Annotated in this window: 812 protein-coding genes, 18 pseudogenes and 3 riboswitches (1 of these 833 running past the window's edge); of the genes and pseudogenes, 419 read left to right on the forward strand and 411 right to left on the reverse strand. The window is 60.9% G+C overall.

Annotation, left to right across the window (positions count from 1 at the left end; all coding sequences use genetic code 11):
- The 5 genes from IWW33_RS21295 to IWW33_RS21315 all read left to right on the forward strand — a co-directional run.
- On the forward strand, window positions 1–555 hold the final stretch of the coding sequence (locus tag IWW33_RS21295; protein ID WP_012315007.1) for a citrate:proton symporter. 750 nt of this gene lie to the left of the window's left edge; 555 of the gene's 1,305 nt are visible here — the last part of the coding sequence; its start codon lies off the left edge, out of view; it ends in the stop codon at window positions 553–555.
- A gap of 65 nt (window positions 556–620) precedes the next feature.
- Complete coding sequence (locus tag IWW33_RS21300) at window positions 621–1,877, forward strand: OprD family porin (protein ID WP_115274417.1); 1,257 nt, start codon at window positions 621–623, stop codon at window positions 1,875–1,877.
- Window positions 1,878–2,041: 164 nt separating this feature from the next.
- Window positions 2,042–3,589: an AMP-binding protein gene (locus IWW33_RS21305; protein ID WP_119687331.1), complete on the forward strand. Its 1,548-nt coding sequence runs from the start codon at window positions 2,042–2,044 to the stop codon at window positions 3,587–3,589.
- A 15-nt stretch (window positions 3,590–3,604) separates the two neighbouring features.
- Window positions 3,605–4,768, forward strand: coding sequence for an acyl-CoA dehydrogenase family protein (locus IWW33_RS21310; protein WP_046785762.1), 1,164 nt, complete (start codon window positions 3,605–3,607; stop codon window positions 4,766–4,768).
- 105 nt (window positions 4,769–4,873) lie between these two features.
- Entirely contained in the window at window positions 4,874–6,148 is a 1,275-nt protein-coding gene (locus tag IWW33_RS21315; RefSeq protein ID WP_174142512.1) for an MFS transporter, read from the forward strand.
- Here IWW33_RS21315 and IWW33_RS21320 read toward each other — a convergent pair.
- Entirely contained in the window at window positions 6,133–7,095 is a 963-nt protein-coding gene (locus IWW33_RS21320; RefSeq protein WP_196914398.1) for a LysR family transcriptional regulator, read from the reverse strand. The genes IWW33_RS21315 and IWW33_RS21320 overlap by 16 nt on opposite strands.
- A gap of 155 nt (window positions 7,096–7,250) precedes the next feature.
- On the opposite strand from IWW33_RS21320, the gene IWW33_RS21325 reads away from it, so the two are divergent.
- Genes IWW33_RS21325 through IWW33_RS21335 form a run of 3 tightly spaced genes read left to right on the forward strand, consistent with a single transcriptional unit; the run spans window position 7,251 to window position 9,304 of the window.
- Entirely contained in the window at window positions 7,251–8,597 is a 1,347-nt protein-coding gene (locus IWW33_RS21325; RefSeq protein ID WP_161871521.1) for a DUF1329 domain-containing protein, read from the forward strand.
- A 28-nt stretch (window positions 8,598–8,625) separates the two neighbouring features.
- Window positions 8,626–9,012: a DUF202 domain-containing protein gene (locus IWW33_RS21330; protein WP_012314999.1), complete on the forward strand. Its 387-nt coding sequence runs from the start codon at window positions 8,626–8,628 to the stop codon at window positions 9,010–9,012.
- Window positions 9,005–9,304 carry a DUF202 domain-containing protein gene (locus IWW33_RS21335; RefSeq protein ID WP_174142486.1) on the forward strand — a complete coding sequence of 100 codons (300 nt, stop codon included), beginning with the start codon at window positions 9,005–9,007 and terminating at the stop codon, window positions 9,302–9,304. Before IWW33_RS21330 ends, IWW33_RS21335 begins: the two co-directional genes overlap by 8 nt.
- A gap of 18 nt (window positions 9,305–9,322) precedes the next feature.
- On the opposite strand, the gene IWW33_RS21340 is transcribed toward IWW33_RS21335, so the two are convergent.
- Window positions 9,323–11,281: an alkyl sulfatase dimerization domain-containing protein gene (locus IWW33_RS21340; protein WP_174142485.1), complete on the reverse strand. Its 1,959-nt coding sequence runs from the start codon at window positions 11,279–11,281 to the stop codon at window positions 9,323–9,325.
- A 101-nt stretch (window positions 11,282–11,382) separates the two neighbouring features.
- Window positions 11,383–12,282, reverse strand: coding sequence for a LysR family transcriptional regulator (locus tag IWW33_RS21345; protein ID WP_174142484.1), 900 nt, complete (start codon window positions 12,280–12,282; stop codon window positions 11,383–11,385).
- A 100-nt stretch (window positions 12,283–12,382) separates the two neighbouring features.
- Between IWW33_RS21345 and IWW33_RS21350 the strand changes: the two genes are divergently transcribed.
- The 8 genes from IWW33_RS21350 (at window position 12,383) to IWW33_RS21385 (ending at window position 21,423) form a co-directional block, all read left to right on the forward strand.
- Window positions 12,383–13,621 (forward strand): 3-hydroxyacyl-CoA dehydrogenase, encoded by a 1,239-nt coding sequence (locus IWW33_RS21350; RefSeq protein WP_174142483.1) that lies wholly within the window; start codon window positions 12,383–12,385, stop codon window positions 13,619–13,621.
- Entirely contained in the window at window positions 13,618–15,405 is a 1,788-nt protein-coding gene (locus IWW33_RS21355; RefSeq protein ID WP_174142482.1) for an acyl-CoA dehydrogenase C-terminal domain-containing protein, read from the forward strand. The genes IWW33_RS21350 and IWW33_RS21355 overlap by 4 nt, the downstream gene beginning before the upstream one ends.
- 41 nt (window positions 15,406–15,446) lie before the next feature.
- Window positions 15,447–16,610, forward strand: a complete 1,164-nt coding sequence (locus IWW33_RS21360; RefSeq protein WP_174142481.1) for an iron-containing alcohol dehydrogenase — start codon at window positions 15,447–15,449, stop codon at window positions 16,608–16,610.
- 2 nt (window positions 16,611–16,612) lie between these two features.
- Window positions 16,613–17,044 (forward strand): thioesterase family protein, encoded by a 432-nt coding sequence (locus tag IWW33_RS21365; RefSeq protein ID WP_046785771.1) that lies wholly within the window; start codon window positions 16,613–16,615, stop codon window positions 17,042–17,044.
- Window positions 17,045–17,293: 249 nt separating this feature from the next.
- Window positions 17,294–19,135 carry a DUF1302 domain-containing protein gene (locus IWW33_RS21370; protein WP_348635201.1) on the forward strand — a complete coding sequence of 614 codons (1,842 nt, stop codon included), beginning with the start codon at window positions 17,294–17,296 and terminating at the stop codon, window positions 19,133–19,135.
- 20 nt (window positions 19,136–19,155) lie between these two features.
- Entirely contained in the window at window positions 19,156–20,475 is a 1,320-nt protein-coding gene (locus IWW33_RS21375) for a serine hydrolase (RefSeq protein ID WP_046785773.1), read from the forward strand.
- 94 nt (window positions 20,476–20,569) lie between these two features.
- Window positions 20,570–21,004 (forward strand): YeeE/YedE family protein, encoded by a 435-nt coding sequence (locus tag IWW33_RS21380; protein ID WP_046785774.1) that lies wholly within the window; start codon window positions 20,570–20,572, stop codon window positions 21,002–21,004.
- A 2-nt stretch (window positions 21,005–21,006) separates the two neighbouring features.
- Window positions 21,007–21,423 carry a DUF6691 family protein gene (locus IWW33_RS21385; protein WP_174142637.1) on the forward strand — a complete coding sequence of 139 codons (417 nt, stop codon included), beginning with the start codon at window positions 21,007–21,009 and terminating at the stop codon, window positions 21,421–21,423.
- Window positions 21,424–21,443: 20 nt separating this feature from the next.
- Here the strand turns inward: IWW33_RS21385 and IWW33_RS21390 are convergent, their stop codons facing one another.
- Window positions 21,444–22,334 carry a LysR family transcriptional regulator gene (locus IWW33_RS21390; RefSeq protein ID WP_115274431.1) on the reverse strand — a complete coding sequence of 297 codons (891 nt, stop codon included), beginning with the start codon at window positions 22,332–22,334 and terminating at the stop codon, window positions 21,444–21,446.
- 138 nt (window positions 22,335–22,472) lie between these two features.
- On the opposite strand from IWW33_RS21390, the gene IWW33_RS21395 reads away from it, so the two are divergent.
- Both IWW33_RS21395 and IWW33_RS21400 read left to right on the forward strand, forming a co-directional pair.
- Window positions 22,473–23,846 (forward strand): nucleobase:cation symporter-2 family protein, encoded by a 1,374-nt coding sequence (locus IWW33_RS21395; RefSeq protein ID WP_012314986.1) that lies wholly within the window; start codon window positions 22,473–22,475, stop codon window positions 23,844–23,846.
- Window positions 23,847–23,886: 40 nt separating this feature from the next.
- Complete coding sequence (locus tag IWW33_RS21400; RefSeq protein WP_174142639.1) at window positions 23,887–25,269, forward strand: amidohydrolase; 1,383 nt, start codon at window positions 23,887–23,889, stop codon at window positions 25,267–25,269.
- 148 nt (window positions 25,270–25,417) lie between these two features.
- Here IWW33_RS21400 and IWW33_RS21405 read toward each other — a convergent pair whose 3' ends face one another.
- Complete coding sequence (locus tag IWW33_RS21405) at window positions 25,418–26,455, reverse strand: sensor domain-containing diguanylate cyclase (protein WP_196914399.1); 1,038 nt, start codon at window positions 26,453–26,455, stop codon at window positions 25,418–25,420.
- A gap of 286 nt (window positions 26,456–26,741) precedes the next feature.
- On the opposite strand from IWW33_RS21405, the gene IWW33_RS21410 reads away from it, so the two are divergent.
- Window positions 26,742–27,602 (forward strand): CAP domain-containing protein, encoded by an 861-nt coding sequence (locus IWW33_RS21410; protein ID WP_196914453.1) that lies wholly within the window; start codon window positions 26,742–26,744, stop codon window positions 27,600–27,602.
- A 61-nt stretch (window positions 27,603–27,663) separates the two neighbouring features.
- On the opposite strand, the gene IWW33_RS21415 is transcribed toward IWW33_RS21410, so the two are convergent.
- Window positions 27,664–28,797, reverse strand: coding sequence for an aminotransferase class V-fold PLP-dependent enzyme (locus IWW33_RS21415; RefSeq protein ID WP_196914400.1), 1,134 nt, complete (start codon window positions 28,795–28,797; stop codon window positions 27,664–27,666).
- 178 nt (window positions 28,798–28,975) lie between these two features.
- On the opposite strand from IWW33_RS21415, the pseudogene IWW33_RS26740 reads away from it, so the two are divergent.
- Window positions 28,976–29,086: pseudogene (locus IWW33_RS26740) on the forward strand (GNAT family N-acetyltransferase); the annotation flags it as partial.
- 523 nt (window positions 29,087–29,609) lie between these two features.
- A pseudogene (locus tag IWW33_RS21420) lies at window positions 29,610–30,857 on the forward strand (IS110 family transposase).
- Window positions 30,858–30,979: 122 nt separating this feature from the next.
- Here the strand turns inward: IWW33_RS21420 and IWW33_RS21425 are convergent.
- Window positions 30,980–32,176: an MFS transporter gene (locus IWW33_RS21425; protein ID WP_174142652.1), complete on the reverse strand. Its 1,197-nt coding sequence runs from the start codon at window positions 32,174–32,176 to the stop codon at window positions 30,980–30,982.
- Between the two features lie 152 nt (window positions 32,177–32,328).
- Here IWW33_RS21425 and IWW33_RS21430 point away from each other — a divergent pair, with 152 nt between their 5' ends.
- Window positions 32,329–33,228 carry a LysR family transcriptional regulator gene (locus tag IWW33_RS21430; protein ID WP_174142651.1) on the forward strand — a complete coding sequence of 300 codons (900 nt, stop codon included), beginning with the start codon at window positions 32,329–32,331 and terminating at the stop codon, window positions 33,226–33,228.
- 435 nt (window positions 33,229–33,663) lie between these two features.
- On the opposite strand, the gene IWW33_RS21435 is transcribed toward IWW33_RS21430, so the two are convergent.
- Entirely contained in the window at window positions 33,664–34,137 is a 474-nt protein-coding gene (locus tag IWW33_RS21435) for an OsmC family protein (RefSeq protein ID WP_174142647.1), read from the reverse strand.
- A 216-nt stretch (window positions 34,138–34,353) separates the two neighbouring features.
- On the opposite strand from IWW33_RS21435, the gene IWW33_RS21440 reads away from it, so the two are divergent.
- Window positions 34,354–34,689: a hypothetical protein gene (locus IWW33_RS21440; RefSeq protein WP_039601381.1), complete on the forward strand. Its 336-nt coding sequence runs from the start codon at window positions 34,354–34,356 to the stop codon at window positions 34,687–34,689.
- Window positions 34,690–34,741: 52 nt separating this feature from the next.
- Here the strand turns inward: IWW33_RS21440 and IWW33_RS21445 are convergent, their stop codons facing one another.
- On the reverse strand, window positions 34,742–36,703 hold the full coding sequence (locus tag IWW33_RS21445) for a WD40 repeat domain-containing protein (protein WP_174142646.1): 1,962 nt from the start codon (window positions 36,701–36,703) through the stop codon (window positions 34,742–34,744).
- 76 nt (window positions 36,704–36,779) lie between these two features.
- Window positions 36,780–37,064, reverse strand: coding sequence for a hypothetical protein (locus IWW33_RS21450; RefSeq protein ID WP_115274461.1), 285 nt, complete (start codon window positions 37,062–37,064; stop codon window positions 36,780–36,782).
- Window positions 37,065–37,155: 91 nt separating this feature from the next.
- Between IWW33_RS21450 and IWW33_RS21455 the strand changes: the two genes are divergently transcribed.
- Entirely contained in the window at window positions 37,156–38,148 is a 993-nt protein-coding gene (locus tag IWW33_RS21455; RefSeq protein ID WP_174142645.1) for a hypothetical protein, read from the forward strand.
- A gap of 119 nt (window positions 38,149–38,267) precedes the next feature.
- Here the strand turns inward: IWW33_RS21455 and IWW33_RS21460 are convergent, their stop codons facing one another.
- The 7 genes from IWW33_RS21460 to IWW33_RS21495 all read right to left on the reverse strand — a co-directional run bounded on the left by IWW33_RS21460 (window position 38,268) and on the right by IWW33_RS21495 (window position 45,535).
- Window positions 38,268–38,783, reverse strand: a complete 516-nt coding sequence (locus IWW33_RS21460; protein WP_115274463.1) for a GrpB family protein — start codon at window positions 38,781–38,783, stop codon at window positions 38,268–38,270.
- 391 nt (window positions 38,784–39,174) lie between these two features.
- Window positions 39,175–39,438: a DUF3077 domain-containing protein gene (locus tag IWW33_RS21465; protein ID WP_012314949.1), complete on the reverse strand. Its 264-nt coding sequence runs from the start codon at window positions 39,436–39,438 to the stop codon at window positions 39,175–39,177.
- Between the two features lie 144 nt (window positions 39,439–39,582).
- Entirely contained in the window at window positions 39,583–39,825 is a 243-nt protein-coding gene (locus IWW33_RS21470; protein WP_012314969.1) for a hypothetical protein, read from the reverse strand.
- Between the two features lie 692 nt (window positions 39,826–40,517).
- Window positions 40,518–41,792 carry an OprD family porin gene (locus IWW33_RS21480; RefSeq protein ID WP_174142618.1) on the reverse strand — a complete coding sequence of 425 codons (1,275 nt, stop codon included), beginning with the start codon at window positions 41,790–41,792 and terminating at the stop codon, window positions 40,518–40,520.
- A gap of 34 nt (window positions 41,793–41,826) precedes the next feature.
- Window positions 41,827–43,161: an MFS transporter gene (locus IWW33_RS21485; protein WP_174142619.1), complete on the reverse strand. Its 1,335-nt coding sequence runs from the start codon at window positions 43,159–43,161 to the stop codon at window positions 41,827–41,829.
- 307 nt (window positions 43,162–43,468) lie between these two features.
- On the reverse strand, window positions 43,469–44,545 hold the full coding sequence (locus IWW33_RS21490; protein WP_174142620.1) for an aromatic ring-hydroxylating dioxygenase subunit alpha: 1,077 nt from the start codon (window positions 44,543–44,545) through the stop codon (window positions 43,469–43,471).
- A 36-nt stretch (window positions 44,546–44,581) separates the two neighbouring features.
- On the reverse strand, window positions 44,582–45,535 hold the full coding sequence (locus tag IWW33_RS21495) for a PDR/VanB family oxidoreductase (protein WP_174142621.1): 954 nt from the start codon (window positions 45,533–45,535) through the stop codon (window positions 44,582–44,584).
- A 286-nt stretch (window positions 45,536–45,821) separates the two neighbouring features.
- On the opposite strand from IWW33_RS21495, the gene IWW33_RS21500 reads away from it, so the two are divergent.
- On the forward strand, window positions 45,822–46,292 hold the full coding sequence (locus IWW33_RS21500) for a MarR family winged helix-turn-helix transcriptional regulator (RefSeq protein WP_161872815.1): 471 nt from the start codon (window positions 45,822–45,824) through the stop codon (window positions 46,290–46,292).
- 193 nt (window positions 46,293–46,485) lie between these two features.
- Here the strand turns inward: IWW33_RS21500 and IWW33_RS21505 are convergent, their stop codons facing one another.
- Genes IWW33_RS21505 through IWW33_RS21515 form a run of 3 tightly spaced genes read right to left on the reverse strand, consistent with a single transcriptional unit; the run spans window position 46,486 to window position 50,924 of the window.
- A complete protein-coding gene (locus IWW33_RS21505; RefSeq protein WP_115274452.1) occupies window positions 46,486–48,273 on the reverse strand; it encodes an IlvD/Edd family dehydratase in 1,788 nt (595 codons plus the stop codon).
- 31 nt (window positions 48,274–48,304) lie between these two features.
- Window positions 48,305–49,693: an MFS transporter gene (locus IWW33_RS21510; RefSeq protein ID WP_012314962.1), complete on the reverse strand. Its 1,389-nt coding sequence runs from the start codon at window positions 49,691–49,693 to the stop codon at window positions 48,305–48,307.
- Between the two features lie 49 nt (window positions 49,694–49,742).
- A complete protein-coding gene (locus tag IWW33_RS21515; protein WP_115274453.1) occupies window positions 49,743–50,924 on the reverse strand; it encodes a fumarylacetoacetate hydrolase family protein in 1,182 nt (393 codons plus the stop codon).
- 115 nt (window positions 50,925–51,039) lie between these two features.
- Between IWW33_RS21515 and IWW33_RS21520 the strand changes: the two genes are divergently transcribed.
- The 6 genes from IWW33_RS21520 to IWW33_RS21545 all read left to right on the forward strand — a co-directional run bounded on the left by IWW33_RS21520 (window position 51,040) and on the right by IWW33_RS21545 (window position 57,465).
- Window positions 51,040–51,984 carry a LysR family transcriptional regulator gene (locus IWW33_RS21520; RefSeq protein ID WP_115274454.1) on the forward strand — a complete coding sequence of 315 codons (945 nt, stop codon included), beginning with the start codon at window positions 51,040–51,042 and terminating at the stop codon, window positions 51,982–51,984.
- Window positions 51,985–52,085: 101 nt separating this feature from the next.
- On the forward strand, window positions 52,086–53,669 hold the full coding sequence (locus IWW33_RS21525) for an aldehyde dehydrogenase (NADP(+)) (RefSeq protein WP_174142622.1): 1,584 nt from the start codon (window positions 52,086–52,088) through the stop codon (window positions 53,667–53,669).
- An 84-nt stretch (window positions 53,670–53,753) separates the two neighbouring features.
- A complete protein-coding gene (locus tag IWW33_RS21530) occupies window positions 53,754–55,127 on the forward strand; it encodes an MFS transporter (protein WP_174142623.1) in 1,374 nt (457 codons plus the stop codon).
- A complete protein-coding gene (locus IWW33_RS21535; protein ID WP_174142624.1) occupies window positions 55,124–56,062 on the forward strand; it encodes a 2-hydroxyacid dehydrogenase in 939 nt (312 codons plus the stop codon). The genes IWW33_RS21530 and IWW33_RS21535 overlap by 4 nt, the downstream gene beginning before the upstream one ends.
- A gap of 80 nt (window positions 56,063–56,142) precedes the next feature.
- Window positions 56,143–56,592: a GNAT family N-acetyltransferase gene (locus IWW33_RS21540; RefSeq protein ID WP_174142625.1), complete on the forward strand. Its 450-nt coding sequence runs from the start codon at window positions 56,143–56,145 to the stop codon at window positions 56,590–56,592.
- A 393-nt stretch (window positions 56,593–56,985) separates the two neighbouring features.
- Window positions 56,986–57,465, forward strand: a complete 480-nt coding sequence (locus IWW33_RS21545; protein WP_012314955.1) for a carboxymuconolactone decarboxylase family protein — start codon at window positions 56,986–56,988, stop codon at window positions 57,463–57,465.
- Here the strand turns inward: IWW33_RS21545 and IWW33_RS21550 are convergent.
- On the reverse strand, window positions 57,458–58,894 hold the full coding sequence (locus IWW33_RS21550) for a PLP-dependent aminotransferase family protein (RefSeq protein ID WP_174142648.1): 1,437 nt from the start codon (window positions 58,892–58,894) through the stop codon (window positions 57,458–57,460). The genes IWW33_RS21545 and IWW33_RS21550 overlap by 8 nt on opposite strands.
- Before the next feature lie 90 nt (window positions 58,895–58,984).
- Here IWW33_RS21550 and IWW33_RS21555 point away from each other — a divergent pair, with 90 nt between their 5' ends.
- The 3 genes from IWW33_RS21555 to IWW33_RS21565 all read left to right on the forward strand — a co-directional run bounded on the left by IWW33_RS21555 (window position 58,985) and on the right by IWW33_RS21565 (window position 60,725).
- The gene (locus IWW33_RS21555; RefSeq protein WP_012314953.1) at window positions 58,985–59,467 is read left to right on the forward strand and encodes a GNAT family N-acetyltransferase; all 483 of its coding nucleotides are present in this window, start codon (window positions 58,985–58,987) and stop codon (window positions 59,465–59,467) included.
- Window positions 59,468–59,497: 30 nt separating this feature from the next.
- A complete protein-coding gene (locus IWW33_RS21560) occupies window positions 59,498–60,115 on the forward strand; it encodes an NAD(P)H-dependent oxidoreductase (RefSeq protein WP_231386179.1) in 618 nt (205 codons plus the stop codon).
- A 160-nt stretch (window positions 60,116–60,275) separates the two neighbouring features.
- Window positions 60,276–60,725: a carboxymuconolactone decarboxylase family protein gene (locus IWW33_RS21565; protein ID WP_012314951.1), complete on the forward strand. Its 450-nt coding sequence runs from the start codon at window positions 60,276–60,278 to the stop codon at window positions 60,723–60,725.
- 126 nt (window positions 60,726–60,851) lie between these two features.
- Here the strand turns inward: IWW33_RS21565 and IWW33_RS21570 are convergent, their stop codons facing one another.
- From IWW33_RS21570 to IWW33_RS21585, 4 genes are all read right to left on the reverse strand, one after another.
- Window positions 60,852–62,099: an IS110 family transposase gene (locus IWW33_RS21570; RefSeq protein WP_196914454.1), complete on the reverse strand. Its 1,248-nt coding sequence runs from the start codon at window positions 62,097–62,099 to the stop codon at window positions 60,852–60,854.
- 357 nt (window positions 62,100–62,456) lie between these two features.
- On the reverse strand, window positions 62,457–62,972 hold the full coding sequence (locus IWW33_RS21575; RefSeq protein ID WP_012314950.1) for a GrpB family protein: 516 nt from the start codon (window positions 62,970–62,972) through the stop codon (window positions 62,457–62,459).
- A 394-nt stretch (window positions 62,973–63,366) separates the two neighbouring features.
- Window positions 63,367–63,630, reverse strand: coding sequence for a DUF3077 domain-containing protein (locus IWW33_RS21580; protein ID WP_012314949.1), 264 nt, complete (start codon window positions 63,628–63,630; stop codon window positions 63,367–63,369).
- A gap of 144 nt (window positions 63,631–63,774) precedes the next feature.
- Window positions 63,775–64,017, reverse strand: a complete 243-nt coding sequence (locus tag IWW33_RS21585; protein ID WP_012314948.1) for a hypothetical protein — start codon at window positions 64,015–64,017, stop codon at window positions 63,775–63,777.
- Window positions 64,018–64,925: 908 nt separating this feature from the next.
- Between IWW33_RS21585 and IWW33_RS21590 the strand changes: the two genes are divergently transcribed.
- From IWW33_RS21590 to IWW33_RS21610, 5 genes are all read left to right on the forward strand, one after another.
- A complete protein-coding gene (locus tag IWW33_RS21590; protein WP_174141846.1) occupies window positions 64,926–65,435 on the forward strand; it encodes an RNA polymerase sigma factor in 510 nt (169 codons plus the stop codon).
- A gap of 3 nt (window positions 65,436–65,438) precedes the next feature.
- Window positions 65,439–66,281 carry a FecR domain-containing protein gene (locus tag IWW33_RS21595; protein WP_174141847.1) on the forward strand — a complete coding sequence of 281 codons (843 nt, stop codon included), beginning with the start codon at window positions 65,439–65,441 and terminating at the stop codon, window positions 66,279–66,281.
- A 90-nt stretch (window positions 66,282–66,371) separates the two neighbouring features.
- The gene (locus IWW33_RS21600; RefSeq protein ID WP_174141848.1) at window positions 66,372–68,795 is read left to right on the forward strand and encodes a TonB-dependent receptor; all 2,424 of its coding nucleotides are present in this window, start codon (window positions 66,372–66,374) and stop codon (window positions 68,793–68,795) included.
- Window positions 68,796–70,565: 1,770 nt separating this feature from the next.
- Window positions 70,566–71,009 carry an NUDIX domain-containing protein gene (locus tag IWW33_RS21605; RefSeq protein WP_174141849.1) on the forward strand — a complete coding sequence of 148 codons (444 nt, stop codon included), beginning with the start codon at window positions 70,566–70,568 and terminating at the stop codon, window positions 71,007–71,009.
- A gap of 108 nt (window positions 71,010–71,117) precedes the next feature.
- Window positions 71,118–72,035, forward strand: coding sequence for a LysR family transcriptional regulator (locus IWW33_RS21610; protein WP_115274466.1), 918 nt, complete (start codon window positions 71,118–71,120; stop codon window positions 72,033–72,035).
- A gap of 144 nt (window positions 72,036–72,179) precedes the next feature.
- On the opposite strand, the gene IWW33_RS21615 is transcribed toward IWW33_RS21610, so the two are convergent.
- Both IWW33_RS21615 and IWW33_RS21620 read right to left on the reverse strand, forming a co-directional pair.
- The gene (locus IWW33_RS21615; RefSeq protein ID WP_174141850.1) at window positions 72,180–72,977 is read right to left on the reverse strand and encodes a carboxymuconolactone decarboxylase family protein; all 798 of its coding nucleotides are present in this window, start codon (window positions 72,975–72,977) and stop codon (window positions 72,180–72,182) included.
- Window positions 72,974–73,375: a cupin domain-containing protein gene (locus tag IWW33_RS21620; RefSeq protein WP_085984893.1), complete on the reverse strand. Its 402-nt coding sequence runs from the start codon at window positions 73,373–73,375 to the stop codon at window positions 72,974–72,976. Before IWW33_RS21620 ends, IWW33_RS21615 begins: the two co-directional genes overlap by 4 nt.
- Window positions 73,376–73,814: 439 nt before the next feature.
- Between IWW33_RS21620 and IWW33_RS21625 the strand changes: the two genes are divergently transcribed.
- The 7 genes from IWW33_RS21625 (at window position 73,815) to IWW33_RS21655 (ending at window position 81,290) form a co-directional block, all read left to right on the forward strand.
- Window positions 73,815–74,201: a putative quinol monooxygenase gene (locus tag IWW33_RS21625; protein WP_174141852.1), complete on the forward strand. Its 387-nt coding sequence runs from the start codon at window positions 73,815–73,817 to the stop codon at window positions 74,199–74,201.
- 499 nt (window positions 74,202–74,700) lie between these two features.
- On the forward strand, window positions 74,701–76,623 hold the full coding sequence (locus IWW33_RS21630; RefSeq protein ID WP_115275519.1) for an alkyl sulfatase dimerization domain-containing protein: 1,923 nt from the start codon (window positions 74,701–74,703) through the stop codon (window positions 76,621–76,623).
- A 121-nt stretch (window positions 76,624–76,744) separates the two neighbouring features.
- Window positions 76,745–78,007 carry an OmpP1/FadL family transporter gene (locus IWW33_RS21635; RefSeq protein ID WP_231386497.1) on the forward strand — a complete coding sequence of 421 codons (1,263 nt, stop codon included), beginning with the start codon at window positions 76,745–76,747 and terminating at the stop codon, window positions 78,005–78,007.
- A gap of 46 nt (window positions 78,008–78,053) precedes the next feature.
- Window positions 78,054–78,722: a DUF3313 domain-containing protein gene (locus IWW33_RS21640; RefSeq protein ID WP_115274476.1), complete on the forward strand. Its 669-nt coding sequence runs from the start codon at window positions 78,054–78,056 to the stop codon at window positions 78,720–78,722.
- 82 nt (window positions 78,723–78,804) lie between these two features.
- Window positions 78,805–79,335: a hypothetical protein gene (locus IWW33_RS21645; RefSeq protein WP_115274477.1), complete on the forward strand. Its 531-nt coding sequence runs from the start codon at window positions 78,805–78,807 to the stop codon at window positions 79,333–79,335.
- 56 nt (window positions 79,336–79,391) lie between these two features.
- Complete coding sequence (locus IWW33_RS21650) at window positions 79,392–80,198, forward strand: transporter (RefSeq protein ID WP_115274478.1); 807 nt, start codon at window positions 79,392–79,394, stop codon at window positions 80,196–80,198.
- Between the two features lie 636 nt (window positions 80,199–80,834).
- Window positions 80,835–81,290 (forward strand): hypothetical protein, encoded by a 456-nt coding sequence (locus IWW33_RS21655; protein WP_174141854.1) that lies wholly within the window; start codon window positions 80,835–80,837, stop codon window positions 81,288–81,290.
- Between the two features lie 21 nt (window positions 81,291–81,311).
- Here the strand turns inward: IWW33_RS21655 and IWW33_RS21660 are convergent, their stop codons facing one another.
- A complete protein-coding gene (locus IWW33_RS21660) occupies window positions 81,312–82,181 on the reverse strand; it encodes a DMT family transporter (RefSeq protein WP_119687282.1) in 870 nt (289 codons plus the stop codon).
- A 121-nt stretch (window positions 82,182–82,302) separates the two neighbouring features.
- On the opposite strand from IWW33_RS21660, the gene IWW33_RS21665 reads away from it, so the two are divergent.
- Together IWW33_RS21665 and IWW33_RS21670 are read left to right on the forward strand one after the other, a co-directional pair.
- Complete coding sequence (locus tag IWW33_RS21665) at window positions 82,303–83,685, forward strand: PLP-dependent aminotransferase family protein (protein ID WP_174141855.1); 1,383 nt, start codon at window positions 82,303–82,305, stop codon at window positions 83,683–83,685.
- A 105-nt stretch (window positions 83,686–83,790) separates the two neighbouring features.
- Window positions 83,791–84,300: a ProQ/FinO family protein gene (locus IWW33_RS21670; RefSeq protein ID WP_174141856.1), complete on the forward strand. Its 510-nt coding sequence runs from the start codon at window positions 83,791–83,793 to the stop codon at window positions 84,298–84,300.
- 162 nt (window positions 84,301–84,462) lie between these two features.
- Here the strand turns inward: IWW33_RS21670 and IWW33_RS21675 are convergent, their stop codons facing one another.
- The 3 genes from IWW33_RS21675 to putA form a co-directional block, all read right to left on the reverse strand.
- Window positions 84,463–85,383 carry a LysR family transcriptional regulator gene (locus IWW33_RS21675; protein ID WP_119687279.1) on the reverse strand — a complete coding sequence of 307 codons (921 nt, stop codon included), beginning with the start codon at window positions 85,381–85,383 and terminating at the stop codon, window positions 84,463–84,465.
- Between the two features lie 66 nt (window positions 85,384–85,449).
- Complete coding sequence (proC, locus tag IWW33_RS21680; RefSeq protein ID WP_115274484.1) at window positions 85,450–86,241, reverse strand: pyrroline-5-carboxylate reductase; 792 nt, start codon at window positions 86,239–86,241, stop codon at window positions 85,450–85,452.
- A 68-nt stretch (window positions 86,242–86,309) separates the two neighbouring features.
- Window positions 86,310–90,245, reverse strand: a complete 3,936-nt coding sequence (gene putA / locus IWW33_RS21685; RefSeq protein WP_174141857.1) for a trifunctional transcriptional regulator/proline dehydrogenase/L-glutamate gamma-semialdehyde dehydrogenase — start codon at window positions 90,243–90,245, stop codon at window positions 86,310–86,312.
- A gap of 333 nt (window positions 90,246–90,578) precedes the next feature.
- Here putA and IWW33_RS21690 point away from each other — a divergent pair, with 333 nt between their 5' ends.
- The 8 genes from IWW33_RS21690 (at window position 90,579) to IWW33_RS21725 (ending at window position 99,953) form a co-directional block, all read left to right on the forward strand.
- Window positions 90,579–91,898: an MFS transporter gene (locus tag IWW33_RS21690; RefSeq protein WP_119687276.1), complete on the forward strand. Its 1,320-nt coding sequence runs from the start codon at window positions 90,579–90,581 to the stop codon at window positions 91,896–91,898.
- Window positions 91,899–92,036: 138 nt separating this feature from the next.
- On the forward strand, window positions 92,037–93,326 hold the full coding sequence (locus IWW33_RS21695; RefSeq protein ID WP_115274487.1) for an OprD family porin: 1,290 nt from the start codon (window positions 92,037–92,039) through the stop codon (window positions 93,324–93,326).
- Between the two features lie 192 nt (window positions 93,327–93,518).
- On the forward strand, window positions 93,519–94,637 hold the full coding sequence (locus tag IWW33_RS21700; protein ID WP_119687274.1) for an ABC transporter substrate-binding protein: 1,119 nt from the start codon (window positions 93,519–93,521) through the stop codon (window positions 94,635–94,637).
- Window positions 94,638–94,700: 63 nt separating this feature from the next.
- Window positions 94,701–95,594: a branched-chain amino acid ABC transporter permease gene (locus IWW33_RS21705; RefSeq protein WP_115274489.1), complete on the forward strand. Its 894-nt coding sequence runs from the start codon at window positions 94,701–94,703 to the stop codon at window positions 95,592–95,594.
- Window positions 95,587–96,453 carry a branched-chain amino acid ABC transporter permease gene (locus tag IWW33_RS21710; protein ID WP_039601573.1) on the forward strand — a complete coding sequence of 289 codons (867 nt, stop codon included), beginning with the start codon at window positions 95,587–95,589 and terminating at the stop codon, window positions 96,451–96,453. Before IWW33_RS21705 ends, IWW33_RS21710 begins: the two co-directional genes overlap by 8 nt.
- Complete coding sequence (locus IWW33_RS21715) at window positions 96,450–97,250, forward strand: ABC transporter ATP-binding protein (RefSeq protein WP_174141858.1); 801 nt, start codon at window positions 96,450–96,452, stop codon at window positions 97,248–97,250. The genes IWW33_RS21710 and IWW33_RS21715 overlap by 4 nt, the downstream gene beginning before the upstream one ends.
- Window positions 97,247–97,966 carry an ABC transporter ATP-binding protein gene (locus IWW33_RS21720; protein ID WP_174141859.1) on the forward strand — a complete coding sequence of 240 codons (720 nt, stop codon included), beginning with the start codon at window positions 97,247–97,249 and terminating at the stop codon, window positions 97,964–97,966. The genes IWW33_RS21715 and IWW33_RS21720 overlap by 4 nt, the downstream gene beginning before the upstream one ends.
- A gap of 100 nt (window positions 97,967–98,066) precedes the next feature.
- Window positions 98,067–99,953 (forward strand): methyl-accepting chemotaxis protein, encoded by a 1,887-nt coding sequence (locus tag IWW33_RS21725; RefSeq protein WP_174141860.1) that lies wholly within the window; start codon window positions 98,067–98,069, stop codon window positions 99,951–99,953.
- Between the two features lie 119 nt (window positions 99,954–100,072).
- On the opposite strand, the gene IWW33_RS21730 is transcribed toward IWW33_RS21725, so the two are convergent.
- The 4 genes from IWW33_RS21730 to lpxO form a co-directional block, all read right to left on the reverse strand.
- On the reverse strand, window positions 100,073–101,776 hold the full coding sequence (locus IWW33_RS21730; protein WP_119687270.1) for an amidase: 1,704 nt from the start codon (window positions 101,774–101,776) through the stop codon (window positions 100,073–100,075).
- 167 nt (window positions 101,777–101,943) lie between these two features.
- Window positions 101,944–102,783, reverse strand: coding sequence for a glutathione-dependent disulfide-bond oxidoreductase (gene yghU / locus IWW33_RS21735; RefSeq protein ID WP_046785783.1), 840 nt, complete (start codon window positions 102,781–102,783; stop codon window positions 101,944–101,946).
- Between the two features lie 113 nt (window positions 102,784–102,896).
- The gene (locus tag IWW33_RS21740) at window positions 102,897–103,466 is read right to left on the reverse strand and encodes an N-acetyltransferase (protein ID WP_115274496.1); all 570 of its coding nucleotides are present in this window, start codon (window positions 103,464–103,466) and stop codon (window positions 102,897–102,899) included.
- A 24-nt stretch (window positions 103,467–103,490) separates the two neighbouring features.
- Window positions 103,491–104,390 carry a lipid A hydroxylase LpxO gene (gene lpxO / locus IWW33_RS21745; protein ID WP_046785785.1) on the reverse strand — a complete coding sequence of 300 codons (900 nt, stop codon included), beginning with the start codon at window positions 104,388–104,390 and terminating at the stop codon, window positions 103,491–103,493.
- Window positions 104,391–104,559: 169 nt separating this feature from the next.
- Between lpxO and thpR the strand changes: the two genes are divergently transcribed.
- Window positions 104,560–105,105 (forward strand): RNA 2',3'-cyclic phosphodiesterase, encoded by a 546-nt coding sequence (thpR, locus tag IWW33_RS21750; RefSeq protein ID WP_119687268.1) that lies wholly within the window; start codon window positions 104,560–104,562, stop codon window positions 105,103–105,105.
- A 67-nt stretch (window positions 105,106–105,172) separates the two neighbouring features.
- On the opposite strand, the gene IWW33_RS21755 is transcribed toward thpR, so the two are convergent.
- Complete coding sequence (locus IWW33_RS21755; protein WP_119687267.1) at window positions 105,173–106,078, reverse strand: AraC family transcriptional regulator; 906 nt, start codon at window positions 106,076–106,078, stop codon at window positions 105,173–105,175.
- A gap of 181 nt (window positions 106,079–106,259) precedes the next feature.
- Between IWW33_RS21755 and calA the strand changes: the two genes are divergently transcribed.
- Both calA and IWW33_RS21765 read left to right on the forward strand, forming a co-directional pair.
- Entirely contained in the window at window positions 106,260–107,312 is a 1,053-nt protein-coding gene (gene calA, locus IWW33_RS21760; protein WP_125923797.1) for a vanillin reductase, read from the forward strand.
- Window positions 107,313–107,533: 221 nt separating this feature from the next.
- Entirely contained in the window at window positions 107,534–108,733 is a 1,200-nt protein-coding gene (locus IWW33_RS21765; RefSeq protein WP_046785789.1) for a sugar transporter, read from the forward strand.
- 61 nt (window positions 108,734–108,794) lie between these two features.
- On the opposite strand, the gene IWW33_RS21770 is transcribed toward IWW33_RS21765, so the two are convergent.
- From IWW33_RS21770 to IWW33_RS21780, 3 genes are all read right to left on the reverse strand, one after another.
- Entirely contained in the window at window positions 108,795–109,379 is a 585-nt protein-coding gene (locus IWW33_RS21770; RefSeq protein WP_115274500.1) for a LysE family translocator, read from the reverse strand.
- Between the two features lie 50 nt (window positions 109,380–109,429).
- Entirely contained in the window at window positions 109,430–110,260 is an 831-nt protein-coding gene (locus IWW33_RS21775) for an AraC family transcriptional regulator (protein WP_174141861.1), read from the reverse strand.
- Between the two features lie 82 nt (window positions 110,261–110,342).
- On the reverse strand, window positions 110,343–111,233 hold the full coding sequence (locus IWW33_RS21780; RefSeq protein WP_119687264.1) for a LysR family transcriptional regulator: 891 nt from the start codon (window positions 111,231–111,233) through the stop codon (window positions 110,343–110,345).
- Between the two features lie 103 nt (window positions 111,234–111,336).
- Here IWW33_RS21780 and nfsB point away from each other — a divergent pair, with 103 nt between their 5' ends.
- Entirely contained in the window at window positions 111,337–111,990 is a 654-nt protein-coding gene (gene nfsB, locus IWW33_RS21785) for an oxygen-insensitive NAD(P)H nitroreductase (protein ID WP_174141862.1), read from the forward strand.
- A 77-nt stretch (window positions 111,991–112,067) separates the two neighbouring features.
- On the opposite strand, the gene IWW33_RS21790 is transcribed toward nfsB, so the two are convergent.
- Together IWW33_RS21790 and IWW33_RS21795 are read right to left on the reverse strand one after the other, a co-directional pair.
- The gene (locus tag IWW33_RS21790) at window positions 112,068–113,222 is read right to left on the reverse strand and encodes an aminotransferase class V-fold PLP-dependent enzyme (RefSeq protein ID WP_174141863.1); all 1,155 of its coding nucleotides are present in this window, start codon (window positions 113,220–113,222) and stop codon (window positions 112,068–112,070) included.
- Window positions 113,223–113,387: 165 nt separating this feature from the next.
- Entirely contained in the window at window positions 113,388–114,314 is a 927-nt protein-coding gene (locus tag IWW33_RS21795; RefSeq protein ID WP_174141864.1) for a LysR family transcriptional regulator, read from the reverse strand.
- A gap of 139 nt (window positions 114,315–114,453) precedes the next feature.
- Between IWW33_RS21795 and IWW33_RS21800 the strand changes: the two genes are divergently transcribed.
- From IWW33_RS21800 to IWW33_RS21810, 3 genes are all read left to right on the forward strand, one after another.
- The gene (locus tag IWW33_RS21800; RefSeq protein ID WP_174141865.1) at window positions 114,454–115,683 is read left to right on the forward strand and encodes an acyl-CoA dehydrogenase; all 1,230 of its coding nucleotides are present in this window, start codon (window positions 114,454–114,456) and stop codon (window positions 115,681–115,683) included.
- A gap of 148 nt (window positions 115,684–115,831) precedes the next feature.
- Entirely contained in the window at window positions 115,832–117,235 is a 1,404-nt protein-coding gene (locus IWW33_RS21805; protein WP_115274506.1) for a PAAR domain-containing protein, read from the forward strand.
- On the forward strand, window positions 117,222–117,623 hold the full coding sequence (locus IWW33_RS21810; protein ID WP_115274507.1) for a hypothetical protein: 402 nt from the start codon (window positions 117,222–117,224) through the stop codon (window positions 117,621–117,623). Before IWW33_RS21805 ends, IWW33_RS21810 begins: the two co-directional genes overlap by 14 nt.
- A gap of 47 nt (window positions 117,624–117,670) precedes the next feature.
- Here IWW33_RS21810 and IWW33_RS21815 read toward each other — a convergent pair whose 3' ends face one another.
- The 8 genes from IWW33_RS21815 to IWW33_RS21850 form a co-directional block, all read right to left on the reverse strand.
- The gene (locus IWW33_RS21815) at window positions 117,671–118,735 is read right to left on the reverse strand and encodes a TerC family protein (protein ID WP_119687262.1); all 1,065 of its coding nucleotides are present in this window, start codon (window positions 118,733–118,735) and stop codon (window positions 117,671–117,673) included.
- Between the two features lie 172 nt (window positions 118,736–118,907).
- Window positions 118,908–120,215: a phosphate ABC transporter substrate-binding/OmpA family protein gene (locus tag IWW33_RS21820; protein ID WP_174141866.1), complete on the reverse strand. Its 1,308-nt coding sequence runs from the start codon at window positions 120,213–120,215 to the stop codon at window positions 118,908–118,910.
- 98 nt (window positions 120,216–120,313) lie between these two features.
- Entirely contained in the window at window positions 120,314–122,206 is a 1,893-nt protein-coding gene (gene mrdA / locus IWW33_RS21825) for a penicillin-binding protein 2 (RefSeq protein WP_115274510.1), read from the reverse strand.
- Between the two features lie 271 nt (window positions 122,207–122,477).
- Window positions 122,478–123,986, reverse strand: a complete 1,509-nt coding sequence (locus IWW33_RS21830; RefSeq protein WP_115274511.1) for a TolC family protein — start codon at window positions 123,984–123,986, stop codon at window positions 122,478–122,480.
- 35 nt (window positions 123,987–124,021) lie between these two features.
- Window positions 124,022–134,557: a VCBS domain-containing protein gene (locus IWW33_RS21835; protein ID WP_174141867.1), complete on the reverse strand. Its 10,536-nt coding sequence runs from the start codon at window positions 134,555–134,557 to the stop codon at window positions 124,022–124,024.
- A 97-nt stretch (window positions 134,558–134,654) separates the two neighbouring features.
- The gene (locus IWW33_RS21840) at window positions 134,655–136,745 is read right to left on the reverse strand and encodes an HlyD family efflux transporter periplasmic adaptor subunit (RefSeq protein ID WP_174141868.1); all 2,091 of its coding nucleotides are present in this window, start codon (window positions 136,743–136,745) and stop codon (window positions 134,655–134,657) included.
- Window positions 136,745–138,091, reverse strand: coding sequence for an HlyD family efflux transporter periplasmic adaptor subunit (locus IWW33_RS21845; protein ID WP_174141869.1), 1,347 nt, complete (start codon window positions 138,089–138,091; stop codon window positions 136,745–136,747). The genes IWW33_RS21840 and IWW33_RS21845 overlap by 1 nt, the downstream gene beginning before the upstream one ends.
- Complete coding sequence (locus IWW33_RS21850) at window positions 138,078–138,839, reverse strand: efflux RND transporter periplasmic adaptor subunit (RefSeq protein WP_119687257.1); 762 nt, start codon at window positions 138,837–138,839, stop codon at window positions 138,078–138,080. The genes IWW33_RS21845 and IWW33_RS21850 overlap by 14 nt, the downstream gene beginning before the upstream one ends.
- 288 nt (window positions 138,840–139,127) lie before the next feature.
- Between IWW33_RS21850 and nhaA the strand changes: the two genes are divergently transcribed.
- From nhaA to IWW33_RS21870, 4 genes are all read left to right on the forward strand, one after another.
- Window positions 139,128–140,486: a Na+/H+ antiporter NhaA gene (gene nhaA, locus IWW33_RS21855; RefSeq protein WP_046785800.1), complete on the forward strand. Its 1,359-nt coding sequence runs from the start codon at window positions 139,128–139,130 to the stop codon at window positions 140,484–140,486.
- Between the two features lie 128 nt (window positions 140,487–140,614).
- Window positions 140,615–141,148, forward strand: coding sequence for a DUF3455 domain-containing protein (locus tag IWW33_RS21860; protein WP_046785801.1), 534 nt, complete (start codon window positions 140,615–140,617; stop codon window positions 141,146–141,148).
- Window positions 141,149–141,253: 105 nt separating this feature from the next.
- Entirely contained in the window at window positions 141,254–141,802 is a 549-nt protein-coding gene (locus tag IWW33_RS21865) for a sigma-70 family RNA polymerase sigma factor (protein ID WP_115274517.1), read from the forward strand.
- Complete coding sequence (locus tag IWW33_RS21870; protein ID WP_174141870.1) at window positions 141,799–142,524, forward strand: anti-sigma factor; 726 nt, start codon at window positions 141,799–141,801, stop codon at window positions 142,522–142,524. The genes IWW33_RS21865 and IWW33_RS21870 overlap by 4 nt, the downstream gene beginning before the upstream one ends.
- A gap of 66 nt (window positions 142,525–142,590) precedes the next feature.
- On the opposite strand, the gene IWW33_RS21875 is transcribed toward IWW33_RS21870, so the two are convergent.
- Window positions 142,591–143,949 carry an 8-oxoguanine deaminase gene (locus IWW33_RS21875; protein WP_012314902.1) on the reverse strand — a complete coding sequence of 453 codons (1,359 nt, stop codon included), beginning with the start codon at window positions 143,947–143,949 and terminating at the stop codon, window positions 142,591–142,593.
- 451 nt (window positions 143,950–144,400) lie between these two features.
- On the opposite strand from IWW33_RS21875, the gene ggt reads away from it, so the two are divergent.
- Window positions 144,401–146,191: a gamma-glutamyltransferase gene (ggt, locus tag IWW33_RS21880; protein ID WP_174141871.1), complete on the forward strand. Its 1,791-nt coding sequence runs from the start codon at window positions 144,401–144,403 to the stop codon at window positions 146,189–146,191.
- A gap of 44 nt (window positions 146,192–146,235) precedes the next feature.
- On the forward strand, window positions 146,236–147,117 hold the full coding sequence (locus IWW33_RS21885; RefSeq protein WP_042112037.1) for a LysR substrate-binding domain-containing protein: 882 nt from the start codon (window positions 146,236–146,238) through the stop codon (window positions 147,115–147,117).
- Between the two features lie 49 nt (window positions 147,118–147,166).
- Here the strand turns inward: IWW33_RS21885 and dctM are convergent, their stop codons facing one another.
- The 8 genes from dctM to IWW33_RS21925 all read right to left on the reverse strand — a co-directional run bounded on the left by dctM (window position 147,167) and on the right by IWW33_RS21925 (window position 155,687).
- A complete protein-coding gene (gene dctM / locus IWW33_RS21890) occupies window positions 147,167–148,450 on the reverse strand; it encodes a C4-dicarboxylate TRAP transporter large permease protein DctM (RefSeq protein WP_115274520.1) in 1,284 nt (427 codons plus the stop codon).
- Window positions 148,450–149,082, reverse strand: coding sequence for a TRAP transporter small permease (locus tag IWW33_RS21895; protein WP_115274521.1), 633 nt, complete (start codon window positions 149,080–149,082; stop codon window positions 148,450–148,452). The genes dctM and IWW33_RS21895 overlap by 1 nt, the downstream gene beginning before the upstream one ends.
- A 68-nt stretch (window positions 149,083–149,150) precedes the next feature.
- Window positions 149,151–150,149: a TRAP transporter substrate-binding protein gene (locus IWW33_RS21900; RefSeq protein WP_046785808.1), complete on the reverse strand. Its 999-nt coding sequence runs from the start codon at window positions 150,147–150,149 to the stop codon at window positions 149,151–149,153.
- A 120-nt stretch (window positions 150,150–150,269) separates the two neighbouring features.
- A complete protein-coding gene (locus tag IWW33_RS21905; RefSeq protein WP_174141872.1) occupies window positions 150,270–151,088 on the reverse strand; it encodes a CoA ester lyase in 819 nt (272 codons plus the stop codon).
- Window positions 151,085–152,284 carry a CaiB/BaiF CoA-transferase family protein gene (locus IWW33_RS21910; protein WP_115274523.1) on the reverse strand — a complete coding sequence of 400 codons (1,200 nt, stop codon included), beginning with the start codon at window positions 152,282–152,284 and terminating at the stop codon, window positions 151,085–151,087. The genes IWW33_RS21905 and IWW33_RS21910 overlap by 4 nt, the downstream gene beginning before the upstream one ends.
- 18 nt (window positions 152,285–152,302) lie before the next feature.
- The gene (locus tag IWW33_RS21915; RefSeq protein ID WP_174141873.1) at window positions 152,303–153,652 is read right to left on the reverse strand and encodes an MmgE/PrpD family protein; all 1,350 of its coding nucleotides are present in this window, start codon (window positions 153,650–153,652) and stop codon (window positions 152,303–152,305) included.
- 10 nt (window positions 153,653–153,662) lie between these two features.
- Complete coding sequence (locus IWW33_RS21920; RefSeq protein WP_046785812.1) at window positions 153,663–154,826, reverse strand: acyl-CoA dehydrogenase family protein; 1,164 nt, start codon at window positions 154,824–154,826, stop codon at window positions 153,663–153,665.
- A gap of 21 nt (window positions 154,827–154,847) precedes the next feature.
- Window positions 154,848–155,687, reverse strand: a complete 840-nt coding sequence (locus tag IWW33_RS21925) for a MaoC family dehydratase N-terminal domain-containing protein (RefSeq protein WP_174141874.1) — start codon at window positions 155,685–155,687, stop codon at window positions 154,848–154,850.
- A gap of 126 nt (window positions 155,688–155,813) precedes the next feature.
- Between IWW33_RS21925 and IWW33_RS21930 the strand changes: the two genes are divergently transcribed.
- Entirely contained in the window at window positions 155,814–156,734 is a 921-nt protein-coding gene (locus IWW33_RS21930; protein WP_115274526.1) for a LysR family transcriptional regulator, read from the forward strand.
- Here the strand turns inward: IWW33_RS21930 and IWW33_RS21935 are convergent.
- Both IWW33_RS21935 and IWW33_RS21940 read right to left on the reverse strand, forming a co-directional pair.
- Window positions 156,731–157,450, reverse strand: coding sequence for a TorF family putative porin (locus IWW33_RS21935; RefSeq protein ID WP_012314890.1), 720 nt, complete (start codon window positions 157,448–157,450; stop codon window positions 156,731–156,733). The genes IWW33_RS21930 and IWW33_RS21935 overlap by 4 nt on opposite strands.
- A 138-nt stretch (window positions 157,451–157,588) precedes the next feature.
- Window positions 157,589–157,840: a hypothetical protein gene (locus tag IWW33_RS21940; protein WP_012314889.1), complete on the reverse strand. Its 252-nt coding sequence runs from the start codon at window positions 157,838–157,840 to the stop codon at window positions 157,589–157,591.
- A 177-nt stretch (window positions 157,841–158,017) separates the two neighbouring features.
- Between IWW33_RS21940 and IWW33_RS21945 the strand changes: the two genes are divergently transcribed.
- Both IWW33_RS21945 and IWW33_RS21950 read left to right on the forward strand, forming a co-directional pair.
- Window positions 158,018–159,361: a DUF3300 domain-containing protein gene (locus tag IWW33_RS21945; protein WP_119687250.1), complete on the forward strand. Its 1,344-nt coding sequence runs from the start codon at window positions 158,018–158,020 to the stop codon at window positions 159,359–159,361.
- Entirely contained in the window at window positions 159,358–160,263 is a 906-nt protein-coding gene (locus tag IWW33_RS21950) for a DUF2950 domain-containing protein (RefSeq protein ID WP_119687249.1), read from the forward strand. The genes IWW33_RS21945 and IWW33_RS21950 overlap by 4 nt, the downstream gene beginning before the upstream one ends.
- 72 nt (window positions 160,264–160,335) lie before the next feature.
- Here the strand turns inward: IWW33_RS21950 and IWW33_RS21955 are convergent, their stop codons facing one another.
- Window positions 160,336–161,205 carry a LysR family transcriptional regulator gene (locus tag IWW33_RS21955; protein ID WP_125923764.1) on the reverse strand — a complete coding sequence of 290 codons (870 nt, stop codon included), beginning with the start codon at window positions 161,203–161,205 and terminating at the stop codon, window positions 160,336–160,338.
- Window positions 161,206–161,298: 93 nt separating this feature from the next.
- Here IWW33_RS21955 and IWW33_RS21960 point away from each other — a divergent pair, with 93 nt between their 5' ends.
- Window positions 161,299–161,730, forward strand: coding sequence for a multidrug/biocide efflux PACE transporter (locus tag IWW33_RS21960; protein WP_115275521.1), 432 nt, complete (start codon window positions 161,299–161,301; stop codon window positions 161,728–161,730).
- 88 nt (window positions 161,731–161,818) lie between these two features.
- A complete protein-coding gene (locus IWW33_RS21965; RefSeq protein WP_115274530.1) occupies window positions 161,819–162,712 on the forward strand; it encodes a PA4780 family RIO1-like protein kinase in 894 nt (297 codons plus the stop codon).
- A gap of 82 nt (window positions 162,713–162,794) precedes the next feature.
- Here IWW33_RS21965 and IWW33_RS21970 read toward each other — a convergent pair whose 3' ends face one another.
- The 3 genes from IWW33_RS21970 to IWW33_RS21980 are packed head-to-tail and all read right to left on the reverse strand — an operon-like array spanning window position 162,795 to window position 164,688.
- Window positions 162,795–163,631, reverse strand: a complete 837-nt coding sequence (locus tag IWW33_RS21970; protein ID WP_174141926.1) for a universal stress protein — start codon at window positions 163,629–163,631, stop codon at window positions 162,795–162,797.
- Between the two features lie 57 nt (window positions 163,632–163,688).
- Complete coding sequence (locus IWW33_RS21975) at window positions 163,689–164,498, reverse strand: helix-turn-helix domain-containing protein (protein ID WP_174141875.1); 810 nt, start codon at window positions 164,496–164,498, stop codon at window positions 163,689–163,691.
- 1 nt (window position 164,499) lies between these two features.
- Window positions 164,500–164,688: a hypothetical protein gene (locus tag IWW33_RS21980; protein ID WP_174141876.1), complete on the reverse strand. Its 189-nt coding sequence runs from the start codon at window positions 164,686–164,688 to the stop codon at window positions 164,500–164,502.
- A 243-nt stretch (window positions 164,689–164,931) separates the two neighbouring features.
- On the opposite strand from IWW33_RS21980, the pseudogene IWW33_RS21985 reads away from it, so the two are divergent.
- A pseudogene (locus IWW33_RS21985) lies at window positions 164,932–165,857 on the forward strand (universal stress protein).
- A gap of 27 nt (window positions 165,858–165,884) precedes the next feature.
- On the opposite strand, the gene IWW33_RS21990 reads toward IWW33_RS21985, so the two are convergent.
- Window positions 165,885–166,433 (reverse strand): GNAT family N-acetyltransferase, encoded by a 549-nt coding sequence (locus tag IWW33_RS21990; protein WP_125923760.1) that lies wholly within the window; start codon window positions 166,431–166,433, stop codon window positions 165,885–165,887.
- A 184-nt stretch (window positions 166,434–166,617) separates the two neighbouring features.
- On the opposite strand from IWW33_RS21990, the gene IWW33_RS21995 reads away from it, so the two are divergent.
- From IWW33_RS21995 to IWW33_RS22005, 3 genes are read left to right on the forward strand one after another with little or no spacing between them, the layout of a single operon-like run.
- On the forward strand, window positions 166,618–167,544 hold the full coding sequence (locus IWW33_RS21995) for a universal stress protein (RefSeq protein WP_174141878.1): 927 nt from the start codon (window positions 166,618–166,620) through the stop codon (window positions 167,542–167,544).
- The gene (locus IWW33_RS22000; protein ID WP_174141879.1) at window positions 167,535–168,902 is read left to right on the forward strand and encodes an MBL fold metallo-hydrolase; all 1,368 of its coding nucleotides are present in this window, start codon (window positions 167,535–167,537) and stop codon (window positions 168,900–168,902) included. Before IWW33_RS21995 ends, IWW33_RS22000 begins: the two co-directional genes overlap by 10 nt.
- A gap of 19 nt (window positions 168,903–168,921) precedes the next feature.
- Window positions 168,922–169,584, forward strand: a complete 663-nt coding sequence (locus tag IWW33_RS22005; RefSeq protein ID WP_174141880.1) for a hypothetical protein — start codon at window positions 168,922–168,924, stop codon at window positions 169,582–169,584.
- Here the strand turns inward: IWW33_RS22005 and IWW33_RS22010 are convergent.
- Both IWW33_RS22010 and IWW33_RS22015 read right to left on the reverse strand, forming a co-directional pair.
- On the reverse strand, window positions 169,563–170,132 hold the full coding sequence (locus tag IWW33_RS22010; RefSeq protein WP_174141881.1) for a GNAT family N-acetyltransferase: 570 nt from the start codon (window positions 170,130–170,132) through the stop codon (window positions 169,563–169,565). The two genes, IWW33_RS22005 and IWW33_RS22010, sit on opposite strands and share 22 nt — an antisense overlap.
- 108 nt (window positions 170,133–170,240) lie before the next feature.
- The gene (locus tag IWW33_RS22015) at window positions 170,241–170,666 is read right to left on the reverse strand and encodes a potassium channel family protein (RefSeq protein WP_012314874.1); all 426 of its coding nucleotides are present in this window, start codon (window positions 170,664–170,666) and stop codon (window positions 170,241–170,243) included.
- 234 nt (window positions 170,667–170,900) lie between these two features.
- On the opposite strand from IWW33_RS22015, the gene IWW33_RS22020 reads away from it, so the two are divergent.
- The 7 genes from IWW33_RS22020 to IWW33_RS22050 are packed head-to-tail and all read left to right on the forward strand — an operon-like array spanning window position 170,901 to window position 177,177.
- On the forward strand, window positions 170,901–171,578 hold the full coding sequence (locus IWW33_RS22020; protein ID WP_046785829.1) for a thermostable hemolysin: 678 nt from the start codon (window positions 170,901–170,903) through the stop codon (window positions 171,576–171,578).
- Entirely contained in the window at window positions 171,568–173,031 is a 1,464-nt protein-coding gene (locus IWW33_RS22025; protein ID WP_174141882.1) for an AMP-binding protein, read from the forward strand. Before IWW33_RS22020 ends, IWW33_RS22025 begins: the two co-directional genes overlap by 11 nt.
- An 8-nt stretch (window positions 173,032–173,039) precedes the next feature.
- A complete protein-coding gene (locus IWW33_RS22030) occupies window positions 173,040–173,720 on the forward strand; it encodes an iron-containing redox enzyme family protein (RefSeq protein ID WP_046785831.1) in 681 nt (226 codons plus the stop codon).
- Window positions 173,707–174,513, forward strand: a complete 807-nt coding sequence (locus tag IWW33_RS22035) for an SDR family oxidoreductase (RefSeq protein ID WP_174141883.1) — start codon at window positions 173,707–173,709, stop codon at window positions 174,511–174,513. Before IWW33_RS22030 ends, IWW33_RS22035 begins: the two co-directional genes overlap by 14 nt.
- Window positions 174,510–175,151 (forward strand): hypothetical protein, encoded by a 642-nt coding sequence (locus IWW33_RS22040; RefSeq protein ID WP_115274540.1) that lies wholly within the window; start codon window positions 174,510–174,512, stop codon window positions 175,149–175,151. The genes IWW33_RS22035 and IWW33_RS22040 overlap by 4 nt, the downstream gene beginning before the upstream one ends.
- A gap of 2 nt (window positions 175,152–175,153) precedes the next feature.
- A complete protein-coding gene (locus IWW33_RS22045) occupies window positions 175,154–175,816 on the forward strand; it encodes a response regulator (protein WP_174141884.1) in 663 nt (220 codons plus the stop codon).
- The gene (locus IWW33_RS22050; RefSeq protein WP_046785835.1) at window positions 175,813–177,177 is read left to right on the forward strand and encodes an ATP-binding protein; all 1,365 of its coding nucleotides are present in this window, start codon (window positions 175,813–175,815) and stop codon (window positions 177,175–177,177) included. Before IWW33_RS22045 ends, IWW33_RS22050 begins: the two co-directional genes overlap by 4 nt.
- On the opposite strand, the gene chrA is transcribed toward IWW33_RS22050, so the two are convergent.
- Together chrA and IWW33_RS22060 are read right to left on the reverse strand one after the other, a co-directional pair.
- Window positions 177,152–178,378 (reverse strand): chromate efflux transporter, encoded by a 1,227-nt coding sequence (gene chrA, locus IWW33_RS22055; RefSeq protein ID WP_119687196.1) that lies wholly within the window; start codon window positions 178,376–178,378, stop codon window positions 177,152–177,154. The genes IWW33_RS22050 and chrA overlap by 26 nt on opposite strands.
- Before the next feature lie 48 nt (window positions 178,379–178,426).
- Entirely contained in the window at window positions 178,427–178,735 is a 309-nt protein-coding gene (locus IWW33_RS22060; protein WP_115274543.1) for a hypothetical protein, read from the reverse strand.
- Window positions 178,736–178,849: 114 nt separating this feature from the next.
- Here IWW33_RS22060 and IWW33_RS22065 point away from each other — a divergent pair, with 114 nt between their 5' ends.
- Entirely contained in the window at window positions 178,850–179,410 is a 561-nt protein-coding gene (locus tag IWW33_RS22065) for a hypothetical protein (protein ID WP_174141885.1), read from the forward strand.
- An 18-nt stretch (window positions 179,411–179,428) separates the two neighbouring features.
- Here IWW33_RS22065 and IWW33_RS22070 read toward each other — a convergent pair whose 3' ends face one another.
- The 10 genes from IWW33_RS22070 to nikA form a co-directional block, all read right to left on the reverse strand.
- Window positions 179,429–180,163, reverse strand: a complete 735-nt coding sequence (locus IWW33_RS22070; protein ID WP_115274544.1) for a peptidase — start codon at window positions 180,161–180,163, stop codon at window positions 179,429–179,431.
- Window positions 180,164–180,241: 78 nt separating this feature from the next.
- Window positions 180,242–181,021, reverse strand: a complete 780-nt coding sequence (locus tag IWW33_RS22075; RefSeq protein WP_115274545.1) for a transglutaminase family protein — start codon at window positions 181,019–181,021, stop codon at window positions 180,242–180,244.
- Window positions 181,018–181,968 (reverse strand): alpha-E domain-containing protein, encoded by a 951-nt coding sequence (locus IWW33_RS22080; RefSeq protein ID WP_174141886.1) that lies wholly within the window; start codon window positions 181,966–181,968, stop codon window positions 181,018–181,020. Before IWW33_RS22080 ends, IWW33_RS22075 begins: the two co-directional genes overlap by 4 nt.
- A 3-nt stretch (window positions 181,969–181,971) precedes the next feature.
- Window positions 181,972–183,381 carry a circularly permuted type 2 ATP-grasp protein gene (locus tag IWW33_RS22085; protein ID WP_012314860.1) on the reverse strand — a complete coding sequence of 470 codons (1,410 nt, stop codon included), beginning with the start codon at window positions 183,379–183,381 and terminating at the stop codon, window positions 181,972–181,974.
- Between the two features lie 315 nt (window positions 183,382–183,696).
- Window positions 183,697–184,743 (reverse strand): diguanylate cyclase, encoded by a 1,047-nt coding sequence (locus IWW33_RS22090; RefSeq protein ID WP_174141927.1) that lies wholly within the window; start codon window positions 184,741–184,743, stop codon window positions 183,697–183,699.
- A 188-nt stretch (window positions 184,744–184,931) separates the two neighbouring features.
- Window positions 184,932–185,753: a nickel import ATP-binding protein NikE gene (nikE, locus tag IWW33_RS22095; RefSeq protein WP_174141887.1), complete on the reverse strand. Its 822-nt coding sequence runs from the start codon at window positions 185,751–185,753 to the stop codon at window positions 184,932–184,934.
- A complete protein-coding gene (gene nikD, locus IWW33_RS22100; RefSeq protein WP_115274548.1) occupies window positions 185,750–186,520 on the reverse strand; it encodes a nickel import ATP-binding protein NikD in 771 nt (256 codons plus the stop codon). The genes nikE and nikD overlap by 4 nt, the downstream gene beginning before the upstream one ends.
- On the reverse strand, window positions 186,521–187,366 hold the full coding sequence (gene nikC / locus IWW33_RS22105) for a nickel ABC transporter permease subunit NikC (protein WP_046785843.1): 846 nt from the start codon (window positions 187,364–187,366) through the stop codon (window positions 186,521–186,523).
- A complete protein-coding gene (nikB, locus tag IWW33_RS22110; RefSeq protein WP_046785844.1) occupies window positions 187,363–188,304 on the reverse strand; it encodes a nickel ABC transporter permease subunit NikB in 942 nt (313 codons plus the stop codon). The genes nikC and nikB overlap by 4 nt, the downstream gene beginning before the upstream one ends.
- A 1-nt stretch (window position 188,305) precedes the next feature.
- On the reverse strand, window positions 188,306–189,880 hold the full coding sequence (nikA, locus tag IWW33_RS22115; RefSeq protein ID WP_174141888.1) for a nickel ABC transporter substrate-binding protein: 1,575 nt from the start codon (window positions 189,878–189,880) through the stop codon (window positions 188,306–188,308).
- Window positions 189,881–189,967: 87 nt separating this feature from the next.
- Between nikA and nikR the strand changes: the two genes are divergently transcribed.
- The gene (nikR, locus tag IWW33_RS22120; protein ID WP_115274551.1) at window positions 189,968–190,384 is read left to right on the forward strand and encodes a nickel-responsive transcriptional regulator NikR; all 417 of its coding nucleotides are present in this window, start codon (window positions 189,968–189,970) and stop codon (window positions 190,382–190,384) included.
- A gap of 45 nt (window positions 190,385–190,429) precedes the next feature.
- Here the strand turns inward: nikR and IWW33_RS22125 are convergent, their stop codons facing one another.
- The 3 genes from IWW33_RS22125 to IWW33_RS22135 form a co-directional block, all read right to left on the reverse strand.
- On the reverse strand, window positions 190,430–190,921 hold the full coding sequence (locus IWW33_RS22125) for a DUF1543 domain-containing protein (RefSeq protein ID WP_115274552.1): 492 nt from the start codon (window positions 190,919–190,921) through the stop codon (window positions 190,430–190,432).
- Between the two features lie 119 nt (window positions 190,922–191,040).
- Window positions 191,041–193,194 (reverse strand): TonB-dependent receptor, encoded by a 2,154-nt coding sequence (locus IWW33_RS22130; RefSeq protein WP_174141889.1) that lies wholly within the window; start codon window positions 193,192–193,194, stop codon window positions 191,041–191,043.
- A 62-nt stretch (window positions 193,195–193,256) separates the two neighbouring features.
- Entirely contained in the window at window positions 193,257–193,607 is a 351-nt protein-coding gene (locus tag IWW33_RS22135) for a DUF2946 family protein (RefSeq protein ID WP_196914455.1), read from the reverse strand.
- A gap of 296 nt (window positions 193,608–193,903) precedes the next feature.
- Here IWW33_RS22135 and IWW33_RS22140 point away from each other — a divergent pair, with 296 nt between their 5' ends.
- The 3 genes from IWW33_RS22140 (at window position 193,904) to IWW33_RS22150 (ending at window position 196,820) form a co-directional block, all read left to right on the forward strand.
- Entirely contained in the window at window positions 193,904–194,209 is a 306-nt protein-coding gene (locus IWW33_RS22140) for a DUF6482 family protein (RefSeq protein WP_046785849.1), read from the forward strand.
- 8 nt (window positions 194,210–194,217) lie between these two features.
- On the forward strand, window positions 194,218–195,744 hold the full coding sequence (locus IWW33_RS22145) for a cryptochrome/photolyase family protein (protein WP_174141928.1): 1,527 nt from the start codon (window positions 194,218–194,220) through the stop codon (window positions 195,742–195,744).
- Between the two features lie 137 nt (window positions 195,745–195,881).
- Window positions 195,882–196,820: a LysR family transcriptional regulator gene (locus tag IWW33_RS22150; protein ID WP_196914401.1), complete on the forward strand. Its 939-nt coding sequence runs from the start codon at window positions 195,882–195,884 to the stop codon at window positions 196,818–196,820.
- Here the strand turns inward: IWW33_RS22150 and IWW33_RS22155 are convergent.
- Complete coding sequence (locus IWW33_RS22155; protein WP_174141890.1) at window positions 196,797–197,936, reverse strand: porin; 1,140 nt, start codon at window positions 197,934–197,936, stop codon at window positions 196,797–196,799. The genes IWW33_RS22150 and IWW33_RS22155 overlap by 24 nt on opposite strands.
- A gap of 407 nt (window positions 197,937–198,343) precedes the next feature.
- On the opposite strand from IWW33_RS22155, the gene IWW33_RS22160 reads away from it, so the two are divergent.
- A complete protein-coding gene (locus IWW33_RS22160) occupies window positions 198,344–199,615 on the forward strand; it encodes an MFS transporter (protein WP_174141929.1) in 1,272 nt (423 codons plus the stop codon).
- Window position 199,616: 1 nt separating this feature from the next.
- A complete protein-coding gene (locus tag IWW33_RS22165) occupies window positions 199,617–200,801 on the forward strand; it encodes a M20 aminoacylase family protein (protein WP_161871952.1) in 1,185 nt (394 codons plus the stop codon).
- 11 nt (window positions 200,802–200,812) lie between these two features.
- On the opposite strand, the gene IWW33_RS22170 is transcribed toward IWW33_RS22165, so the two are convergent.
- The 6 genes from IWW33_RS22170 to IWW33_RS22195 all read right to left on the reverse strand — a co-directional run bounded on the left by IWW33_RS22170 (window position 200,813) and on the right by IWW33_RS22195 (window position 207,411).
- Window positions 200,813–201,775, reverse strand: coding sequence for a 2-oxoglutarate and iron-dependent oxygenase domain-containing protein (locus tag IWW33_RS22170; protein ID WP_174141891.1), 963 nt, complete (start codon window positions 201,773–201,775; stop codon window positions 200,813–200,815).
- Between the two features lie 57 nt (window positions 201,776–201,832).
- Window positions 201,833–202,942, reverse strand: coding sequence for a BMP family ABC transporter substrate-binding protein (locus IWW33_RS22175; RefSeq protein WP_039601062.1), 1,110 nt, complete (start codon window positions 202,940–202,942; stop codon window positions 201,833–201,835).
- Between the two features lie 87 nt (window positions 202,943–203,029).
- Window positions 203,030–203,956, reverse strand: coding sequence for an ABC transporter permease (locus IWW33_RS22180; RefSeq protein WP_012314841.1), 927 nt, complete (start codon window positions 203,954–203,956; stop codon window positions 203,030–203,032).
- A gap of 58 nt (window positions 203,957–204,014) precedes the next feature.
- Complete coding sequence (locus tag IWW33_RS22185) at window positions 204,015–205,115, reverse strand: ABC transporter permease (RefSeq protein WP_012314840.1); 1,101 nt, start codon at window positions 205,113–205,115, stop codon at window positions 204,015–204,017.
- Window positions 205,116–205,127: 12 nt separating this feature from the next.
- On the reverse strand, window positions 205,128–206,669 hold the full coding sequence (locus IWW33_RS22190) for an ABC transporter ATP-binding protein (RefSeq protein ID WP_174141892.1): 1,542 nt from the start codon (window positions 206,667–206,669) through the stop codon (window positions 205,128–205,130).
- A gap of 499 nt (window positions 206,670–207,168) precedes the next feature.
- Window positions 207,169–207,411 (reverse strand): hypothetical protein, encoded by a 243-nt coding sequence (locus tag IWW33_RS22195; protein WP_119687183.1) that lies wholly within the window; start codon window positions 207,409–207,411, stop codon window positions 207,169–207,171.
- Window positions 207,412–208,022: 611 nt separating this feature from the next.
- On the opposite strand from IWW33_RS22195, the gene potE reads away from it, so the two are divergent.
- Entirely contained in the window at window positions 208,023–209,354 is a 1,332-nt protein-coding gene (potE, locus tag IWW33_RS22200; RefSeq protein WP_161871948.1) for a putrescine-ornithine antiporter, read from the forward strand.
- Entirely contained in the window at window positions 209,354–210,292 is a 939-nt protein-coding gene (locus tag IWW33_RS22205) for a transporter substrate-binding domain-containing protein (RefSeq protein WP_231386181.1), read from the forward strand. The genes potE and IWW33_RS22205 overlap by 1 nt, the downstream gene beginning before the upstream one ends.
- On the opposite strand, the gene IWW33_RS22210 is transcribed toward IWW33_RS22205, so the two are convergent.
- Window positions 210,289–211,704 carry a DUF2252 domain-containing protein gene (locus IWW33_RS22210; RefSeq protein WP_196914402.1) on the reverse strand — a complete coding sequence of 472 codons (1,416 nt, stop codon included), beginning with the start codon at window positions 211,702–211,704 and terminating at the stop codon, window positions 210,289–210,291. The genes IWW33_RS22205 and IWW33_RS22210 overlap by 4 nt on opposite strands.
- A 350-nt stretch (window positions 211,705–212,054) precedes the next feature.
- Here IWW33_RS22210 and IWW33_RS22215 point away from each other — a divergent pair, with 350 nt between their 5' ends.
- Window positions 212,055–212,597, forward strand: coding sequence for a DUF3237 domain-containing protein (locus tag IWW33_RS22215; protein WP_174141894.1), 543 nt, complete (start codon window positions 212,055–212,057; stop codon window positions 212,595–212,597).
- Here the strand turns inward: IWW33_RS22215 and IWW33_RS22220 are convergent.
- The 3 genes and pseudogenes from IWW33_RS22220 to IWW33_RS22235 form a co-directional block, all read right to left on the reverse strand.
- Window positions 212,598–213,064: pseudogene (locus IWW33_RS22220) on the reverse strand (type II toxin-antitoxin system YhaV family toxin).
- The gene (locus IWW33_RS22225; protein ID WP_115274564.1) at window positions 213,064–213,381 is read right to left on the reverse strand and encodes a type II toxin-antitoxin system PrlF family antitoxin; all 318 of its coding nucleotides are present in this window, start codon (window positions 213,379–213,381) and stop codon (window positions 213,064–213,066) included. The pseudogene IWW33_RS22220 and the gene IWW33_RS22225 overlap by 1 nt, the downstream one beginning before the upstream one ends.
- A 370-nt stretch (window positions 213,382–213,751) precedes the next feature.
- Window positions 213,752–215,095: an MFS transporter gene (locus tag IWW33_RS22235; protein ID WP_231386182.1), complete on the reverse strand. Its 1,344-nt coding sequence runs from the start codon at window positions 215,093–215,095 to the stop codon at window positions 213,752–213,754.
- Window positions 215,096–215,334: 239 nt separating this feature from the next.
- Here IWW33_RS22235 and IWW33_RS22240 point away from each other — a divergent pair, with 239 nt between their 5' ends.
- The 4 genes from IWW33_RS22240 (at window position 215,335) to IWW33_RS22255 (ending at window position 219,310) form a co-directional block, all read left to right on the forward strand.
- A complete protein-coding gene (locus tag IWW33_RS22240) occupies window positions 215,335–216,102 on the forward strand; it encodes a 2-dehydro-3,6-dideoxy-6-sulfogluconate aldolase (RefSeq protein WP_315972124.1) in 768 nt (255 codons plus the stop codon).
- Window positions 216,103–216,208: 106 nt separating this feature from the next.
- Window positions 216,209–217,606 carry an MFS transporter gene (locus tag IWW33_RS22245; RefSeq protein ID WP_115274566.1) on the forward strand — a complete coding sequence of 466 codons (1,398 nt, stop codon included), beginning with the start codon at window positions 216,209–216,211 and terminating at the stop codon, window positions 217,604–217,606.
- A complete protein-coding gene (locus IWW33_RS22250) occupies window positions 217,599–218,558 on the forward strand; it encodes a 2-hydroxyacid dehydrogenase (protein WP_115274567.1) in 960 nt (319 codons plus the stop codon). The genes IWW33_RS22245 and IWW33_RS22250 overlap by 8 nt, the downstream gene beginning before the upstream one ends.
- Window positions 218,558–219,310: a TSUP family transporter gene (locus tag IWW33_RS22255; protein WP_115274568.1), complete on the forward strand. Its 753-nt coding sequence runs from the start codon at window positions 218,558–218,560 to the stop codon at window positions 219,308–219,310. Before IWW33_RS22250 ends, IWW33_RS22255 begins: the two co-directional genes overlap by 1 nt.
- 27 nt (window positions 219,311–219,337) lie before the next feature.
- On the opposite strand, the gene IWW33_RS22260 is transcribed toward IWW33_RS22255, so the two are convergent.
- Window positions 219,338–220,399: a LacI family DNA-binding transcriptional regulator gene (locus IWW33_RS22260; protein WP_052326101.1), complete on the reverse strand. Its 1,062-nt coding sequence runs from the start codon at window positions 220,397–220,399 to the stop codon at window positions 219,338–219,340.
- A 228-nt stretch (window positions 220,400–220,627) separates the two neighbouring features.
- Here IWW33_RS22260 and IWW33_RS22265 point away from each other — a divergent pair, with 228 nt between their 5' ends.
- The 9 genes from IWW33_RS22265 to IWW33_RS22305 all read left to right on the forward strand — a co-directional run bounded on the left by IWW33_RS22265 (window position 220,628) and on the right by IWW33_RS22305 (window position 232,060).
- Window positions 220,628–222,382, forward strand: a complete 1,755-nt coding sequence (locus tag IWW33_RS22265) for a solute:sodium symporter family transporter (RefSeq protein WP_016486300.1) — start codon at window positions 220,628–220,630, stop codon at window positions 222,380–222,382.
- Entirely contained in the window at window positions 222,379–224,418 is a 2,040-nt protein-coding gene (locus IWW33_RS22270; protein ID WP_115274569.1) for an alpha-glucosidase, read from the forward strand. Before IWW33_RS22265 ends, IWW33_RS22270 begins: the two co-directional genes overlap by 4 nt.
- Before the next feature lie 88 nt (window positions 224,419–224,506).
- Window positions 224,507–225,607 (forward strand): porin, encoded by a 1,101-nt coding sequence (locus tag IWW33_RS22275; protein ID WP_115274570.1) that lies wholly within the window; start codon window positions 224,507–224,509, stop codon window positions 225,605–225,607.
- Between the two features lie 12 nt (window positions 225,608–225,619).
- Window positions 225,620–226,534 (forward strand): aldose 1-epimerase, encoded by a 915-nt coding sequence (locus IWW33_RS22280; RefSeq protein ID WP_115274571.1) that lies wholly within the window; start codon window positions 225,620–225,622, stop codon window positions 226,532–226,534.
- A complete protein-coding gene (locus IWW33_RS22285; protein ID WP_174141895.1) occupies window positions 226,531–227,406 on the forward strand; it encodes a 6-deoxy-6-sulfogluconolactonase in 876 nt (291 codons plus the stop codon). The genes IWW33_RS22280 and IWW33_RS22285 overlap by 4 nt, the downstream gene beginning before the upstream one ends.
- A gap of 31 nt (window positions 227,407–227,437) precedes the next feature.
- Entirely contained in the window at window positions 227,438–228,220 is a 783-nt protein-coding gene (locus IWW33_RS22290; protein WP_115274573.1) for a sulfoquinovose 1-dehydrogenase, read from the forward strand.
- Between the two features lie 134 nt (window positions 228,221–228,354).
- The gene (locus tag IWW33_RS22295; protein ID WP_174141896.1) at window positions 228,355–230,094 is read left to right on the forward strand and encodes a 6-deoxy-6-sulfo-D-gluconate dehydratase; all 1,740 of its coding nucleotides are present in this window, start codon (window positions 228,355–228,357) and stop codon (window positions 230,092–230,094) included.
- A 22-nt stretch (window positions 230,095–230,116) separates the two neighbouring features.
- Window positions 230,117–231,577 carry a 3-sulfolactaldehyde dehydrogenase gene (locus IWW33_RS22300; protein WP_115274575.1) on the forward strand — a complete coding sequence of 487 codons (1,461 nt, stop codon included), beginning with the start codon at window positions 230,117–230,119 and terminating at the stop codon, window positions 231,575–231,577.
- 78 nt (window positions 231,578–231,655) lie between these two features.
- The gene (locus tag IWW33_RS22305; RefSeq protein ID WP_174141897.1) at window positions 231,656–232,060 is read left to right on the forward strand and encodes a hypothetical protein; all 405 of its coding nucleotides are present in this window, start codon (window positions 231,656–231,658) and stop codon (window positions 232,058–232,060) included.
- Window positions 232,061–232,207: 147 nt separating this feature from the next.
- On the opposite strand, the gene IWW33_RS22310 is transcribed toward IWW33_RS22305, so the two are convergent.
- Window positions 232,208–233,122 carry a LysR family transcriptional regulator gene (locus tag IWW33_RS22310; protein ID WP_115274576.1) on the reverse strand — a complete coding sequence of 305 codons (915 nt, stop codon included), beginning with the start codon at window positions 233,120–233,122 and terminating at the stop codon, window positions 232,208–232,210.
- A 205-nt stretch (window positions 233,123–233,327) separates the two neighbouring features.
- Here IWW33_RS22310 and IWW33_RS22315 point away from each other — a divergent pair, with 205 nt between their 5' ends.
- The 7 genes from IWW33_RS22315 (at window position 233,328) to pgm (ending at window position 243,907) form a co-directional block, all read left to right on the forward strand.
- Window positions 233,328–234,350 carry a zinc-dependent alcohol dehydrogenase family protein gene (locus IWW33_RS22315; RefSeq protein ID WP_119687177.1) on the forward strand — a complete coding sequence of 341 codons (1,023 nt, stop codon included), beginning with the start codon at window positions 233,328–233,330 and terminating at the stop codon, window positions 234,348–234,350.
- Between the two features lie 537 nt (window positions 234,351–234,887).
- Window positions 234,888–236,273 (forward strand): hypothetical protein, encoded by a 1,386-nt coding sequence (locus IWW33_RS22320; protein ID WP_161870993.1) that lies wholly within the window; start codon window positions 234,888–234,890, stop codon window positions 236,271–236,273.
- The gene (locus tag IWW33_RS22325) at window positions 236,263–237,609 is read left to right on the forward strand and encodes a PLP-dependent aminotransferase family protein (RefSeq protein WP_174141898.1); all 1,347 of its coding nucleotides are present in this window, start codon (window positions 236,263–236,265) and stop codon (window positions 237,607–237,609) included. Before IWW33_RS22320 ends, IWW33_RS22325 begins: the two co-directional genes overlap by 11 nt.
- Window positions 237,610–237,671: 62 nt before the next feature.
- On the forward strand, window positions 237,672–238,163 hold the full coding sequence (locus IWW33_RS22330) for a GNAT family N-acetyltransferase (RefSeq protein WP_115274579.1): 492 nt from the start codon (window positions 237,672–237,674) through the stop codon (window positions 238,161–238,163).
- A gap of 112 nt (window positions 238,164–238,275) precedes the next feature.
- Window positions 238,276–239,925 (forward strand): VRR-NUC domain-containing protein, encoded by a 1,650-nt coding sequence (locus tag IWW33_RS22335; protein ID WP_119687174.1) that lies wholly within the window; start codon window positions 238,276–238,278, stop codon window positions 239,923–239,925.
- Complete coding sequence (locus tag IWW33_RS22340; protein ID WP_119687173.1) at window positions 239,922–242,183, forward strand: ATP-dependent DNA helicase; 2,262 nt, start codon at window positions 239,922–239,924, stop codon at window positions 242,181–242,183. Before IWW33_RS22335 ends, IWW33_RS22340 begins: the two co-directional genes overlap by 4 nt.
- A gap of 86 nt (window positions 242,184–242,269) precedes the next feature.
- On the forward strand, window positions 242,270–243,907 hold the full coding sequence (gene pgm / locus IWW33_RS22345) for a phosphoglucomutase (alpha-D-glucose-1,6-bisphosphate-dependent) (protein ID WP_125923730.1): 1,638 nt from the start codon (window positions 242,270–242,272) through the stop codon (window positions 243,905–243,907).
- A gap of 39 nt (window positions 243,908–243,946) precedes the next feature.
- On the opposite strand, the gene IWW33_RS22350 is transcribed toward pgm, so the two are convergent.
- A complete protein-coding gene (locus IWW33_RS22350; protein ID WP_115274583.1) occupies window positions 243,947–244,645 on the reverse strand; it encodes a pirin family protein in 699 nt (232 codons plus the stop codon).
- A gap of 186 nt (window positions 244,646–244,831) precedes the next feature.
- On the opposite strand from IWW33_RS22350, the gene IWW33_RS22355 reads away from it, so the two are divergent.
- Window positions 244,832–247,336 (forward strand): UvrD-helicase domain-containing protein, encoded by a 2,505-nt coding sequence (locus tag IWW33_RS22355; RefSeq protein WP_174141899.1) that lies wholly within the window; start codon window positions 244,832–244,834, stop codon window positions 247,334–247,336.
- A gap of 7 nt (window positions 247,337–247,343) precedes the next feature.
- Here the strand turns inward: IWW33_RS22355 and IWW33_RS22360 are convergent, their stop codons facing one another.
- Window positions 247,344–252,221, reverse strand: a complete 4,878-nt coding sequence (locus IWW33_RS22360; RefSeq protein WP_231386183.1) for an NEL-type E3 ubiquitin ligase domain-containing protein — start codon at window positions 252,219–252,221, stop codon at window positions 247,344–247,346.
- Between the two features lie 184 nt (window positions 252,222–252,405).
- On the opposite strand from IWW33_RS22360, the gene IWW33_RS22365 reads away from it, so the two are divergent.
- On the forward strand, window positions 252,406–253,332 hold the full coding sequence (locus IWW33_RS22365; protein ID WP_174141900.1) for an alpha/beta hydrolase: 927 nt from the start codon (window positions 252,406–252,408) through the stop codon (window positions 253,330–253,332).
- Window positions 253,333–253,397: 65 nt separating this feature from the next.
- The gene (locus tag IWW33_RS22370) at window positions 253,398–253,823 is read left to right on the forward strand and encodes a VOC family protein (RefSeq protein ID WP_174141901.1); all 426 of its coding nucleotides are present in this window, start codon (window positions 253,398–253,400) and stop codon (window positions 253,821–253,823) included.
- Window positions 253,824–253,948: 125 nt separating this feature from the next.
- Here the strand turns inward: IWW33_RS22370 and IWW33_RS22375 are convergent, their stop codons facing one another.
- A complete protein-coding gene (locus IWW33_RS22375; protein ID WP_115274587.1) occupies window positions 253,949–254,518 on the reverse strand; it encodes a hypothetical protein in 570 nt (189 codons plus the stop codon).
- A 76-nt stretch (window positions 254,519–254,594) separates the two neighbouring features.
- The gene (locus tag IWW33_RS22380; protein WP_174141902.1) at window positions 254,595–254,981 is read right to left on the reverse strand and encodes a VOC family protein; all 387 of its coding nucleotides are present in this window, start codon (window positions 254,979–254,981) and stop codon (window positions 254,595–254,597) included.
- Between the two features lie 187 nt (window positions 254,982–255,168).
- Here IWW33_RS22380 and IWW33_RS22385 point away from each other — a divergent pair, with 187 nt between their 5' ends.
- On the forward strand, window positions 255,169–256,074 hold the full coding sequence (locus IWW33_RS22385) for a LysR family transcriptional regulator (protein ID WP_039602016.1): 906 nt from the start codon (window positions 255,169–255,171) through the stop codon (window positions 256,072–256,074).
- Between the two features lie 37 nt (window positions 256,075–256,111).
- Here the strand turns inward: IWW33_RS22385 and IWW33_RS22390 are convergent, their stop codons facing one another.
- The 3 genes from IWW33_RS22390 to IWW33_RS22400 are packed head-to-tail and all read right to left on the reverse strand — an operon-like array spanning window position 256,112 to window position 258,095.
- A complete protein-coding gene (locus tag IWW33_RS22390) occupies window positions 256,112–256,528 on the reverse strand; it encodes a RidA family protein (protein ID WP_012314810.1) in 417 nt (138 codons plus the stop codon).
- A complete protein-coding gene (locus tag IWW33_RS22395; protein ID WP_174141903.1) occupies window positions 256,528–257,847 on the reverse strand; it encodes an NAD(P)/FAD-dependent oxidoreductase in 1,320 nt (439 codons plus the stop codon). Before IWW33_RS22395 ends, IWW33_RS22390 begins: the two co-directional genes overlap by 1 nt.
- Before the next feature lie 14 nt (window positions 257,848–257,861).
- Window positions 257,862–258,095 carry a hypothetical protein gene (locus IWW33_RS22400; protein WP_144415454.1) on the reverse strand — a complete coding sequence of 78 codons (234 nt, stop codon included), beginning with the start codon at window positions 258,093–258,095 and terminating at the stop codon, window positions 257,862–257,864.
- A gap of 54 nt (window positions 258,096–258,149) precedes the next feature.
- Between IWW33_RS22400 and IWW33_RS22405 the strand changes: the two genes are divergently transcribed.
- Together IWW33_RS22405 and argE are read left to right on the forward strand one after the other, a co-directional pair.
- On the forward strand, window positions 258,150–258,827 hold the full coding sequence (locus tag IWW33_RS22405) for a DUF1028 domain-containing protein (protein WP_012314808.1): 678 nt from the start codon (window positions 258,150–258,152) through the stop codon (window positions 258,825–258,827).
- Window positions 258,820–259,980, forward strand: coding sequence for an acetylornithine deacetylase (gene argE, locus IWW33_RS22410; RefSeq protein ID WP_174141904.1), 1,161 nt, complete (start codon window positions 258,820–258,822; stop codon window positions 259,978–259,980). The genes IWW33_RS22405 and argE overlap by 8 nt, the downstream gene beginning before the upstream one ends.
- A 28-nt stretch (window positions 259,981–260,008) precedes the next feature.
- Here the strand turns inward: argE and IWW33_RS22415 are convergent, their stop codons facing one another.
- The 6 genes from IWW33_RS22415 to IWW33_RS22440 all read right to left on the reverse strand — a co-directional run bounded on the left by IWW33_RS22415 (window position 260,009) and on the right by IWW33_RS22440 (window position 269,627).
- On the reverse strand, window positions 260,009–261,277 hold the full coding sequence (locus tag IWW33_RS22415) for a carbohydrate porin (protein WP_046785963.1): 1,269 nt from the start codon (window positions 261,275–261,277) through the stop codon (window positions 260,009–260,011).
- Between the two features lie 111 nt (window positions 261,278–261,388).
- The gene (locus IWW33_RS22420; RefSeq protein ID WP_046785964.1) at window positions 261,389–263,806 is read right to left on the reverse strand and encodes a glucose/quinate/shikimate family membrane-bound PQQ-dependent dehydrogenase; all 2,418 of its coding nucleotides are present in this window, start codon (window positions 263,804–263,806) and stop codon (window positions 261,389–261,391) included.
- A gap of 280 nt (window positions 263,807–264,086) precedes the next feature.
- Complete coding sequence (locus tag IWW33_RS22425) at window positions 264,087–265,532, reverse strand: curlin (protein WP_046785965.1); 1,446 nt, start codon at window positions 265,530–265,532, stop codon at window positions 264,087–264,089.
- Between the two features lie 16 nt (window positions 265,533–265,548).
- A complete protein-coding gene (locus tag IWW33_RS22430; RefSeq protein ID WP_046785966.1) occupies window positions 265,549–266,019 on the reverse strand; it encodes a curlin in 471 nt (156 codons plus the stop codon).
- A gap of 15 nt (window positions 266,020–266,034) precedes the next feature.
- Entirely contained in the window at window positions 266,035–268,266 is a 2,232-nt protein-coding gene (locus IWW33_RS22435) for an Ig-like domain-containing protein (RefSeq protein WP_174141905.1), read from the reverse strand.
- Between the two features lie 32 nt (window positions 268,267–268,298).
- Window positions 268,299–269,627 carry a hypothetical protein gene (locus IWW33_RS22440; RefSeq protein WP_115274593.1) on the reverse strand — a complete coding sequence of 443 codons (1,329 nt, stop codon included), beginning with the start codon at window positions 269,625–269,627 and terminating at the stop codon, window positions 268,299–268,301.
- Between the two features lie 314 nt (window positions 269,628–269,941).
- Here IWW33_RS22440 and IWW33_RS22445 point away from each other — a divergent pair, with 314 nt between their 5' ends.
- Window positions 269,942–272,911: a M66 family metalloprotease gene (locus IWW33_RS22445; RefSeq protein WP_231386184.1), complete on the forward strand. Its 2,970-nt coding sequence runs from the start codon at window positions 269,942–269,944 to the stop codon at window positions 272,909–272,911.
- Between the two features lie 41 nt (window positions 272,912–272,952).
- Here the strand turns inward: IWW33_RS22445 and mobA are convergent, their stop codons facing one another.
- Window positions 272,953–273,528, reverse strand: coding sequence for a molybdenum cofactor guanylyltransferase MobA (gene mobA, locus IWW33_RS22450; protein ID WP_115274595.1), 576 nt, complete (start codon window positions 273,526–273,528; stop codon window positions 272,953–272,955).
- 122 nt (window positions 273,529–273,650) lie between these two features.
- Between mobA and IWW33_RS22455 the strand changes: the two genes are divergently transcribed.
- Window positions 273,651–274,001 carry an HU family DNA-binding protein gene (locus IWW33_RS22455; RefSeq protein WP_115274596.1) on the forward strand — a complete coding sequence of 117 codons (351 nt, stop codon included), beginning with the start codon at window positions 273,651–273,653 and terminating at the stop codon, window positions 273,999–274,001.
- Between the two features lie 59 nt (window positions 274,002–274,060).
- Here IWW33_RS22455 and IWW33_RS22460 read toward each other — a convergent pair whose 3' ends face one another.
- Both IWW33_RS22460 and IWW33_RS22465 read right to left on the reverse strand, forming a co-directional pair.
- Window positions 274,061–277,189 (reverse strand): efflux RND transporter permease subunit, encoded by a 3,129-nt coding sequence (locus tag IWW33_RS22460; RefSeq protein ID WP_174141906.1) that lies wholly within the window; start codon window positions 277,187–277,189, stop codon window positions 274,061–274,063.
- Between the two features lie 11 nt (window positions 277,190–277,200).
- Window positions 277,201–278,376 (reverse strand): efflux RND transporter periplasmic adaptor subunit, encoded by a 1,176-nt coding sequence (locus IWW33_RS22465; RefSeq protein WP_046785972.1) that lies wholly within the window; start codon window positions 278,374–278,376, stop codon window positions 277,201–277,203.
- Between the two features lie 173 nt (window positions 278,377–278,549).
- Here IWW33_RS22465 and IWW33_RS22470 point away from each other — a divergent pair, with 173 nt between their 5' ends.
- Both IWW33_RS22470 and IWW33_RS22475 read left to right on the forward strand, forming a co-directional pair.
- Entirely contained in the window at window positions 278,550–279,251 is a 702-nt protein-coding gene (locus IWW33_RS22470; protein ID WP_039601547.1) for a response regulator transcription factor, read from the forward strand.
- A gap of 6 nt (window positions 279,252–279,257) precedes the next feature.
- Complete coding sequence (locus IWW33_RS22475; RefSeq protein ID WP_174141907.1) at window positions 279,258–280,556, forward strand: ATP-binding protein; 1,299 nt, start codon at window positions 279,258–279,260, stop codon at window positions 280,554–280,556.
- A gap of 125 nt (window positions 280,557–280,681) precedes the next feature.
- Here the strand turns inward: IWW33_RS22475 and IWW33_RS22480 are convergent, their stop codons facing one another.
- Genes IWW33_RS22480 through wecB form a run of 4 tightly spaced genes read right to left on the reverse strand, consistent with a single transcriptional unit; the run spans window position 280,682 to window position 287,845 of the window.
- Window positions 280,682–281,521, reverse strand: a complete 840-nt coding sequence (locus IWW33_RS22480; RefSeq protein ID WP_174141908.1) for a DUF4434 family protein — start codon at window positions 281,519–281,521, stop codon at window positions 280,682–280,684.
- The gene (locus tag IWW33_RS22485) at window positions 281,521–284,523 is read right to left on the reverse strand and encodes a phage receptor (RefSeq protein WP_174141909.1); all 3,003 of its coding nucleotides are present in this window, start codon (window positions 284,521–284,523) and stop codon (window positions 281,521–281,523) included. Before IWW33_RS22485 ends, IWW33_RS22480 begins: the two co-directional genes overlap by 1 nt.
- A complete protein-coding gene (nrfB, locus tag IWW33_RS22490; RefSeq protein ID WP_174141910.1) occupies window positions 284,520–286,694 on the reverse strand; it encodes a cyclic di-3',5'-guanylate-activated glycosyltransferase NrfB in 2,175 nt (724 codons plus the stop codon). Before nrfB ends, IWW33_RS22485 begins: the two co-directional genes overlap by 4 nt.
- Entirely contained in the window at window positions 286,691–287,845 is a 1,155-nt protein-coding gene (gene wecB / locus IWW33_RS22495; protein ID WP_174141911.1) for a UDP-N-acetylglucosamine 2-epimerase (non-hydrolyzing), read from the reverse strand. Before wecB ends, nrfB begins: the two co-directional genes overlap by 4 nt.
- 188 nt (window positions 287,846–288,033) lie before the next feature.
- Between wecB and IWW33_RS22500 the strand changes: the two genes are divergently transcribed.
- Both IWW33_RS22500 and ilvA read left to right on the forward strand, forming a co-directional pair.
- Window positions 288,034–288,465, forward strand: coding sequence for a PACE efflux transporter (locus tag IWW33_RS22500; RefSeq protein ID WP_174141912.1), 432 nt, complete (start codon window positions 288,034–288,036; stop codon window positions 288,463–288,465).
- A 184-nt stretch (window positions 288,466–288,649) separates the two neighbouring features.
- Window positions 288,650–290,212 carry a threonine ammonia-lyase, biosynthetic gene (ilvA, locus tag IWW33_RS22505; protein ID WP_080952106.1) on the forward strand — a complete coding sequence of 521 codons (1,563 nt, stop codon included), beginning with the start codon at window positions 288,650–288,652 and terminating at the stop codon, window positions 290,210–290,212.
- A 96-nt stretch (window positions 290,213–290,308) separates the two neighbouring features.
- Here the strand turns inward: ilvA and IWW33_RS22510 are convergent, their stop codons facing one another.
- From IWW33_RS22510 to IWW33_RS22520, 3 genes are all read right to left on the reverse strand, one after another.
- On the reverse strand, window positions 290,309–291,496 hold the full coding sequence (locus tag IWW33_RS22510) for a hypothetical protein (RefSeq protein ID WP_115274606.1): 1,188 nt from the start codon (window positions 291,494–291,496) through the stop codon (window positions 290,309–290,311).
- Between the two features lie 51 nt (window positions 291,497–291,547).
- Window positions 291,548–292,027 (reverse strand): VOC family protein, encoded by a 480-nt coding sequence (locus IWW33_RS22515; RefSeq protein ID WP_046785979.1) that lies wholly within the window; start codon window positions 292,025–292,027, stop codon window positions 291,548–291,550.
- A gap of 121 nt (window positions 292,028–292,148) precedes the next feature.
- Window positions 292,149–293,768 carry an NADP-dependent glyceraldehyde-3-phosphate dehydrogenase gene (locus IWW33_RS22520; protein WP_046785980.1) on the reverse strand — a complete coding sequence of 540 codons (1,620 nt, stop codon included), beginning with the start codon at window positions 293,766–293,768 and terminating at the stop codon, window positions 292,149–292,151.
- Window positions 293,769–293,906: 138 nt separating this feature from the next.
- On the opposite strand from IWW33_RS22520, the gene IWW33_RS22525 reads away from it, so the two are divergent.
- Window positions 293,907–295,508: an EAL domain-containing protein gene (locus IWW33_RS22525; protein WP_115274609.1), complete on the forward strand. Its 1,602-nt coding sequence runs from the start codon at window positions 293,907–293,909 to the stop codon at window positions 295,506–295,508.
- A gap of 6 nt (window positions 295,509–295,514) precedes the next feature.
- Here the strand turns inward: IWW33_RS22525 and IWW33_RS22530 are convergent, their stop codons facing one another.
- Entirely contained in the window at window positions 295,515–299,303 is a 3,789-nt protein-coding gene (locus IWW33_RS22530) for a DUF6543 domain-containing protein (RefSeq protein WP_174141913.1), read from the reverse strand.
- Between the two features lie 313 nt (window positions 299,304–299,616).
- Here IWW33_RS22530 and IWW33_RS22535 point away from each other — a divergent pair, with 313 nt between their 5' ends.
- The 7 genes from IWW33_RS22535 to IWW33_RS22565 all read left to right on the forward strand — a co-directional run bounded on the left by IWW33_RS22535 (window position 299,617) and on the right by IWW33_RS22565 (window position 306,883).
- Entirely contained in the window at window positions 299,617–300,765 is a 1,149-nt protein-coding gene (locus IWW33_RS22535) for a hypothetical protein (protein WP_174141914.1), read from the forward strand.
- A gap of 74 nt (window positions 300,766–300,839) precedes the next feature.
- Window positions 300,840–301,958: a glycosyltransferase family 61 protein gene (locus IWW33_RS22540; RefSeq protein ID WP_174141934.1), complete on the forward strand. Its 1,119-nt coding sequence runs from the start codon at window positions 300,840–300,842 to the stop codon at window positions 301,956–301,958.
- Window positions 301,959–302,296: 338 nt separating this feature from the next.
- Entirely contained in the window at window positions 302,297–302,473 is a 177-nt protein-coding gene (locus IWW33_RS22545; RefSeq protein ID WP_168216558.1) for a hypothetical protein, read from the forward strand.
- A gap of 303 nt (window positions 302,474–302,776) precedes the next feature.
- Window positions 302,777–303,334 (forward strand): polysaccharide biosynthesis/export family protein, encoded by a 558-nt coding sequence (locus IWW33_RS22550; protein WP_046785985.1) that lies wholly within the window; start codon window positions 302,777–302,779, stop codon window positions 303,332–303,334.
- A gap of 25 nt (window positions 303,335–303,359) precedes the next feature.
- Window positions 303,360–304,475: a hypothetical protein gene (locus IWW33_RS22555; protein WP_115274613.1), complete on the forward strand. Its 1,116-nt coding sequence runs from the start codon at window positions 303,360–303,362 to the stop codon at window positions 304,473–304,475.
- 20 nt (window positions 304,476–304,495) lie between these two features.
- Entirely contained in the window at window positions 304,496–306,064 is a 1,569-nt protein-coding gene (locus IWW33_RS22560; RefSeq protein WP_115274614.1) for a Wzz/FepE/Etk N-terminal domain-containing protein, read from the forward strand.
- A gap of 12 nt (window positions 306,065–306,076) precedes the next feature.
- Complete coding sequence (locus IWW33_RS22565; RefSeq protein WP_046785988.1) at window positions 306,077–306,883, forward strand: CpsD/CapB family tyrosine-protein kinase; 807 nt, start codon at window positions 306,077–306,079, stop codon at window positions 306,881–306,883.
- A gap of 66 nt (window positions 306,884–306,949) precedes the next feature.
- Here IWW33_RS22565 and galE read toward each other — a convergent pair whose 3' ends face one another.
- The 3 genes from galE to IWW33_RS22580 all read right to left on the reverse strand — a co-directional run bounded on the left by galE (window position 306,950) and on the right by IWW33_RS22580 (window position 312,119).
- Window positions 306,950–307,912: a UDP-glucose 4-epimerase GalE gene (gene galE, locus IWW33_RS22570; protein ID WP_119687156.1), complete on the reverse strand. Its 963-nt coding sequence runs from the start codon at window positions 307,910–307,912 to the stop codon at window positions 306,950–306,952.
- A gap of 75 nt (window positions 307,913–307,987) precedes the next feature.
- On the reverse strand, window positions 307,988–310,588 hold the full coding sequence (locus IWW33_RS22575) for a glycosyl hydrolase family 5 (protein WP_174141915.1): 2,601 nt from the start codon (window positions 310,586–310,588) through the stop codon (window positions 307,988–307,990).
- 4 nt (window positions 310,589–310,592) lie between these two features.
- Window positions 310,593–312,119: an O-antigen ligase family protein gene (locus IWW33_RS22580; RefSeq protein WP_174141916.1), complete on the reverse strand. Its 1,527-nt coding sequence runs from the start codon at window positions 312,117–312,119 to the stop codon at window positions 310,593–310,595.
- Between the two features lie 94 nt (window positions 312,120–312,213).
- Here IWW33_RS22580 and IWW33_RS22585 point away from each other — a divergent pair, with 94 nt between their 5' ends.
- From IWW33_RS22585 to IWW33_RS22645, 13 genes and pseudogenes are all read left to right on the forward strand, one after another.
- The gene (locus IWW33_RS22585; RefSeq protein WP_174141917.1) at window positions 312,214–313,590 is read left to right on the forward strand and encodes an oligosaccharide flippase family protein; all 1,377 of its coding nucleotides are present in this window, start codon (window positions 312,214–312,216) and stop codon (window positions 313,588–313,590) included.
- Window positions 313,591–313,658: 68 nt separating this feature from the next.
- Window positions 313,659–313,853 (forward strand): hypothetical protein, encoded by a 195-nt coding sequence (locus IWW33_RS22590; protein WP_046785993.1) that lies wholly within the window; start codon window positions 313,659–313,661, stop codon window positions 313,851–313,853.
- A pseudogene (locus tag IWW33_RS22595) lies at window positions 313,850–315,307 on the forward strand (GMC family oxidoreductase); the annotation flags it as partial. The gene IWW33_RS22590 and the pseudogene IWW33_RS22595, both read left to right, overlap by 4 nt.
- Before the next feature lie 122 nt (window positions 315,308–315,429).
- Window positions 315,430–316,047: an acyltransferase gene (locus IWW33_RS22600; protein ID WP_046785994.1), complete on the forward strand. Its 618-nt coding sequence runs from the start codon at window positions 315,430–315,432 to the stop codon at window positions 316,045–316,047.
- On the forward strand, window positions 316,040–316,996 hold the full coding sequence (locus tag IWW33_RS22605; protein WP_046785995.1) for a glycosyltransferase family 2 protein: 957 nt from the start codon (window positions 316,040–316,042) through the stop codon (window positions 316,994–316,996). Before IWW33_RS22600 ends, IWW33_RS22605 begins: the two co-directional genes overlap by 8 nt.
- Window positions 316,997–317,004: 8 nt before the next feature.
- Complete coding sequence (locus IWW33_RS22610) at window positions 317,005–317,529, forward strand: serine acetyltransferase (RefSeq protein WP_115274619.1); 525 nt, start codon at window positions 317,005–317,007, stop codon at window positions 317,527–317,529.
- 58 nt (window positions 317,530–317,587) lie between these two features.
- Entirely contained in the window at window positions 317,588–318,565 is a 978-nt protein-coding gene (locus tag IWW33_RS22615) for a glycosyltransferase (RefSeq protein ID WP_115274620.1), read from the forward strand.
- A 10-nt stretch (window positions 318,566–318,575) separates the two neighbouring features.
- The gene (locus tag IWW33_RS22620) at window positions 318,576–319,532 is read left to right on the forward strand and encodes a VirK/YbjX family protein (RefSeq protein WP_174141918.1); all 957 of its coding nucleotides are present in this window, start codon (window positions 318,576–318,578) and stop codon (window positions 319,530–319,532) included.
- A 79-nt stretch (window positions 319,533–319,611) separates the two neighbouring features.
- A complete protein-coding gene (locus IWW33_RS22625) occupies window positions 319,612–320,814 on the forward strand; it encodes a glycosyltransferase (RefSeq protein ID WP_046785998.1) in 1,203 nt (400 codons plus the stop codon).
- Window positions 320,811–321,998 (forward strand): glycosyltransferase family 2 protein, encoded by a 1,188-nt coding sequence (locus IWW33_RS22630; protein ID WP_046785999.1) that lies wholly within the window; start codon window positions 320,811–320,813, stop codon window positions 321,996–321,998. The genes IWW33_RS22625 and IWW33_RS22630 overlap by 4 nt, the downstream gene beginning before the upstream one ends.
- Window positions 321,999–322,748, forward strand: coding sequence for a WecB/TagA/CpsF family glycosyltransferase (locus IWW33_RS22635; protein WP_046786000.1), 750 nt, complete (start codon window positions 321,999–322,001; stop codon window positions 322,746–322,748).
- A gap of 169 nt (window positions 322,749–322,917) precedes the next feature.
- Window positions 322,918–324,336 (forward strand): undecaprenyl-phosphate glucose phosphotransferase, encoded by a 1,419-nt coding sequence (locus IWW33_RS22640; protein WP_046786001.1) that lies wholly within the window; start codon window positions 322,918–322,920, stop codon window positions 324,334–324,336.
- Between the two features lie 43 nt (window positions 324,337–324,379).
- Window positions 324,380–326,041 carry a phosphoethanolamine transferase gene (locus IWW33_RS22645; RefSeq protein ID WP_046786002.1) on the forward strand — a complete coding sequence of 554 codons (1,662 nt, stop codon included), beginning with the start codon at window positions 324,380–324,382 and terminating at the stop codon, window positions 326,039–326,041.
- Here the strand turns inward: IWW33_RS22645 and IWW33_RS22650 are convergent, their stop codons facing one another.
- The gene (locus tag IWW33_RS22650; RefSeq protein WP_046786003.1) at window positions 326,042–327,007 is read right to left on the reverse strand and encodes a LysR substrate-binding domain-containing protein; all 966 of its coding nucleotides are present in this window, start codon (window positions 327,005–327,007) and stop codon (window positions 326,042–326,044) included.
- 146 nt (window positions 327,008–327,153) lie between these two features.
- Between IWW33_RS22650 and IWW33_RS22655 the strand changes: the two genes are divergently transcribed.
- On the forward strand, window positions 327,154–328,530 hold the full coding sequence (locus tag IWW33_RS22655) for an L-serine ammonia-lyase (RefSeq protein WP_119687149.1): 1,377 nt from the start codon (window positions 327,154–327,156) through the stop codon (window positions 328,528–328,530).
- Window position 328,531: 1 nt separating this feature from the next.
- Here IWW33_RS22655 and IWW33_RS22660 read toward each other — a convergent pair whose 3' ends face one another.
- The 3 genes from IWW33_RS22660 to IWW33_RS22670 form a co-directional block, all read right to left on the reverse strand.
- A complete protein-coding gene (locus IWW33_RS22660; RefSeq protein WP_174141919.1) occupies window positions 328,532–329,827 on the reverse strand; it encodes an FAD-binding oxidoreductase in 1,296 nt (431 codons plus the stop codon).
- A 14-nt stretch (window positions 329,828–329,841) separates the two neighbouring features.
- Complete coding sequence (locus IWW33_RS22665; protein WP_046786006.1) at window positions 329,842–330,930, reverse strand: polyamine ABC transporter substrate-binding protein; 1,089 nt, start codon at window positions 330,928–330,930, stop codon at window positions 329,842–329,844.
- 65 nt (window positions 330,931–330,995) lie between these two features.
- Window positions 330,996–332,354 carry a glutamine synthetase family protein gene (locus IWW33_RS22670; RefSeq protein WP_046786007.1) on the reverse strand — a complete coding sequence of 453 codons (1,359 nt, stop codon included), beginning with the start codon at window positions 332,352–332,354 and terminating at the stop codon, window positions 330,996–330,998.
- 149 nt (window positions 332,355–332,503) lie between these two features.
- Here IWW33_RS22670 and IWW33_RS22675 point away from each other — a divergent pair, with 149 nt between their 5' ends.
- Entirely contained in the window at window positions 332,504–333,412 is a 909-nt protein-coding gene (locus tag IWW33_RS22675; protein WP_046786008.1) for a helix-turn-helix domain-containing protein, read from the forward strand.
- A gap of 59 nt (window positions 333,413–333,471) precedes the next feature.
- Window positions 333,472–335,385, forward strand: a complete 1,914-nt coding sequence (locus IWW33_RS22680) for an AAA family ATPase (protein WP_174141920.1) — start codon at window positions 333,472–333,474, stop codon at window positions 335,383–335,385.
- 150 nt (window positions 335,386–335,535) lie between these two features.
- Here the strand turns inward: IWW33_RS22680 and IWW33_RS22685 are convergent, their stop codons facing one another.
- The gene (locus tag IWW33_RS22685; RefSeq protein WP_174141921.1) at window positions 335,536–336,921 is read right to left on the reverse strand and encodes an aldehyde dehydrogenase family protein; all 1,386 of its coding nucleotides are present in this window, start codon (window positions 336,919–336,921) and stop codon (window positions 335,536–335,538) included.
- A 105-nt stretch (window positions 336,922–337,026) separates the two neighbouring features.
- Here IWW33_RS22685 and IWW33_RS22690 point away from each other — a divergent pair, with 105 nt between their 5' ends.
- Window positions 337,027–337,911: a LysR family transcriptional regulator gene (locus IWW33_RS22690; RefSeq protein ID WP_046786398.1), complete on the forward strand. Its 885-nt coding sequence runs from the start codon at window positions 337,027–337,029 to the stop codon at window positions 337,909–337,911.
- Between the two features lie 153 nt (window positions 337,912–338,064).
- Entirely contained in the window at window positions 338,065–338,586 is a 522-nt protein-coding gene (locus IWW33_RS22695; protein WP_046786010.1) for an acyloxyacyl hydrolase, read from the forward strand.
- Between the two features lie 31 nt (window positions 338,587–338,617).
- Here IWW33_RS22695 and IWW33_RS22700 read toward each other — a convergent pair whose 3' ends face one another.
- Window positions 338,618–340,753: a TonB-dependent receptor gene (locus IWW33_RS22700; protein WP_174141922.1), complete on the reverse strand. Its 2,136-nt coding sequence runs from the start codon at window positions 340,751–340,753 to the stop codon at window positions 338,618–338,620.
- 200 nt (window positions 340,754–340,953) lie between these two features.
- On the reverse strand, window positions 340,954–341,844 hold the full coding sequence (locus IWW33_RS22705) for a universal stress protein (protein WP_046786012.1): 891 nt from the start codon (window positions 341,842–341,844) through the stop codon (window positions 340,954–340,956).
- Window positions 341,845–342,002: 158 nt separating this feature from the next.
- On the opposite strand from IWW33_RS22705, the gene hisN reads away from it, so the two are divergent.
- Together hisN and IWW33_RS22715 are read left to right on the forward strand one after the other, a co-directional pair.
- A complete protein-coding gene (gene hisN / locus IWW33_RS22710; protein WP_115274630.1) occupies window positions 342,003–342,794 on the forward strand; it encodes a histidinol-phosphatase in 792 nt (263 codons plus the stop codon).
- A 172-nt stretch (window positions 342,795–342,966) separates the two neighbouring features.
- On the forward strand, window positions 342,967–343,698 hold the full coding sequence (locus tag IWW33_RS22715) for a hypothetical protein (RefSeq protein ID WP_115275530.1): 732 nt from the start codon (window positions 342,967–342,969) through the stop codon (window positions 343,696–343,698).
- Window positions 343,699–343,704: 6 nt separating this feature from the next.
- On the opposite strand, the gene IWW33_RS22720 is transcribed toward IWW33_RS22715, so the two are convergent.
- Window positions 343,705–344,589 carry an alpha/beta hydrolase gene (locus tag IWW33_RS22720; protein ID WP_174141923.1) on the reverse strand — a complete coding sequence of 295 codons (885 nt, stop codon included), beginning with the start codon at window positions 344,587–344,589 and terminating at the stop codon, window positions 343,705–343,707.
- 313 nt (window positions 344,590–344,902) lie between these two features.
- On the opposite strand from IWW33_RS22720, the gene IWW33_RS22725 reads away from it, so the two are divergent.
- Complete coding sequence (locus IWW33_RS22725; RefSeq protein WP_046786014.1) at window positions 344,903–345,859, forward strand: AraC family transcriptional regulator; 957 nt, start codon at window positions 344,903–344,905, stop codon at window positions 345,857–345,859.
- Window positions 345,860–345,954: 95 nt separating this feature from the next.
- On the opposite strand, the gene IWW33_RS22730 is transcribed toward IWW33_RS22725, so the two are convergent.
- Entirely contained in the window at window positions 345,955–347,106 is a 1,152-nt protein-coding gene (locus IWW33_RS22730) for an acyl-CoA dehydrogenase family protein (RefSeq protein ID WP_115274632.1), read from the reverse strand.
- 16 nt (window positions 347,107–347,122) lie between these two features.
- Window positions 347,123–348,193 carry an enoyl-CoA hydratase/isomerase family protein gene (locus IWW33_RS22735; protein ID WP_161871819.1) on the reverse strand — a complete coding sequence of 357 codons (1,071 nt, stop codon included), beginning with the start codon at window positions 348,191–348,193 and terminating at the stop codon, window positions 347,123–347,125.
- A 283-nt stretch (window positions 348,194–348,476) separates the two neighbouring features.
- On the opposite strand from IWW33_RS22735, the gene mdcA reads away from it, so the two are divergent.
- The 9 genes from mdcA to madM are packed head-to-tail and all read left to right on the forward strand — an operon-like array spanning window position 348,477 to window position 355,771.
- Window positions 348,477–350,138, forward strand: a complete 1,662-nt coding sequence (gene mdcA / locus IWW33_RS22740; RefSeq protein WP_039602996.1) for a malonate decarboxylase subunit alpha — start codon at window positions 348,477–348,479, stop codon at window positions 350,136–350,138.
- A complete protein-coding gene (locus IWW33_RS22745; protein ID WP_174141924.1) occupies window positions 350,138–351,076 on the forward strand; it encodes a triphosphoribosyl-dephospho-CoA synthase in 939 nt (312 codons plus the stop codon). The genes mdcA and IWW33_RS22745 overlap by 1 nt, the downstream gene beginning before the upstream one ends.
- 1 nt (window position 351,077) lies before the next feature.
- Window positions 351,078–351,377 carry a malonate decarboxylase subunit delta gene (locus IWW33_RS22750; RefSeq protein ID WP_012314731.1) on the forward strand — a complete coding sequence of 100 codons (300 nt, stop codon included), beginning with the start codon at window positions 351,078–351,080 and terminating at the stop codon, window positions 351,375–351,377.
- Complete coding sequence (locus IWW33_RS22755; protein ID WP_174141925.1) at window positions 351,370–352,218, forward strand: biotin-independent malonate decarboxylase subunit beta; 849 nt, start codon at window positions 351,370–351,372, stop codon at window positions 352,216–352,218. The genes IWW33_RS22750 and IWW33_RS22755 overlap by 8 nt, the downstream gene beginning before the upstream one ends.
- Complete coding sequence (gene mdcE / locus IWW33_RS22760) at window positions 352,215–353,006, forward strand: biotin-independent malonate decarboxylase subunit gamma (RefSeq protein WP_046786020.1); 792 nt, start codon at window positions 352,215–352,217, stop codon at window positions 353,004–353,006. The genes IWW33_RS22755 and mdcE overlap by 4 nt, the downstream gene beginning before the upstream one ends.
- 1 nt (window position 353,007) lies before the next feature.
- Window positions 353,008–353,622, forward strand: a complete 615-nt coding sequence (locus IWW33_RS22765) for a malonate decarboxylase holo-ACP synthase (protein WP_115274636.1) — start codon at window positions 353,008–353,010, stop codon at window positions 353,620–353,622.
- Complete coding sequence (gene mdcH / locus IWW33_RS22770; protein WP_174142588.1) at window positions 353,619–354,539, forward strand: malonate decarboxylase subunit epsilon; 921 nt, start codon at window positions 353,619–353,621, stop codon at window positions 354,537–354,539. Before IWW33_RS22765 ends, mdcH begins: the two co-directional genes overlap by 4 nt.
- A 60-nt stretch (window positions 354,540–354,599) precedes the next feature.
- Complete coding sequence (gene madL, locus IWW33_RS22775) at window positions 354,600–355,001, forward strand: malonate transporter subunit MadL (protein WP_115274637.1); 402 nt, start codon at window positions 354,600–354,602, stop codon at window positions 354,999–355,001.
- Window positions 355,002–355,006: 5 nt separating this feature from the next.
- Complete coding sequence (madM, locus tag IWW33_RS22780; RefSeq protein WP_012314725.1) at window positions 355,007–355,771, forward strand: malonate transporter subunit MadM; 765 nt, start codon at window positions 355,007–355,009, stop codon at window positions 355,769–355,771.
- Window positions 355,772–355,819: 48 nt separating this feature from the next.
- On the opposite strand, the gene IWW33_RS22785 is transcribed toward madM, so the two are convergent.
- Window positions 355,820–356,731, reverse strand: coding sequence for a LysR substrate-binding domain-containing protein (locus IWW33_RS22785; RefSeq protein ID WP_012314724.1), 912 nt, complete (start codon window positions 356,729–356,731; stop codon window positions 355,820–355,822).
- A gap of 123 nt (window positions 356,732–356,854) precedes the next feature.
- On the opposite strand from IWW33_RS22785, the gene IWW33_RS22790 reads away from it, so the two are divergent.
- The 3 genes from IWW33_RS22790 to IWW33_RS22800 all read left to right on the forward strand — a co-directional run bounded on the left by IWW33_RS22790 (window position 356,855) and on the right by IWW33_RS22800 (window position 360,668).
- Window positions 356,855–357,703, forward strand: coding sequence for a helix-turn-helix transcriptional regulator (locus tag IWW33_RS22790; RefSeq protein ID WP_046786023.1), 849 nt, complete (start codon window positions 356,855–356,857; stop codon window positions 357,701–357,703).
- A 69-nt stretch (window positions 357,704–357,772) separates the two neighbouring features.
- Window positions 357,773–359,263: an aldehyde dehydrogenase gene (locus IWW33_RS22795; protein ID WP_046786024.1), complete on the forward strand. Its 1,491-nt coding sequence runs from the start codon at window positions 357,773–357,775 to the stop codon at window positions 359,261–359,263.
- Window positions 359,264–359,285: 22 nt separating this feature from the next.
- Window positions 359,286–360,668: an aspartate aminotransferase family protein gene (locus tag IWW33_RS22800; RefSeq protein WP_115274639.1), complete on the forward strand. Its 1,383-nt coding sequence runs from the start codon at window positions 359,286–359,288 to the stop codon at window positions 360,666–360,668.
- A gap of 188 nt (window positions 360,669–360,856) precedes the next feature.
- Here IWW33_RS22800 and IWW33_RS22805 read toward each other — a convergent pair whose 3' ends face one another.
- The gene (locus tag IWW33_RS22805) at window positions 360,857–362,857 is read right to left on the reverse strand and encodes a U32 family peptidase (RefSeq protein WP_115274640.1); all 2,001 of its coding nucleotides are present in this window, start codon (window positions 362,855–362,857) and stop codon (window positions 360,857–360,859) included.
- A 154-nt stretch (window positions 362,858–363,011) separates the two neighbouring features.
- The gene (locus tag IWW33_RS22810) at window positions 363,012–363,371 is read right to left on the reverse strand and encodes a RidA family protein (protein ID WP_174142589.1); all 360 of its coding nucleotides are present in this window, start codon (window positions 363,369–363,371) and stop codon (window positions 363,012–363,014) included.
- A 144-nt stretch (window positions 363,372–363,515) separates the two neighbouring features.
- On the opposite strand from IWW33_RS22810, the gene IWW33_RS22815 reads away from it, so the two are divergent.
- The 3 genes from IWW33_RS22815 to IWW33_RS22825 are packed head-to-tail and all read left to right on the forward strand — an operon-like array spanning window position 363,516 to window position 364,605.
- Complete coding sequence (locus tag IWW33_RS22815) at window positions 363,516–364,061, forward strand: hypothetical protein (protein ID WP_174142590.1); 546 nt, start codon at window positions 363,516–363,518, stop codon at window positions 364,059–364,061.
- The gene (locus IWW33_RS22820; RefSeq protein WP_174142591.1) at window positions 364,058–364,303 is read left to right on the forward strand and encodes a hypothetical protein; all 246 of its coding nucleotides are present in this window, start codon (window positions 364,058–364,060) and stop codon (window positions 364,301–364,303) included. The genes IWW33_RS22815 and IWW33_RS22820 overlap by 4 nt, the downstream gene beginning before the upstream one ends.
- Window positions 364,300–364,605, forward strand: a complete 306-nt coding sequence (locus IWW33_RS22825) for a hypothetical protein (protein WP_119687132.1) — start codon at window positions 364,300–364,302, stop codon at window positions 364,603–364,605. The genes IWW33_RS22820 and IWW33_RS22825 overlap by 4 nt, the downstream gene beginning before the upstream one ends.
- Before the next feature lie 34 nt (window positions 364,606–364,639).
- On the opposite strand, the gene IWW33_RS22830 is transcribed toward IWW33_RS22825, so the two are convergent.
- The 5 genes from IWW33_RS22830 to IWW33_RS22850 form a co-directional block, all read right to left on the reverse strand.
- On the reverse strand, window positions 364,640–365,473 hold the full coding sequence (locus IWW33_RS22830) for a hypothetical protein (protein ID WP_125923683.1): 834 nt from the start codon (window positions 365,471–365,473) through the stop codon (window positions 364,640–364,642).
- Window positions 365,474–365,595: 122 nt separating this feature from the next.
- Entirely contained in the window at window positions 365,596–366,210 is a 615-nt protein-coding gene (locus tag IWW33_RS22835; RefSeq protein WP_174142592.1) for a Fic family protein, read from the reverse strand.
- Entirely contained in the window at window positions 366,207–366,377 is a 171-nt protein-coding gene (locus IWW33_RS22840) for a YhfG family protein (protein WP_119687129.1), read from the reverse strand. The genes IWW33_RS22835 and IWW33_RS22840 overlap by 4 nt, the downstream gene beginning before the upstream one ends.
- Window positions 366,378–366,600: 223 nt before the next feature.
- Window positions 366,601–366,813: a hypothetical protein gene (locus IWW33_RS22845; RefSeq protein WP_125923681.1), complete on the reverse strand. Its 213-nt coding sequence runs from the start codon at window positions 366,811–366,813 to the stop codon at window positions 366,601–366,603.
- Between the two features lie 187 nt (window positions 366,814–367,000).
- Window positions 367,001–367,255: a hypothetical protein gene (locus IWW33_RS22850; RefSeq protein WP_119687127.1), complete on the reverse strand. Its 255-nt coding sequence runs from the start codon at window positions 367,253–367,255 to the stop codon at window positions 367,001–367,003.
- 238 nt (window positions 367,256–367,493) lie between these two features.
- Between IWW33_RS22850 and IWW33_RS22855 the strand changes: the two genes are divergently transcribed.
- A complete protein-coding gene (locus tag IWW33_RS22855) occupies window positions 367,494–368,189 on the forward strand; it encodes a tRNA (adenine(22)-N(1))-methyltransferase TrmK (RefSeq protein WP_174142593.1) in 696 nt (231 codons plus the stop codon).
- Window position 368,190: 1 nt separating this feature from the next.
- Here IWW33_RS22855 and IWW33_RS22860 read toward each other — a convergent pair whose 3' ends face one another.
- Window positions 368,191–368,460, reverse strand: a complete 270-nt coding sequence (locus IWW33_RS22860; protein WP_115275533.1) for a DUF2790 domain-containing protein — start codon at window positions 368,458–368,460, stop codon at window positions 368,191–368,193.
- Window positions 368,461–368,590: 130 nt separating this feature from the next.
- Between IWW33_RS22860 and IWW33_RS22865 the strand changes: the two genes are divergently transcribed.
- From IWW33_RS22865 to IWW33_RS22890, 6 genes are all read left to right on the forward strand, one after another.
- Window positions 368,591–369,523 carry a LysR family transcriptional regulator gene (locus IWW33_RS22865; RefSeq protein WP_174142594.1) on the forward strand — a complete coding sequence of 311 codons (933 nt, stop codon included), beginning with the start codon at window positions 368,591–368,593 and terminating at the stop codon, window positions 369,521–369,523.
- A 178-nt stretch (window positions 369,524–369,701) separates the two neighbouring features.
- On the forward strand, window positions 369,702–371,867 hold the full coding sequence (locus IWW33_RS22870; protein WP_119687124.1) for a methyl-accepting chemotaxis protein: 2,166 nt from the start codon (window positions 369,702–369,704) through the stop codon (window positions 371,865–371,867).
- Window positions 371,868–371,943: 76 nt separating this feature from the next.
- Window positions 371,944–372,144 (forward strand): DUF1289 domain-containing protein, encoded by a 201-nt coding sequence (locus tag IWW33_RS22875; RefSeq protein ID WP_012314714.1) that lies wholly within the window; start codon window positions 371,944–371,946, stop codon window positions 372,142–372,144.
- A gap of 76 nt (window positions 372,145–372,220) precedes the next feature.
- Entirely contained in the window at window positions 372,221–372,400 is a 180-nt protein-coding gene (locus tag IWW33_RS22880; RefSeq protein WP_115275534.1) for a DUF2986 domain-containing protein, read from the forward strand.
- Window positions 372,394–372,777: a fluoride efflux transporter CrcB gene (gene crcB, locus IWW33_RS22885; protein ID WP_161872387.1), complete on the forward strand. Its 384-nt coding sequence runs from the start codon at window positions 372,394–372,396 to the stop codon at window positions 372,775–372,777. The genes IWW33_RS22880 and crcB overlap by 7 nt, the downstream gene beginning before the upstream one ends.
- Before the next feature lie 105 nt (window positions 372,778–372,882).
- On the forward strand, window positions 372,883–373,647 hold the full coding sequence (locus IWW33_RS22890; protein WP_115275535.1) for a hypothetical protein: 765 nt from the start codon (window positions 372,883–372,885) through the stop codon (window positions 373,645–373,647).
- Window positions 373,648–373,741: 94 nt separating this feature from the next.
- On the opposite strand, the gene IWW33_RS22895 is transcribed toward IWW33_RS22890, so the two are convergent.
- Together IWW33_RS22895 and IWW33_RS22900 are read right to left on the reverse strand one after the other, a co-directional pair.
- On the reverse strand, window positions 373,742–374,206 hold the full coding sequence (locus IWW33_RS22895) for a hemerythrin domain-containing protein (RefSeq protein ID WP_046786038.1): 465 nt from the start codon (window positions 374,204–374,206) through the stop codon (window positions 373,742–373,744).
- A gap of 40 nt (window positions 374,207–374,246) precedes the next feature.
- Window positions 374,247–375,104 carry an SDR family oxidoreductase gene (locus IWW33_RS22900; RefSeq protein ID WP_115274645.1) on the reverse strand — a complete coding sequence of 286 codons (858 nt, stop codon included), beginning with the start codon at window positions 375,102–375,104 and terminating at the stop codon, window positions 374,247–374,249.
- A 103-nt stretch (window positions 375,105–375,207) separates the two neighbouring features.
- On the opposite strand from IWW33_RS22900, the gene IWW33_RS26870 reads away from it, so the two are divergent.
- The 3 genes from IWW33_RS26870 (at window position 375,208) to IWW33_RS22910 (ending at window position 377,521) form a co-directional block, all read left to right on the forward strand.
- Window positions 375,208–375,330 carry a hypothetical protein gene (locus IWW33_RS26870; RefSeq protein WP_256658422.1) on the forward strand — a complete coding sequence of 41 codons (123 nt, stop codon included), beginning with the start codon at window positions 375,208–375,210 and terminating at the stop codon, window positions 375,328–375,330.
- On the forward strand, window positions 375,299–375,823 hold the full coding sequence (locus IWW33_RS22905) for a hypothetical protein (protein ID WP_046786040.1): 525 nt from the start codon (window positions 375,299–375,301) through the stop codon (window positions 375,821–375,823). The genes IWW33_RS26870 and IWW33_RS22905 overlap by 32 nt, the downstream gene beginning before the upstream one ends.
- A 150-nt stretch (window positions 375,824–375,973) precedes the next feature.
- Window positions 375,974–377,521: a PAS domain-containing protein gene (locus IWW33_RS22910; RefSeq protein WP_115274646.1), complete on the forward strand. Its 1,548-nt coding sequence runs from the start codon at window positions 375,974–375,976 to the stop codon at window positions 377,519–377,521.
- A gap of 97 nt (window positions 377,522–377,618) precedes the next feature.
- On the opposite strand, the gene IWW33_RS22915 is transcribed toward IWW33_RS22910, so the two are convergent.
- The 4 genes from IWW33_RS22915 to IWW33_RS22930 all read right to left on the reverse strand — a co-directional run bounded on the left by IWW33_RS22915 (window position 377,619) and on the right by IWW33_RS22930 (window position 382,295).
- A complete protein-coding gene (locus IWW33_RS22915) occupies window positions 377,619–379,820 on the reverse strand; it encodes a xanthine dehydrogenase family protein molybdopterin-binding subunit (protein ID WP_174142595.1) in 2,202 nt (733 codons plus the stop codon).
- Window positions 379,817–380,818, reverse strand: a complete 1,002-nt coding sequence (locus tag IWW33_RS22920) for a xanthine dehydrogenase family protein subunit M (RefSeq protein WP_115274648.1) — start codon at window positions 380,816–380,818, stop codon at window positions 379,817–379,819. The genes IWW33_RS22915 and IWW33_RS22920 overlap by 4 nt, the downstream gene beginning before the upstream one ends.
- On the reverse strand, window positions 380,815–381,342 hold the full coding sequence (locus IWW33_RS22925; RefSeq protein WP_115274649.1) for a (2Fe-2S)-binding protein: 528 nt from the start codon (window positions 381,340–381,342) through the stop codon (window positions 380,815–380,817). The genes IWW33_RS22920 and IWW33_RS22925 overlap by 4 nt, the downstream gene beginning before the upstream one ends.
- A 164-nt stretch (window positions 381,343–381,506) precedes the next feature.
- Entirely contained in the window at window positions 381,507–382,295 is a 789-nt protein-coding gene (locus IWW33_RS22930; RefSeq protein WP_046786045.1) for a formate/nitrite transporter family protein, read from the reverse strand.
- 460 nt (window positions 382,296–382,755) lie between these two features.
- On the opposite strand from IWW33_RS22930, the pseudogene IWW33_RS22935 reads away from it, so the two are divergent.
- The 3 genes and pseudogenes from IWW33_RS22935 to IWW33_RS22945 all read left to right on the forward strand — a co-directional run.
- Window positions 382,756–383,076, forward strand: a pseudogene (locus tag IWW33_RS22935) (hypothetical protein); the annotation flags it as partial.
- Window positions 383,077–383,167: 91 nt separating this feature from the next.
- Window positions 383,168–384,013: a DUF692 domain-containing protein gene (locus IWW33_RS22940; protein ID WP_174142596.1), complete on the forward strand. Its 846-nt coding sequence runs from the start codon at window positions 383,168–383,170 to the stop codon at window positions 384,011–384,013.
- Entirely contained in the window at window positions 384,006–384,761 is a 756-nt protein-coding gene (locus tag IWW33_RS22945) for a putative DNA-binding domain-containing protein (RefSeq protein WP_174142597.1), read from the forward strand. The genes IWW33_RS22940 and IWW33_RS22945 overlap by 8 nt, the downstream gene beginning before the upstream one ends.
- Window positions 384,762–384,773: 12 nt before the next feature.
- Here IWW33_RS22945 and IWW33_RS22950 read toward each other — a convergent pair whose 3' ends face one another.
- Window positions 384,774–385,082: a hypothetical protein gene (locus IWW33_RS22950; protein ID WP_196996409.1), complete on the reverse strand. Its 309-nt coding sequence runs from the start codon at window positions 385,080–385,082 to the stop codon at window positions 384,774–384,776.
- 323 nt (window positions 385,083–385,405) lie between these two features.
- Between IWW33_RS22950 and IWW33_RS22955 the strand changes: the two genes are divergently transcribed.
- The gene (locus IWW33_RS22955) at window positions 385,406–385,885 is read left to right on the forward strand and encodes an isochorismatase family protein (protein WP_119687118.1); all 480 of its coding nucleotides are present in this window, start codon (window positions 385,406–385,408) and stop codon (window positions 385,883–385,885) included.
- Here the strand turns inward: IWW33_RS22955 and IWW33_RS22960 are convergent.
- Window positions 385,858–386,205, reverse strand: a complete 348-nt coding sequence (locus IWW33_RS22960; protein ID WP_046786050.1) for a hypothetical protein — start codon at window positions 386,203–386,205, stop codon at window positions 385,858–385,860. The two genes, IWW33_RS22955 and IWW33_RS22960, sit on opposite strands and share 28 nt — an antisense overlap.
- 158 nt (window positions 386,206–386,363) lie before the next feature.
- A complete protein-coding gene (gene bamA / locus IWW33_RS22965; RefSeq protein ID WP_196914403.1) occupies window positions 386,364–388,727 on the reverse strand; it encodes an outer membrane protein assembly factor BamA in 2,364 nt (787 codons plus the stop codon).
- Between the two features lie 213 nt (window positions 388,728–388,940).
- Here bamA and IWW33_RS22970 point away from each other — a divergent pair, with 213 nt between their 5' ends.
- Window positions 388,941–389,633 (forward strand): response regulator transcription factor, encoded by a 693-nt coding sequence (locus IWW33_RS22970; RefSeq protein ID WP_119687116.1) that lies wholly within the window; start codon window positions 388,941–388,943, stop codon window positions 389,631–389,633.
- Window positions 389,630–390,889 (forward strand): ATP-binding protein, encoded by a 1,260-nt coding sequence (locus IWW33_RS22975; protein ID WP_046786053.1) that lies wholly within the window; start codon window positions 389,630–389,632, stop codon window positions 390,887–390,889. The genes IWW33_RS22970 and IWW33_RS22975 overlap by 4 nt, the downstream gene beginning before the upstream one ends.
- A 34-nt stretch (window positions 390,890–390,923) precedes the next feature.
- On the opposite strand, the gene IWW33_RS22980 is transcribed toward IWW33_RS22975, so the two are convergent.
- Both IWW33_RS22980 and IWW33_RS22985 read right to left on the reverse strand, forming a co-directional pair.
- The gene (locus tag IWW33_RS22980) at window positions 390,924–391,625 is read right to left on the reverse strand and encodes a DUF3053 domain-containing protein (RefSeq protein ID WP_119687114.1); all 702 of its coding nucleotides are present in this window, start codon (window positions 391,623–391,625) and stop codon (window positions 390,924–390,926) included.
- Between the two features lie 127 nt (window positions 391,626–391,752).
- Window positions 391,753–392,706 carry a LysR family transcriptional regulator gene (locus tag IWW33_RS22985; protein WP_174141121.1) on the reverse strand — a complete coding sequence of 318 codons (954 nt, stop codon included), beginning with the start codon at window positions 392,704–392,706 and terminating at the stop codon, window positions 391,753–391,755.
- A 147-nt stretch (window positions 392,707–392,853) separates the two neighbouring features.
- Between IWW33_RS22985 and IWW33_RS22990 the strand changes: the two genes are divergently transcribed.
- From IWW33_RS22990 to IWW33_RS23005, 4 genes are read left to right on the forward strand one after another with little or no spacing between them, the layout of a single operon-like run.
- Window positions 392,854–393,681 (forward strand): amidohydrolase family protein, encoded by an 828-nt coding sequence (locus tag IWW33_RS22990; RefSeq protein ID WP_046786405.1) that lies wholly within the window; start codon window positions 392,854–392,856, stop codon window positions 393,679–393,681.
- 42 nt (window positions 393,682–393,723) lie between these two features.
- Entirely contained in the window at window positions 393,724–395,073 is a 1,350-nt protein-coding gene (locus IWW33_RS22995; protein WP_125924891.1) for an MFS transporter, read from the forward strand.
- Window positions 395,070–395,810, forward strand: coding sequence for an SDR family NAD(P)-dependent oxidoreductase (locus IWW33_RS23000; RefSeq protein ID WP_115274659.1), 741 nt, complete (start codon window positions 395,070–395,072; stop codon window positions 395,808–395,810). Before IWW33_RS22995 ends, IWW33_RS23000 begins: the two co-directional genes overlap by 4 nt.
- On the forward strand, window positions 395,807–396,634 hold the full coding sequence (locus IWW33_RS23005) for a sugar phosphate isomerase/epimerase (protein ID WP_174141122.1): 828 nt from the start codon (window positions 395,807–395,809) through the stop codon (window positions 396,632–396,634). Before IWW33_RS23000 ends, IWW33_RS23005 begins: the two co-directional genes overlap by 4 nt.
- Here the strand turns inward: IWW33_RS23005 and IWW33_RS23010 are convergent.
- Window positions 396,624–397,097: a YMGG-like glycine zipper-containing protein gene (locus IWW33_RS23010; protein ID WP_119687110.1), complete on the reverse strand. Its 474-nt coding sequence runs from the start codon at window positions 397,095–397,097 to the stop codon at window positions 396,624–396,626. The genes IWW33_RS23005 and IWW33_RS23010 overlap by 11 nt on opposite strands.
- 341 nt (window positions 397,098–397,438) lie before the next feature.
- Here IWW33_RS23010 and IWW33_RS23015 point away from each other — a divergent pair, with 341 nt between their 5' ends.
- Together IWW33_RS23015 and IWW33_RS23020 are read left to right on the forward strand one after the other, a co-directional pair.
- The gene (locus IWW33_RS23015) at window positions 397,439–397,759 is read left to right on the forward strand and encodes a hypothetical protein (protein ID WP_046786060.1); all 321 of its coding nucleotides are present in this window, start codon (window positions 397,439–397,441) and stop codon (window positions 397,757–397,759) included.
- Window positions 397,760–397,894: 135 nt separating this feature from the next.
- A complete protein-coding gene (locus IWW33_RS23020) occupies window positions 397,895–398,710 on the forward strand; it encodes a transporter substrate-binding domain-containing protein (protein ID WP_119687109.1) in 816 nt (271 codons plus the stop codon).
- A gap of 33 nt (window positions 398,711–398,743) precedes the next feature.
- Here IWW33_RS23020 and IWW33_RS23025 read toward each other — a convergent pair whose 3' ends face one another.
- The 4 genes from IWW33_RS23025 to IWW33_RS23040 are packed head-to-tail and all read right to left on the reverse strand — an operon-like array spanning window position 398,744 to window position 403,840.
- On the reverse strand, window positions 398,744–399,757 hold the full coding sequence (locus tag IWW33_RS23025; RefSeq protein ID WP_119687108.1) for an XdhC family protein: 1,014 nt from the start codon (window positions 399,755–399,757) through the stop codon (window positions 398,744–398,746).
- Window positions 399,758–399,770: 13 nt separating this feature from the next.
- A complete protein-coding gene (locus IWW33_RS23030) occupies window positions 399,771–401,117 on the reverse strand; it encodes a cytochrome c (RefSeq protein ID WP_174141123.1) in 1,347 nt (448 codons plus the stop codon).
- An 18-nt stretch (window positions 401,118–401,135) separates the two neighbouring features.
- Complete coding sequence (locus IWW33_RS23035; RefSeq protein ID WP_174141124.1) at window positions 401,136–403,385, reverse strand: xanthine dehydrogenase family protein molybdopterin-binding subunit; 2,250 nt, start codon at window positions 403,383–403,385, stop codon at window positions 401,136–401,138.
- Entirely contained in the window at window positions 403,385–403,840 is a 456-nt protein-coding gene (locus tag IWW33_RS23040; RefSeq protein WP_046786065.1) for a (2Fe-2S)-binding protein, read from the reverse strand. The genes IWW33_RS23035 and IWW33_RS23040 overlap by 1 nt, the downstream gene beginning before the upstream one ends.
- 259 nt (window positions 403,841–404,099) lie before the next feature.
- On the opposite strand from IWW33_RS23040, the gene IWW33_RS23045 reads away from it, so the two are divergent.
- On the forward strand, window positions 404,100–406,286 hold the full coding sequence (locus IWW33_RS23045) for an OsmC domain/YcaO domain-containing protein (RefSeq protein WP_174141125.1): 2,187 nt from the start codon (window positions 404,100–404,102) through the stop codon (window positions 406,284–406,286).
- Window positions 406,283–407,044 (forward strand): hypothetical protein, encoded by a 762-nt coding sequence (locus IWW33_RS23050; RefSeq protein ID WP_196914404.1) that lies wholly within the window; start codon window positions 406,283–406,285, stop codon window positions 407,042–407,044. The genes IWW33_RS23045 and IWW33_RS23050 overlap by 4 nt, the downstream gene beginning before the upstream one ends.
- Here IWW33_RS23050 and IWW33_RS23055 read toward each other — a convergent pair.
- Window positions 407,041–407,340 carry a hypothetical protein gene (locus tag IWW33_RS23055; RefSeq protein WP_174141127.1) on the reverse strand — a complete coding sequence of 100 codons (300 nt, stop codon included), beginning with the start codon at window positions 407,338–407,340 and terminating at the stop codon, window positions 407,041–407,043. The genes IWW33_RS23050 and IWW33_RS23055 overlap by 4 nt on opposite strands.
- Window positions 407,341–407,518: 178 nt before the next feature.
- Here IWW33_RS23055 and IWW33_RS23060 point away from each other — a divergent pair, with 178 nt between their 5' ends.
- The 4 genes from IWW33_RS23060 (at window position 407,519) to IWW33_RS23075 (ending at window position 410,571) form a co-directional block, all read left to right on the forward strand.
- Complete coding sequence (locus tag IWW33_RS23060; protein WP_174141128.1) at window positions 407,519–407,947, forward strand: DUF2231 domain-containing protein; 429 nt, start codon at window positions 407,519–407,521, stop codon at window positions 407,945–407,947.
- Complete coding sequence (locus IWW33_RS23065; protein ID WP_174141129.1) at window positions 407,944–409,236, forward strand: sorbosone dehydrogenase family protein; 1,293 nt, start codon at window positions 407,944–407,946, stop codon at window positions 409,234–409,236. Before IWW33_RS23060 ends, IWW33_RS23065 begins: the two co-directional genes overlap by 4 nt.
- A gap of 75 nt (window positions 409,237–409,311) precedes the next feature.
- Window positions 409,312–409,890 carry a hypothetical protein gene (locus IWW33_RS23070; RefSeq protein WP_039601934.1) on the forward strand — a complete coding sequence of 193 codons (579 nt, stop codon included), beginning with the start codon at window positions 409,312–409,314 and terminating at the stop codon, window positions 409,888–409,890.
- Window positions 409,891–410,052: 162 nt separating this feature from the next.
- Window positions 410,053–410,571 (forward strand): DMT family transporter, encoded by a 519-nt coding sequence (locus IWW33_RS23075; protein ID WP_119687101.1) that lies wholly within the window; start codon window positions 410,053–410,055, stop codon window positions 410,569–410,571.
- On the opposite strand, the gene IWW33_RS23080 is transcribed toward IWW33_RS23075, so the two are convergent.
- The gene (locus IWW33_RS23080) at window positions 410,572–411,480 is read right to left on the reverse strand and encodes a LysR family transcriptional regulator (RefSeq protein WP_119687100.1); all 909 of its coding nucleotides are present in this window, start codon (window positions 411,478–411,480) and stop codon (window positions 410,572–410,574) included.
- Between the two features lie 164 nt (window positions 411,481–411,644).
- Here IWW33_RS23080 and IWW33_RS23085 point away from each other — a divergent pair, with 164 nt between their 5' ends.
- The 3 genes from IWW33_RS23085 to IWW33_RS23095 all read left to right on the forward strand — a co-directional run bounded on the left by IWW33_RS23085 (window position 411,645) and on the right by IWW33_RS23095 (window position 414,888).
- Window positions 411,645–412,859: a YeeE/YedE family protein gene (locus IWW33_RS23085; protein ID WP_174141130.1), complete on the forward strand. Its 1,215-nt coding sequence runs from the start codon at window positions 411,645–411,647 to the stop codon at window positions 412,857–412,859.
- Between the two features lie 109 nt (window positions 412,860–412,968).
- Window positions 412,969–413,943 (forward strand): quinone oxidoreductase, encoded by a 975-nt coding sequence (locus IWW33_RS23090; RefSeq protein WP_174141131.1) that lies wholly within the window; start codon window positions 412,969–412,971, stop codon window positions 413,941–413,943.
- Window positions 413,944–413,967: 24 nt separating this feature from the next.
- The gene (locus IWW33_RS23095; protein ID WP_174141132.1) at window positions 413,968–414,888 is read left to right on the forward strand and encodes a LysR family transcriptional regulator; all 921 of its coding nucleotides are present in this window, start codon (window positions 413,968–413,970) and stop codon (window positions 414,886–414,888) included.
- A gap of 60 nt (window positions 414,889–414,948) precedes the next feature.
- Here IWW33_RS23095 and IWW33_RS23100 read toward each other — a convergent pair whose 3' ends face one another.
- The gene (locus IWW33_RS23100) at window positions 414,949–415,278 is read right to left on the reverse strand and encodes a hypothetical protein (protein ID WP_046786072.1); all 330 of its coding nucleotides are present in this window, start codon (window positions 415,276–415,278) and stop codon (window positions 414,949–414,951) included.
- A 75-nt stretch (window positions 415,279–415,353) separates the two neighbouring features.
- Window positions 415,354–416,004, reverse strand: coding sequence for a DUF998 domain-containing protein (locus IWW33_RS23105; protein ID WP_174141133.1), 651 nt, complete (start codon window positions 416,002–416,004; stop codon window positions 415,354–415,356).
- 223 nt (window positions 416,005–416,227) lie between these two features.
- On the opposite strand from IWW33_RS23105, the gene IWW33_RS23110 reads away from it, so the two are divergent.
- On the forward strand, window positions 416,228–416,977 hold the full coding sequence (locus IWW33_RS23110) for a FadR/GntR family transcriptional regulator (protein WP_046786073.1): 750 nt from the start codon (window positions 416,228–416,230) through the stop codon (window positions 416,975–416,977).
- A 179-nt stretch (window positions 416,978–417,156) separates the two neighbouring features.
- Here IWW33_RS23110 and IWW33_RS23115 read toward each other — a convergent pair whose 3' ends face one another.
- The 11 genes from IWW33_RS23115 to IWW33_RS23165 form a co-directional block, all read right to left on the reverse strand.
- A complete protein-coding gene (locus IWW33_RS23115) occupies window positions 417,157–418,737 on the reverse strand; it encodes an aldehyde dehydrogenase (NADP(+)) (protein WP_174141134.1) in 1,581 nt (526 codons plus the stop codon).
- Window positions 418,738–418,854: 117 nt separating this feature from the next.
- Window positions 418,855–420,408 (reverse strand): galactarate dehydratase, encoded by a 1,554-nt coding sequence (garD, locus tag IWW33_RS23120; RefSeq protein WP_174141135.1) that lies wholly within the window; start codon window positions 420,406–420,408, stop codon window positions 418,855–418,857.
- A gap of 77 nt (window positions 420,409–420,485) precedes the next feature.
- Window positions 420,486–421,847 carry an MFS transporter gene (locus IWW33_RS23125; protein WP_174141136.1) on the reverse strand — a complete coding sequence of 454 codons (1,362 nt, stop codon included), beginning with the start codon at window positions 421,845–421,847 and terminating at the stop codon, window positions 420,486–420,488.
- Window positions 421,848–421,949: 102 nt separating this feature from the next.
- Complete coding sequence (gene kdgD, locus IWW33_RS23130) at window positions 421,950–422,861, reverse strand: 5-dehydro-4-deoxyglucarate dehydratase (protein WP_046786077.1); 912 nt, start codon at window positions 422,859–422,861, stop codon at window positions 421,950–421,952.
- Window positions 422,862–423,241: 380 nt separating this feature from the next.
- Window positions 423,242–424,051, reverse strand: coding sequence for a type 1 glutamine amidotransferase (locus IWW33_RS23135; protein ID WP_046786078.1), 810 nt, complete (start codon window positions 424,049–424,051; stop codon window positions 423,242–423,244).
- 303 nt (window positions 424,052–424,354) lie between these two features.
- Entirely contained in the window at window positions 424,355–425,137 is a 783-nt protein-coding gene (locus IWW33_RS23140; RefSeq protein ID WP_046786079.1) for an amino acid ABC transporter ATP-binding protein, read from the reverse strand.
- 22 nt (window positions 425,138–425,159) lie between these two features.
- The gene (locus tag IWW33_RS23145; protein WP_174141137.1) at window positions 425,160–426,404 is read right to left on the reverse strand and encodes an FAD-binding oxidoreductase; all 1,245 of its coding nucleotides are present in this window, start codon (window positions 426,402–426,404) and stop codon (window positions 425,160–425,162) included.
- A gap of 15 nt (window positions 426,405–426,419) precedes the next feature.
- Window positions 426,420–427,130, reverse strand: coding sequence for an ABC transporter permease subunit (locus IWW33_RS23150; RefSeq protein WP_046786081.1), 711 nt, complete (start codon window positions 427,128–427,130; stop codon window positions 426,420–426,422).
- The gene (locus IWW33_RS23155) at window positions 427,127–427,846 is read right to left on the reverse strand and encodes an ABC transporter permease subunit (protein ID WP_046786082.1); all 720 of its coding nucleotides are present in this window, start codon (window positions 427,844–427,846) and stop codon (window positions 427,127–427,129) included. The genes IWW33_RS23150 and IWW33_RS23155 overlap by 4 nt, the downstream gene beginning before the upstream one ends.
- A 175-nt stretch (window positions 427,847–428,021) precedes the next feature.
- Entirely contained in the window at window positions 428,022–428,774 is a 753-nt protein-coding gene (locus tag IWW33_RS23160; RefSeq protein WP_115274681.1) for a transporter substrate-binding domain-containing protein, read from the reverse strand.
- A 21-nt stretch (window positions 428,775–428,795) separates the two neighbouring features.
- Complete coding sequence (locus IWW33_RS23165; RefSeq protein WP_046786084.1) at window positions 428,796–429,659, reverse strand: MurR/RpiR family transcriptional regulator; 864 nt, start codon at window positions 429,657–429,659, stop codon at window positions 428,796–428,798.
- 142 nt (window positions 429,660–429,801) lie between these two features.
- Here IWW33_RS23165 and IWW33_RS23170 point away from each other — a divergent pair, with 142 nt between their 5' ends.
- The 9 genes from IWW33_RS23170 to IWW33_RS23210 all read left to right on the forward strand — a co-directional run bounded on the left by IWW33_RS23170 (window position 429,802) and on the right by IWW33_RS23210 (window position 446,003).
- Entirely contained in the window at window positions 429,802–430,827 is a 1,026-nt protein-coding gene (locus tag IWW33_RS23170) for an Ldh family oxidoreductase (RefSeq protein ID WP_174141138.1), read from the forward strand.
- A 130-nt stretch (window positions 430,828–430,957) separates the two neighbouring features.
- Complete coding sequence (locus IWW33_RS23175; protein ID WP_115274683.1) at window positions 430,958–432,154, forward strand: amino acid aminotransferase; 1,197 nt, start codon at window positions 430,958–430,960, stop codon at window positions 432,152–432,154.
- Between the two features lie 263 nt (window positions 432,155–432,417).
- Entirely contained in the window at window positions 432,418–433,695 is a 1,278-nt protein-coding gene (locus IWW33_RS23180; protein ID WP_046786087.1) for a serine/threonine transporter, read from the forward strand.
- A 168-nt stretch (window positions 433,696–433,863) separates the two neighbouring features.
- The gene (gene tpx, locus IWW33_RS23185; protein WP_039603773.1) at window positions 433,864–434,364 is read left to right on the forward strand and encodes a thiol peroxidase; all 501 of its coding nucleotides are present in this window, start codon (window positions 433,864–433,866) and stop codon (window positions 434,362–434,364) included.
- 318 nt (window positions 434,365–434,682) lie between these two features.
- Window positions 434,683–435,975 carry an MdtA/MuxA family multidrug efflux RND transporter periplasmic adaptor subunit gene (locus IWW33_RS23190; protein ID WP_174141139.1) on the forward strand — a complete coding sequence of 431 codons (1,293 nt, stop codon included), beginning with the start codon at window positions 434,683–434,685 and terminating at the stop codon, window positions 435,973–435,975.
- A complete protein-coding gene (locus IWW33_RS23195) occupies window positions 435,972–439,070 on the forward strand; it encodes an MdtB/MuxB family multidrug efflux RND transporter permease subunit (protein WP_174141140.1) in 3,099 nt (1,032 codons plus the stop codon). Before IWW33_RS23190 ends, IWW33_RS23195 begins: the two co-directional genes overlap by 4 nt.
- Entirely contained in the window at window positions 439,067–442,174 is a 3,108-nt protein-coding gene (locus tag IWW33_RS23200) for an efflux RND transporter permease subunit (protein ID WP_046786090.1), read from the forward strand. The genes IWW33_RS23195 and IWW33_RS23200 overlap by 4 nt, the downstream gene beginning before the upstream one ends.
- Complete coding sequence (locus IWW33_RS23205; RefSeq protein ID WP_174141142.1) at window positions 442,171–443,658, forward strand: efflux transporter outer membrane subunit; 1,488 nt, start codon at window positions 442,171–442,173, stop codon at window positions 443,656–443,658. The genes IWW33_RS23200 and IWW33_RS23205 overlap by 4 nt, the downstream gene beginning before the upstream one ends.
- A gap of 257 nt (window positions 443,659–443,915) precedes the next feature.
- Window positions 443,916–446,003: an EAL domain-containing protein gene (locus tag IWW33_RS23210; RefSeq protein ID WP_115274687.1), complete on the forward strand. Its 2,088-nt coding sequence runs from the start codon at window positions 443,916–443,918 to the stop codon at window positions 446,001–446,003.
- Here IWW33_RS23210 and IWW33_RS23215 read toward each other — a convergent pair.
- Entirely contained in the window at window positions 446,000–446,260 is a 261-nt protein-coding gene (locus tag IWW33_RS23215) for a DUF1652 domain-containing protein (protein WP_119687089.1), read from the reverse strand. The genes IWW33_RS23210 and IWW33_RS23215 overlap by 4 nt on opposite strands.
- 295 nt (window positions 446,261–446,555) lie before the next feature.
- On the opposite strand from IWW33_RS23215, the gene IWW33_RS23220 reads away from it, so the two are divergent.
- Both IWW33_RS23220 and IWW33_RS23225 read left to right on the forward strand, forming a co-directional pair.
- Window positions 446,556–447,785 (forward strand): aminotransferase class I/II-fold pyridoxal phosphate-dependent enzyme, encoded by a 1,230-nt coding sequence (locus IWW33_RS23220; protein WP_174141143.1) that lies wholly within the window; start codon window positions 446,556–446,558, stop codon window positions 447,783–447,785.
- 127 nt (window positions 447,786–447,912) lie between these two features.
- Window positions 447,913–448,827, forward strand: a complete 915-nt coding sequence (locus IWW33_RS23225; protein WP_174141144.1) for a tyrosine-type recombinase/integrase — start codon at window positions 447,913–447,915, stop codon at window positions 448,825–448,827.
- Between the two features lie 96 nt (window positions 448,828–448,923).
- Here IWW33_RS23225 and IWW33_RS23230 read toward each other — a convergent pair whose 3' ends face one another.
- Window positions 448,924–450,114, reverse strand: coding sequence for a type II secretion system F family protein (locus IWW33_RS23230; protein WP_046786094.1), 1,191 nt, complete (start codon window positions 450,112–450,114; stop codon window positions 448,924–448,926).
- Between the two features lie 11 nt (window positions 450,115–450,125).
- A complete protein-coding gene (gene gspG, locus IWW33_RS23235) occupies window positions 450,126–450,551 on the reverse strand; it encodes a type II secretion system major pseudopilin GspG (RefSeq protein ID WP_046786409.1) in 426 nt (141 codons plus the stop codon).
- A 190-nt stretch (window positions 450,552–450,741) separates the two neighbouring features.
- Between gspG and IWW33_RS23240 the strand changes: the two genes are divergently transcribed.
- The 4 genes from IWW33_RS23240 to IWW33_RS23255 all read left to right on the forward strand — a co-directional run bounded on the left by IWW33_RS23240 (window position 450,742) and on the right by IWW33_RS23255 (window position 456,079).
- The gene (locus IWW33_RS23240) at window positions 450,742–451,335 is read left to right on the forward strand and encodes a lytic transglycosylase domain-containing protein (protein ID WP_046786095.1); all 594 of its coding nucleotides are present in this window, start codon (window positions 450,742–450,744) and stop codon (window positions 451,333–451,335) included.
- 109 nt (window positions 451,336–451,444) lie between these two features.
- Window positions 451,445–452,905, forward strand: a complete 1,461-nt coding sequence (locus IWW33_RS23245; protein WP_174141145.1) for an ATP-binding protein — start codon at window positions 451,445–451,447, stop codon at window positions 452,903–452,905.
- A gap of 284 nt (window positions 452,906–453,189) precedes the next feature.
- Complete coding sequence (locus IWW33_RS23250; protein ID WP_174141146.1) at window positions 453,190–454,686, forward strand: HAMP domain-containing sensor histidine kinase; 1,497 nt, start codon at window positions 453,190–453,192, stop codon at window positions 454,684–454,686.
- Entirely contained in the window at window positions 454,655–456,079 is a 1,425-nt protein-coding gene (locus tag IWW33_RS23255; RefSeq protein ID WP_115274691.1) for a sigma-54 dependent transcriptional regulator, read from the forward strand. Before IWW33_RS23250 ends, IWW33_RS23255 begins: the two co-directional genes overlap by 32 nt.
- 76 nt (window positions 456,080–456,155) lie before the next feature.
- Here IWW33_RS23255 and IWW33_RS23260 read toward each other — a convergent pair whose 3' ends face one another.
- The 3 genes from IWW33_RS23260 to IWW33_RS23270 all read right to left on the reverse strand — a co-directional run bounded on the left by IWW33_RS23260 (window position 456,156) and on the right by IWW33_RS23270 (window position 458,549).
- Entirely contained in the window at window positions 456,156–456,458 is a 303-nt protein-coding gene (locus tag IWW33_RS23260; RefSeq protein ID WP_174141147.1) for a hypothetical protein, read from the reverse strand.
- Window positions 456,459–456,542: 84 nt separating this feature from the next.
- Complete coding sequence (locus IWW33_RS23265) at window positions 456,543–457,895, reverse strand: GntP family permease (RefSeq protein WP_046786099.1); 1,353 nt, start codon at window positions 457,893–457,895, stop codon at window positions 456,543–456,545.
- A gap of 114 nt (window positions 457,896–458,009) precedes the next feature.
- Window positions 458,010–458,549, reverse strand: a complete 540-nt coding sequence (locus IWW33_RS23270) for a gluconokinase (protein WP_046786100.1) — start codon at window positions 458,547–458,549, stop codon at window positions 458,010–458,012.
- A gap of 208 nt (window positions 458,550–458,757) precedes the next feature.
- On the opposite strand from IWW33_RS23270, the gene IWW33_RS23275 reads away from it, so the two are divergent.
- The gene (locus IWW33_RS23275) at window positions 458,758–459,777 is read left to right on the forward strand and encodes a LacI family DNA-binding transcriptional regulator (protein ID WP_174141148.1); all 1,020 of its coding nucleotides are present in this window, start codon (window positions 458,758–458,760) and stop codon (window positions 459,775–459,777) included.
- Window positions 459,778–459,903: 126 nt separating this feature from the next.
- On the forward strand, window positions 459,904–461,223 hold the full coding sequence (locus IWW33_RS23280) for a PAS domain-containing methyl-accepting chemotaxis protein (protein WP_046786102.1): 1,320 nt from the start codon (window positions 459,904–459,906) through the stop codon (window positions 461,221–461,223).
- On the opposite strand, the gene IWW33_RS23285 is transcribed toward IWW33_RS23280, so the two are convergent.
- The 7 genes from IWW33_RS23285 to IWW33_RS23315 all read right to left on the reverse strand — a co-directional run bounded on the left by IWW33_RS23285 (window position 461,204) and on the right by IWW33_RS23315 (window position 467,737).
- On the reverse strand, window positions 461,204–464,473 hold the full coding sequence (locus IWW33_RS23285; protein WP_174141149.1) for a transporter substrate-binding domain-containing protein: 3,270 nt from the start codon (window positions 464,471–464,473) through the stop codon (window positions 461,204–461,206). The two genes, IWW33_RS23280 and IWW33_RS23285, sit on opposite strands and share 20 nt — an antisense overlap.
- 13 nt (window positions 464,474–464,486) lie before the next feature.
- Window positions 464,487–465,101 (reverse strand): response regulator transcription factor, encoded by a 615-nt coding sequence (locus IWW33_RS23290; protein ID WP_046786104.1) that lies wholly within the window; start codon window positions 465,099–465,101, stop codon window positions 464,487–464,489.
- Between the two features lie 226 nt (window positions 465,102–465,327).
- A complete protein-coding gene (locus tag IWW33_RS23295) occupies window positions 465,328–465,570 on the reverse strand; it encodes a DUF1272 domain-containing protein (protein WP_046786105.1) in 243 nt (80 codons plus the stop codon).
- A gap of 66 nt (window positions 465,571–465,636) precedes the next feature.
- Window positions 465,637–466,389 carry a precorrin-4 C(11)-methyltransferase gene (cobM, locus tag IWW33_RS23300; RefSeq protein ID WP_115274695.1) on the reverse strand — a complete coding sequence of 251 codons (753 nt, stop codon included), beginning with the start codon at window positions 466,387–466,389 and terminating at the stop codon, window positions 465,637–465,639.
- 32 nt (window positions 466,390–466,421) lie between these two features.
- Window positions 466,422–466,814 (reverse strand): cobalamin biosynthesis protein, encoded by a 393-nt coding sequence (locus IWW33_RS23305; RefSeq protein ID WP_174141383.1) that lies wholly within the window; start codon window positions 466,812–466,814, stop codon window positions 466,422–466,424.
- Between the two features lie 17 nt (window positions 466,815–466,831).
- Window positions 466,832–467,542, reverse strand: a complete 711-nt coding sequence (locus tag IWW33_RS23310) for a CbtA family protein (protein ID WP_174141150.1) — start codon at window positions 467,540–467,542, stop codon at window positions 466,832–466,834.
- A gap of 9 nt (window positions 467,543–467,551) precedes the next feature.
- Window positions 467,552–467,737, reverse strand: a complete 186-nt coding sequence (locus tag IWW33_RS23315; RefSeq protein WP_115274697.1) for a CbtB-domain containing protein — start codon at window positions 467,735–467,737, stop codon at window positions 467,552–467,554.
- Window positions 467,738–467,845: 108 nt separating this feature from the next.
- Window positions 467,846–468,071, reverse strand: a riboswitch (cobalamin riboswitch).
- A gap of 901 nt (window positions 468,072–468,972) precedes the next feature.
- A riboswitch (cobalamin riboswitch) is annotated at window positions 468,973–469,183 on the forward strand.
- A gap of 98 nt (window positions 469,184–469,281) precedes the next feature.
- On the opposite strand from IWW33_RS23315, the gene cobW reads away from it, so the two are divergent.
- The 4 genes from cobW to IWW33_RS23335 all read left to right on the forward strand — a co-directional run bounded on the left by cobW (window position 469,282) and on the right by IWW33_RS23335 (window position 475,785).
- A complete protein-coding gene (gene cobW, locus IWW33_RS23320; RefSeq protein ID WP_046786111.1) occupies window positions 469,282–470,349 on the forward strand; it encodes a cobalamin biosynthesis protein CobW in 1,068 nt (355 codons plus the stop codon).
- Between the two features lie 3 nt (window positions 470,350–470,352).
- On the forward strand, window positions 470,353–474,114 hold the full coding sequence (cobN, locus tag IWW33_RS23325; RefSeq protein WP_174141151.1) for a cobaltochelatase subunit CobN: 3,762 nt from the start codon (window positions 470,353–470,355) through the stop codon (window positions 474,112–474,114).
- Window position 474,115: 1 nt separating this feature from the next.
- Window positions 474,116–475,117, forward strand: a complete 1,002-nt coding sequence (locus IWW33_RS23330; protein ID WP_174141152.1) for an AAA family ATPase — start codon at window positions 474,116–474,118, stop codon at window positions 475,115–475,117.
- Window positions 475,118–475,194: 77 nt separating this feature from the next.
- On the forward strand, window positions 475,195–475,785 hold the full coding sequence (locus IWW33_RS23335; protein WP_196914456.1) for a VWA domain-containing protein: 591 nt from the start codon (window positions 475,195–475,197) through the stop codon (window positions 475,783–475,785).
- Window positions 475,786–475,898: 113 nt separating this feature from the next.
- On the opposite strand, the gene IWW33_RS23340 is transcribed toward IWW33_RS23335, so the two are convergent.
- Window positions 475,899–476,165, reverse strand: a complete 267-nt coding sequence (locus IWW33_RS23340) for a hypothetical protein (protein WP_012314620.1) — start codon at window positions 476,163–476,165, stop codon at window positions 475,899–475,901.
- Window positions 476,166–476,506: 341 nt separating this feature from the next.
- Here IWW33_RS23340 and IWW33_RS23345 point away from each other — a divergent pair, with 341 nt between their 5' ends.
- Window positions 476,507–477,832: a sigma-54 dependent transcriptional regulator gene (locus IWW33_RS23345; RefSeq protein WP_119687079.1), complete on the forward strand. Its 1,326-nt coding sequence runs from the start codon at window positions 476,507–476,509 to the stop codon at window positions 477,830–477,832.
- Window positions 477,833–477,883: 51 nt separating this feature from the next.
- Here IWW33_RS23345 and IWW33_RS23350 read toward each other — a convergent pair whose 3' ends face one another.
- The 10 genes from IWW33_RS23350 to IWW33_RS23395 form a co-directional block, all read right to left on the reverse strand.
- On the reverse strand, window positions 477,884–480,079 hold the full coding sequence (locus IWW33_RS23350; RefSeq protein ID WP_174141153.1) for an LTA synthase family protein: 2,196 nt from the start codon (window positions 480,077–480,079) through the stop codon (window positions 477,884–477,886).
- Between the two features lie 133 nt (window positions 480,080–480,212).
- Window positions 480,213–481,493, reverse strand: coding sequence for a transporter (locus tag IWW33_RS23355; RefSeq protein ID WP_115274703.1), 1,281 nt, complete (start codon window positions 481,491–481,493; stop codon window positions 480,213–480,215).
- A gap of 46 nt (window positions 481,494–481,539) precedes the next feature.
- Window positions 481,540–482,283 (reverse strand): hypothetical protein, encoded by a 744-nt coding sequence (locus tag IWW33_RS23360; RefSeq protein ID WP_046786117.1) that lies wholly within the window; start codon window positions 482,281–482,283, stop codon window positions 481,540–481,542.
- A 32-nt stretch (window positions 482,284–482,315) separates the two neighbouring features.
- Window positions 482,316–482,996, reverse strand: coding sequence for a C39 family peptidase (locus IWW33_RS23365; RefSeq protein ID WP_046786118.1), 681 nt, complete (start codon window positions 482,994–482,996; stop codon window positions 482,316–482,318).
- Window positions 482,997–483,063: 67 nt separating this feature from the next.
- On the reverse strand, window positions 483,064–484,551 hold the full coding sequence (locus tag IWW33_RS23370) for a heme utilization protein (RefSeq protein ID WP_115274705.1): 1,488 nt from the start codon (window positions 484,549–484,551) through the stop codon (window positions 483,064–483,066).
- 48 nt (window positions 484,552–484,599) lie between these two features.
- Complete coding sequence (locus IWW33_RS23375) at window positions 484,600–485,178, reverse strand: adhesin (RefSeq protein ID WP_174141154.1); 579 nt, start codon at window positions 485,176–485,178, stop codon at window positions 484,600–484,602.
- 1 nt (window position 485,179) lies between these two features.
- On the reverse strand, window positions 485,180–485,617 hold the full coding sequence (locus tag IWW33_RS23380) for a hypothetical protein (protein ID WP_046786121.1): 438 nt from the start codon (window positions 485,615–485,617) through the stop codon (window positions 485,180–485,182).
- Between the two features lie 297 nt (window positions 485,618–485,914).
- Window positions 485,915–486,466 carry an AAA family ATPase gene (locus IWW33_RS23385; RefSeq protein WP_174141155.1) on the reverse strand — a complete coding sequence of 184 codons (552 nt, stop codon included), beginning with the start codon at window positions 486,464–486,466 and terminating at the stop codon, window positions 485,915–485,917.
- On the reverse strand, window positions 486,463–487,041 hold the full coding sequence (gene pnuC, locus IWW33_RS23390; RefSeq protein ID WP_115274709.1) for a nicotinamide riboside transporter PnuC: 579 nt from the start codon (window positions 487,039–487,041) through the stop codon (window positions 486,463–486,465). Before pnuC ends, IWW33_RS23385 begins: the two co-directional genes overlap by 4 nt.
- A 124-nt stretch (window positions 487,042–487,165) precedes the next feature.
- Window positions 487,166–488,800 (reverse strand): methyl-accepting chemotaxis protein, encoded by a 1,635-nt coding sequence (locus IWW33_RS23395; RefSeq protein WP_119687075.1) that lies wholly within the window; start codon window positions 488,798–488,800, stop codon window positions 487,166–487,168.
- Between the two features lie 300 nt (window positions 488,801–489,100).
- Here IWW33_RS23395 and IWW33_RS23400 point away from each other — a divergent pair, with 300 nt between their 5' ends.
- A complete protein-coding gene (locus IWW33_RS23400; protein WP_012314606.1) occupies window positions 489,101–489,931 on the forward strand; it encodes an undecaprenyl-diphosphate phosphatase in 831 nt (276 codons plus the stop codon).
- Between the two features lies 1 nt (window position 489,932).
- Window positions 489,933–490,361 (forward strand): DUF1294 domain-containing protein, encoded by a 429-nt coding sequence (locus IWW33_RS23405; protein ID WP_174141156.1) that lies wholly within the window; start codon window positions 489,933–489,935, stop codon window positions 490,359–490,361.
- 27 nt (window positions 490,362–490,388) lie between these two features.
- Here IWW33_RS23405 and IWW33_RS23410 read toward each other — a convergent pair whose 3' ends face one another.
- Complete coding sequence (locus IWW33_RS23410; RefSeq protein WP_115274712.1) at window positions 490,389–490,748, reverse strand: MmcQ/YjbR family DNA-binding protein; 360 nt, start codon at window positions 490,746–490,748, stop codon at window positions 490,389–490,391.
- Complete coding sequence (locus IWW33_RS23415) at window positions 490,741–491,643, reverse strand: LysR substrate-binding domain-containing protein (protein WP_046786126.1); 903 nt, start codon at window positions 491,641–491,643, stop codon at window positions 490,741–490,743. The genes IWW33_RS23410 and IWW33_RS23415 overlap by 8 nt, the downstream gene beginning before the upstream one ends.
- Window positions 491,644–491,777: 134 nt before the next feature.
- Between IWW33_RS23415 and IWW33_RS23420 the strand changes: the two genes are divergently transcribed.
- Window positions 491,778–492,389, forward strand: coding sequence for an FMN-dependent NADH-azoreductase (locus tag IWW33_RS23420; RefSeq protein WP_115274714.1), 612 nt, complete (start codon window positions 491,778–491,780; stop codon window positions 492,387–492,389).
- Between the two features lie 60 nt (window positions 492,390–492,449).
- Here IWW33_RS23420 and IWW33_RS23425 read toward each other — a convergent pair whose 3' ends face one another.
- The 6 genes and pseudogenes from IWW33_RS23425 to IWW33_RS23450 all read right to left on the reverse strand — a co-directional run bounded on the left by IWW33_RS23425 (window position 492,450) and on the right by IWW33_RS23450 (window position 497,639).
- Window positions 492,450–493,643 carry an MFS transporter gene (locus tag IWW33_RS23425; RefSeq protein WP_174141157.1) on the reverse strand — a complete coding sequence of 398 codons (1,194 nt, stop codon included), beginning with the start codon at window positions 493,641–493,643 and terminating at the stop codon, window positions 492,450–492,452.
- Between the two features lie 186 nt (window positions 493,644–493,829).
- Window positions 493,830–495,416, reverse strand: coding sequence for an ABC-F family ATPase (locus tag IWW33_RS23430; protein ID WP_012314600.1), 1,587 nt, complete (start codon window positions 495,414–495,416; stop codon window positions 493,830–493,832).
- Between the two features lie 20 nt (window positions 495,417–495,436).
- Window positions 495,437–495,631, reverse strand: a pseudogene (locus IWW33_RS23435) (site-specific integrase); the annotation flags it as partial.
- A 190-nt stretch (window positions 495,632–495,821) separates the two neighbouring features.
- The gene (locus IWW33_RS23440; RefSeq protein ID WP_231386186.1) at window positions 495,822–496,169 is read right to left on the reverse strand and encodes a hypothetical protein; all 348 of its coding nucleotides are present in this window, start codon (window positions 496,167–496,169) and stop codon (window positions 495,822–495,824) included.
- Between the two features lies 1 nt (window position 496,170).
- Window positions 496,171–496,656: pseudogene (locus IWW33_RS23445) on the reverse strand (SOS response-associated peptidase family protein); the annotation flags it as partial.
- Between the two features lie 125 nt (window positions 496,657–496,781).
- On the reverse strand, window positions 496,782–497,639 hold the full coding sequence (locus tag IWW33_RS23450) for a LysR substrate-binding domain-containing protein (RefSeq protein ID WP_174141158.1): 858 nt from the start codon (window positions 497,637–497,639) through the stop codon (window positions 496,782–496,784).
- A gap of 111 nt (window positions 497,640–497,750) precedes the next feature.
- Here IWW33_RS23450 and phnD point away from each other — a divergent pair, with 111 nt between their 5' ends.
- The 15 genes and pseudogenes from phnD to IWW33_RS23525 all read left to right on the forward strand — a co-directional run bounded on the left by phnD (window position 497,751) and on the right by IWW33_RS23525 (window position 514,543).
- Window positions 497,751–498,620 carry a phosphonate ABC transporter substrate-binding protein gene (gene phnD, locus IWW33_RS23455; protein ID WP_115274718.1) on the forward strand — a complete coding sequence of 290 codons (870 nt, stop codon included), beginning with the start codon at window positions 497,751–497,753 and terminating at the stop codon, window positions 498,618–498,620.
- On the forward strand, window positions 498,617–499,411 hold the full coding sequence (gene phnC / locus IWW33_RS23460; protein WP_174141159.1) for a phosphonate ABC transporter ATP-binding protein: 795 nt from the start codon (window positions 498,617–498,619) through the stop codon (window positions 499,409–499,411). Before phnD ends, phnC begins: the two co-directional genes overlap by 4 nt.
- A 2-nt stretch (window positions 499,412–499,413) precedes the next feature.
- Entirely contained in the window at window positions 499,414–500,232 is an 819-nt protein-coding gene (gene phnE / locus IWW33_RS23465; RefSeq protein ID WP_174141160.1) for a phosphonate ABC transporter, permease protein PhnE, read from the forward strand.
- Window positions 500,233–500,498: 266 nt separating this feature from the next.
- A complete protein-coding gene (gene psrA, locus IWW33_RS23470; protein WP_115274721.1) occupies window positions 500,499–501,590 on the forward strand; it encodes an iron-containing alcohol dehydrogenase PsrA in 1,092 nt (363 codons plus the stop codon).
- Window positions 501,591–501,703: 113 nt separating this feature from the next.
- Window positions 501,704–502,999 (forward strand): MFS transporter, encoded by a 1,296-nt coding sequence (locus IWW33_RS23475; protein WP_115274722.1) that lies wholly within the window; start codon window positions 501,704–501,706, stop codon window positions 502,997–502,999.
- A gap of 43 nt (window positions 503,000–503,042) precedes the next feature.
- A pseudogene (locus IWW33_RS23480) lies at window positions 503,043–503,563 on the forward strand (LysR family transcriptional regulator).
- Window positions 503,564–503,590: 27 nt separating this feature from the next.
- Window positions 503,591–504,418, forward strand: coding sequence for a phosphonoacetaldehyde hydrolase (gene phnX, locus IWW33_RS23485; RefSeq protein WP_125924089.1), 828 nt, complete (start codon window positions 503,591–503,593; stop codon window positions 504,416–504,418).
- Between the two features lie 77 nt (window positions 504,419–504,495).
- Window positions 504,496–505,050, forward strand: a complete 555-nt coding sequence (locus IWW33_RS23490) for an alkaline phosphatase family protein (RefSeq protein WP_174141161.1) — start codon at window positions 504,496–504,498, stop codon at window positions 505,048–505,050.
- Window positions 505,051–505,358: 308 nt separating this feature from the next.
- Window positions 505,359–506,642: an OprD family porin gene (locus tag IWW33_RS23495; protein ID WP_115274725.1), complete on the forward strand. Its 1,284-nt coding sequence runs from the start codon at window positions 505,359–505,361 to the stop codon at window positions 506,640–506,642.
- A gap of 242 nt (window positions 506,643–506,884) precedes the next feature.
- Window positions 506,885–507,760 carry a LysR substrate-binding domain-containing protein gene (locus IWW33_RS23500; RefSeq protein WP_115274726.1) on the forward strand — a complete coding sequence of 292 codons (876 nt, stop codon included), beginning with the start codon at window positions 506,885–506,887 and terminating at the stop codon, window positions 507,758–507,760.
- Window positions 507,761–507,958: 198 nt separating this feature from the next.
- The gene (locus IWW33_RS23505; RefSeq protein ID WP_174141162.1) at window positions 507,959–509,479 is read left to right on the forward strand and encodes an aldehyde dehydrogenase family protein; all 1,521 of its coding nucleotides are present in this window, start codon (window positions 507,959–507,961) and stop codon (window positions 509,477–509,479) included.
- A gap of 84 nt (window positions 509,480–509,563) precedes the next feature.
- Window positions 509,564–511,435, forward strand: a complete 1,872-nt coding sequence (locus tag IWW33_RS23510; RefSeq protein WP_174141163.1) for a methyl-accepting chemotaxis protein — start codon at window positions 509,564–509,566, stop codon at window positions 511,433–511,435.
- A gap of 71 nt (window positions 511,436–511,506) precedes the next feature.
- A complete protein-coding gene (gene acs, locus IWW33_RS23515) occupies window positions 511,507–513,462 on the forward strand; it encodes an acetate--CoA ligase (protein WP_115274728.1) in 1,956 nt (651 codons plus the stop codon).
- A 185-nt stretch (window positions 513,463–513,647) separates the two neighbouring features.
- A pseudogene (locus IWW33_RS23520) lies at window positions 513,648–514,271 on the forward strand (hypothetical protein); the annotation flags it as partial.
- On the forward strand, window positions 514,268–514,543 hold the full coding sequence (locus tag IWW33_RS23525) for a PAAR domain-containing protein (RefSeq protein ID WP_231386187.1): 276 nt from the start codon (window positions 514,268–514,270) through the stop codon (window positions 514,541–514,543). The pseudogene IWW33_RS23520 and the gene IWW33_RS23525, both read left to right, overlap by 4 nt.
- Here IWW33_RS23525 and IWW33_RS23530 read toward each other — a convergent pair.
- On the reverse strand, window positions 514,485–515,396 hold the full coding sequence (locus IWW33_RS23530; protein ID WP_115274730.1) for a LysR family transcriptional regulator: 912 nt from the start codon (window positions 515,394–515,396) through the stop codon (window positions 514,485–514,487). The two genes, IWW33_RS23525 and IWW33_RS23530, sit on opposite strands and share 59 nt — an antisense overlap.
- Window positions 515,397–515,580: 184 nt before the next feature.
- On the opposite strand from IWW33_RS23530, the gene IWW33_RS23535 reads away from it, so the two are divergent.
- From IWW33_RS23535 to IWW33_RS23565, 8 genes are all read left to right on the forward strand, one after another.
- Window positions 515,581–516,636 carry a tartrate dehydrogenase gene (locus tag IWW33_RS23535; protein ID WP_174141164.1) on the forward strand — a complete coding sequence of 352 codons (1,056 nt, stop codon included), beginning with the start codon at window positions 515,581–515,583 and terminating at the stop codon, window positions 516,634–516,636.
- Window positions 516,637–516,734: 98 nt separating this feature from the next.
- Window positions 516,735–518,081 carry a dicarboxylate/amino acid:cation symporter gene (locus tag IWW33_RS23540; protein ID WP_115274732.1) on the forward strand — a complete coding sequence of 449 codons (1,347 nt, stop codon included), beginning with the start codon at window positions 516,735–516,737 and terminating at the stop codon, window positions 518,079–518,081.
- A gap of 26 nt (window positions 518,082–518,107) precedes the next feature.
- The gene (ttdA, locus tag IWW33_RS23545) at window positions 518,108–519,007 is read left to right on the forward strand and encodes a L(+)-tartrate dehydratase subunit alpha (RefSeq protein WP_115274733.1); all 900 of its coding nucleotides are present in this window, start codon (window positions 518,108–518,110) and stop codon (window positions 519,005–519,007) included.
- The gene (gene ttdB, locus IWW33_RS23550; protein WP_115274734.1) at window positions 519,004–519,612 is read left to right on the forward strand and encodes a L(+)-tartrate dehydratase subunit beta; all 609 of its coding nucleotides are present in this window, start codon (window positions 519,004–519,006) and stop codon (window positions 519,610–519,612) included. The genes ttdA and ttdB overlap by 4 nt, the downstream gene beginning before the upstream one ends.
- A gap of 262 nt (window positions 519,613–519,874) precedes the next feature.
- Window positions 519,875–520,177 (forward strand): hypothetical protein, encoded by a 303-nt coding sequence (locus tag IWW33_RS26750; RefSeq protein ID WP_046786133.1) that lies wholly within the window; start codon window positions 519,875–519,877, stop codon window positions 520,175–520,177.
- Between the two features lie 499 nt (window positions 520,178–520,676).
- A complete protein-coding gene (locus tag IWW33_RS23555) occupies window positions 520,677–520,973 on the forward strand; it encodes a hypothetical protein (RefSeq protein WP_115274735.1) in 297 nt (98 codons plus the stop codon).
- Window positions 520,974–521,210: 237 nt separating this feature from the next.
- A complete protein-coding gene (locus IWW33_RS23560; protein ID WP_080952109.1) occupies window positions 521,211–521,543 on the forward strand; it encodes a hypothetical protein in 333 nt (110 codons plus the stop codon).
- A 78-nt stretch (window positions 521,544–521,621) separates the two neighbouring features.
- On the forward strand, window positions 521,622–521,981 hold the full coding sequence (locus IWW33_RS23565; RefSeq protein WP_115275541.1) for a hypothetical protein: 360 nt from the start codon (window positions 521,622–521,624) through the stop codon (window positions 521,979–521,981).
- A gap of 33 nt (window positions 521,982–522,014) precedes the next feature.
- On the opposite strand, the gene IWW33_RS23570 is transcribed toward IWW33_RS23565, so the two are convergent.
- Entirely contained in the window at window positions 522,015–522,212 is a 198-nt protein-coding gene (locus tag IWW33_RS23570) for a hypothetical protein (protein ID WP_046786136.1), read from the reverse strand.
- A 198-nt stretch (window positions 522,213–522,410) separates the two neighbouring features.
- Between IWW33_RS23570 and IWW33_RS23575 the strand changes: the two genes are divergently transcribed.
- Together IWW33_RS23575 and IWW33_RS23580 are read left to right on the forward strand one after the other, a co-directional pair.
- Entirely contained in the window at window positions 522,411–523,199 is a 789-nt protein-coding gene (locus IWW33_RS23575; RefSeq protein ID WP_046786137.1) for an LPS biosynthesis protein, read from the forward strand.
- Window positions 523,200–523,284: 85 nt separating this feature from the next.
- Window positions 523,285–523,785 carry a methylated-DNA--[protein]-cysteine S-methyltransferase gene (locus IWW33_RS23580; protein WP_046786138.1) on the forward strand — a complete coding sequence of 167 codons (501 nt, stop codon included), beginning with the start codon at window positions 523,285–523,287 and terminating at the stop codon, window positions 523,783–523,785.
- 40 nt (window positions 523,786–523,825) lie between these two features.
- Here the strand turns inward: IWW33_RS23580 and IWW33_RS23585 are convergent, their stop codons facing one another.
- On the reverse strand, window positions 523,826–524,068 hold the full coding sequence (locus IWW33_RS23585) for a hypothetical protein (RefSeq protein ID WP_161871030.1): 243 nt from the start codon (window positions 524,066–524,068) through the stop codon (window positions 523,826–523,828).
- Window positions 524,065–524,808, reverse strand: a complete 744-nt coding sequence (locus IWW33_RS23590) for a carbon-nitrogen hydrolase family protein (RefSeq protein ID WP_046786140.1) — start codon at window positions 524,806–524,808, stop codon at window positions 524,065–524,067. The genes IWW33_RS23585 and IWW33_RS23590 overlap by 4 nt, the downstream gene beginning before the upstream one ends.
- Window positions 524,809–525,049: 241 nt before the next feature.
- Between IWW33_RS23590 and IWW33_RS23595 the strand changes: the two genes are divergently transcribed.
- A complete protein-coding gene (locus tag IWW33_RS23595) occupies window positions 525,050–525,742 on the forward strand; it encodes a metallophosphoesterase (protein ID WP_115274737.1) in 693 nt (230 codons plus the stop codon).
- Here IWW33_RS23595 and IWW33_RS23600 read toward each other — a convergent pair.
- Window positions 525,723–526,337 carry a LysE family translocator gene (locus tag IWW33_RS23600; protein WP_046786142.1) on the reverse strand — a complete coding sequence of 205 codons (615 nt, stop codon included), beginning with the start codon at window positions 526,335–526,337 and terminating at the stop codon, window positions 525,723–525,725. The genes IWW33_RS23595 and IWW33_RS23600 overlap by 20 nt on opposite strands.
- Window positions 526,338–526,415: 78 nt before the next feature.
- Window positions 526,416–527,246, reverse strand: coding sequence for an AraC family transcriptional regulator (locus IWW33_RS23605; RefSeq protein WP_115274739.1), 831 nt, complete (start codon window positions 527,244–527,246; stop codon window positions 526,416–526,418).
- Between the two features lie 130 nt (window positions 527,247–527,376).
- On the opposite strand from IWW33_RS23605, the gene IWW33_RS23610 reads away from it, so the two are divergent.
- Window positions 527,377–528,000 carry a LysE family translocator gene (locus tag IWW33_RS23610; protein WP_046786144.1) on the forward strand — a complete coding sequence of 208 codons (624 nt, stop codon included), beginning with the start codon at window positions 527,377–527,379 and terminating at the stop codon, window positions 527,998–528,000.
- A gap of 9 nt (window positions 528,001–528,009) precedes the next feature.
- Here the strand turns inward: IWW33_RS23610 and IWW33_RS23615 are convergent, their stop codons facing one another.
- The 11 genes from IWW33_RS23615 to IWW33_RS23665 all read right to left on the reverse strand — a co-directional run bounded on the left by IWW33_RS23615 (window position 528,010) and on the right by IWW33_RS23665 (window position 540,144).
- Window positions 528,010–528,285, reverse strand: coding sequence for a peptidylprolyl isomerase (locus IWW33_RS23615; RefSeq protein ID WP_046786145.1), 276 nt, complete (start codon window positions 528,283–528,285; stop codon window positions 528,010–528,012).
- A gap of 36 nt (window positions 528,286–528,321) precedes the next feature.
- Entirely contained in the window at window positions 528,322–530,283 is a 1,962-nt protein-coding gene (locus IWW33_RS23620) for an acetoacetate--CoA ligase (protein ID WP_174141165.1), read from the reverse strand.
- 79 nt (window positions 530,284–530,362) lie between these two features.
- Window positions 530,363–530,842: a serine protease inhibitor ecotin gene (gene eco / locus IWW33_RS23625; protein ID WP_115274741.1), complete on the reverse strand. Its 480-nt coding sequence runs from the start codon at window positions 530,840–530,842 to the stop codon at window positions 530,363–530,365.
- Window positions 530,843–530,897: 55 nt separating this feature from the next.
- Window positions 530,898–531,668 carry a 3-hydroxybutyrate dehydrogenase gene (gene hbdH / locus IWW33_RS23630; RefSeq protein WP_046786148.1) on the reverse strand — a complete coding sequence of 257 codons (771 nt, stop codon included), beginning with the start codon at window positions 531,666–531,668 and terminating at the stop codon, window positions 530,898–530,900.
- A gap of 11 nt (window positions 531,669–531,679) precedes the next feature.
- Complete coding sequence (locus IWW33_RS23635) at window positions 531,680–533,071, reverse strand: GntP family permease (RefSeq protein ID WP_012314567.1); 1,392 nt, start codon at window positions 533,069–533,071, stop codon at window positions 531,680–531,682.
- Between the two features lie 221 nt (window positions 533,072–533,292).
- The gene (locus IWW33_RS23640) at window positions 533,293–534,675 is read right to left on the reverse strand and encodes a sigma 54-interacting transcriptional regulator (RefSeq protein ID WP_119687064.1); all 1,383 of its coding nucleotides are present in this window, start codon (window positions 534,673–534,675) and stop codon (window positions 533,293–533,295) included.
- A 36-nt stretch (window positions 534,676–534,711) separates the two neighbouring features.
- Window positions 534,712–535,728, reverse strand: a complete 1,017-nt coding sequence (locus IWW33_RS23645) for an ABC transporter permease (RefSeq protein WP_046786151.1) — start codon at window positions 535,726–535,728, stop codon at window positions 534,712–534,714.
- The gene (locus tag IWW33_RS23650; RefSeq protein WP_174141166.1) at window positions 535,728–536,786 is read right to left on the reverse strand and encodes a microcin C ABC transporter permease YejB; all 1,059 of its coding nucleotides are present in this window, start codon (window positions 536,784–536,786) and stop codon (window positions 535,728–535,730) included. The genes IWW33_RS23645 and IWW33_RS23650 overlap by 1 nt, the downstream gene beginning before the upstream one ends.
- Entirely contained in the window at window positions 536,783–538,708 is a 1,926-nt protein-coding gene (locus tag IWW33_RS23655; RefSeq protein WP_115274744.1) for an extracellular solute-binding protein, read from the reverse strand. Before IWW33_RS23655 ends, IWW33_RS23650 begins: the two co-directional genes overlap by 4 nt.
- 13 nt (window positions 538,709–538,721) lie before the next feature.
- A complete protein-coding gene (locus IWW33_RS23660) occupies window positions 538,722–539,003 on the reverse strand; it encodes a peptidylprolyl isomerase (RefSeq protein ID WP_039602126.1) in 282 nt (93 codons plus the stop codon).
- 79 nt (window positions 539,004–539,082) lie between these two features.
- Complete coding sequence (locus IWW33_RS23665) at window positions 539,083–540,144, reverse strand: 3-deoxy-7-phosphoheptulonate synthase (RefSeq protein ID WP_115274745.1); 1,062 nt, start codon at window positions 540,142–540,144, stop codon at window positions 539,083–539,085.
- 651 nt (window positions 540,145–540,795) lie between these two features.
- Here IWW33_RS23665 and benA point away from each other — a divergent pair.
- From benA to IWW33_RS23730, 13 genes are all read left to right on the forward strand, one after another.
- Window positions 540,796–542,154, forward strand: a complete 1,359-nt coding sequence (benA, locus tag IWW33_RS23670; protein ID WP_046786153.1) for a benzoate 1,2-dioxygenase large subunit — start codon at window positions 540,796–540,798, stop codon at window positions 542,152–542,154.
- Entirely contained in the window at window positions 542,151–542,636 is a 486-nt protein-coding gene (benB, locus tag IWW33_RS23675) for a benzoate 1,2-dioxygenase small subunit (protein WP_174141167.1), read from the forward strand. The genes benA and benB overlap by 4 nt, the downstream gene beginning before the upstream one ends.
- A 70-nt stretch (window positions 542,637–542,706) precedes the next feature.
- The gene (gene benC, locus IWW33_RS23680; protein ID WP_046786154.1) at window positions 542,707–543,720 is read left to right on the forward strand and encodes a benzoate 1,2-dioxygenase electron transfer component BenC; all 1,014 of its coding nucleotides are present in this window, start codon (window positions 542,707–542,709) and stop codon (window positions 543,718–543,720) included.
- 168 nt (window positions 543,721–543,888) lie between these two features.
- Complete coding sequence (locus tag IWW33_RS23685) at window positions 543,889–544,650, forward strand: 1,6-dihydroxycyclohexa-2,4-diene-1-carboxylate dehydrogenase (protein ID WP_046786155.1); 762 nt, start codon at window positions 543,889–543,891, stop codon at window positions 544,648–544,650.
- A 54-nt stretch (window positions 544,651–544,704) separates the two neighbouring features.
- Window positions 544,705–546,027 (forward strand): aromatic acid/H+ symport family MFS transporter, encoded by a 1,323-nt coding sequence (locus IWW33_RS23690; protein WP_174141168.1) that lies wholly within the window; start codon window positions 544,705–544,707, stop codon window positions 546,025–546,027.
- Between the two features lie 29 nt (window positions 546,028–546,056).
- Entirely contained in the window at window positions 546,057–547,178 is a 1,122-nt protein-coding gene (locus tag IWW33_RS23695; RefSeq protein ID WP_046786157.1) for a muconate cycloisomerase family protein, read from the forward strand.
- 18 nt (window positions 547,179–547,196) lie between these two features.
- Complete coding sequence (catC, locus tag IWW33_RS23700; RefSeq protein ID WP_046786158.1) at window positions 547,197–547,487, forward strand: muconolactone Delta-isomerase; 291 nt, start codon at window positions 547,197–547,199, stop codon at window positions 547,485–547,487.
- A 39-nt stretch (window positions 547,488–547,526) separates the two neighbouring features.
- Window positions 547,527–548,441 (forward strand): catechol 1,2-dioxygenase, encoded by a 915-nt coding sequence (catA, locus tag IWW33_RS23705; protein WP_115274751.1) that lies wholly within the window; start codon window positions 547,527–547,529, stop codon window positions 548,439–548,441.
- 127 nt (window positions 548,442–548,568) lie between these two features.
- Window positions 548,569–549,768, forward strand: a complete 1,200-nt coding sequence (locus tag IWW33_RS23710) for a benzoate/H(+) symporter BenE family transporter (protein WP_174141169.1) — start codon at window positions 548,569–548,571, stop codon at window positions 549,766–549,768.
- Between the two features lie 53 nt (window positions 549,769–549,821).
- Window positions 549,822–551,072: an OprD family porin gene (locus IWW33_RS23715; RefSeq protein WP_174141170.1), complete on the forward strand. Its 1,251-nt coding sequence runs from the start codon at window positions 549,822–549,824 to the stop codon at window positions 551,070–551,072.
- Window positions 551,073–551,167: 95 nt separating this feature from the next.
- Window positions 551,168–552,253 (forward strand): metal-dependent hydrolase, encoded by a 1,086-nt coding sequence (locus IWW33_RS23720; RefSeq protein WP_196914405.1) that lies wholly within the window; start codon window positions 551,168–551,170, stop codon window positions 552,251–552,253.
- Window positions 552,254–552,256: 3 nt separating this feature from the next.
- Window positions 552,257–552,958, forward strand: a complete 702-nt coding sequence (locus tag IWW33_RS23725; RefSeq protein WP_174141172.1) for a TraX family protein — start codon at window positions 552,257–552,259, stop codon at window positions 552,956–552,958.
- 67 nt (window positions 552,959–553,025) lie between these two features.
- Window positions 553,026–553,937: a LysR family transcriptional regulator gene (locus tag IWW33_RS23730; protein ID WP_174141173.1), complete on the forward strand. Its 912-nt coding sequence runs from the start codon at window positions 553,026–553,028 to the stop codon at window positions 553,935–553,937.
- 84 nt (window positions 553,938–554,021) lie between these two features.
- Here the strand turns inward: IWW33_RS23730 and IWW33_RS23735 are convergent, their stop codons facing one another.
- Window positions 554,022–555,119 (reverse strand): alkene reductase, encoded by a 1,098-nt coding sequence (locus IWW33_RS23735; RefSeq protein WP_174141174.1) that lies wholly within the window; start codon window positions 555,117–555,119, stop codon window positions 554,022–554,024.
- Window positions 555,120–555,455: 336 nt separating this feature from the next.
- On the opposite strand from IWW33_RS23735, the gene IWW33_RS23740 reads away from it, so the two are divergent.
- Together IWW33_RS23740 and aldA are read left to right on the forward strand one after the other, a co-directional pair.
- Window positions 555,456–557,636 (forward strand): PQQ-dependent dehydrogenase, methanol/ethanol family, encoded by a 2,181-nt coding sequence (locus IWW33_RS23740; protein ID WP_046786166.1) that lies wholly within the window; start codon window positions 555,456–555,458, stop codon window positions 557,634–557,636.
- 7 nt (window positions 557,637–557,643) lie between these two features.
- Window positions 557,644–559,077 (forward strand): aldehyde dehydrogenase, encoded by a 1,434-nt coding sequence (aldA, locus tag IWW33_RS23745; RefSeq protein WP_174141175.1) that lies wholly within the window; start codon window positions 557,644–557,646, stop codon window positions 559,075–559,077.
- Window positions 559,078–559,162: 85 nt separating this feature from the next.
- Here aldA and IWW33_RS23750 read toward each other — a convergent pair whose 3' ends face one another.
- Together IWW33_RS23750 and IWW33_RS23755 are read right to left on the reverse strand one after the other, a co-directional pair.
- Complete coding sequence (locus IWW33_RS23750) at window positions 559,163–561,076, reverse strand: sigma-54-dependent Fis family transcriptional regulator (protein WP_174141176.1); 1,914 nt, start codon at window positions 561,074–561,076, stop codon at window positions 559,163–559,165.
- Between the two features lie 93 nt (window positions 561,077–561,169).
- A complete protein-coding gene (locus IWW33_RS23755) occupies window positions 561,170–562,690 on the reverse strand; it encodes an apoptosis inducing factor family protein (protein WP_174141177.1) in 1,521 nt (506 codons plus the stop codon).
- A gap of 215 nt (window positions 562,691–562,905) precedes the next feature.
- On the opposite strand from IWW33_RS23755, the gene IWW33_RS23760 reads away from it, so the two are divergent.
- From IWW33_RS23760 to asnB, 9 genes are all read left to right on the forward strand, one after another.
- On the forward strand, window positions 562,906–564,003 hold the full coding sequence (locus tag IWW33_RS23760; protein ID WP_174141178.1) for a sugar diacid recognition domain-containing protein: 1,098 nt from the start codon (window positions 562,906–562,908) through the stop codon (window positions 564,001–564,003).
- Between the two features lie 112 nt (window positions 564,004–564,115).
- On the forward strand, window positions 564,116–565,255 hold the full coding sequence (locus IWW33_RS23765; protein WP_174141179.1) for a glycerate kinase: 1,140 nt from the start codon (window positions 564,116–564,118) through the stop codon (window positions 565,253–565,255).
- 297 nt (window positions 565,256–565,552) lie between these two features.
- Window positions 565,553–566,869, forward strand: a complete 1,317-nt coding sequence (locus IWW33_RS23770; RefSeq protein ID WP_174141180.1) for an AMP-binding protein — start codon at window positions 565,553–565,555, stop codon at window positions 566,867–566,869.
- Complete coding sequence (locus IWW33_RS23775) at window positions 566,866–568,581, forward strand: prenyltransferase/squalene oxidase repeat-containing protein (RefSeq protein WP_174141181.1); 1,716 nt, start codon at window positions 566,866–566,868, stop codon at window positions 568,579–568,581. The genes IWW33_RS23770 and IWW33_RS23775 overlap by 4 nt, the downstream gene beginning before the upstream one ends.
- Before the next feature lie 9 nt (window positions 568,582–568,590).
- Window positions 568,591–568,998 (forward strand): hypothetical protein, encoded by a 408-nt coding sequence (locus tag IWW33_RS23780; protein ID WP_046786173.1) that lies wholly within the window; start codon window positions 568,591–568,593, stop codon window positions 568,996–568,998.
- The gene (locus tag IWW33_RS23785) at window positions 568,995–569,279 is read left to right on the forward strand and encodes an acyl carrier protein (protein WP_174141182.1); all 285 of its coding nucleotides are present in this window, start codon (window positions 568,995–568,997) and stop codon (window positions 569,277–569,279) included. The genes IWW33_RS23780 and IWW33_RS23785 overlap by 4 nt, the downstream gene beginning before the upstream one ends.
- Window positions 569,276–570,271, forward strand: coding sequence for an acyl-CoA synthetase (locus IWW33_RS23790; protein WP_174141183.1), 996 nt, complete (start codon window positions 569,276–569,278; stop codon window positions 570,269–570,271). Before IWW33_RS23785 ends, IWW33_RS23790 begins: the two co-directional genes overlap by 4 nt.
- Window positions 570,258–571,643, forward strand: coding sequence for an amidase (locus tag IWW33_RS23795; RefSeq protein ID WP_174141184.1), 1,386 nt, complete (start codon window positions 570,258–570,260; stop codon window positions 571,641–571,643). Before IWW33_RS23790 ends, IWW33_RS23795 begins: the two co-directional genes overlap by 14 nt.
- Window positions 571,644–571,653: 10 nt before the next feature.
- A complete protein-coding gene (gene asnB / locus IWW33_RS23800; protein ID WP_174141185.1) occupies window positions 571,654–573,489 on the forward strand; it encodes an asparagine synthase (glutamine-hydrolyzing) in 1,836 nt (611 codons plus the stop codon).
- Here the strand turns inward: asnB and IWW33_RS23805 are convergent.
- Window positions 573,478–574,449, reverse strand: a complete 972-nt coding sequence (locus IWW33_RS23805; protein WP_046786177.1) for a LysR family transcriptional regulator — start codon at window positions 574,447–574,449, stop codon at window positions 573,478–573,480. The genes asnB and IWW33_RS23805 overlap by 12 nt on opposite strands.
- Before the next feature lie 269 nt (window positions 574,450–574,718).
- Between IWW33_RS23805 and IWW33_RS26755 the strand changes: the two are divergent.
- Window positions 574,719–575,336: pseudogene (locus IWW33_RS26755) on the forward strand (SDR family oxidoreductase); the annotation flags it as partial.
- A gap of 57 nt (window positions 575,337–575,393) precedes the next feature.
- Entirely contained in the window at window positions 575,394–576,443 is a 1,050-nt protein-coding gene (locus IWW33_RS26760) for an SMP-30/gluconolactonase/LRE family protein (RefSeq protein WP_231386510.1), read from the forward strand.
- Here IWW33_RS26760 and IWW33_RS23815 read toward each other — a convergent pair.
- The 3 genes from IWW33_RS23815 to IWW33_RS23825 all read right to left on the reverse strand — a co-directional run bounded on the left by IWW33_RS23815 (window position 576,433) and on the right by IWW33_RS23825 (window position 580,634).
- The gene (locus IWW33_RS23815) at window positions 576,433–577,383 is read right to left on the reverse strand and encodes a site-specific integrase (protein WP_174141186.1); all 951 of its coding nucleotides are present in this window, start codon (window positions 577,381–577,383) and stop codon (window positions 576,433–576,435) included. The genes IWW33_RS26760 and IWW33_RS23815 overlap by 11 nt on opposite strands.
- A 63-nt stretch (window positions 577,384–577,446) precedes the next feature.
- Window positions 577,447–578,319 (reverse strand): phosphate/phosphite/phosphonate ABC transporter substrate-binding protein, encoded by an 873-nt coding sequence (locus tag IWW33_RS23820; RefSeq protein ID WP_119687043.1) that lies wholly within the window; start codon window positions 578,317–578,319, stop codon window positions 577,447–577,449.
- The gene (locus IWW33_RS23825) at window positions 578,307–580,634 is read right to left on the reverse strand and encodes an EAL domain-containing protein (protein ID WP_115274771.1); all 2,328 of its coding nucleotides are present in this window, start codon (window positions 580,632–580,634) and stop codon (window positions 578,307–578,309) included. The genes IWW33_RS23820 and IWW33_RS23825 overlap by 13 nt, the downstream gene beginning before the upstream one ends.
- Before the next feature lie 205 nt (window positions 580,635–580,839).
- Window positions 580,840–580,953: riboswitch (TPP riboswitch) on the forward strand.
- A gap of 78 nt (window positions 580,954–581,031) precedes the next feature.
- Between IWW33_RS23825 and IWW33_RS23830 the strand changes: the two genes are divergently transcribed.
- The 3 genes from IWW33_RS23830 (at window position 581,032) to IWW33_RS23840 (ending at window position 584,305) form a co-directional block, all read left to right on the forward strand.
- Entirely contained in the window at window positions 581,032–581,679 is a 648-nt protein-coding gene (locus IWW33_RS23830; RefSeq protein WP_174141187.1) for a TenA family protein, read from the forward strand.
- A 2-nt stretch (window positions 581,680–581,681) separates the two neighbouring features.
- Window positions 581,682–582,341, forward strand: a complete 660-nt coding sequence (gene tenA / locus IWW33_RS23835) for a thiaminase II (protein ID WP_046786182.1) — start codon at window positions 581,682–581,684, stop codon at window positions 582,339–582,341.
- Between the two features lie 215 nt (window positions 582,342–582,556).
- A complete protein-coding gene (locus tag IWW33_RS23840) occupies window positions 582,557–584,305 on the forward strand; it encodes a BCCT family transporter (RefSeq protein ID WP_115274773.1) in 1,749 nt (582 codons plus the stop codon).
- A gap of 23 nt (window positions 584,306–584,328) precedes the next feature.
- Here IWW33_RS23840 and IWW33_RS23845 read toward each other — a convergent pair whose 3' ends face one another.
- The 3 genes from IWW33_RS23845 to IWW33_RS23855 form a co-directional block, all read right to left on the reverse strand.
- Window positions 584,329–585,279 (reverse strand): ornithine cyclodeaminase family protein, encoded by a 951-nt coding sequence (locus IWW33_RS23845; RefSeq protein ID WP_174141188.1) that lies wholly within the window; start codon window positions 585,277–585,279, stop codon window positions 584,329–584,331.
- Window positions 585,276–586,268 (reverse strand): threonine/serine dehydratase, encoded by a 993-nt coding sequence (locus tag IWW33_RS23850; protein ID WP_196996333.1) that lies wholly within the window; start codon window positions 586,266–586,268, stop codon window positions 585,276–585,278. Before IWW33_RS23850 ends, IWW33_RS23845 begins: the two co-directional genes overlap by 4 nt.
- Window positions 586,269–586,329: 61 nt before the next feature.
- On the reverse strand, window positions 586,330–586,944 hold the full coding sequence (locus IWW33_RS23855) for a PAS domain-containing protein (protein ID WP_119687039.1): 615 nt from the start codon (window positions 586,942–586,944) through the stop codon (window positions 586,330–586,332).
- Between the two features lie 279 nt (window positions 586,945–587,223).
- On the opposite strand from IWW33_RS23855, the gene IWW33_RS23860 reads away from it, so the two are divergent.
- Complete coding sequence (locus IWW33_RS23860; protein WP_046786186.1) at window positions 587,224–588,204, forward strand: DNA-binding protein; 981 nt, start codon at window positions 587,224–587,226, stop codon at window positions 588,202–588,204.
- A gap of 78 nt (window positions 588,205–588,282) precedes the next feature.
- Here IWW33_RS23860 and IWW33_RS23865 read toward each other — a convergent pair whose 3' ends face one another.
- Together IWW33_RS23865 and IWW33_RS23870 are read right to left on the reverse strand one after the other, a co-directional pair.
- Window positions 588,283–588,534, reverse strand: coding sequence for a hypothetical protein (locus tag IWW33_RS23865; protein ID WP_046786187.1), 252 nt, complete (start codon window positions 588,532–588,534; stop codon window positions 588,283–588,285).
- Between the two features lie 13 nt (window positions 588,535–588,547).
- The gene (locus IWW33_RS23870; protein ID WP_115274776.1) at window positions 588,548–589,048 is read right to left on the reverse strand and encodes a DUF4142 domain-containing protein; all 501 of its coding nucleotides are present in this window, start codon (window positions 589,046–589,048) and stop codon (window positions 588,548–588,550) included.
- A gap of 183 nt (window positions 589,049–589,231) precedes the next feature.
- On the opposite strand from IWW33_RS23870, the gene IWW33_RS23875 reads away from it, so the two are divergent.
- Genes IWW33_RS23875 through IWW33_RS23885 form a run of 3 tightly spaced genes read left to right on the forward strand, consistent with a single transcriptional unit; the run spans window position 589,232 to window position 591,876 of the window.
- Window positions 589,232–589,474, forward strand: a complete 243-nt coding sequence (locus tag IWW33_RS23875) for a hypothetical protein (protein WP_115274777.1) — start codon at window positions 589,232–589,234, stop codon at window positions 589,472–589,474.
- Window positions 589,471–590,265, forward strand: a complete 795-nt coding sequence (gene xth / locus IWW33_RS23880) for an exodeoxyribonuclease III (protein ID WP_115274778.1) — start codon at window positions 589,471–589,473, stop codon at window positions 590,263–590,265. Before IWW33_RS23875 ends, xth begins: the two co-directional genes overlap by 4 nt.
- A 42-nt stretch (window positions 590,266–590,307) precedes the next feature.
- Window positions 590,308–591,876: a sensor domain-containing diguanylate cyclase gene (locus tag IWW33_RS23885; protein ID WP_046786191.1), complete on the forward strand. Its 1,569-nt coding sequence runs from the start codon at window positions 590,308–590,310 to the stop codon at window positions 591,874–591,876.
- A 12-nt stretch (window positions 591,877–591,888) separates the two neighbouring features.
- On the opposite strand, the gene IWW33_RS23890 is transcribed toward IWW33_RS23885, so the two are convergent.
- Window positions 591,889–592,602 carry an MgtC/SapB family protein gene (locus tag IWW33_RS23890; RefSeq protein ID WP_115274779.1) on the reverse strand — a complete coding sequence of 238 codons (714 nt, stop codon included), beginning with the start codon at window positions 592,600–592,602 and terminating at the stop codon, window positions 591,889–591,891.
- Window positions 592,603–593,008: 406 nt separating this feature from the next.
- Between IWW33_RS23890 and IWW33_RS23895 the strand changes: the two genes are divergently transcribed.
- Window positions 593,009–593,476 (forward strand): sterol desaturase family protein, encoded by a 468-nt coding sequence (locus IWW33_RS23895; protein ID WP_115274780.1) that lies wholly within the window; start codon window positions 593,009–593,011, stop codon window positions 593,474–593,476.
- Window positions 593,477–593,481: 5 nt separating this feature from the next.
- On the opposite strand, the gene IWW33_RS23900 is transcribed toward IWW33_RS23895, so the two are convergent.
- Window positions 593,482–594,369, reverse strand: a complete 888-nt coding sequence (locus tag IWW33_RS23900; protein WP_046786194.1) for a bile acid:sodium symporter family protein — start codon at window positions 594,367–594,369, stop codon at window positions 593,482–593,484.
- Window positions 594,370–594,561: 192 nt separating this feature from the next.
- Between IWW33_RS23900 and IWW33_RS23905 the strand changes: the two genes are divergently transcribed.
- From IWW33_RS23905 to IWW33_RS23950, 10 genes are all read left to right on the forward strand, one after another.
- On the forward strand, window positions 594,562–595,443 hold the full coding sequence (locus IWW33_RS23905; protein WP_161872749.1) for a Dyp-type peroxidase: 882 nt from the start codon (window positions 594,562–594,564) through the stop codon (window positions 595,441–595,443).
- 89 nt (window positions 595,444–595,532) lie between these two features.
- Window positions 595,533–596,441 carry an aldo/keto reductase gene (locus tag IWW33_RS23910; protein ID WP_174141189.1) on the forward strand — a complete coding sequence of 303 codons (909 nt, stop codon included), beginning with the start codon at window positions 595,533–595,535 and terminating at the stop codon, window positions 596,439–596,441.
- Between the two features lie 4 nt (window positions 596,442–596,445).
- Window positions 596,446–597,765, forward strand: a complete 1,320-nt coding sequence (locus IWW33_RS23915) for an MFS transporter (RefSeq protein ID WP_174141190.1) — start codon at window positions 596,446–596,448, stop codon at window positions 597,763–597,765.
- Between the two features lie 110 nt (window positions 597,766–597,875).
- Window positions 597,876–598,094, forward strand: coding sequence for a KGG domain-containing protein (locus IWW33_RS23920; RefSeq protein WP_012314511.1), 219 nt, complete (start codon window positions 597,876–597,878; stop codon window positions 598,092–598,094).
- A 65-nt stretch (window positions 598,095–598,159) separates the two neighbouring features.
- Window positions 598,160–598,357 carry a hypothetical protein gene (locus IWW33_RS23925; protein WP_115274784.1) on the forward strand — a complete coding sequence of 66 codons (198 nt, stop codon included), beginning with the start codon at window positions 598,160–598,162 and terminating at the stop codon, window positions 598,355–598,357.
- Window positions 598,358–598,387: 30 nt separating this feature from the next.
- Window positions 598,388–599,710 carry an iron-containing redox enzyme family protein gene (locus IWW33_RS23930; RefSeq protein WP_174141386.1) on the forward strand — a complete coding sequence of 441 codons (1,323 nt, stop codon included), beginning with the start codon at window positions 598,388–598,390 and terminating at the stop codon, window positions 599,708–599,710.
- Entirely contained in the window at window positions 599,710–600,663 is a 954-nt protein-coding gene (locus IWW33_RS23935; RefSeq protein WP_174141191.1) for a class I SAM-dependent methyltransferase, read from the forward strand. Before IWW33_RS23930 ends, IWW33_RS23935 begins: the two co-directional genes overlap by 1 nt.
- Window positions 600,664–600,762: 99 nt before the next feature.
- On the forward strand, window positions 600,763–601,353 hold the full coding sequence (locus IWW33_RS23940; protein WP_115274786.1) for a nucleosidase: 591 nt from the start codon (window positions 600,763–600,765) through the stop codon (window positions 601,351–601,353).
- A 122-nt stretch (window positions 601,354–601,475) separates the two neighbouring features.
- A complete protein-coding gene (locus tag IWW33_RS23945) occupies window positions 601,476–601,613 on the forward strand; it encodes a PSPA7_2676 family Cys-rich small protein (protein ID WP_168216574.1) in 138 nt (45 codons plus the stop codon).
- Between the two features lie 10 nt (window positions 601,614–601,623).
- On the forward strand, window positions 601,624–602,472 hold the full coding sequence (locus IWW33_RS23950; RefSeq protein ID WP_174141192.1) for a Ku protein: 849 nt from the start codon (window positions 601,624–601,626) through the stop codon (window positions 602,470–602,472).
- A 100-nt stretch (window positions 602,473–602,572) separates the two neighbouring features.
- Here the strand turns inward: IWW33_RS23950 and IWW33_RS23955 are convergent, their stop codons facing one another.
- From IWW33_RS23955 to ligD, 5 genes are read right to left on the reverse strand one after another with little or no spacing between them, the layout of a single operon-like run.
- Window positions 602,573–603,238: a glycosyltransferase gene (locus IWW33_RS23955; RefSeq protein ID WP_119689044.1), complete on the reverse strand. Its 666-nt coding sequence runs from the start codon at window positions 603,236–603,238 to the stop codon at window positions 602,573–602,575.
- Entirely contained in the window at window positions 603,235–603,834 is a 600-nt protein-coding gene (locus IWW33_RS23960; protein WP_125924140.1) for a class I SAM-dependent methyltransferase, read from the reverse strand. Before IWW33_RS23960 ends, IWW33_RS23955 begins: the two co-directional genes overlap by 4 nt.
- A gap of 10 nt (window positions 603,835–603,844) precedes the next feature.
- Entirely contained in the window at window positions 603,845–604,600 is a 756-nt protein-coding gene (locus IWW33_RS23965; protein WP_174141193.1) for a PIG-L family deacetylase, read from the reverse strand.
- Window positions 604,597–605,640, reverse strand: coding sequence for an acyl-CoA dehydrogenase family protein (locus IWW33_RS23970; protein WP_174141194.1), 1,044 nt, complete (start codon window positions 605,638–605,640; stop codon window positions 604,597–604,599). The genes IWW33_RS23965 and IWW33_RS23970 overlap by 4 nt, the downstream gene beginning before the upstream one ends.
- Window positions 605,637–608,132: a DNA ligase D gene (gene ligD, locus IWW33_RS23975; RefSeq protein WP_174141387.1), complete on the reverse strand. Its 2,496-nt coding sequence runs from the start codon at window positions 608,130–608,132 to the stop codon at window positions 605,637–605,639. The genes IWW33_RS23970 and ligD overlap by 4 nt, the downstream gene beginning before the upstream one ends.
- 154 nt (window positions 608,133–608,286) lie before the next feature.
- On the opposite strand from ligD, the gene IWW33_RS23980 reads away from it, so the two are divergent.
- Together IWW33_RS23980 and IWW33_RS23985 are read left to right on the forward strand one after the other, a co-directional pair.
- Entirely contained in the window at window positions 608,287–608,739 is a 453-nt protein-coding gene (locus tag IWW33_RS23980) for a phosphotransferase system, HPr-related protein (protein WP_115274791.1), read from the forward strand.
- 2 nt (window positions 608,740–608,741) lie between these two features.
- Window positions 608,742–608,972, forward strand: a complete 231-nt coding sequence (locus IWW33_RS23985) for a metallothionein (protein WP_046786207.1) — start codon at window positions 608,742–608,744, stop codon at window positions 608,970–608,972.
- Window positions 608,973–609,055: 83 nt separating this feature from the next.
- Here IWW33_RS23985 and IWW33_RS23990 read toward each other — a convergent pair whose 3' ends face one another.
- The 5 genes from IWW33_RS23990 to IWW33_RS24010 are packed head-to-tail and all read right to left on the reverse strand — an operon-like array spanning window position 609,056 to window position 613,371.
- Window positions 609,056–609,484, reverse strand: coding sequence for a hypothetical protein (locus tag IWW33_RS23990; protein WP_174141195.1), 429 nt, complete (start codon window positions 609,482–609,484; stop codon window positions 609,056–609,058).
- 29 nt (window positions 609,485–609,513) lie between these two features.
- Window positions 609,514–610,473 (reverse strand): lysylphosphatidylglycerol synthase domain-containing protein, encoded by a 960-nt coding sequence (locus IWW33_RS23995; protein WP_046786209.1) that lies wholly within the window; start codon window positions 610,471–610,473, stop codon window positions 609,514–609,516.
- A complete protein-coding gene (clsB, locus tag IWW33_RS24000) occupies window positions 610,473–611,675 on the reverse strand; it encodes a cardiolipin synthase ClsB (protein ID WP_174141196.1) in 1,203 nt (400 codons plus the stop codon). Before clsB ends, IWW33_RS23995 begins: the two co-directional genes overlap by 1 nt.
- The gene (locus IWW33_RS24005) at window positions 611,672–612,457 is read right to left on the reverse strand and encodes an endonuclease/exonuclease/phosphatase family protein (protein ID WP_115274794.1); all 786 of its coding nucleotides are present in this window, start codon (window positions 612,455–612,457) and stop codon (window positions 611,672–611,674) included. The genes clsB and IWW33_RS24005 overlap by 4 nt, the downstream gene beginning before the upstream one ends.
- Window positions 612,454–613,371, reverse strand: a complete 918-nt coding sequence (locus IWW33_RS24010) for a DUF72 domain-containing protein (protein ID WP_174141197.1) — start codon at window positions 613,369–613,371, stop codon at window positions 612,454–612,456. Before IWW33_RS24010 ends, IWW33_RS24005 begins: the two co-directional genes overlap by 4 nt.
- Window positions 613,372–613,579: 208 nt before the next feature.
- Between IWW33_RS24010 and IWW33_RS24015 the strand changes: the two genes are divergently transcribed.
- The 4 genes from IWW33_RS24015 (at window position 613,580) to IWW33_RS24030 (ending at window position 616,137) form a co-directional block, all read left to right on the forward strand.
- Window positions 613,580–614,131 carry an ATP-dependent Clp protease proteolytic subunit gene (locus IWW33_RS24015; RefSeq protein ID WP_046786213.1) on the forward strand — a complete coding sequence of 184 codons (552 nt, stop codon included), beginning with the start codon at window positions 613,580–613,582 and terminating at the stop codon, window positions 614,129–614,131.
- A gap of 170 nt (window positions 614,132–614,301) precedes the next feature.
- On the forward strand, window positions 614,302–614,514 hold the full coding sequence (locus tag IWW33_RS24020) for a general stress protein (protein WP_046786214.1): 213 nt from the start codon (window positions 614,302–614,304) through the stop codon (window positions 614,512–614,514).
- A gap of 60 nt (window positions 614,515–614,574) precedes the next feature.
- Window positions 614,575–615,765 carry a zinc-dependent alcohol dehydrogenase gene (locus IWW33_RS24025; protein WP_119687026.1) on the forward strand — a complete coding sequence of 397 codons (1,191 nt, stop codon included), beginning with the start codon at window positions 614,575–614,577 and terminating at the stop codon, window positions 615,763–615,765.
- Window positions 615,766–615,867: 102 nt separating this feature from the next.
- A complete protein-coding gene (locus IWW33_RS24030; RefSeq protein WP_046786216.1) occupies window positions 615,868–616,137 on the forward strand; it encodes a DUF6555 family protein in 270 nt (89 codons plus the stop codon).
- A 35-nt stretch (window positions 616,138–616,172) separates the two neighbouring features.
- On the opposite strand, the gene IWW33_RS24035 is transcribed toward IWW33_RS24030, so the two are convergent.
- Complete coding sequence (locus IWW33_RS24035; RefSeq protein WP_158621136.1) at window positions 616,173–616,343, reverse strand: hypothetical protein; 171 nt, start codon at window positions 616,341–616,343, stop codon at window positions 616,173–616,175.
- A 50-nt stretch (window positions 616,344–616,393) separates the two neighbouring features.
- Here IWW33_RS24035 and IWW33_RS24040 point away from each other — a divergent pair, with 50 nt between their 5' ends.
- Window positions 616,394–616,780 carry a hypothetical protein gene (locus IWW33_RS24040; RefSeq protein ID WP_174141198.1) on the forward strand — a complete coding sequence of 129 codons (387 nt, stop codon included), beginning with the start codon at window positions 616,394–616,396 and terminating at the stop codon, window positions 616,778–616,780.
- Between the two features lie 1,684 nt (window positions 616,781–618,464).
- Window positions 618,465–619,379, forward strand: coding sequence for an integrase (locus tag IWW33_RS24045; protein ID WP_174141199.1), 915 nt, complete (start codon window positions 618,465–618,467; stop codon window positions 619,377–619,379).
- A gap of 352 nt (window positions 619,380–619,731) precedes the next feature.
- Here IWW33_RS24045 and IWW33_RS24050 read toward each other — a convergent pair whose 3' ends face one another.
- Window positions 619,732–620,829 (reverse strand): hypothetical protein, encoded by a 1,098-nt coding sequence (locus IWW33_RS24050; protein WP_196914406.1) that lies wholly within the window; start codon window positions 620,827–620,829, stop codon window positions 619,732–619,734.
- Window positions 620,830–621,119: 290 nt separating this feature from the next.
- Here IWW33_RS24050 and IWW33_RS24055 point away from each other — a divergent pair, with 290 nt between their 5' ends.
- Entirely contained in the window at window positions 621,120–621,365 is a 246-nt protein-coding gene (locus IWW33_RS24055) for a hypothetical protein (protein ID WP_196914407.1), read from the forward strand.
- A gap of 477 nt (window positions 621,366–621,842) precedes the next feature.
- Window positions 621,843–622,451, forward strand: coding sequence for a DUF262 domain-containing protein (locus IWW33_RS24060; RefSeq protein ID WP_196914408.1), 609 nt, complete (start codon window positions 621,843–621,845; stop codon window positions 622,449–622,451).
- Between the two features lie 61 nt (window positions 622,452–622,512).
- Here IWW33_RS24060 and IWW33_RS24065 read toward each other — a convergent pair whose 3' ends face one another.
- Together IWW33_RS24065 and IWW33_RS24070 are read right to left on the reverse strand one after the other, a co-directional pair.
- Window positions 622,513–623,580 carry a UvrD-helicase domain-containing protein gene (locus IWW33_RS24065; RefSeq protein ID WP_196914409.1) on the reverse strand — a complete coding sequence of 356 codons (1,068 nt, stop codon included), beginning with the start codon at window positions 623,578–623,580 and terminating at the stop codon, window positions 622,513–622,515.
- Entirely contained in the window at window positions 623,573–625,177 is a 1,605-nt protein-coding gene (locus IWW33_RS24070; RefSeq protein ID WP_196914410.1) for an AAA family ATPase, read from the reverse strand. The genes IWW33_RS24065 and IWW33_RS24070 overlap by 8 nt, the downstream gene beginning before the upstream one ends.
- Before the next feature lie 147 nt (window positions 625,178–625,324).
- Here IWW33_RS24070 and IWW33_RS24075 point away from each other — a divergent pair, with 147 nt between their 5' ends.
- Window positions 625,325–626,119 carry an HNH endonuclease gene (locus IWW33_RS24075; RefSeq protein ID WP_196914411.1) on the forward strand — a complete coding sequence of 265 codons (795 nt, stop codon included), beginning with the start codon at window positions 625,325–625,327 and terminating at the stop codon, window positions 626,117–626,119.
- 490 nt (window positions 626,120–626,609) lie between these two features.
- On the opposite strand, the gene IWW33_RS24080 is transcribed toward IWW33_RS24075, so the two are convergent.
- Window positions 626,610–630,953 carry a hypothetical protein gene (locus IWW33_RS24080; RefSeq protein ID WP_196914412.1) on the reverse strand — a complete coding sequence of 1,448 codons (4,344 nt, stop codon included), beginning with the start codon at window positions 630,951–630,953 and terminating at the stop codon, window positions 626,610–626,612.
- 198 nt (window positions 630,954–631,151) lie between these two features.
- The gene (locus IWW33_RS26775) at window positions 631,152–631,361 is read right to left on the reverse strand and encodes a hypothetical protein (RefSeq protein ID WP_231386188.1); all 210 of its coding nucleotides are present in this window, start codon (window positions 631,359–631,361) and stop codon (window positions 631,152–631,154) included.
- A 145-nt stretch (window positions 631,362–631,506) separates the two neighbouring features.
- Between IWW33_RS26775 and IWW33_RS24085 the strand changes: the two genes are divergently transcribed.
- Window positions 631,507–631,917: a helix-turn-helix transcriptional regulator gene (locus IWW33_RS24085; RefSeq protein ID WP_138217797.1), complete on the forward strand. Its 411-nt coding sequence runs from the start codon at window positions 631,507–631,509 to the stop codon at window positions 631,915–631,917.
- A gap of 118 nt (window positions 631,918–632,035) precedes the next feature.
- Here the strand turns inward: IWW33_RS24085 and IWW33_RS24090 are convergent, their stop codons facing one another.
- The 3 genes from IWW33_RS24090 to IWW33_RS24100 form a co-directional block, all read right to left on the reverse strand.
- Complete coding sequence (locus IWW33_RS24090; RefSeq protein ID WP_138217796.1) at window positions 632,036–632,245, reverse strand: hypothetical protein; 210 nt, start codon at window positions 632,243–632,245, stop codon at window positions 632,036–632,038.
- Between the two features lie 88 nt (window positions 632,246–632,333).
- On the reverse strand, window positions 632,334–632,549 hold the full coding sequence (locus tag IWW33_RS24095) for a KTSC domain-containing protein (RefSeq protein WP_348635193.1): 216 nt from the start codon (window positions 632,547–632,549) through the stop codon (window positions 632,334–632,336).
- Between the two features lie 74 nt (window positions 632,550–632,623).
- Complete coding sequence (locus IWW33_RS24100; protein ID WP_348635194.1) at window positions 632,624–634,672, reverse strand: PAS domain-containing protein; 2,049 nt, start codon at window positions 634,670–634,672, stop codon at window positions 632,624–632,626.
- On the opposite strand from IWW33_RS24100, the gene IWW33_RS26780 reads away from it, so the two are divergent.
- Together IWW33_RS26780 and IWW33_RS26785 are read left to right on the forward strand one after the other, a co-directional pair.
- Window positions 634,661–634,873, forward strand: a complete 213-nt coding sequence (locus IWW33_RS26780; protein ID WP_231386189.1) for a hypothetical protein — start codon at window positions 634,661–634,663, stop codon at window positions 634,871–634,873. The two genes, IWW33_RS24100 and IWW33_RS26780, sit on opposite strands and share 12 nt — an antisense overlap.
- Before the next feature lie 47 nt (window positions 634,874–634,920).
- Window positions 634,921–635,280, forward strand: coding sequence for a zinc-binding dehydrogenase (locus IWW33_RS26785; RefSeq protein ID WP_348635202.1), 360 nt, complete (start codon window positions 634,921–634,923; stop codon window positions 635,278–635,280).
- Window positions 635,281–635,484: 204 nt separating this feature from the next.
- Here IWW33_RS26785 and nfsA read toward each other — a convergent pair whose 3' ends face one another.
- Entirely contained in the window at window positions 635,485–636,306 is an 822-nt protein-coding gene (gene nfsA, locus IWW33_RS24110) for an oxygen-insensitive NADPH nitroreductase (protein ID WP_174141202.1), read from the reverse strand.
- 129 nt (window positions 636,307–636,435) lie between these two features.
- Between nfsA and IWW33_RS24115 the strand changes: the two genes are divergently transcribed.
- The 7 genes from IWW33_RS24115 (at window position 636,436) to IWW33_RS24150 (ending at window position 648,294) form a co-directional block, all read left to right on the forward strand.
- Entirely contained in the window at window positions 636,436–638,403 is a 1,968-nt protein-coding gene (locus IWW33_RS24115) for an ABC-three component system protein (RefSeq protein WP_174141203.1), read from the forward strand.
- Complete coding sequence (locus IWW33_RS24120; protein ID WP_174141204.1) at window positions 638,400–638,999, forward strand: ABC-three component system middle component 1; 600 nt, start codon at window positions 638,400–638,402, stop codon at window positions 638,997–638,999. Before IWW33_RS24115 ends, IWW33_RS24120 begins: the two co-directional genes overlap by 4 nt.
- Window positions 638,996–642,034: an AAA family ATPase gene (locus tag IWW33_RS24125; protein ID WP_174141205.1), complete on the forward strand. Its 3,039-nt coding sequence runs from the start codon at window positions 638,996–638,998 to the stop codon at window positions 642,032–642,034. The genes IWW33_RS24120 and IWW33_RS24125 overlap by 4 nt, the downstream gene beginning before the upstream one ends.
- Window positions 642,035–642,211: 177 nt before the next feature.
- Entirely contained in the window at window positions 642,212–643,588 is a 1,377-nt protein-coding gene (locus IWW33_RS24130) for a HEPN domain-containing protein (protein ID WP_174141206.1), read from the forward strand.
- A 132-nt stretch (window positions 643,589–643,720) separates the two neighbouring features.
- Window positions 643,721–644,878 (forward strand): hypothetical protein, encoded by a 1,158-nt coding sequence (locus IWW33_RS24135; RefSeq protein ID WP_174141207.1) that lies wholly within the window; start codon window positions 643,721–643,723, stop codon window positions 644,876–644,878.
- A gap of 500 nt (window positions 644,879–645,378) precedes the next feature.
- A complete protein-coding gene (locus IWW33_RS24140; protein WP_174141208.1) occupies window positions 645,379–646,380 on the forward strand; it encodes a metallophosphoesterase in 1,002 nt (333 codons plus the stop codon).
- Between the two features lie 1,161 nt (window positions 646,381–647,541).
- Window positions 647,542–648,294, forward strand: coding sequence for an NAD-dependent deacylase (locus tag IWW33_RS24150; protein ID WP_174141209.1), 753 nt, complete (start codon window positions 647,542–647,544; stop codon window positions 648,292–648,294).
- Window positions 648,295–648,347: 53 nt separating this feature from the next.
- Here IWW33_RS24150 and IWW33_RS24155 read toward each other — a convergent pair whose 3' ends face one another.
- Entirely contained in the window at window positions 648,348–648,695 is a 348-nt protein-coding gene (locus IWW33_RS24155; protein WP_174141210.1) for a hypothetical protein, read from the reverse strand.
- 42 nt (window positions 648,696–648,737) lie between these two features.
- On the opposite strand from IWW33_RS24155, the gene IWW33_RS24160 reads away from it, so the two are divergent.
- Window positions 648,738–649,193: a 3'-5' exoribonuclease gene (locus tag IWW33_RS24160; RefSeq protein ID WP_174141211.1), complete on the forward strand. Its 456-nt coding sequence runs from the start codon at window positions 648,738–648,740 to the stop codon at window positions 649,191–649,193.
- Between the two features lie 170 nt (window positions 649,194–649,363).
- Entirely contained in the window at window positions 649,364–649,660 is a 297-nt protein-coding gene (locus tag IWW33_RS24165) for a hypothetical protein (protein ID WP_174141212.1), read from the forward strand.
- Window positions 649,661–649,727: 67 nt separating this feature from the next.
- On the opposite strand, the gene IWW33_RS24170 is transcribed toward IWW33_RS24165, so the two are convergent.
- From IWW33_RS24170 to IWW33_RS24210, 9 genes are all read right to left on the reverse strand, one after another.
- Complete coding sequence (locus IWW33_RS24170; protein WP_174141213.1) at window positions 649,728–650,030, reverse strand: nucleotidyltransferase domain-containing protein; 303 nt, start codon at window positions 650,028–650,030, stop codon at window positions 649,728–649,730.
- Window positions 650,031–650,143: 113 nt separating this feature from the next.
- Complete coding sequence (locus IWW33_RS24175; protein WP_174141214.1) at window positions 650,144–650,563, reverse strand: hypothetical protein; 420 nt, start codon at window positions 650,561–650,563, stop codon at window positions 650,144–650,146.
- A gap of 219 nt (window positions 650,564–650,782) precedes the next feature.
- Complete coding sequence (locus tag IWW33_RS24180) at window positions 650,783–651,346, reverse strand: hypothetical protein (protein ID WP_174141215.1); 564 nt, start codon at window positions 651,344–651,346, stop codon at window positions 650,783–650,785.
- Window positions 651,347–651,619: 273 nt separating this feature from the next.
- Window positions 651,620–653,569 (reverse strand): caspase family protein, encoded by a 1,950-nt coding sequence (locus IWW33_RS24185; RefSeq protein ID WP_174141216.1) that lies wholly within the window; start codon window positions 653,567–653,569, stop codon window positions 651,620–651,622.
- A 2-nt stretch (window positions 653,570–653,571) separates the two neighbouring features.
- Window positions 653,572–654,138, reverse strand: a complete 567-nt coding sequence (locus IWW33_RS24190) for a hypothetical protein (protein ID WP_231386190.1) — start codon at window positions 654,136–654,138, stop codon at window positions 653,572–653,574.
- Window positions 654,139–654,309: 171 nt separating this feature from the next.
- Window positions 654,310–655,158, reverse strand: a complete 849-nt coding sequence (locus IWW33_RS24195) for a hypothetical protein (protein WP_174141218.1) — start codon at window positions 655,156–655,158, stop codon at window positions 654,310–654,312.
- Window positions 655,155–656,396 carry a hypothetical protein gene (locus IWW33_RS24200; protein WP_174141219.1) on the reverse strand — a complete coding sequence of 414 codons (1,242 nt, stop codon included), beginning with the start codon at window positions 656,394–656,396 and terminating at the stop codon, window positions 655,155–655,157. The genes IWW33_RS24195 and IWW33_RS24200 overlap by 4 nt, the downstream gene beginning before the upstream one ends.
- On the reverse strand, window positions 656,393–657,040 hold the full coding sequence (locus IWW33_RS24205; RefSeq protein WP_174141220.1) for a hypothetical protein: 648 nt from the start codon (window positions 657,038–657,040) through the stop codon (window positions 656,393–656,395). Before IWW33_RS24205 ends, IWW33_RS24200 begins: the two co-directional genes overlap by 4 nt.
- Entirely contained in the window at window positions 657,037–660,765 is a 3,729-nt protein-coding gene (locus IWW33_RS24210) for an ATP-binding protein (protein ID WP_174141221.1), read from the reverse strand. The genes IWW33_RS24205 and IWW33_RS24210 overlap by 4 nt, the downstream gene beginning before the upstream one ends.
- An 87-nt stretch (window positions 660,766–660,852) precedes the next feature.
- On the opposite strand from IWW33_RS24210, the gene IWW33_RS24215 reads away from it, so the two are divergent.
- Window positions 660,853–661,794, forward strand: a complete 942-nt coding sequence (locus tag IWW33_RS24215) for a WYL domain-containing protein (RefSeq protein WP_231386191.1) — start codon at window positions 660,853–660,855, stop codon at window positions 661,792–661,794.
- A gap of 231 nt (window positions 661,795–662,025) precedes the next feature.
- Here IWW33_RS24215 and IWW33_RS24220 read toward each other — a convergent pair whose 3' ends face one another.
- Complete coding sequence (locus tag IWW33_RS24220; protein ID WP_174141223.1) at window positions 662,026–663,018, reverse strand: DNA-binding protein; 993 nt, start codon at window positions 663,016–663,018, stop codon at window positions 662,026–662,028.
- 206 nt (window positions 663,019–663,224) lie between these two features.
- Between IWW33_RS24220 and IWW33_RS26935 the strand changes: the two genes are divergently transcribed.
- Window positions 663,225–664,166: a tyrosine-type recombinase/integrase gene (locus IWW33_RS26935; RefSeq protein WP_174141224.1), complete on the forward strand. Its 942-nt coding sequence runs from the start codon at window positions 663,225–663,227 to the stop codon at window positions 664,164–664,166.
- A gap of 178 nt (window positions 664,167–664,344) precedes the next feature.
- Here IWW33_RS26935 and IWW33_RS24230 read toward each other — a convergent pair whose 3' ends face one another.
- Complete coding sequence (locus IWW33_RS24230) at window positions 664,345–664,713, reverse strand: histone-like nucleoid-structuring protein, MvaT/MvaU family (protein WP_174141225.1); 369 nt, start codon at window positions 664,711–664,713, stop codon at window positions 664,345–664,347.
- A gap of 216 nt (window positions 664,714–664,929) precedes the next feature.
- Window positions 664,930–665,134: pseudogene (locus IWW33_RS26795) on the reverse strand (hypothetical protein); the annotation flags it as partial.
- A 644-nt stretch (window positions 665,135–665,778) separates the two neighbouring features.
- Here IWW33_RS26795 and IWW33_RS24235 point away from each other — a divergent pair.
- Window positions 665,779–666,567, forward strand: a complete 789-nt coding sequence (locus IWW33_RS24235; RefSeq protein ID WP_174141226.1) for an IclR family transcriptional regulator — start codon at window positions 665,779–665,781, stop codon at window positions 666,565–666,567.
- A 42-nt stretch (window positions 666,568–666,609) separates the two neighbouring features.
- Here the strand turns inward: IWW33_RS24235 and IWW33_RS24240 are convergent, their stop codons facing one another.
- From IWW33_RS24240 to IWW33_RS24265, 6 genes are all read right to left on the reverse strand, one after another.
- Entirely contained in the window at window positions 666,610–667,956 is a 1,347-nt protein-coding gene (locus IWW33_RS24240) for an OprD family outer membrane porin (protein WP_174141227.1), read from the reverse strand.
- A gap of 139 nt (window positions 667,957–668,095) precedes the next feature.
- Window positions 668,096–668,866, reverse strand: a complete 771-nt coding sequence (locus tag IWW33_RS24245; RefSeq protein WP_174141228.1) for an SDR family NAD(P)-dependent oxidoreductase — start codon at window positions 668,864–668,866, stop codon at window positions 668,096–668,098.
- A gap of 29 nt (window positions 668,867–668,895) precedes the next feature.
- Entirely contained in the window at window positions 668,896–670,209 is a 1,314-nt protein-coding gene (locus tag IWW33_RS24250; protein WP_174141229.1) for an MFS transporter, read from the reverse strand.
- Between the two features lie 80 nt (window positions 670,210–670,289).
- Entirely contained in the window at window positions 670,290–671,831 is a 1,542-nt protein-coding gene (locus IWW33_RS24255; RefSeq protein ID WP_174141230.1) for a 3-hydroxyacyl-CoA dehydrogenase, read from the reverse strand.
- A gap of 27 nt (window positions 671,832–671,858) precedes the next feature.
- Window positions 671,859–673,067 (reverse strand): CoA transferase, encoded by a 1,209-nt coding sequence (locus IWW33_RS24260; protein WP_196914413.1) that lies wholly within the window; start codon window positions 673,065–673,067, stop codon window positions 671,859–671,861.
- Window positions 673,064–673,885 (reverse strand): MaoC family dehydratase N-terminal domain-containing protein, encoded by an 822-nt coding sequence (locus IWW33_RS24265; RefSeq protein ID WP_174141232.1) that lies wholly within the window; start codon window positions 673,883–673,885, stop codon window positions 673,064–673,066. Before IWW33_RS24265 ends, IWW33_RS24260 begins: the two co-directional genes overlap by 4 nt.
- Window positions 673,886–674,173: 288 nt before the next feature.
- Here IWW33_RS24265 and IWW33_RS24270 point away from each other — a divergent pair, with 288 nt between their 5' ends.
- A complete protein-coding gene (locus IWW33_RS24270; protein WP_174141233.1) occupies window positions 674,174–674,593 on the forward strand; it encodes a VOC family protein in 420 nt (139 codons plus the stop codon).
- A 221-nt stretch (window positions 674,594–674,814) separates the two neighbouring features.
- On the opposite strand, the gene IWW33_RS24275 is transcribed toward IWW33_RS24270, so the two are convergent.
- The gene (locus IWW33_RS24275) at window positions 674,815–675,705 is read right to left on the reverse strand and encodes a LysR family transcriptional regulator (RefSeq protein ID WP_174141234.1); all 891 of its coding nucleotides are present in this window, start codon (window positions 675,703–675,705) and stop codon (window positions 674,815–674,817) included.
- 146 nt (window positions 675,706–675,851) lie between these two features.
- Between IWW33_RS24275 and IWW33_RS24280 the strand changes: the two genes are divergently transcribed.
- The 4 genes from IWW33_RS24280 (at window position 675,852) to IWW33_RS24295 (ending at window position 680,825) form a co-directional block, all read left to right on the forward strand.
- A complete protein-coding gene (locus IWW33_RS24280) occupies window positions 675,852–676,472 on the forward strand; it encodes a TetR/AcrR family transcriptional regulator (protein ID WP_047602784.1) in 621 nt (206 codons plus the stop codon).
- Window positions 676,473–676,597: 125 nt separating this feature from the next.
- The gene (locus tag IWW33_RS24285) at window positions 676,598–678,106 is read left to right on the forward strand and encodes an efflux transporter outer membrane subunit (RefSeq protein ID WP_174141388.1); all 1,509 of its coding nucleotides are present in this window, start codon (window positions 676,598–676,600) and stop codon (window positions 678,104–678,106) included.
- Window positions 678,103–679,293 carry an efflux RND transporter periplasmic adaptor subunit gene (locus IWW33_RS24290; protein ID WP_174141235.1) on the forward strand — a complete coding sequence of 397 codons (1,191 nt, stop codon included), beginning with the start codon at window positions 678,103–678,105 and terminating at the stop codon, window positions 679,291–679,293. The genes IWW33_RS24285 and IWW33_RS24290 overlap by 4 nt, the downstream gene beginning before the upstream one ends.
- An 11-nt stretch (window positions 679,294–679,304) precedes the next feature.
- The gene (locus IWW33_RS24295) at window positions 679,305–680,825 is read left to right on the forward strand and encodes an MFS transporter (RefSeq protein WP_047602783.1); all 1,521 of its coding nucleotides are present in this window, start codon (window positions 679,305–679,307) and stop codon (window positions 680,823–680,825) included.
- A gap of 81 nt (window positions 680,826–680,906) precedes the next feature.
- Here IWW33_RS24295 and IWW33_RS24300 read toward each other — a convergent pair whose 3' ends face one another.
- The gene (locus IWW33_RS24300) at window positions 680,907–681,533 is read right to left on the reverse strand and encodes an alpha-ketoglutarate-dependent dioxygenase AlkB (protein WP_174141236.1); all 627 of its coding nucleotides are present in this window, start codon (window positions 681,531–681,533) and stop codon (window positions 680,907–680,909) included.
- A gap of 225 nt (window positions 681,534–681,758) precedes the next feature.
- Here IWW33_RS24300 and IWW33_RS24305 point away from each other — a divergent pair, with 225 nt between their 5' ends.
- The 3 genes from IWW33_RS24305 to IWW33_RS24315 are packed head-to-tail and all read left to right on the forward strand — an operon-like array spanning window position 681,759 to window position 684,135.
- Window positions 681,759–682,187 carry a MarR family winged helix-turn-helix transcriptional regulator gene (locus IWW33_RS24305; RefSeq protein ID WP_174141237.1) on the forward strand — a complete coding sequence of 143 codons (429 nt, stop codon included), beginning with the start codon at window positions 681,759–681,761 and terminating at the stop codon, window positions 682,185–682,187.
- Between the two features lie 49 nt (window positions 682,188–682,236).
- Window positions 682,237–683,493 carry a M20 family metallopeptidase gene (locus tag IWW33_RS24310; RefSeq protein ID WP_174141238.1) on the forward strand — a complete coding sequence of 419 codons (1,257 nt, stop codon included), beginning with the start codon at window positions 682,237–682,239 and terminating at the stop codon, window positions 683,491–683,493.
- A 6-nt stretch (window positions 683,494–683,499) separates the two neighbouring features.
- Complete coding sequence (locus IWW33_RS24315) at window positions 683,500–684,135, forward strand: trimeric intracellular cation channel family protein (protein ID WP_174141239.1); 636 nt, start codon at window positions 683,500–683,502, stop codon at window positions 684,133–684,135.
- 50 nt (window positions 684,136–684,185) lie between these two features.
- Here IWW33_RS24315 and IWW33_RS24320 read toward each other — a convergent pair whose 3' ends face one another.
- Window positions 684,186–685,112: a LysR family transcriptional regulator gene (locus tag IWW33_RS24320; protein ID WP_174141240.1), complete on the reverse strand. Its 927-nt coding sequence runs from the start codon at window positions 685,110–685,112 to the stop codon at window positions 684,186–684,188.
- Between the two features lie 198 nt (window positions 685,113–685,310).
- Here IWW33_RS24320 and IWW33_RS24325 point away from each other — a divergent pair, with 198 nt between their 5' ends.
- The gene (locus IWW33_RS24325; RefSeq protein WP_121783472.1) at window positions 685,311–685,637 is read left to right on the forward strand and encodes a hypothetical protein; all 327 of its coding nucleotides are present in this window, start codon (window positions 685,311–685,313) and stop codon (window positions 685,635–685,637) included.
- Window positions 685,638–685,673: 36 nt separating this feature from the next.
- Here IWW33_RS24325 and IWW33_RS24330 read toward each other — a convergent pair whose 3' ends face one another.
- The 6 genes from IWW33_RS24330 to IWW33_RS24355 form a co-directional block, all read right to left on the reverse strand.
- Window positions 685,674–686,798 carry a glycerol dehydrogenase gene (locus tag IWW33_RS24330; protein WP_174141241.1) on the reverse strand — a complete coding sequence of 375 codons (1,125 nt, stop codon included), beginning with the start codon at window positions 686,796–686,798 and terminating at the stop codon, window positions 685,674–685,676.
- A gap of 62 nt (window positions 686,799–686,860) precedes the next feature.
- Entirely contained in the window at window positions 686,861–687,643 is a 783-nt protein-coding gene (locus IWW33_RS24335) for a (S)-acetoin forming diacetyl reductase (RefSeq protein ID WP_174141242.1), read from the reverse strand.
- 93 nt (window positions 687,644–687,736) lie between these two features.
- Entirely contained in the window at window positions 687,737–689,068 is a 1,332-nt protein-coding gene (locus tag IWW33_RS24340) for a carbohydrate porin (protein ID WP_196914414.1), read from the reverse strand.
- Window positions 689,069–689,170: 102 nt separating this feature from the next.
- On the reverse strand, window positions 689,171–690,619 hold the full coding sequence (gene gabD / locus IWW33_RS24345) for an NADP-dependent succinate-semialdehyde dehydrogenase (protein WP_174141244.1): 1,449 nt from the start codon (window positions 690,617–690,619) through the stop codon (window positions 689,171–689,173).
- A 101-nt stretch (window positions 690,620–690,720) separates the two neighbouring features.
- Complete coding sequence (locus IWW33_RS24350; protein WP_174141245.1) at window positions 690,721–692,391, reverse strand: NAD(P)/FAD-dependent oxidoreductase; 1,671 nt, start codon at window positions 692,389–692,391, stop codon at window positions 690,721–690,723.
- A 151-nt stretch (window positions 692,392–692,542) separates the two neighbouring features.
- Complete coding sequence (locus tag IWW33_RS24355) at window positions 692,543–693,343, reverse strand: SDR family NAD(P)-dependent oxidoreductase (protein ID WP_014861960.1); 801 nt, start codon at window positions 693,341–693,343, stop codon at window positions 692,543–692,545.
- 316 nt (window positions 693,344–693,659) lie between these two features.
- Between IWW33_RS24355 and IWW33_RS24360 the strand changes: the two genes are divergently transcribed.
- Window positions 693,660–695,528 (forward strand): sigma-54-dependent Fis family transcriptional regulator, encoded by a 1,869-nt coding sequence (locus IWW33_RS24360; protein WP_174141246.1) that lies wholly within the window; start codon window positions 693,660–693,662, stop codon window positions 695,526–695,528.
- Window positions 695,529–695,572: 44 nt separating this feature from the next.
- On the opposite strand, the gene IWW33_RS24365 is transcribed toward IWW33_RS24360, so the two are convergent.
- The 6 genes from IWW33_RS24365 to IWW33_RS24390 are packed head-to-tail and all read right to left on the reverse strand — an operon-like array spanning window position 695,573 to window position 702,149.
- A complete protein-coding gene (locus IWW33_RS24365) occupies window positions 695,573–696,529 on the reverse strand; it encodes an FAD-binding protein (RefSeq protein ID WP_174141247.1) in 957 nt (318 codons plus the stop codon).
- Complete coding sequence (locus IWW33_RS24370; RefSeq protein ID WP_174141248.1) at window positions 696,530–697,279, reverse strand: electron transfer flavoprotein subunit beta/FixA family protein; 750 nt, start codon at window positions 697,277–697,279, stop codon at window positions 696,530–696,532.
- A gap of 60 nt (window positions 697,280–697,339) precedes the next feature.
- Complete coding sequence (locus tag IWW33_RS24375; protein WP_174141249.1) at window positions 697,340–698,578, reverse strand: CaiB/BaiF CoA-transferase family protein; 1,239 nt, start codon at window positions 698,576–698,578, stop codon at window positions 697,340–697,342.
- Window positions 698,579–698,604: 26 nt separating this feature from the next.
- On the reverse strand, window positions 698,605–699,807 hold the full coding sequence (locus IWW33_RS24380; RefSeq protein ID WP_174141250.1) for a 3-oxoadipyl-CoA thiolase: 1,203 nt from the start codon (window positions 699,805–699,807) through the stop codon (window positions 698,605–698,607).
- Window positions 699,808–699,830: 23 nt separating this feature from the next.
- On the reverse strand, window positions 699,831–701,360 hold the full coding sequence (locus IWW33_RS24385; RefSeq protein WP_174141251.1) for a 3-hydroxyacyl-CoA dehydrogenase: 1,530 nt from the start codon (window positions 701,358–701,360) through the stop codon (window positions 699,831–699,833).
- A 3-nt stretch (window positions 701,361–701,363) separates the two neighbouring features.
- Window positions 701,364–702,149 (reverse strand): enoyl-CoA hydratase, encoded by a 786-nt coding sequence (locus IWW33_RS24390; protein WP_174141389.1) that lies wholly within the window; start codon window positions 702,147–702,149, stop codon window positions 701,364–701,366.
- A 309-nt stretch (window positions 702,150–702,458) separates the two neighbouring features.
- Between IWW33_RS24390 and IWW33_RS24395 the strand changes: the two genes are divergently transcribed.
- Window positions 702,459–703,253 carry an IclR family transcriptional regulator gene (locus IWW33_RS24395; RefSeq protein WP_231386535.1) on the forward strand — a complete coding sequence of 265 codons (795 nt, stop codon included), beginning with the start codon at window positions 702,459–702,461 and terminating at the stop codon, window positions 703,251–703,253.
- Window positions 703,254–703,313: 60 nt separating this feature from the next.
- Window positions 703,314–704,468 (forward strand): acyl-CoA dehydrogenase family protein, encoded by a 1,155-nt coding sequence (locus IWW33_RS24400; protein ID WP_174141253.1) that lies wholly within the window; start codon window positions 703,314–703,316, stop codon window positions 704,466–704,468.
- Window positions 704,469–704,586: 118 nt separating this feature from the next.
- On the opposite strand, the gene lipA is transcribed toward IWW33_RS24400, so the two are convergent.
- The 3 genes from lipA to IWW33_RS24415 form a co-directional block, all read right to left on the reverse strand.
- Window positions 704,587–705,540 carry a lipoyl synthase gene (lipA, locus tag IWW33_RS24405; RefSeq protein ID WP_174141254.1) on the reverse strand — a complete coding sequence of 318 codons (954 nt, stop codon included), beginning with the start codon at window positions 705,538–705,540 and terminating at the stop codon, window positions 704,587–704,589.
- A 94-nt stretch (window positions 705,541–705,634) separates the two neighbouring features.
- Complete coding sequence (glyA, locus tag IWW33_RS24410) at window positions 705,635–706,888, reverse strand: serine hydroxymethyltransferase (protein WP_061203288.1); 1,254 nt, start codon at window positions 706,886–706,888, stop codon at window positions 705,635–705,637.
- A gap of 319 nt (window positions 706,889–707,207) precedes the next feature.
- Entirely contained in the window at window positions 707,208–708,740 is a 1,533-nt protein-coding gene (locus tag IWW33_RS24415) for a sigma-54-dependent transcriptional regulator (RefSeq protein WP_174141255.1), read from the reverse strand.
- 514 nt (window positions 708,741–709,254) lie between these two features.
- On the opposite strand from IWW33_RS24415, the gene IWW33_RS24420 reads away from it, so the two are divergent.
- Together IWW33_RS24420 and IWW33_RS24425 are read left to right on the forward strand one after the other, a co-directional pair.
- The gene (locus tag IWW33_RS24420; RefSeq protein ID WP_231386192.1) at window positions 709,255–710,355 is read left to right on the forward strand and encodes a porin; all 1,101 of its coding nucleotides are present in this window, start codon (window positions 709,255–709,257) and stop codon (window positions 710,353–710,355) included.
- On the forward strand, window positions 710,312–711,001 hold the full coding sequence (locus IWW33_RS24425) for a cupin domain-containing protein (RefSeq protein WP_231386193.1): 690 nt from the start codon (window positions 710,312–710,314) through the stop codon (window positions 710,999–711,001). The genes IWW33_RS24420 and IWW33_RS24425 overlap by 44 nt, the downstream gene beginning before the upstream one ends.
- A gap of 95 nt (window positions 711,002–711,096) precedes the next feature.
- Here the strand turns inward: IWW33_RS24425 and IWW33_RS24430 are convergent, their stop codons facing one another.
- Window positions 711,097–711,957 (reverse strand): LysR family transcriptional regulator, encoded by an 861-nt coding sequence (locus tag IWW33_RS24430; protein ID WP_174141257.1) that lies wholly within the window; start codon window positions 711,955–711,957, stop codon window positions 711,097–711,099.
- A 101-nt stretch (window positions 711,958–712,058) separates the two neighbouring features.
- Between IWW33_RS24430 and IWW33_RS24435 the strand changes: the two genes are divergently transcribed.
- Window positions 712,059–713,429 carry an MFS transporter gene (locus tag IWW33_RS24435; protein ID WP_174141391.1) on the forward strand — a complete coding sequence of 457 codons (1,371 nt, stop codon included), beginning with the start codon at window positions 712,059–712,061 and terminating at the stop codon, window positions 713,427–713,429.
- A 40-nt stretch (window positions 713,430–713,469) separates the two neighbouring features.
- Here the strand turns inward: IWW33_RS24435 and IWW33_RS24440 are convergent, their stop codons facing one another.
- Window positions 713,470–714,378 carry a LysR family transcriptional regulator gene (locus IWW33_RS24440; protein WP_174141258.1) on the reverse strand — a complete coding sequence of 303 codons (909 nt, stop codon included), beginning with the start codon at window positions 714,376–714,378 and terminating at the stop codon, window positions 713,470–713,472.
- 119 nt (window positions 714,379–714,497) lie between these two features.
- On the opposite strand from IWW33_RS24440, the gene IWW33_RS24445 reads away from it, so the two are divergent.
- The 3 genes from IWW33_RS24445 to IWW33_RS24455 all read left to right on the forward strand — a co-directional run bounded on the left by IWW33_RS24445 (window position 714,498) and on the right by IWW33_RS24455 (window position 720,412).
- Window positions 714,498–715,679 carry an efflux RND transporter periplasmic adaptor subunit gene (locus IWW33_RS24445; RefSeq protein WP_174141259.1) on the forward strand — a complete coding sequence of 394 codons (1,182 nt, stop codon included), beginning with the start codon at window positions 714,498–714,500 and terminating at the stop codon, window positions 715,677–715,679.
- 83 nt (window positions 715,680–715,762) lie between these two features.
- Window positions 715,763–718,942, forward strand: coding sequence for a multidrug efflux RND transporter permease subunit (locus tag IWW33_RS24450; protein WP_174141260.1), 3,180 nt, complete (start codon window positions 715,763–715,765; stop codon window positions 718,940–718,942).
- A 6-nt stretch (window positions 718,943–718,948) separates the two neighbouring features.
- Entirely contained in the window at window positions 718,949–720,412 is a 1,464-nt protein-coding gene (locus IWW33_RS24455; RefSeq protein ID WP_174141261.1) for an efflux transporter outer membrane subunit, read from the forward strand.
- A 41-nt stretch (window positions 720,413–720,453) separates the two neighbouring features.
- On the opposite strand, the gene IWW33_RS24460 is transcribed toward IWW33_RS24455, so the two are convergent.
- From IWW33_RS24460 to IWW33_RS24470, 3 genes are all read right to left on the reverse strand, one after another.
- Window positions 720,454–721,341 carry a LysR family transcriptional regulator gene (locus IWW33_RS24460; protein WP_174141262.1) on the reverse strand — a complete coding sequence of 296 codons (888 nt, stop codon included), beginning with the start codon at window positions 721,339–721,341 and terminating at the stop codon, window positions 720,454–720,456.
- Between the two features lie 205 nt (window positions 721,342–721,546).
- Window positions 721,547–722,125, reverse strand: coding sequence for an S-(hydroxymethyl)glutathione synthase (gfa, locus tag IWW33_RS24465; RefSeq protein WP_174141263.1), 579 nt, complete (start codon window positions 722,123–722,125; stop codon window positions 721,547–721,549).
- Between the two features lie 43 nt (window positions 722,126–722,168).
- Window positions 722,169–723,278, reverse strand: coding sequence for an S-(hydroxymethyl)glutathione dehydrogenase/class III alcohol dehydrogenase (locus IWW33_RS24470; protein WP_014861938.1), 1,110 nt, complete (start codon window positions 723,276–723,278; stop codon window positions 722,169–722,171).
- A 404-nt stretch (window positions 723,279–723,682) separates the two neighbouring features.
- Here IWW33_RS24470 and frmR point away from each other — a divergent pair, with 404 nt between their 5' ends.
- From frmR to IWW33_RS24490, 4 genes are all read left to right on the forward strand, one after another.
- Window positions 723,683–723,961 (forward strand): formaldehyde-responsive transcriptional repressor FrmR, encoded by a 279-nt coding sequence (frmR, locus tag IWW33_RS24475; RefSeq protein ID WP_174141264.1) that lies wholly within the window; start codon window positions 723,683–723,685, stop codon window positions 723,959–723,961.
- Window positions 723,962–724,092: 131 nt separating this feature from the next.
- Window positions 724,093–725,985 carry an FAD-dependent oxidoreductase gene (locus IWW33_RS24480; protein WP_174141265.1) on the forward strand — a complete coding sequence of 631 codons (1,893 nt, stop codon included), beginning with the start codon at window positions 724,093–724,095 and terminating at the stop codon, window positions 725,983–725,985.
- Window positions 725,982–726,524, forward strand: a complete 543-nt coding sequence (locus IWW33_RS24485; protein ID WP_174141266.1) for a VOC family protein — start codon at window positions 725,982–725,984, stop codon at window positions 726,522–726,524. Before IWW33_RS24480 ends, IWW33_RS24485 begins: the two co-directional genes overlap by 4 nt.
- 179 nt (window positions 726,525–726,703) lie before the next feature.
- On the forward strand, window positions 726,704–727,633 hold the full coding sequence (locus tag IWW33_RS24490) for an AraC family transcriptional regulator (RefSeq protein WP_174141267.1): 930 nt from the start codon (window positions 726,704–726,706) through the stop codon (window positions 727,631–727,633).
- Window positions 727,634–727,728: 95 nt separating this feature from the next.
- On the opposite strand, the gene IWW33_RS24495 is transcribed toward IWW33_RS24490, so the two are convergent.
- From IWW33_RS24495 to IWW33_RS24545, 11 genes are all read right to left on the reverse strand, one after another.
- Complete coding sequence (locus IWW33_RS24495) at window positions 727,729–729,180, reverse strand: aldehyde dehydrogenase (protein ID WP_174141268.1); 1,452 nt, start codon at window positions 729,178–729,180, stop codon at window positions 727,729–727,731.
- Window positions 729,181–729,210: 30 nt separating this feature from the next.
- Window positions 729,211–730,356, reverse strand: coding sequence for an NAD(P)-dependent alcohol dehydrogenase (locus tag IWW33_RS24500; RefSeq protein WP_174141269.1), 1,146 nt, complete (start codon window positions 730,354–730,356; stop codon window positions 729,211–729,213).
- 39 nt (window positions 730,357–730,395) lie between these two features.
- Window positions 730,396–731,334 carry a catechol 1,2-dioxygenase gene (gene catA, locus IWW33_RS24505; protein ID WP_174141270.1) on the reverse strand — a complete coding sequence of 313 codons (939 nt, stop codon included), beginning with the start codon at window positions 731,332–731,334 and terminating at the stop codon, window positions 730,396–730,398.
- A 74-nt stretch (window positions 731,335–731,408) separates the two neighbouring features.
- Window positions 731,409–732,695 carry a salicylate 1-monooxygenase gene (gene salA, locus IWW33_RS24510; RefSeq protein WP_174141271.1) on the reverse strand — a complete coding sequence of 429 codons (1,287 nt, stop codon included), beginning with the start codon at window positions 732,693–732,695 and terminating at the stop codon, window positions 731,409–731,411.
- Window positions 732,696–732,817: 122 nt separating this feature from the next.
- The gene (locus IWW33_RS24515; protein WP_174141272.1) at window positions 732,818–734,155 is read right to left on the reverse strand and encodes an aromatic acid/H+ symport family MFS transporter; all 1,338 of its coding nucleotides are present in this window, start codon (window positions 734,153–734,155) and stop codon (window positions 732,818–732,820) included.
- 181 nt (window positions 734,156–734,336) lie between these two features.
- The gene (locus IWW33_RS24520; RefSeq protein WP_174141273.1) at window positions 734,337–735,245 is read right to left on the reverse strand and encodes a formylglycine-generating enzyme family protein; all 909 of its coding nucleotides are present in this window, start codon (window positions 735,243–735,245) and stop codon (window positions 734,337–734,339) included.
- Entirely contained in the window at window positions 735,217–736,935 is a 1,719-nt protein-coding gene (locus IWW33_RS24525) for an arylsulfatase (protein ID WP_174141274.1), read from the reverse strand. The genes IWW33_RS24520 and IWW33_RS24525 overlap by 29 nt, the downstream gene beginning before the upstream one ends.
- Before the next feature lie 42 nt (window positions 736,936–736,977).
- Window positions 736,978–738,387: an alginate export family protein gene (locus IWW33_RS24530; RefSeq protein WP_174141275.1), complete on the reverse strand. Its 1,410-nt coding sequence runs from the start codon at window positions 738,385–738,387 to the stop codon at window positions 736,978–736,980.
- 139 nt (window positions 738,388–738,526) lie between these two features.
- Window positions 738,527–739,462, reverse strand: a complete 936-nt coding sequence (gene catA, locus IWW33_RS24535; protein WP_174141276.1) for a catechol 1,2-dioxygenase — start codon at window positions 739,460–739,462, stop codon at window positions 738,527–738,529.
- Window positions 739,463–739,511: 49 nt separating this feature from the next.
- Window positions 739,512–739,802 (reverse strand): muconolactone Delta-isomerase, encoded by a 291-nt coding sequence (gene catC / locus IWW33_RS24540; RefSeq protein ID WP_174141277.1) that lies wholly within the window; start codon window positions 739,800–739,802, stop codon window positions 739,512–739,514.
- A gap of 23 nt (window positions 739,803–739,825) precedes the next feature.
- The gene (locus IWW33_RS24545; RefSeq protein WP_174141278.1) at window positions 739,826–740,947 is read right to left on the reverse strand and encodes a muconate cycloisomerase family protein; all 1,122 of its coding nucleotides are present in this window, start codon (window positions 740,945–740,947) and stop codon (window positions 739,826–739,828) included.
- 145 nt (window positions 740,948–741,092) lie between these two features.
- Here IWW33_RS24545 and IWW33_RS24550 point away from each other — a divergent pair, with 145 nt between their 5' ends.
- The 3 genes from IWW33_RS24550 to IWW33_RS24560 all read left to right on the forward strand — a co-directional run bounded on the left by IWW33_RS24550 (window position 741,093) and on the right by IWW33_RS24560 (window position 743,300).
- Window positions 741,093–741,965: a LysR family transcriptional regulator gene (locus tag IWW33_RS24550; protein WP_174141279.1), complete on the forward strand. Its 873-nt coding sequence runs from the start codon at window positions 741,093–741,095 to the stop codon at window positions 741,963–741,965.
- Between the two features lie 16 nt (window positions 741,966–741,981).
- A complete protein-coding gene (locus tag IWW33_RS24555) occupies window positions 741,982–742,902 on the forward strand; it encodes a LysR family transcriptional regulator (protein ID WP_174141280.1) in 921 nt (306 codons plus the stop codon).
- Window positions 742,903–742,973: 71 nt separating this feature from the next.
- Complete coding sequence (locus IWW33_RS24560; RefSeq protein ID WP_174141281.1) at window positions 742,974–743,300, forward strand: helix-turn-helix transcriptional regulator; 327 nt, start codon at window positions 742,974–742,976, stop codon at window positions 743,298–743,300.
- 19 nt (window positions 743,301–743,319) lie between these two features.
- Here IWW33_RS24560 and IWW33_RS24565 read toward each other — a convergent pair whose 3' ends face one another.
- Window positions 743,320–744,213: a LysR family transcriptional regulator gene (locus tag IWW33_RS24565; RefSeq protein ID WP_174141392.1), complete on the reverse strand. Its 894-nt coding sequence runs from the start codon at window positions 744,211–744,213 to the stop codon at window positions 743,320–743,322.
- A 141-nt stretch (window positions 744,214–744,354) separates the two neighbouring features.
- On the opposite strand from IWW33_RS24565, the gene IWW33_RS24570 reads away from it, so the two are divergent.
- From IWW33_RS24570 to IWW33_RS24585, 4 genes are read left to right on the forward strand one after another with little or no spacing between them, the layout of a single operon-like run.
- The gene (locus IWW33_RS24570) at window positions 744,355–745,347 is read left to right on the forward strand and encodes an LLM class oxidoreductase (RefSeq protein ID WP_174141393.1); all 993 of its coding nucleotides are present in this window, start codon (window positions 744,355–744,357) and stop codon (window positions 745,345–745,347) included.
- A 23-nt stretch (window positions 745,348–745,370) separates the two neighbouring features.
- The gene (locus IWW33_RS24575) at window positions 745,371–746,171 is read left to right on the forward strand and encodes a TIM barrel protein (RefSeq protein WP_174141282.1); all 801 of its coding nucleotides are present in this window, start codon (window positions 745,371–745,373) and stop codon (window positions 746,169–746,171) included.
- A gap of 23 nt (window positions 746,172–746,194) precedes the next feature.
- Window positions 746,195–747,004, forward strand: coding sequence for a TIM barrel protein (locus tag IWW33_RS24580; RefSeq protein ID WP_174141283.1), 810 nt, complete (start codon window positions 746,195–746,197; stop codon window positions 747,002–747,004).
- A 54-nt stretch (window positions 747,005–747,058) separates the two neighbouring features.
- Window positions 747,059–748,045 carry an LLM class flavin-dependent oxidoreductase gene (locus tag IWW33_RS24585; RefSeq protein WP_174141284.1) on the forward strand — a complete coding sequence of 329 codons (987 nt, stop codon included), beginning with the start codon at window positions 747,059–747,061 and terminating at the stop codon, window positions 748,043–748,045.
- A gap of 43 nt (window positions 748,046–748,088) precedes the next feature.
- Here the strand turns inward: IWW33_RS24585 and IWW33_RS24590 are convergent, their stop codons facing one another.
- The gene (locus IWW33_RS24590) at window positions 748,089–748,883 is read right to left on the reverse strand and encodes an SDR family NAD(P)-dependent oxidoreductase (RefSeq protein WP_174141285.1); all 795 of its coding nucleotides are present in this window, start codon (window positions 748,881–748,883) and stop codon (window positions 748,089–748,091) included.
- Between the two features lie 156 nt (window positions 748,884–749,039).
- Complete coding sequence (locus IWW33_RS24595) at window positions 749,040–749,939, reverse strand: LysR family transcriptional regulator (protein ID WP_174141286.1); 900 nt, start codon at window positions 749,937–749,939, stop codon at window positions 749,040–749,042.
- A 138-nt stretch (window positions 749,940–750,077) separates the two neighbouring features.
- Between IWW33_RS24595 and IWW33_RS24600 the strand changes: the two genes are divergently transcribed.
- From IWW33_RS24600 to IWW33_RS24675, 16 genes are all read left to right on the forward strand, one after another.
- Window positions 750,078–750,479 carry a DoxX family protein gene (locus tag IWW33_RS24600; RefSeq protein ID WP_014861917.1) on the forward strand — a complete coding sequence of 134 codons (402 nt, stop codon included), beginning with the start codon at window positions 750,078–750,080 and terminating at the stop codon, window positions 750,477–750,479.
- A 301-nt stretch (window positions 750,480–750,780) separates the two neighbouring features.
- Window positions 750,781–750,978: a 4-oxalocrotonate tautomerase family protein gene (locus IWW33_RS24605; RefSeq protein ID WP_174141287.1), complete on the forward strand. Its 198-nt coding sequence runs from the start codon at window positions 750,781–750,783 to the stop codon at window positions 750,976–750,978.
- A gap of 76 nt (window positions 750,979–751,054) precedes the next feature.
- A complete protein-coding gene (locus IWW33_RS24610) occupies window positions 751,055–751,408 on the forward strand; it encodes an antibiotic biosynthesis monooxygenase (protein WP_047602739.1) in 354 nt (117 codons plus the stop codon).
- Between the two features lie 23 nt (window positions 751,409–751,431).
- Window positions 751,432–752,046, forward strand: coding sequence for a nitroreductase family protein (locus tag IWW33_RS24615; RefSeq protein WP_014861915.1), 615 nt, complete (start codon window positions 751,432–751,434; stop codon window positions 752,044–752,046).
- Between the two features lie 84 nt (window positions 752,047–752,130).
- On the forward strand, window positions 752,131–753,087 hold the full coding sequence (locus IWW33_RS24620) for an alpha/beta hydrolase (protein WP_174141288.1): 957 nt from the start codon (window positions 752,131–752,133) through the stop codon (window positions 753,085–753,087).
- 234 nt (window positions 753,088–753,321) lie between these two features.
- Entirely contained in the window at window positions 753,322–753,951 is a 630-nt protein-coding gene (locus IWW33_RS24625) for an NAD(P)-binding domain-containing protein (RefSeq protein ID WP_014861913.1), read from the forward strand.
- A gap of 20 nt (window positions 753,952–753,971) precedes the next feature.
- Window positions 753,972–754,814, forward strand: a complete 843-nt coding sequence (locus IWW33_RS24630) for a class III extradiol ring-cleavage dioxygenase (protein WP_174141289.1) — start codon at window positions 753,972–753,974, stop codon at window positions 754,812–754,814.
- On the forward strand, window positions 754,807–755,484 hold the full coding sequence (locus tag IWW33_RS24635; RefSeq protein ID WP_174141290.1) for an alpha/beta fold hydrolase: 678 nt from the start codon (window positions 754,807–754,809) through the stop codon (window positions 755,482–755,484). Before IWW33_RS24630 ends, IWW33_RS24635 begins: the two co-directional genes overlap by 8 nt.
- Window positions 755,485–755,534: 50 nt before the next feature.
- A complete protein-coding gene (locus IWW33_RS24640; protein WP_174141291.1) occupies window positions 755,535–756,452 on the forward strand; it encodes a LysR substrate-binding domain-containing protein in 918 nt (305 codons plus the stop codon).
- 141 nt (window positions 756,453–756,593) lie between these two features.
- Window positions 756,594–757,511: a LysR substrate-binding domain-containing protein gene (locus tag IWW33_RS24645; protein ID WP_174141292.1), complete on the forward strand. Its 918-nt coding sequence runs from the start codon at window positions 756,594–756,596 to the stop codon at window positions 757,509–757,511.
- Between the two features lie 339 nt (window positions 757,512–757,850).
- Window positions 757,851–759,140, forward strand: a complete 1,290-nt coding sequence (locus IWW33_RS24650) for an MFS transporter (RefSeq protein WP_174141293.1) — start codon at window positions 757,851–757,853, stop codon at window positions 759,138–759,140.
- Window positions 759,141–759,143: 3 nt separating this feature from the next.
- Complete coding sequence (locus tag IWW33_RS24655) at window positions 759,144–760,316, forward strand: M20 aminoacylase family protein (RefSeq protein ID WP_174141294.1); 1,173 nt, start codon at window positions 759,144–759,146, stop codon at window positions 760,314–760,316.
- A 273-nt stretch (window positions 760,317–760,589) separates the two neighbouring features.
- Complete coding sequence (locus IWW33_RS24660; RefSeq protein WP_174141295.1) at window positions 760,590–762,059, forward strand: benzaldehyde dehydrogenase; 1,470 nt, start codon at window positions 760,590–760,592, stop codon at window positions 762,057–762,059.
- Window positions 762,060–762,077: 18 nt separating this feature from the next.
- Window positions 762,078–763,202: an NAD(P)-dependent alcohol dehydrogenase gene (locus IWW33_RS24665; protein ID WP_174141296.1), complete on the forward strand. Its 1,125-nt coding sequence runs from the start codon at window positions 762,078–762,080 to the stop codon at window positions 763,200–763,202.
- A 58-nt stretch (window positions 763,203–763,260) separates the two neighbouring features.
- Complete coding sequence (locus tag IWW33_RS24670) at window positions 763,261–764,151, forward strand: transporter (RefSeq protein ID WP_174141297.1); 891 nt, start codon at window positions 763,261–763,263, stop codon at window positions 764,149–764,151.
- Between the two features lie 83 nt (window positions 764,152–764,234).
- A complete protein-coding gene (locus IWW33_RS24675) occupies window positions 764,235–766,034 on the forward strand; it encodes a sigma-54-dependent Fis family transcriptional regulator (RefSeq protein ID WP_174141298.1) in 1,800 nt (599 codons plus the stop codon).
- 778 nt (window positions 766,035–766,812) lie between these two features.
- On the opposite strand, the gene IWW33_RS24680 is transcribed toward IWW33_RS24675, so the two are convergent.
- A complete protein-coding gene (locus tag IWW33_RS24680; protein WP_174141299.1) occupies window positions 766,813–766,950 on the reverse strand; it encodes a cytochrome c in 138 nt (45 codons plus the stop codon).
- Window positions 766,951–767,081: 131 nt separating this feature from the next.
- Between IWW33_RS24680 and IWW33_RS24685 the strand changes: the two genes are divergently transcribed.
- Window positions 767,082–768,299 carry a DUF3422 domain-containing protein gene (locus IWW33_RS24685; protein WP_174141300.1) on the forward strand — a complete coding sequence of 406 codons (1,218 nt, stop codon included), beginning with the start codon at window positions 767,082–767,084 and terminating at the stop codon, window positions 768,297–768,299.
- Between the two features lie 61 nt (window positions 768,300–768,360).
- On the opposite strand, the gene IWW33_RS24690 is transcribed toward IWW33_RS24685, so the two are convergent.
- From IWW33_RS24690 to IWW33_RS24720, 7 genes are all read right to left on the reverse strand, one after another.
- Complete coding sequence (locus IWW33_RS24690; RefSeq protein ID WP_174141301.1) at window positions 768,361–769,746, reverse strand: amino acid permease; 1,386 nt, start codon at window positions 769,744–769,746, stop codon at window positions 768,361–768,363.
- Between the two features lie 64 nt (window positions 769,747–769,810).
- Complete coding sequence (locus tag IWW33_RS24695) at window positions 769,811–770,158, reverse strand: RidA family protein (RefSeq protein WP_174141302.1); 348 nt, start codon at window positions 770,156–770,158, stop codon at window positions 769,811–769,813.
- A gap of 49 nt (window positions 770,159–770,207) precedes the next feature.
- Entirely contained in the window at window positions 770,208–770,924 is a 717-nt protein-coding gene (locus tag IWW33_RS24700) for an ABC transporter ATP-binding protein (protein ID WP_174141303.1), read from the reverse strand.
- Entirely contained in the window at window positions 770,921–771,694 is a 774-nt protein-coding gene (locus IWW33_RS24705; RefSeq protein ID WP_174141304.1) for an ABC transporter ATP-binding protein, read from the reverse strand. Before IWW33_RS24705 ends, IWW33_RS24700 begins: the two co-directional genes overlap by 4 nt.
- Window positions 771,691–772,932 (reverse strand): ABC transporter ATP-binding protein, encoded by a 1,242-nt coding sequence (locus tag IWW33_RS24710; protein ID WP_174141305.1) that lies wholly within the window; start codon window positions 772,930–772,932, stop codon window positions 771,691–771,693. The genes IWW33_RS24705 and IWW33_RS24710 overlap by 4 nt, the downstream gene beginning before the upstream one ends.
- Window positions 772,933–772,942: 10 nt before the next feature.
- Complete coding sequence (locus tag IWW33_RS24715; protein ID WP_174141306.1) at window positions 772,943–773,881, reverse strand: branched-chain amino acid ABC transporter permease; 939 nt, start codon at window positions 773,879–773,881, stop codon at window positions 772,943–772,945.
- 132 nt (window positions 773,882–774,013) lie between these two features.
- The gene (locus IWW33_RS24720) at window positions 774,014–775,162 is read right to left on the reverse strand and encodes a branched-chain amino acid ABC transporter substrate-binding protein (protein WP_231386194.1); all 1,149 of its coding nucleotides are present in this window, start codon (window positions 775,160–775,162) and stop codon (window positions 774,014–774,016) included.
- A gap of 324 nt (window positions 775,163–775,486) precedes the next feature.
- On the opposite strand from IWW33_RS24720, the gene IWW33_RS24725 reads away from it, so the two are divergent.
- Complete coding sequence (locus tag IWW33_RS24725) at window positions 775,487–776,212, forward strand: FadR/GntR family transcriptional regulator (protein ID WP_174141307.1); 726 nt, start codon at window positions 775,487–775,489, stop codon at window positions 776,210–776,212.
- A gap of 125 nt (window positions 776,213–776,337) precedes the next feature.
- Here IWW33_RS24725 and IWW33_RS24730 read toward each other — a convergent pair whose 3' ends face one another.
- From IWW33_RS24730 to IWW33_RS24770, 9 genes are all read right to left on the reverse strand, one after another.
- Window positions 776,338–777,786: an NAD-dependent succinate-semialdehyde dehydrogenase gene (locus tag IWW33_RS24730; protein WP_196914415.1), complete on the reverse strand. Its 1,449-nt coding sequence runs from the start codon at window positions 777,784–777,786 to the stop codon at window positions 776,338–776,340.
- A gap of 63 nt (window positions 777,787–777,849) precedes the next feature.
- Window positions 777,850–779,535 carry a thiamine pyrophosphate-binding protein gene (locus IWW33_RS24735; protein ID WP_174141309.1) on the reverse strand — a complete coding sequence of 562 codons (1,686 nt, stop codon included), beginning with the start codon at window positions 779,533–779,535 and terminating at the stop codon, window positions 777,850–777,852.
- 25 nt (window positions 779,536–779,560) lie between these two features.
- The gene (locus tag IWW33_RS24740; protein WP_174141310.1) at window positions 779,561–780,757 is read right to left on the reverse strand and encodes an FAD-binding oxidoreductase; all 1,197 of its coding nucleotides are present in this window, start codon (window positions 780,755–780,757) and stop codon (window positions 779,561–779,563) included.
- Between the two features lie 123 nt (window positions 780,758–780,880).
- Complete coding sequence (locus tag IWW33_RS24745; RefSeq protein ID WP_174141311.1) at window positions 780,881–781,693, reverse strand: NAD(P)-dependent oxidoreductase; 813 nt, start codon at window positions 781,691–781,693, stop codon at window positions 780,881–780,883.
- Between the two features lie 26 nt (window positions 781,694–781,719).
- Window positions 781,720–782,922, reverse strand: a complete 1,203-nt coding sequence (locus tag IWW33_RS24750) for a pyridoxal phosphate-dependent aminotransferase (protein ID WP_174141312.1) — start codon at window positions 782,920–782,922, stop codon at window positions 781,720–781,722.
- A 3-nt stretch (window positions 782,923–782,925) separates the two neighbouring features.
- Window positions 782,926–784,590: a hydantoinase B/oxoprolinase family protein gene (locus tag IWW33_RS24755; protein WP_174141313.1), complete on the reverse strand. Its 1,665-nt coding sequence runs from the start codon at window positions 784,588–784,590 to the stop codon at window positions 782,926–782,928.
- A gap of 22 nt (window positions 784,591–784,612) precedes the next feature.
- Complete coding sequence (locus IWW33_RS24760) at window positions 784,613–786,688, reverse strand: hydantoinase/oxoprolinase family protein (RefSeq protein WP_174141314.1); 2,076 nt, start codon at window positions 786,686–786,688, stop codon at window positions 784,613–784,615.
- A 171-nt stretch (window positions 786,689–786,859) separates the two neighbouring features.
- Complete coding sequence (locus IWW33_RS24765; protein ID WP_174141315.1) at window positions 786,860–787,615, reverse strand: SDR family oxidoreductase; 756 nt, start codon at window positions 787,613–787,615, stop codon at window positions 786,860–786,862.
- Window positions 787,608–788,357 carry an SDR family oxidoreductase gene (locus IWW33_RS24770; protein ID WP_174141316.1) on the reverse strand — a complete coding sequence of 250 codons (750 nt, stop codon included), beginning with the start codon at window positions 788,355–788,357 and terminating at the stop codon, window positions 787,608–787,610. The genes IWW33_RS24765 and IWW33_RS24770 overlap by 8 nt, the downstream gene beginning before the upstream one ends.
- A gap of 84 nt (window positions 788,358–788,441) precedes the next feature.
- On the opposite strand from IWW33_RS24770, the gene IWW33_RS24775 reads away from it, so the two are divergent.
- Entirely contained in the window at window positions 788,442–789,050 is a 609-nt protein-coding gene (locus IWW33_RS24775) for a TetR/AcrR family transcriptional regulator (protein WP_174141317.1), read from the forward strand.
- A gap of 29 nt (window positions 789,051–789,079) precedes the next feature.
- Here the strand turns inward: IWW33_RS24775 and IWW33_RS26940 are convergent.
- Window positions 789,080–789,206 (reverse strand): annotated as a pseudogene (locus IWW33_RS26940) (DUF6555 family protein); the annotation flags it as partial.
- Window positions 789,207–789,660: 454 nt separating this feature from the next.
- On the opposite strand from IWW33_RS26940, the pseudogene IWW33_RS24780 reads away from it, so the two are divergent.
- Window positions 789,661–789,855 (forward strand): annotated as a pseudogene (locus IWW33_RS24780) (integrase); the annotation flags it as partial.
- 149 nt (window positions 789,856–790,004) lie between these two features.
- Window positions 790,005–790,763, forward strand: a complete 759-nt coding sequence (locus tag IWW33_RS24785; RefSeq protein ID WP_174141318.1) for a substrate-binding domain-containing protein — start codon at window positions 790,005–790,007, stop codon at window positions 790,761–790,763.
- On the opposite strand, the gene IWW33_RS24790 is transcribed toward IWW33_RS24785, so the two are convergent.
- The 10 genes from IWW33_RS24790 to IWW33_RS24835 form a co-directional block, all read right to left on the reverse strand.
- On the reverse strand, window positions 790,735–791,709 hold the full coding sequence (locus tag IWW33_RS24790) for an alpha/beta hydrolase (protein WP_174141319.1): 975 nt from the start codon (window positions 791,707–791,709) through the stop codon (window positions 790,735–790,737). The two genes, IWW33_RS24785 and IWW33_RS24790, sit on opposite strands and share 29 nt — an antisense overlap.
- A gap of 67 nt (window positions 791,710–791,776) precedes the next feature.
- On the reverse strand, window positions 791,777–792,961 hold the full coding sequence (locus tag IWW33_RS24795) for an OprD family porin (RefSeq protein ID WP_231386195.1): 1,185 nt from the start codon (window positions 792,959–792,961) through the stop codon (window positions 791,777–791,779).
- Between the two features lie 148 nt (window positions 792,962–793,109).
- Window positions 793,110–793,979 carry an aldose 1-epimerase gene (locus tag IWW33_RS24800; protein ID WP_174141321.1) on the reverse strand — a complete coding sequence of 290 codons (870 nt, stop codon included), beginning with the start codon at window positions 793,977–793,979 and terminating at the stop codon, window positions 793,110–793,112.
- Between the two features lie 91 nt (window positions 793,980–794,070).
- The gene (locus IWW33_RS24805) at window positions 794,071–795,159 is read right to left on the reverse strand and encodes a mandelate racemase/muconate lactonizing enzyme family protein (protein ID WP_174141322.1); all 1,089 of its coding nucleotides are present in this window, start codon (window positions 795,157–795,159) and stop codon (window positions 794,071–794,073) included.
- Window positions 795,156–795,965 carry an NAD(P)-dependent oxidoreductase gene (locus IWW33_RS24810; RefSeq protein WP_174141323.1) on the reverse strand — a complete coding sequence of 270 codons (810 nt, stop codon included), beginning with the start codon at window positions 795,963–795,965 and terminating at the stop codon, window positions 795,156–795,158. The genes IWW33_RS24805 and IWW33_RS24810 overlap by 4 nt, the downstream gene beginning before the upstream one ends.
- Window positions 795,966–796,030: 65 nt before the next feature.
- Window positions 796,031–797,320, reverse strand: a complete 1,290-nt coding sequence (locus tag IWW33_RS24815) for an MFS transporter (protein WP_174141324.1) — start codon at window positions 797,318–797,320, stop codon at window positions 796,031–796,033.
- Window positions 797,321–797,407: 87 nt separating this feature from the next.
- Window positions 797,408–797,701 (reverse strand): Dabb family protein, encoded by a 294-nt coding sequence (locus IWW33_RS24820; protein ID WP_046786299.1) that lies wholly within the window; start codon window positions 797,699–797,701, stop codon window positions 797,408–797,410.
- A 13-nt stretch (window positions 797,702–797,714) separates the two neighbouring features.
- Complete coding sequence (locus tag IWW33_RS24825) at window positions 797,715–799,121, reverse strand: aldehyde dehydrogenase (NADP(+)) (RefSeq protein WP_174141325.1); 1,407 nt, start codon at window positions 799,119–799,121, stop codon at window positions 797,715–797,717.
- 86 nt (window positions 799,122–799,207) lie between these two features.
- Window positions 799,208–799,654 carry a nuclear transport factor 2 family protein gene (locus IWW33_RS24830; RefSeq protein WP_046786301.1) on the reverse strand — a complete coding sequence of 149 codons (447 nt, stop codon included), beginning with the start codon at window positions 799,652–799,654 and terminating at the stop codon, window positions 799,208–799,210.
- 3 nt (window positions 799,655–799,657) lie between these two features.
- A complete protein-coding gene (locus tag IWW33_RS24835; protein WP_174141326.1) occupies window positions 799,658–800,467 on the reverse strand; it encodes a ribonuclease activity regulator RraA in 810 nt (269 codons plus the stop codon).
- A 172-nt stretch (window positions 800,468–800,639) separates the two neighbouring features.
- On the opposite strand from IWW33_RS24835, the gene IWW33_RS24840 reads away from it, so the two are divergent.
- Window positions 800,640–802,205, forward strand: coding sequence for an IclR family transcriptional regulator C-terminal domain-containing protein (locus tag IWW33_RS24840; RefSeq protein ID WP_196914416.1), 1,566 nt, complete (start codon window positions 800,640–800,642; stop codon window positions 802,203–802,205).
- A gap of 76 nt (window positions 802,206–802,281) precedes the next feature.
- On the opposite strand, the gene IWW33_RS24845 is transcribed toward IWW33_RS24840, so the two are convergent.
- A complete protein-coding gene (locus IWW33_RS24845) occupies window positions 802,282–803,166 on the reverse strand; it encodes a LysR substrate-binding domain-containing protein (RefSeq protein ID WP_012314469.1) in 885 nt (294 codons plus the stop codon).
- 150 nt (window positions 803,167–803,316) lie between these two features.
- Between IWW33_RS24845 and IWW33_RS24850 the strand changes: the two genes are divergently transcribed.
- The 8 genes from IWW33_RS24850 (at window position 803,317) to IWW33_RS24885 (ending at window position 810,905) form a co-directional block, all read left to right on the forward strand.
- Window positions 803,317–804,174 carry a transketolase gene (locus tag IWW33_RS24850; protein ID WP_046786304.1) on the forward strand — a complete coding sequence of 286 codons (858 nt, stop codon included), beginning with the start codon at window positions 803,317–803,319 and terminating at the stop codon, window positions 804,172–804,174.
- Entirely contained in the window at window positions 804,171–805,172 is a 1,002-nt protein-coding gene (locus IWW33_RS24855; RefSeq protein ID WP_115274892.1) for a transketolase C-terminal domain-containing protein, read from the forward strand. Before IWW33_RS24850 ends, IWW33_RS24855 begins: the two co-directional genes overlap by 4 nt.
- Before the next feature lie 130 nt (window positions 805,173–805,302).
- Window positions 805,303–806,604 carry an MFS transporter gene (locus tag IWW33_RS24860; protein ID WP_119689030.1) on the forward strand — a complete coding sequence of 434 codons (1,302 nt, stop codon included), beginning with the start codon at window positions 805,303–805,305 and terminating at the stop codon, window positions 806,602–806,604.
- Window positions 806,605–806,635: 31 nt separating this feature from the next.
- On the forward strand, window positions 806,636–807,040 hold the full coding sequence (locus IWW33_RS24865; RefSeq protein WP_174141328.1) for a glucose dehydrogenase: 405 nt from the start codon (window positions 806,636–806,638) through the stop codon (window positions 807,038–807,040).
- 11 nt (window positions 807,041–807,051) lie between these two features.
- Window positions 807,052–809,082, forward strand: coding sequence for a pyrroloquinoline quinone-dependent dehydrogenase (locus IWW33_RS24870; protein WP_174141329.1), 2,031 nt, complete (start codon window positions 807,052–807,054; stop codon window positions 809,080–809,082).
- Window positions 809,083–809,141: 59 nt separating this feature from the next.
- The gene (locus IWW33_RS24875) at window positions 809,142–809,894 is read left to right on the forward strand and encodes an SDR family oxidoreductase (protein ID WP_174141330.1); all 753 of its coding nucleotides are present in this window, start codon (window positions 809,142–809,144) and stop codon (window positions 809,892–809,894) included.
- 42 nt (window positions 809,895–809,936) lie between these two features.
- Window positions 809,937–810,569 (forward strand): glutaredoxin 2, encoded by a 633-nt coding sequence (gene grxB, locus IWW33_RS24880; protein ID WP_174141331.1) that lies wholly within the window; start codon window positions 809,937–809,939, stop codon window positions 810,567–810,569.
- Between the two features lie 39 nt (window positions 810,570–810,608).
- Window positions 810,609–810,905, forward strand: coding sequence for a winged helix-turn-helix domain-containing protein (locus IWW33_RS24885; protein ID WP_125923141.1), 297 nt, complete (start codon window positions 810,609–810,611; stop codon window positions 810,903–810,905).
- A 375-nt stretch (window positions 810,906–811,280) separates the two neighbouring features.
- On the opposite strand, the gene IWW33_RS24890 is transcribed toward IWW33_RS24885, so the two are convergent.
- Window positions 811,281–811,514, reverse strand: a complete 234-nt coding sequence (locus IWW33_RS24890) for a PLDc N-terminal domain-containing protein (RefSeq protein ID WP_046786310.1) — start codon at window positions 811,512–811,514, stop codon at window positions 811,281–811,283.
- Window positions 811,515–811,704: 190 nt separating this feature from the next.
- Between IWW33_RS24890 and IWW33_RS24895 the strand changes: the two genes are divergently transcribed.
- Genes IWW33_RS24895 through IWW33_RS24905 form a run of 3 tightly spaced genes read left to right on the forward strand, consistent with a single transcriptional unit; the run spans window position 811,705 to window position 813,177 of the window.
- Entirely contained in the window at window positions 811,705–812,208 is a 504-nt protein-coding gene (locus IWW33_RS24895; RefSeq protein WP_046786311.1) for a CinA family protein, read from the forward strand.
- A 10-nt stretch (window positions 812,209–812,218) separates the two neighbouring features.
- Window positions 812,219–812,725 carry a hypothetical protein gene (locus IWW33_RS24900; protein WP_115275556.1) on the forward strand — a complete coding sequence of 169 codons (507 nt, stop codon included), beginning with the start codon at window positions 812,219–812,221 and terminating at the stop codon, window positions 812,723–812,725.
- Window positions 812,726–812,733: 8 nt separating this feature from the next.
- A complete protein-coding gene (locus IWW33_RS24905) occupies window positions 812,734–813,177 on the forward strand; it encodes a YetF domain-containing protein (RefSeq protein WP_174141332.1) in 444 nt (147 codons plus the stop codon).
- A gap of 79 nt (window positions 813,178–813,256) precedes the next feature.
- On the opposite strand, the gene IWW33_RS24910 is transcribed toward IWW33_RS24905, so the two are convergent.
- Together IWW33_RS24910 and IWW33_RS24915 are read right to left on the reverse strand one after the other, a co-directional pair.
- Entirely contained in the window at window positions 813,257–813,475 is a 219-nt protein-coding gene (locus IWW33_RS24910; protein ID WP_046786312.1) for a hypothetical protein, read from the reverse strand.
- 43 nt (window positions 813,476–813,518) lie between these two features.
- Window positions 813,519–816,074 (reverse strand): EAL domain-containing protein, encoded by a 2,556-nt coding sequence (locus tag IWW33_RS24915; protein WP_174141333.1) that lies wholly within the window; start codon window positions 816,072–816,074, stop codon window positions 813,519–813,521.
- Window positions 816,075–816,252: 178 nt separating this feature from the next.
- Between IWW33_RS24915 and IWW33_RS24920 the strand changes: the two genes are divergently transcribed.
- Both IWW33_RS24920 and IWW33_RS24925 read left to right on the forward strand, forming a co-directional pair.
- Window positions 816,253–816,396 carry a hypothetical protein gene (locus IWW33_RS24920; RefSeq protein WP_158621126.1) on the forward strand — a complete coding sequence of 48 codons (144 nt, stop codon included), beginning with the start codon at window positions 816,253–816,255 and terminating at the stop codon, window positions 816,394–816,396.
- Window positions 816,397–816,421: 25 nt separating this feature from the next.
- Window positions 816,422–817,225: an OBAP family protein gene (locus IWW33_RS24925; protein ID WP_174141395.1), complete on the forward strand. Its 804-nt coding sequence runs from the start codon at window positions 816,422–816,424 to the stop codon at window positions 817,223–817,225.
- A 6-nt stretch (window positions 817,226–817,231) separates the two neighbouring features.
- Here the strand turns inward: IWW33_RS24925 and IWW33_RS24930 are convergent, their stop codons facing one another.
- Both IWW33_RS24930 and IWW33_RS26800 read right to left on the reverse strand, forming a co-directional pair.
- The gene (locus tag IWW33_RS24930; protein ID WP_119689022.1) at window positions 817,232–817,618 is read right to left on the reverse strand and encodes an NUDIX domain-containing protein; all 387 of its coding nucleotides are present in this window, start codon (window positions 817,616–817,618) and stop codon (window positions 817,232–817,234) included.
- Window positions 817,619–817,783: 165 nt separating this feature from the next.
- The gene (locus tag IWW33_RS26800) at window positions 817,784–818,089 is read right to left on the reverse strand and encodes a hypothetical protein (RefSeq protein ID WP_080952115.1); all 306 of its coding nucleotides are present in this window, start codon (window positions 818,087–818,089) and stop codon (window positions 817,784–817,786) included.
- A gap of 282 nt (window positions 818,090–818,371) precedes the next feature.
- Between IWW33_RS26800 and IWW33_RS24935 the strand changes: the two genes are divergently transcribed.
- From IWW33_RS24935 to IWW33_RS26805, 4 genes are all read left to right on the forward strand, one after another.
- Window positions 818,372–819,064 carry a YetF domain-containing protein gene (locus IWW33_RS24935; protein WP_119689021.1) on the forward strand — a complete coding sequence of 231 codons (693 nt, stop codon included), beginning with the start codon at window positions 818,372–818,374 and terminating at the stop codon, window positions 819,062–819,064.
- Window positions 819,065–819,166: 102 nt separating this feature from the next.
- Window positions 819,167–820,495: an SDR family oxidoreductase gene (locus IWW33_RS24940; protein WP_174141334.1), complete on the forward strand. Its 1,329-nt coding sequence runs from the start codon at window positions 819,167–819,169 to the stop codon at window positions 820,493–820,495.
- A gap of 81 nt (window positions 820,496–820,576) precedes the next feature.
- Window positions 820,577–821,116, forward strand: a complete 540-nt coding sequence (locus IWW33_RS24945; protein ID WP_046786317.1) for a type 1 glutamine amidotransferase domain-containing protein — start codon at window positions 820,577–820,579, stop codon at window positions 821,114–821,116.
- Window positions 821,117–821,172: 56 nt separating this feature from the next.
- Window positions 821,173–821,445, forward strand: coding sequence for a hypothetical protein (locus IWW33_RS26805; RefSeq protein ID WP_174141335.1), 273 nt, complete (start codon window positions 821,173–821,175; stop codon window positions 821,443–821,445).
- A gap of 50 nt (window positions 821,446–821,495) precedes the next feature.
- Here IWW33_RS26805 and IWW33_RS24950 read toward each other — a convergent pair whose 3' ends face one another.
- Complete coding sequence (locus IWW33_RS24950) at window positions 821,496–822,710, reverse strand: MFS transporter (protein WP_174141336.1); 1,215 nt, start codon at window positions 822,708–822,710, stop codon at window positions 821,496–821,498.
- Between the two features lie 78 nt (window positions 822,711–822,788).
- Entirely contained in the window at window positions 822,789–823,817 is a 1,029-nt protein-coding gene (locus IWW33_RS24955; RefSeq protein ID WP_115274908.1) for an alpha/beta hydrolase, read from the reverse strand.
- Between the two features lie 220 nt (window positions 823,818–824,037).
- Between IWW33_RS24955 and IWW33_RS24960 the strand changes: the two genes are divergently transcribed.
- From IWW33_RS24960 to IWW33_RS24970, 3 genes are all read left to right on the forward strand, one after another.
- Window positions 824,038–824,985, forward strand: coding sequence for an AraC family transcriptional regulator (locus IWW33_RS24960; RefSeq protein ID WP_119689017.1), 948 nt, complete (start codon window positions 824,038–824,040; stop codon window positions 824,983–824,985).
- 229 nt (window positions 824,986–825,214) lie between these two features.
- Complete coding sequence (locus IWW33_RS24965; protein WP_039601534.1) at window positions 825,215–825,910, forward strand: 3-oxoacid CoA-transferase subunit A; 696 nt, start codon at window positions 825,215–825,217, stop codon at window positions 825,908–825,910.
- Between the two features lie 8 nt (window positions 825,911–825,918).
- Window positions 825,919–826,560 (forward strand): 3-oxoacid CoA-transferase subunit B, encoded by a 642-nt coding sequence (locus tag IWW33_RS24970; protein WP_012314450.1) that lies wholly within the window; start codon window positions 825,919–825,921, stop codon window positions 826,558–826,560.
- A gap of 174 nt (window positions 826,561–826,734) precedes the next feature.
- On the opposite strand, the gene IWW33_RS24975 is transcribed toward IWW33_RS24970, so the two are convergent.
- A complete protein-coding gene (locus tag IWW33_RS24975; protein ID WP_174141337.1) occupies window positions 826,735–827,112 on the reverse strand; it encodes a VOC family protein in 378 nt (125 codons plus the stop codon).
- 198 nt (window positions 827,113–827,310) lie between these two features.
- Between IWW33_RS24975 and IWW33_RS24980 the strand changes: the two genes are divergently transcribed.
- Window positions 827,311–827,502: a hypothetical protein gene (locus IWW33_RS24980; RefSeq protein WP_039601543.1), complete on the forward strand. Its 192-nt coding sequence runs from the start codon at window positions 827,311–827,313 to the stop codon at window positions 827,500–827,502.
- A gap of 33 nt (window positions 827,503–827,535) precedes the next feature.
- Here the strand turns inward: IWW33_RS24980 and IWW33_RS24985 are convergent, their stop codons facing one another.
- The 3 genes from IWW33_RS24985 to IWW33_RS24995 form a co-directional block, all read right to left on the reverse strand.
- Complete coding sequence (locus IWW33_RS24985) at window positions 827,536–827,769, reverse strand: hypothetical protein (RefSeq protein ID WP_174141338.1); 234 nt, start codon at window positions 827,767–827,769, stop codon at window positions 827,536–827,538.
- 87 nt (window positions 827,770–827,856) lie between these two features.
- Window positions 827,857–829,479, reverse strand: coding sequence for a methyl-accepting chemotaxis protein (locus IWW33_RS24990; protein ID WP_119689014.1), 1,623 nt, complete (start codon window positions 829,477–829,479; stop codon window positions 827,857–827,859).
- 204 nt (window positions 829,480–829,683) lie between these two features.
- Window positions 829,684–830,490 (reverse strand): outer membrane protein OmpK, encoded by an 807-nt coding sequence (locus IWW33_RS24995; protein ID WP_174141339.1) that lies wholly within the window; start codon window positions 830,488–830,490, stop codon window positions 829,684–829,686.
- A gap of 645 nt (window positions 830,491–831,135) precedes the next feature.
- Between IWW33_RS24995 and IWW33_RS25000 the strand changes: the two genes are divergently transcribed.
- From IWW33_RS25000 to IWW33_RS25025, 6 genes are all read left to right on the forward strand, one after another.
- Complete coding sequence (locus IWW33_RS25000; protein ID WP_046786325.1) at window positions 831,136–832,149, forward strand: ABC transporter substrate-binding protein; 1,014 nt, start codon at window positions 831,136–831,138, stop codon at window positions 832,147–832,149.
- Between the two features lie 39 nt (window positions 832,150–832,188).
- The gene (locus IWW33_RS25005) at window positions 832,189–833,214 is read left to right on the forward strand and encodes an aromatic ring-hydroxylating dioxygenase subunit alpha (protein ID WP_174141340.1); all 1,026 of its coding nucleotides are present in this window, start codon (window positions 832,189–832,191) and stop codon (window positions 833,212–833,214) included.
- Between the two features lie 66 nt (window positions 833,215–833,280).
- Window positions 833,281–834,135 carry an ABC transporter ATP-binding protein gene (locus IWW33_RS25010; RefSeq protein ID WP_119689011.1) on the forward strand — a complete coding sequence of 285 codons (855 nt, stop codon included), beginning with the start codon at window positions 833,281–833,283 and terminating at the stop codon, window positions 834,133–834,135.
- Between the two features lie 111 nt (window positions 834,136–834,246).
- Window positions 834,247–834,975: an ABC transporter permease gene (locus IWW33_RS25015; RefSeq protein ID WP_172655317.1), complete on the forward strand. Its 729-nt coding sequence runs from the start codon at window positions 834,247–834,249 to the stop codon at window positions 834,973–834,975.
- Between the two features lie 16 nt (window positions 834,976–834,991).
- Window positions 834,992–836,422 (forward strand): amidohydrolase family protein, encoded by a 1,431-nt coding sequence (locus IWW33_RS25020; RefSeq protein ID WP_196914418.1) that lies wholly within the window; start codon window positions 834,992–834,994, stop codon window positions 836,420–836,422.
- A complete protein-coding gene (locus tag IWW33_RS25025) occupies window positions 836,419–837,363 on the forward strand; it encodes a PDR/VanB family oxidoreductase (RefSeq protein WP_174141342.1) in 945 nt (314 codons plus the stop codon). The genes IWW33_RS25020 and IWW33_RS25025 overlap by 4 nt, the downstream gene beginning before the upstream one ends.
- Window positions 837,364–837,376: 13 nt before the next feature.
- On the opposite strand, the gene IWW33_RS25030 is transcribed toward IWW33_RS25025, so the two are convergent.
- Window positions 837,377–837,994: a dTMP kinase gene (locus IWW33_RS25030; RefSeq protein WP_174141343.1), complete on the reverse strand. Its 618-nt coding sequence runs from the start codon at window positions 837,992–837,994 to the stop codon at window positions 837,377–837,379.
- A 207-nt stretch (window positions 837,995–838,201) separates the two neighbouring features.
- Between IWW33_RS25030 and IWW33_RS25035 the strand changes: the two genes are divergently transcribed.
- A complete protein-coding gene (locus IWW33_RS25035; RefSeq protein ID WP_174141344.1) occupies window positions 838,202–839,854 on the forward strand; it encodes a mechanosensitive ion channel family protein in 1,653 nt (550 codons plus the stop codon).
- Here the strand turns inward: IWW33_RS25035 and aspT are convergent.
- The gene (aspT, locus tag IWW33_RS25040) at window positions 839,847–841,535 is read right to left on the reverse strand and encodes an aspartate-alanine antiporter (RefSeq protein WP_174141345.1); all 1,689 of its coding nucleotides are present in this window, start codon (window positions 841,533–841,535) and stop codon (window positions 839,847–839,849) included. The two genes, IWW33_RS25035 and aspT, sit on opposite strands and share 8 nt — an antisense overlap.
- A gap of 90 nt (window positions 841,536–841,625) precedes the next feature.
- The gene (locus IWW33_RS25045; protein ID WP_119689004.1) at window positions 841,626–842,303 is read right to left on the reverse strand and encodes a DUF3313 domain-containing protein; all 678 of its coding nucleotides are present in this window, start codon (window positions 842,301–842,303) and stop codon (window positions 841,626–841,628) included.
- 230 nt (window positions 842,304–842,533) lie between these two features.
- On the opposite strand from IWW33_RS25045, the gene IWW33_RS25050 reads away from it, so the two are divergent.
- From IWW33_RS25050 to IWW33_RS25065, 4 genes are read left to right on the forward strand one after another with little or no spacing between them, the layout of a single operon-like run.
- Window positions 842,534–843,130, forward strand: a complete 597-nt coding sequence (locus IWW33_RS25050) for a paraquat-inducible protein A (RefSeq protein WP_125923163.1) — start codon at window positions 842,534–842,536, stop codon at window positions 843,128–843,130.
- The gene (locus tag IWW33_RS25055) at window positions 843,127–843,771 is read left to right on the forward strand and encodes a paraquat-inducible protein A (RefSeq protein WP_161870912.1); all 645 of its coding nucleotides are present in this window, start codon (window positions 843,127–843,129) and stop codon (window positions 843,769–843,771) included. The genes IWW33_RS25050 and IWW33_RS25055 overlap by 4 nt, the downstream gene beginning before the upstream one ends.
- Window positions 843,752–845,407, forward strand: coding sequence for an MlaD family protein (locus IWW33_RS25060; protein WP_174141346.1), 1,656 nt, complete (start codon window positions 843,752–843,754; stop codon window positions 845,405–845,407). The genes IWW33_RS25055 and IWW33_RS25060 overlap by 20 nt, the downstream gene beginning before the upstream one ends.
- 17 nt (window positions 845,408–845,424) lie before the next feature.
- Entirely contained in the window at window positions 845,425–845,979 is a 555-nt protein-coding gene (locus IWW33_RS25065; protein ID WP_196998176.1) for a PqiC family protein, read from the forward strand.
- Window positions 845,980–846,004: 25 nt separating this feature from the next.
- Here IWW33_RS25065 and IWW33_RS25070 read toward each other — a convergent pair whose 3' ends face one another.
- From IWW33_RS25070 to IWW33_RS25120, 11 genes are all read right to left on the reverse strand, one after another.
- On the reverse strand, window positions 846,005–848,461 hold the full coding sequence (locus tag IWW33_RS25070; RefSeq protein WP_231386539.1) for a fused MFS/spermidine synthase: 2,457 nt from the start codon (window positions 848,459–848,461) through the stop codon (window positions 846,005–846,007).
- A gap of 156 nt (window positions 848,462–848,617) precedes the next feature.
- Entirely contained in the window at window positions 848,618–850,183 is a 1,566-nt protein-coding gene (locus IWW33_RS25075; RefSeq protein ID WP_115274929.1) for an arylsulfatase, read from the reverse strand.
- A gap of 99 nt (window positions 850,184–850,282) precedes the next feature.
- Window positions 850,283–851,284 (reverse strand): HAD family hydrolase, encoded by a 1,002-nt coding sequence (locus tag IWW33_RS25080; protein ID WP_174141348.1) that lies wholly within the window; start codon window positions 851,282–851,284, stop codon window positions 850,283–850,285.
- A gap of 45 nt (window positions 851,285–851,329) precedes the next feature.
- Window positions 851,330–852,634, reverse strand: a complete 1,305-nt coding sequence (locus IWW33_RS25085) for a BatD family protein (RefSeq protein ID WP_174141349.1) — start codon at window positions 852,632–852,634, stop codon at window positions 851,330–851,332.
- Complete coding sequence (locus IWW33_RS25090) at window positions 852,631–854,229, reverse strand: VWA domain-containing protein (RefSeq protein WP_196914419.1); 1,599 nt, start codon at window positions 854,227–854,229, stop codon at window positions 852,631–852,633. The genes IWW33_RS25085 and IWW33_RS25090 overlap by 4 nt, the downstream gene beginning before the upstream one ends.
- Before the next feature lies 1 nt (window position 854,230).
- Window positions 854,231–855,223 carry a VWA domain-containing protein gene (locus IWW33_RS25095; protein WP_174141351.1) on the reverse strand — a complete coding sequence of 331 codons (993 nt, stop codon included), beginning with the start codon at window positions 855,221–855,223 and terminating at the stop codon, window positions 854,231–854,233.
- The gene (locus IWW33_RS25100) at window positions 855,210–855,719 is read right to left on the reverse strand and encodes a DUF4381 domain-containing protein (RefSeq protein ID WP_174141352.1); all 510 of its coding nucleotides are present in this window, start codon (window positions 855,717–855,719) and stop codon (window positions 855,210–855,212) included. Before IWW33_RS25100 ends, IWW33_RS25095 begins: the two co-directional genes overlap by 14 nt.
- Window positions 855,716–856,657, reverse strand: coding sequence for a DUF58 domain-containing protein (locus IWW33_RS25105; RefSeq protein WP_161870905.1), 942 nt, complete (start codon window positions 856,655–856,657; stop codon window positions 855,716–855,718). The genes IWW33_RS25100 and IWW33_RS25105 overlap by 4 nt, the downstream gene beginning before the upstream one ends.
- Window positions 856,658–856,670: 13 nt before the next feature.
- Window positions 856,671–857,645 (reverse strand): MoxR family ATPase, encoded by a 975-nt coding sequence (locus tag IWW33_RS25110; protein WP_119688995.1) that lies wholly within the window; start codon window positions 857,643–857,645, stop codon window positions 856,671–856,673.
- A 104-nt stretch (window positions 857,646–857,749) separates the two neighbouring features.
- Window positions 857,750–860,104, reverse strand: a complete 2,355-nt coding sequence (locus tag IWW33_RS25115; protein WP_174141353.1) for a tetratricopeptide repeat protein — start codon at window positions 860,102–860,104, stop codon at window positions 857,750–857,752.
- Window positions 860,105–860,431: 327 nt separating this feature from the next.
- Window positions 860,432–862,501: a PAS domain-containing sensor histidine kinase gene (locus IWW33_RS25120; protein ID WP_115274938.1), complete on the reverse strand. Its 2,070-nt coding sequence runs from the start codon at window positions 862,499–862,501 to the stop codon at window positions 860,432–860,434.
- A 169-nt stretch (window positions 862,502–862,670) separates the two neighbouring features.
- On the opposite strand from IWW33_RS25120, the gene IWW33_RS25125 reads away from it, so the two are divergent.
- From IWW33_RS25125 to IWW33_RS25150, 6 genes are all read left to right on the forward strand, one after another.
- The gene (locus IWW33_RS25125; RefSeq protein WP_174141354.1) at window positions 862,671–863,591 is read left to right on the forward strand and encodes a bestrophin family ion channel; all 921 of its coding nucleotides are present in this window, start codon (window positions 862,671–862,673) and stop codon (window positions 863,589–863,591) included.
- Between the two features lie 136 nt (window positions 863,592–863,727).
- A complete protein-coding gene (locus IWW33_RS25130; protein ID WP_196914420.1) occupies window positions 863,728–864,735 on the forward strand; it encodes a zinc-binding alcohol dehydrogenase family protein in 1,008 nt (335 codons plus the stop codon).
- A gap of 224 nt (window positions 864,736–864,959) precedes the next feature.
- Window positions 864,960–865,130, forward strand: a complete 171-nt coding sequence (locus IWW33_RS25135; protein WP_174141356.1) for a hypothetical protein — start codon at window positions 864,960–864,962, stop codon at window positions 865,128–865,130.
- A gap of 228 nt (window positions 865,131–865,358) precedes the next feature.
- Window positions 865,359–867,893: an HWE histidine kinase domain-containing protein gene (locus IWW33_RS25140; protein WP_115274941.1), complete on the forward strand. Its 2,535-nt coding sequence runs from the start codon at window positions 865,359–865,361 to the stop codon at window positions 867,891–867,893.
- A 178-nt stretch (window positions 867,894–868,071) separates the two neighbouring features.
- A complete protein-coding gene (locus tag IWW33_RS25145) occupies window positions 868,072–869,445 on the forward strand; it encodes an APC family permease (protein ID WP_119688991.1) in 1,374 nt (457 codons plus the stop codon).
- An 88-nt stretch (window positions 869,446–869,533) separates the two neighbouring features.
- Entirely contained in the window at window positions 869,534–870,721 is a 1,188-nt protein-coding gene (locus tag IWW33_RS25150; RefSeq protein ID WP_174141357.1) for an MFS transporter, read from the forward strand.
- Between the two features lie 67 nt (window positions 870,722–870,788).
- Here the strand turns inward: IWW33_RS25150 and IWW33_RS25155 are convergent, their stop codons facing one another.
- The 14 genes from IWW33_RS25155 to IWW33_RS25220 form a co-directional block, all read right to left on the reverse strand.
- Window positions 870,789–871,766 carry a D-glycerate dehydrogenase gene (locus IWW33_RS25155; RefSeq protein ID WP_174141358.1) on the reverse strand — a complete coding sequence of 326 codons (978 nt, stop codon included), beginning with the start codon at window positions 871,764–871,766 and terminating at the stop codon, window positions 870,789–870,791.
- Window positions 871,767–871,775: 9 nt separating this feature from the next.
- Entirely contained in the window at window positions 871,776–873,068 is a 1,293-nt protein-coding gene (locus IWW33_RS25160) for an MFS transporter (RefSeq protein WP_046786434.1), read from the reverse strand.
- A gap of 61 nt (window positions 873,069–873,129) precedes the next feature.
- Window positions 873,130–874,080, reverse strand: coding sequence for a sugar kinase (locus IWW33_RS25165; RefSeq protein WP_046786342.1), 951 nt, complete (start codon window positions 874,078–874,080; stop codon window positions 873,130–873,132).
- Window positions 874,073–874,852 carry an AP endonuclease gene (locus tag IWW33_RS25170; RefSeq protein ID WP_174141359.1) on the reverse strand — a complete coding sequence of 260 codons (780 nt, stop codon included), beginning with the start codon at window positions 874,850–874,852 and terminating at the stop codon, window positions 874,073–874,075. The genes IWW33_RS25165 and IWW33_RS25170 overlap by 8 nt, the downstream gene beginning before the upstream one ends.
- A gap of 72 nt (window positions 874,853–874,924) precedes the next feature.
- Complete coding sequence (locus IWW33_RS25175; protein WP_125923099.1) at window positions 874,925–875,947, reverse strand: LacI family DNA-binding transcriptional regulator; 1,023 nt, start codon at window positions 875,945–875,947, stop codon at window positions 874,925–874,927.
- A gap of 947 nt (window positions 875,948–876,894) precedes the next feature.
- Entirely contained in the window at window positions 876,895–878,142 is a 1,248-nt protein-coding gene (locus IWW33_RS25180) for a cytochrome c (protein WP_174141360.1), read from the reverse strand.
- 11 nt (window positions 878,143–878,153) lie between these two features.
- The gene (locus tag IWW33_RS25185; RefSeq protein ID WP_161871609.1) at window positions 878,154–879,938 is read right to left on the reverse strand and encodes a GMC family oxidoreductase; all 1,785 of its coding nucleotides are present in this window, start codon (window positions 879,936–879,938) and stop codon (window positions 878,154–878,156) included.
- Between the two features lie 3 nt (window positions 879,939–879,941).
- Window positions 879,942–880,679: a gluconate 2-dehydrogenase subunit 3 family protein gene (locus IWW33_RS25190; protein ID WP_119688979.1), complete on the reverse strand. Its 738-nt coding sequence runs from the start codon at window positions 880,677–880,679 to the stop codon at window positions 879,942–879,944.
- Between the two features lie 228 nt (window positions 880,680–880,907).
- Entirely contained in the window at window positions 880,908–882,191 is a 1,284-nt protein-coding gene (locus tag IWW33_RS25195) for an OprD family porin (RefSeq protein ID WP_174141361.1), read from the reverse strand.
- Window positions 882,192–882,243: 52 nt separating this feature from the next.
- Window positions 882,244–883,560, reverse strand: a complete 1,317-nt coding sequence (locus IWW33_RS25200) for an MFS transporter (protein ID WP_046786349.1) — start codon at window positions 883,558–883,560, stop codon at window positions 882,244–882,246.
- A 65-nt stretch (window positions 883,561–883,625) separates the two neighbouring features.
- Complete coding sequence (locus IWW33_RS25205) at window positions 883,626–884,150, reverse strand: gamma carbonic anhydrase family protein (protein WP_046786350.1); 525 nt, start codon at window positions 884,148–884,150, stop codon at window positions 883,626–883,628.
- A gap of 2 nt (window positions 884,151–884,152) precedes the next feature.
- Window positions 884,153–885,346 (reverse strand): CoA transferase, encoded by a 1,194-nt coding sequence (locus IWW33_RS25210; RefSeq protein ID WP_115274954.1) that lies wholly within the window; start codon window positions 885,344–885,346, stop codon window positions 884,153–884,155.
- 11 nt (window positions 885,347–885,357) lie between these two features.
- The gene (locus IWW33_RS25215; protein WP_161871605.1) at window positions 885,358–886,266 is read right to left on the reverse strand and encodes a hydroxymethylglutaryl-CoA lyase; all 909 of its coding nucleotides are present in this window, start codon (window positions 886,264–886,266) and stop codon (window positions 885,358–885,360) included.
- 101 nt (window positions 886,267–886,367) lie between these two features.
- Complete coding sequence (locus IWW33_RS25220; protein ID WP_115274956.1) at window positions 886,368–887,279, reverse strand: LysR family transcriptional regulator; 912 nt, start codon at window positions 887,277–887,279, stop codon at window positions 886,368–886,370.
- A 196-nt stretch (window positions 887,280–887,475) separates the two neighbouring features.
- Between IWW33_RS25220 and IWW33_RS25225 the strand changes: the two genes are divergently transcribed.
- A complete protein-coding gene (locus tag IWW33_RS25225; RefSeq protein WP_174141362.1) occupies window positions 887,476–888,327 on the forward strand; it encodes a LysR family transcriptional regulator in 852 nt (283 codons plus the stop codon).
- A 96-nt stretch (window positions 888,328–888,423) separates the two neighbouring features.
- Window positions 888,424–889,419: an aldo/keto reductase gene (locus tag IWW33_RS25230; protein WP_039601454.1), complete on the forward strand. Its 996-nt coding sequence runs from the start codon at window positions 888,424–888,426 to the stop codon at window positions 889,417–889,419.
- Window positions 889,420–889,488: 69 nt separating this feature from the next.
- Here the strand turns inward: IWW33_RS25230 and IWW33_RS25235 are convergent, their stop codons facing one another.
- The 7 genes from IWW33_RS25235 to IWW33_RS25265 form a co-directional block, all read right to left on the reverse strand.
- On the reverse strand, window positions 889,489–890,547 hold the full coding sequence (locus IWW33_RS25235) for a lipocalin-like domain-containing protein (protein WP_174141363.1): 1,059 nt from the start codon (window positions 890,545–890,547) through the stop codon (window positions 889,489–889,491).
- A complete protein-coding gene (locus IWW33_RS25240; RefSeq protein ID WP_174141364.1) occupies window positions 890,537–892,996 on the reverse strand; it encodes an ABC transporter permease in 2,460 nt (819 codons plus the stop codon). The genes IWW33_RS25235 and IWW33_RS25240 overlap by 11 nt, the downstream gene beginning before the upstream one ends.
- Window positions 892,996–893,652 (reverse strand): ABC transporter ATP-binding protein, encoded by a 657-nt coding sequence (locus IWW33_RS25245; RefSeq protein WP_012314407.1) that lies wholly within the window; start codon window positions 893,650–893,652, stop codon window positions 892,996–892,998. The genes IWW33_RS25240 and IWW33_RS25245 overlap by 1 nt, the downstream gene beginning before the upstream one ends.
- 178 nt (window positions 893,653–893,830) lie before the next feature.
- A complete protein-coding gene (locus IWW33_RS25250) occupies window positions 893,831–894,604 on the reverse strand; it encodes a helix-turn-helix domain-containing protein (protein WP_174141365.1) in 774 nt (257 codons plus the stop codon).
- Between the two features lie 69 nt (window positions 894,605–894,673).
- Window positions 894,674–896,131, reverse strand: coding sequence for an amidase (locus IWW33_RS25255; RefSeq protein ID WP_174141366.1), 1,458 nt, complete (start codon window positions 896,129–896,131; stop codon window positions 894,674–894,676).
- Window positions 896,128–897,438, reverse strand: a complete 1,311-nt coding sequence (locus IWW33_RS25260) for a citrate-proton symporter (RefSeq protein WP_174141367.1) — start codon at window positions 897,436–897,438, stop codon at window positions 896,128–896,130. The genes IWW33_RS25255 and IWW33_RS25260 overlap by 4 nt, the downstream gene beginning before the upstream one ends.
- 60 nt (window positions 897,439–897,498) lie before the next feature.
- Window positions 897,499–898,668 carry a M20 aminoacylase family protein gene (locus IWW33_RS25265; RefSeq protein ID WP_115274964.1) on the reverse strand — a complete coding sequence of 390 codons (1,170 nt, stop codon included), beginning with the start codon at window positions 898,666–898,668 and terminating at the stop codon, window positions 897,499–897,501.
- Window positions 898,669–899,149: 481 nt separating this feature from the next.
- On the opposite strand from IWW33_RS25265, the gene IWW33_RS25270 reads away from it, so the two are divergent.
- The 3 genes from IWW33_RS25270 to IWW33_RS25280 all read left to right on the forward strand — a co-directional run bounded on the left by IWW33_RS25270 (window position 899,150) and on the right by IWW33_RS25280 (window position 900,676).
- Window positions 899,150–899,392 (forward strand): hypothetical protein, encoded by a 243-nt coding sequence (locus tag IWW33_RS25270; protein WP_042111452.1) that lies wholly within the window; start codon window positions 899,150–899,152, stop codon window positions 899,390–899,392.
- 164 nt (window positions 899,393–899,556) lie between these two features.
- Entirely contained in the window at window positions 899,557–899,826 is a 270-nt protein-coding gene (locus tag IWW33_RS25275; RefSeq protein WP_115274966.1) for a DUF3077 domain-containing protein, read from the forward strand.
- Between the two features lie 331 nt (window positions 899,827–900,157).
- The gene (locus IWW33_RS25280) at window positions 900,158–900,676 is read left to right on the forward strand and encodes a hypothetical protein (protein ID WP_174141368.1); all 519 of its coding nucleotides are present in this window, start codon (window positions 900,158–900,160) and stop codon (window positions 900,674–900,676) included.
- 127 nt (window positions 900,677–900,803) lie between these two features.
- On the opposite strand, the gene IWW33_RS25285 is transcribed toward IWW33_RS25280, so the two are convergent.
- From IWW33_RS25285 to IWW33_RS25395, 25 genes and pseudogenes are all read right to left on the reverse strand, one after another.
- A complete protein-coding gene (locus IWW33_RS25285; protein WP_174141369.1) occupies window positions 900,804–901,586 on the reverse strand; it encodes a hypothetical protein in 783 nt (260 codons plus the stop codon).
- Between the two features lie 235 nt (window positions 901,587–901,821).
- Window positions 901,822–902,103: a hypothetical protein gene (locus tag IWW33_RS25290; protein WP_174141370.1), complete on the reverse strand. Its 282-nt coding sequence runs from the start codon at window positions 902,101–902,103 to the stop codon at window positions 901,822–901,824.
- Between the two features lie 165 nt (window positions 902,104–902,268).
- On the reverse strand, window positions 902,269–902,820 hold the full coding sequence (locus IWW33_RS25295; RefSeq protein ID WP_174141371.1) for an RHS repeat-associated core domain-containing protein: 552 nt from the start codon (window positions 902,818–902,820) through the stop codon (window positions 902,269–902,271).
- A gap of 16 nt (window positions 902,821–902,836) precedes the next feature.
- Window positions 902,837–903,052 carry a hypothetical protein gene (locus IWW33_RS25300; RefSeq protein WP_196914421.1) on the reverse strand — a complete coding sequence of 72 codons (216 nt, stop codon included), beginning with the start codon at window positions 903,050–903,052 and terminating at the stop codon, window positions 902,837–902,839.
- Window positions 903,053–903,228: 176 nt separating this feature from the next.
- Window positions 903,229–903,927, reverse strand: a complete 699-nt coding sequence (locus tag IWW33_RS25305) for an SMI1/KNR4 family protein (RefSeq protein WP_174141373.1) — start codon at window positions 903,925–903,927, stop codon at window positions 903,229–903,231.
- A gap of 422 nt (window positions 903,928–904,349) precedes the next feature.
- Window positions 904,350–904,820 carry an SMI1/KNR4 family protein gene (locus IWW33_RS25310; protein WP_174141374.1) on the reverse strand — a complete coding sequence of 157 codons (471 nt, stop codon included), beginning with the start codon at window positions 904,818–904,820 and terminating at the stop codon, window positions 904,350–904,352.
- A gap of 297 nt (window positions 904,821–905,117) precedes the next feature.
- The gene (locus IWW33_RS25315; RefSeq protein ID WP_174141375.1) at window positions 905,118–905,684 is read right to left on the reverse strand and encodes a hypothetical protein; all 567 of its coding nucleotides are present in this window, start codon (window positions 905,682–905,684) and stop codon (window positions 905,118–905,120) included.
- Between the two features lie 225 nt (window positions 905,685–905,909).
- Window positions 905,910–906,299 carry an RHS domain-containing protein gene (locus IWW33_RS26945; RefSeq protein WP_348635197.1) on the reverse strand — a complete coding sequence of 130 codons (390 nt, stop codon included), beginning with the start codon at window positions 906,297–906,299 and terminating at the stop codon, window positions 905,910–905,912.
- Window positions 906,300–906,475: 176 nt separating this feature from the next.
- Window positions 906,476–906,820 (reverse strand): hypothetical protein, encoded by a 345-nt coding sequence (locus IWW33_RS26950; protein WP_348635198.1) that lies wholly within the window; start codon window positions 906,818–906,820, stop codon window positions 906,476–906,478.
- A gap of 667 nt (window positions 906,821–907,487) precedes the next feature.
- Window positions 907,488–908,273, reverse strand: coding sequence for a hypothetical protein (locus IWW33_RS25325; protein ID WP_174141376.1), 786 nt, complete (start codon window positions 908,271–908,273; stop codon window positions 907,488–907,490).
- 43 nt (window positions 908,274–908,316) lie between these two features.
- Complete coding sequence (locus IWW33_RS25330; protein ID WP_046787620.1) at window positions 908,317–908,625, reverse strand: RHS repeat domain-containing protein; 309 nt, start codon at window positions 908,623–908,625, stop codon at window positions 908,317–908,319.
- A gap of 313 nt (window positions 908,626–908,938) precedes the next feature.
- A complete protein-coding gene (locus IWW33_RS25335; RefSeq protein WP_046787621.1) occupies window positions 908,939–909,544 on the reverse strand; it encodes a hypothetical protein in 606 nt (201 codons plus the stop codon).
- 79 nt (window positions 909,545–909,623) lie between these two features.
- Entirely contained in the window at window positions 909,624–910,061 is a 438-nt protein-coding gene (locus IWW33_RS25340; RefSeq protein WP_174141377.1) for an NTF2 fold immunity protein, read from the reverse strand.
- Window positions 910,062–910,267: 206 nt separating this feature from the next.
- A complete protein-coding gene (locus tag IWW33_RS25345; protein WP_174141378.1) occupies window positions 910,268–910,840 on the reverse strand; it encodes a DUF1629 domain-containing protein in 573 nt (190 codons plus the stop codon).
- A 463-nt stretch (window positions 910,841–911,303) separates the two neighbouring features.
- Window positions 911,304–911,735 carry an NTF2 fold immunity protein gene (locus IWW33_RS25350; RefSeq protein ID WP_231386196.1) on the reverse strand — a complete coding sequence of 144 codons (432 nt, stop codon included), beginning with the start codon at window positions 911,733–911,735 and terminating at the stop codon, window positions 911,304–911,306.
- A 153-nt stretch (window positions 911,736–911,888) separates the two neighbouring features.
- Window positions 911,889–912,158: a hypothetical protein gene (locus IWW33_RS25355; RefSeq protein ID WP_174141379.1), complete on the reverse strand. Its 270-nt coding sequence runs from the start codon at window positions 912,156–912,158 to the stop codon at window positions 911,889–911,891.
- A 40-nt stretch (window positions 912,159–912,198) separates the two neighbouring features.
- Window positions 912,199–912,792: a hypothetical protein gene (locus tag IWW33_RS25360; protein ID WP_174141380.1), complete on the reverse strand. Its 594-nt coding sequence runs from the start codon at window positions 912,790–912,792 to the stop codon at window positions 912,199–912,201.
- A gap of 102 nt (window positions 912,793–912,894) precedes the next feature.
- Window positions 912,895–913,191, reverse strand: a complete 297-nt coding sequence (locus IWW33_RS26955; protein WP_348635199.1) for an AHH domain-containing protein — start codon at window positions 913,189–913,191, stop codon at window positions 912,895–912,897.
- Window positions 913,167–913,865 (reverse strand): annotated as a pseudogene (locus IWW33_RS25365) (RHS repeat-associated core domain-containing protein); the annotation flags it as partial. The gene IWW33_RS26955 and the pseudogene IWW33_RS25365, both read right to left, overlap by 25 nt.
- Before the next feature lie 104 nt (window positions 913,866–913,969).
- Window positions 913,970–914,353 (reverse strand): hypothetical protein, encoded by a 384-nt coding sequence (locus IWW33_RS25370; RefSeq protein ID WP_161872486.1) that lies wholly within the window; start codon window positions 914,351–914,353, stop codon window positions 913,970–913,972.
- A gap of 400 nt (window positions 914,354–914,753) precedes the next feature.
- Window positions 914,754–915,347 carry an SMI1/KNR4 family protein gene (locus IWW33_RS25375; RefSeq protein WP_174141381.1) on the reverse strand — a complete coding sequence of 198 codons (594 nt, stop codon included), beginning with the start codon at window positions 915,345–915,347 and terminating at the stop codon, window positions 914,754–914,756.
- A gap of 35 nt (window positions 915,348–915,382) precedes the next feature.
- Window positions 915,383–918,520: pseudogene (locus IWW33_RS25380) on the reverse strand (RHS repeat-associated core domain-containing protein); the annotation flags it as partial.
- A 189-nt stretch (window positions 918,521–918,709) separates the two neighbouring features.
- Window positions 918,710–919,057: pseudogene (locus IWW33_RS25385) on the reverse strand (hypothetical protein).
- Between the two features lie 290 nt (window positions 919,058–919,347).
- Complete coding sequence (locus tag IWW33_RS25390; protein WP_196914422.1) at window positions 919,348–919,983, reverse strand: DUF1629 domain-containing protein; 636 nt, start codon at window positions 919,981–919,983, stop codon at window positions 919,348–919,350.
- Window positions 919,980–922,691 (reverse strand): annotated as a pseudogene (locus tag IWW33_RS25395) (RHS repeat-associated core domain-containing protein); the annotation flags it as partial. The gene IWW33_RS25390 and the pseudogene IWW33_RS25395, both read right to left, overlap by 4 nt.
- Window positions 922,692–922,746 lie beyond the last annotated feature (55 nt).

The raw sequence follows: 922,746 nt of genomic DNA on the forward strand, positions 1-922,746 counted from the left end.
GTGATGCACGCAGCGATCCTGTTCATGATCGGTTTTGTCGCTGCCTTGATGATCAACTACCCGCAACTCGAGGTGCAGAAAGAGCGCATCCTGGCCCACTCCGGCAACGCCATGACGGTCGTGCTGCTGGTGTTTGCCGCAGGGATTTTCGCCGGCATCTTCTCCGGCACGAAGATGGTCGATGCGCTGGCGCAGACACTGGTGGACTGGATTCCGCAGTCCTGGGGCCACTGGTTCCCGCTGGTGGTGGCGATCACCAGCATGCCGCTGACGTTCGTCCTGTCCAATGATGCCTACTACTTTGGCGTAGTCCCGATCCTGGCCAACGCGGCTGCCGCCTACGGCATCGACCCGGTAGAGATCGCCCGCGCTTCGGTGCTCGGCCAGCCGGTGCACCTGATGAGCCCTCTGGTGGCTTCGACCCTGTTGCTGGTGGGCATGGTCGACCGCGATATAGGCGACTTTCAGAAGGCCACCGTCAAATGGGCAGTGCTCACCTCGCTGGTGATCACCGCGCTGGCCCTGCTCACCGGTGCCTTGTCCTTCTTCGTCTGATCCGCCCAGGGCGCCGCCGGGCGCCCGCTTTCTACTCATTCAAAAACAACAACAGAGTACCGAACATGTCTCCAACTGCTCTGCGTGCGGCGGCCGCCTGTGGCCTGCTCTGCGGCTGCCTGCCTGTTGCCGGCGCTGCCGGTTTTGTCGATGACGGCAAGCTCAAACTGCAACTGCGCAACGTTTATTTCAACGAGAATTTCCGCGACGAGCAGGGTATGAGCGCCCGCGCCGCCGCCACCGCCAAAAGCGAGCGAACCGAGTGGGCGCAAGGCTTCCTGCTCGACTATCAGTCGGGCTTTACCCAAGGCACGCTGGGCCTGGGGCTCGATGCGATGGGGCTCTTGGGGGTCAGGCTGGACTCCGGCCGTGGCCGCAGCGGTACGGGCCTGTTGCCGGTGCATGACGACGGTCGCGCCGCCCAGGAGTTCGCCAGTGCCGGGGTAACGGCCAAGGCCCGCCTGGGTAGTACGGTGGTCAAACACGGTACCTTGCTGCCCAAGACCCCCGTACTGGTCTACAACGATGCCCGAGTACTGCCCCAGACCTACCAGGGTACGCAGCTGACGAGTACCGATATCGAGGGGCTGACGCTCACTGCCGGGCATCTGGACCGGTTCAAGCAACGCGACTCGTCCAACAGTACCGGCTTGTACCTGGACGGTTATGGCGGCGCCGAGTCTGGCGACTTCAGCTTCGCCGGCGCCGACTACGCGTTCAGCAAGCACTTGCGCTTGAGCTACTTCCACGGTCAGCTCGAGCATTTCTACCGCCAGGACTTTGCCGGCCTGGTACATGACCTTGCGCTGGCCGGCGGGGTGCTGACCACCGACCTGCGGTATTTCACCAGCCGTGACAGCGGCGCGGCGTACGGCGGCAGCATCGACAACGACATGTTCAGCGCACAGGTGTCCTACGCCCATTCAGGGCACACCTTCGGCGCCGGGTATCAGGTGCTGGACGGTGAAGCCGGCCTGCCGTACATCAGTGGTGCCACGGTGTATTCGTTCAGCAACGTTGGCATCGGCAAGTTCATCGAGGAAGAAGAAAAGACCTGGATGGCAAGCTATGCCTACAACTTTGCCGCCGCAGGCGTGCCTGGGCTGACCTTCATGACACGCTACCTGAGCGGCGACAACGGCCGCTCCGGGGCGCAGGGGTTGAGTGAATGGGAGCGTGACGCCGAGCTTGCGTATGTGGTGCAGGGCGGGGCACTCAAAGGGCTGGGGGTACGGCTGCGCAACTATGTCTACAGGTCTGACTATTCCCGCGGTCGGGACAGCAACCGCCTCTACCTGACCTATGACATTGCCATCTGGTGAAACTGGCCTGTAAACGCCAGTGCTGGGGCAATGCGCCAACGGTTTCAGGCGTTTGTCCGATGCCAGCCAAATTCGTTATGGCCGGCATCGGAAACTGGTATTACATCCGCCCGCGCCTGGCTGTTTAGCATCGTCGATGTCTTCCTGTCGACGAGAACAACAACGTGAACCTTGGAAAGATCATTACCCGCAGTGCCCGCTACTGGCCGGACCACACTGCCGTGGCAGACGGCCAGACGCGCCTGACCTATGCCCAGCTGGAACGGCGCAGCAACCGCCTGGCCTCGGGGCTGGGTGCACTGGGCGTTGCCAGCGGTGAACATGTGGCGATCCTGGCTGCCAACCGCGTGGAGCTGGTAGAGGCAGAGGTGGCGCTGTACAAGGCGGCGATGGTCAAGGTGCCGATCAACGCGCGGTTGTCGCTGGATGAAGTGGTACGGGTGCTGGAAGACTCCTGCAGCGTTGCGCTGATCACCGATGCCACCTTCGCCCAGGCGCTGGCTGAACGACGCGAGGCCTTGCCGATGTTGCGCCAGGTGATCGCGCTGGAGGGCGAGGGCGGTGACCTGGGTTATGCCGCGCTGCTTGAGCGCGGCAGCGAGGCACCGTGTAGCCTGGACCCTGCCGACGACGCCTTGGCAGTGCTGCATTACACCTCCGGCAGCTCCGGTGTACTCAAGGCGGCCATGTTGTCGTTTGGCAACCGCAAGGCGCTGGTCCGCAAGAGCATCGCCAGCCCCACGCGGCGTTCAGGCCCTGACGATGTGATGGCCCATGTGGGGCCGATCACCCATGCCAGCGGCATGCAGATCATGCCGCTGCTGGCGGTGGGCGCCTGCAACCTGCTGCTCGACCGCTACGACGATCGCCTGTTGCTGGAGGCCATCGAACGTGAGCGGGTGACGCGGCTGTTCCTGGTGCCGGCCATGATCAACCGGCTGGTCAATTACCCCGACGTCGAGCGCTTCGACCTGTCCAGCCTCAAACTGGTCATGTATGGCGCCGCGCCCATGGCCCCGGCCCTGGTGAAAAAGGCCATCGAGCTGTTCGGGCCGATTCTCGTGCAAGGTTATGGTGCCGGCGAAACCTGTTCGCTGGTCACGGTACTGACCGAGCAGGACCACCTGATCGAAGACGGCAACTACCAGCGCCTGGCCTCTTGCGGGCGCTGCTATTTCGAAACCGACCTGCGGGTGGTGAACGAGGCATTCGAGGATGTGGCACCGGGCGAGATCGGCGAAATCGTGGTCAAGGGGCCGGACATCATGCAGGGCTACTGGCGCGCGCCGGCGCTCACCGCCGAAGTCATGCGCGACGGCTACTACCTGACCGGCGACCTGGCCACGGTCGATGCGCAGGGTTACGTGTTCATCGTCGATCGCAAGAAGGAAATGATCATTTCCGGGGGCTTCAACGTGTACCCCAGCGAAGTGGAGCAGGTGATCTACGGCTTCCCAGAAGTGTTCGAGGTGGCAGTGGTCGGCGTGCCTGACGAGCAGTGGGGTGAAGCGGTGCGCGCTGTGGTGGTGCTCAAGCCCGGCGCACAGCTTGACGCCGCCGAGCTCATCGAGCGCTGCGGCCGCGCCCTGGCCGGTTTCAAGAAGCCGCGCGGCGTGGATTTTGTCACCGAACTGCCGAAAAACCCCAATGGCAAGGTGGTCCGCCGCCTGGTCCGGGAAGCCTACTGGCAACACAGCGATCGTCGTATCTGATCAGGGAGCATGACCATGTATCAACCGAGTGCAAAAGCTGCGCAGATCATCGAAGCCATCGAAGGGTTCGTCCGCGACCAGGTTCGCCCGCTGGAGCAGGAAATGCAGCTGGACTGGGCGCGCCCACACCCTCAGGCGGTCTTGCGGCAAGTATGGAAACGCTCCAGCGAGCAGGGCCTTTACACCCTCATGCTGCCTGAGGCCATGGGTGGTGCAGGTTTGAGCGTGGCTGACCTGTGCGCCGTGAAGGAAGCCACGGTACTGACCGGCTCGATGCTGGCCCCGCATGTATTGGGTGAGCTGTCCGGGCCGCCGCGGGTGGGCCACCTGCTCAAAGTGGCCAGCCCCTATCAGGTGGAGCATTTCCTGCAGCCGGTGTGCCGCGCCGAGAAAGCCGTGTGCTTCGCCCTGACCGAGGCCGAGGCAGGTTCGGACGCCACTGCCATCCGCACCCAGGCGCGCCGCGACGGTGATCACTACGTGCTGAGCGGCAGCAAGCGTTACATCTCTGGTGCCACTTACGCCGACCTGGCGGTGTTGCTGGCCGTGACCGGGCCCGGGCAGGGCGCGCAGGGCATTTCGGCGTTCTTCGTCGACCTCAAGGCGCCGGGCGTGCGTGTCGAAAGCGACTATGCGGTGATGTCCGGTGGTGGGGCTCATGGCGACATCGTGCTGGATGAGGTGCGCGTGCCAGCGGCCAACCTGATTGGCGAGGAGGGCCAAGGGTTCAAGCTGGCCATGGGGCGCATTACCCTCAACCGGCTGCTGCATTGCCCGACCTTGCTGGGCATGGCCGGCTTGGCCCTGAACCTGTCGATCGAGCATGCCCGTAGCCGCAAGCAGTTCGGCCAGCCGATCGCCATGTTCCAGGCGGTCAACCATATGATCGCCGACATGGCCACCGAGCTGCATGCAGCGCGCAGCATGGTCTATGCCACGGCACAGGTGAACGATGCCGGCGGCGATATCCGGACCCAGGCGCCGATGTGCAAGCTGTTCGTCTCCGAGGCCGCATTCCGCATTGCCGACAAGGCCGTGCAGGTGCATGGCGGTGCCGGGTTGATGCAGGGCCACCCGGTGGAATGGATTTTCCGTGCCACCCGAATGATGCGCATCCTGACCGGTACCAGTGAAATCCAGCGCAACACCATCGCCAAAGGCGTGCTGATGCCCGCGTGACCCTCGGGCCGCCACTGCGGCGGCCTTTTGTTACATTCCACAACAATAACAAGAGTAATCGCCATGACTGTGGATGCTTCCCTGCCCAACCCCCGTACGGCCTGGATGGTGGCCGTGCTGCTGGCCCTGCTGATGCTGGTCAATTTTCTCGACAAGGTGGTGATCGGCCTGGTCGCGGTGCCGATGAGCGCCGAACTGGGCCTGACGGCGACTGAGTTCGGGCTCATTGGCGGTGCTTTGCACTGGTTTTTCGCCCTGTCCGCCGTGGTCGGAGGCTTCATGGCCAACCGGCGCCCCACTCGCACACTGCTATTGGGCATGGGCCTGTTCTGGGCGGTGATCCAGTTGCCGATGCTGTTCGCCACTTCACTGTGGGCCATCGTTGCCTGCCGCGTGCTGCTGGGCATCGGTGAGGGGCCGGCATCGCCGGTCGCCACTCATGCGCTGTACAAGTGGTTCCCCAATGACCGTCGCAACCTGCCTGTGGCGCTGCTGCATGCCGGTAGCGCCATGGGGCTGCTGGTGGCTGGCGCGATGATCCCCTGGGTCAGCCTGCACTACGGCTGGCGCACCAACTTCATCATCCTTTCGCTGATCGGCCTGGTGTGGTGCCTGTTGTGGTGGCGGCTGGGGCAGGAGGGCACCCTTGAGCGCCTGCGCGCCAGCCAGCTCAAGAGCGATGAGCCGGCCATACCGTATCGCAAGCTGCTGAGTGACCCCAGCGTGATGGGCAACTACCTCTGCCACTTCGCCGCCAACTGGTCGCTGGCCCTGACGCTTACCTGGGTGCCCAGTTATCTGCAGGTCGGCCTGGGCATCGACCCGCTGCAGACGGGGCGGATCTTTGTGATGTTCGTGGTGGTGACCACGCCGTTGAGCCTGTTGATGGCCTGGTTGTCACAACGCCTGATGCGCCGTGGCGTATCGTCGCGCGTGGCGCGCGGCGTATTCGTCTCGCTGTGCCTGATACTTGCCGGGCTGCTGTCTGCGTCGCTGGTGTTGCCAGGCCTGAGCACCGCCGTGCGGGTTGGCGCACTGACTTTAAGTGGCGGGCTGGCACTGGTCATGTACTCCGTGGGGCCGGCCATGCTCGCCGAGTTCACCCCGACGGCCCAGCGGGGCGGGGTGCTTGCGATCGGTAACGGTATCGCTTCGCTGGCCGGCCTGGCTGCGCCGGTGGTAACCGGGTTGCTGGTGCAAGGAGCGGGCGCCGAGCATCCCGCAGGTTATGCCCAAGGCTTTTTGGTCTGTGGCGCAGTACTGGTCGTGGCCGGGCTGGCGGGCCTGGTGACCTTGAACCCGCAGCGCACCCTGAAGCGCCTGGGTGAACCGGTTGCGGTCGAGCATGGCGTGCCGGTGCGCTCTCAGACAGCCAGCTGAACCCCCGGCACCGACCCGAGCGGCGCGTCATCGCCGCCGATCAGCTCACCACGCCAACGGCCGCCGAGTACCAGTTCGATCAGCAGCCCGCGCACCAGGTCGTGCAAGCAACCGGCGGCAAACGACAGGGGCTTGTGCCGTGAGTGCGCCAGGGCAATGGTGCGGCTGATGCGTGGCTCGACGATGAGCCGTGCCTGCGTAGGTTCCAGCAGCTCGCACAGCGGCGGCCAGTTGCTGATGGTCGCCGCCAGCCCTGCGCGCACCAGGCTGGCGATGCCGGGTGCCGACTGCTGCTCGTAGGCGGCCGCCAACGGCACGCCGGCTTCCATGGCCGCCTGTTCGATGCGCCGGCGCAGGTGCAGTGCCTTTGGTGGCAGCACCAGCCGCGTGGCGGCGGCTTCGGCCAGGGTAATGGTGTCGGCGGCGCCGGCAGCTGAAGGGCCGACCCAGTACAGCGCCTCGGTAAAGATCGCCTCGGCTTCGACATGTTCAAGCTCCTCGGCGTTGGGCACCACGCCGAAGTCAACCTTGCCCAGTTCGATGGCCTGGCCACCGTTGCGGCTCAGGCCATCCCACACGGTCAAGGTCACACCGGGAAAGCGCTGTTCGGCACGCTTGAGGATTTCCGGCAGCAGCAGGTCTGCGGCAGTGGCCGGAATGGAAATGGCGACATGCCCCTTGGGGTCACCGCGGCTTGATTTGAGGTCGTCCTTCACCGAATCGAGTTTCTGCACCACCTGGCGGGCCACCTCGTAAAGCTGCCGCCCGGCGTCGGTCAGAACGATGCCGTCGTGCTGGCGGTCGAGCAACTGCATTTCCAGTTCACTCTCCAGCAGGCCGATCTGCCTGCTCAGCGCCGGCTGGGCGATGTAGGCGCGACGCGCGGCCGAGGAGAAACTGCCGGCTTCGACGATTGCGATCAGGTAGCGGAGCTGTTTGAGGGTCATCGCAGCGGTTCCAAGGGTATGCCGAACTGATATGGCACGTATCCGAACACGTTATTTGTGGGGTTCGAAGCGTGGCTCCTAGTATCACCCGGAAAGGGCGTGCCAAGGCAAGCCCGCCCGGCCAGGTCAGCCAACAACAACAAGAGGCCAAACCCATGAAACCTGTCGCCCTGCTGCGAAGCATTCTGTTCGTCAATGCCAGCCTGCTGGCCCTTCACCTTGGCGCCACGCCACTCGCGCCACTGCCCCCGCAGCTGACACCCGTGGGTGCCGAGCGTGCACCCAGCAGTGATGGCCGCATACCGGCCTGGAGCGGGGGGCTGCAACCGGGGCAGGTCTCGCTGGCGGTCAACGGCACGCCACTGGACCCCTACGCCGATGAGCAGCCGCTGTACACCATCACTGCGCAGAACTACCCGCACTATCGCGAGCAGCTCACGGCAGGCCAGGTGGCGCTGTTCGAGCGTTACCCCAGCTCTTTTCGCCTGCCGGTCTACCCGTCGCACCGCAGTGTCGCGGTGCCCGCTCGGGTGAGCGAGTGGGCCAGGCACAACGCCGCCAGCGCCCATCTGGTCAATGACGGCAACGGCGTGCAGGGTTTTGCCGGGGTACTGGCGTTTCCGCTGCCACGCAATGGCCTGCAGGTACTGTGGAACCACCTGACGCGGCCACGCAACGGCAGTTACAGCTTGGCGTCGGACAGCATCACCCCGCGTCGTGATGGTCGCTTCGTCATGTTCAGCGCGCAGCAAACCTTCGCCCGGCCCGATGTGCTGCCCGGCGGCCAGGCAAGCAACGTACTGTATTACCTGAGCTACCGCATGACCGCGCCATCGCGCCTGGCAGGTGATGCCTTGGTGCTGCACGAAACCCTCGACCAGGTCGCCCAGCCGCGCCTGTCGTGGTTGTACAGCAGCAGCCAGCGGCGCGTCAGGCGCGCGCCTGCAGTGGCCTATGACAACATCAGCCCGGGCACTGCCGGGCTGCGCACCGCCGACAGCCGCGACATGTTCAACGGTGCCCCCGACCTTTACCACTGGACCCTGGTCGGCAAGAAAACCCTGCACGTACCCTACAACAGTTATCGCCTGGCTTCGCCACAGCTCAGCTACACCGCGCTGATCGGCCAAGGCCACGTCAACCCGCAGCCAACACGCTACGAATTGCACCGGGTATGGGAGCTGGTCGGTACCCTCAAGCCTGGGGCCGAGCATATCTATGCCAGCCGCCGCTATTACCTGGACGAGGACAGCTGGGCCATCGTCGAGGCAGACTTCTTCGACCACCAAGGGCGGCTGTGGCGCACGGCCCAGGCGCACAGTTACTACCATGTCACCGGGCAGGCACTGGTCAACGCCATGGAGGTGATCTACGACCTGCGCAGCGGGCGTTACCAACTGTCGGGCCTGACCAACGAGCAACCCAAGCCGTTCACCTTCGATCTGCGCACCAGCGCTTCGTACTTCTCACCTGGGGCGCTGCGCAGCCAAGGGCTGCGTTGAGCACCCAGGGCCACACACAGGACAGCCGATGAGTTCCGATCACCATTACAGCGCCTGGGAGCGCTGGTTGCTGGGGCCTGGCAAACCACCTGACCCGCGCTTCACCCTGGCCAATGAACGCACCTTTCTGGCATGGCTACGCACCGCCCTGGCACTGCTGGGTGGTGCCATTGCCCTTGAAACCTTTGCCGCGCATGCCTGGCCACAGTCCGGGCGCCTGGCCATGGAGTTCGCGTTGCTGCTGGCGAGCCTGCTGGTAAGCCTGGGGGCTGGGTGGCGCTGGCTGGTGGTGGAGCGCGCACTGCGTCGCGATGCGCCATTGCCGCTGCCACGGCTGGTACCGCTGCTGAGCGTGGCTTGCGCGCTGGCCTGCGCGGCACTGGTGCCGCTGTTGTGGGGGCGTTGGCATGGCTGACGGCACTGTCGACACCGGTTTGCAGGCCGAGCGTACGGTGTTGGCCTGGCGACGAACACAGTTGTCTTTACTGGTGCTGGCTTGCCTGGCCTGGCGCGGCGGCATGGAGGCTGGGGCCGGCGCGGCACTGTGTTTGGCGCTGCTGGGCAGGGTACGCGAACGCGCCATCTACCGCCGCGGCCTGGCCATGTTGCGCAGCGAGCGCGGCTGGGCCGCGGCGCGCACCGTACCGCTGACTGCGTTACTGGTGGCCGGGTTGGTGCTAGGGGTGTGGTTGCGCCGCACTGCTTAGCGCGGCGCTATTGGGTGCTCAGGGCGTGACGATATTGAAGCGCCCGTCAGGCTCATCCAGCCCAGCCATGAAGCGCATGAACTTCATGCGCTCACCGCTGATGTCGATACCTCCCGCTTTGGCTTCCTTGAGAAAACCGGTCTGCTTCAGTGCGATGCGGTCCAGGGTGGCCTTGCTCATTTTGATCTGCACATCCGCTTTGGCGTGTTGCGCGTGATCGCGGTGGGTGAGCACGCCGTTGCGCAGGGTAAGGGCGTAGTCTTCGTTGAGGTCGGTGAAGCGCCAGTTGATGGTCAGGTCCTGCTCTGCCGCCTTGGCTGCATCGACGCGCACACCCAGGTAGTCGAAGAACAGCGTCGGGGTCAGTGCGCGTACCAGGTCGTCGGCGCTGCCGCCTTTGCTGGCACCGGCCGCTACGCCGTTGCGCAGTTCCTGCGCACCGGTCAGGTAAGCATTGCGCCAGGTGGCGTTCTCGCTCTGGTAGCCCAGTTGCTCCAGGGCATCGGCTTGCAGGTCACGTGCAGCGCTGTTATCGGATTGGGCGAACACCAGGTGCCGGGTGAGCTCCGCCACCCAGCGGTAGTCGCCCTTGCCGTACGCCTCGCGCGCCAGTGTCAGCACCCGCTCGCTGCCGCCCAGCGCCGCCACATAGCGCTGGCCTGCCTCGCTTGGCGGCAAGGGGTTGAGGGTCGCCGGGTTGCCGTCGTAGAAGCCCATGTAGCGCTGATACACCGCCCGCACGTTGTGGCTGAGCGAGCCGTAGTAGTCGCGGCTGTACCATTTGCTCGCCAGCCGGGGTGGCAGCGAGGTCAGTTCGGCCGCGATCTCGGTAGGGGTCAGGCCGCGGTTGAGCAGGCGCAGCGTCTGGCTGTCGAGGAAGGCGTACATGTCACGCTGATCGGCCAGGTACTCACGGATCGCCGCGCCGCCCCAGGTTGGCCAATGGTGCTGGGCGAACACCACCTCGGCCTGATCGCCGTAGCGCAGCAGCGACTGGTCCAGGTAGTGCGCCCAGACCTTGGCATCGCGCACCTGTGCGCCACGCAGGGTCAGTATGTTGTGCTGCACATGGGAGGCGTTTTCGGCCATGCACAGGGCTTTGAACGCAGGGAACCACAGGTTCATCTCGGCGGGTGCTTCAGTGCCGGGCGTGAGCTGGAACTCGATATCGACGCCATCGATACGCAGGGTTTCGAACGGTTTTTCGATCAGCCGAGTCGGGGCGATAAGGCTGACTGTGGCATTGGCCGGCACACCCTTGCCCAGCCCCGCGTCAACCTGGCCGCGTGGCCCGCGTGGCAGCGGCGCACCATACATGTACTGCGCCCGGCGCTTCATCGCCGGCCCGGCCAGTACGTTCTCGCTGATGGCATGTTCGAAGAAACCTTGAGGGGCAATGACCTGGACCTTGCCGGCCTTTACGTCGGCCTCGTCGACCACCCCGCGCACGCCGCCGAAATGATCGACGTGTGGGTGGGTGTAGATCACCGCCACCACCGGGCGTTGCGGGCGATGCCTGAAGTACATGGCCAGCCCGGCCCGGGCGGTCTCGACCGACAGCAGCGGGTCCATCACGATCAGCCCGTGCTCGCCTTCGATCAAGGTCATGTTGGCCAGGTCCAGGCCGCGTACCTGGTAGATGCGGTCGGTGACCTTGAACAGCCCGGCGATGGTATTGAGTTGGGCGATGCGCCACAGGCTCGGGTTGACCGTTGCCGGTGCCTCGCCCTTGAGGAAGGCGTAGCGCTGCAGGTCCCAGACCGTTTTGCCATCGGCATTGAGCACCGCCTGGTCGACGCTTTCCAGCAGGCCGCGGCGGGCGTTGTCGAAGTCAGCCCGGTCGTCGAAGGGCAGGCGCTGCAGCCATTGCTGGTTGCTTTGGCGCGTCAGGTCGGTGGCATCGTTGGCCGGCGCCTGGGCAAGCACCGCAGAGGGCAGGGCGAGGGCCAGCAGGGTGGGCAGGTAGCGTAGGCGCATGGGGTGGTCCTTGTTGTTATGGGGGCAACCACTCTAAGGACAGAGGTTGCCGGCAAACCAATACCACTCTTGCATGGGTGGCCATACCTGAATGCGATGGCTCAGCCGCCGCGAATTTCCATGATGCGCGCTACCAGCCAGGCCAGTGCCGGGTCGTGCTGACGGTGGGCAAGGTACACCAGTTCCAGCTCGAAGGGCTCCAGGGCGAAAGGCAGGTCAAAGACCTGCAAGGGCAGTAGCTGGGCGAAATGGCGGGCCAGTGCGGTGGGCAATACCACGCACAGGTCGGAGCTGGCGGCCAGGTGCGCGGCCTGCAGGTAATTGGGCGTGGTGTAGGCAATGCGCCGCGCCAGGCCCTGTTCGGCCAGCCACTGGTCGACCATGCCCCGGGTCTGGCCGCCGTGCACCCACAAGTGACGCAAGCCCAGGAAGGCTTGCAGATCGAGCGCGCCATCGACCTCTGGGTGCCCCTGGCGCACCGCCACGTGCAGGGTTTCGCTGCGCCAGTGGCGGCGCTCGTAGCGCGCCGGCACATCGTCGAAGCGCCCCAGCACCAGGTCGAGTTCGCCACGGTCGAGGGCTTCGGCTGGCAGGTTGGGTGCCAGGTGCAGCACATCCACGCGCAAGTGCGGCGCCTGGGTTTGCAGGGTGGCGAGCAACCTGGGCATGCACAATTGTTCGGCGAAGTCGGTCAGGGCAATGCGCAGTTGCCTGTGGCTGCGGCCCGGGTCGAAGCTGTCGCCGGCGCCGAGCGTCTGCTCGATCTGTTGCAGCGCCGCGCGAATCGGCCCTTCCAGGGCCAGGGCGCGGGGGGTGGGGCGCATGCGTCGGCCGACCCGCACCAGCAGCGGATCACCGAGCACGTCGCGCAGGCGCGCCAAGGCGTTGCTCACTGTAGGCTGGGTCAGGGCCAGACGCTCGGCAGCGCGTGACACGTTCTGTTCACGCAGCAGCATGTCCAGCACGCGGAGCAAGTTGAGATCGAAGTTGGATATATTCATGTGAAAAATACATGGGATGGAAAATTAGAATTTCAAAAATAGTAGGCGCCTGACTAGGGTGAGGGCAATGCCTTCACCTACCGAATCAGGAGTGTCACGCGTGAGTACTTCCTACAACGTTCAGCAGACGGCCGTGATCGGGGCCGGGACCATGGGCCGCGGCATCGTCATCAGCCTGGCCCGTGCCGGGCTGCCTGTGCTGTGGCTGGACAACGACCCCAGCGCCACCGAGGCTGGCCTTGCCATGCTCGCGCAGACTTGGGCCCAGCAGGTCGCCAAAGGCCGTATCGACCAAGCCCAGGCCGATGCCTGCCTGGCGCGGGTGCGGCAGGTAACGGCCTACACCGAGCTGGCCGAGGCCGACCTGGTGATTGAAGCGGTGTACGAAAACCTGGCGCTCAAGCAAGAGATCTTCCGCACCCTGGACAGCACGCTCAAGCCTGAAGCTATCCTGGCCAGCAATACCTCGGCGCTGGACATCGATGCCATCGCCGCCGTCACCGGGCGGCCTGAACAGGTGTTGGGGCTGCACTTTTTCAGCCCGGCGCATGTGATGAAGCTGCTGGAGGTGGTGCGCGGGCAGCTTACCGCGCCCGCAGTGCTGGACGCGGCTGTGGCGCTGGGCCAGCGCATGGGTAAGGAGGTGGTGGTGGCAGGCAACTGCCCCGGTTTCATCGGCAACCGCATGCTGCGTACCTATGTCGCCGAGGCCCGGCAGTTGCTGCTCGAGGGCGCCACACCGCGGCAGGTGGACGAGGCGCTTCAGGGGTTCGGCTTTGCCATGGGCCCGTTCCGCATGTATGACGTGGTCGGCATCGACCTGGAGTGGCGCGCACGTCAACTGGCCGGGGAGGGGATGGATGCCCCGTTGGTCCAGGTCGACAATGCCTTGTGCGCGCTCGGCCGTTTCGGGCAGAAGGTTGGCCAGGGCTATTACCGTTACGCACCCGGCAGCCGCGAAGCCTTGCATGACCCCGAGGTCGATGCCTTGGTGCTCAAGGTCGCTCAGGACCTGGGCGTGCGTCGGCGCGCGATCGACGACGAAGAGATCCGTGAGCGCTGCCTGCTGGCGCTGGTCAATGAAGGGGCGAAAATTCTCGAACAGGGCATAGCCAGTGGTAGCCAGGACATCGACCGGGTCTACTTGCATGGGTATGGCTTCCCGGCAGAGACCGGCGGGCCGATGTGCTGGGCCGATCAACAAGGGCTGGGGGTACTGCTGGCCAGGCTGGAGCGGCTGCAGGGCCTGTTTGGCGAGCACTGGCGACCTGCTGGCCTGCTGATGCGCCTGGTCGCGGCCGGCAAGCGGCTGGCTGACGTGAGCGAGGGCCGCGCATGAACTACCGAGCCCCCCTGCGTGACATGCAGTTCGTCCTGCATGAAGTCTTCGATGTGACGCAACATTGCGCCCGCCTGGGCAACGGCCTGGACCGTGAAACCATCGATGGCATCCTTGAACAAGGCGCCCGCTTTGCCAGCGAGGTGGTGGCCCCGCTCAATCGCCAGGGCGACGAGCAGGGCTGCCGCCTGGAGCAGGGGCAGGTGCTGACCCCCGAAGGCTTCCGCCAGGCCTACCGGCTGTATGTCGAGCAGGGCTGGGGCGGCATGACCGGCCCGGCCGAACACGATGGCCAGGGCCTGCCGCAGATGGTTGCAGCCTGTTTTCACGAAATGCTGATGAGCGCCTCGCTGGCGTTTCGTATCTATTCGGGCCTCACCGAGGGTGCTGTGCTGGCCCTGCACCGGCATGGCAGCCCGGCGCTCAAGCGCGACTACTTGGGCAAACTGGTCAGCGGCGAGTGGGCCGGCACCATGTGCCTGACCGAGCCGCAGGCTGGCACCGACCTGGCGCTGCTGCGTACCCGTGCAGAGCTGCAAGGCGATGGCAGCTATCGCATCAGTGGCAGCAAGATCTTCATCAGCGGCGGAGACCAGGACCTGACCGACAACATCATCCACCTGGTGCTGGCCCGGTTGCCCGATGCGCCGGCCGGAGTGCGCGGCATCAGCCTGTTCCTGGTGCCCAAGTTCGAGTGCGCGGCTGACGGTGGCCCGGGGGTGCCCAACGCCCTGGGCTGCGGTGCCCTCGAGCACAAGATGGGCATCAAGGGGGCTGCCACCTGCGTGATGAACTTCGACGGCGCCCGCGGCTGGCTGGTGGGTGAGGCCAACCAGGGCCTGGCCTGCATGTTCACCATGATGAACGATGCGCGCTTTCAGGTGGGGCTGCAGGGGCTGGGCATTGCCGAAGCGGCGTTCCAGGGCGGCCTGACTTATGCCCGTGAGCGCTTGCAGTCGCGCAGCCTGGCCGGCCCGGTGGCGCCCGAGCGCAGCGCCGACCCGATCATCTGCCACCCTGACGTGCGGCGCATGCTGCTGACCCAGAAGACCCTCAGCGAGGGCTGCCGGATGCTAGCGGCCTACGCCGCCCAGGCTCTCGACCTGGAACAGGGTGCGGCGCAGCCTGAAGTACAGGCCGCCGCCGGGCGTCGGGCGGCGCTGTTGATTCCGGTGGTCAAGGCCTTCCTCACCGATGTTGGCCAAGAGGTCGCCAGCCTGGGCGTGCAGCTGTATGGCGGCCATGGCTACATTCGCGAGTGGGGCATGGAGCAGTTGATGCGCGACAGCCGGATCACCCAGCTGTATGAGGGCACCAATGGTATCCAGGCCCTGGACCTTGTGCGCCGCAAGGTACTGGCCGATGGCGGCGAGCAGCTGCGCCTGTTGATCGATGAACTGTTGGAGGCGGCGCAAGAATGCCGCGCAGATGAGCTGACAGGGATGGCCGAGGCGGTGACCCTGCGTTTGCAGGAGTGGCGCAACCTGAGCGCCGAGGTGCTCGATGCCTGCCGCTGCGACCCCCAGGAAATTGGAGCGGTGTCGGTCGATTTTCTTGCCTATTCAGGCTATGTGCTGCTGGCTGCGCTTTGGCTGCGGGCGGCCGAGCGGGCCAGTGCGGCACTGGCTGCCGGCAGCGGCGACAGCGCGTTCTACCAGGCCAAGTTGCACGCAGCGGACTTTTACTGGCGGCGCATCCTGCCGCGTGCAAGTGCCCACTGTGAGGCGTTGCGTGGCGGCGCCCCGTGCCTGATGAGCCTGGATGAAGCGCACTTCGCCTTCTGATCGCTGTGCCGTTCACCCACAAGAACAAAAGGAACATGAACATGCAGCCATTCAGTTTTGCCACCACCGCCCAGCTGCTCTGTGAACCGGGCGCCGCTGGCCGCCTGGCCCAGCTGTGCCAGCAACGCGGCGTGCGCCGTGTGCTGATCGTCACCGACCCCGGTATCGTCAGCCTGGGGATGCTTGACGATGTACTGCCTGGCTTCACCCAGGCGAACCTGAGCGCGGCGATTTTCAGTGATGTCAGCGCCGACCCCAGCCATGCCTGCGTGCTGGCCGCCGTCGGCCGGGCCCGGCATATCGGTGCCGAGCTGATTGTCGGTTTCGGCGGCGGCAGCTCCATGGACGTCGCCAAACTGGTGGCGCTGCTGGCCCACCCAGGGTGCGACCAGACCCTGGAGGCGGTGTATGGCATTGACCAGGCCAAGGGCCAGCGCCTACCCCTGATCCAGGTGCCCACCACCGCCGGCACCGGCTCGGAGGTCACGCCCATTGCCGTGATCACCACCGGCGAGTGCGCCAAGATGGCGGTGATTTCACCGCTGCTGCTGCCTGACCTTGCGCTGCTCGATGCCGAACGCACCCTGGGCCTGCCACCGGCGATCACCGCCGCCACGGGCATCGACGCGATGGTCCATGCCATCGAAGCCAGCACCAGCAAGTTCAAACGCAACCCACTGTCCAGCTTGCTGGCTCGCGAGGCCTTGACACTGCTGGCAGGCAACCTCGACCAGGCGGTGCACAACGGCGGTAATCTGCAGGCCCGTCAGGCCATGCTGCTGGGGGCCTGCCTGGCGGGCCAGGCATTCGCCAACGCACCGGTGGCTGCGGTGCACGCCTTGGCCTACCCGCTGGGGGCGCGTTTTCACGTACCGCACGGGCTGGCCAATGCCTTGGTGCTGCCGCATGTTATGCGCTTCAACCGTAGCGAGGCATTCGCCGACTACGCGGCGCTGGCGCCGGCGCTGTTGGGCGAGCGGCTGGTGCCTGGCGGCCCCCATGAGTTGTGCAGCCAGTTCATTGCCGAGCTGGAGCAATTGGCACCACGCTGCGGCTTGCCGAGCCGGTTGCGTGATGTCGGCGTGCCCCGCCACAGCTTGCAACAGCTTGCTGAAGAGGCCCTGCAGCAGCAGCGCCTGCTGGTGAACAACCCGCGCAAGGTCACCCTCGCCGATGCTGTCGAACTCTACCAGGCGGCGTTCTGATCATGGCCAGGGAACGCCCGCTACGCGGCGCCTATCGCCACTTCCAGCCGATCACCACGCGTTGGCACGACAACGACCTGTATGGGCATGTGAACAATGTCGTCTACTACGGGTTTTTTGACAGCGCCGTGAACACCTGGCTGATCGAGCATGCCGGTCTGGATATCCACCGCGACCCGGTCGTGGCCTATGTGGCCGGGTCTGCTTGTGACTACTTCGCCGCGGTCGCCTTTCCGCAACGCATCGAAGTGGGTATCGCGGTCACGGGCACAGGTAACAGCTCGGTGCACTACGCGCTGGCCGTGTTCGTCGAGGGCGAGCCTGAAGCGTGCGCAGCCGGTCGCTTTACCCATGTGTTCGTTGACCGTCGTGAGCAGCGCGCGGTTGCCATACCAGGCAAGGTGCGCAGGGCCTTGGAACTGTTGGCTGTTTGAGGTCATCTGGGGGCGCTCGATTGACGCCCCCCCACCCCAGTCAGGCCCCCGAACGCCTCGCCCAACCTCCGCCCAGGCCATAACAATCCGGCATGGCACTGATCCGAAGACGCTATTTGTGAGCCCGCTTTCACTGCCCCGATAATCCACATTACCGATTCCGCCAGCCTGGGCGGCCGGTACCTCATCTGTGGTACCCCACCTTTCACTCTCGAATAAAACAACAAGAGGTTAAGAGTGAGCGTATACATCCATTTCTGCCGGCGCCAAGCGCCGCTGGCGGCTCTATGCTGCCTGCTCGCCACCCCGGCGGCTGCCCTGCAATTCCAGGCCGGCCCGCTCGAAGGCCGCTTCGATACGGCGCTTTCGTTCGGCACCGCCGTCAGTACAGCCAACCCCGACAAGCAACTGTTGCAGGCCGCCAACAGCAATGACGGCCGGCGGAACTACCGCTCGGGTGATGTGTTCTCGGCCATTTTCAAAGCAACCCATGACCTGGAACTGCAGCGGGACAACGTTGGGGTGTTTCTGCGCGGCACCTACTGGTATGACACGGTGCAACGCGACCACAGCCAGCGTGCTGTCGACATCGACGACCACAACCGCCAGGCATCGGCCAAAACCGCCGCAGCGGAACTGCTCGATGCGTTTGCCTATGCCCTCTACGACATCGACGGTGAGCCCGGCTCAGTGCGCCTTGGCAATCAGGTGGTGAACTGGGGCGAAAGCCTGTTCATTCAGGGTGGCCTGAACGTGATCAGCCCGTTCAATCAGGCCGCACTGCGCCGGCCAGGCTCGGAAGTCAAAGACGCGCTGGCGCCGGTCAACCTGTTGTATGTCACGCAAAACCTCAACCAGGCCCTGTCATTCGACGCCTTCTACCAACTGGACTGGGAGCAGACCCGGTTGGACAACTGTGCGACCTTCTTCTCCGGCAATGACTTCATGCCCGAGGGCTGCCAAGGCCTGGATGTCGGTGGGCAGATGGTCACCAACCCGGGGGTTTCCCAAGCGCTGGCGTCCATGGGCGTGACGCTTGCCGATGAGGGCGTGCGCGTGCCGCGCGGGGCCGACCAGGATGCGCGCAATGGAGGCCAATGGGGTTTTGCCTTGCACTGGTATGTCCAGTCGCTGGATACCGAGTTTGGCCTGTTCGCGGCCAACTACCACAGCCGCTCTCCCTACCTGGGTACCGTCAGCAGCCGCTACTTCGCCAATACCGGTTTTGCCAGGGACTTGTGCGGCAACATTGGCGTGCCCCTGTCCGGCTGCGGTGCCTTCCTGGCTTCGAGCGCGGGGCAGACCTTGGCCGGCGCCCTGCGCATGGGAACCTCGCAGTACCTGGCGCAGTACCCTGAGGATATCCGGCTCTACGGCATCACCTTCGCCACCACCCTGCACAACGGTACCGCTGTGCAGGGGGAGTTGAGTCACCGCCCCAACCAGCCGGTGCAGCTCAACGGCAACGATGTACTGCAGTCGCTGCTCAACGCCCCGGGCCGCAGCCCGCTCAACGCCGAAGGCCTGCGCCCTTCGACCGACGATACGTTGTTCGACGGTTATCGACGCAAAGAGGTGACCCAGGCCCAAGTGTCGGCAGTGCAAGCGTTCAGCCAGGTCATGGGGGCCAACCAGCTGCTGTTGATGGGGGAGGTGGGCGCAACCTATGTGGGTGGGCTCGAGGGGCGTTTCGGGCCGCGCTATGGCCGCTCCGGGGCCTACGGCAACGGAGAGCTGGCCGACAACAGCCTTTGCCAGGCGATTTCGAAAAGCCCTGGCGACTGCAACGGCGAAGGGTTCGTCACGCCGTTTTCCTGGGGCTACCGCCTGCGCGCGACCTGGAGCTATCAGAACCTGGTCCCGGGCGTGGACATCCGTCCCAACCTGGCCTGGTCCCACGATGTGAAAGGCTATTCGCCTGCCGACGGCTCGGGCTTCAATGAAGGCTCGCGCTCGATCAGCCTGGGCGTCGACGTGGCGCTGGCCAGCAAGTACTGGGCAAGCCTTGCCTACACCGATTATCTCGATGGCGATTACGGCACCCGCGGCGACCGCGACTATGTGGCATTCAGCGTGGGCGCCAACTTCTAGACCAACCCAGGAGCAAGACAATGTCCAAACGCAGCATGCACGCTTCACCCGCCAACCTGCCGGCCATCGCTCTGATGCTGGCCAGTACACTTGCCCCGGGCATGGCCAGCAGCGCACCGGCAGAGCAGGGCGTGATGCAAGGGTTTCCACCCGCACCGCAGTTGCGCGTGAACCAGGCCAACGCGTTCCAGCCACCTTACCTGCGCTGGTCCATGCGCCACGCCCGCGAGGTTTCGCCGACCCGGGGCATCGGCCGCGCTTCCACACCGTTAGCCTTGCCAGCAGGCACTGAGCTGCCACTGGACCAGGTGGCGTTCAATGCCGGCGAGCAGCCCCTGACGTTGGCGAGCTACCTGCAACAGACCAGCACCGACGGGCTTATCGTGCTGCACCGTGGCCAGGTGGTGTACGAGCGTTATCTGGAGGGCTTCCAACCCGGCCAGCCGCATATCTGGGCCTCGATGACCAAGTCGGTGACTGGCCTGATCGCCGCCCAACTGATCGCCGAAGGCACGCTGGACCCGCAACGTACACTGGCGCATTACGTGCCGGAACTCAGCGGCACGCCGTTTGGCGAGGCGACGGTGCAAGCCAACCTCGACATGCAGGTGGCTGTGGAGTACCCGCCGCAAGTGCCGCCGGACCTTGGGCTGTTTGCCGCTACCGGGTTGATACCTCGGGCCGAGGGCATGCCGGGGGATATCTACAGTTTCCTCCAGCACGCACGAAAGGCGTCCGGCTCAGGCGCCAAACCGTTGTTCTTCTACCAGAACGGTTCACCCGAAGCGTTGGCCTGGGCGCTGCGGCGCATCACCGGGCTGAACTGGGCCCAACTGGTTGAACAACGTATCTGGTCACGCTTTGCCCAGGACGATGCCTATGTTCAAGTCGACCCGCTCGGTACCGAGATGGCCAGCGGCGGTATCAGCTGCAACCTGCGCGACAGCGCGCGCTTCGCCGAACGGGTGCGCCGTGAGCTGGCCCGTGACGTCAAGGATGACAGCTTCAACCAAGCGGTGCGCAGCACTTTCCAGCCCGCCGACCCGGCGTTGTTTGCCCAAGGCAACCTTGCCCCCGGCCGCCCGGGCTACGCTTATCGCAACTACTGGTTCCAGAAAAATGATGGCGACGGCTCAGTCGAGGCCAGCGGGCGCTTCGGCCAGAAAATCTATATCAACCCGCGCCGCGAAGTGGTGATCGTCAAGCTCTCGGCCACTGCCGACCAGGCCCGGCGCGCCACCCGTGCCGACGGTGAGGCGAAAGTCACTGCGCGCGTGGTGGACTCGCCGGCGACGTTCAACGGCATGGTCACTGCGGTGTTGGCGGCGCTGCCGGGTTGAGCGGTGTGGGGCGCCTGGCAAATCGTTATCATGCCTGCCATGTTGATGTGCTGTTCAACGCCCTTTACCAGCTTCACTGCGCCGGAGATGCAACATGAACATTGATTGGATCAACTTCACACCCTGGAGTGCTTTGGGGGGAGGGGCCTTGATCGGGCTGGCCGCCAGCCTGTTCATTCTGGCCAATGGTCGCATCGCCGGCATCAGCGGCCTGCTTGCAGGTGTGATGCAATGGGGCAGTGAGGGCTGGGGCGAGAAGGCGCTGTTTCTTCTCGGCCTGCTGATCGCGCCATTGGTGTGGGGGCTGTTCGCCGTGCTGCCGGAAATCGAGATCGACACCTCGTGGCCGGCGTTGGTGATTGCCGGGCTGCTGGTTGGCCTTGGGACACGGTACGGCTCAGGCTGTACCAGTGGCCACGGTGTGTGTGGAGTCTCGCGCTTGTCACCCCGTTCAATCGTGGCCACGGTGTGCTTCATGGCCAGCGGTTTTGCGACCGTGTACGTCATCCGCCATGCGCTGGGGGCCTGAGAATGAGCAAGTTGACAGCTTTTTTCGCCGGCTTGATCTTTGGTCTTGGCCTGTTGTTGGCAGGCATGGCGAACCCCGCCAAGGTGTTGGCTTTTCTCGATGTGGCCGGGGCCTGGGATCCGTCACTCGCACTGGTGATGGCAGGGGCCATCGCGGTGGCGGCTGCTCCGCTGAACTGGGCACGCAAACACAAGCGGTCGTTGCTTGGCGCCCCCATGCAGATACCTGTGAAAAGGGAGCTGGACGCCCGCCTGATCGGTGGCAGCCTGGTGTTTGGCGTAGGCTGGGGCATTGCCGGCATCTGCCCGGGGCCTGCGGTCGCCATCTCGCTTACCGGGCACTGGCAGGTACTGGTATTCGTAGTGGCAATGCTGGCGGGGATGTATGCGTTCACTGTGCTGCAGGGGCGTACATCTTGATGAGGTCTGCGTTCTAATTTTTACGTCGCTATCGGCGTTCGCCCCAGCGCCTCACGCAGCCAGGTACCCGCTTTGCCCAAACGCAAGCCTGACGACCAGACAAGGTCGACGCCTACCGTCCAATCGGTGTACGGGTAAGCTTCCAGCTGCAGTTCCACAAACTCCCCATTGGGACCCAGCGCTTGTATCAGTTGCCTGGGCACTGTGGCCCATCCCATGCCTGCGCGCAGCATGTCCATCAAGGTCAAATAGCTTTCTACACGCCAATGGTTGGGTGAATTCAGGTATTCGCTGGTGGGCAACCGGTCCTGGAAGGGGAGGTAGATCAACTGTCGGTAGTTGCTCAATTGATTGAAGCTGACGGTGGGCATTGCGACCAGAGGGTGTTGGCGGCCGACGACGTTGCTGAACGTGATGCTGCCAAGGCGTATGAATTGCAGATTTCGCGGGTAATGAGTGCGGGTACACATCATGGCAAGCAATAGTTTTTTGTCTTCGATCATTGTCAGTACATCCTGCCCGCAAGGATGCAACACAGTAAGGTCGACATGGGGGAATCGGCGGGAGAATTCCTCTAGAACAGGTGCAAGGGACTGATAGGGGATCGCCTCGTCGATGCTGATCACTAGCTCAGTCTCCAACGCCTGCGCCAGGCTGCTCGCACGACTTTCCATGTTGCAGCACTGACCCAGAATCGCCTCGGCGTCACGCAACAAGGCCCTGCCTTCATTGGTGAGTTGTGGATAGCGCTGACTGCGATCAAACAGGGTAATTCCCAGATCGATTTCCAGGTTGCCAACGGAAATGCTCACAGCGGATTGCGACTTGCCCAATTTGCGTGCTGCGGCCGAAAAAGAGCGCTCACTGACGACCGCAGAAAAAGCGGCCAGTTGTTCAAGAGACAACCTCATCGCTGCTCCATAAAAAAATTAAATGGGACCCATTTTTACAACGGGTACGGGCTGGCGCATGGTGGTGCTGCGCTACCCATAACCACAATAACTATTTATTTCATCACTGCCTCGACAATACGTTTCAGGAGAGGACAAATGACCCCTAGCGTGCACCCGGTAGATCAGCGCTTACCGCTGATACAAACTGCAGTACTTGGCTTTCAGCATGTGCTGGTGATGTATTCGGCCTGCATTATTGTGCCGCTGATCCTCGGCGCTGCACTGAAACTTCCCAAGGACCAGTTGACCCTGATCATAAATGCCGATCTTTTTGCGGCGGGCCTGGCGACGCTCTTGCAGTGCGCGGGCAACCGTTTTTTCGGCATTCAGCTGCCCATCATGATGGGCGTGACCTTCGCTTCGGTCACGCCGATGATTGCCATCGCCGTGACCCCCGGCCTCGGCCTGCCGGGCGTGTATGGTGCGATTATCGCGTCGGGTCTGTTTGGTTTTCTGTTCGCCCCGGTGATGGGGCGGCTGCTGCGCTATTTTCCGCCGGTGGTGACGGGGACTGTGTTGCTGGTGATTGGCATCAGCCTGATGCGCGTTGGCATCGACTGGTCAGCCGGCGGACAACCAACGCTGGCTGATGGCGGGCCCAATCCGGATTACGGCAACCCGGTCTACCTGGCTATCTCGCTGGCTCAGTTACTGTTGATTCTAGGGCTCAACCGATTCGCTAAAGGCTTTATTGCCAATATTGCAGTGTTGCTGGGTGTATTGGTCGGTTTTGTGATTGCCTTCATTCGCGGGGATATCGTCCTTGATGGCATCGCTCAAACGCCTTGGTTCTCCACCATCACGCCCTTTGCGTTTGGCCTGCCGACGTTCGACGCCGTTGCCGTGATCTCAATGTGCATGGTGATGTTGGTGACCATGGTCGAGTCGACGGGGATGTTCCTGGCATTGGGAAGCATGGTCGACCGGCCCACCAGCCGCCAGCGCCTGGTGCGCGGACTTCGTGCCGATGGCATGGGCGCCATTGTCGGCGGCGTATTCAATGCGTTTCCCTACACGTCGTTTTCGCAGAACATCGGCCTGGTCACCATGACCGGGGTCAAGAGTCGCTATGTGTGCATAGCCGGTGCGCTGATCCTCATCGCCCTCGGGCTCTTTCCAAAACTGGCGTATGTGGTGGCGTCGACACCGCAATATGTGCTCGGCGCCGCCGGCATGGTGATGTTCGGCATGGTTACGCTCATGGGGGTGCGCATCCTGTCTACGGTTGACTTCGAGCAGTCGCGCTACAACTTGCTGATTGCCGCCACCAGCGTTGGCATTGGCATGATCCCGATGGTTTCCCCGCTGTATTTCCACCACCTTCCCCAATGGAGTCGGGTGTTCACCGAAAGCGGGATCATTCTCAGTGTGCTCACTGCACTGATCCTCAACCTGGTGTTCAACGGACCTACCAAAACAGATGAAGCGCAGGCCAGTGCGGCGCGTAACGCGGTACTTGGCGAAAGCTGAATACCGGCCCTCCAGAAACATTCATAAAAGGTCGAACATGATGATCAGTGAACTCCTGAGGGCTGACGTGGTGCTTACCATGGACGCCTTTAACACCGTCATTGAGGATGGCGCCGTATTGATTTGCGACGGCGTGATTGCCGACGTCGGCCCGGCAACTGAGTTGCTCACGCGGTATCCCGAAGCCAAGGTCCGGCGCCTGACCGATCGGCTGCTGATGCCCGGGCTGGTCAACACCCACTGCCATTCCGGCATCCTTCGCGGTACGGCGGAAGGTTTGCCGGTTTGGGACTGGCTGCAGCAGTATATTGACCCCATGCACCGCGTTCTGCTGCCCAGCGAAGCACGCCTGGCTTCCATGCTCTGCTATAGCGAAGCGCTGTTGTCCGGCACCACGACTATTGTGGACATGTGGCGGTACATGCACGGTAGCGCCGAAGCGGCCAATGAGCTCGGCATCCGGGCGGTGCTCGTGCCATACGTAGCAGAGCACCCGGACCATGACTACTTCGAGACGTTGGACAGTAATGAAACCTTGATCGAGCGCTGGCATGGTGCAGCCAATGGCCGCATCAATGTCTGGGTCGGCCTGGAGCACCTGTTCTATGCAGTGCCCAAGGCCTGGCAACGAATTGCTGATATCTGCAAAGCCAATGACGTCGGATTCCACACCCACAGCAACGAAAGCCGCTTCGATGTTGAAGAAACCCTTCGCCGCCATGGCATCAGGCCCGTCCAGGCTTTGGAAAAGTTTGGCCTGCTCAATGCCAGGAAGGTGTTGCTCGCTCACTGTGTCTGGGTGGACGATGCCGAAATTGCTTTGATGGCCGAGCGCAAAGTCGGAGTGGCACACAACCCGGTCAGCAATATGAAACTGGCCTCGGGTGCCGCACCGGTGGAAAAAATGCTGGCGGCCGGCGTCGCGGTCGGTTTGGGGACCGATGGCGAGAAAGAAAACAACAACCTGGATATGTTCGAGGAAATGAAAGTGTCATCGCTGTTGGCCAAGTTCGTCAGCCTCAATGCTGCTGCCCTCGACGCATGGTCGGTTTGTCGCATGGCGACCATTGACGGCGCCCGCGCGCTGGGTATGGACAAGCAGATCGGCTCCCTGGAAAAAGGCAAGGCAGCGGACATCATCGCGATGCGCATTGATACGCCAAGAATGACACCGTTGATCACCCAAGGACCGCTGGCCAATCTTCATCACAACCTCGTCCATGCGGTCCAGGGTGGGGATGTCGACCTGACCATGGTGGCCGGGCGGGTACTGGTCGAAAACGGGCACTTGAAAAATGCCGAGCTGGATGTGTTGATCACAGAGGTCAACGTCATCGCGCCTGCATTGTTTGCCCGACGTAAAGCCTGGCTCGAGCAAACTGGCGTATCGGTCAATGAGCTCCAGCGCGTAGCGGCTTCATAAGGTCGGCTCCAGGCAGACGGCCGACATACAGGGCACGGCCAGGGCCCCATCCTGACGCGAGCGGTGCGGTGGTATCCCTGGGCGTGGTCGAGTCGGATCTGGCGGCTTTCGGTATCGAGCTGGAGCACCAGTGCCTTGCGGCTTTCGCTCAGTCTACCGATTGCACGTAAACCACCCGGTCCCGCCCATTCTGCTTGGCGCTGTAGAGCCCGGTGTCGGCGCGTTCCAGCGCCTGGTCGAGGTGTTCGTCATCGTTGAGCAGCGTGCAGCCGATGCTCACGCTGGCCCGTAGCGGGCCGGTGGAAAGTTGTACCGGCTCGCTGCCGATCATCTGCCGAACCCGCTCGGCAATCCCCTTGAGCTCTTCGCTGTCGTTGACCCTGACCAGAGCGACGAATTCCTCACCGCCCTGGCGCACCACGAGATCGTCCGGGCGCAGGGCTGCGCGCAGGCGGCGGGCGCATTCGCAAAGCACCTGATCGCCGCTGGTATGGCCATACCTGTCGTTGATGCTTTTGAAATGGTCAAGGTCCGCATAGATCGCCCCCAGGCGCAGGCTGCTCTGTGCTGCCCGGCGCCGCTCGTGGTCCTGAAACGCTGTCAGACCGTTGCGGTTCCACAACTGCGTCAACGGATCAAGCATGGCCTTGCGCTGCTCTCGGTCCATTTCCAGGCGCAAGTCACGGTTACTCTGGATCAGGCCACGCAGCTGCAGATAACCCTCTGCAAGCGTGGCCAGGTCCTTGAAGTTCGCTTGCTGCGTTTCGTTCAGCGTGCGCGGGCGGGGGTCGAGCATGCACAATGTCCCTATGGCCTTGCCATTCCCCGCGCGCAGGGGGTGCCCTGCGTAAAAGCGGATATAGGGGGCGCTGAGTACCAGCGGGTTGTCGACGAAACGCGGGTCACGCGTGGCATCGGGCACCAACAATGTGTCCTCCCCAAGGATGGCGTAGCCACAGAAAGAAACGTTGCGCGGCGTCTCGCTGGCCGCCAGCCCGATACGTGCCTTGAACCACTGGCGCTCTTGGTCGATCAGGCTGATCAGCACCGTGTCCACTTGTGCCAGTTGCTGGGTAAGCCGTACCAGGGTGTCGAGGTAATGCTCGGCCGGCGTATCGAGCAGGTGCATCTCATCCAGCGTGCGCTGGCGAGCTGCTTCGTCGGTGGGGAGGGGGCAAGCTGGCATGGGACTTCCTTTTTCTGGGGGCGGGCGGCGCCTGTCAAAGGCCGCAGCGCTCTCTGCGAGGTCAGGATCGGCTGGCGATTGTCTACCAAAACCGGCTGTTCTGGTATAGGAGCCAAACCGCTCCGTTTCCAGGCCAAGTGCGGAAATCTGGCGGCCACGCCCCAAGCCAGCGCTTCGCTCTACCGACAAATCATCATTGCCGCTTGAACCTTACTTGAGACGCCCAGTCTGAGCCGAGCCCCTTCAAGTGGCTTTGCTGCCGTCATCCTTCTTGAGCCGTTCGCCCATGCGCCACGCTGTCCGCTACTCCGCCATTTTTTCGTTTTGCCTCGTTGCCTTGCTCTCCTTGTTCGTCAGCCCCGCCCATGCCAGCGGGGAGCGGCAACTGGTAGAGGCCATCAACGACTACCGCGCCCAACCACAGCGCTGCCAGAGACGCCTGGTTCAGGTGTCGACGCCGCTGGCATTAAAGTCGAAGCTGGCGTTGCCTGCCGGCTATAGCGGTGGTTTGCGGGAAGGGTTGAAGGCTGTCGGCTACCAGGCGGTGAGGGTGCGGGCCATCCGTCTGGTCGGCGCCCGGGATGCCGAGGAGGCCTTTGACATGCTGCGCAGCGACTACTGCGCTGCTTTGCTCGATAGCCAATTTGCCGATATTGGTATCAGTCGTGACCGGAACGTGTGGCGGGTAGTGTTGGCGCGCCCCTTGCTCGATGCCCAGCTCGGCAATGGTCAATCCGTTGGCAAAGCGTTGCTGGCACAGGTCAACGCAGCACGGTCGAAGCCGCGTCTGTGTGGCCGCCAGCGCTTCGCCGCTGCACGTCCGTTGGCCTGGAATACCGCCTTGGGCGCGGCTGCGCAGAGACACAGTCGGGCGATGGCCAACGCCAATTTCTTTGCGCACCGCGACCCCAACGGCGATCTACCGGCAGACCGGGCGCGCGATGCCGGGTACCGTGGACGCCAGATCGGCGAGAATATTGCTGCCGGGCAGGGGGCTGCAAGCAAGGCGATGGCAGGCTGGCTGGCCAGTCCCGGGCATTGTGCCAACCTGATGAACCCGATGTTTACCCAAGTGGGCGCTGCTTTTGCTGCGAACTCGCGTAGCGATGAGGGTGTGTACTGGACGATGCTGTTCGGCGCACCTTGAAAGTGGGCGCGCCTTTGGGGGCAAATTCACCTGCGGTAGGTGCTGGGGCCAGGATGATGGCTTAGCTCGCCATCACTTCGTCGATCGCCTGCTCAAGGGTGCTGACCGTGCGCTCGATATTGTGCAGTTTTTCGAGCCCGAACAGACCGATGCGGAAGGTCTGGAAATCGGCGGGCTCGTCGCATTGCAACGGTACCCCGGCGGCGATCTGCAGGCCGTGATCGGCAAATTTCTTACCGGTCTTGATACCCGCATCGTCGGTGTAGCTCACCACTACGCCAGGGGCCTGAAAACCGGCAGCAGCCACGCTTTTGATGCCTTTACGGGTCAACATGGTGCGCACCCGATCGCCCAGGGCCTGTTGTTCGCCGCGGACCTTATCGAAACCGTAGGCCTGCATCTCGTTCATCACGTCGTTGAATCGCGCGAGCGAGTCGCTAGGCATGGTCGCATGGTAGGCATGCCCGCCCTGTTCGTAGGCCTGCATGATCTGAAGCCACTTTTTCAGGTCGCAGGCAAAGCTGCTGCTACGCGTCTGCTCCACGCGCTCCAGGGCCAACGCGCTGAACATCACCAAGGCACAGCAAGGGGAGGCGCTCCAGCCTTTCTGCGGTGCGCTGATCAGCAAGTCCACTGCACATTTCTGCATATCAACCCAAAGCGTGCCGGAGGCGATGCAGTCCAGCACGAACAAGCCACCCACTTCATGCACGGCGTCGCCGACGGCCCGGACGTATTCGTCGGGCAGGATAATCCCTGATGAGGTTTCAACGTGGGGGGCGAAGACCATCTGCGGCTTCTGCGCCTTGATGGCTGCCAGGACTTCGTCAAGAGGTGGTGGGGCGTAAGCCGCTTGGCGACCCGTGTCTATCGGTCGGGCTTTCAGCACCGTTGTGGCTGCCGGAATGTTGCCCATCTCAAGGATCTGGCTCCAGCGATAGCTGAACCAGCCGTTGCGTATCACCAAGCATTGCTGGCCGGTGGCAAACTGCCGTGCCACCGCTTCCATGCCGAATGTGCCGCTCCCTGGTACCACCGCAACAGCCTGGGCGTTGTAGACCTGTTTCAGGGTCTTGGAAATGTTTTTCATCACGCCTTGAAATGCCTGTGACATGTGATTGAGCGAGCGGTCGGTGTAGACCACCGAGTACTCGACCAGCCCCTCAGGATCAATACTGGGATAAAGCGTTGACATAGGTGACTCCTTTGGCATGGATGTCAGTGGTATCGACCCCGCCCCAAGCTTTGGCAGATGACAGGACGGGGCGGTACTGATGTGGCGTCAGTTAAACGGCAGTTACCACCATAGCTTGGGGAAGGCACATTGCGATGCGCTAAGCTGTAATTCTTCAGGATTGAGGTCTCAGCATGGAATGTTACTTCGTCCCGCCACGAGCAGAGATGCAGCAGCGATTAGCCGCGTAGTTCTAGCCGCCCTGCGTGAGTCAAATTCACAGGACTACCCGCCTGATGTGATCGTTAAGGATTAGCCCAGACTATCTATGCTCATCGCCTCGATCTGGGGCTGCAACTGCAACGCTTGCGCTCTTGGCGTGATGAAAGCTGGCAGCGTTGCCGCCGGCTGCTCTTGGTAGAGCGGTAGGCATTTACGGATGACGTTGGCATTGATGCCGTGGCTGATGGCGAGACTGGAGTTCGCCGTACGCCTACCCGGTTACAGATGTCTGTTACGGCCCGACAGCAGTCGGTCGCGACTGACCGCTGTCGACCCATTATAGATAGTCCGTTCCACCGTCAACGATACTGGTATCGGTTGGCAGGTAGCTGTCAACGAGGGTGGAACATGCACCCGTAGACTACGAATATTTCGACCCAAACGCATGACGTTTGCCGCTTTAGCTTCGAGTCTACAGGTGCGCTTGCGCTCGATAACGAATACTCAGGGTTCGCCGTCGCACCGGCTCACTATATTGCCTTCGCTGAACGCAAGCATGCATGTCCCTGGCAGCTATTTTATCGCTTGCGGAGGCTCACATGACAGCGTCCATGACTCAGCATTTTGTCGCCTACGTTGATATCGACTGGGCGGATACCAAGCATGATATTTGCGTACAGGCTGGCGATGGAAATCACCGTGAGTTCGACTGTATCCCTCACAAGGTTGACCGTATTGATGAGTGGGCTAAGGCGTTGCATCAGCGCTTGGGTGGGCCCATCGCAGTGGCTGTCGAGCTTGCTAAAGGGCCGATTGTCTCAGCCTTGCTGAAGTACGATTTTCTCGTGCTTTTCCCCATCAATCCGTCGACGCTTGCCAGGTATCGTTTGGCATTTAAACCTAGTCGTGCCAAGGACGATCCCTCCGATGCAGAGTTGGCACTCGATATGCTGCTTCGCCACCCAGAGCAGTTCACCGCACTCAAGCCACAGAGCGTGGCAATGAGATCGCTACTGAGCCTGATTGAACAGCGCCGAGATTTGGTCAACGACAAAACGCGCTTCACCAACCGACTGAGTAGCACCCTTAAGCAGTACTACCCGCAAGCACTGGAATGGTTTGAGCAGCGGGACACTCTGTTGTTCTGCGATTTCCTAGCTCGCTGGCCGACACTCCTGTCAGCCAAACGGGCACGTAAAACCACGCTTGAGGCGTTCTTTTACTCGCACAACGGACGCTGAGCCGCATTGATCCAGACGCGCGTGGCATCGATCCGTGCAGCCTCTGCGCTCACCGATGATGCCGGTATCATCGAGCCATGCCGTTTGCATGTCCTCGCGCTGGTTGAGCAACTGCGTACCGTTCTGATGGTGATTGATCGGTTCGATACGGAAATTGAGCGGGTAGCTTCTGCGCTACCTGACTACGCGTTGTTTCATAGCTTGCCAGGCGCAGGCCAGCATCTGGCACCACGCCTACTTGCAGCTTTTGGAGAACAACGTGAACGCTTCCATGGCGCAGACGAGCTACAAAAGTATTCCGGCATAGCCCCGGTCACAGAGCGCAGTGGAAAGAAAAGCTGGGTGCACTGGCGATGGCAGTGTCCAACGTTTCTCCGCCAAACCTTCGTTGAGTGGGCAGGTCAGACCATCAACAAGTCCTTCTGGGCTGGAGCCTATTACCGGCAGCAGCGCGCCAAAGGAAGCAGTTACCAGGCCGCTGTACGCGCACTTGCGTTCAAGTGGATTCGGATTTTGTACAGGTGCTGGCAAACCAGGACGCCTTACGATGAAACCACCTATTTGAATGCGCTGAGGAAGCGCGGCTCACCGCTTCTCAAGACCCTCGATTTGAGTTGACTGACTTCCTCAGGGCGTGAAGCTGCCCTTTGCGGAGGGCAACTAACGGCCAAGAGCTGCTGATGCCGGGTAGAACAGGCCAACAAGCGCTCCGTCTTTTCTACTGGATCGTAGGTCGCAGCTTATCTCGGAGACGCAGGAAAACCATGATCTTTTGCTGCCCATACAACAACCAGTGTTGCCGCCAGCAGCACCAGCAGCGCAGGCGCGAATGCGGCCACGCCAAGGCGATCCAGCAGGACGCCACCGATTATGCCGCCGCCCGCGATTGCCATGTTCCAGGCAGTGACCAGCATTGACTGCGCAACGTCGGCCGCGTCGCCAGCAGTCTTAGCAATGGCAGTCTGGAACAGAGTTGCCGCGCCGCCAAAGGCCAGGCCCCAGGTCGCCACCGCAACATAAATCACTGCCGGTGCATCAGCAGCTACGCCCAGTGCCATCGCCGCCAAGCCGAACAAGGCCGTACTGGTGAGTGTCAACGTACGCAGATGGCAGTCGATCAGCACGCCGACGATCCAGATTCCCAGCAGGGAGGTGACGCCGAACACCAGCAGCGCCAAGTCCGTGCGTTCGGCCATGCCCGCTGCCGTCAGGAACGGCGCGATGTAGGTGTAGAGGATGTTGTGCGCCAGCACAAAGGCCAACACCACGAAAAGCACCGGAAGCACACCAGCCACAGCAAACACATGACCCAGCGACAACCGCTTGCCCACTGCCTGCCCGGCGAAGTCCGGCACCTTGACGCGCACCCACACCATGAGCACCAGTGCCAGCCCGCTCATGATGCCAAAGCAAGTCCGCCAGCCCACCAACTTCCCAAGGAAGGTTCCAGCTGGCACGCCAAGCGACAGTGCCAATGGAGTGCCAACCATCGCAATGGCGATGGCTCTGCCTTTTTGATGTTCGGGCACCATGCGCGCCGCATAGCCGGCCAGCAGCGCCCAAAGCAGTCCGGCCGATACACCCGCCAGGAAGCGTGCAATTATCGTCAGCACATAACTGTCGGAAAACGTGGTCACGGTATTAGCGACCACGAAGCCCGCGATTGCCGCCAGCAGCAGCGGGCGGCGGCGCACGCCCTGCGTGGCGGTGGTCAAAGGAATCGCCGCTAACAGCGAACCGACGGCATAGATGGTTACGAGCTGCCCGGCTAGTGCTTCGGAGACTCCCAAGCCGGCGCTGATCTGAGGTAATAAGCCCGCCGGCAAGGCTTCCGTTAGGATCGTGACGAAGCCGGCCAGCGCTAGGGCCAGCAGTGATGTAACGGGAAGGTGTGCGCTTGGGGCGCCACAGCCAAGAGTTGTTGTTGAACGTACCATAGGACTGCCTTGTCGGGTGTCGATTGCGGACTCAATGGCACGGAACCGGCACAAAGTGAATGTGGGCAGTCATCTTGTTGTTATTTCCGTTATAAAACCATAATGCTTATATTCAGAACATATCGGACTAATTTTCCTAGATAGGCGCGACGATGGAGTGGCTGAGCGGCATCGCGATTTTCATACAGGCAGCGGATACCCGCAGTTTCTCGGAGGCTGGGCGCAACATAGGGATATCATCGTCAGCCGTGGGAAAAAGCGTGTCCCGGCTGGAGGAACGGCTGGGCGTGCGTCTGTTCCACCGAAGTACGCGTAGCATTACGCTGACCGCCGAAGGTGGCCTGTTCTTGGAACGCTGCCGGCGCATTCTCTGTGAAGCCGAGGCGGCCGAGCTTGAGCTGTCCCAAATCCAGCAAGCGCCCAAGGGTCGGCTGCGCATCAGCCTGCCCTTGGTCGGAATGCTGGTAATGCCCGCGCTGACAGCCTTCATGCATCGCTATCCAGCTATTGAGCTGGACGTGGATTTCTCAGATCGGCTGGTGGACGTGATTGATGAAGGCTTCGACGTGGTGATGCGTACCGGCGAACCGACCGATTCGCGCCTAATGTCGCGGCCGCTCGGAAGCTACTGCCTGCAATTAGTCGCCTCGCCCAGCTACCTGGCGAGCCAAGGATCGCCCGAGGTTCCCGCTGACCTGGCGCACCATGTCTGCTTACAGCATAAGTTCCCCTCCACGGGAAGGTTCGAGGCTTGGCCGTTGGCGCGCGGCGAAGACGCGCCGGAATGGACGCTGCCGGCCTCAATGGTGTGCAACACCACTGGGGCGTTGATGGACGTGGCCATCGCGGGCTTGGGCATCGCGTGCCTACCGGACTTTATGGTGCGACAGGCCATCGAACGGGGCGAGCTGGTTTCGGTGCTGGACGCGCATGTCGAACACCAAGGCACATTCCGTCTACTGTGGCCGTCGAGCAAGCAGCTTGCTCCGAAGCTTCGCGTGTTCATCGACTTTATGGTCGATACGCTTTTTGCACAAAGGGCCGTGGCCTAGACAAACGCGTGGGGCTGACTAGCAGCTGCTCGCCAAAGCGAGCTTGCGTCGTTCCCAAGTGTTCGCTGGCCTACCCCGTTTCATGGATCTCGACTGGCAGCTTATGGCCGATAGCTGTTCTCCACGAAGGGCACCAATGGGTCGTTAACGGTCAGTCGCGAATGGCTGCTAACGACCCAGGCTGTGTGAAAACGCTTGGCGCGATCCGGCTGGTTAGAAAATGACCAGAATTTCGCGCTCCTGCGCGAAATCTGGGTTAGCTGAATAACCAAGCCATTTCAGATTTCACGTACGCTCGCGATCTTCAGAGACCCGTTTGAGTTTTCACACAGCCTGGACCCATAGTGGACACTCGCCTTAATATTATTCGCGCCCAGGGGCCGGGAATTGAGTACCAGACGATCAGGTCAGAGCCGCAGCCAGCGCGCAAAGGATCTAGTTTCGATGCTTGACAGCAGCACTGCATGTGATGGGGAAGTTGACCGAATTGGCAATAAAACACTCATGGTGAGCATCGTCATGGAGACGTTTTGCCAGATCCAGATCCGATTCGTTACTGATGATGACCTGAGGCCTTAACTCTGCGCTCTTGAAATGGCCTTTGCGCTGGCCATCAGCTTCAACCATCCGGCCCATCGGGTGGTCGACGTATTCCAGTACGTTCACCTTGTTGACTGCGCACAGATGAAGATACCAAAGCTTGTGACAGGCCGAGATAGAGGCCAGCAACATGTCTTCCGGGTTCCAGCGTTCGGGATTTCCGCGAAAGGCAGGGTCGGCGGAGCCCAGGAAAGGTGTTTTGCCTGGAGCTTCCACATTGAAGTCTCTCTGGTAAGCCGTGTAGCTGGCAGTACCATCACCCGTGTTGCCTATCCAATTTACGGTGACAGCGTAACTGTGTTCTTTCATGCTCACTCCTGTGACGAAAGATGGCCAGAAAAACTCCGCGCCGCTTGGGCACAGTTATTGTGCACTCCCTGGATGGTTTTCCACTAGCCCTGCATTTTCAGCGGTGCATGAGAAAGTCGTACACCAAGCAACGAACCGGGAAGAGGACAGCTATCAATGTCTGTTATGGGTCGATAGCCAGCGCCCCCCACGGTAGCCTCAGGAGATACACGTAGCATGTCCTTTACAGCAATCGTAATTCTTGGCATGTGGCTATATGCGATAGGATCACTGGCCACATTGCCGTGCAAGATCATTGGCATGAAGCGGCGATCCGAGGACATTCGGACCTTTCTGACGCGGCGGCGACTTCTCTTTCTTGGCGTGCTCTACCTGATCACTGCACCGTTAGTAGGACTGCTCATCATTGGCATCAGTGCCGCCGGGATAAGCGGGAGCGACGCATCGGGCGTATCCGATACGTTTGTATTTTTTGGCTGGCTGAACCTATGGACGCTCCTGACGGCCGGCTGCTTTGCCTTGGTCGGTGCCTGCCTGTGGCGTCGCTCCTGATAACTCCGCGAAAGCGACGGTTCTCAGGCAAACGTCAAATGATAACCAAGGCTCACCAACTTCCTGGCACATCCCAAGCAATCAGGCCGTTCCAGCATCGCCCCCAAAGGTGTTTACCTGACAGGCTCCATTGCAGTTGCTCAATACCACTGCATTTGGCGTCGTCGGTTTTCAGTGTCAACGATCGCCCGCTTTGCAGGTTCCATAGCACTACCGCATCTTCAGGGCCGCCGGTGCCCATTGCCAGCAGTTGACCGTCAGGCGAGCCCACTGCGGTACCCAGGGAGTCCTGCCCCGGAAGTGTCAGCGAATAGCGAATCTTGCCACTGGCGATGTCGACAACATGCAGGCCAGGCTTGCGCCGTTGGCCCTCCATCAACACGAAGCCGACGGCAATCCATCCGCCTTTGGCCGAACCAAATGGCTCCGGCGTCCACTGTGCCATGCCGCTGTCATCCCGCAAGTCGACCTCACCAAAACGCCGAGGCAGCTTCACCACGCGCAGCACATGGCCCGTCTTGCCATTGATTTCGGTGAGCCCGTAAAGGTCTTCAACCCATGCGTTGGGCGTAGGCCCATCCCAATGCACGGGCTTGATCTGACTGTTGGTGCGCGATGGTCCCTTCATCATGTCCTGACGTGAAGAAGCATAGCGCAGCGTATACGACCATTCGCTACCCTCTTCAGCGGGTTGTGCAGCGGGCTCCCACACTTCCAGCGTATCCCGATTGCCGCGATAGTTGTGGCGGTAAGTCAGCGGTACGCCATCTCCGTCATGCACGTAGTCAATGTAGTCGTAGCCCAGCCGGTCGGGTGTGTCGTAGGCCATCGGGTGTGTGGCCACCGTTGTGCTTTTCGCGTCAAAACGAATGACCAGACCTTCCAATGCCAGGTACGCCGAAGCCCCACTGACATCACGGGCCAATTGCGACTTGCTGTAACTCCCCGCAGACGTCCAGACCTCGCGCGGCTCGCCACCCGTGGCTGGCGACCAGTAAAGCAGTGCGCGTGGGTAGTTGCGGTATAGCAAAACGCTGTCATCGGCCAGTACGGTGAATTTGTCCGTGCTGCGCACAGCGAACACGGCGGCTGCCTGGAGTATCTGCGCATGGCTGTCCGGAAGGGTGAGTTTGGGCTCGCTAACCAGCGGGGTTGGGGTTTGTGTTGCAGGCGCGCGCCACTGTTCCGGGTTTGCTCCCAGTTGCAGATTGGCCTTGGGCATTGCACTCAACGCGCCGTAAACCGGGCTGAGCAGTTCCTCTGGCACGCTTTGCCGATGCAATCGATCTGGGGCGGTAGGGCTGAAGATGTCGAATTTGGCAAGTTCCCGTAGCCGGCCGATGAAGTTGGCCTTGGGATTGGGAAACTCGTCGACTCGCGTCAGGTAGACTGCGCTGGCAGGCCGCCCAAAGACAGCGTCGAGTTGCTTCACGTCGGCAACGAGAATGCTTGTACTGCGCCCAAGTGCGCCGTGAGTACGTCGCACGCTGCCGTGCCAGTGTTTGAATGGCTCCGTCAAAGGCCCCATGAGCGCGTTGCCTGATTGAAAGCGTATAGTCCTTTCGATACGGGCAATATGATTGGGAATTTCGGAACTGGCCAACGCCCCCTCACGAACACCCTGCTGCAACTTGGGTAGAACGACCTGGTCGACCAGGTTTTTCACCAGATCGGGTCGACGCGACAACAGTACCTCGCCCCAGTCGTCGTTCAGGCGCGACAACGGTTGTTGAACAATCTCGTCGTCGACAGGGCCAAGTTGCCTCAAGGCCGAAGCGACTATCGGCATAACCTGGGTGTACGGCAGATCCACGACGATTTCTACACTGGCAAGCCTGCGCCCGTCTTTGGCCAATTCCTGCGACTGCAAAGCCGACGGCAACCCACGTTCGAGGTCCTCGGCCGCAGGCGGGCGGATCTGCCATCCCTGTGGTAACGCTGCCGCGTGGCTTGAACCACAGCAGCCGATTGCTGCAATGCACAATGCGTGCTTCCAGAAATTTGCCGGTTTCATACAGATTGCCTCCTTGGCAGTTTGGCGCTACGGGCTAGCTCTATGTTGAGACTGCTTAGCCGTACAAATGAACTGATTAGAAGAATGGAATCAACGTGGCAACTGCCACAACGGCTTGAACCAAGAGCGTTACCGAAAGCCATTTTGGCTCCCGCCGGATAAACCAGTAAATCGCGTTCAATATCATTGAAATCAGGTTGGTGAGCCCCAAGACGGCGAACGCAAGGATGCCCGAGATTTTGACAGGGGAAGTGGTTGGCGATTGCAGCATGTAGAGCGCCAGGATTAGGCCCAGGATCACTGTTGTGATCGAAAGCCCAGCGACCGTGCGGGTAAATCGTAAAGCTTCGTCAGGCGTCATGCCTTGGGATGTCCTTCTATGACCAGGCTTGGGGTATCACTGCCATCTGGCCTATTCTGCGACGTTCATAGAAGGGTTCACAAGGACGTCCATGATTCCTGTCGATATGCCACTCATGTTGCTCGGCTACATGATCTACATTTTTTCCGAAGTTTCTCTCTGGCTTTTCATCGCCGGCCTGATCGCCTTGCTGATTCCGCGAAGCCGTAGTTATATGGCGGCGCGGCGCTGGAGGTGCGGCTTGTTGCTGGTGTTGCTTGCAGCCGGCAGTGTGCCTTACATCGAGTCCACCAACAGCCTCTGGCAGGATTGGCGTGCGCACAATCCCCGCCTCGAACACGAGGAAGTGATCGGTGATTTGGTGCTTCCAGCCGGGACGCGAGTCCATTTGCGAAACCTGGAGCCTTTCAACGACCTGTCCGGCGATCCCGTGCCCTATGGCATGCAGAGTCTGGAGCAGGCTGATTTCGACCGCACGCCAGGTCACATCATGGGCATGCCTGTGCGTCGTCTGAAACTGGCGCAGGGCCATGGATTCGCGACGGTCGAGACCCTGTCGGCCCATGACCTGGCAGGATGGAAATGTGAGCCTGGGGAGATCGAGTTCGATTTTCCGTTCGGTGCTCATTTCAAGTTTTCCGAATGGAAGATGAGTCGATGCACGCTGGCGCCAGGTACAGACCTGGGCGGCATCGTCTGGCCTGGGCCGGTGAGGGTATCCACCAACACTCCTGGTTGGCTGGCTAGGTCCGAGGAAAGCCCGGTCAAGGTACAGGGGATCGAACTGCGCTCACTGATCATGATTCTGGACAGGCCCTACGGGGAAGGTCGCTCATGGGAAGGCTACTCGAACCAACCCTTCGACTTCGGCCCTGTTCACTATCCTGCCGACATCCAGGTCAGCCGTTATCAAGGCCAAATGCTGTTCAGCCTGCCACCGGACGCACAAGCCAAGGATCGATGTACTGGAATGCCCATAGAAGGCGGGCAGACGGTGGTGCAGAGCATGGCCGGTGAGGTTTTAGGAGTACGCCCCAACCGCTCTGTGGGCGTTTACTTCCCTGACGAAATCATAGTGCGCTGAGGCTCAATGAACTGAGGCGGGCCGCAGTTTCCGCAATGGGTCGAGGGCGGACAGTGGTGACCGGCTGGTTTCGACGTAATGCAGACACTTGATACTGGGGCCGCTTAGTAACCCATCGGTCATCCAGGAATGGATATACCGATATGTAGTAGTGCCGCGATAATAAACGGAGACTTTTTCTCCAGATACTCAGCCATCCCACCCGTATTGCTCGACTCCAGTTGGAGCTTCAGTGCTTCATACTGCTGGCGCATTGAGGCATTGCATCTAAGCAAATCTCTGAACCCCAGCATCTGGGTGATCGCAAGATGGCCACGGGCACAAGCGTGGAGCTTGTGCGTGCGAATCCCATCCACATTACGCCGATAGAAATGATGCCCTTCCGATAGATCACTTCCTCGTACATATCCCAAACCCATCAACACCTCGTCCCGCGCCGAGGCGTTATTATGATCGTGAACCTCGATGAGTACATCGATCTCTGGCTTCGCCGCGAGCCCTGGAACGGAGGTGCTTCCAATATGCTGTATGGCAATCAGTTCATCGCCAAAGGCCGAAGCGATGAGTGGCTTGTCTGCCAGAAAGCGGGCGGGCCAAGTGGGGTTGTAGGGAGTGATCTTGCTGGTCAGTGCCATTTCCGTTCCTTGGCGGCTAGTACCTAATGCCCGAATGGTCCCTCAAAAATTGTGCGCTCGCCAGCGACTGATAACGAGACCCCGGCAGTACGGCAATTTAGCAGATCGATTTCGAATCTGGTCGAGGTTGGGTAGCTGTCCTGTCCAGCGTCTACTTCTGGCCGACTGCCGCCCCATGCGACTCGCAACTATCGACCCGAAGCAGACAGCGATCCAAAGCTCTGTGTTCAGTACTGGCCTCATCGCCCGCAAGCCGGCCACAGAATGGACTGCCCCCAGGAAATCACCAGCCTTCAGCCATGCGCTGTACCTGTGGGAGCCGCGCTTGCCGGCGATGGGCCGCGAAGCGGCCCCGGTTACAGATGTCCGCCAGGGTCAGGCAGTTCAGCCCTTAGTGCATCATGCCCAGCTCGGCATCATCCATCAGTGCTTTGGCCAACGCACTCAGGTAGTGCGAAGCCCAGATCAGCTGTGGTTTATCGTCCATCAAGCCTTCGATGGTCAGGTCCCGCACATAGCCCATCAGCTCTGAAGCCTGTTCGCGGGCATTCTGGCAAGGGATGCCCGCTTCGATGCGAAACAGTGGGTGGGTCTGGTTTTCACCCTGGTAGAACGTAGTCTTGCCGACAGTGACTTTGGTGTCATCTGGGGTCATTGCGTCTTCTCCCTGAAGGTTTAGGGCCTGGGCGAACGTCATGACGGGCAATCCGCCTTTAGCTCAGCACCGGTCTCACGCAGCGCGCTGTGCGTATGGGCTTGCTGGCGACAGCGCCCACCCAGGCAAAACAGGCTTAACGGCCTAGTGCAGGGTGCGCGGCTCGGGCGGCATCTGCAGTTGGATCAGGGCTGATTCGAGCAGCACGCGTAGCGACTCGAGCTCATGCATCGAAGCCATCATCAGAACCGAGGCGGGCGTTCTGGGCTGTAGCGAAACAGCCTGCTGCGCCACGCTCTGCGCGCACAGGGCGAACTCCGCAGCCTGGATGATCGTGTCTTCGAGGGAGTGGTGGTTGTGGGGTGGATCGGGGACCATTTTGAGCATTGCATAGTACCTTCAATTAGGCGGTCACCTATCCGCTGTCAAACAGAAGGGTGGCAGCTGTACATGGGTTGACAGACCGGCGGACTATGCAAGTTCCGGCGCACGCAAGCGTGCCCGCACGTACAGCCGCCATTGAAGGCAAGCCGTATGCATAATACCGTCGCGGCCTGTCAAAGCCGATCGCTGAACAACAGCGACCCGCCGAGACTAGAACGCAGCCCAAGCGACCGCAACGGAAAAAGTGCGCCGAGAGTATGTTTGGGAAATGGACTACAAGGAAGAGGGAAAATCTGATTTCTTGGTGTTTCCAGTGCTCAAGATGTGGGGGTAGTGATCGGTCTATGTCAACCAGTCTCGTGATGAATCGATGTTACTGAAACGACGGCCATCCGGCGCTGCTGGCGCTGGACGTCACCACCCTGGCAGGCGGTCAGCCGATCGTGGTCGATGGGAAGGTGATCGGTGCGGTGGGCGTGAGCACCCCGGTAGGGGCCCACGATGATCCGATCTAGCAAGCTGTTGTGGTGTCTCACCCAGCGCAACGCAGCCGGTCGAGCCGTTAACGCTACGCTGTAGTGGACCACCGAAAGATCGATAGCGGTCACCCCTGACTGCTATCGATAGCTGCCCATGGTAGTGGGCTGCTGGCGAACGCCGAAGTACTTGATTTCGTCAGACGTGATGCCGTGTTTTTAGAATTTCACTGTGTAATCTACATTGACTCTCGTTTCGTTGTCGTCTCTGAAGGTTGCCGCTGAGCTCAGATCGTTTCGGTAAAATGCATGCCGGACGCGAAACGCTAAATCTCTGGCTGGTCCAGACTGTACGACGTAAGAAAGCTCCAGGTCTTTCGATGACTCTGTAAGGTCGCTGCCTCCGAGATGGGGCAAATCAATATTCGTTCCCCTTAGATAGCGGATCATGCCCGTGAGCCCCGGAATACCCATCGCCACAAAGTTGTAATCGTATCGCAGAAGCATTGTGCGTTCTTTGGGGTTCACGAAATCCGCGCTCATGGTCCCATCACTCAGAACGACAGGCTCGCCTCCAGCGAGATAGGCGAAGGCCGTATCTCCGGTTTGATACATGTAGCCCATTCCAAACGTATGCCCACCCGTTTGGTAGCTCATCGTCAGGCCGGCATTAAGGTTGTCTACTTTGCCAGCCTCTGCACGCCCGTTCTCTCGGCTGTCGAACACTCGCAACTCCGTTTTCAACTTACCCCGCCCAGCTGCAATAGAATGAATACCTCCAATGAAGTCCTGCTCATAGATATTTTCAAGATTTGCGTGGTAATAACGCGCTGTGAAATTTTCTGAAACGCGGTATTCGCCACCCAGGTAGTCGAAGCGATCAGAGAATACGCCAGGCTTGAACCGTCCGTTCGGTGAAGCCATTGCGATGAGCTGGTTGTTTGTCGAGTCTCGAAGGTTGACTCGATCCATCCGCCCGGCCTGTAACGTGAGGTGCTCAATTTCTGAGCTCGTTATTGACGCGCCCCTGAAAGTTTGAGGCAGGAGGCGTGCAGGGCTAGCAGTGATCACGGGAAGCGCGGGAAGTTGCGTGCCTACTGAAAGGTTCGTTTGTGAGAATCGAGCTTTCACCGCAACGCCGAGTTCAGAGTACGCGTCTTGTGCTCTGCGCGTCTGTGGATCTATAGGCAGCAGTTGGGTGCTCGATCGTTCAGGTGACGAATCAAGTTTCACCCCAAGCATCCCTGTGAGATCCAGGCCCAAGCCTACGGGGCCATCGGTGTAGCCAGAGTTCGCTTTGATAATGAAGCCTTGAGCCCATTCACGAACTGCCGAAACGGATGAGTCCCCTTTGTAATCTCGATCGAGATAGTAGTTTCGGGTGGTCAGGGCAACCGTACTGTCTTCAAAAAAAGCTGCTGAAACAACAGTGCTCATGCAAAGCGATGGCACGCCTAGCGCAAACAGCGGCAAGCAATCGGTAAAACGTCGCATCGGATTTACCTTCTTGTTTTGGTTTTTTGGTATTTCAGAGGCTTGTGGCAGCGTGTAGTGCTTTGGGTGGAGTTATTTTCAGCAGGGCGACAGCTATAGCTGCGAGAACGAACGTCATTGCGAACAGCATGTACAAATCAGAAGGGGTCCATTGCGCGTCGATCAGACGTCCAGCTACAAGAGGGGAGGCAATTGCTCCCGCACGGCCGATGCCGATACCCCAACCCAAGCCAGTCACACGCTGGCTAGCGTCGTATATGGAAGGTGTCAGCGCGTAAAGCCCCGCCACACAACCATTCACGAAAATGCCGATCAGGATGGCCAGCGCAAATGCCAGGTTCAGCGTATTTGTAAATTTGACAAAGACGGCGAGCAGCAAGGCGTTTGCAAGGAGGTAGATCATCAATATTTTGGACAACCGGAAGCGTGCGGCCAATAGCCCTACCAACGCGGTGCCGAATATACCCCCCACGTTGAGAAGCACGCCTCCGGTGATACCTTGCTCATTGGACAGCCCCGCAGTGACAAGCAATCTTGGGGTCCAGCTCATTACAAAGTAGAAACCGAACATGACCAGAAAGAATGACGCCCAGATCAGCAACGTTGAGCGCAAGAGGGCGGGGGAGAACAGCTGAGCGAACGATGCTCGCAGTGATGGGCGCTCAACCTGGCTCGTTTCAGGCATTTCGGCAAGTGGTGCGAGTTTCACCTTGAGGCGCAAGTGGTTGATCCGCTTGATTGCGCTTTCGGACTTGCTCGACATCAAAAACGCGAGCGATTCTGGCAGCCACAAAAACAACGCTGGAAGGGTTGCGAGCGTGACGAACCCACCATAAAGAAACACGGACCTCCATCCCAGCGCAGGAATCATTTTTGCTGCGATTAGCCCACCAATGGTGGCGCCAAGCGCGTAGGCAGTCGATTGCAGGCTGATTGCGAGTCCCCGCCAGCGCTTGTTGGCGTATTCGCCAGCGATGACATAGCTGCTGGCCAAGATGCCACCGATTCCCAGGCCGGTCACGAAACGGAAGGCTGCAAGCATCTGTGGGCCGGTGGCCTGCGAGGATAGGACCATGCCTGTCCCTGCCACGCCTACACAGACAAGAATCAGCGGCCGACGGCCGAAGCGGTCAGCCCAAGGGGCAATGAACAGTGAGCCAATTGCCATGCCGACCAAGCCAGCGCTCAGCAGATAACCAAGCCGCAGTCCGTTGAGCCCCCAGTCAGCGGCGACGGAGGAGGCTGTGAAGGCCATCACCAGAACGTCGAAGCCGTCTAGCATGTTGATTACGAAGCAGAGCGTGATGACCCACCATTGGAAGGCGGACATCTTTTTCTCATCGAGCTGGTGCCCGGCGTAGTTACTCATGACGGCAGGCCTCTTGACTGATGAAAGGCCTGTACGTCAGGTGCGCGGACAGGCTCTGCAGCATTGCCTGGGCGGCGAGTAGGAGAGACATGGAGTAATCATTTTTTTGTACCTCAACCTTACTGGTCCCGAGATACACAACACCACGATTTCCGGACATAGCTAGGCCTCGCTCTCTTGTAGTTATCATTGAACAAGTTGCACGCTGGTGCAGGGTGTTTCAGAGCGCCCCAAGAGGGGCGGTATTGCGTTTGCGGCGTGTAAAAAAAGTGCATAGATACCCGCACGATATAAATGCACTGCGCACTCAACTAACGGAGTTGCAAAGTTTTTCGATGATGCGACGGGCTCTGTTGGCGCCAGCATCGACATGGATGTCGATCATGGGCCGCTCACCGAACCGGCACATGTTCTTGTATTGAGACTCGATGACGACCTTGTCTTCATCGAACGTCATCATCGTTTGCTGGACGACCTTCGCCTTGACCTCTTCGTGATTGCTTTTCGGGTTGGTGGCGATTGTCCAGAAGTAGTGGCTGGTGGTCTCGGTTTCTGGGGTCACACCGTGGAAACCGCGCATATGGAAGCCACCACGTTGTGGATTGTCCAAGGACTCGGTCCCCGCATCAGTGGCACCTGTCCAAATACGCAGGTGGCTGACATGGAATTCAATTTCCTGCCATCGGTCGACAGTGTCTTTGAACGGATAAGCGGCCACGTACGTCGGCGGCGGCACAGAGCCGGGCATGTGCCGAACCACACGAACATGATTGTCGTCACCTTCTACTGTCATTTTCGCATTCATGTGAATGCTGGCATTCCCGCCAATCGTGCGTAGGTGCACATAGCCCAAATGGCTCAGATCCATCAAGTTGTCGTGAATGAGCTGATACGGGGCATCGTAGTGATACACATCACCGTCAAAAAGATAGTCTCCACTGCTGTGGATATCGTAGGAGGGTGGTTCAGTTGTAGGCTCAGGATGTTCGGGGCTTGCGAACCAGATCCAGACAATCTGATCTTTTTCTACGACGTGGAAGGCCGCCACCTTCGCTTTACTCGGAATTTTTTCTTGCCCAGGAATCTCGATGCATTTGCCTTCATCGTTGAACAGGAGGCCATGATAGCCACAGCGAAGCCCCCCCGCCTCAAGTGTGCCGTCGGAGAGAGGCAACGCCCGATGGCAGCAGCGGTTCTCAAGGGCCGCTACCTTGCCATCTGCGGTGCGGAACATGACGACTGATTTATTCAACAAGGTTCGGCCTACGGGGCGATCCTTGAGTTCCCAACCCAAAGCAGCCACATACCATTGGTTGAGCGGAAATGTGGAGGGTTTGGCAGGCAAAATGTCCTGGGCCAACGACTGGAGAGAAGAGGCAGTCATAGGAGTCTCCGTTAAACAGTTAGTTTTTGTCTGACACTAGAGATCAAGCACGAGTCGATGGGACTTCGCCCGAGAGCAACACGGGGTGAAACAATCATTTCTGGCGTGCTCATCGGCCGTCATGAATTGATCCCTGTGATCGGGGATACCTTCCAGTACGCGTGTCACGCACGTCCCACAGACGCCTTGTTCACAGGACGTTTCTACTTCGACTCCCGCTTCGTCCAATACCTCGAACACGGTGCGGTCTGCCGGAATACCGAATGATCTGCCGCTGCGGGCGAGCACGACTTCGAAGGGTGCATTGGCACCTTGGTCAATGACTTGTCCGGCGAAGAACTCTCTGTGCATCCGCTCTTGCGGCCAGCCGGCGGCCTCACCTGTATCAAGGATGTGATTCATGAAGCCGGAGGGGCCGCAGACGTAGAGATGGCGTCCCTCATCGACTGCGTCGAGAATTGCTGCCGCATTCAGTTTTTGCTGTTGTGGACCGTTGTCATCGTGCAGCACTACGCGGTCGGCGAAGGGGGCGTCAGCGAGTGCCTTGACGAAGGCTGCGCGGTCGCAGGAGCGAAAGCAGTAATGAAGCTCGAAGTCAGCTTTGCGATGGGCAAGCTCATACGCCATGGCCAGGATCGGGGTAATGCCGATACCACCTGCAAAAAGCAGATGACGTGCAGCGCCATGATCCAGTTTGAACAGGTTGCGCGGCGCACTGATGGTCAGCTCATGGCCTTGGCCGACAATCGAGTGCATTGCCTCTGATCCGCCACGGGAGTTGGGTTCCTTGAGGACACTGATCAGATAACGATTGCGCTCTCGGGGGTCATTGCACAGCGAATACTGGCGAATGAGCCCACCCGGGATATGGACATCGATGTGAGCACCGGCCTCGAAAGGTGGCAGGGTTTCACCCTTCACGGGGCTCAATTCAAAGCTGCAAACACCTTCAGCTTCGTTTGCCTTGCGGCTAACGTTTACTTGAAGCATTACTCATCCCCCCACAGTTAAGTGGCTACAAAAAGAATACGGGTGGTTAATTCAACGGTGAGGAGGTCAGCCTGGAGCGAACGGCGGCCGCTCAGGTTTGCAGCTAGACACGCGGAAGGCGAGTGGATCGCGGATTTTCATGGCACTACCTGATAATTATTTTTGTGAGGTGCTTTGACGGCATATCATGCTGGGCTGGCCCCAGCTATTGGTTGAGTTAATCCTCGGATCAATTAGTTGCGGTGTCAACTAATTTTTCGAGAACTCGATTGGAGGTGTGCGCTCAATGGCCTCGGAACCCCAGCTGGACCTCGCTCGCTACGTGCCAGCGCAGCTGAATTTTTTATCCAACAAGCTCTCGTCAGGCGCTTCCCAGTGCTATCGCAAACACTTCGAGATTGGTGTTGTGGAGTGGAGGATGCTGTCCATGCTGGCTGTGGAAAGCGGGATCACTGCCAATCGGATCTGCCAGGTGATCGGTCTGGACAAAAGTGCTGTGAGCCGCGCGCTGCACGCTTTAGAGGTGGCAGGGCGAGTTCGCACAGAGGCGGATCCTGCTGATGGACGACGCTACACCGTGTCGCTTACAGAGAGCGGTACGCAGTTGTACAAGCGGGTCTTGAAGGTTGCGCTTGAGAGAGAGCGCCGTTTGCTCAGTGGCCTTTCACCTTCGGAAGTGGACACGCTGATCGACCTGCTCGGTCGCCTGAACGCCCAGGTCGCCAACGTCAATGAGTACGATCCAGATAAACCGTGAATCGATTGCCTTTGTGGGCATGTCCTGTGGCTGAGAAGGGGTTGGCTCACTGGCGATAATCCACAAGCCAAACTCTCGGCCGTGATGAGCTACACCACTTCCTGGGACGGAACCTTCATAGACTTGAAATTGCTGCAGCGTGGAACTGCCACCGTTACCCGGTACGGGGGCAGTTCCAAGTCCTGGAGACCGCTCAATGGGAATGTCGCGGCATCCCTCCTTCGCGGGCAATCACACGCATGTACAGGGTGGCCGGTTCCAGGCAGCCACCGGTGGACAATTGCCCGACCAATTGGCGGTAGAGCTCTTGCCATGGTGTCTGAGAGACTGGGATGTTCGGCTTCCAGGCTGCGCGACGGCGCTCCACTTCCTTGTCGTCTACCAGCAGGTCGACGCGACGTTGGTTGAGGTCGACGCGCAGCAAGTCGTTGGTCTGAAGCAGTGCCAGGCCGCCCCCGACCGCCGCTTCCGGCGACATGTTGAGAATCGACGGGCTGGCCGAGGTGCCGCTCTGGCGACCGTCACCCAGGCAGGGCAGCGAGTCGATGCCCTTTCTGATCAGCGCCGCCGGTGGCGCCATGTTGACCACCTCTGCACTACCCGGGTAACCCACGGTGCCGGCGCCACGGATCACCAGGATGCAACGCTCGTCGATGTCCAGTGCTGGGTCATCGATGCGCGCGTGGTAGTCCTCGGGGCCCTCGAACACGATGGCCCGTGCCTCGAAGCTGTTTTCCTTGCCGGGCTCTGACAGATAGGTCTTGCGGAAGGCTTCGCCGACTACCGATATCTTCATGATCGCGCTGTCGAAGAAATTGCCACTGAGAACGATGAACCCAGCGCTGTGCTTGAGCGGCTCGTCGAACGGCAGAATCACGTCGCGGTTGCTGGTGACAGTGTCGCTGACCACCTCACCGATGGTCTTGCCGCTGACCGTGGCGCAAGCTTCGTGCAGGCGGCCTGCCTTGCGCAATTCGTGCATCACCGCCGGTACGCCACCGGCACGGTGGAAACCTTCGCCCAGGTACTTGCCCGCTGGCATGCAGTTGACCAGCAGCGGCACGTCTTCGCCAATGCGCTGCCAGTCGTCGAGCGACAGCTCGATGCCCATGTGTCGAGCGATGGCGATCAAGTGTGGTGGGCAATTGCTTGAGGCGCCTAGCGCCGAGGCTACAGCGATGGCGTTCTCGAATGCTTCTCGGGTCATGATTGATGAGGGGCGTACGTCTTGCATCACCAACTCGCAGATGCGCCTGCCGGTGGCGTAGGCCATCTGCCCGCGTTCCCGATAGGGCGCGGGGATACTGGCGCAACCGGGCAGCGACATGCCAAGGGCTTCGGCCAGAGCGTTCATCGACAGCGCCGTGCCCATTGTGTTGCAGTGGCCAACCGACGGCGAAGCGGCGGTAGTCATTTCCATGAAGCCTTCGTAGTCGATTTCGCCGGCAGCCATCAGATTGCGTGCGTGCCACAGCACCGTGCCCGAACCGATCAGCTGGCCCTTGTGATGGCCGTCGAGCATTGGCCCGCCGGACAGCACAATGGCCGGCAGGTCGGTGGTGGCGGCGGCCATCAAGCAGGCTGGCGTAGTCTTGTCGCAGCCGGTGGTCAACACCACGCCATCCAGCGGGTAGCCATGAAGGATTTCCACCAACCCCAGGTATGCCAGGTTGCGGTCCAGCGCGGCGGTGGGCCGACGGCTCTGTTCGGCTATCGGGTGCACCGGGAATTCCATCGGAATGCCTCCAGCATCACGGATGCCGGCCTTGACCCGCTGGGCCAGTTCCAGGTGGTGGCGGTTGCAGGGCGTCAGGTCGCTTCCGGTCTGTGCGATGCCAATGATCGGCCGCCCCGATTGCAGTTCATCGCGGGTCAGGCCGTAGTTCATGTAGCGCTCGACGTACAGCGCGGTCATGTCGGCGTGGCTCGGGTCGTCGAACCATTGCTGACTGCGCAGCGGGCGTTTCGGGGTATCGGTCATATCGCTCTCTCTTGTATTTATTGGCCACCGGTCAGCGTTGCGGTACACCCGCGCCTGCATGGCTGTGTAGGGGGGAAGCACCGCTTGCCACTGCGTCGTCCAGTGCAGTCAGGTCGCGGCCACGGGTTTCGGTCGACAGCCAGGTGCCGATCAAGGTCAGCCCAGTCAGAACCAGGGTGTAGAGGGCCAGCACCCAGTAGGCACCACCGGCCAGACCGACCAGGAATATACCCAGGATCGGCGCCAGGCCGCCGGATAGCATCGCGCCGATTTCTCGGGCCAGAGCCACGCCGGAGTAGCGGTAGCGATTGCCGAACAGTTCGGTGAAATGCGCGCACTGGGCCCCAAGCATGCTATTGGCGGCCAAGGCGAAGCCACCTACTACTGCGATGCACACCAGTGTCGAGTCGCCGCTGTCGATCATCCACCACGAGGGGAATGCCCACAACGCGCCGAACAACGCCCCGCCACGGTACACCGCCAGGCGTCCGAAGCGATCGGACAACGCACCGAACAATGGGGTGGTGAACACGCTGAGGATACTGGCGGCCAGCACCGCATTGGTCCCTACGGTGGCCAGGTTGGCGCCATCCTGGCCGAGATGGCGGCTGGCGAAACCGGTCAGGAAGGCTATGGAAACAGTGGCATAGAGGGTCGAGCAGCCAGTTTCGGCCATGCGCATCAAAGTAGTAGCCGCCAGTGGCCGACGGGCATTACGCAGCACGGCGCGCATCGGCGATTCGATAACCTGCTGGCTCTGGCTGAGCTGCTGGAACACCGGGCTTTCTTTGAGCTTGAGGCGGATCCATATGGCCATGAATATCAGCACCACGCTGGCCAGGAAGGGTATCCGCCAGCCCCAGTCGAGCAATTGCTCCTGTGTCAGCGAGGTCTGCATCACTTGGAAAGTGATGGTGGCAAGGGCCAGGCCGCTGAACACCCCGATGAAGGGCAGGGCGGCGTAGAACCCTCGCCGCTCACGCGGAGCCAGCTCGGCCATCAGCGTCGCCGCGCCGGTCTGTTCGGCACCAGCACCGAAACCTTGCAGCAGGCGCAGCAGTACCAGCAGCACGGCCCCAGTTGCGCCGGTCGGTAGCAGGCCGATCAGGGTGGTCGCTGTGCCCATCAGGGCAATGGTCAGCAACAAGACCAGCTTGCGCCCTTTGCGGTCACCCAGCGAGCCAAAGAAAAGGCCGCCGAACGGCCGCGCCAGGAAGCCTGCGCCGTAGGTGGCGAAACTGGCGAGCAGGGCGCCAGTCGTACCGAGGGAGGGAAAGAATATATGGCCGAAGACCAGCGCCGAGGCTAGCCCATAAATGGCGAAATCGTAGTACTCGAGGGCACTGCCAATTGCGCCGGTATAGATCGCCCGTCGCAGCTGACGCGGGTCGGGCACTGTGTCCTTGGCTTGGGTTTGCATGTTTTGCCTCGCTTTTTTGTTGTTATGGGCCCGGCAGGAATCGTTTGTTTTACGGCTTCAGGAGCCCTCGAGCGGCTAGGTTTTGCATCATCGCGGCGAGGCCAAAGGTCCAAGGGTGGGCTTGGTCGCTTGTTGTGACTTGGTTATGCAGGTGGCCCAGGAACGTGCTGGCAATGCGTACTCGGTCGCCGGGTTTGTGAGTGAAGCCGGCGCCTGGCTGGTCGCGGTCCTCGGTGGGAGCGAAAAGCGTGCCGAGGAACAGCATGAAGCCGTCGGGGTACTGGTGGTTTTCGTTGAGGGTCTGGCGCACCAGATCCTCGGGGTCGCGGCTGATCTGGTCCATCGAACTGTGGCCAAGCAGGCGGTAGCCATCGCTGCCTTGGACTTCCAGATCGACCACACAGCGGCGCACTGTGTCTAGGTTGAAGGTTTCGTCGAACAGGCGAATGAACGGGCCGACGGCGCAAGAGGCGTTGTTGTCCTTGGCCTTGCTCAGTAGCAGCGCGCTACGGCCCTCGAAGTCGCGCAGGTTCAAGTCGTTGCCCAAGGTCGCGCCATGAATCCGCCCGCGGCTGTTGACTGCCAGTACCACCTCCGGTTCGGGGTTGTTCCATGCCGATTTTGGGTGCACGCCGATAGCGCTGCCGCTGCCGACAGCTGCCAGCACCGGGGCTTTAGTGAATATTTCCGCATCCGGACCGATCCCGACCTCCAGGTATTGGGACCACATGCCCTTTTCTTTCAGCAGTGCTTTCAACGCCATTGCCTGAGGAGAGCCGGGCCGCACCGCACGCAAGTTGTCACCGATCACTGTGCGCACTGTGGCACGTACTGCTTCGGCTTTGCTGGCGTCGCCGCCTGCCTGCTCCTCAATGACCCGCTCGATCATGCTGGCGGCGAATGTCACTCCTGCGGCTTTGATTACCTGCAGGTCGACTGGCGCGAGCAGATAGGGCTTGCTCGCATCGAAGGCCGCACCGCTGTTGCTCAGCAGCGCCTCGACGCTACCCATAAATCGGCCTGGCGTGCTGCGTACAGCCTGCAGTGGATCTTCGTGCTCGAGCAACTGACTAAGGGTGGCGAAGCATTCGGACAGGTCGAACACGCCGTCACTACGCAGAACTATCGGCGAGGGGCCGCCGGGTTCACCGGGTGTCCAGGCGCGGCCGATAAGGGTACCGGCCAGGCCGTCGTCGGGAAGAGTATTGGCGCAAGTGAGCGTTATCGGCATGGCAGCTAGGTCTCTTGGATTTGAAAGCTGCACGCTAGGGCAAACCGTGCGATAAACTCCAATGGCATCTTTTCACTATTCGATAACATCAGGTTATTGCACCAAAGGTGGATTCATGTCGGACCTTTCTTTTTCTCACGTCTGCAACTGGCTTAAGTTCCGCCACCTCCTGCTCATCGACACACTCGGCCGCACCCACAACATGCATCTGGCAGCACAGCAGATGAACCTCAGCCAGCCGGCGATCAGCAAGATGCTCAAGGAGATCGAGAACCTGCTCGGCTTTCCCCTGTTCGAGCGTCTGCCACGAAGCATGCCGCCCACCGCCTTGGGCGAGCAGGTGGTGCGCTATGCACAGATCGCTCTCAATGATGCTCGGAACTTCGTCGACCAGATCGACAGCTTGCGCCAAGGAGGCCACGGTCATTTGAAGGTTGGCGGCATCTTTGCCGCCACCGCCGTGGCATTGCCCGATGCCATTGTCGAGATCAAGCAGCGCAAGCCGTTGCTTTCGATCGAGGTGGTGGAGCAGACCAGCGACCATCTCATGGCAATGTTGGAGGACAAGAACCTTCACTTGGCGGTAGCGCGATTCACCGATGTTTCACAGTGCCAGCGCTTCGACTTCCAGCCGCTGGCGCCGGAGCCGTTCTGCTTCGTGGTTAACGACCAGCACCCTTTGAGCGAAGCCGGGCCGGTGACGCTACCTCAGTTGCTCGAGTGGCCGTGGATCCTCTACCCCAAAGGCACGCCAATTCGCGGTCGCATGGAGCGCGCGTTCGCCGAGGCGGGCGTCGCAGTGCCACGCAACACGATCGACACCATTTCAATGCAGACCTTCCTCAAGGTGCTGTTGGGTGGCCCGATGATCGGCATGTTGCCCCAAGCGATGGTCGAGCCACATCTTGCCAGCGGGGTACTCATCAACCTCGACACGCCGCTGCACCTGCCTCCCCAGGATTACGGCATCCTGACCCGCAAAGGCGAGCTCTTGACCGGTGTGGCGTTGGAGTTTGCCGAGATATTGGTGAACAACGCAGGAAGGGCGCAGACGGACTGATAACACATAGTTATCGGATGATCCCCAAAAGCCATTGGGCAAGAATCGCAGAGCCGCATAGATTAGCGACCACTGTCTTACGCAAGGCGAAGGGACCATTCATGACTTCATTTGCAGGCCAACAATTCATCGGCGGTAGCCGCCGTGCTACTGGAACCGCGACGTTGCACAGCGTGGATGCGCACACCGGGCAGGCGCTACCTGGCGAGTTTTTCCAAGCTACCGAACAAGAAGTGAACGCTGCCGCTTTAGCGGCTGCCGCTGCATATCCAATCTACCGGGCGTTGTCCGCTCTGCGTCGTTCTGAATTCCTCGACGCCATCGCCGAAGCGCTGGATGGTCTGGGCGATGATTTCATTGCTACCGTGTGCCGCGAGACAGCCTTGCCACCAGCGAGAATCATGGGCGAGCGGGCGCGGACCAGCGGGCAGTTGCGGCTGTTCGCCTCGGTGCTGCGCCGTGGTGATTTCGCCGGCGCGCGTATCGACCGCGCGCAGCCCCAGCGCACCCCGCAGCCACGCTTGGACATCCGCCAGTGCCGCATGGGCCTGGGGCCAGTGGCGGTATTCGGCGCCAGTAACTTTCCTCTTGCATTTTCCACCGCCGGTGGCGATACAGCCGCAGCGCTGGCTGCGGGCTGCCCAGTGGTGTTCAAGGCGCACAGCGGCCACATGGGTACTGCGCAATGGGTGGCCGAAGCCATCGTAGGGGCCGCCGAGCGTTGTGGCATGCCTGCCGGGGTGTTCAACATGATTTTCGGCGGCGGCGTGGGTGAGGCTTTAGTCAAGCACCCTGCAATTCAGGCTGTTGGGTTCACCGGCTCGCTCAAAGGAGGCCGTGCCCTTTGCGACCTTGCCGCGGCACGACCACAACCGATCCCCGTTTTCGCCGAAATGAGCAGTATCAACCCGGTGCTGGTATTGCCCGGAGCCCTGGCGGTTCGCGCCGAGGCCGTGGCCCGTGAACTGGCTACCTCGGTGGTGCTCGGGTGTGGGCAGTTCTGTACCAATCCCGGCTTGGTACTGGGGGTGCGTTCTCCTGAGTTCAGCGCTTTTGTCGAACACTTGCGTGCGCAGGTAGCCGACCAGGCACCGCAGACCATGCTCAACAAAGGCACCTTGGCCAGCTATGCCCGCGGCGTGGCCACCCTCAAGGCACAGCCCGGCATTCGCCACCTGGCTGGTGCCGAGCAGCAGGGGAACCAGGCTTGGCCGCAGCTGTTCGAGGCAGATGCGCGGTTGCTACTGGATGGTGAGCCGTTATTGCAAGAAGAAGTCTTCGGACCGGCCACGGTGGTGGTCGAACTGGCCGACCAAGCCCAGTTGCTTACCGCACTGCATGCACTGGGGGGGCAACTGACCGCCACGCTGATCGGCGAGCAGAGCGACCTGGCCGCTGCCGCGCCACTGGTAGCCGTGCTGGAGCAGAAGGCCGGTCGGATACTCGTCAACGGTTACCCGACCGGTGTCGAGGTCTGCGACGCCATGGTGCACGGTGGGCCGTACCCGGCCACCTCTGACAGCCGTGGCACCTCAGTCGGCACACTGTCGATCGACCGCTTCCTGCGCCCGGTGTGCTACCAGAACTTCCCTGATGCGCTGCTGCCCGAAGCCCTGCGCGACTCCAATCCACTAGGGCTGCTGCGACTGGTCGATGGTCAGCCCAGCCGCGAACCGATTCGCTGACAGGCTCCACCATCGGGCGCCTGGGTGCCCGATGCTACCCAAATAACAACAATCAGGCGTGCCCGACATGCCAAGAGGCTGGTTATGGACCATCAAGTTGTCGACCCCGTGCGCGATCGCGATCAGGCTTTTGAAGATCGCACCTATCGCAAAGTAATCGTACGAATCCTGCCGGTCCTATTGCTGTGTTACATGGCTGCCTATCTCGACCGGGTGAACATCGGATTCGCGAAACTGAGCATGCTGGAGGATCTGCAATTCAGTAATACCGTCTACGCCCTGGGCGCCAGCGTTTTCTTCTGGGGCTACTTCTTGTTTGAGGTCCCGAGCAATTTGTTGCTGCATCGATACGGTGCGCGGTTCTGGATCGCCCGCATCATGCTGAGCTGGGCCGTCATCTCAATGGCTGTCGCATTTACCCAGCCACTTGCCTCGTTCTTCCATGTCGAGTCCAGCACCATGTTCTACGTGCTGCGCTTCCTGCTCGGCATCTGTGAGGCGGGCTTCTTCCCAGGGGTGATTCTTTACCTCAACTACTGGTTCCCGACCCATCGTCAAAGCCGGGTGATGTCTGGCTTCCTGATGGCAATGCCGGTCAGCCTGACGCTAGGCGGTATCATGTCTGGCTGGCTCATGACCAGCATGGATGGCTGGCACGGTATGGCGGGCTGGCAGTGGATGCTTCTGGTCGAGGGCGTTCCGTCGGTGATCATGGCGGCAATCGTTTTTTGCTGCTTGTGCGACAACATCGACAAGGCTGCCTGGTTGACCCCGCATGAAAAGGAGCTACTCAAAGCCAACTTGAAGCAAGATGAGCACGGCAAAGTTTCACGCCTGAAAGATGTCTTCTTCAGCCCACGTGTCTGGCTGCTCGTATTCATCCTGCTGACTTTCAACACAGGTTTTTATGGCCTGGCCTTCTGGATGCCTTCGATCATCAAGAGCGCGGGTGTGACCAGCAGTCTGGAAATCGGCTTGCTGACCGCCATCCCCTATGGCGTCGCGTTGATCGCCATGTTCCTCAACGCACGCCACTCCAATCGCACTGGCGAACGTCGGCTGCATGCCGCGATCCCAGCGTTTATCGGGGGCTGCGGGTTGATCCTCAGCGCGGCTTTCGCACATGACGTTGTGCTTTCAATCGTATTTCTGACCGTGGCTGCATCAGGGGTGCTTAGCCTGATGCCAATCTTCTGGACGCTGCCGGGCACGGTGCTCTCAGGTGTCGCAGCTGCGGCAGGCATTGGCATGATCAACGCTTTCGGCAACCTGTCCGGTTTTACAGGTTCGATGATTACAGCAGTGGCGGAGAACCTCACCGGCGACATTAACAACGGCACCTATGTGCTGGGCCTGTGCCTGTTCATCAGTGGAGCATTGATCATGGCGATCCCGGCCGCGATGTTGAAGCGGCCCGATTCGCAGCCCCGCACGCAGTTGAAGCTGGAGGCTGCATGAGCATCAGCCAAGGAGCAAGCCAGCGCCAGGCGCTGCTGATGTTGGCGCCGTTGCTCGACGAACACGAAAAAAAGCTCGCCAAGCAATTTGATTTGGTACGAGCGTTTGATTCGAAGGCCCAAGAGGCTGTTCTGGCCGACCGGCCGGAACGTTTCCGCGCGGTGGTGACCAACGGAGTGATGGGGGTGCCAACCACGGCCGTTGGCGCGCTGGTCAATCTTTCATTGATCGCCGTGAACGGTGTTGGAGTTGATGGCATTGATTTGGACCAGGTGAAAGCCCGCGGCATTCGGGTTGAGACGACGATCGATATCCTGACGGATGCGGTGGCGGATCACGCAGTGGCTTTGCTTTTGAGCCTGCTGCGCCAGGTCTGCGTGGCTGACCGATTCGTCCGGGCAGGCATGTGGCGTGAGGGCGCGTTCCCTTCGCTAGGTACCACGTTGCGAGGGCAGCGCGTCGGGATAATAGGCCTCGGACGTATAGGACAAGCGATTGCCAGTCGCCTGTTGCCGTTCGGAGTCAAGTTGGCGTACCACAACCGCAATGAGGTGCATGGCTGCAATTATGCCTACCACCCCAACGCCTGCAGCCTAGCCGCCCACAGCGACATTCTTATCGTGGCTGCCGCAGGAGGAAATGCCACGTCGCGCCTGGTCAATGCGACAGTGCTGGAAGCGCTTGGAGCGAAAGGCTTCATCGTCAACGTGGCGCGGGGCAGTGTGATCGACGAAGCGGAACTGGTTGCGCGATTGCAGGACGGGCGGCTTGGAGGGGCGGCCCTGGACGTTTACATAGATGAGCCACAAGTCCCCCCCAGCTTGTTTGGCCTGGACAACGTAGTGCTTCAGCCGCACATAGGCAGCGCGACTCTGCAGACAAGGAAGGCAATGGGAGACTACGTCGTTAATGCGGTTTGTCGATGTACGCGGTGAAGGAACGGCGATACGTAAGCGCCCGGGGACGGCACATTGCGATGCGCTAAGCTGTAACTCTTCAGGATTGAGGTCTCAGCATGGAATGTCACGTTCGTCCCGCCACGAGCAGAGATGCAGCCGCGATTAGCCGTGTAGTTCTAGCTGCCCTGCGTGAGTCAAATTCACAGGACTACCCGCCTGATGTGATCGCCAAGGTGGAACAGAGCTTTTCTCCTGAAGTCATCACCACACAGCTCGCCAAGCGCACGATGTTCGTAGCCTTGCTGGACGAAAACGTTGTTGGCACTGCCGGTCTCGACGGTGACGTGGTCAGAAGTGTTTTCGTTGACCCGGCTCACCAGAAAGGCGGTATAGGTCGGCATTTGATGGATGTCATTCATGCAGCCGCTGCCCGCGCAGGAATTGGTGCTGTGCGTGTGCCATCGTCGATTACAGCTGAAAGGTTTTATACCGCGTTGGGTTATCAGAAAATCCGCGACGAGTTTCATGGGGCGGAGCGCACCATCGTCATGGAAAAGCGGCTCTAGGATTAGGCCAGACTATTTATGCGCATCACCTCGACCTGGGGCTGCAACTGCAACGCTTGCGCTCTTGGCGGGATGAAAGCTGGCAGCGTTGCCGCCGGCTGCTCTTGGTAGAGCGGTAGCCATTTACGGATGACGTTGGCATTGATGGCGAGACTGGAGTTCGCCGTACGCCTACCCGGTCGCGACTGACCGCTATCGACCCATTGCGGCCATTCGCGGAGGCCAATACACGGCCTATTGCGCCCCTTCGACCCTATCGCTCGATAGGTGATCATGGCGCACTTCGATACAGATATGGCCTAGTTCGAAGCTACTATCTTGGCCCTGTGGGGCTATTCCAAGCGTTGCTACAGTGGGCTCCATCAACCATCCACCCACTACGAGCAACTACCCATGAACAACCGCCTTGATTACTTCAAACTGTCTCCCCAAGCGTCCAACAAACTGGTGGAGCTCACCCTGCAACTGAGCAAGAAGCCGCTACTGGCCGATCTCGCCCACCTGATCATGTTGCGCGCTTCGCAGCTAAACGGCTGTTCGTTCTGCGTGGATATGCATGTGAAAGAGGCCAAGATCCATGGCGAGCGCGAGCTGCGTCTTCACCACGTGGCCGTCTGGCGTGAGTCACAGCTGTTTTCGCCAGCAGAGCGGGCGGCGCTGGAGTGGACTGAAGCCCTGACCCAACTGCCGCCTCATGGTATCTCCAACAGCCTGTATGCGAGTGCGCGTGAGCAGTTTTCCGAGCAGGAGCTGTCGGATTTGTCGTTCCTGATCGTCGCCATCAATGGCTGGAATCGCCTCAATGTGGCTTTCCAGGCGATCCCGGGCTCGTCCGATGAACTGTTCGGCCTGAACAAGGCCAACCTCAACTGAGTAACTTGCTGATCAACGCGCCAAGCTGCTCGCCTGGAGCAGTCGTGGCGCAGTTGGTAAAACTCAGGAGCAGACCTGACTGACGCTGCGATGAGGCAGCCCAGCGCGACAACGCTTGTACCGACATGCCCCTCGCCAGCACCTGCTCGGCCAGGGCGGTGTCGCTTACGTCCTCCGGCAAACGCAGTACCAGGTGCATACCGCCTGGCGAGCGTTCCACCTGCATACCCTTCGGCAAACTCCGCTCCAGTGCTTCGATGGTCAATGCCCGTCGTTCGTTGTAGAGGCGGCGCATGCGTTGGATGTGCCGAGCGAAGTGTCCCTCGGCAACGAACTCCGCCACCAAAGCCTGGGTAATTGACGGTGACCCGGCAGCAAACAAGGCCCGTCCGACGCGCTCGAACGCTGCCACCTGCGCCTGCGGCACCACCAGATAAGCCAGGCGAATACCGGGAAACAGCACCTTGCTGAAGGTGCCGGCATACAGCACGCGCCCATGGCGATCCAAGCTGGCCAGCGCTGGAAGTGGACGGCTGACGTAGCGGTACTCGCCGTCGTAATCGTCCTCGACAATCCAGCCACCGGTGCGGGCAGCCCAATCGAGTAGCAGTTGTCGGCGTGGCAGCGACAGTGCCATCGACAGCGGGCTCTGATGCCCTGGTGTCACCATGACGACCTGAGCAGCCCGAGAACCCGCGATGGCGTGTTCTACGTTCATGCCTTCGGCATCAACCGGCACCGCTTCCAGGTCCAGGCCGAACTGGCGAAGCACCTGGCGCGTAGTGGGATAGCCCGGGTCTTCCACCCAGGCGCACTCGCCTGGCTGCAACAGGGTATGTGCGACTAAAGACAGGCTATTGCGCCAACCGCTGGTGATAAACACCTGATGGGCACCGCAATCGATACCTCGGGACACCTGCAGATACGAAGCAATGGCGCTGCGCAACGCTGCCAGGCCGTGGGGTGCTGGATAGTCCAGATCTCCCAGACGCATCCCACGGAGATACCGAGCACCGAGACGCGCCCATATCTTGCGCGGAAATGCATCCAGCGCCGGTACCCCCATCTGGAACGGCAACAGCTGCGGTGGGCGCCAGAGCGAATCAGGCGCGTCTTCGATCACTTGGCTGCTGACTGGTAATACGGTGGCCGCTGACACAGGCTTCTGCAGTTCAGGATTGATTACGGTGCCTTTCTGCCCGAGCGCCAGGAGGTACCCTTCGCTGGCCATCAGCGAATAGGCCAGTTCGACGGTGCCACGTGCCACCCCCAGCTCCTTAGCCATGGCGCGCGCCGACGGCAAGCGGTCACCGGGGGACAACGTGCCAGCGGCAACGGCGGCCAGCACGCGGTCGTACAGTTGACGATACAGGGGCAAGGCGGACTGCTCTTCCAAGGGAGCAAAAGGCGGCTTGGTGGAGGTCATCATGGCCTAGTTCATATCCCATTTCTTGGCTCAATCAAGTGGGTCAATGGTAGTCCAATATAGCGCCATCACCTACTGACGAGGGCAACTCCCATGAAATTCCCTTTGCACAACTTCATACCCAGCGTGCTCGACCTGGCCGACACCGCCCTGCGTCCCTTGGACAGCACCCATGACCTGTGCAGCGCATTCCCGGTAATGCAGCAATTGCGCCCTCATCTAACGAGCGAAGCCGACTTCGTCCGCCGCATCGAGCGTATGCGCCTTGAAGGCTATCGCCTGATTGGCGCTTATGACGCAGGCGTTCTTGTAGCACTGGCTGGTTATCGCTTACAGGAAAACCTGGTCTACGGCGCATTCCTGTATGTCGATGACCTTGTAACCGCCGAGGCTCAGCGGGGTGGCCAGTGGGGGTCGCGCTTATTGCAAGCCTTGGAACGACTGGCGCGCGCCAGCGGTTGTGCACGCCTGGTGCTCGACACGGGTTTGGCCAACGCCCGCGCGCAACGTTTCTACTTCCGTGAAGGCCTGTTGACGGGTGCACTGCGCTTTCAAAAACAGTTCGATACGCCATAACCCGCATGCACACCCAAGGAGGCAAACCTCATGACATCGTCCCAACAGCCACTTGCTCCTTTGCGCATTCTTCGCCTGGTCGCCAGCCCCAATGCAGAGGCTTCGGAAAGTCTGAAACTGTCCCAGCAGATCCTATTTGCCTTGGCCAGTCAGGCCGGCAGAAGGGGTATCCAGTTGACCGATTTAGACCTCAACACCTTGGTCCCAGTTGATTCGCCTTACGCCCAGGCGTTGGCCAATCAGCGCGTAGTCATAGCAAGCGGTCAGAAGGGTACGTTGAGCCGTTCCGACGAGTTGATCGACCAACTACAGGCATGCGACGTACTGCTGATTGCCACGCCGATGCACAACTATAGCGTGCCCGCCCCACTCAAGATGTGGATCGACCACGTGGTACGCGTGGGCAAAACGTTTTTGGGCACCGCCAAAGGCAAAGTCGGAAATCTGACGGATCGTCCGGTTTACGTCGCAATCGCTAGCGGGGGCTATATCAGCGGCCCACAGGCCCGTCAACCGGACTTTCTGCGCCCCTACCTGTCCGCCGTCCTTGCCACCATCGGTCTCACTCAGGTGCATTACTTCACCGTTGAGGGTACCGCCAAGGGGGGGGGAGTCACTGAATACTGGAAGGGCAACAGGGTACGGTGATGTGCAGGCGTACTTTGTTAGGCATAGCCGTCGAGTGGATCAAGTCTAAAGTCCGCTTCAGGGCCGACATCTACTCCAAGCGTTAAGGTTTGCATCTCAACTGGGCCGTATGCCAACAAGCGGCCACGCTCTTCATCGCTCATACAAAGGAAAAGAAATCATGAATCGTCTCAATTGGTTTGAAGCTTCGCCTGGTGCAGCTAAGGCCCTCGGCGGCCTGCATCATTTCGTGACCACCGCGACAAATTTGCCAGCCTCGTTGATCCACCTCGTGTTTCTCAGAGTGTCTCAAATCAACGGCTGCGCTCATTGCATTGATCTTCACTCACGCGATCTGATCAAAGCAGGTATGTCAGTGGACAAGGTGCTGTTAGTGCCGGTATGGCATGAAGCGCAATATTTGTTCTCGGATCAGGAGCGCTCAGCACTGGCTTGGGCGGAAGAAGTCACCAGGGTAAGCGAGACACAGGTATCCGACGAAGCTTATGCAGCCGCATCGGCGATGTTTGCAGAAAAGGATCTTGTTGACCTGACAGCGGCGATTGCCGCAATGAATGCGTTCAACCGTATGGGCGTCAGCTTCCGACTCAAACCTGCGGCTAGGGCTTGATGACCTAGTGACTCGGCCTGGAGAGGTAATACTTCGAAGACGGCACCTCGCTCCTATCGCGTACCGTCTGCTTCAGGCCATTTGCTGACCTTTCCGAACGACCGCTTCACGCCCTGAGGAAGTCAGTCAACTCAAATCGAGGGTCTTGAGAAGCGGTGAGCCGCGCTTCCTCAGCGCATTCAAATAGGTGGTTTCATCGTAAGGCGTCCTGGTTTGCCAGCACCTGTACAAAATCCGAATCCACTTGAACGCAAGTGCGCGTACAGCGGCCTGGTAACTGCTTCCTTTGGCGCGCTGCTGCCGGTAATAGGCTCCAGCCCAGAAGGACTTGTTGATGGTCTGACCTGCCCACTCAACGAAGGTTTGGCGGAGAAACGTTGGACACTGCCATCGCCAGTGCACCCAGCTTTTCTTTCCACTGCGCTCTGTGACCGGGGCTATGCCGGAATACTTTTGTAGCTCGTCTGCGCCATGGAAGCGTTCACGTTGTTCTCCAAAAGCTGCAAGTAGGCGTGGTGCCAGATGCTGGCCTGCGCCTGGCAAGCTATGAAACAACGCGTAGTCAGGTAGCGCAGAAGCTACCCGCTCAATTTCCGTATCGAACCGATCAATCACCATCAGAACGGTACGCAGTTGCTCAACCAGCGCGAGGACATGCAAACGGCATGGCTCGATGATACCGGCATCATCGGTGAGCGCAGAGGCTGCACGGATCGATGCCACGCGCGTCTGGATCAATGCGGCTCGGCGTCCGTTGTGCGAGTAAAAGAACGCCTCAAGCGTGGTTTTACGTGCCCGTTTGGCTGACAGGAGTGTCGGCCAGCGAGCTAGGAAATCGCAGAACAACAGAGTGTCCCGCTGCTCAAACCATTCCAGTGCTTGCGGGTAGTACTGCTTAAGGGTGCTACTCAGTCGGTTGGTGAAGCGCGTTTTGTCGTTGACCAAATCTCGGCGCTGTTCAATCAGGCTCAGTAGCGATCTCATTGCCACGCTCTGTGGCTTGAGTGCGGTGAACTGCTCTGGGTGGCGAAGCAGCATATCGAGTGCCAACTCTGCATCGGAGGGATCGTCCTTGGCACGACTAGGTTTAAATGCCAAACGATACCTGGCAAGCGTCGACGGATTGATGGGGAAAAGCACGAGAAAATCGTACTTCAGCAAGGCTGAGACAATCGGCCCTTTAGCAAGCTCGACAGCCACTGCGATGGGCCCACCCAAGCGCTGATGCAACGCCTTAGCCCACTCATCAATACGGTCAACCTTGTGAGGGATACAGTCGAACTCACGGTGATTTCCATCGCCAGCCTGTACGCAAATATCATGCTTGGTATCCGCCCAGTCGATACCAACGTAGGCGACAAAATGCTGAGTCATGGACGCTGTCATGTGAGCCTCCGCAAGCGATAAAATAGCTGCCAGGGACATGCATGCTTGCGTTCAGCGAAGGCAATATAGTGAGCCGGTGCGACGGCGAACCCTGAGTATTCGTTATCGAGCGCAAGCGCACCTGTAGACTCGAAGCTAAAGCGGCAAACGTCATGCGTTTGGGTCGAAATATTCGTAGTCTACGGGTGCATGTTCCACCCTCGTTGACAGCTACCTGCCAACCGATACCAGTATCGTTGACGGTGGAACGGACTATCTATAATGGGTCGATAGTGGACAGTGGTGACCGGCTGCTTTCGACGCAATACAGACACTTTTTACCGGGGCCGCTTAGCGACCTATCGGTCATCCAGGAATGGATATACCGGCATGTAGTAGTGCCGCGATAATAAACGGAGACTTTTTCTCCAGATACTCAGCCATCCCACCCGTATTGCTCGACTCCAGTTGGAGCTTCAGCGCTTCATACTGCTGGCGCATTGAGGCATTGCATCTAAGCAAATCTCTGAACCCCAGCATCTGGGTGATCGCAAGATGGCCACGGGCACAAGCGTGGAGCTTGTGCGTGCGAATCCCATCCACATTACGCCGATAGAAATGATGCCCTTCCGATAGATCACTTCCTCGTACATATCCCAAACCCATCAACACCTCGTCCCGCGCCGAGGCGTTGCAATGATCGTGAACCTCGATGAGTACATCGATCTCGGGCTTCGCCGCGAGCCCTGGAACGGAGGTACTTCCAATATGCTGTATGGCAATCAGTTCATCGCCAAAGGCCGAAGCGATGAGTGGCTTGTCTGCCAGAAAGCGGGCGGGCCAAGTGGGGTTGTAGGGAGTGATCTTGCTGGTCAGTGCCATTTCCGTTCCTTGGTGGCTAGTACCTAATGCCCCGAATGGTCCCGCAAAAATTGTGCACTCGCCAGCGACTGATAACGAGACCCCGGCAGTACGGCAATTTAGCGGATCGATTTCGAATCTGATCGAGGTTGGGTAGCTGTCCTGTCCAGCGTCTACTCCTGGCCGACTGTCGCTCCATGCGACCCGCAACTATCGACCCGAAGCAGACAGCGACCCAAAGCTCTGGGGTCAGTACTGGCCTCATCGCCGGCAAGCCGGCACCCACAGAATGGACTGCCCCAGGAAATCACCAGCCTTCAGGCATGCGCTGTACCTGTGGGAGCCGCGCTTGCCGGCGATGGGCCGCGAAGCGGCCCCGGTTACAGATGTATGCCATGGTCAGGCAGTTCAGCCCTTAGTGCATCATGCCCAGCTCGGCATCATCCATCAGTGCTTTGGCCAACGCACTCAGGTAGTGCGAAGCCCAGATCAGCTGTGGTTTATCGTCCATCAAGCCTTCGATGGTCAGGTCCCGTACATAGCCCATCAGCTCTGAAGCCTGTTCGCGGGCATTCTGGCAAGGGATGCCCGCTTCGATGCGAAACAGTGGGTGGGTCTGGTTTTCACCCTGGTAGAACGTAGTCTTGCCGACAGTGACTTTGGTGTCATCTGGGGTCATTGCGTCTTCTCCCTGAAGGTTTAGGGCCTGGGCGAACGTCATGACGGGCAATCCGCCTTTAGCTCAGCACCGGTCTCACGCAGCGCGCTGTGCGTATGGGCTTGCTGGCGACAGCGCCCACCCAGGCAAAACAGGCTTAACGGCCTAGTGCAGGGTGCGCGGCTCGGGCGGCATCTGCAGTTGGATCAGGGCTGATTCGAGCAGCACGCGTAGCGACTCGAGCTCATGCATCGAAGCCATCATCAGAACCGAGGCGGGCGTTCTGGGCTGTAGCGAAACAGCCTGCTGCGCCACGCTCTGCGCGCACAGGGCGAACTCCGCAGCCTGGATGATCGTGTCTTCGAGGGAGTGGTGGTTGTGGGGTGGATCGGGGACGACCTTTAACATAATGATTTTACCGTTAGCGGGGCCGTCACCCACCTGCTGTCAAACAGTGGGGTGGCAGCTGTACGTGGGTTGACAGACCGGCGGTAAAATCACGAAAAGCTCCGGCGCACGCAAGCGTGCCCACACGCACAGCCACCATAAAAAGGAGACCGTCTGCGTGATTTACCGTCACAGCCTGTCAAAGCTGTATCGTTGATGAGCAACGACCCGCCGAGACTAGAATGCAGCCCAAGCGACCGCAACGGAAAAAGTGCGGCGAGAGTATGTTTGGGAAATGGACTACAAGGAAGAGGGAAAATCTGATTTCTTAGTGTTTCCAGAGCTCAAGATGTGGGGGTATTGATCGGTCTATGTCAACCAGCCTCGCGATGAATCGATGTTACTGATGCTGGGAAAGCGATGATCGAAACACAAGTATGTGAAGGATTCCCCAGGCTGGAGTGTCGGCCTCACGGTCCCTCTGACTCAGAGATGGTCTGCCCGCACCGTCAGGAAATGTTTCTTGAAGAGGGCGGAGTCTTGAAACACCACAGGTCATGGCTCAGCACTTTCACCGATGGCTGGAGGAGCGGCTCGGTGACGGTCGGTATTATGGATTCAAGCTCTTGGACCTTGACCAGCCGGCCTACCGCCGCCGAGGCCTAGCCTTGGCCTTGATGCAAGCTGCTGATGCCGAGTTCGCTCGCCGGTGACCTCTCTATATCGCTGGAGACCACGCATGCGGTAGTTGTGCCAACGCCGGCATGATGTGCGACCTCATTTTTCAGTGCTGATCGTAACGTCAATTTGATCCAATCGTTCTGGCCAAGCGCCTGCTGGACTGTGCGCTGAATGGCCAGCTTCAGATCATTTGCCCGATCTGGGAACTGCATGATATAAATGATATTCACTATCAATTGGATGCCGTCATGGCCTCGACTGACAACGATCTCTTGCAAGCCTTGGCCTTGCACTATGACGATCTGGTCGAGCATATCCGTCGACGCTTTTCCAACCAGCATTTCGCCCGTGACGTGGTCCATGATGTTTGCGTGCAGATCCTGGAAAAACCACCGGTCAAGGCCATCAGCGTACCCATCGCCTTTCTGCGCCGTGCCACGCTCAACCGCGCCATTGATCGGCGCCGCGCCGAAAGCACCCGCTCGTTGTACATGCAGAGCCAGATAGCCGTGGTCGAGCAGCATCGCGACGACCTCGACGGCGCGCTGGCACTGGAGTTCGAACAGCGCCTGAAGGCGTTGCTGGCGGTGATCGAGTCGTTGCCAGCGCGCCAGCGCCACGTGTTTCTTCTGCACCGCATCCACGGCATGCCTCAACATGACATCGCAAACGAGCTAGGCATTTCCGTCAACATGGTCGCCCAGCACTTCATGCGGGCCATGCGCACCCTTGCGCAGCGCTGGCAGCCGGAGACCTGACCATTGCAACGCAAAACCCCACCCACCGCCCCCATCAGTTCTGATGACCTAGAGCCTTACGCCAAGTCGCTGCGCGCCCTGGTGCCCAGTCGCGAAGCCCTGCTGGCCGAAGCCAGGGCGCAGAGCACACGCATTGCCAGTCGTCGGCGCAAGGCTGCCGGCACAGCCTTGCTGCTGGCTCTGGCCGGCTGGGCCTGGCTGGCCGACCCGGCGCTCGGCTACCGCCAGATCGAAGTCGCCAGCAGTGGACGCGAAGTGCTGCACCTGAGTGACGGCAGCCGAATCGAGCTGGACGCCGGTAGCGTGCTGCGCATCGAGTACCGCCTGCGCAGCCGGCAGTTCGAACTGCTCGACGGCGAAGGTCTGTTCAGCGTGGCACATGAACCCAAGCCATTCATCGTGCGCAGCCAAGGTGTGACAGTGCGCGACATCGGCACAGTGTTCGATGTGCGCAGCGACTTGCGCGGCGTGCGGGTGGCTGTGCTGGAGGGTGCGGTGGAAGTGGACAACGGCGAGGCCCGCAGGCAGCTCACCGCCAAGGAGCAGTTGCTCGCCAGCCCGCTGGCCCTTGGCCCGATCGAAGCGACGAGGCCCGGTGAACTGGAGGCATGGCGGCGTGACCTGTTCCACTTCGACGGCACGCCGCTGGACGTGGTTGTCGCTCAACTACGGCGCCATCGCGCCGCGCCTATTCAACTGGAAGGTGCACCCGCTGGGGCGTATCGACTAAGCGGCGAGTTCCTGACTGGCAACGTCGAACAGCTGATCGACACGCTACCCCGGCTGGCTCCGGTAACCGTGCACCGCGAAGATGGCGGTGTGGTGAAGGTAGTTGTGCGTCACTGATAATTATTTTCAGCCACACATCAAAGTTCGCCATGGCACAAACGCCAATCCCTATGAAACTCATTCTCATTACATTTCGATAGGGATTCCATGACGCTCTTTGTCTACCCGCTGCGCCAGACGATGTTCCTGGCGACTTTTGGTTTCCTGGCAGCCGGCCCCTTGCAAGCTGAACAGGCACACTACCGCATCGACCTGCCTGCGCAGCCGCTGGACCAATCGATCAGCGCCCTGGCCCGACAGACTGGCACCCGTATCCTTTTCAACACAGACGCCGCCCACGCCGTGCAGGCGCCGGCGTTGCACCAGCAGTTGAGCGTCGAGCAGGCACTGCGCCAACTGATCGCTGGCAGCAACCTGACCCTCGGCCAGACTGCCGACGGCCAGTATCTGATCGCCCTGCCAAGCGAGCCCGGCAACGGCGCGCTGGAGTTGGAGGCCTCGAGTGTCATCGGCCGCGCCCCACTGACTACAACCGAGGGCAGCCATTCCTACACCTCCGGCGCCGTGACCTTGGGCAAGGGCGTGCAGAGCCTAAAGGACATCCCGCAGTCAGTCACCGTCATGACTCGCCAGCAGATGGATGACCAGAACACCCAGACCATCGCCGATCTGGTCAGCCGAACGCCTGGCCTGACCGCTACCAAGTCACCAGGTTCGGGGTTGTTCATCTACTCCCGCGGCTTCAGCATCGACACGCTGCAGTACGATGGCGTGCCTGTACCGCGCAACACTTACTCGCTGGGCAGCTATCTGACCGAAGATCTGAGTTTCTACGACCGCGTCGAAGTGCTGCGGGGCCCGGCCGCGCTGCTGCAAGGTGGCGACAGCCCGGGCGGGGCGATGAATCTGGTGCGCAAGCGTGGTCAGGAAAAGGCCACTGTCAGCCTCACTGGCAAGGCCGGCTCCTGGGACCGCTACGGCCTGCAGCTGGACGCCGGCGGTCCGCTGAACGCCGAGGGCACCCTGCGTGCACGCACCGTTATCAGCCAAAATGACAGCGGCTCGTTCATCGACTACGTGCGTGGCTGGAACCAGACTGTCTATGGTGCAGTCGACTACGATTTCACGCCCGACCTTACGGTAGGCCTGGGCGTTGCCAACCAGAAGGGCCACTCTCGTCCAGCCATGCTCGGCTTGCCGCGCTACGCCGACGGAGGCAACCCGGACTGGTCGCGCTCGACCTATGTCGGCGCCGACTGGAACCGAGCCGAGAATGACCAGACCAGCGTGTTCCTGGATGCCACCTATCGGCTGAGCAACGATTGGCGGCTAAAGGCTGCCGGCGTGTATATAAGCGAACACAATGGTGCCACCTACCAGGCGCTGTGGGATGCCCTGCCGGCCAATGGTTCTACAGATAACACCTTTATAGACTGGAGCACTGATTTCACCACCCACAGCAAGGGCCTGGACCTTTACCTGGATGGCAGCTTCACCGGTTTCGGCTTCGAGCAGACCTTCCTGATTGGCGCCAACTACTCACGCATCAACACTGATGACCGCTGGGCACGGGCACCCACCTTCGGTGCGGACTCGTCGAATGTCGATCATCATCGACCGATGCCGAACATCTACGAACTGGCCAGCCGCGGCCGTGGCCAGTTGACCGAGTACCAGGTAGAGCAGAAGGGTTTCTACACGCGCTGGTCGATCAATCTGACCGACCCGCTGAAGCTTATTCTCGGTGCCCGCACCAGTTGGTACGACTTCAGCTACGCCGCCGAATTCTTTGACCACAGCGGTTACAGTGAGTCCACCACCAGCAGCAGCGGCAAAGTATCGCCCTATGCGGGGCTGGTGTATGCGCTGGACAAACAGTGGTCGATCTACGCCAGCTACACTGACGTGTTCCAGCCACAGACCGCGCGCACGGTGTCGGGCTCGGTGGTCGAGCCGATCATTGGCAGCAACTATGAACTGGGTCTCAAAGGTGAGCTGTTCGACGGTGCGCTGAACACTTCGATTGCACTGTTTCGCTATGACCAGGAGCATCGCGCGGTGCTCGACCGCAGCGGCCCTATGGACTGCGATGGCTGGTATTGCTCCACGGCCTCGGGCAAGGTGCGCAGCCAGGGCCTGGAAGCGCAGGTCAGCGGCGAGGTACTGAGTGGTCTGCAGGTGATGGCCGGCTACGTCTACAACACCACACGCTACTTGGAAGATGGAGACTACAAGGACAAGGTGTACAGCACCTGGACGCCAAAGCATCAGTTCAAGCTGTGGGCCGACTACACCTTGCCGGGTGACTGGAGCCGAACTTCGGTGGGCCTCGGGACCACGGCGGTCACCGGCACCACCTCCTACGACCACGTGTTCGACCTGCCGGGCTATGCGGTGTGGGATGCGCGGGTGGCGTACAAAGTCAGCGACGAAGTCACCGTGGCGGCGAACCTGAACAACCTGCTGGACAAGAAGTATTACGTGCCGGCTTACAACACCATTGACTACAACAACTACTATGGTGACCCGCGCAACGTGATGTTCAGTGTGAAATACACGCCTGAATTCTAGTTAGGTTGCGTTGTGGAAGGAGCCGCTGTGATTGGCTCAGCGAGCCTGGCGCGAGCAGGCGTTCGGCATAGGCCGGAAAAGGTCACTCATGTGTGGCCGTTTTCGAGCCTGCCTTCTGGCAGGTAGTGAATAGCGCTTTCGACCCGAAGCTGCCCCTCACCACAGAAAACAAACGGCCAGAAGTGGATCCGCAAACCACGCCTCCACAAATCTCACTCTGGACGTGAGTGCTGCGTTCAGACTGGGTCACTGGCCACCTCATTGCATGTTCACCCTCAGTGCATGCGTCAATGCAAAAAAAGAGGTCGCTGCGACTTGGTTGACTCATCAACCCTCCAGCACATTGCAAACCATGGCCCGATCAGTATTGATCGAGACCGGAGGTGATCACTACCACAATGCATTGAAGACGGTATTTTCTTCTATCCCTGTGCACTTGTTAGCGGAGAGCGCTCCCGAGCTGAATGGGATGTGCCTGACTGGGCGATAGCACAGGCGACCAGCATGACCATCATGCCTGAGGTGGGCCATCTGATGATGCTTGAGCAGCCACAGGTACTTGCACAGGAGATTGCCCAAATACTCCATAGGGTTTGATCGGACTCGCGAACGACTTCCTGGGACACGATCGGCAAACTTCGACCCGAAGCAGACAGCGATCCAAAGCTCTGTGTTCAGTACTGGCCTCATCGCCAGCAAACCGGCCACAGAATGGACTGCCCCCAGGAAATCACCAGTCTTCAGGCATGCGCTGTACCTGTGGGAGCCGCGCTTGCCGGCGATGGGCCGCGAAGCGGCCCCGGTTACACATGTCCGCCAGGGTCAGTCAGTTCAGCCCTTAGTACCTTCAATTAGGCGGTCACCTATCCGCTGTCAAACAGAAGGGTGGCAGCTGTACATGGGTTGACAGACCGGCGGACTATGCAAGTTCCGGCGCACGCAAGCGTGCCCGCACGTACAGCCGCCATTGAAGGCAAGCCGTATGCATAATACCGTCGCTGCCTGTCAAAGCCGATCGCTGAACAACAGCGGCCCGCCGAGACTAGAATGCAGCCCAAGCGACCGCAACGGAAAAAGTGCGGCGAGAGTATGTTTGGGAAATGGACTACAAGGAAGAGGGAACATCTGATTTCTTGGTGTTTCCAGCGCTCAAAATGTGGGGGGACTGATCGGTCTATGTCAACCAGTGATCGCGATGAGTCGATGTTACTGATGCTGGGAAAGCGATGATCGAAACACAAGTATGTGAAGGATTTCCCAGGCTGGAGTGTCGGCCTGTTGATCCCTCCGACGCAGAGATGGTCTGCCCGCATCGTCCGGAACATCTGTAACCGGGGCCGCTTCGCGGCCCATCGCCGGCAAGCGCGGCTCCCACAGGTACAGCGCATGCCTGAAGGCTGGTGATTTCCTGGGGCAGTCCATTCTGTGGGTGCCGGCTTGCCGGCGATGAGGCCAGTACTGACCACAGAGCTTTGGATCGCTGTCTGCTTCGGGTCCAGGCTGTGTGAAAACGCTTGGCGCGATCCGGCTGGTTAGAAAATGACCAGAATTTCGCGCTCCTGCGCGAAATCTGGGTTAGCTGAATAACCAAGCCATTTCAGATTTCACGTACGCTCGCGATCTTCAGAGACCCGTTTGGGTTTTCACACAGCCTGGGTCGACAGCAGCCGGTCGCGATTGACCGCTACCGACCCGAAGCTGCCCGTCACGAAGGCTAAGATTCGGCCAAAAGCAAACACTCAAGCTTATATGCCGCATAGGGAGATTGCGATGTACCCCAACAAGGCCTGTCCCGTAGTTCTCTCGACTTCGCTACCCATCAAGATTCTCCTATTCAGGCACCCTTTGGCTGGCACGCAACGGGTGAAGGGCACTATCGAGAATGGAGAAACACCTGGTGCGGCTGCATTGCGTGAGCTGCAAGAGGAGTCCGGCATCAGTGACGCAGTGATCGGGCTTGATCTGGGATGCTGGAAGTCTGACCACCAAGATCAGGTATGGTCGTTTCACCTTTGTCGCGCTGGGAGGGTGCTGCCTGAGTGCTGGGTTCATCAGACGTTGGATGACCATGGCCACCTCATCGAGTTTTTCTGGGCGTCGCTCGACAATCTTCCCTATGCCGACTGTCATCCGGTCTTCCAGCGGGCACTGGAGTTTTTATGCGAAACACTGAATACGTCCGGTCATTGGGGGGGAGGGGCGAATGGACCGTAATCGTTCCCACGATTCAATTGTTCTCGCTCAATCTGCTTCCAATTAACGAATGCCGCTAATGCTGGTATAGAGACTGCTGCAAACGTATTTGCCAGCAGGAGCCGTCCCATGCAACTCAGCCGTGCCAATCTGGCCGACTTCGTCTACTTCCTGGCCATCGTCCGCCACCAGAGCTTCAACCGGGCCGGGCTTGAGGTGGGTATCAGCGCATCGGCACTTAGCCATGCGATCAAGGGGCTGGAGACTCGCCTTGGTGTTCGCCTGCTAAACAGAACCACCCGCAGCGTAACGTTGACCGCCGCCGGCGAAGAGTTGCATACGCTGATCAGTGGGCCTATCGATGAAATCGGCCAGGCGATGGAGGTGCTCAATCGCTACCGCGATGAGCCTACCGGGCGTATTCGTTTGAATACCTTGAGCGATGGCGCGGACTTTCTGCTCGGCCCCGTATTACCCCTTTTCAATGACCGCTACCCCGACATCGAAATCGACCTGACGGTAACCAACCGTTTGGTAGATGTTATTGGTGGTGGGCATGATGCGGGCATTCGTTACGGTGGAACGGTGCCGGAAGACATGATTGCCCAGCGCCTGTCGCCGGACATCCGCTGGGTGGTGGCGGGCACTGCCAACTACCTTCAGCGCTTTGGCGAGCCGAAACATCCGCAGGACTTGCTTAAGCACCGCTGCTTACGCATTCGCCTGGGCAATGACCATATGTACGACTGGGAATTCGAGAAAGATGGCGAGCAGTTGGCCATCGCTGTTCCGGGTGCGATTACCATTGATGAGACGCGCATTGGCGTGTCATTGATTCGTCATGGCGCGGGGTTGATGTACGCACCGGAGCCAGTGATCGCGCCGCTGGTGGCCAGTGGCGATTTGGTAACGGTGCTGGATGACTGGTCCAGCGTTGCACCGGGTTTTCATATGTATTACTCGAGCCACCGGCAATTGCCGGTGGGCTTGCGGCTGTTGATTGATCTGATTCGCGAGGTTCAGCCGTTGGGGCCGATCAGCCCCTGATCAGGCCGGTTTGGATTTGCTGAAACACCGCAAGCAGGCGAAGCGCGCCTGTTCTCAATGAAAAGACTCATTTGCCCGGCTTACTCCCGGCACCACGAGGCCCTGCCAAGCGCGCCCGGCGAGTAAGCGGTAGCGTTTTTGAGGTCAGCCTTTGTTACGGGTGGCGAACACATCTTTGACGACTGGCACGGCAGAAAACACGTTTGGCCAGCCTGCATAGAACGCCAGCTGGGTAAGCATTTCAGCGGCCTCTGGCTGGGTCAGGCCGTTGTCCATTGCGCGATTGAGATGGTAGGTCACCTGGGCCACCTGGCCGTTGGCAATCAGGGCGCTGACGGTGATCAGGCTGCGGTCGCGGGGCGCCAGATCGGGCCGCAGCCACAGGTCGTGGAACAGCGCGTCGCCGGTGTAGTGCACCAGCCCAGGTGAGACGGGGCCGACATTGTTGGCAACCGCTTGCGCCCGCACGTTCTCGGCGGCTTCGTTGATGGGCAGCCGCGTAGGTGCAACCGGCGGTAACTGATCAGCCCCGATCCCTCGGCTGGCAAATACCGCTTTGGCAGCTGCCACGCTGGCAGTGGCATTGGCCCAGCCGGAATAGAAGGCCAGATGGTTGATCAGTTCGGATAGCTCAGCCGGTTTCACGCCGTTATCCAGGGCTAGATTCAAGTGATACGCCAACTCTACAGTCTGGTTACGGCTGATCAACACCGCGAGTGTGATCAGGCTGCGGTCGCGGGGTGAAAGGCCTGGTCGCTTCCACACTTCGTCCAGCAGCAACATCTCGGTGTTGTGCGCCAAGGCGGGCGAGACTGCGCGAACGTCGTCCAGGCTCGGTGCGCCGGGGCTTTGCGCAATGCCGGTGGGTGTAGTTTTGTCGGCGGTGGAGCAGGCGGCCAACAACAGGGAAAACGAGGCGAGGGCGGTCTTAAGCAGTTTCATTCGGCGGCCTCGTATTGCGCCTCGCTGACGGGTTCCAGCCATTCGACGTTCTTGCCGTCGAGGGACTCTTGAATGGCCATATGAGTCATGCCGGTGGTAGCCGTTGCGCCGTGCCAGTGTTTGACGCCAGGGGGCGTCCAGATCACATCCCCCGGTTTGATCAGCTGTTTTTTACCGCCCGCTTGCTGCACCCAGCCGGTACCGGCGGTAACCACCAGGGTTTGCCCCAGCGGGTGGGTGTGCCACATCGAGCGTGCGCCCGGTTGGAAATTGACGTAACCAGCGGAAACCCTGGACGGCGCACGGGCTGGAAAAAGCGGGTCTATGCGTGCGCTGCCGACAAAGCTTGTGGCCGGCCCGTTGATGGAAGGCTGCTCACCGTTCCTTACAACCAGCATCGTTTGATCGGGTGCAGGGTCGGAGGCGATGGCTGCCGCCGGGATCAGAACAGTAGCCAGGGCAAACCCAGCAACGATTTTTGGCATCAGCAGGCTCCTGAGGTGATGGCCGATTCAGTGGCCAAGTTAGTGCAGCGCAAACGCGGTGACTACCGGCCTCAGGTCGCATGAAGTTGTGAGTAGGGCTCATCAATTGCTGAAACGGTCTGATTATAAGCCCACTCATTCATGAGCTTGGCTCATCGGAACATCCTGCCTTCTCCGGCTAGTCCGCACGCCCTTGACGGAATATGCTGCTAACCATCTGGTTAAATTTTTGTAACGGAGATCATCCATGAGCTTTGAATTTCGCAACCAAGTCGCACTGGTCACCGGCGCGGTGTCCGGCATTGGCTTGGCCACCGCCAAGATCGCTGCCCACAGCCACTGAGGAAACAGGATGAAAATTCCGACCTTGATAGGGGCCTGCGCAGTGGCTTGCTTAACCGCCGCTCAAGCGCTTGGAGAAGACATGCAGACGGTAGTGCGCATTGCCCAGCTTGAAATAGACCCAGCCAAACTGCAGGAATACGAGGCGGCGGTTAAAGAGGAAATGGCCGAGTCGATCCGCCTTGAGCCTGGCGTGCTGGCCATCTATTCGGTGGCGGAGAAAGACCAGCCGAACCGGCTGCACTTCTTCGAGATATACGCGAGCGATGAAGCCTATCGGAGCCATATTGCCTCAGCGCATTTTCAGAAGTACGCGGCGGCGACCCAGTCGATGATTCTTTCAAAGCGATTAATCGAGACCACGCCCGTTCAACTGAGCGTCCAAGCTGGAAAGTGAGGGTAGGGTGGGTTCGCAGAAGCGAGAACGGCCAGATTCCCTCATCCCCACACGCCAAATGACAGGGCCCCGCAATAGTGCACATGAACATCTGGACGATCATGAAGCCAAGGGCTGCTCCCAGAAATGCAATGCCTGCAACAAGCCTTGGTAAGGTCGCGCTCATGCGTTACTCCAATAGCCATGCAGACATGCCTGCGCCCAGCAACATGCCGGGCATGGAAAACAGGTGCCCAAGTGCAAGTAGCCCATCGAGGCTTGTCAGGCTGTTGATTTCAATATTTTAACTGGAGTCAAGAGGAAAACTTCTCATCCGCGTCTACTCTCTCTAAGCGACATGAAATCCTGGCTGGTAGTTGCCGAATCGGTACAGCGCATTGGTCAAAAGGAGCTGGCAATGACTGTGTTCGTAAAAACGTTCAGAAACCAAGGCCGCACTGCCTCGGTGGGCAGAATCTGGAAGCTTAGCTCTACCTTCTTTTTAGCCACCGCCATCACGATGGCATCACAGACGTGGGCCGAAGAGAAAGCGAAACCCGCAACAGCAGCAACCAAAGAAGCCAACGATGCGTTGCTCAAAGAGTTGCCGTTCAATGACAAGACCTCCTTCGAACTGGCCCATAAAGGGTTTATCGCCCCGCTTCCGAAAGAGCCGATCAAGGGCGCCTCGGGCAACCTGATCTGGGACCCGGCCAAGTACAACTTCATCAAGGAAGGCGAGGCCGCACCCGCTTCCACCAACCCCAGCCTCTGGCGGCAGTCACAGCTGATCAATATTTCCGGCCTGTTCGAAGTCACCGATGGCATCTATCAGGTACGCAACTACGACTTGTCGAACATGACCATCGTCGAGGGCAAGGAAGGCATCACCATCTTTGATCCGTTGATTTCGGCGGAAACTGCCAAGGCCGCACTCGACCTTTACTATCAGCATCGGCCGAAGAAACCCGTGGTCGCAGTGATTTACACGCACAGTCACGTCGACCATTACGGCGGTGTTCGTGGTGTGATCGACGAGAAGGATGTCAAGGCAGGCAAGGTCAAGGTCTATGCCCCCAAAGGCTTCCTGGAGCACGCCGTTGCCGAGAACGTGATGGCCGGCACCGCCATGAGCCGCCGGGCCAGTTACATGTACGGCAACCTGCTGCCGCCGAACGAAACGGGCCAACTGGGCGCAGGGTTGGGCACCACGACTTCTGCCGGCACGGTCACCCTGATCCCGCCGACCGACATCATCGAGAAAACCGGCGAGAAGCGCACGATCGATGGGCTGACCTACGAGTTTCTCTACGCGCCGGGCAGCGAGGCGCCAGCCGAGATGCTCTATTACATCCACGAGAAAAAAGCCCTCAACACGGCCGAAGACTCCACCCATACCATGCACAACACCTATTCGCTGCGCGGAGCAAAAATTCGCGAGCCGTTGCCGTGGTCCAAGTACCTCAACCAAGCGCTGAAGATGTGGGGCAAAGACGTCCAGGTCATGTATGCCATGCACCATTGGCCGGTGTGGGGCAACAAGGAGGTCAAGGAGCAACTGTCGTCGCAGAGGGACATGTACCGCTACATCAACGATGAAACGCTGCGCTTGGCCAACAAGGGCCTGACCATGACCGAGATTGCCGAGCAGGTGAAGCTGCCGAAATCGATCGCTTCGCGCTTCTCCAACCGTGGGTATTACGGGGCTTTGAACCACAACGTCAAGGCCACCTATGTGCTGTACATGGGCTGGTTCATCGGCAACCCGGCGACGCTGCATGAATTGCCGCCTGAAGAATCGTCCAAGCGCTACGTCGAGATGATGGGCGGCGCCGACGCGGTGCTGAAGAAGGCCAAGGAGTACTACGACAAGGGTGACTACCGCTGGGTAGCCGAGGTGGTCAACAAAGTGGTCTTCGCCGACCCCAACAACCAGGCAGCGAAAAACCTGCAAGCCGACACACTCGAGCAGTTGGGTTACCAGGCTGAAAGTGGACCATGGCGCAACTTCTACCTCACCGGCGCCAAGGAATTGCGCGATGGCGTGAAACAGTTGCCGACGCCAGACACGGCCAGCCCCGATACGGTCCGGGCGATGGACCTTGACCTGTTCTTCGACTACCTGGCCATGCGCCTGAAAGGGCCGGAGGTCGAAGACAAGCACATTACCCTTAACTTCGACTTCACCGACCTTAAGCAGAAATACCTGGTGGAAATGGTCAATGGCGTGCTCAACCACACCGAAGGCTCGCAAGCCGAGAACGCCGACGCCACGGTCAGCCTGACGCGCGACACCTTGAACAAACTGATGCTCAAGGAAACCACGCTCAAGGACGCGGTGGGCGCAGGTGACGTCAAAGTCGAGGGTGCCGAAGGCAAGCTTGAGGAGCTGATGAGCTACATGGACAACTTCGACTTCTGGTTCCCGATCGTTACACCTTGATTGCTCCCTTGGCGCAGGTTGCGTCAAGCAGGACATCGAGCCATCGGTGTCCTGCTCTTTTCAAAGTGAGGAGTCAGGGACTATGACCACGACGAATCGTATGGATCACACCAAATGGTGGATGCCTGCAACGCTTATTCTGTTGTTTGCTCACAGCACCAACGTGTCTGCCGGAGGCATCTTCATTTATGAAGCCGGCCAGGAAAGTAACGGCCTGGCCAATGCTGGCTCGGCTGCGCTCGCCACCGACCCCAGCGTGTTGATGTCCAACCCCGCAGGCATCGCCCTGCTGCCTGGCACGCAGATCAGCGCCAATGCCCAGGTTATCCTCGGCGACCTGCGCTATTCACGTGACAGCAGCAACCAGTTCGATGGCAACGAGGGCGGTAACGCTCTGCAATACCTGCCGGGCGCCAGCTTGTTCATCAGCCACCAGCTCGATGACCGCTCAGCCATCGGGTTCGGCATGTACGGTAACTTCGGCTTGGCGCTGGACTACGACGATGACTGGGCCGGGCGCTACTTCACCCAGGAATCGGCGGTGATTGGCGTCTCGTTCCAACCCACCTTTGCGTACAAGTTCACCGATGACCTTACCGTCGGCATCGGCCCACGCATGATGCTCGGCTATTACCGCACCGAGGTGGCCATCAACAACAGCCTGCTCGGGTTGGTCGAGCGCCCCGATGGCCAGCTCGAATACAAGGACACTGACTTCGGCATTGGCGTGAACCTGGGCCTGCTCTACCAGCTCGCCCCCCGCACACGGATTGGCCTGGCCTACACCAGCAAGGTGAAGCTGGAGTTCGAGGACAGTCCACATGTCAGCGATATCAACAACCCCCTCATCAATGCCGCACTCAACCGCCTGGCGGTGGACACGCTGGAACTGGACATGAACGTGCCGCAGACCGCGACATTCAGCGTGGCCCACCAGCTGGACGAGCAGTGGACATTGCTGGGAAGCCTGGGTTGGCAGGACTGGAGCGAGTTCGGTGACATCGGGGTAGAGGTGGATGCCAATGCCGCCGGGGTTAGCCGCACGGTCGATCGCAAGTACAAGGACACCTGGCACGCCTCGGTGGGTGCCCAGTATCAGGCGACCCGCCAGCTGCGCTGGAGTTTTGGGGTGGGGTATGACAGTTCGGCCGTGGATGACAAGGATCGCACCGTGGACAACCCGATGGGGGAGGCGTGGCGCTTCGCAACCGGGGTGAACTATCAGGTGGAAGAAGGATTGGACCTGCATCTGGCTTACACATTGGTCTGGCTCGGCGACATGGACGTGGAGCAGACCAAGGCACGCTCCGGCGACACGTTGTCAGGTACTTTCGATAACGCCGCCTTGCACATCATCGGTGGCGGTGCGACTTGGCGATTCTGAAGGTTTTGATCCTTGGACAATGCTTATACGTGGAAGGAGAAGTTGCATGAAAAGTAAGGCGCTTATTGCAACGGTGTGTCTCACATCGCTTTTACTGCATGGTTGTGCGAGCAAATACGTTGAGCCCGACGAATACTCCGGGTTTCTGAAGGACTACAGCAAGCTCAAGGAGGATGAATCGCCTTCGGGCGCGAAGGTTACGCGCTGGATCAAGCCTGGCATTGATGCCAACCAATTTACCAGCGTGTATGTCGAACCCAGCCAGTTTTACCCCAAGCCGCAACCAACCGCGAAGATTCCGCAGCAAACCTTGCAAGGCATAACCCAGTATTACGATCAGTCGTTGAAAAACCAGTTTTCCAAGGTCCTGCCGCTTGCTACGAGCCCCGGGCCAGGTGTACTGGTGGTGCGCCCGGCGATCACTGGGGTGAGTGCCAAAACCAAGGGGCTGCGCCCGTATGAGGTGATCCCGATCGCGCTTGTGGCAGCCGGCATCAGTACGGCCACGGGTATTCGCGACCAAGACACCAGCGTGGCTACCGAGGCTGCATTCCTTGACGGGAGTACCAATGAGGTGGTGGCCGCAGTGGTGCGCAAAGGTGCAGGCGCTGAACTGGACAATTCCTCGCAAATCATGCAGGCCTCGGACGCCCGCGCCGTGCTCGATGGCTGGGCCAGGGACATGGTCAGTTCATTCCAGGCCCTGAAGAAGTAGCCCCCAGGTTCCCCCTGCCGTGGATGTGCGCCAGGGGGCACCGCAATTTCATGCCGAGATTTGATGGCCTAAGGATGCCCCGATGAATACGGTCATGCTCAAAATTAAACATGAATTCCTGAAAGTGCTTCCTCCCACCGTGTTTTTCTTCGTGATTCTGCACATCGTTGCCCTGATCCGCGCGCTCATGATCAAAGGGTCAGGGGTGGAGCTGCCTGTCTCAGCGTCGGTACTGATCGCCGCTCTCATATTGGGCAAGTCTGTTCTGGTTGCCGATATGCTGCCCTTCATCAATCGGTTTCCCGACAAGCCGCTGATCTGGAACGTCACCTGGAAAACACTCATGTATGCCTTGGTCGCACTGATCGTTCATTACTTGGAGCGTCTGTATGACTACTGGAAAGAGGCGCCCGGCCTGCTCGATGCGAATGCGCTGTTATGGTCATCGATGAACTGGCCTCGTTTCTGGGCAGTTCAGATCTTACTGATCACATTGATATTCATGTATTGCGTCATCGCGGAACTGGCACGCGTCATTGGCCGCAAGCGCTTAAAGCAAATGTTCATTGGCCCGCTGCCGCCAAAGCAGACCGAGATGTCGAATCACGCTTGATCGCCGAAAACCCGGGCCGCTCAAAACGACGTGGCTTTCAGTTGACGGGAGATACAATGTTGAAAAGGAAATGCTACCCGCTTTACGCACTTGCGTTGCTGGGGCACACCGGGCAAGGGCAAGCAGAGGACTCGGCAGAGCTTGCCAAGAAAGCGCTGAACCCGGTTGCGGCCATGTACAGCTTGCCGGTGCAATATAATTGGGACCAGAAAATGGGCCCCGACGGCGATGGCAAGCGCAGCCTGACCAACATCCAGCCCGTTCTGCCTTTCAGCTTGAATGATGACTGGAACCTGATCTCCAGGACTATCCTGCCAGTCGTCGACCAGCACGGCCTGGGTGGCGCGGCGGACACCTCTGGCGTAGGCGATGTCACCCAGAGTTTTTTCTTCTCACCGAAACAACCCACTGCCAGTGGCTGGATACTCGGCGCAGGCCCGGCGCTATTGATACCAACGGGCAGCAACGACGTGCTGAGCAGTGAACAATGGGGGCTCGGACCAACTGCGGTAGCCTTGAAGCAAGCCAACGGTTGGACGCACGGGATACTGGCTAACCATATCTGGGGGCTAGAGGGCAGCCCCGCAGATGGTAAGGAGAAGGTAAACCAGACCTTCATGCAGCCGTTTCTTTCATACACGAACAGCTCGTTGACCACATTTGGCATCAACAGTGAATCGACCTACGACTGGCAATCCAAAGAATGGGCCATTCCGGTCAACCTGACGGTAACCCAGTTACTGAAAGTTGGTGGCCACCCCATCACCCTCCAAGCCGGGCCACGTTACTGGCTCGATTCACCGGATAATGGCCCGGAAGGTTGGGGCTTTCGCTTTGCTGTGACGCTGCTGTTCCCGCGCTGATCCTGAAGCACGCACTGCTTTGCTTTTCCTCAAGCTCCCCAATCAGCACAGGTGCGTCCTCTATGGCCAGCTGCCAGTCGTGACCGCCCGCTTTCGGCCCAGGCTGTGTGAAAACCCAAACGGGTCTCTGAAGATCGCGAGCGTACGTGAAATCTGAAATGGCTTGGTTATTCAGCTAACCCAGATTTCGCGCAGGAGCGCGAAATTCTGGTCATTTTCTAACCAGCCGGATCGCGCCAAGCGTTTTCACACAGCCTGGACCCGAAGCAGACATCTGTAACCGGGGCCGCTTCGCGGCCCATCGCCGGCAAGCGCGGCTCCCACACGTACAGCGCATGCCTCAAGGCTGGAGATATTCCAGTGGGAGCCGGCTTGCCGGCGATGAGGCCGGAACTGACCACAGAGCTTGGGATCGCTGTCTGCTTTGCGTCGAAAGCGGCCGGTAGTGGATGGCCTCTCCCGATCCAGTGCTACGGTTGATGGAGAGCGGCTAACGACCTGTCGATCGATTCAATCGGGGCGATTTCGCTGGCTTACTTACGGTCGCACGCAGAGGCATCCGCGTATGCGCCGCCAGCTGACAACTGTCCACCCCGCAGAGCGTGATGACACAACTCAACCAGCTAGAGGTTCGTCATGACTAAAAACATCGATCTGACGATCACCCCGGATTACCTCAATCCATTTGCCTCGCCGGACAATCCCAAGCTAAGCCCCGAGCTGGTGGAATACCTGTCAGATAGTGCCTGGTATCACCCAGCGCTGAGTCTGCAGATCCGCTGCCCGGAAGAGGAGCGAGAACGCCTGCAGCAAGCCATCAGAAATACCTTTGCACAAAAGAGCGAACAGCTCAGTGGGGATATCCGCACGCAGCGGCTGGTAGCGCTGACACTCCTGGGCTTGGCGCTAGCCTTGGTGCTCGCAGGCACGGCGCTGGGCATTGAAGGCACCATCCCCGTGGGAGTCGTTACCGTCACCGCTTGGATGCTGCTATGGCGCAGCGCAGAGATATTCTTTCTGGATATCCGCAGCGTCAACCGGCAGCTGCGTAAGTACCAGCGTATCGCCAGCGCTTCACAGCAGTTTCGATAGAGGTTGATCGCTCCCACACTACTACTGGGCGTATCTCTTTGCCCCGGCAACACAGATGACAGCACCCAGCGTTACGACGAGCATCACCCAGCTGACTTGCTCGTGCAGAAGCAACGCGGCCAGTCCAAGCCCCATGAACGGCTGAAAGAGTTGCAGTTGGCCCACTGCCGCAATGCCGCCCTGAACGAGCCCTTTGTACCAGAACACAAACCCGATCAGCATGCTGAACAGCGAAACGTAGGCGAAGCTGAACCACGCAGGGGCGCTAACTCGGGCGAAGGCATCGGGCGCTGGGAGATTGACGATAGTCAGCAGCAGCATGAACGGCAACGCTACCAGCAATGCCCAACTGATCACCTGCCAGCCCCCGAGAGTCCGTGACAGACGCGCCCCTTCCGCATAGCCCAACCCACAAACAACTACCGCAGCCATCATCAGCAGGTCTCCTAGCGCCGACGCATCTCCTCCATTCATCAACGCATAGCCAACGACTAGCCCAGCACCGAACAACGAGAACAACCAGAACAGTGGCCCAGGTCGCTCGCCGCCGCGCAGAACGGCGAACCCTGCGGTACACAATGGCAGCAGCCCGACAAAAACGATGGAATGGGCAGAAGTGACGTGCTGTAGGGCCAGTGCCGTCAGCAGCGGAAAACCGATAACGACGCCAAGCGCTGTTACAGCCAGTGACGACAGGTCACCGCGCTTGGGTCGCGGCTGGCGTAGCACGATCAAGAACAGCGCACCCAACAGCGCGGCAATGGTTGCCCTGGCACAGGTCAGAAACGTAGGCTCGAAGGCCGTCACTGCCACGCGGGTGGCCGGCAACGAGCCGGCAAAGATGGCGACGCCTATGAAGCCGTTTATCCATCCGCTTGTTGTTTTTTCCATCGGTGCGTCCTCGATAAGCCAGGGCTCAGTACATCACTGACGGGCTCACCAAGGCCATGTACACTCCACTACAATTCAACCGAACTGTTATGCATATGAATCCAGCACAGTTGAGGGTGCGATGAAACGGGACGGAACGCGAATCCGAGCTGTGATGGGGGAGGTCCAGGCCAGGATAGCCTCTCGAAGCTACACACCAGGTGCGAGAATTCCTTCAGTTCGCGCAATGGCTCAGAGCATGCAAGTATCGGTTTCTACCGTCCTGGAGGCCTATGAACGGTTAACCGCAGAAGGTGTACTTAGCGCTCGCCCTGGCTCCGGTTTTTACGTGGCTGGCCCAGTTGCGCCATTGGCCCTGACCGAGCTCGGCCCCAAACTTGATCGTGATGTCGACCCGCTGTGGATCTCGCGCCAGTCTCTGGAAACTTCCAGTGATGCGTTGAAACCAGGATGCGGGTGGCTGCCCGCATCCTGGCTGTACGAAGCAGGCTTGCGTAAAGCTCTTCGAATGGTTGCGCGTTCTGACACGTCGAAATTGACTGAGTACGCTTCACCGCTTGGGCATCCGCCTCTCAGGCAATTCTTGTCGCGACGACTGGCAGGCGTTGGTATCGAAGCCCCTCTGGAACAGATCATGCTCACTGAGTCCGGCACTCATGCTATCGACCTGATCTGCCGTTTTCTGCTGCAACCGGGTGACACTGTCCTGGTCGACGATCCCTGTTATTTCAATTTTCACGCATTACTCAAAGCACATAGGGTGAACATCGTCGGAGTCCCCTACACCGCAACGGGTCCAGACATCGAGGCGTTCGGCGCTGCCCTGCGCGAGCACGCGCCGCGGTTGTACATAACGAACTCCGGCATCCACAACCCGACCGGGGCCACCTTGTCACCAGTCACAGCACACAGGCTGCTAAAGCTGGCCGACACCTCCAGCCTGGTAATTGTCGAGGACGACATCTTCGGCGATTTCGAGAGTACCCCCGCGCCACGACTGTCTGCCTTCGATGGCCTCGCTCGTGTGATCCAAATCGGTAGTTTTTCCAAGACCATTTCCGCTTCAATCAGATGCGGCTACATCGCTTCGCGCAGGGAGTGGATCGAGAGCCTGGTCGACCTCAAGATTGCGACCACATTCGGGGGTGGGCGCATGGCTGCGGACATCGTTCATCAAGCCATTACCGATAGCGGGTACCGAAAGCACATGGAAGGTGTCCGCTTCAGGTTAGCCCAGGAAATGGGCAAAACAGTAGCGAGGCTTCAGGCGATTGGTATCAAGCCTTGGATGGTTCCCCAGGCAGGCATGTACGTGTGGTGCCAACTCCCTCAGGGTAAGGATGCAGCGACGCTGGCCAGAGCTTGTTTGAAGGACGCAGTGGTGCTCGCGCCCGGAAATGCTTTCAGCCAGTCCATGACTGCGGGAGATTTTCTGCGTTTCAACGTCGCTCAATCTGGCGACAGCAAGATCTACGAAGTGTTGAAACGGGCTCTGAATGCATAGTCTCGGGACCGATCCAGCGGCGACTCATCCTGTTCTAGCTGCTTTCAAGGCGTGCATGGCATATCCTTACGCCACGCAATCAACTTCGAAGCAGTGAATTGAACGATGGGTTTTGAACAACTAGCAGAGCTACGTGACCGTCTCCGGTCGGAAAAAGAGCAGGTAAAGGCTGAGGGTGGTAAACACCCCAAGCGTAAGCCTTCCCCGCAGGCGAAGCCTCGCGACCTTGATCCGGCAGTGCAAGCGATCTGGCCCTTGCAGAAGCATTTTCCCTTGGCCTTCCCCGTCAATCCGGCGCCCAAGGTGCCGCTCAAGGAGGGTATTTTCAAGGATGCCGAGCAGCACCTCGAACTGCTCGGCTTGACCCGCGAACAGCTCAAGCTGGGTATTTCTACCTGGTGCAAGGGAGCTCGATACTGGGCAGCCATGGTGGAGAATGCGCCGCGCCTGGACTTGAATGGGCAACCGTCTGGCATTGTGACCGCCGCTCAGGCGCTGCATGCCAAGCAACAAGCTTCGCGCCAACGTAGCCAGGGCCGACGCAAGCGTGTGAAGTCAGAAGCGAGTGCCCCGGCCTCTACCGCCGATAGCACAGCGGAGCAGGTTACCGACTGAGGCCGGTCAGGCTCTGCCCTGTGCTTTCCCGGCAAACTACGCTGGGGGAGGACCTATTGTCACTTCGTGGGTATGCGCTGTAGCCGTGGGAGCTGGCCTGCCGGCGATGGGCCGCAAAGCGGCCCCAATCGCTTGACTGACCGGCATCAAGGCATACCCCCGTCAACAGTAATCATCGTTGTACTTAGGTGCCCGAGGGTTGATGAACACATACTCGAGCTCATCAGCAAGCAGCCGGGCTTCGCGCGTGAGCAGTTCCTGGTTTCGATAAACCAGTGAGATATTGAGCGCGGGCACTTGCTCCTCAAGGTTCAGTATCTCCAACCCCTGGTCGGTGCGGTTGACGTAGTCGAGCATGCGAAGCGGCCAATAGCTGATCACATCAGTGGCGCGCGCCAGTTCGCAGAAGATGATCCCGGCGGAGCACTCAAGGATGTTTTCAGGTGGCGCAAGCCGATACTGCTCGAACATCATGCCGATCTGAGAACTTTCCAGCGGCTCCTGCAACAGCCAGCGTTGTTCGCGTAGCTGCTCAAGACAGCGTACCTTGCGCAGCGGGTGGCCTTTGCGCACAGCCAGCGCGGTGGGTTGATTGTACAGCTCGGTCCATTGAAACCCATCGCCGTAGCGGCTTGCCGGCTGGCATGACAATGCCAGGTCCACCTGCCCTTCACGCAGGCTTTCCATCAGTTTTGAGGGGCGCATCTCGTGAATGCGCAGGCGCACCAGTGGGTAGCGCTCGCTGTACTGATTTATGGCTGCGATCACCTGCGCCCTGGGTGTCGCCGGTGACAGGCCGATCGAAACCCGGCCATGGGTTTGGCCCTTGAGCGCCGCAATCTCTTCACGGGCGCGGCTGGCCTCTTCAAGCATCAGGCGCGCCCTGCGCACCAGGCGTTCGCCGTACTCGGTGGTGGTGATGCCGCGGTTGGAGCGTACCAGCAGCGGCACCCCCAGGGACGTCTCTAGTTCCTTGATGGTCCTGGAGAGCGCGGGCTGGGAAAGATGCAGCAAGCGTGCGGTTTCCTGAAAGCTGCCGCTCTCGCAGATGGTGACCAACACTTTCAGTTGATGGAGCTTCATAGGCTATGCACATCGGCTAGGTGGAGCAGCGTTGGCGTCCTGCCGGCCGCCCGCTGCCCGGGGCTTTCAGGACTCGCGTGAGAGTGCTTGTGAACGGGAATGTGCGGCCTGCACGGCGGCGTCGACCAACCGACGCAAGCCGTCATTGTGTTCAAACGAGGCGATCGCCGCCGCCGTGGTGCCATTGGGCGAGGTGACTGCGGTGCGCAACTCTACAAAGTCTGCGCCTGGCTGGGTTTGCAGCGCCGCGGCACCCAGCGCTGTCTGCGCTGCCAGGGTCTTTGCCAGTTCCGGGCTCAGGCCAAGTGCTACACCTGCTGCGGCGAGGGCTTCGCTGAAAAGGTGGTAGTAAGCAGGGCCGCTGCCGGACAACGCCGTCACGGCATCCAGCAGGCCCTCGTGCTCCACCCAGCTGGCGCTACCGACGGCTTCGAACAGCCGAGTCACCCGCTCGCGCAGGTTTGCATCCAGGTCAGGGGTGGCGAACAGGCCGGTGCAGCCCGCGTTGACCAGTACCGGCGTGTTGGGCATCGCGCGTACCACCGGGCAGCTGTGGCCCAGTGCCAGGCTGAGCTTGTCATGGGGTACACCTGCTGCGACAGAAATCACCACGGCGTGCTCGCGTACTGCGCGGGGTAGGGCGGCCAGTACCTCGCACGCGTAGTTCGGCTTGACCGCCACCACGATAATGTCAAAAGGCAGTGCAGGCAGGGCTTCGACGTTGCTGTAGAGGGTGACTTGGCTGGCTGTTTGCAGATAGGGGTCAACGGCGCTGACATGGTTGACCAGGCCGGCCTTGAGCCAGGCTTGGCCAATGGCGCTGCCCATGCGGCCGTAGCCCAGGAAAAGTGCGTTCATGGTTGTTCCTCGTGGTGGTGCGAAGGTGCGCAGCGCAAGGATGCGCTGCGCCAGTTCCGATCGTGGGCCTAGCAGATGGTCATGAGATTGGCGTTACCACCGGCCGCAGCTGTGTTGACGCTAAGGGCATGCTCGATCAGCAGGCGTTCCAGTGGAATGTCAGTGTCTCCCCGCCCCAGGCCGTGCACGCCGACGATGGCGCCGCGGCGCCGTGCAGACAGCTGGCTGACGTGGCGCAATTGATCGCTATCGCCATGGTGCAGAATCGCGTCGAAATGGGCGTCCGGGTCGGTCCAGTCGCTGATGCTGTCGATGCGCGCTTGCACCGATGCTGGCAGTTCTGCGCGTAGGGCCTGATGGCTATCGAGCCATAGCGCGCGGCTGCCGACCGCCAGGCTGGCGGCGAGTTGGGCGAGCAGGTCCAGGCGGTTTTCGGCCAGGTTCAGCACCACCTCCCGCGGCAGCAGGGTGTAGCTGTTGCGCTCACCGGTGGGGCCGGCGAGCAGGTGAGTGGTGTAGCTTTGCGACTGCTCCAGATAGCGGGCGAACAGGTTGGCGATTTCCGGTTCTTTCTGCTCGGCCCAAGCGGCAAAGGCCGTGCGCGCATTTTCCAGGTCTGTGGGGGCTGCAACCGCATGCCCATCGCCGTCAGCCAGGGCCTGCGCCACGGCATCGTGCGGGCGGGTGGCGAGCAGGCGATACAGGTACAGCGGGCCACCTGCCTTCGGGCCGGTGCCGGACAGCCCTTCACCGCCGAACGGCTGTACGCCGACCACGGCCCCGACGATGTTGCGGTTGACGTAGAGGTTGCCCACGCGGGCGGTATCGACCACCTGGGCGATGGTCTCGTCGATGCGGGTATGCACGCCAAGGGTCAGCCCGTAACCGCTGGCGTTGATCTGCTCCAAGAGTTGGTTGAGCTGGCTGCGCTCGTAGCGCACCACATGCAGCACGGGGCCGAAGATCTCCCGTTCCAGTTCGTCGAGACTGTCCAGTTCGATCAGGGTCGGCAGCACGAACGTTCCCCGTTGCAGCACCTGGCCGTCGGCCCGGGCAGCCTGGAAGACGGTACGGCCTTTACGGCGCATGTGCTCGATGTGGTTGACGATGTTGTCCCGGGCTTCGCGGTCGATCACCGGGCCTATGTCGGTATCCAGGCGCTCTGGCGAACCGACGCGGTATTCGGCCATCGCACCACGCAGCATCTGGCAGACGTGGTCGGCCACGTCTGCCTGCACGCACAGCACCCGCAGCGCTGAACAGCGCTGGCCGGCGCTATCGAACGCAGAGCTGATGACATCCACGACCACCTGTTCGGCCAGTGCCGAGGAGTCGACGATCATGGCGTTCATGCCGCCTGTTTCGGCGATCAGCGGCAGCGTCTGGCCCTGGCCATCCAGGCGGCCGGCAAGGTTGCGGCTGAGGATGCCGGCGACCTCGGTGGAGCCGGTGAACATTACCCCCCTGATTTTGCTGTCACCGACCAGGCTCGCCCCAACGGTCTCGCCCCGGCCTGGCAGCAGTTGCACGACGCCGGTCGGCACGCCGGCTTCATGGAGGATGCGCACGGCCTGGGCCGCGATCAGCGGCGTCTGCTCGGCAGGTTTGGCCAGCACTGTGTTGCCAGCGGCCAGGGCGGCGGCGACTTGGCCACTGAATATCGCCAGCGGGAAGTTCCAAGGGCTGATGCACACCACAGGGCCCAGTGGGCGATGGCTGTCGTTGCTGAAGCTGCCAGCCTGGGCACCGTAGTAGCGCAGGAAATCGACCGCTTCACGGACTTCGGCGATCGCATTGCTGAAGGTCTTGCCAGACTCGCGTACCAGCAGGCCCATCAGTTGCTGCATCTCGCTTTCCATCAGGTCGGCGGCGCGCTCCAGAATGGCCGCGCGCTCGGCGGGCAGGGTCGACTGCCAGATCGGGCCGCTGGCCTGGGCGCACAGAATGGCGTTTTGCACATCGCTTTCGTTGGCTTCGTACACCTGACCGATCAGGTCGCGATGATCCGCCGGGTTGCGCACGGCGGTGACGGTGCGCGGGTGGCTGCAATCGTTGCTTGACGTTGGCCCGGCAGTGTAGGGCTGGTTGGCGCTGGCGAGCAGCGCCGAGGACAATGAGCCAAGCCGGTGCTCATTGGACAAGTCAAGGCCGCCGGAGTTGAGGCGGGTGGTGCCATACAGGTTGCGCGGAAGCGGGATGCGCGGGTGCGGCAGGCCTAGCGCGCCTTCCTGACCGGCCATCTTCTCTACCTGCAGCACCGGGTCTTCGACCAGCTCATCAAGGCTAATGGAGCGATCGGCGATACGGTTGACGAACGAGGTGTTGGCGCCGTTTTCCAGCAGGCGGCGCACCAGGTAGGCCAGCAGGGTCTCGTGGCTGCCGACCGGTGCATAGATGCGGCACGGGCGGTTCAGCTTGCCATCGGCCACTTTGCCCACCACCTGCTCGTACAGTGGCTCGCCCATGCCATGCAGGCACTGGAATTCGTATTGACCCGGGTAGTAGTTTTGCCCGGCGATATGGTAAATGGCCGCCAGTGAGTGAGCATTATGGGTGGCGAACTGCGGGTAGATGGCCTCCGGTACCGACAGTAGCTTACGGGCGCAGGCAATGTAGGACAGGTCGGTGTAAACCTTGCGGGTGTAGACCGGGTAGCCTTCCAGGCCGTCGATCTGGGCGCGCTTGATCTCGCTGTCCCAATAGGCGCCCTTGACCAGGCGGATCATCAGGCGGTGGCGGCTGCGCTTGGCCAGGTCGATGACGTAGTCGATCACGTACGGGCAGCGCTTCTGGTAGGCCTGGATGACGAAGCCGATGCCGTTCCAACCGGCCAGTGATGGCTCGAAGCACAGGCGCTCGAGCAGGTCGAGCGACAGCTCCAGGCGGTCGGCCTCTTCAGCGTCGATGTTCAGGCCGATGTCGTACTGCCTGGCCAGCAGGGTCAGCGACAACAGGCGCGGGTACAGCTCTTCCATCACGCGCTCGTACTGGGCGCGGCTGTACCGCGGGTGCAGCGCCGACAGCTTGATCGAGATGCCCGGGCCTTCATAGATGCCGCGCCCGTGCGAGGCCTTGCCGATGGAATGGATCGCTTGTTCGTAGGCGGCAAGGTAGTTCTGCGCGTCGTGCTCGGTCAGTGCGGCTTCACCCAGCATGTCGTAGGAGTAGCGGAAGCCTTTTGCTTCACGACGTGCCGCGTTGGCCAAGGCCTCGCCGATGGTTTCACCGGTGACGAACTGCTCGCCCATCAGGCGCATGGACATGTCCACACCCTTGCGAATCAGTGGTTCGCCACTCTTGCTGATGATGCGGTTGAGTGAGGACGACAGGCCTGTCTCATTGTGGGTCGACACCAGTTTGCCGGTGATCAGCAGGCCCCACGAGGCGGCGTTGACGAACATCGACGGGCTCTGCCCCAGGTGCTGGCTCCAATTGCCATTGGCGATCTTGTCGCGGATCAAGGCGTCACGGGTGCCCTTGTCGGGGATGCGCAGCAGGGCCTCGGCCAGGCACATCAATGCCACCCCTTCCTGCGACGACAGCGAGAACTCCTGCAGCAGGCCTTGTACCAGCCCCTGACGGCCGCCGGCGCTTTTCTGGTTACGCAGCTTCTGGGCGATGCTGTAAGCCAACTGGTGAGACGCTTTCGCCATCTCTGCCGGCTGGCGCGCCTGCTCCAGCAGCATCGGTACGGCGTCCGCTTCGGGGCGGCGGTAGGCGGCGGTGATGGCAGCTCGCAGCACCGATTGCGGAAGGACGCTTTCGGCGAAGTCGAGAAATACCTGCAAGGCGCCCTCATCCAGGTGTTCTGCCTGTTCTTCGCCTGCAACAGCGGCCAGGCCAGCCTGCCGAGCGGGCGTCATGCCGCCTTCGATCTGCTCCAGGTAGTTGAAAATGGCCTGTTTGATCATCCAGTGCGGCGTCTGGGCGATTTGTTGTGCAGCCTGTTTGAGTCGCTCGCGAGTGGCGTCGTCAAGCTTTACGCCAAGTGTGGTGGTTGCCATGTTGTTATCACCGGGTAGGTAGTTGGCTAAACGGAACGGTGCGCAGATTAAACCCGGAATCAATAAAGGTGCAACCTAGTGCAACCCAATAGTTCCAATGAACTTTATTGGATGTTTGTTCAATAAAAATAATTATGTGCCGGCCCAAGGCAGCAAACGTTTGGCACGTGCATGGCGCGCACTGCAATGGTGCATTTTGGTCTCATTCACCCATTTTGTTATACCTATAGCAAAATGTGTGGTTGCACCTTGTGCCCGATGAAAACTAGGATCGGTGCTACCCAGTGATACTTGGGTCATTGTGGCCCAACCAAAAAAAATAAGGCATAACACATGAGCAATTCCCTCGCCGAGGCGCAATCGGCCAAGACCCGTCGCCGCGCGTTGGTCGCCAGCCTCACAGGCAGTTCGATCGAGTGGTTCGACTACTTTCTTTACGGAACAGCCGCCGCGCTGGTGTTCAACAAACTGTTCTTTCCTAACTTCGATCCGGTCGTTGGGCTGTTACTGGCTTACTTGTCGTTTTCCCTGACGTTCTTTATTCGGCCTATTGGCGGCGTACTGTTTGCCCATATCGGCGACCGCATCGGGCGCAAGAAAACTCTGGTCATCACGTTGTCGCTGATGGGGGGCGCAACCGTGTTGATCGGCTGCCTGCCTACTTATGAACATATCGGCGTCTGGGCACCGATCCTGTTGATCCTGCTGCGGGTGGTCCAGGGCCTTGGCATTGGAGGCGAGTGGGGTGGGGCTCTGTTGCTGGCCTATGAATACGCACCGGCCAACCGCAAGGGCCTGTTCGGCAGCGTGCCGCAAGTGGGCGTGACCCTCGGCATGCTGCTCGCCACCATGGCCGTGAGCCTGATGGCGATGCTGCCCGAGGAAGACTTCCTGTCCTGGGGCTGGCGTGTGCCCTTCGTGCTGAGCGCCGGCCTGGTGTTCCTCGGCCTGTGGATCCGCCACGGCCTCGACGAAACCCCGGACTTCAAGAAAGCCAAGGCCAGCGGTAACGTTTCGAAAATGCCGGTGGTGGAGACGCTGCGCAATCACTGGCGTGAAGTGCTGATCGCTGCGGGCCTGAAAGTGGTCGAGACGGCGCCGTTCTATATCTTCTCGACCTTCGTGGTCAGCTATGCGGTAAACAACCTCGGCTACCAGAAAGTCTCGGCGTTGAACGCCGTGATGATCGGTGCCCTGGTGGCCTCGCTGCTGATCCCGGTCATGGGCTGGCTGTCTGACCGCATCGGCCGCAAGCGCGTGTACATCGGCGGCATCCTGGCCATTGCGCTGTACATCGTGCCGTATTTCATGCTGCTCGATACCCGCACCCAATGGGGCATCACCGTCGCCACCGTCATCGGCTTCGGCGTGCTCTGGGCGCCGGTAACCGCCGTGCTCGGCACCTTGTCTTCGGAAATATTCTCCACCCGCGTGCGCTACACCGGCATCACCCTGGGCTACCAGCTGGGCGCTGCACTGGCGGGCGGCACGGCTCCACTGATCGCAACCTGGCTGCTGTCCGAGTACAAGGGCGACTGGCAGCCGGTGGCCCTGTACATGCTGGCAACCGTAGCCATCTCGCTGGTCGCCATCCTGTCCGTTGGTAAACGTCGCAAAGACGACGAAATTCAAGGCGGCGCTCGCGCTTCCTGAATGCAATGACCGGAGCCTGCGCGCTCCGGGTTCTATCTGTCGCCACTCCGTATCCGTTCCCCGGGCCTGCCTTGCCATGGCAGCCCCGCGGTGGCGTGCGTCCTAATAAAAGCAATACACAAGGGAGAGTCGCTTCACATGAAGAGAAAACTATTGAATCTGGCCATTCTTGCGGCCATGGGGAGTTTCGGCGGGCAGGCACTTGCCGCAGGGTTCATCGAAGACAGCACGGCAAAGCTGGAGCTACGCAACTTCTATTTCAACCACGATTTCCGTGACACCGATACCCAGACTCAGGACGAGTGGGGCCAGGCCTTCCTGCTCAACGTGCAGTCCGGTTTCACCCAGGGGCTGGTCGGCTTCGGGGCAGATGCCACCTACACCCTCGGCGTGAAGCTCGATGCACCGGGTGCGCGGTCCATTTTCCCGGCCGACAGCGACGGCGAGGCCGTGGACAACTTCAGCCGCGGTGGCCTGACCGGCAAGGTACGCCTGTCCAAGACCGAGGCCCGCTATGGCATCCTCACGCCGAAGCTGCCCATCCTCTGGTCGAACGACGGCCGCATGCTGCCGCAGCTGTTCGAAGGCGGGCAGATCACTAGCAACGAGATCGACAACCTGACCCTCACTGGCGGCCAGATCGAGCATGTGGTGGGCCGTATGTCGAGCAACTTCACCGGCATGTCGATCGCCGGCGGTAGCCAGGAAAGCAACCATCTGCGTTTTGCCGGGGGCGACTACAAAGGCATCAAGGACCTGACCCTGCAGTATTACTTCGCCAACCTCGAAGATTATTACGACCAGCACTTCCTCGGTGCGTTGCACAGCCTGGCACTGGGCCCCGGCGTGCTCAAGACCGACCTGCGCTACTTCCGCACCACCTCTGATGGCAAGAATGCCGACCGTGCTGCAGGCTACCTGGCATCGACCAATGCCAGCGGCAACGATGGCGAACTGGACAACTCGACCTGGAGCGCCAAGTTCACCTACGCCCTGAGCGGCCATGCCCTGACCCTGGGTTACCAGCAGGTGTCGGACGACAGCGTCTTCACCCAGTTGAACCAGGGTGGCCTGGCCAACGAGGGCGCCGGCGGCACCAGCACTTATGTGATCACCGACAGCCTGGTGCAGAACTTCACCTACGCGGGTGAGCGCACCATCCTGGGCGGCTACGCCTACGACTTCGCCGCGCTCGGCGTACCAGGCCTGAACGCCAGCGTCACCTGGCTCAAGGGCGACCAGATCAAGACTGCCGTTGGTTCCGACCGTGAAGAGTGGGAGCGCGACATCGTACTGAGCTATGTGGTGCAAGGCGGGCCATTGAAAGGCGTGGGCGTCGCCTGGCGCAACGGCGTACTGCGCAGCGACGTGCTGGGCGATATCGATCACAACCGCCTGACCGTCAGTTACACCGTGCCTATCTGGTAAGGGCTTCGAAGCGATGCAATGAATTTTTCCTCCTCCCGCAACCCTCGGGAGGACCGGAGCGGTGCGTCCGTGATTTGCCACGAGCGACTCAGGGAGCATCGGTGCTTGAGCTGTTTTGCCCCGCTGGCGCAGGGGGCTGCATGACGCAGTGAGCGACGGCGACGCCGTCACGATCATTCCAAGGAGACAGTTATGCCTTTCAAGTTCCGCTCCATGCTTATTTCGACTTCGATGTTATTTACCCTGGCCACGGCCGCGCCGTTCGCGTCTGCCGCTGACGCTGTGCAGATGGGCGCCGTGCTCTCCCTGACGGGCGCCAACGCCACCGTTGGCGAAGACGTGCGCCGCGCCGTGAAGCTGGCTGAAGACAAGGTCAACGCCGACGGTGGTGTGCTCGGCAAGCCATTCCAGGTCATCGTCGAAGATTCCGGCGGCAATCCCACCACCGCCATCAACGCCGCACGCAAGCTGGTCAGCGTCGACAAGGTGCCGGTGGTGATCGGCGAATACTCGTCGGGTATCAGCATCCCGATGGGCCAGTATCTGGTGAAAGAGGGCGTGGTGCATATCAACATCGCCAGCACCAGCGTGAAGATCCGCGACCTGGGCAGTAGCTCGTTCAACCTGATCGGCCTGGAAGACAAGGGCAATAAGTTTTCTTCCCAGGATGCCTGGGACCTGGGCTTTCGTAACGTCGCCGTCCTGGCACCGAACAATGCCTACGGTCAGGGCGTAGCACACGGTTTTCGCGCCGAGTTCGAAAAGCTCGGCGGCAAGATCGTCAACGAGACGCTCTACACCGCCGGCCAGTCAACCTACCGCCGCGAACTGCAACAGATCGCCCGCAGCAAACCGGACGCATACATCTACACCGCCTATGGGCAGGAGTCTGCGGTCATCAACCGCGAGGCACTGGAGCTGGGGCTGCGTGAACAGCCGTGGTACGCGATCCTGTTGTCCATGAGCCTGTCGGACACGCCGGCCAACATCGCCCAGGGCCAGTTGGGGATGGAGGTTGGGTCGTTCGTTGGCCCGACCGGCAAGGCCTACGCCGATGCCTTCGCCGCCAAATACAAGGAAGGCATGAAAACCTCCTACACCGGCTATGCCTACGACGCTGTGCTGATGGCGGCCAAGGCGATCGAAAAGGCCGGCAGCACCGAGCCGGCCGCAGTACAGGCTGCGCTCAAGGAAGTGGGCAAGGGCTATGACGGCGTGACTGGCACAGTCGCCTTCGACGACGGCCGCCAGCGGCTCGACCCGCCCTACGCCAAGCTCAAGTATGACGGCGGCAAAGTCGTACCTCGATAAGTACGCGATACGCCCGCCCGGTTCGCCGGGCGGGCTTGTGCCTGCTCTTGCGGAGTGTTTTCCATGTTGCAGTTCCTGATCGATACCTTGCTGCGGGCAACCGACCTGGCGCTGATCGCCTTCGGCCTCAGCCTGGTGTATGGCCTGGTCAAGTTTCCCAATATCGCCCACGTACAGTACGCCATGCTTGGTGCGTACCTGACCTATGGTCTGGATGCCGCCGGCGTGCCCTTGCCGCTGGCCTTGCTGTTTGCTGCACTGCTGGTCGGTGTCCTGACCCTGGTGCTGCAGCGCCTGGTGTTTCAGCGCCTGCTCAAAAGTGGCCCGGCCATCGCCATGATCGGCTCGCTGGCCATCGCCATGCTGCTGGTCGCCGCGCTCCAGGGCAGCGCGGGTACCTTCCCGCGGATGTTCGAGCTACCCCTGAAGGCGCCGATCCTGTTGGGCGATGCGCGCATCACCCACACCCAGCTGTACTTCTTCGCCACCACCCTCGTTCTGCTGGCAGCGTTCACCGTGGCACTGTTCCATACCCGTCTGGGGCGTGCCATGCGCGCGCTGGCCGGCAACCCGGCACTGGCCAACGCCAGCGGCCTGCACGCTGCCCGGATCACCCTGATGGTGACCTTCGCCAGTGGTGCCATCGCAGGTCTTGGCGGCGGCCTGCTGGCATTGTCCACCGGTGCCCACATCAACCTGGGGCATGACCTGCTCCTGCCGGTGTTCGCTGCGGCCATCCTCGGTGGCCTTGGCAACCCCATGGGTGCGGTCGCCGGCGCCTTGTTGATCGCCTTCACCGAAACCCTGGTCACCAACCTGAACTTCGGTTGGCTGGTGGGCCGGGAAATGGCCTTCCTGCCGGTGTCCTACATCAGCGGCGCTGCGTTCCTGATCCTGCTACTGGCATTGCTGTTCAAGCCCTACGGCCTGTTCGACCGGGAGGTGCGCCGTGTTTGATTTCCTTGTTTCCGCGCTCACCTTCGCCAGCCTCTATGGCCTGATGGCACTGGGGCTCAACCTGCAGGCCGGCTATGGCGGCCTGCTCAATTTCGGGCACATCGCCTTCGCCGGCCTGGGCGCCTACGCCACCGGCATCGCGGTCCAGGCTGGCTATTCGCCATGGCTCGGCATGGCCTTTGGTGTGCTTCTGGCCATGGGTCTGGGCGGGTGCGTGGCCCGCCTGGGGCGCAAGCTGGCTTCGGACTACTGGGGTATCGCCACCCTGGCAATTGCCGAAATCCTGCGCGTGGTGGCGACCAACGAGGGCTGGCTTACCGGTGGGGCGCAAGGCATCGGCGCGATCCCTACGCTGTTCGACGGTGTGGGCTTTCTGGTGATGATGCTGGTGCTGCTGGGGATCGCCACGCTGCTCTGCCAGCGGCTTGCCGATGGCCGTTTCGGCCGTGCCCTGCGGCTGATGCGCGAGGAACCGCAACTGGCCGCCTGCATGGGGTATGACCTGACCTCGCTGAAGTCGCGGGCGATCATGGCCAGCGCTGCGCTAACCGCCATCGCCGGTTCGCTGTACGCCCACTTCATGAGTTATGTCGGCCCTGACTACCTGCTCGCCTCCGAGACCTTCCTGCTCTGGACCATGTTGATGATCGGTGGCCTGGGCAACCTGCGCGGCGTGCTGCTGGGGGTGTTGTTGGTACAGGCCGCCTACAGCCTGGTGCCTTTCGCCAAGGATTACCTGGGCTTTGATTCCGACCTTGCCGGCGCCCTGCGCCTGGGCCTGATCGGCGCGATCCTGCTGGCCTGCCTGATGTGGCGCAGCGAAGGTCTGATCCCTGAAAAAGTAAGGAAGATCGCATGAGTGCTTCGCGCGAATACCTGCTCAATGTGCAATCGGTAGCCAAGGCCTTTGGCGGCAACCAGGTGCTGCGTGACGTGAGCTTCAACGTGCAGCGCGGCGAAATCGTCGGCCTGCTTGGGCCCAACGGCTCCGGCAAAAGCACCTTGCTCAACTGCATCACGGGTTTTGAAGCGGTGGATGGCGGCGCCATTGCGCTGGGAGCACGGCGTATCGAGCGGTTGCAGGCCCACCGTATCGTCCGCCACGGCATTGCCCGGACTTTCCAGCTGCCTTCCATGCCCACCAAGATGTCGGTCATCGAGGTGGCGATGGCAGCCTGCACCCGCCAGCACGGTGTGTTCGCCACGCTGCTCGGCCTACCGGCGCTGCGCCGGGCGGAGGAGCAGGCGCGGGCCAAGGCCGAGCGGCTGATCGATGAGTTGCTGCTCAGCCCTGTGCGCGACCTGCCGGCTTCGGCGCTGTCGGGTGGGCAGAAGAAACTGCTGGGCATTGTCTGTGCCTTGATGGGCGAGCCTGAGCTGGTGCTGCTCGACGAGCCTACCGCCGGGGTGCACCCCAACCTGCGCCGTGACTTGGTGGAAGCGCTCAAGCGCCTCAATGCCCAGGGCATGACGCTGGTGATCGTCGAGCATGACATGCACTTCATCCGCGACGCCTGCAGCCGCTGCGTGGTGCTGGACCGCGGCGAGATCGTCGCCAGTTGCAGGCCGGACAAGCTGGCCTCCAACGCGCGGGTGATCCAGGCCTACCTGGGTGGCCGTCATAGCCCGCAAGCCATCGAGGAGAACGCGCCATGATTGAAGTGAAGGACGTCGTCGCCGGCTACACCGCCGAGGTGGACATCCTGCGCGGCATGACTTTGCATGCCGAACAGAAGGAAATCGTTACCTTGTTGGGCCCCAATGGTTGCGGCAAGAGCACCTTGCTCAAGACCATCGCCGGTTACCTGCTGCCGCGCAAGGGGCAGGTCCTGCTGCAGGGGCAGGACGTGTCGCGGGTACCGGTGCACGAGAAGATCCGCCGCTGCCGGCTTGGCTTCGTGCCGCAGACCGACAACGTGTTCGCCAGCCTGAGCATCCGCGAAAACCTCCACGTGGGCGGGCACTACCAGCGCCCCCAGGACAACCAGCGACGTATCGATGAACTGTGCTCGGCCTACCCGATCCTGGCAAAGAAGTTCAACGCACCCGCGGCGTCCATGTCCGGTGGTGAGCGGCAGATCCTTGCCCTGGCCCGGGCGCTGATGCCCAGGCCCAGCCTGCTGCTGCTCGATGAACCCTCGGCGGGCCTGTCGCCCAAAGTGCTGCTGGAAGTGTTCGAAGCCATCCAGCAGGTCCGCGACCAGGAAGGCGTGACCATCCTGATGGTGGAGCAGAACGCGATGGAGGCGCTGCGCATCTCCGACCGCGCCTATGTGCTGTCGATGGGCAGTGTGGCGTTGACCGGCAATGCTCGGGAGCTGATGTACGACCCGCAAGTCAGCGAACTGTACCTGGGAGGGCGGGTCGCCTGAGACTCTGCCTGCATTCGCGTCCTCGCGCTCCTGGGGCCGCGAATGGCGTAGAGCGTGTTTGGCCGCGCAGGGTTTACTGCGCGGCCCTTTTAGAGCCTTGATGATGAAATTCAGCCACAAGATTCTGTTGGCCGCTGCCCTGGTCGTGGTCAGCGCCTTCGCTTCGTTCACCCTGTACAACTACATCTGGCAAAAGCGCCTGCTGGCCCGAGAGCTGCAAAGCCAGCTGCGCGAGGTTGGCGCCCTGGCCGCCGACAGCGTTCACAACTGGCTTGGCGGGCGAGTGCTGCTGGTGGAAAGCCTGGCACAGCGCTTGGCCGCCGATACCCGCGAAGCCGCCGTCGAGCAGGCCTTCGGCCAGGATGTGCTGAAAAACACCTTCAACATGGTGTACCTGGCGCGCGCCGATGGCAGTTTCAGCATTCGCCCGCAGCAAGATATGCCCGCCGGTTATGATGCTCGCCAGCGCGATTGGTACCAGCGTGTGCAGGCGCGCAACGACAGCGTCCTCACCGAGCCTTATGTCAATGCCGCTACCCAGGAAATGATCATGGCCGCCGCTGCCCCGGTGGTGCGTGCCGGCGAATTGCTTGGGGCGGTGGGCGCGGGAATGCCGATCGATACGCTGGTCCAGATCATCGGCAGCGTCGACCTGCAGGGCAAAGGCTATGCCTATCTGGTCAATGGCGCTGGAAAGATCCTGGTGCATCCCCAGACTGACCTGATCAACCGTCGTCTCAACGAACTGGACCCGGCGCAACCCCTGAAAGTCAGTCGTGACCTGCAAGAGCACGAGGTGAATGGCCAGGTTCGCATCGATACCTTCGTCCCGGTACCGGGGCTGCCGGGTGCTGACTGGTATGTCGGGCTTTCGGTGGATCGTGACCTTGCTTACCAGCAACTGCGCGACTTCAGTGGTTCGGCGTTGATCGCCATGCTGGTGTCAGTGCTGCTGGTGATGCTCGCCCTTGGTGTGCTGCTGCGTTTGCTGCTAAAGCCGCTGCTGCGCATGATCGTCGCCATGCAGGATATCGCCGCCGGTGAAGGCGACCTTACCCAGCGCCTGCCTGCCACCGGCCGGGACGAGCTGGCCCAGTTGGCCCAGGCGTTCAACCTTTTCGTCGAGCGCATGCAGCGCACCATCGGGCTGGTCGCCAATGGCAGTGTCGGCGTCGATGAAGGTGCGCGCAGCGTGGTCCAGGCCAGCCAGGCTACCCTGCGCCAGTCAAGCGAACTGGTGCAGCGCAGCGACACGGTTGCCGCTGCCATCGAGCAATTGGGTGCCGCCGCCCAGGAAATCGCCGGCAACGCCGCCAATGTTTCGGTGCAAAGTGCTGCGGCGCGCAACCAGGCCGAGCAGGGCCAGCGTATTCTCAGCGATGGTTCCACGGCACTTGGTGCGCTCGCGGCGCAAGTTGAAACCGCCCGCGCGAGCATGGAGCAATTGGGCGGCCAGACCGAAGCCATCGGCCGCATCCTCGAAGTGATTCACAGCATCGCCCAACAAACCAATTTGCTGGCGCTCAACGCAGCCATTGAAGCTGCGCGAGCAGGGGAGTCTGGCCGAGGTTTCGCGGTGGTGGCGGACGAGGTGCGTCAACTGGCACATCGCAGCCAAAGGTCGGCCCAGGAGATCCATGCCATGATCGAATCGCTGCAGGTCGGCGCCCAAGCGTCGATCGCCTCGATGGTAGCCAGCCACCAGCACGCCGAGCGCAGCGTTCACGTCATCGCTCAGGCCTGCGAGGGTATTGATGCAGTGATTGGGCGTCTGGCCGATATCGATGACATGAACCAGTCCGTCGCTGCCGCCACGGATCAGCAACGTGCAGTGGTCGAGTCGATCGGTCGCGAAGTGGGCGAAATCGTCACGCTCAATCAGCATGTGCAGGCGGGCCAAGAGCAGACGTTGGGAGTGTGTGAAAAGCTGGATGGGCGTTCGGGGGAGTTGCGTCGATTGGTGGCGAGCTTCTGTATCGAGAAATAGTCCAGAGGCTTGTGTGGTCGTTGGGATGTTGACCTGCGGTTTGCGGTGCTGCGCGAGTCGAGCGCCGGTGCGGCGCTCGATCTCAAGGGTGCGCAAGAAATTGGCCTGTCAGGCGACCATCACCCCAGCGCCGGTGTCCGTGGCGGGATCATGCGGCGTGAGCCGGTCGCTTCGAAGGCTGCCGCAAAACTCAACAGCGCATTGTCGCTGTAGGCACGCCCGGCGAAGGTCAGCCCCACCGGCATGCCGATGTCAGCCATCACGCCCATTGGCACGGTGACGGTCGGTACGCCCAGGTGGCGGATGGCGAGGTTGCCGTTGGCTACCCAGATGCCGTTGCTCCATGCGATGTCCGCCGAGGCCGGGTTCACGTCGGCATCGGCCGGGCCAACGTCGGCCACGGTCGGGAACAGCACCGCATCGAGGCCTTGGGCGTCCATCCAGTCTTCCAGGTCCAGCTTGCGAGTCTTTTCCAGCCCGCGCAGGCCGTCGGGCAGGGTTTCGATCTGGTCCCAGCGCTTCAGGCCGCGTTTGGCCATGTTGACGTACTCGTCCATGCCGGCAGCCAGATCGTCCTCACGGTTGGGCAGGGTGCCTGGGTCGTGGGGGAAGATCTGCAGGCCGTCGACATCGGCCAGGCGGTTGAGCTTGGGGTCGTTGTTGGCACGCAGGAAGTCGTCGAAGCCCCAGCCGGACAGTTCCCACAGCTCGTCATGCAGGAACGCCTTGCTGACGATACCGCGGTTGTAAACGGTCGGTGCGCCGGGCCGATCGCCTTCGCAGTTGGAGACCAGTGGGAAGTCCACTTCAACCACTTCAGCGCCCGCTGCTTCCAAGGCCTGGCGCGCCTGTTGCCACAGGTCGATGACCGTGGCACGGGTGTTGATGCGCTGGCCGGTCGGGCCACCGATGCCAGGTTTCTCGGACGTACCGGCCTCGGGGTCGGCGTTGATGTACATGCGCGGTACGCCGAAACGCTTGCCCTTGAGCGCGCTGGCGTCAACCGCCAGGTCCAGGTAGGACGCCGGGCGTACCGAAGAGGCGGCCGGGATTGGCACCCAAGGTTGCAGGCGCCAGAGGTCGCCACGCTTGTCGGCATCGTCGGCAACCACCACATCCAGCACTTCCAGCAGGTCGGCCATGGTGCGGGCGTAGGGCACTACCACGTCCATGGTCGGTGTCAGCGGCCAGTTGCCGCGTACCGAAATGACCCCGCGCGATGGGGTGTAGGCGCACAGGCCGTTGTTAGAGGCCGGGCCACGGCCACTGGACCAGGTTTCCTCGGCCAGGCCGAAGGCGCTGAAGCTGGCAGCGGTGGCGGTGCCGGCACCGTTGGATGAACCGGAGGCGAACGGTGCGGTCAGGTAGTCGGCGTTGTACGGGCTTTCGGCACGGCCGTAGACGCCGCGCTGCATGCCACCGTTGGCCATGGGCGGCATGTTGGTCTTGCCCAGGCAGATGGCGCCGCCGGCGCGCAGGCGCTCGACGGTGAACGCGTCGCGCTGGGCCACCAGGTCTTTGAACGCCGGGCTGCCGGATGCAGCGGTCAGGCCCTTGACCAGGTAGCTGTCCTTGGCGGTGTAAGGGATGCCATCGAGCGGGCCGAGCAGTTCGCCACGGGCGCGGCGCGCGTCGGAAGCCTCGGCCTCCTTGAGCGCCTCTGGATTGCGGACTACCACCGCGTTCAGCGCGGTGGGGGTATCGGCTCCATCGTAGGCATCGATGCGCGCCAGGTAGGCCTTGACCAGCTCGACCGCCGTCGTGCGGCCCTTTTCGAGCGCGTCGCGCAGCTCGGCAATGGAAACCTCGGTTACCTCGATCATGCTTTCACCAAAATTTGTGCAGGTGGGGGCTTTTGCGAGGAGTGTACAAGAAGGGCTGGGCGGAAGCAGGTTTGCGCAGGGGCAAATGGTTTTTTGCAGCGGGGCATTGTCTGGCCCTGCGGCTGCCGGCTTGCTGGGCAAAGGGCCGCTTGGCGGCCCATACGCGCTTAATCCAGATCTGCCGCCCAATGGCGCTCGGGCACCTGGCTGGCTTCATCTCCCCAGGTGCGGTTGACCCGGGTGCCCCGCTGCACGGCCGGCCGCTGCGCGATTTCTTCGGCCCAGCGCTGCACCTGCGGGTATTCATGCACGGCAAGGAACTCTGCTGCGCCATACAGGTTGCCGCGCACCAGTTGGCCATACCACGGCCATACGGCGATATCGGCAATGCTGTACTCATCGCCACCCAGGTAGCGGCTTTGCGCAAGGCGCCGCTCAAGCACATCCAGCTGGCGCTTGGCTTCCATGGTGAACCGGTTGATGGCGTATTCGAACTTTTCCGGGGCATACACGTAGAAGTGGCCAAAGCCCCCACCCAGATAAGGCGCCGAACCCATCTGCCAGAACAGCCAGTTCAGGGTTTCGGTACGCGCGGCCGCACCGGTGGGCAGGAAGGCTGCGAATTTCTCGGCCAGGTACAGCAGGATCGAACCCGATTCGAATACCCGAACCGGTGGCTCGACGCTGCGATCGAGCAGGGCGGGGATCTTCGAGTTGGGGTTGACCTCAACGAACCCGCTGGAGAATTGGTCGCCTTCGCCGATGCGGATCAACCAGGCGTCGTACTCGGCGCCGCTGTGGCCCAGGGCCAGCAGTTCTTCAAGAAGGATGGTGACTTTCACGCCGTTGGGGGTTGCCAGCGAGTACAGCTGCAACGGGTGCTTGCCAACAGGCAGCGCCTTGTCGTGGGTAGGGCCGGCGATCGGGCGGTTGATACTGGCGAACTGGCCGCCAGAGGCTGACTCATTGCGCCAGACCTTGGGCGGAACATAGGGGGACTTGCTCATGCAGGGGCTCCTTGAGTGGCGCAGACGGTCACATACAGGCGTTGACCCGCATCTATGCCACGGGTTCGCAGAAAAGTGCAAATCCGGTGGCGCCGGCCAGGGTATCAACGCGTTTAGCGGCCACGCCGCCGCGACACGCGCGCCTCGATGTTCTTGCGGCCAATCAGCAGCGGCGGTTTTTCCACTACCGGCTCGTCGGCCAGCCATTTGTACATCACCAGGCAGTCCACCAGGCCCAGGCGGGCGTGGCGGTAAGCCTTGGGCAAGCGGCCGACGGTCTCGAAGCCCAGTTTGTGCCATAGCGCCACGGCCACTTCATTGCTGGCCACCACCGAGTTGAACTGCAGCGCCAGGAAGCCTTCCTGACGCGCCAGTTTCTGTGAGTGTTCGCACATCAGCCTGGCCACGCCGCGACCACGGGCGGCTTCGGCGACCATGTAGCCGCAATTGCCAACATGGGCACCGGGGCCGGCGGCATTGGCCTTGAGGTAGTATGCCCCCAGCAACTCACCGTCCTGCTCGGCCACCAGCGTGTGCAAAGGCAGCTCCAGCCATAGCTGGCGTGCCTGTTCGAAGCTCAGGGCAGGGTCGTAGGCGTAGGTTTCGCGGGCCTGGACAACGGCCTGGAAGGTGGGCCAGAAACGCTCGAAGTCCTCGGGCGTCATGGGGCGGATGTGGATCATGGCGGCAAAAGGCTCCCGGCCTGCTCAGATATAGATGAAGGCCAGCACCAAGGCCGCCACCACCAGCCACTTCTCCAGGTAGTAGCGCATGCGGTTGCGTTTTTTCAGTGCCTTGCCCCGTTCACGAATCTTGTAGATCCGGGTGAACAGGCGGTTGATGCCGCCAGTCTTGTCATTGGCATTGTTCGGCGCTGCCGCGGCAGCCATCACATTGCGGCTGAACCAGCGGTTGAACGCAGTCGCCCAGCGGTATTTCAGCGGGCGCTCGATGTCGCAGAACAGAATGATCCGGTTGTGCTCGGTGGTGTTGGCGGCGTAGTGGATGTAGGTCTCGTCGAACACCACGGCTTCGCCGTCACGCCAGGAATACTTCTCGCCATCCACATCGATGTAGCAGCCATCGTCGTTCGGTGTGTCAAGGCCCAGGTGGTAGCGATAGGAGCCGGCATAAGGGTCGCGGTGGCGCACCAGCTTGGCGCCCGGCGGCAGGGTCGCGAACATGGCTGCCTTGACCGTGCCGATGCCCTGCAGCAACTCGGTGGTGCGCGGGCACAGGTTCATCGCAGACGGGTGGCTTTCGCCGTACCATTTCAGGTAGAAGCGCTTCCAGCCGGTCTTGAAGAAGGAGTTGAAGCCAACGTCGTCGTAATTATCGGACTTCTTGATCTCGCCCACATGCAGCAACTGCTGGGCCTCCTGGCGGATTTCCTGCCAGTGGTCCTTGAGCGGCTGCAGCTCGGGGAACGCTTCTACCGGCAGATAGGGTTTGGCCGGGTGCCTGGAGAACAGGTAAAGGAAGCTGTTGACCGGGGCCAGGAAACTGGAGTGGTCACCCAATTGGCGGGTGAGCTTGTGGCGTACCCGACCGCGCAGATGAACATAGGCGATCGAGAGGGCAAAGATCAGTACGAGTGCAATTTTCATGGACGATTACTTGTCGAAAAATGGCCATGCGCCATGGCATAAGCCCGCCAGCATAAACAATCATGGGGGGAGTTTGTACAGATAGTTTGTACCGAGGTTGGCGAGATTTGCGGCCGACCAAGGTGTAATGGCCGCAGTTTGCGCAAACGTTTAAGGTAAAGGAGCACGCATGGTTCAGGACCCGCGCCGCAGTGGCGCCCCCTTCAAACGGCTGTTTTTCGCCCTGCCGGTAACCGACGCCCAGCAGCGTGCGATAGGCCAGTGGCGGCGTGGCCTCCAGCTGCGTAGTGGCAAACCGGTGCCCAGTGCGAACTTCCACCTGACCCTGATGTTTCTAGGCGATGTGGATGCAGCGCAGGTACCGGCGATTTGCGCTGCGGTGGACAACCTGGCGCGCCCTGATGCACCCCTGCGCCTGCTGCTCGATCAGCTCAAGGTCTGGCCGCGGGCAAACGTGCTGGTGCTCGAGCCGCAGCAGGCCCCGGCTGCGCTGCGCCAGCTGGCCTATGGGCTGCAGCAGGCACTGCTGCCCATGGGCTTTGCCGAGCAGGCCCATGATTACCGGCCACACCTGACCCTGTCACGGGACTTTCGCGGCCAGGCGCCCGAGGCCAGCGTGGCGCCCGACTTCTTCATCGTCGCCCGGTACTTCGCGCTCTACGAGTCGCGCAAAGGCCAGTACCTGCCGCTGGCGCAGTGGCCGTTGACAGCGTGAAGCGGGTTCAGCGCGTATCGATGTCTTGGTCGACGGCCTTGGCTGGGCCCGCTTGTCGCCCGTACAGTCAGGCAGGCAAACTCTGATAGGCCTGCTCATCCCCCGGGCTACGGGCAAACTGGCGTTTGTACTCGCGGCTGAACTGTGAGGTGCTCTGATAGCCCACCCGGTGCGCCGCCTGCGCCACGCCCAGCCCTTCGCCGATCAGCATCTGTTGCGCCTTGAGCAGCCGTAGGCGCTTGAGGTACTGCATCGGCGCCATGTCGGTGCAGCGCTTGAAGTGCTCGTGGAAGGTCGACACGCTCATGTTCGCCCGCGCAGCCAATGCCTCGACGCTCAGCGGCTCGGTGTAGTGTTCACGCAGGTGAGCGAGGGCGGCGCCGATGCGCGCGAAGTGCCCCTGCTGCTCGACCAGCGCCCGCAACACCCCGGCCTGGGGCCCACGCAGTGCGGTGTACAGAACCTCGCGCACCCGCGCCGGCCCGAGCACCTTGGCGTCTATCGGGTCCTGCAGGCAGCGTAACAGCCGCTCGACGCATTCGCGCATGGGCACATCCAGCGCTGCCGAGGTCATCGACTGCGGTGTCTGCGCCTGCACTGCGGGGTCAGGCGCCAACGCCATGCTCTGTACCAGTTCACCCAGCACGCCACGGTCGATGTCCACAGCCACGCCCAGCAACGGCGCTTCGGCGGTGGCGAAGGTTTCGCACATGAACGGCACCGACAGCGCCTGCACCAGGTAATGCCCGGCGCCGTACTCTAGGGTGCGCGGGCCAAGGCGCGCCAGCTTGCTGCCCTGGGCCAGGATCATCAGGCTGGGCTCGTAGATCTGCGGGCTGCTGGCCACGTAATGGTCCCAGCTCAAAACCTGGACCTGTGGCAGATGAGTGGGCACGAAGCCCGGGCGTGTGGCCAGGCTGCGGATCAGGGCGCACAGCGTGGCGTTGGCGTCGACGTGGCGGGTCAGTTGCATGATGGACCATGGGCAGAGAATCAGACACTTGCATCATCTCAGATTTGAGGCTTGGCGCCAGGTGGCTCTGGCCAGGTTCGGAGAATCAGGCATTCACCTCGGAGGATCTGCTGTGGCCGGGGAGGGCGAGGATGCGGAAAATGTATCGACTGAATCGTTTCACTTTCACCTGAGGTCTTGTATGTACACTGCTATCGGTTACGCCGCCCAAACCCCGACCAGCCCCTTGGCACCCATGACCTTCGAGCGTCGCAGCCCGCGCCCGGACGATGTCGCCATCGAGATCCTCTACTGTGGCGTTTGCCACTCCGACATCCATCAGGCCCGCAATGAGTGGGGCATTGCCGTGTACCCGCTGATGCCCGGGCACGAGATCGTCGGCCGCGTCACCGCGGTGGGCGAGAAGGTATCGGCGCACAAGGTCGGTGACCTGGTCGGCGTTGGCTGCATGGTCGATTCCTGCCGCCACTGCGAGGCCTGTGCCAAGGACCTGGAGCAATACTGCCTGGAAGGCCCGACCATGACCTACGCCACCCCGGACCGGGTCGATGGCAGCAATACCATGGGCGGTTACTCCAGCAGCATCGTGGTCAGCGAGCACTTTGTGGTGCGCATCCCGGCCGGGATGGACCTGCCCAGCGCGGCGCCGATTCTCTGCGCCGGTATCACCACCTATTCGCCGCTCAAGCACCATGGCGTCGGCCCTGGCCACAAGGTCGGCATCCTTGGCATGGGCGGCCTGGGGCACATGGGTATCAAGCTGGCCAAGGCGTTGGGCGCTGAAGTGACATTGTTCACCCGCTCGCAGGCCAAGGCCGAGGAAGCCCGTCGCCAAGGCGCCGACCATGTGATCGTGTCCACCGATGCCGAGCAGATGCGCGCCGCTGCCGGCCGCTTCGACTTCCTGCTCGACACCATTCCGGTGCAGCACGACCTGAACCCGTACCTGGAGACGCTGAAGTTCGATGGCGTGCATATCCTGGTGGGCCTGATCGAGCCGATCGACCCGGCGCTGCACGCGGCCAACCTGGTGATGAAGCGCCGAGTGCTGGCCGGCTCGCTGATTGGTGGTATCGCCCAGACCCAGGAAGTGCTGGATTTCTGTGCCGAGCACGATATCCGTTGCGATATCGAGATGCTGGATATCCGCAATATCAACCAGGCTTACGAGCGCATGATCGCCGGTGATGTGAAGTACCGTTTCGTCATCGACATGGCGACGCTGCAGGGCTGACCCATCCCAGCCAAGCATTGCCCCCCAGACCAGATGGGCGATCTGGTCTGGGGGCTGCGCCCATTCCCCTGCGCACGTCTGCGCGTCTGGTTGTGAGGCGCGCTGTTGACGCGTACCATGCCGGCATTCCCTCCAATAACAAACCCGTGCCTCAGCGCGGCCGATACTTGGCCCCTGACGCGCGTCCTTTCGCCTTGCCTGCGGAGAATAGAATTCGCCCCATGAACGGACCTGTCCCCACCAACCTTGCGCCAACCACCGGTGGCGGCAGCTGGCTGAGTGTGATCGCCCTGGCCCTCGCGGCTTTCATCTTCAACACCACTGAGTTCGTCCCGGTGGCGCTGCTCAGCGACATCGGCCGCAGTTTCGACATGAGCACCGCTCAGGTCGGCCTGATGCTGACCATCTATGCCTGGGTGGTGGCCTTGGCCTCGCTGCCGATGATGCTGCTCACGCGCAACATCGAGCGTCGACGCCTGCTGTTGTTCGTGTTTTTGGTGTTCGTGGTCAGCCACCTGCTGTCGTGGCTGTCGCAAAGTTTTGCCATGCTGCTGCTGAGCCGCATCGGCATCGCCCTGGCGCATGCCGTGTTCTGGTCCATCACCGCCTCGCTTGCGGTGCGTGTGGCGCCGCCAGGCCAGCAGGCCAAGGCGTTGGGCTTGCTGGCTACCGGTACGACCCTGGCAATGGTCCTGGGCATCCCGCTGGGGCGCGTGGTGGGCGAGGCGCTGGGCTGGCGGGTCACCTTCCTCAGCATTGCCGGAGTGGCGCTGGCCACCATGCTTTGCCTGATGAAATCGCTGCCGCTGCTGCCCAGCCAGAACTCCGGTTCGCTGCGCAGCTTGCCGATCCTGTTCAAACGCCCTGCACTGGTGATCACGTATGTGCTGGTGACCCTGGTGATCACTGCGCAATTCACGGCGTACAGCTACATTGAGCCGTTTGCCCTGCAGGTGGCACAGATCAGTGGTGAGCGCATCACGTTGTTGCTGCTGCTGTTCGGCGGTGCAGGGGTGTTTGGCTCGGTGCTGTTCAGCCGCTACAGCGACCACTTTCCGCATGGCCTGCTGGTAGGCTCGATCGGCTTGCTGGCGGCTTGCCTGCTGCTGCTGTTGCCGCTGGCGAGCAACTTCTATCTGTTTGCCGGGCTGAGCATGTTCTGGGGAGTCGCGATCCTGAGCTTCAGCCTGTCGCTGCAGTCCAAGACCCTGAAGCTGGCGTCCGATGCCACGGACGTGGCGATGGCGCTGTTCTCGGGCATCTATAACATCGGCATTGGCGGTGGGGCGTTGCTGGGCAGTATCGTCAGCAGCCAGATGGGGGTGGCCTCTGTCGGGTGGGCCGGCGGCAGTGTGGCGGTGGTCGGCTTGCTGCTGGCAATGGCCAGTACCCGGCGCTTTCGCGAGGCCCTGAGTCATTGATTGACGTTACCGGCCCTATCGTCGGCAGTTGCCGACAGGGCCGGTACAGCCCACCTTCAACTCAGCCAAGCAGTGCAGCCCAGGCCGACACCAGCAACATGCCCGCCAACCCCCGGTTGAACCATAGCAACCGCCCCGGCGCCTGCAGCCAGCGCGCACTGCCTACCCCCAACAGTGCCCAAGTTGTCATGCACGGCAGGGCGATCAATAAAAACACCAGTGCCAATTGCCACACCGGCAGCGACGGCGCTGCAAACACGCCGATCACCGCCACAGCCATCATCCACACTTTCGGGTTCACCACTTGCAGCGACGCTGCGCTGAGGGCGTCGAAAGGCTTGGCTGCGCTGACATCCAGGGGCTGCCCCGCGCTGCGCAAAATGCGCCATGCCAGCCAGCTCAACCACAGCACTCCGGTCCAGCTCATCACCTGCTGGGCCAGCGGGTGACGCACCAGCAAGTCACCAAGGCCCAGGCCGACCAGCAACACGACCGCTGCCGCCGCGCCGCAACCCGCCAGGATCGGCGCCACGCTTGCGCGCAGGCCCTGCCGTGCGCCATGGGCAAGGATCAGCAGGTTGGTAGGCCCGGGGCTGATACTGGCGACCAGGGCGAAGAGCATGAACGGCAACAACGAATGCGACATGGTGAACGGCTCCTATTGAACAGGGCACCATGCTCGGCGATCGCTGCGTGTCAGTCTGGAAGGTTTGAGCAGCGGCGCCGGTAGTCCGCTGGGGTGAGCCGGTAGGCACGGCGGAACCAGCGCCCCAGGTGGCTCTGGTCAGCAAAGCCGAGCGCCATGGCCACTTCGGTCGGTGTCTGGCCTTGGGCAAGCAAACGCCGGGCACGGGCCAGGCGCAGCTGGATCAGATAGGCGTGCGGCGCCAGGCCGAATGCGGCCTTGAACGCACGGGTCAGGCGGAAGCGGTCCACGCCGCAGGCCAGTGCCAGGTCGTCCAGGCCGATGTCTTGGTCGAGGTGGGCATGCAGGTAGTCGCGCGCCCGCTGTGCCGTCAGCGGCAGGCGCGGGTCGGGGTTCAAGCGCTTGCGCCAGTGCAGGTGGCCGGTGAGGCAACTGAGCAGGTCATCGGTGGCAGTTTGCCGCACGATGCGCATTTCGCCACCATGCACCGCCTGAAAGGCGAGGGTAGTTGCGCGGGCAAGCTGGCGATCATCGCACAGCGTATCGGCGAAGCTTGGCAGGCTGTCACTGGGCGCCTGCTCGAACAGCACGCGTAGCTCGGCCTCAAGCCATTTTGGCTCCAGGTACAGGGTCGAATAAGTAAAGCCTTCTGCCGTTGGCGCATCGCCGTCGTGAATGTCGCCAGGCTCGAGCAGAAACACCTGCCCGGGTGTGCTGTGATGGCGTGTACGGCGGCAATTGAACTGCTGCACACCCTGCTCGGTGACCCCGACCAGAAAGCTCTCATGCCAGTGCGGGTCGTAGGCGTGGCCAACGAAATGCGCACGCACCGACTCGATGCCGGTGTCGGCGTCTTGCTTGAGGTCGATCCAGTCGGGCATGGCGGCGAGGCTGCAGAGGGTAGGGCAGTTCACCTTAACGCAGAACTCTGCCTGGGTTTAGAACAATTGTGCACAGCCGGCTTCAGTGCGGCTGCTGTGCCGCGAAACGCTCCCGCAGCCACAGGTGCAGCTGCGATACCGCAGGCGACAGCTGTTTGCGGTGTGGGCATACCAAGGTTACCGGGCTCAGCTCGCCCGGGTGTTCCGGCAGCAGCACTTCCAGCTCGCCAGTCGCCACATTGGCGCTGACATCCAACCACGATTTGTAGGCAATGCCCTCGCCGAGCACGGCCCAGCGCCGCACCACATCGGCATCGTCGCTGAACAGCGGGCCGCTCACCTGCACGGTACGGTTGCCCAGCCGCCACTTGTCGTAGGTTCGCCCCTGTTGCAGGTAAAGCAGGCACGCGTGCTGCTGCAAGTCATCCAGCATCTGCGGCCGCCCATGACGCGCCAGGTAGGCCGGCGAGGCCACCAGCACGCGGCGATTCCACGGTGCCAGTGGCAGGGCGATGTAGTTGGCTTCTTCGTTCAGGCCATAACGTATGGCCACGTCCACCGGGTCGCGGAACAGGTCGGCAACGTGGTCGGACAGGTGCAGCCGCAGGGTCAGCTCAGGATGCTCACGGCGAAAATCACTCAACCACGGCAGCAGGATGTTGCGGCCAAGGTCCGAGGGCGCCGACACCTGCAGCACCCCACGCAGGGTGCTGTGCGCGCCGTGCAGGTTATCGCGGCCCTGGCGCAGGCTCTGCAGCACGCTGAGCGCGGTGGGCAGGTACAGCTCACCCTCGGCTGTCAGGCGCAGGCTGCGGGTGGTACGTGCGAACAGGCGCACGTCCAGGTCGCGCTCCAGGCGTTTGATGGCGGCTGCGACCTGCCCGGGCAGCAGGTCTGCCTCGTGGGCAGCGGCGGTGAAACTTCCCAGTACGCTGCTGCGCACGAACAGTTCGAGGTCGGCGATGCGGAGCATTTTCACTCCATGGGTGAAAGTGTTGCTGCATTTTGCCGCTTTTTCTGGTTTGTAGGAAAGATAATATGCGCCACACGTCCCGTTCCGCTTAAGGAGTTGCAACATGGATACCGTTTCTCTGGCCAAGCGCCGCTACACCACCAAGGCGTACGATGCTGCCCGCAAGATCCCTCAGGCCACCATCGACGCCTTGCTCGAGCAGCTGCGCCACAGCCCATCCTCGGTCAATTCGCAGCCATGGCACTTCATCGTGGCCGACAGCGCCGAGGGCAAGGCACGTCTGGCCAAGAGCACGCTGGACGGTTTTGCCTACAACACGTCGAAGATCCTTGATGCTTCCCATGTGATCGTGTTCTGCACCCGCACCGACATGACCGAAGCACACCTGGACGCCGTGCTCGACCAGGAAGCGGCTGACGGACGTTTTCGTGATGATCAGGCCCGTGCCGGCCAGAACCAGAGCCGTCGCCATTATGTGAACCTGCACCGCTACGATCAGAAAGACCTGCAGCACTGGATGGAGAAGCAGACCTACCTGGCCCTGGGTACTGCGTTGCTCGGCGCTGCCGCCCATGGCCTGGACGCAACGCCGATCGAAGGTTTCGACAGCAAGATCATGGATGCCGAACTGGGCCTGCGTGAGCAGGGTTACACCAGTGTGGTGCTGCTGAGCCTGGGTTATCGCAGCGAGTCGGACTTCAATGCCGGGCTGAACAAATCGCGCTTGCCGGTTGCGAAGGTATTTACCTTCCTTTAAGGCAAGCGTCGTCAGTACCGGCCTCTTCGCGGCCCTGCCCGCAAAGAGGCCGGTTCAGCAGGCGGTAAAGCCCGGGTTCACCACAAGGCCGGTGAAGCGCCCGCAACTGTGCGTTCAAACACCTCGATCGCCTTTTCCACCTCGGCTTCGCTGGTAAACCGCCCGATGCTCATGCGCACGCTTTTGCGCGCCTGCGCCTCATCCAGCCCCAACGCCAGCAGCACATGCGACGGCGCGTGGCTCGCCGAATTGCACGCCGAGGTGGTCGACAGCGCCAGCTCACCGGCCAGCGCCATGCTGTTGAAGCCCGGGGCCTCGATACACAGGTTCAAGGTATGCGCAATGCGCTGGTCGGCGCAGCCGTTAAGCTTGACCCCTGGCACTGCCAGCAGCCCCTCGCGCAGCCGCCTGGCAAGCCGCTCGATGCGCTGGTGCTCGCTGTCGCCAGGCTGGCCGGCCAGGGCGAAGGCGCTGCCCATGCCAACGATCTGATGGGTAGGCAGGGTGCCTGAGCGCAGCCCACGCTCATGGCCACCACCGTGAATCTGCGCACGCATCAAGGCACGTGCGCGAGCCCCGACATACAGCGCACCGATGCCTTTTGGCCCATAGACCTTGTGGGCAGAAAACGACATCAAGTCTACCGCCATCGCCCGCAAATCGATGGCCAGCTTGCCCACCGCCTGGGCTGCATCCACGTGCAGCAGGGCGCCATGGGCGCGCACACGTTCGCCAATGGCAGCGAAATCGGTGACGGTGCCCAGTTCGTTGTTGACCGCCATCAGTGACACCAGGCGGGTATCGTCGCGCAGGGCCGCTTGTACGTCATAGGGTTGAATCAGGCCGGCAGCGTCCGGTGCCAGGCGGGTGACTGCCCACCCTTGGCGCTCCAGTTCGCTGACGGTATCGAGCACGGCCTTGTGCTCGAGCTGACTGGTAATCAGGTGGCCTGGCTGGCCCATGCCCTGGGCGATGCCTTTGAGTGCAAGGTTGTTGGACTCGGTGGCGCCCGATGTCCAGACCAGGTCCTGCGCGCTCGCCCCGACGCAGTCGGCCACTTGCTGGCGAGCTTGCTCGACGGCATCGCGGGCGCTCTGGCCGTAGGCGTGACCGGAGGAGGCGGGGTTGCCGAAGTTCACCTGGCGGCCGAGGCAGGTGAGCATGGTTTCGATGACGCGCTCGTCTACCGGTGTGGTGGCGGCGTAGTCGAAATAGAGTGGGGAGCTGGGCATGGCGGTGGGTCCGTCGCTGTCGCCGCGGGTTCGGCGATCCTGACAGCAAGCGTACCCTCGGCGCTGCGAAAATTTTTGCCCTTGATTTCATGATTTAACAGGTTTTGTAGAAAAATATTCTCCAAAGGCGGTTGATCGTAGGCCATTTAGAGGGTGCCGGAGGGGTCACACGGGTTTCGGCGCCCGTTCTTCTTCCGCTACCACCCGTTGGCACAACTCGATGATCTGCTCGCGCATCCAGCGGTTGGCCGGGTCCTGGTCGGTGCTTTCATGCCAGTACAGGTGCGTTTCAAGCGCAGGCACTTCCACCGGCAAGGGCTGGTAGCGCAATTGGTGGCGACGGGCAAACCGTTCTGGCACGGTCATCGCCATGTCGGTCTGTTGCAGCACCTGTGAAGCCATCAGGTAATGTTGCGAGCGCAGGGCGACCTTGCGTTGCACGCCCATTTTGCCTAGCGCCAGATCGACATAACCCAGGCCGTTTCGACGGCTGGAAATATGGATATGGGTCATGCCCAGGTAGCTCTCGACGGTGAGTTTGGCGTCGGCCAGCGGGTGGCCCTGGCGCAGGGCGCAGACGTATCGGTCCTGCATCAGCTTGACATGGCGCACCTGCGGATCTGTGTTCAAGGGTGCGTCGACGGCGAAGTCCAGGCGCCCTGCAGCCAGCTCCTTGGTAGTTTCGCGGCGCTTGCACAGGAAGCTCTCGATCAACACCGCAGGCGCCAGCCGCCGCAGGCGCTGGAACAGCGGGGGCAGGATCACCGCTTCGGTAAGGTCGGTCATGCTGATGCGGAAGGTCTTGTTGGCCTGCTGCGGGTTGAAGATGCGGCTTTCCTGCACCGAGGTGCGCAGCAGCGCCAACGCGTTGCGCACCGGGCCGATGATGTTCTGCGCCATGGGGGTGGGCACCATGCCCTGGGCGGTGCGCACGAACAAAGGGTCGTTGAAGGTTTCGCGCAGGCGCGAGAGAGCGTTTGACACCGCTGGTTGGGTAATACCGACGATCTGCCCGGCGCGGGTCAGGTTGGCTTCGGTGTAGATCGCATCGAAGACGATGAACAGGTTCAGGTCGACCTTGCTGAGGTTCATGGGCGCCGCTCTTTGTTGGAATTATCGGCCGATCATATATCGGTTATGAATGTTTATACACGCAGAAAATAGACTAGGTGGATTGAGCTGCGCTGCTCTAGGCTCTGCCCATGTACTTCGAACCGTGAAGGTAGCCCCGATGGATTTCGCCTATTCACCCAAGGTCCAGGCTCTGCGCGAGCGCGTCACTGCGTTCATGGATGCCCATGTCTATCCCGCTGAACCGGTGTTCGAGCGCCAGGTCGCCGAGGGTGACCGCTGGCAGCCCACCGCAATCATGGAAGAACTCAAGGCCAAGGCCCGCGCCGAGGGCCTGTGGAACCTGTTCCTGCCCGAGTCGCAGTACGGTGCCGGCCTGAGCAACCTGGAATACGCGCCCCTGGCCGAGATCATGGGCCGCTCGCTGCTGGGGCCGGAGCCCTTCAACTGCTCGGCGCCGGACACCGGCAACATGGAAGTGTTGGTGCGCTATGGCAGCGAGGCGCAGAAGCGCCAATGGCTGGAGCCTCTGCTGCGGGGCGAGATTCGCTCGGCTTTTGCCATGACCGAACCGGAGGTGGCCTCCTCGGACGCCACCAACATGGCCGCCACTGCCGTGCGTGACGGTGATGAGTGGGTGATCAACGGCCGCAAGTGGTGGACCTCCGGGGCCTGCGACCCGCGCTGCAAGGTGATGATCTTCATGGGCCTGTCCAATCCTAATGGCCCGCGCCACCAGCAGCACTCGATGGTGCTGGTGCCGACCGACGCAGCGGGGGTGAAGATCGTTCGGCCGTTGCCCGTCTTCGGCTACGACGACGCACCCCATGGCCACGCCGAGGTGTTGTTCGAGAACGTGCGTGTGCCCTACGAAAACGTGATCCTTGGTGAGGGGCGCGGCTTCGAGATCGCTCAGGGGCGCCTGGGCCCAGGCCGTATTCACCACTGCATGCGTTCGGTGGGCATGGCCGAACGGGCGCTGGAGCTGATGTGCAGGCGCTCCGTCGAGCGCACCGCGTTCGGCCGGCCGCTGGCACGGCTGGGCGGCAATGTCGACAAGATCGCTGACTCACGCATGGAAATCGACATGGCGCGGCTGCTGACCCTCAAGGCGGCGTACATGATGGACACGGTCGGCAACAAGGTGGCGCGCAGTGAGATCGCCCAGATCAAGGTGGTGGCGCCGAATGTCGCATTGAAGGTGATCGACCGTGCGATTCAGCTCCATGGTGGGGCAGGGGTGAGTGGGGATTTCCCGCTGGCGTACATGTACGCGATGCAGCGTACCTTGCGCCTGGCTGATGGGCCGGATGAGGTGCACCGGGCGGCGATTGGCAAGTATGAGATCGGCAAGTATGTGCCGGTGGATATGTTGCGTAGCGGGCGGTGAGGGCCCGCTCGACGAACTTTTTCTGGGTGTCTTTGTAAGTAAGGTAAGCGGCAGATGTAGGAAGCGTCTCGTTTTCAGTTTCAGGCACTGGAAGCCCTGTTGCAGGTGTTAGGTTTCGAAACCTCACCAATGCACAGGGAACTTGCCAATGCGTTTCAACCTGGATGGGAAAGGCCAGGCGGTAGATGGGGACACCACTACCACTGGCGCTGTTTGTATCGCTACCGGGGCCAGGTCTTTGACTAATGGGCGCATGGTCCTCAGGGTGGGAGACAGCACAACACCCTGCCCCCTCTGCGGCGAGGCAGGGACCGTCGCCGAAGGTGTGTGGCATTTCATTTCCGACGGTCGTGCCGTGGCCATGGATGGCGCACGGGTCAATTGCGGCTGCCCGCCCGGTAGCAATCGGGTCGTTGCACCGCTGGGCGAGGCACCCTCAGCCAGGCAGGCATATGCCGCCAATCGCGGGCTTTCCCCCGCAGTATCGCCTGCTGCTTACTCGCAGAGCTTTTCGCAAAGTTTTGCAACTGCAATGCCCGGTTCACTGGAACCAGGTTTCTTTATCGTCCCCCGAAGCATGTCGTTCTCCCAGGTGTTGCTCAAACTGTTCGAGCATGACGCTACGTTGCCGATTTCCCGTCTGCAGCGGCTGAACCCCACGTTCGAACAAGGTTTCAAGGCCGGAGAAATCTTCGTCATCGCAGACCCGGACAATGGTGATGCCTGTACCCGCGAGGAAGCCACACTGATGGCGGCCGCTCAACAGGTGCGGCACGCGTTAGCGGCACTTGATTTTGCGGAGTCGGATTTCATGGTGCAGCACCAGGCTGAGATTGCCGGGTTGCTCAGTAGCGCGAGCCAGTCGATGGGGGTGGGCAAGGACATGCTGGACCAGGGATTGAAACAGGTAAGGAATACTCTGACCCAGATAGAGCAATTGCACCAACGCGAATTTTTGCGACATGGGCATTTGAACAGTCGAGAGTTTTTTGCGTCGCGGCGCCAGTTGTTGCAGCAGTTGGACAATCAACTGAAGGTGGCGTTTCTAAATAAACAGCTGAATCTTGGCAGTTACGAGCGGCTGAAGAAAAGCCTGAATATTTCGACGAAAAGTCTTGTTCATCATTGGTCGAAGGCGGGTGGGGCCGGGCAGATACCGGGGTATGCAACGCATCTGGACAAGGTGGCGAAGCTATCCAAGTATCTCAAGCAAGGTGGCAATGTAGCCATTGGGCTCGGTGCGACATCGTCGTACCTCAACGTGAGGGAGGTCTGCCAAGCCGGGAGCACTGAGGCGTGCAGGAAGGCCCGCTTCGTAGAGTCTGGAAAGTTTGGCGGCGGGGTAGGGGGTGGAATGGCGGCTTCGGCACTGGCGACATGGGCTGCCGGAGCAGTATGTGCTGGATTTGCCGTTGGGACCGGCGGATTAGCGGTGCCACTGTGCGGTGTTTTAGTAGTCGGAGGAAGCGGTTTTGCTGGCGGAAAGTTAGGTGAGTGGGCCGGTGAGGGTATTGGCGAATACATTTTTGAGTCTTCAGATGATGAGTTTTGATGCTTGGCCCGTAGCCGTAAAACTAACATTCTTGATTATGCCGTTTGTGATTTCTCTGGCCGGAATTGCGATGAATGCATATATCACTTTGACGCGCGACTATGATGTTGTTTGCTCTTCCATTACAAGCAATTCATATGTTGAGGCCTTAAAGGTTACTTGGGGTACTTCCAGTTTCAAGTGGCGTTTTTTATTGGTGTGTACGATCGGCAATCTGATCAACTTCCCAGGTTTTGTATTGCGTCGCGGGCAGGTGGATGCTGAGGAGCTAAAAGCATTCCCCGCCGCGCTAAAACGCCGGCTGGCCATATCTGCATGGCTGACCATCATTGGTTTCGGTTGGTTAACAGTTGCAGCGTTAGTGATGAAGTTTTCCAAAATGAATTGATCCGGCTGTCCTGAGTTTATCGAGGAAACTCAGGGGAAAGGGGAAGGTCAGACCCGCAATTGCGGGTCTTCTTCCTTCTTGGCGCTCTTGGTCTGTGCGGATGGGGGCTGTTCCCCTTGCGCTTCATCCATGACCGCTTTCTGCCCACGCGTCTTGATCAGCGACACCACCACCCCACCGAGCAACAACCCGAACGTCACGCCCAGCGACAGCAGTGCTGGCACCTTGCCCACCATGCCGTGGTAGAAGATCTTGCAGCCGATGAAAATCAGCACCAGCGCCAGTGCGTACTTGAGGTAAACGAAGCGGTGCATCAATGCCGACAAGGCAAAGTACAGTGAACGCAAACCGAGAATGGCAAAGATGTTCGAGGTGTAGACGATGAACGGATCCTGCGTGATGGCGAAGATTGCAGGCACGCTGTCGACGGCAAACACCAGGTCGGCCAGCTCGATCAGCACCAGCGCCAGGAACAGCGGTGTGGCATAGCGCAATGCCTTGCTCTCGCCTGGCGGGGTGAGGCGCACGAAGAAGTGTGAACCGTGAATCTGGTCGGTCACGCGCATGTGCCGCCTGACAAACTTGAGCACCGGGTTGTTGGCCAGGTCGGGGTGGCTGTCTTCTTTCGAAAACGCCATTTTTACCCCGGTAAACAGCAGGAATGCCCCGAAGATGTACAGCACCCATTCAAAGTTTTGCACCAGTGTTGCGCCCACGCCGATCATGATCGCACGCAGGAACACCACCCCCAGGATGCCCCAGAACAGCACCCGATGCTGGTAACGACGGGGGATGGCGAAGAAACCGAAAATCATCGCCATGACGAACACGTTGTCCATCGACAAGGACTGTTCGACCAAAAAACCGGTGTAGAACTCAAGCGCCGACTGCGCGCCCAGTTGGTACCAGACCCACGCGCCGAACAGCACGCCCACGCTGAAATAGCCCGAGTACAGCAGCAGGCTTTCGCGCATTTCGATTTCACGTTCTTTGCGGTGCAGCACGCCCAGGTCGAGTACCAGCAGGCCGATGACGATGGCCATGAACACCAGCCACAACCAGGTGCTGGTACCGAGGAATGGTGTTGTGAGAAATGTGTGTAGAGCTGTCATGAGCCCCTCCTTGATTGTCGACGTTGCATGGCAACAGTGATCCGACATGGCGGCGCGGTAGCCGTCAGAGGGGCCCGGTATCACATGGGTTTGAGCCTAGACCCATTTCCCCGTGATGCCGAATGGCGCGCTGTTACAAATTTTTGCCTGAGCCTGTGCGCGGCTGCCTGCCTCAGTACACCCAAACCTCCACCCGGCGGTTACGCAAGCGTCCCTGTTCCAGCTCGTTACCCGCAACCGGCAACTCGTCGCCCATGCCGGTCACCTCCAGCACTTCGACGCCATCGCGCGCCAGCTCACGGCGTACCGCCTGTGCTCGCAGGCGCGAGAGCAGGGCGGCACGGCCCGGTGTTGCCTTGGTGTCGCCAAAGCCGACCAGCACCGCCTTGCTGTGCAGCTTGCCGGCCTGGCGCAGGTAGTCGGCGACGCGCTGTATGTCGCGCAGCGCTTTGTTGTCGAGGCTGGCACTGCCTTCCTGGAAGCGGAAGTTGACGCTCAGGCGCTGGGCCTTCTGCGCCAAGTTGCGGTAGCGCGGCGGCATGTCGACCTGCGCCGGTACAGCCAGGGACTTGACCTGCTGTGAGACGAACCCTTGCTCGGCGACGATGGCCTGGCCGGCAGGGCTTTGGGCGAATTCTGCCAAGGCCCTGGCCTGGGGTTTGGCGTTGGCGGGCAAATAGAAGTACAGCCGGCGTGACAGGGGGTAATCCTCGCTCGCCACCAGCGGGCGGTCCGGCAGCATGGCTGGCGCATCGCCTTCGGCGATCGCCAGCACCTTGGCTCCGTGCACCGCTGCCAGGCTGCTGAACCCGATGGCCTGGCGATCTGTACGTACCCGATCGGCCAACTCATCACTGGATTCGAAACGCTGCGCCTGCTGGGCCAGTTCACTCTGGTGCGGTTCCAGCACCAGTGCCTTGAAGGTCTCGAAGGTACCGGAGCGGTCGTCGCGTGCATAGAGGTGTATCGGGCCGCCTGCCAAGCCCAGTTGCTCCCAATACTGGATCCGCCCCGAGAAGATGTGTGCCAATTGTTCGGTGGTGAGCTGTGGCAGGGGATTATCGGGGTGGACGAACACTGCAACACCATCCAGACCGATCACTTGCTCGGCACCGGCTGCACGCAAGTTACCCAGCGCCTTGAGCTGGCGCACCTCGGCATCGTTGATGGGGCGAGACGCTGCGGCCAGGTCGGCCTCGCCACGGCCAAGCGCGATAAAGCCGGTGCTCGAGCCGTGCGCCGCGATGTCGATACGCAGAGGCTGGCCCTGGGCATCAACGGCGGTTATCACGGTCTCGTTGGCCACAGCGCCTGGCCGTTGCTCGATCGCCGTTGCCTGTTGCGCCCACAAATGCCCCTGCACCAGCGCAGGCAAGAGGGCCGCGCCGATGGTGTTGGAACCTTGCACGCGCAGGTGCACAGGCTCGGCCACGGCCGTCAGGGGGAGCAGGGGAAGCAGCAAGAGCAACAGACGGAGCATGCCGGGCGACCTTTGGCACAGAGTTGCCCGGCAGATTACGACAGTGGCGTGACCGAAATGTGACCATGGGCGTGCCAGCGCTAAGCTGTCGGGCTGCCTCAGGTGTGCGGAGCCTGCTTGAGCACTGCACCACCGGCATACTGCGGTTTCAGGTGCCCTTGGTCATCCAGCAGGTAAGCATCCATCACCTCGCGCACGACCGGCCCGGCCACCCGGCCGCCGGCCTCGCCGTTCTCGATCATCACGGCCACCACCACGCTCGGGTGCTCGGCAGGTGCAAAGCCGACGAACAGGGCGTTGTCGCGGTGGCGCTCCAGGGTCTTGTTGCGGTTGTAGCGCTCCCCCTGCTTGATCGCCACCACCTGCGCGGTGCCGCTCTTGCCGGCGATGCGGTATTGGGCGCCGGCGGCGGCGGCGCGGGCAATGCCGCGCGGGTCGTGCATGACCATCTGCATGCCCTGGCTGACCTGGTCCCAGGCATGCCGGTCGTGCAGCACGATGTCGGGCATCGGGTTCGGGTCCACCGGGGTTTCACCCCCCACGGTCATGGCCAGGTGCGGGCGGTGCCAAACGCCCTTGCTGGCCAGCAGGCTGGTGGCCTGGGCCAGTTGTAGCGGGGTGACCTGCATGTAGCCCTGGCCGATGCCCAGGATCAGCGTTTCGCCGGGGTACCAGGCCTGGCGGCGGGTGGCGCGTTTCCACTGGGCAGACGGCATCAAACCCGAAGCCTCTTCGTTCATGTCCAGCGAGACCTTATGGCCAAGGCCGAATTCGGCCATGTAGTCGTGCAGGCGGTCGATGCCGAGCTTGTGCGCCAGGTCGTAGAAGTAGGTGTCGTTGGAGCGCATGATGGCGGTGTACATGTCTACCCAGCCATCGCCGCTGCGGTTCCAGTTACGGTACTTGTGTTCGTAGTTGGGCAGCTCGTAGTACCCGGGGTCGAACACCCGGCTGCCGGGGGTGATCACGCCACTGTCGAGGCCGGCGATGGCCACTTCCGGCTTGATCGTCGACCCCGGTGCATACAGCCCACGCAGCACGCGGTTGAACAGCGGCCGGTCGATGGAATCGCGCAGGGCCGCGTACTGTTTGAAGCTGATGCCCTTGACGAACAGGTTGGGATCGAAACTGGGGTTGCTGACCATTGCCAGCACGTCGCCGTTGGCCGGGTCGAGCACCACCACCGCCCCACGGCGGTCGCCCAAGGCTTTTTCTGCAGCCACTTGCAGGTGGGCGTCAAGGCTCAGCACAATGTCTTCGCCTGGGGTAGGGGCCTGGTGCTTGAGCACGCGCATCACCCGGCCCTGGGCATTGGTCTCGACCTCCTCGTAGCCGACGTGGCCGTGCAGCTGGCTTTCGTAGAAGTGTTCGATACCGGTCTTGCCGATCGATTGGGTGCCGCGATACTCGGTGCTGTCGAGGGTCTTGGCTTCCCTTTCATTGATGCGCCCGACATAGCCGACCGAATGGGCGAAGTGCTCGGCCAGCGGGTATTCACGGATGAACTGCGGTTCTACATCCAGGCCCGGCAGGCGGAACTGGTTGACCGCTACCAGGGCGATCTGCTCCTCGGTCAGGCCAACCATCAGGGTGACCGGTTCAAACGGCTTGCGTCCACGGCGCAGGTCCTTGTCGAACTGCTTGCGGTCATCCTCGCCCAAGCTCAGGACCTGGGTCAGGGTGTCGAGCACCTTGGCCGAATCGCCGGCGCGCTCACGGGTCATGGTCAGGTCGAAACTGGGCTTGTTGTCAGCCAGCACCACACCGTTGCGGTCGTAGATCAGCCCGCGCTCGGGTGCGATGGGCAGTACGTGTACGCGGTTGTTTTCCGATACCGCGCTTTGCTGGTCGTGTTGCAGCACTTGCAGCACGTAGAGACGGCCGATCAGCACGGCGACCAGGCAGAAGACCAGGGCAGCGCAAGCCAGGAGCCGGCGGTTGACCAGGTGCTTTTCCTTTTCGTGGTCCTTGAGGGGGATCGGTTGGGGCATGGGCGGTGGTGTGTCGGTCGAACGCAAACCTGTGGGAGCCGGCCTGCCGGCGACTACGCCAGGCCAGCCAACATGGATGTAGACGAGTGCCATGCACTCGAATCGCCGGCAAGCCGGCTCCCACAAGGATGCGGGGCGGCGATGCTACGCGTGCCGGGGGCGCGCCTCAAGACAGGCGCGATGCGCGAAGCCGGGCATCCGGCGTTTCATCCCGCAACACGGGCGCTCACAGCCACTATGAAGATTTGTTCATGCGGTACCGGTGTGCCGTCTACTTGCCTGCCGCCAACAGGTTGTCCCGCGTCTGTTGCTCGACCGTTCGTTGAATCTCCTGCGCCAGGGTCTTCACGTCATGTTGCTCGATTTCCTTGGGCATGACCTGGAAGCCGATCGAGTTGTACAGCCGCCCCCAGGCAGCCTGGGCATCGGAGTAGGCAGCCTCGCGCTGATAGCGCGAAAGCAGCAGCCGGCCCTCGGCGCGGATCAGTTCCAGCTCGCTGCCCAGTGCTGCGTTGCGCGATGACTGCGCGTAGTTGAGCAGGCTCTGGTCAACGCGCAGGCTTTCGTCGGCAAACTCCACTTCCTGACGCGCCAGCTGGTAGCGCAGCAGGCCGACGCGGACCTGGGTGAGAATCGCCATGGACAGCGCTGTGCGGCGCATGTCATCGGTTTTTTCCTGGCTTTTTTCCGCCGCTGTGATGTCCGGGTACTGCAGCAGGCGCAGCAGGTTCATCGAGACGTTGATGCCGGTCTGGTTCCAGTCACTGTTGTACAGGTATTTGTTGGAGTCGTACTCGTAGCCGTAGTTGAAACTCACGTTTGGCCACAGCTGTGCCTTGGCGATCTTCAGATCGTTCATGCTGACGCGTTTGCGATACCACTCCTCCATGATTTCCGGGCGGCGCTCCAGGGACAGACGCTCCAGCTGTTCGACGTTGCTGGTCAGCAGTGGCAGCGGCTGCTCGGTGACGTCGGCCAGCACCATGCGGGTGTTGGGTGGCAGCGACATCAGCGCGGCAAGCTCGGCGCGGGCGAACTCAAGGTCCTGGCGGCGCACGGTGAGCATGTACACCGAATCGAGCAGGGCGCGCTGGTAGGCCAGGATGTCCTGGCGCGGCAGCAGGCCTTTGCCTTCGGCTTCGCGGGCTGAGGTCAGGGCGCGGTGAGTGCGCATCAGCAGGCCGTCCACCTCGGGCAGCAGACGCTGTGCGCCGAGGGCGCGCCAGTAGGCGTTGCGCACATCCTGCAGCACGTTCTGCGCGACCTTTTCACGGCGCTCCTCGGCCATCAGCATCTGGTCGTTCTTCTGCTGCGTGCGGAAGTAGGCGACCCCGAAGTCCAGCAGGCTCCACGACAGCCCAAGGCTGTAAAGGGTGCGGTAACGTTCTTCGGAGGTGGACGGACGCAAGCTGACCTGGCGGTCCTCGATGCCGATCGATGTGCCACCGGAATCATTGTTGCGCCCGGCGTAGCCGGCGGAGGCTACCAGACGCGGCAGCATCTCGTGGCTGGAGACATCGCGCAGGTCCGATGCCAGCGCGCTTTCCAGCAGTTTCAAGCGGTAGTCGAGGTTGTACTTGAGGGCGCGCGCCGAGGCCTCGTAGAAGGTGATTGGTCCATTGACTGGCTCCTGCTCCTTGTACATGCGGGCCTGGTCTTCGATCACCCGCTGGCGCATCTGGTCCTCGGTGTAGGGCTTGGGTTCGAAGGCCGAGCAGGCGCTGAGCAGAACGCTGAATGCAGTGAAAGTGCTCAGGGCTTTAAAGTTCGATACGGGCATAGGCTGTCCTTGGTCCATCCGTGTATGTATCGGCGTCAGGGGGCAACGCTGCCGCGACGCTGCGCGGCTTCTCGCAGTTGCGCACGAAAGCCCTGCGCTGGCTGTGAGCTTTTATCCGGTTGCGCCACCATGTCGGCTTCCACCGTTGCCCATACCGAAGGGTCGGGCAAAAGGCCGTCTGCGGTGAGGCTGATGACGCCGTGGCGGCCGTCGATCCAGTTCTGGTCCTCGGCGCTGGCGCGCCGGCTTTGTGCGACGGCGCTGGCAACGAATTGCCCGTTGACCTGGCCCAGCTGGCTGCCTATCGACTGGCTTTCGATTTCTGGCGTGGCGAACAGGCGCACATCACTGCCATCGGAGCTCCAGGCGGACAGGGTCAGGCTTTCGTCGATCCGTTCTACCACCGGTGCGACGAAGATCGCCGGGTTGACATCCGGCAGCGGCAGGCCTGTCAGGCTGTCCCTGCCGTCACGGTCCTGATGGGGGCCTGCGGGGATGAATGGGCTGGAAATATCCAGCGTGATGACCAGTTCAGCCTGGTCGGTGGCTCCCGCCAAGTCGCTGAGGGTGTAGGTGAAGTAGTCCTTGAGTACTTGCCCAAGGCCCGCAGCCGCCAGCACGTCGGGATTGCTCAGGTCGATGGTGTAGGTGTAGCTGCCGTCGGCATTGAGCACCAGGGTGCCGTACTGGCCGGCGATGGGGCGGCCGATGACGCCGGCCGCACCGGCGCCGGACTCTTGCCCGGCACGGATGCCGGTCACGGTCAGCCCGTCGCCGGCATCCACATCGCTGTCATTGGGCAGCACGTTGCCGCTGGTGTGCGGTGCCGGTACCTGGTCGCTGGCCGCATTGGCATCGTCGCGGGCCACCGGGTTGTCGTTGGCGCCCTGCACAGTCACGCTCAAGCGCGCGTCCGAGGTCACACCGGCGGTATCGCGCATGCGGTAGGTGAACACTTCCCGCAGCGACTGGCCTGCGCTGCGCATGGCCTGCACGGTCGGGTTGCTGTTGTCGACTACGTACCGGTAGCTGCCGTCTGCATTGATCAGGAGTGTGCCGTACAGGCCCTGCAGCACCTGGCCGGCGACTGCGGTGTTGCCGTTTTCGCCGGTGTACTGCACCACTGTCTTCGTCTCGCCGTACTGCGTGCCGTCGACATCGGTATCGTTGTCCAGCACATTGCCATTGGGGTCGACGCCCGCCGTCCCGTTGTTCACGCCGCCAGCTTCCACCGCGTTGGCGGTATCATCATTGGCCGCAGGGTAGTCGTTGCGCCCGTCGATGGTGATGGTCAGCAGGCCGTTGGTGGTACCGCCCCAGACATCTGCCAGCAAGTAGGTGAAATTGTCCACCACGGTCTGGCCGCTGACGCGCAGTGCTTGCACTGCCTGCAGGCTGTTGTCCAGAACGTAGCTCCAACTGCCGTCACCATTCAATGTAAGGTCGCCATACTGGCCGCGCAGGGTTTGCCCGACCAGGCTGGCGTTGTCTGGCAGCGGGCCGTCACCAGTCCAGAACGCCAGCACTTCGAGGACTTCCGGGAACAGGATGTTGACGGCGTCCGGGTCGCTGTCGTTGTCCATCACGTTGCCGCTGGGGTCGCTGCCCGGGATGTTGTTGTCCATGCCGCCGGCCTCGACCGCCTGGCCCTGGTCGGGGCCGGCAACGGGCGGCTGGTTCTCGCCGCGGATGAGAATGGTCAGCGTCGCGGTGTCGCTCAGCCCCCCAGCGTCGGTAACCTGATAGGTGTAGCGCTGGATGACAAAGCCCAGCGCGCCGAGGGCAATGATGTCGGGATCGTTGGAGTTGACCACGAAGCGGTAGCTGCCATCGGCGTTGAGGGTCAGGGTGCCGTAGCGTGTGGTGACGGTCGCGCTGTCGACCAGTGGGTCGAGGCCAGGGTTGCTGCTTTCGGCGCCCACGCCCACGGCGGTGACCGCCTTGGTATCGTTGGCATCCACGTCGGTGTCGTTGTTCAGCACATTGCCGGTGGGGTTGCGCCCACCCGTGCCATCGTCGTCCACCGCTACCGCGTAGGCGAGGTCGTCGCGGGCCACCGGGGTATCGTAACGGCCTTCGACAGTGATGTTGATCTGCGCCTGGGCGCTGGCACCGGCAGTGTCATGCATGCGGTAAACGAAGGTTTCGCGCAGTTGCTCACCGGCCTTGAGTGCTTGCACGGCAGCCAGGCTGTCATTGACGGTGTAAATGTAGTTGCCATTGGCATCGATGCTCAGCGTGCCATAGGCGCCGGCCACCACGGTCGTGCCTGCGTTGACCTGGATGAAGGTACCGCCGGCTGCGAGGGTACCCAGGTAAATGCCATCGACCGTCTTGGTGTCGCCTGCATCCACATCGCTGTCGTTGCCAAGGGCGTTGCCGCTGCCTGGCTGCCCTGGTGTAGCGTTGTTGCTGCCACCGGCTTCAATGGCAATGGCGTTGTCGTTGGCCGCGATCGGGGTGTCGTTGCGGCCATGGATGACCACGGTGAAGGTGGCCGTGACGACCTTGCCGTTGCCATCGCTGACGCTGTACTGGAAGACCTCGGTCAGCCTGTCAGCATCGCTGCGCAGGGCCTGCACCGCGCTATTGCCGTTGTCCACCACATAGCGGTAGTTGCCCTGGGCATCGAGCACCAGGCTGCCATAGTTGCCGGCCAGGGCTTGGCCAGGCGCGCCGTTGATGCCATTCGGGCTGATTACGCCGCTGATGGTCAGGGCGTCGCCGTCCGGGTCGTTGTACGCTGCACGGATGCTGCCGCTCGGGTCCAGGCCGGGACTTGCATTGTTCAGCCCGCCTGCCTCGATCGCATCGACGCTAACCGGGCTGACCACGGGAGGGTCGTTGACCCCGGTTACCGTGATCACCAACTGCGCCTGGTCGGTAAGCCCGCCACTGTCCTGGACCTGATAGGTGAAGATCACATTCAGGCTTTGCCCGGCGGCCAGTGCGCGGATGGTGGGGTCGGCGCTGTTGACCACGAAGCTGTAGGTGCCGTCATCGTTGAGGGTGAGCTGGCCGAAGTTGCCATTGATCAGGCTGTTGTCGGCCAAACGGGCCACCGTGCCGGTGATGGCGGCGGGAGCGCCGCTGGCCACCGGCGTGAGCGCGCCTCCTGTGCTTTCCAGCCCGCTACGCACACCGTTGACCTTGAGTTGGGTGGCGGGTGGCTGGTCCAGATTGTCAACGTCGGTATCGGCACCCACGCCACCAGTGCCGGTGATCACGTTGCCCGCGGCATTGACCGGCGCCGGGCTGTTGTCGCTGGCCCCTGCACTGGCACTGCCCCGATCGTCCACGGCCACCGGGGCATCGTTGGCGCCTTGGACGGTGATCACCAGCACGCTTATGGAACTCAAGCCACCGGCATCGGCCATCTGGTAAGTGAACTGCTCGACCAGTGTCTGGCCGGGGGAGAGCGCCTGCACGGCGGCGTTGCCGTTGTCGATGACATACCGATAGCTGCCGTCGGCGTTGATGGTCAAGGTGCCGAAGGTCGCCGGCACGCTGGTGGACTGGCCGCTGGCAACCGGGATGATCCGACCGCCGCCCGGGCCGTCGTAGCGTACTGCGCTGAGCTGTTTGGTTTCGCCCAGCGCCACGGCATCCACGTCAGTGTCGTTGTCCAGCACATTGCCGGTGGCGTCTTGCCCGGGCGTGCCGTTGTTGGTACCGCCGGCCTCGAGGGCGGCGGCGGCATCGCCCTGTGCCACGGGAGTGTCGTTGGCGCCATGAATATCGATTTGCAGCACGGCGCTGCTGGTCAGGCCGCCGCTGTCGACGATGTCATAATTGAAAGATTCGCTGATGAAGTTGCCCGCCGTGCGCAGCGCCTGCACCGCAGGATTGTCGTTGTCGACGATGTACTGGAAACCGCCGCCGGCAGTAATCGACAAGGTGCCATACAACCCCTGCAAGGTGGTGACCCCGTTGGCCGCGACTGCCACGCCACCGGGCGTGGCGGTGTTGGCGATACGGGTTACGGTGAGCACGTCGTTGTTGGTCTGGATATCGACGTCGGTATCATTGCTCAGCACATTACCGGTCGGGTTCACGCCCGGGTCGGCGTTGTTCAGGCCACCGGCTTCCAAGGCGGAGGCCAGGTCGGCGTTGGCGATCGGTGCATCGTTGACCGGGTCGATGACGATATTCATCACGTCCGTGTCGGTTAGCGCATCGGCGGGGTTCTGCCCAGGGGTGCCATCACCGTTTAGCGGTGCATCGCCGAAGTTGCCCTGGTCATTGGTGACCATGGTCAGGGTTTCCCGGTCGCGGAAGGTATTGAAGTCCTGGTCGCCTTTGTAATAGAGCTGGCTCAACAGTACGTTCAGTTCGGCCAGAGTGCCGCTGAGTACCAGGCTGCGGCCCGCGCCGGCCGGGGGAGTGGCAGTGGCCGCAGGCGGGGTGGCGGCCTGCCAGATGACCCCATGCACTACCGTCAGGGTGATGGTCATGACGCCATCGGCAGTGCCTGCGTTCACATCCACGTCACTGGTGGCCAGGCCGCCGATATGCAACACCGTGTCTTCCTGGCCGCGCTGATCGGAGACGGTGTTGATCGGCGCCTCGTTCACATGCACATAGCCTGCATCGGCCGTGCCTGTCGAACCTTCAGCGAGGGTGAGAGCTACGCTGCCCAGGCCGACTGCTGCGGCGCCGCTGTCGGTATCGATGCGCACATGGAAGTTGTTGTTGGCACTGGCCTGATGGTCCTGTGCCACGGCGATGAGGTAGCTGCCCGAAGGCAGCAGCGCAAACTGATAGAGGCCGCCACTGGCGGTCACGGTGTTGAAGGTACGGTCATCGGCACTGCCGAACACGCCATCCTCGCCGGCCCAGGTCAGGCTGACGCCGATGCCGTCCAGGCCAGGGCCGTCAGGGGTGACGTTATCCGTGGCGCTGCGGGTGTCGTCCCATAGTGTGCCTTGGACCACGCCCATGCCGGCACCTTCGCTGAGTATGTAGTTATTCAGCCCTGTGGCGCCGTCTTGCCCGGTACGCTCGCCGGTAGCACCACCAGCTGTTGCTGGGAGCGAGCCACCCCAGCCGGTGGTTTCGAAGTCGGTGGGCAGGCTGGTCCAGGTCAGTACGGCGGCACTGGCGGCGTTGTCGGCGATGGTGACGTTGGGCAGGGTGACGGTATAGATCACCTGGACCGAGTCGTTGGGCGCGAGCCGGGCGAAGTCCACGGCGATTGCCGTGCCATCGCTGAAGGTCACCCCACTGGGCAGGTTGCCAAGGTCCAGTGCCACGCCGTTGAGGAGGATGCTCTGCACCTGGTAGTTGCTGCCACTGGGGAACTGGTCGGCCAGGTGGGTGTTATAGGCCGGCGCACCGCCGTTCTGGGTGAAGCTCACCGATACTGTGGCATCGGTGGTGCCGCTGCCTGGGGACACGTCTATGACCGATTTGTCCAGGTTGCTGAAGCTGGGCTCCACGATGCGCTCGAATACGGTATCGCTCTGGCCACGGTCCACACCGCCGTTTTCACCGACGTGTTCGAACACGGTCATGCCCAGCTGGCTGCTGGCCTGGTTGCCCGCTACGTTGCTGACCCGCACGTTGAACTCGAGGATCACGCCCTCGATGTCGCTGTCGTTGGCCTCGGTATTGGTCAGGTTGCCGAGGTTGAAGGTGATGGTCTGGCTGCCGTCGGCGTTGGTGGTGATCACCAGCCGCCCATTGTTGCCGTCGAAGGTGCCCGACGGTGTCGTGCCGCTGAGGTCTGCCTGAATCGGCAGAGCCACATCGCTGTCCTGGTTGCCGGTCATGTACAACGTACCGCCGCTGAGCAGGTCGGTAGCGTCCGTGGTAAGGCCGCCCAGTTGGCTCGATACCATGGCAATCAGGATATTGTTGAGGTCGGCGGGTATGAACTCAAGGCCCGCGGCCAGTTCGATGCGGATCTGGTAATCGGGGTTGTCGCCGGTGGGCACCAGCACCGCCACGCGGTAACGGACGATTTCACCGACCACCACGGTTTCCAGCAAACCACTGGTGTCGGTAGCGCCGCTGCTGTTGGTGGGCGGTGGCGTGTCGGCCACACCGCCTACGCGAGATACCTGAATGCCATTGGTGACCGGGATCAGCAGGGCACTCAACACGCGGTAATCGTTGAGTGCGCCTGAATTGAGCCGGCCGTCGTCGCCGCTGCGTTCGCCATTTACCGTGTCGGTGGTGTTACTGGTGCCGTCCAGGCTGCTCCAGCGCACTTCGACATTGTTGGGGATTGCTGCTTCGCCTGCGGCAGTGGCGTTGACCACGCCGGACAGGGTAATGACGATGCTGCCGCCGTTGGCAATGTCGATGTTGGCACCACTGGCGGTCACCAGTTGGCCGTTGAGAATGACGAAATCGACGCCGCCGTTGTTGCTGGCCCCGCCGTTGTACTGAATCGTGCCGCTGATCACCAGGTTGTCGATCTCGGTCGGCAGCACGTCCAGCAGGCTGATGTCGAACGCATCGGTGCCTGAGTTGTTGGCCACGGTGATGGTGAAGGTGACGGTATCGCCTTCGTCGAATCCGCCGAAGGTCGGGGTCGAGGTTACCTGCTGGGTGACGCTCAGGGTGGGTTCGACGATGGCCACGCCAGGTTGCTGGGCACTGCTGATGCTGCGATCCACCGCAGTGGCGCCATTGGGCGTGTCGCCGTCAGGGTCGCTGTAGACCAGCTGCGCGCCGTTGTTGAGTGTGGTGCCTTGCTGGTTGCCGGCCACGTTGCTGGCCACCAGCACCAGGCGGATGACGAAACTGTTGTTGCCAATGATGTTGTCGGCTGTGCTCCCGGCGCTGCCGAACACCAGCAGCAGGTCGGCGCCGTCGCTGCCGTCCAGGGTCACCGGGTTGACGTTGAGTACGCCGTTGAAGTTCGCCGTCAAGGCCGCGCTGCCTGCCGTGGTAGTGATGATTTCGTAGCCCAGGTTGCCATTGAAGCGCGGATCAAGCCGCAGCCCGGGGGGGATCAGGTCATTGATGCGCAGGCTGCCCGTGGCTCCCTCCGGCAAGGTGACCACGATGTCGTAGGTGATGCTTTCGCCGATCACCAGGTTGCTGCCGGTGGTGTGCGTGGCGCTGGAGTCATCTTCGCTGAGGGTGCCGTCCTTGTAGGTCTTGCTGATGGCCGGGGCGGCAACCTGCTGGCTGGCGACCTCGACCAGGTCGGTCGGTGTGAAGTCCTGGCCGCCGTCGACGCTGGCGTAGTTGGTCAGTGCCGCAGTGCTCTGCAGGGTACTGGAGGCGAGGATGGCGTTGGCCACGGTCACGTCATAGGTGATGACCACCACGTTGCTGCCGGAAAGGTCGGCGGCGGTGCCGGCGCGGCCGGCCAGCAAGGTGGCCTGACCGTTGGCGTCGAGGAACGTGATGGTGTTGCCGTTGACGCTGTAGTCGGTGCCCTGCACCAGCAGGGTGCCGTCACCGCGGTAGATCTGCAGGTTCGCCGCACCCAGGCTGCCGCCGGCAAATGACAGGCCGGCGGGCAGCGTGATGCTGGTGCTGACGTCGTAAGCACCGCCACCGCCGCTGTTCTTCAGGGCGGTGGCCAGGCGCAGGATGTCAGCGCCATCGATGCCGCTGACGTTGCCGTCCACCGCTGCCAGGCTGGTGACGCTGCCACTGAACGGCACGCCGCTGGTACCGGGGGCCGCCCAGCTCCCGGTGGTGCCGGTGACTGTGCCGTTACTGCTGGCGACCACGCCGTGCTTGATGTCCAGCACCGGTTCGGCGACCGACGCGATCACCGCCACATCCGACGACGTGAGCACGGTCTTGTCGACGGTGGTGGTCTGGCTCGATTGCGCCAGCACGTCCAGTGCACGCTGGTCGGCATAGGGTTGATCACCCACGACCATGGTGAAACGCACTTGCACCGTGCCGCCGTCTAGCCCCCCGGACACGTAGTTGCCGAAGTCGAAGACGATCGCGTTGCCGGGGCCGGTAGTGACACTGTCTGGCACGTCGAGAATGGTATTGCCGCTGCCGAACGTCCATTGGCCAACGCCTGTGCCAAAGCTCCAGCTGATGCCGGCCGCGTTGAGCAGGGGCAAGGGCAGGTAGGCCGTGAGCTTGAAGTTCTCGTAGTCGGCTACCAGCAGGTCGTAGTTGATGGTGAAGGTCACCACGTCCCCCGGGCGCAGTTCGCCGTTGCTCGGTGGGTTGCCGCCGTTGACCTGGGTAAGCTCGATATCGACGGTGGAGGACTGGATGGTGCTGGTGGTGGCGGAACCGTCGGTCTGAGTGCCCCCGATGTTGACCGCATCACGCAGCACGGTGGCATCCACTGTGGCGTTGTTGCCGACGCTGTCGCCTTCGTTGAGCTGGTCGTGGGGCGGGTGGTCGGTGGTGTAGGTGGCGTCGATCAGGGCGTCGTAGACAATGCTCAGGCGCGTGGCGCCTTCCTGCAAGGTGTCGTCGTAGAGGTCGCCGAACAGCGCCGCAACGCCGGGGCCGGCTACCGCTTGGCGAATGGATTCGGCAATGTCGAAGACCAGCGTGGTGCTGCCGTCGGCATTCACTGTCTGGGTGTAGATCAGGGTAATGCTCTGTGTGCCGCCATGCTGCTGGATGACCAGGGTCGGCGGGTTGCTTGGGTCGAAGGTCTGGCCATCGCTGAGCAGGTCGGTCAGGGTGAACTGGCCTTGTTCGAGGATGTTCTCACCGAAGGCAAAGAAGTCGGAAATCGCCACGCCCAGGGTGTAGCGCAAGGTATCGCCGGGCGTGAGGCCAGTGGTGCCAACGTCGTTCTGCAGGTTGACCTGCTTGAGCAGGGTTATCGACTTGGCGACGAACGTCGCGCCTTGACCGTTGCCGGTTTCGTTGAATGGGTAGCCTTGCGGGTCAGTGGGGCGGTCGCGCGGGTCCAGTGGGTTCCAGTCACCCGTCACGCTAGCGGTGCCGAAGTTGATCGTTACCGGGTTACCGGTGGCCGGGTCGATCACGGGCCGGCCGTTGGCGTCGATTTCCGGTACATAGAAACTGACTTGCGTGGTGCTGGCGGCGCTGAGGGTGTCGTAGTGGATGTCATAGCTGGCCACGAAAGCATTGGGGTTCGCCAGTGCCAGAGCGATGAGTGCCGGGTTGGTGAGTACGGTACCGTCATGCAAGGTGATCGACGTCAGGGTGCCGCCCGGCCCTGGCGTGATGGCGCTGACGTGTACCTGGTCGGGCACGGTCTGGGTGATGGTGACATTGCTCAGCGTCTGCCCGGGGGCCGGGGTGACGGTGACGGTCTGGGTGCGGGTGAAGTTGGGCCCGGTGACCGTTTCGCCCTCCGGCATGTTCAACGTCTGCGAGACTTTCAGCAGGGTGGGCGTGACGATGAAACTGTGCAGCGCGCTCTCCACCAGGCTTGGGTCTTGCACAGGGTTGTTCAGCGAATCGTTACCGTATTCGAAGCCCGCACGGGTATTGATGGTGAGGTTTGGCGTGCCGTCGGAATAACTGGTGTCGGCCAGGTTGCTCAGTTGCGCGGTAATCTGGATGTCGATGCTGGGCTGGCCGTTGGTGACGCTGGCGTAAGGCAACTGCAGCACCACCATCTGGTCACCGGGCTTCATGCCCACGCTGGCGGCATTGATGACCAAGGCGTTGCCGCTGGCGTCCTTGGCCAGGGGGTGGGTCGCATTGCCGTTGGCATCGAACGTGATCACGAAGCTGTTGACCGCCTGGCCCAGGTAGGTGGCGGAGACAAAAGTGGCACCATCATCGCCGTCGCGGCCGGTGGCAGGCAGGAATACGTCGATGAATGGGGCGTAGCCTTCCTGGGTCGAGGGGTTGTTGAAGCTTACGGTGAAGGTGAATTGTTCGCCCAACTGCACCTCGGCCCCACCGCTATTCAGGCTGGCCGTAGGGCTGGCATCGGCCAGCAGGCCCTGGAAGCTGTCGAGGGTGGTAGCTGCCAGAGCGATGGCTTTGTCGACATCGCCATTGCTGACCTCAAGGCGCCAGTCGCCGCCGGCCAACGAATTGCCGGTCGCATTGCTCGATGCGCCAACGTCGGCACCCGTCCAGCGTGCCAGTTCGTTGACCAGAGCCTGGCCAGCGCTGCCGCTACCCACATCACACCCATACAGCTGAATATCTGCACCGGCGTTCAACTCACTGCTCCAGGCACTCAGGCGGTCACCCAACTGTTCGACCGTCTGGCTGGTGAACACCTGGTTGCCGAGGGTGAACTGGCCTGAAGCGCCATGGGAGAACACCTGAATGGCGTCGACCTTGCCCAGTTGCGCCAAGGCATTGCTGATGGCAGCGATGGCATCCTGGCCAGGGTCCACCACCAGCGCAGTGGTGCCGGCCGGCAGGTTGGCAGCCAATTGGTCGCGGTTTTCCACGCGCGCATCGATCACTACCAGGTTGCGTGGCGTGGTTGCTGCAGTTGTGGTCTGCGCTTCGCTGGCGGTAGGCGCAGGGTGGCTAGTGTCCTTGCTCTCGGCAGCACTGGCATCGCTGTGGTGCTGTTGATCGACAGCGGTGGCTGCAGCGCCATCGAAGAGAATGCGTTGCTCAAGGGCAACGGTGTGCGACCGAGGGCGCGAGGCAGTGGCAAAGCCGGCTCTGCTCTTGATGTCCATTTCCATCCCTGCTCAGAAGTTCGTCGCCAGATTCGAAGCTTTAGCAATCGTAGTCGGGTTTTCTCGGGGCGGGGGAGCAGGCGCCGGAAGGCAATGTTCAGAAACCGCTCTCACGCAGGCCAACGCCCAACAGCCATTTGCCCACCTCGCCCAGCACGCTGCGCTTTTCCCCATCGATCTTCAGCTTGCCGCGGGTTTCGCGCACGCTGGCCAGCGGTTCATCCAGGGCCACCAGCACTTGAAAAAGTGCATGGTTGGGTACAAGCGCTTCACCGCTCGTTTGCACCGGGCCGCCAAAGTGTGAAGAGAGCATGCGGTGGGCCAAATGCCCGGCGCGTGTGCTGCCAATCGCCAGCACCTTGCCGCGCAGGGCGATGGCCTGGCCTTCAGGATAGAATTTCACCGGGTTGCCGACGGCAAGGAGGTGCACCTGGTCCTGGGCGACGTAGGCATCGATCTGCCAGTGACGGGGATCTATCAAGATGCCCAGCGGTTGCTGGCGGTTGAACCACTGGCCAGGCTGCCAGTCGGGTTCAAGGTCCAGCCAGTGACCGGCGAATGGCGCCTGCAGGTTGAGCCGGGCAATCTCGCTGCGCGCGGCGCGTGCTTCCTCGTTCTGCACCATCAGGCGCTGTTGGGTGGCAGCATCCTCGGCCAGCCCCGCAGGGTCGGCCAGCAGCCCCGACAAGCGTGCCTCATAGCTGCGGGCGCTGGCCTCACTGCTGCGCATGCGTGAGTTCAGGTCCGGCTCCTCAAGCACTGCCAGTACGTCGCCGGCCTTGACAGGGCCCGCCTGGTGCAGGCTTTTCAGCCGTGCAGGGTAGGGGGTGTAGACGCGCAGCTGGTGCTCGGCACGGGCCACACCTACGGCATTTACCTGGCTGTGCCAAGGTACTGCCAGGGCCAGCAGGGCCAGGCCAAGGCACACATAGAATATCCGCTTGCGCTGCCCCGGAATGCGTGCCCGCTGTTGCCACCAGTGGCTCAGCTCACGTTTCACCGGCAGCGCGATGAACCACGCCAATTCGACCATGAACAGCACGATCCCCAACAGTTTGAAGAAAAACAGGTAGACCGCCACGGCGATGCCGAGAAACAGCACCAGGCGATATAGCCAGGTAGCGAAGGCAAACGCCACCAGCAGGCGTCGCTGGCCAATGGGAAAAGGCTCCGGCCAGGCTTCGTCGAGCCCCAGCAGGGTGCGCCGCATGGCTACACGAGCCAGCGCAGAAGAGCGTTCGTGCAGGTTGGGGAAGTCAAGCAGGTCGCTGAGGATGAAATAGCCGTCGAAGCGCATGAAAGGGCTGGCATTGAGCGCAAGGGACAGGACCCAGCTGGTGGTCGCCAGGTACAGCAGGGCGTTGCGCAGGGCGCCATCGTCGCACACGGCCCAGCCAAGGGTCGCCAAGCCCGCCAGGGAAAGCTCGGTGACGATGCCCGCCGAAGCGATCGCCAGGCGCTGGTGGGCACGCTTGAGCTTCCAGCTTTCGCCGGTGTCGGTGTAAAGCATTGGCCACAACACCAGAAACGCCACACCCATGTGCCCGACGCGCAAGCCCAGGCGCGTGGCTACCAGGGCATGGCCGAGCTCGTGCAGGGTTTTTGCCACCACCAGCGCCAGGGCAAAGCTGAACAGGCCTTCGGTGGAGAATGATTCCACCACGGCATGAGTGAAGCTGTCCCATTGTTGCATCACCAGGATCACGCCCAGGATGGTCAAGCCAATCACCGTTAGCCCGGTCAGCGGATGGAACAGCCAGCCCAAGGCAGCGGCCAGGCGCTGCAGGCCCGCTTGTGGGCGCAGCAGCGGCACGCGAAAGAACAGGTAGTGGTGCAGCCACCAGCGCCAGCTCGACCAGGTGCGCGTCTCGTTGGCGGTTTGCAGCCTGGCCAGTTGCTCGGGGCCTGGGCGCAGCAGGTGGTGTTGTTCGAGAAACGCACGCAATGCCAGCACCTGCTCGATATCCGGCTTGAGCGCGCTGTCGTGCGACACCTGCTCGCTGATCTGGCGCGGTGTCTGGCCCCAGCGCAGCAGGCATTCGAACTCCAGCCAGCCGATGCGGTAGAAGCGGTTCAGCACGGTGTCGTGGATCATCCACGCCGGTTCGCCTTCTCGGCTGTCGGCGGCTTCGCACAGGCGCAGGTCCTCGCGCAGTGGCGGCAGCGGCAGGTCGCTGGGATCCAGCATCACCAGCCGCTCCAGGCTCGGAACGTGGCCAGCGGGCGACGCAGCAGGTAGTAGCCGAGCATGACGCGGTCGCCATAGAGCTTGGCGGTGCCATGCAGGCCCAGGCGGGCATGCTCGGAATGCTCGTCGATGCTTGCCAGCAGACGGTAGGCGACCACGCCATCGTCGCTGGGTTTGGCCTGATAGCTGGTTTCGAGGATCTTGCCCTTGAGTGGGCTGAGCGGATAGGCAGTGAGGAACAAGGTCACTTCGGCGCCAGGTTCCAGGGCTATGGCATCGGCCACGGCGAGCTGGATCTGCATGGCCGGTTGCGCAGGGTCGGCAACGTGCATGATGCGCTCGCCGGTTGTCACCGGTTTGCCGAGCCAGTCGTTGGGGTCGCTGAACACCGTCACCCCGGCGCGTGGAGCCAGCACCTGGGTGCGCCGCAGTTGCGCTTGTACAGCGGCCAGTTCGGCCCGTCGCTGCTGGACGCGGCCTTGCAGCAGGGTCAGTTCGTTTTTGCTTTGCGGGTTGTCGAACGCCCGCTGGTTGGCAGCCTGCAATTCGGCATCGGCCACGGCGACCTCCTTGCCGAGCACCTCGGCGCGGCTGCGCAAGGTGGTTTCGTCAAGGGTGAACAACGGCGTGCCGGCTTGCACCGGCTGGTTGGGTCGTACCGATACCTGGGCGATCACGCCGTCGATCGGAGAGCTGACAATCTGTGCCTGGCGCGAGACGATCTGTGCCGGTGCCAGTGCCGTCTGACGCACTGGCACCAATAACAGCGACGCTGCTACCAGCAAGGTCACCAGCACCTGACGCCGGCTGGGGCGCCATCGACCGAGCCGGCGGCGCCGTGTCAGCGTGTTCCAGCAGTACGCCCAGGTGCGTATCAGGCCATCGAGTTGCTGATGCACCACCGGCGGCGGGGCTTCTTCAAGCAGCAGTACAAGCACGCCCAGGCGCTCGCCGGCAGGGACGTGCAGCGGTATACACCACAGCCCCGAAGGCCACCATTCGGTCCAGCCCTGAGCGATGTCTTCGGGCGGCGAGGCGTTGTCCAGGGTCAGCCAGGTAGGCTGCGCATCGGCCAGACGCCCGGCCAGCCAACGGCTGGCGCGCCTGAGCCAGACCAGGTAGGGCGAGTCTTCGCTGGGCCGCGCCAGGCCCGACACGCACAGCAGTTCAAGGCCGGCCTTGCTTTGGCCGAACACCAGCGCCTGGTGAAAGGGCAGCAGCGGGTACAGGTCGTTGGCCATGCTGAACGCCAGTGCGCCCAGCGTCTCGGCGGCCATGGCCTTGTCGCGCAGGGCGTCCAGCTGCAGCAATAGCTGTGGGTGAGGTAGCGGCCTATTCACGGTCATGGTCGAACCGCGCGGTGCCGCTCATGCCGGCCATCAGTTCGGGAAAGCGTTGATCGAAGCGCGCCTCAAGCTCCACCGTCTGTGCCACCGCATCTACCCTGGCATTGATCACGCTGACCTTGGCCGGGTAGGTCTTGCCCGTTTCGTGAACGTTAACCGTCAACGGCTGGCCGGGGCTGAGCGTTTTCAACTGGCTGGAAGGGACATTGAGGCGCACCTTCAATGCACCATCGCTGACCAGGTCAAACAGCGGTGTACCTGCGCTGACAGTTTGGTAGGGCTTGACGTAAACCTTGGCCACATGGCCCGAAAACGGCGCCAGGACCCGACAATAGCTCATCTGCGCCTCACCCATGGCGCGGGCCCCATCGGCCTTCTGCACTTCGGTTTTGGCTGCGGCCACTTCGATGTCGCCCACTGCGTCCAGCTTGCGCAACTGTTGCTTGGCCTGCAGGTTCTGCCGGGCCATGGCCAGTTCAGCCACCGCGACCTTGCTACGGGCCTGGGCTTCGTTACAGTTGAAACGTGCCAATGTGACGCCTTTGGCCACCTGGTCGCCGAAGTGCGTCTGGATTTCGCCCAAGGTGCCACTCATCTGGCTGGACAGGGTCGTTTCCAGTTCGGCAGCCAGCAGCACGCGAATCAGTTGCGGGTCCTCGGTTGGGGCGCCTTGCTCGGCCTGGGCGGCAGCGCTGGCCAAGGCCAGTAACAAGGTAAGGTACCGCTGAGCAACGACAGGCAAAGGCATTCTCGACTCCTTGTAGAGAGGCATCCAGCAGGCACGCAACGCAATCGCTATAACGTCTTCATACTAGGAACGAATTCGCAATCTGCCCAATATTCCGGTTGCAAATGTGTCGCAGTTGCTGTGCCGCGGGCAGGCGTTCAGGTGGCTGCAACCAGGCGTTGAAAGACGCTTTCGTGCACAGTATCCAGGTTTTGCGCTAGAATCCCCGCCGGGTGCTAGCTGCATGACGCAGTGACGCAGGTTAAATAACTACGCAGGTCGGGCCGCCGTGCGGGAGTTCTTGTGCCCATGCAAAAACACGTAATGCCCCGTGCCCAGCAAATTGCCCAACGCGCATTCGCCAACTTCGAACGCTTTCTGCATATCGAGGCCGTGAGCGGCGTCGTACTGTTGATCGCCGCCGTTGCAGCACTGATCTGGGCGAATTCGCCCGCTGCCGAAAGCTATGACGCCCTCTGGCACACGCCGATAAGCTTCGGTGTCGGCTCGCTGGTCTATTCCCAGTCACTGCATTTCTGGATCAACGACGGCCTGATGACCATCTTCTTCCTGGTCGTCGGTATGGAGATCCGTCGCGAAATTCATGAAGGCGCGCTGTCCAGCCTGCGCCAGGCCACGCTGCCGATGGCGGCGGCTGTCGGCGGTGTGGTGGTACCCGCGCTCATCTACCTGGCGTTCAATCATTCGCCTCCCGCGCAAGAAGGTTGGGCAGTGCCGACTGCCACCGACATCGCCTTTGCAGTGGGTGTGCTGGCGCTGCTGGGCAAGTCGATCCCTTCCAATGTGCGGGTGTTCCTGCTCGCCCTGGCGATCATCGACGACATCATCGCGGTGCTGATCATTGCCTTCTTCTACTCCGGTGGCCTGGATTACAGCGGTTTCGGCGTCGCCGCCATCGGCCTGCTGCTGGTGCTCGGCCTGCAGAAGATAGGTGTCGGTTCGGCCTATGCCTACATCATCCCCGGGTTCATCACCTGGCTGGGCATGTTGATGACCGGTGCCCACCCCACCTTGGCGGGCGTGGTGCTTGGCCTGATGACACCGGTTCGGGCCATGCCTTTGGGCGAGCGCCCACTGGAGGCCGTCACCCGCTTCACCGACGACCTGCTAGGCCGCGCCAAGGCACCGCAGATCGATGACAGCGAACTCATGAGCCCGCTGAAAAACCTGCGTGTGGCGCAGCGCGAGCTGGTCGCCCCAGTGCTGCGCGTGCAAGGCCATCTGCACCCTTGGGTGGCTTTCGCGATCATGCCGCTGTTCGCCCTGGCCAACGCCGGTGTCGGGTTGTCTGGTGTCGACCTGTCTGCCGATGGCCCTCACTGGGTGATGACAGGCGTCGCTGTGGCGCTGGTCCTGGGCAAGCCGTTGGGTATCGTGACGATCAGCTGGCTGATGGTACGGTTGGGCTGGTGCGCGTTGCCGGCGGGCGTTACCTGGCACGGCATCACGCTGATCGGGCTGTTGGCAGGCATCGGCTTTACCATGTCGATCTTCATTGCCAACCTGGCGTTCTCTGACCCTGGCGTTCTGGGTGCGGCCAAGCTTGGCGTACTTTCGGGCTCGGTCATTGCTGCTGTGATCGGCCTGGCATGGGGTGTGTGGAGCCTGCGCAAAGCAGCCAAGACGGCACCGGCCCAGGTAGGCTGACAGGCAAGCCGGGCAACGTACGGGTGGATGCACAATTTTTTTCCACAGGTGCATCCAATCTGCAACCTGGCGGGTATTACAGGTAGCGCGACTTCGCGCTGTCGATTACTCGCCAGGAGATTTGCACCATGAACAGCCCAGTTACCATGCTGATGCTCACAGGCGGTCTTGTCCTGATCGTGGCCAGCCAAGCCGCTCACGCTCAATCCGCCTTGCCCGACGCGGTCAAGGTTCCGGATGGCCACGCCGTCATGCTGGAAACCGTCGGTGTGGGCCAGGTCACCTACGAATGCCGCGACAAAGCCAATGCCCCCGGCCAGACCGAGTGGACATTCGTCGGCCCCAAAGCGGTACTCAAGGACAGGTCTGGCAAGGCGGTGGGCGACTATTTCGGGCCGCCCGCCACCTGGCAGGCCAAAGACGGCTCGAAGGTCACCGGCACCCAATTGGCCGTGGCGCCAGCGGCCAAGGGCGACCTGCCTTACCAGCTGGTTCAGGCCAGCCCGGCCGAAGGTAAAGGGGCCATGACCGGTGTGAGCTATATCCAGCGCGTGGCCACCCGCGGCGGTGTTGCGCCGGCAACTGCCTGCTCGATGCAAAACAAAGGTGAGCGCAAAATCGTTGATTACCAGGCTGACTATATCTTCTGGGCGGCAAAATGATGGCAGTGCGCATAGGCAGGTGAGCCACTGACGTCTACGCTGATCGACAGCCCCCCGGCCCAATGGCTGGGGGAACCGTCCAGGGACTATAGGGCTGACCTTGCAGTGAACTCACCTTTGCCCCCTTTCGACTTTCAGCGTTGCCTTGAAGCCTGCGCACGGGGAGACCGCCGAGCGCTGCATGCACTCTACGAGGAGGAGGGCGCACGCCTGCTAGGTGTGGTGCGCCGTATCGCCCGCGACCACGCTACAGCAGAAGACATCCTGCACGATGCCTTCATTCGGATATGGTCCGGGGCTGCCAGCTTCGACCCTGCGCGCGGCTCTGCGCGGGGCTGGATCTATAGCGTGGCCCGGCACCTTGCGCTCAATTACATACGCGACACCCGGCGCGAAGTCGTGCTGGATGAAGGGGCGTTTGGCAGTGCACAAGTACCGTTGCCCTTCGCGAGTGATATCGATCTTATGGCGGACTCGGCCAAGGTTCACCGTTGCCTCGAGCAACTGGAACCCTCACGCAAGCTGTGCATCCTGCACGCGTATGTCGACGGTTGCAGCCATGCCGAAATCGCCGGGTTGCTGAACACACCGTTGGGTACCGTCAAAGCCTGGATCAAACGCAGCCTGAAGGCGTTGCGGGAGTGCATGGGATGAAGAAGCCACTGGGCGAAACCGCCGAGGCACTTGATGAGTTGGCCGGGGAGTATGTGTTGGGTACCTTGTCGGCCGAACAACATGAGGCCGTGCGCCAGCGCCTGACGGGGGATCAGCAGTTGCGTGGTGCCGTGGATGCCTGGGAGCAGCGGCTATTGGCGTTGAACGCACTCGCAGAGCCTTTGCCACCCAACCCACGTTTGTGGGGGCGGATCAGCCGCAGCGTCGATGCACAGTCACAGTCACAGCCACAGCGCAAGGCGGCGTCAGCACAGCCAAGGCGCTGGTGGCATCGCCTGGTGCTATGGCAAGGCCTGGCGGGTGCAGGCCTGGTTGCCAGCCTGCTATTGGCCTTCACGCTGCTGACCGCCAAGGCGCCGGAGCCTTCCTACCTTGTGGTGCTGGTTGCGCCGGCAGACAGTGCCCCGGGGTGGGTGGTACAGGCAAGCGATGCCCGCAGCATTCAACTGATTCCCTTGGGGCAGTTCGCGGTACCGAGCGACAAGGTGCTGCAGTTCTGGACCAAGGGCGAACAGTGGCAGGCGCCACTGTCGCTGGGCCTGGTCAAACCTGGCGAGCAATATCGCGTGCCCGCGCATGACCTGCCTCCCCTGGAGCCCAACCAACTGTTCGAACTGACCCTGGAAAGAGCGGGCGGCTCGCCGACCGGACGCCCAACCGGGCCTGTGCAGTTCATCGGTCGAGCGGTGAAGGTGCTTTGACAGCGCCTTGCACAGGGGCAGTAAAAGCGGCGCCTGCGCGCCGCTCTACAGGCTTGCAGGCCGCCATCAATCGCCGGTAACCAACTGACGGGCCAACTGGTTGTGGCGCTCCAGCACCAGCGGAAGGTCGACGGTGGTGATGCGGCCGTCCTTGACCACTACACGGCCGTTTATCACGCTGGTATCGACCTGGGTCGGGGTGCAGAACACCAAGGCCGCAAGCGGGTCATGGTGGGCGCCTGCGTAGGCGACATGGCCGAGGTCGAAGGCGACGAAGTCGGCGACCATGCCCGGCGCCAAGGCGCCGATGTCATTACGGTTGAGCACCTTGGCACCGCCGAGGGTGGCGATTTCCAGCGCTTCGCGTGCGGTCATCGCATCAGGGCCGAAGCCGACACGCTGCAGCAGCAGCGCCTGGCGCACTTCACCGATCATGCTGGCGCCATCGTTGGAGGCCGAGCCGTCGACGCCCAGGCCTACGGGCACCCCGTGGTCGCGCATCTTGCGGATCGGTGCAATACCCGAGGCCAGGCGCATGTTCGAGCATGGGCAGTGGGCCACACCGGTGCCGGTACGGGCGAACAGCTCGATGCCGTGCTGGTCGAGTTGCACGCAGTGCGCGTGCCACACATCGTGACCGACCCAGCCCAGATCCTCGGCGTATTCGGCAGGGGTCATGCCGAACTTTTCGCGGCTGTAAGCGATATCGTTGACGTTTTCAGCCAAATGGGTGTGTAGCGAAACCCCGTAGTTGCGTGCCAGCACCGCCGCTTCACGCATCAGGTCGCGGCTGACCGAGAACGGCGAGCAGGGCGCCACGACCACGCGCAGCATCGAGCCATGGCTGGCGTCGTGGTAGTCCTCGATCAGGCGCTGCGACTCCTTGAGGATGTCGCTTTCCTTTTCCACCACCGAGTCTGGCGGCAGCCCGCCTTGGCTGCGCCCCACGCTCATGCTGCCGCGTGCGGCATGGAAACGCATGCCGATTTCCCCGGCGGCGTGGATGCTGTCGTCGAGCTTGCAGCCATTGGGGTAGATGTACAGGTGGTCGCTGGAGGTGGTGCAGCCGGAGAGAATCAGTTCGGCCATCGCGGTCTGGGTCGATACCGCGATCATTTCGGGCGTCAACCGTGCCCAGATCGGGTAAAGGTTGGTCAGCCAGTTAAACAGTTCACCGTCCTGGGCCGCCGGGACCACGCGGGTTAGGCTTTGATACATGTGATGGTGGGTGTTGACCAGCCCCGGGATGACCACCTTGCCGGTCATGTCCAGAATCTCGTCGGCGTGCTGGGGCAGCTCGTCGCTGGGGCCGACCTGCTTGATCAGGTTGTCTTCTATGAACAGGCCGCCGCGTCTGATCTCGCGGCGCTCGCCGTCCATCGTCACCAGCAGTTCGGCGTTCTTTATCAGCAAAGTCTTGGGCATAGGTATTCCTTCCCGCCAATGGCGGGGTGCAATTCGTCAGTGCGGACACCTGGTTTTTTCTCGAGGGCAACCAGGCTCGGTGTGTAAAACACGGCGTGGGCAGCAGGGCCAGTCAGCGCAGCCGCGCACGCGCCGACACCGCTGAGTCACGAAGACCAGGCGCGAGACGGCGGATGGGTGCAAAGGGCAACGGGTGAACGGCGAATGCGTCGATTCGCAGAGGGCGCTCGAAGGGAATGAGCAGATAGGGGTAATGCATGGCTTTAGCCTGTCGCAATACGCAGCGGCGATTACCACTGTCGTAGGCGCGGGTTGATGTAACCAGAAATGTTCATTTTTGTATACGAAAAATTCTGCATTGAATGTCGAGGTGGTGCCACGGCGCTTTGCGCAGTACATGGCCTGGTTTATGTTGGGCGCCCAAGGCATGCACTTCGACAGGACGCCACCAATGCCATCGCCAACCCGATTGATCAGCACCCTGTGCCTTGCCCTGGCCAGCCAATGGGCTTGGGCCGACCAGCCGCTGCCCGCGCCCCCTGAGCTTGGGTCAGGTTACCGCTCCGGCCTGCACCCGGTTCACGCCACCCGGCACATGGTGGCGGCTGCCAACCCGCTGGCCAGCGAAGCCGGGCGGGCGATGCTGCGCGCCGGTGGCAGTGCCATCGATGCGGCAATTGCCATGCAAATGGTACTCACCTTGGTCGAGCCGCAATCGAGCGGCATTGGCGGTGGGGCGTTCATCCTGTACTGGGACGGCAAACGGGTACAGGCATTCGACGGCCGCGAGACCGCGCCGGCCGCAGTGACGCCAACGCTGTTCCTGCAACCGGACGGCACCCCGATGCCGTTCCGCGCAGCGCAGATCGGCGGGCGCTCGGTAGGCGTACCAGGGGTGCTGCGTGCCTTGAAAATGGCGCACGAGCAACATGGCAAGCTACCGTGGCATCAACTGTTCGCGCCGGCCATTGCCTTGGCGCGCAGTGGCTTCCCTGTGTCCGAGCGCCTGCATGCGTTGCTGGCGGGTGACCCTTTCATCGCCGGTTCACCCACCATGGCCCGCTATTTCCTGGATGAGCACGGCCAGCCGCTGGCGGTGGGGGCGCTGCTGCGCAACCCCGAACTTGCGCATACCTTCGAACGCATCGCACAGCAGGGCGTCGATGCGTTCTATACCGGTGAAATTGCCGAAGCGATCGTCACCCAGGTACAGGCGCATGCCAATGCCGGGCTCCTGTCACTGGAGGATCTGCGCCAGTACCAGGCCAAGGAGCGCACGCCGTTATGCGGCCCTTACAAGGCCTGGCAGATCTGCGGCATGCCGCCGCCATCTTCAGGTGCAGTGACCGTGCTGCAGACCTTGGGCATCCTCGAGGCGCTGCAGCACGCCATGCCACAACGCGACCTTGCAAAGCTACCGCCCAGCGTCAGTGCTTCGCCGGCAGGCCTTGAGCCTGCGCCGCTGGCCGTTCACCTGATTGCCGAGGCCGAACGGCTGGCCTACGCCGATCGTGCCCAGTACCTGGCCGACAGCGACTATGTGCCGATACCGCTCAAGGCATTGACCGCCCCGGCGTACCTGGCCGGGCGGGCCGAGCTGATCGGCGACTTCAGCATGAAACATGCGCGACCGGGCAAGCCGCAGGGCGCGGACCTGGCCTTGGCCCCGGACCGCTCGCCGTTGCGCATTTCCACCTCGCACCTTTCGGCGGTGGATGACAGCGGTCAGGCGCTGGCCATGACCACTTCGGTAGAGGCGGCATTCGGTTCGCATCTGATGGTCAAGGGCTTCCTGCTGAACAATCAGTTGACCGACTTTTCCTTCATCCCACAGGAGAAGGGCAAGCTCGTTGCCAACCGGGTTGAACCGGGCAAGCGGCCGTTGTCGGCGATGGCTCCGACCCTGGTGTTTTCGCAGGCGTCCGGGGAACTGGTGGCCAGCCTCGGATCACCCGGTGGCTCGCAGATCATCGGCTACGTCAACAAGGCGCTGGTGGGTTTGCTGGACTGGCGGCTCGACCCGCAACAGGCTAGCAACCTGCCCAACTTCGGCAGCCGCAACGCCGGTACCGAAGTGGAAGCCGGGCTGACCAGCCCGGCGCTGGTCCGGCAATTGGCGGCCTGGGGCCATGAGGTGACGCCCATGACCATGACCAGCGGCATGCAGATCATCCAGCGTACCGGCCCAGGCTGGTCGGGTGGAGCCGACCCGCGGCGCGAAGGCGTGGCGCTTGGCGATTAGCCATGGTAGAAGACAACCTTACCATTCAAATGTTGAATACCAGGATGTCTATCAGCGTTAAATCGAATAGGGCTCTGTTCGACCTCGACCTGCTGCGTGCCATCGTCGTCGTGGCCGATTGCGGCAGCTTCACCACCGCTGCCGCACGCCTGCATTCGACGCAATCGACCATCAGTCAGAAAGTCCGCCGGCTCGAGGATATGGTCGGCCATCGCCTGCTGGTGCGCGGGAACCGTGACGTGTTGCCGACCGACGCCGGCCAGACCTTGCTCGGCTACGCCCGGCACATGCTGGCATTGAACGACCAGATGCTCGAGGCTTTGGCCGGTGCCATGGTCGGCGTCACCGTACGTTTGGGCGTTCCCGAAGATTTCGTCGGCGGGCGCACCACCAACGCGCTGTCGGCATTCAGCCGGCTGCACCCGCAGGTCAAGCTGGAGGTCACCAGCGGCCTGTGCCGCGACCTCAGCCAGGCCTATGACAACGGCGAACTTGACCTGGTGTTGCTCAAGCAGCGACGCAACAGCCGCGAAGGCGTGGCGTGCTGGCCCGAGCGTCTGCAGTGGATCGACAGCGCACGCATGCCGTCCTTCGAGCTCGACCCGATCCCGCTGGTGACCTTTCCGCCACGCGGCTTGTACCGCGATGACATGATCACCGCCATCGAAGGCATGGGCCGGCGCTGGCGCATCAGTTTCACCAGCTCCAGCCTCAGTGGCATCCAGGCAGCGGTGGCCGACGGCATGGGCATCAGCCTGTTGCCACCACGGGCGGCGACCCCTGAGCATCGGGTGCTTGGCAGGCAACACGGGTTGCCTGAGGTGGACAGCTACGAAATCGTCATCGTCCACCGGCCGACGGCGGATGTGATGGTCACGGCATTGGCCAAGGTCATGTCGCAGGTGCTGGAGGGTGGAGGGATCTGATGCCTGCACTGACCCCATCGCTGGCGATGGGGCCCGGAAGATCAGTGCATTACGGCATGCCCAACCACTGCGGCAGTGCCAGCGAAATGAACGGCACGTAAGTCACCAGCACCAGGAACAGCAGCAGGATCGACAGCCACGGCAGCGCGGCGCGAATCGTCTGCCCCAGCGTCAGGCCCGTCACCGCTGAAGTCACGAACAGGTTCAGCCCCACCGGCGGATGCACCAGGCCGATCTCCATGTTCACCACCATGACGATGCCCAGGTGAATCGGGTCGATCCCAAGCTTCATGGCGATCGGGAAGAAGATCGGCGCCAGGATCAGGATGATCGCCGACGGCTCCATGAAGCTGCCCGCCACCAGCAGCACCACGTTGACCATGATCAGGAAACCGATCGGCGTCAGGCCCTCGGACAGCACCCACTGGGTGATCTGCTGAGGGATCTGCTCGGTGGTCAGCACATGGGCAAACAACATGGCGTTGGCGATGATGAACAGCAGCATGATGGTCAGCCGGCCCGACTCCAGCAACACCTTCGGGCAGTCGCGCAGGCGCATGTCCTTGTACACGAACAGTGCGATGAACGCCGAGTACACCGCTGCCACGGCGGCCGCCTCGGTGGGGGTGAACATGCCGCTGTAGATGCCGCCCAGGATGATCACCAACAGCAACAGCCCCCAGAACGCGCGCCTGGCGGTGCTCAACCATTGTGCAAAACTGGCACGAGGTTGTGCGGGCAGTTTCTTGATCCGGGCGACGATGTAGATCGTCACCATCAGCGCCAGGCCCAGCAGGATGCCTGGCACCACACCGGCCATGAACAGCTTGCCTACCGAGGTCTCGGTCGCCGCCGAGTACACCACCATGACGATCGATGGCGGAATCAGGATGCCCAGGGTGCCGGCGTTGCAGATGATCCCGGCCCCGAACTCGCGGGGGTAACCGGAGCGCACCATGCCGGCAACGGCAATCGAACCCACCGCCGCGACCGTGGCCGGCGACGAGCCCGACAACGCGGCGAACAGCATGCATGCCAGCACCGCGGCAATGGCCAGGCCGCCACGGATGTGCCCCACACAGGCGTTGGCGAAGTCGATCAGCCGCTGGGCCACGCCACCGGTGGTCATGAACGCGCCCGACAGCAGGAAGAACGGGATGGCCAGGAAGGTGTAACTGTCGGAGGTCTCGAACAGCTTGATCGCCAGCGAGCTGAGGGAGTCCTGGCTGAACATCAGGATTGAAAGTGCGCCCGACAAGCCCAGCGAAATCGCGATCGGCACTCCCAGGAACATGAACACGAACAACAACAGGAACAGGCAGATAACCGTCATCAGTGATGCTCCTCACCCGGGTTGGCCAGCTTGCTCGCCTCTGCAGCCTCGTCGGCCAGGCCCAGGCCATACTGGCGATGGGTGAACAGGCGATAGAGGATCTCCAGGTAGCGGACAATGACCAAGGCGAAACCGAAGGGCACGATCAGCGCGATATGGCCGACCTTGATGCCATAGCGGTCCAGGTCTTCGGCGCCGATGCCGGCCACAAGCACGGCGCTTACCCATTTGATGCTGGCCACCAGGAACAGCCCGGCATACGCCAGGCAACAGGCACAGGCGATCATCGCCAGTACCCGTTGCACTGGCTTGCGGGTGCGCCGCACCAGTACGTCGACACCCAAGTGGCCAGCGGTGCGCACGCCATAGGCGATCCCGAAAAAGATCAGCCAACCGAATAGCGCCTTGGTCAGGGCGATGCTCCAGGTCATTTCCTGGGCGTAGCCCATCAGGTGGTCGCCGATGCCCAGCAGCAGCTCACTGGCAAAAGCCCAGTGGTCACTGAGCGTGTAGAACACGGTATAGAGGTTGTTCAGTGCTACGTAGACGAAGGTCACCAAGGTCATGGCCGCCAGGAGAAAGGCGATCATGCCCTCCTCGAAGTGCTCCCAGACACGCCTGAGCGATTGCATAGGAATTCTCCAGACAGAGAGAGGGCTGGCCACCTGTGCGCAGGTGGCCGGGGCAGGGCGTGCGGCTGTCAGGAAGCCTTGTTGGCGGCCTCGGCTGCCTTGATCAAGTCAGCGCCGATCTGATCGGAGAACTTGTCCCACACCGGGCGCATGGCCTCACGCCATTGCTGGCGCTGCTCGGCAGTCAGGGCATCGATCTCGCTGGTCTTGGCATCGATGATTTTCTGCCTGGAGGTCTGGTTCAGGGCTTCGGCCTGTTTGTTCACCTCGACGGTGACCTGGTCCATGAGCGTTTGCAGCTCGCCACGCACATCCTCAGGCAGGCCGTTCCAGAACTTGGCGTTGGTGATCACCATGTAGTCGATCAGGCCGTGGTTGGTCTCGGTGAAGAACGGCTGCACCTCGTTGACCTTCTGGCTTTCGTAGTTCGACCAGGTGTTTTCGGTACCGTTGACCGTGCCGGTCTGCAGGCCCTGATAAACCTCGGCAAAGCTCATCTTGCGCGGGTTGGCACGGATCGCCTTGAACTGCTCTTCGAGCACGCTGGAGGCTTGCACGCGGAATTTCAGGCCGCGGGCATCTTTGGGCAGGATCACTTTCTTGTTGGCCGACAGCTGCTTGAGGCCGTTGTGCCAGTAGGCCAGGCCGTGGATGCCTTTGTCGTCCATCGACGTCAGCAGTGCCTTGCCCTGCGGGCCTTGCTGGAAGCGGTCGACGGCCGCCAGGTCGTCGAACAGGAACGGCAGGTCGAAGATTTGCACCTGCTTGTTGTAGTGCTCGAACTTGGCCAGCGAAGGCGCCAGCATCTGCACATCCCCCAGCAGCAACGCTTCCATCTCCTTGCCGTCGCCGAACAGTGACGAATTGGGGTAGACCTCGACTTTGACCTTGTCCTTGAGCTGCGGGTCCGCCGCCACCAGCTTCTGGAACATCAGCGCACCCTGGCCTTTGGGCGTACTGTCGGCCACGACGTGGGCGAACTTGATGATGATCGGGTCGGCAGCCTGGGCGAGGCCTGCCATGGACACTGCGGCGGCGCAGAACAGCGCCTGGGTCAGCTTGAACATCGATGTCACCTCAGATTTATTTTTGTAGGAGGATGGATGTAACGATGGACCAATGGTTTGCGTGTGGTGAATTAGCATTTGTGTAAGGCGGCATTCGGTTTAGCCGAACGCCGGCTCAGTTCAGCCGGACGCCTGTGCCAACAACCGTTGCGCCCGCAACACCACCGGCGCATCCACCATTTGCCCGTCCAGCTGAAACGCACCGGCCCCGTTAGCTGCGGCGCTCGCCGCCAGCACCCGTCGGGCCCAGGCCAGCGCTTCGGCGTCGGGCGCGAGTGCCGCGTGAATCACCGGCACTTGCCTGGGGTGAATGCACAACGCCCCGCCATACCCCAAGTCGCAGGCATGCCGTACAGCCTGGTGCAAACCTTCGGTGTCGCCAATGGCAGGAAATACGCCATCGAGCGGCGGCAGCAGGTCGGCACCCCGCGAGTGTAGCTGCACGGCCATGCGCGCCTGGTCGAGAAACTGCCTGGCAGCAGCGCTGTCGGTGTTCAAGTGTAGATCCAGCGCCAAGTCGAGGCTGCCGAACGACAACCGCTCGACCCCCTCGGCATGGGCGATCTGCTCCAGCGCGAGCAGGCCCTTGGCGCTTTCGATAATGGGCCATACCGGTTTGCCGGTGTGCCGGGCAACGGCCACCTGTGCGGCGTTTTCCACCTTGGGCAGCAGCACGCCGGCGATGCCAGGCTGCTGCGCGCAGAAGGCCAGGTCTGCCGCATGCTCGGCGTGCTGCGGCGCATTCACCCGGACCCACACCGACGCCAATGGCGTGGCCTGCAGGAACGCCTCCAGGTGGTCCCGGGCCTGGCGCTTGAGGGGTTCCTCCACGGCATCCTCGAAATCGACGATGACGGCATCGGCCCCTGCCGCCAGCGCCTTGGCGAAACGCTCAGGCCGGCTGCCGGGTACGAACAGTGCAGAGCGCACACTGTTCATACCACACCACCTGCGGCCAGGCTGGCTTGCTCTGCCGGGCTGAAGCCCAGCTCGCCGAGGATGCCCTGGGTGTGTTGCCCCAGCGCCGGCACGGCGTCCATGCGCGGGGCAAAGGCCGCGTTGCGCCCTGGTGGCAGCAGCGAGGGCAGCTTGCCGGCCGGGCTGTCCACTTCACGCCAGCAGCCGCGGGCCTGCAACTGCGGGTGTTGCCACACCCCGTGCATGTCGTTGACCCGGGCGTTGGCGATTTGCGCATCTTCAAGGCGTGCCACTACCTCGTCCAGCGACAGGCTGGCGAAGCCCTCGATGATGATCTGCCGCAGCACCTCGCGGTTATCTGAGCGCTTGAAGTTGGCATTGAAGCGGTCATCACTGGCCAGCGCCGGGTCAAGCAGCACCTTTTCGCAGAACAAGGCCCATTCCCGTTCGTTCTGCAGGCCAAGCATGATCGTGCCGCCACCGCCGGTTGGGAACGGCCCATACGGGTAGATGGTGGAGTGCGAAGCGCCGGCGCGCGGGGGAGGCGGCGCGCCGTCGTAGGAGTAGTACATCGGGTAGCCCATCCACTCCACCAGGCTTTCGAGCATCGACACGTCGATGCGGCTGCCGATGCCGGTCTTGTCACGCAGCAGCAACGCCGAGAGCACGCCGGTATAGGCGTACATGCCGGCGGCGATATCGGCGATCGAGCAGCCGGCCTTGGCCATGTCGTTTTCGCCAGGGCCACCGGTTACCGAGAGAAAGCCGCCTTCGCTCTGGATCAGCAGGTCGTAGGCCTTTTTCTTTTCATAAGGGCCGCCTTCGCCATACCCGGAGATATCGCACACGATAAGCCCTGGGAAGCGGGCGTGCAGGGCGTCGAACGACAAGCCCATGCGCGCTGCCGCGCCCGGTGCGAGGTTTTGCACCAGCACATCCGCCTTGGCCAGCAGGGCCTCGAGAATACCGTCGGCGGCGTCCTGCTTGAGGTCCAGGGTGAGGCTTTCCTTGGAGCGGTTGGTCCATACGAAGTGCGAGGCCAGGCCATCGACACGCTGATCGTAGCCGCGGGCGAAGTCGCCGCTGCCAGGGCGCTCGACCTTGATCACGCGGGCGCCGAGGTCGGCCAGTTGGCGGGTGCAGAAGGGGGCCGCGATAGCGTGCTCCAGGCTGATCACGGTGATGCCGTCCAGCGGGCGGGGCGTTGTTTGGGTCATAGGGTCACCTGTTGGTGTTCAGTGCAGATCAGCCAGCGAGCGGGCGTCGCGCAGTTGCCAGACGCGCTCGATCAATGCCTGGCCCTGGGCCGGGCTGCGCGCGCCGGAATACGCCAGCAGGCGCTGAAACTTGGCCTCAAGCTCCGGGCGCGACAGGGTGTTGCCGGGGTCGCCTTTAGGTTCGTCGATGGCGGCGCTGAAGCTGCGGCCATCGGTGCAGGTGACGTCCACGCGGCCCAGCCACCTCTTGGGGTAGGCGGCGTCCACTTCGGCGTCCAGTTGCATCTCGACGTGCTCGCGAAAGTGCGCGACCTGTGGGTCGGTCAGCGCCAGGTCACGGAAGTCGATGAGTTGCGCGCTGCCATGCACCGCAATCAGGCCAAGTACGGTACCCATGGAGAACTTGGCCTGGTGCACGGTGGCAGGTGTGGTGACGCGGCCAAGCACATCGATCGCGCCCTGATGCACGCGGGTGACGACCCTGGCGATCTGTTCATGGCCAAGGCCTTCGCGCTGCATCAGCAGCAGCAAGGCATCGGCGGCGGGGTGGGTATGGCGACACGAAGCGTGGTACTTGAACGAGGTTTCCACCAGCGCCCAGCGCGTGCCCAGACGGTCGCTCAGGCGCGCCGGGTCGGCATCGCTGGACATGCCGGCGGCCATGCCCTGTTCGCCTTCGAGGATATTGCGTGCACCGCTCAGGCCATCGGCGGTGAGGTAGGCGGCCAGCAAGCCGTCGGCGGCGGCCTTGGCGGTATGCAACTGCTTCGAATCGGCGGCGTCGCGCAGGAACTCCCAGAGCCCGGCGGCCTGGGTGCCGGCGCTGCCGAGCAGGTTGATGAACTGCGCCTGGTTGAAGCCCAGCAGTTTGCCCACCCCGACGGCTGCGGCCAGGGTGCCGACAGTGGCGGTGGTATGGAAGATGCGGTAATGCGAGCGACCGAGGAATTCACCGATGCGGATGCCGGCTTCATAGCCGGCGACTGCAGCCAGCAGCAGGTCCTGGCCAGACTTGCCAAGGTCCTGTGCCGCCGCCAGTACGGCAGAAAACACCACGGTCGCCGGGTGCAGCACCGAGCTGTTGTGCAGGTCGTCCTGCTCGACCAGGTGAGAGGCCGCGCCATTGACCAGGGCAGCGAAGTAGGGGGATGACGTGCGCCCGCTGGTCAATACTCGAGCATTGCCCTGCGCAGGCCCCATGCGTTCGGCATAGCGCTCGAACAGCGGGATCGGGTGCGCGCCTTGGCTGGCAAAGGCCGAGCCAAGCCAGTCCAGGAACAGGTCTTCAGTGCGGTCCAGCACGTGGCCGGGCAGGTGCGTGTAGCGCAGGTCGGCGAGAAAGCCGGCCAGGGCGTGGGTATGCTGCATGCTCAGGCCCTCAGAAGCTGCGCGGCAGTTCGAGCAGGTGCTCGGCCACGTAGGACAGGATCAGGTTGGTGGAAATCGGCGCCACCTGGTACAGGCGGGTCTCGCGGAACTTGCGCTCGACGTCGTATTCGCAGGCGAAGCCAAACCCGCCATGGGTTTGCAGGCACGCATTGGCGGCTTCCCACGAGGCCTTCGCCGCCAGGTACTTGGCCATGTTGGCGCTGGCCCCGGCATTCTGCCCGCTGTCGTATTCGGCGCAGGCGCGCCAGCGCATCAGGTCGGCGGCTTCGATTTCGATGTGCGCTTCGGCGATGGGGAACTGCACGCCCTGGTTCTGCCCGATCGGCCGGCCGAACACCACGCGGTCACGGGCATAGGCGCTGGCTTTTTCGACGAACCAGCGGCCGTCACCGATGCACTCGGCGGCAATCAAGGTACGTTCGGCGTTGAGGCCGTCGAGGATGTACCTGAAGCCTTTGCCTTCTTCGCCGATCAGGCTGCTGGCCGGCAGTTCCAGGTTGTCGAAGAACAGCTCGTTGGTCTCGTGGTTGACCATGTTGGCGATCGGCTGCACGGTCAGGCCCTTGCCAATGGCGTCGCGCAGGTCGACCAGGAAGATCGACATGCCCTCGGACTTTTTCTTCACCTCAGGCAAAGGCGTGGTGCGGGCCAGCAGGATCATCAGGTCGGAGTGCTGAACCCGCGAGATCCACACTTTTTGCCCGTTGATCACGTACTTGTCGCCCTGGCGCACCGCGGTGGTCTTGATCTTGGTGGTGTCGGTACCGGTGGTGGGCTCGGTCACACCCATCGACTGCAGGCGCAGCTCGCCACTGGCCAGCTTGGGCAGGTAGTGGCGCTTCTGTTCCTCGCTGCCATGGCGCAGCAAGGTGAACATGTTGTACATCTGCCCATGCACGGTGCCGGAGTTGCCACCGCAGGCATTCACTTCTTCGAGGATGACCGAGGCTTCAGCCAGGCCCAGGCCCGATCCGCCGTACTGCTCCGGAATCATCGCCGACAGCCACCCGGCATCGGTCATGGCTTTTACAAAGGCTTCAGGGAAGCCTTTTTCTTCATCGATTTTGCGCCAGTAGCTGGCGTCGAATTCGGCGCACAAGGCGCGCACGCCTTCGCGGATGGCATTGAGGTCATCACTGTCGTACGTATGCATGCGGGGTTCCCTGTCCAGTTCTCAGTCGAAAAGCACGTCGGCGCTCTGCGCCACGCCGTCGGCATTACCGGCCCACAGTTGCGCCTGGCCCGGTGCGCCGATGCGCCCGGCCACTTCGAATGGCGTGGGCACGGTCAGTGGGCGTACGCCGCGGTAGGCGAATTGGCGCAGGCGCTTGCCAGGGTTGGCGCGCAGGAAGGCGCGCAGGGTGAGGGTGGCGATCAAGGGACCGTGCACGACCAGGCCGGCGTAGCCTTCGGTGCCGGTGACATAGGGGTGGTCATAGTGGATGCGGTGGCCGTTGAAGGTGACGGCGGAGTAACGGAACAGCAGAGTCGGGGAGGGCGTGACGGCCTCGCTCCAGTCGCCAGGGGCGGTTGGCGCGGCGCTGCTCAGTTTGGGCGGGTTCGGTTCGCGGTAGACGATATCCTGCTCTTCACGTACGCACAGTTCGCCCTGCTGGGAGTACTCGTGGCGCACCGTGACGAACAGCAATGCGCCCGTGCGGCCGTGCTTCTCTTCGATATGCACGATGGTCGACAGGCGATGGGCCTCGGCGCCGACCTTGAGCGGGGAAATGAACTCGACACGGCCCCCGGCCCACATGCGGTTGCGGTTATCGGCGGGGGGCAGAAAGCCGCCGCGCGCCGGGTGACCATCGCTACCCAGTAGCGTTTCGGCCACCGGTTCCTGGAAAAAGCACCACATCCATAGCGGCGGCAGGGGCTGCCCCACGGCGGGGGCGGCTTCGCCGAAGGTGGCGGCGATACGTTTGATCAGGTTGCGGCTGAGCTCATCGACGGCCTCTTCCGTGCGGCCGATCCAGGCGCTGTAATCCGTGGGCGGGTGCGTAGCAGTCATAACCATTGGCCTCTGCATTTGTTGTTATGCAGCGATCATGCGAGGCACCTGGCATTCTGTGAATTTGCATTTATGTAAGGCAGCGTTCATGTATGCTGAACGCCTGCTCCACATTCGGATAGGCCCATGCATTTTGATCTGGCAGACCTGAGGCTTTTCATTCATATCGGCGAGTCACCGAGCCTGACCCAAGGCGCGCGGCGCGCATTCCTCTCGCCGGCAGCTGCAAGTGCGCGCGTCAAGGCCCTGGAGGCGCAGCTCGACACGCGCCTGCTGTACCGCGACAGCCGGGGTGTCGAACTGACACCGGCCGGGCAAAAACTGCTCATGCACGCGCGGTTGATCATGCGCCAGGTGGACTACCTGAAAGCCGAGTTCGCCCAGTTCGGCACCGATTCGGCCGGGCATATCCGCATTTTTGCCAACACCACCGCAGTGACCGAGTTCCTGCCCGAAGTGCTGGCCGGCTTTCTCGCCAAACGTCCCGGCGTGACCGTGGACCTGCAGGAGCGCCTGTCGCGGGATATCGTGCGCGGTGTACTCGATGGCAGCAGCGACATGGGCATCATTGCCGGCCCCGTGGAAGCCAGCGGTTTGCAGGTGCTGCACTTCAGTACCGACCGGCTGGTACTGATCGTGCCTGCAGGGCATGAGCTGGCTGCCAGCAGGCAGGTCACGCTGAAGCAGACGCTGGCGTTCCAGCATATCGGCCTGCACGACGGCAGCACTTTGCTCAGCTTCCTGCGCGACCATGTCGAACGCATGGGCCTGAATCTGTCGCTGCGTATCCAGCTGTCGAGCTTCGAGGCCATATGCCGGCTGGTGGAGGCGGGCGTGGGGATTGGCATCATCCCCGAGTCGGCGGCTGTCCGGCACAGCCAGACCATGAACCTGGTCACCATCGAGCTGGATGAAGCGTGGGCGGTGCGCGAGCGCAGCATTCTGGTGCGCGAGCTGGATGCGTTGCCAGGGACGGTGAGGGCGTTGATCGCCACCTTGATGCCTGAGGGGGCAGACAGCGCACTGCAACCGCCCCCGGCCCCCTAGAAGAAACTGCGCTGAGCCTTGAACGTCAGCATGCTCTCGCAATACGTGTTGATACCGGCATAGGCACCGCAGCCCCCGCCGTTGAGGTCGGAGTTGCTGTAGATCAGGTTCAGGTCGATGCCCAGCCAGGGGCGCGACAGCTCCAGCGACCAGTCGGAGAACGCATTCACCTGGCTGCCGTCGCCGATGGTGAAGGGCGTGCCCAGGCGGTGATGGGCGAGTTTGACCGTGAGGTCGATGTCGAACAGCGGCAGTTGGCCAAAATCGGCGAACAGGGTGCCGGTGCGATTGTCCGGGTTGTCACGCCAGGCCCCGCCGATTCGGCTGCCCATGACCGAAATGCCGCCATACAACGCATAGCTGTCCGGCCCTGCGATGTTCGGCTGGCTGTAGTGGATCAGGCCTACTTCGTAACCCAGTGTGCTGTCGAAGTGGTGCTTGTAGCCCAGGTAGCTGTCAAGGCGCAGTGTGGAGTCAGGCGTCACGCCCATGCTCGGCGCATACTGGCCCACGTACCAACCGCTTGGGTGGCTGAGGTCCAGGCCACCGTGAAAGGCGCCGCTGGCGCTGGGCGAGATCAGCCCCTGGGCCATGCTGCGTGAAGGCGTGGTGCCAAGTTTGAAGTCGAAATCGCCCAGTTGGCGTTGGATCTGCTGCGCTTGCAGCACCGGGCTGAACAGCAGGGCCGCACTGAGCAACAGAAGGGGCCTGGTCATGGTCACCGTCCTGGAAGGCTTGCGCTTGAGCGGCACAGGATACCCGTGTTGGCTGGCGGGGAAAACAGCGTGGTCTGCTTCAAACGGGTGGTGATGTCGATCAGGGGCCGCACGTGAGCGTATGGCCTGGCTTTCAATTCAACCTTTTATCGCCCCGGCCGGCTCCGCCACCTCGGTCACCACCTGTTCGCTGGCGGCGCGCAGGATCACGCGTTTGCGCAGCTCGTACTCATCCAGGGAGAGTGCCTGGCGCTGGATGGCTTCGAGCTGCAGCTGGCGGGTTTCTTCTGCGGTGTAGGGGCGCAGTTCGGGGTGGGTGGCGCAACCGCTGAGCACGGCAATGGCAGCGGCGGACAGGGTGGCGAACAGCAGGCGGGCCGTAGTGTTCATCGGCAAGCTCCAGGATTCGGGAGATGGGTGTGTGACGAATCGATGGAGCAAGATTATTGAGCCGACGCGATCATTAGAAATTGCCATTCTCGATAGTGACTATCGATAGCACCGTGTGAGAACGGCAGCCTTTGCTAACCTTAAGTTCCACGCGGTATGGGCCAGAGGGATACTGTGATGCGCATGCCATTGTTATGTGCCGTGGCGCTTCTGCTTTGCCTGGGTGGTGAACCAGGCCTGGTCCAGGCGCAAGAGCCTGCACCGGCCGCCGAGGCGGCACCCGCCAAGCAGGCAGTGTTCAACCCCGAGCAACTGGACCAGATGCTCGCGCCGATTGCGCTGTATCCCGACGCGCTGCTGGCACAGGTACTGATGGCCGCCACCTATCCCGGTGAAGTGGCCGAAGCAGTGACGTGGTCCAAGGCCAATCCCAAGGCTCAGGGGGATGAGGCTGTCAAACAAGTGGCGACGCAGGCCTGGGACCCGAGTGTCCAGGCATTGGTGGCGTTCCCGCAGGTGCTGGTGGTTCTCGGGCAGGACCCGGTGTGGGTGCAGCGCCTTGGGGATGCGTTTCTGGCCCAGCCTGATGATGTGATGGGTGCCGTGCAGCGTCTGCGCCAGCAGGCCAAGGCCGCAGGCAACCTGCAGAGCAACCAGTACCAGAACGTCACGGTGCAGGCTGCCCCGGCAGCCGCGCCCAGCTCGCAAGCGGCGCCGGCCAGCAGTTCGTCCTCCAGCACCATCATCATCCAGCCGGCCGACCCGCAGGTGGTGTACGTGCCCACCTACAACCCGACCACCGCTTACGGAACCTGGGCCTACCCCGCATCACCGCCGGTGTATTACCCGCCATCGCCGCTGTACTACGCCGGCAGCGCGCTGTTGGCCGGGCTGGCGTTCGGTACTGGCGTTGCGATCGTCAACTCGCTGTGGGGCGATTGCGACTGGGGGCGCAACGACATCGATATCGACGTCAATCGTTACAACAACATCAACGTCAACAACCGCATCGCCAACAACCAGAACACCTGGCAGCACAACGCCGTGCACCGCGATGGGGTGCCGTACCGTGACAACCGCAGCCGCCAGCAATTCGGCCGCCAGCTCGACGGTGCCAGCCAGCGTGCAGCTTACCGTGGCGACGATGCCCAGCGTGCACAGGCACGCGATCGCGCCCGTGCTTCGATGGACCGGGCGGGTATCGAACGCCCGGCCACCAGCAATCGTGAAGCCCGTGACCGGGCTCGCGAAGCCCAGGCCAGCAGGCCCCGTGCTGCGGAGCACCGGCAGGCAAACGGCCAGGCACGCCAGGCGCTGCACAACAAACCGGGCAATAGCGCTGGGAGGGCGAAGAACAATGCGTTCGACGGCGTGCGATCCCCCTCACGCTCTGCGGCGCAGGCCAACCGTGGCCGCACCAGCCAGGCGCTCGCCAAGCGGCCGAGTGCATCGCGTGCGGCGGGCCATACCATCTCCCGGCCCAGTGCGGCCATGCACCGTGGTGGAGGGGGGCGTCGATGAACATGAGCCAAAGCAAGTCGTCGCTGGGCCTGTGGCTGTTTGCCCTTGGCGCCGCCTGGTCATGCCTGGCCACTGCGCAGCAGGCATTCCCCACGCCAGAGAAGGCCGCCGCAGCCTTCGTCGAGGCGCTGGGGGTGGAGCAGGCAGACCAGGCGCGCCTGACGCAATTGCTCGGTGACGACTGGCGCACCTACATCCCCCGCGAAGGTGTGCAGCGCAGCGACGTGGATGCGTTCGTGCAGCAGTACCACCAGCAGCACCAGATCCAGATGCACGGTGACCGGCAGGCCATTCTGGCGGTGGGCAGCGAGCAGTGGACCTTGCCCATTCCGCTCACTCGAACTGCCAGCGGCTGGCGCTTTGACCTCAAGGCCGGCAGTGCCGAGATTCGTGCCCGGCGCATTGGCCGCGACGAGTTGGCCGCTGTGCAGTCGCTGCTTGCCTATCACGATGCGCAGATGGACTACGCCACGCAGGACCATAACGGTGATGGCGCACTGGAGTACGCCCGGCAGGTTTTCAGCACACCCGGCAAGCGCGACGGCTTGTACTGGGCGGACGAAACGGGCGGGCAGGTCAGCCCGCTGGGCCCGCTGTTCGGCCAGAATGCACCCGGTGATGACTGGTACGGCTACCACTTCCGCATCCTCGAGGCTCAAGGCCCTTCGGCACCGGGTGGTGCGTACAGTTACCTGATCGGCAAGCATATGAGCCGTGGCTTCGCCATGGTCGCCTGGCCGGCCAGGTACAACGACACCGGCGTGATGAGCTTCATGGTCAGCCATGATGGCCAGGTGTTCGAGAAGGACCTGGGGCCCCAGGGCGAAGCGTTGGCCCAAGGCATGAAACGTTTCGATCCGGATGACAGTTGGCAGGTTGTCGAAGCGGGCCACGATCAATAGACGTTCTACCCCGGCGCTTTGTTGGCCTGCCAGTCTCGCTCATTGGCTGCCAAAAGGGGCTCGCATTGGCCGTCACTGGGGCGTGGAACCGCCCACCAGCAATTGCTGCACCAACCATTGCCCGGCGGGGCCCAAGGCTCGCCTGCGCGACCAGGCAACATCCATCGCGACTCTGCGTGGGTAGCCTGCCACGGGCAATTCCACCAGGCCACTGCCGAAGCGCGCCACCAGCGCCCTGGGCAGTTCCGCCCAGCCATAGCCGCGCACCGCGAACTCCAGCAGGGTCAGGTAGTCCGGCGCCGACCAGGCCTGGCCGCGCCCGTGGTGCAGGCTCGGTGCGTAGGTCCTGATGTATAGCTGACGCTCGTTTTCCAGGTGCTGTGGCTGCACGCCAGGCTGCTTTGCCAAGGCGTGGCCTGTGCTGACGTAAACGGCGAATTGCGCATGTTCCGGCAGGCGTGCCACGGCGATGTCGGCCGGGTAGCGCTGCTGCGCTGCAAGGATGCCGATCTGCGCCATGCCCTGCTGGATCAGGTCGATAACGTCGGCGTCTTCCGAAGGCCCGCAGCGCAGTTCGGTGTGCGGGTAGCTGGCGGCGAAGCCACCTATCACCGCGCCTTGAAAGGTCACGCTGTAACTGTCGGACATCACCACCGACACCAGCGGCTCTACCTGTTCGGCCAGCCTCACCGCCAGCGCATCGAGCCGGGCGCTGGCATCGAGGATCGCCTCGACGTGGGTCAAGACCTGGCGGCCGGCCTCATTCAGGGTGGGGTGGCGGCCTGCACGGTCGAACAGTTCGCAACCTATGTCAGCCTCGAAGTTGGCGATTGCGATGCTGATGGTCGACTGGCTCTTGCGCAGTTTGCGCGCTGCGGCGGAAAACGAGCCAAGGGCAGCGGCTTCTACAAAGGCAACGAGGGCTTCAGGTGAGTAGCGCACAGGTATTGATAAAACCGATAGGAGATATGTCGCGAGTATCAGTTCCATCAAAGAAAATGTGAAGCACAAGTTCACTACTGGATGGAAAATGCCGTGAAAAAAGTCTCTTTTACCGAGCGCCTGGTCCATGCCATCGGCTATGAAGTGTTTGCCGTGCTGCTGTGCGCGCCGCTTTTGTCCTGGGTGATGGACAAGTCGTTGGCAACGGCCGGTGGCCTTGCGGTCACCCTGTCGCTGATCGCGATGGTGTGGAACATGCTCTACAACGCGCTGGTCGACCGTTGGGTGCGTACCGCACGCATTCACTGGAAGGCCGCGGCACGCTTTGCCCACGGCCTGGGTTTCGAGTTGGGGCTGGTGGTGTGGTGCCTGCCGGTGGCGGCCTGGATGCTGGATATCTCGCTTTGGCAGGCGCTCATGGTTGAGCTGGGCTTCTTCGTGATCATTTTGCCCTACACCGTGCTGTACAACTGGGCATTCGACCAGGTTCGGCACTGGATAACGCAGCGTTGGACCGCCGCCTGAGCAGACAAACGAGCAAGACGCATCAGCCTGTGAGAGGATGTTCGCCAACCCAGCCATAAGGCCAGACAGGACCCCGAACACAAGCCTGATGAAGACGCCAAAACGAATCGAACCGCTGATTGAAGACGGACTGGTCGACGAAGTACTGCGACCCTTGATGAGCGGCAAGGAAGCAGCCGTCTACGTGGTGCGTTGCGGCGCCCAGGTACGGTGCGCCAAGGTCTATAAAGAGGCCAACAAACGCAGTTTCCGCCAGGCCGCCGAGTACCAGGAAGGCCGCAAGGTACGCAACAGCCGCCAGGCCCGGGCGATGGCCAAGGGCAGCAAGTACGGCCGCAAGGAAGCCGAGGACGCCTGGCAGAACGCTGAAGTGGCGGCGTTGTTCCGCCTGGCCAATGCTGGTGTGCGGGTGCCCAAACCCTATGATTTCCAGGATGGCGTACTGCTGATGGAGCTGGTGACCGACGCCGATGGCGATGCGGCCCCGCGCCTTAACGACGTTCACCTGGAGGCTGATGAGGCGCGTGAGTACCACGCCTTTGTCATTCGCCAGATCGTGCTGATGCTGTGTGCCGGCCTGGTGCATGGCGACCTGTCCGAATTCAATGTGCTGCTGGGCCCCGATGGCCCGGTTATCATCGACCTGCCGCAGGCGGTGGATGCCGCCGGCAACAACCATGCCTTCAGCATGCTGCAGCGTGACGTGGCGAACATGGCCCACTATTTCGGGCGCTTTGCACCGGAATTGAAGGACACACGCTTCGCCCAGGAAATGTGGGCGCTGTACGAGGCAGGTGAACTGCGTGCGGACAGCCCGTTGACAGGCGAATTCGAGGATGATGAGCATGTCGCGGATGTGGGAGGCGTGATGCGCGAAATCGACGCTGCCCGCCTGGATGATGTCCGCCGCCGAGCTGCGCGGACAGAAGCCGAGCATGGGCCGGTCAAGGGCGAAGAACCGCCGCCGCCCTGGCTGCAGTAATCTCGCATGGGGGCTGGCCCTATCGCCGGCTTGCCGGCGATAGGGCCAGCCAAGTGGTGATGAAGATGCTGATCGCAGCGGCTCAGTGTGACAGCAGTACGGGCATTTGAAGGGCTTGCAGAACCCCGTGGGTAGCGCCACCCAGGATGAATTCTTTCAAGCGCGAATGACCAAAGCCGCCCATGACCAACAGATCGGCGCCGGCGCTGAGTGCTTCTTGCTGCAGGCACTCAGCGATTGATCGCCCGGCCAGCTTCACGCTCAGCGGCCGAGCGTTCAGGCCTCTGTGTTGTAAGGCATGTGCCATGTCCTGCGCGATGTTGCCGTGCTCGAGTGGCTTTTCCCCCTGCACGGTCAGGACCGTGATCAGCATGTCTGAGGTCATCAGGTGTGACGCGTCGGCGAGCGCTCGGGCCGCGACGCGGCTGCCGTCCCAGGCCAACGCCATGTGCCTGACGGGCTTGATGGGCAAAGACGGAACGAGTACGCATGGCTTGCCAGCGCCGAAAATTACCGACTCTGCCAGCTCCTGGATGACTGGCTTGTCGACTGCCCATGGCAGGATGGCCAGGTCGAAATACCTTGACGCCTCTGCCGCCGCAGTACCCGTCAGCCCTGGCACCACTTCTCTGGTGGAGAATTCCACACTGCTCTGGCCGTGTTCGAGGCCGCTCACCATGGCCTGCAGCGCTTTGCACTGGGTTCGGCTGTTGCTTTCGGTTGTTCGAATCATCTCGGGGATATTCAGGAGTGTGCTGCCAACTGATGGCGAAAGGTAGGGGATCCTTACCGAAAAGGTCATGACATGCAGGTCGTAACCCAGCGCGATGGCCAGCTGTACACCGGCTGCCACAGCGGCTGCGGGGAGCACATCCGGATAGGTGACCAACGGCATGTAAGCCAGATGAAAATTCGACATGTCCGACACCTTCAGCTGTTGCGAGGCGATGCGCGTTAAGCCAGGCGTCTAAGTCACTCAAGCGACTGGCAGTTCAGTGAGGCGAGGGCTGCCCGGGTAACCCAGTTCCAGGGCCATCAGCGCAGGCATGTCCAGAATCTCCACCAGCCGGCCATGCAGGTTGACGATACCCAGGGCGCGCAAGTGGGCGACCGAGCGGCAGATGGTTTCCAGGCGCAGCCCCAGGTAGGACGCCATGTCCTCGCGCGACATGCGCAGCATGAAGCCATGGGAGGAATAGCCGCGGCTGACAAACCGTCGGGACAAACTCAGCAGAAAACTGGCCAGCCGCTGCTCGGCAGAGAGGTTGCACAGCATCAGCACGCGCTCATGCTCGCGGATGATTTCCCTGCTCATCAGACGGTTCAAGCTTTGCTGCAGCGTGGGGAAATCACGCGCCAGGGCCTGCAGCCGATGGTAAGGGACGGGGCAGACTTCGCTGTCTTCCAGGGCAATGGCATCACAGACATGGTGCTCGGTGGCAATGGCATCTAGGCCCAGCACGTCGCCCGGCATCCAGAAGTTGATGATCACACCCTGGCCTTCGGCATTGTTCAGGTTGGTCTTGAAACTGCCTGAATGCACCGCATACAAGGCACTCAAGGGTACATTGGCATTGAACAGCGCAGCACCCTTCCTGATACGGATGCGCGGGCCGATCAATGTGCCCAGGCGAGTGCTGTCGCGTAGGGGCAAACCCGTGGGCAAGCACAAGCCGTTGACCCGGCACTCGTTGCAACGGGATGCCAGTGGTTTCAAATGAATGGGCGGGGGCGTGCGCACCTGCACAGGCTGGCTGAGCAGCTGAGCGTCGATCAGGCCCGACATTTCAGGCTTCCTTCGCAGGTCTGAGAGCGACGGTGGCGATCTTGTTCAGTGAATGAGGCGCATTGAGGCGGGCAGTCAGCACGCCCAAAAACTGTTCGGCTTCTTTGGGTGTTCTGAAACTCACCCGCCACTCGTCCATGTGGACCCACCAGCGGCTGTCATTCGCGCTTTTCTCGACGTAGACGTTCATCGGAACCTCCAGTGCCTGCATGCGCAAGCAATAGCTATTGATTCGAGGAGCAATGGCGTCCTTGTCGGCAGCGAGGCTAGGTACAGCGTGCGCCCAAAAAACCGATAAGTCTTGATCCGTGTCAATTGCCCGGTAAGCGGTGACAGCCGCTGGTCGGCTCGCGTGCACTGTTGACAAACATCAAACCGGGCAGCCCCCGGCGGCAGATCATCGAGGTACTCATCGAGCCCGCAGAGGTGTGCCATGACCAACCCGCAAAGACTTCTTCTCATCGCATCGCCCCTGATGCGCCGCACACCGGTCTATGACCGTGCAGCGGCGCTGGCCAAAGCCAAGGGCATGCCCTTGCACATCGTCGCCTTTGACTACCTTGAGGGCCTGGCCACTGCCGGGCTGGTCAACGACCAGGCCTTGGCGGTCATGCGCGAGGGCTATGTGCAGCAACACCGTGAATGGCTGGAAACCCAGGCATTGTCGATGCGCCGCAATGGCGTGACGGTGACCACCGAGGTGTTGTGGGTTCAGCACCCGCTGGACGAGATTGAGGTGCATCTGCGTGAGCAGCCGTTCGCCATGCTGATCAAGGGGCTCGAGCATGAACCGTGGTGGATGCGAGCCATGTTCACCTCGCTCGACGTACAGTTGCTGCGTGACACCAGAATTCCACTGCACCTGGTACACAACGCCAGCAATGCCCTGCCGCGCCGGATACTTGCAGCAGTTGACCTGTCGCGCCCGGAGGACCAGTTCGAAGGCTTCAACGACCATATCATCAGCGAAGCGCTCAAGCTGGCGTTGCAATGCAATGCCCAGATCGAACTGCTGTATGCCTACGATATGGGCTCGATGTACCTGGACGCCGAAGGCAGCCGGGAACATTCGTTCCTGTTCGATTCGAACCTGTCACGGACACTTCATGAGGCTCAGGCCGATGCCTTCCAGGAACTGGCCGAACGCAACGGCATTCCCTTCGAGCACCGCCACATGCGGGTGGGGGACCCGACCAAGGTGCTGGCGCTTTTCATGGACAACAACGACATCGACGTGCTGGTGATGGGGAGCTACCACCATCACGGCATCGGCTGGTTCATCGGCAGTACGGCCGAGCGGATCCTGCATCGCTCAGCACCAGTGTGCTGGTGTTATCACCCGAGCATTCGCAAGGTTAGACGTGCAAGGCCCGCAAGGGCCTTGTTTCAGGCGCGCAGATCAAGCTCGTGGAGGATTTCGCTGACATCGCCGCCCAGGTAGCGCGAGGTGAAGCCCAGCGCCTTGGTCAGCCGGTGCATGGCGTAGTTGTTCGAGAGGTCCCTGGACACCATGCACTGGTAACCATTGCGCCGTGCCGCTTCGATCAGGTGCTGCAGCAACAGCTTGCCCAGCCCCTTGCGCTGCCATTGCTCGCCGACAGCAACGGCACATTCGCAATTGTGGCTACCCGGGATCGCGGCATAGCGGCTTACGCCAAGCTGATGCAGCTGGCCATTGTCATGGGCCAGCGCGACGTAGGCCATGCGCTGGTGACCGTCGACCGGCATCAACTGCGCGTCCAGGGCGGGCAAGCCACCGCTGAGTCCGGCGAGAAAACGAAAGCGCCTGGCCTCATGGCTGATCGTGCTCACAAAGCGACTGTCGCGTTCGTGATCATCATCGCGCAGCGGGCGAATCAGCACGGCTGTGCCGTCAGCAAGGGTGTCTACCCAGTGCTCGCTGGTGTCTTCGGGTTCCAGCAACTGCTTGTTCATAGGGCCTCCAGAGGGCTTGATCAACGTGGGCTTTACCGGTTGTACCGTGAGACGGCGTTCTGGTTCTGACATTGATCAAGTCGGTGCGCCAGTGGTGACTTTCTGATCTGCATCAAACGCGCAAGGGCAGGGGGTTCGAAGATCGATGCTACTTGCCATCGCCGCGTGCGGCCGGAGGTTTGCCATGGGTCAGTATCGACAACTGCTGGTGCTGCTTTGCGACATCGACCCGCACTCGGCGGCTTTACGCCGGGCGCTTGCCCTGGCGCATGTCAGCGGCGCAGCGGTGCATATCGTTGGGCTGTTCGAGCCATACGAGGCGCATTCGTTACGCCAGGAGCGGCTGAACGAAGCCGAGCTGCAGCGCCAGTACGGTCTTTATCGCAAGCAGCTTGAGGAACTGGTCGAACGTCACCGGTCGAGTAATACCTGTCTGACGCTCGATACCGTCAAGGCAGAAGACCTGCGCGACCAGGCCGCCGATTACATCCGCGAGCTCAAGCCCGATATGGTCATCAAGGACACCGAAACGACACCGGCACTGGCCCGGTTTTTCGGCACGCCGCTGGACTGTGCGCTGATGCGCGCGTACCAAGGCTCGATGCATTTCGTGCCCCGGGCAGCCGCGTCCTTGCCAAAACGCATACTGGTAGCCGTGGACACCGCCCTGCGCGATGACCCCGATGCCCAGATGCTATTCAACCGCGCCCTCATCCGCGCAGCCGATGCCCTGGCGCTGCAATGCGATGCGCAGCTGCACCTGCTCTCGGCCTATGACCTGGTGGGTGTGTTTGCCCCTGACATGGTGGTTGCGCAGACCTGGGTCGAGGAGATGCGTGATGCCTTGCAGGTGCCCTTCGATGCATTGGCCGATGCCGAAGGTGTGCCCCCCGATTGCCGGCATTTCATGGAAGGCGGGGCAGTGCAGGTGATTCGGGACCAGGTGGCGGCCCTGGATATCGACGTGGTGGTCATGGGGGTGGTGCAGCCCAGGGGGTTGAGCAAGCTGCTGGGTGATACCACCGAACGTATTGTCAGCGATCCACCGTGCAGTGTGCTGGCCGTTCACCCCTGTGTGATCGATACCTGGGAGCCGATGCCATGCAACTGACCTTTTTCGGCGGGACGGGTACGGTGACGGGCAGCAAGTTCTTGCTGACGCATGACTCGACACGGGTGCTGATCGACTGCGGGCTTTTCCAGGGTTACAAGCAACTGCGCTTGCGCAACTGGGAGCCACTGCCGGCGGCACTGCGTACGGTCGATGCGGTAGTGCTCACGCATGCCCACCTGGACCACAGCGGCTACCTGCCGGTGTTGGTGCGCGAGGGCTTCAGCGGGCCCGTGTATGCCACCCCGGCTACCTGTGCCTTGGCTGAAATCCTGTTGCTCGACAGCGCCCGATTGCAGGAAGAGCAGGCCGAACATGCCAATCGGCATGGCTATTCCAAACATTCGCCGGCCCGCCCCTTGTACACCGAACACGATGCCAAACGCGCACTGCAGCTGTTCAGGCCCGTCGCATTGCACCATCGCACGCAGATCGCGCCCGGTGTCGAACTGTTGCTGCGCACGGCCGGGCACATTCTGGGCGCGGCGACCGTGCAACTGACGTTGGACGGCCAGACAGTGGTTTTCTCAGGCGACCTGGGCCGGCCCAACGATCCCGTCATGCGTCCGCCCGAACTGATCGGTGCAGCCGATGTGCTGTTGGTGGAGTCGACCTATGGTGACCTGTTGCACCCTGCACAGCCCCCGGAGCGTTACCTGGCCGATGTGATCAACCAGACCCTGCTGCGCCATGGCATCACCCTGGTGCCGTCGTTCGCGGTTGGCCGAGCGCAATTGCTGATGTATTACCTGTACATGCTCAAACGGGACGGGCTGATACCGGACATTCCGGTGTATCTCAACAGCCCCATGGCAACCGATGCCACGACCCTGTACCAGCAGTTCAGGAGCGAGCATCGCCTTATGGCGCTGGAGTGTGCCCAGATGTGCAAAGGCACGCAAATCATCCGCACGGTCGACGAATCCAGGCACCTGGATCAGTTGCGCGAACCTGCGGTGATCATTGCCGCCAGCGGCATGGCCACGGGAGGGCGGGTGTTGCACCACCTCAAGGCGCTGGCGCCCAATCCGCACAACAGCATTCTGTTCTCTGGCTTTCAGGCAGGCGGTACCCGGGGCGCCGATATCGTTGCCGGGGCGCGCAGCGTGCGCCTGCATGGCGAAGACGTGCCGATCCGGGCGCAAGTCTTTGCCATGGACAACCTGTCGGCGCATGCCGATGCGGACGAAATCATGGAGTGGTTGCGCGGTTTTACCCGGCCACCGCGGCAAACCTACGTCATTCATGGCGAACCGCATGCTGCGGACACCTTGCGTCGACGGATAAGCCTTGAGCTCGGCTGGCAGGTGTGCGTGCCCGAGCACCTGGAAACGGTTGCCATAGACCCCGTGCGCTGACACGGCGCTGGAGGCTTGCATGAACATGCAAACAAGGGCAAAGCTCAGCGCCTGGGCAAAACGACCCAGGGGCAGCCTTGGATGGATCGCAGCCATCGCCACACTGGTGGTTGCCGCCTCGATCTATCAGGTGTTGGGCCCGGCCTGGCAACTGCCCATGCGCGCCCCGGCCATTGTGCTGGCGCTGCTGGCGCTGAGTGCGGCGGTCGGGTTGGCCGTGCACCGCAGTTTCAAGAGTACGGTGGGCAAGACCATTTTTTCCGGGCAGGGGAGAGGTTGGCAGGCGAGGCTCGCCATTGTCCGGGACGTAGCCAGAGAGTCGAACATTTTGCTGGGCATGCTGCTACTGCTGGCAGTGTTGGGCTTAGGCTCACTGATACTCGCCAGCCGCTCCGTGCAAGGCATCGTCAGCGAATGCGAGACCAACCTGCAGGCCCAGGTTGATCTGCCAGAGGACCAGGCGCTCGCCGCGTTGGTCGCCCAACCGGTCTGCCAGTGCCTGGCGCAAACGTTTCTGGAACGCAATGGCGTCATCCGCCTGGCGCTGTTCAATACACCGTTGCTTGAAGTCAGTGCCTTCAAGGGGGTGACCGAGGCCGATGAGCGGCGGTGCCTGGAGCAACTGGACCTGCTGCCGGAGGCTACCGCCGGGGCACCGCCTCAGGCCAGCGAAAGCCGGTGAATCAGCTGGCTTGGGTCATCCGGGTCTCTGGCAGTGGTAAACCCTGCCGCCTGCGCCAGGTCGCGCATCGCCACATTGGCTGCAGCGTCGATGGAATAAATCTGTCGCAGGCCCTTGGCGCGTGCGTGGTCGATCAGGTGCCGGAGCAGCAATGTGCCCAGACCGTGACGCTGCCAGCTATCGAGCACGGTGACGGCGCATTCGCATTCCTGGTTATCCGAACCGGTGGCGTAGCGGGAGATACCGACTTCCTGCAGTTCACCGTCGACATGCGCGAGGGCCACATAGGCCATGTGCTGGTCCTGATCAACCACCATCAGTTGATCCAGCATGGCTTCGCCAGGCTCCTTGAGCTGTGACAGAAAACGGAAGTGGCGCGATTGAGGGGACAGGCGTTCGATGAAGTTCTTCTCGCGCTGACGGTCCTTGGGCTGCAAGGGCCTGATCAGCACATGGGTGCCATTGTCGAGCGCTTCGATCCAGTGTTCGCCGGTCGTGGCAGGAAATGCCGGTGCTGCTTGTGGGCGGGGTGTTTCGGCGGGTGCCATGGCAAGCCTCCTTACATTCAGGGGTGTACAAAGGAGGTTCAGTTTCAGCGCCTCGCCTTCTGCGCGCTTGATAGTTGTCAATTGCCGCGCCTTCAGGCCCACGCCTCGCTACTTGGCCTTCCAGTACTTCTGCATTTCCAGAAACAGAAAGGAGGCCGTCCAGGTGATCATCACCAGGCCCGTGAGTGCCTGCAGGCCTGTGAGGTATTTGAGGTCGCCGCTGGGCGAAATATCGCCGAAACCGATGGTGGTATAGGTGGTGAATGAGAAGTACACGCAGTCCATGAACGTGCCGTCGAAGTTGCCGCTCAGGGTGCCCCAGCCTTCGGCACTGGCCATCAGATAATAGACCAGGGCAAAGCACCAGACTTCCAGCGCGTGGGCCACCAGCGCGCCGAGCACACCTATGACGATGCGAAACCGGCTCCAGAGTTTGAGCCGCGGTAGCCAGTCGTTCAGGCGCAGCAGGCATTCGTAATGAATCACCACCACCAGCACCACGACCAGCGCGTTGATCAGCGTGACAGTAAGCATCGACGGCTCCCTTGTGGCCCTGACAGAAGTTTGGCCGGTAATGGCCATCGTGTCGGTTTTACACCTGAACATCAGTGGATGATTGATAAAGATCACTGCGCGGGCCCTGTAGGAGCCGGCTTGCCGGCGATGGCTGCGTAGCAGCCCAACAACGCAGGTCGAATCCGTCACTTCAGATTACCTTCAGATTGACCACTGATACTCACCCCATCAAGCCCAAACGGGGGGAGTTTCATGACCCAGTCTCAGTGGAGCAGCCTGCTCCCATTGCCTATCGGCAGCCACGTCGACCATCACGCCCACTTGTCGCTTCATTTGCACAAGGACCCAGGGCGCGATGAGCTTGAGCACTTCATCCACCAATGTTTTGCCAGCGTGCATCACGCTGATGTGCACCATTACCTGCCAGAACTGCTGGCGCTGCAGGACAGCCAGGGTCGGCTGGTGGCTGCCGCAGGCATGCGCCCGGCCAGCAGCGGGCCGCTGTTTCTGGAGCACTATCTGGACGAGCCGCTGGAAGCTGCAGTATCACGCGTGGCGGGCTGCACCCTTGAGCGCGCGTGCATGGTCGAAGTCGGCAACCTGGCTTCGCTCAGTGCCGGTAGCGCGCGAATCATGATCATAGCGGTGACCTGGTTGCTGGCCACACGCGGCTTGCGGTGGGTGGCGTTCACCGGCGCGACGACATTGATCAACAGCTTTCAGCGCCTGGGGTTGGTGCCATCGGTGCTGGCGTCGGCCGACCCGGCCCGGCTGAATGGGCAGGTGGACCAATGGGGTACCTACTACGCCCAGCACCCACAAGTCTTTGCCGGCAATATTGGTCATGGCTTCGATGCCTTGAGCAAGGCCGGGGTGTTCCAGCGCCTGGGGTTGCCAACGGCCCTTGAGGAGACTGGTCATGCCGCATGAGCTGGAGCGCTTTCATCAACTGCTGGTCACGTTTGCACGTGATCACGGTGACGCGATCGCCATACAAGATGAGACACAGCGCTTCACTTACAGGCAATTACTGGCAGAGGTGCAGTTGCGCACGCACAACTTGCGTAGCCGCTCGCCAGGCACGCTGGTACTGGCCCTGGATAATGGCCCGCAGTTGCTTTTCTGGGATCTGGCGGCGCTTTTTTCCCAGCGTCCCTGCGTGATCGTGCCCTCGTTCTTCAGTGCCGCTCAATTCAGCCATTGCATCGAGCAGAGCGGCGCCAGCCATGTGCTGTGCGACCCGCAATGGCGCGGTACGCTGGCCGAGCTGGGGTTCGCCCAGCAGGACGGGTTCTGGGTTCGCCAGGCACAACCCGCTGCGGCGCTGCCTGCCGGTACCGCCAAGATCACCTACACCTCCGGCAGCACGGGCAAGCCCAAGGGCGTGTGCCTGTCGTCCGAAGCCCTGCTGCGTGTAGCCCGGGAACTGGAGGTGGCCAGCCGGCCCAGTGAACCTCAGCGTTACCTGGCGGTGCTGCCGCTTGGTGTGCTGCTGGAAAACCTCGGTGTCTACGCCGCCTTGATGGCCGGGGCGAGTGTGCTGCTGTACCCCCAGGCGCTTCTGGGCATGGGCGGTGCGAGCCAGGTCGATTTCAAGCGCTTGCTGGGGGTAATCGCCCTGAGCGGCGCGCAGAGCCTGATTCTGGTGCCGCAGTTGTTGATGGGGCTGATCGCTGCCATCGAGCGCGGGCTGATGCGCGTGGGGGCGCTGCGGTTCGTTGCCGTCGGCGGTGCCCGGGTGGCGCCCAGCCTGTTGGCCCGCGCCGAAGCGATCGGCCTGCCGGTGTTCGAAGGCTATGGCTTGTCCGAGTGCGCATCGGTGGTGGCCTTGAACCGGCCTGGCGCAACCCGCCGGGGCAGTGTCGGCAAACCGCTGCCCCATGTGCAGGTGCGTATCGCCGAAGACGGGGAGGTGCTGGTGGCTGGCTCGGTGTTGCTCGGCTATCTGGAGGAACCACCCGTCTGCGATGGCTGGTGGGCCACAGGCGACCTCGGCCATTTCGACGAGCAGGGCTACCTGTACCTCGATGGCCGCAAGAAACACCAGTTCATCACCAGCTTCGGGCGCAACGTCAACCCGGAATGGGTGGAGGCCGAACTGACCCAGAGCGGTGTGATCGCCCAGGCGTTCGTGCATGGCGAGGCCCTGCCAAAGAACCTGGCATTGCTCTGGCCGCTGGACCCTGCTGCCCCCGACACACTCATCGACCAGGCCGTGCAGCAGTGCAATGCCTTGCTGCCGGACTACGCCCGGGTACATGCCTGGCGTCGCCTGCCGTGCCCACTGTCCAGTACCGACGACACACTGACCGCCAATGGCCGCCCGCGACGCGAGGCCATCCTGCGGCGTTACCACTCCCAGTTATCCGATATCCCGTTGTGAGGTCTGCCATGTCTTTTTTCGACACGCTGCAACTGCAAACCACCCAGGAGCGTCAGGCCCTGTTCGCCGTGCCGGTCATACGCGATGCGTTGGCGGGGCACGTCAGCCTCGACAGCTATGTGGCCTTCCTGACCCAGGCCTACCACCATGTGCGCCATACCGTGCCGCTGATGATGGCGTGCGGCGCGCGCCTGCCTTCGCGCCTGGAATGGCTGCGCGGCGCCGTGTGCGAATACATCGAGGAGGAGTACGGCCACGAGCAGTGGATCCTCGATGACATCAAAGCCTGCGGTGGCGACTGGCAAGCGGTGCGTGACGGTCGGCCGGCACTGCCGATCGAGCTGATGGTCGCCTACCTTTATGACGTGATCGCCCGGGGCAACCCGGTCGGGCTGTTTGGTATGGTCAACGTGCTCGAAGGCACCAGCATTGCCCTGGCCACCCAGGCCGCCGGCACGATCCAGAGCACTTTGGCGCTGCCGGACCGGGCCTTCAGCTACCTCAGCTCGCATGGCGCGCTGGACCAGGACCACATGGTCACCTACAAGCGGCTGATGGACCGCCTTGATGATGCTGATGACCAGCGGGCTGTGATTCATGCGGCCAAAGTGGTTTACCGCCTGTATACCGACATGTTCCAGGGGCTGCCGCGTGCGGGCCTGCAAGAGGTGCGTCATGCGCTTGCCTGAGTGTGTGGTGATACTCACCGGCGCCAGCGGCGGCATCGGCCTGGAGCTGGCCGAACAGTTGTGCGCAGCCGGTGCCCGGGTACTGGCGGTGAGCCGGCAGATGGGCAAACTCGCCGGCCTGATGCACCGTTACCAGGGCAGGCTGCTTTGGCAGTCGGCCGACCTGCGCAGCCATGAGGGGCGTGAGCAGGTGCTTGCCCGTGCCCGGGAGATGGGTGGGGTCAATGTCCTGATCAATGCCGCGGGCGTGAACCGCTTTGCCCTGCTTGACCAGATTGACGAGCAGGCGCTGGACGAGCTGCTGGACATCAACCTCAAAGCCGCTGTGCAACTGACGCGTGTATGCCTGCCGCTGCTGCGCGCACAACCCCGGGCGCTGGTGGTCAACGTCGGCTCCACCTACGGCTCGATCGGTTACCCCGGTTATGCCACCTACTGCGCCAGCAAGTTTGCCCTGCGCGGTTTTTCTGAGGCGCTGCGCCGCGAGCTGGCCGATACCTCGGTGAATGTCATGTACGCCGCACCCCGGGCGACCCGCACCGCGATGAACAGCACCGCCGCCACGGCGCTCAACCAGGCGCTGAAGGTCGGCATGGACGACCCGGCAGATGTGGCCCGCGCCGTGCTCAAGGCCGTGCAGTCAGAACGCAGCGAGCTTTACCTGGGCTGGCCGGAAAAGCTCTTCGTGCGCATCAACGGCATGTTGCCCGGCGTGGTCGACCGTGCGCTGCGCAAGCAACTACCGGTGATCCATCGTTATATCGCGAGCCATTCCAAGGAGTCGATCAAATGAAACGTCTGTTCATCGCAGGTCTGCTGGCGTTCGCACCGCTCACCTGGGCGCTGGACCAGGCTGGTAGCCAACAATTGGCCAACCTGCAGCAGCGCTGGGCGCAGATTCAGTACCAGACGCCTGAAGGCAAGCGCGCCGATGCGTTCGAGAAACTGGCAGCCGACGCCTCCATACTCGTTCATCAGCACCCGGGCTCGGCCGAACCTTTGATCTGGGAGGGCATCATCAACAGCAGTTGGGCGGGTGCCACTGGCGGGCTGGGGGCGCTGGGCAAGGTCAAGTCGGCCAAGGCCAGCCTGGAAGAGGCGATCAAACTCGACCCCAATGCCCTGCAGGGCTCGGCGTATACCAGCCTGGGTACCTTGTATGACCAGGTGCCTGGCTGGCCTATCGGTTTTGGTGACAGCGACAAGGCCGACACCTTGTTGCGCAAGGCGCTGCAAATCAACCCCAATGGTATCGACAGCAATTACTTCTGGGCCGATCATCTGTTCCGCCAAAAACGCTACGCACAGGCCGCAGCAGCACTGGAAAAAGCCCGCCAGGCGCCACCACGCCCGGGGCGCGAGCTGGCCGACCAGGGCCGGCGTGGCGATATCGATGCTTTACTCAAGGCCATCAAGGACAAACAGGACTGAACATGCGGCTGCTACTGGTTGAGGATGATACCGCTCTGGGTGAGGGGATCTGTGACGGGTTGCGCCAGGAGGGCTATACCCTCGACTGGTTGCGCGATGGCCTGAGCGGGCTGCATGCCCTGCAACACGAAATGTTCGACCTGGTGATCCTCGACCTCGGGCTGCCGCGGTTGGGTGGCATCGAGCTGCTGCGACGGGTAAGGGCGGGGGGCGACAGCCTACCGGTTCTGATCCTTACCGCGCGCGATGCAACCGAGGACCGTATCACTGGCCTGGATGCCGGTGCCGACGACTACCTGGTCAAACCCTTCGACCTCAACGAGCTCAAGGCCCGCCTGCGCGCCTTGCTCAGGCGCAGCGCCGGGCGGGCCAAGGTGCTCATCGAGCACGCAGGCGTAAGCCTTGACCCTGCCACTCAGCAGGTGCACTACAACGGTGTGCCCGTGGTACTGACGCCCAAGGAGTACCGGCTGCTGCACGAGTTGCTGGCGCAACCGGGCAAGGTATTCACCCGTGAGCGGCTGACCCAACTGCTGTATGGCTGGGACGAGGAACCTGAGAGCAACACGCTGGAAGTGAATATCTATCACTTGCGCAAGAAGCTGTTCAACGGCCTGATCCGCACGGTGCGCGGTATCGGTTATCTGGTCGAGGGCAAGCTATGAGCTCACTGCGCCAGCGTACGCTGTGGCGGGTGATGGCGCTGATGCTGCTCGGCACCGGCTTGTTGGCGCTGTACAACTATCACGACAGCCGGCGCGAGATCAACGAAGTCTACGATGCCCACATGGCTCAGAATGCCCGGCTGTTGCAGGGGGTGATGAACCTGCCGGTGCAGGATGGCAACCGCGAAAAGCTTTATCGGGCGTTCAACGAGGCGCTGGGCAAGGCCGGGCGCCATCGCGTGGGCCACCCCTATGAAAGCAAGCTGGCGTTCCAGGTATGGGGTGATGGAGCACGGCTGCTGGTGCACACGCCCAGTGCGCCGACGCTCGACCCACCGCCCACGGCCCCGGGCTTTTATGATTTCGCCAGCGGCGGCGAACAATGGCGCGGCTTCGTTCTACCGGTGCCCGAAAAGCAGTGGGTGATCTGGGTGGGTGAGCGCGACGATGTGCGTTACGACCTGATCGACCGCATCGTACGCCATACCCTGTTCCCGTTTCTGCTTGGCAGCCTGGGCCTGGCGCTGCTGGTCTGGGCAGCTATCGGCTGGGGATTGCGCCCGTTGCAGAACATGGCCGATGTGATTCGCGCGCGCCATGCCGACTCCCTCGAACCGCTGCAGCTGGTGCCGTTGCCGACCGAGCTCGAGCCCATGCAGGCGGCCATCAACCGCCTGCTGGCGCAGATCGAGGACCTGCTGCGGCGCGAGCATCGCTTCATTGCCGACGCCGCCCATGAGATGCGCACCCCGCTGGCGATCCTGCGCCTGCATGCGCAAAACGCCCAGGCCGCCAGTACCGATGCCGAGCGCCAGAAAGCCCTGGGTTTTCTGATTGGCGGCGTGGACCGGCTGACTCGGGTGGTCAACCAGTTGCTGACCCTCGCCCGCGTCGAGCCGCGCCTCGGTCAGCGTCCCACCACCCTTGTCGACCTGGGTGAAGTGGTCACCGATGTGCTGGCGGATCTCACGCCCTGGATACTGGATCGCGGCCTGGAGCCTTCGCTGGATATCAGTGAAGGTGACCATGGCCTGATGATCGATGCCGGTGCGCTGGGCATCGCCTTGCAGAACCTGGTTTCCAATGCAGTGGAGCACTCACCGCCGGGCGGGCGCATCACCGTATCACTCAGGCGCCTGGCCAATCGCTTCGAACTGGTTGTCGAAGATGAAGGGCCGGGTATCGACGAGGCGAATCTTGGGCGGGTGTTCGAGCGCTTCTATAGCCGCAACAGCCCCAATGGAGCAGGGCTTGGCCTCTCGATCGTGGCTACCATCGTCGAGCGGATGGGCGGGCAGGTACGCCTTGAAAACAGGGCCAGTGGCGGGCTGGCAGCTACCCTGACGTTTGCGTTGCAGTAAGCAGCCAGCCGAAGAGGCCGCAACCCAGCACAACCAGCCAGGGAGGCATCTTCCAGAACATCAGGGCCACGAGGGCGGTCAGCGCAAAAGCGAAGTCCGATGGCTTGGCAATGGCGCTCGTCCAGACCGGGTGGTACAAGGCGGCTAACAGCAGCCCCACTACGCCTGCGTTTACACCACCCAGCGCGGCCTGGCTACGAGCGCTGCGCCGCAGTTTTTGCCAAAAGGGCAATACGCCGATCACCAGCAGGAAGGAGGGGGTGAAAATGGCGAGAATGCAGACAGTCGCGCCCACCCAGCCGGATGGCTGCACGCTCATGGACGCCCCCAAAAATGCTGCAAACGTGAAGAGGGGGCCGGGTACGGCCTGCGCCAAACCATAACCCGCCAGGAAGGTGTCATTGGCGACCCAGCCATTGGGTACTGTCGCCGACTGCAGCAGCGGCAGAACCACATGCCCGCCCCCGAAGACCAGTGAGCCTGCACTGTAGAAGGCGTTCACCATCGCCATGGCCTGCGACGGCCAGAAGTGGGCCATCAGCGGCAGGCCGAGCAACAGACCAAAGAACAGTGTCAGCGCGATCAGGCCGGTTTTACGGCTGACTGAAAACGGCAGCTTCTCCCCTGCTGGAGGCGGGGTGGACTTGAACAGCAGCAAGCCTGCGACGGCGGAACACAAAATCACGCCTATCTGTCCCATTGCATTGGGCCACACAAGCGCAGCGCAGGCGGCGAACAAGGCGATGGTCACGCGCGGAACATCGGTGCAAAGGCTGCGTGCCATGCCCCACACTGCCTGGGCGACAACAGCGACCGCGACGATCTTCAGGCCGTGCAGCAAACCACCAGGGACGGTACCTCCCCATGCCGAGATGCCCTGAGCAAACAGAACCAGGATGATGGCCGATGGCAATGTGAAGCCTGCCCACGCTGCCACAGCGCCCGCTAAACCAGCGCGTGAGAGGCCCAGGCCTATGCCTACCTGGCTGCTCGCCGGTCCGGGAAGCAGCTGGCACAGGGCGACCAGCTCGGCATAACTGCGTTCACTGAGCCATTGGCGGCGGGTTACCAACGCTTCGCGAAAGTAGCCCAGGTGCGCAATGGGGCCACCGAAAGAGGTCAGCCCCAGGCGCAAGAACACCAGAAATACCGACCAGGCAGAGTCGCAAGAGGTCACGGCGCTGTTACTGCGTTCTGACAATGCAGGCTCCTTGAAGTATTGCCGTTGAGGTGCAAGAGGGTACGCAGATCAGAGCTTGCCTTCCGACCCGGTGTAACTGGCGCCTTGTACCTTGCCATTGGCATCGGCCAGGCATGACCATGGCGCTTGCGCGCCGGGTACCTGGATATTCACGCCGATGCCCGCTTCGCTGGTCAGCACTTCGATCACCGATAGCGTGTTGCGTGCCATGCCGGTTATTTTCGCGACCTCGTCCAGGCAGGCATTGCGGGCCTTGGCAGTGCCGGGCACCGCCGCGGCGTTGGCACCCTGATCTGCTGAGCTGGCCGCTGTGGCGAACAACAACAGCACAGCACCAGCCAGGTAGTTGCGCTTCATGACGGTGACCTCGGTCGATAGGGCAGAGAAGAGAATAGCCGGTCAGGCAGGTATTTTTCGAGAATCGCTGCTGCCCGGCTACGCTTGCCAGAGCAATGGCTTACAGGAGGTAGCATGAGCAATTTCCCAATCGTCGCCACTGTCTTATCGATGATATTGGGTTTATCCGTCACCCGCCTGCTTCTGGGCGCGCTGACCGTCTTCCGCATTCGCCGCAGCGCTGCCCCGGATTGGGTTGCCCTGGTCTGGGCGGTCATGCTCTTCACCACACAGATGGATTTCTGGTGGGCGGTCAATACGCTGCCGCAAATAAGGGCGACCTTCTCGTTCCAGGAATTTTTGCTGCTGGTGCTGCTGGCGCTTTCGCTGTTCGTTTCCTCGGCGCTGATGTTGCCCAGCCGGAGCGAGGACGAGCTCGAAGGGCTTCGCGTGTATTTCGAGCAGGATGGCCGATACGCGCTGCTGTTTCTGTCGGGCTATTACCTGCTTGGCTTCATCGTCAACGTTCTGTTGTTCGGCGTTTCGCCCATGGCGCTTTGGGGTGCCTTTGACGTGATCATGATCGTGATCCCGCTGTGTGTGTTTGCAGCCCGCTCGCACAAGGCCTATGCCCTGCTGACCGTGGCATTCGTGCCTATCAATATTGCGGACCTGGTGATATCGCTACTGGCGTGACCGAGGGAAGGCCCCGGCTCATTCGGCCATGAACCCCGGCGGTGGCGGCGTCAGCTCGCCCAGCAGGCTTTTCAAACCGTCGCTCCATTGTTTGCGGATGTGGCTGTAGTAGGGGTCGTCTTGATGGATGCGCACCGGCTCTCTGGCCTGTAGGCTGTCCTTGCCATACACCAACAGGTCCAGTGGCATCCCGACCGACAGGTTGCTGCGGATGGTGGAGTCGAATGAGATCAAACCGCAGCGCAGTGCTTCGTCCAAGGGGGTGTCGTAGGTGAGGTTGCGGTCGAGAATCGGCCTGCCGTACTTGCTCTCGCCCAGCTGCAGGAAGGGTGTGTCTGGCGTTGCCTGGAAGAAGTTGCCTTGGGCGTAGACGTTGTAGATGCCCATGGCGCTGCCCGCGATCTGGCCGCCCACCGTGAACGAAGCGCTCAGGTCGATCTGGGCCGTCAGCTTGCTGCGGTCACGGGTAATGACTTCGCGAAGGGTTTCGGCCACCAGCACCGTTGCATCGTAGAGCGTGCCGACGTTCAGCAGGTGGGTGCCGGTGCCTCGGCTGCGTTGTTCAAGCAGGTTGACCACCGATTGCGAGGTGGCTAGGTTGCCGGCGGTCTGCAGGACGATCAGCCGGTCCCCCGGCACGCTGAAAACGAACAGCTTGCGAAACGTGGATATCTGGTCGATACCGGCATTGGTGCGTGAGTCGCAGATGAATACCAGCCCGTCCGCCAAGTGCATAGCGACGCAGTAGGTCATGCTGTCTACCTTGTTCCTGGAATGGAGCGGCCCCGCCGCGCATGGCACGACGGGGCCCGCTTGAGTTGCGCCAGGTGATTACTGGCGGTGTACGTGGACGCTTGCCTGCATGGATTCGACGCCGCCACCGCGGCGCACGCCTCGGACCGGGCAGGCGTCGAGGTAATCCAGGCCTACCGCCAGCTTCAGATGCCGTTCGGGCCGGGTGAGGCGGTTGGTGACGTCGAAGCTGTACCAGGCTTCATCGATCCAGGCTTCGGCCCAGGCGTGGCTGGCCAGGTGGGTTTCGTCTTCGGTACACAGGTAGCCCGACACGTAGCGTGCCGGGATGCCGAGGCTGCGGGCGCAGGCCAGGAACGCGTGGGTATGGTCCTGGCACACCCCGGCACCGCCGGCGAATGACTCACTCGCGGTGGTGCCCACGGAGGTAGCACCTGGGCTGTAGGGCATATGGTCGGCCAGGCCTTGCATAAGTGCGGTCAGCGCGCCCCGGTCGCGGCGCTCGCCGCACTGCTGGGCGGCGAAGGCCTTGAGTGCGTCACTGGCCTGGGTGAGGTGGCTGCTGCGCAGGAAAGGCAGGGGCGACTGGCCGCCGGCCTCGTGTTCGCAATCCGGGTCGATTTCTACCTGGCCACTGGCGGTAAGGGCGAGGTGGCCATGGGGTTTTTCCAGGGTCAGTACGTGCAGGATATTGCCATACGGGTCGATCTGGCTGTTCACCTTGCAGGGCAGGTCCAGTTGCCATTCGAGGATGCGCTGACGCTCGCTGCTGCGCGGTGTCAGGCGCAGGAACTGGATGCTGTTGCACACGTCACTGGCATAGCTGTAGGTGGTGTCGTGGCGGATGGACAGTTTCATACGACCTCCAGATAGGAATTGTGGACGGTCTGGCCCAGTTGGTGGATGCGGCCGATGAAGTCGGTCAGCCACAGGTGCAGCCCGGCTTCGAGAATCTCGTCGATGGCGGTGTAGCGCAGTCGCGCATTGAGTTCGGCAGCCATCCGTTGTGCAGGGCGGCCGGTAGTGCCAGGCAGGCCGGCGAGGATCTGGTCGAGCTCTTCGATGCACGCATGCAGCGAACGCGGCACGTCAACGCGCAGCAGCAACAGCTCCGACACCGGGCGTGCGCTGGGTGCATTGCGGTAGATTTCGTTGAACGCTTCGTAGGAGGTCAGTGCGCGCAACAAGGCGCTCCACTGGTAGTAACCCCTTGCAGAGTCGTCGCTGACTTCCTCGGAGGTTTCCCCGAACATTTCGTAGCGTGCATCGAGCAGGCGCAGGGTGTTGTCCGCCCGCTCCAGGAAGGTCCCAAGGCGAATGAAGCTGTAGGCATCGTTGCGCATGATGGTGCCGGAGGTCGCGCCGCGGAACAGGTGGGAGCGTTCTTTGACCCAGTCGCAGAACTGGCTGATGCCATAGCGCCCAAGGCCATTGCTGGCGATGTTGCGCATTTCGATCCAGGTGGCGTTGATGTTTTCCCACATGTCGGCGGTTATTCGCCCGCGCACCGCATGCGCGTTGGTGCGCGCCGCCTGCAGGCAGCAATAGATGCTGCTGGGGTTGTTCGCGTCCAGCGCAAAGAAGTGCAGCATGCGCTCGGTGTCCAGCTCGCAGTGCTTGCGGATGTAATCGTCCAGCGTACCGGAGGCCAGCAGCGACATGGCAAGCTCCGCGTGGCCATCGGAGCGGCCGTCTTGCGGCATCAGCGACAGCGAGTAGCTGACCTCGAGCATGCGCGCGAGGTTTTCGGCGCGCTCCAGGTAGCGGGACATCCAGTACAGGTCGGAAGCGGTTCTCGAAAGCATGGCTCAGTCCTCCACCACCCAGGTGTCCTTGGTGCCGCCGCCCTGCGACGAGTTGACCACCAGCGAGCCTTCCTGCAGCGCAACGCGGGTCAGGCCGCCGGGCACCAGGCGCGTTTCGCTGCCTGACAGTACAAACGGGCGCAGGTCGATGTGGCGCGGCGCGATGCCGCTTTCAACGAAGGTCGGGCAGGTGGACAGGCACAGCGTGGGCTGGGCGATGTAGGCGTGCGGGCGCGCCTTGATGCGGGCGCGGAAATCCTCGATCTGCGCAGCGGTTGCGGCGGGGCCGACCAGCATGCCGTAGCCGCCGGAACCTTGGGTTTCCTTGACCACCAGCTCGGGCAGGTGCGCCAGGACGTGCGACAGGTCCTGCGGCTTGCGGCATTGCCAGGTGGGCACGTTCTTCAGGATCGGCTCCTCGCTCAGGTAAAAGCGGATCATCTCGTCAACGTAGGGGTAGATCGACTTGTCGTCGGCAACGCCGGTGCCCACCGCGTTGGCCAGCACCACGTTGCCTGCCCGGTACACCGAGATCAGCCCAGGTACCCCCAGCATCGAATCAGGGTTGAACGACAGCGGGTCGAGGTATTCGTCGTCCAGGCGGCGGTAGATCACGTCCACTTGCTGCGGGCCTGCGGTGGTGCGCATGTAGAGGTGGTCGTTGCGCACGAACAGGTCGGCGCCTTCGACCAGCTCGATGCCCATCTCCCGCGCCAGGAACGCATGCTCGAAGTAGGCGCTGTTGAAGCGCCCCGGGGTAAGCACCACGGCGGTCGGGTTGTCCAGCGGGCTGGCACTCTTGAGTGTGTCGAGCAGCAGGTTGGGGTAGTGGTCGATCGGGGCGATGCGCTGGGCGGCGAACAGTTCGGGGAACAGGCGCATCATCATCTTGCGGTCTTCGAGCATGTAGCTGACGCCGCTGGGCGTGCGCAGGTTGTCTTCCAGTACGTAATACGTACCATCACTGTCGCGTACCAGATCGACACCGGCGATATGCGCGTACAGCCCCCGGTGCAGGTTCAGGCCTTGCATGGCGACCTGGTAACCCTCGTTGGCCAGCACTTGCTCGGGTGGAATGATGCCTGCCTTGAGAATGCGCTGATCGTGGTAGATGTCCTGGAGGAACAGGTTCAGCGCCTGAACCCGCTGGATACATCCGCGTTCGACAATGCGCCATTCGCTGGCGCGGATGCTGCGCGGGATGATGTCGAAGGGGATCAGCCGCTCGGTGTCCTGCTGGTCACCGTACAGGGTGAAGGTGATACCGGCCCGGTGGAACAGCAGGTCGGCTTCGTGCCGGCGTTGTTCCAACAGTTCCAGCGGTGTGTTCGCCAGCCAGCGGGCGAACTCCTGATAGTGCGGGCGGCAACTTCCGTTTGCCTCATACATTTCGTTGAAAAAAGCCCGGGACATACCCACTCCTTGCCACGACTCGTCGGCAGTTTCGTTTCTCGCTTGCCAAGCGATCCACTGGAGCTTTGCAATGACAATGCCGGAACGGGCAGGGCGCAAGGGGCAGGAAGAAAAATGGCTCTGAAAAAGCGAGAGAGCGCTTTTTGATATCAATAAAACGACGGAATCAGGCGAATTGTCGGAGATTTGCGTAGATCAGCCGCGGCGAAGGCAGGGGCTCACTGCATCAAATGGGTGCAGGACTTGGCTTGGTGAAAAAGGCGAACCAAATCAGGGCAAGCGATGAGTACGTAAGGACCCTGGCCAGCCGTGCCATCAGGCGGCGGCATGCACATGGTCGACGATCGTCACCCGGTTACGGCCCGATGCCTTGGCACGGTACATGGCCTTGTCGGCGCTGCTGAGCAACGCATCGAGTTCACTGGCGGGTGCTTTGGCGAAGGCCAGGCCTATGCTGGCGGTAACCGCGAATTGCGTGTCGACGTTCAGCATTGCGATCAGGGCCCGCAGGCGCTCGGCAATCTCGCTGGCAGTGACCAGAGGCGTATTGGGCAGCAGGATGGCGAACTCCTCGCCGCCCAGCCTGCCGGCGATGTCGTCGTCACGCAGGCTGGCGCTGATGGCTGCACCGATCCGTTGCAGCACCTGGTCGCCCGCCGCATGCCCGGCGGTATCGTTGATCTGTTTGAAATGATCGACGTCCAGCATCAGCACGGCTACATACGTGTGCCCCTCCTTGCACAAGGTGTGCTGCGCCAAGGCACAGTCAAAAAAGGCACGGCGATTGTTCAGGCCGGTCAGTTCGTCCGTGCACGAGGCCACGATGGCAAGCCGGTGTGCGCGTTCCATTTCGTGCTTCAGGCGCCAGGCGGTCACCAGCGCTGAAGACAGGCTGTTCGTCGCATTGACGACGAACGAAGCGAACACCAGCACCGCCAGCGCGATCCCCTGCTGCAGCGCGGCTGGCTGCAGCAGCAGCCAGCCGGTGCTGGGCAGCAGCACCAAAGCGATCGATACCAGGGTCATGTTGCGGTACGAGGAGTAACACGAGACTGCGCTGACAGACATGCCCACGGCAAACAGCATGATCAATGCCTGCCCCAGCAGGTCGTCGGCAGGCATCACAGCCAGTGCGCCCAAGCCCCAGACTGCCGCCGACAGCGCCAGGGTGGTCCAGTAGCGCCACTCCCAGCGTTCGGCCGTGCGCTGGTTGGCCGGTGCCCGCAGATAGGCGACGAACATGGCGGTGCGCAGGGCCGTCGACAGGCTCAATACCGTCATCCAGGCGGCCACTTTTTGCTGGTCGAAACGCTCCCAGCCCAACCAGCACAGCATTGCGGCAGCCAGGAAGCTGCCAAGCACAGCGGGCGCCGACTGGACGAACAGCTGGTGCAGGCGGTCCGTCCTTACACAGTGCGCTATTTCATCGCCAGGATTGAGCTCTGTCATGGCATTCGCCGCAATTCGTGATCGGTGGCGCATTGTGGCACTTTGCCTGCGCCCTGGAAAAGCGTTCTGGCGTTCACGCGGGATGCCCTCTGTTGTTGGCGTCAGTGCATACCCATTGGCAGCGCTTGTCTTGCCTGGCTCTTGTCGGGGCGCGTGGGCAACATGGCAGACTGTAGCTGCTTTCCCACTGGATGCTCGAAACCAGTGCAGTGCGTGACGGGCCGATCCTCGACGATGCAGCCGTTGTCCAGCAGCACGACCCGCTGGCAGAAGTACTGCACCAGGCTCAGGTCATGGCTGATCAGCACGAAGGCGGTGCCGCTGCGCTGGCGTAGCGCCTCCAGCTGCTGCAGCAACTGCAACTGCAATACCCGATCCAGGTTCGACAACGCTTCGTCGAGCACCACCAGTTGCGGCGAGACGGCCAGCGCCCGGGCGATGTTGGCACGCTGCAACTGGCCGCCACTCAACTGCTGCGGCAGGCGCTGGGCATGCTCGGCGCGCAGGCCCATTGCCTCCAGCAGTTCAAGGGTGCGAGCTTGTCGGCCGGCTTCATCCAGGTCGGTGAGGTGGCGCAACGGCTCGGCGATGCTCCAGCCGATGCTGCGCTGGGGGTTGAAAGCGCCGGGGGCGTCCTGGAACACCAGTTGCACTGTGCGCTGGAAGTCGCGCGCCTGCTCACCTCTTAGCTGGCTGACATCCTGCCCGGCAAAGCTCACCTGGCCCTGGGTGGGTTTTTCCAGCCCGAGCAGCAGCCGCGCCAGTGTGCTTTTGCCGCTGCCGCTGCTGCCTAGCAGCCCGATCGACTCGCCAGCGTGCAGGTGCAGGTCGATACCGTCGAGCACCTGCAGCCAGCCCCGTTTGCGCAACAGCCCCCCGGTGCGATAGCGATGGCCAACGTGGTGGACGTGCAGCAGGCTCATGGTTGGCTCCGGCAGAGTATCTGGTGGGCGTGAAGGAGGGTGCGGGCAGCGGCGCTGGCAGGGTTCTGGAAAAGCTCATGGACCGGCTGGCATTCGACGATGCGGCCGGCTTCCATCACCGCGACCTGGTCTGCGCAGCGCGCCACCACGCCCATGTCGTGAGTCACCAGCAACACCCCCAGCCCATGCACCTGCACCAGTTCCATCAGCAGGTCGAGAAAACGCGCCTGGCTCAGGGCATCGAGGTCACTTGTGGGTTCATCAGCCAAGAGGAACGGGGTTTCGGCCATGAGCGCCAGGGCGATCATCATCCGTTGCAGCATGCCCCCGCTGAGCTGAAAGGCGAACGCTTGCAGCACCCGCTCACGGTCTGCCAGGCCCACCGCATCCAGGCAGTGGGCCATCCGCGCACGGGCTGCTGCACCGGTGACGCCGCGCTGCCTGAGCGTCTCCAGGCCGTGGCTGGCCATATTGCGCACCGGGTTGAAGGCGCTGCGCGGGTTTTGCAGTACCAGGCTGGCCAGGCGGCCACGGACACTGCTTGCAGCCAGCGGCTGGCCGTCGAGCAGCAGTTGCCCGTGGGTGCGGTTAAGGCCTGGCGGCAGCAGGTCGAGCACACCCAGGCAACTGAGGGATTTGCCCGAGCCACTGGCACCGACCAACGTGCAGACTTCGCTGCGGCGCAGTTGCAAGTCAACGCCGTGCACCAGCACGCCGGCCTGAGCCTCGATGCGCAAGCCGCGGATTTCAAGTACTGAGGGGTTCATTCAATGGCGCTCCTGTGTGGGGTCGAGGCGGTCGCGCAGCGCATCGCCCAGCAGGTTGAAGGCCATCACCGAGAAGAAGATCATCAGCCCTGGCAACAGCAGCAGTTGCGGGTGCGTCCAGATGAATTCCTTGGCGTCGTTGATCATCACGCCCCATTCGGCGGTGGGCGGCGCCACCCCAAGGCCAAGGAACGACAGGCCGGAGACGTGCAGCATCATGTGGCCGATATCCATGGTCGCCAGCACCAGCAATGGGCCGGCGATATTGGGCAGCACATGCTGGCGCAGCCGCGCCCAGCGTGAAGCGCCGGCCAGGCGTGAAGCCAGCACGTATTCGCGGCCGCGCTGGGCAATCACCAGGCCGCGCACCATGCGCGCATACCAGGCCCAGTGGGACAGGGCGATGGCGATGATCACGTTGCTAAGGCCGGTGCCCAGCAAGGTGACGAAGAAGAATGCCAGTACCAGCGTGGGGAAGGTCATGAACATGTCGCACAGGCGCATCAGCAACAGGTCGGTGCGCCCGCCGACGAACCCGGCCACGCCGCCGACCGCGAGCCCAAGCGCCAGCACCAGCGCCAGGGTCAGCATCACGCTGCCCAAGGACAGGCGCGTGCCGACGATCAGCCGCGAAAGCAGGTCGCGCCCGAGGTGGTCGGTGCCCAGCCAGTGGCTGGCGTCGGGCGCCTGCAGGCGCTGGCCGAGGTCGACCAGGTCGGGGTCATGCGGGGCAATCCAATGGCCGAACAGCGCCAGCGATGCCAGCAGGCCGACCAGGGCCAGGCCGATCATCAGGCTGGGGCGGCGCAGCAGCAATGGCTGCGGCAGGGCAGACTGCACACTCATGCGTTCACCCCTTCCAGCCGGCTGCGAGGATCAAGCCAGGCGTAGCAGACATCGACGATCAGGTTGCAGACCATCAGCAGACCGGTCAGTAGCAGGGTGAAGCACTGCATCACCGGGAAGTCGCGGTTCAGCACTGCAGACACCGCAAAACGGCCAACGCCGGGCCAGGCGAAGATGGTCTCGATCACCAGTGCGCCACCGATCAGTTCGCCGATGTGCATGCCGGTGGCCGTCACCAGCGGCAACCAGGCATTGCGCAGGATATGGTCGCGCCAGACGTGCCGTTCGGGCAGGCCGCGGGCACGGGCATAGGTGACGTGGCGCTGCCCGCCGGCTTCCAGCAGGCTGGCACGCAGCAGGCGGGCGTTGATCGACATCGACATCAGGGCGATGGCCAGCACCGGCATAACCAGGTGCCCGGCCCCTCCACGCCCCAGCGGCGGCAGCCAGCCCAGCCACAGGGAAAACAGCGCGATCAGCAGAAACGCCAGCCAGAAATTGGGCATGGACACCCCCAGGAACGTCACTGCCCGCACGGCGTGGTCGGGCCAGCGCCCTTGCCAGCGGGCCGCCAACAGCCCCAAGGGGATCGACAGCAGCAGCGTGCAGGCCAACGCCAGGCCGCCGAGTTGCAGGGTGGCGGGCAGGTAGTAGAGCAGGTCATCAAGCACTGGGCGGCCGGTGATATAGGAGATGCCGAAGTCCAGATGCACGGCGTTCCACAGCCAACTCAGGTATTGCGCATACAGCGGGCGATCCAGCCCCAGGGTATGGCGCACCTCGGCGATGGCTGCGTCGGTCGGTGGGATGTGCGAAAGCCGGAGGTAGTCCAGCGCCGGGTCGGTGCTGCCCAGGTGCAGCAGCACGAACACCAGCAACGAAACGCCAAGCATGACCGGTACAAGCAGCGCCAGGCGCAACAGGATGTAGCGCAACATGTCAGTCTTCCTGTTTGGGTGTCATGGTTTCGAACGGCACATCGAACAACGTGCTGCCGAACTGGACCTTGGCCACCGAGTCTCGGCGCACGCTGATGGCCGTGAGATGCGAGATGGGCAGGTAGACGGCCTGTTCGTGCAGGGTGGTGAGGATGAAGCGGTACTGCTCGGCACGCTGCTGCTCATCCGTGCTGGACAGCACCTGGCCTATGCGCTTGTCCAGTTCGTCCTTGATTGCCAACCCACGCTGAGCCATGTAGTCGGCATGGCCGGCGTAGCGCATGGAACTGACGAACGAATGCGGGTCGTAGGGCGCACCCCAGGTGTCAGCGAAGATCATGCCGAAGTCGCCGTCGCGCTGGCGCCGCACCAGCGCCCCTTCCTCAACCGCACGCAGGTCGATGCGGATGCCGATTTTCGCCAGCTCGCCCTGCAGCACTTCGGCCAGGCTCTTCTGCAAGGCGCTGGTGCCGAGGAACACCAGCTCGATGGCCAATGGTTCGCCGCCTTTGCTGCGCACTGAAGCGCCTGGCGCCAGCGCCCACCCGGCAGCTTCGAGGCTGCGGGCGGCGAGCGCAGGGTCATACGGGTAGGGCTTGAGGCCGATATCGGCGTAGGGCATGTTGCTGGCGAACAGGGTATCTGCGCGGGGCTCAAGGCCGTAGAGGATCTTGTCGATGATGGCTTGCTTGTCCACCGCCTCGTTGATCGCCTGGCGTACCGCCAGATCACGGGTAGCGCCACGGCCGGTGTTCATCGCCAGGGTGCGGGTGGCCAGCGGTGCCGACAGTGCGGTGGCAAAGCCCTGGTCACGCAGGCGTACGAACGTGCCGGCCGTGATTTCGCCGGCGGCGCCCTGGATCAGCTCGACTTCGCCGGCCTGCAGGGCCAGTGCGCGGCTGTTGGGGTCTGGGATGACCTTGACCATGACCTCGCCGTAGGCCGGCTTTGGCCCCCAGTAATGAGGGTTGCGCACGAAGCGGTCGTATTCGCCCAGGCGCGATTCGGCGCGCATCCACGGGCCGGTACCGGCGGGTTGGCCGGGTTTAGCCTGAGGCGAGGCAAAGCGTAAGGGACGAACCTGGGCCAGTTCCATCAGCGTCGGGTAGTAGGGGTGCTTGAGGACCAGGCGCAGGGTCAGGCGTTCAGGTGCTTCAACGTGGTCCAGGGTGGTCACCAGCTCCATCCAGCGGTGGCGCTGAGCGTTGGCCAGCACTGCATCGAGGTTGGCTTTGGCCGCAGGCGCATCGAACGGTGTGCCATCACTGAAGCGCACGCCGTCACGAAGCGTGAACGTGTAGGTCTTGCCGTCATCGGAAACCTGCCAGGCCTCAGCCAGCCAAGGCTCCAGCGTACCCGCAGCGGTATAGCGCACCAGGGGTTCATAGACCATGGCCTGGGCGTACATCTGGTTCGGGGAGTAGCCACGCGGGTCGAGCGGCCCGGCATTCACAGGCCATGAGTACACCAGCCTTGGCCCTTGCTCGGCGGCGCTGCTGGCCGGTGCAACAGTGCACGCAGCTAGTAAAAGGATGCCCCATAGGGCGGGCTTTCGTTTAGCTGGCTGCTGCTTCACACTGCGTTCCCCACTTTCACGGAGGCCGTAGGCTAAAGCGCGGTGGGTATGATGTCTACGTGAAATCATCTTACCGGAAGTTACAGAATGCAACGAATCACCATCACGCTGGATGAAGAGCTGCTCGACGTCATCGATCGGCGGGTGGCGAGCCAAGGCTACCAGGGCCGTTCGGAGGCCATTCGCGACCTGCTGCGTGCAGGCATGCGCGAGTCTGAAGCATTGCCGGACGATGCCGCCTGCGTGGCCGTGGTCAGCTACCTGTACGACCACAGCACCCGCGAACTGCCCAGGCGGCTCAACCAGACCCTGCATGCCCACCACGATCTGACCCGGTCCACCCTGCACGTGCACCTGGACGCCGGCCACTGCCTGGAGGTCTCGGTGCTGCAGGGCGAAAGCGGCCGCATTGGCGAGTTGTCTCGCCAATTGATGGTCGAGCGTGGGGTGGAGCATGGCCAGGTGCAGGTGATGCCGGCGCCGGGGCATGCGAAGGTGCGCTGAGGGTCCGGATCGTTGCCCCAGGGCCAATGACAGGCAGTCGGCGCCTCAGAGCAGGATGTAGTCGCTGTATTGACGCAGCCCGCCATGCGCACCTTCGATCAAGTGCACATAACGCCCGCCCACCAGGTCGACAGGCAGGCAATCGTCTACCTCAAGCACTGCATCGGTATGCGGCTTGAGCCAGCCTGCCTGCATGCGTTGCTTGCCCAGTTGCTTGGCCTGGGCCTTGTCCCTGGCCACTACCAGCAGGTAGCGGTGCGCCTCACCAAACACCTGCGGCTCGTAGCCGCCCAGGTTGATGAAGAACAGCCGCGGGTCATCCGCCCCTGGCGCCAGTTGGCTGAACGCGACACGGTAGCGATCGATACCGTCGACCTCCAGCCACGAGTCGATGTGCAGGCCTGCACGGCTGCCGAACCAGCCCTCGCGCAGTTGCGGGTACGCCTGCTGCAGTGAGTCCGCCTGTGCGAACAGCACGTCGTGTACCTCGATACTGGCCCGTGGGTGGCGGCCACCGAGCATGACTACGTACAGCATGAGCAATTCCTTCAGGTGGCGCAAGACGCCGTATTCTGCGGGTTATGGCGTCTGTCGACCACCGTCTCTTTAGGCGCCTTTACCTGGCGGCTCTGGCGCCGCATGCGACGCCAGGCCCATCAGTAACGCCACTGCACAGCGACTTCCAGGCTGCGCGGCTCACCCAGGTAGTACTGGGTGTTGCTCTGGTGGATGAAGCGGGCGTAAACCTCGTCGGTGAGGTTGCGCAACCGTGCGCTGAGCTGCACATGCTTGTCCAGGTCGTGGGTCATGGACAGCCCGTATAGGGTGTAGGACGGCACCCAGGCGGTGTTGGCGGTATTGGCGTATACCGAGGCCACGTAGCGGGCGTCGGCCCCCACCTGCCAGCCCGGCGCCAGGTCGTAGGTCAGCCAGAGGTTGGCCACGCGGTCGGGGATGTTCACCGGGTTCTTGCCCTTGCGCGAATACACCACACCGCCAATGGTCTCGTTGAACTCATCGTACTCGGCATTCACCCAACTGAAGTTACCGGCCGCCAGCAGCTTGGGCGTGACCTTGAACGACGCCGCCAGCTCGATACCGGTGGAGGTTTGCTGGCCTGCCTGCTCGGTGGTGTTGGGCACGGTCGAAGAGGGCACCGAGATGTTCTTGCGCACGATGCGATAGGCCGCTGCGGTGGCCGAGCCGCGGCCGTCGAGGAAGTCGAACTTGCTGCCCACCTCGACCTGGCGGCCAGTGCTCAGGTCGAAGTCACCAACCTGGCTGATCGACGCACTGGTCAGCGTGCCTCCTGGTGGTTCGGCCGAGGTGCTGTACTGGGTATAGAGGCTGACGTGCGGGGTCAGGTCGTAGACCAGGCCCAGGCGACCAGTGACCGCGTCCCAGCGCCGGTCGAGTTTCGAGCGTGCGACATGGTCGACAACGTCGAAGTCGATGTGGTCGTAGCGCAAGGCGGTGATCAGCGACAACTGGTCGGTCAGGCGCGTGCGGTTCTCGACGAAACCCGAGGAGGTGCCGGTGGTCGTGCTGCGGCCTTTGCTGCGCGGTGCGTCCATGCCAGGGATGTCGAGGAAGTGATCGGGTTCGAAACCGTTCGGATTGACGGTGTCGAAGGCCCCTTTGGACAGTGGGTAGTTGGTTTGCTGGTTGCGGTTGTAGTCAACGCCAAATGCCCAGTCGCTGGCCAGGCCGAACAGTTGGCCTTGGTGGGTCAGCTCCAGGCGGTTGCCATTGACCTCCTGGTCGTGACGTTGGCGGTAGCCCCCGGAGCGGGCAATGGCGCTGTTGTCGGCGTTGTAGCGGTACACCTCGAGGTTGCGGTAATCGCGCTGGCCGTCGTAGTGGTAGAACGTATTGCGCAACTGGGTGGTGTCGTCGAAACGGTAGTCGGTGATCGAGCGCAGCCAGCGGGTGCGCTGCTCGTAGCGGCCGTCTTCGACGTTGTAATTGTTGAAGCGGTTGCCTTTGTCGATGTGCAAGGTCCCTGTCAGCGGTTGCAACACCGGCGTACCCCAGTAGGGGCTGTCTTCCTTTTCTTCCAGGTATTCAAGTGCCAGGGTGTGCGACCACTGGTCGTTGATGTCACTGAGCAGCGAGAAGGCCAGGTTGCCGGCACCGTTCTCTTGGCGGTCGATATAGCCGTTGGTGTGGGTGCGGCTGTAGTCGAGCCGCGCATAGTGGCGTGTGCCGTCGCCACTGTTGAGCGCCTTGTTGAAGCCTACCGCGGTTTCCCAGGTGTCGTAGCGGCCATAGCTGACCCGGCCTTCGAAGGTGTCCTCATCGTGGCTGGCCAGCTTGGTGATCACGTTGAGGCTGCCGCCCACGGCGCCACTGCCGTTGAGGAACGACGACGGGCCACCCAGCAGTTCGACGCGGTCATAGATCCAGGCGCCGACCGGGCGTGCCGCTGCGCCGTACTGCAGGTTGATGCCGTTGAACAGCTGGCTGACCTGGGCACCGTTGAAACCCCGGTACGCCACATAACCGCCCCAGCCGGGCGGCGCCGACGCATTCACCCCCGGCAGGGCGTTGGCGGCGTCCTGGAAGTTGCGCGCGCCGATACGCTCCATCGTCTCGCGGTCGGCCACACTGACCGAAGCAGGGTTTTCACGGGCGCTGAGGTTCAGGCGCGAGCCGCTTTCGATGGGGGTATCAAGGTTCAGGCCGGTGGCCTGTTTCGGTTGGTCGGCGCTGGCCGTCACGTTGCTGGCAGGCAGTGTCAGGGTTTGATCCTGCGCCCACGCGCAGGTTGCGCTGCCAACGAGCAGCGCCAAAGTGGTCATGCGGAACATGCAAGGCTTCCTGGCTGAAATAGATTAACGCCCGCCGCAGGCGATGCCGCGGCGTGGCGATGTCAGAGCACGGGAAGGGGGGCGGGTGAGGCGCGGGGGTTGACTAACGGCCAGCGGTGTTTGGGCAGGCGCGGCGGCGGTTGCCTGGGCAAGGGTGTGCGCGACTCGCCAGCGAGCAGGGCCAGCAGGCCGAAGAAGGCGGCAAGCAGGCTGGCGCAGAACAGGCTGGTGATCACACAGTCGGCGCCGGTGGGCGGCATCGGGTCGGTGATGTCCTGGTCACCCTTGAATGCACCGCTGCTGTCGCCGGCGCACCAAGCGGCGTCGTCCAGGCCGCTGAGGCGCAGCCCGGCCATCTGCCCATGCCCCATTGCGCAGAGCAACGAGCCGAACAGGATGCTGAAGTACAGCATCCAGGCAACCAGTGCTTTTTCGGGGCGGGCCAGGTTCAAAGGGTAGCTCGGGGACGGGTGAGGGGATGAGAACGCGATTCTAACGGTTCTGCAGTATCTGAAAAGAGGTGTGTGCACACAAAGGGCACTGGATGAACGCTGCATCGTTTCATCTGCTGAACGCGGCTCGCGCACGGAGGATAAATATATAAAAGCCCAAAACCTGTACAAGAAGCTATTCTTGTATAGGATTTAGCGAGCCTAAACGTTTGCAAATGCCCCCGCGCAGGTGATGCCTGCCTTATGGAGTACACGCCATGAATCTGCACAACCTGACGGAGCTGGCAGCAGCCGGTGACGTTAAAGAACTTGAGCTGCTGTCGCTGGAAGGCGGCTTTTACATCCTGCGGGCGCTGACTGACGCCGGGCCGCTCACGCTCAGCGATGCAAACGGCCAGGCGGTGCGCTTTCGCTCGACCACCGAGCTGCGACAACTGCTGGCCGATCTGCCGCCTGTGCCGTGCATGCTGGTGCAGCAGGTGGTGCATGACGAGATGTGCGGGCAGCGCAACGGCCCTGTCGAGCCTCTGCGCGTGCCGGTGACGCTGGCCAGCCAGTGGTAGACCGTGCATTGCGCTTGGGCCTGGTGCTGGGGGATCAACTGTCGTTCGACCTGGCAAGCCTCGCCGCGCTGGACCCTGCACACGACGTGATCCTGATGGCGGAAGTGCAGGGCGAGGCGCGCTACGTGCCGCATCATCCGCAAAAGATCGTGCTCATTTTCAGCGCCATGCGCCATTTTGCCCAGGCGCTGCGTGAACGCGGCTGGCGGGTGGAGTATGTGGAGCTGAACGCACCCGGCAACAGCGGCAGCATTGCTGGTGAACTGCGACGGTGGCAGCAGGCGCTGGGTGCGACGCACATCCACCTGACCGAGTGTGGTGAGTGGCGCCTGGAGCAGGCTTTGAATGACGCCGGCTTACCACTGGTATGGCATCGCGATACACGGTTTCTTTGCTCGCGTGATGCTTTCGCACGCTGGGCAAAAGACCGTCGCCAATTGCGTATGGAGCACTTTTACCGCGGCATGCGCAAGCGTTGCGGCCTTCTGCTGGAGCCCGATGGCAGCCCGGTGGGTGGCACCTGGAACCTGGATGGTGACAATCGCAAACCCTTGCCACGGGGGCTGCGCGGACCGTTCCCGGCGCGCTTTGCCCAGGACGAAATCACCACGGCGGTCGTGGCGCTGGTCGGCGAATGCTTCAGTGACCATTACGGGGCGGTAGAAGGGTTCGACTATCCCGTGACCCATGAACAGGCCCAGCAGCTCTGGGAACATTTTCTCGAGTTTGGCCTGGCCGCGTTCGGCGACTACCAGGACGCCATGGCCGAGGGCGAGCCGTTCCTGTTCCATGCGCGTATCAGTGCGGCCCTGAACATCGGGTTGCTGGATGTGCGGCGGTTGTGCGAAGACGTGGACAATGCCTGGCGTGAGGCGCGGGTACCGCTCAACGCGGCTGAAGGTTTCATCCGCCAGCTGATCGGCTGGCGCGAGTATGTGCGCGGCATCTATTGGCTACGCATGCCTGAGTATGCCGGGCTCAATTACCTGGGCAACGACCGTGCGTTGCCGGAATTCTACTGGACCGGGCATACCCGCATGCGCTGCATGGAGCAGGCCATCGGCCAGACCCTGCAGTTGGGCTATGCACACCACATTCAGCGGCTGATGGTCACGGGCAACTTCGCACTGCTCGCCGGCATTGAGCCCAGCGCGATATGCGAGTGGTACCTGGCCGTGTACATGGATGCCTTCGACTGGGTGGAACTGCCCAACACGCTCGGCATGGTGATGCACGCTGACGGCGGCTACCTGGGGTCCAAACCGTATTGCGCCAGTGGCCGTTACATCCAGCGCATGTCCGACCACTGCAAGGCCTGCAGCTACAAGGTCGAGCATGCGGTAGAGGAGGATGCCTGCCCGTTCAACGCGCTGTACTGGCACTTCATCATCCGCCATCGTGACCTATTGGCTGGCAACCCCCGCCTGGCATTGGTCTATCGCAGCCTTGACGGCATGTCGGTTGCCAGGCGCGAGGGCGTTTGGGCGCGTGGCGAAGCCTTGTTGGCCCGCCTCGACAGTGGCCAGAGCCTATGAAATAACCGTTCGATAAGCGACCACTTTTCCCTGATCTGCAGATACCGCCAAGCAGCCATCATGCACATTTGTGATTCTCTTTGGCCAACCGCTCGGCGCAAACCTGAAACCCGCCGCTCTCGATAAGGTGTTCACGCTTGAAACTTCATCAGCTCAAGGCGCTCGTTGCCATTCACCAGGGGGGAAGCATTCTCGAGGCCTCCAAAATCTTGCACATCACGCAACCTGCCCTGAGCCGCTCGATCAAGGAACTGGAGCGGGAGTTGGGGTTCACCCTGTTGCAGCGTTCGTACAAGGGCATGGCGTTGACCGATGAGGGCAAGCGCATCATCCGTCATGCCAACCTGGTGGTGGAGAGTATCCGCCGTTTGCAGATCGAGGCGGCAAGCATTCAGGATGCCGCATTGGGGGCGGTGTCGATCGGCGTCACCTCGCTGACGGCGATGCTTGACGGGGTGGATGAAAGCATCCTGGCGTTTCGGCGCAAGTACCCGCGGGTGAAAATCACAATCACCGATCTGCGTCCCAGCCAGATCCTGCAACGCCTGCGCGACGGTAGCCTGGACTTTGCCATCACCTCCCAGCAACCCTTGAGCCGTCTCAATCTGGATTGGGAGGCAGTGGGCAGCATCAAGGGCAAGGTGATCTGCCATGCGTCCAACCAGCAGAAGTTTTCCCAGTCACTGCGTTCGCTGCAATACGCCAACTGGATCAGCCTGGACGAGCTGACCGATCAGGCATCGCAGTTTCACCAGTTGTTCGAGGTCAACGGCCTGCGCGTGCCGCAGAGCGCGGTGGAGTGCACGTCGATAATGATGGCCCTCAAGCTCCTAAAGAACACGGAGTCGCTGATGACCATCAGTGAACTGGCCGTAAACGATGCCTTCACCTTTACGACCCGGCCGGAGTTCATTCAAGTGGCGGTGCAGGAGTTGGTACCAGACTATCCAATCAATCTCGTCTGCATCGACCGTGATAGCCTCACGGCCCCCGCTCAGGAACTCTTCCACAGCTTGCGCGCAAGAGTCCTCAAGACGCTGCCGCGGGACGTTTCAGAAGTGGTAGTACATGCCTAGTGAAATATTGCTTGGGTCATCTCCCACCTGATCAACCGGAGTGCCTGCGTAGGTCACTGAGGACGCGCCTTGGTTGGCGATCACACCCAGGCGCGCATAGGCGGCCCAGCGCGGGTTGAAGAAGTGGTCGTAGCCAAGCACTACCCCCAGCGCGTCCTTTTCGCGGGCCGATACCATCCGCTGGACCACCGCCAGCCTGAGCACGTCAAGCTTGCCCACCGGGGCCATCAGGCCGAAGGTGTACACGGTGGTAGTGGGTGTGCCCGCTTGGTCTACATCCTGGCGTTGCCAGGTCAGGCTGGTGGCCAGCGGGCCGAAATCATAGAACGCCGACAGGCTTGTGTAGTGGTTGGCAGTCTGGCGAGAGCTGCCACCATCGTCCCATGGGTCGCTGTAATACAGGTTGTAAGACCCCAGCAGCATCACACGGCTATTTCGGTACTGCAGCTTCGCACCGCCACCACGCACCGTACGCCCCTGGCTGGCGACATCATCGAAGCCGAAGCTCAAGGCCGTTGCCAGGCTGAAGCCGTTCATGCTCGGGCTGGTGTAGGCCAGGGTGTGCTTGGGCCGCAGGTCGAGATAGTAGGCGCCTTTGCCGGCCGCAGGTATGGACAGAAAGGTATACGGTGAGCCGTATGCCGCCAGAAACGGGTCGGCGTAGGTCGGGGTCCCCACCCCGTAGGTTTTGCCGAACTCAAGCCTGCCCAGGCTCCGCGAGCGCAGGGCGAGCGTTGCCAGGCGCAGCGTGCCGATGTTGTCCCAGGTCCCTTCCAGGGCCTTGCCGTTCAGATTGAAGCCTTCTTCGACGTCCAGTTCCATCACCGTATCGGGGTCAAGTGCCTTTCGGGCATACACCCCGAGTTTGTTGGTCCAGGCGCCGCCGCCCGCCATTTGGAAACCTGAGTGGTGCTGAGAGTCGTGGTAGCTGGCGAACGCATCCACGGTACCGTAGATCTTCAGCTTGTCATCGAACCCCTGATCCACCCCGTAGTAACCGAACCCGGAGGCTAGCCGGTTGAGGGTAGGGAAACCCTCGGCCTGTGCCTGCATGGCAAGACAAAGCCCTTGGCTCATCAACAGCAACGACACAGTGCGAGTGATGCAAGTATTCATTCACGACTCCAGGCACGGGATGCGGTCGCGCTAGATTCGATGAACAGCAGGTTGCAGCGTGATTGCTTGTTTGGCCAACGTATGTCTTTTGGTTAATAAGGTGGGCGGGATCTCGCTGGGCCAGGAAAGTTGCCCGCAAAGCTGCTACATGGCAGTGACCAATGTTTGTTTCCATCCCCCTGAGTGGCCAACTTCGATGACCCCTATCGGGGCACAAGGACGATGCCAGGGCATCTGTGCGCCATCCCAAGGCAAAGCGGCCACGCCAGCGCCCGGTCAATTAACCATTGGTTAGTTCATTGCCAAAACCGCAAGTGTGTTGGCTGCGCGATTGGCTGATAGTCACTGCATGCCGTGATTCGCCATCGGAGATAACAATGAACAGACCGCTACCTGCACCTACGATCATGGAGGCCGGCTCGAAGCGTCACGCGCAGGCATCGTCCTCACGCAGAACCCTGATAGCGTGCTCACTGGGCAACGCGCTGGAGATGTACGACTTCACGATCTACAGCTTCTTCGCCGTGCTGATCGGCCGGCACTTCTTCCCTTCAGAGTCGGCACTGGCATCGCTCCTGATGTCGCTGGCAACCTTTGGTGTGGGCTTTTTGATGCGGCCAGTGGGGGGCATCATCATCGGCCGCTACGCCGACAGGCATGGCCGCAAAGCCGCCTTGAGCCTGACGATCGGCCTGATGACCTTGGGCACTGCCTTGATCGCCTTCGCGCCTACGTATTCGCAGGTCGGTATCTTTGCAACGTTCATGCTGGTCGCCGGTCGGCTGATTCAGGGGGTGTCGGCAGGTGGCGAGGTCGGTACCGCATCGGTTTATCTGATGGAGTCCAGTACTGCCTCCAAGCGATGCCAGAGTGTGAGCTGGCAGGCGGCCAGCCAGGGTTATGCCGCGCTGGTCGGGGCGGGGTTCGGGTTCAGCCTGAGCCAGTTGCTGGACCCGGCCAGCCTCGAAAGCTGGGGCTGGCGCATTCCATTCATTTTCGGCCTGTTGATCGGCCCGGTAGGCTTGTATATCCGCAACCGTCTACCAGAAACCCACGAGGCCGCGGCGGCACAGGAGGGCAGGCAGCCGCTGGACCCGGAGTTGCTCAAACGCATCGGCCTGGGCATCGGCCTGATGGCCAGTTCCACCATCGGCATGTACCTGTTCGTGTTCTACATGCCCACCTACCTGACCACCGCCATGCACTACCCGCAAAGCAGTGCCATGGCGATCGCCGGCATCAGCAGCGGCTGCATGGCGATCATATGCCCGCTGGCCGGCAAGTTCGCCGACAAGTACCAGCTCAGGAAACGCCTGCTGGTCTGGACCATTCTCGCGCCCGTGGTGTTGACGCTGCCGGTGTTCTACGTGCTTGGGCACGTCGAGCACATGGGCCTGGCAATGATGTGTGTCGCGGCGTTGATTCTGCCCACTTGCATAGGCGCCGGAGCGTACTTCGCGTTGATCATGGAAGGCTTCCCCAAGGCGCAGCGTGCCTTTGGCACCTCGGTCAGCTACAGCCTGGGGGTGACACTTTTCGGCGGGTTTTCGCCACTGATCGCTACCTGGCTGATTGCCGCAATGGGCACGCCATTGGCACCGGCCTACTACCTGTTGGTGGGGGGCGCGGTAAGCCTGGTCTGCCTCAAGTACTTCCCTGAAAACAAAGGATGCGAGTGACATGGGTACCTTCGAGCGAAATCAAACCCCGCAGCTGGCTGAAGAGCTGGACACGTTCATCAGGATCCGCCGCCAGATCCATGCGGCGCCAGAGCTCGGCGGCGACACGCCTGACACGGCTGCCCTGGTGGCTGAAAAGCTGCAGGCCTGGGGCTACGAGGTGCACCGGAATGTGGGCGGGCACGGCCTGGTAGGGGTGCTTAAAGTGGGCGACAGCCCCCGCAGCATCGGGCTACGGGCAGACATGGACGCTCTGCCCATGAGCGAGAAGAACCCCTTCGAGCACGCCAGCAAGATCCCCGGGCGCATGCATGCCTGTGGCCATGACGGGCATACCGCGATCCTGCTGGCGGCGGCTTCGCGATTGGCTGCGACGCGAAACTTCAACGGTACCTTGAACCTGATCTTCCAGCCCGACGAAGAAGGTTTGGCCGGCGCCAAGGCCATGATCGACGACGGTCTGTTCGAGCGTTTTCCGTGTGATTCGGTGTACGCGCTGCACAACATGCCTGGCATGCCGGTGGGCACTTGCGTGGTGCAGAGCGGGCCCACCATGGCGTCTTCCCAGCGCGTGAGCATTCGCATTTGCGGCAGAGGCGGGCATGGCGCGATGCCGGAGCTTGCGGTGGACCCCATCTCGGCCCTCAATAGCCTGATCAGTGCCATCCAGACCATCAAGTCGCGCAACCTGAGCGTTGAAGAGTACGCGGTCATCAGTATCGGCATGATCCAGGCGGGCACGGTCTACAACATCATTCCTGATGAAGCGAGCATGTTGCTCAGCGTGCGCACCGATACGCCCGAAACCCAGTTGAAGATAAACCAGCGTATCGAGGCGCTGGTCAAGGGGCATGCCGAGAGCTTTGGGGTAGAGATCGCGCTGGACTTTACCCAGCTGGCGCCTGCGCTGAGCAACAGCGATGCGCAAAGCGCACAGCTGCGTGAAAGCCTGCGCCCTTTATTTGCCGAGGGGCAGATGCTGGCGAGGATGCCCAAGAAGGTGATGGGCACTGAAGACTTCGCCTACATGCTCCAGGCGCGACCGGGGTGCTACTTCATGTTGGGTAACGGCACAGGTGAGTTCCACGGTTGCTCGGTACATAACCCGCACTATGACTTCAACGATGCACTGGTGAAGATCGGCTCCGATTGTTGGGTGAAGTGGGTCGAGGATTATCTGAGTTGACGGGGCGCAGGCTACGTAGCCTGCTCACGGCGATAGGCATAGGTTTCGGCGAAGCGCGACAGCATGTAGGCACTGCACGAAACCGGCGGGTATTTGGGCGGGTTGTCGGGGCTGGAGCAGTTGGGCAGGCAACTGATCATCGTGTCCGGGTGCGGTTCGGCAAAGAACGGCATCGAGTAGCGGTGCGCGCCCTGCGGGCTGACCACCCGGTGGGGCGTTGAGGTGTACCTGTCGTTGCTCCACCGCGCCATCATGTCACCGATGTTGACCACATAGGTGCCCTCGATCGGTGGCGCATCGATCCACTGGCCATCCACGCTCTGCACTTGCAGGCCGCCGGTGCTGTCCTGGTACAACAAGGTCACGCATCCGTAGTCGGTGTGCGCGCCGGCGCCTTGCTGGTCGGTGCTGCTGGCGGCCTGGCGCGGCGGGTAGTGGATCATGCGAAACACGCTGATGGGGTTGGCGAAGCGCTGGTCGAAGAAGTCGTGCTCGATACCCAAGGCCTGCGCCATCGCCCGCAGCAGAGTCAGGGACAAGGCGTGCATGTCCTGGTAATGCGTTTGCAGCAGCGCCTCCCACCCGGCAATCGCGGGGTGCCGGTTGGGACCGCGCAGTGGCTTTTTCGCGAGCACGTCGGGATGTTCCGGGGCCATGTGAAAGCCCATGTCGAAGGTTTCCTTCAGGTCGCTTGGCCGGCTCGGGTCCAGTTGCTCGGTGGCGATGGCGCCGTAGCCGCGATGGTGCTCGCTCTGGGTGATGTCGATGCGCAGCTTTTCTTCGGCCGGGCAGGCGAAGAACTGTTCGGCGGCCGCTTTCAGTGCGCCAATGCGCGTGGCCGGGATGGGGTGCCCCTTGATGTAGTAGAAGCCCCACTGCCGGCAGGCGGCGTCGATCTGCCGGGCTACAGCCAGGCGTGCGGCGGGGTCGTGCTGGTAGAGCGGGCTGATATCGATGATCGGCAGGGTGTTCATGAATGGCTCCGTGAAATGGCGGTGCAAGCGGGAGCGGCTGGCGCTCCCACCCGGCGTTTATTTGGGCAGTTGCGCCGTAATGCCTTTGACGTAGTAGTTCATGCCTGCCAGTTCGGCATTGCTGGCCACGGCACCTGCGGGGATCTTGACTGCGCCAGCCTGGTCCAGGATCGGGCCGGTGAAGGGGTGGAAAGAGCCGTCCTTGATACTGGCGATGATCTGTTCGGCGCCGCTTTTGACCTCGGCCGGCACCAGGTCGCTGATGGGCAGTTGTACGGTGCCATCGGCAAGCCCGCCCCAGTAGTCCTGGGGTTTCCAGGTGCCGTCCATGACCGCCTGAGTGCTCTTGATGTAGTGCGGCCCCCAATTGTTGACGATGGAGGTCAGCACCGCCTTGGGCCCGAAGTGGGCCATGTCCGAGGCGTAGCCGACGGCGTAGATGCCGCGGCGTTCGGCGGTCTGGATCGGTGCAGGGCTGTCGGTGTGCTGGAACAGCACGTCAACGCCCTGGTCGATCAGGGCGTTGGCGGCATCGGCCTCTTTGCCCGGGTCGAACCATGAGTTGACCCACACCACCTTGATTTCGGTGCCGGGGTTGTATTTGTCCAGCGCCAGCTGGATGGCATTGATATCGCGCAGCACTTCCGGAATGGGGAAGGAGGCGACATAGCCGATCTTCTTGCTCTTGGTCATCTTCGCGGCCAGGTAGCCGCCAACGTAACGGCCTTCGTAGGAAGTGGCCAGGTAAGTACCAAGGTTCTTGTCCTGCTTGTAGCCGGTGGCATGTTCGAAGGTGACCTTCGGGAACTGCTTGGCGACTTTGGCGGTGGGGTTCATGTAGCCGAACGAGGTGGCGAACACCAGGTCGTAGCCGCCCTTGGCCATGTTGCGGATGACCCGCTCGGCATCGGCGCCTTCTGGCACGTTCTCGACGAAGCTGCTGTCGACCTTGTCACCGAACTGCTTGATCAGCGCCTGGCGGCCCTGCTCATGCTGATAGGTCCAGCCATGGTCGCCGATCGGGCCGATATAGACGAAGCCGACTTTCAGCGGGTCGGCGGCGGCGGCAGACAGGGCGGTGCTCAGGCCAATGGCGGCAGCCAGGGCGCGCAGCAGGTATTTGCTTTTGTTGTGAGGCTTCAAGGTGTGGCTCCTGTAGGTCTTCATTTTGGCTGTGTAGGGCGCGTTGGTAATGCAAGAAAACAGAACAGAGGGGCATGAATTGCGGTGCACGGTGCGGCCAGGCGCGAGGCCTCAGCGCCCGGTCTTCCACGGCTGACCCAGTGAAACCGGTGCATACAGGCGGGTTTTGATGGCATCGCGCGACAGCACCACCAGCACCAGGATCGTGGCCACATACGGCAGCATGGCCAGCAGGTTGGCAGGGAAGCTCACGCCGATACCCTGGGCCACCAGGTGCAGGATGCTCGCCAGGCCAAACAGGTAGGCGCCGAGCAGCACACGCAGTACTCGCCAACTGGCGAACACCACCAGCGCCAGGGCGATCCAGCCGCGACCTGCGGTCATGTTTTCTGCCCACATCGGTGTGTAGGCCAGCGACAGGTAACCCCCGGCCAGTCCGGCCATGGCGCCGCCGAACAGCACCGCCAAGGTGCGCACGCGTAGCACGGGCAGGCCCATGGCGCTGGCGGCGTCGGGGTTTTCACCGACGGCCTGGAGGATCAGGCCGGTGCGGCTTTTGAGCAGCGTCCAGGCAATCAGCACGAACAGGCCGAAGGACAGGTAAACCAGCACATCCTGGTTGAACAGCATATGGCCGATGACCGGAATGTCCGCCAGCAGTGGTATGGCCACCGGCTCGAAGCCGCTCAAGGGCTTGCCGACCCAGGCGGTGCCGACGAATGACGACAGGCCGACACCGAAGATGGTCAGTGCCAGCCCGGTCGCCACCTGGTTGGCCTGGCAACCGAGTGCTACCAGGGCGAACAGTGAAGCCAGCAGCATACCGGCCAGGCACGCCATCAGGACGCCCAGCCAGAGGTTGCCGGTGGCGTAGGCGGCGATGAACCCTACCACCGCACCGAACAGCATCATGCCTTCCTGGCCGAGGTTGAGTACGCCGCTCTTTTCGCACACCAGTTCGCCCAGGGCGACCAGCAGCAGTGGGGTACCGCAGCGCACCATGGCGTAAAGAATGTTGCCAAGCAGATCAAGATCCATAGTCGAAGCCTCAGCCTGCACGCGTTGAGCGGCAGGTAAACGAAAGGGTCATGGGAATTCAGGCACTGGCGGTTTTTGCCAACGGCGCTCGGCGGTGCCCTTTCAGCTTCAGGCGCAGCCGGTAGAGGATCAGCACGTCGCAGGCCAGCAGGTAGAACAGCATCATTCCCTGGAACAGCCCGGTCAGCGATTGCGGCAGGTTCAGGCTCATCTGCGCGTTCTCGCCGCCGAGGTAGAGCAGGGCCATCAACAACCCGGCGACCAGAATGCCAAACGGGTTGAGGCGCCCGAGAAACGCTACGGTGATCGCCGCATAGCCATAACCTGGGGAAACCTGCGGCACCAATTGGCCGATCGGCCCACTGACTTCGCTGACCCCGGCCAGGCCTGCCAGGCCGCCGCTGATCAGCAGCGCCAGCCAGACCAGGCGCTTTTCACGGAAGCCGACGAAACCGGCAGCGCGCCGGTCCAGGCCGAGCACTTTGATCTGAAAACCGAGGAAGCTCTTGTGCAGCAGCACCCACACCGCCACCAGGGCCATCAGCACGAAGTACAGCCCGACATGCAGTCGGCCATCCTCGAACAGTGCCGGCAGGCGGCTGGCATCGCCGAACATCGCCGATTGCGGGAAGCTGAACCCTTCGGGGTCCTTGAGTGGCCCGTGGACGAAGAACAGCAGCAGGTTCAAGGCGATGTAGTTGAGCATGATGGTGGTCAGGATTTCGTTGGCATTGAAGTGCGTGCGCAGCCAGGCCGCGAGCGCCCCCCACAGCGCACCGGCCAGCGTGCCGGCGAGCAACACCCAAAGCAGTGCCCAGCGGCTTTCCCAATCGATGAGGTGGATCGCCACGGCACTGCCGGCCAGGGCGCCCATCAGCAACTGCCCTTCGGCGCCGATGTTCCAGATCCGCGCCTGGTAGGCCACGGCCAGGCCGAAGGCGCAGAGCAGGATTGGCAGGGCTTTGAGCAGCAGCTCAGAGAGGCCGTAGAGGTCGCTGATGGGTTCGATCAGCAAGGTGTGAAATGTCTGCAAGGGGGCATGCCCCTGGGCGCTGAACAGGATCGCCCCGCTGAGCAGGGTCAGCAGGGCGGCAAGCAGGGGTGACAGCACGAGCATGGCACGGGACTGCTGGGTACGGGGTTCGAGGGATAGCAACATGAAGGGCTCTCGTCAGGCGGCGTCTTGCGGGGCATCGAACTGGCCGGCCATCCAGCCGCCGACCTCCACGGTATGGGTCTGTGCGGTGGCCTTGAGCGGCGACAGGCGGCCACTGCACAGCGCGCCGATGCGGTCGCTGATCTGGAACAGCTCTTCCAGGTCTTCGGAGATCACCAGGATTGCCGCACCGGCGTCGCGCAGGGCAATCAGCGCACGGTGAATCGCCGCGGCGGCGCCGACATCCACGCCCCACGTCGGGTGGGCAGCGACCAGCAGCTTGGGGGCCTGGAGGATTTCGCGGCCGAGGATGAACTTCTGCAGGTTGCCCCCGGACAGGCTGCGTGCCGTGGCCCGGGCATCCGGGGCCTTGACCGCGAAGCGCTGGATGATCTGCTCAGCCAGCGCCTGCACCATGCCCGAGCGGATCAGGCCGCGGTTGACCAGGCCGTGCTGGAAAGCGGTGAGCAGGGTGTTGTCGGCCAGGCTCATGTCCGGCACCGCGCCGTGCCCAAGGCGCTCGGCCGGTACGAATGCCACCCCCAGGGCGCGGCGGGCGTCGGGGTACAGGTGGGCCATTGGCCGGTTGTCGAGGGTGATGCGTTCGCGCTCGCCTGCGGGCAGGCGTGTTTCACCACTGAGCAGGGCCAGCAGTTCGTCCTGGCCATTGCCGGCGACCCCCGCGATGCCGACGATCTCGCCGCTGCGCACTTCCAGGCGCAGGTGTTCGAACGACGTGCCGAACGGGTCCTTGTTGCGCCAGGTCAGGTCGTCCACGCGCAGACGTGGCAAGCCGCCGGCGCTTTTCGGGTAACTTGCCTCCAGCCCTTCGGCATCGCCGACCATCATCCGCGCCAACTGCAGATCGCTGCATTGCGCCGGGCTGCAAGCGCCGGAAACCCGTCCGCCGCGCAACACCGTGGCAGCATGGCACAGGGCACGCACTTCGTTGAGCTTGTGGCTGATGAACAGGATGCTGCAGCCCTCTGCGGCGAGTGCGCGCAAGGTGACGAACAGTTCGTCGACCTCTTGCGGGGTAAGCACCGAGGTTGGCTCATCGAGGATCAGCAGCTTGATCGGCTGCATCAGGCAGCGCACGATCTCCACCCGCTGGCGTTCACCGATCGACAGGCTGTGCACCAGGCGCTCCGGTTCCAGGCCCATGCCGTAGCGTTGGGACACTTCGCGGATACGCGACGCCAGCTGCTTCGGCGTTCCGGCATCGCGGCCAAGGGCCAGGGCAATGTTTTGCGCGACGCTCAGGGTTTCGAACAGGGAAAAGTGCTGGAACACCATGCCGATGCCCAGCGCACGGGCACGGGCGGGGTCGCGCACGTGCACGGGCTGGCCTTCCCACAGCACCTGGCCGGCATCCGGCGCGGTAACGCCGTAGATGATCTTCATCAGGGTGCTCTTGCCTGCGCCGTTCTCGCCGAGCAGGGCGTGGATTTCACCGGCAGCGATGCGCAGGTCGATGCGGTCGTTGGCCAAGGTGCCCGGGTATCGCTTGGTAATGGCACGCAGCTCAAGGCGCAGTTGCGAGGGGGATCTGGACATGGGACTGCTCGGGGTCAGGGTGATGAGCAGTTGCACAGCAAAAACATGGCCAATTGGTCAGATTATTGTTCAAGGGCTTGTGTTAGAGGGGCTGCAGGCCGAGAGCGGGGCACGCTTGGTGAACGTTGCGGCAGCGGCGTGTGTGGTTTTGGGGCGCCAAGGTGCCAAGTTGGGGCGCCGTGTTCAGCGTGGTCGCCATGTTCGGCCGGCTACGACACGGGCGTCACTGCTGGAGCGCAGTGCGGCCCTTCGCGGGCAAGCCCACAGGTACCGTGCTGGTCCCTTAGGCGTGGTTGGTTTCACGTTTTCAGCATGCGCACTACGGCAGTCATTGTTTGAACTCCCCGAAATTCTGGATGCCTGGGCTGGCCCTATCGCCGGCAAGCCCGGCTCCCACAGGTTTCACCGGGCGCCTAAGGGTCGTCTACAACCTCAGGGGCGGTGCTGTGCGAGGAAGCTAGCCGGGGAAAGAGCCAGGCCAGGCAGATCATGATGAGGACTAATGCAGCGTCTGCGGGTCGGCTGGTTTCTGTATTTGTGCCAGAGCTGACTCGAGCAATTTGCGCAGGGCATCAAGCTCGTGCATCGAGGTCATGATCATCAAGGACACGGGTGCTTTGGGCTGCATCAACATCGCCTGTTGGGCAACGACCTCGGCGCAGAGCGCGTAGTCGGCAGCCATCATCAGCGTGTCTTCGAGGGAGTGAAGGGTGTGCGGGGGATCGGGGACTATCTTCAACATGCTTTGGTATCCATTTTCAGGGCCGCCTGCTACCTGCTGTCAAACAGTTAGGTGGCAGCTGTGCATAGGTTGACAGACCGGCGGATACCAGAACCGGCGCACGCGAACGTGCCCCATACACAGCCGCCATTAAAGGCAAAGCTCTGCAAAGTATCTCGTCGCGGCCTGTCAAAGCCGGTCGTTGATGTGCAACGACCCACCGAGCCTAAAACTCAGAAATAACGACCGCAACGAAAAACAGGCGTAGCGAGTATCTTTGGGAAATGGACTACAAGAAAGGGGACAAATCTGATTTTTTTGCGGTCGGGCGTGAGTGCTTGTAATGCCGGCCGGCTTTCCTGCATGTCTCGTCATCCTGCATCCGCTCGATAACCAGCCTTTCCAATAATCCGTGAATAACCATTGCCTAAGATCAGCGCCGACGCTCCTTCGCACTATTCTTGACATTTGATAACCACTGCAGCCGACGCATTGCTAGTGTGGTTGCACAAGCTTTGTGTGATGGGCAATACCCTGTATCAGGCTCTGCCCCTCCTGGGTTGGGCCGGGGGGGGCAGTCGCACCGTCAGAAACGCTATCGAAGCCGGCTTGTTTTCTCGGAGGTCATTCCTGTGCGCGATCCAGCAAAGAAAATGGGTTTGGTCGGGCTGACCACTTTGGTCACCGTCAACATGATGGGCTCCGGTATCATCATGCTGCCCGCCAGCATGGCGCAGATCGGTGCTGTGTCGCTGCTCTCGTGGGTGGTGACGGCTGTGGGTTCGATGGCCATCGCCTACTGTTTCGCGCAATGCGGCATCTATTGCACGCGCTCGGGCGGAATGTCGGCCTACAGCGAAGAGGCCCATGGCAAGTCCGCATTCTTCCTCTGCTCCTACCTGTATTTCCTCTCGCTGATGATCGGCAATGTCGCCATTGGTATATCCGCGGTGGGTTATCTGACGCCTTTCCTGCCCTGGCTTGGCACGGGCCCAGGCCCGCTGGTGGCAGGGACGGTGATGCTGATCTGGTTCAGCACCCTGGCCAATGTCGGCGGTGCCAACATAACCGGCAAGCTAGGCGCGATCAGTGTCTGGGGCGTCATCATTCCTGTGGCCGGCCTGAGTTTCGTGGGTTGGTACTGGTTCAACCCACAGACGTTTACCGATGCCTGGAACCCCGACAGCATACCGGTGAGCCAGGCGATCACCGCCAGTATTCCCCTGACGCTGTGGGCCTTTCTGGGCATGGAGTCGGCCGCGCAAAATTCGGATGCGGTAGAGAACCCCAAGCGCAACGTGCCGCTTGCATGCCTGTTCGGCACACTGGGCGCGGCGGTGATCTACATCCTGTCGACCACCGTCATCCAGGGGATCGTGCCAAACCCCGAACTTGCGAACTCCAGCGCACCCTTTGCACTGGTCTATGCACGCATGTTCAATGACACGGTCGGTAACGTGATCATGGGGTTGGCAGTCATCGCCTGTGTCGGTTCATTGCTGGGGTGGCAGTTCACCCTGGCCGAAACGGCCAAGGTTACCGCCGAGCAAGGGCTGTTTCCCACGTTGTTCACCCGCGTTACTGCCAGGGGCGCGCCACTGGCGGGCATGCTGACCTGCGCGGTCTTGCAGAGCCTGATTGCGTTGTCGACCATTTCGCCCAATGCCAGCGCCCAGTTCAGCAAGCTGGTCAACCTGGCGGCAGTGACCAACATCATTCCCTACATCACCTCCCTGACCGGGTTGCTGGTGATCATGTACAAGGCCCAGGTGGATATAAAGATCTTCCGCCGTAACAGCGCAATCATGCTGGTTGCGGTGTGCTATTGCTTCTATGCGCTCTATGCCTCGGGCCTGGAAGCGGTGTTTGGCGCTGCGCTGATCATGGCGCTGGGTTACCTGCTGTTCGGCTTCATCGCCAAACGTTTCGTCAAGGTGCTGGACTTGATTGGAGGTGCGCCATGATGCGCAGGTCGAAATGGGTTGCCCTGTGCCTGGCCCTTTCGGTGCCGTTTGCGGCGGTGTGCAGCGTTGAAGCAGCGACCGACAAGCTGAGCCGGCTGCGCGACAGTCAGGTCCTCAATCTGGGTTTCATCGCAGACCTTGCCCCGTTTTCCTCAGGCAGTATCCAGTCACCTCAAGGGTATGGCATCGAATTGTGCCAGGCAGTGGCTCAACACCTTCGCCAGTCACCTGGCCTTGCCGACTTGCAAGTGCATTGGCATGTGGTGCCGCAGGAGCAAGCCGTCCGCGCCTTGGGCGAGGGAACGGTTGATCTGCTGTGCACGCCGATGGTGGAAACGATCACAAGACGGGAAACCCTGAATTTTTCCATACCGGTATTCACCACCGGCCTTGCGGTGCTGGTGCGGCGTGATGCACCGGCCAGCCTTCTGGAGCCACTGCGTGGTAAGCCTGTCGATACCGGCCCCAGGTGGCGCGCAACCCTCAATGCGGGGTTGAGCAAGCACAGTTTTGCAGTGCTGCGCGGCACGCTGAGCAGTCAGTGGGCGCGGGAGCGTATTCGCAAGCTTGGCCTGCAGTCCAGGCTTGAAGAGGTGTCCAGTTACCAGGAGGGTGTGCGCCGGGTGGTCGAGCGCAAGGTCGATGCGTTTTTTGGCGAGAGGATGATTTTGCTTTCCCTGCAGAGCCAGCAGCCTGAGCGCGATAGGTTATGGCTCCCGGATCACCTGTTTGTCACGAGCCGTGTCGCACTGCCCATGGCCCGTGGCGATGATGGTTTTCGCCTGTTGGTGGATACCGCGCTTAGCCAGGCGCTGTCCGGCCCGGATGGAGAAGCCTTGTTCGTACGCTACCTGGGGGTACAAACAGCGCAGGACAAACTGTTGCAGAGCCTTTATGTGTTGCCGGATGACCGTGAACGGCTGGCGCCGCAACATTAGTCTTCTTCGCGCAGTGCCTTGATTCTTCCTTTTTTCTCAGCGCTGATCAGTGCCGCGTAGTCCTTCGCATTCTGCTCGGCGTAAGCGAGTGAAAAATCACCTATGGCCTGATCGAAGGTGTTCGATTTACCCAGGTAGCCACTGATCAAGGCGGCGTCACCTGATTTTGCATGTGCGCGCGCCAAGGTAATGCCGCATACCTCGGCGTACATCATCATCTGTTCGAGTGATGCACCTTCTACAGGTAGTGACATTTTCATGTCGCGCAATTGCCGGACAAAAAACTGCCGGCCCTTGGTGCTCTCGGTCCATCCGAGAAAAATGTCACTGGCAGATTGCATAAGCCGTTGGCCCGTGACCACCCGTTGGCCCTGGTTTACAAATTCGCTCTTGCCCGCATAGGGTTCAAGCACAGAAGGACAAGCCTGCTTGAATTGCAGGAGCAATGGGTTGTTTTGCGCTGAAAAGAACAAACCGACGAAGCAATAGGTGCCGACGCTGCCGATACCCACTGCCTTCATGGCAAAGTCTTCCAGGCGATAACGGTCATACAGGACCCTGCGTTCAGGCAGCAGAGAAGTACGATAATCCTCCAGCGCAAGGTGCACCCGGTTGATGAAGTCGGCTTCATCGACATGAAAAAGAATCGGCGGCTGATCGACCAGGCGTCGCCGGCCGCCCACTTCGTCACTGATTTGTGGGTACAGGTAGTCGCCGATGCGAGTCCTGGCCTTGGCCATCAACTGTTCACGTGCTTTACGGTATTTGAGACTAGGGGCCATATCGATGAGCGTTTGTGCATCGAGGCGGTCGTACCAGATTTCCAGCGGGCTCATCGTCGTCAATTCGCGCATGCGTTCCCGGTAGGCGCGAACGCATTCCATAGCCAGACGCCTGGCATCTTCATCGATGAGGCGGTTATCGCGGGCGGCTACGGCAAAACTGGTTGCCAGACGCTTTATATCCCACTCCCAAGGGGCGGGTAACGTTTCGTCAAAATCATTGATGTCGAAGATCAGGTTGCGTTCGGGGGTGGCGAACAATCCAAAATTCAGCAGGTGGCAATCACCGCAGGCCTGAACGCGAACACCTGTGTGGGGAAGTGTCGCGAGGTCGCGTGCCATCAAGCCTGCAGAGCCCCTGAGAAAAGTGAACGGGCTACGCAACATGCGCCCATAGCGCACGGGCACCAAGGCCGGATGCCGGCTGCGGTTGGACTGTTCGAGAATGTCGACAGGGTCGCGATGCTTGTGCGTCGGTTTCCAGAATGCATGGGATGAGCGCGGCACCGTTTCGCGCAGTTTCTTTCCTGCGTCCAGGCGCTCTTTTCGTGACGCGAAGCGCTTGTGTTCCCGAAGGCCGGGCTCATCTGCTTGCAGGTGCGAGCTGGCCTGTTTCCTGATCTCGGGCATGTGAGCACCTTTGGTGATCAAAGGCAGAAGGGCAGGGCCTTGTTTTTAGCGCCAAGACACTGTTCACAGCTGATTCAAGCGTAGCATGCGCTGCGTCCAAGCTTGCACCGGGTGACCAGATCGTCCTTCAGCGCTCATCCCAGGGTGCTCAAGATTTTGCGGCAAGTACCCAGAGGAACCTTGACAGATGATTGGTTAACAAAAATAATCATTAACAATATTATCCATCAACAATAACAAAGGATATCTGCACTCATGAAAGCGCCTATAGCACGCCCCCCAGCAAACTGGGTCGCATCACCAGGCCCGCACCCGACAAATCCCGATGCCCGGTCACTGCAGGAGGCAGCATGATGAGCCTTCGCAGAGGATTGCTTGGCCTGCTGCTTGGCGTTTGCACCGGCCTTGCCCAGGCTGCCAGTTATGCTCCGCCCCCGCTCAAGCTCGAACCCCTGGCGCGTTTTACGGTGGACCTGGTGGCGCCGGTGTGGGAGCTGGGCGAAACCAGCGCGCAGGGCAAGCGGCGTATCATCCCGATCACAGGCGGCCGTTTCGAGGGGGCCAGGCTCAAAGGCACCATCCTCAATAACGGCGCGGATTGGCAGATTGTCAGCCCCGAGGGTGTGGCGATCATCGACACCCGCTACCTGCTGCAGACCGACGATGGCGCACTGATCTACCTGCGCACCGAAGGCTACCGTTATGGGCCGGCTGCGGTCATGAAGAGGGTGGCCGCTGGCGAAGACGTCGACCCCAGCCTGTACCAGTTCCGCATCACCCTGCGTTTCGAGACATCCGCGCCCCAATACGCATGGCTCAATCGTACGGTCGGCGTGGGTAGCGCAATGCGCTTGGGCAATGCAGTGGTCTACGACGCGTTCGAAGTGAAATAGTTATCTATATGGCTTGGGGTCGCGCCAGTCGCTACGCGCAACTGAAATCAGCGCATCCCAGTCATCAGGAGGATTGCCGCGGCCCAGCATCTTCTCGAATACGGCGTAGGGATCGGATTTGCTGCCTGCAGACCGTAGGGTGTTTCGTCGTTGACCCATGCATAGACGATAACCTTGGACCTTGAGTCGTAGCGAAAGAACAGGCGAAAGCGCCTGCCGATTTTTGCGCGGCGCCAATGTCTGTAGGCGGTGCCCAGCGTGTTGCCTTGGCGGAACTCATCACAGCCTGGGTCGGCAGGCACAGCCTCCAGGATCAGATGGCTCAATGCCCGAAACAGCTTGACGTTGGCGTTGCACTCAAAACCTTGCTGGTCGTTCTGCTCGGCCCGGGCGGCGGCTTCTTGCAATTTGCGTAGCTGTAAAATCACACCTTCATGGAACAACAGTGTCCAGCCATGTCGCAGCATCAGATCGCGACCTCACCATCGATATCTTCGTCCAGGTTTACGGAGTGCTTTGCGTTGGCGAGCATGGTTTGCGCCAGGTCTTCCGGCAGGGTGGTGAGGTTGCGGCCGCTTCGGATATCAGCCTCCAGCAAACCCAGGAACGCACCAATGGCAGGGTCTTCGTGGGTGGTTTCTACGCGGCTGACCACGATTTCACCCCCGCGTACGTCGAATGCAATCTTGCCACCAGTGTCAATGCCCAAAAGCTGGCGAACGGATTTGGGCAGTGTGACCTGCCCCTTCGAGGTCAATGTGGCGATTTCGTGGATGGCAGGCATGAGCGTTCTCCCGGATGTACAGATTGAGTGGTAAGGAATAATCCTTACCTGGTCAATCTTGGTTTTCTGCTGATCAGGCACAAGTAGGGTTGAGGCTCAGAAATTTAACAGAATGAGTTTCACCGCTTCCCGGGACACGATGCTCGACGGTGGCGTCGTTGGACAGAAACACGGTGACCAGCGTGCCCACCAGGAACACAAGGTCGAACAGCCGTTGCCCTGAGCCACGAGCGTGCCGGCCAGCAGCACTGCGCCACCCATGGCCCAGACCTATTCGGGCACTCGCCAGGGGTGCAGGATGACGCCACAGGTGGCCAGGGTCGCGATGGCCCAGATGATCGGTGCATTTTCGCTGACAGGCATGGGGTGTTCAGTGTCCAGCAGGCTTGGGCTTAGGCGTAGACGAGGGCGACGGCGAAGCGCCTGGGTGGGTTTCCGGCAGCGCTACCAGCACCAGCATGAAAGCGGCCCCGGCAATGGCCGCCAGGGTCAGGAATGCCGTATCGTAGCCAGCGTTCTGGACTACCAGCCCGGCAATCCCAGGGCTCAACGCAGCACCCACCCCGAACACCGTCGTCAGCGCGCCGAGGCTGACACTGAATCGTCCGGTACCTTCGGTCAAGTCCTTGACCACGATCGGGAACAACGCACCGAAAATGCCCGCGCCGATGCCGTCGAGCAGTTGCACACCCACCAGCCAGAACGGGTTGTCGGAAACCATGTAAAGCACACCTCGCAGCGGCAGGATGAGAAAGCCAGCCAGCAGGAACGGCTTGCGTCCCCAATGCTCGGCCTTAGCCCCTACCAGCAACGCCATCGGCACCATCACCAACTGCGCCGCGACGATGCAGGCAGAGGTGAACGGCGTGGCGAGGCGCAGATCAATCTGCGACAGCTTCTGGCTAACCAGCGGTAGCATCGCCGCGTTGGCCAGATGGAACAGCGCACAACACACGGCAAATACCAGCAGGGTGCGGTTGTGCAGCAGCAGCTTCAACCCGGCAGGGTGGTCATCACCCCCGGGGCCATGGTCAAGGCCACGTGCCAACTGGTGGTCGATGGCTGCGGCGTCTACCCGGGCCACGGCCACGATGCTGGCCACGGTCATGAAGGCCATCAGGTAGAACACCACCACCGGGCCGAACAGGTAAGCCAACCCTCCTGCCAGCAAGGCCGAGCAGGCATTGCCGGCGTGGTTGAACGTTTCGTTGCGGCCCACTCGGCGTGTGAATGCCTTGGGGCCGCTGATGCCCAGCGAGATGGCGGCGATTGCCGGCGCGAATACCGAACCCGCCAGGGCACCGACCGTCTGCGTAATGGCCACTGCAGCGAATGACGATAGCCACGGCAGTAGCAGGCAACTACCGGTCACCAGCAGGGCGGCGACCACCACCACTGCGCGCTTGGCCTTGGTGCTGTCGGTCAGCGCTCCGGCTGGCGTTTGCGCCAGCAATGCCGTGATGCCCGCCAGGCTCATCACCAGGCCGATTTCGGCCGGCTGCCAATGGTGCACGGCAAGCAGGTAGATGGCCAGGTAAGGGCCGAGCCCGTCGCGCACGTCGGCCAAGAAGAAGTTCAGCCAGTCCAGAGCGCGCCGTTGTGAGGGGAGAGGCTTTGTGTTCAAGCACGATACCTCGGACAAGCCAAATGCGTGATTGGCGATGGCAAGCCCCGCTATCAGGCAAAGCCGATGCTCACCGTTATCTGTGAACATTGACTGTGAAGGCGAGTGACAGGTTCCGGCTGGCTCGTACTGACCTCTGGCCCCCCAAATTTCGGGCGTCTGACGCGGGCTCAGAGGGGCCAAGTGGATAAAATCGTAGCGCTGCGATTAATAATCCAGTAGGCTCTCTGGAAAAATCGTAGCGCTACGATTTTGCTTCGTAGCGCTGGTTGATCAACCCTCAGGAGGTCGCCATGTCCACTGCTGTCACGCCCCCCACCTTCACCCCTCTGCTGAAACGCCAATCTGCACCGCTCGGTACCTGGCTCATGTCCGCATCGGCCAGCACGGCAGAAGCGCTGGGTTACGCAGGCTTCGACTGGCTGCTCGTGGACATGGAGCACGTACCGATCGAGTTCCGCGACCTCTGGCACATTCTGCAGGCCATCCAATGCACCGGTGCGCAGCCGATCGTGCGAGTGGCCGCCAATGATCCGGTGCTGCTCAAGCGCGCACTGGACCTGGGGTCGACCAATGTGATGGTGCCGTTCGTGGAGAATGCCGAGCAGGCCAGAGCAGCAGTCAGCGCGGTCAAGTATCCACCGATGGGCACCCGTGGCTTCGCTGCCGTGCACCGCGCCAGCCGCTACGGCACCTGGAAGGGCTATGGCCAGCAGGCCAATGATTCGGTGTGCTGCATCCTGCAGATCGAGACCGCCACCGCGTTGGCCAACCTCGAGGAAATCGCAGCCGTGCCGGGTGTCGATGCGCTGTTTCTCGGCCCAGGTGACCTGTCCAGTGTCTGTGGCCATATCGGCAACCCGGCGCACCCTGATATCCAGGCCATGATCAGCGATGCGATCGTGCGCTGCAAAGCCATCGGCATGCCCATCGGCATCGTCGGCGGCACGCCGGAGCTGGTCGGTAGCTACCTGGAGCAGGGCTACGCCTTCGCCGCCGTGGCCTCGGATATGGCGATGATGATGAGCAAGGCCAATGAACTGCTGGTGGCCCTGAAAGGCCGCCAGGCGCCCGAAGCGGTAGCGACAGCCTACTGACCGCTACCGTTCCACCCAGCGCAGGCTACCTCCGTGTTGCGGTAGCCGATTGAGCATCCCTACAAGAACAACAAACCGGTGCCATCGCGCGCCGGAAGGACTCTCGATGAATCAGGCACCCATTTCCGGCCACGTCGCGGCCAGCACCGCGGCAACAGCGACGCCTTCACGCACGCGCTACTGGATCATTCTCATCCTGTTCCTCGTGTCGACGCTGAACTACGGCGACCGCGGCATCCTGTCGATCACCGGCTCCGCCATCCAGGGGGAGTTCGTGCTCAGCCCGGTGCAGATGGGCTGGATATTCTCGGCGTTCGCCTGGGCCTATGTGCTGGGCCAGTTACCCGGTGGCTGGCTGCTGGACCGCTACGGTTCCAAGCGCACCTATGCCGTCAGTATTTTCTGCTGGTCGCTGCTGACGTTGGTCCAGGCGTTCAACGGCGGCTCGAACGTCAGCCTGGTGGTGACGGCATTCTTTGCCCTTCGCTTTCTGGTGGGCCTGGCCGAAGCGCCTGCGGCACCGGGCAACAGCCGGATGGTCGCCTCATGGTTCCCGGCCAGTGAGCGGGGCACGGCTTCGTCGATCTTCAACTCCGGCCAGTATTTCGCGATCGTGCTGTTCGCGCCGGTCAGCGGCTGGCTGATCCACGCCTATGGCTGGCGTTCGGTGTACCTGATGATGGGCGTGCTGGGGTTCATCATGGCCTGGGTCTGGGTACGCAAGGTGCATTCGCCGCTGGAACACCCGCGTATCAATCAGGCCGAGCTGGACTACCTGCGTGAAGGCGGTGCGGTGGTCGACATGGATGCCCACCTTGGCAAGCAGCGCAAAGCCGACGGCGCCCTGAAACTGCCGGCGATCCTCAAGGGGTTGCTGACCAGCCGGATGATGGTGGGGATCTACATAGGCCACTACTGCTTCTCCACCATTACCTATTTCTTCACCACCTGGTTCCCGATCTACCTGGTGCAGGAGCGCGGCATGTCGATCCTGCAGGCCGGCTTCCTGGCCTCGATCCCGGCGATCTGCGGTTTCGTCGGCAACCTGCTTGGCGGCCTCTGTTCCGACGGCATCATGCGCAAGACCGGCTCATTGAGCCTGGCGCGCAAGGTGCCGATCATCGTCGGGCTGCTGGCCTCCACCAGCATGATCATCTGCAACTACGTGTCCTTGCCCTGGATGGTCATTGCGATCATGGCGTTCGCCTTCTTCGGCAAAGGCTTCGCCTCACTGGGCTGGGCGGTCATGGCCGACGCCGCGCCACGGCAGGCCGGAGGGGTGACGGCCGGGCTGTTCAACACCTTCGGCAACATCGGTGGCATCACCACCCCCATCATCATTGGCTTCATCGTGCAGGCCACCGGTTCGTTCAACATGGCACTGGTGTTCGTTGCGGCCAATGCGCTGCTGGCGATGTTCAGTTATCTGGTGGTGGTCGGCCCGCTGCGTCGCCTTGAACTGACCGCAGCTATACCTGGCAAGAGAGAGAATCGTGATGTCTGATGCAAGACCGTGGGTGCTGACCGTTGGCCCACTGCTGCCTGCCTTGCAGTCACAGCTTGAGCAGCACTATCGGCTACTGGATCTGTGGCGCTGCGATTCGCCTGCCGCGCTGCTGGCCGAGCAGGGCGCACACGTGCAGGCGGTGGTGACCACGGGAGTGCACGGTGCCAGCGCGAACCTGATCGAGCAGTTACCGGCCTTGCGCGCCATCGTCTGCTTCGGTGTGGGTACCGACGCCGTCGACCTGAAAGCAGCCAGCGCCCGGGGTATCCAGGTCAGTAACACACCGGATGTGCTCAACGATTGCGTGGCCGACGCCGCCATGGCCCTGCTGCTGGCCGTCGCCCGGCAAGTGGTGGTGGCTGACCGCTTCGTCAGGGCCGGGCGCTGGGGTGCAGAGCGCTTTGGTCTGACCACCGCGCTGGGCGGCAAGAGGTGCGGCATCCTTGGCATGGGGCCGATCGGCCAGGCGATTGCCCGGCGTGCCAGCGCCTTTGGCATGCAGGTGAGCTATTCGAGCCGTAGGCCAAAGCCGCAGTTGGCATACGCCTACCACGAGTCGTTGCTGGCACTGGCCGAGCGCAGTGATTTCCTGGTGCTGGCTGTGCCCGGTGGCACTGCCACCGACGGGCTGGTCAACCAGCAGGTGCTGGAGGCACTGGGCGCCAATGGGATGCTGGTCAATGTGGCACGTGGCTCGGTAGTGGATCAGCCTGCGTTGATCGAGGCGCTGCGCAACGGCCGGATTGCCGGGGCGGCACTGGACGTGTTTGCGGATGAACCGCACGTGCCTGCCCCCTTGCGTGAACTGGATACGGTTGTGCTGTCGCCGCATGTGGCCAGCGGCACCCTGGAAACACGTCAGGCCATGGCCGATAGGGTGCTTGCCAACCTGGCAGCGCTGTTTGCCACCGGCCGGGTGTTGCACCCGGTGCGTGAGGGCGCGCAGTGATGGAGCTGTGGCAGCATTTTGGTTTCATGTTGTGTGTCGTCGTCGCCACCTTTGCCCAGAACGCCACCGGCTTTGCTTTTGGCCTGTTGTTGCTGGGACTGACGGGCATGTTGGGCCTGGCGCCCATGGAAACCGTGGCGAACGTGAGCTCGATTCTGACACTGGCCAACGCGCTGGTTATGGTGCGCAAGTGGCCGGAGCTGCCGCGCCGCCTCGTGCTGCTGGTGCTGGCCTGCAGCCTGGTGGGCGTCGTGGGAGGCGTGCAGTTGCTGTCATTGCTGGGCACGCATGAGCGAGACCTGCTGGAGATCATCCTCGGCATCACCATCATCGTCTGCAGCTTCATGCTGGTGCTGCAGTCCCAAGGTCGCCAGCAGATGTCGGGGCGGGTTGGTTTCGCCTTTTTCGCCAGTGTTTCCGGGGTGATGGGCGGGCTGTTTTCCAGCGCCGGGCCGCCGTTGGTCTACCAGCTCTATCGCCAGCCACTGGCCGTGCAGGTCATCCGCGACACGCTGATCGTGGTGTTCGCGGTCAATGCCTTGATGCGCCTGAGCGTGGTGGTGGCGACACACCGGTTCGAGCTGCAGGCGGGCTACCTCGCGCTGGAGGCATTGCCGATTGTGTTCCTGCTGACCTGGTGGATGCGCCGCCACCCGCTGGCCATTTCACCGCGGGTGCTGCGCCTGGCGGTGTTCGGCCTGTTGCTGCTGGCGGGCGCGAGCCTGATCGGCAAGGTGCTGGTGGCCGCTTAGCCTGGCCGGTGGTACTGCGTGCGCCTGTTACTGGCGCACACTGCTCTCGCGCACGACCAACTCGAAGCCCAGGTCAACGACCTGGGGTTGATCGGGGAGGGTGCCCGCTTCAATCCAGGTCAACAGCTGGCTGGCCACGGTCCGCCCGATCTCGGCAGGGTAGGGGCGTACGGTGGTCAGGCGCGGCGCGCTGAGCTTGCTCAGTGGCAGGTCGCCAAAGCCGGCGATCGCCAGTTGTTCCGGCACGGCAATGCCGCGGCGCTGGGCTTCGAACAGTGCCGCGATGGCCAGCACATCGTTCGAGCAGCACAGCCCTTGTGGCCCGTCGCCGTGGCGGGCGATTTCATCGAACACTTCGCTGAGCTCGGCTTGCGAGGTGTTCTGTTCCAGTGCGATCACTTGCGCGGTCTGCCCCTTGTCGGCCAGCCATGCACTGAACCCTGCGGCACGCTGACGGGCGCGGTGGTCGAGGTGCATGCGCGTGCCGACATAGACGAAACGCTCCAACCCTTGGGCATACAAGTGCTCGGCCAGGGCCGCGCCGACGGCCTCGTGGTAGAAGCCGACTTGCAAGTGGAACGGGTCGTTGCCCAGCTCCCACATCTGTGCCACCGGAATGCCGGTGGCTTCGAGCAGCGGGCGGGCGGCAGTGTGGTCACTGCCGGTGACGACCAGGGCCGACGGCGACCAGGACAAGTGGGCGCGCAGCAGTTCCAGCTCACGTTCCGGGTCGTAGTCGCTGTTGCCGATCAGCAGCTGGTAGCCACGGCTCTCGAACACTTCCTGCATGGCGCTGAGGGTTTCCGAGAAGAACGCGTTGACCATCGAGGGCACGATCACGGCGACTGTCCGGCTGTGGTTGCCTGCCAGTGCGCCGGCCAGACGGTTGATGGTGTAGCCGGTGTCGGCGATGGCCTGGCGGATTCGCTCCGCACGTTTGCTGGAGACCGCTTCGGGGTCACGCAGAAACAGCGAAACCGTGCTGGGGGAGACCTTGGCCTGTTCAGCAACCACACCCATGGTCACCCGGTTGGCTCGGGGGCGGCGTGCTTCGCCGATGCTGATTTCGCTGTCTGATCTGTCGCTCATCGCCACCTCATTTTTCGAAGGCAAAAGCATGCGAGCGCGGCGATGCCAAGTCAATCGCAAAAGCGCCTCGTTGGCCCACAGGTGTTCGTTTTCGAAAATCAGTGTGTCATTTCGAATAAAATCGTAGCGCTACGATTTTGCCTGCGATAAGCTCATCGGGTAATTTTGCAGCGCTGCGATTTTGCCGTTGCAACGCTGCCCAACCCGCGTTGGAGAACAAATATAAAAATGAGCACTTCCCTTTTTACCTTCCTGAGCATGCTGTTTTTCACTGTGCTGGTTGCAGTGATCTCCTATCGGTTCACCCGCCAGGCCAAGGACGTCGGCGCCCATGGCTACTTCATGGCGAGCGGCGGCCTCAATGGCTGGTTCATTGCCGGCTCGATGATGCTGACCAACCTGTCGATCGACCAACTGGTCGGCCTCAATGGTGACTCTTACGCCCACAACCTAAGTTCCATGGCTTGGGAAGCGACTGCTGCCGTTTCGACGATCGCCCTGGCCCTGTTCTTCCTGCCACGCTACCTGCGCGGCGGATTTTCGACCCTGCCGGAGTTCATCGAGAAGCGTTACGACCGCACCACCCGCCGGGTGGTCAGCGCGCTGATGGTTGCCACCTACACCTTGGTGCTCAACCCGGCCTCGCTGTACCTGGGGGCGATCACCTTCAACCAGATTTTCGATCTGCAGGGCATTCTCGGCTGGTCCTACCCGGCCACCATCAGCCTGCTGATCGTCGCCACCGGGGTGATCGGCGCCGCCTATGCGGTGCTGGGCGGGCTGCGGGCGGTGGCGGTGTCAGACACCATCAACGGCATCGGCTTGCTGGTGGTGGTGATACTGATTCCGATCATCGGCCTGTGGACGCTGGGGCAGGGTGACGTGTTGTCCGGTGCCCAGACCCTGTTGCACGACAACCCACAGAAGCTCAACGCCATTGGCGGCAGTGAAGACAAGGTGCCGTTCGGCGCGGTGTTCACCGGGATGATCTTCGCCAACCTGTTCTACTGGTGCACCAACCAGGCCATCGTGCAGAAAAGCATGGCCGCCCGAAACCTGGCCGAGGGCCAGAAGGGCGTGCTGCTGTCGGGTTGCCTGAAGCTGCTGGTGCCGCTGGCCATGCTGATGCCTGGGGTGATTGCCTGGCACCTGTTCCGCGACCAGCCACTGGCCAACTCGGACCTGGCCTATCCGGCACTGGTCGCGGCGCTGATGCCCTGGTGGATGAAAGGGTTCTTCGTGGCGGTGATCTTCGGCACCGTGATGAGCCATTTCAACGCGATCATCAATGGCACGGCCACGCTGCTGACCTATGACTTCTACAAGTCGATCCGGCCCATGGCCTCGGACGAGGCACTGGTGCGCTTCGGCAAACGCGTCAGTGTGATTGCGGCACTGGTGTCGCTGGTGGTGGCACCGATGCTGATGTACACCCCGGAAGGCATCTATGCGGTACTGCGCCGCTTCACCGGCTTCTTCAACATGCCGATCATTGCCATCATGCTGTTCGGTTTCTTCAGCGCCCGTGGCGGTGCGACACCGGCCAAACTGGTGCTCGGCCTGCATGCGGTGTGCTACGCGGTGCTGGTGCTGGGGCTGAAGATCGACACACGCCTGGGCATCAGCTTCATCCATGTCATGGGCATCATGTTCGCCATCGAGATGGCCTTGCTGGTGCTGCTGCGCAAGCACTTCGACCGCGCTACCCCGTATGTCTCGCCGACCCCGGCGCGCACCGTTGACCTTACCCCATGGCGACATGCCGGCAGCTTCAGTGTGGTGCTGTTCGCAGCCTTGGTCTCCATCTACCTGACCTTCTCACCGCTGGGGGTCGCCCGTGTCGGCGGACCTTCCGGCCTCTACCTGCCGCTGCTGGCGCTGACCTGGCTGCTGGCCTTTGCCGGCGTCGCCCTGTGCCGCCGCCGTTTTCGACATCTGACTGTCACCCATGCCCTGCCTGACTATGAGACCAACCCACGATGAATAGCGTATCCATCCCCCAGAACGTGAACCTGCACCAGGCAGGTGAGCAGATCCGCCTGGAAGTGGACGGGCGCCTGCTGTGGTGCCACAGCCCGCTGCAGCCGGCGGTGTTTGCCGGCTACGGCGAGGCCGATATTGAAATGCAGCGCGGCAATTTCCGCATCCGTGACTACGTGCAGGAGCGGGTTGCCCTGCGCCACGCCCGGCTCGATGCGCAGGCGGGGCTGATCGAGCTGCGCGCCTGGGCCGAGGGGCCGCTGCTGCTGACCCTGCGCCTGGACTGCCAGAGCGAGCGCGTGCGCCTGCTCATGCAGGCGCCGCAGCCAGGTTGCAACCGCCTGTGGCTGCGCCTGCCGGCCGAAGCGGATGAGCAGGTCTGGGGCTGCGGCGAGCAGATGTCTTATCTGAACCTGCGCGGGCGCAACTTCCCGCTGTGGACTTCCGAGCCGGGCGTAGGCCGGGACAAATCGACCTGGCTGACCTTGCAGGCCGACAACGAAGCCAATGCCGGTGGTGACTACTACCACACCAATTACCCGCAACCGACATTCATGTCCTCGCGCCGCTATTGCGCGCACCTGGTCACCTGCGCCTACGCCGATTTCGACTTCCGCCAGGGCGATTTCCACGAGCTGCAGGTGTGGGCGATACCGGAGGCGCTGGAATTCTTCGTCGGCGACAGCTACATCGATCTGGTCGGTGCGTTGAGCCGCTATTTCGGCCGCCAGCCACGGCTGCCGGAGTGGGTGCTCGACGGGGCGATTCTCGGCCTGAAGAACGGCCGAGCGCATGCGGAACAGCACCTGAAGACCGCGCTCGAAGAGGGTGCGAAAGTCAGCGCACTTTGGTGCGAAGACTGGGAAGGGTTGCGCATCACCTCGTTCGGCAAGCGCTTGTTCTGGGACTGGCAGTGGAACGCCGAGCGCTACCCGGACCACCAGGCCTGGGTCGGCAGCTTGCATGAGCGCGGGCTGCGTTTCCTCGGCTACGTGAACCCTTACCTGTGCAATGACGGCCCACTGTTTGCCGAAGCCCAGGCAGCTGGCTACCTGGCCACCACTGCCGAGGGCGCTACCTACCTGGTCGACTTCGGCGAGTTCCTCTGTGGGGTAGTCGATTTCACCCTGCCGGCGGCGGCGCAGTGGTTCGAAACCCGGATCATCGGTCAGGAAATGCTCGACAAGGGGCTGTCAGGCTGGATGGCGGACTTTGGCGAGTACCTGCCGATCGATGTCAAGCTGGCCGGCGGTGCCGACCCCATGCTCGAACACAATGCCTGGCCGGTGCGCTGGGCCGAGATCAATGCCCGCGCCATTGCCGCGGCTGGGCGCACGGGGGATGCGCTGTTCTTCATGCGCGCCGGGTACAGCGGGGTGCAGGCGCAATGCCCGTTGCTCTGGGCGGGTGACCAGTCGGTCGATTTCAGCCGCCACGATGGCCTGCAGACAGTGATCTGCGGTGCATTGTCTTCAGGCCTGCTGGGCAATGCCTATCACCACAGTGATATCGGTGGCTACACCAGCCTTTATGGCAACTGCCGTACCGCCGAGCTGTTCCAGCGCTGGGCGGAAATGGCGGCGTTCACCCCGGTGATGCGCACGCACGAAGGCAACCGCCCGGACCAGAACCTGCAGTTCTGGCAAGACCCGGCCACCCTGGCGCACTTTGCCCGCATGACTCGGCTGTTCGCCGGCATGAAACCCTATGTCGAAAGCCTGATGGACGAAGCCCAGGCCAGCGGCCTGCCATTGCAACGGCCACTGTTCCTGCATCACGAACAGGACACCGGCTGCTATGGCGTCCAGGACCAGTACCTGTATGGGCGCGATCTGCTGGTGGCTCCCGTGCATGCCGAGGACAATACGCGCTGGAGCGTCTACCTGCCGGCTGGCGAGACCTGGCAGCACTGGTGGAGCAGCGAGCGCTTCGAGGGCGGCCAGCGTGTCGAGGTGGCGGCGCCACTGGGGCAACCGCCGGTGTTCAGCCGGGTGGGCAGCCGCTGGCAAGCCTTGTTCGAGAGCCTGACCGTGCTCTGATCCGGCACGGCTACCTGGATTTTTCCCAATGCGCGCCTGCCTTGGCAGGCGCGTCGGCCCACTGCGGCCATGAAAGAGCGCTGCTGACATGAATAACAAGAATCAACGTGTCCTTGGCTTCACCCTGCTGGCCAGCGTCTGCGCGCTGCCCAGTCATGCCGCGCCGATCGTGTGGAAGGCCGGCAACCTCAGCATCAACCCCTACGGCATTTTCGATCTGAACGTGCAGACGGGCTCGTTCAGCAAGACCGCCCCCGACCACACTATGGTCTCGGACGGCAACCTGCAGGCCTCGCGCTTCGGGGTAAAGCTTGACTATGCCCTGGGCGACAGCGGTTACGCCCTGCAGGCGTTTGGCGAGCGCGGGCTGGTACTGCGCAGGATCTGGAAGGGCGGGCAGGTCTCGACCAACCGTGGCTATGGCGTGGGGGTGAGTGGCCCGTTCGGCTCGGTGGCCATGGGTAGCCTGTACATGCCAATCTACTGGGTGTTCCTGGATTCGGACGTGGCCTTGTACGGGTTGTCGAACATGGCGGCGATCATGAGCCTGGAGCACACCGCGGTATTGGGCAAAAGCGGCACCGGTGGTTTCTACGACACCACGGTGCGCTACCGTTCGCCTGAAGTGAACGGGTTTTCCACCGAGCTGGGTTACTCCTACGGCAATTCCAGCATCGAAAACGGCCCCAACCAGAATCGCACCAGTGGCTTCAACGTGCGCTATCGCAATGGCTTCACCAAGCTGGGTTATGGCTTCAACCGCCATGAGTCGGCCCCCACCGAAACCAGCAGCGAGCTGTATACCCAGACGACCCACGTGGTGTCGGGCAACTACCAGTGGGGCGGTGTGATCTGGGGCGCTAACTACATGTATACCGAGCGTGATACCGACGCACGCTGGTTCGCCTCGGCGAAGATGGTCAATGCCAGGATCGTCCTCGACGAGCACAATGACCTGACCTTCGGCGTTTCTCAGCGTATCGGCGCAGCCGACGCCCGGGCCTGGGCCGCTCATGCCGGCTACATCTACTCGTTCAACCCTAACACCCAGCTGTATACCTATGTGTCCCACATCAACAACAACAGCCACTCCACCCAGGGTTTCTCGCTGCTCAGCGAAGATTACCCGAGCGTGGCGGCCGGCTATGACCCTTGGGCAGGCACCTTGGGTATTCGCTGGAGCTTCTGAGTCTTGATACCGATGAATCACACCGTGCACCCGTTGCTGAAACTCACCTGCGGTGCCTTGAGTGCCGGGGTGTTGCCAAGCCTTGGCGGCGCGCTGGGTTACCTGCGCCTGGGCCGCTTCGAGCTGTTGCGCCCCTGGGACGGCAGCGACAGCGTGCGGCGCAGCGCCTGCTTTCCGCTGGTACCGTACTCCAACCGGATCGCCCACGGGCGTTTTAGCGTCAACGGCCAGGCGCAGCAACTGCGCGGCAACTTCGGCGACCATCCGCACCCGCTGCACGGCCTTGGCTGGCAGCGGGCGTGGCAGGTCGATGCCCACTCGCCGCAAAGCTGCAAGCTGAGCTTGCGTCACACTGCCTTGGGCATCGATGCCGAGGATTGGCCGTGGGATTTCGTTGCCTGGCAGAGCATCGTCCTGAGCGAGGAGGGGCTGCACCTGCACCTGGGGCTCACCAACCTGGGTGAGCAGCCGATGCCGGCAGGGCTTGGCTGGCACCCGTACTTCGAGTGCCAGGGTGAGCTGCAGCTGGGCTTCAGCGCCGCGCAGGTCTGGCAGGCCGGGCCGGATGGCCTGCCGCTCAAGCGTACGGCGCTGCCCGAGGCCTGGGACTTCAGCCAGCCCCGCGCGGCAGGTGCAGTGGGCCTGGATAACTGCTTCGAGGGCTGGGATGCTCGCGCCAGCCTGTATTGGCCCGACGCTCAGGTCGGCCTGCGCCTGCAAGCCGGCCCAGGGCTTGGGCACCTGGTGGTGTTCACGCCGCCGGCGCCAGCGGACTTCATCGCGGTCGAGCCGGTCAGCCACTTGAACAATGCCATCAACTTCCCTGAGCCCACGGCGCACGGCCTGGTCTGGCTGGCGCCGGGGGCGTCGATCGAACGTGAGTTGCGCTTGCTGCCTGCCAGCGGCGACCTGGAGAACCCTGCATGAATGAAACGTTGAGCTGTGTGGTCCGGCAACCATCGGAGCTGGGCGAGTGCCCGGTCTGGTCGGTCCGTGAACAGGTCCTGTACTGGGCCGATATCCTGGCCGGGCGGCTGCATCGCCTTGATCCTCGCGATGGCAGCGTGAGCACACTGCAATTGCCCGAGGAACTCGGCTGTTTCGGCCTGCGCGAGCAAGGCGGCTTCATTGTCGCGCTGCGCAGTGGCATCTACCTGCTCGATGCCCATGGGCAGCTGGGCGAGCGCCTGGCCGAGAACCCGACGGGCGCCGAGCACAGCCGTTTCAACGATGGCCGCGTCGACCCCTGGGGTCGCTTTTGGGCCGGCACGTTGTGGCAGCCGCGTGACCGTAATGGCGGGCAACTGCTGCGGGTCGATGCCGAACATCGCGCCCAGGTCATGGCGGGCGATGTGATGGTATCCAACGGGCTGGCCTTCAGCCCGGACCGCGCGTGGGCCTACCACAGCGACACGCCGAACCATGTGCTTTACCGCTACCCACTGGATGAGGATGGCCAGCCCGGCCCGCGGCAACTGCTGCGCGAGTTTGCGCGGGGCAGCGGCGGGCGTCCTGATGGCGCGGCTTTTGACAGCGCCGGTTGTTACTGGAGCGCGCAGTTCGACGGCGGCCGGGTGTTGCGCCTGAGCCCTGACGGGCAGGTGCTGGACGAAATCCAGCTGCCGACGCGCTGGCCGACGATGGTCGCCTTCGGCGGTGAGGACCTGAGCACGCTGTACATCACCAGTTCCCGCGAAAACCGCAGTGCCGAAGAACTCGCTGACTGGCCGTTGTCCGGCTGTGTGTTCGCCACTCGGGTCAATGTGCCCGGCTGCGCGGAGCCGCTGTTCGCAGGCTGAACCTTTCCCACGCATTCACGAGCTTCCTATCATGAACCGTCATACCGATACGCATTACCCAAGCCTCGCCGACAAGGTGGTCCTCATCAGCGGAGGTGCTTCAGGCATCGGCCGCGCCTTTGTCGAAGCCTTCGTTGCTCAGGGCAGCCGCGTGGCCTTTCTCGATCTCGATGCCGAAGCGGGGCAAGGGCTGGCGCATGCGCTGGGGGCCAACTCGCTGTTCCTGCCTTGCGATGTACGCGACATCGAGCGGTTGCAGGCCTGCGTGGCAGAAGTGGAGCGTACCTGGGGCGCCGTCGATGTGTTGATCAACAACGCCGCCCGCGATGACCGTCATGCCTTGGCCGATGTCAGCGTCGAGTACTGGGACGAGCGCATGCAGACCAACCTGCGCCACGCCTTCTTCGCGGCACAGGCGGTTGCGCCCGGCATGGCGCGTCGCGGCAGCGGGGCAATCATCAACATGGGGTCGATCTCCTGGATGCGCGGGCGCCCCGGGATGGTCTGCTACACCACCGCCAAAGCGGCGCTGAATGGCATGACCCGTACCCTGGCCCGTGAACTGGGCGGGCAGGGCATCCGGATCAACAGCCTGGTACCGGGCGCCATCCGCACCGAGCGCCAGGATGCCATGTGGGCCGCAGACCCCGCCGGCCTGGAGGCGGCCAGCCAGGCCTTCATCGACCAGCAGATGCTCAAGTTCCGCCTGGATGCCAGCGACTGCGCGCGCCTGGCGCTGTTCCTGGCCAGCGACGACAGCCGTGGCTGCACCGGCCAGAACTTCGTTGTCGATGCAGGGTTGTCGATTCAGTAATCCACCCTGATTGACGTCAGGGCACTTCTTCACAAAAAAATCGTAGCGCTACGAAATCGATCTGAGTATGCTCCTGAAAGAAATTTTCGCAGCGCTACGATTTTTCGTCGCGCGCTTGTTCAAAGGCTCAGCTCATGTCCGAAAAGCACAAGAAAATCGAAGAACTGCGCAGCCAGCGGTGGTTCGCTCCAGACACCATCCGTGCGTTCGCCCACCGTCAGCGTCTTCAGCAGATCGGCCTACGCCGTGAAGAGTTCATGGGCAAGCCGGTGATTGCCATCCTCAATACCTGGAGCGAGATGTCGCCCTGCCATTCGCACCTGCGTGACCGTGCCGAAGCGGTCAAGCGCGGTGTCTGGGCAGCGGGCGGTTTCCCAGTGGAGTTGCCGGTGCAGTCGGTGGGCGAGGTGATGGTCAAGCCGACCACCATGCTCTATCGCAACCTGCTGGCGATGGAGGCCGAAGAATTGCTGCGCTCGTTGCCGATCGACGGCGCCGTGCTGCTGGGTGGCTGCGACAAGTCCACCCCGGGTTTGCTGATGGGGGCACTGAGCATGGATCTGCCGGTGATCTACTGTCCGGCCGGGCCGATGTCCAACGGCCAATGGCGCGGCGTCAAGACCGGCGCTGGCACCCACACCAAGAAGTACTGGGATGAACGCCGCCTGGGGCTGATCGACACGGTCGCCTGGGAAGAGCTCGAAGGGGCCATGACCCGCTCGATCGGCACCTGCAATACCGTTGGCACGGCCTCGACCATGACCAGCATTGCCGACGCCATGGGTTTCACCCTGCCCGGTGCGTCGAGCATTCCCGCCGCTGACGGTGCGCACCCGCGGATGGCCTCGCAGTGTGGTTCAGCCATCGTCGACCTGGTCTGGCGCGACCGCCGTCCCTCGACCTGGTTGACCGACAAGCATGTCGCCAACGGCGTGGCGGTGTACATGGCCATGGGCGGCTCGACCAACGCGGCGATCCACTTGATCGCCATTGCCCGGCGCGCCGGCCTCGACCTGACCCTCGACCAGCTGGCAGCGGCGGCCGCGAAGATCCCGGTGCTGCTCAACCTGTTCCCGTCCGGCACGGCGCTGATGGAGGACTACCATTTCGCTGGCGGCCTGCGCGCACTGATGCGCAAGATCGAACCCCACCTGCACCTGGAATGCGAAGGTGCCACCGGCCAGAGCTGGGACAGCCTGCTGGCCGATGCACCGTGCTACGACGATGACATCATTCGCTCCCTCGACAACCCGGTGGTCAGCCTCGAGCAAGGCGAGACCCTGGCGCTGCTGCGCGGCAACCTGTGCCCCGATGGCGCGGTCATGAAATCCTCCGCGGCCGACCCGCGCCTGCGCCGCCACAGCGGCCCGGCACTGGTCTTTGACGACCATAAAACCCTCAGCCGGATGATCGACGACCCGGCCCTGGAGGTCACTGCGGACACCGTGCTGATCCTGCGCAACGCCGGTCCCGTAGGCGCGCCGGGCATGCCTGAGTGGGGCAACCTGCCGATCCCCAAACGCCTGCTGGAGGCCGGGGTGCGCGACCTGCTGCGCATATCCGACTCGCGCATGAGCGGCACCCACTATGGCAGTTGCGTCCTGCACGTGGCGCCTGAAGCCGCCGTTGGCGGGCCGCTGGCACTGGTGCGCACAGGCGACATCATCGACCTGGACGTCGCCGCCGGCACGCTGAACATGCGCGTCAGTGACGACGAGCTGGCCCGCCGCCGCGCCGGGCATGTGCCACAGCACAAGACCTACGGTCGCTCCTTTGCTGCGCTCTACCAGCAGCACGTGACCCAGGCCAATGAAGGCTGCGACTTCGATTTCCTGCAGGCCGGCGAAGCCGTGCCCGAGCCACCCATCCACTGAACCTGCCCAGGACAACTGACCGATGCTCGAACTCAAAGACCCTTCTTTGCTCAAACAACAGGCGTTCATCGACGGCCTCTGGGTGAGTGCCGATTCCGGCGAAACCTTTGCTGTCACCAACCCTGCCACCGGCGACGAACTGGCGCGCATTCCGAAAATGGGCGCCGCCGAAGCCGAACGCGCGGTACTGGCTGCGCACCGTGCCTTCAAACCGTGGAAGCGCAAGACCGCCAAGGAGCGCGCCGAGCTGCTGCAGCGCTGGTACGCGCTCATGCTCGAAAATCAGGAGGACCTCGCCCGCCTGCTGACCGCCGAACAAGGCAAGCCACTGGCCGAAGCCCATGGCGAATTGGGCAACGGCATGTCCTTCGTGCAGTGGTTTGCCGAGGAAGCCAAGCGTGTCTACGGCGACACCATCCCGCAGCCCTCGGCAGACAAGCGCATCATCGTCACCAAGGAGCCGATCGGCGTCACGGCGGCCATCACGCCGTGGAACTTCCCCCACGCGATGATTACCCGCAAGGTGGCCCCGGCCCTGGCCGCCGGTTGCTCGATGGTGCTGCGCCCGGCCAGCCAGACACCACTGTCGGCCCTGGCCCTGGTGGCCCTGGCCGAACGCGCCGGTATCCCCGCTGGCGTGTTCAGTGTGGTCACCGGCAGCGCGACCCAGATCGGCAGCGTGCTGACCGGCCACCCGCTGGTGCGCAAGTTCAGCTTCACCGGCTCCACGCCGGTGGGCAAGCTGCTGATCGGGCAATGCGCCGAGACCGTGAAGAAGGTGTCCATGGAGCTGGGCGGCAACGCGCCGTTCATTGTCTTCGATGACGCCGACCTCGACCTAGCCGTGGAAGGCGCGATGCTGTCGAAGTTCCGCAATGCCGGGCAGACCTGCGTCTGCGCCAACCGTATCTATGTGCAGGACGGTATCTACGAACGGTTTGCCGAGAAGCTCGCCGCTGCTGCCTCGGGCCTGCGCCTGGGTAATGGCGTCGAGGCCGGTGTGACCCAAGGCCCGATGATCGATGAGAACGCCGTGCGCAAGGTTGAAGAGCACATCAGTGATGCCCTTGAGAAAGGCGCACGGCTGATCGCAGGCGGCCAACGCCACGCGCTGGGTGGCAGCTTCTTCGAGCCGACCGTGCTCACTGAAGTTACCGCGCAGATGAAAGTGGCCCACGAGGAAACGTTCGGGCCACTGGCGCCACTGTTCCGCTTCTCCAGCGAGGACGAGGTGGTCGAACTGGCCAACGCCACGGAGTTCGGCCTGGCCAGCTACTTCTACAGCCGCGATATCGGCCGCGTGCTGCGCGTCAGCGAAGACCTCGAATACGGCATGGTCGGCGTCAACACTGCGGCAATCGCCAACGAGATGGCGCCGTTCGGAGGCGTCAAGCAATCGGGCCTTGGCCGCGAAGGTTCGCGCTACGGCATCGAAGACTATCTGGAAATCAAGTACGTGTGCCTCGGCGGCATCGACCGCTGAAGCCTGACACAGGGGGCAGGCGCTGCCCCCTGTGCCTGAGCACCCATAAGAACAACAAGACCCGCATAGAGTAGCCCCATGTCCGATACCCCCAATGCGCGCCGTCACTTCCTGCAAGGCGGCCTGGCGCTAATCCCGCTGGTGACGCTAGCCAGCCACGGCGTTCCGACCGTTTTCGGCGATACACCTCGTCAGCCAGCCACCACGCAACTGCCGCCGGACGACTATCGACCACGGTTCTTCACCGACGTTGAATTGGCGTTCGTGCAGGCGGCCTGTGAACAACTGATCCCCACCGATGAACTTGGGCCAGTGCCGATATTCCTCCGCGCAACGTCTGTTGGCGCAGCCTGGTTTTCGAAGATGGTGAGCTTAAGCGGCGGTCTTACTCTCGGGAGCACTCTGGAAAGCGAAAAATCACTGCGAATACAGTCTTCGGCACCAAGAGGAACACCGCGGTCGGCATATTACCGAAAGCGCTGAGCGTCTTCGGTTGGGGGCATCCTTTTCAAACCATCCAAAGCATGCCCTCAGATGTGCCCCCAATTTAGCAATCCACCGGAAGTGAATGGATCTCCATGGCCTATGAAAAGCCAGAAATGATCAGTTAAACAGCCTACCCGGCAAAGCCTAAAGACTTTCAGGATCCCCAAAAAACATCTGTATCCGCGACCTTAACCAGCGCTCCGCCGGGTCATTGTCCTGCGCCCCTCGCCAGGCCATGTGCAACTCGAAGCTGCGCACCGCTATCGGCAGGTCTTCAGCCCGCAACCCGCCCGCAGCAGTCAGCGCATCAGCGGTGTAATCGGGCACCGTGGCAACGATGTCGGTCCCCGCCAGCAGGCTGCCCAGGCCGTTGAATTGCGGCACGGCCAGGACCACATGGCGCTTGCGGCCGATCTCTTCCAGTGCTTCGTCGATGAAACCGGACAAGTCACCTGCGAACGACACCAGTGCATGCGGCCGTGCGCAGAAGTCATCGAGGGTGATGCTGCCCGGCACGCTGTCGGCGCGCAGCAGCTTGGGCATGCTGCGGCGCAGCACCTTGCGCTTGGCGTTGGCGGGCAGTTCGCTGGTGTAGCTCACCCCCACCGAGATTTCGCCGGAGGCCAGCAGGGTAGGCATCAGCAGGTAATTGACCCGGCGCACCACCAGCACGATGCCGGGTGCCTCGGCGCGGATGCGCTTGAGCAGCTGCGGCAGCAGGGCGAATTCGGCGTCGTCCGACAGGCCGATGCGGAACACCGCGTTGCTGGTGGCCGGGTCGAATTCGGCGGCGCGGCTGACCGCGGTGGAGATGGAATCCAGCGCCGGCGACAGCAGGGCGAAGATTTCATGTGCCCGCGCTGACGGCTCCATGCTGCGGCCGGTGCGCACGAACAGCGGGTCGTCGAACAGGTTGCGCAGGCGCGACAGCGCCGCGCTGATCGCCGGCTGGCCGAGGAACAGCTTCTCGGCGGCACGGGTCACGCTACGCTCATGCATCAGGGTTTCGAACACGATCAGCAGGTTGAGGTCTACGCGACGCAGGTCGTTTCGATTCATCGGTGCGCTTCGCCTAAAGTGGGGCAGGGGTGAATCTTAAGGCCAAAGGCTGTTAACCTGCACCGATTTGTGGGGCCAATGCACAGAAATGTAAGGTGCCCAATCGATGACAGGCATGTCGACTATTAATAGCCACTGATGGTCTAACGGCAAAAGCCCGGATAAAGTCCGTGGTAATACGAGATTCACAAAGGCGAGGTATGCGATGTCCCGCATGATCCGGTTCCACAAGTTCGGCGCTGCCGAAGTGCTCCGCTGCGAGGAGCAGGCCGAACCGTCAGCTGCTGTCGGCGAGGTGCAGATCCGCGTCGAGGCCATTGGCGTGAGCTGGTACGACGTGCTTTGGCGGCAGAACCTGGCGCCGTCCCAGGCCCGCCTGCCAGCGGGGATCGGCCACGAGATGGCCGGTGTGGTGACTGCGGTGGGTGAGGGTGTCGATGACATTGCAGTGGGCGACCGGGTGGCCAGCTTCCCGGCTACCAGCGCCAATGATCACCCGGTGTATGGGGATGTGATCGTCCTGCCGCGCACGGCGATTACCCGTTACCCGGACATCCTCACACCGATCGAAGCCAGTGTGCATTACACGCCACTGCTGATCGCCTACTTCGCTTACGTCGACCTGGCCAGGGCCAAGGCCGGGCAGACCGCGCTGGTCACCGATGCCAGCCATTGCGCAGGGCCCGCCTTCGTGCAGCTGGGCAAGGCCTTGGGGCTCAAGGTGTTCGCTGCCACCAAGGAGCCGGAGCAGCGCGAATACCTGCTGGGCCTGGGCGCTGACAAGGTGATCGTCACCGAAGAGCAGGACTTGCTCCTGCAGGTGGGCAAGTACACCGACGGGCGCGGTGTGGACATGGTCCTGGACGGTATGGGTGGCCCGCAGATGTCACTGCTCGGCGATGTACTCGCGCCACGCGGCAGCCTGGTGCTTTATGGCCTGCAGGGTGGTAACCAGACACCATTCCCGGCCTGTGCGGCGTTCCAGAAGAACATCCAGTTCTACGTTCACTGCATCGGTAACTTCACCGGCAAGCCGGAACTGGGCATTAGCCAGGACCAGGTTGCGCTGCAGCGTGCCCTGCGTGATATCAACCAGTTCACGGCAGACCAGTTGCTGACACCGCAGATCATCAAGGTGTATCCGTTTGATCAAGTGGTTGAAGCGCACCGGTATATGGATGAGTGTCCTTGTGGCGGCAGAGTGGTGCTGGACTTGGCGGCGGGCTGATATACGCTGGATCTAAAGGAAACCCGGGCTTGGCTCGGGTTTTTTTTCGAGTGTTCACAGCTTGATGGTCCTCCCCGACAATCCGTGAATAGTCTCTTACTAGGACTTTTCCTACGATTAACTAGTATCCGTCCTACATAAAAAAATATTGCCACCTCGCGTGCATGCAAATGCCTTGAAAAGTCTTTCTCTTTGAAAACTTCCCCGTGTCGAGCGCACAGTGAGTTGCCATTCGGCTGAATGGTTTTTTTACCGGCGTCTGTATCTGTTAATCGTTGAGCAACGCTTGATAATGGCGTAATGATGCTTTACGCAAGGAGCGTGCAATGGAGAAGATCAACCCTGGTTTTTGGTGTTTTGGCGCGGCGGAGGGCTCACGCAGGGGTTCATTTCTCTCAATGGCATGGCGACAGTAATTCGTCACTTCAATTTCTCTTAAAGTTTTGTAGGAAATTTCTTCAGGCTTGATTCGCCACCTATTGATTCATGAAAAAGTGCATTGTTGGCGGTGGAAAGAATGAAGTAGTGAGGTGACATGTGAGCAATATCCACGACCAAGCTATGCACCATATTTACCAACAGGTGCTGGATCGCGTGTTGGGCCATATGTCCCAGGTCCAGCGCGCCTCTTTGCAGCTGTTGGTCCAGCGTTTGCTGGTAGCCGCAGGTGGCCCGGAATATATCGGTACGTTCAGGTTGCTCGTGCTGCTAGGCGCAGACTGCCATAGCGCCCGGCTGCTGGCGGTCTTGCGTGCGGCCCAGTTGAGCATTGCCCAGCGTGCACCTGTCACCTTTCAGTTGCAGGTAGTGGCGGTGTGCTTACCTGCGGCCAGCAACGCGCTTCTTGAGCAACATGAGCGTGTGTTCAGTACCTTGTTTCTGCATGACGATCCACGGGTGCAGCTCCAGATGCTCGAAGCCGGGCAGGTGGTTTCGTTCAGCCGAAGGCCCTATCTGGCGGTCGAACCCTGGGCGCTGGCGCGCGACGCCTTGCTTGTGTTCGGCCATCTTGTCGATGCGCGGCCCGAAGCACTTTTGGGCAGTCGCATGCACCTGGAACTGGGTGCAGCGCTGTGTCTGGCGCTTGACGGCCAGCCGGCAGTCGATGCAATGGTCACCGCCATGCCTGCGCGACAGCGCCTGCGTTACCTGGCGTGGGCCCGCAGGGGGCTGCGCCAGGCCGGTGACGGAGGGAGGGCGAACCTGCATCAGTGCATGGCGACGCTTGCCGAGCGGTTGAGTCAGTTGCACAACACTGCCGGCACTTCGCTTGGCGAGCCGGAAAAACCGGTTACCGAGCGTCACTCGGACCTTCCGGTCAGGCTGATTACCCTCGACGACCTGTTGCCCCAGCTACTGAGTGAAGGTGAGCTGGACTTGATGATGGAGTGCCACTTCGAGCCTGTGCAGAAGGCCATGCCACTGGCCAGTTTTCTCGACCCGCTGGCGTTGGCCCAGTTGCATGAGCTGCGGTCGCGCTGCAATGCTCCTGTTGAGTCAGGCCCGGCGCCGCGTCTGCATTGCGAAAGGGCGCTAGCACAGGCATCGCAGCAAAGCCGTTTTGCCAAGGCCTATGGCCTTGAGCACACTCAGCTCGTTTGCATGTTCCACAGCCCATTCGCCAACAAGGGGCGCAGGTTGGAGCGCTTTCTGCAATGCTGCCACGCCGATATGCTGGTGGCACTGCCTTATCTGCATCGCGTCATGCAGGGCAAACCTTGTCCCGATCCCGTCAAGGATTGGTTGGTAAACATCAGTGGTTTGTCCCTTGCTCAATTGCGAGCTATTTACGAAGGGCGTTTGCATCACAGCGCCTGGCCCTTGCTGGCAAACCTGGCACGGCGTGATGTGCATCTGGCGCTACTGGCCTGCCGGCCCGCTGCTGGTTTGACTGCCTGTGGGGGCTTACCTGATGGGGCGTGAATTCGCTTACCAGTCGGTGTATCGATATCTGCAAGCGCTTATCGATGAGGCCGCGCGGGGAGGGGAGCGCCGTTTGCCCTCACTGCGTGCCCTGTCGCGGCACCTGCGCGTTTCACTGGCCACTGTACAAACAGCCTACGGGTTGTTGGAACATGAAGGGCGGGTGCTGTCGGTGCCTAAATCCGGGTACTTTGTGCCGGCCGGTGCCATCACCGGCGTGACGGCCACTGCAGAGTCGGACCAGGCCATGCTGGCGCATCCGGCGATGGAGCGTGCGTTGTTCGCTCACGAAAGACGGCTGGCGCGACAGCGTGCACGTTCATTGCCCGGTACCCAGAGCTCGGGAGAGGTTCGCCTGCGGCATGTATTGGCCGAACGTTACACTCGATCGTCCCGGCAATCCTGGCGTGCTGAAGATGTGCACCTGGGGCCCGACATGCAGGCTTTGCTGGAAACGCTGCTCGAAGCATTGGCGTTGCATGGCAGCACGGTGCTGGTCGCATCGCCGTGCTGCTGGCGTTTGCTGAGGGTTTTGCAGCGCTTTGGCTTGCATGTGCTGGAGATGCCCGTCGACAACCACGGCAGCCCTGACCTCGGCAGCCTGGCTCGCTTGTTGGGGCGTGAGTCGGTGCGCATGATGGTCATGCCGTCATGCCTTGGCATGCCTACGGGGCGGTTGATGTCGCAACAGGACCAGCGGCAGATTGCCCATTTGCTGGCCTCGCATCCTGTCTGGCTGCTGGAAAACGATCTGGACAGCGAGCACTGTTTCGACACCCCTCCGGGGGCACGTTTGCGTGACTGGGTCGACCAGCGGTGGCTGTTGGTGCTGGGGTCGCTGCAAGCGTTGGTCGGTGCCGAGGCCCCCTATGCGTATGTGCTGGGCCTGCATGGCACCCTTGGCGAAAGGTTTTCCCGACGAGCCTTCCAGCTACCTCCTGTGCGTCAGCAGGCCTTGGCGCAGATGCTCAGCAACGGCGAGGTCGACGGGCAATTGAGCCGACGTCGGCTGGAGCTGCGCAAGCGTATGGAGCATTTATGCCATCAACTCAATGTTTGCCTGGGCGGGAAGCTGGCCTTTGACATGCCTGACGGGGGGTATGTCCTGTGGGTGCGCATGCTTGAGCCAATCGCCTTGGATCGCGTTTCGCCAGCTTTGTCTGGTCCGGCCTTGCAAGTACTGGCAGGTGCGCGGTTCAGCGTGCAGGGGCGTTATCAGCACTACCTGGCGCTCACCTGGGCAGGCGACCGACCAGAAGCGCTGAGCGAGGCGCTCTACCGGTTGAAACAGGTGCTGGCGCCGCGTCGAGGACGGCAGGCTGGCAGCAAAAGCTGATCGCCAGCCCTGGCGTGTCACGTATCATGGCGCCCTGTTCATTCATATTCAGGAGCCTCTGCATGGGCACCCCACATTTTCGCCAACCTGTTCCCCAGGATGCCGAACGCTGCTACGAGATTGAAATTGGCGCGTACGAGGGGGATGAAGCCGCGACCCTTGAAAAGATCCGCACCCGTATCGCGCAGTACCCAGAGGGTTTCCTCCTGCTTGAGGTCGACGGCAAGGTCGTGGGCTTCATCAACAGTGGCTGTGCCCACGAGGTGGTGATGTCCGATGAGGCCTTCAAGGAGCTGGTAGGCCATGACCCGGCGGCCGCGAATGTGGTGATCATGTCCGTCGTGGTGGACCCGGCTTGTCAGGGCAAGGGTTACGCGAAATTGCTGATGAATACGTTCGTGCAGCGGATGGCTGCGCTCGAGAAGCGCACCATCCACCTGATGTGCAAGCAGCAGCACGTCGAGTTGTACCGCAAGATGGGCTACCAGTACGTGAAGCCATCGCCTTCGGACCACGGCGGCATGGCCTGGCATGAGATGGTCATGGCGCTCTGACGTGGCTCAAGCGCCATTGGTCGGTTGTTTGCCAGCCTGACCCACGGGGCTTGCCAGTAGGCGTTATCTGTATGTATAAACAGTGTCCGTTCCTGCTGCCCGACCCCGCCCTGTGATCGCCCATTCCGTCGACGACCCGCTCTACTACCTGCATAACTTCCGCCAGGTGCTGCTGTGGGTCGAACACCGCTATGCCGACCTGCTCGATACCCAGGAGCTGGCTTTCATCCATGCATTTGCCAGGATCGAAGAGCCAGCCCAGGCGCTGCTGGTGCGCATGGTGATGCGCAAGGGCGAGCTGTTTCGCAGTGACCGGCTGGACTATGCCGAGATCGGCGATACGCATGCGGCCTTGCAGCCACTGCAGGCGTTGGGCTGGGTGCGTGAACCCGAGCAGTTGAGCCTGGAACAGTTGTTCGCCCTGCTGCGCAAGGAGGAACTGGCCAGCGGTTTTGCAGGCCTTCTGAGCCGACCGCGTGCGGCCAAAAGCGATCTGCTCGCGCAACTTCAAGCCTTGGAGCTGGCGCCCAGGTCACTGTCCGATTGGTTCGCCAGTGCCCCGGTGGGCATCGTGCAGTGGTGCCTGCAGCCGCTGTGCGATCGCATGCGCCTGCTGTTCTTTGGCAACCTGTACCAGGACTGGTCCGATTTTGTCCTTGCCGACCTGGGCGTGCTGCGTTTCGAGCAAGTGCCATTCAGCCCCGCCTCGCGTGCCTTGCAGCAGCGCAGCGACGTTGATCTGGCCATGGCTTTGCACCAGTGCGCCGAGCGTCTGGAGTTGGCTGAGGCACCTGCGTCGATCCTTCAGGCGTTGGCGGGCTGGCGCAGCGACAACCCCTGGCTGGCCCGCCGTCACGCGCGCTTGCTGTTTGCCCTGGGCCAGCAGTGCGAGCGCCTTGGCGACTGGGACCTGGCATTGACGGTGTATGCCCAGAGCAGCCATGCCCAAGCGCGCATCCGCCAGGTGCGGGTGCTGGAGCGCAGCGAGCGCTGGCAAGAGGCGCATGCCCTGGCCCTGCACCTGGCCCAAACGCCTGCCAATGCCCTGGAAGTGCAGGCGCTTGAGCGCATGGTGCCGCGCCTGGTGCGCAAACTAGGCGGGCCGGCGCAGCGCCGGCGGCGTGCCACACCCGCGCAGGTGATCGAGCTCGAGCTGCCTCGCGAGCAGGCCGCGTTGGGTGTCGAGGAGGCTGTTCGGCAGCACCTGGCGCAAGCAGGCGGGCAGGTTCACTACGTCGAGAACACGCTGCTCACCAGCCTGTTCGGGCTGTTGTGCTGGGACGCGATCTTCGCCCCGATTCCCGGCGCGTTCTTCAACCCCTTCCAGGCTGCACCGCAAGACCTGCACGACTGCGACTTCCAGCAGCGGCGCGCCGTACAGTTCGATGCTTGTCTGGGCCGGCTCGACGACGGCTCGCATCAGCAGGCCATCCTCGACTGCTATGCCGCCAAGCAAGGGCTGCAATCGCCGTTCGTGTTCTGGCAGATGCTCAACCATGCCTTGCTCGTGCAGGCATTGGCCTGCCTGCCCGCGGCGCACCTCAAGCAGTGTTTCCTGCGCCTGTTGCAGGACATACGTAACAACCGCACCGGCATGCCTGACCTGATTCAGTTCTGGCCGGAGCAGGGGCGTTACCGCATGGTCGAGGTCAAAGGCCCGGGCGACCGCCTTCAGGACAACCAGTTGCGGTGGCTGGAATTCTGCGCCGAGCACGGCTTGCCGGTGGCTGTCTGTCATGTGCGCTGGAGCGAGGGCGAGTGAGCTATCGCGTGGCGGTGCGCGCTTTGTGTGAGTTCACTGCCAAGGCCGGTGACCTCGACCTGCGCTTCACGCCGTCGCCCACTGCCCAGGAGGGCATCGAGGGCCATCGCCGGGTGGTGGCCAGGCGGGCCGCCGGGTACGAGGCGGAGGTCGCACTCGAAGGCGCTTATCAGGGCTTGCAGGTGCGCGGCCGCGCCGACGGTTATGACCCCGCCGCAAACCGTCTTGAAGAGATCAAGACCTACCGTGGTGACCTGGCCCGCCAACCGGCCAATCATCGCCAACTGCACTGGGCGCAGGCCAAGGTCTATGCCTGGCTGCTGTGCCAGGCGCGGCAGTTGCCCGCCATCGAGGTGGCGCTGGTTTACCTGAACGTGGACAACGACGGCCAGACCTTGATCAGCGAGCATTACAGCGCCGTCGAGCTGCAAGCTTTTTTCGAAACCCAATGCCTGTGTTTTCTGGCCTGGGCCCAAGGGCAAACGCAGCGCCTGGCCGAGCGTGACCGCGGGCTGCAGAGCCTGGGCTTTCCTTACCCGCAGTTTCGCCAAGGCCAGCGGCAACTGGCCGAAACCCTGTACAAGGCGGTCAGCACCGGGCGCTGCCTGATGGCCCAGGCCAGCACCGGTATCGGCAAGACCCTCGGCACGCTGTTCCCGTTGCTCAAGGCCATGGTGCCGCAACAACTCGACAAAGTGTTTTTCCTGACCGCCAAGACCCCAGGCCGAGCACTGGCGCTGGATGCCCTGCAACAGATTACCCGGGCCACGCCGCAGCCCGCGCTGCGCACTCTGGAGCTGATTGCCCGCGACAAGGCCTGCGAGCACCCCGACAAAGCCTGCCATGGCGACGCCTGCCCATTGGCCCAAGGCTTCTACGACCGCCTGCCGGCGGCGCGTGAGGCTGCTGCCCGGTTGCCGTTGCTGGACCGCGCGAACCTGCGCGAGGTGGCCCTGCAACACCAGGTCTGCCCGTACTACCTGGGGCAGGAAATGGCGCGCTGGGTCGATGTACTGGTGGCCGACTACAACTATTACTTTGACGCTCATGCCCTGCTGTTCGGCCTGACACAGGCCAACCAATGGCGCGTTGCGGTGCTGGTCGACGAGGCTCATAACCTGGTGGAGCGTGGCCGCGGCATGTACAGCGCCAGCCTCGACCAGGGGCAGTTGCTGGCGCTGCGCCAGCGCAAACCGCCAGGGCTGGCCAGCGTGCTGGACCGGCTGAACCGCCAATGGAATGCCTTGTACAAGGCGCAGCGAGCGCCTTATCTGGCCACCGAGCAGTTGCCGGACGCCTTTCTACGTGCGCTGCAGCAATGCATCGGGCTGATCCAGGAACGCTTGAACGAGTCGCCCGTCGAAGTGGATACACACATCCTGCAGTTCTATTTTCAGGCGCTGCAGTTCAACCGGGTTGCCGAGCTGTTCGATGAGCATTTCCTGTTCGATGTGAGCCTGCGCGAAGGCCCGCGCCAGCGGCGCCTGGCCACCTTGTGCCTGCGTAACGTAACGCCCGCCAAACTGCTCGGCCCGCGCATGCAGGCAGCGCGCAGCGTGACGTTGTTCTCAGCTACGCTCAGCCCCCGGCATTTCTACACCGACCTGCTCGGCATGCCACCGGATACAGCCTGGCTTGAAGTGGCGGCGCCGTTTCGCGCCGAACAGCTCGAAGTGCGCATCGCCAGCCAGGTCTCTACCCGTTATCACGAACGTCAGGCCTCGCTGGCACCGATCGTTGCGCTGATCGCCGAGCAGTACCAGCGCCAACCCGGCAACTACCTGGCGTTCTTCAGCAGTTTCGAATACTTGCAGCAAGTGCATGCGCTGCTGACCGAGCAGCACCCGGCGATAGCAGCCTGGGCCCAGGCGCCGGGCATGGACGAAGCCGCGCGTCAGGCCTTTCTGGCACGCTTTGCCGCCGACGGGCAGGGCGTTGGCTTTGCCGTGCTGGGCGGGGCTTTTGGCGAAGGCGTCGATCTACCGGGTACCCGGCTGATCGGTGCATTCGTCGCCACCCTCGGGTTACCCCAGGTCAACCCGGTCAACGAACAGTTCAAACAGCGGCTGGGCCGCCAGTTCGGCGCTGGTTTCGACTACGTCTACCTGTACCCCGGCGTACGCAAGGTGATCCAGGCTGCAGGCCGGGTGATTCGCGGCGATCAGGACCGCGGCGTGCTGGTGTTGATCGATCAGCGCTTCGCCGAGCCGCATGTGCAGCAGATGTTCCCCAGCTGGTGGCAGATAGCCCGCGAATAATCCTCGGCAAGGCCTTCGCACCTCGTTGCAACTCCCAGTACACTGCGTGTTCCAACTCCAACATCCGTTGAACTCGAGGTTTCTGCATGACGCTCAGTCCTTTGGCAGGCAAGCCGGCTCCGGCCAGCGTGCTGGTCGATATCCCCCGCCTGCTCACCGCTTACTACACCGGCCGCCCCGACGCTGCCGTAGCGGCCCAGCGCGTGGCCTTCGGCACCTCGGGCCACCGGGGCAGTTCGTTCGACCTGAGTTTCAACGAAGACCACGTGCTGGCGATCACCCAGGCCATCTGCCTGTACCGCCAGGAAAAGGGCATCGACGGCCCGTTGTTCATCGGTGCCGATACCCACGCGCTGTCCGCGCCGGCAGCCGCCAGTGCCCTGGAAGTGCTGGCCGCCAATGGCGTGCAGGTAATGCTGTCCAAGGACGATGAATACACCCCGACGCCTGCGGTGTCCCACGCCATCCTGTGCTACAACCGTGGCCGCGATGGCGGGCTGGCCGATGGCATCGTCATCACCCCCTCGCACAACCCGCCGCAGAGCGGTGGCTTCAAATACAACCCGCCCAACGGTGGCCCGGCTGACAGCGATGTGACCAAGTGGGTCGAGGCCAAGGCCAACGAACTGCTGGCCGCAGGCCTTGCCGGCGTCAAGCGCATGGACCATGCGCAGGCCCTCCAGGCCCCGACCACCCAGCGCCACGACTATGTCAGCCACTACGTTGCCGACCTGGAAAACGTCATCGACTTCGACGTCATCCGCAGCGCCAACCTGCGCCTGGGCGTTGACCCGCTGGGTGGGGCAGGGGTGCGTTACTGGTCGGCGATCGCCGAGCACTACAAGCTGAACCTGGAAGTGGTCAACACCGAGGTCGACCCGACCTTCCGCTTCATGACCGTCGACTGGGACGGCCAGATCCGCATGGACCCTTCGTCGCCATACGCCATGCAAGGCCTGATCGGCCTGCGCGAGCGCTTCGATGTGGCGTTTGCCTGCGACCCGGACCACGACCGCCATGGGATCGTCACCGCCGATGGCCTGTTGCAGCCAAACAACTACCTGGCCGTGGCCATCGACTACCTGTACCGCCACCGTCCGCAGTGGCGCAGTGACGCTGCCGTGGGCAAGACGGTGGTGTCCAGCGGCCTGATCGACCGTGTTACCGCGCGTCTGGGCCGTGAGTTGTATGAAGTGCCGGTGGGCTTCAAGTACTTTGCCCAAGGGCTGTTCGACGGCTCGTTGGGCTTTGGCGGCGAAGAAAGCGCCGGCGCCTCGTTCCTGCGCAAGGACGGTACGGTCTGGGCTACCGACAAGGATGGCTTGATTCCGGCGCTGCTGGCCGCCGAGATGACTGCACGCACCGGCCGTAATCCAAGCCAGGCCTATGCCGACCTCACGGCGGCGCTGGGCAAGCCGTTCGCTACCCGTGTGGAAGCGAAGGCCGATGCGCGGCAGAAGGCATTGCTGAGCAAGTTGGCGCCGGAGCAGGTCAAGTCGACCGAGCTGGCTGGAGAGCCCATCGAGCAGATCCTCAGCCACGCGCCCGGCAATGGCCAGGCCATCGGGGGCCTGAAGGTGATGACCGCCAACGGCTGGTTTGCCGCGCGGCCTTCGGGCACCGAGGACATCTACAAGATCTACGCCGAGAGCTTTATCGACGAGGCGCACCTGCAACGCCTGGTGGCAGAGGCGCAGGTACTGGTGGATGCCGCGATTGCCTGATTGACCTGTGAAGCAGGGCCGCAGCGCGGCCCTGCTTGTTCAAGCCACATCGACCAGCACGATCTCACTGTCCTCGATTGCGGTCACCCGCAGCACGTCTTCCTGCTCGATCGCCACGCCATCGCGGCCTTTGGCCCGCAGCCCATTGACCTCGACCAGGCCCTTGGCCGGCACCAGATACCCTCGACGCCCTGCATCGAAGCGGTACTCGGCCGTTTCGCCTGCCCGCAGGGTTGCCGCTACCAGACGCGCATCGGTGCGGATCTGCAAGCTTTCTTCATCGCCCGCCCGGCCGCTGGCCAGGGTCACGAAGCCTTCACCGCGTTCGCCTTTGGGGAACGGCCTGGTCCCCCATGACGGCGCATCGCCAACGCGTTCCGGCACGATCCAGATCTGGAAAATACGGGTATCGACGTCTTCCAGGTTGTACTCGCTGTGCACGATGCCGGTACCGGCACTCATGACCTGTACATCGCCGGCCTCGGTGCGGCCTTTGTTGCCCAGGCTGTCCTGGTGAGTGATGGCGCCTTCACGCACATAGGTGATGATTTCCATGTCGCGGTGTGGATGCGGTGGGAACCCGCTGCCGGCGGCGATCAGGTCATCGTTCCATACCCGCAGGTTGCCCCAGTGCATACGCGCCGGGTCATGGTATTCGGCAAACGAGAAATGGTGATGGGCATCGAGCCAGCCGTGGTTGGCGTGGCCAAGGCCTTCGAAAGGTCGCAGTTGCAGCATGATCGTGCTCCTTGAATGGGTGGAATGGGCTCATGATGCTTCAAAGAAAGATCGAAAATAAGCGTAAATATCGGCTAATTATAATCGCCTAATTAGATTGGTCTGATCGATGTGAATTGTGCGATTCATCGCCTAATCCACTGATCTGCAAGCATTCGCTGGCGATTTTTTGCCGATGCGGCGAACATGCACGCTGATTCGATTTTCAACGGAGTGACCGTGGCCCACGAGCAACCCCAGGCCCCTGCCGAACTGACCCCGCCCGCACAATTGCCCTGGCTTCGCCGCCTGGCTGCACGGCTTTTGGGCCGTGGGCTGAGCCGCTTGCAGGCGCAACACCGCGACTCCTGGTTCCTGGGCCATGCCACCGGCCAGCGCAGCGGCCACGCTGATGGCATGCGCGAAGGTTTCGAGCGTGGACGGGTGGAAGGCTACGAGGCGGGTCGCCAGGTACTGGTGATTCGCGATTCACGCCCTGATGCCGCCGCCGTACCCGGTCAGGATGACCGGTTGTTCGACGACTGGCGCCTACCACTGACCACTGAGCTCAAGAAGCGCTTCAAGGCCGATGTAGCCCAGCGCCTGCCCGCCGAGGCACAGCCCAGTGCCGCCCAGTGGAAGCTGATATTCAGTGACACGCCGTCCACTTGCGTGGTGGCCGGGGCCGGGGCTGGCAAGTCCACTTCGCTGGTGCTGCGCATCCTGCTGTTGCGCCACTACCTTGGCTATGAGCTGGACGCGATGACGGTGGTCACCTTCACCCGTGAGTCACGCAAGGACTTCATCAAGCGCCTGGTGCAGGTGTTCTCGCTCTGGCAGCTCGACCTGCCACCGGCGCGTGCGCGCGAGCTGGTACGTACCTTTCACTCGCGCATTCTGCCGCTGGTCCGCAGCCTGCCGGGTTTCGGCCAGGTGCGAGCATTCGAGACCCTGGGCAACGACATGCCAGAGGGCCGCGAAGCGGACGCCGAGAGTAACCCGTTTGACCTGCGCCTGAACGATGCCCAGCGCCAGCAGCTCAATCTTTGCTATCGCGACCTGCTAGCCGAAAGTCCGCGCTTTGCCGAAATCATCGCGACCCTGCGACGTGAAGCCTTGCAGCTCAAGCCGCTGGACCCGGACCACCCCGATGTGCAGAAGCGCGTGCAGGTGACGCAACTGGCTGCCCAGCGCGACGAAGAGCTGTGCGACGTGATCGAGGACCTGTGGTTCGCGGCGGGCGTGTGGCCGATCAAGGGCATTGAGCCGTGCCGTGAAACGGTCGACATCCGGGGCAGCCGCTTCCATGTGCATGGCCGTCTGGAAGGCCTGGATGCCTGGGTTGTGCTTGGTTTCGACCCGTCGGAAAGCGCACAGTACCAGCGCCCGGGGGCCAAGCTTGCGGTGCGCGCCGAATGGGCGGTCAAGCGCACGTTGCTGCAGGCGTTCTGCGACAGGCCGCTGATCTGGCTGGACAACTATGCCATGGCCCGGCGCCTGGCCGCCTCGCTGGCAGGCGACGCGGTCGCGGGCCCTGGATTCGAGTACAAGGTCAAGGGCGAGTTGGCCCCGGCACCGTTGCTCGATGCTTTCGTCGGTGCCGCCAACTTCATCGAAAACCTGGGCCTTGAGGTCAACAGCGCCGTGGCGGCGATGAGTTTCCCGTCCGGCGACAGCGATGCCTTGTTCTTCGAGGCCCTGGCACTGTACTGGAAAGCCCTCGAGGCGCACCTGCTCAACCAGTCGCCGCCGGTGATGAGCTACAACCGCATGTTCGCCCTGTTCGGTGAGAACAACCCGGAGAACCTGCAATTGCTGCCAGACCCGATGCTCAGGCCGTTGGCGCATCTGATGATCGACGAATTCCAGGATGTATCGCCGCAGATCGTCAGCTGGCTGCGCGCCAGCCTCGCGGAGATCCGCCGCCGCGGAGCGGCCATGCACACCGGCCGTAACGCCCAGTACTCTTCGCTGCTGTGTGTGGGTGACGATTGGCAGTCGATCTATGGCTGGCGTGGCAGTTCGCCCAAGTACTTCATGGAGTTCACCAAGACCTTCCCTTCGCCGGCCAATACCCGGGTGATGCTGGTCGACAATTACCGTTGTCAGCAACTGGTCATCGATGCTGCCGAGCATCTGGTCAAGGGAGCGCCATCGATCACTGGCAAGAAGGCCCGGGCCGCGGGCCCTGCTGCCGAGTTGCCGGTGTCGGCAGTCAAGGTGTGCGAACGTGACGAAGCGGTGCTTGGCCAGACGCTGATCGAGCATTACCAGCGAGGCGAATCGGTGATGATGCTGTACCGCAAGGGCGCCGATAAAGCCTTGATGAGCGAGCATCTGGCCGGCGTGCTGCAAGGCGAAGCGGCATTGCCGCCCGAACAAAGGCGTCTGCGCCAATTGACGTACCACAGCGCCAAGGGGCTGCAGGCCGATGCAGTGTTCATGCTCGGCGACTGCCAGTACCTGACCAGCTCGCCGTACAAGAACCAGGTGTATCGCCAGGCCGGCCTTGGCCGTGCCGGTGATGCCCAGCCGTTCGATACAGCGCAGAAGGAAGAGGTACAGCGCCTGGCCTACGTGGCGGTCACTCGCGCCGCCAGACACTGCTATTGGCATGTCGAGGCAGCCAGCGGCGAAGCGGCCGCTGCGCCACGGGCTTCGAGCCAGGTGGATGGCCGGCAGGCCTTCTTCGAAGACTTGCGCGGCCAATGATCGCGGCTTAGCCAGCGAGGGTTTCGGCCTGCCGGGTGAGGCTGAGCAGCAGGCCGTGCTCGACCTTTTGCTGCTCCTCGTTCAAGGCGCGCATGGCGTGGTCGAACTGGCCGTCATTGAGCGGCACACGCCGCAGCAGTCCGTTTTCGTCCAGCGGGTTCTGCGGCAGCACAGGCAACAGGGCTTCAAGTACCGAGCTGTCCAGGCGGGCTACCGGTTCATGGCTGCCGTCCAGGCAATGGAACAGGTAGTCATGGCCCACTCGCCAGAAATCGGTGAGCAGGCTGAATGCTTCGGCATTGTGACGCTTGAGGTAGTGCACCCAGCCGGCCTGCCCAAGTATCCACGCCTGCCGAGTATCGGTTCTGGCATCCTGGGCAAGCACTGCGCTGTGTACCTTCTCGATGATGGTGCTGTTGATCCTGGCCGTGTCCCGGTAGAGCATGCCGCGGCTGGGTTCAGGGAAGTCCAGCCGGGTTGCAAGGGACTGGCGCAAGGCGAGGCGGACTTCTATATCGTCGACCAGCCCGGTTTCCAGTTCGACGTCAGGAAACGCGGCCGGATCATCCAGTGAGTCGTACTGTGGCAGATCCGCATCGAACATACCCTCTTGCAGCGCCTGCTTGCGCAATGTCCTTCTCAGGCTGATGCGGTCGGCCAGTTCGTTGACGATGTCCCGGCGATAGAGCTTGCGGTATAGCGCGAGCAGGGTCTTGGCCTGCTCGCCGGTATGGCCTGCGGCTTCGTGCGCCAGCACTTCGATCTCCAGTGCGCTGAAGGCGTCGGCACCTGCGTCACCGCAGGTTGGCGGATACGCATGCGCCACGTCGGCAAGCCTTTCGCGCAGTGCCGTGTCCCGGCCGGCTTTCTCCAGCAGGGCCCAGACTCGGCGGCTCAGGCTGTCTGGCTCATGCCGCGCCTCGGCTGACTGTACCAGGCGTTCGAGAATCCCCAGCAATTCACCGTTTTCCCCCTGGTCGAACAGATCGGTCCAAAGCTGGTCCTGGTGGGTGGAGGCGGTACTGCGCCACAGTGTCTGCCATTCAGGCATATCGGGTGCGTGTTCAAAGACCTGGACGCCGCTGGCGCGCAGTTGCGCACGGGTTTGCGCTTCAAGCGTGTTGTAATTGAGGTGCCAGCGCCGCTCGGGTGCTCGCGCAGCGACGTCCCGGGCGAACGGGGTGCGCAGGATGTCCGCGAGATTGGGCAGGGTGCGAATGCGGTTGAATGACAAGTCCAGGTGACGCAGTTGGTACTGATGTTGGCTCATCAGCCGCGTCAACCCCTCGGGCCATTGCCGCAGGTCGCAGTTGTTCAGGTTCAGGGTGCGCAGGCGGCCCATGTAGCTGACGTCGGGAGCATGGCCCAGTGTGTTGAAATCCAGCAGCAGTTCCTGGGGATGGATCATGGCCTGGAAGGCCGAGGCCAGGGTTTGGTCGAGGGTAATGGCATTGCTGCCCAGGTTCAGTACATCCAGCCGTAGGCCAGCCAGCAAGGCGAGGCTGGCAGCGTCCAGCTGCAGCCGGTTTCTGCGCAGGTTGAGGTTGCGCAGGCCGGGCATGGCCGCCAGGGCCTCATGAGCCAGGGGCGAGAGGGCCGGCAAAGCATTGCCGTTCAGCTTGAGCGTTTGTAGTCCAGGTGCCGATTTCAGTGCCTGGAACAAGGCCTCGGCGTCCATGTCCGGGTTGCCGGCCACCTCGAGTGTGCGCAGGCCAGGAAAGCATGACAGAAAATCCCCTTCCAGGCGCTCGAGCCTGAGCCCTTCCAGTGTAAGGGTGCGAACATGTGGCAAGCGTGCCGTGAGCGTTGGCAGCGTGCGTAACTGCATGCGGTCCAGCGTCAGCGTCTCGCGGGCAGCGCCACCTTCGCGGCCCCAGGCGGCCAGCATCCGCTCGGCAAAGTGTGAGCGATCGAACCGCTCGTCCAGCTCATTCGCGCCGCCAACCCACCTGTGCAGGTCCTGGCGCAAGGTGCGTTGCTCGGCTTCCAGTCGGCTGATCTGAATACCCAGGTTGCCCGCCTGGGCCAGTTCGGATTGCAACGTGCCGAGTTCTCTGTGGTCGAGCTCTGGGTAGAGCGCGCGCAGGCGCTGCGTCGCGCGCCCGGTACCGCGGCCACTGAGCGGGTAGCCGATACGGCCGGCGGCAAGGCGCAAAGGTGAACGGTAGCCAGGTTTGATGGGCTGCTGGCCAATCAGCGCGGCGCAGTTTTCGCGGTCGGCGAGCGCAACCTCAAACAGTTGCGCGGCGCTTGCCTGCGGATGCTGGCCCAGCAGGCCTTCGGTCAATTGCTGGCTGTCGCTATTGGCCAGATGCGGACGGTATAGACCAATGATCGCGCGGTCCAGCCGTGTGCGGGCTTGCAACTGGCGCGCTTCTTCGGCTATCCGTAACGGCACACGTCCAGTTGCCAGGCGTGCGCGTTCGGTATGGCTGGCCGCCTGGATGACCTCTTCCAAGGCACCAGGTGGTACACCGGGGAACTGCCTGCGCAATGGCTGTGTCGCGTCACTTGCAGGCTGGGCATGGTTGCGCAGCATACTGTGGTATATCGCCTCGCGCTGGCTCTGCAGCTGTTCACCCAGCCTGGTGTTCAGGGCCGATGCCCACAGGTCGGAAGGCAGGTCGCCGAGCATGGCTCGCACGTGTCGCTCGTCCAGCTGCGTTACGACTGCATGGCCCAGTTGACCATTCTCCAGATCCGAGCGGGTCATGCTGATTTCAATCTCGCCTGGGGTGTCGAGCGCCCCATACCGCACCGCATCGCCCCACGGTTCGGGGCCGATGAATACCTTGAGCACGTGATCCTGCGGCCAACCTGGCAGGCGCACCAGTTCCGGCAGCGCATAGTTCTTGTAGGCCGCCATTGAGAGGCCGTGCCGCACACGGTGGATCAGGTTCTGCACCTCGTTGTCCAGGCGTATGCGCAGCAGCATGTCCTCCAGCAGAGCCGGCGGGCGCAGCCCTTTGGCATGCATGCGGCGCAGCACACTGGCGTCTGTACCCGTACTGCGCATCGCCGTGATCAGCTCGCTGCTGTCGAGCCCCAGGCTTGAGTGGCCAAGCCGCTGCAGCAACTGCGTATCGTCCCACTGCAAAGGCTGCTCATGGGCCAGTTGCCAGCGCCCGTCACCCTGATGATGTAACAGGGGCGCGTAGGCTGCTGGGGCGCTGGGATGGCGGATGCGCCATTGCTGGTCAGGATCCTGGAACGTTTCATAGGGCGTGCCTTCCAGCATGAGGTAGCGTTTGCCCTCGAGCTCGTAGTGCCCAAGTGCATCGGGCTGGCCTTCTGTTGGCAGGGTGACCGGACTGGTATAGGGGCCCATGTCCGGATGCCACAGTTGCAGGCGGTCTTCATGCCATACCGCTTGCATGGCATCGACGAAACCTGACGCTTTGATGACCTTGGCTGCGCCGGCAAAACCGGCGATCGCGGCAGCATTGATTACCAACGATTCAACCTGGGCCAGTGCTTGTGCAGTGTCACTTTCTTCCCAGGCCTCAAAGCCGGTAAACACCGAATCCATCAGTTGATAAGCGAAAACGCCGGTCATTACCGCGTTCAGGCCGGGCACGAAGAAGGCGGCGATGTTCAGCACGTTCATGCCCATATCTAGCCAGTACCGCAGGTGCCTCTGATGAACCTCGGCGTCGACATCGGCTGTGGGGACAGCCAGGACCCTGGCGTCGGCCTTGAGGCGGACAAGGTGGGCGAGGTAAAGGGTTGGCCACAACTCGGTTCTTGTTTGCGATGGCAAGACGTGAAAGCTCGGCGACTTGCATGGCCGTTGCCTGCCTTGCTCATCGATCTCGAACAGTGCGTCCCGTAGCTTGCCCGCCAGCATGGGCTGGTCGCGTTTATAGGCAAGCCCGATAACGGTTTCGCGGAACGTGCTGTGCAGCAGCCGCTGTCGGAAATGCTTGGCAGCAGCCTGACGGGAGGGGTATTCGCGCACAGGGTGTTCTTCGTCGCCCGGGAGGTGGACGATGCAGGGGGTGATTGCATCCGGTATATCGGCGCCGATGAACAGCATCTCGTGCAACGGGATGTCGAACAGGCTCAAACGCCAGCTATGCAGGCGATGGCCGTCGTAGGCGGGCTGAGGTACGTCATTGCACAGGTCGTTGATCGCGGCGAGGCCTTTTGCGCTCAGCAGGCCCTTGAGCGAGGCGATGTACGCCTGAACGCGCAGTTCCTCTTGGCTGGCCCGCATCGACAGCTGACTGATTTGCGCCTTGTGCGGGCCTTCATAGATGGCCTGCAGGTGATCCTGATATTGCTGGCCAAGGTCCAGTGTGCGGCAATGCCGCACGAATTGCGCCAGGGACAAGCCGGCCAAGGGCGTGTCGTCGCCGGGCGCGCAGGTCAGCCCGCTGTAAGGCCCGACTTGTTCGATGCCTTCGAAGTTGTGCAGGGCGGCTTCAAGCAAGCTGCGCGACTGACGAGGGCCTACGGGGCGGGTCACAAAGGTCTCTTCCTGCAGGTGCGCACCCAGCGGTACTTCCAGGCTGCCGGTGCCCGGCCCGTAGTTGATGACCGTCTCGAAAGGCTGGAAGTTGTACTGGGCCTTGTCCACGGCCACTTTCAGACCCAGCCGGCTGCTCAGCAAAGGGCTGCAGAACGTGGTGATGTCCTTGAAACCCACAAGTGCGTTGCTCAGTTGGGTAACGCAGCTGTCACGTCGCCCGATGAGCATGCGCAACTGCTCACGATGCTCTGGCTGCGCGGTCGCATACCAGCTGTAAGGCGCGCCATCTTCATCCACGTAGGGCGCGCGTGCGCGTTGCACGATGCCTCTGGCATGCGTGGGATGCAGGGTGCGGGCCCATTCGGGCAGGGCTTGAGTGATCAGGTCTTGGTGCAGGGCAATCGCATTGTGCATGGGATGAGCCTCGTATGAGTGGAGGCGGTAGTCGACACCGCTGGCGAAGCGGGCGTGCGGTAGATAGTTGCCCGCAAGGGTCGGTCTCGTGCATGCATGGGTCGGTAAGAGGCCAGCAAGGCAGGCCACGCTGCGAGATGGTGGGGTAAAGGCATGGCGCCAGTGTTCAGCGAAGGAGAGTGCGATGCGTTCGCTATGCAGTCCCAAGGATCATCTGCTTGACCTCGACGGTATTGAAATAGCGGTACGCACGTGGGGAGCCGAAGACGGTATACCGGTGCTGGCGTTGCATGGCTGGCTGGACAATGCCGCCTCGTTCGAGCGGCTGGGCCCGTTGCTCGATGGTTGCTTCGTGGTCGCCCCCGATCTGGTCGGGCACGGCCGCTCCGATCACCGGCGCCACGACAGCGGCTACTACCTGTGGGAGCATGCCGAGGACATGCTGGCGGTGGTCGAAAGCCTTGGGCTGGCGCGGTTTCATGTACTAGCCCATGGCATGGGCACTGGCATTGCCTCGCTGCTGGCTGCCATGACCAGCGGCATCGCCAGTATGACCTTCCTCGACGGCATGGGAGCGCCGTTCACGGTTGCCGAGGATGATCGCGTGCAGCACCTGGCCCGTGCCTATCGGCTCAAGCGTATGGTGCAACGCAGCCAGTTGCACGGCTTTGCCGACGTCGCCGGGAGCCGCTTCGACGATCTGGAAACTGCCCTGGAGCAGCGACGCAAGCGTCTCGATGGCGAACTTGCCGACGACGCCGCACGGTTGCTGGCCATGCGTGACCTGCTGCAGTTGGCGCACGGCTACTGCTGGCGCCATGACCCACGGCTGGTGTTGCCCGAGCCGATGCCACTGACCGAGCGCGAGGCGTGTGACCTTCTCCGGGAAATCCGCTGCCCGCTTTACCTCATGCTGGGCAGGCAGGGGGCGTTTGTTGGCGGTGCCTTCGCGCAGCGCGAGGCTGCATTGCCCAGCCATGCCAGGGTGTCATGGCACCCCGGTGGGCATCACTTCCACTTGGAAGCGCCGGACCGAACAGTGGTCGAGCAGATACTGCGCACCCTGGCCCGCCATGATGCCGGCCTGCTGCAGCGCCTGGTGAACGAGTAGCGGGGGATGCGCTGCTGGGCTATGGTGGCCGGGACCTCTGTGCAATCGCCTCAAGGAGCGCCGGCATGAGACCCTTCGCCATCAAGCACATCGACCACCTGGTGCTGCGCGTCAGCGACCTGCAGCGCAGCGTGGCCTTCTACCGTGACCTGCTGGGCTGCACGGTCAGCAGGGAGCGCGAGGACCTGGGGATGGTCCATTTGGCAACCGGTACGGCCATGATCGACCTGGTTACCCTCGATGGCCCGCTTGGGCGCCCCGGTGGTGCTGCGCCGGGGGTAGAAGGGCGTAACCTTCACCACTTCTGTCTGCGTATAGAACCGTTCGATGAACAAGCGCTGACCGCCTACCTGCAAGCGGCCGGCGTGGCGGTGGAGCCTGCCCAGGTGCGCTATGGCGCCGAGGGCGAGGGGCTGTCGCTATACTGCTATGACCCCGATGGCAACCAGGTCGAGCTCAAAGGGCCAGTGCCAATGCAGCAGGGCGCATGACCGGGCTGTGAGGAAATGATATCCGCCGATGCTGACAACCTGGCTGTCCCGTACCAGCCGATTCTGCCTGGAATATTTTGCTGTCACTTTCGCCCTGCTTACCTGCGCTGCAAGCTTGAGAGCAATCAGTCGAAGTAACCACGCAGGGTAAAGGCATACCCGATATCCACGTCCTTGGCCTCACAGCGGCTTGAGCGCTTGGTCAACACGAATTCGAACGCTGGCTCGTACAGCCCCTCACGCACGACCGCGCCGCCCAGTACTTCGACGTCATACCAGCCGTTATCCAGCTCGATGATCGGCCGCCCCGGCACTTGGTAGCGGGCGAGCAGGTCACCGAGGGTCTTGTTGGTGAAATGCTGGAGGATGCGCCAGGTGTACACCATCACCGCACGGTTCTCGACCCGTAGCACATAACCGTCGCGTCGGTGTTTCAGGCGGCTGCCGGGCTCGAGCAAGGCGGGAGTGTCACCTTCGAGGGTGAAAATGATGTGGTAGGGCAGGTTGTCGATGCCGGCCAAGGGTATGACGATGCCTTCGCGCACGGCCCTGTCGCCGCTGTCGGTGTGGGTGAATTCGCTGGCCAGGTCATCGGGCAAGTCATTGTCGTGCTTGAAGCGGTCGAGCAACTGAATGTCCCCGACCAGAAAGTAATCGATCAGGTCGTTGAGCACTTCGCTGAATTCGTGGCGCATTGTTTTTCCTTGTTTTAGCGCACCGGGAATAACGGCAACTTTAGCCAATGGCAGCCTGGCCTGCCATGGGCCAGGGTCAATGTTTCTGAGCGATCTGTATCAGGTTGCCGCAGGTATCGTCGAACACCGCAACGGTGACCGGGCCCAGGTCGGTGGGTTGTTTGGTGAACCTGACCCCGGCCTTGCACAAGCGCGTGTACTCGGCCTGAATGTCGCGCACGCCGAACGACGTCGCCGGGATACCGTCCTGGTGAAGCGCTGCCTTGTAGGTCTTGGCCGCTGGGTGGGCATCGGGTTCCAGTACCAGCTGAACACCGTTGGGCTCGTTGGGAGAAGTGAGGGTCAGCCAGCGGTACTGGCCCATGGGGATGTCGTCCTTGGGTTCGAAACCCAGTACGTAATGGTAGAAGGCCAAGGCCTTGGCCTGGTCGTCGACGAGGATGCTGGTGACAACGATTTTCATAGGCTCACACCGTTCCTGCGGCTGTTTACCTTCCAGTAAAGACGTTTTGCAGCCGGGCGTGGCAAAGCAAGAATATGTTCAAGCCATAGGCAAATCCTTCATCACCGCGCCGCCCGCCACTGCAACGGCACGGTAAAGTGGCAGGATAATTCAAAAGGGCGCCCCAACCGGCGCCAGAGAGGTGCCTGTGGCTTCCTATACCTTGCGACAACTCAAATACTTCGTCACCACCGTCGAGGCCGGCAGCGTCGCTGAGGCATCGCGCCAGTTGTACATCGCGCAGCCGTCCATTTCCACAGCGATCAAGAGCCTGGAAGAGAGCTTTGGTGTGCAGTTGTTCATCCGCCACCATGCCCAAGGTGTTTCGCTCACCCCCAGCGGCAAACGCTTCTACGCCAAGACCAAATCGTTGCTGCAGATGGCCCACGAGTTCGAGCAGAACGCGCTGGCCGACAACGATACCGTGGCCGGCCAGATCGATATTGGCTGCTTCGAAACCGTGGCCCCGTTGTACCTGCCACGCCTGATTGCCGGTTTTCGCGAACGCTACCCGGGCGTAGACATCCGCTTGCGCGACGGCGAGCAGCAGGAGCTGATCCAGGGCCTGACGGCGGGTACGTTCGACCTGGCGTTTCTCTACGATCATGACCTGGATGGCACCATCGAGGCTGAGCCGCTGATGCCTCCTCAAAAGCCCTACGTATTGCTTCCTGAAAAGCACCGCTTTGCCGGCCAGTCGCAGGTGTCACTGCGTGACTTGTGCCCGGAGCCAATGATCCTTCTGGATGTGGCGCCGAGCCGTACCTACTTTGTCAGCCTGTTCAACGAGATGGGTCTTACGCCGAACATTGTCTTCAGTTCGCCGTCGATCGAGATGGTGCGCGGGATGGTGGGGCAGGGGTTCGGCTTTTCACTGCTGGTGACCCGGCCGCATTCAGAATGCACGTATGACGGGCAGAAGCTGGTGACGGTGGACATTGCCGAGCCGGTGGCGTTGTCGGGGTTGGCTGCGGCGCGTTTGAAGCGGGTGCAGTTGACCAAGCCGGCGCAGCTTTTCGTGGAGTTTTGCCGGGAAGAACTGGGCAGGATGTAGATGACCGGGGCGCAGCGCGCCCCAGCACCTCACTCAATCAAGCGTGATCCGGCACCACCGCAATCACATCGATTTCCATCAGCCATTCAGGCTGGGCCAGGCCCGCCACTACCAGCCCGGTGGAAATCGGGAACACGCCCTTGAGCCACTTGCCCACTTCTTTGTACACCGGCTCACGGAAGCGCGGGTCGGTGATGTAGGTGGTGGTCTTGACGATATGCGACAGGTCGGAGCCTGCTTCTTCAAGCAGTTGCTTGACGTTCTTCATCGCTTGCTCAGCCTGCGCCCGAGGGTCGCCCAGGCCCACCAGGCGGCCCTCGAAATCGGTGCCGACCTGGCCGCGCACATAGATGGTGTTGCCGGCGCGCACGGCTTGGCACAAGTCGTTGTCCAGGGTCTGGTTAGGGTAGGTGACCTTGGTGTTGAACATGCGGATGCGGGTATGGGTAGGCATCAGTGGGCTCCGAGGGTGCTGACGTTGCTGATCGAGGTAGTTTGCTGCTCATCCGCTTCACGCTGTTCGCGGTCGCGGTAGGCCAGGTAGGTGCGCTGGGTGGCGATGTGGCCGGCGACGTGCTTGGCGTCGTGCCAAACGCCCCAGATGAACGAGGAGCCGCGGCGCGACAGCCAGGGCAGGCCGAGGAAGTACACACCCGGCTCGCGGGACACGCCGCGCTGGTGCTGGGGCTTGCCATTGGCATCGAAGGTGTCGACCTGCAGCCAACTGAAGTCCACGCCGTAGCCGGTGGCCCAGATGATGCTGGTGACATTGGCTTCGGCCAGGTCCAATTCCAGTAGCGGGTTGCTGACGCAAGCCGGGTCCGGCAGGCGCTTGCGTGCTTCGGGCTCTTGCGGCAGGTCCAGGCCGTTGCGTTCGACATAGGCATCGGCAGCGTCCAGCAAGGCCAGGTAGTTTTCGTCGCCGCGGCGGATGTTGTCGGCCAGGTTGTCCTGGAAGCGTGCAACACCGTTGTCGAACGATTGGGTCAGGCCGACCAGGGTCATGCCCTGATGGGCGAGGGCGCGGAAGTCTACGGTGTGGCCGCCACGGGCACCGCTGACGGCGATGGTCACGTGCTCACGGCCTGGCTTGGCGATCTCGGCATCCCATTCGCCCAGCACGCCCAGCCACCAGCAGAAGTCGCGGTTGCGATAAGCCCGTGGCGGACGATCGTGGGCGCCGACCGACAGGTACACCTGGCGCCCGGCGCGCATCAGCTCTTCGGCGATCTGCACGCCGGAGGAGCCGGCACCTACCACCAGCACTGCGCCCTCAGGCAGTTGCCCGGGGTTGAAATAGGCGGCGGAGTGGATCTGGTGCAGGTGCTCGTCCTTGGGCGCGATGGCCGGGATGACCGGGCGCTGGAACGGGCCGGTGGCGGCCACCACACGGTTGGCACGGATCACCCCCTCGTTGGTTTCGATGGTGAACCCGGGGCGGTCGGCATTGCGCACCACCTTCTTCACCTCGATGCCGGTGCGCACCGGCAGGTTGTACTTGCGTACGTATTGCTCGAAGTAGTCGGCAACCTGGTCCTTGCCGGCGAAGGCGTCGGCGTCGAGGTTGAATTCAAGGCCGGGGAAGCGGTCATGCCAGGCCGGGCCATTGGCGACCAGCGAATCCCAGCGGCCAGTGCGCCAGGCCTCGGCGATACGCTTGCGCTCCAGCACCAGGTGCGGCACGCCGAGCTTGCTCAAATGTTCGCTCATGGCCACGCCGGCCTGGCCGGCGCCGACGACGAGGGTGTCGATTTCGATTGTATTCAGTGTCATGTCCGAGCCCTTGTTCAGGCGGTTTTTGTCAGGTCGGTTTGGAGGACCGCCGTTACCTGGGGCCAGACTAGGGATGCACGGAAAATCGCGAAATTAGTATTTAACGAGTACTTGCCGATAAAACGGCGAAGGCCTTGCTGCACAAGGGCTACAGGAAGGGTGGCAGGGGTTTCGGGCTGTTTTGCGTGGCTGTGCGCGGCCTTAGTTTTTTCCTGCTCAAGGCACAGGAAAAAGGTGGTTTCGCTCACTAAAAGGTTCTGCCCAGAATGCCTGCAATCGCCCAGAACAACAGGAGCCTTTTCATGACCTTCTCCATCATCGGACGCTGCCAGGAAACCGGCCAGGTCGGTATCGCCATCAGTTCGTCGAGCATCGCCGTAGGGGCGCGTTGCCCTTGGGTACGTGCAGGCGTCGGCGCCGTTGCCACCCAGAACATCACCTTGCCGGCGCTTGGCCCACAGATCCTCGATGCCTTGGAGCAGGGCCAGCTGCCGCCTGCGGCAGCGCTGGACCGGGTGCTCAGCGCCAATGGCTGGAGCGAGTACCGCCAGGTCACGGTGATCGACAGTAATGGCCAGGTGGCGCTGTTCACCGGCAAGCAGGCGTTGGGTGTGCACAACGCCGTGGCCGGTGAGCAATGCGCGGCGGCCGGTAACCTGTTGTCTTCGGTACAGGTCATCGAAGCCATGGTGCAAGCCTTCGAACAGGCCGGCGGGCACCTGGCTGATCGCCTGCTGGCGGCCATGCATGCGGCAATGGCTGCAGGTGGCGAGGCAGGCCCGGTGCACTCGGCGGCGCTGAAGATCGCGGGCGAGCTGACCTGGCCGCTGGTGGACCTGCGCGTGGACTGGGCCGATGAAAACCCGATCGGCGTGCTCGATGGTCTGTGGCAGGCGTACCGCCCGCAGATGCAGGACTACGTTACCCGCGCGCTGAACCCGACGACTGCACCGAGCTATGGGGTGCCGGGTGATGAGTGAGTTCACCAGCCGCGCCCTGTTGGCCCGGCTGATCGGCTATGCCACGGTCAGTCGCGACTCCAACCTGCAGCTGATCGACTTCATCCGCGACTATCTGGCCGAACAGGGTGTGGACAGCGAACTGTTCCATAACCCTGAAGGCACCAAGGCCAACCTGTTCGCCACCATCGGCCCCGCTGATGTTAGTGGCGTGGTGCTGTCCGGGCATACCGATGTGGTGCCGGTGGATGGCCAGGCCTGGACGGTCGAGCCGTTTGCCCTGAGTGAACGCGATGGGCGCCTGTATGGCCGTGGCACGGCGGACATGAAAGGTTTCATTGCCTCGGTCTTGGCAGCAGTACCCGCATTTCTTGCGCAGCCGCTGCGCATGCCGGTGCATTTGGCGTTTTCCTATGACGAGGAAGTGGGTTGCCTGGGTGTGCGCTCGATGCTCGCCGCGCTCGAACAGCGGCCTGACAAACCGCGGCTTTGCCTGATTGGCGAGCCTACCGAGCTAAAACCGGTGCTCGGCCACAAAGGCAAGCTGGCCATGCGTTGCCAGGTGCACGGCGCGGCGTGCCATTCGGCCTATGCGCCGTATGGTGTGAATGCCATCGAATATGCCGCCAGGCTGATCGGCAAACTGGGCGAGATTGGTGACGCGCTGGCGCTGCCCGAACAGCACGACAAGCGCTTTGATCCGCCGTTCTCGACGGTGCAGACAGGCACCATCAAGGGCGGCAGGGCGCTGAATATCGTGCCCGAAGAATGTGCATTCGACTTTGAGGTGCGCGCCTTGCCAGGCTTTGAAGCGCAGACGGTGGCCGATCAGTTGCAGGCCTATGCCGAGGCCGAATTGTTGCCGCGCATGCGCACTGTGAACGCGGCCAGTGCCATTCATCTGGAGCCGCTGAGTGCTTATCCAGGGTTGGCCACACCTGCCGACGGCGAGGCGGCGCGGTTGGTCGCATTGCTCAGCGGGTCGGATGAATTCGGTACGGTGGCGTTCGGCACCGAAGGCGGGTTGTTCGATCAGGCAGGCATCCCCACCGTGGTGTGTGGCCCGGGGAGCATGGAGCAGGGGCACAAGCCGGATGAGTTTGTCAGTGTCGAGCAGTTGCAGGGGTGTGATGCGATGCTGTCGAGGCTGGTGGATTACCTCAGGCAGGATTGAAAAGGGGCCGCACAGCGGCCCCGGGGGATCAGAAGGTCGCTTTGACCTGTAGCCCCACCACCAGCGCATTGTCGATGTCCTGGCCGGAGAAGGCACCAGGCTCGATGATGTACTGCACATCCGGACGCAGGTTCAGCCATGGCGTTGCCTGGTAGCCGTAGCTCAGTTCGATCAATTGCTCGGCGCTGTCGATGTCCGGGAACTGCTGCCCGGCATCGAACGCGGCATCTTCCAGGACGTCACGGCTGCGCGGGTTCGGCACGGCGCGGCCATAACCCAGCGCCACGGTGTCACGCGGGCGGCCTTCGAACGGCTTGTACAGCACCACACCGGCGCCATACCACTTGGTAAATGGCGAGGCTGCCTTGCTCGACGCCGAGTACTGGCCGAAAGCATGCAGGCTGCGCCCCGGCAAACCGGCATCGTTCCACACCGCCTGGTCGATCAGCAGGTAATGGCCGCCACGGCCGGACACTTCGTCATCACTGCCAATGCGTTTGACGTCGGAGCTGTCGTAGTAGTAGCCCAGCTTGTATTCACCCGGCAATTCACCCTGCAGCTTGTAGATCAGCTCGACCGGCACCACGGTGCCTGTGGTGTGCTTGGGCCCCAGGTGCCAGGCGCGGCTGGAGTTGCCGTTGCTTTCGGGGTCGACGTTGAACGCCGCCACGCGCAACTGCCAAGATGGCGACAGGTCGTACTTCACGCGCACGCCCAGGTGGGCGTTGGGGTAGTTGGCCCAACCGCTGCCACCCGACATGTTCAGCGGGTGACCGCAGAAGCCGGCGTTCATGAAGTTGCACAGGATGCCGCTGTCCAGGCCGCCGAGGTCGTTGCCCATGGCCATGTAGCCGAGCTTGACGTTGAGCGCCGGGGTGAACAGGGTGCGCTCGTAGCTCAGTTCGGTCAGGCGGGTGTACAGGCCGCCGTAGTTTTCCTGGATCGGCAGGCGGTTGCCCACCAGGTCTTCCGAGGCGCTGTTGCCGCGACGGTCGTTGATGGTCAGCTGGACCTTGCCGCCGTTATCCAGGCCATACAGTTTCGACAGGTCGAACTGCACGCCGAACTTGAGGTTCTGCGAATAGCGCGCCGAGCGGTGCAGGCCACCGTGGGCGTTGTACGCGGTCTCGCCGCTGTAGTCGCCAGTGACCTTGATGCCGTCTTCTTCAAGCTGGTGGCGCAGGCCGCCCCAGTCACCGGTCATGGTGCTGCGCGTCATGAGGTCGCCGTCGGCCAGGGCGGTGGTGCTGGCCAGGGCCAGCAGAAGGGGGGAGGTGATGCGAATAGCGGATGGCATTGCGGGGTCTCGAATTGATCTTTCAGGGCCTCATCGCCAGCAAGCCGGCCCCCACAAGGTATTTCAACGAACCTGTGGAAGCCGGCTTGCCGGCGATGAAAGCGACGCGGTTTACGGCAGTGCGTAAGAAATCACGTAGTCGCCACGGTCAGTCGACTGGCGGGCGCCGCCGGCAGTGACCACCACGTACTGCTTGCCAGTCTTGGGCGAGACATAGGTCATCGGGCCACCCTGGCTGCCGACTGGCAGGCGGGCTTTCCAGATCTCGTTACCGTTGCTGCTGTCATAAGCGCGCAGGTAGAAGTCCTGGGTGCCGGCGATGAACACCAGGCCGCCTTGGGTGGACAGCGTGCCGCCCAGGGTTGGCAGGCCGATCTTGATCGGCAGGTGCATGCGGATACCCAGCGGGCCGGTATCTTCGACGGTGCCGACCGGTACCTGCCAAGCCACCTGGCGGGTCTTCATGTCGATGGCGGTCAGGGTGCCGAACGGTGGTGCCTGGCAAGGGATGCCGGCGACCGACAGGAAGCGGTTCTTGTTCACCGCATAAGGGGTGCCTTTGAGCGGTACGGCGCCCATGCCGGTGTTCAGCGCTTCACCACCGCCAGCGGCCTGGCCTTTGTTCTGCGACGGGATCATCTGGATCCACAGGCCCAGGCGCATATCGTTGACGAAGATGAAACCATGGACCGGGTCGGTGGAAATGCTGCCCCAGTTCATGCCACCCAGCGAACCGGGGAAGCTCAGCGACAGGTCGGTGCCCGGTGCGGTGTACAGGCCGTCGTAGCGCATCTTCTTGAAGTCGATACGGCACAGCAGTTGGTCATATGGCGTGGCGCCCCACATGTCCGACTCGGTCAGGGTCTGTGCGCCGATCTGTGGCATGCCCACCGATTTAGGCTGGGTCGGGGAGTACGGCTCGTTCGGGATGTTGCTTGGCTTGACCGGAACTTCGTCAACCTGGGTAAGCGGCTTGCCGGTGGCGCGGTCGAGCACGTAGATCTGCCCGGCCTTGGTGCCGATCACCACCGCAGGTACCGACTTGCCGTCGTCCTTGGTGAAATCGATCAGGCTTGGCTGCATCGGCAGGTCGAAGTCCCACAGGTCGTTGTGCACGGTCTGGAACACCCACTTTTCGTTGCCGGTGGTGGCGTCCAGGGCCAGCACCGAAGCGCCGTAGGTGTGGTCCAGCTTGCTGCGCTCGACACCGTAGATGTCGGTGGACGAGGAGCCCATCGGCAGGAACACGGTGTTCATCGCCGGGTCGTAGGACATCGGCGCCCAGCTGTTCGGGGTGCTGCGCACATAGGTGCTGCCGTCGGCCGGAGCGTTGCGGTCTTGCGGGTTGCCCGGGTCGAATGCCCAGCGCATGGCACCGGTGAACACGTCGAAGCCACGGATCACGCCGCCTGGCATGTCGGTCTGGACATTGTCGGCGACACGGCCGCCTACCACCACGGTGGTACCGGCCATCAGCGGTGCGGACGACAGCTGGTAGTAGGAGTTCGGTACGTCACCCAGGCCGGCCATCAGGTTGACCTGGCCATTGTTGCCGAAGCCTTGGCAGAACTCACCAGTGTCGGCGTCGACTGCGATCAGCCGGCCGTCGATGGTGTTGGTCAGCAGGCGACGCTGGCAGTTGGCGCCAGCCGGTACGCTACCGACGGTTACCGGCGAGCTGTTTGGCTGAGTTGGCTGGGCCACTGGCGCGGTAGCGTCGAAGTAGGCCATGCCACGGCAACGCTGCCACACTTTGGACTGGGCGTTGATCTCGTTTTTCCACAGCTCTTTGCCGGTGTCGGCATCGAGGGCGATCAGGTTGTTGTGCGGGGTGCAGATGAACACCTTGTTGCCAACCTGCAACGGGGTCAGCTGGTCTTCGGCACCGTTGCCATCGCTGACGGCGACGTCACCTGTGCGGTAGGTCCAGGCGACCTTGAGCTTGTCGACGTTGTCGCGGTTGATCTGGTCCAGTGCAGCGAAGCGGCTGCCACCTTCGGTATTGCCATAGTGGGCCCAGTCCTTCTGCTCCTTGCCGGCTTCGACCGGGGTCATGCCCGGGCCTTTGCCGGTAGGCGCGACGCTTGGATGGGCAACGAACATGTTGCCCGCAGCGATCACCAGCACCACGGCCAGCACGCCGGCGATGCCGTAGGCACCACGGCCAGTGCTACCGCCATTGGCACGTACCAGCTGCGGGTAGACGAGCGCCACCACCATGCCGATAGCACCGAACATGAACAGGCGCGAGAACAGCGGCCAGAACACCAGGCCGGCGTCGATCAGTGCCCACAGTGCGGTGCCGATCAGGAATGCAGCGTACAGCCAGGCACCGGCTTTCTTGCGTCGGGCAATGAGTACGCCGGCGATGGCCATGGCCAGGCCGCCGATCAGGAAGTACCAAGAGCCGCCAAGGCCCGCGAGCTTGACGCCGCCGGCAGCCAGGAGGAGGCCGAGCAGGGCGATGATCACGCCCAAGCCGACCAGGATGATGTTTGTGGCGCCAGAGGCGCGCGGTGTTTCGTTCATGCCAGGGATCTCAGCAGGTGGAATGTGCGCAGTTTAAGCCCTTAGCAAGCTAATTAACAAGTTGGTACATAATGTTCTGAGTCTGATTGTCGCAGGCTTGAACTTGCGGGGTTGTCGCGAAAAGTCTAGATCAGGCAGCGAAAAGTGCATAAAAGGTTGTTGCAGCCGGCAGTCAAAAACATCCGCGTCCCGATAACCTGGCGCCCCGATAGCGTGTGGAGCACAAAAAAAGGAACCGCAACGCCAGGGAGAGAAGCGCTGCGGTTCAAGGGGGAGCTGCTTAGCGCTGGGTGGCGGTGGCCGTGTTGCCGTTGCCCATCTGGGTGATGGTGGCGGCCTGGTTGGCCCCGCTCTGGTCGACGAACGCCATGTTGCCGGCGCCGCCCTGGGTCACGTAGGCGACGTTGGCGGTATCGGCCTGCTTGATGGTGGCGCTGTTGCCACTGCCGTACAGCTGGGTGGTGAAGCTCTGGTTGGCGTAGCCGGACTGGTCCAGGGTGATGGTGTTGCCGGTGCCGGTGGTGTCGCCGGTGGCATAGTTGTCGATGCCGCGCTGGTCAGCGATCAGGATGTTGTCGGTGCCGTTCTGCTCGAAGTACAGCTCGTTGTTGCTGTCGGCCTGCTTGGTTTCCATCGAGTTGTTGGTGCCTTTCTGGCCCAGGGTGGCCAGTTGCAAGGTACCGTTCTGGGTCAGGTTGACGCTGTTTTCCGTGCCTCTCTGGTTGATCACGGCGGTCTGGTCGCTGCCGAACTGCCCGCCAAGTTTCTCGCCTTTCCAGTTGCTGGCCATGACCTTGTTACCGGTACCTTGAGTGGTCACGGTCAGGCTCTGGTTGTCGCCGGTCTGGTAGGTGAAGTGCAGGTTGCTGGTGCCGGTCTGGGAGATGCTGGTGGTCGAGTTGGTGGTCTCGAACTGATCGGACCAGCTGGCGTTGGACTTGCCTTGTTGATACAGGCTGGCAGTGTTGTCCTGGCCCAGGCTCTGGTCGATGTAGCCTTCGTTGAGCTGGCCATTCTGGTTGACGGTGGCCTGGCTGCCGACTTGAGTGTCCTGCCAGACTTCCACCGAGTTGCCCGTGCCGTTCTGATCGATGCCTATGAGGCCGCCGGTGCCGTCGCGCTGGTCGCCATAGGCCCAGTTCTGCTTGCCTTGCTGGTAGATCTCGATATTGCCGTCGTTGTGCGTCAGGTGTTCGGCAGCGGCATAGTTGTCCTGGCCGTCCTGGTTCACCAGGCTCTTGTTGTTGCTGCCGCCGAACAGCTGTTCGACGAAGGCTTCGTTGCGCTGGCCGCTCTGCTGGGTGGTGGCCTGGCTGCCCAGCTGGGTATCCTGCCACACGGTCGAGCGGTTCTCGGCGCCTTGTTGCATCTGCAGCGCCTGGTTGTTTTCACCCAACGACTGGCTGGCGAAGGCGTCGTTGTAGGTGCCCTCGGCTTGCTGGGTGATCTGGCTGCCATTTTCGACCAACTGCTCGGCGTAGCCGGCGTTGTACGAGCCACTGGCGGTCTGGTCGATGTAGCTGGTGCTGGTGTCCTGCACCGCCAGGTGGTTGTGGCCCTTGCCGGTCTGGTTCTGGGTGGCGGCGGCGAAGGGCGCGACGGTCTGGCTGACTTCGGCGATGTTCTGGTTGCCGGTCTGCGACTGGGTCGAGGTGCTGTCGTCCGCCATGACCTGGCCGGCCACGGCCAGGAGGATAGCGGCACTTAGGGGAGCGAGCTTGAACATGGTGGTGCCTCCAGGTCTATCGGTATTGAGTGATCTGAACATGCTGGCCATTGCCGGCCTGGGTCACGGAACTGTTCAGGCCCGAGCCGGCTTGCACAATGCTGGCGCTGTTGTCGTTGCCGATCTGCTCGATGCTGGCGTTGTTGCTGGTGCCGCTCTGGCGGATCGACGCGCTGTTGCCATTTCCCTGTTGGCTGATGCTGGCCATCAGGTCACTACCTTCTTGCAGGATGTACGCTTCCTGTGCGCCCCCGGCCTGGACGATGCGGCCCAGCAGGGCCTGGCCGTTCTGGTCGAGGGCGGCGCGGTTGCCCGAACCCAGCTGCTCGATCACCGCCACCTGGCCGGCACCTGCCGGTAACAGGCGGATGATCACCGGGTCACCGAGGTCGCTGCCGGCGGCAAGGTCGGCGTTGTCCATCAGGTCGTCGGCCTGAGCCTGACCCGCCAGGGCCAGGCTCAGCAGCAGTGGGTGAAGGCGTTTCATGACGTTCTCCTGGCCTTAGCGCACAACGACGTTGATGGTGCGTGTGGTGCCTTGGCTGCTGGTTACGGTTGCCGTAGGCGCGGCAGTCGGGATCATCGTGGTGCTGTTGCCCACTGCCAGGCGCCAGCGTCCGGTTATCGGTACCGTGACGGTGCCGAGGGTCTGCTCACCCGTGGTGGTGGTCACGCGCACGGTGACGGTGTTGCCGGTGGTGACCGACGAGGTGCCGCTGATGTCCCAGTTGAAACGGTTATTGGAGCGCGCCGTGACCGTTGCCGCGGTGACCGCAAAGGTTTCTGCGGCCGGGCGTGGCGACACGTTGACGGTGATGGTGCCGGGGTTGGAAAGCGAACCGAGCGAGTCACGCACCTGGAAGGTGAAGGTGGTGGTGAACGCTGTGGTGACCGTCGCCGGTGGCGTGTAGGTCACCGTGCTGCCGTCGGTGCTGACCGTACCGCGGCCGGCAGCGGGTTGCGTGACGTTGTCGACCACCAGTGGTGCGTTGCCTTCCGGGTCGGCGGCGCCTGCCAGTACGTTGATGCTCAGGGGTACGCCCAGTGTCGCGACGGTCTGGGCTGCCACGGTTGGCGGCTGGTTCGGTGCAACGTTCACGGTCACGGTGGCCGGTGTGGACTTCAGGCCCTTGGCGTCCACCGCCTGATAGCTGAAGGTGGCGACCAGGGGTTGTGTGGCGCCGGCTGGCGGGGTGTAGGTGACCGACGTGGTGCCGTTTAGCACAACACCGCCAAGGCCGGTACCCGGTTGGGTCAGGTCGCTGATGGTCAGCGGTACGTCACCGTCCGGATCGCTGTCGTTCTGCAACAGGTTGAGGGTCAGCGGTACACCGACGCTGGTACTGCCGGAATCGGCCTGGGCCAGCGGCGCCTGGTTTTCGGCTTCGATCGGTGCGTTGCCGACCACGATCACCGGCTCCTCATCGCTGCCGCCATGGGCGGACTTGATGGTGACAGTGGCTGGCGGCTGGCTGAGGTCGTTGACGGTCAGGCTCTGCAGGGTGCCGGATTTGGACAGGCGGCCGTAGCCTTGGGCAACCAGGTCGGGGACTACCACCTCGTCGCTGGAGCGTGCTTCGATCACCAGGCGCTTGTTGGTCCAGTCGTAGCGGGCAGTGTCCACTTTCACCACATCTGTCAGCTTGCTCGACAGTGAAGTAGGGCGGGTGCCGCCGGTAGCCGTGCTGCCGGTGACCACCACTACCGGCGGCGGCGCGGTCTGGCTCAACTGCTGGGTGAAGAACAGCCCGTTGTTATCCGCAAGCAGGCTGAACTGGCAGGGCGAGGGTGGAGTCCCGACCAGGGCCAGGCCATTGCGCATGCATACATCAGCATCGTTCGGCGCCTTGGCGAAGACTTCGACCCGGGTGCCGGCGCCGTTGCGCGAGTAGGTGGCGCGCTCCAGGGTTACCGGCGTTTGCGCACGCTGGTCAAGCACCTTGCCCGACACCGTGAACACATTGGTCTGGATGGCCCCGGCTGGCCCTTCGATGCGCACGAAGTTGGTATTGAACGGGCTACCGGTCACCGCTTCGGTGAGGTTCGGATCGCCGATGAAGGTTTCGCTGGCTCCCGTGTCCGGGTTGACTTCGGTATAGGGGCCACCGACCCCGCGCAGCCACGGCCCGATGTTGCCGTTGAGCGCTCCGCTGAAGTCGCCCGGGGCGCCGATGCCGATGTCGCGGGTGACGTTGATCGCCCGCCGACCGGCTGCGGTCACGTTGATCGTTTCTACACCGTAAGGGTGGGTGATGACATAGGTGCCGGTCGTCGGTACCGAGGCGCGGATACGGATGCGGGCAAAGCTTTGCTGGTCACCGTCTACCGGGTTTTCTGCGGCGAAAGCGGCTTCTATGCCTGCTACGTAGACTTCCAGTTCATAACCACTGTTGCCCACCTGCGGGATCGAGGTTTCAGCCAGGAACCAGAACATCTCTGGGGGCCAGTTGTCGGGGAATACCAGTGGCAGTGCGTCGTCGTAAACGCCCGGCTCAGGCAGCAGGGTGCACATGTAAGCCGGTGCGCCCGGCGCACCAGGGAACCGGGTGCTGGTAGCGCGCGACTGGCACAGCTCCAGGGACAGGTTGTCGGTGTCCTTGTACCACATCGGGTATCCACCGGTGGCAAAGGTGTAGGGGCCCGGATCGACCTCCGACAGTGCGGCCCAGGCCGCGCTGGTCACAGTGAGGGAGAAACCGGCGGCCAACAGCGCACGGCGTTGCCAAGTGTTCATGCTGCCTCCTTGAAGGCGGAGCCTTTGTCTGTTCATGGCACCAGCACCACGTCTTCGCTGTCGCTACCGCCATTGGCACTGGTGACCTGCACCTTGGCCGGCGGGATGGGCGACAGGGAGGTGCTCAACGTTTTCACCGCACCGCTGCCAGCGAGGTCGCCGATCAGCGCACCGTTGCCGGTGTGGGCGGTGAGGACCGGTGGGCTGGTCTCGTCACTGGTGCTTGCCACCAGGGTCAACTGGCCGCTGGCCAGGCTGAATTCGGCACGGGTGATGGTCACCAGGTCGGTCAACGGCAGGTTGACGGTGGCCAGGCTGCTGGTGGGGATCGCCACACTGTTGTCAGCGGTCAATGTCAACGAGGCCGGCAACAGCGGGTTGAGGACTGACTGGGCATACCAGGCGCCGGTACTGTTGGCTTCGGTCAGGCTCAGGTTTGGCGTCTGGCTGGTCAGGGTGACGGTGGCCGGAGGCGGCGGGGCCATCACGAAGACGTCCTGCTGGGCACGCAGGTCGCCGTCCTCGGTGTGCCGCGAATAGGTACTGCGCAGTGGCATCAACGGGGTTGGCCGGGCAACGTCGGAGAGCTTGCCGGAGATCGAGAACAGCTCGGTGCGCAGGTCGATGCCACCGGGGCCCTCGATACGCACGTAGTTGGTGTTGTACGGGCTGCCGGTGACAGGCTCTTCCAGGTTCGGGTCGCCGATGAAGCGCTCGCTGCCCTCGGTGTAGGGGCCGTTGACGCTGCGCAGGAACGGCCCCACGTCACCTTTGAGCGCGCCGCTGAAGTCACCGGCGCCAGCGATGCCGATATCGCGGGTCATGTTGATCGCCCGATCACCGGCGGCGGGCACGTCGAACACGTCGACGCCGTAGGGGTGCGTGACGATGTAGGTGCCGGCGGTCGGCACATCGACGCGGATACGGACCCGGGCGAAGCTGACCTGATCGCCTTCGACGGGTTCCTCAGCGGCGAACGCCGCTTCGATGGCCGTGCCGTAACTCAGGTCGATGCCGCGGGCGGCATCGACGATGGCGGCGTCGGCGGTGAACCAGAAGGCTTCGTCAGGGAAGTTGCTGGGGAAAACGATGGGTTGTGTGTCGTCGAATACGCCAGGCGTGGGCAGCAGCGTACACATGTACGCCGGTGCCCCCGGGGCGCCAGCAACACGTGAGCTGACGGTTTTGGTCAGGCACAGGTCAAGGGTTCGCCCGTGCGTGTCCTGGTACCAGGCGGCGAAGTTGCCATTGGCGGGGTTATAGGGACCGGTGTCGACGGCATACAGCGCTGCCTGTGCCGGGAGCTGGAGCATGCTGGCGAAAATCGCCACGGCCAGCGGTGTGGGTATCGGTCGGTGCATGAGTCATTCCTCCTGCAAACGGGCCCATGGACTTGGGGCGTCTGGGAGGACATCGGCAACAGCCGTGCCAAGTGCGCGAAATGGTGCTGCAGGGTTTATAGCGCAAGGGGTGCGGTACTTCGCGCGTCGTTGTTTGAAACGTGTTGTTTGGGTGCTGTTCCCCAGGGTTGGGGGACGTGGGGCTAGAGGGTGTGGGGCGAAAGTCAGCTGCGCAGAGGGCCTGTATTGCGCACCACAGCCTGGCAATTTTGCCAGTATCGGCCAACAGCAAAGGGCGCCCATAGTTGAATAAATGACACGCTGAAGGGGGTTACATGGAAACAGTACTGGCTCTGACGATGCGGGATGACTGCCTTTATGTAGAACCTTACACAGGAGATATTTCTCAACATTTCCGGGTGGTGCCGCAGAACGATGGATCAATAGGTATCCGTGCTCTGCGGTATGACGCAGCACTCACGATGTCGGAGGACGACGTCTGGGTGTCGCCCTATGGTGGGAATGCATGGCAAAGCTTTGAGTTGCAAGCATACGACGATGGTACGTACACGCTGCATTCAATGAACTATCCCGCCGTACTCGAAATGACGGATGCAGGGGCAGCAGCCAAAGCCCATGCGCAGAAGGACAGAGCCCAGAGGTTTTATCTGGAGAGCAGGCCTGATGGCGGGGTGGTGATTTATAAAGCCAGCGTGGTTTTTGATACCTGCGGCAACACCAATCATTTGCAGGGCTCATTGGCAGCCCATGTAAAGTTTGCTCAGAGTCAGATTGTTCCTGTGACGCCCAGTGTCGGGGACGAGCAGCCCCATCTGGTGGCAGGGCGCACAGCATTGCTCTTGGTAAAACCGTTAGGAGCATTGAAAGACCGGATTGAAAGCCTTGAGGTCAGCGTTGTCGATAGAGACGGCCGTTTATCAGGGGTGCTCCAAATGAACAGCCCCTATGATTTACCTGAGACGGTGTACAGTGTCGCAAGCGATGCGGGTGATCTTGACTTTTCCCTCCCGCCAGAGGACCCCTATGTCATCAATAGCAGCAGCGAGTTGGATCGCCTTGATGATCCCGCAGCTACTTATTTGAAGGCAACGTTGAGGTCGCACGATTGGGTGGTGATTCAGACGGGCGATGGGAGTTGGGTGAGTGGTATTTATTTACCCACACAAGAAGTGGTTTGCGGGCAGCGGGTGAGCTTCAACTCAGCGGCTGGCTACAGTTCGACTGTGTTCTATAGCGGTCGCTCAGTCGTTGTCTCCAAAGGGGAAGAATGCCAATTCATCTTCGCTGCTGGGCAATGGATCAGTGATCACGAATGGGCAAATCGAATGCTGGTCTATTCGGAAAATACCTGGAGTATCGAAATTCCAGGCGCATGGTTGAACCCCGGTACATCAATGCGTTTCAGCGCTGGAGATCTGCTTGGGACACTGGGCAGCGTAGCGGTGGGCGGGCGTACTGAGTTGCTGATTCATACCATCGATATTGGCATGCTCACGCCGCCACGTGACGAGTACGCGTTTGCAAACGAACCGGATGCCCACACTGAATATTTCCAAACCATTCCCGTGGCCCGGATGATCGTAAGCAACTATCAATCTCTGCACTTGCCGGAAGTCATGTTGCCAGATGGGCAATTATTGACTGACTTTGACCCAAGCGAGGGTGGTTGGCATAGCGGCACAATGCGACAAAGGATCGGTAAGGAGCTGATATCTCTAGGCATCAATAACGCTAACTATGGGCTCCACAGTACGCCCGGGGAGGGCGAGCAGAGCCCCTATGTTGCAGCACAGCTCACCGCACACAATAGCCAGGGGAGATACGTGAATGGTATTCAGGTGCACGGCGGGTCGGGAGGGGGAGGCATCGTCACGCTGGATGACTCACTGGGCAATGAGTTCAGTCACGAGGTTGGGCATAATTACGGACTGGGCCATTACCCTGGCGGGTTCGGCGGCTCCGTACATCGCCCCGCGCAGGCTTTGAACGCGACGTGGGGCTGGGACATGCGCCTTGGTCAGTTCATACCCAACTTCCGGGCGAACATTACGCAAGAACCCACCTGCGTCGAGGATCAGTGCCAGGCGCCTTTTCATGGCCATGCCTTCGGTCTCGACCCGATGGCGGGCGGCGCACCGATGTCCCATTTGAACCGTTTCACGTTGCACACGCCTCATACCGCGGCAATCACTCAGGAATTCTTTGAGGGAAAGGCAGTTTTTGCGTCTGATTCAGCGACAGGCTTCCGCCGCTGGAGTGCCCTTGCTCAAGGCATGGAACCTTACGCTCACAGAGTTGACTTACGCCCCCAACTAACAGCTCCCAACAACGACTTGAGCGACGCTGCCCTGTCGGCCTTGTTCGACCTCAATACCGTGGTGAGGGTCGAAATGGAGGATGGAAACTGGGCGCCGCGTATTGAAGTTCCGCGTGCTGCATCCTCCAATGCCAACTGCGTGATCACCTTCAATCATGACGCCGGTTACAATAGCCAACTGTCCATCAATGGTCAGACGTTGAACATCGGGCGAGGGTTTTTCAAGAGCTATCGCTCGAACGGGGCAACCTGGACAGAGACGATCCTGTTAGACACGAGCATGGCGCGAATCACTGTGCCAAACAATGACTTGAGTCAGGCTAACCTCCAGAGCCTGTTGGCCGGTTTCGCCGTGCTCAATGTCGTGATGCGCGACGGGGACTGGGGGCCTGCCATCCACGTGCCTCCTGCCTCTGAGTTGAACGAGCGCCGGGTTATCAGCATTGATCAGGGGGCCGCGTACCAGACGCAGCTTCATATCAATGGCCTGATTTTGCCGCTCTCCCAAGGCTCCCTGAGACTGTATATGTCTGAGGGGGGAACCTGGCGTGAGTACACCCATGCAGAGGATGTGAGTGTTGAGCGCGTGCCGCAAAAGTTCGGTGTACCCATCACTACGCTGGTGGGTTACTACGACCCGCAGCGTGAGTTACCACACTATATTTATCCCGCTTTGCATGGTGCCTACGGCTTCGTCTACGAGGATGACAGTGGTGCATCCGCAAACCCTGGCTGGCAGCTTTGGGTAGTCACGGTAGCTGGGGTGCGGCGCTACAATCTGCCCGGCATCCGTCTGCAGGCGAATGTGATGAACAAATTCCATGTCAATCTCGATACTTCTGATCGGCCCGAGAAAGTGCAGCTTGTGTATCGGGGTGAAACGCTGTTCACGCGTACTCTGGAGCCCCCCAGGAGGAACTGGTTTACACGATCAATGGTGAATGAGGCGTGTGCGCAGTGTAGATAGCAACCAGGTCGCTTGCGCATCGCCGGCTCAAGCGACCTGGCCTAGTCCTGCAGCAGATCTGGGCTATTGAAGTTGCTCAAGCGTGGGTCACCCACGGGGTATTCCAAACCCTCGACCGGCGCGTGCAGCAGGGCCTTTTGCAGGCTCCTCTCTCCATCCGCCCAGGCCTGCCTGAGCAACGGCAGCAGCCTGCGCGGCAGCACGCTGAACATCGGCTGCCAATACCCACCCTGACGCGCCATGACCGCACTGTCATTGGCCACTGCCAACTGCAGCAAATCTTCGATCAAGTGGGGGTCGATCAGCGGTGCATCGCATGCCAGCACCACCACCCACGCATGCCTCGCCGCTGTCAGGCCGGCAATCACCCCAGCCAACGGGCCTGGGAAGTCCGCTTCTGCATCGCAGACCAGCTGATCGGAGAACGGACGATAAACGTTGTGGTTGCGATTGCAGGAGATCACCACATCGTCGCAAAGGGGCCGCACCACCCGCTGCACATGCGCCACCAGCGGCTCGCCGCGCCAGAGAACCAGCCCCTTGTCACGGCCACCCATGCGCTGGCCACGGCCACCGGCGAGGATCAACGTGGTGAAGGGCGGTAGGGGTTTGGTCATTGGGCCGGTTCCTGAACGTAGGGCAGCGAACCCTCCCACGGTGCAGTGCAATTGTCCAGGCTGGGCGGTAAGCGGCGACCTGGCATTTTTGCCAGTTGTGCTGATTGGTCGATCTTCATTCAATGGTATCAGTGGCAGGCAACGCACAGGCCCATTCAGGTACGCCAAGGAGCAAAGACTTGAACAAAAGTGAATTGATAGCGGACGTAGCACTCAAGGCTGACCTTACCAAGGTCGAGGCTGGCAATGTTGTCGAAGCGCTGATCGAAGCCATTACCGAGTCATTGGTCAAGAAAAGGGAGGTCAGGCTGGTTGGATTTGGGTCTTTCACAACCGATGTACGGCAAGTGCGCAAGGGGCGTGATCCAAGAACGGGTAAAGAGATCCAGATCAAGCAGGCCACCGTTGTCAAATTCAAGCCTGGTAAAGGGTTGAAAGACGCCGTGATGGGACAGGATCAGGACAGTCAATAGCCGCCTGCACCGCCCAGTGGAGGGGGGCAAAGGGGGCTGGCAATGCAGCCCCACTGGCCTCACAGATTCTCGACGTTTGTCAACTTGCCCTCGGCCGGTTCTTGGCGAGTTCGGCCTAAACGCATCACCACCACAAAAAACACCGGCACGAACACCACCGCCAATGTGGCGCTGAGCATCCCGCCGATCACCCCGGTGCCAATCGCCTGCTGGCTCGCCGAACTGGCGCCGGTGGCGATGGCCAGTGGCACCACGCCGAGGATGAATGCCAGCGAGGTCATCACGATCGGCCGCAGGCGCAGGCGGGCGGCCTGCACGGCGGCGTCGACGGCATCCACGCCCTGCTCCACCAGGCTTTTGGCGAATTCGATGATGAGGATGGCGTTCTTCGCCGACAAGCCTATCAGGGTGATCAGGCCGACCTTGAAGAACACATCGTTGGGCATGCCGCGCAGGGTCACCGCCAGCACTGCGCCAAGCACGCCGAGCGGTACCACCAGCAGCACTGCAGTGGGGATCGACCAGCTTTCGTACAGCGCCGCCAGGCACAGGAACACCACCAGCAGAGACAGCGCCATCAACAGCGGTGCCTGGCTGCCGGACAGGCGCTCCTGCAGCGACAGGCCGGTCCATTCCAGGCCGGCCCCGGCCGGCAATTGCGCGACCAGACGCTCGACTTCGGCCATGGCCTCGCCCGAGCTATAGCCGGCCGCCGGCTCACCAGAAATCGACACGGCCGGGTAGCCGTTGTAGCGGGTCAGTTGCACCGGGCCACTGACCCATTTGGCCTGTACGAAGGCGCCTAATGGCACCATCTTGCCGCTGCTGTTGCGCACGTGGATCTTCAGCAGGTCCTCGACCTGGCTGCGCTGGTCGCCTTCGGCCTGCACCACCACCCGCTGCATGCGGCCCTGGTTGGGGAAGTCGTTGACGTAGTTGGAGCCCACGGCGGTGTCCAGCACCGCGCCAATGTCGGCGAACGATATGCCCAATGCATTGGCTTGGCGGCGGTCGATTTCCAGCTGTACCTGCGGGCTTTCGGCCAGCGAAGCTTCGCGCACGTTCACCAAGACCTTGCTTTTCCCGGCGCCGGCCAGCAGTTCGTCACGTGCCGCCATCAGCGCGGCATGGCCCATGCCACCCCGGTCCTGCAGGCGGAACTCGAAACCGGTGGACTCCCCCAGCCCGTCGATGGGAGGCGGCAGCACAGAGAACGCTACCGCATCGCGGATCCGGGAAAATGCGGCGCTGGCGCGGTCGGCAATCGACTGGGCGCTGTCGTCGGCGCCACGCTCGGACCAGTCCTTCAGGGTGGTGAAGGTCAGCGCCGCATTCTGCCCGCTGCCGGAGAAGCTGAAACCGAGGATCACCGTGGTGTTGCCCACCCCGGGCTCCTGGGCATTGTGCGCCTCGATCTGTGCTGCTACCTGCTCGGTACGCATGCGGCTGGCACCTGGTGGCAGCTGGATGTCGGTGATGGTGTAGCCCTGGTCTTCAGTGGGCAGGAACGCCGTGGGCAACTGGCTGAAGCCGTAGCCGAGCACCGCCAGCAGCACGCCATACACCAGCAGGTAGCGGCCGCTGCGCTTGAGAGCCTGCACTACCCAGCGCTCATAGCCGTTGCTCATGCGTTCGAAACTGCGGTTGAACCAGCCGAAGAAGCCCTTGCGCTCATGGTGCTCGCCTTTGGCCAGCGGCTTGAGCAGGGTGGCGCACAGGGCAGGGGTCAGGCTCAGGGCCAGAAACGCCGAGAACAGGATCGAAACCGCCATAGACAGCGAGAACTGCTGGTAGATCACCCCGACAGAGCCTTTCATGAAGGCCATGGGCAGGAACACCGCCACCAGCACCAGGGTGATACCGATGATGGCGCCGCTGATCTGGCCCATCGCCTTGCGCGTTGCTTCCTTCGGCGGCAAGCCTTCCTCGGCCATGATCCGCTCGACGTTCTCCACCACCACGATGGCATCGTCGACCAAGATGCCGATGGCCAGGACCATGCCGAACAGTGTCAGCACGTTGACCGAGAAGCCCAGCGCCAGCATCACGGCGAAGGTACCCATCAGCGCCACCGGCACCACCAGGGTCGGGATCAGCGTATAGCGCAGGTTCTGCAGGAACAGGAACATCACGGCGAACACCAGCAGCATGGCTTCGAACAGGGTGCTGATGACCTGCTGGATGGAGACCTTGACGAACGGTGATGTGTCATAGGGGATGTCGTACTTGACTCCCTCCGGGAAATAAACCGACAGCTCTTGCATCTTCGCCCGTACCAGGGTGGCGGTTTCCATGGCGTTGGCGCCCGGCGCCAGCTGCACGCTGAAGGCGCTGGCCGGCTTGCCGTTCAGGCGTGTGCCGTACTGGTATTCCTGGGCGCCGATCTCGACCCGCGCCACATCGCCGATGGTCACCGTCGAGCCGTCGGGGTTGGCCCGCAGCACAATGGCGGCAAATTCTTCCGGGGTGCTCAGCTGGCCCTTGACCACCACATTGGCGGTGATTTCCTGGGTGCTGCGGGCAGGCAGGTCGCCGATGCTGCCGGGCGCCACCTGGGCGTTCTGTGCGGCGATGGCGTTGGCCACATCGTTGGGCGTAAGGCTGAAACCGATCAGCTTGCCCGGGTCGATCCAGATCCGCATGGCACGCTCGGAACCGTACAGCTGGGCTTTGCCGACGCCCTTGAGGCGGCGGATTTCGTTCATCACGTTGCGGGCAAGGATGTCCGACAGAGCGGTTTCATCGAGGCTGCCGTCTTCAGAGGTCAGGGTGCCGAGCAGCAGAAAACCGGTGGACACTTTTTCCACCTGCAGGCCCTGTTGGGTCACCGGGCGCGGCAAGCGCGACTCGACCACCTTGAGGCGGTTCTGCACGTCGACCTGGGCCAGGTCCGGGTGGGTCCCCGGCTCGAAGGTGGCGGTAATGGTGGCGCTGCCCAGGCTGCTCTGCGACTCGAAGTACAGCAGGTTGTCGGCGCCGTTGAGCTCCTGCTCGATCAGGCTGACCACGCTCTCGTCCATGGTGGCTGCGGACGCCCCCGGGTACACGGCATAGATTTCCACCTGCGGCGGGGCTACGTTGGGGTATTGGGCCACCGGCAGTTGCGGGATGGCCAGGGCGCCGGCCAGCAGGATGAACAGCGCGACCACCCAGGCGAATACCGGGCGGTCGATGAAGAATTGCGGCATGGGTCAGGCCCTCACTGGCCGTTGTGCTGGGCGATGGGTTGGCTGCCCTGGGCAGTGTCGACCTGGACCTGGTCACCGGCCTTGACGTGTTGCAGGCCCTCGATGACCACACGCTCGCCGGCGGCCAGGCCTTCACTGACGATCCAGCGGTCGCTTTGGGCGTTGCCCAGTACCACCTGGCGCTCGCTGATGCGTGCCTGCGCGTCGACCACCAGCACCTTCGGCACCCCGGCGCTGTCACGCAGGATGGCGCGCTGCGGTACGCTGATGCCTTTGGGCTGTACGGCCTGCTCCAGGCGCACGCGCACGTAGCTGCCGGGCAGCAGGTCCAGGTCAGGGTTGGGGAACTCGCTGCGCAGGGTGATCTGGTTGGTGCTTGGGTCCACGCTGATGTCCGAGAACAGCAGTTTGCCGGGCAACGGGTAGGCACTGCCGTCATCCTGGATCAACGTGGCGCTTGCCTCCCCATTGCCTGCCTGCTGCAACTCGCCAGCACGCAGCGCACGGCGCAGGGTGTTGAGCTCGCGGGTCGACTGGGTGACGTCGGCGTGGATAGGGTCCAGTTGCTGGATGGTCGCCAGTGGCGTGGTCTCGTTCTGCCCCACCAGCGCGCCTTCGGTGACCAGGGCGCGGCCGATACGCCCGGAGATCGGTGCGGTAACCGTGGCGTAGCCCAGGTTCAGGCGCGCCCGTTCAAGCGCTGCCTTGGCAGCGGCCACTTCGGCGTCGGCCTGAAGGAACGCCGCGCGGGCATTGTCGTACTCCTGGCGGCTGACGGCCTTGTCGTCGACCAGTTCGCGGTAGCGTTGCTCCTGCAAGCGGGCCTGGTACAGGTTGGCCTGGGCCTTGGCCAGTGTGGCGCGGGCGCTATCGTGGTCGGCCTTGAACGGTGCCGGGTCGATCAGGAACAGCACGTCGCCTTGCTTGACGTCGCTGCCTTCGCGGTAGACCCGCTTGAGCACCACGCCCGCCACCCGCGCGCGCACCTCTGCGGTACGCGGGGCGAGAAGGCGCCCGCTGAGTTCCGTGCTGATGGCCAGGGGCTGGAGCTGCAGGGTTTCTACCCGGACCTGGGGTACGGGGGGCTTGGCGTCCTGCTCTTCGGTGTCGTTGCACCCGGCAACGGACAGGGCCAGAAGCGCCACGAGCGCCACGGGGCGCAGGCGATGGATAAGGATGATAGGCATACGGATCTTCCGATGATGACCGGCCGTATGCTAAGGCAGGCAGGGCACGGGTGCCTGTTAATACCTGTAGGACGTGTGTGAAAAAGTGTGAAGAAAAATCCTGCACTCGTGGGGATTCTATATTCTTGCCGCTACATGCCTGTATTGGCCTCCCTCTGCTCGTACCAAGCCCTATGCCAAACATTCTTCTGGTAGAAGACGACAGCGCCCTGTCTGAATTGATCGCCAGCTATCTGCAACGCAACGACTTCCATGTGCGGGTGATCGCCCGGGGCGACCATGTGCTGGACGCGTTCCGGCAAGACAAACCCGACCTGGTCATCCTTGACCTGATGCTACCGGGTATCGACGGCCTGCAGGTGTGCCGCCTGCTGCGCCAGGAATCCCAAAGCCTGCCGATCCTGATGCTGACGGCCCGCGACGACAGCCACGACCAGGTATTGGGACTGGAGATGGGCGCCGACGACTACGTCACCAAGCCGTGTGAGCCGCGGGTGCTGCTGGCGCGGGTGCGAACCTTGCTGCGCCGCAGCAGCGTCCATGAGCCGCGGCTGGACAGTGAGCAGATCCTGATCGGTGGCTTGCGCATCGACCTGGCCGAGCGCCTGGTCTGTTGGCGCGGCGAAGAGGTGGAACTGTCCAGCGGTGAATACAACCTGCTGGTGGTGCTGGCGCGCAACGCCGGGGAAGTGCTGAGCCGTGACCGCATCCTTCAGCAACTGCGCGGTATCGAGTTCAACGGCACCGACCGCTCGGTGGATGTGGCCATTTCCAAGCTGCGGCGCAAATTCGATGACAGTGCCGGCGAAGCGCGCAAGATCAAGACCGTGTGGGGCAAGGGTTACCTGTTCAGCCGCGTCGAATGGGAGTGCTGAAGCGACATGCTGAAGATTCTGGTGCGCCTTTACCTGGTGATCATCGTCGCCTACGCCGGTGCGCTGCTGTTGATTCCTGACGCCATCGTCGGCCTGTTCCATGACCGCTTCGTGGCCTACAACCTGGACCAGGCCAAAGGCGTGCAGTCACTGATCGTGCGCCAGTTCCGCCAGGCCCCGCGCGAGCAATGGCCTGCGGTGGAACAGGAGCTGGCCGAGGCGTTCGCGCCGCTGCAGGTGACCCTGTTGCGTACCGATCAGGCCAGCTTGAGCGCGCCGGAGCAGGCGCGTCTGGCGCATGGCCTGTACGCAGTGCGCATCGGCGAGTGGGGCTATTACGAAACGGTGCTGGCGCCGCTGGAAGAGGGCTGGCTGGTGAGCCTGCACTCGCCACCGGACCCGCTGGACATCAACGTGCTGTCTTGGGGCGTGACTGTGCTGATCGGCGCCGCCATGCTTGGCTGCCTGCTGTTGTGGGTGTGGCCGCACTGGCGCGACCTTGAGCGGCTCAAGGAAACGGCCAGGCGTCTGGGCCAGGGGCAGATGGCCGAGCGTACGCACATTTCTCCGCATTCGAACATCGGTGAACTGGCCGGTGTATTCGACACCATGGCCGGCGACCTGGAGCGCCACGTCAATCAGCAGCGTGAGCTGCTCAACGCCGTGTCCCATGAGTTGCGCACGCCGCTCACTCGCCTGGACTTCGGCCTGGTGCTGTTGTTCGACGAAGTGCCGTCCACCAGCCGCAAGCGCCTGCTGGAGCTGGTCGGGCACGTGCGCGAGCTGGACGAACTGGTGCTCGAACTGCTGTCCTACAGCCGGCTGTACAACGCCGACCAAGCCCGTGAGCGGGTCGAGGTGTCGTTGCTTGAGCTGGTCGACAGTGTGCTCGGCGGCTTTGCCGAAGAGCTCGACAGCCGTGGCATTGAGTGGGAGGTACGCGCCGAAGGTTCTCTGCCGCGCTTCGTGCTTGACCCGCGCCTGACGGCCCGCGCGGTGCAGAACCTGGTGCGCAATGGCATGCGCTATTGCGATCAGAGCCTGCTGCTGCGTTTGCGTCTGGAAGAGAGCGGTGCTTGCCTGTTGACGGTAGAGGATGACGGTATCGGCATTCCGGTCGAAGAGCGTGAGCGCATCTTCCAGCCGTTCTACCGCTTGGACCGCAGCCGTGATCGCAATACCGGCGGGTTCGGCCTGGGGTTGGCGATCAGCCGGCGAGCCATCGAGGGGCAGGGTGGCTCGCTGACGGTGACGCAGTCGGCCTTGGGTGGTGCACTGTTCATGATTCGCTTGCCAGCAGGTTAGTCCATGGCACCGGCTTCGCCGATGATCGCCGGCAAGCCGGCTCCCACTGGGTTTGCGCTGAGCTTGAGAGCAGCGGGGTACTTGTGGGAGCCGGCTTGCCGGCGATGAGGCAGGTGCAGGCAGTCTCAGTTCTGCTGCAGAACACCCCGAGCCCAAGGCCGGTAGCGCAGGGCAAACACCGCCTCGGCATGGCATCCGCCGGTCAGCTTCGGTTGCGCAGCCTGCGCCTTGAAAGCCTGCCCCGGCCCACTCACCTGGCGAAATGCTTCACGCACCACGCCCACGCGGCAAGGCAAGGCCTGTTCATAGCTTTGGCGCACCAGCGCCGGCAGCCGCCCGGTGCCAGCGCCGTCCTGCCACCAGACGCTCACGCCCAGGCCTGCGAGCTGGTCCAGCCAGGCGCCGTTGACCCGCGGCGCCAGCTTGCCGGCACTGAAGGCACTGATGTGCAGCGGTTTGTCCAACTGCCGGCTGAACGCCTGCAACTGGCTGTACAGCGCCTGACGACGGGCCGTGTCGCGAAAGTGCAGGTCGTCCAGCTCCATCGGCAGGTACCAGCCAGCCACCTCTATTTGCCAGTGCTGGCGCACCTGCCGGTACTGGCTCAGGGACCTGCCCAGCTGGGCTTTCCAGTAGCTGCTCAGCCCATCACCGTCGAGTGCTTCGATGCGCTGATAATAGGCCGGGTCCATGTACAGCCCGAGCACCAGCTGCAGGCCTTGGGCATGCGCCTCGCGCAAGCTGTTGGCCAGCCAGCCTTGGGCACCACCGAAATCGCTGTCGCCATAGGCGCTCCACTGCACGATCACGGTCTTGCCGCCCTGGGCCACGGTGGCACGCCACAGTTGCTGCCATTGGGCGGGGCTGACGCTGGCGTCGCGGTTCAGCGGTTGATAGAACAGGCGCTGGTCGGCCACGGCCGGCAGGCTCAACGCAAACAGGCAGATGGCCAGAAAGGTACGCATCAGAAGTTCATCTCCGCGCCGACCAGCACACCATTGGCGCGCTGGTAAAGGTTGCCACCCAACGACTGCTGATACTCGGCGCGTACTTTCAGCGAGCCGCGGTAGGCGTTGTAGCGGTCATCGTCGAACCACCATTGCCAGCGCACGCCCACGCCGGCGCGGGCATCCTGGCGCCAGTCGTTGCTGGGGTCCTGGCTGGAAAACTCGAGGAAGCCATAGGGCATCAGGGTTTGCGGCGAAGTGCCGGGCAATTTCCAGGCATGGCCCTGCTGGTAACGGGACAGCCAGGCATGGTCACCGGCACGGGTCCACCAGGCCGCGTCGAGGTAGAGGAAACGCTCGTTCCAGTCGTCCTCGTCTACCCGCCAGTCGTTGCGCCAGTCGCCTTGGTCGAGAAACGAGGCAGTGGCGCGCAGCAGCAGGTCGTTGCTCGACTCGGCGTTGTGGCGCAGGTCACCCCAGTTGCCACCGACCTTGACCGGGCTGAGCAGCTCACCCAGGCTCAGCCCGCTGTAGTGCTCGGTGTCGATCTGCCGTTGGTGGTAGAGCTCGGCGTACAGGTTGAGGTTGGCCTGGCCTATCGGTTTGTAACGCAGGCCGACACCGGTGCCCATGCTTTGCGCGTAGTCGCTACGGCTTTGCCCGCCGAACAGCACGCGGCCGTACACCGACAGCGTGCTGCCATTGCGGCTGGGCTCTTCGCCCAAGGCATGGTCCCACATGGCCAGTTGCACGTTCTGCGACTGTGCCCGGCGCGAGCTGCCGCTGCGCACGCCGTCGTCGAGGAACCTGTCGTTGGTCGAGATGCCGGCTGGCGACCAGGTGCTGGCCAGTGTCACGGTGTCACGCCGCGCCAAGGTTTCGTGGGCGCGCCGCTGGCGGTATTTACGGGCATCGAGGCTGCCGTATTCATCATCGCCGTCGACAAGGTCCTGCTCCACATCGATCACCCGGCGCAGCTCGCGGCGCGCCGAGGCGCTGTCTTCGGTTTCGTCGTAGCGCACGACCAGGGTTTCGCCGAGGCGGTAGTCCTCGGGGAAATCGCGGGTGGCGCGCTGCAGATACGGGATCGTCTGGCGGCGGTCGGTCTTGTCTGGCGAGCTGGCCAGGCGCATGCCGTAGTCGGCGCGATAGCGTGGCTGGTTGGGGGCCAGGCGCACCGCTTCGGCCAGCCAGGCAGTGCTCTGGGCGCTGTCGCCGGCCTGTTGTGCGGTGTTGGCGGCTGCGTAGTAGTGGTCGGCGCGCGGGTTGTGTGCCAGTGCCTGGCGCTGAAAGCCAAGGGCGGCCTGCAGGTCACCCTGGCGCTGGGCGATGGCGGCGCCCAGCGCCCAGTCATCAGCGCGGGTGTGCGCAGCGGCGTCCCAGTAGCGGCGGGCGGCTTGCGGGTCGCCCGCGTTCAGCGCGCCGGCGGCGGCGGTCAGGCGGGCGTTGTCGTTCCAGGCGCTGTCCGGCAGGCTGCGCCAAATGGGCAGGGCTGCGGCAGAGTCACCTGCAGCTTCCAGGGCATAGGCCAGTGGCAGGCGGTTGCCACTGTCGCCCAGGCGCTCGGCGGCCTGGTAATAGACCACCGCTTCACCCGGCTGTTCAGGCATGGCGCAGCGCCCCAGTGCACGGTATTGCCCGGCTTCGCTGGGGCTTGCCGGCACGGCCTGGCGCACGGTGTCGCATTGCCCGGCCTCGGCCAAGCGGCCGAGCAGTTGGGCACGGCTATTGGCATCCACCTGGGGGATCAGGCTGAGCATTCTGCGGCTGTCCAGCTGGCCGTCCTGGCGAGCATAAAGATTGCCCAGGCGCTGCAGCAGTGAGGGTGTCAGCCGTCCTTGACGCCGGTCGTAGGCCTGTTCCAACAAGGTTCGGGCGCGCTCGTCGTGGCCTTGGCGCACCAGCAGGAAGGTCGCTTGCTCAAGTGCGGCCAGCTCGCCCGTGCGCCGGTAACGGTGCTCCCACCCGGCGGCGGTGCGCGGTTGTGGCGGCGCTGCCGGGTCGCCGTAAAGGCGCTGCTTGAGTATTGCGTAGGCGCGTGGTTCGGCGCCTGCAGAGCAGTCCTTGAACTGTTCTCGGGCAATGTTCGGGTCGTGCCGTGAAAGCCAGTCGACCGTTTCCAGGCAGGGCCGCTGCAGCTCGTTGCTCAGGCGCCTGAGCAGCGGCGCATCGTTGCCTTCGCGGGCCAGCTCCCAGAGCTGCTGGCGCTGTTCGGGCTGTTGCAACTGCTCGGTGGGCAGCATTTGCAGCCAGCGCTGGGCCTGCTTGCTGTAGCCCATTGCGATGGCGCGGTTGGCCATGGCCAGCCGGGTCTGGGTGGCCATCTCGGGGGAAGGCGCGCTTTGCAGCAATCGGGTCAGGCCTTTTTCATCGACCTGCTGGACGTAGGCGTTGGCCAGGCGCTGCCAGGCATCCACCGGCAATTGCCCCTTGTCGGCCAGAGGCTGCAGCTGATCGATGGTGGCGTTCCAGTTGCGCAGCTGTTCGGCGAAATTGGCCCTGGCCAGGCGCAGCACCTGGCCATCGCCGCGTGGTGGCAATTGGTTCAGCCAGTCCAGGGCCCTGCCGGCGCCGCCGAATTTGGCCAGGCTCAGGCTGTAGGCCTGCCACAGGCGTACCCGGTGTGCGCCGTCAGCTGTGGCCAACCAGCCCTCCACCTGGCTGGCCGCGGGTGGGTCCTGCTCGATCCAGGTCAGGCGCAGTTCAAGCAGGGCGTCGGCATGCTCCGTGCCGCTGCCAAGCTGCTCGGCCAGTGCTTCTGCTTCCTTGTAGCGGCGCTGGTGGGCCAGGGCCTCGACCAGCAGCGCGCGCGCTTCGTCGTTGTTCGGCACCCGCCCGAGTACATGGCGGGTCAGGCGCTCGACTTCGGCCCAATTGTCCTTTTTTGCTTCGCGGTAACCGCGCTCCATGAACGGGTAGCTGGTGAACCGCTGGAAATCGGTCATGGGCGCGGCCAGGGCAGGCAGGGCGGTGGTGCACAACAACAGGCCGGTGAGTGTGAGGGTAACGCGCGGCTTCATGCCACCTCCCTGATCAGGTCAAAGGCGGCCTGCTGTTCGCTGGCCTGTTCTTCGAGCGCCTGCTGCAACACGAGCTCGGTGATGATGCCGCGCGCGATCAGGTGTTCGCCAAGGCTCTGCTGCTCGGGATCGAAGTCGATCAGGGCCTGGTTGAACAGGGTCACCGGGACCATGCCGCGCACCTGCAGCAACGCACCGAGCATGACCTGGTGGATACTCACCTGCTCGATCAGTTCGGCGTTGTCCTGGTGCCGTTCGAGCACTTCGAGCATCTGCCGGGTCTGGTCTGTCTGCCAGGGGCTGGGGTAGTGGTAGCGCAGGCCCAGGGTCACCCGGCCTTGGGGTGCCAGGCGGCAGCTGACCGGGCGTTTGAGCTGGCGGCTGATCACCCCCAGCGAGACCTGGCTGACCGGGCTCTCGCTGGCCAGCACCAGCGTATTGCCGTCTTCGGCCACCGGCAGCACGCCGTAGTGCGTAGCCAGCCGGCGCGGCAGCAGGGCGATCAGTTGCGGGTCGAGTTTGAACGGGTTGAGCGGTGCCCATGGCAGGTCGAGTTGCTCGGCCAGGGTCTGCACCAGCTGTTCGCTGGTCAGCCAGCCACGCAGCAGCAGCTCGCGGCCCAGGCGCCGCCGCACCGGGCTGGTGATTGCCTGCTCGAGCTGCGCTTCGCTGATGTAGCCTTTGGCGACAAGGCGGTGGCCCAGCGGAGTGCGGGCCGGTGAGGCGATGGCGGGGAACTCGTGGGTGGTCTTGTCCCAGGCCACTCGGCGTGAATCGCCCATCTCCATCACTTGGCGAAGGGCGCGCAGGTTGGCAAAGAAGTTGACGAAGTTGCTCCACATCATCCTGGGTGCCGACAGCAGCCCCTCGCCGATGCCGTAATAGCGGGTGACGAACCAGCCGCGCTGGAACAGGCGGTTGATCAGCATCAGGCCGTTGAGCCAGAGCAGTGTGGTCAGCAGCTGGCTGTCGCTGAGGATCGACATGAAGCGCCAGGACTGCGGCGCAATCACCGTAACCAGCCACATGGCCAGCAGCACCAGCAGCAACAGGTTGACCAAAAAGCCCAGCAGGTAGGCGAACAGGCCCCGGCGGTCCCGCCAGAGGAAGTAGTTGAGCGCACCTGTTCGGCTCCAGCCCAGGTTGCTGGTGCCCTGGAACACGATGCCGACGATCCACCGGGACTTTTGCCGGATGGCATGCTGCCAGTCACGCGGGAAGTGCTCGCGCACGCAGATCACCTGGGCGAACTCGCGGCTCATGCCGGGGCGCCACTCGTGCTTGAGGGCCAGTGCAGGGTCGGTGACCGAGTAGCGGGCAAATATGCACTTCATGCCTTTTTGCTTCAGGCGAAAGCCGATGTCGTAATCCTCGGTCAGGCTCTGCACGTCGAAGGCGATGCCGTCACCGTCTTCGAGCAGGGCGCTGATGGCGCGGCGGCTGAAACAGGTGCCGACACCGGCACTGGGCACCTGGCCGGTCAGCGCTTCGCGGACGATGACGTCCTTGCCGTGGTTCTCGGCGAACTCGTCCACGTAGTGCCCGGCGGTGAAGCCTTTCCACTCCGGCGCATAGGGGTACACCGGGATCTGGATCATGTCCTTGGCGGGCAGCAGGTAGTTGAACAGCCTCAGCTCCATGGGCGAGATAACGTCCTCGGCGTCATGCAGGATGAAGCCTGCGAACTCGATACGTGCGTCGTCCTGGAAGCGCAGGATGGCATCGATGATGTTGTTCAGGCAGTCAGCCTTGCTGGTGGGGCCGGGGCGGGCGCAGACCACCTTGTGCACGTTGGGGTAGTGCAGGCACACGGCATCGACGTCGGCCTGGGTCTGTGGGTCGTTGGGGTAGGTGCCGACAAAGATCTGGTAGTTCTCGTAGTCGATGGTCGAGGCCGCCAGGCGCGCCATTTCACCCACCACGCCCACTTCGTTCCAGGCCGGGACCATGATCGCCAGGGGTTTTTCCGGCACCTCGAACAGGCGCTTCTCGTCGGCCCTGGCGTACTTGTCATAGATGCGCAAATGACGGAACAGCTTGCGGCACCAGTAGCACAGGTCGATGAACAGGTCGTCCAGGCCGAGCAGGAACATCAGTGCGGCGAGGATGATCGCCAGGATCTTGAGGCCAAACAGTACGTAAGTAACGAAATCGATGAAAGCCAGGCTCATGCGTCATCCCGTTTGGTTACGCTTTCCTCGAACCAGCGGCTCAGGCGCTCGGCGATGATTTCGCTGGCGTGGCCGTCACCAAAGGGGGTGAATACGCGGGCCATGCGCGCGTAGGCCTGGCCATCGTCCAGCAATTGGCTGGTTTCCTTGACGATGCGCTCGGTCTGCGTGCCGACCAGCTTCACCGTACCGCCTTCGAGCACCGACGGCCGTTCGGTGACCTTGCGCAGCACCAGCACCGGCTTACCCAGTGCCGGGGCTTCTTCCTGGATGCCACCGGAGTCGGTGAGGATGATGTGGGCGCGGTTCATCAGCCATACAAAGTGCTGATAGTCCTGCGGGGCTACGAGGTGGATGTTGTCACGCCCCGAGAGCAGGCCGTAGACCGCTTTCTGCACTTGCGGGTTGAGGTGAACGGGGTAGACGAACTGCACATCGGGGTAGCGCAGTGCCAGTTCGGCCAGGGCCAGGCAGATACGTTCGAAACCGGCGCCGAAGTTTTCCCGACGATGGCCGGTGATCAGCACCATGCGCTGATCGTCGTGCAGTTTGTGCAGGGAGGAGTCAGCGGCGGGCTGCCACGCGGTTTCCATCAGGTATTCGCGCATCCACAGCAGGGCGTCGATGACGGTGTTGCCGGTGACCTCGATCTGTTCCAGCGGCACGCCTTCGCGCAGCAGGTTGTCGCGGGCCTTGGTGGTGGGCGCAAAGTGCAGGTCGGCGATCACCCCGGTCAGGCGCCGGTTGGCTTCCTCAGGCCAGGGTTGCTGCAGGTTGCCGGTGCGCAGCCCGGCCTCGACGTGGCCGATGGGGATGTGCCGGTGGAAGGCGGCAAGGCCGGCGATGAAGCTGGTGGTGGTGTCGCCATGGACCAGCACGATCTCTGGCCTGACCCGTTCGTAAGCCTTGTCGATCGAGTCCAGCAGGTCACGGGCAAGGCCGTTCAGGGTCTGATTCTGGGTCATTACCTTGAGGTCCTGATCGACGCTCAGGCCAAAGGCGGTCAGCACTTGTTCAAGCATCTCGCGGTGCTGGCCGGTGGAACAGATGTGCAGGTCGATGTCGGGCCACTCACGCAGGACCCTGGCCAGTGGGGCCATCTTGATCGCTTCTGGGCGGGTACCGAATACCATCATGACAGTGTTGGCCATCGTGTTGTTCCTCGTACGATTCCCTGGACGAAGGTGTACGACCTCGTGCCACTTGCAATGGGTAGATACAAGCAGTCAGGTGCCGGGTTGTCCAATGCACGGTTGTGCGTGGCCAGGCCAGGTATTCAGGCTTTTGCTTGCCAGCGGCTTCTAGTAACGTGGTAGGCCTTTTCGACAGGGAGCTGAAGATGCAAGGCAAGGCACGCAAGATCGTCCAGGCCATCCTCTACGAAGCCATCGCCGTGGCCTGTGTGGCGCCGGCACTGGAACTGGCGTTCGGTGCCGGCATGGCCCAGTCGACCGTGCTGTCAGTGTTGATGTCGGGCATTGCGATGAGCTGGAACATGGGCTTCAACTGGGCTTTCGAGCGCTGGGAGGCGCGCCAGCACCAGCGTGAACGTACCGTCATGCGCCGGCTGCTGCATGCCTTGGGCTTCGAAGGCGGGCTGGTGGTGATCCTGCTGCCGCTGGTGGCGTACTGGCTGGATGTCAGCCTGTGGGCAGCGTTGCTCACCAACATGGCGTTGTTCGTGTTCTTCTTCGTCTATGCCTTCGTGTTCCAGTGGGGTTTCGACAAGGTGTTCGATGTGCCGCTCTCGGCACAGCAAGCCAAGTGTTGACACGCCAAGGTACAGCGGGATAAGTTCCCACCCCATGAACACTTTCCCGCATGTGAACGCCATTATTATTACCGCCATTATCAGTTTGGCGGGCTAGCGCGTACGTGCACCGAACCCGCCCTGGAGGCGGGTTTCTACTCTTCGACTCCTGGGCAACGTGAAAACAGCCAAGGAGTTGCACCCGATGACCAGCCTCAACGTCAGCCCCCGTACCCCGCTTACCCCTCAGCAGCTGCTGTCGGAGCAGGTGCGGCGCATCTTGTCTGCGCCGGTGTACGACCTGGCCATCGAGACCCCATTGCAAGCGGCGCCGGCGTTGTCCGCCAGCCTGGGCAACCAGGTATTGCTCAAGCGCGAAGACCTGCAGCCCACGTTCTCGTTCAAGATCCGCGGTGCCTACACCCGGCTGGCGCGCCTGACCCCCGCTCAGCGCGAGCGTGGGGTGATCACCGCATCGGCAGGCAACCACGCCCAGGGTGTGGCGCTGGCGGCCTCCCATCTGGGCATCAAGGCGACCATCGTCATGCCGACCACCACGCCTTCGCTGAAAATCGAAGGTGTACGTTCGCGGGGTGGGCATGTGGTGCTGCACGGTGAAAGCTTCCCCCACGCCCTGGCCCATGCACTGACCCTGGCCGACAGCGAAGGCGCTACCTTCGTGCCACCTTACGATGACCCCGACGTGATCGCCGGGCAGGGCACGGTCGGCATGGAGATCCTCCGCCAGCAGCCGGGTGCGCTGGATGCCATCTTCGTGCCGGTCGGGGGCGGTGGCCTGGTGGCAGGGATCGCCGCGTACGTGAAGTACCTGCGCCCCGAGGTCAAGGTGATCGGTGTCGAGCCGGAAGACTCCAATTGCCTGCAGGCCGCCATGGTTGCGGGGGAGCGGGTTATCCTGCCGCAGGTAGGTACCTTCGCCGATGGCGTGGCGGTCGCCCAGGTCGGTGCGCACTGTTTTGAACTGTGCCGGCATTTCGTCGATGAGGTGGTGACCGTCAGCAGCGATGAGCTGTGTGCGGCAATCAAGGACATCTATGACGATACCCGTTCGATCACCGAGCCGTCCGGCGCGCTGGCGGTCGCTGGCATCAAGAAGTACGTGGCCCGCGAAGGCGCACGGGGGCAGACGCTGGTGGCGATCGACTCCGGTGCCAACGTCAACTTCGACCGCCTGCGCCATGTGGCCGAACGTGCCGAGCTGGGTGAGCAGCGCGAGGCGATCATTGCCGTGACCATCCCCGAGCAGCCAGGCAGCTTCCGGGCCTTCTGCCAGGCGCTGGGCAAGCGCCAGATCACCGAGTTCAACTATCGCTACTACCCCGGCAAGGAAGCGCGCCTGTTTGTCGGGGTGCAAACGCACCCGCTGCACGACCCCCGGGAGAAACTGCTGGCACACCTCGCCGAGCAGGGTTACAGCGTGCTCGACCTGACCGACAACGAGCTGGCCAAGCTGCATGTGCGCCATACCGTGGGTGGCCATGCGGCGCCGGGAGCCGATGAGCGGGTGCTGCGCTTCGAGTTCCCGGAGCGTCCGGGAGCGTTGTTGGGCTTCCTGGAGCGGCTGGGCAAGCGCTGGAACATCAGCCTGTTCCATTACCGCAACCACGGCGCGGCCGAAGCCCGGGTGTTTGCCGCGCTGGAGGTGCCCGAGGATGAGCAGGCAGGGCTGCCGCTGGCGCTGGATGAGATGGGCTATCGGTACTGGGATGAGACCGAGAATCCTGCTTACAAGCTGTTTCTTGGGTGATCGGGCGCTGTTGCGATCGAGCGCCGCGCGGGCCGCGCTCGATCGCAACAGCCCAGCAACATCCTGGCCATAGGCCGGCCCGCCTCGACTGCTAGCTCAGCGCTCGCGCATGAAGAACCCGGCCACAAACTTGCGGAATGTCTCCAGGCTCTTGAAATCGGCGTACCGCTTGAAATTCTCGGCATCCGGTTCCGGCCCGACCGGCTGCTCCAGCAGCGATACCGACAGCACGCGGTCCTGGTCGGAGGTCAGCACCAGTTCATCCATCACCTGGCCACCGATCACGGGCCTTCGCATCTGCACCTTGACCCCCTTGCTGGCCATCCAGTCGATCAACGACACCAAGGCCTTGAGCGGTTCACGTTCCTCGTCGCGGTAAACCGGGAACAGGTGAGCGCGCGACAACACTGGCACGCTGGCCACGTGGATCAGCTCGTAGAAGTGACTGCCTGCGCTGGTGGGCGAGTACAGGATCATCGCCAGCAGCGGCCCTGACACCCGGCTGCCACCCCAGTACAGGTGATGCCCCTGGAAGTCGAAGCCATCCTCACTGCGGTTGTTGAACAGCTTGCGCCCCTTGATCTGCTCGACGCAGTCGAGCAAAAGGCCATGGCGGCGATGGTTGCCGAATACGGTAGCTTCGCGCAGGCGGGCCTTGAGCATCATCATGTGCTTCATGTCCAGCCGGGTTTCAAGGTAGTTGCTGGCGGGCACGCGTTCGAGCAGGGGGTAACGGCTGGCGACACTGCGCAACTCGGCAAACTGCGCGGTGAGGTCCTTTTTCAAGTGCGTGGCATACAGGTTCAGGCCGCTGGTTTCGATCCAGGTCAGCAGCAGCGAGAGCAGGCGCTGCTGCTCTCGGCGTTCGTTGCCATCCTGGGCAGCGCCACTGTTTTCGCTGGCCTTGCGAAAATCACCGAGCAGGCGCAGTGGCGTGTCAGGGGCCAGCCAGGCGGCGGGCGGGGCGGGGTCTTGCTCGCGTTCGGCGGCCTCACGCTCGTCTTTGCTGAACGGGCAGCCGGGCGCATGCTCGGCGGTGCCGGGGTTGTTCTTGAGAAACAGTGTGCCGGTGTTGCCATTGAGGGTGACATTGAGCACCGGCAGGGCGTCCTTGCGGCAATCGCAGGCCAGCCACTGGTTGGCGCTGCGCACCTTCATCAGTAGCTGGTTGGCCTGTAACAGGCCGGGGCCAATGAGGGTGCCTGTGGCGAATGCCTGCAGCAGTTCCTCTTCGGCCGGGGTCAGGCTACGTACCTGCGCGGCGGTTTTGTCGATGATTCGCATGAAGCAGCTCCAAGCTACGAGCCACAAGCTTCAGGCAAAGTCGCGCCGCTTTCAACCAGTCGCTTGGTTGCCTGCGAACAGTTTGGCGGCGCGGGCGCGGATTTCGTCGGGGCTGAGGTCTTCTTTGTGGGTAGAGACGAACCACATGTTGCCGAACGGGTCTTTCAACGTGCCGCTGCGGTCGCCGTAGAACTGGTCCTTTACCTCATGCAACGGGGTGGCCCCGGCGGCAATGGCCTGGGCGTAGACCTTGTCACAGTCCTCCACGTACAAGTGCAGGCCAATGGCGACACCGCTGAGTGACTGGCTGGAGGTCAGGCCGCCCGCCATGTCGCAAGGGTCGGCGAGCATCAGCGACGAATCGCCGATCTTCAGCTCGGCGTGCCCTACGCGGCCGTCCGGGCCTTCGAGGCGGAACATTTCGACCGCGCCGAAGGCTTGCTTGTAGAAGTCGATGGCCTTGGCGGCATCCTTGATGCCCAAATACGGGGTAATGCTGTGCTGGCCTTCGGGAATGGGGCGGGCTGCCATGTTCGACACTCCTCTGAAATGAATGCGAAAGGGGCAGGTTGCGCCCCTGTTGCATAAAGTCGGTCAGGCAGCTCGAAAATCGACAGCTCAGGTAGATCGTTTGTCTATAAGCAGGGCCCGTTCAGAAGATGTAATCGGTGGTGAGGAAGGTCGACTGCCGATTACGGATGATCTCGCTGATCAGCTCCTTGTTGGCTTCCTGGAAGCGGGTCGCGACCAAGGTGCGTATCGAGAACACACGCAGGGCGTCATGCACCGACAAGGTACCCTCGGCGCTGTTCTTGCGACCATTGAAGGGGTAGGTGTCAGGGCCGCGCTGGCACTGGGCATTGAGGTTGATACGGCCCACCTGGTTGGCAAAGATGTCGACCAGGCTGCCGATGGTCTTGGGGTCGTTGCCGAACAGGCTCAACTGCTGGCCGAAGTCGGAATCGAGCACGTAGTCGATCACCGTCTGCAGGTCGCGGTAGGGCACCACCGGTACCACGGGGCCGAATTGCTCTTCGTGGTACACCCGCATGTCACCGGTTACCGGGTAGAGCAGGGCAGGGTAGAAGAACGAACCGCGACTGTTCCCGCCACCCTCGTTGACCACCCGCGCGCCTTTGGCCGTGGCATCGGCCACCAGGGCGTCGAGGTAATCGACCTTGCCCGGCTCCGGCAGCGGCGTCAGGGCCACATCCGGCTCCCAGGGCATGCCAGGCTTGAGCGCGGCGAGCTTGCGCTGGAACTTGTCGAGAAACGGTTCGACCACGTCTTCATGGACGAACAGGATTTTCAGTGCGGTGCAACGCTGGCCGTTGAACGACAGCGCGCCGGTGACCGCTTCTTCGACCGCATTGTCCAGGTCTACCTGGGGCAGCACGATGCCGGGGTTTTTGGCATCGAGCCCTAGCGCGGCGCGCAGGCGGTGCGGGCGCGGGTGGAGCTTTTTCAGGTCGCTGGCGGCCTTGTGCGTGCCAATGAAGGCGAACACGTCGACCTTGCCGCTGGCCATCAAGGCACTGACCGTTTCGCGGCCGCGGCCATAAATGACGTTGATCACCCCCGGCGGGAAGCTGTCACGGAACGCTTCGAGCAGCGGGCGAATCAACAGCACGCCGAATTTGGCCGGTTTGAACACCACGGTGTTGCCCATGATCAGCGCGGGGATCAACGTGGTGAAGGTTTCATTGAGCGGGTAGTTGTAAGGCCCCATGCACAAGGCCACGCCAAGCGGTGCGCGGCGGATCTGGCCGAGGGTGCCCTGTTCGAGTTCGAAGCGGCTGGAACGGCGGTCGAGGTCTTTCAGGGCGTTGATGGTGTCGACGATATAGTCGCAGGTGCGATCGAACTCCTTCTCGGAGTCCTTGAGGTTTTTGCCGATCTCCCACATCAGCAGCTTTACCACGGCCTGGCGCTGTTCGCGCATGCGCGCAAGGAAGGTTTCGACATGCTGGATGCGTTCGGCGACACGCATGTTCGGCCAGGCGCCGCGGCCTTTGTCATAGGCCTGCACGGCGGCGTCCAGTGCCGTCAGTGCCGTATCAGCATCGAGCAGCGGGGCGCTGCCGAGGATGACCTGTCGCTCGCCGTCACCTTCTTTTAGCCAAACCGGGCTGCGCACGGTGGCCAGCGGGCCGTCCCAGCGCCTCAGTTCGCCATTGACGAGGTAATCGCGTTGCTCCAGGGGTTCACCCAGCTGCCAAGGCGTGGGGACATCCCCGGCAGCAGGGAACAGCGAATCGAGCAGGTGGTCCATGTGTACTGCACCTCACAAGTCTGGGTAGGTGAATCGCTTCAGCTTCGAGGATGCACCCGGCGAAAGAAAAATACCAGTCTGGCTCAATATTGCCCGCAGTGCGCCGATACATAAGCAATCGAGCGCATACGAAGGCCTATGACCCCGTCCAATACCCCACTACCTGATGAACCGCCGCCCACCGGCCAGCTGCGCCGCTTCCTTGGCAGCCTGATGCCGGTGGGCTTTGCCCTGGCCGGGATCGCCCTGTCGGTGCTGCTGGGCCATCTGGACGTGCAGCGCCAGCCTGACGGCCTGATGGCCAGCCCTCTGGTCTCGCCGCTGCTCTGGTTCGCCCTGGCCTGTACGGGCTTGACCAGCCTGTTCCTGGCCCTGATCAACCGCAAGCAACGCCAGTTGCAGCAACGCAATCGAGAACTGCGCAGCTCCCAGGCGCAACTTGAGCGGCTGGCCCACTACGACACCATCACCGGCTTGCCCAACCGCGTGTTGTTCCAGCAGCAACTGGCCGATGCCATTCTCAAGGGCGATGGTCTGGCTGTGTTGATGCTGGACATCGATGGCTTCAAGCAGGTGAACGACAGCCTCGGCCATGCCATGGGCGACCTGTTGCTGCAGCAAGCCACCGCGCGTTTTTTGCAGGAGCTGGACGCGCCTGACCGGGTGTGCCGCCTTGGCGGCGACGAGTTCGTTTTCATGTTGCGCGGCACCCAGGGCCAGGTGAGCCACCAGGTGGCTCACCTGCTGCGCTGCCTGCAACGCCCGTTCGATCTCAATGGCAGTACCGCACTGGTGACCGGCAGTATCGGCCTGGCCAGGTGCCCCCAGCACGGTGAGGATGTCGGCAGCCTGCTGCGTCACGCCGATACGGCGATGTATGCAGCCAAGGAAAGCGGGCGCAACGCCTGGCGCCCCTACCACACCGACATGACTGCCCGCCTGCAGCAGCGCCTGGAGCTTGAGCGCAACCTGCGCCGTGCCTTGCAGGCGAACGAGTTCGAGCTGTGGTATCAACCCAAGGTCGACCTGTTCAGCGGCTGCCTGCAGGGTGTCGAAGCATTGCTGCGCTGGCGGGACCCTGTTCATGGCCTGGTGTCACCGGCCGAGTTCATCCCGCTGGCAGAGCGCACGGGCCTGATCATTCCGCTGGGTGAGCGCGTGTTGGCGCTGGCTTGCGCGCAGATGGCCGCCTGGCGCGACGAGGACCGCGTACCCGGGCCAATGGCGATCAACGTGGCGGCGCTGCAGATCGAGCGCAGCGACTATGTCTCCAGCCTGGCCCAGGCGCTGGAGTGTCATGGCCTGGCGCCGAGCCTGCTGGAAGTGGAAATCACCGAAAGTCTGCTGATGGAAAGCCAGCAACAGGCCTGTGAGGTACTGGCCCAATTACAGGCCATGGGCGTGACCACGGCGGTGGACGACTTCGGCACGGGTTATTCGTCACTGGCTTATTTGCGAGCGCTGCCGATCGATCACCTGAAGATCGACCGTGCGTTCATCAAAGACCTGCCGGACGATGACGATGCAGTGGCCGTGGCCCGGGCCATCATCGACCTGGGCCATGCGTTAGGCTTCCGGATCACTGCCGAGGGCATTGAAACCCAGGAACAGTATGACTTCTTGCGCAACGCCGGTTGCGACCAGGGGCAGGGCTATCTGCTGGCCCGGCCAATGCCGGCGGCGGACCTTGCGCGCTGGCTGGCGACCCGTGCCGAGCGGGGCCGCCAGGGCAGTGCCTGAAGCGGCTCAGAGATCCAGCAGCAAGGTAGCCGGCGAGTCTAGCGCCAGATCGCGAAAAGCGGGGTCTGCATCCATGCGTTCGAGGCAGCGCCACAGTGCCTCCAGGCCTGCATCGAAGTCATCGAAATCGGCGATGTCCTCGATCAGCTGGCGCAGCTCTCGCCGGTAGTGCAACGGCACGCGCGCCCACAAGCGTAGTCGCTGTGCGCTGGCATTGGCCAACAGCGGCTGGTAGTCGATATCGGATACCAGAAGGTCAGCTCCATGAAGCTGGAAATAATCCTCAATCTGCTCGCGAATGGGCAGCCCTAGCGCCGGGCTTTCCAGGGCCAAGGCATTGGCGCTGGCCGCGGGCAGGGTGAACCCCTGTGGAAGGCGCTGGAACTGGTTCTCGGACAGGTCGATGATCAGCACCGACTCCAGTCGTTGAAGGCCTTGTGGGAGTTCGGTCAAGCCGCAGTTGACCATGAACACCGAGCCGAGCCCTGGAAGGTTCTGCAGGTTCGGCGCGTGGAGCAACGGGTTCTCGGAGAGATCCAGCACCCTCAACCCGTCCAGTCGTTCCAGTGCTGCCTGTGAGCGTGCGTCCCAGCTGATGCGGTTATGTTCAAGGTCAAGCCATTGCAGGTTGCCAGGTACCCGAACCTCTGGAACCGCGGCGAAGCGACAACGGCTCAAGGTCAGGCGCTGCAGTTCGGGCAGGCACTGCAGCCATTGTGCGGGCAACTCGCTCAGTGCGCTGTTACCGCTGAGGTCAAGGTCCGCGACGTGGTTAAAACCTGCTGGCAGCGTGAGGGTAGCCAAGTCGCTGTTTTCCAGTTCGAAGTTTTTCAGGTCCAGGGAGTGGATGCGTTGGCCGGTGGACAGCACACGTATCGAATTTTGCTGCCAGGCGTTGAGAATCCTGCGCACGGCGGGCTGGCGGCGGGGAACGGCCGTTGCCCATCGATCGAGGTCGGTGCGCAACTGTCTCAAGGTGTCTTCACGAATGCGCAATTCTGTCTCTGCAGAGCGCATCGTGTTACGCCAGTCTACCTGTAAGCGCTCGGCCTGCTCTTGGGTGATGCTGGGGTAGAGCCTGCGCAAGCGCGCCGGCACGCTTTGGTTGAAGAACGGCGAGGCGGGTGCCAGTGGAGTGACAGGTGCGCCACCGCGCAACCTGTGACGCGGGGTAGGGCGCTTGGCCTGTGGCCCCCAGAGGCGCATCGGCCACTTGCGCCGCTCGGCAGCGGCCAGGCGCTGCGTGCGCTCGCCCAGCGCGCCAGCACTGCCCCACGCGCGCTTGAGGTTTGGTGGCGCTGCGGCGTACAGCGCCTGGTACGCATCGGCATGCACTGGCCTGGCAACCGGGCGTTCGCCATTGAAGACCTCGTAGCCTTGACCCGACCTGAGCAACAGGCAACGCTCGCTGGCCTGTTCGTCGCCGATGGCTGCCAGCACGGTGCCCTCTGGCGTGGCCTCGCGGATCTCAACGCGCAAGTGCTGTGGCCAGCCGGAGTACCGTTGCATGCAGGCGAGCAGCAAGCGTTCGCTGTCGCGGTTGGCCAGGCGCGGCTGATACAGGCCTTCCAGGGCACGGACCAATGGCAGATCCCGGGTGATCTGTTCGGCTTCCATGTGCAGCCAGGCCGGTAACGTTCCTTGCGCTTGCCAATTGGCCAACGCCTCCGGTGAGAGCCGAGCCAGCAGACGCCTGGCAAGCGGTGGGGTCAATGGCGCGTAGGTATCGCACATCCGCTGCTCGGCGGCGCTTGCCGTACGGCCGTAAATACGCGTCAGTGCTGCGCCGTCCAGCTCGGGCATTTGCTTCGCCAGCGTAAAACGCTCCAGCGTATCGGCAAGCAGTGCAGGGGTGGCTTCACCGGCCAGGTGTACTGCCTGCAAACGTGCCCGGTTCACACCACTGATGACCATGGCCTGTTGCAGTTGCGCATCGTCCAGTGCATCCACAGGCAAGCCCAGGCGGCGCACGCACTGGCTGTCGGCCCAGTCCTGAGGTGCCTCGTGTTCCGCGCGCCAGGCGCCTTCGCCGTTGTGTTCCAGCAGCGGCCGGTAGGCCTCGTGGTCACTGGGGTGGACGATCCTCCAGCGTTGGTCGGTGCCGTCCAGGGCAATTTCATAGTGTTGGCCATCCAGGCGGATGAATTGTCTGCCCTGGTGGGTTCGCAACCCTTGCGGGTTGGCTTCAAGTTCTGCAGGTAACTGCACGTTGCTCGCATAGCCCTTCAGGTCTGCACGCCAGAGCCGTCGGCTGCCGTCCCGCAGTTTCACCGGTTCAAGGCTTTCCATCAGCGCGCTGTTGAACAGCCTGGGCAGCACCTTGCCTGCTGCATGCAAACCGCCGATCGCAGCAAGGTTCAGGCCTACCGCCTCAATGTGCTGCAAGGCCAGGTGGCGGTCGCCTATGCTCCAAGCCTGGTAACCGTCGATCACCTCCCCAAGCAACTGGCAGGCGATTACCCCTGTCAACAGGGTGCCAACCCCGGGTATGAAGAAACCTGCAACCATCAGTGCGTCCAGCCCCATGCTTTGCCACTGGGCGATGCGCCGTTGGTGCGCTTGCCTGTCGACCTCTGCGGTAGGCACTGCCACGGCTGCGGCCTCGGCCTTCAGGCGTGCCACATGATCGCCATAGAGGAAAGCCAGCAGTGGCGCCTCGATGGGGGCAAGGGCCAGGTGCAGGTCGGCGCCCTCGCGCATCGACCACCGTTGATCTGCGGGGCTGTTACCTGCGGCGTCGAGGTTCTGGTGCAACAGGTCGAGGAAACGATAGCACTGCAACGATGAGACGTATCGCTGGAAACCCCGTCGGTAATCCGCTTGCAGCAAGTGGGTGGCGAGATGTGCATGCACGCCGGCAAGGCCGGGAAACTGCAGCAGGCGCTGCTCATCACCGGGCAGGTACACCAACAAACCCGCCGTGCCGGCGTCGATGATCAGCACTTCGTGCAGCGCGATGCCGAACAGCGATGGCTGCCAGCAGCGTACGGGGGCCTGTGCCAGCAGTTGTTCAATGACATCACGGCCGGCGCCGGTAATGGTGTGGCGCAGCAAGGCCATGTCGGCGGCAAGGCGCAGGCGGTCACGCAGGGTCGTCATGAAGGCCGCGCGTACCGGGCTTGAGGGCGTTTCGAAGATCGCCTGCAGGTGTTCCTGATAACGCTGCCCAATGTCCAGGTCCCGACAACTGCGGGCGTAGCCGCTGGGAGCAAGCGGCAGCGGGTCGATACGGTATGACTCGGACGGCAGGTCGATATCGACCAGCGTTTCGCTGTCGCCCAACGTGGTCTGGCCGACGACCGTGGTGGCTTCAAACTGCGCATCACCGTCCAGTACCAGGGCGCTGTCGTGGCTGAACGTGGGCTGCTCTTCGAAGTTGTGCAGGGCGGCTTCGAGCAGGCTGGTCGCTTTGTGGCCGGTGACGTAGGTGCCGAAACTGAACCTGTGTTGAATATGGATGAGCTGGGTACTGCGCAGCGGCACCGACAGTTGGTGCTCGGCCTTCAGTCGTTGCTCGAGCAAGGCTTCGGCGAATTCAGCAACGTTCTGCAGGCCCGCCATGGCGCGCGCCAGTTGGTACTGCGAGTCGTCCAGGCGGCGCTGGCTGGCAAGCACTGCTTCGCGCAGATCGGGTGCAGCATTGGCGAACCATGGCGCTTGACCCTCCAGGCCTTGCTCGGGCTGCACGCTCTCGCGCAAGCGCCGCCAGTGCTCAGGTTGCATCGTTCTGGCCCAGGCCGGTAGCTGTTCCTGGATCAGTTGCTGATGAGGGTTTTGAAGGGCGAAATCAGTCATCGTCGGTACCTGCATGAGAGAAAGAGCCGATAGCAGGCGCCGTTTGCATCGTAGCGGTGAGGTAGTTAATTACCCATTGCAACAATCAATGACCCAACGCGTACAGGAAAGAAAATTGACGTCATGAAATGAAGGCAGGCGATTGCAAAACGCCGCTTGCTAATACGCGAGCTTGCATCTTAAATTGTTACTGAATGTTAGGCCGGCAAGGGGCAATGTTGTCGGATTATCAGTCGCTTACGTCATTGTCTCGAGCAATAACCCGCTTCTCTTCCGATAAGGCCGTTTGAATTCAAAGGACGTCGAAGAAGAAATGAAAGCGCACATGATGGCCATAGCTCGAAAACTCATCTCACCTTCGCTGCGTTACGAGATCAGAACCGTATCAAACGTGTTACGCGACATGCTTGGGCGGGCGTGCTTCTGGCATTGGGAGGTCGCCCGGTTCAGGCTGCAGCAGCAAAGCCCCTACGAAATTCTCTACATCGGCAGGAAGCAACAGCGCGAAATGGCCAAGCTGTTGATAGGCGGCAAAGCGCAACAGCAGGCACCAGCACCCGAGGGCCCGGCGGGCAGCGTGCCCAGCCGCGTAGTAGTCAGTGAGTTACCCACCCTCGGGGCACTGTCCGTACCGCACTACCTGAGTGCCGTCGTACCGCTTGGGCGCTCGCTGGACGATATCACCGCGCGCTATGACAGTGAGTTGCGCCGCAGTATCCGCAAGAACCGACCGCTGTACCAGATGAGGCAAACGCTCTCGGATGACGAAATTGCCATGGCCGACCGTGACCTGCTTCGGCCTTATGCCAGCGCACGGCAAGGGATTCATGCGGCACAGTTTCCCACCGAGGAGGTGTTTCGTTTGGCCAAGGGGGTAGGCCGCCTGGACTTGATCACCTTGGATGGCGAGGTGGTGGCCTGTCACCTGGGTTGTGAGATAACCCGGGCTGGCAAGCGCTACTGGAGCACCTTGCGTTTCGGTTACTGCGAAGCCGTGTTTTCCGATGCCAAGAAACTGCGTGAGGTCAACTCCATCACCACCTACCTGGCGTTGGAGTGGGCCTTGGCCAATGGCTACGACTATTACGACATCGGTCTTTGTCTGGCGCGCCCGGATGACGGGTTACTGAAGTGGAAGCGGCGGCGCGGGGGTGATATCGACTCGCTGGGCAACCACGCTTACATGTTCATCCGTCTACCCAAGACGGGAGTGGCCCAGTTTCTTTGGGACACGCCGCTGTTTGCGGTCGAGGGCAACAAGTTGACGCTGCACCTGGGTTTACCGGAAGGGTCCAGTGATGAAGCGCTTGCAAGCCGCTACCACGAAATGGTGTTTGGCGGCCTGCACAAGATATACCTCTATGGCAATAGAAGTTCGGGTGAGTTGTTTTTCGAGAACTTGCGCGAACGGTATGCCAACTTGAAATCACCGCCCACGATGGAAAGGGTGTTGTCCAACTAACTTAGCGTCAGGGCCGGCCTGGATAAGGACGTCGCTTGCGAGCTTTTTGGCGTTCTTATCATAGGGGGCTTGCCATGGGTAGTAATATTTCTGAGTTCAATTCAACGCTGATTACCAGCGAAACTGTTTGGACACTGGCCGCCTACAAACACATGGCCAGAAAGCGGCTTGCCCGTAAAGCCGATATCGACATAAAAAGTCGGGCGGTTAAAACCTGGGACATCGCGCCCGGCGAAACCACCGTCTCTCCACCGGCGTATTTCTTGCCCAACCAGCTGGAACGCGTGACCGGTTGGGAGGCCAAGCGTTTTTTTCCCCATGTACACCCCGCGCTCACCATGGAAGGCGGTATCCGTGCGCATCAAGGCCCGACGCGCGGCTACCTGCTAAAGGATGTCTGGCTGATTGACGGGGCGTTATACAAAGACGACGCCAGCCATTGGCTGTCGTTGAAGCCCAGCACTTTCCCGCGGGTAACGGTGGACTACGAGATAGAGCGGGGTGCTGTGTATTGCACGCAAAACGGCAACACTTGGTTTGGTACCTGGTTGATGGAAGATTGCCCGACCTACGCACTGGCCTGCAACGAGGGCATCCCTGTTACCACGGCACCATCGGCCAGGTTTCCATTGTTTACCCAGGCCCCCGGCTATGAGGCGTGGCTGGACATGCAACCCTTGCGCTTGCGCAGCGCATTTTTCAAGGAACTGGTGCTGTTCGACGACGTGAGCAACAACCGCAGCCGGCATCAGCGCTACCGTGCCATGGGCGACAAGTTGCTGTCGCATGTGGACCCTGTAACGCACCCTGGCGTGTTCATTCTGCGCGGCTGTGAAGGCCAATTGCGCTTGATGCGCAACGAACTTGAGGTCGCCGAACACTTGCGCAAGTACCGTGGCTTTCGCGTGATCGACCCACTCAGGTGCGATGTGCCGACCATCGTCGCGGCATGCGCGGGGGCCAGGACGGTGATTGGCGTGGAAGGCAGCCAGCTGGTTCACGGCGTCAATGTGCTGCGTTCAGGCGGCTCGCTGCTGGCGCTGCAGCCGCCTAACCGCTTCGTCAGCTACTACAAGTACCTGACGGACCGTGACCATCAGCATTTTGGCTTCGTCGTCGGCACGCCGCAGGGTGATGGCTTCACGATCGATATTGATGAGGTCGAACGTACCCTCGATCTTTTTCCGTCATAAGCGTGACGCTAAGCGCAATGATTCTCAATGTTTCTCGCCTATGAAACACATCGTTCAAGTCGTGCCCCGGTTCGACTACCCGCATGCTGGCCAGGGTGGGGCGCTGATGACAGTTTATTTTTATGGCATATCAATGAGTTGCTTGAAGCGCGAGCGGGTGAAAAGTGCCTGCATCTTCTGCATGTCGATAATTTGACGAGTCGAGGGGCAGTCGATTGAGATTTATTATGGTGTCGGAACGTTGACGTAATGGCATCGTGCCCATAAGCTCCAATCAACAGCGATTCATTCCTCCGCCAAAAACCCATAATAAATTTTCCTCTTCGTAGGAGGGGACCATGCGCTCAACACTGTTCATCAAATCCATCTTTCTGTTGGTGTTATTGAGTGGTGCGGCACGGGCGGCTGATTCTTATATGAGCCAGGCAAATATTGTTCCCTTGGCAACGGCAGGCTGGGTGTTTGCGTTTGCGGTGATCGGCTTTGTCGCAGTTGCCAACAGAAAGAAAATTTGAGGACGCTGTTGTTACCATTACGATCAACTTAACCGTACTGCCAGTGAATTGACGCTAAATAATAGATGTTTGCGTCGAAGACGGGATTAGCCGCTTGTCAATTTTACAGCTGTTGCTATATTCCAGTAGCTGACGCCCCAGACGCAAATTGGCAGTGGCAGGCGAAGCGGCATTGCGGTAAAGGGCCTCCTGGATGCTTGAGGCCGTCGCAGCGCTGTAACGGCTGCGAAGTGGAGCGAGAGGTTTAGTGTCGTTCTCATTCAGTGCTCTTGAACCTGGGCCGCAAGGCCGGAGGGATCCCTCATGGCGCGTTTGCTGATTTCCATCCTTTGCGTATTCGTGACTTGGTCCGGCACCAGCGTGGCCGATCAAGGCAACCCGGCGTACCTGCTCAGCCCCGGTGACAGGGTGCTGATTTCGGTCTGGCAAGAGGACACCCTTCGCCAGGAAACCGTCGTACTTCCCGATGGCAGCATCACCTTCCCGCTGGCAGGTCGAATCGATGTGGCCGGGCTGGACGTCACAGCGGTTGCCGACAAGGTCACTGCCGGCCTCAAACCCTACCTGGCAGATCCTAATGTAAGCGTCGTCGTCACGGGTACGGCGGGCAACCTTGTGTATGTGCAAGGCAAGGTCATCAAGCCAGGCCCGGTGCCCATGGCAGGCCCTACGGCGGTGCTTCAGGCGCTGAGCATGTCGGGTGGAATGGACAAATTCGCCGACGAAAGTGCCATCAAGGTCATCCGCGGCAGCGGCCCTTCACAAAAGGTATTGCCGGTGCGCTACAAGGATCTGGTTTCCGGGCGCGACATGTCCACCAACTTCCAACTTCAGGCTGGCGATACGCTGGTCGTACCTTGACCCTACCAATATATAAGAATCTCTAGTGCCTATTTTCCGACCAACGAATATTGCGACGGCAATCATGATGTTGCCGTTGTCTGGGGTGGTTCACGCCGCCATTTGGCAGTCTTCAGTCGTGGTGCCCACGTCTGTCGAGTACGACAGCAACCCATTGCTCCTGACGTCCGAGGAGAAAGGTGTGACGCGTACCATCATTGCGCCCGACTACAGCCTGATCGGTCAGTTCGACCGCGACCAGTTGCGCCTGGGCCTGGGTGTCAACGTGCTGCGCTCATCCGACCGGTCGATCGTCGATGACCGTGAAGACCCCAAGGTGAGCCTGGGGTGGCAGCGCGAGACCGAGACCGGTGGCTTTGGCTTGCTGGCGCGCTACGAGGAAAGTTCCACGCTGTCCGGTGCTGTGCAGGACACCGGTGTTGTCACCACCGACGGCACGCAGGAGATGTCTACGCTCGAGGCCAACTGGAGCAGCGCGGTGACCGAGCGCAGCACGCTGGCCAACGTCCTGACCTACTCACATGCCCGTTATGACATCAGTTCGTTGACCGGTTACGACGAGCTGTACAACACATCGACATGGACCTACGCCTGGAGCGAGCGCACCGACATCATCACCGGTTTCGACGCCAGGCGTTATGAACCGCAGGACGATACCACCGCGGTGTCCTCCAACAGCTACAGCCCGAATATCGGTGTCAGGCACCGGTTTTCCGAACGGTTTGAAGGCGAGATGCATATCGGCGTGAACAAGACCACGGGTTCTGGCGGCGGGCGCCGCGGTGAAGGTGGCATGTCGCTGTTCTACCGAGGCGATCGTGCCGACGCCACCTTCAGCGCTGAGCGCAGCACCGTTGCCAACGCCGAGGGCGGCTTTGCCGAACTCGATATGGTACGCGGCAGCTGGAGCTACCTGGTCACCGAGGTCGACCGCGTGGGCGTCGATGCGTCCTGGCAGGACAGCAAAGGGGTCTCGCCAAACACGTTACAAACGTATGGCATCTGGGCAAGCCGCGCATTTTCACCGGCCTGGGACCTGCGTTTCTCGTTGATGTACAAGCAGCGCCAGCAAGACGGCTTGCCCGATGCTGACGCGACCATTGCCGGATTGACGCTGACGTACAGATATCCCGACATCTGACTCTCGCACGGGTGGCCACCATGAAAACGGACTACGAGCTTTCCCTTAAAGATTACATCGCCATCATCAAGGACCGCGCCTTGTTGCTGGGGGTGAGCATCGTGGTCGTGATTGCGGCAACCGTCGGGGTCGCCGTCTCGGTGCCGCCCCTTTATCAGTCGACCGGCACCATCCTGGTGGAGTCGCAACAGATTTCGCCAGAGCTGGTCTCGGCCAACAACAACAGTTTTGCCGATGAGCGCATCGAGGTCATTCGTCAGCGCGTCATGACCCGCGAGAACCTGCTGAAGATCATCGACAAGTACAACCTGTTCGCCGACAAGGGCAGGCGGTTCAGTGAGACCGACAAGATCGAGCAGATGCGCAGTGCAATCGTCGTGGCCACGCTCAGTACCTACGTCAAAGGGCGTGGCGAGGCGACGGTCGCGTTCACGGTTTCCTATGAGGACAAGCGCGCTGAAGTTGCCAAGGAAGTGGCCGACGAACTGGTGACGCTGTTTCTCAACGAAAACATGAAACAGCGCACCGAGCGCGCAACCGAGACCACCGAATTCCTTACCCAGGAGGCGAACAAGCTGGGCGCCGAGCTGGCTGCGCTCGAGAACAAGCTGGCGGATTTCAAGCAGGCGCACGCCAATGCCTTGCCTGAGAACCAGCAGTTGCGCATGAGCATGTTGTCGCGTTCGGAGTTGGAGTTCCGCGAGGTCGATCGCGACTACAAGGCCGCCCAGGAAGAGCTGCGTTACCTCGAACTGGAGCTGGCGGCCGCCAATGCGGGGGTGCCCGCGCAGGCGGCTGGCGGCAGGCCTGCCTCGGCGGACCAACCACAGGACCTGGCCAGCCTCAAGGCCGAGTATGCCCGGCTGTTGACCAAATACACCCCGGCGCACCCCGATGTGGTGGCCGTCAAGCGCAAGATCGACTTGCTCAAGGCCTCGGGCGAGAAGGGCATCGCCGCTGCGGCGGCCATGAACCTCGATGCGGCCAGGGTACGTACCAAAATGGCGGCTACGCAGTCGCGCATCGCATCGCTTGCTGAACAGAAACGTCAGCTGACGGCCAAAATGGAAGGCTATGAGGCCGATATCCTCGAAGCTCCGCAAGTGGAGCGCGGCCTGGTAACACTGATGCGTGACCATGACAACGCACGCAAGAAGTATGAAGAAATCCGCGACAAGGAAATGGGCGCGAAGATCACCGAAAGTCTGGAGCAGGAAAACAAGGCTGAGCGCTTCGTGTTGCTGGAGCCACCCTTGATGCCGGAAAAACCGGTCAAGCCCAACCGCAAGAAAATTGTCGCCCTTGGCCTGGTGTTGGCGCCGGCAGTGGGCGGCGCGCTGGTGATGCTGCTGGAAATGCTGAACCAGCGTATACGGGGTGTCGGTGCGCTGGAAAGCGTGCTGGGCAAGCGGGTGCTGGTGGCCGTGCCGTACATTTCCACGCAGGCCGATGTGGCCAGGCGCCGCAAGTGGCGGGTGCTGCTGGTCATCGGCGGGTTGTTGCTGGTTGCTATGCTGATGGTGGTCGTCCATGTGTTCTACATGCCACTGGACCTCTTGCTGTTTAAAGCTATGGCTCGGTTTGAATAGGGAAGCGCAGCGATGGACAGAATTACGCCGGCTATCGGAAAGAACATTCATCAGGTTTCTCCCACTCCCGCTGAAACGCCAAAGGCGGCGCCTGTGTCGGAGCAGCCCGAAGCCTTGGGGCAATTCGATTACGTGCAGACCAAGGTGGTGCCGCTGCGTGCGGAGCATTTGGAACGCAACCGGATCGTCTCCTACAACAAGAACTCGAACATGAGCGGGGCCATCGACCTGCTGCGCACGCAAGTGCTGCAGGCCATGGAAGAAAACGGCTGGCGGACTTTGGCGATCACCTCGCCGACACCCGAGGCGGGCAAGACAGTGCTGGCGGTCAACCTGGCCATGAGCATCGCCCACCACACCACCAAGACCGCGCTGCTGGTCGACTTCGACCTGCGTCGTCCAAGGGTTGGCAGCAGCCTTGGCCTGCCCATGGACAAAGCGCTGAACGAGCTGCTCAAAGGCGAGGCCTGGCTGGAAGAGGTACTGGTCAACCCGACCTTGCCGCGGTTCGTGGTGCTGCCCACGCGTGAACCGATACCGATGTCTACCGAGATGTTGTCATCGCCCAAGGTCAACAGCCTGATCAGCGACCTGCGCGACCGCTACGACTCGCGTATCTGCATTTTCGATCTGCCACCGCTGTTGAGTTCCGACGATGCATTGACCGTCTTGCCGAAGTTCGACTGTGTGCTGCTGGTAGTTGCCAACGGGGTGAACAGCAAGAAGGATATCGAAGACTGCCTGCATCATCTGGCGACGGCGAATTTGATCGGGGCGGTATTGAACAAGGCGGATGAGCAACCGCGGCCTTACTACTGAGCCTTTGATTGCTGATGCAAGGAGCTGGCTAGCCATGCTTGCTCCTTGCTTGCTATTGCGCTCACGTCATTGCCAGGGGTACTGAAGCTCCCAGTCCCAGGCGTGCCGCACAATCTGCTCCAGTGAATCGAACCGTGGCTGCCATCCCAGCACCCCCCTGGCCCGGGCAGCATCGGCAACCAGCCTGGCCGGGTCGCCATCGCGGCGCGTTGCCTCGACCACGTTGATCTGCCGCCCGGTCACGACCCGGGCGGTATCAATCACTTCCTGCACCGAAAACCCAAGGCCATTGCCCAGGTTGAACGCCGTACTTGCGCCGCCGGCCAACAGGTAGTCCACCGCCAGCGCGTGTGCCGACGCCAGGTCGGCCACATGCACATAATCACGGATACAGCTGCCGTCGGGTGTGTCGTAATCATGGCCGAACACGGTGATCGCCTCGCGCCGACCAGAGGCCGCCTGCAGGATCAACGGGATCAGGTGGGTTTCCGGTTCGTGGCATTCACCCAGCGAACCTTCCGGGTCGGCGCCCGCGGCATTGAAGTAACGCAGGCACACCGACCGCAATCCGTAGGCACGGTCGAAGTCCTGGAGGATCTGCTCCACCATCCACTTGCTGCGCCCGTAGGGATTGATCGGCGCCTTGGGGTGCTGCTCATCGATGGGGATGTACTGTGGGTCGCCGTAAACGGCTGCTGTAGAGGAGAAGACCAAGTGCCTGATCCCGGCTCGCACCATTGCATCGAGCAGGGTCAGCGTGGCGGCGACGTTGTTCTGGTAGTACTTGCACGGGTCGGTGACCGATTCTGCCACCTGGATGAACGAGGCAAAATGGAAAACGGCGTCGAAGTGGCAGTCGTCGAACAGCGCATCTAGCGCGAGCGCATCAGCGATATCCAGCTCGACCCATTCGATATCAGGGCCGGTGGCCACGGTATCCGCTACCACCACTTCGTGCCCTGCGGCCAACAGGTGCTTGACCATGTGTGAGCCGATATAGCCTGAACCCCCGACAACCAAGTACTTCATCCAATCCTCCTGGAACAGAAGCAGCGTCGAATGCCTGGAATACAGGTCTGAATTGACTCTAGATGGCGATATGCCCTATTTCAAGAAAAGCCAGTTGGTCATGCTGCGCCCGTCGAAACGGATGATGTAGCGCCCCTCTTGGTAGGACGACGCCAGCACCTGCTCCTGCCCATCGGCCGTGCGGCCGTAGAGTTTCAAGCCTGCTGGCGCCTTGACACTCAGGGTGCCTTCGAGCGGCTCGACGTGAAACGGAGTCATGTCGTCGGGGCGGGGCACAGCACGGGTACCCAGTGAAATCAGCAGGCTGCGCGATTGGTTGAGCGGCTTGGTATCCAGGCTTTGTACCACCACGCTGGCATACGCGGTTTTCAGCTGCAGCTGGATGTCGCCAAGGTCCATTGCCTGGCCACCCAGCCAGCCGGTCGCGGCCTGGGTCGAGGGCGTGTCAATGGTGTAGACGCCCTGTTGCCAGTTGCGCCGCAGTTGCCCGGTATCGGTGACCGACTCGCTGGCGTTGGCATCGAGCAGTGAGTGGTCTGGGTCACGCAGCACCTGCGCATCGGCCGGGATGGCGCTGGCCTGTAGCCACGGCAATTGCGCTGTCTGGGGCATGGCGATCTGCAGTTGGCCCTTTTCCATGGCGGTGCGCAGCAGCACCGAGGTATTGGGTGTGATCGGCCTGTTGAACAAGGTGTCTGGAGTGGGTGCGAAGACGTAACGGGTTTTTGCCAGCTGCACGTCCTCGCGGCGATAGAGCAGGGCGGCGGCAGGCAGGGTGGCCATCAGCGCCGGGTCGTTGTAGGCATTCCAGTTGTCTGCGCGGCGCCACTGGCTGAAGAAGCCCTGCTGGCTGTAAGCGTATTGCATGATTGCGTCCCAGCCCTGGTGGCTGGCCGTCGCTGCCACGTACAGCGGCAATGAGTGGCGGTCAGGCAGCGGGAAGGGTTCGGCGTTCCACTCGGTGACCGTCATCGGCAGCCCCACCACTTGAGCGGCGCCGAGCCAGTCGATCATGCCGTCGCTGGTCAACGGGTTCTTCTCCAGCTGCCCGATGCCGCCATAGCTGTGGGCATCGATGACGTCACCCGTGGTCAGCGACGGTAGCGAGGACAAGCCGTTGCCGCCCCAGGTGCTGGTGGTGGAGATGGGTACCTTGACCCCGATGTTGCGCAGGTCCTTGATCATGTCAGCGAAAACGCGGTGCTCCAGGTCGTTGAGGAACAGCTTGGAGGGGCCGTGCTCCCAGGCACGCCAGGTCTTGTCCGCCGGCAGGTCCTGGCGGGCGGCGAAGGCCTTGGCTTCGTCCATGTACAGCCGGCTGTGGCGGGGCACACCCTTGTCCGGCAATAGCGCGTTGCCAAAGTGCTGGGTGATGTCGTTTTCGTTGGTGAGCAAAATGGCCGCGATTGCCGGGTCGTCCTTGTAGGCAAGCCCTGTATAGCGGTTGACGTGGGTCATGTAGCGTTCAGCGAAGCGCTTCATGGCCTGGGCAATGGTGACGTTGACGTAGGCATAGCCCTTTACAGCGGCAACCCCTTGCTCTTTGGGCAGTTCATCGAAGGCGTAAATGTTGTCGTTGGCGGTCAGGATGCGTGACACGTTCATGTCGAGCCAGACATACACGCCTTCGTCCTTGAGGCATTTGATCCACCAGTCGATCTTCCTTAGCGCTTCGGCGTCGAGTTGCTCGGTGTTCTTGAGCTGGGTGAGATCGCCGAAGATGTTCGGGCTCACCCACGGGGAGTCGTGGTGGTGCAGCCTTACCAGGTTGAAGCCCAGTGCCGATAGACGCTTGGCCTGCGCCTTGATTTCCTCGTCAGGCGTTTTGAACAGGGCATAAGCCGACAGGTTGGTGCCCCAGAAGCGCGCCGGGGTGTTGTCGGCAAACACCAGTTGCTCACCGGATGCTTTGACGAAACCACGTTTGCCGGCTGGTATTTCCCCCGCGTTGAGGAACGACAGGTCCACAGGTGACGTGCGCCAGTCCAACTGGTCATCCGGCCATTGCGTGGGGTCGGCCAGGCCGAAGCGTTCGCTGGGCGTGGGCCCTATGGCGATATCCCCGGCAACGGTCAGCACCGCCTTGATCTGTTGGCGGCCAGGCAGAATCGGGTCGCTGTAGAAGAAGGTTCGCACCTGGCTGGTATCGCCCCGTTCGAAATAGACCTTGGCCAACGGGGGATCGAAGCGCATTTGCACACGTGGCCCGACGCTGTTCTTGCCCCAGGCCCAGCCGCGGTTGTCTGGCAACAGCACCGGGTCGCCCATTTCCCCGGCGATCAGCGCCGGGTCGAAGCGCCAGACGATGCCGCCGCCCATCACATCGGCCTGCTTGCTCTGTGCCTGCAGGTCGAAGTGCCAGGTCAGGGTTTGCCCCTGGTCCTTCTGGATATCGGCTTTCAGGTCGAAATCAAGGTCCTTGTTCCGCCCCGTCAAGGTGTAGCGGTAAGGCCCCTGAACCTTGAGTGTCGGGTAGAAGCCCGTCCAGCTCCAGTCTTCACCCCAGAAGTCGAAGCTTGAGGCAAAGGCCGGACCGCCGCCGCGCGTCAGGTTGGGCAGGCCGTTCTGTTCGTCGACGCTGACGACCCACTCCGAGGCCATGCCGGCCAGCGGCAGCATCAGCAGGCCAACCAGTGCCGTTGCCCGGGTCAAGGGGCAGAATGAAGTGCAGGTCATTGAACTACCTCGGTTGCAGGCTGGCGTTGGCAGGGTGTTCGGCATCGGCGAAAGCGTGCCTGCGGACCATCTGGATGTAGGCGATGCCGAGCCCGGCAATCGACCAGTACACCACCGGGATTACCGTGATGCTGCTTACCGTGAAAATGGTCACCAGGATGCCCAGCAAGGTCGCCAACAGCACCCTGCCGAGCTGGCGGTAAGGGTCACTCTTGTCGGGGAAGGTACGCATGCTCTTGTTGATGCCCATCAGGACGCAGGCGAAGAACCCCACGAACAGCGCCAGCCCTACCAGGCCGATCCTAAGCGCCAGGCCGATGTAGGTGTTGACGATGTCGATGATGCCCTCGCCCTGGATCATCGATTGCATTTCCGGCGTGTTGCGGAAATCGAACGATCCGAACAACGGGTAGCGCTGAATGACGATCCACGAATTGTCGAGCAGTCGCTCGCGGTAGGTTATGTTCTCATTGTCCACGCTGCCGATGAACGGCAGCAGGTCGAGGATCTTTTCGCCGCCGGGCACGATGGTCAGCAGCGGAATGCTCAGCACCCCTGCCAGTGCCAGCAGGGACAGGCGCGTGACTGCACGCTTGCCCATGGCGATGAACACGACAATCATCACCACCGCGCCCACCCAGGGGCCCCGTGACAGTGGCACAAACAGGCCGGCGGCCAGCAGCAAGGCCCCAAGGGTGCGCTGCAGCTGGCTGCGCACGAAGCCCTGCACGAACAGGAACAGACCAATCGCAACCGTGATCACATAGCCCAGGGCAATGGCCTGGCCGGCGGTGACGCTGGCGCGCAACGAACCGCCCCGGCTCAGGTAGCCTTTCATGCTCCACTCCACACCCAGGGCGTCGAGCAACGCGTTGTACAGCAGCCAGTGGCGCGCGTACTCAGCGACGGCCAGCAGCGACAAGACCAAAGCGGCAATGACGAAGGCCAGCATCGCGTCCTTGAAGTCGCTCAGCTCCCTCAACCCGCGGCTGGCGACGTAGTAGGGCAAGAACACGTCGACATACAAGTACACCGCCTGGCGCAGGGTATCGGTAATCGTGGTCTCGCGCAGGTACAGCAGCCCCATCAGCAACAGGCTGGCGGCCAGCAGCTTGTCGGCCCACAGGCGGCCGAAACGCAGCGTATCGCTCTGCTTGCTCAGCACCAGTGCGGCGGGGAGCAGCACGCACAGGGTCAGGATGCGCTGATGGTTCAGCTCGATCAGGTAGTTGACCACGCCAAAGCCGGGCACCTCTTTCGACGCGGGCGGTATGACGAACAGCAACAGGAAGAACAGCGCCATGGGGTTGCGCTCGCGGCGCCTGGCCGTGAGCAGGATGACCGCGGCAACGGCGGTGTAGATCCAGTAGCTGTGCGCAAAAAAGGCCACCAGTGTCAACGCGAACCACAGGTTGCGGCGGCGCTTGAAATCGCTCTCGGCAATCAGGTCCATTGCCGGGCTGCGTGCGAGAAAGAACACCACGCAAGCCAGGAACAAAATGACGATCAGCGCACGTAAATGTTCGGGCATGGGAGAGGTCACCTGTCCCTGGGTGGATGGGCACTAGCATCATGGCTAATTGAAACTATAGTGACTTCTAGCCATTCAGTCAGAGATTCAAGTCATGCCGTCGATTGATGTGCAAGCACCTGCCAGTCTGCGCAAGCGTGCCATGGGCGCAGGCGCATGGAACCTGGTCTCGCTGGTGGCTTCGCAGGTGCTGCGCCTGGGCGGCAACCTGATCATGGCGCGGATACTGCTGCCGGAAATGTTTGGGGTGATGGTCATTGCCACCACCGTTTCTGTGCTGCTGCACCTGCTGTCCGATGTCGGCCTGCGGCAGAACATCATTCAGAGCCACCGCGGCGACGACCCATTGTTCCTCAACACCGCCTGGACGGTGCAGATCCTGCGCGGCTTTGTGCTGTTCGCGCTGACGCTGCTGCTGGCCCTCGGCGCCTGGTGGGCGCAACTGGCCGATCTGTGGCCGGCGCATTCCACTTATGCAGCGCCAGAGCTGCCGCTGGTGCTGGCGGTGACCGGCATTTCAGCGATCATCTGGGGTTTCCAGTCCACCAAGATAGACGTCGCGGTACGCGCCTTCCAGCAAAAGCGCGTGGTGCTGATAGAGCTCGCATCGCAGGTCGTCGGGCTGGTCACGATGCTGGTGATCGGCTATTTCACCCGGTCCATCTGGTCTCTGGTGGTCGCCGGCCTGGCCTCGGCGCTGGTTGGCACGTTACTGGGCCATTTCGCCTTGCATGGCCCGCACAACCGCCTGCAATGGGACCGCGCAGCGCTCACCGAACTGATCGTGTTCGGGCGCTGGATACTGCTGTCTTCGATGGTTGGGGTATTGGCCATGTATGGCGACCGCATCTGGTTCGGCGGCACGATGACGGTGGCGCAGCTTGGGGTGTATTCCATTGCCGTGCTGATTCTCGGGTCGATCCAGACCGGCTTGCTCAAACTGGTCGGGTCAGTGGCGCTTCCAGCTTTCAGCGAAGCGGCCAGGGCCGGTGACCAGGCGCGCCTGAAAAAACTCTACTTCCACTTCAGGCTGCTGGTCGATCTGGTCATGCTGTTCCTGTGTGGCGGTTTCCTGACTGCCAGCCCGCTGCTGATCGGCTGGATGTACGATGAGCGCTATGCCGACGCAGGCCCGATGCTGGCTATCCTGTCGCTGTCGTTCTTCACCTTGCGCTATACCTTGGCACATCAGTTGTGGATCGCTTTGGGCCATACCAAGTACCAGGCGATGGACAACATCATCCGGCTCGTCTCGTTGTGGGCACTGATACCGTTGTTGCTGGCCATTGGCGGAGTGAAATACGCCATATGGGGTGCTGCTCTGCATACCTTCCCGACGCTGGCACTGATCGTCTATGTCAATTCCAAGCTGAATATCTGGAGTATGAAGCGTGAACTTGTGGTGCTACCGATGATTGCGGTCGGCGCATTGTGTGGCTTCCTGATCACGCGTTTGTTCGACTGGCTCTGAAGCCTTCCCGGCAGGCTGCACATAACGATACCGGGCTAGATAAAATCAACGGCATAGGTCTTGTGATCATGGGGAAGCTACAGTTTCTTGATCGGCAATCGGGTCGCCGCGGCTTTCTTCGCAATGGCGTGTTGCTGGGCGTCGGCGTAGCTGTTTTCGGTATCGTCCCTGGCGCTGGGCGCAAACCGGCGGAAAAGGGCGGGTTCGTTGTGATCAACGGCTGGGTCTTGCCTTCGGAATACTTCAAGGACGGTCGAGCATGATCAAGGACTTCGAGGCTGAGAAAACCCTGCGCGAAGCCTACGACGTGTGCATCATCGGTGCCGGCCCGGCCGGCATCACCCTGGCCCTGCAGCTGGCGCAGGCGGGGTGGAGTGTGGTGCTGCTCGAGGGGGGAGGGCGTGAGTATGAGCCGCGCTCGCAGGAACTCTACGCGTGCACCTCGACCGGCCTTGAGCTGTATGCCGAACAGACGCGCCTGCGTTACCTGGGCGGCACCTCCAATCATTGGGCAGGCCGTTGTCGCCCCTTCACTTCGTCCGATTTTGCCGTAGCGCCGCCTGTCGGCCTGCCGGGCTGGCCGATCGACTATGCGCAGATCGAGCGCTACCTGCCGGCGGCCATGGCGATCGTTGACCTGCCGAACGGGGCTGGTTTTAAAACCGTGAACACCGGCTTGAACGGTGGCGAATTCGATGCTGACTGTTTTCTGCTGAGCCCGCCAACACGGTTTGCGCAAAAGTACGCATCGGCGCTCAACGAAACGCCCGGGCTGGAAGTGTTCATCAACTGCAACTGTGTCGACCTCGAATTCGATCAGGCTTCAGGGCAATTGAAGGCAGCGGTGGTGTCCGATTACGACCAGCATCGCGAGCGTGTCGCGGCCAGTCAGTTCGTCCTGGCGATGGGGGCGATCGAGAATGCCAGGCAATTGCTCAACAGCGCTTCGCTGGTGGGTGCTGGCGTGGTGAAAAAGGAGGGCCTGACCGGGCGTTGCCTGATGGAACACCTGAACATCGACTTGGGTACCTTCATACTCAAAGATGGCTTGGGCACCGAGCCGCGCCAGTATTACACCACTGATGCATTCGTCGCTGAGTACCATGCCGGCAAGGGCAATGTTTCCGCTACGGTGCTCTCCGATGTGCAGACCTACGGCAGAACGGCCGAGGTCAAATACTTTCTGGAAACCCTGGCGTGTCAGATGGGGCTGGCCAGCAAGATCGAGTTCGTCGCCAAGTTCAGTTGCCCCGGCGATGGCGTCATGACCACGATGATCGAACAGTTCCCGGATGCACAAAGCCGCATTTCGCTGCTCGACGAAACAGATGAGCTGGGCGTGGCCAAGGTCAATGTCAATTGGGTACTCAGTGCCACCGACAGGCATACCATCAAGTGCATCGGCGCTGAACTGGCCAAGCAATTCGCCCAGGCGGGGCTCGGCTTCGTCAAGCTCAACGATTTTGTCTATGACACCGAGTTGCCCCTGAAACTGTCGCCCCATGCCCATCACATGGGCACCACACGCATGGCGGCATCCCCCGAGTTCGGCGTGGTCGACGCCAACTGCAAGGTGTTCGGCAGTGAAAACCTCTATATAGCGGGCAGCAGCATTTTTGCCACAGGTGGCGCCTCGAACCCGACGATGCCGCTGTTGCAGTTCGCACTCAGATTGGCCGACCACCTCGATACGAAGATGAAGGCGGCCAGTGGGGCAGTTGTTCGAAGGGATGAGCAATGTGGGGAAAGGGTTGAGCGCGATACGGTCAGCATAAAGAAGAACGAGACCGGTTCGCCTCAGGGACAGTCCAGGACCGCTTGACGTGCGAGGGTAGCAGAATGATTGGATGGATACGCAATGCCATGACGCAGTATGTCTACTCAACAGGACGGGGAGGCTCGGCTTACAAGAAATTCTGCAACCCGACGCCCTTGGAGTGGGGTACCTACCTGGCACGGTGGGGCAAATTCCACTCGGTGGGCAGCAATGTCTATATCAATTGCGGCTGCAATGTCACCGACCCCACTCTGGTACGCATCGGTAGCAATGTGGGCCTGTCGGACTGCACCTTGATCGGACACGACGGTGTGGTTGCGCTGATCGAGATCTGTTACGGCAAACACCTTGATTCGGTCGGCTACATTGACATCAAGGACAACTGTTTTGTCGGGCATGGTGCGATCGTCATGCCGCGCGTGACCATAGGGCCGAACGCTGTGGTCGCTGCAGGCGCTGTCGTCACCAAGGATGTTCCACCCGGCACGGTGGTCGGGGGCAACCCGGCCAAAGTCATCTGTACGACTGAAGAACTGATCAGCCGGGTCGAGGCGCGCTGCAATGCCTACCCCTGGATCGAGACGGTCAAGCAACGCAAAGGTGCTTACGACCCGACCGTGGAACCTGCGCTGGCACGCCAACGCAGCGAGTATTTCTTCGGAGACGGCAGCAATGGATAGCAAACCCGTCGACGTGATGGTCGTCAATTTCAATACCGCATCGTTGCTGCAGCCGATGTTCGATGCGCTGCGCCAAGCCGGGAGTGAACGGCTGGCCAGTTACCTGGTAGTGGACAACGCATCCGTCGATGATTCGGTGCAGCGCCTGGCCGAGGTCTGCCCGGAAGCTGTGCTGCTGAGCAACACGCATAATGTCGGCTTTGGCCGCGCCAACAACCAGTTGCTGGCGCACCTGCAGGGCAAGTACGCGCTGCTGCTCAACACCGACGCCTTCGTCGCTGCTGACAGCCTGCAAAAAACCGTCGATTACATGGACGCGCACCCGGACTGTGGCGTTCTGGGCGTGCGCCTGGTGGGGCGCGACGGTGACCTGCAACCCAGTTGCCGCTACTTCCCCACGCCCTTGAATGTGTTTGTCGCGCGTACCGGCCTGGGGCGCTTTTTCCCCGGGCTGAAGATGGTCGACGAGATGGCCTGGGACCATGCCTCGGTGCGTGAATGCGACTGGTTGCCGGGCTGCTTTTACCTGGTGCGCCGCGAGGTGCTCGATCAGGTGGGCCTGTTCGATCCGCGCTACTTTCTTTATTACGAGGAAGTCGACCATTGCAAGCGAGTGAAGGAGGCCGGTTGGAAGGTGGTGTTCTACCCGCACACCACCGTGGTGCACATTGGCGGGGAAAGCTCCAAGTCGGTCGCCGAACTGGAGGCCGCGAGCCGGCAGATCTCCAGCTACCAGATCGAGAGCGAGCTGCTGTACTTTCGCAAGCACCATGGCGTGCCGGGCTTGATCCTGCACATGCTGCTGGTGAGCCTGGGTGACCTGGTGCTGGCGCTCAAGGCATTGCTCAAGGGGCGAGGCTGGGGCGCGATCAAGGCCTGTTGGCTGCACACGCGCGCCACCTGGTCACTGTTGCTCAAGACCCAGTTTGCCAGCCAACCCACACGGTAGGTGAAGCCATGTTCCAGAACATACGCGCGGACTTGCGTGCACACGGTGGAGATTGGGGTGCCCAGGGCTTCTGGGTACTGCTGGTCTATCGTTTTGGCCGCTGGCGCTACGGCGTGCGGCCGGCACCTTTGCGTAAAGTGCTGTCGTTCGTCTACAAGGTGCTGTTCAAGTTCGTACAGATCATCACTGGCGTCGAGTTACCGTGTGAAGTGGTGATCGGTCGCAACTTCGTCATCGACCATTTCGGCGGCATCGTCATCAGCGGCTATGCGCGATTCGGTGATGACTGTCGGATTCGCAATGGTGTGGTGGTCGGCCTGAAGAATGTCAATGAACCGATTGCGCCCATCTTTGGCAACAACGTCGATATCGGCGCCGGGGCCAAGGTGCTGGGCAACATTCGCATCGGCAACAACGTGGCGATCGGCTCCAACGCTGTAGTGTTGATCGATGTGCCGGACAATTCACTGGCCGTTGGCGTGCCAGCGACCATCAAGGCCAGGAAACCCAGCGAAGCGATGGAGTTCACATGAGCCAGGCAATGGCTGACCGTACCCGGGGTGGTTTAATCAAGCGCAGCGAGTGAGGTCCATGGTGACAGGCATTGGCGTGGTGGTTATCGGCCGTAACGAAGGCCTTCGCCTGGAACGCTGCCTGGCGTCGCTGGCGGGGCGTGCGGACAAGGTGGTGTACGTGGACTCAGGCTCCACGGACGGCTCCGTGCAACGGGCATCGGCCTTGGGCGTCGAGGTGCTGACGTTGGACATGACCATACCTTTCACCGCCGCGCGTGCACGCAATGAGGGTTTTGCCTGCCTGCAAAATGCCCTGCCTGCAGTGCGCCATGTGCAGTTCGTCGATGGCGATTGCGAAGTGCATGCCGGCTGGCTCGTCACGGCGCAAGCCTTTCTCGACACCCACCCGCAGGTGGCGGTGGTGTGTGGGCGGCGCCGCGAGCGCTTTCCCCAGCACTCTGTCTACAACTGGCTGTGTGACCTGGAGTGGGATACCCCGCTGGGGGAAACCAAGGCCTGTGGCGGTGATGCGCTCATGCGTGTCGATGCCTTCGTGGCCGTCGCAGGTTATCGCTCTGCACTGATCGCCGGGGAAGAGCCCGAACTGTGCGTGCGGCTGAGGGCGGCCGGCTGGAAGGTCTGGCGCCTGGCTGCTGAGATGACCCTGCACGATGCCGCCATGACGCGCTTCGGCCAGTGGTGGCGGCGCAGCGTACGCGCAGGTTATGCCTATGCCGAGGGCGCCTCACTGCATGGCGCACCGCCGGAGCGGCATTGGCTGCGCGAGTCGCGCCGTGCCTGGGTTTGGGGCTTGGGCATTCCACTGCTGGTCGCGTTAGCAAGCATCTGGATGGGCCTGTGGGCACTGGTACTGCTGCTGGTCTACCCGCTGCAGATGCTGCGCCTGGCGCGCCGTGGCGGTAGGTCGGCGCGTGAAAACGCAGTACAGGCGGTATTTCTGGTGCTGGGCAAATTCCCGGAGATGCTGGGCCAGATGAGGTTTGTGCTGAACAGGTTCATGGCCGGTAACCCGGCGTTGATCGAGTACAAATGAGATGCCTAAGATGCTCGGATCGTTAGCCAGAAGCGTATTCACCTTGCAACCCGGCTATTCGCTGCGGGCGCTTAACAACAAGTACAAGCTGGCCACAGCAATGATCAGGCAGTGGCCGGACTTGCGCACGTTCATGCAGCGCATGTCAGGTGCGCTGGGCAACGAGCGCTTCGCCAGGCTGGGCGTGGACTGCATCGGGGTGGTGCAGTGGCCCTACATCAGCAAATGCTGGGACGCCCGTGAACGGCTCGATGTGGTGGCATCGCACTATGAAGTGGTCGCCAGCCATTGCCCGGCACTGTTGCTGTTGGAGCGCGAGGAGCGCCAGGTTGTCTGCGACCTGTCCGCCTACTCCAACGGGTGCACCCTGGTGCTGGATCGGCCCATCTGGTTCAAGCGGGAAGGGGAGTTGGTGATCAACCTGTTCCAGGCTGACCTGCGTGTGGCGTCGCTGGCGTTCACGCTGTGCCGCACAGAGGGCGAGCTGTGCCTGTTCATTGGTGCCGTGCAGGGCATCCATAAAGGCATCGACAGCGAAACCTCGCTGAACATCTACCGCGACCTGACCAAGGATTTCGAAGGGTTGCGCCCCAGAAGCTTTCTGCTAGAAGCCCTCAAGTGCCTGGCCAGAGCGGCCGGGGTCGCCCGCATCTATGCTGTCGGCGATCAGTGCCGGCACCACCGTCACCCGTATTTCGGGGTTGAGAAGGCTCAGGACCTGGCAGCCAACTATGATGTGATATGGCAGGAGAGCGGTGCCGAAACGTCGGCGCGCGAGGACTTCTTTGTGGTCCCCCTGGCAGCTGCCAGGCGTAACCTGGAGGACATCGCGCCGAAGAAACGGGCCATGTACCGACGGCGTAACGCGCTACTGGACGACGTTTTCGCCAAGATAGAAGCAGCACTGCCCGGCACCGCCGCGCAAACAGAGCTGCCGTTGCATCCTCAGCTAGCCTGTAGTCAGTGAGCCACAGCATGAGGTAAAGGTCAGGGCGTCGCAGAAGCGGCCCGACCCTATCAGTAAACGGATTTCGATTTGGGGGCGTATGCGCATTGCTTATTTCATCAATCAGTATCCCAAGGTCAGTCACAGCTTCATTCGTCGCGAAATTCTGGCGCTCGAACGTCAAGGCATGGAGGTTCAACGCATCGCCCTGCGCGGCTGGGACGCCGAGTTGCAGGACGATGAAGACATCGCCGAGCGGGGCAAGACCCGCTACGTGCTGCAAGGGGGCGTCAAGGGCCTGCTCAAACCGATGCTGCAGGTAGCGCGCGCCGAGCCGCGGCGTTTCATGTCAGCGTTGCGCCTGGCGTTGCGCATGGGGGTGCGCGCCGACCGACCCTGGCCCTATCACCTGGTCTACCTGGCGGAAGCCTGCCGTGTCGTGCAGTGGTTGCAAGGCGCTGCTGCTGAGCACGTGCACGCGCACTTTGGCACCAACTCCACCGAAGTGGTCATGCTGGCCAACGCGCTCGGTGGCCCCCGCTACAGCTTCACCGTGCATGGCCCCGAGGAGTTCGACAAGCCGCAATTCCTGCACATGGATGAGAAGGTCCGCCGCGCAGCATTCGTCGCTGCGGTGAGCTCCTACGGGCGCAGCCAGTTGTTTCGCTGGGTGGCACATGAGCACTGGGTCAAGGTGAAGGTGGTGCATTGCGGCCTGGAGCGCAGTTTCCATGAAGGTTCGGCCATTGCGCCCCCGGCAACGCCGCGGCTGGTGTGCGTAGGGCGGCTGTGCGAGCAGAAGGGCCAGCTGCTGCTGCTCGAAGCGGCCCGAATCCTGCTGGCCAAGGGCGTAGCGTTTGAACTGGTGCTGGCCGGCGACGGTGAAATGCGTGAGCAGATCGACGCGTTGATCGCCCGCCATGGCTTGCAGGCACAGGTGCGCGTCACTGGCTGGATCAGCAGCGCCCAGGTACGTGAAGAAATCCTGGCCGCCCGCGCACTGGTGCTGCCGAGTTTCGCCGAAGGGTTGCCGGTGGTCATCATGGAGGCCATGGCCCTGCGTCGGCCGGTATTGACTACCTATGTGGCCGGCATACCCGAGCTGGTTCGGCAGGGGGAAAACGGTTGGCTGTTCCCGGCAGGCGAAGTGCAGGAGTTGGCTGCGGCCATGGCCGATTGCCTGGCGCAGCCTGCCGAAGCCCTGCAGCGTATGGGGCAAGCGGCTTACGAGCGCGTGCTCCAGCGCCACGATATCGATACCGAAGCGGCCAGGCTGGTTCGCTATTTCAAGGCAATTGCATGATTACTTTACTGAGTTGGCTGCTGGGCATCGTGGCACTGCTTGTGCTTCTGCCGGTACTGGTGCTGTTGGTCCAGGTGCTGTTGGCCTGCCTGCCGGCGCGGCCGGTGCCACAGCCCAAGGGCGCACGCCCACGGGTGGCGGTGTTGGTACCGGCGCATAACGAGGCGCTGGTCATCGAGTCGGCACTTGCGGCCATCGGCGCGCAATTGCGCGAGGGCGACCAGTTGCTGGTGGTGGCGGACAACTGCACCGACGATACCGCCGCACTGGCGCGTGCTGCCGGTGCGCAGGTGATCGAGCGCCAGGACGCGCACCTGCGGGGCAAGGGCTATGCGCTGGACTACGGTGTACGGCATCTGGCGCACAACCCGCCGCACGTGGTGCTGATCATCGACGCCGATTGCCAGGTCAGTGCCGGTGCCGTCGAGCGCTTGGCACACTGTTGCATCGAGGCCGGCCGGCCTGTGCAGTCCCTGTACCTGATGCATGCGCCTGCAGGCGCCGGGCTGAAAGTGCAGGTCGCCGAATTCGCCTGGCGCGTGAAGAATCTCGTGCGCCCGCGTGGATGGGCTCGGGCAGGCTTGCCGTGCCAGTTGATGGGGGCGGGCATGGCGTTCAGCTGGCAGGATGTGACCGCGGCCAACCTGGCGACCGGCCATCTGGTCGAAGACATCAAGCTGGGCCTGGAGCTGTGCCGCGATGGTAAACCGCCGCTGTTCTGCCCGGCTGCTACGGTCACCAGCCAGTTCCCGACCAGCCAGGAAGGCCTCACCAGCCAGCGCACCCGCTGGGAACATGGCCATCTGGGGCTGCTGCTGACGGAGGGCCCCGGTTTGATTCGCCGCTCGCTGGCGCAGGGTAACTGGCCTTTGCTGGCCATGGCCGTGGACCTGCTGGTACCGCCGCTGGCGCTGCTGGCATTGGCCATGATGGTGGTCTTCAGCGTGGCATGGCTGGCATTTCTGTTCTTCGGCATTTTACTGCCGGCAGTGCTTGCCACCGTCAACCTTGTGCTGTTGGTGGCCGCGGTATTGTTGGCCTGGTGGCGCTTCTCGCGTGAGGTGATCCCGTTTTCCGTATTGCTGTATGCCCCGTTCTACGCGGCGAAGAAGATTCCCCTGTACCTCGGTTTTCTGCTCAAGCGCCAGGTTGAATGGGTGCGCTCGAAACGGGATGACAACTGAATGGACGCATGGCCCTGGTTGCAACGCTGGAAGACAATCATCGGCAAGCTGCGCGTGGTCGATGACGCGGCTGATGAGCAGAAGGTGCTGCAGGCACTGAGCGCTCCGCGAACGGCAACGGTGCTCGGCTTCGTCAATGCCCATGCCATGAACCTGGTGGCTGCCAACCCGGACTATTGCACAGCGCTGGCGGCAGCGGACGTGCTGCTGCGCGACGGCTCCGGCATCGCGATACTGTATCGGCGCCTGGGGCTGGCGCCCGGGCTGAACATGAACGGCACCGACTTCATTCCCGAACTGCTCGCTGCATACAACGGCAGGCGGGTAGCGTTCTGGGGCACCCAGGAGCCGTATCTGAGCCAGGCAGCCGAACAGGGTGAAGCGCTTTACGGGGTTAATGTCGTGTCGCTGCATGACGGTTTCGCCAGTATCGACACCTACATTGATCTGGCGCGGCAGCAGCAGCCGGAGCTGATCGTGCTGGGCATGGGCATGCCCAAGCAGGAGAACGTCGCGGCCCGCCTGGCTGAACTGGGCAGGCCCTGCCTGATCGTCTGCGGCGGAGCGATCCTGGACTTCATGGGCGGCAAGGTCACCCGGGCGCCGGACTGGTTACGCCGGTTGGGCGGCGAATGGGTGTACAGGCTGAGCAGGGAACCCAGGCGTCTGTTCGTGCGCTATGTGGTCGGCAACCCACTGTTCCTGCTGCGGGCGCTGCTTTGCAGCAAAGCGACCCTGCCAGAACCCTGAGCGAGGAGGATTCAGCCCCGCACGGGCTGCCGGGTACTGCTACAGTGATATCAAGCGGCGTGGGGTGGCGTGGCAGCTTTTTAATGATTTGGTATTGAACCTAAGGTTGGTTTTATCGCACGGGTGTAATGGCGACGCGTGGGTCACGCACATAAAAAGAGGCCTCATAATGGTATTCGAGCCTAGAAGCAGCCGTTCCTTGCTCCAGCGAAGAAGTAGCGTGAGTAACGCCATTCAAGCCGGCCTCGATGGCATAGCGGTCACCAGTGTCGCGTGGTATCTGATTTACGATCAGTTTGGTTATATTACTTCAGACTACGTCATCATGCTGCTGTTGCTGATCGGTGCGCTGGCCGTCATTTATGACCACTATGCCATTTATCGAAGTAACGTTGGCCTTTCCGTCAAAGCTTTCAGGCTGTTCAAGGCGTGGTCTGCGACGTTTTGTTTTCTGGTGGTTATCGCTTTTCTTACCAAACAAAGCGAAACGTATTCGCGGCTGTTGGTGGGGCAGTTGTTTATATTTGGTTACGCTGTGCAGTTGCTGTTGCATATTGTCGTGCGCGAACTGCAAAAGCGTTTTACTGCCCATGCTCGCCAGGACAACGCATTGATTATCGGTGGGGGCGACCTGGCCAACTTCCTCTACCAGAAAATAAGCAATAACCCCTGGTTCGGAGAGCGCGTGGTGGGTTGTGTGCTGATCGATGAACAGCTCGATGGGCAGGGCACTGCCGATGCAAAATTGCGCTTGCCTGTATTGGGCCGTATTGCCGACCTGGACGAGATCATCGCCAAGCAGGCTATCCGAACGGTGTACCTGGTGACGCCGCTCGGCGGCTCTGAGCTGATCAACGATGTCTACCTGAAACTTTTGGACAAGTGCATTGCGGTCAACTGGGTGCCCGACATTTTCTCGCTGCGCCTGATCAACCACAGCGTCCGTGAAATTGCCGGCATCCCGGTACTGACGTTGTCTGAAACCCCGCTCACGGGCATGAGCCTGTTCCTGAAGAACCTGGAAGACCGCGTGCTGGCCGCGTTCATTCTGCTGTGTGCGTCGCCGGTACTGCTGGTGGTCGCCGCCGTCATCAAGTTCGACAGCCCCGGGCCGGTGTTCTTCCGCCAGGAACGTACCGGGTGGACGGGGGAGTCTTTTCGCATCTGGAAGTTTCGCAGCATGCGCGTTCACCAACCCGACAGTGGCGTGGTCCAGCAGGCGCAAAAGAATGACCCCAGGCTGACCCGGGTCGGTGCCTTCATCCGACGCACCAGCCTGGATGAATTGCCGCAACTGTTCAATGTGCTGACCGGCGAGATGTCGCTGGTGGGCCCACGCCCGCATGCGTTGCAACACGACACACTGTACTCCCAGGACATCGTCGATTATTTCGCCCGCCACAACATCAAGCCCGGCATGACAGGTTTGGCGCAAGTACGTGGCTACCGGGGCGAAACCAAGGACATCGAACAGATGATCCAGCGGGTGAACTCGGACATCGAGTACATCAACAACTGGTCGCTCTGGCTCGACTTCGTGATTCTGGTACGAACGCTCAATGCCTTTACCGGCAAGCAGGCTTATTGAAGGCCGGTACTCGACCGCGCGCCATCCAGAGGGTCAGTGATCAATGAAAACCATGTCTCGGCTGGGCGGTGTTGCCTCGAGGGTAGTGAAGGCAGAGTGGCCGGTTCTGCTGTTATGGTCGTTTCTGCTGTCGCCGTTGTTTGTAAGGCTTTTGGCTGAGTGCAATTGCTCGAAAACGGATTTGCTGGTTATCTATACGTTTGCCATTTCAATGTTATGGCTGCTGGCCACGCGTTTCGTTTCAACCAATCAATTCAAGGTTCATCTTCTGTTGTTGCCATTTTATCTGGCGGCCAGCGTGGACCTGTTTCTGGTGCTGAACTTCGGTTCACGCTTGACGGCGGCCTATCTTTTTATCGGGCTGACCAATTACAAAGAGGCTACTGATTTCCTCAGTACCTACTGGCATTCGATCAGCGCGGTGCTGCTGGTATTCGTGCTGTGCTACGGCGTTGGGCTGGCAGGGTTGCACGGGCGCACGTTTTACAAGAACAAGGCGATTTTCGGTTTGACGATAAGTGCCTTGGTGTTGGGGTATGGCGCCTATTTTTATAAAACCGTAAAGCTCAACTCGCTGGGCAGGAGTGCAGTCCTGGACCTGGCAGCGAAGGACCAAAGTACCCCTGTGGGTTATTTGTCGCAAATCGGCTTGACGGTAACGTTGTATGCCGAGTCGAAGCGCTATATCAAACAGCGCCTGGAGTCCGAGGTAAAAATAACAGCAGTATCGGACGCCGCTGACGTGGAGACCCTCGTGTTCGTCATCGGCGAGTCTTCACGGCCACACAACTGGTCGCTGTATGGTTACCACCATTCCACCACGCCGAACCTTGACAAAGAGTCGGGGGTGTTCAAGTTCAACAGCATGTGCACCACGGCGCCGCATACGTCGGTCGCGGTGCCCTCGATGCTCAGCCTGGAGCCGATCGAGCACTGGGACCTGATCGCCTCGACCAAATCGCTGGTTGGCATCTACCGCGCCGCCGGCTACAAGACGTACTGGCTGTCTTCCCAGGAAGTCGACAGTTTTGGCGGGATCATTCCGCAAATTGCTGCCGAGGCCCAGAGCCGGCAGTACTTTGAGCGCAGCTACGACGGTGCATTGATGTCGGCCTACGAAAACATCGTCGAGCAAGGCGGCACGCAAAAACAGGCGATCTTTATTCATATCAAAGGCAGCCATTTCGATTACGCCCGCCGCTACCCACGCGAGTTCGGCACATTCAAGCCTGCGACCGACAGCGCGAAGGACCGGATCACCGCAGATTACGATAACTCCATCTTGTACACCGACTGGCTGTTGGGAAGGATCATCGATCAACTCAAAAGCAGCCAGCGCAAGGCGCTGTTGGTCTATTCGTCAGACCATGGCGAGAATTTGCTGGATGACAGCCGCGGCCTGCTAGGGCACGGTATGGGCAATGAGTATGACCTTTCGGTCGCGGCGTTTTTCTGGGCTTCAGGCAGCCTGCTGCAGCGGCAGGCGCAAACGCTGCAAAAGCTCAAGCAGCGGGAAGGGCAGACCATCAGCATTTCCTCCCTACCGCATACGTTGTTGAACATCACTGGCATTTCCATGCCGGGTTATGACAGCGCCCAAGACCTGTTGAGCGACAACTTTGTCTCGTCCAAATGCCCACATTTGCTGGCCGGTGAGTACGTTCCCTCGTTTGATTTCGATGTGAAACGCGTTGCAGTCGAATGACTACGCGGGTGTGCGGGTGGACGCGGTACGGGCTTGAACAGGGTGCTGCAGGAGGAAGCTTTTGGCCTCTTCCACCAGCCAGTCGTGTACCGCACGAGCGCCCGGCTGGTTCAGCCCGCCTGGCGGGTAATGCACTACATAGCGCTTGTGGTTGGCGATCGGCACACCGAAGGGCACGATCAGCGCACCCCGTTCCAGTTCATCATTGAGTAAGGTGCGACGGGCTATGGCCACGCCGATCCCGGCAATCGCCGCTTCTATCGTCAGGTGATTGCGGTTGAAGGTATGCCCCCGGCGCACATCCAGCCGTGGCGCACCAATGCCCTCCAGGTAGAACTCCCATTCGGCAAAGTCCGAACTGCCGCGCCAGGCAGTGATGTCGTGCAGCAGTGGATAGTGGGCAAGGTCCGCAGGCCCGTGCAGTGGCGGGCGGCCGCGCAGCAGGGCTGGCGAGCAGACGGGGAAGATCTGTTCGTCCAGCAGCGGGGTCGAGAGCATGCCCGGGTAGCTGCCATCATTCAGGTCAATGGCCAGGTCGAAGTCGCCCGGGTTCAACGCCTGCGCACTGTCTTCGGCCACCAGGCGCAATTCGATATCCGGATACCGCTGCTGGAAGCGCGGCAGGCGTGGTGTCAGCCACTTGGCCAGGAACGAGGGAATCGAGCGTACGCGCAAGGTGCCGCGGATCTCGCCGGCGTCCAGGCGCAGCAGTTCGGCTTCGATACTGCCGTAGGCCTCGGCCACGGTCTGCGCCAGGCGCTGCCCCTCGGCGCTCAGCTCTACCCCCCGCGCCCGGCGCAGGAACAGGCGGTAACCAAGGCGCTCCTCCAGCTGGCGCATCTGCTGGCTGACCGCACCGGGGGTGATGTGCAGTTCCTCGGCGCAGCGGGTGAAAGAGAGATGCCGTGCCGCACAGGAAAAAACATGCAGCCAGACGAACATCTGGCCGTTCATTTGTCGTCGCATCGTTTAGTTCTGCTAAAGCCTTGCTTAGAAAGTTTCGTTGGTCATCAACAGGCGAGCGCGGCAGTATCGCGCAAATCCGCAATAGCGTTCAATTTATCCAGACAGCCGCGTAACGGTGATACAGCCCGGCGCGGTCAGGCATTAGCATGGCTATCAGTGTTTTCGACCTTTTCAAAATCGGCATCGGCCCATCCAGTTCCCACACCGTCGGCCCCATGCGGGCAGCCGCCACCTTTGCCCAGGCATTGCGCACCCAGGGCTTGCTGGGCCAGGTAAGGCGTATCGAAGTACGGCTTTATGGTTCGCTTTCCGCCACGGGTGTGGGCCATGCCACTGACCGCGCCTGCCTGCTCGGCCTGATGGGGCAGTGGCCGGACCGGATCGACCCGGCCACCATCGAGTCACGCATTGGCCAGGTGATGCAGGAGCAATGCCTGATGCTCGACGCCAGCCACCCGCTGACTTTCATCTATGCACGCGACATGCTGCTGCTGGAGGAAAACCTGGCGTACCACCCCAATGCCATGACCCTGGAGGCAATGGACGAGCAGGGCAGCCTGCTCAGCCAGACCTACTACTCCGTTGGTGGCGGCTTTATTGTCGAGCAGGGTGAAATCGACGCGCCCCAGAACCAGGCGGCTGCAGTCCCGCTGCCCTACGAATTCTCCAGTGCCGCCCAGTTGCTGGCGCTGTGCAAGGCCCACCAGTTGAGCGTTGCCCAGCTGATGCTGGCCAACGAATGCGCGTGGCGCCCTGAAGCCGAGGTGCGCGCAGGGCTGCTGCGGATATGGGCGGCGATGCGTGAATGCGTCGACAACGGCCTGCGCAATGAGGGCATCCTGCCTGGCGGGCTTGGCGTCAAGCGCCGCGCTGCACGTCTGCATCGCAGCCTGCAGGAACTGGGCAAACCCAATGTGATCGGCTCGACCCTGAGTGCCATGGAGTGGGTGAACCTGTTCGCCCTGGCGGTCAATGAAGAGAACGCCGCTGGCGGGCGCATGGTCACAGCGCCGACCAACGGCGCGGCGGGCATCATCCCCGCGGTGTTGCACTACTACATGAAATTCAACCCAGCTACCTGTGACGACGATGTGGTGGCGTTCCTGCTGGCCGCTGCCGCTGTCGGCATCCTGTGCAAGAAGAATGCATCGATCTCCGGTGCCGAGGTGGGTTGCCAGGGCGAGGTGGGGTCGGCGTGCTCGATGGCCGCGGCAGGCCTCGCCCAAGTGCTGGGCGCTACACCGCCGCAGTTGGAAAACGCCGCCGAAATTGCCCTGGAACACAACCTGGGCTTGACCTGTGACCCGGTCGCAGGCCTGGTCCAGGTGCCGTGTATCGAGCGCAATGCGATTGCCGCGGTCAAGGCGATCAATGCCGTGCAGATGGCCCTGCGCGGTGATGGCGAGCACTTCATCTCGCTTGATCGGGTAATCCGCACCATGCGCGATACCGGTGCCGACATGCATGCCAATTACAAGGAAACCTCGCGTGGTGGTTTGGCGGTGGCGTTCGTCGAGTGCTGAGTCAACCCAGCACCTCGCGCACCCGATACCACAGCATCCCCAACGCCAGCAGCGGCGAGCGCAACGCCTTGCCGCCCGGGAAGGTAAGGTGGGGTACGGCGCTGAAGACATCCAGCCCCTGGCTGTGCCCGGCAGCGATCCCTTCAGCCAGCAGTCTGGCCGTCCAGTGCGTCACATTCAGGCCATGCCCAGAGTAGCCCTGGGCGTAGTAGACATTCGGGTACTGGCTCAGCCGCCCGACCTGAGGGAAGCGGTTGGCGGTGATGCCGATCATCCCGCCCCATTGGTAATCGATGCGCACGTCGGCCAGTTGCGGGAACACCTTGAGCACCTTGGGCCGCATGTAGGCGGCGATGTCCTTCGGGTCGCGCCCTGAATAATGGCAGGCCCCGCCGAACAACAGCCGACGATCTGCGGTGAGGCGGTAGTAATCCAGGCCGACCTTCTGGTCGCACATCGCCATGTTCTGCGGGATAAGCGCCTTGGCCACAGCCTCGGGCAGTGGCTCGGTGGCCACCACGTAGCTGCCGGCAGGCAGCACTTTACCGCTCAGGCGTGGCTCCAGTTCGTCCAGGTGGGCGTTGCAACCGAGCACCAGGCTTTGTGCCCTGACCTTGCCCCGAGCGGTGTGCAGGGTGACCGTGGTGCCATGCTCGATGCGCAGCACCGGGCTCTGCTCGAAAATGCGTACCCCCAGGCCATGGGCCGCGCGCGCTTCACCCTGGACCAGGTCGAGCGGGTGCAGATGGCCCGACCCCATGTCCACCAGCCCGCCGGCGTACTGGTCGCTGGCAACGATCTCATGCAGTCGCTCAGGGCCGACCAGGCGCGTTTCATGGCCATAGCCAAGCTCCGCCAGCTCGCGCTGCTCGTCCTTGAACGCCGCGAACTGGGCAGGTGTATTGGCCAGTTCGCAGAAGCCCCAGCGCAGGTCGCAGGCAATGCCGTACTGCTCGATACGCCTGGCCACCAGGGCCACCGAGTCGATGCCGGCCTGTTTCAGGTAGCGCACGCCGTCCTGGCCGACATAGCGCGCAAAACCGCTGACGTCATGGCCGATGCCGCGGATCAACTGGCCTCCGTTGCGCCCGCTGGCGCCCCAGCCGACGCGCCGGCCTTCGAGCAGGATCACCGACAGGCCACGCTCGGCCAGTTCCAGCGCCGTATTGACCCCAGTCAGGCCAGCGCCGACCACGCACACATCAGCGGTCAGTTCGCCGTCCAGGCTGGGGTAGGGCGCGGTATCACGCGCGGTAGCGGCGTAGTACGACGCAGTGTGTTGGGTGTCGAATGGCATGGCGCGCTCTCGGCTCAGCGGTTGGACTTGATCTTGCTCCAGGAGCGGGTCATGACCCGCATGATCTTCGGGCTCGGCGTGCTGGAAATGTACAGCTTGTCCAGCACCTCCTGGGGTGGGTAGATCTCGGGGTTGTTGACCAGCGACTCATCCATGTAGGCCTTGGCGTCGGGGTTGGCATTGGCATAGCCGACGGTGGCACTGACCTTGGCGATCACCTGTGGTTCGAGCAGGTAGTTGATGAAGGCCAGCGCCTGCTCGGGGTTGCTGGCGTCCTTGGGAATGGCCAGCAGGTCGAACCACAGGTTGCTGCCTTCCTTGGGGATGCTGTAGGCGATCTTCACGCCGTTTTTCGCCTCGACCGCGCGGTTGGCGGCCTGGAACACATCGCCGGAGTAGCCGAAGGCAATACAGATGTCGCCATTGGCCAGGTCCGAAACGTATTTGGACGAGTGGAAGTAGGTGATATAGGGGCGCAGTTCAAGCAGGTGCGCTTCGGCCTTGGCGTAGTCAGCCGGCTTTTCGCTGCGCGGGTCCATGCCCAGGTAATTGAGCATGGCCGGGAACAATTCGTCGGGCGAGTCCATGAAGGCCACCCCGCACTGCTTGAGTTTCTTCAGGTTCTCTGGCTCGAACAGCACCGCCCAGGAGTCGATACGCTCGATGCCCAGTGCGGCTTTGACCTTCTCGACGTTGTAGCCAATGCCGTTGGTGCCCCACAGGTAGGGCACCGCGTACTGGTTGCCGGGGTCGTTCTGCTCAAGTTGCTTGAGCAGTTTCGGGTCCAGGTGCTTCCAGTTCGGCAGCTTGCTGCGGTCCAGTGGCAGGAAGGCACCGGCCTGCGCCTGGCGGGCGAGGAAGTGGTTGGACGGCACGACCACATCGTAGCCGGTGCGCCCGGCAAGCAGCTTGCCCTCCAGGGTTTCGTTGGAATCGAACACGTCATAGACCACCTTGATCCCGCTGCTGGCCTGGAAGTCGGCCAGGGTGGTATCGCCAATGTAGTCGGTCCAGTTGTACACGCTGACCGTGGGCTGAGCCTGGGCGGCTGCACCGAACAGCAGGGTGAATGCTGCAGGAATCAGGGCTTGCAGATGACGCATGTCGACACCTCGTTGGTCTTGTTCTTTGGGTTGGGTGTGAGGGGCTGCACGGCAGCCCCCGCAGATCAGACGCTGAGCAGCAGGAATTCACGCTCCCACGAGCTGATCACACGCTTGAAGTTTTCATGCTCGGCACGTTTGACCGCCACGTAGCCCTGGACGAACTGCTTGCCCAGGTAACGCTGTACGGTCTGGCAGTCCTCCATGTGCTGCAGCGCGTCCTCGATGGTGATCGGCAGGCGCAGGTTGCGCCGCTCGTAGGCGCGGCCTTGTACCGGCGCACTGGGTTCGACCTTCTCGACCATGCCCAGGTAGCCGCACAGCAGGCTCGCGGCGATCGCCAGGTAGGGGTTGGCGTCGGCACCCGGCAGGCGGTTTTCCACGCGCATGGCGTCGGGGCTCGAGGTCGGCACGCGCAGGCCGGCGGTGCGGTTTTCCTCGCCCCATTCGACGTTGACTGGCGCCGAGGTGTCCGGCAGGAAGCGGCGGAAGGAGTTGACGTTCGGGGCAAACATCGGCAACAGCTTGGGGATGTACTTCTGCAGGCCGCCGATGTGGTGCAGGAACAGCGCGCTCATGCTGCCATCGTCGTTGGCGAACACCGGCTTGCCGCTGGCGATGTCGACCACGCTCTGGTGCAGGTGCATGGCACTGCCCGGTTCATCGGTGATCGGCTTGGCCATGAAGGTGGCCGTCACGTTGTGCTTGAGCGCCGCCTCACGCATCGTGCGCTTGAACACGGTGATCTGGTCGGCCAGGTCCAGCGCATCGCCATGGCGGAAATTGATCTCCATCTGCGCCGGGCCGTCTTCGTGGATCAGCGTGTCGAGGTCCAGGCCTTGCAGTTCGCACCAGTCATAGACGTCTTCGAACAAGGGGTCGAATTCGTTGGCGGCATCGATGGAAAACGACTGGCGCCCGCTTTCGGCGCGGCCGGAGCGGCCCAGTGGCACTTGCAGTGGCAAGTCCGGGTCTTCGCAACGCTTGGTCAGGTAGAACTCCATCTCTGGAGCGACGATCGGCCGCCAGCCCTTGTCGGCATAGAGCTTGAGCACCTTCTTCAGCACGTTGCGCGGCGACAGTTCGATGGGGTTACCCTGTTTGTCGAAGGTGTCGTGGATCACGATGGCGGTCGGTTCGATGGCCCAGGGGATCTGATACACCGCAGTCGGGTCGGGGCGGCAGACCATGTCGATGTCAGCGGCATCGAGCAGGCTGTAGTAGATGTCATCGTCGACGTAGTCGCCGGTGACGGTCTGCAGCAGCACGCTCTCGGGCAGGCGCATGCCACGCTCATGGAGGAACTTGGCGGTCGGTGCGATCTTGCCGCGGGCGATGCCGGTCAGGTCGCTGATCACGCATTCGACTTCGGTGATCCGGTGTTCTTTCAGCCAGGTGGAAAGCTGATCGAAGGGGGCGTTCATACAGACCTCTTGGTTGGGTTTTTGTGGCACTGGTGTGCAGGAGCCTTCCCACATGCCGTGCTGAGGGCTATCTTGGGCGCAGCCCCCAGGGCAATCTATCCACTTTCTTCGGCAATGAATGCACCAAAAGAGTGCAATTAGGACGCAGCGTGACAACGCCCAATGCCTTGCAGGTCCAGGCCTTCCACACCACCGATGTGACCGAACAGGTGCGCGCCACCCCCGGTTGGCAGCAGCAGTACCGGCAGATGTCGCCCGGCCACTTCAGCGGCCAGCTGCGTTGCCTGGGCCTGGATGGCGTGCAGGTGTACGAAGAGCGCCTGAACACGCGGGTCGAGCAGTTTTTCCGTGCCCCCAGCGGCGCGTTGGCGTTTTGCTTCGACCGCAGCGAAAACAGCCTGTACCTGCTCAACGAACAGAGCCGCAATATCTGGATCACACCGGAGAACTACCAGGAGGTGGCGGTGGTGTTCGACCAGGCCTTCCTGGCCAGCCACGCCCTCGACCCGCAGCGCCTTGACGGCTTGTTCATGGTGCCGCTGGGCAGCGGCCAGAATGCGCTGTTCGGCAGTTGGCTCAGCGCTACCCTGACGCGATTGGGGCAAGCCGATTGCCCACTTGCGGGGCAAGCGTTGGCCGAACAGTTGCTGGAAGACTGCCTGTTCATCCTGGATAACGCCTGCCAGCAGCTGCAGGGCGGAGCGCTGGGGCGGCGGGGAGAGGAGCGGGCGATCATGCAGCGGGTCAGTGAGTGGGCTGCCGACTGCCCCGAAGAAACCCTTAACCTGCTGGAGTTGGCAGACGTTGCCGGCGTTTCCCTGCGCCAGCTGCAGCAGGCATTCAAGGCGTTTACCGGCATGCCGCCGGCCCATTGGCTGCGGCTTCGCCGGCTCAATGGGGCGCGGCGCGACCTGTTGCGCGGTGGCGAGGTGACGGTTGCCGAAGTGGCCATGCGCTGGTCGTTCTGGCATTTGGGGCGCTTTTCCGAAAGCTATCGGCAGTTGTTCCGGGAACTGCCCAGCGAGACGCTCAAGCGGGGCCGGCCGGTTCGCGGTTAAACCCAGCATTGCGTCGGGAAAGTTGCTATCGTGCCCGGCAGTGTTCACCCGAGGTCCCGATGTTCTACCTGCCTTTGCCCAGCGACCAGGCCGAGCGCCTCGCCAGCGCCCCCCCAGCCACCGACTTTTTCCCTGGCGCCAGCGTGCTGCAGGCGGCCTCCGTGCTGTTCGTGCAGAACCTGCCGCGCCAGCCTGCCAGCGTTTCGGCTGACGCACAGGAACGCCGCTTCGCTGAAATCGTGCGTATTGCCAATGAGGTCGAAACGGCGGCGCCTGGCCGTTTTCAGGGCCAGGTAGCGCAGCATTTCGACCGCGAGGCGTTTGCCATGGGGCTCGGCATGCTGGGTGAGAACGGCGTCGCGCTGGTATCACCCGAAGTCGACTACCCGGCGGAAGAATTTCAGGACGCCGAAGGCCAGTGGAACTTCCAGTTCGCCGGCAGCTACCGGCAGCGGGTCACGCCGTTGCACCCGGTGTACCTGCCGTCGTTGGCCAGCGACCTCATGCTCAGCGACCAGCAGAACCGCCTGCTGCGCGAGTTCTTGTCCGGGGTGGACGAGTCGGTGGCGGTGCAGGGGTTCGCCGGTACCGGCAAAACCTTCCTGATCCACCAGTTCGCGCGCCTGCTCGACCCGCAACGCACCTTGCTGCTGGCCCTCACCGAAGGCCAGCTCAGGGCACTGCGGGCACGGGTCAAGGATGCTGAGGCGTTCACGGCGATGACCTTTGGCCAACTGGCCGACGAGATTCTCAACCGCGACCTCACCAGCAACGGTTGGCGCCTGCGCGATCCGTACCGAACCAAGTTGTCATGGCGCCCGCAAGAGGCGCAGGTGGTGAAATGGCTGGCCATCCCGGATATCGGCCCCTTGGCCGCCCGGGACGTGGTCGCCCTGTGCATCAAGGCCGTGCGCAGCTTCTGCCGCAGCGGCGACAACCAGTTGCAGCTGCATCACTTGCCCTGGGCCGGCCCGGGGACCTCGCCGCTGGATCAGGAAGTGCTGCTGGAAAAGGCCAGGTTGTACTGGCAGGAGCTGACCCGCCCATCGTCGCGGGAGATCCAGTTGCCGGTGCGCGATTACCATCGGGTCAAACTGTTGTCGCTGACGGCCGAACTGATCGACAGCCGCTATACCCATGTGATCGTCGATGAAGCCCACGAGTTGTCCGCACCCATGGTCGCCGTGCTGGATCGCAGCCCGCAATCTGTCATTGCCCTGGGCGATGAGCTGCAGAACCTCAATGGCTTGAGCCCGCACCATGGCGGCTTCATCCGCCAGCGTTATATCGACCATTCATTACGCGCAGGGCCTGCCATGGACAGCGTACTCAACCCGTTGATCCAGGCCCACCCGGCGGCCATCCAGGCAGCCTTCAGCGGCAGTGCCGAGCATTACACGCGGGTCAGTTTCTTCGATGCTGTGACGGTACCCGAGCAGCCCACCGCGTTGATCGTCGATGACGAGTGGGGGTTGTTCGGTTGGTTCCAGCGCCTGACCCACCAGGGTGTGCCGTTCGTGCTGCTGCAAAGCGCGCGCAAGGATTTCGAGCTGTTCGTCGAGGATTGCATCGAGTTGTACCGCTATGGCACGCGGCCGCGTCACCCGATGCTGTTCCGATACCCAAGCTGGCAGGCGCTTGAGCAAGACAAGGGGGACGACAAGGCGTTCGTTGCCGTGGCCAATATGCTGCGCAAGGGCTACACCCCGGAGCACTTTGCCAAGGCCAAGAGCCGCTACCGCTGGGACAAGGCGCCTAAGCTGTTCCTTGGCCGTGTACGCGATGTGAAGAACATGGAGTTCGCCCGGGTGATGGTCTCGCCGGAGCTGATGGTTGCGCCGGTAACGGCCGGCAACCGCAATGAGCGGGCACGGATGCTGGCCGGGCTGTACACCGCATGTTCGCGGGCGCGGCACGAGCTGATCGTGCCAGGGGGGATGCTGGACTGGGTCAAGGACCAGGTCCGCGATTGAGCGTGCCCCGGGGCCGCTGCGCGGCCCAATCGCCGGCAAGCCGGCTCCCACAGCAATTGCTGCCAGCTTTGAAAACCGTACGGGCAGCACGGTCACTGTGGGAGCCGGCTTGCCGGCGATTGGGCTGCAAAGCAGCCCCGGCTCACGAAATCAGTTGCGATCCAGCCACACGGTTTGCGCGTTGGTGAACTCGCGCACGCCAAAATGCGACAGCTCACGCCCGAAGCCACTCTTTTTCACCCCACCAAAGGCCACGCGGGGGTCAGAAGCGCAATAGCCGTTGATGAACACCCCACCGGTGTCCAGCGCTGCCGTCATGCGCTCGGCCAGGGCATAGTCTGCGGTGTAGATGGTCGATGCCAGGCCGAATTCGCTGTCGTTGGCCAGCTCCACCGCATGTTCGGCATCGCGGGCAGTGATGATCGCAGCCACGGGGCCGAACAGCTCCTGCTTGAACGCGGTCATGTCCGGGGTGACGTTGGCGAACACGGTCGGGGCGTAGAAGTTGCCCACGCCTTCGACCTTGTTGCCGCCCAACAGCAAGGTGGCGCCCTCGGCGAGGGTCGCCTGGACCTGGCCATCGAGCTCGTCGCGCAGGTCGTAGCGCGCCATCGGGCCGATGTAGGTGTCATCTTCCAGCGGGTTGCCGACCTTCAACTGGCGTGTCGCCTCGACGAACTTGCGCGTGAATGCCTCGACGATGCTCTCTTCCACGATCAGGCGCTTGGCCGCGGCGCAGACCTGCCCGGTGTTCTGGTAGCGGCCAACCACGGCGGCTTTCACCGCAGCATCCAGGTCGGCGTCGGCCAGCACGATGAACGGATCGGAACCACCCAGCTCGAGCACGCATTTCTTCAGCGCGGCACCGGCCTGGGCGCCGATCGCCATGCCGGCACGCACGCTGCCGGTCAACGTCACGGCAGCGATGCGCGGGTCGTTGATGGCGCGGGTGACGCCGTCCGGGGTCACGTTGAGTACCTCGAACACGCCTTCGGGCAAGCCGGCATCCTTGAACAGGTCGCCCATCAGATAGGCGCTGCCCATGACGTTCGGCGCATGCTTGAGCACATAGGTGTTGCCGGCCAGGATCGCCGGTACGGCGCCACGCAGCACCTGCCAGATCGGGAAATTCCACGGCATCACGGCCAGGATCGGGCCCAGCGGGCGGTATTCGATACGCGCTTTTTCGACCTGGGTCGGCTCAGCCGCAAGCATCGCCGGGCCGTGCTCGGCGTACCAGCGGCACAGGCCGACGCACTTGTTCACTTCACCTCGGGCCTGGCTGATCGGCTTGCCGATTTCGCGGCTGATCATCAGCGCGAAGGTTTCGGCCTTGGCCTCAAGGGTGTCGGCCAGGGCAAGCAGGTACTCGCTGCGCTGACCCAGCGACACCTGGCGCCACTGGCGATAGCCAGCCTCGGCACGTTGCAGCGCCGCTTCCAGTGCGGCGTCGGTGTCGAAAGGGTAGCTGCCGATCTGCTCGCCGCTGTGCGGGTCGATGGAGATGGCGTGGGTCAGGCTGCTGATCTGGCTCATGGCTGCACACTCGTTGTTGTTCATCAGTGAGGCCAGACTAGTGGGCTAGGGGTTTAATGAAAACTGAATAATAATGAGCGAAACATTCACGTTTGGAGAATGACTGTGGATCTGGTGCAATTGGAGATCTTCAAGGCAGTGGCCGAACAGGGCAGCATCAGCGCCGCCGCCCAGCACATCCATCGGGTGCCGTCTAACCTGACCACGCGCATCAAGCAGCTGGAGGAAGACCTGGGTGTCGAGTTGTTCATCCGTGAAAAAAGCCGCCTGCGCCTGTCGCCGGCTGGCTGGAACTTCCTCGAATACACCCGGCGCATCCTCGACCTGGTGCACGAGGCCCGGTTGACGGTGGCGGGCGAAGACCCGCAAGGCACCTTCGCCCTGGGTTCGCTGGAGAGCACCGCAGCCGTGCGTATACCGGCATTGCTGGCCGCCTATAACCAGCGCTACCCGAAAGTCGACCTGGACCTTTCCACGGGGCCGTCGGGGACCATGCTTGAAGGCGTGCTGTCCGGGCGCCTGGTGGCAGCATTCGTCGATGGCCCGTTGTTGCACCCCACGCTTGAAGGCATGCCGGTATTCGAGGAGGAGATGGTGATCATCTCGCCGCTCAACCATGCCCCGGTAACCCGTGCGCAGGACGTCAACGGTGCGAGTATCTACGCCTTCCGTGCCAACTGCTCGTACCGCCATCATTTCGAGAACTGGTTCGTCCAGGACCAGGCGGTACCAGGCAAGATCCATGAAATGGAGTCCTACCACGGCATGCTCGCCTGCGTCAGCGCAGGTGCCGGCCTGGCCATGTTGCCACGCAGCATGCTCGACAACATGCCCGGCTGCACCACGGTTAGCGCCTGGCCCATGTCGGAGGATTTTCGCTACCTCAAGACCTGGCTGGTGTGGCGCCGCGGTACCGTATCGCGCAGCTTGAGCATGTTCGTTAAGCTGCTTGAGGAGCGGCGCGCTGGCTCAGACCGTACTGAACATTAGCCATTGGTGGCAATTCACTTCCAACTTTCTGATTAATTGGACAATAATCAGAAAAGTATTACCTCGTGTGACCGGTTGGATGCACCGGCCACCGTAAAAATCGAGGGGCAAAAGCCCCCGCTTGCCCGTGTTGACCATCAGGAGATGTCATCGATGAAAACCCGTCTTGCCACTATGCTCGCAGCCGCCGCATTGGCTGTTGCCGGGGCCAATCTGGCCCAGGCCGCGCAGGTGTCCGGCGCCGTGGGCGCCACCAGCCAGGGCGACATGACTTACCGTATCGGCCTGGCCTTCGACTGGGACAAGAAATGGCTGCAAAGCAGCACCGGCTTCGTGACCGGTTATTGGGATGCAGCCTACACCTACTGGGAAGGTGGCGAGGCCAGCGGTGCTCACTCGCTGTCGTTCAGCCCGGTGTTCACCTACGAATTCAGCGGCTTCACCTACACCCCGTACATCGAGGCAGGCATCGGCCTGGCAGCATTTTCCAAGACCGATGTCGGCGATCAACACCTGGGTTCGTCGGTCAATTTCGAGGACCGCATCGGCTTCGGCCTGAAGTTGCCGGGCGAGCAGAAAGTCGGCATCCGTGCCATGCACTACTCCAACGCCGGTATCAAACAGCCGAACGACGGCATCGAATCCTACTCGCTGTTCTACAGCAAGGCGTTCTGAAACGGCGGGCCGCGCCAGCGGCCCCGGCCATTCAGAAGGTGTACGCAACCCCGGCTTGCACCGTGCGCGGTGCACCCGGGTACACGTAAGTGTTGAACGCCCCTTCGTCATAGCCCTTGTTGAACACGTTCTTCACGTCCAGGTTCAGCCGTACATGCTCGTTGACCTTGTAGAAGCTGTGCAGGTCGACCACGCTGTAGCTCGCCATGGTGTAGGTCGTCGCGGCGGTCTGCCCGGCACGGTCATCGATGTACTTCACCCCAACCCCCAGCCCCAGGCCCTTGGCCAGTCCATCCTGAAACTCGTAGGTGTTCAGCAGGCTGAAGCTGTTGCGCGGGATGTTCGCCAGGCGCGTGCCGCTGGGCACGGTGTTGTCTTGGGTGACCTCGGCGTCGACATAGGCATAGCCACCGATCACACGCCACTCAGGGGTGAGGTTGCCGGCAATGTTGATGTCCAGCCCGCGGCTGCGCACCTCGCCGGCGGCGATGCTGTAGGTACCAGAAGGGTCATTGGGGTCGCGGGTCAGCACGTTTTCCTTGACGATGTGGTAGACAGCCGCGTCGATGCTTAGCTGGCGATCGGGCGCTTCCCACTTCACACCCAACTCATACGACTTGCCTTTCTCAGGGTCGAAACCACTGCCTTGCAGGCTGGCGCCACTGTTGGGTTTGAACGAGCGCGCGGTGTTGGCGTACACGGCAAGCGTGTCGGTGATGTCATACAGCAGGCCGAAACGAGGGGTGACGCCGTTTTCGCCCTTGCTGAAGTCACCAGCATTGTTCCGTTTGTTGTCGTAGTCATGTTCGTAACGCTCGAAACGCACGCCGGCAAGCGCCTTCAGGCGCTCGGTCAGGGCGACCTGGTCCTGGATGAAGGCGGCCCAGGTCTTGAGGTTTTCCTTGTCGTGGGTAGTCGTGCGGGTCAGGGCAGGGCGCGGCTGGCCCAGCACCGGGTCGAAGATGTCGATCGGATAGGCGACAGCACCGTCGGCCGAGCGTTGAATGATCGAGCTGTAGTCATAGTCTTCATATTCGATACCGGTCAGCAGGGTGTGGGCGAAGCCACCTGTGTCGAAGTGGCCGGTCAGGTTGAGCTGGTAGTCACGGTCGGTCCATTCGAGCTTGCGGTAGTTGAAGTTGCGCCCCAGGGTGCGGCCGTCGGCCTGCAAAGCATTGGCTTCCACGGCGTTGCCCTTGAGTGAGCCGTCCAGCCACTGCATGCCGCCGCCCAAGGTCCAGTCATCGCTGAGCGCGTGCTCGAAGCGCAACTGCGCCATGTTGTTGTCGTTGTGCAGCAGGTTGTCGCTGCCTTTTTCCCAGATATTGGTGTCACGCGAGGCGGTGCCGCGCTGGCCGGGCAGGCGGGTAAGGCCCCGGTCGAGCGGGTGGTTGTTGCGCATGAAGTCGCCCTCGAAGACGATCTTCGTGGCGTCATTGACCTGCCAGCTGAGCACGGGCGCAACGTCATAGCGTTCGCTCTCGACATCGTCGCGGAAGCTATCACCACCTTCACCCAGCACGTTCAGGCGGTAGGCGAGCGAGCCATCTTCATTGAGCGGCCCCGTGGCATCGAGCGTTGCCCGGTGCATGCCCTGGTCGTCGAGCTGGCTGCCAAGCGTCACCTTGGGGTCCGCCAGCGGCTGCTTGCTGACCACGTTGAAGGTCCCGCCCGGGTCGCCACGGCCATAGAGGCTGGTGGCCGGGCCGCGGATCACTTCCAGCCGCTCCACACTGTTGGCATCGGGAGCGTTCGGGTAGCCACGGTTGATCGGGAAGCCGTTGCGGTAGAACTCGCCCGTGGTGAAACCGCGCACCGTGAAAGTGGTCAGGCCCTGGCCGCCAAAGTTGTTGGCGCGGCCGACGCCGCCTGCGTAGTCCAGGCCGTCCTGCAGCCGCGTGGCACCGGTGTCTTCGAGTACATCCTTGGGTACGACGCTGATCGATTGCGGTATTTCGTGCAGTACGGTGTCTGTGCGTGTGGCACTGGCCGAACGACTGGCTTTGTAGCCGTCGACCGGCCCGTCGGCGCGTTCAGTGTCGGCGGCACCGCTAATGTTCAGGGCCTGGAGTTCGATCTGGGCGGGGTTACCGAGAGATTCGGCCTCGGCGAAAGCCAACGGGGAGACAGCATGTAGTACACAAAGCGAAACGAACGTGCGACGCATCGACGGTACGATCCTGAAGTAGGGCGCTAGGAAGGGGAGTGATACGTCGCGAAAGTACTACGAATCATTATCAAATGCATTATTTTTAAGTGGGTCGGGAGTACCAGTTTGATGCTGGTCGTGCGATTGACTGGGCTGTCAGATCAAGCGCCGCGCAGCCGGCGATCAATCCGACAGCCCCAAAAGTTTCAGCTGATGCCTCAACGCACCCCTTTGACCGCCAGCACATTGCACAGCGGATGCTCCAGCACATGCGCCGTGGTCCCGCCCAGGAACGTCTGCATGGCGTCATGCCGGTGGTTGCCCATCACGATCACATCGACTCGGCCGTGGCTGACGAACTGGGCGATCGCCCGAATCGCTGCACCTTCCAGAAAGTGTCGGCGTTCCAGCGGGACCTGGTGATGGTCACCCAGGCGATTGAACGCTGCCCGTTGCGCGGTGCGCACACTGCCCTCGAAACCGGGCATGGTCACCGTGCCGGCGCCGAAGTCGGCGAGATGGGTCCTGGCCGCATCGCATACATGCAACAGGTGCAGTTCGGCGTTGCACTGCAGGGCCAAGGCATGGGCGCAGTGGATCACCTGCTCGTCCAGGTGTTCGCCGGCACCGTGGCTGTTGAGGTCGACGGCGACGGCGATTTGCCGGGGCAGTGGCAGGCGAATGTCGCTCACCAGGTGTACGGCCACCGGGCTGTCCTTGAGCAGTTGCCAGTCCAGCGGTGTGACCAACAGGCGCTTGAGCACTGGTTCGTGCTGTACATCCTTGATCAGCAAATCACAGCCCAACTGCTCGATGCGCTCGATCACGCTGCCCAGCGGATCACGGGTGAGCAGCAGTTCGGTGGACACGTCCAGGCCGTCATCGCGCAATTGCTCGGTGGCATCGGCCAGCCACTGGCGGTTGTCGGCGAGTAGCCGCTCGCGTTCACGGCCGTCGCTCATCAGGCCAAAGGTGTCGACATCGTCGACGAAGACATTGATATCCAGCAGGGCACCGCTGGATTCAGCCAACGCCGCCGCGCGTTGCAGCGCGGGCGTGTAACGCATCTGCGGGCCGAGCATGACTAACAAACGCTTGAACTGGCTCATCGCACACCTCCACGTGTGGGCAGCCCCCCGGTTCATGCCTGTTGATCTGGTCTGTTCAGTCTAGGCGGCAGCGGGCTTGCCCGCGAATACGCAGGCGTCTACCGCCAAAGGGTTTGTCGGGTATGATGCCAGCCCCATCATTTCACGAGGCCCGTTTCATGTCCCTGAGTGCTGAACAGACCGGCGAATTCCGCGCCTTCGCCGAGCAGTTGGCCGATGCCGCTGCAGCCGCGATCCAGCCGTACTTTCGTGCCAGCCTGGACGTCGAGGACAAGGGCGGGCGCCTGTACGACCCGGTGACCGTGGCCGACAAGGCTGCCGAAGACGCCATGCGCACGCTGATCCAGGCGCGTTACCCGGAACACGGCATTCTTGGCGAAGAGCAGGGTGTGGCAATCGGCAGCAGCCCATTGACCTGGGTGCTCGACCCCATCGATGGCACCCGCGCCTTCATCACCGGCCTGCCACTGTGGGGTACGCTGATCGCCCTCAACGATGGTACCCGCCCCGTGCTGGGGGTGATGAACCAACCTTTCACCGGTGAGCGTTTCGTCGGTACCCCCGAAGGTGCGTGGCGCAGCGGCACGCCATTGAAGACCCGCGCCTGTGCAGACCTGGCGGCGGCAACCTTGATGTGCACGACGCCAGACATGTTCGATACCCCAGAGCGCAAGGCTGCGTTCCAGGCCGTGGCTGACAAGGCGCGGCTGATGCGCTACGGCGGCGATTGCTACGCCTACTGCATGCTGGCCTCGGGGTTTGTCGATGTGATCGTCGAAGCGAGCCTGCAACCGTATGACGTGCAGGCGCTGATGCCGATCATCGAAGGGGCGGGCGGGGTGATCACCGCTTGGGATGGCAGTTCGGCACAGCACGGCGGCTGTGTGGTGGCGTGTGGTGATCCGGTACTGCACGCTCAAGTGGTGCAGATGCTGCGCCACGCCATGTGATCGCTGGTTGCAGGGCTTTCATGGGCGCCAGCCTGGCAGACCTAGGCAAGCCGGCGAGCAGGTGCACTGACTTGCGGTAGCCCCGCCATCGCACTTTTTCCGGTTTGCGGGCTCTATGCTTGGCCAGGCCGCGCCGATCCCCGGCACGGCCGCCGATTTCGACCCGGTGCCGATGGTTGCAAGCAAACCCGTATTCTTCCCGCGCCTGCTGCTGGCAGGCACACTGGTCTGCCTGGGCGCCTGCACCCAGCAGCAAGGCCAGGACATCGTCAGCCAGTTCGGCAACGGCAAGCCCAGCGAGCTGTTCCAGACCAGTGTCGACCGCATGGCGACGCTGGCCATGCGCGACAACCTGCAGAGCCTGTACCTGCTGATGAACAAGCTGTACCTGCGCAACCCCAGCCAGTGGAAGATGTCCGGTTACCTCGATGCCGCCACTGCAGAGCGGCAGATCCGCATTGCCATCGAACAGCGTCAACCCTTGGCGCAGCTGGGTAACCGTCGCGACCTCGTTGCCTTGAGTTATGCCCTGAGCCCGGAGTTTCGCGGTGACCGGGTCGGTGCGTTCATCTACGCCATCGGCAGCATGCTGATCACCGCACACGGTGGGCGAACCGAGTTCTACATGACGGACACCATCGACCCTTTGTTCGTCAACAACGCCGCTCGCAACATCGAAAAGGCCACCTGGATGCTCAGCCAGCGCCAGGATGCCAATGGGGTATTGCTGCTATTTTCCAACGAGATTTCGCAGGAGGGCAGCAACCTGAGTTTTGCAGTGGAGTTCGGCAAGATCGTGGCGCGGCTGGATCTGCTGGCGCAACTGTTAGATGAGCGCTACCGGCGGATCGGGCTCAACTACGCGCAAAGCCTGTTGCTGATGAATTTCCTGCCGGTGCAGTGAACCCCGTTACAGCAATGCCCGAATCGCACGCTGATAGCGCTGGCCGGCGCGGCTCATGCTGTTGTTGTGGCTGGCCCCTGGTACCAGCAACAAGGTTTTGGGCTCCTGCGCCGCTTCGAACAATTGCTGGCTGAAACGCGGCGGCACGAAACGGTCGTCGAGCCCGTGCACCAGCAACAATGGCAGGCCGACGTCCTTGATCTTGTCCAGCGAATCGAATTTCTGCGACAGCAACCAGCGCACCGGCAGGGTGGTATCGGCCACGGCAGCGGCGACATCGCCCAGCGAGGTGAAGGTCGACTCCAGGATCAACCCCCGCGCCGGTGCTGTACCGCCGTCTTTCTGCGCCTGGCGCGCCAGGTCGGCAGCCAGCTCCACCGCCACTGCGCCGCCCAGTGAATGGCCAAAGATCAGGCGTTTGCCTGCATCGGGTTGCAGTTGGGCAAACCGCTCCCAGGCAATGCGCGCGTCTTCGTAAACTGTCGCTTCGGACGGCAGGCCGCCGCGGCTTTGGCCGAAGCCTCGGTAATCCACGGCCAGCACCGAATACCCCATGGCATGCAGCTGTTCGATGCGAAACAGCTGGCCGGTGAGGTTCCAGCGTACGCCGTGCAGGTAGAGGATGGCCGGCGCATCGGCGCGGCGGGCCGGCCACCACCAGGCGTGCAGGCTCTGGTTGGCGGCGAAGCTGCGCGGGCGCAGGTCCAGTTCCTGCACACCATTGGGCAGGCCGCGGAACCAGCTGGCCTGGCCAGGCTCGATACGGAATACCAGTTCGCGTTCCTTGTGCTGCAGCACGGCGCAGCCGGCCGGCAGGCCGACCATCAGGAAGGTGGCACACAGCCAGGTGAGCCAGCGACGGCGCAGGTGCGTAAGGAAGTAGGTGGGCATGCGGTTTTTTAACAGATCCGCAGGTTCTGATGTGGGAAAAGTTACCGGGTGGACGTGCAGGTTGGTTGCAAGCTGTTTCGTTCGATAACCGCCCAAGCGCTGCTCGCGCCTGTCCGATAGCCGCCCGGCCAATCCGAACATCTCATTGCCCAACCCCCATCTTTTGCTTAGTGTGGGACCAAGCCACCGGCGGTCAGCTGCCTTTAGAAACCCGACCCCGGCCCGGTAGAATGACCGTGAACGACCGCAACCACAGGCCCCAGGCCAGTAGGGTGCGGCGCCCAGAACAATAACGATACCGAGTGCCTTGCCTATGGAAAGCCGCCTGCTGAGCGAGCGCAGTAGCGTGTTCCATCACGCCGACCCTTATGCGGTATCCGATTACGTCAACCGTCATGTGGGCCAGCACTGCATCGGGCTGTCGCGCACCACGCATCCGCAGGCCAGCCTCAGCCACCGCAAGTTCGCCGAGCTCGACCTGTGCCGCATCAGCTACGGTGGCAGCGTGCGGGTCACCTCACCAGCCCTGGAAACCATCTATCACTTGCAGGTGCTGCTCAACGGCAACTGCCTGTGGCGCGGGCATCAGCGCGAGCACCACCTGGTGCCGGGCGAGCTGCTGCTGATCAACCCCGACGACCCGGTGGACCTTACCTATTCCGAAGACTGCGAGAAGTTCATTCTCAAGGTGCCGACGCACATGCTCGACTCGATCTGCGAGGAGCAGCGCTGGCAGCGGCCTGAGGGAGGAGTACGGTTTTTGCGCAACCACTACCGGCTCGAAGAGCTGGACGGTTTCGTCAACCTGCTGGCCATGGTCTGCCATGAGGCCGAGGTGAGTGATTCGCTGCCGCGGGTGCAGGGGCACTACAGCCAGATCGTCGCCAGCAAGCTGTTGACGCTGATGAGCACCAACATCCGCCGGGAAAGCCTGGCTACGCCGGGGGCCAGCCTGGAGCGGATCCTGGACTACATCGACCGCAACCTCAAACTGGAGCTGGCAGCCGAGACGCTGGCCGAACAGGCCTGCATGAGTGTGCGTTCATTGTATGCGTTGTTCGATCGCCACCTGGGCACCACGCCCAAGCAGTACGTACGCCAACGCAAACTGGAGCGGGTGCATGCGTGCCTGAGCGATGGCAGTTGCGCGGTGCGCAGTGTGACGGAACTGGCGATGGATTACGGCTTCCTGCACCTGGGGCGGTTTTCCGAGACCTACCGCGAGCGTTTTGGGCAGCTGCCTTCGCAGACCTTCAAGCAACGGCGCTGACTTGACGGGCACAATCGCTGGCAAGCCAGTTGCTCCCACAGGAGCCCTGCCAGCCTGGCGGGCAGGGCTTTACCTGTGGGCCCCAGCGAGGAACATCACAACGGATAGTGCTTCAACTCCCTGGCAATCAACATCCGCTGGATCTCGCTCGACCCTTCATAGATCTGCGTGATGCGTGCGTCACGGTAATAGCGCTCGACCGGGTAATCTTCCAGGTAGCCATAGCCGCCATGCACCTGGATCGCCATCGAGCACACCCGCTCGGCCATCTCCGATGCGAACAGCTTGGCCTGTGACGCCTCCGACAGGCAGGGTCTGCCTGCGCTGCGCAGACGTGCGGCATGCAGGATCAGCAGCCGTGCGGCATTGACCTGCACCTGCATGTCGGCCAGCAGGTTGGCGATGCTCTGGTGCTCGTTGATCGGCTTGCCGAACTGCACCCGGTCGCGGGAATAGACCAGCGCAGCCTCGAACGCGGCACGGGCGATGCCCAGGGCCTGGGCCGCGATGCCGATACGCCCGCCTTCGAGGTTGGACAAGGCAATGGCCAGGCCCTTGCCACGCTCGCCCAACAGGTTGGCGGCGGGGATGCGGCAATTGTCGAAGGTGACGGCGCAGGTGTCGGATGCACGGATACCCATCTTGTGTTCGCTGCGATCGACCTTGAACCCCGGATTGTCGGTGGGTACCAGGAATGCGGAGAGGCCTTTCTTGCCCAGCTCTGGGTCGGTCACGGCAAAGACGATCGCCAGGCCCGCGCGGCGGGCGTTGCTGACGAACTGCTTGGCGCCATTGATCACCCATTGGCCGTCGATCAACTCGGCGCGGGTGCGCAGGTTGTGCGCTTCGGAACCGGCCTGTGGCTCGGTCAGGCAGAAGCAGCCGATCACCTCGCCGCTGGCCAGGCGCGGTAGCCATGCCTGCTGCTGCTCGGGCGTGCCATAGGCCAGCAGCGGGCCGCAGCCCACCGAATTGTGGATGCTCATCATCGCACCGGTGGCGCCACAGCCTGCGGAGATTTCCTCGACGGCCAGGGCATAGGCCACGTAGTCGGTGTAGCTGCCGCCGAAGTCTTCCGGCACCACCATGCCCAAGAGGCCCAGCTCACCCATCTTGCGCACCACGCCGTCATCGATCCAGCCGGCTTTTTCCCAGGCCTGGGCATGCGGGGCGATTTCGCCGCGGGCGAAGTCCCGGGCCATGTCGCGGATCATGATCTGCTCTTCGCTCAGTTCCAGGTCTTGCATCTGTGTACTCCCCGGCTCACAGGCCTTCGAAGAATTGGTCGACGCGCTGGCGTTGCAGGCCCGCCAAGGTCGGCGGGTTCCAGCGTGGCTGCTTGTCCTTGTCGATGATCAGGGCGCGCACACCTTCGATGATGTCGCCGTGCTGGAACCACTGGCGGTCAAGGTGCAGCTCCATGGCGAAGCACGCTTCCAGCGGCAGGTAACGGCCGCGGCGCAACATCTCCAGGGTAACCGCCATGGCCAGTGGCGAGCGGCTTTCCAGCTGGTCGGCGGTGGCCAGCGCCCACTGGTGGCTGTCGCCGATGCTGACTGCCCGCAGTTGCTCGATGATTGCTGCCATATCAGGCAGGGCGAAGAAGTGGTCGATGACCGGGCGCAGTTTTTCCAGCGGCGCGTCGTCCAGCACCTGGCTGCCCAGCTTCGCGAGCAGGTTTTGCAACGCCTTGAGCGGATGGGCGCCGAAGTCCAGTTGGTCGAGGCCTTCATCCAGTTCCGCGAGTTTTTCGCTTGGCAGGTACCAGTCGGCCAGCCCGCAATACAGCGCGTCGGCCGCCTGGATCTGCGCGCCACTGACGCCCAGGTAGGTGCCCAGCTCCCCGGGGATGCGCGAGAGGAAGTAGCTGCCGCCAACGTCGGGGAAATAGCCGATGCCGACTTCGGGCATCCCCAGCCGGCTGCGCTCGGTGACGATACGCAGGTCGCAGCCCTGTGCCAGGCCCATGCCGCCACCCAGGGTGAAGCCGTCCATCAGCACCAGCACCGGTTTGCGGTAGCGGTGGATCACCAGGTCAAGGGCGTATTCCTCGACGAAGAAGTCTTCGTGCAGCGTGTCGCCAGCCTTGTAGCTGTCATGCAGCGAGCGGATGTCGCCGCCGGCGCAAAAGCCTTTGGGGCCTTCGCCGCGCAGCACCACCGCTTGCACCTGCGGGTCATCGGCCCAATGGTCCAGGTGCTGGCGCAGGCTGCGCACCATGTCGAGGGTCAGGGCGTTGAGGCCACTGGGGCGGTTGAGGGTGAGGTGGCCAATCTGGTTGCGGACCTCGGCCAGTACATGGGCCGTTGCCGAGGTATGAGCGTGCGCGGTCATCGCGTTCTTCCTGCTTTGTTATTGATTTTCCAAGTGAAGTCTGGAGTGCGCTGGAGGATCGGTGGATCCTGTCATGCAAAATTGCCCTGCACAATGGATATATCTGCAGGTGAGGCGTGCGTTTTTGCCATGGCTACGGCTTTGAGTTTTTCAGGGTCGTGCATTGCAGGCAACCTCCTTGCAACCATTACCCTGACCGTAACGATCACGCCCCCAGCTTGATTGATCACCCAACCCCCGCGTCCTACTGTGCCCCCACGACAGCGAACCCGTGGAGTCACCCATGACCATAACGAAGAATCCACCGCCGCAATGGTCCAGGCGGCGCGCCGAGAAGCAGCGCCGCCTGGAGCGGGTCCGTCACCTGGCCGACGGTGTGGTGCTGCCAACCGAGCGCATCGTCGAGGCACTGGAGCTGTTGATCGCCCCAGGGGACCGGGTGGTGCTCGAAGGCAACAACCAGAAGCAGGCTGACTTCCTCTCCCGTTCGCTGGCCAAGGCCGACCCCGAGCGCCTGCACGACCTGCACATGATCATGCCCAGCGTCAGCCGTGCCGAGCATCTGGACCTGTTCGAACGGGGTATCGCCCGCAAGCTCGACTTTTCTTTCGCCGGCCCGCAGAGCCTGCGCATCGGCCAGTTGCTGGAAGACGGCCTGCTCGAGGTCGGCGCCATTCATACCTACATCGAGTTGTATTCGCGCCTGCTGGTCGACCTGATCCCCAATGTAACCCTGGTCGCCGGGTTCATGGCCGACCGTGACGGCAACCTGTACACCGGCCCCAGTACCGAGGACACGCCGGCACTGGTGGAGCCGGCCGCCTTCAGCGATGGCCTGGTGATCGCCCAGGTCAACCAGCTGGTCGACCGCGTCGACGACCTGCCGCGCGTGGACATTCCGGCTTCCTGGGTGGACTTCGTGGTGGTCGCTGACCAGCCGTTTTATATCGAGCCACTGTTCACCCGCGACCCACGGCACATCAAACCGGTGCACGTGCTGATGGCGATGATGGCCATCCGCGGCATCTACGAAAAACACAACGTGCAGTCGCTCAACCACGGCATTGGTTTCAACACGGCCGCCATCGAGCTGATTTTGCCGACCTACGGCGAGTCGCTGGGCCTGAAGGGCAAGATCTGCCGCAACTGGACGCTCAACCCGCACCCCACGCTGATCCCGGCCATCGAGACCGGCTGGGTCGAAAGCGTGCATTGCTTCGGCACCGAACTGGGCATGGAAGACTACATCGCGCAACGCCCGGACGTGTTTTTCACCGGCCGCGACGGCTCGCTGCGCTCCAACCGCATGATGTGCCAGCTGGCCGGGCAGTACGCGGTCGACCTGTTCATCGGCGCCACCTTGCAGGTCGATGGTGATGGCCATTCCTCGACCGTCACCCGCGGCCGCCTGGCCGGCTTCGGCGGCGCACCCAACATGGGCCACGACCCCCGCGGCAGGCGCCACGCCACCCCGGCCTGGCTCGACATGACGGTGCCCGACACCTTGCTCGAACGCGGCCGCAAGCTGGTGGTGCAGATGGTCGAAACCTACCAGGAAGGCGGCAAACCGACCTTCGTCGAAACCCTGGACGCCGTGGACGTGGCGAAGAAGGCCGGCATGCCGCTGGCACCGGTGATGATCTACGGCGATGACGTCACCCACCTGCTGACCGAAGAGGGTATCGCGTACCTGTACAAGGCCCGCAGCCTGCAAGAGCGCCAGCAGATGATCGCCGCCGTGGCCGGGGTCACCGCCATCGGCTTGCGCCATGACCCCAAGGACACCTTGCGCCTGCGCCAGCAAGGCCTGGTGGCCTTGCCCGAAGACCTGGGCATCCGCCGTACCGATGCCAGCCGTGAACTGCTCGCTGCGCGCAGCATCGCCGACCTGGTGGAGTGGTCCGGTGGTCTGTACAACCCGCCCGCACGGTTCAGGAGCTGGTGATGCAACTATTCGATCTGCAACCCTATGGTCCCCTTCACCGGGCCGGCCGCCCGCTTGAAAACTGCACGATCCCTGTGGGGGCAGGCTTGCCGGCGATCAGGCCGGCACCTGAAAACGCCATTCCCCTTGCCGACCGGCTGGCCGACCTGGCCGTGGAAGCCCTGCTGGACGAGGCCGACCTGTCACCCAAGCCCGGCCTGGTGGACCGGCGTAGCAGCGGCGCGCACAGCGACATGACGCTGGCCCTTATGCATGCCTCGGCGCTTGCCCTTTGGCCTTGCTTGCGGCAAATGGCCGACGCCGCCCAGGCCCATGGCGAGGTTGGCCTGGCGCTGCGCATCGAGCTGGGCCGTATCGGCCGTGAAGGGGAGGCTGCGATGCTGGCCACCACCGCCGGGGTCAATACCCACCGCGGCGCGATATGGGCCCTTGGCTTGCTGGTGGCCGCCCGGGCCCTGGATGCCCAGGCTGACGCGAGTACCGTCGCAGCCCGTGCCGGGCGCATCGCCCTGATCGATGACCCGGCCGCCACCGCCCACGACAGCCACGGCACCCAGGTGCGCCACCGTTACGGCGCCGGCGGTGCCCGCGAACAGGCGCAACAGGGCTTTCCTGCCGTGATCGAACACGGCCTGCCGCAACTGCGCCGCAGCCGCGCCAACGGTGTCAGCGAAAACCACGCACGCCTCGATGCCTTGCTGGCGATCATGGCCGCGCTGAGTGACACCTGCGTGCTCTGGCGCGCCGGCCCCGAGGGCCTGCAAACGCTCCAACAGGGCGCCCGCCATGTGCTCGCAGCCGGTGGCAGTGCCACCCTCGACGGCCGCCGCCACTTGCGCCTGCTGGACACCCAACTGTTGCAACTGAACGCCTCACCGGGCGGTGCCGCCGACCTGCTGGCCGCCTGCCTGTTCCTCGACAAAGCCGGGAGCCTGTGACATGGAAACCCTGACCTTTCAATTCCCTGCCGCCGAGCCTGGCCGTGGCCGCACCCTGGTGGGTTGCGTCAGCTCGGGCGACCTGGAAGTCCTGATGGAGCCCGGCACGGCCGGCAGCCTGAACATCCAGGTGGTGACCTCGGTCAACGGCAGCGGCGCCCGCTGGGAGCAACTCTTCCAGCGCCTGTTCCAAGGGCGCACGTGGCCGGCGGTGAACATCGACATCCATGATTTCGGCGCCACGCCTGGCGTGGTACGCCTGCGCCTTGAGCAAGGTTTCGAGGAGATCGCCCATGACTGACACCGAACGCTTGCTGCAGAGCCGCAGCTTCGTCGAACTGGGAGCGCGCCAGCGTGCCCGCACCTTGCTCGACCCGGGCAGTTTTCGCGAACTGCTAGGCCCGTTCGAGCGGCTGATGTCGCCGTGGTTGCCGCGCCAGGGCATCGTGCCCCAGGCCGACGACGGCGTGGTCATCGCCAAGGGCTTGCTCGGTGGCCGCAACACGGTCATCGCCGCCATCGAAGGCGCGTTCCAGGGCGGCAGCATGGGCGAAGTGGGCGGGGCCAAGATTGCCGGTGCGCTGGAGCTGGCCATAGAAGACAACCGCAACGGCACCCCGACCTGCGCCGTGCTGCTGCTGGAGACCGGCGGGGTGCGCCTGCAGGAGGCCAACCTGGGCCTTGCGGCGATTGCCGAGATCCAGGCGGCCATCGTCGAGCTGCGCCGCCATCAGCCGGTGGTCGGGCTGGTCGCAGGCTCGGTGGGCTGCTTTGGCGGCATGTCCATCGCAGCGGGGCTGTGCAGCCACCTGCTGGTGACCCGTGAGGCGCGCCTGGGCCTCAACGGCCCGCAGGTGATCGAGCAGGAAGCTGGCATCGCCGAGTACGACGCCAAGGACCGCCCCTTCATCTGGAGCCTGACCGGTGGCGAGCAGCGAGATGCCAGCGGCCTGGTGGATGGTTATGTGGCCGATGACGTCGACAGCATTCGCCAGCAGCTGCTGCAGTTGCTCGACGTACCCAGCGCCAACCGTGCAGGCCGCCACGCCTGGTACCTCGAGCGGCTTGCCAGCCTGGGCAATGACTGCCCGCAACTGGACGCCGCCGCCGTACGCGCCCTTTACCAAGGAGATGCCCCATGAACCGTGCCCTGAACTGGCTGCCAGGCCTGGCCGGCAGCGAAGCACTGCCAGGATATCCCGCCTCGCTGCGGGTCATCGACGGCGAGCTGGACAACCGCACGGCGCGCTTCATTGCCGTGGTGCCGGATGCGCACAACCCGTTCCCCCGGGCGCGCAACGGTGAAGTCGGCCTGCTCGAAGGCTGGGCCTTGGCCAAGGCGGTGAGCGAGGCGATTGAGCTGGACCGCGATGGCGAGAAGCGCGCCATCGTCGCGGTCATCGATGTGCCCAGCCAGGCCTATGGCCGCCGCGAGGAAGCCTTGGGCATCCACCAGGCGCTGGCCGCTGCGGTGCAGGCCTATGCCCAGGCACGCCTGGCCGGGCACCCGGTCATCGGCCTGCTGGTGGGCAAGGCCATGTCCGGTGCGTTTCTGGCCCACGGCTACCAGGCCCAGCGGCTGATTGCGCTGGATGACAGCGGGGTGATGGTGCACGCGATGGGCAAGGCGGCGGCGGCGCGGATCACCTTGCGCAGCGTCGAAGAACTGGAAACCTTGGCCGCCGAGGTGCCGCCGATGGCCTACGACCTGGCCAGCTATGCCTCGCTGGGCCTTTTGTGGCGGCGCCTGAGTGTGGACAACGCGGATACCCCGAGCGCAAGCGACCTGGCCCAGGTGCGTGCGTGCCTGGCCGAAGCGCTGCGCGATATCGGCAACACGACCGACCTGACGTCACGGTTGGCCGGCGAGCACCGCAGCGCGTCCCGCGAAGTGCGTGCACGCTTGCGCAGCCAGTGGCAGGAGGCCTGAGATGAGCGCGCCGCAGCCACATGACCTGCTCTGGGGGATGACCCCGGCCGCGCTGCCTGTCGATGCCCCTGCCTGGGCCACGCAGGTACTGGCGGCCGGGCAGCCGGTGGTGGTGCGCCGTGCCTGCTGCGCGGCAGGTTGGGTGGCGGTGGGGCTGCGCGGGGAGGGGCGCGCGCAGCGCCTGGGTGTTCAGATGCGCGTGGCGGACATTCGCCGGCAACTGCGCCCCGAAGCCTTGCGCGGGCAGGGCGCGAGCCCCTGGGCCGCGCTACAGGCGCTGGCCAGCGTGGCCCCTGTGCTCGACGCCTGCGGGCTGGCCTGGGGGCCGACGGGTGGGGTGGGTTACCAGCTGGCTACAGGGGTCGAGGTGCTGCACGCGGCCAGCGACCTCGACCTGCTGCTACGCACACCGCGGCCCATGAGCCGGGCAAAGGCGCGTGAGTTGCTCGATAGCCTCGACTGCGGCCCTTGCCGTATCGACGTGCAACTGCAAACCCCTGCAGGTGGCATCGCCCTTCGCGAATGGGCCGGGGTGGCGCAGCGCGTGCTGCTCAAGTCGGCGCTTGGCGCACGGCTGGTGGCCGACCCATGGAACCTGCTGGAGTGCGCAGCGTGAGCAGCCTGTTCGCCTTCCCTGGCCAGGGCGCGCAGCAGGCGGGGATGCTGCATCGCCTGCCCGAAGGCTCGGCAGCGTTGCTGGAAGAGGCCAGTGACACCCTCAATGAACAGGTGCTGGCCCTGGACAGCCAGCAGGCATTGCAATCGACCCGCGCCGTGCAGTTGTGTTTGCTGTTGGCCGGGGTGGCCTGGGCGCGCACGTTATTGCAACGCAGCCCGGCCCCCGACTACGTGGCAGGGCTGTCGATCGGCGCCTACCCTGCCGCCGTCACCGCGGGCGCCCTGGCCTTTACCGATGCCGTAGGCCTTGTGGCACTGCGTGGTGAGCTCATGCAACGTGCCTACCCACAAGGCTACGGCATGACCGCTCTGAGTGGCCTGGATCTGGCCAGTGTCGAGCGCTTGTTGGCGCAGGTGGGCGGCGAGGTGTACCTGGCCAACCTCAACAGCGACAACCAGATCGTCATCGCCGGCAGCGACACGGCCATGGCCGAGGTTGCCGCCAGGGCGCGCAACCGTGGCCAGGGCGTGGCCAGGCGCCTGGCGGTCAGCGTGCCCTCCCATTGCCGCTTGCTCGACGGCCCGGCGGCCGAGCTGGCACACGCGTTTGCCAGCGTTAAGATCAACCGCCCGCGCATCACCTACCTCAGTGGCAGCAGCGCGCGGCCGCTGTTGGACCCGCAACGCCTGCGTGACGACCTGGCCGGCAACATGGCCCGGCTCGTCGACTGGCGTGCTACGTTGCGCAACGCCTATGAGCGCGGCGTGCGCCTGCACCTGGAGCTACCGCCCGGCAGCGTGCTGACCGGCCTGGCCCGCCCGGTGTTCGAACAGGGGCGCGTGCTTGCCCTGGAGCAAACCCGACTCGATACAGTGGACGCCCTGCTGCGTCAGGAGGTCAGCCAGCGCCCATAAATGCCGTGTTTTTCGAAGGACAACAACAAGCAACTTCGACCCAACGCGAGGACAACAACAATGATCATCTACGGTGTGGCCTTTCTGGCCCTGTGTACCCTTGTAGGCCTGTTTATCGGTGAACTCCTGGGCAAGCTCCTGGGCGTACCTGCCAACGTCGGCGGTGTCGGCATCGCCATGCTGCTGCTGATTTTCATCGGCAGTTACCTCAACAAGCGTGGCCTGATCAAGGCCAAGTCCGAACAGGGCGTGGAATTCTGGAGCGCCATTTACATCCCCATCGTGGTGGCCATGGCCGCCCAGCAGAATGTGCTGGGCGCGTTGTCCGGTGGGCCGATGGCGATAACGGCAGGCGTCGTGGCGGTGGTCGCAAGCTTTGCCATGGTGCCGCTGCTGGACCGCATCGGGCAAAAGAAGCCTGAGGCGGGCACCGACAAACCCCTGACTGCTTCGCAACGGTGACCGCCATGTACGAATCCATGATGAAAGTGATCAACGGTTATGGCCTGGTCAGTGGTTTCGCGGTGATCGGCGTGACCATGTGGCTGTCCTACTGGTTCTCCGACAAGCTGACCCGCGGGCGTTTGCACGGCTCTGCCATCGCTATTTTCCTGGGCCTGGCGTTGTCTTACGTCGGCGGGGTGATGACGGGCGGGCAAAAAGGGCTGGTGGACATTCCGCTGCTGTCGGGCATCGGCCTGCTGGGCGGGGCCATGTTGCGGGACTTTGCCATCGTCGCCACGGCCTTTGGCGTCAACATCGAAGAACTCAAGCGCGCCGGGGTGTCCGGGGTGATATCGCTGTTCTTCGGCATCGGCACCTCGTTCGTCGCAGGGGTAGGGGTGGCCATGGCCTTTGGTTACACCGATGCGGTCAGCCTGACCACCATCGGCGCCGGGGCAGTGACCTATATCGTCGGGCCGGTGACGGGCGCTGCGATTGGCGCAAGCTCCGAGGTGATGGCGCTGTCGATTGCCGCCGGGCTGGTCAAAGCGATCCTGGTCATGGTGGTGACGCCGTTCGTGGCACCGATGATCGGTTTGAACAACCCGCGCACTGCGGTGATCTTCGGTGGCTTGATGGGCACCTCCAGCGGTGTGGCCGGTGGGCTGGCGGCGACCGACCCCAAGCTGGTGCCCTATGGCTGCCTGACCGCAGCGTTCTACACCGCCTTGGGCTGCCTGCTGGGGCCTTCGCTGCTGTACTTCTGCATGCGTGGCCTGGTGGCGTAGGCCGGCTTTGTCGCGGTGGTTCTGGCGAACCGCCGCGGTGTGCGCCGCTCAGTTTTCCCGGCTGTACATTCGGCATTCCGCCAGCAGCGCCAGCAGGTTGGGCTCGCGCTCCCGGGCCTTGAGGAACACCACGCCGATATGTTGCTGCAGCCGGTAACGCGGCTGCAGCGCAATCAGCTTCACCCGGTTTTCGTACACCGCAGCAATGCGCCCCGGCAACAGTGCAAAGCCCACCCCCGAACTGACCATGCTGAGCAGGGTGAAGATGTCGTTCACCTGCATCGCCACCTTCGGCTCGAACCCGGCCTGCTGGAACACCCGTGCGCCATCGCGGTGGGTGGCAAAGCCTTGGGTCAGGGTGATGAAGGTGGACTCGGCCAGGTCCGCCAGGTCCACCTCCTGCTGCTCGGCAAACGGCGAATCAGTGGGCACGGCGAGGTAGATATCGTCGGAGAACAGCGGCAATTGCTCGCAGGCAGGGTCGGCCACGCTTTCATCCAGCGACACCAGCACCGCCTCCAGTTCATGGTTCTTCAGCCGCTGCAGCAGGTCGACATTCGAGCCCAGGGTCAGGTCGATGTTCAGCTCGCTGCGCCGCAGCTTCAGGCCCATCACCAGTTTGGGCACGGTCTTCACGGTCAGTGAATACAGGGCCCCGAGGCGGAAGCGCTCGGCGTAGAAACCAGCCGCCTCGCGGGTCTGGCGCACCATCTGCTCAGCGTCCTGGATCAACTGGCGGGCTTTCTTTTCCAGCACATAGGCGCTTTCCAGCGGAATCAGCTGACGGCCTTCGTGCTTGAACAGCGGGCAGCGCAGGGCGCTTTCCAGCGAATGAATGGCCCGGTGCACGCTGACCGCGCTGGTGGACAACTCGGCGGCGGCGCGCCCGAGGTTGCCGCTGCGCATGAAGGCGAGGAAGGTCTCGAGTTTTTTCAGGGTCAGTTCTTCGTCGATCAGCATGTTCAGGCCCTGAAGTGAAAGAGCTGCAGAGCATGCCACAACCTCACCCCGAAGGGTGATGGCCGCCCCCGGCATCCCATGCAAGAATCCCAACCATGACCACCCCGGCATGGGACGACGACAATGAGCAAAGACCGGCTGAAATCGCCCGACTGGTACGCGCAGATGGCCCGTGTCATTGACGCCCAAGGCACGCCGGGCTTCGTCGAGGCGCTGTTCGCCGCGCTCAAGTTGCTTGCGCCGTGCCAGGCCATCACGGTGTTTCTTTACCCACGCAAGGGCCTGCCTTCGGCGTTGTTCGTCAAGGACGAAGAGGGCCCATGGCTGCCCGAAGGCAACGTGCAGCGCTACCTGGAAGGCTATTACCTGCTGTGCCCGTTCTACCGTGCCTGCATGGACAGTGTGGCTGCCGGCTGCTTTCGCCTCAGCGACGTTGCCCCCGACCATTTCAAGCGCAGCGAGTACTACCTGTCGTTCTACCAGCACGCACACCTGGAGGACGAACTGAACTTCATCGTCCCTCTGGATGAACACCTGACCATCGCCGTGGCCCTGGCCAGTACCCGCCGCCTGGACCGTCAGCAGGTCAGTGACCTCAAATGTGTCGCACCCTGGGTGGTGGCCGTGGTGCGGCGCCAGTGGAGCCACCTGGATGTCGACGCCGTGGGCGGGCGCTTCGAAAGTGCTCTGGGCCGGCAGATCAACGCCGCGCTGAACAACTTCGGCTCCTCGCTGCTCACCGAGCGCGAATGCCGCATCGCCCAGTACCTGCTGCGCGGCCATTCGACGCGCTCGCTGGCCGAGCGCCTGGGCATCAGTGAAGACACGGTCAAGACCCACCGCAAGAACCTCTACACCAAGCTCGACATCGCCAAGCAGTCCGAGCTGTTCTCGCTGTTCATCGATTCGCTGGCCCAGGCCCAGGAAGGCTTGAGCAAGGACCCGCTGGAAAGTTACCTGCGAAGGCGCTGACGGCGCCACGGCCACCCACACCTACAACAACTGCAACCGGCCGCCCGCGCGGCCGCAAGGGAGACCTGCGTGCATACGAAAAGCGATTGGCAGCAGCGCGCTGCACGGCAAAGCTTCATCACCACGGCGCTGATCGACGGCCGCCCGCTGGCGGCGCAGTCAGGGCTGACCTTTGATGCCATCAACCCGGCCAACCGGCAGTTGCTGGCCCAGGTCGCCGCTTGCGGCGATACCGAAATCGACCAGGCTGTGCGTTCGGCGCGTCGCGCCTTCGAGCAAGGCCCCTGGGCGCGCATGGCACCTGCGGCACGCAAGGGCGTGTTGCTGCGCTTGGCCGAACTGATGATGGCCCACCGCGAGGAGCTGGCGTTGCTCGACTCGCTGAACATGGGCAAGCCGGTGATGGACGCCTACACCATCGATGTGCCCGGCGCGGCCAACGTATTCGCCTGGTACGGCGAGGCGCTGGACAAGGTCTACGATCAGGTCGCGCCAACTGCAGGCAATGCCCTGGCCACGGTCACGCGCGAAGCGCTGGGCGTGGTCGGCGCCGTGGTGCCGTGGAATTTCCCGCTGGACATGGCTGCCTGGAAGGTCGCCCCGGCGCTGGCCGCCGGCAACAGCGTGGTGCTCAAACCCGCCGAGCAGTCGCCGTTCTCGGCCCTGCGCCTGGCCCAACTGGCGCTTGAGGCAGGCGTGCCCGAAGGTGTGCTGAACGTGGTGCCGGGCCTGGGTGAAAGCGCTGGCCGTGCCCTTGGCCTGCACCCGGATGTGGATTGCCTGGTGTTCACCGGCTCCACCCAGGTGGGCAAGTACTTCATGCAGTACTCGGCGCAATCCAACCTCAAACAGGTGTGGCTGGAGTGTGGCGGCAAGAGCCCGAACCTGGTGTTCGACGACTGTCAGGACCTGGACCTGGCAGCGGAGAAAGCGGCCTTCGGCATCTTCTTCAACCAGGGCGAAGTGTGCTCTGCCAATTCGCGCTTGTATGTGCAGCGCTCGGTCCACGACGAGTTCGTCGAGCGCCTGCTGGCCAAGGCCCGCCAGTGGCTGCCCGGCGACCCCCTGGACCCGGCCAGCCGCGCCGGTGCCATCGTCGACGACGCCCAGAGCGCACGTGTCATGGCTGCCATCGAGCAGGCCCAGGGCGACGGCGCACGCCTGTTGTGCGGCGGCCAGCGGCTGACCTTCAACGGCTCGAACAACTTCATCGCGCCAACGGTGTTCGCCGACGTGCGCCCGGATTCGGCCCTGGCCCGCGAAGAAGTGTTCGGCCCGGTGCTGGCGATCACTGCCTTTGACGACGAAGCGCAGGCCGTACGCCTGGCCAACGACAGCGTTTATGGCCTGGCCGCTTCGCTGTGGAGCGACGACCTCAACCGCGCCCACCGCGTGGCCCGGCAGTTGAAGGCGGGCACCGTCTCGGTCAACACGGTCGATGCCCTCGATGTGGCGGTGCCCTTTGGCGGCGGCCGCCAGTCGGGCTTTGGCCGCGACCTGTCGCTGCACGCCTTCGACAAGTACACCCAGCTCAAGACCACCTGGTTCCAGCTGCGCTGACCCTCACTCACGGAGAACAACAATGAACGCACCCTTCCAGCCGCAACGCGACACCCGCGACTACCAGGCCAGCGACGCGGCCCACCACATCCACGCTTTCCTTGACCAGAAGGCGCTCAACGCCGAAGGCCCACGGGTCATCACCCGCGGCGAACGCCTGTACCTGTGGGACAACGACGGCAGGCGCTACCTGGACGGCATGTCCGGGCTGTGGTGCACCCAGCTGGGTTACGGGCGCAAGGACCTGACCGCCGCCGCCGCCGCGCAGATGGACCAGCTGGCGTACTACAACATGTTCTTCCACACCACCCACCCGGCGGTGATCGAGCTGTCCGAACTGCTCTTCAGCTTGCTGCCCGGGCACTACAGCCACGCGATCTACACCAACTCCGGCTCCGAGGCCAACGAGGTGTTGATCCGCACCGTGCGCCGTTACTGGCAGGTGGTCGGCCAGCCGAACAAGAAGATCATGATCGGCCGCTGGAACGGCTACCACGGCTCGACCCTGGCCGCCACAGCGCTGGGCGGCATGAAGTTCATGCACGAGATGGGCGGGCTGATTCCGGACGTGGCACACATCGACGAGCCGTACTGGTACGCCGAGGGTGGCGAGCTGACACCGGCCGAGTTCGGCCGCCGCTGCGCCTTGCAGCTGGAAGAGAAGATCCTCGAGCTGGGCGCAGAGAATGTCGCAGGCTTTGTGGCCGAGCCGTTTCAGGGCGCGGGCGGCATGATCTTCCCGCCAGAAAGCTACTGGCCGGAAATCCAGCGCATCTGCCGCCAGTATGATGTGCTGCTGTGCGCCGACGAGGTGATCGGTGGCTTTGGCCGTACCGGTGAATGGTTCGCCCACGAGTACTTTGGCTTCGAGCCGGACACCCTGTCCATCGCCAAAGGCCTGACGTCGGGTTACGTGCCCATGGGCGGCCTGGTGCTGAGCAAGCGCATCGCCGAGGCGCTGGTCGAGCGGGGCGGGGTATTCGCCCACGGCCTGACCTATTCCGGGCACCCGGTGGCGGCCGCAGTGGCCATCGCCAACCTCAAGGCGCTGCGCGACGAAGGCATCGTGCGCCAGGTCAAGGACGATACCGGCCCGTACCTGCAGCGCATCCTGCGTGAGGCGTTTGCCAACCATCCGTTGATTGGCCAGGTGCAGGGCGCGGGGCTGGTGGCGGCGTTGCAGTTCGCCGAGGACAAGGGCAGCCGCAAGCGTTACGCCAACGAGAACGACCTGGCCTGGCAGTGCCGCACCTACGGGTTCGAGGAAGGTGTGATCATCCGTTCGACGCTGGGGCGGATGATCATGGCGCCGGCGCTGGTGGCCACGCATGGCGAGCTCGATGAGCTGGTGGACAAGACGCGCATTGCCGTGGACCGGACGGCACGGGGGCTGGGGATTCTGTGATGGTGTAAAGGCGGCCGCTGCGCAGGTCTCGCGGTTGTTGTAGGAGCGGCCTTGTGTCGCGAAAGGGCCGCGAAGCGGCCCCAGGTTTTTGCATCGCTGCTGGTCAGCTGGGGCCGCTTCGCAGCCCTTTCCGACCGGTCCGGCGCCCCGGCAAGGCCGCTCCTACAGGCCACAGGGGCGTGTCACCCTCAGTGCGGTGCCCGCGGGATGGTCTTGAGCAGGTCTTCCGGGCTGATGTGCCCGACCACCTGAGCCACCGCACTGCCGGGTGTCGGCAGGTCGATGATGTGGCTCTTCATCTTGCCGACCACGTGCATTTCGCACGGCTTGCAGTCGAACTTCAGGGTCAGCACTTCATCGCCCTGGATCAACTGCATCGGCGCCACCTTGGTGCGCACGCCGGTCACACCCTTGGCCTGTTTGGGGCACAGGTTGAACGAGAAACGCAGGCAGTGCTTGGTGATCATCACCGGCACTTCGCCGTGCTCCTCGTGCGCTTCGTACGCAGCATCGATCAATTGTACGCCGTGGCGGTGGTAGAAGTCGCGGGCCTTCTGGTTGTAGACGTTGGCCAGGAACGACAGGTGCGACTCCGGGTACACCGGCGGCGGCGTGGTCTCGGCCTTGCGCCCGCCACGCGGGTGGGCCTTGATGCGCGCCTCGGTCAGCGCCTCGATGGCTTCGCGGCGCAGGGCCTTGAGCTGCGAGTTGGGGATGAAGTACGCCTGCGGTGCGTCCAGCACGATGGCATTGGCGTGGTACATCGTGGTACCCAGCTGGCCGAGCAGGTCGTGCAACTGGTCCAGGGCCTGCTGCGGCTTGTTGGCTGCGCCGAACGGGCCATCCAGGGCGACCTGCACGCTTACGCCTTCTTCACTGCAGACGCTGAGCATCAGGCGCTGTTCGGTGAGCACGGCGTGCCACTCCACACCTACCCGGCGCTCGGCCGAGGTGCGCTGCAGGGCCTGCTGCCAGTTGTGGTCCAGGTTGCGCGACAGCGGGTGGTTGGGCCGCAGCTTGTGCAGGCCCTCGGGCATCTCGTTGGGTTCGACCCGGTAGCGGTAGCGCTTGTGGCCGTCTTCTTCGAACTCGCCGCGCGGCTCGGCGATGTTGGCCCGGAAGCCCACCACGTCACGCTTGACCAGCACGTTGAGGCCGTCGCCGTTGGTCAGCGGCACTTCGGTGACCACCTGCAGGTCACGCTTGCCGACTTTTTCCACCACACCTACCGGCAGGCCGGTGAAGGTTGGTGAGTCGAAAGCGCCGATGTCCACCTTGCGGTCGGTGACGAAGTAGTCGGTGCTGCCGCGGTGGAAGGTCTTGTCCGGGTCGGGTACGAAGAAGTGCTCGGTGCGGCCGCTGGAGGCGCGGGCCAGGCCCGGGCGGTCTTCGAGAATGGCGTCGAGTTCTTTGCGGTAGTGGGCGGTGATGTTCTTCACATAGCCCATGTCCTTGTAGCGGCCCTCGATCTTGAACGAGCGCACGCCGGCATCGACCAGGTCGCGCAGGTTGGCGGTCTGGTTGTTGTCCTTCATCGACAGCAGGTGCTTCTCGAACGCCACCACACGGCCCTGGTCATCCTTGAGGGTGTACGGCAGGCGGCAGGCCTGCGAGCAGTCACCACGGTTGGCGCTGCGGCCGGTCTGGGCGTGGGAAATGTTGCACTGGCCGGAGAAGGCCACGCACAGCGCGCCGTGGATGAAGAACTCGATGGCCGCGTCGGTTTCGGCGGCGATGGCGCGGATCTGCTGCAGGTTCAGTTCACGGGCCAGTACCAGCTGGGAGAAGCCGGCCTGGTCGAGGAACTTGGCCCGTTCCAGGGTACGGATGTCGGTCTGGGTGCTGGCATGCAGCTCGATAGGCGGGATGTCCAGTTCCATCACCCCCAGGTCCTGCACGATCAGCGCATCGACGCCGGCGTCGTACAGCTGATGGATAAGCTTGCGCGCCGGTTCCAGCTCGTTGTCGTGCAGGATGGTGTTGATGGTGGTGAACACGCGGGCGTGGTAGCGCCGGGCGAATTCTACCAGCTCGGCGATTTCGCCCACTTCGTTGCAGGCGTTGTGGCGTGCGCCGAAGCTCGGGCCACCGATGTAGATGGCGTCAGCGCCGTGCAGGATCGCTTCACGGGCGATGGCCACGTCACGGGCAGGGCTGAGCAGTTCCAGGTGATTCTTTGGAAGGGACATGTCGTTATAGGTTCGGGCTGTCACGGTAGGGCGGCATTGTAGCGGGGAAATGGGCGGGTGGCATGCTTTGGCTGCCCAGAGGTGTTTTGCCGGTACGGCTTCCCGCTTGGGTTGGGGCCGCTTTGCAGCCCCTGGCGGTGAGGCAACCGCTGTGTCAGCCCTTGGCCGCCATCGCGGTCACTTCGACACGCATTTGCGGGTACGCCAGCGCCGCCACGCCCACGGCAGCACGTACCGGCCACGGCTTGCTGAAGAAACGCTGGTACACCTCGTTGAAGGCGGCGCGGTCGGCCATGTCGGTGAGGTAGATGGTCAGGTGCATGACCCGGTCCATGCCGCTGCCGGCCTTTTCCAAGGCTTCTTTCAGTGCCTGCAGGGTGCTTTCGCTCTGCTGCACGATATCGCCGTCCAGATCGACTGGAATCTGGGTGGTGACCAGCACGCCGTTGAACTCGGCGACGTCGGAAGAAATGGACTCGGCATCGGAATCCGGGGTGAAGATAATGTTGGCCATAAAGTGTTTTGCCTTGCGACGGAAGTAAGAATTTTCGCCTGACTTTCCGAGACTGTCGATTTTAGCCAACAGAAACGGGGGTTGCGCTTGCCGTGACTACATCATATTACCAAATGATGGATGTGTACGTGGTACACCCGCCAGATGGCTGGAACGCTGGCGCAGCCGGTGACACTGCTGTCGAACATCGCCAGCGAGAATGACCCCCACGCCCGAGGTCCCAACTCGATACTGGACCTGATCAAATACCGCTTGCCAGGCCTGCGCCAAAGCCTGTCGCCAAAGCTCGATGCCCTTGGCGAACCTATGCCGAACCGCACCTATCCTGGCGGTCCGCTCTCAATCGCCGCCCCCATCGCGCAGTCGCAGCAGACCGATGACCCAGTGCGCGTCGAGCTTGGTCGCCTTGGATGGGCACCGGGAAAGCAGAAAGGCGAATTCACTTCCGTCAAGGTCACGCATGTGCTGACCCCTGAACAGCTCCACGAACGCGACGAAATCACCGGCCAGCTCATCCTCCGCGATGCTAACGCCCTGATGCACAGCAAGGCGTGGCAGGCCCTGGACAAGGTCGTTACTAAAGCCCGCAACGCGGTCAAGGTCACGCTGATTCCCCTGGTCACGGCTGGCAAACGCGGCCCGCTCGACCGTTTGAAGCAAGCCATCCAGCAGCGGGAGGCCCGCAAATGAACCCCTACGGCGAAGCACAACAAGCCATTGAGGCCGCACAGAAACGCGTCGACGAACTGATGGACGCGCAGAAATTCTTGGATGCCGAACGCGAAGTCGCACGCCTTGCACTGCGAAATGCGCACGTAGCACTACAGCGCCTCAAGTCCGCTGACAGTCGCCTCCAGTCCAACGCCCGCAAGTCCGAACTCGACCATATGCGCGCCCAGCTGGACGCCCTCAATGGAGGTATTGCATCGTGACTCACTCCACGCATGAACATTTACAGCAGTTGCGCCTCGACGCGAAGCTGCACAGCCTTGACACCAGACGCGCCAAGATCGAGCGGGGCACTGGCGACGTGTTCGCTGTGCACTTGCCACGACCGGTGTGGAACATCAGCAGCGTGACCGACGAGAAGGGGCCGTCCATTGTTGAGTGCCGCTCTGCACCTGAGGCGGAGGGCACACTGCTCAGTTGGTTGCTGAAGCTCACTCGCGCCGAGCGCCTGGCCTGCCGTCAGGGAAAGTCAGAAGCCTGCACCACGTGGGAAGATGGTGGATGACTGATGTGCACATGTGGCGCTAGGGATGGCGCCGTCACCCAGACGTGGATTGTGTCTTTGCGATCATGATCCAGTCGTCAAACAGCGAGTAGTCAAAGCTCTCAGCTCGCGTCCTACCTTCGGCGTCCTTGTAAGCCACAAGCATAATGCCCTCTCGGTGGCGGTCTTCCGGTCGAATATGAATCGAGAACTGAGCGCTGCTGTTTGTGCGGATGCCATCAAGATACCCACCGCTCCAGTCAGGGAAAGGTGGCTCAAAAGAAACCTCAACGTCGTAGGCGTTGGCCCCGGTGTTCGTGAGGTTTATGGTGTTCGACATGTGCCCAGTGCCACCCGTAACCATCTTGACTTTGGCTGTGAAGACAGCCCTAAGCGCTCGGTCTTTCTCGTCGAGTTGGTGCTCGAACGCCTCTCGCTGCGCCTCGATCTGCTGGCTTGCGGCTTCCGCCATGCTCCTCAACTCTACGGCCTGCAGCTGGAGCGCTTCGGTGCCTTGGCGCAGTTCCTCACCTTGTTGCAGAAAGCCCAGCACCAACCACATGAATGCTACCGGCCCGAAAGCACCGGCGAGGAAGTCGCCGACCTCGTTCAAGGGCATGGTCATAAGTGAGTCGACGCGGCCCCCGATCAGTGGGAGCACAAAGGCGAAGTAGGACAGCGTAAGTGCGGTGCCGATTGCCCCGAGGTGGTTGCGCACACGCCAGCGCTTCGGCCAGCAGTAGAGCGCGAAGAGTTTCAGCAGCGCGGTCACCAGGACGGCGACAATCACGCCAATAGTGATCTCTGTCGACAGCGGTAGCGCCGGTTCAGGCACAACGGGTGGTGTGCTCCAGAACACGCCCGCCGATGGTTCCCACAATCCTGCCATTACCCTCTCCACCAGCACCGCGACCATTACGTGGCAAATAGCCAGCAATCATAGCGGCAGGGGGCAGGCGTCCGCTACTCTCGGCTTGGCACATGTGCAGAGGTATACCGCGCAGGGAACATCTACAATGCCTCACTCTCTGTGATCGGCTCTCCGATGCATCGGTCGAATATGTGAGCCAGCCACCCGTCGTCACCAAGGTAAGACCGTATATTGGCATTGACCCATTCCTCGCTATCCACCAGCTCCCAGTTGATAGAGTATCCGGCATTGACAATGAGCCACTCAAACAGGATTCGCTGTGTGCGCCCATTACCTTCCCGAAAAGGGTGCACAACGTTTAGTGTGCCGTAAGACTCCGCTACTGCAACCACCAAGTCGGTTCGCGAATACCCTTCAAACCATCCAGCAGCACCCATCTTCGTGAATTCCCTTGCCGCTTCCGGCGCTATGCGCTCGGGGCTACAGAAGCGGGTTTCGTCCTTGCTGATCGCGCTGAAACGGACCTCGCCGGCCCAGCTATAGACCTGAGAAAACAGAGCACGGTGGATTTGTTTGAGGGAGTTCAGGCTGTAGGGCGGTGGCGTGAACTCCATGGTGGATGCTGCCACTGCGCTAAGATAGCGCTCGGCGTCCTCTAAGTCGTCAGGGTCGCGCAAGTCGAGCAGGTTGATTAGGACGTCCGTGCCCGGATAGCAGTCCGTGTCTTGGCCGGAACCGTACTTGTCCCGCCTCAAGCCTTGATCTGCCGCACAGCCTTGAGCGCTGCGGCACGGGTTGGCAGCTTGATCTCGTCTTCACCTTTCTGCACCCATACACCCTCAAGGCGCAGGCTGGCTGCATAGTTGGCCTTGCGGTGCTTGGCGAACCACGCTTTCTTGGCTTCCAAACTGAGCTTTTCCATATCCATACCTTTGGTTGCTTGTACTGCGATTGTAGCCGATCTATTTGCACTACTGGGATACCGCCTGTGCCCTTCAATCGACGCCGCTGGTGGTGACTGATGCCACCGGGGAGCACACTGCTGTCAATGTGCTAACCGCTGATTACAGCCCTTGCCACGCCCGGCCCCGGCATGCCCCTCCCGGCCTTGCCATGCCATACCTCGTCGAAAGCTAAACCCACGCCTACCTGACCCGTCGCATGAACAACCACAGGCTGACCAGCAACCAGCCCGCAATGTTCGGCATCGAGTACAGACCAAACTCCAGCCCCATCAGCACGTACGCCAGAAGCCATACATGTGCCCACAGCAGCGCGCCCACCAGTAGCGCCGCGAACGCTTCGGCGAAGTGCTGAACGTTGCGCACCACCCAGCTCCAGGCAAACGAAACTGGCATGAGGATGCAGCAAGCCGCGAAGCCATATGCACCAGCGGCCATGATGTTCGTCGGTGTGGCGTCAGCTATCCAGGCGAACAGCGCCGCGAACGCCGCCCAAAACACGCCCCCGCCTAGGGTCCAACGCCAAGCGGACTGGGGGTGTCGCTGCGCTCTGACGGCACTGTCGTGGTGAAGCAAATACGGTTCATGCGGGTTCGGTAGGTGCCTGGGTGGGTTTCCTCTCCGCTGCGCGGGCGAGGATCCAGGCATCGACCTCGCTTTTCAGCCAAGCGATCTTGGCCGGCCGACCATCGGCACGGATGGAGAGCACCACGAACCGCGGGAAGCCCGGCAAACGCACCAGTGTCTGGCGTTCGAGGCCAGTCGCCTTCTCGACGAGGCGGGTGGGCAGCAGTTCATCGACGGTGCGTTGGCTTTCAGTGACTTCGGCTTGGCTCATCTTGGTCGCTCCCGCGCTGGTAATGCATTTGAGGGTATGCAATCAGGTGGCTTGCGCTGAGATCACCGTACTAGGCGGGGTGAGGTAGGCGAGGGTGCACTTGCGACGGAAGGAAAGCCGCAAGCCTACGCGAGCACGGCGCAGGGGTCGAGCCACAGGGCACCGCTTGGCCCGCGCGCATTGTAATACCGCGCCACGGCGGTCAGAATCGCGCCGATTGTTGAGCAAGGGGCTTGAGTTGAACGAACAGACATTGTCGATGCGCCTGGAGCGTGTGGCGGCGCATGTGCCGCAAGGCGCGCGCCTGGCCGATATCGGCTCGGACCACGGCTACCTGCCGGTGGCCTTGGCGTTGCGTGGGGTGATCGAAGCGGGGGTGGCCGGGGAAGTGGCGCAAACGCCTTATGCTTCGGCCCAGCGCAACGTGCGCCGCAACGGCCTGCAGGAACACATCACCATTCGCCTGGCCGATGGCCTGGAGGCGATCCAGGCGCAAGACCGCATTTCGGCGGTGAGTATCTGCGGCATGGGCGGCGACACCATGTGCGAAATCCTGGAGCGGGGCAAGGCACGCCTGAGCGGCAGCGAGCGGTTGATCCTGCAGCCCAACGGCGGTGAGCGCGAGCTACGGGCATGGCTGATGGCCAACGGCTACCGGATCGTTTGCGAAGAGGTGTTGCGCGAGAACCGCTTCGACTACGAGATCATCGTTGCCGAGCCGGGCGGGGCAGTCGTCTATAGCGCCGAAGAGCTGTATTTCGGCCCGCTGCTGATGCGGGAGAAAAGTCCGGCGTTTGTCACCAAGTGGCAGCGCATGCTGCGTCAGAAGCAGCAGACCTTGGCCAACTTCGAACGTGCCCGGGATGCGATCGCGCCACACAAGCTGCAGGACTTTGCCAGGCAGGTTGGCTGGATCACCCAGGTGCTGGCCTGAATCACTGCTGCGAGCAGTTACCCATCTCCTGGTAGTTGACCTCGTGGGTCTGGCCCTGATGGTCGACATAGACCATGTGTGCGGTGCCCACCTGGCAATCGGCAATGTTGCTGGCCGGGGAGATCGACACCACTTTGGCTACATCCAGCGGCATGCCGTATTCGTAGTTGGCGCTGTCGTTGGCGGCCGGCTGGGCGGCGCCTGGGGCGGCCAAGGCGCCGAACGAGGCGAAGGTGGCAGAGAGCGCAAGCAGCGCGATCGAGCGTTTGATGTTCATGGCAGGCTCCTTCTTCAATGTTTTACCAATGATGTATTGTTTGGCTGTGCACAATAAATGGGCTAAGCCGTGATAGATTCCTGCCTGGAACGTACGAATAAGAACGAACAAGGAGCCGAGCCCCGTGGACATGCTGCACGCCATGCGTACCTTCACCCGGGTAGTGGAGTGCGGCAGCTTCGCCGCGGCTGCCAATGCCCTGGACATTTCTGCCGCGCAGGTGTCGCGGATCGTCGCCGAGCTAGAGAACCAGCTGCAGACGCGCCTGCTGCACCGCACCACCCGGCGCTTGCGCATGAGCGAGGCCGGCGAGCGGTTTCTGGAGCGCTCGCGGCAGATCCTGCTGTTGACCGAAGAGGCGGTGGGCGAGGCGCGCGGCGCGCACCTGACCCCCCGCGGCCGGCTACGGCTGCATTGCCCGCACGGCCTTGGCCTGTTGCTGATGCCGCTGGTGGCCGGCTACAACGCACTATGCCCGGAGGTGGTGGTGGAGCTGACCCTGTCCCAGCGCAACCCCGACCCGCTGGCCGAAGGGCACGATGTGGTGATCACCGTGGACGACGCCTTGCCCGACTCACAATTGATCGCTGTGCCGCTGGGCACCATCTTCAGCATCCCCTGCGCCGCGCCCAGTTACCTGGAGGTCCATGGCGTGCCCGAGCGGCCTGAAGACCTGCATGAGCATCGCTGCCTGCGCATGGCGTACCCGATGTATGAGGGCGACTGGGTGTTCCCGCTGGGGCTGGACCACTGCGTGATCGCGCCCCGCGACAGCTTCCTGACCAACGTTGCCGACGCGATGCTGGTGGCCAGTGAACTGGGCATGGGCATCGGGCTGTTGCCGTTCTACACGGCCAGCCAGGCGATCGAGCAGGGGCGCTTGCGGCGTTTGCTGGCGCCTTACCGTCTGCGTGAGTGTGCGCTGTATGCCATGTACCCGTCGCGGCACTATCTGGATGCCAAGGTGCGGACCTGGATCGACTATCTCAAGGAGCAGCTGCCGGCGCTATTTGCAGGGCATGAACAGATTGTCGATGACACGCAGTACTGGCGGTGAATGAGATCAGGTCCTGTGGCGGGCGACCCATATTGGCGCGGGTGGCAATTTCTGCCCGTCATTGGTGCGAAGATGACGTACCGAGGGCATGGCTACCTGCCTAATCATTAGCTTGCATACGAGTTGGCGTATTATTTGCTGTCACTTTGCCATTGTGATGTCGCTTATGGTGAAGATAATGTCGCTCTCAAGTGGTTCCATGCAGTTGTCATCGGGTGAGAAGCGTTGGCTGCCGTGGTTCGGAAAAACCGGCAAGCTCAGCATGCGCTGGTCCTGCGGGCTCAACCGATCGACTTATCCGGTCATCGAGCAGACTTTCGAAGCCATTGCCCAGACGCGCATGCAGTTGCTGCACAGCTGGGCGAGAGAACAGTGGGAACACCTGGCGGAACTTGCTGAAAACCTTGGCCCGGCCCTGGCTCACGACCGCACGCCATTGCTGGACAAGCTCGCCCAAGCGAACGACTTCTCGGAACTGTTCATCATCGACACCAGTGGCACGGTTGTGTTGTCGAGTTGGGCGCAACGCAGTAACGGCCAACGCATCGGGCAACTGGGCGCCTTGGCCCAAGGGTTGAAGGCGCCGTTTTTGCACGGCCCCTACAGTGATCCGCTGACCTTGCAGATCGGCCCCTCGTCGTCGCGGTTTCACGACGAAGTGACACTGATGTTCTATCAGCCGCTCAAAGCGCAAGGGAAGGTCTACGGCTGCCTCTGCGGTCGGGTGCCCAATGACGTATTGGGCGACCTGATCCAGCGCGAGGCCGGGCATATCTATGCCGAGTCCGGTGACAATTACCTGTTCATGGCGCAATCGCATTTCGACCCTGCTATCAAACCGGGTACCGCCTTGTCGCGCTCGCGTTTCGAGGACGGCACTTTCACCCACGGGGAAAACCTCAAGAGCGGGGTGCATACGCCATGGAGCACCGTGCAGGTCCAGCGCCATACCGAGCTTGAGCTGCGCTTTACCGACCCTGCCACCCGTGAGCTTCACCCCGGCGTTCGGGAAACCATCCGCCAGGGCGCCAACCTGTTCGTGACTTACCCTGGCTATTCGGACTATCGCCATGTGCCAGTGGTGGGCAAAGGTGTCACATTCCAGTTGCCGGGCTCGCCGGACCGGTGGGGCATGATGTGCGAAGCCGATCTGGAGGAGGTCTACCGGCGACGCTCACTCAGCTACGGGTTGATGAAGCCGTACATCGCGATCATGGCCGGCCTGTTTGGTTGCAACTTCCTGGTGCAGCACTACGCGGGCTTGGCGCAAGGCATCAACGATGCGCTGCTGGCCGTGAGCATGCTGGCTGCCACACTGCTTTTCAGTGCGCTGGGGCCAAGGCGGCTCGCTGCCAGGTTCAATGGCATGACCGATGTACTGCGCACCATCGCCGAGGGCGAGGGCAACCTGCGCCAGCGCCTGGACACCACGACCATGGCCAACGATGAAAGTGGCGACATGGCGCGCTGGATCAACAGCTTCATCGACCGCCTGGACTCGGTGGTGGGCCAAGTGGTCAAGGCCAGCCGCACGGTGGGCGCCACCAATCAGATGATGCTCGGGCGCAGCCACGAAGCGAGCGTCACCTCCAGCGAAGTGGCCGAGGCGGTGCACCAGATGATGATCATCATGGAGGAGCAACTGGGTGAACTGCAGCAGGCTTCGGTCAGCGCAGAGCAGATGAAGCAGGCCATGGACGAGGTGGTCAGCCGTGCCCGCGAGCAGTACCTGGCGGTGCAGGCCGGCACCCAGTCGATTCGGGATGTGGTAGCGCGTTCTGCTTCCAGTGTGCAGTTGCTCGACAGCAGGATGGCGCAGATCGGCAACATCAGCGGGCTGATCAGCGACATCACCAACCAGACCAACCTGCTGGCCCTCAATGCCGCCATCGAGGCCGCCCGCGCGGGCGAGCATGGCCGAGGGTTTGCGGTGGTGGCCGACGAAGTGCGCAGCCTGGCTTCGCGCACGGCGCGCGCGGCCGACGATATCCGGCACATGGTCGAAGGCCTGCAGAATGAAACCCAGCAAGCCGTCAGTTTCATGGAGGAGGGGGTACATAACGTCGACGACAGCTTGCGCCTGGCCGAAGATGCCTCTTCGGAGAACGTACAGTTGCACCAGGCGGTAGAGAGCATGTTCCAGATCATTCAGCAGCTCAACCAGCGCAGCCTGGCTTATGGCAAGACCATCGAGCAGGTCAACCAGTCGTCCAGCGAAATGCGCCAGACGGCGGTGGTGCTGCAGAGCAGTGCCGAGACGGTGAAGGCCAATGCCAGCAAGCTGCAGAAGCTGGTCGGGCAGTTCGAGGTCAGCAGCGATACCGACAGGGCCGCAGCGGCTTGAGGGCCTGTGGAGCGCCCTGTTTTCGGCGCATCTGGCCGTCGTGCGCTATCATCCGCGGCCACGACCGGAGCAGCCCATGGCCAAAGACATCGAAAACCCCTGCGTCTCGCTTTGCCAGCTCAACAGCGAGCTGTGCGTGAGCTGTGGCCGAACCCGTGAGGAAATCCGCAAGTGGCGCGGCATGAAACGCCCGGAGAAGATGGCCACCGTGCAGCGCGCTGCGACGCGGATGAAGGCCATCGTCAAGAAAAACGCCAAGCGCCAGGGCAACGAGTGATTCACCCGCGCCCCCAGGGCCTGGTTCCATCATTTATGATGTGTTCTACCTGATCAACCCCGTACCGAGTGGCACCATGAACCGTCGCAAGAAGATCAAGCAGTTGCTGCAAGCACACCAGAAAAAGGCCGCCGCCAAGCTGGCACCGCGAAACAAGCCTAAATACATCTGCAAGGCCGATCGGCTGAAGCTGGCGGCTGATGCCGGTACCGAATGCCTGCCAGTTCTTTGCCCGGAGCGCGATGCTGTATGTTGAAGTCGCTATTGGCCATCGGGATTGGTGCCATGGTCGGTGCCTGGCTTCGCTGGGGCCTGGGCATGAAGCTCAATGCACTTTTCCCCGCCGTGCCGCCAGGTACCCTGCTGGCCAACCTCCTTGGTGGCTACATCATTGGCTTGGCCATCGCATTCTTCTCCGCATCGCCGTCGCTCAGCCCCGAATGGCGCCTGCTGCTGATCACTGGTTTTTGCGGTGGATTGACCACGTTCTCCACTTTCTCCGCAGAGGTCGTGTCGCTTATGCAGGAGGGGCGTATTTCATGGGCTCTGGGCTCTATCGCTTTGCACGTCACAGGTTCCTTGCTGATGACTGGGGCAGGGTTGGCGACGTTCTACTTTATTAACGGGCGCTAATAATCTGAGTAATGCCCCAGCGGTTCCATTAGCATTGGGCGCTTATCTGCCGCCTGTCAGGCACGATAAGCCCACTCCTGTCTTTTGAAACTGATGCCGCCCTCAATGACTGCCTTCTACCTCAAGTTCCTGATCACCCCGACCCTCATGCTGGCCATCTCGCTGGCAGCCAGGCGCTGGGGTACCCAGATCGGGGGGCTGCTCTCCGGGCTGCCGGTCACCTCGGCCCTGGTCATGTTGTTTCTCAGCCTCGAACAGGGGCCTGGTTTTGCGTTGCAGGCGGTGCCTGGCGCATTGGCGGGGTTGGCCGCCGTACAGGCAACCTACCTGTTCTACTACCTGGTGACCCGGCATGTGTCCGCTTTTATCGGCTGCATCACGGGCGTGGCGGTTTACGCGGTCACCGCCTTTGTGATGAGCCGCTTGGGCATGGTGGCGGTGTCAGTCGGCGTGACGTTGCTCCTGCTTACGCTGATCATCATCCTTACCTCGAACAATGCGCAGGCCGGTGCCGCGAAGGTTGTGCCGCTGCCTCGCTGGGTGATCCCCATGCGCATGCTCACGGCAACCCTGTTGTTGGTGGCGATCACTGCCAGTGCCCAATGGCTTGGGCCGGTGGCCAGCGGCCTGCTGGCACCCATCCCGGTGATTGCCTGGCCGCTGGCGGTGTTCGCCCATGTTCAGGGCGGTCACCAGGAGCTGGGTGCGATCGTGCGCGGCAATGCCATTGGCGCTGTGGGGGTGTTGGGCTTTTACCTGGCGGTGAAAAGCTCGATCGAGCCGCTGGGTACGGTACCGTCCATTACTGGCGCAGTGGTGCTGGCCGTGCTGGCAACGTTCGTGTTGGCGAGAATGCTAGGCAAAGGTTGAGGCTAGGGCAGGCGTATGGGGTCATAGTCCTGCCCGCGGCACCTTGCAGCATCTGCCAGTGGCATTTCATGCCTTTTGCTTGGCTGCTTTGAATTCAAGCGGCACGCTGCTCACCCTTGAGCATCTTTTTTTGCGCTTCCATGGCTTGGCCCATTTCTTCCAGCAGATCTTTGCTCAACAGCTTTTTCGCCGTGGGAAACAACTCGTCTTCCTCCTCTTCGATATGGTGTTCAAGCAACTCTTTCATCACTTTGACGCGGCCTGCAAATTCGAGCGTGCCGGTTTCGGTGTGCAGCAGGTCCGGCAACACCAGCGCATCGACCGTGCGGTGTTCCTCTTTTGCCTCGTAGTACATCTTCGCTTCTTCCTTGCCCCCGGCTTGTTTGATGGCCGGGTAAAGGATCTCTTCTTCAAGCGCGGTGTGGATCTGCAACTCCTGCTCGATCCGATGCAGGAGTTCGGCACGCTTCTTGACGGCGCGCTCGGTGGTTGAAGACAGTTCGTCCAGCAGCTTTTTAACCAGTTTGTGGTCTTGAATCAGCAGATCGATAGCGTTCATGGTGCACCTCATCGCGGTTGTGGAATCACGGCCTTGCAGGTCAAAGAATGGGTTTTCCGCCCGTAACGGCATAGCGTGAGCCAGAGATGTAGCTGGCCTCATCGGAGCCGAGCAAGACGTAGATCGGAGCTACCTCAACCGGTTGGCCCGGCCGGCCCATCGGATAGCTCGACCCGAAGTTTTTCACTGCCTCATCGGGCATGGTGGCAGGGATCAGTGGGGTCCAGATCGGGCCTGGTGCCACGCTGTTGACCCGAATCCCTTTGTCTCCCAGCAATTGGGCCAGCCCGGCGGTGAAGTTGGCGATGGCGCCTTTGGTGGTGGCATAGGCCAGCAGTTTGGGCGATGGGTCATCGGAATTGACCGAACTGGTGTTGATGATCGAACTGCCTTTGGGCATCGATGGCAGCGCCCGCTGGCAAATGCGGAATATGGCCGTGATGTTGACGTCGAATGTCATTACCCATTCGTCATCGTCGATTTCATCGAGGCTGTCGTGCGCCATCTGAAACGCGGCGTTATTGACCAGAATGTCGATACGACCAAACTGCTCCACGGTCTTGTCGACGATGTCGTAGCAGTGCTGTTTGCGCGCCAGATCCCCGGGCAGCAGCAGGCATTGCCGGCCCGCAGCCTGGACCCAACGGGCGGTTTCCTGCGCATCGTCGTGCTCATCAAGGTAGGCGAGGGCAATGTCTGCGCCTTCGCGGGCGTAGGCGATGGCGACTGCACGCCCGATCCCGCTGTCGGCGCCAGTGATCAGCGCTATCTTGCCGTTGAGTCGGCCGTTGCCGGTGTAGGTGTGCTCGCCACAGTCCGGGGAGGGTTCCATCTTGCGCTGCGAACCCGGGACGCTTTGCGGTTGTGAGGGAAACGGAGGGGTAGGGTAGTCACGCATGGTGCAAGCTCCTGCAGTTGGAAGGCTCATACCTGTTCGAAAGATGTGACAAGGGTTTGTTGGACGGGATCCGGTGTTTGAACGACGGACGGTTGGCCTGGGCATGGCGACTGAATTTTCGTTGTGCGCGCTGTTCTACCGCTCAAGCGCCTACCGCCACCCGGTATGGCTCAGCGAACACCAGGAGTCGCCACGTGCCTCGAATCATCACCCCTACCACCCCTGAACACGAGATCGATGAACACAATGCGAGGATGTTCGGTTCGCCTAAGGAGCGGCTGGACTTCTACCGCAGGGAAATTCAGTACGAGACCACCATCCTGGCCAACCGCACCGATGCCTACCTGGCCGCCCAGTCGTTTCTGGTCATCGCTTACGTGTCGTCCATGGGCAACCTGAACCAGAGCTGGGGTGAGATGTTCACATTGCTGGTGCCCGCCTTTCTCGCATTGCTGGGCGTGATGAGTACGCTCAATGCATGGCCTGGCATTCGCGCGGCCTATCGGATCATCGATCACTGGCAGCTCAAGCAAAGCCATCTTCTGCTCAGTGAACCCATGATGGGCCTGGCCTATGACGAATCTCCGCTGTTTTGCGAGGCGGAAACCTCCCGTGCAGGGCATCGCAAGTCCCTGCTTTTTTCGCTGCGTACGCCTTGGATCTTTCTTGGGTTCTGGCTGTTGCTGGGCAGTTATTCGGTTTATATCCAGCTTGCATGATCAAAGCGCAGGCAAGGGGCATGCATACATCAATGTTGGTGGTTGCACCGAAGCGATCAGCGGTGTTACACCAGATCTGATGTAGCCTACGGCCGTTTCTGCAAAGGCTAACCTTAGAACGGCATTTCTCAGCGCCCTGGAAGACTATTGATGCAGCAGCTGCCCCCTGACGAGACCATTCGTGCCGCACTCAGGAAATCCCAAGCCCGGCTGCACAGGCAGCACGAGCTGGTGGTCGAGTACGCGGTCATGTCGCTTAAATCCACCAACCTGGATGACGTGCTTGACCAGGCTTGCACACTGGTGGCCAAAGGCATGCACACCCGATTCGCCAAGGTCCTGATGCCGATTCCCGATAGCGACAGGTTTCTGCTGTCGCATGGGGTAGGGTGGGATGAGTCCGATATTGGCCACGCGACAGTGGGGGCCGACGAGGCCAGCCCTGCCGGGTTTGCCATTCAAACCTATCGGCCTGTGATTTCGAACCACCTGGGCCAGGAACAGCGCTTCAGAACGCCAGAATTGCTGAAAAAGTATGGTATCGAGCGTGCCATCAACGTGCCTATCAGGGGCGCATTGATGCCGTTTGGGGTACTTGAGGCAGACAGTAGCGATGGTGAGGATTTCATCGAAAGCGATCTGGTGTTCCTGGAAGGGATCTCCAACGTTATCTCCATGGCGGTTGAGCGGCTGACCGCTGGGGATGATCCTCAACTGGCCGACCCCTATTCGGAAAGCATGCTCAACGCCAGCCCGGACTGTGTGAACGTGTTGTCCAGCAGCGGTCACATCGAGTTCATGAACGACGCCGGGTTGGCGTTGATGCATATCGCCGACCTGGCAGAGATCAAAGGGCAGCCATGGTTGCAGCTTTGGCCAGCCGAGTCGGGCCCGGTCGTCCGGGAGGCTTTGGAAAAAGTCGCCAGAGGCGAGTCGACCCGCTTCGAAGGGTTCTGCCCTACCGGTCAGCAGGCGCCTAAATGGTGGGATGTCTCCGTTGCCCCCGTGTTGAACGCCGATGGCCAGGTCGAAAAACTCATTGCGGTATCCAGAGACATCACCGAACGGCACCATTATGAGGCTCAGTTGCTGTCGTTGATCGATGCACAGAACTCCAGGCTCAACAAGAACGACCTGCACCTCGAAGAAATCCATCACCGCGTCAAGAACAGCCTGCATCTGGTCAATACCCTGTTGCTATTGCAGGCGAACCTGACGCCGGATGCCGCGGTCAAGCTGCAACTGGAAACGGCAGCGGGTCGGGTTGTGACCATTGCCAGCGTGCATGAACGGCTCTATCAGACGGCCGATCAAGAGGTGCTTGCCGGCGACTACCTCGGAGCCTTGCTCGGTGACCTGGGGAGGGCACTGGCCGACCGGAAGATCGTCCTTGACGCTGACGCGTTCACCCTGCTGCCAGCAAGAATGGCGCCGTTGGGCCTGGTCATTTCCGAGCTGATCACCAATGCCTTGAAATACGGCAAAGGCACCATCGAGGTCAGCGTGCGGGATGCAGGTGACCACGCGTTGATCACCGTCACTGACGAGGGTGACGGTTTTCCCGAAAATTATCCCAAACCTAGCGGAACGGGCCTTGGCATGCGGCTTGTCAGAAGTTATTCAGGCTATGGCAGCTCGGCGATCTCGATTGATGGGGGCACAGATAAAAGCACCATTCACGTTCGCTTCAAACTCTGATGTTGAAGGCGGGGATGCAGGTATGCCTGGAATTCTCCAGTACCCTTGACTCGAGCGCCGCCTGCGCGGCGCCCGATCCCGCAAACCCCGCCCGCTGCTAGAGCACTTTGTCCAGCGTTATCGGAAACGCTCTCACGCGTTTGCCGGTAGCATGGTAAACGGCATTGGCAACCGCCGCCGCGACTCCAACGACGCCGATCTCGCCTACGCCCTTGGAACCCAGGTCATTGACGATGTCGTCGTGCTCTTCCACGAACATCACCTCGATGTCAGCGATATCGGCATGCACCGGGATGTGATACTCGGCCAGGTTGTGGTTGAGGATGCGACCAAGTTCATGATCGGTTTGCGTCTCTTCCTGCAACGCCATGCCCAACCCCCAGACCACGCCTCCGAGGATCTGGCTACGGGCGGTTTTCGGGTTGACCACACGCCCGGCGGCCACCGCGCTGACCACCCGCATGACCTTGATCGTACCCAGGTCTTCGTCAACGTGTACCTCTACGAAGACGGCCGAATGGGTAGCGGTGGAGAACGGCTGGCGTCCGGCACCGGGCTCGGCGTCGATCTGCACTTGCAGCTCGCCGTCCTTGGCCGTTGCGACGATGCTGGCGATGGCAATACGGTGTTTCCCCGCTTGCAGGTAGCCTTGCGCGAACGCCACATTCTCTGCCGGCGTCGCAGCTATTTCGGGGAAATTCTGGCGCGCGAGTTCCAGCACCTTGGTGCGCAGGATCTGGCAGGCCTGCTGCACTGCCGAACCCACCGAAGACACCGTGAACGAGCCGCCCTGCAACGGCGCTGTCGGCAGTGAGGAGTCGCCCAGCAGGAAGGTCACATCCTCGGGCAAGACCCCCGCAGCGTCCGCAGCAATCTGGGTCATCACCGTATAGGTACCGGTACCTATGTCAGTGGTGGCGCTACTGACGGTCAAATGCCCGCAGCTGTCGAAGCAGGCCTTGGCGCTGGCCTTCATCTGCAGCGCTTCCCAGACCCCGCCGGCCACGCCCCAGCCGATCAATTGGTTGCCTTCTCGCATGCTGCGAGGCTTTGGGGTGCGTTTGCCCCAGCCGAAGCGCGCGGCGCCCTGGTCATAACAGGCCAACAGCTCTTTGCTGGAATAGGGTTTGCCGTCGTTGCCATTGTGGCTGGCAAAATTGCGTCGACGCAATTGGAGCGGGTCGAGGTTCGCAGCGCATGCCAACTCATCCATCGCGCACTCCAGTGCGAGCACGCCGGACGCGGCACCCGGCGCACGCATGTCCAGCGGGGTATAGACGTCGAGCGGCGCAAGGCGATAATTGAGCGCAACGTTGTCGCAGTGGTAGAGCATGCCGCTCCACTCCACCAGGTGTTCGGTGAAGTCTTCGAAGCGCGATGTCTGGCCGAGCGCGTCGTGGGCAATCGCCAGCAGCTTGCCATCCGCCGCCGCACCCAGGCGCAGCCGCTGCTGCGTACGGGGGCGGTAGCCGAAGGTGAACATCTGCTGGCGTGTAAGGGTAAGGCGCACCGAACGTTTCAGGTGCAGGGCTGCCATGACTGCCAATGGCAACTGGTATTGCGGCCGCAGCCCGGAGCCAAAGGCACCGCCGACAAAAGCGGCGAGCACCCTGATGTTCTGTTTGGGCAGGCCGAACACCTTGTGCAGGTAGTCCTGACAGTTCTGGGTACCCTGGGTCTTGTCATGAATTTCCAGTAAGTCCCCAGCTTTGTAGAAAACGGTCGACGCGTGGGGCTCCATCGGGTTGTGATGCTCGATGGGCGTGTCGTAGGTGGCATCTACACGTACTGCGGCTTGTGCGTAGTGCCCTGGGAAATCACCGCGAGGCTCTGGCGTTTCAGCGGGTGCCGGGTGCGTCTGGTCGAGCACCGCGTACAGGTCGGTCTGGTGCGGCTCTTCGCTGTAGTCGATGCGCACCAGGGCGCCGGCATGGCGTGCCAACTCAAGGCTCTCGGCGACCACCAGTGCCAACGGTTGCCCGCTATACATTACACGGTCGTTGAATAGCGGCCGGAACGGGGAGCCTTCGGCTGAGTCGGCATCGCTGTAGTCGTCGTCATAGCTGGAAATGCGTGGGCGATTGGCGTGGTGCAGCACCGCGACCACGCCGGGTAACTGCAGTGCCTGGCTAGCGTCGATCGAGCGCACCCGGCCGCGGGCGATGGTGCTCGATACCACACTGGCGTGAAGCAGCCCGGCCTCGGGGTACTCACCGGCGTACCGCGCCTTGCCAGTCACCTTGGCAACGCCATCCACGCGGTCCAGGGGTTTGCCCACCACATTGGTCGTCTGGGTCATGGCGTCGTCCTCTGAATGCTGGCGTCGCCTGCGGCTTCACTGAGCGCACGGACGATCGCACGTTTGGCGAGTTCCACTTTGAAAGCGTTGTGGCTCAGCGGTTTTGCCATCTGCAGCCATGCTTGGGCCGCGCGCGCGAAGAGGGCGTGGGAAGCCCTTTGACCTTGCAAGGTCTTCTCCACAGCTGTGTCTCGCCAAGGCTTGTGCGCTACGCCTCCCAGAGCCACCCGGGCTTCCTGGATGACGTCGCCATCGAACTTCAACGCGGCAGCGACCGATACCAGTGCAAACGCGTACGAGGCACGGTCGCGAATCTTCAGGTAGTGAGAGTGCTGCGCAAACTCAGCAGGTGGCAGTTCTATCGCGGTAATCAGCTCATCGGCTGACAACTGGTTGTCACGCTCCGGCGTGTTGCCTGGCAGGCTATGGAAGTCGGTAAAGGGGATCAGCCGTGAGCCGGCGCGGCCTTGCACGTGCACAACGGCATCGAGTGCTGCCAGCGCCACACACATGTCCGAGGGGTGCGTGGCAACGCAGGTATCGCTGGCGCCGAGAATGGCGTGGATGCGGTTGAGACCCGAGCGGGCAGGGCAACCGCTTCCTGGCTCACGTTTGTTGCAGGGGGTGCCGGTGTCATAGAAGTAATAGCAGCGCGTACGCTGCAACAGGTTGCCCCCGGTACTTGCCATGTTGCGCAGCTGCGGTGATGCGCCTGCAAGGATGGCTTGTGACAGCAACGGGTAGTGCTGTTCGATCACCGCATTCCAGGCAAGGTCGGCGTTGCTGACCAATGCGCCAATCAAAACGCCGCCGTTGGCGGTGGGCTCGATGCCGTGCAGGTCCAGGGCGGTGATGTCGATCAAGCGCTGCGGGTTAACCACGTTCTCCTTCATCAGATCGACCAGGTTGGTGCCGCCGGCAATAAAGCGGGTGGATTCGTCCGCCATGTTTACCGCTTCACTGACCGATGCAGGCCTGTGGTAGCTGAAAGGGGTCATGGGTTCGGCCCTCCCTGAGGCCTGGCGGTCGCCTGCACCAGCGGCAATGCCTCTTCGACCGCAGCAAGGATATTGCTGTAGGCGCCGCAGCGGCACAGATTGCCGCTCATGTGTTCGCGAATGGCTTCACGGGTAACGGCGCGGCCTTCATGGGCCAGACCGACTGCCGAACAGATCTGGCCGGGCGTGCAATAGCCGCACTGAAAAGCATCATGGGCGATGAAGGCACGCTGCATGGGGTGTAGTTGCTCGCCTTGGGCCAGTCCCTCGACTGTGACCAGCTCGGCGCCGTCGCACATCACGGCAAGGGTCAGGCAGGCATTGATCCGCTTGCCGTCGCGCAGCACCGTGCAGGCGCCGCATTGGCCATGGTCACAACCTTTTTTGCTGCCGATCAGATCGAGTTGCTCACGCAGCAGATCGAGCAGGGTCGTCCAGGGCTGGACGTGTAGCGACGTGCGTTCGCCGTTGAGTGTCAGGCTGATGGGATGCCCATCGACACCCTGTTGGGGGTTGGTGTTCATGGGAAAACCTCACGGTCAGGAATGCATTCGCGCAATCAAGTGCGTCTATTTCCTGCGACTGGAGGCTTTCGGCAAACGTTCAGGTTTTATTCGGGGCTTGCGGCAGTGTGCAGTCTCGGCCACTGCTTGACCGCAGGCTGCGCCACCCATGGCAAACGGCGGGCTTAACGCGTGGCGGCTTGTTCTTCTACCGAGGTGCCGAAGGAGACGTAGTACGCCAACCCGACGAAGATCGCCCCACCCACGGCGTTGCCCAGGAAGACTGCTGCAAGGTTGTGCACCAGCTGGCCCCAGCTCAGGTAACCGGCGAAGATCGCAGCTGGGATCAGGAACATGTTGGCCACCACGTGCTGGAAGCCGATGGCGACGAAGGCCATGATCGGGAACCAGATGCCGAGAATCTTGCCGCTCATCTCACGGCTGGCATACGCCAGCCACACTGCCAGGCACACCAGCCAGTTGCAGCCGATGCCCGAAACGAAGGCGTGGAGGAAGTCGGCGCTGGTCTTGCTGGTTGCCGCTGCCAGCGTCTTGTTCAGGTAGGCACCTTCAGTGAGCCCCAGCAAGTGGCCAAAGCAGTACGCCACGAACAGCGCGCCCAGCAGGTTTGCCACGGTCACCAGCAGCCAGTTGCGCGCGACGTCCACCAGGCGGATGCGCCGGGCGAACATCGCCAGGGGCAGGCTCATCATGTTGCCGGTGAGCAATTCGCCGCCTGCCAGGATGACCAGGATCAGCCCGATCGGAAATACCGCGGCGCCCAGCAAGTTGCCCAACGAGGCCCAGGGGGCAGGAATCATGGTACTGACATGGATGTGCAGCAGAAACCCCATTGAAATGAATGCGCCCGCCAGAAAACCCAGGATGAGCGTGGCGCGGGCGGGCAGGTGGGCTTTGCGGGTGCCGGCTTCGATGACCAGCTCGGTGATGCGGGAGGGCGTATTGACGGACATTTCAGTAACTCGAACACAAGGACGACGGTCACGCCGTGAGGCATGCAGCGGGTCGGGATTAACAGAGAGCGCGCAGGGCAGTTAGCGAGGTATTCAGAAGAAGGGCAAAACAGACAAGCTCGATCGACTTCGTAGAGCGGCGCACGTTATCTGAGGCAATTTGACGCAGTCAAATCGATAGGCTGGATGGTTTGATAGAGGCACTCGATGATGGGTGCTGTGAGGCCTGACGCGGCCTGTCGGTTTCGCTTTGGCAGACACGCCTGTGTATCACTCTGTATCAAGGCGCTTTGCCAAGCCACTTGCTTACAAATGCCTCGTTCTGCCGATACGTCACGGATACATGCCTCAGGCCAAATGAGCCAACCCGAATGAACAGCCCGACGGCCTGTAGTTCTGGCGCAATCGCCCTTGAGGCATGACCGCGCGGCTTGGCCGCGCACCTATCCGGAGAAGCACCATGTCCCGTATCCAGTTCCCCAACAAGACCCGCCTTGGCCTGCTCAGCATCGCACTGGTGGGCGGCATCAACCTGACCGCATCGGCCTTTGCTGTCGAAGCACTGCCGCAGGGCTACCAGCTCGCTGCTGCCGAAAAGGCCGGGGAGGGCAAATGTGGCGAGGGCAAGTGCGGCGCCGACAGCGCCCATGCCAAGGCCACCCAGACCGAAGGTAAATGCGGCGAGGGCAAATGTGGCGCCAGCGATGCCAAGGCCAAGGCTACCCAGGCCGAAGGCAAGTGTGGTGAAGGCAAGTGTGGCGATGCCTCGCGTGCCCCATCTGTAGCTGACTGAGCCAGGCCAGGACTGACCACCAGCGCTATCCTCCCTGCGCTGATAGGCCCGGGAGGGTGGTCGCTTCAAGGAGCACGCCATGAGCACATCCCTTCCCTTGCAAGGCGCCGGCCTTGGTCTGCGCCGGGCGCTGCTGCCTGAGTTGCTGACCATGGCCCCCGGTGCCGTGGACTTTCTCGAATGCGCCCCTGACAACTGGATCGGTGTAGGCGGCAGTTATGGCAAAGGCCTGGAGCGCCTGGCTGAGCGTTTCCCGCTGGCTTGTCATGGTTTGTCCCTGTCGTTGGGCGGGCCTGAGCCTCTGGATCGCGCTTTTCTACGGCAGATCCGCGATTTTCTCGACCGTTATCGCGTGCCACTGTTCAGCGAGCACCTGAGCTACTGTAGCGATGACGGTCATCTCTACGACCTGATTCCCATGCCCTTCACCGACGAAGCCGTGCGCCATACCGCTGAGCGCATCCATCAGGTGCAGGACGCGCTCGGCCGGCGCATCGCGGTGGAAAACATCTCCTATTACGCTGCACCGTACCAGGCGATGAGCGAAATCGAGTTCCTGAGCGCCGTGCTCGAAGAAGCCGGCTGCGACCTGTTGCTTGACATCAACAACCTGATCGTCAATGCCTGCAACCACCGCTATGACGCTGCCGATTTCCTCGCCCGCGTGCCGGCCGAGCGGGTGGTGTGCCTGCACGTGGCCGGGCACTACGATGAAGCACCGGATCTGAAGATCGATACCCACGGTGCGAGCGTGAAGGAGGAGGTGTGGCGCTTGCTGGCCCGTGCCTATGAGCATTTGGGTGCTGTACCGACCCTGCTGGAGCGCGATTTCAACCTGCCGCCGCTGGCCGAACTGTTGCTTGAGGTGGATTACATTCGCGACCTGCAAACCGCTGCAAGCGCGCCGCAGGTGCGCCATGGCTGATACCTTGCGCGAGCAGCAGATGCGGATGGCCCGGTTCATCCGTGACCCGCAGTCCAACCCGCCGCCACCGGGCATCGAGGCGCGGCGCCTGGCGGTGTATCGGCGGCTGTTCTTCGGCAATGTGCAGTCGCTGCTGGCCGGCAGCTTTCCGGTGCTGCAGGCTAGCCTGGGACCTGAGCGGTGGCTGGCGCTGATTGAAAGCTTCTACGCCAACCATCGCTGCCAGACGCCGCTGTTCACCGAAGTGGCTGGCGAGCTGGTCGAATACCTGCAAAACCGTGCCGACCAGCCGGGCTGGGTGGCCGAACTGGCCCATTATGAATGGATCGAGACGGTGCTGATGCTCAGTGATGGCACAGACCTGGCGCATGACCCGAACGGTGACCTGCTTCAGGGCGTACCGTTATTGTCCTGCCTTGCTGCACCACTTGCCTACGCGTGGCCGGTCAGCCATATCGGCCCTGGGCGTATTCCATCGCAGGTGCCGACAACGCCGACCCTTCTGTTGGCCTGCCGCGGCGCAGACCACAAGGTGCATTTCTCGCGCCTTGCGCCGCTGGCCCATGCGTTGCTGGTGTCTTTGCAGGAAAGGCAAGTGAGCGGGCGTGAACACCTGGCAGGGTTGGCAGCACGTGCCGGCATCGAACCGGGCACCGTTGAAACCTTGGGACTTGAACTGTTGATAAATCTCAAATCTCAAGGCGTGGTGCTCGGGACCAGGCTGCACGAAAGACCCATGAGGCTTTGATTCCAACCAGAATCAGCGGCGATAGTAGTGGTGATCGGCTTCGTAGCGGTGGTGCATGGCCCGCTCATGGCGGCGCTGCCAGTCGCGGCGGCGTTCCGCTTCACGGCGCGCCTGCTCACGGCGCCATTGGTCGCGCCGCCATTGGTCACGACGCCAGTCGTCTCTACGGTCGTGCCAGTGGCCGTCGCGCCGGTAACGGTCATCATGGGCAAGCAGCGTAGCGGGTTGCGCGGCTGCTACGCTCGCCAGGCTCGGCCAAGGGCTGCTGGCGCCCTCGATGTGGGCCTGAGAAGAGGTGGCCTTGGTTGCGAGCAGCGGCATTGACGCCTTCGCCGGTGTTGCAGATGCCGAGCCCATTGCCGCGAACGCGAACAGGCCCAGAAGCACTATCCGTGGGACATGGATTTTCATGAGCGAAGACAACCTCTGATAGACATTGGGACGTTGGGCCATGGCGTCGCGGGCAAACCCTGAGGGAGCCGGCAATCTTCATCAGCCTGTTCACATAGACCTTCAAACCGAAAAAAGTTCTAGAAAACCGCAACTTGACTCATCAGTGGTGCAACGCGGGGTGCTGGTCAAGGGCGTCATCGGCCACCAGCAACGGTATACTCCGTACCTTTGCCAGCGCCCCGGAGACAGCCATGCGGCAGGTTTTACTCATCGTCGATGTACAGTCCACCTTCAGCCCGCCCGAGTGGCTGGTCGATGGTGTGCGCGCGTTGTCTGCGACGATCCCGACCATTGCCTCGGTCCAGTTGCATGATGAACAGGTCACGCCGTTCGAGCGGCAGCTTGGCTGGCACCCTGCAGCAGAAGACGAGTGCCTGGTCGAGGCTGACAAGGTCTTTGTCAAACAGGGTTACAGGCAGACTGCCGAGACCATCGAGTACATCAGGGGGCTGGGGGCGGAGCGGGTGTTGGTCTGCGGGTTGCAGACCGAGACGTGCGTGCTTGCCGCCGGCTTTGCCCTGTTCGACGAAGGGCTCATGCCGACGTTGATTACCGACCTGACGGTGGGGTCTTCCCTGGATCGTTCAGGGAAAATGGGCATCGAGCTGTGGAAGCATCACTTCGGTAATGTCATCACCCGGGCTCAGGTGCTGGCCGAAGGTTGCGTCTGACACGGTCCTGACCGGTCGCTGATCCACACGAGCGGGCGCGATGGCTCAGCGCTGGCCATGCGCTTGAGTGTTTCTGAATCGAGCAAGGTGCTTACCTGGCCGACCATGGCAAGCAGGCGATCGGCGAAATCTGCGCTGATGATGCCGCTGTCTTCCAGGGATATTCCATGACCTTCGTGCTGGATCGCCAGATGGTAGTGGCTCACGCCCTGGTCGTTTTCGCTGCTGGCCAGCGTCACGATGCAGCTTGGGCCGAGCAACCTGGCCAGGCGTTGCTGCACCTGCTCCAGCAGCGGGGTGGGTAGTTGTTCTTGCAGCATGAAGGGGTACCTGCCAGGCGAGTTCTAGGGGGAGTCAGCTTAGGCAAACGGACTGTCAACTTGGGTTAAGCCGGGGTAAAAGCGGGTAAGACCCGCTTCCCGTGAAGCGGACTGCTCGCGACCGCTGCCGGCACGACACAACCCCGCTCCTGGATAAGTCAGAAGGTCTGCCCCAGCGAGAACTGGAATATCTGCGTCTCGGCGTTCTCCGGCTTCTTTACCGGTGTGGCAAGGCTGAACGTCAGCGGCCCCATGGGGCTGTACCAGGTCACGCCGACGCCCAGCGACACCGCCAGCTGGTCAAGGCCCACACTGCCGCAACCCTGCGTGGTGGACAGGTAGCACGTGTCGGAAAACACGTTGCCCGCGTCCACGAACACCGAGCTGCGAAGCTGGCGCTGGTCTTTGATGAAGGGCATCGGGAAGATGTACTCGGCGCCGCCGGTCACCAGGATGTTGCCGCCCAGTGCATCGGTATCGCGGTCGGAGTAATAGGCTTGACCGGCACTTGCATAGGTACCGGTCGCCGGCGTATTGCGCGGGCCCAGCGAGCCATCCTTGAAGCCGCGTACCGAACCCTGGCCACCGGCTGTGTAGTTCTCATAGAAGGGCAGGCCCTCGGTGGAGCCGTAGCCATCCCCGTAGCCCAGGCTGGTATGCAGGCGCAATGTGGTGCGTTCGCTCAGCGGCAGGTAGGTCTGGCCGCTGTAGTCGAGCTTGTAGAAGGACAGGTCGCTGCCTGGCGTGGTGGCCATCAGCGTCAGGCTCTGTGAGTGGCCACGGGTCGCCAGCACCCCCTTGTTCAAGGTCGACTCGGACCAGCCGATCGAAGCCTTGAGGTTGTTGAAACTTTCGCCCTCGCGCTGGATGAAGTCATAGATCTCGTCGGCGCTATAGGTGCCGGGGGAGATGTCATCGTGTTGCAGGGTCAGGCCGTAGGTCAGGCGCGACGTTTCGCTGATCGGGTAGCCCAAGCTCACGCCCGCGCCATAGCTGTTGATGGCGTAGTAGGAAACGCCGTCATCGTAGTAATCGCTGTAGTCGGTGCTGCTGTAGAACAGGTTGTAGCCCAGGCTCACGCCATCTTCGGTGAAATACGGGTTGGTGAAGCCGAAGTTGTACTTGGTCTGGTATTGCGAACGGGTCAGGCCGATGGACACCTTGTTACCGGTACCGAGGAAGTTGGTCTGGCTGATCGAGCCGCCCAGGATCAGGCCGGCGCTCTGGGCGAAGCCCACGCTGGCGGTGATCGAGCCGGATGCCTGCTCTTCGACGCTGTAGTTGACGTCGACCTGGTCGTCGGTGCCCGGCACTGGCGGGGTCTCGACGTTGACTTCCTTGAAGAAGCCCAGGCGCTCCAGGCGGGTCTTGGACTGGTCGATCAGGTAGGTCGAAGCCCAGCCGCCTTCCATCTGGCGCATTTCGCGGCGCAGCACTTCGTCTTCGGTCTTGGTGTTGCCGCGGTAGTTGATGCGGTTGACGTAGGCACGCTTGCCCGGGTCGACCACGAACATGATGTCGACGGTATGGTCTTCGTCATTGGGCTGTGGCACGCCGTTGACGTTGGCGAAGGTATAGCCTTCGTTACCAAGGCGGCGGGTGATCAGCTCGGACGTGGTGGTCATCACCTTGCGCGAGAACACCTGGCCCGGCTGCACCAGCAGCAGCGACTTGACCTGGTCTTCCGGCACCTTCAGGTCGCCCGACAGCTTCACGTCACGAACGGTGTACTTCTCGCCTTCGTTGACGTTGACGGTGATGTAGACGTGCTTCTTGTCCGGGGTGATCGACACCTGGGTGGAAGCGATGTCCATGTTGATGTAGCCGCGGTCCAGGTAGTAGGAACGCAGGCGCTCCAGGTCACCGGAAAGTTTTTCGCGGGCGTACTTGTCGTCGTTCTTGAAGAACGACAGCCAGTTGGTGGTCTTGAGCTCGAACAGCTGCGCCAGCTCTTCATCATCGAACACGGTGTTGCCGACGACGTTGATGTGCTGGATGGCAGCGACGGTGCCTTCGTTGATCTTGATCTTCAGGGCAACCCGGTTGCGCGGCTGCGGCACCACCTCGGCGTCGACCTCGGCCGAGTAGCGGCCCTGGGCCACGTACTGGCGCTGCAGTTCGTTACGCACGCCTTCGAGGGTGGCACGCTGGAAGATCTCGCCTTCGGCCAGGCCCGACTGTTTCAGGCCCTTCATCAGGTCTTCGGTGCTGATCGCCTTGTTGCCTTCGATCTCGATGCTCGACACCGACGGGCGCTCGACCACGTTGATGATCAGGACATCGCCGTCGCGGTTCAGCTGGATATCCTGGAAGAAGCCGGTCTTGAACAGCGAACGGGTCGACTCCACCAGGCGCCGGTCATCGGCCTGATCGCCCACGTTCAGGGGCAAGGCACCGAAAACGCTGCCGGCGGATACCCGCTGCAGGCCGTTGACCCTGATGTCGGCGATCCTGAACGGCGCCGCCTGGGCCACGCAGGCTTGTAGCAGCAGGATGGAGAGCAACAGACGCGGGTAGTTCATCGGGGGTTCCAGGCGGGCGTAAGGGTGGCTGAGCAGGCTCGGCGAAGGCGCGCGGCGGCTGCCAGGCAAGCGGGCGATGAGGATAAGGGCGGGCTGTGTTTGGCGCGGTTAACCCAGGGTAAAGATGTGTAAAGTTCGCCCAGCTTGCGGTGACAGCCTGGCGCGGCAGGGCGATCATGAGCGCTTTGTAACCCCTGCCTAAGTGTACCCACCATGATTCCTGTGCTGTTGGTCGATGACGACCGCGAACTCACCGAAATGCTTGCCCTTTACCTGGCCCGCGAAGGTTTCCAGGCGACCGCCGTGGCTAGCGGCGAAGAGGGCGAGACCAAAGCCTTGAGTGGGGCTTTTCGCATCGTGGTGCTGGATGTGATGCTGCCGGGCATCTCAGGGATCGAAGTGTTGCGGCGCATTCGTGCGCGTAGCCAGGTTCCGGTGCTGTTGCTCACCGCTCGTGGTGACAACATCGACCGCATTGCCGGCCTGGAGCTGGGTGCCGATGACTACGTGCCCAAGCCCAGCTCCCCGGGCGAACTGGTGGCGCGCTTACGCGCGATCCTGCGCCGGGTGCAACCGCACGCGTTGGCTGAAAGCCAGGCTGGCGAAGCCATCGGCAGTGGGGCGCTGACGTTGTGGCCAGGGCGCCGCAAGGCCCAGTGGGCCGCTGCTCCTCTGGAACTGACCGGGACTGAATTCAGCCTGCTCGAAGCGTTGGCTCGCCAGGCGGGCCAACTGGTGAGCAAGCAAGACCTGTCGCTCAACGCCCTGGGCCGCCCGCTGACCCGTTACGATCGACGCATCGATGTGCACATCAGCAGCATCCGTCAGAAGCTCGGCCCACGCGCCGACGGCAGCAGCTGGATCCAGAGCGTACGGGGCATGGGCTACATGCTGATCGTCGAATGATGCGTCGGCGCCTGTTCTGGAAGCTGTTTCTGGCCTTCTGGCTGGCCAATAGCCTGACGTTCCTGGTGGGCGCGGGGGCCTTCATGCTCGACGACCTGCGTGGCGACACCCCGGCGCTGCGTTCGCTGCTGGTTACCGAGCTGAACATGTTGCACCGCTACGGCGAGCAGGCCGGCCGCCAGCTGTTGCAGGTTTCGCCCCAGCCAGAAGGTGTGCAGGTGGGGCTGTATGACGGCACCGGCCACTTGCTGGCCGGCAGGGCTGTGGCCATGCCTCGTTTCGAGCGGGCGCTGCTCGACCAGGGCGGCCAGGCCCTGGTGCTGCGCGCTTCGGTGGCAACCTCCCTTGACGAGGCGCCGCGCCCCCGCGCCATGGGCCCGCTCCTCACCGGTACGTTGATGAGCGCGTTGTTTGCCTTGCTGTGTAGCCTGTACCTGACCAGGCCCTTGACCTGGCTGCGCGAGGCCATGGGGCAGGTCGCCCAGGGCCGGTTCGAAGTGCGCGTCAAGCCACGCCTGGGCAAGCGCCGCGACGAGATCGTCGACCTTGCCGAAGACTGCGACCGCATGGCCAGCCAGCTCAAGGCGCTGGTCGAGGCCCAGCAGCAACTGCTGCATGATATTTCTCACGAGCTGCGCTCGCCTTTGACCCGTATGCACGCGGCCATCGGCCTGATACGCCAGCAGCCGGACCGCGGTGAAATGCTTGAACGCATCGAGCGCGAATCACGGCGCATGGATGACCTGATCGAGCAACTGCTGACCCTGGCGCGTGCCCAGTCACAGCCGTGCGATGGCAATTGCGAAGCGCTGGATGTGGTCGAGTTGCTGGCGCAAATAGTCGAAGATGCCCGTTTCGAGGCCGGCATGAAGCAATGCCAGGTTTCGCTGAGCGCGGATGACGCATTTTTTACCCGCGGGCATGAGGAGCTGCTGTATCGCGCCTTTGAGAACGTGGTGCGCAATGCCGTGCGTTACACCGCTGCGGGTACCGAAGTACGGGTGCTGGCGCTGCTGGCCGACGACGGTGAACAGCTGGAAGTGACCATCATCGACCAAGGGCCAGGTGTGGACCCGGCGCGCCTGCAGAGCATTTTCGAGCCGTTCGACCGGGGTATGGACAGCGGCAGCGATGGCTTTGGCCTGGGCTTGGCCATCGCCCGTCGGGCAATCGCGCTGCATCAGGGCACGATCACCGCCCAGGCGGGAGAGGGAGGGGGATTGCGGGTGAACATCCAATTGCCGCAGCGGGTATGAGCAAACCCTCACCCGCCGCCTCAATCGCAGCCGACTAGCGCCCGAGCATCACCGTCTTCAGCCTTGCCTGCGCCTGCTGCACGGTCTTGGCCTGGTTGTTCAGGTCCGCCAGCAAGGCATTCAACTCAGCCTGAACGGTCGGGTCGGACACCTTCACGATGGCCCCGTTGATTTCTATCTTTTCCTTGTGCGCATCCACGTAGTCGGCCACCTTCAGGCTGCTGTCCAGGGTGCCGTTGATTTGCGGCAGCACGTCCAGGAAGGTGTCGGCCGGGACGCTGACGGTGCGCTCAAAGGCCTTGTCGTAAACCACCTTGAGGTCTTGCGGCTGCTTGAGCTGGGCATGGGCGGTGTCCGCCTTGGCCTTTTGCTCCTGCAACTGCTTGCCCATGTCGTTCAGGCCGGTCTGCACCGCTTTTATGTCGTCACGGCGGGCAGTGACATCATTGAGCGAGCGAACCGCGCCTTTTTGCAGCAGGTTACCCAGAGGCTGCACGGCGGCATCCATCGCGCCGTTGAACTGGGTGATGACTGCATAGTGATCGCTGTAGGGGCCAAAAGCCTTGGTTTCGTCTGCGCTCAGCTTGGGCACATGCACCCCTGGCTTGTCGACGATACGGGTCTGCAGGAATTCGCTGAAGGCGGCACGTTGCTTGGGTTCGCTGTCGCCGCAGGCGGCGAGTACCAGGGGCAGGGCGAGGGCGAGCAGCCAGCGGGGCTGGAATGAGACGTTCATGTCGGTGAATCTCCTGAGTGCATGGGTAGGCCTGCGCACCGTCACGCGCTGCGCGGCGGTGCAAGGTTAGCGTTTTCCAGCCTGCGGATCCAATCTGGCAGTGAAGGTAAATCCAGACCCGCCGGCTTCACATGCTGGGCAACTCGAACCCGGGGATCTGCCGCCCCAGCTTGAGCGCCTGGCCATGCAGCACGCGCATCAGGTGCAGCGCCGCCTGCGACGGCGGTTCAAAGCGCGAATGGACGAAGCTGATATCGAAGTGAATTTCGTCAGCCAAGCGCACTACGGCCAGGCCGCTGTCCTGTGCCACGAACTCATCGATCAAGGTGATGCCCATGCCTTGCTTGACCAGTGCCACGGCTTCGTTGGCATTGGTGAACGACAACAGCGAGTCCAGGTGAAGGCCGCGGCGCGCTATCTCCTCGGCCAGCAGCTTGCCGAACGGCATATCCGGACGGAACAGTAACAGCGGGTGGCCTTCCAGCTGCTGCAGGGTCAGTGAGGGCTGCTGTGCCAGGGGGTAATCGACGGGCATTGCAACGACCATGCGCCCACGCATGAAGGCCTGGGAATGCAAATGATCGTGCACCACCGGCAGGGCGGCGATCGACAGGTCGACCTTTTTTGACAGGATCTGGTTGGGCATCTCGCCCATCAGCGAGGTCTGCCATTCGATCTGCAGTGCGGGCGCCTCACGCTTGAGCTGGGCCAGGGCGATCGGGATCACCACCGTCGACAACGAGGCGCTGCAGGAAATCCGCAGCTTGCGCTGGGTGCCGGTGGCCAGCCCCACTGCGCACTCATTGACCTGCAACGCCGCCTGATACACCCGTTCGACCTCACGGAACAGGATCTGCGCCTCGGCGGTGGGTACCAGGCGGTTGTTGATGCGCTCGAACAGGCGGTAGGCCAGCCGCCCCTCGATGTAGCCGATGAGCTTGCTGACCGCCGGCTGCGAGACGTAGAGCATCTTCGCGGCGGCGCTGATCGAGCCGGTCAGCATCACCGCCCTGAACACCTCCATGTGCCGCAGTTTGAACACCAGTGCACTGGCGTCGCTGCCTTCTTTGCCGGGAAGCATGAGTATTACCTTAGGTTATGGTCTTCGCCATCTGTGTATGAGCGCTATCGCTACGCCCGCAGTATCGTGAACCCAGGCAAATCGCCCCTGGTGGCGAACAATAACAAGATCTGCAGGCAAGCGCAGTGGCGCTTGAAGGAACCGCTTTTGAACATCTTTGATGAACCGAAGATCGATTGCCATAACCATTTGTTTGACCCTGCACGCTTCGCTTACCACCCCGATGCGCCGTACGCACCGTCCGGTCAGGAGGTCGCGCCGCTGGAGCAGTTCAACCAGGTGATGGATGCCTATGGCGTGCGTCATGCCTTGTTGGTGGGGCCCAACAGTGGCTACCACACTGACAACCGCTGCCTGCTGCATGCCTTGGCCAGCGGTCAGGGGCGTTTCAAGGGCATAGCGGTAGTCGATCGTCACATCAGCCTCGAGCAACTGGCCGCGCTGCGTGAGCAGGGCGTGGTCGGTGTGGCCTTCAACCCGGCGATGTATGGCGTGGCGAGCCTGCATGACGTCGGGCCGTTGTTCGGCAAGCTTGCCGAACTTGGCCTGTTCGCCCAGATCCAGGTGTGCGAAGACCAGCTCGTCGAATTGCTCGGCCTGATCGAGCGCAGTGCGGTGCGGGTATTGATAGACCATTGCGGGCGCCCGGATGCGGCGGCCGGTACCCAACAGGCCGGCTTCCAGGCACTGCTCAGGCTGGCCCGGCATGGGCGGGCCAGCGTGAAGCTCTCGGGCATGCAGAAATTCGCCGCTACTGCTGCCCTGCATGCGCAGAGCAGCGCCTTTGTGCACGAGTTGATCCACGCTTTTGGTCCGCAAGCCTGTGTATGGGGTTCGGACTGGCCGTTCATCCGCCAGCAAACCCGGGTGGACTACGGCCCCTTGCTGAAGTTGGCCGAGCGCCTGATGCCAGACCCGCACCTGCGGCGAACCATCATGTGGGATACCCCCAGGCGCCTGTTCGGGTTTGCCTGACGCCTGCGCATTCGCCATTCCAATAACAAGAGAGCAATTGTCATGAATGCTGATCAGCCTAGCGGCGCCGGGGTGTTCGACACGCCTGCGCGCCAGCAGCAACGTACCCGTACCCGTTTCATGATTCTGGCGCTGATCTCTGGCGGCACCATGATCAACTACCTGGACCGCAGCGTCATGGGCATCGCCGCGCCAAGCATCAGCGCCGATCTGGGGCTGAATGCGGCGATGATGGGGGTGATTTTCTCCGCGTTCTCATGGACCTACGCTGCTGCGCAGATCCCCGGCGGCATACTGATCGACCGGCTGGGCACCAAGCTCACCTACTGGTTGGCACTGACGTTGTGGTCGCTGTTCACCGGCCTGCAGGGCTTGGCCCAAGGGTTTCTGTCCTTGCTGGGCATGCGCTTTCTGGTCGGTGTGACAGAAGCGCCGTGCTTCCCCACCAACAGCCGCGTGGTGGCGACCTGGTTCCCGCAAAGCGAGCGGGCCAGGGCGACGGGTATCTACACCTTTGCCGAGTACACCGGCCTTGCGTTCCTGACACCGTTGCTGTTTTGGGTCTTGCACGCCTATGGCTGGCGCTTTCTGCTGATGGCGGTCGGGTTGCTGGGCGTGCTCTACGGCGTGGTCTGGTGGCGCAAATACCATGAGCCACACCAGTCGACCACCGCCAACCAGGCAGAGCTGGACCATATCGCTGCCGGCGGTGGCGTGGTCGATGGTGGCCAGAAAGCCACGGTGTTCCAGTGGTCACAGATCCCGGCGCTGCTCAAGCACCGCAACATGCTCGGTATCTGCCTGGGGCAGTTCGCCTGCAACTCGACCAACGTGTTTTTCCTCACCTGGTTCCCGACCTACCTGGTCACCGAGCGGCATATGCCGTGGCTCAAGGTCGGCTGGGTGGCGGTGCTGCCGTTCATCGCCGCTTCGTTGGGCACGCTGGTCGGCGGCTGGCTCTCCGATGCCTTGCTGCGCCGCGGCTACTCGCTAAATGTGGCGCGCAAGCTGCCGGTGATCGCCGGCCTGCTGACCGCGTCGGTCATTGTCCTGGCCAACTATGTCGAGTCGGACGTGCTGGTCATCGCCATCCTCTGTATTGCCTATTTCGCCCAGGGTATGTCGGCCCTGGCCTGGATGATCGTTTCCGACATCGCGCCCAAAGGCTTGCTGGGCCTCAGTGGCGGGCTGTTCAACCTGTTCGCCAACGCCGCCGGCATCGTTACCCCATTGACCATCGGCCTGATCGTGACGGCCACCGGGTCATTCGTCTGGGCCCTGGTGTTCGTGTCCTCGATCACCGCGCTGGGCGCGCTGTGTTACCTGTTCATGGTGCGCGACCTGCGTCGCCTGCCGGATATTCCCTGTGTTGAAAAAGGAGCTGAACAATGAGCCAACCCCTGCAAGGGCAAACTGCAATCGTTACTGGCGGCATGCGTGGCATCGGCCTGGCCATCGCCCAACGGCTGCACACCGCCGGTGCCCAGGTGGTGATCTGGGACCTCGCGGTGGATGGCTGGGACAGCGTCGACAACGGTTTCGAGCCAGTGCTGCGCCAGGTTGTGGATGTCGCTTCGCTGGCCTCGGTCGAGGCGGCATTCGCTGACGTACTGGCGCGTGTGGGGCAGGTCGACATCCTGGTCAACAACGCTGGCATCAATGGGCCGGTGGTACCGTCCTGGGAATACCCGCCAGAAGCCTGGGACAAGGTCATCGCCATCGACCTGAACGGCGTCTTCTACTGCTGTCGAACGGCCATCCCGCATATGCGCGAGCGCGGCTATGGGCGGATCGTCAACGTGGCGTCGATGGCGGGCAAGGATGGCGTGCAGTACATAAGCGGCTACTCGGCTGCCAAGGCCGGGGTCATCGCCTTCACCAAGGCCGCAGCCAAGGAACTGGCGCAGGATGGCGTGTCGCTCAACTGCATCGCCCCGGCGATGGTCGAAACCCCGTTGATGGCCGAGATGACTGCGGAGCATATCGCGGCCAGCAAAGCCAAGATCCCGATGGGGCGTTTCCTCAAGGCTGAGGAGATTGCCAACATGGTGGCCTGGATCGCCGGGCCGGAATGCAGCTTTACCACAGGCTTCGTATTCGACCTCAGTGGCGGGAGGGCGACTTATTGAAGCCGCTAGGGATTGCCCACCTGACAGCGCTGGACCTTGCGCCTGAAGCGCTGGTGCGTGAAGCCGGCCGGGCCGGTTTCAGCACTGTTGGGTTGCGGCTGCACCCGGTGATGCCGGGTGCGCAAGCGTATCCGCTTGCGGGTGGTGGCCAGGCGCTACGGGAGCTGAAGGCTGTGATGGCAGGTGAGGGTGTAGGCGTTGCCGACATAGAGTTCGTCTCGCTGACGCCGCAGGTGCAGGTTGGCGATTGTGCGATGTTGCTGGCGGCAGGCGCTGAACTGGGTGCCACCAGCCTCACGGTATCCGGGGATGATGAAGACGGTGTGCGGCTTGCGCACAACTTTGCGGCGCTGTGTGAAATGGCCAAGGAGTATGGTTTGCGTGTGGACCTGGAGTTCATGCGCTGGAGACCGGTGGCGACCTTGCAGCAGGCGCTGGCTGTGTTGAACATGGCTGGGCAGTGCAATAGCGCGGTACTGGTGGATGCGCTGCATCTGTTCCGTTCGGGCGGGGATGTAGCGGCACTTGCCGAAGTTGACCCGCGCTACCTGCGAGCGGTGCAACTGTGTGATGCGCCGCTCACTGCGCCGGCTGAGGCATTGATTATCCAGGAGGCGCGTGAAGGGCGGTTATTGCCGGGGCAGGGGCAGTTGCCACTGGCAGCGTTGATGGGGGTGTTGCCGACGGATGTGCAGGTGAGTGTGGAAACGCCGTCGGTAACGCTTCGCGGTGAAAACCGGTTGAAACACGTGCGTGAAGCGACGCACGGTTGGTTAGGCAATGTTCGTCTGCCAACCAACCGGCAGCCCCAGATCAAGGATTGACCTGATATCCCCGCCCTTGCAGGCAACCGCTGTAGGCGCTGGCTTGCGCCGAACTTTGTGCCTGATCCTCGGTGCGCCGGTCCTCGCGGCGATCCTGGCGTTGCCGGGAACCACCGACGACCGCTCCGGCAGCGGCCACTTCCCCAGCACGGTTCTGCCGATACTCTTCTTTGGCGTCGTCGCCGGCCCGGTCAGACAACGCTTCATGCTGGTTGCTGCGTACCTGCGCGCCAGCGGCACCGGCTGCAGCACCCACAGCCGCGCCTTTGACCCGGCCACCGACATTGGGGCTGGAGGTAGTTGCGGCGTTGTTCGCGGCGTTGGCTGCCACGGTATTGCATTCATTGATATCCAGCTGCATCTGCTGGCTGCTCTGACCTTTTAATGGGGTTACCGACTGGGCCTGCAGTGCCGGGGCTACGCAAAGCAGCACCAGCAGGAAACTCCCTGTGAACGGACGCATGACACACCTCCACTGAATGGGAATTGCATCTGACAGCATAGCTGCCGGTTACGGCCCTCGACCAAGTCGACGACGAGCCGAGTATCAACCTCAGGTACTCGAGCGGGCGTTTTCCGGTGGACGTGCGCGACGTGGGTATCTACCTGGCGGTGAAAGGGGCCTGGTAGCCGCCCCTGGTGGCTACAGCCAACCGGACGGCGCACACCGCTAGGGCGATGGGCCCCACCTATGGTATACAACCCTCATTACCACACCACCATCACCTGGCGCCTGGAAGCGTTCTGGGTTGGTCGGTGACTTTCCTGCAACTGCTCCTTTTATAGAGAAACGGAGATTCGAAGATGACCGCCACCGACCGTCTGAGCCTGCTTCAGTATGAGCACCTGGGCCTGGACGATGTTGCCGCCGCTGAATTCAAGGTCGCTCTGGGTGAGCTGCGCAAGTTGGCACTGGGTGACCGTTACGAACACCACGCCGCGCTGCATCTGGGCGATATCGCCGAAGCCGAAAACCGTCAGCAACTGGATCAGACCAAAAACTGGGGCATAGGCTTCCTACAGGGGCTGAGCTGCGCGCAAACGCTCACCGAAGAGCAAGTCAAGGCACTGCGCGGCGTGTTCCAGGCGGCCGCCAAGCGGTCTTTGGCGCGCATGCCCGGATAAATTTCTGGCAGCCAGCGGATTCTCGTCCAGACTCCTTAGAGCATGCGGGCAGCAGTACAGCAGACGTGCACAGGATGTGGCAGCCTTTCGCGACCACGGCTGGCCGCCTAAGGCCGCATGCACCGAGGGTTGTAGATGGTCGAGCGGTGGTCCGGCCGGTCTTTGCTGCTTTCGTTTTCCCTGATTCTGTTGCCTCAGGCCTGGGCAGCGGAGGATGTGTGTCGGCAACTGACGGCCACCGGCAATCCGGAATATCCCCCTTACCTGTGGCGCGACCCGAACGACCCCCAGCGGCTGATCGGTGCCAACGCCGACCTGCTTGACTACCTGGGCCAGGCGCTCGGTGTGAAAATGCAGGTGGTCTACGGCGGGCCATGGTCGCGGGCTCAGGAACAGGTGCGCAAAGGCCGTATCGACTTGATGGCCGGTTACTTCCTGACCCAGGCGCGTCAGCAGGAGGCGGACTTCATCAGCCCGCCGTTCTTGCATACGCCAAGTGTTGTCTGGGTGCGCCAGGACGCTGCCTTTGCCTACCGTGGCTGGTCAGACCTGAAGGGGCGCAAGGGCGGCACCCTGGTCAGCAACAGCCACGGCCAAGAGTTCGACGATTACGCCAGGGCCAACCTCACGCTCGAAGCGGTTCCCGGTGCCAGGCAGGCGTTCGAGAAGCTGCTGCACAAGCGCAACGACTACCTGATCTATGAGCAGTATCCCGGCATGGCGCTGGCGCGCACGCTGGGTATGGACAAGCAATTGAAGGTGCTCGATCCGCCGGTGTCCAGTGAAGGTCTGTACCTGGCGCTGTCCCATGCATCGCCGTGCAACCAGCCCAGGCTGCGTGAGCAACTGGCGCAAAAAATGAAGGAAATCGTCTCTGGCCCGCTGCCTGGGCAGCTGCTGGCGAAGAACCTGGAGCGTTGGAAGCAGGAGCAAGCGGGCGGGCAGCATTGAGGCACAGTGTGCTGGCATTGGCGCACGTTCACCTCATGCACTGGCTTCCCGAGCCCGCTTGGCCTTGGTCACATCGACCGCGCTGGGCAAGGCAACGCCGTTCTTGATGGCAAGAACCTGCGCCATCACGCTGACCGCGATCTCTGCAGGGGTCTTGCTGCCGATATAGATACCGATGGGGCCATGCAGGCGTTCGAGTGAGGCTTGCGTCTCACCGAAGTGCACGATCAGCCGTTCGCGGCGCAGCTGGCTGTTACGCCGGGAACCGATCGCACCGATGTAGAAGGCTGTGCTGTGCAAGGCTTCGAGCAAGGCCAGGTCGTCCAGCTTGGGGTCATGGCTCAGGCCAATGATGCAACTGCGCAGGTCGGGGGCGAAGGCCCTGACCACATCGTCCGGCATGCCGACTATCTTCTCCACGCCCGCGACATTCCAGCCATCCATGTATTCGCGGCGAGGGTCGCAGACGGCCACCTTGAAGCCGTTGAACAGCGCCATGGTCGCCAGGTACTCGGCCAGTACCCCGGCACCGATCAGCAGCATGCGGTAGCCGGGGCCCAGGGTATTGACCATGCGTTGGCCATCGAAGCTGAACTGCTCGGGTGCGTGCGTGGCGGCCAGGCTTACGCCACCGGTGCCGAGGTCCAGCTCGCGACGGACCAGGTTGCCAGCGTCCAGCTGCGGCAGAAGCTGCTCAAGGCTGGGCAATGAAGGGCTGAACTCGAGTATCAGCTCCAGGGTCCCGCCGCAGGGCAGGCCAAAGCGATGAGCCTCGTCGGCACTGACGCCATAACGCACCACGCGCGGCGGCCCTTCCGGCATGCCTTCGCCGTTGTAGGCAGTGGTGTAGCGGTGCACCAGGTCATCCTCGATGCAGCCACCGGAGACGCTGCCAATGACCCTGCCATCGCCACGCAGGGCCATCATCGAGCCCACCGGCCTGGGCGACGAACCCCAGGTGCGGGCTACGGTCGCCAGCAGCACCCGTTCGCCGGCCTGGAGCCAGTCACGGGTGGTGCGCAGGACCAACAGGTCGATGCTTTCCATTGACAGTGTTTCCTCAGCGCATGTGCAAGATGATCGGGCTGCTGCTGGCCGGGTCGGTATCCCCGCGCAGCTTGCTGACGGCCTGCGCGTCGACCGCACCGCCGTGGTTGCCCCAGGTACTGCGGACAAAGCTCAGCACCTGGGCGATCTCCTGGTCCGACAACTGCTCGCGGAACGCAGGCATGCGGTAGGCATCCGGCAGCCCGGCGGCGACGATACGTTGCGAGCCATTGAGGGTGATGTTGATCGCCGAAGCATTCTCCTTGGCCAGCGCCGAGGTGGCCCCCGCCAGCGGCGGCATCCACTCTGCCTGGCCCTTGCCATCCAGGCCATGGCACGTAGCGCAGCGGGTCACGTAGGTGTGGGCGCCGGGGCTGTTCAGGCGTTCACCGGCAGACACGGCCTGATACTGCCACGGCGCGCCGTCACGTTGGGGGTCGGCCGGCAACGATTTGAGGTAGCGGGCGATCGCTGCCAGGTCGTCATCGCTCATGAACTGGGTGGAATTGTTGAACGCCTCGGTCATCGACCCATAGACCACCGCATGCTGGTTGCGCCCGTGCTTGAGGAACTGCACGATCTGGGCCTCGCTCCAGCGGCCCAGGCCGGTGTTGTGGTCGTTACGCAGGCTGGGTGCGTACCAGCCATCGAGCAGCGCGCCGGCCAGGAACGCTTTGCCACCTTCATCCAGGGCTTTTTCGTTGAAGGCCAGGCCCCGTGGGGTATGGCAACTGCCACAGTGGCCGGGGCCCTGAACGATGTAGGCGCCTCGGTTCCACACCGCGTCCTGCGCCGGTTTGGCCGCATAAGGTTCGTCTGCTGCGAACACGCCGTTCCACAGCGCGATCGGCCAGCGCATGTTCAGTGGCCAGGGAATGTCGCTGGGGATGTTCGCCTGTTGTGCAGGCTGTACGCCTTTCATGAAGAAGGCATACAACGCCCGCACATCGTCATCGCTGAGCTTGGCATATGAGGGGTAGGGCATGGCCGGGTACAGCCGTCTGCCCCCCGGTGCGACGCCGTGGCGCACAGCGCGGTCGAAGTCGGCAAGGCTGTAATGGCCGATGCCGGTCGCGGGGTCGGGAGTTACATTGGTGGCGTGTATCGCCCCCAGCGGTGTGGCCATTTCCAGCCCACCGGCAAATGGCTTGCCGTCGGGCAGGCTGTGGCAGGCGACGCAGTCGCTGAGCCTGGCCACGTACTCACCACGGCTGACCAGCGCCGGGTCGAAGCTGGCGTTCTGTTCGGTGACGAAGGGCGAAGCGGGCTCACGGGTGACATACCAGGCCAGCAGGCCTGCAGCGACCAGGCACGGCAGCGCCAGCCAGCCTGCGGTTCTTGCGAATCGACTGTGGGTCATGGGGCGGTCCTTGTCCGGTCAGCTGAAGGTATGGCGGCTCATGGGCAGGCTGCGGATGCGCTGGCCTGTGAGTTGCGCCACCGCGTTGGCCACTGCTGGCGCCACCGCAGGCAACGGCGGCTCGCCAATGCCCCCCATCTTCGCGCCGCTTTCGACAATGCGCACATGCACTCGGGCCATGCGCGAGGCAGGCAGGATCGGATACAGGTCGTAGTTGCGCGCGCGCGGCTTGCCATCGATGTATACGGCTTCCTCAACCAGCGTCTGCGACAGGCCAAGGGCCACGGCGCCGTTGACCTGGGCTTCGATGATCGCTGGGTTGACGATGCTGCCGGGGTCGATCGCCTGCCAGATGTCGTGGACTTTCACTTGGCCATCTTCGATCGACACTTCGGCGATCACGGCGGCCTCCGAGCCGAACGGCGAAGCCATGGCCACGCCACGCGCCCGCTTGCTGCCGTCTTCAGCGGTGAACGGCCCGCGCTTCCAGCCACCGGACAGTTCACCCACCGCTTGCAGCAGGTTGGTCAGGCGCGGGTTGTCGCGCAGCAGGTGCAGGCGCAACTCAAAGGGGTCTTTACCGCCTTTGTCAGCCAGCTCGTCCAGGAAGGACTCATAGAAGAAATCGTTCAGCGAGTTGCCCACCGAGCGCCAGTAACCCAGCATGGCCGGGCCCTTGACGTAGATCTGTGCGATGCGCTTGTTGGCGATGGCGTAGGATTTGCCCGACAGCCCTTCGAGCGCCGTCGGGTCGATTTTCTCGCCTTGCTTGCCCGCCAGGGCCTCGGTCGGCCCCTCTGTGGCACTCACCGCTTCGATAGCCACTGGCAGGCCATCGGCATCCAGCCCTGCGCGGAACTTGACCACCGCAACCGGCCGCAGCACATCGCGCAGGAATTCTTCCTCGCGGCTCCAGATCAGCTTGACCGGGCGGCCGACGGCCTTGGCCAGCAAGATGGCCTGCGGGTAAGGGTTGGCCGAGTCATACAGGAAGTGGCGACCGAAGAACCCGCCCAGAAGCGGCGAGTGCAGGGTGATCTGTGCAGGATCCAGGCCGGTGCGTTTGGCGATGTCGTCACGGAACATGTCCGGCGCCTGGTTGGGCAGCCAGACCTCCAGCGAACCGTCGGGGTTGAAGCGCGCCAGTGCCGACGGCGGCTCCAGCTGGGCATGGTTGAGATACTGGTTGTGGTAGGTGGCCTCGACCTTGGTTTTGGCATTGCCCAGTGCTGCGGCCACATCGCCTTCGCTTTCGTCGTCCTTGGCGGGGCCTGTCTGGGCGGCCAGGTGCTCGCGCCAGGCATCGCTGGAGAAGTCGGCGGGCATCGCGCGTACCTGGCTGTCGGCGCCCGGCTCCTGCCAGTCCACCTGCAGCGCCTCGACCGCACGCTTGGCGTGCCACCAGCGTTCGGCCACCACGGCAACGGCGCCCGGCAATTGATGCACCGAGTGCACGCCTTTCATGGCCTTGACCTGGTCTTCGTTGCGCAGGCTGCCTACGGTCATGCCCAGGCGCGGGGCATGCTGCACAGCGGCGTGGAGCATGCCGTCGAGCGTGATGTCGATGGTGTAGAGCGCTTTGCCGGTGGATTTGTCGTAGGCATCGACACGGCGCACCGGCTTGCCGATCCAGCGGAACTGGCTGGGGTCGCGCAGCGTGATGCCCGCTGGGTTCGGTACCGGCAGGTCCATGGCCCGTTCAGCCAGCTCGCCATAGGCCAGCGAACGGCCCGAGGCGGCGTGCAGCACTTTGCCAGGTTCGGTGGACAGCTCGCTCACCGGTACGCCCCATTGCTCGGCGGCGGCTTGCAGCAGCATGGCCCGGGCGAGGGCGCCGAGGCGGCGCATGGTCGGGTAGCTCATGCGCACCGACATGCTGCCGCCGGTGATGCGCATGCCGTTTTCCATCACTACGTAGGCTTCGCCCGGCGGGGCACTGTCGACCACGAACGTGGCAGGGTCCGCGTCCAGTTCTTCGCCGACGATCTGCGCCATGGCGGTGTAGGTGCCTTGGCCGCCTTCCATGAACGGGCACAGCAGGCGTACCGTGCCGTCCTGGCGGATTTCCAGGAATGCAGGTACCTGGGTGCCGCGTTCCTGGGCAGCGGCCGTCGCCGCTTGGACCCGGCTGACGCCCAGCGGCAGGCCGAAGCCCAGGACCAGGGCGCCTACGGCGGTACCGGCGAGAAAACGCCGACGCGACAGGTTGACCGTTTCGCCCGGCGGCAGGTCGAGCAGCGCTGCAGGGTTATCGACAGGCGTATTCATCAGGCCTTCTCCCCTTGGGCGAGTTCGTGCACGGCGGCATGGATGGCGTTATAAGTGCCACAGCGGCACAGGTTGACCATCGCCGCATCGATTTGCGCATCGCTCGGTTGCGGGGTGTGCTTGAGCAGCGCGGTAGCCGCCATCACCTGCCCGGACTGGCAGTAACCGCATTGGGCCACCTGATGCTCGACCCACGCGGCCACCACGCGCTTGCCCACCGCATCGGCCTCGATGGCTTCGATGGTGGTCACTTCACGCCCGACCACTCCGGCCACCGGCGTGACACAGGCGCGCACCACATTGCCGTCCACCAGCACCGAGCAGGCGCCGCACTGTGCCAGGCCACAGCCGTACTTGGTGCCGGTCAGGCCGAGGTCGTCGCGGATCACCCACAGCAACGGCGTGTCGGCGTCGGCCTCGACCTGGTAGGTCTTCTGGTTGATTCGAAGTTCCATGGCTCACCTGCTGATCATCGGTTGTGATTATGTTGCCGTGCAGGGAATACGTTGTTCCCCAATCCGCAAACGCTAGCACAGCGGGGTGAGCGGCGGCCTGCCGTGTACGGCAGGTTCAGAGAATCAGGCAAGCAATCCGGCGAAATGCGCAATCAAGTGCCGCAGCGGTGGGCGGCACAGACAAACAGGACTTCCAGCCGAAAAAACCGGATAATGCCGGCCAATTTCGTTTTGCACGCTTAAATCACGGTGTTCCCGCATGGAAATCAAGGTCAACTTTCTCGACAACCTTCGTCTTGAAGCCAAATTCGACGACTTCACGGTGATCGCCGACCAGCCGATCCGCTACAAAGGCGATGGCTCGGCCCCGGGGCCGTTCGACTATTTCCTTGCCTCATCGGCCCTGTGCGCCGCCTATTTCGTCAAGCTGTACTGCCAGACCCGGGATATCCCTACCGAAAACATCCGCCTGTCGCAGAACAACATCGTCGACCCCGAGAACCGCTACAACCAGATCTTCAAGATCCAGGTCGAGCTGCCGGAGGACATCTCTGAGAAGGACCGGCAGGGCATCCTGCGCTCCATCGACCGCTGCACGGTCAAGAAAGTGGTACAGACCGGCCCCGAGTTCATCATCGAGCAGGTGGACAACCTCGATGCCGACGCCCAGGGCCTGCTCATGCCGGTGGCCGACACCACCACCTACATCGCCGGCAAGGACCTGCCGCTGGAGCAGACCATCGCCAACATGTCGGGCCTGCTCGCCGGGCTGGGCATGAAGATCGAGATCGCCTCGTGGCGCAACATCGTGCCGAACGTGTGGTCGCTGCACGTGCGCGATGCTCAGTCGCCGATGTGCTTCACCAACGGCAAGGGCTCGACCAAAGAGGCCGCGCTGGCCTCGGCGCTGGGTGAATTCATCGAGCGTTTGAACTGCAACTTCTTCTACAACGACCAGTTCTGGGGCGAGGACATCGCCAACGCGCCGTTCGTGCACTACCCCAACGAGCAGTGGTTCAAGCCGGGCCCCAAGGACGCGCTGCCAGCCGAGGTCCTCGACGAATACTGCCTGCAGATCTACAACCCGGACGGCGAGCTGCGTGGTTCGCACCTGTATGACACCAACTCGGGCAATACCGCGCGTGGCATCTGCTCGCTGCCGTTCGTGCGCCAGTCGGACGGGCAGGTGGTATACTTCCCGTCCAACCTGATCGAAAACCTGTTCCTCAGCAACGGCATGAGCGCAGGCAATACCCTGGCCGAAGCGCAGGTGCAGTGCCTGTCGGAGATCTTCGAACGGGCCGTGAAGCGTGAAATCCTTGAGGGCGAGTTGTGCCTGCCGGATGTGCCGCAGGAGGTGCTGGCCAAGTACCCAGGCATCGTCGCAGGCATCCAGGGGCTGGAAGAGCAGGGCTTCCCGGTGCTGGTCAAGGACGCGTCGCTGGGCGGTGAATTCCCGGTCATGTGCGTGACCTTGATGAACCCGCGTACCGGCGGCGTGTTCGCCTCGTTCGGCGCGCACCCAAGCTTGGAGGTGGCGCTGGAACGCAGCCTTACCGAACTGCTGCAGGGCCGCAGTTTCGAGGGGCTCAACGACTTGCCGCAGCCGACCTTCGAAAGCCACGCGCTGACCGAGCCGAACAACTTCGTCGAGCACTTCATCGATTCCAGTGGTGTGGTGTCGTGGCGCTTCTTCAGCGCCAAGGCCGACTTCGAATTCGTCGAGTGGGACTTCTCCGGCCATGGCGAAGACTCCAACCTCCAGGAAGCCGCGACCCTGTTCGGCATCCTCGAGGGCATGGGCAAGGAGGTGTACATGGCTGTGTACGACAACCTCGGCGCCAACGCCTGCCGCATCCTGGTACCGGGTTACTCGGAGATCTATCCGGTCGAGGACCTGATCTGGGACAACACCAACCGTGCCCTGGGGTTCCGTGCCGACATCCTCAACCTGCACAGCCTGGACAACCGTGCACTGCGGGCGCTGCTCAAGCGCCTGGACAACTGTGAGGTGGATGACTACACCACCATCACCACGCTGATCGGTGTCGAGTTCGATGACAACACGGTGTGGGGCCAGTTGACCATCCTTGAGTTGAAACTGCTGATCTGCCTGGCGCTGAAGCGTTTCGAGGACGCCAAGGAGTTGGTCGAGGCGTTCCTGCAGTTCAACGACAACACTGTCGAGCGCGGTTTGTTCTACCAGGCCCTGAATGTGGTGTTGGAAGTGGTGTTGGATGATGAGCTTCAGATGGAGGACTACGAGGCCAATTTCCGCCGCATGTTCGGCAACCCGCGCATGGATGCAGTGCTGGGTTCGGTGGACGGTAGCGTGCGCTTCCATGGCCTGACCCCGACCAGCATGAAGCTGGAGGGGCTGGACCGCCACCTGCGCTTGATCGAGAGCTACAAGAAACTGCATGCCGCCCGGGCCAAGGCGGTGTGACAAGGCTCGAGCCGCTCGACCTGCCTCTTCCCGATTACCCCGCACCGGGCCTGATTGGCGAGGCCCTGTACCTGCGCTACGCGGCCTTAATGGCGCAAGCGGCTAATAGGTCCGCGCCGCTGGCCGATGACGCAGTGCGTCATGAAGGCCGGCGCCTGGCCAGCGATCTGCTGGGCCAGGCAATCACCTTGGGCAGCAGCAAAGCCCACGAAGGTTCGGATGAGATCTACTGGTTGGTGCAGAGCGCTGCTATCGCCTCCTTGTTCGCCGATGGCGCCCAGTGCGCCGAATTTGCCCGGTACAGGCAGCACGTGGCCTATTACTCGGAAGGCTGCCGTACGGCGGGACAGGTCAATGCTTTCGACCGCTACGTGGCCGCCAATGGCCAGCCCTCAGCCGAAGACGAGGTACAGTCCCGCTCGGCGGATGACCACTACCGGGTAATGGTGAGGCCATGGGAGGCTGGGAATACGCATTGGGTCTATTCCCCGCGTATTCTCGATACCCGCCAAGGCACTTGCCTACTGAGTTTCCAGGATGCCTGCTGGTCGGCGGACGCCAGCACCTGGCATAGCGGCTCGACCGTCGAGCTGGCATTGCGCAAGTACCCAGGGCACCGCGCACGCGACGGCATACGCGTGGTCATCGACTGTACCCACCGGTGTGCATTGCTGGAGGGCGGCGGTGAGATCGAACTGGCGTACCTGGAGGCCGTGCTGCAAGCCCGGCTTGAGGCCGCTGAGCCCGGCAGCCGCTAGTTCTTGCACTTGGCCATGACCACCTGGCAGGTCCTGGGCGTTCCGCCGGACCGGCCGGCATAGCGGATACAATTGTTCATCGACTTGTGGCGGGCCATGCTCAAGGTATCGCCCCACGCCAGGCCGCCTTCTCCCATAGTGGGCACGGCTTTGGCGAAACAGTTCGAGCCCAACGCCGCTGTCTGGTAGCGAGCCTGGCTATGCTTGTTCGAACATCCGGTAGTCAGCGCCATGCTGAGGCCAAGCAGGGCATGTGCGGCCCATAACGCGTACGGTCGTGCACTATCAGCGCTCATGGCGTTTGCCTCAGGTGGGAAGGGGGGGAAGTCTTTCAGGATATTTCTATCAAGCCAAGCGGTGAACTAACCGGACGTCAAGGTGATCCTTTGCTAAGCGCACCCCGCGCACGCCTGACGGACCGGGTACTCGTGCCTATCCGCCAGCCCCGGGTCACTGACTGAGTAAGGAGGCGCCGTGACCGCTACCGAGCAAACCCTCTACCGATGCACGCCCAGCCCGCTGCACGCAATCCTGCTGGCCGGCACGGTCCCGCTGTTTCTTGGCGCATTGCTGAGTGACATAGCCTACTTCAAGAGCTACCAGATCCAGTGGAGCAACTTCGCCTCCTGGTTGATTGCTGGCGGCCTGCTGTTCTGCGGGCTGACGTTGCTGTTCGCGCTGGCCAACCTGGTCCGCGCCGAGCGTAAGGGCGGGCGGCCAACGCTGTACTTTCTGCTGTTGCTGGTGACTTGGGTACTAGGGCTGATCAATGCCTTCGAGCACGCCAAGGACGCCTGGGCAGTGATGCCCGCGGGCCTGGTGCTGTCTTTGATCGTGACCGTGCTGGCCTGCGTGGCGGCCTGGCTGGGTATGAGCAACCTGCGTTCGGGAGGTGCGGCATGAAACCTTTGCATGCATTGCCTTTATTGAGTGTAGCGCTGCTGTTGAGCGCCTGCGGTGGGGAAGGTGAGGCTACCCAGGCCCTGGGCCCCGACCCGAAACTGCCGGCCCCCGAGCGTGGCCTGTTGCCGAGCATGAAGATCGCCCAGCCCGCACACTGGGGCGAGCAGAAGCCGACCGTACCTGAGGGTTACAGCATCACAGCCATTGCCACTGACCTGAAAATTCCGCGTCAGAGCCTGGTACTGCCCAACGGTGACATCCTGGTGGCCGAAGGCCGCGGCGGCAGTGCAGCCAAGCTCAAGCCCAAGGACGTCATCGCCAGCCAGATCAAGGCCAAAGGCAATACCCAGGTCAAGGGCGGCAACCGCTTGACCCTGCTGCGCGACGCCGACGGCGATGGCACCTATGAGGTGCAGACGGTGTTTGCCGAAAACCTCAACGCGCCTTATGGCCTGGCCTTTGCCGATGGCAAGCTGTACGTGGCCAACCAGGACGCATTGGTACGTTTCGACTACCAGGACGGCCAGACCCAGGCCGGCAGCCCGCCGACCAAAGTCACCGACCTGCCGGCCGAGATCAATCATCACTGGACCAAGGCGCTGACCGTCAGCCCCGATGGCCGTTATCTGTATGTAGGTATCGGTTCGAACAGCAATATCACCGAGCGTGGGATGGAGGCCGAAGTCGATCGCGCCATGGTCTGGCAAATAGACGCTGCCACCGGCGCGCACAAACCGTACGCTACCGGCTTGCGTAACCCGACGGCGCTGGCCATCCAGCCTGGCAGCGGGCAGCTGTGGACCGTGGTCAATGAGCGCGATGAACTGGGCCCGGACCTGGTGCCGGACTACCTCACTTCGGTGCGTGAAGGTGGCTTCTATGGCTGGCCGTACAGCTACTGGGGGCAGAACGTCGATGAGCGGGTGAAACCGCAGAACCCGGACAAGGTGGCTGCCGCAATCAAGCCCGATTACAGCCTCGGTTCGCATGTGGCCGCGCTGGGCGTGGACTTTTCCATACCGGCCATGGGCGAGCGCTTTGCCGACGGCGTGTTCGTCGGCGAGCACGGCAGCTGGAACCGGCCAAACCCTGTGGGCTACAAGGTGATCTTCGTGCCGTTCAGCAACGGCAAGCCTGCCGGTGAACCGATCGACTTCGCCACCGGCTTCCGGGCCGAGGATGGCCAGACTCGCGGCCGGCCGGTCGGTGTGACGGTTGACCCTCGGGGGGCACTGATCATCGCCGATGATTTGGCCAATACCGTATGGCGGGTCACGCGCAATCGGTAAGTCCAGCTATGGTGTAGGAGCGGCGCGTGAAGCGTTCACGCGCCTGTCCGGTCTTGAACACAGGGAAGCAGGCCTATGAATGCTCTTTGTACACTCGCTCGCGCTGTTGCGCTTGCCACGCTCGTCGGTACCGCCAGTTACACGGTGCAGGCTGCCGATATACCCATTGCCAGTGAAGCACTGGAAAGTCATGTGACCACACAGGTCACCGCCATCGACCAGGCCAACCGGCAGGTCACGGTCAAAGGCCCTGACGACAAGGACGTGACGTTCCAGCTCACGGAAAAGGCCAAGGCGCTGCCCAACCTCAAAGTCGGTGACCAGGTCGATATCTACGTGACCCGTGCGGTGGCCTATGTACTCAACACAGAGGTGGGCGGGGCGCCCAAAGCCAGCGATGAGTCTGGAACCATCCGCGCCACCAAGGACAACCCCAACCCGGGCGGTGAGGCATTCCGCCAGGTACGGGTAACGTCGCAGATCAAGAAGATCGACCTCAAGACCCATGAGGTGAGCCTGCTACCGCCGGAAGGCAAGTTGCAGGTGGTCAAGGTCGAGGACCCTGAACTGCAGGCCCGAATGAAAAACCTCAAGGTCGACCAGACGGTCGATGCGATCTACACCGAAGTACTGCGGATCGAGACATCCCGCTGACCTCTCGCCGGCCTTTTCGCGGGCGACCTCGCGAAAAGGCCGGCGTCATCGATCGGTATCCATCATCCATGTGGCGAATAATCCGAGTGCAGGATTTCGATTTCCATAACGCCCGTCGATTTTCAGATGATGTACCGACCCTGTCTTCAGATGAGTGCATCCATGCCTAACAAGGCCCTGCTTATTGCGTTTCTTCCCTTGGTTTTGGCGCTGCTCGCCGGAGTCGTGCTGCCCTACCAGGCCGCCAGCAATGCGGCCGTCGGTCGTGCGCTCGGGCACTGGCTTTGGGGCGCGTTCACATCATTGACGGTCAGTTCCATTGTGGTCATCGCAGCCTTGCTGGTTTTGCGGGTACCGCTGCCTGACCTGGGCAAAGCATTGCAAGGCCCATGGTGGCTGTGGATCGGCGGGGTGCTTGGCGCACTGTACGTCGCCGCTGCCGCCGCCTTGACCCCCAAGCTTGGCACTGCGGGCTTTCTGGTGCTGGTGGTGGCGGGGCAGATTCTGACGTCGGTGATTGTCGACCACTTCGGCCTGATGGGCGTTGCCAGCAAACCGGTGAGCCTGCCAAGGCTTGCGGGGGTGGGTCTGATACTCGTTGGGGTGTTCCTGGTGCAGAGCACCTGGGCCTCAAGCCCGGCGGCTGCAAAGACGGCCATCGTCAAACAGCCCGAAGGCTGATCAGCGACCGGGCTGGCAACAGGCCCAGACCGTCTCCCGCAGCCAGCGATGCCCTGGATCGCTGTCTTTTCTGGTGTGCCATGCCTGCTGATAGGCCAGGTTCGGAATTGGCAAGGGCGGAGCGAACTGGCGCAGGCCCTTGTGTGGCCGCATCGGGCCCACCGCGCGCTTGGCCACGGTAAGGATCAGGTCGGTGCCGCCGAGCACTTCGACGGCGGCGCTCCAGTGCGGCAGCGCCAGGGCAATGCGCCGGCGCAGGCCCCGTTCACCCAGCGCGCGCTCGATCTCGTCATGGGCGTCCGGGCGCATGGCCATGAGCACGTGCGGCCGTACCAGCCAGTCATCCAGTGCAAGGCCACCTTTGGCCGGCAGCACCTGGCGATCGGCGATGCTGACGAAGCTGTCCTCGAACAGTGTCTGCGCGGTAATGCCCTGCGGCAGCTCGGGGAAGATGCCCAAGGCGAGGTCGAGTTCGCCATCGAGCAACTGCGCCATCATCGCCTCGCGGCTGGCCTGGCTGATGGCAAGGTCTACGCCCGGTGCTGCCTGGCGCAGGTGACGGACCAGTGGCGGCAGGATGATCCGCGAGGCGTAATCGGACAACGACAGGCGGAACCTGCGCTGAGCCAGAGCGGGGTCGAAGCGTGGGGTGGCCAGCAGGCTGTTGAGGCTGCCCAGCGCGTCCTGCAAGGGTTTGATGAGGGACTGGGCGCGTGCGGTCAGGGCCATGTGACCGTTCTGGCGGATCAGCAGCGGGTCGTCGAAATGTGCGCGCAGTTGCGCCAAGGCATGGCTGACTGCCGGTTGGCTGCGGTGCAGGCGGATGGCAGCGCGGGTTACGTGTTTTTCGCTGAGCAGCGCATGCAGGGCCAGCAGCAGGTTGAGGTCGATCTTGCGCAGTTCATCCATGGTGCGAATGGCCAGGGTGGCTTTTGGGGCTTCGTATCAGCCTAACAGATGTGCGCACTGCCGAGCGCGCAGCCCCCTGCCACAGATGAAAGCCACCCAAAGCAGCATTGATCGAACCCCGGCGCTATAATCGCCCCCCGTTTTACAGTAATCCGAGCATTCCGATGGGTCTTTCCGCAACCGCAACACCCGAACCGCGCCGCCTGGGCGCCCCCTTGATTGCCTTGGCCCTGCTGCTGGCTGGTGCCTGGTTCCTAAACCTCAATTCCGGCTTCAAGCAGGTACTGCTGCTTATCGTCGGCGCCGCTCTGGGGCTGACGCTTTACCACGCAGCGTTCGGTTTTACCTCGGCCTGGCGCGTATTCATCAACGAACGACGGGGCGCCGGCCTGCGTGCGCAGATGGTCATGCTGACCCTGGCCGTGCTGCTGTTCTTCCCGGCGTTGTCGGCTGGTAGCCTGTTTGGCAACCCGGTGGCCGGGCTGGTGGCGCCAGCCGGGGTCTCTGTGGTGTTTGGCGCGTTCATCTTCGGTATCGGCATGCAACTGGGCGGCGGTTGTGCCTCGGGCACGCTGTTCACCGTAGGCGGGGGCAACGCCAGAATGCTGGTGACGCTGCTGTTCTTCATCATCGGCTCGGTCACTGCCACGCACCATGCCGACTGGTGGTTCGCCTTGCCATCGTTGCCGGCCACCTCGATCGTCCAGGCCTGGGGGGTAGCGCCGGCGCTGCTGGCCAGCGTGGCGGTGTTCGCGCTGATCGCCTTGGCCACGGTGGTACTGGAAAAGCGCCGCCATGGCGCCCTGGAAGCCCCCGTGAGCAGTGAACACCAGGGCCTGCGACGCTTCATGCGTGGCCCATGGCCGTTGCTGTGGGGCGCTATTGCCCTGGCCTTGCTGAACTACGCCACCCTGGCCCTGGCCGGGCGCCCGTGGGGCATTACCTCCGCATTTGCCCTGTGGGGCGCCAAGACCCTCTCCAGCCTGGGTGTGGACGTCGGCAGCTGGGTGTTCTGGCAGGCGCCGGCCAACGCCAAGGCGCTGGCAGCGCCGCTGTGGCAAGACGTGACCACCGTCATGGACCTTGGCATCGTGCTGGGTGCGCTGCTGGCGGCTGGCCTGGCGGGGCGTTTTGCCCCGAGCCTGAACATCCCGCTTCGCTCGCTGGTAGCCGCAGTGATCGGTGGCCTGCTGCTGGGCTACGGTTCGCGCCTGGCTTATGGCTGCAACATTGGCGCTTACTTCAGCGGCATCGCTTCGGGTAGCGTGCATGGCTGGCTGTGGCTGGTTGCGGCCTACACCGGGAACATCATTGGCGTGCGTCTGCGCCCATTGTTCTTTGCCGGTGAGCGCCGGCCAGCGGCACTGACGGGCTGCTGATAACATTTTGCTTCATCGGGTGCAGGAATCATCTGCACCCAACCTGATTGTTCGATTCCTGCCGACTAATTAGCCTGAGTCGGTCTTTCACTCCCTCAAGGAATCGAACATGGCGACCCGAATTGTGTTGAGCGCTACCGGCGCTACCGACGTCATGCGCCTGCAACCCCTGCAAATCCAACGACCAGGGCCTGGCGAGGTCTGGCTGGAGCAAACCGCCATAGGCGTCAATCCGCTGGATGTGCTGCAGCGCCAAGGCGGTGCGCCGCTGCTGCTGCCATCGGGGCTAGGCCTGGAAGGTGCCGGGCGCGTCGTCGCGATGGGTGAGGGTGTACACAATGTTCAGGTCGGCGACCGTGTCGGTTATGCCACAGGCCCTGTGGGCGGCTATGCGAGCGGCCGGTTGTATCCTGCCGAGCGTCTGGTGCATCTGCCGGACGAGGTAAGCGATGAAGCTGCCGCTGCCATCCTGTTCAAGGGTATCACCGCACAATACCTGCTCAAGACGACTTACCCGGTCGGGCCCGGCACCCAGATTCTGCTTTATGGCGCCGCCGGTGCGCTTGGCCAGTTGATGGTACCGTGGGCGCGGCACCTGGGCGCAACGGTGATTGGCGTGGTATCCCGAGCGCAAAGCATGGCGCGCGCGCAGGCAGCGGGTTGCCACCATGTGCTGGTATTCGATGCTGCGACGCTGGCTGGTCAGGTGCATGAACTCACCCGGGGCCAAGGCGTGGATGTGGTGTATGACAGTGTCGGCAAGGTCTCGCTGCAAGCGTCCCTGGACAGCCTGCGCCTGCGTGGGCTGCTGGTATCGTTCGGTGCGACCACGGGCACCCCGGCAGCGATCGAGGTTGGCACCCTCAACGCTAAAGGCTCGTTGTACGTGACCCGGCCATCGCTGGCCGCCCATACCCGCACAGTGGAGGAATACCAGCAGCGCGCAGGCGACGTGCTGTCGGCAGTCGCCGAAGGTATCATCCAGCCACGGGTATGGCGCCGCTACCCGTTGGCCGAAGCAGCCAGGGCCCACGAAGACCTGGAGCAGGGGCTGTCGGAAGGGGCGCTGATTCTCACCACCTGACTGACCCAGCCACAGAGCCTTGCCATGGACGCCTTTGACAGCCGCCGCGCCGATGAACTTGCCACCTTGCTGGCCCTGCACGAGCAGGGCTCTTTCTCGGCCGCCGGCCGGCAGTTGGCGCGCCACCCCACGGTATTGTCCAAACGCCTCAGCGCACTGGAACAGCGCCTTGGCATTCGCCTGGTGGAACGCACAACTCGGCAACTGCGCTTCACCGATGAGGGCGAACGCCTGGTGGTGCGAGTGCGCGAGGCCAGCCGGCTGATAACAGAGGCAGAGGAGGAGGCCACCGAGGGTGCGGCGTCGGTGCGCGGGCGCCTGCGCCTGGCCCTACCTGCGGCGATGGGACGGCGTTGGTTGAGCGGCATGCTGGCGGACTTTGTCCTGGCCCATCCGCAGGTGACCCTGGAAGCCGAGTATGCCGACCGCTTCGTCGACCTGGTTGGGGAAGGTTTTGATGCTGCGATACGCATCGGTGAACTGGCCGACAACCGCCTGGTGGCCACTAAGCTCTGTGATCACGTCCGCATCCTCTGCGCCTCACCGGACTACTTGTCGCGCCAGGGCGAACCGACAAAACCAGAAGATTTGTCAAAACACAATTGCTTGGGGTTCAGTGGCTTACGATCATTTCCTGAATGGCGGCTCACCCGTGGAAACCTTCAGGTGAGTGTGAAGATCAGTGGGTCATTGCGCGGCAACGACAACGAAGCCCTGTTAGAGGCGGCGCGTCGTGGCGTAGGCATACTCGCTGGCGGTGACTGGTTGATGGGCGAGGACCTGGCCGCCGGTCGCCTGGTGCGGGTACTTGCGCAATGGGAGTTGGATGCGGCGGCCGGGATCTATCTGGTGCGACCATCGGCACGCTTGAACACGGCCTCGTTGGGGGCGTTCAAGGCATGGGTCGCGGAGCAGTTCAAGGAGGGCCCGCCATGGCGGCGCTAGGGCTGACCTGCTCCAGATAAAGCATTAAATAAGCTATATAAATTACTGATATATATAGTTTTATCGCTTTGCAACTGCATGCTGTACGCACTGCTCGTAGTAGGTCTGCTTGATGGCTGCCGGCTTGAGCCGCGAGCGACTGTTGTACGTCTGTTCAGTGATGCCGAAGGCGGTCATGCGCATCCATGGTTTGGCGAACCGGCGTACTTGTAGTTTCTTGCGCGTGGCATACAAGGTCACACCGGAAAGCTTGGCCTGCTGGGCCTCGGCGGCTATCTGCGAACCCCAGCCACAAACATGGCGATCGTTCTGGCTCAGCGCTCTGGCCTGGGCGCCGAAGGCAGTCGTGGCCAGCAGGCAGCCGGCCACCGTTGCTAGAAATACTCGCATGTTGCTGTCCTAAGCATCTGAAGGAGAAGGGAGTTTGCCTTCGCTTCAAGTGCCCGGGGGCCAGCACGTTGCAGGTCACGTGGTGGCGATGCGCAGGCGATTTGCCAGCGTCGGCCGCAGGCAGTGCAGAGCAAGCCCGGCTACCCAAACCACCGAGACGGCATAGTTCAGGCGTTGGTAAAGGCCGAACAACTGACCGTTCTGCGCCGCCTGGGCCATCAGTGTGGCACTGGCTATCGCAGCCACCACACAAACTAGTGAAAATGCCCCCAAGGCGCGCGAGCCAGCCACGCCTTTGCCGGCCCATACCCAAAGCGCACTGGCCAGGGTCAACGAGAGAAACATCAGCAAGCCGGACACGTTGTGCAGTTGCTGGGACAGGGAGGGTTGCGCAGGCGCACAGCCTTGATCGCAGGGAAAAAAGCCGGTGCCCAGGCTGCCGAGCCCATGCAGCAGTACCAGTGCCGCGCTGGCAAGGGCGAGCTTCGAGCCCCGCCAGCGCCGGGCCAGACCCCAGGCGAACAGGGTAAACAGCACAGCGAGCGGGAAGTTGTTGAGCAGGGGTGACCAGCGTTGGGTTGGGGCGCCCACCGCGCCTAGCTGGCTCATGGCCTGCTGCAGATGATCGTAGCCCGGGTAGGCTTGGGCGGTGAACCAAACGCCAAGCAGCAGCCAGAGCGGGATGATCAGCCCGCAGCAGAGCAGGCAGCGGTCGAAGGTTTTCATCAGCGGTTTTCCTTCCATGGAGTGACCAATCGATGCGTATACAGTACCGAGATGGATGCCGTCTGTCCTGGCCTCTTCGCAGGCAGGTCCGCTGCCGCACTCCTTATTTCTGCCATCCCCCTATGCCGGGGACGTTGTGTTGATAAATACCGCGTCTGGTGTATGTGATCGTACAACTGCTTGCGCTATCATGACGGCTGTCTTTCAAGGTGAAAAACAGGGCATGACAGAGCAACAGGTACAGGCAAAGACCCGGCGCAAGCCGCGCAGTCTGGCCCAGGAACTGGTCACGGTGCTGACCGAGCGTATTCGCAGCGGCCAGCTCAAGCGCGGCGACAAGTTGCCGACCGAATCGCAGATCATGGCCGAGGAGGGCGTCAGCCGCACCGTAGTGCGTGAGGCCATCTCGAGGCTGCAGGCCGCCGGTCAGGTCGAGACCCGCCATGGCATCGGCACCTTTGTGCTGGACACGCCTGCCACGGGGGGCTTTCGCATCGACCCGGCCACCGTGGTCACGCTGCGTGAGGTGCTGGCGGTACTGGAGCTGCGCATCGCCCTGGAGATCGAGTCGGCAGGCCTTGCGGCGCAACGGCGCAGCGATGAAGAGCTGGCAGGCATGCGTGCGGCGCTGGACGAACTCAACGAGGGTGCCGCCCATGCCACGGATGCGGTGTCTGCGGACTTCCAGTTCCACCTGCGTATCGCCCAGGCCAGCGGCAACCACTACTTTGCCGACATCATCAACCACCTCGGTACCAGCATCATCCCGCGTACCCGGCTCAACTCGGCACGCCTGGCGCATGATGACCAGGCGCACTACATGGGCCGATTGATGCATGAGCACGAGGCGATCTACGAAGCCATCGCCCGAAGCGACAGCGAAGGGGCCAAGATGGCCATGCGCATGCACCTGAGCAACAGCCGTGAGCGGTTGCGCCAGGCGCATGCGGAGGCTGAGGCGCAAGGGGTTTGAATTCACCGGTGGCTGTGCTGGCCCTATCGCCGGCAAGCCGGCTCCCACAGATACCCCGCTGCTCTCAAGCTCAGCGCTAACCCAGTGGGCGTCGGCTTGCCGGCGACAGGGCCGGTAAATCCAATGCAAGACTCAAAAGAAAGCCCCGCAAATACGGGGCTTTCATCGCATCAGGGCGTTCAGATCGCCCCGTCACTCCACTGCCCATTCACCAACCGGCGCAGGCCCAGCGGGTTGTTGTCACGCAGTGCCTCAGGCAGTAGCGACTGCGGGTAGTTCTGGTAGCACACCGGGCGCAGGAAGCGGTCGATGGCCAGGGTGCCGACGGACGTACCACGGGCATCGGAGGTGGCCGGGTAAGGCCCGCCGTGGACCATGGCGTCGCACACTTCCACACCGGTCGGGTAGCCATTGATCAGGATGCGGCCAACCTTTTCTTCCAGCAGGGGTACCAGCCAGGCAAATGCTTCGAAGTCTTCAGGCTCACCGATCAGCGTAGCGGTCAGCTGGCCGCGCAGGCCGAGCAGGGCGGCGCGCAGCTGCGCGTTGTCCTGAGCCTCGACGGCAACGGTGGTCGGGCCGAACACTTCTTCCTGCAGCAGCGGGTCGGCGTCCACCAGCAAACGGGCATCAGCCTTGAACAGTTGTGCCCGCGCCTGGTTACCTTCCTGAGGCTGGCCTGCCAGGTGTTCGATGCCGGCGTGGGCCTGCAGGTGCTCCAGGCCGCCCACGTAGCTGCGCAGACCACCGGCGTTGAGCAGAGTCTGGCCGGCTTGCTGGTTCAGGTGCTGGCCGAGGTCGGCGAGCAACTGGCTGAACTGTGGCGATTGCAGGCCGATCACCAGGCCCGGGTTGGTACAGAACTGGCCAGCACCCAGGCACACGGAGCCGGCCAGTTCGCGGGCAATGGCGTCGCCACGCTTGGCCAGCGCGCCGGGCAGAATGATCACTGGGTTGATGCTGGACATCTCGGCGAATACCGGGATGGGTTGCGGGCGTTCGGCGGCCATGCGGCACAGTGCATCCCCGCCCTTGAGCGAGCCGGTGAAGCCGACCGCCTGGATGGCCGGATGCTTGACCAGCCACTCACCGACGCCACCACCAAACACCATGTTGAATACGCCCTTGGGCATACCGGTGCGTTCGGCAGCGCGGACGATGGCCGCACCGACCAGGTCGGCCGTGGCCATGTGGCCGCTGTGCGCCTTGAACACCACCGGGCAACCGGCGGCGAAGGCTGCAGCGGTATCACCGCCTGCGGTGGAGAAGGCCAGCGGGAAGTTGCTGGCGCCGAACACGGCGACCGGGCCCACGCCGATGCGCATCTGGCGCAGGTCGACGCGGGGCAACGGCTGGCGTTCGGGCAAGGCCAGGTCGATGCGTGCACCGAGGTAGTCGCCACGGCGCAGCACCTGGGCGAACAGGCGCATCTGACCGCTGGTGCGGCCTCGCTCACCTTGGATGCGCCCGGCGGGCAGGGCGGTTTCACGGCAGACCACGGCGACGAAGGCGTCGTCCAGCTCGTCCAGTTCCGCCGCAATGGCGTCGAGGAACTCGGCACGACGTGCCGGGGCCAGCTGGCGGAATTCGGCAAAGGCCGCTGCCGCCGCTTGAGCCGCCTGGTCCACCTCGGCCTCGGTGGCTTGGGCGAAGCTGTAGGGCAGGGCCTCGCCAGTGGTGGCGTCCAGGCTCTGCAGGCGTTGCTCGCCAGCGGCGCTGCGCTGGCCGGCGATGAAGTTGTGGCCAAGAATCTCAGGCATGGTGTGCTCCTGTGTGTGGAAGGGTTGATCAGTGGATGTCGCATGACCTGTGGAAGCTGGCAAGCCAGCTACTACAGGCGGGCGTGTGCCATTGAAATACCGGGCAAGGCCGAACCATCAGGTGATTGGCGCCGGATTGAACAGGGTGATGTCGTTGTGCAGCCGGTGTTGTTCTGCCCAGGTCTGCTTGCGGCCGCTGGCCACGTCCAGGTAGTAGTGGAACAACTCCCAGCCCAATTCCTCGATGCTTGAGCGGCCACTGGCAATGCGCCCGGCGTCGATGTCGATCAGGTCCGGCCAGCGTTGGGCCAGTTCGGTGCGGGTGCACACCTTGACGACCGGTGCCATGGCCAGGCCGTACGGGGTACCGCGGCCAGTGGTGAATACGTGCAAGTTCATCCCGGCCGCCAACTGCAGGGTGCCGCAGACAAAGTCGCTGGCGGGCGTTGCGCAGAAGATCAGGCCTTTGCGGTTTACCCGCTCGCCCGGCCCGAGCACGCCCTGGATGGCGCCACTGCCGGACTTGACGATCGAGCCCAGGGATTTTTCAACGATATTGGACAGGCCGCCTTTCTTGTTGCCTGGCGTGGTGTTGGCGCTGCGGTCGGCCGCACCTTGCTGCAGGTAGCGGTCGTACCAGTCCATTTCGCGCACCAGCGCATCCGCGACTGCCTGGTTTTCAGCGCGGGAGGTAAGCATGTAGATGGCGTCGCGCACCTCGGTCACTTCCGAGAACAGCACAGTAGCGCCGGCCCGCACCAGCAGGTCGGCGGCATAGCCCAGCGCCGGGTTGGCGGTGATGCCGGAGAATGCATCGCTGCCGCCACACTGCATGCCCAGGATCAGCTCACTGGCCGGTACGGTCTCGCGGCGGCGCTTGTCGAGCTTCTGCAAGCGCGTCTCGGCCAGGCCCATGATCTGCTCGATCATTTCAGTGAAACCAAGGCTGGCATCCTGCAGGCGATACAGCCAGGGCTCGCTGAGGTCTACCGAAGGGTCGTTGTCGTGCATCACCTGGCCGGCCTGCAGTTTCTCGCAGCCCAGGCTGATGACCAGCGCTTCGCCACCCAGGTTGGGGTTGCGTGCCAGGTTGCGCACGGTGCGGATCGGGATGTAGGCATCACGGGCGTTGATCGCCACGCCGCAGCCATAGCTGTGGGTGAGGGCGACCACGTCATCGACATTGGGGTATTTGGGCAGCAATTCGCTGCGGATGCGCTTGACTGCATGCTCCAGCACACCGGTCACACACTGAACGGTGGTGGTGATGCCCAGGATGTTGCGGGTACCGACGGTGCCGTCAGCATTGCGGTAGCCCTCGAAGGTGAAGCCATCCAGCGCAGGCAAGGGGGCAGGTACGGCATCGCAGCGGGGCAGGCTGTCCAGTTCTGGGGCAGACGGCATGGCCAGTTGGCTCTCCTGGACCCAGCTGCCTTGGCGCAGGTCTTCCAGGGCGTAACCGATGATCTGCCCATAGCGCCGCACTGGCTCGCCTTTGGCGATGAGGACGGTGGCCACTTTGTGGCTCTGCGGCACGGCTTCTACAAGGGTCAGGCCATCGGGGAAGCGCGCGCCTTCGCCCAGACCACCATCGTTGACCACTACCACGACGTTATCGTCGTCGTGCAAGCGGACGTAGCGGGGCGAGTCGGAATGTTCGATCAACTGCATGTTTGGGCCCTGTTTGTGATGTTCTCAGGCTTTGTACATCCGCCCGCACCGGCATTACCGGTCGCGGGCGTGCTCACTCAGTGACGTGCGCTGGCCAGTTCGCCCGGGGCGGCAGGCTCAGCGCCTGGCTTTGCATCCTCACGCAACTCGATACGCTTGATCGGCCCGACGATGACCAGGTAGCTGAACACCGCTACCAGGGCGTTGGCGCCCACGTACACCAGCGCCCACTTGAACGAGCCGGTTGCGCTGATGATGTAACCAATGACGATAGGAGTGGTGATCGAAGCAATGTTGCCGAAGGTGTTGAACAGGCCGCCGGACAGCCCTGCGATCTGCTTGGGCGAGGTATCGGCAACTACGGCCCAGCCCAGTGCGCCGATGCCCTTGCCGAAGAAGGCCAGGGTCATGAAGCCGACCACCATCCATTCCGCCTCGACATAGTTGCAGAAGACCATGGTGGTCGACAGCAGCAGACCACAGACGATCGGCAGCTTGCGCGAGAAGGTCAGCGAATTGCCGCGGCGCAGCAGCCAGTCAGACAGTACCCCACCGAGCACTCCGCCGATGAAGCCGCAGATTGCCGGCAGCGAGGCGATGATGCCCGCCTTGAGGATGGTCATGCCGCGCTCCTGCACCAGGTACACCGGGAACCAGGTCAGGAAGAAGTAGGTGATGGCGTTGATGCAGTACTGGCCCAGGTACACGCCCAGCAGCATACGGCTGGTCAGCAGTTGCTTGATGTACCCCCATTTCGGGCCGTCGTTGCCGCGCTTCTGGTCCATGTCCACCAGGCCGCCGTTCTGCTCGATGTGCTCGAGTTCTTGCGGGCTGATGCGCGGGTGTTGGCGCGGGTTGTAGATGGTCTTCAGCCACACCATGGAGAACACGATACCCAGTGCACCCATCACCACGAATACGTGTTCCCAGCCGAAGCTGAACACGATCCAACCCATGATCGGGGCGAACAGTGCGGTGGCGAAATACTGCGCGGAGTTGAAGATCGCCGATGCTGTGCCGCGTTCTGCCGTGGGGAACCAGGCCGCAACGATGCGGGCGTTACCCGGGAACGATGGTGCTTCGGCAAAACCAACCAGAAAACGCAGGGTGAACAAGGTGACGACCGCCCAAGCCACTGGCAGGCCGCCGACAAAACCCTGCAGCAGGGTGAACAGCGACCAGGTGAAAATGCTGAAGGCGTAGACATTCTTGGAGCCGAAGCGGTCCAGCAGCCAGCCACCAGGAATCTGGCCGGCAACGTAAGCCCATCCAAAGGCGGAGAAGATATAACCGAGGGTTACGGCGTCAATGCCGAGGTCCTTCTGCAGGCTGGAGCCTGCAATGGCGATGGTGGCGCGGTCGGCATAGTTGATCGTGGTCACCAGGAACAGCATGAACAGGATCAGGTAGCGCACATGCGTCTTTTTAGTCGCTTGCATGCTGGTAATACTCCCACTAGTTATTTTTGTGCGGGCTCACGAGTTGTAGCCGGAGTGGGGTGGCCCACTCCGGGTGCGGCGATGGCAGGCCGCGGGGGCCGCTTATTGCGGGCCCATCTTGTCCATCAGGGCTGCGAGCATTTCGTATTCTTCGCCAGTCAGGTCGGTCAGCGGCGTGCGCACCGGGCCTGCGTCGTAACCGGCGATCTTCGCGCCTGCCTTGACGATGCTCACGGCATAACCGGCCTTGCGGTTGCGGATGTCCAGGTACGGCAGGAAGAAGTCGTCAATCAGCTTGCCAACGGTGGCGTGATCGTCGCGGGCGATGGCGTGGTAGAAGTCCATCGCGGTCTTCGGAATGAAGTTGAACACCGCCGAGGAGTACACCGGCACACCCAGGGCTTTGTAAGCGGCAGCATACACCTCGGCGGTCGGCAGGCCACCCAGGTAGCTGAAACGGTCACCCAGGCGGCGACGGATCGACACCATCAGTTCGATGTCACCCAGGCCGTCCTTGTAGCCGATCAGGTTAGGGCAGCGTTCGGCAAGCTTTTCCAGCAGGTCGGCGTTCAGGCGGCAAACGTTGCGGTTGTATACCACCACCCCGATGTTGACCGATTTGCACACCGCTTCGACGTGGGCGGCGACACCGTCCTGGCTGGCTTCGGTCAGGTAGTGCGGCAGCAACAGCAGGCCCTTGGCACCCAAGCGCTCGGCTTCCTGTGCGTATTCGATGGCCTGGCGGGTGGAGCCACCGACGCCGGCGAGGATCGGTACAGACGTGGCGCAGGTGTCGACGGCGGTCTTGATTACCTGGCTGTACTCGCTGGCGGCCAGGGAGAAGAACTCACCGGTGCCACCGGCGGCGAACAGGGCGCTGGCACCGTACGGGGCAAGCCATTCCAGGCGCTTGATGTAGCCAGCCTGGTTGAAGTCGCCCTGGGCATTGAAGTCGGTGACCGGGAAAGACAGCAGGCCGTGGGAGAGGATGGATTTCAGTTCTTGTGGATTCATTGTTGTTGGCATCCTGTGGCGCTTGGGTGAAGTGTGTTGTTTTGCGTTGGAGGTAAGTTATCGTACAACTAGCGTGATGACTAGTCCATCCGTGGAAAATTTTTGGGGCACGTGGCCAATCGGGGATTTGTGGTGGGGCGGAATCGCGCGCGGCTCGGGATTGTAGGGCGCGGCGTCGCGCGATATCCCAGGCGCAGAAAACCTGACGACAACCATCTAAACAGTCATCGTATCTCTCGGGAGGGGAAAAACGATCGCGGAGACAGGCGCAAGCCCGCCGCCCGCATCCACGGGAAGTGTTCTGGGACCAGCAGAGGGTGACCGGGGAAGCGGGGGGCGGCCTTGCGCCGCCCCGCGATCAAAACTGACGAAGCTGAGTGTCAGGCGGCCTGTTGGCGCTTGATCTGGGATTTGCGCACCTGGGCGCGGCAGGCATCGCCGAAGGCCTGGAAGATCTTGATCGAATCAGGGTTCTTGGCCGCTTGCCACTCCGGGTGCCACTGTACGGCGAACAGGAACGGCGAAATGCTCGGGGCGTGAATCGCTTCGACCAGGCCGTCTTCGGCGTGGGCGATCGGTTCGATGCCGGTACCCAGGTTACGCAGGCCTTGGCCATGCAGCGAGTTGACGCGGATCTCGTCGGTGCCAAGGGCGTCGTGAAGCCAGCTGCCCGCCTTGATCTTCACGCCATGCACCTGAGCGTATTGCACGTCGACCGGATCTTCCGGGTTTTCCCGGTGGTCGTTGTAGCCTGGTTCGGCGTAAACCTTCTGGTAGATATCGCCGCCCAGGGCGACGTTGATTTCCTGCATGCCGCGGCAGATGCCGAAGATGGGCAGGCCACGTTTAAGCGCGGCCTTGACCAGCGGAATATCGAACAGGTCGCGGTTGACGTCCTGGCCTTTGCCTGGTGTCTGGTTTTCCTGGCCATACAGGCTCGGCTCGATGTTGCTGCCGGCACCGGTCAGGTATACGCCGTCGGCCATGTCCAGATAGGTCTCGAGGTCTTCGGTGCCACAGCAGGTGGGCACAAGTACCGGGACGCAATCAGCGAAATCGACCAGCGGGGTGATGTATTTGTGGGTCATGACCTGGTAGTCATGGCCTTTGCGCTCTTGGCTGCCCATGGTCATCAGGACGACGGGTTTGCGCAGGGAAGGTTGCTTGTTGCCAATGTTGCTGTTGGACATATGTCACCTTATGGCAGGTTCGACCTGCCGTTGTTGTGCAGGTGCACGGCGCGGGGCCTGGTGTGCTACCTGAAGCCCCGAGCACTGCCGGCTCGTCAGAGGCGACGATGCCGGTCGGGGCTTGTAGATAGCTTGCCAGAGCCGTTCGATATGTCAAACGACTGAAATGGGCTGAAGCGCCTGAATTCGGGGGCTGAAACCCTTGCGAGCCTCAGGCGGCAAGGGTTTGACAGGGGGCGAGGTCAATTATATTTAACGACGCAGTTGGGTCATTGCAGCCGTGCAATGAAGGGGGCAGTGGCTTCAATGAAGGATCTGCGCCAGAAAACTTTTGGCACGTGCAGTGCGCGGCTGGTTGAAGAACACCTGCGGCGGGCTGTCTTCGATGATCTGCCCGCCTTCAAGGAACAGCACCCGCTCGGCAACCTGCCTGGCAAAGCCCATTTCATGGGTAACACAGAGCATGGTCATGCCGGTGCCCGCCAGTTGCACCAAAACATCCAGCACTTCAGCGACCATTTCCGGGTCCAGCGCCGAGGTCGGCTCGTCGAACAGCATGATCCGCGGCTTCATGCACAAGGCGCGGGCGATCGCCACCCGCTGCTGCTGGCCGCCAGAGAGCTGGCTGGGGTATTTGTGCGCCTGGCTTTCGATGCCGACCTTGCACAGGTACATCCGGGCACGCTCCTCAGCGTCCTTGCGGGACAGGCCGCGCACGCTGGTGGGAGCCAGCAGGCAGTTGTCGAGCACGCTCATGTGCGGGAACAGGTTGAAGTGCTGGAACACCATGCCGATGTCGCTGCGTACCTGGGCGGCCTGGCGTGTGCTGCTGGCCAGGTCGGTGCCGGCTACCTGGACGCTCCCTTGCTCGGCAATTTCCAGGCGGTTGATGCAACGGATCAAGGTGGACTTGCCTGAGCCGGAGGGGCCGCACAGCACGATGCGTTCACCTTCGCGCACCTGCAGGTCGATGTCGCGCAATACATGGAAAGCGCCATAGTGCTTGTTCAGGCCCTCGATGCGGATCAGCACCGGGCGTGGGTCGTTTTCAGGGGCAAGGCTGGCAACGCTCAAAGGGGCGGTCATGTTGTTGTTCTCCCGCGTGGTGTCAGTTGAAACGTGCCGCGCTGTAAGGCGCAGGGTCGGTGAAAGGGTGCTCGCCGGTGAGCAGTTCAGCCACCAGGCGACCGCTGACCGGGCCCAGCGTCAGGCCGTGGTGCGCGTGGCCGAAGTTGAACCACAGGCCCTTGTGCCGTGGCGCCGGGCCGATCACGGGGCGCATGTCCGGCAGGCAGGGGCGACGGCCCAGCCAGGGGGTGTCGTCCAGGCGCTCACCCAGTGCCGGGAACAATGTGCGCGCCAGCGCTTCGCAGCGCTTGAGCTGAATTTCGTTGCCTGGGGCGCTGCTGGCGGCGAACTCGATGCCGGTGGTAAGGCGTATGCCGGCGGCCATCGGCGCCAGTACGTAGCCGCCCTGGGTGTCGCAGATCGAGTGCTGCAACTGAGCGCCGTCACGGGTGGCGTAGTGCATGTGGTAGCCGCGCTTGATACCCAGCGGGATCGTGTAGCCCAGGCGCTCATAAAGGTCGGCCGACTGCGGCCCAAGGCACGCCACCACTTCGTCGGCGGTGACCGGCCCGCGCTGGCTTTCGACCCGCCATTGGCTGCCGACCTGGCGCAGGCTGCGCGCATCACCGTGCAGGAACTGCCCGCCGCGCTGGACGAACAGCGCAGCATAACCACGGGTGAGGGCGCCGGGGTCGTTCACGGTCTTGGGGTCGAGCCAATGGATGCCGCCGACTACGGTGCTGTCGAGCTGGTGCTCGCGTGCCTGCAGTTGCCCGCGTTCGAGCAGTTCGTAGTGCAGGCCATAGCGCGCAAGGCCCTTGACCTCGGCCTTGGCCTGCTCGAACAACGCCGGGTCGCGGTACACCTCGATCCAGCCCTTGGCCTGCACCAGCCCTTCGAGGCCGGCGGCGGCGATCAGGGCGTCGTGCTCTTCTACGCAGCGTTGTACCAGCGGCAGCATGTCGGCCGCGGCCCCGGCCAGCCGCCCCGGTGCCGACTGCCGCCAGTAGCGCAGCAACCAGGGCGCGGCCTTGGGCAAGTGCAGCAGGCTGTAGCGCACGTCCGGCTGGCGGTTGAGGCCATAGCGCAGCAGCTTGCCGAATTGGCGGGGGAACGCATAGGGGATGACACTGGAGCGTTCGATCAGCCCGGCGTTGCCATGGCTGGTGCCGCACCCGGGTTCATTTCGGTCGATCAGGATTACCTGGCGCCCGCGTGCCTGCAGATGCAGCGCGGTGCTGACGCCGACGATACCGGCGCCCAGGACAACGGTCTGGCAATGCATGATTGTATCCTTCGGTCAGTTCAGGTGGCGGCCCAGGCGGGCCTCCAGGTGTTTCAGCAGGCGCCGCACCAGTTCGACGATCACCAGGTAGAGGACGGCGGCCCACAGGTAGATCTGGAAGTCGAAGCTGCGCGAGAACGCCAATTTGGTCACGCCCATCAGGTCGTAGATGGTCACCAGCGAGGCGATGGCGCTGGCCTTGATCATCAGGATCAGTTCGTTGCCCAGCGGGCCGATGGCCACCAGCAACGATTGCGGCAAGATGACCTTGAAGAAGGTGGTGGAGCGTTTGAGGTTCAGAGCCCTGGCTGCTTCATACTGCCCTGGCGCCACGGCCATCAGGCTGCCGCGGAAGATTTCGGCCTGGTAGGCGGCCGTGTTCAGGGTGAAGGCCAGCAGGGTGCAGAGCCAGGCTTCGCGGAAGAACCACCAGAGGCCGACGTCCTGCCAGAACCCCTTCAACGACCCAAGCCCGTAGTACAGCAGGAACAGTTGTGCCAGCAGGGGGGAGCCACGGAAGAAATAGATGTAGCCGGCCGCCAGGCGCTGCAGCGGCAGGTTGCGCGACATCCGGGCCAGCGCCAGCAGCAGGCCGAGCATGGCGCCGAGGGTGAAGGAAATCGCTACCAGCTTGGCAGTTACCAGCAGCCCGTCGATGAACCGTGGCCCGTAGCGCTCCAGCAGGTCGGGGTCCAGTACCAGGCTCAGCCATTGTTCGGCACTCATGCGCGTGCTCCTTGCAGGTGGCGGTTGCTGCGCCGTTCGATGTAGGCGAACACCCGCCCCGATAGCGCCGAGAACAGCAGGTAACCCAGGCAGGCCACCCCGTAGAAGAACATCGGCTCTTTGGTCACGCTGACCGCAAGGTTGGTCTGGCGCATCAGGTCGACCAGCGAGATGGTCGATACCAGCGAGGTATCCTTGAGCAACGACAGCCAGTTGTTGGAGAGCCCCGGCAGGGCGATGCGCGTCAGTTGTGGCAGTACCACCTTGAAGAAGGCGGTGCGCTTGCCCAGGCCCAGTGCCGCACAGGCCTCCAGCTGGCCTTTGGGCAGGGTCTTGAAAGCAGCCAGCCAGATCTCGCTGGAAAAGGCGGCGAACACCAGGCTGAAAGCGATCATCGCCGCGAGGAACGTATTGATCAGGAACTCACCTTGATAGCCCATGGCGGCCAGCAGTTGCTGTGCGGCGATCTGGCAACCGTAATAGATGATCAGCAGGGTCAGCAGCTCGGGCAGGCCGCGGAACACGGTGGAAAATGTGGTTGACCAGGCACGCGGCAGGCGCTTGCGCGAGCGCGCCGCCAGGGCCACGACAAGGCCCAGTGGCAAGCCGATGGGCAGGCAGGCGAGGGCCAGTGACACGGTCACCAGCGCGCCTGCCAGCAGCGCCTGGCCCCAGCCACCACTGGCGAAGGACAGCAAGGACAATTGATCGAGCATGACATATCCCTAGAATTGACTGCTCCACGCGCGAGCGCTGTAGGAGCGGCCTTGCGTCGCGAAAGGGCTGCGCAGCAGCCCCACAGGTTCTGGTGGCGCTGCACAAGCCTGGGGCCGCTTTGCGGTCCTTTCGCGACACAAGGCCGCTCGGGAGAGCGCGTCGTTGCAGGCGGAATCAGTTGTAGATATCGAAGTCGAAGTACTTGCTGGCGATTTTCTGGTAGGTACCGTTGGCGACGATTTGCGCCAACGCGGTATTCAGCCGCTGGCGCAGTGCTTCATCGTCCTTGCGCACGGCGATGGCGGCATTAGCCTTGGTGCCGGCCACGTCACCCAGCACCTTGCAGCATTCCTGGCCGTTCTTGTTCATCCACTCGTGCAGCGGGAACTTGTCGGCGATCACCCCGTCCAGGCGGCCGGCGGCGAGGTCGGCATTGGCCTCGTCCATGGTCGGGTAGAGCTTCACGTCAGCGCCCGCCTTGGCATACACATCTTCGGCATAGATCGCCTGGGTCGAGGACGACTGGGCACCCACCGTGTAGCCTTCGAAGGTGTTCTGCGCATCACTGATCTTGCTGTCCTTGGCCACGGCGACGGTCAGCGGCGTGCGGTAGTAATGGTCGGTGAAGGCGATTTTCTTGCGGCGCTCCTCGGTATCGATCATCGAAGCCACCACCGCATCGTACTTGCGTGCCATCAAGGCCGGGATGATGCCTTCCCAGTCTTGCGCCACCAGGGTGCACTCGACTTTCATCTGCTCGCACAGGGCGTGGGTGATGTCGATGTCAAAACCGTGCAACTGGTTGTCGGCATCCACATAGTTGAAGGGCGGGTAGGCCCCTTCGGTGGCGAAGCGCAGGGTTTCGGCGCTGGCGTTAGCCGCCAGCAGCAGGGCACATGCACCCACCATAGCCATGGTCTTGTTCATCTCGCACCTCTTGCACTCTTGCTATTGTTGTTTTCCCGTCGTGTAGCCGACGAATTCGTTATGTAGAGCGGCAGTCGCTTCCAAGCGTTTTTCAACATCAGGCCCGAGCTTCTTGCAGACCTCGTTGACCATCAGGTGCACCCACGACAGCATTGCCGAGGTGGACTCCCAGAACAGATTGAATTCGGTGGGGATGCGGAACACCTCGTCGGCATTGGCATCGGCCCAGTCGCAGAAGGTGTCGGTCACCAGCGTGACCGGGATACCGGCCTGGCGTGCCTTCTGGCACAGCAGCAAGGCATGGCGGGAATAACGGCGTGCCTCGAACACCACCAGCGCGCTGTTTTCCGGGCGCCCGAGCAGCACCTCGCCGAAGTGCCCGGCACTGCCATCGACCACCTGGACGCCGTCGCGCAGGTAGTGCAGCAGGTGGGCCATGCACTGGGCCACACCACGCTCGGTCTGAAAACCGGCAATGAATACCCGCGGCCTGTCTGCCAGGCGCTGGGCGGCTATGTGCCAGGCCTCGCTGCGGCTGTATTCGTGCACCCGTACCAACGCGGCAATTTCCAGCTCAAGGCTGCCTGCGCGGGTGTTGTCGTCGTGCTGCTGGCGGTATTCCTGCAGGCGGTCTCCCACCAGCCATGGGCCATCACCCAGGTCGCTCTGAAGGTCTTGCTTGAGCGCCTTGAGATGGGCATAACCGAGTGAGCGGCAGAAACGCCCGACACTGGATTCGCTGACGCCGAGCTTGGCGGCAATGCTGGCTGAGGTCTGGAACGGCAATTCCTGGAGATTGGCGAGCATGTAGCTGGCGATCTTGTGGCCTGAAGCAGTCGCGGCTTGCAGGCTGTGTTCCAGGCGTTGTTTGATCGGTTGGCTCATGCTGTTGCTCCAGGCGAGGCGTGAATAGAAAATGAATGTTTTCTGTCATAGAGTCAACATTTGACAGATAGCTGTCACATGCGGGAAAGTTTTTGTCGCGGCCCACGCTGTTGCCATTCCAATTCCAAGAAAGGAGCTTCAGATGTCTGCACCTTCCACCCACCCCGTCGTGCGCATGCCTTTAGCCGAACTGCAGGGGTTGTTGCAATCGATCTTCCAGCGTCACGGCTGCAGTGCAGCGGTGGCCGGCGTGCTCGCCCACAATTGCGCCAGCGCTCAGCGCGATGGTGCCCATAGCCACGGGGTGTTTCGTATGCCTGGCTATGTCTCGACCCTGGCCAGCGGCTGGGTGAACGGTTGTGCCATACCGCAGGTGACTGACGTGGCGGCGGGCTTTGTTCGGGTAGACGCTGGCGGGGGCTTTGCCCAGCCGGCCCTGGCCGCGGCGCGTGCAATGCTGGTCGAGAAGGCCCGTAGTGCCGGCATCGCGGTACTGGCGATTCACAACTCCCACCATTTCGCAGCGCTGTGGCCCGATGTGGAGCCGTTTGCCGATGAGGGCCTGGTAGCCCTGAGCGTGGTCAACAGCATGACCTGTGTTGTGCCACACGGTGCGCGCAAGCCGTTGTTCGGCACCAACCCGATTGCCTTTGCCGCGCCGTGTGCGGGGCACGACCCTATCGTTTTTGACATGGCCACCAGCGCCATGGCCCATGGTGACGTGCAGATCGCTGCGCGGGCTGGACAGCAGCTGCCGGAGGGCATGGGCGTGGACGCCGATGGCCAGCCGACCACCGACCCCAAGGCCATCCTGGAAGGCGGTGCGCTGCTGCCCTTCGGCGGGCACAAGGGCTCGGCACTGTCGATGATGGTCGAGTTGCTGGCGGCGGCGCTGACCGGTGGGCATTTCTCTTGGGAATTCGACTGGGCGAGCCACCCTGGGGCGAAAACGCCGTGGACCGGGCAACTGATCATCGTCATCGACCCGAGCAAAGCCGAAGGCGACCGGTTTGCGCAGCGCAGCCGGGAGCTGGTCGAGCAGATGCAGGCGGTGGGGTTGTCGCGTATGCCGGGCGAGCGGCGCTACCGGGAGCGGGAAATTGCACAGCGTGAAGGGGTGGCGGTGACTGAGGTTGAGCTGCAGGAGCTCAAGGCGCTGGCCGGCTGACACGCTGCAAATGCCCGCTGTGCAATCTTGCATAGACAACCTTGCACAATAGGTGATGTTCCTGCCCGCCGAGTCCGGGTATCCTCACCTGAGCCTTTCCGAACTGTCCTGATCCAAGGAGCTGCACGCTGTGTTCAAACATGTCGATGCCTATGCCGGCGACCCGATCCTCTCGTTGATGGAAACCTTCAAGGCCGACCCGCGCGCCGACAAGGTCAACCTGAGTATCGGCCTTTATTACGATGAGGCCGGCGTGGTGCCGCAGCTCAAAGCGGTGGATGCGGTTGAAAAACGCATCGCCGGCGTGGCCCACGAGGCTTCGCTGTACCTGCCGATGGAAGGCCTGGCCAGCTACCGCCAGGCGATCCAGGCACTGCTGTTCGGTGCCGATCACCCAGCCGTCACCGGCAAGCGCGTGGCGACCGTGCAGACCGTCGGCGGCTCCGGCGCGCTCAAGGTCGGCGCCGATTTCCTCAAGCGTTACTTCCCTGCCTCCGAAGTCTGGGTCAGCAACCCGACCTGGGACAACCACCGCGCCATCTTCGAAGGTGCCGGGTTCAAGGTGCACAGCTATCCGTACTTCGACCAGGCCAGCCGTGGCGTGGACTTCGATGGCATGCTGGCGACTTTGCAGACCCTGCCGGCCAACAGCGTCGTGCTGCTGCATCCGTGCTGCCATAACCCCACCGGTGCCGACCTTACCCAGGAGCAGTGGCAGCACGTGGTGGAAGTGGTCAAGGCGCGCCAGTTGATCCCGTTCCTCGACATCGCCTACCAAGGCTTCGGCGAGGGCCTGGTGGAAGACGCCTACGCCATCCGCGAAATGGCCCGTGCCGGCGTACCGTGCCTGGTCAGCAACTCGTTCTCTAAGATCTTCTCGCTGTATGGCGAGCGGGTAGGGGGCCTGTCGGTCGTCTGTGACGATGAAGACACCACCCAAAGCGTGCTTGGCCAGCTCAAGGCGACTGTGCGCCGCAACTACTCCAGCCCGCCCAACTTCGGCGCACAGCTGGTAGCCGGTGTGCTCGGCGATGCTGCGCTGAATGCGCAGTGGGCCGCTGAAGTCGAGGTGATGCGCAAGCGCATTCTCGATATGCGCCAGGCCCTGGTCGATGCGCTGGCCGTGTTGCTGCCAGGCCAGGACTTCCAGTTCTTCCTGCGCCAGCGTGGCATGTTCAGCTACACAGGTTTCAGCGTCGAGCAGGTCCGCCGCCTGCGCGACGAGTTCGGTGTGTACCTGATCGACAGCGGCCGGGTGTGCATGTCCGGCCTGCGCCCGGCCAACCTGCAACGGGTTGCCGAAGCGTTCGCTGCCGTTCAGAAGTAACACCGCACAGTGCCGCTCCTGCAAGGCTTCGCGAACGTCTGAGCGGCCTTGCCGGGGCGCCGGACCGGTCGGAAAGGGCCGCAAGGCGGCCCCATAGTGCAACCCCGCTTGTAAAGACAAGTGCAACCGTCCCTCGGGCGGGGCTTCGCAACCGCCCACTTTCAGTGCACAATCGCGCCCCTCTTTTCTGGTTGGGGTGCTCGAAGCCTCTGTTTCGCCACTCCCAGCCCTGTTGCAGTCTTGCGAGTGGAGTTGCACCCGGAATGAACGAGCAGGCCCCAAGCGTTGAACAACGCTTCGAATCGACCCCGGCTGCCCTTGGCAGCTGGTCCCGTCATGACACTACCTGGATGCTGGGCCTGTTTGGCACCGCCATCGGTGCAGGTACCTTGTTCCTGCCGATCAACGCCGGCCTCGGTGGTTTTTGGCCGCTATTGATCCTCGCCGCGCTGGCCTTCCCGATGACCTACTTCGCCCACCGCGGCCTGACCCGGTTCGTCCTGTCCGGGCGCAGTGGCGGGGATATCACCGAGGTGGTGCAAGAACATTTCGGCATCAAGGCCGGTGCACTGATCACCGTGCTGTACTTCTTCGCCATCTTCCCGATCCTGCTCATTTACAGCGTGGCGCTGACCAACACGGTCACCAGCTTCATGGAACACCAGTTGCACATGACCCCGCCGCCGCGGGCGCTGTTGTCGTTCGTGCTGATCCTGGGCCTGCTGGCCATCGTGCGCTGCGGTGAGCAGGCCACGGTGAAGGTCATGAGCCTGCTGGTTTACCCGTTCATCGTCGCCCTGGCGCTTCTGGGCCTTTACCTGGTCCCGCACTGGACCGGGGGTATCCTCGACGGCGCTTCCCAACTGCCATCGGGTTCGGCCTTCCTGCACACCGTGTGGCTGGCGATCCCGGTGATGGTGTTCTCGTTCAACCACTCGCCGATCATCTCGGCCTTTGCCGTGGACCAGAAGCGCCGGTATGGCGAACACGCCGACGAGCGCAGCGGCCAGATCCTGGCACGCGCACACCTACTGATGGTGGCCATGGTGCTGTTCTTCGTCTTCAGCTGCGTACTGACCCTCGACAGCGCTCAATTGGCTGAGGCCAAGGCGCAGAACCTGTCGATCCTGTCGTACCTGGCCAACCACTTCAGCAACCCGACGATCGCTTTCGCCGCGCCGCTGATCGCCTTCATCGCCATCGCCAAGTCGTTCCTGGGCCATTACATCGGTGCCAGCGAAGGCCTGAAGGGCATCATCGCCAAAACCGGTGCACGCCCGGGCGCCAAGGCGCTGGACCGTGTGGTTGCCGCGCTGATGCTGGTGGTGTGCTGGATCGTCGCCACCCTGAACCCGAGCATCCTGGGTATGATCGAGTCGCTGGGTGGCCCGATCATCGCCGTGCTGCTGTTCCTGATGCCGATGTACGCCATCCGCCGCGTGCCGTCGATGCGCAAGTACAGTGGCGCGCTGTCCAACGTCTTTGTAGTGGTGGTTGGCCTGGTTGCGCTGACTTCTGTGGTGTACGGCCTGTTGGGCTGATCCATCGTTCGCTTTGAGAAATGTCCGGGCTGCTTGTAGCAACCCGGACATTTTTTTGTCCACAAAAACTGTCAGGCAATAGAACAATTTCACTGAACCCCATAGGCACCCGGCCGCCTTCATGCTTAACTCAGTGTCCTTTTCAAACCCCGCATAAGGATTTCGTCCATGGCTCAAGTGACTCTCAAAGGCAACCCGGTTCAGGTCAACGGCGAGCTGCCAAAAGCCGGTGCCCAGGCTCCGGCCTTCTCCCTGGTAGGTGAAGGCCTGGCCGACAAGTCGCTGAAGGACTTCGCCGGCAAGCGCAAGGTGCTGAACATCTTCCCAAGCGTCGATACCCCGACCTGCGCTACCTCGGTGCGCAAGTTCAACGCCCAGGCCAACGATGTGGCCAATACCGTGGTGCTGTGCATCTCTGCCGACCTGCCGTTCGCCCAGGCGCGCTTCTGCGGCGCCGAAGGCCTGGAGAACGTGAAGAACCTGTCGACCCTGCGTGGTCGCGAGTTCCTCGAAAACTACGGTGTTGCCATTGCCGACGGCCCGCTGGCCGGCCTGGCTGCCCGCGCCGTGGTGGTGCTGGACGAAAACGACAAGGTGCTGCACAGCGAGCTGGTAGGTGAAATCGCTGAAGAGCCGAACTATGACGCGGCACTGGCGGTGTTGAAGTAAAGAATGGTGCAGGGCTGATGCCAGTCAGTTGGCCTTGTCGGGGCCGCAAAGCGGCCCTAAATCGCTTAGCTGGCTGGCATTGAGCGTAACGAAGGCCTTTATCGAAGGTTTCGGCCTCGGAACTCTTCAGTACGCTGCCTCTCCAAGCAACACCCTGTAACGGCCCGGAACGCTTTCCGGGCCGTTTTCATTTAAAGTTCAGCCTCTTGGCAACGTCAGGCAAAGGTAAACCTCTGGTAAAGGGCCTTTGCTAAAAGAGTGCCAGTGCTTATCGTTCACCTTCCCAAGTCGTCATTCCGAACAAGGTTCGTTCAACCCATGCGAGTTTCCGTCTCCCGATCCCCTCGTCGCTGGCTCGTTGGCCTGCTGATCCTGCTGCTGGTGGCCCTGCTGGCCTGGTGGTTGTGGCCCGCTGCAACGCCTGCCCCAAAAGAAGCGGGCGGGGGGCGCCCGGGCAAGGGCATGGGCATCGGTATGGGCCGTCCCGGCTTCGGCGGCTCCACCGAAGCGGTGCCAGTGCGTGTGGAACCTGCACGGGTGGGCGACTTTCCGCTCTACTACAAGGCGCTTGGCACGGTTACCGCGACCAATACCGTCAACGTGCGTAGCCGTGTTGCCGGTGAGCTGGTGAAAATCCACTTCAAGGAGGGCCAGCAGGTCAAGGCTGGCGACTTGCTCGCCGAGATCGACCCGCGCGCCTACCGCATCGCGCTGCAGCAGGCCGAAGGCACGCTGGCGCAAAACCGGGCGCAGCTCAAGAACGCTCAAGTCGACCTGGCGCGCTATAAAGGCCTGTACGCCGAAGACAGCATCGCCAAACAGACGCTCGATACCTCCGAAGCCCAGGTGGCGCAGTTCCAGGGGCTGGTGAAAACCAACCAGGCTCAGGTCAATGATGCCCGCCTGAACCTTGATTTCACCCAGATCCGCGCGCCGATCAGTGGCCGGGTGGGCCTGCGTCAGCTCGACCTGGGCAACCTGGTGGCGGCCAATGACACTACCGCCCTGGTGGTCATCACCCAGACCGAACCGATCAGCGTTGCCTTCACCTTGCCGGAAACCGAGCTGACTACCGTGCTGGAACGTTACCGCAGCGGTGCCAGCCTGCCGGTCGAGGCCTGGGACCGCGGCGACAGCAAGCTGCAGTCCACTGGCGTGCTGGCCAGCATCGACAACCAGATAGACATCACCACCGGTACCCTGAAGTTCAAAGGCCGCTTCGAGAACAAGGACATGGCCCTGTTCCCCAACCAGTTCGTCAACGTGCGCCTGTTGGCCGACACCCTCAAGCAGGTCGTCATGGCACCGGCGGCGGCCATTCAGTTCGGCAACGACGGCACCTTCGCCTATGTCGTCACTGCCGACAACATGGTCAATGTGCGCAAGCTCAAGGTGGGCCCCAGTGACGGTGAGAACAGTGTGATCCTCGAAGGCCTCAAGGCCGGTGACCGCCTGGTGCTCGAAGGCACCGACCGCCTGCGCGAAGGTTCCAAGGTCGAAGTGGTCGAAGACAGCTCGCAAGTGCCGGCCACCCCCGGCCAGCACCTGCAGGGGCAGGACGGCAAAGGCTCGGCCCAGACCGGTGAAACGGCAGGCAAGGCGGGCGCATGAACCTGTCGCGCCTGTTCATCCTTCGCCCGGTCGCCACCACGCTGAGCATGCTGGCCATCGTGCTGGCCGGCCTGATCGCGTACAAGCTGCTGCCGGTTTCGGCCTTGCCGCAGGTCGATTACCCGACCATCAGGGTCATGACCCTGTATCCGGGTGCCAGCCCGCAGGTGATGACCAGCGCCGTGACCGCGCCGCTCGAGCGCCAGTTCGGCCAGATGCCGGGTCTGACCCAGATGGCATCGACCAGTTCTGGCGGTGCCTCGGTGCTGACCCTGCGCTTCAGCCTGGACATGAACATGGACGTTGCCGAGCAGCAGGTACAGGCCGCGATCAACGCCGCCAGCAACCTGCTGCCCAGCGACCTGCCGGCACCACCGGTGTACAACAAGGTCAACCCTGCCGATACCCCGGTGTTGACCCTGGCCATTTCCAGCAAGACCATGCCGCTGCCCAAGCTCAACGACCTGGTCGACACCCGCGTGGCGCAGAAGCTCGCGCAGATCGGCGGCGTGGGCATGGTCAGCATCGCCGGTGGCCAGCGCCAGGCTGTGCGCATCAAGGTCAACGTCGATGCGTTGGCCGCCAATGGTCTGAACCTCGATGACGTGCGTACCCTGGTTGGCGCCTCCAACGTCAACCAGCCCAAGGGCAACTTCGATGGCCCGACCCGGGTGTCGATGCTCGATGCCAATGACCAGCTGCGTTCCCCCGAGGAGTACGCCAACCTGATTCTGGCGTACAACAATGGTGCGCCGCTGCGCCTGAAGGACGTCGCCGAAATCGTCGACGGGGCCGAGAACGAACGCCTCGCTGCCTGGGCCAACCAGAACCAGGCGGTACTGCTGAACATCCAGCGCCAGCCCGGTGCCAATGTCATCGAGGTGGTCGACCGCATCAAGGACCTGCTGCCGTCGATCACCGACAACCTGCCCGCCGGCCTCGAGGTGTCGGTGCTGACCGACCGCACCCAGACCATCCGCGCCGCGGTCAAGGATGTGCAGCACGAACTGCTGATCGCCATCGTCCTGGTGGTGATGGTGACCTTCGTCTTCCTGCGCCGCATCAGTGCCACCATCATCCCGTCGATTGCCGTGCCGCTGTCGCTGATCGGCACCTTCGGCGTGATGTACCTGGCCGGCTTCTCGATCAACAACCTGACTTTGATGGCGCTGACCATCGCCACCGGTTTTGTGGTCGATGACGCCATCGTCATGCTGGAGAACATCTCGCGGCACATCGAGGAGGGCGAAACGCCCATGCAGGCTGCGCTCAAGGGCGCGCGGCAGATCGGTTTCACCCTGATCTCCCTGACCTTTTCGCTGATTGCCGTGCTCATCCCGCTGCTGTTCATGGCCGATGTGGTGGGCCGGCTGTTCCGCGAATTCGCCATCACGCTGGCGGTGGCTATCCTGATTTCCCTGGTGGTCTCGCTGACCCTGACACCCATGATGTGCGCACGCCTGCTCAAGCGTGAACCCAAAGAAGAAGAGCAAGGCCGTTTTTACCGAGCCAGTGGTGCCTGGATCGACTGGCTGATCGAGCACTACGGCCGTGGCCTGCAATGGGTGCTCCGGCACCAGCCGCTGACCTTGCTGGTGGCGGTCGCCAGCCTGGCACTGACCGTTTTCCTGTACATGGTGGTGCCCAAGGGCTTCTTCCCGGTGCAGGACACCGGGGTGATCCAGGGTATCTCCGAAGCCCCGCAGTCCACCTCGTTCGCCGCCATGAGCGAACGCCAGCAGTCGCTGAGCACGATCATCCTGCAGGATCCGGCCGTGCAGAGCCTGTCGTCCTACATCGGCGTGGACGGTGACAATGCCACGCTCAACAGTGGCCGTCTGCTGATCAACCTCAAACCCCACGGCGAGCGCGACGTGACGGCCGGCGAGGTGATCAGCCGCTTGCAGCCTCAGCTCGACAAGCTGGTCGGCATCCGCCTGTTCATGCAGCCGGTGCAAGACCTGAGCATCGAGGATCGGGTCAGCCGCACGCAGTACCAGTTCAGCCTGTCCTCGCCCGACGCCGACCTGCTCGCGCAGTGGAGCGGCAAGCTGGTCAATGCGCTGCAACAGCGGCCAGAACTGCAGGATGTGGCCAGCGACCTGCAGGACAAGGGGCTGCAGGTGTACCTGGTGATCGACCGTGACATGGCCAGCCGCCTGGGCATCGATGTGTCGCAAATCACCAACGCCCTGTATGACGCCTTCGGCCAGCGGCAGATCTCGACCATCTATACCCAGGCCAGCCAGTACCGGGTGGTGCTGCAGTCGCGCGATGCAGCAAGCATCGGCCCACAGGCGCTGGAGTCGATCCACGTCAAGGCCAGTGACGGTGGTCAGGTACGCCTGTCGGCACTGGCGCGCATCGAGCAGCGCCAGGCGCAGCTGGCGATTTCACACATCGGCCAGTTCCCCGCGGTAATGATGTCGTTCAACCTGGCGCATGGTGCGTCGCTGGGCGAAGCGGTCAAGGTGATCGAGCAGGTCCAGCAGGAAATCGGCATGCCCATCGGCGTGCAGACCCGCTTCCAGGGCGCTGCCGAGGCCTTCCAGGCGTCCCTGTCGAGCACCTTGCTGCTGATCCTTGCCGCCGTGGTGACCATGTACATCGTGCTCGGCGTGCTGTACGAGAGCTACATTCACCCGATCACCATCCTCTCGACCTTGCCGTCGGCGGCGGTCGGTGCCTTGCTGGCGTTGATCCTCAGCGGCAACGACCTGGGCATGATCGCCATCATTGGCATCATTCTGCTCATCGGCATCGTCAAGAAGAACGCGATCATGATGATCGACTTCGCCCTCGAGGCCGAGCGCAACCAAGGCATGAGCCCGCACGACGCGATCTACCAGGCGGCGCTGCTGCGCTTCCGGCCGATCCTGATGACCACCCTGGCTGCGCTGTTCGGCGCAGTACCGCTGATGCTGGCCACAGGTTCCGGTGCCGAGTTGCGCCAGCCGCTGGGGCTGGTCATGGTCGGCGGCTTGCTGGTAAGCCAGGTGCTGACCCTGTTCACAACGCCGGTCATCTACCTGTACTTCGACCGCTTGGCACGGCGCTGGCGCCCAGCCGCTGACACCACGCAGGCCGAGGCATGAACCTGTCCGGCCCTTTCATTCGCCGGCCTGTGGCGACCATGCTGCTGAGCCTGGCAATCATGCTGCTTGGTGGCGTCAGCTTCGGCCTGCTGCCGGTTTCGCCGTTGCCGCAGATGGACTTCCCGGTGATCGTGGTTCAAGCCAACCTGGCTGGCGCCAGCCCCGAGGTGATGGCCTCCACGGTAGCCACGCCGCTGGAACGCAAGCTTGGCAGTATCGCCGGTGTCACCACCCTGACCAGTAGCTCCAACCAGGGCTCGACCCGGGTAATCATCGGCTTCGAGCAAGGCCGGGACATCGACGGCGCCGCGCGCGAGGTGCAGGCGGCGATCAACGCCACCCGCAACCTGCTGCCCAGCGGCATGCGCAGCATGCCGACCTACAAGAAGCTCAACCCGTCGCAGGCGCCGATCATGGTGCTGTCGTTGACCTCTGATGTGCTGCAGAAAGGCCAGTTGTACGATCTGGCTGACACCATCCTGTCGCAGAGCCTGGCTCAGGTAAGTGGGGTAGGGGAAGTGCAGATCGGCGGCAGTTCGCTGCCGGCTGTGCGCATTTCCGTCGAGCCGCAACTGCTCAACCAGTACAGCCTGTCCCTGGACGAAGTGCGCACTGCGGTGGCCAACGCCAACCAGCGCCGGCCGATGGGTTTCGTCGAGGACAGCGAGCGCAACTGGCAGGTACGGGCCAACGACCAGCTGGAAAAAGCCAAGGATTACGAACCGATCGTGATCCGGCAGCAGAACGGTACGATACTGCGCCTGTCCGACGTGGCGACCATCACAGACAGCGTCGAGAACCGCTACAACAGCGGCTTTTTCAACGATCAGAGTGCCGTGCTGCTGGTGGTCAACCGTCAGATCGGCGCCAACATCATCGAGACCGTCGACCAGATCCACGCGCAGTTGCCGGCCCTGCAGTCGCTGCTGCCGGCCAGCGTGCAACTGAACGTGGCCATGGACCGTTCGCCGGTCATCAAGGCCACCCTCAAGGAAGCCGAGCACACGCTGCTGATCGCCGTGGTGCTGGTGATCCTCGTGGTCTACCTGTTCCTCGGCAGCCTGCGCGCCTCGTTGATCCCCAGCCTGGCGGTACCGGTATCGCTGGTGGGGACCTTCGCGGTGATGTACCTGTGCGGTTTTTCGCTGAACAACCTGTCGCTGATGGCGTTGATCCTGGCCACAGGCCTGGTGGTGGACGATGCCATCGTGGTGCTGGAAAACATTTCGCGGCATATCGAGGACGGCCAGCCGCCGATGCGTGCGGCGTTCCTCGGCGCCAAGGAAGTCGGCTTCACCTTGCTGTCGATGAACGTCTCGCTGGTAGCGGTGTTCGTTTCGATCCTGTTCATGGGCGGCATCGTGCGCAACCTGTTCCAGGAGTTCTCGATTACCCTGGCGGCGGCGATCATCGTCTCGCTGGTGGTTTCGCTGACCCTCACCCCGATGCTCTGTGCCCGTTGGCTCAAGCCCCACCGCGCCGAACAGACGCGCCTGCAGCGCTGGAGCGACAATGTGCACAAGCGCATGGTCCAAGGTTACGATCGCAGCCTGAGTTGGGCCCTTCGCCACAAGCGCCTGACCTTGATCAGCCTGTTGGCGACCATCGGCCTGAACATCGTGCTGTATGTGGTCGTGCCGAAAACGCTGATCCCGCAGCAGGACACCGGCCAGCTGATGGGCTTCATCCGCGGTGACGACGGGCTGTCGTTCACCGTGATGCAGCCGAAGATGGAAATCTACCGCCGTGCCTTGCTGGCCGACCCGGCCGTGCAGAGTGTTGCCGGTTTCATTGGTGGCAACAGTGGTACCAACAACGCCATGGTGCTGGTGCGCCTGAAGCCGATCAGCGAGCGCAAGATCGATGCGCAGCAGGTCATCGAGCGTTTGCGCAAGGAAATGCCCAAGGTCCCTGGCGGACGGCTGTTCCTGATGGCTGACCAGGACCTGCAACTGGGCGGCGGTGGCCGTGACCAGACCTCGTCGCAGTACCTGTACACCCTGCAGAGCGGCGATCTGGCAGCGTTGCGCCAGTGGTTCCCCAAGGTGGTCGCAGCCATGCGCGCGCTGCCCGAGCTGACCGCCATCGATGCTCGCGACGGCTCCGGTACCCAGCAGGTGACACTGGTAGTCGATCGCGACCAGGCCAAGCGCCTGGGTATCGACATGGACATGGTCACCACCGTTCTGAACAACGCTTACAGTCAACGGCAGATCTCGACCATCTACGACAGCCTCAACCAGTACCAGGTGGTGCTGGAAATCAACCCGAAATACGCCTGGGACCCAAGCAGCCTGGAGCAGGTGCAGGTGATCACCAGTGACGGGGCGCGTGTGCCCTTGTCGACCATCGCCCATTACGAGAACAGCCTGGCAAACGACCGGGTCAGTCATGAGGGCCAGTTCGCTGCCGAAGACATCGCCTTCGACGTTGCCGAAGGCTACAGCCCCGACCAGGCCATGGCGGCGGTGGAGCGGGCGGTGGCCAAGCTGGGCCTGCCCGAGGAGGTGATTGCCAAGCTGGGCGGCACGGCAGACGCCTTCGCCAAGACCCAGCAAGGCCAGCCGTTCATGATCCTTGGCGCGTTGGTGCTGGTGTATCTGGTACTGGGCATACTGTATGAAAGCTACATTCACCCGCTGACCATCCTTTCGACCTTGCCTTCGGCTGGCGTCGGTGCCTTGCTTGCGCTCTATGTCACCGGGGGCGAATTCAGCCTGATATCCCTACTGGGCCTGTTCCTGCTGATTGGCGTGGTGAAGAAGAACGCCATCCTGATGATCGACCTGGCGCTGCAACTGGAGCGCCATCAGGGGCTGACGCCGGAAGAGTCGATCCGCCGTGCCTGCCTGCTACGCCTGCGGCCGATCCTGATGACCACGCTGGCGGCCATGCTCGGCGCCTTGCCACTGCTGCTCAGCCGCGCCGAGGGTGCGGAAATGCGCCAACCGCTGGGGCTGACCATCATTGGCGGCCTGGTCTTCAGCCAAGTCCTGACCCTGTATACGACGCCGGTGGTGTACCTGTACCTCGACCGCCTGCGCCACCGATTCAACCATTGGCGCGGCGTGCGCACCGATGCCGCTCTGGATACCCCGCTATGAATTTTGCCCAGTCCCCACTCCACCGCGCCCTGCAACTGCTGACCGGCGGGCGTGGTTCACGCCTGGTCGGTGCCGGTTTGTGCGCGGCGCTGTTAAGCGCCTGTACCCTGAGCCCGGACTACCATCGCCCGGAGCTGAGCACGCCGGCGCAGTTCAAACAGGCCGAGGGCTGGACCCAGGCCAACCCGTCCGATGCCATCGCCCGTGGCGCCTGGTGGGAAATCTATGGTGACGCGGGGCTCAACGCTCTGGTCGAGGAGCTCAACCGCAGCAACCAGAGTGTGGCGCAGGCCGAAGCCCAGTACCGCCAGGCCCAAGCGCTGGTGCGCAGTAGCCGTGCGTCGTTGTTCCCAAGCCTGGACCTGACCACCAGCAAGAACCGCTCGGCCCAGGGCACAGGCAGTTCGAGCTCCAGCCTTTCCAACAACAGCAGCGGTATTCGCAACACTTACAACGCGCAGCTTGGGGTGAGCTGGGAAATCGACCTGTGGGGCAAGTTGCGCGAGACCATGAACGCCAACGAGGCCAGTGCTCAAGCGAGCTTCGCCGACCTTGCCGCGATCCGCCTCAGCCAGCAGTCTGAGCTGGTGCAGAATTACCTGCAGTTGCGCGTTATCGATGAGCAGAAGCGCCTGCTGGAAGCCACCGTCGCGACGTATGAACGTTCGTTGCGCATGACCGAGAACCAGTACCGTGCAGGCGTCTCCGGCCCCGACGCAGTGGCCCAGGCACGTACCCAGCTCAAGACTACCCAAGCCGACCTGATAGATCTGGTCTGGCAGCGTGCACAGTTCGAAAACGCCATTGCCGTGCTACTGGGCAAGGCACCCGCCGAGTTTGCCCTCGCCGACAGCAAAAGCATCCCGGCCTTGCCGCAGATTCCGGTAAGCCTGCCGTCGCAATTGCTGGAGCGCCGCCCGGACATCGCTTCGGCCGAGCGCAACGTGATGGCGGCCAACGCCAACATCGGCGTGGCACGGGCCGCCTATTTCCCTGACTTGAGCCTGAGCATGAGCGGTGGTTATTCCAGCAGTACCTTCAATGACTGGATTCAGTTGCCCAATCGTTACTGGTCGGTAGGGCCGCAACTGGCGCTGACACTCTTCGATGCCGGCAAACGCAGCGCCGAGGTTGACCGCACTGTCGCGGTATACGACCAGACCGTGGCGCAGTACCGCCAGACCGTGCTCGACGGCTTCAAGGAGGTCGAGAATTACCTGGTGCAACTCAAGGTTTACGGCGAAGAGGCGCTCGTGCGCCAGGAAGCTCTGGATGCCGCGCGTGAGTCGTTGCGCCTGACCGACAACCAGTACAGGGCCGGGCTGATCGGCTATCTGGACGTGGTCAATGTACAGACCACGGCGCTGAGCAATGAGCGCAGTGTGTTGAACCTGTTACAGGGGCGTCTGGTGGCCAGTGTGCAGCTGATCGCTGCGTTGGGCGGCGGCTGGGATGCCGGGCAAGCGTTTGCCAGTCAGGAGTGAAGGCGCGGTCTAGTGTGGAAAAAATGCCCGCTCAGGCATGAGCCAACACCTTTTTTCACCTGCCCTTCAGGCGCGACAAAAGCCGACCAATGGCAATTTGATGTCAGTGGTTCGCCGGGGGGCTCTATCGCGGGGCTGGTGGACTCTCGCAGATAATTACAGATCCATTTGAGCGCTCAGAAATCCCGTGCGTTTCGCCAAAGCTTGAGTACAATCGTCGGCTTTTTCGGGCCCCTGTCCCGTCGCTGGAACTCTCAATGCTGACCGGTAGTTACTCTGCTTCGCTGGTGCTGATTTCACTGTGCGTGGCCATCCTAGCCTCCTATACCGCCCTCGACCTGACCGGCCGCATCGCTACCGCCCAGGGCAGGGCGGTGCACCTGTGGATGGGCGGTGGGGCGCTGGCGATGGGTACCGGCGTCTGGTCGATGCACTTCATCGGCATGCTCGCCTTCAGCCTGCCGGTCGAACTGGGCTATGACATTGGCCTGACCGCCTTCTCATTACTGATCGCCGTGCTGTCTTCGGGGTTTGCCCTATGGCTGGTTAGCCAACCGAGCCTGCCGTGGCTGCAACTGGTGTTTGGCGCGCTCTTCATGGGTGCTGGCATCAGTTGCATGCATTACACCGGCATGGCGGCGTTGCGTATGCTGCCGGGCATTGACTACGACCCAACGCTGTTCGGTGCCTCGTTGGCGATCGCGGTGGGCGCTTCGGCGGCAGCGTTGTGGATAGCCTTCCGGCTGCGTCAGCATACCCCTTACGTTCGCCAGATCCGCGGACTGGCGGCTGTGCTGATGGGCGTCGCCATCGTCGGCATGCACTACACCGGCATGGCCGCAGCCAACTTCCCCCAAGGCAGTTTCTGCGGCGCGCTGGCAGGCGGGTTGCAAGGTGATGGGCTGGTCTATCTGGTTCTGATCACTACCCTGGCGGTGCTCGCAGTGGCCTTGCTGACCTCGGTGCTCGATGCTCGCCTGGAGGCACGCACTGCGGAGCTTGCGCGTTCGCTGACCCTCGCCAACCAGGAACTCACCCAGCTGGCGCTGCATGACACGCTGACCGGCCTGCCCAACCGCACGCTGCTTTCTGACCGTATCGAACAGGCGATCGGCAAGGTGGCGGAGCAGGGCGGCTGTTTTGCGCTGATGTTCATCGACCTGGACGGCTTCAAACCGGTCAATGATGCGTTTGGTCACCATGTGGGCGACCTGCTGCTCAAGGCAGTGGCAACACGCTTGCGCGGCCACTTGCACAGCCAGGACACATTGGCGCGCATTGGCGGTGATGAGTTTGTGTTGTTGGTGGAACTGCAGGAGCCCGCGGATGCCATGGATGTGGCAGCCAAACAGGTCAACCTGGTGTCGCGGGCGTTCCGCGTGGCCGAGCATGACCTGCAATTGACGGCGAGCCTGGGCATTGTCCTGTACCCGGGTAATGGCCAAGACCAGCTGGAGTTGCTGCGCAACGCGGATGCTGCCATGTATCACGCCAAGAGCGCCGGCAAGAATGGCTACAGCTTCTTCGATGCTTCCATGAACAGCAACGCCCGCCAGCAGCTGCAGCTGCTGCAGGACCTGCGCATGGCCCTGGAGCAACGCCAGTTCCGCCTGCATTACCAGCCCAAGTTCGCCGCGCAGGCTTGCCAGCCGATCGGCGCCGAGGCCTTGTTGCGCTGGCAGCATCCGCAGCACGGGCTGCTGCTGCCGGACCGCTTCATTGGCCTGGCGGAAAAAACCGGCCTGATCATCCCGATTGGCGAATGGGTGCTGGACGAGGCCTGCCGGCAGATGCGCCAGTGGCTTGATCAGGGGTATGAAAACTGGCGCATGGCGGTCAACTTGTCCGCGATCCAGTTCTGCCATGCCGGCCTGGTTGACAGCGTTGCCCGCGCCCTGCGCGAGAACGGTTTGCCGGCCAACCGCCTGACGCTGGAAATCACCGAAACGACGGCAATGCACGATGCCGATGCCAGCCTGGCAGTCTTGCAGCGCCTGTCCGATATGGGCGTGGACCTGTCCATCGATGACTTTGGTACCGGCTACTCGAGCCTGATGTACCTCAAGCGCTTACCCGCCAATGAGCTTAAAATCGACCGCGGTTTCGTCCGTGACCTGGAGCAGGACAGCGACGATGCAGCCATTGTTTCGGCCATCGTTGCATTGGGCCAGGCGTTGGGCTTGCGTATTGTTGCCGAGGGCGTGGAGACCGGCGGGCAGCAGGATTTCCTGACCCGTCTGGGCTGTGATTCGCTACAGGGTTACCTGCTGGGCCAGCCGGTACCGGCCGAGCAGTTCATGGGGACATTGCAGGTATTGCGCAAAAGCCCCGAGGCGGTCGCCTAGCTGGCGTCACGCAGGGCGAGAACCGGTAAGAAAGCATCCATTTCAGCTTCTACCGCCTCAATGATACGTTCGACATCGGCTGCCGCCATTATCGCAGTGCAGGGGATGCCAGCGATCGCCAGCAAGGTTTCGCCCGTGGCACGGTCGAACAGGCGGGCGATCATGCTGCGTGGCGCATCCATGGTGGCCTCGAAGCCCAGCGGGTGGAAGTGCCAGCGCATCACCTGGCAGGCGTTGGGGAACGTCATCTTGTTCATGCCAGCCTCCTTGTCCGTACCCGGACGCGGTGAACGGGGCGCCGCGAGCGCGGCCGTCGGGAAACTAAAGATAGCATCCGTCAGGCTGGTGTTCTGCCGAAAAGACGATAAATGCACCTACGCTTGACCCCGGTCACAAACATGGCTCCTTCGCCGTTTGGCGGCAAATGGCCAAGCAAACGTTTTCGTTGGCGGGTGTTGCCAGAGCTGCAGAAGGGTTCTGCTATTTTTAACCTCATTCGGCGCACAGCGTTTTCAGACCAGCGGTGCGAGTTGGGCAGACAGGGAGACAGTCATGCGCTATTCCACGCTCACCCAACGCATTGCCGGTGATGGCGCTGCTGCCTGGGATATCCACTACCAGGCACAGGCCCTGCGTCGCGAAGGGCGCGAAATTTTCCTGCTGTCGGTGGGCGATCCTGACTTCGATACGCCAACGGCCATTGTCGAAGCTGCGGTCTTGAGCCTTCGCCGCGGCGACACCCACTACAGTGATGTGCGTGGCAACCTTGCGCTGCGCCAGGCGATTGCACGCCGTGGTGGCCCTGAGGTCAGTGTCGAGCAGGTGATGGTGCTCGCTGGCGCACAGTGTGCGTTGTATGCGGTCTGCCAATGCCTGTTTGGAGCGGGGGACGAAGTGATCGTCGCCGAGCCCATGTATGTCACTTACCACGCTGTATTCGGCGCTTGCGGGGCGCAACCGGTACAGGTGGCGGTAAGCCCGGAGCAGGGCTTTCGGCTCGACCCGCAAGCCGTGGCGCAAGCAATAACCCCGCGTACCCGAGGGCTGCTGCTGAACACACCGCACAATCCGACCGGCAGCGCCATCTCCCCTGAGGACATGGTGCAACTCGCGCAGCTTTGTCGCGACCATGATCTTTGGCTGGTGTGCGACCAGGTCTACAGTGGCCTGCTGTACGACGGCCAAGCGGTTGCCCCGGCGCAAATGCCCGGCATGCGCGAGCGTTGCGTGATCATCGACAGTGTGTCCAAGTCGCATGCGATGAGCGGCTGGCGCGTGGGGTGGGTGGTCGGCCCCCCGGCGCTGATCGCGCACTTGGCCAATCTGGCAATGGCCATGCTGTTTGGCTTGCCGGAGTTTGTCATGCAGGGGGCCTGCGTAGCGCTGGAGCAGAACCTGCTTGCGGTACAACAGATGCGCGAGGCCTATCGTCAGCGGCGTGATCTGGTGTGCAGGGCCCTGCGCGATTGCCCCGGGGTGCGCCCTCACCGGCCGGCGGGCGGCATGTTCGTGATGCTTGATATCCGCGAAACCGGGCTGAGCGCCCAGGCTTTCGCCCAGCGGCTGTTGATTGAGGAGGGCGTTTCACTGCTGCCGGGCGATGCATTCGGGCCCAGCGCAACGGGGCATGTGCGCATGGGGCTGGTGCTTGCGGTCGAACAGTTGGAAGAAGTGTGCTGCCGCATCGCTGCCTGCGCCAGGCGTGTACTGGCCGAGCAGGCCGCCAGGGATATCGAAGGTGAAGCCGAGGATTGCCGAGTTGGACACGAGGCCTACCAGTGATAGCCTATGTGCCCCCATTTCAGCTCATGTCAGTGGCCAAGATCCCTGATCTTCAAGGCAATGACGCAGGCCGCTTTACGCCTGGAGGGCCCGATGGCGCTCCGGGCTTCGCTACAGGATTCACGTTTTGTCCGACCTTTCGCAAAATCCGCTGCTGCAGTACCTCGCCAGGCTGGCGCCTTCCAGCCAGCAAACCATGCGCTACATCTTGCAAGACGCTGCCGACCGGCTGGGTTTCATTGATTGCAACCTCGCCGATGTGCCATGGCACAAGCTTGAGCCGGGACATGTGATCGGCCTGGTTGCAGCACTGCGCACCGATGGCTATGCGCCCAACAGTTCGTCGCTTTATGTCAACGCAATACGCGGCGTGATGAATGAAGCCTGGCGCCAGGGCCTGATCGATCATGAGCAGTTGCTGCGTATTCGTGAGGTCAAGCCGGCAACCGGCAGCCGCCTGCCGCCAGGGCGCAACCTGCGCCGTAGCCTGATTCGCGAATTGATGGATGTCTGCACCGCCGATCCGCGCCCGCAGGGTGTTCGTGATGCGGCGATCATCGCGCTGCTGTATGGCACCGGCATGCGCAAATCGGAGTCGGTGGACATCGACCTGGAGCAAGTCGACTTCCAGGCGCGCAGCCTGCAGGTGCTGGGCAAAGGCAACCGGCAACTGATCAAGTATGCGCCGCCCTGGGCCTTCGAAAAACTGCAGGCCTGGCTTGATCTGCGTCGACAATCACTGCCAGAGGGCACCTCGGACGACCCCTTCCTGTTCAACCGCATCCGCCGTGGCAACCACATTACCCGTGCGCGCATCACCAAACATGCGATTTACTACATCGCCCGTCAGCGCGGGGCGCAGGTGGGGGTGAAGATCATGCCGCATGATTTTCGCCGGGCGTTCATCACCCGGGTGATCGAAGAGCACGACCTGTCGATCGCGCAGAAGCTGGCGCATCACGCCAACATCCAGACCACTGCCAGCTACGATCGGCGCGATGACAATGAGCGGCGGCGGGCGGTGGACCGGTTCGACTATTGAGCGAGCGGGTTCACCCATCAGGCCAGCACCGTGTCAGATGGCACCAGCCGCGCCGTTGATCGTCGACAAGCCGGCCGTCAACGCGGTCGGTGACGGCTAGTGGATACTCGACGCCAGCTCGAAGATCGGCATGTACATCAGAATGACGATCACCCCGATCAGCAACCCGATGAAGGTCATCAGCAGCGGTTCAAACAGCTTCACGAACCACTCTACCCAGCGCCCTATTTCCTGGTCATGAAAGTCTGCGCAGCGTTCAAGCATCTCGCCCAGGTTCCCCGATTGCTCACCTGCCCGCAGCAAGCGCAGCGACACTGGCGTGACCAACTGCCCGGCTTCCAGCGCTTGCGACAACGGCAGGCCTTCACCCACCCCGCGACTGGCCTGCTCCAGGCCTTGTGCCGCAGCGCTTCCCAGCAGCCCGCGGGCCATGCCCATGGCCGTCAGGATGGGTATGCCGCCTTGCAGCAGAATGCCCAGCGAGCGATAGAAACGCGCCAGCTCATACATCATCAGGCGCTGATGCAAGGCTGGCATTCGCCGTATCTGGCGCGACACCCAACGCCGCAGAACGGGGTTACGCCGCAGCAGCACCAAGGCGCCGATGCCGCCTGCCGTTGCCAGGGCCAGGGGCAACTGTTGAGCATGCAGGAACAGGCCGATCTGCATCAGCATGCGCGAAAGCCAGGGCAGTTCGCTGCCCATGCCCTCGAACACCAGGCTGAAGCGTGGCACCACGTAGCCGAGCAGGAACAGCACGACGCCACCGCCCACCAGTAGCAGTAGCAGCGGGTAGACCGAAGCCCCCACCAGTTTTTGCCGGACCAGATCCAAGCGCTGCCGGTATCCGATATAGCGGTGCAGGGCGTCGCCAAGCGCCCCGGTACGCTCGCTGGACTGCACCAGGGCCACGTATAGCGGCGGGAATATCCGCGGCTGCTGGGCCAGGGCCTGGGACAGCGAGCGGCCTTCGTACAACTGGCCAACCAGCGCCGCCAGCACTTTACGGGTTGCCGCGGTCGGGGCTTTTTCCGCAAGGCTTTCCAGGGCATCGATCAAGGGTAGGCCGGCATGCAGCAGCGTGGTCAGTTCCTGACTGAAGAGCAACAGGTCAAAGGCGACCTGGCGTCGCCAGGGCACACCGACCAGAGTGCCGCCTTGGCTGCGTACGCTGACGACACGCAGGCCCTGGTCTTCCACTTTGCGCCGAGCCTGTTCGGCATCCTCGGCATCGATGTGCAATTGAACCACGCCCTCTCTACCCAGGGCCTTGAGGCTGTAGCGCATGGCCTTGCTCCTCATTGCCAACTGGTAATTTCGGCGTTTTCACCATCGCCACCGGGCTGGCCGTCCTTGCCCATGGACAGCAAGTCGTACTCGCCGCCGTTTTCACCTGGCTGGCGGTAGATGTAGGCACGGCCCCACGGGTCCTGTGGAATTGCTTTCTGCAGGTAAGGGCCTGACCAGCGGGCTTCGCCACTGGGGGCGGCAACCAGTGCCTGCAAGCCCTGCTCACTGTTGGGGTAGTGGCCGATTTCCAGGCGATAAAGGTCCAAGGCCTTGCCCAGCCCTTCGATCTGCGCCCGTGCCACCTTGGCCTCGGAACGGCCCAGCTGGCTGAAGTACTTGGGCGCGACGATACCGGCCAACAAGCCGAGCACCACCAGGACCACCAGAAGTTCGAGCAGGGTGAAGCCACATTGGCGATTGGGTTTGCGCTGCATGGTGAAGCCCTCCTGCATGGGGACATGCCTTTTCAGGTTTTCATCTGCCATGCAACAGCCGTGCACGTCTGCCTCGGGGCCTTGCGCCATGCGCCATGGCAAGCGGCACAGTGCTTGCGTCGTAGCAGAAAAGCCCGGGTTTTCCGGGGTATTTCCCCCATATCGGGGGCACGGCGGGGAGGCGACCGACATGCGTGGAATTATCCTGGGGCTGATCTGGCTGGCTGGGGCTACCGCCCAGGCTGATGTGTACATTGCCATCGATGACAAGGGCGGTTACGTGCTGACCAACGTCCACCGGCCCGGGCGCAACTATGAACGGGTCATTCGCGAACCGGTTGCGCAGGCTGGCCCGGCCAATGCGCAATTGATCACCGGGCGGCCCTACGCCGACCTGGTGGCAGCAGCGGCGCGCATGCACAACGTGCCGCAGGCATTGCTGCATGCGCTGATCAAGGCAGAATCGGGGTACAACCCAAAGGCCCGCTCGGCCGCCGGGGCGCTTGGGCTGATGCAACTGATGCCGGGTACGGCGAAGGAGATGGGTGTTGAGGATGTGCTTGATCCGGAGGACAACGTGCAGGGCGGGGCTCGCTACCTCAAACGCATGCTGAACCTGTTCGACAACGACATCACCCTGGCCGTGGCCGCCTACAATGCCGGCCCGGATGCTGTGCGCCGACGTGGCGCGGTGCCGCCCTTCGCCGAAACCCGACGGTATGTGCCCAATGTGCTGCGCGAATACCGCAAGTTACAGGGGCTGGCAGCGGACTCGCCGTTGTGATGGGCACCTGATGGCAGGCAGCCTTGCATCGGCCTTGCGAAAATCAATGCCATGGGTTCCCCAACTCTGGGCTATAACCTTTCAAAGGTGCTCAGCAGTGGTAGCCGCCATGGACATCGCCTCCCGTTCCGACCCACTCGAGTCACCCGCCAGCCCTGACGCTGGCACGTCGCGCAAGCCGTTCAACCTCCTGCGTTGGTACGCCTGGGTCAGCCTGGCCATCATCCTGTCGGTGGCCGCCGGTCTGGGGTTGATATCCAGCCGTTTCATCATCGACGAAAGCGTCGAGCGTGACGCGCTGCTTACCGCGCAGTTCATCACCTCGATCGCCGACGCTGAAGTACGACATGTGGCGATCCCCAATGTGCGCACCATGGGCGAACTGCTGGACCCGCGTACGGACCTTGATCCTTTGCCAGGCGTTGACCCTGTGGCGCGGCGCAAGGCCCGCGGCGAATTCCTTGACCACATCGCGCACTTGCCAGACATGCTGCTGGCCAACATCTATGCCCCGGACCGCACAGTGATCTGGTCGAGCAATCCGGCGCTGACGGGCAAGCTGATTCAGGGCGATGACGACCTGGATCGGGCGTTCGAGCACAAAATGCGGGTCTCGGCCAGTTACCACGGCTTCGAAGAGGCCCGCTCCGAGCAGAAGTTCGTGACGCCACCTGAGCAGTTGTTCATCGAGAACTACATTCCGCTGTTCGACGCAGATGGCGAACACGTCGTAGCGATGGTGGAGATATACAAGGAACCCCATGACCTGATCGTGCGCATCGAACATGGCCTGGTCCTCATCTGGCTGGCCACCACGGTGGGTGCCGGGGTGGTCTACATCGGCCTGTACGGCATCATGCGCCGCGCCGCCCGGGTGATGGCGGTGCAACAGAAGCGGCTGATCAGCAATGAAACCTACGTGGCCCTTGGCGAGGTGTCCTCGGCCGTGGCGCACAGCCTGCGCAATCCGTTGGCCAGTATCCGCTCCAGCGCCGAACTGGCTCAGGTGTACGACGAAGGGCCGGCGCAGCGCAATATCAGCGAGATCATCAGCCAGGTCGACCGTATGTCGCAGTGGATCCGCCAGTTGCTGCAGTCGCTGCGGCCACTGGATGACAAGACGATACCGGTCGACCTTCCCCAAGTCCTGCAGGACAGCTTGCAGACCTTTGCCATAGCGCTGGCACGCAGTGGCGTGACCCTGGACCTGAAGCCGCTTCCGGCACTGCAGGTGATGGGACAGCCGGAATTGCTCGGGCAGATTTTCAACAGCCTGATCGCCAACGCTCTGGAGTCGATGGAGCAGGGTGGGCGGCTGCGTGTCGAGGTGGTGAAGCAGGACAGGCGCAGCGTCACCCTGCGCCTGACCGACACCGGAAAAGGCATGAATGAACAGCAGCAGCGCATGGCGTTCAAGCCCTTCTTCACAACCAAACAAGGTGGGCTGGGGGTGGGGTTGGTATTGGTCAGACGGATCATGGAGCGTTTCGGTGGGTCGGTTCGGTTGAGTAGCCGCGAAGGCCTTGGCACTCAGGTTTCGCTCAACTTTCGGCTTGCGCGAGCTTCGTAGAAATCTAGAAGTAGACGCTAAGATATTGTTCTAAAAGAACATTTTATTATTGGGTACAAATTCCCCAAAACTGGGGGATCTATTCTAGATTAAGGATTAGATTCTGTTTCTAACCGATTGATTAGCTTAAAATTAGTTTCGAAATAAATCCGTGGCTGACTTTTTGCAAGAAGACATAGGCGATAAATGGCGGCTGCGGCCGGCGTGGCGAAGTGCTATCAGTTAGCTACGCACGGCAATGAGTGACAGCCTTCTGAACGGAATCCTTGCGCGGGAACCTCGCGATGCAGACGCTGGAAACCGATGTTCCCGACAAGCTCCTCGCCCAGCCCGGCAGTGGTCTGGCTACGCCCCTTCGCGAATTCAATCTGCTGCGCTGGTTTTCCGTGATCAGCTTGCTGATCATCACGTCGGTGGCAGGTGGTCTGGGCTATGTATCGACCCGCTTCGTGGTCCGCGATAGCGTGGAGCGAGACGCCATGCTCACCGCCCAATTCATCCAGGCCATGGCCCAGGCCGAAGTGCGCCATTCGCAATTGCCACCTGGCACCACCATGGGTGAGCTGCTCGATCCGCGCCTGGACCAGCAGCATCTGCAGGTGAGCCCGCAGCTGGCCATGGCGACTCGGGTCGAGTTCCTCGATCATGTCGAGCATCTTCCGGACACGCTGCTGGCCAATGTCTATGCCCGTGACCGCACCATCGTCTGGTCCACCAACCCCGATCTGGTTGGCAAGCGCATCGAGGCCGACGGCGACCTGGATCACGCCTTCCGCTCGCGCAAGGCGGTGTCCGCCAGCTACCACAAGGTCGAAGAGCACCGCGAGGAACAGAAGTTCGAGCGTGAGCCCAATTACCTGTTCATCGAAAACTACATTCCCCTGTTCGACAGCCAAGGTGAGCAGGTGCTGTCTATGGTCGAGATTTACAAAGAGCCACAGGACCTCATTCGACGCATTCAGCGCGGTTATGTGCTGATCTGGGCCTCGACCCTGGTGGGCGGGGCGCTGATCTACTTCGGCCTGTTCTGGCTCGTGCGTCGCGCAGCGTCGATGCTGCATCAGCAACAGGATCGGCTGGTGGCGAGTGAAACCTATGTTGCCCTTGGTGAGATGTCCTCGGCGGTGGCCCACAGCCTGCGAAACCCATTGGCCAATATCCGCTCCAGCGCAGAGCTGGCACAGGAAATCGCCAATCCGCAGGCCCAGCAGAACATTGTCGACATCATCAGCCAGGTGGACCGCATGTCACGCTGGGTGCGCGAACTGCTGGTGTCACTGCGCCCGACCAGCGATATGCCCGAGGCTGTGGACCTGGTAGCCGCCATCAAGGATACCCGCTTGGCGTTTGCCCAGCAGATCGAGCGTAACGGCATCCGCTTTTCCTTCGACGGGCCCCAGACGCAGTGGGTAGCCAGCCAGCCTCTGCAATTGACGCAGATCCTCAACAGCCTGTTTTCCAATGCCATCGAAGCCATGCCAATGGGTGGCGAGTTGCGGGCCATGGTCTGCATACAGGAAGGTCAGCGCGCTGCATTACTGCTAAGTGACACAGGCAAGGGCATGACCAGGCAGCAGCAACGCATGGTCTTCAAACCGTTTTTCACCACCAAGCAGGGCGGCCTCGGTGTAGGCCTGGCGCTGGTTCAGCGCATCATGGAACGTTTTGGCGGCTCGGTCAGCCTGAGCAGCCGTGAAGAGGAAGGAACCCGCGTCAGCCTCACTTTCAATATCGCAGCGGGAGGGGAACATGGAGCACAGCATCCTGGTAGTCGAGGATGATGAAATCCTTGCCAACAACATTCGCACCTATTTGAACCTGAAGGGCTTTGAGGTGACGGTGTGTAACAGTGCGGAGCTTGCGCTTGAGCAGATCAAGCGGTTCCAGCCCGACGCGGTACTCACCGACAACTCGCTGCCCGGCATGAATGGGCATGACCTGCTGCGCACGCTGGTGGCGCAGATGCCGGAGCTCAAGGTAATCATGATGACCGGCTACGGTAACGTAGAGGATGCCGTACAAGCGATGAAAGAGGGGGCTTTCCATTACCTGACCAAGCCCGTGGTGCTGGCCGAGCTCAAACTGACACTGGAAAAGGCTTTGGCCACCGAGCGGATGGAGCGCACGCTGTCGTTCTACCAGGAGCGCGAGGCGCAGAAGTCCGGGCTGCAGGCGCTGATTGGCGACTCGCCGGTGATGCTCACCCTCAAGCACACGCTGCGCCAGGTGCTCGATGCTGAACGCCGCATGGCCAATGACGACCTGCCGCCGGTGCTGGTCGAAGGCGAGACGGGTACCGGCAAGGAACTGGTTGCGCGTGCCCTGCATTTCGATGGTTCGCGCAGCAAAGGCCCGTTCATCGAGTTCAACTGCGCTTCGATCCCGGCCAACCTGCTGGAGGCTGAGTTGTTTGGCCATGAGAAGGGGGCATTCACCGACGCCAAGGAACGTCGCGTGGGGCTGGTGGAGGCCGCGGACGGCGGCACCCTGTTCCTCGATGAGATCGGCGAAATGGACCTGGTGCTACAGGCCAAGCTGCTGAAACTGCTGGAGGATCGCAGTATCCGCCGCATAGGTGCGGTCAAGGAGCGCAAGGTTGACCTGCGGGTGATCAGCGCCACCAACTGCAATCTCGAACAGATGGTGCAGCAGGGCAAGTTTCGCCGGGACCTGTTCTTCCGGCTGCGCATCATCGCGCTGAAGGTACCGCGCTTGCACGCCCGCGGCCAGGACATCCTGCTGTTGGCGCGGCACTTCCTGGCCCATCACGGGCGTCGGTACGGTAAACCGAACCTGCGCTTCAGTACCGAGGCACAGAACTTGATGCTCAATTACAGCTGGCCTGGCAACGTGCGCGAGCTGCGCAACATGCTGGAACAGACGGTGTTGCTGGCACCTAATGAAGTGGTGCAGGCGCACCAGTTGAATCTGTGCCTGACCCTGGTCGATGAACCCCTCACGCAGCCGATGGCCACGGTGTACGAAATGCCGCGGCATGAGCCTGAGCCTGGGACCAGTTTGCCGGACATGGAACGGGATTTGGTGTGCAGGACGCTGGACCGTACTGATTGGAACGTGACCAAGTCGGCGCGGATGCTGGGGCTATCGCGCGATATGCTACGTTACAAGATAGAAAAGCTGGGGCTGACACGGCCTGAAAAGCGCCAGTGGTGAGCGGTTCGAAGCGGCTTTCCTGCGTTGGCAATTGCGCCCTCTTCACGGGGCTAGCCCGGGAAGAGGGCGGTACCGCTCAGCGCTGACCGCCGTCCGATCCGTTACCACCTTGGCCACCCGCGCCCTCCGACCCACTGCCTTCCATCCCAGGCAGATCACGATTGTCATTCTGCCTGGCGGGCGGGCTTTCAGGGTCGCTGCCCTGTATTCGCGGGTCGGTATCCCGTGGCATGGGCTCCTCGATCGGGTTGAGGGTGCTGTCCGCGCCCGGCTGGGGCGCCGGGTTGTGCGGATCATCCGGATGGGTCGGCCCGGTGCCGACCGCCAGGGCCAGGGGGGAGGCGAGCAAGGCAGCGAGTAACAGGCTTGTGCGTATCATGGGCAGGCTCCTTTGCGAAGGTAGGGCACGTACTTGCGTTGGGCCCTACTCAATACGCCAAGGTGCCATTGCCCCGATAAGCGGTCACACCACCGTTGACAGCATCATGATGAAGATGATGCCGACCACCGACAGGATGGTCTCCATCATGCTCCAGGTCTTGAAGGTCTCGGCCACGGTCATGTTGAAGTACTGTTTGACCAGCCAGAAGCCGGCGTCGTTGACATGGGACAGAATGAGCGAACCGGCGCCGGTGGCCAGCACCAGCAGCTCACGGTTGACGCCGGGCACCAGGTCGATCACCGGGGCAACGATGCCTGCGCCGGTAATGGTGGCAACCGTCGCCGACCCCGTGGCGATGCGGATGACCGCAGCCACCAGCCAGGCCAGCATGATCGGTGAAATTTCTGCCTGTACCGCCATCTGGCCGATCACATTGCCGACACCGGTATCGACCAGCATCTGTTTGAAACCGCCGCCTGCACCGACGATCAGCACGATGGCAGCCGTCGGCGCCAGGCTCTGGTCGAGCATCTTCATGATCTGCTGGCGGTTGAAGCCGCGCGCCGAGCCGAAGGTGTAGAAGGCCAGCAGCAGGGCGGCGAGCAGGGCGGTAATCGGGTGGCCGATCAGGTCCATCCACTGGCGAACGATGTGCTCGGCCGGTAGCACGACGTCAGCGAACGTCTTGAGCAACATCAGCACAACCGGCAGCAGCACGGTGACCAGGGTGACGGTAAAGCTCGGCAGGTTACCCTGATCGGACTCCTTGGCGATCTGGTCCATCAGTTCCTGTGACGGATTACCCGGGATATAGCGGGAAATGAAGTTACCGTACAGCGGGCCGGCGATGATTGCAGTGGGCAGTGCCACCAGCAGGCCATAGAAGATGGTCTTGCCGATGTCGGCGTTGAAAATGCCGATCGCCAGCAGTGGGCCCGGATGCGGAGGCACCAGGCCGTGCACCACCGAAAGGCCCGCCAGCAGGGGGATACCGATCTTGATCAGCGATACACCCGAGCGCCTGGCGACGATGAACACCAGCGGAATCAGCAGTACGAAGCCGATTTCGAAGAACAGCGGGATGCCGACCAGGAACGCGGCAAACATCATGGCCCAATGCACGTTCTTCTTGCCGAAGGCGCGAATGAGGGTTTGCGCGATCTGGTCGGCGCCACCGGAGTCGGCCATCAGCTTGCCGAGCATGGTCCCCAGGGCGAGGACGATCCCGACAAAGCCCAGTACCCCACCGAAACCATCCTGGAATGACTTCATGACCTTGGCCACCGGCATACCGGAAGTCAGGCCGAGGAAACCGGCGGCGATGGTCAGGGCGACGAAGGGGTGGACTTTGAAATGGGTGATCAGCAGGATCAGCCCGATGATGGTCACCAGGGCGTCGAGCAGCAGGAAGGTATCTGTAGCCAGTCCGAACATGGTTTTAAGGCCTCGGTCTTATCGTTGTTTTTTGGCGTTGCTTGAAATTGAACTATCGGCGCTTTCAGGCGTCGGGACAGCGCTGTCTTTGGTGAGCCGGAAAAACCGCCAGGTTCATGCGGTCCGCGCCAGGTTCCGCTCACCGCAGGGCTTTAGCCAGGCGTCTACCGTCTCGGCCAGCGTGTCTATCGGCTGCGTGGCATCAAGGGGCAGGGTCAGAGGCTCGCCATGCGGGGGCTCGAGGGCGGCGAACTGACTGTCGATCAGGCTCGCCGGCATGAAATGCCCGGGGCGGGCGAGGACGCGCTTCTCGGCTTCGGCAGGGGTGAGTTCGAGAAACACGAATGCCAGCTCCGGCATGGCCTGGCGCAAGGTATCGCGGTAACGGCGCTTGAGTGCGGAGCAGGTGAGGATCGGGCGTTCGCCCGCCTGCACCGTGGCTTGCAACTCTTGGCCCAAGCGCACTAGCCAACCGGCTCGGTCGTCGTCGTTCAACGGCGTGCCCGCGCTCATCTTGCGGATGTTTTCGGCAGGGTGAAACGCGTCGCCTTCGATCAGGCGGCCGCCGCTTCTGGCGGCTATGGCAGCGCCGATGCAGCTTTTGCCGCAACCGGCCACGCCCATCACCACGATGGCGGACAGGGGAGAATTCATCAGTACCTCCTGCGGGGTGAGATAGCGCTGTCTCGTCGTTGACGAAACACGAACTCCCCGGTGTTGTTGATCTTGTCGTTACGCAGTATGGACGCTCGGCAGAAGGCGCGTAGTGGCCACCACCAAAGATTACATTGCTTGCGTCCTGAGACAGCGCTACCTTAGTGGCCGTTCCCCTCCCTTGGCAAGTAGTAAAATTACAACACTCATGTCCCGCTCAGGCTCCCGCACTACCGGTCGACCCACCCTGGCAGAAGTGGCCAGGCTCTCCGGGGTTTCCCCGATTACCGCTTCCCGCGCCTTGCGCGGTGTCAGCACCGTGGCTCCGGCACTGGTGGAAAAGGTGGTGGCCGCGGCAGCGAGCCTTGGCTATATCGCCAACCCCGCTGCCCGGGCGTTGGCTTCTGCGCGCAGCCAGTCGGTGGTTGTGCTGATTCCGTCGTTGTCCAACCAGCTGTTCATCGACACTCTGGAGGCCATCCACGAAGTGATGCGCCCCCGCGGGCTCGAGGTGCTGATCGGTAACTATCACTACGATATCGACGAAGAAGAGAATCTGATCCGCAATTACCTGGCGTACCAACCGTGCGGCATGCTGCTCACCGGTTTCGAGCGTAGTGAGGCTTCTCGGCAGATGCTGGTGGCCAGCGGTGTGCCCTGCGTCCACATGATGGAGCTGGGTGGCGCGCCTGGCATGTTGTCGGTAGGGTTTTCCCAGCAGCAGGCTGGTCGGGCTGCTGCCAGGCACCTGCTCGAGCGAGGCCGGCGGCGCCTGGCGTTCATCGCCGCGCAACTTGACCCACGGGTGATGCAGCGTGCCGAAGGGTTCCGCCAGGCGCTGGCTGAAGCCGGTATGCACGCAACTGAACTGGAGGTCCTGTCGCCGCAACCCTCGTCCATTGCACTGGGCAGTGAACTGTTCAGCCAATTGTTGGCGCAGGCACCGGATGTGGATGGCATTTTTTTCTGCAACGACGACCTTGCCCAGGGTGCTGTGCTGCAGGCCTTGCGCCAAGGTATCGAAGTTCCAGGGAGAGTAGCCATGGTCGGGTTCAATGACCTGCCGGCTTCGGCGCATATGGTCCCCCGTCTGACCTCCATTCGCACACCGCGTGCCGCCGTTGGTCGGGGCGCGGCACAGGCGCTGCTGGCGTTGCTCGATGGCAAGCGAGTGGCTACCGAGCAGCAGGATCTGGGGTTTGAGCTGATGGTGCGAGAAAGTTCCTGAGCCCGCACGCATGGGGCGGGGATGGGCCGCACGAATACACTAATCACTAAGTGATAGCAGTTTGCTTGCACGCTGTCGGCGCCGATCTATGCTCAGAAAACCCTGCGCATAAAGGACCCCGGCGCCATGTTCGATTTCCATCGCAAGTCAGATTTGCTCGAGATTCAGCGCGCTCGCCAGGCTCTGGCAGAAACCCAGGCAAAACTCGCGGCGATCAGCCGCTCAATGGCGATGATCGAGTTTGGCCCTGACGGCACCATTCTCGATGCCAATGCGCAGTTCTGCCTGGCAATGGGCTATGGCGTCGATGAGTTGCGGGGCAAGCACCACCGATTGTTCTGCGACCCCGACTACAGCAAAAGTGCCGAATATCAGCAGTTGTGGCGCGAGTTGGGCGAGGGCAAGCCAATCAGCGGCACGTTCGAGCGTATCGACAAGGCCGGCCGTGAAGTCTGGCTGGAGGCCAGCTACATGCCGGTGCTCGATGAGCGTCAGCAGGTCATCAGTGTGATCAAGGTGGCTTCCGATATCAGTCAGCGGATCAAGGATGAGCACGAGAGCGAAAGCCTGCTCAAGGCCATCGGTCGCTCCATGGCGGTGGTCGAGTTCACGCCGCAGGGGCGGGTGATAAAGGCTAACGAGAATTTCCTGACTACCATGGGCTATCGCCTGGAAGAGGTAGTGGGCCGCCACCACGGCTTGTTTTGTCTGGCCCATGAGCGGGAGTCGTCTGCATACCGCGATTTCTGGGCTTCGCTGAACCGTGGCGAGTATCACTCCCATCGTTTCGAACGGGTCAACAAGCAAGGCCAGACGGTATACCTCGAGGCCTCATACAATCCGATCTTCGACAGCAAGGGCCGGCTATACAAGGTGGTCAAGTTCGCCAGCGACATCACCGCGCAGGTCAGTACGCAGCAAAGCGCCGCTGAAGCGGCCCATGCCAGTTCGGTACAGACTGATGCATGCGCACGAAAGGGCACCGAAGTGGTACAGCAAACCGTGCAAGTCATCGAGCAGATTTCCCAGGAGCTCAATGACGCGGCGCGCAGCATCGATGCCGTCAGCAAACAATCGGACGTGATCGGGCAGATTGTCCTGACCATTCGCGGCATCGCCGATCAGACCAACTTGCTGGCCTTGAATGCCGCGATCGAAGCGGCACGTGCTGGTGAACATGGGCGCGGTTTCGCTGTGGTCGCCGACGAGGTGCGCAGCCTGGCCGCACGCACCAGCAAGGCGACCCTGGAGATCGTCGATGTGGTACGGCAGAACCATGATCTTTCGCTCACGGCAGTGGCCAGCATGCAATCGAGCCTGACACGCACGGGGCGAGGTGTTGCCCTGGCTAACGAGGCAGGGACTGTGATCATGGAGATCCAGCAGGGGTCACGCCACGTGGTTGACGCGATCAGCCAGATCAATTCTACGTTGCAATTGCACTGAGGGCGTCGGAGAGTTCGCGCTGCAGTGTCTGCAGGCTGGTTTCCAGTTGCAGGCGCAGGGCGTCGGTGGGCACGCCCCGCGCCTGGGCCTGTTCGATGGCTTCGCAATCCGTGACCACGCCGCGCACCTTGAGCATCTTGGCGCCGCCCTTTATACGGTGGGCGACGGCGCGCACCGCATCGCCGTCCGGTGTACTGCCCAGGCCGCGTAGCGCCGCAAGGTCTTCGCTGGCGCTTTGCGAAAGCTGTTCAAGCAGGCGGCGGACAAGCTGTTCATCGTCCTGGGTCAGGTGGCGCAACTCGTCGAGGTTGAAGCCGCTGGCCTTTGGCTGCGGCGCAATAGGAGTGGCTTGGTTCTGCGGCAAATGGGCTTTGAGGGCGCTGAGGCCGACAGGTTTGAACAGGCAGTCGTCCATGCCACTGGCCAGGCAACGCTCATGTTCTTGGGCCTGGGCGTTGGCGGTGATCCCGATGATCGTACAGGCTGACCTGGCCAATTCATGCTCCTGCAGACGAATGCTGCGGGCCAGTTGGTGGCCGTCCATCACTGGCATGCTGCAGTCGGTGATGACCACGTCAAACTCTTCAGCCTGCCAGAGGGCCAGCGCCGTTTGGCCATTTTCGGCCAACGTCACTCGATGGCCCAAAGTATTGAGCTGTTTCTCCAGCAACAGCAGATTGGCCGGGTAATCATCCACAACCAGGATGTTCAGGGGCCCGCTTTCACTACCTTGGCTGGGTACAGCGTGCTCGGCAGGCAACGGGGCTTTGCAGGTCGGCAGCTGCAGCTCGACCGATACCTTGGTACCTACACCTTCGACGCTCTGCAGGTTAAGAGTGCCGCCCATCAGTTTGGCAAGGGTGCGGCTTATCACCAGACCCAGCCCTGCGCCCTGTCGCGCCCGCGGGCCATCAGCCTGGGCAAAAGCGCTGAAGAGACGAGCCTGGTCTGTCAAACCAATGCCAATACCGGTGTCGCGCACGCTCAGCTGCACTTGCACGCTGTTGCCGGCGGTTGTCGGCTCAAGTGCCAAGGTTGCGTGAACCTCGCCCCGATCGGTGAACTTGATTGCATTGCTCAGCAGGTTGGAGAGGATTTGCTTGATCCTCAGGGCGTCTGCCAACACCCAGACGGGCCCTTCTGGTAGTTCGCAGTGCAGGCGCAGGCCCTTGACTCGTGCATTGCCGTCGAAAACCCGCAGGGTGGTGCGGACCAGTTCGACCAGGTCGGTGGCTTCTGGCTGCAGGCTCATGTGGCCGGATTCGATGCGGGAAATATCGAGGATGTCGCCAATCAGCCCCAACAGGCCAATGGCCGAATCATGCGCGGTCTGCAGGACCTGAGTATCGCAACGGCCCTTACGGCTATCTTCCAGCGCCAGTTCGAGCAGGCCGATCACCGCATTCATGGGCGTGCGGATCTCGTGGCTCATGGTCGCCAAAAAGGTGCTTTTGGTATGGCTGGCCCGTTCAGCATCGTCCTTGGCCTGGCGCAGCTGTTCGAGCAGGCCGCGGCTCAGCGACAATTGTTCCTGCAAGGCGCGCTGCGCCTCGGTACGCTGGTTTATCAGTTTGCGCAGGTAGCTGTTCCAGAACACCACGCCGGCCAGCAACAGCGCAGAAAGCACAAGCACTTGCAATGCCAGTGTGCGGTAGTTGCGCCATGGGCTGTCGCTGACCACGGTGCTGATACGCCAGCGATTGATCAGTTGGTCGAGTTCTTCAGGAGGAATGCTCAACAGGGCTTTGTCGAGAATGGCCTGCAACTGCGGCTGGTCAGGGGCGACGGCGAATGCGGCAGTTGCCGGGTCATCACCGAGCACTGTGGCTATGCGTAGCTGGTCCTTGAAAACATGAGTGATGTAGTACTTCGCGTTTATATGACTGCTGTAGGCGACGTCAGCATTGCCGTTGGCGACTGCTTCCATCAAGCCTAGCGGATTGTTCACTTCTACCACTACCGCCTTGGGGTGCTGGCGTTGCACTTCTGCTCGCAGGGGTGAGCCCCGCAGCAGGGCGATACGTTTGCCCTCCAGCCCCCTGGACTGTGGCGGCCAGGGCGTCTGGCTGCGTGTGACCAGAACCCTCGGGCTGACGAGGTAGGGGCGGGTGTAGCGCAGTTGCGTCTGGCGCTTCGCACCATAACCCAGGGCCCCGATCATCTGCGCCTCGCCGCGTGCCACTTGTTCGATCATGGTCTGCACGGCGTTACGCTCGATGAGCTTGAATGTCAGCCCGGTGCGCAGGGTTATCTGCTTGAGCAGGTCGATGGTAATCCCGCTGGGCTGCTGCTGGGCATCGTTGAAGGTCAGCGGCGCAAGTGCGGCGTCGATCAGTACACTGACAGTAGGATTCTGGTCTATCCACGTCTGTTCTTCCGCGGTAAGTGCTGACAGATGGCGTTCGAGCAACAGGCTGGTGTTGCCACTTGTCCAACGGCGCAGGATGTTCAAACGCTCGCTTTCTGTGATCCTTGCCAGGGCCATGTCGATCAGGCGGCGCAGGCGCGGGTTGTCATTGGCCAGGGCGAAGGAAAAGGTGCCCGCTGGCCCACGGCAGAAATGGTCGATCTTCACCGTACCCTGGTAACTTTTGCCAATAAGAAAATCGGTGCTGATAGCGTCGCCCAGATAGGCGTCCACCTCTCCCATTTCCACCGCTGCCAGCCCTGCCAGCGTTGAGCGATGAAGGCTCAACTGTGCTTTGGGGTAGAGCGAACGGACCGTTTCGCTCGGCAGGTAGTGATCGACCATGCCCAGGCGCACGTCTGTGAGGTCTGTGTTGTTTTTCAGGGTGCGCCCTTCGCGGGTGACGATGACTGGCAAATCGTCTGCGTAGGGCTGGCTCAGGTTCAGCTGGGCATCGGCCGCTTCGAAACTGTTGGAGCTGCCCAGCAAATCGATTTTGCCGTCGCGTAAGGCTGCGATCGCCGCATGGCGGCTGGGAAAGCGCCTGACCTCTATCGGTATCTCCAGAAGTTCGGATATTAGCCCGGCATAGTCTGCGCTCAGGCCCTCATAGTCGCTCGGGCTGATGTTGATCTCGAACGGGGGATAATCGGGACGCGAGCTGCCCAGCAACAGAACTTTGCGCTGCTGCAACCATTGGCGGTCCTGGGCATCGAGTTGCAGTGGTGAAGCGGTGCTGACAGCACGTGCCAACAAGCGCCGCGTTTCGACATCTGCCGGTGCGGCGAGCGCGGAGCCAGCCATGCCAATGGCCAGCAACAGCGCAACCAGTACGCACTTCATGCCGATCACGCGCCTAATTGACGTTATTGCGTTTGGCCAGATCAACCATTTCTACCAATGATTCAGTCTTGAGCTTGTCCATGATGCGGCCACGGTAGGTGCTGATGGTCTTGGCGCTGAGGTTCATGCAATGGCCTATGTTCTTGTTGTTTTCACCACGGGCCAGACGCCGAAGCACTTCCATCTCCCGATTTGACAGGCTGCCCAGGCGCCCGTGCTCGCTGTCCAGAGTGTTGCTGTTCACCGACATCTGCGGGAAGGTCGAGTACCCCTTGACCAAGGCTTTCATGGCAAAGACGACGGCATCGAGATCTTCATCTTTGGTTACAAATGCGCCTATACCGGCATCCAGGCAACGGCGGACGTACAACTCGGTGGCCTGCCCGGTCAATACCATGATCCTGGGGACCTGTTCGAGTTGCTGCAGGCGCTTGATGACTTCCATGCCGTCGAGGCCAGGAAGCCCGATATCCAGGATCACGACGTCGGGTCGTAGGTTGCGTGCTACCTGCGCCACTTCGCTACCGTTCTCGACTTCCCCCACAACTTTGAAGCGCTCGCGCTCAAGCAGCATGCGCAGCGCGAATCGAACGGTAGAGTGATCGTCAACGATCAGCACGGTTGTCATGAGGCTAACTCCTGTCGGAATGTGGTCCGTTTCCTAAGGCTAATCAGGAATACGTCTGCAAGGTCTTTCTGCAGCGCAGCACGATACGTCCATTCCGGTTCCTTGGTAATGGCGAGTATAGATCTGTTGAGTTAGGGGGACGACTTTGTTGAAAAATCCTACAAAATCGTCTGAGTACAAGCATCGCCAGGGTATTTTTTCGCCGATGCTTGTGGCTGCAAGTTGTTCAAGCACAGCGGGCGTGGGGCTTGAGCACGCGCTCAGTGGCAGGTGGGTTGTTGCTCAAGGCCGTACCAACCCGGGTGGGGCGTGCGACCAATTGACCTGAGCAGTTGGGGCAGCGGCCATTGAAGTGGGTTTCAGCACAGCTTTTGCAGAATGTGCATTCGAACGAGCAGATCAGCGCATCAGGGCTGTCGCCCGGCAGATCGCTATTGCAGCATTCGCAATTGGGGCGTAGTTCCAGCATGGGCGCGACTCCGGTCCGCGGGATGGAGCCTGGAGTCTGCTACGGTCTGTATCAGCTTGGCAATGTTCAACTGCCCCGGCGATAAAGGTGCGCATGCCCGGCGCGGTACAGGGCTGACTCGGCGAACGGAGCATCGCCCAGTACGTGCCCGACGAGAATCAGCGCGGTGCGACGAAAACCCTTCGCGGCTGCCTTCTCGACGATATCCTCGAGGGTGCCCCGTGCCCAGTCCTGATCGGGCCAAGTGGCGCGGTGAACAACGGCCACCGGGCAGTCTGCGCCGTAATGGGGGACAAGCTCATCGACGATTCGAGCCAGGTGTTTCACGCCGAGGTGGATCGCCAAGGTGCAACCATGACGCGCCAGGTCGCCCAGTTGCTCGCCTGCTGGCATGGGCGAGCTGTCCCCGTAGCGGGTCAGAATGACCGTCTGCGCCACCTCAGGCAGCGTCAGCTCGCAGCCCAGCAACGCGGCACTGGCAGCGGTAGCGGTTACACCCGGAATGATCTGGTAATCGATACCCAGGTCGCGCAGATGGCGGATCTGCTCGCCGATTGCGCCGTACAAGCTGGGATCGCCACTGTGAACACGGGCGACATCCTGGCCTTTTTCATGGGCCGCGTGCATGGCCTCCACGATTTGCTCCAGGTGCAGTTCCGCGCTGTTTATCACGGTCTCGGCCTGGTGCCCGTCGAGCACTGCCGCGGGCACCAGGGAGCCGGCGTAGATGATCACTGGGCACTGACGGATCAGGCGTTGCCCTTTGACCGTGATCAATTCCGGGTCGCCGGGGCCGGCGCCGATGAAGTAGACCGTCATGGAAAATCCTTGCAGGTGAATGGGTGGGGCAATTATCCGCCGCAGGCAAGGGCCAGGGTAGCGGCGCCGAGCGTTTGCCGCGTCACCACAAGCGCGGCGTTGCCGCGTTCATGATGGGCCATTGCCAGGGCTGCGCTCTCCGCGACGCCCCAGCAACCGCTGTGGGCGAATGCCACCGCAGAGCGGTGGCTCAGTTGTGGCTCGTAAGCCTGTAGTTGCGAGGCGTCGAACACCAGCAGGGGCAAATTGTGACGTTCGGCGAGTTGTTGCAGGCCAGGTTCGTCGGCTTTCGACGTGATGCTGGCGATGCCGCGCAACGCCGACAGCGTCAGCCCGTGGCCATGAAGTGCCTGGTGCAGCAGCTCGTCCAGGACCTCAACCGGGCAGCCCCGGCGGCAACCAAAGCCGGCGTAAAGCGCCGGCAGCGGGTGGTGGCTTGCCATCAAGCCTGGCTGGAACGGCGGTACAGCCAGGCGCTGAGCAGGCCCAGAGCCAGCCAGAAGGCAGCGTTGGTTGCCCACGAAGCGATCTTGAACCGTGTTTCCAGGGCTTCTGGGGACAGGCTTTCATGGACTTCGGGTTGCGGAGCGCCGATCACATGCGGCACTACCAGCAATACTGCCCCGAGGGCCTTGAGCAGCCAATGACGAGCGAACACCAGCAATGCAAGCCCCAGCGCGGTGGCGGCGGCGGTGCCAATCCACCAGTTCTGGCGCTGGCCGAGGTCTGCGGCCGCGGTGCCTGGCAGCTCTGGCGGCAGGCCCAAGGTGGGTGCCAGGCAGAACACGGCGAACCCGGCCAACCCCCATAATGCGCCGGTGGTGACGCGGTTGGGCTCACGCAGGCTGTACAGCGCGGCAAGGATCAGGGCGAAGCCGACGGCTACGACGAGGTTGCCACCGGTGGTGGCGAGGATGCGCTGCCAGCCGTCCTCCGGTGACCACGCATCGGCACTGTGTTCGTGCGCTGCAGCATGTTCATGCCCAACGGTTGCCTGGATATCGTGGCTGTGGTGCTCGGTGGAGGGGGCTGCCGATTCATAGGTTTCCGCCTCAAGAATCAGAGGTGCGACCCAGAAGCTTTGCAGCAGGGTCAACAACAAGGCTGCGAGCAGCCCGCTGAACCCGGCGGTGCGGGCAATGCGCTTGATCATGGGGCGGTCTCAGTGGCAAGGGAACGCGGCGCTGTGGCGGGTGTCGTGGGCAGCGTTGTGCACGGCTTCGATGTGTGAGAAGCCGGCAAAGTAGATCAGGCACAGGCCCAACAGGCTGGCAGCGGCGGCGATGACCACGCGCTGGCTGAGGGTGACGGGGGTGGCGATACCGTGTTTGGCGCTGGTGACGGGCATGACGCGTTCCTCTGCTTTGTAGGGCATTGTGCCGATTGAGCAACAGGCAAGCGCGGCAACCCCGGGCTTGAATGGCCCAGGGAAATGCGACAGCGCCCGCCCACCGCGGGGTGTTCATGAACGCCAGGCCGGTCTCCGGGCTTGCGAGGAGGAGCAGGGCTCCTGGTAAAGCGTCACCTTCCCATGCCGTACGATGTGGCACAGTGGTTTAGACGCTTCGCTCGCTTACCGTTGCGGGGGCAGCACCGGGATTGTCCGGCCCTGATCGAGGGCCTGCGACGCACCGGTTTCCCGTTTCACCCCCAGAGGGGGCACCTGAACGCAAGGTGCAAGGAGAGCACGGGGCAGGGTTTGCGTCAATCGTAGGTCACGATTTGCTTGCCGTTGCCGTTGCCGTTGCCGTTGCCGTTGCCGTTGTTTGCTTTTGCTTTTGCTTTTCAGAGCGCGGTAGTACAGGCACCGCAGATTGCGACTTCAGGAGGCCGAGCGCAGGTCTTGCGAAGGGAGGTGACGGGCATGGATGCCCGTCAAGCGCTGCGGCCCATGGATGGGCCGTCAGCGCGGTCCTCCCGGGAGCAAGGCCGGAGCGAGGGAACCCCGGAGCGAAGCGTAGGGGCCGGATGATGGGAGCAGGCGGTTTTTGGTTCCTTTTTGCCAAGACAAAAAGGGACCCGCCGTAAGGGCGGAAAGGTGAGTGAGCGCCGCCACGGCAAATAGATATTCACGCTAGCTGAAAGCCAGAAGCCAGAAGCCAGAAGCCAGAAGCCAGAAGCCAGAAGCTCATGCGAGGGCTTTGATTCATGCGGGCATATCCATTTGCGGTGGCGGCGCTCACTCACCTTTCCGCCCTTACGGCGGGTCACTTTTTGGCAAACGCCCCAAAAAGTAACCAAAAAAGGCTGGCTCCTATCATCCGGCCCCTACGCTACGCTCCGGGGTTCCCTCGCTCCGGCCTTGCTCCCGGGAGGACCGCGCTGACGGCCCATCCATGGGCCGCAGCGCTTGACGGGCATCCATGCCCGTCACCTCCCTTCGCAAGACCTGCGCTCGGCCTCCTGAAGTCGCGATCTGTGGTGCCTGTACTTGCGCGCTAGAAAAGCAACAGCAACAGCAACAGCAACAGCAAGAGCAACAGCAACAGCAACAGCAAGAGCAACAGCAAGAGCAAGAGCAGGGTTAATCGGAGAGGGGCGTGGGTGGTGCACGCCAACAGTTGACCACCTGCCACCCCCCGCGTAGCCTTGCCGCTTCGAGGTTCTTCGGCCAGGCCGAAGCTAAGACGGGAACGCGGTACAAGCCGCGGCTGCCCCCGCAACTGTAAGCACCGGTAACGGATCGACACAGCCACTGCGCCCAAGCGCGGGAAGGCGTCATCCCGCCAGCCCCGTGATCGAAAGGGCCGCAACGGTGCAAGCCAGGAGACCTGCCTCGCAACGTTTTCGACTATCAACCGGGCGGGGTGATCCGGTGGCGAACGAGCCCGGCCGACCTGGCCGCGGCTTTCGTCCCGCATGCCCGCGCCATCCTGCCAAGGGCAACGCGACATGAAAACACTGGCCAAACTCCCCGTCACCATCGTCACCGGCTTTCTCGGCTCGGGCAAGACCACTTTGCTCCGGCACATGCTCGACAACGCCCAAGGCCGCCGCATCGCAGTCATCGTCAACGAGTTCGGCGAACTCGGCATCGATGGTGAAATCCTCAAGCAGTGCAGCATCGGCTGTACCGAAGAAGAGGCCAGCGGCCGCGTCTACGAACTGGCCAACGGCTGCCTCTGCTGCACCGTGCAAGAAGAATTCTTCCCGGTCATGCGTGAACTGGTGGCGCGCCGTGGCGACCTCGACCACATCCTCATCGAAACCAGCGGCCTCGCGCTGCCAAAACCGCTCGTGCAGGCCTTCCAGTGGCCGGAAATCCGCAACGCCTGCACCGTCGACGCGGTTATCACCGTGGTCGACAGCCCAGCTGTCGCCGCCGGTACCTTCGCCGCCTACCCGGACCAGGTCGACGCCCAACGCAAGCTCGACCCCAACCTGGACCATGAGTCGCCGCTGCACGAATTGTTCGCCGATCAACTGGCCAGTGCCGATCTGGTGGTACTGAACAAAGCTGACCTGATCGACGCCGAAGGCCTGGCCAAAGTGCGCGCCGAAGTGGCCGAAGAATTGCCGCCTGCGGTCAAGGTGATCGAGGCCAGCAGCGGCCGCCTGCCGCTGAACGTGCTGCTGGGCGTCGGGGCAGAGTCCGAGGCGCACATCGATGGCCGCCGCACTCACCATGATTCGCATCACGACGGTGAAGGCCACGATGATCACGATCACGATGCCTTCGACTCCATCTCCATCGACCTGCCAGAGGCCGACGAAGCGCTGCTGCTCGATGCCCTGACCCAACTGGTGGTGGAGTTCGGCATCCTCCGCGCCAAGGGCTTCGCGGCCATTCCCGGTAAGCCGATGCGCCTGCTGGTGCAGGGTGTAGGCACCCGTTTCGACAAGCACTTCGACCGCGCCTGGCGTGCCGATGAGCCGCGCATCACCCGCCTGGTGCTGATCGGCCAAGACCTTGATGCCGCGCATCTGCAAGCGCGTCTGCGCCAGGCACTGGGCGCCTGACCCATGCACCTGCTGCGGACCCAGCCCGGCGGCTTCGTGCCGGACGACAGCATCGCCGACCTCGGCCAGACACCCGCCGAGCTGGTGATCCTCTGCAGCGGCGACTCGCATTTGGCGTTGCTCGCCGAAACCGCCGAGCAACTGCCGGACGACTACCCCAGCCTGCGCCTGGCCAACCCCATGCAGGTGCAGAACCATGCCTCCGTCGACCTGTATGTCGACGAGGTGCTGCGCTACGCCAAGGTGATCCTGGTGTCGTTGCACGGTGGCGTCGGCTACTGGCGCTATGGGGTGGAACAACTGGTCGAACTGGCTTCACGCGGCGTGCAATTGATCCTGGTGCCCGGTGACGACCGCCCCGATCCCGAATTGACCGGGCTTGGCACCGTCACTGGAGAGCCAGCCGAGCGCCTTTGGCACTACCTGCGTCAGGGCGGCAAGGCCAACGCCGTCAATCTGTTCAAGTACCTGGCCAGCCAGTGGCTGGGCCGCGATTACAGCTGGGATGCACCGCAACCGTTGCCACGCACCTCGGTGTATCACCCGGGTACTCCCAATGCCACGCTCCAGGACTGGTACGCCCAGTGGCACCCGGAGCACCCGGTAGCGCCGCTACTGTTCTACCGCTCGCACCTGCAGGCAGCCAATACCGCGTTCATCGACGTGTTTTGCCAGCGCCTGCAGGCGGCCGGCCTCAATCCGCTGCCGATCGCCGTTGCCAGCCTCAAGGAAAGCGCCTGCCTGGAACAGGTCGAAAACTGGCTGGACGAAGCGGGCGCCGAGGTCCTGATCAATACCACGGGCTTTGCCATGTCCAGTCCGGAGCGTCCCAGCCTGCGGCCGTTTCGCCGGGACATACCGGTGCTGCAGGCCATCTGTGCGCAAGACAACCAACCCGGTTGGGAAGCCAGCGAGCAAGGCCTGGGCGCTCGCGATCTGGCCATGCACATTGCCTTGCCCGAGCTGGACGGGCGCATCATTACCCGGCCGGTGAGCTTCAAGGACATGGCTTGGCGCAGCGAGCGCAGCCAGTCTGACGTGGTGTGCTATCGCGCCCATCCGGAGCGTATGGATTTTGTCGCCGAGCTGGCCAGGCGCTGGGTGGCGCTGGCGCGCCTGCCCAATGGGCAAAAGCGCATTGCGCTGGTGCTGGCCAACTACCCGACCCGGGACGGGCGCATCGGCAATGGTGTTGGGCTCGATACCCCTGCGGCGGCGCTTAACATTCTCAAGGCGCTGCAGGCTGAAGGCTACCCGCTGGGCGAATTGCCGGACAGCGGCACCCAACTGATTCACCAATTGCTCGGCGGCGTCACCAACGATCTCGATCACCTCGACCAGCGCCCCTGCGCCCAGAGCCTGAGCCTGGCAGATTATCAGGCCGCTTTCGAGCGCCTGCCCGAAGCCAACCGCAAGGCTGTGCTGGAACGCTGGGGGGCGCCCGAGCAGGACCCGATGTACCGCAGCGGCCGCCTGATGGTGGCCGGGCTGCGCTATGGCCTGACCTTCGTCGGCATCCAGCCGGCACGCGGTTACCAGGTCGACCCCAGTGCGGTGTACCACGACCCGGATCTGGTTCCGCCGCATGGCTACCTGGCATTTCATTTCTGGCTGCGCCACGCCTTTGCCGCCGATGCGGTCATCCATGTGGGCAAACATGGCAACCTGGAGTGGCTGCCCGGCAAAGGCGTCGGCCTGTCTGACCAGTGCTGGCCGGATGCGCTACTCGGCCCGCTGCCGAACATCTACCCATTTATCGTCAACGACCCGGGCGAGGGAGCCCAGGCCAAGCGCCGCACGCAGGCAGTGATCATCGACCACCTGATGCCACCGCTGACCCGAGCCGAAACGTACGGGCCGTTGCGCGAGCTTGAACAGCTGGCTGATGAGTTCTATGAAGCGCAGATGCTCGACCCGCGCCGCGCCCGTGAGCTGCAGCGCGACATTCTCGAGCTGGTCAAGGCCAACCACATCGACCGGGAGCTGCAACTGGAAGGGCAACTGGACGACGCCGCCGTATGGCTGCCACGCCTGGATACCTACCTGTGCGATCTCAAGGAGTCCCAGATCCGTGATGGCCTGCACGTATTTGGCCAGTCTCCGCAAGCCCGCCTGCGGATCGACACCTTGCTGGCTTTGCTTCGGGTCGAGCGCGGTGATGGTCGGGGTGGTAACGCCAGTTTGTTGCGCACACTCGCCAAGGCTTTGGTGCTGGGCTTCGACCCATTGGACTGTGACCTGGGGCAAAACTGGGCGGGGCCGCGCCCGGCGCTACTGCAGGCCGTCAGCGAAGCACCGTGGCGTACCTTTGGCGACAGCCGGGAACGCCTTGAACTGCTGGCACTGCAGGTGATCGAGCAAGCTTTGGGCGGCGCTCTGCAATTGCCCGACGAGGCGCAATGGCAGCCGGTACGTCAGGTGGTGCAGGCCTTACAGGAGCAGGTTGCTCCAGACCTGGATGCCTGCGGGCCGGCCGAGATCAATGGCCTTCTCGCAGCATTGGCTGGGCGCTTCGTACCAGCCGGCCCCAGCGGGGCACCCAGCCGCGGTCGCCTGGATGTACTGCCCACGGGCCGCAACTTCTATACGGTGGATGTACGCAACCTGCCCACCACGACTGCCTGGCGCCTGGGTTTCGCCTCAGCGAACCTGATCCTTGAACGCCATTTGCAGGACCACGGCGACCATCTGCGCCAGCTTGGCCTTTCGGTGTGGGGCACTGCAACCATGCGCACCGGCGGTGACGATATTGCCCAGGCCATGGCGCTGATGGGCGTGCGCCCGGTATGGGCTACCGGTAGCCAGCGTGTCGACGATTTCGAGATCCTGCCGTTGAGCCTGCTCGATCGCCCACGGGTGGATGTGACCCTGCGTGTCTCGGGCTTTTTCCGCGATGCCTTCGGCAACCTGATCCGCCTGTTCGATGCCGCGGTACAGGCGGTAGCGGCGCTGGACGAACCGGATGACCTCAACCCCCTGGCGGCGCGGGTGCGTGCCGAGCGAGCGGCGCTGCAGGCTGAAGGGGTGGAGGCCGAACAGGCTGCACGCCAGGCCGGTTGGCGGGTATTCGGCGCCAAGCCCGGCGCCTACGGGGCCGGGGTGCAGAATGCAATCGATGGCCGCCTGTGGCATAGCCGGGACGATCTGGCCGAGGTGTACCTCAACCATGGCGGCTACGCTTACGGTGGCAGTGACGAAGGTACCCCGGCGCGTGTTCAGTTCGCCAGGCGGCTGGGCCAGGTCCAGGCGGTGCTGCAGAACCAGGACAATCATGAGCACGACCTGCTCGATTCCAACGACTATTACCAGTTTCAAGGTGGCATGCTGGCGGCGTCCGAAACCTTGTCCGGTGCGGTGGTGGCCAGTTATCACGGCGACCACAGCCAGGTCGATCGGCCGCGTATCCGCACCCTCAAAGAGGAACTGAACAGGGTCATTCGCGCCCGAGCCCTCAACCCCAAATGGATCGACGGGGCCAAGCGGCACGGCTACAAGGGGGCCTTCGAACTGGCGGCGACGGTCGACAACCTGTTCGCTTTCGATGCCACCACACACCTGATCGATGACCATCATTATCAGTCGCTGGCCGATGCCTATGTGCTCGACCCGGCGACCCGCGACTTCATGCGTGAGCATAACCCCGAGGCTTTGCGAGACCTCACCGAGCGATTGCTGGAGGCCCAGCAGCGCGGGCTCTGGGAAGCGCCTGGTGAATACCGCGAAGCCCTTGAGGAGCAGTTGCTCGACGGCGAGGAACAAGCTTGAAATGAGTGAACCCGTGCAATTTCCCCTGGCGGCCGTGGTCGGTGCAGACGACCTGAAGCTGGCGCTGTGCCTGACCGCAATCGACCCGAAAATCGGCGGCGTGCTGATCGAGGGCCCGCGTGGCATGGCCAAAAGTACCTTGGCTCGCGGCTTGGCCGACCTGCTCGGTGAGGGGCCGTTCGTCACCCTGCCGCTGGGCGCCAGTGAGGAACGGCTGGTCGGCACGCTCGACCTCGATGCGGCACTGGGGCAGGGCAAGGCGCAATTTTCGCCAGGGGTGCTGGCCCAGGCTGATGGCGGCGTGCTGTACGTCGATGAGGTCAACCTGCTACCCGACACCTTGGTCGATCTTTTGCTCGATGTGGCTGCCAGCGGCACCAACCGTATAGAGCGTGACGGCATTTCCCACCGCCACAGTGCCCGTTTCGTTCTGATTGGCACCATGAACCCCGAAGAAGGCGAGTTGCGTCCGCAGTTGCTCGACCGCTTCGGTCTGAATGTGGTGCTCGATGGCTTGCCCGCGCCACAGGCGCGCCAGCAGATCATTCGTCGTCGCTTGGCATTCGACACCGACCCCCTGGCGTTCTGTGAACAGTGGGCCGCTGCTCAGGCACAGTTGCGCGAACGCTGTCATGCGGCGCGTCAGGGGCTGGCAGCGATAGCGCTGGACGATCAGGCCTTGGCCTGGATCACCGAGCGCTGTTTCGCCGCTGGGGTCGACGGCCTGCGTGCAGACCTGGTCTGGCTACGTGCCGCCCGCGCCCATTGTGCCTGGCGCGGTGGCGAGGCGATCGAGGAGCTTGATGTCGATGCGGTCGCGGAATTCGCATTGCGCCATCGACGCCGCGTACCGCCAGAGGTGGCACCACCTTCCAATCCCCCCGAGGCAGGCGGTCGCGATGGGCATAGCCAGGGCGGGCAGGGTGATTGGGGCGCGCTGCCTGCGCAGCCTATGGCCAGCGGTGCCCGGCGTGAGGTGCCGAACTGGGCAAAAAAGCCCTGAGCATCCGCCCGTCAGGCACTAATGTGGCGGATGCCTTGCCCCGGGTCGGTAAGCTGAGCGGTGCCAGCCGTGGCCGCGTGCGTGCAGCGGGGAAGGGCCGCGTGGCCTGGCTGTCTACTTTGCTGAAAGGGCGACCACGCGTGCGCCAAGACCTTTGCTGGCAACAGCGCCAAGGCAGTGCTGCCCAGCTGTGGCTGGTGATCGTCGATGCTTCGGCCTCCACCCGCCGGCACCAGGCACTGGCACAGAGTAAAGGGCTGCTGGCAGAGTTGTTCGACCAGGCTTACCGCCAGCGTGCGCGACTAGCCTTGCTGACCGCCAGCGGCGGTGCACCGCAGTGGCAGCGTCATGGCCTGAAAGCCTCGGCGTCACTGCAACCCTGGTTGAACGCATTGGGTGCTGGCGGCGGTACGCCGCTGATCGCAGCCCTGGAGCAGGGCAGGCGCTGGCTGCAGGCAAGGCAAAAAGCCCACCCACAGGAGCAGCAGCGCTGCCTGGTATTCACCGATGGACGTCTGCAGCGCTCAAATGATCTGCAGCCGATGCCCTGTGCCACACTATTGGTGGACATGGAAATGGCGCCGGTTCGTCTGGGGCGGGCACAGCAACTTGCCATGCAATTGCAAGCACGCTATCAGCATATCGAGCAATTCAGGCTAAAAGAGTGATGCACTGCGCGAGGGTGGGGCGACACTTTGTCGCAGTTCTGCAAGTTGCCTGAGTGGCACTGGAAAGTTGCGCAAGTGCGTGTAGAACACGCACTTGCACGCAAACTCTGATATTACTTCGGCATCGACCAGGGTTGCAGGGCATAGCCTTTCTGGCACAGTTCGGCACGCACTTCTTCGATCAGGCTGGCCCACTGGGCCGGGTCGGAATAGATGCGCGAAGACACTTGCTTGCTGCCGATACGGGTGCTGGTCCGGTCGATCACTGCCAGGCTCAGCTCACCAGTACCGTTGGGTGCATCCCAGGCGACGCACTGGAAGGGTTCGAAGGCGTGGTCGGCGATCAGCAGTGCTTCGTTGACACGGAGCGGGGCATTCATGGTTCGGTCTCTCTATGGTCCCAAACATCGAAATTCAAGTCCGCGTAACTGCTATCGCTTCAGGTTGTCGCGATCCGCAGCGCGGGGTTATTTGTACTGATGCTCCAAGTTAGGGGTGAAGTCACACAGTGGTTGTAAATTTTTTTACGACGCACACATTTTTTGTTTCCTGCGCCGCCTGTGACGCCGTTTATTACGAAAAATTCCCGAATGCCCGAAAACCGTCTGAAATGGGCGGACAGACGGTAGTGGGCAGCGTCAAGTTCGTTGCTACTGTTAAATGGGCGCCGCAACTTACTGTTTTCTCGTAAAAAACCATAATCTGGCGCCAAGGAACGGTCATGCACGAAACCGCATCCCTTCGTCGCTTGCTCATCGTCGACCCCTGCGACGATTGCCACCGCCTGTTGCCCGGCCTTGAAAACGCCGGTTGGGATGTTCACAGCTGTAGCCTTGACCTGGCGCTGGAGCACCGTTGCGATATTGGCCTGCTGCGCTTGCAGGATTCGCATTTGCGACACCCGGATGCAGTCAAGGACATGATCAAGCGCAGCAACACCGAATGGATCGCGGTGCTCAACGCCGAACAACTGCGAATTCAGAATGTGGGTGACTTCGTTTGCGAGTGGTTCTTCGACTTCCATACCTTGCCGTTCGATGTGTCTCGGGTTCTGGTGACCTTGGGGCGCGCGTTTGGCATGGCCCGCTTGCGGGGCAAGGGCACCGTGCCGATCGATGGCCTCAAGGACGAGCTGCTCGGCGACAGCCGGCCGATTCTCGAATTGCGCAAACTGCTGGGCAAGCTGGCCCCAACCGAATCACCGGTGCTGATACGTGGGGAAAGCGGTACAGGCAAGGAACTGGTCGCTCGCACCCTGCATCGGCAGTCGCAGCGCTGCGAAATGCCGTTTATCGCCATCAATTGCGGTGCGATACCCGAGCACCTGATCCAGTCGGAGCTGTTCGGGCATGAGAAGGGCGCTTTTACTGGCGCCCACCAGCGCAAGGTCGGCCGTATCGAAGCAGCCCATGGCGGCACCTTGTTCCTCGACGAAATTGGCGACCTGCCGTTGGAACTACAGGCTAACCTGCTGCGGTTTTTGCAGGAAAAGCACATCGAGCGGGTAGGTGGAAGCCAGCCGATACCGGTCGATGTGCGGGTGCTGGCGGCGACGCACGTGGACCTGGAGCGTGCCATCGAACAAGGCCGCTTTCGCGAAGACCTGTACTACCGGCTGAATGTCTTGCAGGTAGTGACAGCACCTTTGCGAGACCGGCATGGTGACCTGTCGATGCTGGCCAACCATTTTTCCCATTTCTACAGCCTGGAAACAGGCCGCAGGCCGCGCACATTCAGTGACCACGCTTTGGCTGCAATGGGCCGCCATAATTGGCCGGGCAATGTGCGGGAGCTGGCCAACCGCGTGCGTCGGGGGCTGGTGCTGGCAGAAGGGCGACAGATCGAGGCTCAAGACCTTGGCCTGCATGTACTGGAACAGGAAGATCTGCCGTTGGGTACCCTGGAAGACTACAAGCATCGGGCAGAACGTCAGGCCTTGTGTGATGTACTCAACAGGCACAGCAACAACCTGAGCTTTGCCGCAAAGGTGCTCGGAATATCACGGCCTACGTTCTATCGGCTATTGCACAAGCACCAGATTCGCTGAATTTTTTTGTAGCGGCGCCTACCTTGGGAGGCGCCTCCCACAGAGAACCGATCAGCTCGACTGAGCGATATGCCCGTCCGAACCCTCTTCGGCCGTCTCCTCTTCGCCTGGCAGCGCCGTGATCACACTGAAATCGCTGACTTCGACTTCCCCTGCGCCATACCCCAGCAGGTGGAACGAAAACGCCTTGCGCTGCGTCGGGTTGTCGAAGCCGAACTCCATCTCCAGCGGCTCGGCGGCAGTCACACGAATTTCGTCAGGCAGCCCCAATGGCACATCCTGCTCCAGTTCCTTGGCCTTGAGTTGAATATAGGCGGCATGCTGTGGATCGAGTGCGCGTACCTTGACCCGTACTCGTGTGCGTGACCCCCCAGGCATCTCCAGGTACTGGGCGCCAATCAGGTTATCGGCCCAGTCATCGCGAATTCGCGCTTGCAACTGGATGGGCGAGGGGCCGCCGAACTGATAGCGCAGGTTGAGCGGCGTCTGCAGCAAGGACTGATCCAGCACGCCGGCCAGGGCGCCGAGTTGAGCACCGAGTCGGCTGTCACCAGCGCCGAGGTACTTGGCCTTTTCGGCAATGAAGCCCTCGCTGGCATAGCGGCGGCAGCGCTGCTGGAAGTCGCATTCGGTGAATACACCCCGGCCATCGTGGTAGCGCAACATGCCGTTGGTGTAGGAAATCATCTCGCGACCCGTATCGTAATCGCGGTAAAGCGAGCGGCCGCCCAAGGCGGCAGGTATTGGCAGGGCGAAATAATCGAGCAAGGACGTTGCCAGATCGATATGGCCATAGGTGCCATGTTTGATATGGGGTAGCTGCGCCTGCTCCGGGGCCAAGGTCAGGTTGAAGCCCCAGGAGGAGGCAAGGCGCACGCCGTCGATACCGTGGGACTCGTCGGAGGTTATTACGACCAGCGTATCTTTAAGCACGCCTTGGCGTTCGAGGTTGTCGAGAAATGCACCGATTGCGTCATCCAGATAAGCCACCGCAGCCTGCTTGGCTGTGTCATGCCGCTCCAGGTATTGAGCGGGCGCCGAGTATGGCTGGTGGGTACCCACGGTCAGCAGGGTAAGCATCCAGGGGCGGTCTTGTTGCTTGAGCTGGCCCACGTAGTCCAGCGCGCCCTCGAAGAACGCGCGGTCATCCTTGCCCCAGGGGAATTGCAGGTAGTTCTCGTTGCTGAACCATTCCAGGCCGTGCACCGAGTCGAAACCGATGTGCGGCATGATGCGGTCCTTGGCCATGAAGCGCAGGCCAGCGCCTTGCAGGTAATGCGTGGTGAAGCCGGCCTGGCGCAGCTGGGCTGGCAGGCAAGCCTGGTTGCGCTGATGCTGGGTGAGCAGTTCCATACCCTTTGGCGTACCGTTGGCCAGCTTGTCGTAATCACCGCAAAGCATCGCATACAGGCCACGAATGGTCTGGTGGGTATGCAATACGTAGTCTGGCGTGTTCATCCCACGCTCTGCCCAGCGGCTGAGGTTGGGCATCAGGTTTTCATCAAAACGGCTGTGCAGGGCCTGACGGTTGGGCCGCACGTAGGCGCCGGGGATGCCTTCGAGGGTGATCACCAGCAGGTTGCGGGCACGCCCGCTTGGCAACTTCTGGCCGTTCAGGTCTGACTGGGTCAGGCCGGCAGTGGGAAGGGGGGTGATCGGTTGCGTTTGCCCGGCCCAGCTCAGTGCCTTGTGCTGCAGCGTACCGACGCCGACGGAAAGGAGCTGATGGGGAAGGTTGTACTGGCGCCACTGATCGGCGTCGGACGGCGCCAGATGCTGAGCGCCCCAGTGCAAACCAAACAACGTCAACGGTATGGCCAGCGCCTTGGGGCCCAGCGGTGCGTCAGGCGTTGTGCGGCTGCGCCAGGCAGAGCGCGCCCAAACCAGCAAGCCAGTGCCCATGACCCACGGCAGCCAGGCATGGGCAAGCCCGCCGTCGGTGGAGTTTTCCATGAACTGTGTATCGAACAGGTAACTCAGGTCGGCACTGGTAGGCAGCCGGCCCACTGCACTGACCAGCTCTGCCGAAGCGACCCACAATGCAGCCCACGCCAGCAGCACGGGCGTGGCCAGCCACCAGGGCCTGCGGTACAACAGCAGCACCAGCAGGCTGCCCAAGGCAAGGTCCGAAAGATAGCCAAGCGGGTTGGACCAACCCAGCAGGGTGCGCGCAGCCAGGGGTATCACTATTACCAGGGTCGCAAGGGCTACGAGCCGGGTATGCGGATGGCCGTGCGGGTTTTTCACGAAAACTTTCCTTGATTGCCGTTAAAACGTCACAAATGTATGGGCAATCATAGCAGGGTGGGGTCATGAAAGCGGCTGACTTAAGGGTTGGTTACCAAAAGCCGGGCCCGCCGGGAGCCCGGTTACAGTGACGTCAGAAGTAGTAAGGGAACTTCAGGCTGAAGGAAAAGTCAGGGGCATCATCGGTCAGGCCGATGGCAAGGTTCGGGACGATGGTCAGGTTGTTGGAGGCCGCGAAGGTCATGCCGATGTTGAAGTTCGCCGCGTTGTAGTCGCTGTTGGTGATTGACTGCCAGTCACCGCCGTCGGGTTTGATCTTGCTCTTGCTCGAGAACTGATCGGTGACCGAGAACGACATGCTCATTTTTTCGTTCAAGGCAAACGCAATACCGCCGCCGATCTGCCAAGAGTCGCCGAGTTTCACGTCACCAGGCACCTTGGTGTTGACCGTGGGGCTGATGTCGCTGAACGAGTCCTCCATGTTGTAGGTGTAGGACAGGCTGGCGAACAGCACGGCCGGGTCGAAGGTCTTGACCAGCGAGATGCCGGGCGTGATCGCCCAGACACCGTTGCCGGTCGGCAGGTCCTCAGGGACAGCCAGGTTGTCATTACCGGCGACCGGGATGAGTTTGATGCCATAGGGGTCGTCGCCGGTGGGCGCCTTGATGCGTAATGTGGCGACTGCGTCGGGCCAGTTCTCCGACTCATCCAGGAACTTGTAGGCCACGCCGACGTTGATATCACCGAGGGCGGGGTCGCGGGTAACGGTACCATCGGAGCTGACACCGGCAGCACCCCCCGCACCGCCGGAAGAGTAGGTCGATTCGCGGTAGACAATGGGAACGTTTATGTCGAACTGCCAGCGCTGATCGACGTTGTAGCGTGCCGTCAGGTCCAGCGTCCAGTTGTCTGCCTTGATGCGGTCGATGTTGATGTTGCCGAGGAAGATCGAATCGAGGGCGAGGAAGCCGTTAAGGGTCAAGGCGCGCGTGTCGTAGTGGGTGTAGGTCAGCCCGGTTTCGACACTGAACTTGCCGCCGCCGAAGAAACCGCTGGCTTCGTCGTACAGGTTGGACACACTTTGCGCAGGTTCCGAGTCGTCCTGCAGCGATTGGCCATAGGAACTGCCGGTGGTCCCGGGAGCGCCCGATGCCACGGTCTGCCCACCCTTGACGCCCTCGGCGGGGGACTTTGTCAGGCGTTTGGGCGCTGGCGCTCGCGGCGCCTCCTCCACCTGGCGCAGGCGTTGTTCCAGTACCATCAGTGCATTCTGTTGGGCTTCATAGCGCTCTTTGAGCGCCATCAGTTCCTGTTTGAGAGTTTCGACCTGTGGGTCGGTTGCCGCCTGTAGCAGAGTGGCCGGGGCCAAGGTTGTCAAACAAACGATAGCTCTGAACGTCAACAAACGGTGCATGGGTTAGCCGTCCCTTCTGACTACATACGATGAGACTGAGCGTAGATCAGTATCCGAGATTACGAAGGCCTTTGAGCTGATCAAGGTTTGGGGCCATCGATCCGGCTGTGGGCGCATCACGCAGCACCACATTGAGCGACGTCAGGTTGCTGACGCGGTTGCTGGTGCCGAGCAGGGTAGTGTTCTGCATAAGGCCACCCTGACCCAGGCGCTGCACGGTGTTGCCCTGGTTGTTGCTGGCGATGATGTTCAGCTGCACGCCGCGGCCACTGGAGGTAACGCTCAGCGAGCCTGCGCCATTGGCACCGACCAGCGTGGTACCTGCGGCCAGGGCCTGGCCTTGGGGTTGTGTCGCTGACGCTTCGTTGGCCTTGGTGACATTGATGTCGACATTGTTATGGGCGGTGTTGTAATCGCCGGCAGCACGCACGACCTGGGTTACGCCTTCGGTACTGTTCAGGCCACCGCCGCCGGTGACGGTACCGGTGCCGGCGCTGCCCGATTGCGGCCTGCCTGTACCTTTTTCATTGATCATCGACACATAGAACTGCGGCTTGATGGTCGACTGCTGGATCTGCATCGCGGAGGTTGCACCAATCACTTCACCGTTGGCGTTCTGCCAGGTACTGGTCATGACGATGCCAAAGCTGACGATGCGCCCAGGCATAACGTACCGCCCGCGCAGGTTGGCCAGTTCCTGATCCTTCAGCTCGATCGGTTTGAACGTTTCTGCCTGTGTCGGAAGGCTGGCGGCCAGGCAAATGGCGGCCAGCCAGATTGAAGTCTTCATGGGATGCTCCCGGAGCGTCTTGCCCATTGTCATTAGAAGAAATCGCTTTGGATGAAGCCGAAGTCCATCAGCTCGGCGTCCTGCACCGGGGTGAAGTTGCTGACACGGTTCTTGGCGCTCAGCGGCAGCGGCGGATCGAGCAGGATATTGTTCTTGTCGTACCCTTGGCCGATGACGGCGAAGATGATGCCGTTCCAGCCTTTGACGAAGTCATCGATCTTGAAGCGCTTGTGCCCTAGTACCGGGTCGCCGACGTATACCCAGCCTTTATCGACTTTTTGCATCACCACGAAGTGCTTGTAGCCGCGGATGTCCAGCAGCACGACTACCGGTATGCGGATACTGTGCAAGGTGTCCGGGGCTACCCGGTAGCCGCGGGCACGCATGCCCAGGCTTTCCACGTAGCGCTTCATGTCGAGCATCGAGAAGCCTTGGGTGCGGACCAGATCCTGGTCAGCGTGTGCCAGCATCCCCTCGATCACGTGTTGTTCGTCGACGTCAAGCCAGTAGGCCTGGCGCAGGATGGTTGCCAGAGATGCGGCGCCGCAACTGAAGTCGGTTTTCTGCTGTACCAGGTCAGCGAACTTGCGCTCGCGGATGCTCTGGATGGGTTTGTAGATCACCGCGCCACCCGGTAGCACGGACAATGGCATCTGGGCTGCTTCGCTGACACCGGCCATGCTCAGCAACATTGCCAAGGCGATCATGCGCATGTTCGACGCCCCCTGCTTTTTCTTGTTAGAAAGAGGCCCCCCGAAGGGGGCCTCCAGGCCGCAGTTGTTACATCGAGGTGTTGGAGATGGCCAGCGAGTTGCTTTGCTGGTTGCCCACACCTGCTGCCACGTTGACGCCCAGGTTGCCGCTGCCACCATTGACCGAACCACTCAGGGTCGCGGTGTTGGTCACAGGGTTGGCCCAGCCGGTCGGGGTCAGCACTTGGAACGACACGGTGTTGCTCAGCGCAAACTCGCTAGACTCGCTGAAGCTCTTCGAGATGCTGTCCGAAGATTCCGACGCTTTTTCGCCAGCTTTCTCGTAGGCCGAAGCGCTCGCTTTTTCCCATGCCGAATCGTGTGCCTTCTCGTAGGCGGTATCGCGAGACTTGTCATAGGACGAGTCACGGGTACGGTCATACGAAGAGTCATACGCCTTGTCGAACGACGAGTTGTAGGACTTGTCGAACGACGAGTTGCTGGCCGAGTCATGCGACTTGTCCACCGAGGCGTCAAGCGATGCGTTGAGCGATGCATCGAAGTCGGAGCTGCGAGAACGCTCGAAGCGGCCAAACGTTTCGGAGGAAGAGGCGCTGCCCTCAATGCTGGCATCGAGCGAGGCGTTCAGCGAAGCGCTAGACGAAGAGCTGTGGTCCCGGCTGGCCGAACCACTGGCATCCCAACCGCTGGAGCCGCTGGCAGCCATGCTGTTGGTGCCACTGGCGCTGCTGCTGTTGGAGCCGCTGGCGCTCATGCTGCTAGAGCCGCTGGAGCTGCTGCTCTTCGAACCGCTGGCGCTGCTGCTGTTGGAGCCAGCCACGCTGAAGCTCGAGCTGGAGCTCTTGTCGACGCTCGCATCGAACGAGCCGCTACGCGAGGACGACCCGCTCTTGCTGGTGGTGAAGGTCAACGTATCGACGGTATAGGTACGGTCGGCGCGGTTGTTGACTTCCAGGCCAGGGCCATTCTGATCGGCCGAAGCGGTGGCGGTCGAGTTACCGATACCGGCACTGTTGTTGGCAATGGCCATGGTATTTTTCTGCTGGTTCAGGTCGCCGCCAGCCACGTTGATACCAATGTTGCCGCTGCTGCCATCGGCCGAGCCGCTCATGACCGCAGAGCTTTGGGTCGACCAGTTGTTGACGGTGTTATTGTTGCTGCGCTGGACAACATCGGCGGTTGCGGTGGCTGTGCCGAAGACGAAGCTGTTGTCGATGTCGGCATTGTCGGACGACGTGTTGGCGATGGCCGCGGCGTTGTCCTGCTGGTTGCCGTTACCGGCTGCCACGTTGACGCCCACGTTGCCACTTGCGCCAGTACCGGAGCTGCTCATCTCGGCTTCGTTGATGGTGCCTTCGTTGCGGATGCTGTTGTTAGTGCTTCTCTGAATGTCGGTCGCTTCAGCAGTGGCACTGGTGTACACGGCTTTTGCCGGTGGTGTGTAGTTGTGGTTGTGGCCGTTGCCACGCCTGTCGTTCTGATCCGCTTGTGCAGCAACAGCCATGACCGCAGCAATTGCGAAAACCAGAGGCTTGATTGCCATCGAGGGTTTCATGGTGTTTCTCCGTCTTTTTAGGTTAAGTGTTGTTCTCACCTGTTTGGGTCAGTTCGCGACCCGTACGCTCAGGGTGTTTGCCGTCTGGTTGCCCACCCCGGCGCTCTGATTCAGCTGGATGACCCCGCGACTACCGGTGAATGCCTGGTCACCGGTAGTGACCTGGCGATAGCCGGGTGAGGTATCAGTTGGATCGGAGCTGTTGATCAGCGCCACGTTCTGCTGCAACAGGACGCTGTCATCGATGCTTTGCGGTTGTGTACTGATGCTGATGCGCAGGGCATTGGCCTGCTGGGTGCTGGCGCCTGCGCTCTGGTTGACGCCAAGAGCGCCGCTGCCATGGCTGAAGGCGTCGCCCTGAATGCTGGCGGTGGCTCCCATGTTGGGGTCGATGATCGACTGCTGGCGTTGGCGAATCTGCGTGGTTGCATCTGCCCCGTGGCCCATCGCAAAAGCCCGGGCATTGGCCTGTTGCTGCCGGTCGCCGGCGGCCTGGTTTACGCTGAAGTTGCCTTGGTATTGCGCGCCGGAGCTGTCGATGGTGGCATTGTTGAGCACAGGAACGGGGGATTGGGCGAGGGCCGATGCACTGAACAACACGGCCATGATAGACAGCGTCTGCCTCATCTCATTTGCCTCCGGTAAGGATCTGCAGAGGGGCGAGGCCACGCTGAACACTTGAGTTGACCATGTTGGAAATACCGTTGCCCGAGCCTGTGCCACGGCCTGCTGCCAGGTTCGGTAGCTGGTTCTGGTTGCTGATGTTGCCGCCCAGGTTGTCGGTCTGCTGGGTGATCAGCGAAGAGATTCCCGTGCCACTGGTGATGTTGGCGAAGTCGCCATCGCTCAATTCGTTGCTCTGTTTGAGCACGTATGCGGATGGGTTGGCGTTGGCGGTAGTGGGGTTGGGGTCAGGCGCCAGTGGCGCACGTATCGCCATCCGAGGTTGTACATCGCGGGTGATGACGATGATGCCGTTGTCGGCCTGGACCGGCAGCGCCATGCTTGCCCCCAGTACGCAACCGACAAGCAAGAGGCGGGTAATGCCTTTATCCAGTGTGCTCACGACGGCGATTCCTTCTTCGAGCGCTGGCCTAGTTCAGCGTTGCGAGGAGGAGAGCAGGAGGCGTGCCGCTTTTGGATAAGGCTTTGAATTCAGTGGCTTGCAGAATCTAGCTGGGAGCGGCTGGAAGTTGTTGTATCAGCGCTGAGACAGATTTGCCGCCGCTCGCCGTTTTGCACGCTATGCACATTGCCTGCAGCGCTCTTTTCAACAATGTCTCACCTGCTTGACACTCCCCCCGCAATTGGTGGGGAAGTGCGCAAATACGGGGGTCAACGCCCAGCGTGGTGTATCACCGGTTTAACACTCGGTGGGGCAGTGCGGCGCTGTGCCCAGCAGCAGCTGTTGCACGGCACGTAATGCTGAGGCGCTACGCTGGGGCCAGTGGCCATCAATGATTTGCAGCCTTTGCCGATGGCGTTGCAGCCATTGCAGGCTGTCATCGAAGAATGCCTGGCGGTCAGCCAGGTCGGGCTGGCTGCGCTGGCCATCGGAAACCCAGTCAACCCCTTGCGGACTGAGCAGCAGATGCAGGTCGTAGTGGCGTGCAAGCAATGCCTGTTCAAGCCAGGGTGGGCAAGCCTGGAACAGCGCTTGGCTCCAGAGCATATTGCTGAGCAGGTGGGTATCGAGGATCAGCAACGGCGGCGCCATCTCCCGGGCCTGGTCTTCCCAGGCCAACTGGCCGCGGGCGATGGGGGTGATATCGGCGTAGCAGGTGTCGCGGCAGTGCTGGTCGATGAAATGCCGCACGTACTCGCTGACCACCACACCGCCAAAGTGCGCCTGGATTTCGCCGCTAAGCCAGCTTTTGCCGCTGGACTCCGGGCCGCACAGTACCAGGACCTTCATGGTTGCACCTTGCTTGGCTGCAACGCCGGATCACGGCCCCATTCCAGCCAGCCACGCACGGCGATGAGGGTCAGCACGGCGAAGAAGCCCGCCGTGAAATACAGTTGCTGGTGCAGGTACTGGCCAACATAGAACAGGTCGACCACCAACCAAAGTGGCCAGCACTGCAGGCGTTTTTGCGCCATCCACAGCTGCGCGACCAGGCTGAAGCCCGTCAGCGTAGCGTCCAGCCAAGGCAGAGCGGCGTCGGTCCAGTGGGCCATGGCTGCGCCAAGGGCAACGCTGAGCACCAGGCCCGCTGCCAGCCCGGTGAACACAGCCTTCACGGGCAGGCGCGACACTGCGCGTGCGTCCTCTACTCGGTCTGGTCGTTTCCATTGCCACCAGCCGTACAACTGCAAACCGGCGTAGGCCAGTTGCAGCAGCATCCCTGAGTACAGCTTCACCTCAAAGAACAGCCAGCCATAAATGAGCACCATCACCAGGCCGATAGGCCAGCACCAGGCGTTCTGTTTGACGGTGAGCCAGACGGCAGTGACGCCAAGCACGGCGGCGATGAGTTCGAGGCCGGACATCGGCGATCCTTGGAGAGGGTAAGGGGCGCGATTGTAGCGTGTGGGCGCAGGAAGGAGTAGAAGGCCAGCAGCACGTGCTGGCGCATGCCAGTGGGAACCGACGGGCCGGCTCCCACGAGTGTCCTCATACCCGGAACTGGCGCAGCAGTTGCTCCAACTCTTCGCTCAGGCGCCCCAGCGCCACGCCGGCATCACTGGACTGGCGCGCTGCATCGGCGGTCTGTTGCGACAACCCGGCGGTGTCCAGCACATTGCGATTGATCTCCTCAACCACATGCGACTGCTGCAAGGTCGCGCTGGCAATGGTGGCATTGAGCACGGTGAGGTTGTGCAGCGCCTGGCTGATGGCGTCCAGGCTGGAGCCGGCCTCCCGGGCTTGCTCGACTGTCTGGCGCGAAGCTTCGCTGCTGGTGTCGATGGCCTTGACCGCGGCGTCCGATTGACCTTGCAGGTGCTCGATCATGGTGTGTATCTCTGCCGTCGATTGCGCGCTGCGCTGGGCCAGCAGCCGCACCTCATCAGCCACCACCGCGAAGCCACGGCCCTGCTCGCCGGCGCGGGCCGCTTCGATGGCCGCATTGAGGGCCAGCAGGTTGGTCTGTTCGGCGATCGAGCGTATCACCTCCAGCACCCCGCCGATCTTCGTGCTGTGCCCGGCGAGGTCACGGATCACTTGTACCGCCTGCTCGATAGTTGCCGAAAGCCGGTCGATCTGCTGCAGGCTGCCATGGATCGCTTGCTGCCCGTGCTCCACCTGCTGCTGCGCTGCGCGCATTTCGCCTGCAGCCTGCTCCGCGGTCTTGGCCACGTCCTGCACCGCGTAGGTCACCTCGTTGACCGCTGTTGCCACCTGGTCCATCTGCATCGATTGCTGTGCGCTGCGTTGCTGCGCGGCACCGGCGTTGTCACCGACATGCCCGGCGGACTGCGCCAACGAGTGCGCCGCGCCCTGCAGTTGGCCGACCACACGCTGCAACTTGCCGTTGAAACGGTTGAAGTGCTCGCCCAAGTGGGTGATTTCGTCACGGCCATGGGTATCCAGGCGTCGGGTCAGGTCGCTTTCGCCGCTGGCGATGTTGCCCATCGCCTGTACCGCTTCCTGCAACGGGCGCGCGATGCTGCGGGCGATGAGCATGACCACCAGAGCCATCAGCAGGGCGATACCCAGGCCCACCAGCGAGGCATGGCGCAACTGGCGGGCGAATTCAGCCTGCACATCATCGATGTACACGCCAGAGCCGATGATCCAGCCCCATGGCTTGAACAGCTGAATATAAGAAGTCTTGGCCACCGGTTCGCTGGCACCAGGCTTGGGCCAGCGGTAATTGACCGGGCCTGCGCCCTGGCTGCGGGCGAGGGCAGCCATTTCGTTGAATACGGCGAAACCGTCAGGATCGCGAATGGCGGAGAGGTCCTGGCCATCGAGCTTGGGGTTGGCCGGGTGCATGATCATTTTCGGCGCCAGGTCGTTGATCCAGAAGTAGTCGTTCTGGTCGTAGCGCAGTGCGCGCACCACCTGCAGGGCCTGTTGCTGGGCCGCGTCGCGGCTGAGCGTGCCTGCGGCCTCCAGGCCTTGGTAATACGCCAGCACGCCCGCAGCGGTCTGCACCACATGGCGGGTTTTTTCCGCCTTGGCCTGGTACAGGTCGCCATGGATCTGACGCAGCATCAGCAGGCCGAGCATCACCAGCATTGCCACTGCAACCAGCAGTATCAGCCACAAACGGCGGCTGATCGACATTGACCTCAAGGTCTTCATGAACGGCACTCCCGCATTGTTCTTTTTATGAAGGTGCATCCAAGCATGCTTTGGCGCTTGGCCAAACCCGACTAATGGCTAAGTGCTAGTTAATGGCTGTGATGCCGCATGCCGGGCAAGCCTTTGCCAAGCCGCTCTGCTAGGATTTCGGCCGCGCGAGATGAAACCTTTAGGCCACGTGAACTTTTCTACTGGCACGGGTCCCAACTGACGCTGTAAAAAGGCCGCGCCGCATGCGGCAATCACAAGCAAATCAAGAACAAGGGGCCTGCAAGCAGCAGCGCTCCAACCGGGGGAATGATGGATTTTTGGACTGCCTTTCAGGCAATCATCTTGGGCGTGGTCGAAGGACTGACAGAATTTTTGCCGATCTCCAGTACCGGTCACCAGATCATCGTTGCTGACCTGATCGGCTTTGGTGGCGAACGGGCCATGGCCTTCAACATCATCATTCAGTTGGCGGCCATCCTGGCGGTGGTATGGGAGTTTCGGCGCAAGATCCTCGATGTGGTGTTCGGGCTGAAAAGCCAGCCGGCGGCGCGGCGTTTCACCGCCAACCTGCTGCTGGCGTTCATGCCGGCGGTGGTGCTGGGGGTGCTGTTCGCCGACCTGATCCATGAATATCTGTTCAACCCGATCACCGTGGCGACGGCGCTGGTTATCGGCGGTGTGATCATGCTCTGGGCCGAGCGCCGTACCCACAGCGTGGCGGTCGACCACGTCGATGACATGCGCTGGTCGCATGCCTTGAAGATCGGGTTCGTGCAGTGTCTGGCGATGATCCCGGGCACCTCGCGCTCCGGCTCGACCATCATCGGCGGCCTGCTGTTCGGCCTGTCGCGCAAGGCAGCCACCGAGTTCTCGTTTTTCCTGGCAATGCCGACCATGGTCGGTGCGGCAGTGTACTCGGGTTACAAATACCGTGACCTGTTCCAGCCGAGCGATCTGCCAGTGTTCGCGATTGGCTTCGTGACTTCGTTCATCTTCGCCATGATCGCAGTGCGCGGCCTGCTCAAGTTCATCGCCAACCACAGTTATGCGGCCTTCGCCTGGTACCGCATAGCTTTCGGTTTGCTGATCCTGGCCACCTGGCAGTTCGGCTGGGTCGACTGGTCGACGGCGCACGGCTGATATGGCTCGGACACAAACGGCAGAACGGCATGCTGCGCGCAAGGTAGAGGGCGTACGCAATGTACGCCTCAAGCTGCTGATGCTTGGGGTGCTGTGCCTGCTGCCGCTGGCGGGCGCGGCGCAGATGGCCTGGAGCGGGCAGTCATGGCTGCCGTTGGCGATTTATCCCGCTGTAAGCCTGGTTACAGTTCTGCTGTATTGGCAGGATAAGCAGCAGGCCCGTACCCAGGCCTGGCGCACGCCAGAGAAGGTACTGCATGCCAGTGAGCTACTGGGTGGCTGGCCAGGTGCGCTGATCGCCCAGCAGCTTTACCGGCACAAGACCCGCAAGGCTTCATACCAGATGGTGTTCTGGGCGATTGTACTGCTGCATCAGGTGTTCTGGGTTGATCACCTGTTTCTGGGTGGGCATGTACTGTCTCTGGAGTGATGGCCTCTTACTGCCCTTCGCGGGCCCTCACATCAGAAGGCCAACCTGCGAGCGCTTCGCCAGCCGCCGCACCACCAACTGGTGCGAGCGCTGCAGCAGGTCACACAATTCTTCCCGGCCCATGGGGTAGGGCGGCGCCATGCTGATCCACCGCGCCCGTGCCAGATACGGTGCCGGGCGCACGCCTGGCCTGTCGCAGTAGCCCAGAAACAGCTCATCGGCCACCTTGAACGACAAGCCAGCCCCCGCCAGGTCGAGTACTGCGAACATCTTGTTACCGGCAACCGAAAATACCCGGATTCCGCCCCACTTGTAGTCTTCCCGTGCGCCGGGCAGCGCCAGGCAGAACGCCGCCACCTGTTCCTCGGTCATGGTCTGTCTAGACATAACGGTCTCCACACGCTTCGAACGATGCTGCCAGATGATCGATCCATACCCGTACTGCAGGCAGCAACCCACGCCGATGCGGGTAAACCGCCTGCAGATAGCCCCCCGGCAGCGACCAGTCCGGCAGCAGCCGCACCAGCTCGCCGCGTTCGAGTTCATGCTCGCAGAACATGCTCGGCAACGCAGTAAATCCCAGCCCGGCACGTACGGCGGCATTGCGCACCACAAAATCATCGATGGCCAACCGTGGCTCCAGGGCGATTTCCTGTTGGCGACCATTGGGCCCCAGCAGGCGCAAATGCACCAGCCTGTCTGCTTCAGCAGCGCCCAGTACCGGTAAGGAGGCCAGCTCGGACGGCTCACGAACATGATCGGCAAAGCCGGGCGCGGCCACCAGTTGCATCTGCGCCTGGCGCAGCCGGCGCGTGACCAGCGCCGGGTCTTCGTCGCCCAGCTCTCGCACGCGCAGGGCAACGTCGATGCCTTCGGAAATCAGGTCGACACGGCGATTGAGCAACACCATGTCCAGTTGCACCTGGGGGTACAGCTCCAGAAATCGGCTGATGACATCCGGCAGGAACGCATGGGCCAACGCTACCGGGCAGGACACCCGCAAGCGCCCCCGCGGCTCGCTGCTCATGCTGGCCACCGCCTCGTCAGCGGCCTCGGCTTCCAGCAGCATGGCCTGGCAATGGTGCAGATAGCGTTCACCCACCGCGGTGAGCTTCAGTTGGCGCGTGGTGCGCTGCAGCAACCGCGTGCCCAACCGCTCTTCCAGTTCGGCGATGCGCCGCGACAGACGCGACTTGGGGATGCCCAGCTGGCGCCCGGCGGCGGCGAAGCCACCGGCTTCGACTACGCGAACGAAGTAGAAGAGATCGTTGAGGTCTTGCATGAGGGCTGTCTCACTGTTCTATCTGTGGGACAAACTAACGCATTTTTGCTGGCTTTTCAGCTATTCGACGGTCCGGTAGGATTCTCTCCATCGTGATCGCCCAATGCTGCGGTCTTCATTCACAGGAGAGTCCCATGAAACTGTTGCACATCGATTCGAGCATCCTGGGCGACAATTCCGCCTCGCGCCAACTGAGCCGTGAAGTGGTCCAGGCCTGGAAAGCCGCTGACCCGAGCATCGAAGTGGTCTATCGTGACCTCGCCGCCGACGCCATTGCCCACTTCTCTGCTGCCACCCTGGTTGCAGCCGGCACGCCGGAAGACGTTCGCGATGCAGCCCTTGCCTTCGAAGCCAAGCTCAGCGCCGAAACGCTGGACGAGTTTCTTGCCGCCGACGCCGTGGTGATTGGTGCGCCGATGTACAACTTCACTGTACCGACCCAGCTCAAGGCCTGGATCGACCGCGTTGCAGTGGCCGGCAAGACCTTCCGCTACACCGAGGCAGGCCCTGAAGGCCTGTGCGGTGACAAGAAAGTAGTACTGGTTTCCACCGCTGGCGGCCTGCACGCTGGCCAGCCGACCGGCGCGGGCCACGAAGACTTCCTCAAGGTGTTCCTGGGCTTCATCGGCATCACCGACCTGGAGATCGTTCGCGCCCACGGCCTGGCCTATGGCCCGGAGCACCGCAGCAAAGCCATCGATGCTGCTCAGGCGCAGATTGCCAGTGAGCTGTTCGCCACGGCATGAACAACTTGTATTAAACGAACGGCTGTCGCTTGCGCGGCGGCCGTTTTTCATGGGTAACGCTCAGCCGCGACGGCTGCGCCGCGCCAGCAACAACGTCAGGCCAACCCCGCTAAGGGCCAGCAGGGCCGCGACGCAGAATATCGACGCATAGCCAAGGTGTGCCGCCACTGCGCCCATGACCGGGCCGGCGATGGCCAATGCCATGTCGAAGAACACCGCATAGGCCCCCAGCCCGGCACCCCGGCTGCTGCTGGGCACCTGCTTGATGGCTTCAACGCCCAAGGCTGGGTACACCAGCGACAGGCCGAAACCGGTGAGGCCGGCCCCGACCAGCGCCCAGAGCGGGGAGGGCGCAAGCCACAACAGGCTCAGGCCGAGCACTTCTGTGGCCATGCAGGCAACCGCCACGTTGTAACCGCCAAAGCGGTTGACGGCGTTGACGAACAACAGCCGCGAAATGATGAAACACACACCGAAGGCACTCAGGCACAAAGCGGCGCCTGCCCATCCACGTTCCAGATAATAAAGCGTGACGAAGGTGGTCAGGGTGCCATAGCCGATCGAAGCCAGGGTCAGCCCAAGGCCGCAAGGCGCCACACGGCTGAACGCAGACCAGAACGGCAGGCGCTCACCGCGCACCACCACCACGTCCGGGCGTTTGCGCAGCACCAGCATTGCCAGGGCGGCGAGCAGTATCAAGGCTGGGCCGAGCACGCTGAAATTCAGGCTATCGACTGCGAGCACGCCAACGGGGGCCCCGATGGCGATGGCACCATATGACGCGATGCCGTTCCAGGATATGACCCTGGCCGTATGTTCAGGCCCCACCTGGCTGATACCCCAGCTAAGGGTGGCAACGCCAATCAGGCCCTGTGCAAGCCCGAGCAGCACGCGCCCGCCAAGCAGCAGCGCCAGGCTCAGCAAGGGCGCATTCAAGGTCCAGGCCGAGGCCAGCGTCAATATTCCACAGGCCGCGATGCCCAGCAAACCGTAGCGGATCGCTTGCTTGCCGCCCAGCGTATCGGCCACACGGCCTGCGAAAGGCCGGCTGAGCAGGGTAGCCAGGTACTGCAGGCCGATGGTTACCCCGGCAATCACCGCACCGAAGCCCAGTTGGTCGTGTACATAGCTGGGCAGCACCGCGATCGGCAGGCCGATGCAGAGGAACGCGATGAAGGTGTAGAAAACGATCGAGAGGATCTGCAGGGTGATGGAGGCGTTGCTGCTGGCGGGGGCGGGCTGTGGCGCGGTCATTGGCTCGTTCGCGGGCGGGCGGTGGGCGTGGCCCCATCATGGCCGTTGCGCGAAGGAAATGAAAGCAGGCTAACGAGTTATTCAAAGGGAAACCGCTCCACAGTTACTGCGTAGTACCTGTGGAGCGTGGTCGCCATATAAAGAGGCCGGCCTGGTCACCTCAAAGGGCCAGGCCGGCTAGCGACTTCAGACCAGCACACCCTGGCTGCGCAGGTAGTCGTCATAGGTGCCGCTGAAGTCCACCACACCGTCCGGCGACAGTTCGATGATGCGGGTCGCCAACGACGACACGAACTCGCGGTCATGGCTGACGAACAGCAAAGTGCCCGGGTAGTTTTCCAGCGCCAGGTTCAGCGCCTCGATCGACTCCATATCCAGGTGGTTGGTGGGTTCGTCCATCACCAGCACGTTCGGCTTCTGCAGGATCAGCTTGCCGAACAGCATGCGGCCCTGTTCACCACCGGAAATCACCTTGACCGACTTGAGGATCTCGTCGTTGGAGAACAGCATGCGCCCCAAGGTGCCACGGATGACCTGCTCACCCGAGGTCCACTGGCCCATCCAGTCGAACAGGGTCATGTCGTCTTCGAAATCGTGCGCATGGTCCTGAGCGTAGTAGCCCACTTCGGCGCTGTCGGTCCACTTCACCGAGCCTGCATCCGGCGTCATCTCGCCGACCAGGGTGCGCAGCAGGGTGGTTTTGCCGATACCGTTGGGGCCGATGATCGCTACGCGCTCGCCGGCTTCGACAGTGATGTCGAAATTCTTGAACAGCACCTTGTCGTCGAAGGCCTTGGCCATTTTTTCCACGACGACAGCCTGGCGGTGCAGCTTCTTGGTCTGCTCGAAACGGATGAACGGGCTGACCCGGCTCGAAGGCTTGACCTCGGCCAGCTGGATCTTGTCGATCTGCTTGGCACGCGAGGTTGCCTGCTTGGCTTTGGAGGCGTTGGCCGAGAAGCGGCTGACAAAGGTCTGCAGTTCAGCGATCTGGGCTTTTTTCTTGGCGTTGTCCGACAGCAACTGCTCGCGCGACTGGGTGGCCGCGGTCATGTACTCGTCGTAGTTGCCCGGGAACAGGCGCAGCTCACCGTAGTCCAGGTCAGCCATGTGAGTGCACACGCTGTTCAGGAAGTGCCGGTCGTGGGAAATGATGATCATGGTGCTGTTACGCGCCGTCAGAATCGTTTCCAGCCAGCGGATGGTGTTGATGTCCAGGTGGTTGGTCGGTTCGTCGAGCAGCAGCACGTCCGGGTCGGAGAACAGCGCTTGGGCCAGCAGCACGCGCAGTTTCCAGCCCGGGGCCACTTCACTCATCGGGCCAAAGTGCTGTTCCAGCGGAATACCCAGGCCCAGCAGCAGTTCACCGGCGCGCGATTCGGCGGTGTAGCCGTCCATTTCGGCGAATTCGGTTTCCAGCTCGGCGACGGCCATGCCGTCTTCTTCGGTCATTTCCGGCAGCGAGTAGATACGGTCACGCTCGGCCTTGACCTTCCACAGCTGGGCGTGGCCCATGATCACCGTGTCGATAACGGTGAATTCCTCGTAGGCGAACTGGTCCTGACGCAGCTTGCCCAGGCGGGTGTTCGGCTCGAGCATGACCTGACCACCGGAAGGCTCCAGGTCGCCGCCGAGGATCTTCATGAAGGTCGACTTGCCACAACCGTTGGCGCCGATCAGGCCATAGCGGTTGCCGTTGTTGAATTTGACCGAGACGTTTTCGAACAGGGGCTTGGAGCCGAACTGCATGGTGATGTTAGCGGTGGAGATCAAGGAGCTTACCTATCAATAACTTACGTGGCTTCTTCGCAGCTGCGGACCAATTTTGGACCAATCTGGAGCGTTTCCCGCTCCTGCCAGTCGTTGGACGAGTTAATCCAGCGCGCATAAGTCGATGAGAGCATCTGCACGCCATGCCCGAGCTGTTGGGCGATAAATGTGGGGTTGAGACCAGACATTGAGGGTATTGTCGCATAGGTGCGGCGGCATTGGCGCATCGCGGGCGCCGTTTTATTCATCGCGGTCTTCTTTCTGGCCGCGCAGATCGACGCTTGGCTCACAGATAAAGCCGCTTTTGGCGATGTATTCGACGGCATCGTCTTAACGACGCTCGCCGGAGGGGTGTTCTACCTGGCAGGCAGAGGGTGACCCTGGCTGGCTGACTACCCTGCAGACACTTCAGGGCTTGTACTGAATGGTGTACGACGCATCCGTTTGAGGGTCAATGGTAATCGGCATGCCGAACAGCTTCCCTTTACATTCACTGACGACGCAGCGATAAACGGACCCCTGCCTGAGCTGTGCCCACAAGCCTTCGTCATGTATCACGATACACACGACGCGGTTTTCCGGATCCTCTCTGACCTGAGCGACGTGGTGGTCCAGGTCGCAACCGAAATCGGCAGTGGTAAACTCTGGATCGTAGCCGATCAGCACGCCATGCCTTTTCAGATCGTCCCTGATACGCTCAATCACGTCGTCTGCTTCTTGTTTTAGCATGATCGTTATCTCACGGTGCTTGAACATATCAAAACTCTAGCTGACCCTGCCGGTCTTCGCTGTTTATCGGTGCAACCAACGATGCACCCTCATTCCTGACATTGCCCACCGCCTTGTCTACTGGAAACCAACGAAAGTCCGCTGCCGGCCTGCAGCCCTGTTCCACGATCGCCGAAGCCCGCTCTGGTGATGTGCTTGGGGCGATCCATTCCCGGGCAAGCTCAGGGGTCAACACCAAGGGCTTTCGGTCGTGGATGTCGATCAGGCCCTCGTCCGCAGTTGCGGTGATGATAACGAACCCATCGCGCTCATCCGGCTCAATGCTCTGATGCACCTCAGCGAGCGCTGCGAAGTAGAGTGGCCCTCCATCAGCGCTGGTAATGTAGTACGGCTGCTTGCGCTTCGGCTCCGCTGGATCGGGTATCCATTCGAACCAGCCTTTGGCCGGCGCCAAGGCTCTCCCCCCCGGCCAAAGTCCTTTGAAAAACGTGCCCGTCACCACTGTCTCGGCTCGACCACCTGCCTTGGAAAACCGATAGGGGTTCGATGCCCGGAACGTCCTGCACTCGCCTTGGACGTTAAGACGTCATGCTAATGGCACAGTGGCACTGAAGTCGATGGAGCGCCAACTTTCCACTTTCACTGCAAGGCAATCGATAGGAAGGAGTCGATGACTCGACTGCTGCGACGCTCGGCTAAGTAATACAAATAGGTTTCAGTGAAAACTGCGTCGCCAGCGATGCGGATGACTTTCAGGCTCGGGTCGGCAATGTATTCCGCTTCCGACACTGCGCCGATGCCGAGCTTACGAATGACCGCTTCGCGTAATGCTTCGCGGCTGCCGATTTCCATGGCAATTCGTGGGCTGACGTCAGCCTCGGCCAGAGCCTGTTCCAGTGCCAATCGGGTGGTCGATCCTTGCTCGCGACGTAGAAGAGGCTGCCCCTGCAGGGCTTGCAGCGGCACCTCATCATGCCGGGCAAACGGGTGGTCGACATGGGCGAAGAGAATGACCGGATGACGCGCGTAGCGCTGGGCGACGAATGCAGGATCGTCCTGCAGCCCCGCCAGTACACCGATGTCGCTCACGTAGTTTTCCAGATCGGCCAGCACTGAGGCTGAGTTGCCGACACGAATAGAGACATCGATCTGCGGATACTGGGCCTGGTAACGGTCAACCATTTCGATCACATGGAACGGGCCGACCGCGCCGATGCGCAGTTGCCCGCGGTTGAGCTTGCCAGCATCGCGCAGCAGGTTGGCAGCTTCGGCTTCTAGCAGCGCCAGTTGACCGGCGATGGGCAGCAATGCACGGCCCACTGTGGTCAGTTCGATACGCCGTCCGCGCCGGTGGAACAGCTCGACGTTGAATTCGCGTTCCAGGGCCTGAACCTGATTGGTGGCTGTCGGCTGGCTCAGGCCGATGGCTCTCGCTCCAGCGCTGAAGCTGGCATGGCGGGCAACGGCAAGAAACGTACGCAGTCGGGCAGATGACATCTATAGATCCTTTGAATGGAAAGCGCTCGAAAACCATATTGAACTGATGCGTTGACTGTCACATGACAGCCCTAGCTTTGGCCTCACCAAAAACAACCCTGCGGTGACGCCATGATCTCTTTTGCCAGCCTGTGCCGTTCTGCCCGCTTTATCCTGCTGCCTCTGATGTTTACTTCAGCCGTACAGGCCCAGGAGATCCTGACCGTCGGCCTGATACCTTCCGAAGACTCTCAAGCGATGATCAAAAGCAGCCAGTTGGTGCTCGACCAGCTTGAGCAGCGCTTGGGCATGCCGGTCAAACCCTTCGTTGCCACAGACTACAACGGCGTGATCGAAGCCCTGCGTGCGGGCAAATTGGATGTTGCCTACCTGGGGCCGTTCTCTTATGTGCTGGCTAAGCAGATGGCTGATGCCGAGGCGTTTGCCGTGGCCGTGACCCGTAAAACCGGCAGCAGCGCCTATCACAGCCTGATCATCGCCCGTAACGACAGTGGCATCCGCAGCCTGCAAGACCTGCACGGCAAGACATTCGCCTTTGTCGACCCCAGCTCGGCTTCGGGGCACCTGTTTCCCAAGGCGGGCCTGGAGCAGGCTGGCCACGACCCTAAAACGCTTTTCTCACGGGTGATTTTCTCTGGATCCCACGACGCGAGCATCCTCGCGGTGGAAAACCGCAAAGTGGACGCCGCAGCGGTGGCCGATCGCATCCTCGCGAGCGCGGCGCACAACGGACAGGTCAAGCAGCAGGACTTCCACGTGGTGTGGACCTCGCCGGACATTCCCGAGTCGCCGATGGTCTGGCGCAAAGGCCTCGATCCTGAGTTGCAGGCCAAATTGCGCAATGCATTCGCCGCGATCAAGGATGTCCCATGGGGCGACCAGGGCATGCTCGACGGGTTTCAGCCCACCAGCGACGCGGCCTATGACGTGGTTCGTGATACCGCCAAGGTGCTCGACCTCGACTTGCGGAGGCTGAAATGATCCGCATCCAGCAATTGGTCAAGGGCTATGCCGACAATCCGGTATTACGCGGTATCGACCTGCAGGTCGCGGCAGGCGAGTTCGTGGTGATCCTCGGCCAATCCGGTGCCGGCAAGTCCACCTTGTTGCGCTGTATCAACCGTCTGGCTCACGCTGACAGTGGCGTGCTGGAAGTCGGCGGGGTGGACGCCATGCAAGCTTCACAGCAGCGCGAACTGCGCCGGCGCGTAGCGATGATCTTCCAGCACCACAACGTGGTGCCGCGCCTTTCAGTGTTGAAGAACGTGCTGACCGGACGCCTGGCCCACTGCAGCACACTGGCCTCGCTGCTGCAGCTCTTTCGTCGAGAGGACATAGAGCTGGCCCGTGATTGCCTGAGCCGCGTCGAACTGAGCGACAAGGCCGGTGCGCGCGCAGATTCGCTATCAGGCGGGCAACTGCAGCGCGTCGGCATCGCCCGGGCGCTGGCCCAGCGTCCGGAGGTGATCCTGGCTGACGAACCGGTGGCCAGCCTAGACCCAAACACGGCACACCTGGTCATGCGTTATCTGCGCGAGGCAACCCGCACACTTGGCATCACGGTGGTGTGCAATTTGCACCAAGTGGACTTGGCACGGGCATTCGGCGACCGCATCGTGGGCCTGGCCAGTGGCCGTCTGGTATTCGACGGCCCGGCGCAGACCCTGGATGACGCCGCACTGCAGCGCATCTACCACAGTGGCGGGCCTCGTCAGGCAGGCGATTCCCCAGTGGCTGAACATCCTGTCATCGCGGCTGGCACGAGGGCCTGAACATGAATCCACGAACTCACCAATGGCTGGTGCGTACGCCGACGACATCACGCGGGTGGCTGGTCAGCGCTGTATTGCTGGCAGTGGTCCTTTGCGTGCTGCATTGGAGCGCCGAAGGTGCGCAATTGAGCTGGGGCGAGCTGGCCAGCGGCCTGCCGCAGATTGGCGACTTTCTCGGCCGCTCGCTGCCGCCGGACCTGAGTATCCTCCCAAACCTCTGGCGTCCAGCGCTGGAAACCCTGCAGATCGCGCTCTGGGGCACCCTGCTGGGGATTATCGGTGCCATCCCGCTGGGCTTGCTTGCCGCGCGCAACCTTCACGACAAGCGTTGGCTGTATCAGGGCACCCGGCAACTGCTCAACGTGATTCGTAGCATTAACGAACTGATCCTGGCGCTTGTGTTCGTTTCCGCGGTGGGCCTAGGCCCGTTCCCTGGCGTGCTGGCCCTAGCGCTGCACGGTGTGGGCATGCTCGGTAAGTTCTTCGCGGAAAGTATCGAGGAAATCGACCAGGGCCCGATCGAGGCATTGCAGGCAACGGGCGCTCGACCGCTGCAGGTGATTGTCTTCGGTGTATTACCGCAAGTGATTACAGCCTGGATTGCGGTGGTGCTGTACCGCTTCGAGGTCAACCTACGCTCGGCGACGGTGCTGGGCATGGTCGGCGCGGGTGGCGTCGGCTTTGAGCTGGTAAGCAGCCTGAAGCTGTTCAAGTACCAGGAAACCGCCACCTGTATTCTGCTGATTACCTTGATGGTGGTGCTCGCCGACCTGCTTTCCAGCCGCCTGCGCCAAGCCATCCAGGGCTCGGCTCGTCACTGATTTTTCCTCTCCCCACCAACAACAAGGAACTGCCTATGCGTGCCGGTTTCCACAATCCTGTCTCGACCGTATTCGGCGCTGGCACGCATCGCCGAGCTGTGCCCAAGCAAAGTCGCTTTAGTAACGTTTCCGGAAGCCGCGCAGCTAGGGCTGCACCATGTAATCGGTTGAGCCGATAGTGACCTTCAAACAATCGATTTGAGCTATATAACCGTGGCGCTGAATATGACCACACCTTCCAACAACAATAAAACCAAGGAGTCGTCATGACTGCTCGTTTCCACAACCCGGTCGATACGCGCTACGGCTACGGCAGCCTGAAGGAACTGGTTTCCCTCACAGACCATCAAAAAGTCGCGCTGGTCATTTTTCCGGAAGCTCGTAGCCTGGGTCTCTTGGAACGTATTCAGGGTCTGCTGGGCGATCGCTTGGTATACCTCATCGAAGATGTGCAGCCTAACCCAGATGTGGCTCAGTTGCGCGGCACTTATGAGCGCTTCTGGCGCGAGGCTGCAGACTGTGAAACCGTAATCGCCGTTGGTGGGGGTAGCGCCATTGACACTGCGAAAGCGTTGATCGTAGGCACCGAAAGCGGCACCTTTGATGAGTTGCTGCGATTGCTGGCAACAGGTAAGCCTTTCGTGCCTGCTTGGACTAAGGCACTTATCGCAGTACCTACTACCGCGGGAACTGGCAGTGAAGTAACCCCGTGGGCGACGATCTGGGATAACGCGAGCCAGAAGAAGTACTCGCTGCACCTGGACTGCACCTGGCCCAAGGTTGCTATCGTTGACCCAGAATTGATGTTGACCGTGCCGGCTGGCGTTACTGTCTCAACCGGCTTAGACGCGTTGTCTCATGCGCTGGAATCGATTTGGAATGTCAATGCCAATCCAGTCTCGGATAACTTCGCCATTTCCGCCATCCACGACATCCTTGAGTGCTTGCCGCAGCTCTATCGCGATCTCTCCAATAAGGAGTTGCGTTCGCGCATGGCGCTGGCTGCGCTTAAGGCTGGTATGGCTTTCTCTAATACCAAAACGGCACTTGCCCACTCCATTTCTTACGAAATGACCCTGCGTTATGGGCTACCTCATGGCATCGCCTGTTCCTTCACACTGCCGCTGGTCCTGGGCTTGGCCTGGGGCCGGGATGAAGCGCGCGACCGTACCCTGCAACAAGTATTTGGCAGCGACCTCAGTACCGCGCAGTCGCAACTGCGTGCGTTCCTTCACGCTTTGCAGGTAAAGACCGAGTTTACCGACTATGGCGTGTCGGCCAAGGAGGCGGAAGAAATTATCGCGTTTGCCATGCAAGGCGCGCGAGGCAAGAACTTCATCGGCGCTCAAGCCGCCTAGGGACGAATTTCCATTAGCTGCGGCGTTTGTTGCAGCGGTTTCCTGATGCACCAAAAAAGAGTGCCACCCCCGCCTGTTAACGGCTGGTGGGAACGAACAAAAAGGAAAACATCATGAATCGTGCCGACACCCTGTCCGCTCTTGCAGTGCCGACGTCATCCTTCCGCGTGGCTCAATGGCGCATGCTATTGGCTGCTATGTTGTGCTACCTATTCTTCTATACCGGGCGACAAACCTTCGGTTTTGCCATCCCCGGCATTCAGGCTGAGTTTGGTTTTACCAAAGAAACCCTGGGCTGGGCATCGGCCGTCATGCTGTGGGCGTATGCCATCGGTCAGGCCATTAATGGCAATCTCGCCGATAAGTTCGGCGGCCGGCGCATCATGAGTCTGGGCGCGGTACTGTCCTGTGGCGCCAACTGGGTAACCAGTTTCGCCGGCGGCCTCGCCAGCCTGATCCTGCCATGGGGTATCAACGGTTACTTCCAAGCTTTGGGCTGGGCGCCGGGTAGCCGCTTGCTGTCGAACTGGTGGAGCGCCGGCGAACGCGGCAAGGTCTATGGCTTCTATGTATTCGCCGCCGGCTGTGCATCGGTACTGTCGTACATCACCTCGATCGTTGTCCTGGAGGTCTTCCAGCTCGAGTGGCGGTGGATCTTCCGGCTGCCAGTATTGTTGATGCTGGCAGGTGGCATCCTGTTCTACCTGGTCGCTCGTGAACGTCCGCAGGACCTCGGCTTTGAACCACTTGCCGACACCGGTGTGGCCAATGCTGGCGATAAGGACCACGAAGTTGCCGACGGTGAAGTGGAAACTTCGGCGCAGCGTTACAAAGCTGTGCTGAAAAACTTCCGTCTGATTATTGCGGCTGTATCCCTTGGCTTCCAGAACGCCGCCCGCTATGGCTTGATCGTCTGGGTGCCGGTGCACTTCATGGGCGCTGACTGGAAACATGGTGACGGCTTCATCGACCCTAAATGGATCACCGTTGCATTGCCGGTAGGCATGGCAGTCGGTGCACTGAGCAATGGTTGGGTATCCGACAAGCTGTTTGGCTCCAAGCGTTATCTGGCGATCATGCTCTACATGTTCCTCGGCGCTGCAACCAGCCTGTGGATGTGGAGTCTGCCTTCCCACAGCGGTATTGGTCTGGTAGCCCTGTTCCTTTGCGGCTTCTTCGTCTACGGCCCTGCTTCCAGCTTCTGGGCACTGTGCCCTGATCTAGTCGGTGCCAAACGTGCTGGCACAGCCACCGGGATCATGAACTTTTCTTCCTACCTGTTCGCAGGCTTGGCAGAGCCGCTAATTGGTTCAATGCTCGACAGCACCGGTAACACTTCGCTGATCTTTATCGTAGTGACTGCGGCCTGTCTTTCCAGCGCAACCGTAGCCCTGTTCATCCGGCGCTGAAGCTTGCAACTTGTACGCTGACTCGCTTATCTAGGCGCCTCATATGTATCAACACAATGAGTGGTTCCGCTCCTTCCATACCGTGGCAAGTACGGGCAGTTTCGCCCTCGCCGCTGAGTACCTCAGCGTCGGTCGGCCGACTGTAAGCGAACAAGTCGGTGCTCTTGAGGAGAAATTCGCGGTGGAGCTTTTCCACCGCGACGGGCGCTGGTGTTGCGCGTATCACAATCGCGGACCCGGCAGCGGCTCGAAGACTATTGCCAGCAGCACGGTGTAACACTCAACTGCGTGATGCAATTGAACAGTCGTGAGGCGATAACTCACGCGATCATGCAAAACATTGGTATCGGTTTCGTCTCTGTTGTGGAATATATCGCGTTACCCGGAGCATGTCCGGTGAGCTTTATCGATGAGCCGCTACATATTGAGTACTACTTATGCTGTCTGCGCATTTGTCGTCAACGATCACTGATTGAAAACTTTTCAGTGATGCGAGTGCTGAACAGCTATTGCGTTAAAACCTGTATACAGCCCTGTAGCATGGCTAATGATCTTCGGGGTTGATCATTAAAAACTAAGTGGAGTATCAATATGAACTACGAACAACCGAATCAACTTAAAGCTGTCGTTCTGGACTGGGCTGGCACTGTTGTAGATTTCGGCTCTTTCGCGCCGACTCAGATTTTTGTCGAAGCCTTTGGCGAGTTCGGTGTTGCAGTTACTCTTGAAGAAGCCCGTGGCCCAATGGGCATGGGCAAATGGGATCATATCCGTACTCTTTGCGATGTGCCGGAAATTGCCGAACGTTATCGCGCGGCCTTCGGACGTACTCCGACTGACGACGACGTGACCGCCATCTATGAGCGCTTCATGCCGCTGCAGATCGAAAAGATTGCGGTGCACTCGGCATTGATTCCAGGCGCTCTGGATGCCATCGCCACGCTGCGTAGCAAAGGTCTGAAAATCGGTTCGTGCTCCGGTTATCCCGCGGTGGTCATGCAGAAGGTCGTCGATCTGGCCCGTGAGAACGGCTATGTCACTGACCATGTGGTAGCTACCGACGAAGTGCCGAACGGTCGTCCTTATCCCGCACAAGCGCTGGCTAACGTGATCGCCTTAGGTATCGACGACGTCGCGGCCTGCGTGAAGGTTGACGACACCTGGCCAGGTATCCTCGAAGGTCGCAGCGCAGGCATGTGGACGGTGGCGCTGACCTGTTCGGGTAACGCTCTCGGCTTGACCTATGACCAATACAAATCCTTGTCTTTGGAGGTCCTGGCAGAAGAGCGCGCGCGTATTGTCAAGATGTTCGAAGGCTCGCGTCCGCACTACCTGATCGACACCATCGCCGACCTGCCGGCAGTGATCGAAGACATCAACAAGCGTCTGGAACGCGGTGAAATGCCACAATCGAGCTAAGTGTGAATTAGTTCGCAGGGCGCTGCCTGCTTCTGCTCCTGGCAGCAGCAGGCAGCATTTTACAGAAGGACATTCACATGACCAATGCTGTAAGTGTCAATGGAACCAAATATAGCTGGCCAAAGCGACCGATTGTCGTTATTTGCATCGATGGCAGCGATCAGAGTTACTTACAGCGTTGTCTCGGACAGGCCTCGATACCCGGCATTCAAAACTTTATCAAACAAGGCTTTTCCAGGGCGGTTAATGGTTTGATATCTTTATTCACCTGCACAAGCAACATGTCTATCATCACGGGGAGACCTCCGCCCAAACACGGCATTTCCGGTAACTACTATCTGGATATCGAGACGTGGCGACCTGTGGTGAAGGCCGGCCCGGAATTGCTGCGTTGCGACACCGTTCTTGCCGGCTTTGCTCACGCCGGCGCCACTGTGGTGTCCGTCAACGCCGAAGAAAAATGGCGTCGACAGCTGGGCAAAGGCCTAACTGCCGGCCCTGGCCAAATCAGTTTTTCCGCAGAAGCCGCACGCCCCTGCACCTTGCATGAAAAACCGAGTGCCGTGGCAACGCCAGTCCAGAAGCCATCATGGCAAGGATCGGCGCCATCGACGGGGTTGAACCAATCTTGAACAAATCTGGAGGGTTTGCATGGCACCGGTAATGTGCCCAGGGTGGATTGTCCGAAGCCACTTTCCCTGTGATTATCAATCGCCCGCTGAACAATAAAATACCGCATGCGTGCTGCGGCGCGTGTTCTAAATTATTATCACGTGTTTGACCTGGCTGTAGATGTAATGCAGCAACTAACATGCTTGTGAACGCCGAAAATCTTTATTTGCCTTACTCAACCGTTTGTTCGCCGAAACCTGATTGTATGGGCTGCCACCAGCGCACCCGTGTGCTTGGGTGTATTACTCAACGTAGAGATCAAACAATAATGAAAACAAGACCTCATCACTACCTGAAAACCGCAGCGTGCATAACCCTGGTGCCATGTGCATCTAGCGCCTTCGCGGACTTTATCGGTGACAGTAAAGGTTCACTGGAGCTGCGAAATTTTTATTACAGCCGCGACTTTCGCGATGGTGCCCCGAGTCAATCAAAGCGCGAGGAGTGGGCTCAAGGTTTTATCCTGAACCTACAGTCGGGTTTTACCGATGGTACGGTTGGTTTTGGTGTCGACGCGATCGGGATGCTCGGGTTGAAACTTGATTCCAGCCCAGCCCGCACCGGCACAGGTTTGCTGCCGCGTGGGTCCGAGAAACGCGCTGAAGATGATTATTCAAAGCTGGCAGTAACCGCCAAGGCACGCTTTGCGCAATCAGAGTTGCGTATTGGTGGGTTGAATCCGGTACTGCCACTGTTGTCGTCGAACAATAGCCGCTTGTTGCCCCAGGTATTTAATGGTGCCCATCTTGTCTCTAAGGACATTACCGGCCTGAACGTTACGGCGGGACAGGTCGACTCAGTTAAGCAGCGAGATTCATCCAGTTCCGATGATCTCACATTGACCTCCCAGTTTGGAGGTTACGCTGCAGTAACTGGTGACCACTATTCCTATGGTGGCCTGGACTATCAGGTGCTCCCCAACCTGACACTTTCTTATCATCTGAGTGAGCTTGATGATATTGTTCGCCGGGACTATCTGGGGATAAAGTTCCACACGCCGCTAGGCGCAGGTAAAGCCTTTGTCGAAGCCCGCTACTTTGACGCTCGTGAAACCGGACGCAAGCTTGTCGGCGAGGTGGAGAACCGCACATTCAGTAGCAACATGGGCTACACCATTGCTGGGCACACCCTGAGCGGTGGTTATCAAAAGAGCTCTGGCGATACTGCGTTTCCCTATATTTCCGGTACCGATACCTACCTGTTTGCCGAAATGCTAGTGAGCACCTTCTCGTTGGCCAATGAACAGGCTATCTACGCGGGGTACGGGTACGACTTCGCTGCACTGGGTATCCCTGGCCTGACGTTCAACTTGCGTTATGTCAAGGGTGACGACGTTGACCCGACCAACATCAAGACATCCAAGTCTGCCGCGTTGCGAGCCCTGGATGAAGAGGGGCATGAGTGGGAGCGCAGCACCGATATCATCTATGTTGTTCAATCCGGTCCACTGAAGAATTTTTCGCTTCGGTGGCGAAACGCGACCAATCGTTCAAACTATGCGGACAGTGGCGATGAAAACCGGGTGATCGCCAGTTATGTGATAAATTTCTAAATTATGGGCTGTCGATTCTGCTTTGCATGCATTGGCCGCGTGCTGTTGTAAAACAAACGTTTCCCTCTAGGTCGTCGACCCTTTGCGTGCCAATCCCCCCTCGTAGAAAATACGTGGATGGTCGGCGACCTCTTTTTAATCAGAAAAACGGTCTATGCTATAGGCAAGGACCCTATCATCTGGCCCTTGCGGGTATATGCCTTTTGGATTGACGATCAGATGCTCTAACAAAGAGATTAAACATGTATCAGTATCATAAATGGCTACGTTCGTTTCATGCTGTCGCACGTACAGGAAGTTTTACCCTGGCGTCAGAATACTTGAGCGTGGGCCAATCTACCATCAGTGAGCAAGTCAGCGCACTGGAGAAAAAATTTTCCGTAGAGCTGTTTCACCGGCGCGGCCGATATGTCGAGCTAAGTGCTTCCGGACATATGCTATACGATATAACGCAGGGCTTGTTTGGGCAGGAAGATGAAGCGATCCAGTTGTTGCAGAGTTTTCGTCAGCGCAAGCACGGGATGTTGCGGATTGGTGCCGTTTCACCGCCGATTGCCATGAGCCTCACCTATTCGCTGATGCAGAAGCATCCAGACGTAGAATTGGAAACTTCGTTCACAACGGAAACGGGAACGCTTGACCGGCTGTATAACTTTGATATTGATATTGCCATATTGGCGTTGTCCGAGTTTGACCCTCGCCTTAGTACCCAGTTGTATCGGACCTGTCCGATTCTGGCGGTAGTGCGAGATGACCACCCGTGGGCAAGCCAGGACGTAGTAAGTGTAAAAGATATTGTTGGCCAACCTGTAGTACTACGGGAGGAGGGTTCGCGCACAAGGCAATTAGTGGAGGAGGGCTGCGCGGCTCATGACGTAAAACTTAACTGCACGATGCAGCTAAACAGTCGAGAAGCCATTGTTCATGCGGTCGTTCATGGCATCGGGGTGGGATTCGTATCATCAGTGGAGTATGCAGATCGGCCCGGGACCAAGGCGATCGCCTTTGTCGAACAACCTTTTACCATCAGCTATTACCTCTGCTGCCTGCAAACCCGTCGCAACCGGCCGATGATTTCCGAACTGTTTGAGGAGAGCGCCCAGCCACCGGTCCAGTAGCTCGCACCCTTTTGCCGTCGTATCGCTCCAGCCGTTCAAGCCCTTCGAATAATCGATTTGAGCTTGAGCCAACACCTGATAACTCTATAGCGGCACCAACGCGATGGCGGTGGGCCACCCGCTAATCCAGGCGGAAGTTTTACCTGACACGCCCCGTCCCAGGCTCCTCCAGCTAAATACAATAACTAGGAAACAATAATGCGCTACGCACATCCCGGTACTGAAGGTTCCAAGGTTTCCTTCAAGCTTCGCTACGGCAACTTTATCAACGGCGAGTTCGTCGGTCCGATCAACGCTGAATATTTCACTACCACGTCTCCGGTCAATGGCCGGCCGATTGCCGAGTTTCCGCGCTCTGGCGCTGACGATGTCGAAAGCGCTCTGGATGCGGCGCATGCCGCTGCAGATGCTTGGGGGCGTGCGTCGGTTTTGACACGCTCGACCATACTGTTAAAAATTGCCGATCGCATCGAACAGAATCTTGAGCTGCTGGCCATTACTGAAACCTGGGACAATGGCAAGCCGATCCGCGAAACGCTCAACGCCGATATTCCGTTGGCCGCCGACCACTTCCGATACTTCGCCGGTTGCCTACGCGCCCAAGAGGGCAGTGCTGCTGAGATCGACGGTAACACCGTGGCTTACCACATTCACGAGCCGCTCGGAGTAGTCGGACAGATCATCCCGTGGAACTTCCCCATCCTGATGGCTGCCTGGAAACTGGCACCCGCCCTGGCTGCGGGTAACTGCATCGTGCTCAAGCCGGCGGAGCAAACGCCGCTGGGCATCACTGTCCTGCTAGAAGTGATTGGCGACCTACTGCCGCCTGGCGTGCTCAATATCGTGCATGGTTTCGGCCGTGAAGCCGGTGAGGCACTGGCCACCAGCAAGCGCATTGCCAAGATCGCTTTCACCGGTTCTACCCCAGTGGGCTCGCACATCATGAAATGTGCTGCCGAGAACATCATTCCTTCTACGGTAGAGCTGGGCGGCAAGTCGCCGAATATCTTCTTTGAAGACATCATGCAGGCTGAGCCCAGTTTTATTGAAAAAGCCGCCGAAGGCCTGGTGCTGGCATTCTTCAACCAGGGCGAGGTGTGCACCTGCCCATCGCGAGCTTTGGTTCAAGAGTCGATCTACCCGGCGTTCATGGCTGAAGTGTTGAAGAAGATCAACCAGATCAAGCGCGGCGATCCGCTGGACACCGACACCATGGTCGGCGCCCAAGCGTCCGAGCAGCAGTTCGACAAGATCCTTTCCTATTTGGAAATCGCCGAACAGGAAGGCGCTGAACTGCTTGCTGGCGGCACGGTGGAGAAGCTCGAGGGCAGCTTGTCGGCGGGTTATTACATCCAGCCGACCCTGCTCAAGGGCCACAACAAAATGCGTGTGTTCCAAGAGGAGATCTTTGGCCCGGTCGTCGGCGTCACTACCTTTAAGGACGAAGCGGAAGCCCTGGCGATTGCCAACGACACCGAGTTTGGCCTTGGTGCAGGCCTGTGGACCCGCGACATCAACCGCGCCTACCGCATGGGCCGGGGCATCAAAGCGGGCCGCGTATGGACCAACTGCTACCACCTGTACCCGGCTCACGCCGCGTTCGGTGGCTACAAAAAGTCTGGCGTCGGTCGCGAAACCCACAAAATGATGCTCGATCATTATCAGCAAACCAAGAACCTGCTGGTCAGCTACGACATCAATCCGCTCGGCTTCTTCTAATCCCTTGGTTAGCGCTCTCGGCAGCCATTCGCACGCGCTGCCGGGCGCGGGCAATGCGATCAGCCCGCCTCGTTGGAGTTCTTGATGAAGATCCGTTACAAGGTAAGTCTTGTGGCCGCCTGTGTGCTGTTCGTCACCACTGGCCTGTTGTCGCTGCTGCAGATTACTCAAGTGCGCGAACTGTTGCGCGAGCAGGTAGAGGCGAACATCGCGGAAACCAGCAATACCATGGCCAGGCAGATTGAGAACTGGCTCAATGGCAAATTGCTGTTGATTGATCTGGCTGGCCAGGCCATCAATAGCCAGTACAGTCCCGAGGCCACTCAACGCGTTCTCGATTCGCCGGTGCTCAACACAGAATTCAAAATTGTCTTCGGCGCCTACGATTCCACCGGAAAGCCGCTGATTACCAGCGCTTCCTGGAACCCCCAGGCTGATTATGATGGGCGTACGCGGCCATGGTATGGGGTGGGTAAAGCTGCCAATCATGCCGTGTTTACTGAGCCCTACCCCGATTCCACCACCGGCGAGATTCTGATATCTGCGGTGAGCAAGGTCAGTGATGTTGGCCAGACTATCGGCGTGTTCGGCGGGCAGATTCATTTGAAGGCGGTAGCAGACGCTATAAACACCCTAGACTTCGGTGGTGCCGGCTATGCCTTTCTGCTAAGCAAGAACGGCAACATTATTTCGCACCCGCAAACCAAACTGAATGGCAAGTCCTACGGTGAGGTTTTTGCCGGTGATCTTCCGCCTCTTGAGAGCAAGCTGCGCGAGATCAACCACGACGGCAAGACCCTTCTCGTCGCTTTCATTCCCCTTAGCCAACTCAAGGGCATGGACTGGTACATTGGCATCGTTCTGGATGAAGGGGTGGTGATGGCCGCTGCCCGTGTGCTGGGCTGGCGCGCGGTTGTCGGCACCGGCCTTGGCGTGTTGATCAGCCTATTGCTCCTCGGGGTCTGGGTGAAAATGTTGCTGCGTCCACTGGACCGCCTGAAAGACTCGTTGATAGACATCAATGACGGGCAAGGCGACCTAACCCGTGAGCTGCCCGTTACCGGCAACGATGAAATATCGCTGGTTTCGGCACAGTTCAACCGGTTTTTGCAAAATCTCCGGACGCTCATTGGCGATGTGGTGAGCAGTGCCCAGCACGTGCGTGAAAGCACGACGGTGGCCTCGGTGGAGGCCAGCCAGACGGCCGACCGCGTGCAGACGAAACTGCAGGAACTGGAGCAATTGGCCACGGCCATGCAGGAGATGGCTTCCACCGCGGAAGAGGTCGCCGGCAATGCGCAGGCGGCGGTGACCGCTGATGAGCAGACTGTCAACGGCGTTGCCCTTGTTTCGCGCTCGACCAACGCAATTCTGCGTCTGGCAGAGGAAATGGACGCTACCGGCTGTGCCATCAATGAGTTGTCCCTGCTCAGCCAGAACATTGAGTCGATTCTCTCGGTGATTACCAGCATCGCCGATCAAACCAATCTGCTCGCGCTCAACGCCGCCATCGAAGCGGCATGCGCGGGCGAATCCGGGCGCGGCTTTGCCGTGGTTGCCGATGAGGTGTGGTCGCTTGCGTCGAGAACCCAGCACTCCACTCAGGAGATACGCCAGATGATCGACCAGTTGCAGTCGGGCGTTAAACAAGCGCAATCACGTATGCAATTCAGCCGGGACACAGCCAGCAAAACGGCGCAAGACGCGATCGCTGCTAACGGGATGCTTGAACGCATACGGGAAGCGATCAACCGGATAAACGAGATGAACCTGCAGATCGCTGCGGCGGCTGAACAGCAGAGTGCTACGACCGAGGAAATAAACCGGAATACCACAACGATCCGCGATATCAGCGTTGAAGTTTCCGGTAGCGCGGAACAGCAGGCCAACCAGTGCTCGGCCATGGTCGAGCATGTCGGGGAGCAAGATAGGCTGCTGGGGCGATTCAGTATTTGATCGCTTTGCGTGAGCTCGTGTGCAGCTTCAGCTGATCCAACAAAAACAATTTTGACACCGAGGTAACACAGATGAGTGCGGCTCCACTGTATCCCGTTCGTCCCGAGGTTGCGGCCACCACCCTGACCGACGAGGCCACCTACAAGGCCATGTACCAGCAGTCGGTGATCAACCCGGACGGCTTCTGGCGTGAGCAGGCCCAGCGCATCCGCTGGATCAAGCCGTTCACCAAGGTCAAGCAGACCTCCTTCGACGACCATCACGTCGATATCAAATGGTTCGCCGACGGCACTCTGAACGTTTCCTCCAACTGCCTGGACCGCCACCTCGAAGAGCGCGGCGACCAGTTGGCCATCATCTGGGAAGGCGACGACCCTTCCGAGCACCGCAACATCACCTACCGCGAACTGCACGAGCAAGTCTGCAAGTTCGCCAACGCCCTGCGTGGCCAGGATGTGCACCGCGGTGACGTGGTCACCATCTATATGCCGATGATCCCCGAGGCCGTGGTCGCCATGCTCGCCTGTGCCCGTATCGGTGCGATCCATTCGGTAGTGTTCGGCGGTTTTTCACCCGAGGCGCTGGCCGGCCGTATCATCGACTGCAAGTCCAAGATCGTGATCACCGCCGACGAAGGCGTGCGCGGTGGCCGGCGTACCCCGCTCAAGGCCAACGTCGACCTGGCGCTGACCAACCCGGAAACCAGCAGCGTGCAGAAGATCATCGTGTGCAAGCGCACTGGTGGCGACATTGCCTGGCACCAGCACCGCGACATCTGGTACGAAGACCTGATGAAAGTGGCCTCCAGCCACTGTGCGCCGAAGGAAATGGGCGCCGAAGAGCCACTGTTCATCCTCTACACCTCCGGCTCCACCGGCAAGCCCAAGGGTGTGCTGCACACCACCGGCGGCTACCTGGTGTATGCCGCGCTGACCCATGAGCGGGTGTTCGACTACCGCCCGGGCGAAACCTACTGGTGCACCGCCGACGTCGGCTGGGTCACCGGCCACAGCTACATCGTCTACGGCCCGCTGGCCAACGGTGCGACCACCTTACTGTTCGAAGGCGTGCCGAACTACCCGGATATCACCCGGGTGTCGAAGATCGTCGACAAGCACAAGGTCAACATCCTCTACACCGCGCCGACCGCGATCCGCGCCATGATGGCCGAGGGCCAGGCCGCCGTGGCCGGTGCCGACGGTTCGAGCCTGCGCCTGCTGGGCTCGGTGGGCGAGCCGATCAACCCCGAGGCCTGGAACTGGTACTACCAGACTGTCGGCAAGCAGCGTTGCCCGATCGTCGACACCTGGTGGCAGACCGAGACCGGTGGTGTCCTGATCAGCCCGCTGCCCGGCGCCACGGCGCTCAAGCCGGGCTCGGCGACCCGTCCGTTCTTCGGTGTGGTGCCGGCACTGGTGGATAACCTGGGTAACCTGATCGAAGGTGCCGCCGAGGGCAACCTGGTAATCCTCGACTCGTGGCCGGGCCAGTCGCGTTCGCTGTATGGCGACCACGACCGTTTCGTCGACACCTACTTCAAGACCTTCCGTGGCATGTATTTCACCGGTGACGGTGCTCGCCGCGACGAGGACGGTTACTACTGGATCACCGGCCGGGTGGACGACGTACTCAACGTTTCCGGCCACCGCATGGGTACCGCCGAGATCGAGAGTGCCATGGTCGCGCACCCGAAAGTCGCCGAGGCGGCGGTAGTGGGCGTGCCGCACGACATCAAGGGGCAGGGCATCTACGTGTATGTCACCCTCAACGTTGGCGAGGTGCCGGACGAGGCGCTGCGCCTGGAGCTGAAGAACTGGGTGCGCAAGGAGATCGGCCCGATTGCCTCGCCGGACGTGATCCAGTGGGCGCCAGGGCTGCCCAAGACCCGCTCGGGAAAGATCATGCGGCGAATCCTGCGCAAGATCGCGGCTGCGGAGTATGAGGGGTTAGGAGACATCTCGACGCTTGCCGATCCAGGGGTTGTACTTCGTCTGATTGAAACACACCGAAGTATGGCCACTGCATGAGATAGTTATGCCCGCCCTCGCACCTGCCAGGACACGTTGGAGGCAATATTAATCTGACAAGCGGACGATGAAACCACCTTATCAATAGTCCAATGTGCCAGCAATACACCGAGGTGCTGGCCCAAAACTCCTGGTTAACTTTGTTTTTCGAGCGGTTCGCTGCACCGGGTTGTCTCAGATGATCATCGCAACTACCCACCTTGTGGAAAACCCTCAATAACCGCGGCCCAGGCCATTTCGAACCGTCGCCCTGGCTGCCCGTGCGCTGGACCGAACACCAGTTGAAGGAGTTCGACGCAGCGCCAGTGCTGGGCTACCTGCACCGTCCGATCAAGGTTTCCATGCAGGACGAGCACGGAAAGCGCCTCAAACCCGCATTGCAGGCCAAGGCCTTGCAGGCAGGTTGGCTCAAGGCCCTCGACACGCTGCCCGATGGGCAAAAACCGGTGCGCGTGTTCTATGACACCACTAACAACGCTGAAGCAGAAATCGCCCTGACCAACGCCTTGCACAGCCTCAATAGCGATGGCCAAGGCCTGGATGTGAGCAATGTCGACGAGGGCTATGACATCGGTCGACGCCTGGGCAATACCGGCGTCAGCAGCGCGCTGGTGGAAATCAACCTGGCCACCATCGCCAGCTACCACGACGGCGGTGCCAGTGCCGTGGTGTACGCCGGCAGCGACGGCAGCCTCACCGTGCAGATGATCAGCCCGCCAGATGAGGCACGCAAAGTGAAGAACCAGCGCAACCGTGGTGCTGACCCCTTCAAGTATGGCCTCCCAAGTGTCGGGCGACCCAAGGCATGAACCGTCCCATCTGCCTGGGCGACCCCACCAGCAGCGGGGGCAGCGTGCTGTCATGCCAACTGGCTGGCACCCACACCGTCAACGGTAAAACGCCAGCGGTGCTGGGCGACAAGGCCAGTTGCCCGCTTCACAAAGGGGTTTTTGCGTTTATCGAGGGGCATCCAAGCCGACGCATGAACGGTAAGCCGGTGGTGCTGCAAGGCCATCTGCCATTCACTCGGCATCTTCCACATGATCAATATGAGCGAAGCGCTCCACGAGAAAGTCGATAAGGCTGCGCAACCGCGCTGACAGGTGTAGCTGCTGAGGATAAACCGCATAGACATCTGCCCGGGTTGGTGTTTCGTCTTCCAGCACCAGGCGCAACCGGCCGCTGCGTACATAGCGGGCTATATCCCATTCGGCGCGCATCAGTATCCCGTAACCTTCCAACGCCCAGTTCAGGGCCACCTCCCCGTCATTGCAGCCCAGGGCACCGCGGACCTTGATGTTCTGCGTACGGCTGCCAGTGGTGAAACTCCATACGCCATAAGGCGTTTCGTTCTGCCGGATGAAGATGCAGTTGTGCTGTTGCAAATCAGACAGGCGCATCGGCGTGCCGTGCTTTTCCAGATAAAGCGGCGAGGCGCACACCAGTCGGCGATTGGAGGCGATCTTGCGGGCGTGGAATGCGGCATCCGGCAGTGTACCGAAGCGGATCCCGAGATCAAAACCGTGGGTTGCCAGATCCAAGGGATGGTCGGTGATTTCCAGCTGAATTTCCACCTCTGGATAACGGCTGAAGAACGCTGCCAAGGCCGGCCCGATATGCCGTCGACCAAAGCCGAGGGAGGCGTTCACGCGGATAAGGCCTTTGGGCGTCGCGCGGCTACTGACGACCATCTGCTCTACCTCATTGATTTGCGTGAGGATGCGCGCAGCGTGAGAAAAGTAAAGCTCGCCCTCCGAGGTCAGGCTCATCGAGCGGGTGGTGCGGTTGACCAGGCGAACACCAAACCGTGCCTCCAGCGCTGCCAGGCGTTTGCTCACTGCCGGGGGGGTTACGCCGAGTTCGCGTGCCGTGGCCGCGAGGCTGCCCTGGGTGGCGAGCAGGTGGAAAAACGAAAGGTCAAATGTCTGATTCATGGCTGGCTCGAAGCGACGATGGGCTCGTACAGAATGTGCCCCATGATTGATAACCTCAAGTAACTTTTGAAGTTATTTTGAGTAGCTTATTTCCTTGGAATTTCTGCTTACACTCTGCCCACATCCTGTCGCCTTGGTGTGATCGGCAGGGAAAACAAGAATATCCAAATGAAGGTGTCTACTCATGCATGCGTACAACATTGCAGCTGTCCCAGGCGATGGAATTGGTATTGAGGTTATTGCCGCAGGCGTTGAAGTACTGAAAGCGCTGTCAAGAAAATGTGGGTTCGAAATCTCCTTCAAAGACTTCGATTGGAGCTCGGAGAGCTACCTGAAGAATGGCCATTACATCCCTGAGGGTGGGCTGGAGGAGTTGAAAAGCTTCGACGCTATTTTCTTCGGTGCCGTGGGTGCCCTGAATGTACCGGACCATATTTCCCTATGGGGCCTGCGTCTGCCGATTTGCCAGGGTTTCGACCAGTTCGCCAACGTGCGTCCGGCTCGTGTACTGCCGGGCGTGAAAAGCCCGTTGCATAACGGCGACCAGATCGACTGGGTCGTCGTGCGTGAGAACTCAGAGGGTGAGTACTCCGGTAATGGTGGCCGCGTGCACCGCGGCCTGCCAGAAGAAGTGGCTACCGAGGTATCGGTATTTACCCGTGCCGGTGTCGAGCGCATTCACCGTTTTGCTTTCCAGCTGGCACAGAGTCGCCCACGCAAGCAACTGACCATGGTGACCAAGTCCAACGCTCAGCGTCATGGCATGGTGCTGTGGGACGAGATCTTCTACGAAGTCGCCAAGGACTTCCCGGATGTGAAGATCGACAAGGAACTGGTTGACGCAGTGACCACGCGCATGGTCCTAAAACCGTCCACACTGGACGTGATTGTCGCCACCAACCTGCACGCCGACATATTGTCCGACCTGGCCGCCGCGTTGTCTGGCAGCTTGGGCATCGCACCGACCGCCAACCTCAACCCGTCGCGTCAATTCCCTTCGATGTTCGAACCTATCCATGGTTCTGCCTTCGACATCACCGGCAAAGGCGTAGCCAACCCGATTGCGACCTTCTGGACTGCGGCATTGATGCTCGAGCACCTGGGTGAGGGGGCTGCCGCCAGGCAGTTGATGTCGGCCATCGAAGCAGTCACCGAAAGTGGCCTGCACACCCCTGATCTGGGCGGCACAGCGACTACTCGCCAGATCACCGATGCGGTCATCGCGCTGATTGATCGCTGATTGAACAGAACCGTAATTTAGACAATGCGCCGAGAGACGGGTCGTTGATCTGTCTTCTCGGTATTACCTGACAAGAATAAAAATTCAGGGGTCCTGTCATGAAAAGCATTCTGGGTAAGTTATATGTCCAAGTACTGATCGGGGTGGCCGCCGGTGTATTGCTAGGTGTTTTTTGGCCGGATATCGGCACTGACCTGAAACCGCTTGGCGATGCGTTCATCAAGCTGATCAAGATGGTATTCGCACCCATCATTTTCGCCACGGTGGTGTTGGGCATCGCCAAGATGGAGAACATGAAGGAGCTCGGCCGTGTGGGCGCTCGAGCGCTCATCTACTTTGAAGTGCTTTCTACATTCGCCCTGATCCTGGGCCTGCTGGTTGTCAACTTCGTCAAGCCAGGCGCCGGAATGAACATTGATGCGGCGCACCTCGACGCCTCCAGCATCGCTACCTACACCTCGGCTGCGCAGGGTGGCGACGGTATCACTGAGTTCTTGATGAAAATCATCCCGGCCAGTATCACCGATGCGTTTGCGCAGAACCAGATTTTACCGATTCTGCTGTTCTCTACCTTGTTCGGTATCGCGTTGGCGCATCTGGGGCCGCGTGGCAAACCCATGGTCGATGTGCTGGAGTCCTTCTCCCACGGCATGTTCTACATTGTCGGCATGATCATGCGACTTGCACCGTTGGCGGCGTTTGGCGCCATGGCTTTCACCATTGGCAAGTACGGTCTGGGTTCGATCGTATCGCTTGGCAAGTTGGTGGCGACTATGTACGTCACCTGTTTCCTGTTTGTCGTGGTCGTGCTCGGTTTCATCGCTCGCTTGTCCGGCTTCAGCCTGTGGAAGTTTCTCAAGTACCTAAAGGAAGAACTGTTCACTGTCCTGGGTACCAGTTCTTCAGAGTCGGTCGTGCCGCAACTGATGAACAAACTTGAAAAGGCAGGGGTGTCCAAGCCGGTAGTCGGCCTGGTGATTCCGTCCGGGCTGACGTTCAACCCCGATGGTCAGTGCATCTACTACACCATGGCAGCCATCTTCATCGCCCAAGCTACCAACACGCCTCTGACCCTAATGGACCAGTTGATCGTGCTGGGCGTGTTGTTGCTGACTTCCAAGGGTTCTGCGGGTGTCACCGGGTCCGGTTTCATCACACTGGCAGCCACCCTGGCGACGATGGACAAGATTCCGGTAGCCGGCATGGTGCTGCTGCTCGGGGTGGATCGTTTCATGTCCGAAGCCCGCGCTATCACCAATACGATCGGAAATGCAGTTGGCACCATGGCGATCGCCAAATGGGTCGGAGCACTCGATAAAAAGCAAATGGACCTGGCCCTGAATACTCAGCCAGCCGCGGCGCCAGACTCGACTGAGCAACAATCAGGTGCATCGAATCGAGCAGTGCAAACACCAATAGCTGGCCTTTTGAGCCCGCACGAATAGCCCAGTGATGCTGTGAGGAGAAAATGATGGATAAAGAGTCAGCTGTACTATCGCTTACCGAGACGATGGCGAAGTTTACCGCCTATATCGGCAAACGCCTGCCAACCGACGTGAAGAAAAAAACCGCGCAATTGCGGGCCGCGGAAACTAACCCGCTCGCCATTGCTGTCTATGACTCAATGGCTGAGAACCAGGACTACGCCGACAAACTCGACCGCCCGAGCTGCCAGGACACCGGCGTGATCCAGTACTTCATCTCGGCAGGCGCGAGCTTCCCCTTGCTCAGCGAGCTTGAGGGCATCCTCGAGAACGCCACCAAGGAAGCCACTATCAAGGGCCCGCTGCGTCACAACGCGGTAGAGACCTTTATCGAAAAGAATACGGGTACCAATACCGGTTCGAAAATTCCATGGCTGGATTGGGAGATCATCCCCAACGCCGATTATGCAATCGTGGACGTGTACATGGCCGGTGGCGGTTGCACGCTGCCTGGTTCGGCCAAAGTGTTGATGCCGGGTCAAGGATATGAAGGCGTCACCGAATTTGTCTTTGATGTGATCACCTCGCGGGGCATCAACGCGTGCCCGCCGTTGCTGGTTGGCGTCGGCGTATCAACATCAGTGGAAACCGCTGCGCGTCTGTCCAAGCGGGCAATCCTGCGCCCGGTGGACTCCAGCCACCCCAATGAAAGTGCGGCCTTGATGGAGCAGTTGCTTGAAGAGGGCCTCAACGAGATTGGTATCGGTCCGCAAGGGTTGACCGGCAATAGCAGCGTCATGGGCGTGAACATCGAATCGTCCGCTCGCCACCCATCAACCATTGGCGTGGCCGTGTCCACTGGTTGCTGGGCACACCGGCGCGGCAAGATCCGTATCAACGCCGACCTGTCTTACGACATTCTGTCCCACGAAGGAGTTGTTCTGTGAAAAAGATCCTCAGCACCCCAATCAAGGACGAAGATCTCGCAGACCTTAACGTTGGTGATGTGATTTACCTGACAGGGCAGTTGGTCACCTGTCGCGACGTGGCACACCGTCGCCTGATCGAGCTCAAGCGTGAACTGCCGGTCGACTTGCGCGGTGGGGCCATATTTCATGCTGGCCCGATCGTGCGCGAGAAAGACGATGGCACCTTCGAGATGGTTTCCATCGGCCCGACCACCAGCATGCGGATGGAAAAGTTCGAGAAGGAATTCATTGAGCAGACTGGCGTAAAGCTGATCGTCGGCAAGGGCGGCATGGGCCCCGAAACCACCACTGGGTGCCTGGAAAACAAGGCTGTGCATGCGGTGTTCCCCGGCGGTTGTGCAGTACTCGCCGCAACCCAGGTGGAAGAGATCGAGCGGGCTGAGTGGCAAGATTTGGGAATGCCCGAAACGCTTTGGGTCAATCGCGTGCGGGAGTTTGGCCCGTTGATTATCTCCATCGATACCAAGGGTAATAACCTGTTCGAGCAAAACAAGCTGCGCTTCAACGAGCGCAAAGGCTCGGTGATCGAAAAAATCAACTCACAGGTTCGCTTTATCAAATGATGGAGAAGGTTGGCCACGGCGCTTAGCTGTGGTCGTTCCTGTCCGTCGCAGCGAACCACCAGAATTTTTCCCTGCAAAGCCCTCGGCGATCATCAAGCTGCCGCGCCCAGCCTGAAGTTGTACAAATCCTTGATTTTGTAACGGTTATTTAACCGGTGGTCCGATTCAGTCCACAGTTCCGCGTGTACCGGTTGTGCGGTCGCACCGCTTCGCTATGGTGGTATTTGGCCATTCCAAATAGACATCAGTCGGAGGAGGCGGCATGCGAATTCGCGGAGAAACTTATTGGCTGTGGGCGGACCCGACCCTGCATCACCGGGAGCACGATGAGGCTCTTTATAACGGCACGGTTATCGATGTTCAGGTGAGGCTGTCGCGCACAGGCGCTACGCAGATGTTCATCGGCGTCTATGCGGCCGCTGGTACCGCGCTTCACGAGGAGGCTTTCGACTCGAGGCCCGGCGAGTCGATGACCAGAGCGCTGGCGTGGGGCGTGGGGCGTGCACGCCGAATTGCCACCGAGGGTCTGGTTGCTATGGGTAGGCCCGCAACCTGCTTGAAATAGTAAGGATTGCGCAGGAGTACAGATGTACTCTGACGTGCTGGTCCGGCTTCACCGGGGCAGGTAACTTGACGAGGACAACGGAACGCACGCGTGAACGCACCAGTCGTATTTGCAGCAAAGGTGCAATCAGGGCGCCCCGTTGGAGAATCAGATGAACCTTCAGTCCACCAGTCATGATCTTTATGTGCATTCGTACCTTGGTTACCAGGCATCCATTTACGTTCTGTGGGAGTCGTGCACTGACTCACCGACCGGAATGCTGGTGGAGGTCGGCCGGCCCGGCAGCGTCTCGAGAACGCTGCGAGTGAGTCGGGCATTTTCGTCCTCGACGGAGGCCATACTCGAAGGCAAAGTGATGGCTGAGCAGTATGTGCAGAGCCAGGCGGGCAGAGCATGATGCTCACCGCTCGATGCGAAAGCATTTCTGGCCGGCAATGGTCCGGTTCCAGGGCCTTCGTCTATCACTGTATATAAGGATTAACCGGATCAGGAGGTTTGAATGAAGAGGCGAGTGCTGGGCGTTGTTCTGATTTCTGTTGCCGGGATGGCCAACGCAGGCATCCCACTGGTGAATGCCACATGCCCGGGCGGAATCGAAGTGCACGCGGATGAAGGCGGCCCTGTCTACATAAATGCCAAGGAGGCAAAACTGAAGAAATTCAGTGACGCGTACTACGAAGCCAAGGGCGATGGGGTTACCGTCTCTATCATGGTCAACCCGGATGAGTCTGTGGGGGTCTCGTACACCGGCAAGGGGCGTGCAAATGGCGTTTGTGAAGTGGCCGAGCAAGATTGAGCGGTGCTAATGGCAAAGCGGCATGGCGTGTTCCCGTCAGCTTGCAAATAGGGTAGGGCGCTGCCACATCCCCTATAGCGAAGAAGAATATTGCTCGGTTATGACTGAGGGTTAATATGGGACTGGCCAAAAAAACGAAAAAGGGCGTTGCTCGTTAGCTATTTTCAAAGGGTTGTTGAAGGGGGCGCCGGAGTGTGTCGCGTGAAGAACTCTAGATCGCTCGCAAGCGCAATACTGATGTCAGCGTTGGCTGCAACTTTTATGACGGGGTGTGCACAGAACCCCGATGTCCGGGATGGGCATGATCATACCTCCGGTATCACCGAGAAGAGCCCGCCGGATTATCTAGGGTGCGTCAAGGAAGAGATGCATGGGAGTGCAACCACCTATGAGGTGGGTAGTGGTGATTCGGTGCGTCTGTTCGTCGACAGTACTGACCCCAACACAGCCAATGGCCTTGTAGAGTTGCGCAGCTACGGCACGCGTCAGCAGTTCATGGCCTATCAGCGCGATGCCTGGTATGACCACGGGCGGCTGCTCGATGCAGCCCTCATGTGTTCGAAGGCCTAGCTAGCCGGCTGCAAACCTGAGTACAAAAGCCCGCGCCCCAGATGCGCGGGCTTTTTGTCATGCAAAACCATGGTTAAAATGCATCCTGTCCACTTGAGTCAAATGCAAATGCCTAACTTTCGCATCTCTTTTTGCTACGCACTGGTCGTCACCCTGGCCGGTTGTGCAAACCCAGGAAAGCCAACAGCCAGCAAGCTGACCCGCAAATCGCCAGAAGTCTATGCCGCCTGTGTATTGCCCAAGTGGCAAGCGTTGGCGCCACTCACGACGCAAAAATCCATTTCACATGGCTACCGCCTGACCGCACCCAGCGCAGTGACCTCTGATGAAGTCCTGGAAGTGTTGGAGTCCGGTGAGGGCAGCCGGGCGACTTTCTACAAAGGCAGTTTCCTCTCGGGCAACAAGCTGCGGCTGGCGGCCCGGGAATGCCTGGATTGAGGTGATGCCTGCCCCCTGGCAGTCCCATGGCTTCTACGCTTTCAGGTTCATCTGACGGCATTGCACCTGCGCATCTTCTTTGCAGGAGTAACTGGGCTTGAGACGCTCCTTTGCTTGATTGTCGTAGATGTCGTAGCCGCCGCAGACGGTAGCTGCGTAGTAGCGACCAGCGACGCGGAAGGATTCCCTTTCGATAGGCACTGCGGGAACGATAACGAATCTTGGTTGCATTGTTCGTGCCTCCCCAGGCAGAGAGTTAAGTATTAGTACCGCCAGGGGTAACCGGCAAGGCGACTCATGCATAAAAGAGAGTCGTCGCGTGAAACGAACGGCAAGACGTTGGTCAGATTGTGTAAGGGCTTTGTAAAAGGGATCGTTCGGTGTCCGAGGGGTATTGTGTTTTAGGTACTCCAAACCGATGATGGCGCGATGAATATATCTCCGTCACAGCTCGATGCCGAGCGCGGCGCGTTCTCAGGTTTCGAGGCGTGCCGAAACACCCAGAAAGGGCCGGTGGTGATTCTTGCGTCGGGCGCTTCTGCCAAACAGTTCCCCTTGCTTGAATTTTCACACCTCCCTGTGATTGCCATGAATGGTTCGGTTTCCCTCACCGCTGCGTGTGCCGTGAAGCCGTTCTTTTACATCTGCACCGACAAAAGCTTTCGCACACAGCAGCCAGAGCTGTTTGCCTTGGCGTTGCGCGATAGCCAGCGCTTGGCACTGTGGCCAGAGCAGTTCGTCGGCGCTGACATCCCGCCCGACACCGAGTGTTATCCGCTGCATAAAGCCGACAACCCCGGCATGCTCGACGGGTTGCGGGGGCACGGCGCAACCCATGTCTGCAGCAGGGCGTTGTGGAGCAAGCGGGCGCGGTCGATCGCCTTCAGCAAAGACCTCTCAAGCGGCTACTTCGATGCCCGGACAGTGGTTTATGTCGCCCTGCAACTGGCGTATCACCTGGGGTTCGAGCAGGTGTTGCTGGTGGGTGTTGACCTGGACCAGTCATTAGGGCGCTTTTACGAGAACGGTGAGGGGCAGCATTCCCCCTGTGGGCTCGACCAGCACTGGGAGAGCCGCATACTGCCGTCGCTGACGCTGATGGCCGAGCAGGTTGTCAGCGAGCGATTCCGGGTTTACAACCTGTCCGAGGTTTCTCGCATACCTGCGGCGTTGATCCCCAAAATCGACCTGGCCCAAGCCCGCCGCATCGCGAGCTGATTGATTGCCTGAGCAAGAAAGCGGATGCGCGAGGTGTGGGCCGGCGCTACAGTGCCCGGACCTAGCCCTGCAGTGAGAAACAAGCATGTCCAGCGCCTTCACCCTGATGCAGTCCCCGGTCGGCACCTTGACCCTGGTGGCCCGCGGCGAGCGCCTGGCCGCCGTGCTGTGGGAAGAGGAGCGGGAAAACCGCGTTCGCCTGGGTGAGGTGCATCGGGATGATGAGCAGCCAATACTGCGCGAAGCCGCTCGCCAGTTGGAAGAGTACTTTGCCGGCAAGCGCCAACGGTTCGAGTTGGCACTGGATTTTGCCGGCACCGCGTTTCAGCGCCAGGTGTGGGCGGCGTTGCTCACCATTCCGTTCGGCCAGACCCGAAGCTACAGCGATATCGCCCGGCAGATCGGTAACCCGAGCGCCGTACGCGCGGTCGGTGCGGCCAACGGCCGTAATCCGATCTCGATCATTGCCCCGTGCCACCGCGTGATTGGCGCATCCGGGAGCCTGACCGGCTTTGCCGGGGGGATGCCGGCCAAGCAGTACCTCTTGGCGCTTGAGGGGCAACAAAGCCTGACTTTGGACCTTTAGCCATGCATTGTCCGCAAAGGTCGCGACTGAATCTGAAAACTCAACTGATCCAATACACGACCAGGCACGCCACCACCGCCAGCGTCGAGCCCGCCATCAGCGTGTACTGCCGATGCGCCCGGCGGGCCTGTGGCCTTACTTCGCGCAGGTACTGACCGGGCGGTGGCGCATCCGGGCGATGGCGCAACCCCTCGGCCAGCTCATTCAGCTGGCTGTTGATCAATAGCCCCACCAGATGATAGGTGCTGGCAAAGCTGGCCACTATCAAAAGCAGATACTTCATGCAGAAGGCATGCTCAGCGGTACGCCGATGGCGCTGGAGTTCGCGGTATCCAGCAAGATGATGCCTTCCTGGCGGCCGTCCAGCGCCGCCAGCAGGTTGCCCTGGCTGTCCCAGGCCGCCGAGCCGCCGGCACCCACGAAGTTGTCGGCCGGGCCCACACAGTTGGCCATCAATACCGGGATACCCAAAGTGCGAGCGACTTGCGGGTAGTGCTCATTGCCTTCACGGATGCCCTTCGCCGTCTTCGCCACGCTCACCAGGTACAACTCTGCGCCCCTGTCGCGGGCTTGTGCTGCATGCGCGATGAACATCGACTCGTAACAGATGGCGGGTGCTACCTGCAGTTGCCCTGCGGCGAAAACCAAGGGCTGGTCACCGGCCGAGAAAAACGCCAGTTCGTCCTCGTGCAGCCGTTGTTTGGCGTAGGCCAGCCGCGGCTGGCCGGGGCGCAGGATCGGCATTGCGATCTGAATGCCATCTGCGGTGGGCAGTGGCAGGCCCACGGCTACGCAGATTGCCAGGCGGTCGCAGATTCGCTGCAGCGGATCGAGCCGGGCAGAGGTGAGCGGCAAGGCCACCTGCCTTGCCAGGGTAGGCTCGTAACCGGTCAGCGACAGCTCGGGGAACACCACCAGTTCGGCGCCCAGGTCTGCGGCCTGCTCTATGCAGTGCAGGTGGCGGTCGAGATTGACTTGTAGTTCGCCTTTGACTGATGCCAGCTGTACGGCACAGAGTTTCATGGGTAATTCCCTTCCCTGGTACAGATCGAAAGGCCGAGCATACTATCGGCAGGATCACCTGTTCCAGTGAAGGGTATTTCAGGAGGCCGCGGGCGTGGCGAAACGTTGTCGAAACCAGTTCGAACTGCGCAGGTGCTGTGCCTTGTGCCATGCTGTTGGTTGATAGGGCCATGAGCACGTCATGCACGAGAGCGGTACCCATCATCCGCTCCCCAACGTGCGGCAACAGAGGAACAATGCAATGAGCCGGTTTCGGCGGGTAGCCGCCAACAGCCACGGGCGTGACCTGGCTGTTGGCGATATTCACGGGCATTTTCGGCGCCTGGAGCAGTGCCTGGAGGCGGTAGGGTTCGACCCTGCGGTGGATCGGCTATTCAGTGTTGGTGATCTGGTCGACCGCGGGCCGCACAGTATCGAGGCCCTGACGTGGCTGACCAAGCCTTGGTTCCATGCCGTGCAGGGCAACCATGAGTCGCTGGCCATCACCTGCCTGTACGGTGGGCGGCTGGATCTGGACATGTATCGGGCAGCGGGCGGCGGCTGGTTTCTCGATCTGCCAAAGGATGAGCAGGCGGTTTTCGTCGAACAGTTCCTGCAGTTGCCGATAGCCATGGAAGTACAGACAGAGGCCGGGTTGATTGGCGTGCTGCATGCCGACAGCCCTTTTGCAGACTGGGCCGAGCTGCGCGCCAGTCTGCTGGAGGATGATGACCCGGGGGTGCGTGAAGTCTGCCAATGGTCGCGCCGGCGGCTCAAAGAAGGGGATACCGGCGCCGTCGAAGGCGTGCGTGCCCTGCTGGTGGGCCATACGCCGGTGCTCCAGGCCAAACGGTTGGGTAACGTCTGGCACCTGGACACCGGTGGTTGGGCAAGTGGCCATTTCAGCCTGATGGACTTGGCCAGCCTGGTGCTGCTCAACCCTGCACCAGGCTGAAAAGCAATGCACCTGCCAGTGCAATCAGCATCATCCCCGAGGCCCGCTCCAGCCAGGGCAGGGCATGAGAAAAGCGCCGTAGCAGGCGCTTGTTGCCGATGGCCGCTGCCACCAGCAAATCCCACAGCAGAACGATGGTGAACATCCAGGCGCCATAGGCCCACTTCCAGGCAGCACCGCTGTTGGCGACCATGCTGGCGAGGCTGGCGTAGAACAGTGCGTTCTTGGGGTTGAGACCGCCAGATACCAGGCCCATGCCCAGCCCTCGCCACCAGCCGCTCACTGCCCCTAGGGTATCCACCGCAGCCAGGCCGGACTGCCCGGCATGGCGCAGGAACAGCGCGCCTATATAAAGCAGGTAAACCGCGCCGGCCAACTGCAAGGCGATGAACACCGGGCTGCCTTCTTGCAGTACCGCCAGGCCCGCGAAGGCCAGGCTGATGAACAGGCCATTGGCCAGAGCGATGCCCAGGCAGGTGCCACTGGCGACGCGCCAACCGGCGCTGATCGAGGTACGAGCGACCAGAAAGAAGTCCGGGCCTGGGGAAAGCAGGGCCAGGAAGTGGGCGAGCGCGACGATCAGAAACTGCTCCATGGTGCGGGCTATCTCGAGTGATAAAGCCGCAGTGTGGAGGCGGGGCAGGACCAGGTATTGAAGATTATTGCGGGTTGCTTAGGGCCTCTGATCCAGACGCAGCCGATATTGCCCCGGCGTCACGCCCACATGCGCCTTGAATACCCGCTGAAAATGGCTCTGATCGGCAAACCCCAGTCGATAGGCCACCTCGGCCAGCGCCAGCCCGTCGCGCAGCAGCCGCCGGCCCCGGTTGATGCGGGCATTGATCAGGTAGGCATGCGGCGTCAGCCCGGTGGCCGCGCGGAACGCACGGATCAACTGATAACGGCCAAGCCCTGCTTGCCGGGCAAGCACTTCAAGACTCAAGCGGGCCGGGTCTTGAGCTTCGATGCACTCGATCAGGCCACGCAGGGCCGGCATGCCCAATGCTGGCGCTGGCGCAGCCGCCAGGTGAGGATGCTGGGCAAAATCATGATCACCCATGAAGGCGATCAGTGCGGCTTCCTTTTCGCCGCTGCTCGCACCCGAGAACAGCAATTCATTCAACCCGCAGAACGCGCGGTACAACGCAGGCAGCCGGCTGATACGCGCCGGCGCCCCCGGCCCGGCCGCGTCGAGCCCCGACTCCAGGCGCAGCTGCGCAAGCCACTGGGCCTCGACATGCAGCATCTGGTAGCTCCATGCCTGGCCGGGCTCGGGGTTGCAGGCATGCACCCGCTGCGCCGGCACCAACACCAGCGTGCCTGGGGTCAGCCGCTGCTGCCCATCACCTGCGCCAGTGAAGACGCTGCACCCCGCATCCACCGCGCCGATGGAGAATGTCGGGTGGCTATGAGCCTTGTAACAGGCGCGGCTGTGGCAGGCCCGGCGGCTTTCCACCCAGGGCAGGGCCGGATCGCGCCAGAGTGAGGAGCGGGTAGGGTGCATGCTGGAGCCCTCGTTGAGGCTGGCAGCTTAACAGCGCCGAACGCGCTGCCGTACAGTTTTTCCCTGTGGCTGTACCTTGACCGGTACCGCTCAAGCATCGACATTGGCGGCAGATTTCCAGGAGAACGAAATGGACCTGTCGAGCCTGCTGTTATTCATCCCCGCCTGCTTCGCCCTGAACATGGCACCGGGGCCGAACAACCTGTTGTCGTTGCACAATGCCAGCCGCTATGGCCTGCGTACCGCATGCGTGGCAGGTGGCGGGCGCATTCTCGCCTTCAGCGGCATGATTGCCCTGGCGGCGATGGGCCTGGCGGTGGTGCTGCACACCAGTGAGTACCTGTTCCTGGTGATCAAGGTGGTGGGTGCGGCCTACCTGTTCTACATCGCCTGGCAGCTGTGGCGCGCTCCGGTGGGCGAGGCCCTGGTGGCGAGCGAGCAACCGCGTGGCGTTTGGCGCCTGGCGCGGCAGGAGTTCTGGGTGGCCGCAGGCAACCCGAAAGCAATCCTGATTTTTACCGCCTTCCTGCCGCAGTTCGTCTCGGTGGGCAGCCCCACCCCGGTCAGTGAGCAGTTCCTCTGGCTGGGGGTACTGTTCCTGCTCCTGGAGTGGGCGGCGATTGCCATCTATGCCGGCCTTGGCGCCTACCTGCAGCGCTGGTTCAGCCAGCCGGGGCCGCGCCGGCTGTTCAACCGGGTCAGCGCCTGCCTGCTCGGTTGCGCTGGCCTCGGTTTGCTGGCCGCACGCCGTTAATGGCGCCGTTCAGTCGCGGTAGAAGGTCTGCACCAGGTGGTAGCCGAACTTGCTCTTTATCGGCCCGTGCACCACACGCAGGGGTTTCTTGAAAATCACCTGGTCGATCGCCCCCACCAGCTGCCCCGGGCGCACTTCGCCCAGATCGCCGCCACGCTTGCCTGAAGGGCAGGTAGAAAACTTCTTGGCCAGCACGTCGAAGGCCTCGCCATTGGCGATGCGCTGTTTGAGCTTTTCGGCCTCCTCAGCGGTCTTGACCAGGATGTGGCGGGCTTGAGCTTTCATGGGACACCTGTGCTTCTGGGTGAAAAAAGGGCGCCATTATGCCTGAACGTGCAGCTCCGTGCGGTCACGAAAAAACTCAAGTGCTTCCGGGTTGGCCAGCGCGTCGGTATTTTTCACGGGTAACCCGTGCACCACATTACGCACCGCCAGCTCCACCAGCTTGCCGCTGATGGTACGTGGAATATCGCTGACCTGCAGGATCACCGCCGGTACATGGCGCGGCGTGGTGTACTGGCGGATCACCTGGCGAATGCGCTGTTGCAACGGCTCATCTAGCGCCAGGCCATCACGCAGACGCACGAACAGCACGACACGCACATCGCCTTTCCATTGCTGGCCGATGGCGACACTTTCCAGCACCTGCTCGACCTTTTCTACCTGCCGATAGATTTCCGCCGTGCCGATACGCACGCCACCGGGGTTGAGCACGGCATCGGAACGCCCATGGATCACCATGCCGCCTGTGGTGAGCTGCTCGGCGTAGTCGCCCTGCGCCCAGACACCGGGAAACTGGCTGAAGTAGGCCTCGCGGTAGCGGCTGCCATCGTTGTCGTTCCAGAACCCCCGGGGCATCGACGGGAAGTGGCGGGTGCACACCAACTCGCCTTTTTCACCGGTCACCGGCTGGCCGTGCTCATTCCACACTTCTACCGCCATGCCCAGGCCCTTGCAGGCTATCTCGCCACGGCGTACCGGCAGCGTCGGGTTGCCCAGCACGAAGCAGGACACGATATCGGTACCACCGGACATGGACGCCAGGCACAGGTCGGCCTTTATCTTGCGGTAAACGTAGTCGTAACTGTGCGGCGACAGCGGTGAGCCGGTGGAGAGGATCAGGCGCAGGCTGGCCAGTCGATGACTGCGTGCCGGCTCCAGGCCTTCCTGTTCAAGTGCGGCCAGGTACTTGGCGCTGGTACCGAAGGCCTGGATGCCTTCGGCGTCGATCAGGTCGAGCAGGCGCTCAGGCCCCGGGTGGAAGGGGGAGCCGTCATACAGCACCAGAGTGGCCCCGACTGCCAGGCCACTGGCCAGCCAGTTCCACATCATCCAGCCGCAGGTTGTGTAGTAGAACAACACGTCATCGGCCTTGAGGTCATTGTGCAGGCCGTGTTCCTTGAGGTGTTGCAGCAGGACACCGCCGGCGCTGTGGACGATGCACTTGGGCACGCCCGTGGTGCCGCTGGAATAGAGGATGTACAGCGGGTGATCGAACGGTAAGGGGGTGAAGCCTGGCTCACCTCCTGCCTGGTAGAAGTCGCCCCACAGGCTGACCTTGGCAGGGGTAGTGAATTCGTCGGCCTGGGTGTCCGGCCGCGTGTAGGGCACCACGATCAGTTGCTGCAGCCCGGGCAACTGCGCGCAGACCTGGTTGATCTTGTCGACCTGGTCGATCTGCTTGCCGGCGTACTGGTAACCGGCACAGACGATCAGCAGCTTGGGCTCGATCTGGCCGAAACGGTCGATGATGCCGTGCAGGCCAAACTCCGGCGATGACGTCGACCAGACGGCGCCGAGGCTGGTGCAGGCGAGCATGGCCACGAGGGTTTCCCAGGTGTTGGGCATCACTGCGCCAATGCGGTCACCTGGCTCGATACCGGCATTTTTGAAGGCCTTCTGCAGCCCGGCTACCTCAGCGGCCAGTTGCGCGTGGCTCAGTGAGCGGCGCTCGCCGTCTTCGCGCACGGCCGTCACCGCAGTGTGATCGTCACGCCGGCGTAGCAGGTGTTCGGCGAAGTTGAGGGTGGCCTTGGCGAACCACCGAGCATCGGGCATCTGTGCACCTTCGCTCAGTACCTGGCTGGGTGGGCTATGCCACAACACCTGGAAATAGTCGGCAATGGATTCCCAAAAAGCGGCGCGCTGCTCGATGCTCCAGTTGTGCAGTGCTGCGTAATCATTGAGCTGCAGGTTGTAGCGCAGGTTGATCCAGCGGCGAAAGGCATCCATTCGGCTGGCCTCGATTTGCGCCGCAGCAGGACACCAAAGCACATCATTCATGCCATACCTCCCATTGCCAAGACGCGCTTGATCGCCAGCTTGCCAGCTTGCCGGCGATCAAGCACCGCTACGCTTCAATTTACTCCACCTTGGCCTGTTGCACGTCCTGCGATGCCGACCACACGCGGTAACGCACTTGCACGCCATCAGGCACATACACCACGACAGGCAACTTGCTGTTGTAGCGCAGCAGGAAGCCTTCACCGACCACCGGCACGAACGCCTCGGTCTTTTTGCCATCCGGGCAGGCCATCAGGGTACTGGCCGGCCCGCCGACCTTGTCCAGGCGGTAATAGCTGTAACCCCAGCCTTGGAGGGTGTGTTCCTCCAGGCTGCCGGCCAGGCGCTGGCGGTTACAGTCCACCTGCAGCGTTTTGCCAGCCAGAATTTCCAGCTTGTAGGCTTGCTCGTCGGGTTGTGCGGGCAGGTGGATGACCTGCCGGGTAAAGCCTTTTTCAGCCTCGGGGTAAGGCGCGATGTCCTTCAGGCTGGCGGCCATCGCTGGGGCAGTGGCCGCCAGGGTCAGGGCCAGGATCGCGGACAGGGGGGTTGGGCGCATAGGGCCTCCTTGCAGTTGAACGATGGCAAGACCCGCACCAGGCCCAGGCCGCCCATCACTGGGCCAGCCAGCCACCATCGACATTCCAGGCGGCGCCGCGGACCTGGCTTGCGGCCTCGCTGCACAGGAATAGTACCAGCTCGCCCAGGTGTTCAGGAGTGACGAAGGCCAATGAAGGTTGCTTCTCGGCCAGCAAGTCCGCTTGCGCCTGCTGCGGGTCGACACCCTTGGCGGCGCGTTCGTCGATCTGCTTTTGCACCAGCGGGGTCAGCACCCAGCCCGGGCAGATGGCGTTGCAGGTGACATTGCCAGTCGCTGTTTCCAGCCCCACCACCTTGGTCAGGCCGACCACGCCGTGCTTGGCCGCCACATAGGCGGCTTTGCCGGTGGAGCCGACCAACCCGTGCACCGAGGCGATATTGACGATACGCCCCCAGTTGCGCTCACGCATGCCGGGCAGGGCCAGCCGCGTGCCATGGAACACCGCCGACAGGTTCAGGGCGATGATCTTGTCCCAGCTTTCCAGCGGAAACTGCTCGACCGGCGCCACATGCTGGATGCCCGCATTATTGACCAGGATGTCGACGCCGCCGAAGGTCTGCTCGGCAAACGCGAACAATGCTTCTATCTGGGCCACCTCGCCAAGGTCGGCCGGATGGTGCGCAGCCTTCACCCCATGCTGCGCAACCTCGGCCAGAGCCGGTGCCGGGTCGCCGAAACCGTTGAGCAGGATGTTGGCGCCAGCGCGGGCCAGCACCTGGGCGATGCCCAGGCCGATGCCGCTGGTGGAACCGGTGACGAGTGCAGTCTTGCCTTTGAGGGTCATGCAAAAGCTCCTTAGACGATGCCGGTGGCGTAGAACGTGGCGATGACCACGAAGACCGCCAGGGTCTTGATCAGGGTAATACCGAAAATGTCCTTGTAGGCCTCGCGGTGGGTCAAGCCGGTGACAGCCAGCAAGGTGATCACCGCACCGTTGTGCGGCAGGGTGTCCATGCCGCCACTGGCCATCGCGGCCACCCGGTGCAGCACCTCGAGCGGGATGTTGGCGGCATTGGCTGCGGCGATGAAGCTGTCGCCCATGGCCGCCAGGGCAATGCTCATGCCACCAGAGGCGGAGCCGGTGATGCCGGCCAGCAAGGTCACGGTGATCGCTTCATTGACCAGCGGGTTGGGGATGCCGCGCAGGGCGTCGGCCAGTACCAGAAAGCCGGGCAGCGAAGCGATCACAGCACCAAAACCGTACTCGGAGGCCGTGTTCATGGCGGCCAGCAAGGCGCCCCCGACGGCACTTTTGGTGCCTTCGGCCAGGCGCTCACGAATGGCGCCGAAGGCGCACACCAGAACCATCAGGATGCCCACCAGCAGCGCGGCCTGCACTGCCCAGATCGCCGTGAGCTTGGCCACGTCGCTGTTCACCGGCGCACTCATGCCCGGCAGTTGCAGGGTATGGCTGGCCCCATACCACTGCGGGATCCAGTGGGTGAACAGCAGGTTCATCACACCCACCAGCACCAGCGGCGAAAGCGCCAGCCATGGGTTGGGCAAGGTCAGGTCGGCGGCGGTTTCCGGTTCGTTGCGCAGGTTGCTGCCATAGCCCTCGCCGGCGCGCTGGGCCTTGTTACGCTGGCGTTGCAGGTAAAGCATGCCGCTGCAGAACACGAACACCGTGCCAATCAGCCCCAGCCAGGGCGCGGCCCAGGCGGTGGTGTTGAAGAAGGTGCTGGGGATGATGTTCTGGATCTGCGGGGTGCCGGGCAGGGCGTCCATGGTGAACGAGAAGGCGCCCAAGGCGATGGTTGCCGGGATCAGGCGCTTGGGAATATCACTTTGGCGGAACATTTCGGCGGCGAACGGGTACACCGCGAACACCACCACAAACAGCGATACCCCACCATAAGTGAGCAAAGCGCAAACGAGCACGATCACCAGCATGGCCTGGCGGGTGCCGAGCAGGCGGATGGCTGCGGCGACGATCGAGCGCGAGAAACCGGACAGTTCGATGAGCTTGCCGAACACCGCGCCAAGCAGGAACACCGGGAAGTACAGCTTGATGAAGCCGACCATCTTTTCCATGAACACCCCGGTAAAGGCGGGCGCCACGGCGGCGGGGTCGGTCAGCAGCACCGCGCCGAGGGCGGCGATGGGAGCGAAGAGGATCACGCTGTAACCGCGGTAGGCGGCCAGCATCAGCAGGGCCAAAGCGGCGAGGGCGATGAGCACGGTCATCGGGTAGATCTCCTGGGTAGGTCTTTTTGTTATCGGTGACCGGGAGATAGCGGGAATCGTGCCAACAGTTAACTTATTGATTCTTAATGAATTTTCTTGAATTAAAGATTGCTGTGTCTCTTATTTGAGATTAGCTGCGGTAGCTATTGCTCCCAACTACGTTTCAGGGCAAAGCGCTCGCAGCAGTCTCTATTTTGAAACATCAGTCTCCAATAAGAGACTCATACTCCCAATGCCACTTTCTTCTTGTAGAACGTCGAACGGCCCAAACCCAATGCTTTGGCTGCTTCCACCACATTGCCGGCGTGTTCGGCCAACGTGTCGGCAATCAGTTTGCGCTCGAATTGCGCACAGGCATCGCGGTAGCTTTGCCTAACGGTAGTCGTGGCAAGCGGCGCCACCGGCCCTAGTGCCTCGCGCAAGTCCAAGGCGGTAAGGCGCGGCTGGTCTGCCAGCAGGGTTGCCCGTTCCAGCACGTTGCGCAGCTCACGGATGTTCCCTGGCCAGGCATGGCGTGCCAGCAATTGCAGCGCATCGGGCTCCAGCTCGAACTGGCTGCCCAGTTCGGCCAGGATCGCCTCGCATAACGCGGGCAGGTCTTCGAGGCGCTCGCGCAGCGGCGGTGCCTGGATTGGCAGCACATTCAGGCGGTAATACAGATCGGCGCGAAACGCCCCGCGGGCCATGGCCGCCTGCAAATCGATTGACGTGGCAGCGATGATGCGCACGTCGCTGCGCAGCATCTGGTTCGAGCCCACCGGTTCGTATTCCTTCTCCTGCAATACGCGCAGCAGTTTGCTTTGCAGGGCCAGGGGCATGTCGCCGATTTCGTCGAGGAACAAGGTGCCACCCTCGGCCAACTGCAACTTGCCGCTGCGCCCCTTACGGTCAGCGCCGGTAAAGGCGCCCGGGGCCGTGCCAAAGAACTCGGCTTCCAGCAGCGCCTCGGGGATCGCTGCACTGTTGATGCTGACAAAGGCTTTGTGCGCACGTGCCGAGGCTGCGTGAATGGCATGGGCCAGCAGCTCCTTGCCGGTACCGGTTTCGCCGAGCAACAACACCGGCGACTCGCTGGCCGCGCCACGCCTGGCACGGCGTTTGGCCTCAAGGCTCGCCGCGCTGCTGCCGACGAACTGGGCAAAACTGTATTTGGCTTGGCGCGCGCGCAGTTGCGAGCGTGTCGTGGCCAGTTCCTGCTGCATGCTCGAATAGCGCTTGAGCAGTGGCGACAGGCTGCGCAATTCGTCGAACAGGGCAAAGCCGATGGCACCGATAAGCGCCCCCTGGGCATCGTGGATCGGCAGGCGCATGACCACCAGTGGCTCCTTGGCGGTGTCGAGCATGTCCAGCAGGATCGGCCGGCCGTTACTCACCACCTCGCGCATCAGGCTGCCCGGGATCACCGTTTCGCATGGCTGGCCTATGGCGCTGGCGGCATCGGCCAGGCCAAACCGACGGGCGTAGCGCTCGTTCATCCACACGATTCGCGCTTCGCGATCGACGATCACCGTGCCCTCGCTGGACTGCTCGATGATTTCGAACAGCGAGCGGATCGCCAGTTGCCGTACCTGAGGATAATCCTTGAGGGTATTGCTTTCTTGCATGGGCAGTTCCCTGAAACCTGTGATGGCAGTACCAGCCTAAACTCTCGGGTCGAAAGCCTCGCGCAAGGCATCACCGATAAACACCAGCAATGACAGCACCACCGCCAGCGCAAAGAACGCCGTGAAGCCCAGCCAAGGGGCCTCCAGGTGCTGCTTGCCCTGGGTGACCAGCTCACCCAGCGAAGCACTCCCGGCCGGCATGCCAAAGCCCAGAAAGTCCAGCGCGGTCAGTGTAGTGATGGCCCCGGTGAGCATGAACGGCACGTAGGTCAGCGTGGCGTTCATCGCATTGGGCAGGATGTGCCGCAGCATCACCTGGCTGTCAGGCAGGCCCAGCGCGCGGGCGGCTTTCACGTACTCCAGGTTGCGCCCGCGCAGGAACTCGGCCCGCACCACATCCACCAGGGTCAACCACGAGAACAGCGCCATGATCCCCAGCAGCCACCAGAAGTCCGGCTCGACGAAACCGCTGAGGATGATCAGCAGGTACAGCACCGGCAACCCCGACCACACCTCCAGCACGCGTTGCCCGAGCAGGTCCACCCAACCACCGTGGTAGCCCTGCAAGGCCCCGGCGATCACGCCGATCAGCACGCTGACCACCGTCAGGGCAAAGGCGAACAGCAGCGATACCCGGGTGCCGTACAACACCCGCGCGAGCACGTCGCGGCCTTGGTCGTCGGTACCCAGCCAGTTGCTGCTGCTCGGTGGGCTTGGGGTGGGTACCTGCAGGTCGTAGTTGGGTGTGTCGGCACTGAACGGAATTGGTGCGAACAGCATCCAGCCGCCCTGGCCCTCGATCAGCTGGCGGACATACGCGCTACGGTAGTCCGGCTGGAACGGCAGTTGGCCGCCGAACTGCTGCTCGCTGTAGCGTTTGAGCGCAGGCATGTACAGCTCGCCCTTGTAGCCAAGCAGCAAGGGTTTGTCGTTGGCGACGAGCTCTGCACCAAGGCTGAGCAGCAGCAGGCCTGCGAACAGCCACAACGACACCCAGCCACGGCGGTTGCGGCGAAAGCGTTGCAGGCGGCGACGCGAAACCGGCGAGAGCATCAGTGCGCCCTCGCGTCAAAGTCGATGCGCGGATCGAGCAAGGTATACGACAAGTCGCCGATCAGGCGGATCAGCAGGCCGGCCAGGGTGAAGATGAACAGCGTGCCGAACACTACCGGGTAGTCACGCGACACCGCTGCCTCGTAGCTCATGCGCCCGAGGCCATCGAGTGAAAAAATCACCTCGATCAGCAGGGATCCTGCGAAGAACACCGTGATCAGCGCCTGCGGCAAGCCTGCCAGCACCACCAGCATGGCATTGCGCAGCACGTGGCCATACAGGACGCGACGCTCGCTCAGGCCCTTGGCGCGGGCCGTGACCACGTACTGACGGGAGATTTCATCGAGGAAGGCGTTCTTGGTCAGCAATGTCAGTGTGGCGAAGCCGCCGACCACCAGTGCCCCCACCGGCAGCACCAGGTGCCAGAAGTAGTCGGCGACCTTGCCCAGCAGGCTGAGCTGGTCGAAGTTCTCCGAGACCAGGCCGCGTACCGGGAACCAGTTCAGCGAGGTGCCACCGGCGAACAGCACGATCAGCAGCAAGGCGAACAGGAAGGAGGGCAGAGCGTAACCGATCACGATCAGCGCACTGCTCCAGGCATCGAAGCGGCTGCCGTGGCGCACCGCCTTGCGGATGCCCAGCGGGATCGACACCAGGTAGGTGATCAACGTGGCCCAGAACCCCAGTGAAAGGGTCACCGGCAGCTTGTCCAGAATCAGGTCGGTGACCTTGGCGCCGCGGAAGAAGCTCTGGCCGAAATCCAGCCGTGCATACTGGCAGAGCATCAGCCACAGGCGCTCAGGGGCCGACTTGTCGAAGCCGTACTGGCGCTTGATCTCCTCGATCAGTTTCGGGTCCAGGCCCCGGGTGTCGCGGGATTCGCCATGAACCACGTCGGCCCGGGCGCCCGGTGCCCCGCCGCCGATGCCCTGCAGCCTGGCCACCGCCTGCTCCACCGGGCCACCGGGGGCCGCCTGGACGATGGCGAAGTTGACCAGCAGGATCGCCAGCAGCGTGGGGATGATCAGCAGCAGGCGGCGCAGGATATAGGACGTCATGGCGCAGCCTTCTGGCGCTCGGCCATCTGCGCGCTGGTCAGGGCGTTCGGGCTGATTTCCCACCAGCTGTCCAGCCCTTCGTCATAAGCAGGCTGGACCTTGGGCAGGCCGAAGCGGTTCCACCACACGGTCGAACTGCCTGGCGGGTAGTAGTTGGGGATCCAGTAGTAGTTCCACTGCAGCACACGGTCCAGCGCATGGGCGTGGCGCAGCATGTCAGCCTGGGTGTCGGCGCGCACCAGCCCGTCGATCAGGCTGTCCACCGCAGGGTCCTTGAGCACCATCAGGTTGTTCGAGCCTGGGTCGTTGGCTGCTGCAGACCCGAAGTAATTGTAGAGTTCGGCACCCGGTGAGAGGGTGGCCGGGTAGCCGGTGACGAGCATGTCGTAGTCGCGGGCCATCAGACGATTGACGTACTGGGCCGAGTCGACATTGCGGATGCTCAGGGTAACGCCGATCTGTGCCAGGTTACGCTTCCACGGCAGCAGCAAACGCTCAAGGCCGGCCTGGCCGTTGAGGAAGGTAAATGTCAGCGGCTGGCCCTCGGCGTTGACCAGGTGATCACCCTTAGGGTGCCAACCCGCCTGCTGCAGCAGGGCCAGGGCCTGCAGTTGCTGCGTGCGGATAATCCCCGAACCGTCGGTTGTGGGGGCTGTGAACACCTGGCTGAAGACTTCGCCCGGTACCTTGCCGCGCAGCGGCTCAAGCAGTTTCAGTTCATCGGCATCCGGCAATTCGCGCGCCGCCAGCGGGGTGTTGGAAAAAATACTCTGCTGGCGGATGTACAGGTTGCGCATCATCTGGCGGTTGCTCCACTCGAAGTCCCATAGCATGGCCAGCGCCTGGCGCACGCGGCGGTCCTTGAACTGCGGCCGGTCGAGGTTGAACACGAACCCCTGGGCGGTCTGTGGCTTGGCCGGGCCCAGGTGGGCGCGTTGCAGGCGGCCGTCATCCAGTTGTGCACCGTTGTAACCGAGGGTGAAGGCTGTGGCCGAGAACTCACGGTTGTAGTCGTAGCCACCGCCCTTGAGTACCTGGCGCGCCACCTCGGTATCACCAAAGTACTCGACGCGAATGCGTTCGAAGTTGAAACGGCCGCGGCTGACGGGCAAGTCCTTGGCCCACCAGTGCCGGTCACGCTCGAAGGTGACGCTGCGGCCATTGTCGATCCGCCCGATGCGGTAGGGGCCGCTGCCGACCGGTGTGTCGAAGCCGGCGCCGTTGGCGAAGTCGCGGCTGTTCCAGTCGTGTTCGGGCAGGACCGGCAAACTGGCAAGGTCCAAGGGCAGGGTGCGGCCGTGGGGTTGCTTGAAATCGAAACGCACGCGGTGCGGGCCTTCGACCGTGACACCCGCCACATCGGCGAACTGGGTCCGGTATTTGAGGCTGCCCTCGCTCATCAGCTTGTCGTAACTGAAGCGCACATCCTCGGCACGCACGGGTTTGCCATCGGCAAAGGTGGCCCTGGGGTCGATGTAAAAACGTAGCCAGGCGTCTTGCGGGCCGCGTTCCATGCGCCGGGCGATCAGGCCATAGACGGTGTAGGGCTCATCGAATGAACGCACGGCCAGAGGGGCGTACAGCCAGCCATCGACCTGGCTGACGCCGATACCTTTGTCGATGTACGGCAGGATGTGGTCGAACTGACCGATTTCGGTGGCCGAGCGGCGCAGGATACCGCCCTTGGGGGCATCGGGGTTGACGTAGTCGAAGTGGCGGAACGTTTGGGCGTAGCGCGGGGCTTCACCGTAAACGGTGAGGGCGTGGGTCGGTTCGGCGAGGGCGGTAAAACCCATGCAGGCCAGCACGATCCCCAGAAACATCTGTGGGAGCGGGCTTGCCCGCGAAGAGGCCCGGCCAGGCAACGGCGTTGCCTGCACGGGCGCATTCGCGGGCAAAGCCGCTCCCACAGAGGTGGTCATGGTCAGCGTGGACTTAGTCCTGGCGGCTGGTCACTTCCAGCAGGTGGTAGCCGAACTGGGTCTTGACCGGGCCCTGCACGGTGTTGATCGGGGCGCTGAACACAACGGTATCGAATTCCTTGACCATCTGGCCTGGGCCGAACGAGCCCAGGTCACCGCCCTGGCGGCTGGACGGGCAGGTGGAGTTGGCTTTGGCGATTTCAGCGAAGTCGGCACCGGCTTCGATCTGGGCTTTGAGTTCGTTGCACTTGTCTTCGCTGCTGACGAGGATGTGGCGGGCAGTGGCGCGTGCCATGGGTACTACTCCTTGGGTGAAAAGGGCAAGCCTAGCGCACTTGCTTGGGAAATGTCTCGCAAGGCTTGCTGTACGCTTCCTACATACGCGCTGCGGCCTCACGCAGCAGGGTTTGTGTCGCTTCCCAGCCCAGGCAGCCATCGGTGATCGACACGCCGTACTTCAGCGGGCCCTTGCCCAAGGCCTGGCAACCGTCGAACAGGTGGCCTTCAAGCATCACCCCGACAATCGATGTGTCGCCGGCCAGGCGCTGAGCCAGCACGTCCTCGAACACTGCGGGCTGCCGTGCCGGGTCCTTGCCGCTGTTGGCATGGCTGCAATCGACCATGATCCGCGCCTGCAGGCCCGCCTTGGCCAGCCCTTGGCGGGCTTGGGCAATGCTGGTGCTGTCGTGGTTCGGGCCCTTGTGGCCGCCGCGCAGCACCAGGTGGGTATCCGGGTTGCCCAAGGTCTCGATGATCGCCGGGTAGCCTTGCGCATCCATACCGAAATGGCGGTGCGCGGCGGCAGCGCTGCGCATCGCGTCGCACGCGATGGCGACACCGCCATCGGTACCGTTCTTGAACCCGACCGGTAACTCCAGGCCGCTGACCATCTCACGGTGAACCTGCGATTCGGTGGTACGCGCGCCAATCGCCGCCCAGCCCAGCAGGTCATCGAAGTAACCGGCGACCATCGGCTGCAGCAGCTCTGTGGCGATCGGCAGGCCGCGTTCGATCATGTTCAGCATCAAGCCACGGGACAGGGCGATGCCGCCATGCATGTCGTCGCTGCCATCGAGGTGCGGGTCGTATGCCAGGCCTTTCCAGCCCACCGTGGTGCGCGGTTTCTCCACGTAGGCGCGCATCACCAACAGCAACTTTTCGTCGACTTCGCGGCTCAGGGCCGCCAGGCGGTCGGCATATTCAAGGGCCGAGCGTGGGTCGTGGATCGAGCAGGGGCCGACGACCACCAGCAGGCGCGGATCGCGGCCTTCGAGGATGGCGCGAATGGCCTGGCGCTGGGCCTGGACTTGCTGGGCGTGTTCGATTGAAAGCGGCATCTGCTGCTTGAGCAGGTGCGGGCTGGGCAGGCGACGGCTGACAGTGGTGTTGGCAGCGTTTGGCTGGGTCAGGGGCAGAGCGAGGTTCGAGGCTTGCATGGCGTAGGTTCCCTGGGCGGACGGCGGGTTCTGACCCGCGCAGTCGGCCCCTATCGAGGTGTTCGACTGATCGTTGAATTCAGATTGGCTGCAGCATTGCCACCGTGGACGGACCGGTCGGAGGCGGCAGGCTGGCCCGAGCGGGATTGGCTAAATCGCCAGGCGTAGGTGCTTGCGTAGTAATAGGTGGCGTAGTTCATGAAAGTGTCCTCAGTGTGAATCGGGAATGTTCAAAGGCCTGAAAAGCAAAACCCCCGGTCGGGGAGCCGACCGGGGGTTTGAGTATTCTCATGTTCGGCGGCCCCTCGAAGATGGGCGCCGTGTAGGTATCAGCGGCGCCTAGTGGCTAAACCAATACCCAAAATAAAAGCAGGCAGCAGCCTTGCAGCCGGCAACGGCCAGCACAGGGCGCAGGTTGCGACCGGTGTGGTTGGCGTGGTTGCGGGTGTGTTTCGGCATGTTGCTCTCCAGTTGATGAGCCCGAGCTTACTTCAGGTGGCAGGCACCGTTCAATGGATAATTTGCCATGCACCTGATCAATTTCTTTTGCCTTGCAGAAAACGGATAGCGCTTTGCACCCAGCGGATATTGCCGCCCGCCGGCACGCCCTAACCTGAGCCGGTCTGAACAATAACAATGGAGACCCTGGCCATGTCCCTGGGATTCGACTACCTCAATGCCATGCTCGAGGACGACCGTGAAAAGGGCATCTACCGCTGCAAGCGCGAGATGTTCACCGACCCACGCCTGTTCGACCTGGAGATGAAACACATCTTCGAGGGCAACTGGATCTACCTGGCCCACGAAAGCCAGATCCCCGAGAAAAACGACTTCCTCACCTTGACCATGGGGCGCCAGCCGATCTTCATCGCGCGCAACAAGGACGGTGAGCTCAATGCCTTCCTCAATGCCTGCAGCCACCGCGGCGCCATGCTCTGCCGGCACAAGCGCGGAAACCGCGCGAGCTATACCTGCCCGTTCCATGGCTGGACCTTCAACAACAGCGGCAAGCTGCTCAAGGTCAAGGACCCGGGCAACGCCGGCTACCCCGACAGTTTCAACTGCGACGGCTCCCATGACCTGACCAAGGTTGCCCGGTTCGAATCCTACCGCGGCTTCCTGTTCGGCAGCCTCAACGCCGATGTCAAGCCGCTGGCCGAACACCTGGGCGAATCGGCCAAGATCATCGACATGATCGTTGACCAGTCCCCCGAGGGCCTGGAGGTACTGCGCGGGGCCAGTTCGTACATCTACGAAGGCAACTGGAAGCTGACCGCCGAGAACGGCGCCGACGGCTACCATGTCAGCTCCGTGCACTGGAACTACGCCGCCACCCAGAACCAGCGCAAGCAGCGCGAGGCGGGTGAAGAGATCAAGACCATGAGCGCTGGTGCATGGGCCAAGCAGGGGGGTGGTTTCTACTCCTTCGACCACGGCCACCTGCTGCTCTGGACCCGCTGGGCCAACCCCGAAGACCGCCCGGCCTTCGAACGCCGCGAACAACTCGCCGCAGACTTCGGCCAGGCTCGTGCCGACTGGATGATCGAGAACTCGCGCAACCTGTGCCTGTACCCCAACGTCTACCTGATGGACCAGTTCAGCTCGCAGATCCGCATCGCTCGGCCGATATCGGTGAACAAGACCGAGATCACCATCTACTGCATCGCGCCCAAGGGCGAGAGCGCCGAGGCCCGTGCCAGGCGCATTCGTCAGTACGAAGACTTCTTCAACGTCAGTGGCATGGCCACCCCCGACGATCTCGAGGAGTTTCGCTCCTGCCAGACCGGTTACGGCGGTGGTACCGGCTGGAACGACATGTCACGCGGCGCGGCGCACTGGGTCGAGGGGGCCGACGAAGCCGCTCGCGAAATCGAGCTCAGCCCGCTGCTGTCTGGCGTGCGCACTGAGGACGAGGGCCTGTTCGTGCTGCAGCACAAGTACTGGCAGGACACCATGCTCAAGGCCCTTGAGGACGAGCAGCAACTGATCCCTGTGGAGGCCGTGCAATGAGCCTTCATGAGACCGTGCGCGACTTCCTGTACCGCGAAGCGCGCTACCTGGACGATGCACAGTGGGACCAGTGGCTGGAAATGTATGCCAGCGATGCAAGCTTCTGGATGCCCGCGTGGGATGACGACGACTGCCTCACCACCGACCCGCAAAGCGAGATCTCGCTGATCTGGTACGGCAACCGTGGCGGCCTCGAGGACCGGGTGTTCCGCATAAAGACCGAGCGTTCCAGTGCGACCGTGCCCGACACCCGCACCTCGCACAACATCAGCAACATCGAGATCGTCGAGCAGGGTGAGGGCTACTGCCAGGTGCGCTTCAACTGGCACACGCTGAGTTTTCGCTACAAGACCACCGACAGCTACTTCGGTACGAGCTTCTACACCCTGGACCTGCGCGGCGAACAGCCGCTTATCAAGGCCAAGAAGGTGGTGCTGAAGAACGACTACGTGCGCCAGGTCATCGACATCTACCACATCTGAACCGAGGTTACGCGAACGGCCCGGTGTGCCCCATGGCGCGCCGTGGCCAGGTTCGCCCGCGAGGTGCAACATGAGCTTCCAGATCGCGCTTAATTTCGAAGACGGGGTAACCCGCTTCATCGAGGCCAGCGGCCATGAAACCGTCGCCGACGCCGCCTACCGCCAGGGCATCAATATCCCGCTGGACTGCCGCGATGGCGCCTGCGGTACCTGCAAGTGCAAGGCTGAATCCGGCCGTTATGACCTGGGCGACAACTTCATCGAAGACGCCCTCAGTGCAGACGAAATCGCCGAAGGCTATGTACTGACCTGCCAGATGCGCGCCGAAAGCGACTGCGTGGTACGCATCCCGGCGTCTTCGCAACTGTGCAAGACCGAACAGGCCAGCTTCCAGGCCGCCATCAGTGACGTGCGCCAGTTGTCGGCCAGTACCATCGCCCTGTCGATCAAGGGTGAATCGCTCAACAGGCTGGCTTTCTTGCCGGGGCAGTACGTCAACCTCACGGTGCCCGGCAGCGACCAGAGCCGCGCCTACTCCTTCAGTTCGTTGCAGAAGGACGGTGAAGTCAGCTTCCTGATTCGCAACGTGCCGGGCGGGCTGATGAGCAGCTTCCTCACCAGCCTGGCCAAGGCCGGCGACAACATGAGCCTGGCCGGGCCCTTGGGCAGCTTCTACCTGCGCCCGATCCAGCGCCCTTTGCTGCTGCTGGCTGGTGGCACGGGCCTGGCACCGTTCACGGCGATGTTGGAAAAGGTCGCCGAACAGGGTAGCGAGCACCCCCTGCACCTGATCTATGGGGTGACCAACGACTTCGACCTGGTCGAGCTGGACCGTTTGCACGCCCTGGCTGCGCGCATCCCCAACTTCACCTTCAGCGCCTGTGTGGCCAACCCCGAAAGCCATTACCCGCAAAAGGGTTACGTCACCCAGCACATCGAGCCGCGCCACCTCAATGATGGCGATGTCGACGTGTACCTGTGCGGCCCGCCACCGATGGTCGAGGCGGTCAGCCAGTACATCCGCGAGCAGGGCATCACCCCGGCCAACTTCTACTACGAGAAGTTCGCGGCAGCGGCGGCCTGAGTTTCCTTGGGGCCGCCCCATCGTGCGGGTGAAGGTGGCCTCCTTTTCTTCCAAAGCCGGCAGTTGGGCCTGAGAGCACCGCTGTACCTGTGGAAGCCGGCTTGCCGGCGATGGGTCCAGTGCAGGCCAGGCAAGGTTGTGCCTGATAACAGGATAAGGAAGTAGCAGATGAACAACCGATTCCATAACAAAGTAGCCCTGGTCACCGGCGCCGCTCAAGGCATCGGCCGTGGTGTGTGCTGGCGGCTCAAGGCCGAAGGCGCGCAGGTGGTGGCCGTGGACCGCTCCGAACTGGTCCACGAACTGGCCGGGGAGGGCGTGCTGACGCTGATCGCCGACCTTGAGCAGTACACCGACTGTGCCCGCGTCATGGCCTCGGCGGTAGAAGCGTTCGGTCGCATCGACATTCTGGTCAACAACGTTGGCGGCACCATCTGGGCCAAGCCGTTCGAACACTATGAAGTGGCGCAGATCGAGGCCGAAGTTCGCCGCTCGCTGTTCCCCACCCTGTGGTGCTGCCACGCGGCGCTCCCGTACATGCTCGAACGCGGCACCGGCGCCATCGTCAACGTCTCCTCGATTGCCACCCGCGGCGTCAACCGTGTGCCCTACGGCGCGGCCAAAGGCGGGGTCAATGCACTGACCGCGTGCCTTGCCTTCGAAACCGCCGGCCGCGGCATCCGGGTCAACGCTACCGCGCCCGGCGGCACCGAGGCACCACCCCGGCGGGTGCCACGCAATGAGGCCGAGCAGAGCGAACAAGACAAACGCTGGTATCAGCAGATCGTCGACCAGACCTTGGACAGCAGCCTGATGCACCGCTACGGCAGCATTGACGAACAGGTTGGCGCGATCCTTTTCCTGGCCAGCGACGAGGCGTCCTACATCACCGGCGTGACCCTGCCGGTGGGGGGCGGCGACCTCGGCTGAGCAGCACCCCAAAGGCAGTTTTACTCCACAAAAAAAACAACAGAGACAGATGCCATGCGAACCCTTGACGTTCACCCGATCATCGACAACGCCCGTTTCACCGCCTTCCACTGGATGGTCATGGCCTGGTGCGGCCTGCTGCTGGTCTTTGACGGCTACGACCTGTTCATCTACGGCGTGGTACTGCCGGTGATCATGAAAGAATGGGGCCTGACCCCTTTGCAGGCCGGTGCCCTGGGCAGCTATGCGCTGTTCGGCATGATGTTCGGTGCCCTGGCTTTCGGCAGCCTGGCCGACCGGATCGGGCGCAAGAAAGGGATTGCCATCTGTTTCGCCCTGTTCTCGGGGGCGACCATCCTCAACGGCTTTGCCAGCAGCCCCAGCGAGTTCGGCATCTATCGCTTCATCGCCGGCCTTGGCTGCGGCGGTTTGATGCCCAATGCCGTGGCGCTGATGAACGAATACGCGCCCAAGCGCCTGCGCAGCACGCTGGTGGCAATCATGTTCAGCGGCTATTCGCTGGGCGGCATGCTTTCGGCGGGCGTGGGTATCTTCATGCTGCCACGCTTCGGTTGGGAGTCGATGTTCTTCGCCGCCGCAGTGCCGCTGCTGCTGTTGCCGGTGATCCTGTATTACCTGCCCGAGTCGATCGGCTTTCTGGTGCGCAAGGGCCGTACCCACGAGGCGCGCACGTTGCTCAAGCGCCTGGACCCGCACTGCGATGTGCAGGCTGACGACCAATTGCTGGCGACTGACCGCAAAGGTAACGGCGGTTCAGTGCTGGACCTGTTCCGCAATGGCCTGGCCACCCGCACCCTGGCCCTGTGGCTGGCGTTCTTCTGCTGCCTGTTGATGGTCTACGCGCTCAGCTCGTGGCTGCCGAAACTGATGGCCAACGCCGGCTACAGCCTGGGCTCGAGCCTGTCCTTCCTGCTGGCACTGAACTTCGGCGGCATGGCCGGGGCAATTCTGGGTGGCTGGCTGGGCGACCGCTACAACCTGGTGAAAGTGAAAGTCGCGTTCTTCCTGGCAGCTGCCGTGTCGATCAGCCTGCTCGGGGTCAACAGCCCGATGCCGGTGCTGTACCTGCTGATCTTCATCGCCGGCGCCACCACCATCGGCACGCAGATCCTGCTGTACGCCGGTGCTGCGCAGCTTTACGGCCTTGCGGTGCGCTCCACCGGCCTGGGCTGGGCCTCGGGCATCGGCCGCAATGGCGCCATCGTCGGGCCGCTGCTAGGCGGTGCGCTGATGGGGATCAACCTGCCGCTGCAACTCAATTTCATCGCCTTCGCCATTCCCGGTGCAATCGCCGCGCTGGCCATGGCCGTGCACCTGGCCAGCAGCCGGCGTCACGCCCTGGCCGCGACGGCCTGACCTTACTACTGACTGAACGGGAGCTTTTCATGACAAGCCCAACCATTGAACGGCTGGAGGCGATCATCGTCGACCTGCCCACCATCCGCCCGCACAAGCTGGCCATGCACACCATGCAGCAGCAAACCCTGGTAGTCCTGCGCCTGCGTTGCAGCGACGGTGTGGAAGGTATCGGCGAGGCCACCACCATCGGCGGCCTGGCTTACGGCTACGAAAGCCCCGAGGGCATCAAGGCCAATATCGACGCGCATCTGGCGCCGGCGCTGGTGGGCATGGCTGCCGACAACATCAATGCCGCCATGCTCAAGCTCGACAAGTTGGCCAAGGGCAACACCTTCGCCAAATCCGGTATCGAGAGCGCCTTGCTCGATGCCCAGGGCAAACGCCTGGGGCTGCCGGTCAGTGAGCTGCTGGGCGGGCGCGTGCGCGACAGCCTTGAGGTGGCCTGGACCCTGGCCAGCGGTGACACGGCATGTGACATCGCCGAGGCCGAGCACATGCTGGAGGTTCGCCGCCACCGGGTGTTCAAGCTGAAGATCGGCGCCAACCCCCTGGCACAGGACCTGAAACATGTGGTGGCGATCAAGCGTGAGCTGGGCGAGCGCGCCAGTGTGCGGGTCGACGTCAACCAGTACTGGGACGAATCCCAGGCCATTCGCGCCTGCCAGGTGCTGGGTGACAACGGTATCGACCTCATCGAACAGCCGATCTCACGCATCAACCGCAGCGGCCAGGTGCGCCTGAACCAGCGCAGCCCTGCGCCGATCATGGCCGACGAGTCCATCGAAAGCGTGGAGGACGCGTTCAGCCTGGCTGCGGACGGTGCCGCCAGCATCTTCGCCCTGAAAATCGCCAAGAACGGCGGCCCGCGTGCCGTGCTGCGCACCGCACAGATTGCCGAAGCGGCCGGCATCGCCCTGTACGGCGGCACCATGCTCGAAGGCTCTATCGGCACCCTGGCTTCGGCACACGCCTTCCTCACGGTACGCCAGTTGACCTGGGGTACCGAGCTGTTCGGGCCGCTGCTGCTGACCGAAGAGATCGTCAACGAGCCGCCGCAGTACCACGACTTCCAGCTGCACGTGCCCCGTACCCCAGGCCTGGGCCTGACCCTCGACGAACACCGCCTGGCGCGGTTCGCCCGCCGCTGACATCAAAGGAGAAACCCCATGCTGTTCCACGTGAAGATGACCGTGAAGCTGCCGGTCGACATGGACCCGGCCAAGGCCAGGCAACTGAAGGCCGACGAGAAGGAACTTGCCCAGCGCCTGCAGCGCGAGGGCACCTGGCGTCACCTGTGGCGCATCGCCGGGCACTACGCCAACTACAGCGTGTTCGACGTGCCCAGCGTCGAGGCGCTGCACGACACGCTGATGTTGCTGCCGCTGTTTCCGTACATGGATATCGAGGTCGACGGCCTGTGCCGTCACCCGTCATCGATCCACGCCGACGACCGCTGAAACACGCCTTTCGCACAAGAACAAGACGAGATAACCATCATGACCGTGAAAATTTCCCACACTGCCGACGCCCAGAAGTTTTTCGAGGAAGCAGCAGGCTTTGGTAACGACAACGGCAGCCCACGCCTTAAACGCATCGTTCAGCGTGTGCTGCAGGACACCGCCCGCCTCATCGAAGACCTGGAAATCAGCGAAGACGAGTTCTGGCTGGCTGTGGACTACCTCAACCGCCTCGGCGGCCGTGGCGAGGCCGGGCTGCTGGTAGCGGGGCTGGGCATCGAGCACTTCCTCGACCTGCTGCAGGATGCCAAGGATGCCGAGGCAGGCCTGAGCGGTGGCACCCCGCGCACCATCGAAGGCCCGCTGTACGTTGCCGGCGCGCCCATCGCCCAAGGCGAGGTGCGCATGGATGACGGCAGCGAGGAGGGCGTGGCCACGGTCATGTTCCTCGAAGGCCAGGTGCTCGACCCCCAGGGCCAGCCGCTTGCCGGCGCCGTTGTCGACCTGTGGCATGCCAACACCCGTGGTACCTACTCGTTCTTCGACTCGAGCCAGTCCGAGTACAACCTGCGCCGACGCATCGTCACCGACGCAGAAGGCCGCTACCGCGCGCGCTCCATCGTGCCCTCGGGCTATGGCTGCGACCCGCAGGGGCCGACCCAGGAATGCCTGGACCTGCTGGGCCGCCACGGCCAGCGCCCGGCGCATGTGCACTTCTTCATCTCGGCGCCGGGGCACCGGCACCTGACCACACAGATCAACCTGTCTGGCGACAAGTACCTGTGGGATGACTTTGCCTATGCCACGCGCGATGGGCTGGTCGGTGAGGTGGTGTTCCGTGAGGGGGCCGACGGGCGCTATGCCGAACTCAAGTTCGACTTCCAGTTGCAGAAGGCGCTGCAAGGCGCGGATGAGCAGCGCAGCGGGCGGCCTCGGGCCTTGCAGGAAGGCTAAGTCTGGATCGCGGGCACGCCGGCGCCTGCAGGAACAGCGCAGGCACTGAACTCAGCGGTGTCTGGGGGGCGGCTAGCCGGCGATCAAGCGCAAAGCCCTTGCAACCCACTACTGCAGCGAGAGGCCCATGAAAAACCTGATCAAGGACTGCTCCCTTTCCGCCATCGTCGCAGGGTGCCTTGCGACGATGATTTCCTACGCCGGCCCGCTGGTGATCATCTTTCACGCCGCCGAAGCCGCCGGCTTGGCCCCGGGCCTGCTGTCTTCCTGGGTTTGGTCCATCTCCATGGGCAGCGCTCTACTCGGCGGCTTGTTGAGCCTGTACTACCGGGTACCCATAGTGATCGCCTGGTCCATCCCGGGCTCGGCACTGTTGGTCACGGCCTTACCCCAACTGGGACTGGAGCAGGCAGTAGGGGCATATCTGGTGGCCAACCTGGTCCTGCTGCTGATCGGCATCAGCGGGGCCTTCGACCGCATCATCGCGCACCTGCCGGGCTCGATCGCCGCCGGCATGCAGGCCGGCATTCTGTTCAGCTTCGGCACCGAGGTGTTCCGGGCATTGCCGGTGCAGCCGGGGCTGGTGCTGGCGATGTTCGTTGCCTATGTGTTGATGCGCAGGCTGCAACCGCGCTACGCCGTGGCCGCGGTGTTGTGTGTGGGTGCCGTTGTCACCTTTGCCAGTGGCGCACTGCGCAGCGAGGCACTGGTGCTGGAACTGGCCTCGGCGCAGTGGATCACCCCGCAGTTCAGCCTTGCGGCGCTGTTCAGCCTGGCACTGCCGATGGTGCTGGTGGCGCTGACCGGGCAATTCATGCCGGGCATGGCGGTGCTGCGCAACGCAGGCTATGCAACGCCCGCCAGCCCGTTGATCAGCGCCAGTGCCATCGGCGGAGCCTTGTTGGCGCCGTTCGGTTGCCATGGCCTGAACCTCGCTGCCGTCACCGCCAGCCTGTGCACGGGCCACGAGGCCCATGACAACCCGCGCCGGCGCTATGTCGCGGCGGTCGCCGGCAGTGCGCTGTACCTGTTGCTGGGCATCGCCGGGGCGACACTGATGTCGCTGTTCGCCGCCTTTCCTGCTGCTTTGATAGCCGCGCTGGCCGGGCTTGCGCTGTATGGCGCGATCAGCGACGCCTTGGCCCGCAGCCTGGCTGAGCCGCAAGAGCGCGACGCCGGCTTGTTCACCTTCCTGGTCACCGCTTCGGGGGTGTCTTTCCTTGGCCTTTCGGCAGCGTTCTGGGGGCTGCTGTTCGGCCTGCTGGCACACGCGCTGCTCAGGCTGCGTCGCCCGCATGCCCGGGAGGCCCTGCGCCGTTCACCTTGAAACTCGTATTACCAACGCTTTACCCATAACAACAAGATCAAGAGAGCTTCGGAATGAACCAAACCCCTTGCGTCGCCATCGGGCTGACCCTGCTCAGCCAACCGTTATCCGCCGCCGAAGGCGGTTTCTTCGAGGATGCCAAAGCCAGCCTCAGCGCCCGCAACTACTACTTCAGCCGTGACTTTTCCGACATCGTCGGCGCCAATCAGCAGTCCAAGGCCCAGGAGTGGGCGCAGGGCTTCATCCTTGACTTCAAGTCTGGCTACACGCCAGGTACCGTAGGCGTTGGGGTCGACGCGCTGGGCGTGCTGGGCATCAAGCTCGACAGCAGCCCTGACCGGGCCAATACAGGGCTGCTGCCAGTGCACGGTGATGGCAGGGCCGCCGACGAATACAGCCGCCTGGCACCTACATTCAAGGCACGGGTATCCAAAACTGAATTGCGCGTCGGTGAACTGCAGCCCAACCTGCCGGTGCTGACCTTTAGCGATATCCGGCTGTTGCCGCCCACTTACCAGGGCGTCAGCCTCAGCACGTCCGAACTGGACGGCCTGACGGTGCAGGCCGGGCATCTCACCGGCTCGCACCTGCGTAACGAAGGCGGCGACGGCAAGATGAACGCCATGCTCGGCCATGTGCCCCAGCGCCAGGTCGAGAGCGATGCATTCAACTATGTCGGGGGCGACTACGCGTTCAACGGCAACCAGAGCAGCGCCAGCCTCTGGTACGGGCAACTGGAAGACGTCTATGCCCAGGGCTTTGTCGGGTTCAAGCACAGCAAGCCGCTAGGGGACTGGGTGCTCAGTGCCAACCTGGGCTATTTCACCGCCCGTGAGCAAGGTGATGCGTTGCTGGGCACCATCGACAACCAGGCCTTCTTTTCGCTGCTCACCGCTAGGCGAGGGGGGCACAGCTTCCACGCGGGGTACCAGGCGATGTACGGCGACAGCCCGTTCCCTCGGGTGTTCGCCAACATTTCGCCGCTGGGCAATGAGGTGCCGACGTATGAGTTTGCCTACACCGATGAGCGCTCCTATCAGCTGCGCTATGACTACAACTTCGCAGCCATGGGCATCCCGGGGCTGACGGCGACGGTGCGCTACCTCACCGGTAACAACGTCGATACCGGCCAAGGGTACGAGGGCAAGGATCGCGAACGTGATATTGATCTGGGTTATGCGGTGCAGAGCGGTGTGCTCAAAGGGTTGGGGATTCGGGTGAGGAATGCCATGGCGCGGTCCAATTACCGTAGCGATATCGATGAAAACCGGTTGATCCTGGTGTACACCTGGCAGCTGTTCTAAGCCCGTACCGGCCACGCGTTGTCACACAGCAGCAATTGCATCACCGGGGTTCGCAGGGTTAGGTTTCCTGTATTGCCCACTCAGGAAACCTTCCCTTGGACTCCATTACCCAAGCCGTACTCGGCGCCGCGCTGCAAGGCACAGTGCTTGGCCGTATCCAGGGCCGCCGCTCGTTGATCTACGGCGCCGCACTGGGCACCGTGCCGGACCTGGACGTGGTCATCCGCTACGCCGACCCGGTGTCGCAAATGACCTACCACCGCGGCTTCTCCCACTCGATCTTCGTGCTGACCGGCCTGGCCCTGTTGCTCGCCTGGCTGGTCAACCGGCTGGGCCGCACGCGCTGGCCTGACAAAGGCTGCACCTTGCCCAGGCTGTTCCTGGCGTTCTGGCTGGTACTGGTGACCCACCCGATCCTTGATTCATTCACGGTATACGGCACGCAGCTGTTCTGGCCGTTGCAGTTCACCCCGCAAAGCTGGGCCAGCGTGTTCATCATTGACCCGGTGTACACCGTGCCGCTGCTGGCGGCCGTGCTCTACGCCGCTATCAGGGGCGTGAGCGGCAAGGCGTTGCGCCTGATGAGCCTGGCCCTGGTGTTCAGCACGGCTTACCTGGGGTTCGGCCTGGCCGGCCGCATGGCCGCCGAGCAGCGTTTCCAGGCTGCCCTCGAGCAGCAGGGGATTGTCGCAAACGAGGTGCGCGCGGTACCGATCGCGTTCAACAGCCTGGTCTGGCGCGTGCTGGCCAAGACCCCGGATGGCGATTATTACGAAGGCGTCAGTAGTGTGTTCGACCGTGCGCCACCGGAAATGCAGCGCCTGCCGCGTAACCTGCAGCTTGCCACCGCATTGGTCGATGCCCCCCTGCTGCAGCGCCTGCGCTGGTTTACCGATGACTGGTTACGCTATGACGAAGTGGACGGCGCGCTTGTCGTGACCGACCTGCGCATGGGTATCCCCGGCAACTACACCTTCCGCTTCAACATGGCCCATCGCGATGGGCAGGGTCACTGGATTGCCCACACGCCAAGCGTGTGGCGGGGCAGCGGGGTCGGTGGGATGTTCAACCGCCACGATCTGACGCTGATCTGGCGCCGCATCCTCGACCAGCAACCACCGTTGCCATTGGCCGCCTGGACCACCCAATACCTGCACCAGGCCGACGGCCCCGGGCGCTGAGGCGTGCGCTCAGCGGGGTTGGACCTGGTCAAGTGGACGGCCATCGTAACCATGGTTGCCGACCACGTACGTTTCCTCTGGCCGGCTGCCGAGGGGCTGTTCATTGTCGGTCGCCTGGCCTTCCCATTGTTCTGCCTGGCGATCGCAGTGAATGTCGGGCGCAGCACACCGGGCCGGCTGTTTACCCGTGCCAACCTGCGCTACCTGGGCTGGATGCTGGCTTTCATGGTGCTGTCTGAAGGGCCCTATCGTTGGCTGGACCCTGCTACCCAGACCTTCAGCGTGATCCCCACTCTGACCTTAGGGCTGCTGGTGGCCTGGGCTGTGCACCACCCCCCGGCGTCAGCGCGGCTAATCGGCCTTGGCGCCGTGCTGATTGCAACCGGGTGCAGCGCGCAACTGATGTACGGGTTGCCCGGCGTACTGCTGCCTGCGGCCTGGCTGATGGCTCGCAGCCGAGGGGGAGTGGCCTGGCTGCTGCCGTGCCTGTTGGCTGTGGCGGGCAACCTGACCAACAGCTGGTTGCTCGAACACCTGCTGGCACCGGTTACCTTGCTGACCATGGCCGCTGCAGCCCTGGCCATACCTGTCGGGTGCATGCTGCTGCGCCACAACCACTGGCCTGTGCCTGCGGTGGGGCGCTGGGGGTATCTGTTCTACCCGTTGCACTTGCTGGTCATCAAGGCACTGCAGTGGATGCTGTAACGAGGCCCTTGCAATACTGCAATACGCACCCATTTAAGCGGGTCTTCAGTATCCGCAGGAACCTGACATGGAACCCAACCGCTTCGGCGACATCACCGCTTTCGTCAGTGCGGCGAAGGCGGGCAGTTTTACCGCTGCAGCGGCGAGCCTGGGGCTGACCCGTTCAGCCGTGGGCAAGAGCATCGCGCGCCTGGAGGCGCGTATGGCGGTACGCCTGCTCAACCGTACCACGCGCAAATTGAGCCTGACCGATGAGGGTTTGGTGGCGTATGAGCGCTGGCGGCAGATTCTCGATGACCTGGACGAGGTGGAAAGCACCATGGCCCAGCGGCGTGGCAAGCCCACCGGCACGCTGCGCCTGACCGGCCCGCTGTCGTTGGGCCAGCGGCATGTGTTGCCGGTCCTCGATGCTTACCTCAAGCAATGGCCGGAACTGCGCGCCGACATTCGTTTTACCGACCGTTTCGTCGATCTGGTCGAGGAGGGCGTGGACGTAGCCGTACGGATCGGCGCACCCAAGGAAGACTCACAGTTGCTCACTCGCACTGTGGCCTGGCAGCAGTTCGTTACCTGCGCTTCGCCGGAATATTTGCGCCAGCACGGGGTGCCGCAGGTGCCTGCAGACCTGTACGGGCATGACAAGATTGCCTTCCTGACAGGGGAAAAATCCATGCCCTGGCGCTTTCACACGCCAGAGGGCCTGCACCTGTGCGAGGAGCCCGGGCGGCTCAATATCGACAGCTCCGAAGCCATGCTCGATGGCGCACGGGCAGGGTTCGGGCTGATTCACCTGCCCACCTACATCACCGGGGAGGACCTGCGCGCGGGCACGCTGGTGGAGGTGTTGCACGCCTACAGGCCACCGGCCGACCCTATTCGCGTGGTGTACCCGAGCAAACGCCACCTGTCTCCGCGAGTACGGGGGTTCATCGACCTGCTGGTGGCGAGTTGGGAGCACGGAGTGCCCTGGGAGCAGTGATTGTGAATGTCAGGCCCCTGAAGCCGGGTTCAGCCCTGGCGCGCCTACAGCTTCGAGCCTGTAGGCGCGGGGCCCCTCATGCCATCAAGCCTGTTTCAGGAACGGGTAATCCGTATACCCCTCAGGCCCGTTTGCATAGTCGAACTGTGGCCGATGCTCATTCAGTGGCGCCTGAACCCGCAGGCGTTCCACCAGGTCCGGGTTGGCGATGAAGCTGCGCCCGAACGCCACGGCATCGATCAACCCACGCCCGATCAGGTCTTCGCCTTTCTCTGCGGTATAGGCACCTGCGGCAATGATTACCCCTGGGTAAGCCGCCCGAATAGCCTTACGGAACGTATCGCGCAGCGGCTTGCCACCAGCCCAGTCCGGCTCGGACAGGTGCAGGTAGGCCAGGTTGCGCTTGGCCAGTTCCTTGATCAGGTACAGCCCTGCTGCCTCTTGATCTTCGCCATTGTCCACGCCATTGAAACCACCCAACGGGAAAATGCGGATACCCACGCGCTCGGCGCTCCAACCGGCAATGGCGGCATCCACCGCTTCGAGCACAATACGGGCGCGGTTCTCGACACTGCCGCCATATCGGTCCTCGCGCTGGTTGGCGCTGGGGGTGAGGAACTGGTGCAAAAGATAGCCGTGAGCGGCATGCAATTCGATGAAGTCGAAGTTGGCCTCGCGAGCATTGACCGCTGCCTGGCCGAAATCGGCGACTATGCCGGCGATCTCTTCCTCGCCCAGGGCACGCGGTGCTGAGGTCTCAGTGCGCAGCAGGTTGCCTTGCTCGTCACGCAACGTGGTACGGGCATTGGCAGGTAGGGCGCAGGGCGCCACTGGCGCCTGACCACCAGGCTGCAAGGTAGTGTGCGACACACGACCGGTGTGCCAGACCTGCACGGCGCTGTGGCCGCCTGCAGCATGAATGCCTTCGTTTACCAGGCGCCAGGCGGCAATCTGCTCGGCGGTGTGAATGCCTGGCGAACCCGAGTAGCCCTTGGCCTGGAAGGAAATTTGCGTAGCCTCGGTAATGATCAGGCCTGCACTGGCACGCTGGGCGTAGTACTCGGCCATCATCGGGGTGGGTACATCGCCGGGCTCCAGGCTGCGCAGGCGGGTGAGGGGCGCCATGAACACGCGGTTGGGCAGCGTCAGTGGGCCGATCTGCAAGGGTTGGAAGAGTTTCATTGCCGCTCCGAAGGTGAAAGAACCAATGGCGCGCACGATACCGGGATGATTGGGGAATGGGGGGACCGGCACCCCGGCGGCAGGCTCCCCAATGGCTTTGATCACGCAGGTCAACACACTTTTCAGGGCCGAGGGAGCGGCTGGCACACCTGTGTCATGTCTGCAGCAGCTGTTTCATCGTTGCGCCAGTCCGTGCTGCCTGGCGATTGCCGGCAGTGCAGCGTCGAACCGCTCTGGCATGGCGGTTTGGCAAGCTCATTGTGCCAATGGCACAGCCGTTGCTCTGTGTGTTCCGACGCCTGATGCGGTGTCCATAACAAGAACGGAGAACCGAGCATGAATCGAACAGGCCCGCACCGTCGGCCTCTGCCGCACTTGCTGAGCTGCCTGGCCTTGAGCCTGGCGTGCAGCGCACCTGCCTTCGCCGCCGAAGTCGACGGCCAGCGCATCATCGACGCCGACAAGGAACCCGGCAACTGGATGAGCCACGGCCGTACCTATGACGAGCAGCGCTACAGCCCGCTCAAGGCGATCAACCAGGGCAACGTCAACCAGCTCGGCCTTGCCTGGAGCTACAAGCTCGACCTTGACCGTGGCGTGGAGGCAACACCAATCGTGGTTGACGGGGTGATGTACACCACCGGGCCGTTTTCGGTGGTGTACGCCCTGGACGCGCGCAATGGCACGCTGCTGTGGAAGTACGATCCGCAGTCTGACCGCCACCGCGCCGGTGAGGCCTGTTGTGACGCGGTCAACCGAGGGGTGGCGGTGTGGCAGGGCAAGGTCTATGTGGGTGTGCTCGATGGCCGCCTGGAGGCGATCGATGCCAAGACTGGCAAGCGCGTGTGGTCGGTGGACACCCGCGATGACGACAAACGCAGCTATACCATCACCGGGGCGCCGCGGGTGGTCAACGGCAAGGTGATCATCGGCAATGGCGGTGCCGAATTCGGTGTGCGCGGCTACGTGACTGCGTATGACGCCGAAACCGGCAAACAGGCCTGGCGCTTCTTCACCGTGCCGGGCGACCCCAAGCTGCCGCCCGAGAACAAAGCCATGGAGATCGCCAGCAAAACCTGGCACGGCGACGCGTATGTCGAGTGGGGTGGCGGCGGTACGGCCTGGGATTCGTTCGCCTACGACCCGGAACTCAACCTGTTGTATATCGGCGTGGGCAATGGCTCGATGTGGGACCCGAAATGGCGCAGCCAGGCCAAGGGCGACAACCTGTTCCTTTCCTCGATCGTCGCGGTCAATGCCGACACCGGCGAATACGCCTGGCACTACCAGACCACGCCAGGCGATGCCTGGGACTTCACCGCCACCCAGCACATGATCCTGGCCGAGCTGCCCATTGACGGCAAACCGCGCAAAGTGCTGATGCAGGCGCCGAAAAACGGCTTCTTCTATGTGCTGGACCGTGCCACCGGTGAGCTGCTGTCGGCGAAGAACATCGTGCCGGTCAACTGGGCCAAAGGCATCGACATGAAGACCGGGCGGCCGATCATCGACGATGAGGCGGCGGCCTACTGGAAGGACGGCAAGCGCAAGCTGGTGACCCCGGCTTTCTGGGGCGCCCATGATTGGCACCCAATGTCCTACAACCCCGACACGGGCCTGGTGTACATCCCGGCGCATATCATGTCGGCCTACTATGAGCACATCCCCGAGGCGCCCAAGCGCAACCCGTTCAAGAGCGTTTACCAGTTGGGGCTGCGCACCGGCATGATGCCTGAAGGCGCCGAAGGCCTGCTGGACATGGCCAAGAGCTGGTCGGGCAAGCTGATCGCCTGGGACCCGGTCAAGCAGGCGCCGGCGTGGGAGGTGCCGTACATCACCATCTTCAACGGCGGCACCCTGAGCACTGGCGGCAACCTGGTGTTCGAAGGCAGCGCCGATGGCCGGGTGATCGCCTATGCCGCCGATTCGGGCAAAAAGCTCTGGGAGTCGCCCGCCGCCAGCGGCGTGATGGCTGCCCCGATCACCTATTCGGTGGACGGCGAGCAGTACGTGACGTTCATGGCCGGCTGGGGCGGGGCGTTTTCCACCTTCGCCGGCGCGTTGTCGCTGCGCGCCGGGGTGCAGCCGTTCGCCCAGGTGCTGACCTACAAGATCGGCGGTACCGCCAAGTTGCGTGAGCCGGCGCCACCGGCCGACGCACCGGAGCCGCCCGCGTTGACCGCCGATGCGCAAACGGTCGCTGCCGGGGCCGCCCTGTATGACGGCAACTGCTCGCAATGCCACGGTATCCACGCCGTCAGTGGTGGTGTGCTGCCCGACCTGCGCAAGCTCACTGCCGAAAAGCACCAGATGTTCCTCGGCATCCTCTATGGCGGCAGGGTACCCGATGGCATGCCTTCGTTCGCCGACAACCTCAAACCCGAGCAGGTCGAGCAGGTGCACCAGTACCTGATCAAGCGCGCCCATGACTTGAAGGCCGAAGGCGATGCGTGGCAGCGGTTCAGCGCCAAGCCCGTCGCCCAGCCGCCCCTGGCCGACAACACACCACAGGAGTGACACGAGCATGACAGACACGACCTACCAGAACTTCATCGACAACGCGTTTGTACCCAGCGAGGCACTGATCGAGGTCTACAACCCGGCCAACGCCCAGTTGCTCGGGCGGGTGCCAGAAACACCGGCCGAACAGGTGGAGCGCGCCATCGCAGCAGCACGCAAGGCGCAAAAGGGCTGGGCGGCGAAGACAGCCATTGAACGGGCAGGCTACTTGCGCCAGATCGCCAGCAAGGTGCGGGCCAATGCCGACCGCCTGGCGCGGATCATTACCCAGGAGGGCGGCAAGGTGCCGGCGCTGGCCCAGGTCGAGGTCAACTTTACCGCTGACTACCTTGACTATATGGCCGAATGGGCGCGCCGCCTGGAGGGCGAGGTACTCAGCAGCGACCGCGCCCACGAACACATCTTCCTGATGCGCAAGCCACTGGGCGTGGTGGCGGGGATTCTGCCGTGGAACTTCCCGTTCTTCCTCATCGCACGCAAGATGGCGCCGGCGCTGCTCACCGGCAATACCATCGTGATCAAGCCCAGTGAGGAAACCCCCATCAATTGCTACGCGTTCGCCCAGTTGGTGGCCGAGACAGACTTGCCCGCAGGCGTGTTCAACGTGGTGGGCGGCAAAGGGGCGAGCGTCGGTCACGGGCTGTCGAGCCATGCTGGTGTCGACCTGGTGAGCTTCACCGGCAGCGTGGCTACCGGCGCGCGGATCATGGCCGCGGCCGCACCGAACATTACCAAGCTCAACCTCGAACTGGGCGGCAAGGCCCCGGCGATCGTGCTGGCTGACGCCGACCTGGACCTTGCGGTGAAAGCCATCGTCGCCTCGCGCGTGATCAACACCGGCCAGGTCTGCAACTGTGCCGAACGTGTGTATGTGGAGCGCAAGGTGGCCGACGCCTTCGTCGACAAGGTAGGCCAGGCCATGGCGGCCATCCGCTATGGCGACCCTTCGCGCCAGGCCGATCTGGACATGGGGCCGCTGATCAACCAGGCCGGCCTCGACAAGGTGGCGCAGATGGTGCGCACGGCCGTAGGGCAGGGCGCCCAGTTGGTGACCGGGGGGCAGGTCGCCGACCTCGGCGCCGGGTTCCATTATCAGCCGACTGTGCTCGCCGGCTGTGCTGCGGACATGGAGATCATGCGCAAGGAGATCTTCGGACCGGTATTGCCGATCCAGGTGGTCGACGATCTGGACGAAGCGATTGCCTTGGCCAATGACAGTGAGTATGGGCTGACCTCATCGCTCTATACCCGTGACCTGAATGCAGCGCTGAAGGCTTGCCGCGAGATCGACTTTGGCGAGACCTACATCAACCGCGAGAACTTCGAAGCCATGCAGGGCTTCCACGCCGGTGCGCGCAAGTCCGGCATCGGCGGGGCGGATGGCAAGCACGGGCTGTATGAGTACACGCGCACCCAGGTGGTGTACATCCAGGGGTAAGTCTTCACCCCAGCGTCCCTGTCTTGCCGGCGATGCAGACGCTGGGGTGCATGGCACCGGCCTGCCGGCGATAGGGGCGCACCGGTCACCCCAACAGGTTTGGCTGCACGATCGCGTACCGCTTCATCTTGCGGTACAGCGTCGAGCGCGAAATGCCCAACGCCTGCGCCGCTGCGCTCATGTTCCAGTGCTCACGCTTCAAGACCTCCAGCAAATGCCGCGCCTGAAGGTCTTCCACCTGTTGCTCGAGCGCTGCAGGCTGGGCAGGCGCTGCACCGTCCAGCAACTCCTGGGGCAAGTCGGCCAGTTCGATCACACCGCCCTCGGCCAGCGCTACCGCCTGGCGCAGGGCGTTGAGCAGTTGGCGCACATTCCCCGGCCACGCATGGCCCAGCAGGCAACGATGCGCCTCGGCGCTCAAACGCAACCCCGACCCGGCCGACAAGCCAGAGAGCAGCGCATCGATCAGCTCGCGGCGGTCGCTGCGCTCACGCAGGGCCGGTAACCTCATGCGCATCCCGCACAGGCGATAGTAAAGGTCTTCGCGAAAACGCTTTTCGCCAATCATGGCCTGCAGGTCCTGGTGCGTCGCCGATATCACCTGGATATCAAGCGCCACTGGCGTTTCTGCACCCAGTGGCACCAGTTCACGTTCGGCCAGCACCCGTAGCAGGCGCGTTTGCAGGTGTGCAGGCATATCACCGATTTCATCGAGAAACAGTGTGCCGCCATTGGCGTGCTCCAGCTTGCCCTTCATGCCTTTGCGGCTGGCACCCGTGAAACTGCCGGCGCGGTAGCCGAACAGTTCGCTTTCGATCAATGACTCGGGTATCGCTGCGCAATTGAGCGCCACGAACGGCTTGGCATGGCGCTGGCTGGCCTGGTGCAGGGCGCGGGCGAAAGCTTCCTTGCCGGTACCGGTTTCGCCGTCGAGGAGGATGGCGATGTCCTTGTCCAGCACCTTGCGCAGCCGACGCACGCTTTGTTGCAGTTGCGCGTCCTGGCCTGCCAATTGTTCGAGGCCGGGGTGGCGAGCCCGTGCGGGCATCGGCGGTACAGCCGGCAGCGGGCGATAGCCGGCGGGGACGCGCAGGCCGACGTCCAGCAAAAGCGCTTGAGCATGGGCGCGCAACTGGGTACCGCGGGCGCCGCCACGGGTGAGGTCGAGCAGTTGGTCGATATCGGCGTGCAGCAGTTGCTCGACAGGCGCCCCCAGCAACTTGCCGCTGTGCGCAAGGAAGGCCGCCCGATTGGCACCGATCACCCGGCCACCTTCATCCAGCGCAAGCAACTGCTCGGCCGCCAGGTCCGAGAACTCGTCACGCGGTTTCAGCGCCAGGGTCAGGCGGTCGCGAAAGCGCTCGCGGAAATGGCTGTTCTCGATCAGCCGTGCGTACAGGGTCACCAACTGCAAGGTCAGGTGCTGTGCTTGCTTGGGACCGTCGTTGTACAGGCAGGTGGCATTCAGGCAACCGAGCAGTTGATTGTGGGCATCGAAGATCGGCGACACCGAGCAGCTCAGGCGGGCGTTAGCTGCCAGGAAGTGCTCCTGACGGTGGATGGTCAGGGCCTGCCGGCTAGCCAGAGCGGTGCCGATGCCGTTGGTGCCGGCCACCGACTCGTCCCAGCGCGCGCCAACGATCAGCCCGGAACGGGTATAGCGTTGCGGGTCGGCCGGCAAGCGGGCATCGAGGGTAATACCCTCGGCGTCACTGAGCAGCACGGCGAAGCCTGCATCCACAACGCGCCGCGCCAGGCCGCTGACACCCTGGCTGGCGATGGCCAGGTAGGCCTCATGCTGGGCCTGGTGCTGGCGGATTTCGGCGGCGCTGAGGATATTGTCGACGTGGCGCAGTTCAGGGTCCAGGTGATGCTGGTTGATGCTGCGGTACCAGGATTCGGCGATCACAGGCTCGGGCATCAGGCCACGTTCGGCGAAATGGCAATCGACGAATGCGGCCAGCTCACTGGCATGGGGTGAGGCGGTGTGCGCGGCCATGGGCGCTCCACGAAATTCTTGTTATTTGAGGTGGAGAAAACCATAGCTGATTTTTGCATGATCGGCAGCCGGCCTGGTGCGGGGCGAATGCGTTCAGCCGATCAACTCAAGCGCCTGAGCCAGGCTCAGTGACCGCTTCATACGCTGCGACAACTGCGCCATGGCATCCGAATAGCCTTTGGCGATCACAGCCTCCACCCGCTCACCTGCACATTGCAAGGCAATGAAATCGCCTTGCTCCGGCGCCCCGACAAACTCGATGCGGTCCCAGCCGCGCGCATGCCCCAGTACTTCATAGGTACGCCCATGCTGATAAGTCCAGAAGAACGGCACGTCTTCATACCGGCGTTGCTCGCCCAGCATGTTGGCGGCAGCTATGACACCGTGTTGCTGGGCCAGGCGCCAGTGCTCGATGCGCACCGGGCGGCCGGTGAGGGGGAAGGTCGCGATATCACCGGCCGCCCACAGCCGGTCGGCGGCCTGCAGCTCGGCGTCGACTGCAATGGAGTGGTCCTCGGCCAATTGCACGCCCTGCACGAAGGCAGTGGCCGGCGTGACGCCGGTGCCGAGCAAGACCAGTGACGTGTCGATTTTCTCGCCATTGCTCAGCAGCACGGCTTCGACGTGTTGCGCACCGATGAACCGCTCGATGTCGGTCGGGCCATGGAACGCCACGCCCTTGCGCTCATGCAGCGCGCGAATCGAGCGGCCAATGCGTTCACCCAACTGCATGCGTAACGGAACCTCGTGGCGGGTCACCACGTGGACCTGTGCGCCGTACGTGTGCAATGCCGATGCGGCCTCCAGGCCGATGAACCCGTCACCGACGATCACCACGGGCTGACCGGGTTCGGCGGCATCGAGCAGGCGCGCCGCATCTTCGCGCGAGCGCAGCGTCACGATGCCCGCCAGGCTTGCACCGGGCAGGTCAGGGCGTTGCGGCTTGCCGCCAGTGGCCAATAAGGCAGCGTCATAATCGATACGCTGGCCGTCGGCGAGGGTGATCTGGCGCTTTTTGGCATCCAGCAGGCGCACCTTGCCCGAGCGCCGTTCCAGTTGGCCTGTGCGCAACTGGTCAGCGTCAAGCAGCGCTGGCACTTCATCAGGCGGCATTTCGCCGGCAATCACGAATTTGCTCAGCGCAGTACGGTCATACGCCGGTTGCCGCTCCTGGTCGAGCCACACCAGGCGACCGCCGAACCCATGGGCCAGCAGCGTGGCAACCGCCGCCGAGCCTGCGGCACCGGCGCCGATGACGACGAAGCAGCGCGCATCGCTGTGACGCGGTGGCTCGGGATGCGGCAGAGGCTGGTCATCGACCCAGATTTCGCCATCCTTGACCCATGCGCGGTAACGGCGCAGGTCTGCCAGGGCCGGCGGCTCGCAGACCACGCCTTCGTCAACGGCGAAAGCGGCCTTGTGCCAGGGGCAGACCAGCAGGCCGTTGCATACCACGCCCTCTTCCAGCGGCGCTCCGGCGTGCGGGCAATTGGCCTGATAGGCGCGTACCTGCCCGGCGCTGCGAATCAGGATCACTTCTTCGCTGCCGGCTTGTACGCGAAGGGGGCGCTTGGGGTCGAGTTGCTCGAGGCGAGCCACGGCGTGCTGAGTCATGAATATTCTCCAAAGGGGGCCTTGGAACCATTTGACGCCTGGGATGACAGGGTGATGCAGTGATCTGACGGCCGGAAGGAGCGCCATGCTTCATGAGGGGCGTGTTCGGCCTTGGTCAGCGATAGAGCCGTGTGCCATGATCGGGCTTCTTGCGCCAAGGTCGCCTGTGCCGCGCCTGCTCGCGACCAAAACCCAATACCCTCAAGGACCACCGAATGTTCGAACTGGACCATGACCTGGCGCAGGATATTGTCGATCGGGCAATGGCCATTCTGCCGTGCAATGTCAATGTCATGGACAGCCAGGGGCTGATCCTGGGCAGTGGTGAGCCAGGGCGCATCAACACCCGCCACGAAGGTGCGCAGCTGGTATTGGCCAATGGCCGGATCGTCGAGCTGGATGCAGACGCCGCCAAGTGCCTCAAAGGCGTGCAGCCGGGGGTCAACCTGCCGCTGATGCTCGATGGGCGGCTGATCGGCGTGCTGGGGCTGACGGGTGACCCACAGCAACTGCGCACCTACGGCGAACTGGTGCGCATGACCGCCGAAATGCTGCTGGCCCAGCGCCATTTGCAGGTTGAACAGCAATGGCGGCGCCAGCGTTGTGATGATCTGCTGGCGTTGCTGCTCGGTGGTACGGGCGACTCGCCGCGGCTGCTGGACGAAGCGCAGCAATTGGGCCTGAAGCCGCAGTTGCCACGGGTGCCGTGTTTGTTCGAACTGCGTGCCGGCCCGGCGGCCGAGGCCTTGGCTGCCTGGTTGATGAGCCGTTACCCGGACAGTTGGTGCGTGAGCCCGGCACGCGATTCCTTGCTGTGGTGCCGCCCGGCCGGGGTGGCGCTGGATGAGGTGCGCCTGCTCGAGCGCGTGCAGCGCAGCGGCTGGCAGATCCAGCGCATGGCGCTGGGTAGCCCGGCGCAGAGCCTTGAGCAGTTGCGCCGCGGTTACCGGCGGGTTCGTGACCTGCTCGCCTATGGCCGCGAAGTGTTGCCAGGCGAGCAGCTGTTGAGCCTTGCGCGTTACCGTCTGCCGGCGTTGTTGTGGCGCCACCGCAATGAAGATGCGCTGGATGAGCTGCTTGAGCCGCTGCACCGCGTGCGTGCCAAGGATGCCAGCGGGCAGTTGCTCGCCACCCTGCGTGCCTGGTGCGCGCATGATGGCCAGAGCCAGGCCTGCGCCGATACCCTGGGGATTCACCGCAACAGCCTGCGCTACCGCCTGGAGCGCATTGCCGAGCTGGGCGAGGTCGACCCGTTGCGCCTGGAGGGCATGTTGAGCCTGTATCTGGGGTTGCAGCTGTTGCCAGCGGATTGACCTGGGCAAAAAGGCATTTGCCCAAACGACCTGTCGGCCGGTTTGTGCATCCGACCGAGGCCCCGACGCCGGACAACTGTCAGCATGCGGCCATCTGGACAGGAGAATCCCCATGAAAATCGTCATCGCCCCCGATTCGTTCAAGGACAGCCTTGATGCTGCCGGTGTCGCCCGTGCCATCGCCGCCGGCCTGGCCGAGGCGCTGCCGACCGCTGAGCTGCTCGAGTGCCCCATGGCCGATGGTGGCGAAGGCACCATGCAGGCGATTGTCGCTGCCAGCCACGGCGAACTGCGCCGGCAGACCGTTCGCGGGCCGCTCGGCCAGTGGGTGCAGGCCGGTTGGGGCTGGCTGGCCGAAAGCCGCACAGCGATCATCGAGATGGCCCAGGCCAGTGGTATCCAACTGGTGCCTAGTGCGCAGCGTGATGCCTGCCGCAGCAGCACCTGGGGCACCGGCGAACTGATCGACGCCGCGCTCAGCGCAGGGGCACAGCGCATCGTTTTGGCAATCGGCGGCAGTGCTACCAACGATGGCGGCAGCGGCATGCTGCGTGCCCTTGGGCTGCGTTTGCTGGACACCGATGGCCAGCCACTGGAAGAGGGCGGCCTGGCCCTGGCCGGGCTGGCACGTATCGATGCCAGCGGCCTTGACCCGCGCCTGGCGCAGGTTCAGGTCGAAGTGGCGGCCGACGTCGACAACCCCCTGTGTGGGCCCAATGGCGCTTCGGCGATCTTCGGGCCACAAAAGGGTGCCAGCCCCGAGCAGGTCCAGGCCCTGGACCAAGCGCTGGGCCACTTTGCCGACCATTGTGCGCAGGTGTTGGGCCAAGATGTTCGGGAACAGCCAGGGTGTGGTGCGGCCGGCGGCATGGGGTTCGCGGCCAAAGCCTTCATGGGGGCGCAGTTCCGCCCGGGCGTGGAAGTGGTGGCGGAGTTGGCCGGCCTCGATGCGTTGGTGAAAGGTGCCGACCTTGTGATTACCGGTGAGGGCCGCTTCGATGCCCAGACCCTGCGGGGCAAGACGCCGATGGGTGTGGCGCGTGTCGCCAAGCGCCATGGGGTGCCGGTGGTGGTGCTGGCGGGCACCTTGGGTGAAGGCTATCAGCAGCTGTATGCGCACGGTATCGATGCGGCATTCGCCCTGGCCAGCGGGCCGATGACCCTGGAGCAGGCCTGCGCCGATGCCGCGCACTTGTTGCGGGCCCGGGCCAGTGATGTTGCGCGGGTATGGCGTTGCGCCCACGGGCGCTGAAGCGTCTGCGGCAAACCCATGGCGATGCGCCGCGTGTGCGGCGCTCGGTCTCAAGGTTGCTGAAAACAGCCCGTGGCATGCCCCGGAAATACCCAAAACATCTTTGTCTGATATCCCACCGGATCCACGGCGCGAGGAATGAATAGCGCTCGGAAAAATCGCACTTGCTGATCAGGTTTTACCCGCTGAAGTTGCTGAATAATACCTCGTGACTATCACCGGCGGTTTCAAATAAGTATTTTACTTGAGCCGGACGCTCGCCAATTCTCTGCGCTGTTTATTCGAGAGGGCGAGTCGATGTTAGTTCACAGCGACCAGGATTACGGCGTGCTGAAGGCCGCGGAACGCGAGCTTCAGCTGCAGGCGGGGCATGTCCCCGACGCCGCATTTTATGAACGCAAGTTGCAAGCAATTTGGACGCGAGCACAACACAGCGCCCATTACGCAAACATAGGTCCTTACAGTTTCCCGGCCTTCCAGCAGTTGCCTGTAACCGCCAAGGCATTGCTCAAAGGCCAGCCGCTCGAGTTCTGCACGGTGGAACTGGGCGAGGCGGCCAAGTATTACGCCACCACCGGCACGACTGGCGAGCCGACCCCGACCCCGCGTTTGAAAGAAGACATCATCTGGAATGCCGTCAGTGTCGCCAGCTATTGGCGGGCAGTGCTGCGCCCGGGTTCGCGGGTGGCCAACCTGATGCCATCGGACATCGTGCCGGTAGGTGACCTGATCGCCAATGTCTGCGAGTACCTGGACGTTTCCCACGTGCGCCTCTATCCCTTCACCACCGGTATTACCGACTGGGAGCGGGTGTGCAACACCTTCGACACGTATCGGCCTACGGTCCTGTTCATTGCCCCGGGTGTGCTGGTGCAACTGACCCGCTACCTGAAACAGCGCGGATTGCTGCACAGCTTCGCCGAGTCGGTGCGCTCGATCATGCTGCTTGGCGAGGTCAACACCCAGCCGTTGCGCGAACGCCTGGCGCGCTGGTGGCAATGCGATGTTTTCGATGCCAGCTACGGCAGTACCGAAACCGGCACGCTGGCCGCAGTGGGCCAGGACGTGCAGATGCGCCTGGCCACTGCCACCAACTATTTCGAACTGCTGTTGCCCGACGGCAAGCTGGTCACCCCGGCCGAGGGGCTCACGGGCCGCCTCGTCGTTACGCCGCTCAACCTGTATGCACGCCCGCTGTTGCGTCTGGACACCGGTGACAGCGTGACCATCACCTCGCCTTGGCAGCCAGGCCAGGTCAGCCCGGCCTTGCTGATCAACGGGCGTGACAGCGATAGCGTCCGCGTGGCTGGCGTAGGCCTTGAGATCCGCGCGGTCGAGGAGTTGGTGTACGGCAGTTGCGATGCCACAGGTTATGTCATCGAAGTGGACCGCCAGGCTGACAGCGCCGCGCTTATCCTCGAACGTGACGTCGTCTGGGACAGCAGCCAGGAAGCGCGCCTGCAAGCGCATTTGCTGGAGCGCTGCGAGCAGCACATGGGGCTGCGCTGGAGCCGCGTACTGTTCGTCAACAACCTGTCGGCGCTGAACAAGAGTGGCGGGTCGCAAAAGAGCTGGAAGAAGACCAACCTGCGCTTTGTCGGTGGCCAGCAATGACGCCGCCACGATTCCCTCTGGGGCAGGGCCTGGGCAACGGCCAACCGGACTTGTGGTGCACCTATGCGGCCATACGCAGCCTGGCCTGGGTTGGGCGCCTTGAGCAGGTTGATGCACCGGTATTACAGGCCTACATCCTGTCTCGGCGCAACCGCGATGGCGGCTTTGCCTGGAGCAAGGGGATGCCCTCCGATGCCTGGGCCACGTTTTATTGCACCGAAACCCTGCACGACCTGGGCGTTGGCGTTGAACAGTGCGACGAAACAGCGGCCTGGATCGCTACGCTGTTCGATGGCGACGCCTATGCCATGTGCCCGGGCCAGACGGCGGACGTGTGGGCCAGCCACTATGCGCTGCGCACCTTGATCGAAGTGTGCCATGGCCAGGTGCGGGACACCGAGCCCCTGTATGCCTGGCTCGAGGGGTTGCAGTGTGCCAATGGTGGCCTGAGCTGGTCGGCGGATTTCGCCCGACGCAACCTGGCCGACACCCGTGCCTGCTTCTACGGCGTGATGGCTGCGCGAGCGCTGGCTCGCCAGGGCTTGCCGGCGCCGCAATGGAACCTGCCACGCCTGATCGGCTGGCTGCAGGCACAGCAGATGGATTGCGGTGGCTTCCGCTTCAGCGAAGCGGCGGCTGTGCCGTGCCTGTGGGCGACCTATCGCGCCACCGCAAGCCTTGCGGCATTGCAGGCGCAACCGCTGAGCCGTCAGCGCTGCGCTGAATGGATCGATGCCTTGCGCGGCCCGACCGGTGCCTTCGTGCGCTGGGCGGGTTATGACGGTGAGGATGTCTGGGCGGCGTTCTGCGCACTGGGTTCGCTAAAAGCACTGGGAGAGCCGGTGGCGCACCTGGCCGATGGCGTGGCAGCGTTCATCGCCACGTTGTCGATGCCCCAGGGCGGCTATTCGTATCGCCGGGCCGATACCGCCGCCGACGTGCTGACCACTGCGGCTGCCGTGCTGGGCGATAGCCTGGCGCAGCAGCCGCGCGATGCGGCCCTGCGCTGGATCGAAGGCTGCCAGATGCCCAACGAGCCTGGGATCATGTACATGCCAGGCCGTGGTGCCGAGGTGCGTTGCACCAATTGGGGCCTTGCAGCAGGTGCCTTCGCTGGCCAGCCAGGGCCCCGCCAGGCGATCGGCCGCTGGCTGGCCTCGCTGCAGAACCCTGACGGCGGCTTCGGTTTCTGGGAGGGGCGCGGCTCGGACATGGTGTCCACCGCATCGGCCGTGTCGATCTTGCGGCAATTGGGCGATGACAGCGGCGTAGACCTCGCGGCCATCGAACGCTACGTCGTCAGCTGCCGGCAGGCCCATGGCTACGCATCGTTCCCCCGTGGCGAAGTGTCATTGCGCGCCGGTTTGCAGGCACTGGCCTGCCTGGCCCATATCGGCAACGACGTCACTGAGGCTGCCGCCCGGTTACTGGCTGCGCACAAAGTGCGCCAGGGCGGCTTCGCCAACCAGGGGCAGCGCATTCCCGACCTGCTCAGCACCTACCAGGCCGTGGCACTGGCTGCCGACCTGGGCCTGCCGGTGGACCTTGCCCACCTGCGCTTTTTCCTCGACAAGGTGCGCGGCGCTGCCGGCCATGCCTGGTCGCCTTTGTTCCTGCAAGGGGTCGATGCGCTGTCCACCTGCCTGGGCCGCCTGCTCGACGCCTTTGCCCAAGGCCAGCGCCAGCAACTGCCCAGCTTGCAGCTGTCGTAAGGAGCCGCCATGCCCACCCTCACTGTTTGCTGTGCACCGCTGCAAGCGCTGGAGCGCAAGCGCCTGGCGCTGGCCTTTACCCGCCAGCTCAAGCAACTGGGCGCCGACACCGCCCATTGCATGGTGTTCTTCAACCCGTTACCTGAGGCCAGTGTGTTCAGCGCCGGCATGCCGATGCCCGTTGCCGACCGCGACGGTGCACCGGCGCAGTTCCATGTGCGCATCACCCTGTCACAGGCCCGCGACCGGCAGGCTCACCAGGCGCTGGCTGAAGGCCTGCACGGCTGCCTGCGCACGCATTACCCCAATGCCTTCATCTACCTGCACTTCGACCCGATCCTGCCCGAGCACGTGTTCTTCAGTGCCGGAGCGGAATTGACCAACGCTGCCCATCAACAAGGAAAGACCGGCTCGTGAACGACCTCAGCATTGAACAGCGTATCCGCCACACCCTCGCCCAGCTGCTTGGCGAGCACGTCGACGCCATCGATAAACGCGACAGTTTTCGTGACTTTCTCGGCGAACGCTTCGACAGCCTCATGGCTGTGGAAGTGATCACCGCCATCGAGGGCTGCTTCGACATCGAAGTGGACTACCTCAGCGATGATGTGCGCTTCTGGTTCGAAACCCTGGAAAAGATGGAGCAATTCGTCGGGCAAAAACTGGAAGACCAACTGACCCTGCAGGCCACCGAGTGAGCGCCGAGCATCTGTTTACCACCTCCGGCTCTACCGGTGCGCCCCGGCAATGGCTGCGCAGCCAGGTGCAGATGGAGCGCGAGGCAACGCTGATTCTCGGCCGTTGGGCGCCCGATGCACGGGAGATATTCTCGTTTGCGCCAGTCAGCCACAGCTACGGCATGATCCTTGGCGAGGTCGGTGCGAGGGTTTTGAACGCCCGGTTGCACGCCTGCTCGCTGGAGCAGCAACGCATGCCAACGCTCGACGGGGACGGTCCGTGCGTGATTCTCGCCATTGCCAGTACCTGGCGCGTGCTGCCGGCGCTGCTGGCCCGGCTGAGTGCCCGGCGTGCGGTACTGGTGGTGCACAGCGCCTCGTTGCTGCCGCCGGGGGCTCTGGCCACGGTGCAGCGCCATGCCGGGCCACAGGTGCGTTTCGTCGAACTGCTCGGTTCCACCGAAACCGGCGCCATGGCTTACCGCGAGCTGGATGCGCACAGTGATGCAGAGCAGCCCTGGACGCTGCTGAGCGATGTGACACTGCTCAGCCCCCCGGGCCAGCCCTGTGCGCTGAACGTGGCCAGCCCGCGCATCGCCCGCCAGCCGTGCCAGGCGCACGCCGCAGCCACGTATTGCTGCGATGACCAGGTACTGGCGCTGGACGCACAGCGCTTCCAGTGGCTGGGCAGGGCCAGCAGCCTGATCAAGGTCAATGGGCTGCGCGTCGACCTGGCCCGTCTGGCCAGTGACCTTGCTCAGCGCCTGGATTGCCCGGCGCTGGCCTGCGTTGCTGTGGCCGATGCGCTGCGCGGCGAAGCGTTCGAGGTGTTGTACAGCTGCGACACCCTCACCGAACACGCGGTGCTGGAGGCATTGCGCCAACTATCGCCGGGCCATCCATGGCCGGTTGCGGTACGCCGTGTCACCGACCTGCCTTTATCCGCCACCGGCAAGCCTCTGCCGTGGGCGGCTTCCACTTCTGTCAAGGAATACACCCATGAACCACGTTGACACTCAAGATGCCATCGCCCACTACCTCAGCAACTGCGGCGCCAACGCCACCCACGGCCGCGAGCAGCCCGAATACCTCGGCCTGAGCCTGCGCAAGCGCCATGAACTGCTGCAGCGCAGCCCCGCCCTGGCAGCGGACTGGGCAGCGCAGTACGCACAATGGTCCGTGCAAGCCGACAGCCACTACCGTTGCCTGACCAGCACCCGTGAGGTCGAGGCACCGTGGTACCGCCTGGGCGTGAAGGACACTGTTGACGTGCAAGGTTTGCCGACCCGCCTGGGCCTGCGCAGCTACCGCCACTACCCGCAGCGCAGCGCCGAGGCGCTGGCCTTCCTTGACCCGCGCATCGCGCTGACCTGCAAGGTCGCCACTACCGAGCTGAACATTGCCTTTGGCGCCGGCTGTCGTAACCCACACTTCCCGAGCATCGATCCGTCTGGCTCCAGCACAGGTTCGGCGGTGTCGGTGGCAGCGGGGCTGTGCGATATCTCGTTGGGCACCGATGTGCTCGGCTCGGTGCGCTGGCCTGCCTCGCACTGCGGCATGGTCGGCCTGCGCATGACCCAGAAGGCCGAGAGCCTGGCCGGGGTGTTTCCGTTATCACCGCGCATGGACGCACTGGGCTGGGTCGCCCGCAGCGCCGATGACCTCGACCTGCTGTTCCCGTTGCTGGGCCTGGAGCCACTGCTCGGCCAGCAACAGCCACTCAAAGAGCGCTATCGGGTCGCCATGCTGGAGCACGCGCTGGACCCGGCGCTGACCAGTGCGGCCATGCTCGACATGCTGGGCCAGGCACGCAGCGCACTGGCAGACCTGGGCATGGCGCCCGCTGAGGTTGCCATGCCGGACCTGTGGGCCTGCCGTGGCGACGCCTGGCAGCTGTGCGCACGGGATGCGTGGCTGGCCTCGGCTGCCTGGGCCCGGCGCTTCGACTGCGAGCTGCACTGGTCGACACTCAGCGCCCTGAAAGTGGGTGAGGGCGTTAGCGACGCTGACTACCGGCGCATCCACCAGCGCATGGACAAGATCCGTTCCGGTATCGAGGCCTGGTTCGACAACGCCCAAGTGGATTTCGTGGTATTCCCCATGGACCCTAACCGGCCATTCGACCGGCGCAACCCGCAGCCAGGGGACTCGACCATCCCTTCGCCCGCAGACGACGGCTATGAGCAGAAGATCAGCTTCACCCCGCTGGCCAGTTTCAGCGGCCTGCCGGCCATTACCGTGCCGATTTGCCTGAGTGCCGACGGCAAGGCGCCGCTGGCCGTGCAGATCATGGGCCGGCGTGACAGCGAGCGGCAGTTGCTGGATATCGCCAAGCGCCTGCAGGCCCTGACCGGCCTGCTTCCAACCCGTCGTCTTCAGGTGTAAGGAGCACAGCATGTGCGCAATCACAGGCTGGGTGGACTACACCCGCAACCTGACCCAAGCTGGCGAGGTTATCGGCACCATGACCGATACGCTGGCACTGCGCGGGCCGGATGCCAGTGGCAGCTGGCAGCATCGCAATGCCTTGCTGGGCCATCGACGGCTGGCGATCATCGACCTCAGCGGTGGCGTACAGCCGATGACCTACCGCTGCGCCAGTGGCGAGGAAGTCGCGCTGATCTACACCGGCGAGGTCTACAACCACGACGCTCTACGTGAGCGCCTGCGCAAGGCGGGCCACCAGTTCCATACCCGCAGCGACACCGAGGTGGTGCTGCACGCTTACCTGGAATGGGGTGAACAGTGCTGTGAGCACCTCAGCGGCATGTTCGCCTTCGCTGTGTTCGACGGGCGCGACGGCCACTTCCTGCTGGTGCGTGACCGGCTGGGGGTCAAGCCGCTGTACTACGCCCACCACCAGCAGGGGCTGCTGTTCGGTTCGGAAATCAAGGCAATCCTGGCGCACCCGGAGTTCGCCAGTGCGCTGGATGTGGTCGGGCTGGTGGACGCGCTGAGCCTTTCTCGCGGCACGGCGCGCACGGCCTTGCGCGGGGTCAGCGAACTGCCGCCGGGGCATCGTTTGTCCTGGCGGCCCAACGGGCGCCCCAAACTCAGCCGCTACTGGCAGTTGCAGCGGCGCGAGCACCAAGATGACCTGCCCGACACCGTGGCGCGCACCCGGGCGCTACTCGGCAAAGCGCTGGGCGAGCAGTTGCATGCCGATGTGCCGGTCTGTTCGCTGCTCTCCGGCGGGCTGGACTCGACCATCCTCACGGCCATGGCGCAACAGCGCCTGACGGCGGAGCAGGGGGGCAGGGTCAATTCGTTCTCGGTGGATTTCGTCGGCCAGGCCGAGCAGTTCCAGAGCGACACCTTCCGCCCGGAACGCGATCAGCCCTACGCGCTGGCAGCTGCCGAACACATTGGCAGCCACCACCAGACCATCCTCATCGACAACGGCGAACTGGTGGCCGACCCTGCGCGCAGCGCGGTGTACCGGGCCAACGATTCGGCGGCCACCTTCGGCGATGTGGACACCTCGTTGTACTTGCTGTTCAAGGCCATCGGCCGCCATTCAACAGTGGCCATTTCCGGCGAGGCAGCCGATGAAGTGTTTGGCGGCTACGCCTGGTTCCGCGATCCGCAGGCGCTGGCGGCGCAGCGTTTCCCGTGGCTTTCGCGCATGCAGTTGCTGCAGCCCGAGCTGATCAACCCGGACTTTAACAGGCTGTGCGACTTTGCCAGTTACCAGGACGGTTGCTATCACCAGGCGCTGGACAGCGTCGAGCACTTGCCGGGCGACAGCCCGCAAGAGCGGCGCATGCGTGAAATCTGCCACATGCACCTGCAGCGCTGGCTGCCGATTCTGCTCGACCGCAAGGACCGCCTGAGCATGGCCGCCAGCCTGGAAGTGCGCGTGCCGTTCACCGACCATGAGCTGGTCGAGTACGTGTACAACGTGCCGTGGTCGATCAAGGGCAAGGATGGTGTGGAGAAGTGGCTGCTCAAGCAGGCCTGCGCCGATATCCTGCCAGCGGCCGTACTGCAGCGACGCAAGAGCCCTTATCCGACTTCGGCGAACCTTGCCTATGAACGGTTCCTGCGTGAGCGGGCCCGGCACCTGCTGGCGCAGGCGGGCAGCCCGGTGTTCCAGGTGATCGACCGTGTGCGGCTGGGCGCTGAGCTGCGCCAGCCCGAGGGGTATTTCAATTCACAGTTGCGCCGTAACAACCTGGAGACCGCTCTGGCACTGGATGCCTGGCTGCGCGAATACCGCCTAGCGGTGTAGTTCGTGCTTGTCGCTGCCATCCAGAATCAACGGTTGCTGGATGGTATCGACAAACCGCCGTGGCGCCCCCAGGTCGAGCATGGATATGAAACTGCCCAGGGCTGGGGAGGCGTTCTGTATGTTCCAGTTCATGTACAGCCCCATGGTCGGCGTGGGCTGGTCCTTGATCGGCCGCAGAGGGCGAAACTGCACGCGCTCGCGCAGCGTCGAGTAGGCAATCGATTCAGGCACCAGGGCAACGCCGAAACCGCAGGCCACCAGCCCGATCAGGGTATGGATCTGCGCCGCTTCCTGCACCACCTTGGGGTAGAAGCCGGCCGATTCGCACAGCGCAATCAACTGGCTGTGGTAACCGCTGCCAAGCGCTTGCGGGGTGAAGACGAAGTCCTCTTCGGCAAAATCCCGCAGGTCGACCACAGGTTGATGCACCTTGGCGTGGCTGGCGGGCAGCGCCATGACGATCTGCTCGTTGAGCAGCAATCTCGATTCGATGGTGTCTGGGGGCATCGGCAGCTTGCGCATGAAACCGATGTCCGCTTCACCGGCCATCAATGCCTTGGCCTGGGAGGCCGAAGGCATTTCGCGGATGGTCAGCCGCACGTTCGGGTAGATTTCGCGGAATTTCTTCAGGGTATTGAGCAGCGACTCGTAGTAAGCGATGGAAATGGCGGTGATGGTCAGCTTGCCGCAGATGCCCTCGGACACATTGCGGGCGTATTCGATGCCTTGTTCCAGCTCCTTGAGGGTACGGTAGGCGGTCTCCAGGAAGGCCATGCCTGCGGCGGTGAGCTTGACCCCGCGCTTGTTGCGCAGGAACAGGCTGAAGCCCAGTTTCTCTTCGAGTCGGTTGATCGCCTGGCTCAGGGGCGGCTGTGCCATGTGCAGGCGGATGGCTGCCTTGTGAAAGTGCAGCTCCTCGGCCACGGCAATGAACTGCCTGAGCAAACGTGTCTCGATCATTCTACGTTCCTTCATCGAGTCGAACGGGGGCCGGGAAAGCGTTCTCCGGCGGCCGACCCTGCAAGGCGGCCATGATAGTGCGTGGCATCGCGGCGACAAAGCCTCTGCTGTAAACGGCTCATCCGGGCTTGACATTGCCGGTCGGGGTGCATCGGAAGGTGGCGGGTCTCAGGTGATATCCAGCAGATATCAAAGTTGCATGCTTTTAATATTAAGTCATTGATTTTTTTATTGTTATCGTAAAAAAGGAGAATCGGAAGGGCTCTACAATGCCAAGCACAGACCCATTCAAAGATAAAGTCGCCATCGTCACCGGTGCCGCCCAGGGCCTGGGCCTGGATTACGCCATGGCGCTGGCCGCGCGGGGAGCGCGGGTAGTCATCAGCGACCTGGGCACTGACCGCTCGGGCGAAGGTCAGAACCCGGCGGCGGTCAGCGTCGCACTCGAAACCCTGCGGGGCCAGGGTTTCGATGTGGTCGCTCATGTCGGCCACCTGGAAAACGAAGAAGAATGCCGCGAACTGGTGGAGCTGGCCATCGCGCATTTCGGCGCGCTGGATATTCTCATCCACAACGCCGGTTGGGTCGATTACCAAGGCATCGAGACACAGGAACAGGCGTTTCTCGATCGCGCACTGGGCATCAGCGTGCACGCCCCGGTGTGGCTCGCCAAGCATGCCTGGAAGCACCTCAAGCAAGCCGAGGCACCACGCATAGTCCTCACCACCTCGGACCGCGCCATGTATCAACGCTATGCCCAGCCAGGCCTGGTCGCCTACTCGGCGGGCAAGATGGCCCAGGTGGGCATCATGAACGCCTTGAGCATGGAAGGGCTGGAACACGGCATCCTGGTCAATGCGGTCTCGCCGGTGGCCAAAACCCGGATGTGGGGCGTGACCCAGCCGCCGGAAGAGCTCAAGCCGCAATGGGTGACACCAGGTGTTCTGTACCTGGCCAGCCCGCTTTGCCGGGATACCGGGTACATCCTGCGTGCCAGCAATGGCCAGTTCACCGCCACGCGTTTCAGCGAGAACAGCGGGGTGAGCTACCCGCGTGACCTGGCGCGGGTAGAGGCTTCCAGCCTGGGCGAAGTGGCCGAACGCTGGAGCCTCATCAAGGAATGTCACTACGTGCCGACCAAGGTCGCCAACACCCGTGCCGACCTGGGTGAAAGCCCTGTGTGGGACGCGCGCACGGGCGCGTTGTATTTCGTCGATATCACCGGCGGGCGGATTCACCGGCTGCTACCGGATGGCGAGGTCGAGAACCTCTATGAATCCGCTGCACGTATCGGTGCCTTGGCACTGACCGACCAGGGCAACCTGATCTTCACCGAAGATGCCAGCGTTGCCATTCTGGATATGTCGTCTTGCAAGGTGCGCCAGTACTCGGCGCCGGTGCATCACCGCCCGAGTTACCGCTTCAACGACGGTACCTGCGACCCGCAGGGGCGCTTCGTCACCGGGCTGATGGATGAGGGGCCAAGTGGCAAGACCGGTGCGCTGCTGCGTTTCGACGGCGAACTGCACGATGTGGTGATCCATGACGGCATGGCGCTGCCCAATGGCATTGCCTGGTCGGCCGATGGCCAGACCGTGTTCTTCGTCGACTCCGCTGCACGCTCGATCTACCGCGCCGAGTATCTGCCCGAAGGGCGCCTGGAGCAGGTCAGCCTGTTCGCCGAGACGCCTGCCGAACTGGGGCGCCCTGACGGTATCGCGCTGGATCGTGAAGGCGGGTTATGGGTGTGTCAGTTCAATGGCAGCTGCCTGCTGCGCTATGACCGCGACGGCCATTTGACCGAACAGGTAGTTATGCCGGTGCCGCGCCCGACCAGTTGCTGTTTCGGTGGCGATGGCATGAGTACGCTGTACATCACCACCGCACGGGTCGGCATGTCGCCGACTGAACTGCGCCACTACCCGGACGCTGGCGACCTGTATGCGATTCGCCCGGAAGTGGGCGGCATTCCCCGCTATGCGTTCAAGGAATGAGCACTTGCCCCTGGCTGGCCGGTAATACGGCCAGTTCGCCAAAACGCTGAGCCGAGTCGATATAGCGCAACGCCGATTTGGCATCCTTCCAGCCCACGTAACTCATCAGCGACTTCAACTCCCAGCCGTTGGCCGTGGCCCAGGTGGCAAAACCGCGGCGCAGGGAGTGGCCGGTGTACAGCGCCGCCGGCACGCCGGCCCGTTCGAGCATGCGCCGCAACAGGCCGACCAGGCTGTTGCTGTTGAGCGCTGTGTCGCTCAGGTTGCCCCAGCGGTCGAGCTTGCGAAACACCGGGCCGTGGGCAATGCCCGCCACTTCGAGCCACTGCAGGTAGGCTGCGACCGGGCACAGCGCCTTGAGTGCCGGGGTGCGGTGCTGTACGCCAAGCGCTTCACGGTCACCTTTGCTGCGTGGCAGGAACAGGCTGATACCCACGCCGGCTTCGGCCTGGATGTGTTCCACGCGCAGGCGCGCCAGTTCGTCACCGCGAAACCCACGCCAGAAGCCCAGCAGCAACAGTGCAGTGTCACGCCGGGCGCGGCGCAGTGCTGGCAGGTCATGCTGCTCGCGGGCCAGCCTGGCCTCTTCTTCAAAACGCTCGACAGCCGTCTGCAGGTGCTGCAACAGCAGCGGTGCGGCCTGTTTCGGCGGCGTCGGGTGCAAGGTGCGGATACCGCGCAGTACCTGGCGTACCAGCGGTGCCTTGGTCGGGTCGGGAAAACCTTGGCTGATGTGCCATTGGCTGAGGGCCGCAAGGCGCTGGCGCAGGGTGCTGACCGCATGCTGCCCGGCGTGATCGGCCAGGTAGCGGGCAATGCTGTCGGCAGTGGCGGGGAGAAAACCGCCCCAGTGGGCTTCGAAATGCTCGATGGCAGCCTGGTAACTGCGCCGGGTGTTGTCACGGGTGGCGGCGCGGACGTAGCGCTCGATGTCGGTCATGTGAGGGGGTGTCAGCGTGTGTTGCCGACACAATAAACCCTAATGACTGATCTGTCCTCTGACTCAGCGCGGTATCGCGGCATCCATCAACTGGCGCAGCGGCGCGTACTGGGCCTGGCTCACCGGCACCAGCCCACTGGCACCCTGGGCGGTAACGAAGGCCGCCAGGGCTTCGGGGTCATCCAGCATCGCCTTGCGGATTCGGCTTTTCAGGGCCGGGCACAGGCGGGCACTGAACACGTATGGGTCGTAGTAGATCGGCTGCGACCGCCACTGCACCGTGAGCCTGTCTGGTGCCAACCCATGCCGGGCCAGGTAGGCGTCGGCCCGCTCGCTTGCAACGAACGCGGCATCGACACGGCCCTGCAGCAACGCGTCCAGCGCTTTGTCATGAGTACCGGCATACACCAGCGAGCCAAAGAACTGTTGCAATGGCGCCCCCACCTGGCCTGCAAATTCGACGCTGGGCACCAGGCTGCCTGAGGTGCTGGCCGGGTCGCTGAGGGCCACGCGCTTGCCCCGCAAAGGCTCGACCCCCTCAAGGCTGCCGGCGCGGGTCAGCAGCAGTGCCTGGTAATGGCTGCCTGCAGCGGTGTAAGGCCCGCCACTCAAGGTGAAGGTGGCAAAGGGTTCTATACGTGGGTCGCGGCGTTGGGCAAGCAAATAGGACGCAGGGCCGAGGCGGGCGATGTCGGCACCGCCGGAAACGATGGCATCGACCACGCTTTCGTAGGACGCGGCGATCACCAGTTCCACCGGCACCCCCGCTGCGTGGCTCAGTCGTTGCAGCAACACTTGATGCTCGCGCATCATGTCTTCGCTGCTTTTGATCGGAATGACGGCCAGGCGCAAGCTGTGGGGCGTACAGTCGGCCAGCACGCTGGTTGCCAGCAACTGGGCAAACAACAGGCCGGCGAGGGCCGTCAGAGCACGCATGGCTTTTCCTCCCTGTTGTTGAAGGGTGGGTAGTCGCGCAGTTGGGCCGGCGACAACGGTCGGCTGAAGTGGTAGCCCTGGGCGATATCGCAGCCGGCGAGTTTCAGGCACACCACCTGTTCGCGGGTTTCTACGCCTTCTGCGACAACCTCCAGGCCCAAGCGCTTGGCCAGAATGATGGTTGATGAGACGAACGGGCTGTCGTCGTAGCTGTTGGACAACGGTGCGATCAGCGAGCGGTCTATCTTGAGCTTGCTCAGTGGCAGTGATTGCAGGTGAGCGAAGCCGGCGTAGCCGCGGCCAAAATCGTCAAGGCTGATGCCCAGACCTGCTGCGCGCAAACGGTGCAGGTGACCGACAGCCGTTCCTTCAGGGTCGAGAATGGTGGTCTCGGTTATCTCCAGCTCCAATTGTTGCGGGGCGATGCCGTAGAGCTGCAGCTTGGCCAGCAGGCGGGTACTGAAATCGGCTTGGCGCAACTGCAATGCCGACACATTCACCGCAAGGCGGTTATCGCGACCGTGAGCATCCCAGCGCGCCAGTTCTTCGCAGGCCAGGCGCAATACTTCCCAGCCCAGTTCGATGATGAAGCCACTGCGCTCGGCCAGGTCTATGAAACGGTCCGGGTAGAGCAGGCCGAATTCCGGGTGCTCCCAGCGTACCAAGGCTTCGTACCCCAGCACGCGCTGGGTATCCAGGCGAATCTGCGGCTGGTAGTGCAGCACGAACTGGCGCTCGGTCAAGGCGCAGCCAAAAGCCTGTTCCAGGGCAAAGGCCTGGATGTCGGAGAGGTTCAACGATGGGTCGAAGAAGCGGTACTGGGCGCGCCCGGCCTGCTTGGCCGAATACATGGCCGCATCGGCACAGCGGATCAGGCTGTCGATGTCCTGACCGTCGCGCGGGCAGATGCTGACGCCCACGCTGGGGCTGGTATTGACTTCCTGGCCATCGAGGGCGTAGGTAGCCGACAGTTTCAGCACCAGTTCGCGTACCCAAACATTGATCTGCTCCTCGCTGCGCTCACCGGCCAGCAGCACCACGAATTCGTCTCCCCCGAAGCGCGAGGCCTCATCACCAGGCTCAAGCAGGCGCTGGATGCGCCCGGCCACGGCCTGCAGCAGCAAGTCGCCGATCTTGTGGCCGAGCGAATCGTTGATCGACTTGAAACGGTCCATGTCGATGAACAGGATCGCCATCAGCCGGCGCTTGCCACGTTGGTGGGTCAGTGCAAGGCCTGCTATTTCGACGAACTGGCGGCGGTTATGCAACCCGCTGAGATGGTCGGTGGCGGCTGCATGGCTGCTACGCCGGTGTTCGTCTTCCAGGCGCCCGATCAGTTGCTGGTTGACCTGTTGTGCGTGCTCAAGGGCACTGAAGGCTTCCTGGCGCTTGCGCAGCAGGCGCAAGGTCCAGGCCAGGCTGGCAAGGATCATCAGGGTCATGCTCAGGTTCAGCCAGAACTGGCGCGAATACGCCAGGGCAGAGGCCGCGAGGATTTCGTCGATGCGCTGGCTGACGATGATGCTGAAACCGCGCTCGTCGATACGGCGGTAAAGGCTCTGATACGAGTGGCCTGCGGCAAATTGCACCAGCCGGCCCGTCTCGCTGCCCGGTGCTGGCAGGCCGGGTTCGAAATCGTCGCCGGCCACGACCACACCGCTGGTATCGATACGCAAGCGTTCCTGGCCATCGTCCTGCTGCAGGCGCATCAGCCCGGTATCGCCCAGGTCGATGTGCTGGAACAGCACGGCGAGATAGCCAATGTCGAGCTGCACTACCAGAATGTTGTCGATTTCTCGGCCTGGTACATTGGGCAGCGGCAAGAGGAAGGGCAGGCGCCAGCTCGGCATGGCGGGCGGGGTGAAGCCCGGTTCGACGCGTGGCAGGAAGGGTTTGAAGCCGTAATGCGCGACGTGCAGCTTCAGCTGCTGCAACCACTCTTCCGGCAGGTGGGGAGCTTCATCGGTATGGCTCGCCGACAACAATTGACCGTGCCTGTCATACAGGCTCATGCGTTTGAATACCGGGTCTTCGGCCAGCACCCGGGCCAGGCTCAGGCTGCCTTGGCGCATCATTTTCATGTCGTCCTGGGTGACACGGCCTACGGCCTGGGCACGATCGACCAGTTGGCGCAGGCTTTCAGCGACAATGTTGGCGAGGTTCTGGTGCTCGGCCGCCTTGGCCGTCAGCGCATCCTGGCGTGCGGCGGTCTTCTGGCTGAAGTGCAACCCCCAGAGAAAGGTCAGGGTGGCTGCGCAGAGCATCAGGATCAAAAGGCGCAGAAGGCCTGCTGACGAGAGAAAACGGCGTATCACGACTGGTATTCCCGACCCTGGGTGAAGCCCGAAAATACGACAGTAAAATGACAGGCTAATGACTGGTGGCTATTGGCCTCTATGATTTTCCCTGTTGCGCGTTGCCGTTTGCAGCCAAGCCATTCGGGCTGACTGTGCGAGCCAGAATGGCTCCAGCCCAGGCGTTTTGCCGCGTGACAATGCCCTTGAAGGTGCGGTATACCTGCTCACCACCAAGGGGAGCCCGGCAACGGGCTGAGAAACCGCTGGCATTGCAGCGCGGTGACCCTTAGAACCTGATCCGGATCATGCCGGCGAAGGGATGGGACTGCCGACCTGCCTTTTTGCCGGCCTCACTGCGAGGCCGCTCCATGCCCCACCGTAACGGCCTCGCTGTCACCCTATGGAGTGCAGCATCATGACCGAACGTTTTTCCCAAACCTTGCGCCGCCAGAACGAGGCGACCTGGTCGGCTGCAGTCGGCCACCGCTTCGTCACTGAACTGTGCAACGGCAGCGTGGCGGACCCGGTCATGGTCCGCTACCTGGTACAGGACCACCGTTTTCTCGACAGCTTCCTGACCTTGCTCGGCGCCGCCATCGCCACTGCCGATACCTTCGAGGCACGCCTGCGTTTCGGCCGTTTTGCCGGGATGATCAGTAGCGATGAAAACACCTATTTCCTGCGTGCCTTCCAGGCGCTGGATGTAAGCCCGCAGCAGCGCGCCGAACTCAAGGACACCGTGCCGACCGCAGGCTTCAAGGCCATCCTGCGCGAAGCCGCAGCGACCCGTTCCTATGCGGCGGCGCTGGCAGTGCTCAACGTTGCCGAAGGCCTGTATCTGGATTGGGCGCTGAAGGCACCAAAACCAATGCCGGACAACTTCGTCCACGCCGAGTGGATCACCCTGCATGACAACGCGGCATTCCAGGACTTCGTCGCCTTCCTCCAGGCCGAACTGGACCGCGTCGGCCCGCAGGAGCCGGCACTGGCCAGTGACTTCTACCAGCGCACCGTGGCGCTTGAGCTGGCCTTCTTCGACGCCATCTACGATCAGGAGGCCTGAGCATGGATATCTTCGAGCGCCTGAAGGCCGCCACTGCGCCCCAGTGGTCGAGCTATGTAGACCACGCCTTCGTTCGGCAGATGGGTGAGGGCACTTTGAGCGAAGACGCGTTCCGGACTTACCTGGTGCAGGACTACCTGTTCCTCATCCAGTTCGCCCGTGCCTGGGCGCTTGCCGCTTATAAAAGCAGGCTGCCGGCCGACATCCGCGCGGCTCAGGCTGGCCTGGCTGCCATCCTCGACGAAACCGAACTGCACCTGCGCCTGTGCGCCCGCTGGGGGTTGTCGCAGGCCGATATCGAGGCCGCGCCGGAGCACCAGGCCACGGTCGCCTACACCCGTTACGTGCTTGATTGCGGCGCCGCCGGTGACCTGCTCGAACTGCATGTGGCGTTGGCGCCCTGCGTGATCGGCTACGCCGAAATCGGCCGCACGCTGGCTGCGCACATCGGTGACCTGAGTGATCACCCTTACCGTGAGTGGATTGGCGAATACGCCGGCGAGGGTTACCAGAGCGTGGCATCCGCAGCACGCAAGCACCTTGATGAACTGGCAGCGCGCAGCATGACCGAGCAACGGTTCGTGGAACTGGCGGCAATTTTTGGCCAGGCTTCGCGGCTGGAGGCCGACTTCTGGCAGATGGGGCTGGATGGGGCTGCCTGAGCCAATTCAGGTTTTGTGCCGGTTCAATCGGGGCCGGCACAATGTGACCGGCAGGTCGTTCAGAGGATGTGCCAGGACGGTCCTGGAATAGGGGCTACTGTTTCGGTCACAGGATAATCACGGGGCCTTCAGCGCGGCCGCCCCGGTTATTGCGCAGGCATCGCTAGCAATTACAACAACAAAAGCCTGCAGCAAAAACTGAAAAGGGCCCATCGATGGCAACGCAAGAGAACGTTGAAACACCGCCGCTCGGCGTCACCGACCCGTCCAAGACTGCTGAGGCCAGGCAGGACCGCCACCTTGAAGGCAAGCTCGACTGGGCGGTGTTCGGCGTCACCAGCCTGCTGGCGATCGCCTTCATCACCTGGGGTGTTGTCAACCAAGCCAGCCTCGCCGCGAGCGCTACCTCTGCGCAATCCTGGGTCATCGTCAACTTCGGCTGGTTTTTCGTCCTGACCTCTACCGTGTTCGTCATCTTCGTGCTGTGGCTGGCTGCCAGCCGCTACGGCAGAATCCCGCTGGGGCGCGACGGCGAAGCACCGGAATTTCGCACGGTCTCCTGGGTTGCCATGATGTTCAGCGCGGGCATGGGCATCGGCCTGATGTTCTTCGGCGTCGCCGAACCGCTGTCGCACTACGTTTCACCACCGCCCGGCACTGCCGCTGGCCAATCTGACGAGGCACTGCAGGTGGCGATGGCGACCACGCTGTTCCACTGGTCGCTGCACCCTTGGGCGATGTACGCCATCGTCGGCCTGGCAATCGCTTATGGCACGTTCCGCCGTGGCCGCTCGCAGTTGATTTCCACCGCGTTCCGGCCCTTGATCGGCAAGCATGCCAACGGCCCTGTCGGGCGGGTGATCGACATGATGGCCATCTTCGCCACCCTGTTCGGTTCAGCGGCTTCGCTGGGGCTCGGCGCCCTGCAGATTGCGGGTGGGCTGGAATACAACGGCTGGATCGATCACCCGGGCAAGCTGTTCTACATCGCCATCATCACCTTGCTGACCATTGCCTTCGTCGCTTCGGCCGTGTCCGGCATCGGCAAAGGTATTCAGTGGCTGTCCAATACCAACATGGTGCTGGCGTTGGCACTGGCGCTGTTCGTCTTCCTGGTAGGGCCGACGCTGTTGATGCTCAACCTGTTGCCAACATCGATCGGGGTCTACATCAAGTTACTGCCCGAGATGATGGCGCGTACCAGCGCCAGTGGCGGTGATGCGATGGACAGCTGGCTGGCAGGCTGGACCGTGTTCTACTGGGCCTGGTGGATTTCCTGGACGCCCTTTGTCGGCATGTTCATCGCCCGTATCAGCCGCGGGCGCAGCATCCGCCAGTTCGTCAGCGGCGTGTTGCTGGTGCCAGGCCTGGTCAGCCTGGTGTGGTTCAGCGTTTTCGGCGGCGCCGGCATCGATGCACTGCGCGAAGGCAGTTTCGCTCTCATCGACGGTGCAGTGAACAGCAACCATGCCCTGTATCAGTTGCTCGACAGCTACCCCTGGGCTTGGGCCACTTCGGTGCTGGTCATGATCCTGGTGGCAATTTTCTTCGTCTCTGGGGCCGATGCAGCATCGCTGGTGATGGGTACCTTGTCCGAGCACGGCACCACGCAACCGTCCCGTGCGACAGTGATTTTCTGGGGGGCACTGACCGGCACCGTCGCGGCCATCATGCTCGCGCTGGGTGACCCAGGTAACCCCGGGGAGGCGCTTACAGGCCTGCAGAACCTGACCATCGTCGTGGCCTTGCCGTTTGTGGTGATCATGGTGCTGCTGTGCCTGGCGCTGTACCGTGACCTGCGCAAGGACCCTATGATGCTACGCCACCTGCGCGGCAGCGAGCTGATCGAAAAGGCGGTGCTGTATGGCGCAGTCAAGCACGGCGAGGAGTTCTACATCGTGGTGCAAGAGAAGAAATCCTCGCTCAAGCCGGCCTCCAGGAAGGCCCAGGTGACGGAGCCATGATTGACCGGGCTCGGCTACGTACGTCAACCCGCGGTGAGGGACGCCAACACGCAGCTTGAGATCTGCGCGTCCTGCACGGCGACCCCGGTCAGGTCGGCCAGCGTGATCTGTTCGTCATGCTCACGGCCGGTGGCGCGGCCCTCAAGCAGGGCACCAAGCTCGGCCAGTTGCTGCTCCTTGATCAGGCCGGCCTTCAGCGCATGGGAGACTTCGCCGTACTGGCTGCACTGGTAGAGGGAGTCGACGATGATAAGGTCGGCCCGTGCAACCAGCGCGGGGTCGAGCTCCTGCTTGCCCGGCGCATCGGCGCCAACGGCGGTGATATGGGTGCCAGGTTGCAGCCATTCACGCTGCAACAGCGGCTCACGTGAAGGTGTTGCGCAGACGATCAGGTTGGCGGCGCGTGCAACCTCTTCGGCGTTACGCGTTACCCGCGCCTCATAACCCAGGCCGTTGGCGAAGGCTTTGTAGGCAGCCAGTTCAGCATCACCGCGCCCCCACACCACCACGCTGCGGCAGGGGGTGACTGCACCCAGTTGCTCCAGCTGCATGCGCGCCTGGGTGCCGGTGCCCAGAATACCAATCGCTTTTACGGTTGCAGGGGCCAGCAGGCGGGCGGCGATGCGCCCGGCCAGCGCGGTGCGGATGCAGGTCAGCCAGCCCTCATCCTGCAACAAGGCAAGGGGTTGCCCGGTACTGGCCGAGGCCACCAGCATCAAGCCATCGTTGCTTGGCAGCCCCTTTGATGGATTGTCGTAAAAGCCGGTCGACAGCTTCACCGTGAACGTGGCGCTACCCTCGACATGCGCTGACTTGATACAGCAGTCACCGTTGGCCTGGGGGAAAGCGAATGCCTGTACCGGTGGCACCTGGACCTTGCCTTGGGAGAACGCGATGAAACCTTGCTCCAGGCATTGCACTGCCAGCTCCATATCGAGCCGGGCGGTGATCTCTTGCTTGCTGAACACTTTCATTGAACAGCCTCGAGGAATTTATCGAGCACGATGTTGCGACCGCAAATGACGACCGCGACGCGCTTGCCGCGGTATGCCTTGGCCATCTTCTGCATGCCGGCCACCGCCACACCGGCAGCACCCTCGATGATCCAGCGCTCATGGTTGGCGACATCGCGCATCGCCGCCTTTATCTCTTCTTCGCTGACCAGCACGGTACGCGACAGCAGCGTCTGGCAGAGGGGGAAGGTGATGCAGCCTGGCTCGACCCCACCGGCTGTACCGTCGGAGATCGTGTCTTGCTCTTGCATGTCGATGATTTGCCCGGCTTCGAGCGAGCGCTGCAGGGTAGGGGCATTCGCCGGCCAGCAGCCAATGATCTCGATGCCCGGGTTGAGAGCCCGCAGTGCCGCGCCGATACCCGAAACCATGCCGCCGCCGCCGACCGCCACGAACACTGCGTCCAGGTCCGGTGCCTGTTCAAAGAGCTCCATCCCGATGGTGCCTTGGCCGGCGATCACTTCAAGGTCGTTGTAAGGCGATACAAAAGGCTTGCCTTGGAGGGCAGCCTGGCGCGCCGCTTCCAGTTCCACACCCAAAGGGTCCAGGTCGAGGCTTACCACTTCGGCGCCGAGCGCGCGAATTGCACCCAGCTTGTAGGCAGACGCCGAAGTGGTGGTGTAAACGGTGACTGGCACTCCCATCACCTTGCCAGCAAGCGCAAGCGCTTGCCCATGGTTGCCGGAGGAGGCCGTGATGACGCCCAGTTTGCGCTGCTCGGCTGGCAGCAGGCGAAGCTTGTTACTGGCACCGCGGAATTTGAACGAACCTGTGTGTTGCAGGTGCTCGCATTTCAGATACACGCTGCATTCGGTCATTGCCGAAAGCCCGACGCTGAAATTGAGCGGGGTGACATTCACCTCAGGGCGCAGTGCCTGGTGTGCATCAGCGATAGCTTGGTAGAGGGAAGACAGGTTCGTGGCATCGGCAGGCATCGTGGCAGTGTCCATTCGTGGATTTGCGTTCCACAATAGACTCAATATCCATAAGCGACAAGCGCTGACCATTCATTCAGGCGCAGTGGTCCCTCAGTTCCTTGAGGTACTTGTAAACAGTCGCTCGGCCCATGCTCAGCACATTGGCGACATAGTCCGCCCCGCTGCGCCCCTCGAATGCCCCTTCGGTATGCAGCGCCTCCACCAGCGCGCGCTTTTCTTTCATCTTCAACGTACGCAGTGACAAATTGCGCTCCTTGAGCCAGGCGTGCAGGAAGGTATTGATGCGTTCCTGCCAGTCATCCTTGAACAGCGCATCGGGCTGCGGCACCAGGCGGCTTATCTGGAAAAACGCATCCAGCGCCTCGCGTGCCTGTTCCAGTACCGAGAAATTCAGGTTGATGCAAAGCAGGTGTTCGGCTTCACCGTTCTGGTTGTAAAGCACCGTGGTAATGGAGCGGATCTTTTGGCCGTTCCAGTTGAGCTTTTCGTAAGGGCCGAGCTTGGCTGCGTTGCGAAAATCGCCCAGCTCCAGGTCCAGTGCCGAGTCATCGCCAATCTTGCGTTTGGAAAAATTATTGGCGATGTGCACGACCGTCTGACTTTGTACCTCGTGGACGATCACTTCGGCGTGGGGGAAGAGCAGCAGCGCGATGCTGTCGGCGATTGCCTTGTAGTTTTCGATGTTCATCTTGAGCCGGGCGTGGGTACTTGATTTGGCAGATAGCCGTTTTGTCCATGGTGGACTCAAGCGCTATCCAACTTCAAGGCACCTTCAGCAATCACTTTTCAGCACCTTTCGTACTGCCAGTCCAGCGCCAGCCCATCCAAAACCCGCTTTGCACACCATCTCATGCGATAAGCCGTGATTATTACGCCTTAGAAATACCTTGAGTCAGCGTCTTAAAAAAGACAAAATTCATACGTAAATACATGGTACGTACCATGACACGAAATAGTAGGAGCAATCATGGCCCGGGGCGGCATAAACAAGGCGGTAGTGCAGCAGGCAAGGCAAGTGCTGATAGCCCGGGGCGAGTACCCCAGCATCGATGCTGTACGTATCGAGCTGGGCAATACGGGCTCCAAAACCACCATTCATCGTTACCTGAAAGAGCTGGAAGGCCAAAAGCCTGCGGCGCTTCAAGGCGCGCCGGCACTGAGCGATACACTGGCCAAGCTGGTCGCGCAGCTGGCAGAGCAGCTTCAGGAAGAGGCCGATGCGCGTATCGAACAAATTGAAGCGACCTTCAAAGAGCAACAGGAGCAGCTCCAGAGCCAGCTGCAACTGGCTCAGCAGGCGTTGGCCGCAGCGCATCAGCAACAACAGATCCAGGCCGCAGCGCTGGCCGCCGAGTCGGAGCGGCTCAGTGCCACCCAGAGCACGCTGCAAGCCGAGCAATTGCGTGGCGCCAGCCTGAACCAGTCGCTGGGTGAACTGCAGCTGCGTTTGGCCGACAAGGACGAACAGGTGCGCTCGCTGGAAGAAAAACATCAGCATGCAAGGGATGCTCTGGAACATTACCGAAGCGCCAGCCGCGAGCAGCGCGAGCAGGACCTGCGTCGCCATGAGGCACAGGTGCAACAGTTGCAGCTCGAACTGCGCCAGCTTCAACAAGGCATGATCGTCAAGCAGGATGAACTGACGCGCCTGCATCGGGACAACGAACGATTGCTTGGCGAGCACCGCCAGGCCAGCAGCGAGCGCAAGGCGCTGGACGAATTGCTGGAGCAGCGTGATACGCAGATCCAGGGCTTGCGCACGATCCTGGCGCAAGCGCAGGGGGCCAGTGACGAAATGCGCAGGCAATTGCAGGCGCAGGGCCAAAGCCTGGAAGACAAACGTGCGCTTTGTGCAGAGCAGGGCAGGCAATTGCAGTTTCTGGAAGAGGAACTGCTCAGGCGCGATGAAGCGCTGAAGGTGCTTCGGGAGGGTCAAACCACACGCTAAAAGAAGCGTTGCGGGTTTCGGCAAGCCGGCTCCCGCAACGCACGCTCAAAGGATCGAAAGATGGGGCGCTAGAGTTGGTTAGCCTTCCACCCGCTTGGCAGCCTCGACACCCGCAGCAGAAAGCTTGATCGGATAGCTGACGCTGAACTGCTGGTTACTGTCGACCGTTACGCTGCCATCGTGGATCAGGCCATGTTCCTGCAGCGTCTTGAGTGCATCGGCAACGGCATTTTCACCGCGGTAATTGTCCAGCACTTCCTTGCCCAAGCCCTGTGGGTGGGCGTGCAGCAGACGCGTCAGTATTTCGCTACGCAAAGTATCGTTAGTCATGTGTGTCCTCCGATCACTTGCCATGCTTGGCCTGGAGCGCTTTGGCCTGTTCCAGGTGCTTCTCGAGCGTTGGCAGGGTTTCACTGGCGAAAGCCTTCAGTTCCGGCTTGTCAGACGATGCGGCTTCCTTCTTGAACAGCTCCACGGTTTTTTCGTGGGCATCGACCTGGTTGTTGACATAGGACTTGTCGAACGACTCCTCGCGCCATTCGAGGATCATCTTCTTGACCTTGTCGGTCAGCGCCGCTTCATCGGGCACGCTGATGTCCAGCTTGCGGGCGATGTCGCCGAGTTGCTGGTTGGCTTTGGTGTGATCGGTGACCATATGCTGGGCGAAGGTCTTGATGTCGGCGTTCTGGCTCTTTTCCAGGGCCAGATTGCCGGTGACCACCTCGGCGATACCAGCCTCTGTGGCTGCATCGACGAAGTCATCGGAGGAAGCCGCCAGTGCCTGCAGCGATGCCATGCCCAGCACCAGCGACAAACCTGCGCGTTTTATGAACAGATTGCTCATGTTTCACTCCTTGCTATCGGTGGCGCGACCTCAGTGTCGCGTACGGTTGAGCCTGGGGCGTGGGTATAGGTTTAATTTTTTTCAGGCCTTTTTGTCAGGCAAGGTGGCCACCGCGACCCCGAGGTTGAACGATGCGCAGCAGTTGCGCTCACACATTCAAAGGTTGCCGCGAAGGAGCAGGGCATGAGCATCGAACGCAGCATTCCCGAACTTGAGGCCTGGTACGCGCAATATGACGATGGCAGCTACCGCCGCGAGTCCCCGGATGCCTATCATCACGAACTGCTGCGCACCGCCCAAGCGCTGCGCGATGACGGGGCCATCGACTGGGATGACTGGCTGGCCCTCAAGGCTCTGGCAGACGAGGCCCATGTGGGGGCGCTGCAGGAGGCGGTACAAAGCCATGTGGATGACCCTGGCACATGAAGCCATTGCGCATCGCCACGTTCAACATCAACGGCATCGGCAGCCGGCTGCCGGCGCTGCTCGCCTGGTTGGAGCGGGAAAAGCCCGATGTCGCCTGCCTTCAGGAGCTCAAGGCAGCCGACACGAAGTTTCCCCGTGAGGCCATCGAAGCGGCAGGCTATGGCTGCCTGTACATGGGGCAGCCCTCGTGGAACGGGGTGGCCATCCTGGCGCGCGGCTGCCAGCCGCTGGAAGTCCGGCGCGGCCTGCCAGGCATGGAAGGTGACAGCCAGAGCCGCTATCTGGAAGCCGCGGTACAAGGCGTGCTGGTAGGTTGCCTGTACCTGCCTAATGGCAACCCGCAACCGGGGCCGAAATTCGAGTACAAACTGCGCTGGTTCGAATGCCTGGTAGCGCATGCGCGCGACTTGCTGGGCCGTGGCCATCCTACTGTGCTGGCCGGTGATTTCAATGTCGTGCCGACTGACTTCGACATCTACAACCCCAAATCCTGGCTCAAGGATGCTTTGCTTCAACCCGAGTCCCGCAACTGCTACCAGGCCTTGCTCGAGCAGGGCTGGACCGATGCCATTCGCCAGCTGTATCCCGATGAGCGCATCTACACCTTTTGGGACTACTTCCGTAATCACTGGGCACGCAATGCCGGATTGCGTATCGACCACCTGTTGCTCAGCCCGGACATCGCTTCGCACCTCAAGGCCGGCGGCGTAGACGCGTGGGTGCGCAACGAGCCCAAGCCCAGCGACCATGCACCGGCATGGATCGAACTGGGTACGCGAAAGCAGCAGTGATCTATAGTGACAGGCGGCAAACGCTTGAGGGCAAGGACTTCCATGGGTGCGGCCGGTAAGCACGACGAAGACGGGCTATTCACCGTAACCGGTGAAGGGCGCGCCGTGGCGCTGTTTCGCCTGGTGCTGTCGTTCATGGCGGTTGTGCTGCTGACCTTCGTGTCTATCGAAGGGTGGCGGATCTGGCGCGACTACAGGCAAGCTTTCACCAATGCCGAAAACATGGTCAGCAACCTGGCCAGGGCTACGGCGCAGCACGCCGAAGATGCCATTCGCCAAGTGGACGCGATTACCGCTGTGCTGGCGGAGCGCCTTGAAGGCGATGGTTTCGATCATCTCGATCGCACACGCTTGCACGCCCTGTTGGCACAACAGAAAACGATCATGCCGCAACTGCACGGTTTGTTCGTGTACGGGCCCGATGGCAGCTGGATCGTCACCGACCAGGCTTCCATCCCGGCAAAGGCCAACAATGCCGACCGTGACTACTTCGCTTACCACCAGGCCCACACTGACCGTGAGGTGCGTATCGGTTCGGTGGTACGCAGCCGCTCCACCGGTGACCTGATCATTCCAATCTCGCGCAGGCTGGAGAATCGCGATGGCAGCTTTGCCGGGGTGTTGCTTGGCACCATCAAGGTGGACTGGTTCGTGCGCTATTACGGTGATTTCAAGATCGACGAGCGAGGCGCCCTGGTGCTGGCCAAGCGAGACGGCACCATCCTGGTACGCCGGCCGTTCGTGGAACACGTAGTCGGCCACAGCCTGGCAAACAGCGAAGTCTTCCGACATCACCTGCCTCATGCGAGCGAAGGGCTGGTTGAAGCGGTGGCGGTCGTTGATGGTACGCCCCGCCTGTACGCCTATCGCGCCCTGGCGCGATATCCATTGGTGGTAGAGGCGGGCTTGTCGCGTGAGTCGATCATTGCGCCCTGGCGGCACGATGTCATCAAGTCAGCCGCGATCCTGCTGCTTTTGCTGGTTGGATTGAGTGGCTTCGGCTGGGTGGTATTGCGCCAGTTGCGTGAGCGGATCGCTATCGAAAGGGCGTTGCACCAGGCCCACCAGACCCTCAGGTCGCTGGCCCTGACCGACAGCCTGACCGGGCTGGGCAACCGCCGCAGGCTGGATGCGGTGCTGGATGCGGAAATCCGCCGGGCCCGGCGACTGGGGCATGCGGTGGCGCTGGTGATGGTCGATCTTGATTTCTTCAAGCTGTACAACGACCGCTATGGCCACCCTGCGGGAGATCAATGCTTGCGCCGCTTTGCCGAATTGCTGCAGCAGGTGTTGAAGCGCCCGGCGGATCTGGCGGTGCGGTACGGTGGCGAGGAGTTCACGGTTTTACTTCCTGACACTGACGTACAGGGCGCCGAACAAGTGGTCGCAGAAATTCTGCAACTGTTGCGCCGCCTGATGATCGAGCATGCCGGCAGCCCGCTAGGCCGTGTATCTGCCAGTGCCGGGATTGCTGTGGGGCATCCGGCAGTGGACGCAAGCAGCCCCGAAAGCCTGATGTCTGCGGCTGACGGGGCGTTGTACCAGGCCAAGCGCCAAGGGCGCGATGGCTATGCCGTTGCCGGTGGCATGGCGATGAGTGCCGGTAACTAAGCCAGGACGCGCTCAATCGGTGGCCATGACTTGTGCCTGTAGCTGCCAGCGTACCGAACTGACGCCTTTTTCCAGGCTTACCCGGCTGACCAGGCGCTCCAGTTGTGCCGGTGCCTGTGGGTTACCGAGCAACTCTGCACGTACTTCCAGGCGCGCGGGGTTGGGCAAGTCTTCGCTGTGCAGCGACTGCAGGCGCAGTTGCGGGTCGCCCAGGCTGTGCAGCATCAGGCTGCGTACCTGTATTTCATCTTCGGCACGGCAAACCACGCGCACCTCGAAGCGTTGTTCGGCCTCGCTGGCCGGCACCACGCCCTGGCGGTCCAGGCGTTGGGCGATATCGCGCAGCAGTATGTTGGCACACAGCACCACCAGGCTACCCAGCGTGGCCTCCAGCAGCAGGCCAAGGCTGCACAGCACACCAACAGCCGCCGTGCACCACAGTGTGGCTGCAGTGTTCAGGCCGCGCACCGTGAAACCGTCGCGCATGATCACACCGCCCCCCAGAAAGCCGATCCCCGATACCACATAGGCGGCAACCCTTGAGGCATCGGTGGGGGCCATACCCGGTACTGCCTGGGTCATCAGCACGAACAGGCAGGCGCCAGTGCTGACCAGCGCATTGGTGCGCAGCCCGGTCAGGCGCTGGCGCAATTGGCGCTCGGCACCGATCAGGGCGCCGAGCAGCAGGGCGATGCTGACACGCAGCAGAAATACTTTCCAATCCATAGCGAACCTCTTGCGCGGGCACATGCCCGCTCTGACGCCATCGAAAATGGCGCGGCTTAAAAACCAGAAATGCGCAGGACCACAAGAGGAGGAACGAGGAGGGCTCAAGCCGCAGGGGCTGAGAAATCCACCGTCTGGCCAATAGCGAGACAGTGGCAGGAAACTGCCGGACTAGCTCGCCGTGTGGGCCTGTCGCAAGCGACTGGGGCTACTGTCCAATGCAGGACTCCTGTTCAGGGATGCGAAATTGCGGGTGGACCATACGCCGCAGCTTGTACAGGGTCAAGGGCGAAAACATGACAATGGCTTCATAAGGAAATGCCCTACAGCAAGTCACGGCCGCATGGAAAAAAACACCGGTACTCGTTACCCTTGCGCCACTTTTAATCATCCCCCGGACCGTTACATGCTGCTCAATTTTGTTGTGCTGATCGGCACTCTGGTGGCCATGGAAAGTGTCGGTACGCTGGCACACAAGTACATCATGCATGGCTGGGGCTGGTGGCTGCACCGTTCGCACCATGAGCCTCAGCTGGGCATGCTGGAAACCAACGACCTCTATCTGCTGGCCCTGGGCATCATTGCTGCGGTATTGGTGGCCCTGGGCAAGGCCGGGCACGCACCGTTGCAGTGGGTGGGCGGCGGTGTGGCGAGTTACGGAATATTGTACGTGCTGGCCCACGACGGGTTTTTCCATCGGCATTGGCCGCGCAAGCCGCGGCCGATCAACCGCTACCTCAAGCACCTGCATCGTGCCCATCGCCTGCACCATGCGGTCAAGGGGCGCACGGGCAGCGTGTCGTTCGGCTTTTTCTACGCACCTCCCCTCAAGGTGCTCAAACGCCAGTTACAGGCCCGGCGCAATCGCCGCTGAAGGCGTCAATTCACAGTTTCGCCCTGCACTGTGCCATGGCCACGGCTGACCCACCAGCCAAACCCCGCCGCCGTGAAAAACATGATCAGACTATAGAGCGCCGCTGGCACCGCCATGGTGGCGTTGTTCAGCAGCGATGGGCTCAAGGCGACGGCGATCGCCAGTGTGCCATTGTGGATACCGATCTCCATGCCGATGGCAATGGCCTGGCGCTTGGGAATGCTCAACAGGCGCGGCACCCAGTAGCCGACGGCCAGGCTGATCACGTTGAACAGCAATGCAGCCAGGCCAACCACCGGGGCGTACGCAACCACGGTCTGCCAATCCTTGGCCAGGGCCAGCACAATGGTGAATGCCAGAAACAGCGCCGCCACCAGTTTCATGGGCTTTTCCATGCGTGAGGCAAAGCCTGGCGCCCAGCGGCGGATCATCATGCCCAGGGCAACCGGCAGCAGGACGATGGCGAACACCTGCATGACCTTGGCAAATTGCAGCGGGATGGCCTGGTCTGACGCCATGAACCACATCAGCGACAGGTTGACCAGCAACGGCATGGTCAGGATGGCGATCAGGGAGTTGACCGCGGTGAGGGTAATATTCAAGGCCACGTCACCATGGGCCAGGTGGCTGAACAGGTTGGCGGTGGTGCCGCCCGGGGACGCGGCCAGCAGCATCAGGCCGACCGCCAGGGCCGCTTCCAGCCCAAGACCGTTGGCGATCAGGAAACACACCAGCGGCAGTAGAAGAATCTGGCAGGCCAGGCCGATGACCACCGGCTTTGGGTACTTCACCACGCGAGCGAAGTCGGCCAATGTGAGCGACAAACCCAGGCCAAGCATGATGATGCCCAGGGCCAAAGGCAGGAAGGCGGTAAGCAAGGGCGAGGCGGTCATGGCGGCTACTCGGGCAAGGGATCAAGCCAGTCTAGGCTCGGCCTGAACGATCGCTAATTGCAATGAGCCACCACTTGGTAACCTTTTGTTACGGCAGCGTCACGATGCCAGCTGGCAAAGTGACTGCATCGCGCGTTGCGACGGGCCGCTGCGCGCAGTAGCATTCGCGCTTTTACCGAGGATTCGCCTGTCATGCCGTTCCAGCAAGGTCTGCTTGCCACCCCGGTGCCGGCCCAAGCCCGCCACCTGTTCTTCACGCTACAATCGCCCGAGGCACTGCCAGCAGCCCTGGATGCGCTGCTGCCCCATGTGGATGGCCAGCGCCTGATCGTGGGGGTAGGCGCGCCTCTGGCAAAGGCCTTGGGCCGTGAAGTGCCTGGCCTGCGCGCATTCCCTCAGTTGGATGCAGCGGTGGAAAACCCGAGCACCCAGCATGCCTTGTGGCTGTGGCTGCGTGGCAACGAGCGTGGTGACCTGCTGCTGCAGGCCCAGGCGTTGGAGCAGGCCTTGGCACCGGCACTGCGCCTGGCCGACAGCATCGACGGCTTCCTGCATCGTGGCGGCCATGACCTGACTGGTTACGAGGACGGTACTGAAAACCCGGTTGATCAGGATGCCGTCGACGCGGCGATTGTCGCGGGCGAGCAGCCGGGCCTGGCAGGCTCCAGTTTTGCCGCTTTCCAGTTGTGGAAGCATGACCTGGGGTACTTCAAGTCGCTGCCCCAGGCAGACCAGGACAACATCATGGGCCGCCGCCTGAGCGATAACGAAGAGCTCGACGATGCGCCAGCCTCAGCCCACGTCAAGCGCACTGCCCAGGAAAGCTTCGCACCCGAGGCATTCATGGTGCGTCGCTCCGTGTCCTGGGCCGACCACCGTGGCGCAGGCCTGGCGTTTGTCGCTTTGGGTCGAAGCTTCGATGCCTTCGAAGTGCAACTGCGGCGTATGAGCGGGCTGGAAGACGGCATTATCGATGGCCTGTACCGCTTCAGCCGGCCGCTGACGGGTGGTTACTACTGGTGCCCACCGATGACCGACGTCGGCCTGGACCTGAGCCTTCTGCTGAAGGCCTGAACACTAAACATCCAGAAACAGAATCACCTGCAAGCGGGGGGTGGGGCGACTAGCCTTGGAAGTTTCCGACTTATGACGGGAGCTTTGCCATGTATGCACGTCGCGATGTCCTACGCGCCGGCGCGGCTTTGGGGCTGTTGGCCAGCAGCCCTTGGTTGCGGGCGGCGCCCAGCACCGGCTTGCTGACCCGCAAGGTGCCGTCCACAGGCGAGGCCTTGCCGGTCATTGGCGCAGGTACCTCCGGCAGTTTCGAAGTCGAGGCCGGCTCGGCCGATTACCAGCAGCTGAAGGCCGTACTGAAGGCGTTCTTCGAAGGCGGCGGCAAAGTCATCGACACCTCGCCCAACTATGGCGGGGCAGACCGTATTCTTGGCCAGTTGCTGGAGGAGGGAGGCTGGCACCAGCAGTGCTTCATCGCCACCAAAATCGCGGCCGACAGCCGGGCCGACGCCGAGGCACAATGGGCGGGTACCCTGAAAAGCCTGCGCACTGACAAGGTCGACCTGCTGCAGATCCACAACCTGCGAGACTGGAAGACACAGTTGCCCTATGCCCGCGAACTCAAGCAGCAGGGCAAGACCCGCTACATAGGCATTACCCATTACCTGAACAGCGGTCATGACGAAGTCGCCCGCCTGGTGCGCAGCGAACCGCTGGACTTCATCCAGATCAACTATTCGGTCAACGCGCCGCAAGCGGCAAGTGAGTTGTTGCCGTTGTGCCAGGACAAGGGCGTGGCGGTGCTGATCAACCGCGCATTCGATGACGGCCGTCTGTTCGCCAAGGTCAAGGACAAACCACTGCCTGCCTGGGCCGCAGAAGCGGGAGTCAGCAGTTGGGCCCAAGTGTTCCTCAAGTTCGCCTTCAGCCATCGGGCTGTTACAACGGTCATCCCGGCAACCGGCCGTCCTGACCGCCAACTCGATCAGCTGAAGGCCGGCCACGAGCCTTTGTTCACCCAGGCGCAGCAGAAAGCGCTGATCGAGCAGTTCGCCTGACACCATGGCCAGCTGGCGCAAGGGGCTGGACCAAGGGTTGAACATCCAGCCCGGCGAGGGGCCGGCTGTGGCCGGCGGTCTGGCGTTGTTCTACCTGCTGTTCACCGGTTACTTCATGCTGCGCCCGGTGCGCGAGACCATGGGCGTGGCAGGGGGCGTGGACAACCTGCAATGGCTGTTCACCGGCACCTTCATCGCTACGCTGAGCTGCCTGCCGCTGTTCGGCTGGCTGGCCTCCAAGGTGCGCCGGCGGCATATCCTGCCTTGGACCTATGGTTTTTTTGCCAGCAACCTGCTGCTGTTTGCACTGCTGTTTGCCAGCAAACCAGACGACTTGTGGAATGCGCGGGCGTTTTACATCTGGTTGTCGGTGTTCAACCTACTGACCATCTCACTGGCCTGGAGCGTCCTGACCGACCTGTTCTCAACCGAGCAAGGCAAGCGCTTGTTCGGGCTGCTGGCAGCCGGGGCCAGCTTGGGCGGCTTGAGCGGGCCGTTACTGGGTACGCTGCTGGTCTCCCCGCTGGGGCACGCCGGGCTGGTTTCGCTGGCCGCCATGTTTTTACTGGGCAGCATTGCCGCTGCCGCGTACCTGCAGCGCTGGCGTGATTGCCACCCAATGCCTGCGCTGAGCGAGCAGCCAGCGTCGCGGCCACTGGGGGGTAACCCGTTCGCGGGCGCAACCGCTGTAATGCGTTCGCCGTACCTTTTGGGTATTGCCCTGTTCGTGGTGCTGTTGGCCAGTGTCAGCACCTTTCTGTATTTCGAGCAGGCGCGCATCGTCAGCGAAACGTTCACCGACCGTACTCGTCAGACTCAGGTATTTGGCCTGATCGATACGGTCGTTCAGGCCCTGGCCATCCTCACCCAGGTGTTCATCACCGGTCGGCTGGCCAAACGCATGGGGGTAGGGGTGTTGCTGGTGGCAGTGCCGCTGGTGATGGCAGCAGGCTTCGTCTGGCTGGCCCTGGCCCCGGTATTTGCGGTGTTCGTGGTGGTGATGGTAGTGCGCCGCGCAGGCGAATATGCCTTGGTGCGGCCGGGTCGGGAAATGTTGTTCACCGTATTGCCCGCCGAAGACAAATACAAAGCCAAGAACTTCATCGATACCGTGGTTTACCGTGGCGGCGATGCCTTGAGCGGGTGGGTCAAAAGAGCCCTGGATGTGCTGGGTGACCATCCGCAACTGGCGATGTTGCTAGGGGCCGCGATCGCTCTGGGCTGGGCCCTGACGGGTGGTTGGCTGGGGCGCCGGCAGCGGCTGCTGGATAGCCGCGTCACGCAATCGGCTAGCGCACAAAATACATCGCCTCCGGTTATTTAACGCCGCCGGTCCGAACGCCTGGCGATAAAACGAATCCCTCGATATCACCGAACTCCGAACCTATGTACGGCGCTTGCCGTGCATCCAGCAGTCATATGAGGTTTCAGACCATGGCTAACAAAGATAACAGCCGCACCGGCAGCCAGGGCGGCCAGGGTGGCACCAAGAACCCCGGCAACTTCGCCAACGACCGGCAAAAAGCTTCCGAAGCTGGCCGCAAGGGCGGGCAGTCCTCTGGCGGCGGCATGGCTCAAGACCGTGAATCGGGCCGCAAGGATGCCGATATGCACAAGGACCGCGAGTCGGGCCAGAAAGGCGGCCGCTCGTAAGTGACGAGAACGCGGTGCCGGGTCCTCCGGCACCGCGATTACTAAGCGGGTAAAGAGGACGTCCCATGCGCACTACAGCCATCATCGTTCTGTTGAGCAGCCTGACGCTGCTCGGCGGTTGTTTCGATCGTGACGCCGAGCATCCGGCCAAGGATGCAGACCAGAGCAAACCTTCGCTGCAAATGCAGCAACCCGACGAAAAGCCTGCGCCACAGCCTGCACCTGACCCTGAGCCCATGCCACGGGAAGGCCAGAGCCAATAGTCAAGAGAGGAGCGAGGCATGACGGTTCTGATGCGCAACAACCCATCCAGGACGCCGGCGCCGACTGTGCATCGGCCATTGAGCAGCCGCTACCACGCGATGTTGTCCGGCGACTACACCACTGCGCGCCAGTGGCTCGCCGAGCAGTTCGCGAAGGCGAACGCCATGACCGATGACCTGCCGGACACGCCTGATCAACTACAGGACTGGAGTGCACGACACGCCGCACAGGTTGCCGCCGAGCACGCCGCCTATCTGGCCCAGCGCCGTCAAGGCGCGCCTCGCCGTTATTTTGCCAACCGCGCCCACGCCTTGTGGTTCCTGCAACAGGTGGCGCCGACCAAGGTCGTTGATGGTGCCTGGCTTCACGGTGCCCTGCGCCGCTGGCAAGACCCTCGCTACCACGGCCTGATCCGGACCTACCTTGAGGAGCTGGGTGACGGCGATCCGCATTGCAACCACGTGCTTATCTACCAGAGGTTGCTGGGCAGGCTGGGTTGTTTGGATTGCATGCCTCTGGATGATGAGCGCTACCTGCAAGGGGCAGTACAACTGGCGCTGGGCAGCTGCGCGGAGTGGTTTCTGCCTGAGGTCATTGGTTACAACCTGGGTTACGAGCAGCCACCGTTACACCTGCTGATCACCACCCACGAGCTGGCCGAGCTCGGCATCGACGGTCATTATTTCCAGCTTCACGTGACGATCGACAATGCTGCCAGCGGCCATGCCAGCAAGGCCATCCAGGCGGTGCAGCAACTGTGCCCGGCGCAGGACGCCGAGGTGTTCTACCGTCGGGTCAGGCATGGCTACCGCCTCAATGATCTTGGCATTGACACGCCCACGCTAATCGGCGGCTTCGACCTTGAGGCCCAATTGCTGGCTGCCCTGGAGCGCAAGCGCGTGTTCGGGCAGTTCATGCACGCTGACCGCTGCCGATTGCAGCAGCGCACGGTCAACCAATGGCTGTCCGAACCCGCTGCGCTACCGGCATTTTTGCAGGCGCTTGTGGCCCAGGGCTGGATCAAGCGCGGGCAGAATCCGGCCGACAGCCGCTGGTGGTCGCTGATCGATGGGCCTGGCGCCCCCATGTTCGGCGTCTTCAATGCCTACGAGAAGCAGCTGTGGCACGACTGGATCGCCGGCGACTGGCAGGGCGCAGTGCGTCGCGTGCCGCCAGGCAGCTGGGAAGCTGCCCTGCACCAGCAACCGCGTATTGAAGAAAGCCATGAAAGCGCTGATATCGAAACGTTGATCGAGCGCATGGCGGGCAATCAGCACGCCTTGCCGCAGGGTTTGTCCGCCACTCGGGCGTATCTGCATGCCACAGGTCTTGGCGAGGAGGGGCCGCACTGATGATACTCAACCCGCAACGAACCCAGGCCGATGAAGCCTTGCTGCAACTTGGCCGGCGCCTGCGTGCTGACGGTTACCAGTTCACCTGCGTGACGCCCGCCACCCATGCACGCAACAACGCCCGCCAGGGTGCAGAGCGGGCCGGCAACCTGCGCGACGTATTCGGCTGGAGCCGCCCGTTCCCGGCGTCATTGATCAGCGCCGACGAACTGGACCAGCTCAGCACCGCGCAGGTGCTGTACGAGGACGGCGCACTGCTGCGCAGCCAGGTACGCTGGTCCAGCCTCGACGATTTGCTGCTGGTGCATTCCGCCTACCCGACCGAGGCTGCTGATGCGGTGTTCTTCGGCCCCGACAGCTATCGCTTCGCCCAGGTCATCCATGACCATCTACAACGCAGCCCGGTACGGGTCGAACACGCTGTGGACATTGGTTGCGGCAGCGGCGTCGGTGCCTTGCTGATCGCCCGCGCGGCGCAACATGCCCAGGTCAGCGCCGTGGACATCAACCCTCTGGCACTGCGCTATACCGCGATCAATGCTGCGCTGGCGGGGGTGGGCAATGTGTCCATTGCGCACAGTGACTTGCTTGCCGGGGTCAGTGGCAATTTCGACCTCATCGTGGCCAACCCACCCTACATGCTCGATCATGGCCAGCGCACGTATCGCCACGGTGGCGATACTCTGGGCGCCGATCTGTCGTTACGCATCATCGAACAGGCGCGCGAGCGTCTGAGCCCAGGCGGGTCACTGCTGCTGTACACCGGCGTGGCGATTGTCGAAGGTCGTGATCCATTGCTCGAGGCCATTCGCCTGCGCCTGGCGGGGCCTGAATGGGCCTGGGTGTACCGCGAGGTCGACCCGGACGTATTCGGTGAACAATTGCTGCAGCCAGGTTATGAACAAGTCGAGCGTATTGCCGCAGTGGCGCTGACTGTCAACCGCAGTGCATGACGCGCTATTGCAACTTGCCACCACGGTGGGGCTTGCAATCAGTTAGCGTTCACCGACAATGGCAGCGCCCTTTGCAAGCCATTTGGAACGCCCTGCGCCATGATGCTGACCCAGCAATTCCCCGACATTACGTTGGCCGACACCCTGTTCGTATTCGCCCTCGAGGCGGAAGCCGGCACGGTATTCGCCGACGTCAATACCGTTTTCACCGGCATCGGCAAGGTCAATGCTGCCATCGCCCTGACCAAGGCGGTTGAGCGGCAGCGGCCCAAACTGATCGTCAACCTCGGCTCGGCGGGCAGCCAGCGATACGGCAAGGGTGAGGTGGTGTGCTGCACGCGCTTCGTGCAACGCGACATGGATGTCACTGCGCTGGGCTTCGCCCGCTATGAGACGCCGCTGTCGGATATTCCGGTGTTGCTCGAGCATGGCCAGCCGATAGATGGGCTGCCGCTGGGCATCTGCGGCAGCGGCGACAGCTTTGAGGTCAGCCACGGCGATGCTCCATACGACATCGTCGACATGGAAGCGTACGTTCTGGCGCTGATCGCCCGTAATGAAGGCATTCCGTTCGTTTGCCTGAAATACATTTCCGATGATGCCGGCAGCGATGCGGCCCAGGACTGGTCTGTGCAGGTACATCTGGCCGCCGAGGCGTTCAAGCGCGTGCTTTTCGCCATCGAACCCTGATCAGCCATGACGATCAAGCCACTGTAGTTTCGACAGCCGTAGGGCATTTGGGCTAAACCTTCAGCGCGCCGTGCAGTCATTTCAGGTAAGCGCCCGATATTTCCGGGCCAAGGAGGTGGCTGATGACCTTTGTCTGTCTGCTGCGTGGCTGCCACTGGCGCGCCATGACCCAAACCGAAGTGCCCGGGCTGCAATGCCAGCTTTGCGAACGCTGTGGCGCCTTGCGCTACTGCCAGCCGGGCCATTCCCTGCAACCATAGGAGGCACGCCATGGCCAGGGCAATCTGGAAAGGCGCGATCAGTTTCGGCCTGGTGCATATCCCGGTCTCGCTCAACACGGCAGTGCGCACCGAGCGTGTGGATTTCGACTGGCTGGACAAACGCAGCATGGAGCCGGTGGGTTATAAACGGATCAACAAGGTGACCGGCAAGGAAATCGACAAGGACAACATCGTCAAAGGTGTGGAGCATGAGAAAGGTCGTTATGTGGTGATCAGCGAGGAAGAGATCCGCAAGGCCCGGCCCGAAGCGACCCAGACCATCGATATCTTCTCGTTCGTCGCTGCCAGCGAGATCCCCTTGCAGCACTTCGATACACCGTATTATCTAAGCCCTGATCGTCGCGGCGGCAAAGTTTATGCGTTGCTGCGTGAAACACTGGAGAGCACTGGCAAGGTGGCGTTGGCCACGGTGGTGCTGCATACACGCCAGCACCTGGCATTGTTGCGGCCGCTGGACGACGCGTTGGTGATGATCACCTTGCGCTGGCCGGAAGAGGTGCGCGGGCTGGAGACGCTGGAGCTGGACAAGAGCGTGACCGACACCAAGGTCGACAAGCGCGAACTGGACATGGCCAAGCGGCTGGTCGAAGACATGAGCGGCTCGTGGGCTCCGGATGAGTACCATGATGCGTTCCGCCAGACCATCATGGACCTGGTGGAAGAAAAGGCCAGCAAAGGCAAGATCAGCGTGGTGGACAAGGGCGAAGGGGGCGAAGCCGAAAAAAGCGCCGATATCATCGACCTCACCGAACTGCTCAAGCGCAGCCTGGGCGGCAAGGCTGCGAAGAAGGCGGCTGCCGAGAAGAAGCCTGGCAAGCGTACGCGTAAGGCTTCATGACTGTAGGGGGCGGGGCGCTTGCCTAGAATATTGTGGCGTCGTTGAGATCGAGCGCCGCCGGCGCGGCGCTCGATCTCGATAACACTGATACACCATGCCATCACCCGTCCAGACGAACCTGCAGACCCGCCAGAAAATCCCCAAACCCTTCCCGAGCCCGGCTGTCGCGTCGACTGCTGGTTGCCACACTGTGTTTGGCTGTCCATACGATCTGTGCGCCGCTAGCCTCCAGGTCACGCACCAGTTGCACGTCCTCATGCGCCGCCAGCGGTTGAAAGCCCCCCACACGCTCATAAGCGCGGGCACAGACACCCAGGTTGGCACCATGAATATGCCGATGGCCCTCACATGTCTGATAACCGCTGCGGTACAGCTTGCGTAGCGCAGCGCGTTGCCAGGGCTGCCAGTGCTCGATATGCACCGTGCCACAGACCACCTCTGCACTGCAGGCCAGTTGCCAGAGCAGCCAGTGCGAGGGCACCTGGCTATCGGCATCGGTACAGGCCAGCCAGCGGGCGCCACGGTCCAGCATCAGCGCCGCGCCTAGGCGGCGGGCCATGCCGACACTGCCAGCCTCCACCGCCAGCGTGCGCACACCGAAACGCTTGGCCACAGCGGCACTGGCATCACGACAACGGTCCAGCACCACCAATACCTCGACCTGATGGCCTGCCTGCCTGGCCAAGGCCACCGCCGCTGCCATGGCCTTGAGGCAGCGGCCCAGGCGACGCGCTTCGTTATGGGCGGGAATGACGACAGCAATCATGGGCATGTCTCGTCCAGGTCGACCACGCTGGGCTGGCATGACCAGTATTCCAACAGGAAATCCGCCTCTTCATGGCGAAACACCGGGTATAACGGCACGTGCTTGGCCAACAACTGATGCACTTCACGTCCATCCTGTGGGCACCCAGCAATCGGGTGGCGCCAGTGGCAGGCCAACAGCCCGCCGTCATAGGTCAGGCTCGCTACCGACTGCTCGATCACCTGCAACCAGTCGGTAGCGTTCAGGTAGTAACCCACTTCACTGAGCACGATCAGGTCGAAGCTGCCACCAGGCCAGTCCGCCGGCAAGCGCCCAGCGACGACGGTAGCATTGGGCAACCCCGCCAGGCGCTGGCGAGCCAGTGCCACTGCCTTAGGGTCAAGGTCATGGCACAGCAACTCGGCACAGCGCTCCGCCAACGCGGCGCTCAGCTCGCCATTGGCGCAGGCGGGTTCGAACACCCGCTGGTAGCACTGGCGTGGCAGGCTGGCCATCAGCAGGTCGCGCTTGCGGCGCTCGTACCAACGGGTGCGAAACGCCCAGGGGTCGTCATTGTTGGCATACAGGTCGGCGAAATATTGCGCATCGGGGCTCATGACAACTCCTTTACAGGAACACCAGTTCGAAGGGTTGCAGCAGGCAATCGAGCAGGTCGGCGGGCAGTACCGGCGCACGCCCCTGGTCGGACTCCAGCTGGCTGTGATACGCCGCCAAGGCCTGACGCTTGCGCGCAACCCGTGCTTCATCCAGCGCAATGCGATGCGCCCGCGACCAAGGCAGGCGCGGGTCGTCAGGCTGAGCCCAATGCCAGGCCCACACGGGCACTTCCACCAATTGCACCTGGCGCGCCAGGGCGGCTTGCGCTGCCGCCCGGCCAAGCGCTTCGTGGTCGCAGTGGCCGTCGCCGCGCCAGGTCGTCATCAGCACGTCATCCGGCTCGAGCAGTTGGTTAAGGTGATTAACCAGAAACGCTTCGTCTCGTGGCAGCGCACCGTCTTTGAGGTGCAGGCGCCGCCAGTCCAGCCGGTTGAGGTCCAGGTCCAGCTGTTGCAGGGCGTGCCGGCTTTCAAGTGGCCGTTGGCGGCGCAGGCGGTGTTCGGTCCAGGTCGCGGAATCAGGGTGGCTCCCTTCACCGTCGGTGGCGGAGATCAGCAGCACGTCCTGCTCGCGGCCGTGCAGCCCTGCCAACAGTCCACCGGCCATAAGAATCTCGTCATCGGGGTGCGGCGCCAGCAGTACCAGGCGTCGACCTGCGGGTAGCAATTGGTCCGGGGTGATCCAAGTCGCCCGCGCCAAGTGTGCGGACTGCTGCCACGCAGCCCATGGCCTGCCTTCACTGGCCTCGATCAGGTTCTCGCTCATAGTTGCCAGGCTCCTGCCGGCACCTGGGCCAGCTGTTGGCCGAGTGCGGCCAGGTCGCGTTCGGCATGGCTCTGGCGCAGAAAGACCGGGAGGTCGGCGCTTAGCCGTGCAAAATGGCTGCTGCGGCAGAACGGCGTTGCACCCAACGCACGCCCCACATGGTGGATCACCTGCTCTACAGCGTGCTCTACCTGGGCACGCACGCGGCGTACCTCGAAGCTGGCGTCGGCGCTGGGCTGGCGATCTATCCACGCAGCACATTCACGCAGTGCTGCACGGGCACCGTACAACGCCGCATCCACTGCCCCCAGGTGCGCCTGGGCGTGCGGATCGGGGCGTGGTTTGCGGCAACGTTCACGCAAATAATCGGCCAGCGCCTCTGCGGCGCCGTACCAGCAGGCAGCGATCCCCGCACCGCCGTGCCAGAAACCGGGGCGTGAAAGGTACTGCCCTGGCTGGCCTACGGCGATCCCAGGCGAACCCTCAAAGGTGATTTCAATGCTGGCGGTCGTGGCCATACCCACTGCTTGCCAGTGATCGACCTGCAAGCCCTGGGTGGGGTGGGCCAGTTCGATCGCCACCAGTTGCGGCTGGTCATCTTCAGCCCAGGCGGTGATCAGCGCACGGTCGATCTGCAAGGCACCTGAGCACCAGGCCTTGCTACCGGCAAGGCGCAACTTATCGCCGTCACGGGCAATGATCCGCGCCCGCGCTTCAGGGGGCTCTGCGGCCCACACGCCCCATACAGCATCCCCCACCAGGTGAGCAGCGCCGCATTCAGCCAGAATCGCCAGCGCGTCGGTATGGCCTTCGTACACTTTGGCCAGTGCCAGGTCGCAGCCGGCAATGCGCGCCAAGGTCTGCCAACGCTGCAAGGTATGCCCTTGGCCCGGCAGCGGGAGCAGGTCGAGATGGTCCGCCAACAGCGCCTGCATCAGTTGCGAAAGCTTGGTGTCCAAGCTCAAAGGCTGCGCGCGCTCGCTGAACGTACGCAGCAGGCTGTCGAGGGTGTTCAGGTCAAAATCCTGAATGATACTCATGTCATCCCCATCTGTTTGCGCATGCGCGCTGTGATCGACTGTCGGGTTTTGCCCATGTCCGCCCACGGGTCATCGACCTCGGCCAGGCGTTCGTGCAGGTTGCCGATGTGCCACTGGTTGGCGCCCTTGAGCTGGCCGAGTTCTTCGCGCCAGACCGGCACCGACACCGGCAGGCCTTCCCGGGCACGCAGGGAGTAAGCGCAGGCAGTGGTCGCACCTTTACCGTTTCGCAGGTAATCGATGAAGATCCGCCCAACCCGGTTCTTTGGCCCGGACACCGCGCTGAGCCGGTCGGGGAACAGCTTGGCCAGGTAATTGACTACGGCATGGCTGAAGTCTTTCACCTCGTCCCACCCCGCACGGCGGGTCAATGGCACCACCAGGTGCATGCCTTTGCCGCCGCTGGTTTTGAGGAACACTTTGAGGCCCAGTTCGTCGAGCAGCGTGAGGGCGAGCTGAGTGGCTTCGAGCATGGCCTTCCAGGGCAGTGCCGGGTCCGGGTCAAGGTCGAGCACAAAACGGTCGGGCTTGTCGAAGTCCTTGTCGGTGGCATTCCAGGTGTGCAGCTCGAGCATGTTCATCTGCACGGCACCGAGCAACGTGTCAGGGCGATTGATGACCATCGCCGCCTGACCGGCTTCGGCCTTGTCGTAACTGAGCACATTGGCGATATGCAACTGGCCGGCGTTCTTCTGGAAGAACAGCTCGCCATCGAGGCCCTCCGGCGCCCGTACCAGCGCCACCGGGCGGTCCTTGAGTTGCGGCAGGATCCACTGACTGACGCCTGCGTAGTATTCGGCAATCTGGCGCTTGGTGGCGCCAATGCTGGCGTCGATGATGCGCTCCGGATGCGTCAGGCGCAGGTCGCCCAGGCCTTCTGTCGCTTTGGCACGCTTGGCTTTGGGCACGGTCTTGGCAGGCATGGCACGCTCCAGGTCGATGGCGCTGGCAGGTTTATCGTCGCGCAGCCCATGGAAGACCGAATGGCGAACCACGCCGTCCCGGGTCATTTGCGCATACGCAACTTCTGCCATCAGTTTCGGCTTGAGCCAATGAACTCCTCGGGCTTCAGCCCCGGTGGGAGGCCGGGGCAGGGCGGGTTTGCCGATTTCCAGGGGTTTGAGGCGCGCATGGATACTGTCGAGTGTGGTGGCGCTGAAGCCGGTCCCGACCTTGCCGGCATAACGGAGCTCACCGGTGTCCGGGTCATGCAGGGCGAGCAACAGGGCACCGAAGCCGCTGCGGCTCCCCTTGGGGTCGGTGAACCCGACGATGACGAACTCCTGGCGCTGTTTGCACTTGAGCTTGATCCAGTCCGCGCTGCGCCGGCCCGTATAGGGACTACCGGCGCGCTTGCCGATCAACCCTTCGAGCTGCAGGCGGCAGGCGCTGTCGAGCAGCGACTCCACCGGTTGCTCGAAGTCGGCAGAAAACTCCAGAACCTCGGACTGGTCATGCTCAAGCAGTTCACCCAATGCTTTGCGCCGGTCTTCCAGGGGCCGCTCGCGCAGGTCCTGGCCACCCAGGAAAAGAAGGTCAAACAGGTAATAGACGATCCGCTCGTCGTGGGCGGTGTCGAAGGCATTCTGTAACGCCTGGAAGTCGGCCACCCCGTTCTCGCCGTTGACGACCATCTCGCCATCAAGCCAGGCGCTGTCCAGGCCTAAAGCGCGAAGCGCAGCCACTTGCCTTGGCATTTTGTGACTCCAGTCATGGCCGTTGCGGGTGAACAGCCGCACGTCGTCGCCTTCAATACGAGCGAGCACGCGATAACCGTCGAACTTGACTTCATAGCGCCAGTCGCCAGCGGGGGGTGAATCGACCAGGGTCGCAAGTTGCGGCTGCAGTTGTCCGGGCAAGGCCGCTTTCTTACCCGCGCCGGCCCGCTTGCGCTTGGGCGGCTGCACAGGTTTGGCGCTGGCACTGCTTCGCGGCACCAGCGTGCGATCGCTGATCACGCTGTCAGGCTGCGCTTCAACGATGCTGTAGTCGGCCTCGCTGCGTGCCTGAGCATCGTGGGACTTGACCAGCATCCACTGCTCTTTCTTGCCTGCCATGCGGGTGCGGAACAGGTTCCACACGCCGCTCAGCTTCTCCCCTTGCAAGCGAAAGCGCAGCTTGCCCCTGGCATAGGCCTGGTTTGCGTCACCCTCTGGCTCCCAGATGCCACGGTCCCAGACGATCACATCGCCGGCGCCATAGTGACCCTGCGGGATATTGCCTTCGAAATCGGCGTAGTCGAGCGGGTGATCCTCTACGTGTACCGCCAGGCGTCGCACCTTGGGGTCCAAGGAGGGCCCTTTGGGGATGGCCCAGCTTTTCAGCGTACCGTTCAGTTCCAGACGGAAGTCGTAATGCAGGTGGCTGGCGTCGTGCTTCTGAATGCAGAACTGCAGGGCATGGCTACGTTTGGCACGGCCGCGCTTGCCACTGGGCTCGGGTGTGGCATTGAAGTCGCGCTTGCGCTCATATTCCTGCAGGGGCTTGGCCATCATCTAAGGCTCCCGGGGGGCTCGGTCTCTCATTTGGGAGGCAGCAGGCCGGGCGGTAGTTCAAAAAAATCGATTGCATGCTGGGGGTAAAAAAACTCTGAATTTTCCAGGCCCACTCACAGTCGACCGGACACACCCCTGATGGAGAGCCCAAATGAGCCGACCCGATGATCGCCAGCCCTATACCCCCAGCGAAATCGATGACACCGAGGACCGCATGGGCAGCGTGCACGAGCTGGACTTCAACGACCGCCCCGAGGGGCGCATAGGGGATGAACGCCCGGCGGCTGAAGTAGCGAAGGAGTTCCCTGCGCGGCGCGTCGCAGAAGGCGGCATGACCGGCGGTGAGACACTGACGGATAGCGTGCAGGAAGACAACGTCACCGACGATGACCTGAGCCCCGGCACCCTGCTGGATGAAACTGGCGCGCGCGACCCTTACGAACCGGGCGATGACGACGGCCCAGCGGACGAGAGCCTGCGTGAGGTCGATGAGCAGGAGATCGGTGGTGGCATTGGCCTGGACGAAGCTGAGCTGGCACGGTCCGCTCCGCTGGACGGTGAACCCTGGACTGATGAAGTGGTTGATAACGAGCCGAGGAAATGACCATGAATGAGCGACGATGTGCGTGTGCGAACTGTTCTTGCACGGTGGACGAGAATGCCCGCATGCAGAATGACAAAGCCTATTGCTGTGAGGCTTGTGCATCAGGGCACCGCAATGGTGAGCCGTGCCGCATGACTGATTGCAAGTGCGGTGAAGCGGCTCAGCCCGATGAAAACAAGGTCGACAATGCCCTGGATGAAACCTTCCCGGCCAGCGACCCGATTTCCCCCTGACCCTTTGAACAGCTTGATATCTGCTGCAGCACGCGCCCCGGGAGCTGGCAATGCCGGCTCCCGGGGCGCGGCAGGCCTGGGCCTCAATGCGTCTGCCAGATCCCGTTATTGCGCTCGCAGTCGGTACGGGCCTGGCCGAGGCTGGGAGTGTCGTAGTAATACGTGATTACCTGTGCGTCCTTGGGCAGCGTCGGGCGCGTGGAGGGCTCGTCGCGCCCTGCCGATTTCGGGTTGGCAAGGGTCTCCTGGGTCAACGGCGCGATGCAGCTGCCCACACTGCCATCGGCGCAGCGCGGGACCTTGTGCTTGTCGGTGCTGAGCATCTCCTTGCTCTCATTGCTGCATGACCAATTGATCGCTTCAGCCGGCATGTTGCTGTAGCTGTAGCAGGTCCGTCCTTCAACTGGCTTGACCGCTTCACTGGCGGAGCGGGTCATCACCTCGCACGCGTCGGCCAGTACCTGCGTGCTGGTCAGGCTGCCCAGCACCACCATCAGCAGAGATAAACGCATGTGCCACCTCCCGGGCCTTGGCCCCGTGTTCAGGTCTTGCGTAATGTCGCTTCACCGCGTTGGCGCATAGCGCGGGCGCGTTTTTCCAGTATCAGGTAGGTAATCACCGCCAGCAGCAGTGGGATCAGGTAGTAAAGGGTGCGGTAGCCCAGCAGCGCCGCCACCAGGCTGCCCTGGCCCAGTTGGCCGTGCAGCAGCGCAAGAAACACGGCTTCGAGCACACCCAGCCCGGCGGGAATGTGGGCGACGACTCCAGCCACGCAACTGATCAGCAAGATGCCGAGAATAGAGGGGTAGAACAGGTCTCCGGGCAGCAGCCAGTAAATCAGTGCTGCCATCAATGCCCAGTTGCTGGCCCCCAGCGCCACCTGGCACAGCGCCAGGCGCAGCGAGGGCAGGGTGATTTCATGCTCGCGCACCCGCCATGTACGACGCTTGGCAAAACCGCAGGCCAGCAGATAGGCCAGTGCCACACCCAGCAGCAGAAAACCGATCATCTGCAGCCCGGTTACGCCCACTGCCCAGTTTTCCGGCAACTTGACCAGGCGCAGGGCGAACACCGTACCGGCAAGCAGCATGTAGCCCATCCAGTTGGTCAGCAGCCCCAGGGTCAGGATCTTGGTGATGGTCCCCGTGTCCAGGCCCAGCCGTCCGTATAACCGGTAACGCAAGGCAACGCCGCCGACCCAGGTGGTGAAGTTCAGGTTGAAGGCATAGCAGACGAAGGCCACCGGGAGCACTTGCCGCGCTGGCAGGTGGTGGCCGGTATAGGCGCGGGCCAGCAGGTCGTAGCCGGCGAATGTCAGGTAGCTGCACAGCGCCAGGCCCAAGCCGATGATCAGGGTGCTTGGCTTGTAGGCGACCAGTGACTGGCGAACCTCGTTCCAGTCAAGGTTGCGCGCCAGCATGTACAGCAGCGCCGGAATCAGCACGATGAACAGCAGGGTCAGCAGGCGCTTGCCCCAGGTATGCCAGGCTTTGTGCTTCATCAGGTATTGCCCTCGTGAAGGTCGCCCTGGGCCTGCGCTTCAGGCTGGACAGATTTCAGGCGTTGGCGGTGCGCCGGGAACCAGCCGGCAATGCGCGGAAAGTAGCGGGTCAGGTGAAAGCCGATGAAAATCAGCGGCGCCCGCCACCAGTAGCCGCGGATCATCCGCTCCAGCGTCACCGCCTTGCATTGGTCACTGGCGAGCGAGGCCAAGTGTTGGTACAGGTGCTGGTTGAACGCCCGATCACGTATCAGCAGGTTGGCCTCAAGGTTGAACGACAGGCTCAGCGGGTCGAGGTTGCTGGAGCCCACTGTCGACCATTCATCGTCCACCAACGCCACTTTGCCGTGCAGAGGGCGCTGGCAGTATTCGTGAATATGCACGCCGTCGCGCAACAGGTAGTTGTACAACAGTCTGGACAGCGCACGTACCCAGCGCATGTCCGGCTGGCCCTGCAGGATCAGGGTTACCTGCACACCACGGCGCGCTGCATTGCGTAACTCGCGCAACAGGCGGTAACCGGGGAAGAAATAAGCATTGGCAACCACGATGCGCTGACGGGCAGTACGCACGGCCTGCAGGTAACAGGCCTCGATATCGCTACGGTGGCGCGTGTTGTCCCGCTCGACCAGCACGGCGCTTACTTGGCCTGCGGGCTGGGTGAGCGGCTGTACCTGACTGGGCGGTTCGAGGACCGGGGCCATCAGCCGTCGGCTGGAAGCGTGCACCTGCGCGACCACCGGGCCACGAACCTCCACCGCGTAGTCCTGCTTGGCCATCGGGCCATAATCGCCCAGGTGATCGGCGCTGTAGTTGATCCCGCCAACGAATGCCCGTTCGCCATCCACCACCACGATCTTGCGGTGCAGGCGGCGGAACAGGTTGGTCCGCATGCCGGCTACCCGTGGTTGCGGGTCGAAGGCGTGAAACCGCACACCCGCTTCGGTCATCGCCGAAATGAAGGCATCCGGCAGATCGGCTGTGCCGTAACCATCCACCGCCAGTTCCACCCGCACGCCGCGGCGCGCCGCATCGATCAGCACCCGTTGCAGCTGCTGGCCGACCTTGTCGTCGAAGATGATGAACGTTTCAAGCAGGATTTCTTCGCGCGCCTGAGCCATGGCCTCGAACACGCGGGGGTAAAAGCCTTCGCCATTGATCAACAGCTCGACACTGTTGCCATCCACCCAAGGTTTGTTCACAGGTTGATCTCCGCAGCCAATGGGGCATGGTCAGACAAATGCGACCAGGGATAATGGGACAACACTTGCGCCTTGCCCGGTTTGGCATTGCGCAAGTAGATACGGTCCAGCCGCAGCAGCGGCAGGCGCGCGGGGAAACTGCGGGCCGGGCTACCAAAGTGCTCACCGAACGCTTCTACCAGGCGTTGCGAGAGCACAGCGTCGGCCTTCAAGCGCCAGTCGTTGAAGTCCCCGGCGACAATCACCGGTGCATCGGCGGGCAAGCTGTCGAGCAAGTCGAACAGCAGGCTTACCTGGCGCTGCCGATGGGCTTCACGCAACCCCAGATGCACGCAGACTGCATGAACCGATTCGTGGCCCGGCACCTCCAGGCGACAGTGCAGCAAGCCGCGCTGTTCGTTGCCATGGATCGATACATCGAGGTTGTGGTGCTCGGCAATGGGGAATTTCGACAGCAGCGCGTTGCCATGATCGCCATGCGGGTAAATGGCATTACGGCCGTAGGCGAACTGCGGCCACATGCTGTCGGCGAGAAATTCATACTGCGGGGTTTCGGGCCACGCGGGATGGCGCACGGCATGGTGCTCATGGCTGCCGTGCACCTCCTGCAGGAACACAAGATCGGCATCGGTGGCACGTACCGCCTCGCGCAATTCGGGCAGGATGAAACGCCGGTTCAGCGCGGTGAAGCCTTTGTGCACGTTGATCGTCAATACATTGAGACGATGTACCGCGGTGGCCTGGTCGATGATGCTGGCGGGTGTTTGCAGTGTCTTGTTCACAATTGCACCTGCGGTGTCACACCCGGTTCTGTCACCAAGTGGCCGTTCAGATCCAGTTTGTCCAGGAGACGGCGCGCGTCGTAAGGTGCATGTACCTTCTGGTCGTTGTCGAAATAGCAATACACATCCCGTGACGCACGCCGGGGTGGCGGCTGATCGACTATCAGGTGGGCATCGTCCGGCTGGTCGCCGCGACTCCAGCATTCGATCCGCTGCTTCCAGCGGCGCAAGGCGCGGGCGGTATACCCGCTGCTGTAAAGCTCGACATCCCCGTGCAGACGCAGGTAGACGAAATCAGCGGTTACATCCTCGACAGAGGGCCACTTTCCCGCGCTGTCGGCGACTACTAGCGCCACCCGGTACTTGCGCAGCATGCGCACGAACGCCTCGCACAAAAAGCTCTCATTACGAATCTCTACTGCGTGGCGCATACGTGCATTGCCGTCGATGGCAGTGCCGCCATTACCCCGTAAACGCTCAGCGCAGTTGCGGGCACAGGCGTGCGCCGCCTCGCGGTCGTGAGGTAATAGCGCGAGGAACCGCTCGAAACGATCCTCATCGAATTTCATGTTCGGCGGGAGCTGCCACAGAATCGGCCCCAGCTTGTCGCCCAGCAACAAAAGGCCCGATGCAAAGAAATTCGCCAGCGGCTCTTCGATGTCATTGAGGCGCCGGCCATGCGTGATATAGCGGGGCCCTTTGACTGAAAAGACGAAGTCTTCCGGCGTATCGTCCCGCCAGCGCTCATAGCGTTCCGGTGTCTGCAGGCTATAGAACGACCCGTTTATTTCTATGCTGTTGACGGCGCGCGAGGCAAATGCCAATTCATCGTCCTGCCGCAGGCCCTTGGGGTAGAAGTCCTTGCGCCAGGGGCCATAGCGCCATCCGGATATGCCGATGCGGATCTCGCTCACACTGTGGTCCTCATTGCTGTCCCTTCATTAGCGACACGCAGCGACCACAAACGGTTCAGGATGGTTGACCAGTGGTGGCTGGCTCTGTCCTGGGAACTTTGCACCCGCGCACGTTTCCACCGAAAAGCAGACCTGACGAATACGTTGCGATGGCGCAATGGGAGGCTTGTTCGGCACACGGGAATGACCCGCTAACCTGGAGGCAAACATGGCCCGACACATCATTCACTTCACCGGCCCGATCAACTCATCCACCTGCGGCAACCTGATCAGTACCTGCTCGAAGGTGATGCAGCAGGGGGGCGATGTGCTTCAGTTGAACATCGCCACGATGGGCGGCGAATGCAGCTATGGGTTTACCTTGTACAACTTCCTGCGTGCCTTGCCTGTACCTGTGCACACGCACAACCTCGGCACCGTCGAATCGATGGGCAACATCCTGTTTCTGGCGGGCGAGCACCGTACCGCCTGCGCCATGAGCAAGTTCTTGTTTCACCCGTTTCACTGGACCCTGCATGGCGCAGTGGACCATGCGCGTATGGCCGAGTATGCGATGAGCCTGGATTATGATTTGCGGCTGTATGCCCAGATCGTCACTGAAAGAACTGCTGGCAGCGCCGAAGCACTGGACGTTCAACGCTACCTGATGGCTTATCCGCGAATACTGGATCCTCAGGAGGCACTGAAGAGCGGCCTGATCCATGCCATCGATGAAATGCCGATCGAGGCGCAAGTGACACAGTGGAGTGTGCATGCGTAAGGCTCGCAGCACCGGCAAGAAGGGAGCGCGCAAACATTTCTCCGGGCGGTGTTTCGTGCCACCGGTCGCCTGCCCGCGATTGAATTGAGCAATCCTGCGCATCGGCGGTTCGGAAAAAGGGCATGGCAAAGATTCATGCGTCCAACCATTCCATCGCAAGGAGAAACGACATGGCTCGTGATCAAGAGCGGACTGGACAACGTGGCGGCACCAAGGAAACCAACCCCGGCAATTTTGCCAATGACCGTGAACGGGCCTCCCGTGCAGGCCAGAAGGGCGGGCAGGCGTCGGGCGGCAACTTTGCCAATGATAGAGAGCGCGCCTCGCAAGCTGGCCGCAAGGGCGGGCAGAACAGCCATGGTGGAGGCCGCCAGCCGAATTGAACAGTCGCGTTAGCCGAGGCCTGTCGGCCTCGTCCGATGTCCTCTTAGGGAGACTCAAGCATGCGCGCATTGACCTATCACGGCGCTGGCGATGTCCGTGTTGACAACGTGCCAGAACCGGACCTGCAGGAAGATGACGATATCCTTCTGCGTGTGACCGCCACGGCCATCTGCGGCTCGGACTTGCACCTTTATCGTGGCAAGATCCCTTTGGTCGAGACGGGCGATATACTCGGCCACGAGTTCATGGGGATCGTCGAAGACGTTGGTAGCGCAGTGACAGCCGTACGCCCCGGTGACCGGGTGGTGATCCCGTTCGTGATCGCGTGCGGCGGCTGCTTCTTCTGCCAGCACCAGCTGTTCGCGGCCTGTGAAACCACCAATACGGGCCACGGGGCGATTCTCAACAAGAAAGTCATCCCGCCGGGTGCAGCCTTGTTCGGCTACAGCCACCTGTATGGTGGGGTGCCAGGTGGCCAGGCCGACTACGTACGCGTTCCCAAAGGCAACACCGGGCCGTTCAAGGTACCGGGGCACCTGGCCGATGATCAGCTGCTGTTCCTTTCCGATATCCTGCCCACCGCCTGGCAGGCGGTGCTCAACGCAGAGGTCGGACAGGGCGCTTCGCTGGCCATCTATGGCGCAGGGCCGGTCGGGCTGCTGTCGGCGGCCTGTGCAAGAATGCTGGGGGTAGAGCAGATTTTCATGGTCGATGAGTGCGGCTATCGCCTGGATTATGCTCATCAGGCCTACGGCGTAATTCCTATCGACTTTGCCCACGACGACGATCCTGCCGACACCATCATTCGCCAGACGCGCGGCATGCGGGGCGTCGATGCAGTGATCGATGCCGTGGGCTTCGAAGCCAAAGGCAGCACCACCGAAACCGTGCTGACGGCCCTGAAACTCGAAGGTAGCAGCGGCAAGGCGTTACGCCAGAGCATCGCTGCGGTTCGCCGTGGTGGCGTGGTAAGCGTGCCGGGGGTCTATGCCGGTTTCATTCACGGCTTCCTGTTCGGCGACGCCTTCGACAAGGGCCTGACTTTCCGCATGGGCCAGACGCATGTCCATCGCTACCTGCCGGAGTTGCTCGAACACATCGAGGCAGGCCGGCTCAACCCGCAAGCGATCATCACTCACCGGCTGGCGCTGGAAGATGCCGCGCGAGGCTACGAACTGTTCGATGAGCAGCAGGAGCGCTGCCGCAAGGTGATCCTGGTACCTGGCGCTGCACTCGAACCGTTGCCTTGAGGGGAGTGGTGTGGGGTGAATTGTTGGACAATTATTTTGAATCTTTCCTGGCGGGCATCACTCAATGAATGAGTCATCCATGGAGAAGAGGAGGGCCCCGTGATGCCTAACCCCCAGCTGTACATCATTGACTACCAACTGCGTGGCGAACCACGCAGTTTCATCATCCGCATGGAGCGGATGGACAACACCGAAGCCTGGCACTGGGCCAGTTGTGATGCGGGTATTGGCATCATTCCCAAGTTCGGTCGCGAAAAAATCAAGAAAGTCAGCAGGCCAATGGCTGAGCGCTATGGGATTACCGCAGTGAGTTGGCGGCTGTCCGGGGGAAAACCCAACCAGCCGGTCAGTGACTCTGCGATTAGCAGTTGAGGGAAAAGGAGCGGGCTTTTGCCCGCTCCCTAAGGTCAAGCGCCTGACTCGGGATCGCTTGCTGGTACGCCTGGACGATTTTCCTCATCGTCGGTGACATTCGGGTCAGCATCCGGGTCGTCCACCCGATCGTCAGGCTGGCCCGGATCCAGCTCAGGCCAGTCATCCTGGACGTTACCGCCACCCATTTTCATTAGTTGGTTCATCACGGTTCTCCTTGGCGTCAGATACAGTTTGGAGTGTGATCGAGCTACGGATGATCAGCCTGCGTCCTGAAAATACCGACCAATGGGTCATTACTGAAAAAAAACCGAGTGGTGTCAGCCCCATGAACGCTCCGCACCGCCTAGCCGCTATCGAGCAGGCCAAGCAGCGCATCAGTGACTTGGAGAAGGAGATCAAAGCCCTCCAGGAGGATGGTCTGCATGAGCGAGAACAGCAGTTCATACAGGAGCTGACCAAGCTCATGAAGAGGTCTCACATGACTGCTGCTGATGTCATTGAGCTGCTGGTCTTGAGAGGGGATCTCGATGCTCGATGGTTCGCAGGTGAAACCCTGTACAAAATGAAGCATCTCTTTGGCATGGCAGAGGTGTTTGCCTCTCACGGCGTGGACAGACCGAGCTGGCTACCCAAGCGGTGACTTCACGGAGGGGAAGATGACGAGCAGATCTGATTTCAAAACGGCCCAGATAGCACAGCTTTTTCAACTTGAGAGGGAGGTAGCGACCGGGTACAAAAAGGCCTGTGACATGCTAGAGGTAGAAGAAGTAGCTTTGGCACTCAGGTTTTTACTGGAGCTAGACGCGCTAGCCACTAAACATGATTTTTCTCCCAGAGAAATAATAAATTTACTGAAACGAAATTCTTCGGTAGTAGCTGCAGAAAAGTAGACGGCGAGTAGAGTAGAGCGCTCGTATCCACTTGATGCATAAGGATAACTCAACTAAATATTCATTTAGTTGAGTTGGGAATAAGAGCTCAGATAGAGAGAGGCGGGAAGCCATAGCGGCCTTAGTACATAAAGAAAGACCTCTGCCCATCATAAGGATAACTCGGTTTTTTTCAAGCTGAACCGCGGGCTTTCTGGTTTTATTCAGATCATCGGGCCCCAGACTAAGATCCATTCTGGTGAAGCCTTGTTGAGTCATCCACGACCCAAACTACGCGAAAATCGGTGTTTCAAGCTTTCGGTTGGGTTTTGTGAGGGGCACCAGGCATGACGCTCGATCAACGGGATCCCATAGGCGCTGAGGTTCTGCAAGTAAAGCACGTGTTACAGGTGCTCTGTGGGATTTGCCTTTCGCGAGGTATTGGGGCCGGCGATCTCTATGGCATTCATTGAGGGTTGGCCAAAGGCAGCCTAGAGATTAAGCGCCTTCTGTGTGGGTGATCAGATTGTCTGGCACTTGAGCATTCGAAGCGCGTCCAGCAAACCATCAAATTCAATTCACGTTGCGCCGAACACCCGAAATTAGTTCCGAGAGCGCCTTAAACCTCTTGTCAGAAAATCGCCGCTGCATTTCTCGATGTGATTTCATAGTTACGGTAGCTCCGTCTTCGACACTCGTTCCTAGCCACGGTGAAATGCCTTAGTCAAAGCAGTTTCGGGTTGAGTCGATCATCAGATTCGTGGGTCATTAACGTAGTGCAACGTACAGGGCAAAAAGTAAGGGCCATCGAGAATCTTGACAAGGCTGAACCGAGAGGTGCTGATTTTTGAGAAGCGATTTCGGTTCTTCGATGAAGACAGCCTCTAAACCCCGGTTACTTCTAGATGTAGGTACAGAATTACTTCGACAGTCTGGCCATCCTAGAAGGATCGCGCGTGCTGCAATGTACCTGGGTTACGACTCAAGTGAAATATATAAAAGTGCGCATAATGCATATTATGTTAAATTGTGGGTGTTCAACCTCCGGTTGCTGACTGTCCACTTCCACCAATCCCCGGTCGGAATTCCAAGAAACCCCGTTCGACGTAAAATCAGTCGTTTGCGATGGCATCCTCATACCGCTCCTCAGGCTGTCCTTTCATAAAACCCCGTTTCATCATTTCCACTCTCAGATTGGCCAATGCGCGACTCATCTGGTATAGCTAGTTCAATGCCCCAAAATTTTAGCTCGCGAGTGTACCAATGGCGCGGCCGTTCATCCCATTCCCGATCTTCCCTCCGTACATGTATTGGTGTCCCAGCGATCAGCCTAACGCCTTAGCAAATCTCCAAGTCTCGATCCGCCTCCATGAGATTAGTAGCGTCTGTCAGCCATTCATTTGCACTTGGTACACAGAACGGTTTATCAGTTGGCTGGCCCATAATTGGAGTCCGTTGGATTCTCACCTGCAGTATGGCCGCCGGATCGTCGCGCTGGAAAAAATGCTCAATTGGAGCTTTGCGAACGAGCTTTGCTTGCTTGATTGGACGCGTGCGGACTATGAGCGTTATTGCAAATTTCTTCAAAGCCCACCGCGCAACTGGACAACCGATAGCAGACAACCTAGGTTTGTGGGAAACCCAGCGAATGAGTTCCGAGACTGGTCGATCAACCCTGCTTGGGCTCTTTTCAAAGTCAAATGTGTCGGGAGCGACCCTGATGTCGAGCGAAATGTGACGCAACAGGAGATTCAGTGCGTGAGGCAGTTCCTAGATTTCTATCTTAGGGACGTATCGGTCAATAGAGAGAACGTAGCCGCTAAGCCCCCCGAGTCTCTCGAGTTTAGAGCCCTAAAGGATCGAGGATTCATTTCCGACGAAATCCTGAGTTGGATGTTGAAGGCAATCGAGAGCCTTGATCGGAGCGTTCATACTATCCATGTAATATCGATGTATTTGATGATCGCTCGACATTCGCTACGCCCCATGTGGCTAGTGCTGGGCAATAGAGCCAGTCCAGGCCGCATTGATCAATTCAAGCGGAATATTGATGGTGTTTGGCAGGAGATCCAACGCAAAGGTGGTGGTTTTAGGCCGTTGCCACGTGCTTTTGGTCAAGCCTTCGAGCGCTATCTGAATTATATGAATATTGACGCCATGCAACCCTTGCCAGCTCTCAGCCTCTTTCCCAGGGAGCACTCATCTGGCACCCTTGATATGCGAGCCCTTGCGAATATTTTAAGAACGATTAGAGAGATGCTGGCAGATGAGGCAAAGACATCCGATAACCCTGAGATCTCACAAGCGGCTGATCAGATCCGGCGCCTAACACCTGTCATGCTATCCAAAGGGCCGTTCACGGAGGTCTAAGTTTTCCAATCGTAACGCCAAACACCGGGCGGCTCGCCCTACTTGGCCTCTATCCTCACATCGTCAGGCCGCCGACCTGCACGCACCGTTTTTTAGAGAATATTGCCGTGGTGAGGTCAGTTATCGCGCCAGCGCATCCGCAATGGATGCCTATTGAGGCACACACTTAAGATTTAGCGCTCAGAGCAGAGAGGCCGCATCGTGGCACCGTACGTCCCCGTCCCACTTTTCCGCCGTGCCCGGGTACCCCAGGCGCTTCCCAGGGAATAGTGCGCTTGGATTCTTTAAAGCCAGAAAGGAGGGCCTGCACCCTCCTCCTGTGCACTGAGGAGCAAACACTTGAAGTAAGACCTCAGCTCTTTTTGAAGAGCTGCTTGAGATCTTCAATCGTCATTCTTTCTGAATCTGAATCTGAATTAGGCTTAAGGCGGTGCAGGTTCGGCTGCTTCATGCCTATTGATCTCGAAATTTTATGAAAAAGAGCTTCTATTTGTCCGCGCATTGGATTGGTGCGATTATAATAGTGGGTGATTTCAATTCCGGCTTCTGACGCTATTCTTTTAAAGCGTTCTGAATTAAATGAGTCACCTATATCAAGCTGAATAATGCCATAGGCTTCGTTTTCACTCGCTCCTTCATTGTCACGAAGCGCAGTCGAATTAAGCGCATCGGTCAAAGCGTTGACCGCTTGACGGTCTGGGGTGTCGTCCAACGAGACAGCGCTTCCAATGGTAATTCCAGAGGGGATATCGAGAACCGCAACTGCCCAGGGCCGTACCACTGAGCCGTCATCCCTTTGAACCTGCACATCCATTCGGGTGCATTGAATACCCGTCCTGCTACCTTTGACTGGCTTGACTCCCCTCAAGAGCAATCCAGAGCGGCCTGCTTTCTCATGAATGAGCAGCACATTGATTTTTCGCTGCTTTGTGTCAGGTGAAATGCGCTGCAATGAGACTTCTACATGTACCTGCCATGAACGACGCGCCTCCCAGATTGGCTCATAAAATGCCAGGCGTTGGTCAGGGCTCAGCTTGTACCTCGAACTCCAATCTGGCCCAAGGTGCAATCCCTCTGGCGTGTTGTTTGTCAAAGCTGCGATTACTGCGTTCATTCCATGGCGCTCAAGGTAAGCGTCCACGCTTGGAAGAACCTGAGTTGGCAGGCATTGCTCCAGCGCCGCTATGCACTTGGGCATCACCTCGCCCGGGAGCTCGAACAGTTCAGCAGCACGGCATTCGCCAAGCTCCTGGTTGAGAACGATGAACTCTGCATCGGACAGATGATGCTCAAGCTCTTGATCATGCTCTTCGTGTTTGAGTGCCCTGTAGGTGTGGTAGCCAAGGAGCGCAGCAAGGACTTCCTGAAGTTTCGCGTGTGCCACCTCAATTCCGGCAACGTGGAGTACCGCTTTAGCATGTCGGGCAGCTTTGATGAGAATGTTGGCCATCTCATGATCCTCAATCGCTGTCTTTGCTGCTGGTCGCTTTATCTGTCGCAAGACAGCTGAGTCACAAGATGCTGGAAGGAATTGATGGGTGAAGAACCTCTTTGAGTCGACCAGAGCTGAGGTGAGGTAACCTTGATTAACCGTAGTACACAGGTTGGTCTAAGTACGCAGTCGCCGACGGGCGGAATGAGGTTCTTTGATGTTTAGCATTTTACTCAACAGTTGGCTTCAGGCTCTTTCATCATCTAAGATCAGCCACCGCTCAACTCCGCCACGAGGCAACCTGCGTCATGGATTTCATGTTTCGTATCTGGGACTTCCTCTTTCCGGATCATAGGCCAGAAGGCGAGATAAGGCGTGAGCGCGAGTTCATCGATGCACTCAATCAGCTCAAAACCTTGAGGGCCACTTACCGCGGCGGGATGTCGATTGATCCCGAGGAAATCCGGGAGCAGGTTTTACGCAGCCGTGAAGCTGTGAAAGATCTGGTGGATCCTGCTCACCGAAAACGCTCTAACACGGGGGCTGAGGGTTGATTTAGCTCTGACGGTCATGTGCCCTGCCCTTCATTTCCAAGCACATTTCTAGCGTGCCCCTGTGGGGACGGCTGTTGTGAACCAAGCCGCAGCTGCGCAGCCGTCTTGGCCCTACGGGCTGCCATCCTCACGCCTTCGGCCAGAGGCCTGCGCGCTCCGCTTTCAAGTGCTGCAAACACCAACCTATCACTGACTTCACTTTGATATATGGTTAGTAATTTTTTAGGGTCGAAAAAATAAATTTGGATTCTATAGCCCCATTCTGGATGTTCTTTACATGGTACGTAAAGTGGGTTCACGTACCGTATAAAGAACATTTTTATCAATGTGCCTATTTGGGGATGTTTCAAGCTTGCCGTCTTTGAGTTTTTCTTTGCTGCAACCATGCTATCTTACTTGGCCTTAATAAAAGCGCATCAGTGTCTAAAGGCACGCCACGCGCGATCCTAAATTAATTTAAGGTTTTTTCAAGATCAAATGTCTTCTCATTACGTAGCATTCCAGATTTTCAGTAGCGCCGACGATTCCAACTGCATACGTATGCCGCAAAAGCAGCTCGAAACCACGCTCTACATGCACCAGGTGAACACGCTCGCTTCCAACCTTGAGAAATTCACTGCTGACCCTGCCAAAGCACGCGCTCAATACCCATGGGCCACACGATTCGCTATGGGTCATCCCCTCGCCCCCTGGCAGCGGCCGGCTGTATGGACGGACGAGCAGAAGGTCAGATTCATCACCTCGATTTGGATGGGGGCAGAACTTGGTTCGTACCTAGTAAATGACTGGTACGCGTATGCCGATCGCGCTGGAGCGTTTGCGATCAATAGCGAGGTGCTGCTGGACGGCCAGCAGCGTCTGACAGCCCTGGAGGGCTACCTACTTGGCGAGTTTGGAGTACCAGATGAGTCGGGCCAGGTGAGGTATTGGTCGGAGCTCGGAAATGACGAGCGCCGGCGTTTTCTGAACATGCCTTTCGCTCAGGCTCGGGTGCACTCGAGCGATGAAGCTGCTCTGCGACAGGCCTACGATCTTAGAGCGTTTGGCGGCACGCCACATACTGAGGATCAGCGGGCTACAAGGTAGCCCGTCTATTAAGGGTGGCGCCGATATGGGCATCACCCTTTCCATTTGTCTCTCGAAATAGTCAGGGTTCCCAGACCGGCAGAGTCGACTTGCCCGGCTTATCGATCACGATCGCCAGGCTCTGTTTTGCACGCGTTGCTGCTACGTAGAACGCGGCCGCAGACATAGCTTCAAGGCAGGTCTCCTTCTGGATGAAAGCTGCGATGGGCCCTGTAGGCACGACTAGCACACGCTCGAACGTAGCGCCTTTAGAGACCTTGAAATTCATGAAGTCGAGGGTGAACTCCTTCCCCGATGCCACTGTGGCACGAAGGCATTGCGGCCGGTACCGCTCTACGTATTGGTCAACGTGCTTCGAGTGCACCAGGAAAACACCGTCATGGTCAGAGACCTCGTGGTTCTCCGAGGTGGTGCCGGGAAAACCCCAAGACTCATCAAAAATGGTGTCAGAGAACGTTGCGATCTCCGTCCGACACCGATAGGTGACTGTCGCGTAGTTGATACTTAACAGCCCACCCTGCTCTCGCTCCTGAAACCATTCGAGAGCGCCGGCATAGCCATACTGCTTATTCTTCTGCCCCCTCGGGTTGGTCGACAGGACGGCCTGGCGTACATCACCAACCATGCGAACGTCGATTCGGGACTGCAGCAGATCATGGATGATCTCCCAGTCGTACCCACTCAGATCCTGAACCTCATCGATCAGAATTTCGTCGTAGAGATGCTCTAGGCGACGAAGCAACGCAGGTGTTTCTGCCATTAGCTCGCGCGCCAGGCGGCCGAGCTCGCAGCCGTAGACCTGGTTGCTTCCATCCATGAACCTTTGCTTGCCCTTGGCGAACCTGTAAGGGCGCCCTTCGAAATTGAAGCCCCCTACCCGTTCACCGGGGAATTTCACCGGCAGGAACGGCTTCGCAAAGTGGCGAAGCAAAAACGTGTACCAACCCAACACCTCGATGTTGTGGAGATCACCAGCCTGTGCTCGAAGCCGATGGGAAAGCTCTTGCTGATTTGTCTGGGTAAACGTGGCGACAAGGACGCGGCGATCACTGGGCAATCCTTTGCAGTGATCTACGAGGCCCTGGGTTTTTCTCCCGCCGGCGACCGCCAGGGTCAGATGGTTAGGCATTGTGAATGAACTCCGCCGCAGCCTTCATATAGGGAGGTGGGCTGAGGGCTTCGTCAGACTCGGCGATGCGAATCGCCCCTTCCGTTTTCTCGCGTGTCATCCACGTCAGCAAGTCGGCTGAGTCTTTGATGCCCAACGTCTTCCGTAACTGAGATTCACCGTTGGCGGTGATGAGTTGCGGCTCTAGCGTTTTGCCGTGGACAACGTCGCCGATGAACAGATCTCTGCGCTTCGCTTCCAGCCACTTCTCAACTGGTTCACGCAGCTCTTTTGGATCAATGCCATCGTTGTCTCGCATTACAGCGACCGGCTTGTTGATGGCAGCACAAAGCTCTAGGCACCGAGCCAGTGCTAGCCCGCGCATGCTGATGACATCAACGCCATGGGCCATTGGGCGAGCCCCGTAGAGATCTTGATAGACACGTTCGAAAATGATCTCGTCGGATGGCCCTTCAACCAGGACTACTCTTCTCGCCAGTACGAGGCGGAGGGTGTCGTAGCCCGGGAGCTTTTGAAAATAGCTCACCGTTGTTGGATCGAGTTCCGTGATCTTCGCGGCGCTGTTGCGGTGGAGCAGTAGCAGAGCGTTAAGGCCGAGACGATTCAAAACGTAAGTGCTATGGGTAGAGATGAAGAGCTGCTGCTCCTCTGTCGCCAAATCCTCAATACGATCGAGCAGAGTCGTGAGACTGGTGTGTGAGAGGTGGTTTTCAGGCTCCTCGATCATCACGATTTTCACGCTTAAAGAATGCCGTTTCATCGCGAGGGAGATCTTGATTGCGGCTTGCTGCCCCTGACCAGCCATCGCGAATGGAAGGCCATCGACGTGGGGCGTCACTACGCTATCCCAGGCTGTTCGAGAGGTCTGATCCATAGCCAGAGCCATAGGCTCAGACTGTAGAGCAGCGCCAAGTCCCGCAAGCCGCTTGTTCACCGGCGCCAGCGCCCCTTCAGTCATGGATGCTTTGACGCCTCGATAGTCCAGCGAGATTTGCGCCTTCTCGGCTGACTCCAGGTGATCGCTCAGAATTTGCCGAAGATGGTAATCGACCCCGGCAGCGGACTTGACCGTCCGAGAATCGATCGTGGCCACCGAGAGCGCCCGTGGGCGCCGAGTGAGCTCGTTGTCAGCAAACGACCGCCATTCGTAGGTGTAATACTCAACGGGCAGCAGGTGTGAAGGATCCTTGAGCCACTGATCCAGCTCGTCCTGATATTCCTCGTTCGGGTAAATGGAGAGGAATACCCCCGGGCACACGTTGGTAGGCACGTCCGCATTCACCGCGCCGAGTAGCATCTGCAAATCAGCTACATCTTGCAGATAAAGCTCAATCAGGATCTCCGGAAGCTTAGGCGTCTTCCCTGCTTTCCGAAGTGCGAGAAACTCAGCCACCATTTCAGTGTTGAACCAGTGTGGATTCAGTTCTTCGAGGATCCCCCGTCCACCTATACGGCCGTTCAGCGCCAGCGAAATGGCCTCCATCAATGTGGACTTCCCGGCGTCATTGTCACCGACCAGGATGTTTACGCCCGGATTGGGCTTGAGCTCGAAATCTTTGTAGATGCGGTACCCACGGATACGGATTTTTGTGATCACAGTCGACGTTCCTTGGCGAAGTGCTTTTGCATGGCGCTTTGATGGCCATGTGGCCTGATGCTATAAGCGAAGCGCTAACGTTGTCGACTCCGTCACGTTCCGCACGTCCCTCACCACCCTTTCGGTTCTCCACGCCAGGATCTGCGCATGACCACTCCGTACTACCCAAACCGCAAAGCGTTCATCCTATCCTTGGGAGCGACATGCAGAAATTGGAATTGGAGCTGGTCGTTTGTGAATCACCAAGAGCGCAAGATCATTTTTGGCGCATGGGATATCCACATAAGTGGCGGTCGTACACTGATCCTCAGCGAGGATTGGGAAATCGAGAATGGGCGTCGTAACCATGGTTATCCGCAGAGCGTGGAGCATCTCAGGCTGGTTGGAGAGGAAGGATACGAACTCTATACGTTCAAGATTACACACTCAGATGAGCGCCAGGATGAAGACGGTGCGGGCCCTGCAAAGATCAAAGACTTTGAGCGCTCCATCCTTCGTGAGTGGCTACTGAAGCAGGATGGCGAGTGGTTTGCGTGCGACGAGCCACCGATGCCAGCACTCCCTGAAGAGGTCGGTAAGCCCGAACTGTACCTAGAGGGCGCCGTCCGCGAGGTAAAGGTTAATGCATATGAGCGCAGCGCTCAGGCTCGGGCAGCATGTATCGATCACTACAAAGCGGTTTGCTATGCGTGCAAATTTGACTTCGGACTGGTTTATGGCGAGGTTGCCGAAGGGCTCATCCATGTCCACCACATCGTTCCCCTTAGTACGATCGGCGCAGAGTACAAGCTTGATCCTATAAAGGATCTGATCCCGCTGTGCCCGAACTGCCATGCGGTGGTGCATCGTGGCTCCGAGGTCATGAGCATTGAAAAGCTCAAAGAGCACCTAGCCGAAGCAATGCGGCGCTCTACCCTAAAAGCCCAACCTCATGGTTTGTAACGCGGTTTTCGGAATGTAACGTTGTCGATGTTACATTCCAGAAACTACGTTACAAATCCGGGCCTGTGGGCTCGTCATCAGGTGGCTGCAGCAATAGATGCGAAAGTTCAGTCGGAACGGGCCGCATCACGATGCGCCTGAAGATGAGTCATCTCCCTCCCCCATTCCTCCACGAATTTTTCCAAATCATCGAAATACGGGCCCGTGGCAACTCGGGTAGACCCGATGCTCGCTTGGGCGAATCGCTCCCGCCAAGGCATCGGGATCGCATGCTCGTCAACGACCAACCAAGCGGCCTGAGGATCGAGGAGATTTAGTGACCAGGTCGAGGAGATGTTTGCAGGACAAGGACACGTCGCAAAGTTCGCGCTCGACCAGATCCAGCTCCTGAAGGACAGCTACAGCTTTAGGGTCGCCAGGGCGGAGATCGGAGAGAGCCCAAAGCAGCCGTCTGAATCGACGCTCGCCTTCAATAAGATCGGCCAAGGTTTTACCCCTCCTCACTCAGGCCGGCTTCCACCTGGTTGGCCTTGATGGCTTTAGCTGCTGCCTGTCCTCCTCGCTTGGTAAGGTCGATGCCGATGACCTTTATGTCCTCAGCGCCAGGATATCTAGAGGCGATACTCAACCAGTGTTCCTGCAAGGCTGATACCAAGCCGTCAAACCCAACCCGATCACCCTTTGGGGTCTCCCATCTGGTTTGATCATCTCGGCTGACAAGCAAAAAGATTCCACAGCTCGACCTGTCATCGCGAAGGTAATCCCCGCATAGCTGATTCTCAAGTCGCTCGAAATGCTTCGGCCCGCTCCAGTTCTGCGAGAGCTTCAGTTCGACCGGTACGGGGGCATCAAACTGGGTGTTCAGGAACCTGTAATCAGGTCGCTTGTCGTCCGCAAGCTGTTCTTCCTGGACTACGCTGTAGCGGCCTGCAGCGCGCTCTCTGCACCAGTCACCAATGTATTTGCGAACCGAGGTTTCTTGACTTGAAGGCAACAGAAGCTCTGCCCAGCTTGAGTCACTCTCTTCCAGCAAGTGCTTCAAATCCAGTAAGCGATCGATCGCTAGGTTCCAAAGCTCTTTGTGCGTGGACGGAGTGCATTCCAGCGAGTTATGGAAATCAATGACCCTTTCTGTCGGCCAAGGCGGTGTCTGCGAGTCGGCCGTGGCTTTCTGCTGGGCGTAAAAAGCACTCCAGGGGCGAAGGCTCTCAGCAGGATGAGCATGGGCAATTTCCCCCAAGGCCAGGAACGCTTCCTTTCCTGGTGTCTCTCGAATGAACGCGAGGAGCCCGTCTCGAGCGTACTGGGCATCGTCCCTCAGACCAGGCGAGTAGACACCTGTTCCTTCACGATGGATATCATCTGCGATTCGCACGTGCTCGTTGACCAGTAAATAAAGCGCTTTGGCATGCTCTATGGTCTTGTATTTCTGGCGGCAGCGGCGTGCATTGCGACCACCAACGATAGCGATCAGGCAGAGCATGGCAAATTGCGCCTTTGCCTCATCTGAAGGCAGTGATTGGATACGCGCTGCTAGTGCCGGAATGCCCTTAGCTGGTTCTGACCCAATCCAGATAGCAAACCATGACGGTGCGATATCCAGGTCACTCTCTGCGATCGCACGCTCGCTGGCAAGCTCTGCCAGTGCTTGATCACTGACCGTGGACTCCACTACGACGCTCAGTACGAGTTGAAGGGATTCTAGGGTTTCCACACGCTGAGCCAAGCGGGCCATAATCGAAGTCGACAGCGCTTCGTACAGCCATTCGCCACCGTAGCGGAGTCTACGCAGGACATGATTGCCACCCGAGTCCGAGTATGGCTGACCCAGCTCGTAACAGATTTCACGCGCCACGATTTCTAGAAGCGGTTCCGGCCGCAGCTCGAAAAGCTTAGGCAGCCACTCTGGGAAGCCATTCAGTTCAAGCAGGGCATATCGAACGGCATACTCTGCATCCCTACAAGACATTTGGAGGAAACTGGACGACTCCTCCCTGGCTTCGATAGCAAGCCCCGTCAACCCCAGAATCACCTGGTAAGGAGTGGTATTCGCCGGGGCACCTTCGGATGGGAGCTGCGGGCAATAGCCCCTCCAGAATTTGATTACACCCTCGCGAAACGCTTGAGCGACCGGCATTCCGAACTCTGGAGCGAGTGACTGCCAGTTGCCGTTGCTCCATGTGCTTGAGGATGACGTACCATCACGCATCTGCTCCAGGAGATAAGCTTGACGGCGAGTCATCACGCCCGGCTCGGGGCTGTTAATCAACTCTACATCTGCAGCAAGCCCTTCACGCCACTCGCGACGTCGATTCGCTTCCTCATCTTCTCGCTGGGCCGCTTCTTCTTTCCACTGGGCTTGCTGTATCTCCCATGCCTCGACCTGTCGCGCCGGAGGATTCAACATGAGCTCCAGCTTGTTGCTTAACTCGGCGTCACATTCAGTGGCCTTCCGAAGCAGAATCTCCCACTCAGCCGGCCTACCATGCTGCTTGAAGATTTCAACGGCCATACTCATCGCCATGTGGCGATCTTGAAAGTCAGCGAGGCTAACAATCTGGTCGCAGGCGAGACTGAAACTCTCCCTGTTCAACGTCCAAAATGGCCGGAAGCCGATCAGTTGCCAGACGTCGATTACCGCTTCGTTGCGATGCATGCGCCCCTTCCGGGCAACCTCAACGTCATACCAGAAGAGTTTGTAGTCCAGTTCAGGCCAAGTGGGCACGGTTGCTCTGAGATTCTCGCCTAGCTCTCGAATATCCCTCTCATCGTAGGCATGGGCTAGAGCGAGCTTGCTCAAGATGCCTAGGGCGGCTGCATCGAGGGCAAAGGGATCTCGCTCATGGATCAGTCGGAGCACACATTGACCAGCAATTTCGGCAAGCCAGATGTACCTTTTCGAGATGGTAATGAACCCGTGATCTTTGGTAGGCGGCTTGGCCAAGAGCTCTCCTAGCCCTTGGATGAAGGTAGGGAGAAGCTCCAGTGGTAAGTCTGCAACGAAGGATGACAGGTTCAACGCAAGGCTGTCCCTGCCGCTGTATCGTTCCTTCTTAGCGGCACGTCCGATCGCTTCTAGCAGCCAACAAAGTGAGCCGTGGTTCGGCGGCAAGTTATCTACGAGCTCTGCCAACCATTCCCGGTTGACTTCCTTGTCACCGACCAACAACCCTTGGCGCACTTCTGCGACGTCCTGGGGAGTACCCAAATCCATCACGGCGCGGATGGCGGCTATGCGCGTGTGTTTGTGCATTGCGGTGAGGGCAAATTGCTTGGCTTCTGCGAGTGCTCCTATGACCTCCCCTTGCCAAACCATTCGCAGAAGGAACCAGGTGATATCGTCGTTGGAACTGTAGAGCGCCAGCAAGTCTTTGATGTCTTCAGTGAGATCGTGGTGCGCGAATCGCTGCACCGCTGAGTAGTCAGTCATCGACCAGCTATGCGCCGGCTGCGCCAACTGCTCGCAGGCTTTACGCAGTACGTTCCGGCGAGTAGTTAATGGGAGCTGGCCTGGATCACCACCCTCGAAGAATACCTCTGGAGCAACCTCTTCCAGCCGTGCGCAAATGCGATTATCCAATTGCGCCAGCCAAGGCAAGACTGGACGCAGCGAGGGGTTGATTACCTGCAGTCCGTATTGGGTGCGGAAGAACAGATTCTCGATCTTGACGCGAGAGGCTGCATCTCGAATTAGCTCGTGAAGCCATTCCGCTGTTAGGTATTCACGGACAGTGCGATGGTGAAAGCGAACCGTTCCATAAATGCCCGGCTCGAAAATCGGGCGGGTCAACAGAGCACCAGCGTCTGCGTCATTCCAGTCCTTAAGGATAGATCGAACTGGAATACCCTTTTTGTTGGCGTCGCCATCGGGGACGCGGACGGCAGAAATCTGTCCAAATGTAGTCGCGGCAGCTATGAGACGGACGCCTTCGCGAAGCTTCTCTGGTGCGATAGGCTTGATCTCGGCGCGATTTTGGTCTCGCTCTTCCAGGCGACGATCGATACTGCTTTTCATCAGCTCCAGGCGCGAGCCTATACGATGGTGTGTCTGCCAATAATCGACGAGTTCCAAGAAGTCCAAGGGGCGCGTCGTCAGTGACCATGCATCCCTACGCTCAAGTTCAGCTTGAAATGCTTTGCCATCTTCGACGCCAGTGGCGGCTAAGAACTGCTCGACTTGTTTCCCATGAATGTCGTCGAGAGTCACTACGAGGAACGACACACCTGACTTCGATTTTGTTGATACCGTGTGCGCTGAGTCGGCAAGCACATCAGACTCAGAAGTAGGTGCTTGCTGGGCTATGGGCTCAAAGGCAAAGCTCTGCTCACAGATCACTAGATCCGTCCTGGCACGCCACGCTGTGCTCCGCCCGGTGATGAGTATGTGCGCCAGGGCCCCTAAGCGTTGAGTCAAACGGCCAATCTTACGGATTGCGCGCTCGAAATCCCTCGGATCTTTCAACCGAGCTTCGTCCACTGAATCCATGAACAGCCAACCTTCGGTGCCCGAATCTAACCAGCTTTCGAACTCATCGAACCCACCTTCCTCGATTGCGTCTTCCAAATCCGTGGAGACGTTCTCGATCCGTAGAAAGAAGGCCACCTTCCCTTCGCTGCGGAGCTGACGAGTGACATTCCGGATTTCAGCGGTTTTGCCTGATCCGGCCTCGGACAGCAGTATGACTCGGCGGTGCTGAAGCAGGTCTGGCCAGCGAAGGTCTCCGCTCCTGCTATGGCGACCACTCAAATCAATATCGTCGGACGCATCAGAGTCGAAGGGGATTTTGGAGAAAGTACGATCAAGGTCGATGAAGGTGTTCGAGTGTCCGTTCATAGGTGGATCTCAAGCAGGTCAGATGCAGTCCCGAGCTGGGCTGCAGAGGCTCTGCCATCCTACCTGAAACGCATCTTTCATCGGAGTCATGTCCCTTAAGGCAATCCAGTTGCCCTAAAGCGCCAGCTTGTTTGACGCAAGGATGGCAGCACGAAACCTATGCCCTGTGATGGAGCCCCGGTACTTAGTCGATCAGTCCTAGTGCCGAGTCGGAGACAGGCCCCCGAGCGCTTCGAGTTGGTAATCGGTGACTGTCTGAAATGCGTGCTCAGCCTCGATACGAAGACGCTCCACCTCAGCCTCAGGCTTCCCATCCGCTTTCGCTTGATCGTATCGCTTCATGGCCTCTATGGCTTGCTGATAGAGAGGGTCATCAGGGAGGGCTGGTTGCTGATTTTTTCGCTGCATATTCTTAATCTCAAATTGCTTCTGCGCTGCGAACAGGCGGTGCGGTGTTGCCTCTAGATGCGAGTGATCATTTTCCAGCCATGATAGGCTAAAGGCAGGATACGTAGCCCCCTATCAAAATGGCCAAAAACGCAGAGAACGAAGCATGACGCTCAAAGCCTCCTTCGCCAACGTGCTTCGTGCACTGCGCAGCAAGCGTAATATCACACAGCGGGACTTTGCTGACACGACCAGCCGCACCTACCTATCAAAGCTTGAATTAGGGAAATCAAGCATCACTCTGGACAAGCTTGAACAGATCAGCAGTCGGCTCGAGCTGAGCCCGTTGACGCTTCTCACGCTGACACTAAGCGAGGACACTGGAAGGTCAGCATCGGACTTGATGTCAAAAATGCGAGCCGAGCTTGATGAGCTTCAGCATGATGGTGGCTTGCTTGGACTGAGCATCAAGCTGGAAGATTCAAGCACAATTCAATTGCCTGGTCGCCGCCAGTCCCGCGCAGTTAAACCCGGGGAGCAGACTTCAGTGCAGACCGAGTTGGCCTTCACGTACTAACAGGCTCAGACAACGTGAATGCTATCGTTGGGGTGTTTGCTGTTACCAAGCAGGCCGTAGTCAGCATGACGTATCAACCAGCGTGGCCAAAGAGCTTGGCCGACCTTCACCGCTAACGCTAGTGCACCTGCCGGCGTAAAGTGCCGGCTTTGTGCAGCTGAAAGTCGATCACGGTCTGATACAGATGATCAGCTTCAAGGCGAAGGCGCTCAATTTCTGCTGCAGGCCGCGCTTGAGCCTGTGCTTCGTTGTAGGCCCGAATTGCTTCTAGCGCTTCCCTTAGCAATGGTTCGCCTGCTTCCGCCATTCCCAGAAGTGTTCTCTTCATTTTTGGAAGCTCAAGGTCACTATCACCTCCACTATTGCAAACGCTGTCGCGGGGAAACCCTAGACGATGGGCAACAGTTGGCTGACGATCAGCACTGATAACGGTCGCGGATCACCCGATCATAATAAGCTCCCACAGATCCGGCACTCATCAACCCTCGATGAACCTCCGGAGGCACGCCGCAGAAGTCATAGGTGCGACCTTGCTTGAATGCGATCTTCATTCTGCGGGTGTCTGGATCGTAGCCTACAGCTGTGATAGCTGACGATCGAACGGGTACCATTTGCATGACTTCCACTCCCATGTGCGGTCATTTTGGGTGAGGTTGATCGTAGTCGACCCCTCACCTTTGCAGGCACTCTATACAGCAGTAGGCCCTTAGCCGTCCCTAAGCAAGGCATTAACGTGCAGCGTCAATGCTTCGAGTGCGAATGGTTTGGTCAGGACAGCCGTTTTGAGCTCCAGCTGAGCGTTGTCCAGGACATGCGGCTGCGCGTACCCAGTCATGAACAAGACAGGCAGCCCAGGCCTGGTACCACGGCCAGTATCGGCCATCTGCCTGCCGTCGATTCCACCGGGGAGGCCAATGTCTGTCACAAGTAGATCGATGCGGGTATCCGAGCGGAGCATTTGAAGGCCGGCAAGACTGTCAGCCGCCTCAATCACGATGTACCCGCAGCCACCCAAGGCCTCACTCACGAACATGCGGACGGAGGGCTCGTCATCTACAACCAGTATTGTCTCTCCTGACGAAATCACTGGCGACTCATTCGATGGCTCGGAGCGAGCTGAAGCAGCGGCCTCAGCTTCATGACTGGGTAGCTGAAGGTACACCCGGATTCCGTTGCCCTCCTCTGACTCGATCCTGACCTGGCCTCCTGATTGTTTGGCGAAGCCGTAAATCATGGACAGGCCAAGCCCAGTGCCTGCCCCGACAGGTTTTGTCGTGAAGAACGGTTCAAATGCTCGAGTAAGCGTCTCTGGACTCATGCCGACACCGTCGTCGGAAACACAAATCGTGAAGTAGGTTCCGGGTGCAAGCTCCGGATCCAGTTCTGTGCCAAGCGCCAGCTCCTCGTTATACGTTTTGATTGAGATAGAACCTCCACCTTCCAAGGCATCACGAGCATTGATGCACAGGTTCAGCAGCGAGTTCTCCACCTGGGCCGGATCGACCAGACAGGTACTCGAAATTGCATTAAGTTCCACCTTGAGCTGGGCTTTTGGCCCCACTGTCCGGCTAATCAGCTCCTCCATATCTCTGATGAGGGTGTTCACATCGATGTGAACGGGCATCAACGTCTGGCGACGAGAGAAAGCCAAGAGCCGATGAGTCAGGGATGCAGCTCTTTGGGCCGCCCCGTGGGCCACCGTCAGGTACCGTTCGACATCGGAGACACGCCCCTGCTTCAATCGAAGCTTGATTAGATCCAGGCTTCCGGTGATGCCTGCCAGTAAATTGTTGAAGTCATGAGCGATACCCCCGGTCAACTGCCCGACTGCTTCCATCTTCTGCGATTGCCGGAGCGCTGCCTGGGCTGCCTCTCGCTCGGCCACGGCTTCTTCGACTCTCGCTTCTAAGGTGCGATTGAGCTGTAAAAGCTCCGACTCGGCATTTCTTCGCGCGGTAACATCGATGGATGAGCCAATGAGCCCCATTACCCTGCCGTGCTCATCGCAAAGAGGAGCTTTGATCGAAAGCCAGTAGGTAGCAGTGCCATCCGGCATGTCGACACGCTCTTCAATTTGCACGGCCTTCCCGCCATGCATCACGCGTTGATCAGTTTCCATGATTTGGCGTGCCTGAGACTTGTCTTCCAGAACTTCCAAATCGGTTTTGCCTAGATAGAACTCTGGTGGCTTGCCTATGAGCTGGGTAGCTCCATGGTTGGCAACAAGGAGCCGGCCTTCCAAGTCTTTGGCGTAGACGACTCCAGGCACTGCAGCAGTAAAAGTCCGGAGCAAGGCTGACATCCTGTCACGCTCCGCCTCGGCAGAGCGGCGTGACTCGATGTCCATGAGAATCCCAGGGAAGCGTACAGCTTGGCCTTCTGAGTTGAGCTCGGCGCGGCCATTTGCCTCGATCCACCGATAGCTACCATCTTCTTGCCGCACCCTGTACTCACACCGGTATGCTCCACCACGACTCATCGCTTCCTGGATGTCGGCGGAGACACGATCACGGTCATCTGGGTGAATTGAGGAGAATGCCTCTTCGATCGGAATGCCTGCCAGGCAATTCTCCGCCGGCAGCCCGAATGCTCGTGAAAAACGCTCATTGGCCGTTAGCCGGCTTTCCAGAATGTCCCACACCCATGTTCTGATGACGGCGCCAGCATCGAGTGCCAGCCGCAGGCGCTCAAAAGCGGTCTCCGGAAACGCGTGTTCATGATTGGGTGATGCCGGAGCATCAAAGTGACGGCTCACGAGGTGATGATCCACCTGGCGAAGCTGAAACAGGGCGAGTCGGTGCTCATCCATGCCGCTGCTGGTGGCGTTGGTTCGGCAGCTGTGCAGCTTCCTTACGCCGCTGGTGCCAAAGTCTTCGCTACCGCCGAGGCTGGAAAGCTGTCCCGGGTTGAGAATCTGGGGGCCGATTTCACCTTCGATTACAAAGGGAAGGACTAGCCCAGGTCGTCGGGCAGCACACTGATGGGCAAGGTGTCGATGTCATCATCGACTTTGTAGGTGAACCCTACTTCACCAAGAATATCGAGTCGCTCGCCAAGGGTGGCCGCCTGGTGCAGGTCGGTATCCTGGGTGGAGGTGGCGACGTTGGCCTCACGCTGGCAGACGTCCTTTCCTGGCACTTGCAGATCATCGGCACGGTGATGAAGTCCCGCACACAGTCTGAAAAGCATGCGATGGTCAGGCGCTTTCGCGAACATTGGCTCGATCGCTTTGAGGGAGGAGGCAGTCTCGAGCCTGTGGTTGATAGCACCTTCCCATTGGCGCGAGCCGCGGATGCCCACCGGAAAATGGAAGCTTCACTCAATGTCGGAAAGATCATCCTGACAATGCCGGCAGTCATCTGATTCAGTTTCCTTCACTCAATTTTCACGGGGGTTGGGAGACTCTGAAGCCATCCCTACGTGTGATAGACCTTGCCCGCCTAGCAGCGGGCTTTCTTTTGTCTGCAATCCCAAGCGGCTGGCTGTGTTGTCGTACTCATCGCGCCGGATCACTTTGATTTGATGATGGCTCCTCGACTATCAAGTCACTCTCAAAAGCTACAACTCTCAGCGCAGCCCAAAGCCCATTCGCGCCAGCTTACCCAAAAGCTCCTCGCGCCCATGCAGGCTCGAAACGTTACTTAGTCTGCTGACTACCTGTTCTGACCAGCTACCAGCCTTCATCCCCTCCCGATCGTAGAAGGCACCAAGGCGCTCATCATATTCAGCAATGACATTCTGCTCGCCCACAGCTGAGTAGACCTCATGGTAGAGCACTGCCTCCTGAGGCAGTCGCGGCTTCACCTTGGCAGGTCGTTCAGTGGATGGGTAGCCAACGCACAGGCCGAAAACGGGATAGACCTGTGGGGGTAGTCTCAGCTCTTTGGCAACGCCTTCTATGTCGTTACGGATGCCGCCGATGTAAACACTCCCCAGGCCAAGCGACTCCAGAGCTACAACAGCATTCTGCGCTGCCAGCGCTGCGTCGATGGTGCCCAGCAGCAAGCTTTCCAGGTAAGGCAACGCTTCCAGCTCAACCCCATGCTGCTCTGCAACGCGCGAAGCCTTGGACAAGTCGGCAAGCCAGACCAGGAATAGAGGCGCTTGATGAATGTAGGTTTGGTTTCCAGCGAGCTTTGAGAGACGGCTTTTCCGGTCAAAATCTTGAACCGCGACAACACTCCAGACTTGGAGGTTGGATGACGTAGAGGCTGACTGTGCTGCGGCAATCAGGGCCTCAATCGTACCGTCGGGCAGAGGTTGATCAGTGAACGCTCGTACGCTGCGGTGCTCGAGCAGTTGGTCGATCGTCTCATTCCACTGTTGGAGCGGTGAAATCTCCGGTGCGCCATACCGTGCAGCTAGCTTCGCCTGGGCATTGGTTGTCATGTGAATCCTCCAAAATAGTAGGAGGCTATCAAATTCTTGTCTATGCGACACATCCCAGTACGTATTGGTAGAATGTGGCCAACTGCCAGCGCCGCTGGCAAGGCGAAGATTGGCTGAAGGGATGTCAGTATGATCAGAAGGTTCCGGCTGGAGCAGAAGTCTCACTATGAGAAGCTGGTGATTGCTCAACGGCTTTCGGAGATGCTGGAGAGTTTTCTCGACGGTCGTCGCGCCCCTATTTCAATAGGGGCAGAAACGGGCGGTATTGAGGAATGGGATGACGTTGTAATCAAGCATGATGAGCGCTCTCTAGAGCACCTTCAGATCAAACGCCAGACCACTAATTTTTGCACCAAGAATCCTGATAAGGCGAAATACCTGGCCAACTGCGCCAAAGGTAAGAAGCATGTGCAGCTGGTGACAGAGTTTGACTCTCCTCCGTCCAAGGCACCGTTGAGAGCTCCGAAGTCAAGTCAGCCTGACTCCGTCCTGGACACTGCTTTCGCCAGTCTGGCCACCCACGCTCGGAAGGGTACTTTCGCAGCCCTACCCGATCGGCTTTTCCAGTTAACGCTGGTGGGCGCAGAACTCAAGATCAAGGATGGGCTCACAATCAATCATCTGGATGAGCTGTGTAAGATCTGTCGCCAAGACGGGCTTGACCTGACTGAGCTTGCGAATCGGAAGGACGGGCCAACAGAGCGAGTCTATACCTGGCTTACGACTTGGTGTGGGTTCGAGAACTGGACTCAGATCAGTGACACGCTGCGCCGAGTCACCATTGTCTGTATTGGCAACGATGCAGCATTGGAACAACGCTGTCACACAACATTAGCACGCCATTTCACTTACCCCGAACGCACGCTTGAGCGGCTCATTACCTACATAACAGCACATACCTCAGACGTTTCGGCATTGGGATGTCATGCGGTTATTCGAGAGCTCGAAGACGGCCTTCGTCCCGACATCGTAACGTGGGCTCAGTATCAGCTGAGCGATGAGGTGAAACTCAATGGCAAGGTATGGTCGTTTGCAGGTACGCATGACTTAGGCAGTCTCGTGCCAAGATCCGCAGCTGGTGTCGTCGAGCATATGTGGAGCAGTAAGTCCGGGAATCGGAAGCTCAGAATCTACGCACCTTACAAACCCACAAGCGGTGCCAATCTCACCCTTCCGTCAGCAATTCTGCGTATAGCACTGCACCTGCCTCACGGCAGTCAGAGCCTGATGCTGGGCGAGCCCACATGGCGCGCTAGTGTTGGGCACGAACTGGGCCTCACCTTCGGGTCAGCAGAGTCCGATCTCAGTCATTTGCCGTGGATTGAAAACCCTGAGGGCCTAGCTTGCGCGTTGGACAAAGAGTTCAATACGCTTCGCGCCGCTTGTGATGAGGCCGATGCTCTCGCAAAGGCTATGGATGACTTGGTGTGGCAGCGTTTAATCCAAGGGGTCTCAGAAAAGCTAGCTACCATCTCTGACCCAGATCTCGCGGACGCCATGGAATCAGTTTGGTTGACGTGGGCAACTGGCTTCGATAGCGCCCCTGAAAGCCGCCGGAGATTTCTGGAGCAACTCCTTTATCCTGAAACCGAGGGTAAGAATGCTAAGCACGCGCTGCGATTGGGCCCGCGCACATTAGATCTGCTGGTCACGGCTGTTGAAACACTACTCCTAGTTGCAGTGGGGTTGGGGGGTACCAACACTGGTTGGGACTGCTTCCCCGATGCCGGCCGTGTGTTGAGCATCGCTCTCCGGTTCTGGTCTGGCCCATCTGGGAAGACGCCGCTAGTTCGCGAGCTATCTGATGACCATTTGATGACAGTAATAGGCCCTTCGCCTCCCCCCATCGTCATTTTGTCAGGCGTTAGCGCCTCTCCCTCTGATCTGATGGATGCAAGCATGGCGGATGATGCTGAGGCATTCAACAGTATGGCGGTAGAGCGTCAGCCTCTTCTTGTGGTTACCAGGTCGGGACTGTTCAAGCATCTGCGGAGCGGCACATTAGCCTCTGTGCGCCAGCACTTTTCGAGACAATTGCAAGAGCGAGTGGCTACGCGCCAGTTAGCCATCCAGTCGCATGAAGGGAATCTGAAATGATAGAAATTTCTGAACTGGTCTCAGCCATACAGCAGCGGGCTCAAGGACGCTATGAAGTTTGCGCGCCCCAGGCGGTTGACCTACCGGCCCCCTTAGCCGAAATGGAGTTTCAGACCATTCAGCTAAAGCGCGTCAATCAGCAAGGTGCGGGATGGCGAACCGTTTTGATCGCGGCCTTTCCTTTCGAGCTCGCAAATATTCAGGGGGCTTTCCGTTGGGCTGCAGACGTGCGCGACATGCTTCCTGAGCCACAAACAGCTGACCTTTACATGTTCCTACTCATTGCGGATGTCGACACCGAGGACGCAGCACGTCTAGAAACGGATGACCGTTTTTGCAGGAAGGTAGTAGCTAGAGAGCAAGAGTCTGTCAGCTCGTTTCTTGATCGTAGCTTCCTAGCATCACTTGCACCTGCAGGTAGCTCTGACGGTATCACTGACCCACTGCTAGCTGCTTTGGAGTCATTAAAAAAAGCCCATTCGTGGGTTGAACCGCATCTTTCTGAGTGGCACGGGCTACTGCTTTCCGGTAGAGCGGGTGCTGATATTGCTGATGCGCTGAAGCGTGTCACATATGGTGAAGAGGACTTCAAATGAAGCAGCTCAAGTCCCTCACGCTCTCCAACATCCGCCGATTCGGCATAGACACCACGATCGAATTTAGCCGGGGAGCCACGATACTACTGGCGCCTAACGGCACCGGAAAGACCGCGATCTTTGAAGCTTTGGAGCTGGGGCTCACCGGTAAAGTCTCCCGGCTGGCCGACAACCTCCTCCCTATTATTCGAGACGCTCAAAGTACCGCTGAAGTGAGGCTCGATTTTGATGATACCCATGCCTCCGCTCACATCGGGGAGCTTGGTGAGGTTGAGAGGTCGGGTGATCTAAGCTCCGTTTTTCCGGAGACCGACTCTGAAGACATTCCGTACCTCCTCAGGCTTACTCACCTACTGGATCAGCGGGAGAGAGACTGGCTCGTTCAAGCTGATCCGAAGGTAGCGGGTTCACAGCTGGCCAAACTTCCAATTGGGAGGGACGGCTCACAGGTAACAAGCGCGCTCGGTGGCATTCGTCGGTCGCTCACGGAGCAGTTAAACCAGGCAAAGGCCTCGCTAGAAACCCTAGCACTGGAGTTCAGCGAATGGCAAAGCCTGAAGCATGATCGAGACCAGGCTGCCGCCCAGTCCCAAGGCGCCCTTCGTAGCAGAGAACACATAGGCGAATCCATTACAGATATCGCAAGCCAGACCCAAGCTCTTGAGCAGCTACCTTCTGGTTTGTTAGTCCCACCGCTGGGGCAGGATGGTTTGGAGACTGTTCACAATGCACTAGAGCAGTTGGTGCAAGCCAAGCTAACCCGGCTCAAAGACCAGATCAAAGCGTTGGCTGAGGTAGATGGACTCATAGGACGGTTCGTTTCAGAGCAAACACGCATTGATCAGCTGAGTAAAGAGCTGAAGTCTGGTGCAGACGATCTAGCACGCAAGAAACAGGATCGTGGCATTGCCGCGGCCAGTCACGAGCAAGTACAGCAAGAGCTTGTGAGTGCGGAACGCGAGCGAGACGCCATTGTCCAGCAGCTCAACCGATATGCGAGCGAAGCACAGGCCAAGGAGCTAGTTTCGGATCGTGGCCTTGTTTTAGAGAACGCCGATCAGGCTCTCGTTGAGGCCGAGAGCAAGGCAGCGGTATCGCGTACCGAACATGAGGGTAATCAGCAACTCAACCTCCAGCACACGCTTATCAATGATCAGCGCAAGGCGCTCTTGCAAACGGATGCCGATCTAGTCATAGCGCAACAATTCGTTGGGCGCTGGGAAGAGCTGCTCAAATTCAATGTCGATATCTCTGCGGCCATCAGTGATGGGGAGGAAGAAGAGGAGCAACTGCAGGCAAAGCTGGCAACTGCTCTGTCGGCTCAAACTGTCTCTGATGCTGAGGTATTGGCCGCAATCCATCGGTACGAATCCTTAACGTCCGCGGCTGATGCCATACGCAGCGCGGTTGCGACTATTGCGGCTCACCTCCCCCCCGACCGCATAGATTGCCCTTTATGTGGTATTGAACATGGCGCCGAAGCTCTCAAGAAGCGAGTGGCCAAAGCTTTGCAAACTCTCGACCCAGAGGTTGTGCAAGCTGCAGAACACTTGAAGATGTCTAGAGATCTGCTGGATGAGCGCAGAAAGGCCGTGACAGCTGTCGAGGCAGAGTTAACAGCATGCAGAGGGAAGCTTACCGAGTTGGGCCTGCAGCTATCTGGTCTTTCGGTGGAGCTAAGCGATCTCAAGTCAAACGCCCTGCTCGGTGGTGATACCTTACCTCTCGCTAGAGAGTCCATTCGCCGCCGGGGAGAAGCAAATACCGCCGCGAAGCGCCAGCTAGATGAAAAGCAGAGCAATCTCACACCCCCGATTGCTCCGGACGCATTTGATGTGGCCAAGGAGGCTTACGATGCAGCGGTTCGTGCCGTTGATGCTGCCAGGCAATCACGCTCAGATGCAGCCATCAGACTTGAGCAAGCGACTGCAGCGCTGGCAGCCATCACCGCAGATGCTCCACCAACTCAGACCCTCGAAGAGTTGTCGAACGCTCAAAAGGAGAATGCCGCTCAGATCAATGATCTGACAGCCAGGTCGGCGGCTGAGCAATCTGCTTTGAGCAGACAACAGCTTCAGCTGACAGAACTTACGGACACCGTAGCTGCTCTTCAAACCCAGCTGACCGAGGCCCAATCGCGCCTTGCCACTGTCAGGGCTTCCTGGCGCCAGCTTTCGATTGACGGTGATCCTAATGCTGAGGTTGCAAGCAGCCACGAAGCTCAAATGCAATCAAAAGCCGATCAGCTAACTCGACACACTGAGGTACTTCAGACGATCAAAATCGAGATCGATGCCTGGAGCAAATTGGAACAAGCACGTCTCTCCCAAGGCATGTTGGATCGACGGCGTGGAGAGCTCTCCGAGGATGACTTCACCACTGATCTCAAGCAGCGCATCGAAGAAAGCGAGTCAAGCATAGAGCGCCTCTCCAAGCTGTCCAATGCCATGGAATCGCTGAGCCAATCCCTTTCCACTGAAATCGCTAACGTTCAAAAGCACGTGTTAGCCGTTGTGCCGCGCTGGCAGGCGCTCTTGAAGCGGGTGGTTAGAGATCAACGATTTACTGGAACGAGCCTGGATTTTCGAACTGCTTATAGAAGTGAGCGTGCTGGGGTGTCAGTGCCGCTGCATGGCGGTGAAGTGGCTGTGCCGGCTATAGCGAGCGAAGCTCAATTAACGGATTTGCAATTGACGTTCCTGCTGTCCATGGCGCTCGATCATCCCTGGTCTGCCTGGAGAGGTTTGCTGCTCGATGACCCCACCCAACATCATGACATGGTTCACGCAGCCGCCGTTTTCGATGTTCTTCGTGATTACATTGTCGATCATGGCTTCCAAGTGGTAATCGCTACCCATGACGCCCTTCAGGCTCGCTATTTCATGCGTAAGCTGCAGAACGATGGAATTGAGGCAAAGCTTTGGTCTCTGGTGCCGACGTCGGATGGAGTTACCGCGGTAGAGACCCATTGGCCAGGTAAACACCAGCTATCGGTAAACAGCCACCCTTCACCCACCACAAACAATCCTGATTGACTATTGCCATCATTCGCCACGCCCGTTGGTTCAGACACTGAGCCAATGGGCGTGGCAGCTTTGGCTGCTGCGGTCAAACCGACCTTTACATACTGTCGTAAGCCAGGCTTATACACCCCAACAATCGAAAGCTATTCAGAGGCCTAACTTAAGGCGATTAACCTGTTAGGAGACAATGTGCGCATTCTTGAACCAATCGTAAAAAATGGATTTTTTTTCTCGCCCTCTGATCCTGAGAAGCGGTATCCAGGGGCACTGAAAATTCTCGACGGAGGACGGATTGAGCTTCACCTCACTGCTGACGAAAACGCATTCGTCGCTCTGGATGAGATGTATATAGGCAGGCTGATTGGGAAGATCGAGGGTGGATACATGACGCTTGAGGAGTGTTCCTATGAGAAGATGAATGTCTCCCTCGGCGGAGGTGCCTCAACGTCCCTGGTTTCCGCCCGCATTGCATTTATCGGCATGGGGATGCCCGAAGAATGCTTATTCGATGAGCTTGAGTTTGTCGTAGAGGAGCTCAGTGAGTGGTATGGAAAATCGGTGTTCAAACCCCGAATCGGAACTGACCTTTCAGACTGGACGATCGACTTTGAACCATCTGAGCCATTTGAGTGCACCCTGCATGACGACATTCGGCTTGAGATTGGAATGAAAGCTACCTTCCCTGGCAGGGTGAACTATCCGATCACGGAGCTGCGGCAACAAGCCTACATGACCATAAAGGCAGGCTCCCCAAAGCCGATCAATTTCTTTATTTCCCTTTCGCACAAAATAACTCGATTCCTAGCGCTGTGCGTTGGGCACCCTGTCGCTATCCACTCGCTACGTGTCAGCTCCACTGAACAGGACTGCGCAAAAGAATGGCAAGAGGTTTACTTTCAAAGTTTGAATAACGGCACCCCGGCCAAGAAAAGGTCTGGACAGTTGATGCTGCTCCCATACCAACAAATCGCCGATCAGTTAACCCCTATGCTGCAAGCATGGCTGACAGATTACGACACGCTGATGCCGGCGCTTCACCACTTCTTTGCTGTGCAAGACGAAAGCCTAGCGTACAACGATACGAAATTTTTAGCGATTACCCAAGCCCTGGAGGCTTTTCACCGCAGAACAAGGTCAGGCCAGCGCTGGCCAAAGGATGAGTTTCGCAAGAAGCTGGCTGCCATCGTATCTGGGGCCCCTGAAGCTGATCAAGAGTGGATCAAGCAGAGACTTTGCTTTGCCAATGAGCTGACGCTTGGCGATCGTCTGAACTCCCTGCTGGAGCCTTTCGTTGATGTCTTCGGTGGAAGCGTTGCTATCGAACAGGTGGTGAAAGACACCAGAAACACTCGAAATTATCATGCCCACTATGACGAGAAAGGTGAGAAAAAGGCCTTGAAAGGCGCTCCACTGGTAGCTCTGATTCTTCAGCTACGAGTGCTGTTCACTCTTTGCCTCCTGACGCACTTAGGAATACCGACTGTGGAGGCCATTAAGCTAGTAAGACAGCCTAACCTCTCGCGGCTAATGCGCTCAGCTAACCATCTGATTGCTAACGCTGATTGACCGTTGAGAGTGTCGACTCCAAGAGCTGGAAACGCCTTAACTGCATATGTGTTCAGCTAGGTATCTTCGCAGAACGCTTACGGTAAACATACATAGCTTTCCGATCCTCCACTAGAACAAGGACGCCATAAATTGAGCGCTTTCGATAAGACCCACAAAGACATACTATCTGCCTTTATTGCGCTAAAAAACAAATGCTTCTTTTTGGAAAAGCATGTACTTAATGATCTTCACACACTTAATCGCAACAATTTCACATTCGTCTACGCCAACAGCATTTATTCTCACATGCGGGACGTGTGCGACCTCTCCATCGTCTTTATGATAAATGAAGAAATATCCAACATTACTCGAGGCCAACATTGTGAGAGTTTGCTATCAGAGCTGTCAGCGGATGGGCACCTTGGTGATACGATAACATTCAATAATAAAACCTTTAAAATATCTCCTGAAGACCTTGAATACTCACTGTCTGACATTGAAAAGCTGATGCGTCAGCGTATCAACCAGATCATTGGAAGTCACATGCTTGACTTCAGTATTTCTGCATTTTCAGCTTTTGAAAAATGGTTAACTATTCTATATTCTTGTTTTGCATCAGAGTTTGACAAAAAATATTATGACAGCAGACTAATCAAGGCCAAAAAAATTCTTGACAATTATGCGAAAGCCGAAGATCAGAATTGTAAGGATTTGCTTGTAGAACGCGCTCTAAAATTACAGGGCGCATATATATCTTTCCCAGACAAATTCAACGCCATCTTGAGCAAAATATCTATTGATTCTTATCCGAGAGATCTACCTACGGACAAGAAGATAGTCGAATTCCTCCGAATGCATCGCAATACCGTTCACAACGGAGGCGTTCATCACGGAGCGGACATCTCTGTTGAATATAAGGGAGAAACCTTTTCAATGGTATCTGGGGCTCCAAAATATAACGATAGCTGGGTTAAGTCCATTGAATTCACCGGGGAGTTGGTCGAAATATATACCAGCATCGTAAAATCAATCGGCGAATTATCTCCAGAAGCATATTGCTCCTTTCAAGAGGACGAACTCGCGATCCTCATTCTTGATAGGACAGTTCAAGACTTCCGCCACTCGAACTTTGCAGATAGAGAGCGCACACTGCATTTGGTAGATTTCTTGAAGCGGAAATTCGACCTCAGCAATGAATCAGCCACTAATTTTATGGCCCACCTCAGAAGAGTAATTGACAACCTCTCCCCCGATGAGGAAGTTAATTTATTCGACTTGTTGACTTGTGATATGAGCAAATCAACATAACTCGTTCAGGGCAAGCTTTCAGCGCTGGCTCATGAACAGTCACTCACTCGGAAGAAAGGCCAAAAGCTGTTTTTCTATTTAGGGGTTTGGCTCCTCAAGCAGCAGAACACTCAGTCGTTTCAGCTCCTCCATCACTGATGGGCCAGAAATTGTGTCCACTTAAATTAGGTGGACGCCATGGCCTACGGCGGGGGTATCGGTAAGGTGTGATCGCCGGCCTCTTACAATGGCCGGTAACACCCTGCCAGGCCATTTAACCTCATGAGTAGTGAATTCCAAGGCGGCGACAGATATTTTTCGTCTCAGCGCCAGTTCAGCGCTTTCCATAGTGATCCCGTTTTGGGACATTAACCGATAAAAATGCCCGTAATGTTCCCATTTGGGATCATTACGGGAGGCGCTGCTGAAGAGGCCGCTTTCCTCGACGTATGCGCTCGATAAGCGGAAAATATGCGGGTTATCGACATGCCGGCAACGGCACCGGAGACGTACCCTGCCCTATGAATTCTAAGGTTCTCCAGCTCCCGAAAAATCTCTACGGCCGCGACTTTGTAGTCGGGGACATACACTTCAAGACGATTGATTTACACCGCGGACTGCACGCGTTGGGGTTCGATAAAACCAAGGATCGGCTGATCGCTGTAGGGGATGTCATCGACCGCGGGCCTGGTGTATTGGATGGGCTAAAGCTGCTCGGCGAGCCCTGGTTCTTCAGTGTCCAGGGCAATCACGAGCGGATGCTAATCGACGCTTATGAAGCCAATCCCGAGGCTCGCTATTCTGCGCATGGCGCGGGCTGGTGGATGACGATCGCTGATGAGTCAAAAGCGATGATCATTGAGAAGCTTCGGAGTCTTCCGGTCTCGATCGAGGTTGAGTCAAGTCGGGGCGTCGTGGGCGTTGTGCATGCTGATGTGCCGACGGGCATGGCCTGGTCGACCTTCCTGGAGCAACTCGACAATCCCGCGATGGAGGAAATCGCCTTGTGGGGGCGAGATCGGATCGTTAAGCACCATCGTGAAGGCGTCCCGGGTGTGTGGCGAGTCTGTACCGGGCATACGTGGATTTCGCGGCCTCTGAGGTTAGGCAACGTGCTGGCGCTGGATGTCACCGGCGGCGCTGACGGTTCGCTGGCCATCTACAGCATTCAGGAAGACAAAATCTTCATTGATGGTGCTGCTACGTCGATCGACCAGGCTGAGTGCCTGAGCGAGCAGCTCCAGGAGCTTGAGCAGCGTGCCGTGGCTCTCAAGACGACAGTGAACAGTAACAAGCTCATCGAGACACAGGTTCTGGCTGCGGAGCTGGAGTCCGTGGTGAAGCTGGTCAATTCAATGTGGCTAGACGTTCGCGAAGGCGTTGAGGAGCAGGAACGGCTAGTTAACGCGCTGCATGGTGTGAGCCTTATGACTGGTGAGCGTCGGGGCGCCAAGCTCGACGAGCTATGTGCCAGGTATGAGAACACGCAGGTTGAAGGGCTCCTTCGGCGGTTGTTAGGTTAAGAGGTTTTATGGAATACGTGATGAGCATCAGCCAGGCGCGTCGACGTTTTCGTCGAGTGCTCAAGCTCGCAGAGAAAGGTCATACGTTCATTTTGACCCGGTGTGGTAAGCCGGTATGTCGGTTGGAGCTCGACGAGTAGGCATATAGGGCTTTCTTGGGCGTGCCCGTTGGGTCGGCTCTCGTGAACCAAGCCGGCCGCTTCGCTTTCGGCTTGGCCCTCCGGGCTTCGATCCTCACGCCTTGCGCGCTCCGCTTGCACGCGGTACCCGTACAAACTCAGGTCGAGTAGTTTCGTGGATCTTTCAGTGGCGACAAGGCTATAGGCGTCAGCGATTGATCAAGACTGCTGATTCTTGCCTCATCGCCAGCAGGCCGCTCAATAACTCGGACAGTTCTTCCCAAGAAAATTGGCACGTAAGCCATGCTCGGCAAAGTCATCTGCCCTACTGTACTTCCGGTTCGACTCGACACCCTGCTGTGTCCTGAGCGCGGCTCCAACCATACCCTTCAGTCGTTCAATGATTCCAGGTTGCCCTGAGTGACGGGCTGCCTCGAGTTTCTGGATCTTTGCGATCATTCTGACGATGCTTTCCCTAGCGCGCTGGCGACTTCCTGTCCTTTTCATTGGTGCCTCGGAGATGGTGTGGATGGCGTCTCGCGAGCTTCACCCTAGCATTGTGGAAAACGGCGCGCCTACCCCATCGAAGACACTGATTTGTCCTAGCGCGGGTAAACTGTGTATGCATACAGTATTCTTTTCCCTGCCGGTAGATTTGATACTCAGAGCTCGCTGCCGTCTCATAACTGTCCAGAAAAGGCAGCTAAATTAGCCTGGAAGGCCCGTGGTTTGGGGCTTACGAGAAATTATGGGGCTTTGATGGCATGTCCGGTTCCGTGCCGTTCTACCAGCGCCAGCGATGCAAAATCTACTCAATCGGTGTGAGTTTCTCCGTACCTGACAGGTAATCTGTATATCCATACAGTTATTTTTGATGTGAACCGCCCCTACCCGGTCTTACCTGCGTCTTAGCGCCAGCTTGGTTTTCTGGACACTTATACGACTTACACAAACACTGCTGCTCGATCCCTCAGCATCGCACAATGACCAAACAGGAGTAGGCTCGGGTAACCTCAAGGGAAAGAATTTCCAGGACATCTCAATGCCGCTCACTACCATCGCTAAGCTGTTGCAGAAGGCAAGGCACGTTGTCGTTTTCACCGGCGCCGGCGTATCCGCCGAGAGTGGGATCCCAACATTCAGAGATGCATTGACCGGTCTCTGGTCACGATTCGACCCTGCTCAATTAGCGACAGCCGAAGCGTTCCGTGCGGATCCTGGGCTGTGCTGGGGTTGGTATGAGTGGCGTAGGTTGAAAGTGCTCCAAGCGCAACCGAATGCAGCTCATCTCGCGATAGCAGAACTCGCTAAGCACGTTCCTAGGGTGACAGTCGTGACTCAGAACGTAGATGATCTGCATGAGCGAGCTGGGAGCCAAGACGTGATCCACCTTCACGGCAGTCTTCACTCCCCCAGGTGCATTGACTGCGGAAATGTTCACATGACATCACTTCCTTCTGATGATTTACCCGCGGATGGTTGCCGTCTTGAGCCTCCTCGGTGCAATGCATGCAACGGATACATCAGACCCGGAGTCGTCTGGTTCGGAGAAATGCTTCCAGACGCAGCTTGGGACGCGGGTTTTGCTGCCTCAGGTGCCTGTGATCTGTTCTTCTCGATCGGCACGTCCGGTGTCGTATATCCAGCCGCAGAGCTGCCCCTACGTGCGTTAGGAGCAGGCGCGAAAGTCATACACGTCAATCCTGCTCGTGTAGAGGTCTGCAGCCAGGAGATTTGGCTCAACGGTTCGGCCGCAGACATGATGAAGGCGCTCCTTGAGCAAGCTTTTGGATGATACGTGCTCAACGTTTGTGCTCGGGCTCGTAGCGCAGCAGAGCCTCTTTTGCGTCAGATGCCCATATCATCATCAATTCGCCTTCCCACCAGTTCACGAGGGAGGACGTCAGCTGGCACGAGCAGCAGGAGACGGTCTGCGAGGTAATCGCTGTAACACGCCAGGATCGTAACTCTATTGGGCAGATCGTCTGGGCCTGGCGCCTTGATGCCCGCCTCCACCTGAGCGCTCTTAACTATCCTGAGAATGTCCTCGCCTAGCCATTGCCGTTCGAGATACTCCTTTTGGCTGCGGGCGGGTCTCGGCCCGAAGGAACGCAGCAGATCAACCACGGTTTCGAGAAGTCTTTGGGGGCCCAAGTGTTCCAACGCAGCTTTCCAGAGCATTCCTTCTTGGGCCATCGTGAATCGATTACGAAGCATTAGTGGTACAGGATCCTTCTGATGAGAATTTTTCTAGATTGCGAATTCACGCAGCTCAATGCCACAGCAAAGCTGATTTCGCTGGCGCTGGTTGCAGAGGACGGCAGGGAATTTTATGTCGAATTGCTCGACACATGGCACCTCGACGACTGCAGCGACTTTGTAAAGGAGATCGTGCTTCCTCAATTGTGGGGTGACGACTACAGCTGCCTCATACTCGATGCCCGTGACAAGCTGTTGGCGTTTCTACGCTCATTCGATTCCATGACCACCGTGGTGACTGATGCCCCGGAATTCGATTGGGAGCTGTTCTGCGAACTCGCGTACCACGACGGTAAGTGGCCGCAGAACGTTTATCCGGCGCCCACCAATGCACTCAGCCTCGAGCCGCTGAACGATGGATCAGACCTCCCCCATCATGCTTTGCTCGATGCGCGGATCATCGCCGGGATGTTTGTCCCGAAAGTCAATGGCTAGGCACTCCTCCGTCACTGCTTCTGCTGTCCGTCCTAGAGACTGTGCCAAAAATCTCCAGAAGGATGGTGGAGTCGACAGCTTGTGGATTCAGAGGTGAGAGCACATTTGTACTCCGCGCATCACAACCTGATCGGCATGTCAAATACCCACAAAAAATAAGGCTTATTTACATGCTGTTTTGGCTGCAAAAGCTAGCTGAGGGCCTTCCAGGCCCCAAAGAGGCGACAATTGTTCCTGCAGGCATGCCCACAGTCAAAATCCCTAAAGATTTACCCTCAAATTCACCCAAAAAGTCGCTTCGCAGTAGATCACATTCGATAAGGCAAAACGCAGGCATGCGAGCCAGTGCGATGCGGCATGTTCAGGTGTGGCAGGGACACCGCTGCTTTGCTTTTGAGAACAAACAAAAGGACTCCGTTTTTGAATTTTTGATTCAAGGTGGCGCCTCAAAAATGTCGCATTTTTGATAGAAGTGACGCATTTGTGATAGTTCTGAGTTTTTGGGGACGCCCTTTAGCAGGTGTCGACTCATACCTATAGGGGAATGGCAGAGCGCTCGACCTCAGGCTTGAGATGCTCAGGCATGTTGTTCGCGACGTTCAGATCAATCGGAATCCCCAGCATTTCCTCTAGCGTCGACTCAAGATCCAAGATGTCGAAGAGGGAGATCTTCCCTTCCCTCTCAGCTGGTATGGTCACGAGGAGGTCGAGGTCGCTGCCCTCGATGTCTTCGCCGCGGCAAACGGAGCCGAACATACGGACGTTTACGAATCCACACGCTTCGACAGCTTGCCTGATCTGCTGAGTTTTCCCTTGGATCGCGTCGGATGGTTTCACGGTGCACCTGAAGTGTCGCCTGGCTGACTGACTGCTTGGTTAACGAGTGCGATCTAATGCGCTTACAGGGTGGGTGATCCGCGTAAGAACCACTCACCTCATCCTGAGCGACATTAGTCTTCGAGGAGTTTCTTCACGATCCAGGTTGCGTATGGCAAGGCTGCCAGACCCATGAGCTCGGTCTTGAAATTCCCTATTTGCTGCCAGGTGAACGCATCTACGGCAAGGCCGGAGACTATGATAATGGCCACAAATGCAGGCCATGCCTTGGCGAACAACCGTACCAGATCACTACCTGAGATCGAAGCCGCGATGAGGGGATACGCCTTACGGTAACTTCTGCCGATGCACGCTAGGTACAAGGCACAGGCCACTACGACAGCCAAAAGCACCGACGCGCTCACATTGACTGTCGCGAATGCCCAGCACAGCGTCAGCAATTGGGTGCCCACCCAGCCCAATTGCTTGATGTACTTATTGGCAGTAGTCATTTCGGGAATGGGAAATCGAGGGTCGTATGATGATCCGAACATCTTTATTCCTAACGTTCAGGCGAGCCCCATGCTCGCCCTCTCCCCATCGTAATAGTGTTCGACGCGTTCGCCTAACCGAAACATAGCCTTGAAATGCTGGCGTAAAAGACAGAGTTATGAGCAATGGCGTCCCTTCTGCGGCTCCTCCCGAGCGGAAGCCGCAGTGAGGTCAGCCTAGATCAATAGAATCAACGTGGAATTGCCATTCCATCAGCGGACTTAGGTTGCGTCAGTTGCATCAGGCACTGGTTTAGGGGCGCGGATCTTGTGCTCCCGGAAATCGAAGAAATGGGAGAAAAGTCTTTGCCATGCACCGATCGAGGCAAGTTCACTGTGGTCATAGCCCATGGAACGCATAACCTCGTTATGGCACATAGCATTTAGCACGTGCAGCACAGGGGGCTCTGAAGCCTCGATCGTTAATCGATCTTGCCTGATCGAGAGCAATTCTTCTTCGCTGGGAGGGCTAAGCAAGCGTTTTTCTAGATCGACGTACTGACGAACGAAGTCCGCGTGAGCCCTGGCCCTCTGAGCGCTCGAAACGACTAGGTTGATCGTGGAGATGAAGGTGACCAGCGCTGACATTACCAGTGCCAACGATTCGGCTTTTTTGCTTAGCACTCCATAAATGGCTGCAGATCCGAACATGACCGAGGCCATGTTAGTGACCTTGTCCAAGGCGTCGAAGTAGGCCGTTCGCCTCAGGTGGTAGCGGATTGATCTGCGAATTGCAAAAATCTGCTTCTCCCAATCTATCTGAAGTGAATCTGCCAAATCGCTCATCAGTTCCCTCTACTTGGCCGTGGTCGAGGGGCTGGTGGTTCTAGGGTGTCAAACACTGTATTTCGATCCTTCTTCTCAAATGACTCGTCTCTGAGGGCCTTACCCTGGTCGCCCTGCCCTCGTCTACGAGGTACCTGTTTATCGGTGTTACTTGGCTTTTCTGCCATTTTCCCTCCTATTTCTGTGCAGCACCAAAAGAATGGCTCAAAGCCATCGTGGCTGGCGATGATATGGCATTGCGGTTAACCTGCGCTAGCTGGTTCAGAAGCCCCCTTACGACGCCTGCGCGCTCTCCGGTATCATGCTAGTGGTCTCGCCGTGAAGCACATTATTCAGTAGGAACCAAGGCACGCGATCTGGAGTGATGAGTGCCGAACAGATTGCCCCAATCCGAGTGGCGCGCAGAGCGAGAGAGCTATCGCCCAGGAATTGGGGCTTGCAGGCTATGTCCCAGCGCTCTAAGAGCTCTTCAACCTTCCAGACCTTATGACCAATTTGGAACACATGGTTGATTCCTGCGCGAACGACCGGGTGGTTGAACGCCAGATGACTATCCGGAATGAAAATATTGAGATGTGCATGGTCAAGGTCTACGAGATGCATATCGAGCTCTTCACGCAGGCAGAATTTACTGCAGGTAAGCATTACTAGCGCGAGTGTTTCAGACGGTGAGCTGCTCAGTTGTTTCAGCCCTTCTGGGTTCTTCCGCGCCCGTGCCGACAGGTAGCTGTAGGCCTGGGGTGGTTCGAGCAGGGGGCGAGCTAGCCCACCCCCACAGTCAATGAGTGTGCTGATTAGTAGGCTAACAATAAGCTCGCCAAGGCCATTCATTTCGGTCGCACTTACGGCTGTCAGGAAAACTGCCCAGAATGGGGCCTCATCCTCACTCATACCCGCCAGAACGCTTGCATAGTGAGTAGTGAGGTAGCCACTGATTTCTTCCATGCAACTGCGCACGGCAGAGTCGTCGGTACCCAGTTCATGAGCAAAGTGCAAGGCAGCAGCGCTCCAGCCAAGAATCCTGGATACTCGCTGAGGAAGATAGAAAAGATCAGGTATGCCATGCCTACAGAGCGCTTTTTCGTTCGAGTGGAGTGACTTTACAATCTCAAGCAATGAACGCTCGCACTCATCGATTAGCCGCTGCGCTAGCACGGCGATACATGCAGCTGAGTTACTATCTTTTCCAGATGACTCTAGCAGCAGCGCTATGCATGTAGCGCTCAGCTCGACTAACGCAAAAGAGTTTTGATGGCGACGAGCATTTTTCTCTAGTGAATGCCAGATGCCCTCAATGAAAACGGCTGGTGCATCTGGAAAGGCCTCAAGTCTAGTCATGAACTCAGACAGCACGGGTAGGAGCTTATCGGGCCCTAAATCCTGATCTTGGGCAAACAACAGACTGTAGAGTGCCGAGGAATGCTCACTGATAGCCTGCCCGGCTGGCGATGCTGGAGTGATGCCCGTCAGGCCGAGTAGCGAGGTCGCATGGGTATCACTGGCGTGAGGGTTGCCAAACAGCGGCATGTGACCATAAAGGTTCACTCCCCATACCGAGGGCATTTGCTCAGCGTTGGTTTGTTCGGAAACGTGTTGAGCTGCGGGCCGCCCGATGTCCACCAGGTCGAGATATCTAGCTCGTGAGCCAGTGTCGAGTTTTCCCTGCAAGACCTCCAGTAAAGCTGCCGTAGCGTAGCCTCCACAGTCATCCTCATAGGCATATTGATTAGAGGCAGAAGAGACAAAGAATGAGACACCGAAGGTTTTCGACTTGCCGATGACCTCAGGCTTTAGTAGGACATTGAGGTTGGAAACCAAGCCGGCTGCGCTGCAGGCGTCAATGATGACGTTGCAGTGAGCGGCCTTCAATTCGTTGAAGAACTCAAATAGCCGGCTTATGGCATAACCGGTTGTTGATAGACGGTCAGGTCGAGTGTCTCGTAGGCATAGAAAATAGCTGTTGTTAGCCTCTTCGCCATGTCCTGCAAAATAGATCGTGAGGCTTTGGATCTCTCTGTATTTATCCTGGAGCTCAACGAATATGTTCTCAACGTCACCCCTATTTGGGTTGAGCAGGAGGTATGAGTCCTCTGCAGAAGTGCAGCTCAATTCTCCGGTCGTCAATGCAGTTCTGATAGCAGCCGCATCGCTCTCAGCGCCACGGAGCGTATCCATATGCTCGTAACCATCACATCCGATACACAGTAAGACTCGGGCAGCCATAACTACATTTTCCTGGAGAATTTTGCTTTACGCTCGGACTCTCGTGCGATTGCCTCCGATACCTTGCGTCTCAGAATCTCTACCAATTTGGCCTGGAACTCTGGTGAGCGAGTGGAGGGATCATTTTCAATGAGCTTTGCAGTGGCTGGGCTGCCCCTGAGCTCCGGGCGTGATATCGTTCCATCCTTGTTTACTGAGAACTCAATGCTATTGATAGTTTCGAGCAGGTGCTCCCCTATGCTTTTTCCATTTCCGTCAATGACGTTCCCACTTTCTTCACAGGTGTCTGACAGCATCTGATAGAGAAATCGCTCAAAACTCTCAGCCATACTGTTAACAATTTCTTTCTTTGTACGTTCGATTACGTCTAGCCGCCCTATCATGACATCCTCCATATCGAGCCAGGTTTCATGAGAAAGCGTCTGTGCTTGAGCAACTCGATTTGGCGCATAGCTGTGGTGAGACTGCCAAGCGCCGCCATGGTTGAAGACAAGGGCGTTCTCGCCTCCCCCTACCTGCTTCTGGGCATTTCGAAGCTCCTCGCCAGCTTCTTTGACGAATGCTTTCATCACGCCCTCCGCCTGGGAGTCGAATGGAAATGGGTGATTCCTATCGCGCATCATTGCTCCTAACCCGTTGCCCTAGCTGACCCGATAATGACATAACGCCTTCACCTGAGACGCGAGAAAAGTGCCAAGCAAGAAGCTCAAGCGAAGCATGTCAGCACTGACTTACCTGCCCTATGCCAGGGGCGCGTCAGACCAGACTTTCAGCTTCTGCCCAGCCATTGATTCCTGGCTAAACCCGGTGCGAAGATCCTTGAGGAGGCACGCCAATGGATGACCTGACTTGAGCAAGCCATCCATCATGTGCGCCTGGGTCATGTAGTCATGAGGCTTATCCAGCTCCTTTGCTTTCAGCTCATGTAGCCCGTCAAGCGTGCAGCTTACAATCCCACAGCAACTGGCAGCGTTTAAGCTGTTGGCAAGCCCCTGAGGATCGGTGTCTGGGAAGTAGTAGACGTTTGGTGTCGCTTGCGCCAAGGCTGCAGCTGACGCGATTGAAAATTGTGGTGACCCTCTAAACACCCACGGAGCACCCACAAGTTCTGCCGGCACTTGGTAGAGGTATGCTTGCAAGAGAACCTCAAGGTTTTCGATCATGACGAAACAATCGAGCCCAGCTACGAGATCTGCAGGGATAGCCAGTGAGCCGCCTTCAGGAATCTCATACTGGCGATCAGCCAAGACCACCTTACCCTCTGGGCTGCTAACCAGTACCAGGTTTCGGCTGATGACCTCGTTAGATGCCTTCTCTACCCGAGAGCGACCGGCCAGCTCTATCCTTGAACCCTCAACCTTCCTTGCCTCAAGGGGATCCCACTTGGCTTTATCGATTAGCAGGTTCCTGAGAGCTTGGCGATCAGCAGGACTTAGCAATAGCTTGCTACCACTGATCTCACCGACTCCGTAGTGTTGATGAATCGTCTTCCATAGCTTGCCCAACCCAACACTGTCATGCCCCATGCGCACGAGGGTGCTGATCATCTCTATGCTTCGCTTGCTGCGTAAAACGCTGTGGTCACTCATTCGCCGCGTCTCTTGATGCGTAGGGTTAGGTCAGTCACTACCTGGTTCGCGATACCTCTCGGCATGGGCTCGGCTACAGGTTCGAGCACGTACCTCAACGGTATTTCAGTTTTTTCCGCTACAACCAAAAGGTTTCGATAGTAGGCGTCAAGTGCATACAGCCACACGTTAACGCCATACTCCCGTTCGGCATTGTCGGCCCAATAACGGCTAGCACTCTGCGGTGTCCGGCTCTCCTTTAAGGCCTCCAGCATCGCCTCCAGGTGCGGCTGGGCAAAAGGAATTGGAGCTTCTACGACCTCCACCTCAGTGGGTATGACGCGTGCCGGCGGCCTGGCCCTAGGATCTTCACTCGCCTTCCTTACCTTGGGAGCGGGCAGCGACTGAATAAGAAGCGCCATGTCGTCAATTGCTTGTGAGTCTTCCACTGGAGGATGGAGGTGGCCTCCAAGAGCTAACGGTGAAGCACTGACCCACTCCGCGGCGTCCGCCCGATCCAGAATGTCATCCAGATCTGGTACGTTCCCAGCTTGGAGCCAGCTCTCGACGGCGAGCACGACCTGGCGCATGCGATTGCGTTTTCTGACAGTCACTCCCAACTGGTCGAGCCTTTTGATCAGATCAACAAGGCGAGTTCGCTCCCTCATAACTGCATTGTGAAGAGTAGTGATCAGCAGTCGACGTAATGTCCTATCGCTGAAGCACCAGCTTGAAAGCTTGTTGTACTCAAACGAATCGAGCTTGTTAGCCAAGCGCTCCAGTCGTTCGACAGCCTGCCGAATGTCACGCAGACGGTCTTCGAATCTAGGAGAAAAACCGTACCTACCCTCAATAAACTCAGTCGCTGCCCGATGCTCATCGCGCAGATGAGTGACCACCTGTCGAACGGCAAGCCAAATCGACCTTTGCTCCCTTTCAGCGTCTGCGTGAGAGAAATCCTTAGCTGATTGGAAGCGCTCACAAGCCTGCTCAATCTTGACCAGCAACTCTTCAAGGTCTGGAGCCGAAAGCTCAAAGCGCTGCGAGCTGATCCTTACGCCCAAGTCGATCAAGAGCGATGAAGGATGAAGACTGCCCTCAAACTCGTCGACAAGGTGCTGTCTGATCAGCCACATAATGCCGTTGGTCATGATCTCTGGCTTGCTTGCGCCTTCTTCGTCTGCCTGGACAATCAATTCAAGTGTTGAGGCGTTGGCAATCAGGTGTTTTCCGAGTGTTGCCCAATCTTCTGCTCTCACAGGATGAACTCACTCTGCGCGTCACCGGCTGGCTCAATCTCGACTTCGGGCAGCAATTTCTGGTGCTCAACGATCCAGGACATGGCTCTGTAGAGATAAGCCATTTTTCCAGTAGCTATGTAGATAGAGGATGCAGTCCCCTTTCTGATCAGATAGCCCTCCTCCTCCATCGTTTTGAGCACCACGGAGAGCTTGTCACTGTGGCTCTCGCCGCGCTTGGATTTACGGAAAAAGGTATGCCCAGCAAGATCACGCAGCAGATCAGCACAGATTGTGCTGCTCTCTACCTGGCTCAGTAACTCTGCAGTGAATACTTCCTCTCCGGGCGCTAGGCAGGCGTCACCACGTCCGGCACGCGCGCATAGCTGAATAAACTCTACAACCGGCCAGATTGCATCTCGGATTCGCTTGAAATCTTCTGAGGCTGCAGCGCGGTCTTTTGGGTGGGACAGATTTACGAAGCGAGAGAAGAACGCACTTGGTTGCTCAAGGTCTCCCAAGCAACCGAGAGTCCTCCCCAGTGGCTGCAGAGCTTGCTCAATGGAGCGAGCATATGTCGCGTTGCATAGCTGGTTGTAGAGCTCTGGAGCAGAATACCGGCAGATAAAGCGTCCTGCCAACAGGCTTTCGAGGGCGTCTCTCATGCGATGATCTCCTGCTCTTCATCAAGCTCCAGCTCTTCATTCAGAGCAGCCAGCCTATCAGTCTCAGGTGCTTGGTACTGTTTGACGTAAACTGCGCCGGAAGGACGGCGATCAAGCGCATAGAGGTGGGTGAAGTGCCGGATAAGCTCAGGCGCACCGCCTGGGAAACCCAGCATGAGCTGAGAGTTACGAGCGTTGAAATACTTGAGCAACGTATATGCGTTGTTCACATCCAGCTCCAGGGCTTCATCGATCGGCAGCAGCAAATCGAAGTCAGCATCTCGTCGAATGAGTTCAAAAAGGGCCTGATAGATCATCCCTACGATGATTTTGAGCTGCCCCGTGCTAAGCCCATCTCCCAAGTCTGCCGTGTTGAAGGCAACCTTTTGCACGCCGTTGACCATCCAGCTCAAAGAAACGTCGAAACAGTCAGCAAGTTTTGTTGAAAGCCAGCCCCCAGCTTTCATCCGTCGTTGCATGGAGATCAGGCGTTCATTGAGGGCGTCTGTGGGAATTTCACCAGCTGGCTTAACCCGCCAGCGGTTGTACTGATCGACGAGAGCATCAATATCATCCCATGCACTGATATCGTGGATCCTGGAAACCACTCGGAACTCAAAATTCGTGAACTGCGGAAACGCCGCAAGTACCTCGTTCACCTTCTTCGTTGCCTTGCGGCCTAGCTCCATGATCGACCGATGCAGGCCATTGAGCACGGACTGATTTTCGGCCACCTGGGTGCAAAGCGCTCGGGTACGAGTAATCAGCTTGCTACGCTGCACGTCATGGCCTTCTGCGAGATAAATCAGCAGTTCAGGCGTGGCGTGGAACCACGCTCGCTCGCCAGTTGCGTCAGCGTGGCGTGATCGAGTAGCGATGTCTTGAATAGCATCGTACTCAGCAGTGTCACGCGGGCCGCCCATGGCCTCCAATTCGATTTTTCGGAAGAGATTGCGGCCTTCAGTCCGCTGGCTCTGGGCATCTCGCTGGAGGCGCCCCACCTCGCTCTCTATGTCGGCCGCTGTAAGTTTCCGCAAGCTGTCCAAATCAGAGTTCACGAAAGGGGTGAACTCCAAGCGCTTCAGGACGGAAGAGAGGATCAGCAAGCCCACTTCGATCTGTGAAAGCTGTTCGTTGAGCGCCGACTGGGCGGCCCTAAATGCACTTACTTGCTCGTTACGGGCTTGTACCAGCTCGCGAACCTCATCAAGAATGCGGCTCGTCATTTCGGCTGCCTGAAGGCGAGCTGCCTCAAGGGCCGGCAGTTTAGGAAGGTCATCCTTGAGCCAGAGCTGATAGTTGCGAAGCTCGGACTGATACTGGCTGAGTAAGGTGAGCTTCGCATTTATAGCTGCTATCTCTTCCTCAAGCTTTGAGATGATTGCGGCATCTACCCCAGCTTCGGTGAGCTCATTCAATCGCGCTTGATGGTAAGACTTGAGCTTTTCCTCCTTCTCCTGGTCGAGCTCGTCGCAGGCAGCTTTTTTTAAGCGATCGATCTCTCCCAGCTGAGCCGCTGTCTCCGCCTTAATCCTCTCCACGATAGCTTTAAGGTTCTCAACGTACTCTCGCTGAGTGTCCTTGAGCTCCTGGCGTTGGGTGCCGTGAAGGTTAAGTTGCTGCAAAGCCTCAGCTACGGCGCTGGAACACAGTGACCGCTCGTGCGCAATTTGTTCAGCCCCATCCTGCTCTAACGTAGAGATCAGCCCTTGCAGGGCCTTAATGTTTTCAAGATGCTTGTTTTGGCGCCCAACAATCTCGGCCTGCCCTGCCTGATGAAGCCTCCGTTGCTCCGAAAGACCAGCAGCTTTGCGACTGAGATGTTGCTGTTCCTCCTCAATCTCCACCAGGTGCTGGTTCGCCAGTGCTAGGCTCGACTCGATGGCATCGCTGTTGGCCTGCGCTACAGGCTGAAGCCGATCCAGATCTAACTGAATTCCGTAAAAGCCTGATGTATCTAGCGTTCCAGTCGGCGACAGGTCAGACCGCAGCAGAATTTCAGGATTGATAACGCGAGCAATGGATTGCTCCCATGCAGGGCACTCAGCACGGAGAAACGCCAGCAACGTGTCATCACTCGGATTGAGCTGGCGACTCAACAAGTTCACTTCAGCACGCAGTTGTTCCCGGCGACTTACTAGGTGTTGCTGATCATCCGCTACGGCCTGTTGATCTTTAGCGAAGCGGCGTTGCTCTGCTTCATGCTCGGTGAGCTCAACCGCTATCTTGTCCAGCTCGTCACGGATAGCCTGCACAGCTTTTTGCTCATTTTGGATTGCTTCCGCAGCCTCCGGAAGCAACCGTATTGATTCCAGGAACGCAGCCTGCTTCCTGTGCTCAGCAAGGGCAGTGGCCAGAATTGTATTTTTGCCATCATGGGCTTCGAGTTCAGCAGCGTGCTTTTCACGAACCGATTCGGTCTGTTGCTCAAGCTGTTCCAGTTGCGCGTGCGATTGTGTCCTGAGATCTGCCTGCTTGGAATCGGCCTCTTGAGTACGCTTCGCCTTGCGCTCAAGAACCGAGCGAATGAGATCTCCCTCCAGCCTTTCATAACGGTGTTGGATTCCCTGGCCCTGATCAACGAGCACGGTGTGCTCCTCGTTCAAGACACGGAGGCCTTCCTCGATCGCAGTTCTTGAGATGTAATCATTCATCAGAGATGGGATGATACTTTTCTCAAAATCAGCGCGTTGAGCGGTCAGCTTCTCAACATCAGCTACTGCTTCTCTCTCTGCCCGACGCGCGCTCCCTAGGCGCTCCTGGACAGCTTCATTTTTGTCGTTGTAAACATCCGTTGCAGTGCTTTCGCGCTTACGAGCCTCTTCGATCTGCTCCTGAAGGCTCACCTTTCCAGCCAAAGCCTTTTCGTGCTGGTCTGCCGCGATCCGTTTCAACCGACCTTGCTGCCCCTCATTGGTTACTAAGCGCGGATGCAGCTCTGAAAGGCGATTGATTAGCGGCCGGATGCGAGACTCCATGATCAGGTAGCTGGCACGGCTATCAACCGCGCCGGTGAATGCAGCTAAATCCATCCCTGAGAGATCTACGCTCTCCACTCCAGTCTCTTGCTGAAGGATCTCCTTCATAGCCGATTTCATGGAGTCAAACGTGCCTTTAGACTCCAAAAGCGAGAACATCAGGTTATCGATACCACCAAAATGGTGCCTAAATGGTGCAAGCGAATAGGTACGTCGAAGGGCTGCAATCAAGCGTTTGCGGTCGGAAGAATTGATGCCTTCAAGGTCAGCTACACCTGTGTTGTACTGGATGACCCTAAGGTAGTCGCGTGGAGTGAGCTCCGGAGTGCAGTCGATTCGCATATTCGCAGCACGACGCTGTAGACTGCTCGGCTCGACTAAAAGACCAATGGTTTGATCCACATACAAGAGCTCCGCATCCCATGGGCTGCTTATCAGGCGATACGCGTACCCTGAGGAGGAGCGATGAAGCACTGCACATCGCGGCACATTCTCATGATTCAGGTACTCAAAAACGATGTAGCTAGTGAAGCTAGGCAGATAGTGATCGGCAAAGCTGGATGTGTTTGTCCCCGCCTTGACCATCCTGCCGGCACTGGCTCCGTAGAAAAGTGGGATGAGCTTCAGAAAGGTCGATTTACCAATGCCATTGGTACCTGTCAGGCAGGTATTGGCATCAACAAGCACTTCGGCCTTGTCGCCGGCACAAAGAGAGTCAATCAGAACGATGCGGAGCAAACGTGACATAGCAAACCTCTGAGGAAGGAGTCACATGGCGCACCTACAAGCGACCAGCTAAAATGAGCGCCACAAGAGATCATAATGATCTTGTGCTTGGACGATAACGATCCCGGCGCAAGCTTGCAACTGAGGTTTTATACAGTGAGTTCGACCGAAGAACTTCCGCAGCTGTCGCAGAAGCAGCGCGATCGACTGGCTTTCATCGAGCTCCAGGCCTGGTTTTGTGGGGCAGTCTCACGCCAAGACATTGTTCAGCGTTTCGAGCTACAGACAGCTGCAGCCACTCGTGACTTGGCACTTTATCGGCGATTAGCTCCAGAGAATCTGACTTTTGATACTCGTACGAAGGCCTACACGCCGGCCGACGATTTCAAGCCGATTTTTGAGTTCACCTCAGAGCAGGTACTCACCTGGGTTAGTCGAGGGTTTGGTGATGCAGAGCCATCCACTTGGACTCCAGGTATACCCTGCCTGGCTCAACCACAGCTTGCGAAGCCGCGGTTAGACACTCTTGCGTCTATTTGCCGAGGGATTAAGCGTGGGCACGCAGTGAGGATCGAATACGAGTCCCTGCGTGAGAGAAGCGAACGGGAGTTTGTTCCGTATGCGCTGTTCGATAATGGCCAGAGGTGGCATGTGCGCGGATTTGATCGGAAGAGCGGTCAATTCAGGGATTTTGCGATCACTCGAATTACGGGTGTGCGCGCGGTTGAGGGGGCTGTACACCCTCACGAACAAATGAACGAAGATGATCAATGGAATCATCGAGTAGAGCTGGAGCTTGTGCCTCACCCTCAGCTCGGGAGGCCAGAGACCGCGCTGCTCGACTATGGTATGGATGAAAGCGCTACGCTGAAGATTCGGCTCCGCTCTGCCGTGGTCGGTTATGCCCTCCGCCAATGGTCAGTTGACTGCAGTCCTGATCACTCTCTCAATCCACTTGAATATCGTCTCTGGTTGAAAAATCCATTGGCACTTTATGGAGTTCATAACCTCGAGTTGGCTCCTGGCTATCCACGTAACGATGGGAAGTAATGCTAGGGCAGCGCAGTCTCATGATTGCCCTGCGCGTTGAGCTGCTGACCTGATTTGGGGTCGCCCACCATCTATGAGCTGAAGGCAATGTCAGTAACGTTGCCTTGCAGCCCTATAGCCAGCCGGCCTGCGCCGTGTGCTCATACAGACGCAAGCGCCTTCTCGGCCTCTCCAGTTGGTGCATCACTCAAAGCAACCCCAGCATGGGATGAATTTTTACTGCTGAAGGCGCTAGCGGCCGGGGTCGTCAACTTCCTTGGCGGTACGGTAGGTGCTGAGCGCCGCTTCAGCTTCTTCAAGCCTTTTGACCAATTCGCTTTCTCGCTGCTGGCCTACTGTAGCATCCGATCGTACTTCGACTACCTCTTTGGCTTTCGCCTCCAATTGCTGGGTCAAAAGCTCCTTGGCGCCTTCGCCTCGAGCAATCGCTGCGTTGGCGATGCCGAGATCTCCTTTCAAGCGCTCGATAGCATCTCGCTGCTGCGAAACCTCTTTGGTCTGCTGGCGGCTCTCGCCAATCAATCGCTCATTGTCACGAATGAGTCGACTGATCTCCTCTTGCTTAACCATTAGCGTCTGCTGGATGACTGTCAGCTCTTGCTGCATCTGGTAGACCTGGGACTCATGGCGGCTAAGATCTTGCTCTCGCTGTTCCTTGACCGAAGCACGATAGTGTTCGAGGGCCTCCCGGGCATGCGCATGCTTTTGCTCCAAGGACTGGATCTGCCCGTCCTTCTCTTGAACCCGCACCTCAAGATCAGTGCAGCTCTGGCTGAGTCTGGCGTTACGGGTGAGCTCGGCCTGCAGTGAGGAATGAGTCGTTTTGAGCTCTTCATCCTGAGTTTGCAGGGCGGACTGCAGCTTGGCGACCTCGTCATTAGCTTGATTCAGCTGACTTTGAAGTGTACCGACCTCCTGCTTCATTGCCTGGCGCTCAAGATCAAAGGAGGCCCGTTCATGCGCCAGCGCCTCATTACCTTCCTCCCGCAAGCGCTCCAGCATTTTGCCCACCAGCTCAGTCAGCTCATCACTTAGCCTGGAAGGAGAAGCCGATGGCCGAGGATCATAAGCTTCTATTTCCTTCAAATAGCGCTGAATTGTCGTCTTTGAGCCGGTATTTCCAAGTTCGATACGAATCGCGTCAATGCTTGGATTCTGGCCTCGGGCAACCAGCGCTTCACGAGCTCTGCGCACAAGCGCCAAGTTAATACCGCCTCTAGCCATGATCCCTCCTACGATTTCGTACTGTTTTACGTGTCATGTAATTACGTGCCACTTTAGCACGTAAAATCGAACAGAAATGGCAATTTTGTTGCAAGACATAATCAAGTGTTATGGCTTGTCATGCCGTTGAGCGGCAGTAAAATGGTTAGAAATGCAGTACAAATGGCAAAAGCGAGCAACCGATGGCTCGAAGCGGGGACAATTGCGTGGTTGAAGTGGTCAGTAAGGCAGAGAGGTACCTAGAGGCGAGCGTTCGAGAGAACACCTCGAAGATCTATGCGGCTGCCCTCGCCCACTACGAGGTGACCTGGGGCGGCTATCTGCCCACTACCACTGAGTCAGTGGTACGGTATATCGCTGAGTACGCTGACCAGCTGGCGCTCAGCACCCTTAAGCAGCGCCTGGCTGCGCTCGCAAACTGGCATCAGAGCAACGGCTTCCCAGATCCCACCAAGGCACCGAAGGTGCGGCAGTTGCTGAAAGGCATCAGGGCGCTTCACCCCGTCCAGCAAAAGCAAGCCGCCCCGCTAGCGTTGTTGCACCTTGAGAAGGCAGTCGCCCACTTGGAGGATGAGGCTGCTCAGGCAAGATCCGCCGGCAACATGGCCGCCCTCCTCAAGGCGAGTCGCGACATCGCCCTCCTCACAATCGGGTTCTGGAGGGGTTTCCGCGGGGACGAACTTGCCAGGCTCACGATCGAGAACACCCATGCCGAGCGCTACGTTGGGATCAAGTTTTACCTGGGGTCTAGCAAAGGAGATAGACGGAACATCGGGCGAGAATACAAGACGCCTTCGTTGAGCAAGCTGTGCCCAGTTGAGGCGTACTTGAATTGGATAGAAGCTGCCGGTCTAACCCGCGGCAGCGTATTCAGAGGCATTGACCGGTGGGGTAACATCAGCGAGAGACCACTTGCAGCCCACAGTCTGATCCCCCTCCTTCGCGAAATTCTAGATCGGAGCGGCTTGCCGTCCGAGATCTACAGTGCTCATTCTATTCGACGCGGATTTGCTACGTGGGCGGCGAGTTCGGGCTGGGACATCAAAACGCTCATGGAGTACGTGGGTTGGAGCGATATGAAATCAGCGCTTCGTTATGTTGAGCCAGCTCAGCAGTTTGGCGGCCTCATTAGGAAGCTGGAGAGCTGAGCGAGGACAGCCCCTATCGCCCCCACCTTGCGCGAAGATGACGGCTTGAGCTGGCTGAATGCCGCTACTTCTTGCCCTGAGTGAGAAGTTCGTAAAAAGTGCAGCAATACAGCGATTGAAACCTGACTCATAGATGATGATAAACCTCCCCGGAGGGAGGTTCATTAATCACGGAATTTTACGCTGAAAGCCAGCTCTCAACTTCATCGGAGCCATACTCTGCCTTCCATTCCTTCAATCTCTTGTGGTTGCCACCCTTGGTCTCGATAACCTCACCCGAGTGTGGATTTTTGTACTGCTTAACTTGGCGAGCGCGACGCGGAGACTTCTCTGCGATTGCGGGGGCAGCCGCACGCCGGCTAGCCTGCGGGTCGAGGATATCGATGATGTCTCGGAGGCTGAAGCCGTACTTGCTCAGCAGGTCTCGCAGTTTAGTCTCAAATTCAATTTCTTTTTGAAGCTCAGAGCTACCTTTCATGGCCTCAAGCTCCGCGAGCTGCGCGGCTAAGGTTTGTTCCAGTTTCCGGAATTCTGCCAAACGAGACATAGGTGACCCTCAGTTGTTTGAAAAGTGGAATTAGCCTACCGCATTAGTGCTTACCGACCTAATGAATGTGATCCCACCCACCTGAGCTAGTTCATTGCATAGCTGATCGGAGCTCATACATGCCATACCTATGGGAGGTGACACTGTGCAGAGCACCTTATTACCAGAGCATAACGCGCCGGTGGTACAGAAGACATTCCTACCCACCCATTGCGGTCATAGATAGAAGTTTTCCGCAGGCGCGGAGGGCCCGTTACTCAAAATCGCAACGACCCGGCAAAAAGTTGCCGAAGCTGACGGATCTTGTAGGGAAAGCAACTGACCAAAACCCATATGCCGGCAACTGCTCCAGGTTGGCCAGCTTCTTCACCTGTCCATACCCAATATCGCGCCTAGCCTCGTGCCCCTCGTACATAAGCGAGGGCTAACGACCGTGCGATCGACGGACATGATGGCTTTGAACGCTAACCCGTAAGCCTCAAACCTATTTTCGGCCAATCAGACCTGTGTAATCCAGACAATCTTAATGATGCCCGTGCACGACCTTTTTTGCGGCCATTGTCTGGGCGAGCTCATCGTTCTCTCGATAGCTGTGGAGATAGCAGTTATCGGTGTCGTGGTAGCCGTGAATGAGCCAGACCGCGGTATGGCTAAGGATTGGCCGCAGGATCAAGTCCAGGGAAAGCTGTATGAAGATCGCTAGGAAAGACCACCGTGTCAGGCTGATGGTGCTTCACAAGCCTAATCACGCAGAGGGCGACGAGGCATATCGATCCGAGCGCCTCAATTGCGGTACTAGCGGTAGGGCAACAGGAGATGCGGACAGAGATCGGTATGATAAGCAATGAGCCTAGGAGTTGGTCCACCCGGGCTACATTGGCGACCTATCGGTTTGATGTGCACTCCTCAAGATTTTATAAGCGAGTTGAAGGTTTTACAGGTGAATCAAGCTAGTATCTCAGGTTATTATCCGAGTTAGCATATGAAACCGGTCCGCGCTGGCTTAGCGCACTGGCGCCGATTAGGCGCCACGACCTGCCCTCAAGGATCAATGGTGATCGCGAAATGACCGTAAAGCTGTCTAAGGATAACGAGAGTGAGTCTAAGGCTTACTCTGCGCCGGCGCTGGAAAAAGGGTTGGATATTTTGGAGATGCTCAGCGCCACTGAGCAGCCCCTCACGCAGCGCGAAATTGCCCAGAAATTAGGCAGAAGTGTCGGGGAGGTATACCGCATGATCAACTGCCTAGTGGATCGGAACTACGTCAGCCTTGTTGACGATACCTACAGCATTACCAGCAAGCTTTTCGAGCTTGCGCACATGAACCCACCTACACACAGACTGCTCAATGAAGCACGTCCGATCATGCAACAGCTCTCCAGCGAGCTTGAGCAGTCCTGCCATCTGACGTTGTACAGTCAGGGGAAGCAAATGGTCATCGCCAAGGTCGATGTACCCAGCGGCATGGGTTTTAGTGTCCGCGTTGGCGCCGAACTCGATGTGATTGCTTCAGCCTCCGGCCGTGTTCTACTTGCTTTCCAGGATCCGAGGGTGACAGAGCTCAGGATAAAAGAGTCTTTGGCCCGTAGCCCGGAGTATGAGGATCCGCAACTGAGCGTAGTGCTTACCCGAATCAAAGCGGATGGCTATGAGTCGGCCCACAGCGTTCAGGTGCGTGGCCTTTATGCCATCAGCTATCCAATTCTTGACGCTAACGGTCATGCGATCGCGGCCTTGACTGTCCCGTATTCGGAAAGGATCGATCAGCGGGGGCGCAAGACCATCACTGACGCCCAAATCCATCTTGGAGAGGCTGGTAAACTGCTGTCGAGTCGGGTAGGTGGTAATTACTAGAGCGGGAAAATGGCAAGCCAGAGCATGACTTGCCAGCTGCTACTACTTGAAGTGATAGGAGTAATTCAGATACAGGCGGGTCTGATCTATATCGGCGCCGCCTTGGTTCCCAGGCACCTCGGTTCTGAAACTACCGCGCATGAGCGTCGCCCCAAAGTTTTTCAAGGGCCCGGACTGGATGACGTAATCCAGTCGCAAGTCCCTCTCCCATTCGCTGTATTCCTGCCCACCGCCCGCCCTATCCTTGATATTTCGGCCGCTCAGGTACATCACGGATGCCTTCAGTCCCGGTATGCCCGTGGCTGCGAAATCATAGGAGTACTGCGCATAAGTGGTGTCCTCACCCGCTCGGACAAAGGTGTTGGCCATGACGTCGGTATACAGATAGACCGATGCTCCGCCCTGCCCCTCGAGGCTGCCTTTTCCATCCCTGACACTACCAGGGTTCACATACACCATCGCACCGTCATCGCCAATGCTCTGGTACCCCACCAAGAGCGCGTGGCCACCGGTGCTGTAAGTGAACGTGGCTGACCAGGTTGTGTTGTCGACCTGTCCAAGCTTTCGAGCATAACCGCCGGCATTGTTGAACACATAACCACTGGAGCCGACTCTACCCTCAGAATCGTTCTCGAAAAACCTCAGATCAGTCTTGAGGGTGTGGCCGGAGGCGATTGGGTATGTGTGAACGAGACCAAAGAAGTTCTGTTTGTAATAATCCTCAAGCTCGGCGTGGTAGTACTGGACAAGAAGGTTTTTCGTGACGGCCCAATCAGCGCCGGCGAACCAGAACCCATTCGATCCCCTCGCCCCTCCATTCGCTGCCAGGGCTGAGTAGTTACTTGACGCGCGACTGCTACCGTCAGTGATTTTCCCGCCTGTGACAGTCACACTCCTGAATTCTTTAGATGTAAGCATTGCGCCCTCGAAAATTTGAGGCATGACGCGGGAGTTATTGGACACCAATACCGGTAAATTGGGCGCAAGCGCATTCCCGATCTTTAGCTCCGTGGCTGAAAGCTTGAGCTTGGCATTTCCCCCCATCCGCGACCATTCATCCACCGGCGAACCATCGGAGTTGACCGGGGTGACAGTGTTAACTGTTGTGGCTGACTGGTTGTCGATCCCGCCTCCCAGGCCAATGCCTACAAGAGCCTGAACTTCCAGGCCAAACCCTAGCAGCCCTGGAGTGTACCCGGAGTTTAAATCCAGCCTGATCCCCATGGCCGATTGACGTTGATCTGCGCCTCCCCGCTCCCTCACGTCGTTTTCGAAGTACAGGCCGCGTGTACTTAAAGAACTCGTGGCGTCTTCAACAAACCCACCTGCTACACACTTGCCGCCAAACAACAACAGCGATGTGATAACAGCTATATCCGCATGTCTCATTGGGGTGCCTCAACTTTTATTTTTGTTTTACGGCGTGAACAAGGCGCCCAGCGGTGTTTCCACCCTGATGTTGGCACTGTTTTGTAAGTACAGTATCAGTCGCTGGTAGCAGGTGCCGCTGGTGCCGCTGGTGCAATAATTAGTGGATGTGGCTGCCGCCATTTACGTCGATTGTTGAGCCAGTGATGTAAGACGAATAATCAGAGGCCAGAAATAGGCAAGCTCCGGCGATGTCCTCTGCATGCCCAGCACGCTGCAGTGGGATGGCTGCAACGATCTCCTTATACTTCTCAGCACTCATGCCATCGATCATGCCCGTCTCAGTCATTGACGGGCAGACAACGTTGGCTCTGATACCGACTGGGCCAAACTCCCGGGCAATGGTTTTCGTGAGGCTGATGACGCCGCCTTTCGACGCAGCATAGTGAGCCCCACCCACCAGTCCTCCCCCGCGCTGAGCGGCAACAGAGGCGACGTTGATGATTGACCCTGCACCACGCGCCTTCATGGACTTCAGGGCCGCCTTTGACAGGTTGAACGACCCCTTCAGGTTGATATTGATCATCCTGTCCAGATCCGAATCTTGGATGTCCAATACCGAAATCGACTGGACGATTCCGGCACAGTTAACCAATACGTCAATCTGCCCAAACATGCTCTCAACGTTGCTCATCAGCGTTGCGCATTGTTCGGCACTCGATATGTCGCACTGAAGCCCCACCAGCGATGACTCGATGCCGTGCTTCTCGTCGATCGTGTGTTTGATAGTTGCCGCGACATCGACCGACATGGCCACGTCGACCGCAACCACTTTTGCACCTTGTGAGACGAAGATATCGGCAACGGCGTAGCCGATGCCTCTCAACGAGGCAGCACCGACCACAACGCACACCTTATTTTTCAAGATCATGGAAATCTCCAATTACCGGTTGGGAAAATTCAGCGGGACATTTCGAGATGACGAGTTTCTGGGCTCATCACAATCCCTATCAGCGCAACGACGATTACGCCTACGCAGAACAGGGTTACCGGCAAGGTCGAACCACCGCCATTTTGAAGCAGCCAGGCCACCACGAACGGCGTTGGGCCGCCGGCGACGAGATTGGCACCGGTGTATGCAGCGGCAGAGCCCGAGTACCGGAATTTGGTAGGGAACGGCTCAGCGAAGAATGACGGTTGAACACCCGACTGAATCTGCAAGAAGCCGACGAAGGCTGCCATGGCGCCAAAGATGACGAACCAGTTCTTGGTGTCCAGGAGCGAGAAATAGAAGGTCGATACGACCAGCATCATGATCGATGCAAACATCATCACAGGCTTACGGCCGAAACGATCGCTCATAGCGCCGCCACTGATCACCATGACCACAGCCAGCAGATTGGCGCCAGCCAGGCAGAGGAATGCGGTCTGGCTGTCCATCCCCAAATTCTTGGTAACGTAGCTCAGCGAGAAAACAGTAATGACGTAGAAGCAAGCAGTAGGCGCGCACCAGATCAACAAAAGCCGCAAGATGGTTTTCGGGTACTGTTTGAATACGTCAAAAGCGGAGATTTTCTCGATGGCTCCCCGTGACTGAGCTTCCTTGAACGCCGGGGTTTCGGTCACGCGCATGCGGATATACACGCCCACGATGACCAAGAGGAAGCTCATCCAAAACGGAATACGCCATCCCCAGCTCTCGAACTCCCCGATACCCATAATGGCAATCAGCACAAACATCATGCCGTTGGCGCAAGCAGAGCTGAATGAGGAGCCGATGTTGATGAAGGAACCGTACAGCCCTCGCTTATCCTTAGGGGCGTGCTCCATTGTCATCAGCTGAGCACCTGTCGCCTCACCACCCAAGGCGAAGCCCTGCAGGAAGCGCAGTGATACTAGAAAGATAGGGGCCGCTATCCCTATTGTTTGATAGGTCGGTAGACAACCAATCAGGAATGATGCCCCACCCATAAGGCAGAGGGTGTAGAGCAGAATGTTTTTGCGGCCAATGCGATCGCCCAGCATGCCAAAGCAGATGCCACCCAGAGGTCTAGCGAAAAAGCCAATTCCGAATGTGATAAAGGCCGCCAGAATCCCCATGTTGGGATCCATGGACGAGAAGAACAGTTTGGGAAAGATCGTCGCAGCAACAGCCCCATAGGCCGCAAAATCGATCCACTCCAAGGCGGCGCCAACTGAACTGGCGACTGTGGCACGGATAGCCATTGATTGCTGAGGTTTGTCCTCAACATGTTCCATCGTTGCTTCTGTCATTTCTTGACCTCTTATATTTATTGTTGTCTAGCTGTCGTTGGATCTGAGCATTATTCCTGGCTGGTCGAGCACGCAAAGGTCTAAGGTCGAGTCACCTCCATCGTGGCCAATGATGCCTCGAGCATCGCTCGGCGCTTGAGCCACGTTGAAGGTCGGTAGCGAGGATCACCTGAACTTCTATGGATGGCCGTCAGGACATCCAGTACAGTTTTCGGGCCTATTGCATTGCCAAGTTCGAACGGCCCTTTGGGGTAGCCCAGGCCAAGCCTCACGGCCAAATCAATGTCAGCCGGGGTCGCAATTGACTGCTGGGCCATCTCGCAGGCTGTATTGACAATCATGACGAGGATGCGCTGGGCAATGAACCCTGCGGAATCCTTGATGGTGGTGGTCGGTGATCCAGCGGCGCCGAAGAGAGCCGTTGCCTGGATAGCCACCGCTTGGGTCGTCAACGGCGTTGTCATCAGGGTTACCCGCTTGCCTGGCGCCAGCGGCAGGAATGCATCCACGGCAACGACGCGACGGGCATCAAGCCCCTCGGCAACCACTGCTTCGGTTGCATCCTCTCCCAGTGGCGTCACCAATAGCAGTGCCTGGTCGCGCGGATGTTCGTCCAAGTCAACCTTCACTCCCGCGCCAGCCAGCAGCGTTAATACGTGGTCTGCAACTACGGGGTGCCTGCGGCTGAGCCAGATGGACGGTGGCAACTCCGTTGAGGTTGATAGAGAGGCCGAATGCGTCCTCTGATCATTCGCCGGGTATTGATAGAAACCCTCTCCCGTTTTCCGGCCGTATAGTCCAGCGGCACATCGAGCCCTTGCAATGGGAGATGGACGGAACCGTGGCTCTTCGTAAAACTGGTGGTAGATGGATTCCATGACAGGATGAGACACATCCAGCCCGGTCAAATCCATCAATTCAAAAGGCCCGAGCTTGAAACCTGCGTATTCCCGCATGACCTCGTCGATTTGGGCTGGCGTCGCAACGCTTTCCCCTAAGATCTTCAAACCCTCGGTGTTCATCGCGCGGCCGGCGTGATTCACGATAAAGCCAGGCATGTCCTTTGTGAGCACCGGGATATGCCCGATCTTGGCAGCAAAGGACATTAGCGCATCAGTGTTTGCCGGCGCCGTCCGCAGCCCCTCAATCACCTCGACGACCTTCATCAGAGGCACGGGGTTAAAAAAGTGAAAACCCAGAACTTGAGCCGGTCGGCCACATCCTTGAGCTATCTCAGTGACCGACAGCGAGGAGGTGTTTGTTGCCAGGATGCAGTCTTCAGAGACGACCGCCTCCAGCGTTTTGAAGAGGTCTTGCTTGACCTCAAGTCGCTCCACCACCGCTTCGATCACCAGATCGCAGGGCGCAAAGGCGTCCAGTGTGGAAAGGGGCTTCAGACATGATTTCGCCTGTTCGACCTCGGCGACATCCATTTTGCCTTTCAGCGCCAGCTTATCGAACATCTCATGGATGTACTGAATAGCCTGTTCGCTCGCAGCGGCGTTCGTGTCATAGAGCAACACCCTTACCCCCGCTGCTGCTGCGACCTGGGCGATACCCCGCCCCATCGCTCCAGCCCCGACGACGCCAAGGGTGCCAATTGCTATAGGTTGACCAGGCATAAATAGGCTCCTGTCTTGCTATTGATTTCAGCGAAGCGGATTGATGCGCACAGCCCCCGATTGGACGAGCGCGTCGATCTGACTCGCCTGAAAACCCAGTTCGGTGAGCACTGGCCTCGTTTCCCAGCCTTTGGGTTGGCTGGGTTCCCCGGCGCCAAGGTATGAGCCATTGCATTTCACGGTTGAACGAATTCGTGCTGTTCGTCCCTCGGTGGGATGCAATTCGTAGCTCAACAGTCCCACCGCCTGCAGGTGAGGATCTGAGGGGAGCGTCTCGAGCGTATGGCAGGGCTTGGCTGCAATATCGGCGGTTTTGAAATCGATCAGCCACTCAGCGGTTGTTTTGCTCAGAAGAGGAGCACCTCTAAGCTCGAACCATTCTCGGACGTTCACCGCACGGCCCGCCACTGTGCTGAAACGCTCATCGTCAACGAGTTCGGATTTCCCGACGGTATTAAGGAACGCCCTGACTTGGGCATCGGTATTCACGGTAAAGGAGATCCAGCCATCCGCTGTTTGAACGGGCTGGTTGTGGAGACTTAAGAGGCGTTGATCACCCGCTGGACCAACGGGTGGGTCAAAGCTGCATTGAGCCAAATGTTCCTGAAGCACAAACGCCGACATGGTTTCGAACATGGGTATTTCGAGGCTCGCACCGTTGCCAGTCTCACGACGACCGTACAAGGCAGAGACGATCGCGCCAGCGGCAATCTCTCCAACAACATGGTCACAGATGAGCATGGGGACATATCGAGGGATACCATCCCGGGCCAGGCTCAACCCTGTCATCCCGGTGGCAGCCTGTATCACGCTGTCATACGTAGGCTCGCCCGCATACGGCCCGTCTGTGCCATACCCCGTGATCAGGCAATAAACCTTATCTGGATACCGTCCCAGAACGGTTTCTGCATCAATTCCGAGCTTCCTGAGCGCTTGCGGCCGCATGTTGGCGATCACGACATCCGAGGACTCGATCAGAGCAGACATGACCTCATCGGAGCCTGGGACTTTCAGGTTGAGACAGATATTACGTTTGCCTCTGTTGAGGTGCAGGTAAGTGCCTGAGTGTTGCCCGGTTGGTGATAGTCCGCCTAACCCGCGCATCAGGTCACCTTCAGGACTCTCCACCTTGATGACCTCTGCGCCGTACTGAGCCAGACGCGACGAGCAGGCGGGCCCTACGACAACGCTGGTGAGGTCCAGCACGCGAATGCCTTCAAGCGCTTTGTAGCTCATCGCGTCACCTCCATCTCACCTGCCACCTTGCCCTGATCATTGAAAACCTTAATCACCAACTGCCCTGCTCGCTCTTCGTGAGCAATTGTGAGAGCACGGTTGCTGAATAGCGGTGCCAGGTAGCGGATTTTGATTCCAGAGGGTGCGATGCCCAGGTCGATGCGCAGGTATTCAGTGAGCATCAGTGCAATCAGCCCGCCATTCACAACCAGTTCTGGGAATCCCTCCACAGACCGAGCGTACTCACGATCCAGGTGTATTTTGTGGGAGTTGAACCCTAAAGCTGAGTACTGAAAGAGCAGCGTGTCGTCAGGCTTGATTACCTTGGGCGCATTCAGCGTGACGGGAGCTGCTGGCTCCTTGCCAGGCTCTTGATAGATTGTTGCGGGCATCAGGACGAACGTCTGCGTTTCACTTAAGGCCACGATTCCATTCACCGGCTTGAGCTCATGACGAGTTGTCACGAAAGCGACATCGCCTGATCGTGTGGTTTTGCGTTCTACGCCTTCGATAGTGCTTCTACGAGCCACCTCTGCTCCAACCGGAATCTCTCCATGGAAGGTGATCTCGCGGCCTGTCTGCAGCACCCGAGGCAATCCTAGATCTGGGAGCGAGACGCCGAGCCCCGGGAATCCGTCAGCGCGTAGTTGGGACCGCGTGGTATCGGCCCCTAACAGGATGAAATGCCAGCCTAGTGGCAATGGCGCACCTGGCCCCACGCCGTCCAGGCCTACATCAAGCATGGAAGCGACGCGGCTAACGGCGCTTAACGAGCAGGTTTCGAGCCGCTCCACTGCAGCGTTCGGATCTTGGCGCATTGAGCCTTCTCCCTAACCGTGAGCACTCAAATTATGAATGCACAGGTGAAATTGTTGTTGTGTGGATGGATGCTAGCACGCGATTTTTCGAGTTGACACCCCCTAACCCCACAAAATATTTCACCTGTACTGTTGCGGTTTCATATCTGAATCGCGCTATGATGGCCTCGCCGGCTGCGCAGGTCGACCCGGCAGAACAGCTAGGGAGCCCCCGACTGCCTACTGAATGAGGCCGGAATGGGCCGTAGCCATGAGCTCCTAACCAATTACAATTCGAAGGATCCAGCCATGAAATTTCACTTCCACCACATGAATCTCTGCTCCGAAAACGTTTCGCGTCTTTCCGAGTTCTACCGAAACATTTTTGCCCTCGACCGGATCGAGGATGAGGAACACGTCCGCTGCAATACCGATACCGCCCACGGTTACAGCGCGGATGTGGATTTCGTGACTGATGGTGCCGTCGAATTCCATCTGGCAACCAAGGACATCGACCTGAGCTTCCGAATGAAGCAGGCGATCAACCCACTGCATAGCGGGCATTTCTGCTTCCGGACAGATGACATCGAGGGCTTCAAGAAGCGCCTCGAGGAGTTGAAGATTCCATATGCAGACTATGGCGTGTGGGCAATGGCTAACTGGTATCAGATCTTCTTGCAAGATCCAGATGGCAATATTATCGAGGTTCACCAGCCAGTCGGACAATAAGTCCCATTCCTCCCGAATTCCGCCTGTCGCTAAGGAAAGGCAGGCGGAATTCCCTTCCCGTCACATTCGCGCCTTATCCGACTTATCTTCTGGCTGGGGGTGACAGACTATTGCTTGCTGCCAAGTCGCATTTGCCTCTTTCAATCAGGATCAAACCGAGGGCGAGCCGTAGGTTGCTGGCGCAGTTCATCTGCGAGCGCCCCCTACCCTTTCTTCATTGCTCAAGGCATCAGCCGTCTGAGGGTACGAATGAAGGCTTTGATCTTGGCATCAAGGTAATATCTTCCCGCATAAATGGCATACAGGTTCAGTTCCTGTAGCTGGTGATCAGGCAGCACATGCACCAGCGTCCCCTCCTGTAACGCCGGCCTGGCAGCAAAGGCAGGCAATATCCCTACCCCCATTCCCGACTCCAGGACCCTGACCATTGCCTCGGTAGAGTCGACTTCCAGAAACGCGGGACGGGGTTGAATCGTCTCTGTCTGGCCACCTGACATAAAGCACCACTCGAGTGCATCTGTCATAGGCACCGACAATTGCAGGCAATCGAATCGGATAAGGTCTGCAGGCGTCTGTGGTGCGGCATTGGCGGCCAGGTAGGATGGCGAGGCGCACAAAATGCTCTGAGTCTTACCCAGTTGCCGTGAGATGTATCCGGAGTCAGGCAGCCGATCGGAGGCAATGATCGCAATATCGATACCTTCGCCTAGCAAGTCTGGGAGACGGTTCGAAAGGGTCAGCTCAAAAGTAATCGCTGGATGAAGCTTGCGCAGTTCAGCGATAGCAGGGACTACGAAATGAGCCCCGACCCCCACCATCGCATGAAGACGCAAACGCCCTTCTGGCAATGACATCGCACCGCGCGCCTCGACTTCAGCCTGATCCACGGTGGAGATAATCCGCCGGCACCATGTGAGGTAGCGTCCACCGGCCTCGGTCAAGATCAACTGCCGTGTATTGCGATTGATCAAGCGCGTTTTCAGATGCTCTTCAAGCTTTGCGATATTGCGGGAAATCGTCGGCACTGCCAGGTGCATCTGCTTGCCAGCAGCGGTAAAGCTCCCCGTCTGCGCTACGCACATGAACGTGCGCATGTTCTGCAAAGTATCCATGACACTGCCTCAAAAAACCCTTGAATGCCTGTTAATTCAGTGAGTCATGACGAACTGCCACGTTGACCCTCAAAAAATACTACGCTATAAATACTGTCAGTGTCTATTATGACCCACGCCTACCCCGACCTCTGATGCGAGCCAACATGAGCGATACAGCCAAGCCGATCAAAAGTGCCAAGCCTCGGAGCCGTTCATCCATCGGAGCTGTACGCAGCCCCCAAAGCACCGAAGCGATCCTCGATGCGGCGGCTGCCATTCTCAAGGAAAAGGGGTACAAAGCCTTCACCATGGACGCTTTGGTGGAACGAGCAGGTTCCAGCAAACCCACCATCTACCGATGGTGGCGTAGCAAAGGCGCATTACTGCGCGATGTGTACGAGCGTGCCGCTGTGACGTTCGTAACCTCCCCAGATACCGGGGATCTTGAGCAAGACCTGATCGACCACTTGCGGTCCTTGTGGGTGTGGTGGCGCTCTTCCAGTGCTGGCGAGACGCTGCGCAGCGTGTTTATCGAAATCCAACTCGATATCGAAGCCATCGAAGAGTTTCGGACAGCCTTTCTTCCTCGCCGCGAGCGAACGCTGCGGAACATTTTTGCCAGAGCGGTCAGTCGAGGTGAAATCATCGACGGGCCAGCCATTGATGCTGCCGTAGCGATGCTCACCGGGACATCCTGGTTGCACTTGGTTACCGCAAACCTGGACAACCTGGAAGATATTGATCGCTCTGTTGCACTCGTTGTACGAGGCCTGCGCGTCGGCTGAACCTCTTACGGGAGGTGCCGATGCTTTTTCACGTCCATAACGACACTGTCAGTGTTTATAGGTTTTTTCATCCACCACTCACGCCGACAGGCGCAGGCCTCTTTTTAGCGTCAGAGAATCCCGTCATGAACACCAGAAAACACCAGGCTAGTGCAAGGGTTGCAGCCACCTTGCACCCCAGCAAGTACATCTCGGTTGCCCTACTATTAGGCGCGCTCTCCGGCTGTGCATTCAGTGACCTGACAACCAGCGCCCATATGAGTGAGCCACAAGGCATGGAGCAGACCCTCGCCGACAGTGACCTCAAGTTGTCAGCTGCTGCGTGGCCAAGCGAAACCTGGTGGACGAGTTACAACGACGCACAGCTGAATGTGTTGGTCGCGCAAGCGCTGTCCGGTAGCCCCACGCTGCGTGCCGCGGCCGCGCGCGTGCATCAGGCCAATGCGCTTGAAGACATACAGGGGGCATCGTTGCTGCCTAATGCCGAAGTGGGCGTGAGTGTTACTCGCGAACGCTTTAGCTCGAACGGCACAACGCCGGCGCCGGCAAAAGGAACTTGGCAGAACGTCCATCAGGGGACGTTCAACCTGAGCTATGAACTGGACTTCTGGGGTAAAAACCGCGAAGCAGTGAAAGCTGCGGTCGGGCGCCGTCATGCTTTGGAGGTCGACGAGCGCGCTGCAGCACTCATGCTCTCCACTTCAGTGGTGCAGGCCTACATCGCCTTGCAGGACAACTATGAACAACTCGATCTGGCTCAAGCACTGCTGGATCAGCAGGAGCAGATCGAGAAATTGACCCAGCAGCGGTTCGAAGCGGAACTGGGTACGCAGATCGACATCAAGCAATCTCAAGCGGCGCTTCCTGCCAGCCGGGCGAACATCGCTGCGCTGAGGGAAGTGATCGAGCTCAACCAGAACAAACTGGCTTCGCTTTTGGGTAAAGGCCCGGACCGTGGTCGAACGATCACACGGCCACGCATGCGTGCGAGCAGCACCGTGACCCTTCCAACCAATCTTCCTGCGGAGCTTATCGGCCATCGACCCGATGTCGTAGCCCAGCGCTGGCGAGTAGAGGCGTCAGGGCATGAGATCGAAGTCGCCAAGGCGCGTTTTTATCCCAATGTGAACCTTACATCGTTCATTGGCATGCAGAGCCTTGCATTCGACACCTTCAACGACCACAGCAGTCGCATCCTCGGGGTCTCCCCTGCTATCAGTCTGCCAATTTTTGAAGGGGGCCGCCTGCGTGGCAACCTCGATGCACAGAATGCAGCCTACGACCTCGCTGTTGAGAACTACAACCAGACCGTCATCGATGCGCTGCGAGACATTGCTGATCAAATTGCTTCCCTGCGTTGGCTGAAGGAACGCCTGGCTCAACAAAATGAGGCCGTCGCTACGGCACAGGCGGCCTCGGACTTGGTGAATAGTCGCTACGCGGCAGGTTTGGCCACTTACCTGCAGGTCCTCGCCACACAAAACGCCACGCTGGCCGAAAAACGACAACTCGTCACTTTGCAGTCTCGCGCACTTTCCTTGCAGGCGAACCTCAGCCGAGCACTGGGGGGCGGATATAGCCCTCAAATTCAACCTGATGCCGACGTCACCTCCACAGCAGCCAAAAAATCATGACCAGTAAAACACCTGCATCCGCTTCCCCAGAGCAAGCTAAACCCTCCCGTTCCCCGCAGCTGCTGTTGGCGCTGGCCATCGTGCTGCTGTTAGTAGCGCTGGGTATCTGGTACGCGACCCGTATGGGCGCGGAGTCTACCGATGATGCCTACGTCGAGGGCAATATTGTTCAGGTCACCTCTCAAGTCAGTGGCACGGTGACGGTCATCAATGGCGACAACACGGATTATGTTGCCGCGCATACCCCGCTGGTAACACTGAATCCTGTAGATGCCGAAATCCAGTTCGAGCGCGCCAAGTCGAACCTCGCGCGGGCGGTACGTCAGGCGCGCACTCAGTACTATCAGGTCCAACAACTGGAAGCCGAGGTCAGCCAACGTAAGAACGACGTCCGTAAGGCACAGGACGATGTGCGGCGACGCAATCAGCTAGCGTCCAGCGGTGCCGTATCCCAGGAAGAAATCAGCCATGCTGAGGAAGTTTTGAAAAACGCTGTGGCTGGCCTTGAGGGAACCCAGCACGCCCTGGCGGTGCGCCTGGCCATGGTTGATAACACCACGCTGCGCACACACCCTGAGGTGCTTGTGGCCGCGAGTAATTTGCGCGATGCCTACATCGCGCTGCACCGCACGCAGATCAGCTCGCCAGTCAGCGGGCTCATTACCAAACGGAGTGTACAGGTAGGCCAACGGATCAACCCCGGTGTGGCATTGATGTCCGTGGTACCGGTCGACCAGGTCTGGGTCAATGCCAACTTCAAAGAGTCTCAGATTGAAGACTTGCGCATTGGCCAACCGGTCGAGCTTCGCGCCGACGCTTACAGTCGTGACACCGTCTTTCACGGCACGATCGTAGGTTTGGACGCCGGCACAGGTAGCGCTTTTTCCCTGATGCCTGCGCAGAACGCAACGGGCAACTGGATCAAGGTGACCCAACGCGTCCCCGTGCGCATAGCCCTGGATGCCAAGGAAGTAGAGCGGCATCCGCTGCGTCTCGGCCTGTCCATGCGAGTATCGGTTGATACAAGCGACCAGACCGGCGCTGTGTTGAACACGACCAGCCCTATCCGTCCCGCCTACAGTACTTCCATTTTCGACAACGAACTCAAAGACGCCAACCAGGTTGTTGAGCAGGTAATCAGCGCCAACGAAGATCGTGGGCGTAACAACCAACGCGTCAACCTTTGACGAGGGGCATCATGTACCGAAAAAATGCTGCCCTGCTCATTACGGTTGGTTTGCTGTGCGCGCTAGAGTATTTGCAAGCCGGAATGATTGCCTTCGCCTCTGCGCCAATACGCGGTGAAATCGACGCCAGCCCTGAAGAGTTCACACTGATCACGGCACTCTATGCGTGCATTGCCGTTGTTGTGATTTCCAAGCAGCGGTGGCTGGTGGAGAGGCTTGGCTGGCGCAACTTTATGCTGGGCTCCATCAGCATCTTCGTCGTGGGCGCGCTGGTCTGTGGGATGAGCGATGACTTGACGACATTTACCGTAGGTAGGGTCATCATGGCGTTGGGGGGCGCATCGTTCATGACGTCCGCCCGCCTGATGGTCAATTTCCTGCCCCCAGGACCCGGGCGTTTCATCGGTGTAAAAGTGTTTGCGACCGGGCTGGCCATCGGCACCGCTTCTGCACCTTTCATTTCATCCATGGTGGTGATTGAAGATACTTGGCATGCGATTTTCTGGGTGCTCATCACAGGCGCTTTGGTTGCAGGCTTGCTGGGAATGCGCTTTTTGCCAAGCGCCCCAGCTCCGATCGACGATCGCACCCCCTCGACGCCGGCGAACATCCTGCTGCTGTCCGTGAGCAGCTTCTTTTTGTTGTACGTGATGCAACGCTCCTACTACGACTTCTATAACGAGACATTCATTCTCATCGCATTCTCGCTGTTGGCGGCGCTTGGGCTGTATATCTTCTTCCACGCAGAACACCGCAAGGACGCTCCCTTCCTCAAGGTCAGGGATCTCATGCAGCCACGCTATCTACTCGGTGTCGCGCTCTTCTGCTTCACCTACGTGGTATTGGGCGCCAACAACTACATGCTGCCGTACTTTCTGCAGACAGGCCTTGGCTACTCCTGGGACACCATAGGGACATTTCAGGCCTTTGGGCTCGGTGGCGCGCTGGTCACGTGGCTGGTCATGGCCATGCTCATCCCAAAATTCCCTGCCCCAAAAAAATTCTTCCTTGCAGGTTTCGGCGCGCTGTCGGGATTTGGCTGGCTTATGTCATCCATTACAACGGACGCCAACATGTGGTCGAACATTCTGCCAGCGTTGTTCCTGAACGGCTGTTTCGTGATGCTGGTATTGGCAACGGCCGCCATGCAGACGTTTCGCGATGTCACCCATCACGACACGCTGTTCGCCCACGCCTACCAGATCAAAAGCATGCTGGGGCAGATTGCCATGGCCATGGGCACAGCGTTGGCCACCTTGTTCCTGCAATGGCGTACGACACTCCAGTACAACAATTTGAATGGGCACTTCAGCGCCGGTGACCCGGTGTATCTTGAGCAGTCGCAGCACCTCGCGCAGGCCCTGACACCTCAGGTGGGTGCTGCTGCGGCGAATCAGATTTCAATGTCGATGTTGACGCAAAGCCTTCATCAGCAGTCGACCCTGGTTGCCAGCATGGAGTACTTCTGGTTCGTAATCGTTGTTGCAGTGGTGGCGCTGGGGGTATCGGCCGCGCAAAAGACCTTCAGATAACTCAAACCTGAAAGGCGGGGTGAGATCCCCGGGCGTCATGATTTATTGTGCAGATAGGCTGGCGCGGCGCAGAGGATCTCCTCAGGTCCAATCTTCGCTTTCCGGAAAGTCACGAAAGGTCAAACTGATTCGTGGCCCTACAGGTCTGGATGTCCTCATCACGGCATGCAACCAGTAGCGCTGGGTATCCCCCTTCATCACGATCACCTGCCCGTGCTGGAGGAAAATGGCTCGACGCTGGTCTAGGAGCTTGTGCTTGAACGCAAGTTTGCGCTCGCCGCCCAAACTCAACGAAGCAATTACACTGTGCGGGCCCTGGGCTTCAGGGTCACTGTGCCACCCCATTCCCTGGCTGCCATCTTGGTAGCGATTGAGTACACAACTGTTGAACTTGGCACCGCTCAGTTGCTCCATTCTGTCGCGGATGGCGTCAAGCACAGGCAGGTCCCATCGCTTGGCCTCACGCAGGACACCCGAATGAAAATACCGGTAGGCTTGATCTGCGTACCAGGCTACCTGCCTGCCGCTGGTGATTCGTTGGCCCGCGATCAGCGCAGTATCTGCCTGCCATGGCACATGATGTTGAAGCTGGTACAGCAATTCATCGGCTTCACGCTTGGCAAGGACCAAGCCCAAGTCATGAACCTGACCATCGCACGGCAATAAATTCAGAGACTCAGCTTGCGCTAGGAATAGATCTGCTTGCATGCACTTCCGAGGTTTAGAGAACGGCAGGCAGCCGCCAAGCACCGGATTCTAATTCCCCGCGGGATCCTGGATTACCGTCAGTTCTGTTTGGACAGTTGAAACCCAACGCATGGAGTCACGCGTAGACAGCTTGAATCGATAGATGGGGCCAGACACCCTGTCGAAATATAGTTGAAATTTTCAACCATATGGTTATGCTCTGGTCATCGATCTGGAGCATTCGTAATGTATTCCGATTTTTTGAATTTCAAACTGGACATGGCCAGCGCCCTGCTCATGGAACGTGCCAACGCCGTGTACCGCCAACACTGGGACCTGGATGTACGCGGCCTTCGTGTGCTGCGGCTCATCCAAGCCCACCCCGATGTCACACCCAAAGACGTTTCTACGCTCGCAATGCTGGAAAAAACGTTGCTGTCAAAGACACTGGCGCTGCTGGAATCTCGCGGTTTGATTTCACGCCACCCCCACTCCGTCGACCGACGCAGCGTCGGCTTGCGTACGACGCCCGCCGGCACCCAGATTGCCGACGACTCTTCGGTAGTGGGCGCCGAGTTGGAAGATCAACTCGTTCGTGCTCTGTCGCTCAAAGAACGTCAGGCGCTGGACGGTCTGCTCTCAAAGCTAGTGGATAGCCTGCTACCCACCGACTGACGCTTCAATCCCCCACACCCTGCCCTCTTTTTACGTGAAGGAGTACCTCATGTCGTCCCTGAAAAAGTTGATCCCAGCACTCGACAATCTCTTACCGGAACTGGAAGAGATCTACAAAGACCTCCACCGCCACCCTGAATTGTCGATGTGCGAGTTCCGTACCGCTCAGATCGCAGCCGATTATCTCGAGCGCTTTGGCTATGAAGTCACGCGTGAAATGGGTGTGACCGGCGTGGTGGGTGTATTGCGCAATGGGCCCGGGCCGGTGGTCATGCTGCGCGCGGATATGGACGCACTACCCATGGCGGAGAACACGGGTCTGGCATATGCCGCAGATGTGGTCACCCGCAACGAGGATGGAGTGGAGGTGCCGGTATGCCACTCCTGTGGCCACGACATGCACGTGACGTGGCTGATGGGCGTGGCGCGGGTGCTGTCTGAGCACCGTGGCACTTGGCGAGGCACCGTCATGGCGGTCTTCCAACCTGGGGAAGAAGTGGGCATCGGCGCACAAAGCATGGTCGACGACGGCATGCTCGAGCGCTTCCCAAAGCCAGATATCATTCTCGGCCAACACGTCATGGTCGGGCCTGCCGGTACCGTCGGGCATCGCAGCGGCACCATTCTTTCAGCGGGTGACAGCCTCAAGATCAAGCTTTTCGGCCAAGGTTCGCATGGCTCTCAACCCCAGACCTCGATCGACCCGGTGATCATGGCGGCGTCGACAGTCCTGCGCCTTCAAACCATCGTGTCTCGTGAAATTTCTCCTCTCGATCAGGCAGTGCTGACCGTAGGCTCAATGCAAGCGGGCACCAAGGAGAACATCATCCCTGACGAAGCCACACTGAAACTGAACATGCGCACCTACGACGAGGGGGTACGCGAGCACATGCTGGGCGCCATCAAACGTATCTGCTGCGCCGAATGCTCGGCATCCAACGCACCGCGTGAGCCGGAATTCACCACACTCAATCGTTACCCCTTGACGGTAAACGACGCCAAGGCCTCCTCCCGTCTGGCTGAGGCATTTGGCACCTGGTTTGGCGAGCGCGCTTATGAAACAGCACCTGCGGCGGCCAGTGAAGACTTCAGCGTATTTGGCCGGGCATGGCAGGTACCTTACGTGTTCTGGTTCGTAGGCTGCACAGACCCGGAGGTCTACGCGCAGGCTAAAGCCAAATGCCAGATCAACAGCATCCCCAGCAACCACTCCCCCAAGTTCGCGCCGTTGTTGCACCCTACCCTTCGTACGGGTCTTGAGAGCATGCTCTGCGCGGCTTTCGCCTGGTTCGGCGATAACGAGTAACAGCCCATGGATGGTCACCTGATCTACAGTGTGCTCGACCTGCTCGGCACGTTCGCCTTCGGCGTAAGCGGTGCGGTCGCTGCCCGGCAACAGCGTCTGGACCTGTTTGGCATCGTGACCATCACCTTTCTGGTCGCTTGCGGTGGCGGCATCATGAGGGACTTGTGCCTGGGTGCCCTGCCTCCTGCCGGGCTGTCGAACTGGCGCTATTTGGCAGTTTCCTTGGCTGCAGCACTCTGGGTTAGCTGTGCCTATCCGAGCGTATGTCGGATGAAGTCACCGGTCCAACTGTTCGATGCGATAGGGCTTGGGTTATTTGCGGTTGCAGGCGCGAAGAAGGCTCTGGCGGCCCATGCCGGCGCAGAAGTTGCCCTTGTGCTGGGAATGGTCAGCGCCACAGGCGGAGGGGTGCTTCGGGACATCTTGCTTTCCCGTGTACCGAGTATCCTGCAGCGTGAAATCTACGCCTGCGCAGCATTGGCCGGTGCCGGGGTCGAGGTTGCCCTCAGCTATCTGGACGTCAGCTCAGCGTGGGGGTCATGGCTGGCTGCGGCAGCGTGTATCTGCCTCCGTCTTGCTTCGCTGCGCTTCGGCTGGCGCTTGCCCGTCAATCGCAACGATATCAACGAGCAGCAGCGCTAGAAACGATGCGCACCTGTGGGGTCTCGCACGGGGCTCCACAGACGCGCCCGTCAGTTTGCCTCAAGCAACTCGCGCACGCCGCTCATGTGCTGCTCCAGCCTGCTCCTCAACCAGCGCTCCGCCGGATCGCTATCGGTTGTGCTCAGCCATACCATTGCCAGCTCCAGGGGAGCCGTTTCAAAAGGCAGCGGCTCAGCTCTCAGATTCCCCCAGCCTGTCAGTGCCTGGGCAGCGTAATCAGGGCAGCAGGCAAGCAAATCGGTATTGGCAAGAATGGAAGGCAATGAGCTGAACTGCGGAACTGACAAAACAACCTTTCGGGTCCGATTGATTTCTTTGAGCCAGTCATCTACCACCCCATGAACATTGGCAGTCGGAGAAATCTGCACATGCGGCCGTGCGCAGAACTCATCCAGGGACAGCGGCGTCTGGCATGGGTCAGCCCTCAGCACACGCGCCTGCATCGTGCGCAGCACTTTGCGTTTTGCGTTCGCCGGAAGGCCTTTGGTCTGGCTTATACCTACAGTGACTTCACCAGATGCCAGCAGGTCGGGAATACGCCAATAGTCGACATGCTGAACAACGATCACGATATGGGGCGCCTCCACGCGCAGCGCTCTGAGCAGCGGAGGTAGCAAACCCGACTCCACATCATCCGACAAGCCGATCCGGAACGTCATCTTGCTGGTTTCCGGATCAAAGTCATGTGCAAGGCTCAGTGCGACGGACATGGCATCCAAGGCAGGTGTGAGATGTTTAATGACTTCCTCAGCGCGGGCTGAGGGTTCCATACGATTACCGACCCGAATCAGCAGAGGGTCATTGAACATGGTCCTTAACCTGGCCAATGCAGCACTTACAGTAGGCTGAGCCAGAAACAGTTTCTCTGCCGCACGCGTGAGGTTGCGCTCCTGCATCAAGGCTTCAAAAACGACCATCAAATTGATGTCAGCCTTTCTCAATTCGTTTCGGTTCATGCACCTCTTCCCGCTGCTCGTAATCCGAAAGTAACAACCGCCCATGCAGTTTCATCGCGAAGCTGACAGCTCTAGAGCAGACTATCACCTCAGGTAATAGTCATCATCATCCTTCATGTGTTCCGTCTTATCTGTGCAGATGGATAATGGCTGATTTCAATTGCACTGACCGCAGGGCAAAACCAGGAAATCAGGAACATGCGACCTTTTATCATTGTTGGCACGGCCTTCGCCCTTTCAGCCGTTGCCGGATGTTCATCGACACCAAACGAACCTTCGCTCACGCTGGACACACAAAAATCCCCTGAGGCGTACACCGCTTGCCTGGTGCCAAAGCTCGAGGAAAACGCCTTCAGGCCAACCCTTTCGCAATCTGACCGTCACTACAAAATCGTCATGCCCAGTGCTGTGGCCGCGGACAATGTGATCGAAGCCTACAAGGCATCATCTGGCGGGAAGGTTTTTGTCTATCAACGCAGCCTGTTGGCACACGGGCTTTTGCAAGCGGCCAGGGACTGCGTTTGATTCGCAGCCCCTGGCCTGCTGAGTCAGCTCACCAGATCAGCCCTGAGCTTTCTTCGTCTTGAAATCACGCAGCATTGCGTCAGTGGCGATGATCGCGTCGTACACCAACTCAGGTGTGACAGCGAAAGGCATGTTATGAACGGTGTCGTTCACGTCGCAAGCAGCGTGCGCGACTTGTCTCCATTCATGCTCCCTGAATGTTTTCAATCCCAGGTCTTCGAGGGTCAAGGGCAGCCCAACGGATATAGCGATATCGACAACCTCTTCGATCTCCGCCATCGGGGCTGCTTCCAACACCAGTTGGGTGAACAAGCCAAACACCACTTTCTCACCATGCTGCGCGCCATGAAGGTCATGGACCAACGTCATACCGTTGTGAATGGCATGCGCTGCTGCGCACCCGCCAGACTCGGCCCCAACGGCGGACATGTAGATGGTTGCTTCAATGGTGTTTTCCAGTGCCGCCGTGATGGTCTTGCTGTTGACCGCGTACATGGCCTGCGCCGCGTACTTCCTGATGGTCTCATAGCAGGTCCGGGCGATTGCGAAACCCATCAGCGTAGGCTTGAGCATCTTCCCATCGTTACCCAGCACCAAGTTATCGCGTTGCGCGGCAAAGCAGGCCCTTGCCTCGAAATAAGTAGCCAGGCCATCACCGACACCGGCGGCGAAAAAACGCGGTGGTTGCTCTGCAAGAATGCGTGTGTCCGCCAGCACAAGGTCGGGGTTCTTGGTGAGGAACAAATATCGATTGAATGAACCGTCATCGTTATAAATGACTGAAATGGCGGTACACGGCGCGTCGGTCGAGGCCAATGTCGGCACGATGAGCACAGCACGTTTCAGATAGTGTGCTACGGCCTTGGCTGTATCCAGTGTCTTGCCGCCGCCAATCCCAACGATGTAGTCGGCATCACGCGCCGCCTCGACATGGCTGTCTATCTCGCGATCAGAACACTGCCCACCGAATACGCCATAAGCTGCAGACTGCTCGTCAATGAAGCCTGGCAACGCGCTTTGCTCGACCCTGGTCATGATGAACTGATCGCAAATCAGATACGCACGGGCTCCATAAGCCTTACCATGTTGCGCCAGATCGCCTAACGCATCAGCTTGCATCAGAAATTTTGTTGGCGATGCAATGCCCTTGATCACACTCATGCGACACCCTCTCAACTAGGCTGTTAAAGGCACCGCTCACCTGGATGAGCGGTAAGCACGGTTCAGTTGAAGACCATTCCGCCGTCGATGATGACAGCCTGGCCAGTCATGTAGTCAGAGTCCGGCCCGGACAAGAACGATACGCAGCCCGCCACATCTTCCGGTCGAGACAGCCTCTTGAGCGTGATGTGCTGAGCGAATTGCTCCATTCCCCACTCGATGCTCTGGTTGGCATTTTCAGCGACGTCCTGAGCGACTTTGCGCATCATTGGCGTATCAACGATCCCAGGGCAGTAGGCGTTAACGGTAATCCCCAGAGAGGCCAACTCCCTGGCAGCCGTCTGGGTGATGCCGCGTACCGCGAATTTGGTACCGCCATAAACTGCGAGATCGGGGTTGCCGATATGCCCGGCCTGGGAGGACGCACTGATGATTTTCCCTCCGTGCCCCAGGGCTTTGAAGGCTTTCACGGCGGCCTGAATGCCCCACAGAACACCGCCTACATTGATGTCGAAGGTCTTTCTGTACACCTCGGGCGTGATGGATTCGATAGGTGCAATGGGTGCAATCCCCGCATTGTTGATCACCACATGCAGGTCGCCCAGGCCGTCGACTGTCTCTTGAACGGCTTTGAAGACGTCATCGCGATCAGCTACATCGACTTTGAGTGCGAGTGCCCTGCCCCCTTTCGCATTGATTCTGTCAGCGACCTGGTTGGCGGTTTCGATGTTCATATCGGCACAGGCCACCGAAAAACCATCCGAGGCCAAGCGCAAAGCGATCGCTTCACCGATACCTTGGCCAGCGCCAGTGACAAAAGCGACTTTCCCTTGGGGTTTACTCATTTTTATTGTCCTTCTCAAGTGTGGGAGGAAATGCGTACTGCAAGTACTCATGACGTCGATTCGACGAGAGAGTATTGAAAAGCGCCATACACGCTAGAAACTCGCCTGGACTTTCACGCCAGCTACCCAAGCGTTATCAACTTCATAGACACCGCCCGGATTACGTACGTACTGGAGGTTCGGGCGCACGGTGAGCCAGTCAGTCACATGCACCCCGTAGTTGAGCTCTATGTTGTATTCGCTGTGTTGCACGGGCACGTAGCGCGGGTTGTCGTAATCGTCGATACCGCTACTGTCGTTAATCAGGCGCTGGGGGCGGGTAACGTCATCGTTGACTTTCAGGCGAGCGATACCTAGTCCGATATCATCCTTGGGACGGGCATTGAAAGGGCCTTTGTAAATCACCCCAATGTTCTGAAAGCTTTCAATGCCACTGGTGGCCTTATCGTGGACGGTCAAACTGGCAAACACGCTCAAGCCGCGGGTTGCATCACCTGCATGGCTGGTGAGTTGCTGCTGGCCTATGAGCCAAGCGCCATGCTTGCTGTTGCGGGTTTTTGGCGGCAGGTCACTCAGCGCTCGTGGTGCGCCGTTGATATCCTCATCCAGGTCGTCTGCCTTGGCGCTGCTGTGGTAGTAGCCTAGGCGGTACTCCCCGGGTAGGCCTTCGCGGCCCAGTTTCGGCATCCAGATCACCTCTACCGGGATCAGTGCTCCCTCAGTGCCGCTACCACTGAGCTTGAACCCATTTCCTGTGCTCAAGTTGGAAGGGTTTTGCTCGTAGACACCGACCTGCAACGCCCATCGGTCACTGATGTTGTAACGAACGCGCGCGCCCCATTGGCTGACCGGACCGCTGTACCAGACGTCTCCCGCAACGTTGCCGATCGGCGCACTGCAGAATGAGAGACTTTGGAAATCGCACGGAAAGCTGGCGAAGTCTTCGTTCACGCCCAGCCGACCGATTTTTAAGTCCCAGGCACGGTCGAAGAACTTCTGCCGATACCACATCTGCGTGAGGCGCCAGGTTTGCCCCCTGCCCCACACCTCCTGCACCGAGCTGAGCTGCGGGGCACGTGGATCGGCAATGCGTTCGTTGGACAGGTTGTTGCCATTACGTTCCGTCACCAGCAGTTGAAACTCGGCATCGTCCCAGCCCAGCAGTTTCTGCAGGTCCATATGCGTACCGAGGGCCCACTGGGCGGTATAGCGCGCGGTACGGTCGTGGTTGTAACCGCCCTGTACGTTACTGGCTGCTTCGCCCACATAGCCGACGATGACGTCCACCCCCTGCTCGCGAAGTTCGGTACGTAACCCTCCCCAATCACCCGTACCCCACTGAGAGGCAGGGTCAGAGGCATAAGCAGGTAACGCGATGCACGAAAGGAGCCCGAGTCCCAACGGCAGCTGCCTAGAGAAATTCATGTCGATTGTCCTTGTTTTTATAGTGACGACACAGCCTTGCCTGGGCCGCAGGTCTCTATACCTGCGGCCTGAATCAATGCGTTGACTTGAATGGAAAACGGGTCAGATGCCTGCGAGGCACAGGTATTTGATCTCGAGATAGTCCTCAAGCCCGTACTTGGAGCCCTCCCGTCCCACGCCTGATGCCTTGACGCCACCGAATGGCGCGGCCTCGGAACTGATGATGCCGGTGTTCACGCCAACGATGCCGTACTCCAAGGCCTCGCCAAGCCTGAATACGCGGCCAAGGTTGGCGGTGTAGAAGTAAGCCGCGAGACCAAACTCAGTATCGTTGGCCCTGGCAATGACCTCGGCGTCATCATGGAAGCGGAACACCGGCGCCAGCGGGCCGAAAGTCTCCTCCTTTGCCACCCGTGCACTGGAAGGCACATCCACCAGAATGGTCGGTTCGAAGAAGTTTCCTCCCTTCGGATGCACGCCTCCACCTTTGACGACCTTGGCGCCTTTGGCCAGGGCATCTTCGATGTGCTCATGAACCTTGGCGACCGCCTTGCCATCGATCAACGGCCCAAGGGTCACTCCGTCGGCAAAACCATCGCCGACCTTCAACGCTCCGACCGCTGCAGCCAGCTTGTCGACGAAAGCGTCATACACCTTGTCGTGCACGTACAGGCGGTTGGCACAGACGCAGGTCTGCCCAGCGTTACGGAATTTCGATGCCAGCGCGCCCTCCACCGCCGCGTCGAGATCAGCATCATCGAACACGATGAAGGGTGCATTACCCCCTAATTCCAAGGAGATTTTCTTGATGTCCTGGGCACACTTTTCCATGATTTCCCGGCCGATCTCGGTCGAACCTGTGAACGAAATCTTGCGCACTATCGGGTTGCTGGTGAGTTCCTCGGCGATTTCAGCGGCTGCCCCCGGCACCACGGACAGCACACCCGGAGGTATTCCGGCCTGCTCGGCCAGATAGACCAAGGCCAGGGCCGAGAACGGTGTCTGCGAAGCGGGTTTGATGACCATGGTGCAACCAGCTGCCAGCGCCGGCCCCGCTTTGCGGGTGATCATCGCGCTAGGGAAATTCCACGGTGTGATGGCAGCGCATACACCGACCGGTTGCTTGAGAACCAACAGTCGCTTATCGGCGGCCCCTGGAATCACATCGCCGTAAACCCGCTTGGCTTCCTCCGCGTACCACTCGATGTACGACGCGCCGAAGGTAATTTCGCCTAGCGCTTCACCCAGCGGTTTGCCCTGCTCCAGGGTCATGATCTGGGCAAGATCGTGCTGGTTCGCGATGATCAGGTCGTACCATCGCCGTAACGCGTTGGCGCGATCCTTGGCGGAGCGCTCACGCCAGGCGGGGAGCGCACGTTCGGCGGATTCGATGGCGCGCCGTGTCTCGGCCTTGCCCATACGCGGGACCTGACCGATGAGTGCACCGGTCGACGGGTTGAGCACGTCGATAGAGGCCTGATTATCAGCAGCCAGCCACTCCCCATCGATATAGGCAAGTTGACGCAACAGTTGGGGATTATTCAAATTCACTGCAGAAACTCCTTATACGGCGCCATGGCGTCCGCTCTGCACTGGCCTGCGCGGTCGCGACAAGCCAGTACAACCGATGTAATCAAATGCAGGGGACTCTATCAGCGCAGTGCTTTTTGCACTGGCGTGTCCGCTACGCTGACAGCCTTGAATTTGAATCCGCGGTAGTCGTCGTTCTTCACGGCGGCCAGTTGCTCACCGAAGGCCCCCAACCCGCCCATGTAGAAGTAGACCTTGTTGCTTTTGCCTGGAATGTTGGCGCCGAAGATCCAGGAGTCGGTCTTGGCGAACAACGTCTGATCGGCAATCGCTTGGCAGGTCGCCCCCCATTCTTGTTCGCTTTGCGCAGTGGGCTCGACACAGGCCAACTCGTTCTCTTCCATGAAGCCGATCAGATCCGATACCCACTCGACTTCGGTCTCGATGGTGGGCGGCAAGTTCGTGAAAGGACCGTTAGGCCCCAGAATCATGAACATGTTGGGGAAATTGGCGGTCGCTACAGAGAGGTAGCTCGAGGGCCCATCAGCCCAATGATCCTTCATGGAGACATCGCCACGCCCGCGGATATCGATGCGCTTGTAGTTGCCATCCACGGCATCGAAGCCTGTGGCGAAGACCAAGACATCCAGTTCGTGCTCGACACCATCCGCAGTGCGAATGCCCTTGGCCGTAATCTCTTCGATGGGGTTGGCCTTGACGTCTACCAGCGAGACGTTAGGTCGGTTGAAGGTGGCGTAATAACCACTGTCGCAGAGCGGACGCTTGGCGTAGAGGTCGCGGGGCATTAGTTTGCGCGCCGTTTCCGGATCTTTGACGATTTCGGCGATCTTCTCGCGAACAAAATCCTGTGCGGCGATATTGGCTTCTTCATTCACGGCGATGTCGTTGAACGTCTGGAACATGTAGCGGAAACCACCGCCAAAGTCCCAAGCGCGCTGGAAGATCGCTTTGCGCTCAGCAGCATCGACACTCATGGTAGGGATATCGCTTTCTGCGAACCCGAATGCGAGCCGAGAACTGCGAACTTCCTTCCAGATTTCGTCGTAATTACGCTTGATATCTTCAACGTATTCCCGGCTGACCGGCCCATTTCCGACCGGTACAGTGTATTGCGCGGAGCGCTGGAACACCGTCAGGTGGCCAACCGCAGGGGCGATCGCTGTGATCACTTGGCACCCGGTAGAGCCGGTGCCAATCACGCCCACACGCTTGCCCTCCAGTGCAGCATCCTCTGGCCAGTTGGCGGTGTGGTACATGTGTCCCTTGAACTGATCCAGGCCTTTGATCTTCGGAACATTGGTGGCCGACAGCAGGCCCAGCGCGGTGACCAGGTATTTGGCACTGTAATGATGGCCGTCGTCAGCAGTGACCAACCACCGATTGCTGTCCTCATCGAACACCGCCTGGGTGATACCTGTTTCCAGCTGGATATCGCGGCGCAGGTCGTGGCGATCCACTACATGATTGAGATAGGACAAAATTTGCGGTTGGGTCAAATAGCGAGAGCTGAAGTCCCACTCCTGGCACAGCTCGCGATCCCAGGAAAAGCAATAAACGAACGACTCACTGTCGGACAGCGCACCGGGATAGCGATTCCAGAACCAAGTGCCACCGATACCGCCAGCCTTGTCGAAAGCGCGCACTTTCAAACCCAATTCATCGCGCAGTTTCTTGAGCATATAGATACCGCCGAAACCTGCGCCAATCACGATCGCGTCGTAGTGAATAACGTCGGTGCCAACGGAACGTTTAGCCAGAACTGTACTTGTCATTATGTTCTCCTGTTTCGATCAGAGCGCCTGCAGAGATCACGGCACGAAGGCCCGAACCTGCAGGCAATAAGTCCCCGCCTCCCTGAGCCATCGCTCAAGAAAGTTCATCCTTACTGTGTGATTGGCGACCCAAGGCGGGTCGCAGGATCGGCTAGAGCGAGAAGCCGCCGTCCACGGCGATGGCCTGGCCGGTGACGTGTGGCGCGCATGCCAGATAAACCGCTAGCTGGCCCATGTCCTCCACGGTTTGTGCTTCCCCTTGAGGCAGCAAGCTGGACTGATGGCGCTCCCAGGACTGGATTTCGGTTTCGCCAGGTTGGGCCCAGCGGGCCGACAGCCCTTCATCACCGCGCCACATCCCGGTGCCCACCACACCAGGGCAAAGCGCATTGACCGTAATGCCCTCGCGCGCGACTTCCTTGGCGAATGCATTGCTGAAGCCGATCACGGCGAACTTCGAGGCGCTGTAATGGGAAAGATCGGGAAAACCCACTTTGCCGGCGATCGAGGCCAGATTGATGATGCGGCCGAAATTGTGCTCGCGCATCAGCTTGAGTTCGGCTTGACAGCACAGGAAGACGCCACGGGCGTTGATATTCATGACGCGGTCCCATTCGCCGACGGCCAACTCCTCGACTCGGCCAAGGCTGACCACGCCAGCATTGTTGACGGCCACATCAAGGCGGCCAAATGCCGACCTGACCTGTTCGATCATGCCGGCCACGCTTTCGGGCTGGCTGACATCCACCTGCAGGGCAACTGCACGACGACCCAAAGCACGAACATTGGCTGCGGCTTCTTCGGCAATACCGATATCGTAATCGGCCAGCACCAGGTCAGCGCCGGCGTGGGCAAGGCTCATTGCGATACCTTGACCAATCCCACGTCCAGCACCCGTCACCAATGCGACCTTGCCAGCCAGGGAAAACTCGACAGCTTTGAATTGGCTCATTTGACGCCTCTCATGTTCATTATTGTTGTTGAGACAGAGCCGTCTCATGCGGCTCGCTGAAACAGTAAGAGCAAGCCCGGTGCCAATATTGATAAAACGGCCCCAAAAGCCCGTGCCAGACAGCTCAAGTTTCGAACATGGCGTGTCACGGACGCGTTCGATTCAACACATAACGTCTCTCGGGTCCCGACTCCCCCTGCGAACACTGAGATGTTATGTCTCATATCGCCCGGTCAGCCGATTCAGCTTGAAGGGCACTGCCGTCCGGCCTTTAATGGACTTCTCAAAAAAATAAGATCCAATCTACGGAGGTTCCATGTCCTCTGGCTTGTCAAAGGTTCACGTCGAGCATGTGAATCGCGTATTGCGCACTGCCGAACACGCACCGACGCTGCCGGTGCCCAATGTCATCCTTGATTCCTGGCGCCGCTCGGCGCAGCACTACAAGCTCGACCCGGGTGGACTGCACGGCCCCAGGGTCCTTGAAGCCCATCAACTGAATGAGCATCGCGAACGGGTTGAAGATTTTTTGCAGCTTGCCGCGAATGAAATCTCGCGGCTTCACAGCCGAGTGCGGGACGCCGACTATTGCGTGATGCTGACCGACACGCTGGGTTGTACGGTTGACTACCGAATCGAGTCGAACCTGCGCAGTGAATACCGCCGCGCTGGCATGGATGTCGGCACCTGTTGGTCTGAAGATGAAGAAGGCACCACGGCGGTATGCGCCGTGTTGATCGATAAACTTCCTGTCACGGTGCACAAACAAGATCATTTCAGAGCAGCATTCATCGGCAACACCTGTTCCGCAGCCCCGATCTTTTCACCCAACGGTGAGCTACTGGCAGTGCTGGATGTCTCGTCTGTGCGCGCGCCCGATGATCGACGCAGCCAACATCTGATTCGGCAAATGGTTATCCAGAGCGCCAGCGACCTGGAAAATGCTTACTTCATGTACAGCACCCAAGACTTGTGGGTACTGCGTGCGCACCCGCTGCCCGGTTACGTTGACAGCCAGCCATTGTGCCTCTTCGCCTGGGATCGCGATGGCCGGATCGCAGCACTCAACCCTGCCGCACGACGCCTGTTGATTCAGCGTTGTGGGAAGGTCCCTGCACATATCGATGAGGCCTTTGCGTCCGTGCAACTGCCCGCCGCAAGTGATGACAACATCCATTTCCTGCCTTCGATGGGGCTACATGTGCGGCTCAAGGCCCCCCGCCGCCCGGTCGCGGTGTCGGTGGCAAGCGATCTGTCGCCGGCACTCGACCCCAAGGTGGCGCAAGCACTCGAACTGGCAGTGCGAGTCAAGGACCGGGGGCTTCCGGTCTTGCTTCATGGCGAAACCGGAGCCGGCAAAGAACACTTTGCCATGCAGTTGCATAGAGCCAGTAAACGTCGCGACAAGGCCTTCGTCGCCATCAACTGCGCTGCCATCCCTGAGAACCTGATCGAAAGCGAACTGTTTGGATATGCGGCGGGGGCGTTCACCGGAGCCTCAAGCAAGGGTATGCGCGGGCTGTTGGTGCAGGCTGATGGCGGTACGTTGTTTCTGGATGAAATCGGAGATATGCCGCTCACCCTGCAGACTAGGCTGCTTAGGGTCTTGAGCGAGGGCGAAGTGGCGCCACTGGGCGGCGCACGGCCGCAGGCGATTGATATTGAAATCATCTGCGCCAGCCACCGCGATATCGCTACGCTGGTGGAAACGGGCGACTTTCGTGAAGACCTGTTCTTCCGCTTGAGTGGCGCGCGTTTTGATATACCGCCGCTGCGCGAGCGCAAAGACAAGCTGGCGCTGATCACCAAGTTGCTGGATGAAGAATGCGAACGTTCTGGAGAGCGCCTGGAACTGAGCGAAGCGGCACTTGAGTTGCTGCTGAATTACAGCTGGCCAGGCAACATGCGGCAGTTGCACCACGTGCTGCGATACGCCTGCGCCGTGTGCAAAAGCCACGTCATCTGTGTTGAGGATCTTCCCAGCTCGCTGAGTGTCGCGGCCCCCGCCAAAGGTGCGCAGACCGCCTCTGGAAGCCCTGAACGCCAAGCCCTGATCGACACGTTGGTGCGCAACCGCTGGAAGCCGCTGCTGGCAGCACAGGAACTTGGGATTTCTCGCGCAACACTGTATCGCAAGGTGAATATGCACGGCATCAAAATGCCGGGCAAGGGCTCCTACGACTAACACCCACCAGGCGTCACTCACTGACGCCTGGTGGGCTTTCTGACTTAGAGGGCCTGCTGTAGCGCAGGTACCGCTTCGAACAGGTCAGCGACCAGGCCGTAGTCAGCCACCTGGAAGATCGGCGCCTCTTCATCCTTGTTGATCGCAACGATCACTTTGGAGTCTTTCATGCCGGCCAGGTGCTGGATCGCGCCGGAGATACCGACGGCGATGTACAGCTGTGGCGCAACGATCTTGCCAGTCTGGCCGACCTGCATGTCGTTGGGCACAAAGCCTGCGTCGACAGCGGCGCGCGAGGCACCGACGGCGGCGCCGAGCTTGTCGGCCAGGCTGTACAGGTGCTTGAAGTTGTCACCGTTGCCCATGCCGCGGCCGCCGGAAACGACGATCTTGGCAGCGGTCAGCTCTGGGCGGTCGGACTTGGCCAGCTCTTCGCCAACGAAAGCCGAAATGCCGGCGTTGTGCGCAGCGCCTACCGCTTCAACGGCAGCGGAGCCGCCTTCGGCCGCCACGGCATCAAAGCCGGTGGTACGCACGGTGATGACCTTGACCGCAGCGCTCGATTGCACGGTGGCAATGGCGTTACCAGCGTAGATCGGGCGCTTGAAGGTGTCGGCGGATTCGACCGAAATGATCTCGGAGATCTGGTCGACGTCCAGCAGCGCGGCAACGCGCGGCAGGATGTTCTTGCCGTGGGTGGTGGCCGGGGCCAGCACGTGGCTGTAACCCTTGGCCCCGCCTTGTTCAACAAGAGCAACGATCAGCGGCGCGACGTTTTCCGGCAGGACGTGGGCGTAGGCAGCGTTATCAACCACCAGTACCTTGGCAACGCCAGCGATCTTGGCAGCGGATTCGGCAACGCCACCGACGTTCTGGCCAGCGACCAGAACGTGCACATCACCACCGATCTTGGCGGCTGCGGCAACAGTGTTCAGGGTGGACGGCGCTACGGCACCGTTCTCAGGACCTTGTAGGAGGTCAGCGACAACCAGGATAGTCATTTAGATTACCTTCGCTTCGTTCTTCAGCTTCTCGACCAGTTCAGCCACCGATTTGACCTTGATGCCAGCGCTGCGGGCAGCCGGGGCTTCAACCTTCACGGTCTTGTTGGTGGAGGCGAGGGAAACGCCCAGATCGTCAGGCTTGACGGTCTCCAGCGGCTTCTTCTTGGCCTTCATGATGTTCGGCAGCGACGCGTAGCGTGGCTCGTTCAGGCGCAAGTCGGTGGTAACGATGGCTGGCAGGTTCAGTGCAACGGTCTGCAGGCCACCGTCGATTTCACGGGTGACATTCAGCTTGTCGCCAGCCACTTCAACCTTGGAGGCGAAGGTGCCCTGGGCGAATCCGGTGAGCGCGGCCAGCATCTGGCCGGTCTGGTTGTTGTCACTGTCGATGGCCTGCTTGCCGAGGATGACCAGCTGCGGCTGCTCCTTGTCGACAACGGCCTTCAGCGCCTTGGCCACGGCAAGGGAGTTCAGTTCGTCAGCGGCTTCGACCAGGATGGCACGGTCGGCACCCAGGGCCAGGGCGGTACGCAGTTGCTCCTGGGCAGTGGTCGGGCCGACGGAAACGACGACGATCTCGGTCGCAACGCCTTTTTCCTTCAGGCGTACGGCTTCTTCCACGGCGATTTCGCAGAAGGGGTTCATGGACATCTTGACGTTAGAAAGGTCGACGCCGGAGTTGTCCGCCTTGACGCGAACCTTGACGTTGTAGTCAACCACTCGTTTGATGGCTACAAGGACTTTCATGTATAGCTCCACAGCAAAATAGTGAATCCCTCACGACAGCAGCGTGAGGGGGCAGTGAGATCAGCGCTCACCCAGTTGCTCGATCACACCTAGCGCTTTTAGTTGTGCAAGGCGCTCGTCATCCAGCCCTAGCTGACGCTTGAGAACTTCGTCCGTATGCTCACCGAGCATCGGCGCAGGACGCAGGTATTCCACCGGCGTGGCTGACAACTTGATCGGGCTGCCAACCGTCACGAAATCTGGCTTCAGTGGATGAGGGATAGTGACCAGCATGTTGCGCGCCTTGACCTGAGGCTCGTCCAGGGCTTGGGCGATACTGTTGATCGCGCCGATCGGCACACCGCGGGGGTGCACACGGCTGATCCAATCCTCTGCACGCCCCTCGAGGAAATGCCGCGAGAGGATCCCGATGATCACCTCCCGATTCGCGACACGGTCAGCGTTGCGTGTGAAACGCGGATCTTCAGGTAGGTGCGGCAACCCAATTGCCTCACACAGCGCAACGAACTGCGAGTCGTTGCCGCAGGCAATGATGAAGTCCTGATCACTTGCACGGAACACCTGGTAGGGCACGATGTTGGCGTGAGCGTTGCCATAGCGCCCAGGAGGTTTCCCCGAGGCAAGGTAGTTCTGACTCTGGTTACATAAGGTCGCTACCTGCACGTCCAGCAGCGCCATGTCGATGTGCTGCCCCACGCCGGTCTTTTCCCTGCTGAGCAGCGCAGCCTGAATGGCCACCGTCGAATACAGCCCGGTCATCAGGTCGGAAAAGGCTACTCCGACCTTTTGCGGCCCACCGCCGGGCAGGTCATCGCGCTCCCCGGTGATGCTCATCAGGCCACCAATGCCCTGTACGATAAAGTCGTAGCCAGGTTCTGCGGCACGTGGCCCCGTCTGGCCGAAGCCTGTGACGGAGCAGTAGACCAACCGGGGGTTCAATTGCGACAGCGAGGCGTAGTCCAGGCCATATTTGGCCAGAGAACCGGCTTTGTAATTCTCGATCAGCACATCGCAGTCGATCGCCAGGGCGCGTACCAATGCCTGCCCTTCGGGGCTGGCCAGGTTCAGCGCAACCGATAACTTCCCGCGGTTGGTCGATTGATAATAAGAGGCCTCCGAGGTCAGTTGGTCATGCTGACCTTTCATCCAGGGTGGCCCCCAACCACGGGTATCGTCACCTGCCCCCGGTCGTTCCACCTTGATCACTTCTGCCCCAAGGTCGGCCAGCGTTTGCCCACACCACGGGCCGGCAAGTACACGGCTCAAGTCGAGCACGCGGTATCCAGTCAAAGCACCCATGTCATTTCACCTTTGCAGAAGCGGCTTTACACGCGTTCGATAACCATTGCCAGCCCTTGGCCGACCCCGATACACAGGCTCACCACGGCGTAACGCTTGCCACTGTGCTGCAGTGCCCGCGCCGTGCTCAGCGCCAGGCGCGCACCGGAAGCGCCCAAGGGATGCCCCACCGCAATCGCGCCACCGTTGGGGTTGACCCGCGGATCATCGAAGGTGAGCCCCAAACCTTTCAGGCAACCCAGCACCTGGCTGGCAAATGCTTCATTGATTTCGATGATATCCATGTCCGCCAGTGTCAGGCCGGCACGCGCCAAGGCTTTGTTGATTGCCTCAACCGGACCAACACCCATGATGCGCGGCGCCACGCCCGCAGCCGCGCTAGAGAGGATGCGTGCCATGGGCACCAAACCGTGACGTTCTCCTGCAGCCGACGTGCCGATCAGTAGAGCGGCGGCACCATCGTTGACACCTGAGGCATTGCCAGCGGTGACTACACCCCCTTCCTGCAAAGGCCGCAGGCGACTCAAGGCCGCAATGTCAGATTGTGGTCGCGGGTGTTCATCATGATCCACTAGGTTTGGGGGCGTCTTGCGGCCAGTCGGCACGCTGACACTCAATAACTCGTCGTCGAAGAAACCGCTAGCGCGCGCAGCTTCGTAGTTGGCCTGCGAGCGGGCCGCGAAGAGGTCAGCGTGCTCCCGCCCAATACCGTACTCCTGAGCTACGTTGTCGCCAGTCTGCGGCATGCTGTCATTGCCAAACTCCGAAACGATCTTCGGATTCGGAAAGCGCGCGCCGATCGTACTGTCATACACCGAAAAGTCTCGGCTATAAGCCGCCTCTGCTTTTGCCATGACGAATGGCGCACGCGACATGCTTTCCACCCCGCCGGCCACGAACAGTTCACCTTCCTGGCAGGTGACCGCACGGGCGGCATCGATGACCGCTGCCAAACCACTGGCGCACAACCGATTGACCGTCTGGCCCGGAACCGTTACCGGTAATCCGGCAAGCAGCGCTGCGTGCCGCGCGATATTGCGGCTGTCCTCACCCGCCTGGTTGGTGTTGCCGAGGATCACGTCCTCGATGGCGTCACCAGGGATGGCGTGCCGTGCCAGCAATTCCCGGATCACATGGGCAGCGAGATCGTCTGGTCGCACCGCAGCCAGTGCACCACCGTGGCGGCCGAAGGGCGTACGCAACCCCGCAAAGATATAAGCATCGAGCATGGCAGTATCCTAAACGTAGAAGATCAGATCAGTGTTGGTTCTGGATGGCACAACGACAGCCCCATGGTTGCACGACGGCGCAACCATGGGCCGGCGCGATAGCGCGGGTCGCCGGTCAATTGCGTCATGCGGTCCAGGATGGTGAGCAAGCACCGGGTACCAATGCTGTCACCCCAGGCCAACGGCCCCTGCGGGTAACCCAGCCCGCGTCGCACGCCTTCATCCAGGTCTTCAACGCTGGCGATGCCCTGCTGAACGATATCGCCCGCCAGGTTGACGATCATTGCCAGCACCCGCTGGGCGACGAAGCCGACGCTGTCATTGATCACACTGACACCTACGCCATCACGCGCCAGCAGCGCATGTGCCGCATTGCGCATATCCACACGAGTGGCAGGCGTCAGCATCAGCGTGCGATACCGCGCCTGATCGAGCAGCGGATCGATGCACACCGTTCGCGACGGATCGACGCCGAAGCGCTGTGCAGCGCAACTGGCATCAATACCGTAGGGCGCCAGCAGGCACAGTGCCGCGTCTGAGGGCTCGGCGCCCTCCTCTAACTGTGCGCCCAGTTGCCTGAGCAGTGCGCTGAGCCTGCTGCGGTCAGTTTCGTTCTCGGACCCCAGCCACACCGCAGGCATTGCCTCTACTGCGGGGACAGCTTGCGCCTGGGGCGCATCGATCATCTGGCCGTTTGCATAACGGTAGAATCCACGGCCGACCTTGCGCCCGACATGACCGGCGTCGAGCATTTGCCGGGTCAGCGCGGCAGGACGGTAACGGGGCTCTTGGTAGAACTGGTTATAGATCGACTCGATCACTGGGTGGGACACGTCAAGCGCCGTCAGATCGAACAACTCCAGTGGCCCCATGCGAAAGCCGAGACCTTCACGCAGAATTCGGTCGATTTCGGCCGGCGGCGCAACGCCTTCCTTGAGAATTTGCAAGGCTTCGGTGCTGTATGCACGCCCCGCATGGTTGATGATGAAGCCTGGGGTGTCTTTGGCGCGGATGCCCCGATGGCCCATGCGCGCGGCCAGCGCCTGCAGACGGTCCCCGACGCTCGGATCACTGGCCAAACCATCGATGACCTCGACCACTTTCATCAGCGGCACCGGGTTGAAGAAGTGGAAGCCCGCGACCCGCTCGGGATGCCTGCATTCCCGTGCGATGCTGGTCACCGACAGCGATGACGTATTGGTTGCCAGAATGCAGTCATCCTTTACAACGGCCTCCAGCTGTGCCAGCAACTCTTGCTTGGCATCGAGTCGCTCAATGATCGCTTCGATTACCAGTTCGACGTCACTGAGCTCGGGCAAGGCTGTTGCTACCTTCAAACGCTCAAGCGTCGCCTGGGCATCGCTGGTAGTCAGCTTGCCTTTCGTTACCAGCCTGTCCATCGTTTGGCTCAAGGTGTCGCGAGCAGCCTGGGCCGCGCCTTCGCGGTTGTCGAACAGTACAACCTCGATGCCGGCCTGGGCGGCAATCTGGGCGATGCCAGTGCCCATGATCCCCGCCCCCACCACTGCCATTCGCCTGATCTCGTGTGTCATGCGTCACTCTCCCGAAAAGCTGGCTTTGCGTTTTTCAAGAAAGGCGCAGGCGCCCTCTTTCTGATCCCTGGAGTCGAACAGCAATTGAAATGCCTTCCTCTCCAAGGCCAAAGCACTGTCTAGGGGTAAATCCGCACCTAGCAGCATCACCTCCTTGATCTGGGCGACAGCCAAGGGCGGCAGCTCGGCGATTTGCGCGGCGAGTTCAAGTGCACGGGGCAGCGTGCGATCGTCGCTCACGACTTCGCTGACCATGCCCATGGCGAGCGCCTCGGGCGCTGGCACCAGGCAACCGGTCAGCGCGATGCGCATTGCCTGGAATTTTCCGACAGCACGGATCAAGCGTTGAGTACCACCAGCGCCCGGCATCAGCCCCAGCTTGACCTCTGGTTGACCGAAGCGTGCTGATTGACCCGCGACGATGATGTCGCAGTGCATCGCCAGTTCACAGCCACCACCCAGGGCAAACCCGTTGACGGCCGCAATGACTGGCTTGGGGCAGCGAGCGATGGCGTCCCAAAGGTATTCGGTGTGGCGAAGGTACATCTGCACGGGACTGGTTTGGGCGAACTCGCGGATATCGGCGCCAGCCACAAAGCACTGCTCATCGCCAGTCAGGACAATGGAGCGAACGCGGTTATCGGCGGCCAATGCCCGAAAAATCTCTGCCAACTGCTCACGCACCGCACTATTGAGCGCGTTCTTGACTTCGGGCCGATCGATACGGACGACTGCAACGGCATTTTCCTGAATGTTCAGGCGTACAACAGCTTCTGGTGGGGAGTTCATAGCGACCTCTTGTTTTAGTTTCGCCAGGCGGAACTGGATACCGTATTTGCTATCAATCATAGGGACGAGCGCAAAAGGCTGTAAACAAGAAATCCACTTAAACTTATAAAAGCCTTTATTTACATATAGTTATGCGTCATCTATGAAAAACTTGGTATTTAAAGGCACACACTCTATAATTTCGTCAGGCGAAACCGGATTTTATTTTCTTGCATTTTTCTGAAATGAGGTTCTACCATGGCTCGCAACAAGGCAGGTCAGCCGACCATAGAAAGCACAACGGGAGCAGACGAAATCGGGTTACTCAGGATGGGCATGGTCGACCCCGCAAGCTCCATGGGCGAAGACGACAGCAGCGGTCAGTTCGTGACGGCACTGGCGCGTGGTCTGGAGTTGATGCGCTGTTTCACACCGCGCGACAACGTGCTGGGCAATCAGGACCTGGCGCGCATGACCGGCCTGCCCAAACCGACTGTGACGAGGCTCACCAATACGCTGATGCGACTGGGCTGCCTCAAGCGAGAAGTGCATTCAGGCAAGTATCAACTGGATGTCGGTGTACTGGGCTTTGGCTACGCCATGCTGTCGAACCTGTCGATTCGTGCAGTGGCTCATCCATTGATGGAGGCATTGGCCAACCATGCCCAGGCAGCAGTCGCCATGGCTTCCCGCGATCGCCTGCAGATGGTCTATCTGGATGTGGTACAGGGCCAAGGCAACACGACGATGCGCCGCCAGATCGGCAGCTACTTGCCACTGGCACAGAGTTCGGTAGGCCGTGCCTGCCTGGCGGCAATGCCGGAAACCGAACGGGAGTTTCTGCTCGATCACATACGCCAGCGTGAGTCGGACCAGTGGCCGTCGATTCGCAAAGGCCTGGACCGGGCATTCAGGGATTACACCGACTATGGCTTCTGCCTCTCGATCGGTGAATGGCATCGCGACGTCAACTCGGTAGCGGTGCCGTTGCTACACCCGCAGTACGGGTTGCTGACGTTCAACTGCGGTGGGCCGAGCTTTCAGCTGCCCCGTGAACGACTGATGGACGATATCGGGCCTCGCCTGATCAACATGGTTAACAACATCGGTGCCGCTGCTCGCTGACACAACGGAGTAACGGCGCCCTGATAAAGACCCGCTCGCCTGCGAGCGTTAGGAGCGCACATGATCCGTGATAACGAAACCCTGGACATCCTCTTGGATTCGCTTCGTCAGTTCGTCAACGAAGTCCTCATCCCCCGTGAAAATGAGGTTGCTGATACCGACACGATTCCACAGGACATCGTCGAGCAGATGCAAGCCATGGGGTTGTTCGGCCTGACACTGCCGGAAGAATTTGGCGGATTGGGTGTCACGATGGAGGAAGAGGTCAACATCGCCTTCGAGCTGGGGCGCACATCCCCAGCCTTTCGCTCCTACATTGGTACCAACAACGGGATCGGCTCGATCGGCATCCTGCTTGACGGTACTGCAGAACAGAAGCAGCGTTACCTGCCCCCACTGGCCAGTGGTGAACTGCTCAGCTCCTTCTGCCTGACCGAGCCTGACGCGGGTTCGGATGCCGCATCACTCAAGACCACCGCTGTGCGTGATGGCGACAGCTATGTGCTCCATGGCACCAAGCGGTTCATCACCAATGCCCCTCACGCCGGAATCTACACCGTGATGGCGCGGACCAGCTCCGATATCAAAGGTGCAGGTGGGATCAGCGCATTCATCGTCGAGCGTGGTACGCCGGGTGTTTCCTTGGGTAAGCCTGATCACAAAATGGGTCATAAAGGCGCCCACACCTGCGACGTGATCTTCGAAAACGCACGAGTACCCGCGAGCCAACTGATCGGGGGAGTCGAGGGCGTGGGCTTCAAGACCGCCATGAAAGTGCTCGACAAAGGACGCCTGCATATCGCTGCGTTGAGCATCGGTGCTGCTGAAAGGATGCTCGATGATGCCTTGCGCTATGCCTTGGAGCGTAAACAGTTCGGTAAACCTATCGCCGAATTTCAGTTGATCCAGGCGATGCTTGCCGACAGCAAGGCAGAAATCTATGCCAGCCGCTGCATGGTGGTCGATGCGGCTCGTAAACGCGACAATGGCCAGAACGTCAGTACCGAAGCCTCCTGCGCCAAAATGTTCTCGACAGAAATGTGCGGCCGCGTTGCAGACCGCTGCGTACAGATACATGGCGGTGCCGGCTATGTCAGTGAGTACGCGATCGAACGTTTCTACCGGGATGTCAGGCTGTTCCGTATCTATGAAGGCACCACTCAGATCCAACAGATCGTGATTGCTCGGAACATGATTCGCGACGCTCAAGGCTAACGTCGAGGCAGCAAGGCGTGATTCGACCCTAAGAGGCAATAAAGGCGATCGTACGCTAGCCCGGCCCTCAAGCGTTTGCCCAGGCTGTCCCTGTTGGGGGCAGCAACGCGCGGAATGCTCAGTGCCCCGACACTTGCTGCTCCGCATGGTAGGACGAACGCACCAGCGGGCCGGAGGCGACGTTCTTGAAACCCATCCTGGTGCCCTCCTCGGCGAACCAGGCAAAGGTATCCGGGTGCACGAAACGCTGCACCGGCAGATGGCTGCGCGAGGGTTGCAGGTATTGGCCTAGCGTCAGCATATCGATGTCATGCTCGCGCATGCGCTGCATCACTTCGATCACTTCGTCGTCAGTCTCGCCCAAGCCGAGCATCAAACCTGACTTGGTTGGAACGTTCGGCACACCCTGCTTGAATTGCTGCAACAGATCCAGCGACCATTCGAAGTCGGAACCCGGCCGTGCAGCTTTGTAAAGACGCGGGACCGTTTCAAGGTTGTGGTTGAACACATCGGGCGGCGCCGTGGCTGTGACCGCCAACGCGACTTCCATCCGGCCGCGGTAGTCAGGGACCAGGGTCTCGAGCTTTATGCCCGGGGACAATGCACGGATTTCGCGAAGGCAGGCGGCGAAGTGCCCTGCTCCACCGTCACGCAGGTCATCGCGATCCACCGAGGTGATCACTACGTATTTCAACTGCAAGTCGGCGATGGCGATGGCCAGGTTCTTCGGCTCCTCATTGTCCAGCGGCTTTGGCCGACCATGGCCGACATCACAGAACGGACAGCGCCGGGTGCAGATGTCACCCATAATCATGAACGTTGCGGTGCCCCCGGAAAAACACTCGCCAAGGTTCGGGCAGGCCGCCTCCTCGCAGACACTATGCAGCCTGTGCTGGCGCAGCAGGCGCTTGATGCGCGCGACGGCGGGTGAGGCTGCTACCGGCACGCGGATCCAGTCCGGCTTACGTGGTATCTCCTCGGTGGGTATGATCTTGACCGGGATTCGCGCGACTTTATCAGCACCGCGCAACTTGACCCCCATTTCCATCTTGCCAGTCTGTACTCGATTCATGCTGTCACCTGCCAACAACGAAGGGCGGGCATGCATACCCGCCTTGATCCCCGACCTCGACCAGTTGGGCGAGCGCCCGGGGGCTAACCAGCACTCAGGCCGAATAGACCGGGAAACGTGCACACAACTGGGCCACCTGGGTAGCCACATGCGCTTCGACATCGGCATCACCGAGGTGGTCGAGAATGTCGCAGATCCAGCCCGCAAGCTCGCGACAACTTTCTTCTTGCAGGCCACGGGTGGTGACCGCAGGCGTGCCGATGCGCAGGCCCGATGTTACAAATGGCGACTGAGGATCGTTAGGGACCGCATTCTTGTTGACGGTAATGTGCGCCCTGCCGAGCGCAGCGTCTGCGTCCTTGCCGGTAATGCCCTGGCGGATCAAGCTGACCAGAAACAGGTGGTTGTCCGTGCCGCCGGAGACAACGTCGTAACCGCGGTTCATGAACACCTGCGCCATGGCCTGGGCATTGCGTATCACCTGCTTCTGATACTGCACGAATGACGGCTCCAGCGCTTCTTTGAAGCACACGGCCTTGGCAGCGATCACATGCATCAACGGGCCGCCCTGCCCGCCAGGGAATACGGCGGCGTTCAGCTTCTTCTCCAGTTCTGGGTTACTGCGAGCCAGGATAAGCCCCCCTCGCGGGCCCCGTAGCGTCTTGTGGGTGGTGGTGGTTACCACATCGGCGTAAGGCAGCGGGTTCGGGTAAACGCCGGCGGCAACCAGGCCAGCGACGTGCGCCATGTCGACGAACAACCAGGCACCTGCCTTGTCGGCGATAGCGCGCAAACGTGGAAAATCGAGGGTCCTGGAGTACGCAGAAAAGCCCGCCACGAGCATTTTCGGCTTGTGCTCAAGGGCCAGTCGCTCGACCTCGTCGTAATCGATCAGGCCGTTTTCGTCGATGCCATACTGCACCGCGTTATACAACTTGCCCGAGGAGCTGACTTTCGCACCATGAGTGAGGTGCCCACCGTGCGCCAGGCTCATGCCCAGCAGCGTGTCACCCGCCTCCAACAGTGCCAGATAAACGGCGGCGTTGGCCTGCGAGCCTGAATGTGGCTGCACGTTCGCGTAATCTGCGCCAAAGAGCGTCTTGGCGCGGTAAATGGCCAGTTGCTCCACCACGTCCACATGTTCACACCCTCCGTAATAGCGCTTGCCGGGATAGCCTTCGGCATACTTGTTGGTCAGCTCACTACCTTGGGCCTGCATGACCTGTGGGCTGGTGTAGTTTTCCGACGCAATGAGCTCAATGTGATCCTCTTGGCGCTGGGCCTCGCGGCGCATGCTCTCGAACAGGACTGGATCGAAGTCGGACAGGGTCAGGCTTTTGTGAAACATGGTTTATTCCTTCTCGTTCGGGTGACGTTGTCATGACTGCGAAGTGGTCGGATACAAGACGATCGTAATCGCCTTGTTCCCTGTGCGCAGACTTAGCAACTGCGATGCCAATACGTAAAAGACTATGTATATCAATAGGTTAAGGTAGGTTTCTGCGGGCTCTCATGGCGCAGCGGAGCGTAATCGCTCCAAGGGACTGAATCGCTATAGAGGGGTTGTGTAGCGCTGCGTCTAACACCGGTAGGGTTTGCGCGAAATTTCAATCACCGACTGCCTGTAAGGAAAAACTTACACCGTAACGAAACAGCTCCAAAGCGGCCTAGACCTTCGCGATACCGTACTTTCGCAGTCGTAGGCCGATTGCCGTGTGGGACGTGTTCAAGCGGGCGGCCAGTTGGCGCGTGGAGGGATATTGCGGATAGAGGCGCGTCAACAGGGCCTTTTCAAAGTCCTGTACGGCATCATCCAGGCTACGGACTTCACCAGCTTGCGCGTTGATTTCGGCGTGGGGCGTTCCAGCAAGTTCGAGATCGGCGCAGCCGATCAGGTTCGCTTCACAGATCGCCGCTGCTCGGAAGATGACACTTTGCAACTGGCGTACATTACCGGACCAATTGTTCTGCAATAATTTAGGATACGTCGAGGGTGCCAGCCGGCACTCAGTCCGCCTGATTTGTTTACAGGCCTGCTTGAGAAAGTGCTTGGCCAGCAGCAGAATGTCGTGCCCACGCTCACGCAGAGGCGGTACCTGCACATTGAGCACATTGAGGCGGTAATACAGGTCTTCCCGAAACGTTCCCTCGCTTACCTTCTGCTCGAGGTCGCGATGGGTTGCGCAAAGTACGCGCACGTTGACCCGTAATTCGCGCTCTCCGCCCACCCGACGAAAGCTTCCGTCGCTTAGAAAGCGCAATAGCTTGGCTTGCAAGTACGGTGACATCTCGCCAATTTCATCCAGAAACACGGTCCCGCGATCAGCCTGTTCCAGCAGGCCCGGTTTGCCGCCGCGCTGGGCACCGGTGAAAGCCCCTGCGGCATAACCAAACAGCTCGCTTTCCGCCAGGCTCTCGGTCAGTGCGGCGCAATTGAGCGCCAGAAAAGGCGCCGCGCTACGCGGACTCAGCGCGTGGCATGCGCGGGCCACCAGTTCTTTGCCTGTACCCGTTTCACCCTGGATGAACAGCGGCGCGTTCAGGCTGGCTACCTTGCGAAGCCGGGCCTTGAGAAAAGCAAGCTCTGGCGACTGGCCGATAAGCGTGTCCAGCCCCCCAATCGCCGATTGCCGCAGTTCCCCCGCTGTTTCTTGGCTGCAGTGTGGGTAGAGCGTTATCAATCCACCTGCGGGTTTTGCTGCTGCATCAGTGCCATCAGCAATCGGAATTGCATCAAGCAGCATCTTCTGGCCTTGAACGCTAACCTCGCACACCGGCAGGCGAAAACCGTCTGCTATAAGATCTTCCCCAGGATTGGCGTGCTGCAGGAACTGCGATACCGGCTCGCCAGTAGGGTCTCTTCCAAGCATGTCCATCAGGCGTGGGTTGGCCACCATGACATGACCGCTGGGGTCAACCGCCAGTACCGGATCACTGACCGTTGCAAGCAATGTCGCCAGTTGCAGCCGGCGATGCTGGCCAGGCAAGAGATCTATCCACCGGACGCTTTGTACACCTTTGATTTGCAGAAGTGCAGCTTGCAAGTCTTGCAGCAGCAGATCGCTTAACGCAGGTGCATCGATATAGACGTTCGGTGGGATCATTTCTACCGCTTCAAGATTGAGCTTTCGTACTACCAGCAGTGCCAGCACTTCCTGTGTGATGCCTACGCGATCGGTGAAGGTGACGTGAATCCGCATGCCAGTCCTTATTCATGTCCAAGACCAGAAGGTTGCGACAGTGCGCTGTGGATAGGCGCTGCCCTTTTGCATGTCCCAGGTATGGCAGTGGAGCCTTGTAATCAGGGTGACATGCACGCAGGCAATCTAACAAAGCGGTCATGCCGTCGAGTCTTGCCCTTTACGCAAGGGCTTAACCATATTCATAAGACCCTCTGATGCCAGCGATGAAAATGCTCGATTCAAGTGCATTTGGCATTCGTGCCATGGCTGTGTGCATCAGTAGTCAGCATAAATCGCTGCTCATTGCAGGTTGCCCACTGCCTTCTAAACGCATCTCGACGCTCAGCCAACAACGCGCTACCCGTCTATTCAGCTCATCTACACCCCCTCGTTGCCCAAATAACATGAAGCGCCCAAATAGTTAATTTTCGCGCACTGAAATCTTAGGGAGGCTGCACACAGGTTCATTGAGACAGGAGGAGTCTCAGGCATGTGCACTTGTCTACACGAGCGACGCCCGTTACTTGCGCTTATGATGATCGGCCTTGGTCTTGCACAGGGTGCCAACGCAGAGGGGTTCCCGGCGCTGGGAAGAGTTGCATCGGGATTCGGGTACTACAACGTCGACAAAGGTTACGACGATAAACTCAAACTGTACGGGACCGTGGACGCTTTTGCCTCATACCATGATTCGCAGCACCATGAAGGCCTGCGTGTCGAGGGTGGTGGCGCGTGGACCAACAAACTGGGCCTCTACATGCGCAAAGCACTTGCTGAAGACACGGTGCTGGAACTCGATGTCGAAGAGGGTTTCAACCTCAATGGGGAGGCCTTGGAGCAACACTGGAAGCAAATCGGCACGCTTCGCCTTGCGGTAGCAGCGCTACGTTCGAAGCGGTACGGCAAGCTAGAGTTCGGTAAAACCTACAACATGAGCACCCCCAGCTACGCCGACCCGTTCCTGGCCGTGTACGGTTCGCCATACACATTCCTGACCCTGCCACCGTCAGGCAAAGGCGCCTACTACCTGGATATGCGTCCCAAGCACACCCTGGCGTATACCACGCCCACGGTGGCCGGTTTCAGCGTGGGTACGGCAGTAACCTTTGGCTTCGATGACACTGCAAGTGCTGGCAAAACCGTACGCGGTAAAGGCGTGAAGGTTCAGTACGCCAACGCCCGCATGATGCTGCTGGGTTCGTTCAACGACTACCTCAGTGATCCCTGGAATGACAATGGTCACGAGCGCCAGACACACAACTACTTCAAAAGCGCTTCTGCGTTCTACGACTTCGGCCCGTTCTCTTCCAGCCTGACGTGGCAACGACAAGATGTGGATCAACATGACACGCCGAGCATGACGGCCTGGACGCTGGGCTTCATGGCACCGGTTGGCAAAACCGATGTGGCGCGCCTGATGGTTGTACAGCGTGACGTGGAGACTGACGGCAAGAACGCCACCGGCGTGATGATTGGCTACGATCATTTTCTCAAACCCAATTGGGCGATTTATGGCCGTGTAGCCATGATTGCCAACAAGATGAAATCGTCATCGAGTTACGCCGGAATTCCAGTCGAGGAATCCGGTGATGATCCCCGCAACCTGGCTGTCGGCATGTATTACCACTTCTGAACAAGCATGCTGTAGGGCTCGATACCGGCGTCCGGCTAAGGCATTGCAATTTTTGTTCTATGAAAAACATGCCCGGTTCAATACCGCCTTCCACTTTCCATACACGATGAAGGCTCAAAACAACAAGATAGGTCCCCAAGCCATGACTGAAATATCGCGATGCGTTACCCCTGACAGGTCGACCCCTTCGATCGTGCTCAAGTCAGTTATCGCCGCTGCCCTGATCAGCCTTACCCTGCTCAGCAGCGTAAAGGCCAGTGAGGCACTTGCGCCAAAGGCGAAAGTTGTAGTGAACAGCACAACATCCTGGGAAGGTGTCAAATATGCACCCTACCCATCCGGCCAGCCTAAATTGTCCTTACTCAAAATTACAATACCGCCCCACACGGCGCTGCCGTGGCATCACCACCCTGTTGCCAACATTGCCTACGTGATATCAGGTCAACTGACCATTGAAGATAGACTTAGCAAGAAGTCGCTCGTTGTCAAAGCTGGCGAGGCCTTTCCGGAGTCGGTTGGCGCAAGCCACCGCGGCGTAACCGGTGATGAGGAGGCCGTTGTCATAGTGGCTTACGCAGGGGTTGAAGGTACGCCACTGTCAGTGCCAGACAAAAACGAAAAGCCAGAATTCGAACACATTGAGTGACCGCTGCGCTCACGAGGTAAGCGGTGGTTTCCTCGATGGGCATGAGAGGGTATGCAGTCGTTGTCGCCTCACCCCTTCCATGCCTGTTTAGATTTTCAGTGGGATAATCCCACCGCTTCAACTAACTCGATGATGGCCACCATCGTTCGGCGAATAAGCGCATCATTTCGGCGGTCCGGGTGAATGGCCATCCATATATTAAGTGAGAGCAGTGTCTCATGGGCGTCCAAGCGCACCAGGCGCTCATCTCTATCCGCTAAAAAACATGGCAGCCCCGCCACACCGATGCCCGAACAGGCGGCTTCGTACTGGTTGCTCAGGTCAGATACCTCACAGCTTACCCGCCGCTCGCCAATCACCTGGTACAACCAACGCTTATGATCGAAATCTTTCTGACGCTCTGTATACCCCACAAACTCCCAGCGTGCGGGCTCTGACTGATGGGGGTACGTGCGTGCTGCATACAGTGCGAAATCAACACGACCTACTTTCTTGATGATGTCCGTGTCCGTTGAGCCGGTAGCGAGCCGAACAGCCAGGTCGGCCTCCATCCGAGCCAATGAAGCAAAATGGGACTCGCTCAAGATGGACAACTTGGCCTGCTCAAGTTTTTGTGACAGCGACAGCAGATGCGGGGCCAGAAAGTGGCGAGCGAGTATGGGTGGAGCAGAGATGGATACGGTCGTACGCTCTTGCTCCCCCAAGCCAGCCGTGATGCGCTTCACGCTGTAGGCGTACTTTTCTATCTCCATGGCTTGCTTGAGGACTTGTTGTCCCGCAGCCGTCAATTGGGCTTCCCGTGGCAGGCGGTTGACCAAGCGCACCGCCAGACTGGCTTCCAGGGCTATCAAACGTCGGCTCACCGTTGCCTGATCTACCTGAAGGGCGCGTGCGGCGCCCGACAGTGTGCCGGACTGACCTATGGCCAAAAAAAAGCGCAAATCTTCCCAGTTCATAATCTATGCAATCCTGCATGGCAAGTCCGCAGATTCTAGTATTTACGCATGGCATGGCAAGCTTTAATCTCGATCCCATCTCCATCCCCTTCTGGTCTGCCATGTACAAAGCAACAAAACTCTCCGCCATCCAAATGGCTGCGTGCCTGGGCTTCTTCGTCGTGCAACTGGATGTGAGCGTGGTCAATGTGGGTTTGGGCGCCTTGAAGGCAGCATTTGACACCAACCTCACTGGTTTGCAGTGGGTGATCAACAGCTACGCACTGACCTTCTCGGCCTTGCTGATTTTTGGCGGCAGTTGCGGCGACAAGCTGGGCGCCAAACCGGTGTTCGTCGGCGGGTTCATCGTTTTCACCTTGAGCTCCCTGGGTTGCGGTCTCGCCGGCAGTATGGTTCAGCTGATCAGCTTTCGTTGCGTACAGGGGTTAGGTGCGGCATTGATGATTCCCACATCACTCACCCTTCTACGACTCAACTTTACCAACCCCGAACAGCGCAAAGCGGCAGTGGCGTTATGGGGAGCCAGCGGAGGTATTGCCCTAGCGGCCGGGCCGGTGCTGGGCGGACTGATGATCGAGCATCTGGGCTGGCGCAGCGTGTTCTTGATCAACATCCCATTGGGCCTGTTGGCCATCGCATTGACGTTGCGCTACACGCCGGCTTCACCCAAGGTAGAAAAACGCATAGACGTGTATGGTCAAGTGACCATCGCGCTGGCATTGGCGCTGCTGACCTACGGCCTGACCGAGGCAAGTGAACGAGGCTGGTCGCTGATACCACTGTCGGTGCTCGCCCTTTTTTGCCTGGTGCTGTTGGCATTTGTGCTGATCGAACAGCGAGTGGCTGCCCCCATGATTCCCGTTCGCCTTGCACGCAACAACATGCTTATAGCGATGATGCTCACGGGGTCGGTTATCAACTTCACGTTTTACGGGGTCGTCTTCGTCCTGAGCATTTATTTCCAGACGATATTGGGCTATGACGCTGTCCGAACAGGCCTTGCGTTCATCCCTCTCACGGCCGTCATGACCCTCTCCTCGCTGGCTTCGGCCCGGCTTGGGCGCCACTTCAGCGCGTTGCGGATCATGACCCTAGGGACCTGCTTGCAGGTATGCGGCTTCCTGATACTGTCGCGGATCAGCCCTGACAGCGCTAGCTGGATGCTGGATTCAGCGCTGATAATCGTCGGGATTGGCAGCGCAGCCACTGTACCCTCGATGAACAACACCATGCTTGCGGCTGTAACCCAGCAAGACGCAGGGATCGCCTCAGGCCTGATGTCATCTGCAAGACAAGTGGGAGGGGTGTTGGGTGTGGCCATCTTCGGCCTTTTGATTGCTCATGCCGAGCGTCCCGCCTTCACACAAGGTATGTCGACATCAATGCTCTTGTGCGTGGCTGCGCTGGGACTGTGCCTGGTGACAAATCTATGGCTAGGGCGCAAAGTGCGCAGCTCGGTGCTAGCACACTGAGATGTTGCAAAATTGCCCCCGATATCGCTTCTGCGACGGCTCATCCAAGTTTGCCGCTCTCCCCCATTTCAAGCAGCGTATCGATCAGGCAGCGCACCTTGGGCCGCAGGTGCGCGGTTTTTGGCCACAATGCGTAGACCGTCACCGGAGCGGGTTCGAAGGTTTCCAGCACACTCACCAGCCTACCGGCCTCCAGATGCTCCTGCACAACGCACAACGGCATCTGGCATAAACCCAGGCCCGCGAGGGCAACGTCGATCATTGCCGCACCATCGCCAATCTGGTGTGTAGCAGGTGGCACGATACGCGCAGCCTGACCATCTCTCATTACCCGCCAGCCCAAGGGCTGCCCTCGACGGTATGTAACGATGCAGGCGTGCTGGTCAATTTCTTCCAGTGAGTGCGGTGTGCCCCGCGCCTGCAAATAAGCGGGGGCTGCGCAGATGATCAGGCGTTGACGCGTCAATGGACGGGCGATCAAGCCTTGATGGTCGCCTGGGTCGCCAAAGCGGATAACCAGATCCACCCCTTCTTCCACGGGGTCGATGAGATGGTCATTGAATGTCAGTGTGAATGTAAGCCCCGGATAGCGCTGCCCAATCTCCAAGGTGATCGGCAAGATCATTTTGCGCCCCAGCGCCACCGGCATGTCCACACGCAGTTGCCCAGAAGGTTCATGTGCCTTGGAAGTCAGGCAATTTTCAACATCACGGATTTCGTCCAGCGCGCCGCTGCAGGCAGCCAGATAAGCCTCCCCATCAGCCGTTAACGACAACCTCCTGGTGGTGCGGTGAAACAGCATCACACCCAGCCGTTGCTCCAGGCGGGCAATCGCCTTGCCTACCGCTGATTTGGAAATATCCAAGCGGTCTGCCGCCTCTGTGAAACTCGCGCATTTGGCAGTGGTGACGAATGTATGAATGCCGGCAAAACTATCACTGGAAGACATAGGTAACGCTCATTGAGGACATTTTGGCTACAGTTTAAGGATTTAAAGCGTATTTATCGATCATTTGATCTACCTTAGCATTGCGCATCTTTCAGCCATAGCCTCTATTTGCCGTGCTCATGAACCTCCCATTCAAGAAAGTCCCCCTCGCCCTGGCCTTCGTTCTAACCGCCGCGGCGGGAACCGGTTACCAGTTGCTCAGCAAGGGCAACGACACCATGGCGCAAGCCAGCGAACAAACGCCGGACGCCGTGCATGCAGAGGTCGACATCGCCACGCCCATTGCCGAACAACTCAACGAATACCAGACTTACTCGGGGAAACTCGAAGCCGTTGAAACCGTCGATGTCCGCCCATTGGTGCCCGGTGCTATCACTGCCGTGCACTTCAAAGATGGCGCCCAAGTCAATCGGGGCGATCTGCTGTTCACGATTGATACGCGCCTGTACCAAGCCGCTGTCGATCAAGCCTTGGCAGAAGTCGCCGGCGCCAGCGCCCGTTACGCCTACGCTCACGCTGATGCCGAGCGCGCCAAGCGCCTGCTTGGCCAGAATGCGATTGCGCAACGCGATGCGGACGCCGCCTTGCGCTTGCAACAGACCAGTGCAGCCGAAGTCGAAGCCGCGAAAGCAAGGCTGCAAACTGCGCGTGTCAACCTGGACTATTGCTCAGTCAAAGCACCGGTCAGTGGCAAAGTGTCTCGCGCAGAACTCACGGTAGGTAACGTAGTCGCTAACGGAGCATCTGCACCGGTATTGACTCGCATCGTATCGATCTCGCCCATCTACGCTAGCTTCGAAGTGGATGAACAAACCTATCTGCGTTTTCTGGCCCAGCCCCATGATCAAGCCATCAAAGTAGAAATGGGCCTGGCCAACGAACCGGGCTTTTCCCGCCGAGGCGTGGTGGACTCGGTCGACAACCAGCTCAACAGCAGCTCAGGCACCATTCGAGTGAGAGCGCGCTTTGATAATCCACGTAGCCAGTTGGTGCCGGGCATGTACGCACATGTCAAAGTCAGCGCAGGCCAACGTCGACAAGCCCTGCTGATCAACGAAGACGCGGTGGGCACCGACCAGGATCGCAAATTTGTCATGGTCGTAGATCAGCAGGATCAAGTGCACTACCGCGAAGTGCGCCTGGGCGGTCTTTATGACGGCTTACGGATTGTCGAAAGCGGTCTCTCTGGGCAGGACCATATCATTGTCAATGGCCTGCAACGTGTGCAGGCGGATGACACCGTCAAGCCGCGTCAAGTCGCAATGTCCAGCACCGCCAAAGCAGTCTCGGCTCAGCGCTGAAGCACCTCAACCGCACACCAACCTAAAGCGATGCGCCGCAAAATGCGCGTTGCCGGGTTCCTATTGCCTAAGAAAAACTTGCGATGAAATTCTCTCGATTCTTCATTGATCGTCCCATCTTTGCCGCTGTCCTGTCAGTGGTGATCTTGCTGCTGGGTGTGATCTCGCTCTTCAAGTTACCCATTGCCGAGTACCCTGAGGTGGTGCCGCCGCAGGTGCTGGTGCACGCCGAGTTCCCCGGCGCCAACCCCAAGGTCATTGCTGAAACGGTGGCTGCGCCTATTGAGGAAAAAATCAATGGCGTGGAAAAGATGCTGTATATGCAGTCCCAGGCCAACAGTGATGGGCAGATGACTACCACGGTCACCTTTGAGTTGGGGATGGACCCCAACCTTGCCCAGCAGTTAGTACAAAATCGCGTCTCCCAGGCAATACCAAGACTACCGGAAGCCGTGCAGAAACTCGGGGTCACTACGATCAAGGCGTCTAGCACGATGACCCTGGCCGTGACCCTCTTCTCACCCAACGATCAGTACGACGTCGACTACTTGCACAATTATGGCCTTATCCATATCCGTGACCGCCTGGCCCGCATCAAGGGTGTAGGCGACGTTCAGCTCAAAGGCGGCGGGGATTACTCCATGCGCGTTTGGCTGGACCCGCGAAAGCTGGCCGAGCGCAATCTGTCTGCAAGCGACGTAGTGAGTGCGATCCAAGCGCAGAACGCTCAAGTATCGGCAGGCATGGTGGGTGCCACGCCCAGTGCACCAGGCGTGACGTTGCAGCTTGATCTCAACGTCAAGGGCCGCTTGCAGACGCCCCAGGAGTTTGAAGCCATTGTCCTGAAAACCAATGCCGATGGCGGTGTGACCTATCTTCGCGATGTGGCACGGGTAACACTTGGCGCGTCGGATTACACCCAGAGCACGCACCTCAATACCAAGGTTTCGATGACCATCTGGGTATTCCAGCAGCCCGGTGCCAATGCGCTGCAGATTGCCGACGATGTGCGCCGTGAAATGGCGGAAGTCGGCAAGGAAATGCCCAAAGGTGTCAGCTATGGCTTCAACTACGACCCTACACGGTTCGTCGCCGCCAGCATCGAAGCCGTTGTGCACACCTTGCTGGAAGCCATTGCGTTGGTCGTACTGGTCGTCATTCTGTTCCTTCAGAACTGGCGAGCGTCGTTGATTCCTCTGCTGGCAGTACCGGTTGCCATCGTAGGCACGTTCTCCCTGATGCTGGCTTTTGGCTTTTCGATCAATGCGCTCTCACTCTTCGGAATGGTCTTGGCAATTGGCATTGTCGTGGACGATGCCATCGTCGTCGTGGAAAACGTCGAGCGCAACCTGGAGCATGGACTGAGCCCCAGAGAAGCTACCTACAAAGCCATGGATGAGGTCAGTGGCCCGATTATCGCGATTGGCCTGACCCTGGTTGCGGTATTCGTGCCGCTGGCATTCATGTCTGGCTTGACCGGGCAGTTCTATCAGCAGTTCGCGATGACCATTGCGATTTCGACCGTCATTTCGGCATTCAACTCTCTTACGCTGTCTCCGGCATTGTCCGCTTTGCTGCTTAGAAGCCCGCATGCGCCCAAGGACCGTTTGACGCGGATCATGGATCGGGCCTTGGGCACGTTCTTCAACGCATTCAACCGGTTCTTCAAGCGCGGCTCCAATGCTTACGGCGCTGGCGTACGCAGCACGCTCAAGCACAAGGGCGTAATGATGGGTTGCTACGTTTTGTTGTTGACGCTGGCCGTGCTCATGGGAGACGTCGTACCGGGTGGTTTTGTACCCGCACAGGACAAGCAGTACCTGATCGCAGTGGCGCAACTGCCTAGTGGCGCTACGCTTGAGCGCTCGGATGCAGTCTCTCAGGAGATGGGGCGTATTGCCCTGACGGAGCCGGGTGTAGGCTTTACCGTTGCCCATGCTGGGCTATCGATCAACGGCTTTACCTCATCGTCCAGTTCGGTGGTGATGTTCCTGCCGCTGACCGCCTTCGAAGACCGCTACGGTCATGGCGTGCATTTAAGCGACAGTGCAATTGCCAAGTCACTGAATGAGAAGTTTGCCCAGATCAAGGAAGCCAAGATATCGGTCTTCACCCCCCCGCCGGTATTAGGCCTGGGCACCCTCGGCGGCTTCAAGTTGCAACTCGAAGATCGCGGGGCGCTGGGCTACCAGGCGTTGCATGACGCGACGGAAGCGTTCATCGCAGAAGCAGCAAAGGCACCTGAGCTGGGCCCCCTGTTCAGCAGTTATGACATCAACATCCCGCAGTTGAACCTTGAGGTGGATCGCGTCAAGGCGCAGCAGTTGGGCGTGCCGGTCAACGAAGTGTTCGACACTCTGCAAATCTACCTGGGCTCGCTTTACGTTAATGACATCAACCTGTTTGGCCGCGTCTACCAGGTACGCGTGCAAGCAGACGCGCGTTTCCGAGCATTCGCCCACGATATCGGTCAGTTGAAAGCCCGGAGCACTACTGGCGAAATGGTTCCGCTCGACGCTTTGCTTCGTGTCAAGCAAACCTATGGGCCTGAAATGGTCGTGCGCTACAACGGCTTCACCGCCGCAGACCTCAATGGTGGACCGGCACCGGGGTATTCCAACAACCAGGCTCAAGCGGCGATCGAACGCATCGCCAAGCAAACCTTACCTGCAGGCATCAAGTTCGAATGGACAGATCTCGCTTACCAGCAGCAGTTGGCCGGTAACTCCGCACTGTTGGTATTCCCGATCTGCGTGCTGTTGGTTTTTCTGGTGCTTGCCGCTCAATACGAGAGCCTGGCCTTGCCGATGGCGGTGATCATGATCGTACCGATGAGCATCTTGTCTGCGCTGTTAGGCGTCTGGCTGACGCAAGGCGACAACAACATTTTCACCCAGATAGGTCTGGTCGTCCTGGTTGGGCTGTCAGCCAAAAACGCCATCCTTATCGTCGAATTCGCCCGCGAGCTCGAAATGCAGGGCCACAGCGTGGTGGATGCTGCGGTGCAAGCGAGCAGATTACGTCTACGGCCGATTCTGATGACATCGATGGCATTCATCATGGGCGTTGTGCCGATGGTGGTTGCTACCGGTCCAGGTTCAGAAATGCGCCATGCCATCGGCGTCAGCGTGTTCTTCGGCATGCTCGGCGTAACCGTGTTCGCCCTGTTGCTCACACCGCTGTTCTACGTCTTGCTGCGCAAACTGTCGGGCAATAAATCGCTGGTGACCGAGCATCACCGTTCCGCTCATATCGAGGTTTGATACACCATGAATCTTGCCGTTTCCATTCGGTGGCCTCAGCTGTCCATGGGTGCCCTTGCAGTTGCCATGGTGAGCGCCTGTCATTCACTTGCGCCCGAATACGTGGTGCCTGCCACGCCCACACAGGCACATTACAAAGAGTCGAACGTCGACGATCAAGCTGGGTGGAAAACCGCACAGCCCGCAGACCAGTACCCACGGGGTCAATGGTGGAAGGTTTTTGCTGATTCTACCTTGGATGACCTGCAAGCCCGAGCGATGGCGGCCAACCAGGGCTTGAAGCAGGCATTCGCCAGGCTTCAGGAAGCCCGGGCCTATCATCAAGGTACCGAAGCGCGGCGTTTGCCAAGCGTGAGTACAGGCATCGGACCGTCACGTGAGCTCACCTCGCAGTCCTCGAATGACGTTGCCCAGTCGGCTACTACCTACTGGCGCGCACAGTTGAACGTTGCCTACGAGGCAGACTTGTTTGGCCGCGTCAGTGACGCGATCAAAGCTTCCGCCGCCGATGAACAGCAAAGTGCGGCGCTCTATCATTCTGTTTTGCTAGCCCTGCAGGCCGATGTAGCAGCGAACTACTATCAGCTTCGAACCCTGGATGCCCAGATAAGCATCTACCGCGATACCTTGAAGCTGCGGGAAGACGCCTTGGCGTTTGCAACCAAGCGCAAGGACTCAGGGCAGGTCAGCGAAATGGACTGGATGCGTGCGCAAACCGAGCTCGCCACCACGCGGGCCGGCGAATTGGCGCTGGTCAGAGCCCGCGCCGCACGAGAACACAACCTCGCGGTGCTCCTGGGGCAGGCGCCATCAACCTTTGACTTCCCATTCATGCCCGTGCAGCCCTTAACGGTGGAAATACCCGTCGGCGTGCCATCAGCACTGCTGGAGCGGCGCCCAGACGTCGCGGCGGCAGAGCGTGCCATGGCTGCTGCCAATGCACGGATCGGCGTCGCCAAGGCTGCGTATTTTCCTTCATTGACGCTGACCGGTACGGCAGGATACGAAAGCAACACCTTGGGTGAGTTATTCCAAGGGTCCAGCAAAGCATTTCTGTTGGGGCCGTTGACCGGGACCGTGCTGAACCTGCCGCTGTTCGATGGAGGCAAGCGTGACGCAGACCTTGCCAACGCGCGGGCCGCTTACGACGAGCAAGCAGCCAATTATCAGCAGACCGTCCTCGATGCTTTGCGGGAGGTAGAGGATAACCTCGCCAACATCAGGTTGCTGCATCAACAAGTCCAAGCTCAGACCCAGGCAATCGAAGCGGCTCAAGGCACAAGCCGTATAGCCCAGGCTCAATATCAGGAAGGTGCAAGCGACTATTTGAATGTGATTGACGCAGATCGAACGACATTGCAAACCAAGCAAGCGTTGGCGGCACTGCAGGGCGAGCAGTCCATTGCCACCGTCAGGCTAATCACCGCGCTAGGCGGCGGTTGGGCTACCTCTGCGGCTATTGAGCCTTGACGATTGCGGGTGCTTGCCTCACCCCGTCAGACAAGCACCCGCTAGACGCTGCCAAATTTTGATATTGCAAAATCCAGGAAGCTACGCAGCTTCGGGGGCATATGCTTGTCGGGAGCATACAGCGCGTGCAACGGCCGCGTAGGGGCACGGTAATCCGGTAGCAACTCGACCAGGCGCCCTGATTCGAGGTAGTCACTCACCAGTTCGACAGGCTGCAGCATCACGCCAAGCCCAGCCAAAGCGGCACATAGCAGCGGCTCTCCATGATCAGACACGAATCGGCTTTGCACGGGCACCTCTACCCTGCCCTCATCTCCTTCCAGAACCCAATGAGTACGCAGCTCTGTATGGGAAAAACCAAGACACTCATGATGGCGAAGATCATCAGGAGTGGACGGAGCACCGTGTGCTCGCAGATAGTCGGGTGAGGCGCACATGACCAACTGATAAGGCGCCAATACTCTCGCAATCAGCCCAGAGTCGGCCAACCGACCGACGCGAAAAATCACGTCGTAGCCCTCGTCGATAAGGTCGACTGCACGGTTTGATAGGTTGAGCTCAATATTGACTTGAGGATAAGCCTTCATGAACTCGGGCAAGACCGGTGCCAGCGCATGCATGCCAAAACTCACCGGCGCATTGATCTTGAGTCGCCCGTTTGGCGAAGCAAGCGCGACCGCCGCCAGGTTTTCCGCCTCTTCCACATCATGAAGAATCAACTTGGCACGGGCATAGAACGACTGGCCAAAATCCGTCAGGCTGTGGGTCCTGGTGGTTCTGGTGAGCAACCGCACGCCGAGCCGCTCCTCCAGGGAGTTAACATGTTTACCCACCAATTGCGCAGACATGTGCAGCACCTTCCCCGCGGCGCTGAACGACCCTGTTTCAACTGCCTTTACGAAGGCCTGCATACTCGTGAAACGGTCCATACTGAAGACCTTACTGATAGTAACGAATGCGTTGGCGTGGTGACGCCGGTGATTATAGAGCGCTGCCCGCCGCTGCATAAGCCGCAGGGCACCCTTCTCACCGCGTAAAGCGGTGATGTTGACCAGGGTAGAAGCTGAGTACGAGGATAAAATGAAACCGCCCCAAGGACTGGGGCGGCGTTGTGGGGGCATCTGAAGCTGTAACTCAAGCCTCGCGATAGGTCCCATTCTGCTTTGCCACATGTGTCGAGATGGCATCCATCAGTTCGGGGGATAAACAGTCATAGGGCTCCAGGCCTATGCCTCGCAGTTGCTGGCGAATGCCTGCCATCTGCAGGGGAGGCGTCCCCGTCTCGATGACCGAGGAAACGAACGCCGCAAATGCCGGGGCCGACCAACCTGGTTCTTCAGAGAGCTCCGTATGCACAAAGTCCAGGCCATAAAAAGGATGGCCCTTGTTCTCGATTCGACCATACATGTGAACACCGCACTCGGTGCAGGCATGACGGCGAATGGTCGCAGCCTCATCGACAATTTTCAGCTTCTGACCATTGCTCAGAACGGTTACCGCATCACGTGGCGCGACCGCTATGACGGCAAACTTTGCACCCGCCGGCTTCCAGCATTTGCTACAGCCACAGGCATGGTTATGCAGCGTGGGTGAGTCGACCCGCACCTCGACGGCGTCGGTAGCGCAGTGACACCGCAACACACCGCCAGTGAAGCCTTGCAGGGCGGGCTGTATACCGTTATCCAGTGATGGATGAAGTTTTACGTTGCTCACAGCATGACCCTCTTGTCCGTATATTCAGGGCAATCGAGCCCTATCAGTATTTGATGACGGTCCGGATGGATTTGCCTTCGTGCATCAGGTCAAACGCTTCATTGATGCGGTCCAGTGGCATCGTGTGGGTGACGAAGGGTGCCAGCTCAATTTCTCCGTTCATCGCATCTTCGACCATCTTGGGCAATTGGCTGCGCCCCTTGACGCCACCGAATGCCGAGCCCTTCCAGGTTCGCCCGGTTACCAGCTGGAACGGACGCGTCGAGATTTCCTGGCCGGCACCGGCGACGCCAATCACAATCGACTGGCCCCAACCGCGGTGAGCGCATTCAAGGGCAGATCTCATGACGTTGACATTGCCGATACATTCGAAGGAATGATCAACACCCCACCCCGTCATATCGATGATGACCTGCTGAATGGGTTGCTCATGGTCTTTCGGATTGACGCAATCGGTGGCACCAAAGGAGCGCGCAAGGTCGAATTTGGAGGGGTTGGTATCGATGGCAATGATGCGACCGGCTTTCGCCTGACGAGCGCCCTGGATAACGGCCAGGCCGATTCCGCCAAGGCCAAATACTGCAACGGTGTCCCCAGGCTGAACCTTCGCGGTGTTATGCACCGCACCAATGCCAGTGGTTACGCCGCATCCCAACAGGCAGACATGCTCGTGGTTGGCTTCAGGGTTGATCTTGGCTACGGAGACTTCGGCCACCACCGTGTATTCACTGAAGGTTGAGCATCCCATGTAGTGGTACAGCGGCTGCCCCTGATAGGAAAAACGCGTGGTGCCATCGGGCATAACCCCCTTGCCTTGGGTGGCGCGCACAGCGACACACAGATTGGTCTTACCCGATTTGCAGAACAGGCACTCGCCGCACTCGGCCGTGTACAAAGGGATGACATGGTCGCCTGGCTTCAGGCTTGTGACCCCTTCACCCACTTCTACAACGACGCCTGCACCTTCGTGCCCGAGCACGACTGGAAAAAGCCCTTCAGGGTCATCACCGGACAGCGTGAAGGCATCGGTGTGACATACGCCGGTATCGGTGATCTTGATGAGCACTTCGCCTGCACGAGGTGGCGCCACATCAATTTCGACGATCTCAAGCGGTTTACCGGGTGCAAATGCTACTGCAGCGCGAGATTTCATAATGTCTCCCTATTGGGTTTGAGGTATTGGGCCAGACATCAGCGGGAGCCTGGTTACTAGGGGGGAGTATATACAGGTACCCCCAGGGAGTATATTTCCGAGTACCAGCGATACAGGGTACGAAGCCGTGGCACCCACGCTCCTTTCATTCAAACGCTTTCCCGACGATCTCAGCTAAATCATGGAATTTCACCAAAAATGCTGCAATTTCATGCACAACCCGATAAGCATAGATGAGGCCGAAAGCACCAGAATGCAGGAAACGTTTTTACAGTCGAACCGTTTTGTTTCGAGTCCCCCAAGGCGGCATTCTTGTCGCGTTGCCTTAACGCCGTATGCTCGAGCAGCGTTATACTCCTCCCCACTATCCGCCTGACGTGATGTTCATTCTTTAAGGAGCGCATATGCCCCATTCACCTACCGAAAAAAAACGCGTGCTCGCCAGAGTGCGAAGGGTCCGTGGACAACTGGATGCACTTGAAACAGCGTTGACTGAGGGTGCCGATTGTGGGCCCGTCCTGCAGCAAATCGCGGCGATCCGTGGCGCGGTGAACGGTTTGATGGCCGGGGTGCTGGAAAGCCATCTACGTGAACAGTTCATCAGCGATAGTGAAGATGGCAGCGCACAGCACGATGGGGCGATCGAAGAGGTAGTGACGCTGGTGCGCACCTACCTGAAGTAACGCTTCAAGGCTCCTGAGGCTCATCAGGAGACCGGAATTTTCTTCAACACAGTGGAATGTTTCTTCAATACGCGCTGAGCGTGTGCGCACCATCATCAAACCTCATTACAACAATAACGAGGTGACAAGCCGTGGTGAATGTCGAGCAATCCCTATTGGCAACTGATGGACCTGCCGCCGCGCTGTTTCAGCCGGGTCGTATTGGACGGATGCAGTTACGAAACCGCTTCGTTCAAGCGCCAATTTTTACCCAGTTCGCAAGCACATTTGGCGAAGTGGACGACAAACTGATCGAATACCACCGCGCCCGCGCTCGTGGCGGCGTAGGGTTGATAATCACTGAGAACACGTCCATCGACTGGGACGTCGGGCGTACGGTAGGCCACCCTATACGCATCGACCATGATCGGTTTATCGGTGGGTTGAGCAACCTGGTCGATGCTGTTCATGGTGAAGGGGCAAAAATCGCCGTCCAGCTCCACCATACAGGTCGGCAAAACTCTCAGGGCAATACTGAGCATAACGAACCTCCTATCGCGCCGACTGCGGGCATTACCAGTGCGTTTGGATCCCCTCCGCGGGCCATCGAAGCGCATGAAATACCTGGCCTCATCGACAAGTACGTGCAGGGAGCCCGGCGTGCGGTAGCGGCAGGCTTCGATGCCATCGAATTTCACGGCGCACATGGTTATCTACTGGGCCAATTTCTATCCCCCTTCACCAACAAACGGACCGATCAATGGGGGGGCTCCCTGGAAAATCGTGCGCGCTTCGCCTTGGAGGTCGTACGGGCAGTACGAGCACAGGTGGGGCCAGACTTTCCCCTGCTCTATCGCCTGAGTGTCACCGAACCCTACGATGGCGGTTTGACCCTAGAGGACGGGCTTGCCTTCTGCCAGATGCTCGAGCCATATGTCGACGCCTTGGATGTCAGTGCCGGTAACTACGACACCGCAATGGTCCTGCTCCCGATGGGTGCCCCCGGCTCATTGGTCAACTACGCCAAGGCCGTGAAGCAACGCGTGTCGTTGCCGGTAATCGGTGTCGGCCGTCTCACTTGGCTACTGGAAGACATGGCGGCGGCCATCGACAACGATGAGCTCGATTTTGTGGCGCTCGGCCGTGCGGGCCTTGCAGACCCTGATACGGTCATCAAGACCAAACGTGGAGAACCCGAAAGCGTGCGCCGCTGCATTGCCGTCAACGAGTGCATCTCACGCTGGATGTTCAACGGCAAGGGCACGCAGTGTGTGATCAACCCCACGCTCGGCGAGGAGCGTCGTGCTCAACTGGCCCGCCGGCCGGCAGCCGTCAAGCAGCGGGTGCTTGTGGTCGGCGCCGGCCCAGCAGGCTGCGAGGCTGCGATATTGGCCGCGCAACGCGGGCACCAAGTGGTCTTGCTTGAGCGCCAGGAACGAGTGGGCGGGCAACTCCACGCGTGGGCTGCGGCGAGCCCCTTCAAGCAAGAAATCCTGAACATGATCACGTTCTATGAAACCGAGTTGCGCAAGGCCGGCGTCGAAGTTCATCTCAATTTTGGTGCCGACGCGGTCGTCCCCGCTGAATGGGACCATGTGTTGCTGGCCACTGGCACTGCGCCTGCAACGGGTCCAATGGATGTGGTCGACATGCTCGCTGACAACGCCTTGCCAGAAGCCCTTGAGCTGATCGTTTACGGCGACACCGAGACGGCAATGTATGCAGCTATCTGGCTCGCCGAGAACCAGAAGCGGGTCACGCTGGTTTCACCCTCCGATCAAGTCGGGGTGGATTCCAACGACATGCAGCGAGATCACCTGGAGGCGGTGCTCCAGCAGCTCGGTGTCTCGATCGCGCTCAATGGCAAGCAACCTGAAGCAGGTACTGTCGTAATGGCAACCACGCGTCAACCCTCAACGGCCCATGCCGCTTTGGAGCGTTACTTGAACGTTCAGGCCATTGGTACACGTTTACGTGGTGGGCGTATGTACGAGGCGACACAATCAGGCTTCTGGGCGGCAGCCAAACTGGGAGAACTGCAATGACGGTACGTGCAATCGAGCATGTGGGGATCACGGTACCCGACATGGAACAGGCCACACGCTTTTTCTGCGAGGCATTCGGTGCCCAGGTGCTCTACGACATGCTGGACCAGCCTCTTGGTGGTCCGGAAGTTGAAGCAGGGCTGGGCGTGCCCGCCGGGTCTGTGATTCGGGCGATACGCATGCTGCGCCTTGGTAACGGCCCCAATCTTGAACTGTTCACTTACTCGGGTGTTGAACAATCGCCGCCGGTGCGGCCAAGTGACTTCGGTATCCAGCACTTCTGTATCTACGTGGATGATATCGATGCTGCGGCCGATCGACTGCAGCAGGCGGGCGGTAAATTACTCAGCCAGCCGGGCAACCTTCCAGGTGGAGACGCAGGCGAAGGTAATCGCTATGTGTATACCCGCACACCCTGGGGCAGCACAATCGAACTAGTCACTTACCCCTCCCACCAGCACTACGAAGGCCGCACCGGTCTTCGTCGCTGGCGACCTGCCCGTACGCTACCAGGCGATGTCAACCTGCAGTCGTCATAGGCCAACCCAGGCGCTCGAATCCCTCTGCCGATCTGGTGATGACTTCGAGCGCAATCCCCTGCCGTGCCCCTGCCCTTCTGCCCTGAAACGTTTATGATAGATCTAGTATTAATTTCACGGACTGCCTAGTTACCCAAGGCTGCCCCACGCTCCACATTCATATAAGAAAAGGAGTTGTGATGAACCCTGTCCTGCTTACCCCCAAACGCATGCTTGATGTCATACCCGGAGAGGTTACGGTCAAAGGCACCGTTGACCTGGTACCCGATCATTGTGTGTCACTGCGTGGCTATCGCTTTCTGGAAACCGAAGTGTTCATTCCCTCCATGCGTGATTACCAACTGGTGCGCTGGAAACAGGGAACCCCGCGCCTGGGATTCTGCGATGGACACTGCTGGCAGGTAGCTCAGGCAGAACCCGGGGACATAACCCTGTTGGCCCGGGCAGAGCCTTCACGATGGTTTTGGGCGAATGACATTGAAGTGAGCCATGTCTATATTTCCCAATCGGTCATGGCCAAAGTGGCGCTGGAACTTTTTCAGCGAGAGATAGACGGCATCTTCATCGATCATTGCCCAGTGGTGCGGGACACTGAACTGTCGGGATTGATCGAAGCCTATGAACGCGAGTGCCTGTCCGGCCAGCCAGGGCACGCACTCTACACGCAAACCCTTGAAATCCAAATCTGCATCCACCTGCTCAGGCGCTATGGCGGTGCAGCCATAAAGCGCAGTGAGGAGGGAGCGCGACTTCCTGCACAGACGCGTCACCATCTGCAAGAGTACATCGACGCCAACCTGTCCTCTGCGCTGACCATCAAAGACTTGGCAAAGGTGGCCGGCTTCAGTGCGTCGCAGTTCATTCGGGTTTTCACCACGGAATTCGGAACACCGCCACATCGCTTCGTTCAGGCCAGAAGGCTGAAGAAGGCCGAGCGGTTGCTCAGCCAATGGGCAGACATCCCGCTCAAGGCGGTGGCAATGGAGTGCGGATTCTCAGACCAAAGCCATATGACCAGGTTGTTCAAAGAGAAGCTTTCGATGACGCCTAAGCAATACAGAGGAAAGACGTCCCTATTGGGACGAGCGGATGGTGAAAATCGCCACTAACAAGCAGGTGACAACTGTACCGTCAAAAAAAGAGCCGTCCATACCCGCACGATATGGACGACTCAAAAAACCAAAGCAGCGGAGTCAGGGAAAACCTAGAAGGGATAAGGCTGGTCCGACGGCTCCACCGTGACCCATTTCACTTCAGTGAACTCTTCGATCACTGCACTGCCATCGAAGCGGCCGTAACCGCTTTTCTTCATGCCGCCGTAAGGCGCCTGCGGCTCGTTCTGTACGGTCGCACCATTGATATGAACGCAGCCAGCGTCCAGCCGGCTGGCAAGGCCGAGGGCCTTGGTAACGTCACGACTGAAGATCGAAGAAGAAAGGCCGTAGGCTGTGTCATTGGCCACGGCCAAGGCCTGCTCCGCGCCTTTCACTCTGACGATGGTGGTCACCGGGCCAAAGGTTTCTTCATCGTAAATGGCCATCTCTCGGGTCACGCAGTCGACCAAAGTCGGGCCCATCAATGCACTCTCGGCGAGCCCACCGGTGACAATTTTCGCGCCCTTGTTAACAGCATCGTCCAGCAGATGATTGATCCGCTGCACAGAACCTTGACCGATCATGGGGCCGATCACACAACCCGGAGATTTCGCAGGCAACCCGGTCTCCAGTGCGTTGACGCGCTCGGCAAAGCGAGCGACGAACGCATCCGCAACGGCCTCGTCCACCACGAAACGCTCGGTGGACATGCAAATCTGCCCTTGATACAAAAATGCACCGAACACTGCTGCGTTTACAGCGCCCTCGATATCAGCGTCATCCAACACGATGAATGGCGCCTTGCCTCCCAATTCAAGCAGGCAGCGCTTCAGATGGCTCGCGCAAGTTTGCGCGATCATGCGGCCAACCTTGGTTGAGCCCGTGAAATTGACGCGCCGTACAGTGTCATGGGCAACCAGTGCTTCGGTGACCGCCGCAGCATCTTCAGGAGCACTGATCAGGAAGTTCAGAACACCTGCCGGCAAGCCTGCTTCGTAGAATGCTTCGGCCAACAACGCATGGGTGCGCGGGCTGCTCTCGGAGCCCTTGAAGATCACCGTGTTGCCGCATGCCAGCGGATACGCAATTGCCCGCGCGCCCAGAATCACCGGGCCGTTCCAAGGTACAATGGACAACACCGTACCGACCGGTTGGCGTAGGGTCATGGACAGCGCGCCGGGTTTGTCGGTGGGAATCGTTTCACCCTTGATCTGAGTGGTCATCGCCGCAGCTTCACGCAGCAGGTTTGCCGATGCGCCGACATTGAACTGCGCCCACAATTGCGAAGCGCCAATTTCTTCGGCCATCGCAGTGCAGAAGTCCGCCATCTTGGCTTCTAGTGCATCGGCTGCTGCCAACAGGATACGCCGGCGCTCGGTCGGCCCAGTGCCTGACCAAGTTCGAAATGCGCGCTCGGACGACTCTGCGGCACGCAAAGCGTCCGCCACGCTGCAAGCCGCACCAACGCTGACGGTATGCGCGCTGAGGGGGTCAATGCGCTCGTAGATCTTGCCATCGGACGCCGGTTGCTTCTGGTTATCTATCACCAGTTGTACGGTCATGGTGGGTACCTCTAATTTACAGAAAATTAATTACGCTGCCGTCAGCGCCGGCATGCGCAGGATCGGCTTGATGGTCACGCCGCGCTCGCTATCAGCCATGGCTTCGTTGACCTGATCGAATGCGTAGAACTTGCAAAGTTTGTCGAATGGGAACCGACCTTGTAGGTAGAGATCCACGAGCTTGGGAATGAACGCGTTGGCCACAACGTCGCCCTGGACGATACCCATGATGCGTTTGCCCGGGATCATCACGTCGTTGATGTTGAACGCTACTTCCGTGCCGAATTTGGTCGCACCCACGATGCCGCAGGTACCCAGCGTGGCCAAGGCATCGATGGCTTGGCGTAGTACTTCCGCGCGCCCGGAGCACTCCAGGCTGTAATTGGCTCCCCCTGCCGTAATCTGCTGAATTCGCTCGACGGGGTTTTCATCGCGGCTGTTGATCACATGGGTCGCGCCGAGCTCCAGCGCCAGCTTGAGCCGGCTCGGGGTGACATCCACCGCGATGATGGTGGTCGCACCAGCGATTCGTGCAGCCATCACTGCGGCAAGCCCGACAGCGCCAGCGCCGAAGGCCACGAAGCTGGAGCCAGCCTCGACCTTCAGAGCGTTCAGCACCGAACCTGCACCGGTTTGAATACCGCACCCCAGCGGCCCCAGCAACTCCAACGGAGCCTCTTTGGCGACCTTGACCACGTTACGTTCGTTGGCGATGGCATAGGTCGAGAATGATGACTGGCCAAAGAAATGATCGTGTATCGGCGCGTGCGATTCGCAACTGCAGCTCGACGCACTGCCATCCAGGCGACCGCCACCGAAGTTCAACGGGTGCATGTGTGTGCAGTGCGCCGGATGCCCTGTCTCGCACGGCAGGCACAGGCCGCATGACATGTAGGTCATCACCACATGATCACCCGGTTTCACGGTGGTTACCGCAGAACCCACCGCATCCACTACCCCTGCCCCCTCGTGGCCGAGAATGATCGGCATGGGCGTGGGGAACAATTGATCGCGTACCACCATGTCGGTGTGACAGACACCCGATGCCACAACACGCACACGTACTTCCGTGGGGCGCGGGGCTTCAAGCAACACATCTTCGACCTTCAGCGCGGCACCCGATTCACGCAGGACTGCCGCCTGGATACGCATCTTCTGCACATTATCGTGGGACATTTGCTTCTCCTCGAATCTCTCAGTAGCCGGCGGCGCAAATCATGCGGATTGCAGGGCGCGTGGTCGCTGGCTTCGCTCGGTCGCCTTCTGGCTCACGGCCGGGCGCAGGCAAAAATCGAAGGTCATTTCGGCGAAGCGCCCTTCTACACCACGTGCGTTGGCACGCTCAGCGTCGTCCACGAACTGGATTTCTCCAATCAGGCCGTCACGCGTTGCGTAGGCGAAGTCATCCCACAGGTACTTGTCGTTGGAGAGGTTGATCTGAGTCGTCAGGTGTTCGTGCCCGGGCGCCGAGATGAAGAAATGCACGTGCGCCGGGCGCTGCCCGTGGCGGCCAAGCGCATCGAGGCATTCCTGGGTAGGGCCAGCCGGGTTGCAGCCGTATCCGGACGGTACGATGCTGCGCGCCCGGTAGCGCCCCTGGTCATCGGTAATGATCCGGCGGCGCAGGTTGTATTCGGATTGGCTCTTGTCGAAGTACGAGTAGTTCCCTTCAGTGTTGGCTTGCCACAGATCGACGATCGCACCTGCGATCGGCTTGCCCTGCAAGTCCACAACCTGCCCCTCCAGGAACATCACGGTCGCACGGTCATCCTCGGTGCCGTCATCCATGCGCGCGACACCTTCGCACAGAGGAGCACCCGCTACATAGAGTGGGCCCTCGATGGTGCGTGGTGTACCGCCGGTGCGGCCGACCGCCTCATCTTTGGCATCGGCCAGCAGATCGAGGAAGTGTTCGATGCCGAGGCCAGCGACGAGCAAGCCGGCTTCGTTCTTGGCGCCCAGACGGTTCAGGTAGTCAACCGCGCCCCAGAATTCGTTTTCGGTGATTTCAAGATCTTCGACCAGTCGCGCGGCGTCCTGCAGTACGCGCAGGATGATCTGCTTGCAGCGGGCATCGCCCTTGTCTTGGTTTAAGCCAGCAGCCTCGCGGAAAAAAGCTTGGATCTCAGGCAGGTTGGAAATAGTGATCGCCATGGTGATGACACCTTCTTATATGTGTTCTGAGCGAGGCAAGGCGCCAAGCGCCCTGCCCAATCTTTAGCGCTGAATCAGGCCGCGCGCGCGCGCAGGCCCAACAACTCGCGAGCCTGCAGCAGGTCTTCCTGCATATCGTGATTCCACAGCCAGTCGAACCGTTCAGCGAGCACCTTGCCCAGCCGATCTTCGTCTCCCAGTACGTCTGGGTCACGGAATTCGTAGAGCTCACCCGCTTCGAAGGATGTGCGTTGTACACGGCATGCACGTGGGCGACGGACCACGTCGTATGCGTCAAGCACAGCCTGTGGACGCTTCTCCAGCACCTTCGGGTCTTCCAGCAAACGGGCCAGCAGCCAGGCATCTTCCAGCCCTTGCCCGGCACCCGCACCTTGGTGCGGCAACATGGCGTGTGCAGCATCGCCGATCAGGCCAACACGACCGTGAACGTAACCCGGCAGCTCTGCCAGATCATGCAGCGCCCAAAGCGACGGCGCTGGAATGCACTCAAGGAGTACCTGCGCAGCATCGTCCCAGCCTTCGAACGCGGCCAGCATTTCGGCCTGCGTGGCATTGCGTACCCATGGGGTGTCGCTCGGCCACGCCGGGTTGGGTTGACTACGATCGGAGATGAACGCGACAACGTTGATCAAGCGGCCCTGCTTGACTGGGAACGTGAGGATGTGGCCATCGAGCCCCAGGTACATCTGAGGCACGTCAATCAGGTGCTCGGCAACACCGCGCGCGCGGTAAGCTTCGCGCAATTGCTGGCTGTCGATAAGCCCGCGGTAGGCACAGGTACCACTGAAACGAGGGGAAACCAAAGGCTGGTTCAAGCCTTGCAGTACATGGTCGCGGATCGAAGATTTGATGCCATCGGCACCAATCAGCAAGTCACAACGATGCTCGGTACCATCGGTGAAGGTCACTTGAACCTGGTCGCCGTCCTGCTCAACGCGCTGGGCACGCTTACCGAACTGGGCAATACCATCGGGCAACTGGCTGGCCAGGGCGTCGAGGAAGTCGGCACGGTGCACCGACGACTGTCCAACACCTTCAGCAACGCTGCAACCCAGGTATTTGGCATTGCGACCATTGCGCCATTCGAACCAGATGTCCTGCCACGGCGCAGGGTTACTGTCGGCGATCTTGCCATAGGGTTCGGCGATCCCCAGACCGGCGATCGCACGCACGGCGTTGGCGCCAAAAGACACGCCAGCGCCTACTTCACCGAAAGCGGGCGCGGCTTCGAACAGTTGCACATTCAGATGACTGTGACGGCACAGGTCAAGTGCCAGAGCCACGCCTGCGATACCACCACCGATAATCGAAACGTTCAGAGCAGAAGTAGAATTTTGCATAGCAAGGTACCCTTGGGGCTGATTGTTATTGGTGTTACCGGATCATTACCGTTGCGCAGCTATTGATAAATACCGTTAAAACCATAAACAACATCACAATCATGAATATTACTCGTCATTCATCAAGAAACGGCCTGTGTGCTGATTTGAGCGGGCGGGACCGCCTTGCGACGTTTCAGGAACACCAGAATCGCAGCCGCGCCTATGACGCCAGGGATGGCGAAAACCAGGAAACTGGCTTGCAGTGGTAAGCTTGACCCATGCAATACTCCCCCCAGTACCGGGCCGATAATCGCACCGGTACGCCCTACCCCCATTGCCCAGCCCAGGCCCGTTGAACGCACGTGCGGCGGGTAGTACTGGACAGCGCAGGCGTTGGCGAGGATCTGAGTGCCGATGGTGCAAGCACCAGCAATGGCTATCAGCAGATAAAGCACACCCAATGGCGCCTTGAGTGCCAGCAGGCTCAATGACAATGCACCGCCGACGAAGAACAACAGCAAGACCCGAGTGATGCCCACGCGGTCACCGAGCCAACCGCCTGCAATAGCGCCCACGATGGCGCCACCATTGAGCACCAGCAGAAACGCCAAGCTGGAGTTGAGGCCATAGCCTGCGCTGCTCATGATCTTGGGTAACCATGAACTCAGCGCATAGACCATCAACAGGCAGCAGAAGAAAGCAACCCACAAAGCGAAGGTGCTGATCAGGCGGCCATCACGAAACAGCTCACCGATCGACGCGGTGGATCCGCGCGAAACCGCGTGAACCAGTTGGTCATCGCTCTCTGGCAGATAGCTTGGGTTCGTTTGTGTCAGTACCGATTTGGCCCGCTCGATCTGCCCGCTGCGCAGCAGGAAGTCCATCGATTCCGGCAACTGACGGAGCAGCAACGGGAGCATCAGCAGCGGGATCCAGGCTACGTAGAACACCGCTTGCCATCCCCACTGAGGAATGAAAAGCATCCCCAGCCCTGCAGATAACATTCCGCCCAGCGAATAGCCGCTGAACATGATTGCAACCAGGGTACTGCGTGATTTCTTCGGGGCGTACTCATTCATCAAGGCGACGACATTCGGCATCACGCCGCCGATTCCCAGCCCCGCAATGAAGCGGCACAGCGCAAAGACTTCAGGGCTGGAGGCAAAACCGTTCAACCCAGTGACACCGCTGAACAGCAGCACACAGATCATGATGGTCTTGCGACGGCCGATCCGGTCCGAGATCGACCCGAAGAACAAAGCGCCCAACATCATCCCGACCAGTGCACAGCTACCCAGAACGCCAGCCTCCAGCGAACTGAGTCCCCATTCGGCCATCAGCGACGGCAACACCACGCCGTAGATCACGAGATCGTAGCCGTCGAAGATGATGATCAGCGCGCACCAGACCAAGACACGCGCATGAAAGGCATTGAAACGCGCCCCATCCATCAGGGCCGAAACGTCGATTTTTCGCATGGCATCGCTCATTCTTGTAATTGTTATGGTGGGTTGCACACCCTTGTTGCGCCCTCAACCATTAACGACCGCTGGACTGCATCGCAACAGGCTGAGGAGCGCTTCGGGTCATCATGACCAAGCCGGCAGAGGTCTCACATGCCGCAAAACGAATACCGAGTATGTCCATCATGAATATTTGTCACCGCTTCACACACCGGAAGCCGATATGGGAACTGGTGGTATCCATCGCCTGAGGCGAACGTGCCGGAGCGCGGTAGCGCTGACAGTAATTGGGTGCACACAGGTGGGAACCGCCCTTGAGCACTTTCATCTGCGCTGCCCTTTTCGCATGTGAGCAACAGGATTTGCGCGGGCTCGCATGCGATGGCTGGAACACGGTGGTGGTCCACTCCCAGACATTGCCAATCATGTCGTACAGGCCATATCCGTTCGCTGGAAACGCACCCACGGGTGAGGTCCGGCTGTAGCCATCGGTCTGCAGGTTTTCGGCCGGGAAATTGCCCTGCCAGGTATTGGCCATGTGCTTGCCCTCTGGCACCAGATGGTGACCCCAGACAAACTCGCCCTGCTGATTGCCGCCCCAGGCTGCATACTCCCATTCAGGCTCGCCAGGCAGGTCGCATCCTGCCCATTGTGCATAGGCCAAGGCGTCCTCAAGGCCCACATGCACCACAGGGTGTTGAGCCATACCCTGCAAATCCGAGCCCGGCCCAAGGGGATGGCGCCAGTCGGCACCCGGCACCAGCGCCCACCAGCGGTTTACATCATCCAGTGGCACGCTCCCCGATGGCGGTATAAAAACCAGCGACGCGGGCCGCAACTGCGCTGGGGGCACACCGGGATAGTCCAGTGGATCAAGGGGGCGCTCGGCCTGCGTGACGTAACCTGTTCGAGCCACGAACCTGGCGAACATCGCATTGGTGACAGGCGTACTCTGGATCCAGAAGCCTGCCACCTGTTCCCAATGCGCCGGTGCTTCCTCGGGATAATGGTTGTCCGAGCCCATGAGGAAACGGCCAGGCTCGATCCACACCCAGTCAGCTTCTTGCTGCTCAGGTTCAGAGCGGCTGCTTGTCGGCAGTTTCATAGTGCTTGATCTCGTTACCGAAACGAATTTTCTTTGCCAACTGGTCATCCCAGTTGATGCCGTTTCGGGCTTGGCATTCCTGCCATTGGCCCAGCATCTTTTGAGTGACCTGCTGGTTTTGAGCGGCCAGATCGAACCTTTCGGTCGGGTCCTTGCGAATATCGAACAACTCCCATTTGCCAGACCCCCAAGGCGTGTTGCTGAACGTCATCTTCCAGTCGCCTTGCAGCAGAGATACGCGACCGAACAATTCGGTGCACTGCAATTGATCGGCCGGGTGGACAGACGGGTGCGCGCCCTTGAGGAACGCCACTGCGGAGGTGCCTTGCATCTTCTCGATGGCACTGTCACCAACGGCTGGATGCTCGACCTTGGCCAGCTCCAGGAAGGTCGGTGCCAGGTCTTTCACGCTGACGTAAGCATCAGAAATTTCGCCATGGCGCATGCCCGGTCCGGCAATGAACGCAGCAGTACGAATGCCGCCTTCGTACGTGAAGGCTTTATACATCCTGAATGGTGTGGAGCTCACCCGAGCCCAGTTGGGCCCATAACCGGCGAACGAGCCTGGCTTTCCGATGTTCTCAAGTGAGTTGTCGAAGTTATCGGCGATCCATTTGGCGTTGTTGGGCGTGACATCCTCAGGGTTGCTGCCCTCCGCGCCGTTGTCCGAGAAGAACACGAACACTGTATTGTCATATTGCCCCGTTGCCTTGAGATGCTTGACCAACTTACCGACATTGTCGTCAAGGTTGGTAATCATGGCCGCGTAGATTTCCATCCTGCGCGCCTCGAGCGCTCGCTCGCGGGTCGACAACTGCTCCCAGGTTGGCCATACCCCGGGGCCTGGATTGATTTGTACATCTTTGGCCACCAGCCCCATGGCTTTCATCCGTTTGAGGCGCGCCTCGGCGACATCCACATAGCCCTTATCGTAGAAGCCCCGGTAACGTTCCAGATAGGCCGTGGGTACCTGCAACGGCCAATGAGGCGCGGTGTAAGCCAGATAGGCGAAGAAAGGTTTGCCTGTGGAGGAGCCAATCTGCTCAATCGCAGTCCGTGTGAAATAGTCCGACGAAAAACCGAAGTCTTTCGGTAGGTCGATGTTTTCACCATTTAGACGATAGGTCGCCTTGGGGTTGCGGTCAGTGGTGCCGCCTTGCGTGAAGTGATCAGCGGATCCCTCGATCAAGGCAAATGATTGGTCGAAGCCGCGGGCCTTGGGGCTGAGTTCCGGCGTTTTGCCCAAGTGCCATTTGCCGACCATCAGGGTGCGATAGCCATTGGCCTGAAGGAGCTTGGGGAAGGCGACAACCCGATCGGTCAAATACCCTTCGTAACCACGCTTGCCGACCTGCTCAGGCAATACCAGCTCAGCCATGGTCCCAACCCCGGCTATATGGTTGTCAGTGCCGCTCATGAGCATGGATCGGGTGGGCGAACACGTCGGGGCGGTGTGGTAGTTGCTCAACGTCACTCCCTGACGTGCAATGGCGTCCAGGTTGGGGGTCTGGATCTCGCTGCCGAATGCACTCAAGTCCGAATAGCCCATATCATCCGCAACGATCAGCACAATGTTCGGGCGGCTGGTCTTGTCTATCGAAGCGGCGTGGACACTGGGCTGCGATAGCAAGCTCAAGCCAGCGGCCAAGGCCGCAGTACAGATAAGGTTCGGTTTACGCATATCAAACATCGCGAACTCCATTGTTATTATTTGACGACGCCAGCAGGCGTATCAGAAAACGAACTGGGTGTAGACGCCGAAGTAATCGCTGTCCTTGCCGCCGATATCCTCCAGGGCCTCCCCTGCCTGCACATGCGTGTACATGGCGTGTATCGTCGTGAAACGGTTGATGCGCCAGTCGAGCATGATGTTGGTGTTGGTCGCGACGTGCCGCGCATTGCCCTGGTTAGCCGCGTAGGGAGCACTGGTGGGGAGGTAGTAGATGCCGTCGTCCGTGCTTTGACGCATGAGGTAGTCGACATTCATTTCAAGCTTCAGGTCCTGGGAAAACTTGATCGATGCCACCGGGGCAATGTTGATCATGTTGGTCGCGGTGAACCAGTTGGCGTCTGTGTAAACCAGGCCAGCGGCGAGTGCCGGAGCTACGAAGTCGCCGAGCGTGTTGTCGTTCGGATCGTCATCGCCACTGAACGCATTGGCCCGAAAACCCAGGCGCGGCGTCAGTGCAACATCATTGAAGGTATACCCGCCTTGCGTCATCAAACCCCAGGCGCGGATGCTTTGACCGCCACTGGTCCCACCCTGGGCCACGGCCTCGATGTCGTAATCCCATGGGGATGCCTGGCGGTACAGGCGGACCCCGTAGCTGTTGCGCCGTTCACTGCCGGAAACGCTGGTGTACACCGCGTTGTCTCGGCCGTAGGTGTATGCAAACACATCGACATTGCTGCCCAGCGGGTGCCATACCCCGGTGCCGTAAATTCCCGAGAAATCCTGCGCCTTGTCGCGCTGGTCATCGAACTTCAAAGGGTCGATCTGGGTCGGGCTGACCGAGAACAGCTCCCAGCGGGTCTTGGCCGGCGTTAGCCAGGACAGTTTTATGCCGTCGTAGGTGTAGCGCACGTTGGCGCCTTCGCGCAGCCCGGCAAGACGCGCGCTGCCCATCGGCATGACGAACCGTCCGCCACGCAGCGAGGCTATGCCGTAGGCGTCATCGCCTGCGGTGTACTCGACGAACATCTGCTGGATATCGGTCTTGTCTCGGTTGAAACGGCTTACACGCTCGGAAAAGAATTCGCGGTTGTCGCCCAGCTCGGTGAACACACGCAAGCCATTGCTCAGATTCAGATCTGCGCTGAGCCTGAGTCGCTGCTGCAACATGCTGTTGGGGTTTGAACGGCCACCCACCCCGAGCAGTGCGTGCTGATAGTCCTGGTACTGGTAGCGAATTTCGCCACCAATGGAAAGGTAGTCACGGGCATCGCCGGACAGGGGGATGTATCGGATAGAACCGAGAAAGTCCTTGCTGCGGATGGCCTCGTCCGCCAGGTATATCGGGTTGTCTGCCCACGCAATTGTCGCAGCGGGTGGTAATTTGAGCTCGTTTGTACCCTGCGCAAGCGCCAGGGAGGCCGAGCTGAGCAAGCATGAATACAGCAAGGGCTTGGATACGCTTTTCATGTGCAGCCTTTTTATTTTTGTTTTTTGATTAAGGGGGCTGAATCCCTTCTACGCCGAGTCCTGCGTCATCCTTCGCGTCGGCCAGGGCAAGGCAGGGCAGCCCACCCTGAGTGCTAGGCCGCCCTGCTCTTGCTCTGCTTTATGCCTGCAGCGCCCGCGGCCGCAAGCTTCGTTGCTCTTCGGCAGTCTCAACTGCAGGTTGCAGTTGGAAGTCAAAGGACAGTTCCGCAAAACGCCCTTCTACGCCTCGTTTGGCGGCCAAGGCAGCGTCTTCGATGAAGTTCACTTCGCCGATTAGCCCTTCGCGCGTGGCATAGGCAAAGTCATCCCACAGGTACTTATCCCCTGACAGGTTGATTTGCGTCGTCAGATGGCGGTAGCCCGGTGCCGAGATGAAATAGTGGATGTGCGCGGGTCGCTGCCCATGACGCCCGAGCAAGTCAAGGCACTCCTGAGTCGGCCCCTGCGGGTCACACCCATAACCCGAGGGCACGATACTACGGGCACGGTAACGGCCTTCGGCATCGGTCACGATGCGGCGGCGAAGATTGAACGCAGACTGCGACTTGTCGAAGTACGAGTAGTTACCTTTGGTATTGGCTTGCCACAGGTCAACGATTGCCCCGGCAATCGGCTTGCCTTGCAGGTCGATGACCTGGCCCTCGATAAACAACGTGGTGGCAACGCCTTCCTCCGTACCATCATCCATGCGTGCCTCGCCCTCGCACAGTGGGGCGCCGGCGACGTACAAGGGCCCCTCGATAGTACGCGGGGTGCCACCGGTGTGGCCGACCTGTGCGTCCCGGGCGTCGTTGAGCAAGTCCAGGAAATGCTCGATGCCCAGGCCGGCGATCAGCAGCGCTGCCTCTCCACGGCCACCCAGGCGGTTGAGGTAATCGATGGCGTTCCAGAATTCGTCGTCGGTGATCTCGAGGTCCTCGATCAGGCGAGCGCTGTACTGCAAGATGCGCAGCAGGATCTGCTTGATCCGAGGGCTACCCTGGTCGTTGTCCAGTCCGGCAGCTTGTTTGAAGAACGCCTGCAGCTCAGCGGTTTGGGAAATTTTGACAGTCATGATGGGATCCTCATCTTGTTCTTATGATTCACAACAGCAAGCGTGGTGCTCAGCGATCATCCTCATGAATCGACGAAGGGTGGCGACACAGGCCGGTCACTTCGATGTCCATGTAGGGGAACAGAGGCAGTTGCATGAGGGTGTCGTGCAATGCTTCGACGCTGGCCACATCGAACACACTGAAGTTCGCGTAGTGGCCGGCAATGCGCCACAGATGGCGCCACTTGCCCTCACGCTGCAGGCGCTGAGCCAGTTCTTTTTCGTCAGCCTTCAAACGAGCAGCCAGCTGGGGATCCATATCCACCGGCAACTTCACAGTCATTTTCACGTGAAACAGCATTTGCCTAATCTCCTATAAGAGTTTCAAGTACGACGGAATCTGGCCAGGCGGTCTTCATCGAGCGTCAGCCCGAGGCCCGGCGTGGCAGGAACGTGCAGCTGGAAGTCGCGGTACACCGGTGCCTCGGTCACGATTTCCTCGGTGAGCAGCAAAGGGCCAAACAGCTCTGTGTGCCATTGCAGCTGATCCAGAGTGATGAACGCATGGGCCGATGCCAGGGTGCCTACTGCCCCTTCCAACATGGTCCCGCCATACAGCGCAATGCCGGCTGCCTGGGCAATCTGGGCAGTGCGCAGTACGGCGCGAGGGCCGCCATTCTTGGCGATCTTCAGCGCAAAGATGCTGGCAGCACCATCGGCCGCCAGGCTGAAAGCATCCTCGACACTTTCGATGGACTCGTCCGCCATGATGGGCGCGGGGCTGCGCTGATTGAGCCGCACCTGCCCGCTTCGGTTGATCCGTGAAATCGGCTGCTCGATCAAGTCGATACCGTTTTCACCCAGCACCTGGCAGCCCTTGATGGCCTGAGACTCACTCCAGTATTGGTTGACGTCTACACGTACGCTGGCGCGATCGCCCAGTGCTTTCTTGATGGCCACTACATGGGCAAGGTCATGCTCCAGGGCATTGGCACCAATTTTGAGTTTGAAAATCCGGTGGCGACGTTGCTCGAGCATACGCTCGGCTTCTTCGATGTCCTTGCCGGTGTCACCACTGGCAAGGGTCCAGGCCACTTCCAGGGCATCACGCACCCGGCCGCCCAGCAACTCGCTGACAGGTAGACCCAGGCGCTTGCCTTGGGCATCGAGCAACGCCGTTTCTACTGCCGAGCGGGCGAATGTGTTGCCCTTGATGGCTTTGTCCAGGCGCTGCATCGCCGCATTGATGTTCTCAGCGTCCTGACCGACCAGCAAAGGCGCGAAGTAGCTGTCCAGGTTGCTTTTAATGCTTTCCGGGCTCTCATTGCCATAGGCGAGCCCGCCGATGGTGGTGGCCTCACCGATACCCTCGATGCCATCGCTGCACAGCAAGCGCAGAATGACCAAGGTTTGGCCGCGCATGGTGTGCATCGCCAGCTTGTGTGGGCGAATGGTCGGCAGGTCGACAATGATCGTCTCAAGTCGCTCGATCCGGGCTGCTGTCATTTCGGTTCCATCTCGCAAGGTAGAGGTAGGGTTCGCCACTAGGCATCAATACCCATCGAATCTTGTTTCGTGTACCGTAGGATCCGCCCAACGCATTCATTGAGTCCAATATCGTTTCCATCTCGCACCATACTCAGGAGGTATTGTGGAACTTCGGCATATTCGTTATTTCCAGGCCGTTGCGCAGACCTTGAATTTCACGCGTGCTGCAGAGCGCCTGAACATCGCCCAGCCGCCCCTGAGTCGGCAGATTCAGCAGTTGGAAGAACATTTGGGCACAGCATTGCTGGAGCGCAGTCGACCGTTGCAGTTGACCGAAGCCGGTCGCTTTTTCTACGAGCAGAGCGACACATTGCTCAAACAGCTTGAGCAGTTATGCGAAAACACTCGGCGCATTGGCCAAGGTCAACGCCAATGGCTTGGCATAGGCTTCGCGCCGTCAACGCTGTATGCCGTACTGCCGGAACTGATTCGGGAACTGCGGCGCGATACTGATCTGGAACTGGGGCTGCAAGAGATGACCACGTTGCAGCAGATCGAGGCGCTCAAGAGCGGCCGCATCGACATAGGGTTTGGCCGCATTCATTTCGACGACGCGGCTATCTATCAGGAAGTGTTGCGTGAGGACCCACTGGTCGCGGTGTTACCAGTTGGGCATCACTTGATAGGCCTACCGATAACGCTGGAACGTTTGTCAAAGGAACGCTTTGTACTGTACCCAGCCAACCCACGGCCCAGTTATGCCGACCATGTGCTGGCGCTGTTCGCCAACCACGGTATGGGCATACATGTCTCCCAATGGGCCAACGAGCTGCAGACCGCCCTGGGTCTTGTTGCGGCAGGGCTTGGCATCACCCTCGTTCCCGCCTCGGTCCAGCAGCAGCATCGCGCCGACTTGACCTACGCACGGCTGGAAGAAAGTGAAGCTGTCTCCCCGATCATCCTCAGTCGTCGAGCCGGTGACATCAGCCCGATTACTCAGCGTTGCCTGGCAATCATCTCGACCATCAATCGATAAGCACTGAAGAGGCATCATGGAATTACGCGACCTGGACCTGAACCTGCTCCTGGTGTTCAACCAGCTGCTGATCGACCGCAAAGTGTCCACCGCAGCAGAGAACCTTGACCTGACCCAGCCTGCGATGAGCAATGCACTCAAGCGGCTGCGCACCGCGCTGCAAGATGAGTTGTTCGTTCGCACCTATCAGGGTATGGAGCCCACGCCCTATGCGCTGCAGTTGGCTGAACCGGTCACGCTCGCCATTCAGACGCTGCGAGATGCATTGGGTCGACAGGATGTGTTCGACCCCCTCACGTGCAATCGTCGCTTCATCATGGCCATGACTGACATCGGCGAAATCTATTTCATGCCCAAACTGATGGACGCTTTGGCGGAGCTCGCGCCAGGCTGCACTATCAGCACACTGCGTAATACCGCAGATACCTTGGCCGAAGGTTTGCAAAACGGCACCATCGACTTGGCCGTAGGCCTGCTGCCTCATTTGCAAGCAGGTTTCTTCCAGCGTCGCCTGTTCCATCATCGCTATGTGTGTCTATGCCGGGCAGGTCACCCCGCCACACAAGAACCATTGACCGTGGAGCGTTTCACTCGCTATGACCACGTCAAAGTCGTTGCCGCCAATACAGGCCATGGTGAAGTAGACGCTTTTTATGCCAGAGCAGGCGTTGTCCGCAACGTTCGTTTGGAAGTGCCGCACTTCGTCGCAGTAGGCCACATTCTGCAGCGAACCGATCTGCTTGCGACCGTGCCCGAGCGCTTCGCGACAAGCTGTGAAGGCCCTTTCAATCTGTGTATATTGCCGCCCCCGGTTGAACTGCCGAACATCGAAATCAACCTCTTCTGGCATGCCCGTTTCAACAAGGACCCCGCCAATCGCTGGTTACGGCAGTTGATGTTCGACCTGTTCTCGGATCAGGAAATACACACTCGGTAGCCATGGCTGGCGTGACACTTCACAGGCGTCCTGAAAACCCTTGCCTCATTCCCTTGTACAGGAGCTATGCCTTGACCGACTCACGCAACCCGGTAGCAGTTGAAGACCTTGATGCGTTGATCAAAGTATTGGCACACCCGATCCGTCGCCAGATACTCGCGTGGCTGAAACAGCCTGCTGTGCACTTTCCTGATCAGTCCTACGGCCACACATTCGGCGTCTGTGCGCAACAGATTTTCCAACGCTGTGAGCTCGCCCAATCAACCATGTCGACACATCTGGCGCAGTTGCAGAGCGTGGGTCTGCTACTGGTTAATCAGCAAGGAAGGAGCAAATTCTTCAGCCGTAACGAAGCACTGATCCAAAGCATGTTGAAGGCCTTGCAGGACACGTTGTAAACGCACTGCCTGCCTTGGCCTAGCCGCGGTCCGCCGGAAGGCGGGCGACCATGAAATCGACAAAGGCTTTAATCTTGGGTAATGGCTGACGGCTCGACGGCCACAATATGGTGAAACTGCGCCGGTCTGATACATACGCCTCCAGCAAAGATATCAGGCGCCCCCGCGCAAGCGCGTCAACCAATATGAAGTCGGGAAGGCAAGCGACCCCCTGCCCGGCTTCAGCCATTGCCATCAAAGGATCGATGGCATTGGCGACTGCACTTTGAGGGAGGTCCAGATGCACAGGTTTGCCGTCTTCAGTCAACGGCCAGGCATCCAGTTTGCCGCTTGAGGGATAGCGGTAGTGTAAACAAGCGTGGCTTGCCAGTTCAGAGGGGTGCATCGGCGTGCCGCGCTGCTCCAGATATTCTGGGGTGGCGACAATGCGATGACTGAACCCCTGCAGCCTGCGCATCATCAACCTGGAATCTTCCACTTCACCTATGCGCATGACCGCGTCAAACCCCTCTTCTATTACATTCACCAGACGATCACTAAAATCCATTTCCAGTTCCACGGCCGGATAGGCCTGTTGAAATGCAATCAGGTGAGGCATCAGGCGCATACCCAGCTGCGGCAAGCTCAGCCGCAGCTTTCCTTGCGGCTTGGCCGCCGCTTGATGCAGTTCACGCTCAGCCACTTCCAGCTCGGCGAAGATTCGGTGACAGCGTTCCAGAAACAGTGCGCCCTCAGGCGTGAGTGTGATTGCTCGGGTGGAGCGATGAAACAGCCGAACGCCAAGCCGCTCTTCCAGCCGGGCCACGGCTTTGCCAATAGCGGATGAGGACACCTCCAGGCGTCTTCCAGCCTCGGTGAAGCTGCGAGCCTCTGCAGCATGGACAAATGCTCCCAAGGCACCCAACTGGTCCATCATTGCAGGCATGACTAATTCCAAATATTCCGAAATGATCGGAATTGTAGCTTATTTTTCTTGATGGATTTCCTCTTTATAGTCGTTCAAACGCTGTTGTCGAGCATTGATGAAGTGCTCGATCGAATCGACGAGGTAAAGATGAGCTTTAAACAGTCCTACGCAGCTTTGCCGAACGAGCTTTCCAGCCATCGAGGCTTTGCAAGAGTATTCCGCCCCGGGCACCTGACGTTCGGTTTCATTGCGCCTTTGGAAAGCTACCCCGAAACGCCTGGCCCAACCTTGGCCGACCATACGGGTATAGCTCAGAAAGTCGATGAGGCGGGATTCTCGGCCATCTGGCTGAGGGACGTGCCTTTCTACGACCCGCATTTCGGTGATGTTGCACAGGTGCTGGACCCATTGGTCTACGCGGGTTATCTCGCCGCAATCACGCGCAATATCGCGATCGGCACTGCCGGTATAGTGCTGCCCTTACGAGATCCACTCATCGTCGCAAAACAGGCTGCAAGCGTCGATCAGCTGTTGGGAGGACGCTTGATTCTTGGCCTCGCAGGGGGCGATCGGCCAATCGAATATCCAGCATTCGGCGTTGAATTCGATAGCCGCGCCGAGCGCTTCCGTGATGCCCTCGCCGTACTCAGGGCGGCCACTGAACAGGATTGGCCCACCTTTTCGTCACTGTTCCACGGGCAGCTCACCGGCAACCTCGACCTGATACCCAAACCACTGGCGCCGCGGCTACCAACCCTGGTTGTGGGTATGGCCGGACAAACTCCCGCATGGATTGCCGAACACACTGACGGCATGATCGGCTACCTCAATGATCCCATCCGCGTACCGAGCATTATCTCCCAGTGGCACCAGGCCTCTGCTGGTAAACCGTTCAAACCGTACGGTTACGGCACCTTCTTTGACCTTGATCCAGAACCTAATGCCCCTCTGCAGCAAGGGCGGGTGATGCGCGCCGGCCGCAATACCCTCATCGATTTATGGTTGCGTCAGCAGGACCAAGGCGTTTCGCACGTTGCATTGAATTTCAAACCTCAACGCCGCCCTGCCTCTGAAGTCATCGATGAGCTTGGTGAGTACGTGCTTCCGCATTTTCCTAGCCATGTACCGGCAGGCGCATAGCCCATCCCCACGGAGTTTTCACGATGCAACACGCTGTCCATGCGATGGATTTCATCTTTCAGACCAAGCTGGGGACCTACCCGCTGGCGGTGCAGTGCGAAATGCTCGCCTCACTGGGTTACCAAGGTATCACCGTGTCTTCCTGGAGTTCTGAACTCAGGGACTTGCCAAAGGTGAAGCGCGAGTGGGGTCTTGATGTAGGCGCCATCTATGCGATCTACCGCCAAGGCTTGGAAGCACGTTTGATCAACCTGTTCGAGACACTGGAGGGTTGTAGCTCGGTAGAACTGGCTCTGCACTCCGGTGACCGCGTGCAGGACCAGGACCTGCGCATGCTCGACCAACTGCTGCCTATCTGCGAGCGACGCGGCATCCAGATCGCTCTGTATCCGCATATTCGCTATGGCATGCAGACCACTCAGAAGGCCGTGGACCTCTGTGAGCGTTTCGATCATCCCAACCTGGGTATCGTCTTCAACGGATACCACTGGTATGCCTGCCAGGAAGGGGCGCTTGAGCAGCGGCTGGATGCGGTGATGCCTTGGCTGCGCCAAGTGAACATCGCGGGTTGCCGCCTGTCCCCGCTTGGCTGGGGTGGCGCGGCAACCATCGAGCCGCTGGACGAAGGGGAAATGGACAACTTCGTGTTGCTCGGCGCGCTGGAGCGCCGTGGATACGAGGGGCGCTATGGGTTCCTCGGGTGGGAAAGCATGGGCGGCGACGTACACGGCAACCTTCAGCGTTCGCTCACGGCCTTCCGCTCGATGGAGGAGCGCCTGGCGCGTAACCCGCACTGGGCACTCATGACCGATCTTCCACGATGATTCGGCGGTAACCGATGAACCCTATGAACAACCCCATCCACGCGCTGGACTCGTTTTTCTACACCTCAATGGGAGTTTACAGTTTCCAGTCGCAATGCGAGATGGTCGCTGAAGTCGGCTATGACGCCATAACGGTGGCGGCCTGGAGCGGACATCCCCTCACGGATTTGAAACTACTGCCGCAGGTGAAGGATAAGCATGGGCTGGATGTAGCAGCCCTGTACCTGGTATTGCATGAAGGACGCAATGATCATCTGGTCAGGCAGATCATCGAGTCGGTCGAGGGCGTGGAACTCATCGAACTGGCGGTTCAAACCTCTGTCAACGGCGTCAAGGCAATCCTGCAGTCCATCGAGCGGTTGCTACCCATTGTCGAACGCCGAGGGCTGAAGCTTGCGCTTTACCCACATCGCAACCATGTCACCGAAACCACATCCCATGTCGTGGAGATTTGTCGATTTTTCGATCACCCTCGACTCGGTGCGGTGTTCAACGGCTACCACTGGTATGCCAGCCAGGAAGGTGACCTGCAAGGGCGTCTGGACGCCATGAAGCCATGGCTGATGCAAGTCACCACTTCAGGCTCGACCCTTTCACAACTGGGTTGGGGTGGCGTTGCGACCATGGAACCGCCAGACCGAGGCGAGTTGGACAATTTCGCGTTGCTCGGTGCCCTTCAGCGCATGGGCTACGAGGGTCGGATCGGCCTGCTCGGCTGGGATTACTGCGGTGATGTTTATCTCAAGCTTCAGCGGTCGCTCAACGCCATGCGCGGCATCCAGCAACGACTGGCAGAACACCCTACCTGGGCAGACATCCCGCTTGCTCGCTAACGCTCTGGGTGCTGCGCAGCGAAGCCCGGCGCCCTCCTTCTACCAGGAGCTCACATGACTGCACTTTCAGTACTTGATTTGATGATGATCGGGGAAGGCAACACCTTTTCCGATACGCTCGAAGGCGCCCGGTTGCTGGCCCGGCATGTCGAGCAGCACGGCTATCGCCGTTACTGGATCGCTGAGCATCACGATCTCCCCGGCATCGGCTCGATGGCCACGCCGTTGATCATCCAGCACCTGGCTGCATCGACATCGACACTGCGCGTCGGCGCCGGGGGCATCATGTTGCCCAATCATTCGCCGCTGATCGTCGCCGAGCAGTTCGGCACGCTGCATACGTTGTTCCCTGACCGCATCGACCTGGGTGTGGGCCGTGCTCCTGGCAGTGGCGGACCGACCATTCGCGCCATCCGCGGCGTGGCGCAAGAACGCGACTTTGCCCAGGATGTTTCCCGGTTGATCAATTACCTGCAAAACAACGGGCGCGAACCGGTCCGGGCCCTTCCAGGGCGCCATGACGTACCGGTATGGGTGCTAGGATCTGGCATGCAGGGCGCAGATCTGGCTGCCAGAATGGGGCTTCCTTACGCATTCGCTTCACACTTCGCACCGCAAATGCTGATGCAGGCAATCGAGCATTACCGTACGAGCTTCCGCCCCTCGGAGTTCCTTGCCAAACCCTACGTAATTGCAGGCGTGAACGTGATTGCAGCCCCCACACGGGCCGAAGCGCATTGGCTGGCGAGCTCGCACCAGCAATGGGTCGTTAAGCTGCACGCTGGGCGGGCCGGGTTGTTGCCACTGCCCGAAGAAGGGTATCTGGACAAGATTTCCAACTTCGACCGCGAAGGTTTGAACCAGGCCATGGCCTGTACCGCGATAGGGGATATTGCCGACGTCGGCACCTGGCTTCGTCAGTTCATCGCCACCACGCAAGTCGATGAGCTGATGATTGATGCGCGAATCCATGATCCTGTCGCACGCTGTCGATCCTATCAGTTCGCTGCAGAGTCCATTGCAGACCTGCTCAACGATTGATAACCCAGGTCCGGAGCGAGAGTGATCCCGCTCCGACGTGCATTCAGACAATGTCGTCAACCACCCCGCCATCCACACGAAGTGCAGCGCCGCTGGTCGCTGAAGCCAGTGTCGAACAGACGTAGACCACCATGTTGGCAACCTCGTCCACCGTTGCTGCACGCTGAATCAAGGACGTGGGCCGATGCGCCATGACGAATTCGGCCGCCAGCGCCTCGACAGTTTTACCTGTGCGTTCGCGCTCCTCTTCCAGCATCTGCGCCAGCCCATCGGAAAGCGTCGGGCCAGGCAACACACTGTTTACCGTAATGCCGCTACCCGCCAATCGCTTTGCCAGCCCGCGTGAAAGTGCCAATTGGGCCGTTTTCGAGACCCCGTAATGAACCATATCTGCCGGAATATTGCGCGCGGACTCCGAAGCGATGAACACCACCCTCCCCCAGCCACGTGCCTGCATTGCCGGCACCAGTGCGCGGCTCAAGCGAACCCCCGACATCACATTGGTTTGCCAGTATTCATCCCAGCAGGCGTCGTCGGTTTCAAAAAAGTCCCGAACACCATAGATGCCGGCATTGTTTACCAAAATATCGATATGTGGCAGGGCGTCGATGAGCTGCTCAACCCCGTCGGCAGTACCTAGATCAGCCACCACCGTAATGATGCTTGCGCTTGGCGCCACCGCCAACAGCTCGGCCTTCGCCTTGGCCACTGATGCCTCACTGCGCCCATTGATGACCACTTGAGCGCCAGTGCTAGCCAGGCCTTTGGCAATAGCCAGACCAATCCCACCAGTCGATGCGGTCACTAGTGCGGTCTTACCGTCGAGTCGAATATGCATAACGCGTTCTTACTCCAGATTAAAGATGCACACGCCGCCCGATGTTGACTACTGGGGCAGACGTGCATAGATGACCCCATCCTAATGTAGAGCTTGACGTTGTTAAACCAGGTATAAATCCAAAATTGGTAGCCTTGTATTCTACTTGGTTAGCGTTCAGTCGATCCAAGGCGGCGAAGCAAAGCGGTCTGACAGAAAATTGATAAGCGCTCGAACTTTGGGGGCCAGATGTTTGCGTGTGGGGTAGACAATGTAGACACCCAGCTCAATGGACCGGTACTCAGGTAACAGCTCCACCAGCAGGCCCGTGCGTAGGTCTTCACTGACCATGAAGCTCGGCTGCAGCGAGATACCGCCCCCGCCCACTGTGATGCTGCGGCACGTATCGCCATTGTTGCAACGCACCGTCGAGCGGGTGCGAACGCTCTCAGGGCCAGAGGGCCCTGTAAAATGCCACTCATTGCCGCTCGAGAAATTCGTGTAGGCGACTGCACCGTGTTGTTCCAGGTCCGACAGCGTGGTTATTGGCGGGTTGGCAGACAGGTAATCGGGGGAAGCGCACAGTCGCATCCGTGTACTGGCAAGCCGCCGGCCAATAAGCGATGAGCTTTCCATGCGGGCAATGCGGACAGCGGCATCGAAGCCCTCGTCAACCAAGTCCACTTGCCTGTCGTTGAGGCTGATATCCAACTCGATCTTTGGATACAGCCGCATGAAGTCAGCCCAGACCGGCGCAAGGTGAAGCACCCCAAAGCTCACGGGCGCATTGACACGCAGTACCCCTGCGGGTTCAGGTGAGGCTGAGGTCACTGCCTCTTCTGCCTGGTCCATCAATGCCAGCACTTCCCGGGCCTGGTGATAGAACTGTCGCCCTTCGTCCGTCAACGACAGCCGCCGGGTCGTGCGCTGAATCAATCGCACGCCAAGGCGCTCTTCCAGCGCGTTGACATGACGCGACACTGCCGCCTTGGACATATCCAGCGGTTCTGCAGCGCCGATGAAACTGCTTTTGTCCACGACAGTGCAGAACACCTGCATCTCAAGTGCGCGATCCATTTTTATCTCACTAAGTGGAACGGTAAGTCACATTTAAGTGAGTTTATCCCAAAAATCAAATCTATAGACTGTGCTCATCGGCCTTGTCCAGGCAGATCGAACGCACCAACAACTTAATTTAGAAAGCGGATAACCATCATGATCGATACTCGTACCGCCCCCTACGCCGCCCTTGCCATGCGACTGGCCCTGGGCATCATGTTCATTGCACATGGCCTTACCAAGGTCTTCGTTTTCACACCTGCCGGTACTGCTGGCTTCTTCGAGTCAATTGGCTTCCCGGGCTTTCTGGCTTACCCGGTCATGGCATTCGAAGTCATTGGCGGTTTGATGCTGGTGCTGGGTGTGTATGCTCGTTGGGTGGCTGCGATTGCCGTGATTCAACTATTCGTCGCCGCGACCGTCCATTTTGGTAATGGCTGGAGCTTCACCAATGCTAACGGCGGCTGGGAATACCCGGTTTTCCTGACCATCAGTGCATTGGTCGTGGCGCTTCTGGGTGAAGGCCCCTTCGCAGCCAAACCTGGCGTCAAAGTGTGAGCTTACTGCTAGCTTAAAGCTCCCTCAATTAGCCCTTTTTGCCCGGCCAGATGCTCGCTCCCGTTTCGCTGGCCGGGATTTTCATGCCCCGCTCCCCCGCCCCGGCCTTGGTAGAATTAATTTCTACAAATCTCGGATATTTAAGCCGTTTATCGCATTAAGTTTCTACATTACGATAAATGCATCGCTTGATTCGAGAGCAGACATCACTTGCCTCCTCTGCTGACGTAGCGCCTGCTCTCTTGCCGTCAGCCCATGCTTTGAGGCATTCGCCTAATCATTACTCAAGAGGGTCGTTCACATGCCTGTAGTACGTGTCAGCTGGTTCGAAGGTAAAGATCATGCGCAAAAAGCCACAGTTGCCGCAGATATTACCGAGACGATCGAAAAAAACACCGGCACTCCCGCCGAGTACATCTATGTCATCTTCGAAGATATCAAACCTTCCGATTGGGCGGGTGCCGGCAAGTTGTTTGGGGAAAATCCCGAAAACACTTGAGCCATGGGGCCAGCCTCGCGCCGTTGCCCCGTCGCGGCGCGCTTCTTTCAATGTCAGATCACCTCGGGTACATCCTATGCATCCCTACATTTCCTGCCTGTTTACACTCGCTGTCAAACCGCACGACTTTGCAGAATTCAAAGCGCTGATCAGCCAGATCGTAGCGGTCACTCAACAAGAGCCTGGCACGCTGGTTTATGAGTACAGCGTGAATGAAGACGCCAGCACCGTCCATATTCTCGAGCGTTACAACGCCGACGCAGTCGTTAGTCATGTAGACACCACCTTCGCTCCTTTCGGCGCGCGTTTCCTGGAGTTGTGCACGGTGAAAGGGCTGGTCGTCTACGGCACGCCAGATGCTGAAATCCGCAAGCGCCTCGACCCGTTCGGCGCCGTGTACATGACACCATTCGACGGTTTCAGCCGTTAATCGATTTATTCAAGGAGTTCTTTATGTCGACGATTGTTCAAGCCATCAGGTCGCGCACGTCCGTCAATCAGTACGACACCGAGCGTCGCCTGACTGACCAAGAGATCGCCAACCTGGTTGAACTGGCGACACTCGCACCCTCGGCGTTCAATTCGCAGAACTGGCGATTCCTGGCGGTGCGAAGCCCAGAAGAAAAAGCCCGACTGCTGCCGTTGGCCTTTGGTCAGCAAAAGGTAGTGGACGCGGCTGTAACGTTCATCGTGTGCGGCACGCTCGCGCCCCACAAGTCGTTGCCGCATGCCCTGGAGCCCGCGCGCACTGCTGGCATCATCGACCAGTCGGTCTATGACATGTGGGTACAGGCTGCTACTGGCATGTACCAGGACAACCTGCAACTGCAACGTGACGAGGCGATTCGCTCGGGTTCGCTCGCCGCTATGACGTTGATGCTGGCAGCTCAGGGTCAAGGGCTGGCGTCGACCCCGATGATTGGTTTCGATGCCTCCGAGGTTGCCAAAGCATTCGGCCTCACCGCGAATGATGTCCCCGTGATGCTGGTCACCGTAGGTTATCCGGGCGCCTCGAACTGGCCTCAGAAACCCCGCAAGGCAGTGCAAGAGGTTCTGGAACTGGTTTGACCGCTGCGCCCCTCTATGTCGTCGCCAGAGGGGCAACCTGATGTGTCTAAAGGCGACTATCTACCTGATCCTGTGAGGACTATCTTGAATTTCCCCATCGACAGGCAATCACTCCAATCACTCGTTGGAAACGACTTCTACTTTCCACACCAAATCGTCGGCCAGCCTCTGCGACCTGCTGACTTCCAAGCGCTGACGATCAGCAGCTTTCGTACCAGTGACGATGTGCATTTGAGCTACTGGGAAGCCGGTAGCGGCCGCCCCTTGATCTTCATACCGGGATGGTCGGCGAACGGCGCGCTGTATTTCCACCTCATGCACATCCTAAGCAAGCATTATCACGTGTATGTGCTGGACGTTCGTAACCAGGGCCTTTCGCAACGTGTCAACTACGGGACTCGCATCTCCCGCTTCGCCATGGATGTGAAAGAACTTGCCGAGCATTTGAACATCGCCCAGGCAGATTACTGCGGCTGGTCCATGGGGGCCTCCGTGATGTGGGCCTACATCGACCTGTTTGGCACCCAAGGCATCCGTACCCTGAGCATCATTGACCAGGCGCCTTCGATCTACTGCCATGCGGACTGGTCGGAGCAGGAGCGTCTTGAAGCTGGCGCATTCACCAGCTCCGTTGAACGCATGATCGCGTCGTATACGAGCATGACCCCAACCAACCAGCTGGTTTCGGCCAATCATGTGTTCGAGCGCGCCATGGCACTTGATTCGCCCTATTATCACAATGCAATGAGCCTGGTAGAGGCAGTCGTCGAAGACGACATGGCATTCACCGGACGCGTACTCTTCGACCATGCCACCAATGATTGGCGCGATGTCATTCGTACAAAAATAGATGTACCGACTGCAGTGTTCTCAGGTGAGTACAGTGATTGGCTGGAAAGCCAGCGATGGATGTGCAGCGTAATCCCGGATTCAGTACTGCATGTCTATACTAAAGCCGAGCACGGCGACCATTTTCTGGCCTTCAAGAACCCTGAGAAATTCAGCGCGGATCTGCACGCTTTCATAGCGGGCGCATCCTGATGGATGAGGTTCGCAACCTTTCTATCTTGCCAGCTTAAACGAGAACTGAGTCTCCGCGATCGACTGCCTGATTACCGCGAAAAGCCAAGACCTGAAGTCTTGGCTTTTCTATTTCGGCCGCTACCAATAATCTCACCAAACGAGATTATTAATCACAATTTGGCTTATTTATCTCATTTTTCTAGCCTATAGAATGAGCTCATCGAAAACGCAAACCAACGATGAGAGGTAGCTATGAAAATCACAGTAATTGGCACCGGCAACATGGGTTCGGGTTTTGCCAAACAACTCTCCAAGGCAGGTCATACCGTGCGCGTGACCGGTCGTGATCTCGCCAAGGCCCAAGCACTGGCAGCGCTGCATTCTAATGTCACTGCGTACGCTGCATCCGAGGCCTTGGGCGACAGCGATGCCGTGATCATTGCGACGGCCTATGACGATGCAGTTACCGCCTTGCGAGGTTTGGGCGACGTGACCGGAAAGGTGGTCATCGATATCACCAACCCACTGAGCGCTGACTACATGTCGCTGACTATTGGCCACTCCACTAGCGCTGCTGAAGAAATTGCCAAGGCCGTGCCACAAGCGCACGTCGTTAAAGCCTTCAACACCCTGTTCGCCCAAGTGCTCGCCGACGGCCCTGAGTTTGCCGACAACCAGCGCGGTACCGTGTTTATTGCAGCCGACCATGAGCGCGCCAAACAAACCACCGTGGCACTGGCCCAAAGCATGGGCTGGAACACCACTGACGCCGGTGGGCTGATCAATGCGCGGTATCTGGAGCCACTGGCCGGGTTCAACATCTATCTCGGCTATGGCGCAGGTATGGGGACGTCGATTGCCCCAGTGTGGTTGAGCAAGTAATCGTTTTTTGAGGATATCCCATGAACACGTCTTTACCTGTTCTCTTTGTGTCTCATGGTGCTCCCATGTTCGCAATCGAGCCCGGCCAAGCTGGTGAACAACTGGCCAAGCTCGGTCGCGAGCTGACGCAACCTCGGGCCATTGTGGTCATCTCGCCGCACTGGATGACCCGCGGCGAAGTCTGCGTCACGGCGAGCCCTCATCCGGAAACCATCCATGATTTCGGTGGTTTCCCAGACGCGCTGTACGAGCTGCAGTATCCAGCACCCGGTGCACCGCCTCTGGCACAGGAGATCGTGGACCTTTTGAACGATGCCGGCTGGAAGGCACGGTTGGATGCCCGCCGCGGGCTTGATCACGGCGCATGGGTACCACTTTTATACCTTGCGCCCGAAGCGTCCACGCCCGTGATCCAGGTCTCCATGCCGATGCCAATTGATACTCATAGCGCGTTGAGGCTGGGCCAGGCATTGAAGCCCCTTCGCGACATGAACGTGTTGATCGTCGCGTCGGGCAGCCTGACCCATAACCTTTACGAATTCAGGGGTGCAAGTACTCACGGCGAGGCGTACGTCAAGCAATTTGCAGCATGGACAGCGCAGGCACTCACGGCCGGGGATACCGCACAAGTTCTCGATTACCGGCGCTTGGCACCTGCCGCCGAGCGGGCGCATCCCACCGATGAGCACTTCCTGCCCTTGCTCATCGCCTTGGGCGCTGCAGGTGACACCTACCAGACCCGGGTTCTGGAGGGTGGCATCACCTATGGTGTGCTGGCGATGGACAGTTATCTCTTCACCTCGGTAGCACAAGCGAACACCGAGCCGACTCAGTTCAACAGAGGCAACGCCAATCATGCGTGACACCACATTCTCCGACCCCGCTCGCGAACCTGATACAGGTCTGATTTTCCGTAAGGCGTGCACCGTTTCGTCGCCTAAAGGGCGCCTTATCCTGCTGCACGGCGTCGGTTCAAACGAAGCGAATCTGGCAAGTCTGGCCGCCTCGCTGCCCGAAGAGCTCGAAGTGATTCTGCTTCGGGGTCCGTTGCAGCTAAGCCCCCAAGGATTTGCCTGGTTCCAGGTCACGTTTACCAACGAAGGCCCCTCGTACAATGAAGTTCAAGCTGAGACGAGCCGGCAACTTCTCCTGCGCTTCATTGATGCCCTCCCCGCGTTGCCGACTGTGATTGCCGGCTTCAGCCAAGGCGGCATCATGAGTGCCAGCGTCGCCCTCACCGAGCCTGAGCGGGTGGCAGGCTTTGCAATCCTCAGCGGCCGTATGCTGCGTGAACTGGCCCCCATCATCGCCGAACCGTATCGTCGCACGCATCTGCGCGCGTTCATTGCCCATGGCCATGACGACAACGTGTTGCCGGAGCGCTGGGCTAAAGAGGCCGACGCCTGGCTGAACACACTTGGGGTCGTTCACGAAACGCACTACTACAACATGGGTCACGAAATCGTTGCGCCAGAGCTGGCTGACTTCTCGCAATGGCTGGACAAAACCTTCGTGCTCACCCCAGGACGTTGAGCACTCAGGTATCCTTCTGGGTAGCACTTTTGTCTACCTGGTAAGTCTGCATGACTGACGACACGTTCAGCGGAATCAACATCTTTCTGGTAACAGCACGCTCAGCTACCTTCACCGAAGCAGCTGAGCGCTTAGGGCTCTCGAAATCTGCAGTAGGCAAAGCCATTGCCCGATTGGAGGAGCGGCTGGGAACGAGCCTGTTCTATCGCTCCACGCGCAAACTGTCCCTGTCGCCTGATGGCGAAGCCTACTTCACCGTCTGGTCCTCGGCACTGGAAGAAATACGTTCAACCGAAAGCAGTTTTGGCAGTCAGTTGGGCGTTCCAGCAGGCCGGTTGAGGGTGGACATGCCCGTGGCGTTCGGCAAACAAGTGGTGCTGCCCGTATTGCTGAGCATGAGTCGCCGCTTCCCGCAGTTGCATCTGACATTGACCTTCAGCGATCAGTTGGTCGACCTGACTGAAGAGGGAATCGACCTGGCCATCCGATTCGGCAGCGTCGACAGCGTGCCGGGTCTAGTGGCGCGGCGATTGACCTCCCACCGCTGGGTAACCTGCGCGGCCCCAGATTATCTCGACCAATTTGGTTGTCCCAAGACACTTGAGGACATGGCTGGCCAGCGCGCCATCGTTGGCTATCGTCGTGGCGGTTTATTGCCATGGAAAATGACTCAGGCTGGCAAGGCAATGAAGTATTCGCCACCTGCCACATACCAATTCGATGATGCCGAGGCCATGATCGCGGCGGCCGTGGCGGGATTAGGGATTTGCCAGATGCCCATCTGCCTGTTCGAACAATCGATCGCAAAAGGTGCACTCGTGCCGGTGCTGCAGGACTATGAGCCGGAGCCTGTCGAGGTTCACGCCCTATGGTCCAGAAGCAATCATTTACGACCCAAGATTCGTTGCCTGGTCGATGAGCTACTGAGCCTTTTTGCAGCATCGCCCAGCCCACCGTCACTCCGTTAATGGCCCACTACTGGTCGAGGCAACTACCAGCACCTGGGCATCGATGCTCTTGATAGACACAGATAAATCCTTGAGCATGTCGGCGCCTGCAGACACTGATACAGGCTCGCTAACCACGCTTGAGTAAGGACCCGACTGCCCGTGAAATTTCACCAAATAAAAGCATTGGTCGCAGTTCATCAAACCGGCAGCCTCAGCGAGGCATCACAAGCGCTGCATGTGACGCAGCCGGCATTGAGCCGCTCGATCAAGGAGCTGGAGGGTGAGCTCGGCCTCTCTCTCATGCAACGGTCGCACAAAGGCATGACCCTTACTGATGAGGGGAAGCGCCTGATTCGCCATGCGCAGTCTTCCATGGAGAGCTTGCGTCGGCTGCAACTGGAAGCTGAGAACATCAAGGATATGCAGGTCGGTGAAGTCACTGTTGGCGTGACCTCTTTGACGGCCGTGTTGAAAGGCCTGGGTGAAAGTATCACTGCCTTCCAGATACGCAACCCGAGAGTGCGGATAAGGCTGATAGAACTACGCCCCTACCAGATCATCCAGCAGATACGCGACGGCACGCTGGATTTCGCCATCACTTCGCAACAGCATACGCAGCGGCTCAACCTAGATTGGGAATCGCTGAGCCGGATGCCCGGTTTGGTCGTCTGCCGAAAGACCCATCCACTCAGGAACGCACGCTCGCTGCGCCACCTACTACAGGCCAGTTGGGTTAGCCTCGATGCGATCCACGATCACTCTTCGCAGTTCTACCAGATGTTCGAAGACAATCACATTCAACCGCCTGCGCGCATCACCGAGTGCTCGTCGGTGCTCCTCGCGCTTCACCTGCTCCACCACTCCGACGCGCTGATGACGTTGAGCGAAGCGGGTCTGGACAACATGCTCACTCAGGGGTTGAGCAATGAACTGGTTCAAGTGCGGGTAGAAGAAAGCGTGCCTGAATACCCAATTTATCTGGTCTGTACGGACCGTCATTCGCTGACTACCTCAGCCCGAGATTTGTATTACGAAATCCGTGCGTCGTTGAGCATGAGCGAGCCTCTGCGCACCTGAGTATCCCAACCTCCCGGGCATGGGATGCAAGATCAGCCATAGGAATATCGCAAGGGCTTGCGATTTGGTTAAGGGCGGTGAATCTCATCTGAAAAATGCACCTGCAGCAGCCTATGCAGAAATTGCGCGTTGGATTCTCTCCCTTTTAACGGTTTTTCGGCGGTCGCATAAGGTGCATCTGTTCGGTTATCGAACCACTGGGCTCAGTTTCAGTGCGCTTGCCCTTGGTAAATCCTGCAGTGATTAACCGTTGGTTAAGACGCTCCTAAAAGCGTAAGTGCCAGGCAGTAAAAATTAAATGATAGTCGGGGGACACCATAACAAGACGGGACCACCCTGATGTCCACTCTCCCTGCACCCGCTATCACCTGCGACACTACTACCGCCCGGTCAGCGTCTAAGAAGGCCACCGTTGCATGCGCCCTAGGCAACGCTTTGGAAATGTACGACTTTACCATTTACAGTTTTTTTGCTGTGGTGATCGCGAGAAACTTCTTCCCCGCGCAATCAGAAATGGCCTCGTTACTTTTATCCCTGACAACCTTCGGCGTGGGCTTCCTCATGCGTCCGGTCGGGGCAGTGGTCATAGGCCGGTTCGCCGATCGTCATGGCCGCAAGGCAGCGCTTAGCTTGACCATCGGACTGATGACCCTCGGCACAGCGATGATCGCCTTTGCGCCGACGTATCATCAGATTGGCGTGCTGGGTACCTTGATACTCATCATAGGTCGGTTGACGCAAGGGTTCTCCGCGGGCGGAGAAATTGGTACCGCGTCAGTATTCCTCATGGAGTCCAGCAGCACGGCCAATCGCTGTCACAACGTCAGTTGGCAGGCTGCAAGCCAGGGGTATGCCGCTCTGGTAGGGGCTGGGGCCGGACTTCTACTGAGCACGGTCTTGACCGCAGAGGATCTCGAGCACTGGGGATGGCGTATCCCGTTCATGCTGGGCCTGCTCATCGGGCCGGTCGGTTGGTACATCCGCCGCTGCTTGCCAGAAACGCACGAAGCGCAACCCGAGGCCAGCGAAGGACACTGGCGTGATCATTTCGATCTTCGTAACACGGTGCTCGCCATTGGCCTCATGGCGAGTGCGACCATCAGCATCTACCTGTTCATTTTCTATATGCCGGCCTATCTGACCTCTTCGCTGGGTTACCCACAGCGCAGTGCACTCGCTGTTGCTTGTGTTGCCAGCGCATGCCTGGCGGTGATCACCCCCTTGGCGGGGCGATTTGCCGATCGCCACGTTCTGCGCAAGAAGCTGCTGGTCTGGACCATTGCCCTGCCAGTCGTGCTTGCCGGCCCAGCCCTCTACGTACTGAGTCTGAGCACCAACCTGTTCATGGCAATGTTGGTAATCGCAATTCTGGTATTGCCTGCTTGCATAGGCTCTGGGGCGTTCTTCGCGTTGATCATGGAGGCCTTTCCCAAACGTTCCCGCGCACTCGGTACGGCCGTGAGCTATAGCTTCGGAGTCACGCTGTTCGGTGGTTTCTCCCCTCTCATCGCCACATGGCTGACCGGCGCATTGGAGAGCCCGCTGGCGCCAGCGCTCTACCTGCTGGTAGGGGGGGTAATAAGCCTCTCCTGCCTGGCACTGTATCCTGAAAACCCTGGTCGGGACTGAGCAATGAACGCCTTTAAAGACACCCAATCACCTTCCGAGCTGCAAGCCTTTGTGCAACTGCGGCGTCAAATTCACATGATGCCAGAGCTGGGTGGGGAGACGCCTGCTACAGCAGCGGTGGTCGCTGAAAAACTGGCATCCTGGGGTTACGAAGTGCATCGCGGCATCGGCGGGCATGGCCTGGTCGGTGTCCTGCGCAAGGGCAACAGCACACGCAGTATCGGCTTGCGTGCCGACATGGATGCGCTGCCCATGCAGGAAGAAAACCGCTTTGCACATGTAAGCCAGGTAGCGGGTCGCATGCATGCCTGTGGCCATGATGGCCACACAGCCATTCTGCTTGCGGCTGCCTGGCGGCTCGCCGACTCTGTGGATTTCGATGGCACTCTCAATCTGATTTTTCAACCGGATGAAGAAGGGCTATGCGGCGCGAAAAAGATGATGGAAGACGGCTTGTTCACACGTTTCCCATGTGATGCCATCTTCGCGCTGCATAACCTACCGGGTATTCCCGTAGGTACTGCGGTGGTACAGGCCGGCCCGACCATGGCGGCCTCTCAGCGGGTAAGCATTGAAATTCAAGGTCGTGGCGGCCATGGTGCCATGCCAGAACGCAGCGTCGATCCCTTCCCGGTCATCGCCAGTCTCATCAATGCCATACAGACGATCAAGTCGCGCAACCTGGCGGTCGATGAACATGCCGTCATCAGTATCGGGATGGTCAATGCGGGCACTGTTTACAACATCATTCCGGATACAGCTTCGATGTTGCTGAGCGTGCGGACCGACTCACCGGAAACGGAGCAGAAGATCAATCGACGGCTGGAAGAAATTGTTCGTGGGCACGAGCAGCTGTACGGTGTGACCATCAGTCTGCAAACCGTCCAACTGGCGCCGGCTCTGGTTAACAGTACGTTCGAAACCCAGAAGGTCCGCCAGTGCCTTGAGCCGCTATTCACCCCAGGCACCCTGATTTCACAGGGTAAAAAACTCATGGCCACAGAGGATTTCGCGTGGATGTTGACGCAGGTCCCGGGTTGCTATTTTTTCTTGGGGAATGGCGAAGGTGAGTTTCATGGCTGCTCAGTGCACAACCCGCATTATGACTTCAATGATGAACTGATTCGTATAGGGTCGGATTGTTGGGTCAAGATTGTGCAAGGGTACCTGAGCTAATCTGGCACGGATGCTCCCCCAAGCTTTCGCTCAGGGGGAGCACTCTGACGAGTGCAATTGGCACTGATCGTTCTACGCGCACATTTCAACGCCCAAGCCCCCACATGTCCATGTGCGCATTCAGCACCTGGCATGTTCAGAATCTGAACACTGCGAAAGCAGGGAATCGTTCAGAAGCTGGACACTTCGCGCACCGATATACCGGTATTTAGCCCCTTCTGCTCATTGGCATGCCCTCTGCAGTAAGCATCCATAAATACAACAAAACACAGGATGCTTCGCGTGGAAACCTTACTGCCTAACAAACTCTGGAATGAGCGACTGTTCACCGGTACCTGGGTGCCAGGTGAAATGCCCGCCACTACAGTCACCTCCCCTGGCAATGGCCAGCCGCTGGGGACCCTGGCCAACGCCGGTGCCGAGCAGGTGGAGCGAAGCGCCCGCGAGGCCGCCAAGGCCCAGCGCAACTGGTATGCCCTGCCCTATGAAGAACGCGCCAGCGTGCTGCGCAAGGCGGCAGCCATCGCCGAGCAATATCAGGCAGAGATCGCCGACTGGATCGTGTGTGAAAGCGGCTCGACACAAGCCAAGGCAGGCTTCGAATCCTCCATCACCATCAAGTCGCTGCATGAAGCCTGCGCCCTGCCCTCGCGCAGCCAGGGTGAAGTTCTGCCCTCCACCGCCGGCCGCCTGAGCATCGCCCGACGTCGACCGCTGGGCGTGATCGGAGTGATTTCGCCGTTCAACTTCCCGCTGTACCTGGCCATGCGTGCCGTTGCCCCGGCACTGGCCACCGGCAATGCGGTGGTGCTAAAGCCCGACCCGCGCACTGCAGTGTGCGGCGGCCTTGTGATTGCCCGCATTTTCGAGCTGGCTGGCTTGCCAGCAGGCGTGCTGCATGTACTGCCGGGCGGCGCAGAGGCCGGTGCAACACTTACTGCTTCACCCAGCGTGGCGATGATCCAGTTCACAGGCTCCACCGCCGCTGGCCGCAAGGTGGGAGAGGCCGCCGGCCGCCACCTGAAAAAAGTCTCGCTCGAACTCGGTGGCAAGAACTCGCTGATCATCCTCGACGATGCCGACCTGGACCTGGCCATCGCCAACGCCACTTGGGGTGTGTACCTGCACCAAGGGCAGATCTGCATGTCGACCGGGAGGGTGCTGGTGCAACGGGGCATCTATGACGCCTTCGTCGAGCGCCTCGTGGCCAAGGCACGCAGCCTGACAGTGGGCGACCCGGCCAGCGGTAAGGTGCACCTGGGTCCGTTGATCAACGCGACCCAGCGTGACAACGCCTTGCGCATCGTCGACGCCGCACGCGCTGCCGGGGCAACACTGGCAACCGGTGGTTCGGCTGACGGGCTGTTCTTCCAGCCAACCGTGCTCAGTGATGTGCAGCGTGACAACCCGGCATTCCACGAAGAAATCTTCGGTCCCGTGGCCGTGGTGGTGCCATTCGACAGCGATGAGCAAGCCGTGGACCTGGCCAACGACACGGACTACGGCCTGAGCGCAGCCATCCTGTCGCGCGATACCGGCCGCGCCTTGCGCCTGGGCGAACAGTTGCGCACCGGGCTGCTGCACATCAACGACCAGACCGTCAACGACGAGGTCATCAACCCCTTCGGCGGCGTCGGTGCATCCGGCAACGGCACCAGCATCGGTGGCGCCGCCAACTGGGAAGAGTTCACCCAATGGCAATGGCTGACCCTCAAGGGCGAAGCACCTGCCTACCCCCTTTAAATCCGGAGAACAATAACAATGACAACCCCCCTTTTCCGCCCGATTCAGGCTGCTGTAACCCGTGGCAAAGGTGCCCCCTTCGTGCTGGAGCAGGCACGCATTCGAGCACCGCAAGGTGACGAGGTGCTGGTGCGTATCGTCGCCACCGGCATGTGCCACACCGACATGATCGTGCGCGACCAATATTACCCGGTGCCGCTACCGGCGGTGCTGGGACACGAAGGTTCGGGCATCATCGAGGCTGTTGGCCCATTGGTGCAGAACCTGGCCGTGGGCGACCACGTGGTGATGACCTACGGCTACTGCGGCCACTGCCTGGCCTGCGATGCCGGCCAGGCCGCCTACTGCCAGGACTTCTTCGGGCGCAATTTCAGTGGTGCAGACCCCGACGGCCAGCATGCCCTGCAAGACGTGCAGGGCCAGGCCCTGAATGACCACTTCTTCGCCCAGTCGTCTTTTGCCACCTACGCACTGGGGCGCGAGAACAACACCGTACGTGTGCCCAAGGAAGCGCCTATCGAGCTGCTTGGCCCGCTGGGCTGCGGCATCCAGACGGGCGCCGGCGCTGTGATCAACTCGCTGAAAGTAACGCCCGGCAGCGCCTTTGCTGCCTTTGGCGGCGGTGCGGTGGGTCTCTCGGCCGTGCTGGCTGCGCAAGTGGCAGGGGCAGCAACCATCATCGCGGTAGACGTGGTGCCATCGCGCCTGGCATTGGCCCTGGAGCTGGGCGCCACCCACGTGGTCAACAGCCGCGAGGCCGACCCGGTGGCCGCGATCCGCGAAATCACCGGCGGCGGCGTGCAGTTCGCCCTGGAATCCACTGGGCGCCCGGAAGTGCTGCGCCAGGCCGTGGATGCCCTTGGCAGCCGCGGCGCGCTGGGGGTAGTCGGCGCACCGCCGCTGGGCACCACTGCGCAATTCGACGTCAACGACCTGCTGCTGGGCGGCAAGGTCATCCGCGGCATCGTCGAGGGTGACAGCGTGCCGAAAAAGTTCATTCCCGAGCTGGTGAACCTGTACCTGCAAGGCCGCTTCGCCTTTGACAAGCTGGTGCGTTTCTATGACTTCGAGCAAATCAACCAGGCCGCCGAGGACAGCGAGAAAGGTCTGACGCTTAAACCGATCATCCGCATCCAGAAGTGAGCCTCAGGGGACAGCCGCGCTGTCCCCGCCCAATAACAAGAAAAAGGGAAACCCTGTCATGATTAGAAACTCCAGCCTTGCCTGGGGCACGCTGGCCTGCGCGCTGGTTTCGGCCAAAGCGCTGGCCGTGGATGTGAATGCAGGCGACTACACCGCTCTGCCGCCGGGTACCAACGTCGCTGCCTGGTACCAGCAATTCAGCCGCGCCGACCGTTTCAACGGCGACGGTGCGCCCGACTCCTCGCACGGCACCAGCCTGCGTTCGAACATCAGCATCCTGCGCCTGATCCACTTCACAGAAATCGGCGGTATCACGATAGACCCGCAAATTCTGCTGCCCTTTGGCCATGTCTACGACGTAAAGGTTGCCGGGCAGACGCTGGGCAGCAACAGCGGCATGGCCGACCCGATCATCGGCGCCACCTTCTGGTTGGTCAACCAGCCAGGGGTGGGCGCCAGTGGCCGCTACTTCGGCATTACCCCGTTGCTGTACCTGCCGTGGGGGCAGTATGACCGCGACGCCGGTGTGAACCTGGGCGAAAACCGCTGGAAAGGCGACCTGCAGTTGGGCTGGGTAGAACCGCTGTGGGGCCGCTGGTCAATGGAGTGGTACGCCGATGCGGTGTTCTATGGCAGCAACGACAAGGCTGGCAGTGGCAGCCAGACTTTACGCCAGGACACGACCTACCAGCTGCAGACCAACCTGCGCTATGACTTCAACCCGGCCCAGCGCCTGGCCCTGGGTTTCTCCGCCAGCGAAGGCGGCAAGCAGCACCTGTCGGGCGACTACACCGGGCAGAAGACCGAGGTGCAGCAAGTGCGCCTGGAGTTCCAGCAGATGGTCGGCAGCACCGTGCAACTGAGCGGCCAACTGACCCACGACACCCGTGTGGTCGGCGGTTTCCGGGAGGACACCGGGGTCAACCTGCGGGCGCTGCTGCTGTTCTGATACCCGGCAGCCTTGACGCGCTGCTGACAGCGGCGCAACGTGCGCGGTCAGTAGCGTGTCGTCAACCCTCACAAGGTGTACCCATGGATCGCCTACAGCTCCAGTTGCACAGCGCCCGTCAGCAGTTTGCCGAAGGCCTGCCATTGCCAGCCGGGCTGCTGCCCGAACCGATCGAGCGCTCATGGGAGCGTTCCAGGGCCGCCGGGCTCAGTCCATGGCAACCGCGCCTGGCAGGCGGGCAGCTGGATATGCTGCCACTGACCGAGGCCGACAGCCAGCTAGCTGCTTGCGTGCAGCCGGAGCTGGAACGGCTGTGGGAGCTGATTGGCGATTCGCACTGGATGCTTTTTTGCGTCAACCCGGACAACCGCATTGTCCAGACCCGCAAACCGGCAGGCATCGACAGCCCGCTGTCGGCCCTGCACGCCGGGCGCCGGGTCAGCGAGATCGACGTCGGCACAACTGCACCGGCCTGCACGCTGATGGACGGCCTGCCGGCGATCGTTGCCGGTAACCAACATTACCTGCAGGAGTTTGCCCAGTTTTTCTGCGTCAGCGTGCCGTTGCGCGGGGTCAATGGCGAGCTGCTCGGGGCGCTGGACCTGACCGGCATTGGTACCCGTAACGCTGGCACTATGCTGGAACGCCTCAAACATGCCGCGCTGGCCACCGAGAACAACTTTTTCCTCAACCTGCCTGGCTGCCGCATCCTCGAACTGCAACACGATCCCAGGCTGCTCGGCTCACCGCTGCAGGCGCTGCTGGCGGTGCATGACGATGGTACGGTGCATGCAGCCAACCGCGCTGCGCAACAATTGCTGAGCGTGCCAAGCTACCGCCCAGAAGGGCTGTGGCTGGATCAGCTGTTCGACCGCCCCAGCCAAACCAGCCTCGATGGCTCACCGCAGCTGATGACCCTGGCCGATGGCTCACGCCTGTATGGCCGGCTGTTGGCCAAACCCATCGCCAAGCCCCGGACGGTGCCTGTCAGCACAACGGAGTTGGGCAGCGACCGGCGGGTCAATGCTCGCTTCGACGATGCCTGCAAGGCTGTGGCGGGTAACCTGCCGGTGCTGATCACCGGGCCGACCGGTTCTGGCAAGGAAGTGTTCGCCAAGGCGCTGCATGCGCACTGCTGCCCACAGGCTCCGTTCGTGGCGATCAACTGCGCCGCCTTACCCGAAAGCCTCATCGAAGCCGAACTGTTCGGCTACACCGAGGGCAGCTTCACTGGCGCCCGCAAAGGCGGTGCCATGGGCCTGCTGGAGTCTGCTGGCGACGGCATCCTACTGCTCGATGAGATAGGCGACATGCCGCTGTCCCTGCAAAGCCGGCTGCTGCGGGCCTTGCAAGAACGGCAGATTACCCGCGTTGGTAGCACTCGCACGGTAGCACTGAAGGCCCGCGTGATCGCTGCCACCCACAAGGACCTGGCCACGCTGGTAAGCAGAGGAGGCTTCCGCGAGGATCTGTTCTATCGCTTGGACGGCCTGCGCGTAGCCCTGCCCTCCCTTGAGGAGCGGCTGGACAAGGCTCAGCTGATCGACAGTTTTTTCCACCGCCCGGGTTTCCCACCGCTGGCGGCCGACGCCAGGCGCCAGTTGCTGGCTTACCATTGGCCGGGGAACCTACGGCAATTGGAGAACGTGGCACGCCTGGTCGGGGTGCTAGCTGCCGGTGAACCGTGCATTGGCGTGCAACACCTGCCTGATGAGCTGCAGGGCATTGCAGTCCCGGCTTCATGCAACCTGGCTTACGTCACCCAAGGGGTGATCGAGCGCGTGCTGCTTGCCCATGGCGGTAACGTCAGCGCCGCAGCCAAAGAGCTCGGTATCTCGCGTACCACATTGTACAAGCGCCTGGCCAATCAAGGTTCGCGGTGATATGACTTTGGCCAAGGTTGCCGGAATTCCTTCTTCTTGGCGAAGCTCCTCCAGTCTGGACCGACGTCAGGCATCGTTTTCGACGATCAGGTTTCAAGCCTTGATCATGGCCAAAACGCTTGCATGCTGGTGCACGGTATCTGGTGGCCGACTGCTGTCCCTAACGTACGGCAGCAACGGGTCCAGCCAGTGTGAAAACGCAGTAAACATCGAAACTTAAAGTCGCACGGAGTGCCTGCGGAATGAGCAGGCGAGCGCGCGAATAGCCCTCCTATCGAAAAGACATTTGTAATTCGGTATGGGCCGGGTAAGCGGCCGATACGGCTATTCGCGGGCCACTGAGCGGCGGGATTGTCGCCCAGATCGCTTCAAGTAGCCTTACGATGCAGAAGATGCTCATCAACTGCCGTCGATGGCGATGATCGATTGGGATAAAAGCTTTAGGTTAGGGCAAAACATTACGAACTGCCGGCAGACGCTACGAACGGCTTTACCGCGTTACTGCGAAGTCAGCAATCGTTGAAGTCGGGCGCCGCTCAGCCTGTTAGCTACATCCACTCGCTATTACTCTCAGCCTCATGCTCAAGCCGGCGGCTGGACGGAATCCGATTGAGATCGCCTTCGATGAAGAAAAAAACTTTGCATGCGAGGTCGTTGACCCCACAAAGACTTGAGTTCAACTATGTCCGGCGCATCGCTGAAATTGCCAGGTCCAACGATAATACTCATCGACGAAGAAAGGCGCCTTAGCGCCTTTCCTTTTACGTGCCGTTACGTGTCAATGGCCCTGTGACGCACGCACCGCCCGCACCTGCTCGGCCGTCACAACACCGACATGGTTCGACCACCCCTGACGCAGGAAGGTAGCCAGCTCGGCGACCTCGGCATCGTCCATGCGCTCGGCAAAGCCAGGCATCTGCAACACCGACGGCGCGCGCTCGGTGGAAGCCGATGAATAGACAAATCGATATCCATGTGACTTCGAGACATCTCGGCAAAGTCCCACTTTCCGGCACTCCCACAATTACAACATCAGGCCGGACCACCATGCATCCTCAACGCACCGTTCTGCACAACGAGTTGCACGCCCGCCCGTCACTATATTTCGACGGCCCGGCGCACGTTTTCCACCTTGCCGTAATTGGCGGCTATGCGGCCTGTGCCGCGCTACTGCAGCGCTGCTGCCCGAAGTCGGCCGACACAGATGCGGCCCAAGGCATCACCCGCCTGGACGGCCACCCGCTCAAGTGGGAACGGCACACCGAGTTCTTCACCCTGACGCTGGTGGTGCCCAGCACTACCGCGAACACCCAATGGCAGGTACTGCCACCGGCGCTGGCCGAGGCTATCGCGCCGCAGGCTGCCCAAGTGATTAATGCCGTGCAGGTTCTGGTGCGCGACGAGCAGGACCTGGACCTGCCCCGCTACGGTTTCAAGGACCCCTGTGGATCCTGCGTCGGCGGTGGCGATGCGGTGGTGTGGAGCGATTTTCGTCTGACCGAAGATGGCATCAACCGCTTTCTGTTCATCAACCGCCGCCTCAACGCCTACCGCCAGGGCCGCATGATACGTCGCCTGTTGGAAATCGAGACCTATCGCATGATGGCCTCGCTGACCCTGACCACCGCCAAGGACTTGTGCCAGGAACTGGACGCCTTCGACAAGACCTTGGTGCAACTGTCAGAGCGCAGCGCCGGGGGCGACGGCCATGACTCCAAGGCCCTGCTTGAGGCTATCGCTCACCTGTCGCGGCAGGTGGTCAGCCGTACGGTAAAAACGCGCAATCGCTTCGGCGCCACCCAGGCCTATGCGCAGCTTGTATTCGAGCGATTGGGCGAATTGCGTGAGAGCCATGTCGGTGATTGCCAGCGCCTGGGGGTATTCATCGAGCGCCGCTTCAAGCCAACCGTGCGCTTTTGCGCAGCCACCGAGCAGCGGCTGGAACAGTTAGCGAAGAATGTCGCCAATTTGGGCGACTTGCTGCAGGCACGAGTGCAAGTTGAAATGGAGGAGCAGAATGCGGGGATATTGTTGAGCCTCAACGCCAGGGCCGATGCACAAGTGAAGATCCAGAGGGCGGTGGAAGGCTTGTCGCTCATCGCCATCTCCTACTATTTGCTGAGTCTTTTCAAGCTGCTGTATGGCGGCTTGAATGTGCTGGGGCTTGGGCTGACGGCGCGAGATGCAATGGCAGGGATGGCGCTTCCGGTGGTGATGGTGTTGCTGGTGATAATCATGCGGATCAGGCACGCAAAACAGCTTTGAGCGCCTTTGCCCAGCACAGGAGCGCTGCTGCGCTCCTGTGCAACGAAGAGCACGCGCTTCCCTACGACGAACGAAGCAATACGCCTGCTGTGCGATATCGAGTGAAACACACCAGCAGAATGAACACCGTTACCCCGGCTGTCATCAGCGCCTCGTACCGGTAAGCGTCACTGAACAGCATGTACCCCAGCACCAGCAAGATGCTGGCGATCACCAGCCAGGTCAGCCAGGGGAAGAGCCACATTTTGAAGGCCGGCGTGGTGCCCTCGCGTTCGGCCCGCGCGCGCATGCGCAGTTGCGAGACGGCGATGGCCAGGTACACCAGCAGCGCGATGCCGCCGGTGGTGGAAAGCAGGAAGCTGAACACCTTGCCCGGAAACACGTAGTTGACCACACAGCCGGCGAACCCCGCCAAGGTCGACAGCAGCACCGCCGTCACCGGCACGCCGCTGGCGGAAACACGCCGGGTGATCGGCAGCGCTTCGCCACGGGCGCCCAGGGAGTACAGCATCCGAGATGCCGTATACAGCCCCGAATTCATGCAACTGGTCACCGCCACCAGCACCACCAGGTCGACCAGCAGCTTGGCACCGGGTACGTTGAGCACCTCCAGCACGCGCTGGAACGAACCGACGGCCTTTAGCTGCGGGTCGTTCCAGGCCACCAGCGACACCACCAGGAAGATCGATGCCAGGTAGAAGATGGCGATCCGGTACACAACCAGGTTGGTGGCACGGCGTATCTTCTCTTGCGGCCTGGCGGTCTCGGCCGCAGCGATGGTCACCACCTCCGCCCCGAAGAAGCAGAAGATGGTGATCAGCACTCCGCCAAGCACCGCCCCCCAGCCGTTGGGCACGAAACCTCCATTGGCCCACAGCTGGCCGACACCGGACACCTGGGCCAGCGGCCAGACGCCGAACACGGCCATGCCACCGACGATGATAAAAGCGATGATCGCCAGCACCTTGACCAGGGCGAACCAGAACTCGAACTCACCGAAATGCTTCACACTGACCAGGTTGCTGCAGGCCAGCAGGCCCATGATCAGGAAGGCGAACAGCCAGGACGGTACGGCGGGGAACCAGGCGTGCAGGATGTCTGCGCCGGCGATGGCCTCGACCGGAATGATCAACACCCAGAACCACCAGTACAGCCAACCGATGGTGAAGCCAGCCCAGGGCCCGATGGCTTCACCGGCGTAGGTCGAGAACGAGCCGCTGTTGGGGTTGGCCACTGCCATTTCGCCGAGCATGCGCATCACCAGCAGGACCAAAACCCCGGTCAAAGCGTAGGAGATGAGGATTGCCGGACCCGCAGAGGCGATGGCGTTGGAGGAACCGATGAACAGGCCAGCACCGATGATGCCAGCAATCGAGATCATCGAGATCTGGCGGGAGGTCAGGCCATGTTGCAGGGAACGCGGTTGTTCTTGTTGGGGCGACATCATCTGAAACCTTCGATCGGCTGCGCCGTTGCACGGGCAACGGCGAGACTTAAGCAAATACCGCCTTTCAGGTGGCGGCCGTGATGATGAGTTCCACCAGCATGCCGGGCTTGGCCATGCGGGCCTGGCCGGTGGAGCGCGCCGGGGCATGTGCCTTGTCTACCCAGGCGTCCCACACGCTGTTCACTGTTTCGAAGTCCCTCAGGTCATCGAGCCAGAGGATCGCGTTGAGGATCTTGCGTTTGTCGCTGCCTGCCAGTTCCAGCAACTGATCGATCTTGGCCAGCACCTCGCGGGTCTGCTCGGCGGCCGAGGTACCGGGGGTGCCCACCTGCCCGGTCAGGTACACCACGCCGTTGTGTTTGACGGCATGGTGAACACGGGTATCGAATTGGTATCGTTCAATGTCACTCACAGCACACACTCTCTTGGTGGATAACAAGGTTTACTGCCTGGCCACGGCATCACTCGCCCAGGTAAGCCTTCTGCACCTGCTTGTCGTGCAGCAGGTCCTGGCAACTGCCGGTCAGGGCAATGCGCCCTGAGTCGATCACGTAGGCGCGGTCGCAGGTCTGCAGGGCCAGGCGCGCGTTCTGCTCCACCAGCAGCAGGGTCACCCCGTCCTTGACCACCTCGCGGATGGTTTCGAAGATCTTCTGCACAATGATCGGCGCGAGGCCCATGGACGGCTCGTCCAACAGCAGCAACTTCGGCTTGCCCATCAACGCGCGGGAGATCGCTAGCATCTGCTGCTCGCCACCGGACAGGGTGCCGGCCAACTGGAACGCGCGCTCTTTGAGGCGCGGGAAGATGCCGTACATGCGTTCGATGTCGGCGTCGATGGCGTCCTTGCCGTCGCGGCGCGAATAGGCGCCCATCTGGAGGTTCTCGTGTACGGTCAGCTTGGGGAAGATGCCGCGACCCTCCGGTACCAGCGCCAGCCCCTCGCGAATCAGGTTGAAGCCCTTGATCGCCGCGTGGGCCTTGCCATCGAAGGTGATCTGCCCGGCATTGGGCTTGAGCAGCCCGGCCAAGGTCTTGAGGGTGGTGGTCTTGCCCGCGCCGTTGGCGCCGATCAGGGCGACCATCTCGCCCTGGGCCACGCTCAGGTCGATGCCCTTGATAGCCTGGATAGCGCCGTAGGCCACTTGCAGGTCGTTCACTTGCAGAATGTTGTTCATGCCACAGCCTCCGCGCCCAGATAGGCCTCGATCACCTTGGGGTCCTTGCGCACGTCGGCCGGCAGGCCGTCGGCGATCTTGCGGCCGAACTCCAGCACGGTGATGTGATCGCACAGGCCCATCACCAGCTTCACGTCGTGCTCGATCAGCAGCACCGTCTTGCCGTCCGCCTGCATCTTGCACATCAGCCGCCGCAGGCCTTCGGTTTCCGAGGCGTTCATGCCCGCCGCTGGCTCGTCAAGGGCGATCAGCTTGGGTTCTGTGGCCAGTGCCCGAGCGATTTCAAGGCGGCGTTGGTCGCCATAGGAGAGGTTCTTCGCCAGCTCGCACCACAGATGGGCAATGCCCACGTAATCCAGCCAATACCGCGCGGCCTGACGGATCTCGCGCTCTTCACGCACGCAGGCCGGGGTCCGCAAGATGGCGCCGAAGACGCCACTGCGGGTGCGCACATGGCGGCCGATCATCACGTTTTCCAGGGCAGTCATGTTGTGGAACAGGCGGATGTTCTGGAAGGTCCGCGAGATACCGGCCTCCACCACTTTGTGCGGCTTGCTGATCAGCAACGGCTTGCCGTCGAAAACCACCCGCCCTTGCTCGGCCCGGTACAGCCCAGTGAGCACATTGAACAAGGTAGTCTTTCCGGCGCCGTTGGGACCGAGCAGGCCGCGAATCTCGCCGCGGCGGATGCTCAGGTCGATGCCGTGCAGGGCCTGCAGGCCGCCGAAGAACTTGCTGACCTGGTGCAGCTCGAGAAGGATGTCGCTCATGCCTTGTCAGCCTCTTTGATCGGAAGGTCGAAGGATGCTTCGCTGCTCGGCGCCTGCACTGCGGTGGCCGCTTCCTCCGGTGCAGGTTCTGGGTCGCCATCGTGCAGCTCGGCGCGGCGCCGGTCGGACGGCCACAGGCCCTCGGGGCGAAAACGCATTACCAGGATCAGTGCCAGGCCGAACACCAGCATGCGCAGGGTCGAGGCATCCAGCACGTTTCGCAGGATGTCGCGGCTGATGAAAGTGACGTTGTCCATCACCCACGGCTGGACCCAGTTGACCAGGTCGCGGAACAGTTCGGGCATCACCGACAGGATCAACGCCCCCAGCACCACGCCACGGATCGAACCCATGCCTCCGAGCACTACCATGGCCAGCACCATGATCGATTCCATCAAGGTGAACGACTCGGGGCTGACAAAGCCCTGGTAGCTGGAGAACAGCACCCCGGACACCCCGCCGAAGGTGGCGCCCATGGCGAAGGCCAACAGCTTGAGGTTGCGCTTATTCAGGCCCATGGCCTCGGCGGCCACTTCATCTTCGCGCAGGGCCATCCAAGCCCGGCCGATGCGCGAGACCTCCAGGCGCTTGGACAGCACGATGCACAAAATCACGATGAACAGGAAGAACAGGTAGTAGCTGATCACCGGAGACACCGGCAGGCCGAACAGGCTCCAACTCTGCTGCAGTGACAGCAAAGGAGCGGCGCCCTCCCCAGGCGCATGCATCCATGCCCCGCCGTCGAGATGCAGTGGCGCGATATTGCTGATGCCCTGCGGGCCGTTGGTGAGGTTCACCGGCTGGTCAAGGTTGTTCATGAAGATGCGGATAATCTCGCCAAATCCCAGGGTGACGATCGCCAGGTAGTCGCCGCGCAGCTTGAGCACCGGCGCGCCAATCAACACACCACAGATGGCCGCAGCAACTGCCGCCAGCGGAATGATCACCCAGATCGGCCAGTCCATAACCCCGCTGGCAAGGCCCGCCAGGTTCAGGTGTGGCGAGGCGAGCAAGGCGTATAGGTAGGCGCCGATGGCGTAGAAGCCGATGTAGCCCATGTCGAGCAGGCCGGCGTAGCCGATGACAATGTTCAGGCCCAACGCCAGCAGCACGTAGAGCATGGCAAAGCCAAGGATGCGCACCCAGGTCGGGCCCAGCATCGGGATGGCCTCGACCAGGAACGGCAAGGCGATGAAGCAGATAATCAACAACAGGTACTGGGTCTTGAGGTTTTTCATGACTGCCTCCTCACGCCCGGTCAGCCTGGCGTTCGCCAAGCAGCCCATTGGGACGGAACAGCAACACCAGAATCAGCACCGAAAAGGCGAAGATGTCCTGGTAGTTGGCCCCCAGGAAGCCGCCCGTCAACTGCCCGGTGTAGCCTGCCGCCAGCGATTCGATCAACCCCAGCAACAGGCCGCCGGCCATGGCCCCGAACAGGTTGCCGATACCGCCAAGTACCGCCGCGGAGAACGCCTTCAGGCCCAGCAGCAGGCCCATGTAGGCATCGGCCTGGCCGTAGTTGATGGCGCGCATTACCCCGGCAATGGCCCCCAAGCTTGCACCGATCAGGAAGGTCGCGCTGATCACCCGGTTGATGTTGATACCCATCAGCCCGGCCACTTCCTGGTTCTGCGCAGTGGCGCGCATGGCCTTGCCCAAGCGGGTCTTGTCCACCAGCAGCCAGAGGCCGAGCATGATCACCACGGCGATCAACATGATCGACAGCTGCACGTTGGTGACGGTTGCGCCGAACACCTCCACCGGCCGGGTTTCGACCACTTCCGGGAAGGTCTTGTAGCCACGCCCCCAGATCATCATCGCCAGGTTCTGCAGGGCGATTGAGATGCCGATGGCGAGAATTAGCGGGGTCAGCCGCGGCGCCTTGCGCAGCGGCCTGTAGGCGTATTTTTCCATGCCCTGGGCCAGCAGCATGCACACCACCACCGCGGCCATGATCGCCAATAGCAAGGTGATCAGGCCGGGGGCAAAGCCTGCGCCGGCCAGCATCGTCAGGACTGAAATGGTGACCATGGCGCCGACCATCACCACTTCGCCATGGGCGAAGTTGATCAGGCCGATGATGCCGTAGACCATGGTGTAACCCAGGGCTACCAGGGCGTAGATGCTGCCCAGCACCAAGCCGTTGAGGATCTGTTGCAACAAGATATCGAAGTTACCGTCCACGAGTTGAATCCTCGAAACTGCGTTGTCGTCGGCGCGCAGCGACACTGCACCGCGCGCCAACAGGCCTGGCAGGTAGGAATAAATCTTCTTGTTATGTAGCGGGCTGAAGCCCGCTTTTTATTAGGCTTAGGCTCAGTCGCGCTCGACCGACAGGGTCTTCCAGCCGCCGTCGGCGAACTGGAACACGGTGGCCGCCGGGCTCTTGAGGTTGCCTTGGTCGTCGAAGGCGATGGTACCTGTCACGCCTTCGTAGCTCTGGTTCTTGAGCACGGGCAGGTACACCTTGGGATCGTCGGAACCGGCCTTGACCATGGCATTGATCGCCGCCCAGGTAGCGTCGTAGGCAGCTGGCGACGACTGCACCACGCCCACGCCGAACTTGTCCTTGAGCTTCTGCTCGAAGGCCGCACCCTTGGGCATTTCCAGCAATGGGGTGCCGTAGTTCCAGGCGTAGGTGCCTTCCGCGGCGCTGCCGGCCATCTGTTTGAACGAGTCATTGGGCAGGTTGCCGATGTTCATGAAGCGAGCCTTCAGGCCCAGGTTCTTCATCTGTTTGGCCATGGGCGCGGCCTGGTAATCCAGGGCTGCGAAGAACACCGCATCGGCCTTCTGCGCCTTGGCGGTGGTGAGGATGGCGTTGAAATCGGTGGACTTGTCGTTGGTGTACTCACGCACCACCACGTTGCCGCCGGCGGCCTTGACCGCCTTGGTCACTTCGTCGGCCAAGCCCTGGCCGTAGGCAGTACGGTCATCGATGATGGCGATGCGCTTGGCTTCGAGCTTGCTGACCAGGTAGTTGCCGGCGTAGCGGCCAAGGGTGGCGTCGTCGTTGACCACGCGAAACACCGAAGGAATGCCCTGTTGGGTCAGGGTGGGGTTGGTGGCCGACGGCGAGATCTGCGGGATCCCGGCGGCGGCGTAGATCTTCGACGCCGGGATGCTGGTGCCAGAGTTGTAGTGGCCGATCACCACCGCGACTTTGGAATCCACCAGCCGTTGCGCGACGGCAGTGCCGGTACGCGGGTCGGCGACATCGTCCTCGGAGACCAGCTTGAACTGGGCCACTTTGTCGCCGATTTTCAGTTGCTGCTGATTGGCCTCTTCCACGGCAATCTGGATGCCGTGTTCGACGTCCTGCCCCTGGTGCGCCGAAGGCCCGGTCAGGGGGCCGGCAAAGCCGATCCTGACGGTCTTAACCTCCCCTGCGTGGGCCGTCCCCATTGCCATCAGCAAGGTTACTGCGGTGGCGAGGGCTGTACGCCCCCCGTTGTTCTTATACATGCTCAGCTCCCAGTATGATTGGACGAACCTCGACATCACTTAGCGCATGCGATCTGGCTGGAGCGCCGTCGCACTTGTAAGATAACAGTCAGCAGGCAACTGTCAATGGGTGTATGCTGTGGTAGTCGATAAAAGAATCTTGCCGGCGACGAACGATCCTCAGGGCACAACAGGGTCGCCACTCGCTAGTCAGATGTTTGATAACATATGGCGACAACATCACCGCTGGTTGGCTACGGATCCCGCCGCATACGGCTCAAGGGCTGCGCGCAACCTGCGGATCACAACCGTGATGAGCCAATCAGTTTCAGGAGCAACCTTCTTATGAATGCGTCGTTAGGCACACGTCGCGCCAATCTGGCGGAAACCGTGATTCAGGAGCTGTCCGGCCGGATCGACAATGGTACCTATGGCCCAGGTGACAAACTGCCGTCCGAGCAGGAGCTGTGCAAAGAGTTCAACGTCAGCCGCCCGGTGATCCGCGAAGCCGTTGCCTCGCTGCGCCTGGGCGGGCGCCTGGTGGCACGCCAAGGGGTGGGCGTGTTCGTGGTCGAGCAGGACGTCAAGCGCATCGGCTTTGCCATCGACAGCGTGGTCGACGATGTACGCGCCGCCGCACACATTCTGGAGCTGCGCCTGGGGGTCGAGACCGAATCGGTGGCCCGCGCCGCCGAGCGCCGCAGCCCGGCCAGCATGGCGGCGATCACCGAGGCGTTCGACCGCTTCAACTCTCTCGACGGTGCTTCGCAAGAAGAAGAGGCCAAGGCCGACTTCGAGTTCCACCTAGCCATTGCCCGCGCCACCAACAATCCGCACTTCACCCAACTGCTCGAAGCGTTGGGGCCGGACATAATCCTCGACCTCAACCTCAAGCACGGCCAGGTCAGCGGCAAGAACCGCCAGGCGCACATCAAGAAGATCGGCCGCGAGCATGGCGCGATCCTGTCGGCGATCAGCATGGGCGATGTCAGCAGCGCTCGCACGGCGCTGCGCAAGCACCTGGAAGAGAGCTTGTCGCGCTATCAGCGGTTGCTCGACAGCAAGGCCTGACCCAATCGCGGAACAAGCCCGCTCCCACGCAGTGAAACGCCCCAGGAACGTGGACACTGATCCGACCCTTAGGGCATCTCACTGCGTGGAAGCGGGTTTGCCCCGCGATGAGGCCGGTTGAGGCGCTAGACCCCCAGGCACACGTACTTGATCTCCAGGTAATCCTCAATCCCGTACCGCGACCCTTCCCTGCCCAGCCCGGAAGCCTTGACCCCACCAAACGGCGCGACCTCAGTGGCTACCACGCCGACGTTGATCCCCACCATCCCGTACTCCAGCGCCTCGGACACCCGCCACACCCGCCCGACGTCCTGGGTGTATGCATAGCAGGCCAGCCCGAACTCGGTGTCGTTGGCCTGGGCAATTACATCCTGCTCGGTATTGAAGCGGAAGATCGGCGCCACCGGCCCGAAGATCTCTTCGCGCGCGACCCGCATGTCGGCCGTCACATCGGCCAGCAAGGTCGGTTCGAAGAACGCCTCGCCCAGCGCATGCCGGCGTCCACCGGCCACGACCCGCGCCCCCGCCTCCAGCGCTTCACCCACCAGCCGCTCTACGCCCGCAGCGGCACTCCCGTCGATCATCGGCCCGACCTGGGTGCCTGGCGCATCACCCTGCCCCACAACCAAGCCATTCACCCGCTCGGCGAAACGCGCAACGAAGCGCTCGTAAATGCTGTCCTGGATATAGAAGCGGTTGGCGCACACGCAGGTCTGCCCGCTGTTGCGAAATTTGGCGATCAACGCGCCCTCTACTGCCTTCTCCAAATCGGCATCGTCGAACACGATGAAGGGCGCATTACCACCCAGCTCCATAGTCACCTTCTTTACCGTCGCGGCCGACTGCTGCAGCAACTGGATGCCGATCGGCGTGGAGCCGGTAAACGACAGCTTGCGCACGATCGGGTTGGCCGTCAGCTCGCCGCCGATGGCCGCCGAGTCACCGGTAACCACGCTCAGCACACCGGCAGGAATGCCAGCGCGCTCCGCCAGCACACACAGCGCCAGGGCGCTGAACGGTGTCTGAGAAGCCGGCTTGAGCACCAGGGTGCAGCCCGCCGCCAGGGCTGGTGCAGCCTTGCGGGTGATCATCGCCGCCGGGAAGTTCCACGGCGTGATCGCCGCGCACACGCCGATCGGCTCCTTGGTGACGAGCAAACGGCGATCGGCATTCGGCGAGGGGATCACATCACCATAGATGCGCTTGCCCTCTTCGGAATAGAACTCCACATAGGCCGCAGCGAAGGCGATTTCACCGCGCGACTCGGCCAGCGGCTTGCCCTGCTCGGCGGTCATGATCCGCGCCAGGTCTTCCTGATGCTCGAGGATCAAGCGGAACCACGCCTGCAGCCGGACGGCCCGCTCCTTGGCGGTGAGCGCGCGCCAGGCCGGCAATGCACGCGCGGCGGCGGCAATGGCACGGCGGGTTTCCTCGGCGCCCATGCGCGGCACGTGGCCCAGCACTTCGCTGCTGGCCGGATTGGTCACGGCGATACGCTGGCCGTTGTCGGCCGCCAGCCATTTTCCATCGATGTAGCAAACTTCACGCAGCAGATCGTGATCGGCAAGATTCATGTCGATTGGCTCGTTCGAAGAAGTAAAAAAGGTGGGGCCATGCAACGCCCCACCTGAGGCGAATCAGCGCTGGGCTTGCAGGGCCTTGTCGCGGATCTGGCTGAGGGTCATGCGCGGGGTCAGGGCCTCCGGGTCTACCTGGATTTCGATCAGCGCCGGCTTGCCGGACGCTTGGCAGCGCTCGAAAGCTACGACGAAATCTTCGGTGCGCGTGACCGTTTCGCCGTGCAGGCCATAGGCACGAGCCAGCGCGGCGAAGTCCGGGTTGTGCAGCTCGGTGCCCGACACCCGCCCCGGGTAGCTGCGCTCCTGGTGCATGCGGATTGTGCCGTACATGCCGTTATTGACCACGATGGTGATCACCCGGGCACCGTAGTGGGCCGCCGTGGCCAGCTCCTGGCCGTTCATCATGAAGCAACCGTCCCCAGCAAACGCCACCACGGTGCGCTGCGGGTAGGTCAGCTTGGCCGCCACTGCCGCCGGCACGCCATAGCCCATTGAACCGTTGGTGGGGCCGAGCAGCGTGCGGAATTCACGGTGCTGGTAACCGCGGTGCACCCAGCCGGTATAGTTGCCTGCGCCACAGGTGAGGATGCTGTCGCTCGGCAGGTGCTTGTTCAGCCAGGCGATCACCTCACTCATCTGCACATTACCCGGCGAGCGCGGGGTTTCGAAGTTGCCCAGGTAGCCACGATTGAGTCTGACAGTCCAGTCTTCGAAAGCATCGGGACGCACCGGCGCGACCCGGTTCACCTGGCGCAGAAAACTGCCAGGGCCTGCGTTGATACCTAAGGTTGGCTGATAGACCCTGCCGATCTCCTCGGCACTGGGGTGCACATGTACCAGAGCCTGCTTCGGCGTCGGGATATCGACCAAGGCATAGCCGCCGGTGGTCATCTCGCCCAGGCGCGCGCCAACCACGATCAGCAAGTCTGACTGCTTCACCGCCTCGACCAGCACCGGACCGGCAGCCAGCCCGAGGTCACCGGCGTAGTGCGGATCGGTGTTGTCGAACAGGTCCTGGCAACGGAACGAGGCCGCCAGCGGCAGGTTCTGGGTTTGCACGAAGGACTTCAGGTCCGCCACTGCTTCGGCCGTCCAACCGCCACCACCCGCCACCACCAGCGGCCGCTCGGCCCTGGTCAGTAATTGCTGCAGCTCAGCCATGGCTTCCGGCGCCGGCGCCGCCTCGACGCGTTTGGCTGGGCGAGCATCGGACACCTGGACCAGGTCGGTCAGCATGTCCTCGGGCAGTGCCACCACCACGGGGCCCGGGCGGCCACTGATAGCGCGCTGGAAAGCCTGGTTGATCAGCTCGGGAATGCGCGCAGCATCGTCGATCTGCACCACCCACTTTGCCATCTGGCCGAACATGCGGCGGTAGTCCACTTCCTGGAAGGCTTCGCGCTCGATCTGGTCGCGAGCCACCTGGCCGATGAATAGGATCATCGGGGTGGAGTCCTGGAAAGCAGTGTGCACGCCCACCGAGGCGTTGGTGGCACCGGGGCCGCGGGTAACCATGCAGATGCCAGGCTTGCCGGTCAGCTTGCCGTAGGCCTCGGCCATGTACGCCGCACCGCCCTCCTGGCGGCAGACGATCAGCTCGATATCGTCCTGCACATCGTGCAACGCATCGAGCACCGCCAGGTAGCTCTCGCCGGGCACGCAGAAAGCGCGTTCGACACCATTCACCCGCAAGGCATCGACCAACACCTGGCCGCCGCTGCGCTTCACTTCGGAGTTGCTCATTGTTGTTCTCCCTCAGGCCGCGCGGTCAGATGACCGAATCTTCCAGGAACGGCTTGTTGTCGATGACGCGCTGATAGGACAGCGCGCCCAGGTCTAGCGAGCGATAGCCGCCGTAGGTGATCAGTTCGGACAGGCCACGGCCAATGGCCGGCGCCTGCTGCAGACCATGGCCGCTGAAGCCGTTGCAAAACAGGAAGTTCTTAACCTCGTTGTGCGGGCCGACGATAGCGTTATGGTCAAGCACACAGAAGTCGTAGTGCCCAGCCCAGAAGTTGACCACCTTGATGCCCTCGAACGCGGGCACGCGCTCGGCGAGGATCGGCCAGACTTCTTCGTCGAACTCGTCGTGCATCACGTCGAAGTCCTCGAAGTCCACTTCTGGGTCGTGCTTGGGGTAAGTGCCGCCCAAGTAGAACTTGCCCTCAGGGCGGAAGAACACGCCGGTCGGGTCGATGGTCAGCGGCACGGTGCCTTCCAACGGGGTGCGGCAGTCGAACACGAACAGCGAACGGCGCCGCGGCTCCACCGGGATGTCCAGGCCGGCCATGCGCGCGACCTTGGTACCGCGGGTGCCGGCGCAATTGACCAGCAGGCCGCAACCGATGCGCTCGCCACTGGCCAGTTGCACCCCGGTGATGCGGTCGCCTTCACGCTGAATGCTGACCACTTCGTTTTCGATGTACTCGATGCCCATCGAGCGCGCCTTGCGGCGGAAACCGTTGAGCATGCCAAGGCTGTCGAACCAGCCTTCGCCGGTCTGGCCGTAGCTGGCACCGGCCAGGGTATCGATGTTCACCCAGGGGAATTTGCGCTGCAGTTGCTCGGGGTCGAGCAGGTGCACGTCGGCACCGTGGGACACCTGGGTGTCGTGCAGGCGGCGAAGTACTTCGTAGCCCTTGGTGTCACCGAGGAACAGGTAGCCGTTCTCGTGGAAGGCCAGGTCCGGGCGGTCGCCGTCCACTTCCATCAAGTCGGGGAAGTTGCGCACGAATTCGGCGCCGAACTTCGAGATTTCGATGTTAATGGGGTTAGAGAACTGTTGGCGGATCGAGCTGCTCGACAGCGCCGTAGCCGACTTGTTGTAGGTCCAGTCGCGCTCGATGACCAGCAGCGAGCCTTTGAAATCCGGGTTGTTGGCCAGAAAATAGGCCGTGGCGCTGCCGTTGACCGCGCCGCCGACGATCACCACATCGTAATTCTGTTGTTTAGCGGTGGAAGCCATGGAGTTAGCTCTCTTGGAGATAGCAGGGACCTAGTAGGAGCGAGCTTGTCCCGCGAACACCGGCAAAGCGTCGCATGCTTCGCGGGGCAAACCCGCTCCTACAGGAAATGGGGTGCCCTCTGGTTAATTCGGGTCTTCGAAATGCCCCGCGCCGGCAAAGTTGCCGCCGTGGTAGCGCGCCGCCGGCTCGTAGTTTTTCAGCGGCGGATGCTCGGCCAGCACTTTTTCGCGGTAGTCATCAGCGCTGTCTTTTGGCGCATAGCCAATCGACGAGGCCAGGCGGTTATCCCAGAGGCTTTCGCGGTTGGCGGACATGCCGTACACCACCATGTGCCCGACCCGCGGCGCCAGCAGCGAGCGCTCGGTGAGCTGGGCAAAATCGTCGAACGACAGCCAGGTGGCGAGCATGCGCCGGTCCAGCGGTTCGGGGAACGACGAGCCGATGCGCAGGTTCACCGACTCGATGGCGAACTTGTCCCAGTAGTAGCGGCCTAGGTCCTCGGCAAAGCACTTGCTCACGCCGTACAGGCTGTCCGGGCGGTGGGCGGCGGTGGCATCGATGGTCTCGGTGCGGTCGTAGAAGCCGATAGCGTGGTTGGAGCTGGTGTACACCACACGCTTCACGCCGTTGCGCCGGGCCGCTTCGTAGATGTTGTAGGTGCCGACGATGTTACCGTTGAGGATTTTCGCGAAGGTGTCCTCGACCGGCACGCCACCGGCGTGAACGATGGCATCGACGCCCTCGGTCAGCGGCAGCACGTCATCGAAATTGCCCAAGTCGCAGCGAATCAGCTCTTCGTGCGGCGCGGCATGGCCCAAATCGGCGATGTCGGTCAGGCGCAGCTCGTCGGCAAATTGCGCCAGGTGCTTGCGCAGCACGCTACCCAGCCGCCCGGCGGCGCCAGTGATCAGCAGACGTTTGAATGGCTTGCTCATGGTTTACCTCTGTTCGATTCGTGTGTTCAGGCCAGTTGCGCTAACGCATCGCGCAACTGGCCCAGGGCCTGTTCCAGTTCCTGGCGCGAGGTGGCGAAAGACAACCGTACGTATGGCTCAACGCCAAACGCCGAACCCGGCACCGTGGCCACCTTGCCGACCCGCAGCAGGTAGGCCGACAACTCAGTGTCGTTGTTGATCACCTGGCCGTCCGGAGTGCGCTTGCCGATAAAGGCACTGACCTCAGGGAAGGCGTAGAACGCCCCCTGCGGCATCTGCAGCTTGAGGCCTGGGATCTGCGCCAGGCCCTCGACCACCATTGCGCCACGCGCCTTGTACTCACGGTTGGCGTCGCGCACGAAGTCCTGCGGGCCATTCAGCGCCGCCACCGCCGCCAACTGTGAGATGCTCGACGGGCAGGTGGTGGTTTGCGACTGGGTCTTATTCATCGCCACCACCAAGTCCTTTGGCCCGGCCGCGTAGCCCAGGCGATAGCCGGTCATGGCGTAGGCCTTGGACACCCCGTTGATCAATAAGGTGCGCTCGCGCAGTTGCGGGCAGGCGGTGACGAACGAGACGAACGGCTGATCGCCCAGCACGATGTGCTCGTAGATTTCGTCCGAGATGATCAATACCTTTGGGTGGCGCTCCAGCACCTTGCCCAGGGCTGCGAACTCTTCACGGGTAAAGATCGCCCCACTCGGGTTGTTCGGCGAGTTCAGCATCACCCAACGGGTACGCGGGGTAATGGCCGCGTCCAACTGCTCAGCGGTGACCTTGAAGCCCTGCTCGGCACCGCAAGGGATGACCACCGGCACACCGCCGTTGAGCATCGCCATGTCGGTGTACGACACCCAATAGGGGGCCGGGGTGATGACTTCATCGCCCTCTTCCAGGGTGGCCAGGAAGGCGTTGAACAACAGCTGCTTAGCGCCGTTGCCCACGCAGATTTCGTCCAGGCCGTAGTGCAGGTCGTTGTCCCGGGCGAACTTGTCGACGATCGCCTGGCGCAGGCCGTCCAGGCCATTGGGCGCGGTGTAGTGGTTGTTGCCGGCCAGCATTGCCTGGTGCGCTGCCTCTATCACGTGAGCCGGGACGTTGTAGTCCGGCTCACCGAGGGCCAGGTTGATCACCGGCTCACCCTTGGCCAGCATCTGCTTGGCCAGTACCGACACCGCCATGCTCGGTGAGCTCTTTACTGCCCGTACGCGACTGCTTTGCACGTCCATTGTTCAGCGCTCCTGTGCGGCATCGAAGCCGTAGTCGTCACGCGCCTGCTCGGCGGTGATGTAACCGAAGCGCACATCGCGCGCCACTTGCTGGCGATCACGCTGACGTGGCTCGCCGTAGCCGCCGCCACCGGGCAGGCGCAGCACCAAGCGGCGCTCTGCCGGCACGAACTGCTGGCCTTTGCCTCGCAGCAAGGTGCCGTCATCCAGGCCGACGAAGCCTTCGGCACCCGCCTGGCCACCTTCCAGGCCGCGGGCGGCGTGCTGGATGCGGTCGAACATGGCGCTGAAGCGGAAGCTGTAGCCCTCGGCCGCCGACACTTCAATTTCCTGGCCCAGGCCGCCGCGCAGTTGGCCGGCGCCGCCGGAACCCTCACGCAGCTCTTTGCGCCAGACCACCACGGGGCCTGCATGTTCGGTGGCTTCCACCGGCATGGTGTGCACTCCGCTGGGGAAGGCCGTGGCGCTGAGCCCATCCATCGCCGAACGCGCGCCCATGCCGCCGCTGTTGAACATCAGCATCTCGGCGTTGCGCCCGTTCGGGTTGCTTTCCAACGGGCGTACGCTCAGGTGCAGGTTCCACAGGGCACTGGCACCTTCTGCCGGCACCTTGCCGGGCAGGCATTTGTGCAGCGCACCGAGCACCAGGTCGGGCACGAAGTGGCCGAGCACATGGCGCACCGACACCGGCGCCGGGTGCTTGGCATTGAGGATGCAGCCCTCGGGCGCGGTCACCTCGAACGGCGCCAGGGACGCGGTGTTGTTGGGGATTTCCGGCGCTACGATGCACTTCAAGCCATAACAGGCGTAGGCCTTGGCATAGCCCAGCGGCACGTTGATGCCGAACTGGCTCATGTCCGAGGTGCCGGTGAAATCGCTCTTGATGCCATCGGGGCCGACGGTGAGGGTCACTGCCAGGGTCACCGGCACGTCGTAGCCGTCCAGCGTCATGCTGTTGCTGTAGGTGCCATGGGGCAGCGCCTTGAAGCACTCGAGCGTGGCGCGGCGGCTGTGCTCAAGGATGAAACCACCGATGTGTTCGAGGTCATCCAGCTGGAATTCGTCGAGCATGTCAAGCAGGCGCTTGTGACCGGTCTCGTTGCACGCCGACAGGGCATAGAAGTCGCCGACCACTCGGTCGTTCTCGCGCACGTTGTTGCGCAGGATGTTGATCAGGTCGCGGTTGACCTTGCCGCGCTCGAACAGCTTCATGATCGGGATGAACAGGCCTTCTTCGTACACCTCACGGGCGTCGGGGCCGAAGCCGCGACCACCGATGTCAACCACGTGGGCGGTACTGGCAAAGTAGCCGATCAGCTTGCCTTTGTAGAACGACGGCGAAACGATGGTGATGTCGTGCAGGTGGCCGGTGCCCTTCCACGGGTCGTTGGTGACGTACACATCGCCTTCGAAGATGTTGTCTTCACCAATGTCGTTGATGAAATGCACCACCGCCTCGGCCATGGTGTTGACGTGGCCCGGCGTGCCGGTTACCGCCTGGGCCAGCATGTTGCCGGCGCGGTCGAACACACCGGCCGACAGGTCGCCGGCCTCGCGCACGCTGGTGGAGAAGGCGGTGCGGATGAGGGTCAGGGCCTGTTCTTCGACCACTGAGACCAGGCGGTTCCACATCACCTGCATTTGAATGTCGATCAGGGTATCGCTCATGTTCTGGCTTCCAATTCAGGTGTTAGCGGCGCACGACCAGCAGGCAGCCGTCTGGCTGGACCGTGCCGGTGAAGTTGGAGGTGACGAAGGTCGAGGTTTCACGCTCGACGACGATGGCCGGGCCTTCCACCCGGGCACCCACCTGCAGCTCTTCGCGCGGGTAGATGCCAGCCTCGACGAAGCCACCGGCGGCCACATCGAACACTTGGCGGCGGGCGACCTCATGGGCGCGGTAGGCTGCGCTCACCTCTTCGATACGCACGACCGGCGGCAGCGGTGAGCTGGCCCTGACCGACCAGCTGACGATCTCGATGTCCGGCCCTTCGATCGGGCGACCGAAGAAGCGCGTGTAGGCTTCTTCGAACAAGGTTTTGAACTGGGCGGTGTCGGCTGCACTGAAGGCCTTGAACGGCAGTGTCACGGGGATTTCCCAGCCTTGGCCGACGTAGCGCATGAAGGCGGTGCAGTCCATGTCCGGCTCGCCCTCAGGCATGCCCTGACGCAAGAAGCCCAGTGATTCGGCCTTCATGTCCTCGATCAGACCATTGACTGCAGTGGCATCGAACTCGGACAGGCGCACGAAGGCGCTGCGTACTGCCTCGTAGCCGAACGGCGCACGCAGGAAGCCAATGGCCGAACCCACTCCAGCACCGGCCGGGACGATAAAACGCGAAACACCCATCTTCTCGCACAGGCGCGCAGCATGCAGCGGCCCGCCGCCACCGAAGGTGATCATGGTGTAGTCGGCGATGTCCTTGCCGCTTTCCACCGCGTGCACGCGGCCGGCGTTGGCCATGTTCTCATCGACCACTTCACACACGCCGAAGGCGGCGGTTTCCGGCTTCATGCCCAATGGCTCGCCGATTACCCGGGCCGTGGTATTGGCTGCGTCCAGGGTCGACAGGCGCAGGGCGCCGCCGGCGAAGTTATCAGCATCCAGGCGACCGAGCAGCAGATTGGCGTCGGTGATGGTCGGTTCCTGGCCGCCGCGGCCGTAGCACGCCGGGCCGGGCTCGGAGGCCGCGCTGTGAGGGCCGACGCGAATCTGGTGCATGCTGTCGATGCTGGCGATCGAGCCGCCGCCGGCACCGATTTCGACCATTTCCACCACCGGAATGGAAATCGGCATGCCGCTGCCCTTCTTGAAGCGGTAGGTGCGCGCCACTTCGAAGGTTTTCGCGGTCTTGGGCACCTGGTCTTCGATCAGGCAAATTTTCGCCGTGGTGCCGCCCATGTCGAACGACAGCACGTTCTCCAATTGGTAGCGGCGGGCGATGTCGGCGGCAAAGATCGCGCCGCCTGCCGGGCCGGACTCCACCAGGCGCACAGGGAACTCGGCGGCGCTCTCCACCGAGATGATGCCGCCACCGGAGTGGATCATGAACACCGGGCAATCAGCGCCGGATTGCTTGAGGGTGACCACCAAGCGGTCCAGGTAGGACTTGATCAGCGGTTTGACGTAGGCGTTGGCGCACACGGTGTTGAAGCGCTCGAACTCGCGCATTTGCGGCGACACTTCACTGGAGATCGAGATCGACAGCTTCGGCAGGCGTGCCTGCAGGGCATCGCGCAGCTGGCGCTCGTGGGAGCCGTTGACGTAGCTGTGAATGAAGCCGATAGCGACACTTTCATAGTTGCCTTCGGCGATGCGCTCGACCAGCGCGTCGATGTCGGCCTGAACAGGAGCGATCAGCACCTGGCCTTTGACATCCAGGCGCTCGCGCAGGGTGTATCGATGCTCACGGTCGATCAGCGGCGGCGGCAGGACGATGTTGATGTCGTACTGCTCGAAGCGGTTCTCGGTGCGCATTTCCAGGGTGTCACGAAAGCCCTCGGTGGTGATGAAGGCGGTGCGCGCGCCACGGCGTTCGATCAGGGCGTTGGTGGCCAGGGTGGTGCCGTGGATCAACTGATCGATGTCCGAAAGCGCAAGGCCCGCCTGCTCCACCACCTGACGCACGCCAGTGAGGATGGCCCGCTCGGGCAGCGTGTAATCGGTCAGGATCTTGGTCGAGTGCAGCACGCCGTCCACGTCCAGCGCGATATCGGTGAAGGTACCGCCTATGTCCACGCCGACTCGGCATGATGTCGCAGTCATCGTCATATCCCCTGCTGTGCTTTGTAGTTGTACCGCTCCGCTGTGGCGGCCTTAATGTAAGTTATATGTTGTCTTACAGGTGGTCAAGCAGTGATTCACAGGATTTCCATCATCGCGGGGCAAGCCCACTCCACGGTTGCCCACGGGAACGGGCTTGCCCCGCGATTGCCTTCAGTCGACGGTCTTGACCATCCGCCCGCCACCAACTGCCTGGGAGGTAGGGAACACTTCCAGGCGCGACACATCCACCTGGCGCGGCATCTTCAGCGCCGCCAGCAATAGCCGCGCAATGTCTTCGGGCTGGATCGACTCATAACCGTCATACAGCTCGCTGCCGGCCGCCTGCATGCCCATGGCAGTCTTGTACAACTGGGTTTGTACACGCCCCGGCGCGATCTCGGTCACTCGCACCCCGGTACCCAGCAGGTCACAACGCAAGGCATCGCAAAACAGGCTCACTCCGGCCTTGGAAGCACCATATACCGCTGCCCCAGGGTGCGGCGCACGGCCGGCGCTGGACCCGATGAAGAACAGGTGCCCCCTACCCCGCCCGACCATGCCCGGCAGGACCTGGCGCGCCAGGTGCAGCGGTGCCTTGAGGTTAATGTCGAGCATATTGTCGATTTCGGCCTCATCGATGTCCTGGAACGCCGCACGAGTAGACAGGATGCCGGCGTTGTTCACCAGTACATCCAAGCTCTGGCCTTCGAGCGCGGCACTCAGCGCCTTGGCATCACGTACATCGGCCTGGAGGGTGGTCACCCCAGGCTCACGGGCAAGCTCGGCCAGCGCCTCGACGCTGCGCCCCACGGCGATCACCTGCAACCCGGCGTCACGCAGCGCCAGCACGATGGCCTTGCCAATACCGCTGGTGGCCCCGGTCACCAGCGCGCGCTGGTAGCCCTCGGGGAATGCGACTTCAGGCATAGATGTAGCCTCCGCTGACGATGACGTTTTCGCCGGTGGCATAGCTGTTGCGGCTGCTACCCATCATCACGATCCATTCGGCGATTTCTGCAGGTTCCGCTGCACGGCCCAGCGGATTGGCGGCGGCCAATTCGCCAAGGAAGCCCAACTGCTTGGCGCGCTCGGTAGCGAAACCGGCCGGTGCTACTGAATTGACCAGGATCTGATCCTTGGCGCAGGCCTGGGCGAAAGATTTGGTCAAGCTGACCACCGCAGCTTTGGTGGCGGCATAGTGGGCGTTCTGCGGGTGCGCCTTGAAGGCATCCACCGAGGTGACGTTGACGATGCGCCCAGTCACCGCAGGCGCGGCAACGTACTGCTGCATGTGGCGCACAGCAGCGACCATCATGTGGTAGGTGCCTTTGATGTTGACGGCGTTTTCCAGGTCCCACTCTTCATCGTTGATCTCGAAGATGTCCTTGCGCGGGTAGATTGCCGCGCTGTTGACCAGGCAATGCACCCGACCCAGGCCCGCGACGATCTCGGCAAACGCGGCATGAGCGGTATCCTTGCGGGCGATGTCGCCGACCGCGATTGCCACCTCCACGCCCTGCCCGCGCAGCTCTTCGGCTGCCTGTACCAACAATTGCTCATTACGGTCGATCAGGCCGATCTTGCAGGCGCCACGCTTGACCATCAACCGGGCTGTTTCCAGGCCCAGGCCCGACGCGCCACCTACGATCACCACCGTTTGATTATCCACAACACACCTCCGCGATTGAGTCTTTACGTAAGATGCCTGTTGTCTTACATTTGGTCAAACATCAAATCGTTGCCAGGTCACATCATGCGCGCCAGCAGCCACTCGCCTGTACCCCTTACTGACGCTCGCGACCGACTCCTCGATGCCGCCAGCTCACTCTTTGCTGCCCATGGTTACCAAGCGATTGGACTACGCGACTTAGCCAGTCATCTCGGGCTTCGCGCCGGATCGCTGTATCACCATATTGACAGCAAGCAAGGCCTGCTCTTCGAACTGATCGAGTCCAGCCTCACCGACCTTATCTATGAAACTCGCAAAAGCCTCAAGCGACCGTGTCATACCAGTGAAAGGCTAAGGCGATTTGTCCATGCGTTTATTTCGTTTAGCCATGAACATCCAGACAAACTCACCTTGCTCACTCGGGAGACGGTGAACCTCACTGTTGAGCAGATTCATCAGATCGAGGGCCTAAAGGCGGCGTATATCAGCCTTCTGAGCGAGATCATTGTGGCCGAGTGCGAGCTGCATGGCCCAGCCTCTAGCCTACACGCCAGATCCATTGCCCAAGCCGTACTCAGCTTGTTATGTGGTCAAGCACAGTGGGGAATGGTTGCGCTGCATACAGAGCAAATGGTCGCGTTTGTACGAGGGATCGTCTGCACTGGAAAATCGCCAAGAGGTTCTCAACAGTAACCGGTCGCACGCCAACAAAGCGACATCCAGCCAACGCCGGCATCGCAACTAGCCCAATGCCAGGCGACGGCGTTGTCCATTTTTCCAGGCGAATGATGAATGTGGGCGCTCACCGTGAAGCTCATATTCGATTACATACAACTGTTCGTTTGACACGAGAATCACTCCTGATTTTCATCCGCAGTGGAGCGACCGCAGACCCAAAAAAATTCCATTTGAAAAGTTGAATGGCGATAGCGTGTCCCATCGGCCGCGCAATACGAACTACCATGGCGAAATGAGAACGCTCGGTTGAAATGACTTCCTCAGGGCGTGAAGCAGACATCTGCATCTTGGGGCCGCTTCGCGGTCCATCGCCGGCCAGCGCGTCTCCCACAGGTGCGGCGCAGGCCTGAAGGCTGGTGATATTCCTGTGGGAGCCGGCTTGCCGGCGATCAGGCCGGTACTGACAACAGAGCTTTGGATCGCTGCCTACGATGGGTCGACAGTTGCCGTTCAAGATCATGGATACCGATTATTTCTACTCTTCGTTATATTAGGTCTGATAAGCCACAGGTTATCCGTACCTATCGCAGCGTTGAACGAGAAGACCTTGACAGAGCCGATACCGATGCCCTCCTCCTCGCCGTTGGTGCTGGCGGAGCTAGCCGACAGCACCCGCGCCGCGGCCGAGGCATTCATCGCGGCAGGCACCGCAGCCAATACCGTGCGCAGCTACCAGAGCGCCCTCACCTATTGGTCCGCCTGGCTGCAACTGCGCTACCGGCGGGCACTCGGTGATGGCGCCCTGCCCCCGGAGGTGGCATTTGGTCTACTTGACCCTACACTTTACCCGCCATTCGGGGAAATCTTCCCACCCAACCTGAACGAGCCCCGTACCGCTGGGTCACCCATCACACTGATTTGCGAGTGATCCTCGGTAAGCCCCGATGTGACGAATTAGCGATATATTGAATGGGGCAGCTTCCTTCCCTCCCCAAGGCAACTGCGCGCTACCAACTGCTGCTAAGCCAGTCCGACCTCAACGAAAGCCACGAGTCCGAGCTGATTGATGCCATTCTTGCCCGGCGTCCCGATGGCATCGTGCTCACTCGCCGACTGCGAAGCGAGGCCGCGCGGGAGAAGCTAATGATTCGAGGTGTACCAGTGGTCGAAACCTGGGAGCTGAGCGAACAGCCGATTGATACCGTGGTGGGTTTTTCGCATGAGGCGGTTGGCACAGCCATGGCCGAGCAAATCGTTGGCCGTGGCTACCGCCGAGTCGGCCTGATCTGGAGCGATGACGACCGTGCCAGCCGACGTCGCCAGGCCTGTATAGCTGCATTGCAACACGCAGCAGTCGAGATTGTTGCTTCGGAAATGGAGTCCGCGCCGGTGAACATGGGTCATGGCCGTCAGGCCATGGCACGACTGCTTGCCGCTAATGTGAAAATGGATGCTGTGATCTGCAGCATCGACCTGCTGGCCCAAGGGGTCATGGCCGAGGCACAGGCTCAAGGCCTGCGCATTCCCACCGATATTGCGGTGATGGGTTTTGGTGACCTGGAATTTGCGGCCCACACTCACCCGCGTCTTAGCACAGTTAACATAGACGGCGGGCGGATCGGTTTGCGTACAGCGCAATTGCTGCTCCAACGTATAGACGGCAGCCTGGCGCGCGGCGAATGTGTAGAAGATGTAGGCTTTAATCTTGTTGTGCGCGAGAGCACCTGAAAGCCGCGCTCATCAATCGACCCAAATCGACCCAGCGGCGTAACTGCGCAGCCATGCGATCCCAAGCCTGTTCAACCTCTGCTACCCCGAACGCGCGTAAGCTCGAATGCACCATACCCTCCCCCACCCACACTTCGGCGGGCACGCCGCTCGCCATCAGGGCAGCGGCATAAGCGATCCCGTGGTCGCACAGCGGGTCTACCCGCGCGACGATCACTAGCGCCGGTGCCAGCCCCCCAAAGTCATCGCCCTCCAGTGGCATAGCCTGTGGGTCGCTTCGTTCGGACTCATCGGGAAGAAAGCCTTGCAGTGATTGCATCAAGCCCGCCACGGTCATCATCGGGGCCTTGGCATGTTCCCGCATCGACGCGAGATCCTGGCGTGCAGTAAGTACCGGGTAGACTAGCAATTGACCCAACGGTTGCGGCTGGCCAGCCTCAAGCAGCGCTCTACACAGCCCGGCTGCCAAGGTGCCCCCAGCGCTGTCGCCGGCAACTATCAACGCACTCTGGCTGAGGTTGGCATCTACTTCGCCGTTGCGCAGTGCCGTCCAAGCTTTGATGCAGTCATGTAGTGGTGCGGGGAAAGGATGTTCGGGTGCAAGTCGATACTCCACGGCCACGATGGCCAGTTGTGCCCGCTGAGCCAGGGCGTATGCGAACCAGTCGTGAGTGTCGAGGTTACCCAAGTCCCAGCCACCACCGTGCAGGTATAACAGGGTTGGCCAGCCACCTTCAGGCACCTCGCCAGCGGGTTGATAGCAACGCAAGCGCAGGCCTTCAACATCGATATCGTCAATGCGCCAGCCCACAGGTACCGGGGGAGTGCAGTGTCGGCAAGCCTGCAAAAATGCCGCACGGCGAGCTGCCAATGTGTTTACCTCGGAGGCAAAACGTTGGCTGCTGTCGATGTAGGCTTGCATAGCCGGGTCAAATTGGGGTGGCATCGTTGGGTTCCTCGTCATCAACTCGTGGTGATAAGTTGCCGGGGTGCATTCAATCCCGGCGTGGGGCTCAGAACAACGGCAAGGTATAGGCAACGATTACCCGGTTCTCATCCCGTCGCCCGGTTACATCGCCGCGTAACTCGACGTTGCGCCAGCGCAGCACCAGGTTTTTCAGCGGCCCGCTCTGGATTACATACGAGATATCAAGGTTGCGCTCCCATTCACTCCCATCCTCCCCGCCCACCTTGAAATTGTCTCCGCGCACATAGCGGGCGAACGCCGTTAAGCCCGGCATGCCAAACGCTGCGAAGTCCACATCGTAACGTGCCTGCCAGGAGCGTTCCTGGGCGCGGTCGAAACGCAATACCTGCACGGCGTTGGCTACCCCTGGCAGATCGGTGTCGTGAATGAACGGCAATGCACTGTCGCCGGCGTTGTACTGGTAACCCAGGCGGAAGGTATGCGCTCGAAGGTTGGCACTGAGCATCGCCGAGGTCATGCGGCTGTCTAGCTTACCGGCCTCTTCGCTTCCGGACTCGCCGGTGTCGAGATAATTGAGGGTGCCGGACAGTTTCCAGTTACCTGCCTGGAGGCTTTGGGTACCGGTGTACAGTGTCTGTTGATAGACATCCTGCAGGCGGCCCGTCCACAATCCCAGAGAGGTTTGCGCAGTGGCGCGCCAGGTTCCACCCAGGTAGTCGAAGCGATCACTGAAAACACTGTAATAATTGCCGACCTGAATGTCGCGAGCGCCGGCGAACTCGCGTTGGTTCACCTTGCGCAATTGGCCCACACCGAGATCTAAATTGGCGAATTCGCGGATATCCAGCATGGCGCCTTCGAAGAATTGGGGCAGCAAGCGCGCATCGCCAGAGCTCACCAGAGGAATTTTCGGGAACAGCCCGCCCACTTTCAGTTCACTCTTTGAATACTTGAGCTTTAGTGCTGCCGTGGCTTCAGAGTACTCGTCCACCGAGCGCGGGTCGGCATTACGCGCCCCCCCTGCCCGGTCGTAGGCTCCGGGTAGCAATGCGGTGCCGCTGCGCGAAGGAGACGAATCGAGCTTCAAGCCAAGCCCTGCGTAGATATCCACCCCTACTCCAACGGTGGTGTCGGTGTAACCCGACTCACCCTTGAGAATGAAGCCTTGTGCCCACTCCTCCAGCTTGGACTGGGCAGGCTTGGTGGAATCGCGCAAGTCATGGTTGTAGTAGAAATTGCGAAACGTGAGGTTCGCCTTGCTATCGTCCAAAAAGGCCGCTTGAGCACACAAAGGCCCGAGCCCCAACAGCAGCGACAAGGGTTTAGCAGCGCGAGCGAAGCCCGCTCCAGTCAAGGAGTCTTTCATTATTGTTGTTCTCTGTTATGGGTTGTATCGGATGCGGCGGCCGAGTCGCGACTCAGCGTTCTTGCCAGGTAAAATCGAGGGAGGCTTGCAGGCGCTGCCCGGGCGCGAGCTCTAGGGTTCCAGTCTGCGCCCAGCTATCGGGCGGTTGGTTGAACGCATCGGCCAGATGTGACACCGGCTCCAGGCACAGGTACGGGCTATCGGCGGGAGCGAAGGCCACGAAGTGGCTCAAGGGCTCGCTTGCCTTAAGGGAGAGAATGCCGCTGGGGTAGTCGAGCAGCAGTTGGCCATCCCAGGCTGACTGGTAATGCGCCATCGCCTGGCCCTCATCGGCATCAATCAACTGCGCCTGTATCACTTCGCCGTAGACACCTGTCGCAAGATACTGGTCATCGATCTGCCATTCTCGGCCAACCTGATAGCGCACCTTTAATCCTGGTTGGCGCAGGAAGTACGGATGCAATCCCAGACCGGCAGGCATTGGCGAATCGCCCAGGTTGATCAGCACCAGTTCGATGCTCAGGCGTTGCCCATCAAGCAGGTAGTGCTGCTCTGCACGGAACGCCCAAGGCCAGTGCTCGCCTTGGTATTTGCAGGCTATCGTTAACTGCTGGTCGCTTTGATCCACTACTTGCCATGGCACCGTGTGGGTCACGCCGTGCAAGGTATGCGGCTTTGCGGCAGGGTGAGCCGACAATGGGTAGTCGCGCCCGGCAAAATGCAGATGAGCATTGCGGATGCGGTTGGAATAAGGAATCAGCGGATAAGCGCCGGCTCGCGGCCAGTCCAGCGGGTCGAATGCTTCGGCGCTGATCGGCAATAGCACGTCGAGTCCGCCGGCGCGCAGGTGCGCGATTCGTCCGCCCCACGCAGGCAGCAATCCAATCGACCAAGTGGCATTGTTCAGCAGCAACGGTTGCATGAAACCTCCTGTGCCCTGACTCGGGCACGGCTTGGCCCAGCCGCCGCACCTGAGCACGGCAGAGGGAAACAGAACGGGAACGGCGCGTGGCTTAGCGGCGGAAGCGCTCGACCACAGTGAGGTCGATGTCCAGGCCCAGCCCTGCGCCACGCGGGACCTGTAACTGATTACCCTGGCGCAATTGCTCCTGCGGGTACAGCCAGCCTGCAGGCTCGACGAACAGGTACTCCACCTGCGACACCCGTGGCTGCACCGCTGCCAGGTGCAAGGTGGCGATCAGGCCTGGGCCGAAATACGGGCAATGTGGGAGTACCACTGCATCGTGCTGATCAGCCAGTGCAGCGATTCGCAGGCACTCGGAAATACCGCCGACCTTGGTCACGCTGGGTTGGATCGAGTCCACCGCGCCGGCCAGCAGTGCTTGTTCAAACTGCACTGCTGTACACCAGTTCTCCCCCCCAGACAGCGGCACGCCCTGCCCTCGCAAGCTGGCCAGGGTAGCGAAGTCTTCGGGCGGGAAAATCGGCTCCTCAAGCCAGGCCAGTTGCAGGTCAGCCAAGGCCGGCAGCCATTCACGGGTATCGGGCACAGTCCAGGCGCAGTTCACATCGGTAGCCAGCGGCACATCGAGGCCAATCGCGCGGCGGCAGGCAGCAATTTCCGGCAGGGTTACTTCATGCAATTTGATATCGCGGAAACCCATCGCCAGTGCCTTCTCGCAGATTGCCGGCGCCACTACATCGTCGGCATAGCGCACCAGGCTGGCATAGGCTGCCACTTCCTCGCGCCGGGCTTGGCCCAGCAACGCGTGCAGCGGCACGCCCTGACGACGGGCAGCCAGATCCCATAGCGCGATGTCGACACCCGAAATGGCAAACATCGTCACCCCGTACCGGCCAAACAGGTGCAGGCGCAGCTGTAGTTCCCGGTTGAACGCAGCAATGTCCTCGACTTGCCGATCGAGCAGTAACGGTGCGATAAGGCGGTCGATCATGGCCTTGGTGGCATCAGCGACGAAGTAACCGAAGGCTTCGCCCCAACCCACGTTACCGTGTTCGTCTTCAAGGCGGATCAGCACGTTTTCCAGGCTGTGCCAGGTAGTCGGGGTAATGCCCTGCCCTTTGCCGCCGTCCTGGAACGGGATTTCGACGATTTGGGTATCGATACGGACGATTTTCATACTTGCTCCAGCACGCTGGCCAAAGGAACACCGGCGTACGCGCCGCCCACGTGGTCGCGGCCAGAACCGACCGGCGCCATTGCATCATAGGCAAGGAAGTTCTCCGCCAAGTGATCGGCAGCGTTGTCCTGAGGGCAATAGCCCAGCTCGCGCGCTCGGCGGTTGTGGAAGAACGCGTCCGGGCATTCCGACACGCCATAGACGATTTCGTGGCGCACCTCTGGATGCTCCAGCCCGATCAGTACCAGTTGCGCCAGGTCTCGGGCGCTCGTCCACAAGCGCAGGCGGCGGGCATCAGCGACTTTAGGGTCGGCGTTACCGATGCGAACGACGAAGGTGGCCAGCTCGCTGCGCTGCGAGAAGGTGGCGCAAGCAGCCTCACCAAACACCTTGCTCAAGGCGTAGTAGCTGTCGGGTGCTACGGGGCTGTCATCGAAGTGGGTAGCCGACTGGCTGTGGTACTGGCCCAGCACATGATGGCTACTGGCGAATACGAAGCGTTTGGCACCTGCGCGCTGGGCAGCCTCCAGCAGGTACAAGGTGGCGTGGTAGTTGGGCTCAACCGTGCTCTGGAACTGGATATCCGTGCCGTGAGCACAGGCCAGGTGAAGCACTGCGTCCACCCCCTCGGCCGCCTGTAGGACGAAGTTCGGATTGGTCAGGTCGCCGACGAGCGCCGTTTCCCCGTTCACCAGGTCAGTGACAGGTCGGCGATCCAGTAGGCGCAGGTTGAAGCGTTCGCGCAGATAAGGACGCAGCGCGGTTCCGACGATACCGGCAGCGCCGGTGACAAGAAGCGTAGGCATGGCGAATTCCCAAAATCATGTGTGGTGCAAAGGCCTGGCGGTGCTGGGTCGCCAGGCGGGGCAAATCAGGCAGTGGCGGCTGCGGTAGCGTGCTTCAGCGGTTTTTTGCCGACGAACAAGGCAACGATCAACGCTCCCAGAATACCCAGGCCCGCCGCCAGGCCGAAGCCGCTGGCGTAGGTACCGGTAGACTGGATGATGAAGCCAGTCACGGTTGGCGCAACGATCCCACTGAGGTTGGCCAGGCCATGCATGAAGCCACCGGCAGTGCCGACCTGGTGATCCGGCACCGCATCCTGGATCAGCGACCAGTAGGCCGGGGCCGTCAGCATCAGGAAGCCGATGGCAACCGTCATTACCACCACCGTGCTGGTAACGCTCTCGACCTGGCCAGTGAGGCCGATGCATACGGCAGCGATCAGCAGACAGGTCACCAGCACCACCTTGCGCGAGAACAGTTGCTTGCCGGTGCGCTTGAACACCCAGTCGATCAGCAGGCCGCCGCAGACGAAGCCGATCGTGCCCACGAGCCAGGGCAGCGCGGTGACGATGCTCATCGCCTTCAGGTCGATGCCTTTGGCGTCGATCAGGTAGCTGGGGAACCATGTCATGAAGAAGTAGAGGATGTAGTTGTAGCAGAACAGCGAAACACCGGTGACTAGCACCGAGCGCTGCAAGATAATCTGCAACACCGGCGTGCGCGGCGCGTCTTCTGCTGTGGTTACCGGTGCCTCGCGGCCCTCATTGATTAGCGCCAGCTCTTCAGCAGACACCAGAGGGTGCTCTTTGGGTGTAGAAGCCGACATACGCCACCAGGCGATGGCCCACAGCACCCCGACCACAGCGATGATTACGAAGGCTACACGCCAGCCTAGCCACAAAGCGAGAAAACCCACGATCGGACCGGCCAGGGCGCCCCCCAGGGGGCCACCAGCCTGGTTGATGCCGATGGCGCGGGCGCGCTCCTTGACCGGGAACCAGCTGTTTACTGTCTTGTTGGCGGTGGTCGACACCGGGCCTTCACCCACACCAAACAGCGCACGCACGATCAGTAGCGACCAGAAATTGAAGGCCAGAGCGGTTGCACCGCACAGCACCGACCAGAAACTCATCGACCAGGTCAGCACACGCTTGGGGCCGAAGCGGTCGGCAAGGTAGCCACCGACGAAGCAGAACAGGGCATAACCGAAGAAGAAGCTGCTGAAGATCATGCCTTTTTCGGCAGGCGTAAGGTGATATTCCTGAGTAATGAAGGGCATAGCGATCGACAAGGCAGCGCGATCGACATAGTTGATGATCATGGCGACGAACAGCATCGTCAGGATCGTCCAGCGGTAGTTCTTTTTCTTGTTCATGTGCGACTCCGCCCGGCACCTGTGATGCCGGATCTTTTTTGTTATAGCGCCTGCCCGCAGCCAGCAGGTCAGGCACTGATCAGGGGTCTAGACGCTGTAATCCACTGCCACCCATTCGAAGTATTGCTTGAGGTCGGCGACCAGAGCCTGGTGTGCAGGGTGTGGCAGGTAACGTGCCACTGCATCGGCGTCGTCGAAGCTGGACTCGAGGATGTAGTCCCAGCAAATTGGCCGATCCAGTTCGTTTGCAGCGACTCTCCAATCGCGGATGAAGTCGATTCTCTCCCTGAGGTCGCGCATCTTCGCTACCAGCCCTGCTTCCAATTCAGGCTGTGGCTCGACGCCGGGCAGGCGTCGGAACATGACGATATGTCTCATCATCACACTGCCCTCCTCAGCCCAACACCCAGGTTGGAACATCCTGCAAAGCCACCGGGCGAAGGAAGCGTTCGATGGCGGCGTAGCCGACCGAGGTGGTCTGCGGCGCAGTGGATGCCGGCCATGGTCCACCATGCTGCTGGGCATGACACACGGCAACGCCGGTCGGCACGCCGCTGAACAGCACCCGCCCCGAGACCCGTTGGGCCGCGCGCAGCAACAAGCGGTTGTCCTCGCTGTCAGCCTCCAGCCCCCACAGCGTAGTGGTCAGGGTGCCGCCCACCGCGTCTAGCACTTCAGCCACCTGAGCAACTGACTGCGCGGTGACGATCAACGCGGCGGGGCCGAACATCTCTTCACGCAGGTGAGCTTTGGCGATGAAAGATGCGGCATCGGTGGCGAACAAACGCGGGGCCGGGCCAGCTCCGTCGGCCTGCGGGGCAAACACAGGAGTGGCATTGGCGGCTACCACGGCAGCGGCAGTCTCGAAGCCCTGCTGCATGCCCCGGGTCAGCATGCGGTGCGTTGCGATCGGCGCAATTGCCTCACCCAGTTGAGCGACGAAGCGCTGGCTGTGCGGTGAATCCAGCAGCACGACCACCCCAGGGCTGGTGCAGAACTGGCCGCAGCCGAGGGTGATCGACGCAGCCAACGTCTTGGCCAGGTTTTCACTATCCTTTTCCAGTGCCCCGGGCAAGGCGACCAACGGGTTGATCGAGCCCAGCTCGCCAAAGAATGGTATCGGACGAGCACGATCGTTGGCTGCCTGCCACAAGGCCTTTCCGCCCTGGTAAGAACCGGTGAACGCCACAGCGGCAATGCACGGGTGCTGCACCAGATAAGTGCCAGCGGCGCGATTGGGGGCTTCGGCCAGGGTTAGCAGGCCATCCGGCAGGCCCTGGGCTCGCACCACGCCTGCAGCCAGAGAGTACACCGCACGGGAAAGCTCCGGGTGGCCTGAGTGTGGTTTGATTACGACCGGGCAACCCGCAGCCAGTGCAGAGGCGGTGTCACCGCCCAGTACCGAAAAGGCGAACGGAAAGTTGCTGGCCGAGAACATGGCCACCGGGCCAAGCGGGCGCTGGATGCGGGTCAAACGTGGGCGGCCTGCAGGTGGCGCGCCCGTGATGGCCATGTCATCGACCAGGCGGTACGGCACGCCGGCCTCCACTTCACTGGCAAAGCCGCGTAGCTGGAAGGCGGTACGTGCCACTTCGCCATTCAGGCGCCCTTCGCCCAAACCGCTTTCGCGGTCGGCGATGGCGACCAGTTCGGCTTGCTGCTGTTCGAGGGCGCTGGCCAGGCCGCGCAGCAAAGTGGCGCGCATTGCGGCGCTGGAGTCGGCCCAGAAATCGGCAGCGGCAGCCGATTTGGCAACGACTGCATCGATAGCAGCGAAATTGTGGTTGTGCGAGGTGCTCATCTTAACTCCTTGATCAGTACGAGGTGGCGCTCCCGGGCAAGCTCGTCTCAGTAGAGGCGGTCTTACCCGCTAATCAGCCAAAGGGGCTAACGCCCTTTTGGCTCCAGGTGATACCCCCGGCCCACGTAGTCGAAATCAACCAGTTCGTTGATGGACACCTCTTGGTCAGCAGGTGATGCGTAGTAGGCGCGAATTTCCTTGATCAACCCGCTCTGCTCATCGAACACATACCACTCGTCCCCGCGCAGCGCGGTGCCGAGTTTGTTTTTCCAATGCGTCCACTCGATGACTGCTTCGTTGCTGTCGTGGCTGACCAGGATCTTCTCGATAGTCCACTGCGACCCCAGGTTTTCCACGCACCAAACCCACTTGCGAGCAATGGTGTCGGCGGTGCGCCATGGCACCTCGGGCAGGCCAGCCGGGAAGTAATGCACTGCATCTGGGGTAAAGCACGACACCAGCTTCTCGTAGTCGCCTTCATTACAGGCGTCGAAATAGCGGCGGATCAGTTGCGCATGCTTGTGCTCGGCCATGGTTCAGCCCTCCTTCTTGTCGATGATCGATGGGATCGGCGGACGACCGGCAGCAACCCAGGCGTGGTAGTCGCAAACCGATGTCGGGCTCGGTGGGTAAACGCCCCATAGGGCTTCGCCCGAAGCGATGCGCATAGCCAAATAGTTTTCGATATCGTCCTGCACGCAGCAGACTTCGGCCAACTCTTGCGCCAAGTGGGCAGGCACGATAGTCAGGCCATCGGCGTCACCTACGATGATGTCACCTGGGTAAACGGCCACTCCGGCGCAGCCGATCGGCACCTGCAGGTCGGCCACGTGGTGGTAGGAGATACGGGTAGTAGCGGTGATTTCACGGGCGTAGGCCGGCAGGCTCATCGCCGCGATCTCGCTGCCGTCGCGCAGCGCGCCGTCGGTAACGATGGCTTTGGCGCCGCGGGCGAGCAAACGAGTAACCAGGATGTTGCCAGCCGAAGCGGCTGCCGGGTCGTTGCGGCTGTCGATCACCAGCACGTCGCCCGGCTTGATCTGCTCAACGCCGACCCACTGTAAATTGTCGTCGTTGGGCTTGGTGGTCATGGTCGAATAGGTGTCGATGTCTTCACGCGCGGGAATGAAGCGCATGGTGAAGGCACGCCCCGCGAACGGCTTGACGTCACGGGTCATGCTGCGCAGGCCGACAAGCGCTGGCTGGCGGAATCCACGCTTGAACAATTGAGTGGTCAGCGAGCCGCTGCTGCACGTGGCTAACTTGGCCAGTACATCGTCGCTGACTTCGACCTGTTTACCCGAAACGCTCTCATGAGCGTCGGCGTAATTGTGGATGACGGACATTGTTGTAGTTTCTCCTCGCGGGTTCATCCGATGGGGGGCCAAGGTAAAGTCCCATAATGTGGGAAACATATTCGTGCTAGACCCTGCTGGCATCGATCTTATTAGAGAAAACGGACCGAAAAAGAGCCAGAATGAGCTCCTGTACCCCTGAGTTCCAGATGGTGGGAAAACGATGAAGACAGGTGAAGGAACAGCCGCCTTGGAGAAGGCGCTGGATGTATTGCAGGCCATTGGCGCCAGCGCCAGCGGTATCAGCCAAGCCCAGCTGGCCGAACAGGTACCTCTACCCCGCACGACGCTGTACCGCATCATTGCCACACTCATTGATCGCGGCATGGTCCGCCGCGATCCGACCCGAAAGGTGTACCGGCTGGGCTTCAAGTACCTGGAAATGGTGCGCAACGCCTATCTGGAACCTGACCTGGTTTCCTCAGCCAGTGAAGAACTTCGCGCCCTGCGCGACTTGACCGGCGAAACGTCCTACCTAGCCGTGCTCGATGGCAATCAAGTCCTCTCTCTGGAGCGGTGCGACGGCGCCCACACCCAGCGCTCAGCGGCCAGCCTCGGCCAGGGCAAGCCCATCTATTGCACGGGGCAAGGCAAGGCGATCCTTTCGGCGCTGCCCCCTGCGGCGCGCGACGAAATTCTTAAAGGCTTGGTGCTGACTCCGCTGACGCCTTTGACCATAACCGACCGTCGACGACTGTTGGCCGAGTTGCAGATCACCCGAACCCGCGGCTATGCGCTCGACGATGAAGAAATCCGCTTGGGCGTGCGCTGTGTTGCCGCTCCGATCATTGACAAGCAAGGCCACGTGCGTGGCGCACTGAGCGTAGCCGGCCCCGCCTACCGCCTGACATTGGAGCGTTTGAGCCTTCTCGGCCCGGAACTGGCTGAAGCGGCGCGCAGGGTGGGCGAACAGCTGCGGCCCGATCAGGCGCCGCAAGCCGCCACCGAGCTTGGCGTGGTGGCCGCGCCCTGGGCTTTCCATGGTGCCTTCCCGCGCTGGCATGCCGGACAGAAACGTTTGTACTGGGCCGACACCCTCGCTCCGGCGATCCACTGCTGGGACGGGCACACCAGCCGCCTGGTGGCCCGCCTGGACCTTCCGATACGCGGCATGGAGCTGCACCCAGATGGTTTGCTGGTGGCACAAGTCGGTGGCTGGTCATTGATTGATTGGAATGGCCAGGAACATCCTCGACAAGACCTGTTGGGCAGTCGCCTGCTAGCGTTGGCTAGCCACCCTTGCGGTGCACTCTGGGCCTGCGCCAAAACGGGCAATGGCTGCCTGATTGGCGAACTGAGCGCTGAGGGCGAGTTGCGCCATGGTTGGACCGTTGCGGAGCAGGTCAGTGCATTCAGTTGGGACGCTTCAGGGCGTGCTGTGTATGCCTTGGCGCCTGGGTCGGGGAATATCTTGATGCTCAATACCGGGAGTATCAACGTGCGCAGGTTGGCCTCCCTTCCCCGAGGTGGGGGCCGGCTTGGTGGGTTGGCGGTAGACAGTGCGGGCGGGGTCTGGACAACCCAGCTGGATGGCTGGAGCCTTGCCCACTTCGATGCAGACGGTAACCTGGATCGCATGGTTGGGTTAACGGTGCCCACTCCTACAGATCTGTGCATAGGTGGTACTGACGGAAAAACGCTCTACATCACCAGTGCCCGGCACTCGCTGCAGTTGGAGGCATTGGCCAGCGCGCCAGATGCTGGTTGCCTGCTACAGATGCAGCTCTGAACCGCCTGCTGCGCAGCACTACTTCAGCCTGCGCAGGTTTCATATCGATGAAGAAGACTTCGCCTGCCCCTCCTCTTCACTGCACAGCCAACTCCTTGAACAGCCATTGCTTGAACTGAGTCACTGCATGCGGTTGTCGATGCCGCCTAGGATGCACGAGATAGTGGCCAACGTAGCGGACACTGTTGCTGACATGCCGAAGCGGGCTGACCAGCTGACCGCTGGCCAGCTCCTGCTCAGCTAACAAGTCAGATTCGAGCACCACCCCCAGGCCGCCAGCCGCCGCTGAAATACTCATGGAGCTTCGATCGAACGCCAAGCCGTAGCTTTTCGGTGGCTGCATGCCGTTGGCCGCGAACCAGCCTTTCCATTGCACTGACTGCCCGTCGCTCTGGATCAGGAACAGCGAATACAAGTCCTGCGGTGAACGAAGATGCCTGGCAACCTCAGGGCTGCACAGCGGCGTCAGCTCTTCGATCCGCAGTGGGGTCTTTTCGTGTGACGAAGGCCTGGGCTCGCCGTAAACGATGTCCAGGTCGAAATCATCGTTGTCGAACCGCGCGTAGTCAGTACTGGCGGAGATGCGCAGGTCGATGCCGGGATGACCGTGCAGGAAGCCCGCCAGGCGAGGCACCAACCACTGACTGGCGAACGTCGGCGCAACGTGAAGGCGCAACGGCACTGCGGGCTCATTGGTCGCAATCGCCAACCCACGGCTCATCTCCTCGAAGCCCCGTTGAACATGATCCAGCAGCATGGAGCCCTCAGACGTCAGCGCCGTGTGACGCGTACTGCGGGTGAACAGCGACACCCCTGCTGCAACTTCCAGTTTGCGTATTGCATGGCTGACTGCGCTTGAGGAGAGATCCAGTTCTTTCGCTGCCTCCACGAAAGAGCAGGTACGCCCCGCCGCTTCGAAAACCCTCAGGGCAGAAAGAGGTACCTTTTTAAAGATCTTCATTGATGAATCCAATTCATTGACTGGCGAATTTAAACCTTTTGTCGAGCCTGTATTTTTACATGATCATCTCGGGGTAACTCAATTCGGCTGGTTACTGATGAATTCGCTGCGTCAGTAGCCCCGGATCGCTGGTCACCAATGGAGAATAATATGACCGAGAGTCGCAATGAGCACTTTGCCCGGATGTCGACCCATGCCTGGCGAATCCGACGCTTCGCCCTGCGCATGGGTGAAGTACAGGGCCAAGGCTATGTCGGCCAGGCGCTGGGCTGGGCCGACGTACTGGCTGTTGCCTACTGCCACGCCATGAACATCCGCGCAGATCAACCTGAATGGGAAGGCCGTGACCGTTTCCTGCTTTCCCATGGGCACTACGCGATCGCGCTGTATGCCGCCCTGCTGGAAGCCGGGGTTCTGCCGGAAGATGAGCTGGAAACCTATGGCTGCGACGACAGCCGCTTGCCAATGTCCGGCATGGCCACCTACACACCCGGCATGGAAATTTCCGGCGGCTCCCTCGGCCAGGGGTTGGCCATTGCCGTCGGCCAGGCGCTGGGCCTGCGCTTAAAGGGCAACGCTGCGTTCGTCTACAACTCGATGTCCGATGGCGAACTGGATGAGGGTGCGGTATGGGAGGCGGCCATGTCGGCCTCGCATCACAAGCTGGGCAACCTCATCAACCTGGTGGACATCAACCGCCAGCAAGCGGACGGCCCGTCCCACGACATCCTCCAGTTCGAGCCGCTTATCGACAAATGGGCGGCGTTCGGTTGGCACGTGCAACGTGTCGACGGTAATGACTTGCGGGCCGTGATCTCTGCCTTCGATATCGCACGGGCGGTACCCGGTGATAAACCTCGGGTGATTCTCTTCGACACCCTGATGGGTAAGGGCGTGCCCTTCCTGGAGCAGCGTGACAAGAACCACTTCATCCGGGTCGAGCCCGAAGAGTGGCAGCAAGCACTTGCCAACCTCGACGAGATCTACGCGACCCGGAGCCCACAATGACCAACGCTTGCGCTGCAAAACCGAAACTCACCACCTCGTCCATGATCGCCTCCATCGCCACTGAAGGGCAGCGTACTACCCCTGCCCCGTTCGGCCATGCTTTGGTGAAGGCAGGCCAGAAGAATCCACGCGTCGTGGGCATGACAGCAGATCTTGCCAAATACACTGACATGCATATCTTTGCGCAGCGCTACCCGGAGCGCTTCCTGCAGATGGGTATGGCTGAACAGCTGCTCATGGCTGCTGCGGGCGGTATGGCCAAGGAGGGCTTTGTACCCTTCGCCACCACTTATGCGGTGTTTGCCACCCGTCGCGCCTATGACTTCATCCACCAGGTGATCGCAGAAGAAAATCTGAACGTGAAGATCTGCGCGGCCCTGCCGGGGCTCACGACTGGTTATGGCCCAAGTCACCAGGCCACGGAAGACCTAGCGATGATGCGAGCCATTCCTCAGATGATGGTTATTGACCCATGTGATGCGCTGGAAACTGAACAGTGCGTTGCCGCAATAGCCGAGCACGATGGCCCTGTCTACATGCGCCTTCCCCGCGGGCGCGTACCGCTGATCCTCGACGAATACGACTACAAATTTGAGCTCGGCAAAGCCCGCTTGCTACGAGACGGCAATGATGTGCTGATCATTTCCTCGGGCCTTATGACCATGCGTGCCCTGGAAGTCGCTGATGAACTGATCAAGAGCAAGATCGGCACAGCTGTCCTGCACGTGCCGACAATCAAGCCACTCGATGTCCAGGCCATCATTGAACAATGCCGTCGTGAAGGCAGGTTGGTGGTGATTGCGGAAAACCACACGCAGATTGGCGGCCTGGGTGAAGCCATCGCCATGACCTTGCTGCAAGCCCGTGTGCAACCGGAGGTTCGCCATGTGGCGCTGCCAGATCAGTTCCTCGATGCCGGGGCGTTGCCGACGCTGCATGACCGCTACGGCATCTCCAAAGACGTCATGGTTGCAAACATTCAGCGTTGGCTGGCCTGACGGCACGCTCGTGTAGTGCGACCCCCGCTCACTTCGCGACAGACGCTGCCCGAGTGAAGTGAGTGGCTCTTCGAGCTGGAAACCACTCTTTTCTTCCCTGGATCGTCCCAATAACTACAAGGTGATGGCGATGCAAAAAGACAACCATTTTCTTAAGAAAAAACGCGTATGGATCTACGCGTTTCTCTTCACTTTGACATTGATCAACTATGTCGACCGCGTTTCGCTCTCGGTGGCGTCCAAAGTTCTCAAGGAAGAATTCGATATCTCGCCGGTCGCGATGGGCTATCTGTTCTCGTCCTTCGTCTGGCTGTACTTTCTTGCACTCATTCCCATGGGGTATCTCGTAGGCAGGTTCGGCCCGAAAAAGGTCAATGGCTACGGCATCGGCGTCTGGTCGGTGGCCACAGCCTGCACGGCATTGTCGACGGGTTTCATCTCGTTACTCAGTTGCCGGCTCATCATGGGTATGGGCGAAGCGACTACCTACCCCGCTGGCGCCCGGGTCATTCGTGAATGGATGCCGCTCAATGAACGTGGTTTGGCCACCGCTGTATTCCATAGCGGTAGCCTGGTCGGCCCTGCCATCGGCGCCATCGGTTTTGGCTGGTTGATCAGTGCCTTCGGATGGCGCATCGCCTTCGTCGTTGCCGGTGCATTGGGCTTCATCTGGTTGGCGGCTTGGTTGAAATGGTACAGCCACCCGTCAAAAGCGCCTTGGTTGGACGATGTCGAGCGCGCTGAAATCGCCGAGGGTGGCACGCGATCCGCTGATGGTCCGGAAAAATCGGTATCGCTGGGTCTCAAGGGCTTAGCCCGTTCGAGCAGCATGTGGGCAATCGCGCTCTCGCACGGCTGTGCCGTCTACGCGACCTACTTCTTTCTCACCTGGCTGCCGAGCTACCTGCAGGCCGAGAAAGGTCTGACGGTTATGTCGAGTGGCCTTTATACCGCCATCCCATACCTGGGAGCGGCCATCCTTGCCATCGTCATTGGCCGTCTGAGTGACAAGGCCATGCGCCCCGGCGCTGCCGAAACGGGCCAGCGCCGTCTGGTAGTGGCCAGCGTGCTGCTCGCATCCTCGGTGATCTTCCTGGTACCGGCGATCGACAGCACATGGGCAATTCTTTTTGTGATCACGCTCTCATTGGCGACGTGCGCATCGGCGATCTCGTTAAACCTCTCACTGGTGAACGATCTTGTGCGCTCGGAAGACGATGTTGGCACCGCCGCGGGCTTCATCACTGCCGTCGGCAATCTTTTTGGCCTGCTGGCTCCGATCGTGACCGGCTACGTGGTGGCGGGTTCGGGGAGCTTTGCCCTGGCTTTCGTAGTGGTAGGTGCGCTGTTGGTTGTTGGCGCCGTCTTGTCGATGTTCTGTACCCGTCGCCCGATCGGGATAGCCACGCCTGGTCGACAGGCCATGGCTTGAATTACTTGTAAATGAAGGAAGCAGTAGCGTCATGAATCAACGTAGTAGCGTGTCCCCCAGCAAGCTCCAGGCGCAGCCTGACTTAAGTACCGGCAGTAAATGGCGCCTGGCAATTGCTCTGCTGGCGTTGACCCTTGGAGTATTTGGCCTGGCTCTGTTCGGGGGTGGGGTCTGGCTGATCGCGCTAGGTGGCAGCTGGTATTACGGCCTGACAGGTGCAGGTTGTGTACTGAGCGCCATCCTTATATGGCGTCAACGCCGCAGCGCCCTTTACCTGTTTGCTCTCATATGGGTATTGACGGTGATCTGGGCGCTTTGGGAAGTCGGCCTCAACTGGTGGGGCCTGGTGCCACGCCTGGTGGCCATGACCGTCATCCTGGTTTTGATCCTGATCGTATCTCCGGCGCTACGCCGCACTACCCGCACTGCTGCGTAACGAGGTTAGTAATGTTCACATCCGTCAAATACGGGGGCGCCCTCGCCCTCGCGATTTCTTGCGCGCTCCAGATGCAGTTCGCGAAGGCTCAGGAAATTTCCCAGGTCGGAAGCGACTGGCCATTCTACGGGGGCGATCATAACGCCCAGCGCTTCAGCCCCCTCAAGCAGATCACTCCTGAGAACGTCGGTCGCCTGGAGCGTGCGTTCGTGTACCACACCCGGGATCTACCGAACCCTGGGAGTCGTTATTCTCCGGAGACCACGCCAGTTAAGGTCGGCAACGATCTGCTGATGTGCTCTGCCAAAAACATCCTGATTTCGATCAATGCGGCAACTGGCACAGAGAATTGGCGTCACGATCCGGGCGTACCGGATCAGGCCATTCCTCACGCGGCAGCCTGCCGGGGCGTGGCGGTGTATACCGCACCGCAGCTGCCCGAAACGGCACAGTGCCGCAGCCGAGTGGTTGAAGCCACCCTGGATGCCCGGCTGGTAGCAGTCGACCTCGGCACCGGTGAGCCGTGCAAAGACTTTGGCCAGAACGGCATTGTCGATCTCTGGGAAGGTTTGGGCAAAAAGGTTCCTGGCTGGTACGCGGTGACCGCGCCGCCGACCATCGTGAACGGTGTCGTAGTCACCGGCGCGCAGATCCGTGATGGTCAGGATGAGGATGCTCCATCGGGCGTGATTCGTGGCTACGATGCGATCACCGGCAAAATGGCTTGGGCGTGGGACCTGGGTAACCCTGACAATGTCCATGGCCCTGCCGAAGGCAGCACTTACACCCGGGGCACGCCGAACATGTGGACGGCGGCGGTGGGCGATGAGCAGCTCGGTTATGTCTATCTGCCGATCAGCAACTCCTCGATCGATTATTACGGCTCCAACCGCAGTGAGGCCGAAAACAAATATTCGACCTCGCTGGTGGCCGTGGACGTGAAGACCGGCAAGGACGTCTGGCACTTCCAGACCATCCGGCACGATGTGTGGGATTACGATCTGGGCAGCCAGCCGACGATGCTTGATTACCCGGGCAAAGACGGTAAGCCGGTACCCGCGGTGTTGCTGCCGACCAAGCAAGGTGACATCTACATCCTGGATCGCGCCACCGGCGAGCCGCTGATTCCGATCGGTGAGGTCAAGGCGCCTAAAGGGGGATCGGTGGAGCCGGCGTTTTTGGCTGATACCCAGCCTACCTCCGAATGGCACACCCTGCGCAAGGCACCGAAAACAGAAGCGGACATGTGGGGCTTCTCGCCGCTTGACCAACTGATGTGCCGTATCCAGTTCCGCCAGGCCAACTACGAGGGCTACCTGACCCCACCGTCAGTGGATCGTCCCTGGATTCAGTACCCCGGCTACAACGGGGGGTCAGATTGGGGGTCGGTAGCCATTGACCCGGTACGCCGACTGCTGATTGCCAACTACAACGACATTCCTAACCTGAACCAGCTGATACCGCGCGAGCAGGCCGACAAGATGGGGCTCAAACCCATCTACGCGCCGAAGCCCGATGAAACCACCTTGAACAAAGCAGGCAGCAAGTCAGGCAAAGGCGAAGGCGGTGCCTCGACCTACCCGCAAGTCAACGCCCCATACGCGATCAGCGTGAATGCGGGTTGGCGCAACTGGGGTACAGGCGTCCCATGCTCGGCACCGCCCTATGGTGGAATCCGCGCAATCAGCCTCGACACAGGCAAGACCGTTTGGGACGAGCCGCTGGGTACCGCGCGCCGCAACGGGCCATTCGGCATCCCATCGCATTTGCCGCTGAACATCGGCTTGCCGAACAACGGCGGAACTGTGGTGACTGCGGGTGGATTGACGTTCGTCGGGGCGGCAACCGATAACCTGTTCCGTGCCATTGATACTACGACCGGTGAGGTGCTGTGGGAGGACGTGCTGACGGTGGGTGCCCAGGCAAACCCGATTTCCTATGAAGTCGACGGTGAGCAGTATGTCCTTGTCTCTGCTTCCGGGCATGCCTTCATGGAAACCGGAACCAGCGACGAAATCATCGCATACAAGCTGCGCAAGTAATCGCCAAGGCGGGGCCTGTTCAGGCCCCGCTTCGCCAAAATCGTTAAAGGAGATTGAACATGGATTTAGGCTTGCTGGGTAAGCGGGTGCTGGTCAGCGGCGCCTCCCGAGGCATTGGCCGAGCTATCGTGCAGTTGTTTCTCGAGGAAGGCGCCCAAGTGGCATTCTGTGCTCGGGGGCAAACAGGCGTTCAGAGCGCGCAGCTCGAGTTTGGCGAGCGCGCTTGGGGCACTGCGGTGGATGTTACCCAGCCCGAGCATGTTCGGGCCTGGGTCAATGAAGCAGCACAGCATATGGGCGGGCTGGATATCGTCGTGCCCAACGTCAGTGCTTTGGCTGGGGGTGATGACCTGGAGACCTGGCGGCGAGCCTTCGACACCGACCTGTTGGGCAGTGCAACGATGGTCAAAGCCGCCCTGCCCGCTCTTCGTCAATCACAAGCGGCAGCGGTCGTGCTGATCTCGAGCGTCTCGGGCCGCGAGGTCGATATGTTCGCAGAACCCTATGGCGTTCTGAAGGCAGCCTTGCTTCACTACGGCAAGACCCTCTCGGTGCGCCATGCCCATGAGGGCATCCGCGTTAACTCCGTTTCTCCAGGCAATGTGTATTTCCCGGAAGGCGTGTGGGGAGATATCGAACGAGAACAACCCGATACCTTCGCCAAATGCCTGGCCGATAACCCGATGGGGCGTATGGCTACTCCGGAAGAGGTCGCTAAAGCGGTGGTGTTCCTGGCCAGTCCCGCGGCAAGTTTCACAACCGGTACCAACCTTCTGGTCGATGGTGGCCTGACGCGCTCAGTGCAGTTCTGAGTGCCCGCCTCGGTATTGGCTCTAGGAGCGAGGATCGACGTGATGAAACTTTATATCTACGAACACTGCCCCTTCTGTACGCGCGCCCGCATGATCGTTGGGTTCAAGCGTCTTCCGGTAAGGCTTGAAGTCATCATGGAGGGTGATGCTGAGACACCTACCCGCCTGATCGGCAAGAAAGCCGTGCCGATCCTGCAGAAGGAGGATGGCAGTCACATCGGCGAGAGCCTGGACATTGTTCGGTATCTGGACGGCATCGGCCCACCCGCCCTGGTCGCACCACAAGATCGCGCACTCGACGCATGGGTCAAGGAAGCTTGGCCGACAGCGCTCAAACTTTTTATTCCGCGGTTCGTAAACGGGCAGTTTGCGGAGAGCGCCACGCCAGCCGCGAGGGAGGCTTACCGCCGGCGGGAAGAGCAAGCCTTCGGTGACTTGGAGGTGCTACGGGAGCAAACGCCGAAACTGGCCGCTGAAATGCAACCCCTGCTTGATGCACTGGCGCCATTGGTAGCAGATAGAGCGACACTTGGAATCAACGACATTACCCTCTGGCCTGTGTTGCGATCGCTGTCCATCGTCCAACAGATAGCATTTCCGGCACAGGTGCTCGGTTACATGCAGCGGCTGAGTGCGTCATGTAATGTTCCCCTGCTGTTCGGACAAGAAGCGTGATTTGCCGATGGTCTGCCAATCTTTACGGCGCCAGCTAAGATGCTGACGGTGGACGTCAGCCGCCGTGTGGTGAGCTTCAATCAGCTTCACTTCCCCGTCAAAGCTACGCCCAGCCGGATTTTGACATTGCTTTTGCGCAACCAAGGGCATGTCGTGAGCAGACCGACGATTTACAGAGAAATCTGGGGGTACCAGTTCGATCCTGGTACCAAGATCATCGACGTGCAGATTTGTTATCTGAGAAAGCTTCTGAAGACATTGGACGCGCCGGTCGAGATCAAAACCTTTCGGGGCAAAGGCCTTTGCCTGCAGTTGACTGTAAGAAGAGCAGCGTGACAGTGGTGTTTGGCGTGCCGGATGAGGTTTTCAGTGATTTGATCGCCTCACCCATCAGCTGCCCTGCGAACCGAACCGTTGTTTATCGGGCATCACATTGCGGGGACTTTTCTTTCACTTAATTTTCACGGGGCTTGAGCGAGCCTGAAGCTACCCCTACGTGTGATAGACCTTGCCCGCCCAGCAGCGGGCTTTCTTTTGTGCGCAAATTACCACTCGCTCAAGCCATTCTTCCACTGAACTGCCTGCATCTTACGAAGGCCGTCTTGAGTAGCTCTAAGCGCTCGGCAGTTTTTACCCAGCGGGTAATGAAATGCGAGTGCAGTTCGTTACGTGAAAAATCCAAGTACCTGGATGAGTTTGGAATGCTTGGTGCTATCCCTTGCTATGTTCAGGTGAGGACGGCCCCGTACCGCGCTTGATGCCCCGGGGCCCAAGTACACCCCAGATAGCCAGGCCGATAATTGGCAGCGCCAGCAGCAGCAACGCCCACATTGCCTTCGTCACATCGGGCTTGTCGCTACGAAACACGCTGACGATCGCCCATAGATCAACCAGCAGGATGATCGCCGCCACCGCAATCCAGAAATATGTCACAGGCTCGGTCATGATCGCCTCTCCTCTGCTTGGGGAACAGGCCGCACCGTCTTCGCGTACATCACGGCCCTTACTCAAAAGAAGTCATCGCGCGTGGCAAAGTTCAGACGATGTTGAGCGGTCGGGATAAGCGGAGGCCATCGGCAATGAACCAACATCGCATCCAGCACGTCCACCGAAAAACCGCAACGAGAGCTGCGCAATGGCTACCGCTCCCCTGTCCGAAACGCTTGAATACCTCAAGTCGCACAAATTGCTGCTGACTACCGCCGAATCCTGTACGGCTGGCACGATGATCGCCCTGCTGGCCACGTTACCGGGGACCGGAGAGGTGCTGGAAAGCGGCTATGTAGTCTACTCACCCAGTGCCAAGCAGCGCCTGCTCGGCGTGAGCCCGAAAACCATCGAGCGCTACGGATTGACCAGCGAAGCGGTCGCTCGGGAAATGGCCTTGGGCGCACTCGGGCACAGCGACGCGACCGTTGCTATCGCCACCACCGGCATCAGCGGGCCGGAACCTCATGACGGTATCGCGCCTGGCACCCTTTGTTTCGCCTGGGCATTTGCGGGTGAGCCATTGGCGGTGTTCACCCGCAGCCAACGGTTTTTTGGTGAACGCGCCGATGTCATGCGTGAGGGGGCGCTCTACGGGCTGACGCGTCTGGCGCATTATCACCAGCGCTGGCTTCGCGGTGAGCGCGCGTGAGGGCACCACCATGAACGACGATGAGCGCGTTTCCAGGCGTCATCCTGTCGAGGAAGACATGCCTATGCAGCAACGCGTGTGGCGCTTCGAACGGGTCGGCTGGTATGCGCTGGTGTTGATCGTGCTGATGGCGCTTGCGGGGCTGTTCGGCAATGGCCCGCTCAGTGATGCCCAACTCGTGAGTACAGATGGGCGAGTGGCAGTGGCGTATCAGCGGCTCAGCCGCAGCGGTACATCTGAAAACGTGCGCATCACTGTTCACGGGATTGCCGGGCAGCCGGTGATGATACTGCTCGGGGGCGACTTGCTGCGCGAAGCGAGTATCGAAATGCTGCAACCACAACCGCAGAAGTCGCTCTCGCACGGCGAGTCGCTGCTGCTGCAGTTGGGCACCAGCAAGGATGGAGTGGCCACGCTCTACCTCACCTTGCGCAGCGAACACGTCGGCCCCCTTGAAGGGATCGTCAGCGCCGGCCCGCAAAGCGCGGTGCATTTCTCTACCTTCCTTTATCCGTAGGAGCGACCATGGACTCCATTCTTCGCGCGGCAGGCATGTACCTCGCTCTGATGTTGCTGTTTCGCGTGGCTGGCCGGCGTTCACTGGCGGACTTGACCACTTTTGACTTCGTGTTGCTGCTGATAATTGGCGAAGCGACTCAGCAGGCTTTACTGGGCGATGACTTCTCCTTCACCAACGCCATGCTGGTCATCGCCACCTTGATCGCGCTAGAAGTCGGCTTGTCGCTGGCCAAGCTCAATTCCAAACGGCTGGCGCGACTGCTAGACGGGCACGCTACGCTGGTGGTCGAACAAGGACGCTTTCTTCATCACCGCATGCGTAAAGCGCGGCTGACAGAAGACGACATACTTGAGTCTGCTCGCGACAGCCAGGGCATAGAAACTGTAGCCAAGATCAAATTTGCCATCGTCGAACGCAACGGCAAGATTTCGATAATCCCTCAGGACTGATCGGGCCGCAGCAGATACTCCAGCAGGCGTGCTGGTGCACGCGCTGATGCCTGGGCCTGCTGCGGGAAGCTGGTTCGGTTCAAGGCTGTTGGTAATGGCCCGGCGACGTGCCGGGCTCATGGTCATGCTCCAGGCGCTGTACCTGCACATCAGAGAACGAAGACGCTTCGTTGCGATGAAGCCCCTGCAGGTACTCACGGGCGGCCTCCCTGCTCAGGTCTTCTTCGTCGCTGCGACACTCGCAAGTGCCAGGCTGGTTGTCGAGGATATAGCTGATCAAATAAAGGTACTTGGCCATCGCTTCAATTCTCCGAGGTTACGGGTGAAGAAGGAGTGGGTATCTAAGCATTTGATTGACTTGCAACCATGAGCCGCACCAGCACTTCGTGGTCGACCGGTCTGCTGAGCAAGAAACCTTGCACTTCATGGCACCGGTCATCACTGAGCAGCGCCAGTTGCTCAGCGGTCTCAACGCCCTCGGCGGTGACCGTCATGCCCATCGCATTGCCCAGGTTGATGATCGCCTGAACCACACTGCGGTCACTTGCGCTCTTGCCCAAAGATTGAACGAAACGTTTGTCTATCTTGATGCTGTCGAACGGATAAGTTCGCAGGTAGCCCAAGGAAGAATAACCGGTACCAAAGTCATCCATGTTCAAGCGAACCCCCAGTTCCTTTAACGCGTTCATGGTCTGCAGGGCACCTTCGACGTCATTGAGCATCACATTTTCGGTGATCTCCAATTCCAGGCGATGGGCAGGTAACCCTGTATGTCGCAACGCCTCGGCAACATCACGCACTACGTCACTGCGGCTGAACTGGGCCGGCGACATGTTGACCGAGACCATGATCTCCATTGGCCACGTCTTGGCCTTGGCACATGCTTCGTGGAGGACCCAGTTACCCAACTGCACGATCAGATCGGATTCCTCGGCCAAGGCAATGAATCGATCCGGGCGCAGCAAGCCCTTGCGCGGATGCTGCCAACGCACCAGCGCTTCCGCCGAGGCAACCGTCGTACCGTCGACCTTGTAGCGCGGCTGGAAATGCAGCACGAGCTCGTCACGGCCGATGCCTTCGCGCAGCTCCCGTTCGAGCATGCGTTTCTCCAGCAGCGCTTCGTTCATCTGCGCAGAAAAGTAGCGCCAGGTATGCTTGCCAGCAGACTTTGCGCCGTATAGCGCGATGTCTGCATATCGGATCAAGTCACTTGCAGTGCCAGGATAGTCAGCTGAAAGAGCTACGCCGAGGCTGACACCGACCTGAACGCAATGGCCCTCCGCCAGAATAGGTCGTTGCAGTGACTCCACCACTCGGGCACAGAAGCCATCCACTTCTGTTCGCTGTCCGGGACGTGAGAGCACGATGATGAATTCGTCCCCTCCAAGACGGGCCACCAGGTCACTTTCTCGCGTTATTTCATCAAGGCGCCTCGCCACCTCAATGAGCACCGCGTCGCCGGTCGGGTGGCCAAGGCTGTCATTGATGGGCTTGAAGTTATCAAGGTCCAGCAAAATCAGCGCTACGGCCTGTGGCGAAGCGCCCTGTGCAGCCTGTTCCAGAAATCGGAAAAGTTTGTTGCGGTTGGGCAGCCCTGTAAGGGCGTCGTGCAGCGACAGGTGCTGGATCTGGGCATGAGCGGCGACTTCGTCGGTGATATCGCTGCAGGTTCCACGAAACCCTTTACAGTGGCCATGATCGATACTTGCCCGTGCCGCAATGCGACAAATACGCTGCTGCCCGAGGTGGTCATGGTATTGGCAGCGCAAGCTGCCCGTAGCGTGGCTGGCGGCCAAGCCGTGCAGCCAATGTTCCAGGTGCGCGGTATCGCAATCGAGCAGTTCGGTAATCGGTCGATGCAGCCAAGCGCCTGCCGGGTGCCCGGTTAGCTCGGCAAATCGAGCCGACAGGTAGATCAGATGCAAATCGGCATCGGTCTCCCATATCCAGTCGGATGAAGCTTCGGCCACAGCCCTGAACCGCTCCTCGCTGGTTTCCAGCGCCGCTTTGGAGGCGGCAAGCTGCTGGTGGCTGCGGTCGATACCCGTGCTGGCGCGCATGGCATAACGGGCGAACAGCGTCACCAATACGCCAATGAGCACGACTGCTAACGCTAGCGCTGGCACCACCGTAGAAATCAGCTCACTGCCCGGCCGTACGATGTTCCACGTCAGAATATGAGCGCTGCCTTCCAGTGGCAGGGCTCCCCTCGCCTCGTCACCGGTGTTCAGATCGGTGACGGCGAGGCCAGACAGCCCAGCAGCACGGCCCAAAGGTTCGAGCACGCTGGCATCGAGCACCCTGACAAACACCATAACTGCGCTGGGAGCGGGTAGATGATGCGGCATAGAAGGCGGCTGAATGACCGCAGCGGCGAAAATCGCTGGTTGCTCACCGAACCGGAAGTAACCTGAGGCGGCTTGTTGCTTGGCAGCAACCTGCCGCGCCTGGCTGATGATCCTGTCTGCCTGAAGGCTGTAGCGAGCGAAGCCTTCACCGCTCAATTGGCCATTGACCATGGCATAAGGGGTGCCATTGCCATCTAATACGAACACGGCCGTATAACCATCCGCGGTATACAGCGTGGGGCCCACGTTGTCCTCATCAAAAGCCCACTGCACATCGGCTTCGCGACCCAGGTGATCAAATGCCGATTGCCAGATCGCATGGGTAAGTACATAGCTGCGCTCATTTTTTTGTAGCTGGTTCATTGCAGATTCAGCATGAAAACGGCTTTGCGCCCTTTCGCGATGATCCAGTGACCCCGCGATTCGATAGAGGGACACCAACCCTACGATCAGCACCAGCATCAGCAGCCCGGAAAACACCAGTATCAACTGTCGAACCACATCGCTGCGCGTCGACAGATCATTGCTATTGCTATTGATTGCGTCCATTCAGTCACCGAATGCCTGGGATTTTTACGATTGACTGAACCGACACCGGAAATGATCGCTAAAAGTGACAACCGGTGGCCTGCGCGTCGGGGGCCCTGGATCTGCCGGCAATCAAATGGAACAGGCCTGGGGTATCGCTGCCTAACCAGAGGCAACCCCACCGCGCAGGAGCCACGACATGGCAGCTTCCAACCAACCCGACCCGTATGTCGATGAAGTCCCTCAGAACCCGGGGGAGCCAGCTCCCAAGCCTGGCCCGGACGATGAGGCGCCTGATTGGCCTGATGATCAGGTACCACCTGAAGAGCAGTCTGATGGCTGATCACCTGCCCCCTGGGAAATGTTCCATGCGCGCACTCAGAGTCTTTTACGCTGTGTTACCTGTTGCTTGCGGCCTTGGTCTATGGGGCTGCAGCGCTGCCACTACCAAATCCCCCGTAGAGGCACCTGGTAGGCCTACAACGACGGGCACTCAATTGCTCGAAGCAGGCGCTGCGGTGCTTCAGGCCAAGCCCCCGATTGATGCGCTCAACGCCTACCTCAACGGGTTTCATTTTTATAACGGTCAGCCGGACGCCCAAATGGAGGCTCATCACTACTGCGCGATTCTCAACGAAGACGTCATTCAATGCGTGATTTACGACGGCAATACCCAGGCTGCCAAGATCATGGGCGTCGAGTACATCATTGACGCCAGCCTGTTCGCCAAACTGCCTGCCGCTGAAAAGCCCATGTGGCACAGCCATGGCTATGAGGTATCCTCCGGCCAGTTGAGCGCACCGGCGATACCCGCGAGCGCCGAGCATGCCTTGATGAAGCGCTTGGCCCATACCTATGGCAAGACGTGGCATACCTGGCACACCGATCAGGGCAAGCGGCTGCCCCTTGGTGTGCCGCAGTTGATGATGGGGTTCACTGCAGATGGGCAGGCCGACCCCGCCATGGTTCGCCAACGCAGTCAACGATTGCAGCTGGATATGCGCAAAAGCAAGGCCCTACGCGCCGACATCCCCATCCCTCCAGCCGACCCCGCAGCGGATGGCTGGCAGCATGGCAATATCATCCAGATCACCGACCCGACCGGCCAGCACGATCATGCCCCGGCTGCCCTCCCGACAACCAACGATTCGAACAGTCGTTCAAGCCCATGAATCGGGTCAGGCGATCAAGGCCGGAAGCTGGCGTGCAAGCAGTTCGGCAGCTGAAGGCTTGAGGCGGGACGGTGCCAACTTGTCGCGCGGCACCCACTTGCACGCCACGATTTCGTTTCCCGGCACAGGGTGGTCTTGTTCATCGATCTGCAATGTGAAGATGTGATGGACAATACGACCCGCACGGACAGTGCACAGTGCTACCAGACGCCGGCGGCGAATACCTGTTTCCTCCTGGAGTTCGCGTATGGCCGCATTGTGAGGAGGCTCGTGCGGTTTGACGCCGCCCCCCGGGAAATTCCATTTGCGCGATTTGCGGCGCACCAGCAATAGCCTGCCGCTGCGAAAGCAAAGCACTGTAGCTCTTGCTCGAAGCTCGCCTTGTTTAGGCATGGTCACCTCCTTTACCCATTCTTGAGTAACGGTGGACTACCTGAATATTCGGTACGTTCAAAACTCTGTCCGTATCATGGCCGGCACTACAGTCAGACCTGCAAAAGGAAATCGCGCGCCAGCAATTGAATCGACAATCCCGCGCGTGGATTGGCAGCGCGTAGTTCATCTTCCACTCGCCGAAGCTGACTCAGGTTTGAGGAGCGATGGTTCGCAAGCAAATTTGCGGGCACGTCCCACACCCCAGGCCAATGCCCGGGTCATCGACTCTCCAGGCCGAGAGTCGAAAGCTTCTTCGTGCAGCGCGGCCCCAGAGGGTGCGTAGACGCCTATGAACATCTGCGTGTTTCCGGTGCGGGATAACCGGACTTGCACGTCGATGTGAGTTCCATCGTCAAGAATTTCGTCATGGCTGCGATTGTGAAGACTGGGGTCTGCCCAGTCCCAGTACACATGTCCTCGAGTTCTCATAAAGCCTCCCTCGGTGTTCGGCCTGCCCTTCTTACTAGATACTTAAAATAGCGAACCTGTTCAGGCAGACAATCGAAAGTCCGTGAATTGAGAACTGAATCTGACTATCGGCAGAAAAACTATACAATCTCAATACTTTGTATAGTTTTCCGAAAGTTCTACAGTTCTTCGCTGGAACCCCGGTGGGGATCTTGATCCTCATTGAAGTGTCTCAGGTAGGGATGGGTGATGATGCCCTTACCGTAAACCTTTGACCCACCAGCCTGCAGGAAAGGAACTCGAATGGTACCGTTCGACCTTCAACGGATGCTCCTCGGCGAGCTGCCTCTCGCCTTTCTTCTCGAAGTCGCCTTCAGGGTCTTGGCGGCTTTTACGGCCGTATTCTTCTTTCTCAAATTCAGTGGCCGACGCGGGATCAAACAGCTCTCCCGCTTCGAGCTGGTCGTCATTCTGACCCTTGGCTCCGCTGCCGGCGATGTGACCTTCTACGAGGATGTTCCCCTGCTCCCGGTGGGACTGGTGTTCCTGACGCTCCTGCTGCTGTATCGGGGTATCGTCTTCCTCATGAAACGAAGCAAGGCTTGCGAAGCCTTGATTGATGGATTGCCAATAACAGTAGTGAAGGACGGCATGTACGAAATCCACTCGCTGCGCAATATGAACATTTCGTCGAACGAGCTCTTCATGGAGCTACGCCAGCGAGGTGTCGAGCACTTGGGCCAGGTACGTTTAGGTCTGCTGGAAACCGACGGAGAACTCAGCGTGTATTTCTATGGGCCGGAGGACACCAGGGCCGGCCTGTCAGTACTTCCATTCGAGCATCGGCCGGAATACACAACACCGCCCCAGGCTGGCCTCTATTGTTGTGTGGGCTGTGGCTTTCCTGCCTACCATCAGTCGCACGATTCGATCGCGTGTGAACGCTGCGGCCATGCTGTCTGGTCTCCAGCACTGCATACGATGCGCAACCGTTAGCTGATACCGCCTGCCCTCTCCTCTGAACTTTGCTGCATCTCCAGCATTCAGCTGCTTAGGCACACAGCATATTGCAGGCATTCATGCGAAGGGGTTTGTACCATGATCGATCAAGCGACAGGCATGAAACCAGGCGAACGTTACTGCGTGGAGAACGTCGAACGCGCTCATCAGTTCCCTGGTTTTTTTCAGGACGGCAAGTATTACCTTGGCCCCGAGCTGCTCACGGCAGTCGGCTGGCTTGAAGGGACGAAGTTCATCTATGACAGTCTGGATGCGCAAGGTGAACCGGTCTTCCCGGAGCGGGTGGCGGGCACCATTGAGGGCATGAAGCTGGTGCTGGTCGACGGCACTGCACTGCAGCTCTCGAAGATAGCAGCCAGTGATACCCTCCTACCTACGGCTGGCAACATCGAGCAAGCCTCACAACCTGACGAACCTGAAGCTCCAGCACCGGTAAAGGGCCCGTTGCGCGGCAAGGTCGTGGTCATCACTGGCGCATCGAGTGGTATAGGCAGGGCTGCCGCGCATGCCTTCGCTTGCAAAGGCGCGCGGCTGGTGCTCGCCGCACGCGATGAGCAGGCGTTGTTCGACGTGCTGGACGAATGCACCGACTGTGGAACAGACGCCGTGGCAATCATTACCGACGTCACCCGTAGCGACCAGGTGCAAGCGCTGGCCACCCAGGCGGCCGAATTTGGCCATGGCCGGATCGATATCTGGGTCAATAACGCAGGCGTTGGCGCGGTGGGCAACTTCGAGCAAACGCCCCTGGAGGCACATGAACAGGTCATTCAGACCGACCTGATCGGTTACCTGCGCGGGGCCCACGTGGCCCTTCCCTATTTCAAGGCCCAACGCAGCGGCATCCTCATCAACACACTGTCACTGGGCAGCTGGGTTGCCCAGCCCTACGCGGCGGCCTATTCGGCAAGCAAATTCGGCCTGCGCGGCCTGACCGAAGCGCTGCGCGGAGAATTGACGGAGTTCCCCGACATCCACGTCTGCGACATTTATCCAGCGGTCATGGACACCCCAGGCTTCAGGGATGGCGGCAATTACACCGGCCATGCGCTCACGCCACCCGGGCCGATCTACGATCCGGAGCGGGTAGCCAAGGCCATGGTAGCTACCGCCATCTCCCCACGCGCCAACACCACGGTGGGCGCTGCCGCTCGCCTTGCTCATCTGGCGAGCTACGTCGTTCCGCGCCTGGCGCTGGTTTCAGGGTGGCTGACACGCAGGGCCTTGAACCGCAGCCCCAATGTAGAGGTTTCTTCCGGCAACCTGTTCGAGCCACCGAGTGGCCGGCGCAGCGTGGATGGTGGTTGGAAATCCAGCAACGACAACATGCCGTTGTGGGGCGTGGCGGCAGCCCTCGGAGTCATCGCTGGGCTGGCCGTCACCCGCTCGCAACGCAGGCGCCGTTAAGCGCACCACCGAGCAACGAGCAGGAACTTTGCTCGCCATTGCGGGCCCCTATTTAAGGTCTATCGGTAAAGGAGATGAATGATGAGTGCACAACTGAACGGTAAGCGCGTGGCCTTTCTGGTCACCGACGGCTTCGAGCAGGTGGAACTGACCGGCCCTCGTGAGGCGTTGGAAAACAGCGGTGCGGTGGTCGACATCCTGGGGGATAAGGAAGGTACGGTCCGTGGCTGGAACCATGACAAGCCCGCCGACGAATTCGCCGTGGACGCGACTTTCGAGGGTGCCCATCTCGATCTTTACGATGCCTTGGTGCTGCCCGGCGGCGTTCAGAACTCCGACACGATTCGCTTGATTCCCGGCGCGCAAAAGCTGGTTAAAAGCCACGACGCAGCAGGCAGACCGCTGGCTGTCATCTGCCACGGTGCCTGGCTGCTGGTATCGAGCGGGTTGGCCAAAGGCAAGCGGATGACCAGCTACAAGACCTTGCAGGATGATATTCGCAACGCCGGCGGCACGTGGGTGGATGAACAGGTAGTGGTGGATGGCAACCTGATCAGCAGCCGCCAGCCGGACGATATCCCCGCCTTCAATGAACAGTTGATCAAAGCGTTGGCAGGCTGAGTTTCGCGTACCTGCGCAGAGTGTGAACAGCAGCGAAACGATTGGGATTGTGCCTGATGGAAGACTGGATCGATTTGTTGGAATGGCCTGCCATGGCTGTCACGGTATTGGCAGCCTGGTGTATAGGCTCGCGCCGTCCCGGCCGGCGTAAAGTGGGATTCTGCTGCTTCATCGCCAGTAACCTGCTGTGGTCGGCCTGGGGCTTGCACGCTCAAGCGTGGGCTTTGATCGTGCTGCAGCTCGTGCTGTGCCTCATGAACCTTAGGGGCTGGCGGAAGAACAAAATTGCGTCAAAGAGGACGCAAGGAGCCCACTCTCGGCCTGCTTGATCAGCAGACAGGGTTTACCCAATGCACATGCCGTCTGCCGGGGGGGCGTCTCACTGGCTTGTGCCATTGGGTATACGGCTTGTACCAGGCAACGCTCGATTAGTAACAACGCTTAGCGCGGTTGCCGCCAGCAAAAACACACCGCTGGCCAGGAATGTGGCTTGATGGCCGAATCCGTCGTACAGCACCCCGCCCGCAGTTGCGCCCGCCGTGATGGCCAACTGAATCACGGCGACCATCAAGCCACCTCCGGCCTCTGCCTGGTGCGGCAATGCCTTGGCCAACCAGGTGAACCAGCCCACGGGAGCACAGGTGGAGACCAGCCCCCAGATACCGAGCAAGACAGCGACTGGAACGACCCAGCTACCGACCGTGATCACGGCGAAAGCGATGGCAGTCATTATCAACGGTACTCCCAGAAGAACGCGGTTCAGGTGTCGACCAACGAGCGTGCCAACTACCATCGTACCGACCAGCCCTGCGGCGCCGATTATCAGCAGCAGAAGCGAGAGCCTGGGCACGTCCACATGCGTGACCGTTTCCAGGAAGGGCCGCAGATAGGTGAACAGTGTGAACTGCCCCATGAACAGGAATGCAACTGCCGCCATGCCGAGGGCGACCCTGGAGTCTGCCAGCAAACGCAGGGATCCGGTTGCTGACGCCGCGTTGCGCTCGCTTGGCATCGCTGGCAGCGTGAAGGCTTGCCACATCAACGCCAAGGCGGCCAACGGCAGAACGCAAAAGAACGCCCCTCTCCAGCCAATCATGCCGCCCAGGTAGCTTCCGACCGGCGCCGCGATTGCCGTAGCCAACGCGGTACCGCCCTGCATCAGGGCAATAGCCTTGGGAACGAGCGGTTCGGGGGCGATGCGCATCATCACCGCGGTGGACATCGACCAGTAGCCACCGATGGCGACTCCTAGCACGGCGCGCCCCACCATCAATGTCAGGTAGTTCGGGGCGAATGCCACCATCCCCCCGGAAATCAGCATCAGCGCGGTCGTGGCCAGCAGGACAGGCTTGCGGTCGATCCCCTGGGTCATGGGGGCCAGCATCAGGCTAGTGATGACGGCAAAGAAACCCGAGATGGATATGGCCTGCCCAGCCTGGCCTTCAGTCAGTGACAAATCGGACGCTATCGGAGTGAGCAAGCTCACTGGCAGGAACTCCGAAGCCACCAGGGCGAAGGCACAGAGCGACATCGCCAGGACAGCGCTCCAGACCTGACGGCTTGTATGTTGAAGGTGTATTGCAGGGCTGCTCATAACGGATCTCGGTTTAACAATTTCAAAGACGCAGGTGCCCAGGCCCAGGGCAGAGGCTGGGCCTGGCGATGGCGTCAGTTACTTGAGGTGTTCGCCAAAGAACGACGTCAGCTTGCCGAAGGGAATCAATGCGACGCGGTCATAGAGATCGACGTGGCCAGCGCCCGGTACGATCACCAGTTCCTTGGGTTCGCCGGCAAGGCGATACGCCTCTTCACTGAACTCACGGGAGTGTGCGTCTTCTCCCGCGATGAACAGCATTGGGCGTGGCGAGATCGTCTCGATGTCATTGAACGGGTAGAAGTTCATGAAACGGACATTACTGGTCAGCGTGGGATGCGTCGTCAGAAGCGGCGACAACCCTTTGGGGGTGAACTCCCCCCGGGGCGTGCGGTAGAAGTCGTAAAACTCGCGTTCGATGGCATTGGAGTGCTCGGTCAGCTTGTCGACCGTGCCACTGGTGTACAGGGTGTCACCGCCGGCAAACTCGACATCACGCTGAGCTGCTGCTTCAGCAATGGCTTTCTTGCGTTGCTCGACTGTTACCGCGTGCTTGAGGCCGTTGCGATTGGCGGCGCCCATGTCGTACATGCTGACCGTGGCAATGGCTTTCATTCGAGGATCAATCTTCGCCGCACTGATGGCAAAGCTGCCACTGCCGCAGATGCCCAACACGCCGATGCGGTTGCGATCAACGAAACCCTGAGCGCCGAGATAGTCGACCGCGGCACTGAAGTCTTCGGCATAGATGTCCGGCGATACCAGGTTACGCGGACGCCCGTCACTTTCCCCCCAGAACGATAGATCGATTGCCAGGGTAACGAAGCCCTGCTCTGCCAGCTTCTGGGCGTAGAGGTTCGCGCTTTGTTCCTTAACCGCGCCCATCGGATGGCCGACGATGATGGCGGGATAACGGGTATTGGGTTTCAGGTTTTCAGGAACGAACAGGTTCCCGACCGTATTCATCTGAAACTGGTTTTTGAAGGAAACCCGTTCGAGTGATACCAGGTCACTCTTATAGAAATTGTCGGCTCCATGGGACATATCGGCGGCTCCTGCAGTGAGTGAACTGGCCATCAAGGCAAACGCTACGAACAAAGACTTCATGCACTCATTCCTGTCTGCTCGAAATGGAAATGGTGCGAGGGGCATGCTCTGCTCAGCACACTGGCCACCTCGCCTATAGCCATCTTCGTCGCACAAACCGCTTCATCAGTAGAGCAAACGGGTAGTTTTATTGCCTAAATCTCCAGCTCGTACCGGCTGGGCATGGACAGATGACGCAACGCGACCGTAATGTTTTCCACAAGATGATCGGAAGCTTCCTATGCCTGCCACCACACAACCGCGCCCCCCTGCGAACCCGCTGGCCACGCTGTGCGAGGTAATAGGCGCACACGCGCCCACAGCTGGCGACTTCACGACACACATCGCAGATCTCAGCGTCTACCGACGTAACGCACCGGCCCCACCGATTACCTGTATCGTCGAGCCGAGTGTCGTGCTGGTGGTACAGGGCGCCAAGGAAATGGTCATCGGTAGCGAGGTCTTCCCCTACGACACGAGCCGCTTTCTAGTCACCTCGCTGAACATCCCCGCTAACTCGGCGGTGACGATGGCCAGCGAGCAAGCCCCTTGCCTCGGCCTGGTATTCAAGCTCGACCTGCGCACACTGGCGGAATTGATCGCACAAGATGGTCGTTTGGCGGTGAGTGGTCAGTCCTTTCACACCAGCGCTGGAGTGGGTGAATTAGGCCCGAAGTTACTGGAGAGCTTCAGCCGCCTGATCGAGCTGCTCGAGGAGCCTGACGCGATACCTGTGCTCTGGCCGCTCATTCAGCGGGAAATCCACTATCGTTTGCTGCTGAGTGACCAGGCCCCCCTCCTGCGCTACATCGCCTCCGTGGGCAGCAAGGGCCACCGGATCGCCAAGGCCATCGACTGGATGAAGCTGAACTACGCCGCGCCGCTGCGGGTGGACGAGCTGGCTTCCCAGGTGCAGATGGGACTCTCGACCTTCCACCAGCATTTTCGTCAGCTGACCGCTATGAGCCCCCTGCAGTACCAGAAGTGGCTGAGGTTGAACGAAGCGAAACGGTTGATGCTAAACGAGCATCTGGATGCCGCCACCGCGGCCTTCAAGGTCGGCTATGAAAGCCCCTCGCAGTTCAGCCGCGAGTACGGGCGCCAGTTCGGCACACCGCCAAAGCGCGATATCGCAGAACTGCGCCTGAGCGCGGAAAGATCAGCTGCCTCCACACCCAGCGTGCCCTGAGCCCAGCGCTCAGGAAACCGTCCACTACGCGATGCAAACAACCGCTCGTAGATCGCACAATAGTTCGATAATCGCACACCATCCGCTTCCCCCCTCTCTACTTGTGCCCGATCTTGCGGCACGCTTAGCACAGTCAGCAAACATTTCCCAAGCGCTGACTGGCCCCCACGTCAAAGGGCGCGCCAGGCAGGCCCACAACCCATACTCCAGGAACAACCAGGAGCTCGCTTTGATCAATAAAACCTATGAGTCCATCGCCAGCGCGGTGGAAGGCATCACCGACGGGTCGACCATCATGGTCGGTGGTTTTGGCACTGCCGGCATGCCGTCCGAGCTGATCGATGCTCTGATCGATACCGGTACCCGCGACCTGACCATCATCAGCAACAACGCCGGCAATGGCGAGATTGGCCTGGCCGCCCTGCTCAAGGCAGGCAGCGTGCGCAAGGTGGTCTGCTCCTTCCCACGCCAGTCCGACTCCTACGTCTTCGACGAACTGTACCGGGCCGGCAAAATCGAGCTGGAAGTGGTGCCGCAAGGCAACCTGGCCGAACGCATCCGCGCAGCGGGCTCGGGTATCGGTGCATTCTTCTCGCCGACCGGCTACGGCACTCTGCTCTCCGAAGGCAAGGAAACCCGCGAGATCGATGGCCGCCAGTACGTGCTGGAAATGCCGCTGCACGCCGACTTCGCCCTGATCAAGGCGTACAAGGGTGACCGCTGGGGCAACCTGATCTACCGCAAGGCCGCCCGTAACTTCGGCCCGATCATGGCCATGGCTGCCAAGACCGCCATCGCTCAGGTCGACCAGATCGTCGAACTCGGCGAACTGGACCCGGAACACATCATCACCCCGGGCATCTTCGTGCAGCGCGTGGTCGCCGTTACCGGCGCTGCTGCTTCTTCGATCGCCAACGCTGTCTGAGGCCTGCCATGACCATTACCACAAAACTTTCCCGCACCCAGATGGCCCAGCGCGTGGCCGCAGACATCCAGGAAGGCGCATACGTGAACCTGGGCATCGGCGCGCCTACGTTGGTGGCCAATTTCCTGGGTGACAAGGAAGTGTTTCTGCACAGCGAAAACGGCTTGCTGGGCATGGGCCCGAGCCCAGCGCCGGGCGAGGAAGACGATGACCTGATCAACGCCGGCAAGCAGCACGTGACGCTGCTCACCGGTGGTGCTTTCTTCCACCACGCCGACTCCTTCTCGATGATGCGTGGCGGCCACCTGGACATCGCCGTACTGGGCGCCTTCCAGGTGTCGGTCAAGGGCGACCTGGCCAACTGGCACACCGGCGCCGAAGGTTCGATCCCGGCCGTAGGCGGCGCGATGGACCTGGCCACCGGCGCGCGCCAGGTGTTCGTGATGATGGACCACCTGACCAAGTCCGGCGAAAGCAAGATCGTGCCTGAGTGCACCTACCCGCTGACCGGCATCGGCTGCGTCAGCCGCATCTATACCGACCTGGCCGTGCTGGAAGTGACGTCCGACGGCCTGAAAGTGGTAGAGATCTGCGCTGACATCGACTTCGACGAGTTGCAAAAGCTCAGTGGTGTGCCGCTGATCAAGTAAGCCACGCAAACTGTCTGCATCCGCCTGGCGGCGAAGGGGCCGAAAATGCCCATGGCCGCCAAAGCGGTTTCCTACTGCGCTATTCCAGCGACCCTTTTCAACCGCTTCAAACCCTTGCCGGGCGTTGGTCTCGTCACGCTTGCTGAGGCCGTCCTCAACCACTGCCACGTCCAGTCACAACTGCTCGGAAATCTCGATCAGGTTGAGATCCGGGTCGCGTACGTACACGGAACGGATAGGGCCTGTCGCACCGGTTCGCTGAATCGGGCCCTCAATAATTGGCCAATGCTGACCCTCAAGGTGCTCGATAACCTCTTCGAGGCTGACACTGGCGATGAAGCACAAATCCAATGCTCCAGGAACAGGCAGATGAGCTTTTGGCTCGAACTCATGCCCCCGCACATGAACATTGATCTTCTGATTGCCGTAGCAGAACGCCAAACGTCCTTGGCCAAAGGTCTCCAGGCGCATGCCCAGCACGCGGGTATAGAAGTCTTTACAAGCGTCGACATCGACAGTGGTCAGCACCAGGTGGTCCAGATGGTCAATCACTTCGCGATCTCCGATTCTGCTGGGGGTTTAGGGACGTGCAGGGCGTCCGCCGGCAACTTTTGAAGGCGCCGCCCTGTTTTCGTCGCCCCCGGAATGAACGTTTTACCCACTTGACCACTCCATGTACCGCGCCATCATTGCCGGCCGACTCAAAAGCGCGATGAAGGATCCTGCGCGTGTTCCATGGAGAGGAAGATCATGAGTGTCACCCTGAAATGCCTCGAGTGCGATGGGCAAGATTTGGTAAAGCCGGGCAGGCTCCACAGAAAATCGATCGTCACCTGTCGGGAGTGCAATGCCATCGCTCAGTATGGTGACCTGTTGGAAGCAGCGGGTCGACGGTTGCTGGCCGAGCTTCAGCAGCAGCTGGCCGGGTTGAAGGCAGGCTGACCCCCCTGCTCTCCCGTAACCCGCTCACAGGGCCTACTCGCCAGGATGTACTTCGACCCGGGTAATCTCAAGCGAGCTGGCCTGCTGCAGAATCTCCGTCGGGGAGGCGTCTGCTGCAGGCATTACCAGGCTGTTCTCGCCATCCCCGTAATGCAACAGGATCAAGTGCAACGCTGCTTCATGAAGCGAAAGCCCAGGCTGCTTGAGCGCGAACCGGTGGTCACGCGGTTCGCCCTTGAACAGGTACGTCAGGTTGTACGTGTGCATGCTGACCTCAATGATGCTGGATAGGTAAGCATCCTGACCAGAGGGTCAGCATATGGTTCGACTCAGGCCGACATCATTGCGCAGTAGTCACAGCCGAAACCGCTTCATCATCCCGTTCAAGCCAATCGACAAGCTGGCCAACTCCTGGCTCGCCGTGCTGATCTGGCCCGCACCCTCGGAGGTCTGCACCGCAAGATCCCGAATATTCAACAGGTTACGATCGACTTCTCGAGCCACTTGTGCCTGTTCTTCAGTGGCACTGGCCACCACCAGGTTGCGCTCGTGAATCGTTGTCGCACCATCGGTGATCTCATCCAGTGCCTGCCCGGCCAACTCAGCTACCTGCAGGGTATGCCCCACCTGCTGGCTATTGCTGTGCATCGACTCCACCACCCGCGCCGTACCGCTGCGAATGGCATTGATCATTTCCTCGATCTCCAGCGTCGAGCTCTGGGTACGCGCCGCCAGCGCGCGGACTTCATCCGCCACCACAGCAAAGCCGCGGCCCGCTTCACCTGCCCTCGCCGCCTCGATCGCTGCGTTGAGCGCCAGCAGGTTGGTCTGCCCGGCAATTGCACCGATCACATCCAGCACCTTACCCACTTCCTGGGACTGCACCGACAGCGCTTCGATCTGCCGCGACGCCTCATGTACATCGTGGCTCATCTTGCCGATCGAACTGATCGCCTCACCCACCCGCTGACGGCCGCGACGCGCCGCGTCTTCGGACTGACGCGAGATTTCGGAGGTGCTGACGGTGTTGCGCGCCACCTCTTCTACCGCGACGCTCATCTGCGTGACGGCGGTAGCGGCTTGCTGGATCTCGTCGTTCTGGCGGTTGAGGTCGCGGGAGGTTTGCTGGGTAATCGCCGACATCTGCTCGCTGGCCGCGGCCAGCTGATGAGAAGAATCGCCGATCAGCCGCAGGGCATCCTTGAGGCTGGCCTGCATGGCCGCCAGGGCATGCATCAACTGGGTCGCCTCGTCGCGGCCGGTGGCATTTACGGTATGGGATAGATCGCCGTCGGCAATGTTCTGCGCCACTCCAATGGCTTCACGCAGCGGGCTGACGATGCTGCGGGTCAGCAACCAGGCAAGGCCGATGGTCAGCACCAGCACCAGGCCGATCACACTGAAGGTCAGGTACAGGGCACGCTGGTACTCGGCGCGGGCATGGGCGGTGTGCTGTTCGGCGGTGTCGCTGCTGAACTTGACCAGGTTGTCGTACAGCTCGCCGATGCGGTTGGAAATGTCCTGCATGGCGCCGCTGAGCATCGCCTGCATCTGCGGTACCTGGTTTTGCTCGGACAACCCCTTGTACTGGTCGAGCAGCACACGGTACTGGTCGATCAACCGCTGCATCTCGGCAAAGGCCGGCTTGCCCGCCGCCGGCACTACCGCACCGTAGCCCTCGACGCCCTTGTCGAGCAGGCCTTTGAGCACCTCCAGGCGCGCCAGGGTCGGCGTCAGCTGCGCGGGCTCGCGGGCAATGGCCATGCGCAGGGTGATGATGCGCAGGCCCAGCATGTGGCTGCGGACTTCACCCAGGTAGCGGGTGCCGACGTTGGTCACCTGCTCGGTGTACACCACGGCTTCGCGCATGCTGGAGATCTTGTTGATGGAAAACAGCCCGAGCACCACGACCAGGGCGGCGATCAGGCTGAAACTCAGGTAAGAGCGGGTAGCGATGTTGAGATGGCGCAAGCGCATGAGGACATATCCGGGTGGCAGTGGGATGTACTACCCATTACGTTCGGCATGCAGAGGCCAATGTTGAGTGCTCGAAGGGAGTTAGCGCCCGATAATCGAACATTATTGGTTTTGCGGTGGCAGGCATCGAGCGCCGCACGGACGACGCTCGACCTTCATATCCTATAAAAACAGGGAGATACGGTAACGTTCTGATGTAATTGCTTAGAAATGCGTCTTGACCAACACACTCACCGCATTCTGATCTGTCGGGAATCCGTGGCTATCCTCGATCCCGTACTTGTCCGACCAATAATCCCACTCCAGCCCCGCATAAAGCCGCTTCGGCGTGTGCCCGAGGGCCTTGCCCACGTCGTACTTGAACTGCGGATTGAAGTGGAAACTCTTGGCCACGTAATCCGACGTGCCCTTGCTGCCAACGTCATTCACATACCACTCCAGGTACCCGTCAAACAGGATGTCCGATCGCCCTAGCGGTAGGGTCATTGCCCAGGTCGGGTTGATCTGCCATTGCCCCGATGCCTTGCCGGTAATCCCGTCAGGCTTGCGGTAATAGGTATTGAGCGAGAAGCGATCGAACCCCGGGATAGTCAAGTCCACGGCAGGCCCCAACAGGTATCTGCGAGTGCGCCCCTCGCCGCGCTCGTAGGTAGCGGCAATCAGTACATCCTTGACGATGCCAAAGCGCAGGTTCTGTCCGCTGACCTTACCCAGCGACAACCGCGGGGAGAACTCACCGTAGTAGCTGTGCCCGTCATTGCCCGACAAGCCGTTGGACCACTTGTTGTCGACGAACAGAAATACATCCCCCCAAGTCCAGCCGCTGGCGTGTTCGAAGGTGACGGTTTGCTGAATGTCGTTGCCGGTGCCGTCGACTTTGTAGTTGTGGCCGTACAGGTAGCTCAGGCTGTTGTCGTACCACATCAGCGGGCCGGCCTGCGCGCCGGAACTGGCCAGGGCGCAGAGGGGCAGGAAGCAGTAGCTTAGGCAGGCAAGAGGGTTGAGTTTCATGTGCATCCCTTGGGTCGAGGTCGGTGAGGTTCACCAGCAAGGGATTCAGCGGACAGACCTCTCCTCTGGCCACGTTGCAAACCGTGGCGCCACCCTTGCCGGGTGTGCGGCGTGATGCCGCCAGAGCAATGTCCCATGCCATTTCGGCACTGACCGCTTCTACTCGACTGTGCCCTAGCAGGGGGCGTGCCAACTGATCGAATACAGTCTAGCTCAGTGATTGTGGCCAATTTAATGAATTAGTGAGCACCAAGCCGGCTCAGCATTGCGCACTTTAATGGCGCCGAGCGCTCCTGCCTTGCACCTTCCCGGATCACTGCTCTGCCCTTGCAATACCCGCCCGGCCCTGAACAGCCCGGCTTTGGCGGTTTGCGTACATTGGCACGCTTCTCGCTTCATCTGCCTTCGAGTAGAAGCGGTCAGTGCCAGAAATGGCATGGGGCATTGCTCTTGCGCCTTGAATTGGGCGTACATCCGAGCGGATGATTTGCGCGCGGCCTCACGGCCTTGGGCAAGTAGAGAAATGTCGGCCGTGGCTGCTGCATGCTGTGTGCACCCTCCTCTTGCTGCGTTCTCTCTCCGCTCGGTTTTCGCTGGCGTGTTCCCTAACACCTGGCGCATTTCGAATCGAGGTGGAGAACAATCATGAAAAACCGCTTTGCTTTGACTTACCCGCTTCGCTCGCTGCTTGGCGCAGCAGTGCTGAGCAGCGCCTCCCTGGCCATGGCCAACGATAAGGTCGTGTTGCTCACCTCCTGGTACGCCCAGGCAGAACAGGGCGGCTTTTACCAGGCCGTGGCCGATGGCTTGTATGAGAAAGAAGGCCTGGATGTGTCCATCCGCATGGGCGGCCCGCAGGTCAATGGCATGCAGTTGCTGGTCAGCAAGCAAGCCGACTTCATCGTCAACTACGACCTGCAGATCCTCAAGAGCGTGGAGCAAGGGCTGCCGGTGGTCGCGGTGGCTGCGCCCTTCCAGGGTGACCCGCAGGGCTTGATGACGCACGCCGATGTCAACGGCCTGGACGGCCTGCAAAACAAGCAGGTGCTGGTGTCCACGTCCGGCCAGCAAACCTGGTGGCCCTGGCTCAAAGGCAAGTACCAGCTTCAGGACAGCCAGGCACGGCCTTACACCTTCAACCTGCAGCCCTTCCTCGCCGGCGCCGACACCACCCAGCAGGCCTACGCCAGTTCGGAACTGTTCCAGGCAATCAAGGCAGGCCAGAAACCCAACTTCTTCCTGTTCGCCGATGCAGGTTACCCGCCCTACGGTTCCACCGTGGTCACCCGCCAGGACGTCATCGACCAGCATCCCGAGCGCGTCGCCGGGTTTGTCCGCGCCTCGCTCGAGGGCTGGAAGCGCTACCTGGACAACCCCGCTGCGGGCAATGCGCTGATCAAGCGCGACAACCCCAACATGAGCGATGAGCTGCTGGCTTGGGGCGTCTCGACGCTCAAGCAATACCAGCTGGTCACAGGGGGCGACGCTGCCAGCCACGGCATCGGCACGATGAACGACGCCCGCTGGCAGGCCACCCGCGACTTCATGGTCCAGGCCGGCCTGCTCGGCGCCGCCGCCCCTTGGCAAAAGGCCTATACCACCCGCTTCGTGCAAGGCCTGAACGTGCAGCCCGACACCGTCCAGGCCGCCAGCCGCTGAGCCTTACAACAACACTTAATACCGTGAGGAAACTGGATCATGCTGGTCACCAAACAACCTGTATTGCGACGCTTCTGGTACGCCCTGCTGCCCATGACAGCCCTGGACGACGGGCCAAAACCCTTCACCTTGCTCGGTGAAGCCCTGGTCCTCTGGAAGCGCCCCGATGGCACCCCGGTAGCGATGCGCGACCGTTGCTGCCACCGCACCGCCAAATTGTCCAAGGGCTTTGTCAGCGAAGACGGCAATATCGCCTGCGGCTACCACGGCTGGGAATACGACTGCAGCGGCACTTGCGTGAAGATCCCGCAGAACCCGACTGGGGCGATCCCGCCGGGCGCGGGCGTCAAGGCCTACCATTGCCAGGAAAAGTATGGCTATGCCTGGGTCGCGCTGGACGATCCGCTGCAGCCGATCCCCGACTTCCCGGAAGACGGCGCCCCCGGCTACCGGCGCATCTTCCAGTTCTACGAAGAGTGGAAAACCAGCCCGCTGCGGGTGATGGAAAACTCTTTCGACAACTCGCATTTCTCCTTCGTGCACAAGGCCAACTTCGGCCTGTTCGACCAGCCGCAACCGGCCAGCTATGAGTTTCGCGAAACCGATTACGGCTTTGAAGCCGAAACCCGCGTGCCTATCCGCAACCCTGAAGAAAGCTTCGCCATTACCGGCACCCGTGCGCCGATCACCGAGCGTCACCTGGTCAATCGCTACTACCTGCCGTTCTCCCGACGCTTTGGCTGCATGTACCCGGACAGCGGCATCCACCACATCATCTACAACTGCGCCACACCGATCGATGACGGCCGGTTGATGCTGGTGCAGTGGCTCTATCGCAACGACAGCGAAGCAGACTGCCCGACCCAGGCACTGATCGACTGGGACGCGGCGATCACCGCCGAAGACCGTGACATCCTCGAGGCCACCGACCCGGACGCCTGCGTCGATACCCGGCGGCGTGTCGAGCTGCACATGCCCTCGGACAAGCCAGGCCTGGTAATCCGCCGGCAGCTGCTGGGCCTGCTCGAAGCCCATGGCGAAAGCGAAGTGTTCGCCAGCCACTGACCGCCTGTTCCGCGCCCTGGTGTGCCGGGGCATACGCAACCGCTCATGACCTTTGGGGAGAGCGCCATGTTGATGCAGACCCTGTCCGAAACCTGCGCCCAGCTGCAGGCACCACCCAACGCCGACGCCTTGGGTAGCGACACGCCGCTGTTCGCCAACCAGGTCGAGAAGACCTACAGCAATGGCACCGTTGCTTTGCACCGCGTCAAGCTGGCGATCCAGCGCGGCGAGTTCGTGTCGTTGCTGGGCCCCTCCGGCTGCGGCAAAAGCACCTTGTTGAAAATGTTCGCCGGCCTCGAACAACCCTCGGCCGGCCATGTGCGCTGGTGGGGCAAGGACGCCCCAGGCAGCGATCCACAGGCCAGCGGTGCGGGCCGCAGCCTGGCGATGGTGTTCCAGGAGGCGACCTTGATGCCCTGGGCCAGGGTGCAGGACAACGTGCGCCTGCCGCTGGACCTGGCGGGCACGCCCAAAGCCCACAGCCAGCCCAAGGTACAGGCTGCGCTGGAACTGGTAGGCCTGGGCGCGTTCGGCCAGGCCTACCCGCGCGAGTTGTCTGGCGGCATGCAGATGCGCGCATCGATCGCCCGGGCGCTGGCCACCGAACCTAACCTGCTGCTGATGGACGAGCCGTTCGGCGCCCTGGACGAGTTCACCCGCAACAAGCTCGACAGCGACCTGCGCCAGCTCTGGGCCCAACGCGACCTGACCGTGGTGTTCGTCACCCACAGCATCTTCGAGGCGGTGTATCTGTCGTCGCGGGTGGTGGTGATGGGCGCGCGGCCCGGGCGGGTGATCGCCGATGTGCCCATCGACGGCCCGCTGGAGCGGGACGAGGCCTACCGCACCTCCCCGGCCTTCATCGCGCAGTGCGCCCACCTGTCCCGGCTGCTGGCCCAGGCCAACGGCGAACCTGCTTGAGCGCCCAACTTCAGAGCACAACCTGAGAGCCCTGACATGAGTCGACCTTCTACCCCCTGGCTACACAACCCCACGGTACTGCGCATCGCTTCGCCGCTGCTGGTCGGCGCGGTGCTGCTGGGCCTCTGGCAGCTGGCCTGCATCGCCTGGCAAGTACCGGTCTACCTGGTGCCGTCACCCGCCGACATTGGCCGCACGCTGATCAGCGACGGCCCCATGTTGCTCGGTGCACTGTGGATGACCCTGAAGATCACCTTCCTCTCGTTCGCCCTCGCAGTCGTCATCGGCACACTGGCCGCATTCGTGTTCGTGCAGAGCCGGCTGGTGGAAGCCAGCCTGTTCCCCTACGCGATATTGCTGCAGGTGACGCCCGTGGTGGCGATCGCACCGCTGATCATCATCTGGTGCAGCGACACCACCCTGGCGCTGGTGATCTGCGCCACCCTGGTCGCGGTATTTCCGATCATCGCCAACACCGTGCTGGGCCTGCGCAGCGTCAACCCGGGGCTGCTCAACCTGTTCCGCCTCAATCGCGCAAGCCGCTGGCAGGTACTGCTGCGCCTGCGTATTCCCAGTGCCTTGCCGTGCTTCTTCGCCGGCCTGCGGATCGCCAGTGGCCTGGCATTGATCGGCGCCGTGGTGGCCGAGTTCGTGGCCGGCACCGGGGGCACCGGCGCCGGACTGGCGTACCAGATCCTGCAAGCGGGCTTTCAGCTCAACATTCCGCGGCTGTTCGCCGCCCTGGTGCTGATCGCCCTGACCGGCGTCGCATTGTTCAGCCTGATGGCCCTGCTGGCTCGCTTGAGCCTGCGCCACTGGCACGAAAGTGAACTGGGTTAAGCCCTTGGAGCCCCCTATGAAGCATTCCGACAGCTGGCTGATCCGCAACGCCAGTGCCATCCTCACCGGCCTGCGCGGGGCAGCCGCCCGCCACGCCGGGCCGGACATCCGTATCAGCCAAGGGCGCATCGCTGCCCTCGGTGCCCTGCAACCGCTGGCGGGTGAGCAGGTGCTCGATGCCACCGACTGCGTGGTCTACCCAGGCTGGGTGAATACTCACCACCACCTGTTCCAGTCGCTGCTCAAGGGGATCCCGGCGGGCATCGATCAAAGCCTTGGGGCGTGGTTGGGCGCGGTACCCTATCGCTACCGTGGCCTGTTCGATGAGCACAGTTTCCGCCTGGCCGCGCGTATCGGCCTGGTAGAGCTTGCCCGCTCCGGCTGCAGCACGGTCGCCGACCACCATTACCTGTACCTGCCAGGCACGGCCTTCGACAGTGCGCAGATTCTGTTCGAGGAGGCAGAACGGCTGGGCCTGCGCTTCGTGCTCTGCCGGGGCGGCGCAACCCAGGTGCGCCAGGCCGAAGGCGCCGCCAGTGCCGGCCCAGAAACCCTCGAACAATACCTTGATGACGTCGGGCGGCTGGTGCGCAGTTACCACGACCCCGCCCCCGACGCCTGGCGCCGGGTGGTGATGGCGCCCACCAGCCCGCCTTACTCGATGCCGCCAGAGCACCTGCGCGAAACCGCCCGCGCCGCACGCAAGCTGGGCATCCGCCTGCACAGCCACCTGAGCGAAACGGTGGAGTACCAGAACGAAATCCAGCGCCGCTACAACCTGTCACCTGTGGCGTTCTGCGCGGAGCACGAGTGGCTCGGCGCAGACGTGTGGTTCGCCCATCTGGTCAAGCTCAGCCCCGAGGAAATCCGGCTACTGGGCGCCACCGGCACCGGCATTGCCCACTGCCCGCAGAGCAACGGGCGCTTGGGCAGCGGCATTGCCGATATCCTGGCCATGGAAGCGGCAGGCATGCCGATCTCGATCGGTGTGGACGGCGCAGCCTCCAACGAAGCCTGCGACATGATCAGCGAAACCCACGCCGCCTGGCTGATGCAACGGGCCAAGGCCGGCGAGCGGGCTTTGCCCGACTATGCAGGCGGCGAACTGGAAGGCGGCGCCCATGCCGCCAGCGTGGAAGACGTGGTGCGTTGGGGAACCGCCGGTGGCGCGCAGGTGCTGGGGCTGAACGCGCTTGGCACGCTGGAGGTTGGCATGGCAGCGGACCTGGCAGTGTACCGCCTGGACCAGCCCCGCTACTTCGGCTTGCACGACCTGGGAATTGCGCCAGTGGTGGGCGGTGGCCGGCCGACCTTGCGCGCCTTGTTGGTAGGTGGGCGCCTGAGCGTGGACAACGACACGATCCCTGGCCTGGACCTCGCCGAACTGGGTAGCCAGGCCCGTGAAGCCGTGCTGCGCCTGCAGCGGGCTGCGGGGGTGCGCGCATGAGTTGGACCTCCTTGCAAGTACGCGCCTTGCGCCTGGAAGCTGACGACGTACTGGGTGTCGAACTTGGCACACCGGGCGGCGCACCGCTGCCGCTGAGCTGGGCGGCCGGCGCCCATGTCGACCTGCGCCTGGGCAACGGCCTGGTCCGCCAATACTCCGTGGTCAGCCTGCCCGAAGAGGGCCATCTGTACCTGGGCATCAAACGTGAGCCTGCTTCTCGCGGCGGTTCACAGTGGCTGCACGAGCACCTGCGCCTGGGCGCACGGATCGAGGTCGGCACCCCGCGCAACCTGTTTGCCCTGCAACCGGGGGCGGGCCCAGTGACATTGCTGGCGGCCGGGATCGGCATCACGCCCCTGCTGCCGATGTACCGCCAATGCCTGGCGCAAGGGCGGGCGGTGCGCCTGCTGTATTTCACCAAGGACGCGCGACAGCTGCCGCTGGTCCAGCGCCAAGACCTGCCCATCGAAGTCTTCAGCGGCTTGCGCGCTGCGCAGATCAAGCAAGCCTTGAGCGAGCTATTGCCCGTTTGGGAGCCCCACGCCAGCTTGTATTGCTGCGGGCCCGCAGGGTTCATGGACAGTGTGGAGCAGGCCGCTCTTACCCACGGCTGGCCAGCGTCGGCCCTGTACCGCGAGCACTTCAAGCCTGCCGAACCCGCAGCCCAGGCCGACTCCAGCTGCACACTGGTGTTGCAGCGCAGCGGGCGGGAAGTCCAGGTACAAGCGGGCGAAAGCCTGCTGCAGGCCGCTGCGCGGGTCGGGGTGGACCTGCCCATCTCGTGCGGCATGGGCATTTGCGGTGCGTGCATGTGCCGGGTTATCGAGGGCGAGCCAGAGCACCGTGACGAGTGTCTGACTGAAGTTCAACGCAGCAGCGGCGAATGGATCACGCCGTGCGTCTCGGCGTCGCGCAGTGCGCGCCTGGTGCTGGACGCCTGAAAGCAGGCACGCTCTAAGGGCATCGAAGCACGCGTTGAATCGCTGAAACCACCTGCAGCGTAGCGTCTTCGATCGTTCCTTCATTGCGGCACAACAGCCAGCCGTTCTCTGCGACGGCTCGCTCGAAGGCCTGGGTACAGGCCACATGCTCTTCGAACCTGTGCATCACCGTGCTGCTCAACCCGCGCGTGCGTGCCGTCGCCCTCGCCCATGAAATATCCGGGGCAGTGACGACCCCCACACTCAGGTCGGGTACACGCACATTACTGGCGATGTTCAGGCGCAGGATCTCAGGGAACGGGATCAGCCGGCGAAACGCGGCTTCCGACGGGTACCAGCGGTCGATCAGGATGATGCTGCCCGACGGTTGTCTGGGCAGCACGTGCTGGGATATCCAGGCACGGCTCTGGGCAAAGCGCTCACAAACCGCCAGCTCAAGCTCCGGGCTGGGGTTTCTGACGAACTGGTTGACCAGGGCCATGGTTTGCGCCCTGAAGGGGTCACTCTTGCGCTCACAGATACGGATGACCTTCAGGCCATCAGCCCTCAGTGCTTGGGTAACAGATTCCAGCAGTGTGGTTTTGCCGGTGCCCTTGGGCCCGTCCATGGAAATGAACAGCGAACGGCTCATGCTTCACACAACGCATGACAAGCAGCGCTTGCAGGGGGCATATCGTGCAACGGCATCTTGATTCCTTCACATAAGACAGTGGTGAACATTCTATAGCGCGGTGACGTGCGCATCAGTCAATAAAACCGCCCCTTTGCAACACCACTGAAGGTTGCGTGAATCCGGCTATGCTGGAAGCAATTCGCACGCAGGCGCCGGGAGTGGAGCATGGGGATCAAGCGTTGTTCAGGATGGGCGGCTTGGCTGATTCTGGGGTTGCACATGATGGTTTCTCCCCTCCTCCATGCGGACAGCGCTCAGCCCGCCACAGGCGTCGAGGGCGTCATCGCCGAACCAGCCGCACTCACGGTCATCAACCGCACGGTGTTCGTCTTTCGTTCTACCTTGCTGGGTGAAACTCCCAAGGCACGCGCCCAGCGTGCCAAGAGCCTGATCGAAGAAACCCTGCAGGAGAACGACGATCTCAAGGTCAGGACCGACCCTATCCTGAACAGCTATCTGGTGCTGCTGGGCGGCCGTCGCGCATTCATCGTTACACCGCTCGATGCCGCTGCCGACGACATCACGCCAAGGGAGGCGGCCGAACGTGCTGCCGAGAACCTGCGCCTGGTGGTCGAGGAAACGCGCCAGGCACGCAGCCTCAGGTTTCTGTTGACGGCCCTTGGCTACTCGGCGGCCGCCACACTGGTGTTTTTCCTGTTGCTCAAGGCCGCAGGGCTCAGCCGCCGCAAGCTTCTGGGGCTGTTGCCCAAGCTGATGGGCAAGCACTCCGAACGCCTCAAGGTCGGCCATACCCAGCTGTTCGACATGCAGAATCTCTACTACCTGATCGACCGCTCACTGTGGCTGTTGTACTGGTTGGTCGTGCTGTTGCTCTGCTACCAGTGGCTGGGTTTCGTGCTGTCGCAGTTCCCGTACACCCGTTCCTGGGGCGAAAGCCTCAATGTCCATTTGATGGAGCTGTTCAATTATCTGGTCAGCGGCATTCTGCGCGCCATGCCGGGCCTTGCCGTGGCCGTCTCGATCTTCTTCATCGCCCGCGGCATCAGCGCCTTCTCCAAGCGCGTACTACGGCGCATGGCCCGCCCGGGTACCTTGTCGTGGCTCACAGCCGAAACCCTGCAACCCACCATGCGCCTGACCTCGCTGGCCATCTGGCTGTTCGCGCTGGTGATGGCCTACCCGTATTTGCCCGGCTCGGGCACCGATGCCTTCAAAGGGCTGTCTGTGTTGATCGGTTTGATGATTTCACTGGGTGCAACCAGCGTCATCGGCCAGGGTGCAGCCGGTTTGATCCTTACCTACACCCGTACGCTTCGGGTCGGCGAGTTCGTCCGGGTGGGCGAATACGAAGGGACAGTGACCGAAGTGGGGATGTTCACCACAACGATCAGAACCGGGCTTGGTGAGGTCCTGACGCTGCCCAATTCCATGATTACTGGGGCGGTGACCAAGAACTACTCGCGTATCGTGCAAGGGCAAGGTTATGTCGTGGACACGGTTGTCACCATCGGCTACGACACGCCTTGGCGCCAAGTAGAAGCCATGCTGCTGGAAGCCGCACGGCGCACCGAAGGCGTACTACAGGAGCCCAAACCACAGGTGTTCCAGACGGCCCTGTCGGATTTTTACCCCGAGTACCGCCTGGTCGCGCAGGCCATTCCCTCTGAACCCCGGCCACGCGCCCTGTTGCTGAGCCTGTTGCACGCCAACATCCAGGACGTGTTCAACGAATATGGCGTGCAGATCATGTCGCCGCATTACCTGGGCGACCCGGAACAGGCCAAATGGGTACCCAAAGAGCAGTGGCATACCGCCCCGGCCAATCCCCAAATCCCTGGGCAAGGCCCGGTCAGCTGACCGTCAGCGCAATGATTACCGGCCCGCAGACCGCGAGCAGCACATTGGAAATGGCATAGCACACAGTAAACCCGATGACGGGTGTGTTGCTGCCGGACTGCTCAAGGATCTTGTTCATCGACGCCGCTTCGGTTTGCGCTCCGGCCAAGGCCCCGAACAGGATCAGCGGGTGCAAACGAAGCACGTAATAACCGAAGTACAGGGTCACCAAGGGCGGGATCAAGGTTACTGCCGCGCCCGAAACCAGCAACGCAAGGCCTTGCGTTTCGATCGCGGCCAGTGCGGCCGGGCCAGCCAGCAACCCTACCACAGCGCCGAACGCGGTAAGGCCGAACTCCGAAAAGGCCCATTGCGCCGCCGGCGGTAACGCACCGAAGTCAGGGTGGCGCGAGTTGTACCAGCCGATCAGCAGGCCAACCAGCAATACCCCGCCACCCACACCGAGTTCGACAGGGATGATACCGATGTGCGTGGACAGCATGCCGAGCAATGACCCCACGACCAGACCAAGCGCATGAATGGCGATATCGCTCTTGTAAAGGTTCTGGCGCACCCGGCCTACCTGCCCCGCCAGGGCCTCGACACTGCTCGTGCGCCCGGTCAGGGTAATCACATCGCCACGGCGCAGCACCGTCTCGGGCAACAGCGGCAGCTCCAGGCCCTGGCGCGTGATGTCGACGATGTAACAGCCCATTCGCGTGGCGCCGACCAGTTCTTGCTTGATCTGGCGGAGGGTTTTGCCGGCAAAGGTGCGCGAAGTGAGCACAATCTGCGCCGTACGGGTAGCGAAGGACATCGATAGCGGGTCATCCACCTCCGGGCCTATCCACTGACTGAGCGCTGGCACGGCTTCACGTAATGCATAAACGCCCAGCACATCGCCACGCTGCAGGCGCACGTGTGCTTCGCGCTCAAGCACCCGACCGTCGCGCACCACCCGCTCGACACTGAGGTTGCGGTGCAAGGCCTCGATATCGGCAATGCTCATGCCCTCCGCCTCAGCCACCGCCAGTTTGTGGGCCCGCACCACGATCCGCGTGTAGGGCACGCCCAAAGCAGCGTCCTCCTGTTCGATACCCAGCGAGCGCTCAAGCTCACGGGCAGAGGCGGCAAGGTCTACGCGAAGCAGGCGCGGTGCGATGCTGCCCACGAATACCACCAACCCAATCGTGCCGAATACATAGGTGATGGCATAGGCCACCGCCATGTGGCTGTTCAGTTGTGCCTTGGCGGCTTCGTCGAGCGCGAGCTGGGCAATGGCGCTGCTGGCCGTGCCCATGATCGCCGTGTCGGTCAGCGCGCCAGCGCCAAGCCCGGCAGTAAAGCCGGCATCGAAACCATAAAGACTGTGCGCAGCAAGGATGGTGGCCAACGCCGTGCCGCACAACACCACAGACAGCAGCACCAGCTTCAAGGTGCCGCGGTTGAGGCTGCCGAAGAATTCCGGGCCGCTCTTGAAACCCACCGCGTAGATGAACAACGCAAAGAATACCGATTTGAGCTCATGCGGAACGTCCAGTCCGATCTGCCCAATGGCCAGGCCCATGAGCAAAGCGCCGGCCACCGAGCCCAGGTGGAAGCTGCCAAGGCGTATCCGGCCTATCAGCACACCCAGTGCAATGGCCAGGAACACGGCAATTTCCGGGTTTGCACGCAAGGCGTGAAGTATGAATTCGATCATTGCCGCACCTCCCTGGAAGCGCAAAGGCCTGCACTCCAACACCCATTGACGGCGTCCAAGTACAGGCCTGGGTACACTGCAAACAGCGGGCTATTTGGCCTTGGCTTTCATCTGCAGATAGTACTGATGGACGTCGGATGCCCAGCTGTCCAGCACTTTCTTGGCATCCGAGGCCTGCATGACCTGGCTGCTGTTGTCCAGTTGCTGCCCAGCCCCCTTGCGCACCCCTTGGGCGATGACCTTGTTGGTCTGGGCGTCAATGAAAGCCACCTCCGTGGCAATGGTCGTGTCCTGGTCGCGAATACCGGTAGCGGCGCTGACCCCCGCCGCCACAAGGGCGATCGGAATCACTTCGTAAGGCCGCAAACCCTTGGTCTTGCTGCTTACCCCGGTAATGGCCGGGCGCACGATAATGGTGCCGGCACCCGGGGAGGTGGCCAGCGGCAATGACTTGCCCAGTTCACGTTTGAGCGCCGTGTCGTAGTAGCTGGTGATGCCTTGCAGCGTGCTCTGGGGGATTTTCTCGGTTGGTTGCGGCTTGGGATACAGCTGGCTGGGCTCGACATAGAAGGCGGTGTACTTGTTGATATCGAGCTGAGGATCGACCCAGCGCATCACCGGCGCGCCTGAAGGTGATTCGGCTTCTTTCAAGCGACTGTAGTCCTTTAGAAAACCTGAATATTCATCCGGCTGGGTCAACTTGCTGGTGCACCCCACAAGCGTAAGCGAAGCGACACACAGCGTACTTGCCAAAAACGCTAATCTCATTCCCGAAACTCCTGTATGGCCGCACGTGCGCAAGCCGTGACAGACATGAAAATGTAACGTGGCAGTGGCCACTTCCTACCACTGATGCAGTGCAATCAGGCAAGGGTAGTTATAGACCCGGCGCAATGAACTGGCCGACAGATTTACAGATTGTTCGCTGAACATTTGCCTAATACAGGAGCGCTTCTATATTCACAAAGGCCTGATTTCAAGTTGACCAGAGCGTCATGATGCCCCCACCCGAGCAATTGATCATCTGCGAGCACTGCGACTGCGTGTATGAAAAAGCCTTGCTCGCCAAGCATCAGAAGACCTTGTGTTCGCGCTGTGGCGGTGTGCTGCAGCGGCACAACGGCCTGACGGTGGAGCAACGCCTGGCGCTCACGCTCACGGCCGCGGTGCTGTGGCTGTTCGCCAACTTCTACCCGGTGATGAGCATCAGCCTGAAGGGGCTGAAGAACAGCGCCACGTTGTGGGATTCGGTACTGGCACTGAGCCAGGGGCCCATTACCTTCATGGCCATGGTCGCGGCGATCTCGATCATCATCGCCCCGGCATTCCAACTGCTTTTGCTCATCTGGGTCCTGGGTTACGCCCTCACGGCCCGCCGCTCACCGGCCTTCAAGCTGTGCATGCGCTGGCTGGAAACGCTGCGCCCATGGAGCATGCTCGAAGTCTGCCTGCTGGGCGCGATGGTGGCCGTGTTCAAGCTCGCCGGCATGCTCGATGTGCTGCCGGGCATCGGCCTGCTTGCACTGGCCGCACTGAGCCTGCTGATGATCCGCATTGCCGGGCGTGACATACGCGACCTGTGGGACACGCCATGAACCGGCCGCCAACCGCCACCGAGCTCAACCTGTGCCTGTGCCACAGTTGCGGGCTGGCCTGCGACATGCGCGACGAACCGCATCAGTGCCCACGCTGCGATGCCCCGTTGCATCGGCGCAAGACCAACTCGCTGGGCCGTACCTGGGCCTACCTGTTCGCAGCGCTGGCCTTCTACATACCGGCCAACGTGCTGCCAGTGATGAACACCACGATGCTGGGCAGCGGCGCCGACAGCACCATCATGAGCGGCGTGATCGAGTTCTGGGGGCATGGCGCCTGGGACATCGCGCTGATCATTTTCATTGCCAGCATCGCCGTGCCAGGGGTGAAGTTCATGGCATTGACGATGTTGTTGATCACGGTCCAGCGTGGCAGCACCTGGGCGCAACAGCAGCGCTCCAAGCTCTACCGGTTCGTTGAACTGATCGGCTATTGGTCGATGCTCGATGTACTGGTGGTGGCGCTGGTTGCGGCACTGGTGAAATTCCAGGCTTTGGGCGATATCGAGCCGCGCCCCGGCATTCTGTTCTTTGGCATGGTTGTGGTGTTCACCATGCTTTCAGCGATGAGTTTCGACCCCCGCCTGATCTGGGACACGCCACCTGACAAGGAGCTCATGGATGAATCCATCCAGCAATGACAGCCCAGCCGTTCCGGGCAAGGCACCGGTAAAGACCCGGCGCTTCAGCTTTTCACTGGTGTGGATCGTGCCGATCGTGGCAGTGCTTGTCGGCCTCTCGCTGGTGGTGCACAACCTGATGCAGGAAGGCCCGACCATCACCCTCACCTTCAAGACCGGTGCCGGGCTTGCAGCCAACAAAACCGAAGTGCGCTATCGCAACGTCGTGATCGGCCACGTTACCGAGGTGGCGCTCAGTAACGACCAGAAGAACGTGAACGCCACCGTCAAACTCGACAAGCAGGCCGAAGGCTTCACCCGTGAAGACTCGAAGTTCTGGGTGGTCCGGCCGCGCATCGGTGCCGGTGGTGTGTCGGGCATAGACACCCTGCTCTCGGGCGATTACATCGGTGCCGACATTGGCCAGTCGAACACGCGCGTCAAACATTTCACCGGGCTTGAAAACCCACCCGCCATCACCTACGGCGAGCCCGGCAAGCATTTCACCCTGCACACCCAGGACCTGGGCTCGCTGGACATCGGCTCCCCTGTGTATTTCCGCAAGATCCCGGTCGGCCAGGTGGTCGCCTACGCCCTGGACAAGGATGGCAGAGGGGTTGATGTAGAGGTCTTCATCCACGCACCCAACGATGCCTTCGTGACTGCCAACACCCGCTTCTGGAACGCAAGTGGCATTGACGTAGAGGTCGGCGCCAATGGCTTCGCGCTCAAGACCGAATCGCTGTCTTCCATTCTGGTCGGCGGCATCGCCTTCCGTGCACCGGACTTCAACCCCAACGACACCGTCGCCAGCGAAGACCAGCGCTTCGAGCTGTTCGCCGACCAGAGCAGTGCGCTGGCACCGCCTGCTGGCAAGGCGCAGTACCTGGCACTGCGTTTCGACCAGGCGATGCGCGGCCTTAAAGTGGGGGCACCGGTAGAGTTTCTGGGCATAGAGATTGGCCGCGTCGTATCGGTGAACCTGGACTTCGATGCGAAGCAGCGCAGCTTCCCGGTCAATGTCGGCATCGTGATCTACCCCCAGCGCCTGGGCCGGGCGCACGAGAAGATGCTTAAGGCCCTGCAGCACGATCCCAATGACGAAGCGTCCGCCGCCAAACTGATGGGGACGTTCATCGACAACGGCCTGCGCGCCCAGGCACGCAGTGGCAACCTGCTCACGGGCCAGCTGTACATCGCCCTGGACTTCTTCCCCAAAGCGGAGAAAGTGGCCTTCGACCCGACTGCCCGACCTGTGATGATCCCTACCGTTCCAGGCAGCCTGGAGCTGCTGCAGGAGCAGTTGCAGACCATGGTCGACAAGGTCAACCGGCTGCCACTGGAACGTATCGCCAGCAACCTGGACGCCAACCTGGTCGAGCTGCGCAAGAGTCTTACACAGTTCAATGGCAAGACATTGCCGGGGGTACAGAGCACCTTGGCCGAAGTCAGCACTACCCTCAAATCGGCCAACTCGACCCTGGCCGAAGATTCGCCGCAACGGGAGCAACTGACGCAAACCCTCGACGAGCTCGGCCGTATGTCGCGCTCGCTGCGCGAACTCGCCGACTACCTGGGCCGCAACCCCGAGTCGCTGATCCGTGGCCGCCCGGACAACGCCGCGCCAATGGACCTGCAAGGGCCGCCACGCAAATGACCACAGGAGTGTTGAGCATGACCCCGTTGCCAAGGATTACCCTGCTGGTCGCGCTGATGGCGCTGGGCGCCTGCCGCAGTGACCCTATCCAGTTCCACACCCTCACGCCGGCACAGCCGGCACCCTCCTCTCACACGGCCCCAGACGAGATCCTCATCGAAGGTGTCAGCGTACCGCCGCAGGTTGACCGGCCCCAACTGGTCATCCGTCAAGGCGACAGCAGCCTGGCCATTCTGGAAACCCAATGGTGGGGCGCCACCCTGGTGGATGAGTTGCGCAGCGCCCTGGTCGACCAGCTGAGCACTGTGCGCGCCGCACATAAGCTGTCCTTGCGCGTGGATGTACAGCGCTTCGATTCGGTGCCTGGGCAGTATGCGCTGCTGGACGCCCGGTGGCGCCTGCGGGCCCGGGAGGCCAATATCCAGCTGACCTGTCGCAGCACCCTGCAAACCGCATCTGGTGGCAGCATCGATGAGGTGGTGATCGCCCAGCAAGCCAACGTGAAGCGCTTGGTGGCCATGATCAGCCAGGCGGCCATGTCGCCAAACGCTGGCTGCCCCGCCTCACGCTGATAGCCATTTTTTCAAAGGCGATGCGTTAACGCTCACCGCCGGTGAACCAGCGCATGTAGGGGTTCTGCGCGGTCATCGGCGCCAATGCCCGCGCCTCACGCATCCAGGCCTGGCGGTTACCGTTATAGGCCAGCAATGACAAGCCGTAGAACCGCCGAAGCAGCTGCCACTCGTCTTCCACCGCACCCTGCTGGGCGCGGCCGGCATTTTCCAAAGGCGGCGGTACGCGCAGTGCAAGCAACGCCGGGAGCACCCGCGTGATCTCCCGCGGACGGACCCACGGTGCATATTCAATGCGCGGCCGGTCATCGGTAACCGGCTGGGCATCACCCGCGTAGCGTTCCAGGCCCTCTCGGTTGGTCACCCAGGTGGCCAGCAACGCATCGACCGACCCCACGCCAACCTGCGCCAGTGCAGCGGCAACTTCAGGCTGTTCGAAACGCTGGCGGATGCGCGGCACATCCAGTGCCATCGGCGATGCCGAGCCGATCAGCAGCATTTCGTGAAACTCGGTGGTCCACAACGACACATGGGGGAACACATCAAGGAAGCTGCGCACCAGCGAGCGGCTATCCTCGTCATTCTGGGTAGGCAACGGCAGCCATTGGGCGACCAGGCCGTACTGCTCCAGGCGCGAGGCCGCCAACTGATAAAAATCACGCGAGTACAGGTTCACCACCCCGGCTGCGGACGGCGGTGGCGGCTCCAGGGTGATCAGGTCGTAGCGCTGCGCGCTGCGCAGCAGTTCGCGGCGCCCATCGCGCAGGCGGATATCCAGGCGCGGGTCGTTGACCGCATCGTAATTGCCGGAAAACAACGGCGCCGCTGCCAGCACCTGCGGCAACAGTTCGGCCACCACCGGGTGCTCCAGGCCCGGGTAGCGCAGCATTGCCCCGGCAGTGATGCCAGTGCCAAAACCGATCACCAGCGCCGAGCGGGGTTCGCCGCGGTGTATCAGCAGCGGCAGCAATGCCTGCAGGCGCATGTAGCGCAGTGACGGCATGGCATCACCGGTATTGGACACCCCCTGGATGTACAAGCGGTTGAAGGCCTGGCCCTGGCGCTGCTGGTTGACCACCGCCACCGTGCCTCCCCGGCCCTCTTCGTAGAACACCACCTCGCCACTGCGGGCTCCGGGCAACAGCTGCGCCAACCGCTGTGGCGGGGTCAGCACGCCAGTGAGCACGGTTGCTGCGCCAACCACCAGCACGGCCACCCGCATGCCCTTGCCCACGGCCTGGCCACGCCATACCGCCACCATGCCGACGGCTGCCGCAACAACGGCGAGCACGAACAGCGTGCGTACCAGCCCAACTTCAGGCACCAGCACAAACCCGGTGAGCATGACCCCGGCAATACCGCCCAGCGTGTTGAGCGCCACGACCGTGCCCACGTCCCGCCCCACTTGGCCACTGTCCACGGCCAGGCGCAAGGCCAGGGGGAATGCCGCACCAAGCAGCGTGGTAGGCACGAATACCACACACAGCGCCGCCGCGGCGAAGCGCGCGCACATGCCTGCCAGTTGATTGCCAGTCAGTTGCACAACCTGTGCTTCCAGGGTGGTCTGCAGCACGATCAGCCAACGCCCGAGCCCGGCGATCTGCAACAACGCCAGCAGGCCTGCGGCGGCGATCAGCAGCCCGAACAACCCCCAAGGGTCGCGGATACGGTCCGCTCGCCGGGCGTACACGGCGCTTCCCAGTACCAGCCCGGTCAAGTAAGTGGCCAACACCACGGAAAATGCAAAAGCCCGGGTACTCATGAACTGCACGATCGATTGTGTCCACACCACCTCGTACCCCAGCGCCACGCCGCCTGCCACGCAATACAGGGCGATGGCCAGCCTGGCCTTGGGCGTGCGCGGTTGCAATGCCGCTGCGCCAGGGGCCAGGTCACGCTCATCCTTCGCCCGCCCAAGCCAGGCGCCCAGTGCGGCCAACAGGTTCAGCACGGCGGCCACGCACGCGGCCCCGGTAACCCCCAGCAGCGGCAGCAGGACGAATGCTGCCAACAAGGTGCCGCAGATTGCCCCGGCGGTATTGGCGGCGTACAGCCAACCGCCCGCCTCGCCCAACTGCCCCTCGGTGGGGGTCAGCGCACGCACCAGTACCGGCAAGGTGCCGCCCATCAAGAAGGCCGGCAGCCCTACCAAGGTGAAGGGCAACAACCAGGCCAGCAGGCCTGCGCCTGCCTCCAGGCGGGCAAACATCGCGGCGCTGTGCGCCAGGGCCAGGGTTGCCCCTACTCCCAGCACTGCCACCGCCAATTCAAGGCCAGCATAGAGCTTGACCGGGCGACGCAGCCGGTCGGCCCAGCGCCCGAACACCAGGCCGCCCAGGGCCAGCCCGGTGAAAAATGCACTGATACCAGCGGTGATGGCATACACCTCAACCCCCACCACCAGTGACAGCTGCTTGACCCACAGTACCTGGTAGATAAGCGCCGCGCCGCCAGAGACGAACAACAGCGCCGCTGGCAGCATCAGCTGTAGCGGCGTCTGTTTTACCGTGGTTTCAGGGGCATGAGCGCGAGCGGAGTTCACAGCTGCTGGCATCGATAAGCCTTAGCGGACCTGAAACCCGGTCCGCAATGGATAGGAAAGAATGCGCCCGCCAAGGGCGGGCGCGGGGCATTGCCGTTACTTCTTCATTTTCTCTTCGATTTTCTTGTCCACGTCAGCACGGATCTGGTCGATGCTGAAGCTCGCCGGACGCTGGCTAGGCGGGTATTCCACGAACGTCTGCAGGAACGCTGCAGCCTTGCGGGTACCTTGGAAGATCAGATAGTCGTTCTTGGTCAGCCAATCGTAGTACTGGTCCGAGACGATATCAGCACGCTCGTAAGGGTCCATACGCAGGTTGAACATCTTGGGCACACGCAGGCAGGTGAACGGTTCGCTCCAGACCTGCAGCCCACCGGGTGCCCGCTGCTCGCAGAACACCAGTTTCCAGTCTGCAAAGCGCATGGAAACCAGTACACCGTCATCGTTGAAGTAGTAGAACTCTTTACGCGCGCTCTTGTCGGTTTTGCCCGTCAGGTAATCGAGCTGGTTGTAGCCGTCGAGGTGAACCTTGAAGTTCTTGCCTCCCACATCGGTGCCCTTGAGCAGGCGGTCCTTGATGCCTGTATCGCCTGCTGCTGCCAGCAGTGTCGGGAACCAGTCCAGCCCGGAGAACATCTGGGTGGAGATCGTCCCGGGTTGGACCTTGCCTGGCCAGCGAATCATCGCCGGCACGCGATAGGCGCCCTCCCAGTTGGAGTTTTTCTCGTTGCGGAACGGCGTGGTTGCCGCGTCCGGCCACGACCACTGGTTTGGCCCGTTGTCGGTGGTGTAGACCACGATGGTGTTGTCGGTAACCTTCAGGTCGTCCAGGGTCTTCAACAGTTTGCCCACATCGCCATCGTGCTCGAGCATGCCGTCGGCGTATTCATTGCCGATCATCCCGCTCTGGCCTTTCATCGATTCACGCACATGGGTGAAGGCATGCATGCGTGTGGTGTTCATCCAGACAAAGAACGGTTTGTCGGCCTTGACCTGCTTGTCGATGAAATTGATCGCCGCCTGGGTGGTTTCATCGTCGATGGTCTCCATGCGTTTGCGGGTCAAGGCACCGGTGTCCTCGATCTTGCCGTCCGCACTGGACTTGATCACCCCACGTGGTGAGGCGGCCTTGACGAAGTCCGGGTCATCCTTGGGCCAGAATGGCCGCTCTGGCTCCTCTTCGGCATTGAGGTGGTAGAGGTTGCCGAAAAACTCATCGAAACCGTGGTTGGTAGGCAAGTATTCGTCGCGGTCACCCAGGTGGTTCTTGCCGAACTGGCCGGTGGCATAACCTTGCGCCTTCAACGCCTGAGCGATAGTTACATCACGGTCCTGCAGGCCCACCGGCACGCCCGGCATGCCCACCTTGGACAGCCCGGTGCGCAAAGGCGTCTGGCCGGTAATGAAGCTCGACCGGCCGGCGGTGCAGCTGTTCTCTGCGTAATAGTCGGTAAACATCATGCCTTCTTTACCGATGCGGTCGATGTTCGGCGTCTGGTAACCGACTACCCCTTTGCCATAGGCGCTGATGTTGGTCTGGCCGATGTCGTCACCGAATATCACCAGGATGTTGGGTTTTTCCGCGGCATTGGCCGTACACACGCCCATCGCCGCTGTGGCGGCTAGTGCGAATGTGGTTATCCATCTTCTGCTGGACTTCATTAGGCGATCTCTCCGTATCACGTTTGCTGGCATGTGCCACGACTACGTGCACGTTCGACCTACTGCTCGGCTGGTCCCTGTGCCCCTGCGGTTTCTTTGTCACTGAGCCTGGTTGCTATCGAATGGGTAGATGCGCTGCCATTCCCGGGCCATGTCGACCACGGTCCAGTTACCGGCCCTGGCAGCGTCAAGGGCCTTGTCCAGGCGCCCTATCTGGCTGTCACGGTCATAAGCCCATTCGCGTGTTGCGTCGGTGTGGTGGACCAGGCCGGCAAAGCGCTTGCCGTCACCGGCCATGGTCCACTGCAGCATCTGCAGGTCGCCGTCGGAATTGCCGAAGGCAAATATCGGACGGCGACCGATGCGGGCGTCGATGCTCACCGGTTTGCCCGGGCCATCGTCGTTGTGCAGCAGCTTGGGCAGCCGCTCAATGGACAGCTTGCCGTTGTCATCGATGAAGCGGGCATCGAGTGTGGTGCCGATCACCTGCTCGGGCGGCACGCCGTAGACCTCTTGAGCGAAAGCACGCATGAAGGCCACTTCACCGCCCGACACGATATAAGTCCTGAAGCCGTTCGCCCGCAGGTACTGCAGAAGTTCGAGCATGGGTTGGAAGACCATTTCGGTGTACGGCTTGTGGCTGCGAGGGTGCACGGCCGTTGCCAGCCAACGCCGGGAGTTGGCGATGAAGTTTTCGGTACTGACCCCGGCATGGGTAGCAGCAACGATCTTCAGAATGCCATCCATACCGCTGTCAGTGAGGGCCTTCTGGTCGCCCTCCAGCACCGCCTTGAACGGTTGTTGGGTGGCCCACTCCGGGTGTTGCGGGGCCAGCCTTTTGACCTCATCGAGGGCGAACAGCACTTCGAAATACAGCGGCTGTTCGCTCCACAGGGTGCCGTCATTGTCGAAGACGGCAATGCGCTCGGCCTCAGGCACATAATCCTTGCTGCCCTCGGTGGTCACGGCGGTGACGAAGGCTTCGATGGCCTGGCGTGAAGTGCCTTCGCGCCAGGAGGGCAACGGGTTCGCGGCCTGCACCGCCAAGGGCAGCAGGAGCAACAGCGTAATCCACCAGCGTGTGCGTTGCAGGTCGAGCATGAAGTATCCCTCCTCGGTGCTGCCTACCCTGTTCAGCCCAAATGCTCATGGGTTGAGTGGTTTCAAACCCTTGCGATGACGGACTTGCCGTTCACTCACGACCACGCGCCGCAGCGCTGGCAGAGCCGGGCTCAGCAATGGCGTGGCCTGGTGGCCTTCACTGACCTTGCCGTAGCGGTTCTGGAGCCAGTCTAGTAGACGTATTCGCATTGAGGACGGCAAAATTGAGGAAAATTCTGACATCGTGCGCTGCCCCGTAACACGCCGAACCCACAAGTACAGGCCACCCAGTTGAGGTGGGTCTTCTGCAAGCTGATCGCGGGCCAGTTGCCAGGCGTAATCCGCCGACTGCAACCGCGCCTCGCGCCGCGCGGCTTGCCAGCCCTTGAAATGCCGCCATGCCACCTGCAGCCAAGGCCGTGCGAAATAGCTCAGGCCCACGCCAAGTACCAGCAAACCCACTGCCCACAGCCAGTGGCCGGGCAGGCGCAACTGTGCCTCGCGGCCGAGCGCGCGCAGGTCCTGATCGATGGAAAACGGTGCTTTGTAGCCGCCGTCAATGACGGTGACATCGATCGCGGGCAGCGTCGCTCGCCTGGGCTCACCGGTCGCAGCGTCCCACCACTGCAGCTCGATCGCGGGCAGCTGGTAGTCACCTGCGGCGGCTACCACATAGCTCACACTGTCTTCACGCTGGCCACCGTTCGAGCCCCCTCTGCCATCACTGATCGGCGCAATACGGGGGGTTTGCACGTAGCGTTTGAGGCCCTCGATCTCCACCAATGGCGGCGGCGGTATCAGCATCGCCTGGGCGCCCTCGGCACGCGTCAGCACTCGGCGGGTAATGCTGTCACCTGCACGCAACGGTGAATGCGACAGCTGCGTCTGTTGCTCAAGGCTGACCTTGCGCGCGACAAGGCGGTGCACGGTAGCGTCACCGGACAAGGCCTTGGCAACGAATGCCAGCGGCTCGCTGGTGAGCGTGACCGGCGTGTCCGACTGGCCCGGGAATACCTGAAAAGTTTGAGCAGGCAGCGTGAAGGCTTGTGCCGTTTGCGGGGTGATCTGGTAGGTATAACGCAGGCCGAAGAAGGTCTTGCCATCGAGTTGCTCGTTCAAATGCTGCGCTTCGCCGCCAGGCGCGCTCACTGCGGCACCCGGCAACCCAATGGCCGGCAGCACCGCCGGCTGGGTGAACCAGGTGTCGACCAGCAGGTCGACCTGCAACTCGAGCGTGGCGCCCACCACCGTGTCGCCGGCCGGCACCAGGCGAGCCTGCACCCGCGCCTCGGGTGCTGCCACCGCGAGCAATGGCAGGCAGAGTGGGAGCAGCAACAGCAAGCGCCTCATGGTGTGCCCTCCGCGGTTTGCCGTGAAGCATCCTGAAGCAGGAACTTGCGTCGCAGGAACTGTGCCGGCGAGGTGCTCAGGTTATTAAGCCAAACCTGATCTGACGCCGCCTGCGGGGTAAGTTGCTGCTTCTGCTTGGCGCCTGTGGAGGGTGTCTGGTCCTCCACCACCTTGTCGGCTTTTTCGTCCGGCGTGCCCGCCTTTTGCTGATCTTCGTAGTCCTTGAGCAGCGCCTGTGCCAACGCAAGATTGGCACTGGCCTCGGCAAACGTCGGCTGCCGTTTCAATGCCTGCTCATACGCCTGGACCGCCTGGGGAAACTTGAACTGGCGCACGTAGATGTTGCCCCGGTAGAAAAACGCCTGTGCGGTGTCGAGCTTGCCCAGGCTGGCCAAGGCAACGTCATAGTCGGCGGCGCTGTAGGCGGCCAGGCCTTTCCAGTAAGGGTCGCTGAAGTGCGCGGCAGCCTGCGGGTAATGACCATGCTCAAAGGCCCAGCGCCCCTGCTGGTCAGGGGTGAAGAACGCATCGGCAACAGGCCCGGCCCGCGCCGTTTGCGGCTGAGTGCCCAACAGCAGCACCAGCAGCACAGTGGCCATCCAGTGCACCTGCCAGCCACGGCGCAGGCACAACAGTGCAATCAGTGCAAGTGGCCAGCACAGCCAGTACCCGGCGTCCTTCCAGTGCACCTGCTGCGGGTCGCCCTGGGCCGCCTGAAAATGCTGCTGCGCATGCAGTTCGATCCAGTCCAGGTCATCGTCATTCAAGGTCAGGCTACCCAACGGGGCGCTGACAGCCTTGGCTAACTGGCGCAAGCCATCCTGGTCGAAATCGGCCTGCAGCGGGCGCCCGTCGGCGGCAATTCGGGCACGGCCCTGGGCGTCGTGCAGCACACCGCTGTCGTGGCTGCCGACTGCCAACACCATCACCTGCAGGTCGCTGCCCTTGAGCGCGTCCGCAAGCACTGGCAATTGCCCTGCATCAGCGCCATCGGTGAGCAATACCAGCGTGCCGGGTACCTGCTCGGCCGCCAGCAAGCGTTTGGCTACCTCGATCACCCCCGCCACGTCCTTGCCGGGCTTGGCAATCAAATCAGTGCTCAGCGCCTGCAAGAACGTGTCGAGCAAGTGCGGGTCTTCGGTAGCCGGCAGTACCAGGTGCGCGCTGCCGGCATAGGCGATCAGCGCCGTGCGCGCACCCGCCCTGCGCATCACCAGGTCGTGCAGGGTGTGCTTGGCCGCTTGCAGACGGCTCGGCGGGACATCGTCGGCGTCCATCGACGGCGACAGGTCCAGCGCAAGAATCAACGGCGCACGGTTGTCGACGAACGCCGGGATATCCCGCTGCCATGTCGGCCCGGCAGCGGCCAAGGCGCCCAGGCCAAGCAGTGTTGCCAGCAAATGCACAGGCCGCACGCGCTGGCGTTGTTCAGGCGTGATGATCAAATGCTGCACCAGGTGCGGGGCGATGACGCCTTGCAATTGCCGTTTCAGGTCATGGCGCCGCTGCCAGGCCCAAGGCAACAGCGCCGCCGGAATCAACAGCAATAACCAGTATGGCCGCAGCAGATGCAATGCACTGAGGTCGATGTCCATGTCACAGCCTCCCCTGCGCAGGCCGCGCCCGCACAGTGCTGGCTATCGCAGCCAGGCTGTGGCTCAGGGCCAGCAACAGCAGGGCGGCGCCCAGCGGCCACCAGAACAGGTCACGCTTGGGCTGATGGCTGAAGGTCTTGACCGTGTGCGGGGTTATCCGGTCGAGCGTGGCATATACCTGGGCCAGCGCGCCCCGGTCATCGGCACGGAAGAACCTGCCACCGGTGGTGCGCGCGATGCCTTCAAGCGCCTGCAGGTCGACTTTGTCTTCACCGCTGGCCTGCGGATCGCCGATACCGATGGTATGTACCACGATATCCCGTTCTCGGGCCAAGGCCGCCGCGTGCTCGGGCGTGATCGCGCTGCCGGTGTCATTGCCATCGCTGAGCAGCACCATCACCTTTTCCTGCTCCTTGGCCTGGTCCAGCAGCTTGATGGCAAGGCCAATGGCATCACCGATCGCGGTATTCGGCCCGGCCATACCGACCCCGACCTCATCCAGCAGCAGCGACAGGCTGGCGTGGTCCAGGGTCAAGGGTGCCTGCGGGTAGGCACCGGTGCCAAAGACGATCAGGCCAATGCGGTCTTGCTTGCGCTGCGCGATGAAGTCGCGCACCACCGCTTTGACTGCCGTCAACCGGTCCACCTGCCGGCCATTGGCATCGGTGAAGTCCTTGGCCTGCATGGATTGAGAAATATCGATCGCCAGCAGCATGTCGCGGATCGGCTGATTATGCTCGATAGCCTTCTCCACCAGCACCGGCCGCGCGCAGGCCGCCACCAGAAGGCCCCATACCAGCAGGTTCATGAGCGCCTGCCAGCGCCCGCCCGACCTTCGCGAGGTGCCCGGCAACTGGTTCACGGCACGGCTCATGGCGAAGAAAAACGGCACCCGCAGTGCGCTGTGCGCTTCGCGATAAGGCCGCATGAAACGGTAGGCCAGCCAGGGCAAGGGCAGCAGCAAAAACACCCAGAGGTAGTCAAACTGCCACATGATGCACCTCGATCCAGCGCCTGCAGGTGTGCACCAAGGTGCTGAGTTCTTGATCGTCAATCGCTTGCACCTGCAGGTCAGGTGCATAGGCCAAGGTGTGCAGTTGCGCGGCAAACTGCACCGGCAAGGCAAAACGTGCCCTGTGCTGAAGAAAGCCCTGCCAATGCTGGCCTGACAGGCTTTGCACCGGCGGCGCATCAGGCATGGAAAGCGCAACCCGCTTGAGCAGTTCCGGCAACTCACGCAGGGCCGGCAAGCGCTGCTCGGGGGTGTTGAGTGCCGCCACGAGTGCGTCCAGCCGCAGCAACGCTTCACGCCGATAACGGTTGCGCTGCCAACGGCGCCAGGCATAGGCGGCACAGACCAGCCCGGCCACCAACACGATCGCCAGCACTACCGCCCAGCCCCAGGTTTGCGGGGTATAACTGAACGGCGGCACCGGCAGTGGCAGCTCCTTGAGCTGGTCGATGGCGGGAGGCGGCGGCCGAACACTCATCGGGCACCTCCGGACAGCCGCCCCAGTTCGCGTCGCACCTGGCCCAGCACCTCTTCGCCGGTACTGATCATCATCAGGGGGATCTGGCTGCGGCGCAGCAACTGGGCCACTGCCTGCAGGCGCCCGGAGAGGAAATCGCCCAATGGCCGGTGCACCTGGCGGCGCCCGACTTCAAGCTCGACTTGCATTTCACCCTGGGTCACGCTCAACCGCCCTTTGTCCGGCACGTCGAGCGCGATAGGGTCGTACACCTGCATGGCGATCACATCATTGTGCGCACTCAACTGTCGCAGCAGCTTCAAGGTCTGCTCCGACACCCCGGCAAAGTCACTGATGATGCAGACCAGGGCATCATGCCCAGCGATGCCGATGGCCGTGCGTAGCATGTTGTCAAGTTGCCCCTCATGCTCGCTGTCCGGGCCATCTGCGCTAAGGCGGTTGTTGCTGCGCACCACGGCCGCGCAAAGTGCTTGTACCCGTGCGCGGCTGCGCAACGGCTTGATGTGCACCACCTGCTGATCATCGAACACCAGCCCGCCTACCCGGTCACCGGCCTGCAGGGCAATCCATGCCGACAACGCCGCAAGCTCTGCGGCGGTGACCGACTTGAAGCTGCGCTGTGAACCGAAATACATGCTCATGCGTTGATCGACCAGCAGCAGCGTTGGCCGATCGCGCTCTTCGGTGAAGGTGCGCACGAACGGCTTGCCGTAACGCAACGACGCACGCCAGTCCAGATGGCGCAGGTCGTCACCCGGGATATACCGGCGCAGCTCGTCGAAGCTCAAGCCCCGGCCACGCAGGCGCGAAGCATGGTTGCCCGCCAGGATGCTTGCCAGCGGTTGGCGGGCAACGAAACTCAAGCCGCGTGCGTGGTGTTCGAACGCCATCAACTGGCTGAGCGAGGCATGGACGAAGCCGTCCTGGGTCGGTTGCATCGGCTTGCTCCGTTCAGGCCGGGATCGCCACTGTGTCCAGCAACCGGTCGATCACCTGGTCGGGGCCAATACCATCGGCCACCGCGTCGTAAGAAAGTTGCAGGCGGTGGCGCAACACCGGGTGCACCACCGCACGCACGTCATCAGGGGTGACGAAGTCTTGCCCTGCCAGCCAGGCATGGGCCCGGGCCACCCGGTCCAGGCTGATGCCGCCACGCGGGCTGGCGCCGATCTTGATCCAGCGCGCCAGGTCAGGGTCATGCTCAGCGGGGTGGCGTGTGGCATTGATCAGGTCGATCAGGTAACGGTCGAGCGCAGGCGCTACCTGTATGCCAGCAATAGCGCTGCGCGCCGCGAACACCACCTCCTGGGCCAGGCGCTCAGGCGCCTGATGCGGGCGGCCGGCCTGCTGTTCTTCGTTGCGCACCAGGCGCAGCACCTGGGTCTCGTCCTCGACTTTGGGATAGTCCAGTTGCAGTTTCATCAGAAACCGGTCCATCTGCGCCTCGGGCAACGGGTACGTGCCCTCTTGCTCGATCGGGTTCTGGGTTGCCAGCACCATGAACAGCCCGGACATCGGGTAGCTCTGCCCGGCCACGGTGATCTGGCGTTCTTCCATGGCCTCCAGCAATGCAGCCTGGACCTTGGCCGGTGCGCGGTTGATTTCGTCGGCAAGAATCACGTTGCCGAACAACGGCCCGGGCTGAAACTTGATTTCGTTGCCCTGCGCGGTCTGCTGCAGAATCTCGCCACCGGTGATGTCCGATGGCAGCAGGTCGGGGGTGAACTGGATGCGCCGCATGCTGGCTTCCAGATGCGTGGCCAAGGCCTTGACCGTGCGCGTCTTGGCCAGCCCCGGCAGGCTCTCCAGCAATACGTGACCGTTGGCCAGCAAGCCGAGGATCACATGGCGGATGGTATCTGCCTGGCCCAGTACGCTTTGCGCCACACTGGCTTCAAGCGCTGCTATCTGCTCACGTATATCCACTGATCCGATCCTAGTCAGTCGGGGTCTCGGCAGGAGGCCCCTGGATGTTTGCAACTGCTGCAGGTGACGAGGTAAAGCTAGACGCTTGCGGCGCCCGCGCCAGTTCAGTTGGTACTTTCATATTTTTGCCAATAGGGCTCGATGCCTTGCAGGCGCGGGTCATCGGGGGCCACTTTGCGCATGCGCTGCACATAGGCGTAGGCCTCACTGCGCTCACCGGCCAAGGCATGCAGGTAGATCAGCGAGTACAGCAGGTCGGCGTTGTCCGGTGCCTGCTCAAGGCCCCGTTCCAAAGCCACCAACGCTTCATCCCGACGGTTCATGCGTGACAGCAACAGGCCTTGGTTGTAGCGAATGCGCGTGTTGCCCGGCAGCGCGACAGCCGCGGTTTCCATCCAGCCCAGCGCCTCTTCGGGCTGGCGTCGCTCCACCAGCAGCAAGGCCAGCATGTAAGCCAGGTTGCCCCGATCGGTGGCCGGCATCTTGTCCAGTGCCACGCCTGCGCGCAGGACCTTTTCCGCTTCATCCAGCTGATTTTCGCCCGTTGCAAGGTTGGCCAGGTTGACGCGCGCAGGCACAAAGTACGGGTCCAGCCTCAAAGCCTGCCGGTATTGGTCCATGGCTTCGCCCTGCCGCCCCTGCCTGCTCAGCAGCACCGCCAGGTTCAAGCGCCCGCCGGGCAGGTCCGCATTGCCACGCAGGCGCGTCTCATAGTCGGCCAGAGCAGTGCTGAACGCGTCCAGAGACTGGGCAGGCACCTGCGCCTTAGGCACATCGGCCAACGCCCGGACGGCCTCATCGCGTACCGCCAGGGCGGGGTCTTCAAGCAATGGCAACAGCGGCTTGAGGCGCTGCTCCGCAGGCACGCTGACAAACCCCGACACCGCGTAGGCACGCACCAGCGGGCTCGGGTCTTTCAACGCCCAGCCCAGACTGATTAGAGCCTGTGGGCCGAGGTCGGCCATCTGTTCGGCAGCAGTGGCGCGCACGATGGCTGGCTTGCCCTTGTCGGCCAGCACCGTGCCCAACAGGCTCAACGGGATGCCGTCGCCATTACGTACCGCCTGGAAAGCCTCGCCAAACAGCACCGGCCGACGCGGCTCGCCAAACCACCCCTCGATGGCCTTGGCCGCCCAGGCCGGTTGCTGGTCCGTGTGGCAGGCGGTGCAGGCATCGGGGCTGTCGACCTTGCTTGCCAGGTCCGGCCGCGGGATGCGCAGGCTGTGGTCGCGCCGTGGGTCGACCACCATGTAGGTCTTGGTCGGCATGTGGCAGCTCACGCACTGTGCGCCAGGGCTGCCTGGCGCGTGATGATGGTGAGCCGGCGTGTCGTAGTCCTTGGCTTGCAGGGAGGCGAAGCGCGCCACCGGTGGATTGCCGTTGTGGCATTGCAGGCACAGGCCGTTGCCTTCGACCCTCACCTTGTTGGTGTGCGGGTTGTGGCAATCGGTGCACCCCACCCCGGCGGCGTACATCTTGCTTTGGGTGAACGAGCCGAACTCGTATACCTCACCGTCAATCTGCCCATCGGCATGATAGAGGCCGGTGCGCAAGGTGGCCGGCAAACTCTGGTCAAGCTGCGGGTGGCCGGGCAGCTGGCCAACGCCCAGCGTTTGCCGGCGGCTATGGCAGAATGCGCACTGTTCGACCTGGCCCTGGCTGCCCAATGCCTTGTAGTCCACCGCAAGGCCCATGTCCTTGGCAGACGCTTGGGCATGGTCGCCCGGCGCGGCCTGCTTCGCCCAGGCGACATGCGCCTGCCCCGGCCCGTGACAGCTCTGGCAGCCGACATTCTGCTCTTTCCAGGTGGTGGCGAAGCTGTCCTGACGATCGTCGTATTGTTTGAGCAGCTGCGTGGAATGGCAATCAGCGCACATGCCGTTCCAGTTCTGATAGCGGCCGGTCCAGTGCAAGGGGTCGTCGGGGGCAAAACGTTGCCCTGGATAGAGTGAGAACCAGCGCTGCCCGCCCTCGCCCTGTGCCCGGCTGTCCCAGGCGATGGTCAGAGCCTGCAGGCGCCCTCTGGGCAGCGCCACAAGGTACTGTTGCAACGGGTAGTGGCCGAAGGTGTAGAGGATCTGGAAGTCTGCCGGCTGCCCATCCTCACCCTCGGTATTGACGAAAAAACCGTCTGCGTTGCGAAAGAAGCGGGCCTTTACTCCAGCCTCATCGAAGGCGGCGTCCTTGAAATTGCCCAGCACGTTGGCCTCGGTAGCCTCGCGCATGGCCCAGCCGTGGTCCGAATCTTTCCAGGCCTGGGCCTGCGTGGTGTGGCAGCCAAGGCATGTAGCGGTCGCCACATAGCCTTCGGTTTCCTTTGCAGGCCCCGGCAACTGGCCAGGGCTTTCAGCGGCAAACGCTATCGCGTTCGGGCCGAGCAACAGCGTGATCACAACAGCCAAACACCAGCCAATACCAAAATACCAAAACGCGCCTTTCCCTTCGTTGCAACGCCCCATCCTTAAGCTCCACGGTCAATGCTCAAAACGGCCCGTTGGGCGCAATGCCAGTCAGTCAGGGTTATCAGGGCTGCTACGCAGCCCATCGCTGGCAAGCCAGCTCCCACCCGGAGCGCGCAGTTCTTGAGGTCTGCGTTATACATGTAGGAGCTGGCTTGCCGGCGATGGGCCGCAGAGCGGCCCCAAATCGTTTGGCTGACTGGTGTTACCCCTTGAACTCTTGTGACATCCCATTCACCTACATCTGCGTGATCAGACTAGCGCACAACCCGGGCAAGAAAAGTCGGCATGGGAAAATAACTCAGCCTGGTTTGCCCGAGTGCAGAACTACCGGCCTGTCTGTTTCAGCAAAACATTCACGTTCAGTGTCAGCGCGTCGAGCGCGAACGGTTTTGTGAGCACTGCCGTATTCGCCTCCATCGGCGTGTCGCTCAGCACATTCGGCTGCGCATACCCGGTCATGAACAACACCGGCAACCCAGGCCTGCAAAGGCGGCCGGTCTGCGCCATCTGCCGACCGTCAATACCGCCCGGCAAGCCAATGTCCGTAACCAAAAGGTCGATACGGGTATCCGAGCGCAGCAGTTGCAGGCCCGCCAAGCTGTCAGCGGCTTCAATCACTACGTAACCACAGCTGCCCAGGGTTTCGCTGACAAACATGCGCACCGAGGGCTCGTCGTCGACCACCAATACCGTTTCACCGGACAACGCTGTTGGCACCTTGACCGGTGTTTGCTCACACACCTCCCTGTCGACCTGGGCGGCGTGGCTGGGTAACTGAAGGAAGACGCGTGTGCCGGCGCCCTCCTGCGATTCAATCTTGACCTGGCCCCCGGACTGCTTGGCGAACCCATAGATCATCGACAAGCCCAGCCCGGTGCCTGCGCCAACTGGTTTGGTCGTGAAAAAGGGCTCGAATGCGCGGCTGAGTGTCTCGGCATTCATGCCGATACCATCGTCGGCCACGCAAATGGTCAGGAACATTCCGGCGTTGAGCTCTGGATCCAGCCCAGGCCCCTGCGGCAGAAACTGGTTTGAAGTAGTGACGGCTATCTCGCTGCCACCGGCATCACGGGCATTGATACAAAGATTGAGCAGCGCATTTTCGACTTGCGCCGGGTCAACCAGGCAGGTGCTTGCCTGGGCACCCAATTCCACCTGAAGGTGAATCGAAGGGCCGACCGTCCGACGAATCAGCTCTTCCATGTCGCTGATCAACGTATTCACATCTGTATGCTCGGGCAGCAACGTCTGCCGACGAGAGAAGGCCAGCAACCTGTGCGTGAGCGAGGCAGCCCGCTGCGCCGCCCCCTGCGCCACCGACAAGTAGCGCTCCACATCGGCGACTCGACCCTGTTTCAGGCGCAGCTTGATCAGGTCGAGGCTGCCGGTTATTCCTGCCAGGAGGTTGTTGAAGTCGTGGGCAATCCCCCCGGTCAGCTGGCCGACCGCTTCCATCTTTTGTGACTGACGAAGTGCCGCCTGCGCCGCTTCACGTTCGGCAACGGCTTGCTCGATGCGTGCTTCCAGCGTGCGGTTGAGCTCAAGTAACTTGGATTCAGCATTTTTCCGGGCCGTTACATCGATAGAGGACCCGATCAGCCCCATGACTTCTCCGGTGTCGCTCAACAGCGGGGCCTTGATGGAAAGCCAGTAAGTTGCCGAGCCATCGGGCATGTCCACCTGCTCTTCGATCTGCTCGGCTACCCCACCATGCATGATGCGCTGATCTGTTTCCATCACCTGGCGAGCCTGGGCTTTGTCCTCCAGGAACTCGATATCGGTCTTTCCCAGGTAGAACTCCGGCGGCTTGCCGATCAGTTGCGTGGCACCATGATTGGCCACCAGCATGCGTCCTGCCAGGTCCTTGGCATAGACAACCCCTGGCACCGCTGCCGTGAATGTTCGCAGCAGGGCCGACATCCTGTCGCGCTCAGCCTCTGCCGAGCGGCGCGATTCGATATCCATGAGTATGCCAGGGAACCTCACTGCCACACCTTGTGGGTCGAGCTGTGCACGGCCATTGGCCTCGACCCATCGATAGCCGCCATCATCGTGTCTAACCCGGTATTCGCACCTGAACGCACCACCGCGGCCCATCGCTTGCTGGATGTCGGCCCAGACACGCTCTTGGTCGTGCGGGTGAATCGAGGCAAACGCTTCTTCGATCGGTATGCCCGCCATGCACCTGTCGGCGGGCAGCCCGAAGGATCGGGAGAAGCGTTCATCGGCTGTGACCTGGTTATTGGGGATATCCCATAACCAGGTGCCGATGATCGCGCCTGCATCGAGCGCCAGCTGCAATCGCTCGGCAGTATTGGTTGGAAACGCATGTTCCTGGCTCTGCGCTGCAGATGCGCCAGTAGGGCTGTAAATGCCAGGACGTTCGCGATCCATAACCTGTCTCTTAATGGCAACTGTCGGCCATGGTCGCATACCTGCGCCAAGCGCCGGAAGGCTCACCATACTTAGGCTCAAGATTAAGCTGCGATTAAGTCTGGCACCTTAACCTGTCCCCAGCAAAGGCGCTTTCCCCCGCCTTTTTGGGCTTACAAGGAGTTCTGCCATGACCCATGCACTGGATATGAAATGGAAATGCCTGGCCAGGACGGTGACATACGTCGGCTGGTCGCTGCTCTGGTTATTGCTGTGGGACGTAGTTGTTACGTTTGATGCCATGCTGGTCACAGGCTACGGGCTTGAGCTGCCCCTGATGCCCCTGACGCTCTTGTGTTCCGCGCTGGTGGTGCTTATCAGCTTTCGCAACTCCAGTGCGTACAATCGCTGGTGGGAGGCCAGGACACTGTGGGGCTCGATGGTCAACAGCTCCCGCAGCCTGGGCAGGCAGGTACTTACCCTCATCGACGATACCCATGACCTGAACCCGGTAAAAGCCCAACTCATGCGGCGGCATGTGGCTTACCTGCATGCCCTGCGCATGCACCTGGGCGGTGACAAGAACCCTGAAGCGCTGGCCGCTTTGCTCACTGAAAGTGAACGGGCCCGCCTGGCGGGAACCAGCAATTTGCCCAACGACATTCTCAGCGGTTCGGCAGAACTGATCACGCGCGAGTTCAACGAAGGCCGGCTGGACAGCATCAGGCTGGCGCGCATCGAGTCGACGCTGGTAGACCTTTCGAACTGGCAAGGTGGCATGGAGCGTATCGCCAATACACCGCTGCCCTACCCTTATGTGTATTTCCCAAGACTATTTGGCACGCTGTTCTGCATCATCATGCCGCTGAGCCTAGTCCCGTCCCTGGGCTGGTTCACACCGGTGGTGTCGACGGTCGTGGGCTGCATGCTGCTGGCCATGGAGCGCATCGGCACGGACCTTCAGGCGCCTTTCGGCAACAGCCAGCACCGCATCCGCACCGAAGACTTTTGCCGCAATATCGAAAGCAACCTCAAGTCGATGTTCAACTCGCCAGAACGAGGGGTGCTGTCACTCTGCGGTGAGCCAACGCCGGCACTGCAGAGGCTTTGATCCGCACCGACCGAAACATGCGGGGCCCGCCTGACTTTCACTGGAAAAGTGAAAGTCTTATCCAATTTCCCCTGTTTTTGACTCAACACAATGCAGATAGCCTGACCAGCACTCCTTCCCTATCGAGGTAATGGCAATGAAGGCCATTGTTTTCACCCAACCCGGTTTGCCGATTGAAGACCCGCAGTCGCTGTATGAGGCAGACCTGCCCAACCTAACCCCGGGTGCCCGTGATCTGTTGGTCGAAATCAAGGCCATTGCGGTAAACCCGGTCGATACCAAAGTGCGCGCGTCACGCAGCGCCGACCAACCCCAGGTGCTGGGCTGGGATGCGGTAGGTATCGTGCGCGAGGTGGGCAATGCCGTGACACTGTTCCAGCCAGGTGACGAGGTGTTCTATGCCGGTGCCATCGACCGCCCTGGCAGCTACAGCGAGTATCATCTGGTGGATGAGCGCATCGTCGGGCGCAAACCCCGCAGCCTGGACAATGCCAGCGCTGCAGCCTTGCCGCTGACGTCCATCACCGCCTGGGAACTGCTGTTCGACCGGTTGGGCGTCGAGCAGCACGGTGGCAAGGGGCAAAGCCTGCTGATCATTGGCGCCGCTGGCGGCGTCGGCTCGATCCTGGTGCAACTGGCCAGGCAGCTCACCCAACTGACCGTGATCGGCACGGCCTCCCGCCCGCAAACCCAGCAATGGGTCAGCGAACTGGGCGCCCACCACGTCATCGATCACACGGTTTCGATTCCACAACAACTGGCGGAACTCAAGCTGGAGCCAGTGGATTACGTGATCAGCCTGACGCACACCGACACTTACCTGGCGCAACTGGTGGAAGTGCTGCGGCCGCAAGGCAAGCTTGCGCTGATCGATGACCCCGTACAGCTTGACGTCGTGCCGCTCAAACGCAAGTCACTGTCCCTGCACTGGGAGCTGATGTTCACGCGTTCGCTTTACACCACCGAAGACATGATCAAGCAGCATCAGTTGCTCGAGCGCGTATCGGCCCTGATCGACGAGGGTGTGCTCAAAACCACCGTAGGCGAGCACTTCGGTGCAATAAACGCTGACAACCTCAGGCGCGCCCATGCCCTGCTCGAAAGCGGTAAGGCCCGCGGCAAGGTCGTGCTGGAAGGTTTCTGAACCAAAGGTTCATGGCAAAACTGCAGCACCCGGTGATGATGTGCATCGGCGTGTTGGCCACCCGGATACCGGATCACATGGGAGCATCACTGCTGTGCCCCGAAGGCGCTCATTCTGCCAAAGCAGGCGCAAGGAGTGCCACGGCAGCCAGGCCAGGCTGCATCCCTGAGCCCTGGGCGGTATGGTACGGGGCATTGCGCAACCCAACTGCCAAGGAGGTGGCCATGGCGCTGTTCTGTAGGCTGAGTTTGTTGACCCTGCTCGCTGGCATGTTGCTGGGTGACATCGTGATCGCCACGGTAGGCCTGGTCGGCGTATGTGGAGCTGCCGTATACCTCGACATCCGCCAGGATGCACACAATGATGCGCCCAACGAACCGCACTTTCTGGCATAAGTAGGCCCGCCCCGGCGTCCTGGCTCAAGCCTGAGCATCCACGCCAATGCACCGGTGCCCACTGATGGCAATTTGGGCAAAAGCTCGCGAAACCTCTACGACGCCAAGGTGACTAAGCCATAGGCGCAGGCTAGACTCGCCCATGAATACGACTGTAAACACTGCGTTTGCTTGAACATGCTCGGCGGTCACACAGGCAGCCGGCCTATGCACTGCCGGCGGGAACCCATGACCTTGCAACCTCACGTCAACTTGACCAATTGTGATCGCGAACCGATCCAGATACCGGGGAGCATTCAGCCACACGGCTGCCTGCTCGCTTGCGACGCCTCAGCCAGCCTGGTCCTGCGCCACTCCGCAAATACGCCCCACATGCTCGGCGTGGCAGGCGGCGTCAATGGTCAACGACTGGAGGCGATCATCGGTATTGAGGCAGCCCACACGGTTCGCAACTCCCTGGCACGTGTGAAGGAAGCTTCCAGGCCAGCGCTGTCGTTCGGCGTGCCGCTGGCTTCAGGCCAGGCGTTCGATGTGTCTGCCCACCTGTTCAAGGGCACTGTCATCCTCGAGTTCGAGCCCGCCAGCCAGAGCATCGCCGAACCGATCGAACTGGTGCGCACGGTCATCGCCCAGTTGCGCGAGATCGACCGCTCCGACAGGCTTGTGGCCGATACCGCCAAGCGTGTTCGTGCACTGCTGGGTTACGACCGCGTGATGATCTATCAGCTCGGCGCCGACGGCGCGGGCAAGGTTGTAGCCGAAGCCCGGCGTAGTGGGCTTGAAAGCTTTCTGGGGCAATACTTTCCGGCATCGGATATTCCCCAGCAGGCCCGTGCACTGTATTTGCGCAACCCTGTGAGGGTGATTGCCGACGCCAACTTCAAGACCGTGCCGCTCGAGCCGGTGCTGGATTTGTCTGGCGAGCCGCTCGACCTGTCCTACGCGCACCTGCGCAGCGTTTCACCGATTCACTGCGAATACCTGAACAACATGGGCGTGGGCGCATCCATGTCCATTTCAGTGATCGTCGACGGTGCCCTTTGGGGGCTGATCGCCTGCCACCATTACGCACCACGCACGCTGAGCATGGGCCAACGGGTGGCCGCAGAAATGTTCGGCGAGTTCTTTTCCCTGCATATCCAGACACTGCAGGCCAGGCAAACCCTGGAGGCCGCTGCCCACGCCCGGCAGGTGCTGGACAACCTGCTGCACGATGCTCACCGCACAACGGCCATCGATGAACTGCTGCGCGCTCGCCTGAGCGACTTCCAGGCCCTCATACCCTGCGATGGCATTGGCATGTCGTTGCAAGGCCAATGGACCGTAGCCGGGCTGACGCCGCCAAGGCAGGCGGTGCCCGGGCTGCTCAGCTTCGCCGAGGGTGTCGCCGAAGGCCGCACTTGGGCGTCGAACTGCCTGTCGCTGGCGCACCCTGCAGCCCAGGACTATGCCACGGAGGTCTCGGGGGTACTGATCATCCCGATGTCGCAGCACCCACGGGACTACCTCATGCTGTTTCGCAAGGAGGTGATCGAAACCCTGGATTGGGCCGGCGACCCCAACAAGACCTACGAGAACGGCCCCCTGGGTGACCGCCTCACCCCCCGCAAGAGCTTCGCCGTGTGGAAGCAGACAGTCCACCACCACTGCCTGCCCTGGTCCGAGCAAGACCGCCAGTTTGGCGAAGCCATCCGTGCGGCGGTGGTCGAGGTCGCGCTGCATAACAGTGAGCTGCTGGCCGATGAGCGTTCCAGGGCGGATGTTCGCCAGCGGATGCTCAACGAGGAGCTCAACCACCGGGTGAAGAACATTCTTGCGCTCATCGGTGCGCTGGTCGCCCACCCCACCTCGGAAAACCAGACGCTCAGTGGTTATGTGGCGACGCTCAAGGGGCGTATCCAGGCGTTGTCCCTGGCACATGATCAGGTGGTCCGGGGTGACGGTGGCGGCCGTTTTGCCAGCTTGCTGGAGGCCGAGCTGTCGCCGTACCGCACCAGCGCCGATGCACTGGTGCTCAAGGGCCCCGGGCTGCTGCTCGATGCCCGCGCCTATTCGGTGATGGCTCTGGTGCTTCATGAGCTGGCGACCAATGCGGCAAAGTACGGCGCCCTGTCCAGGGCGGGCGGCAAGTTGACCGTCAACTGGGTTGTCGACACGGGCGGGGCCTGCGACATCACATGGCGCGAGAGCGGCGGGCCAACCGTACGGGCACCGACGCGCAGCGGTTTCGGCTCGGTTCTGATCGAACGAAGCATCCCGTTCGACCTCGGTGGCAGCAGCACCCTTGAATACCGGCCAGAGGGCCTGCAAGGGTTCTTCCGGATTCCGGCAAAGCACCTGACGCTGGCCGAAGAGCTCGCCAGCGATACCCCGGCGGTTGCACAGCAGCCACAGGTAGACTGCAGCAGCCTGGTCAATGCGCGTGTGCTCATACTCGAAGACCAGTTGGTGATTGCGGTTGGCCTTGAGCAGATTCTGGCCGATGCGCAGGTGCAGGATGTGCTCACCGCAAGCTCCGAAGCCGAAGCCCTGAAGCTGATTGCCAGCCACACGCCGGATGTCGCAGTACTGGACATCAACCTGGGCACCGGCACCTCCATTGCCGTGGCCGAAGCGCTCACAAGCCTGGGCATCCCCTTCCTGTTCGCCACCGGCTATGGCGACAGCATGAACATCCCCGACCATTTGAAGCATGTGCCGGTGGTGCGCAAGCCCTACGACGCAGCCTCGATCCTGCACAACCTGGAAAGCCTGCTGGCCTAGCGCGTCACCCGCGTGTGGGTACCGTACAGGCTCCCCCCAAAGGGTGATTTCGGGTGCGCCGCGAGTGTGGGAGCATTCCCACGTCCCACCTCAAGCTCTGCCCCTGATCCAACGCCATCAACAGTATCGAGCCTGCTCGCATATTGCGGCGTCCTGCATCCAGAACCAGGAGTCAGCAATGCATACAACAACAAATACAGCCCATCCGCCCCACCCTGCGTCGCACCCCACCGCTTCAGGCCGTTTCAGAAAATCCATGGGCATGACCGCGCTGGTGCTGTTCGGCCTCGCCTACATGGTCCCCCTGGCCGTATTCACCACCTACGGGCTGGTCACCCAGATGACCAAAGGGCACCTGCCCACCGCGTACCTGCTGACCCTCGCCGCCATGTTGCTCACCGCCTACAGTTACGGCCGCATGGTCCAGGCCCACCCCTACTCCGGCTCGGTCTACACCTACACCCGCAAAGCCTTCGGCAGCCACTTCGGTTTCATCGCCGGCTGGACCCTGCTGCTCGACTACATCTTCCTGCCCTTGCTCAGCTACCTGCTGATTGGCATCTACATGTCCGAGTACTTCCCGGCGGTGCCTGCCTGGGTGTGGGTGCTCGGCTCAATCGCCCTGGTCACCTTCCTCAACCTGATCGGCATCGAGTCGATCACACGGGTCAACTGGATACTGGTGGTTGCGCAACTGGTGTTCATCGTCGTCTTCGTCGCGCTGTCGGTGCGCAACCTCAGCGACCAGAGCGCGCCGGTGTCATTGCTGGCACCGTTCCACCATGAGGGCTTCAGTGTTCCGCTGATCATGGCCGGCGCTGCGGTGCTGTGCCTGTCTTTTCTGGGCTTCGACGCCGTGTCGACCATGGCCGAGGAAACCAGCGACCCGACCCGGCGTATCCCGCAGGCCATCATGGCAGTGTCGGTGATCGGTGGCCTGCTGTTTCTGCTGGTGTCGTATTGCGCCCAGATGGTTTTCCCCGATTGGACATCTTTCGCTGACCCGGACTCCGCCTCGGTGGATGTGATGCGCCATGTCGGTGGCGAACTGCTGGTGACCGGCTTTACCGCCACCTACGTGGCCGGCTGCTTCGCCTCGGCCATGGTGTCCCAGGCCAGCGTGTCCCGCGTGCTGTTCGCCATGGGCCGCGACGGCGCATTGCCGCGGGCCTTTGGCCGCCTGGTGACGAAAAAGCGCGTGCCGGCCACGGCGATCATGCTGGTCAGCACCCTGTCGCTGGTCGCCCTGTTCATCACCCTGGACACCGTCGCCAACATGATCAGCTTCGGCGCGCTGTTCGCCTTCTCGGCAGTCAACCTGGCGGTGCTCAAGCATTACCTGGTCGACCAGAAGCTGCGTGGCACACGCAACTGCCTGCTGTATGGCGCGCTGCCGGCGCTGGGCTTTTTGAGCACACTGTGGCTGTGGAGCAGCCTGTCGAGCATGTCGTTCACCATCGGCCTGTGCTGGATGGCCGCAGGCTTCGTCTGCCTGCTGGGGCTGACCCGCGCCTTCCGGGTGAAGCTGCCCGACCTGCAGATGACGGACTGATCCGGCAAGCCGTCATCCTCGACGCTCAGGGCGCGAATTGACTATGATCCCGACTTGAACGTTTCAGCATGTTTCAATAGGGACCCTAATGTCAGTTCAGGAAATACCGCCGGTCGCCCTCTCCAAAGGCGAAATCGGCAAGATGGAAGCCGCCATGGCCTTGGGCAGTTTTGCCATTGGCACCGGCGAATTCGCGATCATGGGGCTGATGCCGGACATCGCCGGCAACCTGCAACTGAGCGAACCGCAGGTAGGCCATGCGATCAGCGCCTACGCACTGGGCGTGGTGGTGGGTGCACCAGCGCTGGCCATTCTCGGCGCCAAGCTGCTGCGCAAGCACATGCTGCTTTTGTTGATGGCGCTGTATGCCGTCGGCAACCTGGCTACCGCCTTCGCCCCGTCGTTCGCAGGCCTGGTGGCCTTCCGCTTTATCAGCGGCTTGCCCCATGGGGCGTACTTCGGCATTGCCGCGGTGGTTGCCTCGAGCATGGTGCCGAGCAACCAGCGCGCCGGTGCCGTGGCCCGGGTCATGATGGGCCTCACGCTGGCCATGTTGCTGGGCAACCCTGTGGCGACCTTGCTGGGGCAGTACTTCGGCTGGCGCTCGGCGTTTTTGCTGGTGGGCCTGATCGCTGTGTGCACCATCGCGCTGGTCTGGCAGTACGTGCCGCAGCGGCGCGATGAAACACGCAGCGACCCACGCAAGGAGCTGCAAGCGTTCACCCTGCCGCAGGTGTGGATGGCGCTGGCCATCGCCTCGATCGGTTTCGCCGGCATGTTCTGTGTGTTCAGCTACCTGGCGCCGACCATGCTGGAGGTGACTCAGGTCGCTCCCCAGTGGATCCCCTTTGGCCTGGCCGCCTTCGGTATTGGCGGCATCATCGGCAACATTGCCGGCGGCAAGCTGTTCGACCGGCTGCAGTTCCGCGCCGTGGGCATCGTGCTGGTGTGGTCGACCGCCGTGCTGTTGTTCTTCACCATCGCTGCCCATTCGCTGTGGACACTGCTGCTGGGCATCGGCCTGGTCGGCACCATGATCGCCCTGGCCGCCCCCTTGCAGATCCGCCTGATGGACATCGCCCACGAAGCGCCGAGCCTGGCAGCGGCTTCCAACCATGCAGCCTTCAACCTGGCCAATGCCCTGGGGCCTTGGTTTGGCGGCATGGCCATCAGTGCCGGGCTGGGCTGGACCAGCACCGGCTATATCGGCGCCGCTGCGGCGCTGGTCGGGTTGGGGATATATGCGGTGGCACGGCGGATGAAGGGCGGCCAGTAGGAGCCTACCGCCTATCGAGCGCCGCACGGGCGGCGCTCGTTTTCACCGACGCTGAAAAAATCAGGCGTTACCCCCCCATAGCCACCTCATTCACCAGGTTCGCCGGCCGCTCGCCCGCCAACGCGCTCAACAGATTCTCTACCGCACAGCGCGCCATGGCCTCACGGGTTTCGTGGGTCGCCGAGCCGATGTGCGGCGTGGCCACCACGTTGTCCAGTTGCAACAGCGGCGAATGGGCCGGCAGTGGTTCCTGTACGAACACATCCAGCCCGGCGCCGCGGATGCGCTTGGCCTGCAACGCCGCAAGCAGTGCCTGTTCATCCACCACACGCCCGCGGGCAATGTTCACCAGGATCGCCTCGGGCTTCATCAGCGAAAGCTCCCGTGCGCCGATCAGGCCTTCGGTGCTGGCGCTCAAGGGCACCGTCAAACAGACAAAATCCGCCTCGCTCAGCAGCTCGTCCAGGGTGCGATACCGGGCACCATAGCGGGCGTCCACCTCTGGCTTGGCTCGCGAACTGTGGTACAGCACGCGCATGCCGAACCCGGCCGCACCACGGCGGGCCAAGGCCTCACCAATGCGCCCCATGCCGACGATGCCCAAGGTCTTGCCATGCACATCACTGCCAAAATGCGCCGGCCCAAGGTTGGCCTGCCAGTGGCCGTCACGTACCCAGCCGGCCAGCTCCACCACCCGCCGGGCAGTGGCCAGGATCAAGGCAAAGCCGGTGTCGGCGGTGGTCTCGGTCAATACATCAGGGGTGTTGGTCAGCATCACGCCACGGCGGGTCAGCTCGGCAATGTCGTAGTTGTCGACGCCAACCGACACACTGGCCACCACTTCAAGCTGTGGCGCCAGGTCCAGCAGGCTGCTGTCCAGCCGCAAACTGGCGCCCAGCAGGCCATGGGCACCGGGCAAGGCATCGCGCAGCCGGGCCAGGCCATCACTGCCGGAGGTATCCACCCAGGTCACCTCGACCTGCTGTTGCAGGCGCGCCAGCAGGGCCTCGGGCAGGCGCTTGTAAAGGACGATTCGCTTTTTCATAGCCGTTTCCTATTGGCTCATTGCCAGGCGCTGGCTGCGGGGCTTGGCCTGGCCGGAGGTTTGTGATGTTTTCAGCGCAGCCGTGAGCGCCACTGCCGTCAGCAGCGCACCGCACATGAACAGGTAAGAAGCGCCAGGGCCACCGGTGGCGCCATTGAGATAGCCGACCAGCCACGAGCCACCGAACGAACCCAGCGCGCCCATGCTGTTGATCAGGGCCATGGCCCCACCGGCCACGTTGCTGGGCAGGATCTCCGGCACGATGGCGAAGAACGGGCCATAGGGGGCGTACATGCAAGCCCCGGCAAGCACCAGCAGCGCATAGGACGCCCAGAAATGCTCGGTGCCCAAGGCGTAGGAGCCATAGAAGGCCAACGCGGCGATCAGCAAGGGTGGCCAGACGAAACGCTTGCGCTTCTGCAGTTTGTCAGAGGCCCACGACACCCCGACCATGGCCACGACCGCCGCCAGGTAGGGCACCGAGGCCAGCCAACCGGCCTCGACGATGTCGACGTTCGCCGCCTGCTTGAGGATCGAGGGCAGCCACAGCACGAAGCCGTACACCCCGATGCTCCAGCAGAAGTACTGCAGTGACAGCACGATGACCTGCGGCGAGCGAAACGCCTCACGGTAGTTCTTCACCGGTTTGATACCTTGCTGCTCAGCGGCCAGGGCCTGTTCGAGCGCCGCTTTTTCCTGCTCGCTCAGCCAGCCCACCTGGGCTGGCCGGTCGTCCACCAGGCGCCACCAGATGAACGCCCAGAGCACTGCAGGCAGGCCCTCGATGATGAACATCCAGCGCCAGTCGAAATGCTTGATCAGGTACCCCGAGACCACCGACATCCACAGGATGGTCACCGGGTTGCCCAGCATCAGGAAGGTATTGGCGCGCGAGCGTTCGGCGCGGGTGAACCAGTGGCACAGGTACACCAGCATCGCCGGCATCACCGCCGCCTCGACCACCCCGAGCAGGAAGCGGATGCCGATCAGCAGGTAGACATTGCTGACCATGCCGGTCAGGGTCGCCAGGCTGCCCCAGAGGATCAGGCTGACGAAAATCAGCTTTTTGACGCTGCGTTTTTGCGCGTAGATGGCACCAGGCACCTGGAAGAAGAAGTACCCGAGGAAAAACAGCGCCCCCAGCAGGGACGACAGCGCCGGGGTGATCTTCAGGTCATCGGCCATGCCCGAGGCGGCGGCGAAGCCGTAGTTGGCGCGGTCGAGGTAGGCCAGGCTGTAAGTGACGAAGACGATCGGGATGATGTACCACCAACGGCGTGGGGCGAGGCTTGTCGATTGCATGATGCGGCTCCTGAGCTTGTTGTTTTTGTAGCAACCGGCCGGCGTACCGGCGATCAAAGTTTCAGGCACTCTTGGGTAATGCGTACGCTTCCAGCTCCCGGCGCAGTGGCAAGCCTTCCATGTCGCCGCGCGATTGCACGGCGCGGCTGCCGCACCAGTTGCCGCGAGCCACCGCCTCGGCGAGCGGGCGGCCTTCGAGCAGGCCGCTGACCACGCCAACGGCAAAGGCGTCGCCGGCACCGACGGTGTCCACCACCTTGGCCACCGGCACAGGGGCGACCTGCCCTTGGCACTGGGCATTGCGGTAGTAGGCACCCTCACCGCCCAACTTGATGACTACGTGCTCGACACCACGGTCGAGGTAGAACGCGGCGATGTCCGCCGGGGTTTGCAGGCCGGTCAACAACCGCCCTTCCTCGAGCCCTGGCAGCAGCCAGTGCGCCTTTATCGCCAGCGCGTTGACTTCACGGACCATGCTGGCGCGGTCAGGCCACAGCGACGGGCGCAGGTTGGGGTCGAAGGAAATGCTGCGCCCCTCGCTGCGCATGCGCTCGACCAGCTCATGGGCCAGCGCCCTGCAGCCGGCCGACAGCGCCAGCGGAATACCGGTGGCGTGCAGGTGGCGGGCCTGCAGCAACGCCGGGCTGAACTGCGCCAGCGATAGGTGGCTGGCCGCGGAGTTGCGGCGAAAATACTCCACCACAGGGTCGCTGCCATCGTCGCAACGGCCCTTGAGCTGGAAGCCTGTCGGGTGGTGGTCATCGACCTCCACGTGGCTGCAGTCCAGGCCCTCCTGCTGCAGGGTGTCGAGCACGAAGCGGCCCAGCGAGTCGTTGCCCACCCGGCTCAGCCAGCGCACCCGGAAACCCAACCGGGCCAGGCCGATGGCCACATTGCTGTCGGCGCCGGCAATGCGCTTGGTAAACGCCCCCACAGCCGCCAGGTCACCGGCCTGCTCGGCAACGAACATGGCCATGGTTTCGCCAAAACACAGCACGTCATGCTCAGGCATGGCTCACCTCCTCGCTCATGCCGATGCGGGCCAGGTTGTTGACCTGGGCGCGGGTCAAAGCCAGTAAGTCAGCGCCGGCCAGCGGGTACTCCACGGCGCGCATCAGCCCGGGGGTGAACTCGGCGAACATTGCCTCCCAGGCCATCAGGTCCCGGGCCTGCGGCACAACGGCCACCAGGCGCCCGCTGGCCTCGCGCTGCACTGCCTTGCAATGCACGTAACGCACCCAGCGGCCGAGCAACCGCGCTGCCTGCGCGGCGGATTCGCCCTGCCATTGCCAGTTACCGATATCGAAGGTCATGCCCAGCGCCAGCCCCTGGGCCTCGCAGCGCTCAAAGAACTGCAGCAGCGGCGCGATGCGCCCGCCCTGCGTGGTCTGGTCGTTCTCCACCAGCAACAGTGGGTCACCAGGGCGCAGTTGCGCTTGCAAGGCCGCCAGGTCGCATGCGCAAGCGTAATGCCCCAACGACACCTTCAGCGCCACGGCGCCGAGTGCGCGGGCCAGCGCCAGCTTGGCAGGCAAGCGCGCGTCCAGCTGCCCTTCAGGGCTCCACAGCTCCAGTGGCGAGGAATACAGGCACTGCAACTGCAGCGCGTTGATTGCCGCCGACAGCGCGGCGGCGTCCGGGGCCTCGTCGAACAACTCTTCGCGCAGTTCGACACATATCACGCCGGCAGCGGCCAGCAGTTCAAGGAAGCTCTCCTGCCCACGCTCCCGGACCAAGCTGGCACCGTAGCTGGAGAGGCTGATGGAAACGGGGTTCTCGTGCATTGTTCTTGTCCTTATGAAACCGGTTTCATTTTTTGGCTGCAGCAATGGCCGGCGTCGTTGCCAGCCGTTTCTTCATTCGCGTAGTTGAGTGGAACCTCGGACGATCAACTCTGCCTTGAAGTCCAGGCGCCGTGGCGCCCCGCTCTCGCCGCGCAGGCGGTCGTGCAGGCAGTCGAAGGCGGCCACACCGATGCGTTCGGTGGGTTGGGCGAGCGCGGTAATGCCGCTACCGACCAGCGGGTACCAGTCCAGTTCGTCCAGCGCAATCAGGCCGACGTCCTGGAACAGGTTGCAACCCGCGTCGTGCAATACACGGGTCACCGTCAGGGTGGCCACGCCGTTGAAGGTGAAAATAGCCTGGGGCCCGTGCCCATTACTGCCAAGGAAAGCATCAAGCCGGGCGTGCAGGTTGCTGTCGATCTCCACCAGTTGCTGACGCATGCCGGCGCGACGGCTGATCGAGGCGGTGAACGCCTGCGTGCGTTCGAGCCGGGAGCTGGTGCCGTCCAGTGGTTCGGTGACCGCCAGGATGTCGCGGTAGCCACGCGCCTGCAGGTGGTCCAGGGCCTGCTCGATGGCCTGGGCGTTATCCAGCCCTACCAGGTCCACGTTCAGCTCCGGCAGTTGCCGGTCTACCAGGACCATGGGCATGTCGCGCTGCAGGTTGAGCAGTTCGCCGGGGTGATGGCCGAGGGTATTCACGATCAGACCCTCGACGTTGTAAGACTGCAGGGCCGCCAGGTGATGGCGCTCCTGCTCGTCGTCGCGGTTGGTGTTGCACACCACCAGGCTGTAGCCGTGCTGACGGCACGCGGTTTCAACGCCGTGCATCACCGCGACTGAATAGGGGTTGAGGATGTCTGCTACCAGCATGCCGATCAGCCGCGTCTGGCCACGCTTGAGGCCGCGGGCCATCTGGTTGGGCCGGTAGCCCAGGCGCTCGATGACCTCTTCAAGGCGCTTGGCGGTAGCTTCGGCCAGCAACTGGCGATCGCCGCCAATGTAGCGCGACACGGTGGCCTTGGAGACGCCGGCAACGCGTGCGACCTCACTGATGGTCACGCGTTCGCGGGAATGGGCTGGCAAGTCGGTCATTTCGGTCCCTTGTGATTATTGTCGGTGACGGTGACTGAAACCGGTTTCAATACATCAAAACCGCGCGGTTTCGTCACCTACCGTTCGTCGGGATTCTACCTTTCCTGGCGCACTGCCGGTGCCCCACCTGTAGGAGCCGGCTTGCCGGCGATCACCGGCAAAGCCGGTGCCCTACACCGCAGCGCCTGCATCGCCGGCAAGCCGGCTCCCACAAAAGGGACTGCGCCGGCCTGATCGAATGGCATCCAAGCGGTTTCACCACCTTCCGTGGCACTGACATACTCAATGTCTACAGCCGACGCCAACCCTGTAGGAGCCGGCTTGCCGGCGATCACCGGCAAAGCCGGTGCCCTACACCGCAGCGCCTGCATCGCCGGCAAGCCGGCCCACAAAAGGGACTGCACCGGCCTGATCGAGTGGCATCCAAACGGTTTAACCACCTTCCGTGGCACTGACATACTCAATGTCTACAGCCGGCGCCAACCCTGTAGGAGCCGGCTTGCCGGCGATCACCGGCAAAGCCGGTGCCCTACACCGCAGCGCCTGCATCGCCGGCAAGCCGGCTCCCACAAAAGGTACTGCGCCGGCCTGATCGAGTGGCATCCAAGCGGTTTCACCACCTTCCCTGGCACTGACATACTCAATGTCTACAGCCGGCGCCAACCCTGTAGGAGCCGGCTTGCCGGCGATCACCGGCAAAGCCGGTGCCCTACACCGCAGCGCCTGCATCGCCGGCAAGCCGGCCCACAAAAGGTACTGCACCGGCCTGATCGAGTGGCATCCAAGCGGTTTAACCACCTTCCGTGGCACTGACATACTCAATTTCTACAGCCGACGCCAACCCTGTAGGAGCCGGCTTGCCGGCGATCACCGGCAAAGCCGGTGCCATGCACCGCAGCGCCTGCATCGCCGGCAAGCCCCACAACGTATGGCGCCAGGCGCCAGCGTTATCGGATGGCTTTCACATCACTGGCCGAAACAGCACTACCTTGGTTACCCCAACTGGTCCGGATGAAATTCACAACCTCAGCCACTTCCTGGTCGCTCAAGCGCCAGCCGAACGCTGGCATGGTGAGGTTCGACGGCGCGGTATGCGTCGCCGGCACCGTGCCGCCATCCAGCACCACATGGATCAACGAGGTGGCATCGGCCGTCTGCACCACCGGGTTGCCGGCAAGCGCCGGGAACACCCGGGTATACCCCTGGCCGTCGGTACGGTGGCAGGCAGCGCAGTTGTCGATGTACACCGCCGCACCCGGCTTGCTGTCATCGCCATTCCACAAAGCCTCTGCCACTTGCTTGTCGTACACATGCGGCTGGTCGTGTGGGTCGCTTGCCGGCAGCGTCTTGAGGTAGCGGGCAATGGCCGTCAGGTCGGCATCGCTCAAGTGCTGCATGCTGTGTTCGACCACATCGCTCATGCCGCCGAACACGGCACTGCGGTCACTGCGGCCGGTTTTCAGGAACTGCACCAGCTGTTCCTCGCTCCAGCTGCCCAGGCCGTCCTTGTGGTCACCGCGCAGGTTCTTGGCGATCCAGCCTTCCAGTGGCGCACTGCCGGCCAGGAACTGCTTGCCATCCGCGGGGCTCAGTGCCTCTTCCTGCATGGTCAGGGCACGCGGGGTATGGCACGCGCCACAATGGCCCAAACCCTCCACCAGGTAGGCGCCGCGGCTGACCACAGGGTCTGCACCGGCCGCCGCTTGCCAGGCTTTCACCTCTGGTGCGAACACGCCACGCCAGATCGCCAGCGGCCAACGCATGCTCAGGGGCCAAGGGATGTCGGTGGCCTTGTTAGGCTGCGCCACCGGTTGCACGCCTTGCATGAAGTAGGCGTACAAGGCGCGCATGTCCTCGTCCTTGACCCGCGCATAGGACGGGTACGGCATGGCCGGGTACAGCGTGCTGCCGTCCTTGGCCACACCTTTGCGCACGGCCAGGTCGAAGTCTTCGAAACTGTACTGGCCGATGCCGGTGGCATCCGGGGTAATGTTGGTGGAGTACACGGTGCCGATGGGGGTTTCCATCGGCAGCCCACCGGCAAAGGGCTTGCCGCCCTTGGCGGTATGGCAGGCCACGCAGTCACCGGCACGGGCCAGGTACTCGCCCTTCTTCACCAGCGCATCGGTAGCTTCATCAGCCTGGGCAGCCAGGCCCGTGCCCAGCAGCAGGGTCGCGATCAACAGTTTTTTCATGCCATCGCTCCTCAAGCCTGAACCAGCGGGCCGGGGTTTTTCAGGTACTGCTCCCGGATGGCCCGCGCCGACCAGTAGGTCAGCGCAGCCACCAGGCCGGTGGGGTTGTAACCCAGGCCCTGGGGGAACGCCGATGCGCCCGGGACGAACACGTTGTGCACGTCCCAGCTTTGCAGGTAGCGGTTCAAGGCACTGGTTTTGGGGTCGGTGCCCATGATCGCGCCGCCGTTGAGGTGGGTGGTCTGGTAGCTGGCGGTGTTGAAGTGCTCCTGGACCTTCTTGCCGAGCACGGCGATGGCCTTGGGGTTCATCGCCTGGGCGATCTTGCTCAGCTTGTCGACCATGAACTGGTTCATCTTGATGTCGTTTTCCTGCCAGTCGAAGGTCATGCGCAGCAGCGGCTGGCCGTAGGCATCCCGGTAGGTCGGGTCGAGGTCCAGGTAGTTGCCGCGGTACGACTGGTGCGCGCCGTGGGCGTCCATCGACAGCTGGTGGGTGTAGTAATCGGCCGTGGCCTTCTTCCAGGCACTGCCCCAGGCGGGCGTGCCGGGCGGGTTGGCAATACCGGCAATCGGCCGGCTGCCAGCCTGGTTGACCCACATCGGCGAGCCGCCGACGAAACCGTGCGGCCCATGGTCGAAGTTGTCGGCGTTGAAGTCGTCGATCGCCACCCCGTTGCCGCCGGCGCCGATGAAGTTGTTGGTGTAGGTGTCCTTGTCGAAGAACGCTTTCACCGTGCCCATGTTCTGGTAGGCGAAGTTGCGCCCCACAACCCCTTCGTTCTTGATCGGGTCATAGGGTTTGCCGATGCCCGACAGCAGCATCAGGCGCACGTTGTTGAACTGGAACGCGGCAAGGATGACGATGTCTGCCGGCTGCTCCACTTCCCGCCCCTGGGCATCGATGTAGGTCACCCCGGTAGCCTTGCGCTTGCTGTCGTCCAGGTTCACCCGCAGCACATGGGCATTGGCCCGCAGCTCGAAATGGGGTACCTGGCGCAGCGCCGGCAGGATGTTCACGTTGGGCGACGCCTTGGAGTACATGTAGCACACGTAGCCGCTGCAGAAGCCACAGAAGTTGCACGGCCCCATCTGCGCCCCATAGGGGTTGGTGTAGGGCCCCGATGTGTTGGCCGAAGGCAGGTTGTAGGGCTTGTAGCCCAGGCTGGCGGTTGCCTTCTGGAACAGCTGCGCCGACACCACGTTCTTCTGCGACACCAGCGGGAAGGGGTTGGAGCGGTCCGGTGCATAAGGGTTGCCACCCTTCCCTTCGCCGACCACCTTGCCGTTCACGGTCCAGGCCTGGCCCGAGGTGCCGAAGACCTTCTCGGCGAAGTCGAAGCAGGGTTCTAGCTCCTCGTAGCTCACGCCAAAGTCCTGGATCGTCATGTGTTCAGGGATGAAGCGTTTGCCGTAGCGCTCTTCGTAGTGGCTGCGCATGCGCAGCTCCATCGGGTCTACACGAAAATGCACGCCGGACCAGTGCAGGCCTGCGCCGCCCACGCCCTTGCCGGGCAGGAAGGCACCGAGCTGGCGGTTGGGCAGCGCGACATCGTTGACGCTGTGGCGGATGGTGACGGTTTCTTTGGAGACATCCACGAACAGCTTCTTGCGCACGCTGTAGGTCAGCTCATCGATGACCTGCGGGTAGCTGCCCTCGGGGTAGGTGTCCTGCATCGGCCCGCGCTCCAGCGCGACCACCTGCAACCCGGCCTCGGTGAGTTCCTTGGCCATGATGGCGCCCGCCCAGCCGAAACCGACGATCACCGCATCGACCTTCTTCATTGCATTGGCCATGCCTTACGCCCTCTCGCCACGAATCGATACTGCCGGGAACGGGTAAGGCTCGTTGCGCTCGACCCAGTCCATGAAGTCTGCACGGGCGCCGGGGAAGCCGATTTGCGTCCAGCCGACCATACCCTTGTTGCCACCGTGAATCGGGTCGCAGAAGAACCCCTCGCGGGTGTTCTGCACCAGCAGGCTGAAAAACACCTTGGCAGGCAGCTGTTCGAAAACGATCTCACCGGCTTCGATCTTGCCGAGAACCTTGTCTCGGGTAGCGCTATCTTGCTCGGCAAAGGTTTTACCGCTGGCGTTTTTGCACCATGCATCCGCAGCGGCGATGCCCAGGCGGTAGATCTGCTGGGGGCTCAGTTGCAGCTGGTAGCCAAGCTCTGGCGCGGCGTCGGCCTTGAACGGGCCCTGCATGTACCACTGGGCACCTGTGGCATAGGGGGTGTTCATCTGGCGATCGATAAACTCGGCGGCGCCTGCTTCGAATGCGCCGGGGCCCAGCTCGTCAGCGGGGATGATGCGCGACACCGCCGCCTGTACAAAGGCCCATTCTTCGGCGGTGAAGAAAGTCGGCTGGTAATGGCCAGCGGGCGGTGTAGCAGGCACCTTGGGTTCGGGGGCCGGCTGGGCCAGCAGCTGGCCGGCACCCAGGCCGGTGCTGGTAGCCACGGTGACCACGGGAATAAGGGTCAACGTTTTGCGCAGGAAGTCCCGGCGCGGGTTGTCGGGGGCATGCTCAGGCATTGCAAGTCCTCATCAGCATTGGGGCGGCCTTGGGTTGCGCCGTCTGGGTTTGGATCAGGGAGAGGCCCTGAGAAAGCCGCGTAATCTAGCTGGTTCGGAAACATTTTGAAACCGGTTTCATAGAGGGCGTTAGGCCCTCCCGACGCCGTTAACTTGATGACATGCGCCCAGAACGGCCCCTTCCAACACACCCGATATCAACCTAAGAGCACATTTGTACTCCAACGCTCAAAACTCGACCGTGTACCCCACGATCACCCGATTTTCATCCGCCGCATCGGCAAAATTGGAGCGCATGGTCGCATTGCGCCAACGCAGCGACAGGTTCCTGAACACCCCCGACTGCACGACATAGCTGATGTCGGTGGTCCGCTCCCACTCCTCACCTTCGCCACCTCGCGCGGCCAGCGCCCGGCCTTTGCTGCTGGCAATCCGCTGTGGGTCGACCTGGTCACCCTTGACGTAGCGCACATTGAACGTCAGCCCCGGGATGCCCAATGCTGCAAAGTTGTAGTCGTAACGCAGCATCCATGCACGCTCGTTGGCCAGGGCAAACGTGCTCACCTGCTGCTCGCTGAACAGGTAGGTATCGGTCCCGCCAACGTACGCATAGGCGGTATTTCCACTGGCCTTCTGGTAACCACCGCTGAAGGTATGCCCGTGCAGGCCATAGCCGATGTTGGTGCTCAAGGTCCGGTTATCCACCTCGCCCAGCAACGCCCTGCCCTGGTCGTGCGCGTTGAACCAGCGCCATTCGGTGAATGCCTCCCCCGGCCCAAGGCCGGCCCTGTACTTGAACGCCGCAAAGTCCCGCTGGAACAGGTCTTCAAGCTGACTGGTGTGCACGCTGAGGGTCAGGCTCTTCGCCGGCTGATAATCGACACCCGCGTAGTACAGGCGGTCGCTGGTCACCGTTGCCGAATAGGCGCCCTGTTGCGCCATGGCGGTCAGGCTTTCAAAGTCGGTGGAGTCGCGCAGCTTGGTGGCATCGACCTGCAGCAAGGTAAAGGTGAAACGGTCCAAGTCCTTGCTGACCAACTGCGTACCCTTGAACCACTGCGGGAACAACCGGCTGTAGTTCGACACCAGCAATGGCAACTGGGGGCTCAAACCACCCAGCTGCAGTTGGCTCTGCGAAAGCTTCGCCTTGACGGTGGCAACTGCCTTGCCATAGCCATCCACCGCGCGCCTGTCGCTGCCGCGGGGCAACAGCCCGCTGCCGCTGCGGTCCGGGGACGAATCGAGCTTGACGCCAAGCATCCCTGCCGCGTCCAGGCCAAAACCGACGACACCTTCGGTGTAGCCCGATTGCCACTTGAGCAAAGAGCCCTGGGCCCACTCACCGCGCCTGGACTGGCTGGCAGCAGCACCGTGAAAGTCACGATCAAAGTAAAAATTGCGCAGCTCCAGGCTGCCTTTGCCGTCAGCGACAAAGGCAGCCTGGGCCGATTGCCACGCACAGCACAACACCGCGAGCATCAGTGATGCCCGCCGTGAGACGGAAGTGTTCATGGGTTATGCCTTGTTATTGTTCTTGTTGTTCAGCGTCAAGGGCGTGCCAGGTTCAGACCTTGGGGTTTCTGACATAGCGCATCACCACCAGGCAGGCGAGCAGGATGAGCGGTGCAATCGAGAGCATGCCCATGTACGTGCTGCCTGTGATGTCGTTGATCTGCCCCACCATCACCGGTGCCACGATGCCGCTGAGCTGGCCCACGGAGTTGATTGCTGCGGTGCCGGTTGCAATCGCCAACCCGGAGAAGGTCGACTGCGGGATGGTCCAGAAGATCGGAATGGCAATGAACGTACCCGCTGTCGCCATTACCAGCGCTGCCATCATCGCCCACGACGAGCCCGAGAACAGGCACGCGAGCAAGTAACCGACGGCTGCGGCCAGCAGGCAGTACACCAGGTAGCGCTTGCGCTCGCCGGTGCGGTCCGAGCGCCGGGTGAGCAGCACCATGCCGACGCACGCCACCGCATAAGGCAGCGCAGACAACACACCGACCCACAGCATGTCCTGTACCCCTGATGACTTGATCAGGTGCGGCATCCAGAAATTCAGGCCATAGGACGCGCTTTTGATCACGTAGTAGATGAACGCCATGATCGCCACTTCTCGGGTCAGCAGCACCCGCCACAGCGAACCCAGCACCGGTTTGTCCGCGCGTTTGTCCTGGGCAAGGTTTTCCTGCAACAGGGCTTTCTCTTCAAGGGTCAGCCACTTGGCCGACGCAATGTCGCGATCGAGCTTGCACAGCACCAGCACGCCCAGCACCACGCACGGCAGGCCCGACATCAGAAACAGCCAGTGCCAGCCGGCAAGGCCCAGCACACCGTCCATGGTCCCTAGCAAAAAGCCCGCCGCAGGGCCGCCAACCGCGCCAGCCAAGGGCACGGCCAGAAACCACAGGCCGTTCATCTTCGCCAGGTGCTTGCGGGGGAACCAGCACGCCAGATAGAACAGGATGGCCGGCCCGAAACCGGCCTCCATCACACCGATCAGAAAACGCAGGAAGTACAGGGTGTAATGGGTATAGGCAAATACCAGAGCCGCAGTGGCCAGCCCCCAGGACACCATGATCCGGCAGATCCACGCCGGCGCGCCGTAGCGTTTCAGGCCCAGGCTGCTCGGCACCTCGAACAGCACGTAGCCAATGAAGAACATGCTCGCGGCCAGCCCGTAGGCCGCGTCGCTCAGGCCAAGCTCGGCCTGCATCTGGGTCTTGGCGAAGCTGATGTTGATGCGGTCGAAATAGGAGAACAGGAAACAGATGATGGCCAATGGCATGATGCGCCAGGCCACCCGCCGGTACAGCAGCAGTTCATTGATGTGACGCTCATTGCGCTCACGCGCCAGAACACCGGTCAAGGCAACCATGGTGGATCTCCGTTCTTGTAATTATTGGAGAGCGGCGGCGCCCTTCAGGGCGCCACTGAAGGGGGTTAGCCGATACGCACGAGCTTTTCCTTGCAGGCTTGGCCTTTGCGCACGTAGTCGGCGGCATTGGCGTGCATGTGCGCGATGGCCTCAGGCGATAGCTCACGCACCACTTTGGCAGGTGCACCGAGGATCAGTGAATTGTCGGGGAAGACCTTGCCTTCGGTGACGATGGCACCCGCCCCCACCAGGCAATTGCGGCCGATGACCGCGCCGTTGAGTACCACCGCCTGTATACCGATCAGTGCACCATCGCCAATCGTGCAGCCATGCAGCATCGCCTGGTGGCCGATGGTCACGCCACTGCCCACGGTCAGGGCGAAACCAGGGTCGGCATGCAGCACCGCGCCCTCCTGCACATTGCTGTGCTGGCCAATGTGGATCGGTTCATTGTCGCCGCGCAGCACCGCTTGCGGCCACACACTAACGCCTTGCGCCAGCGTGACATCGCCGATCACCGTAGCTTGCTCGGCAACGAAGGTTTCCGGGTGCAGGTTCGGGACAAGCGTGTCGTATCGGTAGATGGCCATTTTCAGCGCTCCTGCTCGTCAGTCTTGAGCACGCCTGCGGCGCACAGCTCGGCAATGTGCGCATCGCTGTAACCAAGCTCGCGCATGACTTTCTGGGTGTGCTCGCCGATACGCGGGATCGGCCGGCGCGGTTGCAGGCGCTGGCCATCGAGCGCCAGCGGCAGCAGTGGCATCGGCGTGCTGCTGCCGTCCTCCAGGGTGAGGTCAGCCATGCCCCCGCTTTGCATCAGGTGCGGGTCATCGAACAGCTCCTCCGGGCGACGGATCGGCGCGAAGGGGATGCCATTGGCCTCAAGCTCGACCGCCAGTTGCTGCGCATCAAGTGTGGCGAATACCTCGGCCAGGTGCGCCAGCAAACGCGGGCGCTGCAACACCCGGTCGTTGTTGCTGGCCAGGGTGGGGTCGTCGCGCAATGCCGCCTGGCCAAGCACGCTGCACAGCGCCTGCCACTGCCCCTCCCCTGTGGCGGCGACAAACATCTGCTCGCCCCCGGCAAAGGTGAACACATCATAAATGGCCCAGGCACTGATGCGGTTGGGCATTGGCGCTGCCGCCTCCCCCGTGACCACAAACTGCTGCATGTGCTGTGCGGCCAGCAGCACGCAGTTCTCGTACAGTGCGCTCTGCACCTCGCGGCCAACGCCGGTGCTGTTGCGCTCGTTGAGCGCGGCCAGCACACCAATGGCCCCGAACATGCCGCCCATGATGTCGTTCACCGAACTGCCCGCACGCAGCGGCCGCCCCACCGGCCCGGTCATGTAGGCCAGGCCCGCCATCATCTGCACCACTTCATCCAGTGCCAGCCGATTGTCGTAAGGGCCGTTGAGAAAGCCCTTGTGCGAGGCGTAAATCAACCGCCGGTTGCGCTCGCGTAGCGCTGCGTAGTCAAAGCCGAGCGTATGCATGCGCCCTGGCTTGAAGTTCTCGATGAACACATCGGCCGTGTCGATCAGCGCGAGCACGGCATCCCGGCCCTGGGGCGTTTGCACATCCACGGCGATGCATTGCTTGTTGCGGTTGAAGGTGCGGAAAAAGCCGGCGCCTGCGCCGAGCAAGCGCCGTGTGCCATCGCCACGGGTGGGCTCGATCTTGATCACTTCAGCGCCAAGATCACCGAGGATCATGCCGCAGGTGGGGCCCATGACCATGTGCGAAATCTCAACGACACGAATGCCGTCCAAGGGGAGTCTGGACATGCGGGTAGCCCTTAGTAGTTGAGCGGCAGGCCGGCGCGGGCGAGCGCGCCGTACAGGGGTTCATCGGGCAAGGCATCACGCAGCACCTGGCGTGAGTCGATCAATGCCTGCAGGTCGATGCCGGTGTCGTAACCCATGCTTTGCAGCATGAACACCAGGTCTTCGGTCACGGTATTGCCGGAGGCACCTGGCGCGAACGGGCAACCGCCAAGCCCGGCCAGCGAGGCGTCCAGCTCGCGGATACCTTGCTGCACGGCGACCAGGCTGTTGGCCAGCGCCAGGCCACGGGTGTCGTGGAAGTGCGCGGCGCGCAGGCGCTCCCCGGCAATGGCCCGCACCGCCGGGATCACCATGGCTACCTGCCCGGGGTTGGCGTAGCCGGTGGTGTCGGCCAGCGACACCAGGTCGCAACCCGCCTCGATCACCTGGCGTGTCAATGCGCACAGGTCACCCAGCGGCACATCACCCTGACGGGTGCAGCCGAAGGCCACTGACATGCCGGCGATCATCTGCACGTCATGCCGGCCCATCTCGCTGCGCAGCTGGCACATGCGCCCCAGCTCCTCAACCATTTCCTGCGGCGTGCGGCGTACGTTGGCCATGCTGTGGGCGTTGCTTACCGACACCGGGGCGACGACGCGTTGCGCACCAGACTCCAGTGCATCCTGGGCACCGCGCAGGTTAGGGGCCAGTACCGTAACCAGCAGGCCTGGGTAGGTCAGTGCGTGGGCGACCACCTGTTTGGCGTCGGCCATCTGCGGCAACAGCCTGGCCGGCACGAACGAGGCAACTTCCATGTGGCGCACGCCAGCGGCATACGCGCTGTCGATCCAGCGCAGCTTGGCGGCAGTCGGCATGACCGTCTGCAGGCTCTGCAGGCCATCACGCAGGCCGACTTCATTGATTGTTATTGTTGTCATCAGGGGGCTCTCTGTCTGAAGCGTGTGGCCAGACTAAGAGCCGCATGGCGGGCAGAAAAGACGTCTTTCACGGGCTGATCCATCGTCAGCCGCGATGGATATCAGGGCATAACCTGCCAGGCCGGCGCGCGCAGCAGCAAGTGGTCCAGCAGGCGCCGCGCCGACAGCGACAGCGCGTGCCGGTCACGCATGCAGATGACGAACTCACCCAACGCCCAGTCATCGGTCAGCGGGATCACCCGCAAGTCGAACAGTGGCGCATAACGCGCCACCGCCTCCTGCGGGAACACCGCCAGGCCCAGGCCGAACTGCAGCAGCCGGTAGGCCGCATCGAACGACGACACGTACGAGCGAAAACGCAGTTCCTTGCCAACTGCCTCGGCGCTCTTGCACATGAAACTGTTCAACGTGGCGAACGCCGACAGCCCGAGGTGCTCGTAGCCAAGCGTTTCGGCAAAGGTAATGCTGGTGCGCGCTGCCAGCGGGTGGCTGGCACCGACCACCACCGCCAGGTGGTCTTGCCGATAAGGCACGAACTCAAGGCCGCCGACTGCGGTGGGCTTCCTGCAGATACCCAGGTCGGCATTGCCCTCCGCCACGCCACGGACCACATCGGGGCTGAAGCGCTCTTCGATATCGGCCTGGATCAACGGGTTTTCCAGCATGAAGGCCGACAGTTCCTCGGGCAGAAACTCCATGATCGACGAGACATTGGCCAGCACCCGCACATGCCCCCGCGCGCCCTCGGCGTATTCGCTCAGCTCACTGTCGAGGCGCTCCATGGCCCGGGTCAGGCCGCGGGCATGGCGCAACAGGGCAAGCCCTGCCGGGGTGGGTTCAACCCCGCGCTTGCTGCGCTTGAACAGCGTGGTGCCAAAGCGCGCTTCGATGTCCGAGATACGTTTGCTGACAGCCGAAGGCGCCATGAACGCCCGCTCACCAGCGCGGGCGATGGTGCCCTCCTCGCAGACCACGATGAACAGGTGCAAGGACAGGTGGTCGAGGGGCTGCATGGCGGTATCCGGGTAAGGAGAGGCAGCCATCCTAGCATCAGTTATTTGTGTTGCCCCATCGCCGGCAAGCCGGCCCTGGCAGCGATGGCGGTGCTTTTGAAATTGACGCGAAACGTGTGTGCCGGCGTTGGGGCCGGTTCAGGTCGTGGGAATCGCCAGGAGGCTTTATCATGGCCCTCCACCACAGAGGCCCGCCATGTTCGATTGGGAAGACCTGCGCCATTTCTGCGCCTTCATCAGCACCGGCTCCCTGTCGGCCGCAGCCAAGCAGCTGGGCGTCGACCACGCCACCGTGGCCCGGCGCATCGCCGCATTGGAAGCTGCGCTCAACCTCAAGCTGGTCGACCGCCGCCCCAGGGCTTACGTGCTGACCGAGCAAGGCCGCCGGGTGGGCGATTACGCCGAGCAGATGACCCAGGCCTCCTTCGCCCTGGAACACTTCGCCAGCGCAGGCCAGCAGCAGGTTGAAGGCCAGGTGGTACTGGCCGCCCCGCCCGCCTTGCTCGGCAGCCTCATTGCGCGGCGCCTGGCCACGCTGTGCAACCGCTACCCGCAGCTGCACCTGAAACTGGTCGGCAGCAAGTCGCGCGCCTCGCTGGCGCGCCGCGAGGCCGATATCAGCGTGGCCCTGGCCAGGCCCAGCGAGCCCACCCTGGTGGCCAGCCTGCTGGGTTACCTGGATTACCGCCTGTACGCCGCCCCCGGCTACCTGCGCAGCACCAGCACACTGCGCTATATCGGCTACGACCAGTCCCAGGCCAAGTCGGCGCAGCAACAGTGGCTGCTCGCCCAGACCCACCACCAGCCCTTTGTAGTGCAAAGCAACGATTTGCGCATCCAGGCCCAGGCCGCTGCCGGCGGCATCGGCATTGCCTGCCTGCCGGCATTCATGGCCCAGGAGCATGGCCTGCAGGCCATCGGGGAGGAAACACAGACCATGAGCATCGAACTATGGCTGGCCGTGCATGAAGACGTGCGCAACACACCGCGCATCAAGGCTGTAACCGATTTTTTGCAGCAACAGGTCAAGCCACTGCTGCGCTTGTGAATTTCTGCAGAGCTCGCCTGCACCGATATGGGATTTCCGCACGCCCACAGCCCCGCTAAGCTTCCCCCATCGCAAACGACCACCGAGGAGAAGCAGATGCAGTACGTCAAGTTGGGCAACACCGGCCTGGATGTTTCGAAACTGTGCCTGGGCTGCATGACCTTCGGCGAGCCGGGCGCCGGCACCCACCCCTGGACCCTCGGCGAAGCCGACAGCCGCCCGATCATCCGCCACGCCGTGGAGCAAGGCATCAACTTCTTCGACACCGCCAACAGCTACTCGGCCGGCACCTCGGAGCTGATCCTGGGCAAGCTGCTGAAGGCGTTCACCCGCCGCGAAGAAACCGTGATCGCCACCAAGGTGTTCTTCCCGGCCAACATGTGGGAAGGCAGCACCCGGCCCAACGAACAGGGCCTGTCACGCAAGGCGATCATGGCCAACATCGACGCCAGCCTCACCCGCCTTGGGACCGACTATGTCGACCTGTACCAGATCCACCGCTGGGACTACCACACCCCGATCGAGGAGACCATGGAGGCGCTGCACGATGTGGTCAAAGCCGGCAAGGCGCGCTACATCGGCGCATCCTCGATGTATGCCTGGCAGTTCGCCAAAGCCCAGCAGGTGGCGGCCAGCAACGGCTGGAGCCGCTTCGTGTCGATGCAGAACTACCTCAACCTGATCTACCGCGAGGAAGAGCGCGAAATGATCCCGCTGTGCCTGGACCAGGGCGTGGGCCTGATGCCCTGGAGCCCGATGGCCCGCGGCCGGCTGACCCGCCCGCATGGCCAGCAGACTGAACGTACCCGCACCGACATTTCCGGCCGGTCGTTCTATGAAAAAACCGAAGTGGAAGACGGCCGGGTGATCGATGTGGTCGAACAGATAGCCCGCGAGCGTGGCGTGCCCATGGCGCAGGTGGCGCTGGCCTGGGTACTGGGCAAGCGAGGGGTTTCGGCGCCGATCGTGGGCGCGTCGAAGGTGGCGCAGCTCGATGATGCGATTGGCGCGTTGCAGTTCGAGCTCAGCGCCGAAGAAGTGGAGCGCCTGCAAGCGCCCTACGTGCCGCATGCCGTGACGGGCTTCAAGTAGGCCTGCCCGGGCCTCACCAGCGGCATACCGATGCCCGCACAGGTACTGCACCCAGGCAGGTGCAGTACCTCAATAGCCCGTCATTTCCAGATACCCACGCCCCTGCTCACCCACACGCACCGGGCCTTCCCAGTAAGGGAAGCGCGTGCCCATCCAGGCCTTGGGCTCCAGCGCATCAACCTCGACATCCACCTGTACCGCTGGCACCTTGACCCGCCAACGGGTGGGCACCTTTTTGCCATTGTCCTGCCGCGTCCAGGCAAGCGGTGTCAGCTCGATTTGCCCGCCCTGCAGCGCACGCGCCTGCCCCTGGGCATCGACCCAGGTGCCCGCGCGGTAAGGCGGCCCGTGATCCTCGCGCACCTGGAACAGCATCAGCTTGGCGCCCGTGCCCAGGTGCAGCGAAAACCAGTCCCAGCCACTTTGCCCGGCGGCCAACGGCTGGCTGCTCCATTCCCGGTCAAGCCAGGCCTGCCCTGTGACGGCGACCCGCTGCCCCTCGCGCTCGACCTCGCCACTAACCGTGTAGAACGGCTGGCTGTAGTAGTACGACGCCTGGCCCTTGCCGGATTTTTCGCTGTAACCCTGCACACCGTGCAGCAGCAGCGGCTGATCACTGGTGAGGGCAAGGTCATAACCAAACCCTTGGCCCCTGGCCCGCATCTGCAGGCGGTCGACTCCGGGTTTGCCCTGCAGCGACCAGTCGTTGATCCACGCCCGGAACGGTTGTGCCTCGACGCCCGCCTGGCCAACCCCACCGCGCGCGAGCGTTTCACTGACCTGGTGGCCGCCCGGGCCGGTCAGCGCGGCGTGGCCCATCCACAGGTTGGGGCTGTTCCAGTTCCAGGTCTCAGGCCCAGGCCGCAAGGCCGAGCGGAACAACGTCCATTGCACACCCCAGTCACGGCCCTGGGCATCGCGCAGGTTGGCGGTGACGTACCACCATTCGATACGAAAGCCCCCATGCGCGCCATGGTCACGTGGAAATTCCAGCGCATGCCCTGGTATCACCTGCCTGAACGCCGCCGCATCGTCACCCAGGCCCGCATAACTCTTGGGTTCTGGCGCAGGCGGGTCGCACCCTGCCAGCAGCAGGCAAGCCATCAATAGCAAGGTTTCAGCTCTCATCGGCAAATTGCCTCAACAGCGCGCCTGGCTGGCTGCGTGCCAGTTGCCACAACGGCCAGGCACTGGCCAGCAGGCTGGTCAACAGGCCCAGCACGGCCAGCTGCACCAGTTGCCCGGTAAATACATGCCAAGGCAGACGCCAGCCGAACGCCTGCACATTCACCACCGCCACCAGGCACCAGGCCAGCAGCAGGCCCAAGGGGATCGCCAGCAGCACGGTGAAGCAGCTGAGCATCAGCGTTTGCCCCAGGCTCAGCCAGGCCAGCCAGCGCCGTGGTACACCCAAGGCCCACAACGGCGCCAACTGCCCCAGGCGGCGCTGGCTCAAGGTCAGCTGGCTGATGAACAACGCCACGCCGGCAACCCCTAGAGTCAGGCTGTTCAATGCCGCCGTGACCGCGAAGGTGCGGCTGAACACCTCGCTCGACCAGGCTTTGAGGCGGGCCTGCTCCACCACCTGATTGTCATCCAGGGCATAGCGCCGTTGCAGTTCATCCTTCAGCGCAGCCACCCGTTCAGGCGGCACCAGCAGGCTGAAACCCGCAAGGCTGGCCGCTGGTGCATGGCTACGCAACCAGCCGGCGTTTACCAGCACATGGCCCTTGGGGTTGCCATAGTCGGCATAAACGCCCACCACGGTCATGGCCTGGGGCGGCTCGCCAGGCAACTGCAGCGTCTGCCCTGCAGCCAGGCCAAGGCGACGGGCAAGTTGCTCGCTCAGCATTGCACCACGGCCGGCGGCCAGCGCCTGCCAGGCGCCCGGTGCCTGCTGCAGCAGTGGCCAGTGCTGGCGGTAGAAAGGGTGATCATCCACCCCCTGTACCTGCACCGGCCACTGCTGCAGGCGCCAGTCCACCCGCCAGCTGGGCAGCACCGCGCTGACGGTACGGTCTGCCAGCAAGCGCGCGTAGATCTGCTGCGCCTGCGCGCTGTCGCGGGGCGTGACGTACACATCGGCGGCCAGGCGCTGGTCCAGCCAGCCGATGAAGGTGCGGCGAAAGCCTTCGGTCATGCCGCCAACCCCGACACTGGCGGCCAAGGCCAGCAACAGCGCCATCAACGCCAGGCTCAAGGCCGGTAGTTGCTGGCGGCTGTCGGCAACGAACCACTGCGCCAGCGGGCGCTTGCACACCCGCGCCAGCCCGCCGAGCAAGAGCGCCAGCAACCCCGGCAACAACAGCGCCGCCGCCAGCAGCAAAGCCGCCAGCATGCCGAATGCACTGGGCAGCCCACTGCCCAGGTAGCCGCAGCCCGCCGCCACCATCAGCAGCACAGCGCCGGCGACACCCTGGCGCCGCAACCACGGCACTTGCGCCAGGCGCCAGGCCTGGGGCTGCGCCAAGGCCAGCAATGGCAGGCGCGCGGCACGCAGCAGGCTGTCGAGCCCCGCCAGCAGCGCGCCCAACAGGCTGACGGCAATGCCTGCCAGCCACCAGGTGGCCGGCAAGTGCAACTCCCCCGCCACCTGGGCGCCATAAAGCCCGCGCAGGCTGGAGGCGAAATCAGGCAGCATCAGTGCGGCCAGCAGGTAACCTGCAGCCACGCCTGCCACACCGCCCAGCACGGCAAACAACCCCAGCTCCAGGGCAAGGGCTGCCAGCAGCACCTGCAAGCTCACGCCGCAAGCGCGCAAGGTGCGGATCAACCCGCGCCGCTGTTCCAGCGCCAGGCCAATGGCCGCATGGGCAATGAACAGCCCCACCACGAAGGCCAGCAGGCCGAGGGCGGTGAGGTTCAGGTGAAAGCTGGCGGTCAGCCGCTGCAGGTCGGCATCATCCCCGGGCGGCTGCAGCTTCAGCCTCGCCGCAATGTCGCTCGGCAGTGGCTGGTCACTGTCGCTGAGCAGCCACGACAATTGCCCGGGGGCATTGAGCAAGGCCTGCGCCTGGCCGATGTCGACCACCACCACACCCGGTGCCAGCTGCGCATGCAGGGTAAGCGGCGGCAATACCTGCCCGTCCACCGTGGTCACCTGCTCGCCGGGCTGGCGCCCCAGCTGGCGCAGCGTGTCCGGGCCCACCCACGCTTGCCCCGGCGTACCCACGAACGCCTGCAGGTCAAAATCCTGCACATCGGCACCGGCAACGGCCATGCCCGGCAACAGGCCAAGCGGCTCGATCCCGACCAGGCGCAGCGCAACCTGCGGCGCTGCAGCCAGCCGCAAGCGCCCTTCCAGCACCGGCGTCACTGGCCAGCCCAGCCTGCGCAATTGCACATACAGCGCCTGGTCGAAGCGCTGCCCCGAGCGTGCCACCAGTTGCGGGCGGGCAGGCCCGGCGAGCACCGCACTGGCTTGTGCGTAGTCGTTGCGCGCCTGGGTGTTGAGCGCCTGAACGCCGGTCCACAGGGCCGTGGCCAGCCACAAACCGGTGAAGATGCTGATGCACTGCAGCCGGTGACGCCACCAATGGCTGCACAGGGCCTGCACGGTGATCCGCAAGCTGTTCATCACCCCTGCACCCGGCCCATCTGCAGCACGCAGCGGCGCTGCAGCATGGCGGCCAGGCGCTGGCTGTGGGTCACCATCAGCACGCTGCTGCCCGCCTCGTGCACCAGCTGCAGCAGCAGCGCCAACACCTCGTCGCTGCTGGCCTCGTCAAGGCTGCCGGTGGGTTCGTCGGCCAGCAGCAGCAAGGGCCTGCTGGCCAGCGCGCGGCCAATGGCAACGCGCTGCTGCTGCCCGCCAGACAGTTGTTCCGGGTAGCGTTGCAGCAACGGGGCCAGCCCCAACCGGGTGGCCAGGTGCGTCACCCAGACCGGGTCATGGCGCCCCGCCAGGCGCGCCTGGAAGGCCAGGTTGGCGGCCACGTCCAGGCTGCTGATGAGGTTGTACTGCTGGAACACCAGGCCGATGCCCTCCCGCCGCCAACGTGCCAAGGCAGCTTCGCCGCGGTTGTCCAGGGGTTGGCCATCGATCAGGATGCGCCCGCTGTCAGCGCGGTCCAGGCCCGCCAGCAGGTGCAGCAAGGTGCTCTTGCCGCTGCCGGATTCGCCCATCAGGGCCAGGCTGCTGCCGCGTGCCAGCGTCAGGTCCACCCCGCGCAGCACCTCCAGCGGGCCTTGGGCGGTGGCGAACGACTTGCACAGGTTCTCGACGACCAACATTGGGGGGGGCCTTATTTGCCGGGTCAGACTGTAGGCATAGCTGCAAACGCCGCTTTGGAGCAAATGGCTTGTGCTGTTTTCAATGGCCTCATCGCCGGCAAGCCGGCTCCTACAGACCGCTATCGAGTGCAGTGGGCTCCCGGTGGGGCTTGCCGGCGATGAGGCCGGTACAGGCGCCTCAGTTCACCAATGCGTGCTGCACCTGCCCCACCGTCGCCGCCAAGCTGTTCAGGTGCAAGCTCAGCACCCGCTCCACCGGTGCCTGGTCCAGCGGCCAGTGCAGCGCAATGCTGCCCGCCAGCCGCCCCTCAACCCGCACCGGTAAGGCAATCGCCCGGATCAGGAACGGCAAGCGCACGGGGTATTCCCAAAACCCTTCGGTGCGCTGGCCAAAGCCTTTGTGCCCATCGGCCTCGATATCGCGCAACAGTGCTTCATCGCCCACCCGCTCATGCGTCGCCAGGCGCTGCACCTCAGCCGGCGCCAGCTCCTTCAGGCACGCCCGGCCCATGGCCGAGTGAAACAAGCTGGCATGCTGCCCGACGAGCTGGCAGTTGTGCGGGTAGCGCTTGCGCAGCACCTGCGGAATGGCGCTTTCCATCACCTCCAGCCGCTCGCCGTCGAAAGAAGAAAGGTCCGCCACCAACCCGGTGCGCTCGCAAAGCTCCAGCAGCAGCGGCGCGGCGCGTTCCACCAGTTGGCGCTTCAAGCGCAGCTGGCGGTCGCCGAAAAGGCGCCTGGCACACAAGCGGTAACGGCGGTCGCTCAGGCCACGGTAAACCCAACCCTGGTCCTGCAAGGTGGCAAGCATGCGCGATACCGTGGCCTTGGGCAGTGCCGTCAGGTAGTGCAGCTCTTCGAGCCCCAGCGCCTGGTGCTCGCCAAGCAGTTCAACGATCGCCAGTGCCCGCTCCACCGAGCGCACGCCACCGCTGTCTGCGGTAATACCCATGGGTTCGACCTCCCTGTCTGTGCGTGGTTGGTCATCATGCCCAGCAAGATACGGGCCTGCCCAGGGCTTTCAGCGCGCCTGCAAACACCCAGGCGGCTGCCGCGCTACCCAGCGCGTCAGTTGTTCATGGGCATAGGCCAGTTGCAGCACGGCGTGGTCGGCCTGGGCCGGGCCTATGATCTGCAGGCCCATCGGCAGCCCGGCGGCGTTGAAACCCACCGGCACGCTCATGCTCGGCAGGCCGGCCAAGGTCGGGCCAATCACCACCTCCATCCAGCGGTGGTAGGTGTCCATGGCCTGCCCGCCAACCACCTTCGGCCATGGCTCGGCTGCGTCGAAAGGGAACACCTGGGCAGCCGGCAACAGCAAATAATCGTAACGCTCGAACAATTTACCCAGCGCCTGGTACCACGCGCTGCGGTCCAGCGAGGCCTGGTAAACGTCCGCCGCGGTCAGGCGCAGGCCGCCCTCCACTTCCCACTGCGCCTCCGGCTTGAGCTGGGCGCGTTTGCCCGGGTCGGCATACGCCGCGCCCAGGTTGCCGTGCACCAGGAAGTGGCGATGGGTGAGCCAGCATTGCCATAAACGCCCCAGGTCGAACCCCGGCTGGCACGCCTCGACCTCGCAGCCCAGCTCGGCGAAGTCTGCCAGCGCCGCCTGGCACAGGCCCATCACCCCCTCGTCCATCGGCAGGTAGCCGTCAAAGTTACCCAGCCAGCCAACCCGTACACCCTTGAAATCGCGCTGCAACCCGGCGGTAAAGTCACGCGGGCCGTCACTGAGCGACAGGGGCGCGCGCGGGTCGTGCCCGGCCTGCACCGACAGCAACCGCGCCACGTCCGTCACCGTGCGCCCCATCGGCCCCTCGGTGGCCAGCTGCTGCACGAACAGCTCCGGCGTTGGCCCGTACGGCACCCGCCCTTGCGAAGGGCGCAGGCCGAACACGTTGTTGAACGCTGCCGGGTTACGCAGCGAGCCCATCATGTCGCTGCCGTCGGCCACCGGCAGCAGGCGCATGGCCAACGCCGCTGCGGCGCCGCCACTGCTGCCGCCTGCCACACGGCTGTGGTCGTAGGCATTGGTGGTGGTGCCGAACAGCGTGTTGTAGCTCTGCGAGCCCAAGCCGAATTCCGGCACATTGCTTTTGCCGACAATGATCGCCCCGCTCGCCCGCACCCGCGCCACGCTGATGGCGTCATGCGCCGGCACCTGCTCGGCAAACAGCGGCGAGCCCAGCGTCGTGCGCAGCCCCGCCGTGGCCGCCAGGTCTTTGACTGCCTGCGGCATGCCATGCATCCAGCCACGCGACTGGCCGGCGGCCAGCTCACGGTCGCGCACCTCAGCCTCGGCCAGCAGCACCGCGCCCTCGCGCAGCGATACCAGCGCATTGACCTGCGGGTTGAAGCGCTCGATATGGCCCAGGTAGGCCTGCATCACTTCACGGCACGACAACTGGCGCGCGTGGATCGCCTCGGACAGCGCCTGGGCATCGAGGGCGACGATCGGGTCGATGGCTAACGGGTTCACGGTTTAACTCCAAGGTTGAAAGCGACAGCCTTGCCAGCGCGGGGTGCTTCTTTCAGGCAATAGGTGCCCAGCAGCGTCAACAGGCAGGCGAACAGCACATAGAACGACGGCGCCACCGGGGTGCCGAGCACCTTGCTCAGCCAAGTGACAATCAACGGGGCAAAGCCGCCGAACACCATCACCGCCACGTTATAAGCCACCGACACCCCGGTGGAGCGCACCTCGATCGGGAACTGCTCGGCCAGGGCGGTTGGCGCCGGGCCGAAGAAGCCGCCAATGGCGGTGCACAGCAGCAGTTGCATCACCAGCAGGCGCTCGATCGACGGCGCTGCGGCCACCCACACGTACAGCGGGTACACCATCACGAAAAATGCCAGGGTAAAGGCCATCAGCACCGGCCGCCGGCCAAGCCGGTCCGACAGCGCTCCGGCCAGGGGGATGACCACGGTCATCAGCCCCACGGCCAGCATCTGCACCAGCAGCACCTGGTCCAGTGGCAGGCCAAGGTTTTTGTGGGCGAAGGTGGGCATGTTCACCAGCACTACGTAAAACGACACCGTCGCACCACAGGCTAGGCCCATCGAGACCAAAAGGCTGCGCCGATGCTCCCGCAGCACCTGCCACAGGCCGGGCGCCTGGCCCTTGGACTGCTTGCGCGCCTCCAGGAATTCCTCGGGTTCTTCCATGTGTTTGCGAATCCACAGCCCCACCGGGCCGATCAGCAAACCGATCACGAACGGAATCCGCCAGCCCCAGCTGTCCAGCGCCTCGGGCGTGCACAGGTGGGTCACCAGCGCGACCATCCCCGCCCCGCTGAACACCGCCAGGCACTGCCCCACCAGCTGCCACGAGCCATACAGCCCCTTGCGGTGGGCCGGTGCGCTTTCCACCAGAAACGCCGTGGCACTGGCGTACTCACCGCCCGTGGCAAAGCCCTGCAGCATGCGCGCCACCACGATCAACAGCGGCGCGCCCATGCCAATGGCCAGGTAGCTGGGGGCAAAGGCGATCATGGCGATGGACACCGTCATCAGGCGGATGATCAGTTGCATCGCCGCCTTGCGCCCCTTGCGATCGGAATAGATGCCCAGCAGCACCCCGCCCACCGGCCGCATGAAAAAGCCCACGCCGAAGGTGGCCAAGGCCATCAGCAGCGAGGCGTACTCGTCGTCGGAGGGGAAGAACTGGCGGGCGATGATGCTGGCCAGAAAGCCGTACACGATAAAGTCATACCATTCCAGGGCATTACCGATGACCGCCGCGACCACTTGCCGGGTACGCGACGCGCCTGTGTGTGAAGTCTGCATGCGGAACACTCCATCAATCTGTTGGCCAGAAACGGCGGCGGGCTGCAGCTTGAAGCTTCCCTAGTTGAGCCAGCGCTCGGTCAGGGCGCCCCAGTAGGCGGCGCCGGTCAGCAGGATGTCGTCGTTGAAGTCGTAGGCAGGGTTGTGCACCATCGGCCGCTGCACGCCGTTGCCGATGAACAGGTAGGCGCCGGGGCAGCGCTGTAGCATCCAGGCGAAGTCTTCGCTGCCCATCAGCTTGCGGGTGTTGCCGTCCACCGCCTCGGCGCCGAGCAGCTCGACGCCGACCTGGTGGGCAAAGGCGTTTTCGTCGGCGTGGTTGACCAGCACCGGGTACGCCGGGCGGTGTTCGATGCTGGCGGTGCAGCCGTAACTTTGGGCCTGGCTAAGGATGATCGCCTGCACCCGCTCCAGGGTCTGCGCGCGCACCTCGGCGTTCAGCGCACGCAAGCTCAAACGCAGCAACGCCTGCTGCGGGATCACGTTGGCCGCCTCGCCTGCCTGCAGTGCGCCCACGGTGACCACGGCCGCCTCCTGCGCATCGATATTGCGCGCCACCACGGTTTGCAGGGCCATCACCACACTGGCTGCGGCCACCAACGGGTCGACCGTCAGGTGCGGCATGGAGCCATGCCCGCCGACGCCTTCGATGGTCACGGTGAGCAGGTCCTGCGAAGCCATCATCGGCCCTTCTCGAAAGCCCAGGTGCCCCGCCGGCAACCCCGGCATGTTGTGCATGCCGAACAGGGCGTCACACGGGAAGCGCTCCAGCAGCCCATCGGCCAGCATCGCCTCGGCGCCGCCCTGGCCTTCCTCGGCCGGCTGGAAGATCAGCGTCAGCGTGCCATCGAACTGGCGCGTGGCCGCCAGGTAGCGTGCCGCGCCCAGCAGCATGGTGGTGTGTCCGTCGTGGCCGCAGGCGTGCATGCAGCCCTGGTGGCGGCTGGTGTATTCAGCGCCGGTGGCTTCTACGATGGGCAGTGCGTCCATGTCGGCACGCAGGCCCAGTTTGCGTGGGCTGCTGCCATTGCGCAGCACGCCGACCACACCGGTTTTGCCGATGCCGGTGTGCACTTCGTAGCCCCAGTCTTTGAGCAGTTGCGCGACCAGGGCCGCGGTGCGGCTTTCTTCGAAACCGAGTTCGGGGTGGGCGTGGATATCGTGGCGGATGGCGTGCAGGTCGCTGGCCACGTCGTTGAGCCAGGCCAGGATGTGCTGGTGTTGCTGCATGTGGAATCTCCTCGCGCGGGTGGGTCCCGTTCTTGTTGTTCGCTTTGAGATCACGACGGTTGAGGCAGGTCGTGGTTGCGCACAGATAAGCGCGAGTGGGGCGGGAGCACAATTGAATGTGGTTTCACGTGGTGGAACATCACATGGGCGGGGATGTTTTCCTACAGAAACCGGCTGAAAAAATCAGATTAATTCCCTTTCTTGTAGTCCGTTTCCCAAAGATACTGCCGACGCCTGTTTTTCGTTGCACGCGCTAAACGTGGGCCATAGTCTCGGCCGGTCGCTGCCAATCGGCGATACGGTTTTGACAGACCGTGAGTCACTGAGAGCATGTGCAATGCCTGTTATGGCAGCTGTACGTGGGGCACCTCTGTGTGCGCCGGGATTCTCAGTGCCCTCGGTCTGTCAACCCACGAACAGCTGCCACCCTTTCCGTTTGACAGCGGATTAGCGGCAGCCCTACAGGCACTGAGAGGGTTTTATGCTGAAGATAGTCCCCGATCCACCCTACACTTCCCACTCCCTGGAAGACACACTCATGATGGCTGCTGACTACGCACTTTGCGCAGAAGCCGTTGCCCAGCAGGCGATGATGATGCAACCCAAATCGCCCTCCTCCTTGTTGATCATGACCTCCATGCACGAGCTCGAAACCTTGCGCAAATTGCTTGAGGTGGCCTTGGCGCAAGTGCAAATGCCGACAGAGCCGAGAACGCTGCACTAAGTCGCATCACGTCAGGCCTGGCCTGGCTCTTTCAAAGGCTAACCACTCGCACGGCGCCGCCCCTGAGGTTGTAGACGACCCTTAGGCGCTCGGTGAACCCGTGTGGGCCCGGCTTGCCAGCGAAAGGGCCAGCCCAGGCACCCGCATTTTCAGGGAGCCAACCAATGCCAAAAGACGGCACAAACGAATACACCACACCCGGTAAAACCATGTTCTACCAGGCAGAGGGCCAAACCCAACCCCTGTTCTGCATCGCCCCAGGCATCCCCTGCCAAGATGCCCGGGAGCAAGCCTCGGAGCTGATGGGGTGTGTGCGCGACCTGACCATCACCGGGCTGATGGAAGAAAACCCGCAACTGATCTGGGCGTCCTATTACCTGAGCGCGCTGGCCAAGGCGCTGCTGGATGATGCCGAGTTGGGGATGCAGCGGTAGGTCAGCAAGCGGCGGGCTCGCCCATCGAGGACAACTTGGCTCCGTACGAAAAGTTGTGTATCGCTGCCACCGTTGGAGCTGGCTTGTCAGCGCCTTCAGGAGTTTTCATACAAAGCCAAGTGATGGGCCAGTTCGATAAGGCGATGGGGTGATCATGGGCTCTCAAATGGCCCGATTATGGCACCAAAGGAGTACTAGCCAACGTGATCTCACGTGGGGAACTTATCTACCAAACGTGATTATACAGCGCGTACCCACACGCTAGTACAGAAGCGATCAGAATGAACGCAGAAATCCTGCGACCTTCATAAATATGGCTCCAAGGCACTACATGTACCAGCCGCTCAGGCGGCACGCTTTTCAGAAAACGGTAGCGAATGATGAAGTACGTGATGCTGATCAGGGGATAAATGAATACGGCTATCCCTGCGGCATCCAGGCCGCCAAAAAGCGCCAGGAACGCTGGGGTAAACAGGTAGGCACACTTCACCCAAAAGTCCAGTTCTACAAGGTGGTCATGGACTTCACCGCCGGGGTGCTGCGCTTTTTTCGTACGTTTGCTCGTCCTTGCAGGCATTTGAAATCTCCTTTTTCACTTATTGCGGCTTGGCACGCACAGATAGCCTTGCCTGGGACAAGCCCAGTTATGCTGCTACTTTGGGATCCTAGTGACACGATACGTCTGTTTAAATGCGAACTCCCTCAAGGCAGAGATAGCAGCCTCATCATCAGGATCCTGATAATTCAATCCTTGCACCGCATTGAATGCATCAATCCAACATTTATCAAAGGGTGGCTTATCTCGCTTCCCGAGAATAACTTCCCAATTCTCGACACCCGCGACAACTGATTCAAAATAACCATTGCTTTGAATCATATGCCTAAGCGCAATCAGGCCTTCCATATAACCAACTCCGTTTAGCACCACGCTTTTGACATTAAAACTCAAGACGACAACATAATCGTGTACAGGCGCACTACTTATTTGGCGCGAAGCAATGAAAGCTACCACGCGAATTGGGGTATGACCCCATAAGTACAAAGCTATTCAAAGCCTCGACCAATTTTGAGTGGATCAGTACCTCTTCATCTTTTCTGTTACGAATGAGAGTAAACACGCCTTTGCTTGCAGAAAGAACTTCCACCACATCCCCGTTGGAGTTCGTGACTTCAATAAACCCACTTACTACACCGCTGAGATTATCTATCTCAGCCAGCAGAGCAGGATACTTCATCAATACGCCAGCCTCATCAACACCAGTCTCCGTGACTGGATTATCAAAATACACCTTGATTTTAGGGCAAACATTCCGATCCCAGCGAAAGATGGGGATCATTCGTTGAATCATTTCTTTAAACTCCGCTTCAGATTCAGCACCTGAAAACTCGCATCTATGCATCGGAATACAAAGGTATAGATTCCCTCTCTTGCTTTCCAGGCGACCTTTTAAACTACCGTGATAGGTATTAGGTACGACTAACGCATGAGAAAACCCATATTTATTGGGCGAAATCGCAAATACGACAGTCTTATCCTGACTCAAGCAATCTGGTGCTTGATCAGCAACTGCTACAGAAAAATCCCTATCACTTATATTTTCAGATATAACGAGTAAATCTTGTTCATCTGCGTTTTTCAAACAATATTCATAAGTTGACTTAGGCAGCTTGTGCTGAAAAAAATAGCAACCAGCGTACTCATCCACGCTAGCGAACGATTGCAGTAGATCATCCTTAGAAAGCATACCAACCTCACTCATAATCGGGGCCTACGTCCTGCCGATACCTTACACCATCAGCGGCCATTTCAGCACCATAGGAACTATTAGGAGAACGCAACCGAATAGTCATATTATTTGTTTCGCTTATAGAAATCATTTCGCGCAGCATGAATAGAATCATAGCCCTGTTCATTCCTGCGTTAATAACCGGGTTATTATACTCATGTGACCTCGAAAAACCTCCGCATAAAGGCCTGCAACGTCAAAGCCACATTTAGCGCTGAGGGCGCTGAATGCCGGGGAACAAAAACTCTTTAGATGGATCCCAATTGATTCCCGTTTCCCGATAATTCTTAATGCGCAAAACAATCTTCTCAGGATCTCCAACCATACCACATAGTTCGTATCGGTGAATCAACTTCAAGTCATCATCTGGAGAAAGAGCCTCCTTGATTACTTGCGCACCAATATTAGAATAACTTTCTGATAGCTCTATGAGTTTTGCGCCAGTGTTTCCTGGAGTACCAAATATCGCCGATAGCATACGCTTTTCCACAGGTCTTTCGTTTGGTGCAGCATACTCACAAGAAACTAGAGCCGAAAATATTTTTTAATATTCTTTATCGAAACAAAAATCGTGAACAACACATTAGTTTTATTTAAGTTCACCCCACTCCAATCATCATCACTCACAAAAATATCAAAAACCTCCAAGAGATAATTAGCCCTCATTTGTGAAATAGCATACAGATCTTCTTTCACCTTGATGCTTAAAATCAAACCGTCTTGCCACTTTAAAGATTTCAACATGCCGTCGCCCTTTTAATTTTCCGCCAGCTTTTTCCTCACCACTCGGCGCTCTATGTTTATCAGCAGCCGCGAGATAACGATCTCTATTTGGATTATTCACACCCACAGGATTTTGTTTGTTTGATGCACCTTTCAAACCATCTCTATCCTCAAACACCCCCTGCTCCAAACCCCTCGCAATATTTTTTCCTGCTTGACCATCACCTACTAAGAACGGCACAGGCGACACATCAAAATGCGCAGTGCTTGAGTATCTGTAATTCAGCACCTCTTGGGCTGAATGACCTAAACCAGGCTTACTTGCATAGCCACTGTAAGGTTTGCCTTCTTTTATACCTTCGTACGTAATGTGTGCCGCATTAGCAGGAGCCCCAGCCCAACCTAGTGAATCTAACCAAGTAAGTGGATTGACTGCATATTGATAAAGATTAATACCGCCAAGAAGAGCAACCGAGTCTTGCATGACAAAACGCCCCAGCTCAGAATCGTAATACCGGAAACTGCACCTCCAGCTCGCGGCCGAGTACGTCCGTGGCCCAGATGATGCGCTGGGCGAAGTCGTAGCGGAAATGGAAGTGTTCGCCGTCGCTGGTCCAGTGCTCGACCACGCGGGGCTGGCCGCCAAAGATTTCCCAGCGGGAATGGTAGGTCACGTCCAAGGGCGTTGCCGTGACTTGCCATCCCACCGGCGACATTGACGCGATCCCCACTTGAGAAAGCCTGCTAGTGTACACACGCAAAATCTGAACCATCCAGAGCAAGCATCGACAAACATTAATACCAGGCTTAGAGTTTGGCTACATTTAAAACCGACTAAGCAAGAAGCTTGACCAACACCCCGACATCGCCATCTTTAGCGGGAAGTTAATGTTCAATGAAGCTTGGCAATCAACTCATCGCGAGACTTAGTATCTTCCAAAAACATTGCCATCCAGGCATCCATCACCTGAAAAATGTCAACCCCTTTTTCTGGTGCCATAGGATCTTCATGCCACCATATCAAACCTTCCGTATCATCCTGGTGGTTAGCATCTACCGCAATAAAGTCCCCGCCGCCGTTTGAAAACACCGCAATCCAGTTTTCAGCAAAAGAGTCGTCCTCCTCATCAACTAAATTCGAAACACGTAATTGGTCACTTAGGCTTAGCGGACCCATTGAGCGCGCGGGGAAGAACGTGTACCCATCGTGCACATCGCGATAAAAGTCTTGGAGTCTGCTAGGAAGATTCATGAATTCTCCACTCTCAATACCCCCCTCAACAGGCATCCCACCTACGTAATAATAGAATCCGCTGGCATCATGAAAGATATACAGCAGTTCAACTTTATCCCCTAGCAGCAACGCCGTGCCCAGCAAACTGTCGTTGAACAATGCAATTACGGATGGAAATTCATTTGAAAACACACTCCAACCCTGAGGATAAACAGGTGAACCTTCAAGGTTGAGCCCAAATTGCTCCCAGCTTTTAGGCAAGCCAATACCGGGAGGGACGTCCTTGCGATCGAAGCATATTATACGATCAGAGAAAGCATCCTTAACATCTTGAAAAATATCATTAAGCGTAATCATTTCACTTTCCCCGCAAAAAAACCAGCGATCAGTTCCTGTAATTCACCCTCTAATTTGGCCGCTCGCTCCATCATACTACTTCTGAAGCCAGGTTCAACGTTCATCCCACCCTTTTTATAACGTGTCCATTCTGCATAGATTTTCGCACCTCGTCAGGTCTTAGCAGTCTCTCTCAGGCTATGGAAATCATGGCTTGTGATTAAAAACCTCAACTTGCTGCTCAAAGGCCTCACACTTCCTCATCAATTTTAAAAGCAAGGCGGCGGCAAAAACTGAGCAAGCCTATGAGACCCTTAAAGTCACTGACAGCCAACCATATCAGTCGCGCCTAGCAACAGCTAACTAGCACAACGCCGACGACACACCTGGACTCATTACAAGAGACCCGCCACCTACAGCAACCAAGGTCCGATACTTTACCACTATAGCTCTTTTATTGCCTGCCTGATCATATCGCTAAAAAACTCTTGAAAATCTTGATAAATTACTTTCTTATCCTTTGTCCTTTTGAATGAAAGCCCAGTCTCTACTATTACCGGCTCACCAGCAGCCCCAATAATAGAGGTATCAATTGAATATATAGGCCCATATCCCGAGGCCTTAACTACGATCATCGAAGCGTCCGCATCTCCATCTTTCCGAGCGCTTCTAGTAGCAAAGGCCACACTGGGGATAGCAACAGCGTCAACGCTACTCTTGGTAATTCCGTAATAAGTATCCCCTACAAACGACAAAGCGCCATATTTTTTGAGGAATTCTTTGTACGAGCTAGGAAATTTAACTCCTAACGCATTCTCAAAATCAATTATAACCTCATCTGTCGCCCCACCAGTAAACGCGGGGTCCTCGCCGCTAGAGTTAATCTCCAACTCCAAAAGATCAATGTAGCTCATAGTAAACCTCTTAAACATCCAATGTCCGCAGCTTCCAAAAACTGCTTATAAATATTTCTAGGCAACATAAATCCTCCTATATCACTCAGCCACAACAGATTTTTCCTGTGGCACCATCTAGTTTTCCTTTCCGCCCAGGTGCTCCTCCAACCCATATATCGCGGCCACCCTTACCAGTTGGATGATAGAGTGCATGATTGGATTTATGGTTCACTCTTTCGACTAAAGACCTCTGATCGAATCAGGCTCATGCAAATGATGTTTCCAATAAAATTCAACTCATCACTGCGATGATTTTTACCAACCACCCAACTCAAAGCTTACATCATCTACAGAGGCATCTTCCGAAACACCGGACAAGCTGTCCACGGTTTGAAGTCCCAAGCCATAGCCGCAGTTGGACAATGGCTTACGAAGCCCTACATACCCGTTGATTGTTAAGTTGTAAACACCTGATTCAACTTCAAGGAAGTCATTACTCGGAAGCCGGGAATCATAATTTTCTTTGTAGTTCAAAAAAAAGTCATCACCCCACTCAAAAAGAGCATTCAAATCAGAAACAATTAAAACACCCGATTCGACTTTTAGTGGGAAGCCAGAGTAAGAGAATTTTGGTACTGGCAACTCATACTCAGCACCATTCACACACTCAATGAAAATTGAGTAATCCTGCTCTGATATTTGATAAAGTGGGCATACCACACCTTGTTCAATGGCTGACCTGCCTAAGCTCTCGCTTTGAATGAACCGCTCAAAAACGTTTGCGTCTGTCACACCGTTATACTTTATAAAGCTTGACAGAACCGTCGGATCAAAAAATACAATCCCCGGCGAAAACAATTCAATCTGTGCATTTTGCTTCATTACCCACATCCTCCTGAAGAATTAATATTTGGAGTCTTGCCTAAAGACTTGGTAAGCACCTCACCGATTGTTACGTTTTTCGCAAGCACCTCGCCGGTGCGCGGGATTTTTAGTGTTCCTTTCTGAGGAAAGCCTTCATATGCCTTATCTTAGTCCCCAGTTCTGGAAATCCGTGAACGCTCGCATGAGCGCGCGGAAAAGGATGATGCCCCATACCGTCTGGTTTCAGAGGCTTCCAAAATGCCATCCAGCCCCATGGATCCAGCCACGATGATGGATTTGGTGCATAGCGATAAAGGTTAAGTTGGGCCTGTCCCGTGACAACGGACGCCAAGAAGCCGATTCTGCGTCCCAATACTGTCCTTGGAACCTCAGATTCTGCTCGACATCATTGACCGTCATCTGCTCGATCGCGCCCCATGACCGATACGTCGCCTGCCAGACAATCTCGCCCTGGCTATCGGTTAACTCCAGCGGCTTTCCGATCTGGTCGGTATGGAAATAATAGACCTTCTGCTCTTCCCCTTCCGCCTGGTCAACCCGCGCCAACGGCGCATAGCTACCCGGCTCGTAGAGATACAGAATGCTCTGCCCCGGCGTCTCCTCACGCAACATTCGCAGGCCTTGCCAGAGGAAGTGCTTCTGCCCCGTCGCGCCTTCGGTTTCAGCGGTTTTGGCAATCCGCCGCCCAGGCTGTCATAGCGGTACGTCCCGACACTCCGCAGCTGCCCATTCACGATCATTTCAGCACGCACCAGACAACTCTCGCAGTCATAGGCAAAGCTCTGCAGCTAGCTGTGCCCCGAGCGCTGCTCGATCTGATTGACCCACGGATTGCAGCGGTACTCCTGATCGCGCCAACGCTTGATACGGTTGGCCTTCACCTTCTCCAACTGCCGCGCATTGAAGTCCGGGCGGTTGGCAGCCGGCTCGTAGCGGAACTCTTCGCTGTCGACCAAATAGCCGGTATCGTGGCCGTGCAACTGGCCGTTGGCTTCGTACTCGTACTTGATCTCGCCGCGCAGCTTGTCCAGCGTGCGTACCGGTTCACCCGCTAGGTCGTACTGGTAGCGACGGTGAATCGGATTGTAGGCGTGCTCCGCCAGCAGGGAGGTGTTGATGCCGCGGTTCTGCACTTGCGACAGCTTTTCTGCACGCAGCGTCGAAGCAAACTGCCAGGCCTTGCGTCACATCGCGTCGTAGCCAAAGCAACTGGTGAGCTTGCCATGCGTGCGGTACACCTCGCGGTACAGGTCATCGCGTTCCATGCAGGTGCAGATGGCCGCTGCCGTAGTACAGGTGGTTGGCCTTGCGCCCGTCCGGCAAGGTCAGCGTGGTCAGGTTGCTCAGTAGGTAGTATTCGTAGCCGAGTACGCCTTGCGGTGTGATTTCCTGAGTCAGTCGGCCCAGCAGGTCATAGTTGTACTCCAGCTTTTCTTCGCTCACGCCCAGTTGCTTGCCGATGCTGGTTGGGTGTCGCTCAATGCTCAACAACCGGTCAACTTCGTCGTATGCATAATCCTTACGGGCATCACGGTTGAGCTTGGCCAACAAGCAGCCAATCGGATCGCGCTCGAACAGCGTATTCCGTTCAGGATGCTCACCGTTCTCGCCGTAGCCAATCTCATCGAACCGGGTCAGATAGCCGCCTGTGTCATAGCTGAAGCGTCGGGTCAGGTTGTCGACCCGCACTTCTTCAATCAAGCGGTCCGATGCGTCATAGGCAAAGCATATAGCTAGGCTCTGCGAGCAAATAACTGGCCCGGGCAGTACCTTTCGCAAAAAAATTGCTCGAAATAAAAATCAAAAACGCTTTTTGACATCCGGTTTTTTCCATGAAATTAGGATACCGGCCTCGCCCAGAGACTTATTTACGTTTTGAAGCTGGTCGGCCTCGACGTACCACAGCCAAGTCGAGGAGGTTAATGTCTCGAGTGATCCTCGCCCGCCACTCTCACCAATCCAATCTCTCAGCACCACCCCCTCAACGTACGCCTCCAAATGTCGGCTACTTAATAGATTAACGGGATACACCATCCTCAATAAATCCTCCTTGTAGCGCTCTCGCCCCTGAAATCTGCCAGGCACTTCTTTTTTAAATGCAGATGAATTTTCGTACGGATATATCGCCACCATATTATTACCAGTAGCGTAACTAAATGCCTTACTTACTTTTTCGCAGTTATAGATAATCCCATAAGGCACTACAATATCAGCACTGATATCTTTAACAAATTTTATCAGGCTCTCTAGCCCCACAGAACCCTCAGAACATTGGCCATCAAAGTGATAGAAGCTGCCAAAGTCATTCGTAGAATAACCAAAGGATGCAAACCAAGGGATAGCACCTGGTGACTCGTTGTATATCCTAAACGCAGTAGCTGTACCGTTATTCACTCTCGCCTCAAGCTCGGCCAACTCCAAGGCTACAAGATCGTGATCGCCAACATGATCCTCATCACTCAAATATGTATAATAACCCGCACCTGTAATCGACAGATTCATGCAAGCAAAAAAGTGCTTAGCAAATTTCAGGGCCAGCTTAGGATTAACGTTTTCAACACCGTATAAAGCCAACGCAACAGACATATACCCACCTATATTCCAGAAATCAAATCATCAAGCAAATACTTCATGTCAGAAGCACTATATAGTACAGGTGGTTGACCTTACGCCCGTCTGGCAGGGTCAGCGTGGTCAGGTTGCTGAGCGGGTCGTACTCGTAGCCCAGCTTGCCGTTGGAGGTGGTCTCCTGCGTCAGCCGGCCAAGCAAGTCGTAAGCATATTCCAGCTTTTCCTCGGTGACCCCGAGCTGCTTGCCGGCACCCGTCGGGTGGCGTTGAATGCTCAGCAGCCGGTCGGCTTCGTCGTACTCGAAGGTTCGACGTGCATCGCGGGATGACCTTGGCCAGCAATCGCCAAACGCATCTCGCGCGAACACGGTGTCGAGCTCAAGGCGCGCACCGATTTCCGCGCATCTACTTGCGAAAAAGGAGGACACAATATCAAAATACTAATGGCGCCCCCTTAAATTTTATCCAATTAACTTCTTAAAGAGCTCAACCCAACCGGCATTGACACTACTGCCGCTCATTACTAGGGCGCAACTTCAAACCATCACTACTCTGGGGCAAAATATTCCAGCACTGCAATATGCCAAACACCACCCCTCAGTAGAGAATTTCACATAGCCAACGAGCTGTCGAAACTTAACCAGGACCATCACCAAAAACATCAAGAAGCATATTAACCACTCAGGATGGAAATCGTTGTTCCCGATAACCATTTGGGAAAACATTTACAATTCTGAGCAGCTCATCACCGCTATACTCAAAAAAAACTTCGAATTCAGAAAACTCACTATCGGCATGCTCTTTTTGGCGCACCATTATTTTCTCCAGTTGCGTTCCGGAGTATGCGTATGCCGAGTCACTGCAGCCAAACGCCCCCCAATTCAGACCTCGATAAATCAACTCACCCTCTACAACTGAAAGCGAAATATTTCTTAGCCTACCGACACTGGTGAAATGGGTACGTTCAATTGAAACGTCATCGTACTTATAAAACTCTTTACTTACTATATTCTCTGACTGACCATACACCTCTACAAACACAATACGTTCCCTTTCATCCAGGTGGTAGACATGGGTATTCTTTATGTTTGCAGGTAACTTTTTTAGCAGGCGCCCCTTTTTAAAGCCCGCGCGCTCAATCTCATACGGGCGCACATTATAAAAAGCTCCTTTGCTTATTACTTTTTTTGAAACTAGCGGTAGAGCCTCGGACAAATACGCCTCCATAGACTCAGCAGCACTGGAGTTAATTGTTTCAAATTTTTCTTTAAGACAATCTAATTCCATACAAAACCATCCCCCCAATATCACAGCAAGCCACGACAACCTTGCAAAAGCAAAATAATATCACGCAATACGCTAGTCACTAAACATAAGTTCTTTGCCACTTCTTATCATCCTGTAGATCTCGCCTACTAACCTTGCATAAACCCCCTTCCACAATGAGACTCAACTTAAAACAAGCGCGCAACCCTGTATTTTTTCTGATAATGACTGAGACCTCACTTCCCTTGCCATCGTAAATCTCAACGTCATCATTAACCAAATCGTACTCTGGAGATCTGCCGCAAACTATATTTTCGACACGATCATAGTTTCGGCCCTCGTCTACTACATATTTTTTAAAAACAACCAAAAGGTCATTTCTCAGACTCTGCTCAAGGCCATCCTCTAAGGAGTCATCCGTGAAGGCCTGCAAACTCTTCTTGTAGCCAGATGACTCCCACTCATTCATGGCAGTCATAAATCCTAGCAGCGCCTCTCGATAATCATCACGCAAATTAGTTACTGAAGACATTTTCATCGACCAGATCACCATTTTTAAACACGTTATAGAGGACGTTAGAGGCCTTGTGATCACCTGATTGAGCTCTGGTAACGAAGGATTTCATTCCTCTTCAAAAAAGCGGCACATCATCAGTTTCTATAGCCCTAGCATAGAAATTAATCATAAAATCTCATAGTGATCTGCCCCCACCCGCACACCCACTTCTAGCATCCTAACAGCATTTAAATATCTTCAAGGTCGGCCCATGGATCATATCTGTAGGCACTATCAACCTTTGTAAACGAAATCCCCTTCAAATCACTTGCAGCTAGCAAGAACCGTTCACTGCAAAATAACTCCAACGTCTCCTGGCATCGAAAAATATCACTTTCTATAGCATCAGACAGTACAAACAGATCTATTCGATCAATGCTTATTGAACCAGGATAGAGCGGACTATTAATAACGCCGTCAGCCTGAATGTCCTTTGATAATTCATATATAGACTGATCCTTATCCATGCCAGCTAAACTTTCGCCCGGAAGGAAAATAAAAAAATCACCTTGCCTAATTTTTTTCCCTGATTTCAATTCAAGCGGAACAGCCCTATATTTGGCGCCTAGACGGTCGCAAACACTTAAGAATCTTTTTGAGACATAGATAGCGCCAACCTGATGGAAATCAAAGTCTATACTTTCTAGCTCTACATCTAAATTCTTCAAAGTGAGACTATAGTCATGCTCTATTTTCAAATTCTCAGGATTTGGCTCATAGGGTTCCCACTCAAATTTCTCGCAGTTAAAAAAACCTGCCATGCTTACGGGGCATCCCTCATCCGTCGAGTCATAACTTATAACGTAATAATTTTTCTCACACAAACTCATAAAAGGCGCCCAGTAATTGCATCCACAACAAATTTGTTGGCTTCAAGCCATTCTCTGGCAAAGTTTTGAATCTTACTAATTTCTAATGCTAGCTGGGTATCTGATAGCTTTCCAGCCTCAAAGAACCTATTAAAGCTTGAAGGCGGGACCTCCCCCGGCCATGGGTTTCGGAGAAGAGATCAGCAACCACAGCCCTGGCCTCACCCGAGAGTTCGTAACGCTTTGCCATCACAGGATTCCTTTCCGTCGATGGCATAGGACTCTACAAAATCTCAGCGCTTGAGGGGTGGCGGTTGGATTTCTCGGGCTTCCATACAGAGCCTCAGGCTTACCGAGCATCGCCGTTGACCTTGGCCAGCATCCGGCCAATGCCATCGCGCTCGCACTAGTGTATCTAAAGAGGAACCCGCTTCCACTTCTCATCAAAACTCAACATCTCCCTCTTTTTTATCTTCCACTCCCCTCCCTTGACAACCAGATAGAATCTAGAACAAATTTCTGCCCCTTTCACTTGTTGTACTTGCACTACCAAACTACCATCACTATCAGATACTAACTGAACCTCGTCGCTTACTGGGTCATAAGTTGCCGGCCTTGTACAAACCAGATCAATCAATCTACCATAATTCGACTTATCCTTTAACGCATACATATCAAGTATCCGCTCCAATTTCAAGGCATAAACCTTTTTCAACTCTAACCCATCCTCACCCTTACTTAAGCCATCTTTGCGCTTATCAAAAAACTCACACTCCCACTCATTCATTTCCTGCATGAATTTTTTAAGCTCTTCGGGAACACCTTCTTTAACATCATTTCTGGCCATATCAGTTTCCAAATATACCTTCGAGAACTTCCTCACTCTTACGATATACATCATACGTTATCGATGTAGGTCGAGCACCGCCATTACCGTAAATAAAGTTAAGTTCAACGTCGACAGCCCCCTTTTTTACTAACTAGGTTTGCAATTTGTGCTTCAAGGGCTCGGAACTGCCCTCGATTGATATCTTAGAAAATCCTCGAAGCTTGTTGCATCATGGGCATCAACCAAGAGTTGAGGGCCAAACGCCAAGGCGGGACCTGCTTCATAACCCAGCTCTTTCTTTCTTATCAGCCTCGCAAACCCATACTTTTTCTCATCAACTTTAAAAGCAAGGATATCGCCCCAAGTGTATTTGATGGTTTGATTCTTGCGCACTAAAGCACCCTCACACTTATCTGAGCCAATTTCCAGATCATGGAACAAGCCGGACCATTAACCTTGAGAGATAACTCAATCCCAATAGCTAGATTCTATAAACGTAAACTTTTGAATCTTTATTGCGAAAATATAGCCCTGTAACATTTTCACCATCTCGCTCTACGAATATCTCTGTACCAGGAACACTATTACTGGCATATGTAATCATGGACACTACCCGCCCTTCTTCACACCTATACTCATAACACCAGTATTCACCATCTTCGTCCAGGCAACATGATATATTTGGAACTCCACCTTCAAATACAACCCCAGATGCCCTAACCGCCTCCCCGTCATCGTCAAAACGTACTGAATAAGTCGACTTCCCCTCCACCTGATATATCTCAGCTTCTATCACTGTAGAGTTCACACCATATACATCAGACTTATAAAACCCACACTGCTCCGCAGAATAAAATTTAAAACAATTTTTTTTGCTCTTTGGCTCCGAACTCAGGATCGGAGACGGAGTCACCCCAGACAGTTCCAGCCCATAAGGCAATACAGAAAAGCTTGGACCTTTAGACCATTTTATCTCTTCACTTGCAATGTACTGCATATCTGCGCCTTCAGAAAGATCAGCCTCAAGCTTAGACTTTAGAATCTTAAGTAAGCTCTTAAATTGATCGGGAACCACAGCTACCTCCTAACAGCAAAAGTCTTACCACTATTTAATTGCTCTTTCAGTTCAGCAAGCCCACTCAAAAACTCTTTCTTCGTTGTTCTACCAACCAACGAATCATATACATGTTTTGTAGGCATTCCCATGTATGCCGGCACCCTTGTGCGGCGTTGCCAGTGTACCGGGAACTCTAGCAGATTCTGTATTTGGCAACCAAATTCCATTTTTCTTGTCATTTATATCGATTCCCAGTTCTTTCATTTGCTTTCTCAAGGCTATCATTCTGACGTCCTTTGAATTGGACATAATGATGTGATGCGCATCATACTGCCCTCCGCCTACTGGTTTACTCCCGAGGCTGTCTGCAAGTTTTTCGCGTCGGACCCACAGGACAGACCAAGTGGATCTAACCATAGGATCGGATTTAGAGCATACTCATAGAGATTCATTCCACCGTCGATACTCAACGGATCTTGCGTTACGAAACGCCCAATCTGCGGATTAAAATATCTATAAGTATTGTAATGTAGTCCTGTCTCAAGGTCACAGTATTGGCCTTGAAAGCGCAGGTTCTGCTCGATTGCATTAACCATCAGCTGGTCAATCGCGCCCCAAGACCGATATGTCGCCTGCCAGACAATATGGCCTTCGCTATCAGTCAGCTCCAGCGGCGTACCAATCTGATCGGTGTGGAAGTAGTAGACCCTCTGCTCCTACCCTTCCGCCTGGTCAACCCGCGCCAACGGCGCATAGCTACCCGGCTCATAGAGATACAGAATGCTCCGCCCCGGCGTCTCCTCACGCAGCATCCTCAGCCCTTGCCAGAGGAAATGCTTCTGCTCCGTCGCGCCTTCGATTTCAGCGGTTTTGGCAATCCGCCGCCCCAGGCTGTCATAGCGATAAGTGCCCGTACTTTCCAGCTTGCCGTTGACCAGCGTTTCGGCACGCACCAGCCGGTTCTCACAGTCATAGGCAAAACTCTGAAGCTTGCTATGCCCCGAGCGCTTCTCGATCAGGTTGCCCCACGGGTCGTAGCGATACTATTGTTTTCGCCAGCGGTTGATACAGTTGATCTTGTCTAACTTCCGCCAACACTGCAGGCTTGCGATCGACTGCCTTAAATACATCTAAGACCAATCGGACGCCAAAAAACAATAAACAGCATTCGCACTTAGGTCTTTCCACTCCTCTGCTACATGATGAGCCTTACATGGCTACCATCAAAAATATCCTTTAAATACGAGCGCAACAAAGCAACTTTCTCTTTAGATGAATTTATCTCATCAGGGAATCTTCCAAAGAATCTACCCGCTCCGCAATGCCCAATAAACTCCTGTTTCACTACTACCTCTAAGCCGTCACTATGCAGAATGACTTCATCGATAGAATTTGCTACCTCATGGCTAGACTGAGCGGTTTGAAACCCAATACCTTCATCAATATAAATATTATCTTCATCATCTAGTCGCGTTATGACAATATAACCATTGGGATCAATAGGATCATCGCCTAGCGCAATTGTAACCACCCCGTCCTCTTCATAACACTCTATAGTTGATGCAATAAATTCACTCATATTTACACCTACCTATCCGCAACCTGAACCAGATACCTTCTGAGTCTTTTTCGACTTAGCGCTCCAAACTCCAGAAGACTTAGCATCACTAGATGGCCACTTATACTCTACATCTGCTCCTGTAGCACCTTTGAAACTATTCATCTTCAATCATATACGAGATCATCTGGAGCAGGAGTATCATTCAGCTGAGAAATGCGCAGTGTGGGCCCAACCAGCAACGCCTCCCTTAAAAATTCCATTTAATGAGCAAATTCAGACTATAAATCAGCAAATTGAAGAGCACCACCGTAAGCGACCAAATGGGCAGGACCATCTTTTACAACAAAAGATTACGCGATCTGAGGACCAACGGCGTAAATTTCGACCATGAAGTAACTCATAACTTAGAATCGTAAAATCACCTAAATTCAATAATATGCGAAAATCTTTTTAGGGCCTCCTGGTATTTCTGAGCGTAAACAGATTTCATTACAACCTGCCCAGATTCAGCCAATATAGCCTTTAGCTGCACAATCGAATAATTTAGCCCTAGCATTTTCTTTATATCAACAACTTCTTCAATGCTTGGCTTGCAGCTTCCCTTACTGAAGATGTCACCTAAACCAGCTGTCGCGACCTCTCCCTCATCCTCCTCAATATAATCTAAAAGCTTTTCGATAGTTTCGAATCGGTCACATCCGTCCAGAGTCGTGCTCCCTGAATCCACAAGAAAAAAATCCCCCTCCCCACATTTATTTATTAGTATTAATCGGCCACCAGAATCATCTCCAACGGCAATCATTCCTTTAAAATTATCTTCGACTTCAAATGTATTATTGCGCTCTTCAATATCGCTAACGGAATAAATCAAGACCTGATCATTCAAGAGTGCTCCATCACTTTTTCTCCAGAAGTCAACAATCCATGCTCTATTGGAAATACCAAGAGCGTTACGCAAAGCTTCAATGCTCGCAACAGAAGCAGCCCCGTGACGCTCAGTAAAAATAACCATCAGTTAAATGCTCCCAAAGCTTCGTAATATTTATATTATTTAGCCGCTGCCCGTTTCGCAGCATCCGGAAGGACCCCAGCGTCGATCATCTCCTTGTACGCAACATTGAATTCGTCCCTTAATGTACCGCTAAAGCCTAACGACTTGCGCCTTGCCCGCTGCATGGCAGAGATCATAGCATGCGACTCGCCAGAACTACTTATGAGCAGAATTGCTGGCGCACTATTCCTCTTATATCCTTTTACATTGAGCTTAGCCCATTCATGCTGGATAAAGTGGTGTGACTGCACGAAATCATCCGCAGCAATATTCTTATTACCCACAGCCCTGTTCACTTGAGGTGATAAATTGCCGTGAGCATCAACGTCACCAGCTTTGTATCCGCCAGGCCTATTGCAAGCCCAGCCCCACGGATCCACCCAGCTAGTGGGATTCGGGACGTACCGATACAGATTGAGCCCACCATCTATACCCATCGGGTCTAGCGTAACAAAGCGCCCCACCAAGGGATCGTAATAACGGAACGTGTTGTAATGCAGCCCTGTCTCATCATCTTGATACTGCCCTTGGAATCGCAGATTCTGCTCGACCTCATTGATCGTCAGCTGCTCGATCGCTCCCCAAGACCGATACGTCGCCTGCCAAACAATCCTACCCTCGCTATCCGTCAGCTCCAGCGGCGTACCAATCTGATCGGTATGGAAGTAATAGATCTTCTGCTCATCCCCTTCCGCCTGATCCACCCGCGCCAACGGCGCATAGCTACCCGGCTCATAGAGATACAGAATGCTCTGCCCCGGCGTCTCCTCGCGCAGCATCCTCAGCCCTTGCCAGAGGAAATGCTTCTGCTCCGTCGCGCCTTCGATTTCAGCGGTTTTGGCAATCCGTCGCCCCAGGCTGTCATAGCGATAAGCGCCCGTACTTTCCAGCTTGCCGTTGACCACTGTCTCAGCACGCACCAGCCGGTTCTCACAGTCATAGGCAAAACTCTGAAGCTTGCTATGCCCCGAGCGCTTCTCGATCAGATCCCCCCAAGGGTCGTAGCGGTACTCCTGATCCCGCCAACGCTTGATGCGGTTGTCCTTGACCTTCTCCAACTGCCGCGCATTGAAGTCCAGGCGGTTGGCGGCCGGGTCATAGCGGAACTCTTCGCTACCTATAAGCGAGCCGGTATCGCGGCTGTGCAACTGGCCGTTGGCTTCGTACTCGTACTTGATTTCGCCACGCAATTTGTCGAGGGTGCGTACCAGTTCACCTGCCGGATCGTACTGGTAGCGACGGTGAATCGGGTTGTAGGCGTGCTCCACCAGCAGTGAGGTGTTGATGCCCGGGTTCTGCACTTGCGACAGCTTCTCTGCAGGCAGCGTCGAAGCAAACTGCCACGCCTTGCGCCCCATGGCGTCGTAGCCAAAGCAACTGGTGAGCTTGCCCTGCGTGCGGTACACCTCGCGGTGCAGGTCATCGCGTTCCATGTCGCTGATGACCTGGCCGTCCAGGTTCAGCTGGTGCAGGTGCCCGCTGCCGTAGTACAGGTGGTTGACCTTGCGCCCGTCCGGCAAGGTCAGCGTGGTCAGGTTGCTCAGTGGGTCGTATTCGTAGCCGAGTACGCCTTGCGGTGTGATTTCCTGGGTCAGTCGGCCCAGCAGGTCATAGCTGTACTCCAGCTTTTCTTCGGCGATGCCCAGCTGCTTACCGATGCTGGTTGGGTGTCGCTCAATGCTCAACAACCGGTCTACTTCGTCGTATGCATAATCCTGACGGGCATCACGGTTGAGCTTGGCCATCAGCCGGCCAATGGGGTCGCGCTCGAACAGCGTTTCGCGTTGCGGCTGCTCACCGTTCTCGCCGTAGCCAATTTCGTCCAGCCGGGTCAGATGGCCGCCGTCGTTGTAGGTGAAGCGCCGCGTCAGGTTGTCCACCCGCACTTCTTCCACCAGCCGGTCCGAGGCATCGTAGGCAAAGCTGTACGTCGCGTTGTTCTCGTTAACCAGCGCGGTAAGGCGTATGGCCTTGTCGTACTCGTAGCGAATCCGCTGCCCTTTGGCATCCTGCCGGCTGCTCGGCAGTCCGCGTGCCGTGCGCAGCAGGCGCGTGGTCTGGCCTTTACCGTCGGTGTGGGTCAGCACCTGGCCGTACGGGTTGTAGGTAAAGGTCTCTGAGGTGCCATCCGGATGGCTGACCTTGACCACCTCCCCGTCCGGTTTGCGTTCCAGCGTGGTGGTTTGGTGCAGCGCATCCGTCACGGCCACCAGGTGCTGGCGGTCGTCGTAGCGGTAATAGGTATTCTTGCCCGAACAGTCCTGATACCGCTCGACCTGGGCAAGGGTGTTCCACCACAGGTACTTGGACTTGTAGGTTGCATCGATGATGGTATGCGGCAAACCATCTTCGCCATTGAGGTATTCGGTCAGGTGGCCCAGGGCATCGGTTTCGGCGAGCAGGTTACCCTTGTCGTCGTAGCGCGCCTGCCAGGTGCTGCCGTCCGGGTAGGTGACCTTGGTTACCAGGGTGGTCAGGTGGTGGTATTCGTAGGCGATGGTGCGGCCCAGCGGGTCGGTCTCTTCGAGCAGGCGGGCGTATTCGTCGTACTTGAAGTGCAGCTGGTTGCCGTCCGGCAGGGTCAGGCCGACCATGTTGCCGTAGTCGTCCAGCGCGATGGCGTAACGCTCACCGCCGTAGTCGCGGCTGGCGAACACGCGGTGGTCGGCGTTGTACTGCACCTCCAGCTCGCGGCCGAGTACGTCCGTGGCCCAGCTGATGCGCTGGGCGAAGTCGTAGCGGAAATGGAAGTGTTCGCCGTCGCTGGTCCAGTGCTCGACCACGCGGGGCTGGCCGTCGAGGGTTTCCCAACGATAATGGCAGGTCAGGCCCAGGGCATTGCTGTGGCTTGCCATTACGCCGTCTGCGTAGCTGAAGCTGCGTACGGTGTCGCCGTTGCGGTTGATCACCGTGCTGAGCTGGCCGTGTTCGTCGTAGCGGTATTGAGCCAGGGTTTCGACCGCTTCGTTGTTCACCACCCGTTTGATGTCGGTCAGCCGGCCCAGCGGATGGTCGTAGTGCAGGTGCACGCGGGTGCCGCCGGTGGCGCTGATGTCGGTCAGCGTGCCTTCGGCGGTGCGGGTGAAGTGCAGGAAGTGGCCGAGGGCGTTTTCGATGCGTTGCAGCGGCACGTCTCAAAATGAGATTCCAGTGACTGGCTATTACACCTGAGCCCTAACAAAATAAACAAAAAAGGGACCATTACAGCCCCTTCTAATTTCAATAACCCCATTTATTAAAGATCATATCGCAACACCACACCATTTGATCAAGAACTTTTCGACACCTAAGCCAGCCATACCGGAGGCACAGACCACCTCCGATCAGCCATAAACATTTTCCTCTTGTGCTTTGTCAATGAAAATATCTTGCAAATCACCTTGAATCTCTTCGCTGTCGCAACTTAATACAAAATCCCCCACCAGGTTATCTGGATAATGAACCCCATCTAAGGTTCCGAGAATGACGGAGGCGCTATCTGCAATGACCAGCTTGAGAAAACCAATAACATCTTGCTTTTGAGTGTTGTCAAGTAGTGACAAAGCATTTCGTGCACGCGCATATGCATCATCATCCTTGTTGACTGGCTTTAGGAGCGCCTCTTTGTATTATTCAAAGTTTTTGTAAAAAAGCTCGCCAAACACTGCCTCTACAAACTGGTTGTCTTTCATGCCACACAACTTTTTATTTACGCACCCCAGGATACATTAATTTATTTAGAGCTATCAGCTCATGAAATTCTGAATTCGTGACATCCGAATAAACGCGCCATAGCTCCTAAGACCCCGCACCACAAAATCTATCCTCGTTGTGCTAATTTTCAGCATTAAGCGCCAGAAAAAAACAACGCTGGCCCTGCCACTGGCTAGGCCGCACCAACCCAGCTGCATATTTTTAAGGATCTGGCGTAATGAACAACAATAGAAAATACCTTACTCCTTGCAAAACACACTCAAAACCTTCAAATATCTCTCAACTCAGTCCATGCATCATACGAGTAAGTATCATCAACTATTTCAAACGAAACACCCTTCAAGCCAGTTGCCGCTGACTTAAAGCTCTCACTACAAAATAGCTCTAAGGTTTCCTGGCATCTAAAAATTTCCGACTGCAGCTCCGGGGAAACCACAAACTTACTTATAGCATCAATATTCACAGCCCCAGGATATATATGACTTTCAATTTCGAGGCCGGTTTCCAGGTCCTTGGATGTCTCGAACAACGACTCAGCCTTATCCAGAGCCGCCAAACTTTCACCAGGAAGGAAAATAAAAAAATCTCCTTTTCTAGACTGTTCCTTATAGGTTATCTCCAAAGGAATAGCCTTGTACTTTCCCCCGACCTTATCGCAAACCTCTAAAAACCTTTTAGAAACATAGGTATCACCTATGCTATAGTAATCAAACTCTAACTCAGATAACTCCATTTCCAATCCGGACAGCTTTAAAACATATTTCTTTTCTACACTCAACCCCATAGGGTTTGGTTCAAATGGATCCCATTCAAATTCAGTACAATTAAAGAAGCCCGACAGCACGACTGGACAGCCACTATCTTTCGGATTATAGCGCAAAACGTAATAATTGGAACTACTCACAAAAGCCTCCCAGTGATCGCATCCACTACAAATGTATTATTTGTAAGGTTTTCTCTCGCGAAACTTTGAATTTTACCTATACCTAAGACCAATTGCGTATCAGAAATCTTACCAGCCCTAAAGGCGTCATTCAAAGCAGAAACCTTAGTCTCCACGATCTTAGTATATTTAGCATGATTTGACCAATGCCCAGGCAAATCTATATTTTGCGTTAACTTCTTACTACCCGGTAAAAATATACCATTGGAAGCACCATCATCATTAAAACCCATTGATCGAAGTTTGCTAAACATTTTCGCGTAACGAGGCTTTTTCATGATTTCTTCGGGGATTAAATGATGATTAGCCATTCCATCGCCCTTTCTGGCCCCCATGTTATTGCCCAGTTTCGTAGAGCACCACCCCAGGGGATCGATTTCTTGAATAGGATTTTCAGCGTACGAATATATATTCAAGCCGCCTGCCAAACCTATAGGATCCTGCGTCAAAAATCGGCCAACATTAGGATCATAGAACCTGAAAGTGTTGTAATGCAGCCCCGTTTCGCTATCAAAGTACTGGCCCTGGAACCGCAGATTCTGCTCGACCTCACTGATCTTCAGCTGCTCAATCGCCCCCCAAGACCGATACGTCGCCTGCCAGACAATCTCGCCCTGACTATCAGTCAGCTCCAGCGGCGTACCGATCTGATCGGTATGGAAGTAATAGACCTTCTGCCCTTCCCCTTCCGCCTGATCCACCCGCGCCAACGGCGCATAGCTACCCGGCTCATAGAGATACAGAATGCTCTGCCCCGGCGTCTCCTCACGCAACATCCTCAGCCCTTGCCAGAGGAAATGCTTCTGCTTCGTCGCGCCTTCGATTTCAGCGGTTTTGGCAATCCGCCGCCCTAGGCTGTCATAGCGATAAGTGCCCGTACTTTCCAGCTTGCCGTTGACCACTGTCTCAGCACGCACCAGCCGGTTCTCACAGTCATAGGCAAAGTTCTGCAGCTTGCTATGCCCCGAGCGCTTCTCGATCAGGTTGCCCCACGGATCGTAGCGGTACTCCTGATCGCGCCAACGCTTGATGCGGTTGTCCTTCACCTTCTCAAACTGCCGAGCGTTGAAGTCGAGCCTGTTGGCCGCCGGGTCATAGCGGAACTCTTCGCTGCCTACGAGGGAACCAGTATCGCGGCTGTGCAACTGGCCGTTGGCTTCGTACTCGTACTTGATCTCGCCACGCAATTTGTCGAGGGTGCGTACCAGTTCGCCCGCCGGGTCGTACTGGTAGCGACGGTGAATCGGGTTGTAGGCGTGCTCCACCAGCAGCGAGGTGTTGATGCCCGGGTTCTGCACTTGCGACAGCTTTTCTGCAGGCAGGGTAGACGCAAACTGCCACGCCTTGCGCCCCATGGCGTCGTAGCCAAAGCAACTGGTGAGCTTGCCCTGCGTGCGGTACACCTCGCGGTGCAGGTCATCGCGTTCCATGTCGCTGATGACCTGGCCGTCCAGGTTCAGCTGGTGCAGGTGCCCGCTGCCGTAGTACAGGTGGTTGACCTTGCGCACGTCTGGCAGGGTCAGCGTGGTCAGGTTGCTGAGCGGGTCGTACTCGTAGCCCAGCTTGCCGTTGGAGGTTATCTCCTGCGTCAGCCGGCCGAGCAAGTCGTACGCATATTCCAGCTTTTCCTCGGTGACCCCGAGCTGCTTGCCGGCATCCGTCGGGTGGCGTTGAATGCTCAGCAGCCGGTCGGCTTCGTCGTACTCGAAGGTTTGGCGTGCATCGCGGTTGACCTTGGCCAGCAAGCGGCCAATCGCATCGCGCTCAAATACGGTATCGCGCTCCGGGCGCTCGCCGTTTTCGCCATAGCCGATTTCGTCCAGGCGAACCAGATTGCCGCCAGCGTCATAGCTGAAGCGCCGGGTCAGGTTGTCCACCCGCACTTCTTCACTCAGGCGGTCCGAGGCGTCATAGGCAAAGCGGTAGGCTGCGCTGTTCTCGTTGACCAGGGCGGTCAGGCGCAGCGCTTTGTCGTACTCGTAGCGAACCCACTGCCCTTTGGCATCCTGGCGGCTGCTGGGCAAACCCCGCGACGTACGCTGCAGCCGTGTGGTCTGGCCTTTGCCGTCGGTGTGGGTGAGCACTTGGCCAAGGGTGTTGTAGGTGAAGCTCTCTGCTGTGCCGTCCGGGTGGTGGATGCGCAGCACTTCACCATCCGGCTTGCGCTCCAGCGTGGTGGTCTGGTTCAGCGCGTCGGTGACGGCTATCAGGTGCTGACGCTCGTCATAGCGGTAGTACGTACTCTTGCCCGAGCAGTCTTCAAAGCGCTCGACCTGGGCGTAGGCGTTCCACCACAGGTACTTGGACTTGAAGTTCGCATCGATGATCGTGTGCGGCAGGCCATCCTCACCGTTGAGGTACTCGGTCTTGTGGCCAAGTGGGTCGATCTCGGCAATCAGATTGCCTTTGCCGTCGTAACGGGACTTCCAGATACTGCCATCGGGGAAGCGGGTTTCAGTTACCAGTGGCGTGGCGAGGTGGTGTTTGTAGCTGATCTTGCGGCCCAGTGGATCGGTTTCCTCGACGAGCCTGCCAAAGTCATCGTACTTGAGCCCAAGGCGATTGCCGTCCGGCAAGGTGAAGCCGATGATGTTGCCGGACGCATCGAAGTCCATGCCGTAGCGCTCGCCGCCAAAGTCGCGGCTGGCGACGACGCGGTTGTCTTCGTTACAGCGGAGACCTGGTACCCAGAGCATATTTCAACTCAGTTACTCCATCATCAAA

Source organism: Pseudomonas sp. M2, from assembly GCF_015751845.1.
In the GTDB taxonomy this organism is placed as follows: domain Bacteria; phylum Pseudomonadota; class Gammaproteobacteria; order Pseudomonadales; family Pseudomonadaceae; genus Aquipseudomonas; species Aquipseudomonas putida_E.

Bases quoted from the DNA above. Each gene is read 5' to 3' on its own strand.
- IWW33_RS21665 (WP_174141855.1), top strand. From the start codon at position 82,303: ATGAAACGGGACGGAACGCGAATCCGAGCTGTGATGGGGGAGGTCCAG.
- IWW33_RS24380 (WP_174141250.1), bottom strand. From the start codon at position 699,807: ATGCTCGATGCTTATATCTTTGCGGGGTTGCGTACGCCCTTCGGCCGC.
- eco (WP_115274741.1), bottom strand. From the start codon at position 530,842: ATGCGCCCAACCCCCCTGTCCGCGATCCTGGCCCTGACCCTGGCGGCC.
- IWW33_RS21495 (WP_174142621.1), bottom strand. From the start codon at position 45,535: ATGCTTCAAGTAAACGTTAGCCGCAAGGCAAACGAAGCTGAAGGTGTT.
- IWW33_RS23360 (WP_046786117.1), bottom strand. From the start codon at position 482,283: ATGAAGACTTCAATCTGGCTGGCCGCCATTTGCCTGGCCGCCAGCCTT.
- IWW33_RS25345 (WP_174141378.1), bottom strand. From the start codon at position 910,840: ATGGCAGGTTTTTTTAACTGCGAGAAATTTGAGTGGGAACCCTATGAG.
- IWW33_RS22610 (WP_115274619.1), top strand. From the start codon at position 317,005: ATGTTCCAGAACATACGCGCGGACTTGCGTGCACACGGTGGAGATTGG.
- IWW33_RS22300 (WP_115274575.1), top strand. From the start codon at position 230,117: ATGCTCGAACTCAAAGACCCTTCTTTGCTCAAACAACAGGCGTTCATC.
- IWW33_RS24400 (WP_174141253.1), top strand. From the start codon at position 703,314: ATGATCCGTGATAACGAAACCCTGGACATCCTCTTGGATTCGCTTCGT.
- IWW33_RS23345 (WP_119687079.1), top strand. From the start codon at position 476,507: ATGCACGAAACCGCATCCCTTCGTCGCTTGCTCATCGTCGACCCCTGC.
- IWW33_RS24335 (WP_174141242.1), bottom strand. From the start codon at position 687,643: ATGAGTAAACCCCAAGGGAAAGTCGCTTTTGTCACTGGCGCTGGCCAA.
- IWW33_RS24320 (WP_174141240.1), bottom strand. From the start codon at position 685,112: ATGAACCGAAACGAATTGAGAAAGGCTGACATCAATTTGATGGTCGTT.
- IWW33_RS24520 (WP_174141273.1), bottom strand. From the start codon at position 735,245: ATGAAACTGCCGACAAGCAGCCGCTCTGAACCTGAGCAGCAAGAAGCT.
- IWW33_RS22205 (WP_231386181.1), top strand. From the start codon at position 209,354: ATGCGCAGGTCGAAATGGGTTGCCCTGTGCCTGGCCCTTTCGGTGCCG.
- benB (WP_174141167.1), top strand. From the start codon at position 542,151: ATGAGCCTTCATGAGACCGTGCGCGACTTCCTGTACCGCGAAGCGCGC.
- IWW33_RS23555 (WP_115274735.1), top strand. From the start codon at position 520,677: ATGAAGAGGCGAGTGCTGGGCGTTGTTCTGATTTCTGTTGCCGGGATG.
- IWW33_RS25250 (WP_174141365.1), bottom strand. From the start codon at position 894,604: ATGGGTATTACCGCAGACAGCGGTGGCGTGCGCTCGGTGGAGCGGGCA.
- IWW33_RS23780 (WP_046786173.1), top strand. From the start codon at position 568,591: ATGCCCACCCTCACTGTTTGCTGTGCACCGCTGCAAGCGCTGGAGCGC.
- IWW33_RS24940 (WP_174141334.1), top strand. From the start codon at position 819,167: ATGATCGATCAAGCGACAGGCATGAAACCAGGCGAACGTTACTGCGTG.
- IWW33_RS23395 (WP_119687075.1), bottom strand. From the start codon at position 488,800: ATGAAGACCTTGAGGTCAATGTCGATCAGCCGCCGTTTGTGGCTGATA.
- IWW33_RS23805 (WP_046786177.1), bottom strand. From the start codon at position 574,449: ATGATCGAGACACGTTTGCTCAGGCAGTTCATTGCCGTGGCCGAGGAG.
- IWW33_RS24260 (WP_196914413.1), bottom strand. From the start codon at position 673,067: ATGAGCTACAAAGCGCTTGAAGGCATTCGCGTGCTGGACCTCACCAGC.
- IWW33_RS22235 (WP_231386182.1), bottom strand. From the start codon at position 215,095: ATGTTCACAGATAACGGTGAGCATCGGCTTTGCCTGATAGCGGGGCTT.
- IWW33_RS21800 (WP_174141865.1), top strand. From the start codon at position 114,454: ATGGATTTCGCCTATTCACCCAAGGTCCAGGCTCTGCGCGAGCGCGTC.
- mrdA (WP_115274510.1), bottom strand. From the start codon at position 122,206: ATGCCCCAACCGATCCCCCTCAAGGACCACGAAAAGGAAAAGCACCTG.
- IWW33_RS21485 (WP_174142619.1), bottom strand. From the start codon at position 43,161: ATGAGTAACTACGCCGGGCACCAGCTCGATGAGAAAAAGATGTCCGCC.
- IWW33_RS22475 (WP_174141907.1), top strand. From the start codon at position 279,258: ATGCTGAAGATTCTGGTGCGCCTTTACCTGGTGATCATCGTCGCCTAC.
- phnE (WP_174141160.1), top strand. From the start codon at position 499,414: ATGAATCCACGAACTCACCAATGGCTGGTGCGTACGCCGACGACATCA.
- IWW33_RS23655 (WP_115274744.1), bottom strand. From the start codon at position 538,708: ATGACCACCTCTGTGGGAGCGGCTTTGCCCGCGAATGCGCCCGTGCAG.
- IWW33_RS21645 (WP_115274477.1), top strand. From the start codon at position 78,805: ATGAATACGGTCATGCTCAAAATTAAACATGAATTCCTGAAAGTGCTT.
- IWW33_RS22440 (WP_115274593.1), bottom strand. From the start codon at position 269,627: ATGCACCGACCGATACCCACACCGCTGGCCGTGGCGATTTTCGCCAGC.
- IWW33_RS23595 (WP_115274737.1), top strand. From the start codon at position 525,050: ATGAGCCGGTTTCGGCGGGTAGCCGCCAACAGCCACGGGCGTGACCTG.
- IWW33_RS21340 (WP_174142485.1), bottom strand. From the start codon at position 11,281: ATGCGCCTACGCTACCTGCCCACCCTGCTGGCCCTCGCCCTGCCCTCT.
- IWW33_RS23945 (WP_168216574.1), top strand. From the start codon at position 601,476: ATGACCTTTGTCTGTCTGCTGCGTGGCTGCCACTGGCGCGCCATGACC.
- IWW33_RS23400 (WP_012314606.1), top strand. From the start codon at position 489,101: ATGGATTTTTGGACTGCCTTTCAGGCAATCATCTTGGGCGTGGTCGAA.
- IWW33_RS25060 (WP_174141346.1), top strand. From the start codon at position 843,752: ATGAATCCATCCAGCAATGACAGCCCAGCCGTTCCGGGCAAGGCACCG.
- IWW33_RS24140 (WP_174141208.1), top strand. From the start codon at position 645,379: ATGAATTCTAAGGTTCTCCAGCTCCCGAAAAATCTCTACGGCCGCGAC.
- IWW33_RS21625 (WP_174141852.1), top strand. From the start codon at position 73,815: ATGAAAATTCCGACCTTGATAGGGGCCTGCGCAGTGGCTTGCTTAACC.
- IWW33_RS23280 (WP_046786102.1), top strand. From the start codon at position 459,904: ATGTTCGATTTCCATCGCAAGTCAGATTTGCTCGAGATTCAGCGCGCT.
- IWW33_RS24725 (WP_174141307.1), top strand. From the start codon at position 775,487: ATGAATGCGTCGTTAGGCACACGTCGCGCCAATCTGGCGGAAACCGTG.
- IWW33_RS23765 (WP_174141179.1), top strand. From the start codon at position 564,116: ATGAAAATCGTCATCGCCCCCGATTCGTTCAAGGACAGCCTTGATGCT.
- cobW (WP_046786111.1), top strand. From the start codon at position 469,282: ATGAAAACACTGGCCAAACTCCCCGTCACCATCGTCACCGGCTTTCTC.
- IWW33_RS24255 (WP_174141230.1), bottom strand. From the start codon at position 671,831: ATGCCTGGTCAACCTATAGCAATTGGCACCCTTGGCGTCGTCGGGGCT.
- IWW33_RS21965 (WP_115274530.1), top strand. From the start codon at position 161,819: ATGAAGACGCCAAAACGAATCGAACCGCTGATTGAAGACGGACTGGTC.
- IWW33_RS26805 (WP_174141335.1), top strand. From the start codon at position 821,173: ATGGAAGACTGGATCGATTTGTTGGAATGGCCTGCCATGGCTGTCACG.
- IWW33_RS22765 (WP_115274636.1), top strand. From the start codon at position 353,008: ATGAGCGCGCCGCAGCCACATGACCTGCTCTGGGGGATGACCCCGGCC.
- IWW33_RS21630 (WP_115275519.1), top strand. From the start codon at position 74,701: ATGGCATCACAGACGTGGGCCGAAGAGAAAGCGAAACCCGCAACAGCA.
- IWW33_RS22275 (WP_115274570.1), top strand. From the start codon at position 224,507: ATGAATAACAAGAATCAACGTGTCCTTGGCTTCACCCTGCTGGCCAGC.
- IWW33_RS24155 (WP_174141210.1), bottom strand. From the start codon at position 648,695: ATGGCCCAAGAAGGAATGCTCTGGAAAGCTGCGTTGGAACACTTGGGC.
- hbdH (WP_046786148.1), bottom strand. From the start codon at position 531,668: ATGACCCTCAAAGGCAAGACTGCACTCGTCACCGGTTCCACCAGCGGC.
- IWW33_RS23135 (WP_046786078.1), bottom strand. From the start codon at position 424,051: ATGTCCAACAGCAACATTGGCAACAAGCAACCTTCCCTGCGCAAACCC.
- IWW33_RS24450 (WP_174141260.1), top strand. From the start codon at position 715,763: ATGAAATTCTCTCGATTCTTCATTGATCGTCCCATCTTTGCCGCTGTC.
- IWW33_RS24325 (WP_121783472.1), top strand. From the start codon at position 685,311: ATGCGACCTTTTATCATTGTTGGCACGGCCTTCGCCCTTTCAGCCGTT.
- IWW33_RS23885 (WP_046786191.1), top strand. From the start codon at position 590,308: ATGGGTGCGGCCGGTAAGCACGACGAAGACGGGCTATTCACCGTAACC.
- IWW33_RS24820 (WP_046786299.1), bottom strand. From the start codon at position 797,701: ATGATGAGACATATCGTCATGTTCCGACGCCTGCCCGGCGTCGAGCCA.
- IWW33_RS24790 (WP_174141319.1), bottom strand. From the start codon at position 791,709: ATGCCACCCCAATTTGACCCGGCTATGCAAGCCTACATCGACAGCAGC.
- IWW33_RS24375 (WP_174141249.1), bottom strand. From the start codon at position 698,578: ATGGGTGCTTTGACTGGATACCGCGTGCTCGACTTGAGCCGTGTACTT.
- IWW33_RS24925 (WP_174141395.1), top strand. From the start codon at position 816,422: ATGCGCGCACTCAGAGTCTTTTACGCTGTGTTACCTGTTGCTTGCGGC.
- IWW33_RS23690 (WP_174141168.1), top strand. From the start codon at position 544,705: ATGCGAACCCTTGACGTTCACCCGATCATCGACAACGCCCGTTTCACC.
- IWW33_RS22910 (WP_115274646.1), top strand. From the start codon at position 375,974: ATGCAGCAGCTGCCCCCTGACGAGACCATTCGTGCCGCACTCAGGAAA.
- IWW33_RS23070 (WP_039601934.1), top strand. From the start codon at position 409,312: ATGAATGCTCTTTGTACACTCGCTCGCGCTGTTGCGCTTGCCACGCTC.
- IWW33_RS23645 (WP_046786151.1), bottom strand. From the start codon at position 535,728: ATGCTCTCGCCGGTTTCGCGTCGCCGCCTGCAACGCTTTCGCCGCAAC.
- IWW33_RS22700 (WP_174141922.1), bottom strand. From the start codon at position 340,753: ATGCGTCGCACGTTCGTTTCGCTTTGTGTACTACATGCTGTCTCCCCG.
- IWW33_RS22635 (WP_046786000.1), top strand. From the start codon at position 321,999: ATGGACGCATGGCCCTGGTTGCAACGCTGGAAGACAATCATCGGCAAG.
- IWW33_RS24810 (WP_174141323.1), bottom strand. From the start codon at position 795,965: ATGCCTACGCTTCTTGTCACCGGCGCTGCCGGTATCGTCGGAACCGCG.
- IWW33_RS23995 (WP_046786209.1), bottom strand. From the start codon at position 610,473: ATGAAGCACAAAGCCTGGCATACCTGGGGCAAGCGCCTGCTGACCCTG.
- IWW33_RS22045 (WP_174141884.1), top strand. From the start codon at position 175,154: ATGCGGCTGCTACTGGTTGAGGATGATACCGCTCTGGGTGAGGGGATC.
- IWW33_RS21970 (WP_174141926.1), bottom strand. From the start codon at position 163,631: ATGTCGAATTTTCATCTGGCTTACATGCCGTTGGTCACCTATCCGGAT.
- IWW33_RS25005 (WP_174141340.1), top strand. From the start codon at position 832,189: ATGCTGGTCACCAAACAACCTGTATTGCGACGCTTCTGGTACGCCCTG.
- IWW33_RS24600 (WP_014861917.1), top strand. From the start codon at position 750,078: ATGATCGATACTCGTACCGCCCCCTACGCCGCCCTTGCCATGCGACTG.
- IWW33_RS22715 (WP_115275530.1), top strand. From the start codon at position 342,967: ATGGTTGCAAGCAAACCCGTATTCTTCCCGCGCCTGCTGCTGGCAGGC.
- IWW33_RS24330 (WP_174141241.1), bottom strand. From the start codon at position 686,798: ATGAGTGTGATCAAGGGCATTGCATCGCCAACAAAATTTCTGATGCAA.
- IWW33_RS22720 (WP_174141923.1), bottom strand. From the start codon at position 344,589: ATGCCCACCTACTTCCTTACGCACCTGCGCCGTCGCTGGCTCACCTGG.
- IWW33_RS23875 (WP_115274777.1), top strand. From the start codon at position 589,232: ATGAGCATCGAACGCAGCATTCCCGAACTTGAGGCCTGGTACGCGCAA.
- IWW33_RS24230 (WP_174141225.1), bottom strand. From the start codon at position 664,713: ATGTCTCGTTTGGCAGAATTCCGGAAACTGGAACAAACCTTAGCCGCG.
- IWW33_RS24545 (WP_174141278.1), bottom strand. From the start codon at position 740,947: ATGACAGCAGCCCGGATCGAGCGACTTGAGACGATCATTGTCGACCTG.
- IWW33_RS21315 (WP_174142512.1), top strand. From the start codon at position 4,874: ATGGTGGCCGTGCTGCTGGCCCTGCTGATGCTGGTCAATTTTCTCGAC.
- IWW33_RS23990 (WP_174141195.1), bottom strand. From the start codon at position 609,484: ATGCGTTTATCTCTGCTGATGGTGGTGCTGGGCAGCCTGACCAGCACG.
- IWW33_RS23330 (WP_174141152.1), top strand. From the start codon at position 474,116: ATGAGTGAACCCGTGCAATTTCCCCTGGCGGCCGTGGTCGGTGCAGAC.
- IWW33_RS24035 (WP_158621136.1), bottom strand. From the start codon at position 616,343: ATGAACCAACTAATGAAAATGGGTGGCGGTAACGTCCAGGATGACTGG.
- IWW33_RS23920 (WP_012314511.1), top strand. From the start codon at position 597,876: ATGGCTAACAAAGATAACAGCCGCACCGGCAGCCAGGGCGGCCAGGGT.
- IWW33_RS22575 (WP_174141915.1), bottom strand. From the start codon at position 310,588: ATGACCTGCACTTCATTCTGCCCCTTGACCCGGGCAACGGCACTGGTT.
- IWW33_RS23580 (WP_046786138.1), top strand. From the start codon at position 523,285: ATGTCCAGCGCCTTCACCCTGATGCAGTCCCCGGTCGGCACCTTGACC.
- IWW33_RS22325 (WP_174141898.1), top strand. From the start codon at position 236,263: ATGGGGCGTGAATTCGCTTACCAGTCGGTGTATCGATATCTGCAAGCG.
- IWW33_RS21615 (WP_174141850.1), bottom strand. From the start codon at position 72,977: ATGAAACTGCTTAAGACCGCCCTCGCCTCGTTTTCCCTGTTGTTGGCC.
- IWW33_RS25180 (WP_174141360.1), bottom strand. From the start codon at position 878,142: ATGAAAAAACTGTTGATCGCGACCCTGCTGCTGGGCACGGGCCTGGCT.
- asnB (WP_174141185.1), top strand. From the start codon at position 571,654: ATGTGCGCAATCACAGGCTGGGTGGACTACACCCGCAACCTGACCCAA.
- IWW33_RS24235 (WP_174141226.1), top strand. From the start codon at position 665,779: ATGACCGTAAAGCTGTCTAAGGATAACGAGAGTGAGTCTAAGGCTTAC.
- IWW33_RS24530 (WP_174141275.1), bottom strand. From the start codon at position 738,387: ATGAAAAGCGTATCCAAGCCCTTGCTGTATTCATGCTTGCTCAGCTCG.
- IWW33_RS23385 (WP_174141155.1), bottom strand. From the start codon at position 486,466: ATGAAGGTCCTGGTACTGTGCGGCCCGGAGTCCAGCGGCAAAAGCTGG.
- IWW33_RS24885 (WP_125923141.1), top strand. From the start codon at position 810,609: ATGCTGACGGTGGACGTCAGCCGCCGTGTGGTGAGCTTCAATCAGCTT.
- IWW33_RS22960 (WP_046786050.1), bottom strand. From the start codon at position 386,205: ATGCTGCAAGAACAACTACCCACCCCGCTGCTGGAGCAGGTGCAGCAA.
- tenA (WP_046786182.1), top strand. From the start codon at position 581,682: ATGGATATCTTCGAGCGCCTGAAGGCCGCCACTGCGCCCCAGTGGTCG.
- IWW33_RS24775 (WP_174141317.1), top strand. From the start codon at position 788,442: ATGCGCGCCAGCAGCCACTCGCCTGTACCCCTTACTGACGCTCGCGAC.
- IWW33_RS23440 (WP_231386186.1), bottom strand. From the start codon at position 496,169: ATGTTCAAGCACCGTGAGATAACGATCATGCTAAAACAAGAAGCAGAC.
- IWW33_RS22995 (WP_125924891.1), top strand. From the start codon at position 393,724: ATGAATGCTGATCAGCCTAGCGGCGCCGGGGTGTTCGACACGCCTGCG.
- IWW33_RS25045 (WP_119689004.1), bottom strand. From the start codon at position 842,303: ATGAGATTAGCGTTTTTGGCAAGTACGCTGTGTGTCGCTTCGCTTACG.
- IWW33_RS23365 (WP_046786118.1), bottom strand. From the start codon at position 482,996: ATGCGCATGATCGCCTTGGCAATGTTGCTGAGCATGGCCGGTGTCAGC.
- IWW33_RS24675 (WP_174141298.1), top strand. From the start codon at position 764,235: ATGGATCGCCTACAGCTCCAGTTGCACAGCGCCCGTCAGCAGTTTGCC.
- IWW33_RS24125 (WP_174141205.1), top strand. From the start codon at position 638,996: ATGAAGCAGCTCAAGTCCCTCACGCTCTCCAACATCCGCCGATTCGGC.
- IWW33_RS21835 (WP_174141867.1), bottom strand. From the start codon at position 134,557: ATGGACATCAAGAGCAGAGCCGGCTTTGCCACTGCCTCGCGCCCTCGG.
- IWW33_RS24240 (WP_174141227.1), bottom strand. From the start codon at position 667,956: ATGAGACATGCGGATATAGCTGTTATCACATCGCTGTTGTTGTTTGGC.
- IWW33_RS23285 (WP_174141149.1), bottom strand. From the start codon at position 464,473: ATGAAGTGCGTACTGGTTGCGCTGTTGCTGGCCATTGGCATGGCTGGC.
- IWW33_RS24595 (WP_174141286.1), bottom strand. From the start codon at position 749,939: ATGGATCGCGCACTTGAGATGCAGGTGTTCTGCACTGTCGTGGACAAA.
- IWW33_RS22195 (WP_119687183.1), bottom strand. From the start codon at position 207,411: ATGTTGAAGATAGTCCCCGATCCCCCGCACACCCTTCACTCCCTCGAA.
- IWW33_RS22585 (WP_174141917.1), top strand. From the start codon at position 312,214: ATGCCGTCGATTGATGTGCAAGCACCTGCCAGTCTGCGCAAGCGTGCC.
- IWW33_RS23900 (WP_046786194.1), bottom strand. From the start codon at position 594,369: ATGACCGCCTCGCCCTTGCTTACCGCCTTCCTGCCTTTGGCCCTGGGC.
- IWW33_RS24890 (WP_046786310.1), bottom strand. From the start codon at position 811,514: ATGACCGAGCCTGTGACATATTTCTGGATTGCGGTGGCGGCGATCATC.
- IWW33_RS23370 (WP_115274705.1), bottom strand. From the start codon at position 484,551: ATGAAACCCTCGATGGCAATCAAGCCTCTGGTTTTCGCAATTGCTGCG.
- IWW33_RS22880 (WP_115275534.1), top strand. From the start codon at position 372,221: ATGAACCGTCGCAAGAAGATCAAGCAGTTGCTGCAAGCACACCAGAAA.
- IWW33_RS22890 (WP_115275535.1), top strand. From the start codon at position 372,883: ATGACTGCCTTCTACCTCAAGTTCCTGATCACCCCGACCCTCATGCTG.
- IWW33_RS22225 (WP_115274564.1), bottom strand. From the start codon at position 213,381: ATGCCTGCCATCCACGAAATCGCCACATTGACCTCGAAGGGGCAGGTC.
- IWW33_RS22645 (WP_046786002.1), top strand. From the start codon at position 324,380: ATGAAAACCATGTCTCGGCTGGGCGGTGTTGCCTCGAGGGTAGTGAAG.
- IWW33_RS21740 (WP_115274496.1), bottom strand. From the start codon at position 103,466: ATGATCCACATCCGCCCCATGACGCCCGAGGACTTCGAGCGTTTCTGG.
- IWW33_RS25170 (WP_174141359.1), bottom strand. From the start codon at position 874,852: ATGCACGAGAACCCCGTTTCCATCAGCCTCTCCAGCTACGGTGCCAGC.
- IWW33_RS21450 (WP_115274461.1), bottom strand. From the start codon at position 37,064: ATGACGCCTGACGAAGCTTTACGATTTACCCGCACGGTCGCTGGGCTT.
- IWW33_RS22295 (WP_174141896.1), top strand. From the start codon at position 228,355: ATGTCCGAAAAGCACAAGAAAATCGAAGAACTGCGCAGCCAGCGGTGG.
- IWW33_RS23220 (WP_174141143.1), top strand. From the start codon at position 446,556: ATGCGCTATTCCACGCTCACCCAACGCATTGCCGGTGATGGCGCTGCT.
- IWW33_RS22405 (WP_012314808.1), top strand. From the start codon at position 258,150: ATGACCTTCTCCATCATCGGACGCTGCCAGGAAACCGGCCAGGTCGGT.
- IWW33_RS24565 (WP_174141392.1), bottom strand. From the start codon at position 744,213: ATGGACCAGTTGGGTGCCTTGGGAGCATTTGTCCATGCTGCAGAGGCT.
- IWW33_RS22040 (WP_115274540.1), top strand. From the start codon at position 174,510: ATGAAACGTCTGTTCATCGCAGGTCTGCTGGCGTTCGCACCGCTCACC.
- IWW33_RS23970 (WP_174141194.1), bottom strand. From the start codon at position 605,640: ATGAGTATCATTCAGGATTTTGACCTGAACACCCTCGACAGCCTGCTG.
- IWW33_RS24190 (WP_231386190.1), bottom strand. From the start codon at position 654,138: ATGAAAGCATTCGTCAAAGAAGCTGGCGAGGAGCTTCGAAATGCCCAG.
- catC (WP_174141277.1), bottom strand. From the start codon at position 739,802: ATGCTGTTTCACGTGAAAATGACTGTGAAGTTGCCGGTGGATATGGAT.
- IWW33_RS21500 (WP_161872815.1), top strand. From the start codon at position 45,822: ATGGCCTCGGAACCCCAGCTGGACCTCGCTCGCTACGTGCCAGCGCAG.
- IWW33_RS22125 (WP_115274552.1), bottom strand. From the start codon at position 190,921: ATGCTGTACGTAGTCATGCTCGGTGGCCGCCACCCACGGGCCAGTATC.
- IWW33_RS24655 (WP_174141294.1), top strand. From the start codon at position 759,144: ATGAACGCCTTTAAAGACACCCAATCACCTTCCGAGCTGCAAGCCTTT.
- IWW33_RS24900 (WP_115275556.1), top strand. From the start codon at position 812,219: ATGAACGACGATGAGCGCGTTTCCAGGCGTCATCCTGTCGAGGAAGAC.
- IWW33_RS24840 (WP_196914416.1), top strand. From the start codon at position 800,640: ATGAAGACAGGTGAAGGAACAGCCGCCTTGGAGAAGGCGCTGGATGTA.
- argE (WP_174141904.1), top strand. From the start codon at position 258,820: ATGAGTGAGTTCACCAGCCGCGCCCTGTTGGCCCGGCTGATCGGCTAT.
- IWW33_RS24290 (WP_174141235.1), top strand. From the start codon at position 678,103: ATGACCAGTAAAACACCTGCATCCGCTTCCCCAGAGCAAGCTAAACCC.
- IWW33_RS22395 (WP_174141903.1), bottom strand. From the start codon at position 257,847: ATGACACTGAATACAATCGAAATCGACACCCTCGTCGTCGGCGCCGGC.
- IWW33_RS24660 (WP_174141295.1), top strand. From the start codon at position 760,590: ATGCTTCGCGTGGAAACCTTACTGCCTAACAAACTCTGGAATGAGCGA.
- catC (WP_046786158.1), top strand. From the start codon at position 547,197: ATGCTGTTCCACGTGAAGATGACCGTGAAGCTGCCGGTCGACATGGAC.
- IWW33_RS26775 (WP_231386188.1), bottom strand. From the start codon at position 631,361: ATGCAGCGAAAAAATCAGCAACCAGCCCTCCCTGATGACCCTCTCTAT.
- IWW33_RS22010 (WP_174141881.1), bottom strand. From the start codon at position 170,132: ATGGCACCCGCCGAAACACCCCGCCCACAAGCAGCACCGGCATTTCCT.
- IWW33_RS23255 (WP_115274691.1), top strand. From the start codon at position 454,655: ATGGAGCACAGCATCCTGGTAGTCGAGGATGATGAAATCCTTGCCAAC.
- putA (WP_174141857.1), bottom strand. From the start codon at position 90,245: ATGGCAACCACCACACTTGGCGTAAAGCTTGACGACGCCACTCGCGAG.
- IWW33_RS24315 (WP_174141239.1), top strand. From the start codon at position 683,500: ATGGATGGTCACCTGATCTACAGTGTGCTCGACCTGCTCGGCACGTTC.
- IWW33_RS23605 (WP_115274739.1), bottom strand. From the start codon at position 527,246: ATGCACCCTACCCGCTCCTCACTCTGGCGCGATCCGGCCCTGCCCTGG.
- IWW33_RS23560 (WP_080952109.1), top strand. From the start codon at position 521,211: ATGTCAGCGTTGGCTGCAACTTTTATGACGGGGTGTGCACAGAACCCC.
- IWW33_RS24285 (WP_174141388.1), top strand. From the start codon at position 676,598: ATGAACACCAGAAAACACCAGGCTAGTGCAAGGGTTGCAGCCACCTTG.
- IWW33_RS23000 (WP_115274659.1), top strand. From the start codon at position 395,070: ATGAGCCAACCCCTGCAAGGGCAAACTGCAATCGTTACTGGCGGCATG.
- IWW33_RS24870 (WP_174141329.1), top strand. From the start codon at position 807,052: ATGTTCACATCCGTCAAATACGGGGGCGCCCTCGCCCTCGCGATTTCT.
- IWW33_RS23215 (WP_119687089.1), bottom strand. From the start codon at position 446,260: ATGAACAAGATGACGTTCCCCAACGCCTGCCAGGTGATGCGCTGGCAC.
- IWW33_RS22470 (WP_039601547.1), top strand. From the start codon at position 278,550: ATGCCAAACATTCTTCTGGTAGAAGACGACAGCGCCCTGTCTGAATTG.
- IWW33_RS23240 (WP_046786095.1), top strand. From the start codon at position 450,742: ATGCGTGGAATTATCCTGGGGCTGATCTGGCTGGCTGGGGCTACCGCC.
- IWW33_RS24395 (WP_231386535.1), top strand. From the start codon at position 702,459: ATGGGCATGGTCGACCCCGCAAGCTCCATGGGCGAAGACGACAGCAGC.
- IWW33_RS24670 (WP_174141297.1), top strand. From the start codon at position 763,261: ATGATTAGAAACTCCAGCCTTGCCTGGGGCACGCTGGCCTGCGCGCTG.
- IWW33_RS22620 (WP_174141918.1), top strand. From the start codon at position 318,576: ATGCTCGGATCGTTAGCCAGAAGCGTATTCACCTTGCAACCCGGCTAT.
- IWW33_RS23950 (WP_174141192.1), top strand. From the start codon at position 601,624: ATGGCCAGGGCAATCTGGAAAGGCGCGATCAGTTTCGGCCTGGTGCAT.
- IWW33_RS23125 (WP_174141136.1), bottom strand. From the start codon at position 421,847: ATGCAAGCGACTAAAAAGACGCATGTGCGCTACCTGATCCTGTTCATG.
- IWW33_RS22705 (WP_046786012.1), bottom strand. From the start codon at position 341,844: ATGAGCCAGTTCAAGCGTTTGTTAGTCATGCTCGGCCCGCAGATGCGT.
- IWW33_RS24750 (WP_174141312.1), bottom strand. From the start codon at position 782,922: ATGGACGTGCAAAGCAGTCGCGTACGGGCAGTAAAGAGCTCACCGAGC.
- IWW33_RS24605 (WP_174141287.1), top strand. From the start codon at position 750,781: ATGCCTGTAGTACGTGTCAGCTGGTTCGAAGGTAAAGATCATGCGCAA.
- IWW33_RS23665 (WP_115274745.1), bottom strand. From the start codon at position 540,144: ATGCAAGCCTCGAACCTCGCTCTGCCCCTGACCCAGCCAAACGCTGCC.
- madL (WP_115274637.1), top strand. From the start codon at position 354,600: ATGATCATCTACGGTGTGGCCTTTCTGGCCCTGTGTACCCTTGTAGGC.
- IWW33_RS22020 (WP_046785829.1), top strand. From the start codon at position 170,901: ATGACCCAGTCTCAGTGGAGCAGCCTGCTCCCATTGCCTATCGGCAGC.
- IWW33_RS21810 (WP_115274507.1), top strand. From the start codon at position 117,222: ATGATGAGTTTTGATGCTTGGCCCGTAGCCGTAAAACTAACATTCTTG.
- IWW33_RS22025 (WP_174141882.1), top strand. From the start codon at position 171,568: ATGCCGCATGAGCTGGAGCGCTTTCATCAACTGCTGGTCACGTTTGCA.
- IWW33_RS23210 (WP_115274687.1), top strand. From the start codon at position 443,916: ATGCTGACCGGTAGTTACTCTGCTTCGCTGGTGCTGATTTCACTGTGC.
- IWW33_RS21335 (WP_174142486.1), top strand. From the start codon at position 9,005: ATGGCTGACGGCACTGTCGACACCGGTTTGCAGGCCGAGCGTACGGTG.
- IWW33_RS24470 (WP_014861938.1), bottom strand. From the start codon at position 723,278: ATGAAATCTCGCGCTGCAGTAGCATTTGCACCCGGTAAACCGCTTGAG.
- IWW33_RS21990 (WP_125923760.1), bottom strand. From the start codon at position 166,433: ATGAACAAGCAGTTGCTGGAACCCGAAGACACCAGCGAGCACTGGGTA.
- IWW33_RS23145 (WP_174141137.1), bottom strand. From the start codon at position 426,404: ATGCATTGCCAGACCGTTGTCCTGGGCGCCGGTATCGTCGGCGTCAGC.
- calA (WP_125923797.1), top strand. From the start codon at position 106,260: ATGTACACTGCTATCGGTTACGCCGCCCAAACCCCGACCAGCCCCTTG.
- benC (WP_046786154.1), top strand. From the start codon at position 542,707: ATGAGCTTCCAGATCGCGCTTAATTTCGAAGACGGGGTAACCCGCTTC.
- IWW33_RS21440 (WP_039601381.1), top strand. From the start codon at position 34,354: ATGTCCTTTACAGCAATCGTAATTCTTGGCATGTGGCTATATGCGATA.
- ilvA (WP_080952106.1), top strand. From the start codon at position 288,650: ATGACCAGCCTCAACGTCAGCCCCCGTACCCCGCTTACCCCTCAGCAG.
- IWW33_RS25370 (WP_161872486.1), bottom strand. From the start codon at position 914,353: ATGAGTGAATTTATTGCATCAACTATAGAGTGTTATGAAGAGGACGGG.
- IWW33_RS21515 (WP_115274453.1), bottom strand. From the start codon at position 50,924: ATGCCGATAACGCTCACTTGCGCCAATACTCTTCCCGACGACGGCCTG.
- IWW33_RS21850 (WP_119687257.1), bottom strand. From the start codon at position 138,839: ATGCCTTTGCCTGTCGTTGCTCAGCGGTACCTTACCTTGTTACTGGCC.
- IWW33_RS25010 (WP_119689011.1), top strand. From the start codon at position 833,281: ATGTTGATGCAGACCCTGTCCGAAACCTGCGCCCAGCTGCAGGCACCA.
- IWW33_RS23045 (WP_174141125.1), top strand. From the start codon at position 404,100: ATGGAAATCAAGGTCAACTTTCTCGACAACCTTCGTCTTGAAGCCAAA.
- IWW33_RS24195 (WP_174141218.1), bottom strand. From the start codon at position 655,158: ATGAGTGACCACAGCGTTTTACGCAGCAAGCGAAGCATAGAGATGATC.
- IWW33_RS23695 (WP_046786157.1), top strand. From the start codon at position 546,057: ATGACAAGCCCAACCATTGAACGGCTGGAGGCGATCATCGTCGACCTG.
- pnuC (WP_115274709.1), bottom strand. From the start codon at position 487,041: ATGTCCGGCCTCGAACTCATCGCCGCCGTGCTTGGCGTCACTGCCGTC.
- IWW33_RS24300 (WP_174141236.1), bottom strand. From the start codon at position 681,533: ATGCAAGCAGATCTATTCCTAGCGCAAGCTGAGTCTCTGAATTTATTG.
- IWW33_RS23965 (WP_174141193.1), bottom strand. From the start codon at position 604,600: ATGAGCGAGAACCTGATCGAGGCCAGTGAAGGCAGGCCATGGGCTGCG.
- IWW33_RS24610 (WP_047602739.1), top strand. From the start codon at position 751,055: ATGCATCCCTACATTTCCTGCCTGTTTACACTCGCTGTCAAACCGCAC.
- IWW33_RS25325 (WP_174141376.1), bottom strand. From the start codon at position 908,273: ATGTCTGTTGCGTTGGCTTTATACGGTGTTGAAAACGTTAATCCTAAG.
- wecB (WP_174141911.1), bottom strand. From the start codon at position 287,845: ATGGCCAACACTGTCATGATGGTATTCGGTACCCGCCCAGAAGCGATC.
- ligD (WP_174141387.1), bottom strand. From the start codon at position 608,132: ATGGCCAAGCCCCTGCAGGAATATGAGCGCAAGCGCGACTTCAATGCC.
- IWW33_RS21720 (WP_174141859.1), top strand. From the start codon at position 97,247: ATGATTGAAGTGAAGGACGTCGTCGCCGGCTACACCGCCGAGGTGGAC.
- IWW33_RS22500 (WP_174141912.1), top strand. From the start codon at position 288,034: ATGCAAGGCAAGGCACGCAAGATCGTCCAGGCCATCCTCTACGAAGCC.
- IWW33_RS22950 (WP_196996409.1), bottom strand. From the start codon at position 385,082: ATGCCGCTGCTCGCAACCAAGGCCACCTCTTCTCAGGCCCACATCGAG.
- IWW33_RS24165 (WP_174141212.1), top strand. From the start codon at position 649,364: ATGCTGTTTTGGCTGCAAAAGCTAGCTGAGGGCCTTCCAGGCCCCAAA.
- IWW33_RS21375 (WP_046785773.1), top strand. From the start codon at position 19,156: ATGTCCAAACGCAGCATGCACGCTTCACCCGCCAACCTGCCGGCCATC.
- IWW33_RS25205 (WP_046786350.1), bottom strand. From the start codon at position 884,150: ATGGCCATCTACCGATACGACACGCTTGTCCCGAACCTGCACCCGGAA.
- IWW33_RS22370 (WP_174141901.1), top strand. From the start codon at position 253,398: ATGAGACCCTTCGCCATCAAGCACATCGACCACCTGGTGCTGCGCGTC.
- nhaA (WP_046785800.1), top strand. From the start codon at position 139,128: ATGCAAAAACACGTAATGCCCCGTGCCCAGCAAATTGCCCAACGCGCA.
- IWW33_RS21575 (WP_012314950.1), bottom strand. From the start codon at position 62,972: ATGGCACTGACCAGCAAGATCACTCCCTACAACCCCACTTGGCCCGCC.
- IWW33_RS24075 (WP_196914411.1), top strand. From the start codon at position 625,325: ATGACCACTCCGTACTACCCAAACCGCAAAGCGTTCATCCTATCCTTG.
- IWW33_RS23030 (WP_174141123.1), bottom strand. From the start codon at position 401,117: ATGACCCACAGTCGATTCGCAAGAACCGCAGGCTGGCTGGCGCTGCCG.
- IWW33_RS22800 (WP_115274639.1), top strand. From the start codon at position 359,286: ATGAACGCACCCTTCCAGCCGCAACGCGACACCCGCGACTACCAGGCC.
- IWW33_RS25065 (WP_196998176.1), top strand. From the start codon at position 845,425: ATGACCCCGTTGCCAAGGATTACCCTGCTGGTCGCGCTGATGGCGCTG.
- IWW33_RS23620 (WP_174141165.1), bottom strand. From the start codon at position 530,283: ATGAATGATGTGCTTTGGTGTCCTGCTGCGGCGCAAATCGAGGCCAGC.
- IWW33_RS24180 (WP_174141215.1), bottom strand. From the start codon at position 651,346: ATGAGCGATTTGGCAGATTCACTTCAGATAGATTGGGAGAAGCAGATT.
- IWW33_RS21540 (WP_174142625.1), top strand. From the start codon at position 56,143: ATGGAATGTCACGTTCGTCCCGCCACGAGCAGAGATGCAGCCGCGATT.
- IWW33_RS25340 (WP_174141377.1), bottom strand. From the start codon at position 910,061: ATGAAAATGTCTTCAGTAACTAATTTGCGTGATGATTATCGAGAGGCG.
- IWW33_RS22940 (WP_174142596.1), top strand. From the start codon at position 383,168: ATGAGCACATCCCTTCCCTTGCAAGGCGCCGGCCTTGGTCTGCGCCGG.
- IWW33_RS23475 (WP_115274722.1), top strand. From the start codon at position 501,704: ATGAATCGTGCCGACACCCTGTCCGCTCTTGCAGTGCCGACGTCATCC.
- IWW33_RS24740 (WP_174141310.1), bottom strand. From the start codon at position 780,757: ATGGCTTCCACCGCTAAACAACAGAATTACGATGTGGTGATCGTCGGC.
- IWW33_RS24160 (WP_174141211.1), top strand. From the start codon at position 648,738: ATGAGAATTTTTCTAGATTGCGAATTCACGCAGCTCAATGCCACAGCA.
- IWW33_RS21410 (WP_196914453.1), top strand. From the start codon at position 26,742: ATGCGCCACGCTGTCCGCTACTCCGCCATTTTTTCGTTTTGCCTCGTT.
- IWW33_RS22420 (WP_046785964.1), bottom strand. From the start codon at position 263,806: ATGAACGAAACACCGCGCGCCTCTGGCGCCACAAACATCATCCTGGTC.
- IWW33_RS24830 (WP_046786301.1), bottom strand. From the start codon at position 799,654: ATGGCCGAGCACAAGCATGCGCAACTGATCCGCCGCTATTTCGACGCC.
- IWW33_RS25105 (WP_161870905.1), bottom strand. From the start codon at position 856,657: ATGCAACCGACCCAGGACGGCTTCGTCCATGCCTCGCTCAGCCAGTTG.
- IWW33_RS23150 (WP_046786081.1), bottom strand. From the start codon at position 427,130: ATGAGTGCCGAACAATGGCTGAGCCTGGTACTGGACCCCGACCTGCTG.
- IWW33_RS23980 (WP_115274791.1), top strand. From the start codon at position 608,287: ATGAGCCGACCCGATGATCGCCAGCCCTATACCCCCAGCGAAATCGAT.
- IWW33_RS22980 (WP_119687114.1), bottom strand. From the start codon at position 391,625: ATGAACGTCTCATTCCAGCCCCGCTGGCTGCTCGCCCTCGCCCTGCCC.
- IWW33_RS23635 (WP_012314567.1), bottom strand. From the start codon at position 533,071: ATGACCGTGCTCATCGCCCTCGCCGCTTTGGCCCTGCTGATGCTGGCC.
- IWW33_RS25245 (WP_012314407.1), bottom strand. From the start codon at position 893,652: ATGTTGGTCGTCGAGAACCTGTGCAAGTCGTTCGCCACCGCCCAAGGC.
- IWW33_RS22265 (WP_016486300.1), top strand. From the start codon at position 220,628: ATGAGCACTTCCCTTTTTACCTTCCTGAGCATGCTGTTTTTCACTGTG.
- IWW33_RS25160 (WP_046786434.1), bottom strand. From the start codon at position 873,068: ATGCAATCGACAAGCCTCGCCCCACGCCGTTGGTGGTACATCATCCCG.
- IWW33_RS25095 (WP_174141351.1), bottom strand. From the start codon at position 855,223: ATGTGGCAGTTTGACTACCTCTGGGTGTTTTTGCTGCTGCCCTTGCCC.
- IWW33_RS24690 (WP_174141301.1), bottom strand. From the start codon at position 769,746: ATGATGTCGCCCCAACAAGAACAACCGCGTTCCCTGCAACATGGCCTG.
- IWW33_RS23265 (WP_046786099.1), bottom strand. From the start codon at position 457,895: ATGTTCGGACTGGCTACAGATACCTTCCTGCTGCTCGACGCCCTGGTG.
- IWW33_RS23250 (WP_174141146.1), top strand. From the start codon at position 453,190: ATGCAGACGCTGGAAACCGATGTTCCCGACAAGCTCCTCGCCCAGCCC.
- IWW33_RS23960 (WP_125924140.1), bottom strand. From the start codon at position 603,834: ATGAGCCCCGATGCGCAATATTTCGCCGACCTGTATGCCAACAATGAC.
- IWW33_RS22615 (WP_115274620.1), top strand. From the start codon at position 317,588: ATGGTGACAGGCATTGGCGTGGTGGTTATCGGCCGTAACGAAGGCCTT.
- IWW33_RS21380 (WP_046785774.1), top strand. From the start codon at position 20,570: ATGAACATTGATTGGATCAACTTCACACCCTGGAGTGCTTTGGGGGGA.
- IWW33_RS23855 (WP_119687039.1), bottom strand. From the start codon at position 586,944: ATGAACATCGAAAACTACAAGGCAATCGCCGACAGCATCGCGCTGCTG.
- xth (WP_115274778.1), top strand. From the start codon at position 589,471: ATGAAGCCATTGCGCATCGCCACGTTCAACATCAACGGCATCGGCAGC.
- nikE (WP_174141887.1), bottom strand. From the start codon at position 185,753: ATGAGCCTGCTGCACGTCCACCACGTTGGCCATCGCTATCGCACCGGG.
- IWW33_RS25155 (WP_174141358.1), bottom strand. From the start codon at position 871,766: ATGAAAAAGCGAATCGTCCTTTACAAGCGCCTGCCCGAGGCCCTGCTG.
- IWW33_RS23650 (WP_174141166.1), bottom strand. From the start codon at position 536,786: ATGACGTCCTATATCCTGCGCCGCCTGCTGCTGATCATCCCCACGCTG.
- IWW33_RS24720 (WP_231386194.1), bottom strand. From the start codon at position 775,162: ATGTATAAGAACAACGGGGGGCGTACAGCCCTCGCCACCGCAGTAACC.
- IWW33_RS26870 (WP_256658422.1), top strand. From the start codon at position 375,208: ATGGCGACTGAATTTTCGTTGTGCGCGCTGTTCTACCGCTCAAGCGCC.
- IWW33_RS21530 (WP_174142623.1), top strand. From the start codon at position 53,754: ATGGACCATCAAGTTGTCGACCCCGTGCGCGATCGCGATCAGGCTTTT.
- IWW33_RS26955 (WP_348635199.1), bottom strand. From the start codon at position 913,191: ATGGTTAGATCCACTTGGTCTGTCCTGTGGGTCCGACGCGAAAAACTT.
- IWW33_RS21885 (WP_042112037.1), top strand. From the start codon at position 146,236: ATGTCTATCAGCGTTAAATCGAATAGGGCTCTGTTCGACCTCGACCTG.
- IWW33_RS21385 (WP_174142637.1), top strand. From the start codon at position 21,007: ATGAGCAAGTTGACAGCTTTTTTCGCCGGCTTGATCTTTGGTCTTGGC.
- IWW33_RS21925 (WP_174141874.1), bottom strand. From the start codon at position 155,687: ATGACTGCTACGCACCCGCCCACGGATTACAGCGCCTGGATCGGCCGC.
- IWW33_RS25080 (WP_174141348.1), bottom strand. From the start codon at position 851,284: ATGCTCGACCTGCAACGCACACGCTGGTGGATTACGCTGTTGCTCCTG.
- IWW33_RS23895 (WP_115274780.1), top strand. From the start codon at position 593,009: ATGCTGCTCAATTTTGTTGTGCTGATCGGCACTCTGGTGGCCATGGAA.
- grxB (WP_174141331.1), top strand. From the start codon at position 809,937: ATGAAACTTTATATCTACGAACACTGCCCCTTCTGTACGCGCGCCCGC.
- IWW33_RS23170 (WP_174141138.1), top strand. From the start codon at position 429,802: ATGTCTGCACCTTCCACCCACCCCGTCGTGCGCATGCCTTTAGCCGAA.
- IWW33_RS23585 (WP_161871030.1), bottom strand. From the start codon at position 524,068: ATGAAGTATCTGCTTTTGATAGTGGCCAGCTTTGCCAGCACCTATCAT.
- IWW33_RS21355 (WP_174142482.1), top strand. From the start codon at position 13,618: ATGAACTACCGAGCCCCCCTGCGTGACATGCAGTTCGTCCTGCATGAA.
- IWW33_RS21755 (WP_119687267.1), bottom strand. From the start codon at position 106,078: ATGCAACTGACCCGCCACGTCGACGCCAACGCCACGCTGTGCGCCCTG.
- IWW33_RS23450 (WP_174141158.1), bottom strand. From the start codon at position 497,639: ATGTCATCTGCCCGACTGCGTACGTTTCTTGCCGTTGCCCGCCATGCC.
- IWW33_RS23730 (WP_174141173.1), top strand. From the start codon at position 553,026: ATGGAACCCAACCGCTTCGGCGACATCACCGCTTTCGTCAGTGCGGCG.
- cobM (WP_115274695.1), bottom strand. From the start codon at position 466,389: ATGACGGTCTACTTCATCGGCGCCGGCCCCGGCGACCCGGAATTGATC.
- IWW33_RS22515 (WP_046785979.1), bottom strand. From the start codon at position 292,027: ATGGCAGCCCGCCCCATTCCCGAAGGCCAGCACAGCATTACCCCGTAT.
- IWW33_RS22790 (WP_046786023.1), top strand. From the start codon at position 356,855: ATGAGCAAAGACCGGCTGAAATCGCCCGACTGGTACGCGCAGATGGCC.
- IWW33_RS24115 (WP_174141203.1), top strand. From the start codon at position 636,436: ATGATCAGAAGGTTCCGGCTGGAGCAGAAGTCTCACTATGAGAAGCTG.
- IWW33_RS24185 (WP_174141216.1), bottom strand. From the start codon at position 653,569: ATGGCTGCCCGAGTCTTACTGTGTATCGGATGTGATGGTTACGAGCAT.
- IWW33_RS24390 (WP_174141389.1), bottom strand. From the start codon at position 702,149: ATGAACTCCCCACCAGAAGCTGTTGTACGCCTGAACATTCAGGAAAAT.
- IWW33_RS23080 (WP_119687100.1), bottom strand. From the start codon at position 411,480: ATGGATGAACTGCGCAAGATCGACCTCAACCTGCTGCTGGCCCTGCAT.
- IWW33_RS25145 (WP_119688991.1), top strand. From the start codon at position 868,072: ATGCATACAACAACAAATACAGCCCATCCGCCCCACCCTGCGTCGCAC.
- IWW33_RS24275 (WP_174141234.1), bottom strand. From the start codon at position 675,705: ATGGATACTTTGCAGAACATGCGCACGTTCATGTGCGTAGCGCAGACG.
- IWW33_RS21820 (WP_174141866.1), bottom strand. From the start codon at position 120,215: ATGCTCCGTCTGTTGCTCTTGCTGCTTCCCCTGCTCCCCCTGACGGCC.
- phnD (WP_115274718.1), top strand. From the start codon at position 497,751: ATGATCTCTTTTGCCAGCCTGTGCCGTTCTGCCCGCTTTATCCTGCTG.
- IWW33_RS22445 (WP_231386184.1), top strand. From the start codon at position 269,942: ATGGAAACAGTACTGGCTCTGACGATGCGGGATGACTGCCTTTATGTA.
- IWW33_RS22305 (WP_174141897.1), top strand. From the start codon at position 231,656: ATGTCCGATACCCCCAATGCGCGCCGTCACTTCCTGCAAGGCGGCCTG.
- IWW33_RS23295 (WP_046786105.1), bottom strand. From the start codon at position 465,570: ATGCTGGAACTACGCCCCAATTGCGAATGCTGCAATAGCGATCTGCCG.
- IWW33_RS22165 (WP_161871952.1), top strand. From the start codon at position 199,617: ATGGGTACCTTCGAGCGAAATCAAACCCCGCAGCTGGCTGAAGAGCTG.
- IWW33_RS24960 (WP_119689017.1), top strand. From the start codon at position 824,038: ATGCCTGCCACCACACAACCGCGCCCCCCTGCGAACCCGCTGGCCACG.
- IWW33_RS24040 (WP_174141198.1), top strand. From the start codon at position 616,394: ATGATCAGCCTGCGTCCTGAAAATACCGACCAATGGGTCATTACTGAA.
- IWW33_RS21320 (WP_196914398.1), bottom strand. From the start codon at position 7,095: ATGACCCTCAAACAGCTCCGCTACCTGATCGCAATCGTCGAAGCCGGC.
- IWW33_RS24630 (WP_174141289.1), top strand. From the start codon at position 753,972: ATGAACACGTCTTTACCTGTTCTCTTTGTGTCTCATGGTGCTCCCATG.
- IWW33_RS24360 (WP_174141246.1), top strand. From the start codon at position 693,660: ATGTCCTCTGGCTTGTCAAAGGTTCACGTCGAGCATGTGAATCGCGTA.
- IWW33_RS24625 (WP_014861913.1), top strand. From the start codon at position 753,322: ATGAAAATCACAGTAATTGGCACCGGCAACATGGGTTCGGGTTTTGCC.
- gspG (WP_046786409.1), bottom strand. From the start codon at position 450,551: ATGCAGCGCAAACCCAATCGCCAATGTGGCTTCACCCTGCTCGAACTT.
- IWW33_RS24020 (WP_046786214.1), top strand. From the start codon at position 614,302: ATGGCTCGTGATCAAGAGCGGACTGGACAACGTGGCGGCACCAAGGAA.
- IWW33_RS23910 (WP_174141189.1), top strand. From the start codon at position 595,533: ATGTATGCACGTCGCGATGTCCTACGCGCCGGCGCGGCTTTGGGGCTG.
- IWW33_RS22245 (WP_115274566.1), top strand. From the start codon at position 216,209: ATGAATCAGGCACCCATTTCCGGCCACGTCGCGGCCAGCACCGCGGCA.
- IWW33_RS25020 (WP_196914418.1), top strand. From the start codon at position 834,992: ATGAAGCATTCCGACAGCTGGCTGATCCGCAACGCCAGTGCCATCCTC.
- IWW33_RS24955 (WP_115274908.1), bottom strand. From the start codon at position 823,817: ATGAAGTCTTTGTTCGTAGCGTTTGCCTTGATGGCCAGTTCACTCACT.
- IWW33_RS23935 (WP_174141191.1), top strand. From the start codon at position 599,710: ATGATACTCAACCCGCAACGAACCCAGGCCGATGAAGCCTTGCTGCAA.
- IWW33_RS24990 (WP_119689014.1), bottom strand. From the start codon at position 829,479: ATGCGCTTGCGCCATCTCAACATCGCTACCCGCTCTTACCTGAGTTTC.
- IWW33_RS22030 (WP_046785831.1), top strand. From the start codon at position 173,040: ATGTCTTTTTTCGACACGCTGCAACTGCAAACCACCCAGGAGCGTCAG.
- IWW33_RS23055 (WP_174141127.1), bottom strand. From the start codon at position 407,340: ATGAGCGCTGATAGTGCACGACCGTACGCGTTATGGGCCGCACATGCC.
- IWW33_RS21455 (WP_174142645.1), top strand. From the start codon at position 37,156: ATGATTCCTGTCGATATGCCACTCATGTTGCTCGGCTACATGATCTAC.
- IWW33_RS23565 (WP_115275541.1), top strand. From the start codon at position 521,622: ATGCATCCTGTCCACTTGAGTCAAATGCAAATGCCTAACTTTCGCATC.
- IWW33_RS24980 (WP_039601543.1), top strand. From the start codon at position 827,311: ATGAGTGTCACCCTGAAATGCCTCGAGTGCGATGGGCAAGATTTGGTA.
- IWW33_RS22640 (WP_046786001.1), top strand. From the start codon at position 322,918: ATGGTATTCGAGCCTAGAAGCAGCCGTTCCTTGCTCCAGCGAAGAAGT.
- IWW33_RS23640 (WP_119687064.1), bottom strand. From the start codon at position 534,675: ATGCAAGAAAGCAATACCCTCAAGGATTATCCTCAGGTACGGCAACTG.
- IWW33_RS21570 (WP_196914454.1), bottom strand. From the start codon at position 62,099: ATGACTCAGCATTTTGTCGCCTACGTTGGTATCGACTGGGCGGATACC.
- IWW33_RS21780 (WP_119687264.1), bottom strand. From the start codon at position 111,233: ATGCTCCGCATCGCCGACCTCGAACTGTTCGTGCGCAGCAGCGTACTG.
- IWW33_RS24760 (WP_174141314.1), bottom strand. From the start codon at position 786,688: ATGACTGCGACATCATGCCGAGTCGGCGTGGACATAGGCGGTACCTTC.
- IWW33_RS24570 (WP_174141393.1), top strand. From the start codon at position 744,355: ATGAGCTTTAAACAGTCCTACGCAGCTTTGCCGAACGAGCTTTCCAGC.
- IWW33_RS24460 (WP_174141262.1), bottom strand. From the start codon at position 721,341: ATGGACCGTTTCACGAGTATGCAGGCCTTCGTAAAGGCAGTTGAAACA.
- IWW33_RS23600 (WP_046786142.1), bottom strand. From the start codon at position 526,337: ATGGAGCAGTTTCTGATCGTCGCGCTCGCCCACTTCCTGGCCCTGCTT.
- IWW33_RS24350 (WP_174141245.1), bottom strand. From the start codon at position 692,391: ATGACAAGTACAGTTCTGGCTAAACGTTCCGTTGGCACCGACGTTATT.
- lipA (WP_174141254.1), bottom strand. From the start codon at position 705,540: ATGAATCGAGTACAGACTGGCAAGATGGAAATGGGGGTCAAGTTGCGC.
- IWW33_RS22260 (WP_052326101.1), bottom strand. From the start codon at position 220,399: ATGAGCGACAGATCAGACAGCGAAATCAGCATCGGCGAAGCACGCCGC.
- IWW33_RS21920 (WP_046785812.1), bottom strand. From the start codon at position 154,826: ATGCATACGTACGACAGTGATGACCTCAATGCCATCCGCGAAGGCGTG.
- IWW33_RS22185 (WP_012314840.1), bottom strand. From the start codon at position 205,115: ATGTTGCTATCCCTCGAACCCCGTACCCAGCAGTCCCGTGCCATGCTC.
- IWW33_RS22785 (WP_012314724.1), bottom strand. From the start codon at position 356,731: ATGCTGATCGACGAAGAACTGACCCTGAAAAAACTCGAGACCTTCCTC.
- IWW33_RS25275 (WP_115274966.1), top strand. From the start codon at position 899,557: ATGCCAAAAGACGGCACAAACGAATACACCACACCCGGTAAAACCATG.
- IWW33_RS23715 (WP_174141170.1), top strand. From the start codon at position 549,822: ATGAACCAAACCCCTTGCGTCGCCATCGGGCTGACCCTGCTCAGCCAA.
- IWW33_RS21415 (WP_196914400.1), bottom strand. From the start codon at position 28,797: ATGTCAACGCTTTATCCCAGTATTGATCCTGAGGGGCTGGTCGAGTAC.
- IWW33_RS21830 (WP_115274511.1), bottom strand. From the start codon at position 123,986: ATGCCCGTATCGAACTTTAAAGCCCTGAGCACTTTCACTGCATTCAGC.
- IWW33_RS24950 (WP_174141336.1), bottom strand. From the start codon at position 822,710: ATGAGCAGCCCTGCAATACACCTTCAACATACAAGCCGTCAGGTCTGG.
- IWW33_RS23740 (WP_046786166.1), top strand. From the start codon at position 555,456: ATGAATCGAACAGGCCCGCACCGTCGGCCTCTGCCGCACTTGCTGAGC.
- IWW33_RS23755 (WP_174141177.1), bottom strand. From the start codon at position 562,690: ATGACTCAGCACGCCGTGGCTCGCCTCGAGCAACTCGACCCCAAGCGC.
- IWW33_RS25300 (WP_196914421.1), bottom strand. From the start codon at position 903,052: ATGTCGCCGGTGGGATGGCAAGTCACGGCAACGCCCTTGGACGTGACC.
- IWW33_RS24305 (WP_174141237.1), top strand. From the start codon at position 681,759: ATGTATTCCGATTTTTTGAATTTCAAACTGGACATGGCCAGCGCCCTG.
- frmR (WP_174141264.1), top strand. From the start codon at position 723,683: ATGCCCCATTCACCTACCGAAAAAAAACGCGTGCTCGCCAGAGTGCGA.
- mobA (WP_115274595.1), bottom strand. From the start codon at position 273,528: ATGACCAAACCCCTACCGCCCTTCACCACGTTGATCCTCGCCGGTGGC.
- IWW33_RS22190 (WP_174141892.1), bottom strand. From the start codon at position 206,669: ATGTCCAGATCCCCCTCGCAACTGCGCCTTGAGCTGCGTGCCATTACC.
- nikR (WP_115274551.1), top strand. From the start codon at position 189,968: ATGCAACGAATCACCATCACGCTGGATGAAGAGCTGCTCGACGTCATC.
- yghU (WP_046785783.1), bottom strand. From the start codon at position 102,783: ATGAGCAAGTCCCCCTATGTTCCGCCCAAGGTCTGGCGCAATGAGTCA.
- IWW33_RS23710 (WP_174141169.1), top strand. From the start codon at position 548,569: ATGAAAAACCTGATCAAGGACTGCTCCCTTTCCGCCATCGTCGCAGGG.
- IWW33_RS24085 (WP_138217797.1), top strand. From the start codon at position 631,507: ATGACGCTCAAAGCCTCCTTCGCCAACGTGCTTCGTGCACTGCGCAGC.
- IWW33_RS21390 (WP_115274431.1), bottom strand. From the start codon at position 22,334: ATGAGGTTGTCTCTTGAACAACTGGCCGCTTTTTCTGCGGTCGTCAGT.
- IWW33_RS23110 (WP_046786073.1), top strand. From the start codon at position 416,228: ATGACAGAGCAACAGGTACAGGCAAAGACCCGGCGCAAGCCGCGCAGT.
- IWW33_RS21730 (WP_119687270.1), bottom strand. From the start codon at position 101,776: ATGATCGAGGTAACCGAGGTTTCCATTGCCGAGCTGCGCGACGCGCTC.
- IWW33_RS24065 (WP_196914409.1), bottom strand. From the start codon at position 623,580: ATGCCTAACCATCTGACCCTGGCGGTCGCCGGCGGGAGAAAAACCCAG.
- IWW33_RS23260 (WP_174141147.1), bottom strand. From the start codon at position 456,458: ATGATACGCACAAGCCTGTTACTCGCTGCCTTGCTCGCCTCCCCCCTG.
- nikD (WP_115274548.1), bottom strand. From the start codon at position 186,520: ATGAACCCCTCAGTACTTGAAATCCGCGGCTTGCGCATCGAGGCTCAG.
- IWW33_RS24205 (WP_174141220.1), bottom strand. From the start codon at position 657,040: ATGAGAGACGCCCTCGAAAGCCTGTTGGCAGGACGCTTTATCTGCCGG.
- IWW33_RS25305 (WP_174141373.1), bottom strand. From the start codon at position 903,927: ATGATTACGCTTAATGATATTTTTCAAGATGTTAAGGATGCTTTCTCT.
- IWW33_RS21460 (WP_115274463.1), bottom strand. From the start codon at position 38,783: ATGGCACTGACCAGCAAGATCACTCCCTACAACCCCACTTGGCCCGCC.
- IWW33_RS22630 (WP_046785999.1), top strand. From the start codon at position 320,811: ATGATTACTTTACTGAGTTGGCTGCTGGGCATCGTGGCACTGCTTGTG.
- IWW33_RS23915 (WP_174141190.1), top strand. From the start codon at position 596,446: ATGGCCAGCTGGCGCAAGGGGCTGGACCAAGGGTTGAACATCCAGCCC.
- IWW33_RS25135 (WP_174141356.1), top strand. From the start codon at position 864,960: ATGGCGCTGTTCTGTAGGCTGAGTTTGTTGACCCTGCTCGCTGGCATG.
- bamA (WP_196914403.1), bottom strand. From the start codon at position 388,727: ATGAACTACCCGCGTCTGTTGCTCTCCATCCTGCTGCTACAAGCCTGC.
- IWW33_RS22580 (WP_174141916.1), bottom strand. From the start codon at position 312,119: ATGCCCGAACATTTACGTGCGCTGATCGTCATTTTGTTCCTGGCTTGC.
- IWW33_RS22605 (WP_046785995.1), top strand. From the start codon at position 316,040: ATGGATAGCAAACCCGTCGACGTGATGGTCGTCAATTTCAATACCGCA.
- IWW33_RS25150 (WP_174141357.1), top strand. From the start codon at position 869,534: ATGTCAGTTCAGGAAATACCGCCGGTCGCCCTCTCCAAAGGCGAAATC.
- IWW33_RS22060 (WP_115274543.1), bottom strand. From the start codon at position 178,735: ATGAAGCGCAACTACCTGGCTGGTGCTGTGCTGTTGTTGTTCGCCACA.
- IWW33_RS25270 (WP_042111452.1), top strand. From the start codon at position 899,150: ATGCTGAAGATAGTCCCCGATCCACCCTACACTTCCCACTCCCTGGAA.
- kdgD (WP_046786077.1), bottom strand. From the start codon at position 422,861: ATGAATCCACAAGAACTGAAATCCATCCTCTCCCACGGCCTGCTGTCT.
- IWW33_RS23860 (WP_046786186.1), top strand. From the start codon at position 587,224: ATGGCCCGGGGCGGCATAAACAAGGCGGTAGTGCAGCAGGCAAGGCAA.
- IWW33_RS22130 (WP_174141889.1), bottom strand. From the start codon at position 193,194: ATGTTCCGCATGACCACTTTGGCGCTGCTCGTTGGCAGCGCAACCTGC.
- nfsB (WP_174141862.1), top strand. From the start codon at position 111,337: ATGGATACCGTTTCTCTGGCCAAGCGCCGCTACACCACCAAGGCGTAC.
- IWW33_RS24175 (WP_174141214.1), bottom strand. From the start codon at position 650,563: ATGTTCGGATCATCATACGACCCTCGATTTCCCATTCCCGAAATGACT.
- IWW33_RS24430 (WP_174141257.1), bottom strand. From the start codon at position 711,957: ATGAACTGGGAAGATTTGCGCTTTTTTTTGGCCATAGGTCAGTCCGGC.
- IWW33_RS23905 (WP_161872749.1), top strand. From the start codon at position 594,562: ATGCCGTTCCAGCAAGGTCTGCTTGCCACCCCGGTGCCGGCCCAAGCC.
- IWW33_RS23685 (WP_046786155.1), top strand. From the start codon at position 543,889: ATGAACAACCGATTCCATAACAAAGTAGCCCTGGTCACCGGCGCCGCT.
- IWW33_RS21815 (WP_119687262.1), bottom strand. From the start codon at position 118,735: ATGACAGCTCTACACACATTTCTCACAACACCATTCCTCGGTACCAGC.
- IWW33_RS22315 (WP_119687177.1), top strand. From the start codon at position 233,328: ATGTCCCGCATGATCCGGTTCCACAAGTTCGGCGCTGCCGAAGTGCTC.
- catA (WP_174141276.1), bottom strand. From the start codon at position 739,462: ATGACTGTCAAAATTTCCCAAACCGCTGAGCTGCAGGCGTTCTTCAAA.
- IWW33_RS21465 (WP_012314949.1), bottom strand. From the start codon at position 39,438: ATGACCCCAGATGACACCAAAGTCACTGTCGGCAAGACTACGTTCTAC.
- IWW33_RS25070 (WP_231386539.1), bottom strand. From the start codon at position 848,461: ATGCTGCCAGCGGCGCTGTTGTTCGTCTCTGGCGGCGCGGCGCTTATC.
- IWW33_RS21520 (WP_115274454.1), top strand. From the start codon at position 51,040: ATGTCGGACCTTTCTTTTTCTCACGTCTGCAACTGGCTTAAGTTCCGC.
- IWW33_RS24730 (WP_196914415.1), bottom strand. From the start codon at position 777,786: ATGAATCTTGCCGATCACGATCTGCTGCGTGAAGTTTGCTACATCGAT.
- IWW33_RS24970 (WP_012314450.1), top strand. From the start codon at position 825,919: ATGACCATTACCACAAAACTTTCCCGCACCCAGATGGCCCAGCGCGTG.
- IWW33_RS24355 (WP_014861960.1), bottom strand. From the start codon at position 693,343: ATGAGCCAATTCAAAGCTGTCGAGTTTTCCCTGGCTGGCAAGGTCGCA.
- IWW33_RS23850 (WP_196996333.1), bottom strand. From the start codon at position 586,268: ATGGACACTGCCACGATGCCTGCCGATGCCACGAACCTGTCTTCCCTC.
- IWW33_RS22430 (WP_046785966.1), bottom strand. From the start codon at position 266,019: ATGAAACGCCTTCACCCACTGCTGCTGAGCCTGGCCCTGGCGGGTCAG.
- IWW33_RS25375 (WP_174141381.1), bottom strand. From the start codon at position 915,347: ATGGTTATTTTTACTGAGCGTCACGGGGCTGCTTCTGTTGCGAGCATT.
- phnC (WP_174141159.1), top strand. From the start codon at position 498,617: ATGATCCGCATCCAGCAATTGGTCAAGGGCTATGCCGACAATCCGGTA.
- IWW33_RS21545 (WP_012314955.1), top strand. From the start codon at position 56,986: ATGAACAACCGCCTTGATTACTTCAAACTGTCTCCCCAAGCGTCCAAC.
- IWW33_RS25140 (WP_115274941.1), top strand. From the start codon at position 865,359: ATGACCTTGCAACCTCACGTCAACTTGACCAATTGTGATCGCGAACCG.
- IWW33_RS21480 (WP_174142618.1), bottom strand. From the start codon at position 41,792: ATGCGACGTTTTACCGATTGCTTGCCGCTGTTTGCGCTAGGCGTGCCA.
- IWW33_RS24210 (WP_174141221.1), bottom strand. From the start codon at position 660,765: ATGTCACGTTTGCTCCGCATCGTTCTGATTGACTCTCTTTGTGCCGGC.
- IWW33_RS21345 (WP_174142484.1), bottom strand. From the start codon at position 12,282: ATGAATATATCCAACTTCGATCTCAACTTGCTCCGCGTGCTGGACATG.
- IWW33_RS24015 (WP_046786213.1), top strand. From the start codon at position 613,580: ATGGCCCGACACATCATTCACTTCACCGGCCCGATCAACTCATCCACC.
- IWW33_RS25215 (WP_161871605.1), bottom strand. From the start codon at position 886,266: ATGACAACAATAACAATCAATGAAGTCGGCCTGCGTGATGGCCTGCAG.
- IWW33_RS23495 (WP_115274725.1), top strand. From the start codon at position 505,359: ATGAAAACAAGACCTCATCACTACCTGAAAACCGCAGCGTGCATAACC.
- IWW33_RS21620 (WP_085984893.1), bottom strand. From the start codon at position 73,375: ATGCTGGTTGTAAGGAACGGTGAGCAGCCTTCCATCAACGGGCCGGCC.
- IWW33_RS25025 (WP_174141342.1), top strand. From the start codon at position 836,419: ATGAGTTGGACCTCCTTGCAAGTACGCGCCTTGCGCCTGGAAGCTGAC.
- catA (WP_174141270.1), bottom strand. From the start codon at position 731,334: ATGGCGATCACTATTTCCAACCTGCCTGAGATCCAAGCTTTTTTCCGC.
- IWW33_RS22465 (WP_046785972.1), bottom strand. From the start codon at position 278,376: ATGCCTATCATCCTTATCCATCGCCTGCGCCCCGTGGCGCTCGTGGCG.
- ttdA (WP_115274733.1), top strand. From the start codon at position 518,108: ATGGATAAAGAGTCAGCTGTACTATCGCTTACCGAGACGATGGCGAAG.
- IWW33_RS22425 (WP_046785965.1), bottom strand. From the start codon at position 265,532: ATGTTCAAGCTCGCTCCCCTAAGTGCCGCTATCCTCCTGGCCGTGGCC.
- nikC (WP_046785843.1), bottom strand. From the start codon at position 187,366: ATGAGTGTGCAGTCTGCCCTGCCGCAGCCATTGCTGCTGCGCCGCCCC.
- IWW33_RS21600 (WP_174141848.1), top strand. From the start codon at position 66,372: ATGACGCTCTTTGTCTACCCGCTGCGCCAGACGATGTTCCTGGCGACT.
- IWW33_RS21550 (WP_174142648.1), bottom strand. From the start codon at position 58,894: ATGATGACCTCCACCAAGCCGCCTTTTGCTCCCTTGGAAGAGCAGTCC.
- IWW33_RS21980 (WP_174141876.1), bottom strand. From the start codon at position 164,688: ATGAACGTCTACGTCGAGAAAAGCGCGAATGACAGCCGCTGGTGGGTC.
- IWW33_RS24340 (WP_196914414.1), bottom strand. From the start codon at position 689,068: ATGAATTTCTCTAGGCAGCTGCCGTTGGGACTCGGGCTCCTTTCGTGC.
- tpx (WP_039603773.1), top strand. From the start codon at position 433,864: ATGGCTCAAGTGACTCTCAAAGGCAACCCGGTTCAGGTCAACGGCGAG.
- IWW33_RS23840 (WP_115274773.1), top strand. From the start codon at position 582,557: ATGGCAACGCAAGAGAACGTTGAAACACCGCCGCTCGGCGTCACCGAC.
- IWW33_RS24735 (WP_174141309.1), bottom strand. From the start codon at position 779,535: ATGAGCAACTCCGAAGTGAAGCGCAGCGGCGGCCAGGTGTTGGTCGAT.
- IWW33_RS21650 (WP_115274478.1), top strand. From the start codon at position 79,392: ATGTTGAAAAGGAAATGCTACCCGCTTTACGCACTTGCGTTGCTGGGG.
- IWW33_RS21995 (WP_174141878.1), top strand. From the start codon at position 166,618: ATGGGTCAGTATCGACAACTGCTGGTGCTGCTTTGCGACATCGACCCG.
- IWW33_RS25350 (WP_231386196.1), bottom strand. From the start codon at position 911,735: ATGGCCAGAAATGATGTTAAAGAAGGTGTTCCCGAAGAGCTTAAAAAA.
- IWW33_RS21425 (WP_174142652.1), bottom strand. From the start codon at position 32,176: ATGGTACGTTCAACAACAACTCTTGGCTGTGGCGCCCCAAGCGCACAC.
- IWW33_RS21840 (WP_174141868.1), bottom strand. From the start codon at position 136,745: ATGCTGGATCCCAGCGACCTGCCGCTGCCGCCACTGCGCGAGGACCTG.
- IWW33_RS21505 (WP_115274452.1), bottom strand. From the start codon at position 48,273: ATGACCGATACCCCGAAACGCCCGCTGCGCAGTCAGCAATGGTTCGAC.
- IWW33_RS22035 (WP_174141883.1), top strand. From the start codon at position 173,707: ATGCGCTTGCCTGAGTGTGTGGTGATACTCACCGGCGCCAGCGGCGGC.
- IWW33_RS23155 (WP_046786082.1), bottom strand. From the start codon at position 427,846: ATGCTCGATCAATTGTCCTTGCTGTCCTTCGCCAGTGGTGGCTGGGGC.
- IWW33_RS24245 (WP_174141228.1), bottom strand. From the start codon at position 668,866: ATGATCTTGAAAAATAAGGTGTGCGTTGTGGTCGGTGCTGCCTCGTTG.
- IWW33_RS22155 (WP_174141890.1), bottom strand. From the start codon at position 197,936: ATGAATACTTGCATCACTCGCACTGTGTCGTTGCTGTTGATGAGCCAA.
- IWW33_RS21430 (WP_174142651.1), top strand. From the start codon at position 32,329: ATGGAGTGGCTGAGCGGCATCGCGATTTTCATACAGGCAGCGGATACC.
- IWW33_RS23500 (WP_115274726.1), top strand. From the start codon at position 506,885: ATGTATCAGTATCATAAATGGCTACGTTCGTTTCATGCTGTCGCACGT.
- IWW33_RS22085 (WP_012314860.1), bottom strand. From the start codon at position 183,381: ATGTCCCGGGCTTTTTTCAACGAAATGTATGAGGCAAACGGAAGTTGC.
- ggt (WP_174141871.1), top strand. From the start codon at position 144,401: ATGCCATCGCCAACCCGATTGATCAGCACCCTGTGCCTTGCCCTGGCC.
- IWW33_RS22730 (WP_115274632.1), bottom strand. From the start codon at position 347,106: ATGCAAGACCTGGAACTGAGCGAAGAGCAGATCATGATCCGCGACATG.
- IWW33_RS24385 (WP_174141251.1), bottom strand. From the start codon at position 701,360: ATGACACACGAGATCAGGCGAATGGCAGTGGTGGGGGCGGGGATCATG.
- IWW33_RS24685 (WP_174141300.1), top strand. From the start codon at position 767,082: ATGCATCCTCAACGCACCGTTCTGCACAACGAGTTGCACGCCCGCCCG.
- IWW33_RS23505 (WP_174141162.1), top strand. From the start codon at position 507,959: ATGCGCTACGCACATCCCGGTACTGAAGGTTCCAAGGTTTCCTTCAAG.
- IWW33_RS22970 (WP_119687116.1), top strand. From the start codon at position 388,941: ATGATTCCTGTGCTGTTGGTCGATGACGACCGCGAACTCACCGAAATG.
- aldA (WP_174141175.1), top strand. From the start codon at position 557,644: ATGACAGACACGACCTACCAGAACTTCATCGACAACGCGTTTGTACCC.
- IWW33_RS22545 (WP_168216558.1), top strand. From the start codon at position 302,297: ATGCGCTCAACACTGTTCATCAAATCCATCTTTCTGTTGGTGTTATTG.
- IWW33_RS22525 (WP_115274609.1), top strand. From the start codon at position 293,907: ATGACCCCGTCCAATACCCCACTACCTGATGAACCGCCGCCCACCGGC.
- IWW33_RS23020 (WP_119687109.1), top strand. From the start codon at position 397,895: ATGGTCGAGCGGTGGTCCGGCCGGTCTTTGCTGCTTTCGTTTTCCCTG.
- nrfB (WP_174141910.1), bottom strand. From the start codon at position 286,694: ATGAGCCTGGCTTTCATCGATTTCGTTACTTACGTACTGTTTGGCCTC.
- IWW33_RS24745 (WP_174141311.1), bottom strand. From the start codon at position 781,693: ATGAGCAAGCCATTCAAACGTCTGCTGATCACTGGCGCCGCCGGGCGG.
- IWW33_RS25085 (WP_174141349.1), bottom strand. From the start codon at position 852,634: ATGAGGCGCTTGCTGTTGCTGCTCCCACTCTGCCTGCCATTGCTCGCG.
- IWW33_RS22365 (WP_174141900.1), top strand. From the start codon at position 252,406: ATGCGTTCGCTATGCAGTCCCAAGGATCATCTGCTTGACCTCGACGGT.
- IWW33_RS25240 (WP_174141364.1), bottom strand. From the start codon at position 892,996: ATGAACAGCTTGCGGATCACCGTGCAGGCCCTGTGCAGCCATTGGTGG.
- IWW33_RS26800 (WP_080952115.1), bottom strand. From the start codon at position 818,089: ATGAGAACTCGAGGACATGTGTACTGGGACTGGGCAGACCCCAGTCTT.
- IWW33_RS23405 (WP_174141156.1), top strand. From the start codon at position 489,933: ATGGCTCGGACACAAACGGCAGAACGGCATGCTGCGCGCAAGGTAGAG.
- IWW33_RS21900 (WP_046785808.1), bottom strand. From the start codon at position 150,149: ATGTTCAAGCTGACCCAGGCGCTGTTCTGCGCCGCCGCAGTGTCCATG.
- IWW33_RS25000 (WP_046786325.1), top strand. From the start codon at position 831,136: ATGAAAAACCGCTTTGCTTTGACTTACCCGCTTCGCTCGCTGCTTGGC.
- IWW33_RS21580 (WP_012314949.1), bottom strand. From the start codon at position 63,630: ATGACCCCAGATGACACCAAAGTCACTGTCGGCAAGACTACGTTCTAC.
- IWW33_RS24590 (WP_174141285.1), bottom strand. From the start codon at position 748,883: ATGCATATTCGACTCGACGGTAAGACCGCACTAGTGACCGCATCGACT.
- IWW33_RS21975 (WP_174141875.1), bottom strand. From the start codon at position 164,498: ATGTCGGGCCTGATCGACGCTCAGCTGCTCAGCCAGCCTGTGCAGGTG.
- IWW33_RS25220 (WP_115274956.1), bottom strand. From the start codon at position 887,279: ATGCAGCCCCTCGACCACCTGTCCTTGCACCTGTTCATCGTGGTCTGC.
- IWW33_RS24455 (WP_174141261.1), top strand. From the start codon at position 718,949: ATGAATCTTGCCGTTTCCATTCGGTGGCCTCAGCTGTCCATGGGTGCC.
- IWW33_RS24555 (WP_174141280.1), top strand. From the start codon at position 741,982: ATGGAATTACGCGACCTGGACCTGAACCTGCTCCTGGTGTTCAACCAG.
- IWW33_RS24765 (WP_174141315.1), bottom strand. From the start codon at position 787,615: ATGCCTGAAGTCGCATTCCCCGAGGGCTACCAGCGCGCGCTGGTGACC.
- IWW33_RS23415 (WP_046786126.1), bottom strand. From the start codon at position 491,643: ATGCAAGACCTCAACGATCTCTTCTACTTCGTTCGCGTAGTCGAAGCC.
- IWW33_RS23095 (WP_174141132.1), top strand. From the start codon at position 413,968: ATGGACGCCTTTGACAGCCGCCGCGCCGATGAACTTGCCACCTTGCTG.
- IWW33_RS22845 (WP_125923681.1), bottom strand. From the start codon at position 366,813: ATGCCAGTTTCGTTTGCCTGGAGCTGGGTGGTGCGCAACGTTCAGCAC.
- IWW33_RS24580 (WP_174141283.1), top strand. From the start codon at position 746,195: ATGAACAACCCCATCCACGCGCTGGACTCGTTTTTCTACACCTCAATG.
- IWW33_RS25115 (WP_174141353.1), bottom strand. From the start codon at position 860,104: ATGGGGCGTTGCAACGAAGGGAAAGGCGCGTTTTGGTATTTTGGTATT.
- IWW33_RS24665 (WP_174141296.1), top strand. From the start codon at position 762,078: ATGACAACCCCCCTTTTCCGCCCGATTCAGGCTGCTGTAACCCGTGGC.
- IWW33_RS25265 (WP_115274964.1), bottom strand. From the start codon at position 898,668: ATGCAGCAACACCAGCACATCCTGGCCTGGCTCAACGACGTGGCCAGC.
- IWW33_RS21690 (WP_119687276.1), top strand. From the start codon at position 90,579: ATGAGCAATTCCCTCGCCGAGGCGCAATCGGCCAAGACCCGTCGCCGC.
- IWW33_RS21670 (WP_174141856.1), top strand. From the start codon at position 83,791: ATGGGTTTTGAACAACTAGCAGAGCTACGTGACCGTCTCCGGTCGGAA.
- IWW33_RS21655 (WP_174141854.1), top strand. From the start codon at position 80,835: ATGACTAAAAACATCGATCTGACGATCACCCCGGATTACCTCAATCCA.
- IWW33_RS22415 (WP_046785963.1), bottom strand. From the start codon at position 261,277: ATGCCATCCGCTATTCGCATCACCTCCCCCCTTCTGCTGGCCCTGGCC.
- IWW33_RS25125 (WP_174141354.1), top strand. From the start codon at position 862,671: ATGACCCATGCACTGGATATGAAATGGAAATGCCTGGCCAGGACGGTG.
- IWW33_RS22460 (WP_174141906.1), bottom strand. From the start codon at position 277,189: ATGCCGCAATTCTTCATCGACCGCCCGGTATTCGCCTGGGTGGTCGCG.
- IWW33_RS25030 (WP_174141343.1), bottom strand. From the start codon at position 837,994: ATGAGCCGTTCGCTGTTCATTTCCATGGACGGGCCCAAGGGCACCGGC.
- IWW33_RS24805 (WP_174141322.1), bottom strand. From the start codon at position 795,159: ATGAAAATCGTCCGTATCGATACCCAAATCGTCGAAATCCCGTTCCAG.
- IWW33_RS22955 (WP_119687118.1), top strand. From the start codon at position 385,406: ATGCGGCAGGTTTTACTCATCGTCGATGTACAGTCCACCTTCAGCCCG.
- IWW33_RS24120 (WP_174141204.1), top strand. From the start codon at position 638,400: ATGATAGAAATTTCTGAACTGGTCTCAGCCATACAGCAGCGGGCTCAA.
- IWW33_RS22390 (WP_012314810.1), bottom strand. From the start codon at position 256,528: ATGCCTACCCATACCCGCATCCGCATGTTCAACACCAAGGTCACCTAC.
- IWW33_RS24095 (WP_348635193.1), bottom strand. From the start codon at position 632,549: ATGGGAGTGGAAGTCATGCAAATGGTACCCGTTCGATCGTCAGCTATC.
- nikB (WP_046785844.1), bottom strand. From the start codon at position 188,304: ATGTTGCGCTACATCCTGTTGCGCCTGGCGCTGCTTGTACCGGTCATG.
- IWW33_RS24265 (WP_174141232.1), bottom strand. From the start codon at position 673,885: ATGCGCCAAGATCCGAACGCTGCAGTGGAGCGGCTCGAAACCTGCTCG.
- IWW33_RS24080 (WP_196914412.1), bottom strand. From the start codon at position 630,953: ATGAACGGACACTCGAACACCTTCATCGACCTTGATCGTACTTTCTCC.
- IWW33_RS24445 (WP_174141259.1), top strand. From the start codon at position 714,498: ATGAACCTCCCATTCAAGAAAGTCCCCCTCGCCCTGGCCTTCGTTCTA.
- IWW33_RS23750 (WP_174141176.1), bottom strand. From the start codon at position 561,076: ATGGCCGCGCACACCGCCTCACCCCATGCCAGTGAGCTGGCCGCATTC.
- IWW33_RS24425 (WP_231386193.1), top strand. From the start codon at position 710,312: ATGATCCCCGCAACCTGGCTGTCGGCATGTATTACCACTTCTGAACAA.
- IWW33_RS22975 (WP_046786053.1), top strand. From the start codon at position 389,630: ATGATGCGTCGGCGCCTGTTCTGGAAGCTGTTTCTGGCCTTCTGGCTG.
- IWW33_RS23035 (WP_174141124.1), bottom strand. From the start codon at position 403,385: ATGAATACGCCTGTCGATAACCCTGCAGCGCTGCTCGACCTGCCGCCG.
- IWW33_RS24785 (WP_174141318.1), top strand. From the start codon at position 790,005: ATGGGGCAGCTTCCTTCCCTCCCCAAGGCAACTGCGCGCTACCAACTG.
- lpxO (WP_046785785.1), bottom strand. From the start codon at position 104,390: ATGAAAATTGCACTCGTACTGATCTTTGCCCTCTCGATCGCCTATGTT.
- IWW33_RS24855 (WP_115274892.1), top strand. From the start codon at position 804,171: ATGACCAACGCTTGCGCTGCAAAACCGAAACTCACCACCTCGTCCATG.
- IWW33_RS25200 (WP_046786349.1), bottom strand. From the start codon at position 883,560: ATGGTTGCCTTGACCGGTGTTCTGGCGCGTGAGCGCAATGAGCGTCAC.
- IWW33_RS21300 (WP_115274417.1), top strand. From the start codon at position 621: ATGTCTCCAACTGCTCTGCGTGCGGCGGCCGCCTGTGGCCTGCTCTGC.
- IWW33_RS24585 (WP_174141284.1), top strand. From the start codon at position 747,059: ATGACTGCACTTTCAGTACTTGATTTGATGATGATCGGGGAAGGCAAC.
- IWW33_RS21605 (WP_174141849.1), top strand. From the start codon at position 70,566: ATGTACCCCAACAAGGCCTGTCCCGTAGTTCTCTCGACTTCGCTACCC.
- IWW33_RS24945 (WP_046786317.1), top strand. From the start codon at position 820,577: ATGAGTGCACAACTGAACGGTAAGCGCGTGGCCTTTCTGGTCACCGAC.
- IWW33_RS24495 (WP_174141268.1), bottom strand. From the start codon at position 729,180: ATGACCGTACAACTGGTGATAGATAACCAGAAGCAACCGGCGTCCGAT.
- IWW33_RS23890 (WP_115274779.1), bottom strand. From the start codon at position 592,602: ATGGATTGGAAAGTATTTCTGCTGCGTGTCAGCATCGCCCTGCTGCTC.
- IWW33_RS22695 (WP_046786010.1), top strand. From the start codon at position 338,065: ATGAAAACCCGTCTTGCCACTATGCTCGCAGCCGCCGCATTGGCTGTT.
- IWW33_RS21675 (WP_119687279.1), bottom strand. From the start codon at position 85,383: ATGAAGCTCCATCAACTGAAAGTGTTGGTCACCATCTGCGAGAGCGGC.
- IWW33_RS25035 (WP_174141344.1), top strand. From the start codon at position 838,202: ATGGGGATCAAGCGTTGTTCAGGATGGGCGGCTTGGCTGATTCTGGGG.
- IWW33_RS24800 (WP_174141321.1), bottom strand. From the start codon at position 793,979: ATGCAACCGTTGCTGCTGAACAATGCCACTTGGTCGATTGGATTGCTG.
- IWW33_RS23930 (WP_174141386.1), top strand. From the start codon at position 598,388: ATGCGCAACAACCCATCCAGGACGCCGGCGCCGACTGTGCATCGGCCA.
- IWW33_RS22745 (WP_174141924.1), top strand. From the start codon at position 350,138: ATGCAACTATTCGATCTGCAACCCTATGGTCCCCTTCACCGGGCCGGC.
- IWW33_RS24280 (WP_047602784.1), top strand. From the start codon at position 675,852: ATGAGCGATACAGCCAAGCCGATCAAAAGTGCCAAGCCTCGGAGCCGT.
- IWW33_RS21445 (WP_174142646.1), bottom strand. From the start codon at position 36,703: ATGAAACCGGCAAATTTCTGGAAGCACGCATTGTGCATTGCAGCAATC.
- IWW33_RS25120 (WP_115274938.1), bottom strand. From the start codon at position 862,501: ATGGATCGCGAACGTCCTGGCATTTACAGCCCTACTGGCGCATCTGCA.
- IWW33_RS23865 (WP_046786187.1), bottom strand. From the start codon at position 588,534: ATGACTAACGATACTTTGCGTAGCGAAATACTGACGCGTCTGCTGCAC.
- IWW33_RS24310 (WP_174141238.1), top strand. From the start codon at position 682,237: ATGTCGTCCCTGAAAAAGTTGATCCCAGCACTCGACAATCTCTTACCG.
- IWW33_RS21610 (WP_115274466.1), top strand. From the start codon at position 71,118: ATGCAACTCAGCCGTGCCAATCTGGCCGACTTCGTCTACTTCCTGGCC.
- mdcA (WP_039602996.1), top strand. From the start codon at position 348,477: ATGACCATAACGAAGAATCCACCGCCGCAATGGTCCAGGCGGCGCGCC.
- IWW33_RS21805 (WP_115274506.1), top strand. From the start codon at position 115,832: ATGCGTTTCAACCTGGATGGGAAAGGCCAGGCGGTAGATGGGGACACC.
- IWW33_RS22540 (WP_174141934.1), top strand. From the start codon at position 300,840: ATGGGTAGTAATATTTCTGAGTTCAATTCAACGCTGATTACCAGCGAA.
- IWW33_RS24710 (WP_174141305.1), bottom strand. From the start codon at position 772,932: ATGAAAAACCTCAAGACCCAGTACCTGTTGTTGATTATCTGCTTCATC.
- IWW33_RS21775 (WP_174141861.1), bottom strand. From the start codon at position 110,260: ATGCCCGACTGGATCGACCTCAAGCAAGACGCCGACACCGGCATCGAG.
- acs (WP_115274728.1), top strand. From the start codon at position 511,507: ATGAGTGCGGCTCCACTGTATCCCGTTCGTCCCGAGGTTGCGGCCACC.
- IWW33_RS22375 (WP_115274587.1), bottom strand. From the start codon at position 254,518: ATGCGCCACGAATTCAGCGAAGTGCTCAACGACCTGATCGATTACTTT.
- IWW33_RS22650 (WP_046786003.1), bottom strand. From the start codon at position 327,007: ATGCGACGACAAATGAACGGCCAGATGTTCGTCTGGCTGCATGTTTTT.
- IWW33_RS21325 (WP_161871521.1), top strand. From the start codon at position 7,251: ATGAAACCTGTCGCCCTGCTGCGAAGCATTCTGTTCGTCAATGCCAGC.
- IWW33_RS21935 (WP_012314890.1), bottom strand. From the start codon at position 157,450: ATGACCAGGCCCCTTCTGTTGCTCAGTGCGGCCCTGCTGTTCAGCCCG.
- IWW33_RS23770 (WP_174141180.1), top strand. From the start codon at position 565,553: ATGTTAGTTCACAGCGACCAGGATTACGGCGTGCTGAAGGCCGCGGAA.
- IWW33_RS22180 (WP_012314841.1), bottom strand. From the start codon at position 203,956: ATGGATCTTGATCTGCTTGGCAACATTCTTTACGCCATGGTGCGCTGC.
- IWW33_RS21560 (WP_231386179.1), top strand. From the start codon at position 59,498: ATGACATCGTCCCAACAGCCACTTGCTCCTTTGCGCATTCTTCGCCTG.
- IWW33_RS22815 (WP_174142590.1), top strand. From the start codon at position 363,516: ATGGCTGGAACGCTGGCGCAGCCGGTGACACTGCTGTCGAACATCGCC.
- IWW33_RS21945 (WP_119687250.1), top strand. From the start codon at position 158,018: ATGCGCATGCCATTGTTATGTGCCGTGGCGCTTCTGCTTTGCCTGGGT.
- IWW33_RS22915 (WP_174142595.1), bottom strand. From the start codon at position 379,820: ATGACCCAGACGACCAATGTGGTGGGCAAACCCCTGGACCGCGTGGAT.
- IWW33_RS25230 (WP_039601454.1), top strand. From the start codon at position 888,424: ATGCAGTACGTCAAGTTGGGCAACACCGGCCTGGATGTTTCGAAACTG.
- IWW33_RS21695 (WP_115274487.1), top strand. From the start codon at position 92,037: ATGAAGAGAAAACTATTGAATCTGGCCATTCTTGCGGCCATGGGGAGT.
- IWW33_RS21310 (WP_046785762.1), top strand. From the start codon at position 3,605: ATGTATCAACCGAGTGCAAAAGCTGCGCAGATCATCGAAGCCATCGAA.
- IWW33_RS23075 (WP_119687101.1), top strand. From the start codon at position 410,053: ATGCCTAACAAGGCCCTGCTTATTGCGTTTCTTCCCTTGGTTTTGGCG.
- IWW33_RS25050 (WP_125923163.1), top strand. From the start codon at position 842,534: ATGCCCCCACCCGAGCAATTGATCATCTGCGAGCACTGCGACTGCGTG.
- IWW33_RS23230 (WP_046786094.1), bottom strand. From the start codon at position 450,114: ATGCGCTACAGCCTCAAGGCCCTGGGTAGAGAGGGCGTGGTTCAATTG.
- IWW33_RS23815 (WP_174141186.1), bottom strand. From the start codon at position 577,383: ATGACCGACATCGAGCGCTACGTCCGCGCCGCCACCCGTGACAACACC.
- IWW33_RS24700 (WP_174141303.1), bottom strand. From the start codon at position 770,924: ATGAACAACATTCTGCAAGTGAACGACCTGCAAGTGGCCTACGGCGCT.
- IWW33_RS21915 (WP_174141873.1), bottom strand. From the start codon at position 153,652: ATGCAGCATACCCACGCCCTGGCCGGCTTTCTCGCCGACCTGCGCTAC.
- IWW33_RS23315 (WP_115274697.1), bottom strand. From the start codon at position 467,737: ATGCCCGTCACCAGCGCCAAACACGGTATCGCCACCCCCGTCACCCTC.
- IWW33_RS22350 (WP_115274583.1), bottom strand. From the start codon at position 244,645: ATGCTGCAACTGCGACCTTTCGAAGGCCTTGGCCACGCCAACCACGGC.
- IWW33_RS22360 (WP_231386183.1), bottom strand. From the start codon at position 252,221: ATGCACAATGCGATTGCCCTGCACCAAGACCTGATCACTCAAGCCCTG.
- IWW33_RS23015 (WP_046786060.1), top strand. From the start codon at position 397,439: ATGACCGCCACCGACCGTCTGAGCCTGCTTCAGTATGAGCACCTGGGC.
- IWW33_RS23760 (WP_174141178.1), top strand. From the start codon at position 562,906: ATGTTCGAACTGGACCATGACCTGGCGCAGGATATTGTCGATCGGGCA.
- IWW33_RS23530 (WP_115274730.1), bottom strand. From the start codon at position 515,396: ATGAATCAGACATTTGACCTTTCGTTTTTCCACCTGCTCGCCACCCAG.
- IWW33_RS21705 (WP_115274489.1), top strand. From the start codon at position 94,701: ATGTTGCAGTTCCTGATCGATACCTTGCTGCGGGCAACCGACCTGGCG.
- IWW33_RS22565 (WP_046785988.1), top strand. From the start codon at position 306,077: ATGGACAGAATTACGCCGGCTATCGGAAAGAACATTCATCAGGTTTCT.
- IWW33_RS21940 (WP_012314889.1), bottom strand. From the start codon at position 157,840: ATGAACACTACGGCCCGCCTGCTGTTCGCCACCCTGTCCGCCGCTGCC.
- IWW33_RS24995 (WP_174141339.1), bottom strand. From the start codon at position 830,490: ATGAAACTCAACCCTCTTGCCTGCCTAAGCTACTGCTTCCTGCCCCTC.
- IWW33_RS22660 (WP_174141919.1), bottom strand. From the start codon at position 329,827: ATGCCATTCGACACCCAACACACTGCGTCGTACTACGCCGCTACCGCG.
- IWW33_RS21555 (WP_012314953.1), top strand. From the start codon at position 58,985: ATGAAATTCCCTTTGCACAACTTCATACCCAGCGTGCTCGACCTGGCC.
- IWW33_RS22250 (WP_115274567.1), top strand. From the start codon at position 217,599: ATGTCTGATGCAAGACCGTGGGTGCTGACCGTTGGCCCACTGCTGCCT.
- IWW33_RS25310 (WP_174141374.1), bottom strand. From the start codon at position 904,820: ATGAGCTACATTGATCTTTTGGAGTTGGAGATTAACTCTAGCGGCGAG.
- IWW33_RS22175 (WP_039601062.1), bottom strand. From the start codon at position 202,942: ATGAAGACCTACAGGAGCCACACCTTGAAGCCTCACAACAAAAGCAAA.
- IWW33_RS22680 (WP_174141920.1), top strand. From the start codon at position 333,472: ATGTTCTACCTGCCTTTGCCCAGCGACCAGGCCGAGCGCCTCGCCAGC.
- IWW33_RS24860 (WP_119689030.1), top strand. From the start codon at position 805,303: ATGCAAAAAGACAACCATTTTCTTAAGAAAAAACGCGTATGGATCTAC.
- aspT (WP_174141345.1), bottom strand. From the start codon at position 841,535: ATGATCGAATTCATACTTCACGCCTTGCGTGCAAACCCGGAAATTGCC.
- IWW33_RS22590 (WP_046785993.1), top strand. From the start codon at position 313,659: ATGGGGAAGCTACAGTTTCTTGATCGGCAATCGGGTCGCCGCGGCTTT.
- crcB (WP_161872387.1), top strand. From the start codon at position 372,394: ATGTTGAAGTCGCTATTGGCCATCGGGATTGGTGCCATGGTCGGTGCC.
- IWW33_RS24515 (WP_174141272.1), bottom strand. From the start codon at position 734,155: ATGCGAAAAATCGACGTTTCGGCCCTGATGGATGGGGCGCGTTTCAAT.
- IWW33_RS24910 (WP_046786312.1), bottom strand. From the start codon at position 813,475: ATGGCCAAGTACCTTTATTTGATCAGCTATATCCTCGACAACCAGCCT.
- IWW33_RS22870 (WP_119687124.1), top strand. From the start codon at position 369,702: ATGTCGCTCTCAAGTGGTTCCATGCAGTTGTCATCGGGTGAGAAGCGT.
- IWW33_RS25225 (WP_174141362.1), top strand. From the start codon at position 887,476: ATGTTCGATTGGGAAGACCTGCGCCATTTCTGCGCCTTCATCAGCACC.
- proC (WP_115274484.1), bottom strand. From the start codon at position 86,241: ATGAACGCACTTTTCCTGGGCTACGGCCGCATGGGCAGCGCCATTGGC.
- IWW33_RS23340 (WP_012314620.1), bottom strand. From the start codon at position 476,165: ATGAATGCCCCGCTCCGTGTCAACGAAGCACTGCTGATCGCCGACCAC.
- IWW33_RS22985 (WP_174141121.1), bottom strand. From the start codon at position 392,706: ATGCTTCCCGGCAAAGAAGGCAGCGACGCCAGTGCACTGGTGTTCAAA.
- IWW33_RS24755 (WP_174141313.1), bottom strand. From the start codon at position 784,590: ATGAGCGATACCCTGATCGACATTCAAATGCAGGTGATGTGGAACCGC.
- IWW33_RS25195 (WP_174141361.1), bottom strand. From the start codon at position 882,191: ATGAACACTTCCGTCTCACGGCGGGCATCACTGATGCTCGCGGTGTTG.
- IWW33_RS24835 (WP_174141326.1), bottom strand. From the start codon at position 800,467: ATGTCCGTCATCCACAATTACGCCGACGCTCATGAGAGCGTTTCGGGT.
- IWW33_RS25090 (WP_196914419.1), bottom strand. From the start codon at position 854,229: ATGGACATCGACCTCAGTGCATTGCATCTGCTGCGGCCATACTGGTTA.
- IWW33_RS23355 (WP_115274703.1), bottom strand. From the start codon at position 481,493: ATGCACCGTTTGTTGACGTTCAGAGCTATCGTTTGTTTGACAACCTTG.
- IWW33_RS22140 (WP_046785849.1), top strand. From the start codon at position 193,904: ATGAATCTGCACAACCTGACGGAGCTGGCAGCAGCCGGTGACGTTAAA.
- IWW33_RS25130 (WP_196914420.1), top strand. From the start codon at position 863,728: ATGAAGGCCATTGTTTTCACCCAACCCGGTTTGCCGATTGAAGACCCG.
- IWW33_RS22160 (WP_174141929.1), top strand. From the start codon at position 198,344: ATGGAGGCCGGCTCGAAGCGTCACGCGCAGGCATCGTCCTCACGCAGA.
- IWW33_RS23165 (WP_046786084.1), bottom strand. From the start codon at position 429,659: ATGAGCCAACCGATCAAACAACGCCTGGAACACAGCCTGCAAGCCGCG.
- catA (WP_115274751.1), top strand. From the start codon at position 547,527: ATGACCGTGAAAATTTCCCACACTGCCGACGCCCAGAAGTTTTTCGAG.
- IWW33_RS23510 (WP_174141163.1), top strand. From the start codon at position 509,564: ATGAAGATCCGTTACAAGGTAAGTCTTGTGGCCGCCTGTGTGCTGTTC.
- IWW33_RS23270 (WP_046786100.1), bottom strand. From the start codon at position 458,549: ATGAATTCTCCCCTGTCCGCCATCGTGGTGATGGGCGTGGCCGGTTGC.
- IWW33_RS21700 (WP_119687274.1), top strand. From the start codon at position 93,519: ATGCCTTTCAAGTTCCGCTCCATGCTTATTTCGACTTCGATGTTATTT.
- IWW33_RS25165 (WP_046786342.1), bottom strand. From the start codon at position 874,080: ATGCCTGAGCATGACGTGCTGTGTTTTGGCGAAACCATGGCCATGTTC.
- IWW33_RS23870 (WP_115274776.1), bottom strand. From the start codon at position 589,048: ATGAGCAATCTGTTCATAAAACGCGCAGGTTTGTCGCTGGTGCTGGGC.
- IWW33_RS22550 (WP_046785985.1), top strand. From the start codon at position 302,777: ATGGCGCGTTTGCTGATTTCCATCCTTTGCGTATTCGTGACTTGGTCC.
- psrA (WP_115274721.1), top strand. From the start codon at position 500,499: ATGACTGCTCGTTTCCACAACCCGGTCGATACGCGCTACGGCTACGGC.
- IWW33_RS22065 (WP_174141885.1), top strand. From the start codon at position 178,850: ATGAGCAATTTCCCAATCGTCGCCACTGTCTTATCGATGATATTGGGT.
- nfsA (WP_174141202.1), bottom strand. From the start codon at position 636,306: ATGACAACCAATGCCCAGGCGAAGCTAGCTGCACGGTATGGCGCACCG.
- IWW33_RS23180 (WP_046786087.1), top strand. From the start codon at position 432,418: ATGAACGAGCAGGCCCCAAGCGTTGAACAACGCTTCGAATCGACCCCG.
- IWW33_RS21875 (WP_012314902.1), bottom strand. From the start codon at position 143,949: ATGCCCAAGACTTTGCTGATAAAGAACGCCGAACTGCTGGTGACGATG.
- IWW33_RS26945 (WP_348635197.1), bottom strand. From the start codon at position 906,299: ATGTTGCGTGAGGAGACGCCGGGGCAGAGCATTCTGTATCTCTACGAG.
- IWW33_RS24055 (WP_196914407.1), top strand. From the start codon at position 621,120: ATGGATTTCATGTTTCGTATCTGGGACTTCCTCTTTCCGGATCATAGG.
- IWW33_RS23590 (WP_046786140.1), bottom strand. From the start codon at position 524,808: ATGAAACTCTGTGCCGTACAGCTGGCATCAGTCAAAGGCGAACTACAA.
- IWW33_RS21930 (WP_115274526.1), top strand. From the start codon at position 155,814: ATGCATTTTGATCTGGCAGACCTGAGGCTTTTCATTCATATCGGCGAG.
- IWW33_RS23795 (WP_174141184.1), top strand. From the start codon at position 570,258: ATGAACCACGTTGACACTCAAGATGCCATCGCCCACTACCTCAGCAAC.
- IWW33_RS24485 (WP_174141266.1), top strand. From the start codon at position 725,982: ATGACGGTACGTGCAATCGAGCATGTGGGGATCACGGTACCCGACATG.
- IWW33_RS21360 (WP_174142481.1), top strand. From the start codon at position 15,447: ATGCAGCCATTCAGTTTTGCCACCACCGCCCAGCTGCTCTGTGAACCG.
- glyA (WP_061203288.1), bottom strand. From the start codon at position 706,888: ATGTTTCACAAAAGCCTGACCCTGTCCGACTTCGATCCAGTCCTGTTC.
- IWW33_RS24250 (WP_174141229.1), bottom strand. From the start codon at position 670,209: ATGACAGAAGCAACGATGGAACATGTTGAGGACAAACCTCAGCAATCA.
- IWW33_RS24850 (WP_046786304.1), top strand. From the start codon at position 803,317: ATGACCGAGAGTCGCAATGAGCACTTTGCCCGGATGTCGACCCATGCC.
- IWW33_RS22685 (WP_174141921.1), bottom strand. From the start codon at position 336,921: ATGAGCCAGATCAGCAGCCTGACCCACGCCATCTCCATCGACCCGCAC.
- IWW33_RS23100 (WP_046786072.1), bottom strand. From the start codon at position 415,278: ATGCGAGTATTTCTAGCAACGGTGGCCGGCTGCCTGCTGGCCACGACT.
- IWW33_RS23615 (WP_046786145.1), bottom strand. From the start codon at position 528,285: ATGAAAGCTCAAGCCCGCCACATCCTGGTCAAGACCGCTGAGGAGGCC.
- IWW33_RS21405 (WP_196914399.1), bottom strand. From the start codon at position 26,455: ATGCCAGCTTGCCCCCTCCCCACCGACGAAGCAGCTCGCCAGCGCACG.
- IWW33_RS23195 (WP_174141140.1), top strand. From the start codon at position 435,972: ATGAACCTGTCGCGCCTGTTCATCCTTCGCCCGGTCGCCACCACGCTG.
- IWW33_RS23575 (WP_046786137.1), top strand. From the start codon at position 522,411: ATGAATATATCTCCGTCACAGCTCGATGCCGAGCGCGGCGCGTTCTCA.
- IWW33_RS22015 (WP_012314874.1), bottom strand. From the start codon at position 170,666: ATGCTTACTGTCACGCTGATCAACGCGCTGGTCGTGGTGCTGGTGGTG.
- IWW33_RS23735 (WP_174141174.1), bottom strand. From the start codon at position 555,119: ATGAAACTCTTCCAACCCTTGCAGATCGGCCCACTGACGCTGCCCAAC.
- IWW33_RS24150 (WP_174141209.1), top strand. From the start codon at position 647,542: ATGCCGCTCACTACCATCGCTAAGCTGTTGCAGAAGGCAAGGCACGTT.
- IWW33_RS22850 (WP_119687127.1), bottom strand. From the start codon at position 367,255: ATGAGCCAAGCCGAAGTCACTGAAAGCCAACGCACCGTCGATGAACTG.
- IWW33_RS21795 (WP_174141864.1), bottom strand. From the start codon at position 114,314: ATGAACCTCAGCAAGGTCGACCTGAACCTGTTCATCGTCTTCGATGCG.
- galE (WP_119687156.1), bottom strand. From the start codon at position 307,912: ATGAAGTACTTGGTTGTCGGGGGTTCAGGCTATATCGGCTCACACATG.
- IWW33_RS22840 (WP_119687129.1), bottom strand. From the start codon at position 366,377: ATGGAAAAGCTCAGTTTGGAAGCCAAGAAAGCGTGGTTCGCCAAGCAC.
- IWW33_RS25315 (WP_174141375.1), bottom strand. From the start codon at position 905,684: ATGAAGCAAAATGCACAGATTGAATTGTTTTCGCCGGGGATTGTATTT.
- IWW33_RS22080 (WP_174141886.1), bottom strand. From the start codon at position 181,968: ATGCTTTCGAGAACCGCTTCCGACCTGTACTGGATGTCCCGCTACCTG.
- IWW33_RS24920 (WP_158621126.1), top strand. From the start codon at position 816,253: ATGGCAGCTTCCAACCAACCCGACCCGTATGTCGATGAAGTCCCTCAG.
- IWW33_RS22255 (WP_115274568.1), top strand. From the start codon at position 218,558: ATGGAGCTGTGGCAGCATTTTGGTTTCATGTTGTGTGTCGTCGTCGCC.
- IWW33_RS23115 (WP_174141134.1), bottom strand. From the start codon at position 418,737: ATGCCTGAGATTCTTGGCCACAACTTCATCGCCGGCCAGCGCAGCGCC.
- IWW33_RS25100 (WP_174141352.1), bottom strand. From the start codon at position 855,719: ATGAGTGTTCGGCCGCCGCCTCCCGCCATCGACCAGCTCAAGGAGCTG.
- IWW33_RS24500 (WP_174141269.1), bottom strand. From the start codon at position 730,356: ATGTCCCACGATAATGTGCAGAAGATGCGTATCCAGGCGGCAGTCCTG.
- IWW33_RS25210 (WP_115274954.1), bottom strand. From the start codon at position 885,346: ATGTCCAGACTCCCCTTGGACGGCATTCGTGTCGTTGAGATTTCGCAC.
- IWW33_RS22005 (WP_174141880.1), top strand. From the start codon at position 168,922: ATGAACATGCAAACAAGGGCAAAGCTCAGCGCCTGGGCAAAACGACCC.
- hisN (WP_115274630.1), top strand. From the start codon at position 342,003: ATGTCCCTGAGTGCTGAACAGACCGGCGAATTCCGCGCCTTCGCCGAG.
- IWW33_RS21400 (WP_174142639.1), top strand. From the start codon at position 23,887: ATGATCAGTGAACTCCTGAGGGCTGACGTGGTGCTTACCATGGACGCC.
- IWW33_RS22210 (WP_196914402.1), bottom strand. From the start codon at position 211,704: ATGCCCGAGATCAGGAAACAGGCCAGCTCGCACCTGCAAGCAGATGAG.
- IWW33_RS23025 (WP_119687108.1), bottom strand. From the start codon at position 399,757: ATGGAAAGCATCGACCTGTTGGTCCTGCGCACCACCCGTGACTGGCTC.
- salA (WP_174141271.1), bottom strand. From the start codon at position 732,695: ATGCAAAATTCTACTTCTGCTCTGAACGTTTCGATTATCGGTGGTGGT.
- IWW33_RS22875 (WP_012314714.1), top strand. From the start codon at position 371,944: ATGGCCAAAGACATCGAAAACCCCTGCGTCTCGCTTTGCCAGCTCAAC.
- IWW33_RS21715 (WP_174141858.1), top strand. From the start codon at position 96,450: ATGAGTGCTTCGCGCGAATACCTGCTCAATGTGCAATCGGTAGCCAAG.
- IWW33_RS24030 (WP_046786216.1), top strand. From the start codon at position 615,868: ATGCCTAACCCCCAGCTGTACATCATTGACTACCAACTGCGTGGCGAA.
- IWW33_RS24895 (WP_046786311.1), top strand. From the start codon at position 811,705: ATGGCTACCGCTCCCCTGTCCGAAACGCTTGAATACCTCAAGTCGCAC.
- IWW33_RS23205 (WP_174141142.1), top strand. From the start codon at position 442,171: ATGAATTTTGCCCAGTCCCCACTCCACCGCGCCCTGCAACTGCTGACC.
- IWW33_RS26750 (WP_046786133.1), top strand. From the start codon at position 519,875: ATGCGAATTCGCGGAGAAACTTATTGGCTGTGGGCGGACCCGACCCTG.
- IWW33_RS25055 (WP_161870912.1), top strand. From the start codon at position 843,127: ATGAACCGGCCGCCAACCGCCACCGAGCTCAACCTGTGCCTGTGCCAC.
- IWW33_RS21860 (WP_046785801.1), top strand. From the start codon at position 140,615: ATGAACAGCCCAGTTACCATGCTGATGCTCACAGGCGGTCTTGTCCTG.
- IWW33_RS22900 (WP_115274645.1), bottom strand. From the start codon at position 375,104: ATGCGTGACTACCCTACCCCTCCGTTTCCCTCACAACCGCAAAGCGTC.
- IWW33_RS23535 (WP_174141164.1), top strand. From the start codon at position 515,581: ATGCATGCGTACAACATTGCAGCTGTCCCAGGCGATGGAATTGGTATT.
- IWW33_RS23200 (WP_046786090.1), top strand. From the start codon at position 439,067: ATGAACCTGTCCGGCCCTTTCATTCGCCGGCCTGTGGCGACCATGCTG.
- IWW33_RS23090 (WP_174141131.1), top strand. From the start codon at position 412,969: ATGGCGACCCGAATTGTGTTGAGCGCTACCGGCGCTACCGACGTCATG.
- IWW33_RS21585 (WP_012314948.1), bottom strand. From the start codon at position 64,017: ATGTTAAAGGTCGTCCCCGATCCACCCCACAACCACCACTCCCTCGAA.
- IWW33_RS21635 (WP_231386497.1), top strand. From the start codon at position 76,745: ATGCCTGCAACGCTTATTCTGTTGTTTGCTCACAGCACCAACGTGTCT.
- IWW33_RS23140 (WP_046786079.1), bottom strand. From the start codon at position 425,137: ATGACCGCCCCTTTGAGCGTTGCCAGCCTTGCCCCTGAAAACGACCCA.
- IWW33_RS24575 (WP_174141282.1), top strand. From the start codon at position 745,371: ATGCAACACGCTGTCCATGCGATGGATTTCATCTTTCAGACCAAGCTG.
- IWW33_RS23570 (WP_046786136.1), bottom strand. From the start codon at position 522,212: ATGCAACCAAGATTCGTTATCGTTCCCGCAGTGCCTATCGAAAGGGAA.
- IWW33_RS24415 (WP_174141255.1), bottom strand. From the start codon at position 708,740: ATGCGGATTCACGTCACCTTCACCGATCGCGTAGGCATCACACAGGAA.
- IWW33_RS21525 (WP_174142622.1), top strand. From the start codon at position 52,086: ATGACTTCATTTGCAGGCCAACAATTCATCGGCGGTAGCCGCCGTGCT.
- IWW33_RS22050 (WP_046785835.1), top strand. From the start codon at position 175,813: ATGAGCTCACTGCGCCAGCGTACGCTGTGGCGGGTGATGGCGCTGATG.
- IWW33_RS21470 (WP_012314969.1), bottom strand. From the start codon at position 39,825: ATGCTCAAAATGGTCCCCGATCCACCCCACAACCACCACTCCCTCGAA.
- IWW33_RS25295 (WP_174141371.1), bottom strand. From the start codon at position 902,820: ATGCAAGACTCGGTTGCTCTTCTTGGCGGTATTAATCTTTATCAATAT.
- IWW33_RS22625 (WP_046785998.1), top strand. From the start codon at position 319,612: ATGCGCATTGCTTATTTCATCAATCAGTATCCCAAGGTCAGTCACAGC.
- IWW33_RS24815 (WP_174141324.1), bottom strand. From the start codon at position 797,320: ATGAACAAGAAAAAGAACTACCGCTGGACGATCCTGACGATGCTGTTC.
- IWW33_RS23425 (WP_174141157.1), bottom strand. From the start codon at position 493,643: ATGACCGCGCCACAGCCCGCCCCCGCCAGCAGCAACGCCTCCATCACC.
- IWW33_RS22560 (WP_115274614.1), top strand. From the start codon at position 304,496: ATGAAAACGGACTACGAGCTTTCCCTTAAAGATTACATCGCCATCATC.
- IWW33_RS24865 (WP_174141328.1), top strand. From the start codon at position 806,636: ATGAATCAACGTAGTAGCGTGTCCCCCAGCAAGCTCCAGGCGCAGCCT.
- mdcE (WP_046786020.1), top strand. From the start codon at position 352,215: ATGAACCGTGCCCTGAACTGGCTGCCAGGCCTGGCCGGCAGCGAAGCA.
- IWW33_RS21905 (WP_174141872.1), bottom strand. From the start codon at position 151,088: ATGAACAGTGTGCGCTCTGCACTGTTCGTACCCGGCAGCCGGCCTGAG.
- IWW33_RS22830 (WP_125923683.1), bottom strand. From the start codon at position 365,473: ATGGCAGGATTGTGGGAACCATCGGCGGGCGTGTTCTGGAGCACACCA.
- IWW33_RS23065 (WP_174141129.1), top strand. From the start codon at position 407,944: ATGAAACCTTTGCATGCATTGCCTTTATTGAGTGTAGCGCTGCTGTTG.
- IWW33_RS23830 (WP_174141187.1), top strand. From the start codon at position 581,032: ATGACCGAACGTTTTTCCCAAACCTTGCGCCGCCAGAACGAGGCGACC.
- IWW33_RS21590 (WP_174141846.1), top strand. From the start codon at position 64,926: ATGGCCTCGACTGACAACGATCTCTTGCAAGCCTTGGCCTTGCACTAT.
- IWW33_RS23310 (WP_174141150.1), bottom strand. From the start codon at position 467,542: ATGATCAAGCGCATTGCCCGCACCGCCGGGTTCAGCGGGCTGCTCGCA.
- IWW33_RS25280 (WP_174141368.1), top strand. From the start codon at position 900,158: ATGTACCAGCCGCTCAGGCGGCACGCTTTTCAGAAAACGGTAGCGAAT.
- IWW33_RS22665 (WP_046786006.1), bottom strand. From the start codon at position 330,930: ATGCGTCATCTGCAAGCCCTGATTCCTGCAGCATTCACCCTGCTGTTC.
- IWW33_RS23525 (WP_231386187.1), top strand. From the start codon at position 514,268: ATGAACCGTCCCATCTGCCTGGGCGACCCCACCAGCAGCGGGGGCAGC.
- IWW33_RS22000 (WP_174141879.1), top strand. From the start codon at position 167,535: ATGCAACTGACCTTTTTCGGCGGGACGGGTACGGTGACGGGCAGCAAG.
- IWW33_RS23245 (WP_174141145.1), top strand. From the start codon at position 451,445: ATGGACATCGCCTCCCGTTCCGACCCACTCGAGTCACCCGCCAGCCCT.
- IWW33_RS24370 (WP_174141248.1), bottom strand. From the start codon at position 697,279: ATGAAAGTCCTTGTAGCCATCAAACGAGTGGTTGACTACAACGTCAAG.
- IWW33_RS21725 (WP_174141860.1), top strand. From the start codon at position 98,067: ATGATGAAATTCAGCCACAAGATTCTGTTGGCCGCTGCCCTGGTCGTG.
- IWW33_RS22285 (WP_174141895.1), top strand. From the start codon at position 226,531: ATGAATGAAACGTTGAGCTGTGTGGTCCGGCAACCATCGGAGCTGGGC.
- IWW33_RS24825 (WP_174141325.1), bottom strand. From the start codon at position 799,121: ATGAGCACCTCGCACAACCACAATTTCGCTGCTATCGATGCAGTCGTT.
- IWW33_RS22750 (WP_012314731.1), top strand. From the start codon at position 351,078: ATGGAAACCCTGACCTTTCAATTCCCTGCCGCCGAGCCTGGCCGTGGC.
- IWW33_RS22535 (WP_174141914.1), top strand. From the start codon at position 299,617: ATGAAAGCGCACATGATGGCCATAGCTCGAAAACTCATCTCACCTTCG.
- IWW33_RS22355 (WP_174141899.1), top strand. From the start codon at position 244,832: ATGCACGCTGATTCGATTTTCAACGGAGTGACCGTGGCCCACGAGCAA.
- IWW33_RS22725 (WP_046786014.1), top strand. From the start codon at position 344,903: ATGGAAAGCCGCCTGCTGAGCGAGCGCAGTAGCGTGTTCCATCACGCC.
- IWW33_RS22920 (WP_115274648.1), bottom strand. From the start codon at position 380,818: ATGACCCCTTTCAGCTACCACAGGCCTGCATCGGTCAGTGAAGCGGTA.
- IWW33_RS21660 (WP_119687282.1), bottom strand. From the start codon at position 82,181: ATGGAAAAAACAACAAGCGGATGGATAAACGGCTTCATAGGCGTCGCC.
- IWW33_RS21950 (WP_119687249.1), top strand. From the start codon at position 159,358: ATGAACATGAGCCAAAGCAAGTCGTCGCTGGGCCTGTGGCTGTTTGCC.
- IWW33_RS24060 (WP_196914408.1), top strand. From the start codon at position 621,843: ATGTCTTCTCATTACGTAGCATTCCAGATTTTCAGTAGCGCCGACGAT.
- IWW33_RS24930 (WP_119689022.1), bottom strand. From the start codon at position 817,618: ATGCCTAAACAAGGCGAGCTTCGAGCAAGAGCTACAGTGCTTTGCTTT.
- IWW33_RS22170 (WP_174141891.1), bottom strand. From the start codon at position 201,775: ATGAACACCCTGCCGATCATCGATATCAGCCCGCTCTACCAGCACGAC.
- IWW33_RS24220 (WP_174141223.1), bottom strand. From the start codon at position 663,018: ATGGCTAGAGGCGGTATTAACTTGGCGCTTGTGCGCAGAGCTCGTGAA.
- IWW33_RS24705 (WP_174141304.1), bottom strand. From the start codon at position 771,694: ATGAGCGACATCCTTCTCGAGCTGCACCAGGTCAGCAAGTTCTTCGGC.
- IWW33_RS24650 (WP_174141293.1), top strand. From the start codon at position 757,851: ATGTCCACTCTCCCTGCACCCGCTATCACCTGCGACACTACTACCGCC.
- IWW33_RS23040 (WP_046786065.1), bottom strand. From the start codon at position 403,840: ATGGAACTTCGAATCAACCAGAAGACCTACCAGGTCGAGGCCGACGCC.
- IWW33_RS25335 (WP_046787621.1), bottom strand. From the start codon at position 909,544: ATGGAATTAGATTGTCTTAAAGAAAAATTTGAAACAATTAACTCCAGT.
- IWW33_RS22735 (WP_161871819.1), bottom strand. From the start codon at position 348,193: ATGACCGCGCACGCTCATACCTCGGCAACGGCCCATGTACTGGCCGAG.
- IWW33_RS22330 (WP_115274579.1), top strand. From the start codon at position 237,672: ATGGGCACCCCACATTTTCGCCAACCTGTTCCCCAGGATGCCGAACGC.
- IWW33_RS25285 (WP_174141369.1), bottom strand. From the start codon at position 901,586: ATGAGTGAGGTTGGTATGCTTTCTAAGGATGATCTACTGCAATCGTTC.
- IWW33_RS24845 (WP_012314469.1), bottom strand. From the start codon at position 803,166: ATGAAGATCTTTAAAAAGGTACCTCTTTCTGCCCTGAGGGTTTTCGAA.
- IWW33_RS24295 (WP_047602783.1), top strand. From the start codon at position 679,305: ATGTACCGAAAAAATGCTGCCCTGCTCATTACGGTTGGTTTGCTGTGC.
- IWW33_RS23410 (WP_115274712.1), bottom strand. From the start codon at position 490,748: ATGTCTAGACAGACCATGACCGAGGAACAGGTGGCGGCGTTCTGCCTG.
- IWW33_RS21510 (WP_012314962.1), bottom strand. From the start codon at position 49,693: ATGCAAACCCAAGCCAAGGACACAGTGCCCGACCCGCGTCAGCTGCGA.
- IWW33_RS25260 (WP_174141367.1), bottom strand. From the start codon at position 897,438: ATGCAGACTTCACACACAGGCGCGTCGCGTACCCGGCAAGTGGTCGCG.
- IWW33_RS24025 (WP_119687026.1), top strand. From the start codon at position 614,575: ATGCGCGCATTGACCTATCACGGCGCTGGCGATGTCCGTGTTGACAAC.
- IWW33_RS24915 (WP_174141333.1), bottom strand. From the start codon at position 816,074: ATGGACGCAATCAATAGCAATAGCAATGATCTGTCGACGCGCAGCGAT.
- IWW33_RS23955 (WP_119689044.1), bottom strand. From the start codon at position 603,238: ATGATTGCTGTCGTCATTCCCGCCCATAACGAAGCGCGTCGCCTGGGC.
- IWW33_RS22280 (WP_115274571.1), top strand. From the start codon at position 225,620: ATGAATCACACCGTGCACCCGTTGCTGAAACTCACCTGCGGTGCCTTG.
- IWW33_RS21640 (WP_115274476.1), top strand. From the start codon at position 78,054: ATGAAAAGTAAGGCGCTTATTGCAACGGTGTGTCTCACATCGCTTTTA.
- IWW33_RS23985 (WP_046786207.1), top strand. From the start codon at position 608,742: ATGAATGAGCGACGATGTGCGTGTGCGAACTGTTCTTGCACGGTGGAC.
- IWW33_RS21765 (WP_046785789.1), top strand. From the start codon at position 107,534: ATGAACGGACCTGTCCCCACCAACCTTGCGCCAACCACCGGTGGCGGC.
- IWW33_RS23660 (WP_039602126.1), bottom strand. From the start codon at position 539,003: ATGGCACGCGCCACTGCCCGCCACATCCTCGTCAGCAGCGAAGACAAG.
- IWW33_RS22805 (WP_115274640.1), bottom strand. From the start codon at position 362,857: ATGTCCCTTCCAAAGAATCACCTGGAACTGCTCAGCCCTGCCCGTGAC.
- IWW33_RS24680 (WP_174141299.1), bottom strand. From the start codon at position 766,950: ATGCCTGGCTTTGCCGAGCGCATGGACGATGCCGAGGTCGCCGAGCTG.
- IWW33_RS21435 (WP_174142647.1), bottom strand. From the start codon at position 34,137: ATGAAAGAACACAGTTACGCTGTCACCGTAAATTGGATAGGCAACACG.
- IWW33_RS22215 (WP_174141894.1), top strand. From the start codon at position 212,055: ATGATGAGCCTTCGCAGAGGATTGCTTGGCCTGCTGCTTGGCGTTTGC.
- IWW33_RS23610 (WP_046786144.1), top strand. From the start codon at position 527,377: ATGGACCTGTCGAGCCTGCTGTTATTCATCCCCGCCTGCTTCGCCCTG.
- IWW33_RS25235 (WP_174141363.1), bottom strand. From the start codon at position 890,547: ATGAGAGCTGAAACCTTGCTATTGATGGCTTGCCTGCTGCTGGCAGGG.
- IWW33_RS25185 (WP_161871609.1), bottom strand. From the start codon at position 879,938: ATGGCCAATGCAATGAAGAAGGTCGATGCGGTGATCGTCGGTTTCGGC.
- cobN (WP_174141151.1), top strand. From the start codon at position 470,353: ATGCACCTGCTGCGGACCCAGCCCGGCGGCTTCGTGCCGGACGACAGC.
- IWW33_RS21845 (WP_174141869.1), bottom strand. From the start codon at position 138,091: ATGACCGTGAATAGGCCGCTACCTCACCCACAGCTATTGCTGCAGCTG.
- IWW33_RS22135 (WP_196914455.1), bottom strand. From the start codon at position 193,607: ATGCTGTACTTCAGCATCCTGTTCGGCTCGTTGCTCTGCGCAATGGGG.
- IWW33_RS24435 (WP_174141391.1), top strand. From the start codon at position 712,059: ATGTACAAAGCAACAAAACTCTCCGCCATCCAAATGGCTGCGTGCCTG.
- IWW33_RS22600 (WP_046785994.1), top strand. From the start codon at position 315,430: ATGATTGGATGGATACGCAATGCCATGACGCAGTATGTCTACTCAACA.
- IWW33_RS24615 (WP_014861915.1), top strand. From the start codon at position 751,432: ATGTCGACGATTGTTCAAGCCATCAGGTCGCGCACGTCCGTCAATCAG.
- IWW33_RS22435 (WP_174141905.1), bottom strand. From the start codon at position 268,266: ATGAACACTTGGCAACGCCGTGCGCTGTTGGCCGCCGGTTTCTCCCTC.
- IWW33_RS22945 (WP_174142597.1), top strand. From the start codon at position 384,006: ATGGCTGATACCTTGCGCGAGCAGCAGATGCGGATGGCCCGGTTCATC.
- IWW33_RS23820 (WP_119687043.1), bottom strand. From the start codon at position 578,319: ATGCGTGCTCTGACGGCCCTCGCCGGCCTGTTGTTTGCCCAGTTGCTG.
- IWW33_RS22670 (WP_046786007.1), bottom strand. From the start codon at position 332,354: ATGAACGCCCCCTTCGATCAGCTTTCCACCTGGCTGAAAGAACACCGG.
- IWW33_RS24440 (WP_174141258.1), bottom strand. From the start codon at position 714,378: ATGTCTTCCAGTGATAGTTTTGCCGGCATTCATACATTCGTCACCACT.
- IWW33_RS21910 (WP_115274523.1), bottom strand. From the start codon at position 152,284: ATGACCCAAACAACGCCCCGCCCGCTGGACGGCATCACCGTGATCAGC.
- IWW33_RS24875 (WP_174141330.1), top strand. From the start codon at position 809,142: ATGGATTTAGGCTTGCTGGGTAAGCGGGTGCTGGTCAGCGGCGCCTCC.
- IWW33_RS22075 (WP_115274545.1), bottom strand. From the start codon at position 181,021: ATGAAACTGTCCATCCGCCACGACACCACCTACAGCTATGCCAGTGAC.
- IWW33_RS24270 (WP_174141233.1), top strand. From the start codon at position 674,174: ATGAAATTTCACTTCCACCACATGAATCTCTGCTCCGAAAACGTTTCG.
- IWW33_RS24640 (WP_174141291.1), top strand. From the start codon at position 755,535: ATGACTGACGACACGTTCAGCGGAATCAACATCTTTCTGGTAACAGCA.
- IWW33_RS22380 (WP_174141902.1), bottom strand. From the start codon at position 254,981: ATGAAAATCGTTGTCACCAGCATCCTCGTCGACGACCAGGCCAAGGCC.
- phnX (WP_125924089.1), top strand. From the start codon at position 503,591: ATGAACTACGAACAACCGAATCAACTTAAAGCTGTCGTTCTGGACTGG.
- IWW33_RS22820 (WP_174142591.1), top strand. From the start codon at position 364,058: ATGAACCCCTACGGCGAAGCACAACAAGCCATTGAGGCCGCACAGAAA.
- thpR (WP_119687268.1), top strand. From the start codon at position 104,560: ATGGTTCAGGACCCGCGCCGCAGTGGCGCCCCCTTCAAACGGCTGTTT.
- garD (WP_174141135.1), bottom strand. From the start codon at position 420,408: ATGCAGTTGATCGAACATTCCGACTCGCCCCGCTACGTCCGCTTGCAC.
- IWW33_RS23010 (WP_119687110.1), bottom strand. From the start codon at position 397,097: ATGCGTCCGTTCACAGGGAGTTTCCTGCTGGTGCTGCTTTGCGTAGCC.
- IWW33_RS25075 (WP_115274929.1), bottom strand. From the start codon at position 850,183: ATGAAGTCCAGCAGAAGATGGATAACCACATTCGCACTAGCCGCCACA.
- IWW33_RS22925 (WP_115274649.1), bottom strand. From the start codon at position 381,342: ATGAACACCAACCCCCAACAGGGTGTCGATGGGCATCCCATCAGCCTG.
- IWW33_RS21330 (WP_012314999.1), top strand. From the start codon at position 8,626: ATGAGTTCCGATCACCATTACAGCGCCTGGGAGCGCTGGTTGCTGGGG.
- IWW33_RS24490 (WP_174141267.1), top strand. From the start codon at position 726,704: ATGAACCCTGTCCTGCTTACCCCCAAACGCATGCTTGATGTCATACCC.
- IWW33_RS22480 (WP_174141908.1), bottom strand. From the start codon at position 281,521: ATGCGTACCTTTCTGGCCATCTGCCTGTTTGCGTTGAGCCTGCCGGCC.
- IWW33_RS24090 (WP_138217796.1), bottom strand. From the start codon at position 632,245: ATGAAGAGAACACTTCTGGGAATGGCGGAAGCAGGCGAACCATTGCTA.
- IWW33_RS21395 (WP_012314986.1), top strand. From the start codon at position 22,473: ATGACCCCTAGCGTGCACCCGGTAGATCAGCGCTTACCGCTGATACAA.
- IWW33_RS23925 (WP_115274784.1), top strand. From the start codon at position 598,160: ATGCGCACTACAGCCATCATCGTTCTGTTGAGCAGCCTGACGCTGCTC.
- madM (WP_012314725.1), top strand. From the start codon at position 355,007: ATGTACGAATCCATGATGAAAGTGATCAACGGTTATGGCCTGGTCAGT.
- IWW33_RS22510 (WP_115274606.1), bottom strand. From the start codon at position 291,496: ATGCGAATCATCGACAAAACCGCCGCGCAGGTACGTAGCCTGACCCCG.
- IWW33_RS24420 (WP_231386192.1), top strand. From the start codon at position 709,255: ATGATGATCGGCCTTGGTCTTGCACAGGGTGCCAACGCAGAGGGGTTC.
- IWW33_RS23160 (WP_115274681.1), bottom strand. From the start codon at position 428,774: ATGAACAAGACCATGGCTATGGTGGGTGCATGTGCCCTGCTGCTGGCG.
- IWW33_RS21565 (WP_012314951.1), top strand. From the start codon at position 60,276: ATGAATCGTCTCAATTGGTTTGAAGCTTCGCCTGGTGCAGCTAAGGCC.
- IWW33_RS22520 (WP_046785980.1), bottom strand. From the start codon at position 293,768: ATGGACCACCTGCTCGATTCGCTGTTCCCTGCTGCCGGGGATGTCCCC.
- IWW33_RS23275 (WP_174141148.1), top strand. From the start codon at position 458,758: ATGTCCCGCTCAGGCTCCCGCACTACCGGTCGACCCACCCTGGCAGAA.
- IWW33_RS23845 (WP_174141188.1), bottom strand. From the start codon at position 585,279: ATGAAAGTGTTCAGCAAGCAAGAGATCACCGCCCGGCTCGATATGGAG.
- IWW33_RS22270 (WP_115274569.1), top strand. From the start codon at position 222,379: ATGAATAGCGTATCCATCCCCCAGAACGTGAACCTGCACCAGGCAGGT.
- IWW33_RS24635 (WP_174141290.1), top strand. From the start codon at position 754,807: ATGCGTGACACCACATTCTCCGACCCCGCTCGCGAACCTGATACAGGT.
- IWW33_RS25175 (WP_125923099.1), bottom strand. From the start codon at position 875,947: ATGACCGACTTGCCAGCCCATTCCCGCGAACGCGTGACCATCAGTGAG.
- IWW33_RS22070 (WP_115274544.1), bottom strand. From the start codon at position 180,163: ATGACCTACTGCGTCGCTATGCACTTGGCGGACGGGCTGGTATTCATC.
- IWW33_RS23290 (WP_046786104.1), bottom strand. From the start codon at position 465,101: ATGACAACCGTGCTGATCGTTGACGATCACTCTACCGTTCGATTCGCG.
- benA (WP_046786153.1), top strand. From the start codon at position 540,796: ATGTCCCTGGGATTCGACTACCTCAATGCCATGCTCGAGGACGACCGT.
- IWW33_RS22930 (WP_046786045.1), bottom strand. From the start codon at position 382,295: ATGTCCGTCAATACGCCCTCCCGCATCACCGAGCTGGTCATCGAAGCC.
- IWW33_RS22810 (WP_174142589.1), bottom strand. From the start codon at position 363,371: ATGGCCAACATTATCTTCACCCCGGATTCCGATGCCGAGTCCATTTCT.
- dctM (WP_115274520.1), bottom strand. From the start codon at position 148,450: ATGACGGTTATCTGCCTGTTCCTGTTGTTGTTCGTGTTCATGTTCCTG.
- IWW33_RS24985 (WP_174141338.1), bottom strand. From the start codon at position 827,769: ATGCACACGTACAACCTGACGTACCTGTTCAAGGGCGAACCGCGTGAC.
- IWW33_RS23085 (WP_174141130.1), top strand. From the start codon at position 411,645: ATGGGTCTTTCCGCAACCGCAACACCCGAACCGCGCCGCCTGGGCGCC.
- IWW33_RS22455 (WP_115274596.1), top strand. From the start codon at position 273,651: ATGGTATCAGTGGCAGGCAACGCACAGGCCCATTCAGGTACGCCAAGG.
- IWW33_RS24935 (WP_119689021.1), top strand. From the start codon at position 818,372: ATGGTACCGTTCGACCTTCAACGGATGCTCCTCGGCGAGCTGCCTCTC.
- IWW33_RS24050 (WP_196914406.1), bottom strand. From the start codon at position 620,829: ATGGCCAACATTCTCATCAAAGCTGCCCGACATGCTAAAGCGGTACTC.
- IWW33_RS23190 (WP_174141139.1), top strand. From the start codon at position 434,683: ATGCGAGTTTCCGTCTCCCGATCCCCTCGTCGCTGGCTCGTTGGCCTG.
- IWW33_RS22290 (WP_115274573.1), top strand. From the start codon at position 227,438: ATGAACCGTCATACCGATACGCATTACCCAAGCCTCGCCGACAAGGTG.
- IWW33_RS21770 (WP_115274500.1), bottom strand. From the start codon at position 109,379: ATGTCGCATTCGTTGTTGCCGTTCATGCTCTTCGCCCTGGTCGCCAGT.
- IWW33_RS21870 (WP_174141870.1), top strand. From the start codon at position 141,799: ATGAAGAAGCCACTGGGCGAAACCGCCGAGGCACTTGATGAGTTGGCC.
- IWW33_RS22530 (WP_174141913.1), bottom strand. From the start codon at position 299,303: ATGACTGATTTCGCCCTTCAAAACCCTCATCAGCAACTGATCCAGGAA.
- IWW33_RS22895 (WP_046786038.1), bottom strand. From the start codon at position 374,206: ATGAACGCTATCGATCTGCTGATTCAAGACCACAAACTGGTTAAAAAG.
- pgm (WP_125923730.1), top strand. From the start codon at position 242,270: ATGACGCTCAGTCCTTTGGCAGGCAAGCCGGCTCCGGCCAGCGTGCTG.
- IWW33_RS24905 (WP_174141332.1), top strand. From the start codon at position 812,734: ATGGACTCCATTCTTCGCGCGGCAGGCATGTACCTCGCTCTGATGTTG.
- IWW33_RS22655 (WP_119687149.1), top strand. From the start codon at position 327,154: ATGGCTATCAGTGTTTTCGACCTTTTCAAAATCGGCATCGGCCCATCC.
- IWW33_RS21365 (WP_046785771.1), top strand. From the start codon at position 16,613: ATGGCCAGGGAACGCCCGCTACGCGGCGCCTATCGCCACTTCCAGCCG.
- IWW33_RS21895 (WP_115274521.1), bottom strand. From the start codon at position 149,082: ATGCAATCGCTCAGGCGTGTCTGGGAGCACTTCGAGGAGGGCATGATC.
- IWW33_RS23775 (WP_174141181.1), top strand. From the start codon at position 566,866: ATGACGCCGCCACGATTCCCTCTGGGGCAGGGCCTGGGCAACGGCCAA.
- IWW33_RS24365 (WP_174141247.1), bottom strand. From the start codon at position 696,529: ATGACTATCCTGGTTGTCGCTGACCTCCTACAAGGTCCTGAGAACGGT.
- IWW33_RS23940 (WP_115274786.1), top strand. From the start codon at position 600,763: ATGATGCTGACCCAGCAATTCCCCGACATTACGTTGGCCGACACCCTG.
- IWW33_RS22485 (WP_174141909.1), bottom strand. From the start codon at position 284,523: ATGAAGCCGCGCGTTACCCTCACACTCACCGGCCTGTTGTTGTGCACC.
- IWW33_RS23375 (WP_174141154.1), bottom strand. From the start codon at position 485,178: ATGAGGCAGACGCTGTCTATCATGGCCGTGTTGTTCAGTGCATCGGCC.
- IWW33_RS21490 (WP_174142620.1), bottom strand. From the start codon at position 44,545: ATGACTGCCTCTTCTCTCCAGTCGTTGGCCCAGGACATTTTGCCTGCC.
- IWW33_RS22755 (WP_174141925.1), top strand. From the start codon at position 351,370: ATGACTGACACCGAACGCTTGCTGCAGAGCCGCAGCTTCGTCGAACTG.
- IWW33_RS21535 (WP_174142624.1), top strand. From the start codon at position 55,124: ATGAGCATCAGCCAAGGAGCAAGCCAGCGCCAGGCGCTGCTGATGTTG.
- IWW33_RS23540 (WP_115274732.1), top strand. From the start codon at position 516,735: ATGAAAAGCATTCTGGGTAAGTTATATGTCCAAGTACTGATCGGGGTG.
- IWW33_RS22310 (WP_115274576.1), bottom strand. From the start codon at position 233,122: ATGAATCGAAACGACCTGCGTCGCGTAGACCTCAACCTGCTGATCGTG.
- IWW33_RS21790 (WP_174141863.1), bottom strand. From the start codon at position 113,222: ATGCCCAGCTCCCCACTCTATTTCGACTACGCCGCCACCACACCGGTA.
- IWW33_RS23420 (WP_115274714.1), top strand. From the start codon at position 491,778: ATGAAACTGTTGCACATCGATTCGAGCATCCTGGGCGACAATTCCGCC.
- IWW33_RS23105 (WP_174141133.1), bottom strand. From the start codon at position 416,004: ATGAAAACCTTCGACCGCTGCCTGCTCTGCTGCGGGCTGATCATCCCG.
- IWW33_RS23490 (WP_174141161.1), top strand. From the start codon at position 504,496: ATGACCAATGCTGTAAGTGTCAATGGAACCAAATATAGCTGGCCAAAG.
- IWW33_RS25190 (WP_119688979.1), bottom strand. From the start codon at position 880,679: ATGCCTGAGCATGCCCCCGACAACCCGCGCCGGGACTTCCTGCGCAAA.
- IWW33_RS24525 (WP_174141274.1), bottom strand. From the start codon at position 736,935: ATGTTTGATATGCGTAAACCGAACCTTATCTGTACTGCGGCCTTGGCC.